Origin of the sequence: Streptomyces sp. NBC_00353, from assembly GCF_036108815.1 — a bacterium.
Lineage (GTDB): Bacteria > Actinomycetota > Actinomycetes > Streptomycetales > Streptomycetaceae > Streptomyces.
On sequence record NZ_CP107985.1, the window covers coordinates 7,056,773 to 7,979,518 of the forward strand.

Consider the following 922,746-nt stretch of genomic DNA (forward strand, 5'->3'; position numbering starts at 1 on the left):
TCGTCCGGAACCGGTCCATGACGCCCTTGCGGAAGTCGTCGTTGACACCGGTGCCGACCGCCATGGCGATGTTCATGCCCATCATCGCCATCAGCCCGGGGATCACGTAGTTGATGTACGTCTGCCGGTCCCCGCCCAGGCTCGCGCCGACGGAGCCGCCGAAGACGTACACGAACAGCAGCGTGAAGACGATCGGCATCAGGAGCGCGTCGAACATCGACTCCGGGTCCTGCTTGATCTGGAGCAGATTGCGCCGTACCAGCGCGCCGATGTGCCGCAGATTGCTGCGCAGCCCGATCCTGCCCTCGTCGTGGAGGACCTTCGCCGGGGCGGAGCCGGTCGGGGCGTCGGGGGTCAGAGTCGCCGTGCTCATGCCGGGACCTCCTCGGGGATCGTGTCGGTCACGGACGGCGAGGTCTTCTCACCGGTGATGGCAAGGAACACCTCGTCCAGGCTGGGCAGCGCGGTGGCGATGTGCGCGACGGAGAGACCCCGGCCGGCGAACAGGCCGATGACGGCGGTCAGTTGGTCGTCACTGAGGATCGGTACGTACAGCATTCCCTCGTCCGGGACGGCCTGCGAACCGGCGATCCCGTCGAGACCGGCCTCCGCGAGCGCCTGGACCATGGCGGGCAGCTGGGCCGGGTCCGTGGGCCGGATCTGCAGAGTGCGGCCGCCGACCTTCGCCTTGAGCTCGTCGACCCCGCCGTTGGCGATGATCCGGCCCTTGTCGATGACGGTGAGCTCGTTGGCGAGCTGCTCGGCCTCTTCCATGTACTGGGTGGTGAGCAGCACGGTCGCCCCCTCCGCGACCATCCGCTGCACCTCGTCCCAGACCTCGTTACGGGTCCGGGGGTCGAGTCCCGTCGTCGGCTCGTCCAGATACAGCACGGCCGGGCTGCCGATCATCGAGGCGGCCAGGTCGAGCCGGCGCCGCATGCCGCCGGAGTAGTTCATCGCGGGCCGCTTGGCGGCTTCGGTGAGCGAGAACCGCTCCAGCAGCTCGTCGGCGCGGGTCCGCGCGGTCCTTCGGGGCAGGTCGAGGAGGCGCCCGATCATGTAGAGGTTCTCCCAGCCGGAGAGCTTCTCGTCGACCGAGGCGTACTGGCCGGTCAGGCCGATGATGCGGCGCAGCTGGCGGGGCTGCTTCACCACGTCGTAGCCCGCGACGGTGGCGTGGCCGGCGTCCGGCACGATGAGGGTGGAGAGGCAGCGTACGAGGGTGGTCTTGCCGGCGCCGTTGGGGCCGAGCACACCGAGGACGGTGCCCTCGCGCACGTCGAGGTCCACGCCGTCCAGTGCCTTGGTCTCGCCGTAGTGCTTGACCAGCCCCCGCACCTCGACGGCGTTGCCGCCGGTCCTGGGGTTCTTGTCGATTCGCGTCATGCCCACTATGGGAACATCCGCCACCGACAGTCCACCGACATTCTGCCGACAGGGGGCCTGCGGTCGCGCCTGCAGGCCACCGATACGCGCCGACAGCCCGCCGATGGGGGAAGTCGGCGGGCTGTCGTGGTGCGGGCAGTGGTCAGTGATCCCCCGGAGGGGACAGGCCCTAGTGGAAGGTGTGTTCCGGCGCCGGGAACGTGCCGCCGACGACCTCGTCCGCGAACTCCTTGGCCGCGTCGCCGAGCACCTTGCGCATGTTCGCGTACTGCTTGGTGAAGCGCGGCACCTTGCCGCCGGTCAGCCCGACCATGTCGGTGTAGACCAGCACCTGGGCGTCGGTGTCCGGACCGGCGCCGATGCCGACGGTCGGGATCTGCAGACTGCGGGTGATCTCGGCGGCCACCTCGGCCGGTACGAGCTCCAGGACGACGGCGAACGCCCCCGCGTCCTGTGCTGCCTTGGCGTCCCGGATCAGTCGGTGCGCGGCCTCGTCGCTGCGGCCCTGCACCCGGTAGCCCATGGTGTTCACGGACTGCGGGGTCAGCCCGAGGTGCGACATGACCGGGATGCCGGCCGACACCAGCAGCTCGGTCTGCGCGAGCGAACGCTCGCCGCCCTCCAGCTTCACCGCACCTACGCCGGCCTCCTTGACCAGCCGGGTGGCGTTGCGCAGGGCCTGGACGGGCCCTTCCTGGTACGCCCCGAAGGGCAGGTCGCCGACGATGAGGGCGCGCTTGGTGCCCCGTACGACCGCGGCGGAGAGGATGGCGATCTCGTCCATCGTGACGGGCACGGTGGTCTCGTAGCCGAGATGACAGTTGCCCATGGAGTCGCCGACGAGCATGACCGGGATGCCGGCCTCGTCGAAGACGGACGCGGTCATCGCGTCGTAGGCGGTCAGCATGGGCCACTTCTCGCCACGCTCGGTGGCGGCGGCGATGTCATGGACGGTGATGCGGCGGGTGCTCTTGCCTCCGTACAGCGCCTTGCTGCTGTCGGTGGGGGCCCCCGCGGGGGTTGCGGGCTGGTTCTGCGCAGCCTGAAGCGTCATTGCCAACGGCTCCTTCGTCATCTCGAGGCGCCCTGACGGCGTCCCCGGACCGGTTCCATGGTGGCATCCCGGGCCGTCCTCGGGAAGTGGGCCCTCTCGGCAAAGACTTTCCAATACGAGACGGTCTCGTATCGAAAAAGGACTAGGCTCCCTGCCATGTCGATACCGTCCGGCCCTCCCGCGGCCGTGTCCCAAGTTCCCGAAGAGATCCACCGTCGCCGCTGGGCGATCCTCGTCGTTCTGATGTTCAGCCTGCTCATCGTGGTGCTGGACAACTCGATCCTGAACGTCGCGGTCAAGACCATCGCATCCCCGGCGCCCACCGGGCTCGGAGCCACCCAGAGCGAGCTGGAGTGGGCGATCAACTCCTACACGCTCGTCTTCGCCGGACTGCTCTTCACCGCCGGTCTGCTCGGCGACCGCATCGGACGCAAGAAGGTCCTGCTCTTCGGCATCCTGCTGTTCGGTATCGGCTCGGCCCTCGCCGCGATGTCCGGCTCGCCCGGCGAACTCATCACCTGGCGCGCCGTGATGGGCTTCGGCGCCGCGTTCGTGATGCCCGCCACCCTCGCCATCCTGATGAACGTCTTCGAGCGCGACGAGCAGCCCAAGGCGATCGGCATCTGGGCCGGCAGCGTCGGCCTGGCCATCGCCATCGGCCCGATCACCGGCGGACTGCTGCTCGAACACTTCTGGTGGGGCTCGATCTTCCTGGTCAACGTGCCCGTGGTGATCGTCGCGCTGATCGCGATGGTGGTACTGGTACCGGACTCCCGGGACCCGAAGCCGGGCCGGATCGACCCGCTCGGCGTCGTACTCTCCATCGTCGGCCTGGTCCTGCTGGTGTTCGGCATCATCCGCGGCGGTGAACTCGCCGACTTCGCCGACCCCGTCGTGCTTCTGTCGATCATCGGCGGCCTGGCCGTCCTGGCCGGCTTCGTCTGGCACGAGAAGCGCAGCAGCCACCCGGCCATCGATGTCTCGTACTTCAGGAACGGGGCGTTCTCCGCCGCCGTCGCCGCCGTGGCGCTGGTCTTCTTCGCGCTGATGGGAGTGACCTTCTTCTCCGCCTTCTACCTGCAGAGCGTGCGCGGCTACAGCGCCCTGCAGTCCGGGCTGCTGATCGTGCCACTGGCGGCCGCACAGATGATCTTCGCGCCGCGCGCCCGGCTGGTCGTCCAGCGGTTCGGCGCCCGTGCGGTGTGCGCGGTCGGGATGCTGCTGGTCGCGGCCGGACTGCTGGCCTTCACACTGTTCGACGCCGATACCCCCGTCTGGGTGCTGTGCGTGGTCTTCTTCGTCCAGGGCACCGGTATGGCGCACGTCATGCCGCCCGTCACCGTCGCCGTGATGCAGGCGCTGCCGCGCGAGAAGGCCGGCTCCGGCTCGGCCATCAACAACACCTTCCGGCAGGTCGGCGGGGCGCTCGGGATCGCCGTACTGGGCTCGGTGCTGTCCACCGTCTACCGCGGTGACATCGAGGGCCACCTCGGTACGCTGCCGGCCCCGGCCAGGGACGCGGCGGGGGAGTCGATCGAGGCGACGCTCGCCGTCGCGGAGAAGCTCGGCCCGGCGGGCCGCCCGCTGGTCGCCGCGGCGAACGACGCGTTCCTCGGCGCCATGCATGTCACCGCCGTCGGTTCGGCCTCCGTCGCCCTGCTCGGCGCGCTGGTGGTCGGCCTGTTCCTGCCGGGCAGGCCGCCCGCAGGGCAGCCGGCCGGCGAGGGCGAGGGTGACCGGACCGTGCCCGCGGGCGGGCCGATGACGACCACGGCCGCCGACAGCTGAGAACGAACGCCCCGGGCGGCCCAGGACACTCCGGGCGCCCGGGGCTTCGAGCAGGACACCTCCCGCGTCGGCGAGAATCGGGGTGGGGGAGGCGGACGGGTGCGGCGAGAGGTGGAACCACGTGCAGATGCAGGACGAGGAGCTGGAACCGCGGCGCGGCCGACCGCGCAGCGTGGCTGCCGAACGGGCCATCCTGGACGCCGTCGTCGAGCTGCTGGAGGCCGGTGAACCGCTGGCCGGCCTGTCCATCGAGCGCATCGCCCGGACCGCGAAGGTCGGCAAGGCCACCATCTACCGGCGCTGGAGCGGCAAGGAAGAGCTCTTCGTCGACGTACTGCGGGACATCGAACCCCCGGAACCGACCGTCTCCGGCACCGCCGGGCTCACCGATCTGCGGCTGATGCTGGAGTCGCTGCGCAGGCGCGGACTCGCCCAACGCTCCTCGGTCTTCCTCCACAACGTCTTCGTGCAGATGAAGAGCCACCCCAAGCTGTGGTCCGAGTACCACTCCACGGTGATCGAACCCCGCCGCGTCGCGATGCGGGCCGCCGTGCAGCGGGCGGTCGACGCGGGAGAACTCCGGGCGGACCTGGATGTGGAGCTGATGGACGACCTGTTCGTCGGCCCCATGCTGGTACGGACCATTCACCGGCCCGATGCGCCACTGCCGGAGGATCTCGCCGACCGCATCATCGGGGCCCTGGTGGAGGGCCTGGCGCCACGGCCCGCCGCTGTCCCCGAACCCGCACGGGCCCCCGCCTCATCCGGCAAAAGCGCAGGCCACGGCTGACTCGCCCGGATCCGCCCGAGTGTGCGCGTTCTGTTACAAGGCCCCGCAGAGCCCTTCCGGCCGGAACCTGCCGGTCCACGTCCTTCGTCCTCGTGGCAGTACAGCCGTCGTCGACGGCAGGAAAGACATCGCTCATCCCCTAGGGTCAGGGGCGCGGCGATGTGCACGGCAAGGCAGTGAGGACAGCGCGATGGTGCAGGCGTACAGGGCGGACACCGAGAACGGCAGCGCGGAACCGCAGCGCACCGGATCCCGGTTCCAGGGCCTGCGCGACAGATGGACCGACGGCAGAGGCATGTGGCGGCGCGGCATCGTCCTCGCCGTCTGCGCGGTCCTGCTGACCCTCGTGATGATCTTCCACGCGGAGATCCCGAACACCATCGGCAACCTGGGCAGCCTCTCCGAGACGTTCCTGCCGTGGTTCGGCCTGTTCATTCCCGTGCTGCTGATCCTGGGCCTGGTGCGCCGCTCCGCGACCGCGCTGATCGCCCTGCTGCTGCCGGTCGTGGTCTGGCTCAATATCTTCGGCGGGCTGCTCACCGACAAGTCGGGCAGTGGTGGCGACCTCACCGTCGCCACCCACAACGTCAACGCGGGCAACCCCGACCCCGCGGGCACCGCCCGGCAGGTCGCGGGCTCCGGCGCGGACGTCATCGCCCTGCAGGAGCTGCCGCCCGGCCAGGTTCCGGCGTACGAGTCGGCGCTCGCCGCCCGCTATCCGTACCACTCGGTCGAGGGGACGGTCGGCCTGTGGAGCAAGTACCCGATGAGCGGCACGCGGCCCGTCGACATCCGGATGGGCTGGACCCGGGCGATGCGTTCCACGGTGACGACACCCGACGGCGAGGTCGCGGTCTATGTGGCCCATATGCCGTCCGTACGGGTCAAGCTGAACGCCGGATTCACCGCCAGCCAGCGGGACGAGAGCGCGGACGCGCTCGGTGAGGCCATCGCCGACGAACGGCTCGGCAGGGTGATCCTGCTCGGCGACCTCAACGGCACGATGAACGACCGCTCGCTGAACGCGGTCACCTCCCAGATGCGGTCCACCCAGGGCGCGGCGGGCGACGGCTTCGGCTTCAGCTGGCCGGCCTCGTTCCCGATGGCCCGGATCGACCAGATCATGGTCAAGGGCGTCGAGCCGATGTCGTCCTGGACCCTTCCGGCGACGGACAGTGACCACCTGCCGATCGCCGCCCGCGTCGCACTCTGACGAAACGGTCCGTTCACCTCGTGGCACAAACCGTCTGAGAGTATTTGTTCCAATCGGGAACAAGGACCGGCCGGTGAGAGAGCCGGTGGGCCGGGATCCCCTGCGGAAAGGTCTCTCCTCATGCCACTGGCTCTTCTAGCGCTGGCCATAAGCGCCTTTGGCATCGGCACCACGGAGTTCGTGATGATGGGCCTGCTGCCCAATGTCGCGGACGACCTGGGCACATCCGTGCCCACCGCGGGCTATCTCGTATCGGCGTACGCGCTCGGTGTCGTCCTCGGTGCCCCCCTGCTCACCGCCGTCGGCTCCCGGGTCCCGCGCAAGCGGATGCTCCTGCTGCTGATGGCGCTGTTCACCCTCGGCAACCTCGCCTCCGCGCTCGCCCCCGGCTTCGGCTGGCTGGTCGCCGGCCGGTTCCTCGCCGGGCTGCCGCACGGCGCGTTCTTCGGCGTCGGCGCGGTCGTCGCAGCGCGGCTGGTCGGCGAGGGGCGGCAGGCGAGGGGCGTCGCGACGATGTTCCTCGGCCTCACCGTCGCCAACATCGTCGGCGTACCGGCGGCCACACTGCTCGGTCAGCACCTCGGCTGGCGCGCCACCTTCCTGGTCGTCGGGGTGATCGGGCTCGGCTCGATGGCCGCGCTCGCCCGGCTCGTTCCGCACATGCCGGTCGACGCGCAGCAGGGCCTCGGCCGCGAACTGCGCGCCCTCGGCAACCGGCAGGTGCTGCTCGGCCTGCTCACCGCCGTCCTCGGCTTCGCCGGGGTCTTCGCCGTCTACTCGTACCTGTCGGCCATGACGACCGAGGCGATGGGCTTCGGCGAGTCCTCGGTGACGCTGGTGCTGGCGCTGTTCGGTATCGGCATGACACTCGGCGCACTCGCCGCCGGACCCATGACCGACCGCGCGCTGCGGCCCACGCTGTACGGCTCCCTGACCGCACTTGCGGTGGTCCTGGTGGTCTTCCCGTTCGCCGTGCAGGTGAAGTGGGCGGCGCTGGTGATGGTCGTCCTGCTCGGCGGGGTCGGGTTCATGACCACGACGCCGCTGCAGATGCTCGTCATGAAGAAGGCGAAGGACGCCCCGACGCTGGCCTCCGCCTCCAACCACTCGGCGTTCAACCTCGCCAACGCGGGCGGCGCCTGGCTGGGCGGCGCGGCGATCGCGGCGGGCTGGGGCTGGACGTCCCCGGCGCTGGTGGGTGCGGTCCTGACGGTGGCGGGCCTGGCAGTGGCGGTCACGGCGGGCGTGCTGGACCGTGGCGGGCCGGGCGAGTCCCGGGTGGTGGCCGGCGCGGGTACGCGGGGTGCGCGGGACGGGAGCCACGCGGACGTGGCCTGAGGGCGGCGCCCGGCCCGGTCAAGCCCTTCGAGGGGGTCCCCCATGCCCTTCGGGTCATGGGGTGAGGACGAAACGGCTGCCGGGGCGGCCCGGCTCTCATCGAAACCGGCCCGCCCCGCTCCTGTCACCCCGACTCGCGCCACCGATTCGTGATCGGCAGCCGCCGGTCCTTGCCGAACCCCTTGGCCGAGATCTTCGTACCCGGCGGGTACTGCCGCCGCTTGTACTCCGCCGTGTCCACCAGCCGCAGCGTCTTCGTCACCAGCGCCTCGTCGAACCCGGCTGCCACGATGGTGTCCAGCCCCAGGTCCCGGTCGACGTACATCTCCAGGATCCGGTCCAGTACGTCGTAGTCGGGCAACGAGTCCGTGTCGACCTGGTCCGGCCGCAGCTCGGCGCTGGGCGGCTTGGTGATGGAGGCCTCCGGGATCGGCGGTGTCCGGCCGCGTTCCTCCGCGGCCCGGTTGCGCCACTTCGCCAGGCGGAAGATCGACGTCTTGTAGACGTCCTTGATCGGCCCGTAGGCGCCGACGGAGTCCCCGTACAGCGTCGAGTAGCCGACCGCCAGCTCCGACTTGTTGCCCGGCGCCAGGACGATCTGGCCCTCCTGGTTGGAGACGGCCATCAGCATCGTGCCGCGCAGCCGCGACTGCAGGTTCTCCTCGGCGAGACCGGTGAGCCCCAGCGACTCCATGTACGCGTCGAACATCGGCTCGATCGGCACGGTGCGGAAGTTCAGCCCGGTGCGCCGCGCCAGCTCCGCCGCGTCGCCCTTGGAGTGGTCCGAGGAGTACTTCGACGGCATCGAGATCCCGTACACGTTCTGCGCACCCAGCGCATCGCACGCGATGGCGGCGACGAGCGCCGAGTCGATTCCGCCGGAGAGCCCGATCAGCACACTGCTGAAACCGTTCTTCGCGGCGTACGCGCGCAATCCCACGACGAGTGCGGAGTACAGCTCCTCGTCGTCGTCGAGCCGCTCGGCACAGCCGCCGGTCAGCTCGGCCTCGTACGCCGGAACGGGCTTGTCGGAGAGGACGACATGGTCGATCCGCAGACCGTCGTTGACCACCCCGGACGGCGCCTCGGGCGCGGCAGCCGGCAGGTCGAGGTCGAGGACGACGCTGCCCTCGGCGAACTGCGGGGCCCGGGCGATCACCTCGCCGTCCTTGTCGACGACGATCGAGTCGCCGTCGAAGACCAGCTCGTCCTGGCCGCCGATCATCGCCAGATAGGCGGTGGTGCAGCCGGCCTCCTGGGCCCGCTTGCGGACCAGTGCCAGCCGGGTGTCGTCCTTGTCCCGCTCGTACGGCGAGGCGTTGATCGACAGCAGCAGCCCGGCCCCGGCGGCCCGGGCGGCCGGCACGCGGCCGCCGTCCTGCCAGAGGTCCTCGCAGATCGCGAGCGCCACATCGACACCGTGGACCCGCATGACGGGCATCGAGTCGCCCGGCACGAAGTACCGGAACTCGTCGAAGACGCCGTAGTTGGGCAGGTGGTGCTTGGCGAAGCTCAGGGCGACCTTCCCGCGGTGCAGCACCGCGGCGGCGTTCTGCGGCGCCCCGGCGGGCTGGCCGTAGCGCGGCTGGGCCTTCTCGGAACGGTCGAGATATCCGACCACGACGGGCAGCTCCCCGAAGCCCTCCGCGTCGAGACGGGCGGCGAGCGCACGCAGCGCTTCCCGCGACGCCTCGACGAAGGACGGCCGCAGGGCCAGGTCCTCGACGGGGTAACCGGTCAGCACCATCTCGGGGAATGCCACCAGATGGGCGCCCTGTTCGGCGGAGTGCCGGGTCCAGTGGACGATCGCCTCGGCGTTGCCGGCGAGGTCACCGACGGTCGAGTCGATCTGATTGAGTGCGAGGCGTAGTTGAGGCACGCGGCTCAGTCTAATCGTCTTTCTGACGCGATGTCCTGGCGGGCCGCTCCACCGCGGCCGCGGCCCGCCGGGGCCGGGTCAGCGGCGGTAGCCGAGGACCGTCATCATGTTCGCGTTCGAGTGGTAGACGTTGTGGCAGTGGAGCATCCACAGCCCCGGGTTGTCCGCGTCGAACTCCACAGCCACCGAGCTGTTGGGCAGGACGACCGCCGTGTCCTTGCGCGCCCCGGGAGCCCTGTCGAGCACCGAACGCGGTCCCGCAGATCCCGCGAGCGCGAACGTGTGCCCGTGCAGGTGGATCGGGTGCCACATCTCCGTGATGTTGTAGAACTCCAGCCGGACCCGCTCGCCCGCCTTGACCGGATGGCGCCAATCGGGGTCGTACCTCCTGTGGTCGAAGCCCCAGTCGAACGCCCTCATGCTGCCGGTCAGCTTGATCCGGATCGTCCGGTCTGGCTCCCGGGCGGCCAGTGCCACGGACTTGTCCGCCCTCAGCTCGGGGGCCGACACCAGCTGCCCGTTCAGCTCCTTCGGCCATACGGAGGCCTTCGGCGCCGCGCCACCGCCGGTACGGAGCAGGGCCAGCGCCGACATGTTCCTCCCTTCGGCGACCGCCGTCAGCGGGAACACCCCGTCCCCGGCGGTGACCAGCACGTCGTACCGCTCGCCCATGCCCAGCAGCAGTGCGTCCGTCGTGGTGTGCCGGACCGGGAAGCCGTCCGCGTGCGTGATGGTCATCCGGTGGCCGCCGAGCGCGACGCGGAAAGGGGTGTCGCCGCCCGCGTTGATGATGCGCACCCGGATCCGGTCGCCGGGCTTCGCGGTGAATGTGCTCGGGTCCTTCGGGATGCGGCCGTTGATCAGGTAGTGCGGGTAGGCGACATCGGTCGCGGCGCCGCGGAGCAGTTCGCTCCTGGCGTCCATCAGCACCCGCGAGGGCCCGGACCGGGAACCGGGCTTGTCATCGGACCCGGAGGACCCGTGATTCATCCCCTCCATGCTGCCCATACCGTGGGAGAGCTCGTTGAGCACCGCGTCCGGCGTGGAACCCCCCACCCCGTCGACCCAGTCGTCGAGCATGACGACCCACTCCTTGTCGTACGACAGGGGCTCCTTCGGGTCCTCGACGATCAGCGGAGCGTACAGGCCACGGTCCTGCTGCACGCCCACGTGTGGATGGAACCAGTACGTCCCCGTCTGTCGCACCGCGAAGCGGTACGCGAACTCCGCGCCCGCCTTGATGCCCGGCTGTGTCAGACCGGGAACGCCGTCCATGTCGTTGCGCACATGGAGGCCGTGCCAGTGCAGCGTGGTCGACGTCGGCAGGTGGTTGGCGAGAGTGACGGCCAGAGTGTCGCCCGCGGTGATCCGGATCTCCTTGCCGGGCAGCCGGTCCCCGTACGCCCAGGAGGGGACGGTGAGACCGCCGCCCAGATCGAGGCGGGCCGGGGTGGCGGTGAGGTGGAACTTCCGTACGGGACCGGAGCCCCGCTTGGCCTCGACTGCCGCGACCTCCTCGCCGTTGGGCGAAACGTACTCACCGTGGCTCTTCACCGGGGACGACGGCTTCCGGGTCATGTTGTCGTGGTTCATGCCGCCGGGGTTCGCGAGGGGCTTGTCCACGTCCTTGCCGCTGGAGCAGGCAGCCAGAACTCCCGTTCCGGCCAGGGCGATTCCGGCGCCGAGCACGGCGCGTCGAGTGTGCTGAGTGCGCATGACTGGGTACACCTCATAGTGTCGTCGGGGTGCTGGGGAGGGATGCGGAGCGCGCCGCTCCTTATATCCGCAGCACCGACGACCTGCCGTGCGCAGTCATTGCGGGTGGGGAAAAAGACCACAGGAAGCGCAACAGCGGCGCCCCGGCGGCCCGGAGGAGATGATCCGCGGGCCGCAGCGTCATCAGCCAGACGGCCAGCAGGGTGACACCCCAGGCGCCCAGCACCGCGAGACAGACCCCCATGAGGTCCATGCCGTCGCCCGTCGGCGCGGGCAGGACGGAGGCGTGCCCGGGCGAGGGCTCAGCCACTGATCCTGCCCCGTGAGCCCCGTGAGCCCCGTGAGCCCCGTGAGGCCCGCTGTCCATCGACACCACGCTGTTCCGGCCGTGGTGTCCCGTCGGATGCCCGGCGGTAGGCATGGTGAAAATCCCGAACAGCAGCGCAGCGAACAGCAACAACTGTCCGTACGTCGCACTCCTCTTCGGGCCCATGTCGAGCACACTACCCCCGCCGGGTATACCCCGCACGGCGGCCCGGCACCCCCGTCGTCCCGGGCGCCGGGCCGCCGGTCGGTCAGCTGGGGGCGTAGACCTTCTCGACCCAGAGCGCGATCTGGTCCTCGGGGAGGTGCTGCGCCAGATCCGCTTCGCTGATCATGCCGATCAGCTTCTTGTTCTCGACCACGGGGAGCCGGCGGATTCGATTGGTCTGCATTTCCTCCAGGACCTGGTCCACGCCCGCGTCGGCGTCGATCCAGCGGGGCGTGCCCTGGGCGAGGTCACCGGCCGTCACCTTCGACGGATCGTGGCCCACTGCCACGCAGTCGAGCACGATGTCGCGGTCCGTGAGGATGCCGATCATCCGGTCCTGCTCGCCGCTGGCCGAGATGGGCAGAGCACCGACGTTGTGCTCGCGCATCAGCTGGGCGGCCCGGTCGAGCGTTTCGTGCGCCGGGATCCACTGGGCCCCGGTGTGCATGATGTCCTTGGCGGTGGTCATGGGGATTCCTCCTGGTGCCGGTGGCATGCCATTACGACCCCGAGAGAACCATCGTCATGCGGCCGTTCGGGTTACGCGACCGGTGTCACTCATTCGGGTGCGTCCCCCGGCGCCACGGGCGCCGGGGGACCGGTGACTACCTGGGCTCGGCCCCGCGCGCCGACAGCATCTGCGCCATCGCGTCCAGCTCGGACTGCTGGGCCTCGACCATGCCCTGGGCGAGCCGTCTCTCCGTTTTCACCGTGCAGAGCTCGGCGCAGCCGCGCGCCATGGCGACGCCGCCCTTGTGGTGGTCGGTCATCAGCTGGAGGTAGAGGATCTCGGCCTGCTTGCCGTCGGCCTTCCTCAGCCGGTCGAGCTCCGTCCGGGTGGCCATGCCGGGCATCAGAGCCCCGTCGTGCGCCGTGAACCCACTGCCCGACCCGGCCGTCATGTCACCCATACCGGCCATGTCGTGACCGTCGGCCGCGCCGTGCCCATCGTGATCACCGTGGGTCGCCATCCACGCCATCGGCTCCTGCCCGGCGACGGCCACCTTCGGCAGCTCCCACAGATCCAGCCAGCCGAGCAGCATGCCCCGCTGGTTGGCCTGCGTGTTGGCGATGTCGTACGCGAACCGGCGTACCTCCTCGTCCTGCGTACGGTCACGCACGATGAAGGACATCTCCACCGCCTGCTGATGGTGGACCGCCATGTCGCGCGCGAACCCGGCGTCGGCCGAATCGGTGGCGGGCGCCCGGACCGCCGCCGAGGCGGCTTGCGGCTGCGTCCCGTCCGCCGTGTCGCCCCGTGCCGCGGCGACCGTCGCCACGCCCGCGAAGAGCAGCGCGAGCGCGACGGCGGAGCCCGCCGCCCACTGGGTGCGGCGGGCACCTCGCGCAGCGGTCACTGCGCCAGTCCGCCCGTGCACGCGGCACCCGGCTCAGGTGTCTGTGCCCCCTGCACGAACTTGGCGAAGAACTGGTCCACCCGCCGGTCGTCGGCGCTGTCCACGGTGACCTGGTTGCCCCAGGCGCTCAGTGTGATCGTGCCGGCCTGGTCCTGATACGGACTCATCAGCGAGTACGGCGTCTTCCCGACCCGCTCCGCGAGCGCGGCGACATCGGCGTCCGACGCCTTGTCCGTGTACGTCACCCACACCGAACCGTGCTCCAGCGAGTGCACGGCGCTCATGTCGGGGATCGCCTTTTTGTATACCTCGCCGTCGCAGTTCATCCAAACGGGGCTGTGGTCACCGCCGACCGGAGGCTTCATCGGGTACGTCACGGTCGTGGTGACGTGGTTACGGGTCAGCTTCTTCGCGTCCCACGTCTTCAGCCCCTTGATCGGCTCGGAGGCCAGCTTCTCCTTCTCCGTCGCGGCCGCCTTCGCGTCCTGCGCCGCGTCCGCCTGCTTCTTGTCCGCGGCCTCGGACTTGTCCAGCAGCACGGACGTACCGAAGCCCACCAGACCTGCGACGACGACGACGCTCAGCCCTATGACCAGGACACGGTTGCGGCGGTCACGCGCCCGGTCGGCGTTGCGCATCTGCTCTATGCGGGTCCTGCGGTCGAAGCTCATGTCGTCAGGTCCTTCTGCGAAGGGGAGGGGGCAGGAACAGGTCAGGAATCCGGTACCCACGGGGCAGTTGCGAGGCCGCTCCACCCGTTGGGTTCCATGGGCGCAGATCGTAGTGGGTGGCCGAGTGCTCCATCTCACGTCGAGTGCGTAATCTGGGTGAAATCCCGGGTCGTGATACTGGAGTCTGTCCCCTACCCCGGGCGGTGGTGCACAGACCGTCTGAACTGCAAGGATGTGGCTATGGACAAGCAGCAGGAATTCGTCCTCAGGACACTCGAGGAGCGCGACATCCGCTTCGTGCGCCTGTGGTTCACCGATGTGCTCGGCTACCTCAAGTCCGTTGCCGTGGCGCCCGCCGAGCTGGAGCAGGCGTTCGACGAGGGCATCGGCTTCGACGGATCGGCCATCGAGGGCTTCGCCCGGGTCTACGAGTCCGACATGATCGCCAAGCCGGACCCCGGCACCTTCCAGATCCTGCCCTGGCGTGCGGAAGCCCCCGGCACCGCGCGGATGTTCTGCGACATCCTGATGCCCGACGGCTCGCCGTCCTTCGCCGACCCGCGCTATGTACTCAAGCGCATTCTCGCCAAGACCTCCGACCTGGGTTTCACCTTCTACACCCACCCGGAGATCGAGTTCTTCCTGCTCAAGAACAAGCCGGTCGACGGCAGCCGGCCCACCCCCGCCGACAGCTCCGGCTACTTCGACCACACCCCGCAGAACGTCGGCATGGACTTCCGCCGGCAGGCGATCACCATGCTCGAATCCATGGGCATCTCGGTCGAGTTCAGCCACCACGAAGGCGCTCCCGGCCAGCAGGAGATCGACCTGCGGTACGCGGACGCGCTCTCCACCGCCGACAACATCATGACGTTCCGTCTGGTCATGAAGCAGGTCGCGCTGGAGCAGGGCGTGCAGGCGACCTTCATGCCGAAGCCGTTCTCGGAGTTCCCCGGCTCCGGTATGCACACCCACCTCTCCCTCTTCGAGGGTGACCGCAACGCGTTCTACGAGTCGGGCGCCGAGTACCAGCTGTCCAAGGTCGGCCGCTCCTTCATCGCGGGCCTGCTCAAGCACGCCGCGGAGATCTCCGCCGTGACGAACCAGTGGGTCAACTCGTACAAGCGCATCTGGGGCGGCTCGGCCCGCGCCGCGGGCGCCGGCGGCGAGGCCCCCTCGTACATCTGCTGGGGCCACAACAACCGCTCCGCCCTGATCCGCGTCCCGATGTACAAGCCCGGGAAGACCGGTTCGGCCCGCGTCGAGGTCCGCTCCATCGACTCCGGCGCCAACCCCTACCTGACCTACGCGGTGCTGCTCGCCGCGGGCCTCAAGGGCATCGAGGAGGGGTACGAACTCCCGGCCGGCGCCGACGACGACGTCTGGGCGCTGTCCGACGCCGAGCGCCGCGCGATGGGCATCGAGCCGCTGCCGCAGAACCTGGGCGAGGCGATCTCGCTGATGGAGAAGAGCGAACTGGTCGCCGAGACGCTCGGTGAGCACGTCTTCGACTTCTTCCTGCGCAACAAGAAGCAGGAGTGGGAGGAGTACCGCAGCGAGGTCACCGCCTTCGAGCTGAAGGCCCTGCTGCCGGTGCTGTAACCGCAGGTCAGCCGCATCGCGGCGACGCAATGACGATCTCCGGGCCGGAGGCAGTGTGCCTCTGGCCCGGAGTCCGTTCAAACGCCCTGGGCCGTCCCTGGGCCGTCAGGCGCGGAAGCGGTGGCGTCGTACATGCTGTCCACGGCCTTCCGGGTGCGCCCCTCGCTACTAGGCATCAGGTGCGTGTACGTCCGGAGCGTGAAGCCGGGGTCGGAGTGCCCGAGGTAGGTGGAGAGCGCCTTGATGTTCTCCCCTGCGTCCAGGAGTACCGAGGCGTAGAAGTGCCGGAGCGCATGCATCCCGTGCTCGCGGGCGGCCTGGTGCCGTTCGCCCTCCTGCCGCTGGGGGATGACGCCGGCCGTGACGAGGGCATGCTTCCATACGCGGGTATTGAAGTCGGTCCGCCGTACGGCGCCACCGCCTACGAGTGAGAACAGCAGCCGCTTGGTGACTGGCACCTCATCGGGCCGAAGCCACGGCAGGGTCACTTCGATGGGCGGGAAGTCCTTGCAGTGCTGCTTGAGGATGGCCGCGACGCGAGCGGGCAGCGGCACGTCCCGTTCCTTACCGCGCTTCGGCGGCGCGAATACCAGGTGCCCATTGGCTACTTTGACTTGGTACGCGATGTGCAGCCATCCCGTCGCGTAGTCGATCTCATCTTCGGGAAGGCCGAAAATTTCGCCTTGCCTGAGGCCACAGCCGCCTCCAAGGTCCGACATCGCGCGGTATCGATGGGGGAGCGCGGCCCGCACCGCGAATGTGCATTCGGCCGCACGCGGGGAGACGTGGGCTTGGGCGCTTGAACGGTGCGTGCTTTGCACGGGTTCTTGGTGAGCAGAGCGTCATCCGCGGCGGCTGCCAGAACAGCTGACACGCTCGCGAAGATGACGCGGCGGTACGACGACATGGGGAGCGCGCGTTCCAACTCGCTTAGCCAGTTGCGGATGTGCGAGGGCTGGAAGGAGTCGAGGGGGCGCGACCCGATGTACGGAAAGGCGTGCAGCCGAAGCTGCACCGTAACCGAGGTGCGCGTAGTCATGTCGGTGGTCTGGGACGCGAGCCAATTCTCTCCGTATGCCGGAATGTAGTGCGGCCGGCAGCGGGATCGATGTACTGCCTGCGCGACATGTCGGCTTCGAACCAGGTTCCCGTGCCGCTGGACACGCCCCCTCAGCCGACGCCGGTCGGCTTCGAGGGCTCGGTCGCCGAGCCATGCGTGCTGCACCCCGAGCAGGTCGTCACCTACCCGTACGCCGGCTTGCTGCCGACAAGACTATGGAAAAGGATCGACGCCTGGGAGGAGGCCCAGGAACGGAAGGCAGAGAAGGACGGTCTGGACGACGAACTGGTCACGTATCACCACGACCTGTCGATTCCACAAGGTTGCCGCGTGGGCGGGTTCCCCTCCTGGCACACGACTGACCCCTCCCCGATGAACTGCGAATCTTGTGCCTCACCGATGGTCCTGCTGCTGAGCATCGGCAGCCGCGAGTGGGACGGCGCCAATGGCAGCTGGATGCCCACCGAGGAGTGGGACGTCGCAGAGCACCTGCGGGACCGCTGCCCCACAAAGCTGACGATCGGCCGAGACGGTCTGCTGAACATCTTCGCCTGCCCCACCGAGCCCGGGCACCCGCACCGATGGAGCCTCCAATAGGCGGGGCAGAGCTCCTCGGACCGGTGCTGTCACCTCCCGTCAGACCACCCCACACGCGGCATGGTCAGGCCCGAGGTAGCTGTTCATCAGCTTCTGCACAGGGCGGTCCTGGGGGCCAAATAGGGGGCCAACCGCCGCACCACGCAGCAGACCTCTATGGACGGCTACGGACGAAACCTTCGCTGCCGGAGCATGCCTTTTCGCTACCCCATAAGGTCAACTGACCCCGGATTCACGTTCGGGACGAAGAGGTCGCCGGCAGGTGCGCTCAGCCGACCTGCGGCCAGGACGCAAGCATGGGGAGCCGGCCGAACCTGTACGTTCAAGTCACAGGCATGCATGGACGCTTTACGTCTTGAGGCCGTCACCGTACGAGCGCGGTAGAACTTTCCCTACTTCATCAAGGCGCGGCGCGTCCCGTAGCCCCCAGTTGGGAGCCATCTCTGTCTTCGCTCGGTCCAGCGTCGGAGGGGTTGCGGCGTCTGCCTGCCACGACTCGCGGGCCTGCTCACCGTCACCCATTCTGAGTAATAGGGCGTCCCTGACATAGGCCCGGTCATCCCAAAGCACCGAACCAGGGACACTCGAGAGGGGAAAGCCATGCGTATACGACGATTGCTGGGCCTCGTTCTCGCCACAGCAACCCTCGCCGGCGTGAGCGCCGTCGGCGCCGCCACCGCTCAGGCAGCGACGTATCCGGCGATCTCGGCCGAACAGTGCACGGCCCAGGGCGGAACGATCAACCAGGGCGGCCCTTACCGCGCCCCCACGTGCAACTTCCCCGATGGGCGCTCGGAAATCATTACCTGAGCGCGCCGGGCCAGATGGGCGGGCATAGCGGCCTGACTTCATGGAGCAGCGCCCCGCGTAGAGATGAGCTTTGACAGTCTGGCAGATCCGCCGCGGGGCGAAGAGACCACTCCGCACGGGCCCCGGCGTTCTCGGGCCCCTTCCCCCAGGTGTTCTCGTCTCGGGGTGCGTGGACGTCGTGTGGACGGGATTTTGGGCTGCTCAGCCGTGCTCTCCTAGGCGGGCTAAGACCTTGGCGTTCGCGGCCTCGTCTCCGTCCTTGAGGAACTTGGCGCATACCCGAAAGAGCACCGCCACGCTGTGGCCGGCGCGCTCAGCCACCAACTGAGGTTCGACTCCGGAGCTGAGTCAAGTGGACCGAACTCGCTTCGTGCCTCCCGAGTCCGACGAAGGCCTTGGGCGGGCCGGGTCAGCGGCCCGCTCCCGACAGCCATGTCACCTGAATGGCGCAACATGATGTGCCACCCATATGGGCGAAGATCAAGCTGGGTAGTGCCCCAACCGAGGCAATCCGTGAAAGGGAGACCAAATGCGCATTCGACGAATCCTCGCCGCCGTCATCGCCACGGCAGCCCTCGCCGGACTCGGCCTCACAGGCGCCGCCACCGCCACTGCCGCCACCGCACAGGGTGCCCCATCCCACGTCACCCCTTCTGAGTGCAGGCAGGGCGGCGGAATGCCCGATCTGGCGGACAACCTCTGCAAGGGCGGTACGCACGACGGGCAGCAGGTCGACTGAGCCCCGCAAGGCGCCCCGCAGCCACGCGCCGCGGGGCGCTCCCGCGCGAGCTGGGAGAGTCGCAGGGACTGTGCCGCCCCGTCGGACACGCCCTGGACGCCACCCGATCCCGGCGGCGGAAGCAGCCCGGTCGTTGCGGGAACGCGCGGGACCGGCCCGGGACTCTGGACGAGGTGTGTCCTGCGGGCGACAATGCGGCCAGGGCAGGGGTGTGGGCCCGGACCCGGGGGGATTCATGGCAAGCGTGTTGGTGCTGCTCGGTGGGCTGCTGGCGCTGATCGTCGCGCTCGTCGTCAGGCTGCAGCTGAAGGCGCGGCGCAGGACCGAGAACTTCGACGGGCAGGAGATCGAGCGGCAGGCCCGCGAAGCGATCCGGCACACCCGCGCGAACAACACCTCGGCGGCGGTCCACAACCGGTTCCTCGACGGCGGTGGCGGCCGCCGCTCGTGACCAACCGTCCAGGCGTCCGGCCCGTGGCAGGGACCGGGACTCGATTCCGGTAGTGTTGCCGACCCCAGCACGGGGACATACCGAGGAGGTGAGACCCATTACCGCTGTATCAGGCTGGGTGCTCACCTCTCGCGATCGCGTGGTCGGACCGGTATAGGCGGACCGCGGAGCACCCATCGGCATCCCGAAAGGCTCCGCTCCATGTCGCTTTCCTCGACACCGCTCCCTTACTCCGTCATCGTCACCAGACTTCGCGCCGCCGGCTGTGTATTCGCCGAGGACGAGGCGGAGTTGATCCTCGCCACGGCCGTGGACCCGGCCGAGCTCGCCGCCATGGTGGACCGGCGGGCAGCCGGACTTCCTCTCGAACACGTCCTCGGCTGGGCCGAGTTCCGCGGTCTGCGGATCGCTGTGGACCCCGGTGTCTTCGTTCCCCGGCGCCGTACCGAATTCCTCGTCGACCAGGCCGTCGGCCTCACCCGTCCCGCGGACGGACCCGCCGTCGTCGTCGATCTGTGCTGCGGTTCGGGTGCGCTGGGCGCCGCGCTCGCCGCCGCCCTGGACCGGGTCGAGCTGCACTCCAGCGATGTCGAACCCGCCGCGGTGCGGTGCGCGCGCCGCAATGTCGCCGGTGCGGGAGAGGTGTACGAGGGCGACCTCTTCGAACCGCTGCCCGCCTCGCTGCGCGGCCGCGTCGGGATTCTGCTCGCCAATGTGCCGTACGTCCCCAGCGAGGACGTCGAACTCCTGCCCGCGGAGGCCCGGGTCCATGAACCGAGGGTGGCGCTCGACGGTGGAGGCGACGGGCTCGATGTACTGCGCAGAGTGACCGCCGAAGCGCCTCAGTGGCTGGCGCCGGGCGGACATCTGCTGGTCGAGACGAGCGAACGGCAGGCGGCACGGGCCGAGGAGACCGTCGCCCGGAGCGGACTGATTGCGCGGGTGGTCACCTCCGACGAGCTGTATGCGACCGTCGTCATCGGCACCAGGCCAGGTACCGGGGACGGCAGGTAGCCCGCCCGGGGCGGCTGAGCGGCCCCGCTCAGCCGCCGTGCGGATCCGCGTCGGCAGGCTTCGCGGGGCGGCGGTGGCACGGGCCCGGCACACCGCACCGGACACCGTTCAGCCGAAACGCCAGCGGGTCTGGCTGTACGGTTCGCCCTTGCCGAAGCCGAACGCCGTGCGTGGGACCACCTCGAACACCTCCGCGCGGCCCCCCGCAGCGTTGGCGAACGCGCCCGCGCGGACCTCGAAGTGCCAGTCCGCGCCGTACTTCGCCTCCCAGAGTTCCGCCAGCCGGGTCAGCCGCGCCTCGTCCGTCACCCGGTCCGCCCGGCCCTCGACCACCACGTCGAAGCCCTGGTGCAGCGTGTCGGTGCCGGTCGTCACCACGACCTCCGGGTTCGTCGCCGGATTCCGTGCCTTGCGCTCGGCCGGGCCCGTGCAGAAGTGCAACGCGTCGTCCGACCAGAGCCCGATCAGCGGCGTGACGTGCGGGCGGCCGTCCGGCCGGACCGTGGACAGCCAGAACACCTCCGCCCGCGTCAGCACGGCAACCGCCTCCGACCACGGTCGGGCCGTCGCGTCCTTGTCGCTGTAACCGGGATGCAGCTCGGCGACGGGCTGGTGTCCGGACACGGTGACCTCCTCCTGAGCGGGTCCTGAAAGCGATCGTGTCTGCGAAGTGTGGACCGCGCACCCGCTCCGAATTCATCGGCGCGGGGCTAGGCTCGGAAAGCTGGAAAGTGATCGGGCGGCGAGCAGGAGAGCACGGAATGACGACGGTGCCGGGGCGCAGAAGCAGTACGTTCACCAGGCTGCTGCGGCACGGTTTCACCGACCCGTCCGCCGCCGAACGGCTGCTGGACCTGCCGACTCTGTCGACCGTACGCACCGACTCGGTCCTGCTCGACGCGCTCGGGGCGACCGCCGACCCCGATCTGGCGCTGAAGGGGCTCGTCCGGCTGGTGGAGGCCGTGGACGCCGACGAGCGGCGGGTCCTGCTGGACACACTCATCACCGCCAAGCCGCTGCGGGACCGGCTGCTCGGGGTGCTCGGGGCGTCCGAGGCGCTCGGCGACCATCTGGCGCGCCACCCCCGCGACTGGCACGCGCTCGTCACGTACGAGGCGACCGATCTGCACCCCGGGGTGGCCGAGTTCGAGCACGAGCTCGCCCGGGCCGGCGATCCGGACTCGCTGCGCGTCGCCTACCGCCGGTGCCTGCTGGCCATAGCGGCCCGTGATGTGTGCGGTACGACGGATGTCGCCGAGACCGCCGCCGAACTCGCCGACCTGGCGACCGCGACGCTGCGCGCGGCGCTCGCCATCGCCCGCACGGCCGCCCCGGAGGACGCCGCCGTGTGCCGCCTCGCGGTCATCGCGATGGGCAAGTGCGGCGGCCACGAACTGAACTACGTCTCCGACGTCGACGTGATCTTCGTGGCGGAACCGTTCGACGGCGCCGAGGAGAGCAGGGCCGTGCAGGGCGCCACCCGACTGGCGGCGCACATGATGCGGATCTGCTCGGACACGACCGTCGAGGGCACCATCTGGCCGGTCGACGCCAACCTCCGCCCGGAGGGCCGTAACGGGCCGCTCGTACGGACACTGTCCTCGCATCTCGCCTACTATCAGCGGTGGGCCAAGACGTGGGAGTTCCAGGCGCTGCTCAAGGCCCGGCCGGTGGCCGGCGACCCCGAGCTGGGCGCGGAGTACGTCGACGCCGTCTCGCCGCTGGTGTGGCAGGCCGCGGACCGGGAGAACTTCGTCGGTGACGTACAGAAGATGCGCCGCCGCGTCGTCGACAACATTCCCGCCGACCGTGTCGACCGGGAGATCAAGCTGGGACCCGGTGGACTGCGGGATGTCGAGTTCGCCGTACAGCTGCTCCAGCTCGTGCACGGCCGCAGCGACGCCTCCCTGCACAGCGGCTCGACCCTGGGGGCCCTGCGGGCGCTCGCCGAGGGCGGTTACGTCGGGCGGGTGGACGCCGCGCAGCTCGACGACGCGTACCGCTTCCTGCGCGCCATGGAGCACCGCATCCAGCTGTACCGGCTGCGCCGCACCCACCTCGTCCCCGAGGACGAGGCGGATCTGCGCCGGCTCGGGCGCTCCCTCGGGATGCGTACGGACCCCCTCACCGAGCTCAACCAGGAGTGGAAGCGGCACGCGTCCGTGGTGCGGCGGCTGCACGAGAAGCTGTTCTACCGGCCGCTGCTGGACGCCGTCGCCCAGCTCGCGCCCGGCGAGACCCGGCTCAGCGCGAAGGCCGCCGGGCACCGGCTCGAAGCGCTCGGGTACGCCGATCCGGCCGCCGCGCTCCGGCACCTGGAGGCGCTGTCGTCCGGGGTTTCCCGCAAGGCCGCCATCCAGCGCACCCTGCTGCCGGTGCTGCTCGGCTGGTTCGCGGACTCCGCCGACCCGGACGCCGGGCTCCTCGGCTTCCGCAAGGTGTCCGACGCGCTCGGCAAGACGCCCTGGTACCTGCGGCTGCTGCGCGACGAGGGCGCGGCCGCGGAGAACCTCGCCCGCGTCCTGTCGGCCGGCCGGCTCGCCCCCGACCTGCTGCTGCGGGCCCCCGAGGCGGTGGCGATCCTCGGCGATCCGCAGGGGCTGAAGCCGCGCAGCCGAACCCATCTGGAGCAGGAGGTGCTCGCCGCGGTGGGGCGGGCGGACGGCGCCGAGTCCGCGGTCGCGGCGGTCCGCGGGGTGCGACGGCGCGAACTGTTCCGTACGACGGCCGCGGACCTCATCGGCTCGTACGGCACGGAGGAGAACCCCGCCGAACCCGACCCCGGCGCACTCGTCGACCGGGTCGGCAAGGCGGTCACCGATCTGAACGCCGTCACACTCGCGGGCGCGCTGCGGGCCGCCGTACGCGAACAGTGGGGCGACACCCTCCCCACCCGGTTCGCGGTCATCGGCATGGGGCGGTTCGGCGGCCACGAACTCGGTTACGGCTCCGACGCCGACGTCCTGTTCGTGCACGCGCCGCGCGAGGGCGTCGACGAACAGGAGGCCGCCCGGGCCGCCAACACCGTCGTCGGCGAGATGCGCAGGCTGTTGCAGCTGCCCACGGCCGATCCGCCGCTGATGATCGACGTGGATCTGCGGCCGGAGGGCAAGAGCGGCCCGCTGGTCCGGACGCTGAAGTCGTACGAGGCGTACTACCGGCGGTGGGCGCTGGTCTGGGAGAGCCAGGCCCTGCTGCGCGCCGAACCGATGGCGGGCGACGAGGACCTCGGCGGCGAATTCATCGAGCTGATCGCCCCGCTGCGCTACCCGATGGAAGGGCTGGGGGAGGACGCGGTCCGCGAGATCCGCCGCCTCAAGGCCCGGATGGAGTCCGAGCGGATGCCACGCGGTGCCGACCCGACGCTCCACACGAAACTGGGGCGCGGCGGGCTGAGCGACGTCGAGTGGACGGTCCAGCTGATGCAGATGCAGCACGGCTGGGTGGAACCCGGCCTGCGCACGACCCGCACCCGCGAGGCGCTGGCAGCCGCGTGTGCGGCCGAACTGATCTCGGCCGAGGACGCGCAGACCCTGGACGAGGCCTGGGTGCTCGCCACGCGGGTCCGCAACGCGGTGATGCTGGTACGCGGCCGCCCCGGGGACACCTTCCCGTCCGGCCCGCGCGAGCTGACGGCCGTGGGGCGCTATCTCGGATACGAACCGGGTCATGTCGGCGACATGCTCGACGACTACCGGCGGATCACCCGGCGGGCGCGGGCGGTGGTGGAGGAGCTGTTCTACGGGGCGTGAGGGCGTCGACGAACCACGGCAGGCGGCAATTCCGAGGCCGGGCGGCCATGGCGGTCCGTCCGGCGATTCGAGGGAGAGAGCCGGTTACCGGCGCACCGGTGCCTCCGCGGCCGGCTGCCCGACCCTGATCGGCGCTCCCGGGCCGAGCGCCGAGAGTCTGGCCCCGGCAGGGCGCGTGACCCGCTTCTGAAGGTGGTGCGGCAGCGCCCCGTACCAGGCGAACGACACCGCGTAACCGAACGCCAGACAGGTCATGCCGCCCACCGCGTCCAGCCAGAAGTGGTTGGCGGTCGACACGATCACGATCAGTGTGGTCGCCGGGTACAGCAGGCCCGCGATGCGTGCCCACGGCGCCGACGCCAGCGCGTAGATGGTCAGGCCGCACCACAGCGACCAGCCGATATGCATCGACGGCATCGCCGCGTACTGGTTCGACATGTTCTTGAAGTTGCCCGAGGCCATCGAGCCCCAGGTGTGGTGCACCAGCACGGTGTCGATGAAGTGGCCGCCGTTCATCAGGCGCGGTGGCGCCAGCGGATACAGGTAGTACCCGAGCAGCGCGACGCCCGTGGTCGCGAACAGCACCAGGCGCGCTGCCGCGTAACGTCCGGGATGGCGACGGAACAGCCACATCAGCACACCGATGGTGACGACGAAGTGCAGTGTCGCGTAGTAGTAGTTCATCGAGACGATCAGCCATGTCACGGAGTTCACCGCGTGGTTGACCGACTGCTCGACGGCGATGCCCAGGTACTTCTCCACCGACCAGAGCCAGTCCGCGTTGCTGAGTGCCGCGGCCTTCTGCTCGGGGACGGCGTTGCGCACCAGCGAGTAGACCCAGTAACTCACCGCGATCAGCAGGACTTCGAAATAGATGCGCGGCCGACGTGGGTACCGCAGCGAACGCAGCCGCGCCAGCCTGTCGTTCCGCTGCACCTCGGGAGCCGCCTCGTCCGCGATGGGTGACGGGGTGGCCGCCGGTCGGCCGTCCTGTGACTTCACGCTCACTTCACCCATAGGCGTCGATTCTTTCAGTTGCGTCCCACTTCCCGATCATCCTCCGGTCGGGTTCCGGTTGCACATCATGCCCGCTACAGGCGCGCGTGCGCCCCTGATTCCGTTCCGGAAGCAGAGGCCGGATCGGGGCCGGGGCCCGCGGCCGTCGAACCGCGGACGACCAACTCCGGCATGAAGACGAACTCGCTGTGCGGGGCCGGTGTGCCGCCGATCTCCTCGAGCAGGGTGCGCACGGCGGCCTGACCCATCGCCGTCACCGGCTGACGGATCGTGGTCAGCGGCGGATCGGTGAACGCTATGAGGGGCGAATCGTCGTAGCCGACGACCGACAGGTCGCGCGGCACCTCCATCGACAGCCGGCGCGCGGCCCGGATCGCACCCAGCGCCATCATGTCGCTCGCGCACACCACCGCCGTGCACCCGCGCTCTATCAGCGCCGAGGCGGCCGCCTGGCCGCCCTCCAGCGTGAACAGGGAGTGCTGGATCAGCGCCTCCACCTCGTCCGAGGTGAGGTTCAACTGCTCCTGCACGGTGGAACGGAATCCCTCGATCTTGCGGAGCACCGGAACGAAACGCTTGGGCCCGACCGCGAGGCCGATCCGCTGATGGCCGAGCGAGACCAGATGCGTCACCGCGAGCCGCATCGCCGCCCGGTCGTCGGGCGAGATGAACGGCGCCTGCACCTTCGGCGAGAAGCCGTTGACCAGCACGAAGGGCACACCCTGGGCGCGCAGTTGCTCATATCGCTGCATATCGGCCGACGTGTCGGCATGCAGCCCGGAGACGAAGATGATGCCGGAGACGCCACGGTCGACGAGCATCTCGGTGAGCTCGTCCTCGGTGGAACCGCCGGGGGTCTGCGTCGCCAGCACCGGCGTGTAGCCCTGCCGCGTCAGCGCCTGGCCGATGACCTGGGCGAGCGCCGGGAAGATGGGGTTCTCCAGCTCGGGCGTGATCAGCCCGACCAGTCCCGCGCTGCGCCTGCGCAGCCGTACCGGCCGTTCGTAGCCGAGGACGTCGAGCGCGGCGAGGACGGATTCGCGGGTGGCTGCAGCAACACCTGGCTTGCCGTTCAGTACACGGCTGACCGTAGCCTCGCTGACCCCCGCCTGAATTGCGATATCGGCAAGCCGTGCGGTCATGGGAGTGGACTGTACCGGGCGCGTGTCGGATTGCCCACCATGCGCGGGAATCGGGCGACTGCGGTGCTGTCCGGAGGGTGGCGGTGACCGACGGTACCGGCGGCGGTACGTACCGCCGTGGACTGATCAGCAGTGCCGCCGCAACATCTTGCAAGGTCTTGCGAGGCCGAGCTGCGGGCTGCAATCGGATCGTCGCACTGCGAATTCACGACTGGCCCCTTCTCCTGTCAGGGGCGAGGCGCTCCCGTCAAGAGGCTTGACGGCAACCGTGAGGACACGCGAATGTAACGATCGTCGAAGCTTGCAGAAATCTTCCGCAAACTCTTTCGGCCATCTTTCATCCTTGTTACGTTCCTCGTCGACCCGGCGCCGCGATGGAGCGGTACGGCAGTTGAAGGAGTTCAGATGCGACGTGGCATAACGGCCACCGCCCTGGTCGCGGCCCTGGCGCTTGCGGCGACCGCCTGCGGCAGCGATGACAAGTCCGACGGCTCGAGCAAGAGCTCCGGCGAGCTCTCCGGGACCGTTACATGGTGGGACACCTCCACCGTGGGCAGCGAGGACAAGGTCTTCAAGAAGATTGCCGAAGACTTTGAGAAGCAGCACCCGAAGGTCGACGTCAAGTACGTCAACGTGCCCTTCGGTGAGGCGCAGAACAAGTTCAAGAACGCTGCCCAGTCCGGCTCCGGCGCGCCCGACGTGATCCGCTCCGAGGTCGCCTGGACCCCCGAGTTCGCGGACCTCGGCTACCTCGCCCCGCTGGACGGCACCCCCGCCCTGCAGAAGGCGGACGACTTCCTCAAGCAGGCCGCCGCCTCCACCAAGTACAACGGCAAGACGTACGCGGTGCCGCAGGTCATCGACTCCATGGGCATCTTCTACAACAAGAAGATCTTCAAGGAGGCCGGCGTCGAGGTTCCCACCACCGTCGACCAGCTGAAGACCGTCTCCAAGAAGATCAAGGAGAAGACCGGCAAGACCGGTCTGTACCTGCGCGGCGACGACGCGTACTGGTTCCTGTCCTTCCTGTACGGCGAGGGCGGCGACCTCGTCGACGCGTCCACCAAGTCCGTCACCGTCGACAACCCCGAGGGCGTCAAGGCGATGAAGGTCGTCAAGGACCTCGTCGACTCCGGTGCGGCCAAGACCGACGCGACGGACGGCTGGGAGAACATGCAGTCGTCCTTCAAGGACGGCAAGGTCGCCATGATCATCAACGGCCCGTGGGCCGTCGCCGACACGTACGCCGGCGCGGAGTTCAAGGACAAGGCCAACCTGGGCGTCGCCCCGGTCCCGGCCGGCTCCGCCGCGCAGGGCGCCCCGCAGGGCGGTCACAACCTGGCCGTCTACGCGGGCTCCAAGAACCTCGACGCCTCCTACGCCTTCGTCGACTACATGACGTCCACGAAGACCCAGGCCCAGGTCACCAAGGAGCTGAACCTCCTGCCGACCCGTACCTCCGCCTACTCGCAGGAAGCCGTCGTCGACAACGAGATCGTCGGCTTCTTCAAGCCGGTCGTCGAGACCGCCGTCGAGCGCCCCTGGATCCCGGAGACCGGCAGCCTCTTCGCCCCGCTCGTCACCGAGTACACCAAGGTCCTGACCGGCCAGACCACGCCGGAGAAGGCCGCCAAGGCCACCGGTGACTCCTACCGCAAGCTCCTCAAGGGCTGGAAGTAGCCAGAGAAAGGCAGGCCGACTGATGGCTGTCCACACCAGCCAGTCGGTGGCAACGGCCGCGGGCGACAATGTCGCCCGCGGCCGGAGCCGCGGTACTGGTACCCCATCGCCGAGCAGGCTCCGGCGGGCTCTGTCGACCCACTGGTACGCCTGGACGATGGTCGCCCCGGTCGTCGCCGTGATCGGCGTGATCATCGGCTACCCGCTGGTCCGCGGCATCTACCTGTCGCTGACCGACGCCAATGAGCGCAACGTCGAACGGTCCATCGGCGTCAACCACATGCCGGCGACGTACAAGTTCGTCGGCCTGGACAACTACGCCGACGCGCTCACGGGCAACCAGTTCCTCGGCACGCTCGGGTGGACCCTGGTGTGGACGGTCTCCTGCGTGAGCATCACGTTCGTCCTCGGCATGGCCCTGGCCAACATCCTCAACCGCCGGATCGCCGGCCGCTCGGCCTACCGGATGGCGCTGATCCTGCCCTGGGCCATCCCCGGCTTCGTCTCCGTCTTCGCCTGGCGCTTCCTCTACAACGAGGACCGCGGGCTGCTCAACAAGATCCTCTCCGGTGCCGGCGTCGACGGTATTCCGTGGCTCAACGACCCCACCTGGGCGAAGTTCTCCGTCATCGCCGTCAATGTGTGGCTCGGCGTGCCGTTCATGATGGTCGCCCTGCTCGGCGGTCTGCAGTCCATCCCCAGCGAGCAGTACGAGGCCGCCGAGATGGACGGTGCCACCGCCTGGCAGCGGTTCCGCCACATCACCCTGCCCGGGCTCCGGCCGGTCTCCACCACCGTGATCCTGCTGTCGACCATCTGGACGTTCAACATGTTCCCGGTGATCTTCCTGCTGACCCGCGGCGGACCGGGCGAGGCCACCCAGATCCTGGTCACCCAGGCGTACAAGTTCTCCTTCGAGATCAGCCCGCGCGACTTCGCGCAGTCCTCCACCTGGGGCGTGCTGATCCTCGTCCTCCTGATGCTCTTCGCCGCGGTCTACCGGCGAGTCCTCCGCACGCAGGGAGATAACTGGTGACCACCGCCCCCGCAACCACCGTCCGCCGCGCCGCCCCGGCCGCGCGCCACTCGGCCCGCAAGGTCCGGCCGCGCGGCGAGCGCTCGCCGCTCGCCTCCGTCGGACTGCACCTCACGCTGATCGTGGCGTCCGTGATCGCCGTGTTCCCCGTGCTGTGGGTCCTGCTGACCTCGCTGAAGCCCGCCGCGTACGCGACGACGACGGACTTCTTCAAGGACACGACCTTCGAGAACTACACCGGCCTGATCAAGGACACCGAGTTCCTGACCTGGTTCGGCAACTCGCTGGTCATCGCCGGGCTCACCACCGTCCTCGGTGTCTTCGTCTCCGCCACCACCGGCTACGCCGTCAGCCGTTTCCGGTTCCCCGGCAAGCGCGGGCTGATGTGGACGCTGCTGATCACCCAGATGTTCCCGGTCGCCGTCCTCATCGTGCCGATCTACAACATCATGTCGAGCCTGGGCCTGCTCAATCAGCCTGCCGGCCTCGTCATCACGTACCTCACCATCGCGGTGCCGTTCTGCGCCTGGATGATGAAGGGCTTCTTCGACACCATCCCGCGCGAGATCGACGAGTCGGGGCAGGTCGACGGCCTCACCCCGTTCGGCACGTTCTGGCGGCTGATCCTGCCGCTCGCCAAGCCCGGCCTCGCGGTCACCGCGTTCTACTCCTTCATCACCGCCTGGGGCGAAGTTGCGTACGCCTCGGCCTTCATGGTCGGCGACGAGAACCTCACGCTCGCCGGCGGGCTGCAGAAGTTCGTCAACCAGTACGGAGCCCAGTGGGGGCCGATGACCGCCGCGTCCGTGCTCATCGCGATACCCGCGGCCCTGGTCTTCCTCTTCGCCCAGCGCCACCTGGTGACCGGCATGTCCGCCGGGGCCGTCAAGGGCTGACGCACCCAGCAGCACGACCCGCACGCACCAAGGAACGGCGGCGCCGGATCCCCGACCCGGTCCCGGCGCCGCTCCCCACCCAGACACCTCAGGGACGACATGACCCAGCACCTCGCTGCCCCCTCCACCGGCACGTCCGACGCTGCTCCGGGCCACCGCACCGGCTGGTGGCAGGACGCGGTGATCTACCAGGTCTATCCGCGGAGCTTCGCCGACGGCAACGGCGACGGCATGGGCGATCTCGCAGGCGTACGGGACAGACTTCCGTACCTCAAGGACCTCGGCGTCGACGCGGTCTGGCTCAGCCCGTTCTACGCGTCGCCGCAGGCCGACGCGGGCTACGACGTCTCCGACTACCGCGCCATCGACCCGATGTTCGGCACGCTGCTGGACGCCGACGCGCTGATCCGGGACGCCCACGACCTCGGCCTGCGGATCATTGTCGACCTGGTGCCCAACCACTCCTCCGACCAGCACGAGTGGTTCAAGCGCGCCCTCGCCGAGGGCCCCGGCTCCGCACTGCGCGAGCGCTACCACTTCCGCCCGGGCAAGGGCGCGGACGGCGAACTGCCGCCCAACGACTGGGAGTCCATCTTCGGCGGCCCCGCCTGGACCCGGACCACCGACCCGGACGGCACTCCCGGCGACTGGTACCTCCACCTGTTCGCGCCCGAGCAGCCCGACTTCAACTGGGAACACCCGGCCGTCGCCGACGAGTTCCGCTCGATCCTGCGGTTCTGGCTCGACATGGGCGTCGACGGTTTCCGCGTCGATGTCGCCCACGGCCTGGTCAAGGCCGAGGGCCTGCCCGACCTCGGCACCCACGACCAGCTCAAGCTGCTCGGAAACGATGTCATGCCGTTCTTCGACCAGGACGGCGTGCACGAGATCTACCGCTCCTGGCGCACCATCCTCGACGAGTACCCCGGCGACCGCATCGCCGTCGCCGAGGCCTGGACCCCGACCGTCGAGCGCACCGCCAACTATGTGCGCCACGACGAGATGCACCAGGCGTTCAACTTCCAGTACCTGTCCACCGACTGGGACGCAGCCGAGCTGCGCAAGGTCATCGACGTCTCGCTCGACGCGATGCGCCCGGTCGGCGCCCCCACCACCTGGGTGCTCTCCAACCACGACGTCACCCGGCACGCCACCCGGTTCGCCAACCCGCCCGGCCTCGGCACCCAGATCCGTACCGCGGGCGACCGCGAGATGGGCCTGCGCCGGGCCCGCGCCGCCAGCCTGCTGATGCTGGCGCTGCCCGGCTCCGCGTACGTCTACCAGGGCGAGGAACTCGGCCTGCCCGACGTCACCGACCTGCCCGACGAGGCCCGCCAGGACCCGTCGTTCTTCCGCGCCGACGGCCAGGACGGCTTCCGCGACGGCTGCCGGGTGCCGATCCCGTGGACCCGCGAAGGCAGCTCCTACGGCTTCGGCAGCGGCGGCAGCTGGCTGCCCCAGCCGGACAGCTGGGGTGAGCTGAGCATCGAGGCCCAGACCGGCAGGGCGGGCTCGACACTGGAGCTGTACCGGGCCGCGCTCGCCGCCCGCCGGGTGCACCCGGGGCTCGGCGCCGGGACCGCAGTGGAGTGGCTGGACGCCCCCGAAGGGCTGCTGGCCTTCGCCCGCCCCGGCTTCGTCTGCACCGTCAACACGACCGGCCGGCCGGTCCGCATCCCGGTCCGCGGCCAGGTGCTGCTGTCCAGCAGCCCCGTCGTCACCGACGGTGCCGAGATCGAGCTGCCCGCGGACACCACGGTGTGGTGGACGGTGTGACCGTCCCTCTGCCCAGGACCGGCGGTGCGCTGAGACTCTCGGACATCGCCGGTCAGGCCTCGGTCAGCGAGGCGACCGTCAGCCGGGTCCTCAACGGCAAGCCGGGCGTCGCCGACACCACGCGTCAGCGGGTGCTCGCGGCGCTCGACATCCTGGGCTACGAGCGCCCGGTACGGCTGCGGCAGCGCAGTGCCGGGCTGATCGGACTGGTGACCCCCGAGCTCACCAACCCGATCTTCCCGGCGTTCGCGCAGTCCGTCGAGCAGGTCCTGGCCGGACACGGCTACACCCCGGTGCTCTGCACCCAACTGCCCGGCGGCGCCACCGAGGACGAGCTCGTCGAGCAGCTCGTCGAACGCGGCGTCGGCGGCATCGTCTTCCTCTCCGGGCTGCACGCCGATCTGTCGGCCGACCCGTCCCGGTACGCCGCGCTCACCGACCGCGGCGTGCCGTTCGTCCTGATCAACGGCTACAACGAGCGGATCAGCGCCCCCTTCGTCTCGCCCGACGACTCCGCCGCCGTGCGGATGGCCGTCGGACATCTCGCCGAACTCGGCCACCGCAAGGTCGGCCTGGCCATCGGGCCGCAGCGCTATGTGCCGTCCCGCCGCAAACGGGACGGCTTCGTCGACGCCGCCGTCAAGCTGTTGGGCCTGCCCCGCGCCGAGGCGGAACTCCTCGTCTGCTCCACGTTGTTCAGCGTCGAGGGCGGCCAGGTGGCGGCCGGGGCGCTGCTCGATCAGGGGTGCACGGGCATCGTCTGCGGCAGCGACCTGATGGCCCTGGGCGTGGTTCGTGCCGCGCGGGACCGCGGGCTCGACGTGCCGCGCGACGTGTCGGTGGTCGGCTTCGACGACTCGCAGCTCATCGCGTTCACCGATCCGCCGCTGACGACGGTGCGGCAGCCCGTGCAGGCGATGGCGGCGGCCGCGGTCGGCGCGCTGCTGGAGGAGATCGGCGGCAGTCCCGTGCAGCGCACGGAGTACGTGTTCCAGCCGGAGTTGGTGGTACGGGGGTCCACCGCCGCGGTTCGTGCCGCGTGACGGCCTGACCGAACGCACAGCGGCACGCACAGGAGAGGCACCGGGAGTCGGCCCTGGACAGGGCCGGCGGGGAGTGAGCGACTCCGGGTGCCTCTCTTGCCGTGACCGGCCCGGCCGGCCGGGCGCGTGGGACCCCTGGGGTGCCGGGGCCCCCGGCCGACCGGGCCGGAGTCGGGATGAACTTAACAGTGCCGCAATATTTTGCGTAAATCCTTGCAGGAAGAAAAATGCAAGATTTCGTCGATGTGAGCGGGATGTAAGCGGGTCGTGTCCAGGGGGTTGACCCGGATGGGGTGGGCTCGTACGGTCAGCTCCGCGGCAAGCTTTGCATTCTTGCAGCAAGAACCTTCAGGAGCCTTGAGGGCAGGGCGCGTTGCCACGTGAGGCTGCACCGTCATCCCCGCATTTCCCCCCACCGCAGGAGGAAAGACATGGCACGCAGACCGCTGTCTGCAGCGCTCGCTCTGATAGCCGGCGCCGCCGCCCTCATCCCCACCGCCACTCCCGCCCAGGCGTCCGCACCCGGCAACAAGGACGTCACCGCCGTGATGTTCGAGTGGAAATTCGACTCCGTGGCCAAGGCCTGCACGGACTCCCTCGGTCCGGCCGGCTACGGCTACGTCCAGGTCTCGCCGCCCCAGGAGCACATCCAGGGGAGCCAGTGGTGGACCTCGTACCAGCCGGTCAGCTACAAGATCGCCGGACGGCTCGGCGACCGCACCGCTTTCGCCGCCATGGTCAGCACCTGCCACAGCGCGGGCGTCAAGGTCGTCGCCGACTCCGTCATCAACCACATGGCGGCCGGCTCGGGCACCGGCACCGGCGGCTCCTCGTACACGAAGTACAACTACCCCGGCCTGTACTCCTCGTTCGACATGGACGACTGCACCGCACAGATCAGCAACTACCAGGACCGGGCCAACGTCCAGAACTGCGAACTCGTCGGGCTCGCCGACCTCGACACCGGTGAGGACTACGTCCGCGGCAAGATTGCCGGATACCTGAACGACCTGCGCTCGCTCGGCGTCGACGGCTTCCGCATCGACGCCGCCAAACACATGCCCGCGAGCGACCTCGCCAACATCAAGTCGCGGCTGACCGACCCCGGCGTCTACTGGAAGCAGGAGGCGATCTACGGGTCGGGCGAAGCCGTCTCGCCCGACGAGTACACCGGCACCGGGGACGTCCAGGAGTTCCGTTACGCCCGCGGCCTCAAGCAGGTCTTCAACAACGAGAACCTCGCCGAGCTGAAGAACTTCGGCGAGGGCTGGGGCTTCATGCCGTCCTCGAAGGCCGGGGTCTTCGTCGACAACCACGACACCGAGCGCGGCGGCGACACCCTGAACTACAAGGACGGCGCCAACTACACCCTCGCCAACGTCTTCATGCTGGCCTGGCCGTACGGCTCGCCCGACGTCCACTCCGGCTACGAGTGGTCCGACAAGGACGCGGGACCGCCCAACGGCGGCACGGTGAACGCCTGTTACAGCGACGGCTGGAAGTGTCAGCACGCCTGGCCGCAGATCTCCTCCATGGTCGGCTTCCGCAACACCGCGCGAGGCGAGGCCGTCACCGACTGGTGGGACAACGGCGGGGACCAGATCGCGTTCGGCCGCGGGTCGAAGGCGTACGTCGCCATCAACCACGAGGGCTCGTCGCTGACCCGTACGTTCCAGACGTCGCTGCCCGCCGGCAACTACTGCGACGTCCAGTCCGGCAACGGGGTGACCGTCAACGGCTCCGGACAGTTCACCGCGACGCTCGGCGCCAACACCGCTGTCGCACTGCAGGTGAACGCGCGTACCTGCACCGGCAGTGGCACCACCGACCCGGGTGCGGGCGCCTCCGGCGCCTCCTTCGGTGTCAACGCGACCACCCAGCTCGGCCAGAACATCTACGTCACCGGGAACCAGTCCGCGCTCGGCAACTGGAACACGGACAGCGCGCTCAAGCTCGACCCGGCGACGTACCCGGTCTGGAAGCTGGACGTGAGCATGCCCGCCGGCACGTCGTTCGAGTACAAGTACGTCCGCAAGGACGCGAGCGGCGCCGTCACGTGGGAGAGCGGCGCCAACCGCTCGGCGACGGTGCCGTCGTCGGGCAAGGTGTCGCTGACGAGCGACGTCTGGCGAAGCTGAACCCGGCGCCTGGGCCGGGGCGGCTGACCATGTCGTCCCGGTCCGGGGGCTGAACCGGGGGTCGGTGCGCCTGGGGCGGGGCGCTGACCCTGTCGCCCCGGTCCGGACGGTGGCCCGGGGGTCGGTGCCGCACCGGGGCGTCTCCTCGGGTGCCGCAGACTCCCCGACACCGCGCGCGAACCGTCCACTTGCTGCGTCACCCTGCGGGGATCGCCCCGATACGTCCCCTCCTGGCGCACCGCCGCCGACCCGGGAGCGTCCAGTGCCGGAGGCCCCCGGGTTCCCCGGGGCGGGGTGTACCAGGGCGATCCCCGCAGGACGACGCAGTAAGGGCGCGGTTTCCACGCGGTGCCGGGGAGTCTGCGGCGCCCGAGGAGACGCCCTGGTGGACCCCCGACCCCCCGGCCCGTCCCACGAGTCCGTCCACCCCGAGAACCCCTGCAACACCGATCAAGGAGACCTCACCCGTGTCCCGTACCACCCTCAGACGGGGAGCCGTCGCCGCTCTGTGCGCGGCGCTCATACCTGTCGTCCCGGCGGCAGCCACCTCCGCTGCGCCGAGGCCCCCGGGCCCGCCGTCGGACGCGGCGCTCGCCGCCGAGTCCGCCCGGCACGATCTGACCCGCGAGCAGTTCTACTTCGTCATGCCCGACCGGTTCGCGAACGGAGACACCTCCAACGACCGAGGCGGGCTCACCGGTTCACGGCTGGAGACCGGCTACGACCCCACGGACAAGGGGTTCTACCAGGGCGGCGATCTCAAGGGCCTGACGGACCGGCTCGACTACATCAAGGGCCTCGGCACCACTGCCATCTGGCTCGCCCCGATCTTCAAGAACCGCCCCGTGCAGGGCACCGGCAAGGACGCATCGGCCGGGTACCACGGCTACTGGATCACCGACTTCACCCAGGTCGACCCGCACTTCGGCACCAACGCCGACCTGTCGAAACTGATCGACAGGGCCCACGGCAAGGGCATGAAGGTCTTCTTCGACGTCATCACCAACCACACCGCGGACACCGTCGACTACACCGAGAAGAAGTACGGGTACAGGCCTAAGGGCGCCTACCCGTACCTCGACCGGGACGGCCGCCCGTTCGACGACAGCAAGGGCCTGGCGAAGGTCGACGCGGACTCCTTCCCGTACACGCCGATGAACACCGGGGAGAAGGTCCCGGCCTGGCTCAACGACCCGACCATGTACCACAACCGAGGTGACTCCACCTACGCCGGCGAGTCCACCACGTACGGTGACTTCTCCGGCCTCGACGACCTGTGGACCGAGCGCCCCGAGGTCGTCTCCGGCATGGAGAAGATCTACGAGAAGTGGGTACGCGACTTCGATATCGACGGGTTCCGGATCGACACGGTCAAACACGTCGACCTGGACTTCTGGACCCAGTGGGCGACCGCCCTCGACACCTACGCAGCGCGGCACGGCCGCGACGACTTCTTCATGTTCGGCGAGGTCTACTCCGCCGACACCGCCCTCACCTCCCCGTACGTCACCCAGGGCCGGCTCGACGCGACGCTCGACTTCCCGTTCCAGGAGGCGGCCCGGCAGTACGCCTCGCAGGGCGCCCCGGCCTCGAAGCTCGCCGCCGTCTTCGGCGACGACTACCGGTACACCACCGACAAGGCCAACGCCTATGAGCAGGTGACCTTCCTCGGCAACCACGACATGGGCCGCATCGGCGCGTTCCTGAAGCAGGACAACCCGAAGGCCGACGACGCCGAGCTGGTCGACCGGGCCCGCCTCGCCAACGAGGTGATGTTCCTCAGCCGCGGCAACCCCGTCGTCTACTACGGCGACGAGCAGGGCTTCACCGGCGCGGGCGGCGACAAGGACGCGCGCCAGACGATGTTCGCCTCGAAGACCGCCGACTACCTCGACGACGACCAGCTGGGCACCGACCGTACGCACGCCTCCGACGCGTACGACACCGGCCACCCGTTGTACCGGAACATCGCCGCGCTCTCCGAGCTGACCAGGAAGAACCCGGCCCTGCGTGACGGCGTCCAGACCGAGCGGTACGCGGAAGGATCCGTCCTCGCCTTCTCGCGGACGGACCCCGAGCGGTCGAACGAGTACGTCGTGGCCACCAACAACGGCACCGCTGCCAGGACGGTCGAGCTGCCCACCGCGTCGGCCGCCATGAACTTCCGTACGCTGTACGGCGGTTCCGGTACGGTCCGCAGCGACGCCGACAAGAAGATCACCGTCACCGTGCCCGCCCTCTCCAGCATTGTGCTGCGCGCCGAGAAGCCCCTGGGCGCCCCGGCCGCCAAGCCCTCGATCACGCTGACGGCACCCGCCGCCGGAGCCACCGGCACCGTGGAGATCTCCGCGGATGTCGACGGCGGATCCCTCAACCGGGTCGCCTTCGCCGCCCAGACCGGCAACGGCACATGGGTCACCCTCGGCTCCGCCGACCACGCCCCGTACAAGGTCACGCAGCACCTGGACAGCAAGGTGGCGGCGGGAACACCGCTTCGCTACAAGGCTGTTGTCGTCGACCGCGCCGGACGCACCGCGAGCGCCCTCGCCTCGACGACCGCGGGACAGGCCCCGGCGGACGGAAAGCCCGTCGCCGTCGAGCGCGACTACGCCGTCGTCCACTACAAGCGCGCGGACGGCGACTACGACGGCTGGCAGATCGAGTCGGGCGACAGGTCCGCCGAGTTCACCGGACGCGACGCCTACGGCGCGTTCGCCTGGATCAAGCTCGACGAGGGTGTGTCCTCCGTCCCGTACACCGTCGAGAAGGACGGCACCGCCGACGGGCCGCAGCGCACCGTCGACCTCGCGAGGACCGGGCAGGTCTGGATCGAGCAGGGCAAGGACGGCCAGGCCGACGAGGCCCCCGAGGGCGCCTACCCCGCGCAGGACCCGACGAAGGCCGTCCTGCACTACCACCGGGCCGACGGCGACTACGACGGCTGGGGACTGCACACCTGGACCGGCGCCAAGGAACCCACGGACTGGTCCAAGCCGCTCCAGCCGGTGAAGAAGGACGCCTACGGCGTCACCTTCGAGGTGCCGCTCACCGACGGCGCCGCCTCGCTCAGCTACATCCTTCACAAGGGCGACGAGAAGGACCTCCCCAGCGACCAGTCGCTCGACATCGCCACGTACGACCACGAGGTGTGGATGATCGCCGGACAGCCCGGCTATCTGCTGCCGCAGACCGGCGGTGTGCCCACCCCCGACCTCACCAAGGCCGAGGCACAGTGGATCGACTCCGACACCGTCGTGTGGAAGGTGAAGGCCGGCGACGCCACCAGCCAGCAACTCGTCTACGCGAAGGACGGCGGGATCTCCGTCGTCGACGGGGCGCTCTCCGACGAGGGCCGGTGGCTGCGGCTCACCCCGTCCGCGCTGACCGACGTCCAGAAGGCGAAGTACCCGCACCTCAAGGACTACCCGGCGTTCACCGTCGACCCGCGTGACCGGGACAGGGTCCGCGAGGCGCTGCGCGGCCAGCTGATCGCCACCCAGCGTGCCGCCAACGGCGCTCTGCTCGCCGCCACCGGCGTACAGAGCGCAGGCGTGCTCGACGACCTGTACGGGAAGAACGCGAGCACCGCGGCGCTCGGCCCGGTCTTCGGCCACGGCCGTCCCACCCTCTCCGTCTGGGCTCCCACCGCGCAGACCGTCGCCCTGGAGCTCGACGGGAAGAACATCCCGATGCGGCGCGACGACCGCACCGGAGTCTGGTCCGTCACCGGCACCGCGCAGTGGACCGGCAAGCCGTACCGCTACGTGGTGAAGGTGTGGGCGCCCACCGTCCAGAAGATCGTCACCAACAAGGTCACCGACCCGTACTCCACCGCCCTGACCACCGACTCGGCCCGCAGCCTCGTCGTCGACCTCGACGCCCCGGGTCTCGCGCCGAAGGGCTGGACCGGCCTGAAGAAGCCCGCCGCCGTCCCGCTGCGGGACGCCCAGATCCAGGAGCTGCAGATCCGCGACTTCTCGATCGCGGACCCCACGTCCAGGCACCCGGGCGAGTATCTCGCCTTCACCGACACCCGCTCGGACGGGATGAAGCACCTCAAGGAGCTCGCCGACTCCGGCACGAGCTACGTCCATCTGCTGCCCGCCTTCGACATCGGCACCATCCCCGAGAAGAGGTCGGCCCAGCAGAAGCCGGCCTGCGACCTGTCCGTGTACGCCCCCGACTCCGAGGAGCAGCAGGCGTGCGTGGCGAAGGCCGCCGCGAACGACGGGTTCAACTGGGGCTACGACCCGCTGCACTACACGGTCCCCGAGGGCTCGTACGCCTCCGACCCCAACGGCACCCGGCGCACCGTGGAGTTCCGGCAGATGGTGCAGGGACTGAACGGCGCCGGGCTGCGGACCGTCATGGACGTCGTCTACAACCACACCGTCGCCTCCGGCCAGGACGACAAGTCCGTCCTCGACCGGATCGTGCCCGGCTACTACCAGCGGCTCCTGGACGACGGCACCGTCGCCACCTCCACCTGCTGCGCCAACACCGCGCCCGAGAACACCATGATGGGCAAGCTCGTCGTGGACTCGATCGTCACCTGGGCCAAGGAGTACAAGGTCGACGGCTTCCGCTTCGACCTGATGGGCCACCACCCGAAGGCGAACATCCTCGCCGTCCGCAAGGCGCTCGACGCGCTGACCGTGGCCAAGGACGGCGTCGACGGGAAGAAGATCATCCTGTACGGGGAGGGCTGGAACTTCGGTGAGATCGCCGACGACGCCCGTTTCGTCCAGGCCACCCAGAAGAACATGGCCGGCACCGGCGTCGCCACCTTCTCCGACCGGGCTCGCGACGCCGTCCGCGGCGGCGGCCCGTTCGATGAGGACCCCGGCGTCCAGGGCTTCGCCAGCGGCCTCTACACCGACCCCAACACCTCGACCGCCAACGGCACCCGCGCCGAGCAGAAGGCCCGGCTGCTCCACTACCAGGACCTGATCAAGGTGGGCCTGACCGGCAACCTCGCCGACTACACCTTCACCGACTCCTCGGGTCGTACGGTCAAGGGTTCGGGTGTCGACTACAACGGGGCCCCCGCCGGATACGCCGCGGTCCCCGGCGACGCCCTCGCTTACGCCGACGCCCACGACAACGAGTCGCTGTACGACGCGCTCGCCTTCAAACTCCCGGCAGCCACCTCGGCGGCCGACCGGGCCAGGATGCAGGTCCTGGCGATGGCGACCGCCACCCTCTCGCAGGGCCCGTCGCTCTCCCAGGCGGGTTCGGACCTGCTGCGCTCCAAGTCCCTGGACCGCAACTCGTACGACAGCGGTGACTGGTTCAACGCACTGCACTGGGACTGCCGGGACGGCAACGGCTTCGGCCGCGGACTTCCCCCGGCAGCCGACAACAAGTCCAAGTGGTCGTATGCCAAGCCGCTGCTGACCGCCGCAGCGCTCAGCCCCGGCTGCGCGCAGATCAACGGTGCGTCCGCCGCGTACCAGGACCTGCTCACCATCCGCACGACGGAGAAGGAGTTCGACCTCTCCACCACGGAGCAGGTGCAGTCCGCCCTGTCGTTCCCGCTCTCCGGGAAGGACGAGACGCCCGGCGTGATCACGATGCGGCTCGGAAAACTGGTGATCGTCCTCAACGCGACCCCCGGCACCGAGCACCAGCAGATCGCGGAGCTGGCCGGGAAGGACTACGCCCTGCACCCCGTCCAGGCCACGGGGGCGGATTCTACTGTCAAGAAGGCTTCGTACGAGAGGAGTTCGGGAAGCTTCACCGTCCCGGGACGCACGGTGGCCGTGTTCTCCCTGAGGTGACCTGGACAGGACTACGTTGAGGGCAGCCGCCGGGGAGTGAGCCACATCCCACACTCCCGGGTGCGCCCCTCCCACCACATGGACCGGTCACGGCCCGCTGTCCCGTACGCACAGGCGATGGGCGCATGCCCACGCCGTACGGGCCGGCGGGCCGGTTCAGCCCGCCCCGGCCGCCCGGGGGGAAGGAGCAGGGCGCCCCGGCACTCCACCGGCGGAGCAGGTTTCGATCGTGCCGCGTGCCGGACAGTGACAGTGACGGTGACCATGGTGGGAAACATTCCCGAGGAGACAACGAGCTTTGTCGGACGCAAGGCGGAACTCGCCCGGCTCGAACACCTGCTTGGTGCCTGTCGGCTGACCACACTCGTCGGCGCCGGAGGCGTCGGCAAGACCAGACTCGCGGTCCGCGCCGCCCGGCAGGCCGCACCCGCCCATCGCGACGGAGCCTGGTGGGCGGATCTCTCCCCGCTCCAGGGCGACGGACCACTCGTCGCGACCGTGTGCGACGCCGTCGGGCTCTCCGACCACACCCTGCGCATGCCCATCGACGCCCTGTGCGAATGGCTCACCGACAAAGAGCTGTTGCTCATTCTCGACTCCTGCGAACATCTGCGCCCCTCCTGCGGCCATCTGCTCGGCGAGATCCTCACCACGTCGCCCGGCCTCACCGTGCTCGCCACCAGCAGACAGCCCCTCGACATCAAGGGCGAGCAGCTCATCGAGGTGGCACCGCTGCCGGTCGAAGGGGCGGCGGACGCACTCACCCTGTTCCAGGACCGGGCCCGCGCCGCGGACCCCGACGTCACCTTCGACGCACCGGGCCACGCCGAGGCCGCCGCCGAGATCTGCCGCCGCCTGGAAGGCATTCCGCTCGCCATCGAACTGGCCGCCGGAGGCATCGGCCGGCACACCGTCGAGCAGGTCGCCGCGCGGATCGGCTCCCGCTTCGACGTACTCACCGACTCCTCGCTGTGGCCGCCGCGCCACCGCACCCTGCGCACGACGATCGGCTGGAGCCACGAACTCTGCACCCCGCTGGAACGGCTGCTCTGGGCCCGGCTGACCGTCCTGCGCGGCGACTTCGACGAAGCGGCCGCCCGTGAGGTCTGCGCCGAAGGACCGCTCACCGAGGACGGCGTGGTCACCGCGCTGAGGGGACTGGTCGCCAAGTCCGTCGTCAAGCGGGACGGAGGGCGGCACCGGATGCTCGACACCATCCGTGAGTACGGCCGGATGTGGCTCGCCGAGCTCGGCGAGGAACCTTCGACGCCTCGCGACGCGCCTCACCGTACGCCGTAACCTGTCCGACCCTGACCTTCCGGACACCGCGCGGCCCCAGGTGCCGTCGAGGACACCCACGGCAGCGGCTCGGGCCAGGTGCCGTCGAGCGTCCCTCGCAGGAGGTTGCCCGGTGGCGATGCGAGCCCCGAGGAGTCCGGGGTGGGCAGTGAATTCCCTTGTGCGGTCGCGCTGATCACCGTAAAGGTGAGGTCTGACAACGGTCCGTACCGCACCCCGGAGCCTCAGATGCCGCAGATCACCGTCGACTACTCCGCCGAACTCGACGACGCCTTCGACCGCCGCGGCTTCGCACAAGCCCTGCACCCGCTGGTTGCCGAGACGGTCACCACGAAGATTGCCGCCTGCAAGACCCGCTTCCGCCGGGTCGACGAGTCCGTCGTGGCCGACGCCGCCACCGGCGACGCGATCCTGCACATCTCGATCGGCCTGCTGCCCGGCCGCACCGACGAGATCAAGGCACAGCTCACCGAGTCCGTAATGGAGTTGCTGACCGCCCACCTCAAGGACGCCGACGGCCTCACGGTCCACGCCTCCGCCGAGACCCGCGACCTGGACCCGTCCTACCGCAAGCGCTGACCCGTACGGTCGTCAGGACAACCGCTGCGAGGGCACAGCCGGCACGGCGGGCGCGAAGGCGGAGAGCCGCGCCAGCAGATCTCCGAACGGCCCGTCGACCGGCTCCTCGGCGAGGACCCGCAGCACGATGGCCGCCATCTCCGTGTCGTACGCCGCACTCACCGCGGCCAGCGCCGCGAAGTCGTGCACCAGCTGCATCTCCAGCTCGGCGCGGGGAATCCGCCGCCCGTCCAGCCAGATCAACGCCGTCGACTCGGCGAGCGACACCCACGACCGCACGACCAACTCCAGTCGCGCCGGCGGATCCGTCACCCCCAGGTGGGCGATGATCTGCTCGTACGCCGCCTGCCGCACTCCGTCGATCATCGCGTTCGCCGTCGACGACCCGACCGCGGGCCCGCCCCGCATCAGCGCGGAGAACCCGGGTCCGTGCTCGTCGACGAAGTCGAAGAACCGCCCCATGACCCGCAACAGCCGTGCCCCCAGGGGTCCTTCACGCGGCTCCAGGAATCGCCCCGCCAACTCGTCGGCCGCCCGCCGCAGAGCCGCCTCGTACAGGCTCTGCTTCCCCGGGAAGTAGTGGTAGACGAGAGGGCGGGAGATCCCGGCGGCGGCAGCGATCTCATCGATGGACACCTCGTCGGGGGCGCGGTGGCTGAACAACTCCAGCGCGACACCGATCAGCTGCTGCCTGCGCTCATCGACGCCCATCCTGCGCCGCACCCCGGTCGTCATGCCACCAGCGTACCGACCGGGCCGGGAAGGGGGCTCGGTGGTGTCCGGGCGGCCCTGCGCCCGCACCTCCCTACAGATCCAGTACCAGCCGCTCCCCGCGGCACCGCGACACGCAGATCAGCATCGAGTCGTCGCGTTCCGTGTCCGTCAGGAGTTCGTCGCGATGGTCTATCTCGCCCTCCAGTACGCGCTGTTGGCACGTTCCGCAGAAGCCCTGTTCACAGGAGTACGAGACATACGGGAGTTCCTCGCGGACCGCGGCCAGGATCGACTGGCCGGCTGCGACCCGGACCGTACGGCCGGTGCGGTGCAGTTCCACGTCGAAGGAGCCGGAGCCGGCCGGTGATGTGGCCGCTGCCGTGAAGCGTTCCAGGTGCAGGGCGCAGTCCGCCGGGAGTGCGGCCGCGACCGCGTCCATCAGCGGTTCCGGGCCGCAGCAGTAGACCGCCGTGCCGGGCGCGAGGTCCATGAGGGCTGCCGCCGCGTCCGGGTGGCCGGATTCGTCCTCCGGTACGACCGTGACGCGGTTGCCTTCCGCGCCGAGCTTCTCGATCTCGTCCAGGAACGGCATCGAGGTGCGCGTACGGCCTCCGTACAGCAGTCGCCAGTCGGCGCCGGAGGCGACAACCGCCCGCAGCATCGGGAGGATCGGGGTGATGCCGATGCCGCCCGCGACGAAGACGTACGCGGGCGCCTTGGCGACGAGCGGGAAGCGGTTGCGGGGGCCGCGGACCTCGATCTCCACGCCCTCGTGCAGCTGGGCGTGGACCTCGCGCGAACCGCCGCGGCCGTCCTCGACCAGTCGGGTCGCGACCGTGTACGTGTCAGGCGCGGCCGGGTCACCACAGAGCGAGTACTGACGTACCAGGCCCGAGGGGAGGACGAGGTCCAGGTGGGCGCCGGGCTGCCAGGCGGGGAGATCCTGGCCCTCCAGGCGGAGTTGGACCACGCCGTCCGCGGGCGTGGTCCGCTCGGTGATCAGCAGGCGGCGGGTGGTGGTGGAACGGCGGCCGGAGTGACCCGAGACCGGTTCCTCCAGGGCAGGCAGCGGCCACAGCGGGGACTTCTCGATGCGGCGGTGCAGGGCGCGCTTGGCGAGCAGCGCGGCGCCGGTCAAGAGGAGGACGGTGCGCAGGCGGGGCAGGGCCATGGGTCAGTGGGTTCCCGTCATACGGGCCTCGGCGGCCAGGGCCGCGGGCGAGTGGGCGAGATAGTCGATGGCCTGCGCCGTGCTGCCCTCCTGGGAGGGGTGGTAGGAATGGCTCAGATAGCGCGGGATGGAGCGCAGCAGGGCAGGCGTGGAGGGCAGGGTGCCGCGCTTGCCGCTGTCGTAGAACGCCTTGAACGACGCCTTGCCGTCCAGCAGGCTGGGGTCGTTCTCCATGAAGAAGCGGACACCGCGCTGCCAGAGGAAGACCAGGGCGGAGAAGGCCAGCCCCCAGGTGCGCACCCGGCGCCGGTAGCCGCCGTCGACATGCATGAAGACCTCGAAGGCCACCGAGCGGTGTTCCACCTCCTCCGCGCCGTGCCAGCGCAGCAGGTCCAGCATGGTGGGGTCGGCTCCCTTGCGGTCCAGGGCCTCGGAGTTCAGGATCCAGTCGCCGAGGAACGCCGTGTAGTGCTCGATCGCCGCGATGATCGCCACCCGCTCCATCAGCCACCACCTGCGGGCGCGGCCCGGCGGCAGCGTCCGGTCGCCGAGCAGCTTCTCGAAGAACCAGTCGACCTGTGCGGTGTACGGGGTCGGGTCGAGCCCGAGCTTCTTGAGGTGGGGGAGTACGTCGTCGTGGGCCTGGGAGTGCACGGCCTCCTGGCCGATGAACCCGATCACGTCGCGTCGCAGCTGCTCGTCATGGATGTACGGAAGCACCTGCCGGTACACGTGGATGAACCAGCGCTCCCCGGCCGGGAGCAGCAGATGGAGCACATTCATCGTGTGCGTGCTGAAGGGGTCGCCCGGCACCCAGTGGAGGGGAGTCTTCTCCCAGGCGAACGAGACCTTGCGGGCCTTCAGCTCAGTTCGCTCCGACGCGACCGCCGCTGGCTGCGTGTTAGACATGTTGTCAATGTACTGACGGGTACGCAGAGGGAACAGGGGCGTGCAGCGAATTCCTGCAGTCGCTGATCGGTGGGTGACAAAGGGGGCTGTCCCTTGCGTTCGTCCCAGCGACTGCCGGAAGCACGCCCCGGACCGTGCCGGGTCGGCGACGCGGCCGAGCCGGGGCGCACGCGTCGGGCCCGTGGCGGTCCTCCTCGGTGGAGGGCGCCACGGGCCCAGTTCAAACTGCGGTTCGGATCGGATCAGCGGGAACGGTACTCCCGGTACCAGTCCTGGTCGTAGCCCCAGCCTCCGCGGTCACGGTAGTCGTGGCCCCAGCGTCCGTGCTTGCGGTGGTCGTGGCCCCAGCGTCCGTGCTTGCGGTGGTCGTGGCCCCAGCGTCCGTGCTTGCGGTGGTCGTGGCCCCAGCGGCCGTCGTCCCGGCGGTCCTGGCCCCAGCGGCCGTCGTCCCAACGGTCGCCATCCCCGTGCCGACCGTCCTTGACCTGCACGGAGTGGGCAACCCCGACGGCGCTGGGGGCGGCGGCCTGAGCTGCGCCGGCACCGCCCAGCACGACGACGGCGGCCACACAGACGGCGGCAGCGAAGCGTGGAACATGCATAGAAATCTCTCCTGTCGCAGCAGACGGCGAAGCGCCTGCTCGGATTGGACATCGCAACCGTCGCCCCCCGACGACCGTTAACGACCGCGCCACGCGCTCCAAGACACCCGATCTGCTGCAATGCCACCGATCTCGGAACCGAGTCCTGTAGGCAATCCGTGGAGGTCTGTCCGCCCCTCCGCCCCCTCCGGTGTCCGTCGCCACCCGCCTCTCAACACCCCGCCTGACCTGCTGGTTCTTGCCGAGGTATCGGGGGCGCGCCCGTCCGGCAGCGACTCCGTGCACTGCTCCGCGGGCACACCGGACGGTCCGCCGCCGGGCGCCATTCGGCCGAGCAGAGGATCACGGCGTGCAACACGGAAGGGCGCGGCGGCATGGTCAGCGCAGGGCGCCCACCCGCCTCCCGTTCGCCAGCAGCCCGCTCAGCTGCGCCCGGTCACCCGCCCGTGCCCGTATCGCGAGCAGATGCCCCTGCGCCCGGCCTCCCACCCCGCCGGACGTCGTCAGCGACGCGAACTCCTCGCTGCCCGCCGCCAGTACGTACCACCGGCCGCCGCGCGACTTCCACAGCACACCCGCCAGCACCCGCGGATCCCGCACCCCGCAGGCCGGCGAATTCTCGGCGCGCGCCGCGACGGCTCCCGGCGGCACCACCCCGCCTGCGGCGGGCGGTGTGGACGGGTCCTGGAACTGGGCGAGAACCCTGCTCCCCGTGCCCCGCCAGGTCTCCGCCCGGGTGCACAGCCACTGCGCGTAGCCGTTGCCCTCGGGCAGCCATTGCCGGGCGTACGGCCAGGAGTTCACCGACCGTACGCCGCGCGACCGGACCGCCGAAAGCAGACAGGCGGTCCGCGCCCAGCTCTGCCGCTCGGCCCGCCCGGACACGTCGTGCGGCGCCGACGGCGATCCCGAGGTCAGCCGGGCCGGGGCGAGTTCGCCGAGATCCGTCAGCAGCCGGGTCGAGGCACCGGCGTGCATCTCGACGGCGGACCAGGAGCGGCAGCGCGAGGCCGTTGCCGGGCTCGGCAGGGCATCGGTGACGCCGTTGCGGTCGCGGTGCAGCGTCCGTGCTGCCCGGTCGGGGGCGAGCAGATCCCGTACGGACACCCCGCGCACCCAGGGCGCCGTCAGATAGCGGACCGTGCGGGTCCCGCGGCTCACGATCAGGGCGTCGGCCGAGGTCGCGTCCGCGCTGTCGACCCGCGCGAAGTCGAGCGCCGCGCCCTGCGCCGGATCGGCGTTGCGCGCCTCCGCGTACCGCACGATGCGCAGCCCGTCGTAGAACAGCACGACCGTGGCCGGCCCCACCTCGCCCGCGTACAGCAGTTGCGGGGAGCCCATCGGCGGCCCGACCGGCGTCCCCGGCGTCGTCGACGACCGTACCGCTGCGCCGGGGCGCGCCCAGACGGCGAGTGCGCGCCGCAGCAGCCGGGCGTCGTCGGTGCGGTCGCCACGGGTGGGCCAGGCGGTGAAGTCGATACGGGGCGAGCGCCGCCAGAAAGCCGGCTCCACGCGTCGCAACGCGGTTGGTTTGAGGGCCTGTTCGGCTGCGGGGTTACGGGCGTACGGAGGCGCGGACGTCACGTCCCGGCCCCAGCCGTTGCCGGGCAGCCCCAGCAGCGCCCCGCACACCAGCAGTGCGGCGACCGCCGCCAGCGCAGCCTTCGAGTGCTGGCGGCGGCGCAGCAGATCCGGCGGGCGGGCCTGAAGGGAGCAGGGGTCGAACTCCGTGGAGGCCAGCAGCGCGTACGGCGCCGCCACCGCGTCGGCCTCCATCAGCGCCGCACGCGGGTCCGCCACCCCGGCGGCGGCGAGCACCCGCCGCACTTCGCCGTCCGCGAGACCCTCCAGGCCGCGCAGGACATGTGCCGCGCGCGCCGGGCCGGACAGCGCCGACAGGGCCTGGTCCAGGGCGAGTTCGTCCGCGCCGCCGGAGTGCGGGAACAGGCGCAGCCCCCAGACCAGCGGGAGCAGCGGCGGCAGTTGGGCCCGTCGCGGCCACGCCGGCCGGCGCAGGGGAAGGCCCGCCTGCAGTGCGGTACGCAGCACCCGCTGCCGGATGAGCGCATAGCCCGGGTCGACCCCGGTCGCACCGACGGGCCGGCGGGGGAGCGGGACACCGTCCCCGGCGGCGAACGCCCTCCGGCGTCCCAGTGGCAGGGACCGCTGAGCGAGCGCGTGGGCGGTCAGCACACGGCGGTTGCGGCCGAGGGAGGGTGGCAGTACGAGATAGCCGAGCCGGACCAACCGCGGATAGTGCTCGACGAGCGCCGCTTCGGCCTGCTCCACATCGACCTGCTCCCCATCATCCACCGGGGCTGCGGCGGAAGGTACTTCTGGCAGTGGACGCACGTTCAGCAGAACGAGCGAATCGTGCGATGGTCACTCCGGCGTACGGTCGCTGCTGTCCGATCGGGCCGTTCGGCCGCGCCGATGGGGGCGAAGGGGCACGATGGCCGAATGGTGACGCAGTTGGAGATGCGACGAGGACGTGGTTCCGGGGCCGGTGGGTTCAAGGCCGGTCGGTTCGGGGCCGGCAGGCTCGGGATCCGGGCAGCCGTGGCAGCCCTCGCAGGCCTGACCCTTCTCACGGGCTGTTCAGCGGGCGGGGGCGGCGACAACAAGCCGGACGTCCCGCCGACCGCGACCGGCAGCCTGGAGCAGCTGGCCTCGAAGGCGCAGTGCAAGCCGAACATCCAGACCGACGCGCAGGAACTGCGCCAGGCCAACTGCACGACGAACGACGGACGTTATGTGCTGGCCACCTTCGCGACCGACCGCGGGCAGCGTGAGTGGATCAATGAGGCGAACGACTACGGCGGCTTGTATCTCGTCGGCCGGAAGTGGGTCGCCGTCGGCGAGCCCGACGTGGTCGCAGCGCTGCGCGGCCGGCTCGGGGGGTCGGTGGAGACCGCCTCGCCGCACCACTCGGGGAGTAGTGGCAGTGGGGGGAGCGAGGGAGGGCACTCCGGTCACCACGGGAGCTGACCGCGCAGGTAGGGGGGTGGGGTGCTGCGGAGGGGGGATCAGCGGCACTTGCGCCCGCCGTTGATGCAGCTCACCACCTTCTTCATCAGGTTATCGTCGAAGACATTGATGAAGTCACCGTGATCGGTGACGGGCTTGTGCAGCTGCTCCGGGAAGGAGTCGACGGCGAAGCCGGGGCCCGGCGGCACGTCGTACACAATGCGCTGGACCAGCTGCGGAATGGCTCTGAAGCCGTTCGGGCACCGCCCGTTGTCCTGGGCGAAGGCGACATGGGTGCGGTGGTTGGCGGAGTCGGTGTTCTGCCCGTCCCAGCAGCTCTGGAATGCGAACGAGCGGACCACCTGGCTGCCGTCCGGGCAGATCGGGTATTTGTCCTTGAGCTGCCGGTTCTCGAATCCGGTGCAGCTCCATGAGGCATTGGCGTTGGCGTCGCCGTTGGTGAATGCCTTGGCGTCCCCGGTGATGATCCGCAGGAAGCGCGGCATCGCCGTGACCTTCCCGGTGGGATTGCCGACGAATTTCAGCGTGACCTGGGACGGAGTCTGGATCTCTCCGATGTTCTGGTCCTTGCCACCGCCATCCGCGTCCGCGTCGTTCTCCGCCGTCCCGTTCTGCAGACGCAGGACAGGCCAGTAGTACGTGGACTTGTCACCCTGGTTCCGGCAACTGGTATCGCCATTGGCCAGATCGTCATCGCTGGCGAAGGCGTCGTTGGCCTGATTGCCGACGTAATCGTGCATATGGTGAGCGCCGTTGCTCACGCCCGGCGCGACGATGACATTGTCCGGGTTGAATTTGCCGTTCTCGTTACGCCCACAGTTGGTGGTGAACGTACCGCGCGAGGCGCCGCGGCGTTGGCGTGGCCTGTCGACATTGGGCTGCACGGACTGGATGTCGACGAAGTCGGACGCCTCGGGGCCGTTGCCCTGCTGGTCCTGGTCCTGGCCCTGGCCCTGGTCCTGGCCCTGGCCCTGGCCCTGGTCCTGACCTTGATCCTGACCCTGATCCTGGCCGTCATCGGCGCCCTGGTTCGCGCCGTTGCCCTGGCCGCCGTCCTGACCGTTGTTCTGGCCGTCGTCCTGACCCTGGCCGGCGCCCTGATCGCCCATGTCATTGCTGTCGTCGGCACGCAGACTGCACGGGGCCAGCCCGTCCAGCCCGCCCGGACGGTCCGCATTGCGCCCGACGGCGGTGGCGATACGGTCGATGCTCGCCGTCCGCTTGGCTTTCAGTGGACCGAGTACGGCATTCTCGGCAAGCCCGGGGTCGCGGGAGATCTCGTCCTTCCGGTCGGCGAATTGCTGATAGGCATCGGTGATCTGGGTATCCATGGCAGCCAGTTCGCGGTCGACCTCCCAGCGCGCCTGATCGGGCACGTCGGGAAGTTCGTTACCCACGTCGGGGCAGTCGATGGTGGACATCTGGGTGCCCGCATTCCATGTCCGGCCGGGCGGCGAGCCGGAAGATCCTTCTCCCGCCGATGCGTAGAAATTGACCGCGATCAAGCCACCTCCGCCCAGAATCAATGCGGCCGAGGCGACAATCGCCCGGTTGGCCAGCGTCGAACGTTTGCGTGATGTGCGTCCCATGGAACTCCTCATGCTTCGAGGGAGAAGCGTGACGTTCCATACGGGTGTGGTTCGGGGTGTGTTCAGTGAAAGGGGAAGTTCGTAGAAATCTCCATTCGCAAAACGGGTCACATGGGGGCGGGAGCGAACTCTGCGAGCTGTGGGTCGACGGGTGCCCCGGTCATCCGGTTCGCCAGCGTCGACATCGTGTACGCGCCGATGCCCAGGACCACTTCGAGGGCGTTCTGCGGGGTGTAGCCGTGCGCCAGGAAGTCCTGCAGCGCGGCGTCGTCGACCGCGCCCGCCGTCGCGATGACGGCAAGGGTGAACTGCCTTACCGCTTCGGGCCGTTCGGCCGGCAGCGGTCGCTCCGTGCGCAGTGCGGCGATCAGGTCGGCGTCCGCACCGAGTGCGGTGAGCTTCGCGGTGTGCATCGCGACGCAGACGTGGCAGTCGTTCCGGGTGGCGATCGTCATGATCAGGACCTCGCGGGAGAGCGGGTCCAGGGTGGTCGACTCGAAGATCGCGCTGATCTTCAGGAAGCCGTCGAGCAGCTGCGGTGACGTGGCCAACCGGCCGACGGCGGCGGGCAGATGGCCCTGCTTGTTCACCACGGCCTCCATGGCGCGACGGGCGGCGCCAGGAGCGGATTCGAGGGTGTGGTCGGGAAACGCGGGCGCGGGCATGGGAGGACCTCTCGCGATAAACTCGACAACGTGATTGACGAAAACGTAAATCAGGTTGTCGAGTTTTGCAATGGCTGAGCCAACAGGGCGAGTTGAAGGTGTGGCGCCCGACGGTGACGGTGCGGGCTTCGAGCTGCCCCTGCTCCTGTTCGCCGGGTTCCGGTCGATCGTCGACGAGCTCCATCGCGAACTGGCCGAGTGCGGGCATCCCGAAGTCCGTCCCGCCTACGGCTTCGCGCTCCAGGCCGTCGGCCGCGACGGTGCTACCGCCAGTGAGATCGGCCGGCGGCTGGGCGTCTCCAAGCAGGCCGCCGGGAAGACCGTCGACAGGCTGGAGAGCCTCGGCTACGTCGAGCGGGTCGACGATCCGCAGGACGGTCGCCGCAAGCTGGTCCGGGTGACCCCGCGCGGTGTCGACGTGCTGGTCCGCTCCGCCGAGGGGTTCGACCGGCTGCGTGCCGAATGGGCCCGGGTGCTCGGCGCCGAGCGGCTGTGGGCGCTGGAGTCCGATCTGCGCACGATGGCGCCCGCCGACGGGTTCCGGCTCGACGCTGCGGCGTGGTTCAACGGCTGAGGCGCTTCCTCAGATGTCCTGGCAATAGATGGGACGTATTTCGTAGACACCCTTCCCGTGGGCCTCATTGTGCGGCAGCATGCGCAAGTCGACACCCTAGAGATCCGACCAATGAGGTCGAGAATGAGAGGGAACCATGGCACGACGCACCCGTGTGCTCAGTGCGCTCGCACTGGCTGCCGCGGCCGCGCTCGTTCCCGTGCAGGCCACTGCTCAGCAAGCCGCGCAGGCGGCCGGGCAGGAGCCCGGACATCGGGCCGCCGCACCGCCGGGCACCCCGTGCGCCGCGCCTGTGAAGCCCGCTTCGCAGATGGCCGTCGAGTCCTGCGACAGCCCTGAGCGGATCATCGAGAAGGCCGCGAACATCGTCCCCACCCCCGGCCAACTCGCCTGGCAGCAGCGCGAAGTCACGGCCTTCACCCACTTCGGCATGAACACCTTCACGGGTCGCGAATGGGGATCGGGCACCGAGGACGAAAAGCTCTTCGCCCCGAAGAGCATCGACGCCGACCAGTGGATGCGTGCCTACAAGGCGGCCGGTGCCGAGCAGGTCATGCTCACCGCCAAGCACCACGACGGGTTCGTCCTGTACCCGTCGCGCTACACCGACCACTCGGTCGAACTCAGCCCCGGCAGCCCCGATGTCGTCGGCGCCTACGTGAAGGCCGCCCGCAAGGCGGGCCTGAAGGTCGGCCTCTATCTCTCGCCCTCCGACGGCGCCGAACTCCCGCACGCCTGGCACGCCCAGTGGGTCGAGTCGATCCGCAAGAAGCAGGCGGAGGGCAAGCCACTGAGCCTGCCCGAACAGATGGCGCTGGAGGACGGCGACCGGGCACCCGCGGGTGAGGGAAGGTTCGGCAACGGCAGTGCCGTCACCGAGCGCACCATCCCCACCCTCGTCCCCGGGGACGACCGCGCCGCGGCAGTCAAGCGTCACAAGCTCCCCACCTTCACGGTGATGGCCGACGACTACGACGCGTACTACCTCAACCAGCTCTACGAAATCTTCACCCAGTACGGGCCGATCGAGGAGCTCTGGCTGGACGGCGCCAACCCCTGGTCCGGCTCCGGCATCACCCAGAAGTACAACGTCAAGCAGTGGTTCGACATGGTCAAGGCGCTGTCGCCGAACACCGTCGTCTTCCAGGGCCCGCAGGGCGTGCGCTGGGTCGGGAACGAGGGCGGCACCGCCCGTGAGACCGAGTGGAGCGTCACCCCGCACGCCACCGACCCGTGGACCGGACTCGGCAGCCTGCCCAACGACTCGACCGACGCCGACATCGGCTCCCGCGCCAGGATCCTCGACCCGACGACCAAGTACCTGCAGTGGTACCCGGCCGAGGCGGACGTCTCCATCCGGCCCGGCTGGTTCTACCACCCGGAGCAACAGCCCAAGTCTCCTGCGCAGTTGATGAACCTGTACGAGAAGAGCGTCGGCCGGAACGCCGCACTGCTGCTGAACGTGCCGCCCAACCGGGACGGCCGGATCGCCGACGCGGACGTCGCGTCACTGACCGCCTTCGGCAAGGCGGTACGCAGCACCTACGGCACCGATGTGCGGCGCACGCAGGCTCCTGGGCCGTACACCTTCGACCGGGTCGCCGTCCGCGAGGACATCCGGCACGGGCAGCGGGTCGAGAAGTTCGCCGTGGAGGCCAGGATCGACGGCAGCTGGCAGCGGATCGCCGAGGGCACCACCATCGGCAACCGGCGCATCCTGCCGCTCGCCTCGCCCGTCACCGCGACGGCGGTACGGGTCGAGGTCCTGGAGTCCCGGGCCGCACCGCACCTCGGGGCGACCACGCTGCACCTGAGTTCGACCGGATGAGCCGTCGGCCGGGGGATCGGGGTCACCCCCGGTCGAGATAGGCCAGCACCGCAAGAACGCGGCGGTTGTCGTCGTCGGACGGCGGCAGGCCGAGCTTCCCGAAGATATTCGAGGTGTGCTTGGCCACCGCCCGCTCCGTGATCACCATCTTCGAGGCGATCGCCGCGTTCGAACGGCCCTGGGCCATCAGTTCCATGACCTCCAGCTCGCGCGGCGTCAGCCCGCCCATCGGCTTGTCCTGCGCCCGTCGCGACAGCAGCTGCGAGATCACCTGTGGGTCCATCGCGGTGCCGCCCGCCGCGACTCTGCGTACCGCGTCGATGAACTGGTCGGCGTCGAAGACCCGGTCCTTGAGCAGATATCCGATGGCCCCGTTGCCGTCCGCCAGCAGCTCGCGTGCGTACAACTGCTCCACATGCTGCGAGAGCACGAGCACCGGCAGCCCAGGCCGGGCCTTTCTGGCCGCCAGTGCGCACTGCAGGCCCTCGTCCGTGTGGGACGGCGGGAGCCGGACGTCGACCACCGCGACGTCCGGCTCCAACTCGGCGAGTGCCCTGGTCAGTTCGGGCCCGGTCTCGACGGCTGCCGCAATCTCGAAGTCGTACGCCTGCAGCATCCGCACCAGACCGTCGCGCAGCAGGAAGAGATCTTCGGCTAGGACAACTCGCAAGGGATCTCCATGGTCACCATGGTGGGACCGCCCGCGGGGCTGCTGACGGCCATGATGCCGTCGAATGTACCGAGTCGGCTTTCGATTCCGCTCAGCCCAGAGCCCGGTCCGATCGTCGCGCCGCCCCTTCCGTTGTCCGTGACGGAGATCCGCAGCATCGAGTCGGCGTGGTGGATGTCCACCCAGAGACGGTCCGCCCCCGAGTGCTTGGCGGCGTTCGTCAGGGTCTCGCTCACCGCGAAGTACGCGGCCGACTCGACCGGTGCCTCGGCGCGGCCGGCCAGCTCCACCTCGACCTGGGCCGCGATGGGCAGCCGCAGCGCCAGCGCCTTGACGGCGTCCCCGAGTCCGCGTTCGGCCAGGACCGGCGGGTGGATGCCCCGTACGAGATCGCGCAGCTCGGTGAGGGCTTCCGCGGAGGACTCGCGGGCCGTCGCGAGAAGCTTCTTGGCCTGCGCCGGGTCCTTCTCGATCAGCGCCTCGATCGTGCCCAGGTTCATGCCCATGGCGACCAGCCGGGCCTGCGCGCCGTCGTGCAGATCGCGCTCGATACGGCGCAGTTCGGAGGCGGCGGTGTCCACGGCCTCGTGCCGGGTCTCGGTGAGCCGGTCGATCCGCCGGGCCAGCTCCTGCTCATGGGTGGGCGCCAGCAGCGAGCGGGCGATCACGAAGTGCAGCCGCAGCAGCGGCTTGCCGACCTTCAGACCCGTCAGGAAGAACACCACACCGAGCGCTGCGGCGGCCAGCGCCGTCGCCTGGCTGTCGACCGGCACGAACGCGTACCAGTACCGGTCGTCGGTGAAGACCCGCCACAGGCCCGCCGCCAGGACGAACCCCTCCACCGGATAGAGCAGCAGCGCCGAGGCGAGGATCGACACGCAGTAGCCGGCCGTCATGTCGACCAGCAGCCACTGGATGTCCCGCCAGGTCGCCGGATCCTTCAGCATCAGCGTCGTCCGCTCCACCTGCCCCGTGAACCCGCCGCGCAGATCTTTCGGGAAGGGCCGGTAGGGGACCGGGATACGGATGTCCGACCAGGTCGCCGCCAGCAGCCGGCGCTGGTTGGCGTGCCCGCGGACCGCGTCCAGCACCTGTGGGGTGGTGAACAGGCCCAGACCCAGCGGAATGAAGGCGATCGAGAGCACCGCCAGGACGAACAGGGTGATCGACCCGGCGAGACTGGCGATCGACAGTACGATCCCGCGCCCGGCGGCCAGCAGCGCGGACCGTATCCGGCTCTGCATCGCGTTCATGATGGTCCCTCTTCCCTTCGCCGGGCCCCTCCTGGCAGGCCGCGGTCCGAGGACAGTCTCACCCGGCGGTCAGACGTGACGTCAGCCGTTTCGACACCCGGGAGGGGTGTACCCAGCACCACCATCGCGACCTCGCCCTACGCCTCGGAGAGAGGGGGTTCCGGCGGCTGGGGCGGCAGGCGCCCCGTTCCTAAGTTCGTGAGCGACTCATTCGACGTCAACTTCTGGGGGCGAAACGCCATGAGGCGCAACCTGGCGGCACGCATCGGCGTGTGGAGCGCACACCATCGCAGGACGGCCATCCTCGGCTGGCTGCTCTTCGTCGTGCTCGCCACGGGGATCGGCGGGGCATCCGGCATGGTCGAGATGACGGACGCCGAGAACGCCACGGGCGACTCGGCACGGGCGGAGCGGATCCTCGACGACGCCGGCCTCGCCCATCCCGCGGGTGAGCTGGTCATGGTGTCCGCGGCGAAGGCGGGTGACTGGCAGGACGCGGCCCGTGAGGTCTCCGCCGCCGTGGAGCGGACCGGCGAGGTCCGGAACCTCGCGGCGCCCGTCCCCTCCAAGGACGGCAAGGACGCCCTGATCACCTTTGACATGAAGGGAGACGCGGCGACGTCCGCCGACCGGGTGCAGCCGGTGCTCGACGCCGTGTCCGGGGTCCGGGAGAAGCGGCCGGACATCACGATCCATCAGTTCGGCGAGGCCAGCGCTGGGAAGTGGCTCGGCGACCTGCTCTCCGAGGACTTCAAGAAGGCCGAGTTCACCGCCGTACCCCTGGCCCTGGGCATCCTGCTGATCGCCTTCGGCGCCGTGGTCGCGGCCCTGCTGCCGGTCGGGCTCGCACTCACCGCCTGCATGGCCGCCTTCGGTCTGCTGTCGCTGGCCAGCCACCAACTGCACCTCTTCCAGACCACGTACTCCGTGATGTTCCTGATGGGCTTCGCCGTCGGCGTCGACTACTGCCTCTTCTACCTGCGGCGCGAGCGCGACGAGCGGGCCGCGGGGCGCGACGCCGGGACGGCGCTGCGGATCGCGGCGGCGACCAGCGGCCGGGCCGTGCTGGTCTCCGGGCTCACCGTCATGGTCGCGATGGCCGGTATGTTCCTGTCCGGACTGATGCTGTTCAAGGGCTTCGCCCTGGCCACGATCACCGTCGTCCTCATCGCCGTGCTGGGCTCGGTGACCGTGCTTCCCGCGCTGCTGTCCTGGCTCGGGGACCGGATCGACGCGGGGCGGGTGCCGCTGCTGAACCGGCGCTCCCGGCGGGGTGCGCGGGCCAGTGGCTCCTTTGCAGGCACGATCCTCGGTCCTGTCCTGGCCCGGCCCAAGGTCTTTGCCGTCTCCTCGGTCGTCGTCCTGCTGGCCCTGGCCGCGCCCGCCCTCGGCATGAAGACCGAGTCGCTCGGCCTGGAGAAGCAGTTCGGCTCGGACTCGGAGCTCTCCGTGGCGTACCGGAACATCGAGGAGACGTTCCCGGGCGGCCCCGCCCCCGCACTCCTCGTGATCGAGGCGGACGACATCGACTCGCCCGAACTGCGCAAGGCACTGGCGGAGTTCGGCCCCGGCAAGGTGACCGTGCACCGGGCGCAGAACGTCGCCGAGATCGAGGTGCCGCTGCCCGACGGCAAGGCCGACCTGGCCGAGCTGCGCGACAGGCGGGTGCCCGCCGCCTTCGACGGGACGGGCGCGCAGGCGTACGTCACCGGGGAGCTGGCCGGGTCCGTCGACTTCAACGACCAGCTGAAGCGCGGCATCGTCCCCGTCTTCGCGTTCATCACCGCGGTGACGTTCCTGCTGATGCTGTTCTGCTTCCGCTCGTACGTCATCGCGGTGACGTCGATCCTCCTCAACCTGCTCTCCGTGGGGGCCGCGTACGGAGTGATGGTGGCCGTCTTCCAGCACGGCTGGGGTGCTTCGCTGATCGGCTCGGAGGGGGTCGGGGCGATCGAGGCATGGATGCCGCTGTTCGTCCTGGTGGTGCTCTTCGGCCTGTCGATGGACTACCACGTATTCGTGGTCTCCCGGATCCGCGAGGCCCGGCAGAGCGGTCTGGACACCCGGGCGGCCATCGACACGGGCATCCGGCGGACGGCGGGCGCGGTGACCGGCGCGGCCGTGATCATGGTGGCGGTGTTCGCGGTCTTCGGGACGCTGTCCATGCAGGACATGCAGCAGATGGGCGTCGGCCTCGCCGTTGCGGTGCTGCTGGACGCCACGATCGTACGGATGGTCCTGTTGCCCTCCGTCATGGCGCTGCTCGGCGAGCGGAACTGGCGGACCCCGCGCGGACTCTCCCGGCTGCCGAGCCTGGACCACGGCGAGGCGGAGGCAGCGGGCGCGGTTGCCGAACCGGTTCTGCCCGGGCCGGGTCTCCGCGGCTGACGCCCCTACGAAGAAGCCCTGGCCCACCGGGTACGACCGGTCGGCCAGGGCTTGTCGTGTGCGGCCCGCTCAGGGGGCGTACTTGTAACCGACGCGTCGCACCGTCTGGATCGACCGGCGGTGCTCGACGCCCAGCTTGCGGCGCAGCCGCGCGATGTGGACGTCGACGGTGCGCCCGTCGCCCACATGCCCGTAGCCCCAGACGGTCGTCACCAACTGGTCGCGGGTGTGCACCCGGTGCGGGTGCGCCACCAAATGGGCGAGCAGTTCGAATTCGAGGAACGTGAGGTCGAGCGTGTTCCCGTCCACCGCCGCGGTGCGCTGCACCGTGTCGATACGCACCGGACCGGCCGAGGCCGGGGTCGCCACCGGCTGCGGCACGATCCGCTGGGCGGCGGCCGCGGCCGCCGCTGCAACGGCGGGCTGCTGATCGGCCGGTACGAGCACCAGGTAGCCGATCATCGGCGGCCGGCCCGGCAGTGCCGGAAGGGTGTGCTGTGGTGCCGGCAGCCAGGTGGCGCCCGGCGGGAGGAAGTCGGCCACATCGGCCAGCTGGACGACCTCGTCGGGGTCGACGGCGCGCAGCCGGTGGCGGTTGGGGGAGACGGAGCGGGCGGAGGGTGGGGCCGCAGCGGTCGCCGACGATGCTGCGGTGACAGCGGTGGCGGCGGAGAAGGTACGAGTGTTCGCCATGAGGGTCAGCTCTTTCGCGCGAAGGAGTCGTCGAGGGACGGACTTGCGTCGTGCGCGCGGACCGAAGACCGGGGTGAGCGGCTTTAGAGGGCCTGCGCGTTCCACGCGCGACAACACACCCGGTCGAAGTCATGATGCTGACGGGAAGGCCAGAACGGCTCGAGGTCGCTGCGACCCGGCGCGGTGTACTGGAAGCTGGCCATGCCCCTATTAGACCAGACAAGGCGGCGCCGCTGCAGGCCTCTCTCACCCGTCGATACGGACCCTTTGCGTTACGTTCCTCACCTCGCACTTCACCTCGTGGGCCGCCGCCTGTGCTGCCTCGACCGCCCCGGCGGCAGGTGACATGTTTCCCGGTACGGGCCGGGCACGCCGAAGGGGCACCCACCGTTTCCGGCAGGTGCCCCTTCGTACGGAATCAGATACGGATCAGACCTGGTCGGCCTTCTCCAGCGCCGTGCAGCAGGTGTCGACGATCAGCCGCGTGACGACGTACGGGTCGACGTTGGCGTTCGGGCGACGGTCCTCGATGTAGCCCTTCTGGTCCTGCTCGACCTGCCACGGGATACGGACCGAGGCGCCACGGTTGGAGACGCCGTAGCTGTACTCGTTCCACGGGGCGGTCTCGTGCAGACCGGTCAGGCGGTCGTCGATGCCGGCGCCGTAGTTCTTGACGTGGTCCATCGGCTTCGAGCCCTCGCCCAGCGACTCGCACGCGGTGATGATCGCGTCGTAACCCTCGCGCATCGCCTTGGTGGAGAAGTTGGTGTGCGCACCCGCGCCGTTCCAGTCGCCCTTGACCGGCTTCGGGTCCAGGGTCGCGGAGACGTTGAAGTCCTCGGCGGTGCGGTAGAGCAGCCACCGGGCGATCCACAGCTGGTCGGAGACCTCCAGCGGGGAGAGCGGGCCCACCTGGAACTCCCACTGACCGGGCATGACCTCGGCGTTGATGCCGGAGATGCCCAGACCCGCCGTCAGGCAGTTCTCGAGGTGCTTCTCGACGATCTCGCGGCCGAAGATCTCGTCGGCGCCGACACCGCAGTAGTAGCCGCCCTGCGCGGCCGGGAAGCCGCCCGCGGGGAAGCCGAGCGGCCGGTGACCGTCGAAGAAGGTGTACTCCTGCTCGATGCCGAAGATCGGCTCCTGGCCGGCGAACTGCTCGGCGACCGGACGCAGGGCCGACCGCGTGTTGGACTCGTGCGGAGTCATGTCGATGTTGAAGACCTCGCACAGCACGAGCACGTCGTTGCCGCCGCGGATCGGGTCCGGACAGGAGAAGACCGGCTTCAGTACGCGGTCGGAGGCGTGACCCTCGGCCTGGTTGGTGCTGGACCCGTCGAAGCCCCAGATGGGCAGCTCCGCGACACCCTGGGAGGCATCCCCTGCCATGATCTTCGTCTTCGAACGAAGCTTGGCGGTCGGCTCGGTGCCATCGATCCAGATGTACTCAGCCTTGAACGTCACGGAAGCCATCCTTTGCGGGTGCTGCGATGCTGCGGTCTGCGGTCCGGTCTCTGCAGCGCAGCTTCGCAAGACACGATTTCCCGTCCGTTGCCCAAATGTGAACCCCGTGTTACCGAGGTTTCCTGCGTTATACGTGGGCGTTGAGGGGGTTGTACGCGCGCCTGTACGCGGGCCTTGAGAAGCGCCTCGAAACCGGCCGCGCGGATCCGTCGTACCAGCTCGTCCGTGATGATGCCCAGCGCCGCCGCAGCCGCCGCGAGTTGCGGGTCGGCATCGGCGAGCGTGTGCAGCAGATGGCCGCGCCGCACCTGTGCATCGGACAGCCGGAACGTCTTCAGGTAATGCACTGCGAGACAGCCCTCCAGGGAGACCCCCGCACGTGCCCCCGACCAGTTCGCGACCGGACCGTGCGGGATGTACGAGGTGCAGTGCGACCGTGGTCCGACATCGACGACGCTGCTACCGAAGCCCGGGCCGACAGGTAGTGCGCCCAAGGGCGCACCAGAGGCGGATCGTCGCCGCCCGAGGTCCACAGCGGGTATACGAACCGGGCGGGAACGGGGGCGCGATCAGCGAAATCACTGCTCATAGGCAAGTCCCGGAAGTCGCAGCCGGAGTCCCGCGGCCGGCTCCGCCGACGCAGCCGTGGGCCTTCGTGCGCCGCCACCCGATATGCGGACCGGGCAGACTGGCACCCATGACGACACCACCTGCTGCCCCTCTGCGTATCGGCCTTCTCGGTACGGGCCCCTGGGCCCGGAACACCCAGGCACCCGCCCTCGCCTCCCACCCCGGCGTCGTACTCAGCGGTGTGTGGGGGCGCCGACCCGAGGCGGCGAACGCGCTCGCCGCCGCCCACGGCACCAAGGCGTACACCGGTGACGCGGGCGTCGACGAACTCCTCGCCGCGAGTGACGCCGTCGCGTTCGCCCTGCCGCCGGACGTCCAGGCCCCGCTCGCCGCCCGCGCCGCGGCGGCCGGATGCCACCTGCTGATGGACAAGCCGGTTGCGACGACGGTGGCCGGGGCCCGCGAGGTCGCCGAGGCGGCCGGCCGGGCGGGGGTCGCGTCCGTCGTGTTCTGCACGATGCGGTTCGCCGAGCCGACCGCCGCGTGGATCGCCGAGCAGGCCGCGCGGGGCGGCTGGTTCACCGCCCGCGCGCAGTGGATCGGCGCGCTGTACGTCCCCGGGGCGGAGAGCGAGTTCGCACACTCGCCGTGGCGCCGCGAGAAGGGCGGCCTGTGGGACGTGGGCCCGCATGCGCTGTCGGTGCTGCTCCCGGTCCTCGGCGATGTGACGGAACTGACCGCCGCCCGCGGACCCGCCGACACCACCCATCTGATCCTCCGCCACGCCTCGGGTGCGTCCAGCACGGTGACGCTGGCGCTGGACGCACCGCTCGGAGCAGCGGGCACGGAGGTCGAGTTCAGGGGCGAATCCGGCATCGCCACGCTGCCGGGTGGGGGTGACGCGGTGAGTTCGTTCCGCGCGGCGGTGGACGCGCTGCTCGAAGCGGTGCGCACAGGGGTTCCGCACCCCTGCGACGTACGGTTCGGGCTGCGGCTGACCGAGCTGCTGGCCGAGGCGGAGGCCGCCGTGCGTTCCTGAACCACGAGGGGTGCCGGGCGTTGCCGTGTCTCGTACCGCACGGCACCGCCCGGCCCGGGCTCGTCAACCCACGCGCTCGATGCGGGCGCGACGGATCAGGAACTTGCCCGGTTCGCGCACCTGCTCGAACGCGGCGTTGTTCAGCAGGGCGCAGCTTCCGGACGGTGAAGTGACCTGCACCGTGGTGGACTTGTTGTTGTCGAGATTGGTCACCTTGAGCCGGGTGCCGACGGGGAACTGATTGCTGGACGCGGCGGGGGCACCTCCCTCGCCGGACAGCGTCACGGTGGATCCGGCACAGACGACCTCACCGGTGGGCTGCCCCCCTCCGCCGGGCGGCGCCGGGGCCGCGGTCCCTGGCGCGGGCGCGGACGCGGAGGCCGGTGCGGAAGCGGCTGCGGACGGGGCAGGATCCACGACCGCCGATCCCTCCCCACCGCATCCCGAGGCGGCCTGTTGGCGCCGGATCTCCGCGATCACGGCTTCCCGGTTGGCGATCCGCGCAGCCGACTGGGCATCCGGATTGGCCCGCTGACCGGCGATGAACCGCTCGTTGTTGCCGAGCGCCGTGGTGAGTCCGGTGCAGACGACCGACGAGGCCCGGTCAGCCGGTGGCGACTGTGCGGCCTGGCTGGTTCCGGCCAGTACGGCAGCCGTCCCACCGGCGAGCGCGGCGGCCCCGACCAGCAGGGCGAGCTTCTTGTTGCGGCTGAGGGTCTTCTTGCGTGACACGTAGGGCTCCTGTCCCCGGCCGGAACACCTGATGCGCTCGGGCCGGATGTGGTGCGTGTGTCCCTACGTACGAGTAACAGGCGCGTTCGTTTCAGCCGTCAGGCGGACGTAACCCTCTGTCGCCGCCCAGCCGGTCATGAAATGGCGGTGGCCGCCCGGTGCGCGGCGGACAGGAAGCGCCGCACGGCGGCCGTCTCACTCTCGTCGAAGTCGCGCAGCACCGCGACCGTGTTGTCGATCAGCGGCCCGAAGAAGGACCGGCCCAGCTCTACCGCCCGCGGGTCCACCGCCAGCAGCACCCGACGCCGGTCGCGCGGGTCACGGGTGCGCGTGAGATGACCGAGCCGTTCCAGCCGGTCGATGACGGCGGTGGTGCCCGCGGAGTTGAGTCCGAGCTGCGCACCGAGCCATCCGGCGGTCGCGTCCGTGCCCGCCCGTTCGGAGTCGAGCAGGCAGATCAGGGCGCGTACGTCGGTGGGGTGCATGCCGTGGCGGCTTGCGAACTCGGCCTGGCGCAGCCCGAATTCGACAGTCACCTTGCGCAGCAGATGGACGATCTCCATCTCGGGACTCTGCTCGCTCATCGGTCCTCCTCCCCTTATTATCTCGTCGAGCGAGATAATATCCAAGGGCACCCATCTGGGAGGCACCCCATGACGCCTACGTCATCCGGATCATCCGCGGTGGCCGCCACCGAGTCGTTCCTCGCCGCGTACGACGAGGTCCTGGCGGTCAAGTGGCCCGCTGGAACGACCCACTCCGAGGCTCTCACCCCGTACGGCACCACCCGTGTGAACAGTTACGGCCCCGAGGGCGCTCCGCCCCTGATGCTGCTGGCAGGCGGCGGCTCCACCTCCACCGTCTGGTACGCCCAGGCCGCCCACCTGGGCCGCAGCCACCGAGTCCACGCCGTCGACCTCATGGGCGACCCGGGCCGCAGTGTGGTGGGGGAGCGCCGGATCCGTACGGTGCCGGACCTGACGGCCTGGCTGGACGCAGTGCTGGACGCCCTGAACGTCGCATCGGCAGCACTCTGCGGTCATTCCTACGGAGCCTGGATCGCGCTCCACTACGCACTGCACGCACCCGGCCGCGTCCGGAAGCTGATCCTTGTGGACCCGACCCAGTGCTTCGCCGGGTACCGCCCCGGCTATCTGCTGCACGCGCTACCGATGCTGCTCCGCCCCAACGCGCGACGCACGCGCGCCTTCATGAACTGGGAGACCTCCGACGCACCGCTCGACCCGGTCTGGCTGCACCTGCGCGACACGGCTGCCGGCTTCCCGTCCGCCCGGCCGGTCACCGGTCCCCGCCCCACCCCCGAGGCGTTGGGCGCCCTGGACGTACCGACCCTGATGCTGCTGGCCGAGAACAGCCGGGCGCACAACGTCGCAGCGGTCGCCGCCACCGCGGCCCGGCTGCTCCCGAACGCGCGGACGGCGACGATCCCCGGCGCCACGCACCACACACTGCCGCTGCACGCCCCGGACGCCGCCGAACTCAACTGCAGAATCGAGGAGTTCCTGGCGGCGGGGTGCTGAGCGACTCCGCCCGGCTCAGCGCCCCAAGGCGTCCCGCACCGCTTCCTCCGTGCGCGCCACCACAGCCGTGCCGTCCTCCGCGGTGATGATCGGCCGCTGGATCAGCTTCGGATGCTCGGCGAGCGCCGTGATCCACCGCTCCCGCGAACCGGCCTCGCGCGGCCACTCCTTGAGTCCGAGCTCCTTCGCGTCCGCCTCCTGCGTCCGTGTGATGTCCCACGGCTCCAGCCCGAGCCGGTCGAGCACGGCCCGGATCTCGTCCGGCGACGGCACATCCTCCAGATAGCGGCGGACGGTGTATTCGGCTCCCTCCGCATCGAGCAACTGCACCGCGCTGCGGCACTTGGAACACGCGGGATTGATCCAGATCTCCATGGGGCCAACGATACGGGACGGAGGCCACGAAAACCCCTCTGGCCAGGGGCGATTGTCAGTGGTGGGCCGTAAAATAGAGGTAGTTCGTGAGAGTTTCACGACCGTGCCAGGAGGTTGCCCATGGCCGTTGCCGCAGTCACGACCAAGCCGCTCCACAAGCCCCTGCAGAAGAGGCCGCTCCCCGCGGGCCGGCCCCGCGAGTGGTACATCTCGCACAACCGCCGCCTGAAGGCCATGCGCCTGGCGATCGCCCTGCTCGACACGGGCGTCTACTACCCGTCCAGCGCGGACAACGCCAAGATACGCACGACTGCCGAGCGCATCGGCATCCATCCGCCGTCCGACACGACCTGCCGCATGGTCCGCGCCCTGATCCGCTACGGGCGCTGACGACCCACAGCCCGCGGACCCGAAGCCTGTGCCCCCGGACCTCGCCCGGGGGCACAGGCACGTTCCCCAGGCGACGCCGGCGCAGCCGTCCGCGTGCACGGAGGCCGCCTGCCGTCACCCGATCGACGTGCGCGGCATGCGGGCCGCCACGCCTGCGTCTTGACTGGGACGGATCCGTGAGTGCTGGGAGGCGCGATGACAAGGCGATCCGTGCGAGGCGCGTGGGCCGTGCTGCTGACGGCGGTCGTGGCATCGGCTGCCGCCGCATGTACGGACAACGGCGGCAGCCCGGCCGGCACGGTGTCCAAGGCCGCGTCCGCGGTGGCGTCCGCCGCGTCCAGAGGGGGCGACGTGGCGGCCTCGGCATCAGCTGCCGCGCGGGAGAAACTCCAAAACTTCAAGAACGGCGTGAACGCGGGCAAGGACGTCAAGGCGGGCGCGGTGACCGAGCAGGGCGGCCGCGCCACCACGAAGATCACCGTGACGAACAGCACCGAGTCGGCCAAGTCGTACATCGTCCAGATCAACTTCCGCGACCCCGGCGGCAATCTGCTGGACTCGACCGTGGTCACGGTCGACGACGTACGGCCGGGCACCCCCAAGGACGCGACGGCCCGCAGCAACCGCACCCTCGCCGGCGACGTCACCGCCGAGGTGGGCAGGGCGCTCCGCCACTGACAACGAGCAACGGGAGCGGCGGCCACCGAGTGCCGTCGCTCCCGTTGCTCGTCCCGCACGGGATGGCGGGTCGCCCTCCCTCAGGAGCCCGGGGTTGCGATCTCGCGCTTGAGGATCTTGCCGGTGGCGCCCTTGGGGAGCGCGTCGAGCAGCCAGACCTCGCGGGGGTACTTGTAGGGGGCGACCTGCGCCCGTACGAACTCCCGCAGGTCGTCGGGGGTGGCCTCGGCGCCCGGGAGCAGGGCCATGGCGGCGGCGACCTCCTGGCCGAGAGCCGGGTGGGGGATGCCGATCACCGCGGCCTCGGCGACCGCGGGGTGCTCGTAGAGGACCTCTTCGATCTCGCGGGGGTAGACGTTGAAGCCGCCGCGGATGATCAGGTCCTTCTTGCGGTCGACGATGAAGTAGTAGCCGTCCTCGTCGACGGTGGCGAGGTCGCCGGTGCGCAGCCAGCCGTCGAGGATGGTTTCGGCGGTGGCCTCGGGGCGGCCCCAGTAACCCTTCATGACGTTGTGGCCGCGGACGCAGAGTTCGCCGATGCCGTCCTTCGCGTCGATCAGGCACAGCTCGACGCCCTCGATCGGCGTGCCGATCGAGCCTGCCTTGCGCGGCCGGTCCGGGTGGTTGAACGAGGCGACCGGTGAGGTCTCGGACATGCCGAAGCCCTCCAGTACGGGACAGTCGAAGGCAGCCTCGAAGCCGTGCAGGACCTCGACGGGCAACGAGGCGCCGCCGGACGCGCACAGCCGCAGCGAGGAGGCGTCGTAGCTGCCCGGCTGTTCCGCGTGTGCGGCGAGCATGGCCGCGTACATCGTCGGCACGCCCTCGAAGACGGTGACCTGCCGCTGCTGGATGGTCCGCAGGGCCAGGGCGGGGTCGAAGCGGGGCATCAGGGTGAGGCGGGCGCCGGCGGTCACGGCGGCGTTCATGGCACAGGTCTGGCCGAAGGTGTGGAACAGCGGCAGGCAGCCCAGCAGGATGTCCTCGGGGCTGAGCCGGAACAGCGACTTCGTGATGATCTCGGCGTTGCGGACCAGGTTGGCGTGGGTCAGCTCGGCGCCCTTGGCCACTCCGGTGGTGCCGGAGGTGTACAGGATGACCGCGGTGTCGCGCTCCTCGCGGGTCCTCGCCTGTATGGGGTCCGGATGGGCGGCGAGCAGGTCGGTGAGCGAACCCGGCCCGATCGGGACCACGGTGGCGGCGGAGCCCGCTGTCCCGGCGGTCGCCGCGGCCACGGCCGACTCGTGGGCGAACAGCAGCACCGCGCCCGAGTCGTTCAGGTAGTGGGTGATCTCGCGTGCCTTGAAGAGCGGGTTCATCGGCACGACGACGGCGCCTGCGCGCAGCGTGCCGTAGTACAGGGCGGGGAACTCCAGCAGGTTCGGCAGCATTACGGCGACCCGGTCGCCGGGGGTGACGCCGCGCGCGGTGAGCAGGGCGGCCACCCGGCCCGCGAGCGTGTCGAGTTCGGCGTAGGTCAGCGACCGGTCGCCGAGTTCGACGGCGATACGCGCGCCATGGGTGACGGCGGTGCGGCTGAGGAGGTCGGCGAGATTCACCTGAGGCCTTTCGTTTCTGGTGCCGTGCACGGCCCGTTCGTCCGTCGCGGGCGGTGGCGCCCCGGGGCCGGGCGAAAAGTCGGGCCGTGGCCGGCTCGGGTACGGAATGCGAGGCTGTCAGCCGCGCAGCGCGGAGACGAAGACGGCCGGCAGCTTGGCGATGCCGGGTGCGGCGGTGAAGCGGGTGACGCGTTCGACGGTCGTACGGGAAGTGCGGTTGGTGACGAAGTATGGCGGGCGCGGGGACAGCGACGGGGAGCCGGTGAACAGACCGCGCGGGGTGGGGGCGAAGGGCGCGCGCAGCACGGTCTTCTCGATGTCCTCGAGCATGAAGGCGTTGTGGACGAAGCCGATGCCGCTGCCGATGTCCTGGCGGGTGTGGCCGGGGTGGGCGCCCCAGGGGGTGTAGCCGAGCAGGAAGCCGATCGCGGACCAGCAGTTGACGCCGATGGTTCCGTACCGCAGTTCGGCGACGGCTGCCTCCACGGCGGTGCGGTGGGTCTTCTCGGTCCTGGGGTGGACGATGAGGGTCGCGCCGAGTGTCCCGGGGAGTGCGTCGTTGGCGAAGTCGACGGCGTGGCGCAGGAATTCGGCCGGGGTGGCACCCGGGAGCCGTACGACGCCGAGGGCGCTGCCGAAGACCTCGCCGGTGATCAGCATGTCGTCGTGGTCGGCGATGTCGGGGACCAGGATGCGGCAGTCACCTTCGCCGTGGGACTCGGCCTGCGGGTGGGCCTCGAGCACGGCGCCGAGGCGCTGGGCGGTGCCGGGGTAGTAGTCGGTCCGCGGCGGCAGTGCGCGCAGCACCTGCCGGATCTCCTCCAGCAGACGCTCGGTGCCGTCCCACTCCCGGGGCACGACCAGGATCTGGCTGGCGATGCAGTTGTGGCCGGAGTTGTTCATCTTGCTGGTGACGATGTGCTCGGCCTGGAAGCGGAAGTCCGCCGCGCTCCAGGGGCCGGGGGTGACGATGCACGGGCTGACCCCGCCCAGCTCGCTGGTGAAAGGCTTGCCGATCAGCGGCCTGTCGTCGCGGCGGCGCTCGGCCGCCTGCTCGTCGGTGCCCCACACGATGGCGTCGTGGGTGCGGTCGCTGCCGGTGACGTGGATGGCGTCGACGCCCTCGTGCGCGGCGAGGTAGCCGCCCTCGGCCGCACCGCCGTCGATGAAGCGCACCCAGCCGCGCGCGACGAACTCGGCGAATACGTGCTCGAAGTGCGGGCGGAGATAGGCGTTGACCGGGTTCATCTTCGCGACGACGACCTGGCCCTCGGCGTAGAGCTTGTGGAGTATGTCGAGCGCGGTGATGGCCGCGACGTTGCCCGCACCCAGGACCAGGGCGACGGCCGGGCGTCCGGGCCGGCCGCGGTACTCGCCGGCGGCCCGGTCCCGTACCCGCTGTGCGGTGATGCCTGAGCGCATCCACACCTGGGCGGTGAACCCGTTGAGCAGCAGGGTGTCCCAGCCGGTGGCGGGGAAGACGTCGACCCGGGTGCGGCCGTCTCGCACATGTACTGCCCCGGCCTCGACCGGATCCTTGCCCGCCGCGATCCGGCGCAGCACATGCAGGCAGGCACTGACGTTCTGGGCGAGTGCCCACGGGGCGCCGATCCAGTCCTCGGCCGCCCACGGGGAGTCGGGCCCGTATCCCTTGGCGCGGGCGCCGGCTGCGGCCATGTCGGCGGCGCTGTCGACGATCCGCGGCATCAACCGCTCCAGCAGCGCGATCCGTTCGGCGATCGGGGTGGTGGTCCACGACGCGGCGCCTTCGCGCAGCTCGGAGAGGGCCTGGTCCAGCAGTTCGGTGTCGACAGCGGTGGAGGGCACGGGTTCGCTCCAGGGGGCAGCGGGTGGGTGGGCGGTGTCGGGGTCCGGTGTGTCAGACGCTCGGCCGGAGAGCGTCGCGCGCCGGGTCGATCAGGGTGAAGGCGGCGAGCGCGCCCAGCAGCAGCAAGGCGCCCGAGAGCACGACGGCGGTCTGGTACCCCGCCGCGCCGTGGCTGTCGACCAGAGATCCGACGACGGCGGGGGCGATGAGGCCCGCGGTGGTCACGGTGGCGTTCATCGTGCCGAGGGCGCCGCCACGCCGTGCGGGCGGGGCCAGTTCGGCGACGGTGGTGGCCGCGACGGTGGCGAAGGATCCGCCCAGGCCGAAGCCGACGGCCAGCAGCGCGGTCTTCGCCGCCGCACCGTCCGCGAGGGGTACGGCCAGACAGGCGACCGCGCCGAGCAGCAGCAGGCTGCCGCCGACCCGGCCGCGCGCCCAACGGCTGCTGACTCCGCGGCGCATGAGCCACCCGGTGAGCGCCGCCTGACCGAGCAGCGCGAGGGCGCCGACCACCCAGGGGAGGACGATGAGTCTGCCGGCGGCGTCGGAGGAGTGGCCGAGGCCGTTGCGCAGGTAGGAGGGCAGCCATACGAGCATCAGCGCCACGGCCCAGTAACTGGTGAAGTAGGCGGCGGTGGTGCCGATCCAGGTTCGGGTGCCGAGGATGCGGCGATAGGCGGGCTTCACCGCCGGCTCGGAGGACAGTGTCTCCGCGGTGTCGGTCCGGTACGTCCCGTCGGCGCCGAACAAGGCCCACAGCAGAGCCCACAGCGCACCGGCGGCCGCGACCACCCAGAGGGCGGCGCGCCAGCCGTGGTGGTGGATGACCTAGGTCAGGCCGGGCGCGGCGGTGATCACGCCGAGGGTGACGCCGAGGGTGACCAGCGCCCCGGGGAGGTTGCGCCGGTGGTTGGGGAACCAGGACAGCGCGGCCTGCTGGGCGACGGGGAAGGCGGGACCTTCCGCCGCTCCCAGCAGGACCCGTGAGCCGATCAGTACGGCCAGGCCGCCGCCCAGGGCCGCCGGCGTCTGCGCGACCGACCAGAGCAGGGCCATGGCCAGGAGCAGCCACTTGGGCCGCACGCGGTCGGCGAGCAGTCCCACGGCGCCGGCGGCGACCGAGAACAGCAGGAAGAAGGCGCTGTTGGCGAGTCCGAAGTCGGTGGCGGACAGGCCCATGTCCGCGCGGATCTCATCGGCCGCGAGACCGAGCACGGACTTGTCCGCGAAGTTGACCATCATGAAGGCCACGAGTAGGCCGGTGACGATCCAGGCGCGGGCGCCGGAGCTGTGGCCCGTAGGGGAGTCGGTCTGTCTGGGTGCGGTGTCGGCGGCGGTCACGGGGTCCTCCGGAAAGGGGGCGCTGACGAGGGGGTGGGCACGCGAGGAGGCGGGGCGGCGCCGCGGCCCGTGTGCCGGCCCGCGCACGGGCCGCGGCGCAGGGGCCTCAGGAGAGCGGGACTCCCGCGATGGCGATCCGCTCCATGACGCGCCGCTGCGGGTAGTAGTCGTTGATCGCGTAGTGCTGGACCGCGATGTTGTCCCAGATCGCGACGGAGTCGGGCTGCCAGCGGAAACGCACCTGGAACTCGGGGATACGGGCCTGCAGGACGAGCTCGTCGAGCAGCTCGCGGCTCTCGGTGTCGGACAGGCCGACGATCCGCGTGGTGAAGGGCTCGTTGACGTAGAGCACCTTGCGTCCGGACTGCGGGTGGCGGACGACCACCGGGTGCTCCACGGGCGGCAGGGTTTCCCGGAACCGCGCGATCTGCTCGTCGGTCATCACCGCACCCCAGCTGGGCACCCAGTCGTGCACCGCCGTGAGTCCGTCGATCCTGTCCTTCATCGACGCGGAGAGGTTGTCGTAGGCGACCGCCATGTCCGCCCACATCGTGTCGCCGCCGGCCGACGGCACCTCGACGGCGCGCAGCACCGAACCCAGGGCGGGCTCGGCCATGAAGGAGTGGTCGCTGTGCCAGATGTTCTCGTTGCCGACGGCCATGGCGTCCTTGGCCAGACGGGAGACGCCGACGGTGTCGCCCTTGGGGAAGAAGGGGTTCACCTCCGGCTCGCCCCACACCGCCGCGAGCGCGACGTGGTGCTCCGCAGCGAAGCGGTGCTGGTCACGGAAGAAGATCACCTTCCACTCCAGCAGGGCCTGCCGCAGCTCCTCGGCGAGGTCGTCACCGATCGGCTGCGAGAGGTCGACGCCGCTGACCTCGGCACCGATGTGGGGGGTGAGCGGGCTGATGCCCAGAATCCGGTACTCCGTCTCGGTGCTGCCCGGAGCGGTGCGGTCCAGAACGCGGCGCCCGTAGTGCATCAGGGGCTTGTCGAGGGCGGGCTTGGGGGTGGCGACGGCTGCGGCCATGGGTGCTTCCTCCACGGTGAGGATCAATTCGATACCGGGAGTATCGATATTCAGGCATGCCATGGCAAGGGTCTGTGCCCACCGATTTCAAGACCGCGGAGAGAACCGGCTCCCGGTCAGCGCCGCACTCCGACGGCGCGGCCGACGAGCTCGACCACCGACTCCACCAGGTGACTGTCCGGCAGCTCCTGCTCCGCCACCAGGCGGAACACCAACGGCGCCGCCACCATGGTGGCGGCGGCCCGGACGTCGGTGTCCGGCCGCACATCCCCGCGTACGATGCCGCGCTCCAGGATGCGCCCGGTCTCACCCATGACCCGGTTGATGTACGCCCGGTACGCGCTGCGTCCTGCTCCCGGGTCGGCCGCAGCGCTGAAGACTTCTGCGATCAGACGGTTCATACCGGGCGCCCGGTACACCTCCACACGAGCGGTGAGCACGGCCCGAAGTTCGGCGCGGAAGTCCCCCAGGTCGGGGATGGACAGGGGGCCGACGCGCGACTCGGCGGCAGCGATGATCAGGTCCTGTTTGGTGGGCCAGCGCCGGTAGATGGCCGGCTTGCTCACCTCGGCCCGTACGGCCACGGCGTCCATCGTGAGCGCGTTCATCCCCTGCTCCGCGACCAGCGCGACGACCGCGTCGAGCACCGCGTGGGTGACCCGCTCCTCCCGGGGGCGCCCCGGCCCTCGTGCTGCGCCCCGAGTCTGCTTTTCGACCATGCCCCGACCCTATGATTTCGCCCCGCACACCAACCAGGCCGGTCCCCGATCGCGTCCGGGGACGGAGCCGGACTCGACGTTCACCTGTTCGGGTCAGCGGGCATCGCGGCGCACGCTATGCGTTCCTACGATCGGAAGGAACGTGGTGCGGTCATCCGCTCGGGACACACCCGGCAGACCGGGCCCGCGGGAGGCAACCATGCGCCTCATCGGAATGCCCGCCGTCGCGGGGTGCGTTGCGCTTGCACTGTCGGCCCCCGCTGCGATGGCCACCGCCGGCGCCGACCCCATCGCCACCGTCAGCCCGAACACCGTGCAGCCCGGCCAAACCGTGCATCTGACCTTGCGCAACTGTGAGAACCCTGGGGCGGGCGGGCTTGCCGAGGGTTCGCTCGTCGGGGGCGAGACCACGGCGAGATCCCCCATCGGCCTTACGGATCTCAAGGCCGACGCCGACGGAACGCTCGTCGGTACAGCCACCATCGAGAATTCCGAGCGCGGAACCACGGGGACCATCTACCTCGCCTGTAACTCGAACCCGGACAAGGTCGTCGAGACCACCGTCACCATCACGCGCTGACTGATGCGTCGGCTTGATCCTGAAATGCTGGGCAGCGTTTCCTCGTCGGCTGTGGGACTTCAGCTGTTGGCCGGTCGGCAAGGAACCGGGCCGCGCAAAGCAAGGCATTCGGTCGTCGTTCTGTCGGAATCGGAAACGCAATCAGATGCAGTCCTGTGCATTAAGTTCGGTGTACTTGGTCACTTGGGACGAGGAATTATCTGAGCAGGGCTGCTCACAGTCATCCGTACTGTGGCGTCCGGGTGAATTCACTTCTCCGCCCACGTCAATGGCCGGGTCCTGCCTCTCGCCGCCTCCTCGCATTGCCGGCCGGGAGAGGCAGGTCTTGAAGCTCCCTGCCGGCGGCGCCGCAGAGCCGGGAGATTGCCGCCGAGTTGAACATCACCGAGAACACAGTACATTCGTATCTGGACCGGCTGCGGAGAGAGAGAGCGGATCTCGCCGAAGGGCCACATCCGGCCCGGCTCACGCCGTGCTACGGCCTGACTGGTGACTGCTTGAGCGAAAACATTTTGCCCACACATGAGACCGGCCGTTCTTCCCCTTGGATCTTCTGAGTTAACCAGACAAGCCTTGTTTATTGACCACGGGAAGAAGTAACGCCAGCGGCACGTTGCCGCGTCGCAAATCGCCCGCGGTCAGTGCGCTCAGGTGCAAGCTTCACGTCACCGGTCCTCGGGGTAATGGCCACGAAATCGTGCACGACTTCCACATCGAGATCACCCAAACTTCTCGCGAGGCTGATCATGAAGAAGCAGATATGGCAGAGCATCGGTGTCACGACAGCCGCTTGCTCGACGGTAGGCGGGTACGGCATCACAAGCGCCCGATCCAGTGGCGCGTCCGCACAGGCAGCGCAGAACCATGCCCGCGGTGCAGCCACCTACCCGAATCCGGTTCCGGACCGGGAATGCCATGCAGCCGCCTGACGTCAGGGATCCGGGCGAGGAGCTGCCGGACCCCGCGGCGGACGGACAAGCTCCGGGAGGTGCGGGTGAGGGGGCCGGGTCGCCGGCGGATCATGTCGGCAGACCCGGCGGGATGTCCGCTCTCTCACCGCTATCGGTGATCATCATCGTGGTCTCGGTGGTGGGCGTCGCGGTCGCAGCTGTCGTGCACTCGGTGATGCTCTTCCTCAATATCGCCCCTTTGAACACCCTCTCCCAGAAGCACGCCGCAGGTCTCAACAACTACATCTACCCCGAGTTCGCACAGGACTGGAAGCTCTTCGCCCCCAACCCGACGTCGGCAAATACACATGTGCAGGCTCGCGTGAAGGTCCTGATGCCCGACGGGGCCCTCAAAACGACGGGCTGGATGGACTTGACCGCGATGGACGAGGCGTGGATCGTGCACAATCCTCTACCCAGCCAAGCGCACCAGAACCAACTTCGCGGAGCCTGGAGCAACTACGTCTCCACGCTCGATGACAAGGGCCACCCGGTCGGCTTGTTCGGAAACCTGATGCAGCAGTACCTGTTGCGCATCGCCGCCGAGCGTTTTGGACCGCACTACGACGGCGGCACCGTGCAACTCGTCCAGCTGCGCTCGGCCAGTACGCCAATCGCGGCGCCTTCGTGGAGCAATCAGTACGTCGACACCACGACCGGTTATTTGGTGGAGCCGTGGTGGACCGTCAAGGCGGAGGACTTCAAGTGACCGCATACTCTCCGGCCACGTCCGGCCGCGTATCCGTACCGCCCCCTCGCGCCCGGCTGTGGCGCCGTATCGGCGCCATTGTCGAGCGGGGCTTTACGCGTATCACCAGCGGTGTCATCGCGCCGTACCAGTCGGCCGTCATCCGGATCGGCTTCTCGCTCACCTGGCTCGCCCTGCTGTTGCGCGAGTGGGTGCACCGCAACCAGCTCTACGGGGCGGACAGCCCTTGGAGCTGGACCATGGCCCGTGAATGGAATGCCACAAACCACGGCTTCACCATAATCTTGTGGCATGACGGTCGGCTGTGGTTCGAGATCGTCTACCTGGCGGCGATCGCCGCGTCGGTGATGCTGCTCCTCGGCTGGCGGACCCGTACCGCCTCGCTGCTGTTCATGATTGGTGTGCTGGCGCTCCAGAACCGTAACCCCTTCGTGGGGAACGGCGGCGACAACGTCATCCACATCATGGCGATCTACATGGTGTTCACGCGCTGCGGCCAAGTCTGGTCCTTGGACGCGCGGCGCTCTGCGGACGGCCGCGACGACGGCCGGGATGGCGGCCGGGACGTGGTCGGGATCGTCATGTGGGCGTTCTTCACTGCCGTGCTCATCCTGGTCACCGGACTGGGCAAGCTGAGCACGGGCTGGGCGTTGCTGCTCTGGGGCTTCGTCTTCGCGCAGATGGCGTGGTGGTTGGTGCGGAGCTACGCACCTGGGGAGCCCCGCACCGTAATGGCGATGGTCGGCAACGTGGTGCACGCGGGTGCGATGCTCGTGATCGCGGTCCAGGTCTGCCTGATCTACTCGAGCTCCGGCTGGTACAAGATTCAGGGCTCCCTTTGGCAGGATGGCACGGCGATCTACTACGCGTTGCACCTCGGCAACGTCACCCCGTGGCCCGCGTTGTCCCACGCCGTCGCGAGTAGCAGCCTGATCGTCCTGCTGCTGAGCTACGGCACGGTGATCGTCGAAGTCGCCTTCCCCTTCACGCTTTTCAACAGCCGTGTGAGGACCGTGATGGTCGCGATCATGATGTCCATGCACTTGGGCATCGGGATTCTGCTCGGCCTGCCCTTCTTCACGATGGCGATGATTGCGGCGGATTCGCTCTTCCTCCCGACCGCTGTTCTGCGCTGGCTGAGCGACCGCATGGCGCGCGCAGTGCAGTGGACGCGAGCCGTGGTGCCCACACCACTGGTACCCCAAGAACAGACCGGGCCCGTCCACCGCGCGTGATGGGGGAGTGAAGGACAGGTTCGATCGGCGGCCCGAAGAACTCCCGTCCCAGCTCGACCGCTTGCGTGTCCACTGCCGGCAGTGCCCGCCGCCGCTCGCGCGCGTCCCCGGGTGCGGGTGACGTGGTCGAGCCGCTCCAGGCGGTCGATGACGACCCTGGTACGTGCGGAGTTGAGCCCGAGGTGCGCACCGAGCCGTCCGGCAGTCGCGTCCGTGCCCGCACGCTCGGCGCCGAGCAGACAGATCAGAGCGCGTACATCGGTGGTGTGCAATGGCATGGCGGCTCGCGATGCTGGCCTACCGTGCCAGTTGCCCGAGGCTGTTGCTGCAGTCACGACCAAGCCGCTCCACGAGCCCCTGCAGGAGAAGCCGCTCCCCGCGGGCCGGCCCCGCCGAGTGGTACATCTCGCACAACCGCCGCCTGAAGGCCATGCGCCTGGCGATCGCCCTGCTCGACACGGGCGTCTACGGCGCGGACAACGCCAAGATACGCATGACTGCCGAGCGCATCGGCATCCATCCGCCGTCCGACACGACCTGCCGCATCCTGGTCCGCGCCCTGATCCGCTACGGTCGCTGACGACCGTGTGCTGCTGATTGTGGTGCTCCTGCCGGCCGATGTCGTCGCCGCGGCCGTCGGGGTGGTCGCTGGTGAGTTCGACCCTCAAGTCCCTGCCTCGGTCCGGACAGCTGAAGTCCGTGGCTTCATGAACGGCGGATTCTCGGCCGTCACCCTCGGGAAGTCGGGTGGCGAGGTCGCCTGCGTACACGCCTGCGCCCCCGGAGCCCCGGGGGCGCAGGCGTGTACGCAGGCGGTGGGAAGCCATCAGGTTCAGAAGTGGTTGGTCCGCTGTTCCCCTGAACCCGGCTTTCGAAGCACGTGCCACGACGGATCTTGCACCTGGTGGGACTGCCAGGAAAGCGCCGTCAGCTTTTTCTCGGTGCCGGTGCCGGGTTGCGGAATCTCGAGAATGACCCGCCGGCCTGAGCGGTCGTCGACAACGAGCACGCTCTCCTCCAGCACCATGCGGCCGACAGAGGGATGCTCCACTTCCCGGGTGGTGACGTGATGCCTTTCGATTTCGTGCTGCCGCCACCATCTGCGGAAGTCCGTGCTGTTCTGGCCCAGTTCGCGGACCAGTGTGGTGAACCACGGTTCGTGGACGTACAGTCCGGTGGCCGCGCGGAACTCGGCCAGCACGGAACGGGCGCTCGGTTCCCAGTTCTGAATCAGCTCTCGCATATGACCGCCGAAGAAGAGCCACAGCATATGGCGGTGCGCGGGTGGGATTTTGGCCAGATCGCCATAGACATCGGTTCTGGCCTGGTTCCAGGCGAGAATGTTGAAACGGGGACCGAGGGCGATTGCCGGATGTGGATGCTGGCTGTCCAGGATGCGCTGGAGAGCCGGAGGGACGCCGTCCGCGGGTACGTTCGCGCTGGAACGGGCATCCTCGTTCGCCAAGGCCAGGAGGTAGTCACGCTCTTCGGCGTTGAGGCGAAGGGCTTCGGCCAGCGAGTTGAGGACGTGGTCGGATACCCGGATGTTTCGAGCCTGTTCAAGTTGGGAGTACCAGCAGGCGCTGATGCCCGCCAAGTCGGCGACGTCTTCCCGCCGCAGGCCCGGGGTTCGCCGTGATGTTCGTGTGGGAAGGCCGACCTCTTCCGGCTGAAGGGCCAGCCGTCGTGTTTTGAGGAAGTCCGCGAGCTCCGCTCGCCGTTGGTCGTAATTCATCCGTTGTTCCCTCTGCTGGGCGACTATTGCGGATGGTTATTACCGGAGACCTCTACTCCTAGGATAGTCGGTTTCTTGATGCGCGCTCTGCCGAGTGTGAAGCTCCTGCTGGGAGCGGCGTTCGACCCTACGAGGTGCTGAGAGGGGACACCGTTTGTGAACGAGCGCCTGTCTTTCGCTCCGGCAGTCGAAGGGAGAAAGTCATGCGTGGCAAGCGGTACCTCATCCGGCTCAGCCCACTGCTCATCGCTTCTCTGGCGTTCCCAGCAGGTTTCGCCGCGGAAACGGCCGGTGCCTCACCCCCAGCCGCCGTGGCGGCATCGGCCCCTGCGAAGGCAGCGCCCACGACCGTCGACCAACCGCGTTTCCCGGGTCAGCAGCAACAGCAGCAGGGCGGCCGGCAGCAGCAGCAGGGCGGCCTGCCGTGCTTCTTTGGGCAGCAACAGCAGCAGGGCGGCCGGCAGCAGCAGCAGCAGGGCGGCCTGCCGTGCTTCTTTGCGCAGCAACAGCAGCAGGGCGGCCTGCCGGGCTTGTTTGCGCAGCAACAGCAGCAGGGCGGCGGGCAGCAGCAGCAGCAGGGATAGGTCGCCTCAGGGCTGTCCCGTAATCCCGGGTCGATCAGCGCGCGGCGTCAGATGCGGTGCATCGCAAGGCGGAGGCGTCCTCATACTGGGCGCATTCGGGCGTTCCGGCAACGCGGCGAGGTGCCGTAGCTGTCGTCGCGCGCCCGCCAGGGATTACGGGACAGTCCTTAGTCAGGTTGTCTGGCGGACGCCTTGCCGCCTGGAGGCGCGTAACCCGCGGTACACGCGGGATACGCGTCACACGCCCCTGCTCAGCCGGTCTCAGCGGCAGCATGACAAGGGTCGTCCCGAGGTGTGGGGAAGCGGCCTTCGCCGTTGTTTGTGAGTTCAAGTTGTGAGATCAGGTTCAGAGACCGGCACGGCAGTCTCAAGTGCAGAGGGAGTGGACGCGTGCCGGAGTGGTGAGCCACGGTTCGTGGACTTACGATCCGGTGGCCGCGCGGAACTCGGCCGGCACGGATCGGGCGCTCGGCTCCCAATGCTGAATCAGCGCATATGCCCGCCGAAGAAGAGCCATTGCATATGCCGGCGCTCAGAGGGATTTTATTCAGATCGCCTTGGGCGTCGGCTCTGTCCTGGTTCCGAACCGGAATGCTGAAGCAGGGACCGAGGGGGAATTCAGGATGCGGATGCCCGCTGTCCGGGAAGCGCTGGAGCGCTGGAGCGCTGGGGGTACAGCTCTGCAGAAGTACCGGTGCTGTAAAGGGCGTTCTCATTCGTCGGGGCCAGAAGTGGCCGCGCTCTTGGGTGTTGAGGTGAAGGGCTTCGGTCGGCGAGTTCAGGACGTGGTCGAATGCCCGGATGTTCCGGGCCTGTTCAAGGCGGGAGTGGCAGTAGCTGCCGATGCCTGCCACGGGCCGTCGGTCCGCTGCGATGCACGTGGTGGAAGACCGACCTCTTCCGCGAGGAAGTCCGCCGTCTCCGCTCGCCGTTGGTCGTAATTCATCCGCCCTTGCCTCTGCTGGGCGACTATTGCGGATGGCTATTACCGGAGACCTCTACTCCTAGGATAGTCGGTTTCTTGATGCGTGTTGTGCCGCGTGTGATCCTGCTGCTGGAAGCGGCGTTCGACCGTTACGTGGTGCTGAGAACGGGCACCGTTCGTGAACGAGCGCCTGTCTTTCGCTCCGGTGGTCGAAGGGAGAAAGTCATGCGTAACAAGCGGTACCTCGTCCCCCCAGTGCTCATCGCGTCTCTGGCGTTCCCAGCGAGTTTCGCCGGGGAGACGATCGGCGCCTCACCCCCAGCCGCTGTGGCGGCATCGGCATCGACCCCGGCGAAGGCAGCGCCCGCCGCCTTTAACCAACCCTGTTTCCCGGGTCAGCAGCAGCAACAGCAACAGCAGGGCGGCCGTCAGGGCGGCCGGCAGCAGCAACAGCAGCAACAGCAGGGCGGTCGACAGGGCGGCCGGCAGCAGCAACAGCAGCAACAGCAGCAGGGCGGCCGGCAGCAGCAGCAGCAACAGCAGCAGCAGCAACAACAGCAGCAGCAGCAGCAACAGCAACAGCAGCAGCAGCAGCAACAGCAGCAGCAGCAGCAGCAACAACAGCAGCAGCAGCAGCAACAGCAACAGCAACAACAGCAGCAGCAGCAACAACAGCAGCAGCAGCAGCAACAGCAACAGCAGCAACAGCAGCAGGGTGGCCAGCAGGGTGGCCAGCAGCAGCAGCAGCAACAGCAGCAGCAACAGCAGCAGCAGCAGCAACAGCAGCAGCAACAGCAACAGCAGCAGCAGCAACAGCAACAGCAGCAGCAGCAACAGCAGCAGCAGGGCCAGCAGGGTGGCCAGGGTGGCCAGCAGCAGCAACAGCAGCAGCAGGGCGGCGGCCTGCTATAGGTCGCCTAGTCAGGTTGTCTGGCTGATGCCATGCCGCCTGGGGGCTCGTAACCCGCAGTACACGCGGGTTACGCGTCATACGCCCCCGCTCAGCCGGTTCTCACCGGCAGCATGACGAGGGCCGCTGTCCCGAGGTGTGGGGCAGCGGCCCTCGCTGCTGTTTGTGAGGTCAAGTCGTGAGATCAAGCCAGGGAGCCGGCCCGGCGGTGCTCAAGTGCACAGGGAGTGGAGGACAGGCGTGGGCAACGGCCCTCAAGCTCGACATGCACGAGTCCGTCTTCCTCGGATACTGGGTCCTGGCCGAGCCCCCACCGCTCGGGCAGGGGCTCGGGGGCCCGCAGTGCGGCGGTCATCACTCGCCTCACAGCCACTGAGGCGAGAGGATGACGACATGCTCACCCCCCAAGGGATCGCGTTTGCCACCCCGGACGACCTCGGCGACCTGGAGAACTACCGCAGCTTCTGCCTGGCCGCCGGTCTCGATCCCGTACCCGATGGCTACGGTCTCCTCCTCGTCACCGACGAGGTGGGCGACAAGAAGACGCTCGTCACCGGCGACGTCGAATACGTGCGGGCGATCGTCGGGGCCACACCCGAAGCGCTCAGTGGACTGGAACTCCCCCAGGACAAGTTCCTCGTCCGCGACGGTTGGCCCGACAGCTGGGCCTGACCCTGTAGCTGCACCGGCCCACAGCCGCTGACGAGAGGATGCCTCTCCGCGCTTCATGGCTGCGGCGCCGCTCAGGCCAATTCGTTGGTGGTGGCTGCGGCAGCAGGGAAGAGGCGCTGGACGGCGGCGACGACGGCGGCGCGGCGGGCCGCCAGGGAGGTGTCGCGGACCTGGTCGCCGGCCGCGTCCACGAGATCGAGCTGTCCGGCCCAGGCCATGGCGATCTGGTTGAGCAGGACGAGGATGTCGATAGGGTCCCAGGCGGTGTCCAGTTGGCCGACTTCCTGGGCCTTGCGCAGCAGCTCGGCCTTGCGCTGGACGGTCCTCTGGGTGACGGCATCGGCGGTGCTGCCGGCGAACTCCAGTCGGCCCCAGGTCATGAGCCGGTGCCGGTCGGGGTGGCTGACGAAGTAGTCGTGGACCCGACCGGCGTATTCGGGCAGGTCGGTGGGGTCCAGGCGGGTCGCCTCGGCCACTAGGGCCATCTCGCGCTCGGCGATGAACTGGTAGAGCGCTTCCTTGCTGCGGAAGTAGGCGTAGACGCGTTCCTTGCTGGTCTTCGCGGCTTTCGCGATTCGCTCGATGCGCGCTCCGGCGATCCCGTGCTGGGAGAACTCGGCCGTGGCCGCGGCGACGATGCGGTCGCGGGTGGAGTCTGCGCTGGTCGAGGACGGCATGCCCTCAGATTACCCGACCGAACCGTTTGGTTTGGCGTGCGCCGGAGCAAGGCGTACGGTAGAACCGAACCGTTTGGTTTGACTTGAGGAGTGCGTCATGCAGCACAGGACACTCGGCAGCCAGGGCCTTGAGGTCTCGGCGATCGGCTACGGCACGATGGGCCTGACGATGGCCTACGGCCCCGGCGACACCCAGGAGGGCATCGCCGCCATCCGGCGTGCCCACGACCTGGGTGTCACCTTCTTCGACACCGCCGAGCTCTACGGCTTCGGTACCGGGTCCAACGAGACCCTGGTCGGCCAGGCCGTCGCGGACTTCCGCGACGACGTGGTCCTGGCCACCAAGTTCGGCTTCGACCTGTCCGACCCTGAGCGGATCGGTCACGCCCTCAACAGCCGTCCCGACAACATCCGTAAGGTCACCGACAACAGCCTGCGCCACCTCGGCGTCGACCACATCGACGTCCTCTACCAGCACCGCGTCGACCCGGACGTGCCCGTCGAAGACGTCGCCGGTACCGTCAAGGAGCTGATCGATGCGGGCAAGGTGAAGTACTTCGGCCTGAGCGAGGCCGGCCCCGAGACCGTCCGCAAGGCGCACGCCGTGCAGCCGGTCTCCGTCCTGCAGACCGAGTACAGCCTGTTCGAGCGTGACGTCGAGCAGCTCTTCCCCACGCTCGACGAGCTGGGCATCGGCTTCGTCGCCTACTCGCCGCTGGGGCGCGGCTTCATCACCGGCACGGCCAAGCCCGCCGGTCAGTACGACGCCACCGATATGCGCAACATCGACCCGCGCTGGCAGCCGGGCAACTTCGAGAAGAACGTCGACGCCGTCAACGGGCTCGCCGACCTCGCGGCCACCAAGAACGCCACGGTTTCGCAGCTGGCCCTGGCCTGGCTGCTCGCCCAGGGCGAGCACATCGTGCCCATCCCCGGCACCCGCAGCCCGAAGCGTGTCGAAGAGAACACCCGCGCCGGCGGCCTCATGCTGACCGACGCCGACCTGGCCGCGATCGACAAGATCCTGCCTCACGGCGGCTTCGGCGCCCGCTACGTCGAAGGCGCCCTGCCCACCTGGGTCTGACCACGCAACTGCACCGGAGCCGGCCCCCAGGAGGCAGAGCGGAGATCCGACTCATCAACTCTGGACCGGGCCCAGCTGTCATCATCGGCAGCACCGGACCCCGGCTTCACGCTCCGCACGTACACGCACCTGATGCCGAACAGTCGGGACCGCGCGCGGAAGGCCATCGCCTCCGCCTTCGGTTCGGCGGGCGCTGACGAGGACGGCGACGGCGGAGCGGTGCCTGTGGCGGCCTGTTCGGCGCCCCGCAGAAAAGGCCGTCGGCCGTGCCTTCCGGGAGCGGAAGAACACGGCCGACGGCCCACAGACGGCCCAGGGGAGCGGAAACCCGCTCTGACCTGCGGCGTTCCTAGATGTCGAAGTACAGCTCGAACTCGTGCGGGTGCGGGCGCAGCTGGATCGGGGCGATCTCGTGAGTCCGCTTGTAGTCGATCCACGTCTCGATCAGGTCGGACGTGAAGACACCGCCGGCGAGCAGGTACTCGTGGTCCGCCTCGAGCGCGTCCAGGACGGCCGGGAGCGAGGTCGGGACCTGCTGGACGTTCGCGTGCTCCTCGGGAGCCAGCTCGTACAGGTCCTTGTCGATCGGCTCGGCCGGCTCGATCTTGTTCTTCACGCCGTCGAGGCCGGCCATCAGCAGCGCCGAGAAGGCCAGGTACGGGTTGGACGACGGGTCCGGGGCGCGGAACTCGACGCGCTTGGCCTTCGGGTTCGAGCCCGTGATCGGGATACGCATCGCGGCCGAGCGGTTGCGCTGCGAGTAGACCATGTTGACCGGGGCCTCGAAGCCCGGGACCAGGCGGTGGTAGGAGTTCACCGTCGGGTTCGTGAAGGCGAGGAGCGAGGGGGCGTGCTTGAGGATGCCGCCGATGTAGTAGCGGGCGATGTCCGAGAGGCCCGCGTAGCCCTGCTCGTCGTAGAACAGCGGGTCGCCGCCGGCCCACAGGGACTGGTGGACGTGCATGCCCGAGCCGTTGTCGCCGAAGATCGGCTTCGGCATGAAGGTCGCGGTCTTGTTGTTGCGCCAGGCGACGTTCTTCACGATGTACTTGAAGAGCATCAGGTCGTCGGCCGCGGCGAGCAGCGTGTTGAACTTGTAGTTGATCTCGGCCTGGCCGGCGGTGCCGACCTCGTGGTGCTGGCGCTCGACCTGGAGGCCGTTCTTGTCCAGCTCCAGCGAGATCTCGGCACGCAGGTCGGCGAAGTGGTCGACCGGCGGGGTCGGGAAGTACCCGCCCTTGTAGCGGACCTTGTAACCACGGTTGTTCTCTTCCGAACCGGTGTTCCAGGCGCCGGCTTCGGAGTCGATGTGGTAGAAGCTCTCGTTCGCCGACGTCTGGAAGCGGACGTTGTCGAAGACGTAGAACTCCGCCTCGGGACCGAAGTACGCGGTGTCGGCGATGCCGGTGGAGGCGAGGTACGCCTCGGCCTTCTTGGCCACGTTGCGCGGGTCACGGCTGTACTGCTCGCCGGTGATCGGGTCGTGGATGAAGAAGTTGATGTTGACGGTCTTGTCGCGGCGGAAGGGGTCGACACGGGCGGTCGACAGGTCCGCGCGAAGCGCCATGTCGGACTCGTGGATGGCCTGGAAGCCGCGGATCGACGAGCCGTCGAAGGCCAGTTCCTCGGTCGGGTCGAAGGCCGCTGCCGGGATGGTGAAGTGCTGCATCACACCGGGCAGGTCACAGAACCGGACATCGATGAACTTGACGTCTTCGTCGGCGATGTACTTCTTCACGTCGTCGGCGTTCTGGAACATCCAACTCCTCCTACTCCCGACCCGGGAGGGGCGGGGTTGCAGCTCGTTGTGCGGCCAGTGCGGTGGCACACGCTGGACCCGACCATAGGCAGACCGGATTTCTCAAGCATGACCCATTTGTTTCGCCGAAGTTAACCGAGCCGGGTGCGGGTGGCATCTCGGAGTCACATCCAGGTCCGGTAGCGGGTCCGGTCGGGGCGGTGCAGACGCCCGGGGCCCGGGGCGGCCATGGCCCCCGGGCGGCAGGGCGCGGAGGCGGGCGCAGTACCGTGGTCGGGTGGACAATAGGCAAGCAATCGGATCGTGGCTCTCCGGGCCGCGCGCGGCAGCCGAGGAAATGGGCGTCGACTTCGGGTACCGGGGCAAGCGGCTCGGTCTGCCCGAGGAAGGCCCGGGGTCCGTCGCCCCGCTCGGCCGGCGCTTCGGCGCCCTCTTCATCGACTGGGCGCTCTGCATGCTGATCGCATACGGGCTGTTCGCTCGCGGTGACCAGCAGGCGGCCGGAAACTGGGCGCTCGGCATCTTCCTCGTACTGAGTGTGCTCACCGTCGGAACCATCGGCTGTACGCCGGGCAAGCGCATCCTGGGCATCCGGGTCGTCGCCGAGGGCGGTGGCCGGCTCGGTCTCGGGCGGGTGGTCGTGCGGAGCGTGCTGCTGTGCCTGGCGGTCCCGGCCCTGGTCTGGGACCGCGACGGCCGGGGGCTGCACGACCGGCTCGCCCGCGCCGTCCAGGTGCGGATCTGAGTGTGATGTGACCGAGCGGACATGACAGAGCAGAAGAGGGCGGGTCCCTGAACCGGATTGGTTCGGGACCCGCCCTCTTGCTTGTTGTGTCCTGTGCGGTGACCGCGTCAGCGCATCTTGCCGCCGCGCGGCATCCGCATACCCTTCGGCATCGGGCCCTTCGGCAGCGGCATGTTGCTCATCAGGTCGCCCATGGCCCGGAGCCGGTCGTTGGCAGCCGTCACCTGCGGGCCGGTCAGGACCCGCGGCAGCTTCAGCATCTTGGTGCGGACCTTCTTCAGCGGCACCTGGCCCTCGCCGTTGCCGACGATGATGTCGTGCACGGGCACGTCCACGACGATGCGGGCCATCTTCTTCTTCTCGGCCGCCAGCAGGACCTTGACCCGGTTCGGGTTGCCCTCGCCGACCAGCACGATGCCCGCCTTGCCGACGGCCCGGTGGACGACGTCCTGGCTGCGGTTCATCGCGACCGCGGGCGTCGTGGTCCAGCCACGGCCCACGCGGTCCAGCACCGCCGCCGCAGCGCCCGGCTGTCCCTCCATCTGCCCGAAGGCCGCCCGCTCGGCACGCCGTCCGAAGACGATCGCCATCGCGAGGAGGGCCAGCACGAAGCCCAGGATGCCCAGGTAGACCGGGTGCTTGATCAAGAAGCCGACGGCGAGGATGACACCGAAGGTGACGATTCCCACACCCGCGACGACAAGACCGATCTTGGAGTCGGTCCGCCGGGTCATCTTGTAGGTCAGGGCGATCTGCTTGAGTCGCCCCGCGTTCTCGGCGCTGTCCGCGCCGTCAGTGTTTGCCTTCCTCGCCATGTACTGAAGTTTACGTGGCCTAGGAGCGATGGTCGGCCACGGCCTCCAGTACGTATGCGGTCTCGACCCGGTCCTTGGCCCGGCGGCGGTCCTCGAGGACCGCTGTCCAGGCGTTTCGCCGGGCTGTGCGCTGGCCGCTGCTCAGCAGCAGCGACTCGACGGCACGGAGAGCATCGGTGACGGACGGGATGGCGGTTGCGCGTACCGGCACGGCCTGCATCGTGGAAGTCCCCTCGGAACGGATGCGCGAAGTGAGTCTGTTACGAAAGCGGATTGCGCGGCTGGACACGGGGAGCAGCGACGGCGGCAGCTGTGAAAGCCACTGCGCTGCGTGAATCCAGGGTCACTGCTCGGTGTTACCAGCGCATGACCTGTCGGTCAAACACCAATGAAACCTTGATATGGGCGTCGCGCACGTCGAAGCGGCCCATACGCGTCCCCGACCTGCGGGGAGCGTATGGGCCGCGTCGTATCAGCCACTACCGCTCGGTAGCTTCTTGTGCTCGGTTTCACACAGTCCGGGTCATGCCGCGGGCGTCGGGGCGACGGCGCCACGACGCTCGATCGCCTGCTGGAAAAGCCGGCCCGCGCGGTACGACGAACGGACCAGCGGCCCGGACATCACACCGGAGTAGCCGATCTCGTCGGCCTCCTCCTTGAGCTCCACGAACTCGTGCGGCTTCACCCAGCGCTCGACCGGGTGGTGGCGCACGGAGGGCCGCAGGTACTGCGTGATCGTGATGAGCTCGCACCCGGCGTCGTACAGATCCTGGAGTGCCTCGCTCACTTCCTCGCGGGTCTCGCCCATGCCGAGGATGAGGTTGGACTTGGTCACCAGACCCGCCTCGCGGGCCCGCGTGATGACCTCGAGCGAGCGCTCGTAACGGAAGCCGGGGCGGATCCGCTTGAAGATCCGCGGCACCGTCTCGACGTTGTGCGCGAGCACCTCGGGGCGCGAGGAGAAGACCTCGGCGAGCTGCTCGGGCTCCGCGTTGAAGTCGGGGATCAGCAGCTCGACCTTGGTGGCGCCGGCTTCGCGCTCCACCGTCAGCGCGTGGATCTGGCGCACGGTCTCCGCGTACAGCCAGGCGCCGCCGTCCTCCAGGTCGTCGCGGGCGACGCCGGTGATGGTGGCGTAGTTCAGGTCCATCGTGACGACCGACTCGCCGACGCGGCGGGGTTCGTCCCGGTCCAGCGCCTGCGGCTTGCCCGTGTCGATCTGACAGAAGTCACAGCGGCGGGTGCACTGGTCGCCACCGATGAGGAATGTGGCCTCCCGGTCCTCCCAGCACTCGAAGATGTTGGGGCAGCCGGCCTCCTGGCACACCGTGTGCAGACCCTCGCTCTTCACGAGCTTCTGCAGCTGGTTGTACTCGGGGCCCATCTTCGCCCGGGTTTTGATCCACTCGGGCTTGCGCTCGATGGGGGTCTGGCTGTTCCGGACCTCCAGGCGCAACATCTTGCGCCCGTCGGGTGCGACAGCGGACACGTCCGGCTCCCTACGACTTCGATTCTTCGGCGAACACCAGGGTACGCCCGCTATTTGTACGGTCGGGGTGTGGCCCTCACCCCTGGGCAACCAGGGGACGGGCCGGGCCATTCCCGGGGCGGCCGGGTCCGTGGGCATCGGGCGGGGCGGTTCCGGCCCAGGGCCCCCGCTCCTCGAACGCCGCAGGGGCCGGGTTGCGCGGATCAGGCCGAGGCGCGGTCGATCTCGCGTGGAGCGAGCTCCGCGTTCTCCAGGACGTCCTTCAGGTGCTTCTCGGCGACCGGGAGCACTTCGGCGATCGTGATGTCGCGCCCCAGCTCGTACGCGAGCGAGGTGACGCCCGCGTCGCGGATGCCACACGGCACGATCCGGTCGAACCAGGTGTTGTCCGGGTTCACATTCAGTGCGAAGCCGTGCATGGTCACACCCTTGGCGACCCGGATGCCGATCGCCGCCAGCTTGCGGTCCTCGCGGCGCTGGCCGGCGTTGGACGGGGCGTACTCGGGGCCGTTCAGCCGCGGGTCGAACTCCTCGTCGTGCAGCCGCGGATCGAAGTCGAGCGACAGGCCGCCGAGCGACGGACGCTCCTCGACCGGGTCGCCCAGCACCCAGACCCCGCTGCGGCCCTCGACCCGGGTGGTCTCCAGACCGAACTCGGCGGCCGTACGGATCAGCGCGTCCTCCAGCCGGCGGACATGTGCCACGACGTCCACCGGCCGCGGCAGCTTCTGGATCGGGTAGCCGACGAGCTGCCCGGGGCCGTGCCAGGTGATCTTGCCGCCGCGGTCCACATCGACGACCGGAGTGCCGTCCAGGGGGCGCTCACTGTCGGTCGTACGCCGTCCGGCCGTGTAGACGGGCGGGTGCTCCAGCAGCAGACAGGTGTCGGGAACCGTGTCCTCGAACCGGGCCGCGTGCACCTCGCGCTGCTTCTGCCAGGCCTCCTGGTAGTCGACGGCCGACTCGCCGAATCCCAGCCGGACGAACCGAAGCTCACTCACGACAGATGCCTTCCTACTTGCGGTGCCGGGATCCAGGGGGTGTCCCCGGAGCCACGTCACCATGCAGTGATTCGCGCCCCGGGCCACTGTACGACCGCCCCGGGAGCGGCGGCCCGGCAGGTCTTTCCCGTCAGCACCACCCCCAATCCTCACACGATCGGATGAATGTGAAGCGAAGGAGGCTTCGGCCGCCGTGGGCCCCGCTAAATTCGCGCCGTTCCATAAGGGCTGCCCGCCCGGCCCCGAAGGCAGGAGACCGTACAGCTGATGTCGGAACGACCTCCGCAGCGCACCCCCAACCGCCAGCTCGCCTCGCTCATCACAGAAGCCGGATTCTCGAACGCAGGTCTCGCCCGCCGGGTGGACCAGCTCGGCCTCGAGCACGGTCTCGATCTGCGGTACGACAAGACGTCCGTGACTCGCTGGCTGCGGGGCCAGCAGCCGCGCGGGACCACCCCTGCCCTGATCGCCGAGGTCTTCACCCGGCGGCTCGGACGCCGGCTCTCGGCGCAGGACCTGGGTCTCGACGCATGCGCGCCCGTCTACGCCGGTCTGGAGTTCGCCGCCACACCCGGCGAGGCGGTGGACATCGTCAGCGGGCTCTGGCGGAAGGACTCGGGCAGCCATGCGGAGCTGCGGAAGATCGCCTTCACCCCGGCCGGGCTGGTGGTGCCCAGCCGGGACTGGCTGATCGGACGGGCCGACGAGTGGGTGGCCCGGGGGAACGGTGAGGCCGCTGCGCCCAGCGGGGGGACCGGTGGGGTGCGCGGGACGCCGGGGGCGTCCATGGTCGGCGGGGCCCGCGGGGCGGCAGGGATCAACGGGACCCGTGGTGCCCACGGCACGCATGGAGTACATGGAGTGAACGGGCAGAACGGGTCCGCGGGGCCCGGCGGCAGGTCCGGCGCTCGTGGGCCCGCACCGGTCAGGCCCGCCTCCGGACCGCTCTCCTCACCCGCACCGTCATCCGGACCTCCGGCGCACCTCGCGCCCCCGGCACCAGGCGCACCCGGGTTCCCCCGGCAGCGCCAGACCGACCGCAGCCCCGGCCAGAAGGTCAACAGCGGCGATGTCGCCGCTCTGCGTTCCGTCGGGGAGCTCTTCCGCACCCTGGACCACACCTACGGCGGTGGCCACGCCCGCCAGGCCCTCGTCCGCTACCTGGAGCACGAGGCCGAGCCGATGCTCCGCGGGACGTACGGGGAGGCGATCGGGCGGCGGCTCTTCTCGGCGGCCGCCGATCTGACCCGCCTGGCGGGCTGGACCTCGTACGACATCGCGGCACACGGCCTCGCCCAGCGCTACTTCGTCCAGGCACTGCGCCTCGCACAGGCAGCGGGGGACCGGGTGTACGGCAGCTATGTCCTGATCACCATGAGCCGGCAGGCGGTGTATCTCGGGCACGGCAGGGAAGCCGTGCAGCTGGCGCGCGTCGCCCAGCAGGGCGTCGGCTCCTCGGCGCCGCCCGTCGTCATGGCCCTGCTGCACGCGGTCGAGGCGCGCGGCCACGGGGTGCTCGGTGAGGCCAGGACGTGTGCGGCCTCGCTGGCGCGGGCGGAACACGCGCTGGAGGCTGCCCGGCCCGGCGACGACGTACCGCACTGGGGACGCTACTTCGACGAGGCGCAGCTCGCCGACGAGTTCGGGCACTGCCATCGCGATCTGCAGCAGTACCGGGCCGCCGCGCAGCATGCGGAGCGCTCTCTCCAGCTGCGTGCCCCGGTGTACGCCCGGAGCAGGCTGTTCTGCCAGGTGGTGCTGGCGTCCGCCCGGCTCGGGCTCGGCGAGCTCGACCAGGCGTGCCTGCTCGGCGCGGAGGCGGCCCAACAGGCGGCGGAGATGCGGTCGATGCGCGCGACGGAGTACGTGAGGGAGTTCGAGCGTCGTCTTGAGCCGTACCGGGACGCGGCGGCGGTACGCGGCTACCGAGAGCGGGTCGCGGCCCTCGGGTGATCCCTCCCGCGCGACCGCGGGTGACACTTCGGCATGACTCCTCCGCGCGACGGAACGGGTGGCGGCCCGGACCGGAAGCGATCGGTTCGGGCCACCACCCGTTCGGGCAGGGCTCGCTCAGTGCCCGCGCACCTCGACCTCGGCCAGCGACAGAGGGTTGGTGCCGGACGTCAGCTGCACGCGGACGTACCTGCCGGAGGTGCCCGCCGGGAGCTGCACGGTGGACGGCCGTCCGGCCCGGCCGGTGACATGTACCCCCGTCACGCCGGGTGCGGTCCGTGCGTCATCGAGTCCGTCGGCCGTGATCGGGGTGTCCGAAGTCAGGACCCAGAAGTCCGTCAGCCGGTCGGAGCAGCAGTCCGTGCGGTTCCAGATGTCGACTGCGGACAGTGACTTCGAGGCGCCCAGGTCGACCTGCCACCATGCCTGTGACGAGGGTTCCGCGGTGTGCGTCACCGAGCCCGACCCGAAGGAGCCGTCGGTGTTCCCGTCGACGGCGCGGGAGGCAGGGGCGTCCCACGCGGTGCTCTTCTGGGGGGCCGGCTTGTTCCGGGCGAGATTCTCCAGGGCCACCGTGACCTTGACAGCCGTGGTGGTCGTGAGACGGCCGTGGCGCAAGGTGATGTTGAGTGTGTACGTACCGGGGGCCGCGGAAGCGGGCGGCGTCACGGTGAAGGGGACCTTCGCATCCGCGCCCTGGCCAGGTCCTGCACGGACTGCCGTGCGGGGCCCGGGAGTTCGGCCCGTCCGGCGGGGAGCGCGGTCCTGGACCGGGAGCGGGGGTCCACCAGGATGCGGGTTCTCGCCGACAGCTGCGCGTGGCCACCCGATTCGGTCCACTGGGTCGGTCTGGGGACAACGGGCGGACCCGGGGCGGCCGTTGTGGCGCTTGCACTCGATGCGGATGCGTCCGAGGGCTCGTTCGCCATTGCGACGGAAGGTATAGATCCGATGACTAAGGCTATGAGGAGCGGCAGGGCGGGCATGGCTCGGCGCACTACGGCCTCCTGAAGTCCGGTTTCGCCAGGGCCGTAGTGGTAGATGTGCCGCGCTACAAGGGTGTTTACGGGAGTGGTGTGGACCACTTCCGAAAACGGGAGGTGGAGCGAGAGGTCCGATCTGTAAGGAGTCTTGAGGGTTGGGACCGGCCGGACCGGGGCAGGCAGTGTGCGGGCGGACTCAGGCCGCTTCGCGCAGTTCGGCCTCCACGTCGCTCCCGGACCGGATGCCCAGATCGCTCAGGATGGCGTGTGCGGCGCGGCGACCGGAGAACAGGGCGCCCTGGACCGTGCTGGTGTCCCGGTGGTCGCCGCACACGTACAGCCCGGCGAGCAGCCGCACCGGACGGCGCAGATCGTGCGGGGGCGGCATCGCCGGGACCGCCTCCGGATCGTGGTGGGCGGCCAGGAGCTCCCAGTCGTCCGTGGAGGTGCCGTACAGCGCGGCGAGATGGGCACGGGCCGAGCGGTCGAGATCGGGAGGCGGGGTGCCGAGCACCGTCGACGTGATCAGGGTCCGGCCGTTCGGGGCGCGCGACGGGTCGACCTCACTCATCACACAGGTGTGCGCGACCGGGCCCGAGCGGTCGGCGTCCAGCAGCAGCGCGGCGCCGGTCGGCGGGGGAGCGGGAGCCGTGTGGTGCAGGACCGTCACCGGGTGGAAGGACGGCACGCGCAGACCGGGCAGCAGCTCGGCGGCTGCGCCCGCGCCGGTGGCCAACAGCAGCGAGCGGCAGCCCAGTTCGCCGTGCTCCTTGGTGCGGACCGAGGTGATGTCGGCGGCGGTGACATGCACACCGGTCCGTACGGTGCCGGGCGGCAGCGCCGCCGCCAGCAGGTCGGGGAGCGTGGCCGAACCGCCGGACGGTACACACAGCCGGCCGCGTGCGTAGCCGCGCAGGACGAGATCGGCGCAGCGGCTCGATGTGGTGAGCCCGGGGTCGCTGAGCAGCGCGGTGAGCAGCGGGCGCAGGAAGCCGTTGACCGTACGGGACGGCAGGCCGCGGCCGGACAGGGCGGCGAGCGCCGTCTGTTCCGGCCGGGCCAGGATGCGGGACGCCGGGGTGGTGGCGAGCCTGGCCAGGGCGGCACCGAGCCGGGCCTGGTCGATCGGCCCGCCCATCGGCGGCCGGGGGGCGCTCGCCAGGGCGCGTGCCGCCTTGAGTGCGCCCCTTGCGCTCCGTGTGTGCCGCACGTCGCCGGTCCGGTACTGGCGGCCCTCGCTGTGGACGAGCACCCCCGGCGCGAAGTTCCGCAGCACGAGTCCTTCGAGGCCGGGCGTCGTGCGCAGTTCCGGATACGAGGTGCTGAGAAGCGGGCCGAGGTGGTCGAGCCGGAATCCGTCCACTTCCTCGGTGGCCATCCGGCCGCCGGCCCGTGGACCGGCCTCCAGGACGCTGACGCTTACCCCCGCACTGGTCAGTTGATGGGCTGCTGAGAGGCCGGCGATCCCGGCCCCGATGATGACGACGTCCGCGTGGTGTGCCGTGCTGAGCACGTGCCCCTCCCCGAGTCGGCGCGAATGCTGGGAGGGTCTTGCCCCCAACAGGCCCCCGGAATGCCCGAGTTCGCGATGAGGCTAGGAGGGGACAGGTTCGGGCACAGTCGCGCGCGGCCCGGGGCACCGTTGCACGGGGTCGCACATCCGTGTGATTCGCCCGGTCGTGGTCAGCGCAGCGCCGCGCGGATCGAGGCGTCGATGCCGGGGAAGGCGAACGAGAACCCCGACTCCAGCAGCCGTCTCGGCAGCACCCGCTGACTGCCCAGCACATCCTCCGCGAAGCCCCCCAGGGCGATCCGAAGGGCGGGCGCCGGGACGGCGAACAGCGTCGGGCGGCGCAGCACCCGCCCCATGGCGGCCGTCACCTCGCCATTGGTCACGGGGGCCGGCCCGGTCAGATTCACCGGTCCCGACAGCGACGGCGTATCGAGGATGTGCCGCAGGGCGGCGATGTGGTCGTGCAGCGCGATGAAACTCCAGTACTGGTGCCCGTTGCCGAGCCGCCCGCCGAGTCCCGCCCGGAACAACGGGAACAGCCGGCCCCACGCCCCGCCTTCCCGGCCGACCACCAGACCTGTGCGCGCGAACACCGTCCGTACGCCCGCCTCCTCCGCCGGGGCCGCGGCGGCCTCCCACTCCACGCACACGGACGGCAGGAACCCCTCGCCGTGCGGCGCGCTCTCATCGACCGCGCGGTCCCCGGTGTCGCCGTAGTAGCCGATCGCCGACCCGGACAGCAGGACCTTCGGCGGTACGTCGAGGGAGGCCACCGCCTGCGCGATCGCTTCCGTCCCCAGCACCCGGCTGTCCCGGATCTCCTGCTTGTACGCCTCCGTCCAGCGGTGGTCGCCGACCCCGGCACCGGCGAGATGGACGACGGCGTCGCAGCCGACCAGGCCCGCCCCGTCGACGTAACCCCGCTTCGGGTCCCACTCGACCTCGTCCCCGGCCCGCGCCGGGCGCCGGACCAGGCGTACGACGTCGTGTCCGTCGGCCCGCAACGAGCGCACCAGCGCCGTTCCGATGAGTCCGGTGGATCCGGTGACAGCAATACGGAAGTGCACCATGGATCCATCCTGCCGCAGCGGAGGACGCGGCGCCTCGACCGTGCCGCCCGGCGGGCCCCGGCTGTCGGCCCGGGGCCCGGCGGATATGCGGTGACGGGGCCGGGCGCGCCGTGGCACAGTGGCGCGCATGCCTGAACTCCGTACGCGCCCCGTCCGCCCCGCGGATCTCGGCGACGACACCGCACTCGGGGAGCTCGACCGGGCCACCTGGTCGACCCTGCACTCGGTGCAGTCACGGCCGCAGCCGCCGTACGAGCCGTTCTTCAGCGACCGCGACCGGCCCGAACACCTGCTCGTCACCGAGGCGGAGGACGCGACGGGCGAGGTGCGCATCGCCGGGTACATCAGGGTCGTCCCGCCGACCGCGCTGGCCTGCAACACGCATGTGCGCCAGATACAGGGCCTGGCAGTGGCCGACTGGGCGCGCGGCCGCGGTGTCGCCAGGGGGCTGTTGCGGGCCGCGCTCGCGGCGGCACGGCGCGAGGGCGCGAGCCGGATGACGCTGCGGGTGCTCGGGCACAACGCGCCCGCGCGTGCGCTGTACGAGTCGGAGGGATTCGTCGTCGAGGGTGTGCTGCCCGGTGAGTTCTTCCTGGCCGGGCGTTACGTGGACGACGTACTGATGGGCCGTTCGCTCACCCCGTGAGGAATCCCGGCCGACCCGGTACCGGACGGCGCGCAGCGCGGGGCGGGAAGGGGCGGGTCAGCCGGCGCCGAACCGCTCCCAGAGCAGCGGGAAGCGCGCGGCCAGGGCCGCGTCGTCCTCGAAGCCGAACGGGGTGCCCTCCGGCTCGGCCGACTGCGGCGGAAGGCCGAGATCCGGGGTGACGATGCCGGTGAGCTGTTCGTACGCCTCGTCGGCCGCGTAGCCGAGGTCCTCGGCGTCCCCGTCGATCTCATCGTCGAAGTCGTCGAGGAATTCGGCGAGACTGTCCGGATCGTGCACCGCCGCCTCGAAGATCTCCCGGCCCTGGCCGATCAGCCAGCAGCGGAAGAAGTCGAATGCGTCGTCGCTCGCACCGCCGAGCAGCACGGCGGCGGCGCCCCATACGTCCCAGCGGTACGCGCGGTTGAAGCGGGCCTCGAAGTGCCGGGCGAAGTCCAGCACGGATTCGGGATCGAGCTGCAACAGCCGATCGACAAGCAGGTCGGCATGTTCCTCGGGGTCGCCCTCGGCGGCCTCGCGGGTGCTGTCGATGATCTCCCAGAATTCCGTCTCGTCCATCACGGGACAAGCATCGGCCTTGGCGGCAGGCGATGCACGCGGAGACGCCGAAAAGAAGCCTTCAGCGATAGAGATCGCTCAGCCGTTCGGCGGCAGCGCCGAACCGGGTGCGCAGCGCGGCCGGTTCGAGCACCTCCAACTCCGGCCCCAGGGCGAGCAGCTGGCTGTACGCGACATCCAGCGACTCGACCGGCAGGACGACCGTGCGCCACCCGTCGGCGTCGGGCGGGCCGGCCGCGTCCAGCGCATCGAGGGCGGCCGAACGGTCCACGAGATGAGGCAATCGGCCTACGCCCGCCTCCGACACCCGTACCGTCACCTCGGTCCGCAGGATCGACCGGGCGAACTGCGCGGCCCGCTCGTCCCAGAACCCCGGCAGGTCGAAGTCCTCGTCCCGGACGAACCGTTCGTCCGTCACGGCCACCGCCGCGAAGCGGTCGATCCGGTACACCCGGAAGTCGGTCCCGGCGCGGGCGCAGACGTACCAGACCCCAGCCTTGAGGACGAGCCCGTACGGTGCCAGCTCCCGCTCGACCTCGCTGCCCGGCCCGCCGCGCCGGTAACGGGCCTTGACCATCCGGTCGTCCCAGACGGCCTCCGCGACGGCGGGCAGCAGCTCGGGCGTGACGGGCTCCTGATACCAGCCGGGCGCATCCAGATGGAACCGCTGGGCAGCGGTGTCCGAGGCGTCCCGAAGCGAGGGCAACAGGGCGGCGGACACCTTGAGCCGGGCGGCCGAGGCGGCATCCTCCAGCCCCATCTCGCGCAGCGCGGACGGCAGGCCGGAGAGGAAGAGCGCCTCGGCCTCGTTCCGGGCCAGACCGGTGAGCCGGGTGCGGTACCCGCCGACCAGCCGGTACCCGCCCGCCCGGCCCCGGTCCGCGTACACCGGAACACCCGCCTCGGAGAGCGCCTGGGCGTCGCGGGTGATGGTCCGCTCGGAGACCTCCAGTTCCCGGGCCAGCTCGGCGGCGGTCATCGCGGGCCGGGACTGGAGGAGCAGCACCATCTTGATGAGCCGGGCAGCGCGCATGGGGCAAGTGTGCCTTGCCCCGGTCGCCGGGCAGGCTCGCAGAGATGCCCTCGAGCGCCGGGCGGGCACGGGAAACAAGCCCGCCCGGCGCTCGAGGGCGACATGGCGGCCGGGCGTACCCGGCCGCCCTCATCTCACAGCCCGTACTTCTCCCGGGCCTCCTTGACCGCCGACGCGGGTACCTCGCCGCGCCGCGCCAGCTGGGCCAGTGCCGCGACCGCGATCGACGGGGCGTCGACGCCGAAGTGGCGGCGGGCCGCGTCACGGGTGTCGGACAGACCGAAGCCGTCCGTGCCGAGCGAGGACCAGTCCTGCTCCACCCACTGGCTGATCTGGTCCGGGACCTGACGCATCCAGTCGCTGACCGCGAGGACCGGACCCGGCGCACCGGACAGGACCTGCGTGACGTACGGCACCCGCTGCTCACCGCGGAGCAGCGCCTCGTCGCACTCCAGCGCCTCGCGGCGCAGCTCGCCCCAGGACGTGGCGGACCAGACGTCGGCCGTGACACCCCAGTCCGCGGCGAGCAGCTCCTGGGCCTCCAGGGCCCAGTGGATCGCCGTGCCGGAGGCCAGCAGCTGTGCGCGCGGCGCGTCCGCCGAGGCGGGCGTGCCCTCCTTGAAGCGGTAGAGACCCTTGACGATGCCGTCCTCGACGCCTTCCGGCATCGCGGGCTGCCGCTTCGGCTCGTTGTAGACCGTCAGGTAGTAGAAGACGTTCTCGGCCTCGGGGCCGTACATCCTCCGCAGACCGTCCTTGACGATCACCGCGATCTCGTACGCGAACGCCGGGTCGTAGTTGAGCGAAGCCGGGTTCGTGGCCGCGATCAGTTGCGAGTGGCCGTCCGCGTGCTGCAGGCCCTCACCGGTGAGCGTCGTACGGCCCGCCGTGGCGCCGACGATGAAGCCCTTGCCGAGCTGGTCGGCGAGCTGCCACATCTGGTCGCCGGTCCGCTGCCAGCCGAACATCGAGTAGAAGATGTAGAAGGGGATCATCGTCTCGCCGTGCGTCGCGTACGACGTGGCGGCGGCGATGAAGTCGGCCATGGCGCCGGCCTCGGTGATCCCCTCGTTGAGGATCTGGCCGTCCTTGGCCTCCTTGTAGTACATCAGCTGGTCGCGGTCGACCGGCTCGTACCTCTGGCCCATCGGCGAGTAGATGCCGGCCGACGGGAACAGCGACTCCATGCCGAAGGTACGGGCCTCGTCGGGGACGATCGGAACCCAGCGCTTGCCGGTCTCCTTGTCCCGCATCAGATCCTTGGCCAGGCGGACGAAGGCCATGGTGGTGGCCATCTCCTGCTTGCCGGACCCCTTCTTCAGCGCGGCGAACGCGCGCTCCTCCGGCTCGGGCAGCGCCACCGCGTGCACCCGGCGGGCCGGGGCGGGGCCGCCGAGGGCGGCGCGGCGCTCCTGGAGGTAGCGGACCTCGGGAGAGTCCGCGCCCGGGTGGCCGTAGGGCACCAGGCCGTCCTCGAAGGCACTGTCCGGGATCGGGAGTCCGAGCAGCTCGCGCATGCCCTTGAACTCGTCGATCGACAGCTTCTTCATCTGGTGGTTGGCGTTCTTGGACTCGAAGCCCTTGCCGAGCGTGTAGCCCTTCACCGTCTGGGCGAGGATCACGGTCGGCGCGCCCTTGTGCTCGACGGCCGCCTTGTACGCCGCGTACACCTTGCGGGCCTCGTGGCCGCCGCGGGAGGTGTAGAAGCACTCGGCGATCTTCGCGTCGGTGAGCAGCTTCGCCAGCTCGGCGAGTGCCGGCTCGGCGCCGAAGAAGTGCTCGCGGATGTACGCGACGTCGCGGGTGGCGTATGTCTGGAACTGGGCGTCCGGGACCTCCCGGAGCCGACGGATCAGCGCGCCCGTGGTGTCCAGCTGGAACAGCTCGTCCCAGGCGTTGCCCCAGAGCGTCTTGATGACGTTCCAGCCGGCCCCGCGGAACGCACCCTCCAGCTCCTGGACCACCCGGAAGTTGGCGCGGACCGGGCCGTCCAGGCGCTGCAGGTTGCAGTTGATGACGAACGTCAGGTTGTCGAGCTGCTCACGCGCCGCGAGGGCGAGGGCCGCGGTCGACTCGGGCTCGTCCATCTCGCCGTCGCCCAGGAAGGCCCAGACGTGCGAGTTCGACGTGTCCTTGATGTTGCGGTTGGTCAGATAGCGGTTGAAGCGCGCCTGGTAGATCGCCGCGAGCGGGCCGAGGCCCATCGAGACGGTGGGGAACTCCCACAGCCAGGGCAGCCGCCGCGGGTGCGGGTAGGACGGCAGACCGTCGCCGCCCGCCTCCTGGCGGAAGTTGTCGAGCTGCTGCTCGCTGAGCCGGCCGTCGAGGAAGGCGCGGGCGTAGATGCCGGGGGAGGCGTGGCCCTGGATGTAGAGCTGGTCGCCGGAGCCGTCCCCCTCCTTGCCGCGGAAGAAGTGGTTGAAGCCAGTCTCGTACAGCCAGGCCGCCGAGGCGAAGGTGGCGATGTGGCCGCCGACGCCGTGCCGGGCGCCACGGGTGACCATCGCGGCCGCGTTCCAGCGGTTCCAGGCGGTGATCCGGGACTCCATCTCCAGGTCGCCGTCGAACGCGGGCTCGGCGGCGGTCGGGATGGAGTTGACGTAATCGGTCTCCAGCAGTTTGGGCAGCGCGAGACCGGCACCCTCGGCGTGCTGGAGCGAGCGGCGCATCAGGTACGCGGCGCGGTGCGGGCCCGCGGCCTTGGTGACGGCATCGAGGGAGGCCGCCCATTCGGCGGTCTCCTCCGGGTCACGGTCCGGGAGCTGGTCGAGCTCGCTCGGAAGCTTTCCTACGGGGTCGGTCATGATCGCCGCCTTCCGGAGAGGAGGGGGGTGGAGAAAGGCCCTGACTGGCAGGACAGGGCGATGGGGCCGGTGGGCCCGCGAAATGAACTCTAAGTCGCTGATCGATGATCGATCAAAGGATGAAAGGCAAAACTTCTCGATATGAAGAAATTGGCATCCGGTGCCCCGTTTCGCGGCACGGAGTGACGCCACAAATGAGGGTAAACCGGGCGCCCGATCGCACGGTCGAGCGCCCCTGCCCCCATCTGCGCACGAGCCTCAGGCGCGCGGCGCGCACCCCAGGACATGCGCCTTCACCAGCACACCGATGTCCGGGTCCTTGCGGAGGAACGCGTCGATGAGCGCCTCGTGCTCCTCCGCGTACGACTTCTGCACCGTCCCCAGCCAGCGGATCGAGAGCGCCGTGAACACCTCGATGCCCAGGCCCTCCCAGGTGTGCAGCAGCACGGCGTTCCCGGCGGCCCGCACCATCTCCCGGTGGAACGCCACCGTGTGCCGTACCTGCGCCTCGCCGTCGGCCAGCCGGTCGGCCTCGTACAACGCCGCCACATGCGGCGACAGCCGCGAGCAGTCCTCGCCGAGCGTCGGAGCCGCCAGCTCCGCAGCGATCTGCTCGAGGCCGGCCCGTACCGGGTAGGACTCCTCCAGATCGGCCGCGGTCAGATTCCGTACCCGTACGCCCTTGTTGGGCGCCGACTCGATCAGCCGGAGGGTCTCCAGCTCCCGCAGCGCCTCGCGTACGGGCGTCTGACTGACCTCCAGCTCGGTGGCGATCCGTCGCTCCACGATCCGCTCGCCCGGCTTCCAGCGCCCGCTGACGATCCCGTCCACGATGTGCTCGCGGATCTGTTCGCGCAGCGAGTGGACGACGGGCGGGGTCATGAGGGGCTCCTTCGGGGAAACCGACGCTGCCGACCGGTCGGCAGCGGAGCGGCGACCGGTGGTGTCTAGACAATACGGCGGCGCCCCCGCCCGGAAGTGGTCCGGACGGGGGCGCCGCTGGTGAGGCTGGTTACAACGAGTCGTACTCCGCCCTACAGGCCGAGCTCGACCTCGAACTCGCCGGCCTCCAGGATCGCCTTGACCGCGGTCAGGTAACGGGCGGCGTCCGCGCCGTCCACCAGACGGTGGTCGTAGGAGAGCGAGAGGTACGTCATGTCGCGCACCGCGATGGTCTCGCCGAGGTCCGGGTGGTCGATGACCACCGGGCGGCGGACCGTGGCACCGATGCCCAGGATGGCGGCCTGGTTCGGCGGCACGATGACGGTGTCGAACAGCGCACCGCGCGAACCGGTGTTGCTGATGGTGAAGGTGGCACCGGACATGTCGTCCGGGGTCAGACCGCCACCGCGGGCCTTGCCGGCCAGCTCGGCGGTCTTCTTCGAGATACCGGCGATGTTCAGGTCGCCCGCACCCTTGATGACCGGGGTCATCAGACCCTTCTCGGCGTCCACGGCGATGCCGATGTTCTCCGAGTCGAAGTACGTGATGGTGCCCTCGTCCTCGTTGATCCGGGCGTTGATGACCGGGTGGGCCTTCAGCGCCTGGGCTGCCGCCTTCACGAAGAACGGCATCGGGGACAGCTTGACGCCCTCACGGGCGGCGAACGCGGCCTTCGCCTGGTTGCGCAGCTTCATCAGCTTCGTGATGTCGACCTCGAGGACCGAGGTCAGCTGGGCCTGCGAGTGCAGCGCCTTCATCATGTTGTCGCCGATGACCTTGCGCATGCGGGTCATCTTGACCGTCTGACCGCGCAACGGGGAGACCTCGAGCTTCGGCGCCTTCGCGGCCGCCGGGGCAGCCGCGACGGGGGCCGGAGCAGCGGCGGCGGCCTTGGCGGCCTCCGCGGCGGCGACGACGTCCTGCTTGCGGATACGGCCACCGACACCGGTGCCCTTGACCGCAGCGAGGTCGACACCGTTCTCGGCGGCGAGCTTGCGGACCAGCGGCGTGACGTACGCGCCTTCGTCACCGGAGGCCGGCGCCGGGGCGACCGGGGTGACCGGGGCCGGGGCGGCGACCGGAGCAGCGGCCACCGGCGCCGGAGCGGCAACCGGGGCGGCGGGCGCCACCGGGGTCGGAGCTGGAGCGGGGGCAGCCGGCGCGACCGGTGCGGGGGCAGCGGCGACCGGGGCCGGAGCAGCCGGGGCGGCCACGGGAGCCGGAGCGGCCGGGGCCGGGGCAGCGGCCGGAGCGGCGCCCGCGGCACCGATGACGGCGAGCTTGGCGCCGACCTCGGCGGTCTCGTCCTCGGCGACCACGATCTCCAGCAGCACGCCGGAGACCGGGGCGGGGATCTCGGTGTCGACCTTGTCCGTGGAGACCTCGAGCAGCGGCTCGTCCTCCGTGACCTCCTCGCCGACCTCCTTCAGCCAGCGGGTGACGGTGCCCTCGGTGACGCTCTCGCCGAGCGCCGGAAGGGTGACATCGGTACCGGCGGCGCCACCGGCCGGGGCGGCGGCCACGGGGGCCGGGGCAGCGGCAGGGGCCTCGGCGACCGGGGCCGGTGCGGCAGCGGCAGGCGCGGCCACGGGCTCGGCGGCCGGAGCCGCGGCCGCGGCGGGTGCGCCCGTGCCGTCGTCGATGATGGCCAGCTCGGCGCCGACCTCGACGGTCTCGTCCTCGGCGACCTTGATGGAGGCGAGGATGCCGGCGGAGGGGGCCGGGATCTCGGTGTCGACCTTGTCGGTCGACACCTCGAGCAGCGGCTCGTCGACCTCGACGCGCTCGCCCTCGGCCTTCAGCCAGCGGGTGACAGTGCCCTCGGTGACGCTCTCGCCGAGCGCCGGAAGGGTTACGGAAACCGACATGGTTTCAGTTGCTCCTAAGGATGTGGTCTCCCCGGCTCGCGAGCGGGACCGCGAGCTCGGGGAAGTGCGGAAGTGTCGGTCGTCGCGCCCTGACCGGATCAGTCGTGGGAGTGCAGGGGCTTGCCGGCCAGGGCCAGGTGGGCCTCGCCGAGCGCCTCGTTCTGCGTCGGGTGGGCGTGGACGAGCTGCGCGACCTCGGCCGGCAGCGCCTCCCAGTTGTAGATCAGCTGGGCTTCGCCGACCTGCTCGCCCATACGGTCACCGACCATGTGGACGCCGACCACGGCACCGTCCTTGACCTGGACGAGCTTGATCTCGCCCGCGGTCTTCAGGATCTTGCTCTTGCCGTTGCCCGCGAGGTTGTACTTCAGAGCGACGACCTTGTCCGCGCCGTAGAGCTCCTTGGCCTTCGCCTCGGTGATGCCCACGGAGGCGACCTCGGGGTGGCAGTACGTCACCCGGGGGACACCGTCGTAGTCGATCGGAACGACCTTCTGACCGGCCAGCCGCTCCGCGACCAGCATGCCCTCGGCGAAGCCGACGTGCGCGAGCTGGAGGGTCGGGGCCAGGTCGCCCACGGCCGAGATGGTCGGGACGTTGGTCTGCATGTACTCGTCGACGAGGACATAGCCGCGGTCCATCGCGACGCCGGCCTCCTCGTAACCCAGGCCCTGCGAGACCGGACCGCGGCCGATCGCGACCAGCAGCACCTCCGCCTCGAAGGTCTTGCCGTCGGCGAGGGTGACCCGCACACCGTTCTCGGTGTACTCGGCCTTCTGGAAGAAGGTGCCGAGGTTGAACTTGATGCCCCGCTTGCGGAAAGCGCGCTCAAGAAGCTTCGAGCTGTTCTCGTCCTCGACCGGGACGAGGTGCTTCAGACCCTCGACGATGGTGACGTCGGTGCCGAAGGACTTCCACGCCGAGGCGAACTCGACGCCGATGACGCCGCCGCCCAGCACGATCGCGGACTGCGGGACGCGGTCCAGCTTCAGCGCGTGGTCCGAGGAGATGATGCGGTTGCCGTCGATCTCCAGGCCCGGCAGCGACTTCGGCACGGAGCCGGTCGCCAGGAGCACGTGGCGGCCCTGGATGCGCTGGCCGTTCACGTCCACGGAGGTGGGGGAGGAGAGCCGTCCCTCACCCTCGATGTACGTCACCTTGCGCGAGGCGATCAGACCCTGCAGGCCCTTGTACAGGCCGGTGATCACCTCGTCCTTGTACTTGTGGACGGCCTCGATGTCGATGCCCTCGAAGGTGGCCTTGACGCCGAACTGGCCGGCCTCGCGTGCCTGGTCGGCGATCTCACCGGCGTGCAGCAGCGCCTTCGTGGGAATGCAGCCGTTGTGCAGGCAGGTGCCGCCGACCTTGCCCTTCTCGATCAGAGCGACGTCCAGGCCCAGCTGCGCTCCGCGCAGGGCCGCGGCATAACCGCCGCTACCACCGCCGAGGATCACTAGGTCGAAAACGGTGCTGGCGTCGTTCGCCACGTCACGTCCTCCATGCATGTGCGCCGTACGCCGGGCCCCGTCGCTGGGGTGTGACCGGCCGGTCGGCTGGTGTTCGGCCGCTTTTGTCTTTCGGCCCTGTGGTGGGGGCCCTGTCCTGCCGAGAACCCATCTTCGCACTTGTTGACGGTGGGCGGGACGCGGGGCCCTGGTCTGGGACGGCTGATGGTCCGTTCCAGAGGGTTACCGCTGCGTAGAGACATACGGATTTCGTCGAGAGCGAAACCTGCGTGACGCAGTGCAGCGGTGTCAAGGAGGGAACACGTACGGCCCCGGACGTATGCCCGGGGCCGCACGCACACAGCTGCCTCAGCCGAGGTCGCCGGTCGCGGTGCGCTCCGCCAGCTTCACCAGCGTGCGGACCGCGGAACCGGTGCCGCCCTTCGGCGTGTAGCCGTACGGTGCGCCCTCGTGGAAGGCCGGGCCCGCGATGTCCAGGTGCGCCCAGGCGATGCCCTCGCCCACGAACTCCTTCAGGAACAGACCGGCCACCAGGCCGCCGCCCATCCGCTCACCCATGTTGGCGATGTCGGCGGTCGGGGAGTCCATGCCCTTGCGCAGGTCGGCGGGGAGCGGCATCGGCCAGGAGGCCTCGCCGACCTCCTCGGCGATCTCGTGGATGGAGGTACGGAAGGCGTCGTCGTTCGCCATGATGCCGAAGGTGCGGTGGCCCAGAGCCAGCACCATCGCGCCGGTCAGGGTCGCCACGTCGACGATCGCGTCCGGCTTCTCCTCGGACGCGCGGGTCAGCGCGTCGGCGAGGACGAGCCGGCCCTCGGCGTCCGTGTTGAGGACCTCGACGGTCTTGCCGCTGTACATGCGCAGCACGTCACCCGGGCGGGTCGCGTTGCCGGACGGCATGTTCTCGGCGAGCGCCAGCCAGCCGGTGACGTTGACCTGGAGCCCCAGGCGGGCGGCCGCGACGACGGTCGCGAACACGGCGGCGGCGCCGCTCATGTCGCACTTCATCGTCTCGTTGTGACCGGCCGGCTTCAGCGAGATGCCGCCCGAGTCGTACGTGATGCCCTTGCCGACCAGGGCCAGGGTCTTCTCCGCCTTCGGGTGCGTGTACGCGAGCTTCACCAGGCGGGGGCCGTGGGTCGAGCCCTGGCCGACGCCCAGCAGACCGCCGAAGCCGCCCTTGACGAGCGCCTTCTCGTCGAAGACCTGCACCTTGATGCCGTGCTCCTTGCCGGCGGCCGTGGCCACAGCGGCGAAGGACTCGGGGTACAGGTCGTTCGGCGGGGTGTTGATCAGGTCGCGGGCGCGGTTGATCTCCTCGACGACCGCGACGGCGCGCTCGGCGGCCGCCTTGAATGCCTTGTCGCGCGGCTTGGCGCCGAGCAGGGCGACCTCGGCGAGCGGCGACTTCGGGCCGTTGCCGTTCTTCTTGTCCTTCGAGGCGAGCTTGTCCTCGCCGCCCTGGTACGCGGTGAAGGCGTACGCACCGAGGAGCGCGCCCTCGGCGACGGCCTCGGCGTCCTCGACAGACGCGACCGGCAGTGCGAAGCCGGCCTTCTTCGAACCGGCCAGCGCACGCGAGGCGGAGCCGGCGGCGCGGCGCAGCGCCTCGGCGTCGAACGCCGCGTCCTTCTCCGGAACCGAACCGAGCCCGACCGCGATGACGACGGGGACCTTGAGGCCGGCCGGCGCGGGGAGCTTGGTGACTTCGCCCTCGGCACCGGAGGCGCCCAGGGTCTCCAGGACGGTGGCGAGCTTTCCGTCGAACGCCTTGTCCACGGCCTCGGCGCCCGGTGCGACGACCGGACCCTTGGCGCCCTTGGCGACGCCGACGACGAGTGCGTCGGCGCGCAGCGTCGCCGCACCGGCAGTGCTGAGAGTGAGAGCAGTCACGGTGGTGAAATCTCGCTTCCGTTGAGTTCATTTATCGGTCGAGGGGTGGGCCGACCGTGCCCGGCGCATCGTAGACGCCGCCGCAATGTGCCGGTAATGAGCCTACGCGCGCCTTTGCTGCCGGATCACGTCGGCGGGCCGTTGGCGACCCGTTCCGGCGGTACGGCTCCGGCGCCGGCCGGCCCGGGCCGGGGCCGCGGAGCCGCGAACGCCCCTGCCAGTAGGGTCGGTTGGGAGTGCCGGAGCGAGCGGGGGGAGAGCGATGCGCGCCCAGTGGGCTGCACGCATGTCGGGGCCGGGGCCGGCGCTGCCCGCCGTACTGATTCTGTTGGCAGTCCTGGCCGGCTGCACCTCGGCGCCGGAAGCCGCCCCCGCGGAGCGCTGGAGGCCGAGGCCCGGCGCCGACTGGCAGTGGCAGCTCTCCGGCCGCCTCGACCCCACCGTGGACGTCCCGGTGTACGACATCGACGGCTTCGAGCACGACGCGTCGGCGGTCGCCGATCTGCACCGCCGGGACCGCAAGGTCATCTGCTACGTCTCCACGGGCGCCTGGGAGGACTTCCGCCCGGACGCCGCGAAGTTTCCCGCCTCGGTGCGGGGAAGGGGCAACGGCTGGCCGGGGGAGCGCTGGCTCGACATCCGCCGCACGGACGTGCTGGAACCGCTGATGGAGGCCCGGATCGAGATGTGTGCGAAGAAGGGCTTCGACGCGGTCGAACCCGACAACATGGACGGCTACCGCAACCGGACGGGCTTCCCGCTGACCGCCGCCGACCAACTGCGCTACAACCGGCTCGTCGCCCGCATCGCCCACCGCCACGGACTGGCCGTCGGCCTGAAGAACGACCTGGACCAGATCCCGCAGCTGGAGCCGGACTTCGACTTCGCGGTCAACGAACAGTGCGCGCAGTACGACGAGTGCGCCGCCCTCGCACCGTTCATCGAGGCGGACAAGGCGGTGTTCCATGTGGAGTACGAGGTGCCGGTGGCGCGGTTCTGCCCGCAGTCGAAGAAGCTGCGCCTGAGCTCACTGCGCAAGAAGTACGAACTCGGAGTCTGGCGCCGGAGCTGTACGTCAAACATGTCCGGCAATTGAGGACATATCGGCAATCTGGCCACCCCGCACTCTCTCAGCCCAGGGCCAGCCCCACCAGCGTCCCCGTTGCGGCCACCTCCGCAACCGCCCCGAACACATCCCCCGTGACCCCGCCGAACCTCCGTACGCAGTGCCGCAGCAACACCTGCGCGCCGGCCAGCCCGCCCACCACGGCAAGTCCCTGGTGCAACGGCGCGTACCCGCCGAACACCGCCCCGGCCCCCGCGCACGCGGCCACCACCACCACGGCCGCACCTGCCGCCGCCCGCAGCGGAACCGTGCCCGCCACCGCCGCGCCCAGCCCTTCCGGCCGGGCCGGCGGTACGCCCTGACGGGATGCCAGCGTGAGCGCGAGCCGGGCGGTGACCCCGGCGACGACCGCCGCCATCGCGCCGTGCGCCCAGCCCTGCCCGTACAGCTGGTGGAGGACGGCGACCTGGGCCAGCAGCACGAACAGCAGAGTGATCACGCCGAATGGCCCAATGTCCGACTGCTTCATGATGCGCAGCGCGTCCTCAGCGGGTTTTCCGCTGCCGAGCCCGTCCGCCGTGTCCGCGAGGCCGTCGAGATGCAGTCCCCTCGTGAGGACCGCGGGCACCGCGGCCGAGGCGACCGCGGCGAGGAGCGGCCCCGAGCCGAACAGCAGCAACAGCCCACCCGGCACCGCCGCCGACAGCCCCACCACCAGACCGGCGAACGGGGCGCACAGCATCCCGGCACGGGCCGCTTCACGGTCCCAGCGGGTGACGCGGACGGGGAGGACGGTCAGGGTGCCGAAGGCGAAACGTATGCCGTGGCTGTTCGGGGAGGTCACGGCGCGCAGGCTAATCGCTCCTCCGGGTCGATAGATTGGCCGAAACGCTGCAGAACGCCACAAAAATGGATCATCGGGAGAGGGTGGCATGGGTCACTGGTTCGATCAGAACTTCGTCGAGCCGGGGAAGCTGCCCCTGCTCCTCGCGCTGGCCGCCTTTGTGCTGACCTTCGCCATCACCCGTCTCATCACCCGGCTGATCAGGGCGGGGAAGGGCCCGTTCCGCAACGTCACGCCCGGTGGCCTGCACGTCCACCATGTGGTGCCCGGTGTGGTGCTGACGGTGATCGGTGGCTTCGGCGCGGTCTCCAGCGGGCGGCACGGTGTCACGGCGGGCATCTGCGCGGTGATCTTCGGGATGGGTGCCGGGCTGGTCCTGGACGAGTTCGCCCTGATCCTCCATCTCGACGATGTGTACTGGACCGAAGACGGTCGGCAGAGCGTGGAGGTCGTCGTCCTCACCGCGGCGCTCGTCCTCCTTCTCCTCGGTGGCTTCTCGCCGCTCGGGGTGAACGAACTGACCAGCGATCAGGAGCAGGGGCGGCTCGGCATCGTCCTGACCCTGGTGGTCAACTTCTGTTTCGTGCTGATCGCGCTCTTCAAGGGCAAGGCCCGGATGGCGGTGATCGGCACCCTGGTGCCGTTCGTCGCTCTGTTCGGCGCGATCCGGCTGGCCCGGCCGACGTCGAAGTGGGCGAAGCGCTTCTACCGCAACCGGCACCGAGCCCGTTCCAGGGCGGTGCTGCGCGCGTACCATCACGACCGGCGCTGGGTGGCGCCGCGCCGCAGGTTCGAGGATCTGATCGGCGGCGCGCCGGACCGGAACCCGGCCCCGACGCGCAAGTCCTGACCGCGGCGGGCGCGCAGATGACGGCGCCGGTCGCGCCGGGCCGTGAAGCCGCACAGGATCAGCACCGCGACGATCGCCGCGAGATGCTCCTTGCCCGCCAGGTTGTTCTTGAGGACCACCTCGACGACCATCGCCGTGATCACCACCGCCCCGGTGAACCAGGCCCGGTAGGCGTGGCACAGATACACCGCGATCCCCACCACCGCCGCCGACGGGCCGGTGTCGACGACATGCGCGTCCGATGCGGGCAGCCCGAACAGCCCGTCGGGGCCTACCGCGACGCCGGCCCGTGCGTACAACGTCCCGGCCAGCGTGGCGACGTACGCGATCAACAGGGTGCGCCACCGGCCCCGACAGATCTCGGCGATCCCGAAAACCACCAGGACCTGCGCCAGCGCACCCCACACCGGGAGATCCGGCGCGGGTACGAACAGCGAAAGTGGAGTACGCAGCAGGGCGATCCACAGCGGGTCCTCGGCCCGCACCGAGCCGAGGACGTCCACCGGCCGACGGCCCCAGGACTGGTTCTGCACCACCTGGAGCAGCGCCGTCAGACAGACCGCCCCCAGCGCCATCGGGACGGCCCGCAGCCGGGAGCCGCTGAGCGCGCAGCGTACGGTCGACAGCAGCGGCCCCCACTCGCGGCGGGCGGCCGTGCGCAGCGAGGTCACCGGTCTCATCTACGGCTTCCCAGATGCGAGCGGTGCATCCACTTGGGCAGGCCGGGGGCCTCCAGAAACCCTTCGGCGCGGGCTGCGGCGATGCCGATGCGCAGCAGGTCGGAGCTCTTCTCGAAGAGCATGAAGCGCGGCTCCCAGATCGGTCGGTACTTGGCGTTGGCGCGGTAGAGCGACTCGATCTGCCACCAGCGCGAGAAGAAGCTGAGCAGCGAGCGCCACAGCCTCAGCACCGGTCCGGCGCCGAGCCGTGATCCCCTCTCGAAGACGGACCGGAACATCGCGAAGTTGAGCGACACCTGGGTGATCCCGATCTCCGGTGCGCGCTGCAGGAGTTCGATGACCATGAACTCCATCAGGCCGTTCTCGGAGTTCCGGTCACGGCGCATCAGGTCCAGCGAGAGACCGTTCGGACCCCAGGGGACGAAGCTCAGTACGGCACGCAACTGGCCCTGGCCCGGGACGTCGCCGCTGTCCCGGCACGCCAGCATCACGCACTGCCCGTCCGCCGGATCGCCGAGCCGTCCGAGCGCCATCGAGAAGCCGCGCTCGGTCTCCCCGTCGCGCCAGTCGTCGGCACAGCGCAGCAGTTCGGCCATCTCGGCGTCGGGGATGTCCGCGTGGCGGCGGACGGTCACCTCGTACCCGGCGCGCTTGACCCGGTTGTACGCCTGGCGGACGGTCCGCATCGCCCGCCCGTCGAGGGTGAACTCGGCCGTCTCCACGATCGCTTCGTCGCCGAGTTCCAGTGCGTCGAGGCCGTGCCGGGCGTAGACCGTGCCGCCCTCCTCGCTCACCCCCATCACCGCGGGGATCCAGCCGTGCTCGCGGGCCTCGGTGAGCCACGGCTCGATCGCGCCGGGCCAGGCCTCCGGGTCGCCGATCGGGTCACCGGAGGCGAGCGAGACCCCGCCGACCACCCGGTAGGCGACGGCTGCTTTCCCGGTCGGCGACCAGACGACGCTCTTCTCCCGGCGCAGCGCGAAGTAGCCGAGCGAATCGCGGTCGCCGTGCTTGTCGAGCAGGACGCGGAGCCGGTCCTCGTCCTGCGGGGTGATCGGGTCGACGGCCCGGCGGGAGCGGAAGGCCGCGTACACGACGGCGATCAGCAGCAGGGTGGAGAGGATGTTGATGACGACATTGACCCAGCCGGGCACGGTGATGCCGGGGAAGCGGGAGTTGTCGGCGGCGACCGAGATCAGCCGCAGCGCGCCGTAGCGCCAGCGGTCGAGGAAGGTCGAGCGGTACTCGTCGTGCGCCGTGTTGGTGACGGTCACGAGCAGGGTCGCGATCAGCGAGGTGAGCAGCAGCCCGCCGACGGCGACCACGGCCGCCAGCTTCGGGTTGGATCTGTCGCCCTTGGCGTAGAACTCGCGCCGGCCGAGGAGCAGCGCCAGGACGAACGCGGCGGTCAGTGCCAGGGAGATCCAGTTCTGCGGGTACTGCCGGATCTCCGGGAAGGAGATCACAAAGGCGAAGAGCAGCAGCAGCAGACCGCTCAGCACCATGTTGACGATCCACGCGGCCCGCTTGCGGCGACGCATGGTGACGGCCAGGAAGAGTGCGACCACTCCGGAGGAGAAGCCCGCGGTGAGCAGATAGGGCGTGAAGTAGTTGTCGGTGTTGTGCCGGCGGAGGTCCTGGCCGAGCGTGACCCAGACAGCGCTCAGGAAATTGATGAACGACACGGCGCGCAGATACCAGATGGCGAATGCCGCGCCGCGTCGTGAGCGGACGGTGCTCCGCCGGACACCCCCACCGACCAATCGGACCTCTCCCATGAAAAGCGATCATATGGGGCATCGCGCTTCACAAGGGGCTGTGCTGCGGCCGGTGTCCGTGGCCGGCGGCCGCAGCCCGGCAGGGTCGGTCAGTCGTCGGCCGACTCGCCGTTCGCGCCGGTCGTCCCGGCCTCGTCGCCGTCCTTCTTGCCGTCCTCGCCGGTGCCCGCCGGTGCGCGCTCGGGCAGCTCCGCCGCCAGCGCGGCCGCGGCCTGCACGAGCGGAAGCGCCAGCAGGGCCCCGCTCCCCTCGCCCACGATGACGCCGTGGTCGAGCAGAGGGTTGAGCGCCATCCGGTCCAGCGCCTTCGTCTGCGCCGGCTCGCCGCTCACCTGGCCCGCCAGCCACCAGTCCGGCGCCCGGAACGCGGCCCGCTGGGCGACCAGTGCACACGCCGACGAGACCACGCCGTCCAGGATCACCGGCAGCCTGCGCACCGCGCACTGCAGCAGGAATCCGGTCATCGCCGCCAGGTCGGCGCCGCCGACCGTGGCCAGCAGCTCCAGCTGGTCACCGAGGACCGGCCGGGCCCGTCGCAACGCGTCCCGGATCGCCGCACACTTGCGCATCCAGGCGAGATCGTCGATGCCCGCACCGCCGCGCCCGGTGACCACGGAGGCGTCCGTGCCGCACAGCGCCGCGATCAGCGTGGATGCCGCAGTGGTGCCGCCGACGCTCAGGTCGCCGAGCACCACCAGATCGGTGCCCGAGTCGGCCTCCTCGTCGGCGATCGCGATCCCGAGCCGCACCGCCTGCTCGGCCTCCTCGGCCGTCATCGCGTCCTCGATGTCGATCCGGCCGCTGCCGCGCCGCACCCGGTGACGTACGACCGACTCGGGCAGCAGTTCCGGATCGCAGTCCAGGCCGGCGTCGACGATCCGCACCGGTACGGAGAAGCGGCGGGCCAGCACGGCGAGCGGCGTCGCACCGTCCAGCGTGGCCCGCACCAGCTCGTGCGCGGTCCCGGCCGCCCGGCCCGAGACGCCCAGCTCGGCCACCCCGTGATCACCGGCGAAGAGCACCACGCGCGGCTGCTCGATCGGCTTGACCGGCACGGCCTGCTGTGCGGCGGAGAGCCATTCGCCCAGCTCGTCGAGGCGCCCGAGGGCACCCGGGGGCACGATCAGCCGCTCCCGGCGTTCCTCGGCGTCGCGCCGTACGCCGCCGTCGGGGCGTTCGATCAGGTCGGAGAAGTCGTCCAGATTCACGGGGGTCTGCCTCGCGGGTCGTTACGTGGTGTGGGCCGGTGAGCCCGCCGCGGGGCTCATTGCGGAACAGTACCTGCCACATTTCTGACGCCCCATCAGTGCGGCGGGCGGTGGATCAGGCCCCGAACCGCAGCAGCGTCATCGCGGGGGTCAGCGTCCGCAGCCCCGGGGTCAGGTGCTGGATCCGGATCAGCTCGCCCATCGCACCCCGTCCGCGTGGCAGCCCCAGCGCGTGCACCTCGGTGATGTTCGGATGCGCGCTGCGCAGTTTCTTCCGCTCGCGAGGGTCCATCGCCCAGCGCATCGGCGGGATGGTCATGGAGCCGACCTTCGACGTACCGGCCACCGTCCCTCGCGCCAGCCAGCGTGCCATCGAGTCCAGGACGAGTACGCCGCCCGGCAGCCGTTCGGCGCAGCCCGCCAGGATCTTCCGTACCTCGGCAGGTTCCAGATACATCAGCAGCCCCTGCGTCGTGACGGCCACACCCCGGCCGGCCGGGTCCTCGATCTCGTCCAGCCAGGAGAGATCGGTCGCCGAACGGGTCAGCGTCCGCAGCCGGTCCGACGCGGGCAGCAGCGTACGGCGCAGCGCGGCGACCTCCGGCAGCTCCACGCTCAGCCAGTTGAGCCGGCCGTTGTCGACCCGCCAGAAGCCGGTCTCCAGACCTTCGCCGAGCGCGACCACGGTGGCCTGCGGATGGGCGCGCAGATAGCCCTCCACCGCGAGGTCGAAGCAGCGCGAACGCAGCGCCTGAGCCTGCGAGTGGAACGCGTTCGGCCGTCCGAACCGCTCCTCGAAGGGGTAGTCGAGGTCCGCCACCAGCTGCAGCGCCATCGGATCGTCGATGACGGGATAGAGCTGCCCCGCCTCGTACGCCCGGTTGTAGAGCGTCCACAGCAGGGTCTCCGGAACCCCGTTCAGCATCGGCCGTACACGGGCCATGTCCGCTCCTCTCCCGCTCTGCCGTTCCGTCCGCTCAGCCGCGCAGTGTCACTGCCTGCCCGGCCACCACCAGCAGTACGTGCTCGCACTCGTCGGCGAACGCCGCGTTCAGCCGCCCCAACTCGTCCCGGAACCGCCGCCCGGAGGCCGTCGCGGGCACCACGCCGGAGCCGACCTCATTGGTCACGGCGACGACGGTACGCCGCGTCCCGCGCACCGCGCCGACCAGTTCGGTGATCCGCTCCCGCAGCGCGGTCTCGCCGCCGTTCGCCCACGCCGCGTCGGACCAGGCGTCCACCCGGTCCATCGCGTCCGTCAGCCACAGCGACAGGCAGTCGATCAGCAGCGGAGGCCCGTCCGACTCCAGCAGCTCCACCAGTTCACAGGTCTCCTCGGTGCGCCAGGCGGCCGGCCTGCGCTCCCGGTGCAGCCCGATCCGGGCAGCCCACTCGGCGTCGCCGTCCCGGCCGCCGCCGGTCGCCACGTACACCACCTCGGGGAACGTCTCCAGGCGCCGCTCGGCCTCCACCGACTTCCCGGACCGCGCACCGCCCGTCACCAGCGTGCGCCGCGGGACATCCGGTACGGCTCGGTAATCGCCGACCACCAGCGTCGTCCCGTCCGGCACGGTCCGCGCCCCGGACGCCGCGAGCCGCCGGTCCAGCTCGGGGCCGGGCGGCGCGTCGTGGTCGATATGGACGGCGATGACCTCGGTGGCCGGCCCGATCGCCTCGACGGCCCGCAGCCGGGCCACCGCGTCCGGCCGCCCGGTCACATCGCCGACGACCATCTCGTACGGCTGCGCCACCCGGTCCGTGAGACCGGCGGGGGCGGCCCCCGGGGGCATGTACAGCAGCCGCTCGCCCTCCGGAGCCGTCACCTCGTATCCGGTCCCCGGCGCGTCCATCGACACCGCCCGGATCCGGTGCCCGCTGATCAGCGTCAGCTCCTGCCCGTCCGGCACCCGGGCGGCCGGGGGCAGCCCGGCGGGCAGCTCCATGGCGGGCCCGTCGTGCGGATGGGTGAGCAGGACCTGCCGTACGCCGGTCAGCGAATGCCCCGCACGGGCGGCGGCGAACACGGCCCCCGGAGTGAGATCGAGCAGCAGCGCATCGTCGACCAGCAACGCGGTCGCGGCCCGCGCCCGCGGCCCGCGGGCGGTGGCGCAGGCGGCGCACGGACATTCGGGGCGAGGCAGCCCGTCGGGAGCTCCGGTGCCGAGCAGAGTCAGTTCCACGCTCCTGATCCTCCCGCGTCCCCGCACCGACTGCGCGACCAACCCTGCGCGTCCAGCCACTAGGCTGCGGGCAGCAACGTGACCCAGGAGGCGGACATGGCGTGGACGTGGCGGTTCGAGAAGTCCGACGGTACGGAGACGGAGCCGGCCCTGCAGCCGGAGGAATTCACGACCCAGGGGGACGCGGAGTCCTGGATCGGCGAGTTCTGGAAGGAGCTCCTCGACGGCGGAGCGGACCAGGTGACGCTGTTCGAGGACACGACGAAGATCTACGGCCCCATGAGCCTCCAGGCCGACCAGGGCTGACCCGTTCCACCGGCATGCACGGGCCCCGGGTGCCGTTCGTCGGTACCCGGGGCCTGCGCGCGTGCGGTTCCGCAGGCGGTCAGATCTCGCCCAGCGTGACGTCCGCGGTCCGCTGTGAGGTGTTGCGCAGATACGTCACCGTGACCTTCTGGCCCGGCTTCTTGACGGCCAGTTCCTCCGACAGCGAGGCGATCGTGGTGACCGGCGCGTCGCCGATCTTCGTGATGATGTCGCCGACCTGCAGCCCCGCCCTGTCGGCGGCGCCGCCCTTCGTGACGCTGACCAGCGCCACCCCGGCCGGCTGGTAGTTGTCGTCGACGACCGTGCGGCCGGTGATGTTCAGTGCCGCCCGGCCCGAGTCGGTGACCTTGCCGTTCTTGATGATCTGGTCGGCCACCGTTTTGACCATCGAGGCGGGGATCGCGAACCCGATGCCCGGCGCGGCGCTGTCGCCCATTGCGGGGTCCACCGCTCCCAGGGTCGGGATACCGATCACCTCGCTGTCCAGATTGACCAGTGCGCCGCCGCTGTTGCCCGGGTTGATCGCCGCCGAGGTCTGCACCATGTTCGCGATGGTCGCCCCGGTGCCCCCGCCCGCGCGGCTCTCGGTCACGGTCCGGCCGACCGCCGACACGATGCCCTGGGTGACGCTGCTGGACAGCCCGAGCGGCGAGCCCATCGCCAGCACGATCTGACCGACCTCGACCTTCTCCGAGTCACCGAACGTCGCCGGCTCCAGCCCGCTCGGCACGTCGTCGAGCTTGATGACGGCCAGGTCCTGTTCCGGATATGCGGCGACCAGCGAGGCGCTCAGCACCTTCTCGCCGGTGGCGATGGTGACCTTGAAGGTCTTCTCCGCGCCCACCACATGGGCATTGGTGACGATATGGCCCTTGTCGTCATAGATGATGCCCGAGCCAAGACTGTTGGAGGCGTCGATCTGCACGACCGAGGGCAGGACGTTCTTGATGACGGTCTGGAAATCGGTCTGCAGATCGTCGGCGGACGGGGTGGTCAGAGCCTGCTGCTTCGCGCCCGACGGCGTTGCACCGGCCTGCGACGCGTTCGATTTCGATCCGGAGCAGCCGCTCACCAGGGCGATGGCGCAGAGGCCTGCGGCCAGCGGCAGCAGCAACCGGCGGGCACGGGTACGCGAGTGGGAAGCATCCATGTCCGGATTATTACTTTTAACCCCATTGGCGGCCTGTTGGACGCAGCCGATCGAGCGGGGCGCCCGCCAGGGATGCGGGGCGCCTGCCAGGGGTTACGGGACGGCGCTCAGCCCCGCACGCCGCACAGATGGAGCAGTGCCGCCACGCCGCGGTACGGGTCCGTCCGCCCGGCCCGGTCCTCCGCGGCCAGCACCCGGTCCAGTTCCGCCGCGGCCGGCAGTTCCACGTCATTGCTCATGTGGTCCGTGAAGATCCGCACCCCGTACCAGGCATGCAGCGGCGCGGCGATCCCGGCGAGTGTGGCGGTGAGGTCGTCCAGCCGGTCGGCCCGGACCGTCAGTCCCAGCCGATTGGTGTAGGCGTCCGTGTCGAACGCGGCAAGCGCCGTGCCCCAGTCGCCGGCGATGCCGGGCCGCATCGCCAGCGCGTCCCCGTTCCGTACGACCAGGGACAGCAGTCCGCCTGGCGCCAGCATCCGGGCCAGGCCCGCCAGCATCGCGTCCGGCTCCTGGACGTACATCAGCACGCCGTGGCAGAGCACCACATCGAAGCTGCCCGGCAGGAAGTGCACCCCGGTCTCCAGGCCGTCGCCCTCGATCAGCCGGACCCGCTCCCGGATGCCCGCGGGCTCGTCGGTGAGTGCCTCGCGGGCCACCCGCAGCATCTCGGCATCGGACTCCAGACCGGTCACCGTGTGACCGGCCCGGGCCAGCCGCAGTGCCTGGGTGCCCTGCCCCATGCCCACATCGAGGACCCGCAGCCGTTGCCCGACCGGGAAGCGCGCGGTGATCTGCTCGTCGAGCTGCCGGGCGACCAGCTCCTGGCGGACGGTGTTGCGCAGCCCGCCGAGCCCTTTGAGCCAGGTGGAAGAGGCCCCGGAGAACGGGGAGGTGCCGCGACGAGGCGGACCGACGGACGGACCGGCCACCGAGCCGGAAACCTCCGTGCTCAGGGCCGCTCTCCGCGCTTGACCTGCGGCTTCGGCAGACGGAGCCGACGCATCTGAAGCGTACGCATCAGGCCGTAGGCGACCGCGCCGCGCTTCGGCGTATCGGGGAAGCGTGCGTTCAGCTGCTTCTTCAGCCGGAACGCGAGCCCGATCGAGTCGATGACGATCAGCACGATCACACCGAGCCAGAGCAGCAGTGAGATGTTCTGGATGTTCTGCACCTGGATCACGCTGAGGATCAGAATGATCACTGCGAGCGGCAGGAAGAACTCCGCGATGCAGAAGCGCGAGTCCACGAAGTCGCGGACGAAGCGCCGCACCGGACCCTTGTCACGGGCCGGCAGGTAGCGCTCGTCGCCACTCGCGAGCGCCTCCCGCTGCTTGGCCATGTCCACGCGGCGCGCTTCGCGCTGGCGCTTCATGGCCTCCTTGCGGTCGAGCGGCGCACCACTGGAGGCACGACGGCGCTGCGACTGGGCATCGCTGCGCTTGGGGGTGGGGCGACCCTTGGGTGCCTGCGGGTCGCGGGGCTGCGTGGAGAGGTCCGCCGTCACCTTGGAGGTGGGCGCCTTCTCTTCCTTCGAACGGCTACGGAACACAAAGCCCAAGGGTACGGGGTCGGCGGCGGCGACCCCAGCCCGGTCGGGAACGATCCGGCAACGGCCTGCGTCCTCACATGTGTCCCGAGAGGGGCAGAACGGACGTTGCCGCCGGTTTCCCTGACAGCCACCTACTCCCTGGGCCGGAGTGGTGACCGGGAGCAGTCGTCCTTGGGGAGGACCACATCCTTGCTCGAACAGTGCGGTAATAGAGACAGGGCCCGTACTGTGGGTTCTGTTGGAGTGCTGGAGCCCAGTCCGTCAGAAGGGGGCGCGCGAAGCCCATGAGCGGTGTCATGAAGCGTATGGGGATGATCTTCCGCGCGAAGGCAAACAAGGCCCTTGACCGGGCCGAGGATCCGCGCGAGACCCTCGATTACTCGTACCAGAAGCAGCTGGAGCTGCTTCAGAAGGTGCGCCGCGGTGTCGCCGATGTGGCGACCTCGCGCAAGCGCCTGGAGCTGCAGCTGAACCAGCTGCAGGGCCAGACGTCCAAGCTGGAGGACCAGGGCCGCAAGGCGCTCGCGCTCGGTCGTGAGGACCTGGCCCGCGAGGCGCTGTCCCGGCGGGCCGCCCTCCAGCAGCAGGTCACCGACCTGGAGACGCAGCACTCGACGCTGCAGGGCGAGGAGGAGAAGCTCACTCTCGCGGCCCAGCGGCTGCAGGCCAAGGTCGACGCCTTCCGCACCAAGAAGGAGACCATCAAGGCCACCTACACCGCCGCCCAGGCGCAGACCCGGATCGGCGAGGCGTTCTCCGGGATCTCCGAGGAGATGGGCGACGTCGGCCTGGCGATCCAGCGGGCCGAGGACAAGACCCAGCAGCTGCAGGCGCGCGCCGGTGCGATCGACGAGCTGCTCGCCTCCGGCGCACTCGACGACCCGACCGGGACGGCGAAGGACGACATCGCCGCCGAGCTCGACCGGATCTCCGGTGGTACGGATGTGGAGCTGGAGCTGCAGCGCATGAAGGCCGAACTGGCCGGCGGCTCCGCTCCGCAGCAGGCGATCGAGGGCGGCTCGCAGGACGCCGGCCAGCAGCAGTCGTCGCAGTCCCCGCACAAGTTCGACAAGCAGTGAGGCAGACGTCATGATCGTTCGGATCATGGGGGAGGGCCAGCTGACCCTGGCCGACAGTCATCTCGCCGAGCTGAACAAGCTCGACGACGAACTGCTCGCCGAGATGGAGAGCGGTGACGGCCCGGGCTTCCGCACCACGCTCCACGCGCTCCTCGCCAGGGTGCGCGAGCTCGGCACGCCCTTGCCGGACGACTCCCTGGAGCCGTCCGAACTGATCCTGCCGTCGCCCGACGCCACCCTCGAAGAGGTACGCGACATGCTCCGCGACGACGGTCTGATCCCCGGCTGACGTCAGCCGCTCCAGCACCCGCACGCAAGTGCTCTGCCCCGTGTCCGGTCCGCCGGCCGCGGGGCAGTGTGCTCTCCGGACCGGTACGTCGTGCTGCCGGACCGGTTCGTCCGGATCGGTGCGTTCTGCGTCCCGGCGCGGGGGCGGATGGGCCGGATCCGTGCGCGACACGCCGTACCGTTGCTTGACGTGACCACCCTCGGAACCGGGTTCCTGCGCGTGCGGCGCTGGCTGCGCGACCATCCCCTCGCGTTCGACGGCGCGCTCGCCGTGGCCGTGCTCGCCTCGATGATCGCCGGGTCGTTCACCGATCCGAACGCCCCGAACGGGCCCAGCTTCGGCACCCGTACGCCCGAGGCGGCCAGCGTGGTCCTGATGGTGCTGGGCGCTGCCGTGCTGGTCCTGCGGCGGCGCAACCCCATGGCGGTGCTCGCCGCCACCGGTGCGCTCACGATCGTCGAGTTCGTGCTGGTGGACCCGCCCGCCCCGGTGGTGATGAGCGCGGTCATCGCGCTGTACACGGTCGCCGCCACCACGGACCGGCCCACCACCTGGCGGGTCGGCCTGCTGACCATGAGCGTTCTGGCGGCGTCCGCGATGCTCTTCGGCGCCTCCCCCTGGTACAGCCAGGAGAACCTCGGGGTCTTCGCCTGGACCGGCATGGCCGGCGCGGCCGGGGACGCCGTCCGCTCCCGGCGGGCCTTCGTCGACGCGATCAGGGAACGGGCCGAACGGGCCGAGCGCACCCGCGAGGAGGAGGCCCGCCGCCGGGTCGCCGAGGAACGGCTGCGGATCGCCCGCGATCTGCACGACGTCGTCGCCCACCACATCGCTCTGGTCAATGTGCAGGCCGGGGTCGCCGCCCACGTCATGGACAAGCGCCCCGACCAGGCCAAGGAGGCGCTCGCCCACGTCCGGGAGGCCAGCCGCTCCGCACTGGGCGAACTCCGCGCCACCGTCGGGCTGCTGCGCCAGTCCGGCGACCCGGAGGCGCCGACCGAGCCGGCCCCCGGCCTCGCGGTCCTCGGTGAACTGGTGGACAAGGTCCGGCGAGCCGGCCTCCCGGTCGAGGTGGCGTGCGCCGACCGTCTGACCCCGCTGCCCGCAGCCGTCGATCTCGCCGCGTACCGGGTGATCCAGGAGGCGCTGACCAACGTGCAGAAGCACGCGGGCCCCGGGGCGAAGGCCGAGGTGAGTGTCATACGGGTCGGGGAGACGGCCGAGGTGACGGTCCTCGACAACGGCACGGGCCGTAGCGAAGGCGCGGGCACTGCCGCCGACGGCGGCGGCCACGGACTGCTCGGCATGCGCGAACGCGTCACCGCCCTCGGCGGCACCCTCACCGCCGGGCCCCGCTACGGCGGCGGATTTAGGGTTCATGCGATCCTGCCGGTCAAGGCCCGAACGGGAGAGCCGGAGTAGCCGGGCACGGCGGGCCGGACGGGGGAACGCCCATGACAACACCCATCAGGGTCCTGCTCGCCGACGACCAGGCGCTGCTGCGCAGCGCGTTCCGGGTGCTGGTCGACTCCGAGCCCGACATGCAGGTGGTCGGCGAGGCGGCGGACGGCGCCGAAGCCGTGGCGCTGGCCCGCTCGACGCGGGCCGATGTGGTGCTGATGGACATCAGAATGCCCGGTACGGACGGGCTCGCCGCGACCCGGATGATCAGCGCCGACCCGGAACTGGCAGCCGTGCGGATCGTCATGCTCACCACCTTCGAGGTCGACGAGTACGTGGTGCAGTCGCTGCGGGCCGGCGCGTCCGGCTTCCTCGGCAAGGGGGCGGAACCGGATGAACTGCTCAATGCCATCCGTATCGCCGCGGGCGGCGAGGCGCTGCTCTCCCCGGCCGCGACCAAAGGACTGATCGCCACCTTCCTTGCGCAGGGCGGCAGTTCGGACGGTCCGGGGCCGAGCGCCGCCGAGTACTCCGAGCGGCTCGACGCGCTCACCGGTCGTGAGCGCGAGGTGCTGGTCCTCGTCGCGGGCGGGCTCTCCAACGACGGGATCGCCGAACGTCTGGCGGTGAGCCCGCTCACCGTCAAGACCCATGTGAACCGGGCGATGGCGAAGCTGGGCGCCCGCGACCGGGCTCAATTGGTGGTAATTGCGTATGAATCGGGCCTGGTTCGCCCCCGGGTGGAGTAGCAGGTGGAGGGGCGGCGTACTCCACCTGCGGTATGCGCCGCATAAGAATGCGACCCTGGGGCCGACGCTTTCGCCCGGGCGGATGAGCGATCGTATAGCTGGGCCGGGTCTGTCCCCGAGTCACCCGCCCACCTGCCGCGTAAGCCACAGAAGAGAGACCCACCCATGTCCTGGCTGTCCAGATTCAGCCTCGCGCAAAGGGCCCTGATCGGGCTGATCTCGATCGTCGCGCTCGTCTTCGGAGCGATCGCGATCCCGCAGCTCAAGCAGCAGTTGCTGCCCACCATCGAACTCCCGATGGTGTCGGTGCTCGCCCCCTACCAGGGCGCGTCTCCCGATGTGGTCGAGAAGCAGGTCGTCGAACCGCTCGAGAACACCATCAAGTCCGTCGACGGAGTCACGGGCGTCACCTCGACCGCCAGCGAGGGCAACGCCGTCATCATGGCGTCCTTCGACTTCGGCGACGAGGGCACGAAGCAGTTGGTCGCCGACATCCAGCAGGCGGTCAACCGCGCCCGCGTCCAGCTGCCCGACGATGTCGACCCGCAGGTCATCGCCGGTTCGACGGACGACATCCCGACCGTCGTCCTCGCCGTCACGTCCGACAAGGACCAGCAGGCGCTCGCCGACCAGCTGGACCGCACCGTCGTCCCCGCCCTGGAGGACATCGACGGCGTCGGCCAGGTCACCGTCAACGGTGTCCAGGATCTCCAGGTCTCCATCACCCCGGACGACAAGAAGCTCGCGGCCGCCGGACTGAACGCCGGATCTCTCGCCCAGGCCCTCCAGGCGGGCGGCGCCACGGTCCCGGCCGGTTCCTTCTCCGAGCAGGGCAAGAGCCGCACCGTCCAGGTCGGCGGAGCCTTCACCTCGCTGAAGCAGATCGAGGACCTTCGGGTCGCCGGTCAGAACCCGGCCGCCGACAAGCCCGGCAAGCCGGTCCGCGTCGGTGACATCGCCACCGTGAAGCAGGAGCCGGCCACCGCGGTCTCCATCACCCGGACGAACGGCAAGCCGAGCCTCGCCGTGATGGCGACGATGGACAAGGACGGCAGCGCCGTCGCCATCTCGGACGCCGTCAAGGACAAGCTCCCGGACCTTCGCAAGGACCTCGGTGCGGGCGCCGAACTGACCGTCGTCTCCGACCAGGGCCCCGCCGTCTCCAAGGCGATCTCCGGTCTGACCACCGAGGGCGCGCTCGGCCTGCTCTTCGCGGTCATCGTGATCCTGGTCTTCCTCGCGTCGCTCCGCTCGACGCTGGTCACCGCGGTCTCCATCCCGCTCTCCGTGGTCCTCGCCCTGATCGTGCTCTGGACCCGCGACCTGTCGCTCAACATGCTCACGCTCGGCGCGCTGACCATCGCGATCGGCCGCGTCGTCGACGACTCGATCGTCGTCCTGGAGAACATCAAGCGCCACCTCGGCTACGGCGAGGAGCGCCACTCCGCGATCATCACCGCGGTGAAGGAAGTGGCCGGTGCGGTCACCTCCTCGACCCTCACCACGGTCGCGGTCTTCCTGCCGATCGGTCTGGTCGGCGGCATGGTCGGCGAGCTGTTCGGCTCGTTCTCCCTGACCGTCACCGCGGCCCTGCTCGCCTCCCTGCTGGTCTCACTGACCGTGGTCCCCGTCCTGTCGTACTGGTTCCTGCGCGCCCCCAAGGGCAGCACGGAGAACCCGGACGAGGCCCGTCGCAAGGCCGAGGAGAAGGAGGCCCGCAGCCGGCTCCAGCGGCTGTACGTCCCGGTGCTGCGCTTCGCGACCCGGCGCCGTATCACCAGCATCGTCATCGCCGTCGCCGTGCTCTTCGGTACCTTCGGCATGGCCCCGCTGCTGAAGACCAACTTCTTCGACCAGGGCGAGCAGGAAGTCCTCTCCATCAAGCAGGAGCTGGCCCCCGGCACCAGCCTGACGGCCGCCGACGAGGCGGCCAAGAAGGTCGAGAAGCTCCTCGACGGCGACAAGGGCGTCAAGGACTACCAGGTCACCGTCGGCTCCTCCGGCTTCATGGCGGCCTTCGGTGGCGGTACGGGAGCCAACCAGGCCTCCTACCAGGTCACTCTGAAGGACTCGGCCGACTTCGACGCCACCCAGAAGCGCATCGACGAGGGCCTCGGCAAGCTCGACGGCATCGGTGACACCACCATCGCCGCGGGCGACGGCTTCGGCAGCCAGGACCTGAGCGTCGTGGTGAAGTCCGCCGACGCGGACACCCTGAAGAAGGCCTCCGAAGAGGTGCGGGCGCAGGTGGCCGAGCTCAAGGACGTCACCGACGTCCAGAGCGACCTGGCGCAGTCCGTCCCGCGCATCTCGGTCAAGGCCAACGCCAAGGCCGCGGCCGCCGGCTTCAACCAGACCACGCTCGGTGCGGCTGTCGCCGGAGCGGTGCGCGGCACCCCGTCCGGCAAGGCGATCATGGACGACACCGAGCGCGACGTCGTCATCAAGTCCGCCCACCCGGCCACCACGATGGACGAGCTGAAGAACCTCTCGCTCGGCCGGGTCAAGCTCGGTCAGATCGCCGAGGTGAAGCTGGTCCCCGGCCCGGTCTCGATGACGAGGATCGACGGCCAGCGCGCCGCCACGATCACCGCCCGCCCCACCGGTGACAACACCGGAGCGGTGAGCGCCTCGCTCCAGTCGAAGATCAATGCCCTGGACCTGCCGGACGGCGCCACCGCCACCATCGGCGGTGTCTCCGAGGACCAGAACGACGCGTTCATGAAGCTCGGTCTGGCCATGCTGGCCGCGATCGCGATCGTCTTCATGCTGCTCGTCGCGACGTTCCGCTCGCTCGTCCAGCCGCTGATCCTGCTGGTCTCCATCCCGTTCGCGGCGACGGGCGCCATCGGTCTCCTGGTCGTCACCGGCACCCCGATGGGCGTTCCGGCAATGATCGGCATGCTGATGCTGATCGGCATCGTGGTGACCAACGCGATCGTGCTGATCGACCTGATCAACCAGTACCGGTCGCAGGGCATGGGCATTGTCGAAGCAGTGATCGAGGGCGGCCGCCACCGCCTCCGCCCGATCCTGATGACCGCACTCGCGACGATCTTCGCCCTGCTCCCGATGGCGCTCGGCGTCACCGGCGAGGGCGGCTTCATCTCGCAGCCCCTCGCGGTCGTGGTGATCGGCGGTCTGGTCACGTCGACGCTGCTGACGCTGCTTCTGGTGCCGACGCTGTACGCGATGGTGGAGCTCCGCAAGGAGCGCCGCGCGAAGAAGAAGGCGATCAAGCGGGCGAAGAAGGCGGGCCTGTCCGCCACGGCCCGGCCGGAGGAGACCACCTCCGAGGAGCCGGAGCCCGCGAAGGCGTAACGCAGGGCACGCAAGAGGCCCCGGCACCGTTTCAACGGTGCCGGGGCCTCTTGCGCGTCTCCAGTACGGGGGAGGGGCGGTAGGGGCCAACGCCCGCCCGCAGGCGCAACGCCTACGGCAGCGCCAGCATCCGCTCCAGCGCCAGCTTCGCGTACTTCTCCGTCTCCGGGTCGACCTCGATCCGGTTGACCAGGTTGCCCTCGGCCAGCGACTCCAGCGTCCACACCAGGTGCGGCAGATCGATCCGGTTCATCGTCGAGCAGAAGCAGACCGTCTTGTCGAGGAAGACGACCTCCTTGTCCTCCGCCGCGAACCGGTTGGCCAGGCGCTGCACCAGGTTCAGCTCGGTGCCGATCGCCCACTTCGAGCCGGCCGGCGCCGCCTCCAGGGCCTTGATGATGTACTCCGTCGAGCCGACGTAGTCCGCCGCCGCCACGACCTCGTGCTTGCACTCGGGGTGCACCAGCACATTGACGCCCGGGATGCGCTCGCGCACGTCGTTGACGGACTCCACCGAGAAGCGCCCGTGCACCGAGCAGTGCCCGCGCCACAGGATCATCTTCGCGTTCCGCAGCTCCTCGGCGGTGAGACCGCCGTTCGGCTTGTACGGGTTGTAGAGGACGCAGTCCTCCAGGGTCATCCCCATGTCCCGGACCGCGGTGTTCCGGCCCAGGTGCTGGTCGGGAAGGAAGAGCACCTTCTCGCCCTGCTCGAAGGCCCACTCCAGGGCCCGCTTCGCATTGGACGAGGTGCAGATCGTGCCGCCGTGGCGGCCGGTGAAGGCCTTGATGTCGGCGGAGGAGTTCATGTACGAGACGGGTACGACCTGCTCGGCGACCCCGGCCTCGGTCAGCACGTCCCAGCACTCGGCGACCTGCTCGGCAGTGGCCATGTCGGCCATCGAGCAGCCCGCGGCCAGGTCCGGCAGCACGACCTTCTGGTCGTCGGTGGTCAGGATGTCCGCGGACTCGGCCATGAAGTGCACGCCGCAGAAGACGATGTACTCGGCCTCGGGCCGGGCGGCCGCGTCGCGGGCGAGCTTGAACGAGTCGCCGGTGACGTCCGCGAACTGGATGACCTCGTCGCGCTGGTAGTGGTGGCCGAGGACGAAGACCTTGTCCCCGAGCTTCTCCTTGGCCGCGCGGGCGCGCTCCACCAGGTCCGGGTCGGACGGGGAGGGCAGATCGCCAGGACACTCCACGCCGCGCTCGCTCCTGGGGTCGGCATCGCGGCCGAGGAGCAGCAGGGCGAGGGGCGTCGGCTGGACATCCAGTGGTTGGGCGGTGGTCACGTCACGCACCCTTTCTGTTCTGCGGTCAGTGCGGCACAGCCGCTCCAGTGGAGCCGGGGCTTGCACCGGGGAGCCTTTTCGTCTATTTGACGCTATCTATCATATCTGCTTCATGTCACTTTGACGACACCGATCGCGTCGATGTGACGCATTCCGTCCTGGGGCCTCGCCGCCCCCGCTCGCGGACTCCTCGCGGACCGGTGTGCGAGCATGAAAGGAACAGGCAAGCGCTCGGCCCGGAATGAATCCGTGGTCCCGACGGTTGCAACGTCGGCAAGCAGTCCGTACAACCCGGGAGAGAAGCAGATGTCCGTATCGGACGAGACCACCACCGTGAGCGACGGCATCCTCCTGTCCGACGCCGCCGCAGCCAAGGTCAAGGGCCTGCTGGAGCAGGAAGGCCGTGACGACCTGGCGCTGCGCGTCGCCGTCCAGCCCGGCGGTTGCTCGGGCCTGCGCTACCAGCTCTTCTTCGACGAGCGTTCGCTCGACGGCGATGTCGTGAAGGACTTCGACGGCGTCAAGGTCGTCACCGACCGGATGAGCGCTCCGTACCTGGGCGGCGCCTCCATCGACTTCGTCGACACCATCGAGAAGCAGGGCTTCACGATCGACAACCCGAACGCCACGGGCTCCTGCGCCTGCGGCGACTCCTTCAGCTGAGGCGCGAAGGCGGTAGCGGGCAGCAGTGCCCGCAGAAGGCGGCGCCCCCCGGATTCCCGGGGGGCGCCGCCTTCTGTCGTACTCAGCCGCGCGGCACCATGCCGCCCGTCGCGTCGAGCACCTTCCGGTCACCCAGCGGCGCGTCCAGCGTCACCGTTCGCGTCAGCTTCTTGGCGATCATGATGCAGACCTTCTTCGGGTCGGGGTTCGACTCGGTGATCGTCACCCGTACCGCGTCCGCACTCTCGGTCGCGCTCGCCGCGTAGGTACTGCACACCCCGCCCCAGAACGTCACCTCCAGCGTCCGCCCGTCGGCGCTGTACGAGATGAGCGGCCGCTGGGACCGTGCGTCGTCCCCCGAGCCGGGGGCCGGAGTCCTCTCCGGCGTCGGGGTCTTCGAGGGCTTCGCCAGCGAGTCCGGGTCCACCGCGACCTGCGTGACCGTGTTGCCCGTCCCGCCCGCGGCCGGGTGCACCGAGAAGAGCCACGACGGCACGAGCGTCTGCTCGCCTTCCACGTACCGCATCGCGAGGCCGAACACCGCCTTGTCGACCGTCACGGTCGTCGTCCCGCGCTCCGCCCCGGTCCGCGCCCCGCAACTGTTCCCCGGCGACTTCAGGGTGCCGTCCTCCAGTGGTACGGGGGTGGCGCACCCTCCGATGCCGCTGCGCGAAGTGTCCGCCCGGCCCGCCCTGTTCAACTGGTTCAACGCGTCGCCCGCGCTGATCACCGGATACTCGGCGCCCTTCTCCAGGCCCTTCAACTGTCCGCTGCCACCGGTCACTTCACCGTCGGGGCCCACCTGGATCCCGGTCGCCCAGCCGTAGGTGGGCAGCCCGTCGACCACCGGGTTCGCGTTCACCACCCGTACCGAGCCCATCAGTTGGCGGGCGTCGAGAGCCGCGTCGTCCTGACCGACCGCCTTCAGCACGGGCGCCGCGGCGGCCTTGGCCGCCTTCTCGCTCACCGGCGACCCCGTGCCGCCCGGCGCCATGTCCTTGCTCGAACACACCGTGGTGCTCTGGCAGTTGTCCGTCCCGCCGGAGCCGTACCTGGCGAAGGTCCAGGTGCCCGGCGCCTGCTTGTTCACCCGCAGCAGCGGACCCGAGCCGTCCCCGTCGGAACCCACCTTCCAGGCCGTGCCCTCGGCCTGCGGTGTACCCGCCACGCCCAGCGCCTTCGCCAGCCGTGCCACCTCCGCCGCCGACACCGTGCCCTTCGCGCGGTGGACAGCGGCCGTGTCCGGCCCGTCGGGCAGCTTGCCGGCCGCGCGGTAGACCACACCGCCGCCACCCGGATCGGGCTCGCCGACAGCGATGCCCTCGGGGGGCGCCGTCGGGCTGTCCGGGCCGCCCGGCGTCTCGTCGAGCGCGAGCAGGGGAGCGGCGTCGTCGCCGCTGCCGGACCGGCTGCCTCCGTCGTCCGCCGCACTGGCGGCCCAGTACGCGCCGCCGCCCCCGGCCAGTAGGACCGCTGCCGCCACCGAGGCTACGGCCAGCCGGGACCGCCGCCGGGGGCGGATCACGTCGTTGTCGGGTCGCTCGGTGCTCACCGGATCGCTCCTTCGACTGCGTTGCCGTCGCCGTGACCGTCGCACGGTCATCGCCTGTCCCACGAGTCGGGGACAACGGTGGGACGGAGCGCAGCAGCACCCGGTTCCCCCATGGGGCATTCGGGGGATGCCCGGTGCGAGCGGCCGCCGCTCTCAGTCGCCGTACTCGGCCATCGAGTCGATCAGCCGTGCGGACGCGGCCGGCACGGTCACGCCGTGAATCAGGGACGGCGTCACAGGGGTGGGAGCGGCCGTGGCGGGTACCACCCAGTGCGGAGCCATCCGTGCGCAGTCACCGCGCAGCTCGGCCAGGCTGATCTCGGACTCGCGGGGGGCGATGTTCTTCGACATGTCCGCACCGTAGGCACCGCGCGCCTCAGGATAAAAGCCCTACTATCGGGTAGTTTTTCCCCCTTCAAGGCGAGTGCGACGAACGGGTAGCGTGGACTGTCACGCCGTTCCGGGAGCGCAGTCACCCGTTCCCCTCGACCTCCGCAGGAGCAGTCTCCCCGTGCGCATCGCAGTCACCGGCTCCATCGCCACCGATCACCTCATGACCTTCCCGGGCCGCTTCGCCGACCAACTGGTCGCCGACCAGCTGCACACGGTCTCGCTCTCCTTCCTGGTCGACAACCTCGATGTACGCCGGGGCGGTGTGGCCGCCAACATCTGCTTCGGCATGGGCCTCCTCGGCACCGGCCCGATCCTGGTCGGTGCCGCGGGCTCCGACTTCGACGAGTACCGCGCCTGGCTCGACCGGCACGGTGTCGACACCGGATCGGTCCGGATCTCCGAAGTCCTGCACACCGCCCGTTTCGTCTGTACGACGGACGCCGACCACAACCAGATCGGCTCCTTCTACACGGGCGCGATGAGCGAGGCCCGGCTGATCGAGCTGAAGGCCGTCGCCGACCGGGTGGGCGGTCTCGACCTCGTCTCGATCGGCGCCGACGACCCCGAGGCGATGCTCCGCCACACCGAGGAGTGCCGCTCGCGAGGCATCGCGTTCGCCGCCGACTTCTCGCAGCAGATCGCCCGGATGGACGGCGAAGAGATCCGGATCCTCCTCGACGGCGCCACATACCTCTTCTCCAACGAGTACGAGAAGGGGCTCATCGAGTCCAAGACCGGCTGGACCGACGAGGAGATCCTCGCCAAGGTCGGCCACCGCGTCACCACGCTCGGCGCCCGCGGCGTCCGGATCGAGCGGGCCGGTCAGGAGACCATCGAGGTCGGCTGCCCGGAGGAGGAGACGAAGGCCGACCCGACCGGTGTCGGTGACGCGTTCCGTGCCGGGTTCCTCTCGGGCCTTGCCTGGGGCGTCGGCCTGGAGCGGGCCGCCCAGGTCGGCTGCATGCTCGCCACGCTGGTCATCGAGACGGTCGGCACGCAGGAGTACACCCTGCGCCGCACCCACTTCATGGACCGCTTCACCAAGGCGTACGGCCACGACGCCGCCGCCGAGGTCCGCGCCCACCTCGCGTAGTCAGGACAGCCGGCGGACCACATAGGCCGAGCCGCGGTCCGCCGGCTCCTCACCCACGTACTCCTGCTCACGCATCACGCACCACGCCGGGATGTCCAGCCGCGCCGCCTCGTCGTCGGAGAGCACGGTCACCGTCCCGCCCACCGGTACCTCTCCGATCACCTTTGCGAGTTCGATCACCGGGATCGGGCACCTCTTGCCCAGGGAGTCGACGACCAGGGACGTGGCGGCGGGGGAGGGGGCCACCGAAACGGGCGCCCCGAGCCTCTCCCTCACCTCTGACACCGCTCCCGGCAGCACCCGGAGGAAGCGGTCGACGTCCTCCGCCGTGGTGCCGGCCGGCAGGGACACCCGGACGTTCCCCTCCGACAGCACCCCCATCGCCCTCAGCACATGGCTCGGCGTCAGCGTGCTGCTGGTGCAGGACGAACCGGACGATACGGAGAACTCCGCCCGGTCCAGTTCATGGAGCAGGGTCTCCCCGTCGACATAGAGACAGGAGAAGGTCACCAGGTGCGGCAGCCGCCGCACCGGATCACCGACCACCTCCACGTCGGGCACCAGCTCCGGCACCCGCGCCCGGATCAGGTCCACCAGCGCCCGCAGCCGTACGGACTCCGCCGCCGCCTCCGCGCGGACCGCGCGCAGTGACGCCGCCGCCGCCACGATCGCAGGAATGTTCTCGAATCCGGCGGCCCGCCCCGACTCCCGCTCGTCCGACGGTCCTTGAGGGGCGAACCGGACCCCCTTGCGCACGGCGAGCAGCCCCACCCCCGAAGGCCCTCCCCACTTGTGGGCGCTCGCCGCCAGCAGCGACCAGCCCGCCGGCACCGGACCCCAGCCCAGCGACTGCGCGGCGTCCACCAGCAGGGGTACGCCCGACGCCCGGCAGAGCTCCGCGACCTCGGCCACCGGCTGCTCCGTACCGACCTCGTGGTTGGCGGACTGCAGGCAGGCCAGTGCGGTGTCCTCGCGCAGGGCCTCCCCGTACGCCGCCGCACTCACCGCCCCCGCCCGGTCCACCGGCACCTCGGCGAACGTCCCGCCCTGCGCCTCATGGGTGGCAGCCGCATGGAGCACCGACGAGTGCTCGACCGCCGAGACCACCAGATGACGGCCGACACGCCGACGCCCGGCGAGCGCTCCGGAGATCGCGGAGTGCACCGCCCGGGTCCCCGAGGAGGTGAAGGTGAGCTCGTCGGGGCGGCACCCCACGGCCTCCGCGGCGGCCTCCCGGGCCGCGTCCAGCAGCAGCCGCGCCCGTCGCCCCTCCCGGTACAGCCGGGCAGGGTCGGCCCAGCCCTCGTCCAGGGCGGCAAGCAGCGCCTGGTGGGCGACCGGGTGCAGGGGGGCGGAGGATGCGGCGTCGAAGTAGGGCACACGTCCACGCTAGCTCGCGCCCGCCACCCTGTCGGGACGGGCCGGTCGCGCAGCCAGGAGAGGGCCCGTCAGATGGCAGCCGGAGGCCCGGATTCCACCCCTTCGGGGAGTCGGGCGGCGCGTTGGGCACCCTCCCCGCGCGACCCCAAATAGCGTCCAGTAGGGTTTGGTCCGCATAAACATCCAAACCCCTGCCCGCGTCAGGGCGGCGACCGACCAGCGAGACGGCCGCGCCGAACGCGCGGGCGAGACTCTCGGGAAGGCGCTACGTGAGTCCCAACGGCTCCGACCGCTCGTCGCGGCGCCCGATGCGGCGGAAGCTGCCGCAGGTGCTGACTGCGGGCCTGATCCTGGCGACCGCCACCGGTTGCACATACAAGGACTTTCCCCGCCTTGGTATGCCCACGCCGGTAACGGAAGAGGCACCACGGATCCTTTCCCTCTGGCAGGGCTCGTGGGCGGCAGCGCTCGCCACGGGCGTGCTGGTCTGGGGCCTGATCCTGTGGAGCGTCATCTTCCACCGGCGCAGCCGCACCAAGGTGGAGGTTCCTCCGCAGACCCGGTACAACATGCCCATCGAGGCGCTGTACACCGTGGTCCCTCTCATCATCGTCTCGGTGCTGTTCTACTTCACCGCGCGCGATGAAACGAAGCTTCTCTCGCTCTCGGCGAAGCCTGCCCACACCATCAACGTGGTCGGCTACCAGTGGAGCTGGGGCTTCAACTACATCGAGAACGTGGACGGCTCGACCGCCACGGGCAACGAGATCCCCAAGGAACTCGACGCCATCCCCGACCGGTTCCGTAAGCAGTTCCCCCCGGGTGCGGACGGCGTCTACGACGTCGGCGTCCCGGGCACCCGGAACCCGCAGAACGGCAACCCGGGTCCGACCCTGTGGCTGCCGAAGGGCGAGAAGGTCCGCTTCATTCTGACTTCGCGTGACGTCATCCACTCCTTCTGGGTGGTGCCGTTCCTCATGAAGCAGGACGTCATTCCGGGCCACACCAACTCATTCGAGGTGACTCCCAACCAGGAGGGCACCTTCATGGGCAAGTGCGCCGAGCTCTGCGGCGTCGACCACTCCCGGATGCTCTTCAACGTCAAGGTCGTCTCCCCGGAGCGCTACCAGGCGCACCTCAAGGAGCTGGCCAAGAAGGGCCAGACGGGCTACGTGCCGGCCGGTATCGAGCAGACGAACCCGGCCAGGAATGCGGAGACGAACAAACTGTGAGCATCCTCAACGAATCTCAGGGTGCCGCGGCAGCAGACGACTCGTACGAGGACGAGCTGCCGGTCCGGCGCAAGCAGCCGGGAAACGTCGTCGTCAAGTGGCTGACCACCACTGACCACAAGACGATCGGCACGATGTACCTGGTCACGTCGTTCGCGTTCTTCTGCATCGGCGGCCTGCTGGCGCTCTTCATGCGCGCCGAGCTGGCCCGTCCCGGCACGCAGATCATGTCGAACGAGCAGTTCAACCAGGCGTTCACGATGCACGGCACGATCATGCTGCTGATGTTCGCGACGCCGCTGTTCGCCGGGTTCGCGAACTGGATCATGCCGTTGCAGATCGGTGCGCCCGACGTGGCGTTCCCGCGGCTGAACATGTTCGCGTACTGGCTGTACCTCTTCGGCTCGATCATCGCGGTGGCCGGCTTCCTCACCCCGCAGGGTGCGGCCGACTTCGGCTGGTTCGCCTACTCCCCGCTCTCGGACGCGGTCCGTTCGCCGGGTATCGGCGCCGACATGTGGATCATGGGTCTGGCCTTCTCCGGCTTCGGCACGATCCTCGGTTCGGTCAACTTCATCACCACGATCATCTGCATGCGCGCACCCGGTATGACGATGTTCCGCATGCCGATCTTCGTGTGGAACGTCCTGCTGACCGGTGTGCTGGTCCTGCTGGCCTTCCCGGTGCTCGCCGCCGCGCTCTTCGCGCTGGAGGCGGACCGCAAGTTCGGGGCGCATGTATTCGACGCGGCCAACGGCGGCGCACTGCTCTGGCAACACCTCTTCTGGTTCTTCGGCCATCCAGAGGTGTACATCATCGCGTTGCCGTTCTTCGGAATCATTTCCGAAGTGATTCCGGTGTTCAGCCGGAAGCCGATGTTCGGCTACATCGGCCTGATCAGCGCGACGATCGCCATCGCGGGCCTCTCCGTGACCGTGTGGGCGCACCACATGTACGTCACCGGTGGTGTGCTGCTGCCGTTCTTCTCGTTCATGACGTTCCTCATCGCGGTACCGACCGGTGTGAAGTTCTTCAACTGGATCGGCACGATGTGGAAGGGATCGCTGTCCTTCGAGACACCGATGCTGTGGGCCGTCGGCTTCCTGATCACCTTCACCTTCGGTGGTCTGACCGGCGTCATCCTGGCCTCGCCCCCACTGGACTTCCACGTCTCGGACTCGTACTTCGTCGTCGCGCACTTCCACTACGTCATCTTCGGCACCGTGGTCTTCGCGATGTTCTCCGGATTCCACTTCTGGTGGCCGAAGTTCACCGGCAAGATGCTGGACGAGCGGCTCGGCAAGATGACGTTCTGGACGCTGTTCGTGGGCTTCCACGGCACGTTCCTGGTGCAGCACTGGCTCGGTGCCGAAGGCATGCCGCGTCGTTACGCGGACTACCTCGCCGCCGACGGTTTCACCGCGCTGAACACGATCTCGACGATCTCCTCGTTCCTGCTCGGCCTGTCGATGCTGCCGTTCTTCTACAACGTGTGGAAGACCGCCAAGTACGGCAAGAAGGTCGAGGTCGACGACCCGTGGGGGTACGGCCGTTCGCTGGAGTGGGCGACCTCCTGCCCGCCGCCGCGGCACAACTTCCTCACCCTGCCGCGGATCCGTTCCGAATCCCCGGCGTTCGACCTGCACCACCCGGAGATCTCGGCGCTCGAGCAGCTGGAGCATCACTCCGAGGCTGACAAGGCCCTCGCGGGTGGCAAGGAGGCCGGCAAGTGAAGATCCAGGGCAAGATGTTCCTCTGGCTGAGCGTCTTCATCCTCGCCATGGCAGTGACCTATGGCGTGTGGTCGAAGGAGCCGGCCGGTACCACCGCGCTCGTCCTGGCCTTCGGCCTGAGCGTCATGATCGGCTTCTACCTGGCCTTCACGGCGCAGCGGGTCGACGCGATGGCTCAGGACAACAAGGAAGCCGATGTCGCGGACGAGGCCGGCGAGGTGGGGTTCTTCTCCCCGCACAGCTGGCAGCCGCTCTCGCTGGCCGTCGGTGGCGCCCTCGCCTTCATGGGGGTCATCTTCGGATGGTGGCTGCTCTACTTCTCGGCCCCGGTCATCCTGATCGGCCTGTTCGGCTGGGTCTTCGAGTACTACCGCGGTGAGAACCGCACCCAGTGACACCGCTCCACCTGACGGGGGGCCCGCACTTTCTCATGTGAGAGGTGCGGGTCCCCCGTTTGCAGTCACCCGGCGCGCTGAAACTGATGAATCTTCTTAGCGTGGTGACCATGAACACGCCGCGCATTCGCCCCGTAGTGAGCTGCACGCTGCTGGTCATGACCCTGGTTGCAGGGGCGACCGCCTGTGGTGGGCCAGATGGTCATCCGCTCGCCGAACAGCCGTATGACGCGGCGGACGAGATCACCTCCAACGCCCCGGAGGGCAACCAGAAGGCCGATCCCGACAAGCCCCTCGAAGTCACCGCCACGGGTGACGACGGCCGGATCACGGACGTCGCCGCGGTGGACGCCGCCGGGCGCCATCTCGCGGGCGAACTCTCGGCCGACGGGCTGCGCTGGCACTCCACCGTCCCGCTCGCGGCCGGCACCCGCTACACCGTCAGGGTCAGCGTCGAGGACGACGACGGCGCCCCGGGCAGCCGTACGCTCTCCTTCGAGACGGCCCCGGCGAAGAAGCTCCTGAACGTCACTTTCGGCCCGCACGCGGGCACCTACGGCGTCGGACAGCCCATTACGGCGGAACTCAGCGCTCCGGTCAAGGGCAAGGCCGCCAGGGCCGCAGTGGAGCGCGCGCTGAAGGTCCGCTCCACGCCCTCCGTGACGGGCTCCTGGTACTGGGTCGACGACAAGATCCTGCATTACCGCCCGCAGACGTACTGGCCGGCCCGGGCCACGATCGAGGCCAGCAGCAACATGGCCGGCATCAGGGTCACCAAGGGGCTGTACGGAGCCCCCACGAAGCCATTGAAGATCACTACCGGCGACCGTATCGAGGCCATCACCGACGCTGCCGCGCATTCCATGACGGTCAAGCGCAACGGAGAAGTGATCAACACCATTCCGGTGACCACCGGACGGCCCGGCTTCGACACCCGCAACGGCGTCAAGGTCGTGCTGAGCAAGGAGTACTCCGTACGCATGCGCGGGGAGACCATCGGCATCTCGGAGAATTCCAGCGACGGGTACGACCTGATGGTCTACTACGCGACCCGCGTCACCTGGAGCGGTGAGTACGTGCACGCCGCCCCCTGGTCCACCGGCTCACAGGGGTACGCGAACGTCAGCCACGGCTGTACGGGCATGAGCAACGCCCAGGCCCAGTGGTTCTTCAACACCGTGCGCGAGGGCGACCTCGTCTCGGTCGTCGGCAGCCTGGGCCCCACGATGACGCCGTTCGACAACGGCTACGGCGACTGGAACCTGTCCTGGGCGAAATGGCAGCAGGGCAGCGCCCTGCAGAACAAAGCCGCCCCGGACGGGTCGACGGTGCAGGCGGCGCGCCTGCGCCCCGAGGTCTGACCGGCCAGGGGAGTGCGCCGCCTTTCGAAGGGACATGAAGCGGCCCGGTCCGCGGCGGAACCGCGGGCCGGGCCGCAGCAGGACTCAGGACTGTACGCAGAGCCTGCTGCGCAGCAGGGCGGCCAGGGCGTCCGCGAACTCGACCGGCTCGACCGGAAGGGTCACCGCGGCGTCCGCACGGCTCCACGTGGCCAGCCAGGCGTCCTGCGGGCGCCCCATCAGCAGCAGCACCGGCGGGCAGTGGAAGATCTCGTCCTTGATCTGCCGGCAGACGCCCATGCCGCCCGCCGGGGCCGTCTCGCCGTCCAGCACGCACACGTCGATGCCGCCGTTCTCCAGCGCGGTCAGGACGGCGGGCAGCGTGGCGCACTCCACGAACTCCACCGGTGGCACGTCCGCCGCAGGCCTGCGACCGGCGGCCAGCCTCACCTGCTCACGGGTGTTGGCGTCGTCGCTGTAGACCAGGACCGTGGCGGTCGGCTGCATTGTTCCTCCGTGACATCTGTGTCTTCGGGGCTCTCGGGGCATGAACCGATGCGCGGATCGTACTCCGATCGACAGCCTGTCAGCACCGGTAATGACACCGATTCGATGGGCCGTTCGGGCAGGACACACCCTGCTGACACACCGAACGGCACCCCCCGGAGTGAGGGCGGGATAAGCGACCGACATAATGTCGGTCGTGGCGACAGCAACGACAGTAGAAACCGGGCACGCGCACCCGTCGGTCAATCGACCGAACCTCACCAGCGTCGGAACCATCATCTGGTTGAGTTCCGAGCTGATGTTCTTCGCGGCCCTCTTCGCGATGTACTTCACCCTCCGATCGGTGATGGGACCCGACCACTGGAAGGAAATGGCTTCGGCCCTGAACTTCCCGTTCTCGGCGACGAACACCACGATCCTGGTGCTCTCCTCCCTCACCTGCCAGCTCGGCGTCTTCGCCGCGGAGCGGGGCGATGTGAAGAAGCTCCGTGCGTGGTTCGTGATCACGTTCGTGATGGGTGCGATCTTCATCGGAGGCCAGGTCTTCGAGTACACCGAGCTGGTGAAGAAGGACGGCCTCTCGCTGTCCTCCGACCCGTACGGCTCGGTGTTCTACCTGACCACCGGCTTCCACGGTCTGCATGTGACAGGCGGTCTCATCGCCTTCCTGCTCGTACTGGGCAGGACATACGCGGCCAAGAGGTTCACCCATGAACAGGCGACCGCTGCCATCGTCGTGTCCTATTACTGGCACTTCGTCGATGTCGTGTGGATCGGCCTCTTCGCCACGATCTACATGATCAAGTAATCGGGCTCGAACCCGAACCACATCCAGCATCGACGCAGAAGATCCTGACACCGGGGTAATCCGTGAAAAAGCTCTCCGCACGACGACGCCATCCGTTGGCGGCGGTCGTCGTACTACTCCTCGCGCTGGCGGCTACTGGGGGGCTGTACGCCGCGTTTGCGCCCGCGAGTAAGGCGCAGGCCGACGACACCGCCCAGTCCCTCGCCATCGATGAGGGCAAGAAGCTGTACTCCGTCGGTTGCGCCAGCTGCCACGGAGCCGGCGGTCAGGGCTCGTCCGACGGGCCGAGCCTGGTCGGCGTGGGCTCCGCCGCCGTCGACTTCCAGGTCGGCACGGGCCGTATGCCGGCCCAGCAGCCGGGTGCCCAGGTACCGAAGAAGAAGGTCATCTACACCCAGGCCGAGATCGACCAGCTCGCGGCGTACGTCGCGTCGCTCGGCGCCGGCCCGATCGTGCCGACCGAGGACCAGGTCAGCCCTGAGGGTGCGGACATCGCCAAGGGTGGCGACCTGTTCCGTACCAACTGCGCGCAGTGCCACAACTTCACCGGCGAGGGCGGTGCCCTGACGAAGGGCAAGTACGCGCCCAGCCTTGAGGGCGTGGACCCGAAGCACATCTACGAGGCCATGCAGACCGGCCCGCAGAGCATGCCGTCCTTCCCCGACTCGACGATGCCCGAGCAGCAGAAGCGGGACATCATCGCGTACGTCAAGACCGTGAACAGCGCCGAGTCCGAGACCCCTGGTGGCCTCAAGCTGGGCGGGCTCGGTCCGGTCAGCGAGGGTCTGTTCGCCTGGATCTTCGGTCTGGGCGCACTCGTCGCAGTTGCCGTTTGGGTCGCGGCCCACACCGCTAAGGCCAAGAAGTCATGAGTAGCCAAGAGAAGATTCCAGAAGAGAACCTGCCCGCTGAGCAGGAAGCCGCGCACGGCGCGGTAGAGGGCGCGGACGACCCGTTCGCCGACCCGGGGCTGCCGGCCCACCGGCCGCGCATCCAGGACATCGACGAACGGGCCGCGAAGCGCTCCGAGCGCACGGTCGCGTTCCTGTTCGTGCTGTCCATGCTGGCGACCGTCGGCTTCATCGCCTCGTACGTCATCTTCCCGGTGGACAAGATCGTGTTCATCTGGCCGTTCGGCCATGTGAGCGCGCTCAACTTCTCCCTCGGGCTGACCCTGGGCGTGGCTCTCTTCGCGATCGGCGCGGGCGCCGTCCACTGGGCGCGCACCCTGATGTCCGACGTAGAGGTCGCCGACGACCGGCACGCCATCGAGGCGGAGCCCGAGGTCAAGGCGAAGGTTCTCGCCGACTTCGCGGCCGGTGCCGAGGAGTCCGCGTTCGGCCGGCGCAAGCTGATCCGCAACACCCTGTTCGGTGCGCTGGCCCTGGTGCCGCTCTCCGGCGTGATGCTGCTGCGCGACCTCGGCCCGCTGCCGGAGAAGAAGCTCCGTCAGACCCTGTGGTCCAAGGGCAAGCAGCTCATCAACATGAACACGATGGAGCCGCTGCGTCCCGAAGACGTCGCCGTCGGTTCGCTGACCTTCGCCATGCCCGAGGGCCTGACGGAGGACGCTCACGACTTCCAGACGCAGATCGCCAAGGCTGCGCTGATGATCATCCGTATCCAGCCGGAGAACATCAAGGACAAGCGCGAGCGCGAGTGGGCCCACGAGGGCATCGTGGCCTTCTCGAAGATCTGCACCCACGTCGGCTGCCCGATCAGCCTGTACGAGCAGCAGACGCACCACGTGCTCTGCCCGTGCCACCAGTCCACCTTCGACCTCTCCGACGGCGCCCGCGTCATCTTCGGTCCGGCCGGTCACTCCCTTCCGCAGCTGCGGATCGGTGTGAACAGCGAGGGCAACCTCGAGGCGCTCGGTGACTTCGAAGAGCCCGTCGGTCCTGCATTCTGGGAGCGCGGATGAGTACTGCGACCGACACGAAGCGCAAGGCGCCCGCCGGCGAGCGGGTGGCCGACTGGGCGGACGGCCGGCTCGGGATCTACTCCCTGGCCAAGGCCAACATGCGCAAGATCTTCCCGGACCACTGGTCCTTCATGCTCGGTGAAGTCGCCCTCTACAGCTTCATCATCATCATCCTCACGGGTGTGTATCTGACGCTGTTCTTCCACCCGAGCATGAACGAGGTCGTGTATCACGGCTCCTACGAGCCGATGCAGGGCATCCGGATGTCCGAGGCCTACGCCTCGACGCTGGACATCAGCTTCGACATCCGCGGTGGTCTGCTGGTCCGCCAGATCCACCACTGGGCCGCGCTGATCTTCCTCGCGGCCATGTTCGTGCACATGATGCGCGTCTTCTTCACGGGTGCGTTCCGCAAGCCGCGTGAGATCAACTGGCTGTTCGGCTTCCTGCTGTTCGTGCTGGGTATGTTCACCGGCTTCACGGGCTACTCGCTCCCGGACGACCTGCTCTCGGGTACGGGTGTCCGCTTCACCCAGGGCGCGATCCTGTCCACGCCGATCGTCGGCACGTACATCTCGATGTTCCTGTTCGGCGGAGAGTTCCCCGGCGGCGACTTCGTCGCCCGGTTCTACTCGATCCACATCCTGCTGCTGCCGGGCATCATGCTCGGCCTCGTGGTCGGCCACCTGATCCTGGTGTTCTTCCACAAGCACACGCAGTTCGCGGGTCCCGGCCGCACCAACAAGAACGTCGTCGGTATGCCGCTGCTGCCGATCTACATGGCGAAGGCCGGAGGCTTCTTCTTCCTGGTCTTCGGTGTCATCGCGGTCATCGCGGCGATCGCCTCGATCAACCCGATCTGGGCCATCGGTCCGTACCGTCCGGACCAGGTGTCCACCGGCGCCCAGCCCGACTGGTACATGGGCTTCGCCGAGGGGCTGATCCGAGTGATGCCGGGCTGGGAGATCAACCTCTGGGGTCACACGCTCGTCCTGGGTGTGTTCATCCCGCTGATGGCCTTCGGCCTGGTGCTGGCCGTGATCGCGGTCTACCCGTTCATCGAGTCCTGGATCATCGGGGACAAGCGCGAGCACCACATCCTGGACCGCCCGCGCAACGCCCCGACCCGGACGGCCTTCGGCGTCGCCTGGATCACGGAGTACATCATCGTCTTCATCGGCGGTGGTAACGACCTCTGGGCCACGCACTTCGATCTCTCGCTGAACTCCATCTCGTGGTTCGTCCGGATCTTCATCTTCGTGGGACCGGTCCTGGCGTTCCTCGTCACGAAGCGGATCTGCCTCGGCCTTCAGCGCCGCGACAGGGAGAAGGTGCTGCACGGACGCGAGTCCGGTCTCATCAAGCGCCTGCCGCACGGTGAGTTCGTCGAGGTCCACGAGCCGCTCGGCCCCGCGCAGCTGCACACGCTCACCGCGCACGAGCAGTACAAGCCGGTCGAGATCGGCCCGACGGTCGACGAGAACGGTGTCGAGCGCAAGGTGCCGGCGCTGCAGAGGATGCGGGCCAAGCTCAGCAAGGGCTACTTCGGCGAGCACAACCAGATCGCCAAGCCCACCGCAGAGGAGTACAAGGAGATCACCAGCGGCCACGGCCACCACTGATCGCCTTAACTGATCGCCACAGCGGGAGCCCCGTCCATTCGATGGACGGGGCTCTTTGCTGTCCCGGGCGCTCGATAGGGTGGGGTCCATACCCTTATCGGCTGTGGACCCCCAGGAGCGGACCATGAACGTTGTGACCCCGGTCGGCGGCGACAGCGTGGCGGCTCGTTCCTGGCCCGGCGTACTGAACGCTCTGCTGCGCGGCCAGGACCTGACCGCCGACGACACCGCGTGGGCGATGGACAACATCATGAGCGGCGAGGCGACCGACGTGCAGATCGCCGGTTTCGCCGTCGCCCTGCGCGCCAAGGGCGAGACCGTCGACGAGGTCACCGGACTCGTCCGCGCCATGTACGAGCACGCCACCACGATCCAGGTGCCGGGTCGCACGGTCGACATCGTCGGCACCGGCGGCGACCTCGCCAAGACGGTCAACATCTCCACGATGTCCGCGATCGTCGTCGCGGGCACCGGAGCCAAGGTCGTCAAGCACGGCAACCGCGCCTCCTCCTCGGCCAGTGGCGCCTCCGACGTCCTGGAGAAGCTCGGCGTCAATCTGGAGCTGGCCCCGCAGCGCGTCGTCGAGGTGGCCGAGGAGGCGGGTATCACCTTCTGCTTCGCGGTGAAGTTCCACCCCGCCCTGCGGTACGCGGCGCGGGCCCGCAAGGAACTCGGCGCGCAGACCACGTTCAACATCCTCGGTCCGCTCACCAACCCGGCCCAGGTGCGCTCCCAGGCCATCGGTGTCGCCGATCTGAAGATGGCCCCCATCGTCGCGGGCGTGCTCGCGGCGCGCGGCAACTCGGCGCTGGTCTTCCGCGGCGACGACGGTCTGGACGAGCTGACGACCACGGCGACCTCCCGGATCTGGGTGGTCAGGGACGGCGAGGTGCGCGAGGAGGCCTTCGACCCGCGCGACGTCGGCCTCCAGTTGGTCCCCGTCGAGGCGCTGCGCGGCGCCGACGCCTCGTACAACGCCGATGTGGCCCGCCGGCTGCTGGCCGGTGAGACCGGCCCGGTACGTGAAGCGGTGCTGCTCAACTCGGCGGCGGCGCTGGTGGCGCTGGACCCGGGTGAGGGCACGCTGAACGAGCAGCTCGCCGCCGGGATCGCCAAGGCCGCCGAGTCCGTCGACTCGGGTGCGGCCCGGGCGGCGCTGGAGCGCTGGGTGACGGTCAGCAACGCCTGACCGAACGGGAAACGCGGAACGGGGCGCAGTCCAGATCTTGGACTGCGCCTTGCGCGTCGACGCACGTATGGCAAGATTCTGGGCAGGTCATGAGTGACAGCGACTACGGCCCCGGCCCGCTGTCCGGCAACCCTCCGTCCGTGGCGGGGTGCCCCGGGTGAAGACCAGGCCGTAGGCAGCGAGGTCTACGGCAAGCGCGGACCCCTCGACATCTGTGAATGTCACATCCCTGGGGTCCTGGTCCTCAAGGAGCCTCTTGTGAGCAAGCGAATGCGATAGGGCCCGGTCCGGCCCCTCTCCGCACCCCCTTTTCCTTCCTCCTGCGCTGCCGCGTACCTGCCGGCGCAGTGAATTCGCCTGCCTTGTACGGGAGTTCGCCATGTCTGTTGTCACCGCTGCCGCCGACCGGTCCATTTGTTCCCCGCTGCCTGTTCTCGGCAAGGATGTTACCGTTCCGCTCGTTACCGGCGGAGAAGTCACCTATGCCGCCCTGGACTACGCGGCCAGTGCCCCGGCCCTGCAGCGGGTGTGGGACGACGTCGCCGCGTACGCCCCGTACTACGGCAGCGTCCACCGCGGCGCCGGCTACCTCTCGCAGCTCTCCACGGACCTCTTCGAGAACAGCCGCAAGGCAGTTGCGGAGTTCCTCGGCTGCCGCGCCGACGACCAGGTGATCTTCACCCGGTCGACGACGGACTCGCTGAACCTGCTGGCCGCGGTGGTCCCCGCCGACTGCCAGGTCTTCGTGTACGAGACCGAGCACCATGCCTCGCTGCTGCCGTGGCGCGATGCCCGTGTCACCTACCTCAACGCTCCCCGCACCCCGGCGCAGGCCGTCGAGACGCTGGAGCGGGCGCTCGCCGACCGTGACCCCTACGGCCCCGCGCTGGTCTGCGTCACCGGCGCCTCGAACGTCACCGGTGAGCTGTGGCCGGTGAAGGAGCTGGCCGCCGCCGCCCACGCGCACGGCGCCCGGATCGTGCTGGACGCCGCACAGCTCGCGCCGCACCACCCGGTCGACATCGACGAGCTCGACGTCGACTGGGTCGCCTTCTCCGGACACAAGCTGTACGCGCCGTTCGGCTCCGGTGTCCTCGCGGGCCGCGCCGACTGGCTGCAGGACGCCGAGCCGTACCTGGCCGGCGGCGGCGCCTCCCGTAAGGTCGCCCGGCGTACCGACGGCGGTGTGGACGTGGAGTGGCATTCCACCGCCGCCCGGCACGAGGCCGGTTCGCCCAACGTCATCGGTGTCTACTCCATCGCCTCCGCCTGCAAGGCGCTCACCGAGGCCGGCTTCGACCGCCTCGTCGCCCGTGAGCAGCAGCTCGTCACCCGGGTCCGCGAAGGCCTTGCCGAGGTCCCCCAGGTCAAGGTGCTGTCGCTGTTCGGCGACGACGCCCCGCGGGTCGGCGTCATCTCCTTCGTGGTGGAGGGCTGGAACAGCTCGCACTTCGCCGCGGCGCTCTCCGCCGAATACGGCATCGGGGTGCGCGACGGACTCTTCTGCGCCCACCCGCTGGTGCGCACCCTGCTCGGCAGCGACCCGCAGGACCCGGGCGAGTGCGGCGCGCCGGAGGCCGAGCCGGGCGAGCGCTCGCTGAACGCGATCCGGGTCAGCTTCGGCGCCGGTACGCCGGACGAGCACATCGAGCGCTTCGTCCGCGCGGTCAAGGAGCTGGTGAGCGAGGGGGCCCAGTGGAAGTACCGCACCGAGGACGGCCGCTGCGTCCCGGACCGGGGCACGGCGCAGGTCTGACCGGCCGGGAACCGAGGCCGTAATACTTCGGCCGGGGACGGGCAGCTGCCCGTCCCCGGCCGAAGTATTACGCCGTAATGAGGCGTATCTACGCGTCGAGACCGATGGCGAAGGCGGCTTCCAGGTCGTGCTGCGAGTACGTACGGAACGCGACATGAGTGTCGGTGCCCTCGACGCCCGGGATCTTGCTGATGCGACCGGGGATGACGTCCGCCAGATCGTCGTGCTTGGCCACCCGGACCATGGCGATCAGGTCGTACGTACCGGTGACCGAGAAGACCTCGCTGACGCTGTCCAGCGCCGCGATGGACTCGGCGATCTCGGGAATCCGGTCCACGCTGGTTTTGATGAGCACGATCGCGGTGATCACGGCTGGCTTTCTCCCTCGGTGGCCGTGGCTGGAGTCTTCACTCTAGCCCCACGGCGGTAACGCCCCCAGGCGTAGAGGAAGCCGGTGGCGAAGCCGACCACATGGGCGAGATAGGCCACCCCCGGACCGCTGCCCGCACCCTGCGCCGCCATCCACTGCAGGACGAACCAGAAGATCAGCACGATCCAGGCGGGAAAGCGCAGTGGCAGGAAGAGCAGGAACGGGAAGAGGCTGGTGACCCGGGCCCGGGGGAACAGGTACAGGAACGCCCCGAGCACCGCGGAGATCGCCCCCGAGGCGCCGACGAGGGTCTGGTCGGAGTCGGCGTGCGCCGCCGCGTACGCCAGCAGGGCGAGGTAGCCGCAGCCGAGATAGAAGAAGGCGAACTCGGCATGGCCCATCCGTTCCTCGGCCATCGCCCCGAAGACGTACAGGAAGAGCATGTTGCCGAGCAGATGCAGCCAGCTGCCGTGCACGAAGAGTGCGGTCAGCGGGGTGAGCAGGGCGTGTGCGGAGCCGCCCCACAGTTCGGTGGGGATCACCCCCCAGCGCTCGAAATACCCGGCCTGGGCGGCGAGCAGGGTGTCGGCGGTGCCGTACGTGGGGTTGAACCCGGAGAGCGGGCTGATCAGGAAGATGGCACAGCACAGGCCGATGAGGGCATACGTCACCGGGGCACCGCCCGCGGTGGCGGCGCGCAGGAGCCTGCCGGTCAGTCCGCCCGTCACAGCCCGCCGCTCGATCATGAACAGAGCATGACGCAAGGTGATGGAACGGGGCAGACCGCCTCGCCGTGCCGATGGGTATGCACAAGGCCGTAGGGTTACAGCAGGACATCCGCAGTTCGACGGCGCACCGCGAGATCCTTGGCAGGCAGCAGCACGACGCTCGACGAAAGAGGACGCAACGATGACGACGGTTCCCCAGCCGACCGACGGGACCCGCTGGCGCTGCACGCTCTGCGGGAATCTCACGCGCTTCGATGTCACGCGCTCGTCCAAGGTTGTCGAATACGTGCATCTCGACCTCGCAGGAGAGGCGACCGTCGAAGAGCGCGAGGTGGTCAGTGAGACCATCGAGTCGGTCCGGTGTCGTTGGTGCAACGCGGTGGACCAGATCGAACTAGTCGACAGGCCGGGTGCCGACTCCTGACGGGGCCGTGCGGACAGACATTTGGGGTGACGGATCGTGGAGCAGCCCGATAGCGGCGCCGAGCCGGCCGATGGAGCCGGCGACGCCGTCGAGGCGCTCGACCGCCCGCTGCCCGAAGGCGTACGGCGGCGGGTCGTCGCGCTGGTCTCGGACGCGTTCGGTGGCCTCACGGTCACCGAACTCCCGGCCCAGCTGAGGCAGTACGCCCGCTTCACCCCGACCCGGCGCGCCAAGTTCGCCGGGAACGCGATGGCGGCCGCCCTGGAGAGCGACACTCTGTTCCGTCAGCGCATCGGTGAACGGCTCCGGGAGTCCCAGCCCGAGCTGGCCGCGGCCGTGGAGGCCGGGTCGCCGCCCGCCGCCGCCGACCCCGTCGATGTGGCCGCCGCAGCCTATGTGCTGCGCCCGGTCGGCTGGGTGAAGCTGGTCGCCGCAGCCGGCGAGGAGGTCCAGCGGGCCGACGCGGAACGGGCCGACGAGGAAGGCCGGCGCGAACTGGAACGGCTGCGCGAGGAACTCGCCCAGGCCCGGACCCAGACCAGGAGCGAGACCGAACGGCTCCGCGGTGAGCTTGAGGCGGCCCGCAAGGAAGCCGACGGGCTGCAGCGCAAACTGCGCTCCGCCCTGAACGAGGTCAAGCGCGGTGAGGCCGCGGTCCGCCGGGGCAAGGCCGAGACCGAGACCGTACGGACCGAGGCGGCCGCCCGGATCTCCGCGGCCGAGAGCGAGACCCGGCGGCTGCGGGCCCGGCTCGGAGAGGCGGAGGCGTCCGTCGAGGCGAGCCGCAGGGCTGCCAGGGAGGGCCGCTCGGTCGAGGACATGAGGCTGCGGCTGCTGCTCGACACGGTGCTCGACGCGGCCCGCGGGCTGCGCCGCGAACTGGCCCTGCCGCCCTCCTCGATCCGTCCCGCAGACAGCGTCGACGCGGTCGAACCCGGTGCGATGTCGCCCAAGGACATTGCCGCCAGGGCGCTTTCGGACACCGATCCGGCCCTGCTCGACCAGCTGCTCGCACTGCCGCAGGCGCATCTGATCGTGGACGGCTACAACGTCACCAAGACCGGCTATCCGCAACTGCCGCTGGAGAAGCAGCGGCTGCGGCTGCTGGGCGGTCTCGCGGTGCTCGCGGCGCAGTCCGGCGCCGAGATGACCTGTGTCTTCGACGGGGCCGAACTGGCCGCTCCGGTACTGCTCGCACCGCCGCGCGGGGTGCGGGTGCTCTTCAGCAAGCCGGGTGTCACCGCCGACGAGCTCATCCGTCAACTGGCCCGCGCCGAACCGCCGGGCAGGCCCGTCGTCGTGGTCTCCACCGACCGCGAGGTGGCGGACGGCGTGGCGAAGGCGGGGGCCAGGCCCGTTGCGTCCGTCTTGCTCCTGAAGCGGCTTTCGCGCGTCTAGTGAGAGTTGTGGTGACTTGCCGGAATATTTGGAACGGACCGTCAAGCCGCAGCTACACGCGGTGTGATGTGAGTAAAGAAGTGACTTCTGGGGCGAGATTTTTCTTGTGAGGATTTGAACTGATCACAAGATGGTCACTAAGGTCGGGCTTCGAACCTTCGCACGGTTGATCACCCATCCGGGGTGGCAGCGAAGGAACCGCCGAGTCCGTGACGTGCACGGAGCCGGGGATCCGCTCCCCCACAACCCGGTAGGCGGCTCGAGGAAGAAGGAGCTCGCCTTCGTGGCGTCCCACCGTCGTCCCAAGCAGCCGAGCCGCACCCGCGTGACCGTGCTCACCGCGACCGCCGCCGCGGCCGTTGCCCTGACCTCCCAGGCCGCCCACGCCGACCCCAAGCCGACCAAGAGCGAGGTCAAGGCGAAGGTCGACAAGCTCTACCACGAGGCGGAGACGGCCACCGAGAAGTACAGCGGGGCCAAGGAGCAGCAGGAGAAGCTCGAGAAGCAGATCGGTGCGCTGCAGGACAAGGTGGCCCGCGGTCAGCAGGAGCTGAACACGCTCCGCGGCGGCCTCGGTTCGCTCGCCGCCGCGCAGTACCGCTCCGGTGGCATCGACCCGTCCGTGCAGCTCTTCCTCGCCTCCGACCCGGACAGCTTCCTCGACGAGGCTTCGGCCCTCGACCAGTTGACGGCCAAGCAGACCGAGTCCCTGGAGAAGATCCAGGAGAAGCAGCGCTCCCTCGCGCAGCAGCGCAAGGAGGCCCAGGACAAGCTGGCCGACCTCGCGGACGTCCGCAAGACGCTCGGTGAGAACAAGAAGAAGTTCCAGGGCAAGCTCGCCGAGGCGCGGAGTCTGCTCAACACCCTGACCGCCGCCGAGCGCGAGAAGATGCGCCAGGACGACCTGCGCGCCAGCCGCGACGCGGGCAGCCGGGTCGATCTGGGCAACGAGGTCCCCGCCTCCGCCCTCGGCGCCGCCGCCCTCCGGGCCGCCGCCACCCAGCTCAACAAGCCGTACGTCTCCGGCGGTACCGGCCCCAGCTCCTACGACTGCTCGGGCCTCACCCAGTGGGCCTATGCCCAGGCCGGCGCCGCGATCACCCGCACCACGTACACCCAGATCAACCAGGGAACCCAGATAGGCCGCAGCGCCCTCAAGCCGGGCGACCTGGTCTTCTTCAACAACACGGCGCACGTGGGCCTGTACGCGGGCAACAACACCGTCCTGCACGCCCCGAAGCCGGGCGCGGTGGTCCGCTACGAGTCGATGAACACCATCGGCAGCTTCCAGGTCGGCGTGCGCATCTGACGACGCCCGAACGGGCGAATTCCCACGCCCCGACCGACTGCCCGCCCCGCCGGAGACCACAGGTCACCGGCGGGGCGGCGGCTTTCGTACCCCTCACCCGATCGGCGAGGCCGTTGGGCGCTCCGTAGTCGCGCGGCTACTGTCTGCCTGCTGTGCAGCTCCCGTCCGTCGGTCCGCCCGCCCCGGGCGGCAGGGGGCTGTGCACCTCTGCGTACAGCGGAAGGGAGTGCGGCGTCCTGTGGTGTCCCATCGCCGTTCCACACAGCCCGGCGTCAACCGGAGCGTCCGGATCACAGTCCTGTCGGCGGCGACCGCTGCCGCCGCACTCGGGGCGGCCACCGCGAACGCCGAACCCCAGGACACGCCCCGGGCCGCGAAGGCCGAGGTCGACCGGTTGTACGGCGAGGCCGAGCGGGCCACCGAGCAGTTCAACAAGGCCGGGGAGGACGCCGAGCGGCTGCGGGGCGAGGTGATCAGGGCCCAGGAGCGGGCGGCCCGCGACCAGGAGCAGATCAACCGGCTCCGCACCGCGGTCGGTTCGGCCGCCGCCGCGCAGTACCGCGCAGGCTCCATCGACCCCTCGCTCGCCCTGCTGCTCTCTTCGGACCCGGACAGCTACCTCGACCGGGCGGCCACCCTCGACCGGCTGAACGTCCGGCGGGCCGGCACTCTGCAGAAGCTCCAGAGAGCCCGGCGCGGGCTCGCACAGGCCCGTGCGGAGGCGGCCCGCTCGCTGGCCGGTCTGGAGCGCAACCGGGCCGCCGCCGCCCGCCACAAACGGACCGTCGAGCAGAAGCTCGAGCGGGCCCGGCAGTTGCTGAGCTCCCTGCCGGGCGCGGACCGGGCGGCCTTCGAAAGGACCTCGCGCACCGGCCGCGACGACGTGTTCCCGGGCATGATCGATCTGCCGCCGGGTTCGTCCCGGGCGGCGGCCGCCGTGCTGGCGGCCCGGCACGCCGTCGGGCGCCCGTACATCTGGGGTGCCAACGGGCCTGCGGGGTTCGACTGCTCCGGGCTGATGCAGTGGGCGTACGCGCAGGCCGGTGTCAGCCTGCCGCGCACCTCCCAGGCCCAGCGGTACGCCGGACGCATGGTGCCGCTCTCCATGGCCCGGCCGGGCGACCTGGTCGCCTACCGGGCGGACGCCAGTCACATCGGGATGTACGTCGGCAACGGCCAGGTGATCCACGCCCCGTACCCGGGTGCCCCGGTCCGCTACGACCCGGTCGGCATGATGCCCGTCTCGTCGGTCACCCGCATCTGACCCGTACCCTCGACCGGGTGGCTGATCAGGGGCGTACGGCAGGCCGGGGACGTGACGGACGGTGGCGGGCGACAGGCGCGGCACTCGCCGTCCTGCTGCTCGCGGCCGCCTGCACGGCCCCCGCCGCCACCTCCCCCGACACCACGGTCCGCGACGTCCGCGCCACCCTGGACCGCCGAGCCGCCGCCGTCCTGGACCACGACCCGGACGCCTATGCGGCCACGGTCGCCCCCGGGGCCACCGGGCTGCGGACGGCCCAGCGCCGTGAACTGGCCAACCTCGCCGACGTGCCCCTGAGCTCGTGGACGTACTCAGTGACCGATGTGCGCGAGCAAGGCACCGACAAGGCCACCGCCGACGTCGAACTGCGGTACCGGATCGCGGGCTACGACAGCGCTCCGGTCACCGTCGACCGTGTCCTGGACCTGGAACGGCACGGGGCGGACGGCCGCTGGTACATAGCGGCTGACCGGGCCGGGAAGGACAGCGGCCGGCAGCTCTGGCAGCAGGGCGACGTGCGGGTCGTACACGGCGCGCACAGCCTCGTCCTCGGAGTGGGCCGCACGCAGGAGGAGCTGCGCCGGATCGCGGACACCGAGGACCGCGCGGTGCCCGCCCTCTCTGCCGCCTGGCCGGAGCACTGGGCCGCCCGCGTGGTGGTGATCGTGCCGAAGACGGTCGACGACATGGCCGGGCTGCTCGGGGACCCGGTGGCGAACTACCGGGGCATCGCGGCCGTCACCACCGGGGAGACCGGCGGCCCGGGCCGGACGCCCGCGGACCGGGTGATCATCAACCCGCAGGCGTACGCGATGCTCGGCACGTTCGGGCAGCGGGTCGTCCTCACCCACGAGACCGCCCATGTCGCCACCCGCGCCCGTACCTCCGCCGCGACCCCGACCTGGCTCTCCGAGGGCTTCGCCGACTGGGCTGCCTACCGCGCCGAGGACCGGACCCCCGCACAGGCCGCGCCGGAACTGGCGGAAGCCGTCCGGCGCGGCGAGCTGCCCGCCGCACTCCCCACGGACGAGGATTTCCGCTTCGGTGGCGACTCCGGGCACCTCGCGAGGGCGTACGAGGGCGGCTGGCTGGCCTGCGCGCTGATCGCCGACCACTGGGGCGAGAAGAAGCTGTTCGCCTTCTACCGGGCCGTCGGGGGGCACTCAGGGCGGGACGGAGCGGTGGAGCAGGCCCTGCACGAGGTGCTCGGCACGACCGAGCAGGACTTCACGGCGCGCTGGCGGGAGTATCTGCGGTCCCGTCTCGGCTGACGTCCCCGGCCGGTGCGGACGCGCGGCAGGGGACCGGCCGGACCGGCACCGGCTGCTCCGGCCTCCCCGGCTCGGTCACCGTCCGCTGCCACAGCCGCCTCGCGGCGACCAGGGTCGCCGCGACCAGCAGGCCGTTGCGTACGAACATCAGCGTCACGCCCGTTGCGTCACTGGTCACCACATGGACGAACCCGAGCGGGAACTCCAGCTGCGTGACGCCCGTCGCTGCCAGTACCAGTCCGGCGGGCAATCCCATCCGGCCGGACCGGAAGACCAGGCAGACCGCCGCAAGGCCGACCAGCCACAGCATGTACTGGGGGCTGATCACCCGGCTGGTGGTCGTGAACAGCAGGACCGCAGTGAACGCCGCGTCGGCCGTGGTGCTCGCCCCGAACGTGCGGGCCCGCAGCCGCCACACCAGCAGCCAGCCGCAGGCGATCAGGCTCAGACCGAGCGCCAGCGTGCTCACCAGCGGTACATGCGGACCGAGGAACTCCAGCGATCCGTAGTTCAGCTCCACCCGGCCCTGCCAGCCGAACTGACGGGCCACATGGAAGACCAGCGCGCCCAGCGACTCGACCTCGGTGCCCCGGTCGCGCTGGAAGCCGAGAAAGGCCAGCGCACCCGGCATCGCCGCCGCACACACCACCAGCAGACCCGCCGCCGTCACCGCGGCCGCCGTCCACGAGCGGCGGGTGCGCTCCCCGCGCGCCGTGCCGACGAGCAGCAGCACCGGCCACACCTTGAGCAGCGCACCGAAGGCGGCCAGCGTCCCCAGCACCCGCGGATGCCGCGCCCCCGCCAGCAGTGCCGCCACCGCGACCGCCGTCACCATCACGTCGTAGCGCGCGTACGCGGTCGTGCCGAGCAGCGGCACCCCCGCCACCCAGACCCAGCCGCCCGCCGTCCGCCTGTCGGTCCGCCGGCCCGCGTACAGCAGCAGGCCCAGCACCAGCGCGTCGCACAGGCACACGAGGACGAAGAAGGCCGAGGTGTAGTCCAGGAACGGCAGCAGGGCGGGGGAGCGGATGGCGAGCGCCGCGACGGGCGGGTACTGCCAGGTGACATCGGACTGCGGGTACGTGCCGCTCTGCAGCACCTCGGACCAGCCGTGGTAGATCACCGAGACGTCACTCGTCACGTCCGGGCCCGGCAGCGTGATCACCTTCAGGACGCAGAGCAGCAACGCGGCCCTGGTGAGGGCCCACACCGCCACGGGTGCGAGAAATCTGCCGGTGCCGCCTGCTGCCGTCATGGCCGCACTCATCCCCTTCGCCGGTGGCTCGATGAGCCATGATGCACGGCGTCTCTGTGCGGGAGCCATCAGGCCCAGCTGTTCGGTACTGTCAGCGGCGATGGACAAGACCCTGATCGTGACCAATGACTTCCCGCCCCGACCCGGCGGTATCCAGGCATTTCTGCACAATATGGCACTGCGCCTGGACCCCGGAAAAATCGTCGTCTACGCCTCCACCTGGAAGCGGAGCCCCGAGGGCATCGAGGCCACCGCCGCGTTCGATGCCGAGCAGCCGTTCACCGTCGTCCGCGACCGTACGACGATGCTGCTGCCGACCCCCCGGGTGACCCGGCGGGCGGTCCAGCTGCTGCGCGCACACGACTGCACGTCCGTCTGGTTCGGTGCCGCCGCCCCGCTGGGGCTGATGGCGCCGGCGCTACGCAAGGCCGGTGCCCGGCGCCTGGTGGCGACCGCTCACGGGCACGAGGCGGGCTGGGCCCAACTGCCCGCGTCCCGGCAGCTGTTGCGCCGGATCGGCGAGGGCACGGACACCATCACGTACCTCGGCGAGTACACCCGCTCCCGGATCGCGGCCGCGCTCACCCCCGAAGCCGCGGGCCGCATGGTCCAACTGCCGCCCGGCGTCGACGAGAAGACCTTTCATCCGGACTCCGGCGGGGACCGGGTCCGGGCCCGGCTCGGGCTCACGGACCGGCCCGTCGTCGTCTGCGTGTCGCGGCTGGTGCCCCGCAAGGGGCAGGACACCCTGATCCTCGCTATGCCCGCGATCCTGGCACGGGAGCCGGACGCCGTACTGCTGATAGTCGGCGGCGGACCGTACGCCAAGGACCTGAAGAAGCTCGCCGAGGAGACGGGCGTCAGCGACTCCGTACGGTTCACCGGACCGGTGCCGTGGGAGGAGCTGCCCGCCCACTACGGCGCGGGCGACGTCTTCGCCATGCCGTGCCGCACCCGCCGCGGCGGCCTCGACGTCGAAGGGCTCGGCATCGTCTACCTGGAGGCGTCCGCGACCGGACTGCCGGTGGTGGCGGGCGACTCGGGCGGCGCCCCCGACGCCGTACTGGACGGCGAGACCGGTTGGGTGGTGCGGGGCGGCTCCGTGGAGGAGTCCGCCGACCGGATCGCCACCCTGCTCGGCGACCCGGAGCTGCGGCAGCGGATGGGGGAGCGGGGCCGGGCCTGGGTCGAGGAGAAGTGGCGCTGGGACCTGCTTGCGGAGCGGCTCAGAACGCTGCTGTGAGACAGAATGCGCTGCCCGCCGCGTCCTGCGCCGGGCAGCGCACTGTTCTCAGCCGCAGTTGCCCCAGCTCATGCGACCGCCGCTGGCGTTGGCCCCGGCCTGTCCGTCCGGCCCGGTGTTGATCGAGCCCCAGTACTTCACGCACTTGCCCGCGGCGCTGCCCCGGACCGGTCCGGCGTAGCTGGTGTAGTTGCCCTGGTCGACGTACGTGTTGCCGTTCTGGATGATGAGCTGGGCCGTGGTGAAGGTGGCCGTGCCCGTGTACGAGGTCTTGACCGTCACGACGCAGTTCTTGCCGTTCCCGCTGCTGTACATCAGGTAGACGGTGCCGGCGACCGTGCCGCTGCTGAACTTCACGGGGGACGAGGCGACGACGGAGTAGCTGTAACCGTCGGCCCCGCAGACCGCGGTCGGACTGGCCGCGGCAGCTGCCGCATCGGCCGTGGCGGGCACCGCCACGAGGGCGGAGGCTGCCACGGCCACGACCAGACCGGCCCGCTGGAAGGCGGTACGCACAGGGGTCTCCCTAGGGAAGTGGATCGGTTCGAGTGATCCAGACCCCTGCACCGGCCCTGCACGGGGGACAAGGCCAGGTTTCGGCCAACGGCCCTCTCAGCGCTGGTAGATGGACTCGACCTCGTCCGCGAAGTCCTTCGCCACCACATTCCGCTTCAGCTTCAGCGACGGTGTGATGTGTCCCGCCTCCTCGGTGAACTGCGAGGCAAGGATGCGGAATTTACGCACGGACTCCGCCTTGGACACCGCCGCGTTGCCGTCGTCCACCGCCCGCTGCACCTCGGCCAGCAGCTCCGGGTCCTCGCGCAGCGACACCGCCGTCGAGCCGGCCGGCTTGCCGTGCTCCTGGGCCCAGTGGCCGAGGAACTCCTCGTCCAGGGTGATCAGCGCACCGACGAACGGCCGCCCGTCGCCGACCACCATGCACTCGGCGACCAGGGCGTGGCTGCGGATCCGGTCCTCGATCACCGCGGGTGCGACGTTCTTGCCGCCCGCCGTGACGATGATCTCCTTCTTGCGGCCGGTGATCGCGAGATAGCCGTCCTCGTCGAGGGTGCCGATGTCGCCCGTGTGGAACCAGCCGTCGGCCAGCGCCTCGGCCGTCGCCGCCTCGTTGTTCCAGTAGCCCGCGAAGAGGTGCTCGCCGTGCAGCAGCACCTCGCCGTCGTCGGCGATCCGGACGACCGATCCGGGCAGCGGCTGGCCGACCGTACCGATCTTCTGCCGGTCCCACGGGTTGAACGCGGTGGCCGCGCACGTCTCGGTGAGGCCGTAGCCCTCCAGCACCGTGAAGCCGATGCCGCGGTAGAAGTGCCCGAGCCGCTCGCCCAGCGGCGCGCCGCCGGAGATCGCGTACTCGCCGCGCCCGCCGAGTACGGCCCGCAGCTTGCTGAAGACGAGCCGGTCGAACACCTTGTGCTTGAACTTCAGGCCGATGGACGGGCCCTCGGGGGTGCCCAGCGCGCGGCTGTACGCGATCGCCGTGTTCGCGGCCTTGTCGAAGATCTTGCCCTTGCCGTCGGCCTGCGCCTTGGCGCGCGCCGAGTTGTATACCTTCTCGAAGACCCGCGGCACACCGAGGATCAGCGTCGGCCGGAACGAGGCCAGTTCATCGGTGAGGTTCTTGATGTCCGGGACGCAGCCGAGCTTGATGGGTGCCATCACGGACGCCACCTCGACCAGCCGTCCGAAGACATGGGCCGCGGGCAGGAAGAGCAGAACGGAGCACTCGCCGGTGCGGAAGAGGGGCCTGAGCCGCTCCACCACATTGCCGCACTCCGCGAAGAAGCTGCGGTGCGTGAGCACACAGCCCTTGGGGCGGCCGGTGGTGCCCGAGGTGTAGACGATGGTCGCCGGGTCGTCGGCCCTGGCGCTCGTGCTGCGCAGGTCGACGGTCTCCTCCGAGACCTGGGTGCCCGCCGCGGTCAGCTCGTCGACCGCGCCCTTGTCGATCTGCCAGACGTTGCGCAGGCCGGGCAGCCGGTCGCGCACGGAGGTGACCGACTCGGCGTGCGCGTCGCTCTCGACGAGGGCCGCGACCGCGCCCGAGTCGCCGAGGATCCACTGGACCTGCTCGGCGGAACTGGTCTCGTACACCGGGACGGTGACCGCCCCGGCGGTCCAGATCGCGAAGTCGAGCAGCACCCATTCGAAACGGGTACGGGACATGAGTGCGACCCGGTCACCGGGCTCGATGCCCGCGGCGATCAGGCCTTTGGCGGCGGCTCTGACCTCGGCCAGGAACTGGGTGGCGGTCACATCGGTCCAGACGCCTGCCACTTTGCGGCTCATCACCGCCACGTCGGGATGCTGCGCGGCATTGCGGCGGATGAGATCCGTCAGGTTGCCGTCCGAAGGGACCTCGTACAGGGCCGGAAGGCTGAACTCGCGCAAGACTGCTGCTCCTCATCGGGCTCCGGTGCCACGGCTCTGTGTGACGCACCGGCGCGGTCCAAGATTGGCGGGTGCTCAGTGGGGTGAGCACGACTGGACTGCCCGGACGTTACCCATCAGTACTGGGTTCCCGATAGGGGGTTCCGGCCAGATGTTTTATGCGTCACACATATTGGTGGCCCTTGCGCGCACAGTAGTGCACCCGAGTTACGACCAGGAAGTAACCGCAGGTCCGACGGCTCTACCCATGCTGCGGGTGTCGTCCTAGGGTGATCGTCATGCGAGCCGGACCGAACAGCCGTGATGCCGCCACCGCACGCCGTACCCGCATCCACGTGGTCAGTGACGTGCATGGGAACACCGAAGCGCTGGCCCGTGCAGGGGATGGTGCGGACGCGCTCATCTGTCTCGGTGACCTGGTCCTCTTCCTCGACTACGCCGACCACTCGCGCGGCATCTTCCCCGACCTCTTCGGCGTCGAGAACGCCGACCGGATCGTCGAACTGCGCACCGCCCGCCGCTTCGAGGAGGCCCGGGACTTCGGTCGCGGTCTCTGGGCGGGCCTGGACCGCAATGCCGCCATCGTCGGCGCGGTGCGCAAGCAGTACGCCGAGTTGTTCGATGCGCTCCCCACCCCCACGTACGCCACCTACGGCAACGTCGACATCCCCGATCTCTGGCCCGAGTACGCCCGCCCCGGCACCACCGTCCTGGACGGTGAACGCGTCGAGATCGGAGGCCGGGTCTTCGGCTTCGTCGGCGGCGGACTGCAGACCCCGATGCGCACCCCGTACGAGATCAGCGACGAGGAGTACGCCGCCAAGGTCGAGGCGATCGGCGAGGTGGACGTCCTGTGCACGCACATCCCGCCCGACGTCCCGGAACTGACGTACGACACCGTGGCGCGCCGCTTCGAGCGCGGCAGCCGGGCGCTGCTCGACGCGATCCGCCGGACCCGTCCCCGATACGCAATTTTCGGCCATGTCCATCAGCCGCTGGTCCGCCGGATGCGGATCGGCGCCACCGAATGCGTGAACGTCGGGCACTTCGCGTCGACCGGCCGGCCGTGGGCTCTGGAGTGGTGACCAGGACCGGCGACCGGGATCGATGGGCCGTGCCGACCGGACCCTGGGAGGATGCGCCCCGCGCACGCGATAGCCTTCTGGCGGCAGGCCTCTGCCGACCGACCGGTACCCCGCACTGGAGGAGCCACAGCGATGGCTGAACACACCAGCTCGAGCATCACCATCGAGGCGGCACCGGCCGACGTCATGGGCGTGATCGCCGACTTCGACCGCTACCCGGAATGGACCGGCGAGGTCAAGGAGGCCGAGATCCTCGCCAAGGACGACAGCGGCCGCGCCGAGAAGGTCCGCCTCGTCCTCGACGCCGGTGCGATCAAGGACGACCACACCCTCGCGTACACCTGGACCGGCGACCACGAGGTCAGCTGGACCCTGGTCAAGTCCCAGATGCTGCGTGCCATCGACGGCTCCTACGCGCTGGCCCCGATCGGTGACGGCAGCCGCACCGAGGTCACCTACCGGCTGACCGTCGATGTCAAGATCCCGATGCTCGGCATGATCAAGCGCAAGGCCGAGAAGGTCATCATCGACCGCGCACTGGCCGGCCTGAAGAAGCGCGTCGAGTCCGTCCCGCAGGGCTGACCCGGTGCGTACGGTCCTCGTCACCGGCCCCGGCGGCGCCGGCCGTACCACCGTCGCGGCGGCGACCGCACTGGCCGCCGCCCGCCGGGGCTGCCGCACGCTGCTGCTCTCCCCCGACGCCATACCCGGCTTCCCCGACGCCACGGAACCCACCGAGGTCACCGAAGGACTCCGGTTCGCCCGCGTCGACTCCGGCGAGCACTTCCGCACCGAACTCCTCGCCCTCCAGGAGCAGGCGTCCCCGGTGCTCGACCTGCTCGGTGGCAACCGGCTCGACGCCGAGGAGCTGACCGAACTCCCCGGCAGCGGCCAACTCGCCCTGCTGCACACCCTGCGCCGCGCCGCCGAGGGCGACTGGTCGCACGACGGCCACGAGCTTCTCGTCGTCGACCTGCCGCCGCTGCGCGAGGCCCTCGCCGTCCTCGCCCTGCCCGAGCAGCTGCGCCGCTATCTGCGCCGTCTGCTGCCTCCGGAACGCCAGGCCGCCCGCGCTCTGCGCCCGATGCTCGCCCAGCTCGCCGGCGTCCCGATGCCCGCCCAGTGGCTGTACGAGACCGCCGCCCGCCGCGACGCCGAGCTGGCCGCCGTCCAGAGGCTGGTCGAGGACCGGGGCACCACGGTCCGCCTCGTCGCCGAACCCGGACCCGCCGCCGAGGATGCCCTGCGTACCGCCCGCACCGGATTCGCCCTGCACGGCCTGCGCGTCGACACCCTCACCGTCAACCGGGTGCTGCCCCGTCACTCGTCCGACCCGTGGTTCGCCGCTCTCGCCGCACAGCAGGAGAAGTGCGTCGACCACTGGTACGAGGAGTGGGCGCCGGTCGCCTCCCTGTGCGAGGTGCCACACCTCGGCCGGGACCCGCAGGGGCTGGACGACCTCACTCTTCTCGACGCCGGGGCGAACCGCACCACCGCCGAGGCGGCGGGCAGCGGGGGAGGCCGCTTCGAGGGCGACGGGCTCGCCGTCGAACCCGCCGACCGGCCGGGCGGGCGCGCCGACAACCCCTGGTGGATCGAGGGCCCGAGCGTCCCGGACGGCCCCGATGGGGTCCTGGTCTGGTGCCTTCCGCTGCCCGGAGCCGTCAAGGAGCACCTCCAGCTGGTGCGGCGTGGCGACGAATTGCTCCTGAACGTCGGCCCGTTCCGCCGGATCGTTGAACTGGAGTCCGGGCTGCGCCGCTGCACCGTCTCCGGCGCGGCGCTCACCGACGGTGTGCTGCGGGTCCGGTTCACGCCGGACCCGGGCCTGTGGCCGCGGACCTCCTGAACGGCGTAACACCGTTCGGGTAACGTCGGTAGTACGTGTCCCGTATGCGCCACCGTACGTGTCCCGTACGTGTCACCGTCCGCAACCATGTCGCAGGAGTCCGCCATGAGCGAAGCCACCGATCGTCCCGTCGACGACGATGCGTGGGCGAAGGCCTGCGCCGAGGATCTCGAAGCGGAGAAGGCCCGCCGCCGCGCCCAGCACGGCCCGCCGCCCGGCTCCGCCGCCGAAGAACTGCGCAAACTGGTCGATGCCGTGGCCGACAAGGTCGCCTCCCTCCAGTCCCCGCTGTTCGGCGTGGCCGCCCAGGGGGCCGTACAGCAGGTGATCAAGCAGGCGAAGTCCGTCGTCGAGCCGGTCATCGAACGCAACCCTGATGTCTTCGACCACATCGCCGCGGCCGGCAGCGAACTCCTCGCCGCCTACCGCTCCGCCGTCGAGAGCCAGGAGCGCCGCTGGACCCAGGGCGCCACCGACCCCGGCGGCCCCTCGAAGAAGGCCGACGACCCCACCGACCCGCGCGACGACGGCACCGGCGCGGGCGAACACATCGACCTGGACTGACCGGCACCGATAGGGCGGGGACCGGCGCTCGGGTACGGTTGCCCATAGCGGGGCTCGACCGAAACTGAGGGATTCATGGGACTCACCATCGGCGTCGATATCGGCGGCACGAAGATCGCGGCTGGAGTGGTCGACGAAGAGGGCCGGATCCTCTCGATGTTCAAGGTGCCGACCCCGCCGACGGCTGAAGGCATCGTGGACGCGATCGCGGCGGCGGTATCCGGCGCGAGCGAGGGACACGAGGTCGAAGCAGTCGGCATCGGCGCTGCCGGATATGTCGACGACAAGCGCGCCACGGTGCTGTTCGCGCCGAACATCAACTGGCGGCACGAGCCGCTGAAGGACAAGGTCGAGCAGCGCGTCGGCCTCCCGGTCGTCGTCGAGAACGACGCCAACGCCGCGGCCTGGGGCGAGTACCGCTTCGGCGCCGGCCAGGGCCACGACGACGTCATCTGCATCACGCTCGGCACCGGCCTGGGCGGCGGCATCATCATCGGCAACAAGCTGCGCCGCGGACGCTTCGGTGTGGCCGCCGAATTCGGCCACATCCGGGTCGTCCCGGACGGGCTGCTCTGCGGCTGCGGCAGCCAGGGATGCTGGGAGCAGTACGCCTCCGGGCGTGCCCTCGTCCGGTACGCGAAGCAGCGTGCCAACGCCACCCCGGAGAACGCCACGATCCTGCTCAGCCTCGGCGACGGCACGGTGGACGGCATCGAGGGCAAGCACATCAGCCAGGCCGCCCGGCAGGGCGACCCGGTGGCGATCGACTCGTTCCGCGAGCTGGCCCGCTGGGCCGGCGCCGGACTCGCCGACCTCGCCTCGCTCTTCGACCCGTCCGCGTTCATCGTCGGCGGTGGCGTCTCCGACGAGGGCGAGCTCGTGCTCGGCCCGATCCGCAAGTCGTTCCGCCGCTGGCTGATCGGCGGCGAGTGGCGCCCGCACGCCCAGGTGCTCGCGGCCCAACTGGGCGGCAAGGCCGGACTGGTGGGCGCGGCGGACCTGGCCCGGCAGGGCTGAGCCACCCGGTCACGGACATCGACGGACGCCCGTCGCGCCCCTGTGGGAGCGGCGGGCGTCCGTCGTATCGTGAGCGCCATGGTCCTGACGCCGCTGCCCGACTCCCGTACCGAGCCGGATGGTTCGGCCGTCATCAGAGTGCTCAGCTACAACATCCGGTCGATGCGTGACGACCGCGAGGCACTGGCCCGCGTCATCCGCGCCTGCGCACCCGATCTGGTCTTCATCCAGGAAGCCCCGCGGTTCTTCCGCTGGCGCAAGCGCGCCGCCTGGCTGGCGGCCCACACCGACCTGGTGCTTCTCTCCGGCGGCGCCACCGCGGCCGGGCCCCTGCTGCTCTGTTCGCTGCGTGCCACCGTGGAACGAACGGAAGATCTGCTGCTGCCACGCACCCCTGGACTGCACCGCAGGGGGTTCGCCACAGCGGTGGTACGGATCGCGGGCACCCGGATCGGTCTGCTGAGCTGCCATCTGAGCCTGCGGCACGACGAACGCCTGGCCCAGGCGGATCTGCTGCTCGACCGGCTCGACGAAATGCAGGTCGAGCACGCCATTGCGGCCGGCGACCTCAACGACGGCCCGGAAGGGAAGGCCTTCCAGCTGCTGGCCGGGCGGCTCCAGGACTGCCGGTCGGTCCGGCCGTGGGGCGCCGACCGGACCTTCCCCGCGCACGATCCACGTCTGCGCATCGACGCGATCTTCGCGACCGCCGGGATCGAGGTCCTCGGCTGCGGAGTCCCGTCGGGGCTGCCCGGCATCACCGAGCCGGACCTGCGGGCGGCCACGGACCATCTGCCGGTACTGGCAGCACTCCGGGTGCCCGCCCTCGCCTCCCTCGCCGAACCGACCTGATCCCGGGGAGCGGCTCGCAGCACCGTCCCGGGAGCCGTGTCAGACGACCGCGCCGCGCCCCGGATCGTCGTCGTCCTCGTCGGCGTCCTGCATCCGCGCGACCAGGGTGACGAAGCCGCCCAGGAAGCCGCCGACGCAGAGCGTGGTCAGCCACCACGTCATGTCCCACTGCAGCAGCACCGCGATCAGCAGCAGCACCGGCCCGCCGACGACCGCGAGCCAGGCGAACTTCGCCGGGACATCGGCCTCCGGCAGCGGCGGCGGCTCCGGCGGGACGAAATGCCCCTCGTCGTGGCCGTCCGTGTCGTCCCCGTCGGCCGGCTCCGTCACCTCGTAGTCACGCGGACCGGTGACACCGGGCGCGAAGACGACCGAGCTGCCGAGCGGCTTCTCCGGCGGTTTCGGGGGCCCCTGCTTCCCGGCACCCTTGTCGGGGTCCAGGACATTGCGCTGACCGTCCTCCAGCTGCGCGAGGTCATCGATCGACTTGAACGGCTTGGCACCCGGCGGGTCCGGCGGCTCCTCGCCGTACCCGGCGACGATCGCCTCCCAGACGGCCTCCTCGTCGATCGGGTCGCCCTCGCCCCTGGGCCTTGCGAGGGCGTCCTGCGCACCCGCGCCCCCGTCGGGCACGGCCGCTCCCTCGGTGGGGCGCGGTTCGCGCTCCTCCTCGCTGCCCGCGCGCTCCGCGTCGTGCTCAGCCACCGGATGTGCTCCCCTTCTTCCCGACGCTCGGAGCGAGGCGGCCGATGAACGAGTAGCTCTCGTCGAAGATCCGCTCCGCATCATGGTCCAACGTCGCCACGTGGTAGCTCTGTTCCAGCAGGATCTCCTCGACATCCGTCGACGACACACGGCTGAGGATCCGCGCCGAGTCGGCCGGCGGCACCACATGGTCCTGCGGGCTGTGCAGCAGCAGGACCGGCTGGGTGACCTGCGGCAGATCGGTGTCGACCAGCCGGAAGAAATTCCGCAGCGAATGCGCCGCGTGCAGCGGCACCCGGTCGTAGCCGATCTCCACGGAGCCGTCGCGCGCGATGTCGTTGGCCACGCCCTTCGTCGACGGCAGCAGATGACGGACGACAGGCAGTGCGTACGCCGCCAGGCCGTGCACCTTGTTCCCCGGATTGACGAGCACCAGACCGCTGATCGCGTCCCCGTGCTTCGCCGCCAGCCGCAGCGCCAGCGCGCCGCCCATCGACAGCCCGAAGACGAAGACCTGACTGCACCGCTCCGACAGGGCCCGCAGCTCCCGGTCCACCTCCGCGTACCAGTCCTGCCAGCCCGTGACCTGCATGTCCTGCCAGCGCGTGCCGTGCCCGGGCAGCAGCGGCAGCGAGACCGTGAGTCCGCGCTCCGCCAGATGGTCGGCCCAGGGACGCAGCGACTGCGGTGAACCGGTGAATCCGTGGCAGAGGAGGACGCCGACCTCTCCGCCCTCGTGGCGGAACGGCTCGGCTCCAGGAAGGACCGGCACCTGGGTCTCCTGTTCGTGAGGCTCGAAGGGGAGCGAAAGGGGGCGTGCAAGAAGGATTACTTCACCGTACGCGACCGGACTGACACCGACCAGGGTCGTCACCGGTCACAGCCGTGCTTCGGCCCCGTGCCGGGCAGGAACGGCAGCTGCACCACGGGTTAAGGTCAGTGCGACAGCACACAGGAGGCACCCGAGTTGATCTACGGCGCAATGAAGTTCTCCATCGGCGGGTCATTGAAGCTCGCCTTCAGGCCGTGGGTGGAGGGCCTGGAGAACATCCCTGCTCAGGGGCCGGCGATCCTCGCGAGCAACCATCTCTCGTTCTCCGACTCCTTCTTCCTGCCGGCCGTCCTGGACCGCAAGGTCACCTTCATCGCCAAGTCCGAGTACTTCACCGCACCCGGGGTGAAGGGCAGGCTCACCGCCGCCTTCTTCAAGGGCGTCGGCCAGCTCCCGGTGGACCGCTCCGGCGGCCGAGGCGCCGGTGAGGCGGCCATCAAGGCGGGCATCGAGGTCATCGAGAGCGGCGGACTCTTCGGTATCTACCCGGAGGGCACCCGGTCGCCCGACGGCCGGCTCTACCGCGGCAAGCCCGGCGGCCTGGCCCGCGTGGCACTTGCCACCGGAGCCCCCGTCATCCCCGTTGCGATGATCGATACGGAGAAGATCCAGCCGCCCGGTCAGCTGATTCCCAAGCTGATGCGCCCCGGCATCAGGATCGGCAAGCCGCTCGACTTCAGCCGCTACCACGGCATGGAGGGCGACCGCTTCATTCTGCGCTCGGTCACCGACGAGGTGATGTACGAGATCATGAAACTCTCCGGCCAGGAGTACGTCGACATCTACGCGACCGCGGCAAAGCGGCAGATCGCGGACGAGGCGAAGCGCCGCGCAGAGGAAGAGAAGAACGCGGGCAGAAAGCCCGGAACGCAAGGGTGACGGATCGGGCCGGCGCGTCACCGCGCCGGCGTCCGTCGGGGGGTGGGGGGCATGGCCAAACGCGAACGGGTCGTACGCATGTCGGTCGAGCAGCCGTTGTGGCGAGCGCTGACCGCGTACCGGATCCTGACGATGCTCTATGCGAGTCTGCTCGCCGTCTTCGGCCGGGACGAGTACGAGCGGCCGTGGGTGGCCTTCGCCTACCTGGTCGTCATGGCCGCCTGGACCCTCGCCACGCTCCCCAAGGTCGCGGGCGCGGTGAGCTGCACCAAGCGCTTCCTCGGCGCCGACCTCGTGATCGCTCTGGTCGGCATTCTGCTGACCCCGCTCGCCGACTTCGACGCCCAGCACATGGACGGCTCGACCCTGCCGTCCATCTGGACCGCGGGTTCCGTCCTGGCGTTCGCGATCAAGGGCGGCTGGCGCTGGGCTGCCTTCGCCTCCACCTTCGTCGCCGCAGCCAACATCATCGAGCGCGGCGAACCCAGCCGGGACACCTTCCACAACGTCCTGCTGGTCTGGGTCGCCTCCATCGCCATCGGTTACGTCGTCGAGGTGGCCAGGGCCAGTGAGCGCACCCTGGCCCGCGCCCTGGAGATCGAGGCGGCCACCCGGGAACGGGAACGGCTGGCCCGCGACATCCACGACAGCGTGCTCCAGGTCCTCGCGATGGTGCAGCGCCGTGGTACGGCGCTGGGCGGCGAGGCGGCCGAGCTGGGCCGGATGGCCGGGGAACAGGAGGTCGCCCTGCGCACGCTGGTCTCCAGCGGACTGGTGCCCACCACCCGGGTCTCCGAGGACGCCACCGAGGGCGCGGTGGTCCGTACCGTCGAGGTCGACGACGAGGAGGACGGCCCGGCCGGCGGGGCCGTATGCGATCTGCGCTCCCTGCTCGCCCCGCACGCCGGCTCCCGGGTCAGCTTCGCGGAGCCCGGCGCCCCGGTACTGCTCGCTCCGGCGGCGGCGAAGGAACTCGCGGCCGCTGTCAGTGCTGCCCTGGACAATGTGCGGGTGCACGCCGGGCAGGACGCCCAGGCCTGGATCCTCGTCGAGGACTGGCCGGACGAGGTGATCGTGACGGTCCGGGACGACGGCCCGGGCATTGCGGAGGGGCGGCTGGCGCAGGCGGAGGGGGAGGGGCGGATGGGGGTCGCCCTGTCGATCCGGGGGCGGCTGCGCGACCTGGGCGGTACGGCAGAGCTGATCTCGGTGCCCGGCCAGGGCACCGAGGTCGAGTTGAGGGTTCCAAAGGTTTCGAGGACTCCGGACGATTCACGGGGGAAGGCAGGTTCCGGCCGATGAGCACGGACGACGTGACGAACGCGACCGGCGCGACGAGCGCGGCAGGTGGGCAGGACGCCACGCAGCGGGCGGTCAGGGTGATGGTGGTCGACGACCACCCGATGTGGCGCGACGCCGTCGCCCGCGATCTCGCCGAGTCGGGTTTCGACGTGGTGGCGACCGCCGGTGACGGCCCGCAGGCCGTGCGCCGGGCGAGGGCCGTCACCCCTGACGTCCTGGTGCTCGACCTCAATCTGCCGGGGATGCCCGGCGTCCAGGTCTGCAAGGAGCTCGTCGGCTCCCACCCCGGCCTGCGGGTCCTGGTGCTCTCCGCGAGCGGCGAGCACGCCGACGTACTGGAGGCGGTGAAGTCCGGCGCCACCGGCTATCTGCTCAAGTCGGCCAGTACGCAGGAGCTGACCGAGGCCGTGCGGAGCACCGCGGTCGGCGACCCGGTCTTCACCCCGGGCCTCGCCGGACTGGTGCTCGGCGAGTACCGCAGGCTGGCCTCCGAGCCGGTGCCCGTCGCGTCCGACGAGCCGAAGGCCCCGCAGCTGACCGACCGGGAGACCGAGGTGCTGCGGCTGGTCGCCAAGGGGCTCTCGTACAAGCAGATCGCCGAGCGGCTCGTCATCTCGCACCGCACCGTCCAGAACCACGTCCAGAACACCCTGGGCAAGCTCCAGCTGCACAACCGGGTGGAGCTCGTGCGGTACGCGATCGAACGCGGCCTCGACGACGCCTGAGACCAGGAACGCCGAGATCGACTGCGCCTCGGCGACGCTCGTGATCAACTCCGGCTTATTGCGCGGGAATTGACCTTCCGACCCATCCCTGAGTGACCTGGATCACCATTAGCGTGGTCGTAGCGAGCTCACTTCGGCGAAGGGATGCTTCCATGCGGGTCGGAGTACTGACCGGGGGCGGCGACTGCCCCGGGCTCAACGCGGTCATCCGCGCCATCGTCCGCAAAGGCGTGCAGGAGTACGGCTACGACTTCATCGGCTTCCGGGACGGCTGGCGCGGCCCGCTGGAGGGGGAGACCGTCCCGCTCTCCATCCCGGCGGTGCGCGGCATCCTGCCGCGCGGCGGCACCATCCTCGGTTCCTCGCGCACCAACCCCCTCAATGCTGAACACGGCGTCCGCCGGATCAGGGACAACCTCGCCAAGTACGAGGTCGACGCGCTCGTCACCATCGGCGGCGAGGACACGCTCGGCGTGGCCGCGACCCTGTCCGACGAGTACGGCATCCCGTGCGTCGGTGTTCCCAAGACGATCGACAACGACCTCTCGGCCACCGACTACACCTTCGGCTTCGACACGGCGGTCGGCATCGCGACCGAGGCCATCGACCGTCTGCACACCACCGCCGAGTCCCATATGCGGGTCCTCGTGGTCGAGGTGATGGGCCGCCACGCGGGGTGGATCGCGCTCCACTCCGGGCTGGCAGGCGGCGCGAACGTCATTCTCATCCCCGAGCAGCGCTTCGACATCGAACAGGTCTGCGCCTGGGTCACCTCCCGCTTCCGGGCGAGTTACGCCCCGATCGTCGTCGTCGCCGAGGGCGCCATGCCCGCCGAGGGGGCGATGATCCTCAAGGACGAATCCCACGACTCCTTCGGTCATGTCCGGTTGTCCGGCGTCGGCGAATGGCTGGCCAAGGAGATCGAGCGGCGCACCGGGAAGGAGGCCAGGACCACGGTGCTCGGCCATGTCCAGCGCGGCGGCACCCCCAGCGCCTTCGACCGCTGGCTGGCCACCCGCTTCGGGCTGCACGCCATCGAAGCCGTGCGGGACGGCGACTTCGGCGTGATGGTCGCCCTGCGTGGCACGGACATCGTGCGGGTGCCGATCGCGGAGGCGACCGCCCGGCTCAAGACGGTCGACCCGGCGCTCTACGCGGAGGTCGGCGTCTTCTTCGGCTGAGCGCGCTTCTTCGGCTGAGCACGGCAGAGGTACGGGCCGTATATTCGCCGCTATCCGGCCCGTACCCTGCCTATCGGGAGAAATCGTGGAAATCCTGGCATTCGGTGTGCAGTCCGATGAGAAGCCGCTGATCGAGAAGGCCTTCGCCGGACAGCACGAGGTCCGTTGCCTGGACGTCTTCCTCAACAAGGACACCGCGCCCATCGCGGCGGGCTACGAGATCATCTCCACCAGCGTCAACGCCGATCTGGGCAGCAGCGTGCTGCAGACCCTCGCCGCGGGCGGCACGCAGATGATCGCCCAGCGTTCCACCGGCTTCAACAACATCGACCTGGACGTCGCCGAACGCCTCGCGCTGCGGGTCGCCCGGGTCTCCTTCTACTCGCCGTACGCGGTCGCCGAATTCGCCTGGACGCTCGCCATGGCGGTCAACCGACGGATCCTCCGCGCCGCGAGCCGCACCCGCGACTTCGACTTCCGCCTCGACGGCCTCCTCGGCCGGGACATGCACGGCCGTACGGTCGGCGTGGTCGGTACGGGCAAGATCGGCGAGGCCTTCACCCGTATCGCTCATGGCTTCGGAATGAAACTGCTCGGCTGGGACGTGGTCGAGAACCCGGCCTGCGTCGAGCTCGGCATGACGTACGTCGAGAAGGAACAGCTCTTCGCCGAGTGCGATCTCATCAGCCTCCATGTCCCGCTGCTGCCCGCGACCCACCACATCATCGGCAAGGACGCCCTGTCCCTGATGAAGGACGACGCGATCCTGATCAACTCCAGCCGCGGCGGACTGGTCGACAGCACCGCTCTGGTCGCCGAACTGCGGGCGGGCCGCTTCACCGGCGTCGGACTCGATGTGTACGAGGCGGAGGCCGGGCTCTTCTTCCTCGACAAGTCCCTGGAGGGCATCGACGACGACACCCTGGCCCGGCTCGTCACCTTCCCGAACGTCATCGTCACCTCGCACCAGGCCTACTACACCGAGGACGCCGTGGCACAGATCATCGAAGCCACCGTGCAGAACGTCGCCGACTACCTGGCACGCCGCCGCAGCGACAACGTCCTCGTTCCCGTGCTCCGCGAGGACTGAGCCCCGGATCTCCTCCGGAGCTCCGCCCGCGTCCGCCGTCAGCTGTGCACGGGCAGCCCCGCCAGCAGCTCGGCGACGATCGACGCCCCGCGCAGCGTCAGCACCGACTCCGGGTGGAACTGCACCGACGCGAACCCGTCCCCGCGCAGCGCGTGCAGCTCCCCGGTGGCCGTGTCCCGGCTCACCTCGATGGAGTGCGCAGCCAACTCGTTGACCGTCTCGTCGTCGCAGCGAGCGGTGAAGCTGTTGTAGAAACCGACCGTCTCCGGGCGCCCGAACAGTTCGATCCGGGTCTGCGCGCCCTGGTACGGCACGGTCTTGCGGACGATCTCCAGACCCAGCTCCGCCGCGATCAGTTCATGGCCCAGGCAGACCCCGAGCAGCCCGTGCCGGTGGTCCCGGACCAGCTCCGCGGCGAACTCGCGCAGCAGCCGCATCTTCGGATCGCCGGTGTCGGCCGGATTCCCGGGCCCGGGGCCCAGCACGACCGGGCCCAGGTGTGCCCGGACGGCCTCGCGCAGCCCCGGCTCGTCGTAGCGCCGCACCGACACCTCCAGGCCCGAGGCGCGCAGCAGATGCGCCAGCATGGCGGTGAAGGTGTCCTCGCCGTCGATCACCAGCGCATGGCCGGACAGCTCCTGGGTACGCTCCTGCATCCGCAGCCAGAAAGGTGCGAGCCCGTCCCGCCGGGCGTCCAGCGCGGCCCGCACCCGAGGATCGCCGGCCAGCCGCGGACGTGTCCTCTCGGCCCACGGCCGCCCGGGCCGCACCCCCAGCGCGGCCAGCACTCCGGCCGCCTTCGCATGGGTCTCGGCTACCTCGCTCGCCGGATCGGAGTGGCGTACGAGCGTCGCCCCGACCGGCACCCGCAGCCGCCCGTCGGCCGCGATGTCGGCGGTGCGGATGAGGATCGGCGAGTCGAGGGTCTGCGCCCCGCCCGGCTCCTGACGCAGCAGGGCCAGCGCGCCCGCGTAGTATCCGCGCCCGCCGGGCTCGTACCGCTCGATGACCCGGCAGGCGTTCTGCACGGGTGAGCCGGTGACCGTCGCCGCGAACATGGTCTCCTTCAGCACCTCCCGTACGTCCAGCGAGGAGCGCCCGCGCAGCTCGTACTCGGTGTGCGCGAGATGGGCCATCTCCTTGAGCCGTGGCCCGATCACCACCCCGCCCATGTCACCGACGGTGCACATCATCTTCAGTTCCTCGTCGACCACCATGGAGAGCTCCTCGGTCTCCTTGCGGTCACCGAGAAAGGCCAGCAGGCTCTCGGCGGTCGGTCCCTCGGTGGGGTAGCGGTACGTCCCGCTGATCGGGTTCATCACGACCGTCCCGCCGGACATCCGCACATGCACCTCGGGACTGGCGCCGACCAGCGTCCTGTCGCCCGTGTGTACGACGAAGGTCCAGTACGCGCCCCGCTCACCGGCCAGCAGCCGCCGGAAGAGCGCCAGCGCGTCGGCCCGCCCGAATCCGGGGATCGCGCCCTGGAAGGTACGCCGGATGACGAAGTTCGCGCCCTCGCCCTGTCCGATCTCGTCCTCGATGACCTGCCGGACGATCCCGGCGTACTCCTCGTCGGGCACGTCGAAGGCACCGCCCTCGACCTGCACGTCATGGGTGGGCAGCACGTCGAGCACGGTGGCGAGCGGCAGCTCGTACGTCTCGTCCGCGGCCAGCACGGACAGCGGGGTCCCGTCGTCGCGCACGTCGAAACTGCGCTCGGCGATCTGCCGGAACGGCACCAGGGCGAGCGACGGCTGCGGACCGACGGGCAGATCGGCGAGCCGGTCCACCTCCCGCACCCGGCCGATCAGGACCTCGACGGTGTCGTGATCACGGCCGGGGGTGCGCCTGCGCAGCAGCGCGAACGGTGGGCAGTCGTCCGTCAGGAGCCGCTGGACGACGAGCTCGGTGGGGTCGGGCATGAGGTGTTCCTTCCGAATGGAGGAACGGCTCCCGAAACGCAGAGAAGGCCGCCCCTCGGGCGGCCTTCGCGTGGTCTGTCGCGCGATGAATCAGTGGGCCGCCGGATGAGCGGTCCACCACCAGTTCTGATGCGTCTGCGCGAACATGTTCCGCACCCTACCGGACGTCCACCGGTCCAGACGCGCGTCTCATCTGTTGAGCCTACGGATGAGCGCCCCACGAGACCCCGTAATGTTGTGGATGTGACCGTGAACGCCAATACCTCCGTCGCCGGTGGCAACACCTGGCGAGACCTTCCCGCGGCGCAGCAGCCCGAGTACCCCGATGCCGAGGCTCTGCGCGATGTACTCGCGGACCTCGCGTCGTATCCGCCGCTCGTCTTCGCGGGCGAGTGCGACCAGCTGCGCGCCCGCATGGGAGCCGTCGCCAAGGGCGAGGCGTTCCTGCTGCAGGGCGGCGACTGCGCCGAGGCCTTCGACGCCGTGTCCGCCGACCACATCCGGGCCAAGCTGAAGACGCTGCTCCAGATGAGCGCCGTCCTGACCTACGCGGCCTCCGTGCCCGTCGTCAAGGTGGGCCGGATCGCCGGCCAGTACTCCAAGCCCCGCTCCAAGTCGACCGAGACCCGCGACGGCGTCACCCTGCCGACCTACCGCGGCGACTCCGTCAACGGCTTCGCCTTCACCGAGGAAGCCCGGATCCCGGACCCTGAGCGGCTGAAGCAGATGTACCACGCATCCGCTTCCACGCTGAACCTGGTCCGCGCCTTCACCACGGGCGGTTACGCCGACCTGCGCCAGGTGCACGCCTGGAACCAGGACTTCGTGAAGTCGTCCCCGTCCGGTCAGCGCTACGAGGCGCTGGCCCGCGAGATCGACAACGCGCTGAACTTCATGAAGGCGTGCGGCACGGACCCGGCCGAGTTCAAGGCGGTCGAGTTCTACTCGTCGCACGAGGGACTGCTGCTGGACTACGAGTCGGCGCTGACCCGCACCGACTCGCGCACCGGCCGGCTGTACGACACCTCGGGCCACATGGTCTGGATCGGTGAGCGCACCCGTCAGATGGACGGCGCGCACATCGAGTTCGCCTCGAAGATCCGCAACCCCATCGGCATCAAGCTCGGCCCGACGACCACCGTCGACGAGGCGCTCGGCTACGTCGAACGCCTCGACCCGGAGCGCGAGCCCGGCCGGCTGACCTTCATCGTCCGCATGGGGGCCGACAAGGTCCGCGACAAGCTCCCCGCGCTGGTCGAGAAGGTCACCGCCTCCGGGGCGGTCGTCGCCTGGGTCACCGACCCGATGCACGGCAACACCTTCGAGGCGGCCTCCGGCCACAAGACCCGTCGCTTCGACGACGTCCTGGACGAGGTCAAGGGCTTCTTCGAGGTGCACAAGGGCCTCGGTACGCACCCGGGCGGCATCCACGTCGAGCTCACCGGTGACGACGTCACCGAGTGCGTCGGCGGCGGCCACGAGATCTTCGTGGACGACCTGCACCAGCGTTACGAGACGGCCTGCGACCCGCGTCTCAACCGCAGCCAGTCGCTGGACCTGGCCTTCCTGGTCGCCGAGATGTACCGGGATCAGTAGGGCAGTCACCGCAGGTACCGCACGTACGACTGTGGGGCACGGATCGATGTGATCCGTGCCCCACAGTCGTACCGGGGCTTTACGGGAGTGGAGCGCCGGGTAAGGTTAGGTTAGCCTCACCGATCAATCGGGACGGCGCCAACGATCGATCCCGTCGGGAGGTGAACCGCATGTACGTCTGCTCGTGCTTCGGCATTACGGAGCAGCAGGTCAAGGAACATGCGGACGCCGGGGCGTGCACCCCCCGCCAGATAGCCTCCGCCTGCAAGGCGGGTACGGACTGCGGCGGCTGTGTCCGCAGGATCCAGGCGATGCTGGGCCGCGGCGAGTGCGCTCGTCGCGAGCTGCTCGAGCAGAAGCAGAAGCTGACCCCCGGTGGCGTCCCCGAGCAGCCGCTCGCGCCCGGCGTGCCCTCCGATGCGGACCCGGGCAGGGCTCCGGGCATCGCCCCCGGCAGAGCCCCGGGCATCCGGCTCCCCGACGCGGCCTGAACTCAGGGCTCGGGGGCTCGAGGCCTCAGCTGTCCGGCTGCTCGATCTGCTGCGCGAGGTAGTGCGGCTCGCCGAGCTTCTCGATCAGCTGCAGCTGGGTGTCGAGGTAGTCGATGTGGTGCTCCTCGTCCTCAAGGATCGACTCAAAGACATTTGCGGACGTGATGTCGCCCTTGCCGCGCATCAACTCGACACCGCGCCTGAGCCGGTCGATCGCCTCCACCTCGATCTGGCGGTCGGCCTGGAACATCTCGGTGACGGTCTGGCCGACCCGCACATGGAAGAGCCGCTGGTAGTTGGGTAGTCCGTCGAGAAGGAGAATGCGGTCCGTCAGCATCTCGGCGTGCTTCATCTCGTCGAACGACTCGGAGCGCGTGTACTTCGCCAGCTTCGTCCAGCCGAAGTTCTCCTGCATCTTTGCATGCAGGAAGTACTGGTTGATGGCAGTCAATTCGGCGGTCAGCTGTTCGTTCAGGAACTCGAGGACCTCGGGGTCGCCCTGCATCGCAGAGGCTCCTTCCAACCGTGAACCGGGCAAGTTGGCGGCATCCTCGCACCGCACCCAGCCACCGTCCAGTAAGTACACGCTTAGTAGGGGTTGTCCTGAATCGCCTCTGCCCTGGTCATGACCACCCCTGCCTGTCTGTCACCATGGAGTCATGGGTCAGCCGGAAAGCCGGGAATACCGCGAATCAGAGCAGTCCGAGCTTCCGCCGGGACAGCGCCTGCAGCGCGGCTGGCCGGTTACCCACTACGGGCCCGTTCCCAAGTTCAAGCCCGACCGCTGGGAGTTCCGGGTCTTCGGAGCCACGGCGGACGGCGAGAAGCACTGCTGGAACCATGAGGAGTTCTCGGCCCTGCCGTTCTCCTCGGTCGTCGCCGATCTGCACTGCGTCACCAAATTCAGCATGCTCGGCGCCGAATGGGGCGGGGTCCTCGCCCGTACGATCCTCGAACTCGCGCCGCCCTCGCCCCAGGTCACTCATGTGATGGTCTGGGCCGAGTACGGATTCAGCTCGAACCTGCGGCTTGACGACTTCGCCTCGGACCGAACACTTTTCGCCACTCACCAGGGCGGCGAACTGCTCACCGCCGAGCACGGCTTCCCGCTGCGCCTGGTCGTACCGCATCTGTACGCCTGGAAAGGGCCCAAGTGGGTCCGGGGCATCGAGTACATGACCGCCGATCGCCGGGGCTTCTGGGAGGAGCGCGGGTATCACAACATCGGCGACCCGTGGAAGGAACAGCGCTACTCCTACCAGGAGGAGCCCGGGGACGGCCCCGAGCTCTGACCGGTCGGGCCCGGTCGCCGCGGGCCCGCCCTCAGTGGTGGTACCGGTGCACCACCGCGTGCCCCTTGCCACGGCCGATCATCCACTTGTTGACCGGTGTGGTGACGGCGAAGGCGACGGCCAGCGACAGCGCGAGGGCTCCCCAGAACAGCGAGTCGGCGAGCTGCGCGTCCATGGCGCCCGGCCACAGCGCGATCACACCGTTGTCGATCAGTTCCATCACCGCGATGGAGAGGGTGTCGGCGGCGAGGGCGACCCGGAACGCCGTACGGAAGTCGACGCCGGCCTTGAGGATGGAGCGCAGCGTCAGCGTGTAGCCGAATGCGAAGGCCAGGATGATCGCGAGGACCATCGTCTCCGCGTTGCCCCAGCCGAGCGCCGTGCCGATCACCATGCCGAGGATCTCGCCGATGGCGCATCCGGTGAGGCAGTGCAGCGTGGCGCGGGCCGCCATGGACCAGCCGGCCTTGCCGGGGGCGTGCGCCGTGTGTCCGGCGTGAGCTGACTGGTCTGCGTGACCCGTGTGGTCTGCCTGCCGGCTGTCGTCGCCCCGGTGCTCGTGCCGGCCTTGCTGCTCGTGCTGTTCGTCGCGCGTGTCGTGGTGCATGGCGATCCCCCAATGCCGGTAGCGGTTCCCTTCGATCAGAGAACCGTATACCCCCTGGGGGTATTCCCCATGCCTTCGCGGATTCAGTTCCGGTCGCGCAGCTCCTTGAGGCGCGCCACATCCGCCGCGTGGCCTTCCTTGCCCCCCGGCGTCTCGATGACCAGCGGCACTCCGGCCGTCGCCGGATGCGAGAACAGCTCCTGGAACGGCTCCTCGCCGATGTGCCCTGCGCCGATGTTCTCGTGCCGGTCCTTGTGGGCTCCCACCACGTCCTTGGAGTCATTGGCGTGGATCAGTTTGAGCCGGCCCTCACCGACCGTCTCCACCAGCAGGTCCAGGGTCTGCTTCATGCCCGCCGGGCCCGCCAGGTCGTGGCCCGCCGCGTAGATGTGGCAGGTGTCGAGGCAGATGCCGAGCTTGGGGTGGGCGTCCAGCGCCTCGAAGTACGGGCCGAAGTCCCAGGTCCGTGAGCAGAGTGAGAACCCCTGCCCGGCGGTCGACTCCAGCAGCAGGAACGGGTCGTCGTCGTGGGTCAGCTCGTCGAGGAGCGGCCGCATGTGCGTACGTACCTGGGCCAGGGCCTCCGCGCGCGGCCGGCCGCCGGTCGCGGAGCCCGTGTGCACCACGACGCCCAGGGCGCCGATCTCGCGGGCCCGGCGCAGGGAGTGGCGCAGCGACTCCACGGACCGCTCGACAGTGGCCTCGGTGTGCGAGCCGAAGTTGATCAGATACGGGGCGTGGACGTACGCCGGTATCGACTCGGCGGTGCACTCGGCGCGGAACTGTTCGTCCTGCGCCGGGTTCCCGGCCGGTGTCGCCCAGCCGCGCGGATTGGCGACGAAGACCTGGACGGCCTCCGCCCCCATCTCGCGGGCGTAGGGCAGGCCGACCTTGGCGAGGCCGCCGGCCACGGGGACATGGCCGCCGACTGGGTTGCGCATACGGATCTAGAGTCCCTTGGTCGTGATGGTGATGGTGCTGCCCTCGGGAGCCCGGTCGCCGCCGTCGACGGACTGGCTCGCGATCGTGTCGCTGAAGGAGAGGAACGGGCGGTCGACCTTGACCTCGAAGCCCGCCGCCTTCAGCAGGCGCGTGGCCTCGTCGATGTCCTTGTCGGTGACATCCGGGACATCGATCATCCGCGGGCCCTTGGAGACGGTGAGCGTGATGGTGTCGCCCTCGGCTGCCCGGGTGCCTCCGCCCGGTGACTGGCGCGCGATGTCGCCCGCGGCCTCGGGCGAATTGACCCGGCCCGGCAGCACCTCGGCCTTCAGGCCTTCCCCGTCCAGCGCGTCGGTGGCCTCCTGGACCGACAGCCCGGTCAGGTCGGGGACATCGACCGGACTGCCCTTGCTGACGACCAGGGCGACCGCGGAGTCGGGGTGGCGTTCCGCGCCCGCTCCGGGATCCGTACGGATCACCTGGCCCTGCCCGATGTCCTCGCTGAACTCCTTGGTGACCATGCCGGGCACCAGGCCCACCTTCTTCAGTGCGCGCCTGGCCTCGGCGAGCCCGGTGCCCCGGACGTCGGGGACCTTCACGATCTCGGGGCCGCGCGAGAGGACGATCTTCACCGATCCGTTGCCCCGGATGCGGGCGCCCGACTTCGGATCGCTGCCGATGACCTTGCCGCGGTCGACGTTGTCGCTGTAGGCCCGATCGACGCCCTTCAGCTCGAGACCGGAGTCCGAGAGCCGCTGGCGGGCGGCCTTCTCGGTCTGGCCGAGCAGCGAGGGGACCCGGGTGAACTGTCCCGAGTTGATGTACCAGACACCGGCGCCGACCCCCAGTACCAGCAGCACGGCGACGATCGCAGCGAGCATCCCGCGGCGGGGACCGCCGTGCCGCGGCCCACTCCTCGCCGGCTCGGGCGGCAGCGGCGGGGGCATCTCCAGCCGGCTGGTGTGATGGGCGGTGCCCTGGTCGACCGGGAGCACCCGGGGGATCACGCTCGTCCGGTCCTCGGCATCGTCGTGCGCCTCGGCGAGGGCCTGCGGCGGTACGGCGTCCAGCTGGTTGTCGGTGAGCGCGGCCCGCGCGGTGCGGGCCTCGGCCAGCAGGGCCACGGCGTCGAACGGACGGGCCTCGGGGTTGCGGGCGGTGGCGTTCGCGACCAGTTCGTCCAGCTCGGTCGCGAGCCCCGGGACGACGGCCGACGGCGTCGGCACGTCCTCGTTGAGGTGCTGGTAGATGACCTGGGCGGGGGATTCGCCGGTGTGCGGCTTGGCGCCCGTCAGCATCTCGTACAGCACGACACCGCAGGCGTACACATCGGTGCGGGTGTCCGCCGTGCCGTGCTCGATCTGCTCGGGGGCGAGATAGGAGACGGTGCCGAGGACCGTTCCGGTGGTGTTGGTGTCGGAACCCACGGTCCGTACGAGACCGAAGTCCGCGACCTTGACCCGGCCGTCGTCCCCTATGAGGACGTTCTCCGGCTTCATGTCGCGGTGCACGAAGCCTGCCCGGTGTGCGGCGCCGAGCGCGGCCAGGACCGGCTCCAGGATGTCCAGCGCGGCTCTCGGCTGCAGGGCGCCGCGCTCACGCAGGACGTCGCGCAGCGTGCAGCCCGCCACGTACTCCATCGCCAGGTAGACGTACGGCCCCTGGGCGCCCTGGTCGAAGACAGCGACCACATTGGGGTGCGCGAGCCGGGCCACGGACTTGGCCTCGCGGATGAAACGTTCGACGAACGAGGCGTCGGTTGCGAGGGCCGGGTGCATCACCTTCAGGGCGAGCACCCGGTCGAGCCGGGTGTCCATGGCCCGGTAGACCGTGGCCATCCCGCCCACGGCGATGCGGGCATCGACGCGGTAGCGGCCGTCGAGCAGCTGCCCGACGATGGGGTCTCCCCGGCCGAAGGCCGGGGAAGGGTCCTGGAGGGTCGTATCCACGCAAGCGAGTCTACGAGCCGCCGAGGACGTGACCGACTGGCCGGGGCGATCCCGGGGCCGTACTGCAGCCGAGCCGTGACAGGGAGATGCGCGTCACACGCGTGCGGCGCCAGGCGCGTGCGTACGGGGGGCTCAGAACGCGGGCCGCTCCGGGTCCAGCGCAGCCCGCCCCTCCATCGGTGACGACGCCTCGGCGAAGTGGCGCCGGGGGATCCGGCCCGCGCGGTACGCCAGCCGCCCGCCGTCCACCGCGTGCCGCATCGCAGCCGCCATCAGCTCGGGCTCCTGCGCCCGGGTCACCGCCGACGCCAGCATCACCGCCGCGCACCCCAGCTCCATCGCGAGCGCCGCGTCCGATGCGGTCCCGGCGCCGGCGTCGAGAATCACCGGTACCCGGGCGTGCTCGACGATCAGCTGGAAGTTGTGCGGGTTGCGGATGCCGAGACCGGAGCCGATCGGGGAGCCGAGCGGCATGATCGCCGCACATCCCACGTCCTCCAGCTTCCGGGCCAGCACCGGGTCGTCATTCGTGTACGGAAGGACGGTGAAACCGTCGTCCACCAGCGTCTCCGCGGCGTCCAGCAGTTCGATCGGGTCGGGCAGCAGGGTCCGCTCGTCGGCCACCACCTCCAGCTTGATCCAGTCGGTGCCCAGCGCCTCGCGGGCCAGCCGCGCGGTCAGCACGGCCTCGCCCGCGGTGAAGCAGCCCGCCGTGTTCGGCAGGACGCGGATCGAGAGCCGCTCCAGCACGGAGAGCACCGAACCCTGCACGGTCGGGTCGAGGCGGCGCATCGCGACGGTGGTCAGCTCGGTGCCGGACGCGGTCAGCGAGCGTTCCAGCACGTCGAGGCTGGGTGCCCCGCCCGTCCCCATGATCAGCCGGGAGCCGAACGTGGTGTCGCCGAGGGTGAAGAGATCGTCGGACATGGTCAGCCTCCCTGGACCGCGGTGAGAACTTCGATCCGGTCGCCGTCGGCGAGCGCCGCGGTGGACCACCGGCTGCGCGGGACGACGGTCTCGTTGACGGCGGCCGCGACGCCCGAGGGTGCCGCGGTGAGCGCGGCGACGAGGGCTTCCAGGGTGGTACCGGCGGCGATCGAGCGGGGATCACCGTTCACGGACACGGAGAGCGCGATGGAGTCGGTCATGCGGGCTGCTCCTGACGTGCGGTGGCGGGGGGCGCGGCGGGCGGCGGTACGACGGCGGGCGCGAACCGCCCGGGGGTGAACGGGCGGGCCACGGCGGGCAGCTCGCCGGTGGTCAGCAGCTCGGCCATGGCGTCACCGGTGACGGGGGTGAGCAGCACCCCGTTGCGGTGGTGGCCGGTGGCGAGATGCAGGCCGGGCAGGGCGGTGGGGCCGAGCAGCGGGGCGTTGTCGGGGGAGGCGGGGCGCAGGCCGGCCCGGGTCTCGGTGAGCGGCAGTTCGGTGATGCCGGGCACCAGCTCATGGGCGTCGCGCAGCAGTTCGTACACCCCGCCCGCTGTGACCGTGGTGTCCCAGCCCATCTCCTCGCTGGTGGCGCCGACCACCAGCTCGCCGTTCTCGCGCGGGACGAGATAGACGTGGCTGCCGCGGACCACGGCCCGCACGGTCCGGGTGAGGAACGGCGCGTACGCGGCGGGCACGGTCAGCCGCAGCACCTGCCCCTTCACCGGCCGGACGGGCGGCACGACCTCGTCCGGCAGCCCCGCGAGCCGCCCGCTGAGGCTGCCCGCGGCGAGCACGATCTGGTCGGCTGCGAGCTCCGTGCCGGTTGCCAGTACGGCCCCGGCGGCCCGGTCCCGTACCACCACCAGGCGTTCCGCCCGGTCGCGGTGGAAGACCACCCCGGTCCGTTCGCAGGCCGTCAGCAGAGCGGCGGCCAGCCGGCGGGGGTCGACCTGGTGGTCGCCGTCGACCCGCAGACCGCCGCGCACACCCGGCGCCAGCATCGGTTCCAGGCGGCGGCACTCGCGGCCGGTGAGCCACTCCGACTGCAGCCCCGAACGGTGCTGGAGCGCGTGCAGTTCCCGCAGATGGGCGCGGTCGTCGGAGTCCAGGGCGACCGCGAGGGTGCCGCAGGCCCGGAAGCCGATGTCCTGGCCGCTCGCCGCCTCCAGCTCGGCCGCGAAGGCCGGGTAGCGCGCGGCGGAGGCGACATTGAGGCCGAGCAGCATCTGTTCGCCGTAGTGGAGTTCGGTGACGGCGGCGAGCATTCCGGCCGCGACCCGGGCGGCACCGCCGCCCGGGTCGGGGTCGACGACCGCGGTGCGCAGGCCGCGCTGCGCCGCCCGCCAGGCGGTCACCAGACCGATGATTCCGCCCCCGATGACGAGGACGTCGGATCCGGGTACGTCGGATCCGTCTGCCGAGGTGTTCCCGGACGATCGCATGGGCGTCCAGCCCCTCCCTTCGCCGGCATGACCCGGATCAGGTTCGTACGGTCGGAGGCCGCCCAGCCTCCCTCTCAGCCCGGTGCGTCCGGGCTCCCGCGAGTGTCTTACGTTGGCCACCCTAAACCCCGTCACCCGGACCCAGTAAGGGAGCAGCCACCGTGGCCCGTTCACTCGACGGACTTGTCCTCTCGCCGGTCGCCGACCAGGCTCCGGGTCAGGTCGGCACCCGGACCCGCTTCACGTACCACGAGGAGAGGGGCACGATCTGGGCCGATTACGCGGGCGGGGACGTGGTCCGGGGTCATCTCGTCGGCACCCGCACCGGCGATCGACTCGACTTCCGGTACGTCCAGTTGAAGCAGGACGGAACGACCTCCTCCGGACACTGCGTCTCCACCGTCGTCGGCCTTGCGGACGGCCGGGTGCGGCTGGAGGAGCGCTGGGAATGGGAGTCGCAAGAGGGCAGCGGGACGAGTGCGGTCGAGGAACTCACGGACCTGACGGTTCGTCAGATGCTTAAGGTGGACAGGTGAGCGAGCAGCAGACAGAGCAGCCGGCCGGGCGGACAGAGCGCCGCGTCGTCATCGTCGGTGCGGGCATGGCCGGCGTGCAGACCGCGGTGGCCCTGAGGGAACAGGGCTTCACCGGCCCGGTCACCCTGATCGGCGCCGAACCCCACCAGCCGTACGACCGGCCTCCGCTGTCCAAGGCGGTGCTGCTCGGCACGGCCGAAGGCTCCGCCTTCGACATCGACTTCGAAGAGCTGGACATCGAGCTGCAACTGGGCCGTGACGTCACCGGCGTACGGGCCGACGCGCACGAACTGGACACCCTGGCGGGCCCCGTCCCGTACGACGTCCTGGTCATCGCCTCCGGCGCCGAACCGGTGGTGCTGCCCGGCTCCGAGGGGGTACCCGGCGTCCATCTGCTGCGTACCCTCGACGACGCCGCACGGCTGCGGCCGGTCCTCGACCAGCAGCACACCGTCGTGGTCGTAGGCGCGGGCTGGATCGGCGCCGAATTCGCCACCGCAGCCCGCGCCGCGGGCTGTGAGGTCACCGTCGTCGAGGCCGCCGACCGACCGCTCGCGGGCGTCCTGCCCGCCGAGGTCGCCGCCCCGATGGCCCGCTGGTACGCGCAGAGCGGCGCCGAGCTCCTCACCGGCGCCCCGGTGGCCCGGATCGAGCCCGGCAGCGTGGTCCTCGCGGACGGCCGCACGGTTGCCGCCGGAGCGGTGGTCGTCGGGATCGGCGCCCGGCCCGCCACCGGCTGGCTGGCCGGCTCCGGCATCGCCCTCGGTCCGGACGGATCGGTGACCGCCGACGCCGAGCTGCGCACCTCGCTGCCCGATGTGTACGCGGTCGGGGACTGCGCGTCCTTCCCCTCCGCGCGGTACGGCACACGGCTCCTCGTCCACCACTGGGACAACGCCCTCCAAGGGCCGCGGACCGCCGCCGCCAACATCATCGGTGCCGGTGCGGACGGGGCGTCGCAGCTCCTGGCCTACGACCCCGTGCCGTACTTCTGGTCCGAGCAGTTCGACCGGTTCGTGCAGTACGCGGGCCATCACGGGGGCGCGGACACCCTGCTCTGGCGCGGTGACCCGGCCGATCCCGCCTGGTCCGTCTGCTGGCTGCGGGACGGCGCGCTGGTCGCCGTCCTCGCCGTCGGCCGGCCGCGCGATCTGGCCCAGGGGCGCAAACTCATCGAGGCGGGGGCACGGCTGGATCCGGTGCGGGCGGCCGACCCCGCCGTACCGCTGAAGTCGGCCAGGGCCGATGCCCTGTAGCGGCGCGCCCGGCGGGGTTCCGGAGCCCTTGCGGGCACTGGGTCGACCCCCGTCCGGTCGGGTCCGGGTACCGACTGTCGGTCCGGGATGGCACGCTTGTCTCCGTGACCGAGATTGACGCAAAGATTGATGCTCTCGTCCCCGCCTGGCTCCACCTTCCCGACATCGCCGAAATGTTCGATGTCGAGGTGACGCGCGTGCGGCAGCTGGTCAAGGAGGGCCAGCTCATCGCCGTACGACGTGGTGAGAACCGGACGCTCCAGGTGCCTGCTGCCTTCATCGACGGCAACAAGGTGGTCAAGGGCCTCTCCGGCACCCTGACGCTCCTGAGGGACGACGGCTACACCGACGAAGAGATGCTGGAGTGGCTCTTCACCCCCGACCCGACCCTGCCGGGTACCCCCGCGCAGGCGCTGAGCGAGAATCGCGGCACGGAGGTGAAGCGCCGCGCCCAGGCGCTCGCCGTCTGACCGGGACAACCGCACGCGGGGTACGGGCACGGTCCGTTCCGAACGGCCCGTGCCCGTACCTCCGCATCACGCCGTACCTCTGTACCAGCCCGACCGTGTCGTACCGCTGTATTCCGTACAGCTGTATCAAGGGGGAACCGCGCCATGCCCACGCCTCGCGAGCTGCTGTCCGACGCCCGGCTCTATCTGTGCACGGATGCCCGCAGGCGCCAGGGTGACCTGCCCGCCTTCCTCGACGCCGTGCTCTCCTCCGGGGTGGACATCGTCCAGCTGCGTGACAAGGGCATGGAGGCGGCCGAGGAACTCGAACACCTGGCGGTCCTCGCCGACGCCTGCCGGCGCCACGGCAAGCTCCTCGCCGTGAACGACCGGGCCGATGTCGCCCATGCCATCGGGTCCGACGTGCTCCACCTCGGCCAGGGAGACCTGCCGGTCCCCGCCGCCCGCGCCATCATCGGCGAGGACGTGGTGATCGGCCGCTCCACGCACGCGGAGCCCGAGGTCGACGCCGCCGTCGCGGAGCCCGGCGTGGACTACTTCTGCACCGGACCCTGCTGGCCCACCCCGACCAAGCCCGGTCGGCACGCCCCCGGCCTCGACCTCGTTCGGTACGCCGCCTCGTTCGCCCAGTCGCGCCCCTGGTTCGCCATCGGCGGGATCGACGCGGGCAACCTCGACGAGGTGCTGGACGCGGGAGCGCGCAGGGTCGTCGTCGTGCGGGCGATCACCGAGGCCGACGATCCGGCGGCGGCCACCGCGGAGCTGGCGAAGCGGATCAGGGCGCGCGCCGACGGCTGACAGGCGCGTCAGGGAAATCACAGAACATCCGGAGAACGCCGGAGGACTGTCCGAAGGGTGGACAAACCACCAGTCAATTCGGGCAATTGCCGCTGGTCCGGTTGGGGCACCGCCGCACCCTGGTTAACCTGCAGTATGGCCCTTGGCACTCCCTCTACCAGGACTGATCACGCACGCACCGTGCGTGAGCTGCTCGCGACCGGCAAGACTTCGTATTCGTTCGAGTTCTGGGCGCCCAAGACCGAGAAGGGCGAGCGGAATCTCTGGAATGCGCTGCGCCGGGTCGAGGCGGTGGGCCCGAGCTTCGTCTCCGTGACGTACGGGGCGGGTGGTTCCACCCGGTCCGGGACGGTCAGAGCCACCCAGCAGATCGCTGCCGATTCCACCCTCACCCCGGTCGCGCACCTCACAGCCGTCAACCACTCCGTCGCCGAGCTGCGCAACATGATCGGGCAGTACGCCGACGCCGGGATCAGGAACATTCTCGCCGTGCGCGGCGACCCGCCGGGCGACCCGATGGGCGAGTGGGTCGAGCACCCGGAGGGCGTGCGGTACGCCGCCGACCTCGTCCGGCTCATCAAGGAATCCGGCGATTTCTGCGTGGGGGTCGCGGCATTTCCCGAGATGCATCCGCGCTCGACCGACTGGGACACCGACATCCGGCATTTCGTGGACAAGTGCCGCGCGGGTGCCGACTATGCGATCACGCAGATGTTCTTCAATCCGGACGATTATTTGCGGATGCGTGACCGCGTGGTTGCTGCGGGTTGCGACACGCCCGTCATCCCCGAGGTCATGCCGCTCACCAGTGTCAAGCAGTTGGAGCGGTTTCCGCAGCTCAGCAACGCGACGCTGCCTTCGTCCCTGAAAGACCGCATCCTCGCCGTCAAGGACGACGCAGCCGCTGTACGCTCCATTGGCATCGAGTTCGCGACGGAGTTCTGCGCGAGGCTGCGCTCCGAGGGTGTGCCCGGACTGCACTTCATTACGCTCAACAACTCGACGGCAACGCTCGAAATCTACGAGAATCTCGGACTGCACAAGCAGTCGTGACCGGCCGTACCCGCCATGATCCCGGGCGGCGGCCGTAGAAATGGGGGCGGGCATGGGCTGGACGGTCCTCTACATCGCGTTCGGCATCGTGGCGCTGTGGCTGCTCGGCGAAGTGCTCCTGCAGTACAAGGCGCGGCTGCGCTGGCGCCTGCTCGCCTTCACCGGCTTCGCCGGCGTGGTCGTCGGCGTGCTGATGCCGTCCGTGCCCGTCATCGCCGTCGGCGCGATCGCGTTCGCCATCGGCCAGACGTACGTCACGCTCTCCTTCCGGCGCGGCTTCTCGACCGGTTGGGCCATAGGGGGCAGCCCGGGCGAGAGCCGTCGCCGCCGAAGCGGCGGTGCCCGGGACACCCGCCGGGAGCCCACGCTCGAAGTGTCGGACCTCGAAGTGGAGTACGACCGGGCGGGCGAGGGCGAGGCGGAGAGCGCCTCACCCGCACCCGCGGCCGCCGTCTACGAGCCGGAACCGCTGCCGGACGACACCGGGCAGTACGGCATCTACACCGATCCCGTCCCGCAGCAGGAGTCCCAGCAGGCTCAGGGGCAGCCCCAGTACGGCGCGTACGACCCGTACACCGACTACTCCACGTACAGCGGCGTGCCCGGCCAGGACAGCTACGCCGGACAGGGCACGTACGCCGACCAGAACGCGTACGCCAGTCAGGACAGTTACGCCGGGCAGGACACTTACGCCAGTCAGGACAGCTACGCCGGGCAGTACGACTACGGCACGGGCCAGCAGCAGTACGCCGCGTACTCCGACCCGTACATCGGCACCACCGGCCCCTCGCAGTACGGCGCGCCCGACACCCACGCGAGCTACGACAGCTACGGCGGCCAGCAGCAGTACGCGGCAGACCCCTACGCCCAGCAGTACACCTCCGAGACCCCGCCGGGCGGCGTCTGGGTACCGCAGCAGCGCGAGGGCGAGCAGTATCCGCCGGAGCAGCAGCCCGTACAGCCCGCCCCGTACCCGAACACCTACGACAGCGGCTACAACGAGCAGCAGTACCGCTACTGACCGACGCCCGGCAGCCGGTCCCGGCCTCTCATGCCTTCGAGGTCATGGGGGAGACCGGCGACGAGGCGGCCCCCGATGGGCCCGGCCCCCGTACCCGCACTCGTGCCCTCCCGATGCCGGCCCCTCACCGGGAGCCGCGGAAGCCGTCCCCCTCCACGATGAGCCCGGCGACGAGCGTCCCCGACATCCCGGCGTGCGCGAGCCCGCCGCCCGGGTGGGACCAGCCGCCCGCGAGGTAGAGACCCGGCAGCCGGGTGCGGTTCCCCGGATGCAGATACGCGCCCCCGGCCCCGGCCAGCGCCGGTGCGGGTACCGAGCCGCCCTCGGCGCCGGTGTCGGCCGCTGTTTGGACGGGCGTCCGCACCTCGGCGTGGAGCAGCCGCTCACGTATGCCGGGGACGGCAGCGCCGGCCGCCTCGATCAAGGTGTCCGCGTACCGCTCGCGCAGCGCCGCGTCCGTCCAGTCCACCGCGCCGTGCGGGGCGACCGTCGCCGTCACCGTCACGGCCTCGTGCGCGTCGTCGGGGCGGGTCGACGGATCGTCCGGGCGGATCACCGTCACCGTGGGCCGCTCGGCGAGCCGGCCACCGAACACCGCCTCTCGTTCCGCCGCGCCGTCCACGCCGTGCACCACGGTCCGGTGCACCGTCCCCGCCGGCCGGGCGCCGCTCAGTGACAGCAGGACCTGGAACCGGCCCGGCACCGTCGCCCGGTCCGCCGACCGCGGCTGAGCCGTCACATCGCCGTCCCGCCAGAGCTCCTGACCCGGCACCAGCCCCGGGCGCGGCCAGGCCCCGAGAACCACGTGATCGACCTCGGCGACCGTCCCCGACGCCAGCTCGACCCCCGCCGCCCGGCCGTCCGTCTCCACCACCCGGGCCACCTCGGCGCCGAACACGAACTCCACCTTCCGCGCCAGGCACCGCTCGTACACCGCCTGCGCCAGCGCCCGCATCCCGCCGACCACGTACCAGCTGCCGAACGTCTCCTCCATGTACGGGAGCAGGGCCGCGCTCGCCGGCGTGCGCAGCGGATCGAGGCCGTACGACAACGCGTATCCGTCGAGCAGCGCGGTCAGCCGGGGGTCCGTCAGCTCCCAGGCGCCGACCTCCGCCACCGTGCCCGCCTGCCGGGCGGCCCGCAGTATCCGGCGCTGCCGGAGCGCCGGATACGGATCGCGGCCCAGCACCTGCCAGTCGGCGCGCAACGGCTCCTCCAGGAGCGGCCGCCGGGACCGGTCCCACGCATCCCGGGCCCGGTCGAGGAACTCGCCCCAGCTGCTGCCCGCACCGGTCCCCAGCGCGCCGTCCAGGGCGGCGACCACCCCGGCCCGCGAGGCGTTCGGCAGCGAGACCGCCGTGCCGTCGGCGAAGAGATGGCGGCTCGCCGGATCGACCTGCGTCATCGTGACGCACCGCTCCAGCGGCTCCTTGCCGGTCTTGACGAACAGATCGCGGTAGACGGCCGGCAGATGCAGCAGCGAGGGACCCGTGTCGAACGCGAAGCCGTCACGGGCATACCGGCCGACCGAGCCGCCGTACGTCCCGGACCGCTCGTACACCGTCACCCGGTGCCCTGCCACGGCCAGCCGGGCAGCCGCCGCCATTGCGCCCATCCCGGCGCCGATCACCGCAATACGTGCCATGTCAGTGACCTTAACGGCCACCGCCGACAAGTCAGCCGGGAGGCCAGTGCGAACCCGTCCCGGCCAGGCGTCTCTCCTCGCGCCGCTGGGCCCTGCGGCGCAGGAACCGGCGGATCCGGGAGGCCAGGAGGACCAGTGTCACGATGCCGAGCACCAGCAGCGTCGCGGCGATGATCGAGGCCGCCAGCGGATGGAATATCGCGAACGTGATGATTCCGGCGACGCCCAGGTCCTCGGCGGTGCTCACCGCGATATTGCTGAACGGCTCGGGCGAGGTGTTCACCGCCATCCTGGTGCCCGCCTTCACCAGATGACTCATCAGCGCGGTGGAACCGCCGACGGCCCCGGCGGCCAGCTCCGGCAGCGAACCGCTCTCACCGGCCAGCAGCGCCGCCACGACGGCCCCGGCGAGCGGCCTGATGACGGTGTGCACCGAGTCCCAGAGCGAGTCCACGTACGGGATCTTGTCCGCCACCGCCTCGCACAGGAACAGCACGCCGGCCACCACGAGGACATCGGTGCGCTGCAGCGATGCGGGCACCTCGTCGCTGATGCCGGTCGCACCGAAGACGCCGAGCAACAGGACCACCGCGTAGGCGTTGATCCCGCTCGCCCAGCCGCTCGTGAAGACCAGGGGGAGTACGGACACGGACGTGATCGTAACCAGGTGGTGCGGCGCTGCGGGTGGGGTCGGGTGCGCAGCTCTGAGTATCCGTACCTAGTGAACGAGATGAGTAGGTACGCGGATGGGCCGCCACCTGCGCAGACGGAAGAGTGGAGACCACGGAAGGGGCGGGGCGCCGGTACCGCCGACACGGGGCGGCGGAACAGGCACGGCACTCCTTTCCGGAACGGGGGTGCACCACGGAGGGCCCGGGGACCACGGGGGTCACGGGGGAAGGCTCTCCGACAGCACGGGAAGCGCCGGTCGGACGAGGCTCGGGGGGATCGAGCCTCGTGGGACCGGCGCTTCTGTGCGTGCGCACGCCCTCGGAGAGGAGTGCGTATCAGCGTCCGCTGACCCGGCCGTGCAGCAGCAGGGACAGCGCCGAGTGCACATCGTCGATGGACCGTTCGGGCTGGAACGCCTGCCAGTCCAGCGCCGCCACCAGCACCATGCCGACCAGTGCGGCCGCCGTCAGCGGGATGTCGATCTCCTGGCTGAGCTCGCCGTTCCCGACGCCCTCCCGGAGCACGTCCTCGACCACGGCGACGGCCTCCTGACGTACCACCAGCAGGGTCGCCTGCCAGGCACGGTTGGTGCGCCACAGCTCCGCGACGTACAGCTGGGTGAACGCCGGATAGCGGTCGATGAAGACCAGACCGGCCCTGATCATCGCGTCCAGGGCCTCGACCCGGGTGCCGCCGCGCTCCTCGGTCTGCTCGGCCGCGGACCGCAGTGACGCGGTCAGCAGTCCGACGCCGTGCCGCAGCAGTTCCTCGAAGAGCTCGGTCTTGCTCTTGAAGTTGTAGTAGACCGTGCCCTTGGCGACCCCGGCGCGCTCGGCGATCTCGTCGACCGTGGTCGCCGAGAAACCCTTCTCCGCGATGAGCGTGACGGCCGCCTCGTAGAGCTTCTGCCGGGTGGCCTGGCGACGCGTGGTGCTACTGCTTTCCATGCGGTCGATTCTCACAGGTCCCGGCGCGCTCACAGGCTCAGCTCCGGATGCAGCCGGTCCAGCGTCCACACCTGCTTGCGGCGTGCGGCGACCGCGGTCAGGGCCAGCGCCCCCGCCGTGAACGCCAGGAGCACCGCACAGCCCTGCCAGACCGGGCCGAGCCCGCCGCCCGTGATCAGCCTGCGCAGCCCCTCGACGATGTAGCTCATCGGCAGATACGGGTGGATCGCACCGAAGAAGCCGGGGCTGGTCTGGACGGGATACGTACCTCCGGCCGAGGTCAGCTGGAGCATCAGCACGGCGAGCACGAGGATCCGTCCCGCTGCGCCGAACCGTGCGTTCAGCCACTGCACGATCGCGCCGAAGCAGCAGGTCACAAGGGCGAGGAAGCCGATCGTTCCGGCGGCGTGGGCCATCTGCAGTCCCAGCCCCCAGTGCAGCACGGACATCAGGGCGGCGACCTGCAGCAGACCGATCGCGGCCACCGGCAGCCAGCCCGCGAAGGCGATCCGCCAGGCGGAGGCCCCGGCGGCGAGCGCCCTCCGGTTGAGCGGCTGGATCAGCATGTACGCCACCATGGCGCCCACCCAGAGGGAGAGCGGGATGAAGTACGGGGCGAACCCGGTGCCGTAGTTGGGAGCCTTGTGCAGCGACTGGGAGGCGAGCTTCACCGGGTCGGCCATCACATCGGTGCGCCGGTCGCGGTCCTGCTTGTCGTAGTCGGGGATCTTGCCGACCCCGTCGTTCAGCCCCTGGGCGAGCGTCGCCGAACCGTCGCCGAGCCGGATCAGCCCGCCGTCCAGGCTGGTCGCCCCCTTCTTCAACTCGCCGACGCCGGTGTTCAGATCGACGGATCCGGTCCTCGCGGTGGCCAGGCCGGTGTGCAGCTCGTCCGCACCCTTGGCGACCTTGTGGGCTCCGGTGTTGAGCGCGTTCACCTTCGCGACGGCGGACTTCAGGTCCTCGTCGAGGTGCGGGGAGCGTTCGGCGAGGGCGTCGGCCTGCTTCTGCAGGGTCGCCAGCTGTCCGCGCAGCTTCTTGAGATCCCCGTTCTGGTCCTTGACCAGTACGTTCACATCGTCGGCGACCTTCGCGACATCGGCCGCGGCGGTCGTGGCCCGCTTCAGCGGGGGACAGACGGTGGGGTCGGGGAGCAGCTGCCCGGTGCAGCGGGTGCGGTAGACGTCGGCCAGATCGGCGGAGGCCTCGTGGGCGGCGGTCGCCGCGGTCGGCGCCGCCTTCACCAGCAGGTCGAGGTTGTCCCGTACGGTCTGCGAGGAATCGGCGACCAGCCGGGCGGTGTCGCCGATCGTCCTGCCGTTGTCCTTCAGGAACGGGCGGACGTCGGCCGCCACCCCGTTGACCTTGTCGGCGAGCAGCTGGGTGCCGTCGGCGACCTGCTGGGACCCGGTTTCGAGGTCGCCGGCGCCCTTGTTCAGTTTGGCGATTCCGCTCTCCAGCCGGCCGCTGCCGGACTTGGCGTCCTTGAGCCCGTCCGCGAGATCCTTCGAGCCCTTCTTCGCCTTGCCGATCCCGCCCTTGAGGTCGTCGGCGCCCTGCGCGGCCTTCGCCGTCGCGTCGTGGAGGTCGGAGAACGAGATGAAGATCCGGTCGAGGAAGCCGCGCGAGGCATTGACCGAGGCGGCGGTGCGGACCTCGGAGAACACCGTCCGGGAGATCTGCCCGACGATGTAGTTGTTGGCGTCGTTCGTCCGCACCTGCAGCGCACCGGTCTCGGGGGAGTCACCCGAACTGGACGCGATCCGCTTGCTGAAGTCCGCCGGCATGGTCAGCGAGAGGTAGTACGTGCCGTCCTCGACGCCCCGGTCGGCCTGGGCGGAGCTCACCTCGTGCCACTCGAAGATCTTGGAGTCGAGCAGCTCGCCGGTGATCTCGTCCCCGGCCTCGATGCGCTTTCCGGCGGCGGTGGCGCCCTTGTCGTTGTCGACCAGGGCGACAGGGATCTTGTCGAGGCGGCTGTACGGGTCCCAGAAGGACCACAGGTACAGGGCGCCGTAGAGCAGGGGCAGGAGCAGGAGCGCGACGAGTGCGGCGCGGGGCAGCCTGCCCCTGCCGAAACGCTTCAGCTCAAGCGCGGCCAGTTTCGGCGAACGCATCGGCCGTCCCCTCATCAGTGGTCTTCTCGGTAGTCGTCGCCTCGGGGGCCTCTGCGGGCTCGGAGGCGTCCGTGGCGTCTGCCTCTGTGACGTCCGCGGTGTCTGAGACGCTCGTGGCGGCCGTGTTGTCCGTGCGGACGGTGATGGCGCCCCCGGGCGCCTGGCTGCAGACGGCGAGCACGGTCGTTCCGCTGTCGGCGACGGAACGCAGCAGCTCCCAGGCCTCGGCGCGCTCGGCATCGGAGAGTTTGAGATCGGTGTCGTCCACGGCGAGCAGCCGCGGCCGGCCGATCAGTGCGAGGGCGACGGACAGCCGCAGCGCCTCCAGCCGCTCCAGATCGCGTACGGAGGTCCGCTCGGCCTTGGGCAGGGTTGCCGGGTCGAGTCCGGCGGCGGCCAGTGCCGTGTCGATCCGGTCGCGGGCTGCGGCTGTGCGCTCGGCGCGGGGGCGGAGCAGGGTGCGCAGCGAACCGTCGAAGCGGCGCTGCAGCAGGGCGCGCTCGCGCAGGTGCTCGGCGACCGTGAAGGCCGGGTCGAGTTCGCTGACCTCCGGCACCGGGCCGAGCGCGCTGATCCTGCGTGCGGCGGCCATCTGGCGCGGCAGGCGCAGACCGCCCACCTCGGCGCGGCCCTCGGAGGGGCGCATCCGGCCCGTCAGGGCGAGCAGCAGGCAGGTGCGGCCGGAGCCGGACGGGCCCTCGACGGCGACCAGGGCGCCGGGTGGGGCGTCGAGCCGTACGCCCCGGAAGGCCCAGCCGCGCGGTCCCTTGAGCCCGAAGTCCTCGGCGGTGACAGCTGCCCCGTGCGGGCTGTCCACAGACCCTCCCCTTTTAAACTGACTGGTCAGTACAAAAAGATAGCTCGAACTCGCGAACTAGGCAAAAGGGCAGGTCAGGGGCGGATCGAGGTCGATTGTCAGTGGTGGGCCCCACGATGGATACATACGGCCACGGAGCCGTCACACGACGACAGGAGGTTCGTCATGGCCAACTCGTCCGCAGCTGCCGCCTCTCGGCGCCGCGCAGGCGGCCCTGCCCCCTCACCGACCGGCCCCGCCCCGTCTTCGAGCGGCCCGGCGAACGACGTCCACCCGGTGCTGCGCCGCACCACCGCGCCGCCCGCCGCTCTCGATCTGCTGGCCCAGGCCCGCGGCGGTCTCGAAGAGGCCGCCGTGCTCGCCGTGCCGAACGAGCGCTATGTCACCGCTCATCTCGCCGCGCTGCGCACCGCTGCCGCCGTGCTCGCCGCCCGCGGCCGGCCCGAAACGACCAGGCGACGCAGGGAGAGGATCCGCAGCGCCTGGGAAGTCCTTCCGGAGATCGCCCCGGAGCTCACCGAATGGAGCGCCCTGTTCGCTTCGGGGGCCCGCCGGAGGGCCCGGGCGGAAGCGGGCATACCGGGGGCGGCCAGCAGCCGCGACGCCGACGATCTGCTGCGCGACGCGGCCATGTTCCTGCGCCTGGTGGAGCGGCTCCTGGTGCTCCAGCCGACGCTCCCTCAGGCCCGGCAGGAGCGGCCCGACGCGGGATGACGGCTGCGGTGGCTCGAGGCAATAGGGTGGACAGCACCTGCATCAACCTGCACCGTTCACGCTCCGCCGTCAGTGGCGGCACCGTGCCGAGGAGTCAACTGCCGTGTCGGATCAGCTGCGCCCCCGCGCCTCCCTCCGTACCGCCGTGGTCTGGGAGGTCCTGAAGGATGCTCTCGACCGTCAGGTCAAGGCGACCGGCAGGGACGCCCTGGACGTCCTGGACACCGGCGGCGGCACCGGAAACTTCGCGGTCCCGGTCGCCCGCCTGGGCCACCGGGTCACCGTGGTCGACCCCAGCCCCAACGCGCTCTTCGCACTGGAGCGCCGCGCCGCCGAGGCGGGGGTCGCCGACCGCGTCCGAGGCGTCCAGGGCGACATCCTCGGCCTGTTCGAGGTGGTCGAGCGCGGCGGTTACGACGCGGTGCTGTGCCACGGCGTCCTGGAGTACGTCGACGACCCCGCCGAGGGCGTACGCAACGCTGTCGACGCACTCCGCCCGGCGGGTGAGCTCAGCCTGCTCGCCGCCGGACTCGGCGGCGCCGTCCTGGCCCGGGCGCTCGCGGGTCACTTCACCGAGGCCAGGCAGGCGCTCAGCGACCCGGCGGGCCGCTGGGGCGCAGGCGACCCGGTGCCCCGGCGGTACACCGCGGAGCAGCTCACCGAGCTGGTCTCCGCAGCCGACGTCGAGGTCGGCGCGGTCCACGGTGTGCGGGTCTTCGCCGACCTCGTACCGGGTGTTCTGGTGGACACCGAGTCCGGCGCGATGGAGGCACTGCTCAAGCTGGAGACTGCGGTTGCGGAACTGCCGGCGTTCCGCTCGGTCGCGACCCAACTGCACGTTCTGGGCACCAAGCGCGCCTGAGTCGCGGCCGGGGCCTGGCTGCCGGCAGTGCCGGACCGGGCCGAAGTGCGGCGGCAGCGCGGCTGATCAGCAACGCAGCTGCAGATGGAGTACGCCACAGGCCCCCCGATCGGGGCGCAGTCACCGTATGATCGGGGGACACCATCCGGCATGACGGATCGGATGTTGGGGAATCTACGCCTCAGCAGCTGAGCCGTTGTGGCGGCCCGGACTGGCTGATTGGCGAACAGGGCGGGTTTCACGGGGGCGAATCCCTGCCTATCCTGGAAGGGCCGCATACCGGCCGCCCCCCGCGGCCGACGACGAGGAGGACTCCGTGCCGCTCTCGGAGCACGAGCAGCGAATGCTCGAGCAGATGGAGCGAGCGCTGTACGCCGAAGATCCCAAGTTCGCGACAGCGCTCGAGGGAAGCGGGCTGCGTACGTACACCCGGCGACGGGTCTACCAGGCGGTCGCTGGCTTCCTTGTGGGTATCGCGCTCCTCATGGCCGGAATGGTCGCCCAGCAGATCTGGATCAGCGTGGTGGGATTCCTCGTCATGCTGGGCTGCGCGGTCCTTGCGGTCACCGGTTGGCGCAAGGCGCCCAAGCCCGGCGAGCAGCAGGCGCCCGGGGGCAAGGGCGAGCGCCGACACCCCAAGCAACGCCGAACCGTGATGAACCGGATCGAGCAGCGGTGGCAGCGCCGCCGTGACGAGCAGGGTCAGTAAGCGCTTCCGAACGTGTACTGGTGAGGGGCGGCCGCATTCCCGCGGCCGCCCCTCAGCCATGTCTGCGCACCGCCTGCGCGGCCCGGCGGCACCGCCCTTCGATTGCCCCCACGGCCCCAAGGGCAGGCGAATGTCCTCCCACCGGGCAGCGGCCCACGCCGCTCACGGCGTTTGCTCCTCCCCCTGGACGGGCCGAAGCATCGAGCCCGTCCGTCCGGCGACGAGGAGCGAGCGCGGCCCGGTGGCCGCGCCCCCTCCTCAGCCCCGCTGGCGGGACGGCCACGGCGGCAACCTGCGCCACCGCGCCGCCCACCGGCCGATGAGCGCGGACCAGCTTTCGGACGCCGCCCAGATCACCCGAACGGCGGAGCGTGGTGCCACCACCGCGCGGATCCGGGCGAAGCGGTCGGCGGAGGCCCGCAACCCGTTCCGCACCGTCTCCACGTCCTCGGAGAGCCCGGTGGCCGCCCGGGGCTGCGGGGCGTACAGCACCTGCTCCACGGCCCCTGCCACCCGGTGCACGGCAGCGGCCTCGTCGGTGTCCAGCCGCCCCAGCCGTACCATCCGCGCTGCCGCCTTGCGCGGGGTCAGCGAATCGTCGGGGCCGATGCCGTGGTCCCACGCCGTGTCAGTGATCTCCCGCCAGGCCGCCAGCGTTCTGGCGGTGGCATCCGCCGGCGTACGTCCCGCGGACGAGTTCAGCCTGCGCGTACGCACCCGAACCCGCCAGAGCAACGGCAGCAGCAGCAGCGCGAGCACCAGCAGGACCGCCAGAACCGCCCAGACGACGGTGCCCACCGGCGTCCCCGGGTCCTTCGGAGCCGCGGCGCCCGGCGCCGTCGACGAGCCGCACTCGCCCTGCCTGCGAAGCTGCGGCGGGCAGCTGTCCGACGCGGACGGCGCGGCCGACGGCGCGGCCGACGCACTCGCCTGCGGACGGCTCGGGTTGGCCGAGCCGCCCGCGGGGGCGTCCGGCAGGGTGTACTCGGGTGCACTGCCCCGCGTCGGGGTCGGCTCGAAGCGGGTCCAGCCGATGCCCTCGAAGTACAGCTCCGGCCAGGCGTGCGCATCGCGCAGCCCCACCGACACCGAACCGTCCGACTGCGCGGTGCCGGGCGTGAAGCCCACCGCGACCCGGGCCGGAATGCCCAGCGTCCGCGCCATCGCGGCCATCGTGAACGAGAAGTGGACGCAGAAGCCCCGCTTGGCCTTCAGGAACCGGCCGATCGCGGCCGAGCCGGTGCCCGAGGTCACCGAGGTGTCGTAGCTGAAGCGGCCGTCCAGGGCGAAGAAATTCTGCAGCTTCACCGCTCGCTCGTAGTTGTTGGCGGCGCCCTTCGTCACCTGCTCCGCCGTCTCCTTGACCACCTTCGGCAGCGAGCCGGGTACCTGGGTGTACTCCCGCCGCATCGCGGCCGACGCCGGGCCCGCCGCGGCGAGCTGATCCGCGGTCGGCTGCACCACCAGGCTGGAGACCCCGTACTGCGCCCCGCGGGTCGTCTGGCCGCGGTCTCCGACGAGGGTGCGTCCCGCGCGCTCGTACCGCCAGTGCCCGCCGATCTTGATCTCGGTCGCCGGGTAGGGGAGCGGCAGGTAGGTCTGCTGGTACGAACGGGACGCGGAGATGTTCGACCTGATCTCCGTCACGGCGACGTCCGCGGCCAGGCCATCCGGGTTGGGGAGCCGCTTCGGCACGTCCTGCAGGCTGCGCCGCGAGGGCCGCCACTCGCCCCCGGTGAACTGGTCCAGGGCCAGGATCCGCAGGTAGAAGTCCTGCGGGCTGCCGGAATTGGTGCGGTACGACATCACCTCCCGGTTCTCCGGCTGGTTCAGATCGTTCTGCAGCGAGACCAGCGGGTTCACCGCGGAGATCGTGCCACCGCCTCCGCCCTTGCCGGACCCGGTCCCCGTACCGGTCAGCCAACCGCCGTTGAGCGCGGACGTCGGTACGGCCAGGGCGATCCCCAGCGCCAGCGCACCGATCCGCCGCCCGGTGCGGACCGGGGCGAGCGGCCGGCCGCCCGACATGTCGAGACCGGCCGCCAGACCGTTCGGTGACCGGCCCGTACCGCCGAAGACCCGCCCCCACTGGGAGATCCGGTCCCGGCCCTCGGCCAGCAGCAGGAGCAGATAGCCGGCGGCCGCCAGCAGGAACCACAGCCGGCCCGCACCACCGGACAGTCCTGCGGCGACCGAGTAGAGCGCGAGGAGCGGCAGCCCTGCCGGAGCCGCGCTGCGGAACGTCACCGCGAGAGTGTCCACGGCAAGACCGATCAGCAGCACACCGCCGACCAGCATCAGCCGGATGCCGTCCGTCGCGGGCGCCGGGATGGCGTACCGCCCGACGTCGTCCGCACCCGCGGTGAGCAGGTCAGCGAGCCGCTGGACGGCCTCGGGACCGGGCAGGAAACCGATCAGGGCCTGCCCCCGGGCGAACACCACGGTCAGCAGCACCAGAGTGACCAGGAACTGCACCGTGACGATCAGCAGCCGCGGCAACGGCACCCGGCGGGCGAGTGCGCCCACCCCGCTCTGGATCGCCAGCAGGAACGCGGCCTGCACGATCCAGGCGGCCGGGTCGACCAGGGGCAGCATCGAACCCGCTGCCAACAGCGTCGCCGCAAAGGCGCACAGCGCCAGCCGACCACGACCGCTCATGACCGTCCCCTCATGACCATCCCCCGGTGAAACCTGTCGTACCGCCCGTGACGCCGCCCGACAGGGCGGACTGCGTCACGGCGCTCTGCTGCCCCGCCAGCTGCCACAGCTCGGCGAGATCGGCCCCGGGCTTCACCAGGACCGCTGTCCAGCCCGCTTCGCGCAGCAGCCGCAGCCGCTCCTCCGCCCCCGCGACAGCGGCGTCGTGCGACTCTCCCTGCACCCAGGTATCGCTGTCCAGCACGAACGCGACGGCGCCGCCGCTGCGCTGCCGCATCCGGGCCGCCACCGCCGCCTGTTCCTCGTCCAGATCGCCGAAGAAGGCGACCAGCAGCCCTTGGTTGCCGCCGCGCAGCACGTCGTACGCGCGCGATAGGCCGCCCCCGTCGGAGTGGTCGACGACCGCGAGCGTGTCCATCATCAGTCCCGCCGAGTCGGCGGACTCGTGGGTCGAGCCGGCGAAGCCGCCCTCGCCCTCGCCCGGCACCGAACTGCCGTCATCCGTCAGCAGCCGCACCGCGAAGCCCCGCTCCAGCATGTGCACCAGCGCGGACGCGGCCCCCGACACCGCCCATTCGAAGGCCGAGTCGGGCCCGGTCCCCTGGTAGGCGATCCGCCGGGTGTCCAGCAGCACCGTGCATCTGGCCCGCTGCGGCTGCTCCTCGCGGCGCACCATCAGCTCGCCGTAGCGCGCGGTGGAGCGCCAGTGGACCCGGCGCAGATCGTCGCCGTGCCGGTAGCCGCGCGGAATCACGTCGTCCTCACCGGCCAGTGCCAGCGCGCGCTGCCGCCCCTCGCCGTACCCGGAGGCCTCGCCCGCCAGCCGGACCGGCGGCAGCGGCTCGGTCCGCGGGATGACGACCAGGGTGTCGTACGCGCTGAACGAGCGGGTCAGCTCGCACATCCCGAACGGATCGCTCAGCCGCAGCTGCAGCGGTCCGAGCGGATACCGCCCGCGCAGATCCGACCGGACCCGGTACGACACCTCGCGTCGGCCGCCCGCCTCCACCCGGTCCAGCACGAACCGCGGCCGCGGCCCGAGCACATAGGGCACCCGGTCCTGCAGCATGAGCAGCCCCGTGGGCAGCCGCGACACGTTCTCCATCCGCAGGTGCACCCGCGCCTCGGTGCCCGCGGGCACCCGGGACGGGGAGAGCCGCCGGGTGCCCGCGACCCGGTAGCGGGTGCGGAACAGCACCGTCACGCAGACCAGAGGCAGCGCGGCGAGCAGCAGCCCGACCCGCAGCAGGTCGCCCTGGCCCAGCACATACGCGCAGACCGCAGCCGCGATCCCGGCCGCGAGGAAGGACCGCCCGCGTGTGGTGAGCCCGCCCAGCGCGGCCCGCAGACCGCCCTTGTCGTCGCCGTCGTTCATCGCGGCCGGCCCCCCTGCTGCCATCACACCCGCCGCATGCCGGGCGGCTGCTGCCGGCCGTACATCACGGGGCCCGGCTGGTGCTGCGGCGGCGCCGGGACGGCCGCACCGCCACCCGCGGTCGGCACCGGCGTCTGCTGCAGGATCTCCAGCACGACCTGCTCCGCGGTACGACGGTTCAACTGGGCCTGCGCGGTGGGCAGCAGCCGGTGCGCGAGCACCGCGACCGCCAGCGCCTGCACATCGTCGGGCAGGCAGTAGTCCCGCCCGCTCAGCGCCGCCGAGGCCTTTGCCGCGCGGAGCAGATGCAACGTGGCGCGCGGCGAGGCGCCGAGTCTGAGATCCGGGTGGACACGGGTGGCCCCGACCAGCTCCACCGCGTACCGCCGCACGGATTCGGCCACATGGACCGTCCGTACCGCCTCGATCAGCTTCACGATGTCGTGGGCGTGCGCCACCGGCTGCAGATCGTCGAGCGGCGAGACCCCGCCGTGCACATCGAGCATCTGCAGCTCGGCCTCCGCGCTGGGATAGCCGATCGACACCCGGGCCATGAACCGGTCGCGCTGGGCCTCGGGCAGCGGATACGTGCCCTCCATCTCCACCGGGTTCTGGGTGGCCACCACCATGAACGGGTCCGGCAGTTCGTAACTGTGCCCGTCGATGGTGACCTGGCGCTCCTCCATCGACTCCAGCAGCGCGGACTGGGTCTTGGGCGAGGCGCGGTTGATCTCGTCGCCGATCACGATCTGGGCGAAGATCGCGCCCGGTTTGAATTCGAATTCGCGCCGCTGCTGGTCGAAGATGGACACACCGGTGATGTCGGAAGGCAGCAGGTCCGGTGTGAACTGAATGCGCCGCACCGAGCAGTCGATCGACCGCGCGAGCGCCTTGGCCAGCATGGTCTTGCCCACCCCGGGGACATCCTCGATGAGGAGATGCCCCTCTGCGAGCAGCACGGTCAGCGAAAGCCGAACGACCTCAGGCTTGCCCTCGATCACAGCCTCCACCGACCTGCGCACCCGCTCCGCTGTGGTCGTCAGATCTGTGAGGCTCGCTCGATCGTCATAGGTCGTCACCCGGCCCTCCTCGGCCCTGCCCCACGCTCTCAAGGAGCAGGGGATACCCCATTCACGGGCCGATGCGCTGTAGTTGGCCCGGCCACCCCGAAAAACGAACACCCTCCGGAACGGTCCGGTGGGATGTCACACCCGCATTCTTGTTGCCGTTACCGCTTCGTGTCACTCGCCTGTGGATAAGTGGGTGCGAAATGTCAGGGTCGGGGGTACTTTCGGTGCCCGGAAAAACTCGAGAGCGTCAGCTGACGGGGTGGATCTCGCGCAGCAAGCCGCTGGTCACGTCGAAGACGAAGCCGCGGATGTCATCGGTGTGCAGGAGGAACGGCGAGGTGCGGACGCGCTGCATCGACTGCCGGACGTCCTGATCCGCGTCCTTGTACGCCTCCACCGCCCAGACCGGCCGCTGGCCGACCTCCGCCTCCAGCTCCTGGCGGAACTCCTCGGTGATCGACTCGAGGCCGCAGTTGGTGTGGTGGATGAGTATGACGCTGCGGGTGCCGAGCGCCCGCTGGCTGATGGTCAGCGAGCGGATGACGTCGTCGGTGACCACGCCGCCCGCGTTGCGGATGGTGTGGCAGTCGCCGAGCGCCAGGCCGAGCGCGTCGTGGAGGTCGAGCCGGGCGTCCATGCAGGCGACCACGGCGACCTGCAGCACCGGCCGCGCGTCCATGCCGGGATCGTCGAACTCGGCCGCGTAACGGATGTTCGCCTCGACCAGGCGGTCGGTGACCGTACCGCCGGAGCGGGCCCGGCCGGCAGCGGGTGCGGGGTGCTGAGCAGGGGACTGCGCGGAAGTCGACATGGATATGACGTTAGCTCTCGCGGATCACCCTGGCGTGCTGTGAGAAGGGACAAAGAAGGTCAACGAGGCTTGTTGTGAGGTAACCCACAGGCCTTGGGGCAGGTCACTCGACCGAGTGAAGAGAGGGCGGGCCGACGCGCTACCGGGTTGATTGATCGGGAATCGATCGAATGGCAGGGTGGACTAAAGTGACGGGAAGTTACCGACACCTTGCACATTCCGAAGATTTCCCCTGTGTGCGCGGCGTACGTACGGCCCGGCCCTCTCCCGCTCGCCGGTCGGCCGACGCCACTTCCCCGGCGCCGGCGGACCTCCCCTTCCGAGCGGGCGGGGACCAGGCCGTACGTGCAGCCACACGGGACCTGAGCCTGAGAGGGCGCATGAGCCAGACCCGACACGTCCCGGTGATGCTCCAGCGATGCCTGGACCTGTTGGCCCCGGCTCTGGAGGTGCCGAGTCCGCAAGAGCCCGTGGTCGTCGACTGCACCCTCGGTCTCGGCGGCCACAGCGAGGCCCTCCTCGCCGCCTTCCCGTCCGCCCGGCTGATCGCGCTGGACCGGGACAAGGAGGCGCTGCGGCTCTCCGGCGAGCGGCTCGCCCCGTACGGTGACCGGGCCACGCTGGTGCACGCCGTCTACGACGAGCTGCCCGAGGTGCTCGCCCGGCTCGGCGTCCCCAAGGTCCAGGGCATCCTGTTCGACCTCGGGGTCTCCTCCATGCAGCTGGACGAGGCCGACCGCGGGTTCGCGTACGCCCAGGACGCCCCGCTCGACATGCGGATGGACCAGACGACCGGCATCAGTGCGGCCGAGGTCCTCAACACCTACCCGCCGGGCGAGCTCGTCCGGATCCTGCGTGCGTACGGAGAGGAGAAGCAGGCCAAGCGGATCGTCTCCGCGATCGTGCGCGAGCGGGAGAAGGAACCGTTCAGCAACAGCGCCCGGCTGGTCGAGCTGATCCGTGACTCACTGCCGCAGGCCGCCAAGCGCACCGGCGGCAACCCCGCCAAACGGACCTTCCAGGCGCTGCGCATCGAGGTCAACGGCGAGCTCTCCGTCCTGGAGCGGGCGATCCCGGCCGCCGTGGAGGCCCTCGCCGTGGGCGGCCGGATCGCCGTCCTGTCGTACCACTCGCTGGAGGACCGGCTGGTCAAGCAGGTGTTCGCGGCAGGCGCGGCCAATACGGCGCCGCCCGGACTGCCCGTCGTCCCCGAGCGCTATCAGCCGAGGCTGAAGCTCCTGACCCGCGGTGCGGAGCTGCCCACGGAGGAGGAGGTCGCCGAGAACCGGCGCGCCGCCCCCGCCCGGCTGCGCGGCGCCCAGCGGATCCGCGAGGAGGAGCGATGAGCGCAGCCGGTACGGCACCGGGAGAGGCCGAGGTGACGCGGTGAGCGGACCGGCCGGACAGCTCAAGGGGCGGGCCGCGCGGCTGGCCCGGCTGATGCCCTCCGGGTCCAGCAGTGCGGCCCGTACGCCCTTCGTCCTGCTGGTCGTGCTGCTCCTCGGCGGCGGCCTGATCACCCTGCTGCTGCTGAACTCCGCACTCAACGAGGGATCGTTCAGGCTGAGCGAACTGAAGAAGCGGACCACCGATCTCACCGACGAGGAGCAGGCCCTCCAGCGCGACGTCGACGGCCGCTCCGAGCCGGACGCACTGGAGCGGCGCGCCCGCGAGCTCGGCATGGTGCCCGGTGGCAGTCCCGCCTTCCTCAACCCGGACGGTACGGTCCGCGGCGTCCCCTCCGAGGCCGTCGCCCAGCGGACCCGGGCGCCCGCGGCCGCGCCGCCTGCCGGCGCCTCGCCGTCGAAATCCGTACGGCCCCCGGCCGCGCCGTCCGCTTCCGCCACGTCCCCGGCGCCGCCCGCCACCAAGCCCAGCACCTCGGCAGCCCCGCCCGCCACCAAGCCCAGCACCTCGGCAGCCCCGCCCGCGCAATCGCCTACCCCGGCACACCAGTCCTCGACCAGCCCCGGCAGGTGACGCAGTGCCCTCGAAGGAACCGCCGCGCCGCCGGGTCCCCGGCCCCGCACGCCCCCGCAGCGCCGCAGCCGGCTCCGGCCGCCCCCGGCCTGCCGCCCGTCGCCCGTCGCCGGTCCCACGCGGCCGCGCCCCGCGGGGGCCGTCGGCGCGCCCGCTGCGCCTCGGCAGCCCGCGCCCCCGGCTCCGCCTGGTCAGCCTGGGGCTGACGCTCGTCATGCTGGCGTTCGTCGTCCGGCTCCTCCAGGTCCAGGCCGTCGACGCCAGCGCGTACGCGGCCAAGGCCGAGGAGAACCGCTACCTCGAGTACACGATCTCCGCCGAGCGCGGTGAGATCACCGACCGCAGCGGCATCGCTCTGGCCATCAGCGTCGACGCGTACGACATCACCGCCGACCCCAAGATGTTCACGCCCGAGGACAGCAAGGCTCCGGACGCCCCGCAGCAGGCCGCGGCCCTCCTCGCCCCCATCCTCGGCGTCGACGCCGAGGAGCTGACGAAGAAGCTGTCGAAGCCGAAGAGCCGGTACGCCGTCCTGGCCCGCCGGCAGACCCCACAGGTCTGGAAGCAGATCAAGGACCTCAAGTCCGTCTTCGCCGAGAAGGCCCAGAAGGACAGGGTGAACGGCGGCCCCGGAGCCAATGTGCTGGCCGGCATCTTCCAGGAGGCGACCACCAAACGGGTCTACCCCAACGGTGGGCTGGCCGCCGGGATACTGGGCTACGTCAACGCCGAGGGCAAGGGCGCGGGCGGCCTCGAATCGCAGCTGGACAAGGAGCTCGCGGGCGAGGACGGCAAGATCAAGTACGCCCAGTCCGGCGGCCGCCGGGTGCCCACCGCGGGCACCAAGGAGGTCCCGGCCGTCGCCGGTTCCGACATCGAGCTGACCATCGACCGGGACATCCAGTGGGCCGCCCAGAAAGCCATCTCGGACCAGGTGAAGAAGTCCAAGGCGGACCGCGGCTATGTGATCGTGCAGAACACCAGGACCGGCGAGGTCCTCGCCATGGCCAACGCCCCGGGCTTCGACCCCAACGACCTCTCGCAGGCCGACGCGGCGTCGCTGGGGAACGCGGCCGTGCAGGACGTGTACGAACCCGGCTCCACCAGCAAGGTCATGTCCATGGCCGCCGTCCTGGAGGAGGGCGTGGCCACCCCCGGTACCCATGTCACCGTCCCCAACCGGCTCCACCGCGGCGACCGGCTCTTCAAGGACGACATCGACCACGTCACCTGGTACCTGACGCTCAACGGCGTACTCGCCAAGTCCAGCAACATCGGGACCATCCTGGCCACCGGACAGCTCGGCAAGACGCAGGCAGAGGCCAACAAGGTCCTCTACTCGTACCTGCGCAAATTCGGCATCGGCAGCCCGACCGGACTGGACTACCCGGGCGAGACGCCCGGCATCCTCGCCAAGCCGCAGGACTGGTCGACCTCGCAGCAGTACACGATCCCGTTCGGCCAGGGACTCTCGCTCAACGCCATGCAGGCTGCCTCGGTCTACTCGACGATCGCCAACGGCGGTGTCCGGATCCAGCCCACCCTGGTCCGCGGCACCAAGGGCGCCGACGGCCGTTTCACCCCCGCGACCACCCCCGGACAGACCCGGGTGATCAGCGAGAAGACCGCGAAATCGCTCGCGGGCATGCTGGAGTCGGTGGTCGGTGACGAGGAGGGCACCGGTACCAAGGCCCGTATCCCCGGCTACCGGGTCGCGGGCAAGACCGGCACGGCCAACCGGGTCGATCCGGTCCGCGGTGGATACCACGGTTACACCGCGTCCTTCGCGGGCTTCGCGCCCGCCGACAACCCGCAGATCACCGTCTACTGCGCGATCCAGAATCCGACGAAGGGCAGCTACTTCGGCGGCCAGATCTGCGGTCCCATCTACAAACAGGTCATGGAGTTCGCGCTGAAGACGCTCCAGACCGCACCGTCCGGCAGCGGGTCCGCCCGCTTGCCGGTGTCCTTCCAGCCCGGCGAGTGAACTCGGGGTAACCAGCCAGTGACAACCATCACCCCCGATCCCGGGAACCGGAACGGGAACCACCCGGGAGCGGCCCCCTCACTTCGCGGGAGGCCGGGTGCGCCCGGTACGCTCACCGCCGTGCCCCACGCTGAACAGTCCCAAACCATCCAGAAGGACGCCCCTGTGAACTACCCGGGAGCGCCCCGCCCGGATCGGCTACGGCCGACCACCCTCGGCGAGCTGGCAGCCCGGCTGGGAGTCGAATCGCCCGGACCCGGCGAGGTCACCGGGATCACCCATGACTCGCGGGCGGTACGGCCCGGCGACGTGTACGCGGCGCTGCCCGGCGCCCGCCTCCACGGCGCCGACTTCGTCGCCCAGGCGGCCGGCCTCGGCGCGGCGGCGGTCCTCACCGACCCGGCGGGCGCCGAGCGCGCCGCCGCCACCGGACTGCCGGTGCTGGTCACCGAGAACCCGCGCGGCCGGATGGGCGAACTCGCTGCGGAGATCTACGGGCGGCCGGGCGCCGACCTCCTGCAGATCGGCATCACCGGAACGTCCGGGAAGACCACCACCGCGTATCTCATCGAGGGCGGCTTCCGGGGCGCCGGACGCAGCACCGGTCTGATCGGCACCGTCGAGACGCGGATCGGCGACGAGCGCATCAAGTCCGAGCGCACCACCCCCGAAGCGACCGACCTCCAGGCACTGTTCGCCGTCATGCGCGAGCGCGGCGTCGACGCGGTCACCATGGAGGTCTCCAGCCACGCGCTGGTGCTCGGCCGGGTCGACGGCTGCGTCTTCGACGTCGCCGTCTTCAACAACCTCAGCCCGGAGCACATGGAGTTCCACTCCGGCATGGAGGACTACTTCGCGGCCAAGGCCCAGCTGTTCACCCCGGAGCGCAGCCGGCGGGGCGTCGTCAACTTCGACGACGAGTACGGCCGCAGGCTGATCACCGGGGCGTCCGTTCCGGTCGTCAGCTTCTCCGCGGAGGGCCATCTGGACGCCGACTGGCGCGCCGAGGACGTCGAAGTCGGCCCGCTGGGCTCCACCTTCACCGTTGTCGGCCCCAAGGGTGAGCGGATCAGCGCCAGGGCCCCGCTGCCCGGCCCGTTCAACGTCGCCAACACCCTCGCCGCGATCGTCACCCTGGCCGTCGCGGGCGTCGACCCGCAGACCGCGGCCGACGGGGTCGCCGCCGTCCCCGGAGTCCCCGGCCGGCTGGAACGCGTCGACGCGGGACAGCCGTACCTCGCGCTCGTCGACTACGCGCACAAGACCGACGCCGTCGAGTCCGTCCTGCGCTCCCTGCGCAAGGTCACCGAGGGCAAACTGCACATCGTGCTCGGCTGCGGCGGCGACCGCGACACGACGAAACGCGGACCGATGGGGGCGGCAGCTGCCCGGCTCGCCGACACCGCCGTGCTGACCTCCGACAATCCCCGCTCCGAGGACCCTCTGGCCATCCTCACCGCGATGCTCTCGGGCGCCGCCGAGGTGCCCGTCCACGAACGCGGCGAGGTCCTGGTCGACGCCGACCGGGCCGCCGCCATCGCCACCGCGGTCGCCCGCGCCCAACCCGGTGACACCGTGCTGATCGCCGGCAAGGGCCACGAACAGGGCCAGGACATCCACGGAGTGGTACGCCCCTTCGACGACCGTACGGTGCTGCGCGCCGCCATCGCCCGGTCCCTGGGGCAAGAGAGCGCCGACGACGCCCCCGAGGACGCCCCGGACCTCGCCCACACCCACGAGAACAACAGTCAGGGATGACCAAGTGATCGCCCTTACCCTCGCCGAGATCGCCGATATCGTCGGCGGGCAGTCGTACGACATACCGGATCCGGCAGCGACCGTCAGCGGGCCTGTCGTCATCGACTCCCGAGCGGTGGAGCAAGGCAGCCTGTTCGTCGCCTTCGCCGGCGAGCGGGTCGACGGCCACGACTATGCGCAGCGCGCCGTCGAGGCGGGCGCGGCAGCGGTGCTGGCCGCTCGCCCCGTCGGCGTCCCGGCGATCGTCGTCGACGACGTCCTGGCCGCGCTCGGCGCTCTCGCCCGGGCCGTCGTCGAACGGCTCGGCACCGCCGTCGTCGCCCTCACCGGCTCCGCGGGCAAGACCTCCACCAAGGACCTGATCGCCCAGCTCCTGGAGCGCAAGGGCCCCACCGTCTTCCCCGCGGGCAACCTCAACAACGAGATCGGACTGCCGCTCACCGCCCTGCGCGCCACCGAGAGCACCGAGCACCTCGTCCTCGAGATGGGTGCGCGCTACATCGGCGACATCCGCTACCTCACCGGTCTGGTCCCGCCGCGGATCGGCCTCGTCCTCAACGTCGGCACCGCACACATCGGCGAGTTCGGCGGCCGCGAGCAGATCGCCGTCGCCAAGGGCGAGATGGTCGAGTCGCTCCCCGAGGACGGGGTCGCCGTCCTCAACGCCGACGACCCGCTCGTGCGCGCCATGTCCTCCCGTACGAAGGCCCGGGTGCTGCTCTTCGGCGAAGCCGCGGATGCGGACGTACGGGGAGAGAAGGTCCGTCTCACCGACGACGGCCGCCCCGCTTTCACGCTCCACACACCCACCGGGTGCAGCGATGTGACCATGCGCCTGTACGGTGAGCACCACGTGTCGAACGCGCTCGCCGCGGCCGCCGTCGCCCATGAGTTGGGCCTGTCCGCAGACGAGATCGCCGAAGCGCTCTCCGAGGCGGGCACCCTCTCCCGCTGGCGCATGGAGGTCACCGAGCGTCCGGACGGCGTGACGTTCGTCAATGACGCCTACAACGCGAACCCCGAATCCATGCGAGCAGCGCTGCGCGCGCTGGTCGCCATGGGGAAGGGCCGGCGTACGTGGGCGGTGCTCGGCCCCATGGCCGAGCTCGGCGACGCCTCGCTCGCCGAGCACGACGCGGTCGGACGGCTCGCCGTCCGGCTCAACGTCAGCAAGCTCGTCGCGGTCGGGGGCAGAGAAGCCTCCTGGCTGCAACTGGGCGCATACAACGAGGGTTCGTGGGGTGAGGAGTCGGTGCACGTGTCCGACGCACAGGCTGCCGTCGACCTGTTGCGCAGTGAACTGCGCGCGGGAGACGTCGTGCTGGTGAAGGCGTCCCGGTCGGCCGGCCTGGAAAAGGTCGCCCAGGCACTGCTGGAGAACTCGACCGAGGGCGAGGTCACCGGCCGATGAGGCAGATCCTCTTCGCGGGGGCCATCGGGCTCTTCCTGACCCTGGTCGGTACCCCGCTGCTGATCAAGCTCCTGGCCCGCAAGGGATATGGGCAGTTCATCCGTGATGACGGCCCGCGCAGCCACGGCAGCAAGAAGGGCACGCCCACCATGGGCGGCATCGCCTTCATCCTGGCCACGCTGATGGCGTACGTCCTGGCGAAGGTGATCACCGGCGAGCAGATGCGCTTCTCCGGTGTGCTGGTCCTGTTCCTGATGACCGGCATGGGTCTTGTCGGGTTCCTCGACGACTACATCAAGATCGTCAAGCAGCGTTCGCTCGGTCTGCGGGCCAAGGCGAAGATGGCCGGCCAGCTGATCGTCGGCATCGCCTTCGCGGTGCTGTCGCTCCAGTTCGCCGACGGCCGCGGCAACACCCCGGCCTCCACCAAGCTGTCGTTCGTCACGGACTTCGGCTGGTCGATCGGCCCGGTGCTGTTCGTGGTCTGGGCGCTGTTCATGATCCTCGCCATGTCCAACGGCGTGAACCTGACGGACGGTCTGGACGGTCTGGCCACCGGTGCCTCCGTGATGGTCTTCGGCGCGTACACCTTCATCGGGCTGTGGCAGTTCCAGGAGTCCTGCGCCAACGCGGTCACCCTGACCAACCCCAACGCCTGCTTCGAGGTCCGCGACCCGCTCGACCTCGCGGTCGTCGCCTCCGCGTTGATGGGTGCCTGCTTCGGCTTCCTGTGGTGGAACACCTCGCCCGCCAAGATCTTCATGGGTGACACCGGTTCGCTGGCACTCGGCGGCGCGCTCGCGGGTCTCGCGATCTGCTCCCGCACCGAGTTCCTGATGGCCATCCTCGGCGGCCTCTTCGTGATGATCACCATGTCCGTGGTCATCCAGGTCGGCTCCTTCAAGATGACCGGCAAGCGGGTCTTCCGGATGGCACCGCTCCAGCACCACTTCGAACTCAAGGGCTGGTCCGAAGTCCTTGTCGTGGTCCGTTTCTGGATCATCCAGGGCATGTGCGTGATCGTCGGACTCGGTCTCTTCTACGCAGGGTGGGCAGCCGCCAAGTGAGCAACCAGGACTGGCAGGGCAAGCACGTCACCGTCGCCGGGCTCGGTGTCAGCGGTATCCCCGCGGCCCGTGTCCTGCACGGCCTCGGCGCCGTCGTCACCGTGGTCAACGACGGGGACGACGAGCGTTCCCGCGCACAGGCCGCCGAGCTGGAGGCGCAGGGAATCACCGTGCGCCTCGGCGACGGGGCGACCCTGCCCGAGTCCACCGAGCTCATCGTCACCACCCCCGGCTGGAAGCCCGACAAGCCGCTCTTCGCAGCAGCCGCCGAGGCGGGCGTCCCGGTCTGGGGCGACGTCGAGCTCGCCTGGCGGCTGCGCGGCCACGACGGCAGGGAGCCGGCCCCCTGGCTCGCGGTCACCGGCACCAACGGCAAGACCACGACCGTCCGGATGCTCGCCTCGATCCTGGAGGCGGCCGGGCTGCGCACAGCGGCCGTCGGCAACATCGGGGTCTCCCTGCTGGACGCGGTGCTCGGCGACGAGACGTACGACGTACTCGCCGTCGAGCTCTCCAGCTACCAGCTGCACTGGGCGCCCTCGCTGCGCGCCCACTCCGCCGTCGTCCTCAACCTGGCGCCCGACCATCTCGACTGGCACGGCTCCATGGAGGCGTACGTCGCGGACAAGGGCCGGATCTACGAGGGAAACCGGATCGCCTGCGTCTACAACGCGGCCGACAAGGCCACCGAGGACCTGGTCCGGCAGGCGGACGTCGAGGAGGGCTGCCGCGCCATCGGCTTCACCCTCGGCACCCCTGGCCCGTCCCAGCTGGGCTTCGTCGACGGCATCCTCGTCGACCGGGCCTTCGTGACCAACCGGCAGAAGCAGGCCCAGGAGCTCGCCGAGGTCGGTGACGTCAACCCGCCCGCCCCGCACAACATCGCCAACGCCCTGGCGGCCGCGGCGCTGGCCCGCGCGTTCGGCGTCGAGCCCAGGGCGGTACGGGACGGGCTGCGGGCCTTCCGTCCCGACGCGCACCGCATCGAGCATGTCGCGGACGTCGCCGAAGTCGCTTACATCGACGACTCCAAGGCCACCAACACCCATGCTGCGGAGGCCTCCCTCGCGGCGTACGACCCGATCGTCTGGATCGCCGGCGGCCTCGCCAAGGGCGCCACCTTCGACGAGCTGGTGAGCGGGGCCGCGAAGCGGCTGCGCGGCGTCGTACTGATGGGCCGCGACCGGGCACTCATCCACGAAGCCCTCACGCGACACGCCCCCGAGGTCCCGGTCGTCGACCTCGACCGGACCGACACTGGGGCGATGTCCGAGGCGGTCCGCGAGGCGGCACGGCTCGCCCGGCCGGGAGACACCGTACTGATGGCCCCGGCCTGCGCCTCCATGGACATGTTCGCCAATTACAACAAGCGGGGCGAGGCATTCGCGGACGCGGTCCGCGCACTCGCCGACGAGAGCGCCTGACGGGCCCGGCCGCCGCGCCGTACTGTCCCGGAGAACCGGGTAGGGGCGGCTCCGCCGCGTGCCCCGGCCCTCGGCAGCAGCCCCGGGCACGAGCAGTGGAGGGGACAGCGACAATGCCGGCCGACGAGAGCTCCGCCGCGCGCGGCACAGGCCGCTCACGGGCGACCGCGGCGATCAGCCGGGCGTTCGCCCCGCCCCTCCTGGTCTCCGCCCGCCCGGCAGGGCCCCCGGCGCCCGCCGGCCTCGCTCTGCGCGGCAGGCTGGCTGCGGGTGCCGGGCGGCGGCCCGCGGTGCCGCGCTCCAGGGGCCACGACGGCTCCGGCCCGCGCACCCCCCGCAGGAGCAGTGGTGTGCGGCGGATGTACGAGCAGGCACGCCGGGCCTGGGACCGCCCGCTGACCGCGTACTACCTGATCCTCGGCGCCGGCCTGCTGATCACCGTGCTCGGCCTGGTGATGGTCTACTCCGCCTCGATGATCAAGGCGCTGGAGCTGGACAAGCCCGGCACGTATTTCTTCCGTAAACAGTTCCTCGCCGCCGTCATCGGCTCCGCGCTGCTGGTGATCGCCTCCCGGATGCCCGTCAAGCTCCACCGGGCGCTCGCCTACCCGCTGCTCATGGGTACGGTCTTCCTGATGGTGCTGGTCCAGGTACCAGGGGTAGGGATGTCGGTCAATGGCAACCAGAACTGGCTCTATCTGGGCGGCCCCTTCCAGCTCCAGCCCAGCGAGTTCGGCAAGCTGGCCCTGATCCTCTGGAGCGCCGATCTGCTCGCCCGTAAACAGGACAGGCGGCTGCTGACACAGTGGAAGCACATGCTGGTGCCCCTCGTCCCGGTCGCCTTCATGCTCCTAGGGCTGATCATGCTCGGCGGTGACATGGGAACTGCGATCATTCTCACCGCGATCCTCTTCGGCCTGCTCTGGCTGGCCGGGGCGCCGACCCGGCTCTTCGCCGGGGTGCTCGCCGTCGCGGGAGTCCTTGCCTTCCTGCTGATCAAGACCAGTCCGAACCGGATGTCACGCCTCAGCTGCATGGGGGTCAGCGAACCCGGCCCCGACGGCTCGTGCTGGCAGGCCGTGCACGGCATCTATGCTCTGGCGTCCGGCGGATTGTTCGGATCCGGGCTGGGTGCGAGTGTGGAAAAATGGGGCCAACTGCCCGAACCTCACACCGACTTCATCTTCGCCATCACCGGGGAGGAACTGGGGTTGGCGGGGACGCTGTCGGTGCTCGCCCTCTTCGCGGCTCTAGGCTATGCGGGTATCCGCGTGGCCGGACGCACGGAGGACCCCTTCGTGAGGTACGCCGCGGGAGGTGTGACCACCTGGATCACGGTCCAGGCCGTGATCAATATCGGTGCGGTGCTCGGCCTGCTGCCGATCGCCGGGGTCCCTCTCCCGCTGTTCTCCTACGGAGGATCGGCCCTGCTGCCGACCATGTTCGCTGTCGGGCTGCTGATCGCGTTCGCGCGAGAGGAACCCGCCGCGAAGGCGGCCCTGGCCATGCGGAGGCCCGGGGTGAGATGGAAGACGATGAGACGGCGCGTCAAGAAGCGTCCGTCCGGAGAGCGGTGAATTTCGGTGCATGTCGTACTCGCCGGTGGGGGGACCGCCGGCCACATCGAGCCCGCGCTTGCCCTCGCGGATGCCCTGCGCAGGCAGGACCCGAGCGTGGGAATCACTGCCCTGGGCACGGAGCGCGGACTCGAGACCAGGCTCGTACCCGAGCGGGGGTACGAACTGGCGCTGATCCCGGCCGTTCCGCTGCCGCGCAAGCCCACCCCTGAACTGATCACTGTCCCGGGGCGGCTGCGCGGCACCATCAAGGCCGCCGAGCAGATCCTGGAGCGCACCAAGGCGGACTGCGTCGTCGGCTTCGGCGGCTATGTCGCGCTGCCCGGCTACCTGGCCGCCAAGCGGGCCGGGGTGCCGATCGTCGTCCATGAGGCAAACGCCCGGCCGGGCCTGGCCAACAAGATCGGTTCCAGGTACGCACACGGGGTCGCCGTGTCCACCCCGGACAGCAAGCTGCGCGGTGCCCGCTACATCGGAATCCCGCTGCGCCGCACCATCGCCACCCTGGACCGGGCCCGGGTCCGCCCGGAGGCGCGCGACGCGTTCGGCCTCGACCCCAACCTGCCGACGCTGCTGGTCTCCGGCGGTTCGCAGGGCGCCCGCCATCTCAACGAGGTGATCCAGCGGGTCGCCCCGCTGCTGCAGCGCTCCGGGATCCAGATCCTGCACGTGGTCGGCCCGAAGAACGAACTGCCGCGCATCGACAACATGCCCGGGATGCCGCCCTACGTCCCGGTACCGTACGTGGACCGGATGGATCTCGCGTACGCCGCGGCCGACATGATGCTCTGCCGCGCGGGCGCGATGACCGTCGCCGAACTCTCCGCCGTCGGGCTGCCCGCCGCCTACGTCCCGCTGCCGATCGGCAACGGCGAACAGCGGCTCAACGCCCAGCCGGTGGTCAACGCCGGCGGCGGTCTGCTGGTGGACGACGCGGCGCTCACCCCCGAGTGGGTGCAGAGCAATGTCCTCCCGGTGCTTGCGGATCCGCACCGTTTGTATGAAATGTCCCGCGCCGCCGCCGAGTTCGGCCGCAGGGATGCCGACGACCTGCTCGTCGGCATGGTGTACGAGGCGATTGCCGCACGCCGCAACGCGTGAGGCGGGCGGGTCCGGGGGTGATGCCCCCGGACCCGGCATAAGGAGCGAGCGTGGCCGGACCGACGACCGCCCGGCGCGGTACAGGGCAGCAGCAGGACGAACCGGCCCGCCCACCGCGCCCCACCAGGCGCAGACTGCCCAGCCGCAGACTGCTGACCGTGATCACCGTCGGCGTCCTGCTGCTCGTTTCCGGGTCCGTCTGGGCGCTCTACGGCTCGTCCTGGCTCCGGGCCGAACAGGTCACGATCACCGGTGTCGACGTACTGACCCCGGCCGAGGTGGAGGCCGTCGCCGCGGTGCCGATCGGGGCCCCGATGGTTTCCGTGGACACGGATGCCATCGCGGACCGGTTGCGCCAGAAGTTGCCCCGTATCGACTCGGTGGATGTCGTACGGTCATGGCCGCACGGCATCGGACTTAAAGTGACCGAACGCAAACCGGTCCTGTTGATGAAAAAGGACACAAAGTTCATTGAAGTGGACGTGAAAGGTGTCCGTTTCGCCACGGTGGACAGGGCGCCGAAGCGCGTACCGCTGCTCGAACTGACCCCCGATCAGTCGGCGAGTCTGCGCCGCTTCGGCAGCGGCCGGCTGGTGCGGGAAGCGGTCCGGGTAGCGGGCGAACTCCCCGTTGCAGTCGCCAAGGACACCCGGGTCGTGCGGGTCACCTCGTACGATTCGATCTCCCTGGAGCTGACCGGTGACCGTACGGTGGTCTGGGGCAGCGGCGAAGAGGGGCCGGTGAAGGCAAGAGTCCTCACCGCTCTCATGAAAGCGGGTCCCAAAGCGGGACACTTCGACGTGAGTGCACCCACCGCTCCCGCGGTGTCGGGCAGTTGACGCGCATTTGGCCTGGCCAGCACCCTGGTTGGTCAGCGCTACGGGTGATCACATAGGGTGAAAAGAAAAACGGGAGGTTCGGCGTGTTCGTTGAACGTGCGCCACTTGTCGACTTAGTGTCCTGTTCGGAAGAGTCCAAGAAGCAGACACACTGGTAACCCTAAACTTCAACGTTAGGGTTTGGGTCGGCGTTCGGACCGTCCCAATCGGCATCAGTCGTCGCCGCGGGAGATCCGCGAAGCGACGACACGTAACTCGAGGCGAGAGGCCTTCGACGTGGCAGCACCGCAGAACTACCTCGCAGTCATCAAGGTCATCGGTGTCGGCGGCGGTGGTGTCAATGCCATCAACCGAATGATCGAGGTCGGTCTCAAGGGCGTCGAGTTCATCGCGATCAACACTGATGCGCAAGCCCTGTTGATGAGCGACGCCGACGTCAAGCTCGACGTCGGCCGTGAACTCACCCGCGGCCTCGGCGCCGGGGCCAACCCGGCCGTCGGTCGTAAGGCGGCAGAGGACCACCGTGAGGAGATCGAGGAGGTCCTCAAGGGGGCCGACATGGTCTTCGTCACCGCCGGAGAAGGCGGCGGCACCGGCACCGGCGGCGCGCCCGTCGTCGCCAACATCGCTCGCTCGCTCGGCGCCCTCACGATCGGTGTGGTCACCCGCCCGTTCACCTTCGAGGGCCGGCGTCGCGCGAACCAGGCGGAGGACGGCATCGCCGAGCTCCGCGAAGAGGTCGACACCCTCATCGTCATTCCCAACGACCGACTGCTGTCCATCTCGGACCGTCAGGTCAGCGTGCTCGACGCGTTCAAGTCGGCCGACCAGGTACTGCTCTCGGGTGTCCAGGGCATCACCGACCTCATCACCACCCCGGGTCTGATCAACCTCGACTTCGCCGACGTCAAGTCGGTCATGTCCGAGGCCGGATCGGCGCTCATGGGCATCGGCTCGGCCCGCGGTGACGACCGCGCGGTGGCCGCGGCCGAGATGGCGATCTCCTCGCCGCTCCTGGAGGCGTCCATCGACGGCGCCCGCGGTGTCCTGCTCTCCATCTCCGGCGGCAGCGACCTCGGTCTCTTCGAGATCAACGAGGCCGCCCAGCTGGTGAGTGAGGCGGCCCACCCGGAGGCGAACATCATCTTCGGTGCGGTCATCGACGACGCACTGGGCGACGAGGTGCGGGTCACCGTGATCGCTGCGGGCTTCGACGGCGGACAGCCGCCGGCGCGTCGCGAGAACGTCCTCGGTGCGGGCGCCGGCAAGCGCGAGGAGCAGGCTCCGCCGGTCCGGTCCGCCGAGCCGGTGCGCCAGTCCGGCGGGCTCGGTTCCGTGCCCGTGCGCGAGGAGGCCCCGGCCGAGTCCGTGCCGGTGGCGAACGAGACCTCGATGTCGCCGGTCTCCCAGCCGCACGTCCCGCCGGCCCGTCCCTCCTACCAGGACACCCAGGCCGAAGAGCTGGATGTTCCGGACTTCTTGAAGTGATAGGCCGGCACCACGCAGTGACCGCAGTGTCCTCCGTGTCCTCGGGGGGTGGCGCTCACTTCGCCTTCACCGACAGGTGGGGTGGGGTGAGCGCCGCTCCGTACGGGGAGCTCAACCTCGGCGGCGCGGTCGGGGACGACTCCGCCGCCGTTCTCGCCAATCGCGAGCGCGCCGCCCGAGGCCTCGGTCTCGACCCGGCACGGGTCGTCTGGATGAACCAGGTGCACGGGCGGGACGTGGCGGTGGTCGACGGGCCCTGGCCGGACGGTTCCGAGATTCCCGCGGTGGACGCGGTGGTGACCGCGCGACGCGGACTCCCGCTCGCCGTGCTCACCGCCGACTGCACCCCCGTACTCCTCGCCGACCCGGTCGCCGGGATCGCGGCAGCGGCACACGCCGGCCGGCCCGGTCTGGTCGCCGGAGTCGTTCCCGCGGTGGTCGAGGCCATGGTGGCGCTCGGTGCGGAGCCCTCCCGGATCACCGCGCACACCGGCCCGGCCGTCTGCGGACGGTGTTACGAAGTCCCGGCGGCAATGCGGTCCGAGGTCGCCGAGGCGGTTCCCGGATCGTGGTCCGAGACCAGTTGGGGGACGCCGGCCGTGGATGTCACCGCCGGGGTCCATGCCCAACTCGAAGCGCTAGGGGTGCGGGACCGGCACAAGTCGCCCGCCTGCACCCTGGAATCGGGCGACCACTTCTCGTACCGCCGCGACCGCACCACCGGGCGGCTCGCCGGATATGTCTGGTTGGACTGATAGGGCATGACGGACCGTAGAACTCAACTCGCCGCAAATCTGGCACAGGTGGAGCAACGTATTGCTTCCGCCTGTGCCGCCGCCGGTCGCAAAAGGGAAGAAGTGACCCTCGTCGTGGTCACGAAGACCTATCCGGCGAGCGATGTGCGGATCCTGCATGAACTCGGTGTGCGTCATGTCGCGGAGAATCGTGACCAGGACGCGGCACCCAAGGCAGCCGCTTGTGCGGATCTGTCGCTCACATGGCACTTTGTCGGACAACTGCAGACGAACAAGGTTCGTTCTGTGGCGAGTTATGCCGATGTAGTGCAGTCGGTCGACCGGACCAAGTTGGTCACGGCCCTCTCGGCCGCCGCCGTGCGCGGCGGGCGTGAACTCGGGTGTCTCATCCAGGTCGCCCTCGACGCGGAGAGCGGTGAGCGCGGTGACCGGGGCGGCGTCGCGCCGGACAGGATCGAGGAGTTGGCCGACGCGGTGGCCGCCGCTCCGGGGCTCCGGCTCGACGGTCTGATGACCGTGGCCCCGCTCGCCGGAACGTACGCCGGGCGGCAACGCGCGGCATTCGACCGGCTGATGGAATTCTCATCCCGCCTGCGCGGGAACCATCCGGCTGCGAACATGGTCTCTGCAGGGATGAGCGCGGACCTCGAGGAAGCGGTTGCGGCCGGAGCGACACATGTGCGCGTCGGTACTGCGGTACTCGGAGTCCGACCCGGGCTCGGGTAACGTCGCCAAGCAAGTCGGACCACAGCAGAAAATATGGTCATTCCCGCCTTTGGCGGGCAGGCCTGAGTGGATCGCGGGCACTTGGTGACAGGTTCCGATCCACCACAGAGCGGAGGACTCAGAGCATGGCCGGCGCGATGCGCAAGATGGCGGTCTACCTCGGCCTCGTGGAGGACGATGGGTACGACGGTCCGGGGTTCGACCCCGACGACGAATTCGAACCCGAGCCGGAGCCGGAGCGTGACCGGCGGCGGCACCAGCCCGCGCATCAGGTGGAGCGGGACCGTGAGCGGGACGAACCGGTACGAGTGGTGCAGCCGCCCGCGCAGCGGGAGCCCGTCCAGATCTCGGCGGAGAGCGTGCGACCCGCCCGAATCGCGCCCGTGGCATCCATCACACCTGAACGCCCCAACATGGAGAAGAACGCACCGGTGATCATGCCCAAGGTCGTGTCCGAGCGGGAGCCCTACCGGATCACCACGCTGCACCCCCGGACCTACAACGAGGCCCGTACCATCGGGGAACACTTCCGTGAGGGCACTCCGGTGATCATGAATCTCACGGAGATGGACGATACGGACGCGAAGCGACTTGTCGACTTTGCGGCAGGACTCGTCTTCGGTCTCCATGGCAGCATTGAACGGGTGACGCAGAAGGTGTTCCTGTTGTCGCCTGCTAACGTCGATGTCACGGCGGAGGACAAGGCCCGCATCGCTGAGGGCGGATTCTTCAACCAGAGCTGAGAACACGACACCGGGAACGACCCCGGCCGAGAGGCCGGAGCTACGAGAGCCAGGGGAGAGGGAAGCGCGAAATGGGCGTCGCACTGCAGGTTGTCTATATCGCGCTGATGTGTTTCCTCATCGTGCTGATCTTCCGGCTGGTCATGGACTACGTCTTCCAGTTCGCACGTTCATGGCAGCCCGGCAAGCCGATGGTGGTGCTTCTTGAGGCCACCTACACTGTCACCGATCCACCGCTCAAGCTTCTGCGGCGGTTCATTCCGCCGCTGCGTCTCGGGGGCGTGGCACTCGACCTGTCCTTCTTCGTTCTGATGATCATCGTCTACATCCTGATCGCGATTGTGACCAGGCTGTGAACGATACGGTCTTGCCGACTGCCGACGACTACGTAGAGGTGAAGAAGAGATGCCGCTGACCCCCGAGGACGTGCGGAACAAGCAGTTCACGACCGTCCGTCTCCGAGAAGGCTATGACGAGGACGAGGTCGATGCCTTCCTGGACGAGGTCGAGTCCGAGCTGACCCGCCTGCTCCGTGAGAACGAGGACCTGCGCGCCAAGCTGGCCGCCGCCACGCGTGCCGCCGCGCAGAACCAGCAGCAGGGCATGCGGAAGCCGGAGCCGCAGGACCGGCCCGGGGCACCCGTGCCCGCCGCCATATCGGGTCCGCCGGTCCAGCAGCAGCCCCCGCAGATGGGTCCCCCCCAGCTGCCCGGTGGTGCTCCGCAGCTGCCCGCCGGTCCCAGCGGTCACGGTCCGGGTCAGCACGGCCCCGGCCCTCAGGGTCAGCACGGCCCCGGCCCGATGCAGGGCGGCCCCATGGGCGGTCCCATGGGTCACGCACCGCAGCAGATGCAGCAGATGCAGCAGATGCAGCCGCCGCAGATGCAGCAGCCCGGTCAGGGACCCGGTGGCGACAGCGCCGCCCGTGTCCTCTCGCTCGCGCAGCAGACCGCCGACCAGGCGATCGCGGAGGCCCGTTCCGAGGCCAACAAGATCGTCGGCGAGGCACGGAGCCGTGCCGAGGGCCTGGAGCGCGACGCGCGTGCCAAGGCGGACGCACTGGAGCGGGACGCGCAGGAGAAGCACCGCGTGGCGATGGGCTCGCTGGAGTCGGCCCGCGCGACGCTGGAGCGCAAGGTCGAGGACCTGCGCGGCTTCGAGCGCGAGTACCGGACCAGGCTGAAGTCCTACCTGGAGAGCCAGCTGCGTCAGCTGGAGACCCAGGCCGACGACTCGCTGGCCCCGCCGCGGACCCCGGCTGCCGCTTCGCTGCCGCCGTCGCCCTCGCTGGCTCCGGCCGGTGCGGGTGCCATGGGACACACCATGGGTGGCAACCACGGTGGTCACGGTGGCCCGCAGATGGGCGGCAACCCGTCCATGGGCGCCGGACCGTCCTACGGTGGCCAGCAGCAGATGTCGCCGGCCATGACCCAGCCGATGGCACCGGTGCGGCCGCAGGCGCCGCAGCCGATGCAGCAGGCGCCGTCGCCGATGCGTGGGTTCCTCATCGACGAGGACGACAACTGAGCGGCTCGCGCGCGCTGAGCGCGTAGCCGTCGGCAGGCTGAGGGCCGGGCCCCGGGGATTTCCCCGGGGCCCGGCCCTTTTGCCGTGTGCAGCGGGTGCGGGTACGCCTGCGGCGGTCCTTGTCCCCGCCCCGCCCCGTTAGCCGCCCCGGACCACGGGCCGCAGTCGCAGACGAGGCTGAGGAGCCGGCCCCTCCGGCGATAGCGGAGCAGCGAAAAGGCCCGGCCGGAAAGTTTCCGGCCGGGCCTTTTCGCTGCTCCGGTGCGGGTTACTGCTCCGTCTTGCGGAGGCGGAACGTGAGGGACAGGCCCTCGTCCTCGAACGGGGCGCCGTACGCCTCGTCCGCCTCGCCCTCCGCGTAGTCCAGCGCCAGCACCTCGTCCGCGATCAGCGGCGCATGCTCGGTCAGGGCCTCCACCGTCGCCGGCGACGTGGACGTCCAGCGGACGGCGATGCGGTCCGCGACGTCCAGGCCGCTGTTCTTGCGGGCCTCCTGGATCAGCCGGATCGCGTCACGGGCCAGCCCCGCGCGCCGCAGTTCCGGGGTGATCTCCAGGTCCAGAGCGACTGTCGCGCCCGAATCGGACGCCACCGACCAGCCCTCGCGCGGCGTCTCGGTGATGATCACCTCGTCGGGGGAGAGGGTGACCTGCTCGCCGTCCACCTCGACCGACGCCGTGCCCTCGCGCAGGGCCAGCGAGAGTGCCGCCGCGTCGGCGTTCGCCACGGCCTTCGCGACCGCCTGGACGCCCTTGCCGAACCGCTTGCCCAGCGCCCGGAAGTTCGCCTTCGCCGTCGTGTCGACCAGCGAGCCGCCGACCTCCGAGAGGGAGGCCAGCGAGGAGACGTTCAGCTCCTCGGTGATCTGGGCGTGCAGGTCGGGGGAGAGCGCGTCGAAGCCCGACGCCGCGACCAGCGCCCGGGAGAGCGGCTGGCGGGTCTTGACGCCCGACTCCGCGCGCGTGGCCCGGCCGAGCTCGACCAGGCGGCGTACCAGCGCCATCTGGGTGGAGAGGGCCGGGTCGATGGCCGCGAGGTCCGCCTTCGGCCAGCTGGAGAGGTGGACCGACTCGGGGGCGTCCACGGTGACCGGGACGACCAGGTCCTGCCAGACCCGCTCGGTGAGGAACGGGGTCAGCGGGGCCATCAGCCGGGTGACCGTCTCGACGACCTCGTGCAGGGTGCGCAGCGCCGCCTTGTCGCCCTGCCAGAAGCGGCGACGGGAGCGGCGCACGTACCAGTTGGACAGGTCGTCCACGAACGCGGAGAGGAGCTTGCCGGCACGCTGGGTGTCGTAGCCCTCAAGTGCCTGCGTGACCTGGTCCACCAACGCGTTCAGCTCGCTGAGCAGCCAGCGGTCCAGGACCGTGCGGTCCGCCGGGGCCGGGTCGGCCGCGGACGGCGCCCAGTTCGACGTACGGGCGTACAGGGCCTGGAAGGCGACCGTGTTCCAGTACGTGAGGAGGGTCTTGCGCACGACCTCCTGGATCGTGCCGTGGCCCACGCGCCGCGCCGCCCAGGGGGAGCCGCCCGCCGCCATGAACCAGCGGACCGCGTCCGCGCCGTGCTGGTCCATCAGCGGGATCGGCTGGAGGATGTTGCCCAGGTGCTTGGACATCTTCCGGCCGTCCTCGGCGAGGATGTGGCCCAGGCACACCACGTTCTCGTACGACGACTTGTCGAAGACCAGCGTGCCGACGGCCATCAGCGTGTAGAACCAGCCGCGGGTCTGGTCGATGGCCTCGGAGATGAACTGCGCCGGGTAGCGGCTCTCGAAGAGCTCCTTGTTCTTGTACGGGTAGCCCCACTGCGCGAACGGCATCGAACCCGAGTCGTACCAGGCGTCGATGACCTCCGGGACGCGGTACGCCTCCAGCTGGCAGTTCTCGTGCGTGCAGGTGAACGTGATCGCGTCGATGAACGGACGGTGCGGGTCCAGGTCCGACTGGTCGGCGCCGGTGAGGTCGGTGAGCTCGGCGCGGGAGCCGACGCAGGTGAGGTGGTTGTCCTCGCAGCGCCAGATGGGGAGCGGGGTACCCCAGTAGCGGTTGCGGGACAGCGCCCAGTCGACGTTGTTGTTCAGCCAGTCGCCGAAGCGGCCGTTCTTGACCGAGTCCGGGAACCAGTTGGTCTTCTCGTTCTCTTCGAGGAGCCGGTCCTTGATGGCGGTCGTACGGATGTACCAGGACGGCTGCGCGTAGTAGAGCAGCGCGGTGTGGCAGCGCCAGCAGTGCGGGTAGCTGTGCTCGTACGGGACGTGGCGGAAGAGTTTGCCGCGGGCCGCCAGGTCCTCGGTGAGCGCCTCGTCGGCCTTCTTGAAGAAGGTGCCGCCGACCAGCGGCAGGTTCTCCTCGAAGGTGCCGTCGGGGCGGACCGGGTTCACGACCGGCAGGCCGTAGGCGCGGCAGACCTTGAGGTCGTCCTCACCGAACGCGGGGGACTGGTGGACCAGACCCGTACCGTCCTCGGTCGTCACGTACTCGGCGTTGACGACGTAGTGCGCCGGGGCCGGGAAGTCCACGAGGGCGAACGGGCGCTCGTACGTCCAGCGCTCCATCTCGCGGCCGGTGAACGACTGGCCGGTGAGCTCCCAGCCCTCGCCGAGTGCCTTCTCCAGGAGGGGCTGGGCGACGACGAGCTTCTCCTCGCCGTCGGTCGCGACGACATATGTGACGTCGGGGTGCGCGGCGACCGCGGTGTTGGAGACCAGCGTCCACGGGGTGGTCGTCCAGACCAGCAGCGCGGCCTCGCCGGCCAACGGGCCGGAGGTGAGCGGGAAGCGTACGAAGACCGAGGGGTCGACGACCGTCTCGTAACCCTGCGCCAGCTCGTGGTCCGAGAGGCCGGTGCCGCAGCGCGGGCACCACGGGGCGACGCGGTGGTCCTGGACCAGCAGATCCTTGTTGAAGATCTCCTTCAGGGACCACCAGACGGAGTCGACGTACGACGGGTCCATCGTGCGGTACGCGTCGTCCAGGTCGACCCAGTAGCCCATTCGGGTCGTGAGCTCGCTGAACGCGTCGGTGTGGCGGGTCACGGACTCGCGGCACTTGGCGTTGAACTCGGCGATGCCGTACGCCTCGATGTCCTTCTTGCCGTTGAAGCCCAGCTCCTTCTCGACCGCGAGCTCGACCGGCAGTCCGTGGCAGTCCCAGCCGGCCTTGCGGCCCACGTGGTAGCCCTGCATGGTGCGGAAGCGCGGGAAGACGTCCTTGAAGACGCGGGCCTCGATGTGGTGGGCGCCGGGCATGCCGTTGGCGGTCGGCGGGCCCTCGTAGAAGACCCACTCGGGGCGGCCCTCGGACTGTTCGAGGCTCTTGGCGAAGACCTTGCTCTCGCGCCAGAAGTCGAGCACGGCGTGCTCCAGCGCGGGAAGGTCGACCTGGGCGGGTACCTGGCGGTACTGCGGCGATGTCATGGGCGAGATTCCTCCGGCGGACGTTTTCCACTTCCGTCGGAGGGACGAGAACCGTGCCGGCTCCCGCGGTACCACCCTCCTTGGCCCCGGGTGTGTGCCCGTGGCCCCCTCATTGGGGTCGCGATGCCGGTTCTACTTGCCTTGCGGCGTTCTTCCGACGGCTCCGGGTGATTTTCACGACGCGCTCGCCCCCGGGCTCTCACCGTCCCCGGGTCGCTCCTGGCTGCCTACGACGCTACTCGTCCCATCCATGCCTCTCGCTGGGGCCAGTGTACGGGCCCGTACGGGCGACGGCCGACCGGTTTATCCAGGGGGCGCGACCGTGACCCGAATGGCGCGACGGGTCGTACGGAGTCCTGGCGGGGGCCGGGAGACGGATTACCGGGCGGGGAGCTGGGCACAACGGTTTCAGGCGCGCGGTGATCCGGCACGAGGAGGGGCGATCCGGCGGCGTGCCCCGTTGCCGCCGGGCTGGGGTCGATTTATCGTCCCAGCACGATTCGCGTGCAAGATCACAATATGTGAAGGGGCCGCGGCCATGGTGGCGAAGAAGACCGCCGAACAGAAATCGGCGTCAGCGAGATCCACGGGCGCGGCGGCCGAGGCGACGACCGAGGAGGCGGGCTCGCAGACCGCGGATCCGGGTCCGAGGAAGGCCGCGGCGAAGAGCACGGCGACCAAGAAGTCGGCAGCGAAGAAGGCCGTGGCGAAGAAGGCTCCGGCCAAGAAGGCCACTGCGAAGAAGAGCGCGGCCAAGAAGGCTTCGAAGAAGACCGCTGCGGCGGACACGGGGGCGGCCGAGGCCGCCGAGGAGACGGGAGCCCACACGGTGGTAGCCAAGAAGAGCGCAGCCCGGACCCGCACGGCCGGCAAGGGCGCGGCGCCCGTACCGCCCGCCCGGGCCGCCGCGACAGCACCCGGGGAACTGGCCGTACGGCCGGGCGAGGACCCCTGGACGCCGGACGAGGTCTCGGAGGCGCGGGCCGAGCTGACCAGCGAGATCATGCGGCTGCGCAGTGAGCTGGAGGCCTCCGGGGTCGCGCTCGCCGGGTTGATGAGGGACTCCGGCAACGGAGCCGGTGACGACGAGGCGGACACCGGCACGAAGAACATCACCCGTGAGCACGAAATGGCGCTCGCCGCCAATGCCACGGAGATGCTGGAGCAGACCGAGCGGGCGCTGGCCCGGCTCGACGCGGGGACGTACGGACTGTGCGAGATCTGCGGCAAGCCGATCGGCAAGGCGCGCATGCAGGCGTTCCCCCGGGCCACTCTCTGCGTCGAGGACAAACAGAAGCAGGAGCGCCGCGGCTGATCCGCGGGGGGCGTGTCGTACTCTCGTCTTCGGTCAGGAACCTAGGTTGAGGGACTCACGTGGCAGAGGCGGAGCGCATCATCGGTACGCCGGACATCCCTGGAGCTGAGGGGACCGAGGGCGCCGGGGACAAGGTCCAGGGCGAGGTCCGGGGCAAGGGCAAGCGGAAGATCACGGTGCTCTTCGCCGTGGCCGTCTTCGCCTACCTGCTCGACCTGATCAGCAAGATGATCGTGGTCGCGAAGCTGGAGCACCACGAGCCCGTCGAGGTCCTCGGCGACTGGCTGCGGTTCGACGCGATCCGGAACGCGGGCGCCGCGTTCGGCATCGGCGAGGCATTCACGGTGATCTTCACCGTCATCGCGGCGACTGTGATCGTGGTCATCGCCAGGCTCGCCCGCAAGCTCTACAGCCTGCCGTGGGCCATCGCCCTCGGTCTGCTGCTCGGTGGAGCGCTCGGGAACCTCACCGACCGGATCTTCCGCTCGCCCGGCGTCTTCAAGGGCGCGGTGGTGGACTTCATCGCCCCCGCGCACTTCGCCGTCTTCAACCTGGCGGACTCCGCCATCGTCTGCGGCGGCATCCTGATCGTGATCCTTTCCTTCAGGGGCCTGGACCCCGACGGCACCGTGCACAAGGACTAGCGGGGGCAAGGCATACTCGACAGGTGAGTACGTATCCCGAGGTCCGCACCCTGCCCGTGCCCGACGGTCTGGAAGGCGAGCGTGTCGACGCCGCCATTTCCCGGATGTTCGGCTTCTCCCGCACCAAGGCCGCCGAGCTGGCCGCTGCCGGGAAGGTGCAGGTGGACGGAGCCGTGGTCGGGAAGTCCGAGCGCGTGCAGGGCGGCGCCTGGCTGGAAGTGGAGATGCCGCAGGCGCCCGCTCCGGTGCAGATCGTCGCCGAGCCCGTCGAGGGCATGGAGATCGTGCACGACGACGACGACATAGTCGTGATCATGAAGCCCGTCGGGGTGGCCGCCCACCCGAGCCCGGGCTGGACCGGCACCACCGTGATCGGCGGTCTCGCCGCGGCCGGATACCGGATCTCGACGTCCGGCGCCGCCGAGCGCCAGGGCATCGTCCACCGTCTCGACGTCGGCACCTCCGGCCTGATGGTCGTCGCCAAGTCCGAGCGGGCCTACACGCTGCTGAAGGGCCAGTTCCGCGACCGGGTCGTCGAGAAGAAGTACCACGCGCTGGTCCAGGGCCATCCGGACCCGATGAGCGGCACGATCGACGCCCCCATCGGGCGTCACCCCAACCTCGACTACAAGTGGGCGGTCACGGCCGAGGGCAAGCCCTCCGTGACGCATTACGACCTCATCGAGGCGTACCGGGCGGCCAGCCTCCTCGACATCAAGCTGGAGACCGGCCGCACTCACCAGATCCGCGTGCACATGGCCGCCCACCGCCACCCCTGCGTGGGTGACCTGACCTACGGCGCCGACCCGACGATGGCCAAGCGTCTCGGGCTGACGAGGCAGTGGCTGCACGCGGTCCGGCTCGGCTTCGAGCACCCGGCGGACGGCAGCTGGGTGGAGTTCGCCAGCAGCTACCCGGACGACCTGCAGAACGCCCTGGACAAGATCGCGGCGGAGAGCGAATGACCACCGGCACCCCGGCCCCGTACACCACCCGCATAGCCGTCGACGAGAGTGACCTCGCGGCCTGCTTCCAGGTCCGCAAGGAGGTCTTCGTCGGCGAGCAGAACGTGCCCGAGGAGATCGAGTACGACGCCTACGACGCGGACGCGGTGCATGTCGTCGCCGTCGCGGCGGACGGTTCGGTGCTCGGTACGGGACGGCTGCTGCACGGTGCGGGGGTGGCCGCCAAGACAGGTGGCGACCTCACCGTCGGCTCGCTCGGCCGGCTCGCGGTGGCCAAGCGGGCGCGCGGTCTCGGGGTCGGCGTGGCGCTGGTCGGGGCCATCGAGGACGCGGCCCGCGGGCTCGGTCTCGTCGCCGTGGACCTGCACGCCCAGACCCACGCGCTCGGCTTCTACGAGCGGCTCGGGTATGTGGCGTACGGCCCTGAGTTCGCGGATGCGGGGATCGCCCACCGGGCGATGCGCCGCACTCTCTGACAGCAGGCACCGCCCCCGCCGTACGGTCCGGACCGGCACGGCACGGCACCCCGGCACACGTCCGCGCCGGCCCGGCAGACCCCGGCGCGGTCCGCGTCCACCAGGAGCGCTCCGGAAGGGCACATCGTGGACCAGATGGCACTGCTCCTGCTTCTGTTGCTCGGAGCCGTGGTCACGGTGCCACTGGGGGAGCGTCTCGGGCTGCCGGCGCCGGTACTGATGACCCTCGCCGGGGTGGCCATGGCATTCATCGGCTTCGTGCCGAATGTGGACATCCCCCCGGAGATCATTCTCCCCGCCCTGCTGCCGCCGCTGCTCTACGCCTCCGCGCAGCGCACCTCCTGGCGGCAGTTCGCCGCCAACAGGCGCCCGATCTTTCTGCTGGCCGTGGCCCTGGTCTTCGTGACGACGGCAGCCGTCGCCGGCGTGGCCAACGCGATCGTCCCCGGGCTGCCCATCGCCGCCGCCGTGGCGCTCGGCGCGCTCGTCGCACCGCCCGACCCGGTCGCCGCGACCGCCGTCGCGGGATCGCTCGGGCTGCCGCGCAGGCTCGTCTCCGTCCTGGAGGGCGAGGGGCTGTTCAACGACGTGACCGCGATCGTGCTCTACCACGTGGCGATCGCCGCAGCGGTCAGCGGCACCTTCTCGCTGCCGCACGCCTTCGGGCTGCTGGTCCTGTCCGCGGTGGTTGCCGTGGCGGTCGGTCTCGCGCTCGGCTGGCTGACCATCAAACTCATGGGTCTGCTCGGCGATGCGACGCTCCAGGTGGGGCTGACCCTGCTGGTGCCGTTCGTGAGTTACGTCCTCGCGGAGGAGCTGCAGGGGTCGGGCGTGCTCGCCGTGCTGACCACCGCGCTCTTCCTCGCCGAACACACCGCCGACGCGGACGACGTGCTGGGCCGGCTCACCGGCCGCACCTTCTGGGAGATCGTCGACACCCTTGTCACCGGGGTCGCGTTCGGCCTGATCGGCCTCGAACTACGCAATGTCTTCGGTGTGTCGGACGGCCGCGCCTGGCAGATGACCGGCTGGGGTCTGGTGATTGTCGCGGTCGTCGTCGGCGTACGGCTGCTGTGGCTGCTGCCCGCCACCTGGCTGGCGAAGCGGCTGCACAGCCGCCGCGACTACAGCGAGGAGCTCCCCGCCGGCTGGCGCGAGACCGTCGTCATGTGGTGGGCCGGGATGCGCGGTGTGGCCACGGTCGCGCTGGCCCTCGCGATCCCGCTGAAGACGGACGACGGGAAGCCCTTCCCCGGCCGCGACGAGATCGTCTTCATCGCCTTCGCAGTGATCATGGCGACCCTGGTCTTCCAGGGGCTCACCCTGCCGTGGCTGGTACGGAAGCTCCGCGTCCGCGCGGACACGGGCGCGGAGGCGGCACTGGAACGGGACCTCGCGATCCGCGCCGCGAAGGCCGCACGGCAGCGGCTCAGGGAGATCCAGGAGGTCGAGGAGTTCCCGCAGGAGGTGGTGGAGCGGCTGCTGCGACTGGCGTACGACGTGGGGGCGCGGATCAGCCCCGAGATGGTCGACGAGGACCGGCGTGAGGCGTACGCGCAGCGTGCCGAGCGGCTCCGGGCGGTCAGCCGGATCCAGCGCGAGATGATGTCCGCGGCCCGCCATGCCGTGCTGTCGGCGCGCAGCGAGACGGGGACGGACCCGGAGGTGGTCGACCGGGTGCTGCGTCAGCTGGACGTTCGGAGCCTGCACTGACGACAGGGCCTTCCGTCGTGCCGCGGGCCGACGGCCGCGGTGTTGTCGTTCGCCGTACTGTCGGCCGCACCTGGCACCATTGCTCCCATGAACATCATGCTTTTCCACTCGACGTACGGCCTGCGCCCCGCGGTGCACGCGGCCGCCGCCCGGCTTCGCGCAGCGGGGCACGAGGTGCACGTGCCCGACCTCTTCGACGGGCGCACGTTCGAGACCGTCGAGGAAGGCATGGCCTTCAAGGACGAGGTGGGCAAGGACGAACTGCTCCGGCGCGCCGTGCTGGCCGCCGCGCCCTATTCCGAGCGCGGCCTGGTCTACGCGGGCTTCTCCTTCGGCGCGTCAACCGCTCAGACCCTGGCCCTCGGTGACGAGAAGGCGCGCGGACTGCTGCTGCTCCACGGCACGTCGGACATCGCCGAGAGCGCGTCGGTCGACGAGCTGCCCGTACAGCTGCATGTCGCCGACCCGGACCCGTTCGAGACGCACGACTGGCTGAACTCCTGGTATCTGCAGATGCAGCGGACCGGCGCCGATGTCGAGGTCTACCGCTACCCCGGGGCCGGCCACCTCTTCACGGACCCGGATCTGCCGGACTACGACGCGTCGGCGGCCGAGCTGACCTGGAAGGTTGCGCTCGGCTTCCTCGCCACCCTGTAGACGGACCCGGGCCCCGCCACCGTGACGGTGTGCGGGGCCCCGGCGGCCCGGTCCGTGGCTCAGGCGCGGTACGCGGCCCAGCTGTCGCTCATCCGCTGCACCTGGCCCGCGGTGAACTGGTACATGCAGGAGTCGTACGTGTAGTCCATGAAGTTGTGGATCGGGTCGACCCCGGTCTTGTTGGTGCAGGTGTCGCGTCCGGTCGGGCACTCGAACGCGGCGCTCTTCTCCGCGGGCGTGTCGGAGACGTAGTCGCCGTTGCCGTTACAGCCGCCCTGGAAGGTGTGGTACAGCCCCATCCAGTGGCCGACCTCGTGGGTGGCGGTGTCGCCCTCGTCGTAGTTGGTGGCCGAACCGCCCGGCAGCGAGGCGTCGAGGATCACCACGCCGTCCATGCTCGGGCTGGAGTTGTACGAGCTGGGGAAGGTGGCCCAGCCGAGCAGCCCGCCGCCGAGGTTGGCGGTGTAGACGTTGAGCGCGTTCTTGCCGCCCTTGCGCAGCGCCGTCTTCATCGCCCTCTCGGCGGACGAGCCCGAGGAGAGGTTGTACCAGGCGGCGTTGTCCGTGTAGTCGGTGCCGGCCAGCGAGAACTGGAAGCCGGTGTCGGTGTTGCCGGTGCCCTGGCCGCTGTAGGCCGCGTTCAGCACGTTCATCTGGCTGCTGATGTCGCCGGCGGTGAGCTTGCCGGTGGTGCCGGAGTGGATGACGTGGAAGTAGACCGGGACGGTCGCTCCGGCGGCCAGGGTGGTTCCGCTGACCCGGCGGTCCGCGAGTCTCTCCTTCAACTGCGTGTCCATGGCCTTGGCCTGGGTCGCGGTGAGTTCGTTGGGCTCCGCGGCGTGCTTGGTGCCCGAGGGGCGGGCCTGGCGCGCGGTCGCGTCGGTGCTCGCGCACTTCTCGGCAGAGGCTGAGGCGGAGGACACCTTGGCGGCGGCTGAGCCGGTGGGCGCGGAGAGCGGTGCCAGGGCCAGGGTTCCGGCCAGGATGGCGGTGCCGATCGCACGGTTACGTATACGCGGCGATATGCGGGCAAAAGTGCGCACAGAGACTCCTCGCGGATGTGTGGGGGAGGAATTTCCTCACCCGCCGCCGGGAGATTACGTGCGCATGTCACATGTTGAGGAGAATCGATCAGGCCCAATCATTCGTGGGGCAAACCGGGGTAACGGGAAGAATTATTTCTGTGCGTTCCAGAGTTTGAGATACGGACGTAACGTCGCGCGTTACCCCGGCGGGTGGTGTGTCCCCATTGGAGCAGGGGAACGCGCCACCCGCCGTAGCGATGTAATGCGCCGTCAACATGGTCCGGCATGGCTGGAAATGGACGTTCAGAGCACCGGGCGGTCCACCCGCTCGACCTTCTGGGTGCCGCTGAGCGTCCGGTACGAGCGCGTCCAGGCCGCGGTCGCGTCCCGCTTCGTCTTGTCGGAGACCACGTAGTAGTCCATCTGCGAGCGTTCGGCGGTCACATCGAGGACGCCGTAGCCGTGCGAGTCCATGTCCACCCACTTCACATGGCGGTTGGCGGCCCTGACCGCCGCCGCGGCGAGCACGGAGACGGTCTGCGGCGCGACATGCAGGATGTCGTCGAGGTTGTCCGAGGTCACCGACGTCACCACGAACTCCGTGGCGGCCGATGCCGAGAGCGGGTACGTAGCGGCCTTCACCGGTACGTCGTTGGCCCACGCCATGTGGATGTCGCCGGTCAGGAAGACCGTGTTGGTGATCGACCGGTCCCGCAGATGCGTGATCAGCTCCTTGCGGTCGTCCGTGTAGCCGTCCCACTGATCGACATTGACCGCGAGCCCCTCCTTGGGCAGACCCAGCAACTCTGCCAGCGGCTCCAGCAGATGGGCGGGTACGGAACCGAACGCGACCGGCGAGATCATCACCGACGTGCCGACCAGCTTCCAGGTGGCGTCCGAGCCGGCCAGGCCCGACTTCAGCCAGTCCAGTTGCGCCCGGCCGGTGATCGTGCGGTCCGGGTCGTCGACCGAACCATTGCCGACCGTCGACTGCTGGGAGCGGAAGGTGCGCAGATCGAGGAGTTGGAGATCGGCCAGGTTGCCGAAGCGCAGCCGCCGGTAGACGGTGCCCTCGGTCGATGCGCGGACCGGCATCCACTCGAAGTACGCCTGCTTGGCGCCGGCCGCCCGGTCGGCCCAGGCGCCCTCCGTGCCCGGCGTGTGGTTCTCGGCCCCGCCCGACCAGGCGTCGTTGGCGAACTCGTGGTCGTCCCAGATCGCGATCACCGGATGCGTGGCGTGCAGGGTCTGCAGATCGGCGTCCGTCTTGTAGTGGCCGTGCCGGGTCCGGTAGTCGGCGAGGGTGAGGATCTCGTTCCTCGGCTCGTGCGGCCGCACGACGTACTTCGCGTCCGGGTAACTGCCCGACGCGTACTCGTATATGTAGTCACCGAGATGGAGGACCGCGTCGAGATCGGCGCGGGCGGCGAGATGACGGTACGGGGAGAAGTAGCCGGACTCCCAGTTGGCGCACGACACCACGCCGAAGCGCACCCCCGGGGTGGCCGCACCGGCCGCCGGAGCCGTACGGGTGCGGCCGGCCGGGGACCGTACCGCCCCGCCGTCGCCCGCCGAGAAGCGGAACCAGTACGTGGTTGCCGGGGCCAGGCCCCGGACGTCGGCCTTGACGGTGTGGTCGGATGCGGCCCTCGCGACGGTGGAGCCCTGCGCGACGATCCGGGCGAACTCCTTGTCCTCGGCGACCTCCCACCGCACCGCCGTGTCGGCGCCGCGGCCGGAGCCGGGCACGGCGTCGGGGGTGGGGGTGACGCGGGTCCACAGGAGGATGCCGTCGGGCAGTGGGTCGCCGGAGGCGACGCCGTGCAGGAAGGCAGGTCCGTCGGCGGCGCGTGCGCCGGTGGCGGCGCCGAGCACGGGGGCCACGACAGCGGTGGCGGCAGCGGCCTTCACGAGCGTGCGGCGGCTGGGAGCGGAGAGAGACGAAGAAAGGTGTCGACTGGTCACGGAGCAGAACCCTACTGACCAGTACGGCGAACGGGCAGGCGAACAAAGGAAGTTCGCCTGCCCGTCGGGAAGCCGCTGTCCGGAATTAGCCCTTCAGGGCCTTGGTGATCGCGGTGTTGAAGTCGGCGACGGTCATGGGGGCGTTCTTGGTGCCCTCGCCGGTGAGCGTCTTGCCGTCCATCTTCAGCGTCGGGGTGCCCTGGACGCCGCTCTTGTCGAACGTCTGGGACATCTTCATCGCCCAGTTGTCGTACGTACCGTCGTTGACGTCCTTCTGGAACGCCTTGTTGTCCTTCAGCTCGGGCACGGTGTTCGCGACCTCGATGAGGTACGAGTCCTTGGCGAACTTGTCGTCGGCCTCCTCCGGGTGGTACTTCGCGGAGTAGAGCGCGTACTTGTAGTCGAGGAACGCCTGGGGGCTGATGTCGAGAGCCGCACCCAGCGCGCTGAGCGCGTTCTTCGAACCCTCACCGTTGTCGCTGTTGTCGATGAATGTCGCGCCGATGTACTTGATCTTGTACTTGCCGGCGTCGACGTCCTTGTGGACCGTCTCACCGACGGTCTGCTCGAACTGGGCGCAGATCGGGCAGCGGGAGTCCTCGTACAGTTCGAGGGTCTTCTTCGCCGTCGACTTGCCGACGACGACGGTCGTGCCGTCGGCGCCCGACGTGTTCTTCGGCGCGGTGACGTTCTTCGCGTCCTTGGCCGCCTCCCAGTGGGAGGGCTTGTTCAGCTGCATCACGCCGTAGCCGACGCCACCGGCCACCGCCAGCACGGCGACGACCGAGAGGCCGACGACGACCTGCTTGCGGACCTTGTCCTTCTTGGCCTGGCGCTCGCGCTCGGCGCGCAGCCGCTCGCGGGCGGCTGCCTTGTTGGCCTGGCTGTTGCGCTTGCTCATGGTTGTTCTCTCCGTGGTGTGTGGGGCGTACGTCGTCAGGGACTTGCGCGCTCAGGCGGTGGCGCAGGCCGAGCGCGGCGGCCCCCTCCGTCCCACGGAGTGCACGAGGAGACGGGCGTGCGCGAGGAGGTGCGGGCCGTACGGCGCGGGCCGAGCGGCACGGCGTACGGAGCGGCGGGCCGTGCCCACCACGGCGACCGCGATCAGCAGCGGCCGGAACGCGGTGGCGGCGACCGCCCGCAGCAGACCCGCGAGCGCGGACTCGCCGCGCCGCAGCCAGGCCGCGGCCAGCAGACCGACGGTCACATGGGCGGCCAGCAGCAGCCACGGCACGGCGGGGCCCGGGGAGGCCAGCAGGGCGGCCGCACCGTGCCCGGGTCCGGTCACCGAGGCCAGCGGGGTGCCCACCGAGCCGACGCGGCCGAGCTGCGCGGACCCGGCACCGACATCGCCGCCGCACAGGACGTCCACGCCGACCGAACGCAACGGGCCTGCGATCGGGCCGCCCGCCGCGCCGTAACAGAGGTGCTGGCCGGTGGTGAAGACGGTGTCGGCGGTCAGCTCCAGCGGCACCAGCAGTCCGGCGATCGCACCGAAGCCGCGCTCCCGGCCGGCCAGCGCGTACGCCACGGCGAAGACGAGACCGGCCAGTGCGGCGACGACCGTCATCGGCAGCGGGACCTGGGAGAGCAGCACATGGGACGCAGCGGAGAGCGTCACGACGAGCGCTGTGAAAAGCGCCGCGCGAACGACTCTGAGCTGCGTCCCTGATATCTCCATCGCCGGAGAGTGTGCCATGTGAACCTGTAAGCGACCCCTAAAGGGGGCACCGCTCGGTGAGGAGGCTCACAGCCCCGGGATGCGGCCGTTGCGGAAGAGGTCCACGAAGATCTGGTGGTCGGCGCGCGCCCGGGCCCCGTAGCTGTGCGCGAAGTCCACCAGCAGCCCGGCGAAGCCCTCCTCGTCCGCCGCGATCGCCGCGTCGATCGCCCGCTCGGTGGAGAACGGCACCAGCGAGTGGCCGCTCTCGTCGTCCGCCGCGGAGTGCATCGTCGCCGTCGCCCGGCCGAGGTCGGCGATGACCGCCGCGATCTCCTCCGGCTCGTCGATGTCGGACCAGTCCAGATCGACCGCGTACGGCGAGACCTCGGCGACCAGTTGCCCGGAACCGTCCAGCTCGGTCCAGCCGAGCCACGGGTCGGCGTGGGCCTGCAGGGCGCGCTGCGAGATGACCGTGCGGTGCCCCTCGTGCTGGAAGTAGTCGCGCACGGCCGCGTCGGTGATGTGCCGGGAGACCGCCGGGGTCTGCGCCTGCTTGATGTAGATCACCACATCGTTCTCCAGGGCGTCGCTGTTGCCCTCCAGAAGGATGTTGTACGAGGGCAGCCCGGCCGAGCCGATGCCGATGCCGCGACGGCCGACGACGTCCTTCACCCGGTACGAGTCGGGGCGGGTCAGGCTCGACTCGGGCAGCGTCTCCAGATAGCCGTCGAACGCGGCCAGCACCTTGTAGCGCGTCGCCGCGTCCAGATCGATCGCGCCGCCGCCCGCCGCGAACCGGCGCTCGAAGTCCCGGATCTCCGTCATCGAGTCGAGCAGCGAGAACCGGGTCAGCGACCGGGCGTCGCGCAGCGCGCCCAGCAGCGGGCCCTCGGCGGTGTCCAGCGTGAACGGGGGCACCTCGTCGTTCTTCGCGCCTGTTGCGAGCGCGTGGATCCGCTCGCGGTAGGCCGCCGCGTAGACCCGGACGAGCTCACTGATCTGGTCGTCGCCCAGCGCCTTCGCGTACCCGATCAGGGCGACGGAGGCGGCGAACCGCTTGAGGTCCCAGGTGAACGGGCCGACGTACGCCTCGTCGAAGTCGTTCACATTGAAGATCAGCCGGCCGTTGGCATCCATGTACGTGCCGAAGTTCTCCGCGTGCAGATCGCCGTGGATCCACACCCGGCCGGTCCGGTCGTCCAGGTACGGGCCGCCGTGCCGCTCCCGCTCCAGGTCGTTGTAGAACAGGCACGCCGTGCCCCGGTAGAAGGCGAACGCCGAGCCCGCCATCTTGCGGAACTTGACCCGGAAGGCCGCCGGGTCCGCGGCCAGGAGCTGGCCGAAAGCGGTGTCGAAAACCTCGAGAATCTGCTCCCCGCGCTGCGCTGCGCCGGTCTGCGCTTCCGACATTTCTGGGTGCCTCCTGGTACCTGGCGTTCATGACAAATGGGACGGGCGTCTCCGACCCCTCAACGCGCGACGGTACCCGGGAGTGCCCCTCGGTTGTCAGTCCGGAGACGTAGACTTCCACGCTGTCCCCCCAGTCCGTCATTGCTTGTTTCCCCGGAGGCCCGACGCCGTGACCAAGCCGCCCTTTACGCACCTTCACGTCCACACCCAGTACTCGCTGCTGGACGGTGCCGCGCGGCTCAAGGACATGTTCGCTGCCTGCAATGAAATGGGCATGTCGCACATCGCGATGACGGACCACGGCAACCTGCACGGGGCGTACGACTTCTTCCACCAGGCGAAGAAGGCCGAGGTGACGCCGATCATCGGCATCGAGGCGTACGTCGCCCCGGAGTCGCGCAAGCACAAGCGGAAGATCCAGTGGGGCCAGCCGCACCAGAAGCGCGACGACGTCTCGGGTTCCGGCGGTTACACCCACAAGACGATCTGGGCGTCGAACAAGACGGGTCTGCACAACCTCTTCCGGCTCTCCTCGGACGCGTACGCCGAGGGCTGGCTGCAGAAGTGGCCGCGGATGGACAAGGAGACCATCGCCCAGTGGTCCGAGGGTCTGATCGCGTCCACCGGCTGCCCGTCCGGCGAGGTGCAGACGCGGCTGCGGCTCGGCCAGTTCGACGAGGCGGTCCAGGCGGCCTCCGACTACAAGGACATCTTCGGCGAGGGCAAGTACTTCCTGGAGCTCATGGACCACGGCATCGAGATCGAGCGCCGGGTCCGTGACGGGCTCCTCGAAATCGGCAAGAAGCTGAACATCCCGCCGCTCGTGACGAACGACTCGCACTACACGTACGCCGGCGAGGCCTCCGCGCACGACGCGCTGCTCTGCATCCAGACCGGCAAGAACCTCTCCGACCCGGACCGGTTCCGGTTCGACGGCACGGGCTACTACCTGAAGACGACGGACGAGATGTACGCCGTCGACTCCTCCGACGCCTGGCAGCAGGGGTGCGCGAACACGCTGCTGGTCGCCGAGCAGATCGACACCACCGGGATGTTCGAGAAGCGCGACCTGATGCCGAAGTTCGACATCCCGGACGGCTTCACGGAGATCACCTGGTTCCAGGAAGAGGTCCGGGTCGGCATGAACCGCCGCTACCCCGGCGGCGTCCCCGACGACCGGCAGAAGCAGGCCGAGTACGAGATGGACGTCATCATCCAGATGGGGTTCCCGGGGTACTTCCTCGTCGTCGCCGACTTCATCATGTGGGCCAAGAACAACGGCATCGCGGTCGGCCCCGGCCGTGGCTCCGCGGCCGGTTCGATCGTCGCGTACGCCATGGGGATCACCGACCTCGACCCGATCGAGCACGGGCTGATCTTCGAGCGGTTCCTGAACCCCGAGCGTGTCTCCATGCCCGATGTCGACATCGACTTCGACGAGCGCCGGCGCGTCGAAGTGATCAGGTACGTGACGGAGAAGTACGGCGCCGACAAGGTCGCCATGATCGGTACGTACGGCAAGATCAAGGCCAAGAACGCGATCAAGGACTCCGCCCGCGTCCTCGGCTACCCGTACGCGATGGGCGACCGGCTCACCAAGGCCATGCCCGCCGACGTCCTCGGCAAGGGCATCGACCTCTCCGGGATCACCGACCCGAAGCACCCTCGCTACAGCGAGGCGGGCGAGATCCGGGGGATGTACGAGAGCGAGCCGGACGTCAAGAAGGTCATCGACACCGCCAAGGGCGTCGAGGGACTGGTCCGGCAGATGGGCGTGCACGCCGCAGGCGTCATCATGTCCAGCGAGCCCATCGTCGACCACGCCCCGGTCTGGGTGCGGCACACCGACGGCGTCACCATCACGCAGTGGGACTACCCGCAGTGCGAGTCGCTCGGCCTGCTGAAGATGGACTTCCTCGGCCTGCGCAACCTCACCATCATGGACGACGCCGTCAAGATGGTGGAGGCCAACAAGGGCGTCAAGCTGGAGCTGCTCTCCGTCCCGCTGGACGACCCCAAGACGTACGAGCTGCTGTGCCGCGGTGACACGCTCGGCGTCTTCCAGTTCGACGGCGGCCCGATGCGCTCCCTGCTGCGCCAGATGCAGCCCGACAACTTCGAGGACATTTCCGCCGTCTCGGCCCTGTACCGGCCGGGCCCGATGGGCATGAACTCGCACACGAACTACGCCGAGCGCAAGAACGGCCGCCAGGAGATCACTCCGATCCACCCGGAGCTGGAGGAGCCGCTCAAGGAGACGCTCGGCCTGACCTACGGCCTGATCGTCTATCAGGAGCAGGTGCAGAAGGCCGCCCAGATCGTCGCCGGGTACTCGCTCGGCGAGGCCGACATCCTGCGCCGCGTGATGGGCAAGAAGAAGGCCGACGAGCTGGCGAAGAACTTCGTGCTCTTCCAGGCGGGTGCGAAGAAGAACGGCTTCTCCGACGCGGCGATCCAGGCCCTGTGGGACGTGCTGGTCCCGTTCGCCGGGTACGCGTTCAACAAGGCGCACTCCTCCGCGTACGGCCTGGTCACCTACTGGACGGCGTACCTCAAGGCGAACTATCCCGCCGAGTACATGGCGGCGCTGCTGACCTCGGTCAAGGACGACAAGGACAAGTCCGCGGTCTACCTCAACGAGTGCCGTCGCATGGGCATCAAGGTGCTCCCGCCGAACGTCAACGAGTCCGAGTCGAACTTCGCCGCCCAGGGCGACGACGTCATCCTCTTCGGGCTGACGGCCATCCGTAACGTCGGACAGAACGTCGTCGACTCGATCATCCGGTGCCGCAAGGCGAAGGGGAAGTACAGCTCCTTCCCCGACTTCCTCGACAAGGTCGAAGCGGTCGTCTGCAACAAGCGGACCGTCGAATCACTGATCAAGGCCGGCGCCTTCGACGAGATGGGCCACACCCGCAAGGGCCTCGTCGCCCACCACGAGCCGATGATCGACAACGTGGTGCAGGTCAAGCGCAAGGAGGCCGAGGGACAGTTCGACCTCTTCGGTGGCGGCGAGGAGGACAGCGACGAGCCGGGCTTCGGGCTCGACGTCGAGTTCTCCGACATCGAGTGGGAGAAGTCGTATCTGCTGGCCCAGGAGCGCGAAATGCTCGGGCTGTACGTCTCCGACCACCCCCTCTTCGGTATCGAGCACGTCCTGTCCGACAAGTCCGACGCGGCGATCTCCCAGCTCACCGGCGGCGAACACGCCGACGGCGCGATCGTCACCATCGGCGGCATCATCTCCGGGCTCCAGCGCAAGATGACCAAGCAGGGCAACGCCTGGGCCATCGCCACGGTCGAGGACCTGGCCGGTTCCATCGAGTGCATGTTCTTCCCCGCCACGTACCAGCTGGTCTCCACCCAACTCGTCGAGGACACCGTCGTCTTCGTCAAGGGACGGCTCGACAAGCGCGAGGACATCCCGCGGCTGGTCGCCATGGAGATGCAGGTCCCCGACCTCTCGTCGGCAGGGACCAACGCACCGGTGGTGCTCACCATCCCCACGGTCAAGATCACGCCGCCGATGGTCGCCCGCCTCGGCGAGGTGCTCAGCAACCACCGCGGCAACACCGAGGTGCGGATCAAGCTCCAGGGCCCCCGGAAGACCACCGTCCTGCGGCTGGACCGGCACCGGGTCCAGCCGGACCCGGCGCTCTTCGGCGACCTGAAGGTGCTGCTCGGCCCGTCCTGCCTGGCCGGCTGAGCGACCACCGCACTCGCCACCGCATACACAGGAGGGGCGCCCCGCGAAGGCGGGAGCGCCCCTCTCCGGTTACCGGTTACAGGCCGGACCGGGCAAAAACAGGTCAGTTGTGGCCGAATCGCCGCTGGTGCTTACGGGCAACATCAGCAGGGCTGCCCTGGGCCTGCGACTGGGGCTTCATCTGCGACTCGTAAGCCGTCGACTTCGCCTCCTCCGCACCGCGCTCCGCGGCGGACACGCGGTCCTGCTGGCTGCTCTGCTTGCGGTTCTTGTTCTTGGCCATGGTGTTCCTCCTGTGCGGAATCTCGGGGCCAGGACCGCTGTCAGACTCACATATCAGGATATAGCCCGCATGTTGGATCATTACCGTGCGTAGTAAGGGGGTATCATGCGCCGATTTACCGATCCGCCACGCCGATGATCGAGTTCCGGCCGTCAAGCCCCCTGCCGTCGGGCAGACTCGAAGGAAACCCTGAGCAAAACCCATTCCCGATTTCTGGAAGAGGGTGGAACGCGTGGACCGTTGCGTCGTCCTGGTGGACGCCGGCTATCTGCTGGGAGCAGCCGCGAGTCTGCTGGCAGGAGAGCCCGCCCGTTCCCGCATCACCGTCGACCATGCGGCGCTGATCCAGGGTCTGCGCGAGCGAGCCGAGGCCGATACGGCGCAGCCGCTGCTGCGGATCTACTGGTTCGACGGTGCCCCCGACCGCGTACCCCAGCCCGAACACCGCAGGCTGCGGGTCATGCCCAGGGTGACCGTGAGGCTCGGGGCGCTCACCCGCAGTGACGGGCGATGGGCGCAGAAGGGCGTCGACGCCGCGATGCACGCCGAACTCACCGAGCTGGCCAGAAACCGCGCCTGCTCCGATGTGGTTCTGGTGACCGGCGACGGTGATCTGCTGCCCGGCCTGATGTCCGCCAAGGAACACGGCGTCGCCGTCCATCTGTGGGCGGTCCAGGCCGCCGACGGCGACTACAACCAGTCCGAGGACCTCGTCGCCGAAGCCGACGAACGCAGGGTGCTCGACCGGGCCTGGATCACCCAGGCCGTACGGGCCAAGGACAATGGCGGCAGCTGCGCCCCGCCGCCCGCCCCCCGCCCCGAGATCGCCGCGATCCTCTCCGCGCCGCTGCCCGAGGCGGCCCTCGCAGCCTCCGCCGAGCGGGCCTCGGAGGCCCAGGCGGCCGCTGCCCGCAACGGCGCGGCGGAGCCGGCCGTCAACGACACCGTGCACACCCCGGTCGCGCACGGCGGCAGGGGCGTCCCCACCCCGAAGGATCTGGCAGGCAGCCTCCGCGGCCCCGGCGCCCTGCCGGCCCACCCCGCCCCGCCCCCGGCGAGCGCCACCCTGCGCTGGTCTTCCGAAAAGGGCTGGGTGGAGCGTGGCGGCCAGCTCGGCGAACCCGCCGAGACCGCGTCCCTGCCCACCCTCGCCCAGCTCACCTCCGCCGAGCAGCGCTGGGCGGACCGCGAGGAGGACATCACCACCGTCGGCGGCGACCCCTTCGAGGTGGGCCAGGTCTTTGCCCGGCGCTGGATGGAACGGCTGCCCGAGACCGTTCATCTGCAGAAGCTGTCGACCATGTACCCGCGTATCCCGCACCGCATCGACGGCGAGCTGCTGCGGTACGCGGCACGGTTCGGCCTGCTCGCCCACAAGGACGACCAGATCGACGAACACGACCGGTACGCGATCCGGGCGGGTTTCTGGCGCGAGATCGACGTACGTGCGGCGGCCGAACACGCCCCCGCGGCGGAGTAGTCCGGCAGCCCCGGGCGCAATACGGGGCATCCGACCCCGTACCCTCATACCTCGTGAGTACGGGCACAGCACAGGCGCAGACGGCGACCGGGACCGTGTGCGCGGTGCGTGATCTGGTCAAGACCTATCCCGCCGCCCGCGGCCGCCGCGGCGCACCCGCCACCCCGGAGGTGCGCGCCACCGACGGGATCAGCCTCGATGTCCGGCGCGGTGAGATCTTCGGACTGCTCGGGCCCAACGGAGCCGGCAAGTCCACTCTCGTCCGGCAGCTCACCGGGCTGATGCGGCCCGACTCCGGCAGCGTCGAGATGCTCGGCCACGACCTCGTACGCCATCCCGAGCGCGCCTCCCGGCTGATCGGCTACCTCGGGCAGGAGTCCACCGCCCTCGACGAGCTGACCGTGTCGCTCGCCGCCGAGACCACCGGGCGGCTGCGCGGACTCGCGGTACGTGACGCCCGCGCCGCACGCGACGCCGTACTCGACGAACTCGGCCTCACCGACATCGCCGCGCGCCCCCTGAAGAAGCTCTCCGGCGGGCAGCGGAGGCTCGCCTGCTTTGCGGCGGCGCTGGTCGGGGAGCGCCCGGTGCTCGTCCTCGACGAGCCGACGACCGGGATGGACCCCGTCGCCCGGCGCGCAGTCTGGGCCGCCGTCGACCGGCGGCGCGCCGAGCGCGGTGTGACGGTGCTGCTGGTCACCCACAACGTGATCGAGGCCGAGACCGTCCTCGACCGGGTCGCCGTCATCGAACGCGGCAAGGTCATCGCCTGCGACACCCCGGCCGGGCTCAAGGAGCGCGTCGCGGGCGAGGTCCGGGTCGAGCTCATGTGGCGCGAACGCGCGCCCCTGGACGTACCCGAAGTGGCCGCCCTGCGCGCGCTGGCCCAGGAGTCCGGGCGCCGCTGGGTGCTGCGGCTCGGGCCGGACGAGGCGCGCGCGGCGGTCGCGGCGGTGACGGGCGGGGCGGCGTTCGCCGCACTGGACGACTTCACGCTGGCGACACCGAGCCTGGAGGATGTCTATCTGGCGCTCGGCGGGAATACGACGCAGGGGCTGGTGAAGGCGTGACCGGCGTGATCGGGTACGGATGCAGGGCCGGGCAGGGACCGAACAGGAGCAGCGCCAGGTGACGAGCATTGTTCCTGCAGAAGTGGCCGGTGCCGAGCCGGTGACCGAAAGACTTTCCCCCGCCGAGGACGGCGCGGGCGCCGTTGTCGCGCAGCTCGCGCCGCGCGCCAAGCTGTTCCCCTCGCTCGCCGCCGTCTACCGCGCCCAGCTGTCCCGGGCCAGGGTCGCCCGGATCCCGCTGCTCTTCGTGGCGACCTTCCAGTCCATCGGGATCATGATTCTGATGCGCGGGGTCGTCGACGGTGGTTCGGAGGCACGGGCCGTGGTCGCCGGATCCAGCGTCCTCGTCGTCGCCTTCGTCGCGCTCAACCTGCTCGCCCAGTACTTCGGACAGCTGCGGGCCAGCGGCGGGCTCGACCACTACGCCACCTTGCCGGTGCCGCCCGCCGCGGTGGTGCTCGGTGCGGCCGGGGCGTACGCCTCCTTCACCGTGCCCGGCACGATCGTCACCGCGGTCACCGGGAGCGTGCTCTTCCAGCTGCCGATGACCCACCTGTGGGTGCTGGTCGCCGTCATCCCGCTCTCCGGGGCCGCGCTCTCCGGGCTCGGCGCCGCACTCGGACTGCTCGCACCCCGGCAGGAGCTGGCCACGCTGCTCGGGCAGCTGGGCATGTCGGCGGCGCTGCTGCTCGGGGTGCTGCCCGCCGGCCGGATGCCCGCGCCGATCGGCTGGGCCCGCGATCTGCTGCCCTCGACGTACGGGGTGGAGGCCCTGTCCCGGTCGTTCGGCGCCCATCCCGACTGGGCGGTCATCGCCCTCGATCTCGGCGTCTGCGCGGTCGTCGGCGTTCTCTCGCTGGCCGTGGCGACCTGGGCGTACCGCAGGGCAGCGGTCCGGTGAGGCGCGACACAGGGACGCCTGGCACGATGGCAGTGTGACCGCACCTCTGACGCCGCCCCACCGGCCCTCGCCCAACGATCCCTGGCACATCCCGCCGAAGGGCGATGGCTCCCACTCCGGGATGCTCCTGGAGTCGCAGGAGGACCATGACCTTCGGGCGGACCTGCGGCGGGCAGCCCTGATCACCGTCCTGTTGACGGTGGCCGGCGTCGCGCTCGGACTGCTGTGGCTGTGGCTGGCGCCGCGCGTCCCGCTGGTCTCCGACAACCGGGCGGTCTTCCTCAGCGACAGCGAGGGTGAGCAGGCGATCGGCTCCGACGGCACGTTCGTGCTGCTTGCGCTCGCATTCGGAGCAGTGGCTGCGGCGCTCGTCTTCTGGTTCTTCCGGCGGGGCGGGATCGCGCCCGTGGTCGGCCTCGCCCTGGGCGGGCTGCTCGGGTCGCTGGTCGCCTGGGGGATCGGCGTCTGGTTCGGGCCGGAGCGGGATGTGGTCGCCCACGCACGTGAGGTCGGCAAGGGCGTGGTGTTCGATGCGCCGCTCGAGCTGCATGCGAAGGGGGCGTTGCTGGTGTGGGCGCTGGCGGCGATGGTCGTACACCTGGCGCTGACGGCGATGTTCGGGCCGCGGGATCCGGAGCCTGAGTGGGGGAGCTGGGGCGCGCAGGCGCCTGGTGCGGCGCCGGGGCCTCCCACGAAGCCGTAGGGGGCCGGGGCCGCTGCGCGGGCCCTTCGCCCCGCCCCGCCCGTTCCCGAAACCGGGGCTCCGCCCCGGACTCCGGTCCTCGACCGACGCGACGGGTTCGATTGCTCCGGGTGGGCTCGGAAGGGCGCTTACGACCGGCCGATCGGCGCGAACAGCGCCCCCGTCAGCGACGCCAGATCCGCCGGGGAGAGTTCGACCTCCAGACCGCGGCGGCCGGCCGATACGCAGATCGTCTCGTGGGTCTGTGCCGACGCGTCCAGCACCGTCGGCAGCTGCTTGCGCTGTCCCAGGGGTGAGATGCCGCCCCGTACATAGCCCGTCGTACGTTCCGCCGCCGCCGGGTCCGCCATCGCTGCCCGCTTGCCGCCGACCGCCGAGGCCAGGGCCTTCAGGTCCAGGGAGCCGGCCACGGGGACGACCGCCACGGTCAGGTTGCCGTCCACGTCGGCCACCAGCGTCTTGAAGACGCGGTCCGGGGAGACACCGAGCGCCTCGGCGGCCTCCTCGCCGTAGGAAGGGGAGGCCGGGTCGTGCTCGTACGCATGGGTGGTGAACGGCGTGCCCGCCGCGGTCAGGGCGACCGTCGCCGGGGTACCGCCGGAGCCGGACTGCTGCTTCTTCGACTTCTTCGCCACGGGGCAGGGTCCTCGGGTGGTGGAGGTCAGTTGGGGTGGGTGGGGGCCCTGGTCAGGTCCACCGCGGGCAGCGACGGCAGATGGCGGATGACCGCCGTCTCGGACCGCAGCAGCGTCAGCTCCTCGCGCAGCCGCGTCGCCGTGTCCGGTGCCTGCAGCAGCCGCTGCTTGGTGGGGATGTCCAGGACGGCCGCGGCGGCCACCAGATAGGAGACGACCGACGGGTCGTCCGGCAGTTCCGCGCCCGTTGTCAGCGAGCGTTCGCTCGCTCCGGCCAGCCGCTTCTGGTAACTGCGGAACGCCCGCAGCACGCCCTCGGCGAGCGCACCGGCCTCCTCGCCGGAGTCCTCGTCGAGCTCTTCGAGTTCGGCCGTCAGATACGGGCCGCTCGCGTCGACCGAGAGCAGCTTGACCCGGGTCGTGCCGGTGGCCAGGACCTCGAAGCTGCCGTCCGCCCGCTCCCGGATCTTCGCCGCGTCGGCGATACAGCCGACCCGGTGGAAGGTCTGTACCGGGTCGGGGCCGAAGCCGTCCGAGGGGCCGCGCTCGGTGGCGGCGGGCGCCATGGCGGTGTCCGGCATGCCGACGGCCGTCGGGGCGGTCTCGCGGCCGTCGCGGATGGCGACCACGGCGAAGCGGCGCGGTTCGTCCTCATCGGTCTTGAGCAGCTCACGCATCATGGCGCGATAGCGCTCCTCGAAGACGTTGAGCGGCAGCACAAGGCCGGGGAACAGCACCGCGTTCAGCGGGAAGAGGGGCAGACGAGCGGTGGTCACAACGGTCAAGCGTAATGGCCGTGCGACCGGCCGTGGTCGGCCCGGTTCCACAAGGGCGTCGCGGAGGCCACCTGGAGCCGCGCCCCGTCCCGCGCATCCAGGAACTGGCCCAGCGGATCGTCGGACACCAACGACCACGGGAACGACGCCGCATGGGGTCCGATCAGCCGGAACTGCTCCAGTGCCTCGTCCCACCGGCCTCGCACGACCAGTACGTACGCCAGCAGATTGCGGACCTCGGCCGGCCAGGGATCGCCCGGCTCGAACGCGGCGGAGAGCGTGATCGCCAGATCCGCCGCCGTGTCGATCCGCTCCTCAAGCACCGATGTCGTCTTCACGTCCGGACCGGCGATCAGCAGCGCGAACGCGGCCCGCACCGGCAGCGCCTGTACCAGCGAGCTGGGCAGCGAGTCCTCGGCGGCCCGTTCGGCGAAGTCGAAGCACTCGCGGTGCGAGCCGTACCAGGCGGCGGAGAGGTACTGCAGCGCCGCGACATGGCAGCCGTAGTGGTGCGACGAGCGCCGGATCGCCTGCTCCCACAGCGCCTCGAAGGTGGTGTGCGAGGCATGCGTGCCGCGCGCGTGGTCCAGGGCGAGCCGCCAGGGCACCGGGTCGCGCGGATCGCTCTCGGCCGCCGCGGTGATCAGCGGACCCACGTCGCGCAGCCGCTCCGCGCGGGCGGGCGACTCCCAGGCCCGGCGGACCGCCAGCTCGGCCTTGACGAGCAGCGCGTCCGGGTCGTCCGGGGCGGTGGCGAGCCAGTCGTTCAGCCAGCCGTCGCGGTTGCGGGCGAAGGTGGCGAGCCGGCTGAGGTAGCGGTCCCGGTTCTCCCACTCGGCCGCGTCCCGGGTGCCGGCGAGGAGCTTGGCAGCCGGCTCGTACTCGCCCAGGGCGGCGGCCACGAGGGCCGGGGAGAGCCGTTCGTCCGGGGCGTCGAGCAGCACCGCGTCGTCCGCGGGCAGTCCCGTGGACAGCCGCGGCGAGTGCCGGATCATGCGCGCGGTACGGAGCAGAGCGCGAAGGAATGACATGGTGCAGACCATTGAAAAGCGCTGGTCGGGGCAGCGCCAGAGGGGCACTGTGAAGCTTTGGTGCCGAGTACATGGGTTGCCCCGAAGGCGGTCAAGAAAAAGTAAAGGAATGCATGGAATCTGGCCTGATCCTGTTGTTCCGGCGGTGGCCGTCCGTCTCTTCGGCCGTCGGTCGGCCGGTCGTTCGAGCGTCCCGGCGAAGGGTGCCGGGACGTGTGCCGGCCGGGCGGCGGAAGAGGCCTGGGCGGTGGGGCGGAGCGGATGTGCCGCCCGGACCCGGCGGGGCCGGTCAGCCCCGGCGCAGCAGCCGGGACGCGCCCGCCGCCACGGTGGTGGCCAGTATCCAACCGAGCAGCACCAGCGCGGCCGACGCCCACTGCCAGCCGTCCTCCATCCGCCAGTACCCGTCCTGTCCGAGGTTGATCACGGGCACCAGCAGATCGAGTGCGTAGAGCGCAGCGTTCCACTCCGGGTGCTCGTCCCGCTTGATCGGCGCCGGGTCGTACTGCGAGAAGGCCACCGCCCCCGCCGCCCAGAGCACCGCCATCCACACCGCCGCCCGTCCCGGCCGGTAGCCGTACGCCACCGTCCAGTCCTGCAGGATCCCCCACAGCTTCGCGGCGGGCGGCAGCGTCTCGCGCCGCCGCCGCTGCTTGGCGAGCAGAACCTCACGGGCGTCCGCATCCTCGCCGCAGTTGCGGAGCACGGCGGCCAGCCGCTCGTACGGCTCCGGCACGTACTCGGGGGTCGCCGCCGCCACCCACTCCAGGCGCCGGGAGAGCGGGAAGTGCCCGTACGGGACGAGGTTCTCGTACACGAAGCCGCCCATCGCGAGCCCGCCGGGCCCCGGCCAGCTGGTCGACACGTCGATCAGTGTGACGACCTTCGCGCCGTTCAGCACGACCCGGCCCTCCTCCGGCCGCTCCGCGTTGAACCGCAGCTCCGGGGCGACGATCCGGCGCAGCGACAGCTCCTCGTGGGGCGCCAGCACGAACCGCGCCTTGTGCAGATCGACCGCGTCGCCGAACCGCCCGTCGTCCAGCCGCACCCCGCCGCGGCACTCGAAGATCTGCGAACGGGTGCCGTGCGCCGGGGTCGGGGCCATGACGATGCCGTACGGGGGAGTGGTGCCCTGGTTCCCCGTGTCGACGCTCACCCAGGCCTCGGTCATGTACAACGTGCGCTCCACGGTCAGCTGCGGGGCGTTCAGCGCCCGCCGCCCCGGCCCGGCCCGCAGCCGGCTGCCGCGCAGGCTCATCGAGCCGCCGACCTTCGCCCCGCGCAGACTCAGCTCACCGCGTGCCTCCACCATCTCGACCTGCAGGTCCTGCGCGACCGTGAGCCCGTCCCCGGCCAGGGCGCGGCCCTGCCGGTCGGCCCCCAGCTCGATCTGATTGAGCAGCAGATCCGTGCCTATGTGGGCGTCGGTGAGCCGGATCCCCCGCTCGATCCGGCAGCGCGGCAGATGCAGATCGCCCTCGGTGCGCAGCCGGGCCGCATCCAGCCGGGGCACCGCGCAGCCGACCATCCGTAACGTCGTGAAATGGCACTCGGGCAGCACCATCTCGTTCTCCAGACGGCAGCCCGTCAGCTCCACGTACGGCGCGACGCGCCCGCCCGCGAGATCCAGCGTGCCGGTGATCCGTACGCCCCGGAGCTTCAGCGCGGCGACACGCCCGGGCCGGGCCCGCGGACCGCTCAGCAGCAGCCGGGCGACGACCCGCGCGTCCACACTGCGCTCCGCGCCCCAGACCGTCGGCGCGAACGGATCGTCCCGGAGCGGATCGCGGGCGCGCAGATCGTATGTGCTGCCGCTTCGGAAGGCCTGCCACATGCCCAGCTCGGCCGCGCTGAGAGTGTCCGGAATGTCGCCGTTCTGCGGTTCGGCCACCGTGGCCCCCTCCGCTTGCAGTTGTTATTCCCTCTCTGTTCCCTCTGTGTGACGCCGTGAACGCCGGTGGTCAGCAGTGGCCGGGAGTAGTCGGCTGTGACCGCCGGGGCATGTATCAGTCAGTGATACGGGCGAACTGTCGCCGATGGCGGTCTGAGAGAATTGCGGTGTGATCTCTCGAATCGATCTGCGCGGCGGTGCCCTCCCCGAGGGCGGCGACCTGCGCGACCTGCTGCCCCGGGCCGAGTTCGACGTGGAGGCCGCACTGGAGACGGTGCGCCCCATCTGCGAGGACGTACGCCATCGTGGCTCAGCGGCAGTGATCGAGTGGGGGGAGAAGTTCGACGGCGTACGGATCGACTCGATCCGGGTCCCGGCCTCGGCGATCGCCGAGGCACTGGAGCGGCTGGATCCCGCCGTACGGGCCGCCCTCGAGGAGTCGATCCGCCGCGCCCGCCTCGTCCACCACGAGCAGCGCCGCACCACGCACACCACCCAGGTCGTCCCCGGCGGCACGGTCACCGAGAAGTGGGTGCCCGTCGAGCGCGTAGGTCTGTACGTGCCGGGCGGGCGCTCCGTCTATCCGTCGTCCGTGGTCATGAACGTCGTACCGGCCCAGGAGGCGGGTGTCGAGGGCATCGCCGTCGCCTCTCCGCCGCAGAAGGAGTTCGGCGGCCTGCCGCACCCCACCATCCTCGCGGCCTGCGCCCTGCTCGGCGTCGACGAGGTGTACGCGGCCGGTGGCGCCCAGGCCATCGCGATGTTTGCGTACGGAACGGCCGAATGTCTTCCGGTGAACCTCGTCACCGGCCCCGGCAACATCTATGTCGCCGCCGCCAAACGCCTCCTCAAGGGCCGCATCGGCATCGACGCCGAGGCAGGGCCCACCGAGATCGCGATCCTCGCCGACTCCACCGCCGACCCGGTGCACGTCGCCGCCGACCTGATCAGCCAGGCCGAGCACGACCCGATGGCCGCCGCGGTCCTCGTCACCGACTCCGAGGAGCTGGCCGCCGCCACCGAGGCCGAGCTGAAGCCGCAGGTCGCCGCGACCAAGCACGTCTCCGACCGGATCGAGCCCGCACTGGCCGGCCGCCAGTCCGCGATCGTCCTGGTCAACGATCTCGAGGACGGGCTCAAGGTCGTCGACGCGTACGCCGCGGAGCACCTGGAGATCCAGACCGCCGACGCCGCCGCCGTCGCCGACCGCGTCCGCAACGCCGGAGCGATCTTCGTCGGCCCGTGGGCCCCGGTCTCGCTCGGCGACTACTGCGCGGGCTCCAACCACGTCCTGCCGACCGGTGGCTGCGCCTGCCACTCCTCGGGCCTGTCCGTGCAGTCCTTCCTGCGCGGCATCCACATCGTCGACTACACGCGCGACGCGCTCGCCGAGGTCGCCCACCATGTCGTGACCCTCGCCGAGGCGGAGGACCTCCCCGCCCACGGCGCCGCAATCAAGGCCCGTTTCGCCGGCGGCGAGTTCGAGCGCAGTGGCTGGAAGGTTCCGCAGCAGTGACGAACAGCAAGTCGATCCGGATCGACGATCTTCCGATCCGGGACGAGCTCCGCGGCCAGTCCCCGTACGGCGCCCCGCAGCTCGACGTTGCGGTACGGCTGAACACCAACGAGAACCCGTACCCGCTTCCCGAGGCGCTCGTCGACCGCATCGCCGAGCGGGTCCGCGAGGCCGCCCGCGACCTCAACCGCTACCCCGACCGGGACGCCGTCGAGCTCCGTACCGAGCTGGCCCGGTACCTCACCCGCACCGCCGGGTACGAGGTGGCTCTCGCCAACGTCTGGGCGGCCAACGGCTCCAACGAGGTGCTGCAGCAGCTGTTGCAGACCTTCGGCGGCCCCGGACGCACCGCGATCGGCTTCGAGCCCTCGTACTCGATGCACGCCCTCATCGCCCGGGGGACCGGCACCGGGTGGATCTCCGGACCGCGCAAGGACGACTTCACCATCGATGTCGCGGCGGCCTGCGAGGCCATCGCCGAGCGACGCCCGGACATCGTCTTCATCACCTCGCCCAACAACCCCACCGGTACCGCGGTCGACGCCGAGACCGTGCGCACGCTGTACGACGCCGCCCAGGCAGCCAGGCCGTCGATGGTCGTGGTCGACGAGGCGTACGGAGAATTCAGCCACCACCCCTCGCTGCTCCCGCTGATCGAGGGCCGGCCGAACATGGTGCTCTCGCGCACCATGTCGAAGGCGTTCGGCGCCGCCGGACTGCGGCTCGGATATCTCGCCGCCGACCCGGCCGTCGTGGACGCCGTGCAGCTGGTGCGGCTGCCGTACCACCTGTCCTCCGTAACCCAGGCCACCGCGCTCGCCGCCCTGGAGCACACCGATACGCTCCTCGGGTACGTCGCCCAGCTGAAGAGCGAGCGCGACCGGATCGTCACCGAACTGCGCGCCCTCGGCTTCGACGTGACGGACTCGGACGCCAACTTCGTCCAGTTCGGCCGCTTCGCCGACAGCCACACCGCCTGGCAGCAGATCCTCGACCGGGGCGTCCTGGTCCGGGACAACGGCGTACCGGGATGGCTGCGGGTCTCCGCAGGAACCCCGGAAGAGAACGACGCGTTCCTCGATGCGGTACGCGAACTCAAGAAGGAGCACGACGCATGAGCCCCCGCGTAGGCCGCGTGGAACGCACCACCAAGGAGACGTCCGTACTCGTCGAGGTCAACCTCGACGGCACCGGCAAGGTCGACGTGTCGACCGGCGTCGGCTTCTACGACCACATGCTCGACCAGCTCGGCCGCCACGGCCTCTTCGACCTCACGGTGAAGACCGAGGGCGACCTGCACATCGACACGCACCACACCATCGAGGACACCGCCCTCGCCCTCGGCGCCGCCTTCAAGCAGGCTCTCGGCGACAAGGTCGGCATCTACCGCTTCGGCAACTGCACCGTCCCGCTCGACGAGTCGCTCGCCCAGGTCACCGTCGACCTCTCCGGCCGCCCCTACCTGGTGCACACCGAGCCGGAGAACATCGCGCCGATGATCGGCTCCTACGACACGACGATGACCCGGCACATCCTGGAGTCGTTCGTCGCCCAGGCGCAGATCGCCCTGCACGTCCACGTCCCGTACGGCCGCAACGCCCATCACATCGTGGAGTGCCAGTTCAAGGCGCTCGCCCGCGCCCTGCGGTACGCCTGTGAGCACGACCCGCGCGCTGCCGGAATCCTCCCCTCCACGAAGGGCGCACTGTGACCGGCCTCAACACCGTGCTGATCGTCGTCGGCCTCTTCCTGGCCGGCGGCGTCTACTCCTTCTCGAAGCAGAAGATGCCCAAGGGCCTCATCGTGCTGCTCGGGATCGCCTCCGTGATGTGCCTGGTCGCAGGCGTCATGCGGATCCAGGGACTCTGGGACTGAGGGAGCGACCTGTGAGTGACCAGAAGAAGGTCGTCGTCTTCGACTACGGCTTCGGCAACGTCCGTTCCGCCGAGCGCGCCCTCGCCCACGTCGGCGCGGACGTCGAGATCACCCGCGACTACGAGAAGGCGATGAACGCCGACGGGCTGCTGGTGCCCGGCGTCGGTGCGTTCTCCGCCTGCATGGAGGGGCTGAAGAAGGCCCGCGGCGAATGGATCATCGACCGCAGGCTCTCCGGCGGCCGGCCCGTGATGGGCATCTGCGTCGGCATGCAGATCCTCTTCGAACGCGGCATCGAGCACGGCGTGGAGACGGAGGGCCTCGACGAGTGGCCCGGTACCGTCGCCCCGCTGAAGGCGCCGATCGTCCCGCACATGGGCTGGAACACCGTGCAGGCCCCGGAGGACTCCGATCTCTTCGCCGGTCTCGACCCCGAGGCCCGGTTCTACTTCGTGCACTCCTACGCCGTGCACGACTGGAGCCTCGAAGTCACCAACGCCAGGATCCGTGCCCCCCGGGTCACCTGGGCCACCCACGGCGAGCCGTTCGTCGCCGCAGTGGAGAACGGCGCCCTGTGGGCCACCCAGTTCCACCCCGAGAAGTCCGGCGATGCCGGCGCCCAGCTGCTGACCAACTGGATCGGAACACTCTGATGTCCACCAAGCTTGAGCTCCTCCCCGCCGTCGACGTCCGCGACGGCCAGGCCGTCCGCCTCGTGCACGGCGAGTCCGGCTCCGAGACCTCGTACGGCGACCCCCTGCAGGCCGCCCTCGCCTGGCAGCAGGCGGGCGCCGAGTGGCTGCATCTGGTCGACCTGGACGCCGCGTTCGGCACCGGTGACAACCGGGCGCAGATCGCCGAGGTCGCCCGCTCCATGGACATCAAGGTCGAGCTGTCCGGTGGCATCCGCGACGACGCCTCGCTCGCCGCGGCCCTCGCCACCGGCTGCACCCGGGTCAACCTCGGCACCGCCGCCCTGGAGACCCCCGAGTGGGTCGCGAAGGTCATTGCCGAGTACGGCGACAAGATCGCCGTCGGCCTCGACGTCCGGGGCACGACGCTCCGCGGCCGCGGCTGGACCCGTGACGGCGGCGACCTCTACGAGACGCTCGCCCGCCTCGACTCCGAGGGCTGCGCCCGCTACGTCGTCACCGACATCGCCAAGGACGGCACGCTCCAGGGCCCCAACCTGGAGCTCCTGAAGAACGTCTGCGCCGCCACCGACAAGCCCGTCGTCGCCTCCGGCGGTGTCTCCTCGCTGGACGACCTGCGGGCGATCGCCTCGCTCGTGCCCGACGGGGTCGAGGGCGCGATCGTCGGCAAGGCGCTGTACGCGAAGGCGTTCACCCTGGAAGAGGCGCTGCAGGTGGTCTCCGCATGACCGACTCCGTCCGCCGTGTCTCCTCCGGGGCCCCCTGGGAGGAGAAGTTCGGCTACTCCCGAGCGGTGGAGCTGTCCAACGGGCTCGTCCTGGTGGCCGGCTGCACATCGGTGGTCAAGGGGCAGATCTCCGCGGGCGGCCCGTACGAGCAGGCCGTCGCCTCCTTCAACGTCGCCTTCGACGCGCTGAAGCAGGTGGGACTCGGCCGTGAGGACGTCGTCCGTACCCGGATGTACATCACGCACGCCCGGGACGTGGACGAGGTCGGCCGCGCCCACAAGGAGCTGTTCGACGACGTCCGCCCCGCCGCTTCCATGATCATCGTGTCCGGCTTCGTCGACCCCAGCCTGGTCGTCGAGGTCGAGATCGAGGCCTACCGGGCAGGTGCGCAATGAGTCTCGCGGTACGAGTCATCCCGTGCCTGGACGTCGACAACGGCCGGGTCGTCAAGGGCGTCAACTTCCAGAACCTGCGCGACGCGGGTGACCCCGTCGAGATGGCGAAGCTGTACGACGCCGAGGGTGCCGACGAGCTGACCTTCCTCGACATCACCGCGTCCAGCGGTGACCGGGAGACGACCTACGACGTGGTGCGCCGCACCGCCGAGCAGGTCTTCATCCCGCTCACCGTCGGCGGCGGCGTCCGCACCGCCGACGATGTCGACAAGTTGCTGCGGGCCGGCGCCGACAAGGTCGGCGTCAACACCGCGGCCATCGCCCGCCCGGACCTCATCCGGGAGATCGCCGAGCGGTTCGGCCGACAGGTCCTCGTGCTCTCCGTGGACGCCCGCCGTACCCCTGAAGGCACCTTCGAGGTCACCACGCACGGCGGCCGCAGGGGCACCGGCATCGACGCCGTCGAGTGGGCGCACCGGGCCGCCGAGCTGGGTGCGGGCGAGATCCTGCTCAACTCGATGGATGCGGACGGCACGAAGGACGGCTACGACACCGAGATGATCGCGGCGGTCCGGGGGCATGTGACCGTCCCGGTCATCGCCTCCGGTGGCGCGGGCCGGCTCGCGGACTTCGCGCCGGCCATCGCGGCGGGCGCCGACGCGGTGCTGGCCGCGTCCGTCTTCCACTTCGGTGATCTGAGGATCTCCGAGGTCAAGGGCGCACTGCGGGAGGCCGGGCACCCGGTCCGCTGACCGCGGAGTCATCGATCGCCGGACGGAGCCGATATGCGGTTCCGTCCGGCGATCGGCGTTCTGCGGTCAGTCCCTGCCCGATCGCGGCAGTCATGCACGAAACCCCGCAACTTTTATTGCGCAATAAAGATTGTGCAAGTTTTCTTTCCTGTCTACGGTGAGGGGCATGGCAAGCAACGAACCGCGCCGGGTCTCGGATCTGGAGACCTTGAAGGCGTTCGGGCACCCCCTGCGGATGAAGCTGTACCGAGCGCTCTACATCTCCCGGAAGGCCACCGCCTCCCAGCTCGCCGAGCTGGTCGACGAGGCGGTCTCGCTGGTCAGCTACCACCTGCGCAAGCTCGCCGACCACGGCCTGATCGAGGAGGCCGAGCAGCAGGGCAAGGACGGCCGCGAGCGCTGGTGGCAGCCCGCGTCGAAGGGGCTGAACGTCCACGACGAAGACTTCAGCGACGCGCCCGAGAAGGTCGCCACGCATGCCGCCGTCGGCAGGCTCTCCTTCGACCAGCACATCGAGCTGTACCGCCGTTACCTCGACTCGGCCCAGAGCTGGTCGATGAAGTGGCGCAGCGCCGCCTCCAGCTCCGAGTACCTGGCCCGGCTCACCGCCGACGAACTGGCCGCGCTCAACCGCGAAGTGCACGAGGTGATCGACCGGTACGAGGCGGCCGGCCGGGCCCGCGACGAGGCGGGGGACACGGAAGGGCGCGAGAACGTCGCCATGCACCTGTACGCATTCCCGTTCCGCATCTGAGCCGGCCACCCGAGAGGACGACCCTCATGACTGTCACCGTCACGGCCACGAGAGCTCCCGAACGCCCCGCCCACCGCGACGGCAACGTCCTGCGCTGGCTCGGCGCGTACACCGCGTCGATGGTCGGCGACAGCGTCTACTACATGGCGCTGGCCTGGGCGGCCACCCGCACCGGCACCGCCTCGCAGGCCGGCTTCGTCCTCGCCGCCGGATCCGTACCCCGCGCCGTGCTGATGCTCGGCGGGGGAGTCCTCGCCGACCGGTTCGGGCCCCGGCGTCTCGTCATCGGCAGCGACGCCGCGCGCTGCCTGGTCGTCCTGGGCCTGGCCGGCGCCCTGATGTTCACCTCGCCCGCCCTGTGGATGCTGATCGCCGTCGCGCTCGTCTTCGGCGCGGTCGACGCGCTCTTCCTGCCCGCCGTGGGAGCTCTGCCGCCCAGGATCACCACCGCCGGACAGCTGGCCCGGATCCAGGGGCTGCGCGGACTCGCCACCCGGACCGCCAATGTGGTCGGCGCACCGCTGGGCGGGGTCGCGGTGGCCGTCGGCGGACCCGTGCTCGCCTTCGCCGCGGCCGGGGTGCTCTTTGCCGTCTCACTGCCCCTGCTCGTCGTCGTACGGATCGCACCCCTGACCGAGCAGGCCGGTGCCGAACCTCCCGGCACCGCATGGCGCGAACTGGCCGACGGGGTGCGCCACATCCGGCGCCATCCACTGCTCGGGCCGCTCGTACTCGTCCTCGCCGTCAGCGAGCTGGGTTTCGCGGGCCCGCTCAACCTCGGGCTGATCCTGCTTGCGAAGGAGCGCGGCTGGGGGGCCTCCGGGATGGGCTGGATCGTCGCCGCCTTCGGCATCGGCGCCGGTGCCGCGGGCCTGCTGCTCGCGGTCCGCGGGCGGCTGCCCCGGGCAGGGCTGATCATGTGCCTGACCGTGCTCGTCGGCGCGGTCGCCGCCGGGGCCCTCGCGTACGTCCCGTCGGTGCCGCTCGCCGCCGCCGTCGGCGCCGCGGTCGGGCTCTTCGCCGGACTGGGCGGGGCGCTGTGCGGGGCGCTGATGCAGTCCGCCACCGATCCCGCCTATCTGGGGCGGGTCACCTCGGTCTCCACGCTCTTCACCCATGCGGTCGCACCGCTCAGCTACCCGGTGACCGGCGCGGCCGTCGCCGCCTGGGGGACCGCGCCGGTCTTCGTCGCCGGCGCGGCGCTGGGCGGGGCGGGGGCCGTAACCGGTCTGGTCGTCACCCGGCTGCGCCGCGCGGAACTCCCGCGCTGACCCCGGCCCCGTACGCCCTACATGCCCAGCTCGGCCGTGCTCACCCGGGCCACCGCCTCCTTGTCGCCCTCCAGCTCCACCCGCGCCGCATCCTGCCGCCCCGACGCGAAGAGCAGCAGCTCGCCCGGCTCCCCGGTCACCGTCACCACCGGAGTGCCCTTGTGCGCCACGGCCGTCTGTCCGTCCGGACGGCGCAGCACCAGCCCCACCGGGGCCTTGCGCCCCATCAGCCGCGCCGCCTTCTCCATGCGCGACCACAGGGCGTCGGCGAAGACCGGGTCCAGATCCCGCTGCGACCAGTCGGGCTGGGCCCGGCGCACGTCCTCCGCATGGATGTAGAACTCCACCGTGTTGGCCGCCTCGTCCAGCTGCTTCAGCCCGAACGGCGACATCCGGGGCGGCCCCGTACGGATGAGCTGGATCAGTTCCTCGTACGGCTTCTCGGCGAATTCGGACTGGACCCGGTCGAGCCGGCTCTTCAGCGGGCTCAGCAGCACCCCGGCCGCCGCGTCCGGCCTGCGCTCGCGTACCACCACATGGGCGGCGAGGTCGCGGGTCGTCCAGCCGTGGCACAGGGTCGGGGCTTCGGGGCCCGCCGCCTCCAACAGGTCGGCGAGCAGAAGTCGTTCACGCTTTGCATGGGTCGACATGCCCGCCAGCGTACGACCGGCGTCCGCAGTCCGCCCAGTGGACGCCTCGCCGGACGGCCTCCGCGGCCACGGCACAATGGGGCACATGACCAGCACGCCCGCCCCCAGCACCCCGCCCGCCAGCAGCCTGGACCCCGCTGTCGCCGCCCGCCTCAAGCGCGACGCCGACGGTCTGGTTCCGGCCATCGCCCAGCAGTACGACACCGGTGAGGTGCTGATGCTCGGCTGGATGGACGACGAGGCGCTGCATCGCACCCTGACGACCGGCCGCTGCACCTACTGGTCCCGCAGCCGTCAGGAGTACTGGGTCAAGGGCGACACCTCCGGTCACATCCAGCTGGTCAAGTCCGTCGCCCTCGACTGCGACGCGGACACCGTCCTCGTCAAGGTCGACCAGACGGGCGCCGCCTGTCACACCGGCGACCGCACCTGCTTCGACGCCGACGTCCTCCCGCTCGGGCAGTAGGGTCAGCCGCCATGGATCTCGAGACCTTCCGCAAGCTGGCCGCCGACCGGCGTGTCATCCCCGTCAGCCGCCGGCTTCTCGCGGACGGCGACACCCCGGTCGCGCTCTACCGCAAGCTCGCGGGCGAGCGCACCGGCACGTTCCTCCTCGAATCCGCGGAGAACGGCCGCACCTGGTCCCGCTACTCCTTCATCGGGGTACGCAGCGCCGCCACCCTCACCACCCGCGACGGCCGGGCCCACTGGCTCGGCACCCCGCCCGTCGGCGTCCCCGTCGACGGCGACCCGCTGGTGGCCCTGCGCGCCACCATCGACGCCCTGCACACCCCGCGCGACCTGCACTCCGGCATGCCGCCCTTCACCGGCGGCATGGTCGGCTATCTGGGTTACGACGTCGTGCGCAGGCTGGAGAGGATCGGCGAGCACGGTGGCGACGATCTGAAGCTCCCCGAGCTGACCATGCTGCTCACCTCGGACCTCGCCGTCCTCGACCACTGGGACGGCAGCGTCCTGCTGATCGCCAACGCGATCAACCACAACGATCTGGAGACCGGCGTCGACGAGGCGTACGCCGACGCCGTCGCCCGCCTCGACGCCATGGAGGCCGATCTCTCCCGTCCGGTCGAGAGCGCCCCCGTCGCGCTCCCGCCGTCCGAACTCCCGCCGTACACCGCACTCTGGGGCGGCCAGGCCTTCCAGGACGCCGTCGAGGACGTGAAGGAGCGGATCAGGGCCGGCGAAGCGTTCCAGGTCGTCCCCTCCCAGCGCTTCGAGACCCCGTGCACGGCCGCCGCCCTGGACGTCTACCGGGTGCTGCGCGCCACCAACCCGTCGCCGTACATGTACCTCTTCCGGCTCGACGGCTTCGACGTCGTGGGCTCCAGCCCGGAAGCCCTCGTCAAGGTCGAGGACGGGCGCGCCATGGTCCACCCGATCGCCGGGACCCGGCCCCGTGGCATCACCCCGCAGGAGGACCAGGCCCTCGCCGACGAGCTCCTCGCCGACCCGAAGGAACGCGCCGAGCACCTGATGCTCGTCGACCTCGGCCGCAACGACCTGGGCCGGGTCTGTGTGCCCGGCAGCGTCGAGGTCGTCGACTTCATGTCGATCGAGCGGTACTCGCACGTCATGCACATCGTCTCCACCGTCACCGGCCGCGTCGCCGAAGGCCGTACCGCCTTCGACGTCCTCACCGCCTGCTTCCCGGCCGGTACCCTCTCCGGCGCCCCCAAGCCGCGCGCCATGCAGATCATCGAGGAGCTCGAACCCACCCGCCGCGGACTGTACGGCGGCTGCGTCGGCTATCTGGACTTCGCCGGGGACTCCGACACCGCCATCGCCATCCGTACGGCGCTGCTGCGGGACGGCACGGCATACGTCCAGGCCGGGGCGGGAATCGTCGCCGACTCCGACCCGGTCGCCGAGGACACCGAGTGCCGTAACAAGGCCGCCGCGGTCCTGCGCGCCGTCCATACTGCCAACCGCCTCCACGAACGCTGACGAGGTAAGGGATAGTGGGGTACGTGAGTGCTGTCCCCGTACCCCAGCCCCGTGCCCAAGCCGCCACCGCGCCCGACGCCACGGGAAGCCGCCGCAGCCTGGCCGCCGGCCTGCTTCTCGGGGCGGTCGGCGCCACCGTCGTCCTCCTCGCCTCCGGCCAGACCTGGGCGGAGGGCAAAGCCGCGGTCGGCGGCGGCTCCCTGCCACTGACCGCCGACGGCCAGGACGTCACCGGTCTCCCGGCGGCCCTCGCCATCGTCGGCCTGGCCGCCCTCGTCGCCGTCTTCGCCGTCCGCAGCGCCGGCCGGCTGCTCGTCGCCGGGCTGCTCGCCCTCAGCGGCCTCGGGGCCGGTGCCAGCGCCTACCTCGGCGCCTCCGACAGCGCGGCCCTCGACGAGAAGGCGGCGCAGACCACCGGCGACGCCTCCGCCACCATCGACGCCCTCAGCCACACCGCGTGGCCGTACGTCACCGCCGCCGGCGGCCTGCTGATCCTCCTCGCCGGGCTGCTCGCCCTGCGGTACGGGAAGCTGTGGCCCACCATGTCGGGACGGTACGAACGCGACGGCACCCCGCGGCCCCGCAAGGCCCCCCGCACCGCCCCGGACCCGGACCGGCCCGAGGACCTGTGGAAGGCCCTTGACCGTGGTGAGGACCCGACGCGCGAGGTATGACCCCCCAGCTCACGTCGTACCCGCACGTACGGGACAATGATGGTGAGCTTTCTGCACAGCGGCAGCGCAGCGCACCACCGCGGCACCAGCTTTGCGTACAGCGATACCAACAGCGCAACACCAACGAGGAGCAACTCATGGCGGGCAGCAGCCACGGACACACCCCGGCCGCCTGGACCGGTGTCATCATCGCCTTCATCGGCTTCTGCATCGCAGGCGTCTTCATGGTCGCGGCCAATCCGCTCGGCTTCTGGGCCGGTATCGCGGTCATCTTCATCGGTGGGCTCGTCGGTCTCGCGATGAAGGCCGCCGGCCTCGGCATGCCGAAGGAGTCGGCCGAGATGGCCGCAGCCAGGGCGCGGGCCGGACAGGCCCAGGTCTCCTCCTGACCCCGGTCGGACCCATTGTGCGAGGCGCAGCCCGGACCGGGCTGCGCCTTTCCGCGTGACCGGGGACAATCACCGGGTGGACGCCTCCCCTTCTCCCGCAGCCGCACCGGGCCCGCACGGTCACCCGCCCGTGCCGGTCTTTCCGCCCGCGCCCGTGCCGCGGTCGGCCGTCCGCCGGCTCGCCACCCCCCTCGGGGTGATGGCCGCCGTCGTCGCGGCCTTCGGTTATGTCGGCGCCGTCGACCCCAACCAGCCGGGCCACTACCCGGTCTGCCCGTTGCTCCGGTTCACCGGCCTGTACTGCCCGGGCTGCGGCGGGCTGCGCAGCGCCCACGCCGTCGCCCACGGGGACATCGCCGCGGCCTTGGGCTCCAACGCCCTCGCGGTCGTCGGCTACGCGATCTTCGCCGTCGTGTGGGTGGTCTGGATGGTCCGCGCGAGCAGGGGACGGCCGCTACGGATCAATCTGCCACCGGTCTACTGGTGGGGGATCGGTGCCGTGCTCCTGATCTTCGCCGTGGTCCGGAATCTGCCGTTCGGATCGATGTTGGCGCCGTGAATGCCCAGGTAGTGGGACATCCGTCGGCCGGATGTGAGTCGGGGGCCCTCCTGCGGATACCATCGAGATGGCTGATCCTGTTCCCTCATCACCGTCCCGGAAGGGGGCCGCTCGCGTGAGTGTGCTCGACGAGATCATCGACGGCGTTCGCGCCGACCTCGCAGAGCGGCAGGCGCGCGTCAGCCTCGACGAGCTCAAGGAGCGCGCGGCGCGCGCTCCTGCTGCCAAGGACGGAGTCGCCGCCCTGCGCGGCGAGGGCGTGACCGTCATCTGCGAGGTCAAGCGCTCCAGCCCCTCCAAGGGGGCCCTGGCCGCGATCGCCGACCCCGCCGCGCTCGCCGCGGACTACGAGGCCGGTGGCGCGTCCGTCATCTCCGTCCTCACCGAGGAGCGCCGCTTCGGCGGTTCGCTCGCCGACCTGGAAGCCGTTCGCGCCAAGGTCGACATCCCGATCCTGCGCAAGGACTTCATCGTCACCTCCTACCAGCTCTGGGAGGCCCGCGCCTACGGCGCCGACCTCGCGCTGCTGATCGTCGCCGCTCTCGACCAGGAGGCACTCGTCTCGCTGATCGAGCGCGCCGAGTCCATCGGTCTGACGCCGCTGGTCGAGGCGCACGACGAGGAGGAGGCGGAGCGTGCCGTGGCCGCCGGAGCGAAGATCATCGGTGTCAACGCGCGTAATCTGAAGGACCTCAAGGTCGACCGCTCGACGTTCGAGCGCGTCGCCCCGGAGATCCCGGCGGGCATCGTGAAGGTCGCCGAGTCCGGCGTCCGAGGCCCGCACGACCTCATCGCCTACGCCAACGCCGGCGCCGACGCCGTGCTCGTCGGTGAGTCCCTGGTCACCGGCCGCGACCCGCGGGCCGCCGTCGCCGACCTGGTCGCCGCGGGCGCCCACCCGGCCCTGCGGCACGGACGGAGCTGACCCGCACCGTGTCCGCCGACCGTCCCGTGTTCCGCACCCGGCCGGGCCTGCGCCTCGCCGGTGTGACGGCTGCCCGGGACCCGCACGCGCCGCTGGCGCGCGGCTGCCGCCCCCGCGGCTGCCGCGCCCCCGCGCGCCGGGTGCACGGCCGGCGTGTGCGGTACGTGATCGGAGACGAGCCCGGCCAGGTCAACGGCATGCGATGGCGCCCGGGGACCGCGCTGTAGCGAGCCCCGGCCACGTACCCGCACCACACCTCTCGTACGTACGACCGCACCGCCCGACCGCCCTCGGTCGCGGCGGCGTCTCGCTCACGACGCATACGGTGAACCCACCCGTTGCCATGACGAGGAGCACGTCGGATGTCATCTGACTTCTTCATTCCGGACCCCGAGGGTCTGATCCCCAGCGCCGAGGGCTACTTCGGCGCGTTCGGCGGCAAGTTCATCCCGGAGGCGCTCGTCGCCGCCGTGGACGAGGTCGCCGTCGAGTACGACAAGGCGAAGGCCGACCCGGCCTTCGCCGCCGAGCTCAATGAGCTCATGGTCAACTACACCGGCCGGCCCAGCGCGCTGACCGAGGTGCCGCGCTTCGCCGAGCACGCGGGCGGTGCCCGGATCTTCCTCAAGCGCGAGGACCTCAACCACACCGGCTCGCACAAGATCAACAACGTGCTGGGCCAGGCGCTGCTCACCAAGCGCATGGGCAAGACCCGGGTCATCGCCGAAACCGGTGCCGGCCAGCACGGTGTGGCCACCGCGACGGCCTGCGCCCTCTTCGGTCTCGAATGCACCATCTACATGGGCGAGATCGACACCGAGCGGCAGGCGCTGAACGTGGCGCGGATGCGGATGCTCGGCGCCGAGGTCATTGCCGTGAAGTCCGGCTCCCGCACACTCAAGGACGCCATCAACGAGGCGTTCCGCGACTGGGTCGCCAACGTCGACCGCACGCACTACCTCTTCGGTACGGTCGCGGGCCCGCACCCCTTCCCGGCGATGGTCCGTGACTTCCACCGTGTCATCGGCGTCGAGGCCCGCCGGCAGATCCTGGAGCGGACCGGCCGGCTGCCGGATGCCGCGATCGCCTGTGTCGGCGGCGGCTCCAACGCCATCGGGCTGTTCCACGCGTTCATCCCGGACGCGCGCGTCCGGCTGATCGGCTGCGAACCCGCCGGACACGGTGTGGAGACCGGCGAGCACGCGGCGACCCTGACCGCCGGCGAGCCCGGCATCCTGCACGGCTCGCGCAGTTACGTCCTCCAGGACGACGAGGGCCAGATCACCGAGCCGTACTCGATCTCGGCCGGTCTCGACTACCCGGGCATCGGCCCGGAGCACGCGTACCTCAAGGACATCGGCCGCGGCGAGTACCGCGCGGTCACCGACGCCGCCGCCATGCAGGCGCTGCGCCTGCTCTCCCGTACCGAGGGGATCATCCCGGCCATCGAGAGCGCCCATGCGCTGGCCGGTGCCCTGGAGGTCGGCAAGGAGCTCGGCAAGGACGCGCTGCTCCTGGTCAACCTGTCCGGTCGCGGCGACAAGGACATGGACACGGCGGCCCGATACTTCGGGCTGTACGACACGGACGCGACCGTCGAGGCGGACGCGGACAACAACGGCGCCGAGATCGAGGGGGACGTCAAGTGAGCGGCAACATCGAGCTGTTGAGCGCCACCCTCGCCGCGGCCAGGGCCGAGGACCGGGCCGCACTGATCGCCTACCTGCCCGCCGGGTTCCCGTCGGTCGACGGCGGTATCGAAGCCGTCAAGGCCGTCGTCGCCGGTGGCGCCGACGTCGTCGAGGTGGGCCTGCCGCACAGTGACCCGGTGCTCGACGGACCGGTCATCCAGACGGCCGACGACATCGCCCTGCGCGGCGGCGTGAAGATCGCCGACGTGATGCGTACGGTCCGCGAGGCCTACGAGGCGACCGGCGTCCCGATCCTCGTCATGACGTACTGGAACCCCATCGACCGGTACGGCATCGAGCGCTTCACCGCCGAGCTCGCCGAGGCGGGCGGCGCCGGGTGCATCCTGCCCGACCTGCCGGTCCAGGAGTCCTCCGTGTGGCGCGAGCACGCCGACAAGCACGGTCTCGCGACCGTCTTCGTCGTCGCGCCGAGCAGCAAGGACGAGCGCCTCGCCACCATCACCGCGGCCGGCTCCGGCTTCGTCTACGCGGCCTCGCTGATGGGCGTGACCGGCACCCGTGAATCGGTCGGCGAGCAGGCCCAGGACCTGGTGCGGCGCACCCGTGCCACCACCGGGCTCCCGGTCTGTGTCGGTCTCGGCGTCTCCAACGCCCAGCAGGCCGCCGAGGTCGCCGCCTTCGCCGACGGAGTGATCGTCGGCTCCGCCTTCGTCAAGCGGATGCTGGACGCCCCCGACGAGGAGTCCGGACTGGCCGCAGTCCGCTCACTTGCGGGCGAACTGGCCGAAGGCGTTCGAAAGCGCTGACACCGGGCATCGCCCGAACGGGTGGACCTGGGACCGGGGAGGCACGTACGTGCCTCCCCGGTTCGTTGCTGCGGGTGTGAGCGAGAAGAACGAAGAAGGAAAAAGGACCGCGCGCGACCGGCTCGTACAGCAGCGTGAGCGGGAGAAGGCGCGCGAGCGCCGCCGGCGCACGCTGATCGTCACCACCGGCGTGGTGGGTGTGCTGGCGCTGGCCGCCGTCATCGGCATCATCGCCGCGAATTCGGGCGGCAAGGGCGAGAAGGCGACCGGGGCGGGGCCCGTCGTCGCGCCGTCCGGTGCGACCGGCAAGGACAACCTGGCCATCCCGGTGGGTGCGGACAATGCCCCGTCCACGCTCACGATCTGGGAGGACTTCCGCTGCCCGGTCTGCGCGCAGTTCGAGAACGCGTTCCGGGACACGATCCACCAGCTGGAGAGCAGCGGACAGCTGAAGGTCGAGTACCACCTGGCCACGATCATCGACGGCAATCTCGGCGGCAGCGGCTCGCTGGACGCGGCCAATGCGGCGGCCTGCGCGCAGAACGTCGGCAAGTTCTCCGCGTACCACGACGTCCTCTACCGCAACCAGCCGTCCGAGACCGACGACGCCTTCGGCAAGAGCAGCAAGCTGATCGGGCTGGCGGGCAAGGTCGAAGGCCTCGACACCCCCGCCTTCCGTAGCTGCGTGGAGGACGGCACGCACAACACCTGGGTCCAGAAGTCCAACACCGCGTTCCAGAACGGCGGCTTCCAGGGCACGCCGACCGCGATGCTCAACGGCGAATCGATCTTCCCGAAGAAGGGGAGCGAACCGATCACCGTGGCAAACCTGAAGAAGTGGGTCGCCGAGGCGAACAAGGGGAAGCAGCCGGCGAAGGTCACCCCGACGCCGACCGGTTCCTGACCCGGACCGGGGCCCGCCGGGGCGGCGATTCGATGATCGGCTCGTTACCCATACGTTGTCGGGCGGGTTGCCGTACGTCCCGCCCGGCAGGGTAGCGTCGACCTTGCCATGGACCTTGCCTACATTCCCAGCCCGTCGACCGGCGTGATCGATCTCGGACCGATCCCGCTCCGCGGCTACGCGTTCTGCATCATCATCGGTGTGTTTGTCGCCGTCTGGTTCGGCAACAAGCGCTGGATCGCCCGGGGCGGCAGAGCCGGCACGGTGGCCGACATCGCCGTCTGGGCCGTGCCCTTCGGTCTTGTCGGAGGCCGGCTCTACCACGTCATCACCGACTACCAGCTGTACTTCAGCGACGGCGAGAACTGGGTCGACGCCTTCAAGATCTGGCAGGGCGGCCTCGGCATCTGGGGTGCGATCGCGCTCGGCGCGGTCGGTGCCTGGATCGGCTGCCGCCGCCGCGGGATCCCGCTGCCTGCCTGGGCCGACGCGCTCGCCCCCGGCATCGCCTTCGCCCAGGCGATCGGCCGCTGGGGCAACTGGTTCAACCAGGAGCTGTACGGCAAGCCGACGGATCTGCCATGGGCCCTGAAGATCAGCGAAGGCCCCAACCGGGTCGCCGGTACGTACCACCCCACGTTCCTGTACGAGTCGCTGTGGTGTGTGGGCGTCGCGCTGCTGGTGATCTGGGCGGACCGCCGCTTCAAGCTCGGACACGGGCGGGCGTTCGCGCTGTACGTCGCGGCGTACTGCACGGGACGGGCGTGGATCGAGTACATGCGGGTCGACGAGGCCCACCACATTCTGGGCCTGCGCCTGAATGTGTGGACCGCGGTGATCGTCTTCGTCCTGGCGGTGACGTACATCGTGATCTCGGCGAAGGTGCGGCCGGGGCGCGAGGAGGTCGTCGAGCCGGGGGCCGCGGAGACCGCCGAGGCGGCCGAGGGCGTGGAGGATGCGGACGAGGGCGCGAAGGACGCGGACTCGGGCTCCGCCTCGGACGCCGATGGTGACGCCGAGCGTGACGACGAGGGTCGGGCGCCGGGGAAGAACGGCACCGCAGAGGCAGCGAAGAACGGCTGACGCCACCCATTTGTACGAGGGGCCCGAACCGGACGGTTCGGGCCCCTCGCCGTTCCCCCGGGGGCTCCGCCTCCGAACCCCCCGCTCCTCGATCGCCGCAGGGGCTGGATTCGGTGTGCCGGAGGGGCTGGGTCTCCGTCGTCAGCTCACCCGTTCTGCCAGCGCAAGCGTCCGGTGGGCCGCTGCCACCACCGCCGCGTCCACGAATCGGCCGTCCGGCAGCGCCAGTGCGCCTGCCTCCGTGAGGGCCGCCGCCACGATTTCCTGGGCCGAGTCGATCTCCTCCGAAGTGGGCCGGAACGCCCGCTCGATCACCGGTAGCTGCCGGGGGTGGATCGCTGCCCGGCCGATGAACCCCAGTGCGCGGCCGTGCGCGCAGGAGTGCCGCAGGCCGTCCAGGTCCCGTACGTCCGGGAACACCGACTGGGTCGGCGGGGCCAGGCCGGCCGCGCGGGCGGCGACCACCACCCGGCTGCGTGACCAGTCGAGGCCCCGGTCGTCCCGCACCCCCAGATCGGCCCGGAGATCGGCCTCGCCGAGGGCGATCGAGCGGACCTGGTGGTGGGAGGCCGCGACCGTGTACGCGTGCTCGATGCCGAGCGCCGACTCCAGCAGCGGACAGAGCGCCACGCCGGGGGCGAGCGCCGCGATGTGGTGGACGGTCGCGGCATGCGTGATCTTCGGCAGGCGCAGTTCGGCGAGGCCCGGCAGGCCGGCCAGGGCCAGGACGTCGGCCTCTGTGTGGACCCGGACATGTACCGGCGCGGCCGTGCCGGCGGCCGGTTCGGTGAGGAGCTCGACGGTGGCGGACCGGGCGTAGTCCTTGCGGTCCGGTGCGACCGCGTCCTCCAGGTCGACGATCACCACGTCCGCGCCCGAGTCGCGTGCCTTGCGCACCACGTCCGGCCGGTCCCCGGGAACGTACAGCCACGTCAGATGCACCTCTTCGGCTGCGGTCACAGGACGCCTTCCGCCCGTAGCCCGGCAATGTCCGGTCCTGACAGGCCGAGCCCGGTCAGGATCTCCTCGGTGTCCGCGCCGTGCGGACGGCCCGCCCAGCGGATCGAGCCCGGGGTCCGGGAGAGCCGGAAGAGGACGTTCTGCATCCGGAGCGGGCCCAGTTCGGGGTCGGGGACCTCGGCGACGGAGCCCAGGGCCCGGTACTGCGGATCCTCCATCACGTCCCGGATGTCGTGAATGGGGGCGATGGCCGCCTCCGCCTTCTCGAACGCGGAGATCGCGTCGTCGCGGGTGTGCCGGGCCATCCAGGTGCCGACCGCCTCGTCGAGTTCGTCGGAGTGTTCGGCGCGGGTGGTGCCGGAGGCGAACCACGGCTCGTCGATCAGCTCCGCCCGGCCGACCAGACGCATCACGCGTTCGGCGATGGACTGGGCGGAGGTGGAGACGGCGACCCACTGGCCGTCGGACGTGCGGTACGTATTGCGCGGGGCGTTGTTGCGCGAGCGGTTGCCGGTGCGTTCCTGGACGTAGCCGAGCTGGTCGTACCAGAGCGGCTGCGGGCCGAGCACGGTGAGGATCGGCTCGATGATCGCCAGGTCGACGACCTGGCCCTCCCCGGTGCGGTCCCGCCCGGCCAGCGCCGCCATCACGGCGTACGCGGTGGCGAGTGCGGCGATCGAGTCGGCGAGGCCGAAGGGCGGCAGGGTCGGCGGCCCGTCCGGCTCGCCGGTGATCGCGGCGAAACCGCTCATCGCCTCGGCGAGTGTGCCGAAGCCGGGGCGGCGCGCGTACGGGCCGAACTGGCCGAAGCCGGTGACCCGGGTCAGCACCAGCCGCGGGTTGACCGCGTGCAGCTCCTCCCAGCCGATGCCCCACCGCTCCAGCGTCCCCGGCCGGAAGTTCTCGATGATCACATCGCTGGAGGCGGCCAGCCGGAGGAGGACGTCGCGCCCGCCGGGAGTGGAGAGGTCGAGGGTGAGATTGCGTTTGTTGCGGCCGAGCAGCTTCCACCACAGGCCGATGCCGTCCTTCGTCGGGCCGTGGCCACGCGACGGGTCGGGCTTGCGCGGATGCTCGACCTTGATCACCTCGGCGCCGAAGTCGCCGAGCATGGTGGCCGCGAGGGGGCCGGCGAAGAGCGTGGCGAGGTCGAGGACCCGCAGACCGGAGAGGGGTGCTTCCGTGGGCGCGGTCATGCGGCGTCGATCTCGCTGCGGTACGGCATGGAGGTCGAGGCGCCGGGTTTCTGTACGCAGAGCGCCGCAGCGGTCGACGCCCAGGCGAGGGCCTCCGGTACGGCCCGTCCTTCGCCGAGGGCCACGGCGAGCGCCCCGACGAAGGTGTCCCCGGCTCCGGTGGTGTCGACAGCGGTCACCTGCGGGGCGGGGAAGTGGACCGTTTCGCCGCCCCGGGCCGCGTACAAACAGCCCTTCGAACCGAGGGTGATGACGACCTCGGGGACGTGCCGGAGCAGGATCTCGGCCGCCGCGTGGGGTTCGGTCTTCCCGGAGAGTGCGGCCGCCTCGTGCTCATTGGGGATCAACAGGTCGACGGTGTCGAAGAGCTCGTCCGGCAGGGGTTGTACGGGGGAGGGGGTGAGGATCGTCCGTACGCCCTGCGCATGGGCCATCCGGGCCCCTTCGACCACGGCGGACAGGGGCAGTTCCAGCTGGAGGAGCAGCAGATCGGCTTCCGCGATGGCGGCCATCTCGCCGGGGCCGAGCGTGTGGACGGTGCCATTGGCGCCGGGGATCACCACGATGGCGTTGCCACCCGTGTCGTCGACGACGATGTGCGCCGTGCCGCTGGGGCCCTCGGCGGTGTGCAGCAGATCGGTTTCGACGCCCGCGTGCTCGAGTTCGGCCCGGAGCCGCACCCCGTACGCGTCGTCGCCGACCGCGCCGATCATCAGCACGTCAGCGCCCGCGCGGGCGGCGGCGATGGCCTGGTTGGCGCCCTTGCCGCCGGGGATGGTGCGGAACTCCCTTCCGGTGACGGTCTCCCCGCGCTCCGGGGCCCGTGCGACGTAGGCGACAAGGTCCATATTGGTGCTGCCGAGCACCGCGATGGCGGTCATGGGCGGAGTGCCTCCTGGTAGGTCAGTTCAGCGAGTGCGTCGAAGCCGACGGAGTCGAAACCCGGGACGGATGTGGCGAGACGGTTCTTGAGCGGGGTGGTCCACCGGACGGGCAGCGCGTCGGGCCGGCCGGCCAGCAGACCGGCCAGCGAACCGGCGGTCGCACCGTTCGAGTCCGTGTCCCAACCACCGGAGACCGCACGGCAGATGGAGCCGGAGAAGTCGCCGTCGGCGTGGGTGAGAGCGGCGGCGAGCAGCGCGGCGTTGGGCAGCGCATGGACCCAGTGGTACGCGCCGAACGCGGCGTGCAGCCGGTCGGCGACCGCATCGAAGTCCGGCTGCCCGCGGGCCGCGTCGATCCCGGTGCGGACCGCGTGCGCGAACCGCGAGCGCGGCGGTACGACGCGCAGCCCGGTCGCGAGGCAGCCGTGTACATCGGTCTCCCCGCCGGCCGCCTCGGCGAGCGCGGCAGCGGTGAACATCGCCCCGTACACGCCGTTGCCGGTGTGGGTGAGGACGGCGTCCCGGTGGGCCTGCTCGGCGGCGGCCGCCGGGTCGCCGGGGTGTGTCCAGCCGTGCACATCGGCGCGGATCCGGGCGCCGATCCATTCCCGGAACGGGTTGCGGTGCCGGGCGGTGTCCGGCGGCTCGATTCCGTCGAGCAGATTGCGGTACGCCACCCGCTCGGCGGTGAAGGTCCGGCCGGCGGGGAGTTCGTCGAGCCAGAGCCGGGCGAGATCGGCGGTGCAGAAGGACGGTCCGTACCGCTGGATCAACAGCAGGGTGAGGAGTGGGTAATTGAGATCGTCGTCCTCCGGCATCCCGTCGATGTTCTCGGCGAGCGAGGTGGCGGCGGAGCGGCGGTTCCAGGGGTACGCGGCGGTCAGCTCGTCGGGCAGGCCCCTGGCGGTGAACCAGGTGGCGAGCGGCCAGTTCCCGGTGGCGCGGGCCAGTGCGCGGATCCCCGCGAGAGGCAGTTTCTCGACGGGCTTGCCGAGCAGGCAGCCGGCGGCGCGGCCCAGCCAGGCCGCCTCCAGCCGGGCCTTGCCGACCGTCGGAAGTTCCGCGCGCGGAGCCGGCCAGTGCGGGCAGGCCGCCCGGATCGCGGCCAGATCCGTCGGCTCGTCGACGGCCGACGTCGAGTCGAGCAGCGCGAGTTCGTCGAGCAGCCGCTCGGCGAGCGCGCGGAGTGCGGGCGGCGCGGGGGGCGTCGACGCGCCCGCGCGCTCCGGGGCGGGGGCGCCGCCCGCCGCGTACCAGCGGCGCTCGATGTCCCGCACGTCCCGTCCGTCCTCGGCCGCCTGGCGCAGTTCGTGCCCGATCAGATCCTCCGGCTGCACCCAGGTGACCCGCACGGTCACGGCGTACCCGCCAGCGTCGCGAACGCCGCCTCGTGCGTACGCCGCCGGGCGGTGTCCCGTACGAACACCTCGCGGGCGACGTCCGTCAGTGTCCGCGCCGGTGCGTGCAGATCGAGGCGGCTGGCCTCGGCGACCGTTTTCACCCAGGTGGCGGGGATCGCCGCCTCGCCGTGCAGCGCGCCGGCGAGCGCACCGCTCATCGTGGCGATCGAGTCGCAGTCCCGGCCGTAGTTGACCGAGCCGAGCACCGCGTGCCGGTAGTCGCCGTCCGCGACGAGCAGCATTGCGAGGGCGATCGGCAGCTCCTCGATGGCGTGCAGCCGGGACGGGCGGCGGGCGCCGAGGGACGGTGCGCGGTAGTCGGGTCCGACGGTGTCGAAGGGGGCGACGGCGGTCCGCAGTGGTGTCAGTGCCGTCTCGAAGTCCCGGTACCGCACGGCCACTTCGCAGACCGCTTCGATGGCGGTCCGCGTCCCGTCCTTGGCGAGCGACAGACAGGCGTCGACGACGGTGGCGGGCGTCGCATCCGGCGCACAGGCGGCGGCGACGGCCGCCGCGAAGACTCCGGCGGCCTCCCTCCCGTACGACGACTGATGGGCGCCCGCGACGTCCAGCGCCTCGGCGTACGCGGCCTGCGGATGGGCGGCGTTGACCAGGCCGACCGGCGCCATGTACATCGCCGCCCCGCAGTTCACGATGTTCCCGGAGCCTGCCTCGCGCGGATCGACATGACCGTAGTGCAGCCGGGCGACCATCCATTTCTCGGCGAGGAAGATCCGCTGCAGCGGCAGCGCCTCGGCCTCCAGCTCCGGGATCCAGCGGGGGGTCGAGATCAGCTCCGGTACGAGATGGTCGGCGACGCAGTACGCGTCGAGGTGGTCCTTTACGGTGCCGTACACCCGTACCAGCGCATGGGTCATCAAGGTGTCGTCGGTGACGTGACCGTCGCCTTTGTGATACGGGGCGATCGGGCGGGCGGTGCGCCAGTCCTCGCCGTCCCACGGGCCCACGATGCCGGTGATCCGGCCGCCGTGGCGTTCGACGATCTGCTCGGGGGACCGGCCCTCGACCGGCCCGCCGAGCGCGTCGCCGACGGCGGCGCCGACGAGGGCGCCGGTGATCCGGTCATCGAGACCGAGCGCGGTGGGTGGTTTGTTCTGAATCGGCGTCATGCCGGAATTGTCCACCCGGAGGGGCTGGTTCCGTGTCTGTCAGCAGCCCGGCGAGTTCGATGAGATCGGTGCCCGCGAGACGGGGCAGCGCGCATCCCGCGAGGGTGCGGCAGGCCTCGCGCCAGCCGTCCGGGACGGCGGCGATGCCGCCGAGCGCACCGGTCAGCGCGCCGGCCAGGGCAGGCGCCGAGTCCGCGACCCGCGACAGACAGGCCGCCGCGGGAATGGCCTGGGCGATCTCGCCACGGGCCGCGGTGGTCAGGGCCAGGGCGACCGGTACGGTCTCGGCCGCGGCGATCCCGTAGCTGTAGACGTGGTCGACGATCTGGTGCTCCAGTACCGGTACGAGCGCGAAGGCGCCGGCTGCCTCGCCGACGAAGTCGCGGGCGATCCGGACGGCGTGAGCGGCGTTGCGGGCGATCTCGGTGCCCTCGGGGAGCTGGACGAGCGCGGCGTTCACCGCGGTGTCGACATCGGCCCCGCCCAGCGCCTCGGCGATCGCGGCGGCCATCGCACGGGCGCCGTGCACACCGTCGCCGTCCTGGGTGTACCGGGCATCGAACTCGGCGAGTTCGGCGGCGGCCCAGGGCCGGCCGGGGTGGACGACCGCCAGCACGGCAGCCCGTACACAGGCCGCGTCGTCGAAGTAGTGCGGGTTGTCGTGACCGGTGGCGGGCGGCCGCAGCCCGGCGGCGAGATTACCGAGCCCGGCCCGGACCGAGATCCGGGCGCGCAGCGGGAGAACCGCCGACTCGACCTCGGGCGCCCGTGCGGCGGCCGCGGCCACCTCGGCGGCCAGCGCGTTCCACGCGACATCGATGGCGGCCCGCATCCGGCGGTCGGGGGAGAGCCCCTGCAGCGGGCCGGCCGCCGAAGCCAGTACGGTCCCGGCGGCGAACGCGGCCCACTCGGCGTCGTCGGAGGGACCGAGCCGCAGTGGCTCGGGCGGCTGGTTGAGTGCGATGGGCACCGGGAGAGTGGTGGTGGCGTTCTGCTCGGCGAAGGTGTCGAGCTCCCGGGTGAGCCGACGCGTCCATTCGGGCATCCGGGCCGCCCGGTGACGCGCCGCGGGCCACCCGGCGGCATCCCCCGAGGCCAGCCCGAGCAGGAGCCCCTCGATCCGGGCCCGGCGCCCCGGCAGGGGTCGGTTCAGGGGCGGGGTGGAACGGTTCTCCGGGTGGGGCTCGGTGTCCCGCGCGGTAGTCATGACACCACCGCCGCGGGTCCGTCCGCGGCGGACGGACCCGACGGCCCGTCGACGTGGGCGGCGGCGTGCCGGGTTGTGGCGGGGCGGGTGCCGACGGAGGTGCCGCCGGCCCCGCCGGTCCCGTCGGCTGCGCCGGTCCCGTGGCCGTTGCCGGTCCCGCTGTCCCCGCGGTTCCCGCCGTTCTCCGCACCGTCCGGCTCGTCCGTCTCGTCCGGTGTGAGCAGCTCCGCGATGTCCAGGACGTGATGGCCCCGCATCGACGGCAGGCAGCTGCCTCGGACCGGGCCGATCGCCCGCCCCCAGTTCCGGGGGATCGCGGATACCCCGCCCAGCGCGCCGGCCAGTGCACCCGCCACCGCTGCCGTGGTGTCCGCGTCGCGGCCCATGTTGACCGCCGTGAGCACCGCCGTACGGAAGTCGCCGCGCGCCGCCGCGAACGCACCGAACGCCAGGCCCACCGCCTCCGGTGCCAGGTCCGTCCACGGGTAGCCGCCCACCACCACCGCGGAGCGCACCGCGCGTTCCCTCGTGAGGCGGTCGGGGTGCTTGTGCTGCGCGGCCGTCACAGCCCGCCGCAGCGAGCGCGCGGTCCAGGAGTCCATCGGTACGACGGACAGGGCGGCCGCGATGACGGACGTGACCCCCGCTCCCGCCATCGCGGCGGCCACCCCGGCCGCCACCGCCTGGCCGCCGTAGATGCCCTCACCGTCGTGGCTGACCTGCCCGTCGATCGCGACCAGGCGCGCGGCCTCCGCGGGCCGGCCTGCCGCGAAGACTCCGAACGGGGCCGCGCGCATCGCGAGCCCGTCGCTCCAGGCGTGCCGGTGCTGGGCGGAGATCGGGGCGGCGAGGCCCCGGCGCAGGTTCTCCAGGGTGCCGCGCTCGCTGAACCCGGCACCGCGGAACGGCCCCTCGTCCAGGTCGGCGATCCACAGATGCCAGGCCCGCTCGACGTGGGTGACGGTCAGCGCCGAGCCGTGCCGGGCGAGCAGCAGCCCGGAGAAGATCGCGTACTCCGTGTCGTCGGTACCGGCCGGGTCGTCGCTGACGAAGCCTTCGATCCGGCCCCAGCGACGGCGGATCTCGGACGGTCGCAGGTTCTCCGCGGGTGCGCCCAGCGCATCGCCCACGGCAAGGCCGAGGAGCGCACCCCTGGCCCGGTCGGCCCGGTCGGGGCGGCCGGCACCGTCGGTGACGCTCGCGTCGGCGCGGTGCGCGTCGTTCCGGGCTGCCTCCGCCGTGCCCCCGCCCGTGCGCGGTTCTGCCGGATTGCCTGCAATCAACTCCATCGCGTCGACCCTTCGCTCGTACCGAGCCAGTTCTCGTACCTGTCCGATCTGTGCCACGCGGAGCACCGACAGAGGCCGATAAACACAACAAAAGGGCCACTCGGATGACGGGATCCCCTTCGTAAGGCAGGCCGTACTTACCTGGTCAGAGGCCAGGTAAGTACGGCCTGGCTTGCTGGCGGGGGATCCTTTTCGTGCGTACTTTCGGTGGTGTTGAGCGGGGTGGGGCGAGCAGAACCCGCTGCTGGAGAAGGGGAGAGCTGTGTCCATCATCGAGACCGACGCCGTACTGCACGAGGCGCACCGCGACAACCACACCCACCGTGATGTGAACGGCGGCTGGCTGCGTCCGGCGGTCTTCGGCGCGATGGACGGGCTGGTCTCGAACCTGGCGCTGATGACCGGCGTCGCGGGTGGCTCGGTCTCCCAGCAGACGCTTGTGATCACCGGCCTGGCAGGTCTGGCCGCCGGTGCGTTCTCCATGGCGGCCGGCGAATACACCTCCGTGGCCTCGCAGCGCGAGCTCGTCGAAGCCGAACTCGACGTCGAGCGGCGCGAGTTGCGCAAGCACCCGATGGACGAGATGGAAGAGCTCGCCGCGCTCTACGAGTCCCGCGGTGTCGACCCCGGGCTCGCCCGCGAGGTCGCCCGGCAGTTGTCCCGCGACCCCGATCAGGCCCTGGAGATACACGCCCGCGAGGAGCTCGGCATCGATCCGGGCGATCTGCCCTCGCCGCTCGTCGCCGCCGTCTCGTCGTTCGGCGCCTTCGCGATGGGCGCGCTGCTGCCCGTACTGCCGTATCTGCTCGGTGCGAGCGCGATGTGGCCCGCGGTGCTGCTCGCGCTGATCGGCCTCTTCGGCTGCGGGGCGGTGGTGGCGAGGGTGACGGCCCGCAGCTGGTGGTTCAGCGGGCTGCGGCAGCTGGTGCTCGGCGGGACGGCCGCCGCGATCACGTACGGCCTGGGCACCTTGTTCGGTGTGGCCGTCGGCGGCTGATCGCGCCCGCGCCGCTCGCACAATCCGCCTGCAGGCAATCTGCCTGCAATCCGTGTGACGTACGTCTTGGGTTCCGCCTCTGGGCGGAACCACCCCAACGGACGTAAAATGAGTCTCTATACAGTGCTGCACATAAGTAGCCGTTACTCGGCGGTTTCGTTTCCTTTACCACTGGGCATGAGCCGTAGACACCGCAGGCAACGACGCCTGCTCTCTGTGGTCCCCCGGGCGCCGATCCTCCGACTGCGACCCGCTCCACCGCTCCATGCGGTGTCCGCATGTTGGAACGGGCTATCCGCTTCTTGAGAAGCAGCCCATCATGTAACCTGCACGAAATTTCGCAGAGGGCCAACGTCGTCCCTCGGCACTGCATATGCCACGACGACGACGGGAGAGCCAATGCGTTCCGACGCCTGGTCGCCCATGGACGGTCGCCCCGCCCAGCAGGGGATGTACGACCCCCGTAACGAGCACGACGCCTGTGGTGTCGGGTTCGTGGCCACTCTTACCGGTGTGGCCAGCCATGAGCTGGTCGAGCAGGCGCTGACCGTACTGCGCAACCTCGAGCACCGCGGCGCCACCGGATCCGAGCCCGACTCGGGCGACGGCGCCGGAATCCTGCTCCAGGTACCGGACGCCTTCCTCCGCGCAGAGGTCCCCTTCGACCTCCCGGAGGCCGGTGGCTACGCCGTCGGAATCGCCTTCCTGCCCGCGGACGACTCCACCGAGGCCGTCCAGAAGCTCGAGAAGATCGCCGCCGAGGAGGGCCTGAAGGTCCTCGGCTGGCGCGAGGTCCCGGTCAGCCCCGACCTCCTCGGCAGCGGCGCCCGCGCCACCATGCCCGAGTTCCGCCAGCTCTTCGTCGCGGACGGCGAGAACGCCGGCATCGCGCTCGACCGCAAGGCCTTCGTGCTGCGCAAGCGCGCCGAGCGTGAGGCCGGGGTGTACTTCCCCTCGCTCTCCGCCCGCACGATCGTCTACAAGGGCATGCTCACCACCGGGCAGCTGGAGCCGTTCTTCCCGGACCTCTCCGACCGCCGTCTCGCCACCACGGTCGCGCTGGTCCACTCGCGCTTCTCCACGAACACGTTCCCGAGCTGGCCGCTCGCCCACCCGTACCGCTTCGTCGCGCACAACGGCGAGATCAACACGGTCAAGGGCAACCGCAACTGGATGAAGGCCCGCGAGTCCCAGCTCGCGTCGAGCCTCTTCGGTACGGAGCAGCTGGACCGGATCTTCCCCGTCTGCACCCCGGACGCCTCCGACTCCGCCTCCTTCGACGAGGTCCTGGAACTGCTCCACCTCGGCGGCCGCTCGCTGCCGCACTCGGTGCTGATGATGGTTCCCGAGGCGTGGGAGAACCACGACTCGATGGACCCGGCCCGGCGCGCCTTCTACCAGTACCACTCCACGATGATGGAGCCCTGGGACGGCCCGGCCTGCGTCACCTTCACCGACGGCACCCAGGTCGGCGCGGTCCTCGACCGCAACGGTCTGCGCCCCGGCCGTTACTGGGTCACCGACGACGGCCTCGTCGTCCTCTCCTCCGAGGTCGGTGTCCTGGACATCGCCCCCGCGAAGGTCGTCCGCAAGGGCCGCCTCCAGCCCGGCAAGATGTTCCTCGTCGACACCGCCGAGGGACGCATCATCGAGGACGACGAGATCAAGGCGGGCCTCGCCGCCGAGCAGCCGTACCAGGAGTGGCTGGAGACCGGCGAGATCGAGCTGGAGGATCTCCCCGAGCGCGAGCACATCGTGCACACGCACGCCTCCGTCACCCGTCGCCAGCAGACCTTCGGCTACACCGAGGAAGAGCTCCGCGTCATCCTCGCGCCGATGGCGCGCACCGCCGGCGAGCCGCTCGGCTCCATGGGCACGGACTCGCCGATCGCGGCCCTGTCCGAGCGCCCCCGGCTGCTCTTCGACTACTTCACCCAGCTGTTCGCGCAGGTCACCAACCCGCCGCTGGACGCCATCCGCGAGGAGCTCGTCACCTCGCTGCGCTCCTCGCTCGGCCCCGCGGGCAACCTGCTGGAGCCGACCGCCGCGTCGTGCCGCAGCGTGACGCTGCCGTTCCCGGTGATCGACAACGACGAGCTGGCCAAGCTGATACACATCAATGCCGACGGCGACATGCCGGGCATGAAGGCCGCCACGCTCTCCGGTCTCTACCGGGTCAGCGGCAGCGGTGAGGCCCTGGCTGCCCGGATCGAGCAGATCTGTACCGAGGTCGACGCCGCCATAGAGGACGGTGCCCGCCTGATCGTCCTGTCCGACCGGCACTCCGACGCCGAGCACGCCCCGATCCCGTCGCTGCTGCTCACCTCGGCCGTCCACCACCACCTCATCCGTACCAAGCAGCGCACCCAGGTGGGTCTGCTGGTCGAGGCCGGGGACGTTCGCGAGGTCCACCACGTCGCGCTGCTGATCGGTTACGGCGCCGCCGCGGTCAACCCTTACCTGGCGATGGAGTCCGTCGAGGACCTGGTCCGGGCCGGCACGTTCATCGAGGGCATCGAGCCCGAGCAGGCCATCCGGAACCTGATCTACGCGCTCGGCAAGGGCGTCCTGAAGGTCATGTCCAAGATGGGCATCTCGACCGTCGCCTCCTACCGCGGCGCCCAGGTCTTCGAGGCCGTCGGCCTGGACGAGGCCTTCGTCGCGAAGTACTTCAACGGCACCGCGACCAAGATCGGCGGCGCCGGCCTCGACGTCGTCGCCAAGGAGGTCGCCGCCCGGCACGCCAAGGGCTACCCCGCCTCCGGCATCTCCGCCTCGCACCGCGCGCTGGAGATCGGTGGCGAGTACCAGTGGCGCCGCGAGGGCGAGCCGCACCTGTTCGACCCGGAGACGGTCTTCCGCCTCCAGCACGCCACCCGCAACCGCCGGTACGACATCTTCAAGAAGTACACGGACCGGGTGAACGAGCAGTCCGAGCGCCTGATGACGCTCCGCGGCCTGTTCGGCTTCAAGTCGGGCCGCGAGGCGATCCCGGTCGACGAGGTCGAGTCCGTCTCCGACATCGTCAAGCGGTTCTCCACCGGCGCCATGTCGTACGGCTCGATCTCCCGCGAGGCGCACGAGACCCTCGCCATCGCCATGAACCAGCTGGGCGGCAAGTCCAACACCGGTGAGGGCGGCGAGGACGCCGACCGGCTCTACGACCCGGCGCGCCGCTCGTCCATCAAGCAGGTCGCCTCCGGCCGCTTCGGTGTGACCAGCGAGTACCTGGTCAACGCGGACGACATCCAGATCAAGATGGCGCAGGGCGCCAAGCCCGGCGAGGGCGGCCAGCTGCCCGGCCACAAGGTCTACCCGTGGGTCGCCAGGACCCGGCACTCCACCCCGGGTGTCGGTCTGATCTCCCCGCCGCCGCACCACGACATCTACTCCATCGAGGACCTGGCTCAGCTGATCCACGACCTCAAGAACGCCAACCCCGCGGCCCGCATCCACGTGAAGCTGGTCTCCGAGGTCGGCGTCGGCACGGTCGCCGCGGGTGTCTCCAAGGCGCACGCGGACGTCGTCCTGATCTCCGGCCACGACGGCGGAACGGGCGCCTCGCCGCTCACCTCGCTGAAGCACGCGGGCGGCCCCTGGGAGCTCGGCCTCGCGGAGACCCAGCAGACCCTGCTGCTCAACGGCCTGCGCGACCGCATCGTCGTGCAGACCGACGGCCAGCTGAAGACCGGCCGCGACGTCGTCATCGCCGCGCTGCTGGGCGCCGAGGAGTTCGGTTTCGCGACCGCGCCGCTCGTCGTCTCCGGCTGCGTCATGATGCGCGTCTGCCACCTCGACACCTGCCCGGTCGGCATCGCCACCCAGAACCCGGTCCTACGCGACCGGTTCTCCGGCAAGGCCGAGTACGTCGTCAACTTCTTCGAGTTCATCGCCCAGGAAGTCCGCGAGATCCTCGCCGAGCTCGGCTTCCGTACGATCGAAGAGGCCGTCGGCCACGCCGAGCTGCTGGACACCGACCGTGCGGTCACGCACTGGAAGGCGCAGGGCCTCGACCTGGAGCCCCTGTTCTACGTCCCGGAGCTGCCCGAGGGTGCGGTCCGCCACCAGCAGATCGAGCAGGACCACGGTCTCGCCAAGGCCCTCGACAACGAGCTGATCAAGCTCGCCGCCGACGCCCTGAACGCGGACAGCGCCGAGGACGCCCAGCCGGTCCGGGCCCAGATCGCGATCCGGAACATCAACCGGACCGTCGGCACCATGCTCGGCCACGAGGTGACGAAGAAGTTCGGCGGTGCCGGTCTGCCGCAGGACACCATCGACATCACCTTCACCGGCTCCGCCGGCCAGTCGTTCGGCGCGTTCGTGCCGAGCGGTGTGACGCTGCGCCTGGAGGGCGACGCCAACGACTACGTCGGCAAGGGCCTCTCCGGCGGTCGCGTCATCGTCCGCCCGGACCGCGGCGCCGACCACCTCGCCGAGTACTCCACCATCGCGGGCAACACCATCGCCTACGGCGCGACCGGCGGCGAGCTGTTCCTGCGCGGCCGCACCGGTGAGCGGTTCTGCGTCCGCAACTCCGGCGCGACCGTCGTCTCGGAAGGCGTGGGCGACCACGGCTGCGAGTACATGACCGGTGGTCACGCCGTCGTCCTCGGCGAGACCGGACGCAACTTCGCCGCCGGTATGTCGGGCGGTGTCGCGTACGTCGTCGACCTGGACCGCGACAACGTCAACGTCGGCAACCTCGGTGCGATCGAGGAACTCTCCGACACCGACAAGCAGTGGCTGCACGACGTCGTGCGCCGCCACCAGGAGGAGACGGGCTCCACCGTCGCCGAGAAGCTGCTTGCCGAGTGGGACAGCGCCGACGGCGGTGTCTCCCGCTTCAGCAAGATCATCCCGTCCACCTACAAGGCAGTGCTCGCCGCCAAGGACGCCGCTGAGCTCGCCGGTCTCTCCGAGCAGGAGACCACCGAGAAGATGATGGAGGCGGCGACCAATGGCTGACCCCAAGGGCTTCCTGACCACCGGGCGCGAGGCCGCCAAGACCCGCCCCGTGGGCGAGCGCGTCAAGGACTGGAACGAGGTCTACGTTCCGGGCTCGCTGCTCCCGATCATCAGCAAGCAGGCCGGCCGCTGCATGGACTGCGGCATCCCGTTCTGCCACAACGGCTGTCCGCTGGGGAACCTCATCCCCGAGTGGAACGACTACGCCTACCGCGAGGACTGGACGGCCGCGTCCGAGCGCCTGCACGCGACGAACAACTTCCCGGAGTTCACCGGCCGCCTGTGCCCCGCTCCGTGCGAGTCGGCGTGTGTCCTCGGCATCAACCAGCCGGCCGTCACCATCAAGAACGTCGAAGTCTCGATCATCGACAAGGCGTGGGACAGCGGCGACGTCACCCCGCAGCCGCCCGAGCGCCTGTCCGGCAAGACCGTCGCGGTCATCGGCTCGGGCCCGGCGGGTCTCGCCGCCGCCCAGCAGCTGACCCGGGCCGGTCACACGGTCGCCGTCTATGAGCGTGCGGACCGCATCGGAGGCCTTCTCCGGTACGGCATCCCCGAGTTCAAGATGGAGAAGTCGCACATCAACCGCCGCATCGAGCAGATGCGCGCGGAAGGAACCAAGTTCCGTACGGAGGTGGAGATCGGCAAGGACCTCGATGCCGCCAAGCTCCGTCGCCGGTACGACGCGGTCGTCATCGCCGCCGGTGCCACCGTCTCCCGCGACCTGCCCGTCCCGGGCCGTGAGCTGAACGGCGTGCACTTCGCGATGGAGTACCTGCCGCTCGCCAACAAGGTGCAGGAGGGCGACCTGACGGTCTCCCCGATCTCCGCCGAGGGCAAGCACGTCGTCGTCATCGGCGGCGGCGACACCGGCGCCGACTGCGTCGGTACCGCCCACCGGCAGGGCGCGGCCTCCGTCACCCAGCTGGAGATCATGCCGAAGCCGGGCGAGGAGCGGAACACCAACCAGCCCTGGCCGACCTTCCCGATGCTGTACAAGGTCACCTCGGCGCACGAGGAGGGCGGCGAGCGGGTCTACTCCGTCTCCACCACCCACTTCGAGGGCGACGAGGACGGCAACGTCCAGGCGCTGCACCTCGTCGAGGTGGAGTTCAAGGACGGCAAGCTGGAGCAGAAGCCCGGCACCGAGCGGCGGATCCCGGCGCAGCTGGTCACGCTCGCCATGGGCTTCACCGGTACCGACCAGTCCAACGGCCTCGTCCAGCAGTTCGGTGTGGAGCTCGACGAGCGCGGCAATGTCGCGCGCGACGCGGACTACGCCACCAACGTCGAAGGTGTCTTCGTCGCCGGTGACGCGGGCCGCGGCCAGTCCCTCATCGTGTGGGCCATCGCCGAGGGCCGCTCCGCGGCGCGCGGTGTGGACCGCTTCCTGACCGGGGCCAGCGCACTGCCGGCCCCGATCCGCCCGACGGACCGTTCCCTGACGGTCTGAGCACCAGCAGTACCAACAACAGACGTCCCGTACAACGGCGTACGGAACTGAACGCGGCGCCTGCCCGTCCCCGACCGGACGATTCGGCAGGCGCCGTGGCGCGTCCGGGGACGCCCCGTACCGGCGGGCCGGACGGCTCAGGCCACTGCCCCACCGGTCAGCTGTGATGTCTTCAGCGCCACCAGGGCGACCAGCAGCACGAACAGCACAGCGCACCCGGCGATCTGCACGGCGGTACGGCGCTTCGCCGGCGCGTAGGCGAGCACGGCCATGACGATGCCGCCCGTGAGAAGGCCGCCCAGATGCCCCTGCCACGAGGTGAACCGTGCGGAGATCAGCATCCAGATCAGGAACCCGGCCAGGAACCGGTTGACTGCCTGCATGTCCCGTCCGAGCCGCCGGTTGATGACGTAGAAGGCCGCCGCGAGGCCGAAGATCGCCCCTGATGCGCCCACCGCGGTGTCGCCCGGCGCGATCAGATACACCAGCACCGAACCGCCCAGCGCGGACAGCAGATACAGCGCGAGAAAGCGCCCCCGGCCGAGCTGCTCCTCGACGACCCGGCCCAGATTCCACAGCCCGTACATGTTGAAGAGGATGTGCAGCACCCCGAAGGGCAGGGAACCGAACGACGACTCGCCCGGCGGAAGATGCAGGAAGGCCCCGGTCAGCAGCCGGTACCACTCGCCGTCCACCACACCGACCGCGTCGAACCCGGGGATGTCGCCGCTCTCGTACACGTACTGACTGCCGTCGGAACCGTTCAGACCCGCGCCGAGCATCCCGAACCGGTCGACGATGTCCGGACGGATCAGCTCGCCCAGATACGCCAGTATGTTCAGGCCCATCAGTACGTACGTCACGACGGGCACCGCCGTCCTCGACACCGCGCCGCCGAAGACCGTGCGCGCCTGCCGGACCGAGCGCTGTCCCTCCTTCACACACTCCACGCAGTGGTGGCCGACAGCGGCTTCCCGCATGCAGTCGGGGCAGATGTAGCGGTCGCAGCGGGTACAGCGCACATACGTCTCGTACGACGGATGGCGGTAGCACGTGGTGACGGCGGCCTCCATGGCCGGCTCCTTCACTGGTGGGCGGTCACGAGGGCCGGTGGGGCGGCGGCGATCAAGATAGCGAACACCGCGAAGGGCGCCGCAGCCGGGTACGAGCGGATCAGGGCAGGCCGGTCACGGCGTAACCTCGTAACTCCCGTACCAGGAACGGAGTCCCGTATGGCAGCCATCAGCCTGCGCAAGGTCGAGGAGACGGCGCCCGCGCTGGTCAGCCTCTACAAGAGCGCGGGGGTCTCGCTGCAGAGGCACGGGCTGAGCGGTGAGCGTGCGGCGGTCTACCTCGTCCTCGACTACTCCGGCTCCATGAAGGAGTACTACAAGGACGGCAGCGTCCAGGCGCTCGCCGACCGGGTGCTCGGTCTGTCGGCCCACTTCGACGACGACGGCCGCGTGCCCGTCGTCCTCTTCTCCACGGACATCGACGCGGTCACCGAGATAGCCCTGGACAACCACCGCGGGCGCGTCGACGAGATCGTCGCGGGCCTCGGGCACATGGGGAAGACGAGCTACCACCTGGCCATGGACGCGGTCATCGACCATTACATCGACAGTGGCTCGACCGCGCCCGCACTCGTCGTCTTCCAGACCGACGGCGGTCCGATCAACAAGTTGGCGGCCGAGCGCTATCTCTGCAAGGCGGCGAAGCTGCCGATGTTCTGGCAGTTCATCGGCTTCGGCAACAAGCGCAGTTCGCAGTTCAACTTCCTGCACAAGCTCGACGAACTGGCCGTTCCCGCACAGCGTCCCGTCGACAACGCAGGCTTCTTCCACGCCGGACTCGACCCGCGGCAGGTCCCGGACGCCGATCTGTACGACCGGCTCGTCGCCGAATTCCCGCACTGGCTGGCCGCGGCCCGAGCACAGAGGATCGTCAAGTGACGCTACGAGTACTGAGGGCGGCCGACCGCACGGCCGTGCCCTGGAAGAACGGCGGGGGAGTCACCCGGGAGATCGCCGCGTCCCCCGAGGGCGCACCGCTGGACGACTTCGACTGGCGGGTCAGTCTCGCCGATGTGTCCGCGGACGGGGCGTTCTCCTCGTTCCCGGGCGTCGACCGCACGCTGACCGTGGTCGAGGGCGCCGGGATGGATCTGATGGTGGGCGGCGAACACCACATCGTCGACGAGCAGTACTGGCCGCACGACTTCCCCGGAGACCTGGAGACGGACGGCCGGCTGCTCGGCGGCCCGGTCGTGAACCTCAATGTGATGTACCGCAGGGAACGTACGACGGCGGAGGTCGCGGTCGTACGCGGCACCCTCCGGCTGCTGGCGCCGCAGAGCGGTACGGTCCTGGCCGTCGCGCTGGAGGACGGTGCGGTGCTCGACGGCCACGACATCGAACTCGACTGCTACGACGCGGTGGTGGCCGACAGTGCGTCGCCCGGAGTGCTACGGACCCAGGGCTGGGCGCTCCTGGTCACGCTGTCCGTCAGGTAGCTGCGGTCACGCGCCGGGAACCCGGTAGCGGTGCGCCTTCGACATCTTCGGCGGTCCGGACGTCATGGGCAGGCCCAGCTTCTCGGCGACCGGCAGCATCACGCTGCCGAACTTCTCCGCGGCCTCCGGGGACTCCCACAGGTCGAAGAGCTCCACGCCCGAATCGGTCACTGTGCAGACCTGCGACAGGCAGCCGGCGAAGGGGTCTCCGGGCAGTGCCTGAAGTTCCCTCTGGAGAGCGTCGTACTGGTCGGCCGTGACGCCCGACAGAGTGGCATGCACCAAGACCGCCATCGTCAATCACCTCGGGTTCACGGGATCAGTCCCTCCCCGCCGCCACGCTGACGGCCAGGTGCCTCGTACAGCAGAACACGATCGACCCAGGACGGCATCCGATCGGGTGGCCGCCCGGAAAACCGGACAGAAGATGTCGGGTTTCAAGGGTTCGATGGAGTCATGACATCGACTTCCTGGGCAGCGTTCCAGTCGGCGGAGCCGGACTTCGCCGAGACCGTTCAGGCCCGCTTCGGGCTGTACAAGCACCACGTCCTGGCCACCCTTCGCAAGGACGGCTCGCCGCGTGTGACCGGACTGGAGGTGGACTTCCGCTTCGGTGAGCTGTGGCTCGGCATGATGCCGAACTCGCGCAAGGCACTGGACCTGCGGCGTGATCCCCGGTTCGCGGTGCAGGCCAACCCGGGACCGGACGACACGATGGCCGACGCCGACGTCCGGATCTCCGGCCGCGCGGTGGAGGAGACCGACCCCGACGTCCTGGCCCGCTTCGTCGAGGAGGCAAAGCCACCGGAGCCGTTCCACCTGTTCCGCACGGAACTGACGGAGGTGGTCCGCACGGGGTTGAAGGGCGAGGAACTGATCGTCCAGACCTGGCGCCCAGGCACCCCGCTGCGCACGTTCCACCGCGGAAATGACGACAGCACCCCGCGCGAGGCAATCTGAGGCGACCGGGCCGGGCCGGGCCGCCGGCCCGGGCCACGTCAAGTCCGGCAGGCGGGAGAATCAAGGCCGTCGAGAGGGTCCCATGCCTTCGGACTTCGGACCATGGCGGGACATCAAGGGCAGAGCGGCCACCGGGCGCCCCCGGTCACCAGCCGTCCCCGGCAATCCCCCCGCACCCCCCAGGCATCCCGCAACGGCCCCGCCTTCCGTATCCACACCGACAGATCCAGCTCCTCCGTATACCCCACCGCCCCATGCAGCTGCAGCGCCGCCCGCGCCGCCGCGTACGCCGCTTCGCCCGCCACGACCTTCGCCGCCGCCACATCGGCTCCCGCGCGCGGCGCCCCTTCGGCGAGCGCCGCCGCAGCCCCGTACAGCAGCGGGCGGGCGAACTCCAGGCCGATCAGCGTGTCCGCCAGCCGATGCTTGACCGCCTGGAACGATCCGACCGCCACCCCGAACTGGGTGCGCTGCTTCACGTACGCGACCGTGGCCCGCAACAGCGCCTCGCCCGTCCCGAGCGCCTGCGCCGCCGTGGCGAACGCCGCCCAGTCCGCCGCCGCACCGGCCGCCTCCACCACCCGCGGTCCCGAGGCGAGCACCTGCCCGCCGGGCTCGACCCGGAACAGCCGCCGCGCCGGATCGGACGAAGCGCGGAGCGGGCCGTGTCCGGACGCGAGCCGCAGCTCGTCCCCGGACACCGCGAAGACCGCGTCCACGGCGTCCGCGTCCAGCGCGAACGCCCCGTCGTCGAGCAGGAGCGTCGCCGACACCGCCCCCGACGCCATCCGGGGCAGCCACTCCTTCGCCACCGGACCGCCCACCCCGCTCAGCAGTACCCCCGCCGCCACCGTCTCCACCACCGGCCCCGGCACCGCGTGCCGCCCCAGCTCCAGGAAGGCCACCGCGAGTTCCACCGGAAGCGGTCCGACACCCTCGTACGCCTCCGGTATCGCGAGCGCGAACACCCCCGCCTCCGCGAGCCGCGCCCACAGGGCCCGCCCCGGTCGGTGGTCCCCGGCGCCCCACGCCCGGACGGCCGCCGGCGTCTTCGCGGCCGACAGCATCGCGTCCAGCGAGCGGGCGAAATCCCGCTGCTCGTCGTCGAGGAGGAATCGCATCAGCGCCGTCCCTTCGGCAGGCCGAGCAGCCGCTCGGCGATGATGTCCCGCTGGATCTCGTTCGTGCCGGCGTAGATCGGGCCCGCGAGGGAGAAGACGTATCCCTGCGCCCACTCGCCCTCCGCGAGTTCGCCGTCCGGGCCGAGCAGATCGAGTGCCGTCTCGTGCAGCGCGATGTCGTACTCCGACCAGAACACCTTGTTCAGACTCGACTCGGCGCCGGTGCCCCCCGCTTTCGGCGCCGTTCGAGCGGGCGGACCCCCTTCGCCCGCCGCGAAGCGCGACGCATGGGCGTACGTGAACAGCTGGTACGCGCGCGCCCCGATCACCGCGTCCGCGACCCGGTCCCGCATCGCCGTGTCCGACGGGTCGCCGTGGGTACGCCACAGCTCGGCCAGCCGGTCCGCGGTGGCCAGGAAGCGCCCGGGGGAGCGCAGCGTCAGCCCGCGCTCGTCGCCCGTGGCCGACATGGCGATACGCCAGCCCTGGCCCGGCTCGCCGATGATGTCCTCGTCCGGTACGAACACCTCGTCCAGGAAGAGTTCGGCGAAGGCCGGCTTGCCGTCGAGCCGTCCGATCGGCCGGACCGAGACCCCCGGAGCCGACAGGTCGAACATCAGATACGTCAGCCCGTGGTGCGGCTTCGCGGCCTCGGGGTCCGTACGGAAGATCCCGAACGCCCGGTCCGCGAACGCGGCCCGTGACGACCAGGTCTTCTGCCCCGACAGCAGCCAGCCGCCGTCCGTGCGCACCGCGCGCGACCGCAGCGACGCCAGGTCCGAGCCCGACTCCGGCTCGGACCAGGCCTGCGCCCAGATCACCTCGCCACTGGCCATCGGCGGCAGGACCCGGGCCCGCTGCTCGTCCGTCGCGTGGTCGAAGAGAGTCGGGGCGAGCAGGTTGATGCCGTTCTGCGAGACCCGGCCGGGGCCGCCCGCCGCGTAGTACTCCTCCTCGAAGATCAGCCACTTGAAGATGTCGGCGCCCCGGCCGCCGTAGGCGGACGGCCAGGAGACGACCGACCAGCGGTCCGCGTACAGCCGCGCCTCCCACTCCCGGTGCGCGGCGAAACCCTCCGCGGTCTCCAGGGAGGGCAGCGGTTCGGCGGGCACATGGGCCCGGAGCCACTGCCGGGCCTCGGCCCGGAACGCGTCCTGATCGGGGGTGAAGGTCAGATCCATCGGACGCCCGCCCTCTCTGTCGTCATCGGGCCCATTCTTCCCTAACAAGTGTTTGGTAGGTTAACGTACGGGCACGAGGCCGTCGAGGAGCCGGGAACCCGAGGAGGCAGGGGCGTGAGCGCACCGCAGTACATACCGGGACACCAGCTGCTGACCGGCCGCACCGCCGTCATCACTGCGGCGGCCGGCGCCGGGATCGGCGGCGCCACCGCCCGCAAATTCCTGGAGGAAGGCGCCCGCATCGTCATCGGTGACGCCCACGCCCGCCGGCTCAAGGAGACCGAGCAGGCGCTCGCCGAGGAGTTCGGCGCCGCGAACGTCACCTCACTGCCCTGCGACGTCACCGACGAGACCCAGGTCCAGGCCCTCTTCGCACACGCCGAACAGGCCCACGGCAGCCTCGACATCGTCGTCAACAACGCCGGACTCGGCGGTACCGCCGAGCTCACCGAGATGACCGACGCACAGTGGTCCAAGGTCCTCGACGTCACCCTGAACGGCACCTTCCGCTGCACCCGCGCCGCCCTGCGCTCCCTCAGGTCCGCGGGCCGCGGCGGTGTCGTCGTCAACAACGCCTCGGTCGTCGGCTGGCGCGCCCAGACCGGCCAGGCCCACTACGCGGCCGCGAAGGCGGGCGTCATGGCACTCACCCGGTGCGCCGCCGTCGAGGCCGCCGCATACGGCGTACGGGTCAACGCCGTCGCCCCCAGCCTCGCCATGCACCCGCACCTGGTGAAGGTCACCTCCGCCGAACTCCTCGACGAACTGACCGGCAAGGAGGCCTTCGGCCGGTATGCCGAACCGTGGGAGATCGCCAACGTCATCGTCTTCCTGGCCAGCGGCTACTCCTCGTACATGACGGGCGAAGTGGTCCCCGTCAGCAGCCAACGTGCCTGACCGGACGCCCGCCGGTGCGTCCGCAGGGGGCAGCGCACGGGCGGAGAATGGGCGGGTGCCTACCAAGAAGAAGCCCCAGGTGATCCCTTCGCCCGAGCGGCGCCGGGAACTGCTCGACACCGCCGCCGAGGTCTTCGCCGCGCAGGGATACAACGCCACCACCGTCCGCAGGATCGCGGACGAGGCGGGCATGCTCGCGGGCAGCCTCTACTACCACTTCGATTCCAAGGAATCGATGATCGACGAGATCCTCTCGACCTTCCTCACCGAACTCTGGGAGGGGTACGACGCGGTGCTCGCCGCCGGCCTCGGCCCCCGCGAGACGATCGAGGCCCTCGTCACCGAGTCCTTCCGGGAGATCGACCGGCACCGCGCAGCCGTCGCCATCTACCAGAAGGAGTCCAGACACCTCGCCACCCAGCCGCGCTTCGCCTATCTCGTCGACTCCCAGCAGAAGTTCGAGAAGGCCTGGCTCGGCACGCTGGAACGCGGCGTCGCCGCCGAGGTCTTCCGCGCCGACCTCGACATCCGGCTCACGTACCGGTTCGTCCGCGACACCGTCTGGGTCGCGGCCTCCTGGTACCGGCCGGGCGGACAGCACAGTCCCGAGGAGATCGCCCGCCAGTACCTCTCGATGGTCCTGGACGGCATCGCCCTCGACACCTGACCCCACCCGAGCTCACCGAGGAGCAGCAGCCATGGCCGAGGCCTACATCGTCGAAGCGGTCCGCACCCCCGTCGGCCGCCGGAAGGGTGGCCTCGGTGCCGTCCACCCCGCCGACCTCGGCGCCCATGTCCTGCGGGCTCTCGTCGAGCGCACCGGCATCGACCCGGCGGCCGTCGAGGACGTCGTCTTCGGCTGCCTCGACACCGTCGGACCGCAGGCCGGTGACATCGCCCGGACCTGCTGGCTGGCCGCCGGACTGCCCGAAGAGGTCCCCGGCGTCACCATCGACCGCCAGTGCGGCTCCTCGCAGCAGGCCGTCCACTTCGCCGCCCAGGGCGTCCTCTCCGGCACCCAGGACATGGTCGTCGCGGGCGGCACCCAGAACATGACGCAGATCCCGATCGCCTTCGCCTCCCGTCGGGCCGCCGAACCCCTCGGCCTCACCGAAGGTCCGTACGCGGGCAGCGAGGGCTGGCGCGCCCGGTACGGGGACCAGCCGGTCAACCAGTTCCACGGCGCCCAGCTGATCGCCGAGAAGTGGGGCATCAGCCGTCGCGACATGGAGGAGTTCGCGCTCCGCTCCCACCGGCGGGCGATCCGCGCCGTCGACGAGGGCCGCTTCGCCCGCGAGACCGTCGCGTACGCGGACGTCACCGTCGACGAGGGGCCGCGCCGCGACACCACCCTGGAGAAGATGGCCGCACTCCCGCCGGTCCTGGACGGCGGCACGATCACCGCCGCCTGCTCCTCCCAGGTCTCCGACGGGGCCGCAGCGATGCTCATCGCCTCCGAACGCGCCGTCGCCGAACACGGCCTCACCCCGCGCGCCCGCATCCACCACCTCTCGGTACGCGGCGAGGACCCCATCCGGATGCTGTCGGCGCCCATCCCGGCCACCGCGTACGCGCTGAAGAAGGCCGGCATGACCATCGACGACATCGACCTGGTCGAGATCAACGAGGCGTTCGCACCGGTGGTGCTGGCCTGGCTGAAGGAGACCGGCGCCGACCCGGACAAGGTCAACGTCAACGGCGGGGCGATCGCGCTCGGTCACCCACTCGGCGCCACCGGCACCCGACTGATGACGACGCTGCTGCACGAGCTGGAGCGCACGGGCGGCCGCTACGGCCTGCAGACCATGTGCGAGGGCGGCGGACAGGCGAACGTGACGATCATCGAAAGGCTCTGAGCCGGGCGCGCCAAGGCTCCCGGGCGACCACGACGCGCGGCGGTGGGGCGGATCACACCGCGGATCTGCAGAACGTGCTACGGTTGCCGAGTTGCAGTTTTGGTACCCATGAACTTTATGTGCGCCTGACGGGAATGCTTCCTCAGGCGCATTATTGTTTTCCGGCTTTCTCCGGATGGGGCTCAATGCGGCGACTTGGAATTCGTAAAGTGCGGATTTCCGGCACTGCACCTCTTTAGGAGAATGACATGGCTACTGGAACCGTGAAGTGGTTCAACTCGGAAAAGGGCTTCGGCTTCATCGAGCAGGACGGCGGCGGCGCCGACGTCTTCGCCCACTACTCCAACATCGCCACCTCGGGCTTCCGTGAGCTCCAGGAGGGCCAGAAGGTCTCCTTCGACGTCACGCAGGGCCAGAAGGGCCCGCAGGCGGAGAACATCGTCCCGGCCTAATTGCCGCGACGCGCACCTCGCAGCCGGGGCCCGCACCGTGAAGGTGCGGGTCCCGGCTTGTGCTGTCCCGGGGATGCGCCCGAAAGTCCCGGACAGTCCCCAGTAGTTCCCAGGAATCCCCAGGAGGGCAATTCCGTATGACCCGCTCCGAACGCCAGGACCGACCCGCCCGCACTCGCCCGTCGAGGGGGCGCGGCACGGCCCCGGCACAGGCAACCGCCAAGGGTTCCGGCAAGGGATCCGGCAAGGCGTCGCCCCGTCGCAGGGCCACGCCGCCGCAGGGCGAATTCGCCCTGCCCGAATCCATGACCCCCGCACTGCCCGCCGTCGAGGCGTTCGCCGAGCTGGACATGCCCGCCGCCCTGCTGAAGACCCTTGCCGCGCAGGGCGTCACCGACCCGTTCCCGATCCAGGGCGCCACCCTGCCGAACTCGCTCGCCGGCCGGGACATCCTCGGCCGCGGCCGTACCGGCTCCGGCAAGACCCTGGCTTTCGGTCTCGCGCTCCTCGCCCGCACCGCCGGCCGGCGCTCCGAGCCGCGCGCCCCGCTGGCGCTCGTCCTCGTCCCGACCCGCGAGCTCGCCCAGCAGGTCACCGACGCGCTGACGCCGTACGCGACGTCCGTGAACCTGCGCCTCGCCACCGTCGTCGGCGGCATGTCGATCACCAAGCAGTCCGGCACGCTGCGACGCGGCGCCGAGGTGCTCGTCGCCACGCCCGGCCGGCTGAAGGACCTCATCGAGCGCGGCGACTGCCGGCTCGACCAGGTCTCCATCACCGTCCTCGACGAGGCCGACCAGATGGCCGACATGGGCTTCATGCCGCAGGTCGTCGCGCTGCTCAAGCAGGTCGAGCCGGACGGTCAGCGGATGCTGTTCTCCGCGACCCTGGACAAGAACATCGACCGGCTGGTCAAGATGTTCCTGACCGACCCGGTCGTGCACTCGGTCGACCCGTCCGCGGGCGCCGTCACCACCATGGAGCACCACGTGCTGCATGTGGCCGACGAGACCGACAAGAAGGCTGTCGCCACCAGGATCGCCGCCCGCGAGGGCCGGGTGATCATGTTCGTGGACACCAAGCGGGCTGCCGACCGCTTCGCCAAGCGGCTGCTGGCCAGCGGTGTACGGGCTGCCGCCCTGCACGGCGGACGGTCTCAGCCGCAGCGCAACCGGACGCTCGACCAGTTCAAGAACGGCCAGGTCACCGCGCTCGTGGCGACCAACGTCGCGGCCCGTGGCATCCACGTCGACGACCTCGACCTGGTCGTGAACGTGGACCCGCCGACGGACCACAAGGACTACCTCCACCGCGGTGGGCGCACGGCGCGCGCCGGGGAGTCCGGCAGCGTCGTCACGCTGGTGCTGCCGGAGGAGAAGCGGGAGATGACCCGGCTGATGGCTGACGCGGGCATCGCTCCGCGGACCACCCGGATCAAGTCCAGCGACGAGGAGCTCACCCGGATCACCGGGGCCCGTGAGCCGTCCGGCATCGCGATCGTGGTCGAGGTCCCCCAGCCGACGCAGCCGAAGCCGCGGACGCGGTCGGGCGGTGCGGGTGCCGGTACCGGCGGTGCGTTCCGCGCGGGCAGCCGGGGCCGTGGCCGTCGCGGCGGAGCCGGCGGCGGAGCCGGCTCCGGGTCCGCTCAGGGCGGCGGCGAGATGCGTTCGGGCGGTGCGGCTCGGTCCGGCGGTGCGGTTCGGGCCGGCGGCTCGGGGCGTGGCAACGGTTCGGGCGCAGGCGCGGGGCGTGCGGGTGGCTCCGGGCGAAGCAACGGCAGTGCGGCCGCACGAGGCCGCAGGGCGGCATAGCGGCGTACGCGGTGCGGTGACAGGTCGACGACCGGGTCACCGCACCGGGGCGCTGCCCCGGACGCCGGTCTCAATCGCCGGACAGGCCTGATGTATCCACCTGTCCGGCGAGCGGGGCCAATGCCGTCAACGTCCGCTGTGCCTCCTTCATCAACCGGCCCACCAGCTCCTCACAGCTCGGCAGGTCCTCGATGACGCCCGCCACCTGGCCCGACGCCATCACCCCCAGATCCGTCCGGCCGTCGACCATGGATGCCTTCAGCAGCATCGGGGTGTTGGCCGCCAGCAGCACCTGGCTCCAGGACAGATCCTTGCCGTGCCTCATCGCGAGGCCGTCGCGCACCATCCGGGACCAGCTGAGCCCCGAGATCCGCTTGAAACCCGCAGCCCGGCGCACCGCCTGGACCAGAGCCCTGGTGCGGCCCGCGTGCTCCAGCGCGGTGACCATCTCCGTACGCAGCATCCGGTGCGGCAGCCCGTCCACCGCCGTGGTGACCGTGACGTCCCTGACCCCCGCCGCCAGATAGCGGGCCTTCACCGCGTCCGGGACCGTCGAGTCCGACGTCAGCAGGAACCGCGTGCCCATCGCGATGCCCGCCGCCCCGTACGCCAGCGCTGCGACCAGCCCGCGGCCGTCGTGGAAGCCGCCCGCCGCGATCACCGGGATGTCCACCGCGTCCACCACCTGCGGCAGCAGCACCGACGTCGCCACCTCGCCCGTGTGCCCGCCGCCCTCCCCGCCCTGCACGAGCACCGCGTCCGCGCCCCACGCCGCGACCTTCTCGGCATGACGCCGCGCGCCGACCGACGGAACGACGACCACCCCCGCGTCCTTCAGCTCGGCGATCAGTTCCTTCGACGGGGCCAGCGCGAACGACGCGACCTTCACGCCCTCGTCGACGACGATCCGTACGCGCTCGCGCGCATCACCGGCGTCGGCGCGCAGATTGACCCCGAACGGCGCCTGGGTACGGGACTTGACCTCCCGTACCGCCGCGCGCAGCTGTTCCACGGTCATCGTCGCGGAGGCAAGAATGCCCAGCGCACCGGCCTCGGCGGTGGCGGAGACCAGCCGGGGCCCGGCGACCCAGCCCATGCCGGTCTGCACGATCGGGTACCGGACGCCGACCAGCTCGGTGAGGGGCGTGCGCATCGGATCCATCAGGTCCTGACCTCGCGGTCACGGGTGCCGTCCGGATCGATGACGTCGCGGATCAGCCGGAGCTCCTCGGAGGTCGGCTCGCGGGTGTACGGGACATCGTCCGCGATCGTCAGCGCGAAGCCGGTGGCCTCGCGGACCTGGTCCGCGGTGACGCCCGGGTGAAGCGAGGCGAGGCGCATCGAACGGTCCGCGGTCGCGAAGTCGAGGACGCCGAGGTCGGTGACGACACGCGGGATGCGGTGGTAGCGGGTCGCCGACGGGCCGGCGGCCGCCGCACTGTCGTAACCGACCCCGCTGATCATGTCGACGCGCTCGACGAACACCCGGCGGGAATGCTTGGGGATCCAGTAACTGACAGGGTTGTTCAGGGTGTTGACGGGGGCGCCGCGTACGCCGAGCAGCTGGCGGGTGGGCTGTTCCCAGTCGCCGATGCAGGAGATGTTCTGGTTGCCGAACCGGTCGATCTGGCCGGCGCCCATCATCACGTGGCGCCTGCCGCCGGTGACCATGGTGAGGTGCAGGCGGTACGGCAGCCAGCCCTCGGGCGTGCCGTCGAGGCCGACGATCATCGCCTCGCCGTCGGTCAGCAGCAGTTCGGGCGAGAAGGTGCGCTTGGCGAGGCGGGCACCGACGGACGGGATCAGGCCCATCGGGCTGGCGAGCACCTCGCCGTCGTCGCGCCAGGCGTCGGCGCAGGCGATCACGCAGTACTCGGCGCGGGTGACGGTCCGGGTGCCGGGGGCCGTGGTCTCAGGGGTCGTCACTTCTGCTCCTCATGCCAGGTCCGGACGGCCGACCGGTAGCTCTTCTCGTTGCCGTCCACGGGCAGGAACCGGGCGGTGAACGCCGCCCAGGCGGCCGGGTCGGCGGCCGCGGCGGCGTACGCCTTCTGGAACGCCTCGTCGCGTGGGTAGTCGGGGGCGCAGGAGGTGAAGTGCGCGCCGTTCGGGGTCTCGACGACGCCGGTGACCGAGTGCCGCTTGACGAGCAGGGTCTGCGGGGCGGCCCGCGCGGTCAGTTCGGCCGTCTCGACGAGCCGTTCGCAGGAGACGTACGCGGTATCGGCGGCCTCGCAGAACAGGTCGTCGAAGTACGGGTCGGGCCCGAGGTACTGGCCGTTGCCGGACCGGTCGGCGCGGTTCAGGTGGACCAGCGCCGCGTCCATCCGCAGGGCCGGCATCGCGACGAACTCCTCGCCGTCCGCGTACGGCGAACGCACCGTACGCAGACCGGGGTTGACCCGCATGACGTCCGATCCGATGCCGGCCCGGACGGGCAGGAACGGCAGCCGGTTCGCGGCGGCGTGCAGCCCCCACATGAACATCGCCTCGTCGACCTCCGTCAGTTCGAAGCCGCCGCGCTGGCGGGCCGCTCTGAAGTGCGGTTCGAGCGGGATCGAGTCGAGAGTGGCGAAGGCCGCGACCAGTTTGCGGATCCGGCCGGCGGCGGCGAGCAGGCCGACGTCGGGGCCGCCGTACGAGACCACGGTGAGATCGGTGATCCGGGACCGGAGCAGCGCACGCACCAGCGCCATTGGCTTGCGGCGTGAGCCCCAGCCGCCGATGCCGATCGTCATGCCGCTGCTGAGCCGGGAGACGACCTCGTCGACCGTCATGGTCTTGTCGGTCACCGTCATGCCTCCTTGCCGAAGGTGTCACGGACGCGGCGGGCGGCTCCGCTGAGGTTGGCCTCGAAGGTGAAGCCCTGCTCGAAGCGGTAGCTGCGGTGGACGTCCACCGGATCGATGCCGTTGATGGCCGCCTTGGCGAGCCGGATCAGATACCCGTCCTTCCGGGCGATCTCGCCCGCCAGCTCCAGCGCCGCTTCCTGGAGTTCGGCGCGCGGGACGACCCTCCAGACCGAACCGTGGGCGTGCAGCTCGGCGGCCGTGACGGTGCGCGAGGTGTAGTACAGCGCGCGCATCAGATGCTGCGGGACGAGCCGGGCGAGATGCGTCGCGGCGCCGAGTGCGCCCCGGTCCAGCTCGGGCAGGCCGAACGTCGCGTCGTCGCTCGCCACGATCACGTCGGCGTTGCCGGCCAGTCCGATGCCGCCGCCGAGGCAGAAGCCGTGCACTGCGGCGACGACCGGTACCTCGCACTCGTACACCGCGGCGAATGCCTCGAAGCAGCCCCGGTTGGCGCCGATCAGGGTGTCGTGCCCGGAGTCGCGCTGCATCTCCTTGATGTCGACGCCCGCGTTGAACCCGCGCCCGGCGGCGGCCAGGACGACACAGCGGACCTCGGGGTCGCGGCCCGCCGCGCGGAGTGCGTCCGCCAGGTCGTACCAGCCCTGCACGGGCAGGGCGTTGACGGGTGGGTGGTCGACGGTGACGACGGATACGCCCTTGACGGGGCTTGCGGTGGAGACACCCATGAGCGGATCAGCTACCTTTCCACCAAACATTTGTTAGGTGTGGAAGGTAGCAGCCTGCCCCCGCATCGCCAACAAGGAGATGTGAGATGACCGCAAGCAGCGACGGACACGGCACGGGGCTCTGCGCGGGCCGTGTGGTGATTGTGACGGGGGCCGGGCGGGGGCTCGGCCGGGCCCACGCCCTCGCGTTCGCCGCCGAGGGCGCGAAGGTCGTGGTCAACGACCTGGGTGTCGGACTCGACGGGGCCGGCGGGTCGTCCCCCGGACCGGCCCGGCAGGTGGTCGACGAAATCGAGGCGGCGGGCGGCGAGGCGGTGGCCCACGGCGGTGACATCGCGACCGCGGCGGGCGCGGCCTCGCTGATCGGGGCCGCGCTGGACACCTACGGGCGGCTGGACACCCTGGTCAACAACGCGGGCTTCCTGCGCGACCGGATGCTCGTCAACCTGGACGAGGACGACTGGGACGCCGTGATGCGCGTCCACCTCAAGGGTCACTTCCTCACGCTGAAACACGCGGCGGCGCACTGGCGGGCCGAGACCGGGGCGGGCCGCACCCCCGTCGCCCGGGTGATCAACACCAGTTCGGGTGCGGGGCTGCTCGGCAGCGTCGGTCAGGGCAACTACTCCGCCGCGAAAGCCGGGATCGTCGGCCTGACACTGGTCGCCGCGGCGGAGATGGGCCGGTACGGGGTCCAGGTCAACGCGATCGCTCCGGCGGCCCGCACCCGGATGACCGAGCGGACCTTCGCGGAGACGATGGCGGCGCCGGGGGAGGGGACGGGGGCGTTCGACGCGATGGCGCCCGAGAACGTGTCACCGCTGGTGGTGTGGCTGGGCTCGGCCGCGAGCGACGGGGTGACCGGACGGGTCTTCGAAGCGGAGGCGGGCCGGATCACGGTGATGGACGGCTGGCGCCCGGGCCCTTCCGTGGACCGGGGCGCGCGGTGGGCGCCGGCGGAGGCGGGGGAGGCGACACGGAAACTGCTGGCGGATGCGGGGGTGGGGCGGCAGGTGTACGGGGTGCGGTGACGGGCGGAAGGGGGCCCGGCAGCGGTGGGAGAATCCAGCCCCTCCGGCGATTGAGGAGCGGGGGTCCGGGGCAGCGCACCCGGTTTCGGGAAGAGGTGGGCAGGGGACACCCCCGCCACGGGCGCACCGACCTCACCGCCCAGGCTCACGTGTCGCAGTCCAGCACCGTGCGGCAGAGCCCACACCGCACCCGCACCCGCCCCCGCACCGCAACCCGGATCCGCTGAAGGCACGTCGGGCACGCGAACGAGACCCGCAGCCCGTCCGGTCCGTCCTCGAAGGCGTACGGAACACCGGGGGCGGGGGCCGCAGCCCCGCCCGGATGGTCCCGGGCGTACCGGCGGACCTTCGCGTAGCGCCGCCGGCCCGCCCAGCCGGCCGCCACGAGCGGTGGCTGCCGGGCGTCCTGCTCCGCCCGCGCCCGCCCGGCCACGAACGCCTCGTAGGCCTGCGGGCTGGTGAACCACGGTGAGGGATCCTCGTCGAAGGCGAACGCCCGTTTGGCCAGGACGTACCCGAACTCCTCCGGGGTGAGGTAGCCGAGTTTCTGGCTGGACGTGCCGTCCTCCCGGAACGCGTCGAGCAGCAGCCAGCCCGCGCCCAGATACGTCGTCGCGGTGTCGGTGAGGATCTCGTTGTCGCGCGTACCGGGAAACTCCAGGCCGAGCCGGTGCAGCAGCACATGCATGACCTCGTGCGAGAGCGCGGCTCCGATGTCCCTGCGGTGGGTACGGAAGCGGTCGTTGAGCTCGATGAAGTACTCGGGACCCGCCGCGAGTTCGACACTTCCCGCATGCTCCATCGCCCGGAACGCGACGATCATGCGGGCGTCCGGCAGATGCAGGTGCTGGACCATCGCCCGCGCCACCCGCTGCGCGCCGAGATGCAGATCGTCCTGGTCGGAGAAGGCCGCGTCGGCGGGCGCGAGGCTCGGGGCGTAACTGCGGACACCGTCGTACGACAGCCTCCGGTACAGCGCGGTGATCGCGGACCGGACGGTGTCGAGATGAGGGAAGCCGTGTACCACCGGACTGTCGTTTGTCACGTCCGCACCCCCTCCGTGACGCTCAACCGGCCTCCACTGTAAGCGGATGCGGGCCGATCGGTGGCGAGGACGGGAGCGAGGACCGTCCGCGACATTGGCCGAAAAGTGGACCTTGTGGGGTCGGTGATCGCTCCCGATAATCCGGCCATGTCCTTGTCGGGTGCATGACGACTTTGGGCACGTGCCGACCCGCCCCCCACGCACCCCCCACGAAAGAAGGCACTTCGTTGAAGCAGCTTCTGCGCACCCTGAAAAGATGTTCCGTCATAGCCGCGGTGGTCCTCGCCGCCGTCAGCCTGCAGCCCGCCGGAGCGTCCGCCGCCCCTACACCCGTCGTCGGCGGAACCCGCGCCGCCCAGGGTGAGTTCCCCTTCATGGTCCGGCTCTCCATGGGCTGTGGCGGTGCCCTCTACACCAAGAGCATCGTGCTCACCGCCGCACACTGCGTGAACGGCTCGGGCAACAACACCTCCATCACCGCCACGGCCGGCGTCGTCGACCTGCAGTCCACCGGCGCCGTCAAGGTCAGGTCCACCAAGGTCCTGCAGGCCCCCGGCTACAACGGCATGGGCAAGGACTGGGCGCTGATCAAGCTCGCCAAGCCCATCGACCTGCCCACCCTGAAGATCGCCACCGACACCACGTACAACAACGGCACCTTCACCATCGCCGGCTGGGGCGCCGCCACCGAGGGCGGCGGCCAGCAGCGCTACCTGCTGAAGGCCACCGTGCCGTTCGTCTCCGACGCCGACTGCCAGGACGCGTACGGCAGCGACCTCGTCCCCGGCGACGAGATCTGCGCCGGGTACGTCGACACCGGCGGGGTGGACACCTGCCAGGGCGACTCCGGCGGCCCCATGTTCCGCAAGGACGACGCCGGAGCCTGGATCCAGGTGGGCATCGTCAGCTGGGGCCAGGGCTGCGCCGAGCCCGGCTACCCCGGTGTGTACAGCGAGGTCTCGACCTTCGCCGCCAACATAGCCTCCGCGGCAGCCACGCTCTGACGCCGCAGTATCAACTCCGAACAACCCCGGGTGTGCCCACGTGGACGGGCGCACCCGGGCCCAGTTCCGCATACGGAGCCCCCGCACCCTCCACCTCCAGCACCCACACCTCATTGGCGCCCTCCCGCAGCACCGGACCCGGCACGTACAGCGTCCGCTGCGGGCCCACCGACCAGTAGCGGCCCAGGCAGAAACCGTTCACCCAGACGAACCCGCGTGTCCAGCCCGGCAGTTCGAGGCCCGCGTGATCCACGCGACCCGGTTCCGCCAGTTCGAACGACCCCCGGTACAGCCCGGTGCGCCCCTCCACGACATCCCCGAACGGCACCCCGGCCACCGCGCCCGGCTCCTCGAACGCGGCCAGCCGCAGCGCCCTGGCCCGTACACCGTGCAGGTACTGCCGCTCGTGCAGCACCCCGCCCGTGATGCCCTTCGGCTCACCCAGCCGCGGCCCGTAATTGACCCGGCCCAGCGACTCCACCCACAGCTCGACGGACGCAGGTCCGGCCACGGGCGTCTCGAGGGTGGCGCTCCCGTCGCCCAGCACGCCTTCCCGGACGCCGTTCACGTACACCACGGCCCGGTCCCGGAGCCCCGTCACCCCCAGCGTGTAAGGCTGCCGCGGACCCGGCACATCCACCTGATAGCGCACCAGGCCCCGGTCGACGCCCAGCTCCTCGAACGTCGGCGGAACACCGGACTCCGCCGGCTCCGGGTCGCCCAGCGCCTCCAGCACGCCGGACAGCGGCACCCACCCGGTCAGCTCCGCCCGCACCGGCGCGACGAGCCCGGCCGGCTCCGGCGGCAGATCAGGAAGCGGACCGTCCGCGAACTCGGCGAGGACCTCCCGGAACAGCCAGAACTTCTCCGTGGCCCGCCCGTACTCGTCGATCGGGGCGCCGTAGTCGTACGACGTCACCGTCGGCAGGAAATCCTCGTCCTGCAGCGAACCGGACCGGTTGGCCCCCGCCCAGCCCGCGAAGTTCGTCCCCCCGTGCGCCATGTAGATGTTCACGGACGCCCCGCACTCCAGGATCTCCCGCAGCGCCTCGGCGGCCTGCGCGGGTTCCCGTACGACCGGCGGCGCACCCCAGTGCCCGAACCAGCCGCACCAGAACTCCATGCACATCAGCGGACCCTTCGGCTGATGCCGTCGCAGCACCTCGAACGCCTCACGCGCCCCCGATCCGAAGTTCGCCGTGGCGAGCAGACCGGGCACGGAGCCGCCCGTCAGCATGTGGTCCTCCGGCCCGTCGGACGTGAACAGCGGCACACTCACCCCCTGTTCGCCCAGCAGGTCCGCGAGTCGTCGCAGATAGACCGCGTCGGTGCCGTAGCTGCCGTACTCGTTCTCCACCTGAACCATGATCACCGGGCCGCCGCGGTCGATCTGCCGTTCCACCACTTGCGGCAGCAGCTGCGCGAACCACCGCTCGACCGCTCCCAGATACCCGGCATCACGGCTTCGCACCCGCCGCCCGAACCGTCCCGTCACCCAGACCGGCAGCCCACCGTTCTCCCACTCGGCGCAGATGTACGGACCCGGGCGGACGATCGCCCACAGTCCGGCGCGGTGCGCCGCGTCCAGGAACCGGCCCAGCGCCGCCACGTCCCGGAACACACCGGGCTCGGGCTCATGGACGTTCCACGGAACGTACGTCTCGACACAGTTCAGGCCCATGGCCCGAAGCATCGAAAGCCGGTGATCCCACTGCGCCTCGTGCACCCGGAAATAGTGCAGGGCCCCCGACAGCAGGCGTACGGGGTTCCCGTCGAGCCGGAAGTGGTCGTCCCCCACGGTGAAGTCAGCCATCGTGCTCGTACTCTCCTGTTGCGCCGGTCCCACCCCCGAAGCCGCTCGCCCCGAGGCCGCACGACGGTACGCACCACGGAGCGCGCGGACCCGGGAGGAATGCTGCAGCCACCCTCACCCCCTGGCGTGCGGCCGGTCCATGGACAAAGATCGCTGCTGTTTGGACACAATGCGCAGATCACCGAACCGGCCCCGGACGAGCGGAGCGGAGGAAGGAAAGCCGATGTCGACGTACCACACCTGGATGCGCTTCTTCACGCCCAGCCCGCTCCACCACCGGCTGGGCCTCGTCTGCCTGGGCGTCGGCCTGCAGCACGGCGCGCTGCCCACGGTCGGCCCCCGCACCCTGGACCACCACGTGGCCGTCGTGATCCACTCGGGCAGTGGCTGGTTCGCCGGCCCCGACGGCCGCCGGCTGCCCGTCACCGCCCCCAGCCTGATCTGGCTGACCCCCGGCACCCCGCACCACTACGGCGCCGACCCGGGCACCGGCTGGGACGAGAGTTTCGTCGACTTCACCGGCCCCGCCACCGCCACGTACACCGAACTCGGCTACATCGAACCGGACCGCCCGCTCGTCCCCCTCGCCGACACGGCGGGCCCGCGTGCCGCGGTGAGCCGGATCGTCCGCGCGGCCCGACGCGGCAACCCGCTGCTGGAGGTCGAGACCGGCGCCGCCGTCCATGAACTCCTGGTCGCCCTGCGCCGGGCCCGCGCCGATGTCAGCCCCGACGGCGATCCGGTCCTGCAGGCCCTCGCCCGCGACGCGTTCCAGCCGCTCTCGGTCGCCGAACACGCCGCCCGGCACAACATGACGCCCGCCGAACTGCGCACCGCGGTTCGACGCGGCGCCGGCTGCAGCCCCAAGGACTACCTCCTGGGCATCCGGCTCGGCCGCGCCAAGGAACTCCTCGCCGCAACCGAACTGCCCGTCGCCGCGGTCGCCCGCCGCGTCGGCTACGACGACCCCGCCTACTTCTCCCGGCTTTTCGCCCGCCGCGTCGGCACCGCCCCGGTCCGCTTCCGCGAACAGCAGGGCCGCGCCGTACCGGGCGGCTGGAGCGACACGATCCCCGACCCGGACCACCCACCGATGATCAGCCCCTGAGGGCTGTCCCCTGGCAGGGCCCCGGAACCGGCCGTCTAAGCTCGTCGACCATGACCACCAGCGACACCGACGAGTCCGTACGCGCGGAACTGAACCGGCTCCGCGAAAGCATCGACAACATCGACGCTGCCGTTGTCCACATGCTCGCCGAGCGCTTCAAGTGCACCCAGCAGGTCGGCCATCTCAAGGCGAACCACAAACTGCCCCCGGCCGACCCCGACCGCGAAGCCGAGCAGATCGCCCGCCTTCGCCGCCTCGCGGAGAACGCGAAACTGGACCCGGCCTTCGCGGAGAAGCTCCTCAACTTCATCATCGCCGAAGTGATCAGGCACCATGAGCGGATCGCCGGCGACCCTCCGGCCGGCGGCGCAGTCTCCGAGGGGTGACCCCTCGCGTCGGTCCGCTCCCCGCCGGCCTCCACCGACCGGGTGGCATTCCGCGCTGTCGTCGTCCCGGTGGGTAGGTTGGGAGCGCCCGTCGGGGACTTGTGCTGACGGCGTTCGTCGCGTACGACAAGGAACGGGCCGCCGCGGCTGCCGAGCGGGACCTTCCCGTCGGGGCGCCCGGCAGCCGATTGCTCGCTCGGCAGGGCCCGGTCGGCGCACCTGCGGCCCGAGCCGTTGGACCCCCGAACCACGACGGCGTTGGCGAGGACCGTGATGAGAAAGATCATCCTGATGATGTCGGTGTCCCTCGACGGATTCATCGAGGGGCCGGACCGCGACATCGCCTGGCATCTGGTCGACGACGAGCTGCACGGCCATTTCAACGACGAACTCGCAGCGATGGGCGGCTTTCTGAGCGGTCGCGTCACCCACGAGCTGATGGCCGGGTTCTGGCCGACGGCCGACGCCGACCCCTCGAATGCCGGGCCGATGGCGGAGTTCGCCGGTATCTGGCGGGACATGCCCAAGCTGGTGTTCTCCAGGACCCTGGAGCGGGCCGACTGGAACACCACCGTGGTGCGGGACGTCGTCCCCGAGGAGATCATGGCGCTCAAGGCACAGCCGGGCGGGGACCTGGCCCTCGGTGGCGCCGATCTCGCCGCGGCCTTCAGGGAGCACGATCTGATCGACGAGTACCGCGTCTACGTCCATCCGGTCCTCATCGGCCGGGGCAAGCCGCTGTTCCGGCCGGCGGACGCGAAGAGCGATCTGCGACTCGCCGGGACGCGGAGCTTCGGCAACGGGGTCGTCCTGCTCCACCACCGGCGTGCCGAGGAGATCTCCGCGGCAGGGGGATGACCTCCCGCGCGGACTCCCGTCTGCGGGGAGACACCGCGCGCCGGCACCGCGGCCCGGACGCTGATCGCACCGCACAGCACCGGCGGCATCGCGGGAGCGGTGCGCGGGGCGGTCAGGGGGAGATCTCCTCCAGCGGCCGGTCGGCCGTCTCCTCGGCGAGGACGCCCGCCACCACCGCACCGGCCAGCGCCACCGCACCGAGCATCACGAAGACGGCGGCGACGTTGTTCCCGGCGCTGTAGACCGCGCCGACCAGGATCGGGCCCAGGATCACGCCGAGGCGATTGACCGCGCCACCGACACTGCAGCCGAGGGCGCGCATCCGGGTCGGGTACAGCTCCGGCGTGTACAGGTACAGGCAGATGTTGGAGCCGAAGAAGCCGACGGCCGACAGCGAGGTCCAGATCAGGACCTGGGCGGGGCTGTGGGCGCCGAGTGCGGCCAGGGTGAGCAGAAGCGCGGCGGAGCCCCCCAGGAAGATCGCGAAGATCTTGCGGCGGCCGAGGATGTCCACGGTGAGTGCCACCAGCAGGCAGCCGAGCAGTCCGGCGACCGAGGTGACCGTGGAGTAGAGCAGGGCGTCGGAGAGCGTGAGGCCGTACCCGTCCTTGTAGATGCTGGGCAGCCAGGACGTCACGCCGTAGTTGACGAAGTAGCCGGTGAACCAGATCGCGCCCACCACCAGGGTGCGGCGGCGGTAGCGGCCGGTGAACAGGGAACGCAGCCCGGTGGCGGTGCGCTCCGCATCGGTGGCCGCCTTCGCCGTCGGGGACCCGGGGTGTGCCGGGGGTCCGGGGGAGTACCGGACCGGTGGCAGCGGTTCGCCCGTGGCGGCCGACACCTTCGCCTCGATCTCGTCCATGACCGCCTCGGCCTCCGCCGTCCGCCCCCGGTCCGCCAGCCAGCGCGGCGATTCGGGAACCGTGCGCTGGACGAGGAACGCGAGCAGTCCGGGCACGGCCGCGACCGCGAACATCACGCGCCAGCCGGCCGCGGGAACCAGCCACGCGGCGGCCAGGGCGCCGACGGTCAGTCCGGCCGGGAAGACGAGTTCGTACAGCAGGACGAAGCGGCCCCGCTTGAAACTCCGGGTGATCTCGCTGATGAACGCGGCGGCCACCGGCACCTCACCACCGATCGCGAGCCCCTGCACGAAGCGCAGCGCCAGGAACGGGGTGAGCGACGTGCAGGCGACGAGGGCGAGGCCGGCCAGCCCCGAGGCCGCCACGCAGTACGCGATCACCCGGACCCGGCCGAATCTGTCGGCCAGCCGGCCCGACAGCAGCGCGCCGATGAGCATGCCGACCGAGCCGACGGTGAGCACCGACGTGGCAGCGCCGTCGGTCAGGTGCCACTCCTGCCGGATCTCGGGCAGTGCGTACGCGATCAGCAGCTGGTCGAAGGCCTCGAAGAAGGTGACGACGCCGACGACGAGGCGGACGGTGACGTGCCAGCGGGAGGCCGGCAGCCGCTCGAAGCGGGCGGCTATGGCGTCACGGGCGGTGACGGCTTCGCGGGTGGCGGCGGTGGGCCGGGTCATCGAGGGTTCCTCCTGCTCCGGGTGGGGACGGAGCGGTTGGGGAGCCAGGTGCGCGGGAGAGCAGGGGTGTACGGGAGTGAGCTGAGCGTACGGGGACGGGGTGGCGGTGCGGGGCTCGTGAGCTTGTGAGACCGCCCACCACTGCCGCCGGCTGCTCTCTAAGGTGCCTAGCTTCTTAGGGCTTAAGTTTTATCGGTCCGGGGGTGGAGGTCGTCAAGACCTCCAGGGCAAAAGAGTTTTTACGAAGAGGTCTTGCGGTGAATTACTTAAGCACTTAGATTTTTAGCTCTGAGGTAACCGTATCGACTGCAGGAGGCCAACTGATGCTTGCCGACGAAGTGTTGGTCGCAGGGCAGTGGCGGCAGGGCCGCGGTGCCCCCATCAAGACCGTCGACCCCGCCACCGGCCAGGTCATCGCCACCGTGCACGCCGCGTCCCTCGACGACGTCGAGGACGCCGTGACCGCCGCCGTCCACGCGGCCCACGACCCGGCCTGGCGTGAGCTGCCCGCCCATCTGCGGGCCCGGCTGCTGCACCGCATCGCCGACCTCGTCGAGCGCGACGCCGACCGGCTCTCCGCCCTGCAGACCGCTGACACCGGCAAGTGCCGTACCGAGACCCGTGCCCTCGTACTGAGCGCCGCGGGCACCTTCCGCTACACCGCCGCCGCGCTGGAGACCGCCGAGGACGCGATCACCCCGTCCCGCGGCCCGTACGTCACGATGAGCGTCCACGAGCCCATCGGCGTCGTCGGTGCGATCACCCCGTGGAACTCGCCCATCGCCAGCGACGCCCAGAAGCTCGCCCCCGCACTCGCCGCGGGCAACGCGGTCGTCCTCAAGCCCGCGGAGTGGACCCCGCTCGTCGCCCTCGCCCTCGGCCGCCTCGTCCACCAGGCAATGACCGAGGCCGCACTGCCCGCCGCACTGCTCTCCGTGCTGCCCGGCCGCGGCAGCGTCATCGGCGACGCGATCGTCCGCCACCCGGCCGTCGGGAAAATCACCTTCACCGGTGGCACGAACACCGGCCGCACTCTCGCGCACGCCGCCGCCGACAAGCTGATCCCCGTATCGCTGGAGCTCGGCGGCAAGTCGCCGACGATCGTCTTCGACGACGCCGACCTCGAGCAGGCCCTCGCAGGCGTCATGTACGGCGTCTTCTCCTCCAGCGGCCAGAGCTGCATCGCCGGATCGCGGCTCTTCGTCGCCCGTTCGCGGTACGAGGAATTCGTCGGTGACCTCGTCGCCCGCACCGAGAAGCTGCGCGTCGGACCCGGCACCGACCCGGACACCCAGGTCGCCCCGCTCGTCCACCACAAGCACCGTGACAGCGTCGCCGCCTACGTCGACCTGGCCCGCGAAGAAGGAGCCACCGTCCGGTGCGGGGGAGCGCCCCCCGAAGGCGACACCTACCGAGACGGCGCCTACTACCTCCCCACCGTCCTCGACGGCCTCCCCAACACCGCCAGGGTCTGTCAGGAAGAGATCTTCGGACCCGTACTCGTCGCCCTGCCCTTCGACGACGAGGACGACCTCGTCGCCCAGGCCAACGACAGCGTGTACGGCCTCGCCTGCGGACTGTGGACCCGGGACCACGCCAAGGCCTGGCGGGTCGCCCGCCGTATCGACGCCGGAACGGTCTGGATCAACACGTACAAGCAGTTCAGCATCTCCACCCCGTTCGGCGGGCTGAAGGACAGCGGCATCGGCACCGAGAAGGGCCGCGACCTGATCCGCGGCTACCAGCGGCAGAAGTCCCTCTACTGGGGCACCGGCACCACACCGCTGCCGTGGGCCGCCAACTGATGCCGACAGACGAGGAGCCGGAGAACCACATGACTCACGAGAACCGCGGGGCGTACGAGAACCTCCACGCCCGCCCCACCGCCGTCCCGCTCGAACCCATCGCCCGACTGCGCGCCCTGCGCTCCGTCGAGCTGCACACCCCCGCCTTCACCGAGTCCACCGACTTCTACACCGAGGTGTGGGGCCTGGAACCCGTCGAGCAGGACCGCGACGCCGCCTGGCTGCGCGGCACCGGTGAAGAACACCACGTCCTCGCCCTCACCCGCGGCGAACGCAACGGCCTCGGCCGCATCACCTTCGCCGTGGCCACCCCCGCCGAGATCGACGAGGCCGCCCGCCGCCTCCTCGCCAGGGGCATCGTCCCCGTCGCCGGTCCCGGCCCCCTCGACCAGGTCGGCGGCGGATACGGACTCCGCTTCACCGACCCCGAGGGCCGGCTCATCGAACTCAGCGCCCAGACGCACGCCGTCACCCCGCGCGGCCGGGACGCCGCCGTCCCCGTCGGCGTCACCCACACCGTCCTCAACACCACCGACATCGACGCCGCCGTCGCCTTCTACACCTCGGTCCTCGGGCTGCGCGTCTCCGACTGGTCCGAGCACCAGATGGCCTTCCTGCGCTGCAACGCCGACCACCACTGCATCGCCTTCAACCAGGCCGCATGGGCGTCGCTGAACCACGTCGCGTACGAGATGACATCGGTGGACCACTTCATGCGCGGCCTCGGCCGGCTCCGCCACCACGGCATCAACCCCCAGTGGGGTCCCGGCCGGCACGGACCCGGCAACAACACCTTCTCGTACTTCACCGACCCCGCCGGACTCGTCTGCGAATACACCTCCGAGGTCGCCCAGATCGTCGAGGACGCCTGGATCGCCAAGGTCTGGCGGCGCACCCCCGACCTCTCCGACCTGTGGGGGACCGCAGGCCCGCCGTCCCAGAAGATCCGCTGCCACATGGCGGGCGAACCCGACCCCGGGCCCCTGGCCCCCGCCACCGACGAGGTGTCCGCATGACCGCCACCACCACCCGCCCCACTCCCGTCGCACGCCCCACGCGACCCGCGCGACGCATCGGACTCGTCGGCTGGGGCGCCATCGGCCGCGTCGTCGGCACCGCCCTCGCCGAGGGCCACATCCCCGGCGCCGAACTGACCTGCATCGTCGACAACCGGCCCCTCGTCGACGCCCCCGCACCCCAACTGTCCTTCGAGGACGCCCTCGCCGTCTGCGACCTCATCGTCGAAGCCGCAGGCCAGGGCGTCGTACGGGAGTGGGCCGAGCGGGTCCTCGACAGCGGCGCCGACCTGCTGATCGCCTCCACCGGAGCACTCGTCGACCCCGAACTCGTCGACCGGCTGCGCGCAGCCGGCCCCGGACGCGTCTACTTCACCGGCGGCGCCGTCGGCGGACTCGACCTCCTGCAGGCCGTCACGGGGCTGGGCGCCCTCACCTCCGTACGCCTGACCACCACCAAACTGCCCGCCACCCTCCACCAGCCGTGGATGGACGCCGAGCTCACCGAACGGCTGCGGACCACCACCGAACCGGTGGAAGTGATGCGCGGCACCGCCCGTGACGTCCCGGTGAAGTTCCCCAAGTCCACCAACGTCGCCGCATCCGTGGCCCTCGCGACCGGCGACCCCGACCTCGTCGAGGTCGTCGTCGTCGCCGACCCGGCCGCCACCCTCACCCGGCACGTCATCGAGGCGGACGGCCCGCACGGCACCTACCGCTTCGAGGTCGCCCACCGGCCCGACGCCACGAACCCCGCCACCAGCCAGGTCGTGCCGCACTCCGTGCTGCGCAGTCTCGCAGCCGTCGTCGGCCGGGCAGGACAGATCCTGTGACCGCCACCCTCACCACCGAGGCCGTCCACACCCAGGAGGCCGGCAACCCCGACGCACCGCTGCTGCTCTGCCTGCACGGCATCGGCTCCTCCTCCGGCGCCTTCGCCCCGCAACTCGCCGGACTTTCCGACCAGGTACGGGTCGTCGCGTGGGACGCCCCCGGGTACGCGGCCTCCGCCGACCCCGGCCGGGCCCCCGGCCTCGACGGCTACGCCGACACCGCGGCCGCGCTGATCCGTGACCGCGGCGGCCGCGCCCATGTCCTCGGCGTCTCCTGGGGCGGCGTCATCGCCCTGCGCCTTGCCGCCCGCCACCCCGACCTCGTCGAGTCCCTGATCGTCGCCGACTCCAGCCGCGGCTCCGGCACCAACCCGGACAAGGCAGCCGCCATGCGCGCCCGCGCGGCACAGCTCGCCGCCGAAGGCCCGGACGCCTTCGCCGCCGCCCGCGGCCCACGCCTCGTTTCCGCCGACGCCCCGGCCGAACTCGTCGAACGCGTCGTGGCGACCATGGCCGCCTCCATCCGCACCCCCGGATACGGCTACGCCGCCGACGCGATGGCCGAGACCGACCTCACCGACGACCTGCCCACCATCACCGCACCGGCACTCGTCCTCTGCGGCGAACAGGACACCGTCACCGGAACCGAGGAGTCCCAAGCCATCGCGGGCGGCCTCACCAAGTCCGTGTACGTGACCCTCTCCGGCGCCGGACACCTCTCCAACCAGGAACGGCCCGAGGCCTTCAACGCCTGGGTCCGCGCCCACCTCCACGTCGTCGCCCGCACCCCCGCGTGACGACGGCCCGCCCCCACCCGCACCAACGAACCGAGGAGCAACCCGTGCCCATCGACAACACCCCCTACGAGACCGACGGCGACCTCGCGAAGTACACCGACTCGCTCATCGCCACCAAGGACTCCCGCGAGCCCGACTGGAACACCCTCTCCTTCCAGGCGAAGGCCGGCGACCAGTACAAGCGCGCCCAGATCCGCTACGTCGGCTCCGGCGCCACCGGCAACCACGAGAACGACAACCGCATCATCCCGTCCGGTGGCTTCACCTTCTCCAACATGCTGCTGCCGCCCGGCGCCGAAGGCCCCGAGCACACCCACCACGACGTCGAGGAAGCCTTCTTCGTCCTCGAGGGCCAGGTCAGGGTCGGCATCCACCGCGGCGCCGACGAGGTCGAGTACCGCACCCTCGGCTACCGCGACATGATCGTCGTGCCCGCCGGAGTGGCCCGCTCGCTGAAGAACGAGGGCGACACCGACGCCCTGTTCTGCGTCATCATCGGTACCCGGAAGCCGCAGGTCCCGACGTACCCCGAGCACTCCCCGATGCACGGCATCACCCGCGACTGATGGCCGCCGACGACACCCCCCGTACCGCGGACAGCTCCCGTACGGTCGTCGTCACCGGCGCCGGCCGCGGCCTGGGACTGGCCGCGGCCCGCCGGATCGGCCGCGACGGCTACCGCGTCGTCATCGCCGAACTCGACGAACGGACCGGCAAGCAGGCCGCCGACGACCTGCGCGCCGACGGCATCACCGCGGACTTCCACCCGCTCGACGTCGCCGACCCGGACTCCGTCGACGCCCTCGCCACCACCCTCGCCGGCGACGGCACCAGGCTCCACGGCCTGGTCAACAACGCCGGTCTGGCCAACGCGGTCGGCGGAAAACCGTTCCACGAGATCGACGTGCAGGCGTGGGACCGCATCATGACGGTCAACGCCCGCGGCCCCTGGCTCGTCGCCCGCGCCCTCCTCCCGCTCATGACGGCGGGCGGCGGCGGCCGGATCGTCAACCTCGCCTCGGACGCCGCGCTGTACGGGTCGCCCCGCCTCGCCCACTACATCGCCTCCAAGGGCGCCGTCATCTCCCTGACCCGGGCCATGGCCCGCGAGACCGGGGACCTCGGCATCACCGTCAACGCGGTCGCCCCCGGACTGACCGAGGGGGAGTCCTCCGTCGACATCCCCGCCGAACGGCACGAGCTGTACCGGCTGAACCGGGCGATCTCCCGGCCCCAGCAACCGGCGGACCTGGTCGGCCTGATCGCCTTCCTCGTCGGCGACGAGTCCGGCTACATCACCGGCCAGACCTTCGCCGTCAACGGTGGCTTCACCATGCACTGACCCCACGGGCACACCGCCGCACCGGACCACTCCCACAGGGCCCCGGTGCGGCGACCGCCCCAGGACACCCCCCTCACACCAAGGAGTACGAGATGGACCTCGGCCTCGCCGACCGCAGCATCCTCGTCACCGGCGGCAGCTCCGGCGTCGGCCTCGCCACGGTCCGCATGCTGCTCGCCGAAGGCGCCCGCGTCGCCACCTGCGGCCGCCGCGCCGACGCCCTCACCGCCGCCCTCGACGGACTCGCCGGACCGGACAGGCTCCACCACGCCCCCTGCGACGTAAGGGACGAAGCGGCAGTCAAAGCGTTCACCGAAGAAGCCGCCGACCGCTTCGGAGGCATCGACGGACTCGTCAACAACGCCGGCGCCTCCCGGATGAAACCCTTCACCGAGACCACCGCGGACGACTGGCGCGACGAACTCGAACTCAAATTCTTCGGCGTCCTCAACCCCCTCCACGCCGCCCTGCCCCACCTGCGCAAGTCCGGCAACGCCTCCGTCGTCAACATCAACGCCGTACTCGCCAAGCAGCCCGAGACCCGGCTCATGACCACCAGCGCCGCCCGCGCCGGCATCCTCAACCTCTCGACCTCCCTGTCGAAGGAACTCGCCCCCGACGGCATCCGCGTCAACTCCGTCTGCCTCGGCCTCGTCGACACCGGACAGTGGGAACGCCGCTACGCAGCATCCGGCAGCCCCCTCGACTACGCCGCCTGGCAGGCCGAACTCGCCGCCGACCGAGGCATCGCACTCGGCCGCCTCGGCAACGCCGAAGAAGTCGCGTACGCCATCACCACCCTCCTCTCACCCCGGGCCTCGTACATCACCGGCACCACCGTCGACGTCTGCGGCGGCGTCAACCGATCCATCGCATAACACCCGCCCCCCACCCCCGTTCACGTACCTCAGGAGCGCAACGACATGACCCAACCCAACGGCGGCGACCTGCTCGTCGAGACGCTGCGCGGACTCGGCGTCGACACGGTGTTCGGCATCGTCAGCGTGCACAACCTGCCGCTCGTCGAAGCCGTGGACCGCGACCTGCGCTTCGTCCCCGTGCGCCACGAAGCCGCCGCAGTCAACGCGGCCGACGGCTACGCCCGCGCCACCGGACGCCTCGGCTGCGCCCTCACCAGCACCGGCACCGGAGCGGGCAACGCAGCCGGCTCCCTCATCGAGTCCCTCAGCTCAGGCACCCCCGTCCTCCACATCACCGGCCAGATCGACAGCGAATACCTCGGCTCCGGACGCGGCTTCATCCACGAGACCAAGGACCAGCTCGGCATGCTCCGCGCGGTCTCCACCCACGCCGTCACCGTGACCGACGCCGCCGACGCGGGCGACATCCTCCGCGACGCCGCCGCCCGCGCCCTCACCGCCCCGCACGGCCCCGTCAGCGTCGAATGGCCCATCGACCTGCAGTTCGCCCCCCAGCAGCTGACCGGCACACCCGTACCCGCCGGCTCACCCCCGGCCCTGCCCGACCCGGCCCTCCTAGACGAGGCCGCGGCCCTCCTCGCCGCCGCACACCGCCCCCTCGTCTGGGCCGGCGGCGGAGCCAACAGCGCCCGCCCCGAACTCGCCGCACTCCTCGACGCGCTGAACGCCGGACTCGTCACCTCCAACTCCGGCCGCGGCTCCGTCCCCGAGTCCGACGAACGCGTCCTCGGCAACTACGCCACCGCCCCCGCCGGACGCGCCCTCCTCGCCGAAGCCGACGTGCTGCTCTCCATCGGCACCCACTTCCGCTCCAACGAGACCGCCGACTACAGCCTCGAACTGCCCTCGGTACACATCCAGCTGGACCTCGACCCGGCCGCCCCCGGCCGCGTCTACCCCGCCACCTGCGCCCTGCACGGCGACGCGGCCGCCGTCCTCACAGCCCTCCTGGAACGCATCAGCAGCAGCGGTACGGAGACGGACTGGCCGGCCCGCGTACGCAAGGCCCGTAACGACGCCCGCAACGCACAGCGCCACGCGATCGGCCCGCAGGCCGCAGTCAACGACGCGATCCGCGACGCCTGCCCGCCCGCATCCGTCATCGCCCGAGACGTCACCATCCCCTCCTCCACCTGGGGAAACCGGCTGCTGGAAATCACCGACCCGGCGACCAACGTCTTCCCCCGCGGCGGAGGCATCGGACAAGGCCTCGCCATGGGCATCGGCGCCGCACTCGGCCGCCCCGACACCCCCACCGTCGTCATCGCAGGCGACGGCGGCCTCGCCGTCCACCTCGGCGAACTCCTCACCCTCGCCCAGGAGAGGCCCCGCCTCACCCTCCTCGTCTTCAACGACGGAGGCTACGGCGTCCTGCGCAACATGCAGGACACCCACTTCCCGCGCCGCTCCGGCGTCGACCTCACCACCCCCGACTTCGCCGCGCTCGCCGCCGCCGTCGGACTCCCGTACGCCCGGATCGCCACCGAAGCCGACGCCGGCCCCGTCATCAAGGAAGCCACCGCCTCCGACGGCCCCACTCTCGTCGAGATCGACCTCGCCGCACTCGGCCCGATGAACACGCCGTTCACCCCGCCCGTCAAGCTCCCCTCGACCGCCACCGGACAAGGAGGCAACCCGCGATGACCACCACCGGACAAGAACCCCAGCTCGACCTGCTCGTCCACCGCATGACCTGGGAAGCCGACGGCGTCCTCGGCATCGAACTCACCCACCCGGACGGCATCCCCCTCCCCGCGTGGACCCCCGGCGCCCACATCGACGTACACACCGGCGGCCACATCCGCCAGTACTCCCTGTGCTCCGACCCCGCCGACCCCACCCACTGGCGCATCGGCATCCTCAAGGAGCCCGCATCCCGCGGCGGCTCCGCCCACATCCACACCCAGCTGCGGCCCGGCCAGACCCTCCGCGTCCAAGGCCCCCGCAACCACTTCGAACTCGACGCCGACGACACCGCCGGCAGCTTCCTCTTCATCGCAGGCGGCATCGGCATCACCCCGATCCTCGCCATGGCCCGCGAAGCGACCCGCCGCGCCATCCCATGGCGCCTCGTCCACGGCGGCCGCACCCGCACCTCCATGGCCTTCGGTGCCGAACTCACCGCACTCGCCGAACTCCCCGGCGGATCAGTCGAGTTCGTCCCCCAGGACGAGCAGGGCCACATCGACCTCGACACCCTCCTCGGCGACCTCCCCGCAGACACCCAGGTCTACTGCTGCGGACCGGAACCCCTCCTCGCCGCCGTCGAGGAACGCTGCCCCACCGCCCGCACGGAACGCTTCGCCGCCCCGACGGCAGCCCCCCGCGACGGAGAGGACACCGGCTTCGACGTCGTCTGCTCCCGCACCGGAACCACCGTCCAGGTCGGCCCCGACACCTCGGTCCTGGACGCACTGGAAGGCGCCGGAATCTCCGTACCCTCCTCCTGCCGCGACGGCATCTGCGGCACCTGCGAGACCAAAGTCCTCGAAGGCACCCCCGACCACCGGGACTTCCTGCTCTCCGAAAGCGAGAGGGCCGCCGGCGCCTCGATGATGCTCTGCGTCTCCCGCGCCTGCACCCCGCGCCTCGTCCTCGACCTCTGAACCGCCCCCGAAGGGAGCCGACATGACCACCCCGCAGTACCTCAACCCCCACCAGGCACGCACCGCCGACCCCACCCCGTACGAGAAGAAACTCGCCGCCGTGATCGAGGACGTCTTCGGCAGCGGCGCCCACGACCTGCCAGGCCTCGTCGCCGGACTCAACGCCCGCGACCTGCCCGCCCCCGACGGCAACCCGTGGACCGAGGACACCTTCCGCACCGAGATGCGACGACTGGGAGCGTGAAACGACCATGACCACCGACACCGCAACACACACGGGCGAGACCACCCGGCCCTCCGAAGTCGCCCGCCCCGGCAACCGCACCGCCGACCGTCTCTTCGGCACCGGCATACGCAACCAGTGGTACGCCGTCTGCCCCTCCGACTTCGTCGCCGCCGGCGGCATGAAGCGCCTCACCCTCCTCGGCGAGGAATGGCTCCTCTTCCGCCGCGCCGACGGCACCCTCCACATGCTGGAGGACCGCTGCCCCCATCGCGGCGCCCGCCTCTCGCTCGGCAAACACCTCGGCGACCGGATCGCCTGCTGGTACCACGGCGTCCAGGTCGACGGCACCGGCACCGTCGCCGCCGTACCCGGCCTGCCCGGCTGCAACCTCGAAGGCAAACAGCTCGTCGCCGCACCCCATCTCGTCGAGGCCGGCGGCGCGATCCTGGCCTACTTCGGCGACAACGAACACCCCGAACCGGCCCCCCTCGTCCTGCCGGAACAGCTCACCGACCCCGACGTCTCGGCCTTCCTCTGCTACGCGGAGTGGAACGTCAACTGGCGCTACGCCGTCGAGAACCTCCTCGACCCCATGCACGGATCGTTCCTGCACCGCGACTCGCACAGCATGTCCGAAGGGCAGACCACCGCCCGCTTCCGGATCCGCGAGACCGAACGCGGCTTCTTCTTCGAGAAGACCGACCAGAGCGGCGTGAACTTCGACTGGGTCGAACTCTGCCGCACCGGCATCGACTGGGTCGACCTGACCATCCCGTACCCGCCCACCGCCGGCCCCGGCGGCCCGTTCGGCATCGTCGGCATGGCCACCCCCATCGACGAGGACCGCTGCGCCGTCTTCTTCTGGCGCTACCGTCGCGTCACGGACTGGCAGCGCGACACCTGGCGCTTCCTCTACAGGACCGTGCTGGAGGACCGCCACTGGGACGTCCTCGAACAGGACCGGATCATGCTCGAAGAGCTCCGCAGCGACGCCGACCAGGCGGAGAACCTGTACCAGCACGACCTGGGTGTCGTCCGCGTCCGCCGCATGTACCGCACGGAAGCAGAGGCCCAGGCCCGGGCGAACACCACCGGCTGAGCCGCCTCGAACACAAAGATGTCCTCGATCGCCGGACGAGCTCGATCAACGAGCCCGTCCGGCGATCGAGGTTCACGCACGGGCCGGGCAATTCCCAACCTGTCCGGCAAATCGGTCTCGTTACGCGATCGAGGACAAAGTGGCCACGTGCGGTCCCCGCCCTACCCCTCCTCGCCCCCCCCCTCCTCCGCCGCCAGCACAGACCGCTCCAACTTCTCCAACAACCGCGCCAACTGCCGGCACTCTGCAGGAGTGAGCCCCGCCAGCATCCGCCGCTCGTTCTCCAAATGCTCCGAGAACAGCTCGTCGATCGTCGACAGACCCTCGTCCGTCAACCGCGAATGCACCACCCGACGGTCCTGCGGATCCCGCTCCCGCAGAATCAGCCCGTCCTTCTCCAGCCGGTCGATCCGCAACGTCACACCGGCCGAACTGATCAGCCCGGAGTCCGCCAGCTCACCTGCCGTACGACGGAACGGCGCACCCGCCCTGCGCAACGCGGTCAGCACATCGAACCCCGCCATCGACAGGCCCTTGCGCTCCACCGGCCGCGAAATCGCCGCGCTGTACCGCAGGAACGCCCGATGCAGCCGGCCGAACACCTCCAGCGGAGCCGTATCCAGATCCGGCCGCTCCCGCCGCCAGTCCTCGACGATCGACGCCACCGCATCCTGCCGCGTCGCGGAAGCCGTCTTCTTCGCCATCCCGGGCACCCTCCGTGCAGGAACACAATGGGTAAGAATCTTAGCCCTCAAAGGCCACCCGCGGCCGCGCAGCCACCCACCTGCACCGCACCCCGCCCACCGCGCACTCAGCCCTGCGAGAACCCCACTGCGCACCCCCCACGCCATGCGACAGCATGGATCCATGTCCGTACTGACGCGCAACGAAGCGCAGACCCGAGCCCAGTTCCTCGACGTACACCGGTACACGATCGACCTCGATCTGACCACGGGTGAGGACACCTTCGACTCCCGCACCGTCATCCAGTTCACCGCCCTCGCGGCCGGAGACACCTTCGTCGAACTCAAGCCCGCCACCCTGCGCTCCATCAGCCTCGACGGACACCCCCTCGACCCCGCCGACCTCACCGAGAACCGGTACCCGCTCACCGCACTCGCCGCCGGCCCGCACGAACTGCGCATCGACGCCGCCATGCGCTACTCCCGCACCGGTGAAGGCATGCACCGCTTCACCGACCCCACCGACGGCGAAACGTACCTCTACACCCAGCTCTTCATGGAAGACGTCCAACGGGTCTTCGCCGCATTCGACCAGCCCGACCTCAAATCCGTCTTCGCCCTCACCGTCACCGCCCCCGAAAGCTGGACCGTCCTCGGCAACGGCATCGCCGAACACACCGGCAACGGCCGGTGGACCATCGCCCCCACACCACTGATCTCCACCTACCTCGTCGCCGTCGCCGCAGGCCCCTGGCACTCCGTCACCACCGAGCACGCCGGACTGCCCTTCGGCATCCACTGCCGCCGCTCCCTCGCCCCCCACCTCGACGCCGACGCTGACGAAATCCTCGACATCACCCGCGCCTGCTTCGACCGATACCACGAGAAATTCGACGAGCCCTACCCCTTCGACTCCTACGACCAGGCCTTCGTCCCCGAATTCAACGCCGGCGCCATGGAGAACCCCGGGCTCGTCACCTTCCGCGACGAATTCATCTACCGCTCAGCCGTCACCGACACCGAACGCCAGACCCGCGCCATGGTCATCGCCCACGAAATGGCCCACATGTGGTTCGGCGACCTCGTCACCCTCGCCTGGTGGGACGACATCTGGCTCAACGAGTCCTTCGCCGAATACATGGGCTACCAGACCCTCACCGAAGCCACCCGCTTCACCGACACCTGGGTCGACTTCGGCGTAGCCCGCAAGGGCTGGGGATACGACGCCGACCAACGCCCCTCCACCCACCCCGTCGCCCCCGACCCCGCCGCCGTCCCCGACACCGCATCCGCCATGCTCAACTTCGACGGCATCTCCTACGCCAAGGGCGCATCCGCCCTGCGCCAACTCGTCGCCTGGCTCGGCGAAAAAGACTTCCTCACCGGCATCAACACCCACTTCGCCCGACACAAATTCGCCAACGCCACCCTCGCCGACTTCATCGACAACCTCGCCTCCGCCACCGACCGCAACGTCCACGCCTGGGCCGAAGAATGGCTCCGCACCACCGGCGTCGACACCCTCACCCCCCACGTCGACGAATCCGACGGCGCCTGGTCCATCACCATCGACCAGCACGGCCACCGCCCCCACCGCATCGCCGTCGGCGCCTACGACCACGCCCTCGACACCCAGCCGGGACCCGACCGCCTCACCCTGCGCGACCGCTTCGAACTGGACGTCCCCCACAACAACACCGCCAAGATCCACACCGGGCGCCGCCCCGCCCTCATCGTCCCCAACGACAACGACCTCACCTACGCCAAGGTCCGCCTCGACCCCGAATCCTGGAACACCGCACTCCACACCCTCTCCGGCATCCCCGACGCCCTCACCCGAGCCGTCATCTGGAACACCGCCCGCGACATGGTCCGCGACGGCGAACTCCACCCCGCCACCTACCTCCGCACAGCCCGCACCCACCTCCCGCACGAAACCGACCTGGCCCTCGTCCAAGGCGTCCTCACCTTCGCCGACACCCAGATCACCCGCCGCTACACCACCCCCGACAACCGACCCGCCGCCCACGCCACCCTCACCGACCTCTGCCGCGACCTCATCCGCCGCACCGAGGACGGCACCAACCCCGGCCTCCGCCTCACCGCCGTACGCCACCTCATCGACGCCGCCACCCAACCCGACACCATCCAGGACTGGCTCACCAACGACAGCGTCCCCGGCGGCCCCGAACTCGACCCCGAACTCCGCTGGCGCATCCTCACCCGACTCGCCGTCCTCGGCGCCACCGACGAAACCACCATCGCCACCGAACTCGAACACGACCCCAGCGCCACCGGCCAGGAAGGCGCCGCCCGCTGCCGCGCCGCCCTCCCCACCCCCGAAGCCAAAGCCACCGCCTGGCACAGCCTGTTCAACGACGACACCCTCTCCAACTACCTCTTCAGCGCCACCGCCCAAGGCTTCTGGCAACCCGAACAGGCCGACCTCGTCCACACCTACGTCCCGCGCTACTACCCCGAAGCCACCGCACTCGCCGCCCGCCGCGGCCCCGCCATCGCCGAAGCCGCGGGCCGCTACGCCTTCCCCCACTACGCCATCGACACCGACAACCTCCACCACGGCGAACAAGCCCTGAACGACCCCACCCTCATCCCCGCCCTCCACCGCAAACTCACCGACCAGATCGACGACCTGCGCCGAGCCATCGCCGTACGCAACGCCCACTGACCCACCACACCGCGACACCCACACACCGCAACACCCGTGCCCGGCGCCACCCCCACCACAAGGGGAGACGCCGGGCACACCCATACCACCGGCACCCCCCGACAACCCCCCACCCCCCACCGCCCGTCCCCCTTTCGGGTTCAGATCAACGGGCTCACCGGCCGCGCCACCAGAAACCCGGACAAGCTGGCATGTCCACCCATGCGCGCACCCGAAGGGCCCCACCACCCATGCCCACCCCACCCCTCGCCGGATCCACCACCGGACCCGACGCCCTCCGCCCCCTCCTCGACACCGTCCTCACCGCACTCCACGACGGAGCCCACCAACGAAACGGCCCCATCCCCGCCGGCGGACCCCCAGCCACCACCCCCCGCATACGCGCCGCCACCCACCCCGTCATCCCCGACCACGGCACCGGCCCCCACCACGCCCTACGCACCCTCATCACCGCACTCGCCCAAGGCTCCGCAGACCCCGCACACCCCCACTGCGCAGCCCACCTCCACACCCCACCCCTCGCCCTCGCCACCGCAGCCGACCTCGCCGCCTCAGCCCTCAACCCCTCCATGGACTCCTGGGACCAAGCACCCGCCGCCTCAACCCTCGAAGCCGACACCACCACCGCACTCGCCCACGAGATCTACCCCCACCACCCCCACCCCGACGCCCTCATCACCACCGGCGGCACCGAAGCCAACCAACTCGCCCTCCTCCTCGCCCGCGAACGCCACGGCCCCGTACAGACCATCTGCGCCACCAACGCCCACCACAGCATCAACCGCGCCACCTGGCTCCTCGGCCTCCCCGAACCCCTCACCATCCCCGCCCCCACCGGCGTCATGGACCTCACCGCACTCGAAGAAACCCTCACCCGACACCACCACCAACACCTCCTCGTCACCGCCACCGCAGGCACCACCGACACCGGCCGGATCGACCCCCTGAACGACATCGCCGACCTCTGCACCACCCACGGCGCCGAACTCCACATCGACGCCGCCTACGGCGGCCCCCTCCTCTTCAGCCCCACCCACCGCACCAAACTCCACGGCCTCCACCGCGCCCACAGCGTCACCCTCGACCTCCACAAACTCGGCTGGCAACCCGCCCCCGCAGGCATCCTCGCCGTCCCCGACCACCACCACCTCCAAGCCCTCCACCACCAAGCCGCCTACCTCAACGCCGACGACGACACCGAAGCCGGCCTCCCCGACCTCCTCGGCCGCTCCCTGCGCACCACCCGCCGACCCGACGCCCTCAAAATCGCCGTCACCCTCCAAGCCCTCGGCCGCACCGGACTCGCCGACCTCATCGACCGCACCATCAACACCGCCCACCACCTCGCCGACCTCATCACCCACACCCCCACCCTCGACCTCTACGAACGCCCCACCATCACCACCGTCCTCTTCCGCCCCACCAACACCGACGACCACACCGTCGCCACCATCCGCCGCACCCTCCTCACCAACGGCCAAGCCGTCCTCGGCCGCGCCCACACCCACAACGGCCTCTGGCTCAAAGCCACCCTCCTCAACCCCCACACCACCCCCAACGACCTGCAAACCCTCCTCGACCACGTCACCCACCTCACCCACGACCTCAAGAAAGGCAACACACCCCGATGACCGACCGACCCAGCCCCAACCCCGACCAGCCACACGACCTCGTCGGCATCGGCATCGGCCCCTTCAACCTCTCCCTCGCCGCCCTCGCCCACGGCATCCCCGGCAACCCCCACCCCCTCGCCGCGACCTTTTACGAACAACGCCCCGCCTTCCACTGGCACCCCGGCCTCCTCATCGACGGCGCCAGCCTCCAAGTCCCCTTCCTCGCCGACCTCGTCACCCTCGCCGACCCCGCAAGCCCCTGGACCTTCCTCAACTACCTACGCAGCCGCGACCGCCTCTTCCCCTTCTACTTCGCCGAGCGCTTCCACATCCAACGAGCCGAATACGACGCCTACTGCCGCTGGGTCACCGACCAACTCCCAGGACTCCACTTCAGCCACCAGGTCGACGCCGTCCGCTGGAACCCCGAACGCCAACTCTTCGAAGTCGACTTCACCCAACTCGACACCCACGGCGAAGCCGAAGCCCTCGGCCGCGCCTACACCCGCCACATCGCCCTCGGCATCGGCACCGAACCCTTCATCCCCGACCCCCTCAAACCCCTCGCCGACGCCGAAACCGTCCCCGTCATCCACTCCGCCGACTACCTCCACCACCGCCGACAACTCCTCGAAGCCGAACACATCACCGTCATCGGCTCCGGCCAGTCAGGCGCCGAAATCTTCCTCGACCTCCTCCGCGCACGCCCCGCCGGACACGAAAAACTCCACTGGCTCGCCCGCACCCACGCCTTCGCCCCCATGGAGTACTCCAAACTCGGCCTCGAACACTTCACCCCCGACTACAGCCGCTACTTCCACGCACTCCCCGAACACGTACGCGACGAACTCGTCCCCCACCAATGGCAACTCCACAAAGGCATCGACGCCGACACCATCGCCGCCATCCACGACGAGCTCTACCGACGCACCCTCCACGGCGGCTGGCCCGACACCACCCTCACCCCCGGCGTCCACGTACGCACCGCCGGCCGTCTCGCCAACAATCGCGTCGAACTCCACCTCGAACACACCCAACAAGGCACCCGCACCCGCCTCACCACCGACGCAGTCGTCCTCGCCACCGGCTACCGCGAACGCCCCCTCGACCGCATCCTCACCGGCCTCGCCCCCCACATCCGCCGCGACACCGGCGGACGCCCCCGCATCGACGACCACTTCCGCCTCGAACTCGACCCCACCGTCACCGGCAACGTCTACGTACAGAACGCCGAACGCCACACCCACGGAGTCGGCGCCCCCGACCTCGGACTCGCCGCCTGGCGCAGCGCCACCATCCTCAACAACCTCACCGACACCAACGCCTACCCCCTCCCACAACGCACCGCCTTCACCACCTTCGGCCTCACCCCCCAGAACACCCCCAAAATCCCCCACCAGCACCCCGGCCTCATCCCCCTCGTACAGGGCAACTGACCCACCGCACAAAACAGAAGCGGCCGCCTCCCGGAAAGGAGACGGCCGCTCAACCAAGGAACCGCTAGAACACCGGCTTACCATCCCGCGTCAGCCGCCAGTCCACCGAAGCGAACTGCGAACCGTCCACCGAACCCTTCGCCTGCACCCACGCAATGATCGTGTTGCGGATCTCCTCCGAATTCGCCCACAACTGCTTCGCACCCGGCACATGCGGGAAGTTACCGCCACCGCTCGCCCGATAGTTGTTCACCGCCAGCACGAACTGAGCCGCCGGATCGATCGCCTTGCCCTCGAACGACAGATTCACAATCCGCGAACCATTCGGCTTCGCAATGTCGATGTCATACGTCAGACCCGACACCGCGTCATAGTTGTAGTCCGGCGTGTTGTCCGCATTCGTCAACTTCGCCGTATCCACCGGAACATCGGCCGCCGTCTGCACGTAATACCGCGCCGAGAACTCCAGGTAGTCCTTGATCTGCGCACCCGTCAACAACCGGGCCTCAAGCGTGTTCTCGAACGGATACAACCCCGCCGCATCCTTGATCGTCACATCACCGGCAGGAATCTGCGCCGTACGCGAGAAACACGACGCCTGCGACAGCACCGGAAGCGACGCATACGCACCACCAGCCAGCGCAGCCTTCACCGTCTCCGCCTGAACCACATTGATCAGATCAATGATCGGCTCGTCCTTCCACGCCGCCTCCGCCGTCGTCATCGCCACCGTCGACGAACCGATGACCTGATTGACGTACGCCACGACCTTCTTGTGCTCGTCGGCCAGCAGACCCGTGATCTTCGGGTCCTCCGCCACCGTGTTCGAGTTCAACACCTGCGAACCCGCACGCTCCACCACCCAGTGGCCCTTCTCCCACACCAGATCGAAGTCGAACAGCGTCAACCGCTGCCCCCACTTCAACGGCTCGGAGAGCACCACCTTCTTGCCCGTCTCCTTGTTCTCCACGAAGTACTCGGGGATCTCCAGATGCGCATGACCGACCAGAATCGCATCGATGCCCGGCACCTGCTCCGCCACCAGAGCCGCCGCGTTCTCCACATACGGAACCTGATCACCGTACGACGACGTCCCACTGGTCCCCGAATGCGCCGACACGATCACGACATCCGCACCCATGGACCGAAGCCGCGGCACAAACTTCGCCGCCTGCTCCTCCAACCCCGGGAACACCATCTTGCCGCTGACATTCGCCTTGTCCCAGATCGCGATCCCCGGATTCGTCAGACCCAGAATCGCCACCTTCACATCCGGACCGTGCGGCGTACGCATCCGCTTGATCACATACGGAGCGAACGCAGGCCGCAACGTCTTCGCATCCAGCGCATTCGCACCCAGCAGCGGGAAATCACACTGCTCCTCGAACTTCCGCAGCACCGGAATGCCGTAGTTGAACTCATGGTTGCCCAGCGCCGCCGCGTCATACCCGATCGTGTTCATCGCCTGCGCCATCGGATGCACCGGACCACGCTTCGCCGTGATCGGATCGATCTTCGCGTAGTAGTACGACAGCTGCGTGCCCTGGATCGTGTCACCCGCATCGATCATCAGGGTGTTGTGCCGGCCCTTCTCCGCACGGACCTGGTCCACCAGCGTCGAGATCTTCGCCAGACCCACATCGTTGTGCGCCTTGTCGTCGAACTCCTTGTCCGTGAAGTAGTCCCAGTTGAAGACATTCCCGTGCAGATCGGTCGTACCCATCACCGTGAACGAATACCGCTTCGGCGGACGCCCATGACCACGACCGTGAGCCTCGGCAGGCACAGCCACACCCCCAGCCATCGCCACACCGGCCCCGGCCGCAGCCGATGTGCCCAGGAACGTCCTACGGTTCAGCGGCATCTCGTCTCCCACAGATCAGATCTCGCAGTACACAACGCGCGTAGATAATGACCCACCAGCCGCACCCGGCAACACCCCTCGCAGGTTTCTATCTGATGACCACACGAGTCACACCCCGATGCGACCGTGGACCCCTGCCCCCCACACCAGCCCCCTACGGCACCCCCGAAACACCCCCGCCCCCGACCCCGAACCCCAACGACACACCGCCCACGCCCAGGTGAACGCCCACTTCACCAAGACGCCCCCCAAAACTCCGAACAGAATGCTCATCAGAGCGCCACCGTGCACAATTCAACACTTGTCAATAACCCTTCACCCAAAGGTTGTTGAGTCGACACGCAGACCCAAATCGCTACCCGTAGGTAAGGTCTAGGCTCAAACCATGCGCCGAGCAAAAATCGTCTGCACCCTGGGCCCCGCCACCGACACATACGACCAGATCAAGGCACTCGTCGAAGCCGGAATGGACATCGCCCGCTTCAACCTCAGCCACGGCTCCTACGCCGAACACGAACAGCGCTACCGCCACGTACGCAAAGCCTCCGACGAAACCGGACGCAGCGTCGGCATCCTCGCCGACCTTCAAGGCCCGAAGATCCGCCTCGGCCGCTTCCGCGAAGGCCCCGTACTCCTTGAACGCGGCGACACCTTCACCATCACCGTCGAACCCACCGAAGGCGACCGCAACACCTGCGGCACCACCTACGAAGGCCTCCACACCGACGTCACCACCGGCGAACGCATCCTCGTCGACGACGGCCGCGTCACCCTCGAAGTCACCCACGTCGACGGCCCCCGCGTCCACACCACCGTCATCGAAGGAGGCATGGTCTCCGACAACAAAGGCCTCAACCTCCCCGGCGTCGCCGTCTCCGTCCCCGCACTCTCCGACAAAGACATCGAAGACCTCCGCTGGGCCCTGCGCACCGGCGCCGACATCATCGCCCTCTCCTTCGTACGCAGCGGACAAGACATCGACGACGTCCACCGCATCATGGACGAAGAAGGCCGCCGCCTCCCCGTCATCGCCAAAGTCGAAAAACCCCAGGCCGTAGAGAACATCGACGACATCGTCGCCGCATTCGACGGCATCATGGTCGCCCGCGGCGACCTCGGCGTCGAAATGCCCCTCGAACAAGTCCCGATCGTCCAGAAGCGCGCCATCAAACTCGCCAAGCGCAACGCCAAACCGGTCATCGTCGCCACCCAGATGCTCGACTCGATGATCGACAACTCCCGGCCCACCCGCGCCGAAGCCTCCGACGTCGCCAACGCCGTCATCGACGGCACCGACGCGGTGATGCTCTCCGGCGAGACCAGCGTCGGCAAATACCCCATCGAAACGGTCCGCACGATGTCCCGCATCGTCGAAGCAGCCGAGGAAGACATCCTCGCCAAGGGCCTGCCCCCGCTCACCGACCGCAACAAGCCCCGCACCCAAGGCGGCGCGGTGGCCCGCGCAGCCGCCGAGATGGGCGACTTCCTCGGCGCGAAGTTCCTGGTCGCCTTCACCCAGAGCGGCGACACCGTCAAGCGACTCTCGCGCTACCGCTCACCCATCCCACTGCTGGCCTTCACCCCCGACCCGGCCACCCGCTCCCAACTGAACCTCACGTGGGGCGTCGAGACCTTCCTCGGCCCGCACGTCGACTCCACGGACGCGATGGTCGCCCAGGTCGACGAGGAACTCCTGCGGATCGGCCGCTGCGAGAAGGGCGACGTCGTGGTCATCACGGCCGGCTCTCCGCCCGGCGTCGCGGGATCGACGAACCTGGTACGCGTGCACCACATCGGCGAGGACGACAGCCCCAAGTAGATCGGTCGTCAGTGCTTCGGCCCGACGTGAGCGTCCATGAGCTCGACGGACGCCCGTCGGGCGACGGAGATGTTGTATTTCTTGCCCGCGCGCGTGCAGTGCTTCCACTCGACGCCCAGCTTGTCGAGGGTGTCGGTGTAGAGCTGCCTGATGTCGTCCGAGACGTTGGTGAACCAGTACCTCGGGTACTCGTAACGCTTCCGTTCACCACCGACGATGCGGGTGGTCCAGTTCATGTTGCGACACCCGTCGGAATGGATCAGGCCCCGGACGAAGTCCCACGGGTGCGCGTCGATGATTTCTTGCTGCCAGGGTTCGAGGGCGATGAGTCGTTCGTGCTTCTTGCCCGGGCCGTGCTGTGGGAAGACACATGTCCAGTGCCTCGTGAAGGACTTGACCTCGACGCAGCCGCTGCGTTGCCGTCGTCCCGTCCGCGGTGCAGGCATCACCCGCCGCATGGCCGCCTCGGCTTCGGTGATCAGCCCTGGCCAGGCGTCGCCGCAGAAGATCGACAAATGATGCTGCTTGGGCTTCGAGATGATGTGCCCATCACCGAGGTAGAGCCCCAGGAGGTACGCGTACGCGATGCGGTCGAAGTCTCGGCCGGTACATATCGGGCAGTCGGTGGGTTGCGTGTACTTGACCCCACGTTGCTTGCGATCCTCGTGCAGCCGCCAGCCGACGGTTCCGCGGGGAACATTGAGATGTTCAGCAACCGCCCGATTGGTTACGCCACGTCTCAAGAGTGCGAGCGCTTCGTCACGTATCGAAGGATTGTGCTGTGCCATGAGACGGATCTTCGTCCGAGACTCGTGACCAGGCACTCGGATCGGCGATGCGCTCACCATCAAGGGTGAAGATCGCCAATCACTGATCCACCTTGGAATCGAAGGAGAAGTGCCCCGAGTCGGATTCGAACCGACGCTGTATGGGTTTTGAATCCATGGCCTCTACCGCTGGGCTACCGGGGCCCCTTCGAAACGAAGGATCGCGAAGACCCTCCGTGCCTCAAACATACCGTAACTAGGTAGGCTCTTGGCAGCAGTACCCCTGTCTTGAACGAGGAGCCCCGTGACCACGCCCGAGTCGCCCCAGCCCGTCGCCGACGACGACAAGTCGCACGTCCCGCCGCTGACGACCCGCGTCGTCATCGCCGAGGACGAGGCTCTCATCCGCCTCGACCTCAAAGAGATGCTCGAAGAAGAGGGCTACGCGGTCGTCGGCGAGGCCGGAGACGGCGCGAAGGCGGTCGAGCTCGCCCGGGAGCACCGGCCCGACCTCGTCATCCTCGATGTGAAGATGCCGATCCTCGACGGCATCTCCGCCGCCGAGCGCATCGCCGAGGAGTCCATCGCGCCGGTCCTGATGCTCACCGCGTTCTCGCAGCGCGACCTCGTGGAGCGGGCGCGGGATGCCGGGGCGATGGCGTACCTCGTGAAGCCGTTCAGCAAGAGCGACGTGGTGCCGGCCATCGAGATGGCCGTGTCGCGGTTCGCGGAGCTGAAGGCGTTGGAGACCGAGGTCGCGGATCTTTCGCAGCGGCTGGAGACGCGGAAGCTGGTGGATCGGGCGAAGAGCATTCTGCAGACGGATTACGGGCTGTCGGAGCCGGCTGCGTTCCGTTGGATTCAGAAGACGTCGATGGATCGTCGTCTGTCGATGCAGCAGCTTGCCGAGGCGTTGATCGAGGATGCCGAGGAGAAGCGGCGGGCGTCGAAGGACGGCGAGTAGTCGGTTAGGTACGTACGGAAGAGGCCCGCACCCCGGATCGATCGGGGTGCGGGCCTCTTCCGTGTGAAGGGGTGGGTCAGTCCTCGCCGAGGTACGCCTTGCGGACGGACTCGTCGTGGAGGAGGTCCGCGCCGGTGCCGGAGAGGACGATGTTGCCGACCTCCATGACGTGGCCCTGGTCCGCGAGGGAGAGTGCGGCCTGGGCGTTCTGCTCGACGAGCAGGATCGTGGTGCCCGCCGCCTTGAGTTCGACGATGGTCTCCATGATCTTCTGCATCATGATCGGCGAGAGACCCATGGAGGGTTCGTCGAGCATGAGCAGTTTGGGCTGGGACATGAGTGCGCGTCCCATGGCGAGCATCTGCTGCTCGCCGCCGGAGAGGGTGCCTGCGGCCTGCTTCCTGCGCTCCCCGAGGATGGGGAAGAGGTCGTAGGCGCGCTGAATGTCCTTTTCGATGCCTGCCTTGTCGGAGCGCAGGAATGCTCCGAGTTTGAGGTTTTCGGCGATCGTCAGCCGGGGGAAGATGTGGCGTCCCTCGGGGGAGTGGGCGAGGCCCAGGGAGACGATCTTGTGGGCGGGGATGTTGGTGAGTGGTTTGCCCTCGAAGCGGATCTGGCCGCCGATGGGCTTGAGGAGGCCGGAGAGGGTGCGCAGGGTGGTGGTTTTGCCCGCGCCGTTGGTGCCGATGAGGGTGACGACCTGGCCGGCTTCGACGGTGAAGGAGATGCCTTTGACGGCTTCGATCTTGCCGTAGGCGACCTTGAGGTCTTCGACCTCGAGCAGTGCGGTCACTGGGCGTTTCCTTCCGTGCTGGTGTTGCTCTGTGCTCCGGAGGCTTCGGCGGCCTCGACTTCGGCGACTTCTTCGGCGCCGGGGGCGCCTTCGAAGGGGGTGCCGAGGTAGGCGGCGATGACGCGGTCGTCGCCCTGGACGACTTCCGAGGTTCCCTCGACGAGCTTTTCGCCTTGGACGAGGCAGGCGACGCGGTCGCACAGGTTGAAGATGAAGCGCATGTCGTGCTCGATGACGAGGACGGCGATGCCTTGGTCCCGGATGGCGAAGATGAGTTCTTCGGTGACGCGGGTTTCTTGGGGGTTCATGCCGGCGGTGGGCTCGTCGAGGAGGAGGAGTCCGGGGTCGCTGGCGAGGGCGCGGGCGATTTCCAGCTTGCGCTGGTCTCCGTAGGGGAGGTTGCGCGCGAGGTGGTCGGCCTTGTCCTGGAGGCCGATGAACTCGAGGAGTTCCATGGCGCGGGCGTGGGATGCGGCTTCGGCTTTTTTGAAGCCGGGGCCGCGCAGGAGGGCCGACCAGAGGCCTTCCTTGGTGCGGGTGTGGCGGCCGACGAGGACGTTTTCCAGGACGGTCATGTTGGCGAAGAGCCGGATGTTCTGGAAGGTGCGTGCGACGCCGGCTTTGGTGACCAGGTGTGGTTTGGGCGGGAGTACGGAGCCCTTGTAGCTGACGGTGCCTTCGGTGGGGACGTACAGCCCGGTGAGGCAGTTGAAGAAGGTGGTCTTGCCGGCGCCGTTGGGGCCGATGAGGCCGACGATTTCGCCTGCGTTGACGGTGAGGTCGACGTTGCGTACGGCGGTGAGTCCGCCGAATCGCATGGTGACTCCGGTGGCCTCAAGGACGGGGGTGCCGGTCTTGGGGGTGCCTTCGGTGATGGTGTCGGTGGTCATTTCGGCTGTCACGCCCCCGCCTTGGCGATGCCGGCGCCGGTTTCTTCGGACTGCCGTGGTTCTGGTACGTCGATGGGGTCGTTCTCGTGGTATTCGAGTTGCTGTCGCTTGTCGGCGACGACTCCTTCGGGGCGGAAGCGCATCAGGAGGATGAGCGCGAGGCCGAAGAAGAGCAGCTGGTAGTCGTTGAGGAACTGCAGCTTGGTCGGGATGACGTACAGCAGTGTGGCGCCGAGCAGGGGTCCGGTGATGGTTCCCATGCCGCCGAGGATGACGGCGGCGAGGAGGAACGCGGAGCTGGGCGGTACGGGTCCGGCGAAGACGTACATCTCGGGGACGACGGTGTGCTGTACGTGGGCTTGTACGGTGCCGGCGAGGCCGGCGAGGGTGGCGCCGAGTGCGAAGGCGATGAGTTTGACGCGGAAGCCGTTGATGCCCATGGCGGTGGCGGCTGTTTCGTCTTCGCGGATGGCGACCCAGGCGCGGCCGATGCGGGAGCTGCCTGCGCGGGCGAAGATTGTGACGACGAGTGCCGTGCAGAGCAGCATCAGCCAGAAGTAGTTGGCGTAGGAGCCGAGGGTGAAGCCGCCGATGGTGTGTTCTGCCCCGAAGTCGTATCCGAAGAATTTGAGGTCGGGGATGTTGGGGACGCCGTTGGGGCCGTTGGTGACGCTGGGGCCGGAGGTGCCGTCGAGGTTGCCCATGGTGATTCGGAAGATCTCTCCGAAGCCGAGGGTGACGATGGCGAGGTAGTCGCCGCGCAGTCGCAGGGTGGGGGCGCCGATGAGGACGCCGAAGATCAGCGATGCGGCGGCGCCGGTGAGGGCGGCGGCCCAGAACGGGAGGTGGACGCCGAAGGTTGAGGCGGTCGATCCGGAGACGAGGGCGGCGGTGTAGGCGCCTACGCCGAGGAAGGCGACGTATCCGAGGTCGAGCAGTCCGGCGAGGCCGACGACGACGTTGAGGCCGAGGGCGACGGTCGCGAAGATCAGGATGCTGACGGCGAGGAGGGTGAACTCGTCGGTGTTCTGGGTGAACGGGAAGGCCGCGGCTGCCGCGAAGGCGGCGATGACGGTGACCTTGCGGTGTTCGGTGGTGAGTGCCTTGAGGCGGGCGCTCAGTCCGGAGCGGGAGAGCGTGGCGACGCCGAAGGCGGCGAGGATCAGGAAGCCGACGAATTGTTCGCTTTCGGCCTGGAGTCCGTAGGAGGCGACGAACAGGCCGATGGCGAATGCGGCGGCGATGACGAGGATTTGGGCCCAGGAGGGGAGTGCCTTGGGCCGGGCGAGCTTGGTGCCGCTGATGCCGAAGACCGCGGCGAGCGCCTTCTTGAGGCCGCTGCTGGCGGGGTCGGTGTCGCGGTGGAGCGGCAGTCCGAGTGCGGCGAGCAGGGTGATGAGGGAGGCTGCCGCGGCGACGAATCCGCCGGGTTCCAGGTTGGCGATGCCGCCGAGTTCCTGCGCGATGGCGATGACGGTGTACCAGGTGGTGCCGAAGGTGCCGAGTGCGATGAGCAGCAGGGCGTTGTTGCTGCCTGCGGGGTTGAGCCAGCCGAGGCCGCGTACGCCGTGGCCTGCGAGGGCGAACAGCAGGGTGAGGGCGGCGCCGACGAGGGTGATGACCTGGAGGCCGCCGGGGTAGCCGGTGACGGTGAGGTCGCCGGGGAATTCGTCGGTCCAGGTCCAGGCGAGGAAGGTGCTCGCGAGGGTGGCGATGGCTCCGACGGTGGTGGCGAGTCGTGCGCCGGTCTCGGGGAGCGGGATGACGGGGGTGGTCTCGTGAGTGTTTGTCATGGGTATCACGCCCTGTCCGCGACACGTTCGCCGAGCAGGCCTTGTGGCCTGACCAGGAGGACGACGATGAGCAGGACGAACGCCCAGACGTTGGCCCAGGCTCCGCCGCCGAGCTTGTCCATCCCGGGGATGTCCTGGATGTACTGGATGGAGAGGGCTTCGGCGAGGCCGAGTACGACGCCGCCGAGCATGGCGCCGTAGATGTTGCCGATGCCGCCGAGGACGGCTGCGGTGAAGGCCTTGAGGCCGGCGATGAAGCCCATCTCGTAGTTGATCTGGCCGTACTTGAGGCCGGAGGAGACCGCTGCGACTGCGGCGAAGGCGGCGCCGATGGCGAAGGCCATCACGATGATGCGGTTGGTGTTGATGCCCATGAGTTGGGCGGTGTCGGGGTCCTGCGCGGTGGCCTGCATGGCGCGGCCGGAGCGGCTCTTGGCGACGAAGACGCCGAGGGCCAGCATGCACAGGGGTGCGGCGACGAGGAGGAAGAGGTCTGCGCGCTGGATCTGCAGGTTGTCGGTGATCTTGAAGGCTTCGCCGGTGAATTCGGGGAAGCTGCGGGCCTTCTTGGCGTCGGGGTAGAAGCCCCAGACGATCTGCTGCAGTGCGATGGAGAGACCGATTGCGGTGATCAGCGGGGCCAGGCGGGGCGCGGTGCGCAGCGGCCGGTAGGCGAATCTTTCGGCGGCGGTGGCGATGGCCACCGAGGCTATGACGCCGCCGATGAGCATGAGCGGGATGGCCATCCACAGGGCTGTTCCGCTGGGAAGCCAGAGGTAGATGGTGAGGGCGCCGAAGCCCCCGATCATGAAGATCTCGCCGTGGGCGAAGTTGATGAGCTGGACGATCCCGTACACCATGGTGTAGCCGATGGCGATAAGGCCATAGAGGGCACCGAGGGTCAGGCCGTTGGCCAGCGTTTGCGGCAGTTCGTGCACCGCAGGCCTCCGATGAGCGTGTCGGATATGACACCGCGCGAGGGCGCTGTTTGCGCCCTCGCGCGGTCTGGTTCAAGTAGTGCGGGTCATGCCGGGTGCTGCGGTGGTCAGTCCTTGAAGGTCTCGCTCTTCACGGACACCCACTCGCCGCCCTTGACCTCGTACACGGTGAGCTGCTTGTTGGTGGTGTCGCCGTACTGGTCGAAGGCGACCTTGCCGGTCACGCCGTCGAAGGAGACCTTGGCCATGGCCGCGGTGATCTTGGCGCGGGCGTCGTCGGGCAGCTTGCCGTCGTTGTCGGCGACGACGGCCTTGACGGCCTGGATGATGGACCAGGCGGCGTCGTAGGAGTAGCCGCCGTAGGCCGCGTAGGGGTCCTTGTAGCCGCCTGCGGAGTAGTCGGCGATGAACTTCTTGGCGGTGTCGAGCTGCTCCACCGGGTAGCCGACCGAGGTGGCGAGGTCACCGTCGTTGGCGACGCCGGATGCCGAGATGAAGGCGGGGTCGTAGATGCCGTCGCCACCCATGGCGGGGATCTTTGCTCCGGCCTTCTTGATCTGGTCGGAGAGGAGGCCGCCCTCGGGGTACTGGCCGCCGAAGTAGACGGAGTCGGCGCCGGAGTTCTTGACCTTGTCGGCGGTGCTGGAGAAGTCGGTCTCCTTCACCGTGACGTGGTCGGTGCCGACGACCTTGCCGCCCAGGCGCTCGAACTCCTTGGAGAAGATGGCCGCGAGGCCGGCGCCGTAGGTCTGCTTGTCGTCGACGACGTAGACCTTCCGCTTCTTCGCGTCGTTGTAGTAGTACTGCGCGGCGAAGCGGCCCTGGATGACGTCCGTGGTGGCCGTACGGAAGTAGGTGTCGAAGGGGCGCTTGAGGTCGCCGGTGCCCCAGTTGTCGCCCTGGCTGAGCGCCGGGTTGGTGTTGGCCGGCGAGACCTGGGTGAGGTGAGCCTTGGCGAAGTCGCTCTGCATGGACTGCGATACGCCGGAGTTCAGCGGGCCGACGACGCCGAGGACGTCCTTGTTGGCGACGAGCTTCACGGCGTTCTGGTGGCCGGTGGCCGGTACGGCCTGGTCGTCCAGCTCCTGGATCTTGAAGGTGACGCCGGGGACTTCTTTGTTCTTGTTCGCCGTCTTGGCGGCGAGGTCCACGGAGTTCTTGATGCCCTGGCCGAGGGCGGAGAGCGAGCCCGTGAGCGGGGCGTCCACGCCGATGATCACGGTGGTGTTCTTGTCGCTGCCCTTGTTGTCGTCGCGCGAACCGCAAGCGGTCAAGGTAAGAGCACCGGTGGTCATCACAGCGGTGAGAATGAGCAAGGAACGGTGTCGCACGGTGAATCCTTTCCCAGGCGCGGCCCCCTCTGCTGAGGTGCCGTTGCACTCGCCGGGCCGTGCTGGTGCGTGGAAGCGCCGCGATCTCAGTCGCGCCCGGCGGCGCGGTGACTGGCCGTGACTCTAGGCGCAGGTGGCGGGGTCGGGGATGGGTCGGCGGAGGATGTGACTGTCTTGTTATGACGTTGAGGAAGGCTTGAGGTGGCTGTGCGGACATGTACGGCTTTTTACCGGACGGTGAAGTGACCGCATGCTGAGAACGCGCAGCTCTGCTAAGGCGCTTGAAGCGATCTTGGTGCTGTCGCGTCGCGGGGGGCGGTGAGGGCGCGACGAAGTGCCCGGCGGCCGCGGGCCGGGTCCTGTGTGCCGCCCGGCGGTGCCCGGGTATTGCGCGCTTGTTACGCAGTGTTACGCCGGGGGGCGGTGTGGTCCACGCCCCGTGGTGTCCGTGGGGTGCGTGTGGCTGTTGAGTGGGTCATACAACGGGTTGCGCGGTCAAGAGTGTTGGGGGTGGAAGTTGCCCAACGCCCCTTCCTGCACGGGTGGTTGTGGGTGGATATGGCTCTGCCCGGCCTGGTTTGTGATCCGGGCCGGGCAGAGGGGTGGTGCGGTGCCGGTGGGTCAGGCGGCTGCGGGCTTGGGGGCGTCGCGGAGCATGCAGGTGAGGCGTGCGGTGCAGACGCGCTTGTCCTGTTCGTCCGTGATGACGATCTCGTACGTGGCGGTGGAGCGGCCGCGGTGTACGGGGGTGGCGACGCCGGTGACGAGTCCGCTCCGTGCCCCTCGGTGATGGGTGCAGTTCAGGTCGACACCGACGGCGAGCTTGGTGGCGCCGCCGTGGAGCATGCTGCCGACGGAGCCGAGGGTCTCGGCGAGGACGGCGGAGGCGCCGCCGTGCAGGAGTCCGTAGGGCTGGGTGTTGCCTTCGACGGGCATGGTGCCGACGACGCGGTCCGCGGAGGCTTCGACGATCTGGACGCCCATGCGTTCGCCGAGGTGGCCGGCGGAGAAGAGGGCGGGCAGGTCGACGCCGAGTGCGGCGTACTCGTCGATGATCTCCTGGGGGAACTTGGGTGCGGTGTGCTCGCCCATGGGGTCCGGCTCCGATCGTCTGCGGTGGTTCATAGCTTTATTGCTGTGTGCATCGTTCTTATCAGACGACTGAGCGAACGCTTAGCGGGATATGGATGCGGATTCTTCCTGTATGTCCTGTTCCTGGACGTTTCGGCTCTGGATGTTCTCGAAGCGGATGACGACGGACTTGCTGGCGGGGGTGTTGCTGGTGTCGGCGGTGGAGTCGAGGGGGACCAGCACATTGGTCTCGGGGTAGTAGGCGGCGGCGCAGCCTCGGGCGGTGGGGTAGTGGACGATGCGGAAGCCGGGTGCCCGGCGTTCGGTGCCGTCCTTCCATTCGCTGACGAGGTCGGTGTATGCGCCGTCGGCGAGGCCGAGGGTGCGGGCGTCGTCGGGGTTGACCATGACGACGCGGCGGCCGCCCTTGATCCCGCGGTAGCGGTCGTCGAGGCCGTAGATCGTGGTGTTGTACTGGTCGTGGGAGCGCAGGGTCTGCAGCAGCAGCCGGCCTTCGGGGAGTTCGGGGTGTTCGACGGGGGCCGCGGTGAAGTTGGCCTTGCCGGTGGCGGTGGGGAAGCGGCGGGAGTCGCGCGGTGGGTGCGGGAGGGTGAAGCCTCCGGGGCGGGCGACGCGGGTGTTGAAGTTCTCGAAGCCGGGGACGACGCGGGAGATGCGGTCGCGGATCGTCGCGTAGTCCTTCTCGAACTCTTCCCAGTCGGTGGTGGATTCGGGGCCGAGGACGGCGCGGGCGAGGCGGGCGACGATGGCGGGTTCGGAGAGCAGGTGGGGGCTTGCGGGGGTGAGGTTGCCGCGTGAGGCGTGGACCATGCTCATGGAGTCCTCGACGGTGACGAACTGCTTGCCGCTTGCCTGGATGTCCTTGTCGGTGCGGCCGAGGGTGGGCAGGATCAGGGCGCGGCGGCCGGTGACGGCGTGCGAGCGGTTGAGCTTCGTGGAGACGTGGACGGTGAGGCGGGCGCGGCGCATGGCGGCTTCGGTGACGTGGGTGTCGGGGGTCGCCGCGACGAAGTTGCCGCCCATGGCGAAGAAGATCTTTGCGTCGCCGTCGCGCAGGGCCTGGATGGAGCGGACGACGTCGTAGCCGTGGTGGCGCGGTGAGGTGATGCCGAATTCCTTGTCGAGGGCGTCGAGGAACTCGGGTGAGGGGCGTTCGAAGATGCCCATGGTGCGGTCGCCCTGGACGTTGGAGTGGCCGCGGACGGGGCAGACTCCGGCGCCGGGACGGCCGATGTTGCCGCGCAGCAGAAGGAAGTTGACGACTTCGCGGATGGTGGCCACGGAGTGCTTGTGCTGGGTGAGGCCCATGGCCCAGCACACGATGGTGCGCTTCGAGGCGAGGATCATGGTGAGGGCCTGCTCGATGGTGGCGCGGTCGAGGCCGGTGGCGGTGAGGGTCTCGTCCCAGTCGGCGGCGCGGGCGGCGGCCGCGAACTCTTCGTATCCGTGGGTGTGTTCGGCCACGAATGCGTCGTCGACGGCGCCTTCCGTCTCCAGGACCATTTTGTTGAGGAGCCGGAAGAGGGCCTGGTCGCCGCCGATGCGGATCTGCAGGAACAGGTCGTTGAGTGCGGTGCCCTTGATCATGCCGTGGGGTGTCTGGGGGTTCTTGAACCGTTCCAGTCCGGCTTCGGGCAGCGGGTTCACCGAGATGATCCTGGCACCTGCGGCTTTGGCCTTCTCCAGGGCGGAGAGCATCCGGGGGTGGTTGGTGCCGGGGTTCTGGCCGGCGACGATGATCAGGTCGGCGTGGTGGAGGTCTTCGAGGGAGACGCTGCCCTTGCCGACGCCGATGGTTTCCATGAGTGCGGAGCCGGAGGACTCGTGGCACATGTTGGAGCAGTCCGGCAGGTTGTTGGTGCCGAATTCGCGGGCGAACAGCTGGAGCAGGAACGCGGCCTCGTTGCTGGTGCGGCCGGAGGTGTAGAAGAGCGCTTCGTCGGGGGAGTCGAGGGCGCGCAGCTCCTCGGCGATGATGTCGAAGGCGTGTTCCCAGGTCACCGCTTCGTACCGGTCGGCGCCTTCGGGAAGGTACATCGGCTGGGTGATGCGGCCCTGCTGGCCGAGCCAGTACCCGCTGCGGCCGGCGAGGTCGGCGATGGGGTGGGCGGCGAAGAAGTCCGGGGTGACGCGGCGCAGGGTGGCTTCTTCGGCGACGGCCTTGGCGCCGTTCTCGCAGAATTCGGCGGTGTGCCGTTTGTCGCCCTCGGGCCAGGCGCAGCCGGGGCAGTCGAAGCCGTCCTTCTGGTTGACCTTGAGGAGGGTCCGGGCGGTGCGGCGGATGCCCATCTGCTGGTGGGCGATGCGCAGGCTGTGGGCGACGGCGGGAATTCCGGCGGCCGAGTGCTGGGCCGGTTCGACGTGCGGTGCGTCCTGGACCGGGTCACCGGTGGGCGGCTTGGTGGCCATTGTGCTCCCCTTTGAGCCAGCTGCGAACCTGCGCGGTGTCGCTGCGTGCGTTCCTGTGGTTGTTCCTGTCTGCGATCGTGTCACGCGGCGCGGGGCGTGTGCCGGGCGAGTGGTCTGCGGTCCGGATTGTCAGTGGTCCGTGGCAGGATCGGGGGCGTGGCTGAGACGGCATCGAAGAAGACGGCAGACAACCGACCGCGCCTGCTCCTGATGGACGGGCACTCCCTGGCGTACCGGGCGTTCTTTGCGCTGCCTGCGGAGAATTTCACGACGGGGGCGGGGCAGCCGACGAACGCGGTGTACGGCTTCGCGTCGATGCTGGCGAACACGTTGCGTGATGAGGCGCCTACGCATTTCGCGGTGGCGTTCGACGTTTCGCGCAGGACGTGGCGGTCGCAGGAGTTCCCCGAGTACAAGGCGAATCGTTCGAAGACGCCGGACGAGTTCAAGGGGCAGGTCGAGCTGATCGGCGAGCTACTGGACGCGATGCACGCCGATCGTTTCGCGGTCGATGGCTTCGAGGCGGACGATGTGATCGCCACGCTGGCGACGCAGGCGGAAGCGGCCGGGTTCGAGGTGCTGATCGTCACCGGTGACCGGGATTCGTTCCAGCTGATCACGGACAACGTCACGGTGCTGTACCCGACGAAGGGCGTCTCGGAGCTGACGCGGTTCACTCCGGAGAAGGTCGAGGAGAAGTACGGGCTGACGCCGCAGCAGTACCCGGACTTCGCGGCGCTGCGCGGCGACCCGTCGGACAACCTGCCGGGTATTCCGGGCGTCGGGGAGAAGACGGCGGCGAAGTGGATCAACCAGTTCGGTTCGTTCGACGACCTCGTCGCGCGTGCGGACGAGGTCAAGGGCAAGGCCGGGCAGAACTTCCGGGACCACCTGGAGTCCGTGAAGCTGAACCGGCGGCTGACCGAGATGGTCCGTGACGTGGAGCTGCCGAAGACTCCGCAGGACCTGGAGCGCGCGCCGTACGACCGCTCGGCGGTCACGGGTGTGCTGGATGTGCTGGAGATCCGTAACCCGAGCCTGCGCGAGCGGCTGCTCGCCGTGGACCCAGGGGCTGCGCAGGACGAGGCTCCGGCGCCTGCCGCGGGCATCGAGCTGGACGGCGCGGTGCTGGCTGCGGGCGAACTCGCGCCGTGGCTGGCCGAGCACGGCGGGCAGCCGCTGGGTGTTGCCACGGTCGACACGTGGGCGCTGGGCACCGGCAGTGTTATGGAGATCGCGCTGGCCGCGGCCGGCGGGGCGGCGGCGTGGTTCGATCCGGCGCAGCTCGACGAGACGGACGAGCGGGCGTTCGCTGCGTGGATCGCGGACGCCGGGCGGCCGAAGGTCATGCACAACGCGAAGAGCGTGATGCGGGTGTTCCCCGAGCACGGCTGGCAGGTCGAGGGCGTCACGATGGACACGGCGCTGGCCGCCTATCTCGTCAAGCCCGGCCGCCGTTCGTTCGCGCTGGACGCGTTGGCGGTGGAGTACCTGGGCCGGGAGCTGGCCCCCGCGGCGGCGGACGGGCAGCTGGCGTTCGGTGCGGACGACCAGGCTGAGGCCGATGCGCTGATGGCGCAGGCCCGTGCGGTCCTGGACCTCGGGGAGGCGTTCACCGCCCGGCTGAAGGAGGTCGGTGCGGCCGAGCTGCTCCACGACATGGAGCTGCCGACGTCCGCGCTGCTGGCCCGTCTGGAGCGGCACGGCATCGCGGCCGACCGGGAGCACCTCGAATCGATGGAGCAGCAGTTCGCCGGTGCTGTGCAGCAGGCGGTGAAGGAGGCGCACGCGGCGGTGGGCCGCGAGTTCAACCTGGGCTCGCCCAAGCAGCTCCAGGAGGTCCTCTTCGGTGAGCTGGGCCTGCCCAGGACGAAGAAGACGAAGACCGGTTTCACGACGGACGCGGACGCGCTGGCGTGGCTGGCCGCGCAGACGGAGCACGAGCTGCCGGTCATCATGCTGCGCCACCGCGAGCAGGCGAAGCTGCGGGTGACGGTCGAGGGCCTGGTCAAGACGATCGCGGCGGACGGCCGTATCCACACCACGTTCAACCAGACGGTGGCGGCGACCGGCCGGCTCTCGTCGACCGATCCCAATCTGCAGAACATCCCGGTCCGCACCGACGAGGGCCGGGCGATCCGGCGCGGCTTCGTCGTCGGCGACGGGTTCGAGACGCTGATGACGGCCGACTACAGCCAGATCGAACTGCGGGTGATGGCCCACCTGTCGGAGGACGCGGGCCTGATCGAGGCGTTCACGTCCGGCGAGGACCTGCACACCACGGTCGCGTCGCAGGTCTTCGGCGTCGACAAGTCCGCCGTCGACCCTGAGATGCGCCGCAAGATCAAGGCGATGAGTTACGGACTGGCGTACGGGCTCTCCGCGTTCGGTCTCTCGCAGCAGCTGAACATCGAGGCGGGCGAGGCGCGCGGCCTGATGGACACGTACTTCGAGCGGTTCGGCGGTGTCCGTGACTATCTGCACCGGGTGGTGGAGGAGGCCCGGGCCACCGGCTACACGGAGACGGTGTTCGGGCGTCGCCGCTATCTCCCGGACCTGAACAGCGACAACCGGCAGCGCCGCGAGACGGCCGAGCGGATGGCGCTCAACGCACCTATCCAGGGCACGGCGGCGGACATCGTCAAGGTCGCCATGCTCCATGTCGACCGGGCGCTGACCGACGCGAAGCTGACGTCGCGGATGCTGCTGCAGGTCCACGACGAAATCGTGCTGGAGATCGCCAAGGGCGAGCGCAAGCAGGTCGAGGAGATTCTGCGCCACGAGATGTCGACGGCGGTGCAGCTGCGTGCCCCGCTGGACGTCTCGGTCGGTGTCGGCGCGGACTGGGAGTCCGCGGCGCACTGACGCGGCCGTGACGGCGCCCGCACGGGCGCAGGGGTGTCCGGCCGGACCGGCCGGACACCCTCAGGGGCTGTCCGGCGGGCTTGTCATCAGGTCTGTCCGGTGGCCGGGTGGTGCGGTGGCGGTGGGTGGCTCGTCCCCGGACCGGGTTCGGAGCCGTATCCACGCTCCGTACAGCACCAGGCCGACCGCAAGGCCTGCCCCGGCACCGAAGCAGGCGGTCGGGATGATGTCCAGCGGTGTGTCGATGTGCCCGAAGTAGGCGTACCAGCGGGCGCACCGGTGGACGATGCCGAGCAGGACGCAGACGCTCAGCAGGGCGCCCGCGCACCACCGTGCCCGGCGGTCGAGGACCGGTACGGACGGTGGGACGGGCCGCGCCCCGGTGCGTCGCAGCCCGGACGCGGTGAACCAGGCGAGCACGGTCAGTGCCACCGCCGAACTGCCGTACTGCACGCACTGGAACACCGGAAAGCCGCCGACGTTCTCGTTGAGGACCGGCACCAACCGGGTGCCCCACCGGTCGTGATGGGTGAACGCGTCCCACACCACGTGTGTGCCCGCCCCGATGACCGCCGACACGACGAACCACGCACCGTCCCGCACCCCCCATGGGCCCTGCCGCTCTCCGCGCACGAAGGTGTGCACGCGCCCCTGCCAGGGTCCCGGCAGCAGCGCCACCAGCGGTTCGCGCAGCAGCAGCCACAGCGCCACCACGGCCGCGGCGATCAGGACATCCACCGTGAACACGCCCCACACGGCATGGGTGACCTGCCCGAACTCCATTGCGCCCGGGATCGCCGTATCCGCGTAGTACGTCATGTCGGGGGCGAACGAACCCGCGACGAGCGCCGAAGCGAACAGCGGCCCGCGCGCGGTGCCGTTGCGTCGGACGACCGGCAGCACGGCAGCGGCATGGCTGAGGGTGAACGGCATGGCCGCAAGTATGCGCGAGCACTGTGGTGCGGATCCGACGGTCACCCGACACCCACCGTTCAACTTGCAGTCCGGAACGTGAAATACCAATAAAAATCGGTCAGGCCACTGTGTTCGGGCGGCGCAAGTTGCCGTAGGGTCGCCTGAGTCCTCGCGCTGGGGAGCGCGGGCAGCCGTCGATGGGGAGGGACCAGACGTATGGCAGCGCAATTCGGTCGCCGACTGCGCCGAGGGGCGACCACTACTGCGGTGGCCGCAGTTGCTGTGGCGGCGCTCTCCGCGTCACAGGGCCCCGGGGCAGTGCTCGCATCGGACGGTGGCGGCGGTGACCAGCGCGCAGCCGGATCCGCGCCGTCCGACGACAGTGCGGCCACCGGCAACTCGCCGTACTACACGGACCTGCCGCCGCTGGTCACCCCCAACAAGCCCGGTACGTCGACCAATCTGCCGATCACCGGCAGTGCGGAGTCCGGCATACCGGCCTCGGTCCTGGCCGCGTACAAGAAGGCTCAGCAGTCCATCGCGAGCAGCGACGCGGCCTGCCGGCTGCCGTGGCAACTCCTCGCCGCGATCGGCAAGGTGGAGTCCGGCCAGGCCCGCGGCGGCCGGGTCGACGCGAACGGCACCACGTTCTCCCCGATCCTCGGCCCGGTCCTCAACGGCCAGGGCTTCGCGATGATCAAGGACACCGACAACGGGGCGTACGACGGGGACTCGACGCACGACCGTGCGGTCGGCCCGATGCAGTTCATCCCGTCGACATGGGCGACCTGGGGCCAGGACGGCAACGACGACGGCCGCAAGGACCCCAACAACATCTATGACGCTGCGCTCGCCGCCGGGCACTATCTCTGCGCCGGCTCCCGTGATCTGGCGATCGCGGCCGATCTCGACCGGGCGGTCCTCAGCTACAACCACTCGAACGAATACCTTCGTACGGTCCGCTCCTGGTTCGACTACTACAAGCGCGGCACGCACGAGGTCCCCGACGGCACCGGCGTCGTCCCGCCGCCCCTCGACGGTGGTACGGACCCGAGCCCGAACCCCGGCACCTCGCCGTCCCCGACCCCGCCCGCGAAGCCGAAGCCGGACTCGAAGCCGCCGAAACCGGGCGGCGGTTCGACCGACCCGAAGCCCTCCACCCCGCCGCCCACCCAGCCCCCCAAGCCGTCCCAGACGCTCGCCGGTGTGGAGAACGCGGGCACCGGTGCGCTGACCGCCACCGCGGGCGACGCGTTCGCCGAGCGGATCAAGGTGCGGGCGAAGAACAGCCTCGGCGGGCCGCTCGCCAAGGTGTCCGTGACGTTCACCATCGCCGGTGACACGGACGCCCGCTTCGAGGGCGGGAAGAACGCGGTCACCCTGGCCACCGGATCCGACGGCACGGTGACCGCACCGGTGCTGCAGGCGGGCGAGACGACGGGCGAGTTCACGGTCCGGGCCATCGCCACCGGCCGCTCGCTGCCCGCCGTCGCCTACACCGCGACCGTCACCGCCCGGCAGGCCGACGCCATCGCCCGGACCGACGACAAGGCGCTGACCGCGGCGCCGGGCGCCGAGTTCGCCGACGCCGTCGAGGTCAAGGCCACCTACAAGGGCGCGATCGCGTCCGGTGTCGCCGTCACCGCCACGATGATCACCGACGGGGACACTCCGGCCGAGAACGACAAGGGCCCGTACTTCAAGGACGCGGACGGCAGCACGGTCCGCACCCTGACGGAGCTGAAGACCCGCGCCGACGGCACGCTGCAGCTCCCGAAGATCTACGCCGACGGCACCGCGGGCACGTACAAGCTCCGCCTGACCACCGAGGGCGGCGCCACAGTCGTCATCGAGCTCACGGTCGAGGCGCCCGCCGCCTGACGCCCCGCACCGCGTTCACCGAGCAGCCCCTGTGCCACCACCCGGCACAGGGGCTGCTCCACGTGTTCTCATCTCGCGCCCGCGTTGCTACGGTGCCCCAATCCTGACGACCCATCAGATCAGCGCTCTCCGGGAGGCCGAGCATGCGTGCCGTCATCGCCGCCGCCATCGGGCTGGCCGCGGCCCTCGCCCTCGTGTTCACCATCAGCGCGATCGGCGCACCCCCCGGCGAGACCTCGCCCCAACCCCTGCTGACCACCGTCCCCGGCCCCAAGAAGTAGAGGGAGGGCGCCATGCGCCGCCGAGCCGGCCTCGTACTCCTGGCCTTCGCCGTGTTCTTCGCCGCCCTGTCACCCCTGCTGCGCTGGTACGCCTTTCCGAGGCTGGCGAAGATCCCCCCGAGCCAGTACCAGGAGATGGTGCTGGAGGCGAAGCCCGCCACCCTCCTCGACTACAACGACGGCATGAAGGTCAAGCAGGTCCCCAAGGTCACCATCGTGCAGACCCTCAAGGGCAACGTGGAGGCGTCCGAGAAGATCGAGCGCAGCGCCGGCCGCGACGTCGTCGTCTGGGACGGCCTCAGCTACGTCGTCGACCCGAACGGCAAGATGGTCTCGGAGATCCCCGAGCGCTACATCTTCGACGCGCACAGCCAGGCCCCCGTCCACGCCACCGGCGAGATGGTCGACGGCGACCCGGTCGAGCGCCAGGGCATCGAGTTCAAGTGGCCCTTCCTCACCCAGAAGCGCGACTACGAGTACTTCGACGCCCAGAGCCGCACCACCTCGCCCATCCACTACAAGGGCACCCGGAAGTTCCGCGGCATGGACGTCTACTACTTCGAGCAGACCATCCCGTGGACCGAGGTCCCGATGCCGAAGAAGATGCCGATCAAGGGCGTCACCCCCGAGCAGGTCGCCAAGACGGGCATGACCCGCTGGTACACCACCAAGCGGATGTTCTGGGTCGACCCGGTCACCGGCGCACCCGTCAACGGCGAGGAGATCCACAAGGAGGAGCTCCGCAACGCGAAGGCGATGGGCATGCCCCAGGACACGGTCACCGCGTTCGCCGGGCACGTGAAGATGCGCGAGGACTACATCGAGTACACCGTCGCCCTGGTGAAGTCCCAGCGGGTGCTGATCCTGCTGCTCACCTCGTACCTGCCCTGGGGCTTCCTGGTGCTCGCCGCCGGGCTGCTCACGCTCGCGCTGTGGCTGGAGGCGCGGTCCCGGCGGCCGGGCGGCCGGCAGCCGGAGCCGGCCGCCGCACCCGCCCCGGATCCGGCGCCTACTCCCGCCTGAGCCGTGCCGACGTGTACCGGGTCGCCTCCACCGTCGTCGGGTCCTCCGGCCACGGATGCTTCGGGTAGCGGCCGCGCAGCTCCGCCCGCACCGCCCGGTATCCGTCCCGCCAGAACGACGCCAGATCCGCGGTGACCGCCGCCGGGCGGCCCGCGGGGGAGAGCAGATGGACGAGGACGGGCACCCCGGCCACCTTCGGTGTCTCGGTGAGACCGAACAGCTCCTGGAGCTTCACCGCAAGCACGGGCTGATCGCCGCCGTACTCCACCCGGATCCGCGACCCGCTCGGCACCTCGATGCGCTCCGGTGCCAGCTCGTCCAGCCGGGCCGCCTCGCCGGTCGCCCACGGCAGGAGCCGCCGCAGCGCCTGCCCGGCGTCGATCCTCGCCAGGTCGGAGCGGCGGCGGGCCCGGGACAGTTCGGGCTCCAGCCACTCCTCGGTACGGGCCAGCAGCGCACCGTCCGACACATCCGGCCACGGGGTGCCCAGCTCCCGGTGCAGAAAGGCGAGCCGCTCGCGCAGCTGCCCGGTCTCCCGGCTCCAGCGCAGCAGCCCGAGCCCCTCGCGCCCGAGCCCGTCCACCAGCGCCGCCCGCACCAGCTCGGGCCTCGGCTGCTTCAGCGCGCGCGCCGACAGTTCGACGGCGCCCAGCCGTTCCACCGAGCGCGCCACCACATCGCCGTCCACCCAGCGGACCTCCTCACCGGAGAACCGCAGATGCCCGGCGGCCAGCCGCGCCGTGTCCTCGTCGATGACGGCGGCGAGCCGCACCCGGGCGGACGCCGCGTGCGCCGGCCGGTCCGCGACCGCGACGGCCAGCCACGGCGCACTGCGCAGCCGGGACCCGTCCCGCAGCTCCGCGCCGGTCCCCGACGCCATCAGGAAGGCCCCTTCGCCGCGGGCCCGCGCCACCCGCTCCGGAAACGCCAGCGCCGCCACCAGGCCGACGGCCGCATCGTCCGAACCACCCCGGCCGGATCCCTCGCCGCTGCTCTCGATGGACGACGACAGCCGCCGTACCTCCTGCCGCCAGCGCGCGGCATAGCCGTCCCCGCCCCGTCGTGCGGTACGCAGTGCGGCCGCCAGATCGTCCCCGTACTCCCGCGGCGGCTCCTCGCTCAGCAGCGCCACCACCTCGGCCGCCCGGCGGCTGCCGACCTCGGCCGCACCGTCCAGGAGCGCCCGCGCGAGCCGCGGATGCAGACCCAGCCGGGACATCCGTACGCCCCGGTCGGTCACCCGGCCGTCCGCGTCCACCGCGCCGACCGCCGTCAGCGTCTCGCGGGCCACGCCCATCGCTCCGGCCGGCGGCGGATCCAGGAGCGCCAGACCCGACGCGTCCGGATCGCCCCAGCACGCCGCCTGCAGCGCGAACGCCGCCAGATCGGCCACCTTGATCTCCGGCGACGGGAATCGCGCCAGCCGCCCGTCCTCCCCCTGCTCCCAGCACCGGTACACCGCGCCCGGTGCCTCACGCCCGGCCCGGCCCGCCCGCTGCCTCCCCGCCGCCTGCGAGGCCCGTACCGTCGTCAGCGCGCTCAGCCCGCGCGCATGATCGGTACGCGGTTCCCTGGCCAGGCCCGAATCGACGACGATCCGCACCCCCGGCACGGTCAGCGACGACTCGGCGACGGAGGTCGCGAGCACCACCCGGCGGCCTTCCGACGAACCCGCCAGCACGGCGTCCTGCACCGCCGCCGGAGCCCGCCCGTGCACCTGCAGAACCTCTGCGGGCACCCCCGCCAGCTGTCCCGCGACGCGGCCGATCTCACCGACGCCCGGCAGGAAACACAGCACATCGCCGTCCCGCTCCGCGAGCGCCCGGCGCACCATCGAGGCGACATGCGTCAGCAGCGCCGGGTCGACCCGCATCCCGTGCGGCGGCCTGACCGGCCTCACCGGCGGGGCCCACACCACCTCCACCGGGTGCGACACGCCCTGCGCCTCGACGACCGGTGCGTCACCGAGCAGCCGGGCCCAGCCCTGCGCGTCCGTCGTCGCCGACGCGGCGACCAGCCGCAGATCGGGCCGGATCGCCTCCCGTACATCGAGGAGGAACGCGGCGACCGTGTCCGCGTCCAGATGCCGTTCGTGGCACTCGTCGATGATCACCGCATCGACCCCGGCGAGCTCCTGGTCGCGCTGGAGCCGTTGCAGGAGCACGCCGGTGGTCACGACCTCCACCACCGTGTCGCGCCCCACGACACGCTCCCCGCGGACGGTGAACCCGACGCGCCGCCCGGTCTGCTCCCCGAGGAGCCACGCCATCCGCCGCGCCGCCGCGCGGGCAGCGATCCGGCGCGGCTCGGCGACCACCACACGGCGCGCGGGCCCGCCGCCGACCAGGCCCGCGAGGACCAGCGGGACCAGCGTCGTCTTGCCGGTGCCGGGCGGTGCGCAGAGCACCGCGACACCCCGGTCGTCGAGCGCCTGCCGGAGCGCGGGCACGGCGGTACGGACGGGCAGCCGGTCGAGGGCGTCGGTACGGATCACGCCCCCAGTCTCGTACGACCGGCGCCCGGTACCGCACGGCGGGCGCTCAGTCCGGTAGGACCTGGTCGGCGCACGGGTCCCGTACGCCGTGCGGCAGGAATGCTCAGTCGCGTACGCAGACGAAGATTGCCGTGCCCGGGATCAGGTTTCCGCGCAGCGGGGACCAGCCGCCCCACTCCTGGTCGTTCCAGGCCGGCCACTCCGGCTCGACCAGGTCGAGCAGCCGGAACCCGCCGGCCACCACGTCCCGCACCCGGTCGCCCACCGTCCGGTGGTGCTCGACGTACACGGCGTTGCCCTGCTCGTCCTGCTCGACGTACGGAGTGCGGTCGAAGTACGAGGCGGCGACCGACAGGCCCTCGGGGCCCGGCTCGTCGGGGAACGCCCAGCGGATCGGGTGCGTCACCGAGAAGACCCAGCGGCCCCCCGGGCGCAGCACCCGGTGCACCTCGCGGAAGACCTGGACCGGGTCGGCGACGAACGGCACCGCACCGTAGGCGGAGCAGGCCAGGTCGAAGGAGCCGTCCCGGAACGGCAGCACCCCGGCATCCGCCTCCACGAGCGGCACCCCGCCGCCGATCCGCAGCGCGTGCTGGAGCTGGCGGTGGGAGAGGTCGAGGGCGACGGGGCGGGCGCCGCGGGCCGCCAGCCAGCGCGAGCACTGCGCCGCGCCCGCGCCGATCTCCAGGACGGCCAGGCCGCTCAGCGACTCGGCGGGTCCGAGCAGACCGGCGTCGGCCTCGTCGAGACCTTCCGGACCCCAGACGAAACGGTCGTCGCCGAGGAAGGCGCCGTGGTCGCTCTGGTACTCGTCGGCGTGCCGGTCCCACCAGCCGCGACTGGCCCGGCTGCTCTCCGCTTTCCCGGCGCTGCGGCGTGTCGCTTCGGGTTCGGCGGTGTAGATCTCTTGGCTCATCGTGTCCGTCGTTGTAGTTTGCCTTCACCCCGTTGCACGCGGTACGTACCTTGGGGGTACTTGTGAGTACGGAACCGTACTCACGCAACACGGCCGGGGCCGATGTGGCCTCGGAGAACAAGAATTGTGTCGGGTTTGGGCCTTTGTGCCCCGGGTGTCCGCCTTCGCGCATTGACCCTGCCCGGCTGCCCCCGTATGCTACAAGTTGCGCTGCGAGCCTGCGCGCCTCAGACCTAGCAGGCCGCGCTTGCGTCTGTTGTATGTCCCCTCGGTTCACGAGGCGCCTCCCGCTCGCGGGTCGGGCGCTTCCCAGGCTGTCCGGCTTCTGCAGAGGCGATACGGGCTCACGGCGTAGCAGTACCTACGACTCACTGTCCGTACCGGAGCCCTTTCCCACATGACGAGCAGCACCGAGACCACCGCCACCACTCCGCAGGTTGCGGTCAACGACATCGGCGACGCGGACGCGTTCCTCGCGGCGATCGACGAGACGATCAAGTACTTCAACGACGGCGACATCGTTGACGGTGTCATCGTCAAGGTTGACCGGGACGAGGTTCTCCTCGACATCGGTTACAAGACCGAAGGCGTCATCCCGAGCCGCGAGCTCTCGATCAAGCACGACGTCGACCCGAACGAGGTCGTCAAGGTCGGCGACGAGATCGAGGCCCTGGTTCTCCAGAAGGAGGACAAGGAAGGCCGCCTGATCCTCTCGAAGAAGCGCGCTCAGTACGAGCGTGCCTGGGGCACCATCGAGAAGATCAAGGAAGAAGACGGCATCGTCACCGGTACCGTCATCGAGGTCGTCAAGGGTGGTCTCATCCTCGACATCGGCCTCCGTGGCTTCCTCCCGGCGTCGCTCGTCGAGATGCGTCGTGTCCGCGACCTTCAGCCCTACGTGGGCAAGGAGCTCGAGGCGAAGATCATCGAGCTGGACAAGAACCGCAACAACGTGGTCCTGTCCCGCCGTGCCTGGCTCGAGCAGACCCAGAGCGAGGTCCGTCAGACCTTCCTCACGACCCTGCAGAAGGGCCAGGTCCGCTCCGGCGTCGTCTCCTCGATCGTCAACTTCGGTGCGTTCGTGGACCTCGGTGGCGTCGACGGTCTCGTGCACGTCTCCGAGCTCTCCTGGAAGCACATCGACCACCCCTCCGAGGTTGTCGAGGTCGGCCAGGAAGTCACCGTCGAGGTTCTCGACGTCGACATGGACCGCGAGCGCGTCTCGCTGTCGCTCAAGGCGACGCAGGAAGACCCGTGGCAGCAGTTCGCCCGTACGCACCAGATCGGGCAGGTCGTTCCCGGTAAGGTCACGAAGCTCGTTCCGTTCGGTGCGTTCGTGCGCGTCGACGAGGGCATCGAGGGTCTGGTCCACATCTCCGAGCTGGCCGAGCGCCACGTGGAGATCCCGGAGCAGGTCGTCCAGGTCAACGACGAGATCTTCGTCAAGGTCATCGACATCGACCTCGAGCGTCGTCGCATCAGCCTCTCGCTGAAGCAGGCCAACGAGTCCTTCGGTGCCGACCCGGCGTCGGTCGAGTTCGACCCGACCCTGTACGGCATGGCCGCGTCCTACGACGACCAGGGCAACTACATCTACCCCGAGGGCTTCGACCCCGAGACCAACGACTGGCTCGAGGGCTACGAGACCCAGCGCGAGGCGTGGGAGACGCAGTACGCCGAGGCGCAGCAGCGCTTCGAGCAGCACCAGGCCCAGGTCATCAAGTCCCGCGAGGCCGACGAGGCCGCTGCGGCCGAGGGCGCTGCTGCCCCGGCCGGCGGTACCCCGGCTGCCTCGGGTGGCACCGGTGGCGGCGGCTCGTACTCCTCGGAGTCCGCGGACAACTCCGGCGCCCTGGCGTCGGACGAGGCCCTGGCTGCCCTGCGCGAGAAGCTGGCGGGCGGCCAGAGCTGACGCTCTGACCCTCCGGTCGGTCATCGACTGCAGTAGCTGACGAGTGAGGCCCGCTCCCTTCGGGGAGCGGGCCTCACTCGTTTTCGCGGCCGGGGTTACGGCGTGACCGTGATGTTGGTCAGGCCGTTGCCGCCGGTGACCGTGTTGCTGCTGTAGACGGTGGTCGGGCAGCTCGCGCTGTAGTTGGTGACGTTGAAGGCGATCCGCTTGTCGCCCGTGGAGCCGGACAGGTCCGAGGTGTTGTCGCGGAACACGGTGCCGCAGCCCCAGCCGCTCTGCTGGGTGTGGGTCTCGAAGCCGTTGTCGGTCGTACGGGAGCCCGTGTTGCCCTCGACCAGGACGTCATTGCCCTTCACGTCGACCCAGGAGTCGTCGTAGTTGGCGCCGGTCAGCCCGCTGCCGTCGAAGGTGTTGCCGATGATCTTCGCTCCGGTGGTGCCTTCCTTGATGTCGACGTTCTCCCCGCCGACGCCCGGCCCGATCGTGTTGTTCAGGATCTGCACCTGGTCGCTGCGGTCGGTGAGATCACCGGCCGTGCCGACGTAGACGCCCTCGCCCATGCCGCGGCCGTCGTGCCCGGTGTCGTAGATCCGCGAGTTCCTGATGACGCCGTTCGTGCTGGACTTGCGGAAGTGCACGCCCTCCATGTCCAGGTCGTGCACGGTCACCGAGTCGATGACGACGCCGTTGGCGGCGTCGGCCATGATGCCTTTCTGGCCGCCGGTGACGGTGACGCCCTGGACGGTCCAGTAGGAGGCACCGTTGAGGTGGAGCCCGTAGCCGCCGGCTGCGGTGAGGACCGCCCCGGCCGAGCCGGTGAGGGTGATCCGGGCGGAGGCGGTGCCGGGGGCGGTCGCCTTGAAGTTGCCGGTGTACGTGCCGTCGGCGAGCCGGATCGTGTTGCCGGGGACCGCTGCGGCCAGGGCCGTCTTGAGCTGGGCGGCGGTGCTCACGTCGATGACCGTGGCGGCGCCGGCGGCGGTGGCGGAGACGGGAGTCAGGCCTCCGGTGGCGAGCGCCGTGGCCAGCAGGGCGGGGAGCAGCGTGCGGGTACGCATGGGGGTGCCTTCCCGTCGAAGGAGTGCGAGCCGTTCTTGTACATGAATATGGGGCGTATGTCTGAACGTGCTGCCCAGTGACGGTAGGGATGGGGCGTGCCCCTGTCAAGGTCTGGACCATTGTTCGGCTACCGCCGTCGCGCGGTGAACAGAGAGAAACGTGCGGGATACACGAGTAACTGACGGGCCGTAACACGCGCTTGCCAGGATCCCGGCAACGTCAAGATCTGAACGGGAGCCGGGACATGACGCACACTTCGAACAACTCGCCCTCGGCGACGGGCGCGAGCCGCCGCAGCTTTCTGCGCCAGGTCGGGATCACCGGTGGGGCGGGCGCGATGTTCGCGACCATGGGAGCCCTCGGCCTCGCCCCCACTGCCCAGGCCGCACAACGCGAACCCGCCTTCCACGCCCCGAGCAAGGGTGACTTCACGCTGAAGGGGAAGGGGGCGGCCAAGGTCGTCGTCGTCGGCGGCGGCATCGCCGGACTCGCTGCCGCATACGAGCTGGGCAAGGCCGGCTACGACTGTACGGTCCTGGAGGCGCGGAGCCGTACCGGCGGGCGCAACTTCACCGTGCGCGGCGGCGATTCCACCACCGACATCCATGGCAACCGGCAGACCGCCCGCTTCAGCGACGGGCAGTACATGAACGCGGGACCCGCCCGGATTCCGCAATGGATGGTCACCCTCGACTACTGTCGCGAACTCGGCGTCCCCATCGAGGTGTTCACCAATGTGAACGCCAACGCCTATATCTTCAACGAGAAGGCCGGCATGAAGGCGCCGGTCCGCTACCGCACCGCCAAGGCCGATGTGTACGGCTATGTGGCCGAACTCCTCGCCAAGGCCACCGACAAGGGCGCCCTCGACCGTCGGATCACCGTGGACGACCAGGAGCGACTCCTGGAATTCCTCAAGGACTTCGGAGACATCGGCGACACGCTCGACTACACCGGCAGCGCCCGGCGCGGGTACCGCGTCGACCCCGCTGCCGCCGGAACCCCCGGCGAGGAACTCGGCTCCGTACCGTCCGCCTCCGAGGTCTTCGCGAGCGGCGTCGGACGCTACTTCTCCTTCGAGTTCGAGTACGACCAGGCCATGCTGATGTTCCAGCCGGTCGGCGGTATGGACCGGATACCCGCAGCCCTCACCCGGGCGATAGGTGAGCGCAGGATCCGCACCGGAGCCGCCGTCAGCAAAATCACCGACACGGCTCACGGCGTCACCGTCACGTACACCCAGGACGGACACACCCGCACCATCGACGCGGACTACTGCATCGCCGCCCTGCCGCCCAACATCCTCGCCAAGACCGCCCACAACCTCGGCCCCGCCGTACAGACCGCGCTGGAGGCCTGCAAGCCGTCCTCGGCCGGCAAGATCGGCCTGGAGTACCGCAGCCGCTGGTGGGAGACCGACCACCGGATCTACGGCGGCATCACCGAGACCGACATGGATCTGTCACACATCTGGTACCCGTCGTACGGTCACAACGGCGCGCGCGGCACTCTCATCGGGTACTACAACTACGGTGCGCAGGCCGACGCGTACGCCGCACTCACCCCGAGCGAGCGGGAGGCGCGTGCCGTCGCCCAGGGCGTGAAGATCCACGGCGAGAAGTACCGCACGGAACTCGCCTCGTCCTTCTCCCACCACTGGCGTCAGACCCCGCACCTGGAGGCCGCCTGGCACTCGCTGGCCGGTGGCCCCGACGCCCCCGTCTTCGCGCCGCTCAACCAGGCCGCCGGACGCGTCTACTTCGCCGGTGACTACCTGAGCTACGCCGACGCCTGGCAGCACGGCGCCTTCAGTTCCGCACGGAAGGCGGTCACCGCACTGCACACGCGCGTCCTGGCGTAAACACCCTGTGAAAGGGCACGTGCAGGGAATGCCCGTGCCCTTTCGGACGTTCTTCCCTAGGAACACGAGGAGGAGCGGTAACCGTGCCTGATCCGCAGAGTTTGTACGAATGGGAGCCGAAGGGCCTGGCCGTCGTCGACATGGCGCTCGCCCAGGAGTCGGCCGGCCTGGTCATGCTCTACCACTTCGAGGGATACATCGACGCGGGTGAGACGGGCGAGCAGATCGTGGACGGCCTGCTCGAATCGCTGCCGCACCAGGTCGTGGCCCGCTTCGACCACGACAGGCTCGTCGACTACCGCGCACGGCGCCCGCTGCTGACGTTCAAGCGTGACCGCTGGTCGGGGTACGAGACCCCGACGCTGGACGTCCGGGTGGTCCAGGACGCCACCGGGGCGCCTTTCCTGCTGCTGTCCGGGCCCGAGCCGGACGTGGAGTGGGAGAGGTTCGCCGCAGCCGTCGAGCAGATCGTCGAGCGGCTGGGCGTCCGCCTCTCCGTCAACTTCCACGGCATCCCGATGGGCGTCCCGCACACGCGCCCGGTCGGCATCACCCCGCACGGCAACCGCACGGACCTGATGCCGGGCCACCGCAGCCCGTTCGACGAGGCGCAGGTCCCCGGCTCCGCCGAGGCCCTGGTGGAGTACCGGCTGATGCAGGCCGGACACGACGTCCTCGGTGTCGCCACCCACGTGCCGCACTACGTCGCCCGCTCCGCCTACCCGGACGCCGCGCTCACCGCGCTGGAGGCGATCACGGCCGCGACCGGACTGGTCCTGCCGAGCATCGCCCACTCGCTGCGCACGGAGGCGCACCGCACACAGACCGAGATCGACCGCCAGATCGACCAGGGCGACGAGGAGCTCGTCTCGCTCGTCGAGGGGCTCGAGCACCAGTACGACGCGATCGCGGGCTCCGAGACGCGCGGCAACCTGGTCGCGGAATCGGTCGACCTGCCGTCGGCCGACGAGATCGGCCTCGAATTCGAGCGGTTCCTCGCCGAGCGGGAGGGCGACGCCTGACGGATCGGCGCGGGCGATGCCGTGCCCTGGCGGGCGGGTGCGCCGTGACCGGGCCATGACCGGCCGGGGGTCGCGCATTAGGCTGCCGACCATGCTGAAAGTAGGCCTGACCGGTGGTATCGGCGCCGGCAAGAGCGAAGTGTCACGGCTGCTGGTCTCGTACGGGGCCGTGCTGATCGACGCCGACAGGATCGCGCGCGAGGTCGTCGAGCCCGGGACCCCCGGACTCGCGGCCGTCGTCGACGCGTTCGGCGAAGGCATCCTCACCGCCGACGGCACCCTGGACCGGCCGAAGCTCGGCTCGATCGTCTTCTCCGACGCGGACCGGCTCGCCACCCTCAATGCGATCGTCCACCCGCTGGTCGGTGCACGCTCCGCCGAGCTGGAGCGTGCCGCAGGCCCCGACTCCGTCGTCGTCCATGACGTCCCCCTCCTCACCGAGAACGGCCTCGCCCCGCTCTACGACCTGGTCGTGGTCGTGGACGCCACCCCGGAGACCCAGCTCGACCGGCTCGTACGGCTGCGCGGAATGACGGAGTCCGAGGCCCGCGCCCGGATGGCCGCGCAGGCCACCCGCGAGCAGCGCCGCGCCGTCGCCGATCTGATCATCGACAACGACGGGCCGCTCGGGGCGCTGGAGCCGCAGGTCCGCAAGGTCTGGGCGGAGCTGACCCGGCGGGCGGCGGCCGGCTGACCACCGGACCGGAATACCGGTACCCGGCGGGACGTTGGAAAGCCGGAAGCGAAGGGAAGGATGCGAGCGTGCCCGAGAGGACCCCGGAAACCCATGTCATAGACTTCCGCGCGGCCGAACGCCTGCTGGCCGCGCGCGATCCACGGGGTGCGGTCAAGCTCCTGGACTCGGTGATCGCAGCCCATCCGGAGAACACGGCCGCCCGTCTGCTGCGGGCCCGCGCCTTCTTCGCCGCCGCCCAACTGCGCCCCGCCGAGCTCGAATTCGAACTCGTTCTGGAGCGCGAACCGGACAACGCGTTCGCACACTTCGCGCTGGCCCGAACCTTCCAGCGCTCCGGCCGCTCGGAAGCAGCCGTGCGCCACTTCCGGCTGGCCGCCGCCCTCGACCCGAACCCGGAGTACCTGCGGGCGGCCCGCTTCGACGCGGGCGCCTGACGGCCTCGGCCCGTCGCGCGTAGCTGCGCCGGAACCGGTGCGTACACGCGCCGCCGGAACCGAACCGAGGCTTCAGTGTCCGTACCGGCGGCGTCCGCCGTGGTCCGGCTCGTACGGGGGGATGTTGCGGCCCGGCTGGTAGTGCGGGCCCTGGTGGATGTGGTGGACGATCACCGCAAGATCCACCAGCGTCAGCAGGAGCAGCAGTCCGCAGGCCACGGCCCAGCCCGGACGGTCGACCAGGGAGAAGGCCGTCAGGCCGAAAAGGGCCCAGGCCATGCCCCATAGACTCAGGCACAGCCGCAGTCGCAGGGGGCTGCGTGCAGTCATCGGTTCGTTACCGGTACGCATGGCGATCGCCTCTCCTACCAGGATGGACCCACGACTGCGGTTTTGAGGCACGTCGAGACAGATTGTGGGGGACCGTCCGTGAACGGCACACCATGGCGGAACAGCGCCGCCCGCAGGGCCCGGGTCCGCGGGTCGCTGCTGGGCGGTGCGATCGGGGACGCACTGGGCAACCCGGTGGAGTTCCTCTCGCTCGCCGGCATCCGCAGGGCGTACGGAGAGGACGGCGTCCGGGGACTCGTCGCGGACGCGGACGGGGCCGTCGGCCGGATCACCGACGACACGCAGATGACCCTGTTCACCGCCGAAGGGCTGATCAGGGCGCACTCCCGGGCGATGTCGAAGGGCATCGGCGGCGCCGAGACCGCCCTCGTACGCAACGCCTATCTGCGCTGGCTCGACACCCAGAACCACCCCGCACCACCGGCCCGCGGCGGGGACGACCCCGTGCGGACCGGGTGGCTGCGGCAGCAGCGCTTCCTGTACGCGCGCCGTGCCCCGGGCAACGCCTGCCTGACCGGGCTCGCCGCCGAGCACATCCCCGACCCGGCGGGTCCGTTCGGCCGTCCCGGGCCGGTCAACACCGGGTCCAAGGGATGCGGCACGGTGATGCGGTCCGCGCCCTTCGGCCTGATCGGTGAGGGAGCGGAGACCGGGTTCGGGCTGGCGTACCGGTGCGCGCAGATCACTCACGGGCACCTGACCGGTGCGTACGCTGCCGGTGCGTTCGCCGCGATCATCGCCCATCTGATGGAGGGCGACTCGATGGCGGGTGCCGTGCTCCGGGCCATGGAGCTGCTGGCCCGCCACCCGGGGCACGAGGAGACGACGGTGGCGCTGCGCGCGGCTGTCGACCTGGCCGCGCAGGGCGCGCCGACCGCCGAGAAGGTGGAGTCACTGGGCGCGGGCTGGGTGGCCGAGGAGGCCCTCGCCATTGCCGTGTACTGCGCCCTGGTGCTGCCGGACGCCGACCAGGTCGCTCGGGCGCTGCTGCTCTCGGTCAACCACTCGGGCGACAGCGACTCCACCGGTTCGGTCTGCGGAAATCTGCTCGGCGCCCGCCACGCAGACGTGCAACTCCCGCCGTCCTGGCTGGTGCTGACGGAGGGGCGGGGAGTGATCGCCGAGCTGGCCGACGATCTGTGTCTGGAGTTCGAGCAGGCGGTGGAGTGGCCGCAGGAGCGCTATCCGGTGTGCTGACGGGTCTTCCCCCTGCCCCCACCCGGACCGGGAACGGTGCCCAACGGCCGTTCGTTCGGCTGTACATGAGTGGATCACTGGTGCGTGAGGGATATTCGGGGACGGGGCCCGGCTCGATCACACCGGACGGCTGCGCGGTCGAGCTGTACGCGCGGCTGTCCGTCGGGGCCGAACCGGACGTGATCGAGGCGGCGGTACCCGCCGGTGCGAGCATTCTGGAGCTCGGCTGCGGGGCGGGCCGGGTGACCCATCCGCTGGTCGCACGCGGCTTCGAGGTCACGGCCGTGGACGAGTCGGCGCAGATGCTGGAACACATTCGGGGCGCGCGCACGGTGCGGAGCCCCATCGAGTCGCTCGAGCTCGGCGGCGAGACGTTCGACGTGGTGATGCTGGCGTCGTTCCTGGTGCACACGAGCGAGCACCGGGTGCGCGACGCCATGCTGCGGACCTGCCGGAGATACGTCAGGGACGGCGGCGTCGTACTCCTTCAGCGCGAGGGCGCCGACTACCACACCGATCTGCCGCGGGAGCGGGTCGATCCGGCTGGATACACCGTGCGGATCGTCTCGGCGGACCCCGTCGGCGACGGGGTGAACTCGGTGCACGCGGAGTACATCTTCGACGATGCGCGATGGACCCAGACGTTCCTGTCGCGGGAGCTGACGAAGGAACAGTTCGAGGGACACCTGGAGGCGGCGGGACTCGCCGTCGACCGCTATCTGACGGATGACGGGGTGTGGGTAAGGGCGGTGCCCAGGTAGTCGCCGGGGCGACGGGACCGAGAAGACCGTCCGTCCGGAAGCGATGAGTTCCGGACCGCTGCGGGGTCTTTCCTTGCGTACGCAACACCGCGCGACGCTTCCCGAGGAGACCCGGATGTCCGAGACCACGACGAACACCACTGCCACCACCACCGGGACGACCGCGCCCGCGGCACGCAGCCGGGGTGCGGTCGCGCTCACCGTCGCACGGGTCGTGCTCGCCCTGTTCTTCGCCTTCAGCGCGTTCGCCAAGCTGATCGCCCATGAGTCCGCGATCGAGTCCTTCGACCGGATGGGCTGGAGCCATGGTGCGATGTACGTCATCGGAGCCCTGGAGATGGCGGGCGCCGTCGCCCTGCTGGTGCCCCTGCTGTCCGGGGTGGCGGCGATCGCCTTCGTCGGGTTGCTGGCCGGAGCGTCCGTCGTCCAGCTCACGCTGCTCGACCCGGTGAACGCGATCATGCCGGCGCTGCTCATCGTGCTGGTCGTCCTGATCGCCCGGGACCGGCAGGAGAGCACGGCACGGCTGATCGCGCTCGTGCGTCGGCGCGCTTAGGGACATCGGCGGGGCGTGGGCCCCGCGCCCGTCAGTGGACCGTGCTGAAGCTGCGCCAGGGGAGAGCGCTCGGCGGATTGACGTCGGCGAGCGTGGTGGCGACATACGTCGTCCCCGGACCCGTGCAGTTGGGCGTGCGGTACAGGATGATGTCGATCAGGGTCCCGTTCAGCACTTCTTTGGCGCCCGCCGGAGCGAGCCGGTGGCAGCCTTTCACGGAGGGGCTGTTCAGCATGATCACGGCGTCCCGCTCGGTGACGTAGGTGACCGGCCCGACCGCGGTGCGGCCGAGGCCGGAGCAGCCCGCGACGGTGAGGGTCAGGAGCGCGGTCCCGGCGGCGATGCCGAGACGGCGGCGTCGGTGATCGATCACGGGCATGGGCGGGTCCTCGTCTGTGTCGTCCGGCTCATCTGTACCGCTAGTCACGCTGCCCCCTCGCGGCCGCCCCGGCATCCGGTGCGCGGCCTGCCGGGTGACCGTGGATCGGACCCATGTTCGCCTGGTGTTCATATGGGGCATAACGTGGTAATAGCGGCAAGAGTCGCATGTGTCCGGCTGGCAGGGGGCCGTCATGGTCCAAGAACTGATGGTCGCCGTAGTGACGGTGGCGTCCGTGGGGGCGGTCTATGTGGCCGCGGCTGCGAAGGTCGTCAAGCAGTACGAACGGGGCGTCGTGCTGAGGCTGGGCAGGCTGCGCAACGATGTGCGCGGACCCGGATTCACCATGGTGCTTCCCGGTATCGAGCGGCTGCACAAGGTCAACATGCAGATCGTGACGATGCCGGTGCCCGCACAGGACGGCATCACGCGGGACAACGTGACGGTGCGGGTGGACGCGGTCATCTACTTCAAGGTGGTCGACGCGGCCAGCGCGGTCGTGGAGGTCGAGGACTACCGGTTCGCGGTGTCGCAGATGGCGCAGACATCCTTGCGCTCGATCATCGGCAAGAGCGACCTGGACGATCTGCTGTCCAACCGGGAGAAGCTGAACCAGGGGCTGGAGCTCATGATCGACAGTCCGGCCGTGGGATGGGGCGTCCAGATCGACCGGGTGGAGATCAAGGACGTATCGCTGCCGGAGACGATGAAACGCTCCATGGCGCGTCAGGCCGAGGCCGACCGGGAGCGGCGCGCGCGTGTCATCAACGCGGACGCGGAGCTCCAGGCATCGAAGAAGCTGGCCGAGGCGGCGAAGGAGATGTCCTCCCAGCCGGCCGCGCTCCAGCTACGACTGCTGCAGACCGTGGTCGCGGTCGCCGCGGAGAAGAACTCCACGCTGGTGCTGCCGTTCCCGGTGGAGCTGCTCCGCTTCCTGGAGCGGGCCCAGCAGCCCGTATCGACGCAGCAGCAGGCGCAACTCCAGCCGCAGCCTCAGCAACAACAGCCCGAGCAACAACCGTCGCAGCAGCCACAGCAGCCGCCGCCTGTGTCGCCTGCGCCCGCCGCCGCACCCACCCCTTCCGGGCCCGCGCGGGTCACTCGCTCCAAGCCGCTGGCCAGGCACTGACCTGCGCGAATACCGGTGCGAGACCGGTTGTCACACCCCCCGCCTAGACTCGCAGAGACAGAGAGGATCGGACGATCAAGGGCGGGACGGGAGGGGAGCGATGACCTCGGCACCACACGTACAGCAACAGACGCAGGACGCGGCAACTGCCCGCCTCCTGCGTTGTGCTGCCGTCTTCCTGCCCGCCCCACTGCCGAGAGAGGGACGCGTCGCCTTCTGGGACCCGGACGGCGGACCGCTACCGGCGATCGGCGGCGCCCACGAACAGACTGCGGCCGAGACCGCCGAGATCACGGTGGTACGACGCCACGGAGAGCAGGACGACGTCCGCCGCCGGACGGTACCCGCCGTGCTGCTGCCCGTCGCCGATGCCGTGCCCCTGCTGGCCCGCGCCCGGCATCAGCAGTCCGCCCACCCGGCCGCGCGCTGCTGGGGCGCGGCCGCACTCCATGCGCTCAACCTGGTGGCGCGCGGCAGGCTGGTCCCCGGCCTGACGGCCGACGACCACGACGCCTGGCGGGCCGGACCGCGCGACGCCGAGGACATCGCCCATCTGCGGGCGGTCGCCGCCGCCATGCCGCCCGAGGCCTACGCCGTCCCGCTTCCTGACCGCACACCGCTCCGGCTCCCCGACCCCGAGTCGCTGCTCGGCGCCTTCCTCGACGCGGTCGCCGACACCCTGCCCCGGACGCCCGCCGCGGCGTACGCGACGGGTGCCCCCTTCGCGGCCCGCGAGGCCCAGCATCTGCCCCGGGCCCGAGACTGGGCCGTCGAGGTCGCGGCCGGTCTGGACGCGGGGGTACGGGTATCGCTCCGCCTCGACCTGTCGGCGTACGAGCTCTTCGACACGGCCGACACCTACGGCAACCCCGACGCCGAGGACGCGGCCGACGGAACCGCCGCCGGTGCCGACGGGCCCGAGGCCTCCGGGAGCTCCGCGGAGGTCCACCCGGGCGCCGCCCGGCACGCCGCCGCGGCGATCACGCAGGTGCACAGCCTGGCCGACCCGACGTACGTCATCGACGCCGCCGCACTATGGAACGGCGGCGGAGGAGAGCCGTTCGGTCCCCGGGCCAGGATCGACGCCGTGCTCGCGCTGCGCCGTGCCGCCCGCGTCTGGGCGCCGTTGGAACGGCTGCTGGACCAGCCGGTCCCCGATGTGCTCGCCCTGACCGAGGACGAGCTGTACGAGCTACTGAGCGACGCCGGGGCGCGGCTGGCGCAGGCCGGGGTGAGCGTCCACTGGCCGCGTGAGCTCGTGCGTTCGCTGACCGCCGCCGCCGTGGTCCGGCCCGCACCCGGCTCGGCCACCGACGGCACCTCGTTCTTCGACGCCGAGCAGCTCTTCGCCTTCAACTGGCAGTTGTCCCTCGGCGACGAACAGCTCACCGAGCGGGAGATGGACATCCTCGCGGAGGCCCATCGGCCGGTGGTGCGCCTGCGGGACCAGTGGGTCGTCGTCGACCCCGCGCTCGTACGCAAGGCGCGCAAGCGGGAGCTCGGGCTGCTCGATCCGGTGGACGCCCTCGCCGTCGCGCTGACCGGCAGCGCGGAGGTGGACGGCGAGCAGGTCGAGGCGGTGCCGGCCGGTGCCCTCGCCGAGCTCCGTACCCGCATCCTCGCCGACGACACGGCCGTCGCACCGCCGCCCGGGCTCGATGCCACGCTCCGCGACTACCAACTGCGCGGCCTGGCCTGGCTGGACCGCATGACATCGCTGGGCCTCGGCGGCTGCCTCGCCGACGACATGGGACTCGGCAAGACCATCACCGTCATCGCCCTCCATCTGCACCGCGCGCAACCCGCACCCACCCTGGTGATCTGTCCCGCCTCCCTCCTCGGCAACTGGCACCGCGAGATCAACCGCTTCGCCCCCGGTGTCCCCGTGCGCCGCTTCCACGGCACCGGCCGCACGCTCGACGACCCCGACGGCGGCTTCGTCCTCACCACGTACGGCACGATGCGCTCCAGCGCGACCCAACTCGCCGCCCACAGCTGGGGACTTGTCGTGGCCGACGAGGCGCAGCATGTGAAGAACCCGCACTCCTCCACGGCGAAGGCGCTGCGCACCATCCCGGCACCGGCCAGGATCGCCCTCACCGGCACCCCCGTGGAGAACAACCTCTCCGAGCTCTGGGCCCTGCTCGACTGGACCACCCCCGGACTGCTCGGCCCGCTCAAGGCGTTCCGTGCCCGGCACGCCCGGATCGTCGAGAACACCGGCACCGCGGCAGGACTCGGTAACGACGACGCGGTCGAGCGCCTTTCCCGGCTGGTCAGGCCGTTCCTGCTGCGCCGCAAGAAGTCCGACCCGGGCATCGCCCCGGAGCTGCCGCCCAAGACGGAGACCGACCACCCCGTCTTCCTCACCCGCGAACAGGCCACGCTCTACGAGGCGGCGGTGCGCGAGACCATGGCGTTCATCGAAGCCTCGGAGGGCATCGCCCGCCGCGGTCTGATCATGAAGCTGCTGGCCTCGCTCAAGCAGATCTGCAACCACCCGGCGCAGTATCTGAAGGAGGAACCGACCCGCCTCATCGGCCGCTCCGGCAAGCTCGCCCTGCTCGACGAGCTGCTCGACACGATCCTCGCCGAGGACGGCTCCGTGCTGATCTTCACCCAGTACGTGACGATGGCCCGGCTCCTCTCCGCGCACCTCGCCTCGCGCGCCGTCCCCTCCCAGCTCCTGCACGGCGGAACACCGGTGGCCGAGCGGGAACGGATGGTGGACCGCTTCCAGTCCGGCGAAGTACCCGTCTTCCTGCTCTCCCTCAAGGCGGCCGGCACCGGGCTGAACCTCACCCGCGCCGCCCACGTCATCCACTACGACCGCTGGTGGAACCCGGCCGTCGAGGAACAGGCCACGGACCGTGCGTACCGCATCGGGCAGACACAGCCCGTCCAGGTTCACCGGCTGATCGCGGAAGGCACCGTCGAGGACCGGATCGGCGAGATGCTGGCGGCCAAGCAGGCCCTGGCCGACGCGGTCCTCGGCACCGGAGAGACCGCGCTGACCGAGCTCAGCGACCGCGACCTCGCCGATCTCGTCGCGCTCCGGAGGCCGTCATGAGCCCCCGCTCCCAGCCCTCGTCCCCGTCGTACGTCAGGGCCCGCCCCGGCCCCGACGACCTGCGGCGCACCTTCGAGGCCGTTCCGCCCCGCACGTCCCACGGCGACGAACCGTTCGCGGACACCTGGTGGGGGCGGTCCTGGGTGGCGGCGCTGGAGTCCCTGTCGATGGACGAGGGCCGGCTCGCCCGCGGCCGTACCTACGCCGACAGCGGCCATGTCGCCGCGATCACCGTCACCCCCGGCCGCGTCGTCGCCTACGTCCAGGGCAGCCGCCCCCGTCCGTACCGCGCCGAGCTGCGGCTGCGCCCCCTCACCGACACCGGCTGGGACACCTTCCTCGACGCCGTCGCCGCCCGGCCCGACCATCTCGCCGCGCTGCTCGCCAAGGAGATGCCGCACACCCTCGTCGACACGGCGGCCGAGGCGGGCACCGGACTGCTGCCCGCCGCGAACGACCTCGACCCGAGCTGCTCCTGCCCCGACCACGGCTGGCCCTGCAAGCATGTCGCCGCCCTCTGCTACCAGATGGCCCGCCTGCTGGACACCGACCCGTTCGTCCTCCTGCTGCTGCGCGGCCGCGGTGAGCGCGAACTCGTCGAGGAGCTGGGCCGGCGCAGCGCGGCGCACGGTGCCCGGGAACGCCCCACGGCCCCCACCACCCCCTCCGTACCGGCGCGCGAGGCCCTGGCCGGCCGCTTCCTCCCGCCGCTGCCCGCCCCGCTCCCGGTACCGTCGCAGCCCGGCCAGCCACCCTCGTACCCGCCGCTGCCCGGCGCCCGCGACCCGCTCTCGCTCGACCACCTCGCCACGGACGCGGCCGCCCGCGCGCACGCCCTCCTCACCACCGGCCAGGACCCCCTCTCCGGGATCACGCCCTGGCAGGACGCCGTCCGGCTGGCCGCTGCCCGACCCACCGCCGGACTCACCGCCACCACCCGCGCCCTCTACCGGGAACTGGCTTTCGCCACCGGCCGTACCACCACCGACCTGGCCCGCGCCGTCGCAGCTTGGCGCCAGGGCGGCGCCGAGGGCCTGGAGGTCCTGGAAATACCCTGGGACCCCCCGGCCGGCCCCTTCGACCGGGCCCGCCCCGCCCTCGCGGCCGCCGACTTCCCCCGCTTCCAGCCCTGGCGCAACCACCTCACGCACCCCGCCGGAACAATTCAGCTCCGCTTCGGCCACGACGGCCGCTGGTACGGCTATGAATCGGACCCGGGCAAGGACGACTGGTGGCCCCGTTCCATGCCGGACGTGGACCCGGTGGGCACTCTCACGGCGCTGCTCGGCCGCTGACCACCGGCGCCCCCTGGCCCCGGCAGCCGGCGTTCAGGTGGGCGGCGGCCCGTGGGGCCGGCTCGGGTCTCGTCAGAAGTCGGCGGTCGTGCGCTCTTCCAGCCGGGCCACCGAGTCCTGGGCGTAGGCGTTCTCGTACGCGTTGCGGATCCGTTCGATCTGCTGGTCGCGAAGGCGTGCCTCGGTCGCCGGGTAGAGCAGGATCAGTTCGTAACTGCGCTCCCGCTCGATCACCCCGTGGGAGTCCCGCCACTGACCGCGGCCGTCCTGGATGGTCAGGCCCCTGGGGAAGCGCGGGGTGACCTCCTCGTCGACGAAGGCCAGGAACTGCTGATCGGTCACATCGGGTCCGCCGTCCGGGCGTTCCGTACCGAAGAAGAGCCTGGTCTCGATGTAGGCCTTGCCGCGGGCGGCGACACCCGATGGAGCGGACTGCGAGGCGGCGGGCGATCCGTTGCCCAGTGTGGCGTAGGCGACGGGTGTGCCCACGGTCAGTACGGCGAGGGCAGTGGCCGCCGCGGTCAGCGCGGTGTGTTGCTTCAAGCCGCGTCGGCTGTCACCGGCGTCGGTGCTGTCGTTGCTGTGGTGACCGGTCGAGTGGGGGAGGAGCGGCAACGGAGGGGCCTTTCGGAGGGGCGGGCGCGGACTGCGCGCGGCTCACTGTGGCAAGCGGCCCCCACCGGAGAGCGGCAGGACATGGGCATCGGGTGGAAACCACCCGTACCGGTGAAGGCAGCTGCGCGGGAGGCGGAGTACGGCCGCAAAAACCCTTCGTACGGGGCGGATTGCCGGTGCTAACTTCCTCGATGTGGCGAAACTCAATCAGATCATCGCAGTGGAGAAAGGCGTCAAGTCCAAGGCTCACCAGGACCTGACGGCGGCGCATCACGGCCTCCAGAAGGCCGGGCTGCTGGCCGGGATCTCCCGGACCTATCAGCCGAAGGACGAGGAGGGTGAGCAGCTTCCGCCGGAGTCGACACTGGTGCAGATCAAGGCCGAGGACGTGCTGCGGGACACCGCGGCGACGCTGACCCGGCTCTTCGATGTGACCGCCACGAAGGACTGGGCGAACTGTGCGGCCCGCGCCGACGTGAAGGTCGACGGCCGGGTGCTCGTCGCCGATGTGCCGGTGTCGTATCTGCTCTTCCTCGAGAAGCAGCTGACGGACATCAACACGTTTGTGCGCAAGCTGCCGGTGCTCGACGCCGCCGAGGCGTGGACGCAGGACCCGTCGACGGACTCCTGGAAGACCGAGCCGGTCCGGACGCTCCGTACGAAGAAGGTGCCCCGCAACCATGTGAAGGCGGAGGCCACCGAGAAGCACCCGGCGCAGGTCGAGGTGTACTACGAGGACGTTCCGATCGGTTACTGGACGACCGTGAAGTTCTCCGGGGCTCTTCCTGCGCGGCGCATCAATGAACTCCTGGACCGGGTGGAGAAGCTCCAGCAGGCCGTGAAGTTCGCCCGCGAGGAGGCCAACGGCGTGGAGGTCACCGACCAGCGGGTGGGTGACGCGGTATTCGGTTACCTCTTCGGGTAGCCGACCATGGATTCCCCGGCCACATTGTCACGGCCGGGGTGCGCGAGGAGCGCAAGCTGAAACTGAAGCTTGTCGTGACGACGCGGTTCCAGTGGAGGTTCGAGTCCTCCCCCCGGCATTCGGGCCGCACCGATTCGGTCGGTGCGACCACACGGGCCGGGGTGGCCCAAATGGCAGAGGCAGACCGCGATCAATCTCAGACTCTTGCTCCAGACTCAGCATTCGCCGCCGATCGCCGGATCAAACGGGCTCGGGCCCATGCGCGTCGAGATGTTGGTTCGACTCCAACCCGCGGAGCTTCGATCTGCGGTCGTCTAAAGGAAGGACGCGGCGACATTACGACTGACCCGGGCTCTTAAAAGTGCCGGCGTGCCGAATGGGCGGCATCACTCAGGGCCCGGGGGCCGGCTACGCCCCCGGGTCCGCTCCCGTTTCCGGCCCCTGCCGCGCGTCGCCGGCGAGCGATACCCCGCGCCCGGCGAAGAAGCGCTCGAAGTCCGTCAGGGGCAGTTCCGCGGCCCGAGTCGTGGCCGTCGTGCCCGACGGGTTGTGGAAGTGGACGCCGTCGCCGTCCGGCGTGCGGGACGTCACCAGCACCAGATGACCGCCCCGGCCCGGAGCGGGTCGCTCCGGATGCCGGATCCCGTAGTGCACCGACGCCATCACCGTCCGCCTCCGGTCCAGCAGGGCCACGATCTCGTCCGTCGACAAGTGGCGGTGGACGGTGGCTTCGAGGCCGTGCACCTCCCGCACGTACTCCGCGAAGGGCGCGTAGACCAGGCCCCGGATCTCCCCCTCCGCATCCTCCGTGTACGCGCCGTACTTGAGCGCCCCGTCACGCAGGGCGAACAGCGGCGGGGCGCCGGCGCCGAGCGCCATGCGCAGACAGGTCACACCGCACAGGTGACCTGCCCAGCGTGCGTACTCGGCGGGTGAGTCCGCCCCGGAATCCGCCCAGCCCGGGTCGTCGGCCGGATCGAGTCCGCCCTCGACGATCGGGCCGACGAGCCCGGGCGAGGCGAACTGCGTATGGACGGGCAGCCGGCAGGCGGGGCAGGTCACTGACGATATCCGTTCAGGAAGCGGCCGATGCGGCTGATGGCCGCGTCGAGATCGTCAGCGTACGGGAGCGTCAGGATCCGGAAGTGGTCGGGACGCGGCCAGTTGAAACCGGTGCCCTGCACCACCTGGATCTTCTCGCGAAGCAGCAGATCGAGGACGAACTTCTCGTCGTCGACGATGTTGTGCACCTTCGGATCGATGCGCGGGAACGCGTACAGCGCCCCCTTCGGCTTCACGCACGAAACCCCTGGGATCTCGTTCAGCTTCTCCCAGGCCCGGTTGCGCTGCTCGTACAGCCGACCACCCGGTGCCACCAGCTCACGGATGGACTGCCGGCCGCCGAGCGCGGCCTGAATGGCGTACTGGGCGGGCGCGTTCGGGCACAGCCGCATGGAGGCGAGCATGGTCAGGCCCTCCAGATAGTTGGCGGCGTGCTGCTGCGGACCCGACACCACCATCCAGCCGGAGCGGAACCCTGCGACCCGGTACGTCTTGGACAGACCGCTGAAGGTGAGGCAGACCAGGTCGGGGGCGAGGACCGCCACACTGTGGTGCTCGGCGTCGTCGTACAGGATCTGGTCGTAGATCTCGTCGGCGAGGACCAACAGACCGTGCCGGCGCGCCAGATCGAGGATGCCTTCGAGGATCTCGCGCGGATAGACGGCGCCGGTCGGGTTGTTCGGGTTGATGATCACGACGGCCTTGGTGCGGTCGGTGATCTTCGACGCCATGTCGGCGAGGTCCGGGTTCCAGTCCGATGCCTCGTCGCAGGTGTAGTGCACGGCCTTGCCGCCCGCCAGGGTGACCACCGCGGTCCACAGCGGATAGTCGGGCGACGGGATCAGCACCTCGTCGCCGTCCTCCAGCAGTGCCTGCACGGACATGGAGATCAGCTCGGACACCCCGTTGCCGAGGAAGATGTCGTCCACCCCGACATCGGTCAGGCCCATCGCCTGATAGCGCTGCGCCACCGCGCGGCGGGCGGAGAGAATGCCGCGTGAATCGCTGTAGCCGTGGGCCTGCGGGAGCATCCGGATCATGTCCTGGACGATCTCCTCCGGCGCCTCGAAACCGAAGAGCGCGGGGTTGCCCGTGTTGAGGCGGAGCACGCTGTGGCCCGCCTCCTCCAGGGCGTTGGCGTGCTCGATGACCGGGCCCCGGATCTCGTAACAGACCTCGTTGAGCTTGCTGGACTGCCGGAATTCCATGCGGTGGCCTCCCCGACCTGATTGCGATACTTGGTTTTACCAAGCTCGGGCTTGGAAAGTCCAACAACATGTCTAGACTGCGTCGCATGCCACGTCAGCAGCAGCCGCCCGCACGCTCCGCGCGCCGCCGAAGTTACGACCAGTTCTGCGCCACCGCCCGGGCCCTCGACTCCGTCGGAGACCGGTGGACCCTGCTGATAGTCCGTGAACTGCTGGCCGGACCACGCCGCTACACCGATCTGCACGCCGATCTTCCCGGCGTGAGTACGGACGTCCTCGCCTCCCGCCTCAAGGACATGGAGCAGAGCGGCCTGGCCACCCGACGGCGGCTGCCCCCGCCCGCCGCCGCCTCGGTGTACGAACTGACCGAGCGAGGACACGGGTTGCTGCCTGTCCTTGCCGCGCTCGCCGAGTGGGGCGCGCCCGCGATCGGCGAACGACGGCCGACGGATGCGGTGCGGGCCCACTGGTTCGCGCTTCCGCTGTTGCGGGTGCTGGACGGGCTGGCTCACGAAGGAGTCGTCGAAGTCCACCTCGATGAGGGGGAGTTCCATGTGCAGGTGGGTCGGCCGACCGATGGTGAGGGGGTGTACGGGGACGGGCCCGCCGCTCACGCCGATGCCCGGATCACGCTCGACGTCGAGCTCTGTCTCGCGCTCGGGCGGGGCGAGTGCACACTCGTCGAGGCCGTGAAGGACGGACGGATCGAGGTCGTGGGCGAGGGGCCGCTGGCCGGAGAGCTTCGGGGCGAATGACCATCATGTGACTGTCGTACGACCGTCGTGTCCGTATGGTTCCGCGTGTCAACTCCCGGGTAGCGTGGGGGCATTTGGGATGTCCTTGACGTCGAGGCGGAGAGGGTTCGCATGAGAATAGGCAGACAACAGGAACGGCGGGAACGGCAGGACCAGCACGGGCAGCAGGTGCGATTCGGCAAGGCCTTGGTCGGCGGTGGCTGTGTGGCCGCGCTCGGCTTCGGACCCTCGGCGGCCATGGCCGCGCCCGGCAGCGGGGTGAGCGGCACGGTGGTCGCGAAGGGCACGTCGACCGGGAAGCTGAAGATCAAGACGCCGAAGGGCCGGACGGATGTGACCTTCCGGATGATCACCGTGGAGCCCGGCGGCTCCACCGGCTGGCACACCCACAGTGGTCAGGTGATCGCCGTCGTCCAGTCGGGGACGCTGACCCGCATACTGGACGACTGCTCGGTCGAGGTGATGGCCGCGGGCACGTCGTTCATCGAGCCGGCCGGCGCCCACCGCCCCCACATCGGACGTAACCTCGGCACCGAGCCCGTCGTGCTCTGGGTGACCTATCTGCTGCCCGAGGGCAGTGCGCTCTCCGAGGACGCCGATGCGGTGGACTGCGGCGCGAAGAAGTGACCTGGCGCGAGACGCTCGCCCACCGCACTCGCCGGCCGTCGGTCGGCGAGTGTCTCCCCGTACGCCTCCGGAACCGGGGATGCTGCGCGCTGGGCGCCGACGCGCGGGTGCCGGGAGCGATGATGGACGGGTGCGACTTGAACCGATCACCTGGGAACGGCTGGCCGAAGCGTTTGCCGCGCACGCCGACGGGCTGAGGCCGGCCGACGGCGGGCCGTGGCTCAAGGTCGCCGTCGACGGCGCTCCGGCCGCCCGCACCGGGGAGTTGGCGGAGCGTGTCGCCGAGGCGCTGCGGATCCGTGGTCGTGCGGTGTTCGTCGTGTCCACCGAGGGGTTCCTGCGCCCGGCGAGTCTGCGGTACGAGTACGGCAAGGAGGACCCCGACTCGTACTTCGACAGCTGGTTCGACACGGGTGCGCTCTGGCGCGAGGTCTTCGGGCCGCTGGAGGCGGGCGGCAGCGGGCGCGTGCTGCCCGATCTCTGGGACCCGGTGACGGACCGGGCCACCCGCAGCCCGTATCAGCAGCTCCCGGAGGGCGGTGTGCTGGTGGTGCACGGGCCGCTGCTGCTCGGGCACTGGTTCCCGTTCGACGCGAGCGTCCACGTGCGGCTCTCGCCGGGCGCGTTGCGGCGGCGTACCGAGGAGAGCGAGCGGTGGACCCTGCCCGCCTTCGCGCGCTACGAGGACGAGGTGGCGCCTGCCGGGCGCGCGGACGCGGTCGTCCGGGCCGACGATCCGCTCCACCCGGCCTGGACCGGTCTGCCCCGGGAGAGTTAGAGGCTGTCCTGCCGGGAACGGCTTCGACGTCACGTACCGGGGCGGCCGCCGACCGTCGTGACCGCTTCGGCCCCCGACCGGCAGCCCGCCGCCGCGGCTGTGGCATCGTCCGCCCCGGCGAGCCGCGCCGCAAGGAACCCTCCGGTGAAGGCGTCGCCCGCCCCCGTCGAGTCGACCGCTCCTCGCACCGGGACGGCCGGAACGCGCCCGGTCACCGTCCCTCCGGTGGCCAGCAGGGCCCCCTCCTCGCCCAGGGTGACGACGACCTTCGGAACCAGAAGGCTCAACTTGGCGGCGGCATCGGCTGTTTCGGGGAGGCCGGTGAGCAGCCGGGCCTCGTCCGCATTCGGCAGCAGCAGCTCCGTCCCCTCCACGGCCGTCAGGAACGGGCCGACGCCGAGCTCGGCGAGGAAGCCCGCGGAGGCGGGGTCCACGCTTGCCGGGATGGAACGCCGCCGTGCCTCCCGCAGGGCGAGCAGGGCCGTCGCGCGACTCGTGGCGGCGAAGAGGAGGTAGCCGGAGACATGAAGATGCGCGACGCCGTCGAGCATCGAAGGCGACCAGTTGTCGGGGGACAGACGCAGAACGGCGCCGCTGTCGGTGAGGAAGGTGCGTTCGGCAGCGGAGTCGACGAGCGCGACGACGATGGCGGTCGGTGCCTCGTCGTCCACGGCCAGCAGCGGACGTACCCCCGCCCGGCGCAGCACATCCTCGTGCCAGGCCGCGGAGTCGGCGCCCACCCGTGCCAGCAGCCGCACGTCCCGGCAGCCCGAACGCGCCGCCCAGCAGGCGACATTGGCACCGGCGCCGCCCGGCAGCGTGCTGATCCGGGCCACCGTGTCCGTGCCGTGCGCGAGAGGTCCCCCGTGCCGCGCCACCACATCCGTGACCACGTCCCCGACGACGAGAAGACCGCCGTCGGTCATCGGGCGGCCGCCGTCTTCGGCCCGGCTGTCCCGTGTTCCGCGGCGGACCGGGAAACCGCGATCCGCGCGGCAAGGGACACGTTCCCGCGCACGGCCGCCAGGTTGGCCTCCAGGGAGGCCCCTCCGGTGTGCTGCATCAGGTGGTCCAGCAGGAACGGCGTGACGGCCTGCCCCACGATGCCGTGCTCCCGGCACGCGTCCAACGCCTGGGCCAGCACCCGGTCGTGCAGGGCGGGATCCAGCTGATCCTTCTGCGGTACGGGGTTGGCGACGATCAGCGCCGCGGCGGGCCCGCCCAGGGTCTCCCTGGCCCGCATCACTTCCACGACCTCCTCGGGCGTACGCACCGTCCAGTCGACGGGCTCGCCCGAACTGCTCAGATAGAAGCCGGGGAAGTGCTCCGTGCCGTAGCCGAGCACACCGACCCCGAGGGTCTCCAGGCGCTGCAGCGTGGCCGGGACATCCAGGATCGACTTCACACCGGCGCACACCACCGTGATGTCGGTGCGGGCGAGCAGCCGGAGATCCGCGGACTCGTCCTGGGTCGCGGTCCAGTCCCGGTGCACGCCGCCGAGGCCGCCGGTCGCGAAGACGCGCAGGCCCGCGCGGGCCGCGAGGAACGCGGTCGCGGACACGGTCGTCGCCCCGCTCGCACCGGCCGCCAGCGCCGGTGCGAGGTCGCGGTGCCCGAGTTTCCGCATCGACGGATCCTCGGCGACCCTTTCCAACTCGTCCTTGTCCAGGCCGATATGGCTTCGTCCGTCGAGTACGGCGATGGTCGCGGGGACGGCGCCCGCGGATCGCACGAGCTCCTCCAGCTCTTCCGCGACCCGCCGATTCCGGGGGCGCGGCAGGCCGTGCGCGATGATCGTCGACTCCAGGGCCACGACGGGGCGGTGCGCTGCGAGGGCTTCCTGTACCTCGGTGGAGAGGACCGGTTCGTACGGGTGGGCGCTGTCCGGCGCATTCAGTGACATGTCCACATCCCTGTCGCGGCCGGGCTACCCTCAAACGTGACCCAGGACCCGAACGGCCGCCGGACCGTGCGGCGCCGGCCGGACGAGTCCGGCTCCCTCCGGCCGGTCCTGATCGCGAGACGTCCTGGGGCGGTCGCTAGGGTGACCGGCCATGACCACATTTGATCAAGCTCCCGCCTCCTTCGCCGTGCACATCCCCGACGCCGAGCTCGAACCGGAGCCGCTCGACCCCGAGCAGATCGTCTCGGGCGAGCCCGTGGTGACCGGCAAGGTGCTGTGGGAGTCCGCCGACGGCAAGCAGGTGCGGGGCATCTGGCAGATCACGCCGGGCGTGGTCACCGACACCGAGGCCGACGAACTGTTCGTGGTCGTCAGCGGGCGCGCGACCGTCGTGGTCGAGGACGGCGCGACGCTGCAGATCGGTCCCGGTGACGCCTGCGTGCTGCGCGAGGGCGACCGTACGACCTGGACCGTGCACGAGACGCTGCGCAAGGCGTACCACATCAGCCTCTGAAGTCCGGGGCTCGTGCCTGGCCCGGGCCCGGGCCACCTTGCCTCGCGGACCTCGTCCCGCGATGTCGGTCCTGCGGATCCCGTCCGGTCAGGCGGCGGCGGGCCGGGTCAGCGCGCGGCGCAGCGCCAGTGCCGCCATCGGCAGCAACAGGCACGCGCCGACCGCGTTCAGCCAGCCGTAGCTCGCCTGGGAGACGATCACCCCGGCGACCGCACCGCCGATGCCCGCCGCCGTGTTCATGGTCAGGTCCGACAGGCCCTGCACGGCGGCGCGGGCGGGCTGCGGTACGGAGTCGGTGAGGAGCGCCGAACCGGCGACAAGCCCCGCCGACCAGCCGAGACCGAGCACGAACAGGCCGGCGGCCGTCCGGCCGTGGCTGGGGCCCGCGGTGCCGGCCAGCAGCGCGGCGCACGACAGCAGCCCGGCCGCCAGTCCGATCACAGTGAGCCGTCCGAACCTGTCGGCGAGCCACCCCATCACCGGCGAGAACGCGTACATGCCCGCGATATGACCGCTGATGACCAGGCCGATCAGCTCGAGGTCCGCGCCGTGGTGGCCCAGGTGTACCGGGGTCATCACCATGATCGAGACCATCGCGGTGTGCGACACGGCCACCGTCAGCAGCGCCAGCCGGGCCATCGGCGAGGCCCGCACCGCCGCCAGGCCCGCACGCAGCGAACGGCCGCCCGCCGACCGGCCGTCCTGCGGCGCCAGCGCACGCGCGGTGAGCAGGGGATCGGGCCGCAGCAGCACCCCGACCACCATCGCGGCGAGCAGGAAGATGGCCGCCGCCATGAGGAACGGTCCGGCCGTCTCGGATATGGATGTGCCACGGAAGACATGGCCCGCCGGAGCCGCGATGTTGGGACCGAGGACCGAACCGATCGTGGTGGCCCAGATGACGGTGGAGATCGCGCGTCCTCGGCGGTCCGGCTCGGCAAGATCGGCGGCGGCGAAGCGGGCCTGCAGATTGGCCGACGAGCCGGCACCGAACCCGGCCATGCCGAGCAGCAGCAACGGGAAACTGCCCACGACGGTGGCCAGGACCACCAGGGCCGCGCCGAGCGCACCGATCAGATAGGCCAGTACGAGGCCGGGGCGCCGGCCCCGCGAGGTCATCAGTGCGGCCAGCGGCAGCGACAGCAGTGCGGTACCGGTCACCGATGCCGTCGGGGCGAGACCGGACAGCGCCTCCGAGCCGCTCACCTCCGTCGCCAGTACAGGGGCCAGGGCGATGCCGATGGGCACGCCGAGCCCGCCGAGTATCTGGCTGGCGATGAGCACCGCCGACGTTCTGCGCCGCAGGGCGGGGAGTTCCGCCGCGGTGACGGGACCGCCGGGCCCGGCGGGGGTGTCGGATGCGTCGAGGGCGTTGGTCACCGACAGAGTGTGCCAGCTAGCACGCAGGTACGAAAACGGGTCCGGGGAGGGCGGCCGTGGCGAGCGGCCTCAGAACAGCGGCTGCGGCAGCACCCCCTCCAGCGCCAGCAGCTGCCGCTTGGTCTCCAGACCGCCGCCGAACCCGCCGAGCCCGCCGTCGCTCTCCACCACCCGGTGGCACGGAACCACCACCGGCAGCGGGTTGGACCCCATGGCCGCCCCGACCGCCTGGGCCGCTCCCGGCTGCCCTACACGCCTGGCGAGATCCCCGTACCCGACGACCGTTCCGTACGGCACACCCGCCGCGAGCTCGCGGAGCACCTGACGGTTGAAGCCGGACGTCAGCGACCAGTCCAGCGGGAGGGCGAACTCCCGCAACGAACCCGTGAAGTACTCCGCGAGCTGGCGCGTCGGCTCGGTGAGGCGGGCGGAGCCGGGTGTCTCCACCGGCTCCGCACCGAGCCGGGCCCGCAGCTGCCCGACCGCCCTGTCCCGCACCGCGGGGCCGGCGTGGAAGACGACACTCACCAGCCCCGCGGCCGTCGCGGCGAGCAGCAGCGGCCCGATGTCGCTGCCGACGACGGCCCACTCGACAGTCCCACCGCTGCCACCGTCGGCATCCCCGTTGCTGTTCATGGAAACCACCGTACGGCCGGCCACTGACAGCGGGGGAGGGGAAGCTCCGGCCGGCTGTCAGTCGGTGGCCCTGCGCACCACGTCAGGGGTGTTGGTGATGATCCCGTCGACGTGGAACCCGTCCACCTTCCTGGCGGTGGCCGCGTCGTCGACCGTCCATGTGTTGACCCGGAGCTTCCTGCCGTGCGCGCCCTTCAGCGCGTGTGCGGCCGCCACATAGCGGGTGCTGATCGACGCGTACGACGGGTTGATCTGGTCGGTGAACGCCGCGTACGCCTTCAGATCGGCGATCGCGGGGGTGCCGAGGAAGCCGGTGGTGACGTCGGGACGCTGCTGGTGCACCTTCTTGATGCTGCCCGCGCTGAAGCTCTGGATCACCAGCCTGTACCTGACGTGACCGGGGTCCAGCCACCCCTTCTGGCGCAGCACCCGCAGCGTCTCCTTCTCGATGCCCGGGTAGATCTGCGGGTTCTTGATCTCCAGCAGCAGGTTCTGGTCGTTGCGCTCGATCCGGTCCAGGTACTGCTTGAGCGTGGGGATCCGGGTCCCGGCGTACCGGGCGCCGAACCAGCTGCCCGCGTCCAGCCGGGCGATCTCCGCGGCCGTGAAGTCCTTGACCGCCCACGGTGCGCGCTTCGGGAAGACCTTCTCGACGTTGGTGGTCCGCTTCAGATCGGGGTCGTGGATGACGACCAGTACTCCGTCCTTGGTGAGCTGGACGTCGTTCTCCACCCAGTCGAAGCCGAGGTGGTTGGCCCGGTCGACGGCGGCCAGGGTGTTCTCCGGCGCGTATGCCGATGCACCCCGGTGGGCGAGGACGACCGGGGCGCCGGGTGTCGGAATGGCCCGCGTGTTCACGACGGTCCGAATGGCTTTCTCCGTGCTCGTGCCCATGCGCGCACCCGCACCCGTGTCCGTGCCGGAGTCCGTGGCCTGCGAGTGGGGGATCAGCAGCAGCGCGCCGGCGCCCAGCAGGGCGACGGCGGCGAGGGAGGCGGTAGCGGTGCGTGCGTACACGTGTACTCCTTGCGTCAGAGTTCCGTCCGGGCCGAGAGTGACAGCCGCCCCCGAACGACGGACCGGCGAAGGATGGCCACCACATGAACGGAAGAGCCGAGACCGGGTCTCCGGCCCATTGAGCTGCCGATAAAATGCAGTCCTTCTGTTTGTTTGCCGGGCATCGCGCCTTAGGGTCACCCCGAACCCGGGCTTCACTCGAAGGGCGTACGAGCATGCAGGGCACAACGGACGGCTTCAGCTATGGGATGGTGACGCCCGCTGCGGCTTTCCTCATGGCGTGCCTCGGCGCGGCCCTGGGGTTGCGCTGCACGACGCGGTCGCTGCGGACCGAGCGTTCCTTCAAGGCCGGCTGGCTGGCTCTCGGGGCGACGTCCATAGGCTCCGGCATCTGGACGATGCACTTCATCGCGATGATGGGATTCAGCGTCGAGAGGGTGCCGATCGAGTACGACATCCCGGTCACCTTCGCCAGCCTGGCCGTCGCGATCGTCATGGTCGGCATCGGCATCTTCATCGTCGGGTACCAGGGCGCGACCTGGATGGCCATGGTCACCGGCGGCACCATCACCGGTCTCGGCGTGGCCACCATGCACTACCTCGGCATGGCAGGAATGCGCCTCCAGGGGCAGTTCGAGTACGACACGCTCACCGTCGCGCTCTCCGTCGTCATCGCCGTCGTCGCCGCGACGGTCGCACTCTGGGCGGCCGTCTCCATCCGGGGCTTCCTGCCCAGCCTCGGTGCCAGCGTGGTGATGGGCGTGGCGGTGAGCGGAATGCACTACACGGCCATGGCCGCGCTCAGTGTCCATCTGCACCCGGACGTCACCGGCAACGCGGTCGAAAGCCCGCCGACCGCACCCCTGATCCCGCTGCTGATCGGCCCCGGCTGCTTCCTCCTGCTCGCCGCGGTGGTCGTGATGTTCGACCCCTTGATGGTGATGGGCGACCCGGACTGGGCCGACCCGGCGGGACACGGCACCCACGGCATCGGCCGGGCCCCCGGCATCCCCGTCCAGCGGCAGGTCCCGCGGTTCGGCACCTACGCCGACCCGGCGTCCTTCCAGTCGCAGCGTCAGCACACCCCGCCGTCGCGGGACCGGTGACCGGACCCCGGTTGTCAGTGGGGGGTCGTACGGTGGTTCCATGCGGCCCGTTTCGAAGATCGAACGTTCGGTGGCGCCTTTCGAGGTCGTCAGTTCCTACCAGCCCAGCGGCGACCAGCCCGCGGCCATCGCCGAGCTGGAGCGGCGCATCCGGGCAGGTGAGAAGGATGTCGTGCTGCTCGGCGCGACCGGCACCGGGAAGTCGGCGACCACCGCCTGGATGATCGAGAAGCTCCAGCGCCCCACGCTGGTGATGGCGCCGAACAAGACCCTCGCGGCCCAGCTGGCGAACGAGTTCCGCGAACTGCTCCCGAACAACGCCGTCGAGTACTTCGTCTCGTACTACGACTACTACCAGCCCGAGGCGTACATTCCGCAGTCGGACACGTACATCGAGAAGGACTCGTCGATCAACGACGAGGTCGAGCGGCTGCGCCACTCCGCGACGAATTCGCTGCTCACCCGCCGTGACGTGGTCGTGGTCGCCTCGGTCTCCTGCATCTACGGCCTCGGTACGCCACAGGAGTACGTGGACCGTATGGTCCCGCTCAAGGTGGGCGACGAGATCGACCGCGACCAGCTGTTGCGCCGCTTCGTGGAGATCCAGTACACCCGCAACGACATCGCGTTCACCCGGGGCACCTTCCGGGTGCGCGGCGACACCATCGAGATCTTCCCGGTCTACGAGGAGCTCGCCGTCCGCATCGAGATGTTCGGCGACGAGATCGAGGCGCTCTCCACCCTCCATCCGCTCACCGGCGAGGTCATCAGCGAGGACAACGAGCTCTATGTCTTCCCCGCCAGCCACTACGTGGCGGGACCGGAGCGCATGGAGAAGGCGGTCAACGGCATCGAGCAGGAGCTGGAGCACCGCCTCGCCGAGCTGGAGAAGCAGGGCAAGCTGCTGGAGGCCCAGCGGCTGCGGATGCGCACCACGTACGACATCGAGATGATGCGCCAGATCGGCACCTGCTCCGGTATCGAGAACTACTCGATGCACATGGACGGCCGCGAGCCCGGCACCGCTCCCAACACCCTCCTCGACTACTTCCCCGAGGACTTCCTGCTCGTCATCGACGAGTCGCATGTCACCGTGCCGCAGATCGGCGCCATGTACGAGGGCGACGCCTCCCGCAAGCGCAGCCTCGTCGACCACGGCTTCCGGCTGCCGTCCGCCCTCGACAACCGCCCCCTGAGGTGGGAGGAGTTCGTGGAGCGGATCGGCCAGACCGTGTATCTCTCCGCCACCCCGGGCAAGTACGAGCTGTCCCGCGGCGACGGGTTCGTGGAGCAGATCATCCGCCCCACCGGCCTCGTCGACCCGGAGGTGGTCGTCAAGCCCACCGAGGGCCAGATCGACGACCTGGTGCACGAGATCCGCAAGCGCACCGAGAGGGACGAGCGGGTCCTGGTCACCACCCTCACCAAGAAGATGTCCGAGGACCTCACGGACTACTTCCTGGAGCTGGGCATCCAGGTCCGCTATCTGCACAGTGACGTCGACACGCTGCGCCGCATCGAGCTGCTGCGTGAACTGCGCGCCGGTGAGTACGACGTGTTGGTCGGCATCAACCTCCTGCGCGAGGGGCTCGACCTGCCCGAGGTGTCCCTGGTGGCCATCCTCGACGCCGACAAGCAGGGCTTCCTGCGCTCCGGGACGTCTCTCATCCAGACCATCGGCCGCGCGGCCCGCAATGTGTCCGGCCAGGTCCATATGTACGCCGACAAGATCACCCCGGCGATGGAGAAGGCCATCGACGAGACCAACCGCCGCCGGGAGAAGCAGATCGCGTACAACACCGAGCGCGGCATCGACCCGCAGCCGCTGCGCAAGAAGATCAACGACATCGTCGCGACGATCGCCCGCGAGGAGATCGACACCGAGGAGCTGCTCGGCACCGGCTACCGCCAGACGAAGGGCGACAAGGCCCCGGTCCCCGCGCTCGGCGGCAAGGCGGGCAAGGCCGGCAAGGCGGCCGGAGCCAAGAAGGCGGGCGCGGTGGTCACCGACCGGCCCGCGACCGAGCTCGCCGGGATCATCGAGGAGATGACCGACCGGATGCGGGCAGCCGCCGCGGACCTGCAGTTCGAGGTGGCCGCCCGACTGCGCGACGAGGTCGGCGAGCTGAAGAAGGAGCTGCGCCAGATGCGCGAGGCGGGCCTGGCCTGACCTGCCGTACCGGCGTGTGTTGCAGGACCGACACAAAAACGGTCCAAAGCTGCTGCGCCTTCGGCGTGACTGCGTAGGGTGCTGGGAAACCGCGCACGGACGGTTGCGGGGCAAGGGGAGAGGGGACAGCGCGTGACGGTCAACATGACCAAGGGTCAGGCCATCAGCCTGCAAAAGAGCGACGGGGGGACCCTGACCGCGGTACGGATGGGACTCGGCTGGCAGGCGGCGCCGCGCCGCGGTCTGTTCGGCTCGCGCACGCGGGAGATCGACCTGGACGCGTCGGCGGTGCTGTTCGCCGACAAGCAGCCGGTCGACGTTGTCTTCTTCCGCCACCTCGTCAGTGACGACGGGTCGGTCAAGCACACCGGCGACAACCTGGTCGGCGGTGCCGGTTCGGGCGGCGACGACGAGGCGATCCTCGTCGACCTGCAGCGGGTGCCGGTCCACATCGACCAGATCGTCTTCACGGTGAACTCCTTCACCGGCCAGACGTTCCAGGAGGTGCAGAACGCCTTCTGCCGCATCGTCGACGAGACCAACGGCCAGGAGCTCGCCCGCTACACGCTCGACGGCGGCGGTCAGTACACCGCCCAGATCATGGCCAAGGTGCACCGCGTCGGCGCCGGGTGGCAGATGACGGCCCTCGGTAACCCGGCCAACGGCCGTACGTTCCAGGACCTGATGCCGGCGATCCTGCCGCACCTGTAGGCAAGGCCGGACCGATCGGGTCCGTATCGGTACGCGCAGCTCCCGGAGGCATCGGCCGCCGGGAGCTGCACCACATGCACCGCACCAACATGGCACGGCATCGCGCGGCACGGCGGATCGTGGCAGCGGGCCGCGCATCATCAACTCGTCGAGGGGACAGGGCAATGACGGCCGAGCTGGTCCGGGGGCAGAACCACACCTTGCCCCAGACCCGTCTGGAGATCCGGGTATCGGCCGGTACACCTGTGGTGGCCGGTGCCACGCTCGGCGACGAGCGGGGAACCGTGCACGGCATCGAGTGGATCGCCCACCCGGGCTCGCCCCAGCTGCCCGGACTCGAAGTGTCCAGGCAGGCCGCCGCCGACCACCGGCTGGCCGTGGACCTCGATGCCATGCCCGCCGCTGTGCACCGCGTCACCGTGCTGCTGGCCCTGCCCATGGAGGCCGGCGGCCCGGTCAGATTCGGCGCGGTCGCCGCACCCTTCGTCGCCGTCACCGGCCTCGAAGGCACCGAGATCGCGACCTTCACCCTCACCGGCCTGGATGCCGAGTCCGCGGTCGCCGCCCTGGAGCTCTACCGTCGGCAGGGCGACTGGAAGGTCCGCGCGGTCGGCCAGGGATATGCGGGTGGCCTGGCCGCGATGCTCGCCGACCAGGGGGTGACCGGAGCGGCGGAGCTGGCCCGGTCGATCCACGAGGCGGTCGCCCGGGGCTTGGCCCGCTCGGTGGCGCCGCCCCCGCCCCGCACCCCGGAGGGGGACCGGGTCCGCCACACGGCGGCGGTCGGCGATCCGGCTCAGCCCGTCAGCCCGCCGGCCGGCCCCGCGCCTTCCCGGCCCACAGCCGCCACGGACTCCACCGCGGGCGGCCCCACTGCGGGGGCGAGCACGGGTCCCATCAACTACGCGCACCCACGCCGCCAGGCGACTGCGCCCCCGCCGCCCCCGCCCACCGCACCGCCCGCCGAACCTGGCCGGCCCGCGCAGCCCGTCGCCGGGGACGCGACCGGCTGGTCCATGGAGGAGCGCCTCTACAACCAGGTCTGGGGCATGTTCGAGGACCTGGCCCGCACCACCGCCGCGTACCGCAGCGCCGTCGACTTCGCCGAGTCCCGCATGGACCAGGAGCTCGACCGGGCCCTGTCCGATCCGCGCAACAGGATCGGCGGGGCGGGCGACCGGGCCCGCGAGGAGGCCCGCGCCAAGCGTGATCAGCTGACCGACCGGGCCCGTGAGGCGCTCGACCGCGATCTCGCGCAGCTCGCCGCCGAGTCAGCCGTCGTCGAGCCCGCGCTCCCCGCCGCGTTCGCAGGCTGGGACAACCCCGTGTGGCACGCCTACCGCGTCCCCATGGAGATCCCCATGGCCCTGCGGATCGGCGACCTCCATCTGCCCGAGAACCCCGACCTGCGCATCCCCTTGCTCGTACGACTGCCGCTCGAACGCGGCATCTGGGTCGACAGCGGGCGCACGGCATCCGAAGCCGCGGCTCTGACCGATACGGACCGGCTCCGCCGCCTCGCCATGGACAACGCGGTCGCGCACGCCGCCCGGCTGCTCGCCGTCTACCCCGCGGGCGAGTTCTCCGTCCACGTCATCGACCCCGCGGGCTCGGCGGCGGCAGCGCTTGCGCCTCTGGCGAACTCCGGGGTGCTCGCCGGGCCGCCCGCCTCCGGTGCCGGGGGAGTGGCATCGGTCCTCGCCCATCTCACCCGACGGGTCGATCTGGTGCAGATGGCGATCCGGGCCGGCGCCGCCGACTCGCTCCCGCCGGAGCTGGACACAGCCGAGCAACTGCTGATCGTCAACGACTTCCCGCACGGCTTCGACGACCGGGCCGTCACCCAGTTGCGTTATCTGGCCGACGAGGGGCCCTCGGTCGGCGTCCATCTGCTGATGGTCGCGGACCGGGAGGACGCGAGCGCCTACGGGCCGGTGCTCGATCCGCTGTGGCGGTCCCTGCTGCGGATCACCCCGGTCGCCGACGACCACCTGGCCGATCCCTGGGTCGGCCATGCCTGGACGTACGAGCCGCTGCGGACGCCACCCGGCAGCCGGGTGCTGGAGCAGGTCCTGGCCCAGGTGGCCGCTGCCCGGCGGACCGGCCGACGACCATAAGGCAATGTCCCCTCAGTAACCCCTGACCTGGCGTTTTGAGCGATATTTACCCTGTGCTTTACCTTTTCTTGGTATTCCCTGTAGTGTTCCTTGGACGGAGGGGAGTACTCCCATACGCGACGTGCTCGTCAGTACGGACTGTGACCGGTCCCGGGGCGTCGGCCTGTGGTGCGCATCCCGTGCGCCCGGGTGGAAGAGACCTCCGGCAGCGACGACGCTGATCAGTAGCCGTAGCGAACTGCCGGAGGCGCAGTGGACGTTTCAGGAACCCTCTGGGTGCTGACCATTCTTGGTCTGTCAGCCCTTATTGCCATCGACTTCTTCATCGGGCGCAAGCCCCATGACGTGACGACGAAGGAAGCCGGAATCTGGACGATCGTCTGGATCGCGCTGGCCGCCCTCTTCGGGCTCGGCCTGCTGGTCTTCGGCGAGAGTCAGGCGTCGGGCGAGTTCTTCGCCGGCTTCATCACCGAGAAGTCCCTCAGCGTCGACAACCTCTTCGTGTTCGTCCTGATCATGGCGAAGTTCTCGGTGCCTTCCCACCTCCAGCAGCGCGTGCTGCTCGTCGGTGTGCTGATCGCCCTGGTGCTGCGAGCGATCTTCATCGCCGCGGGCGCCGCGGTCATCGCCAACTTCTCGTGGGTCTTCTACATCTTCGGCGCGTTCCTGATCTACACCGCCTGGAAGCTCATCCAGGAGGCGCGGGCCGACGAGGAGGAGGACGAGTTCGAGGAGAACCGTCTCCTCAAGTCGATCGAGCGCCGCTTCGGCGTCGCCGACAGGTACCACGGCACCAAGCTCTTCATCAGGAGCAACGGCAAGCGGGTCCTGACCCCGCTGATGGTCGTCATGCTCGCCATCGGCACCACCGATGTGCTGTTCGCCCTGGACTCGATCCCCGCGATCTTCGGCCTGACCCAGGACCCGTACATCGTCTTCACCGCCAACGCCTTCGCGCTGATGGGGCTGCGGCAGCTGTACTTCCTGATCGGCGGTCTGCTGAAGAAGCTGGTGCACCTCAGCTACGGGCTCTCGGTCATCCTCGGCTTCATCGGCGTCAAGCTGGTGCTGCACGCGCTGCACGAGTCCGGGGTGCATGTCCCCGAGATCTCGATCCCCGTCTCGCTCGGCTTCATCTGCGGGGTGCTGGTGATCACCACGATCACCAGCCTCATCGCCAACAAGAAGCAGGAGGCGGCCGAGGCTGCGGAGGCCGACCGGGCGGCGGAGGAGAGCTCCAGCATCGACGCCTGATCCGGGCGGGGGGCAACGGGGGCGGGCGGCGGAGCCGCCCGCCCTTTCCTCACCAGCCGCGTGCGCGCCACTCGGGCAACTGCGGCCGCTCGTCACCGAGCGTGGTGTCGTGGCCGTGGCCCGGATAGACCCAGGTCTCGTCGGGCAGCTGGTCGAAGAGCTTGGTCTCCACATCGTGGAGCAGGCTCGCGAATGCCTCGGGGTCCTTGTGTGTGTTGCCGATCCCGCCGGGGAAGAGGCAGTCCCCGGTGAACAGGTGCGGAGCACCGTGCGGATCGTCGTAGACCAGCGCGATGGAGCCCGGGGTGTGGCCGACCAGATGGCGGGCGGTCAGCGTGACCTGCCCCACCCGGATCGTGCCGTTGTCGTCGACGAGGACATCGGTCGGGACCGGGATGCCCTCGGCGTCGTACCGCCCGGCGTAGGTACGCGCACCGGTGGCCGCCACCACCTCGGCCAGTGCCTGCCAGTGGTCGCCGTGCTGATGGGTGGTGACGACGGACGCGATGGAGTCGTCACCGATCAGCCGCAGCAGGGTTGCGGCCTCGTTGGCCGCGTCGATCAGGAGCTGCTCGCCGGTGGCCCGGCAGCGCAGCAGATAGGCGTTGTTGTTCATCGGGCCGACGGCGACCTTGGAGATCATCAGATCCGTCAACTCGTGTACATCCGCACGTCCGCCGACCTTGACCGCTCCGCTGTACGTCATACGCCTCAGCCTATAGCGGGGGCAGCGCGGGGAGGTGGCCGCCGTCCACGGTGAGTGCGGACCCGTCGCGGCGCCCGGAGAGCCAGCCCAGCAGCTCCGGCGCGGTGCCACGGACCACGACAGGGCTGCCTTCCGCGCCGCCGCCCGTGGTCCAGAACCTGCCGTCGTCGGCGGCCACACCCGTGGACACGACCTCCGGGTGCCGGCCGAACCGCTCCACGAGGAAGTCGATCTCGCGGACCACGAACTCGTCCGGCAGGTCCTCAAGCTCGTAGCCGATGCCCAGGTCGACATGGTGCAGCTCGACCTCGATCCAGCGGCGGAAGGGGACGCGGGACGCCGAGTCCGTCACGCCGTTGCGCATCGTGATCGTGCGCGACCAGTCGGCCGGTTCGGCGGCCACGGCCAGGAAGCGGGCCGCGCTCTCGCGCACATCGGCCAGCTGTTCCGCGAGCGGCCGGGGTGCGTCGCGCTCGATGTCACGCTCGCGGGTTTCGCTGTCTGCGTACATCGGGCGGCTCTGGAGAACATTTACGAGCGCGTCGGCGTTACGAGAGAGGTGCGCAAGAACATGGCCCCGGCTCCAGCCGGGCAGCCGCGACGGCTCGGCGACTGTGAGGTTGTCCAATTTGCCTGTTGCGCTGAGGAGCCGATCGGTCGCTTCACGTACGGCTTCCAGGTCGCGCGCATGATCAATCATGTGGCCGAGCCTAGCGTCGCCACTCATTCGGGTGAAGGAGATATCGGCCGTCCATAAATCGAATGCGCGTGCTATACGCTCGGAGTCGAAAGCTTCGTACATCGCTGTGGCGCCCCCCATACCCTGGGACGGGGGCTCAGTTCCCCCACTTCTTCTCTAGAAAGGTGCGGACAGGCGTGGTCGACCGTCTCATCGTCCGTGGCGCTCGCGAGCACAACCTCAAGAACGTCTCGCTCGACCTCCCCCGCGACTCCCTCATCGTCTTCACCGGGCTCTCCGGGTCGGGCAAGTCATCGCTGGCGTTCGACACGATCTTCGCCGAGGGTCAGCGGCGATACGTGGAGTCGCTCTCCTCGTACGCCAGGCAGTTCCTCGGCCAGATGGACAAGCCGGACGTCGATTTCATCGAGGGCCTGTCGCCCGCCGTCTCCATCGACCAGAAGTCGACCTCGCGCAACCCGCGCTCGACGGTCGGCACGATCACCGAGGTCTACGACTACCTCCGGCTGCTCTTCGCCCGGATCGGCAAGCCGCACTGTCCCGAGTGCGGCCGGCCGATCTCCCGCCAGTCGCCGCAGGCCATCGTCGACAAGGTGCTCGCCCTGCCCGAGGGCAGCCGCTTCCAGGTGCTGTCGCCGCTGGTGCGCGAGCGCAAGGGCGAGTTCGTCGACCTCTTCTCCGATCTGCAGACCAAGGGCTACAGCAGGGCCAGGGTCGACGGTGAGACCATCCACCTCGCCGAGCCGCCCAAGCTCAAGAAGCAGGAGAAGCACACCATCGAGGTGGTCATCGACCGCCTCACGGTGAAGGACAGCGCCAAGCGCCGGCTGACCGACTCGGTCGAGACCGCGCTCGGTCTCTCCGGCGGCATGGTCGTGCTCGACTTCGTCGACCTCCCCGAGGACGACCCCGAGCGTGAGCGGATGTACTCCGAGCACCTCTACTGCCCGTACGACGACCTCTCCTTCGAGGAGCTGGAGCCGCGCTCCTTCTCCTTCAACTCGCCCTTCGGTGCCTGCCCCGACTGCACGGGTATCGGTACGCGGATGGAGGTCGACCCGGAGCTGATCGTCCCCGACGAGGAGAAGTCCCTCGACGAGGGCGCGATCCACCCCTGGTCGCACGGCCACACCAAGGAGTACTTCGGGCGGCTGATCGGCGCCCTCGCCGACGCCCTCGGATTCCGTACGGACATCCCGTGGGCCGGACTGCCGCAGCGCGCGAAGAAGGCCCTGCTGCACGGCCACAAGATCCAGACCGAGGTCCGCTACCGCAACCGCTACGGGCGCGAGCGTGCGTACACCACCCCGGCCTTCGAGGGTGCGGTGCAGTTCGTCAAGCGGCGGCACTCCGAGGCCGAGAGCGACTCCAGCCGGGAGCGCTTCGAGGGCTACATGCGCGAGGTGCCCTGCCCGACCTGTGAGGGCACGAGGCTGAAGCCGATCGTCCTCGCGGTGACGGTGATGGAGAAGTCCATTGCCCAGGTCTCCGCGATGTCGATCAGCGAGTGCGCCGAATTCCTCGGCCGGTTGAAGCTGAACGCCCGCGACAAGAAGATCGCCGAGCGAGTGCTGAAGGAGGTCAACGAGCGGCTGAGGTTCCTGGTCGACGTCGGCCTCGACTACCTCTCGCTCAACCGCGCGGCAGGCACCCTGTCCGGCGGCGAGGCGCAGCGCATCCGGCTCGCCACCCAGATCGGCTCCGGCCTGGTCGGCGTGCTGTACGTGCTGGACGAGCCGTCCATCGGACTGCACCAGCGCGACAACCACCGGCTGATCGAGACCCTGGTCCGCCTCCGCGACATGGGCAACACGCTCATCGTCGTCGAGCACGACGAGGACACCATCAAGGTCGCCGACTGGGTCGTCGACATCGGCCCCGGTGCCGGTGAGCACGGCGGCAAGGTGGTCCACTCCGGATCGCTCAAGGACCTGCTGGCCAACGACGAGTCGATCACCGGTCACTATCTGGTCGGCAAGAAGTCCATCCCGATGCCCGACATCCGGCGCCCGGCCGACCCGACGCGCCGGCTCACGGTGCGCGGAGCCCGGGAGAACAACCTCCAGGACATCGACGTCTCGTTCCCGCTCGGCGTACTCACCGCGGTCACCGGTGTCTCGGGCTCGGGTAAGTCGACGCTGGTCAACGACATCCTCTACACCCACCTGGCGCGCGAGCTGAACGGCGCCAAGTCGGTCCCAGGCCGGCACACCCGGGTCGACGGTGACGACCTGGTCGACAAGGTGGTGCACGTCGACCAGTCACCGATCGGCCGGACGCCGCGGTCCAACCCGGCGACGTACACCGGCGTCTTCGACCACGTCCGCAAGCTGTTCGCCGAGACGATGGAGGCGAAGGTGCGCGGTTATCTGCCGGGCCGCTTCTCCTTCAACGTCAAGGGCGGCCGCTGCGAGAACTGCTCCGGCGACGGCACGATCAAGATCGAGATGAACTTCCTGCCGGACGTGTACGTCCCGTGCGAGGTCTGCCACGGGGCGCGGTACAACCGGGAGACCCTGGAGGTCCACTACAAGGGCAAGTCCATCGCCGAGGTGCTGGACATGCCGATCGAGGAGGGCCTGGAGTTCTTCGAGGCCGTCCCGACGATCGCCCGCCACCTCCGTACGCTCCACGAGGTGGGCCTCGGATACGTCAGGCTCGGCCAGTCCGCGCCGACGCTCTCCGGCGGTGAGGCACAGCGCGTGAAGCTTGCGAGCGAGCTGCAGAAGCGCTCCACCGGCCGCACGGTCTATGTCCTGGACGAGCCGACCACCGGACTGCACTTCGAGGACATCAGCAAGCTCATCAAGGTGCTGTCCGGGCTGGTCGACAAGGGCAACTCGGTGATCGTCATCGAGCACAACCTCGATGTCATCAAGACCGCGGACTGGGTCATCGACATGGGCCCCGAAGGTGGCAACGGCGGTGGCCTGGTCATCGCCGAAGGCACGCCGGAGCAGGTCGCCATGGTCCCGGCGAGCCACACCGGCAAGTTCCTGCAGGGCGTCCTGGACCCGGTCCGGGTGAGCGAGGCGGCAGTGCCGGCGGCGCGCAAGCCGGTACGGAGGGCGGCGGCGAAGACGGTGGCCGCCAAGTCGTCCCCGGCGAGGAAGACGGCTACGGCGAAGACGGCTTCGGCCACGGCGGCCGCGGCGAAGAAGCCCGCGGCGAAGAAGGCGACCCGTACGCGCAAGGCCTGACCCGCACGGCGTCGAGAGGGCGGTTCCCGGACAGGAGCCGCCCTCTCGCGCGTACCGCTGTGACCAGGCGCGATCGTCCAGGACCGGCCCGGCCGCGAGGCTGTCCTTCTCCGCCGGTATCGTCGCTTCTGTCACCGATGCCTGTGGTGCCTGTGGTGCCTGTGGTGCCACTGGTATCCCCGGAGTCTCCTGGCACCCCCCGGTACCCGGCGCTTCCCTGACGCCCCTCGCCCTGCCCCTCACACCCTGTGGAGTCCGCATGTCCGGCCAGCCCGCCCGCCGTACCGTGCTGAAGGGGGCCGCTCTCGCCGGTGTCGCCGGGCTGGGAGTGGCCGCCTGTTCGACCGAGTCGAAGCTCGGGCATGCCGAGACGCCCACCCCCACCGCCCCCGTGGAGCTCGGTGCCGCGGACGAGGTGCCGGTCGGCGGATCCAAGCTCTACCGCGAGCAGCGGGTCGTGGTCAGCTGCCCGGCCAAGGGCCAGTACAAGGCTTTCAGCGCCCAGTGCACCCACGCGGGCTGTCTGCTGGACAAGGTCGAGAAGAACGAGGGGAACTGCCCCTGCCACGGCAGCCGCTTCGACACGACGACCGGCGAGGCGGTGCACGGCCCGGCGACCGTGCCGCTGCCCTCCGTCCCGGTCAGGGTCGAGGGCGGAAAGCTGATAGCCGGTCCTGACGCCTGACGCCTGACGCCTGACGCCTGACGCCTGACGCGCCGGGCGCACGGGGACCAGCGGTCGTCACTCCCAGTCCCAGTCGATGCCGACCAGGCCGGGCCGCACCCCCTGCTCCACCAGGTGCACGGTCCGGTGCCGGCCGGTGAGTGTGAGGTCCGTACGGCCGCCGCGCGGAGCCCCCACCGAAACCTGGGCGAACCGCCGGCACCGTACCGGCAGCGCCTCCTCGTCGAAGTGCACCTGCAGCACGTACTGTCCGCCGCCGAAGCTGAAGCCGCGCACGTACTCGCCGCACGGGCCGCCCGTACCGTCGTCGAACCCGTAGCCGAAGAGGTACGTCTCACCCGCCCGCAGCCGGGTGTCGAAGAGCAGCTCGGCGATGAGCACCCCCGCCTCCCGGTCCCAGCGGACCCGGCCGGTCCGGCAGTTCTCCCGGGCCGCCACCTCCACCCGCGCGGGGTCGCAGCCCGGATCGCCGCGGTACACGGCGAGATAGCGGTCGATCCCGTCGCGGTGCGCGCGCACGACGTGCTGCGAGTCCCGGCGCCGCAGCTCCCGGCCGGACCCGATCCGTACCCGTTCCTGGTGCCCCACCGTGTGCAGCCCGCCGTCGGCCGGTGACTCCAGCGCGTCGAGCAGCCGCTCCACCGCGCCGGACGCCTCCATCAGGGAGCGGTACGAACGAGCGGCCGGTCGCTCGGCGTCCGCGCGGGCATCCCCGGCGTCGAGCAGCCGGAGCAGCGAGTTCCCCGGCAGTTCCAGCACCTCCTCCAGCGCCTTCACCGCCCGCAGGGACTCGGCGCGCTGCGGGCGCCGGGCCCCCTGCTGCCAGTAACTCAGGCTGGTCACGCCGACCTTGACCCCGCGGTGTGCGAGATGGTGCTGCACCCGCTGGAGCGGCAGCCCACGCACCGAGAAGGCGGTGCGCAGCGCCAGATGGAACGGGCCGGTGTGCAGCACCTGCGCCAGCTCGGCCTCGGTGCGCTGCATGACGTGCCTCCAGTGAACGTTCACGGCACGGGGCGGGGAGACCGCGCCGATGGGAGCGGGACGGCAGGTGGCCGGGGGCGGACCGTTCACGCGTCCGCCACACCGTTCACACCACGCTGTTCCCCCGCATTGAAGCGTGTTGACCCGTTCCCGACAACGGTCGATGCTCCTTGAACGGTGACGGCGCCCGCTGACCCCGTGCTCCGGGGCGCGCTCCCCCACCCCGCACCCCGGAGCACGGCATCACCCCCGAGGACACCGCACTGTCACCGCCCGCAAGTAGGGTGGGCACCATGGCAGACCCCTCCAGCTACCGCCCCAAGCCGGGACAGATCCCCGACTCCCCGGGGGTCTACAAATTCCGCGACGAGCACCGCCGGGTGATCTACGTCGGGAAGGCGAAGAGCCTGCGCCAGCGCCTGGCCAACTACTTCCAGGACCTGGCCAATCTCCACCCGCGCACCCGCACGATGGTCACCACGGCCGCCTCCGTCGAGTGGACCGTCGTCGCCACCGAGGTCGAGGCGCTGCAGCTGGAGTACTCCTGGATCAAGGAGTTCGACCCCCGGTTCAACGTCAAGTACCGCGACGACAAGAGCTATCCCTATCTCGCGGTCACGCTGAACGAGGAGTTCCCGCGGGTCCAGGTCATGCGCGGCGCCAAGAAGAAGGGCGTGCGGTACTTCGGTCCGTACGGGCACGCCTGGGCGATCCGCGAGACCGTCGACCTGATGCTCCGGGTCTTTCCCGTCCGCACGTGCTCCGCCGGTGTCTTCAAGAACGCCACGCGGACCGGCCGCCCCTGCCTCCTCGGCTACATCGGCAAGTGCTCGGCGCCCTGCGTCGGCCGGGTCACCCCCGAGGAGCACCGAGAATTGGCGGACGGCTTCTGCGACTTCATGGCCGGCCGCACGGGCACGTACATCCGCCGGCTGGAGAAGGACATGATGGCGGCGGCCGAAGAGATGGAGTACGAGCGGGCGGCCCGGCTCCGCGACGACGTGGAGGCCCTCAAGCGGGCCATGGAGAAGAGCGCCGTCGTCCTCGCCGACGCCACCGACGCCGACCTGATCGCGGTCGCCGAGGACGAGCTCGAGGCCGCCGTGCAGATATTCCACGTCCGCGGCGGCCGGGTACGCGGCCAGCGCGGCTGGGTCACCGACAAGGTCGAGGCGGTCGACACCTCGGGCCTCGTCGAGCACGCCCTGCAGCAGCTGTACGGGGAGGAGACAGGCGACTCCGTCCCCAAGGAGGTCCTTGTCCCGGCCCTTCCGGAGGACCCCGAAGCGGTCTCCCAGTGGCTCGCCGACCGCCGGGGCTCCCAGGTCAGCCTGCGCATCCCGCAGCGTGGCGACAAGAAGGACCTGATGGTGACGGTCCAGCGCAACGCCCAGCAGGCCCTGGGGCTGCACAAGACCAAGCGCGCTTCCGATCTGACGACCCGCTCCCGCGCCCTGGAGGAGATCGCCGAGGCGCTCGGCCTCGACACGGCTCCGCTGCGCATCGAATGCTTCGACATCTCCCATCTCCAGGGCGACGACGTGGTCGCGTCCATGGTCGTCTTCGAGGACGGTCTGGCCCGCAAGAGCGAGTACCGCCGCTTCCAGATCAAGGGCTTCGAGGGGCAGGACGACGTCCGCTCGATGCACGAGGTGATCGGTCGTCGCTTCAGGCGCTACCTCCAGGAGAAGGAGCGGACGGGGGAGTGGGAGGAGAGCCCGGCACCCTCCGGAGCCGTACCGGCCCCGGACCCCGCCGCCGGGGACGGCGACCCCTTCGACAACGAGCCCCGCGAGGACGACGGCCGCCCCAAGCGGTTCGCCTACCCGCCGCAGCTCGTCGTGGTCGACGGCGGCCAGCCGCAGGTCGCCGCGGCCAAGCGGGCCCTCGACGAGCTGGGGATCGACGACATCGCGGTCTGCGGCCTCGCCAAGCGCCTCGAAGAGGTATGGCTGCCCGATGACGACGACCCCGTGGTCCTGCCCCGCTCCAGCGAGGGCCTCTACCTCCTGCAGCGCGTCCGCGACGAGGCCCACCGCTTCGCCATCACTTATCAGCGGGCCAAGCGCGCCAAGCGCATCCGCTCCAGCCCCCTGGACGCCGTCGCAGGCCTCGGCGAGACCCGGAAACAGGCGTTGATCAAGCATTTCGGCTCCGTGAAGAAGCTGAAGCAGGCGACAATCGACGAGATCTGCGAGGTTCCGGGGATAGGCCGCAGGACGGCGGAATCAGTGGCTGTCGCCCTCGCCTCGACCACCCCGGCCGCGCCCGCCGTGAATACGGCGACAGGAGAGATCATTGAAGAGGACGACGGGGGCAGCACGACATGACTGAGCACGAACACGAGCAGGAGCGCGCGCACGACGGCACAGACCGCGTGCACGACAGCACGGACCGAGCAGACGGAGCAGGACACGTGAGTACGGGCACCACGACCGAGACGGGCGATGCCACCGCGGCCATCCCCGAGCTGGTGATCATCTCCGGCATGTCGGGCGCCGGACGATCCACCGCCGCCAAGTGTCTGGAGGACCTCGGCTGGTTCGTCGTCGACAACCTGCCGCCCGCCCTGATCCCCACCATGGTGGAGCTCGGCGCCCGGTCCCAGGGCAATGTGGCCCGGATCGCCGTCGTCGTCGACGTGCGCGGCCGCCGTTTCTTCGACAACCTGCGTGAGTCCCTCGCCGACCTCGCGTCCAGGCACGTCACCCGGCGGATTGTCTTCCTGGAGTCCTCCGACGACGCGCTGGTCCGCCGCTTCGAATCGGTCCGCCGCCCGCACCCCCTCCAGGGCGACGGCCGCATCGTCGACGGCATCGCCGCCGAGCGCGACCTGCTGCGCGAGCTGCGCGGCGACGCCGACCTGGTGATCGACACCTCCAGCCTCAATGTGCACGAGCTGCGCGCCAAGATGGACGCCCAGTTCGCCGGTGACGAGGAGCCGGAGCTGCGCGCCACGGTGATGTCGTTCGGCTTCAAGTACGGCCTGCCGGTCGACGCGGACCTGGTGGCCGACTGCCGCTTCCTGCCCAACCCGCACTGGGTCCCCGAGCTGCGCCCGTTCACCGGACTCAACGAGGAGGTCTCGGCGTACGTCTTCAACCAGCCGGGCGCCAAGGAGTTCCTCAACCAGTACACCGAGCTGCTCCAGCTGGTTGCCGCGGGCTACCGCCGTGAGGGCAAGCGCTATGTGACGATCGCCGTCGGCTGCACGGGCGGCAAGCACCGCTCCGTCGCGATGTCCGAGAAGCTGGCCGCCCGGCTCGCCGCCGAGGGGATCGAGACCGTTCTCGTCCACCGGGACATGGGGCGCGAGTGACCAGCCGCAATCTGCGCCTGCGGCGGCTGCGCAGAGCCACCTCTGCGCTCTCCGCCCGCAAGCGTGGCGCCCAGCCCAAGGTCGTCGCGCTCGGCGGCGGCATGGGCCTGTCCGCGTCGCTCGCCGCGCTGCGCCGGATCACCGGCGATCTCACCGCTGTGGTCACCGTCGCCGACGACGGCGGCTCCAGCGGCCGGCTCCGTGAGGAGCTCGGCGTCCTGCCGCCCGGCGACCTCCGCAAGGCGCTCGCCGCACTCTGCGGCGACGACGACTGGGGCCAGACCTGGGCGCAGGTCATCCAGCACCGCTTCCAGTCCAAGGGCGATCTGCACGAGCACGCGGTCGGAAATCTGCTGATCGTCGCCCTCTGGGAGCAGCTCGGCGACCATGTACAGGCCCTGGACCTGGTCGGCAAGCTCCTCGGCGCGCACGGCCGGGTGCTGCCCATGTCCGCTGTGCCGCTGGAGCTCCAGGCGCTCGTACGGGGCCACGACCCGGCCCGTCCGGACGCCGTGGACACGGTGCGCGGCCAGGCGACGGTGGCGCTGACCCCCGGTGAGGTGCAGTCCGTGCACCTCGTCCCGAACGACCCGCCGGCCGTCCCGGAGGCGGTCGAGGCGGTCCTCGACGCGGACTGGGTGGTGCTCGGCCCGGGATCCTGGTTCTCTTCGGTGATCCCGCATCTGCTCGTACCGGAACTGCTCGACGCGCTCGTCGCGACGAAGGCCCGCAAGGTCCTCTCGCTCAACCTGGCACCGCAGCCCGGCGAAACTGATGGCTTCTCTCCGCAGCGTCATTTGGAGGTTTTGGGACGACACGCCCCTAAACTCGCCCTGGACGTGGTGCTGGCCGACGAAGCCGCCGTGCCCGATCGCGAGTCCCTCGCCGATGCCGCCAAGCGGCTCGGTGCCGCGGTCGAGCTGGCGCCGGTGGCCTCACCCGACGGCGTTCCGATCCATGATCCGGAGCTGTTGGCCGCCGCGTACGACCGTATTTTTCGGATGCATGGAAGGATCGGCCCATGGCGATGACGCCAGCGGTGAAGGACGAAATCTCTCGGCTTCCCGTGACCCGGACCTGCTGCAGGAAGGCAGAGGTTTCGGCGATTCTTCGGTTCGCGGGCGGGCTGCACCTGGTGAGCGGCCGGATTGTGATCGAGGCGGAGCTGGACACCGCGATGGCGGCGCGTCGGCTGAAGCGGGACATTCTCGAAATTTTCGGGCACAGCTCGGAGCTGATCGTGATGGCTCCCGGCGGGCTGCGCCGCGGCTCCCGCTATGTCGTACGGGTGGTGGCGGGCGGCGACCAGCTGGCCCGCCAGACCGGCCTGGTGGACGGTCGCGGCCGGCCCATCCGCGGGCTGCCCCCGCAGGTGGTCTCGGGGGCCACCTGCGACGCCGAGGCTGCCTGGCGCGGTGCCTTCCTGGCCCACGGCTCGCTCACCGAGCCGGGCCGCTCCTCCTCGCTGGAGGTGACCTGCCCGGGCCCGGAGGCGGCGCTCGCACTGGTCGGCGCGGCCCGCAGGCTCTCCATCGCGGCGAAGGCCCGCGAGGTACGCGGCGTGGACCGGGTCGTCGTCCGCGACGGCGATGCGATCGGCGCCCTGCTCACCCGGCTCGGCGCCCATGAGTCGGTGCTGGCCTGGGAGGAGCGGCGGATGCGCCGCGAGGTCCGGGCCACCGCCAACCGGCTCGCCAACTTCGACGACGCCAACCTGCGCCGCTCGGCACGGGCCGCGGTGGCCGCAGGCGCCCGGGTGGGGCGCGCCCTGGAGATCCTGGGCGAAGAGGTGCCCGAGCACCTCGCGGCGGCCGGACGGCTGCGCATGGAGCACAAGCAGGCCTCCCTGGAGGAGCTGGGTGCGCTCGCCGACCCGCCGCTGACCAAGGACGCGGTAGCCGGCCGGATCCGCCGGCTGCTGGCCATGGCCGACAAGCGGGCCCAGGACCTCGGTATCCCGGGGACGGAGTCCACGCTCAGCGAGGAGCTCGCCGACGGCTTGGTGGGCTGAGGTGAAACGGCGTCGAATCCCGGCCGAAGGCGGCACGTGCTTTGCCCCCGGGGATGTTGACACTCCGTAATCGTCACTGCATGTGAGGCCGAGCAACCGGAGGCCCGTACGCCTACCGGGGAGTACGGGCCTTCGCGGCGCTTCCGGCCCCGCACGATGTCACTCCGGAGCCCACGGAGAGGTAGGGTCGGAGGCGGTCGGGGACATCCCATACAACTCGCCGGCGTCGAAACCCGGCGTACCTAACGAGGAGATCGGTTCGTGACGATCCGCGTAGGCATCAACGGCTTTGGCCGCATCGGTCGTAACTACTTCCGCGCGCTGCTGGAGCAGGGTGCGGACATCGAGATCGTGGCTGTCAACGACCTGGGTGACACTGCGACCACGGCCCACCTGCTGAAGTACGACACCATTCTGGGTCGTCTGAAGGCAGAGGTCAGCCACACCGCCGACAGCATCACTGTCGACGGTCACACCATCAAGGTGCTCTCCGAGCGCAACCCGGCCGACATCCCCTGGGGTGAGCTGGGCGTCGACATCGTCATCGAGTCGACCGGCATCTTCACCAAGAAGGCCGACGCCGAGAAGCACATCGCGGGCGGCGCCAAGAAGGTCCTCATCTCGGCTCCGGCCAAGGACGAGGACATCACCATCGTGATGGGCGTCAACGAGGAGAAGTACGACGCGGCCAACCACCACGTCATCTCCAACGCCTCCTGCACCACCAACTGCGTCGCGCCGATGGCCAAGGTTCTGGACGAGAACTTCGGCATCGTCAAGGGCCTCATGACGACGGTCCACGCGTACACGAACGACCAGCGCATCCTGGACTTCCCGCACTCCGACCTGCGTCGCGCCCGCGCCGCGGCGGAGAACATCATCCCGACCACGACCGGTGCCGCCAAGGCCACCGCTCTGGTGCTCCCGCAGCTCAGGGGCAAGCTCGACGGCATCGCGATGCGCGTCCCGGTCCCGACCGGCTCCGTCACCGACCTGGTCATCACGCTGGAGCGCGAGGTCACCCGCGACGAGGTCAACGCCGCGTTCCAGAAGGCCGCCGAGGAAGGCCCGCTCAAGGGCAAGCTCGTCTACACCCAGGACCCGATCGTGTCCTCGGACATCGTCTCGGACCCGGCTTCCTGCACCTTCGACTCCCTGCTCACCATGGCAGAGGGCACGCAGGTCAAGGTCATCGGCTGGTACGACAACGAGTGGGGCTACTCCAACCGCCTCGTCGACCTGACCGTCTTCGTCGGCAGCCAGCTCTGACCGTCGGATCGGCAGGCACCTCGATGTGAGCAAGGGGCTCGGACAGCGCAACGCAGCGCCGTTCGAGCCCCGTTGCATGCTTCCCCGCCCTCCAAGGAGTCCAGCAAGATGAAGACGATCGACGAACTTCTCGCCGAAGGGGTCACCGGCAAGCGCGTATTCGTCCGCGCCGACCTCAACGTGCCGCTGAGCGGCACCACCATCACCGACGACGGCCGCATCCGCGCCGTCCAGCCGACCGTGGAGAAGCTGGCCGCGGCCGGTGCCCGGGTCATCGTCGCCTCGCACCTGGGCCGCCCCAAGGGCGCCCCGGACCCGGCCTTCTCCCTGGCCCCCGCCGCCGCCCGGCTCGGCGAGCTGATCGGTGCCGACGTGGCCTTCGCGACCGACACGGTCGGCGAGTCCGCCCGTGCCACGGTCGCCGCGCTCACCGACGGCAAGGTCGCCGTCATCGAGAATCTCCGCTTCAACCCCGGCGAGACGTCGAAGGACGACGCCGAGCGCGGCGCGTTCGCCGATCAGCTCGCCGAGCTCGCCGATGTGTACGTGGGCGACGGCTTCGGAGCCGTCCACCGCAAGCACGCCTCGGTCTTCGACCTCCCGGCCCGGCTGCCGCACGCCGCGGGCGACCTGATCGCCACCGAGGTCGGCGTCCTGAAGAAGCTCACCGAGGACGTCGCGCGCCCGTACGCCGTCGTGCTCGGCGGCTCCAAGGTCTCCGACAAGCTCGGCGTCATCGACCACCTCCTGGAGCGGGCCGACCGCATCCTCATCGGCGGCGGCATGGCGTACACCTTCCTCAAGGCCCAGGGCCACGAGGTCGGCAGCTCCCTCCTGCAGGAGGACCAGATCCCGGCGGTGCTGGAGTATCTGAAGCGGGCCGAGGAGAAGGGCGTGGAGTTCGTGCTCCCCGTCGACGTCGTGGTCTCCGAGCAGTTCCCCGACCTCAAGACCAAGGCCCCGAGCCGGCATACCACCGTGCCCGCGGATGCCATCCCGGCCGGTGTGATGGGTCTGGACAACGGACCCGAGACCAACAAGCTGTACGCCTCGAAGCTCGCCGACGCCGTCACCGTCTTCTGGAACGGCCCGATGGGCGTTTTCGAGCACCCCGATTACGCCGAGGGCACCCGGGCAGTCGCCCAGGCCCTCGTCGACTCCGAGGGCTTCAGTGTCGTCGGCGGTGGCGACTCCGCCGCGGCCGTCCGCATCCTGGGCTTCGACGAGAACGCATTCGGCCACATCTCGACCGGTGGCGGCGCCAGCCTCGAATACCTCGAGGGCAAGACGCTTCCCGGCCTCGCCGCACTGGAGGACTGACCTTTCATGAGCACCCGTACCCCGCTGATGGCGGGCAACTGGAAGATGAACCTCAACCACCTCGAGGCCATCGCACACGTCCAGAAGCTCGCCTTCGCCCTGGCCGACAAGGACTACGACGCCGTCGAGGTCGCCGTCCTGCCGCCCTTCACCGACCTGCGCTCGGTGCAGACGCTGGTCGACGGCGACAAACTGAAGATCAAGTACGGCGCCCAGGACATCTCGGCGCACGACTCCGGCGCGTACACCGGCGAGATCTCCGGTCCCATGCTCGCCAAGCTGAAGTGCACCTATGTGGCCATCGGCCACTCCGAGCGCCGCCAGTACCACCACGAGACCGACGAGATCGTCAACGCCAAGATCAAGGCCGCGTACAAGAACGGCCTCACCCCGATCCTGTGCGTCGGCGAGGAGGAGTCGGTCCGCGAGGACGGCCGCCACGTCGCGCACACCCTCGCGCAGGTCGACGGCGCGCTCAAGGACATTCCGGCCGAGCAGGCCGAGTCCATCGTGATCGCGTACGAGCCGGTCTGGGCCATCGGGACCGGCAAGGTCTGCGGCGCCGACGACGCCCAGGAGGTCTGCGGGGCCATCCGCGGCCGGCTCGCCGAGCTGTACTCCCAGGAGCTGGCCGACGCGGTCCGCATCCAGTACGGCGGCTCGGTGAAGTCGGGGAACGTCGCGGAGATCATGGCAAAGCCCGACATCGACGGTGCGCTGATCGGTGGCGCCGCTCTCGACGCGGACGAATTCGTCAAGATCGTCCGCTTCCGCGACCAGTGAGTATGCGGTAGCGCGGATCCGTCGTACCCTTGCGGGGGCCGAGGAGGTGCGTCCTCCCGGCCCCCGTTGTCCGTCAGATCCGTTAGAGCAGTCCAAGGGAATTCCGGAAAGTAGGGACCAGCCGTGGTTATGGGGTTCTCGATCGCCCTGATCGTCTTCAGCCTGCTGCTGATGCTGCTGGTGCTGATGCACAAGGGAAAGGGCGGCGGCCTCTCCGACATGTTCGGTGGCGGTATGCAGTCGTCCGTCGGTGGCTCGTCGGTCGCCGAGCGAAACCTCGACCGGATCACCGTAGTGGTCGGTCTGGGATGGTTCGCGTGCATTATTGTGCTTGGTCTGCTGATGAAGCTGGACAACTGACCCGCCGTCCGCGATTCCCGGTGAGGGTGTAACTCCTTTCACTGGACGCACGTTGGGCCTTACGTAGACTGGGGCATCTTCGAGCACCATCACGCAGGGAGTTACGACCGTGGCAAGTGGCAACGCGATCCGGGGAAGCCGGGTCGGAGCGGGGCCGATGGGGGAGGCCGAGCGGGGCGAGTCCGCGCCGCGCCTCCGCATCTCCTTCTGGTGCTCGAACGGGCACGAGACGCAGCCGAGCTTCGCCAGTGACGCGCAGACACCGGAGACTTGGGACTGCCCGCGCTGTGGTTTCCCGGCCGGCCAGGACCGGGACAACCCGCCGGACCCGCCGCGCACCGAACCGTACAAGACGCACCTTGCGTATGTACGCGAGCGGCGCAGCGATGCGGACGGCGAGGCCATCCTCGCCGAGGCCCTCGCAAAACTTCGGGGCGAAATCTAAGAGTTGTTCACCGGCCGGTCACCCCCAGGGTGCCCGGCCGGAGTGCATTTGTCGGCGCCGCAGCTCTCTGTCGCCTCGCCCACCCCTCTGATCAATTAAGTTGGAGTGGCAGCGGGGCATGTGCAGGCACGAGAAGAAGTGGGCTGATATCCGGGATGAACGCACAAAGCCGAACCAAGCTCAATCAGACGCCCGAATGGACCGCTCTCGGCAAGCACCGTGAGCAGCTCGGCCAGACCCATCTGCGGCAGCTGTTCGCGGACGATCCCGAGCGCGGCACCGGATATACCCTCCGGGTCGGCGATCTGTATCTCGACTACTCCAAGCACCTGGTCACCGACGAGACGCTCCGGCTGCTGCGCGAGCTCGCCGACGCCACCGGTGTCGCCGAACTGCGGGACGCCATGTTCCGTGGCGAGAAGATCAACACCACCGAGGACCGCGCTGTCCTGCACACCGCGCTGCGTGCCCCGCGCGACGCGGTCATCGAGGTCGACGGCGAGAACGTGGTGCCCGCCGTGCACGCCGTGCTCGACAGGATGGCGGCTTTCGCCGACCGCATCAGGTCGGGGGAGTGGACCGGTCACACCGGCAAGCGGATCAAGAACGTCGTCAACATCGGCATCGGCGGTTCCGACCTCGGTCCCGCCATGGCGTACGAGGTGCTGCGCTCCTTCACGGACCGCTCGCTCACCGTCCGCTTCGTGTCCAACGTCGACGGGGCCGACCTGCACGAGGCCGTCCGCGACCTCGACCCGGCCGAGACGCTCTTCATCATCGCGTCGAAGACGTTCACCACGATCGAGACCATCACCAACGCCACCTCCGCCCGCAACTGGCTGCTGACCGGTCTGCGCGCCGACCAGGACGCCGTCGCGAAGCACTTCGTGGCACTGTCGACGAACGCCGAGAAGGTCGCTGACTTCGGCATCGACACCGCCAACATGTTCGAGTTCTGGGACTGGGTCGGCGGCCGCTACTCGTACGACTCCGCCATCGGCCTCTCGCTGATGATCGCCATCGGCCCGGACCGGTTCCGCGAGATGCTTGACGGCTTCCACCTCGTCGACGAACACTTCCGCACCGCCCCGCCGGAGGCCAACGCCCCGCTGCTGCTTGGCCTGCTGGGTGTCTGGTACGGCGCGTTCTTCGATGCCCAGTCGCACGCCGTGCTGCCGTACAGCCACTATCTGTCCAAGTTCACCGCCTACTTGCAGCAGCTGGACATGGAGTCCAACGGCAAGTCCGTGGACCGGGACGGCCATCCGGTCGAGTGGCAGACCGGCCCGGTCGTCTGGGGCACGCCCGGCACCAACGGGCAGCACGCCTACTACCAGCTGATCCACCAGGGCACCAAGGTCATCCCGGCCGACTTCATCGGCTTCGCCGAGCCGGTCGCCGATCTGCTGCCCGGACTGGTCGCCCAGCACGATCTGCTGATGGCCAACTTCTTCGCCCAGACCCAGGCGCTCGCCTTCGGCAAGACGCCGGACGAGGTCCGTGCGGAGGGCGTCGCCGAGGAGCTCGTGCCGCACAAGACGTTCCGGGGGAACCACCCCACGACCACGATCCTGGCCGACCGGCTGACGCCGTCCGTCCTCGGTCAGCTGATCGCGCTGTACGAGCACAAGGTCTTCGTCCAGGGCGCCGTCTGGAACATCGACTCGTTCGACCAGTGGGGCGTCGAGCTCGGCAAGGTCCTCGCCAAGAAGATCGAACCGGTGCTGACCGAGACGGCGGCGGCGGGGGGCGGCGAGCAGCTGGACAGCTCGACCGCCGCACTGGTCGCCGCGTACCGCACGCGCAGGGGGCGCTGAGCCGGATGACCCCGGGGGAGAGGGCGGTACGGCTCCGGCCGTAGAACAGCACGCCGGACCCGAGCGCCGTCACCCGGTGGCGGCCGAGCGGCCGCCGACCGCGGCGGTCCTCGGCGTGGCGTGTGCCGTCCTCTTCCCCGCCGGTGGCTCGTACGGGGCCGCGGCCCCCGGCATCGGCTCCGCCTGCGAGGCCGTACCGGGGCTGCTGGAGGCCTTCCTGGGGACTGCCCGACCCGGTCAGCCGTGCGTCGTGTCGATGACGCAGAAGCGGTTGCCCTCGGTGTCCGCGAGCACCACGAAGTCCGGGTCCTGCGGATACAGCTGCCAGTCGACCCGGGCCGCCCCGAGTGTGAGCAGCCGCTCCACCTCGGCGTCCTGCTCCTCCGTGTACAGATCCAGGTGGACCCGGGGGACCTCCTGCACGGGGGACTCGCTCAGCCCCAGGGACAGCCCGACGCCCTGGCCGTCGGCCGGCACCAGCACCACCCAGTCGTCCGTCGCCGGCTCACGCTCCACATGGCCGAGCGCCGCCGTCCAGAAGGCGGCCGCCCGACGGACGTCCGACGCACCCATCACCACGGTTCCGATACGCACCATGGCCGGAGCCTTTCACGGCGAAGGCCCGGTCCGCTCCTGAGAGCGGACCGGGCCCGACGTACCGCAGTACTGACGACTGCTCAGGGAGAGGCCGGCGGATACAGTGCGCGCGGCAGCCGGGAGGCCGCCGCCGCATCCAGCAGCCACAGGGTGCGGCTGCGTCCGTACGCGCCCGCCGCCGGGGCCTGGATCTCCCCGGCGCCCGACAGCGCGATCTCCGCGGCCTCCGCCTTGTCCTCGCCCGCCGCGAGCAGCCACACCTCGCGCGCCGCCCGGATCGCGGGCAGCGTCAGTGAGACCCGGGTGGGCGGCGGCTTGGGAGCGCCGTGCACACCGACGACGGTGCGCTCGGTCTCCCGTACCGCGGGCAGCTCCGGGAACAGCGACGCGACATGCGTGTCCGGGCCCACGCCCAGCATCAGCACATCGAACGTCGGTACCGGGCCGTGGTCCTCCGGACGGGCCGCGGCGGCCAGTTCGTCGGCGTACGCGGCCGCGGCGGCGTCGGCGTCGTTGCCGCAGGGGCCGTCCGACGCGGGCATCGCATGGACCAGGGACGGGTCCAGCGGCACCGAGTCCAGCAGGGCCCGACGGGCCTGCGTGACATTGCGCTCCGGATCGCCCTCCGGCAGGAACCGCTCGTCGCCCCACCACAGTTCGAGCCGCGACCAGTCGATCGCGTCCCGGGCGGGCGCCTCGGCGAGAGCGGCCAGCAGGCCGTTGCCGTTGCGTCCGCCGGTGAGCACCACCGAGGCGTGACCGCGCGCGGCCTGGGCGTCCACGATCTTCGTGATCAGCCGGGCGGCGGCGGCCTGCGCCATCAGCTCCTTGTCGCGGTGCACGACAAGTTGAGGGGCACTCACTTCGCTGCCGCCTTCTTCGCCGCAGTCTTCTTCGCGGCTGCCGGTGCGGCGGCGGTGGCGGGCTTCTCCGGCTCGGCGGACTTCGGCTCCGCCGCGCCGCCGAGCCGGTCCACGCCGAACTTCACCGCGGACGCGTAGATGTTGTCCGGGTCGAGACGCCGCAGTTCCTCGGCGAGCAGTTCGGCGGTCTCCCGTCGCTTGAGCGCCACCGCACGGTCCGGCTGCCCCTCCATGCAGAGAGTGGCCAGCGAACCGTCGGGCCGGTCCAGGACGATGGTGCCGCCCTTGGTCTGCATCCGTACGGCCGTCAGACCGGGACCGTCGGAACGCGTGCGCTCCACCGGCACGCCCAGCCGGTCCGAGAGCCACATGGCGAGCAGCTCACAGCTCGGGTTCTCGGACTCGCCCTCGACCGTCGCCGAGAGGACCTCGACGGGCTTCTGGTCGAGTGCGGCCGCGAGCATCGAGCGCCACGGCGTGATGCGGGTCCAGGACAGATCGGTGTCGCCCGGGGTGTACGACTTGGCGCGCACCCCGAGTTCGGCGCTCGGGTGCTCCGCCGAATACGCGTCCGTGATCCGGCGCTGGGCGAGTGCGCCCAGCGGATCATTGGCCGGGTCCTCGGGCGCGCCCTCGGGCCACCACACCACGACCGGGGCGTCCGGCAGCAGCAGTGGCAGGACGACCGACTGGGCGTGGTTGGCAAGTTCACCGTGCAGTCGCAGCACGATGGTCTCGCCGGAGCCCGAGTCGGAACCGACCCGCACCTCGGCGTCGAGCCGCGCGTCGCGCCGGCTGCGCGGCGAGCGGCTGGCCCGCTTGATCACCGCGATGATGCGCGAGGGGTGCTCGCGCGAGGAGTCGCCGGCCGCCTTCAGGGCGTCGTACGCGTTCTCCTCGTCGGTGACGACCACCAGGGTCAGCACCATGCCGACAGCCGGCGAGCCGGCGGCACGCCGGGCCGACACCAGCGCCTGGTTGATCTTGCTGGAAGTGGTTTCCGTGAGATCGATCTTCATGGCCGACGCCAGCTCCGTCCATCTCGTGCGAGCATCTCGTCCGCCTCGGCCGGACCCCAGGTGCCCGCCGCGTACTGCGCGGGCTTGCCGTGCTTGTCCCAGTACTCCTCGATCGGGTCGAGGATGTTCCAGGAGAGTTCGACCTCCTGGTGGCGGGGGAAGAGGTTGGCGTCGCCGAGCAGCACATCGAGGATGAGCCGCTCGTACGCCTCCGGGCTGGACTCCGTGAAGGACTCGCCGTAGGCGAAGTCCATCGTGACGTCCCGGACCTCCATCGAGGTGCCGGGGACCTTGGAGCCGAAGCGCACCGTGACGCCCTCGTCCGGCTGCACCCGGATGACCAGGGCGTTGCCGCCCAGCTCCTCCGTCGCACCGGACTCGAAGGGCAGGTACGGCGCGCGCTTGAAGACGACCGCGATCTCGGTGACCCGGCGGCCGAGCCGCTTTCCGGTCCGGAGGTAGAACGGCACGCCCGCCCAGCGGCGGTTGTTGATCGTCAGTTTGATCGCGGCATAGGTGTCGGTCTTCGACTTGGGGTCGATACCGTCCTCCTCGAGGTAGCCGAGCACTTCCTCGCCGCCCTGCCACGCGTGCGCGTACTGGCCGCGCACGGTGTGCTTGCCCAGGTCCTCCGGCAGCTCCACCGCCGTGAGCACCTTGAGCTTCTCGGTCACCAGGGCCTTCGGGTGGAAGGAGCCGGGCTCCTCCATCGCCGTCAGCGCCAGCAGCTGGAGCAGGTGGTTCTGGATGACGTCACGGGCTGCCCCGATGCCGTCGTAGTAGCCGGCCCGGCCGCCGATGCCGATGTCCTCGGCCATCGTGATCTGGACATGGTCGACGTACGACCGGTTCCAGATCGGCTCGAACATCGTGTTGGCGAAGCGCAGCGCCAGGATGTTCTGGACCGTCTCCTTGCCCAGGTAGTGGTCGATCCGGAAGACCTCGTTGGGCGGGAACACATCGTGCACGAGCTGGTTGAGCTCCTGCGCGCTGGCGAGGTCGTGGCCGAACGGCTTCTCGATGACGGCGCGCCGCCAGGAACCCTCCTTCTGGTCCGCCAGCCCGTGCTTCTTGAGCTGCTGGACGACCTTGGGGAAGAACTTCGGCGGCACGGACAGGTAGAAGGCGAAGTTGCCGCCCGTGCCCTGTTCCTTGTCGAGCTCCTGGATGGTGGCCTTGAGGGTCTCGAAGGCGTCGTCGTCGTCGAAGTTGCCCTGGACGAAGCGCATCCCCTGGATGAGCTGCTGCCAGACCTCCTCACGGAACGGCGTACGCGCGTGCTGCTTGACCGCGTCGTGGACCTCCTGCGCGAAGTCCTCGTCGTGCCATTCACGGCGCGCGAAGCCGATGAGCGAGAAGCCCGGCGGCAACAGACCGCGGTTGGCCAGGTCGTAGATGGCGGGCATCAGCTTTTTACGGGACAAATCGCCCGTGACGCCAAAGATGACCAGGCCCGACGGCCCCGCGATACGCGGGAGCCGGCGGTCCTGGGCGTCACGGAGCGGGTTGGCTCCGGGAACACCAGACAAAGTGGTCAGCCCTCCGAAGGGGCGAGGCGCTTGAGCTCCGCCTCGGTGGAGTTGAGCAGGTCGATCCAGGACGCCTCGAACTTCTCGACGCCCTCGTCCTCGAGGAGCTGTACGACGTCGTCGTACGAGATCCCGAGCTTTGCGACGGCGTCGAGCTCGGCCCGCGCCTGGGCGTAGGTGCCGGCGATGGTGTTGCCGGTGACCTCCCCGTGGTCGGCCGTGGCCTCCAGGGTGGCCTCGGGCATGGTGTTCACCGTGCCGGGGGCGACCAGGTCGACGACGTACAGCGTGTCCTTGTACGCGGGGTCCTTCACGCCGGTGGAGGCCCACAGCGGACGCTGCCTGTTGGCCTGCGCCTTGTCCAGGGCGGCCCAGCGGTCGGAGGAGAAGACCTCCTCGTACGCCTCGTAGGCCAGCCGGGCGTTGGCGAGCGCCGCCTTGCCCTTCAGCGCCTTGGCCTCGTCGGTGCCCACTGCGTCGAGCCGCTTGTCGATCTCGGAGTCCACGCGGGACACGAAGAACGAGGCCACCGAGTGGATCTTGGAGATGTCCAGACCCGCGGCCTTCGCCTTCTCCAGGCCCGCCAGGTAGGCGTCCATGACCTCGCGGTAGCGCTCCAGCGAGAAGATCAGCGTGACGTTGACGCTGATGCCCCTGCCGATGACCTCGGTGATGGCCGGCAGACCGGCCTTCGTCGCCGGGATCTTGATGAGCGTGTTCGGCCGGTCCACCAGCCAGGCGAGCTGCTTGGCCTCGGCGATCGTGGCGTCGGTGTGGTGGGCCAGCCGCGGGTCGACCTCGATGGAGACCCGGCCGTCCTGACCGTCCGTGGCGTCGAAGACCGGCCGCAGGATGTCGGCGGCGTCACGGACGTCCGCCGTCGTGATCATGCGGATGGCCTCGTCGACCGTGACCTTGCGGGTCGCGAGGTCGGTGAGCTGCTGCTCGTAACCGTCGCCGTGCGAGATGGCCTTCTGGAAGATCGACGGGTTGGTGGTGACGCCCACGACGTGCTGCTGGTCGATCAGTTCGGCGAGGTTGCCGGACGTGATCCGCTTGCGCGACAGGTCATCGAGCCAGATCGCCACGCCCTCGTCGGAGAGGCGCTTGAGTGCGTCTGTCATGAGAATTGCATCTCCTACTAGTCGTATAACGGCGTCAGCGCGTGACGTCGGCGAGGGATTCCCGGGCTGCGGCGGCCACGTGCTCGCCGGTGAAGCCGAACTCGCGGAAGAGGACCTTGGCGTCGGCCGAGGCACCGAAGTGCTCCAGCGAGACGATCCGTCCGGCGTCACCGACGTACCGGTGCCAGGTCAGGCCGATGCCCGCCTCGACGGCGACGCGGGCCTTCACGGACGGCGGCAGAACGCTGTCCTTGTACGCCTGGTCCTGCTCCTCGAACCACTCGACGGAGGGCATCGACACGACCCGGGTCGGGATGCCGGCCGCCTGCAGCTCCTCGCGCGCCTCGACGGCGAGGTGCACCTCGGAACCGGTACCGATCAGGAGGACCTGCGGCTCCGCGCTCTGCCCGTCGGTCCCTTCGGAGTCGAAGAGCACATAGCCGCCCTTGGCCGCGTCCTCGTTCGCCTCGTACGTGGGCACGCCCTGGCGGGTCAGCGCCAGACCGTGCGGGGCGCCCTTGCCGAACACCTTGGTGTAGCGGCGCAGGATCTCGCGCCAGACGATGGAGGTCTCGTTGGCGTCGGCCGGGCGGACGATGTTCAGGCCCGGGATGGCGCGCAGCGAGGCCAGGTGCTCGACCGGCTGGTGGGTCGGGCCGTCCTCGCCGAGACCGATCGAGTCGTGCGTCCACACGTACGTCACCGGCAGGTGCATCAGCGCGGACAGACGCACGGCGTTGCGCATGTAGTCGGAGAACACCAGGAAGGTGCCGCCGTAGATGCGGGTGTTGCCGTGCAGTGCGATGCCGTTCATGGCCGCGGCCATGGCGTGCTCGCGGATACCGAAGTGGATCGTTCGGCCGTACGGGTCCGCGCCCGGCAGCGGGTTGCCCGCCGGGAGGAACGACGACGTCTTGTCGATCGTGGTGTTGTTCGAGCCGGCGAGGTCGGCGGAGCCGCCCCACAGCTCGGGGATGATCTCGCCGAGCGCCTGGAGCACCTTGCCGGAGGCGGCGCGGGTGGCGACCGCCTTGCCCGGCTCGAAGACCGGAAGCTTGTCCTCCCAGCCCGCGGGCAGCTCGCCCGCCGAGATCCGGTCGAACTCGGCGGCGCGCTCCGGGTTGGCGGTGCGCCACGCGGCGAACTTCTTCTCCCACTCGGCCTTGGCCTCACGGCCGCGGTCCAGCGCCTCACGGGTGTGCGAGATGACCTCGTCGGAGACCTCGAAGGTCTTCTCCGGGTCGAAGCCCAGGACCTTCTTGGTCGCGGCGACCTCGTCGTCGCCGAGCGCCGAGCCGTGCGAGGCCTCGGTGTTCTGGGCGTGCGGGGCCGGCCAGGCGATGATCGAGCGGGCCGCGATGAACGACGGACGCCCGGTCTCGGCCTTGGCCGCCTGCAGCGCGTCGTAGAGACCCGCCGGGTCCAGGTCGCCGTTGGGCAGCTGGGCGACGCGCTGGACGTGCCAGCCGTACGCCTCGTACCGCTTCAGGGTGTCCTCGGAGACCGCGGTCTCCGTGTCGCCCTCGATGGAGATGTGGTTGTCGTCCCAGAGCAGGACCAGGTTGCCCAGCTTCTGGTGCCCGGCCAGCGAGGACGCCTCCGCGGAGATGCCCTCCTGCAGGCAGCCGTCACCCGCGATGGCCCAGACCATGTGGTCGAACGGGGAGGTGCCGGGGGCCGCCTCCGGGTCGAACAGACCACGCTCGTAGCGGGCGGCCATCGCCATGCCCACGGCGTTGGCGACACCCTGGCCCAGCGGGCCCGTCGTCGTCTCGACACCGGTGGTGTGGCCGTACTCCGGGTGCCCGGGGGTCTTCGAACCCCAGGTACGGAACGCCTTGAGGTCATCGAGCTCCAGGCCGTACCCGGCCAGGTAGAGCTGGATGTACAGGGTCAGGCTGGTGTGGCCCGCCGAGAGCACGAACCGGTCGCGGCCCGTCCAGTCCGCGTCGGCGGGGTCGTGCCGCATCACCTTCTGGAAAAGGGTGTACGCGGCGGGAGCCAGGCTCATCGCCGTACCCGGGTGGCCGTTTCCGACCTTCTGTACGGCGTCGGCGGCAAGGACGCGGACAGTGTCCACGGCCCGCTGGTCCAATTCGGTCCACTGGAGGTCTGTGGTGGTCGGCTTGGTGCTCACCCTGAGTCAGGGCTCCTCTCCACTGTTGTAAACCGGTGACTGTGACCGCACCGGACATTGTCGAGCCTACCCCCGACGGAACCCGCAATTTCCGGGTGCTTTCCAGGGTGCAGGCGACCCGCGAAGTTCGCCTCCCGTATGAGCGGGAGGGCTCACTTCTGCGCTACTCCAATGAGCGCGACCAGCTACTTCTGCGCCACTCCGATGAGCGTCACTCCTTACTTATGCGCCTCTCCTGCGCGGCACTTCTGCGCCGCTTCCGCACAGCACTTCTGTGCCACTCCAACACGACCCCACCCCCGCGAAGAACGGCCTGTCCCCAACGTCTACAGTGGTCTGGTTCGCGCAAGTCTTTACTGGGCCTTCATGTCCGGAGCTTGCTGGGATTTCTCTGTCAGGGGTGTGCGTGACGGCCGTCGAGTCCCGACCCGCAGGGGTCGCCTTGACTCCGAGCCCAGGGGGCCATCGCCCGTTCGGGGCCCGTGTCAAGGCATTCGTGGCGCTGACCAAGCCACGGATCATCGAGCTGTTGCTGATCACCACTGTTCCGGTGATGTTCTTGGCCGCTCAAGGTGTGCCCGACCTGTGGCTCGTGCTCACCACCACCATCGGCGGATATCTCTCCGCGGGCGGTGCCAATGCGCTCAACATGTACATCGACCGCGACATCGACGCGTTGATGGACCGTACGTCGCAGCGCCCACTGGTGACCGGCATGGTGAGTCCGCGCGAATGCCTGGCCTTCGGCATCGCCCTCGCGGTGATCTCGACGATCTGGTTCGGACTGCTGGTCAACTGGCTGTCGGCGGCGCTGTCGCTCGGCGCCCTGCTCTTCTACGTCGTCGTCTACACGATGCTGCTGAAGCGCCGCACCGCGCAGAACATCGTCTGGGGCGGCATCGCGGGCTGCATGCCGGTCCTCATCGGCTGGTCCGCCGTCACGAACTCGGTGTCGTGGGCCGCCGTCATCCTCTTCGCCGTCATCTTCTTCTGGACGCCGCCGCACTACTGGCCGCTGTCGATGAAGGTGAAGGACGACTACGCCCGGGTCGGCGTTCCGATGCTTCCGGTCATCGCCTCCAACCGGGTGGTGGCCCGGCAGATCGTCATCTACAGCTGGGTGATGGTGGCCGTCTCGCTGCTGCTGACCCCGCTCGGCTACACCGGCTGGTTCTACACCTCGGTGGCGCTGCTGACCGGTGGGTTCTGGCTCTGGGAGGCACACGGCCTGCAGAACCGGGCCAAGGCCGGGGTGTCCGGTGCCAAGCTCAAGGAGATGCGACTGTTCCACTGGTCGATCACCTATGTCTCGCTGCTGTTCGTCGCCGTCGCGGTGGACCCCTTCCTGAGGTGACCCCCGCTTCTGCTCCTGCCGACGGGCGGGTGACGTGGCCCATGCCACGTCACCCGCCCGTCGCCAGTTGATCTACCCGTCGGTAGCATCCGTTGCATGGCAGAGACGGCAGAAACCCAGCAGGTTGACGACAGCAAGCAGGCCGCCCGCGCGGAGCGCAGGGCGGCCAGGCTCGCCAAGCAGATCGGCGCCTTCGCCAAGGCGCACGGCGGCGCCGAGGGGCAGCTCGCGTACATCGGGCAGATGGGCACCCGCATCGTCCTGGTCGGCGCGGACGGCGGCTGGGGCGACCTGGTCGCACCGTCGTACGCGGTCGCCGAGAGCGCCACCGCGAAGGCCGGGATCACGATGCACGAGTCCTTCGACGGCGAGTTCGCCGCCAAGGTCCGCACCGGTCCCTACGAGTGGACGCGGATGGCGGGGATCCAGGTCGGCGGCCCGTCCAACAAGGCCTGACCGGACGCCCGGGCCGCACCCGAGGGCGTGCGGGGCGCGTATCCCGGTGGCGCAGGAGCAACACCCCGCACCGGGTTCACCCGTTAGGACGTGTACACACACGTCGTCGCAGGGAGCCCCGGATGACCGACATACTGCCCGTGGTGGATCTGGTCGATCAGCACTGCCACGGGGTGCTCCGGACCGAGCTGGGCCTCGGCACCTTCGAGGCCCGGCTGGCCACGGCCGCCACGGCCGGCGGGCAGCCCGCCCCCGGCACCACCTTCTTCGACACCCAGACCGGCTTCGCCGTGCGCCGCTGGTGCCCGCCGCTGCTGGGCCTCGAACCCCACTGCCCGCCGGCCGGCTATCTGGCCCGCCGCCGGGAACTGGGCGTGCTGGAGACCGGCCGACGGCTGCTGCGCGCCACCGGGGTCTCCACCTATCTCGTCGACACCGGGCTCCCCGGTGACCTCACGGGCCCCGCCGAGATCGCCGTCGCGTCCGGCGCCGACGCCCGCGAGCTCGTCCGGCTGGAGTCGCTGGCCGAGCAGGTCGCCGACACCTCGGGCACCGTCGAGAGTTTCCTCGCCAACCTCGCCGAGGCCGTGCACACCTCCGCCGCCTCCGCCGCCGCCTTCACCTCCGTCGCGGCCGCACGCCACGGTCTGGATCCCGACCCGGGGCCGCCCGGGCCGGGCGCGGTGCGCGGCGCGGCCGGGCGGTGGCTCGCCGGGCGGGAGGCGGAACGCAGAGCGGCACGCACCGGCTGGGGTGGCCCGCGTGCGCCGTACACGGCCCTCGACGACCCGGTGCTGTTGCGGCATCTGCTGTGGACCGCCGTGGCCTGCGGGCGGCCGCTGCAGTTCCATCTGCACTCCACCGACCCGCGGCGGCTCGCGGGCTTCGCCGCCGCCACAGCCGGGCTCGGCAGCGATCTGGTGCTGCTGCACAGCTACCCGTACCACCGGCACGCCGCGCAGCTCGCGAGCGTCCATCCGCATGTGTACGCCGACGTGGGAGCCGCCCTCGCCCGGACGGGGGCGCGCGCTGCGGCCGTCCTCGCCGAGGTCCTCGAGCCGGCCCCCTTCGGCAAGCTGCTCTTCTCCAGCGGCGCCGAGGGGCTGCCGGAACTCCATGTGGTGGGCGCGCGGCAGTTCCGCGAGGCGCTCGGCCGGGTGCTGGGCGGCTGGGTGGCGGACGGCGCGTGGTCGCGTGCCGATGCCACGCGGGTCGCCGCGATGATCGCCTCCGGCAACGCGCGCAGGGTGTACGGGCTGACGTGAGGGGGGCTCAGCCCTTGTCCTTCTTGTCCTTGTCGGGGGCCTTCCCATGGGATCCGGCCGCCGGAGCGAAGCGAGCTCCCTGTTTCTCGGCCCAGCCGCGGAAACCGGACATGTGGGTGGGCGTCGAGAAATGACCGGGGTCCTCTCCCGTGCCCGTGCGCAGCAGCACGTACTGGCACCCCTGGCAGTGCTTGAGGTCCGGTCCCTGCGTACCCCCGGTCGCGTACACCCGGTCCGCGAAGCGGGCGGCGCTGTCACGTTCTTGCACCGCGGTCCGGACCGAGGCACGGGCGATCGCGGCCCCGAGCGGGACCAGGACGATCATCAACCCGAGCCGGCGCCACGAGAAGTTCGCGAACAGGATGACCAGACCGATGACGACGACCAGCGAGGGCAGCGCGGTACTGACGCCGGGCAGCTTCGCCCGGGGGAGGGGCATCTCGTACTTCCCGCTCTCCGCGAGCGAAAGACCACGGTGAAAGCACCGGACGCGGTCCAGTCCCGTACACGAACCCATGTCCCACCCCAGAGACCGAACGAACGATCTGTGACGGCCTTCATGGTGGGGCCGGAGGGGTGTGTTCCTTGAAACCGTGACAGGAAATGGCCGAAAGGGGAGGGGAAGTGAGCCGATCGCCGCCCTTGCGCTCAGCCGGCGGCTGCGGGCTGCGGCTGTTCGGCGGCGGGGCCGGGGACGGAGGCGACGGCCGAGGGGCGCTCGCGCAGCGACAGCAGGACCCGCAGGACTGCGATCCACACCAGGCACGAGCCGAGCATGTGCAGCCCGACCAGGATCTCCGGGGTGTCGGTGAAGTACTGGACGTAACCGATCACGCCCTGCGCCATCAGCACCACGAAGAGATCACGGGTGCGGCGTTGCGGCCCGGCCGGTGCGTCGACGGCCTTCAGTACGAACCAGAGCGCCACCGTCAGCGCCACCACGACCCATGCGAGATCGGCGTGCAATTGCGCGATCATCTTCCAGTCGAGCGGGATGCGGTGGACATCGCTGGAGTCGCCCGCGTGCCGTCCGGCACCCGTGACGACCGTGCCTACCGCGATCAGCAGACCGGCCGCGGCCGTCAGCAGCCAGGTCAGCTGTGAGACCGCCTTGCCCACCAGCGGACGGGGCTCGCCGTCGCCCTCACGGACCCGCTGCCAGGTCACCACGGCGACCGTGAGCAGCGCCGTGGAGAGCAGGAAGTGCGCCGCGACGGTGTACGGGTTGAGGCCGACCAGCACCACGATGCCGCCGAGCACCGCATTGCCCATGACCACCCAGAACTGTGCCCAGCCGAGCCGGGTGAGGCTGCGCCGCCACGGCTTCGCCGAGCGGGCGGCGATGATCGTCCAGCCGACCGCCGCACACAGGACGTACGTGAGCATCCGGTTGCCGAACTCGATGGCACCGTGGAAGCCCATCGCGCTGGTCGCTGTCAGGGACTCGTCGGTGCACTTGGGCCAGGTCGGGCAGCCGAGGCCGGAGCCGGTGAGCCGGACAGCGCCGCCGGTCACCACGATGAGCACGGCCATCACGACGGCCGACATCGCCGCCCGGCGGACCGTCCGGGGGGACGGAGTCCAGCGTTCGGCGATGCAGAGAAGCGGGTTCCGCGCGGCTTGAGCGACTTCGGCTCGGGTCAGCTTGGGCACGCGCACCATCGTAAGCGGCGGCTTGTGCAAGCTTTCACGAGGGGGACGAGTTACCCCGAACCGTCGTGCCGGAGAGGTCCGTCCGCGGTCATTCCCAGCGGAAGAACTTCGCCGCCGCGCCGAGCCCGAGCACCGCCCAGACCGCGAGGATCCCGAGAGCCCGCCACGGCATCGAGGCACCGTGCTGGAGCACGTCCCGCAGTCCGTCCGACAGGGCAGCGATCGGCAGCAGTCCGAGCGCCGACTGCACCGCGCCCGGGAACTTGTCCAGCGGCACGATGACCCCGCCGCCGACCAGCAGCAGCAGGAAGACCAGATTGGCGGCGGCGAGCGTCGCCTCCGCCTTCAGCGTCCCGGCCATCAGCAGCCCGAGCCCGGAGAAGGCCGCGGTGCCGAGCACGAGGAGCAGCAGGACGGCGAACGGGCTGCCGTGCGGCGACCAGCCGAGCGCGAACGCGATCGCCGTCAGCAGCACGACCTGCAGCACCTCGGTGACCAGCACGGAGAGGGTCTTGGCGGTCATCAGACCCCAACGGGGCAGCGGTGAGGCACCGAGCCGCTTGAGCACGCCGTAGCGCCGCTCGAAGCCGGTGCCGATCGCCTGGCCGGTGAAGGCGGTGGACATGACGGCCAGCGCGAGAATGCCGGGCGCCAGGAAGTCGACGGACCTGCCCGCGCCGGTGTCCACGATGTCGACCGCGCTGAACAGCACCAGCAGCAGCGTCGGAATGATCACCGTCAGGAGCAGCTGCTCGCCGTTGCGCAGCAGCATCCGCGTCTCCAGCGCGGCCTGTGCGCCGATCATGCGGGGCAGCGGGGCGGCACCGGGCCGCGGGGTGTACGTACCGGCGCTCATGCGCGCAGCTCCTTGCCGGTCAGTTCCAGGAAGACGTCCTCCAGGGTGTGGCGCTCGACGGAGATGCCGTCCGGCATCACGCCGTGCTGCGCGCACCAGGAGGTGACGGTGGCCAGCAGCTGCGGGTCGACCTGGCCGGTGATGCGGTACGCGCCGGTGGTGAGCTCGGCCGCCTGCGTGCCGTCGGGCAGCGCCTTCAGCAGCGAGCCGAGGTCGAGACCGGGGCGGCCGGTGAAGCGCAGGGTGTTCTCGGCGCCGCCGCGGCAGAGCGTCTCCGGGCTGCCCTGGGCGATGACCCGGCCCGCGTCGACGATGGCGACGTCGTCGGCGAGCTCCGCGGCCTCGTCCATGAAGTGGGTGGTGAGGACGACCGACACACCGTCGGAGCGCAGTTCCCGTACGAGATCCCAGGTGGAGCGGCGGGCCTGCGGGTCGAGGCCCGCGGTCGGCTCGTCCAGGAACACCAGCTCGGGGCGGCCGACGACGGCCATCGCCAGGGCGAGCCGCTGCTGCTGGCCGCCGGAGAGGCGCCGGTAGGTCGTACGGCCGCAGCTGCCGAGGCCCAGGCGCTCGATCAGGGCGTCGACGTCCAGCGGGTGGGCGTGGAGTTTCGCCATGTGGCGGAGCATCTCGTCGGCGCGTGCTCCGGAGTGGACACCACCCGACTGCAGCATCACGCCGATCCGGGGACGGAGCTCGGCGGCGTCGGCGACCGGGTCGAGACCGAGGACGCGGACGGTGCCCGCGTCGGGCCGGCGGTAGCCCTCGCAGGTCTCGATCGTGGTGGTCTTGCCGGCACCGTTGGGGCCGAGGACGGCGGTGACCGCACCGGTGCGTATGCCCAGGTCGAGGCCGTCCACGGCGGTCTTGGTGCCGTACCGCTTCACCAGGCCACGGATCTGCACGACCGGCTCGTTCTTCATGGCCGGTAAGTCTAGGCAGCGGCCCGGCGGGTGAGTCCCCCGGGGCCGAATTAGGTAACCCTAAGTGACGAACTCCACCATTGATCGTTTCGGACCGTGGTTGTCAGGGCCGGAGGAATTACGCAACAATGGCGTTGTGAAATACCAGGGCGAGGCTCCGCAGGAGGAACTCGCGACCGGAGAGCGCTCGACGCGCAACCGGGTCGCGCGCTCCATCCTGGACCACGGCCCGTCCACCGTCGCCGATCTGGCGAAGCGCCTGGGGCTGACCCAGGCCGCCGTCCGCCGCCATCTCGACGCCCTCGTCTCCGACGGTGTCGTCGAAGCCCGCGAACAGCGGGTGTACGGGGCGCGGACCCGCGGCCGTCCGGCCAAGGTGTTCGTCCTGACCGACTGTGGCCGGGACGCCTTCGACCAGTCGTACGACAAGCTTGCCGCCGACGCTCTTCGCTGGATCGCCGAGACCGCGGGCGACGAAGCAGTAGTCGCCTTCGTCCGCGCCCGGGCCGCCGCCCAGTCGGTGGCCTACCGCAAGACGATCGACGCGGCGGACCCCGAGAAGCGCACAGAGGCGCTGGCCAAGGCCTTGTCGGCCGACGGGTACGCTGCTACGGCGCGAAGCGCGCCGGGCCCTCAGCAGGGCGAGCAGCTGTGCCAGCACCACTGCCCGGTCGCACATGTCGCCGAGCAGTTCCCGCAGCTGTGCGAGGTGGAGACGGAGATCTTCTCCAGCCTGCTCGGGACCCATGTGCAGCGTCTGGCCACCATCGCCCACGGCGACGGGGTGTGCACGACGTTCGTACCGCGCGGCGGACCCGCAACCGCACAGACCACCCCATCAGCATCTGCAAGCACGGCCGGGAGGAACCCCGCATGACGCTCCCCACGGAGACTGCCCACCCTGAGCTCGAGGGTCTGGGTACGTACGAATTCGGCTGGGCCGACTCCGACGCGGCAGGCGCGGCGGCCAAGCGCGGCCTCTCCGAGGCTGTCGTACGCGACATCTCGGCAAAGAAGAACGAGCCCGAGTGGATGCTGAAGCTCCGCCTCAAGGGCTTGCGTCTGTTCGACAAGAAGCCCATGCCGAACTGGGGCTCGGACCTGTCGGGCATCGACTTCGACAACATCAAGTACTTCGTGCGGTCCACCGAGAAGCAGGCGGAGTCCTGGGAGGACCTGCCCGAGGACATCAAGAACACGTACGACAAGCTCGGTATCCCGGAGGCGGAGAAGCAGCGCCTGGTCGCCGGTGTCGCCGCGCAGTACGAGTCCGAGGTCGTCTACCACCAGATCCGTGAGGACCTGGAGGAGCAGGGCGTCATCTTCCTCGACACGGACACCGCGCTGAAGGAGCACCCGGAGCTCTTCAAGGAGTACTTCGGCACCGTCATCCCGGTCGGCGACAACAAGTTCGCCTCGCTGAACTCGGCCGTGTGGTCCGGTGGCTCGTTCATCTACGTGCCGAAGGGTGTCCGCGTCGACATCCCGCTGCAGGCCTACTTCCGTATCAACACGGAGAACATGGGCCAGTTCGAGCGGACGCTGATCATCGTCGACGAGGACGCCTACGTCCACTACGTCGAGGGCTGCACCGCGCCGATCTACTCCTCGGACTCGCTGCACTCCGCCGTCGTCGAGATCATCGTGAAGAAGGGCGGCCGCTGCCGCTACACGACGATCCAGAACTGGTCGAACAACGTCTACAACCTGGTCACCAAGCGCGCCGTGGCGTACGAGGGCGCGACCATGGAGTGGGTCGACGGCAACATCGGCTCCAAGGTCACCATGAAGTACCCGGCCGTCTACCTGATGGGCGAGCACGCCAAGGGCGAGACGCTCTCCATCGCCTTCGCGGGCGAGGGCCAGCACCAGGACGCCGGATCCAAGATGGTCCACATGGCGCCGAACACCTCCTCCAACATCGTCTCCAAGTCGGTGGCGCGAGGCGGCGGCCGTACCTCGTACCGCGGTCTGGTCGAGATCGGCGAGGGCGCCGCGGGCTCCAAGTCCAACGTGCTGTGCGACGCGCTCCTGGTCGACACGATCTCCCGCTCCGACACGTACCCGTACGTGGACGTCCGCGAGGACGACGTGTCCATGGGTCACGAGGCCACCGTCTCCAAGGTCTCCGAGGACCAGCTCTTCTACCTGATGAGCCGCGGTCTGACCGAGTTCGAGGCCATGGCCATGATCGTGCGTGGCTTTGTCGAGCCCATCGCGCGCGAGCTGCCCATGGAGTACGCGCTTGAGCTCAACCGGCTGATCGAGCTGCAGATGGAGGGTTCGGTCGGCTAGCACAGCCTGACGACCGAATCCCCCGACTTTTGACAGAGAAAGCGAGCACTACGACAGCCATGGCTGAGGCTCAGAACATTCCGGCGGGGTCCACCACCACCGGGTCCATCGCGGTGGCCGCCGAGTCGACCGTCGCCACGCGCATGAGCGCGCCCCCGTCCTTCGACGTAGCGGACTTCCCGGTCCCGCACGGCCGCGAGGAGGAGTGGCGGTTCACGCCGCTGGAGCGGCTGCGCGGGCTGCACGACGGCACCGCCGTCGCGACCGGTGGCGCCGTCAAGGTCGCGGTGGAGGCCCCCGAGGGCGTCACCATCGAGACCGTCGGCCGTGACGACGCCCGGCTCGGCCGGGCCGGCACCCCGGTGGACCGCGTCGCCGCCCAGGCGTACTCGTCCTTCGAGCAGGCCTCGGTCATCACGGTCGCCAAGGAGGCCGTGCTCACCGAGCCGATCCGGATCGCCGTGCACGGCGAGGGCGGTGTGGCCTACGCCCACCAGGTCGTCGAGCTGGGAGCCTTCGCCGAGGCCGTCGTCGTCATCGACCACACCGGTGACGCGGTCGTCGCCGGCAACGTCGAGTACGTCCTCGGTGACGGCGCGAAGCTCACCGTCGTCTCCGTCCAGGACTGGGACGACACCGCCGTCCACGCCGCCCAGCACAACGCGCTGATCGGCCGGGACGCCACCTTCAAGTCGATCGTCGTCACCTTCGGCGGCGACCTGGTCCGGCTCCACCCGCGGGTCGCCTACGCGGGCACCGGCGGCGAGGCCGAGCTCTTCGGTCTGTACTTCACCGACAAGGGCCAGCACCAGGAGCACCGCCTCCTGGTCGACCACAACACCCCGCACTGCAAGTCCAACGCCGTCTACAAGGGCGCGCTGCAGGGCCAGGACGCGCACGCCGTATGGATCGGTGACGTGCTCATCCAGGCCAAGGCCGAGGGCACCGACACGTACGAGATGAACCGCAACCTGGTTCTCACGGACGGTGCGCGGGTCGACTCCGTGCCGAACCTGGAGATCGAGACCGGCGAGATCGTCGGCGCCGGTCACGCCTCCGCCACCGGCCGCTTCGACGACGAGCAGCTCTTCTACCTGATGTCCCGCGGCATCCCGGCCGAGGAGGCCCGCCGACTCGTCGTGCGCGGTTTCTTCGCCGAGCTCGTCCAGCAGATCGGTCTGCCGGACGTCGAGGCCCGTCTGCTCGACAAGATCGAGGCCGAGCTGAAGGCTTCCGTCTGATGGCCTTCGTCAAAGTCTGTGCGCTGAGCGAGCTGGAGGAGGACACCCCGAAGCGGGTGGAGCTCGACGGTACGCCGGTCTCCCTGGTCCGCACCGAGGGCGAGGTGTTCGCGATCAACGACATCTGCTCGCACGCGAACGTCTCACTGTCCGAGGGAGAGGTCGAGGACTGCATGATCGAGTGCTGGCTGCACGGCTCCAGCTTCGACCTGCGCACCGGTAAGCCGTCCGGCCTTCCCGCGACGCGCCCCGTCCCCGTATACCCCGTCAAGATCGAAGGGGACGATGTGCTCGTCTCCGTCACCCAGGAGTCCTGAGTCACCCATGGCAACGCTTGAAATCCGCGACCTGCACGTCTCCGTCGAGGCCGACAACGCCACGAAGGAGATCCTCAAGGGCGTCGACCTGATCGTGAAGCAGGGCGAGACCCACGCCATCATGGGCCCCAACGGGTCCGGCAAGTCGACCCTCGCGTACTCCCTCGCGGGTCACCCCAAGTACACGATCACCAGCGGCACGGTGACCCTGGACGGCGAGGACGTCCTGGCGATGACCGTCGACGAGCGCGCCCGCGCCGGCCTCTTCCTGGCCATGCAGTACCCGGTCGAGATCCCCGGTGTCTCGGTCTCCAACTTCCTGCGTACCTCCGCCACCGCCGTCCGCGGCGAGGCGCCCAAGCTGCGTACCTGGGTGAAGGAGGTCAAGGAGACGATGGCCGACCTCCAGATGGACCCGGCGTTCGCCGAGCGCAACGTCAACGAGGGCTTCTCCGGCGGTGAGAAGAAGCGCCACGAGATCCTTCAGCTGGAGCTCCTCAAGCCGAAGGTCGCGATCCTCGACGAGACCGACTCCGGCCTGGACGTCGACGCCCTGCGCGTCGTCTCCGAGGGCGTCAACCGGGTCCGCGAGACCGGCGAGGTCGGCACGCTGCTGATCACGCACTACACGCGGATCCTCCGTTACATCAAGCCCGACTTCGTGCACGTCTTCGCCAACGGCCGTATCGCCGAGTCCGGCGGCGCCGAGCTCGCCGACAAGCTGGAGAACGAGGGCTACGAGGCATATGTGAAGGGTGGCGCTTCCGCGTGACACAGCTGCCGGGCCTCCTCGACACCGAGGCGATCCGCAAGGACTTCCCCCTGCTGGATCGTACGGTCCACGACGGGAAGAAGATCGTTTACCTGGACAGCGCGGCGACTTCGCAGAAGCCGCGCCAGGTGCTCGACGCTCTCAACGAGTACTACGAGCGGCACAACGCCAACGTCCACCGAGGTGTGTACACGATCGCGGAGGAGGCCACGGCGCTGTATGAAGGCGCCCGTGACAAGGTCGCCGCGTTCATCAACGCGCCGAGCCGCAACGAGGTGATCTTCACCAAGAACGCCTCGGAGTCGCTCAACCTGGTGGCGAACATGCTCGGCTGGGCCGACGAGCCCTACCGGGTGGACCACGAGACCGAGATCGTCACCACGGAGATGGAACACCACTCCAACATCGTGCCGTGGCAGCTGCTCTCGCAGCGCACCGGCGCGAAGCTGAAGTGGTTCGGCATCACCGACGACGGCCGCCTCGACCTGTCCAACATCGACGAGATCATCACGGAGAAGACGAAGATCGTCTCCTTCACGCTGGTCTCCAACATCATGGGCACGATCAACCCGGTCGAGAAGATCATCCGCCGCGCCCAGCAGGTCGGCGCGCTGGTCTGCATCGACGCCTCGCAGGCCGCCCCGCACATGGTGCTCGACGTGCAGGCGCTGCAGGCCGACTTCGTGGCCTTCACCGGTCACAAGATGGTCGGCCCGACCGGCATCGGTGTGCTCTGGGGCCGCCACGAGCTGCTGGAGGACCTGCCGCCGTTCCTCGGTGGTGGCGAGATGATCGAGACCGTGTCGATGCACTCGTCGACATACGCCCCGGCGCCGCACAAGTTCGAGGCGGGTACGCCCCCGATCGCGCAGGCCGTCGGCCTCGGCGCGGCCGTGGACTACCTCTCGGCGATCGGCATGGACAAGATCTTCCAGCACGAGCACGCGATCACCGAGTACGCGGTGAAGCGTCTCCTGGAGGTCCCGGACCTCAAGATCATCGGTCCGGCCACCGCGGAGGACCGCGGCGCCACGATCTCGTTCACGCTCGGCGACATCCACCCGCACGACGTGGGCCAGGTCCTCGACGAGCAGGGCATCGCGGTCCGGGTCGGACACCACTGCGCACGGCCGGTCTGCCTGCGGTACGGAATTCCTGCGACGACGCGAGCGTCGTTCTATCTGTACTCCACGCCTGCCGAGGTCGACGCACTGGTGGACGGTCTGGAGCACGTACGGAACTTCTTCGGCTGAGGGTTGACTGGTGAAGCTTGATTCGATGTACCAGGAAGTGATCCTGGACCACTACAAGCACCCCCACGGGCGCGGCCTGCGGGACGGCGACGCCGAGGTGCACCACGTCAACCCGACGTGCGGCGACGAGATCACGCTCCGGGTGAAGTACGACGGCGAGACCATCGCCGACGTGTCGTACGAGGGTCAGGGCTGCTCCATCAGCCAGGCCTCCGCCTCCGTGCTGAACGATCTGCTGGTCGGCAAGGAGCTGGGCGAGGCGCAGAAGATCCAGGAGGCCTTCCTGGAGCTGATGCAGTCGAAGGGCCAGCTGGAGCCGGACGACGCGATGGAGGAGGTGCTGGAGGACGCGGTCGCGTTCGCCGGTGTCTCGAAGTACCCGGCCCGGGTCAAGTGCGCGCTGCTGAGCTGGATGGCGTGGAAGGATGCGACGGCGCAGGCGCTGTCCGAAGGGAAGACGGCATGAGCGACAACGAGACTCTCACCACCAAGCCGGCCTCCGAGGAGGAGGTCCGCGAGGCCCTGTACGACGTCGTCGACCCCGAACTGGGCATCGACGTCGTCAACCTGGGCCTGATCTACGGCATCCACATCGACGACGCCAACATCGCCACCCTCGACATGACACTGACGTCCGCGGCCTGCCCGCTGACCGATGTCATCGAGGACCAGGCGAAGTCAGCGACCGACGGCATCGTCAGTGAGCTGCGGATCAACTGGGTCTGGATGCCGCCGTGGGGCCCGGACAAGATCACGGACGACGGGCGCGAGCAGCTGCGTGCGCTCGGCTTCAACGTCTGAGTCGTGCGCATGACCGAACGGCCCCCGGCTTCCGCCGGGGGCCGTTCGGCGTTGTTCGTCTGCCGTACGCATGGTGTGTGTCCGCCGTTGGCGCGGGAACCGGAGCCTTCTCCTCGACATCACGCCGACGAGAGGCACGCTGTGCTGCATCAGCTTTCGCTCCGGAACCGTCGGGCGGCCACCGCCGCGGCCGGCGTTCTTGCGCTGGCCGCCCTGGGGATCAACACCCCTGCCGACGCCGCGACTTACGGGACTCCGACGATTACTCTGTCGACCGCCTACCTCTCCGGCGCCGTCGGAGCGAGCGGTGACCCCGTGGTCACCGTCACCGTCGCGCAGAGCGGTGCAGATGTCACCGCGCTCGGTGTGGCGGCGTCCGCCAGTTCCAAGTCGTCCGTCGCCGGAACCGGTGATGTGACCGTGACGGGGACCGGCGCCACCCGGCAGCTCGCGGTCGCCGCGCACGCGCGCGGCTACGCGGACCTCACGATCAAGGTCACCGGGCTGGGCGGCAAGACCGCCACCAAGACGCTGCACTACGCCGCGTCCGCCGCCGTGCAGAACTCTGCCGACACGCGCTACCTCACCGGGTCCTCGGACGCCTCGGCCGCCGTCGATGTCGGGGGCGGATATGCGGTGGTGGCCGACGACGAGTCCAACACGCTGCGGCTGTACAGCCGTTCGGCGTCCGGTGCGCCCGTGAAGAGCTGGGACGTCGGCTCGGCGCTCGGGGCGGACAAGGAGATCGACATCGAGGGCGCGACCCGCGTCGGGAACACCATCTACTGGACCGGTTCGCTCGGCAACAACAAGGACGGCGAGTACAAGTCCGACCGCAACACCGTCTTCACCACGACGGTGACCGGGTCGGGCGCCGCCACCCAGCTGACGGTCGGCGGCTCGTACAAGAAGCTCCGGGACGACCTCGTCGCCTGGGACAGGGCGAACGGCAACCGGTACGGCTTCGCCGCGGGTACGGCGATCGGTCAAGTGCCGAAGCAGATCGACGGGTTCAACATCGAGGGCCTGGAGTTCGCGCCCGGCTCGACCACCACCGCGTACCTCGGCTTCCGGGCGCCGCTCGTACCGCCGAGCGAGGGCGGCAAGGCGCTGATCGTGCCCGTCACCAACTTCGACAAGGTGGCCGGGAGCGGGGCGAAGGCGGTCATCGGCACGCCGATCGAGCTGGACCTCGGCGGGCTCAGCATCCGGGACATCCGGAAGAACGCCGCCGACCAGTATCTGATCGTGGCCGGTTCCTGGGCGGCCGATGACAACTCCGACCCGTACGCCCTCTACTCGTGGGACGGCGTCGCCGGACACGCGCCGGTCAAGCGGGCCGATCTGCCGACCGCCGACCCCGGCGGCTGGGAAGCCGTCGTCGACGTGCCGGACCTGACGGCGCCGGGTGCGCGGGCGCAGCTGATCACGGACGCCGGCTCTGCCGATCTGTACGGGGACGGCACGGAGGCGAAGGACCTCGACCACGCCGAGTGGAAGAAGTCCCGTTCCGTCTGGTTCACCGTCAACAGCTGACGAACGGGCGCGACTTCGCGTTTCGTCATGGTGAACGGCCATGACCACCGGGCAGACTGGCGGTCATGGCCGTTTCCTTTTACTCCATCGTCGTCGACGCCCACGATCTGCCGTCGCAGGCTCGGTTCTGGTGCCGGGTGCTCGACTTGAAGGTGCTCTTCGAAGCCGACGACGAAATCGTCATCGGCGCCGACAAGGACGCCGTGCCCGGTATCACTTTCGTCCCCGTACCGGAGGAGAAGGCGGTCAAGAACCGGCTCCACATCGATCTCGCCCCCGACGACCAGGCCACGGAGGTTGCGCGGATCATCGGCCTCGGGGCCACCCGGCTGGACGTCGGCCAGCGCGCCGATGCGAGCTGGGTGGTGCTGGCGGACCCCGAGGGGAACGAATTCTGCGTGCTGAGCCCGAAGAACTCGCTCATCGACTGAGGGCCGCCTGCACCGGAACCCGGGTCGGGCCCGTGCGCACGGGCCCGACCCGCGCTCACGGGCCGAACTGCGGGGGTACGGCAGCGGCTTCGGCGAGCACCGGCCCCAGATTCTCGTTGCGCATCCGGCGGTCCACGTACAGCAGCCCGGTCACCAGCTGCGGGAACGTCGCCGAGACGAGCTGGCCGACCAGCTGGCCCAGCAGTGATACCACCAGGTACCCGCTCATGGCGACAATGACCGCTGTCGGATTCGGGTCGGAGCCCAGGCTCTCCATGCCGATCATGCCGGGGAACATGCCGAGGATCGAGAACGGCAGCTGGATGATGTAGCTCGCCACGGCCGCCATGACCATGGCCAGCAGCGAGATGCCGAAGATCCGCCACCAGTCACCACGCACCAGCTGCGACGAGCGGCGCAGCGCGGCGATCGGGCGCTGCCCCTCGAAGACCGCGGCCGCGGGGGCCAGCGAGAACTTCACCCAGAGCCAGATCGCCAACGGGGCGGTGGCCAGGACCCCCAGGATGCCCACCGCGATCGCCACCCCGCTGCCGGATCCGCTGTCCAGGGTGATGAAGGCGATCGTCATGGCGATGAAGGCGACCATCATGAGCACCACCGGGATCACCGCGACCAGGGAGGTCAGGAGCACCGTGCCGATCACGGCCGGGACCCGCGCCCAGGCCCGGCGCCAGATGATGCCGAAGGTGGTCGGCCGGCCCAGAACCGCGTCCTGCAGAACCGCCGGAACCGTCGCGTACATCATCGCCGTGGCGGTCATCAGTACCAGGACTGCCACGAGCCAGACGGCGCCGAAGGCGATCACCAGCGGCACGATGTCCTCCGTGCTCGGGCTCTCCTCCGAGGAGAGCTCGATGACCCGGTGCAGAGGGTCACTGACCGCGGAGTACGCGATCGCGACCGCCGCCCCGACCACGACCAGCGCCCCGCCGTACACGGCCGCGCCCACGCCGAACAGCTGCTTCCAGTAGCGGCCCATCGTGGAGAAGGCCCCACCGAGTATGTCCCCGAGGTTGAGGGGCCGGAGCGGTATCACCCCGGGCTTCGGCGGCGGCATCCAGCCGCCGCCCCATCCCGGTTGCCCGGGAGGCCCCCCGTACGGCGCTCCTCCGTACGGTGTGCCACCCCCGGGCACACCGCCGCCCCACCCTGCGTCCTGCGCCACTGCTGCTCCGTTGTCTGTTGTCGTTGCTGTGTGCCGGTCGGGACACCGTAGCGGTCCGGGCCCGGGAGCGGATCCCGGCCGGCGGCACCGGCCGCTGCGAGCCAGGGGCGCCGGGTCCGGCCAACCGTTGTGTACAGGTGTACGCAACGATGCGTACACTCGTACATATGGGATACGGACTGCTGGCCGCAGCCATCGCGGCGGAGGTGGCCGGTACCACGGCCATGAAGTACAGCGAGGGTTTCACCCGGCTGTGGCCCTCGCTCATCACCGTCGTCGGCTATCTGCTGGCCTTCTCGCTGCTCGCACAGACCCTGAAGACACTCTCCATGGGTACCGCGTACGCCATCTGGGCCGGGATCGGCACGGCCGCGGTCGCCACCATAGGGGTCCTGTTCATGGGCGAGTCCGGCAACCCGGTCAAGGTGGCGGGCATCGCCCTGGTCATCGCCGGTGTGGTGGTGCTCAACCTGGGCGGAGCCCACTGATGGCCCGCCGTTACGACCCCGAGCGCCGCGGCCGCATCATCGACGCGGCGATCCGGGTGGTGGGCGCAAAGGGCATCGCGGGGCTCAGCCATCGCTCCGTCGCCGTCGAGGCCGATGTGCCGCTGGGCTCGACGACGTATCACTTCGCCTCGCTCGACGAGCTGCTGATCGCCGCACTGCGCCGGTCGAACGAGAACTTCGCCCGCGCCATGCGGGAGAGCGAGGCACTCCTCGCGCCGGACGCGGACCTCGCCGAGGAGCTGGCCCGGCTGCTGGGGGAGTGGTTCTCCGGCGGGCGCGGGCGACCGGAGCTGGAGTACGAGCTGTATCTTGCGGCGCTGCGCCGGCCCGCGCTGCGCCCCGTCGCCGCCGAGTGGACGGACGGTACCGCCGAGCTGCTCGCCGGACGCACCGACCCGGCAACCGCGCGGGCGTTGATCGCGCTGATGGACGGGATCTGTCTGCAGGTTCTGCTGACGGGCGGGACGTACGACGCGGCGTACGCGCGGGAGATGCTGGCCCGGATCATCGGCTGACCCGGGCCGGCCCGGGTCAGCCGATGATCCGGGCCGGGCGTCGGCGCATCGCTCGTCGGCCGACCGGGGCGACCGGCCGGTTCAGCCGCCGACCGCCGTCAGTGCCGCCCGCACGCTCGCCTCGATGTCCGTGATCGGATACAGCGCCTCGCGGACTGTCCGGTCCCGGTCCACCACCAGCGTCAGCCGCTTCAGCCGGCTGACCCCCGCGACCCGGAACGTCGGCAGGCGCAGCGCTGCCGCCAGCTCCAGCTCCGCGTCGGACAGCAGCGGGAAGCGCAGACCCTCCGCGTCCGCGAACGCCCGCTGCTCGTCAGGGCGTTGGGTGGAGACTCCGTGCACGCTCGCCCCCGCCGCCGTGAACTCGGCCAACTGGTCGCGGTACGTGCAGGATTCGAGGGTGCAGCCGCGCGCGCCCGGGATCTCCGCCCAGCCGGGCGGATAGGCGTCCCGACGGGCGTACGCGCCCGGAAAGCAGTACAGGACGGTGTACGGGGTGTCGGCGACCGGGTCGGTCAGCACGCCGTAGCTGTCGAGAAGTTGCAGCTCGGGCAGGCGCGTGCCCACCAAGGCGTGCACCCGCGCCGCCTCCCGGGACGCCTCCGTCGTCGTCGCCATCGTCTCTCCGTCTCCCGTCACCCAGGTGTCGCCCCAGTCCTGGAGCGCGATCAGCACGGGCAGCAGCGCCCGGCCGCGCGGGGTGAGCCGGTACTCGTACCGGGCCGGGCGGTCCTGGTACGGCTCCCGGGTCAGTACGCCCGCGTCGACCAGCAGGCGCAGCCGCTCGGTGAGCACCTTGCGGGACATGCCCAGCTCCTGCTGCAGCGCGTCGAAGCGGTGCACCCCGCGCGCTGTGTCCCGCACGATCAGCAGGGTCCACCAGTCGCCGACGACATCGAGGGCCTGGGCGATCGCGCAGTCGGCGTCGGCCAGGCTGGTGCGCTGCGGCATTGCTTCGTCTTCTTCCGTTCTCTTCCCCGGGTAGGCCATGGCTGGATTGACCCGCGGAAAGCATGCTGCCATAGTCCGTTCCCAAGGGGAACTCACTGGGGGGTGCTGCGGATGGGGATGCTGCGGAACGTGCCGCGGACGGTGCGGCTGTTGGCCTTCGGCGCCTTCCTCAACGGAGTCGTCAGCTTCACCTTCGTCTATCTCTTCGTCTATCTGACCGGACCGCGCGAACTGACCGTCCCGCAGGCCGGAGTGATCGCGGGCATCGGCGGGGTCGGCCTGGTCGCCGGGAACTTCACCGGCGGCTGGTTCGGCGACCACTACGGCCACCGCCGGATGCTCCTCGCGGGCGCGCTGGTGAGCGGCGCGGCGTTCGTCACCCTGCCGGTCCTGCCGGTCGCGGCGATGTACGGGGTGCTGCCGCTCGCTCAGTACGCGGCCGGCGTCGTACGCGCCGCCAACTCCGCACTCGTCGCCGTCTCCGTGCCCGAGGGCGGCCGACGCCAGAGCTTCGCCGTGATGCGCGCCGGCGGCAACGCGGGCTTCACCGTCGGCCCACCGCTCGGCGCGCTGGTCGCCGCCCACTTCTCGTACGACTGCCTGTTCGTCGTCGACGGCCTGGGGACGCTGCTCTTCGCCGTGTACGCATCGAAGGTGCTCCCGGCGCGCGGCACCGTACACACCCGGCCGGTCCACGACCCCGACGCGCCCGGGCTCCGGCGGGAGCTGCGGGCCAGGCCGGCGGTGCCGGTGCTGCTCGCCGCGATCCTCTGCGTGGACCTCGTCTACCGGCAGCAGTACTCGACCCTGCCGGTCTTCCTTGCCGATCACGGCCGCAGCACACAGTTCTACGGCTGGCTGCTCGCCATCAACGGCGGCGTCATCCTCTGCCTCGAACTCCCCGTGACGCACGCGCTGCGCCGACGGGCGCCGCTGAGCATCGTCGGCGCCGGTCTGTTGCTGGTGGGGCTGGGGTTCGCGGCGCTGATCCCGGGGGCGGGGGTGCTGTTCGCCGTCACCATGATGGCGTCGGTGACCGCGGGCGAGATCCTCTACAAGACCACCGCCACGGCGTACGTCGCGGACCAGGCGCCCGCCCATGCGCAGGGCCGCTTCCAGAGTCTGTACGCGGGCGCCTCCATCAGCGGGCAGGTGCTGGCGCCGCCGCTCGGCGGCGCGCTCTACGCCACCGCGCCGCAGCTGCTCTGGCCGGCCTGTGCGTTGCTGGCGGGCGGCGCGGGCCTCGCGGTGCTGGCGGCGCGGCGGCTGAGAGGGCCCGGGCCGGGAACCGCGCGGGGGCCGGTGCGCGACGCGCCTGCCGGGCAGGCGCCACCCGTACGGCAGGCACAGTCCGGGTGAGCGGATCGTGCGAGGCCGGCGAGGGCTGCGCGGTGACCGTCCGGCGAGACCGGTTGGCTCCGGCGGGGCCTCGCCGGTTAGGTTTCGTGTCATGACCGACACGACTTCTCGCACCACCGGCGCCGTCGCCGCCGGCCTCGCCACCATCGCCGGCGACGGTTCCGTTCTCGACACCTGGTACCCCGCCCCCGCGCTCGCCGCCGAGCCCGGCCCGGCCGGAACCGAGCGGCTCACCCCCGACCTCGCCGTGAACCTGCTCGGTGAGGGTGCGGCCAGGGCCATCGGCGTGGACGCCCGTCGCGGTGTCGAGATCGTCGCCGTCCGTACGGTCATCGCCTCGCTCGACGACAAGCCGCTCGATGCGCACGACGCGTACCTGCGCCTGCACCTCCTCTCGCACCGCCTCGTCCAGCCGCACGGCCAGAACCTGGACGGCGTCTTCGGCCTCCTCACCAACGTCGCCTGGACGTCGCTGGGTCCGGTCGCCGTCGACGACCTGGAGCACGTGCGGCTGAACGCCCGCGCCGACGGCCTGCACCTCCAGGTCACCTCGGTCGACAAGTTCCCCCGGATGACGGACTACGTCGCACCGAAGGGCGTCCGGATCGCCGACGCCGACCGGGTCAGGCTCGGCGCGCACCTCGCCGCCGGTACGACCGTCATGCACGAGGGCTTCGTCAACTTCAACGCCGGGACGCTCGGCACGTCGATGGTCGAGGGCCGCATCTCCGCGGGCGTCGTCGTCGGCAACGGCTCCGACATCGGCGGCGGCGCCTCCACGATGGGCACCCTCTCCGGCGGCGGCAAGGAGCGCATCGTCATCGGCGAGCGCTGCCTGATCGGTGCCGAGGCCGGCGTCGGGATCGCGCTCGGCGACGAGTGCGTCGTCGAGGCCGGTCTGTACGTCACCGCCGGTACGCGCATCACGCTGCCGGACGGCCAGATCGTCAAGGCGCGCGAGCTCTCCGGCGCCTCGAACATCCTCTTCCGCCGCAACTCGGTCACCGGCGCCGTCGAGGCCCGCCCGAACAACGCGGTGTGGGACGGTCTGAACGACGTCCTGCACAACCACAACTAGCCTGTAGCGGCGAGGAGTTCCTCGTACGCCCTGCGCAGCCCGTCGGTCGCCTCGCGCCCGGCGGGCTGCAGCGGTTCCCGGACCGGGCCCGCGTCGAGCAGTGCCTTGGCCGTCACGGTGCCGGGCAGACCCGACGCCATCATCAGTTCGGCCAGCGGCACAGTCAGCCGATTGAGCCGGGCGGCCTCCGCGGTGTCCCCGGCGTCGAACGCGTCGAGAACCACCCGCAGTTGGCGGGGCGCCACATTGGCGACCGTGCTGACATAGCCTGCCGCGCCCACCGCGTACAGCGGCAGGTTGAGCTCCTCGCAGCCCGAGTAGTACGCGAGCGAGGTCGCGCCGATCACCTTTGTCGAGCCGAGCAGGTCGTACGCGCAGTCCTTCACCGCCACGATGCGCGGGTGCCCGGCCAGCCGCAGCAGGGTCGCCGGCTCGATCCGGGTGCCGGTGCGGCCGGGGATGTCGTACAGCATCAGCGGAATGCCGGTGGCGTCGGCGACGCGCCCGAAGTGCGCCTCGACGGCTGCCTGCGGGGGTCTGCTGTAGTACGGCGTCACGACCAACAGCCCGTCCGCGCCTGCCTGTTCGGCCTGTTGCGCCAGCTGCACGGTGTGCCGGGTGTCCGCACTGCCGACCCCCGCGACGAGCGGTACGCCGTCGCCGACGGCTTCCCGGACCGCGCGCAGCAGTGCGGTCTTCTCGGCGTCGGTGGTGGTCGGGGACTCGCCGGTGGTGCCGCTGAGCACCAGGCCGTCGCAGCCGTCGGCGACGAGGCCGGCGGCATGCTTCGCGGCCGCGTCCAGGTCCAGGTCGCCGTCGGCGGTGAACGGAGTGACCATGGCGCAGAGGGCACGGCCGAAGGGGGCTACGGATGCTGTCATGTCCGAAGTGTCGGACAGCCGGACCGTAAAGGTCTACTTAGTTCTTCTTGGGGTGAAGAGGAAGGAACGCTGAACAATGGTCATTGGAGCCCGGCCCGCGCTCTGGCATGATCGAACACCTATGCGGCAGGCCGATACGGGGGCGGGTGCATGAGCATGCGGGAAACGGCGAGTACGGGGAACGGGACGCGAAGAGCGGTGGCGGCCGTGTGCACGGCCGGGGCGTTGGCCCTGTCGCTGTCGGGATGCGCCGGATTCCTCGTTCCGGCGGGCGAGGGGGAGCCGGGGCCGACGCCGAGCGTCTCGTACACACCCGGCCGGGTACACGCGGAGAAGCTGCAGCCGGGTGACCTGTCCACCACCCCGCCCGCCACCGGGGACGTGCCCAGCAGCCCCGCCACGCCGCCGAGCGCTGCCGCCCGGGCCGACTGCCCGTCCTCCGGCCTCGTCGTGGACATGGGCGAGGTGCAGGCGGCGCTGGGCCACCGGGCCGTGGGGCTCACCCTCACCAACTGCGGCAGCAAGCCGTACCGGGTCGACGGCTACCCGTCCGTCCGGGTCCTGGACGACGAAGGCGAACCGCTGCCGGTCAAGGTGAATCCGGGCTCCTCGTACATGGGAACCGACCCGGGTCCGAAAGAGGTCATGCTGAAGCCGGGGCAGACTCTGCACTCGCTGCTCGCCTGGGTCTCCACCGCGACCGGCGGCGACCTCATCGAGGGCGACGCGCTGGAGATCGCACCGGCCCCGGGACTGGAAGCGCGCACGTTCCCGCTGAAGGGGAGCGACGTACGGCTGCTCGACGAGCTGAACATGACCGCCTGGCGCACCGTGTCGCCCCAGTAGCGCCGCCGGGGCGGCTCAGAGGGCGAGCTTGAAACCTTCGTGGCTGCGGTCGAAGCCCAGCGACTGGTAGAACCGGTGCGCGTCGGCACGCCGCTTGTTGCTGGTCAGCTGCACCAGCGCACAACCCCGCAGCCGGGCCCGGTCGACGGCCTGCCTCATCAGCTCGCGCCCCAGCCCGTCGCCCCGCCGGTCGGTCCTGATCCGCACCGCCTCGATCAGCGCCCGCTCCTCGCCGCGCTTCCCGAGCCCCGGGATGTACGTGGCCTGCAGGCAGCCCAGCACCGTGTCGCCGTCCACCAGCACAAGCATCTCGTTGCGCGGATCGCTCTCGATATCGGCGAAGGCTTTCTCGTACGCCTCGTCGACCACGACCGAGGCCGGGTCGACGACCCGGTTCTCGTCGGCGAGCAGCGCGAGGACGGCGGGCAGGTCGGCGCGGGTGGCGGTACGAAGGATCACGCCCCGGAGTCTGGCACGGGCACCTGAGCGCTCAGCAGCCGGATACGGTGCGGTCGCGCGGCCGGCCGGCGCCGGGCTCCCGTGAAGCCGGTGGTTGACCTCAAGCGTGCTTGACCTATCAGGGTGGTCGTCAGCGGCGCACCGCAGGGGTGCCCCGGTGAGGAGGGCCGTCATGAGCGTGCAGTCCGAGTCCCGTCCCGATGTCGCCCGGGGCGATGTGGGCCTCGTCAAGGCCAGTACCTGGGACGTCGGTACCCCCGCGCGGCAGCGGCAGGCGGTCGAGGCCATCCGTGAGGCGTGGGGCAGCCGGGACTGGCCGCACCAGGGGCTGCTCTCGTACACCGTGCATGCGGGGGACGACGGGAAGACGCTGTTCCACTACTCCCAGTGGAGTGGTGAGGGCGCATATCAGGAGTTCGTCGCGAGCGGACGGGACGCCCGCAACACCGACATCGATGCCGCCGTGCCCGGGATCCGCCGGCTCGGGCTGCACACGTACGAGCTCTACCGCTCCACGGCACCGAGCGAGGACGACACCCCTGAGCCGGGTTGCGTCGTGATCGTCGACGTCGAGTTCGACGGGCCGGACAAGGCGCGTCAACGGGACTGGGTGGACACCGTGTTCGAGGCGCTCGGTACGGATCCGGCACCCGCCCCCGGCGGTATCTCCGGGTACTTCCATGTGAGCGTCGACGGGACCCGCGTACTCAACTACGCGGAATGGGCGAGCGCGCAGGCGCACATCGACGCGCTCACCGCACCCGGCGACGGCGTCGGGTCGAAGACTCCGCAGTGGGAGCGGGTGCAGTCGTACCCCGGGGTGATCGGCGGCGGTGTGCACCGGTACTCGCCCGCGCTCAGTCTGCGGGCGGGCGCATAGCCGGCGAGGACCGGGGTCCACGGGCGCAAGTGCGGGGCCTGTGAACCGGCGGTGGTTCGGGTGGCCGATGCGGGGGGCGGCACGGGCTCCGGGGGAGCGTGGGAAGTGGATGAGGGGGTGCCCGAACGCGTCGATTCCCCGGCTGTGCACGGCAGTTGCCGAGGCCCGGCGGGTGACCGGCCGCCGTCCGTCCTGGGAACCGAGTGGCATGGGCGAAATGCGTCTACGCTTGGTCGGCCTGGGACCACCGCCCCCTGCGGGTCGGTCCGAGCCCGTACCCCCGTACGTCCGAGGAGAACCACCTGATGTCCGCAGAGCGCCCCACCCTGCCACCGGTACGGCTGCACCCCGAGGCGGAGCTGGCACGGGACGCGCTCGCCGCGCCGCTGCTCGCCCGGGCCGTCCGACTCGCCCGCTGGGCGGGACCCGAGACCCGGGTCGGCGCCGGCGGGGAGCTCGTCGAGGCGCAGCTGCCCGCCGCGGCCGATCACCTCGGGCTGGCGGCGGACGAGGACGGTGCCGCGGAGGCCAGTGAGGCGTGGCGGCTCGCGGTCGACACCGGGCTCCTCGACGTCCACGACCCGGAGGGGGACGACGCCGGAGACGATGCCGAGGGGACCGTCAGCGCGGGCGAGAACCTGGGGCTGCTGACCGGCGGCTCCCCGCAGGACGTCCTCACGATCTGGCTCGACGGCCTGGAGGCAGTGCACGCCGACGCCACCGCACCCGTCTTCGACGACTTCGCCGATCTCGTCGGCGAGGACGGCTCGATCGACTTCGACGCCCTGGACTGGGACCCGGAGGCGGAAGCCGAATTCCTCGACGGCGTGCTCGGCAACCTGTATCTGCTCACGGTCGGCGACGGCAGCGAGGGCGAGACACCCGTACCGCTGCCCGCGCTCGCCGCGTCGATGATCGTGCCCGACGACATGGGCGAGCCCACCGACGACATCCTGGAACAGGTGTCGGAGGCGATGATGCGCCTCGACGACCAGTTCCGGCTTCTCGAACCGATCGGGATCGTCGCCTACCGGCCGGTGGACGAGACGCTGCTCGCCGAGGAGGGCGAGGAGGCCCAGCCGCCCGCCGACGACGAGGACGTCAGCCGGTACGGCATGGTACGGCTGACCCCCCTCGGCCTGTACGGCATCCGGGCCCGGATGCTGGAGGCCGGCATCGATGCCCCGGCGCTCGGCGATCTCACGGACAAGGGCGCGGACAGGCTCCTCGGCGGCATCGCGTACTACCCGGAGGCAGCGGCGCGCAGCGAGGTCGAGCAGTGGCTCGCCCGCCGCGGCGCGGACGGGGCCGCGGGCGAACTGCTGGACGCGTCACGCGGCGCGGACCAGCAGGCCCCGCTGCGCAGGCTGCACTGCCAGCAGGCGCTCGCCCTGGTCGGCGCGGAGGCGGAGCCCGCGGTCCGTGCGGTGCTGGACGACGCGGAGCTGGGCGGCCTCGCCCGGGTCTGGCTCGCCGAGCGCGGCGCGGCGGACGTGCCCCCGCCGCCGGAGTCGATGATCTTCTGGCTCGCCATCGACACGATCGCCGCCCAGCTGGAGGCGGACGGCGATCTGGACGAGCTCCAGGGGCTGGTCGAGGGGCTCTCCGGCCAGCACAGCGGGTTCTTCGACGAGGCGTGGCGGGTGGCGCACCCGGCGACGGCGGACGTCCTGGAGGCGATGGGGCGGCTGCACAGCGACAAGAAGAAGGCGAAGGAAGCACGGAAGGCGGCCTTCAAGGCGCGGTCGCGTTCGGGCGGCTGAGCGGGGCGGCCGGGCCGGACCGTCGGGTCGGGCAGCCGGGCGGAGGTCGGCGGTAGGGACTCTGTGAAGGTTCACAGAAAGGGTGCCGCTTGAAGACGCCTTCAGTTCAACTGCTGTTAGTGCAGGGGCGGGAGCGTGAGCCCGCAAACACCCGTCCCAGCAGCTCCAGGAGTTTCGTGATGCCCTTCACGCGCAGGGAATTCACCAAGCAGTCCGCCCTCACCGGCGCCGGCATCGCCCTGACCGGTACCGTCGCCGCCCTGGCTACCGCGCCTGGTGCCCTCGCCGCGCAGGAGTCCGGCCACGGCCACGACGACCACCACGGTGATGACCACGGACACGGTCACAGCGACGAGCCCGGCTACGGACCGCTGGTCTCCGACCCGAAGGGCATACTCGCGCTGCCCGCCGGATTCTCGTACCGCATCGTCACCCACAGCGGTGTCACCAAGCTGGAATCCGGCGAGTACACCCCCTCCAACCACGACGGCACGGCTGCCTTCGAGGGCCCGCGCGGCGTCACCCTGCTCGTCAACAACCACGAGCTGAGCGGCACCCGGACCGGCTGGGAGCACCCCGTCCCGCTCGCCGAGGGCCTCGTCTACGACCCGATCGCCGCCGGTGGCTGCACCGTCGTCGAGACCCGTCGCGACGGCCGCACCGCCGAGTGGGTCGGCATCGCCGGCACGTCCACCAACTGCGCCGGTGGCGCCACCCCGTGGGGCACCTGGCTCACGTGCGAGGAGACCGAGGACAAGGCCGGCAAGAACGGTCTGCTCAAGGACCACGGCTACGTCTTCGAGGTCGACCCGTACGACGAGCGCGCCAACCGCGACCCGCGCCCGATCAAGGCGTTCGGCCGGTACGCCCACGAGGCTGTCGTCATCGACCCCAAGCTCGGCCACGCCTACCTGACCGAGGACGCGGCCGGCCCCAACGGGCTGCTCTACCGCTGGGTTCCGCCGCACGGCTTCAAGCACGGCCGCGGCAAGCTGCGCACGCTCGCCGACGACGCCGGTGTCCTCCAGGCCACCAAGTGCTTCGACAAGAGCGGCAAGTTCGTCGACGACCTGTCCCGCGCCACGAAGATCGGCACGGTGTACGGCGTGGACTGGGTCGACGTCGTCGACCGCGACGCCAAGACCGTCTCCGTACGCAAGCAGTTCGGCGACCAGGACGTCACCCGCGCCCGCAAGCTCGAAGGCATGTGGTGGGGCGACGGCGGCGTCTACATCGTCTCCTCGTTCGCCCGCGCGGAGAGCCCCGTCCAGCACGACGGCCAGGTCTGGTTCTACGACCCGAAGCGCCGCACGCTGACGCTGAAGGTGCTCCTCGGCGTGAACGCCGACCCGTCGAAGGACGGCGCCTTCGACGGCCCGGACAACATCACTGTCTCGCCGTACGGCGGTCTGGTCATCGCCGAGGACGGCGAGGGCGTCCAGCACCTCTTCGGGGCGACGGAGAGCGGCCGCACGTACCCGATCGCGCGCAACGACCTGAACGCGGGCACGGCCGAGGAGCCGGAGTACAGCGAGTTCACCGGTGTCACCTTCTCGCCCGACGGGAAGACGCTGTTCGCCAACATCCAGACGCCCGGCATCATGCTCGCCATCACCGGCCCGTGGAAGCGCCAGCCGAACCGGCACTGACGCACCGTCCGGACGCGCGCGGAAAACCCGTCGCGCGTCCGGAGGCCGGTCTTCTAAGGTCCTGTCTGTGCCCAGGTGCGCAGGCAGGACCTACTTCCACTCTTAATGGGGATGTCGCGGGTTCAAGTCCCGTCATCGGCTTTCGAGCCGGTGTAGCTCAGGGGGTAGAGCACCTTCGTCGGTTCCGCCGACTGTGATCTCTGGGTACGTACAGCTTCAAGAATTTGCACGCACCTCCCGGTGCGCAGGCTACGGCTACTTCTTCGAAACAAGTCCCGCCGTCGCCGACCTTGATCTCGGGAGGCACAGCACCGGTGCCCGGTGCGCAGGTGACGGATACTTCTCGGATCTGACGGTTGCGGGTTCGAGTCCCGCCCGGCCACGGCCGGTAGCTCAATGGGCAGAGCATCAGGCAAGCCCGTCGCCGACTCCTGATCTCGGGCGCCCCTGCGCTGTGCCTTCCCTCAATGAATTCGGGGGAATTCACCATGGCGCGCTTCAACGTCCGTACCACCAAGGCGAATACGGCTTCGCCCGTGAAGTCGACCGGGCACACCGCGCCCACCGGTCAGGGTGGCCGTGGACATCTCCGGGACAACCGTTCCGAACTCTTCCTGCTTGCCGTCGCCAATTTCGTCTCGCAGCAGACCTTTTACGAGAATGCCGAGCAGCGCGACAGCCGATTCGCCACCCTGGTACGCATCCTTGCGGTGGGCGACCCCGACTGGACCGCCGGACTGCTGGGATGGCTGCGCCGCGACGGCGGGATGCGGACCGCGGCGATCGTCGGCGCCGCCGAGTACGTGAAGGCCCGGCTCGACGCGGGGGCCGAGGACGGGCCGTCCAACCGGCAGGTCGTCGACTCCGTCCTGCTGCGCGCCGACGAGCCCGGTGAGCTGCTGGGGTACTGGACCTCGCAGTACGGCCGTACCGTGCCCAAGCCTGTCAAGCGAGGGATCGCCGACGCCGTACGCCGCCTCTACAACGGCAAGTCGCTGCTGAAGTACGACACCGCGTCCAAGGGCTACCGCTTCGGCGACATCCTGAACCTGGTGCACGCCGCGCCCGACCCGGAGAAGACATGGCAGGGCGAGCTGTTCCGCTATGCCCTCGACCGCCGGCATCACCCGGACGCGGCGGTTCCGCCCTCCTCGAACCGCACCCTCACCGCCCACCGGGCGCTGATGGAGCTGCCGTCGAGGAGCGGCGGGCCGTGATCACCGCGCCGGACGGGGCGGACCGGCTGGCCGCAGCGGGCATGACCTGGGAGGCCCTGGCGGGCTGGCTGCAGGGTCCGATGGACGCCGCGGCATGGGAGGCGGTCATTCCGTCGATGGGGGCGATGGCGCTCGTCCGCAATCTGCGCAATTTCGACGAGGCGGGCGTCTCGGACGAGATCGCCGCGCAGGTGGCGGCGAAGATCTCCGACCCGGCCGTGGTCGCCGCATCGCGGCAGTTCCCGTTCCGCTACCTCGCGGCGTACCGGCACGCTCCGTCGCTGCGCTGGGCGTACCCGCTGGAGCAGGCGCTCGGCCACTCCCTCGCGAATGTTCCGGCGCTGCGGGGGCGGACGCTGATCCTGGTCGACCGCTCGGGCTCGATGTGGTCGCCGCTCTCGGACCGTTCGCAGCTGAACCGGGCCGATGCCGCCGCGATCTTCGGTGCGGCGCTCGCGCTGCGGGCCTCCGATGCCGATCTGGTGGAATTCGGTACGAACAGCGCACCCGTGGCCTTTCGCAGGGGCGAGTCCGTGCTGAAGATCCTGGACCGGTTCGGTGATCTCGGTGGGACCAACACCGCGGAGGCGGTCCGCCGGCACTACCGCGGCCACGACCGGGTGCTGATCGTCACGGACGAGCAGGCGTCGTTCACGTACTACGGGGATGCCACCGAGGCCGTCCCGGCGAGTGTGCCCGTGTACACCTGGAATCTGGCCGGATACCGGGTCGGGCACGCCCCGTCCGGAAGCGAGAACCGCCACACCTTCGGGGGTCTTTCGGACGCCGCATTCCGCATGGTGCCCCTGCTGGAGGCGGGGCGGGACGCCGACTGGCCCTGGATGCGCTGATTACGAATCCGGCATCAGTGGGCCCCCAGGAGTGGTCGGGCATGGCGTCGGGCGTCCCGGAGGCGCATACTCAACGTAATGAAACAGTCAGCCGGATCCCGGCGTCACCTGCCTTCCAGTCCCTTCAACCGCCCGGCCCAGGCGGCCCCACCGGTCGAATGCTTCGATGTGGGCGACAGGGTGTCGCACGACCAGTTCGGACTCGGTCGAGTCCTCGCTGTCGAGGGCGACAACGACGCAGTGCTCATCGACTTCTCGGGGCGACAGGGGAGGATCCTGAGCCCGTACTCCAAGCTGACCAAGCTCTGAGAGGGACGACGAGCGTACGAAGCGTCCGTCCCGCATTCCCCTTCCGGGGCACCTGCAGATCCAGCAGGTGCCCCGGAAGCCATTTCAGGAGCGGGCTCCAGGAGTGCGCGGAGCGACCTTCTACAACGCCTGGGCGGCGGGCTTGACCATGCCGCGAACCGTGCGCGACTTCACGAAGTCGCCCATCGCCGTCATTTCCCACTCGCCGGAGAACTGCTTGATCAGCTTCGCCATCATCACGCCGGTCTGCGGCTCGGCGCCGGTCAGGTCGAAGCGGACCAACTCCTCGCCGGAGGTCGCGTCGATCAGCCGGCAGTAGGCCTTGGCGACCTCGGTGAACTTCTGGCCGGTGAACGAGTTGACCGTGAAGACCAGCCCCGTCGCCTCCGGGGGGATCCGGCCCAGGTCCACGACGATCACCTCGTCGTCCCCCGCGCCCTCGCCCGTGAGGTTGTCGCCGGAGTGCTTGATCGCACCGTTCAGGATGGAGAGCTTGCCGAAGTAGCAGCTGTCCAGGTGGTTCCGGTTGGGGCCGTAGGCGATCACCGAGGCGTCGAGGTCGATGTCCTTGCCGCGGAACGCGGGTTCCCAGCCCAGCCCCATCTTGACCTGGGAGAGCAGCGGGCGGCCGCCCTTGACCAGGGACACCGTCTGGTTCTTCTGGAGGTTGACCCGGCCCTTGTCGAGGTTGATCTTGCCGGAGCCGGCGGGTGCCGGAGCGGCGACGGGCGGGGCCGCCGGAGCGGCGACGGGTGGGGCCGTGGGCGCGGCGGTCCGCGGGTCCACGGGGGCGGCGGCAGGCATGGGGGGTACGACCGGGGCGGACGGTGCGGCGGGCTCCTCGACCGAGACGCCGAAGTCCGTGGCGATGCCCGCCAGCCCGTTGGCGTAGCCCTGGCCGACCGCTCGGGCCTTCCAGGCGCCGTTGCGCAGATAGACCTCGATGACCACGAGCGCCGTCTCGGCGCCGAGACGGGGCGGGGTGAAGGTGGCGAGCACACTGCCGTCGTCCGCGTTGCGCACGGTGGCGGTGGGCTCGATGCCCTGGAATGTCTGACCCGCCGCGTCCGGGCTCGCCGTGACGACGATCTTCTCGATGCCGGGCGGCACCGCGGCGGTGTCCACCACGATCGCGTCCGGCGCCGTGCCGCCGCCGGAGCGGTAGGTCACGCCGGGGCCGGTGGGCTGGTTGTAGAAGATGAAGTCGTCGTCGGAACGCACCTTGCCGTCGGCGGTGAGCAGCAGGCCCGAGACGTCGAGCCGCACCGGGGCGGCGACGTCCACCGCCACGCGGGCGGTGGAGAGAGGGATGTTCGAGCCGGGGGTCATAGCGGTCATGCCCGGGGTAACGAACGACCCGGCTTTGCCGTTCCCTTACCTTCGGCCGCCTTCGGACGCCCCGGGCGCGCCCGGTCGGGACGCGCCCGGCCGGGTACGAGCCCGTCAGTACGGCCAGATCGGCGGATGGGTGACGAAGTGGCCGCCGAGGTGGGCGTGGTCCGGGTTGTCCGGGTCGAGTTCGCCGTGTTCCGCGACGAGCTTCTCCGCGTACTGCTCGGAGTCGTCCTGCGGCTCGTACCCGAGCGACCGGGCCGTGGTCAGGTCCCACCACAGGCGGGTGTTGTCGGAGGAGCCGTAGACCACGGTGTGGCCGACCTGGTCGGCGGTGAGCGCCGCGTGGAAGAGCCGGGCGCCGTCACCGGGGCTCATCCAGACCGACAGCATCCGTACGGACGTCGGTTCCATGAAGCAGGAGCCGATGCGCACGGAGACGGTCTCCAGGGCGTGCTTGTCCCAGTAGAGCTGGGCGAGGTCCTCGCCGAACGACTTGGAGAGGCCGTAGAAGGTGTCGGGGCGGCGCGGAGTGTCGATCGGGATCAGCGGGTCGCCGGGGAGGGGGCGCGGGGTGCAGCCGATCGCGTGGTTGGAGGAGGCGAACACGATGCGCCGGACGCCCTCCTCGCGCGCGGCCTCGTACAGGTTGTACGTCCCCTCGATGTTGGAGTGCAGGATCTTGTCGAAGGAGGCTTCCAGTGAGATGCCCGCGAGGTGGATGATCGCGTCGACGCCGCGCACGGCCTCGCGCAGCGCCTCCTTGTCGCCGAGGTCGGCCGTGATCGCGCCCGGCTCGCCCTCGATGGGGGTGACGTCGAAGAGGCGGAGCTCGTAGCCGTACGCAGGCAGCAGGCCGCGCATCAGGGTGCCGAGGCCGCCGGCGGCGCCGGTGAGCAGGACGGTGCGGGGAGCGGGCATTCGCTGATCTCCTCGGTACATACGCGCGACACATCAAATCCATGGACGACATTCACATGCATGGACAAACTAAGAAGTGAGGGTGTGGCGCGTCAAGTGGTGCGCACCCCTGGTGCAGGGGTGCCGTCTCCGCCCTGGCGCTCCTCCATGGTGCAGGTACTCGTCTTGACCTGCCCCGCGTGGCTGCCTTAACTTGGTGGCGTTCATGAATATGGACACCGATCAGAATTGTGCACGCCTGAATCCGCTCAGGGAGCGCCCGTGACCTCAGCCCCCCTTGCCGCCCGACTCACCCATGTCGCCGGGCCGCTCTTCTTCCCCGTCACCGCCTACGGGCCGGACGGCGCTGTCGATCTCGATGCCTTCCGCGCGCATGTGCGCTCCGGCATCGATGCCGGAGCGGCCGCCGTCTTCGCCTGCTGCGGCACGGGCGAGTTCCACGCGCTGACGCCGGAGGAGTTCCGTCTCGTCGTCGCCGCGGCGGTCGAGGAGACCGCCGGGGAGGTGCCCGTCGTCGCGGGCGCCGGGTACGGCACGGCCCTTGCGATCCAGTACGCGAAGCTCGCCGAGGAAGCGGGCGCGGACGGGCTCCTCGCCATGCCGCCGTATCTGGTCCTCGCCGACCAGGAAGGGCTGCTCGCCCACTACACGGCACTGGCCGCGGCCACCTCTCTGGAGACGATCGTCTACCAGCGCGACAACGCCGTCTTCACCCCGGAGACCGTCGTCGCCCTGGCCCGGACACCCGGGATCATCGGTCTCAAGGACGGCTACGGCGACCTCGACCTGATGCAGCGCATCGTCAGCGCCGTCCGCACCGAGCTGCCCGGCCAGGACTTCCTCTACTTCAACGGGCTGCCCACCGCCGAGCTCACCGGGCTCGCCTACCGTGGCATCGGCGTCACGCTGTACTCCTCCGCCGTGTTCGCCTTCGCGCCGGACATCGCCCTCGCCTTCTACCGGGCGCTGGACTCCGGTGACGACGAGTTCGCCAACGCGCTGCTCGACCAGTTCTACCGGCCGCTCGTCGAGCTGCGCGCCAAGGGCCGCGGCTACGCCGTCTCGCTGGTCAAGGCTGCGGTCCGGCTCGAGGGCCTGGAGGTCGGCGAGGTCCGCACCCCGCTCACCGAGCCGCCCGCCGCGCACATCGAGGAGCTGGCCGGGATCATCGAGCGCGGCCGCGCCCTGCTGGAGAAGTACGGACAGGCCAGGACCGCACCCGAGGAGCCCGCAGCATGAAGGCCTCCGCCTTCCTGTACCCGTGGGACATCGTCGGGGACCCGGACGCCGCCGCCCGTGTCGCGGACCTCGGCGTCGGGCAGGTGACGCTCGCCGCCGCCTACCACTCGACCCGGGCGCTGACCCCGCGTCACCCCGGCCGCCGGATCGTCACCGCCGAACACGCCGCGGTGCTGTACCCGGCGGACGCCGGGCGGTGGGCGGGGCGCGAACTGCGCCCGTACGCGCAGTCCTGGGTGGCCTCGGACGATCCGTACGCCGAGGCCGCGCAGGCGCTGACGGATGCCGGTCTTGAAGTGCACAGCTGGGTGGTGCTCGCGCACAACTCCCGGCTGGGCGCCGACCATCCGGACACCTCGGTGGTCAACGCGTACGGTGACCGCTACCCGTGGGCGCCCTGCATCGCACAGCCCGCGGTCCGCGCGTACCTGGTCGAGCTGGCGGGCGAGGCGGCGGTGCGGGGCGGTACGCGCGGCACCGAGCTGGAGTCCTGCGGCTGGTACGGCTTCGCGCATCTGCACGCCCACGACAAGATCGCGGGCGTCGGCCTCGGGGACGCGGCGCAGTACCTGATGTCGCTCTGCTTCTGCCCCGACTGCCGGACCGGATACGGCGAACACGGTGTGGACGCGAATGAGTTGAGCCGGGCCGTGTGCGCGGCCCTGGAACCGGTCTGGGCAGGGTCCGGTTCCTCGGAGGCCGGCTGGTCCGGCGTCGAGAAACTGCTCGGCGCCGATCTCGCCGCCGCCACCCTGGAGTTCCGCGGCCAGGTCGCCCGCACGCTCCAGGAGTCCGCGGTCGCCGCTGTGCGGGCGGCGGCAGCGGAGAACTTCCAGGTGCTGCTGCACGCCGACCCCGCCCCGTACCGCTCCGGTGCGAACGTGGGCGTCGACCCGCAGCACATCCTCTCCGTGGCCGACGGGGTGGTGCTGCCCTGCACCGGCGGTGACGTGGCGCGCGAGACGGTCCTCGGACCGTTCGCCGGCCGGTCCGACCGGGTGATCGCCGCCAACTTCACCGTGGTCGGTGGCATGGGCGGCAGCCCCGCCACGCTGGAGCGCGACGCCGGGCACGCGGCCTCGCTCGGCGCGAACCAACTGCGCCTGTACCACGCCGGGCTGGCTTCCGACCCGGACCTGAGGACCGTCGCCGAAGCGCTGTCACGCCTCGCTCGATGACGGAACCGGATCGGTGGGGGCGGCCGACGGGCGTCCCCACCGATCCGTGATCAGCAGGGCCGCGGTCAGCAGCCCCGCCGCACCGATCAGCGGCAGCAGCACCCGGATGTCCAGCACCGCGATCAGCCCCGCGCCGAGCGCCAGCGCCACCGCGTTCGGCACCATCATCAGCGAGTTGGCGGTCGCCGTCGTACGGCCCAGCACGGCGTCCGGTGTCTCCCGCTGCACCGCCGTCATCGCGGCGATCAGTACACACGGCAGACCCGCCCCGATCGCGGCGCTCGCGATCAGCGCCACCGCGTCGTACGGCAGCGCCCGCACCCCCACCGCCGCCCCGAACAGCGCGATCCCGGCCGCGGTGAACACCCGCTCCGGCAGTCGCCGCAGCAGCGGACCGGCCAGCAGCCCGATCGCGATGGACCCGGCGCCCTGCGCCGCGTACAGCACACCCACGTACGTGGGGGAGTGCCCGAGCCCGTCGTCCACGAGGGCGTACACCGCCGCCCCGCTGAGCCCGGCACAGAGCATCGTCGCCGAACCCGCCAGCACCAGCGGCCGCAGCACCGGAGAGCGCCACACCTGCCGGATCCCCGCGGCTGGTTCGCCACGCCGGTCCGTGCGGACCGGCCGGGCCGGTTCGCTCACCCGCAGCAGCGCGCAGACCCCCGCGGCCAGGGCGAACGACGCCGCGTCGAGCAGCGCCACCGCGCCGCCCCCGAACCGGGCGTACAAGCCGGCGCCGGTCAGCGGCGCGAGGAGCTTCATGCCCTCGGCCGCGATCATCCGGAGTCCGTTGAAGTCGCCGAGCAGCCGGACGTCGACGGTGTGCGCGACGAGCGCCGTCTCGGCCGCGTCCATCACGACACCGCTCACCCCGTAGAGCACGAGGACGACGAAGAGGATCCAGATCCGTTCGGCCGAATCGACCGCGAGCAGCACGGTGAGCAGTCCCGCCATGGTGAGGTTCGCCCGGATCAGCAGCGGTTTGCGGCGCACCCGGTCGGCGAGCGTGCCGAGCGCGGGCCCGATCAGCGAGGGAAGCCACATGGCGAACACGGCAAGCGCCGCCAGGCTGTCCGACCCGGTCAGGGACTTGACCCAGATCCCCGCCGTGAGCCACATCGCGGATGTCCCGAACCCTGTGACGACGACTGCCGCCAGATACAGCCCGGCGTTGCGATCCCGCAGCACCCTGCCCGCCGCCGACCCTGCCATAGCGCTCCCCGAACCCTGGTGACCCGCACGCGTGTTGTGGGACTCATGCTGGCGACTAAGGGCGTATCCGGACATCGGGCAGATGCCTTACATCGAGTTGCCGGAAGTTCTTTCGTCAGAAGCGTTGACGAAACATTTGCACCGGCTCTAGCTTCAACGCGTCGTACTTCGTACGTCATATATGAGACGCGATACGCGAGATGCGAGAGCCCTTCACTCATGACCTTTGCGCCCACCCCGATTCCGTCCCGCACCCAGTACGTGCTGGAGGCGATCAAGCACGCGATCCTCACGGCGCAGCTGAGACCGGGGCAGGCCCTCGTCGAGACCGAACTCGCCGCACAGTTCGGGGTCTCCAAGACCCCGGTGCGCGAGGCGCTCAAGACCCTCGCCGGTACCGGACTCGTCGTGATGAGCCAGTACAAGGGCGTCACCGTGCGGCTGGTCGACGCGGCGATGGCCCGGGAGGTGTACGACGTACGGCTGCTCCTCGAGCCGGAGGCGCTGCGCCGCTCCATCACCCGCAGGGCCTCGCTCGACGCGGCCCAGGAAGCCCTGGAGCGAGCCGATTCGGCCGGTGACAAGGCCGACCGGTCGCTCGCCAACCGGGACTTCCACCGGGCGCTGTACCTGCCCTGCGGCAACCCGCTGCTGGCCCGGATGCTCGACGAGGTCCGCGACCAGGCCGCACTCGTGTCGACGGTCGCCTGGGCGACCATCCCGTCCTGGGAGCGGGAGGCGGCCGAGCACCGGGAGATCCTGCGGCTCGCGCTCGCCGACGACGCGGACGCCGCGGCCGGCGCCCTGCACGACCACATCGCGTCGTTCGTCCGCCGCGCCTTCCCCGAGGGAGCACAGACCGAGGAGGGCGGGGCATGAACCACCAGCACACCGACGAAAGGCCTGTCCGCATGGACCTCACACCGCTGAAGGCGGCCCTGGCAGATGTCGTGGCGATCCCGGTGACCCCGTTCGCCGCGGACGGGACCATCGACACGGCGGCTCATCGCGGACTGCTGCGGCGGCTCCTCGACGGCGGCGTACGCATCCTCACCCCGAACGGCAACACCGGGGAGTTCTACGCGCTCACCCCCGAGGAGCGGCGCACCGTCACCGAACTGACCATCGACGAGGTGGACGGACGCGCCACGGTCCTGGTCGGGGTCGGGCACGACGTGCCGACCGCCGTGGCCGCCGCCGAGCACGCGCGTGACGCCGGTGCCGAAATGGTGATGGTCCATCAGCCCGTGCATCCGTACGTCTCGCAGGACGGCTGGGTCGACTACCACCGGACGATCGCCGAAGCCGTCCCCGGGCTCGGCGTCGTGCCGTACATCCGCAACCCGCAGCTCGACGGGGAGCGTCTCGCCGCGCTCGCCGACAGCTGCCCCAATGTCATCGGAGTGAAGTACGCCGTCCCGGATGCCGCGCGGTTCGCCGCCTTCGCGCGGGACGCGGGCCTGGACCGGTTCGTCTGGATCGCCGGTCTCGCCGAGCTGTACGCCCCTGCCTACTTCTCCGCCGGGGCCACCGGTTTCACCTCCGGACTCGTCAATGTCGCCCCCGGAGTCTCACTCGCCATGCTGGAGGCACTGCGGGCCGGCGACCACCCGTCGGCGATGAAGGTCTGGGAGCAGATCCGCCGCTTCGAGGAGCTGCGCGCCGACCGCCAGTCCGCCAACAATGTGACGGTCGTCAAGGAGGCCCTCGCCTCGCTCGGCCTCTGCCGCCGCGATGTCCGCCCGCCCAGCCGGGTGCTGCCCGAGGAGCGGCGCGCCGAGGTCGCCGACGAGGTCGCCGGGTGGTCGATATGACGCGCGAGGACGGAAGGATCGGCTCCGAGGAGCTGCGCAGTCACCAGTGGTACGGGACGGACGGGCTGCGGTCGTTCAGCCACCGGGCGCGCACCCGCCAGCTCGGATACCTCCCCGAGGAACACCTCGGCAAGCCGGTCATCGCGATCCTCAACACCTGGTCCGACATCAACCCCTGCCACGTCCATCTGCGTGACCGTGCGCAGGCGGTCAAGCGGGGCGTCTGGCAGGCGGGCGGCTTCCCGCTCGAATTCCCGGTCTCCACCCTCTCGGAGACGTTCCAGAAGCCGACCCCGATGCTCTACCGCAACATGCTGGCGATGGAGACGGAGGAGCTGCTGCGCTCCTACCCGGTCGACGGCGCCGTGCTGCTGGGCGGCTGCGACAAGTCGACGCCCGCGCTGCTGATGGGCGCCGCATCGGTCGATCTGCCGACCGTCTTCGTGCCTGCCGGGCCGATGCTGCCGGGGCACTGGCGCAACGAAGTCCTCGGCTCCGGCACCGACATGTGGAAGTACTGGGACGACAAGCGGGCCGGACTCATCGGCGACTGCGAGATGGGTGAGCTGGAGAACGGGCTCGCGCGCTCGCCCGGCCACTGCATGACGATGGGTACGGCATCCACCCTGACGGCCGCCGCTGAGGCGCTCGGTGTCACGGTGCCGGGAGCCTCGTCGATCCCGGCCGTGGACTCCGGGCACGACCGGATGGCGGCGCAGTCCGGACTCCGGATCGTCGAGCTGGTGTGGCAGCAGCGGAAGCTGTCGTCGATCCTCACCGCGGAGGCGTACGAGGACGCGGTCGCCACCGTTCTGGCGCTCGGCGGCTCCACCAACGCCGTCATCCATCTCATCGCGATGGCGGGCCGCTCGGGAGTGAAGCTCACCCTCGACGACTTCGACCGGATCGCCCGCACCGTCCCCGTGCTCGCCAACCTCCGCCCCGGCGGGAAGTACCTGATGGAGGACTTCCACTTCGCCGGCGGGCTGCCCGGGTTCCTGGCCGGACTGACCGACGTACTGCACCTGGACCGGCCCACCGTCTCGTACGACACACTCCGCGAGCAGCTCGACGGGGCACTCGTGCACAACTCCGATGTCATCCGCGACCGCGACAACCCCCTCGCGGAGGAGGGCGGCGTGGCGGTCCTGCGCGGCAACCTGTGCCCGGACGGCGCGGTGATCAAGCACATCGCCGCCGAACCGGAACTGCTGCGGCACACCGGGCCCGCGGTCGTCTTCGAGAACTACCGGGAGATGCAGTACAGCATCAACGATCCGGCCCTGGCCCTCACGCCGGACCATGTGCTGGTGCTCCGCAACGCCGGGCCCAAGGGCGGTCCCGGGATGCCCGAGTACGGGATGCTGCCGATCCCCGACTATCTGCTCAAGCAGGGTGTCCGGGACATGGTGCGGCTCTCCGACGCCCGGATGAGCGGCACCAGTTACGGGGCGTGCGTGCTGCACATCGCGCCCGAGGCGTACGTCGGCGGGCCGCTCGCCCTGGTCCGCACCGGTGACCTGATCACGCTGGACGTCGAAGCGCGACTGCTTCATCTCGATGTACCGGACGAGGAGTTGGCGCAGCGCCGGGCCGCGTGGACGCCGCCGCCCACCCGATACGAGCGCGGTTACGGCGCGCTCTACCACGACCAGATCACCCAGGCCGACCAGGGCTGCGACTTCGCCTTCCTGGCCCGGCAGGGCGAGGTGCCCGACCCGTACGCGGGCTGAACGCCCACCGAGAATTCCGGCGCACCGCACGTTCGGCAGACCGAACGGCATGCGGAAAGCGCTTGCTCAATACATGCACCACCAGCACTCGCACCACCGACACCCGCACTTCCCAAAGAACGGAGACGTGTCATGGCCCAAGCCGCCGCTGTGGCCACACCGCCCAAGGTGCCCCGGCGCCGCTCCGCGAACCCCCGCCGGCTGCCGTATCTGCTGGTCGCCCCCGCGGGGCTGCTGATGCTGGGCTTCATCGCCTACCCGATGATCAGCGTCTTCTACTACAGCCTGCAGAACTACAACGTCACCAAGCCGTGGCGGAACGGCTTCGCCGGCTTCGACAACTTCACCCGGATCTTCACCGAGGACGACCAGTTCTGGTCGACGCTCGGCTTCAGCGCCCAGTGGGTCGTCACCCAGGTCGCGCTCCAGCTGACCCTCGGCCTCGCGCTCGCCCTGATCGTCAATCAGACCTTCATCGGCCGGGGTATCTCCCGCGCCATGGTCTTCTCGCCCTGGGCCGTCTCCGGCGTACTGACCAGCACCATCTGGATCCTGCTCTACAACTCGTCGACCGGCTTCAGCCGCTACCTCGCGGACGCCGGGATCGGCGACTACGGCACCTCCGTGCTCTCCGACACCGGCACCGTTTTCTGGGCCGCGACCGTCGCCGAACTCTGGCGCGGGGTCCCCTTCTTCGCCATCCTCATCCTCGCCGACCTGCAGTCAGTCTCCAAGGAGCTGTACGAGGCTGCAGCGGTCGACGGCGCCGGGCGGCTGCGCCAGTTCTTCCACATCACCCTGCCGCACCTGCGGGACGCGATCATCCTCTCCACGCTGCTGCGCGGCGTCTGGGAGTTCAACAACGTCGACCTGCTCTACACCCTCACCGGCGGCGGACCGGCCGGCGAGACGACCACCCTGCCGCTGTATGTCGCCAACACCGGCATCGAGGGCCACGACTTCGGCTACGCCTCCGCGCTCACCACCGTCGCCTTCGTGATCCTTCTCTTCTGCTCGATCGTCTATCTGCGCCTGAGCAAGTTCGGAGGCGACCACAAGTGACTGCCGCACTCGCCGAGAAGCACACCGGAACCGTCCTGGAACCCGTACGCAACACCGAGCCGCCCACCGCGCACCGCCGCCGCGGGCGTGAGCGCGCCTTCGACGACGTACCGCGCTGGCAGATCTACGTACCACTCGGCATCTATCTGCTCTTCACTCTCGTCCCGTTCTACTGGATGTTCCTCTTCGCCGTACGGCCCACCGGATCCACCTCGCTCGTGCCGTGGCCGATGACAGGGGAGCACTTCTCCAAGGTCTGGACCGAGCGGAGCTTCGCCGTCTTCTTCCAGAACAGCATGATCGTCGGCGTCTGCACCCTGGTCGCCACGACGCTCGTCGCCCTGTCCGGCGGCTACGCCCTCGCCCGGTTCGACTTCCGGATCAAGAACGGCTTCATGCTCGCGCTGCTCTGCTCGCAGTTCATCCCCGGCGCGCTGATGCTCGTACCGCTCTTCGAGATCTTCAAGAACCTGCAGATGATCAACTCCCTCGGGAGCGTCGTCATCGCCGAGACGGTCTTCCAGCTGCCGCTCTCCATCATCCTGATCAGCGGCTTCATCAAGAACGTGCCGGTCAGTCTGGAAGAGGCCGCCTGGGTGGACGGCTGTTCGCGCTTCCGGGCCTTCTGCGCGGTGGTGCTGCCGCTGCTGCGCCCCGGACTGATCGCCGTCGGCTCCTTCGCCTTCGTGCACAGCTGGAACCACTTCCTGTTCGCCCTGATGTTCCTCAGCGAGCAGGACAAGCAGACGATCCCGGTCGGCCTGAACACCCTCATCGGCGCGGACAGCGTCGACCTGGGCGCGCTCGCCGCGGGCGGTGTGATCGCCGCGATTCCCGTGGTGATCGTCTTCGCCTTCATCCAGAAGTGGCTGATCACCGGCTTCAGCGCCGGTGCCGTGAAGGGCTGACAGCCGCCCCGTGGCGCGCTGTCCCCACCCACCCACCCGCACGCCGCCCGGTCGAGGAGGACTCCACGATGACCGCAACCCCACCCACACCCGCCGGACGCATGCGGAGGGCCGGATGAGCACCGTCCAGACGCCCGTCCCGGTCGTCCTCGCCGGCGCACGCGGCCACGGACGCTGGCATCTCGCCAACATTCGCCGCCTCCAGGACCAGGGGCTCGTCCGCCTTGCCGGCATCTGCGAGCTGACCCCGCTGACCGAGACCGAGCTCGCCCCCTTCGTCGGTGAACTCCCGGCCCAGTCAGCCGATTTCGGGGAACTCCTCGACTCCACCGGAGCTCGCGTCGCCGTCGTCTGCACCCCGATCCAGACCCATACCGAACTGGCCCTGACCGCCGCCGCCCACTCCGTCCACCTCCTGCTGGAGAAGCCGCCCGCCGCGACATTCGCCGACTTCGAGCGGATGGTCACCGGCGTGCGGGCGGCCGGCATCGCCTGCCAGGTCGGCTTCCAGTCCTTCGGCTCGCACGCCGTGCCGGCCATCCGCGCACTCGTGGACTCCGGTGCGATCGGCGCCGTGCAGGGCATCGGAGCCGCAGGTGCCTGGGTGCGTGACGACGCCTACTACCACCGGGCGCCCTGGGCCGGGCGGCGCAGGATCGGCACGGCCGACGTCGTCGACGGCGTCCTCACCAACCCCCTCGCCCACGCCGTCGCCACCGCACTCGAACTCGCCGGCAGCGGGACAGCCGACGACGTGGCGTCCATCGAGACCGAGCTGTTCCGCGCCCATGACATCGAGGCCGACGACACCTCCTGCGTACGCATCACCACCACGCGCGGGCTGCCCGTCACCGCCGCCGTCACCCTGTGCGCCGAACAGGCCGGCGAGCCCTACGTCATCGTCCACGGCGACCGCGGCCGGATCACCTTCTGGTACAAGCAGGACCGGGTCCTGATCCAGCGCGCCGGACACGGCCCCGAGGAGGCCGTGCACGGGCGGACCGACCTCCTGGAGAACCTCGTCGACCACCTCGCGGGCCGCGCCGCACTTCTCGTACCGCCGCAGCGCACCGGCGCGTTCATGCGGGTCGTCGAAGCCGTACGCACCGCCCCGGAGCCCGTCGCCCTGCCCTCCGACGCCTGGCACACCGAACCCGCAACAGCCTCCACCGGGGCGCGCCGGGTGGTCCGCGGCATCGACGCCCTGGTCGCGGCGGGCGCCGACACCCTCACGCTCTTCTCCGAACTCGGCGTCCCCTGGGCGCTCCCCACCGAGGTGAGTTCATCGTGACCGCATCATCCGCACTCCTCAGCTGCGCCGGACGCCCCGTCGGCCGCTACACCTACCTGCCCGCCACCGAGGGCCGTCCCTACTTCCACCCGGTCACCACTCTCGCGGGCGTCCCGGTCACCGAGGAGCGCCCGGCCGACCACCTCCACCACCTGGGCACCTCGATCGCCGTCCCGGACGTCGCGGGGCACAACTTCTGGGGCGGACGCACCTTCGTACGCGGCCAGGGCCCCACCGCACTCGACAACCACGGGATCCAGCGCCACCTCGGCTGGAAGCTCCGCGACTCCGACGGCTTCGTCGAGGAGCTCAGCTGGGTGGCGGACGACACCGAGCTGCTGCGCGAGCACCGCACCGTCGCCGTCTCCGAACTCTCCGACACCGCCTGGGCGCTGGACTTCTCCTTCTCGCTCACCAACCGCGGCACCGACGACCTCTCCATCGGCAGCCCCGCCACCAACGGCCGCCCCGGCGCCGGATACGGCGGCTTCTTCTGGCGCGCCCCCAAGGAACCCGCCGCGCCTGCCGTGTTCAGCGGTTTCGGCGACGGCGAGGAAGCGGTCCACGGGCGGGTCGCCGACTGGGTGGCCATGACGGGCGACGGCTGGACCCTCGTCTTCGCCGGCGCGACCGACGAGACCCGGCGCGATCCGTGGTTCGTCCGGACCACCCAGTATCCGGGCGTCGGCTCCTCCCTCGCCGCCGCCGAGCGGCTGCCGGTCCCGGCCGGTGCCACCGTCGTACGCCGCGTGATCACCGTCGTCGCCGACGGCCGGCTCGACCGGGAGACGGCGGCCGCGTACGTACGCCGGGCGGTGACCGCGTGAGCCGTCCCTGGACCGCCGACCTCGGCGACGGCACCTACCGCAACCCGGTCCTGAACGCCGACTGGTCCGACCCCGACGTCATCCGGGTCGGTGACGACTTCTACCTCACCGCGTCCAGCTTCGGCCGGGTCCCCGGACTGCCGCTGCTGCACTCCCGCGACCTGGTCAACTGGTCACTCGTCGGTCATGCCCTCGACCGCCTCGAACCCGCTGCCGACTTCGCCGTACCCCGCCACGACTGCGGGGTGTGGGCGCCGTCCCTCCGGCACCACGCCGGCCGGTTCTGGATCTTCTGGGGCGATCCCGACCACGGCATCCAGCAGATCAACGCCGAGTCGGTGCGCGGCCCGTGGAGCACCCCGCATCTCGTCAAGGCGGGAAAGGGACTGATCGACCCCTGCCCGCTGTGGGACGAGGAGACCGGCGAGGCCTACCTCGTGCACGCCTGGGCGAAGTCGCGCTCCGGCATCAAGAACCGGATCACCGGCCACCGGATGAGTCCCGACGGGCGCGAACTCCTCGACGAGGGCAAGACCCTGATCGACGCCGATCCGATCCCCGGCTGGTTCACCCTCGAAGGCCCCAAGCTCTACCGGCACGACGGCGAGTTCTGGATCTTCGCCCCGGCCGGCGGGGTGACCACCGGCTGGCAGGGGGCGTTCCGGTCGCGTGAGTTCTTCGGACCGTACGAGGAACGGGTCGTTCTCGCCCAGGGACGCACCGACGTCAACGGACCGCACCAGGGCGGCTGGGTTCGAACCGCAGCGGGTCAGGACTGGTTCCTTCACTTCCAGGAGCGCGGGGCGTACGGACGGGTGGTCCACCTCCAGCCGATGCGCTGGGGAGCGGACGGCTGGCCGGTCATCGGTGACGACGGCGAACCCGTCCGCGCACACGCCAAGCCGGTCGCCCCCGAGCAGCCCGTCGAAGCCCCGGCGACCAGCGACGAATTCCCGGGCGGGCGGTACGGCAGGCAGTGGCAGTGGATGGCGAACCAGCGGCCCGGCTGGACCGTCGAGCACGCCGGGGACGGGCTGCGGCTCAGCTGCGTACGGACCGCGTACGCGCACGACCTGCGGGCCCTGCCCAACGTCCTGGTCCAGCGGCTGCCCGCCGAGACGTTCACCGTCGAGGTCGAGGCGGTCCTCGGCAGCGACGAGACCGGGGCCAAGGCGGGGCTGGCCGTGCTCGGCGACGCCTTCAACTGGATCGGCCTCGAACGCGCCGAGGACGGCGGGATCCGCCTCGTGCACCGGTACGCCGAGACGGTCGCCGAGCACGAACGGGACGCCGAGCACAGCCGCCCGGCGCCCGACGGACGGGCCCGGCTCCGGATCGAGGTCACCGCGGGCGCCCGCTGCCGTTTCTTCGCCGACACCGGCGACGGGACCGGGTTCCGGGCCTCGGGGCAGCCGTTCGCCGCGACTCCATGGCGTTGGGTCGGCGCACTGCTCGGCCTCTTCGCCACCGCACCGGCCGGAAAGGGCCCGGCCGGGACGGCCGGCTTCACCGGTTTCCGCATCACCGACCGAACCGCACCAGAACCGACAGAACCCAGAGAGAAGAGCCGACCATGAACATCTCGAAGACACAGCGGGGACGCGTCGCGGCAGCGATGTCCCTCGCGACGGTGCTCGCCCTCACCGCCACCGCCTGCGGGGACGACGGCAGCGGGGCGGCAGGCGCCGAAGGCAGCGGCAAGGGCAAGATCGTCTTCTGGGACAACAACGGCGGTGTCCGCACCGACATCTGGAAGGAGATCATCGCCGACTTCGAGAAGAAGTACCCGAAGATCGACGTCCAGTACGTCGGGGTGGCCGCCCCCGAGGCCCAGTCCAAGTACGACAACGCCATCCAGGGCGGCGGTCTGCCGGACGTCGGCGGCGTCGGCGCGGCGATGCTCGCGGGGATCGCCGCCCAGAACGCCCTGGAGCCGCTGGAGGACCGGGCCGCCAAGTCCTCCCTCGCCGGCAAGCTGAACGAGAGCATGGTCGAGTCGGTGAAGTCGGCCGGCGGTTCCGACAAGCACATGTACAACGTTCCGATCTCCGCCAACAACGGTGTGCTGTACTACCGCACCGATCTGTTCAAGAAGGCGGACCTGGCCGAGCCGACCACCTGGGACGCGTTCTACGCGGCCGCCGACAAGCTCACGGCCGCCAAGAAGAACGAGTTCGGCTACACCATCCGCGGCGGCGCCGGCTCCATCGCGCAGGCGATGGACGCGATGTACGGGCAGTCCGGCATCACGTCCTTCTGGGACCCGAGCGGTGAGAAGACCACGCTCAACGACCCGAAGAACGTCGAGGCGCTGGAGAAGTACGCGGCCCTCTTCAAGAAGGTCACCCCGTCCGCCGACCTCAACAACGACTTCATCAAGATGGTCGCCCAGTGGGACTCCGGCACCATCGGCATGCTGAACCACAACCTGGGCTCCTACCAGGACCACGTGAAGGCGCTCAGCACCGACAAGTTCCGCGGCATACCGCAGCCCACCGGCCCCGGCGGCAAGCGGGTGCAGGTCTCCAACCCGGTCGACGGCCTCGGCCTCTTCAAGACGTCCAAGAACAAGGAGGCCGCCTGGAAGTTCATCGAGTTCGCCGCCTCCCACGAGGCGAACTCGAAGTTCAACGAGACGGCGGGCCTCATTCCGGCCAACACGGAAGCGTCAAAGGACGCCTGGATCTCCGAGGCCGAGCCGACCAAGCTCGCCGCCCAGGCCCTCACCGACGGTTCCACCACCATCGTCCAGCTCCCGTACTACCTGCCCGACTGGAACACCATCAGCAAGGCCGACAACGAGCCCGAGTTCCAGAAGGTGCTGCTCGGCAAGACCACCGCGAAGGCCTTCCTGGACAAGATGGCCGACGAGCTGAACAAGGCCCAGGCGGAGTGGAAGGAACAGAGCAAGAGCTGACACGGGACGACCGTCACGTCACGGCCGACACCCCCGACGACCGGGGCCGGCGGCGGTCCGGGTCGCGCCCCGCCGCCGGTTCCTCGCTCCCACGCGCTCCCGCTCCGCACGTCTTCCCGCACATCTCCTCGCGCGTCCGCCCGCACCTCTGCCACGCGCTCCCTTCCGCACGCGCCACCTTCGCCATACGTCTACGACCGAAGGAATCGCCATGCCTGTACGCACGTGTCATGCTCGCGCCATTGCCTTGGTGATGGGCTGCGCCTCGCTCGCCCTCGCCGTCTCCGTCCCTGCCCAGGCCGCCCCCCGTCACCGGGGCATCGAGCGTGCCGTGCTCCCGGCCGGCGACGGCTGGGCCGCCTCGGACGGCTCCACGACGGGCGGCTCCCTGGCGACCCCCGACCACGTCTACACCGTCACCGACCGGGCCGAGCTCGTCGCGGCCTTCGAGGACGCGGGCGACGCACCGAAGATCGTCAGGATCGCCGGGACCGTCCACGGCAACTCCGACGCCGAAGGCACGCCCATCGGCTGCGAGGATTACCGGACCGACGGCTACACCCTGGACAAGTACCTTGCCGCCTACGACCCGGCGACCTGGGGCAAGGAGCTCCCGTCCGGCCCGCTGGAGGATGCCCGCGCCGCCTCCGCCGCCCTGCAGAAGGCCGCGGTCGAGGTCCAGGTTCCCTCCAACACCACGCTCGTCGGCGTCGGCGAGGACGCCACCGTCATCGGCGCCAGCCTCCAGGTGAACAACGTTTCGAACGTCATCGTCCGCAACATCACCTTCGAGGACACCTACGACTGCTTCCCGCAGTGGGACCCCACCGACGGGGCGACCGGTGCCTGGAACTCCGAGTACGACAACCTCGTCGTCACCGGCTCCAGCCATGTCTGGGTCGACCACAACACCTTCAGCGACGGCGACCGGCCCGACGCCGACCAGCCGCGGTACTACGGCGAGCTCTTCCAGCAGCACGACGGCCTCTTCGACATCGTCCGCGGCTCCGACCTGGTCACCGTCTCCTGGAACGTCCTGAAGAACCACGACAAGACCATGCTCATCGGCAACAGCGACAGCGCCGCCACCGCGGCGATCGACCGCGGAAAGCTCCGCGTCACCCTGCACCACAACCTCTTCCAGGACCTCAAGGAACGTGCACCCCGCGTCCGTTTCGGCGCCGTCGACTCGTACAACAACCACTTCGTCGCCACGGCGGGTGCCGCCTACGGCTACAGCTACGGCGTGGGCATGGAGTCCCGGATCGTCGCCGAGCACAACGCCTTCACCCTCGCGTCGCAGGTCGACCCGGCGACCATCCTGAAGAAGTGGAAGGAGTCCCCGATCACCGCCGGGGACAACTACGTGAACGGCCGCAGGACCGACCTGATCGCCGTCCACAACGCGGGAGTTCCCGCCGAGCAGCTCACCCCGGGCGCCGGCTGGACCCCGGTCCTGCGCACCAGGATCGACAAGCCGCGCGCCGTCCCGGGCATCGTCGACCACGGTGCCGGAGCCGGAAAGGGCTGCTGACCGGTAAAGGGCTTGCATGGGCTTACGATCCGTCAACTCGACGAGGCAGTACACGGATCCCCTCGGCAGGGCGGTCGCACGACACGGAAAGCGGTTACCATGCCGCCGTCGTTTCCATCGACCACACCTGTACGAGGGGACTCCGCGTTGCGCCACAAACTGCTTCCCGCCCTGTTCTGTACCGGTCTCGTAGCCGCCACCAGCCTGCTCACCGGCACGGCTGCCACCGCGGCCGGCACCACCTCGTCGGCCGCCGGGGCGTCGGCCGAAGTCACGGACGTACGTGAGCGGCTGGACCGCATACCGGGTCTCACGGTCGTCTCGCAGACCGCCAAGGAGGGCTTTCCCTACTACACGCTCACCCTGACCCAGCCGATCGACCACCGGCACCCGGCCCGCGGCACGTTCGAGCAGCGCTTCACGCTCTGGCACAAGTCCGAGACCGCACCGATGGTCCTCTACACGGGCGGCTACTCGCTCGCCACCTCCACCCGTGAGATCACCACGCTCCTCGGCGCCAACCAGGTCAGCGTCGAGCACCGCTACTTCAGCCAGTCCCGCCCCGCGACGGTCGACTGGGGCGACCTGAACGTCTGGCAGGAGGCGAGCGACGAACACGCCGTCGTCCAGGCCCTGAAGACGATCTACGGCGCCAAGTGGCTGGGTACGGGCGCGTCGAAGGGCGGGATGACGCAGGTCTACCACGAGCGCTTCTTCCCGGAAGACCTGGATGCCGTCGTCGCGTACGTCGCACCGAACGACGCGAACAACAACGACGACAGCGGCTACGAGAAGTTCTTCCGGACCGTCGGCACGCCCGAGTGCCGGGCCGCCCTGAACGCCGTGCAGCGCGAGATGCTGGTCCGCCGGGAGCAGATGCTGCCGCGCTTCGAGACCACCGCCAAGGAGCAGGGCCTCACCTTCCAATACCTCGGATCGGCCGACCGGGCCTACGAGTTCTCCGTGCTGGACCAGGTGTGGAACTTCTGGCAGAGCGGTACGTACACCGACTGCCCGACGATCCCCGACGCGAAGACCGCCACGGACGACGAGCTGTACACCTGGTCGCTGGGGCACGGACTGAGCCCGTACGCCGACCAGGGCAACGGCGCCGAGGGCAGCGGACCCTACTACCGACAGGCCGCAGCCCAACTCGGCTGGGCCGACCTGAAGTTCAAGCATCTGGCGGACGTCCGTCACTACCCGGACATCTACCAGCCCAACTCGGTGCTGCCCGCCGACATGCGGGTCGGCTACGACGGCAGCACCATCAAGGGCGTCGACCGCTGGGTCGCCACCCGTGGCGAGCGGATGATGTTCGTCTACGGCCTGAACGACCCGTGGAGCGCCGAGCGATTCAAGCCGAGCAAGCACGACTCGATGCTCTTCGAGGCGCCCAACAGCAACCACGGCGCCCTGATCTCCAAGCTGCAGCCTGCCGACCGGGCGAAGGCGGAAGCGGCCGTGAAGCGGTGGGCGGGCCAGTGACGGCCCGCCCACCGCGACCGGTCGGGCAGCACGGTCAGTCGTAGCTGATGTCCGAGGCGGAGTGGCGGCAGTACGTGTCGTGCGGGCCGCTGCCCGTCTCGGTCGGCTTCCTCGGGGCGGGGGAGCATTGCGCGCTCTTGGTCGCCGCCGCCGGAGGAACGGTTGCCGGGTTCCGGGACGATTCTCGTGTCAGTGGTCGGACGTGAAGTCGTCGCCCACGGACACCCGCTGACCGGTGGAGCGGGCGGCGTTCGCGGTGAAGTGGTCGCCGTCCGCGCTCCGGTCGCCCTCCGCGTGGTTGTACTGGCCGGCGAACATGTGCGTACCGACCGGCACCGTCCGTCCCGGCTTCAGCGTCCACCGGTAGACGAGGTAGCCGCCCTTCTCCTGCGCCGAGACGGTGAAGTCCCGCTCCGGCAGGGAGCGCCAGGAGCCGGTGGTGTCGACGCCGCCGGTCTGAGCGATGCGCAGCTCGACCGTGAGCGAGGAGAGCGGCTGTGTCGTCCTGAGCGTCACATTGCTCTGCGCCCAGTAGGCGTTGCTGTGCGGGTCGACGGCGCCGTCCGCCCACAGCGGCCCGTCCTCGGTACGCGGCTCGGGTACGCGACCCGGCACCGCCGGGGCCGGGGCCGAGGCGGACGGGACCGGGGAAGCGGCCACCTGCCCGCCCCGCGTCTGCCCGCCGCCCGCCGAAGCGACGGCGTACGCCCCGACGGCCAGCACACCGCAGACCGCCGCCGTCGCCCCGATCACCCGCAGCCACGGCAGCGGACCCGGCGGAGTACGGGCGGAGGGAGCCTCTGCCATCCCTCGTTCGACCCGGGCCAGCATCCTCTCCCGGTCGGGCCGGTGCGCCTCGGCAGCCGCACGCAGCCGCTCACGCAGCTTGTCGTCCATCAGTGCCTTCCTCCGCCGCGCTGCGCCGCGACAGCCACCTGCACCTGCGCGGCGGGCGTATCGGGACCGAGCAGCCGCTGCAGCTCCGCCACGGCGCGCGAGGTCTGGCTCTTCACCGTGCCCACCGATATCCCCAGCACCAGCGATGTGTCCCGCTCCGACAGGTCGAAGGCGTGCCGCAGCACCACGCACGCCCGCTTGCGGAACGGCAGCCTGCGCAGCGCCCCCTGTACGTCGACGACCGTCGACACATCCGGATCGTCGACCCCGTACCCGTCCCCGCTCCCGCGCGGCGCCGAGAACAGGGCGATCCTGCGACGCTCGCGCACGGCGCTGCGGATCCGGGTCCGGGCGAGGTTCGCGACGACGCCGCGGGCGTACGCGACGGGATGGTCGGCCTTCCTGACCCGGTCCCAGCGATGCCAGAGCGCCAGCAGCGCATCGGCTGCCAGATCGTCCGCGGCGTCGGCCTCGCCGGTCAGCAGATGGGCGAGCCGGGCGAGTTCGGCGTAATGGGCTTCGAAGAACTCATGGAACTCGGCGGCAGCGGCATCGTCGACGACTGTGCCCACGGGTACCTCTCTGTGCACTCGTTCCCTGTACGCGCGTTGTCCCGCTGTGTACGTTCCCCGGTACCGCTCGCGGGGCGCGGGCGGGGCGCGAGCGTACCAGCGCACCCCGGAAGCGCTTCGACTCGGGTGCGTGACCCCAGTAAGGCGTAACACAGCGAAAACCTGAAGACCCCGTGTCCGAAGGAACAATCCAGCTACCCACCGAGGGACCTTCACGCACCCAGGAGCGCCCATGCCGGAAAGCACCGTGCAACGCAACGCCGTCGACCGCTACTTCGCCATCAGCGATCGCGGCTCGACCTTCGGACGCGAGATACGTGGCGGCTTCGCCACCTTCTTCACCATGGCCTACATCCTGGTCCTCAACCCGATCATCCTCGGCTCGGCCGAGGACAAGTTCGGCGCGCATCTCTCCGGTCCCCAACTCGTCACCGCCACCGCCCTGGTGGCCGCCGTGATGACCGCGATCATGGGGCTCGGCGGCAATCTGCCGCTCGCCATCGCCGCCGGACTCGGACTCAACGCCGTCGTCGCGTTCCAGATCGCACCGCTGATGAGCTGGCCCGACGCGATGGGCCTGATCGTCATCGAGGGGCTGCTGATCTGCGTCCTGGTCGTCACCGGGCTGCGCGAGGCCGTCATGCAGGCCATCCCGCCCGCCCTCAAGCAGGCGATCAGCGTCGGCATCGGGCTCTTCATCGCGTTCATCGGCTTCATCGACGCGGGCTTCGCCACCCGCATCCCCGGCGACACCGGTTCCGTCCCCGTCCAGCTCGGTGCCACCGGGCAGCTCTCCGGCTGGCCGGTCCTGGTCTTCTGTCTCGGTGTGCTGCTGACCGTCGCGCTGCTGGCCCGGAAGGTGAAGGGCGCCATCCTCATCAGCATCGTCGTGATGACGGCCGTCGCGATCGTCATCAACGAGATCGCCGACATCGTCCCGGCCGCCTGGGGGCTGACCGTCCCGTCCGTCCCCGACGACATCGTGGCCGCGCCGGACTTCGGGCTCGTCGGCTCCTTCAGCCTCTTCGGGGCGTTCCAGCAGACCGGCGTACTCACCATCGTCCTGCTGGTCTTCACCCTGATCCTCAGTGACTTCTTCGACACCATGGGCACCGTCGTCGGCATCTCGAACGAGGCCGGGCTCCTCGACGAGGAGGGCAAGGTCCCGAACCTCGGCCGGGTCCTGCTCATCGACGGCGCCGCGGCCGTGGCGGGCGGCGCGGCCTCCGCCTCCTCCAACACGTCCTACATCGAGTCCGCGGCCGGCGTCGGCGAGGGCGCCCGCACCGGCTTCGCCTCCCTGGTCACCGGCGCGCTGTTCGCCGTCGCCCTGTTCCTCACCCCGCTCGCCACGGTCGTCCCGGCCCAGGCCGCCGCACCTGCTCTGATCGCCGTCGGCTTCCTGCTGATGGCACAGGTCCGGCACATCGACTGGGAGCGGTACGAGATCGCCATCCCGGCCTTTCTCACGATCGCCGTGATGCCCTTCACGTACTCGATCACCAACGGCATCGGGGCGGGCTTCCTCGCCTACGTCGTCATCAAGACCGTCCTCGGCAAGGCGCGCGAGGTGCACTGGCTGCTCTGGGGCACCTCGGCGCTGTTCGCTGTGTACTTCGCGATCGACCCGATCGAGCAGCTGCTCGGCGTGAAGTAGCAGCTGTGGCGGCGCGATCTCCGGCCGGTCAGGTACCGAACGCCCGCGCCGCCCCGCACAGCCCGTCGTCCGTCCGGCACGGAGCCCCGGCCACCGTGCCGGACGGACGCCTCCTCATCCCTTGAGCGCCGCCTTCATCATCTTCTGCGCGATCGGCGCCGCCAGTCCGTTGCCGCTGACCTCGGAGCGCGCCGAACCCGAGTCCTCGACGACCACGGCGACCGCGACCTCCTTGCCGGTGGACTTGTCCTTCGCGTACGAGGTGAACCAGGCGTACGGGGTGTTGCTGTTGCCCACTCCGTTCTGCGCGGTGCCGGTCTTGCCGCCGACCTCCGCCCCGTCGATCCGGGCGTTGGTGCCGGTGCCCTGCTCGACGACGGTGACCATCGCGCTGCGCAGCTGCTCGGCGGTCGAGGCGGAGACGACCCGCTTCGTGTCACCGTCCGCGAACTTCTGCAGGGCGTTGCCGTCCGAGTCCGTCACCTCGGACACCATGTGCGGCGCCGCCAGCTCACCGCCGTTGGCGAGGGCCGCGGAGACCATCGCCATCTGCATCGGGGTCGCGGTGACCTCGAACTGGCCGATGCCGGTCAGCGCCGTCGACGACTTGTCCATGCCGGACGGATAGACGCTCTTCGAGGCGCGCACCGGCACATCCAGCTTCTCCGCGTTGAAGCCGAACTTCTCCGCCATCGCCCTCACCTTGTCCTCACCGAGATCGGCGGCGACCTTCGCGAAGACGTTGTTGCAGGAGTACTGGAGCGCCGTACGCAGGGTGGCGTTCTCGCAGGGGGCGGAGGCGCTCTCGTTCTTCAGGACCGTGGAGGTGCCGGGCAGCGTGTACGGGTCGGGGCTGTCCGTGCGCTCGTCGACCGAGCTGTAGAGGCCGTTCTCCAGCGCCGCCGACGCCACCACCAGTTTGAACGTCGAACCGGGCGCCAGCGGCTGCCGCAGCGCTCGGTTGACCAGCGGCTTGTCCGGGTCGGAGAGCAGGTCCTGCCAGGCGTCGCCGTCCGATGTCCCGCTGATCCTCGACGGGTCGTACGAGGGGGTGGAGACCATCCCCAGGATCTGTCCGGTCTTGGGGTCGATGGCGACGGCCGCGCCCTTGTCGTCGCCGAGCGCCTGGTACGCCGCCTTCTGCACGTCCGGGTCGATCGTCGTCAGCACACTGCCGGGCGCCGCCTGCTTGCCGGTCACCACGTCGAGGGGGCTCTTCAGCCGGTCGTCGGTGCCGTCGAGCACATGGCTGTAGATCCCTTCGAGCTGGGTGGCGCCGTACGCCTGCGAGCTGTACCCGGTGACGGCGGCATAGAGGTCGCCCTGTGTGTATGTGCGCTTGTACGCGAGATCGCCGCCCTGGGTCCCCTTCGATCCGGTGACCGGTGATCCGGCCACGATGATGTCGCCGAGCGGCTGCGCGTACTGCGCGATGGTCTGCCGCCGGTTGTGGTCGTCGTCCGCGAGGGCTCGGGCCTGGTACGCCTGCACCCAGGTCGCCCGCCCCAGCAGGGCGAGGACCAGCAGCAGACAGAAGACCGAAGCGCGCCTGATTGTTCTGTTCATCCCGCTGGAGGGACGAGCGGGGCCGGCCGGCGCGTTCCCGTCCGTGCCGCTTCTCACCGATTTTTCAGACTGCCGGACCGGCCGCAGCCGCACGGCGCGGACCCGTCACCGGGTCGTGGAGCGGCCTTCGTCCGGTGCCCGGCCGGCCGTGGGTGCCAGCGTGAAGAGCAGCTCGTCGGTCAGCTCGCCGCGGGCGTGCGCGAAGCCCCGGTCCTTGCCCGTGACGGTGAAGCCGCACTTCTCCAGCACCCGGCGCGAACCGGTGTTGTCGACCGCCGCCCGGGCGTGCAGCGGGCGTTCCGGCACGGCGTCCAGCAGCGCCCGCAGCGCGGCGGTCGCGAGCCCGCGGCCCCAGTGTGCCCGGTCGATCCAGTAGGTGACCTGGCGGTCGCCCTCGGGCCCGTACACCCCGGCGTTGCCGACCACCGCGCCGTCGGCGAGCACCGTCCGCATCACGATCGTCGGGTCGGCCAGGAGCCGCGTCCAGTGGGCGTCGAACGCGGCCCGGTCGGTGGGGTCCTCGCTGGTGAAGGCGGCCGTGCGGACCGACTCCGGATCGCACATGTACGCGTAGAACAGCGGCAGATCGCTGCCGCGCACCTCGCGCAGGGTCACCTCGGCCGCGCTCATCGGTCAGAGCCTCCGGGTGGCGAGTGTCAGCCGGTCCCGCGCGTCGAAGAGCGCGTCCTTGACCATCTGCTCGTGCGCGGGGGTGAGCCGGGCGACCGGCACCGAGCAGCTGATCGCGTCGCGCGCCGGGGTCCGGTACGGGATCGCGATGCCGAAGCAGCGCAGCCCCAGGGTGTTCTCCTCGCGGTCCACCGCATACCCCTGCTCGCGGATGACGTGCAGCTCCTCGATGAGCTTCTCGCGGTCGGTGAGGGTGTGCTCGGTCAGCGCGGGCAGCGTCTCCGGCAGCATCTTGCGGACCTGCTCGTCGCTGTGGGTGGCCAGCAGCGCCTTGCCGAGCGAGGTGGAGTGGGCGGGCAACCGGCGGCCGACGCGGGTGAAGGGACGCAGATAGTGCTGGGACTGCCGGGTGGCGAGATAGACCACATTCGTACCGTCGAGGCGGGCCAGGTGGATGGTCTCCGTGGTGTCGTCGGAGAGCCGGTCCAGCGTCGGCCTGGCGGCCGCGACGACCTCGTCGCCGTCGATGTACGAGGTGCCGACCAGCAGGGCCCGCACGCCGATGCCGTACCGCGTCCCCGTCGCGTCGGTCTCCACCCAGCCCAGCTCGACCAGGGTGCGCAGCAGCATGTAGAGGCTCGACTTGGGGTAGCCGACGGCTTCCTGCACAGCCGCCAGCGAATGCATACCGGGCCGCCCGGCGAAGTACTCGAGCAGCTCCACCGTCCGTACCGCGGACTTGACCTGTGCCCCACCTGACTCGGCAACCGACATCGCCCTACGCCCCTTCCAGCCCACTTGCGAAACCCTGCGACTTCTTGCCAACACGGAACGCCCGGAAATAGAGTCCCTACATATTCACGATCAGGAACTCTGTTCAGAATACCGAACAACTTCTGATGTGTGGCAGTGGAGCGGAAGGAAACACGGTGGCAGCAGCACCAGTCTGGAGCGTCGACCCCCGCACCGGGAACCCGCGTGAGCAGGTTGCGGTGGAGGCTACAGCGGAGGAGGTCGACCGCGCTGTCAGGGCGGCACATGCCGTACGGGACTCGCTCGCCGACCGCACCGTACGCGCCGCCTTTCTGCGTACCGCGGCCGATCTGCTCGCCGAGGCCGGCGAGCACGTGATCGAGGCAGCCGACGCGGAGACCGCGCTCGGCCCGGCCCGGCTCACCGGTGAGCTCGCCCGCACCGCAGCCCAGTTGCGGGCCTTCGCGGAAGTCGTCGACGAGGGCGCCTTCCTCGACATCCACATCGACCACGCGGACGCCACCCGGACCCCGCCGTGGCCCGACCTGCGCCGCTACAAGATCCCGCTCGGCGTCGTCGCCGTCTACGCGGCCAGCAACTTCCCGCTCGCCTTCTCCGTGCCCGGCGGCGACACCGCCAGCGCCCTGGCGGCCGGCTGCCCGGTCGTCGTCAAGGCGCACCCCGACCACCCCGCCACCTCCGAGCTGTGCGCCTCCGTGCTGCGCCGGGCCGCCGCCAAGGTGGGCCTGCCCGAGGACGTACTGATCCTGGTGCACGGCTTCGAGGCGGGCGTCGAGCTGGTCAAGCACCCGCTCGTGGCCGCCGCCGGCTTCACCGGCTCGATCCGCGGCGGGAGGGCGCTGTTCGACGCGGCGGCCGCCCGGCCCACCCCGATCCCGTTCCACGGCGAGCTCGGCTCCCTCAACCCCGTCGTCGTCACCGAGGCGGCCGCCGCCGAGCGCGGCGAGCAGATCGGTGCCGGGCTTGCCGGCTCGATGACCATGGGCGCGGGCCAGTTCTGCACCAAGCCCGGCTTCGTCCTGGCCCCGGCGGGCGAGACCGGCGACCGGCTGCTGAAGTCGCTGACCGACGCGGTCAGCGACAGCGAGGCCGCGGTCATGCTCGACCACCGGATGCGGGACGCCTTCGTCGCAGGCGTACGGGCCCGGGCCGAACTCCCGGACGTGGACGCCCCCGTCACCCCCGGTGCGGGCGGCGACCACACCGTCTCCGCGGGCTTCCTGACCGTACCGGCGCACCTGCTGGCCACCGAGGGCCCGCACGACGCGCTCCTGGAGGAGTGCTTCGGCCCGGTCACCGTCGTGGCCCGGTACGCCTCCGAGGACGAGATCACCGCCGTCCTCTCCCGGCTCCCCGGCAACCTCACCGCCACTCTCCAGATCGCCGAGGAGGGCGCCGACGCCGACGCCCCCGGACTCCTCGCGGCCCTCACCCCGCTGGCCGGCCGGGTCCTCGTCAACGGCTGGCCGACCGGTGTCGCGGTCGCCCCCGCCCAGCACCACGGCGGCCCCTACCCGGCCACCACCTCCACCTCCACCTCGGTCGGCGCCACCGCGATCGAACGCTGGCTGCGCCCGGTCAGCTACCAGACGACGCCGGAGGCCCTGCTGCCGCCGGAACTGCGCGAGAACAATCCGCTGGGCCTGCCGCGCCGGGTGGACGGACGCCGCGCATGACGCTGAGCCTTCCCGAACTCCCCTTTGAGCTGCGGTCGTTCGGCCCGGAGGGACAGTGGTCGTACGAGGGCGGTGTGCTGACCGGGCGGGCGGGCGTCCGGCAGGACCGGTTCGTACCGCCCGGCGGCGACGCCCTCGACCCGGCGAGCGACGCACCACGCCTGCTGGGCGTGGCACCGGACGGCGACTTCCAGCTGATCGCCCGGGTGAACGTCGGCTTCGCGGCGGCCTTCGACGCCGGGGTGCTCTATCTGCACGTCGGGGAACGGGAATGGGCGAAACTCTGCCTGGAACTCTCCCCGGCCGATCCCACCATCTGCACGGTCGTCACCCGCGGCCGCTCCGACGACGCCAACGCCTTTGTCGTGGACGGCGAAAGCTGCTGGCTGCGGCTCAGCCGCAACGGCAGCGCGTTCGCCTTCCACGCCTCGGCCGACGGCGAGAAGTGGACCTTCGTCCGCGTCTTCGCCCTCGGTGACGCGGACGGGGCGGCAGCCGCGTCGGTCGGCTTCCTCGTCCAGTCGCCGACCGGCGAGGGCTGCGAGGCGTCGTTCGACCGGATCACCTTCCGGCCGACGGGGCTCGACGATCTGCGCGACGGCAACTGAGCCGCCTCGCAGACGCGTCGACCCATCCGGCACCCCGTCGTCCCCGTACAGGGCAGAGCCCGCTCCGTCCGTCGTCGCACCGGTGACCGGCGGAGCGGGCGACGGGAAGACCCGAGGCGTGTCCGCGGTCGTGTCCGCACGGTCCGTCCAGACGGCCGCCGCGGTCCGTAGTGCGGGTGCGCGGCAGCCGGTGCAACCACGGGCCGATCCGCGCGCGTCCCTCCCCGCATGATCAGAACCGCCACACCCACCGATCTCGACGCCGTCGTCCGGCTGCACACCGAGGCCCGCGCCACGTACTACCGGGGCCACCTCCCGGAGGAGGAGTACGCGGGCGCCGCCGAGGTCGGCCGCAGCCGCGACGGCTGGTCCCGCGCGATAGACCGCCCGGACGCCACCGTGCTCTGCGCCGAACGGGACGGGACCCTCGCCGGCGTCGCGGCCTTCGCCGTACGCGACGGCGTCATGCACCTCACCCAGCTCCATGTCTCCCCGTCCCACTGGCGAACGGGAATCGGCACCGAACTCCACACCGCCTGCGTCGACGCCTGGCGGCAGGCCGGAGTGGACAGCGCCCGGCTGGAAGTCTTCGTGCACAACACCCGCGCCCGGTCCTTCTACGCCGACCGGGGCTGGACCCCCGATCCCGACCACCCGCGCGCCGGCACCCATCTGGTCCTGCGCCTCACGGTGAGCTGACGGCGACCGTCCTCGCCAGGGCCTCACCACGCCCCCTTGGGACCGGAGTTGGGCCCTGGGGCCCAAGACTCCAACCCACAGCGCCCCTAGCCTGAACGGGCATCACTCTGCTTGTCGGCAGGTCTGGTTGGGGGAGACAAGGCATGTCCGCGATCGGTGGCATACCCGCATACGGAGGTGACGCTCCGGCGCCGGGTGAGGGGCGACGGGAGCTGCCACGGGCACTCGGAGCGGCCCGCATCCTGCTGCATGTCCTGTTCGGCGCCACCGTGCTGGGCGGCCTCGGGCTGTTCGGCTCCGCGCTCGCCGCGGACGCGATGGGCGGCGTGGTCATCGGCCTCGCGCTGTACGGGGCCGTGCCCGGAGTCGTGGGCTGGATGCTCTCGCGACGCGCCTGGACCGGCGGCAGAGGCGTATGGGGCGGCCTGATCGCCGTACAGGTGTGGCTGATCCTCGGCGGCCTCGCCAACGTTGCGAACGGGTCGGTGCACGGCTTCACCCAGTTGTTCCTGCCCGTACTGATCCTGGTGTTCCTCACCCGGACGCAGAGCCGTGAGTGGTTCCGGCTGCCGGCGCGGGCCCGGGAGGACAAGCCCGAGTTCTCGTTCTCCCACATGATTACCTGGCGGCGGGACCGGGGGCAGACGGCTCTGGAGTACCTGGGCCTGGTCCTGATCGTCGTGGCGCTCATCGGCGCGCTGGTGCTGAGCGGAGTCGGCGGCCAGATCACGGACCGCCTCCAGGCGGCGATCTGCTCGCTCACGGGTACGTCGTGCGAGGTGACGGGCACCGGCAGCGACACGGTCGGGGCCGGTAAGACCGCGGGCGGTTCGGACGGGGGCGGTTCGGACGCGGGGGGCAGCGCCGTCGCCGGGGGTTCGGACTCGGGCGGCGCCGACAACGGCGGCGCCGTCGCCGGTGGCACGGATGCGGGATCCACCGGCACGGGTGGTACGAACGGCACCGGCGGATCCGACGGCGGTGGTGCGAACGGCACCGGTACGGGCGGTGCGAACGGCACCGGTACGGGCGGTGCGAACGGCACCGGTACGGGCGGTGCGAACGGCACCGGTACGGGCGGTGCGAACGGCACCGGTACGGGCGGTGCGAACGGCAGCGGCGGATCCGACGCCGGTGGTGCGAACGGCGCCGGCGGCTCCACCGGCGGGACAGCGAACGGGGGCGCCGACGGAGGCTCCACCACCGGATCCGGCGGCGGCACCGGCGGACCCGACGGTCCGGGCACCGACACCTACCCCGAGACCAGCACCGAGCCCGAGGCCACGTACGACACCCCCGTCTCGGACGCGGACTCCGACGACTCCGGCGACTCCGGGAACGACGGCGACAAGAAGGAGGACTGCGGCGGCTGGGGCTTCTTCGGCTGTGCATGGGACCGCACCACCCAGGTCGTCAAGGGCCTCGCCGTCGACGGCGTCTGGGGTGATGTCACCGGCATCATCGACCTGTTCAAGCCCGAGACCTGGTCCGGCCTGGCCGACTACGGCAAGCAGCTGGGCAGCACGTGGATGCAGGACTCCAAGGACGCCGGGAGCAAGTGGGACAAGGGCGACTACCTCGGTGCGCTCGGCGACTGGGGCAAGGCCTCGGTCAACACCGTCGTGAAGGTCGGCGACGACATGTTCGTCGGCGACGAGGTACGGGACCGCTGGAACAACGGCGAGAAGACGCGGGCCGTCACCGATGTCGTCTGGAACATCGGATCGCTCTTCATCCCCGGCTACGACGTCGCGAAGGTCGTCGGCAAGGCCAGCAAGCTCGGCAAGCTCGGCAAGGTCGCCGCGAAGGTGGCCGAAGCCGCCGAGAATGCCGGCAACGCGGCGCGCCGCGCCCGTAAGGCCGCTGAAGTCGGAGACATCGACGGGGTCCGCAAGGCGGCCAAGGAGGCCGACGAGGCGGCGGACGAAGCAGAGGATGCGGCGCGCAAGACGGGTTGCAGCATCGCCCTCGGCCCCCGGGTGCGCTACGGCGGTTACGGTGGGATCTCCGGGGCCGGAACCGGGGTGCTCGCCGCAGGGCCCCCGAACCATGTGATCCTCGCCGACGACGGCTGCGACAAGGCCGCCGAGGCCAAGGCGAAGGAGGCCCGGGAGCAGGAGCGGGCCGCCTGGACGGACAAGAAGCGCGCCGAGGAGAAGGATCGCGCGGCCAAGGCTCTGGCGAGCAAGAAGCCGTATCCCGATCCCAAGCGCAACGACACTTCGGACCCCCGCAATTACAACCCGCCGGACTGGGCCAAGGACCTCAAGGACCCGGAACTGGGGTCCGCCGACCTCGGCGACGGCTACTGGGCGAGCCGCGACCGCAACCCTCCGCCCAACTGGGAGAACGAGTCCTGGCTGCGTTACCAGGAGCAGGTCACCGGCACCAAGCGCGGCAAGGAGTACGTCGTCGCACACCCCGACGAGGGTGTACCGCAAGTGGAGTACGACGGCTGGGACTCCGGCAGGCAGACGTTCCTGGAGGCCAAGAACGGCTACGAGAGCTACCTCTCGGATACCGACAAGGGATCGCTGACACCGTCCGGCAAGAAGAAATTCATCGACGAGGCGCAGCGACAGATCGATGCGTCCGGGGGCCGCGCCGTCGAATGGCACTTCTCCAACCCGGACGTGGCCAAGGCTGCCCGCAAGGCGTTCCGGGAAGAGGGGAAACGGATCAAGGTCGTCTACACCAAGCAGCACCCGAGCAACAGCACCAGGAAGCCCGGGGCGTTCGACTGATGCTCCGCGCGGCAGGCACTAGCCTGGCTCGGGCGGTGACTCTGGCCGGCCCGGCGGACGACAGATGACGGAGACTGGACATGCGGCGTGTGGTGCGGGGCTTCTGGGGGCCCCGGGAGGAGTCGGTCGATTCGGTGGCCCGACGGTGGGAGTTCACGCTGGACCGGCTTGCCGAGAGCCTTCCGGCGGCCGGCTCGGGGGCAGGGTGGACCTGGCGGCAGATCCACTCGTCCGGGCCCGCCACCGACCTCGTGCCGGACAAGGACTCCCTCCTTGCCGCTCTGCACGCGGTCCGGGAAGCCGACGGCTGGTCGGCCCGTGTCGGGTTCGGGCTGCGGCTCGTCCTCGCGGGTCAGCCGGACTGGACGATCGAGGTCAGTGGAAACGGGGGCGGCACCTCGGAGTTCCTCCTCCAGTCGATGGTGATCGGCATCAAATCTCCGGACACCGCCGAGATCCCCGATGCGGATCTCCTCGGGGTCGTCGCCGAGGGGTGGGAGCCGGACTTCGGTGATGTGACCGACGACGACGTGCTCGACGCCCTTGAGGACGATGCCGGTTTCGCTGTCGGTGAGCCGTGCGTCGGCTGGGTGGGCTGTCTCTCCCCGTCACGTGCGGCCCTCCTGCCGGAGGCCATGACGGCCGCCGGAAGGGAGCTGCGCAGCGGCGGTGTGCTTCTCGCCATTGCGCCACGTAGTGACGTCGAAGGAGTCGTCCGGGCCAACCTGCAACTGCGTGATGCCGGTGCGCTGCAGCCTCTGCCCAGCCCGATGGACCGGGCCACGCTGTGACTGCCCGGGCCGGGGAGACATTCGAACTCGGCCGGGCGGTCTCCGACATCGAGGCGCTGCTCGCCGGACCCGTACCGGCGACCGGACCGACGGACAGCCAGGGGGACCCGGTCACGGGGGAGTGGATCGCCACCTCGGGCGAGGGTTTCCGGATCCTTCCGCTCTGGGAGAGCGACAGCCTCGTCGGCGTGTACGCGCCCGAGTGGAATGACGCGGACGAAGCCGCCTGCGGGCATCTGGACGACCTCGTGGCGGAATTGGACCGTCGATGGGGTGCTCACCGGAAGGTGGGCATGCGGGTGCCAATCTTCCGGAAGATTGCGGACGAGCCCATGCCGCCGCTCTTCCAGGCACTGTGCCACAAGGACTGCCTCGGCGATCTGTCGGTGTGGGGGCCGGTGGCCGCCGGCCCCGGCGCCGCGGACGTGTGGGTCGCGGCCTCCGTCAACCAGTGCGACGGCGACGCCCCGATGATCATCGTGGCCCTTGTCAGCGACCGCCCGATCGTCGAGCTGCAGGATTAGCAGCCGACCGCCTTCCGGCTCGGTCGGGAATGACAGGGTCCGGGCGCGTGTTCACCGGAGGAGCGGAGGGTGCCTCCGCGCTGCCCTCGCACAACCGTGCCGGGGCAGCGGCACGATCCATCTGTACAACGGCCTGGAGAGAAGAAGAGTCATGCGCGTCGAGATCTGGAGCGACATCGCCTGCCCCTGGTGCTACATCGGCAAGGCCCGCTTCGAGAAGGGCCTGGCGGGGTTCGCCCATCGCGACCAGGTCGAGGTCGTGCACCGGTCCTTCGAGCTCGACCCGGGCCGCGCCAAGGGCGACACCGCCCAGGTGATCGACATGCTGGCGCAGAAGTACGGGCGTACCCGTGAGGAAGCCCGGTCCATGGAGGCGAACGTCGCGGCCAACGCGCACGCCGAAGGGCTCGGCTACCGGACCGAGGGGCGCGACCACGGAAACACCTTCGACATCCACCGGCTGCTCCACCTCGCCAAGGCCCGCGGACGCCAGGACGAGCTGCTGACGCTCGCCTACCGGGCGAACTTCGCCGAGGAGCGGTCCGTCTTCGACGCCGAGGTGCTGATCGAGCTCGCCCTCGAGGCCGGGCTCGACGGCGACGAGGCGCGGGCCGTGCTCGCCGACCCGGAGGCGTACGCGGCCGAGGTCCGGGCCGACGAGCAGGAAGCGTCCGAGCTGGGCGCCAACGCCGTGCCGTTCTTCGTCCTCGACCGGCGGTACGGGATCTCCGGCGGCCAGCCCGCCGAGGTCTTCGCGCAGGCGCTCGAGCAGGCGTGGAAGGACCGTCCGCTGACCGCCATCGGCTCGGACGGGGCGGCCTGCGACGCCGACGGGGCCTGCGAGGTTCCGCAGGCCGGCAGCCAGGGCTGACCCTGCGCCGCCCCGGCCGGCCGCTCAACTGCATCGATAAGCATTGCTTGGGGGTACCCCTCAACTCTTCGTGATTGACGATGAGTTGAGGGGCATTCAGGCTGGGCGCATGGAGATCTCCTCGCTCACCCAGGCCGTAGCCGCCGAGTTTGCGCCCAAGTCCACGTATCTCAACACCTCCAGCTGCGGGCTGCTGCCCCGCCGAACCGTCGAGGCGGTGAAGACGCTCGCCGACGAGAACGCCGCGGGCACCGGTGCGGGCGCCGGCAGCTTCGACGCCGTGGACGCCGCACGGACCCGGTTCGCCGGGCTCGTCGGTGTCGGTCCCGACCGGGTCGCCACCGGCAGCTCGGTCGCCGTCCATGTCGGTCTGATCGCGGCGTCGCTGGAGCCGGGCGCCGAAGTGCTGGTACCCGAGGGAGAGTTCAGCTCGGTCGTCGGCCCCCTCGCGGTCCGTGGGGATCTGCGGATGCGGTACGCCCCGCTGGACGCCTTGGCCGAGGCGGTGCGGCCCACGACCGCGCTGGTCGCCCTGTCCTCCGTACAGTCCGCCGACGGCCGGATCGCCGACCTCGACGCGGTTCGCGCGGCGGCCGCCGCGCACGGTGCCCGGGTCCTCCTCGACGCCACCCAGTCCGCGGGCTGGCTGCCGCTGGACGCCGGAGCCTACGACTACACGGTCACGGGCGGCTTCAAGTTCCTGCTCTGCCCACGCGGTACGTCGTTCCTCACCGTCACCGAGGAGGCGCAGGAGACCCTGGCGCCGCTGTACGCGAGCTGGGTGGCCGGCGAGGACCGCTGGAACAGCACGTACGGGCCCGTCGGCCGGCTCGCCGCCACCGCGCGCCGCTTCGACGAGGCGCCCGCCTTCCTCGCCTACCACGGCGCCGAGCGCTCCCTCGCGCTGCTGGCCGAGATCGGCATCGACACCGTGCACGCCCACAACACCGCGCTCGCCGCCCGGTTCCGTACCGCGCTGGCCGGGATCGGCCACGAGCCGGTGCCCGGCCGGTCCGCGGTCGTCGCCGTGCCGGGGCTGGGAGGCCGGGAGTCGGCGCTGGCCCGGGCCGGTATCGCCGTGTCGGTCCGGGCCGGAAATCTGCGGGCGGCCTTTCACCTCTACAACACGCAGGCCGATGTGGACCACGCGCTGGAGGTGCTCGCGGGCTGACCGGTCAGCTGCCTTCCGGGCAGTTCTCGGTCTCCCGGGAGAGGTTCTCCTCGACCTTGGCCAGCAGCCGGGCCAGCTCGGCGCGCTCCGTCGCGTCCAGCCCGGCGAGCGTGCGCTTCTCCAGATTCGTCCAGGCCCGCTCGACATCCAAGTGCAGAGCGCAGCTGTCCTCGCTGGCCTCGACCAGGACGGCCCGCCGGTCGTCCGGGTCGGGGCGGCGGCGGACATGACCGGCCTGTTCGAGCCGCTGGAGCATCTTGGTGACGGTCGACGGATCGAGGTCGGCGGCCTTGATCAGCTCCGACTGGCGTGCCGCGCCCGCGTCCCACAGGTACATCATCAGGAACTCCTGGCCGGGGTAGAGCCCGGCGCACCTGAGCGCTTTGCCGGCGGCGATCCGGTGCAGCCGGGCGACCCGTGAGACGGCATGGCTGACCGGGCCGCCGCGGGCGGCGCTCGGCAGCTCGGTACAGACGGGGTCGACGGGTTCGGCCTTCATGGGGACTCCTCGGGGCGATGCTCCGGCCTGCGGCCTGTCCGGCGGATCGGGCCCTGTCCGGGGCCGGGTCCGGCGCTCTCCACGAACTTTACCTTGGTCGGCCAATCAATGCGCTACAGTGGCGCAGGACGAAATACTTGGCCGACCATGTAAATTTCCTTAGGGGCGTTCATGACCACCGCATTCGACCCGATCGACCTGTCCGGCACCCAGCTCGCCAACCGCATCGCCATGGCCCCGATGACCCGCAGCCGTGCCGGTGACGGCGGTACCGCCACCGATCTCACCGTCGAGTACTACGCCCAGCGCGCCTCGGCCGGTCTCATCATCACCGAGGGCATCCAGCCGTCCGTCGTCGGCCAGGGCTACCCCTTCACCCCGGGTCTGCACAGCGGGGAGCAGGTCGCGTCCTGGCGCAAGGTCACCGACGCGGTGCACGCCGCGGGCGGCCGGATCTTCGCCCAGATCATGCACGCGGGCCGCATCGGCCACCCGGTCCTACTGCCGGACGGACTGACCCCGGTCAGCGCCTCCCCGGTCAAGGCCGACGGTCAGGTCTACACCCACGTGGGACCGAAGGACTTCATCGAGCCGCGTGAGCTGACCGACGCCGAGATCCGGCAGACCGTGGCCGACTTCGCCTCCGCCGCCCGCAACGCCGTCGACGCGGGCTTCGACGGGGTCGAGCTGCACGGTGCCAACGGCTACCTCATCCACCAGTTCCTCGCACCCAACACCAACCTGCGCACCGACGAGTGGGGCGGCTCCGACGAAGCCCGCATCCGGTTCGCCGTCGAGGTGGTCAAGGCCGTCGCCGCCGAGATCGGCGCGGAGCGCACCGGGCTGCGCATCTCGCCCGGAAACGCGTACAACGACATCGACGAGCCCGCACCGGACGCCGTCTACACCGCGCTGGTACAGGAGATCGAGCCGCTCGGCCTGGCCTATCTGCACGTCCTGGAGGCGAAGGAGATCCGCGAGCTGACCCTCGCGCTGCGCAAGCAGTTCTCCGGCACCTTCGTCATCAATGTGCTGACGGACGGACCGACCGGACCGGACGACCACTCGGTGATCGACGACGGAATCGCCGACATCATCTCGTACGGTGCGCTGTTCATCGCCAACCCGGACCTGCCCGCCCGGCTGAAGGCCGGCGGCCCGTTCAACACCCCGGACCCGTCCACCTTCTTCGGCGGGGACGCAAAGGGGTACGTCGACTACCCGGCGCTGGGAGCCTGAAGGCCTACGCCGAATCCCGGCGCACCAGTTCGGTGGGGAGGATCACCGCAGCCGGCTCCTCCCCGCCGATCCGGGCCAGCAGTACCCGTACCATCTCAGCGCTGATCCGGTCCCACGGCTGCCGGATCGTGGTGAGCTCGGGCCGGGACGCGAGCGCCGCCGGCGAGTCGTCGAAGCCGCCGACCGCGACATCCTCCGGCACCCGCCGCCCGCCCTTCTCCAGCGCGGCGAGCACGCCCTGCGCCATCAGGTCGGAGGCGACGAACACCGCGTCGAGGTCCGGGGCCCGCTCCAGCAGCAGTGCGGCGGCCGCCTCGCCGCTCGCCCGGCTGTAGTCGCCCGGGACGATCAGCGCGTCGTCGGCGGGCAGCCCGCACTCGGCGAGCATCTCGCGGTAGCCCGCCAGCCGTTCGACGCCGCCGGGGGTGTCCAGCGGGCCGCTGACCGTACCGATCCGGCGGCGCCCCGACTCGTACAGATAACGCACCATGTCCCGGGCGCCGTCCCGGTCGTCGGCCGCCACATAGCTGACCTTCGAGCCCTGCCCGAGCGGCTTGCCGCAGGCGACGAGCGGGACCCCGGCCTCGTGCAGCCGGGCGGCGACCGGGTCGCCGGAGTGGCTGGAGACCAGCAGCACTCCGTCCACATGACCGGCGATGTAGCGCATGTTCCGGCGGCGTTCCGCCTCGGTTCCCGCGATCATCAGCAGCAGCGGGATGTCGTGCGCGGCCAGCGCGGCGGTGCAGCCCCGCAGCAGCACATTGAAGTTCGGGTCCTCGAAGAACCGCTCCTGCGGCTCGGTGAGCAGGAACGCCACCGAGTCGGAGCGGCCGGTGATCAGCGATCTGGCGTGCCGGTTCACCGTGTAGCCGGTCTTGCGGATCGCGGAGTTGACCGCATCGAGCGCGGCCGGACTCACGTTGTGCCCGCCGTTGAGTACTCGCGAGACCGTGCCGCGCGAGACTCCGGCCTCCCGCGCCACGTCGTGGATGGTCGGCGGCCTGCGGCGTCCCGTGCCGGACTGTCCGTGCCGTCCGGGCTGTCCGGGCTGTTCTGTGCGGCTCATGGTGCATGATCTTTCATCAATGGAAGCCCTGGCGGGGACCGGTCAGGACTTTACGGCGCCGGAGAGCAGGTCGAGGCTCCAGAAGCGCTGGATGACGAGGAACAGCGCGATCAGCGGGACGATTGCCAGCAGCGCCCCCGTAATCACCAGGGTATAGAGGGCCGGGGTGGTGGAGCCCTGCTGGAGCAGGGTGTAGAGGCCCAGGGTGACCGGGAACTTCTCGTCGTCACCGAGCATGATGTACGGGAGCAGGAAGTTGTTCCAGATCGCGACGAACTGGAACAGGAAGACGGTCACCAGACCCGGCAGCATCATCGGCAGGGCGATGGTGCGGAAGATCCGCCACTCGCTGCCGCCGTCCATCCGTCCCGCCTCGATCACATCGCCCGGTACGGCGGAGGCCGCGTAGATCCGGGCGAGATACACCCCGTACGGGGAGAGGATCACCGGCAGCAGGACCGAGAGGTAGGAGTCCGTCAGGTCGGCCTCGGCCAGCAGCAGGTACTGCGGTACGGCGAGGATGACCGGCGGCATCAGCACGCCGGCCAGCAGGATGTTGAAGATGCTCTCCTGCCCGCGGAACCGGTACACGGCCAGGGCGTACCCCGATACCGCGGAGACGGCTGTGGACAGCAGGGCGCCGGCTCCGGCGTAGAACGCCGAGTTGGCCATCCACTTCCAGTACACGCCGTCGCGGTACGCCGACAGATCGGAGACGTTCTGGCGGAAGCCGGTGCCCGGCAGGAAGGTGAAGGTGGAGAACAGCTCGCTGCCGGACTTGGTCGAGGCGACCAGCACCCAGGCGACGGGCAGCAGACAGTAGAGCGCGCCGAGGAGCAGCGCGGCGGTCGGCGCGAGCGCGAAGCGGCGCGAATCCGCGGGGGTGGATGCGAGGCGCGGCGTACTCATCGGGAACCTCCCTTTTCGGTACGGGAGTTGGCCGCCCTGAGGAAGCCGAAGGACAGGACCAGGGTGGCGACGGCGATGATGACCGCCTGAGCGGCCGCCGCGTAGATGTCGTTGTTGACGAAGGCGTCCTGGTAGACCTTCATCAGCGGACTCCAGGTGGTGGAGAGGGAGTTGGTGAGCGGTTTCAGCGTCGTCGGCTCGCTGAACACCTGGAGCGTCGCGATGATCGAGAAGAAGAACGTCAGGACCAGCGACGGCGCCACCATCGGGATCTTGATCCGGAGCGCGATCTGCAGCTGCGAGCAGCCGTCGATCCGTGCCGCCTCGAACACCTCGGCCGGGATCGCCCGCAGCGAGGTGTAGATCACGATCATGTTGAAGCCGGTGCCGCCCCAGACCGCGATGTTGGCGAGGGCGAGATACAGCGGCCCGCCGTCGAGCAGGTCGGGCTGCGGCAGCCCCGCCTTGTCGAGGAGGTAGTAGAAGGGGCTGACGTCCGGGAGATAGAGGAACCCCCACATGAGTGCGGCGACGACACCCGGGATCGCGTACGGAAGGAAGATCGCGAGCCGGGAGAAGCCCCGCAGCCGGAGCCGGTCGGTGTCCAGGAGCAGGGCGAACAGCAGGGCGAGACCGAGCATCACGGGGACGACGATCGCGCCGTAGCCGAGGATGCGCAGCGCGCCGTGCAGCAGTTCCGAGTCGGAGAGCGCACCGGTGTAGTTGGCGAAGCCGGCCCAGATCTCCTCGCGGGCGCCCTTGCCCAGACCGAGCCCCTTGACCTCGGTCCTGCGGAAGCTGAGGTAGAGCGCATACCCGATGGGAAGGGCGAAGAAGAGCAGGAAGAGCACGGTGGCGGGGGCCAGGAAGGCGTACGGGGCGCTCTTGACCCCGTACGCACTCCTGCGGCGTGCGCGTGTCACTCGGAGACCCCGAAGCCCTGCTTCTTGAGGTCGGCGACGGTGGCGTCCTGCATCGCGGTCAGGGCGGGCCCGAAGTCCGACTTGCTCTTGGCGGCCTCGGCGAAGTTGTCCTTGAAGGCGGTGTACGCGACGTTCACGTTCGGGCCCCAGGCGGCGGGGGCGGTGCCCTTCGCGATCTCGGCGGCCTTCGTGTAGAAGTCGGGCTGGTTGGAGAAGTAGTCCGGGGCCTGGGCGAGCGCGCCGCCGGTCTGGGCGGCCGTGGCGGCGGGGTAGATGCCGCTCTCCTTGACCAGTGCGGCCAGCGCCTCGGAGTCCGTGTTCAGCCACTTCGCGAAGGTCGCGGCGGCGGCCTTGTTCTTGGAGTCGTTGGTGACGGCGGTGGAGGAGCCGCCCCAGCTGCCGGTGACGTTCTGGCCGGCCGTCCACTGGGGGAGCGGGGCCATGGCCCACTTGCCCTTGGTGTCGGGCGCCGCCGTGGTGAGGGTGCCGGGCGCCCAGACCGCGCTGACCCAGGCGATCTGCTTGCCGGTGTTGAGCGCCTTGTTCCAGGCCGGGGTGTACATCGGCTGGTTGTCGACGGCGCCCTCCTTGACCAGACCGCCCCAGAAATCGGCGACCTTCTGCGTGGCGGCGTCGTCGATGGCGACCTTCCACTTGTCGCCGCCGGTGGTCCACCACTTCGCTCCGGCCTGCTGGGCGAGGCCCGCGAAGAGACCGGAGTCGTTCGAGGAGAACGTGGTGAGGTCCTTGCCCGGCGCCTTCTTCTTCAGCGTGCGGGCCGTCTCGGCGAACTCGTCCCAGGTGGTGGGCACGGACAGGCCGTACTGCTCGAACAGGTCCTGGCGGTAGTAGAACATCAGCGGGCCGGAGTCCTGCGGCACGGCGTACAGGGCGTCCGATCCGAGGGTCGTCTGCTGCCAGATGCCGTCGGCGAACTTGCCCTTCGCGTCGCCCGCCTCCTTGGATATGTCGGCGAGCACGTCGTTGGAGACCAGGGTGGGGAGCGCCTGGTACTCCGCCTGAACCAGGTCGGGGGCCTTGTGGGCCTTGGCCGCCGTGATGATCTTGGTGACCAGGTCGTCGCCCGACGCCTGCTTCTTCACCGTGACCTTGATGCCGGTCTTCTTGCCCTCGCCCGCGTTCCAGATGTCCGCGACCTTGTCCAGGCCGGGCGCCCAGGCCCAGTAGGTGAGTGAGACGGGACCGGATGCGGCCGGGCCGTCCCCGCCGTCGTCGTCCGACGAGCCGCAGCCCGAGAGCAGGCCGGTGGCGGCGAGTGCGGCGGCCGTGGACACCGCGACGATGCGGTACTTCATGGAATTCTCCCCTGACGAGAAGCGAGGGTGCAGCGCCGAGATGCGCTGTGAGCGTTCACAGTAGAGAAACGAATCCGACACTTGTCAATGGTTGTTGCTGTGCGGTTATGTTGGATCTGCGCCACCGAGAATGTGTGTGCACGTTCCCAGAAGTTGTACCAAAGAGCCCAGGAGACCCCTATGCCGCACACCGCGCCCGAGCCTGCCCCGCACGGTCTGCGCCGGCTCGCCTTCGGCGGCGACTACAACCCCGAGCAGTGGCCGGAAGAGGTCTGGCACGAGGACGTGGCCCTGATGCGGGAAGCCGGCGTGACCATGGTCAGCGTCGGGATCTTCTCCTGGGCACTTCTCGAACCGGAGCCCGGCGGCTACGACTTCGGCTGGCTCGACCAGGTCCTCGATCTGCTGCACGGGGCCGGCATCCGGGTCGACCTCGGCACCCCCACCGTCGCCCCGCCCGCCTGGTTCTACCGCGCCCACCCCGAGGCCCTTCCGGTCAGCCGCGAGGGTGTCCGCTACGCCTTCGGTTCACGCGGCGCGATCTGCCACAGCAACCCCGCCTACCGGTCGGCCGCGGCGAACATCACCGAACAGCTCGCCCGCCGGTACGCAGACCATCCGGCGCTCGCGATGTGGCACGTCCACAACGAGTACGGCGTTCCGGTGAGTGCCTGCTACTGCGACAACTGCGCCGCCCACTTCCGCCGCTGGCTGGCCGGCCGCCACGGCGGCGTCGACGCCGTCAACGAAGCCTGGGGCACCGCCTTCTGGGGCCAGCGCTACCGCAGCCTCGACGAGATCGACCCGCCCCGTGCCACTCCGACCGTCGCCAACCCGGCGCAGCGCCTGGACTACGCCCGCTTCGCCGACGCCACCATGCGCGAGAACTTCTGCAGCGAACGGGACATCCTGCACCGCCTCGCCCCCGGTATCCCGGTCACCACCAACTTCATGACCGCTCTCAGCCAGTGCGACTCCGTCGACTACTGGGCCTGGGGCCGCGAGACCGACCTCGTCACCAACGACCACTATCTGATCACCGACGGCCGCCGCACCCATGTCAACCTCGCGATGGCCGCCGACCTCACCCGATCCGTCGCGGGCGGCGCACCCTGGCTGCTCCTGGAGCACTCCACCAGCGGCGTCAACTGGCAGCCCCGCAACCCCGCCAAGCGCCCGGGCGAGATGGCCCGCAACAGCCTCGCCCATGTCGCGCGCGGCTCCGACGGGGCCATGTTCTTCCAGTGGCGGCAGTCCCGCAGCGGCGCGGAGAAGTTCCACTCGGCGATGGTGCCGCACGCCGGTACGGACTCCCGGGTGTGGCGGGAGGTCTCCGGGCTCGGCGCCGACCTCGGCCTGCTGAGCGGCATCCGCGGGACCCGAACCGTCGCGGACGCGGCCATGCTCTGGGACTGGCAGTCCTGGTGGGCGCAGAAGCTGGAGTGGCGCCCGAGCGAGGACCACGACGCCCGCGAGCGCGCCGACACCTTCTACGCCTCGATGTACGACCGTCACCTCACCGTCGACTTCGCCCACCCGGACGCCGATCTCTCCGGGTACCCGCTGGTCGTCGTCCCGGCCCTCTACCTCGCCACCGAGGAGACCGGCCGGAACCTCCGGAGCTACGTCGAGAACGGCGGCACGCTCGTCGTCTCGTACTTCTCCGGCATCGTCGACACCCATGACGCCGTGCACCCGGGGCCGTACCCCGGCGCCCTGCGGGACGTACTCGGGCTGACCATCGAGGAGTTCTCCCCGCTCGGCGAGGGCGGGACGGTCCGCCTGATCACGCCCGAAGGCAACACCGCAGGCCCGGAGCTGACCGGAGACCTGTGGTCGGACGTGGTGGTCGCGCGCGGCGCCGAGACCGTCTGGTCGTACGCCGACGGCATTCCCGCGGGCCGCCCCGCCGTCACCCGGCACCGCCTGGGCAGGGGCACCGCCTGGTACATCTCCACCCGGCTGTCCGGACCCCATCTCGACGCCGTCCTCGACCGAGCCTGTGACGACGCGCGGATCGCGCCGCGCACCGGTCTCCCGCACGACGTCGAGGTCGTACGCCGCACCGGTGACAGCGGCACGTACCTCTTCGCGATCAACCACACCGGGGACGACGCGAAGGTGCCGCTCGACGGCCCCGGCACCGAGCTCCTCACCGGCGAGCACACCGTGGGCCATCTCGCCGTTCCGGCGGGCGCGGTCCGGGTCGTACACCTCGACGGCTGAGTCGCCCCATCCCCACAATTCCCGCACAGCGGTCGAAGGGACATCGACGATGTACGGAAACGGCCGCGGTCTCGGCGCCGAGTACCGGGAGCCCGCCCGGACCGCCGTCGGCGGCAGCGGATGGGACCCGGCCGATCCGGCGTCCGGCAACGCGTGGGAGAACCAGGCGCTGTTCGATCACAGCCGGTTCTCCCACCGGTAGGCCCCAGGGAGTCCGCCTAGGCGGCATCGAGCGGCGCGCTGCGCCACTTCCACGAGGTGACGCGCTCCCGCCCGGGCAGCTCGGCGCGGCCGGTGGACCAGAGCAGGACGGTCCACCGGTCGGCGTCGTCCGGGGAGTCCGGGAAGAGCCGGGCCAGCGCGCGGTCGCACAGATCGGCGGGCGGCGCCCAGGAGATGTCCAGGCCCTGGACGACATCGTGCGTATGGACCAGGGTCTCCACGATTCCCATGGCCGCGAAGCCCTCCGGGTCGGACACCCCGTACGAGTGGTAGGAGCGGACCTCCGCCGCGGTCGTCCGTACCATCGCCGTCAGCAGGGCGCCGCTCGCCTCCAGGGTCTGGAGCAGGCCGACCGGCCCCGCATCGGGGTTGGCGAAGATCGAATTCGCCGGGCCGCCCTTGCGGTCGGCTCCCCAGCGGTACGGGACCTCGCGGTCCAGCGGCGGCTTTTTCGGGCCCAACTGGGCGGCGTACGCGAAGAGATCGTCGTTCAGATGCTCCACGGTCTCCCAGGAGTCCCACTCCAGCGACCCGGCGGGTGCCCGCCAGTGGTCCTCCGGAACCTCACGGAGGGCGGCGAGCGCGAGATGGACCGCGGTGGTCACATCGTCCGCGGTGACCGGCAGCCGGGTCGCGGTCAGCGTGGCCCGCTCGACGGCGCTGCACTCCACACAGAACTCATTGCCCTCGGGGTCGGCGAGCGTCGCCCAGCCCCGGCCGTCGGACCTGCGGTGGTCGCCGACGAGCGTGGCGCCGAGGGCGAGCAGCCGTTCGACCTCCTCGTCCCGGGTGCGGTCCTGCGGCTGGATGTCCAGGTGGACGCGGTTCTTGACGCTCTTGGGCTCGGGCACCGAAACGAACAGCAGCGCGGCGCCTGGGGTCTCGACGAGCGCCTCGGGATCACCGGGCCTGTCGTCGTCGGACAGCCGGGCACCGAGCACCTCGGCCCAGAAACTGCCGAGCTTGTAGGCGTCGGCGCAGTCGAAGGTCATGTGACGTACAAGTGAGGTCATGGGACCAACTGTCGCCGTTGCCGGCCGCCGGGGTCCACCAACTTTCGACAGGGGCCGGCACGACGAACGTCGTCCCGGCCCCTGCCACTTCCCGCGCGGCCCGTCAGCGCCTCACCTCACCGGCGAGAAATCGCGCGCCCCGATGAACTCCGGGCGCCGCACCGGCGCCGCGAACGGTTCCTCGGCCGTGTTCTCCACGCTGTTGAAGACGATGAAGACATTGCTGCGCGGGTACGGGGTGATGTTGTCCCCCGAGCCGTGCATGCAGTTGCAGTCGAACCAGGTCGCCGAACCGGCCCGGCCCGTGAAGAGCTTGATGCCGTGCCGGTCGGCCATCTTGGTCAGCGCCTCGTCGGACGGGGTGCCGGCGTCCTGCATCTTCAGCGACTGCTTGTAGTTGTCCTTCGGCGTCTCGCCCGCACATCCGAGAAACGACTTGTGCGAACCGGGCATGATCATCAGCCCGCCGTTGGTGTCGTGGTTCTCGGTCAGTGCGATCGACACGGACACGGCCCGCATGTGCGGCAGACCGTCCTCGGCGTGCCAGGTCTCGAAGTCCGAGTGCCAGTAGAACCCCGAAGCGCCGAAGCCCGGCTTGACGTTGATGCGCGACTGGTGGACGTACACATCAGAACCGAGGATCTGGCGGGCCCGGCCCACCACCCGCTCGTCGTTCACCAGCCGGGCGAAGACCTCGCTGATCCGGTGGACCTCGAAGACCGACCGTACGTCCTGCGACTTCGGCTCGATGATCGACCGCTCATCGGCCCGCACCGCAGGATCGGTGATCAGCCGGTCCAGTTCGGCGTGGTGGACGGCCACTTCGTCAGGCGTGAGCAGCTCGTCGACGGTGAGGAAGCCGTCCCGCTCGAAACCCTGCAGATCCTTTACGGCGATCGGGCCCGGGGCGCCGGGCGCGGACCAGATGACCGGGTCCTGGCGGGGGATGGTCATCTCGGCCGTGCGCCGGGTGGGATACAGGTCGGCGCGTAGATCGGTGGTCATGGTTCAGCCCTCCTCGGTCAGTACCGGGTAGACACCGTTCTCGTCGTGCTCCTCCCGTCCCGTGACGGGAGGGTTGAAGACGCAGACGCAGCGGAAGTCGGTCTTGGGGCGCATGGTGTGGCGCTCATGGCCGTCCAGCAGGTACATCGTGCCGGGGGTGATCCAGTGCGTCTCGCCGGTCTCGTCGTCGGTGAGCTCGGCCTCGCCCTCGACACACAGGACGGCCTCGATGTGGTTCGCGTACCACATCGACGTCTCGGTACCTGCGTACATCGTGGTCTCGTGGAGTGAGAAGCCCACCTTCTCCCGGGCGAGCACGATGCGCTTGCTCTCCCAGGTGCCGGAAGCGGCTTTCACATGCCGGTCGGTGTTCTCGATGTCGCTGAACGATCGGACGATCACGGTGAGTCGGAGCCTTTCTCTCTGCAGCGGTACTTCTGTGCGGGCCTGCCCGGGGTGGACCCGGCCAGGCGGTCGGGATGTCGCGCGACCCGCAGGCCGGGCGGTCAGACGGTGTCGCGGACCGCACGGGCCAGCGTGCGCAGGCCCTCGTCCAGCTCTTCGGGGGTGATGGTCAGTGGCGGCAGCAGCTTCACGACCTCGCTGCGCGGGCCGGAGGTCTCCACCAGCAGCCCCAGCTCGAACGCGCGCGCACAGACCGCGGCGGCGCGCGAGACATCGGTGAACTCGAGTGCCTGGACCAGGCCGCGGCCGCGGAACTGCGCGCCGAGCCGGGTGTGTTCGTCGCAGATCGCGAGCAGCGCCTGCTCGACCTGCTCACCGCGGGCCAGCGTCTGCTTCTCCATCTGGCCGTCCGCCCAGTAGGCGTCGAGCGCGGCGGCGGCGGTGACGAAGGCCGGGTTGTTGCCGCGGAAGGTGCCGTTGTGCTCGCCCGGGCCCCAGACGTCCAGCTCCGGGTTGAACAGGCAGAGCGACATGGGCAGTCCGTAGCCGCTGATGGACTTCGACAGGGTGACGATGTCCGGGGTGATGCCGGCCTCCTCGAACGAGAAGAACGCACCGGTGCGGCCGCAGCCCATCTGGATGTCGTCGACGATCAGGAGCATGTCGCGGCGGTGGCAGAGCTCGGCCAGCGCCCGCAGCCACTCGGGCCGCGCCACATTGATGCCGCCCTCGCCCTGCACCGTCTCGACGATCACCGCCGCGGGCTGGTTGAGACCCGAGCCCTGGTCCTCGAGGAGCCGCTCGAACCAGAGGAAGTCCGGGACCCGGCCGTCGAGGTAGTTGTCGAACGGCATCGGCGTGCCGTGCACCAGCGGGATGCCGGCCCCGGCCCGCTTGAAGGCGTTGCCGGTGACGGCGAGCGAGCCGAGCGACATGCCGTGGAAGGCGTTGGTGAACGAGACGATCGACTCGCGCCCTTTCACCTTGCGGGCCAGCTTCAGCGCGGCCTCGACCGCGTTGGTGCCGGTCGGGCCGGGGAACATCACCTTGTAGGGCAGGTCGCGCGGCCGCAGGACGACATTGTGGAAGGTCTCCAGGAAGGCGCGTTTCGCGGTGGTCGCCATGTCCAGGCCATGGGTGATGCCGTCGCGCTCGATGTAGTCGATCAGCGCGCGTTTCAGCACCGGGTTGTTGTGGCCGTAGTTGAGGGATCCTGCACCGGCGAAGAAGTCGAGGTACGAGTGGCCGTCCTCGTCGGTCAGCCGGGCGCCCTGCGCACGGTCGAACACGGCGGGCCAACTGCGGCAGTAGCTCCGGACCTCCGACTCCAGGGTCTCGAAGACGCTCAGGGCGGGCGGGGTGATGGTCACAGGGGATCTCCTGCTTGTGGGGGTGTGACGGGCGGCGGTGGAACGGGCGCTTCGGTCGACGCCGGGCCGGGGGGGTGTCACCCGGGCTGCGCCTCAGACGTGGAACGGACCGATGCGGTACAGCACTTCGGGAAGATGTGTTCCCTCGGGGAACAACCCGCCGTCGAAGAGCACTTCGCGCTCCACGGCCGCGTCATGGCGGAGCGCATAGGAGGTGAACAGCCGGTCGGAAGCGGTGTTGTCCGGGGTGATGGTCGTCTCGACCCGGGCCAGGCCCTGTTCCGCGGCGACCCGTGCGGTCAGCGAGTCCAGCAGCTCGGCGGCCAGTCCGATGCCGCGATGGCCGTGGTCGACGGCCACCTGCCAGACGACGAGCGTCTCGGGGCGGTCGGGCCGGATGTATCCCGTCACGAAGGCGACCGGCTCACCGGTCGCGTCGCGGGCGACCACGGAGGTCGCCGCGAAGTCACGGCACCACAGCAGGTAGCTGTACGAGGAATTGAGGTCCAGGACCTCGGAGTCGCGGGCGATGCGCCAGATCGCGGCCCCGTCCTCCACTCGTGGGGTGTCGATGGTGATGAATTCGCTTCGGGCACGTGCAAGATCTGCTGGTGCGGCGGTCATGCGAATGGAATTTACCCAGCAAATTTTGAAATTGCATCGACGAAAGGGGTTGGGTAAAGGAAGCGGCTGTGTTATCACGCGGGCGCGCACCCCGGCGCGAATCCGGTTCGATTTCTTCCGTTTTGAGCCTTATTAATGCCGCAAAACGGCCACGTTGTGGAGTCGGTCACAGAGCTGTAACTCCCCGGAGAAGCAACCGAATTGTGCCGATCGGCGTTGTCGAAACATTGGCGTTTAGGCTCCGGGGGAGCGGGCAGAAGAATGCGGGGAGCTGCTCAAAATAAAGCAGCTCCCCGCATTGATGAATTCTTATTCGCTCGGCCAGGTTTCCGAAACGGCCTTGCGGGCAGCTTCGAAGTCGACCTGCCGGCCCTCATCGGCCAGCGCCGACCCCAGAGCCGCGATCGAGGACTGCACCACGCCCCGCGTCGCATCCACACCGTAGTGATTGACCCGGATCATCTCCTTGGACAGGGCCCCGCCGCCCGCGATCAGCGGCAGCGAGGGGTCGGTCGCGAGCGCCTTGGCGACCAGCCCGGCGGCGTCGACTCCCGCGGGGGCGCGCAGCGTCGTGGCGACCGGCGCCGCGTCCTTCGCCTCGTGCACATACGGCGCCAGGCCGCCGCCGAGCGCCACCGCGCCCGCCCTCGTGGCCGCGGCGGCCGCCGCGTGCCGGGCCATCAGCGCCTCCGGGCCCTCCGCCTCGATCCGCTCCAGGCACGCCTCGAGCGCCAGCATCTCCAGCTGCGCGGGGGCGTGCAGGAGCGCCTTGCGGCCGCCGTCGATCCAGCGCTCCTTCCAGTCCAGGAGGGAGAGGTACGAGTGGCGCGGGGCCTCGGGGTTGGCGGCGATCCGCTCCCAGGCGCGCGCGCTCACCGACACCGCCGACACCCCGGCCGGGCCGCCCATCGCCTTCTGCGCGCCGATCACGCACAGGTCGACACCCCACACGTCCGGCAGCAGCGGCTCGGCGCCCACCGAGGCGACGGCATCCAGCATGAAGAGCGCCCCGTGGGCCCGGACGACCTCACCGATCTCGGCGACCGGGTTGGTGTTGCCGGTGGCCGCCTCCGCGTGGACCAGCGAGACGAAATCGATCTCCGGGTGCGCGGCGAGCGCCTGTGCGACCTGGTCGGCGGTGACCGCCGTGTGGAACGGCACGGCCAGGTCGATCACATTGGCACCGCAGTCCCGCAGCCAGTTCCCGAAGGTCTGTCCGTACGGCCCCGTGACCACGTTCAGCGCGGTCGAACCGGGCCGGGCGCCGCTCCGGATGCAGCCTTCGAGAGGAAGCAGTGCCTCGCCCTGCATGATGACGACGTCCTGCTCGGTGGCGAGGAGACCGGCCACGCGCTGCTCGATGACGGCGAAGTGCGCGGCGGTGAGCGGGGCGAGGTCGAGGAAGGGGTGCGTCACGGTGGTGCTCTCTTCGGATCGGGTCGGCCTGCGGTTCGGCGTGCGAACAGCGCTTCCGTCGAGAGTACCCAGGGCCTCCCGGACACCGCCTCGTACAGTGCTGCCATGAGTGATCACAAGGCGCAGCCGGTGCTGCACGTGAAGGGGCGGGTGCTCGTCGGTCCCGACGACGTCAGGGACGAGCTGTGGGCGGTCGGCGGGCGGATCTCGTACGAGCGGCCACCCGGCGCGGACGCGGCGGAGACCGTCACCGGCTGGGTGCTGCCGGGTCTGGTCGATGCCCACTGCCATGTGGGGCTCGATCACCACGGCCCGGTCGACGCCGCCACGAGCGAGAAGCAGGCGCTCACCGACCGGGAGGCCGGCACGCTGCTCATCCGGGACGCCGGATCGCCCTCCGACACCCGGTGGATCGACGACCGGGAGGACCTTCCCAAGATCGTCCGGGCCGGCCGTCATATCGCCAGGACCCGCAGGTACATCCGGAACTACGCCCATGAGATCGAGCCCGGCGACCTCGTCGCGTACGTCGCGCAGGAGGCGCGGCGCGGCGACGGCTGGGTCAAGCTGGTCGGCGACTGGATCGACCGGGACGCCGGTGACCTGACCGCCTGCTGGCCGCGCGGCGAGGTCGAGGCGGCCATCGCCGAGGCACACCGGCTCGGCGCACGGGTCACCGCACACTGCTTCGCCGAGGCCGCTCTCGTCGATCTCGTCGAGGCCGGGATCGACTGCATCGAGCATGCGACGGGCCTGACCGAGGACACCATTCCGCTCTTCGCCGAGCGCGGCGTCGCGATCGTCCCGACGCTGGTCAACATCGCCACGTTCCCGGACCTCGCGACGGGCGGCGAGGCCAAGTTCCCGCGCTGGTCGGCGCATATGCGGCAGCTGTACGAGCGCCGTTACGAGACCGTGCGCGCGGCGTACGACGCAGGGGTGCCGGTCTATGTCGGCACCGACGCGGGCGGCTCGCTGGCCCATGGACTCGTGGCGGCGGAGGTCGCCGAACTGGTCAAGGCCGGCATCCCGGCGCGCGAGGCGCTCTCGGCGACCGCCTGGGGTGCCCGCGCATGGCTCGGGCGGCCGGGGCTGGAGGAGGGCGCCCCGGCGGACCTGGTGGTGTACGACGAGGACCCGCGGGCGGATGTACGGGTGCTGGCGGCGCCGCGCCAGGTGGTGCTGAACGGGCGGGTGATCGGCTGACGCCACCGTGTCCCAGCAGAAAGGGTGACACGTTGACAGCCAGTGTCCGAACCGCCCTCGCGCTCGTTGCAGCACTTCTGCGCACACTCCGGTGCGCTTGCGCCACACCACCCATGCGCTCGGCGGAACGGGTGACGGTGAGGAGCGCCGAAGGAACAGACGTACCTCGATATTCGAATACAGGCGCGGAAACCCCCCTTTGGAGTGAACTCGCCGCAGCTGTCTGTCAGTTCATCCTCTGTACGTAAAGATTCACGGAGTCGAGGTCACCGGCGCCCGCGATGTCCCCCATTGGGCGGTGCCGGTGGCTCCATGTCTCTTGTGGGGGTTCCACCATTTTGAACAGCAACACCTTCCGCCTGGCCGCCCTGGCGGTCGCCGCCGCTCCTGTCGCTCTGCTGGTCGCCGCCCCGGCGCACGCCACCGGAGCGACCACGACCACCGGTGGCGGGAAGGCGAGCGCGGTCGTGCTCCGTACCGCACTCGATGTATCGCTCCTGAGCAAGACCGTCGATGTGCCGCTCGAGGCCACGCTGAACGAGGTGCACGCACCGGCGAGCGCCGAGCAGACCGCGCTCCGCGTGCGGCTCGACGGCGTGAATCACGGGCGCCCGTTCAGCGTGCTGCGCGCCGACGTGGCCACGGCGAAGGCGACCGTCGACAAGCGCCGGGCGGAGGGTTACAGCAACCTGGCGAAGGCCCGTGTGCATCTGCCCGGACTGCCGCTGCTTTCGCTCATCGAGGTCGAGAAGGTCACCTCGAAGGCGGTCTGCGAGGTGGGCCGCAAGCCCGTCGCCGAATCCAATGTGCTGGGCCGTGTCTCGGTCCTCGGCAAGCGGGTCACGCTCACCTCGGGCGGCACCACGCGGGTCGACGTGCCGGGTGTGGGAGAGGTGACGCTCGACCTGTCGAAGACGCGGACCACGTCCCGTACCGCGGCGGCCGCCGCGCTCCGGCTGGAGGTGTCGGTCAACCCGCTCAAGCTGAACGTCGCCGACGTCAAGGGGGAGGTCACGCTCGCCGAGGCGACCTGCGAGACCCCGAAGGGGCCCGAGCCCACCAAGCCGGCGGGCGGCAGCGACGGCGGCTCCGGCGACGGCGGCTCCGGGGACGGCGGCACCACCGGTGGCGACAGCGGCGACGGCGGAACCGAAGTGAAGCCCCAGACCGGGACCGGGCACGCCCCGGCGGCGGTCGACACCAATCTCGCGGAGACCGGCGGCAGCTCCACGACGCCCTACATCGCAGGCGGCGCGGCCCTGCTGCTGGCGCTGGGTGCGGGCGCCATGGTCGTGGCCCGCGGGCGCGGCGCCCAGGACTGACGCGACCCGGCCCGAGGGGCGGCGTAACAGGGGACGGACGAGCAACAGGGAGGCGGGGAGCGGTGTCCGCGTGATCTCACGCGAACACCGCTCCCCGCCCGTGCCTGAGATCAGCCGCCGGGCCCCTGGCCGTCAGCGGCCGACGAGCACCAGCGCCTGATCGAGCGCCTGCAGAAAGCGGTTGGTGGTCGCACGGTCGCGTACGGCCAGCCGCAGCCACTCGGGGCCGAGACCCGGAAAAGTGTCGCCGCGCCGCGCCGCGAACCCCAGCGTCCGCAGCCGCTCCCGCACCTGCGCGCCCCGCTCCAGCCGGACCAGCACGAACGGTCCGTCGGCCGGCTCCGCCACCCGCACCTCGGCGAACTCCATGAGCCCCGCTACCAAATGGGCCCGGTCCACCGCGATCCGGTCCGCGGCGGCGGCCGCCTCCGCCAGCGCCCGCGGCTCCATGCACGCCTCGGCCGCCGCCAGCGCCGGCGAGGACACCGGCCACAGCGGCTGGGCCTCCTGCAGTGCGCCGATGGTCTCCGGACCGGCCAGTACGTAACCGATCCGCAGCCCCGCCAGCCCCCACGTCTTGGTGAGGCTGCGCAGCACGACGAGGCCGGGGATGTCCGTACGCCCGCACAGTGCCTCGCGCTCGCCCGGGACCGCGTCCATGAATGCCTCGTCGACCACCAACGTCCGTCCGGGGCGCGCCAGTTTCTCCAGTGCGGCCGCCGGATGCAGGACCGACGTCGGGTTGGTCGGATTGCCGACGACGACCAGATCCGCCTCATCGGGCACGGCCGCCGGATCCAGCCGGAAGCCGTCCTCGGCGCGCAGCAGCACCCGCCCGACCTCGTGCCCGGCCGCGCGCAGCGCCGCCTCGGGCTCGGTGAACTGTGGATGGACGACGACCGGCCGCCGGGCCGGCAGCGCCCGGGCGATCAGCACGAACGCCTCCGCCGCGCCCGCCGTCAACAACACCCGTTCCACCGGCAGCCGGTGCCGCTGCGCGACCGCGGCCCGCGCCGGGCCCCCGTCCGGGTAGACGGCGAGCGTGGTGAGAGAGGCGGCTATTCGTTCCCTCAGCCAGGCCGGGGGCGTATCCGTGCGTACGTTGACGGCGAGATCGGTCAGATCCCGGCCGCGTACCTCCGCGTCACCGTGATGCCGCAGATCGTGCCCGCCCGCGCTGTTCACGTCGGGACTCTCAGTGGGAGTGTGCATGACTTCCAGGGGGGTGTGGGGGGACTGGTTCATGACTGTGGGGTGGAGCGACAGCAGGACGACTATGTGCCCGGCACCGGGCTCCACGCAACGGTCGGATCCGGATGCGCGTGCGACGCCCGCCGGGCCACCGCACACGTCACCTTCCCCGCCCGCCCCCGGGGGCTCGACTTCCGCTTCGGTACGAGCAGTTCGTCCGCGCCGACGAGAGCCGCCGCCTCCGCGACCGACGGCGTGCCGACCGCTGCGAGCGACACACCCGACGGATTCGGCACGACAACCGCGGCCAGCTCGTCCGCGCGGTACGCACGCACCGGTACGCCCAGCCGCGCCGCAGCGCCGACGATCCCCGGCTCGTCCGCCTTGGCGTCGACGGTCGCCAACTCCACGACGCTGCGGGGCGAGAGACCGGCTTCGCGCAGTACGGAAAGGACGAGCCCCAGTACTTCGTCGACCGTCACACCGCTGCCCGCCCCGACCCCGACGACCAGCAGAGCCATGGCAGAAATCCTTTCGCCGACTCGAGGGACGGGGCGGGCCCGGGATGCGGGCACCGGGGTGCGTTACCGACTGCTACCACCGTGGGCATCGTGGACCGACGGTGTCATTCCGCGGCCCGCCCGACGAACCGCCGGGCGATGCCCGGCGCCGAAGCCCAGTGCGTATGCAGATAGCTGGCATGGACGCCCTGTTGCACGAAGCCCTCCACACGCCGCTCCGGCAGATGCATGCCCCATGCGGGCGCGGAACCGGCACCCGGCTCCAGCACCGTCCGGTGGAACTCGTGCCCGCGCAGCCGTGTGCCGACCGCGGCCAGCGCACTGTCGGTGATCGCGACGGCCTCCCGGTAGCCGAGCGTCAGCCGCTTCGACATCCGGCCCTCGGCGTCGAGCACCCCGCACATCGGCAGCCCGTCGAGCGAACGCGACAGATAGAGCAGCCCGGCGCACTCGGCCGCGACCGGCGCCCCGGCGGCCGCGAGATCGGCAACGGCCTTGCGGAGCGGCTCGTTGGCGGACAGCTCGGGGGCGTACACCTCCGGGAACCCGCCGCCGATCACGAGCCCCCGGGTGCCCTCGGGCAGAGCCACGTCCCGCAGCGGATCGAACGTCACGACCTCGGCCCCGGCGGCGGCGAGGAGCTCGCTGTGCTCCGCGTAGGAGAAGGTGAACGCCGGCCCCCCGGCCACGGCAATGACGGGCCGGCCACGACCGGGTCCGTCCGGGCCACCACTCTCCGGTCCGTCCGGTGTCCGAGCACCGGAGCCCAGGTTCCGGGCAGGGCCGGGCAGGGGAACGGCCGCGTCGCAGGCGCCTCCGCCTGCCACCGCACCCCGCACGGCCTCCACCGGATCCCACGCCCCCGAGCCCGCAGGCGACCGGGGCGCCGACCGCGCCAACGCCATCAACGCATCCAGATCACACCCGGCGCCCACCTGCGCGCCCATCGCCGCGACTGCGGACACCGCATCGCCCCGCCGCTCGGCCACCGGCACCAGTCCCAGATGCCGCGAGGGCGTGGCCACCTGCTCGGCCCGCCGCAGCACCCCCATCACCGGCACACCGGACTCGTCCAGCGCCTCCCGGAGCAGCATCTCGTGCCGGTCCGAGCCGACCTTGTTGAGGATCACCCCGCTGATCCGTACCTCCGGATCCCACGAGGCGAAGCCGTGCACCAGCGCGGCGACCGACCGCGACTGCGACGACGCGTCCACGACCAGCACCACCGGTGCCTGCAACAACTTCGCGACGTGGGCGGTCGACGCCAACTCGCCCTGCCCGGAGGCCCCGTCGTACAGCCCCATCACCCCCTCGACGATCGCCAGGTCGCACCCACGCGCCCCGTGCGCGAACAGCGGAGCGACCAGCTCCGGCCCGCACATGTACGCGTCGAGGTTGCGCCCCGCCCGCCCGGTGGCCAGCGAGTGATAGCCGGGGTCGATGTAGTCGGGTCCGACCTTGTGCGGCGACACGGCGAGACCGCGCTGAGTGAAGGCCGCCATCAGACCCGTCGCCACGGTGGTCTTGCCGCTGCCGGAGGCCGGCGCGGCAATCACCAGTCGCGGAATCGTCACCACTCGATGCCCCTCTGGCCCTTCTGCCCGGCGTCCATCGGGTGCTTCACCTTCGACATGTCGGTCACCAGATCGGCGGCCTCGACGAGCTTCTCCGGGGCATTGCGTCCGGTGATCACCACATGCTGCGTGCCGGGACGGTTCCGCATCACCTCGACCACCTCGTCGGTGTCGATCCAGCCCCAGTGCATCGGGTACGCGAACTCGTCGAGGACATACAGCTTGTACGTCTCGGCCGCCAGGTCACGCTTGACCTGCTCCCAGCCCTCCCGGGCCTTCTCCTCGTTGTCCGCGTTGTCGCCGTGCAGGCCGCGCTGCACCCACGACCAGCCCTCGCCCATCTTGTGCCAGGCGACCGTGCCGCCCTCACCGCTCGCGCCGAGCACCTTCAGCGCGTTCTCCTCGCCGACCTTCCACTTCGCCGACTTGACGAACTGGAACACCCCGATCGGCCAGCCCTGGTTCCAGGCGCGCAGCGCGAGTCCGAACGCGGCTGTCGACTTGCCCTTGCCGATACCGGTGTGGACGAAGAGCAGCGGACGGTTGCGTCGCTGGCGAGTCGTCAGCCCGTCGTCCGGCACGGTGGTCGGCTGTCCCTGCGGCATCAAGCTGCCCTCCTGCTGGATCCGTTGGTTCCCTGGGTTCCCTGAACGTCCCTGACGAGTCCGGCGATCGAGTCGGCCCGCAGCTCGTCGAGCGTGACGGCGGTGCCGCCGAGATCGCGCGCCAACCGGCCGGCCAGCCCGAGCCGCACGACCCCCGACTCGCAGTCCACGACGACGGACGCCGTGCCCTCGGCCTCGTGCAGCCGCGCGGCCCGCGCGGCCAGCGCCACCGGGTCCGGGCCACCGGTCGCCCGCCCGTCCGTCACCACGACCAGCAGCGGCCGCCGCGACGGATCGCGCAGCCGCTCCACCCGCAGCACGTCATGGGCCTTCAGCAGCCCGGCCGCGAGGGGGGTACGTCCACCGGTCGGCAGCGTCTCCAGGCGTGCGGCGGCCGTGTCCACGGACGACGTCGGCGGCAGCGCCACTTCGGCGCCCTTGCCCCGGAAGGTGATCAGACCGACCTTGTCCCGCCGCTGGTACGCGTCCAGCAGCAGTGACAGCACCGCGCCCTTCACGGCGCCCATGCGCTGCCGGGCGGCCATCGACCCGGATCCGTCCACGACGAAGAGCACCAGATTCCCCTCGCGCCCCTCCCTGGTGGCCTGCCGCAGATCATCGCGCCGCACCACGAGGCCGCGCCCCGTGCGTCCGCGCGCGTGCTGGTGCGGGGCGGCGGCCTGCACGGTCGCCGTCAGATGCAGCTTGGTCAGCAGTCCCTCGGGCCGCCGCGCACCGGTCGTGCGACCGTGCTCGGTACGCGCCCGGGACCGCCGCCCCGCCGCACCCTCGCCGATCCCCGGCACACTGAGCATCTTCGTCCGGAACGGCTCGGCAGCTCGTACGGGCTGCTGCTCACCGCCCCCGGCCGGGCGGCCCTGCGAGGGGAGTCCGGGCGTGTCGTCGTCCCCCGCCTCGGGCTGCGGCGGCGTGTCGGGCCCGTCCCCCTGCGGCGGCTGCCCACCCCCACCCGGCCCGTCCGGACCGGGGTCGTCCCCGCCGCCTTCCCCTTCACCGCTGTTCTGCTCCAGCGTGTCGTCGAGCTTGTCCTCGTCGAGACCGGGCGCGTCGAACGGGTTGCGGCGCCGCCGGTGCGGGAGCGCGAGGAGTGCTGCCTGCCGGACGTCCTCGGCGAGCACGTCGGTACGTCCCGCCCACGCGGCAAGTGCGGTCGCGGTGCGGGCCATCACGATGTCGGCGCGCATCCCGTCGACCTCGAAGGCAGCACAGGTGGCGGCGATCTGGCGCAGGGCACGATCCCCGAGTGTCACCTGAGGAAGCAGCGCCCGCGCGGCAGCGATCCGCTCCCGCAACGCACCTTCCTCATCGGCCCACCGGGCGGCGAACCCGGCCGGATCGTCGTCGTACGCGAGCCGCCGCCGCACCACCTCGACCCGCTGGTCGGTCTCGCGCGACGCCGCGACCTCGACGGTCAGCCCGAACCGGTCGAGCAACTGCGGCCGAAGCTCGCCCTCTTCGGGGTTCATCGTCCCGACGAGCAGGAACCGCGCGGCATGCCGCACGGAGACGCCTTCGCGCTCCACGTACGAGGCGCCCATGGCCGCCGCATCCAGCAGCAGGTCCACCAGGTGGTCGTGGAGCAGGTTGACCTCGTCGACGTACAGGATTCCGCGATGTGCATCGGCGAGGAGCCCCGGCTCGAACGCCTTGACCCCCTCGGCGAGCGCCCGCTCGATGTCGAGCGCCCCGACGAGCCGGTCCTCGGACGCGCCCACCGGCAGCTCCACGGTCCGAGCCGGCCGCGACACGCCGCCCCCGGCCTCGTGAGGACCATCGGGACACGCGGGATCGGGCGACACCGGGTCACACGAGAACCGGCACCCGGAGACGACACCGACCTCGGGCATGAGCGCGGCAAGTGCCCGCACGGCGGTGGACTTGGCGGTCCCCTTCTCCCCACGCACGAGCACTCCACCGACAGCGGGCGATACGGCGTTCAGCAACAATCCGAGCCGCAGATCGTCCTGCCCGACGATGGCAGTGAAGGGATACGGGGTACTCACAAAGCCTCCTTGACGACGTCATCCATCCAAGAACCGGCGCCCCGGCCGGGCCCGCCGTCCAGCGTGTCCGGACGGCTGCTCAGCCCGTCCCGTGCCTGAGCACCGGGGTCCGGGGCGGAGCCCCGGTCACGGGAAGGGGCGGGTCCGGGAACGGAGCCCGCCGCGGGTGCCCCCCTCACGCCGACCCCCCGGTCACCCCGGCGCCGCGCCCCGCACGGGCCGCCGGCACCTCCGGGGCACCGGGGCCCACGAACGGCAGTCCTCCCGGCACCCCCGCCTCGATCAACCGCATCAACGCCCCCGTATCCGCATGCTCCTCGATCAAATCCCCCAGCCGGTCCAACTGCTCCTCCCGCAGCGCCCCGAAACTCGTGTCCGGCGCCGGCACGAACCGCCGCCCCGCAGCCGCCGCGACCTCCACCAGGAACCGGCGCCGGAACGCATCGCTCTCCAGCGAGCCGTGCCAGTGCGTGCCCCACACAGCCCCCACCCGGCACCCGTCCAGGAACGGCTCGCCGCCCCGGACATCGGCGACGCCGTGATGGATCTCGTACCCCTCCACCGGCTCCCCGAGCGCCGAACCGACCGGCCGGGCCAGGGTCTTCTCCCGGTCGAACCGGATCCGTACCGGAAGCAGTCCGAGCCCGTCGACCTGCCCGGCCCGCGACTCCACCTCGTCCTCGATGCGCTCACCGAGCACCTGGAACCCGCCACAGATGCCGAGCACCGGACGCCCCTGCGCGGCCCGCCGCAGCAGCGCGTCGGCCAGCCCCCGTTCGCGCAGCCAGGCCAGCGCCTTCACCGTGCCGCGCGTGCCGGGCACGATCACCAGGTCCGCGTCGGCCAGCTCCTCCGCCCGGTCCACGAACCGCACCACCACACCCGGTTCGGCGGCCAGCGCGTCCACATCGGTGAAGTTCGACATCAGCGGCACCGCGCACACCGCGACCCGCAGCACGTCCTCGCCGTGCGGAGGCGCGACGACCGACTCGCGTACGGCCCCGCGCAGCGAGATCCGCAGTCCGTCCTCCTCGTCGATGCCCAGGCCATGGGCGAACGGCAGCACCCCGTACGTCGGCCGCCCGGTCAGCCCGTGCAGCATGTCGAGCCCCGGCTCCAGCAGCGACACGTCGCCGCGGAACTTGTTGACCAGATAGCCCGCGATCAGCGCCTGGTCCTCGGCGCTGAGCAGCGCCGTGGTACCGAAGAAGGAGGCGAAGACACCGCCGCGGTCGATGTCGCCGACGACGACCACCGGGAACCGCGCGGCCCGCGCGATCCCCATGTTCACGATGTCGGTGCGGCGCAGATTGATCTCGGCCGGGCTGCCCGCCCCCTCGCAGATCACCGCGTCGTACGTGCCCCGAAGCTGTTCCAGACAGTCCACGACCGTGGAGAGCAGCGACTCCTGCCGTCCCCCGTGGTAGCCGCGTGCACTCATCTCGCCCACCGGCCTGCCCATCAGGACGACCTGGCTGGAGCGGTCGCTGCCGGGCTTGAGCAGTACCGGGTTCATCAGCGCGGTCGGCTCCACCCGGGCTGCCTGGGCCTGCATCGCCTGCGCACGTCCGATCTCCGCGCCCTCGCGGGTGACGAACGAGTTCAGCGACATGTTCTGCGCCTTGAACGGCGCGACCTTCACCCCCTGGCGCACCAGCCAGCGGCAGATGCCTGCCGTGACGACGCTCTTGCCCGCGTCCGACGTGGTTCCGGCGACAAGCAGTCCGCCGCTCATTTTCCGCTCCGTCCCGCGGCCGGGCGCCGCCCCGTGGACGACCGCCTCCCCGCGATCAGCCGGCCCGCCGCGCACACGCCGAGGGCCAGCACCCCCACCCGGCGCGACAGCCGCACCGCGCGCTCGATGTCCTCGGTCTCCACCGCACGGCCGGCCGTGCCGTTCAGCACCGGCCGGTGCTCGACACGGCCGCCGTACGCCAGGGTCCCGCCGAGCCGTACGCCGAGCGCGCCCGCGAACGAGGCCTCCACCGGCCCCGCGTTGGGGCTCGGGTGCTTGCCGGCGTCGGCCCGCCAGGCGCGTACCGCCCGACGTGGCTGCCCCCCGGCAACCACGGCGAGCGCGGCCGTGAGACGGGCACCGGGCCAGCCGACGACGTCGTCCAGCCGGGCCGAGGCCCAGCCGTAGCGCAGATGGCGGGGTGATTTGTGCCCGACCATGGCGTCGAGGGTGTTGACGGCCCGGAAGGCGACGAGTCCGGGCACGCCGCCCAGCGCGCCCCACACCAGCGCGCCGACCACCGCGTCGGAGGTGTTCTCGGCGACGGACTCCACCACGGCGCGGGCGATCTGCGGCCCGTCGAGGGAGTGCGGGTCGCGGCCGCACAGATGGGGGAGCCGCTCACGGGCCAGTGCGATGTCACCGGCGGCCAGCGCGCCGCCGATGGCGCGGGCCTCGCGCCCCAGCGAGGTGCCGCCGACGACCGACCAGGTGGCGGCCGCGGTGAGGGCGACGGATGCGGCGGGATGACGGCGTACGGCACGGGCGGCCAGTGCGGCTCCGCCCGCGGCCCCTCCGGCGCAGACCAGGGTGTGCAGTGCGCCCCACCCGCGGTGGTCGCGCCACAGGCGGCGCTCGACGGCTGCGGCGGCCCGTCCGAACGCGGCGACCGGATGCCGCCGGCGGGGATCACCGAGCAGCAGATCGCCGATCAGACCGGCCGTGGCGCCGTACGCGAAGATGCGGTCGGCTCGCACGGCTCAGCCGGCCGTTGCGCCTCGAAGGACCTTCGTACAGCCGGCTCCTGGTGGGAGCGGCACAGAAACGGACGACGACGCACGGCAGCCGGGCATGGCGATATGTCCTCACTCAGGGTCCGCGCCCTGGTTCGACGTGACCGGCGGCGAGAGTCTCCTGGCTCCCGGATCCGCAGTTCCCCCGGCCTTCCAACCCGCCTGCGCGAGCCGTGACTTCCGGTGTGGGGGACTGCTCCCCGGTGACAGTGGCGGGACCGCGCCGGATTCGCACCGGCTTCCTCTGCTGTCGCCGTAAATGGCTCCGGCAGTCCACCACGCTCCGCGAATGCCCGTCAACCTGGCCTTGACCTGCGGCGGCGCAGTGTGCGCAGACGCACATCGGGCCGGACACACGCGAGGTGTGTCCGGCCCGATGAGACCCCGATGACGGAGTGCGGGTTGGTGCTCAGGCGACGATCAGATAGATCCCGTACGCGACCGCGGCCGCGCAGAGCCCGAAGCAGAGGTACGCGCCGGTGCGGGCGAGTACCAGGGAGCCTGAGGTGGAGCCGCCCTGCGCCGCCGGTTCCGGCTGCTTGGAGAGGCCGACGATGCCCAGGGTGAAGAGGCCCACCAGCGCCACGGTGACGACGAGGGAGACGCCGAAGACGGAACCGAGAGCTGCCCAGTCGATGTTCATGGTGATCTGTCCTTACACCGTGGCGGGCCGCGCCGGATCGGCGACGGTTCCGGCCGGGGCCGGGATGGTGGTCTTGAGGTCCGTGTCCGCGTCCGTGGCTGCGGTCGCGTCCGCCGTCGTGGCCGCAGCCGCGGCCCCGGTGGGCGGCGGGGTGACGGCCGCCATGGCGGTGGTGATGACACCCGCCGGTTCGGCGTCGGGAGCGACATCGTCGTGACCGACCGGCTTGCGGCGGGACAGCAGCCAGATGGCGGCGGACCCGCCGATCAGCAGCATGGCGACGACGACGACACCCCAGGTGCCCTGCTTGGTGAGGAATTCCGCGCCCGCACCGACCAGACCGGCGGCCGGCAGGGTCAGACCCCAGGCGACGAACATCCGGGTCGCGGTGGACCAGCGGACCACACCGCCCCGGCGGCCCAGTCCCGCACCCATCACGGCGCCGGAGCACGACTGGGTGGTGGAGAGGGAGAAGCCGAGGTGCGAGGAGGCCAGGATGACCGTGGCCGCGCTGGTCTGGGCGGCGAAGCCCTGCGGCGGCTTGAGTTCGGTGAGGCCACTGCCCATGGTGCGGATGATGCGCCAGCCGCCGAGGTAGGTGCCGAGCGCGATGGCCATACCGGCGGAGACGATGACCCAGACCGGCGGGTTGGAGCCGGGGGAGAGAACGCCGCCGGTGACCAGGGCCAGGGTGATGATGCCCATGGTCTTCTGCGCGTCGTTGGTGCCGTGGGCGAGCGAGACCAGTCCGGCCGAGGCGATCTGGCCGGCGCGGTAGCCCTTGGCGGTGGCCTTCTCCTGGGCGTCGTTACGGACCTTGCCGCCGATCCGGTACGTCAGCCTGGTCGCCAGCAGTGCGGCGAGACCGGCGACGACCGGGGCGGCGACCGCGGGGAGCAGCACCTTGGTGACGACGGTGCCGCCGTCGACCGAGGACCAGCCCGCCGACATCACCGCGGCGCCGATGAGTCCGCCGAAGAGGGCGTGGGAGGAACTGGACGGCAGGCCGACCAGCCAGGTCAGCAGATTCCACAGAATGGCGCCGACGAGGGCCGCGAAGATGACTTCTGTCCGCAGCCCGTTCTCGTTGATGATCCCGCCGGAGATCGTTTTGGCGACCTCGATCGACAGGAACGCGCCGACCAGGTTGAGAGCGGCGGACATGGCCACCGCTGTCTTGGGTTTGAGAGCGCCGGTCGAGATGGTGGTGGCCATCGCGTTGGCGGTGTCATGGAAACCGTTCGTGAAATCGAACACTAGAGCTGTCACGATCACAATCGCGAGGAGCAGCGTGATGTGTTCCATTTACCCAGGCAATCGCTCGACGTCATTGGCTCGTGGACCGTAGGCAACCTGGGTGAACGGAAGATGAACTGGACGGGGCTCTGTGGTGACTCGAAGCGGAGTGGCGTTGATCGTTTCGACCGCCACGCGGCAGTCGGAGGCCACCGCAGGGCGTGCGGTGGCCGGAATTCGCCGCCCTCGCCCCGTCCGGTGGACCGCCGATTCCGAGGGCGAATCCGCCGGAAAATCCGACAAAGAGATGTCGGTCACCCGACGGTCTCCTGCCGCGCCCGCCCCGCTGACAGGATTCCCCCATGAGCGATCGGCATGAGGACGGAAGCGGCGCAACAGCCGCGCAGGACACACAGGATGCACACGCCGCACATGACGCACAGGACGCCGTCGAGCAGGCCTGGCACGGCGTCGTCGCCACCGCCCGCAGGACTGCGGCGGAGGGCCTGGTCGTCGGGACCTCGGGCAACGTGTCGGCGCGGGTCGGCGACCTCGTCCTGGTCACGCCGAGCGGTGTGCCCTACGACAGGCTCGGCCCCGGAGACACTGTCGCCGTCGACCTGGAGGGCCGCCAGGTCCTCGGCGACCTGACCCCGACCAGCGAACTCCCGCTCCATCTGGCGGTCTACCGCAACAGCGACGCGGCCGCCGTCGTGCACACCCACGCCGTACACGCCACGGCCGTCTCCACCCTCGTCCCCGAGGTTCCGCTCGTGCACTACGCCGCCGCCATGCTCGGCGGCCCCGTCCGCACCGCGGCCTACGCGCGGTACGGAACGCAGGAGCTGGCCGACAACATGCTGGGCGCCCTGCGCGACCGCACAGGCTGTCTGCTCCGGAACCATGGGACCGTCACCTACGGATCCACCCTCGACGAGGCCTACGACCGCACCGCCCAGCTCGAATGGATGTGCAGGCTCTGGCTCACCGCCAGCTCCGTCCCCGGCCACTCCCCGTCCCTGCTCACCCGGGCCCAGCTGGACGAGGTGCAGGACGCCCTGAAGGGGTACGGGCAGCCCGGCTGACCGGGAGGCGCGCCCGCCCGCCCTGCCACCGGACGGCCCCCGCCCACTGGCAGGGTGCGGCACACCCCCCGACACTGAAGCGGTGCGCCCGGCTACAGCGACGGCAGCAGCCGTCATCACCGTCCTCGGCGTCGGCGCGGCAGTGGTCGCGGCCGGCCGGTACGCCAGCGACGCCGCCCTCGGGCCGCCGTCCGGACGTCCCCTCCCCGCCGACCGCAAACTCACCGTGCACGCCACGGCGGCCGGACAGGTCACGCTCACCCGTTCCTTCGCCGCGCTCCGGCCCGGTACGTACGGACTGATGGGCGACGGCGTCCACGCTGTCGTCGGCCCGGTGATCGAACAGGCGCCGCACGCCGCCGATGCCGTCGTGCGCCGACTGGAACGCGTCAACAGCGGCAGCCTGGAACCCGGCACCCAGGTCCGGATCACACCCGCGCTGTACAGCGGCGACCCGGGCACAGCCCTCGGCCTCGACCACCAGGACGTCGAGATCCCCGGCGAACTCGGCTCCCTGCCCGCCTGGTTCCTGCCCGGCCCCCGGGACACCTGGGTCATCACCGTGCACGGCCTCGGCACCACCCGCGAACACCCCATGAATGTCATGAAATTCCTGCACGGGCTGCAGCTTCCGGTCCTCGACCCGGCCTATCGCGGCGACCCCGGAGCCCCGCGTTCCCCGGACGGACTCACCCACCTCGGCGAGTCCGAATGGCGCGACCTGGACGCGGTGATCCGTTTCGCCGTGCGGTACGGCGCCGAGAAGGTCGTCCTGCACGGCTGGTCCACCGGCGCCTCGATGGCCCTGCACGCGGCCGTCAATTCCGCTCTCCGCGACCGGATCTGCGGCCTCGTCCTCGACTCCCCGGTGCTCGACTGGGCCACCACGCTGCGCGCCCTGGCCACCGCCCGCGGCGTCCCGTCCGCACTGATGCCACTCGCCGTCCGCGCCGCCCAGGGCCAGACCGGACTGCACGGAGCCAGGCTCCTCGACACCTCCCTCCCGCAGGCCCTGCACGTCCCGACGCTGATCTTCCACGGCCCCGACGACACCCTGGCCCCGTGGCAACCGTCCCGCGATCTTGCCGCGCGCCGCCCCGACCTGGTCGCCCTGCACCCCGTACCGCAGGCTCCGCATGCGGCCATGTGGAATGCCGGTCCGGCCAGTTACGAAGAGGCCATGCGGCGCTTCCTCACGCCCCTGATGTGACCTGATGCGATGGATCGACCGGTTGGTCCGGCCCGGTCCACCGCGCCTTCCCCCGCGAATTCGGGTTCCGTTTGGGCTTTCGGGCCGTCAGAGGCAAGACTGCTCCCGTGACGTCCCGTACCCCGCGCGACTCCAGGCTGCGACTTGTCCGCCCGCGACCCCTTGCCACCGCCCACAAGGTCGTGACCACTCGGCGCACCAGGCCGGCCCCCCGCCCGCCCGAGGGCACCCCGCCCCGGGCGGAACTGGCCCGCCAGGCCAGGGCCGCGCTGGCCGACGCCGTACGGATCGCCCGCTGGGCCGCCGACGGCGCGAGCCCCGGCACGGCCCTGCTCGCCGCCCACGCTCTCGAACGGGCCGCGGCCGCACTGGAATTGTCCCCGGCGCAGGTGCGCTCCGGATGGGACCGGGCCCGCCTGGCCGGCCTTGTGGAGCTGCACGGCGAGACCGCACGCCCGGGCTGGCGGCTGCGTGCCTGGGACCGCGACGACTCCGCAGTGCTCCGCGGCTGGGTGGCGCTCTTCGACGCCTGGTCGCTCGTCCACCCGGCGCCGGAGGACATCGAGGCAACTGCGGTCGCCGAAGCCGTCGAGGCCGTGCCCCAGGTGCTCTCCCTCCTCCAGCTCTCGGCGGGCCCGGTCACCGTGCCCGCCCTCCTCGATCTTCTCGGCCAGCGCGTCGCGGAACTCCACGAGGAGCGCTGCGAGGTGCCGTACGGGCCGCAGGCGCTGCCCGAACCGGCCGAACCCGCCCCCACCGCACACCCCGCCGCCCTGGTGGCGCGCCTCCTCGACTGGGCCCTGGAGGGGCTGGCGGCCGTCGGCGCACTCACGCTCGGCGTCGGCCACGCCACCCTCACCCCGCTCGGCAACTGGGCGGTCTGGGTCAAGCTGGAACAGATCTGCGTCGCCGCCCAGAGCCCGGCCGGGAACATCGAGCAGTCCGCCGCCGACATGCTGCTCGGCTGCGCCCGGCTCACCCCGGGGCCTGCCCGCGCCGAGTACCGCGCCTGGCTCGCCGCCCGCCCCGTCGGCAGCGCCGTCGCCGAACTGCTCGCCGTCGCCCGCGGTGAGGACGCACTGCTGCGCGGACTCGCCTTCGAAGCGCTCCGGGTCGTCGGCGCCCCCGCCGAGCCCGTGGTGCGCTCCGTCGTCACCGATGCGTCGCTGCGCCCGTACGCACTGATCTGGCTGGCCGAGTACGACGGAGCCGACCCCGAGGACGCCCAGGAGGTCCTCAGCCGCGAGGAGTCCACCTGGCTCTGGGTCGACACGGCGGCGGCCGTTGCCGACCACGGCGAGACCGCACTGCTGGTCCGCCATCTCGACTCGGCCGTCCAGGGCACCGTCCCGGCTTTGCTCGAAGAGGTACGGGCCGTCGGCCACCCGCGCACGGTCCAGGTGCTGGTGGCGCTGGCCGCCGCCCACCCGGATCCGGCCCTGGCCAAAGCCGTCCGCCGGGCGGCGTTCCAGGTGCACACCGGCGGTGCCTGACCGACCCGCGGCCGGGGACGCGGACGCGTCGGCGCCCGTCCTCGGCCCCGGGCCGGACACGAGGTGCTCAGTCCGCGGACCCCGGGGCGTACGTCCCGAAGCTCCACACATTGCCCTCCGCGTCCCGCGCCATGTAGTCGCGCGAGCCGTAGTCCTGGTCCGTGGGCGGCATCAGGATCTCCACGCCGTGCTCCACGGCCCGGGCATGGTGCGCATCGACCTCGTCCACCACGACGTACACGCCGCTCGGCCCCGCGCCCGCCATCGCCTTGGCGAAGACCCCTTCGCGGCCCTTCGAGCCCAGCATCACCCTGCCGTTGCCGCAGGACAGCTCCGCGTGCAGCACCGTGCCGTTCTTGCCCTCGTACACCGCTTCCTCGGTGAACCCGAGGCCCTCCGTGAGCGTCTTGATCGCGGCCTTGGCGTCGTCGTACAGAATCGTCGGATAGATCGTCGGAACCCCGGCCGATGCGCCTGCCATGGCGCTCACCCCATTTCGCACTCCGCTTGACCCTCTGCTGTGATCTGCGTCTCAGTCTTTCACCGGCCACTGACAACGGCCCGGACCGGCTCAGCGGAAGGTGTTGCAGTCGGCCATGTCGCCGCTGCGGAAGCCGGTGGTGAACCACTGCTGGCGCTGCGCGGCCGAACCGTGCGTCCAGGACTCGGGGGTGACCCGGCCCTGGAACCTCTCCTGGATCCGGTCGTCGCCCACCGCCGCGGCCGCGTCGAGCCCGTCCCGGATGTCCGCCGGCGTCAGCGAGGTGATCAGCGGCCGACCGGTCGACTCGTCGGGCGTGGTCGTCGCGTGGTGCGCCCAGACCCCGGCGTAGCAGTCGGCCTGCAGCTCCACCTTCACCGCGTTGCTGTTCGAGCCCGTCCGGCCGTCCTGCGACCGGCTCAGCGTCCCCATCCGGTCCTGCACATGGTGGCCGTACTCGTGCGCGACGACGTACGCCTCGGCGAACGGGCCGCCGCTCGATCCGAACTTCGTCCGCAGCTCGTCGAAGAACCCCAGGTCCAGATAGACCTGCCGGTCGCCCGGACAGTAGAACGGCCCGACCGCCGAGGTCGCGGCACCACAGGCGGTGCCGATCCGGTCGGTGAACAGAACCGTCTTCGCGTCCGGGTACCGCGCGCCCCGCCGGGCGAACTCCTGGCGCCAGAAGTCCTGCACGCTGTTGACGACCGCGACGGTCCGGCAGTCGTCCCGGGTGTTCGCGTCCTGGCCGGTCCGGCAGCTCTGCTCGACCTGCGCCGCCGAGGACGCGGTGGCCGTCGTACCCGAGTCGCCCGACGAAAGACCCAGCTGGTCGGGGCCGACACCGAAGAACAGCCCCAGGATCAGCGCGATGACACCGATGATGCCGCCGCCCACCGTGGCCTTGCCGCCCGGGATCCGGCTGCCGCGCACATCCCGGACCTCGGACGTGTCCAGATCGGCGTCGTCGTCGAACTGCATGGGGCACCACTCCCTGCTCCGGCCGCGGCTGCCTCACCGCCCTTCGCCGAGTATCGGACAGTTCATCCGCACCTGCCCCTTTTTGGTAACAGGGCGCAGTGGGCCGGAAGCACTGGGCGAGCGCCGGGCGGTCCCGGTGGGGCAGCGGCGCCAGCACGCGGAAAAGCAGTTGCACACCGCCAGTAGACTGACCCCTATGGCAATTCTCCTTGTGCACTAGACGGCGTCGAGATAACTCCGCCCGTCGTCCCGCCCGCCGTCCATACCGCCCTGGAGTTTTACCCGTGATCACCGCTTCCGGCATCGAGCTGCGTGCCGGCGCCCGCATCCTCATCGAGTCCGCCTCCTTCCGCATCGCCAAGGGCGACCGCATCGGTCTCGTCGGCCGCAACGGGGCGGGCAAGACCACCCTCACCAAGTGCCTCGCAGGCGAAGGTGTGCCCGCCGGCGGCACCATCGCCCGCTCCGGCGAGGTCGGCTACCTCCCGCAGGACCCGCGCACCGGCGACCTCGAAGTCCTCGCCCGAGACCGCATCCTCTCCGCCCGCGGTCTCGACGAGATCCTGCGCAAGATGCGTGAGAACGAGGACCGGATGGCGAACGGCAAGGGCGCCACCCGCGAAAAGGCCATGAAGAAGTACGAGCGGCTGGAGACGGAGTTCCTCACCAAGGGCGGTTACGCCGCCGAGGCCGAGGCCGCCACCATCGCCGCCGCGCTCAGCCTGCCCGACCGGGTGCTCGGACAGCCGCTCCACACGCTCTCCGGCGGTCAGCGCCGCCGCGTCGAGCTGGCACGCATCCTCTTCTCGGACGCCGACACCCTGCTCCTCGACGAGCCGACCAACCACCTCGACGCCGACTCGATCGTCTGGCTGCGCGACTACCTGAAGAGCTACCGCGGCGGCTTCATCGTGATCTCCCACGATGTCGACCTCGTCGAGACGGTCGTCAACAAGGTCTTCTACCTCGACGCCAACCGCTCGCAGATCGACGTCTACAACATGGGCTGGAAGCTCTACCAGCAGCAGCGCGAGGCCGACGAGAAGCGCCGCAAGCGCGAGCGTCAGAACGCCGAGAAGAAGGCCGCGGCCCTCAACTCGCAGGCCGACAAGATGCGCGCCAAGGCCACCAAGACCGTCGCCGCGCAGAACATGGCCAAGCGCGCCGAGCGGCTGCTCTCCGGCCTGGAGGCCGTCCGGGTCTCGGACAAGGTCGCCAAGCTGCGCTTCCCCGAGCCCTCGCCGTGCGGCAAGACCCCCCTGATGGCGGAGGGGCTTTCCAAGTCCTACGGCTCGCTCGAAATCTTCACCGATGTGGATCTCGCCATCGACAAGGGCTCCCGCGTCGTCATCCTCGGCCTCAACGGTGCAGGCAAGACCACCCTGCTCAGGCTCCTCGGCGGCGCCGAGAAGCCGGACACCGGCGAGGTCATCGAGGGCCACGGGCTCAAGCTCGGTTACTACGCGCAGGAGCACGAGACCCTCGACCCGGAGCGCTCCGTCCTGGAGAACATGCGCTCCGCCGCCCCGGACCTCGATCTCGTCGAGGTCCGCAAGACGCTGGGTTCGTTCCTCTTCTCCGGCGACGACGTCGACAAGCCGGCCGGGGTGCTCTCCGGCGGTGAGAAGACCCGTCTCGCGCTGGCGACCCTGGTGGTCTCCTCCGCCAATGTGCTGCTCCTCGACGAGCCGACGAACAACCTCGACCCGGCCAGCCGCGAGGAGATCCTCGGCGCGCTGCGCACGTACAAGGGCGCGGTCGTTCTCGTCACGCACGACGAGGGTGCGGTCGAGGCGCTCCAGCCCGAGCGGATCATCCTGCTGCCGGACGGCGTCGAGGACCTGTGGGGCGCGGACTACCGGGACCTGGTCGCACTGGCCTGATCCACTTCGACTGGATCATTCGGCCCAGACGTGATCCATCATCTGTGTGAGGACCTCTCATACCTCGGCGCGGCGCCCGGCAGATACCTGCCGGGCGCACCCATGTGGGGCTGAAGCCCCCCGTACGGCCCTGACCTGGCCGTTCATCTCGGAGCCGCGGCCACCTGCCCCCATCGCCCTCCGGAACCTCGGATTCCGGTTGTGATGGCGTATTCCCGGGGTGCCAAACCGGTTGTACGGACCTTGCCGAATGGGTGGCCAGGAAGCCCGCGAGGGGTGATCATGAGAGTCCAGAGCGCACTTCCCATGAGGAGGCACGGGTGGCCGAGACTCTGAAGAAGGGCAGCCGGGTTACCGGCGCCGCGCGCGACAAGCTCGCGGCAGACCTGAAGAAGAAGTACGACTCCGGTGCGAGCATCCGGGCGTTGGCCGAAGAGACCGGCCGCTCCTACGGATTCGTCCACCGGATGCTCAGCGAGTCCGGAGTCACGCTGCGAGGGCGTGGCGGAGCAACACGGGGCAAGAAGGCCGCCGCGGCCTGACGGCCGTCGGCGGATCGGGACACGTCGCAGGACGGACGCGTTCCGAGGGCTCACCGGTTTCGGCGGTGGCCACCCGGTAGATCGCGTGATCGACCGGGTGGTTACTGTTCAGTCACTTAGCTCGACATGCTGACTGCACCCGATCCCGGAGGCGCCCCATGACCTCGCTCGACTCTGTGCTCGACCAGGACGGCGTACGACTCACCGTCGATGACGCGGTTGCCACAGTGACCCTCACCAACCCGGCCAAGCGCAACGCTCAGTCCCCCGCTCTGTGGCGGGCGTTGACGGCGGCCGGAAGGGCACTGCCCGGCAGCGTGCGGGTCGTCGTGCTGTGCGGCGAGGGGAAATCCTTCTCCGCCGGCCTCGACCGGCAGGCGTTCACCCCTGAGGGGTTCGACGGTGAGCCGTCGTTCCTGGACCTGGCGCGCGGCTCGGAGTCCGATCTCGACGCGACCATCGCCGAGTACCAGGAGGCGTTCACCTGGTGGCGCCGCAACGACATCGTGTCGATCGCGGCCGTCCAGGGTCATGCCATCGGTGCCGGCTTCCAGCTCGCCCTCGCCTGCGATCTGCGGATCGTCGCCGAGGACGTGCAGTTCGCCATGCGCGAGACCAGCCTGGGCCTGGTCCCGGACCTCACCGGTACGCACCCTCTGGTGAACCTGGTGGGGTATGCCCGTGCGCTCGAAATCTGCGCCACCGGCCGCTTCGTATACGCGGAGGAGGCCGAGCGCACCGGCCTCGCCAACCTCGTCGTCCCCGCCGACCAGCTCGACGCGGCGGCCCGCGACCTGTCCGCAGCACTGCTGGCGGCCCCGCGCGACGCCGTCATCGAGACCAAGGCGCTGCTGAGCGGTGCCGTCTCGCGTACGTACGAGGACCAGCGCACCGCCGAACGCGCGGCGCAGGGCCGCCGGCTGCGCGACCTGGCGGGCGTCACCGACTGAGAGCACGGCACCGGCCGGGCGACGAGCCGCCCGGCCGCCCCTCTCAGTCCTCCTCCACCACCGCGGTGACCAGCACGGTGACCGGCGGATGCCCGTCCACGGCATCCGACACCGCCGTGCGCACCGCCAGCGCCACGTCGAGTGCCCGGTGGTCCCCGGACGTCGCCAGTTCGACCCGCACATGGTCCGGGCCCGTATGTACCGCGCTGCCCAGCACCCGGGTCAGTGTCGCGACGCCGGGGACCCCGGCGGCCGCGGTTCCCGCCACACCCTCCGGCTCCGTTCCACGCACCGCGGACGGCTCCGGTGCCGGCCGTTCGGGGACCGTGTCCAGCAGCTCCGTCACCCGTAGGTCCACCTCGCCGACCACCAGGCCCAGTCGCTGTGCGGCGGCTGTCAGCAGCGCCGAGCGCAGTGCGGCAGCGGCGGTGGGCAGCGGCCGGTCGGCCGTTGCCGACATCGTCGCCTCGATCCGCAGCGGCCCGGGCGGCAGCGCACTGGGCGGGGCCGGCAGCGCCGGGTCCGGGGCGGACTCGGGATCCGCCACCGCGATCCGTACCTCACCGAGCACCGGGCCGGGGCCGGGCGCGCCCGCCGTCCGGCGCAGCACCGCGACGGCGGCCCGCTCCGAGATCCACGCGCCGTCCGCCGGACCGCCCAGAGGGAGCAACCGGCCCAGGCCGAGCCTCTGCCGTACCGCAGCTGTCCATCCGTCGGCCCTGTGCGGGCTGTCAGCCGTCGTCATTGCCCCAGCCTGCCGCATCCACGGCGCGAGACGGGGCAAGCGCACTTAATGTGGGCAACGAAGTCCGACCCTGCCCTGAAGGGAAGTGTGGCGATGACCGACACCCCACAGCGGAACCGGCCCGAGACCCCCGACCACGCGACGGGGGACGACAGCAGAAGGAGCCCGCTGACCAAGCGCGGTGGGGGAGATCCCGCCACCCGTGGCCGTACCACCATCGCCGACGGTGTGGTCGAGAAGATCGCCGGCATGGCGGCGCGCGACGTGGTCGGTGTCCATGCGATGGGAAGCGGCCTCTCCCGTACCTTCGGCGCGGTGCGCGACCGGGTCCCCGGCGGCGGCAAGTCCGTGACCCGCGGCGTCAAGGCCGAGGTCGGCGAGTCGCAGACCGCCCTCGATCTGGAGATCGTCGTCGACTACGGCGTTTCGATCTCCGATGTCGCCCGTGACGTGCGGGAGAACGTCATTGCGGCGGTCGAACGGATGACCGGCCTCGAAGTCGTCGAGGTCAATATCGCGGTCAGCGATGTGAAGCTGCCTGACGAGGAGGACGAGGACCAGTCCGAGCCACGTCTCCAGTAGGCCTCCCACCCGAGGCAGTTGAGGAGCGCACGATGAGCATGGCTGTGGTCGGCCTGGTGGCCGGCATGGCGCTCGGGTTCGCCGGTTACTTCGGCGGATTCGGGGCCTTTCTGCTGGTCGCGGCCTTGGGAGCGGTCGGCTTTATCGCTGGTCGCTTCCTCGACGGCGATCTGGAACCCGGCGACTTCTTCCGGAGTCGCGAGCGCGGCGACCGACGGCGGTGACGGCGTTGTCGGGGGTACTCGGCCGGATCCCCGCCGCGGAACGCGGGGAGACCAGGATCGCCGACCGGGTGGTCGCGAAGATCGCCGCACAGGCGGCGAAGGAGGCGATCGACGAGCCGCCGAAGGAGGGTGCGTCCCCGCGTGCCACCGTCACGGTGCACCGTGACACCGCACGGGTACGGGTCAGTCTGGAGCTCGGATACCCCGGCGACATCGGCCACCAGTGCGGTGCCGTGCGTCGGCGGGTCATCGAACGGGTAAGGGCGTTGGCGGGGATGGAAGTGCCCGAAGTGGCCGTACAGGTCGAGCGTCTGCACCCCGCGGGAGTGAGCGCCGCGGTACAGGGGAGGATCCGATGACCGAACCCCAGGACCCGGGGAACAGCACGAAGCGCCTGCCCACCGTCGACCCTGTGGAACACGGCGGAGCGGTGGCCCTGGACCAGTCGGCCTCCGCCGCCTCGTACGACCCGGCGCCGACGAAGGAAGGCGGCGGCAGCGCCGGCCGCTTCTGGTCCGCGCGCCGCATCCCCGCCGGCCTCGTCGCACTGGTGGTCCTCGGCGGCGCCGGCCTGCTGCTGTACGACGTGGCGGCGGTACGGGCCGACCATCCGGCGATGCGGTGGCGCCGCTCGCTCGCCGACGAACTGGCACAACGCCCGCTGAACAACGTGTGGGTGCTGGTCGGAGCGGGGGTCGCCATGGCGATCGGCCTGTGGCTCATCGTCCTCGCCGCCACACCCGGTCTGCGCGACCTGCTGCCGATGCGCCGCGACCGACCCGATGTACGGGCCGGGCTCGACCGGACCGCCGCCGCCCTGGTCCTGCGCGACCGGGCGGTGGAGGTGTCCGGCGTGCAGTCGGTGCGGGTCCGGATGGGGCGTGCCAAGGTCGCGGTGCGCGCCGTGTCGCACTTCCGTGAACTCGACGACGTACGGGCCGACTTGGACACCGTACTGACAACGGGCATCGACGAACTGGGCCTGGCGAAGCCGCCGAGCCTGTCGGTGCATGTCCGCCGTCCGGCCAAGAAGGGGTGACCGCGGTGCTCAGTACCGTCAACCGGGTACTGCTCGGGCTCGCCGGCCTGGTGCTGATCTGTGGCGGCGGCGGGGTACTCGCCGCCGGGCTCGGTCTCTCCGTACCGTCCTGGTGGCCGTGGGACGGCAGGACCGATGTGCTGCTCTCCCGGGCAGACCGGGACCGCTGGCGCGCCGACAGCTGGTGGTGGCCGACCGTCATCGTGGTCCTCGCCGTGCTGGTCGTCCTCGCGCTGTGGTGGTTTTTCGCCCAGCTCCGCCGCGCCCGCCTCGCCGAGGTGCTGGTCGAGAGCGGTGACGGCGAGGGGGCGCTGCTGCGCGGCCGGGCCCTGGAGGACGTGCTCGCCGGGGAGGCGGGGACGCTGGACGGGGTGGCCCGTGCTCAGGTGATGCTGGTCGGCCGGCGCAGTTCGCCGCAGGCCCGGATCAGGCTGCTGATGGAACCGCACGCGGCACCGGGCGAGGCGCTCGGCCGCCTCACGGACGAGGCACTGGCCCATGCGCGGGACTCGGCGGGGCTGGCGCAGCTACCGGCCGAGGTACGGCTGCGGGCCGTCAAACACCGTGCAGAGCGCGTGAGTTGACAGCGTGGGCGTCCGGCGGCGCACAATCGTGCCCGTCGAGGGGGTCTCCCGTGCCCTTGAGGGCGTGGGAGAGCTCGAGGACAGGATCGGCCACCGGACGGCCCCGGCGCCCGCTCAGAACCCGTGCCGTACACCGCCGTCCACGGGCACCATGATCCCGGTCAGATACGACGCCGCGGGCGACAGCAGGAACGCCGCCGTCCGGCCGAACTCCTGCGGCGTGCCGTACCGGCGCAACGGAATGCGCGCCTCGGCCGCCGCACGGGATGCCTCCGCGTCACCGGACAGCGCGTCCAGCTCACGCACCCGGTCCGTGTCGATCCGGGCCGGCAGTACGCCCACCACGCGGATGCCCCGCGGGCCGAGCTCGTCGGCCAGGGACTTGGCGAATCCGGCCAGGCCCGGTCGCAGACCGTTCGAAATGGTCAGTCCGGCGATCGGCTCATGGACCGAGCCGGACAGCACGAAACCGATCACCCCGCCCTCGCCGAGTGCCGCGGCCGCAGTACGGGCCAGCCGTACCGCACCCAGGAACACCGAATCGAATGCCGACTGCCACTGCTCGTCCGTGTTGTCCGCGACGAAGCCGGGGGCGGGCCCACCGACGCTGATCAGTATGCCGTCGAGCCGCCCGAACCGCTCATGGGCGGCGTCCACCAGCCGCTGCGCGGCGGCGGGCGCCGCATTGTCGGCGGCGAGGCCGACGACGTCCGGCCCCAGTTCGGCGGCGGCCGCCTCGACCCGCTTCTCGTCACGGCCGGTGATGATCACCTTCGCGCCGTCCGCCACCAGCTCCCGCGCCGTGGCGTTGCCCAGCCCCCGGGTCGCGCCGGTGACGATGTACACACGGTCCTTCAATTCAAGATCCATGGCCCCTATCCTGCCGTCTCGGCCTCCAGCATGTCCTCCCCGGTCAGCGCGACCGCGGTGCCCACCAGTCCGATGTGGCTGAATGCCTGCGGGAAATTGCCCAGCTGCCGCCGCGCCACGGTGTCGTACTCCTCGGCGAGCAGCCCGACATCGTTGCGGAGCGCGAGAAGCCGCTCGAAGAGTTCGGTGGCCTCCGCGGCGCGCCCGGTCAGGCGCAGCGCGTCCGCCAGCCAGAACGAGCACGCCAGGAACGCCCCTTCGCCCCCCGGCAGCCCGTCGATGGAGACACCCTCCGTGCTGTAGCGACGGACCAGACCGTCGCTGCCCAGCTCGTCCCGGACCGCGTCGACCGTGCCGACGAGTCGCGGATCGTCCGGCGGCAGGAATCCGGTCCGGGCGATCAGCAGCGTCGCGGCGTCCAGGTCCCGGGAGCCGTAGGACTGCGTGAACGTGTTCCGTACCGGGTCGTACCCCTTCTCGCACACCTCCCGGTGCACGGCGTCCCGCATCACCCGCCACCGTTCGGCGTCCCCGGCCAGCGACGGGTTCGCCTCCAGGGTGCGCACCGCGCGGTCGGCGGCGACCCAGGCCATCACCTTCGAGTGCACGAAGTGGCGGCGCTGGCCGCGGATCTCCCAGAGCCCCTCGTCCGGCTCGCGCCAGGTGGACTCCAGGAACCCGAGCAGGCTGAGCTGCAGGCTCCAGGCGTGCGGTTGATCGGCCAGGCCGGCCTCGCGCGCGAGCCGGAGCGAGTCGATGACCTCTCCGTACACATCGAGCTGCCGTTGCCGGACCGCCGCGTTGCCGATCCGGACCGGGCTGGAGTTCTCGTATCCGCTCAGCCACGGCAGCTCCGCCTCGGGCAGCCGCCGTTCGCCCGACAGGCCGTACATGATCTGCAGGTCGGCGGGGTCCCCGGCGACGGCGCGCAGCAGCCAGTCCCGCCAGGCGGCGGCCTCCCCCACGTAGCCGGCCGAGAGCAGCGCGTTGAGCGCCAGGGTGGAGTCCCGCAGCCAGCAGAAGCGGTAGTCCCAGTTCCGTACGCCGCCGATCTCCTCCGGCAGCGATGTGGTGGGGGCGGCCACGATGCCGCCGGTCGGGGCGAAGGTGAGCGCCTTGAGGGTGATCAGCGAGCGGATCACGGATTCCCGGTACGGGCCCCGGTACTTGCAGCGGGCCGACCACTCGGCCCAGTCGGAAAGGGTGTTCTTCAGCGCCTCGTGCGGATCGACGAGATCGGGGCGCGGCGAGTGCGAGGGGTGCCAGGTCAGTACGAACGCCACCTGCTCGCCCTCGGAGACGCTGAACGACGAGCAGGTGGAGAACTCCTGGCCCCATGTCTTGACCGGTGGCTCGCTGCGCAGCCAGACCGAGTCGGGTCCGGCGACCGCCACCCGGTGGCCCTGCGAGCGGCGCACCCACGGCACGATGGAGCCGAAGTCGAAGCGCAGCCGGATCACCGATGTCATGTCGACGGTGCCGCTGATCCCCTCGACGATCCGCATGACATCGGGTTCCTGGTCACGCTGCGGCATGAAGTCGATGACCTTGACGGTGCCGGTGCGGGTCTCCCAGAACGTCTCCAGGACGAGGGAGTCACCCACGTAGCCGCGCCGGGTGCAGACGTCCGCGCCTTTCGGGGCGATGCGCCAGTGGCCGTTGTCGTCGTCGCCGAGCAGGGCGGCGAAGCAGGCGCCCGAGTCGAAGCGGGGCAGACAGAGCCAGTCCACAGAACCGTTCCTGCCGACCAGGGCGGCTGTCTGCAGATCGCCGATGAGGGCGTAGTCCTCGATGCGTGGGGTCACGTTCTGCCGTGTTCCCGAACCGGGGCCTCGCTAAGCAGCCGATGTCCCACGGGCGGCCGCAGACTCCTGCCGCGGAACCGGTCCAGCGGCCACCGGTCGAGCTGTCGCGGGCACCGTGTCAGGCCGTCGCCGGCTCGGGCTTCTCCGGTTCCGACTCCGGCTCTCCCGAGGCTTCAGCCTTGGCCGCGGCCTCCACCCGGTCGCGCTTCTCGCGCCGGGCCAGCACCACATATCCGACCGGTACGCCCGCGGCGAACAGCCACCACTGGACCGCATACGCCATGTGCGGACCGATGGAGCTGTCGTCGGGGGCCTCGATCAGCTCGGGGACGTCGCCGGCCGGTTCGGGCCCGGTCTGCTCGATGTAGCCGCCGAGGACCGGCCGGGAGAGCGCCTTGGCCTGCTGGGCGCTGTTGATCAGCATCACCTGGCGGTCCGGCAGGTCCGACAGGTCCTTGATGCCGCTTGTTCCCGTCGTCTCGTCGGCCTTGAGCCGCCCCGTGACGGTCACCTCGCCCTTGGGTACGGCCGGGACGTCCGGGAACGCGCGCTGGTCGTCGGCGGCGGGGACCCAGCCGCGGTTGATCAGGACCGTACCGCCGCCCGTGAGGTCGAGCGGGATCAGTACGTGGAAACCGATGCTTCCGTCGGTGGAGGTCCGGCGGCGCACGACGACCTCGTGCTCCGTGTCGTACGTCCCCGTGGCCGTCACCGCACGCCAGTAGTCGGAGCGCGGGATCGTGTGACCCGGGGAGGTGAGCGTGGCGACCGGAACCGGTTTCGCCTTGAGGTTGTGCGAGATCAGAGTGTTCTGCGCCACCCGGTGCTCATGCCGGTGCAGCTGCCAGAAGCCCAGCTCGACCATCGTGGGAATGAGGACGAGGGTGAGGAGGGCGAGGATCAGCCACTGCCGGGTCAACAGGAAGCGGTACACCCCACGACGGTACAACTGCGTCATGGGGTGCATCGCGGAGGGGGTGGCGGAACGGGCCGTCCGGCCGGTGGTCAGACTTTGTCGATGATGCCCACCTTCCCCTCGGCCCGGGCGCAGTGACCGCCGCAGAACCAGTGCCCGTCCACCTCGACACCCTGGCCGATGACCTGGACCCGGCAGTGCTCACAGATGGGCGCCATCCGGTGAATGGCGCAGGAGAAACAGTCGAAGACATGCACCGCGCCCTGCGCGTGCACCTCGAACGACATGCCGTAGTCGTTTCCGCAAACTTCACAACGTGCCATGCGCCACAGGGTGGGACGCGGGGGCGCCGGGCGGCGAGCGGCAGACGGGCGAGTCGCCCCCGGTTCACTCCGATGACGGCGTCGGCAGGGCGGGAGCCACGGGGGCCCCCGTCGTCGTCGACACCTGTGCCACATCCCGCAGCAGATGGGTGAAGGCGCCCTCGTCCACGATCGGTGTGCCGAACGCCTTTGCCTTCACCGTCTTCGATGTCGACGCGTCGGGGTCGTTGGTGACCAGCAGGCTGGTCAGCCGGGAGACGCTGGTCGCCACATGCAGCCCGGCCTCGATCGCCCGGTCCTCCAGCAGCTCACGGTCGATGGAGGTGTCCCCGGAGAACGCCACTCGCATGCCCTGCATGAGCGGTTTGTCCTTGTCGTACCGCCCCGGGTTCGGATACGGGCAGGCCGGCCGCTTGCGCGAAGGGCGCCAGCTGTTCTGGCCGCCGTACGACGGCTGGTGGCCGACCCGCGGGGTGACCGGGGAATCCGACCACTCGGTCAGCGGGCGGCACTCCAGCAGCGGCAGCCGCACCCCGTCGCGCGCCGCGGCATGCAGGCTCGGCCGGAACGCCTCGGCCAGCACCCGGGCATCGTCCAGCGCGTGGTGCGCACGCTGCTGTACGACTCCGAAGTGCGCGGCCAGCGACTGCAGCTTGTGGTTGGGCAGCGGCAGCCGGAGCTCCTTGGAGAGCGCGATGGTGCAGAGCCGGTGCTCGACCGGGGCGACGACCGCGGCGCGCGCGTACTCCCGGGCCAGCATCGACCAGTCGAAGGCGGCGTTGTGCGCGACGAGCACGCGGCCCGCGAGCCGCTCGGACAGCTCGGCGGCGACTTCCGGGAAGAGCGGGGCACCCTCCAGGACATCACTGGTCAGGCCGTGGATCCAGACGGGGCCGGGGTCCCGCTCCGGGTTGACGAGGGTGTACCAGTGGTCCTCGACGTTGCCCTGCGCGTCCAGCCGGTAGACGGCAGCGGACACTATCCGGTCGTCCCGGGCGAGTCCCGTGGTCTCCACGTCGACGACCGCGTACCCCTGTGGGTAGGCGGTCGGCCACGGTGCTGCGGTCTGGCGGTCGTCGAGCATGGTCACAGAGAATACGGGCCTGGACTGACAGCCCCCCATCCGGGAGCGTTCTGTTCGAGCCGCCCGGCCAGGGGCCGGCTAGCTTCCACCGGTGGCGAGCAGTCCGTTGACCAGTGCCCGCATCGACGTTGTGAACAGTCGTTCCTGGTCGGCGGGGATGGCGAGCGCGCGGGCCAGCGCCGGGTCGTGCTCGGCCGTGACCGCGTCCCAGAGATCACCCTCGCCGGGGGACTGGACCGGGGAGCGTTCCCGGTTGCGTTCGACGAGCAGGAAGCCGACGGTCTGGAACTGCACCGCCCGTACCGCGTCGGCGGCCCGTGCCCCGCGCAGCCCCGCGGCGTGCATCTCGTGGACGAGGGCCTGCTGCGCGGGCAGGAACATCCGCTCCGTGAGACCGCGTTCATGGACCATCGCGATCAGGTGGGGGCGGGCGCGCAGTTCGCGGCGCAGACCCCGGGCGACGGAGACGATCCGGGCCACCGGGGTCCGTCCGGCCGGCCGGACGGCGCCCATCTCCCGGACGGTGCGCTCCACCAGGGCGTCGAGCAGCGACTCGCGATTGCCGACATGCCAGTAGATCGAGGTGACCGCCGTGCCCAGCTCGGCGGCCAGCTTGCGCATGGTGAGGGCCTCCGGGCCGTGCTGCCGCACCAGGGCGGCAGCGGCCTCCAGAACCTCTTCGCGGGTCAGCGACGATCGAGCCACAGTGCTTCCAGCCCTTCGAACTCCGTTACACGCATGCCTATTTACCCTTCATTCGCGCCGGTGTAACTGTGTTACAGAACCCGGGCACGGACAACCGAGAAGGGTGGTACGTCCATGGCACGTGTACGGTACGGCGCGCGCACCGACGCCGAGATCGCGACGGCCCGCACAGCCCGCTCCAAGCTCCCCGACATCTGGTCCACCGGGGTGGTCGCCGTCTGGGAGAGCGACCCCGACGCGGTGGCGGCGGTCCTGCCACCGCCTCTCAAACCCGCCGAACGCCCGCTCGTCCGCGCCGCCATCAGCAAGGTCGACCTCCCTGGATATCCGCTCGGCGCGGGCTCCGTCGCCGTCTCCGCCGTCCACGACGGACGCGAGGGCTGGTATCCGCTCGTCATGCCGATGACCCACGAGCGGGCACTGATCGGCGGCCGTGAGGTCTTCGGCGAACCGAAGAAGCTGGGTGAGGTGACCGTCGAGCGCGACGGACCCGTCGTCCGGGCCGCGCTCGCCCGGCACGGCATCGCGTTCGTCGAGATACGCGGCGCGATCGGCGAGCAGCTGCCGCTGCCCGAACCGGCGGAGAAACTCGACTTCTACTTCAAGTTCCTGCCCGCCGTGGACGGTGAGGGCTTCGACGCCGATCCCGTACTGATCCACTGCATCCGCCACGAGAAGGTCCGCAAGCTGGAGCGGATCTCGGGCGATGTGGTGCTGCGCGAGTCGATGTACGACCCGGTCGCCGACCTCCCCGTACGCCGGCTGATCGATCTGACCATCGGCGAGAAGACCAGCGACCAGCGGGGCAGGGCCGTCGAGCGGGTGAGCGCCGAGGCGCTGCTGCCGTACATCCACCAGCGCTACGACGACCCGCAGCAGATCCACGACGGCCCGCCGCAGGGGAGTGCCCGATGAGGCTGGGGGAGGGGCAGGTCGCCGTCGTCACCGGCGCCGCGAGCGGCATCGGGCTCGCGATGGCCCGCAGGTTCGCGGCCGAGGGACTGAAGGTCGTCCTCGCCGACGTGGAGGAGGGCGCGCTCGACAAGGCGGCGGGGGAGCTGCGCGAGGACGGTGCGCAGGTGCTGGCGCGGGTGGTCGACGTCAGCGAGCGGGACTCCGTCCAGGCCCTCGCCGACGCCGCGTACGACACCTTCGGCGCCGTCCATGTGCTGTGCAACAACGCGGGCGTCGGCTCCGGTGCCGAGGGCCGGATGTGGGAGCACGAGCCGAACGACTGGAAGTGGGCGTTCGCCGTCAATGTGTGGGGCGTCTTCCACGGCATCCAGGCCTTCGTGCCCCGGATGATCGAGGGCGGCGAGCCCGGCCGGGTCGTCAACACCTCGTCCGGCGACGGCGGCATCGCCCCGCTGCCGACCGCCTCCGTCTACGCGGTCACCAAGTCCGCCGTCGTCACGATGACCGAGTCGCTCTACGCGCATCTGAAGGCGGAGGGCGCGGCCGTCGGCGCCTCGGTGCTCTTCCCCGGCCCGCACATGCTCCGTACCGGACTGTGGGAGTCGCACCGCAACCGGCCCGAGCGGTACGCCAAGGAGCGGCCGCGCCGGACCCCGTACCGCAGCCTCGACCAGTGGGAGTCCGCCATGAGGGCGGCGGGCCACGAGGTCGAGTTCACCCCGGTGGAGGAGGTCGCGGGCACGGTCGTGGACGGAATCCGCGCCGACCGCTTCTGGCTGCTGCCGCCGAGCGAGCACAGCGACCGGCAGATCCGCGCCAGGTCGCAGTCGATGCTGGACCGGGCGAACCCGTCGTACCTGGAGAGCTTCATACTCGACTGAGGGGCGAGCGATGACCGACCCGTATCTGATCATCTCCTCCGACTGCCACGCCGGACTGCCCACCGAGGAGTACCGGCCCTATCTGGACGCCCGCTTCCACCGGGAGTTCGACGACTTCCTCGACGGGCGCGACCGCCGCCGTGAGGAGATGACCCGCCTCGGCGTACGCAACGAGGCCTTCGCCGACAAGTGGTTCCACGACAACGAGGAAGGTCTGAGGGGCGGTTGGGACGCCGCACAGCGGCTCAAGGAGCTCGACGGCGACGGGGTGGCGGCCGAGGTCGTCTTCCCGGACGCGGACGCCGTCGACAGCCGGACCGCCGCTCCGTTCGGCGTCGGCCTCGGCCTTTCCGGCGACCAGGACCCGGAACTCGGCATGGCCGGCGCGCAGGCCCACAACCGGTGGCTCGCCGACTTCGTCTCGCAGAACCCCGAACGGCACTGCGGAGTCGCCCTGTTGCCCGTCACGGGCGAGGTCGACCGTGTCGTCGCCGAGATCCACCGGGCCAAGGAGTCCGGTCTCGGGGCGCTGATGATCCCCTCCATGTGGGTGGACAAGGCCCCGTACCACGACCGCCGTTACGACCCCGTGTGGGCGGCCGCCGCCGAGACGGGGATGCCGGTCGTCACCCACTCCGGCGCCGCACCGCGCCACGAGTACGGCGACCACCTGGGGATCTACGTCTCCGAGGTCACCTGGTGGCCGTCCCGCCCGCTCTGGTTCCTGCTCTGGTCGGGCGCCTTCGAACGCCACCCGGGGCTGAGGTTCGGCGTCGCCGAGTCGGGCTGCTGGTGGCTGCCGAACCTGCTCTGGTTCATGGACCGGCTCTATCTGGGCGCCCACGGCGGAAAGAAACTCTCGCCGTTCGCCGAGCTGAAGCGGCCCCCGCACGAGTACCTGGACCGCCAGGTCTTCATCTGCGCCACCAATACCAAGCGCCGCGAGCTCGCCCAGCGGTACGAGATCGGTGTCGACAACATCCTGTGGGGCAGCGACTTCCCGCACCCCGAAGGCACCTGGCCGAACACCGCCGGCTGGCTGCGCACCACCTTCCACGACATCCCGGTGGCCGAGACCCGCCGGATGCTGGGACTCACCGCCGCCGAGGTCTTCGGCTTCGACACGGCGAAGCTCGCGCCGATCGCCCGGCGCATCGGCCCGACCCCGCAGGAGCTGGGCCAGAGCGCCGACCAGACGGCGGCCGAAGCGTCCTGGGCACGCTCGCGCGAGGTCGGCCGGCACTGGCTGACCGACCACGACTTCCCGGTCCTGGGGGTCGGCTGATGTCCCGCGAGCGCTACACCGTCATCTCCGCCGACTGTCACGCGGGCGCCGACCTCCTCGACTACAGGCCGTACCTGGAGTCCAGGTACCACGACGATTTCGACGCCTGGGCGGCCGGCTACGTCAATCCGTACGCGGACCTCCTCGCCGACACCGCCGACCGCAACTGGAACTCCGCACGCCGCCTCGCCGAGCTGGCGGCGGACGGCATCGTCGCGGAGGTCGTCTTCCCCAACACCATCCCCCCGTTCTTCCCCTCGGCCTCCCTGATGGCTCCCGCTCCCTCGCCGGAGGAGTACGAACAGCGCTGGGCGGGCCTGCGCGCCCACAACCGCTGGCTCGCCGACTTCTGCGCCGACGCACCCGGCCGGCGGGCGGGCGTCGCACAGATCCTCCTCAACGACCCGGCGGAGGCGGTCCGCGAGGTCCGCCGCACCAAGGAGGCAGGGCTCACCGGCGGCATCCTGCTGCCCGGAACCCCGCCGGGATCCGGCATCCCGGAGCTGTACTCCCAGGTGTACGACCCGCTGTGGGCGGTCTGCGAGGAGCTGGACGTACCGGTGAACCACCACGGCGGATCGGCCTCCCCGCCACTCGGCGACGAACCCGCGGCGCGCGCCGTCTTCATGGTGGAGACGACCTGGTTCTCCCACCGGGCGCTGTGGCACCTGATCTTCGGCGGGGCCTTCCGCCGCCACCCCGGACTGAAACTGGTCCTCACCGAACAGGGATCCGGCTGGATCCCGGGCGTCGTCGAGATGCTCGACTACTACCACGGCCGCCTGGTCGCTGCGGCCTCCCGGACATCCACCGCCGAATCCAAGTTCGGTGCGGGGCTTGCTGCTTCGATGGGAGCGAGTCCCGGCGAGGTCTGGCGCGACAACTGCTTCGTCGGCGCCAGCTTCATGCGCCCCCACGAGGTGCCGCTGCGCGACCGGATCGGCCTCGACAAGATCATGTGGGGCAGCGACTACCCGCACGACGAGGGCACCGCCCCCTATTCACGGGAGGGCCTGCGGATCGCGTACGCCGGACTCCCGCCCGACGAGATCGCGGCGATGGTCGGCGGTAACGCGGCCCGCGTCTACGGCTTCGACCTGGCCGCACTCGACCGCATCGCCGCGACGACCGGCCCGACGGTCGACGAGATCGCCGAGCCCCTGAAGGAGGCCCCGGCCGACGCGACCAGCCCGGCCTTCGCGCCGGGCGGGTCGGTCCGCGTGTGGTGACGGGGCGCGGTGAGGTGAGAGCATCCCCGGGTGACGGATACCCAGGCGCATGACGAGTCCCACGGCAACGGCCTCGGCGCGCGGCTGAACTGGCTGCGCGCCGCGGTCCTCGGCGCCAACGACGGCGTCGTCTCCACGGCGGGCCTCGTCGTCGGCGTCGCCGGAGCCACCGGTGACCGCGGGGCCCTGCTGACGGCGGGCCTCGCCGGGCTGCTGGCCGGCTCCATGTCGATGGCGGCGGGCGAATACGTGTCGGTGTCCACCCAGCGCGACTCGGAGCAGGCCGCGCTGGCGACGGAGAAGCGGGAGCTGCAGGAGACCCCGGAAGCGGAACTCGCCGAGCTCACCGGCCTGTTGGAGGGCAAGGGGCTGAGCCGGGAAGTCGCCCGCGAGGCAGCCCTCCAGCTCACCGAGCGCGACGCGCTGCGCGCTCACGCGGAGGTGGAGCTGGGGATCGACCCGGACGACCTGACGAACCCGTGGCACGCCGCCGGCGCGAGCTGCCTGGCCTTCACGGCGGGAGCGCTGCTGCCGCTGCTGGCGATCGTGCTGCCACCGGCGTCGCTTCGGCTGGTCATCACGGTACTGGCGGTACTGGCGGCGCTGGCGCTCACCGGGTGGTGGAGCGCGCGGCTGGGCGACGCGGCGGTGGGGCGCGCGGTGCTGCGGAACATGGGCGGGGGAGCGGTGGCCATGGGGGTCACCTATGCGGCGGGGGCGTTGCTGGGAGCGGTCGGGGTCTGATCCGGCCCGCGTTGGCAGAAGTCACCAAAGGTTGCTGACATCGCGTCTCGCATACTTGTTGGTAACAACGTCTAGTCCCCGGTCGACCCCGCGCTCTACGGTGCTCGCATGGAGCCGAACCTGCCCGATGTCGTGCTGTGGTCCATACCGGCCTTCGTCCTGCTCACCGTTGTCGAAATGGTCAGCGCCCGCATTCACCCCGACGAGGACGCCGCCGGGTACGAGACCAAGGACGCCGTCACCAGCGTCACCATGGGGCTCGGCAGTCTCGTGTTCGATCTGCTGTGGAAAGTGCCCATCGTGGCGATCTACTCCGCGGTCTACGAGCTGACCCCGCTCCGCGTTCCCGTCCTGTGGTGGACGATCCTGCTGATGCTGCTCGCGCAGGACTTCTTCTACTACTGGTCCCACCGCGGCCACCACGTCATCCGCATCCTCTGGGCCTGCCACGTGGTCCACCACTCCAGCCGGAAGTTCAACCTCACCACCGCGCTGCGCCAGCCCTGGACCTCGCTGACCGTCTGGCCGTTCTACGTTCCGCTCATCGCCTGCGGTGTCCATCCGGCGGCGCTGGCGTTCTGCTCGTCGGCCAATCTCGTCTACCAGTTCTGGGTGCACACCGAGCGGATCGACAAGCTGCCCAGGCCCTTCGAGTACGTACTGAACACGCCCTCCCACCACCGGGTGCACCACGCCTCCCAGGGCGGCTATCTCGACCGGAACTTCGGCGGCATCCTGATCCTGTGGGACCGGCTCTTCGGCTCCTTCGTGGCCGAGACGGAGCGGCCCGTCTACGGGCTCACCAAGAACATCGCCACCTACAACCCGCTGCGCGTCGCGACGCATGAGTACGCCGCGATCGCCCGGGACGTGCGCGCGGCGGACAGCTGGGGCGAGCGGGCCGGCCGGATCTTCCGCGGGCCGGGCTGGCAGCCGGCGTCGACGGCCGCATCGACCACCACCTCCGGCGCTGCCTCCACCGCCGCTCCCGTCCGGGAGAGCACCGGATGAGCGCCGGAGCCGTCACGGACGCCCGGGCACGGTTCGTACGCCCCCTGCTCATCGCGTTTCTCGTCGCCTCCGCCGTCGATCTCGTCGGCGTTCTCGCCGATGCACGTCTCGCCCATCTCGTCGCCAAGCCGCTGCTGATGCCGCTGCTCGCCGGGTACGCCGCCGCCCGCCGCGGACCCCGGCTGCTCATCGCCGCGCTGCTCTTCGGCTGGGGCGGCGACACACTCCTGCTGCCCGACGCCGACGCCGCCTTCCTCATCGGCATGGGTTCCTTCGCCGCAGGCCATGTCTGCTATCTGTGGCTCTTCGGGCGGGCCCGCAGCTCCCTGCTGCTCGGCGCGGGGTACGCGGCGGTCCTCGTCGGCTTCGTCGCCCTCATCTGGGGCGGGCTCCCCGCGGACCTGCGGATCCCGATGGCCGGCTACAGCCTGCTGCTCACCGCGATGGCCTACCGGTCCAGCACCCGCGGCCGGTACGCCGCGCTCGGCGGGGCGCTCTTCCTGCTGTCCGACGCGCTCATCGCCACGGGGATCGCCGACTGGCCGCAGCTGCCCGCGCCGGACTTCTGGGTCATGCTCACGTACATCGTGGCGCAGTTCCTGCTGACCGTCGGGGTGCTCACACCGGGCCCGGAACGGACCGCCGCCACCCCTGGGGCGTACGGTGAGCGGAGTATCAGCATCTGAGATCAGCAAGGACCCCCACGCATGCGCGCCACTGTCATCCACGCCCCCCACGACATCCGCGTCCAGGAGGTGCCGGACCCGACGATCCAGCAGCCCACCGATGTGGTGCTGCGGGTCCTGCGGGCCTGTATCTGCGGCAGCGACCTGTGGGCGTACCGCGGCGAGTCAGCCCGCCGGCCCGGCCAGCGCATCGGCCACGAGTTCATCGGAATCGTCGAGGAGGCCGGACCGGAGGTCAGCGGCTTCGCGGCCGGTGACCTCGTCGTCGCCCCCTTCGTCTGGTCCGACGGCACCTGCGAGTACTGCGCCGAGGGTCTGACGACGTCCTGCCCGCAGGGCGGCTTCTGGGGCTCGGTCGGCTCCGACGGCGGGCAGGGCGAGGCCGTGCGCGTCCCGTTCGCCGACGGCACGCTGGTCAAACTCCCGGCCGCCGCGGCGTCCGACGACCGCCTGCTCACGGCGCTCCTGGCCCTGTCCGACGTGCTCGGTACGGGGCACCACGCCGCCATCGGCGCGGGCGTGAAGCCCGGCACCACGGTCGCGGTCGTCGGTGACGGGGCGGTCGGCCTGTGCGGCGTCATGGCCGCGAAGCGGCTCGGCGCCGAGCGGATCATCGCGCTCGGCCGCCACCAGGTGCGCACGGACATCGCCCGCACCTTCGGCGCCACGGACGTCGTCGCCGAGCGCGGCGAAGCAGCCGTCGCCGCCGTACGGGAACTGACCGGCGGCGCGGGCGCCCACGCCGTGATCGAGGCCGTCGGCACCGAGCAGTCGATGCGCACGGCGGTCGAGATCACGCGCGACGGCGGCTCGATCGGCTACGTCGGCGTGCCGCACGGCAGCGGCACCGGCCTGGACCTCGGCGTCATGTTCGACCGGAACATCGCTCTGCGCGGCGGCGTCGCCCCCGTGCGCACGTACATTCCGGAACTGCTCCCCGACGTCCTGGCCGGCACGATCGACCCGTCGCCCGTCTTCGACCTCACCATCGGCCTCGACGAGGTCCCCGCCGGCTACAAGGCCATGGACGAGCGCACGGCCCTGAAGGTCCTCATCAAGCCGTAGTGGTAAGCCACTTCGGCGCATCCGCGCCCAACCGGCCCGGCGGACGCGACCAGTCCGTCGGGCCGCCCGCGAAGGACACCGGCGGCAGGGCATAGCGCAGCCGGCCCGGCGCGCTGTCCGTGGAGCCGAGATACTTCTCGGGGTCGTACGTCTCCGAGAGGTCGTACGCCTCCGACGGGCCGTACGAGTCCTGGGTGCGCGTGAGCCCGCCGCAGAGCCAGTGCGCCGTCTGCCCCAGCGCCAGCCGCAGCAGCCGCGAACCGCCGTCGTCGTGCTGCTCGGTCAGCGCCCGCAGCACGCCCGCCGCCAGCAGATAGCCGGTGCCGTGGTCGAGGGCCTGCGCGGGCAGCGCGCCCGACGCCCCGGCGTCCCCCTCCACGGCCGCGATCCCGGTGGCCACCTGGACCAGACTGTCGAATCCGCGCCGTTCGTGCCACGGCCCGTACCGCCCCCACGCGGACACCTGCGCAACGACCAGACCGGGACGGCGTACGGCGAGCGCCTCCGGCGTCAGGCCGTACGCCTCCAGTGCGCCCGGCCGGTATCCGGTGACCAGTACATCGGCGGCGGCGAGCAGCTCGTCGAACGTCGCCCGGTCCGCCCGGTCGCCCAGATCCAGGGAGGCCGACCGCTTGCCGAACCCCGTGTCGTTGTGGGCGTCCTGGCTCTCCGGCAGTTGCGGCGCGTCGATCCGCAAGACGTCCGCGCCCAGCAGCGCCAGCGTGCGGGTGGCCACCGGACCGGCCAGGACACGGGTCAGATCGAGAACCCGGAGTCCGGCCGCGGGCAGCAGTGGCGAACCCGGCAGGGCGGGCAGGCGGCGTGGACCCACCTGGCCCGGCCCCTCGGTCCGGTCGAGCGTCAGCAGCGGGCGTGTGGCGATCGCAGCGCCCTGCTCGTGCGCCGCCCACTCCTCGGGAGTGCGCAGTGCGACGGCCAGACCGCCCGCGGCGTACACCGTCTCCTCGACCTCCACCGCCCGCCGTTCTGCGAGCACCGCGGCCACCGCGTCCACTCCGGCATCGGCGGGCAGGTCGAGCGCGGCGAGCAACCGGGCCAGGTGGTGCGGGTAGTTGGCGTGGGTGCGGACCCGGCCGTCGGCCGTCCGCCAGAACCGGGACAGCGGGGCGAAATTGGTCGGCGCGCGCCCGTCGACCCGCAGATGGCGCTCGCTGAGGAACGCGGTGGCCACCGCACCGTCGTCGACCCGGACCCGCTCCACCCGTCCGGCGGCGCTGCCTGCACGGCGCGCGGCCAGTTCGGCGGCGGCCAGCGCGCAGACCGCGACGGTGGAACGGGCCAGCTCCATGACCGGCAGCCGCGCGGGCAGCAGCCCGGCCGGTCCGCCGCCGTCGATACGGTCCAGAAGCGCCGGATCGCCGCCGAGGGCGGCCCATGCCTGCTCCGTACCGGAGCTCTGCGTGTCGATCACATCTGTCATGACCGCACTATGGCACCCAGTGCCACCGCAGTACGAGGGAAGGGCCGAGGACAGTCGCCCCGGCCCTTCCCCCGATACGCGTGGTGACTACCTGCGGACCGCGTCCAGCGCGTCCACCACACCGGCACCGTAGAAGCCGTTGTGGTTCCTGGGGCCCTCGCAGACGGCGTCGATCTTGCCGTCGCCGTTGATGTCGTACGGGTCGCCGCACGCGGTGGCGTCCGCCTCGTTCACCAGCAGCGCCTTCACCGCAGCCGCCGAGGCGTGCGGGTGCGACGACTTGATCAGGGCCACCACACCCGCGACATGCGGGGAGGCCATCGACGTACCGGCCTTGTAGCCGTACTTGCCGCCCGGCAGCGTCGACAGGATCAGACCGCTCGTGGCCGGCGGTGCGGGCGTCTGGTAGACCGTCGAGTCGCCGCCCGGGGCGGCCACATCGATGACTCCGTCACCGTAGTTGGAGTACGAGGCCTTCAGGCCCTTGGCGCCGGTCGCGGAGACCGTGACGACACCCGGCAGCATCGTCGGGATGTCGAGGCACTCCCGCGGGTCGATCGTCCGGGTCACCGGCGTGGTGTCGTTCGGGCTGGTCGAGTCCTCCAGCGTGTCGGCGGCCAGGTCCTCGCTGCTGTTGCCGGCCGCGGCGACGTTGACCGTGCCCTTGCGCTCCGCATACTGGCTGGCGCGGGTGACCGCTTCCACCAGGGCGCCCTGGTCGGGGTCGTTCTTGCAGTTGTACAGCCAAGGGTCGGTGTAATAACTGTTGTTCGTGACATCGACGCCGTGCTCGGCGGCCCAGACGAAACCGCAGACGACGGCCTCGGTGTAGAAGAACCCGCTCGGGGTCGCCACCTTGATGCCCGCCACCTTCACGCCCGGCGCGACGCCGGTCACGCCGATGCCGTTCTTCGCGGCGGCGATGGTGCCCGCGACATGCGTGCCGTGGTCGCTCTCGCCGGCCTTCGGGCGCCAGGAGCCGTCCGTCGTGTCGGGCGCGCCGGTCACACAGTTCGCCGACGCCTGGCGGTCGAAGTTCGGTGCCAGGTCCGGGTGCGTGTCGTCGACACCCGTGTCGATGACCGCGACCGTGACCTTGCTGCTGCCCAGCGACACCTCGTGCGCCTTGTCCGCCTTGATGGCGGGCAGGTCCCACTGGAGGGGTTCCAGCGGGTCCTGGCCGGCCGTCGCGTTCGCGGACGCGGCCTGTGCCTGCTCGGCGGAGAGCGGCTGCTCCACCCCGATGTCCTTGGTGGCCTGCGGAACGATGGGGTTGGTGCGGGTGGCACCCGCCGACTCCACGCCCTTGACCCGGCGGATCGACGCGGCGAAGTCCGGGTTCTGCGAGTGGACGACGATGACACCGATCTGCTCGTAGGCGATCACCACCGTGCCACCGGCCCGGGCTATCGCCTTCTTCACCTGCTTGACGGTGCCGTGACCGCCACGGGTGTTGACGACGTACGACAGCTTCGGGCCGTCCGTCGAGACCGCCGCCGTGGGCAGTCCGTCCGACGGGGCGGCGGATGCGGCACTCGTCGGCAGGAAGCCGAGCGAGGCCGTGAGGGCCAGTCCGACAGGCAGCGCCAGTGCGCGCGTCCGTCTGGATCCCAGATGAGCCATGGGGTCTCCACATCATCCGTGCCAGTCGGCCGGACACGGGGTGTGTTCGGCCGTGTACATGAAGAGCGAAGCTATCGCTGATCATCCCGGCTCATCAATGAGTTGACGGAACTCCGTTCGGAGGTCGGTCCGAACGGATGAGTTCAAGAACAGGCAAACCGCGGTGAACCACTTCGCCGTTCTCTCCGTGCCGTTGTCAGGGGAGGCGCACCACCGACCCCCCGACACCGAGGTCTTCCTGTGAAATCCACCGTCCCCACCACCGCATCCGCATCGCGAGGAGATTCCGTGGCTACCGATGCATCGCCGCCCAAGGCCATTCCTGACACCGGCCCTGCCCAGCCCACGACCGAGGAGTTCGTCGAGGTCCAGGAGAGCGCGGAGTTCGCCGAACTGCGCCACGCGCACCGTTCGTTCGCCTTCCCCCTGACCATCGCCTTCGTCCTCTGGTACCTGCTCTACGTGCTCCTGTCGAACTACGCGGGCGGTTTCATGGGCACCAAGTTGTTCGGCAACGTCAACGTGGCGCTCGTCTTCGGTCTCGCCCAGTTCGTCACCACGTTCCTCATCGCCTGGCTCTACTCCCGCCACGCCGCCGCGAAGCTGGACCCGAAGGCCGCCGCGATCAAGTCCCGTATGGAGGCCGACGCATGAGCGCCGCCCACGCCGCGTACCCCACCGTCCAGCTCGCCGCCGAAGGCGCGAGCGAGCACCGGCCGCTGATCATCACGCTGTTCGCCTGCTTCGTCGTCGCGACCCTGTTCATCACCGTGTGGGCGGGCCGGCAGACCAAGGACGCCGCCGACTTCTACGCGGGAGGCCGCCAGTTCACCGGCTTCCAGAACGGCCTCGCGGTCTCCGGCGACTACATGTCCGCCGCATCGTTCCTCGGCATCGCGGGCGCCATCGCGCTCTTCGGCTACGACGGCTTCCTGTACTCCATCGGCTTCCTCGTCGCCTGGCTCGTCGCGCTGCTGCTGGTTGCGGAACCGCTGCGGAACTCCGGCCGCTACACGATGGGCGACGTCCTCGCGTACCGGATGCGCCAGCGCCCCGTCCGTACCGCGGCGGGCGCCTCCACCATCGTCGTCTCGATCTTCTATCTGCTCGCGCAGATGGCGGGCGCCGGTGTGCTCGTCTCGCTGCTGCTCGGCATCACCAGCGACGGCGGCAAGATCGCCATCGTCGCCCTGGTCGGTCTGCTGATGATCGTGTACGTCACCATCGGCGGCATGAAGGGCACCACCTGGGTGCAGATGGTCAAGGCCGTCCTGCTCATCGCGGGCACCGTGCTCATCACCTTCCTGATCCTGCTGAAGTTCCACTTCAACATCTCCGACCTGCTCGGCAGCGCGGCGGAGAACAGCGGCAAGGGCAAGGCGTTCCTGGAGCCCGGTCTCAAGTACGGCGCCACCAGCACCTCGAAGCTGGACTTCATCTCGCTCGGCATCGCCCTGGTCCTCGGCACCGCCGGACTCCCGCACATCCTGATCCGCTTCTACACCGTGCCGACTGCCAAGGCCGCCCGTAAGTCGGTGAACTGGGCCATCGGCATCATCGGCGCCTTCTACCTGATGACGATCGTGCTCGGCTTCGGCGCTGCGGCGATCCTCAAGCCCGGCGACATCATCGCCTCGAACAAGGCGGGCAACACGGCGGCCCCGCTGGCCGCACTGGAGATCGGCGGCGGCTCCGGTTCCACCGGCGGTGCCATCCTGCTCGCCGTCATCTCCGCGGTGGCCTTCGCCACCATCCTGGCCGTCGTCGCCGGCCTGACCCTGGCGTCCTCGTCGTCGTTCGCGCACGACATCTACGCCAACGTCATCCGCAAGGGCAGGGCAACCGAGAAGGAGGAGGTCCGCGCGGCCAAGTGGGCGACCGTCGCCATCGGCATCGTCTCCATCGGTCTCGGCGCCCTCGCCCGCGATCTGAACGTGGCCGGACTGGTCGCCCTCGCCTTCGCGGTGGCCGCCTCGGCGAACCTGCCGACCATCCTGTACAGCCTGTTCTGGAAGCGGTTCACCACCCAGGGCGCCCTCTGGTCGATCTACGGCGGCCTGGCCTCGTCCGTCCTGCTGGTGCTGTTCTCCCCGGTCGTCTCCTCCAAGCCCACGTCGATGTTCCCCGGCGCAGACTTCGCCTGGTTCCCGCTGGAGAACCCGGGTCTCATCTCCATTCCGCTGGGCTTCCTGCTCGGCTGGCTCGGCTCCCTGCTCTCGAAGGAGGAGCCGGACAAGGGCAAGTACGCCGAGCTGGAGGTCAAGTCCCTCACCGGCGTCGGCGCCCACTGACGGGAGGAATCGACCGAGGAGTTCGCGTCACGCACCGCGCGGATCCCGCGGCCGCGTCGTAGAGTCCTACGACGCGGCCGTGCCGCCCCTCGTGTCAAACGGGCCACCTCTCTGTCACAGGTGTCGCGTAGTCTCGGGGGAGTCAGATCCGCAACCGGGGATCCACCGGGGGAGGGGGCCCACCATGCTCATCGACACCTACGATCGGGTCGCCACCGACCTGCGCGTTTCCCTGACCGACCGCTGCAATCTGCGGTGCACGTACTGCATGCCCGAAGAAGGCCTGCAGTGGCTGGCCAAGCCGGACCTGCTCAGCGACGACGAGATCGTCCGGCTCGTCCGTATCGCGGTGACCCAGCTCGGAATCAACGAAGTCCGCTTCACCGGCGGTGAGCCGCTGCTGCGCCCGGGCCTCGTCTCCATCGTCGAACAGTGCGCGGCTCTGACCCCCCGGCCGAAGATGTCGCTCACCACCAACGGCATCGGGCTGAAGCGCACGGCGGCCGCCCTCAAGGCCGCCGGCCTCGACCGGGTCAACGTCTCGCTGGACACCCTGCGCCCCGACGTCTTCAAGACCCTCACCCGCCGCGACCGTCACCACGACGTGCTGGCAGGCCTCGAAGCCGCCCGCGACGCCGGCCTCACCCCGGTCAAGGTCAACACCGTCCTGATGCCCGGACTCAACGCCGACGAAGCCCCCGACCTGCTCGCCTGGGCCGTGGAACACGGATACGAGCTCCGCTTCATCGAGCAGATGCCGCTCGACGCCCAGCACGGCTGGAAGCGCGACGGCATGATCACGGCAGGCGACATACTCACCTCCCTGCGCACGCGCTTCACGCTCACCGCCGAGGGCGACGGCGAGCGCGGCTCAGCACCCGCCGAGCGCTGGCTCGTCGACGGTGGACCCCACCGGGTCGGTGTCATCGCCTCCGTCACCCGCCCGTTCTGCCGGGCCTGCGACCGCACCCGGCTCACCGCCGACGGCCAGGTGCGGACCTGCCTGTTCGCCCGCGAGGAGACCGATCTGCGCGGCGCGCTGCGCTCCGAGGCCCCGGACAAGGAGATCGCCCGGATCTGGCGGCTCGCGATGTGGGGAAAGAAGGCCGGATCCGGTCTGGACGACCCGTCCTTCCTGCAGCCCGACCGCCCGATGTCGGCGATCGGCGGCTAGGAGGACGGGTGTCAGTCCCCGGCGGCCGAGGACTCCCACTCCGCCAGCGTCACGACATCCTTCAGAAAACCGCGCACCCCCAGGAACGAGGAGAGATGTTCCCGGTGCTCGTCGCAGGCCAGCCAGGTCTTACGGCGCTCCGGGGTGTGCAGCTTCGGGTTGTTCCAGGCCAGCACCCATACGGCGGCCGCACGGCAGCCCTTGGCGGAACAGATCGGTGCGGCGGAAGCAGCGCTCTCGGCGGCATTTTCGGGGGAGTCCGGGAAGTTCACGGACTCAACCCTAGGCCAGCCGCGGGGTCGGCCCACTGACGTATCCCCTGCCGGAGAAAAACGACGCCGAGCAGCCACGGGGGGAGCTGCCCGGCGTCGGTCTGTCGCTCCGACGGGGGATGCGGAGCGCGTAGGAAGTATGTCACGCGGACCGGGGTGCGGTGCACCTGAACTTCATGATTGATCTGAGCTTTTCTTGAGGATTCGGCGTGCCGTCAGCTCAGCTGTGCTCATGCGGATCCGGGGCGCTACGGGCCCGGTCGGAGTCCGCCGGACCGGTCTGCGGGGCGGCCTCGAGTGCCGGCCTGGCGGGCGGCGGCACGAAGGTCGAGGGCAGCGAAGGAGTGTTCTCCCGGCCTGCGTTGGCGATGACCACGGCGACGTACGGGAGCAGCGCACCCAGCGCGAGCGCCACAATGGCCACAGGCTTCTCGATGTTCCACAGCACGGCGGCCAGGATCACCGAAACCGTCCGTACGGACATCGAGATCACATAGCGTCGCTGCCTGCCGCGGACATCGTCCGCGAGGCTCTGCCGGGCTCCCGTGATCCGGAAGACCTCCGCACCACTCTGCTTCCGCATCACGTTCCCGTCACCCTTCCCCTGGCTCTTCACGAGCCGTTCCACGGTACGCCCGGCATCCGGAGGCATCGAGACCGGGGCACGCAGTATTCGCGCACATCAGCACAGTCATGGCACGTATGGACCTGTCCGACATGCGTCGTACGGCCTGTGCGCCAAGACTTGCGCACATGCGCGACACCGCGCCGCACCAGGAGGCGACATGAGTTGGCTGTGGGCAATCATCGTGGGTCTGGTCCTCGGCCTGATCGCGAAGGCGATCCTGCCGGGAAAGCAGCAGATCCCACTCTGGCTGACAACCATTTTCGGCATCATCGGCAGCGTCATCGGCAACGCCGTCGCGACGTGGATCGGCGTCAACGAGACCAGGGGCATCGACTGGACGCGCCATCTGCTGCAGCTGATCGGCGCCGTGGTCATCGTCGGTGTCGGCGACATGCTCTGGACATCGATGCGCGGTACCAGAAAGCAGAAGGCCTGAGTGCAGGCGCGGCCGCAGGACGTCCGACGCGGCGACGGCCGGGCACGCATGTCGCGTGCCCGGCCGCCGTGTGTCGTCCGCTGCCGGTCAGCCGGCCGTGACCTCGATGGCCGCGAGGTTCTTCTTGCCCCGGCGCAGCACCAGCCAGCGCCCGTGCAGCAGCTCCTCGCGGGCCGGTGCGGCCTCGCCGTCCACGACCTTGACGTTGTTCACGTAGGCGCCGCCCTCCTTGACCGTACGGCGGGCCCCCGACTTGCTCGGCGCCAGACCGACCTCCACCAGGAGGTCCACCAGCGGGCCCAGCTCGGTGACCTCGGCGTGCGGCACCTCGGAGAGCGCCGCGCTCAGCGTGGCCTCGTCCAGATCGCCCAGCTCACCCTGGCCGAACAGCGCCTTCGAGGCCGCGGTGACAGCGGCGCACTGCTCGGCGCCGTGCACCATCGTCGTCAGCTCCTCCGCCAGCGCCCGCTGAGCGGCGCGCGCCTGCGGGCGCTCCTCGGTCAGCTTCTCCAGCTCCTCGATCTCCTCGCGGGACTTGAAGCTGAAGATCCGCAGGAATTTCGAGATGTCCCGGTCATCGGCGTTCAACCAGAACTGGAAGAAGGCGTACGGAGTGGTCCGCTCGGCGTCGAGCCAGACCGTGCCCGACTCCGTCTTGCCGAACTTCGTGCCGTCCGCCTTTGTGATCAATGGCGTCGCCAGCGCGTGTGCAGCGGACTCGGGCTCGACCCGGTGGATCAGATCGGTGCCCGCGGTCAGATTGCCCCACTGGTCGCTGCCGCCGGTCTGCAGCGTGCACCCGTACCGACGGTTGAGCTCCAGGTAGTCCATGCCCTGCAGGATCTGGTAGCTGAACTCGGTGTAGCTGATGCCCGCGTCGGAGTTGAGCCGCCGCGAGACGGCCTCCTTCGCGATCATCTTGTTGACCCGGAAGTACTTGCCGACGTCGCGCAGGAAGTCGATGGCCGACAGGCCCGACGTCCAGTCCAGGTTGTTGACCATGGTCGCGGCGTTCGGGCCCTCGAAGTCGAGGAACCGCTCGATCTGCCCGCGCAGCCGCTGCACCCAGGCGGCGACGACCTCGGGGTCGTTGAGCGTGCGCTCCGCATTCGGCTTCGGGTCGCCGATCAGCCCCGTTGCACCGCCGACCAGACCCAACGGCCGGTTCCCGGCCAGCTGGATCCGGCGCATGGTGAGGATCTGGACCAGATTGCCGAGGTGCAGGCTGGGCGCGGTCGGGTCGAAGCCGCAATAGAACGTGACGGGACCGTCCGCGAACGCCTTGCGCAATGCGTCCTCGTCAGTGGACAGGGCGATCAGCCCACGCCACTGCAGTTCGTCGACGATGTCCGTCACGGTTCTCGTGTCTCCTTGGATGTGCTTACAGACTCCTCCGAGGTTATACGCCCTGGCTCACCGAACTCATATTGAAGTCCGGGATCCGCAGCGCCGGCATCGCGGCCCGGGTGAACCAGTCGCCCCACTCGCGCGGCAGCGTCTTCTCGGTACGGCCCGCCTCGACGGCCCGCGACAGAAGATCGACCGGCGACTCGTTGAACCGGAAGTTGTTCACCTCGCCGACCACCTCGCCGTCCTCCACCAGATACACCCCGTCCCGGGTGAGCCCGGTCAGCAGCAGCGTCGCCGGATCGACCTCCCGGATGTACCAGAGGCAGGTCAGCAGCAGGGCCCGGCCGGTCGTCGCCGCCACCATCTCGTCCAGCGACCGCTCACCACCGCCGTCGAGCAGCAGGTTGTCGATCGCCGGAGCCACCGGCAGCCCGGTCAGTCCGGCCGTGTGCCGGGTGGTCGTCAGACGGTCCAGCCGGCCGTCCCGGATCCAGTCGGTCGACGACAGCGGAAGCCCGTTGTCGAAGACGGAAGCGCTGTCCCCGGAGGAGTGGGCGATCACGAACGGAGCGGACTCGAGCCCGGGGGCGTTCGGGTCGCTGCGCAGGGTCAGCGGCAGCTCGGACAGCGTCTCGCCGAGCCGGGTGCCACCCCCCGGCTTGGAGAAGACCGTCCGGCCCTCGGCGGCGTCCCGGGCCGTCGACGACCACAGCTGGTAGATCAGCAGATCGGCCACGGCGGTGGGCGGCAGCAGCGTCTCGTACCGCCCGGCGGGCAGCTCGATACGACGCTCCGCCCAGCCCAGCCGCTGTGCCAGCTCCGCGTCCAGCTCGGCCGGGTCGACGTCCTTGAAGTCCCGGGTGGCCCGGCCGGCCCAGGCCGAACGCGAGCGGTCGGGGGACTTGGCGTTCAGCTCCAGCGTTCCGTTCGGCTGGTCGTGGCGCAGCCGCAGCCCCGTCGACGTGCCCAGATACGTCGACGTCAGCTGGTGGTGCGCGAAGCCGTACAGCTCGCGGCCGCCGGCCCGGGCGCGGGCGAAGGCCTCACCGAGAGCCGGGGCGAACTCCGCGAACACCTCGGAACCCGTCTCGGCCGGGGCATCCGTGAAATCAGGGGACGAGGGCACGCCGGTGACCAGCGGCTGCGCGTCCTCGGCGGGCCCGGCCCCGCGCGCGGCGGCCTCGGCGGCCCGCACCAGCGGCTCCAGGTCGTCGGCGGTGACTGCGGAACGGGACACCACACCGGACGCCGCGCCCTCGGCGCCGTCGACCGTCGCGATGACCGTCAGGGTCCGGCCCCGGGTCACCCCGTTCGTGGTGAGCGCGTTGCCCGCCCAGCGCAGATTGGCGGAGGAGTCCTCGTCGGCGATGACCACACAGCCGTCGGCGGTGGACAGTTCGAGCGCGCGCTCGACGATCTCGTACGGCTTGCTGACGCGGCTCATCGGCCCGCCTCCTGCGTCGTGTTGAGGATGTTCACGCCTCGGAAGAGGGCGGAGGGGCAGCCGTGCGAGACGGCCGCGACCTGGCCCGGCTGGGCCTTGCCGCAGTTGAAGGCGCCGCCCAGGACGTACGTCTGCGGGCCGCCGACCTTCTCCATCGAGCCCCAGAAGTCCGTCGTCGTCGCCTGGTACGCGACATCGCGCAGCTGACCGGCGAGCTCGCCGTTCTCGATGCGGAAGAACCTCTGCCCGGTGAACTGGAAGTTGTAGCGCTGCATGTCGATCGACCAGGACCGGTCGCCGACCACATAGATGCCGCGCTCCACCCCGCCGATCAGATCCTCCGTGGACAGTCCGCCCGGATCCGGCTGCAGCGACACGTTCGCCATCCGCTGTACGGGGACATGGCCCGGCGAATCGGCGTACGCACACCCGTTGGACCGGCCGAGGCCCGTCAGCTTCGCAATTCTCCGGTCGAGCTGGTAGCCGACCAGCGTCCCGTCCTTGATCAGGTCCCAGGACTGGCCCTCGACACCCTCGTCGTCGTACCCGATGGTCGCTAGCCCGTGCTCGGCGGTGCGGTCGCCCGTCACATTCATCACCGGCGAGCCGTACGCCAGCTTGCCCAGCTGGTCGAAGGTGGCGAACGAGGTCCCGGCGTACGCCGCCTCGTAACCCAGCGCCCGGTCCAGCTCGGTGGCATGCCCGATCGACTCGTGGATCGTCAGCCAGAGATTCGACGGGTCGACGACCAGGTCGTACCTCCCCGCCTCGACGCTCGGCGCCCGCATCTTCTCGGCGAGCAGCCCCGGGATCTGCTCCAGCTCGGAGTCCCAGTCCCAGCCGGTGCCCGTGAGGTACTCCCAGCCGCGGCCCACCGGCGGCGCGATGGTCCGCATCGAGTCGAACTCACCGGTCGTCCCGTCCACGGCGACGGCGGTGAACTGCGGATGCAGCCGCACCCGCTGCTGAGTGGTGACGGTGCCCGCCGTGTCCGCGTAGAACTTGTTCTCGTGGACGGTCATGAGCGAGGCGTCCACATGTGCGACACCCTCCGCGCCGAGGAGCCGGCTGCTCCACTCGGCCAGCAGCCCCGCCTTCTCCTCGTCGGGTACGGAGAACGGGTCGACGTCGTACGCCGACACCCAGGTCCGCTCGCCGTGCACCGGCTCGTCCGCCAGCTCCACGCGCTCGTCCGAGCCCGCCGCCGCGATCACCTTCGCCGAGAGCTTCGCCATGGCGACCGCCTGGGACGCGACCTTCGCCGCGGCGTCCATGGTCAGATCGACCCCGGACGCGAACCCCCACGCCCCACCGTGCACCACCCGCACCGCGTACCCGAGGTCGGTGGTGTCCGAGGTCCCCGAGGGCCGGGCGTCCCGCAACCGCCAGGACGCACTGCGCACCCGCTCGAAGCGGAAGTCCGCATGGACGGCGCCCAGCGCGCGGGCCCGGGCCAGCGCCGCGTCGGCGAGGGCCCGTAGCGGCAGGGCCAGGAATGACTGATCTACCTCATGGGGCACGTCGGCTTTCCCCTTCTCGACCTGTGCGATGTGTCTCCGCAGTGAATCATGCGGTGCGAGCCCGTCAGGGGCCTCTGTTTTTCCCGTATTTTTCCGCGGCGGTTCCGGCGGCGCGGGGCGAGGCACTGTAGGAACCCCACAGTGCCTCGCGGAAGCCACTGTCAGGGGCCGATTCCCCGTGGAGCACCTGGTACCGATAGGTTTTCGAGGTACCAGACCGCTATCGAAAGGGTGATCCGTTGAGCCGCTCGGTTCTCGTCACCGGAGGAAACCGGGGCATCGGCCTCGCCATCGCCCGCGCTTTCGCCGACAACGGCGACAAGGTCGCGATCACGTACCGCTCGGGCGAGCCGCCCCAGGCCCTCACCGAGGCGGGCGTTCTGGCCGTCCGGTGCGACATCACCGACAGCGAGCAGGTGGAGCAGGCCTACAAGGAGATCGAGGAGAAGCACGGTCCGGTCGAGGTTCTGGTGGCCAACGCCGGTATCACCAAGGACCAGTTGCTGATGCGGATGTCCGAGGAGGACTTCACGTCCGTACTCGACACCAACCTCACCGGCACCTTCCGGGTCGTCAAGCGCGCCAACCGCGGCATGCTGCGCGCCAAGAAGGGCCGCGTCGTCCTCATCTCCTCCGTCGTCGGTCTCCTCGGCTCGGCGGGGCAGGCCAACTACGCCGCCTCCAAGGCCGGTCTGGTCGGCTTCGCCCGGTCGCTGGCGCGCGAGCTCGGCTCGCGGAACATCACTTTCAACGTCGTCGCGCCCGGTTTTGTCGACACCGACATGACCCAGGTGCTCACCGAGGAGCAGCGCAAGGGCATCGTCGCCCAGGTGCCGCTGGCCCGCTACGCGCGGCCCGAGGAGATCGCCGCCGCGGTGCGCTTCCTCGCCTCCGACGACGCGTCGTACATCACTGGAGCCGTCATCCCCGTTGACGGCGGATTGGGCATGGGTCACTGACCACCATGATCGGAATTCTCGACGGCAAGCGCATCCTCATCACGGGTGTGCTGATGGAGTCGTCCATCGCCTTCCACACCGCCAAGGTGGCCCAGGAGCAGGGTGCCGAAGTCATCCTGACCGCCTTCCCCCGGCCCACGCTGACGGAGCGCATCGCCAAGAAGCTGCCCAAGCCCGCCAAGGTCATCGAGCTGGACGTGACCAACACCGAGCACCTGGACCGGCTCGAAGGCCTGGTCCGTGAGGAGCTCGGTTCGCTGGACGGCGTCGTCCACTCCATCGGCTTCGCGCCGCAGGACGCGCTCGGCGGCAACTTCCTCAACACCCCGTTCGAGTCCGTCGCCACCGCGATGCACGTCTCGGCGTTCTCGCTGAAGTCGCTCGCCATGGCCTGCAAGCCGCTGATGAGCGAGGGCGGCTCGATCGTCGGCCTCACCTTCGACGCACAGTTCGCCTGGCCGCAGTACGACTGGATGGGTCCGGCCAAGGCCGCCCTGGAGGCCACCTCTCGTTACCTCGCCCGCGACCTGGGCAAGGACGACATCCGCTGCAACCTGATCTCTGCGGGCCCGATCGGCTCGATGGCCGCCAAGTCCATCCCGGGCTTCTCGGAGCTCGCGGACGTCTGGAACACCCGCTCCCCGCTCTCCTGGAACATGGCCGACCCGGAGCCGGCCGGCCGCGGCGTCGTCGCGCTGCTCTCGGACTTCTTCCCGAAGACCACGGGCGAGATCATCCACGTCGACGGTGGCGTGCACATGATGGGTGCCTGACCTCGTAGAGCCCTGTACGAAACGGCCGCGTACCACCTCCGAGCAGATGGTGCGCGGCTGTCGTGCGTCCCCGCCCGGCCGCTCGCCGCTCAAGTCGAAAAGATGGTCGATGCACCGCAGAATGTGGTGGAACCGGACTTTTGGTCAGGCTGCGGGGAGGAGGTCGCTGTGCGCCCCATACGTCGCCGAACCTGGGCCCTGCTTGCGGCCTCGGTCGCCGTCGCCGCAGTCGTCGTCCCCATCGGCATATCCGGCCTGGGGTGGCCCGGGGCGTCCGCGCCGACCGCCCCCCTCCCGGACCCGCACGGCGCCGACTGCCGTACGTCGGTCCAGGGCTCCTGGGTGGTCGCCTACTGCCACAACCCGTACCCGACCAACGACCGGGTACAACTGCACACCGAATGCGACCGCTGGTGGGACATAGACGCGGACGGCATACCCGTCGACGTCGCCCCCGGACAGACGGTACGGCTCGACGACCGCTGCTGGAAGGAGGTCGCCTCCGTCTGGATCACCCACCAACGGACCTAGGTGAACCCCTCTTCCGGCCCTTGCGGAGCATTCGGGTCAGACCCGGTCCACCAGGCAGCTGAGCGCATGACTCGCGGCCTCGGCGGCCGCTGTCTCCGCGTCACCGGCCCGGATCGCCTCGACCAGCCGCGCGTAGTCCATGTGGTTCTCCGGCCGTAGCTCGTGCCCGACATCGACCCGCAGATAGTCGCGCAGCAGATCCCCCAGGTCGGCGTAGAGGCCCGTCAGCACGTCATTGTGCGAGGCGGCGACCACGGCCAGGTGCAGCGTCGCATCCGCGGCCACGAACGCCTCGGCGTCACCCGCGGCCCAGGTCTCCTCGCGACGCGCCATGAGCGCGTCCAGTTGCTTCAGATCCCGCTCGGTGCGCCGGGCGGCCGCCAGCCGGGCCGCTGACGACTCCAGCGTCGACCGCAGCTCGGCGACATGGCGCGGGTCGGCGGACGCGAACCGGCGGTGCATCACTCCGGCCAGCTCGCTGGTGGCGACGACGTACGTGCCCGACCCCTGCCGGATGTCCAGCAGCCCGTTGTGCGCGAGCGCGCGCACCGCCTCGCGGACGGTGTTACGGGCCACCCCCAGCTGTTCCACCAGTTCGGGTTCGGTCGGAATCCGCGAACCGACGGGCCACTCGCCCGAGGTGATCTGATTCCTCAGCTGTGCGATCACCTGGTCGGCGAGTGCCGACCGCCGCGGGGACGTCAAAGCCATGATGCTCCTTGCTCGGATCCTCGGGGCTTCCGGATTCTCCGGTTCCCGGATTTCTCGGAGGTTTCCGAAGGCTCTCGGACGAGTGGACAATCAATCATCCCATGATTCTATGATGGACCTCATGCCCGAAGACGAGACCCATCCCCAGACCCGGACCTCGACCCGGACCCAGAGCCCGCACACCGGCACGGCGACGGCCTCCGCCACGGACTCCCCGGCACCGCAGACCGCGCAGACCACGTCCGGCCCGGCCGGCCCCGCCCCCTGGGTGCTCCGTCTGGTCGCCGTCGGTCTCGTCCTCACCGCGCTCAACCTCCGCCCCGCCATCACCAGCCTCGGCGCCCTGCTCGAAGAGGTACGGGACGGGCTGCACATGAGCGGCAGCGTCGCCGGTGTCCTCACCTCCGTGCCGCCGCTCTGTTTCGCGGTCTTCGGCATCATGGCGCCGCGCCTCGCCCGCCGCTTCGGCCCCGGTGCGGTCGTCTGCGCCGGCATGGTCGCCATCGCGGCCGGTCTGGTGATCCGGCCGTTCGTCGGCTCCACGGCCGGCTTCCTCGCCGCCAGCGCACTCGCCCTCATGGGCATAGCCGTCAGCAACATCCTGATGCCGGTGATCGTCAAGCGCTGGTTCCCGGACCGGGTCGGCTCCATGACCGGCCTCTACTCGATGGCGCTGGCCCTCGGCACCGCGCTCGCCGCAGCCGTCACCGTGCCCATGACCGATGCGCTCGGTGGCAGTTGGAAGGCCGGCCTCGGAATCTGGGCCGTGCTCGCCGTCGCCGCGGTGCTGCCCTGGATCCCGCTGTTGCGGGACAGCCGCGGCGCCCCCGGACAGGCCACCGCCCGGCAGCACACGGATGCCCCGGCGCTGCGGATCACCCGCAGCCGCACCGCCTGGGGCCTCGCCTGCTTCTTCGGCCTGCAGGCCACCGCCGCGTACATCGCCATGGGGTGGATGCCGCAGATCTTCCGCGACGCCGGGGTCTCGGCGGGCACGGCGGGCGTCCTGCTCGCCGTGACCATGGCCATGGGCGTGCCGCTCGCCTTCGTCATCCCGCGGGTCGCCGCCCGGATGAGGAACCAGGGCCCGATCGTCGTCTTCCTCTGCGCCTGCGGCCTCGTCGGCTACGCGGGCCTCTACCTCGCACCGGCCGGCGGCGCCTGGGCCTGGGCTGTGCTCCTCGGCATCGCCAACTGTGCCTTCCCGCTCGCCCTCACCATGATCGGCATGCGGTCCCGCAGCGGCGCCGGAGTGGTCCGGCTGTCCGCGTTCGCCCAGTCCACCGGCTATCTGATCTCGATCCCCGGTCCGCTGCTCGTAGGCGTGCTCTACCAGCACAGCGGCGGCTGGGGACTGCCGATCGCGCTGATGGCGGGCCTGATGGTGCCGCAGATGGTGGCGGGGATCCTGGCAGGGCGGGACCGGACGATCGAGGACGAATGCTGAGATGCGAGACTGGGCCCATGCCAGTTCTCGATCCGAATCCCCAGAACGGTCAGAAGAAGCTTCTTCTCGTGCTCGGGGCGATGCTCCTGATCACGGTGATCATCGGAGTGATCGCCTCGGTCGCCTCCCCCTGACGCCTCTCTCCGACGCCTCGGACCGCGCCGCCGCCTCCCCTCCCGGCCTGCACTCCTCGCGCGTTCCGCCACCGGGGCCGATGGTGGGGCTAGCACCACCATCCCCTAGGGGGCCAGGGTCAGGGTGAAGTGGGTGGGTCACCGGATGGGACCGGTACCCCCGCATCCGTAAGTTCTGAGTATCAGAACCGATGGCCCACGGAGGCGGACATGGCGGCCCGTACCTACACCCGATCCCCCCGCCCGGCCTCTGCCGGTGTCGAGGTCAGGCTGCCGTGGTGGGCCGTCGCGCTGCCCGCGGTCGCGTTCGCGGCACTGCTGCTGCTGATCTCCGGATCCGGCGAGGCGCACGCCGCGACGGGTGACTCGGCGATCGGTCAGCTGCTTGAGCGAATCGTGGACCTGCTGGCCCGCTGACCCCGTTCACCCGCAGTGGGGGAGCCCTCCAACACCCTGCGCCGGGCGGCTCATTTCGTGCGAAGCTGAGGTGTATGAGCGTCGATACACCTCGCAGGATCGTCCTACTCAGGCATGCAAAGGCGGAATGGTCGCAGGACTCCGACCATGAGCGGCCGCTCGCGGAGCGTGGCCGCAAGGATGCCCCCGTGGCAGGCCGCAAACTCGTCGACTCCGGCATCGTCATCGATCTGGCCCTGTGCTCGACCGCCGTCAGGACGCGCGAGACCTGGAAGCTGGCGGTGCACGAGATGCCTCACCGGCCCAGGACCGTGTACGAGGAGCGGCTGTACGAGGCCTCCCTCGGCGAGCTGATCGCCCTGCTCAACGAGACCCCCGACGACGTGCAGAACCTGCTTCTCATCGGCCACAACCCCGGCATGCATGCCGTCGCGGACGCCCTGGCCGGTTCGGCGGAGGGCGAGACCATGGCCCGGATGACCCGCGGCGGATTCCCGACCGCCGCGTTCGCGGTGATCGAGTTCTCCGGCTCCTGGAAGGGCGTGGAGCACGGGGTGGGCAAGCTCGTCGAATACTGGACGCCGAACGACTGATCACGCCGCAGTACGCGGAAAGGCCCCGGCACGGGACGCATGGTCGGTGCCGGGGCCTGTCCCGTGCACGAGGTACGGGGCCGGTCGGTCAGTCGACGAGACCGTCGGCGGCCTCGACCTCCTCACGGGTGATCCCGAGCAGATACAGCACGGTGTCCAGGAACGGCACGTTCACCGCGGTGTGCGCGGCCTCGCGGACGAGCGGCTTGGCGTTGAAGGCGACCCCGAGGCCGGCCGTGTTCAGCATGTCCAGGTCATTCGCGCCATCACCGATCGCGACGGTCTGCGCAAGCGGCACCCCGGCCTGCTCGGCGAAGCTGCGCAGCAGCCTGGCCTTGCCCGCCCGGTCCACGATGTCGCCGACGACCCGGCCGGTGAGCTTGCCGTCGACCACTTCCAGAGTGTTGGCAGAGGCGAAGTCGAGCCCGAGCCGTTCCTTCAGGTCGTCGGTGACCTGGGTGAACCCGCCGGAGACGACGCCCACTTGGTAGCCGAGCCGCTTCAGCGTACGGATCAGCGTGCGGGCGCCGGGCGTCAGTCGCACCTCGGCGCGCACCTTGTCCACCACCGACACGTCGAGCCCCGCCAGCAGCGCCACCCGCGCGTGCAGCGACTGCTCGAAATCGAGCTCGCCGCGCATCGCCTGCGCGGTCACCTCGGCGACCTTGTCCTCACAGCCGGCGTGGGCCGCGAACAGCTCGATGACCTCGTCCTGGATGAGCGTCGAGTCGACATCCATGACGACCAGCCGCTGCGCACGGCGGCTCAGTCCGGCCGAAACGACGGCGACATCGACCCCGATCCCGGCGGCCTCGGTGGCCAGCGCGGTCCGCAGCTCCGCGGTCGCGGTGCCGGACACGGCGAACTCGACGGCCGTGACCGGGTACTTTGCCAGCCGGAAGATCCGGTCGATGTTGCCGCCCGTCGACGTGATCGTGGCCGCTATGGCTGCCGTCGACTCGGCGGTCAGCGGGTGTCCGAGCACGGTCACATGGGAGCGCCCGTAACCACGCGGCCGGTTGTCACCGGTCCCGGAGATGATCTCGGCCTGCAGCTTCAGCGATTCGGCCCAGCTGTGCACGGTCGCCCGCAGATCGCCCTCGGTGGTGCCGGCCGCGGCGGTACCACCGGTGGGAGCGGTGACCAGCGCGCACAGGACGATACGGCCACGGGTGACGACCTGCTCGATATCGATGACATCGACCGCGTAGGCGGCGAGCGTGTCGAAGAGCCCGGCGGTGATGCCGGGACGGTCCTTCCCGAAGATCTTGACGAGAAGGGTGGGGGTGTCGGCGCCCTGACGGGACGCAGGGGCCTCAGGGGGCTCAGGAGACGGGGAGGACTGAGGGGGCTGAGATGCGCTCATGGTGCCTCCACCGTATCGGTCCGCCTCACACGCCCGAAGCCCCGTCCCGCGGACCGGACACCGGGAAGGGATTCCCGACCGGCGCGTTTCCAAGCCGGTCCGGCGCCCGGGAACGGAGCTTTCACCTGGCGTTCTCGCACCCGCCCGGCGGTCGAGGAAACCCGTTCACCCCCGCGCGGGCGGCTGGTCGGGCGGCGGTACCCCGTCCGGCCGCCCCCCGTCCCGCGGCGCCGGCCCGGGCCCCGGGGGCGGCACCTGCGGCGCGGTGGGCGGGACGATCGGTTCCACCACCGTCGGCGCCCCGTGGATCGCGTCCGCCGGATGCGGGCGCAGATACGGGTTGGTCTCCTCGTGCGACGGCCGGTACGGCCGCGACGGCGTATACGGCCCGGGCACCGGACCACCCCCACCGCCTTCGTCGCCACCTCGACCCGATGACCCCGATGACCCCGCCGGAACCGCAGGAACCGCAGGAACCGCTCCCGCCCCGCACGCCACCAGCGCCCCCACCCCACCCGCACCCGCACCCCACACCGCACCCAGTACCGCGGCCGTCCCCGGATGCCCGTGCAGCTCGATCCCGGCCCCGAACGCATCGAGGCCCAGCACCGAAAGGGATCCATCCGCGGAGACCTGCGTCAGCCACACCAGCAGTGGCAGGGCCGCTGCCGTCACGCCTCCGAGCCGCAGCGCACACCGCCCCGCGAACCGGGCGGCGGTCGCCTCTCCCCGGTCGGTACGTGTCGCGGCCAGCACCCCCGCGTACAGCATCATCACCGCGGCGGCGACCGCCAGCAGCCAGACCCGGTGGTCCAGTTCGGCCAGCCGCCCGACCGTCACCGGTTCGTCGGCGGACATCCGCAGCAGCTCGTCCAGCGGATCGGGAAGCAGCCTGGCCGGCTCGCCGGTCGCCTGTCCGTCCCACGGCACGAAGAGGCCGAGCGGCACACCGAGCCACGTCCCGTTCGGCGCCCCGAGCAGCGCGGCGCCCGCGATCCGCTTCGGGTGGTCGTCGCCCACCGCCGCGTACGCCGCGGCCGCGCACCCGGCGACCACCGCCACGAGCAGCACCGACACCAGCGCGGACACCGCCGGACGTACGGTCCGGTGCAGCCACGCCAGACGGGACGGCAACGGCGTACGACGCGAGGCCAGAACTGCGATCACCAGCACCCCGAGCACCCAGCAGGCCCCGCCCACCAGCGACTTCACCGCGTCGACCGTGAACCCGACATGGGCCTGCGCCCTTGCGAGATCCGCCAGCCGGTCCGGCAGCAGCCCGCCGAGGTCACCCAGATCACCGAGCCCGCCCGGCAGCAGGTCCCCGATGCCCCCGGCCCCACCGGGGGCGTCACCGTCCGCCCCCGGCACCTCGTCCAGACCCAGCGACGCACCGTCGATCGTCACGACATCGTGACCGGCCCAGGCCAGCCCGCCGAGCACGGCGACGAACATCACCACCACCGCCCCTGCGCGGACCGCCAGTTCGGCACCGGGCAGCGCCGCTCCCGCCCCGCGCAGCGACCGCAGGAAGAAGAAGGAGAGGAACAGCGCACCGGCCAGCCCCACCCCCAGTGGTGTGACCGACAGGGCGGCGTGCGCCTCGGCCCCGTCCAGCCCGAACGCCGAGACATCGCCCGACGGAGAGACCGATCCGCCCGCCCCCAGCACCACCACGGCCGCCGTCATCGGCCCCAGCGCCCCCACCGAGTCGGCGCCGAGCAGATGCAGTCCGAGGGCCGCCGTCCCCGCCATCGCGACCATCGCCCAGCCGACCGAGGCGATGGCGGCCAACACCACGTCTCCCCAAGGGATGTGCCCTGTACCGCCACCGCCCCCGCGCACGTCCCCAGCCATCAGGACCCCCTCAATCCGCACCGAGATGCCGTGAGTTGACCTATTCGCTCATGATCTGTACGCACTCATGGGCGCTTACCACTCTCCGAGCATGTTTCTCCCGAGTCAACGGCGCGTGGGCGCAGGTCTCGTCACGGCCCCGAACCGGCCCGACTTTCGTATCGGGGACTGCTCCTGGAATAGTTCCCCACGATGTTCAGCATCCCTAGACTCCCTGTGATGGGGGTAACTCGGGGGACAACTAGTGGGGCGCGGAGTGCCGGAACTCGTACTGGAATTGAATGGAAGGACCTGGACGCTCGATCCGTCCAGGCCGTACACCCTGGGGCGCGATCCGCAGGGCGACCTGTCGATCGACGACGCCAGGGTGTCGTGGCGGCATGCCACGATCAGCTGGGGGGGCCGCAGTTGGTTCATCGAGGACCACGGCTCCACCAACGGCACCTATGTGCAGGGCCAGCGGATCCACCAGATGGACATCGGGCCGGGCTCCGCCGTGTACCTGGGCAACGCCACTGACGGACCGCGGCTGAGCTTCAGCGGATCCGCCGCGGGTGCCGATGTGTACAACGGCCAGGGTGCGGGCGCCCAGCAGGCCCCCGCCCAGCAGCCCCAGCAGGGTGGTGCCGGCTGGCCGGATCCCGCATCGCAACAGCAGCAGCAGCAGGGCCGGCAGCAGGCGCCCCAGGGCCAGTCGCAACAGCACGCCCAGCACCAGCAGCCTCACGTGCCGCACCAGCAGGGCATGGCACAGAAGCCCGGCGCAGGTGGTCCCGACGGTGCCGCGGGGGCCCCGCCGGTCTACGGCGACCGCAGCCCGACCACGTTCCACCAGCTGGACCTCGGCCGTGTGATGCGCATCGGCCGTGCGCTGGAGAACGAACTCGTCGTCTCCGACCTCCAGGTCTCGCGCCACCACGCCGAGTTCCACGCGACCCCCGACGGGCGCTTCGAGATCCGCGATCTCGGTTCCCACAACGGCACGTACGTCAACGGTCAGCCGCTCCACAAGTCCGGCTCCGCGCTGATCGGTCCGAACGACATCGTCGGTGTCGGTCACTCGACGTTCCGTCTGGTCGGCGACCGGCTCGAGGAGTTCGTCGACACCGGTGAGGTCTCCTTCTCCGCCCGGCACCTCACGGTGACGGTCGACGGCGGGAAGCAGATTCTCAAGGACGTCTCGTTCGGCGTCCCGGAGAAGTCGCTCATCGCGGTCATCGGCCCGTCCGGTTCCGGCAAGTCCACCCTGCTCAAGGCGCTCACCGGCTACCGGCCCGCCAACCAGGGCGATGTCCTCTACGACAACCGGAACCTGTACAAGCAGTTCGCCGAGCTGCGCCAGCGCATAGGCCTGGTCCCGCAGGACGACATCCTGCACAAGGAACTCACGGTCACCAAGGCCCTCAAGTACGCGGCCAAGCTGCGCTTCCCTGCGGACACCACCGAGGCCGAGCGCCAGTCCCGGATCCATGAGGTCCTCGCCGAGCTCAAGCTCGACATCCACAAGGACAAGAAGGTCACCTCGCTCTCCGGTGGCCAGCGCAAGCGTGTCTCCGTCGCCCTCGAGCTGCTCACCAAGCCGTCGCTGATCTTCCTGGACGAGCCGACCTCAGGCCTCGACCCGGGCATGGACCGCGATGTCATGCAGCTGCTGCGCGGTCTCGCCGACGACGGCCGTACGGTCCTCGTCGTCACGCACTCGGTCGCCGAGCTGGCGATCTGCGACAAGCTGCTCGTCATGGCGCCGGGCGGTTCCGTCGCCTACTTCGGTCCGCCGGAGGAAGCGCTCAACTTCTTCGGCTACACCACCTGGGCCGACGTCTTCTCCGCGTTCGAGAACTACCGCGACTACGACTGGGCGGGCCGCTGGCGCGGCTCGCAGCACTACCAGATGTACGCCGCGGACATCGACGCCGTCGCCGCACAGTCCGTACACATGCCGCCGCCGCAGCAGATGCGTCCGCCGAAGCCGCAGGGCTGGATGACGCAGCTGTGGACGCTGATCCGTCGATACGTGTCGGTGATCGCGTCCGACAAGGGCTTCATGGGTCTGATGGTGATCCTGCCCGCGGTCCTCGGCATCGTCAGCGTGGTCATCCCGGCTGATTTCGGTCTGGCCCCTCCGAAGCCGCCGTCGAAGTTCAACGGAGACGCCGGAACGATCATGCTGATCCTCGCGGTCGGCATGTGTTTCTCGGGTGCGGCCAACTCCGTACGAGAACTGATCAAGGAACGCGTCATCTACGAACGGGAACGGGCCACCGGCCTCTCCCGCTCCGCCTATCTGATGTCCAAGGTGATCGTCCTCGGCGTGATCACGGCCATCCAGGGCGTCATCATCTGCGGAATCGGCTTCGCCACCCGCGACCTGCCCGAAGAGGGCCTGATCATGCCGCCGGCCGTCGAGCTCTGCGTCACGATCACTGCGCTGGGCTTCACCTCGATGATGTTCGGCCTGGTGATCTCCTCGCTGGTGAAGACCGCCGAGAAAACCATGCCGCTGCTGGTCATGTTCGCGATCGTCCAGGTCGTCTTCACCGGCATCCTCTTCCAGGTGTACGGATCGCCCGGCCTGGAGCAGTTCGCCTGGCTGATGCCGTCCCGTTGGGCCATCGCGGCCGCGGGCTCGACGCTCGACCTCGCGCACCTGATGCCGCCGTGGGACCAGAAGAACCCGACCGACCTCGACCCGCTGTGGGAGCACACGGCCGGTCAGTGGGGGATGAACATCGCGGTGCTGCTGTTCCTCGCCATCATCTGCGGCTTCGCGGTGGCGCGCCTGCTGCGCCGCCACGAGCCGGAAGTCATGCGCAAGTAGCGCAGGGGCGCAGCGTGCACAGCACGCACGGAACGCCGAAGGGCGGCACCCGGAATGGGGTGCCGCCCTTCGGCGTTGTGCATCGTGCCTCGGGTTGATCAGTACGCGCTGTTGACGTTGTCGATCGAGCCGTACCGGTCGGCGGCGTAGTTGGCCGCGGCGGTGATGTTGGCGACCGGGTCGTAGATGTTCGTCGAGGTACCGGAGACGTGGTACGCGTTGAACGTCGGCTGGATGACCTGCAGCAGGCCACAGGACGGGGTGCCGTTCTGGGCGTTGATGTCCCAGCCGTTGACCGCGTTCGGGTTACCGGTGGACTCCCGCATGATGTTGCGGTGCAGGCCGTCGTACGAGCCCGGGATGCCGTGGGCCTTCATGATGTCCAGCGCCTCGGTGATCCAGCCGTTCAGGTTGTTGGCGTAGACCGGGGTGCGGGCGACGGAGCGGCTGGCGGCCTGGGGGGACCGCTTCGCGACATCGGCCTTGGCCTTCGCGGCGGCCTTCGCCCTGGCCTTGGCCTTCGCGACAGCCTTGGCCTTCGCGGCGGCCTTCGCCTTCGCCTTGGCGGCGGCGGCCTTCTTCGCCTTGACGGCGTCGGCGGCCTTCACCAGCTTCTCGGCGGTGGAGTGCTGCTCGATGATGCTGGCCTGGATGGTCTTGGCCTGCGGGAGGCCGTCGATGACCACCGGTGCGGCGGAGGCGGCCTGCGGCTCGGCAGGGGTCTCGGCGTGGGCCGGGACGAGGGAGAGCGAGAGGGCGGCGCAGCAGGCGGCGGAGACACCCGCGGCGGAGAGCTTCTGGGTCTTGCTCAGACGACGAAGACGGCTGTGGATGCTGGACGTGGACATGCAGTCGTACCTCTTCGAATTGCGGGGTCCTCACGGAGGACGAAGACGGATGCGACGGGTTCGCATCTCCGTCGGGGACGAGAGCAATTCTTAGCGGCCGCAAAATGCTGAGGCAATTATGTGACGTACGAACCCGGATAGTGGATCACGGACGCGCTCCTACGTGACGGCCCGTGCTCATGCCGACTGATGTGGGACTTATGTATCCACTACGGGGCTTCGTAAGTGACGTGTGTCCTATGTGCGGCCTCACATAGGCCGGGTAACAATCTCGCCATCCGTTGCTTCAGCAATTCGGAGGGTCATGTTCCGGATCGGGCAGCAGTAGATGCACGTCCCCGAACTCGTGCCAGAGGTACCGATGGCGCAGCGCCTCCGCGTATCCGCACTGCAGCGGGGCCTGCCCCGCGATCGCCTCCAGCATCAGCAGATGGGAGGCCTCCGGCTCGTGCAGCCCGGTCAGCAGACCGTCCACCGCCCGCACGCCGCGCTGCGGCGTCACCACCAGATCCGTCCAGCCGGCGGCCGCGCGCACCACCCCGTCCGCCCCCGCCGACGACTCCAGCGCCCGTACCGCCGTCGTACCGACCGCGATGACCTTCCCACCGCCTGCCCGTGCCGCATTGACCAGCCAGGCCGTCGCGCGCGGTACGACGAAGCGCTCCGGGTACGGCGGCTCGTGCGCCTCCGCCGAGGCCACCCCCGTATGCAGCGTCAGCGGCGCGAACTGCACGCCGCGACTGACCAGCGCGGCCACCAGCCGCGTGGTGAACGGCCGAGCGGCGCTCGGCATCTCCGCCGATCCGCTCCCGTCGGGGGAATCCACGGCGAAGACCGTCTGATAAGCGGACAGCGGCTGGTCCCGCTCCGTATAGCCGTAACGGATCGGCCGCCCGTACTGCCGCAGCAGCCCCGGCACCTCCACCGACACCCGCGCCCACCACAGCCTGGCCCCCACCGTCGCACCCAGCGACCCCGTGCCGTACCCGCCCGTGCCGCCCAGTGGCTCCTCCAGCACCAGCCGTGAACCGCCCGGCAGATGCACGACGGCCCCGGCCGGCCCACCGCGGCGGGGCACCGTCGCTCCCGTCCCGTCCGGGCGGCGCAGCTCCACCGCCCACCGCCCGTCATCGCCCCGCGTCGAGAAGTGCACGACGACGCGCGCACCGCCCACCCGGCCGTTCACCGCGGCGGGCAGCGTCGGCGACGTATTGACCACGAGTACGTCCCCGGCCCGCAGCTGCCCCGGCAGGTCGCGGAACGCATGGTGCGAGACCTCCTGCCCCCGCGACACCAGCAGCCGTACGTCATCACGCCCCGCACCCCGCTGCTCCGCCGGCACCCGTGCCGAGAGCTCCGCGGGCACTCGCAACGCATCCAGTGCGGTCACAGTCCCGCCCCCGACCACGCCGACCCGGCCGGCGCGGAATCGTCCGGCTCCGACTCCGCCGGCCACGGCGCCGCGTACCGCCCGCTGGCCGGCCGCCGCTCCAGCAACCGCAGGAACCCGGGAACCACACTTTCCGGAAGCGGTCGCGGATCGTCGTCGTCCGGTACCGCCGCCGCATAGAGACCGGTCTGCATGTGTCCCGGATCGACCGCCCACACCCGCAGCCCCGGCTCCTCCACCCCCAGCACCGCGGCCAGCTGGTCGAGTGCCGCCTTCGACGCCCCGTAACCGCCCCAGGTCTCGTACGGCTCCGCCGCCGCATCCGAACTCACCACCACGACCGCGCCCGCCGCCGAGGCCCGCAGCAGGGGCAGCGCCCCCTGCACCAGACCGAGCGCCGCCACCAGATTGGTCTCCAGCGCCTGCCGCAGCCCGTCCAGCGGCAGCGCATCGAGCCGCACGAGTGGCTCGGCGCCCAGCGCACTCGCATTGCTCACCAGCAGATCGAGTCCGCCGAGCTCCCCGGCGGCGGCCACCAGCTCGCGGCGGTGCCCGGCCTCCGTGACATCCCCGGGCACTGCGACCACCCGTGCCCCGTACCCCGCCAGCTCCTTCGCCGCCCCCTCCAGCACCCCGGCGGTCCTGGCATCCAGCACCAGATCCCAGCCCCGCTGTGCGAGCGCCGCGGCCAGTGCACGGCCCAGCCCCTTCGAAGCGCCCGTGATCATCGCGACAGGCATGACAACCGTCCCCCTATTGCGTCGGCAATGGCCGATGAACCCTCGGCACAGCCAACGTAGGAACGCCCCCACACGCCGCGCCTCGGCCGTGAGCCGCACCCCCGCAAGGAACTTCGACCTAGGCCCAGCGCCCTAAGCACCCGCCGTCCACAGGCCGATACGGCGCGGCCACCCCGCCGGTACGGTGAGGCCATGAGTCACAGCCCACCGTCGGGCCTCGCAGCGGTCAGTGCCGCACTGCTCGCCATGAGCCGGCACCTGGAAATGCGTGACGTCCTGAAGACGATCGTCGCCTCGGCCCGCGACCTGCTGGACGCCGAGTACGCGGCCATGGGCGTCCCCGACGACCACGGTGGTTTTGCCCAGTTCGTCGTCGACGGCGTCAGCGACGAGCAGTGGAAGGCCATCGGCCCGCTGCCCCGGCAGCACGGCATCCTCGCCGCGATGCTCCACGAGGCGAAGCCCCAGCGCCTCGCCGACGTCCGCAAGGACCCCCGCTTCGAGGGCTGGCCCGACGCCCACCCCGACATGTCCGATTTCCTCGGCCTGCCGATCAGGGACGGCGACGAAATCATCGGCGCGCTCTTCCTCGCCAACAAGCGATGCCCCAAGCCACAGGGCGGCTGCGGCTTCACCGCACAGGACGAGGAGCTGCTGTCGATCCTCGCCCAGCACGCGGCGATCGCCCTCACCAACGCCAGGCTGTACGAGCGCAGCCGTGAGCTCACCATCGCCGAGGAACGGTCCCGGCTCGCCCACGAGCTGCACGACGCGGTCAGCCAGAAGCTGTTCTCCCTGCGGCTGACGGCCCAGGCGGCCGCCGCCCTGGTCGACCGCGACCCGGCCCGCGCCAAGGGCGAGCTCCAGCAGGTCGCCGCGCTGGCCGCCGAGGCGGCGGACGAGCTGCGCGCCGCCGTCGTCGAACTGCGCCCCGCCGCGCTCGACGAGGACGGCCTCGTCGCGACGCTCCGTACCCAGATCCAGGTCCTGGACCGCGCCCACAGCGCCCGGGTCACCTTCGAGAGCCTCGGCGTACGGGCCATGCCCGCCGCCCAGGAGGAGGCGCTGCTCAGGGTCTCCCAGGAAGCCCTGCACAATGCGCTGCGCCACTCGGGGGCCGAACGGGTCGACGTCACGCTGGCCCGGCGCGGTTCCGGCACGGTACTGCGGATCACCGACGACGGCAGCGGATTCGAACCCATGGCGACCCGGCAGGCCGGCCGCCATCTGGGGCTGGTGTCGATGCGGGACCGCGCGAGCGGTGTCGGCGGAAGGCTCACCGTTGAATCGGCGCCCGGCAAGGGCACCACGATCGAGATGGAGGTACCCGGTGGCTGACAAGATCATCAGGGTGCTGCTGGTCGACGACCACCAGGTGGTCCGCCGCGGTCTGCGTACGTTCCTGGAGATCCAGGACGACATAGAGGTCGTCGGCGAGGCGGCCGACGGCGCGGAGGGCGTGGCCAGGAGCGAGGAGCTGCGCCCCGACGTGGTCCTGATGGACATCAAGATGCCGGGCACGGACGGCATCGAGGCGCTCCGCAAGCTCCGGGAGCTGGAGAACCCGGCCAAGGTGCTGATCGTCACCAGCTTCACCGAGCAGCGCACGGTGGTCCCTGCCCTGCGCGCGGGCGCCTCCGGCTACGTATACAAGGACGTCGACCCGGACGCACTGGCCGGCGCCATCCGCTCGGTGTACGCGGGCCATGTCCTGCTCCAGCCGGAGGTCGCCGGAGCCCTGCTCGCCCAGGAGGACGCCGGCGGCGGTACGGGCCGGGGGAGCACTCTCACCGAACGGGAGCGGGAAGTACTGGGCCTGATCGCCGACGGCCGTTCCAACCGTGAGATCGCCAGGGCGCTGGTCCTCTCCGAGAAGACCGTGAAGACGCACGTCTCGAACATTCTGATGAAGCTGGATCTGTCGGACCGCACCCAGGCCGCCCTCTGGGCCGTCCGACATGGGGTGGCAGGCTGATCAGGGCTGAAGCGGACCGGTTCCCTCCAGACTGAGATTCATACTGTCGGGTGTATGTCACCCGTACGGCGCATCCTGTCCGGCCCGGGAGCGTTCTCCATGCGTGCTGCGGCGGCTGGCCGCAGCGATGCTAGGAGGATCCTGAAGTGAAGAACCTGAAGAAGGCCGCTGCCGTCACCGTGATCGCCGGTGGCATCATCGCCGCCGGCGCGGGCGCGGCCTCCGCCACCGGCCACGGCGCGGGCGCCCACGGCGCAGCGACCCACTCCCCGGGTGTGGTCAGCGGCAACGTCATCCAGGTCCCGGTCCATGTCCCGGTGAACGTGGTCGGCAACACGGTCAACGTGATCGGCCTACTCAACCCGGCCTTCGGCAACTTCGGTCTGAACGGCTGACCCGCACAAGCCAGTTGATGCCGGACGGGCCCAATCAGGGACCCGTCCGGCATCAACCGTGCAGCACCACGTCCCAAGTGGCGGTCCATCAACTTCAACCATCGATCCTGTCCGGCGGTCGGGCGCAGAGCGGCCACCGGACGGCACCAGTGCTCCACCCCGCCGGCTACCCCCGCTCCCGGCTTTCCACATAGGCGTTGTACGCGGCCACCTGAGCCCGCCGGGCCACTCGCTCCACCGGCCGCAACGCGTCCGCCCGCGCGGCGATCTCCGACGCGCTCACCGCCCCGCCGTGCCCGTTCTCGGACGCCACCGAGATCAGCAGCCCCACCCGCTGAGCCAGCTCCAGTACTCGTACCGCCCGTGGCGGATACCCGGGAGCGAGCACCTCCCGCCCCCGCTCCGCCCGCGCCCGGTACGCGTCCACCGCTGCCTCCGCCACCGGCCCCGAGCCGGCCACGTCCAGCCGCGACAGCACCGCCGTCGCATCCCGCAAGGCCTCCGCGAGCTCCCGCTCCGCCTCGCTCAGCGACGGCACATCGGCCGGCGGCGCCTCCCGCACCGGCAGGCAACGCCACACCACCTCGATGTGCAGATCCCCGGCCGGCCCCACCTCCCGGACCTCGGGCACCAGCCCGTACGGCACACCGGAAGCGATCACCGCCTCCTCCGCCTCCAACGCCCGCGCGTTGAATTCCGGCGGACCGCTGAGCCCCAGCGGATGCCCCGGCACCGGCAGTGCGACCCGGAAGCCCGTCGCCCCCAGTCCCCGCAGCCGCCCCAGCGCGAGCGTGAGCCCGACCGGCCCCGCCTCACCAGGCAATCCCTCGACGCGGTGCACCGCGTCCTCTCCGACAATCGCGAGCGCCGCGTCGTCCGGCGACACAAGTCCGGCCAGAAGCGCGTTACCCCATGCGGCCAGCAGCCCTGAGCGTGGTTCCGAAAGCATGGGAACAGCCTAGGGAACCGGACCTAAGAGCCGGAGCACTCCTGGGGTGGCGTAAGTTTTGCCTGGGAGCTGTGCCCGCAGGCACGCGACGATCTCGAGACTGTATGGGGAGACAACGCGCTCATGAGCGATGTACTGGAGCTGGTGGACGTATCCGTGGTCCGCGACGGACGCGCTCTGGTGGACGACGTCTCCTGGTCGGTCAAGGAGGGGGAGCGCTGGGTCATCCTCGGCCCGAACGGCGCCGGCAAGACCACTCTCCTCAACATCGCGTCCAGCTACCTCTTCCCGACCAAGGGCACCGCCAAGATCCTCGGCGAGCAGCTCGGCGGCGTCGGCACCGACGTCTTCGACCTGCGCCCCCGCATCGGTATCGCGGGTGTCGCCATGGCCGAGAAGCTTCCCAAGCGCCAGACGGTCCTGCAGACGGTGCTCACCGCCGCGTACGGCATGACCGCCACCTGGCACGAGAACTACGACGCCGTCGACGAGGACCGCGCCCGCGCCTTCCTCGACCGGCTCGGCATGACCGAGTACCTCGACCGGAAGTTCGGCACCCTCTCCGAGGGTGAGCGCAAGCGCACACTGATCGCCCGCGCCATGATGACCGACCCCGAGCTCCTCCTCCTCGACGAACCCGCCGCCGGTCTCGACCTCGGTGGCCGCGAGGACCTGGTCCGCCGCCTCGGCCGTCTCGCCCGTGACCCGTTCGCCCCGTCCATGATCATGGTCACCCACCATGTCGAGGAGATCGCACCGGGCTTCACCCACGTCCTCATGATCCGTCAGGGCAAGGTCCTCGCCGCGGGCCCCATGGAGACCGAGCTCACTTCCCGGAACCTCTCCCTCTGCTTCGGTCTGCCGCTCATCGTCGAGCACGCCAGCGAGCGATACACCGCGCACGGCCTTCCGCTGTCCTGAATGTCCTGATCGCAACCCTGTCGGCGAAGGGACCCGCGGTCCTACCATGACCACGTGGACATCGACGCGTGGGTGTGGTGGCTGATCGGCGCGGTCGGGCTGGGCATTCCGCTCGTGCTGACCGCGATGCCCGAGTTCGGGATGTTCGCTGTCGGAGCGGTCGCCGCGGCAGTCGTCGCGGCGCTGGGCGGCGGCATCGTGGCCCAGGTCCTGGTGTTCGTCGTGGTCTCCGTCGCGCTCATCGCGGTGGTTCGCCCGATCGCCGCCAGACACCGTGCGGACCGCCCCCGACTGGCCACCGGCATCGACGCGCTGAAGGGCCGTCAGGCCGTCGTCCTGGAACGGGTCGACGGCAACGGCGGCCGCATCAAACTGGCCGGCGAGGTCTGGTCCGCGCGCGCATACGACGGGGAGCAGAGCTTCGAACCCGGCCGCCACGTGGATGTCGTGGACATCGACGGGGCCACGGCCGTGGTCATGTGACCGAACCGCACACACGGCGGACCGCGGTCTGCCAGACTCGATGTCGATCATCATGAGATCCGGACCTCATGAGATCCGACCCCGATCATCGCGATCCGTCGGCAACCGAAGGGCACGAGGAACACGATGCAACCGATCATCATCGTCCTGATCATTCTGGTGGTGCTCGTCTTCATCGCCCTGATCAAGACGATCCAGGTCATCCCGCAGGCCAGCGCAGCCATCGTGGAGCGCTTCGGCCGCTACACCCGTACGCTCAACGCCGGCCTGAACATCGTCGTTCCATTCATCGACACCATCCGCAACCGGATCGACCTCCGTGAACAGGTCGTCCCGTTCCCGCCCCAGCCGGTGATCACCCAGGACAACCTGGTCGTCAACATCGACACCGTCATCTACTACCAGGTGACGGACGCGCGCGCCGCGACGTACGAAGTCGCCAGCTACATCCAGGCGATCGAGCAGCTCACCGTCACCACTCTCCGCAACATCATCGGCGGCATGGACCTGGAGCGGACCCTGACCTCCCGCGAGGAGATCAACGCCGCCCTCCGCGGAGTCCTCGACGAAGCCACCGGCAAGTGGGGCATCCGCGTCAACCGTGTCGAGCTCAAGGCGATCGAGCCGCCCACCTCCATCCAGGACTCGATGGAGAAGCAGATGCGCGCCGACCGGGACAAGCGCGCAGCGATCCTCCAGGCCGAAGGAACGCGGCAGTCCGCGATCCTCACCGCGGAGGGCGAGAAGCAGTCAGCGATCCTGCGCGCCGAAGGTGAGGCCAAGGCCGCGGCCCTGCGCGCCGAGGGCGAGGCCCAGGCCATCCGTACGGTCTTCGAGTCGATCCACGCCGGCGACCCGGACCAGAAGCTCCTCTCGTACCAGTACCTCCAGATGCTCCCGAAGATCGCCGAGGGCGACGCCAACAAGCTCTGGATCGTGCCCAGCGAGATCGGCGACGCCCTCAAGGGCCTCAGCGGCGCCTTCGGCAACCTCGGCACCGGTGTCCCGGGCTTCAACACCGGCAAGGAGCGCCGCGAGGAACCCCCGGTCGACTGACGCGTACACACCCCGGGCCTGATCAGTGCGCCGCGCACCGATCATGCCGGGGGATGCCGGACGACCCTCCTGCAACCTCGCATCCGCGAAGCTGATCCGCAGACACACGGAAGCCCGCCTTCTTACGTACGAAGACGGGCTTTCGGTACGACGTTGTACGTACGTCTCCTACGCCGCAGTCCGGTCCAGCCACTCCGGCAGCGCCGACCGCTCACCGGCCCCCATCGCCAACAGCATCGCCTCCGCAGGAGACGGGACGAACGGCTCCCGCAGCAACGGCATCCCCGCCTGCTCCGGTGTCCGGGCCGCCTTGCGGTGGTTGTCCTCGGCGCAGGACGCCACCGTATTGAGCCAGGTGTCCTGACCGCCCTGGGCCCGCGGCACCACATGGTCGACGGTTGTCGCCCGCCGCCCGCAGTACGCGCACCGGTGCTGGTCCCGTATCAGCACACCTCTTCTGGACCACGGCGCCTGTCTTCGGAACGGCACCCGTACGTACCGGCAGAGCCTGATCACGCGGGGCACCGGAATGTCCACGGCGGCGCCACGCATACGGAGATCGGGGTGCGACTGCTCGACGACAGCCTTGTCCTGCAGGATCAGCACCACTGCACGGTTCAGCGTCACCGTCGACAGCGGCTCGAAGCTCGCGTTGAGAACCAGCGTGTCCCGCATTTCGCCCACCTCCCGTGTGCCGCCCGCCCCCCGGCAGGCCCGGATCAACTCTGGCTGGGCAGGCCGTGATGGACAACGCAATAAAAAATGCCCTGCCCTGATCTCTCCAAGACCAGGGCAGGGCAAACAGCAGGGGAACTCTCAGCTCACCGAGTACTAGGCGGGCCCGGGGTACTCACCGATCAGCTGGGCACGTCCCAGCGTGTGGAACCGCAGATTGAAGCCGACGACCGCCGGCGACACATCGCTGTCGGCCCCCAGCTTCTCGGTGTCCACCGCGTACACGGTGAAGACGTAGCGGTGGCTCTCCCCGGGCGGCGGCGCAGCCCCGCCGAACTCCTTCGACCCGTAGTCGTTACGGACCTGAACAGCACCCTCGGGCAGCCCGTCGAACTTTCCGCTGCCCGCACCGGCCGGCAGCTCCGTGACCGACGCCGGGATGTCGAAGACGACCCAGTGCCAGAACCCGCTGCCCGTCGGAGCATCTGGATCGAAGCAGGTCACGGCGAAACTCTTGGTGTCCGCCGGGAACCCTTCCCACCGCAGCTGCGGCGAGGTGTTCCCGGCCGCGAACACCTGGGCATCGGCCAGCACGGCCCCAGGGGTGAGATCCTCGCTCACCACCGTGAACGACGGCACCTCGGGATGGAAGTCATGCGGAAGCGGCGGCCTCTTCGGCTCGGTCACGTCAACACCTCTCCTGATCGGCTCCGGTAACTCGCCATCGACCCTAGAGCCAGTTGCGCTGACCGCCGACCTGGGCGAGCCACTGGTTGAGGTACGCCGCCCAGTCGGTCCCCTGGTAGTCGTGCAGGTCGACCTTGAACGCCCGGTACGAGTCGCTGCCCTCACTGAAGAGCCCCGGCTTCTTGTCCATCTCCAGGACGACATCCATCTCGCGGTCGTCCGCGACGAACGTCAGCTCGACCTGGTTCAGCCCCCGGTACTGCTGCGGCGGGAAGAACTCGATCTCCTGGTAGAACGGCAGCCGCTGACGCGTACCGCGAACGTGACCACGCTCCATGTCCGCGCTCCGGAAGCCGAAGCCCAGCTGCCCGAACGCGTCCAGGATCGCCTGCTGCGCCGGCAGCGGGTGCACATTGATCGGGTCGAGGTCACCCGAGTCCAGCGCCCGTGCGATCTCCAGCTCGGTCGTCACACCGATGTTCATGCCGTGCAGGTGCTGACCGGCGAACATCGTGATCGGCGTCTCCCACGGAATCTCGAGCCCGAACGGCACGACGTGCACCGCACCGGCCTGCACCTCGAACGCACCACCGAGCCGCAGCTTGGCGAACTCGATGTCCTGCTTCATCTCCTGGTCGTTGCCCTCGACCTCGACGCGCGCCTGCAGGCCGACCGACAGTCCCTCGATCTGCTGCGCCACGGAACCGCCCTGGATCCGCACCTCGCCCTGGACGACCCCACCCGGTACGACGTTGAGCTCGGTCAGCTCCGTCTCCACCGAAGCGCCACCGGCACCCATGCTCGCGAGCAGCCGCTTGAAGCCCATGTTTACTCCTCCTTGGTCCTGACCCGTACATACGCGCCACGACCGTAGTCGGTTCCCGGTAACCTCGATCGCCATGATCGAGGGCTTGGACCGTACGCCGCTGACACGCGATTTCTTCGACCGCCCCGTACTGGACGTGGCACCTGACCTGCTGGGCCGGACGCTGGTACGGGACACGGCCGACGGCCCCATCGAACTCCGCCTCACCGAGGTGGAGGCGTACGCGGGCGAGATCGACCCCGGCTCCCATGCCTTCCGCGGCCGCACCCACCGCAACAGCGTGATGTACGGACCGCCCGGCCACGTGTACGTCTACTTCACCTACGGCATGTGGCACTGCCTCAATCTGGTGTGCGGCCCCGAGGGCATGGCGAGCGGTGTACTGCTCCGGGCCGGCGAGATCCGCGTGGGCGCCGAGCTCAGCCGCAAACGTCGATTCTCGGCCCGCAATGACAGAGAACTGGCCAAAGGTCCAGCCCGTCTGGCCACCGCCCTGGACGTCGACAAAGCCCTGAACGGCACCGACGCCATCGCCCACCCGGGTGCTTCGTTGTCCGTGCTGCACGGCACCCCGCCACCCTGCGACCAGGTACGCAACGGGCCTCGCACCGGCGTGGGCGGCGACGGTGCCTTGCATCCCTGGCGCTTCTGGATCGACGGCGACCCCACCGTGAGCCCCTATCGCCCCCATGCGCCACGCCGCCGCGCAACTTGACTCGCCCCTGCGATCCGCCTAACGTAGTCCGAGCCGCTTGAACGGGTACTGCTGTCGGCACGGTCCATCGGACCAAGCCTGAGCACTCGGAAGCGGCCAACCACTACCTTCGACTCACCCTGGCGGGTGCGATTTCGGCATGCCGAAATTCGAACCCATCGACTCGATTATGAGCCGCCAAGGAAATCGACTAAAGTAGTGAACACGCCGAAAGGCAAAGGCCACTCCAACGGCCATCGGAATCAAATTCGGACCGGAAACGGAACGAAAAAGAGTCTGGTAAGGTTGGAACCGCCGGAAAGGGAAACGCGAAAGCGAAAACCTGGAAAGCGGAACCCGCTTCGACCGGGAATCGGACACGAAAGAGTCTGATAGAGTCGGAAACGCAAGACCGAAGGGAAAAGCCCGGAGGAAAGCCCGAGAGGGTGAGTACAAAGGAAGCGTCCGTTCCTTGAGAACTCAACAGCGTGCCAAAAGTCAACGCCAGATATGTTGATACCCCGGCCTGCTTCGGCAGGTTGGTGGTTCCTTTGAAAGTCCTGCCGGGCTCTTGTGGTTCCGGTAGGCAATTACACAGCGAGGACGCTGTGGACGGTCGGTCTTATTCCGGCTGATCGTCCCGCTCTCGTGATGTGTCTCCCGATTACGGGAAAACATTCACGGAGAGTTTGATCCTGGCTCAGGACGAACGCTGGCGGCGTGCTTAACACATGCAAGTCGAACGATGAAGCCCTTCGGGGTGGATTAGTGGCGAACGGGTGAGTAACACGTGGGCAATCTGCCCTTCACTCTGGGACAAGCCCTGGAAACGGGGTCTAATACCGGATAACACTCTGTCCCGCATGGGACGGGGTTGAAAGCTCCGGCGGTGAAGGATGAGCCCGCGGCCTATCAGCTTGTTGGTGGGGTGATGGCCTACCAAGGCGACGACGGGTAGCCGGCCTGAGAGGGCGACCGGCCACACTGGGACTGAGACACGGCCCAGACTCCTACGGGAGGCAGCAGTGGGGAATATTGCACAATGGGCGAAAGCCTGATGCAGCGACGCCGCGTGAGGGATGACGGCCTTCGGGTTGTAAACCTCTTTCAGCAGGGAAGAAGCGAGAGTGACGGTACCTGCAGAAGAAGCGCCGGCTAACTACGTGCCAGCAGCCGCGGTAATACGTAGGGCGCAAGCGTTGTCCGGAATTATTGGGCGTAAAGAGCTCGTAGGCGGCTTGTTGCGTCGGTTGTGAAAGCCCGGGGCTTAACCCCGGGTCTGCAGTCGATACGGGCAGGCTAGAGTGTGGTAGGGGAGATCGGAATTCCTGGTGTAGCGGTGAAATGCGCAGATATCAGGAGGAACACCGGTGGCGAAGGCGGATCTCTGGGCCATTACTGACGCTGAGGAGCGAAAGCGTGGGGAGCGAACAGGATTAGATACCCTGGTAGTCCACGCCGTAAACGTTGGGAACTAGGTGTTGGCGACATTCCACGTCGTCGGTGCCGCAGCTAACGCATTAAGTTCCCCGCCTGGGGAGTACGGCCGCAAGGCTAAAACTCAAAGGAATTGACGGGGGCCCGCACAAGCAGCGGAGCATGTGGCTTAATTCGACGCAACGCGAAGAACCTTACCAAGGCTTGACATATACCGGAAAGCATCAGAGATGGTGCCCCCCTTGTGGTCGGTATACAGGTGGTGCATGGCTGTCGTCAGCTCGTGTCGTGAGATGTTGGGTTAAGTCCCGCAACGAGCGCAACCCTTGTTCTGTGTTGCCAGCATGCCCTTCGGGGTGATGGGGACTCACAGGAGACTGCCGGGGTCAACTCGGAGGAAGGTGGGGACGACGTCAAGTCATCATGCCCCTTATGTCTTGGGCTGCACACGTGCTACAATGGCCGGTACAATGAGCTGCGATGCCGCGAGGCGGAGCGAATCTCAAAAAGCCGGTCTCAGTTCGGATTGGGGTCTGCAACTCGACCCCATGAAGTCGGAGTTGCTAGTAATCGCAGATCAGCATTGCTGCGGTGAATACGTTCCCGGGCCTTGTACACACCGCCCGTCACGTCACGAAAGTCGGTAACACCCGAAGCCGGTGGCCCAACCCCTTGTGGGAGGGAGCTGTCGAAGGTGGGACTGGCGATTGGGACGAAGTCGTAACAAGGTAGCCGTACCGGAAGGTGCGGCTGGATCACCTCCTTTCTAAGGAGCATCTAGATTCCGCAAGGAATCCAGAGCCACTACGTCGGCAAATGTTCGACGGTGGTCAGCTCATGGGTGGAACGTTGACTATTCAGTACCTGGTGGTTCAACCGGGTCGTAAGTACTGCTCCTCGGAGCGTGGAAAGCGGACCGATTGAATTCCGGGTACTGGGCGCGCTGTTGGGTGTCTGAAGGTATGGCCGCAAGGTTGCCTTCAAACGCCGGCCCCAGTGAACTCGCCCTTAGGGGTGGGGTGATGGGTGGCTGGTCGTTGCTTGAGAACTGCACAGTGGACGCGAGCATCTGTGGCCAAGTTTTTAAGGGCGCACGGTGGATGCCTTGGCACCAGGAACCGATGAAGGACGTGGGAGGCCACGATAGGCCCCGGGGAGCTGTCAACCGAGCTTTGATCCGGGGGTGTCCGAATGGGGAAACCCGGCAGTCGTCATGGGCTGTCACCCGCTGCTGAACACATAGGCAGTGTGGAGGGAACGAGGGGAAGTGAAACATCTCAGTACCCTCAGGAAGAGAAAACAACCGTGATTCCGGGAGTAGTGGCGAGCGAAACTGGATGAGGCCAAACCGTATGCGTGTGATACCCGGCAGGGGTTGCGCATGCGGGGTTGTGGGATCTCTTTTTCACAGTCTGCCGGCTGTGAGGCGAGTCAGAAACCGTTGATGTAGGCGAAGGACATGCGAAAGGTCCGGCGTAGAGGGTAAGACCCCCGTAGCTGAAACATCAACGGCTCGTTTAAGAGACACCCAAGTAGCACGGGGCCCGAGAAATCCCGTGTGAATCTGGCGGGACCACCCGCTAAGCCTAAATATTCCCTGGTGACCGATAGCGGATAGTACCGTGAGGGAATGGTGAAAAGTACCGCGGGAGCGGAGTGAAATAGTACCTGAAACCGTGTGCCTACAAGCCGTGGGAGCGTCGCTGTTGTTCTTCGGAGCAACAGTCGTGACTGCGTGCCTTTTGAAGAATGAGCCTGCGAGTTTGCGGTGTGTTGCGAGGTTAACCCGTGTGGGGAAGCCGTAGCGAAAGCGAGTCCGAATAGGGCGTTTTAGTAGCACGCTCAAGACCCGAAGCGGAGTGATCTAGCCATGGGCAGGTTGAAGCGGAGGTAAGACTTCGTGGAGGACCGAACCCACCAGGGTTGAAAACCTGGGGGATGACCTGTGGTTAGGGGTGAAAGGCCAATCAAACTCCGTGATAGCTGGTTCTCCCCGAAATGCATTTAGGTGCAGCGTCGTGTGTTTCTTGCCGGAGGTAGAGCACTGGATAGGCGATGGGCCCTACCGGGTTACTGACCTTAGCCAAACTCCGAATGCCGGTAAGTGAGAGCACGGCAGTGAGACTGTGGGGGATAAGCTCCATGGTCGAGAGGGAAACAGCCCAGAGCATCGACTAAGGCCCCTAAGCGTACGCTAAGTGGGAAAGGATGTGGAGTCGCAGAGACAACCAGGAGGTTGGCTTAGAAGCAGCCACCCTTGAAAGAGTGCGTAATAGCTCACTGGTCAAGTGATTCCGCGCCGACAATGTAGCGGGGCTCAAGCGTACCGCCGAAGTCGTGTCATTCCAGCATATAGGGCCAACGCCTGCTGGGATGGGTAGGGGAGCGTCGTGTGCCGGGTGAAGCAGCCGCGGAAGCGAGTTGTGGACGGTTCACGAGTGAGAATGCAGGCATGAGTAGCGATACACACGTGAGAAACGTGTGCGCCGATTGACTAAGGGTTCCTGGGTCAAGCTGATCTGCCCAGGGTAAGTCGGGACCTAAGGCGAGGCCGACAGGCGTAGTCGATGGACAACCGGTTGATATTCCGGTACCCGCTTTGAAACGCCCAGTACTGAATCAGGCGATGCTAAGTCCGTGAAGCCGGCCCGATCTCTTCGGAGTTGAGGGTAGTGGTGGAGCCGACGAACCAGACTTGTAGTAGGTAAGCGATGGGGTGACGCAGGAAGGTAGTCCAGCCCGGGCGGTGGTAGTCCCGGGGTAAGGGTGTAGGGCGTGTGATAGGCAAATCCGTCACACATTAAGCCTGAGACCTGATGCCGAGCCGATTGTGGTGAAGTGGATGATCCTATGCTGTCGAGAAAAGCCTCTAGCGAGTTTCATGGCGGCCCGTACCCTAAACCGACTCAGGTGGTCAGGTAGAGAATACCGAGGCGTTCGGGTGAACTATGGTTAAGGAACTCGGCAAAATGCCCCCGTAACTTCGGGAGAAGGGGGCCATCACTGGTGATTGGATTTACTCCATGAGCTGGGGGTGGCCGCAGAGACCAGCGAGAAGCGACTGTTTACTAAAAACACAGGTCCGTGCGAAGCCGTAAGGCGATGTATACGGACTGACGCCTGCCCGGTGCTGGAACGTTAAGGGGACCGGTTAGCTGACTTTCGGGTCGGCGAAGCTGAGAACTTAAGCGCCAGTAAACGGCGGTGGTAACTATAACCATCCTAAGGTAGCGAAATTCCTTGTCGGGTAAGTTCCGACCTGCACGAATGGCGTAACGACTTCTCGACTGTCTCAACCATAGGCCCGGTGAAATTGCACTACGAGTAAAGATGCTCGTTTCGCGCAGCAGGACGGAAAGACCCCGGGACCTTTACTACAGTTTGATATTGGTGTTCGGTTCGGCTTGTGTAGGATAGGTGGGAGACTTTGAAGCAGCCACGCCAGTGGTTGTGGAGTCGCCGTTGAAATACCACTCTGGTCGTGCTGGATGTCTAACCTGGGTCCGTGATCCGGATCAGGGACAGTGTCTGATGGGTAGTTTAACTGGGGCGGTTGCCTCCTAAAGAGTAACGGAGGCGCCCAAAGGTTCCCTCAGCCTGGTTGGCAATCAGGTGTTGAGTGTAAGTGCACAAGGGAGCTTGACTGTGAGACCGACGGGTCGAGCAGGGACGAAAGTCGGGACTAGTGATCCGGCAGTGGCTTGTGGAAGCGCTGTCGCTCAACGGATAAAAGGTACCCCGGGGATAACAGGCTGATCTTCCCCAAGAGTCCATATCGACGGGATGGTTTGGCACCTCGATGTCGGCTCGTCGCATCCTGGGGCTGGAGTCGGTCCCAAGGGTTGGGCTGTTCGCCCATTAAAGCGGTACGCGAGCTGGGTTTAGAACGTCGTGAGACAGTTCGGTCCCTATCCGCTGCGCGCGTAGGAATATTGAGAAGGGCTGTCCCTAGTACGAGAGGACCGGGACGGACGAACCTCTGGTGTGCCAGTTGTCCTGCCAAGGGCATGGCTGGTTGGCTACGTTCGGAAAGGATAACCGCTGAAAGCATCTAAGCGGGAAGCCTGCTTCGAGATGAGTATTCCCACCCCCTTTGAGGGGTTAAGGCTCCCAGTAGACGACTGGGTTGATAGGCCAGATGTGGAAGCCCGGCAACGGGTGGAGCTGACTGGTACTAATAGGCCGAGGGCTTGTCCTCAGTTGCTCGCGTCCACTGTGTTGTTCCCGGGTTGCGAACAGTCGCACCGGTTGAACAGCTTCACTACTTAATTGAAAAGTGTGCTTGTTCGCTAGAACCCGATAGGGTTTCGGTGGTCATTGCGTTAGGGAAACGCCCGGTTACATTCCGAACCCGGAAGCTAAGCCTTTCAGCGCCGATGGTACTGCAGGGGGGACCCTGTGGGAGAGTAGGACGCCGCCGAACAATCTTTCAAGGACCCTTGGTCCCAGCGTTCATGCTGGGACCAAGGGTCCTTTTTTGTTTTGCCGAAGCGCGTCGGGTGGCCGACTGCGCGAGAATGTGTGTAGTACCCGAAGACAGGAGTTCCACCCATGTCCACCAACTCTCCCGACGATCGTTCGGAGCGCGAGCCGCGTCGCCGGGACGATGGTGACCGGGGCGGCTTCCGGGGTGGTCGTGACGACCGGTCCGGAAGCCCGCGTCGGGACAACGACCGTGGTGGCAACCGCCGTGATGAGGGCCGGCCGACGAGCGGCGGTGCCGGTGGTGGCGTCCGTCGCGACGACCGTGATCGCGGGCCGCGTCGTGACGACAGCCGTGGCGGTGGCTCCGGTGGTGGGTTCCGTCGTGATGACAGCCGCGGTGGCGGTGCCGGCGGCAGGTTCCCTCGGGACGACCGCGGCGGTTCCGGTGGTGGGTTCCGTCGTGACGACAACCGCGGTGGCGGCTCCGGTTCCGGCGGCGGCTTCCGTCGCGATGATCGTGCGCCGCGTCGTGATGATGAGCGTGGTGGGCGTCCCGGTGGTGGCTTCGAGCGCCGTGACGACCGGCCGCGTGGGCCCCGTCGCGACGACGACAGCCGCACCGGCGGCTTCCGCCGTGACGACAGCCGTGGCGGCGGTTCCGGTGGTGGCTTCCGTCGTGACGACAGTCGGCCCACGAGCGGCGGTGACCGCGGCGGGTTCCGTCGTGACGACAGTCGCGGTGGCGGTTCCGGCGGTGGCTTCCGGCGCGATGACAGTCGCGGTGGCGGTTCCGGTGGTGGGTTCCGTCGTGACGACAGTCGGCCCACGAGCGGCGGTGACCGCGGCGGGTTCCGTCGTGACGACAGTCGCGGTGGCGGTGCCGGCGGTGGCTTCCGGCGCGATGACAGTCGCGGTGGCGGTTCCGGTGGTGGGTTCCGTCGTGACGACAGTCGGCCCACGAGCGGCGGTGACCGCGGCGGGTTCCGTCGTGACGACAGCCGCGGTGGCGGTGCCGGCGGTGGGTTCCGTCGCGATGATCGTGCGCCGCGTCGTGACGACGACCGTGGTGGCTACCGCGGGCCGCGTCGTGATGATGAGCGTGGTGGGCGTCCCGGTGGTGGCTTCGAGCGCCGTGACGACCGGCCGCGTGGGCCCCGTCGCGACGACGACAGCCGCACCGGTGGCTTCCGCCGTGACGACAGCCGTGGCGGCGGTTCCGGTGGTGGCTTCCGCCGTGACGACAGTCGGCCCACGAGCGGCGGTGACCGCGGCGGGTTCCGTCGTGACGACAGCCGCGGTGGCGGTGCCGGCGGTGGCTTCCGTCGCGATGACAGCCGTGGTGGCGGTTCCGGCAGGTTCCCGCGTGATGATCGGGCGCCGCGTCGTGATGATGAGCGTGGTGGGCGTCCCGGTGGTGGCTTCGAGCGCCGTGACGACCGGCCGCGTGGGCCCCGTCGCGACGACGACAGCCGCACCGGTGGCTTCCGCCGTGACGACAGCCGTGGCGGCGGGGGATACCGCGGACAGCGGGACGACCGTGGTGGCTTCGACCGGCGCGACGACCGGGACCGGGAGCCGATCAAGCGGCTGCCGATTCCCGACGACGTCACCGGTGACGAGATCGACAAGGACGTGCGGCAGGAGCTGCTGAGCCTGCCGAAGACCCTGGCCGAGGATGTTGCCAGGAACCTCGTCATGGTTGCCCGGCTCATCGACGAGGACCCCGAGCAGGCGTACGCGTACGCGCGTATCGCGCTGCGGCTGGCCTCGCGGGTGGCTGCTGTGCGTGAGGCGGCCGGCTTTGCCGCGTACGCGACGCAGAAGTACGCGGAGGCGCTGGCCGAGTTCCGGGCGGCGAAGCGGATGACCGGTTCCGTGGAGCTGTGGCCCGTCATGGCCGACTGCGAGCGTGGACTCGGGCGGCCCGAGCGGGCGATGGCCATGGCCGGCGAGCCCGAGGTGCAGAAGCTGGACAAGGCCGGGCAGGTCGAGATGCGGCTGGTGGCGGCCGGGGCCCGCAGGGACATGGGGCAGATCGATGCCGCCATCGTCACCCTGCAGAGCTCCGAGCTGGCCTCGAACGCCGTGCACCCGTGGACGCCGCGGCTGCGGTATGCGTACGCGGATGCACTGCTGGCCGCGGGCCGTGAGGACGAGGCTCGTGAGTGGTTCGCGAAGACCGTGGAGGCCGACAAGGACGGCTCCACCGACGCGTCGGACCGGCTCGCCGAGCTGGACGGTGTCGAGTTCGTCGATGCTCTCGGCGACGACCACGATGACGCCGATGAGGCGGCCGAGGTCGATGTTGATGCCGATGATGAAGGTTCGGCGGACAAGGCCTAGAACATGAGAAGAGGGCGGTACCCCGACAGGGGTGCCGCCCTCTTCTTTGTCTCCGGGCTCAGTCGAGGGCGAGGCTGCGCAGGACCAGGCCCGAGGCCGGCTTGGGACCGAACGAGGTGGACTTGCGCGGCATGGTGATGCCCTGCCGGGCCAGGTCCCGGACGACTTCCTCACGCACCGGATGCATCAGGACCGCGGTGGCGTTGTGGCGCTCGGCCTGGTCCACGGCCGCCTCGGTGTCGTGTATGTACGCGATGTGCTCCGGGGTGTCCGGGATCTGCCACAGATGGTCGAGAAGGGTCGCGTGCAGCACCGTCGCGTCGAGGGTGCGCCAGGCGAGTGGGCGGTCGGCCGGGACGGTGCGGGCCAGCAGCGCCTTGTCGGGGCGGTCGACGAGGTGGAAGCGGCCGTCGCCGGCGAGCAGGAACGCGTTGCCTTCGGCGGCCGCCTCGGCGAGGGCGTCGAGGGCCACGGGCAGCGGCCCCTCGATGTCCCGGATGCGGAAGGCGCCGTTCAGAGCGGCCAGCGCGTCGGCGACCGGGAAGCGGTGCAGCAGCCGGTGGATGGCGCGTACCCGCAGCGGGTAGCGGGCCGTGTCGACCAGCAGGACCAGGCCGAAGTCCCAGGGGCCGGGGACCGTGTGTTCCTGCTGGAGACGGAGGTACGTGGCCCAGCGGTGGTGGCCGTCGGCGATGAGCGCCTGGTGTCGGGCGAGATCGGTTTCGATCTCGGACCGGTCGGCCGGGTCGGTGACCGCCCAGAGCCGGTGGCAGTAGCCGTCCTCCGTGGTGGTGGTGAGCAGTGGCGGCCGGTGGATGGTGCGTTCGATGACGGCGGTCGCGCCGGTCGGGTGACCCTCGCTGCGGTAGGTCAGCAGGAGCGGTTCGAGGTGGGCGGCTGTGGTCCGCATCAGGTCGGCCCGGTCTTCGACGACATGGGCCATCACGTCCTCGTGCGGCAGCACGATGCCGTCCGCGGGGGCGGAGAGCGCCAGTGCCCCGACGATGCCGCGTTGCAGGATTTCGCCGTTGCGCTGTTCGTAGACATAGAGCGCGGGCTCGGGCTCGGGGGCGAGTATCCCCTCGTCGAGCCAGCGGTTCAGGGTCTCGGCGGCCTGCTCGTTGCGCGCGGCGGCCGTGTCGGCCTGCGGCAGTATCAGCCGGACGATGTTGTACGGGTCCGCAGATTCCAGGTGGTGCAGCCCGTCGGGGCGCACGACGACGTCGTACGGCGGTGAGGTCACCGCGGCGAGACTGCCTACCCGCTCGGGCACGTAGCGCAGTCCACGGAACGGGATCAGGCGCAGTCCCTGGCCGGCTGTGTTCATTTCTGCATCGTATGTGCGTTGCGGGGATGCGCGATGATCGGGGGAGAAGCATGCCATGAGGAGCGTAAAAATATGAGTCAGGCGAGCAGGACCCGGCCGAGCGGGAGCAGCACCGCGCTGAGCGAGGCGTACGACACGGCTCTGCTCGATCTTGACGGGGTGGTGTACGCGGGCGGCGCTGCGATCGTCCATGCCGTCGACTCGCTGGGTGCCGCGCGGGACGGCGGAATGCATCTCGCGTACGTCACCAACAACGCGCTGCGTACACCGGCCACGGTGGCGGAGCATCTGACCGAACTCGGGGTGCCGGCCGAGCCCGCCGATGTGATCACCTCGTCGCAGGCGGTGGCCCGGCTGATGGCCGATCAGCTGCCGGCCGGGGCTCGGGTGCTCGTGATCGGGGGAGAGGGGCTGAGGGCCGCGCTGGTCGAGCGTGGTCTGGTGCCGGTGGAGTCGGCGGACGACGATCCGGCGGCGGTGGCGCAGGGGTACGGGGGCCCCGACATGGCGTGGGGCCGGTTCGCTGAGGCTGCGTACGCGATTGCCCGGGGGGTGCCGTGGTTCGCGTCCAACACCGATCTGACGATTCCGAGTGCGCGGGGGATCGCGCCGGGCAACGGTGCGGCGGTCGAGGTCGTACGGATCGCCACCGGTGCCGAGCCGCAGGTCGCCGGGAAGCCGTTGCCTCCGATGCATCGGGAGACGGTGCTGCGGACCGGGGCGAAGCGGCCGCTGGTGGTCGGGGACCGGCTGGACACGGACATCGAGGGTGCGTTCAACGGCGGTGTGGACTCGCTCCTCGTGCTCACCGGGGTCACGGACGCGAGGCAGCTGGTGGCCGCCGAGCCCAGGCACCGGCCGACCTATGTCGATGCGGACCTGCGGGGGCTGCTGACCGGGCAGCCCGAGGTGACCGAGACCGCCGGCGGGTTCGGCTGCGGTGGCTGGACGGCCGCGGTGCGCGCCGACGAGCTGGTGCTGGAGGGCGACGGGGACGTGCTCGACGGGCTGCGGGCGCTGTGCGGGGCTGCCTGGTCGTACGCGGGTGAGGGTGCCTGCGGGCTGGACGCGGGGAAGGCCGTGGCCAGGCTCGGGCTGTAGGGCGGCGTCCGGGATCCGCTACTCGGCGGGCGCGCCCGGGAGTTCACCGGGTGGTGGATCCATGCGGGACGAATCGGGTGTAACCGGCGCTGCGTTGCGCGCGGGGATCCGGGCGACTCGACAACTTCGGAGGGTAGGCTAACCTAACCTCGTGTTGGTCGAGAGTCCCCCAGAACCGAGCGCAGGTCCGATAGCCGCGCCGGTGACATCCGCGTCCCCCGGGCGCCCTGCGATACGTGCCGTGGGGCTGCTGCTCGCCGTCGTCGCGCTGGTGCTGGTATGCCTCGCGAGTATCGCGATCGGCGCCAAGGCGCTGCCGCTCGCCGATGTCTGGCACGGTCTGTTCCACGCCTCCGGAACCCATGGCGATGTCCTCGTACGGGGCGTGCGCGTTCCGCGGACCGTGCTCGGGCTGATCGTCGGCACCGCGCTCGGCCTCGCCGGTGCGGTGATGCAGGCCCTGACCCGTAACCCGTTGGCCGAACCCGGGCTGCTGGGGGTCAACGCGGGCGCGTCGGCAGCCGTCGTATCCGCCATCAGCTTCTTCGGTGTCACCTCGCTGACCGGATACGTCTGGTTCGCGTTCCTCGGTGCCGCGATCGTGTCGGTGGTGGTGTACCTCCTCGGCGGCAGCCGGTCCGCGACCCCTGTACGACTCGCGCTCGCCGGGACCGCGGCCAGCGCCGCACTGTTCGGCTACGTCAACGCCGTACAGCTGCTGGACGCGGCGGCGCTCGACCGGCTGCGGTTCTGGACGGTCGGTTCGCTGGCCTCGGCGAACATGGAGACCGTCGGCAAGGTGTGGCCGTTCATAGCGGTCGGCGTCGTCCTCTCGCTGCTCATCGCCCGGCCGCTGAACGCTCTGGAGATGGGCGACGACACCGCCAGGGCGCTCGGCGCCCATCTGGTCCGCACCCGCGTCCTCGCGATGCTCGCCGTCACCCTGCTGTGCGGCGCCGCGACCGCCGCTTGCGGGCCGATCGTCTTCATCGGGCTGATGATCCCGCACCTGGTGCGCGCCATCACCGGGCCCGACATGCGGTGGATCCTGCCGTACGCTGCCGTGCTCTCCCCGGTGCTGCTGCTCGGCGCGGACGTGGTGGGACGGGTGATCGCCCGGCCGTCCGAGCTGCAGGTCGGCATCGTGACCGCACTGCTCGGCGGACCCGTCTTCATCCATCTCGTACGTCGCAAGAGGATGGCCCAGCTGTGAAGGCTATGAAGACCCGTACGAAGGACGGAACCGGCACGGTCCGGTCGGTGCGGGCCGTGCGGACCGGCGGGGGGCTCTCCTTCCGGGTGGACGTCCGGGCGCTCGTGGTGATCGTGGTGCTTGCCGCGGTGGCTGCAGGAGCCGCGATCGTGCTCATCGGCAGTGGCGACTACGCCATGACGCCCGGCGAGGTCGTGAGCACGCTGTTCGGGCACGGCACCTTCCAGCAGGAGTTCATCGTCACCGACCTGCGGCTGCCGCGGGTCCTTGTCGGGCTGTTGGTCGGCGCGGCGCTCGGGGTCGGCGGCGCCGTGTTCCAGACCGTCTCCCGCAATCCGCTCGGCAGCCCCGATGTGCTCGGCTTCGGCCAGGGCGCCACGGTCGGGGCGCTGATGGTGATCGTCCTCTCCCAGGGCGGTGCGGCCGCGGTCGCGGGCGGTGCGGTGGTCGGTGGGCTGGTCACCGGGGTCGTCGTCTACCTGCTCGCCTGGAAGCGCGGGATGCACGGCTACCGGCTGGTGCTCGTCGGTATCGGCTCGGCCGCGATGCTCACCGCCGCCGCCCAGTACCTGATCACCAAGGCCAACCTGGTCGACGCGACACGCGCCGTCGTCTGGATGACCGGCTCGCTCGACGGGCGCGACTGGGCGCAGGTCTGGCCGCTGCTGGTGGTGTGCGGCCTGCTCATTCCGCTGGTGCTCGGGCACGGGCGGGCGCTGCGCATGATGGAGATGGGCGACGACGCCGCGTACGCCCTGGGTGTACGGGTGGAACGCACCCGGCTCGTCCTGATGGGCTGCGCCGTACTGCTCGTCGCCGTCGCCACCGCCGCGGCCGGCCCCATCACCTTCGTTTCGCTGAGCGCCCCGCAGCTGGCCCGTCGGCTCACTCGCTCGCCCGGGCCCAATCTGGCGCCCGCCGCCTTCATGGGCGCCGCACTGCTGCTTGTCGCCGACTGGATCGCGATGGACGCCTTCGGCGACCGGCAGCTGCCGGTCGGCGTCGTCACCGGGGTGCTCGGAGGCTGCTACCTGCTGTGGCTGCTCGTCTCCGAGCGCAGGGCGGGGCGGATATGAGAGCCCGCCGGACGGTGAATCCGCCGCGTGGCGCCAGTACATCGACGACCCTTCCCATCGACTCCGGGAGTACGACCATGCAGCGCCTCACCGCGGACTCGGTGACCCTCGGCTACGACCAGCGGGTCATCGCGGAGAACCTCTCGGTCGAGATCCCCGACAACTCGTTCACCGTGATCGTGGGCCCCAACGCCTGCGGGAAGTCCACGCTGTTGCGAGCGCTGTCCCGGATGCTCAAGCCGAGCCGGGGACAGGTGCTGCTGGACGGCAGGACGATCCATGGGATGCCGGCGAAGAAGGTCGCGAAGACCTTGGGGCTGCTGCCGCAGTCCTCGATCGCGCCGGACGGCATCACCGTCGCCGACCTGGTTGCGCGCGGCCGGTATCCGCATCAGGGGCTGCTGCGGCAGTGGTCACCGGAGGACGAACGCATTGTCGAGGAATCGATGGCATCCACCGGTGTCGCCGAGCTTGCGGATCGCTATGTCGACGAATTGTCCGGCGGGCAGCGACAGCGGGTCTGGATCGCGATGGCGCTCGCTCAGGAGACACCGCTGCTGCTGCTCGACGAGCCGACGACGTACCTCGACATCCAGCACCAGATAGATGTCCTCGACCTGTGCGCGGAGCTGCACGAGACGCGGGGGCGCACGCTGGTCGCCGTGCTGCACGACCTGAACCATGCCGCGCGCTATGCCACGCATCTGATCGCCATGCGCCAGGGCGAGATCATTGCCGAGGGTGCGCCGGGGGATGTGGTCACGGCGGAGCTCGTGGAGCGGGTGTTCGGGCTGCGGTGCCAGGTGATCGATGATCCGGAGACGGGGACGCCGTTGGTGGTGCCGGCCGCGCGCAGCGCGCGGGGCGCGCGGGTGGTGGATTCGGTGGGCGCCTGAACGGCGGCGGGTGTGGTGCTTCGCGCCTGCGGGCGCGCTTCGTCCTCGAGCGCCGGACGGGCTTGAGTCCGCCCGGCGTGCGCCGTTGGGAGGGGCTGTGGGCGGGTGCGTTCTGCCCTCGACCGCCGGCGTCGGGGTTACAGCAGCGTTCTGAGGCGCAGAAGGTCTCGGAAGCCTGCTTCCAGGCGGACTCTTCCGGAGCCCCAGGCCCTTGCGAAGTTCAGTTCGCCGTTCACCATGGCCACCAGGTCGTCGCCGGTCATCGTGAGACGGATCTCGGCCTTCTCCACCGGTGGGCCCTCGATCGTGTCGAGTACCTCGATCCGGCCACCCTTGAGACGGCCGGTGAAGGTGATTGCGAGGTCCTTGATGTGACAGCTCAGCGAGCGGTCCAGGGCGGCCGCGCTGCGCACGTCGCCCTCGGCCGTCGTGAGGTTGTCGGAAAGTCTGTCGAGTGCGCTGCGGCACTCCGCCATGGTCGCCATCGTGATCGACGGTACCTCAGCCCTTCGCGGTAGCGTTTCCGCATGAGCGACTTGATGCCGGAGCCCGCAGCGGTGCCCGGGGAGCAGGAGGGGACGGCCGGGCCCGCCCCCGACCCCGCCGCCCCCGCGCCCCTCGGCGTCGTGCGCACCCCCACCGGAAACGCCGAGGTGGACGCGCGGCTGGAGCGGCTGGCAGATGCGGACCACCTCCCGGCGGACGGACACATCGAGGTGTACGAGGATGTACACCGTGGGCTGCGCGATGCGCTGACCGCGCTGGACGCCCGGCCCGCACCCGCACCGGTACCCGCACCGATGCCCTCGTACAACAACAGGAGCTGAACCGAACGTGGCAGGAGTGGCACGTCGCCGCCTCGACGCCGAGCTGGTACGCCGTAATCTCGCCCGCTCTCGTGAGCACGCGAGCCAGCTGATCGCCGCAGGGCGGGTGACCGTCGGCGGCAACACCGCGACCAAACCCGCCACCCAGGTCGAGACCAGCGCCGCGGTCGTCGTCATCAAGGACGACAGCGACCCCGAGTACGTCTCGCGCGGCGGGCACAAGCTCGCAGGCGCCCTCGCCGCCTTCGTACCCCTCGGGCTGAAGACCGAGGGGCGGCGGGCGCTGGACGCCGGGGCGTCGACCGGCGGCTTCACCGATGTACTGCTGCGGGCCGGGGTCGACCATGTCGTGGCCGTCGACGTCGGCTACGGGCAGCTCGCCTGGTCGCTGCAGTCAGATGAACGCGTCACCGTCAAGGACCGTACCAACGTGCGGGAATTGACGCTGGAGGCGATCGACGGGAAGGCGGTGGACCTGGTGGTCGGCGATCTGTCGTTCATCCCGCTGGGGCTCGTACTGCCTGCTCTGGCGCGCTGCGCCGCCCCCGACGCCGACCTGGTCCTGATGGTCAAGCCGCAGTTCGAGGTGGGCAAGGAGCGGCTCGGCAGCGGTGGTGTGGTGCGCAGCCCGGAGCTGCGGGCCGAAGCGGTACGGGAGGTGGCGCGCCGGGCCTGGGCGCTGGGGCTCGGAGTGCGCGGGGTGACCGCGAGCCCGCTGCCCGGGCCGTCCGGCAATGTCGAGTACTTTCTGTGGCTGCGGGCCGGAGCACCGGAACTGGATCCCGCGGATGTCGACCGTGCAGTGGCGGAGGGGCCTCGTTGACGACGAATGCGGCACGAACTGTCTTTCTTTTGGCACATACCGGCAGGCCGGCCGCGATCCGCAGCGCCGAGCTCGTCGTACAAGGGCTGCTGCGCAGTGGACTCGGTGTACGGGTCCTTGCCGCGGAGGCCGCCGATCTGCCGCTCCCACCGTCCGTGGAGACGGTCGAGGACGCCACGCCCGGGGCCGTGGACGGCTGTGAGCTGCTGATCGTGCTCGGCGGGGACGGGACGCTCCTGCGCGGCGCGGAGATCTCCCGGGCCTCCGGGGTGCCGATGCTCGGCGTCAACCTCGGCCGGGTCGGCTTCCTCGCCGAGGCCGAGCGCGACGACCTGGACAAGGTGGTCGACCGGGTCGTCACCCGTGCGTACGCGGTCGAGGAGCGCATGACGATCGATGTCCTGGTGCACAGCAACGGTGACATCGTCCACACCGACTGGGCGCTCAACGAAGCGGCCGTGCAGAAGGTGTCGCCCGAGCGGATGCTCGAAGTCGTCCTGGAGATCGACGGCCGGCCGGTCACCGGATTCGGCTGTGACGGGATCGTCTGTGCGACGCCGACCGGCTCGACGGCGTACGCGTTCTCGGCCGGCGGACCGGTGGTGTGGCCAGAGGTCGAGGCGCTGCTGATGGTACCGATCAGCGCCCATGCCCTGTTCGCGAAACCGCTGGTGACGTCGCCGACCTCGGTGCTCGCCGTCGAGGTCCAGCCGCACACGCCGCACGGGGTGCTGTGGTGCGACGGGCGCAGGACCGTGGAACTGCCGGCCGGGGCGCGCGTCGAGGTGCGGCGCGGGACGGTGCCCGTACGGCTGGCGCGGCTGCACCATGCCTCGTTCACGGACCGGCTGGTGGCGAAGTTCGCGCTGCCGGTCTCGGGGTGGCGGGGCGCCCCCCACTGATCGCTCGTGGTGCGCCGGATGTCTGCTCCGGAACCGCAGGTCGTGGCCGCGCGGCGCACGCGAGAGTGAATCCGCGGCCGGGGCCCGTCGCACAGCGGGGCCCGGACCTCGTAAGGTCGTGTCCGTGTTGGAGGAGATGCGGATACGGTCGCTCGGGGTCATCGACGACGCGGTGGTGGAGCTGTCACCCGGTTTCACCGCGGTGACGGGTGAGACCGGCGCGGGCAAGACCATGGTCGTCACCAGCCTGGGGCTGCTGCTCGGCGGGCGCGCCGACCCGGCCCTGGTGCGGGTCGGCGCCAAAGCTGCTGTCGTCGAGGGACGGATCACGGTGTCCGCCGGTGACACGGCCGCCGTGCGGGCCGAGGAGGCGGGGGCCGAACTCGACGACGGTGCGCTGCTGATCAGCCGTACCGTTTCCGCGGAGGGGCGCTCGCGCGCCCACCTCGGCGGCAGGTCGGTGCCGGTGGGCGTGCTCGCCGAACTCGCGGACGAACTCGTGGCCGTGCACGGCCAGACCGACCAGCAGGGGCTGCTCAAGCCCGCCCGGCAGCGGCAGGCCCTGGACCGGTACGCGGGCGACGGAGTCGCCGTGCCGCACGCCAAGTACGCGGCGGCGTACCGGCGGCTGCGGGCCGTGGTCACGGAGCTCGACGAGCTGACCACGCGCGCCCGCGAACGCGCCCAGGAAGCGGATCTGCTGCGCTTCGGGCTCGGTGAGATCGCCGGGGTCGAACCGCTCCCCGGAGAGGACACCGACCTGGCCGCCGAAGCCGAGCGGCTCGGCCACGCCGAAGCGCTCGCCTCCGCCGCGGACCTCGCGCACACCGCGCTCGCGGGCAACCCGGAGGACCAGGAGGCCGTCGACGCGACGACCGTCGTCGCGGCCGCAGGACGGTCGCTGGACGCCGTCCGCGCCCACGACCCGGTGCTGGCCGCGCTCGCCGACCGGATCGGTGAGATCTCCATCCTGCTCGCCGATGTGGCGGGCGAACTGGCCGGATACGCGGATCAGCTGGACGCCGACCCGCTGCGGCTCGCCGCGGTGGAGGAGCGGCGCGCCGCGCTCACCGGGCTCACCCGCAAGTACGGCGAGGACATCGCCGCGGTCCTCGCCTGGGCCGAGGACGGGGCCGCCCGGCTCACCGAGCTGGAGGGCGACGACGACCGGATCGGCGAGCTGACCGCGGAGCGGGACGCACTGCGGGCCGAACTCTCGGACCTCGGGCAGGCGTTGACCGATGCGCGGACGGCGGCGGCGGCACTCTTCGCCGAAGCGGTGACCGCGGAACTGGCCTCGCTCGCCATGCCACACGCCCGGGTCTCCTTCGACATCCGGCAGACCGACGCGGTGGACGAGGCGTCCGGCATCGAGATCGGCGGGCGGAGCGTCGTCTACGGTCCGTCCGGCGCCGACGACGTCGAGCTGCTGCTGGCACCGCACCCCGGCGCCCAGCCCCGGCCGATCGCCAAGGGAGCCTCGGGCGGTGAGCTGTCCCGGGTGATGCTGGCCGTCGAGGTGGTCTTCGCGGGCTCCGACCCCGTACCCACGTATCTCTTCGACGAGGTCGACGCGGGTGTCGGCGGCAAGGCGGCCGTCGAGGTCGGTCGGCGGCTGGCGAAGCTCGCCAGGTCCGCACAGGTGGTCGTCGTCACGCACCTGCCGCAGGTGGCGGCTTTCGCCGACCGCCAGCTGCTGGTCGAGAAGACGGTCGACGGGTCGGTGACCAGCAGCGGTGTCAAGGTCCTGGAGGGCGAGGAGCGGGTACGGGAACTGTCCCGGATGCTTGCGGGGCAGGAGGACTCGGAGACGGCCCGGGCGCATGCCGAGGAGCTGCTGGCCGCGGCGCGGGCGGACGGCTAGGGGCGGCGCGACGCCCTGCATCGCTGGGTCGTTGTGCCCCGGTGCTTCGGTCCGGGACCGGGGTGCTCGCCGCCCATGCGGCGGGTGTTGTGGCAGCGGCTGTGTACGGGGGCCGGATCAGCGGGCTCACCGACGCGCTGTCGGGCCGCTGACGCGGCAATATCGCACCGCTGTACTCACCCGTCCGGGTGGTAACGCATGCCCGGTTGTCGCCGCGCACGCCGGAACGACGGCCCGACGGTCCCGGAACGTGCGTACGGACTGGCATCCTTGGCGGTGCACATACCGCCGACTCGGGAGCTCCGGGAGCCATTCAACGTGTCACAGCTGCGTACGGTCCAAGTCCTGGGCGGCGGCAGTGCCGGCAGCAGCGCTCACGTCGGCTCGCTGGCCGCAGGGCTGGTGGCGAGAGGCGTGCAGGTCACCGTCTGCGCCCCGGCCGAACTGGACCGCGCCTACGACTTCTCCGGTACCGGGGCCCGCTTCGTCCCCGTACCGCGACGCAGTGACCCGGCCGCCGTCGCCGCGCTGCGGGCGGGATGCGCGGGGGCGGACGTGGTCCATGCGCACGGGCTGCACGCCGCCGTACGCGCCGGTCTTGCGCTCGGTGGGCGGCGCACACCGCTGGTCCTGACCTGGCACACCCGGGCCTATGCCGAAGGTGCCCGCAGCCGGTTGCTCCACCTGCTGGAGCGAAGGGCCGCCCGGGCTGCGGCCGTTGTGCTCGGTACGTCGTCGGATCTGGTCGACCGGGCGCGGCACCGAGGTGCGCGTGACGCCCGGCTCGCTCCGATCGCCGTTCCCGCGCCGCGCAGTCCCGCTCTGCTCCACGGTGGCAAGGTGCGCGCCGAACTCGGTTCGGTGGGACGGCCGTTACTCATCTCGGTGGGCAGCCTCGTACCGAATTGCGGGTACGGGACGCTGCTCGACGCGGCACGGATGTGGCGCCAACTCGACCCCCTACCCCTGCTGGTCATCGCTGGGGAGGGGCGGGAGCGGAGTGCTCTGCAGCGGCGGATCCGTAACGAGGATCTGCCCGCCAGGCTGATCGGCAGCCGGGACGACATCGCCGAACTCCTCGCCGCCGCGGATCTGGCCGTGCTGCCGAGCCGCTGGGAGGCGCGGTCGGTGCCGGCGCAGGAGGCGCTGCGGCTGGGGGTGCCGCTGGTCGCGACCGCGGTGGGCGGAGTGCCCGAACTCGTGGGGGATGCGGCGGAACTTGTGCCGTACGGGAACGCGGAGGCGCTGGCGCGGGTCGTTGCGCGGCTGCTGGGAGATCCGGCGGCGCGGGAGCGGATGGCTGCTGCGGGACGGGTGCAGGCGGCGAGTTGGCCCACGGAGGACGACACGATCGCCCAAGTGCTGAGTGTCTACGACGAGTTGGCTCAGCCGTCGGCGGGTGCGCGGGGGCGGTGACGTGGAGGCGTCACCGCGGGCACCCGGTGGCCGCCTTGTCCTCGATCGCCGGACGGGCTTGAATACGGCGTCCCGGTCGCCGTTCTGTTCTCAATTGCCGGACGGGCCCGATGTGGCGTGGCGGCGGGCTCGCAGGGCCAGGCTCAGGGCCAGGACCGTCTGGGGGTCGTCCAGGTCCGTGCCGAGCAGCTCGCCGATGCGGGCCAGACGGTTGTAGAGCGTCTGGCGGTTCAGGTGCAGATCGCGTGCCGTCTCCGCCTTGCGTCCCGCGTGGGCGAGATACGACTCCAGGGTGGGCAGCAGCGGTGGGCGCGACGTGCGGTCGTGGTCGCGCAGCGGGCCGATCGCCCGGTCCACGAAAGCCGCCAGGTCCGGGTGGTTCCGCAGCCGCCACAGCAGCAGGTCGATGTCCAGCCGCCGGGCGTCGTACCAGGGCCGGTCGCTGAGGCCCTGCGCGGCCGTCGCCGTCTCCGCGGCGTGCCGCAGACCCGCGCCGGCGGCCGCCCAGCCGCCCGCGACCCCGACCACCACGACCGGTGGATGTGAGCCGGCCCGTTCCAGACCGGCCCGTTCGACGCCCGCCCGCAGCGCCGCCGCGACCCGGTCGGCCACCGCCGTGCGCTCTGTCTCGGACCGCAGCCCGAGCAGCAGCGGAACCCGGCCCTCCACGGGCCGTACGCCGAGCAGTACCGGCACCCCCACCGATGACAGTTCCTCCAGGACCGCACGCGCCAGCAGCGCCCAGTTGCCCGACGGGGACAGCTCGGGGGCCAGCCGCATCACCACGGGCAGCAACGGCGCCTCGCCCGGCCTGAAGCCCAGTACGCGCGCCTGCGCGGGCGCGTCCTCCGGCGTGATCCGGCCCTCCGCGAGGTCCGTCAGGAAGTCGCCGCGGCCGCGGGCGGCGAGCTCCTCCTCCTGACGCGCCTGCATCAGCACCACGGCGAGAATGCCCGCCGCCCGCTCGGCCGCCATCCGGTGCACGGTCACCAGCGGCCCGGACACGGCGAGCAGGACCAGCCTGGCCCGTACCGCACCGGATCCCGGACCGCCGCCCGGCACATCCACCAGCACCGCGCCCGTGGGCGGTGTCTCGCGCGCCGCCCGGCCGCCGCGCATCCCGTCCCAGACCTGGAGCGGATCGGCGGAGACCGGGCCGGAGCCGGGGCCCGCCGCGTACAGCAGCTGACCGTCAGCCGTCTCCAGGAAGACCGGGTTGGCGGTGAAGTCCGCCAGGATGCCGAGCACCTGCGGGATCCCGCCGCCCCCGAGCAGCGCCTCCGTACACCGCCGGTGCACGTCCTCGGCCTGCCGCAGCAGTGCGTAGTGACCGTTGACGATCTCGGTGTGGATCTCCTCGGTGACCGTCACGAACGGCACCTCGCGGTGAAGCTGTACGAGCGGCAGACCGGCGGTCCGTGCGGCGTCCACGATCGAGGCGGGCAGCCTGCTGAACCGTGGCCCGAGCTCCACCACCACGGCGGCGATGCCCCGGTCGGCGAGCCTGCGCACGAAGGCGCGCTGCTCGGCGGGCCGGGTGCCGAGCCCCAGGCCGGTGGTGAGCAGCAGTTCACCGCCTTTGAGCAGCGAGGCGATGTTCGGGACCTCGCCCGCGTGCACCCAGCGCACCGTGCGGCCCAGCCGGTCCGCGCCCGCCACCACCTCGGGGAGTCCGCTGCGCAGCCCCGGCAGCTCAAGGGCGCGCTGCACGGTGATGCCGCCTGGGTTCTCCACTGGTTCGGGCCTCGTGCTTCCGTTCGCGTCGGGCGGGTTGTCGCCCTGACCAGGAAGGTACCGGCCGGATGACGGGAGGGCGTCGTCGGGGGAGTTCATCGGGCGACGGAGGCAGGCTCGACGTTGTGGTTGAGGCGGAACACATTGTCGGGGTCGTACGTGGCCTTGACCGCGGCGAGGCGGGCGTAGTTCCCGGCGCCGAGTCCGGCGACGACCCGGTCCTCGCCCTCGCGCCCGATGAAGTTGAGGTAGACGGCGCCGCTGGACCAGGGGCGGACATCGGCGCGCAACCGGCGCACCCACTGCTTGCCGCGCTCGTCGTCGGACGGGCTCTCCCAGATGCCGAAGGGGTGCACCGCCCAGGGGGCGGTGCGCCACGGCACCGGGTAGTCGGCGGGGCCCCGGGCCACCGCGCCGCCCATCGGGAAGAGGACGTGCTGCGAGTTGGAAGGGACCGGCATGTCGTGGGCGCGGGCGCAGAACAGGTCCACCGCCTCGTCGGGGAGACTGTCGAGATGCTCGGCGGACCAGTAGTTCCGCAGTCCCGGCGGGTCGTCGAGCATGCACTGCAGCTCCGCGTAAGGAATGTCGGAGATCACCTCCGCCTCGTGGCCGATGGCGAGGGCCGGCCGGGCCACGTCGACGGCCTCGCCCGGAGGACCCGTCCAGGTGACCAGGACCGCGCAGATGAGCGTGGACACCAGGTGCTTCGGTACGAAGTCCTCCGGCGGCGCGGTGAAGTAGAGGAAGGCGCCGCCTGCCCCGTCCGGCGCGGAGGCCATCAAGTCCCGGTACGCGCGCATGACTTCGGGCCCGTCCTCGGGGCGGTACAGCAGCATCACGTAGGACATGGCGGGCAGCTCGTACAGATTCAGCGTGAGAGAAGTGACGACGCCGAAGTTTCCGCCGCCGCCGTGCAGGGCCCAGAAGAGCTCCGGATTCTCGTCGAGGCTCGCGTGGACGGTGCTGCCGTCCGCCGTCACCAGTTCGGCGGCCACCAGGTTGTCGCAGGCCAGGCCGAAGCTGCGCTCCAGCCAGCCGGAGCCGCCGCCGAGCACGAAGCCGCCCACACCGGTGGTGGAGACCCGGCCACCGGTGGTCGCCAGGCCGTACGCCTGGGTGGCCCGGTCCAGATCCCTCATGAGGGCTCCACCGCCGATACGTGCCGCCTGGTCGGCCGGGGCGACGGTCACGCCGTTCATGCGGCGCAGGTCGACCACCAGGCCGCCGTCGGTGGACGACATGCCGGCGACGCTGTGGCCGCCGCCACGGACCGCGATCTCCAGACCGTGCTCGCGTGCAAACCGCACGGACCGTGCGACGTCGGTCTCCGACGCGCACTGGGCGACCACCGCGGGCCGCCGGTCGATCATGCTGTTGAAGACCGCGCGCGCCTCGTCGTAGGCGGAATCACCGGGGGCGAGGACCTCACCGGTGAAGTCCCGGCGCAGACCGTCCAGGGCACTGTCCGTCGCACTGCTGATGCCGGTGGTGCGGGGCGTCATGATGCCCCCTTCCGAGGGCCTGACAGGTCGCTTCCATCCTAAGGGCTGTCCCGTATTCCCTGGCGGGCGTGCGACGTCAGCTACGGCACCTCGCTGCGTTGCCGGAACGCCCGAATACGACCGGCATGAGGACGCCCCTCGGCCTTGCGTGCACGGCATCCGACGCCGCGCGCTGATCCACCAGGGATACGGAGGCGGGCCGGCCCGCACCGGCCGTCGGGCACGGTCCTGCCACGCCATCCGTCAGTCAGCCGACGTATGCCCCGCTCGCGGTCAGCCGCAGCGCCGTGTCGATCAGAGGGACGTGGCTGAACGCCTGCGGGAAGTTCCCCACCTGACGCTGCAGCCGCGAATCCCACTCCTCCGCCAGCAGCCCCAGATCGTTGCGCAGCGAGAGCAGCCGCTCGAACAGCTGGCGCGCCTCGTCGACCCGGCCGATCATCGCCAGGTCGTCCGCCAGCCAGAACGAGCACGCCAGGAACGCGCCCTCGTCGCCCTCCAGGCCGTCGACGCCCGCTGCCTCGCCCGAGGTGGGGTAGCGCAGCACGAACCCGTCCTCCGTGGACAGCTCCCGCTGGATCGCCTCGATCGTGCCGATCACCCGCTTGTCGTCCGGCGGCAGGAAGCCCATCTGCGGGATGAGCAGCAGCGACGCGTCCAGCTCCTTCGACCCGTAGGACTGGGTGAAGGTGTTCCGTTCCTTGTCGTAGCCGTTCTCGCAGACATCGCGGTGGATGTCGTCACGCAGCTCGCGCCACCGCTCCAGCGGCCCATCGGTGTCCCCGGACTCGATCAGCTTGATGGTGCGGTCGACAGCGACCCAGGCCATCACCTTGGAGTGGACGAAGTGGCGGCGTGGCCCGCGCACCTCCCAGATGCCCTCGTCCGGCTCGTCCCAGTGGTTCTCCAGGTACTCGATCAGCTTGAGCTGGAGCCCCATCGCGTAGTCGTTGCGGGTCAGGCCCGTCATGTGTGCGAGATGCAGCGCTTCGGTGATCTCGCCGTACACATCGAGCTGCAGCTGGTTCGCCGCGCCGTTGCCGACCCGGACCGGGCCGGAGTTCTCGTACCCGGGCAGCCAGTCCAGCTCGGCCTCACCCAGCTCGCGCTCGCCCGCGATGCCGTACATGATCTGCAGGTTCTCCGGGTCGCCCGCGACCGCCCGCAGCAGCCACTCACGCCAGGCGCGGGCCTCCTCGCGGTAGCCGGTGCGCAGCAGGGAGGAGAGGGTGATCGCCGCGTCGCGGAGCCAGGTGTAGCGGTAGTCCCAGTTGCGCGAGCCGCCGATGTCCTCCGGAAGCGAGGTGGTCGGCGCGGCGACGATGCCGCCGGTCGGGGCGTACGTCAGGGCCTTCAACGTGATCAGCGAGCGGACCACCGCCTCCCGGTAGGGGCCGTGGTACGTGCACTGCTCGACCCACTCGCGCCAGAAGTCCTCGGTCGCCTCCAGCGCGCTCTCGGGGTCCGGCAGCGCGGGCGGCTCCCGGTGCGAGGGCTGCCAGCTGAGGGTGAACTCGATCCGGTCGCCCGGTGCGACGGTGAAGTCGGAGTACGTCGTCAGGTTCTCGCCGAACGTGTCGGCGGGCGTGTCGAGCCAGACGGAGTCCGGGCCGGCCACCGCGACGGTACGGCCGTCGACCCGGTGCACCCACGGGATCACTCGCCCGTAGCTGAACCGCATCCGCAGCTCGGACCGCATCGGCACCCGGCCGCTGATCCCTTCCACGATCCGGATCAGCTGCGGTGCGCTGTCGCGCGGGGGCATGAAATCGGTCACCCGGACCGTGCCGCGCGGCGTGTCCCACTCCGATTCCAGGATCAGGGAGTCGCCGCGATAGCGCCGCCGGTCCGCGGAGGGTGGTTCGGACCCGGCCGCGTGCGCGGGGCCCAGGCGCCAGAAGCCGTGCTCCTCGGTACCCAGCAGTCCCGCGAAGACGGCGTGCGAGTCGAAGCGGGGCAGGCACAGCCAGTCCGCCGTACCGTCCCGGCAGACCAGTGCGGCGGTCTGCATGTCTCCGATGAGTGCGTAATCCTCGATGCGCCCGGCCACGTGCATCTCCAGTCGAACGGCCACGTCGCCCCGTGGGGCGCTTACTGCGGGTAAAAAGGTCGTTGCAAGGGGTTGTTGTGGGGAGCCGAGGGCTTGTTTGGGTCGCCCGGCTGCGAGTGTCCGAGCAGGATACGACGCACGTCCATGATCCGCGCGACGGTCCAGGTGAGACATCTGAGCCGAACGGGTGGGGACCGAACACGGTGTGGTGATCTTGCGAGGCCGGTGCGCCGGGTGTGGCCGGAAGCAGGCTCCCCCAGTCGCTGATACCCTGGTAGCCCGTGGACCGGTGGTCGTCAGCAACAGCGGACGAGGCCCCCGAACCGCAGCGACGGCACCTTCGGAGTCTCCGGACGGCAACGCCGGTACGCACCTCAAGATCCGCGACCACGGGAGCCCCCTTTGGCTATGCAGCCCACATCCACGACGACCAAGCACATCTTCGTCACCGGGGGTGTCGCCTCTTCCCTCGGCAAGGGTCTGACTGCCTCCAGCCTGGGTGCCCTGCTCAAGGCGCGGGGCCTTCGGGTCACGATGCAGAAGCTCGACCCGTACCTCAACGTCGACCCTGGCACGATGAACCCGTTCCAGCACGGCGAGGTGTTCGTCACCAACGACGGCGCCGAGACCGACCTCGACATCGGCCACTACGAGCGTTTCCTCGACGTCGACCTCGACGGCTCCGCCAACGTCACGACCGGCCAGGTGTACTCGCAGGTCATCGCCAAGGAGCGGCGCGGCGAGTACCTCGGTGACACCGTCCAGGTCATCCCGCACATCACCAACGAGATCAAGCACCGCATCCGCCGCATGGCGACCGACGACGTCGACGTCGTCATCACCGAGGTCGGCGGCACGGTCGGCGACATCGAGTCGCTGCCGTTCCTGGAGACGGTCCGCCAGGTCCGCCACGAGGTCGGCCGGGACAACGTCTTCGTCGTGCACATCTCGCTGCTGCCGTACATCGGCCCGTCCGGCGAGCTGAAGACCAAGCCCACCCAGCACTCGGTCGCGGCGCTGCGGAACATCGGTATTCAGCCGGACGCGATCGTGCTGCGCGCCGACCGTGACGTTCCGACCGCCATCAAGCGCAAGATCTCGCTGATGTGCGACGTGGACGAGGCCGCCGTGGTGGCCTGCGTGGACGCCAAGTCGATCTACGACATCCCGAAGGTGCTGCACACCGAGGGCCTGGACGCGTACGTCGTGCGCAAGCTCGACCTGCCGTTCCGCGACGTCGACTGGACCACCTGGGACGACCTGCTGGACCGCGTCCACAACCCCGACCACGAGATCACCGTCGCGCTCGTCGGCAAGTACATCGACCTGCCCGACGCGTATCTCTCGGTCACCGAGGCCATCCGGGCCGGCGGCTTCGCGAACAAGGCCCGCGTCAAGGTCAAGTGGGTCGCCTCCGACGACTGCAAGACCCCGGCCGGCGCCGCCAGGCAGCTCTCCGACGTCGACGCGATCTGCGTCCCCGGCGGGTTCGGCGACCGCGGTGTCAACGGCAAGATCGGCGCCATCCAGTACGCCCGCGAGAACAAGGTGCCGCTGCTCGGCCTCTGCCTCGGCCTGCAGTGCATCGTGATCGAGGCGGCGCGCAACCTCGCCGAGATCCCCGACGCCAACTCCACCGAGTTCGACGCCGCCACCTCGCACCCCGTCATCTCGACGATGGAGGAGCAGCTCGCGTACGTCGAGGGCGCCGGTGACCTGGGCGGCACCATGCGGCTCGGCCTGTACCCGGCGAAGCTCGCCGAGGGCTCGCTGGTCCGTGAGGCGTACGACGACCAGCCGTACGTGGAGGAGCGTCACCGCCACCGCTACGAGGTCAACAACGCCTACCGCGCCGAGCTGGAGAAGAAGGCCGGTCTGGTCTTCTCCGGCACGTCCCCGGACAACAAGCTCGTCGAGTACGTCGAGTACCCGCGCGAGATCCACCCCTACCTGGTCGCCACCCAGGCGCACCCGGAGCTCCGGTCCCGGCCGACCCGCCCGCACCCGCTCTTCGCGGGCCTGGTCAAGGCGGCTGTCGAGCGCAAGACCGCGGGCAAGCAGGGCTCCACGTCGGGCAAGTAGTCCGACAGCAGGCAGGCGTTACCGTTGACCGGGGTACGGATCCACTGAGGGTCCGTACCCCGGTTTCTGTTTTTTTGTGGGAGGACGTAGATGGGTATCCAGGACACGCCCGAGGAGTGGCCGGTCACCGCGACCGAGACCCCCTTTACGGGCAACAAGACCAGCGTCCGCACCGATGACGTGGTGATGCCCGATGGCTCCGTCGTGCGCCGCGACTACCAGGTCCACCCGGGATCGGTCGCCGTGCTCGCGCTCGACGACGCGGGCCGGGTCCTCGTGCTGCGGCAGTACCGGCACCCCGTGCGGCACAAGCTCTGGGAGATCCCGGCCGGCCTGCTCGACGTCCCCGGTGAGAACCCGCTGCACGCGGCGCAGCGCGAACTCTACGAGGAGGCCTACGTCAAGGCCGAGGACTGGCGGGTGCTGACCGACGTCTACACCACGCCCGGCGGCTGCGACGAAGCGGTACGGATCTTCCTGGCCCGGAATCTCTCCGAGGCCGACGGCGAGCGCTTCGAGGTCTCCGAGGAGGAGGCCGACATGGAGCTGGCCCGGGTGGAGCTCAAGGAGCTCGTGCGGGGGGTGCTCGCCGGGGAACTGCACAACAACTGCCTCGTGGTGGGCGTCCTTTCGCTTGCGGCGGTGCTCGCCGGCGACGGGATCGACGCGTTGCGGCCGGCGGAGGCGCCGTGGCCGGCCAGGCCGTTCGAGGTCTGAGGTTCCGTCGGTCCGGCGGTTCGCCGGTCTTGGCGGTCCGGTGTGGCGAACAGAGGTCCTTTGATCGGACAAAATGTTGATCCGATCGGGGGACCTCCCCGCCATGCTCCACCGTGTTCGCGTACCCGCCTGAACTACGCTCGGAATGCCCTGGCCGGAGTCCCGGCGGGCAACGCGTGCAGCGAAGTGGAGCGTGGCCCGTGACGGATCAGGTGGTGGACACCAGCGGCCCGGCATCGGCGGCGGGGACCGAGGGGCCGTCCGGCGCCGCACCACGCCAATTCTTCGGCCGCGAACGCGAGTTGAAGGAGCTGAAGGCCGACATCGAACGGGCCGGGCTGGACACCCTGGCCGGTCGCAAAGCGGCCCGCGCCAGGGTCCTGCTGATTGCCGGACGCCCCGGCTCCGGGCGTACCGCGCTCGCCGAGGAACTCACCCGCGCACTGCTGGACACCGGCGACTACCCCGACGGGCTGCTCCGGGTCCGGCTCACCGAACTCGGCGGCGCCCCCGTCCCCACCGAACGCACCGCCCGGGACCTCCTCGATCAGCTGGAGGTCGCCGGGCCGCCCGGCGCGGACGGGGACGAACTGTCCCAGTTGGTCCGCGAGACCCTCGCCGACCGGCACGTCCTGCTGCTGCTCGACGACGCCGCCGATGCCGAACAGGTCGACCCGCTGCTGCCGGACAATCCCGGCTGCCTCGTGGTCGCCACCGCCCAGGGCCCGCTCACCGGCATCCCCGGCGTCCGACCGTGCACCATCGGCGGCCTCGACAAGGGCTCCGCCGTCCAGCTGCTGTCCGGCGCCATCGGCCAGGTCAGGATCACGGTGGACCCGCTGACCGCCGAGAGCCTCGCCGAGGAGTGCGGTGGACAGCCAGCCGCCCTGGTCATGATCGGCGGCTGGCTCGCCGACCACCCCATGGCATCGGTCGCCGATGTCACCAAGCAGCTGCGCGAGCTGCCGGACGACGCCGAGCAGCCCACCGGCGCCCGCCCGCTGGCCCGCGCCTTCCAGCTGGTCTACGAGTCCCTGCCGCAGACCGCCGGCCGGATACTGCGACTGCTCGCGCTCGCCCCCGCCGGGCTCGCCGACGCCCACACCGCGTCCGCGCTGGCGGGCTGCTCGGTCTCGGCCGCCCAGTCGACCCTCGACGACTTCGTCCGGCTGGGCCTGCTGCGTACCAACGGGGCGGAGCTGCCGCAGTACGAGGTGCCCGGCTGCCTCGCCCCGCTGCTGCAGGCCCTGCTCGCCGACCGGGACCGGCCGGCCGAGATCCAGCTCGCCAGGGCCCGGTTGCTGGAGCGGACCGTACGCCAGCTCCAGTCCTGCCGGGCGATCACCGAACCGGAGGGTTCGGAGGCCCGCCGGAAGCTCGCCGGACTGCCGAGCTCGCTGCGCTTTCCGCACCCCGAAGCGGCCGCCGCCTGGCTGCGGAGCCGCCGGCCGGCCCTGCTCGCCTCCGCCCGGATCGCTGTGGAGGACGGGGAACTCGACACCCTGGCGCGGAGGTTGGTGGCCGCGCTGGTGCGGGCGCTGGCCGTGCACCAGGGCACCGAGGCCGCGGCATCCGATCTGTACGGACTGCACGGACTGGTCCTGGCCGTCGCCGAGCGGCGCGAGCTGCCCCGCGAGCGGGCCGCCGCACTGCTCAATCTCGCCGATCTGGACGCCAGGACGGGCCGTACGCGGGAGGCGCTGACCCGCTATCGGGCGGCCCTGGACGCCGGACGGGCGGCGAAGGATCCGTACGCGACGGGCCGGGCGATGGAATCCGTAGGCGGCGCCTACGCCGAGCTGGGGGACTTCCACCGGGCCTCGGACTGGTACGGCCGGGCGCTCGCGCAGCGGCTCACCCACGGCGAGCTCGCCGACGAGGCGCGGCTGTACGGGCGGCTCGGCTCCGTCCACACCTATGCCGGGCAGTACGGCGAGGCGCTGCGGAACTGGCGGGCGGCGGCGGCCGGGTACCGCAGGCTCGGCGACCTGGCCGCCCAGGCGCGGGCTCTCAGCGAGGCCGCGCGGGTGCAGGAGTACGCGGGGCGGCCGCAGGAGTCGCTGCGCACCTGTCAGGAGGCCGTCGAGTGGGCACGGCAGGCCAAGGACGTACGGCTGCAGGCCGCGCTGGAGCTCCGGCTGGCCGACACGCTCGACCGGCTCGGCGACCCGGCTGCGGCCGGGTTGCACCGCGGTGTGGCGCAGAGACTGCTGGGCAAGGATGAGCCCGCCTGCGAAATCCGTAGTGCGTCGACTGAAAATTAATGCTTTGTAAGGCTAGACAGCGAGAAGCCCTTCATTAAACTGGCTCTGCCGCGTACGTTCGCGGTGTCTCCATTTACACTGTGTGTATCCGGGTATGCACCTCTATGCCCGGAGTAACCCTCTGAGTCAAGGACCGTGATCGACGTGAAGGTCGGCATCCCCCGCGAAGTCAAGAACAACGAGTTCCGCGTGGCCATCACGCCCGCCGGTGTGCATGAGCTCGTCCGCAACGGCCACCAGGTCGTCGTCGAGCAGAACGCCGGTGCCGGGTCCTCGATCACGGACGAGGAGTACATCGCCGCGGGGGCGCGGATCCTCCCCACCGCCGACGAGGTCTGGGCCACCGCCGACCTGCTCCTGAAGGTCAAGGAGCCGGTCGCCGAGGAGTACCACCGCCTGCGCAAGGACCAGACGCTCTTCACCTACCTGCACCTCGCCGCCTCCCGCGAGTGCACGGACGCGCTGCTGGAGTCCGGCACCACGGCGATCGCGTACGAGACCGTCGAGACCGCGAACCGCGCGCTGCCGCTGCTCGCCCCGATGTCCGAGGTCGCGGGCCGGCTGGCCCCGCAGGTCGGTGCGTACCACCTGATGCGCTCGGTCGGCGGCCGCGGCGTGCTGCCGGGCGGTGTCCCCGGTACCGCGCCCGCCGAGGCCGTCGTCATCGGTGGCGGTGTCTCCGGCTGGAACGCCACGCAGATCGCCGTCGGTCTCGGCTTCCACGTCACGCTGCTCGACAGGGACATCAACAAGCTGCGCGAGGCCGACAAGGTCTTCGGTACCAAGGTGAAGACGGTCGTCTCCAACGCCTTCGAGCTGGAGCGGGCGGTCATCGAGGCCGACCTCGTCGTCGGTGCCGTGCTGATCCCCGGCGCGAAGGCCCCGAAGCTGGTCACCAACGAGCTCGTCGCCAAGATGAAGCCCGGAAGTGTACTTGTCGACATTGCAATCGACCAGGGTGGCTGCTTCGAGGACTCGCACCCGACGACGCACGCCGAGCCGACCTTCATGGTCCACAACTCGGTCTTCTACTGCGTCGCCAACATGCCGGGCGCGGTGCCGAACACCTCCACGTACGCGCTCACCAACGCCACGCTGCCCTACATCCTGGAGCTCGCCAACCGTGGCTGGACCGAGGCGCTTCGCCGCGACGCCGCGCTCGCCAAGGGCCTCAACACCCATGAGGGCCAGGTCGTTTACCGCGAGGTGGCGGAGGCGCACGGTCTGGAGCACGTCGAGCTGAGCACGCTTCTCGGCTGACGGGTCAACATCTTTCGTCAACCTCACGCGTCCGGCCGGACCTTGCCGAGCAAGGTCCGGCCGGAGGCATGTCGGGCCGCTGTGAGAGCCTTGCGCAACTCGCCTCGAAGGTAACCCTTTACCCGTTTCGTGCACCGGTGAAATGTGCGCCGGAGCGACCGTGCGCCCTTGACAGAGGGGTGTTCGATTGCCGACACATCGGGCCGGGTCCGGCGGATTGTGTTGCTGCGAACCGGTGACACGCCATAGAGTCGCCAATCGTCGGCATGGTGTCACGCTGACCTATCGATAAGTTTCCTGGTCACGTCCAAGGAGGTAAGACGACTTGTGAATGAGTCGACATTTACTCCCGGGGGTGTTCAACCAGGGATGCCTGCACGGGGCCAGAGCCCGATCGGGCTGGAGGCTGTCGGCTCCGTCGCTGTCCGCACCTTCGCCACCCACCAGCACATGACGACAGCCCCCCAGATGATGGACGGCCTAAACGTGAACGCCATGGCCGGCAACGAGAGTGGCCGAGAGACCGCCCACTTCGCCGACTTCGACGAGGTGCCCCAGGGGCACTTCTACGACCCCGACGCCGAGTACGAGCCCGATCCGGAGTACGCGGCCACCCTCGCGCCCGACGCTGCCCGCCAGCGCCGCGAGCGGATCGGCCCGACCGGCCGGCCCCTGCCCTACTTCCCGATCCCGGGCCCGCTGACCGACCACGGTCCCGCGAAGATCATCGCGATGTGCAACCAGAAGGGCGGCGTCGGCAAGACCACGTCGACCATCAACCTCGGTGCCGCACTCGCGGAGTACGGACGTCGTGTCCTGCTCGTCGACTTCGACCCGCAGGGAGCCCTGTCCGTCGGCCTCGGCGTCAACCCGATGGAGCTCGACCTCACGGTCTACAACCTGCTCATGGAGCGGGGCATGTCGGCCGACGACGTCCTCCTGAAGACCGCCGTGCCCAACATGGACCTGCTGCCGAGCAACATCGACCTGTCGGCCGCCGAGGTGCAGTTGGTCAGTGAGGTGGCCCGGGAGTCCACGCTGCAGCGCGCCCTGAAGCCGCTGATGGCCGACTACGACTACATCGTGATCGACTGTCAGCCCTCGCTGGGCCTGCTCACCGTGAACGCCCTGACGGCTGCTCACAAGGTGATAGTGCCGCTCGAGTGCGAGTTCTTCGCACTCCGTGGTGTGGCACTGCTCACCGAGACCATCGAGAAGGTCCAGGAGCGGCTCAATCCGGAGCTGGAGCTCGACGGCATTCTCGCCACCATGTACGACTCCCGCACGGTGCACAGCCGCGAGGTCCTCGCGCGGGTCGTCGAGGCCTTCGACGAGCACGTCTACCACACGGTGATCGGGCGCACGGTGCGCTTCCCGGAGACCACGGTCGCCGGTGAGCCCATCACCACGTACGCCTCCAACTCGGTCGGTGCAGCCGCCTATCGCCAGCTCGCCAGGGAGGTGCTCGCCCGGTGTCACGCCGAGTGAGTCTGCCCGGGGCCGACGAACTGTTCCGTACCACCGGGGGGATGGGGCTCCAGTCCTCGTCCCCCGCGGAGCGGCGGCGCAAGGCGAACGGCGAGGCGCGGGTTCCGGCTCCGGCCGGTGAGGGCGATTCCGCGGCGGACGGATCCGGGACGGCCGAGGCCGGTGGAGCCGGGACCCTGCCGTCCGGGGAGGAGCATTCGGCGGCGGACGCCGACGCGGGGGACTCCCGCAGCCGCGGCGGGGAGAACGACCGGGCGGCGGCCGCCCAGGCGGGCCGTCGGCCCCAGCCCTCGTCCGGGATGCCGTCCGGCACGCAGCAGGAGGCGGTTCCGGCCGTCCAGCAGCAGCGCAGGCGCGGAGGCGGGCGCGGGGCGAACCGGCGGCCGAGCGGCCGGGAGCGCCACGACGAGAAGATCACCGTCTATGTCTCGGCCGAGGAACTGATGGACCTCGAACACGCGCGGCTCGTCCTGCGCGGCGAGCACGGGCTCGCCGTCGACCGCGGGCGGATCGTCCGCGAGGCGGTCGCCGTGGTCCTCGCCGACCTGGAGTCGCGGGGCGACGCGAGCATCCTCGTACGGCGGCTGCGCGGCCGCTGACCGGTACGGCGGGCCGGTAGCCTGCCCGGGGGCCGCCGAGCGGCCCGGCCGTCTCCGTACGGCTCACCGCCCGCCCGTATCCCCGCCGCACCCTGGACCCCCATGCCGACGACCGACGAGCCCGCCCGCACGCCCCGGCGCCCCCTGGGGCGCGGTCCGGGGGGCCGGCCTGCGCCGTCCGCGGCCGGGGCCGCGGTGGTGGCGGGTGACGCCGTCGGTGTGTCCCCCACCTCGCCCCTTCCCGGAACCGGGGAGGCGTCCCCGGACCCTTCGACCGCCGTCACGGACGCCGTCGCGGCACCTGCGGCTGACGCCGTCGCCCCGGCCGACACCGCCGGTCCTGTGGTGCCCGTCGGCGCTGCTGACACCGTCGCCGGCACGGGTCCTGCGGCCCGCGCCGGCACGGACGCCGTCGCGGCGCCTGCTGCCCCCGCCGATACGGTCGCCGTCGCCCCGGCCGACACCGCCGGTCCTGTGGCGTCCACCGACCCCGCTGACACCGCCGCCTCCGGAGCACCCGCCGACGACGGGCGGTTCACCGTTCGGCTGGCCAACTTCGAGGGGCCGTTCGATCTTCTTCTGCAGCTCATCTCGAAGCACAAGCTCGATGTGACCGAGGTCGCCCTCTCCAAGGTCACCGACGAGTTCATGGCCCACATCCGGGCCATGGGGGTGGACTGGGATCTCGACCAGACCACCGAGTTCCTCGTCGTCGCCGCGACTCTGCTCGATCTCAAGGCCGCCCGGCTGCTGCCCGCCGCCGAGGTCGAGGACGAGGCCGATCTCGCGCTGCTCGAAGCGCGGGACCTGCTCTTCGCGAGGCTCCTGCAGTACCGCGCGTACAAACGCATCGCGGAGATCTTCAGTGCCCGGCTGGAGTCCGAGGGGCGGCGCTTTCCCCGGACGGTGGGGCTGGAGCCGCACCATGCCGAGCTGCTGCCCGAGGTGGTGATCAGCATCGGCGCCGAGGGGTTCGCCCGGCTCGCCGTGAAGGCGATGCAGCCGAAGCCCAAGCCGCAGGTGTACGTCGATCACATCCACGCCCCGCTGGTCAGTGTGCGTGAGCAGGCCGAGATCGTCGTGGCGCGGCTGCGGGAAGCGGGGGAGATCACTTTCCGCGCACTCACCGAGGACGCCCCCGACACCCTCACCGTCGTCGCCCGGTTCCTCGCGCTGCTGGAGCTGTACCGGGAGAAGGCCGTCGCCCTGGACCAGGAGGAGGCGCTCGGCGAACTCATGGTGCGCTGGGCCGGGGGCGAGGCGGCCGAGCCCGCGGTGACGGACGAGTTCGATCAAGAGGTGCAGGACATGGACGTACAAGAGGATGTGCAGGCATGAGCGAGCAGCGCCCCACCGGTGCGAGCACCGTCGCGGATCTTGAGCTCAAGCCCGCCCTCGAGGCCGTTCTCATGGTCGTCGACGAACCCGCCACCGAGGAACACCTCGCCAAGGTGCTGGAGCGACCCCGGCGGGCCGTCGCCGACGCGCTGCGGGAGCTGGCCGACGAGTACACCGTGCAGCGCCGCGGTTTCGATCTCCGGCTGGTCGCGGGCGGCTGGCGCTTCTACACGCGCCCGGAGTACGCGGAGGCGGTCGAGGGCTTCGTGCTGGACGGCCAGCAGGCCCGCCTCACCCAGGCGGCTCTGGAGACCCTCGCAGTGGTCGCGTACCGCCAGCCGGTCAGCCGATCGAGGGTCTCTGCGGTACGCGGCGTGAACTGTGACGGCGTGATGCGGACCCTCCTGCAGAGGGGCCTGGTCGAGGAAGCGGGCGCGGAACCCGAAACAGGTGCGATCCTGTACAGGACGACGAACTACTTTCTGGAGCGGATGGGCCTACGTGGCCTGGATGAGCTCCCGGAGCTCGCGCCCTTCCTCCCCGAGGCGGACGCGATCGAGGCTGAGACGCTAGAGGGTGTGCCGTCGTTCGATCCGGACGCACCGGACACCCCGGATACTCACGCAGACGACAAGACGGAATTTTGATGCGAAGCAGTGGCAGGAACAGCGGAAGCGGCAGCGGCAAGAGCGGCGGCAACCGGAACCCCCGGGGTGGCGGCGCCGGGCGCGACGACAGGCAGGACAAGCGTCCCCGCAAGCCCCGCCCCGAGGAGCGCCGCTACGACGTGGGCGGCACCGGGGCCGGCGAGAAGAGCGGCGACGGCCCCCGCAAGGGCCGGGGCGCCGCAGCCCGCGGTGGCGCCAAGGGCGGTCCGAAGCCCCCGCAGGGCGGCGCGAGGAGCGGCGGCCCGCGGCGTGGACCGCAGGGCGCCCCGTCCCGCTCGCGCGAGCTCGACGCCAAGATCGAGCAGCGCAACCGGGACAGGTACGCGAACAAGCCCGACATCAAGACGCCCAAGACCCACCCGGGCGCCGAGCAGGAGGGCGAGCGTCTGCAGAAGGTCCTGGCCAGGGCCGGCATGGGCTCGCGCCGTGCGTGCGAGGAGCTGATCGAGCAGTCCCGCGTCGAGGTCAACGGCGAGATCGTCGTCGAGCAGGGCATGCGCGTCGATGTGCACAAGGACGAGATCAAGGTCGACGGTCTGACCGTCGCCGCCCAGTCGTACCTCTTCTTCGCGCTGAACAAGCCCGCCGGTGTCGTCTCCTCGATGGAGGACCCGGACGGCCGCCAGTGCCTCGGCGACTACGTCACCAACCGTGAGACGCGGCTCTTCCACGTCGGCCGGCTGGACACCGAGACCGAGGGCATCATCCTGCTCACCAACCACGGCGAGCTGGCCCACCGGCTGACCCACCCGAAGTACGGCGTGAAGAAGACCTACCTGGCCGCCATCCAGGGACCGCTCCCGCGCGACCTGGGCAAGCACCTCAAGGACGGCATCCAGCTGGAGGACGGGTACGCCCGCGCCGACCACTTCCGCGTCGTCGAGAACACCGGCAAGAACTACCTGGTCGAGGTGACCCTCCACGAGGGCCGCAAGCACATCGTCCGAAGGATGCTGGCCGAGGCCGGCTTCCCGGTCGAGCGGCTGGTGCGGACGTCCTTCGGGCCGATCCCGCTGGGCGACCAGAAGTCCGGCTGGCTGCGCCGCCTCACCAACACCGAGGTGGGCATGCTGATGGGCGAGGTCGGTCTGTAGTCCGCGTCCGGCGTCCGCTGTACGGCCCGCGGCCGGTTCCTGGTTTCGATTTTCGAACAGGAAACCGGCCGCGGGCCTTTTGCTGCCGTCGAATCGCCTTTATAGTCAAGTTGACTATTAAGGAGGCGGGCGTGAGTCTCGCGGACATCCTCGATCCCCTGCAGCAACCCCTGGTGACAGTCCTGGACACCCCGGTCGGCTGGACCGAGGTGCTCGGCTTCGGCAGCGGGGCGCTGTGCGTCTGGCTCGTGGCCCGCCAGCATCTCGCCAACTGGCCGATCGGCATCGCCAACAACCTCTTCTTCATCCTGCTGTTCACCCAGTCCGGTCTGTACGCCGACGCCGGCCTGCAGATCGTCTTCATCGCCCTTGCCGCGTACGGCTGGTGGACCTGGACCCACGGGGGTGGACCAGGCTCGCCGGACCTGCCGGTGCGCAGCACCAGCCGCACCGAATGGATCCGGCTGTGCGCGGCAGGGGTGCTGGGGACCGCCGGTCTGACCGTTCTCCTCAGCCACGCCACCGACTCGACCGTGCCGTTCTGGGACGCCCTGACGACCGCGCTGTCCTTGGCTGCGACGTACGGGCAGTGCCGAAAGCTCGTCGAGTCGTGGTGGCTGTGGATCGCCGCCGACATCGTGTACATCCCGCTGTACGCGTACAAGGAGCTCTATCTGACCTCCCTGCTGTACGCCGGCTTCCTGACGCTGTGCCTGGTCGGACTGCGCAACTGGAAGCGTGATCTCTACGTTCCGCAGCGGGAGTTGGCGGAGGTGGCAGGGTGACGCGGTTCAGTCACGGGCTCGTGCTCGGCAAGTTCTATCCGCCGCACGCCGGCCATCACCACCTCGTCCGCACCGCCCAGGACCGCTGCGAGCGGCTGACCGTCCTGGTCTGCGCCGCCTCCGTCGAGTCCGTCCCCCTCGCCGACCGGGTGGCCTGGATGCGGGAGGTGCACCCGGACGCACGGGTCGTCGGCGCCGTCGACGACACCCGGATGGATCTCCACGACCCGGCGATCTGGGATGCCCACATGGCCGTCTTCAAGGGGGCCGTCCGGGAAAAGGTCGATGCGGTCTTCACCTCGGAGCCGTACGGGGACGAACTGGCCCGCCGGTTCGGTGCCGAATCCGTCTGCGTCGACCCCGACCGTACGGTCTTCCCGGTCTCCGGCACAGCCGTCCGCAAGGACCCGGTCGGCTGCTGGGACTTCCTCGAACCGCCCGTACGGGCCGCGCTCACCCGCCGCATCGTCGTCCTCGGCGCCGAGTCCACCGGCACCACCACGATGGCGCAGGCCCTCACCGATCACTACCGCCGACGCGGCGGCGTCTGGGCACAGACCCGGTATGTCGCCGAGTACGGGCGGGAGTTCAGCGAACAGAAGCTGGCCGCGCTGCGCACCCGGTGGCCCCGGGCGCAGTGGGAGGACGTCGCCTTCACCACCGACGACTTCCCGCTGATCGCCGCGGCCCAGAACGCCAAGGAGGAGGCGGCTGCCCGGACCGGGTCCCCGGTGCTCTTCTGCGACACCGACTCCTTCGCCACCACCCTCTGGCACGAGCGGTACATCGGAGGCCGCAACCCGCGCGTCGAGGAGACCGCCGACCGGGTCGCCCATCACCTGTGGCTGCTCACCGACCACGAGGGCGTCGCCTTCGAGGACGACGGGCTGCGCGACGGCGAGGAGCTGCGGCCCTGGATGACCGACCGTTTCCGGATCGAACTCACCCGTACCGGGCGGCAGTTCATCGAACTCACCGGACCGCACCGGCAACGCCTGGACGCCGCGGTCGACGCCGTCGACGCTGTGCTCGCGGCGGGCTGGGACTTCGCCGCACCCCTCCCGGAGCGACGATGAGCACCGGCGCCCCCGAGGGCTACGACCCGTACGCCTTCGAACCGTTCGCGGTCACCGTCGACCTCGCCGTCTTCACGGTCCGCGACGGCCGGCTGCACGTCCTGCTCGTCGAGCGCGGCGAGGACCCGTACAAGGGCCACTGGGCGCTGCCCGGCGGCTTCGTGCTGCCCCGCGAGTCCGCCGAGGACGCCGCCCGCCGGGAGCTCGCGGAGGAGACCGGGCTGACCGAGGCAACCGTCTCCGCACTCCACCTGGAGCAGCTGCGCACCTACAGCGATCCGGACCGCGACCCCAGGATGCGGGTCGTCTCCGTCGCGTACACCGCACTCATTCCCGATCTGCCCGAGCCGCGTGGCGGCGGGGACGCGGCCAACGCCCGCTGGTGGGACGCCGGAGCACTCGGCGCGCTCGCCTTCGACCACGACCGCATCCTCACCGACGCGCACGACCGGATCGGCGCCAAACTCGAGTACACCTGCATTGCGACGGCCTTCTGCCCGGCCGAATTCACCCTGGGCGAGCTCCAGCAGGTGTACGAGACGGTCTGGGGCGTCGAGCTCGACCGGCCCAACTTCCGGCGCAAGGTCCTCACCACGCCCGGCTTCGTCCAGGCCGTGGAGGGATCACCGCGCCGCACCGGCGGACGGGGGAAACCGGCCGCTCTGTACCGGGCGGGTGCCGCCACCGCCCTGCACCCTCCACTTCTGCGACCGGAAGGACGAAGCGCATGATCGTGACCCGGACCATCACCAAACAGGCCGCCACCGGCGCACTGACCGGGCTCGCCCTCGGCGACGCGCTGGGCTTCCCGACCGAGTTCAACAATGTGCCGTCGATCCTCGCCAAGTGCGGGCCGTGGCGGCAGATGCGGCTGCCGAACCCCGCGTTCGTCAGCGACGACACGCAGATGACGCTGGCCCTCGCGCGGGGCATCCGCACCGCCATGGACCGCGGACTGCTCACCCCGCTGCGGCTGGTCCGGCCGGTGCGCGAGGAGTTCGTCGATTGGTACCACTCGCCGGACAACAACCGCGCCCCCGGCCGCACCTGTATGAGCGCCTGCCGGCTGCTCGACAGCGAACGGCCCTGGCAGGAGGCCAGCCAGACCGGCTCCAAGGGATGCGGCGCCAATATGCGGGTGGCGCCGGTCGGGCTCGTACCGGGGCTGAGCGAGGAACAGCGCTCCGGTGCGGCGCAGTTGCAGGCCGCCCTCACACACGGCCATCCCACGGCGCTCGCCGCCTCCGACCTGATGGCACGCGCGGTGTATCTGTTGGCGCAGGGTGCGGAGCCGACGGGGCTGATCGGGCAGCTGCGTTCGTACGCGTACGAGAACGGCAGCCGCTACCTCACGCGCTGGCTCGGCGACCTGTGGCGGTACGCGGGTGACGACTCGGGCGAGAGCTACATCCAGCGCGGCTGGGACGAGTGCCTGACCGCACTGGGCCGAGTCCAGGACGCCCTGCGCGACCCGTCACCGGAGACCGACCCGTGCGAGGCGACCGGCGACGGCTGGATCGCCGAGGACGCCCTCGCCACGGCCCTGCACTGCTTCCTGCTCTTCCCCGACGAACCGGTCACCGCACTGCGCCGGGCCGCCTGCACCCGCGGCGACTCGGACTCCATCGGCTGCCTGACCGGGGCGCTGGCCGGGGCGCATCTGGGGGCCGGGGCGTGGCCCAAGGAGTGGTCGGAGCGGATCGAGTACCGCAGCGACCTGCTGTCGCTGGGGGCGCTCTGGGACTCTTGACCCATGCGTACGGAAACGATCCACCTCCACGAGGCCGGGCTGCCGGTCACGGACTTCGGCCCGGTCCTCGCCGAAGAGCCGGGACCCCTGCTGTTCGCCACGGTCTCCGGGGCGCATCTGTACGGGTTTCCGTCCCGGGACTCGGACGTGGACCTGCGGGGGGTCCACCTCCTGCCGGCCGAGGACCTGGTGGGGCTGCGCGAACCGGACGAGACACGCTCGCGGATGTGGGACCGGGAAGGGGTCGAGATGGACCTCGTCACCCACGATCTGCGGAAGTTCGTCCGGCTGATGCTGAAGCCGAACGGCTATGTGCTGGAGCAGCTGCTGTCGCCGCTGGTGGTGCACACGAGTGAGCTGCACGCGGAACTGATCGAGCTGGCGCCCGCGGTACTGACGCGCAACCACGCGCACCACTACCGGGGTTTCGCGAACACGCAGCGGCGGCTGTTCGAGAGGACCGGCGAACTGAAACCGCTGCTCTACACATTCCGGGCGCTGCTGACCGGCATTCATCTGATGCGCAGTGGCGAGGTGCTCGCGCATCTGCCGACGCTCCTGGGGGACGTGGCGGCGCCCGCGTATCTGCCCGAGCTGATCGAGACGAAGGCCGCGGCCGAGCACGGGGGAGCGGGGGGTGTGGACGGTGCGGTCGTGTCCCGGGACGTCGAGGCGCTGCACCGGGTGCTGGACGAGGCGCAGACGGAGTCGGGGCTGCCGGATGGCGCGGGAGGGTTCGACGGGCTGCACGAACTCGTGGTGCGAGCGCGGCTGAAAGGGCTCGGGACTCTGTCCTCAAGCTCCCCCACAGCCTGAGGGACATGATCGGTTGTCGTACGTCTGCGGCCCGTCCGCCGGGACGTCGCGGACACCGGTCAGGGCGGCCGGTCACCCCTTGTCGGGCAATGATGCGGACGCCCTGCGGGTGCGGACGAGGAAGTCCTCCACCCGGGCCCGGTCCGGCTCCGGTGGGAGCGGGGAGCCCGGTGCCGACGCGTCGTTCTCCTCGGCCAGCCGCGTCATGCGGCGCTCCACCTCCGGCCACGGGACCTCGCCCCGCTTCACCGCGAGCAGGTCCTCCCTGGCCTCGCCCACCTCGATCGTCAGCTCGCCCGTACGCAGCAGATCCCGGCCGCTCGCCAGCAGTCGCAGCAGATGCATGGCGTGCTTCCAGCGCGGCGCACCGTACTGCCGGACATCCGCCTCCAGCTTCTTGCGCTGCCCCAGCGCGTAGCGGACGAAGGTCTGGTGGGCGAGGCGGGACAGGAACGCGCCGCGCAGGGAGAGGAGTTCATGGCCGACCGCGTCGGCCCGTTCCACCAGCGGCGAGTGGAGGCACTCCAGCACATTGGGGTTGGCGCGCAGCGCCAGTTCGCAAAAGCGCTCCAGCTCCCAGGAGAACTGCTCCTGCGCCGGGCCCTCGACATGCGTCGGCGGTTTGTCGAACCGCCAGAACAGCGGGGTCGGCGCCAGGTAGACACCGCGCCGGTCGGTGTCGCTGTCGCCCGTGGCCAGCCCGAACGCACGTGAGCCCATCACACAGGAGTAGACCGTGTGATCGCGTACGAGAGTCTCGGCATCGGGGGTGATCATGCGGGTGAGGGTACGCGAGGGGGCCTCGTGTGCTTCGTCGTCCGGGCAGGGGGACAGCATGCGCCGCGGGGCGGTGCGGACGCGGAGGTCGCCGAGGCCGCGTTGCCGGCGGATGTCCTTGGCCGTCGGTCCGACGGCGGCCGTCGGGCCCCGAGTGGCAGAAGCCCTGGTTCTGATCGACATTGTCGATAATCCATCCCCTTCGGAAGGGCAGAACCATGGCAGGAAACGACCTCGGCAGTCTGCTGGGCGGCTTGCTGGGCGGCGGAAGCCAGGGCGGGGGTTCCGGCAACGCCGGGAACATCCTCGGAGCACTGCTGGGCACGCTGGGCGGCAACACGGGCGGCGGGGGCGGGGGCGGTGCGAACGCTCTTGAGGGCCTGATCGGGATGCTCACCAAGTCCGGCCTTCTCGACCAGGCCCAGTCCTGGGTCGGGACCGGTGAGAACAAGCCGGTCAGCGGCGCCCAGATCGCGCAGGCGCTGCCGGACGAAACCCTGCAGAAGGTCGCCCAGGATGCGGGGGTGTCGACGGAGCAGGCGGCCGACGACATCGCCAGGTCGCTGCCCGAGGCGGTCGACAAGCTGACCCCCGCGGGCGAGGTCCCGAAGGGCGGCTCGCTCGAGGACCTGATCCGGGCGCAGGCGCTCTGAGCGTTCCGGGCCGGCCGAACCCCGTATCGACTTCCTGTACAGTTGTCCAGGAAATCGATACGGGAGGCCATCCGCCATGCACATCGCAGCCCAGGTGCTGGTCGCACTGGTCGCGCTGATCCACGCCTATTTCCTGGTGCTCGAAATGTTCCTGTGGGACACCGCGCGCGGCCGGAAGGTCTTCGCCACCACCCCGGCGTTCTCCCGGGAGAGCGCCCGGCTCGCCGCGAACCAGGGCCTGTACAACGGGTTCATGGCCGCCGGACTCGTCTGGAGTCTGATCGCGGGCGACCCTGTCGCGTACCAGGCGCAGATCTTCTTCCTCGGCTGCCTGATCGTCGCCGGGGTGTACGGAGCGGCCACCGTGAGCCGCAAGATCCTGCTCGTCCAGGCGGCCCCCGCCGCCACGGCCCTCGTCCTCGTCCTGCTCGCGGGCTGAGCCCATGACGCCCGCAGCGACGGCAGGCGGCGGAGACCCGCGTACGGCACGCACCCGCGGCAAGCTCCGCGAGGCGCTTCTCGCGGCCTGCGAGGAACAGCCACTCGACGAGGTCAGCGTCTCCGACGTGGTCCGCAGGGCCGGAGTCGGCCGGGCCACCTTCTATCTGCACTACGACGATCTGCGCGCCCTGGCCGTGGACGCCTGCGCGGAGATCGTCCGGCAGGCGGTCGAGGCCCTGCACGCCTGGGACGAGGTGCCGCCCGGTCCCGAGGCGCCCCCCGCCGAGCTCGTCGCCCTGCTGGAGGCAGTCCGCACCCGGGCCGAGGTCTACCGGAGCCTGCTGCGCGCCGGCGGCGGCGGACCGCTCGGCGAGCTGCTGCACCAGGAGCTGCGGCAGCGCAGCATCAGCGAACTGCGCCGTCGCCGCCCTCCGGGCTCCGCGGAGGACCTGATCGCGAGCGCCGTCGCCGGACTGTTCACCGGTGTCCTCGCCGACTGGGTGCACGGCCGGACCGATGCCACCCCGGCGCAGCTGGCGGGCGGGATCTGGCGGATGCTGCTGGCCGTGCACACCGCCGCCGCTCCCCGCTGACCTCGCGTCTCACCCACAGAGCACCCCGGCCGCCCGCCGCCCCGCCCCTCTAGGCTGAAATCGCGCAGGCGGGCACAGAGCAGGCGCGACAAGCACGAAACGGCATGAAGAGAAGCGCACGAAGAAGTGAGGAGCCAGACGTGGCGGTACGAGCGGTCCGTGGAGCGGTCCAGCTGGAGCGGGACGAGGCCGGACACATGGACGAGCAGGTCAGCGCCCTGCTCACCGCCGTCCTGGAGCGTAACGGCCTCGTTGCCGACGACCTGATCAGCATCTGGTTCACCGCCACCCCCGATCTGCACAGCGACTTCCCGGCCGCCGCCGCCCGGGGCATCGGCATCGTCGACGTACCGCTGATCTGCGCCCAGGAGCTCGACATCGTGGGGGCGATGCCCCGCGTGGTGCGCATCCTCGCCCATGTCGAGACGTACCTTGCGAAGTCCGAGATACAGCATGTCTACCTCGGTGCCACCGCCGCCCTCCGCAAGGACATTGCCCAGTGAGAACTGCCGTCGTCATCGGAACCGGCCTGGTCGGCACCTCCGCAGCCCTCGCCCTCGCCGGGCGTGGCATCCATGTCCACCTGGTCGACCACGACCCGGCGTCCGCCCGCACGGCGGCCGCGCTCGGCGCCGGTACGGACGAGGCGCCCGAGGGCCGCGTCGACCTGGCGATCGTCGCCGTACCGCCCGCCCATGTGGCCTCGGTGCTCGCCACCGCCATGCGGGACGGCATCGCCCGCGGCTACCTCGACGTCGCCAGCGTCAAGGGCGGCCCCCGCCGCGAGCTGGAAGCCCTCGGCGTCGACCTCACGCCGTACATCGGTACGCACCCGATGGCGGGCAAGGAGCGATCCGGCCCGCTCGCCGCCACCGCCGACCTCTTCGAGGGCCGTCCCTGGGTCCTCACGCCGACCCGGGACACCGACACCGAGGTCCTCAACCTCGCCCTGGAGCTGGTCGCGCTCTGCCGCGCCGTCCCGGTCGTCATGGACGCCGACGCCCACGACCGGGCCGTCGCCCTCGTCTCCCACACCCCGCAGCTGATCTCGTCGATGGTCGCCGCCCGCCTGGAGGAGGCCGACGAGACGGCCGTACGCCTCTGTGGCCAGGGCATAAGAGATGTCACCCGGATCGCGGCCTCCGATCCCCGGATGTGGGTGGAGATCCTCTCCGCCAACCCCGGACCGGTCGCGGACGTGCTCGCCGGGGTCGCCGCCGATCTCGAGGGGACGGTCCGGGCGCTGCGCAGCCTCCAGTCCGGCGACGACGACAAGCGCCGCGAAGGCACCGACTCCATCGAGGACGTCCTGCGCCGCGGCAACGCGGGCCGGGTCAGGGTCCCCGGGAAGCACGGGGCGGCCCCGGCGGCATACGACATCGTGGCCGTTCTCATCAGCGACCGGCCGGGCGAGCTGGCCGGGATCTTCGCGGACGCGGGCAAGGCCGGGATCAACGTCGAGGACGTCCGTATCGAGCACGCCACCGGGCAGCAGGCCGGCCTGGTGCAGCTGATGGTCGAGCCGAGCGTGGCCCCGGCACTCGCCTCGGCGCTTCGCGAGCGGGGCTGGTCGATCCGCCAGTAGGCCCTTGGCGGCCGGGGTCCGCGGCAGTTGTCCACAGGGGTGCAAAGGACCGTCCCGACACTCGGTAACCTTGTGCGGGGCGGGTTCGCGCGCCCTCGTCCCGCCCACCCCGTGTACCAGGAAGGTGTCCACCACCGTGGAAACCGTAAGCGCCGCAGCCCGGACGGCCCCGGCCGCAGTGATCGTCGCCATCGACGGGCCCTCCGGCACCGGCAAGTCGAGCACGTCGAAGGCCGTCGCCGCAAAGCTCGGCCTGAGCTACCTGGACACCGGTGCCCAGTACCGGGCGATCACCTGGTGGATGCTGAACAACGGCATCGACGTGCAGGACGCCGTGGAGGTCGCGACCGCCGCGTCGAAGCCGGTCATCGTCTCCGGCACGGACCCGGCCGCCCCGACGATCACGGTCGACGGCGAGGACGCCGCAGGCCCGATCCGTACGCAGGAGGTCACCTCGAAGGTCAGCGCCGTCAGCGCGGTCCCCGAGGTGCGTGCCCGGATCACCGAGCTGCAGCGGTCCATCGCCGCGGCCGCCGAGATCGGCATCGTCGTCGAGGGCCGTGACATCGGCACCACCGTGCTGCCCGACGCCGACCTCAAGATCTTCCTGACCGCCTCCCCGGAGGCCCGCGCGGCCCGCCGCAGCGGAGAGGTGAAGGGCTCCGATCTCGCCACCACCAAGGAGGCGCTGATAAAGCGGGACACCGCGGACTCCAGCCGCAAGACCTCGCCGCTCGCCAAGGCGGACGACGCGGTCGAGGTGGACACCACCGACCTGACCCTGCAGCAGGTCATCGAGTGCGTCGTCACCCTTGTCGAGGAGAAGCGGGCCGCGAAGTGACCGCAGCCTCGGGCACGCCCACGCTGCGCGGAGCGGCGGTCGGGCGCGGGATCGGCATCGGGCTGATGTACGGGCTGTGGAAGCCCCGCGTCCTCGGTGCGTGGCGGGTACCCGCCTCTGGACCCGTCATACTCGCGGTGAACCACTCCCACAACATCGACGGACCGATGCTGATGGGCACCGCGCCCCGGCCCGTCCACTTCCTGATCAAGAAAGAGGCGTTCGTAGGCCCCCTCGACCCGTTCCTGCGCGGAATCGGTCAGCTGAAGGTGGACCGTACGAGCGCCGACCGCACCGCCATCACCCAGGCCCTCGGTGTACTGGAGAACGGCGGGGTGCTCGGGATCTTCCCGGAGGGCACCCGGGGCGAAGGAGACTTCGCCTCGCTGCGGGCCGGGCTCGCGTACTTCGCGGTACGCAGCGGGGCGCCGATCGTGCCCGTGGCCGTCATGGGAAGCACCGAGCGCCGCGGACGGTTGATATCGGCACTGCCGCCGCTGCGCAGCGGGGTCGACGTCGTCTTCGGCGATCCCTTTGACGCGGGCGACGGAAGTGGCCTGCGGACCCGGAAGGCGCTGGACGAAGCGACCGTACGGATTCAGGCACGGCTGACCTCGCACCTGGAGAACGCCAGGCGTTTCACCGGGCGCTAGGTAAGACTTGAGTAGTGGGCCGCGTGATCGTGGTCCATCGATGATGATGCAAAGAGGAACGGACTTCATGAACGACCAGATTCACTCCGACGGCTCGGACCACGAGCACGGAGCGCTTGGCGACGCCGAGTACGCGGAGTTCATGGAGCTCGCAGCGCAGGAGGGCTTCGACGTCGAGGACGTCGAGGGCGCGATCGACGAAGCGGGTCACGGCCCGCTGCCCGTCCTTGCCGTCGTCGGCCGCCCCAACGTCGGCAAGTCGACCCTGGTGAACCGGATCATCGGCCGCCGCGAGGCGGTCGTCGAGGACAAGCCCGGCGTCACCCGGGACCGTGTCACGTACGAGGCCGAATGGGCCGGCCGCCGCTTCAAGGTCGTCGACACCGGCGGCTGGGAGCAGGACGTGCTGGGCATCGACGCCTCCGTCGCCGCCCAGGCGGAGTACGCGATCGAGGCCGCCGACGCGGTCGTCTTCGTCGTCGACTCGACCGTCGGCGCGACCGACACCGACGAGGCCGTCGTCAAGCTGCTGCGCCGGGCCGGCAAGCCCGTCGTGCTGTGCGCCAACAAGGTCGACGGCCAGAGCGGCGAGGCCGACGCCACCGCGCTCTGGTCGCTCGGTCTCGGCGAACCGCACCCGGTCTCCTCGCTGCACGGCCGTGGCACCGGCGATCTGCTCGACGCCGTCCTCGAAGCACTGCCCGAGGCCCCGGCCCAGCGCTTCGGCACCGCGCTCGGCGGCCCGCGCCGCATCGCGCTCATCGGCCGTCCGAACGTCGGCAAGTCCTCGCTGCTGAACAAGGTGGCGAACGAGGACCGGGTCGTCGTCAACGAAATGGCCGGCACCACCCGTGACCCGGTCGACGAGCTGATCCAGCTCGGCGGCATCACCTGGAAGTTCATCGACACGGCCGGTATCCGCCGCCGCGTCCACCTCCAGGAGGGCGCGGACTACTACGCCTCGCTGCGTACCGCGGCCGCCGTCGAGAAGGCCGAGGTCGCCGTCGTACTGATCGACGCCAGCGAGTCCATCAGCGTCCAGGACCAGCGCATCATCACCATGGCCGTGGAGGCCGGGCGCGCGCTCGTGGTCGCGTACAACAAGTGGGACACCCTCGACGAGGAGCGCCGCTACTACCTGGAGCGCGAGATCGAGACGGAGCTCGCGCAGATCGCGTGGGCCCCCCGGGTCAACGTCTCGGCCCTCACCGGCCGCCACATGGAGAAGCTGGTCCCGGCGATCGAGACCGCGATCGAGGGCTGGGAGACCCGGATCCCGACCGGTCGGCTGAACGCCTTCCTCGGTGAGATCGTCGCCTCCCACCCGCACCCGGTCCGCGGCGGCAAGCAGCCCCGCATCCTCTTCGGCACCCAGGCCGGCACCAAGCCGCCGCGGTTCGTGCTCTTCTCCTCCGGCTTCCTCGAGCACGGCTACCGCCGCTTCGTCGAGCGCCGGCTGCGCGAGGAGTTCGGCTTCGAGGGCACCCCGATCCACATCTCGGTGCGGGTCCGCGAGAAGCGCGGCCGCAAGAAGTGACGCGGGCCTGATCAGCCCCGTTCCGGCCGCATGGGGCCGGACATGACGAAGCCCCGTACCGTCCCTGCTGTGAACGGTGCGGGGCTTCGTCGCGCCCGGGCTTCGCCGTACGGTCAGGCTCCCCGGGATCCCGGGGGCAGCGCCGCCGGCTGGGGGCGCCCGGCGTGCCGGCCGACCCGCTGCCAGGAACCGAGGCTTCCGGTGTGCGCGCCCGGGCCGGAGTGGCCGGAATGGCCGGAGTGGCCCGAGTGGCTGGAGTGGCCGCTCAGCGGGGCCCGGCTGCCGAACATACCGGTCCCGAACGCCACGAAGCCCAGGTTCTCCTCGCCGCTCCGATCACCTGGCAGCGCCCGGAACGACCGGCGGTACTCGGAGTACAGCGCGTCGTAGATCGGGGTGTGGGACTGACCGCCCGAGCGGTCCTGCGACGGACGCATGGCAGGGATCGGGCTCGGGCGCTGGTGGGAGGGGTCGTATGAGTGCACGTATGTGCCAACGACCCCATCGGCCGTCGGATGCGGGCCCGGCGGAGAAATAGCTGTTCGCCGGGGGTGCGAGGAGCGTACGGACATGATCAGGTCCCGGCCAGCGGCATCGCGGCCGCGACCAGGAGGCCGCTTGCCGCGGCCTTCTCCAGAGCGTCGCGCAGCAGGTCCTCGCGGGGCTGCTGGCCGATCGATCCGACCGGAGCGGCGAAGACGAGCACGGTCTGAGACTTGTTGGCCGCGGCCCGCCAGCCCTCGGTGACCTGCAGTGGTGCATGTGCCTGCCACCAGGCGACGGGGGCGCCGCCGCCCGTCCCCGGCTGGAGGACGGCGTGCAGCTGGCCCATGGCGAGCAGGATCGACCAGCCGTGCAGCACGGCGGGCACCTGGTCCATCCGGTGGACCGGGTGAAAGCCTTGCTCCAACAGAAGCTGCAGGAACTCGTCGCCCCCGCTGCCGTACGCGCCGGGGCGGGTGATCGCGCCGGTCGGCTCGACGACAAGCGCCGGGTGGAGCTCGTCATCGATCAGGACGAGCCCGCTGGTGATGCCCAGGACGGCCTGCTCGGGCATGAGGCCCTCCGGTGTCTCCGGCTCGCTGCCGGTGATGCTGCGCACGGCGCCCTGCAGCTGCTCCTCGGAGACCTGGACCACCTGGGAGGGGATGCAGGTCGCGTGGGCGAAGGCGAGCACGGCGGTCTCGTCGCCGACGAACAGCACCGTGCTGGTGCGCTCCTGCTCCGAGTCGCCCGGAGTGCGGCAGGAGGTGCAGTCGTAGCTGCCTGGGGCGTTGTCGCCGACGAGCAGCCGATCGGCTTCGGCATCGCCGATCTCGGCGCGTACGTCCTCGCTGACGTCGAGCATGCGCGGCACGGGTGGCTCCTCGAACTCGGTGCGTGCGCCGGGCGGTTCCCGGCTCATGAACAGACAACGGGTGAGCTGCGGCCGGGGTCACGCGGGAAAAGGAACGGAATCGAACCATCCGGCGCAGAGGGTGAATCGGGGGACCGATGGGTTTACTCCCGGTCGATACCCGCTGATCCAACCCGCATCGGCGAGACCGGGCGAGGAAGGGGAGGGGACGACGACAGGTCGACAAATCAGGAAAACAGGGAATGTATCCACTGGCTGAAAGTCGTCTATGCGTTGAGCGCGGCTGGAGCCGAGCCCCGCAGCAGGCCGATCCGGATTGCGGACGCCGGCTGTCCGCAACCGCTGGCAGACTCGTCCCATGTTGGAGACCTCGGCACGACTGCTGCGCCTGCTCTCACTGCTGCAGGCCCACCGGGACTGGTCCGGCGCCGAGCTCGCCGACCGGCTCGGCGTCACCCCCCGGACCGTCCGCCGCGACGTCGACAAGCTGCGGGAGCTCGGCTATCCCGTCAACGCAAGCCCTGGTACCGGCGGCGGCTACCAGCTCGGTGCCGGGGCCGAGCTGCCGCCGTTGCTCCTCGACGACGAGGAGGCCGTCGCGGTCGCGGTCGGGCTGCGCACAGCGGCCGGCAACGGCGTGGAGGGCATCGGGGAGACCTCCGTACGCGCACTCGCCAAGCTCGAGCAGGTACTGCCGAACAGGCTGCGCCGGCGGGTGAGCGCGCTGGGCGCCTTCACCGTGCCCATGCTGCGCGGCCCCGACGCGTCGACCGTCGATCCGGGGGTTCTCACCGAGCTGGCCGGGGCCTGCCGGGACTGCGAGCGGCTGCGCTTCGCGTACCGCGCCCATGACGGCTCCGTATCGCGCCGGACCGTCGAACCCCACCGGCTGGTGTGCACAGAGCGCCGTTGGTATCTCGTCGCCTGGGACCTGGACCGCGCGGACTGGCGTACCTTCCGGGCGGACCGGATCACCCCCGCACCGCCGCACGGTCCCCGTTTCGTCCCGCGCCGCCCGCCCGCCGACGACCTGGCCGCGTATGTCTCCAAGGGCGTCTCCACCGCCGCGTACGCGGCGCGTGCCGTGATCCGGCTGAAGGTGCCCGTCGAGCGGGCGGCCGAGCGGATCTCGCCGTCCTCGGGTGTGCTGGAGCGGATCGACGAGGACAGCTGCCTGCTGCGCACCGGGGCGGCCGGTCTGGACGTTCTGGTGATCCATGTGATGCTCATGGGCTTCGACTTCGAAGTCGTCGAGCCGCAGGAGCTCACCGACGCGATCAGGACCGCCCGGGACCGGCTGTCCCGGGCGCTCGACTGAACCGTGCCGCGCTCTTTCGTCTGTCAACTCGCTGTGTCCGGTATACGGGTGGATGTGGGCGGCCGTCCCGGTCCGATGGTGTGGATATCGTGTCCAAAAGATAAGGACGCCATAAGGAAGCGTGAATTCCCGGTGGTCGGTTTCATTTTCCGTACACCGCCCGGGACGGGAATTTCCACTACCTGGGATGCCGAAATTTGTTTGGTTTCTCCGCGCGTTCCGAGATCATTCTTCGGCTTCCGCGATTACTGTGCGTCGGCTTACGGACCGCACGTTCGAGTGAACCAGTTCGAGTAAACGTGTGTAGTGATCCTGTGACACAAGCGTGACCGGTGGCGTACGTGAGGATGCCGCGCCGCCGCCGGAGCCAGGCTTCCGTACCCGTCCGGGGCCGCCTACGGTGAGAGACATGGCACCTATACCGACTCCTCCCGCACAGCCCGACGACACACCCGGCGCGTACGTCGGCCTCGCCGCCGAAGCCGCCGAGCGGAGGGCCCGTGCGCGTGGCTGGAGCAGCGTCAGATCCCTGCCGCCGGGCGCGATCATCACCATGGAGTACCGGGCCGGACGGATCAACTTCGAGGTCGACGACGCCGTCGTGACCCGCTGCTGGGTGGGCTGAGACCCACAGCGGCTGCGACAGACCCGCGACACGAGCAAGGCCCCGACCGAGGTCGGGGCCTTGACTGTGCGGGGAGAGGCTGTGCGTACCGTCCCCGACGCGTGGGGGTTCGGTCCGTCAGCCGCCGCTCATCGGGCGGGCCGGGCTGGTGCCGCCGCGCGGCGTACGGTCCGCGTGCGGCGGGCGGCGGCTGCCGGCCGGGGTGATGGGCGTCCGCTCCGAGCGCACCGTGTGCGTCGTATGGGCCCGTGGCCGGGCACCCGCCGCCGGGGCCGCGGCCCCCGCGTGGCTTCCCGCGGCGACCGGTTCGAGCGCCGGGTCCTCGTCCATGGCGTCGGCACCGGCGTGCCGCGGCAGCAGCACGGTCCGGGGGCCGCCGGCCGCGACAGGCACCGAAGGCACTGCCCTGCCCCGCGCGCGCCACTGCTCGCGCACCGCGAAGATCCAGTCCTCGGCACGGGTGATCAGCGGCTCGACCCACGGCAGGCCCAGCAGGATCAGCAGTCCCGCGGCCCAGCCCAGCAGCACATCGCTGAGCCAGTGCGTGCCGAGATAGACGGTCGTGAGCCCGACCCCGAGCGAGACCACTGCCGAGAGGGCCGACAGATAGCGCCTGGCCCTCGGGGTGGTGGCCAGGTAGGCAAGGATTCCCCAGGTCACGACCGCGTTGGCGGTGTGCCCGGACGGGAATATATCGCCGCCGGCGAAGAGCTCCGCGGAGCCGATCTGGGTCGCGTAGTGCGGGCCGAGCCGGCCCAGGCCGAGCTTGACCGCACCCACCGTCAGGTTGAGCAGCAGCAGTGAGGCGCCCAGCGTGAGCAGGGGCCGCAGCGTGTGCTGCCGCCAGGAGCGCCAGCCGAGCCAGCAGGCGACCATCACGGCCGTGGGGCCTCGCTGGCCCAGGACGACGTAGTAGTCGAGGAAGGCGTGGATTCCGGGCCACTGCTGGTAGGGCCGGAACAGCATGACCTTCCAGTCCAGGGTCACCAGCCAGGAGCCGATCAGTACGGCAAAGACGATGGCGAGATAGAACGCCAACGTCCCGCCGAAGAGAGCGATGCGGTGACGGCTCATCCGCGGTGGCTCTATCTTCGGCGGTTCCGGCTCCCGGTCCAGCCGGGCAAAGATGTCGGTACGCACCCAATCGACGTTACAGCGAGTGAGTGCGCGTTCCGGTCGATCCGGCCGCTTTGTGATGACGATGTGATGTGGACTATGTCTCAGCCGGGCATCTTTTCCTGACCGTTCGGCGAATCCCGGCGACCTTCCGATCTATTTTCCCGCACTCATTTCGGAAGGGTGTTTGAGTGTCCGTGAATAACAAAAATCGATGCCGTATGCATTTCTCCGGCCGTCACGCCCGGGTGAACGGACGGTGCTGAGGCGGTCACGGGGCGAGTCCGGTGTGCGTCCACGGCGGCGGCGGGCGCCGTCCGGCCGGGGCCGGATGCGGGATCCGGCGTGGCGTACGCCACACTCCGTGGCCCGCCGCGGTATGAGATGGACCACGTGTGGCCACGCCGAACTCGCGTACGCTGACGGATCACTCGCCCGTCGATGCCGGGCCTGGAGGGGCAGCAGACGCTGCATCCCCGGTTGGCCTGCCGAGCGCGAGGCCTTTTGGGAGGTACATGCATGTCCGGGACGACCACAGCCCGACTCCGGCTGCGCGCAGCCGCCGACGGTGCCAATCGATGGGTCGTCCTGGTCGTCCTCTGTCTCAGCCTGTTGCTCGTGGCGCTCGACGCGACCGTGCTGCACGTCGCCGTCCCCGCCGTCACCGAGGACCTGCGGCCGAGCGCCGTCGGTCTGCTCTGGATCGTCGACGCCTATCCACTGGTCTGCGCCTCACTGCTGATCCTCTTCGGCACCCTCGGTGACCGGGTCGGCCGCCGCCGCATACTGCTGCTCGGCTACGCCCTCTTCGCGGTCGCCTCCGCGGTTGCCGCGATGGCCGACAGTCCGGGCGTACTCATAGCGGCGCGCGCCCTGCTCGGGGTCGGTGGCGCGATGATCATGCCGGCGACGCTGTCGATCCTCCGCCAGGTCTTCCCCGACCGGCGTGAACGGGCCGTCGCCATCGGGGTGTGGACCGCGGTCGCCGCTGTCGGCGCGGCCATCGGACCGGTCATCGGCGGCTTCCTCGTCGAGCACTTCTGGTGGGGCTCGGTCTTTCTGATCAACATCCCGCTGATGGCCCTCATCCTTCCGGTCGGCCGGCTGCTGCTGCCCGAATCACGGGGCAGCAGTGACGGCCCCTGGGACGTGTTCGGCGCGCTGATGGCCGCGGCCGGAGTACTCGGTGTGGTTTTCGGTGTGAAGCGCGCGGGCACCGGCGAGGGCATTTTCGTCCTCGCCACCCTCGTACCGCTGTTCCTGGGCGGCGCGCTGCTCGTCGCGTTCGTGCGACGGCAGAAGCGCCGTACGCATCCACTGATCGACATCGGGATGTTCGCCAGACCCGCCTTCTCCACCGCGGTCGGCTGCATCGTCCTCGCCATGCTGGCGCTGGTCGGTCTCGAACTGATCGCCGTCCAGTACCTCCAGCTGGTCCTGGGCCTCAGCCCGCTGGAGACCGGTCTGCGGCTGCTGCCGCTCACCTTCGCGGCGATGGCGGCGGGCGCCACCGGCTCGTACACCCTGCGCCGGATCGGCCCGCGCCGGATGGTCGGCTGGGGCTTCGTGCTCACGGCGGCCTCGGTGCTGATCCTGACCCTGATGGGGCAGCACGACCGGCCCGGTCTGCTGACCGTTGCGTTCGTCGTACTCGGCTTCGGGCTCCAGTCCACGCTCTTCGGTGCGTACGAATCGATGCTCAGCGAGGCCCCCGCCGACCGGGCCGGTGGCGCGGCGGCCATCGGCGAGACCTCGTACCAGCTGGGAGCGGGTATGGGGATCGCGCTGCTCGGCAGCGTGATGAACGCCGCCTACACCCCCGGGCTGGCCAGGCTCTCCGGGGCGGGCGTTCCCGCCGAGGCCTCCACCGCCGCATCCCACTCGCTGGGCGAGGCCTATCAGGTGGCGTCCCAGCTGGGCGGTCCGCTGGGCGAGGTGCTGCGCAGCACCGCCCGGCACGCCTTCGTCAACGGTCTGCATGTCACGCTGCTGGTCAGTGCGGGGCTGCTGCTGCTCGGCGCGCTCGCCGCGCTGCGGCTGCCGCGGGTGATGGAGTGCCCGCCGCGGGTTCTCTGCGATCCGCGCGATGTGCAGGACGACCGCGAGTCCCGTGAGGCCCGGGCGTTCCACGGTGCCCCGGGAGCCCCTGGACAGGACCGTCCGAACCGGCCCCGTTCGCTCCCCGTCCGGCGGCAACCCGCCGAGGCCACCGGCTCTGGACGAGCGGCACACTGAGCCGTAACGTCAGCACGACGCCATAACTAACACTGCTAGTTTTAGTACCGTGCGAGCCGCCGGAGGCACTCTCATGTCCACCACCGAGTCCGCTGAGTCCGCGAAGCCGTCGAAGCTGCCGCCGTTCGACCCCGCCGACCCGATCGGCATCGACGATCTGCTCGGCGCCGAGGACCTCGCGATCCGCTCCACCGTCCGTGCCTGGGCCACCGACCGGGTTCTGCCGCACATCGCCGAGTGGTACGAGAACGGCGAGCTGCCCGGCATCCGTGAGCTGGCCCGCGAGCTCGGTTCGATCGGTGCCCTCGGCATGTCCCTCCAGGGGTACGGCTGCGCGGGCGCCACCGCCGTCCAGTACGGGCTGGCCTGCCTGGAGCTCGAAGCGGCGGACTCCGGGATCCGCTCGCTCGTCTCCGTTCAGGGCTCCCTCGCCATGTACGCCATCCACCGCTTCGGCTCGGAGGAGCAGAAGGAGCGGTGGCTGCCCGGGATGGCAGCCGGCGAGATCATCGGCTGCTTCGGGCTCACCGAGCCGGACCACGGCTCCGACCCGGCCGGGATGCGGACGTACGCCAAGCGCGAACCAGGGGGCACCTCCCGCTCGGGCGAGGCCGGGAGCGGGGGAGACTGGGTCCTCAGCGGCCGCAAGATGTGGATCACCAACGGCTCGGTGGCCGGGGTGGCCGTCGTCTGGGCACAGACCGACGAGGGCATCCGCGGCTTCGTCGTGCCGACCGACACCCCCGGCTTCTCGGCGCCCGAGATCAAGCACAAGTGGTCGCTGCGCGCCTCCGTCACCAGTGAGCTGGTGCTCGACGAGGTACGGCTGCCCGCCGATGCCGTACTCCCCGGGGTCACCGGCCTGCGTGGTCCGCTCAGCTGCCTCGGCCACGCCCGCTACGGCATCGTCTGGGGAGCCATGGGCGCCGCACGAGCCAGCTTCGAGGCAGCGGTCGACTATGCGAAGACCCGGGAACAGTTCGGGAGGCCGATCGGCGGCTTCCAGCTCACTCAGGCCAAGCTCGCGGACATGGCCGTCGAACTGCACAAGGGCATCCTGCTCGCCCACCATCTGGGCCGTCGGATGGACGCGGGCAGGCTCCGCCCGGAACAGGTCAGTTTCGGAAAGCTCAACAATGTGCGGGAGGCGATCGAGATCTGCCGCACGTCACGGACAATTCTCGGCGCCAACGGGATCTCGCTCGAATACCCGGTGATGCGGCATGCGACGAATCTGGAGTCGGTGCTCACCTACGAGGGCACCGTGGAGATGCACCAGCTGGTGCTGGGCAAGGCGCTCACCGGTCTGGACGCATTCCGGTAGAACGGGACGCCGGCCGGACCGATCCGGCGAGCGTCCTGCTCAGCTCTGGTTGAAGAAGCCGTCGGCCGGTCGGCCGGCGGCTTCGCCGCTGACCACGTGGGTGTCGGCCGGGGTCAGCAGGAAGACGCGGGTGGCTACGCGGTCGATCGACCCGCGCAGTCCGAAGATCAGCCCCGCGGCGAAGTCCACGACCCGCTTCGCGTCCGAGGGGTCCATGGCCGTGAGGTTCATGATCACCGGGACGCCGTCCCGGAAGAGTTCGCCGATGCCGCGGGCATCCCGGAAGCTGTCCGGGGTGACTGTGGCGATCCGGCGGCCCGTCTCCTCGGCCGCCTCGGAGACCACCTGCACCCGTGGGTCGGTCACCCAGGCATTGCCGGTCCCGGTCCGTGCACCCTCGGCGTACTCGTCGTCGTCGTCGTAGTAACGCTCGTCGTTGTCCTCTACGAGGCCCAGCCAGGCACTCGCCTTGCGCACCGATCCCATGGACGCCTCCTCTCACCGCGGTTCCTTGGTGTTCCGCATCTCATTCGTATCCCTATGGTCGACCATGATGCGGATCGTGCGCCAAGTGGATAGTCGGCGCGCAGGGGATTCGTGACGTTACTGGTGCAGAAGATGTGGCGATTCGTCAAGGTTCCTCCTGCATAGGGCCCCTGGTGAAAAGAAAATATGATGTCCCGGTCCGTACGGGTGACGTGGGGTGCGTACGGGTGAACGGTTCACTCGATACGATGCCCGTCGCGCACACGCACGAGTGCGGCGCACAACGGAGCGACTCTCGGGGGATCGTCGTGTTCGGAATAGTCAGGCCCTGCGCCCATCGGTTGTCGGAGGGCCTCAAGGCCGAGTGGATGGCCCATCTCTGCGGGCTCTGCCTCGCACTTCGCTCGGACCACGGGCAGTTCGCCCGGATCGTCACGAACTATGACGGCCTGATCGTCTCGGTTCTGACGGAGGCTCAGGCCGAGCGCACCACCGGATGGCGACGCACCGCGGGGCCCTGTCCACTGCGTTCCATGCGGACCGCTCCGGTCGCCCGCGGCGAGGGGGCCAGGCTGGCAGCCGCCGTCTCGCTGGTGCTCGCCTCGGCGAAGGTACGGGACCACATAGCGGACCGGGACGGGCTGTTGAGTCGCCGCCCGGTCGCCGCGGCCGCCCGCCGGGTCGCCGCGGGCTGGGACCGGGCCGGGGCGCGTACCGGCGCGGAGCTGGGGTTCGACACCGCCGTCCTCGTGGACGCCGTCGACCGGCAGACCGGCATCGAACGGCTCGCCGGGCCGGGCACCCCGCTGCTGACGGTCACGGAGCCCACCGAGACGGCCACCGCGGCGGCCTTCGCCCACACCGCCGCACTCGCGGGCCGACCGCGGAACGCCGAACCCCTCGCCGAGGCCGGCCGGCTCTTCGGGCGGCTCGCCCATCTGCTGGATGCCGTGGAGGACCAGGAAGCTGACGCCGCGTCGGGTGCCTGGAACCCGCTCACCGCCACCGGCACCTCGCGCGCCGAGGCCCGACGGTTGTGCGACGACGCGCTGCGTGGTGTACGGCTGGCGCTGCGCGACGCCGAATTCACCGACGACAAGCTGACGCATCTGCTGCTCGTGCACGAACTGCGGCGTTCGGTGGACCGGGCCTTCGCCACGCAGACGTGCTCGCACCAGGAGGATGCCCAGCGCACCGGCGGGGATCTGACGGACAGCCGGCAGGCGGAGTCCTCCCCGAAGGCGCCGAGCGACGCGGCGGGGCTGCGGCAGACCGGGTCCTTCGGGCCGCCGCCGGGCAATCCGTACGCGCCGAACAACCCCGGCAGCCCGTTCGGCCCGCCCCAGCCCCCGCCGGAGCCGCCGCGCGACCGGCGTGGGCTGATCACGGGCTGCCTGGTGTGGGCGGGCCTCGCCTGCACCTGCCAGATGTGCTGCGGGACCTTCGAGGACCCGTGGAGCCGGCAGCGGCGCGAGGGGCTGTGCAGCCAGTGCGACTGCAGCGACTGCTGCGATGCGTGCGACTGCTGCAGCAACTGCGGGGACTGCTGCAGCTCCTGCGACTGCTGCGACTGCGACTGCGGGTGCGACTGCTGAGCCACTCCTCGGACCGGCTCAGCGGCCCCGGGATCACTTGATCTCGGGCGGCGAGATCTGCGAGGACTCGATCGCCGACGCGCCGATGCCCCACTTCTTCAGGATGCGGTCGTACGTCCCGTCCGCCTTGAGTCCGTTGACCGCCGCCTGGAAGGCGGGCGCCAGCGGGGTGCCCTTCTTGAACGCGAAGCCGACATCGAGCCGCTTGAACTCATTGAGGAAGCGCACGCCCTGCTGCTGGTCCACCGCATAGCGCAACCCGTTGATGGTCGACATCACCACGTCACTGCGGCCCTGCTGGAGCGAGGCCCAGACGGCCGCCAGATCGGAGTAGGTCTTCACGTCGTACGGCTTCTTGCCCGCCTCGGCGCACCGGTGTTTGTTCTCCTCCAGCGTCACCTCGAAGGTGGTACCCGCGGCGGTGCCCACGGTCAGGCCGCAGAGCTGGGTGAGATCGGTGACCTTCGCCAGTTTGCTGTCGTCGCGGACCGCGAAGCCCTGCCCGTCATTGAGGTACGTGACGAAGTCGATCGTCCGGCGACGCTCGTCGGTGACCCCGAAGTTTCCCGTCCCCAGGTCGTACTTCCCGCTGCCCAGCGCAGGCAGGATCGCCTCGAAGGCAGCCACCTCGCGCTTCAGCTTCAGCCCCAGCGCCCTGGCCACGGCGTCCGCGACGTCGATGTCGGTGCCGGCCACGGTCTTCCCGTCCGGCAGATAGGTGGCGCCGGGCGGCGTGCCGACGCTGGAGGCGATGGTCAGTGTGCCGGAGGCGCGGACCTCGGCGGGCAGCAGCGCGGCCGCGGCCTTGTTCTTCTTCACCGACGACACGACGTCCTGCGTCGGAATCTTCCCCTTGGCGGAGGTGGCCGGGCCGGCCGCGCCGGCCGGAGCGGCTGCCGGATCGCCGGACCCGCACGCGGTGAGGGCGAATGCGGCGACGGTGATCAGCGCGAAGGCGGCGGTGTGCCGGGTACGGGGCATGAGGTGTGGTTCTCCAGGTTCGTCGACCGTGTGCGGGCAGCCGGGCAGCGCCGGGCGGCGCGCCACGGCAGCACGGCCACGGGCGGGGCGAAGGAAGAGCGGAAGGAGCTCGGAACGGCGAACAGCCTGAGGGGAGGGTGCAGCGATGTTGTGTACGTGAAGACGCGCAGGGAACGGTGCTCAGGCGCCGGACACGGCGCGAGGCACGGACGCGAGGAACCGCAGGGGGTCAGCTCAACAGGAGGAGGACCACACGCGACCGAAGTCGATGTGGGAGCGCTTGACCAGCCACTGCTGCGAATGCATGGCCCAAGTGGAACAGGCGATCCACTGGTCCGTCAACTGACCTGAGACGTATGGCTCACAGTGTGGACAGGCTTGACAATATGTTGTGAACAGCGCTTACCTCGGAAGCGGATCGCGCTGAGGGGCCCGGTCCGCGTTGTGTTTTCCGTGAAGGCACGTCCCGTGTTCGATCTCTGCATCCACGGAGCCTTCGCATGTCTGCGCAGACAGATGCCTTTCCTCAATCACGCCCGGCCCCGCTCTCCGAGAACAGCGGCAAGGACAACGACGCCGACCACCTGCACATCGTCCCTGCGCGCCGAACAGGTCAGTGGGCAGCGGCCGTTGTGGTCCTGCTGCTACTCGCCCTGGCGCTGAACTCCGTCATCCGCAACGACGCCTTCCAGTGGGACGTCGTCGGCGACTACTTCACCACCGCCTCCGTCCTGCGCGGCCTCGGCCTCACCCTCTGGCTCACCGCCCTCGTCATGGCGCTCGGCTTCGCCCTCGGCACACTGCTGGCCGTACTCAGACTCTCCACCAACCGCGTGCTCCAGGCGGTCAGTTGGGGCTACGTCTGGCTCTTCAGGTCCACCCCGATCCTGGTCCAGCTGCTCTTCTGGTTCAACATCGGCGCGCTCTACCCGGAGATCCTCGGTGTCCGTACGGTGAACCTCCTCGGGCCCGTCACGGTCGCCGTCATCGGCCTCACCCTGCACGAGGCCGCGTACGCGGCCGAAGTGGTCCGCGGTGGCATCCTGTCCGTCGAGCGCGGGCAGATCGAGGCCGCACAGTCGCTGGGCCTCGGCGCCTGGCGCCGGTTCCGCCGGATCGTGCTGCCGCAGGCGATGCGCTCCATCGTCCCGCCCGCCGGGAACATGCTGATCGGCACGCTCAAGGGCACCTCGATCGTCAGCATCATCGCCGTGCAGGACCTGCTCTATTCGGTGCAGCTCGTGTACCACCGCACCTACCAGGTGATCCCGCTGCTGCTTGTCGCCACTCTCTGGTACGTGGTGGTCACCTCGCTGCTCAGCGTCGGCCAGCACTACATCGAACGGCACTACGCCCGTGGCACGGCGGGTGCCCGGTGAGCGTCGGACCGGCTCTCGTCATCGTCGGCGCCGGGCCGCGCGGCACCGGCCTCATCGAGCGCATCGCCGCCAACGCCCCCGAGCTGTACGAGGGCCGGCGGCTGGACATCCATCTCGTCGACCCGCACCCGCCCGGCGGCGGCCGGATCTGGCGGCACGACCAGTCCCCGTTGCTCTGGATGAACTCCATGGCCGAGGACGTCACCATGTTCACCGACGACACGGTCCAGCAGGAGGGACCGATACGTCCGGGGCCCGCACTGCACACCTGGGCGGCCGGCGTCCGCGACGGCCGGGTCACCCCGGAGGTCGAACCGGAACTCCTCGCCCAGATAAAGGCGTTGGGAGGCCAGGACTTCCCGAGCAGACGGCTGCAGAGCGCCTATCTGACATGGGTGTACGAGCAGGCGGTGGCCGCACTTCCGGCGGGCATCACCGTGCATCGGCACCGTGGACACGCCCTGCGCGTCACCGGACAGCGCGACGGCCGTCAGCACGTCTGGCTGGAGGGCCGCGACGAACCGCTGACCGCCGACCTCGTCGTGCTCACCATCGGTCACCTGGATGCCGAACCCGCCCCCGAACACGTCGAGTTGACCGAGTTCGCGGACCGGCACGGGCTGGTCCACCTGCCGCCCGACTTCACCGCCGACAGCGACCTGACCGCCCTGCCCGCCGGTGAACCGGTCATCGTCCGGGGCTTCGGGCTCGCCTTCATCGATCTGATGGTGCTGCTGACCGAGGGACGCGGCGGACGGTACGAGAACGGCGAGTACCTGCCCTCCGGGAAGGAGCCCGTGCTGCACATCGGATCGCGGCGCGGTGTCCCGTACCACTCCAAGATCGGCTACGGCTGGCAGGGCGAACGGCCGCCGCTGCCACGCTTCCTGGGCCCGGACCAGGCCGAAGAGCTGCTGAGCCGGCCCGGCCCGCTCGACTTCCGGCGCGATGTGTGGCCACTCGTCGACAAGGAACTCGGATACGCCCACTACCACCGGCTCTTCACCGTCCACGCCGAGCGCACGACCGTCGACCGGCAGGTCTTCGAGGAGAAGTACGCGGCCGCCGAACCGGGCAGCCAGGAACTGCGTGCCCTCGTCGTCGCCGCCGTCCCCGACCCCGCCGACCGGCTCGACCTCGAAGCGCTCGACCACCCGCTGGACGGCGTGCGCCACCCGTCGTACGACGCACTCCAGGTCGGGCTGCGCGACTACATCACCGCCGACCTCGACCGCCGGCACGACCCCGCCCACAGCGAGGACCTCGCCGTCTTCCTCGGACTGCTCTCCGTCTACGGGCAGTTGATGCGGTTCGGTGACATCGGCGGCTGGTGGCACGGCTTCTTCAGCTACCTCGCGTCCGGCCCGCCGGGACCACGGCTGCACCAGCTGCTCGCGCTCTCCAGGGCCGGGGTCGTCCGCTTCCTCGGTGCGGGGATGACCGTCGAGGCGGACGAGGAACGGGGCGTCTTCCGGGCCGGCAGCGCCACCGTGCCGGGGGAGTGGATCGAGGCCCGCGCACTGGTCGAGGCCCGGCTGCCGGATCCGTCACTGGAGCGCACCCGCAGCCCGATCCTTCAGTCGCTGTACGAGGACGGAGCCGCCGCCACCGCCACCGGGCTGCTCTCCGTCGACCCCGACGACGGCCGGATCCTGGGCCGTGACGGCCGCCCGCACCCCCGGCGCTTCGCCCTCGGCCCGCACACCACCGCGCGGGTCAGCGGCGCCTTCACCCGGCCGCGCACCGGCGGCCCGGCGTTCCGGCAGAACGACGCCACCGCACGGACGGCTCTGGCGTTCCTTTGCGACCTGCTCTGTAGCGACGGCGGCGACCGCAGCAACGGAACGGACGGCAGCGGCCGCCTCAGCGCCTGACCGCGGCGCCGTCCCACCTCCGTACCCCTCAGTCCCATGGCTCGTATCCCAAGGAATCCTCATGTCGCTTACCAGCGATCCACCTCTCGACAAAGCGACCGGTCCACGGGCCGATGACGCCTCCGCCATCGACTACGGCGCGCTCACCGTCGTCCCGGTGCGCCACCCCTGGCGCTGGGCCGCCGTCGTCGCCACCGCCGTCCTGCTCGCCCAGTTCCTGCACGGTCTGGTGACCAACCCCGGCTGGGAGTGGGACGTCTTCGCCCGCTTCTTCACCGCCGAGACCATCCTCAAGGCCGTCTGGATCACCCTCCAACTGACCTTCTACGGAACGGTGCTCGGCTTCGCGCTCGGCATCGTGCTCGCCTTCATGCGGCTGTCGGCCAGCCCGTTCCTCGGCGCGGTCGCCTACGCGTACATCTGGGCGTTCCGCTCCATACCACTCATCGTCCAGCTGCTCTTCTGGTTCAACCTCGCCTACCTCTACAAGGAGTTGCAGTTCGGCATCCCGTTCGGGCCCGGCTTCTTCTCCTTCGACACGATGAACCTCGTCGGCGCGATGAGCGCGGCCGTCCTCGGGCTCGCACTGCACCAGGCGGCCTACGCGGCGGAGATCGTCCGCGGCGGCGTTCTCGCCGTGGACAGCGGCCAGTTGGAGGCGGCCGCCGCGCTCGGGATCCCCCGGCACCGGCAGTTGTGGCGGATCGTGCTGCCGCAGGCGATGCGTTCCATCCTGCCGAACGCCGCCAACGAGATCATCTCGCTCTTCAAGGGCACCTCGATCGTCTCCGTGATGGCGATCGGCGAACTCTTCTACCAGGTGCAGGTCGTCTACGGACGCAACGGCAGGGTCGTGCCTCTGCTGATGGTGGCCACCGTCTGGTACATCCTCCTGACCACCGTGCTCTCCGTCCTCCAGTACTACGTCGAACGTCACTACGCCAAGGGGGCCGCGCGATGAGCGCCACCACGACCGATTCCACGGATGCCGTCCCGGACGCCATGGTCGAGATCCGCGCCGTGCACAAGAGCTTCGGCACCCTCGAAGTCCTGCGCGGCATCGATCTGTCCGTTCGCTCCGGAGAGGTGACCGTCGTCCTCGGCCCTTCCGGGTCCGGCAAATCCACCCTGCTGCGCACCATCAACCACCTGGAGAAGGTCGACAACGGCTGGATCAGCGTCGACGGCACCCTGGTCGGCTACCGCAGGGACGGCAACAAACTGTACGAGCTCCGCGAGCGTGAGGTCCTGCGCCAGCGCACCCGGATCGGCTTCGTCTTCCAGAACTTCAATCTCTTCCCGCACCTCACGGTCCTGGAGAACATCATCGAGGCGCCGGTCTCCGCCCTGCGCCGCCCCCGCAAGGACGCGGTCGCCGCCGCCGAGAAGCTCCTCGCCCGGGTCGGACTCGCCGACAAGGCGGGGGCGTACCCGAAGCAGCTCTCCGGCGGGCAACAGCAACGCGTCGCCATCGCCCGCGCGCTCGCTCTCGAACCGAAGCTGCTGCTCTTCGACGAGCCGACCTCGGCGCTCGACCCCGAGCTGGTCGGCGAAGTCCTCGATGTCATAAAGGACTTGGCGCACGGCGGCACCACGATGATCGTCGTCACGCACGAGATCGGCTTCGCCCGCGAGGTCGCCGACACCGTCGTCTTCATGGACGAGGGACGGATCGTCGAGCAGGGCGCCCCCGCCGACGTACTCGACCGTCCGGAACATCCGCGCACCCGCGCCTTCCTCTCCAAGGTCCTGTGACCCCGATGTCCCCTTCCACCCTTTCCAGCCCTTCCGCACCGTCTGCAAGGAGCGCCCACGTGTCCGTCCGCCGTACCCTCGCCACCACGCTCGCCACCCTCACCGCCGCCGGACTCCTCACGGCCTGCGGTACGAGCGACGCCGCCACCGACGAGATCAACCCGAAGGGACAGCGGGGCACCGGCATCAACATCGGGCCCGACCAGCACCGGATCCGGGAGAAGAAGGTCGACGCCATCGCGGCGAAGGTGCCGGCCGCCGTCCGCGAACGCGGCACGCTGCGGCTGGGCGCGAGCGCCGACGCCTCGCCCCCGCTCGGCTTCTACGCCACCGACGACAAGACCCGGATCGGCTCCGAGATCGACATAGCGACCCTGATCGCCGACACGCTCGGGCTGAAGCCCGAGTTCGAGGAGGTCTCCTGGGAGAACCTCTTCGTCGGCCTCGACAGCTCCAAGTTCGACGGCGTCCTGTCGAACGTCACAGTCACCGAGGAACGCAAGGAGAAGTACGACTTCGCGACCTACCGGCTCGACAACATCGCCTTCGAGGCCAAGAAGGGCTCCGGCTGGAAGGTGAAGGGCCCCAAGGACGTGGCGGGGAAGACCGTCGCCGTCGCGTCCGGCACCAACCAGGAGAAGATCCTCGTCGACTGGAGCGAGCAGAACGTCAAGGCCGGGCGCAAGCCGGTGGACATCAAGTACTTCCAGAAGGACACCGACTACTACCTGGCCCTGCAGTCCGGCCGGATCGACGGCTATCTCGGCCCCAGCCCGTCGGTGAACTACCACGTGGCGTCGGCGGCCCAGTCCGAGGTCGTCGGCACGCTGTCGGGCGGCGGCGACGGCCTCCAGGGGAAGATCGCCGCCACCACGAAGAAGGACAGCGGCCTGGTCGAGGCGTACGCGGCCGCCATCGACCACATCATCGAAGACGGCTCGTACGCCAAGGTCCTGGGGCGCTGGGGGCTCTCCAACGAGGCCGTCGAGAAGTCCGAGATCAACCCGCCCGGCCTTCCCAAGCCCAAGAACTGAGCCCGAGAGGTACGCACAGCAATGTCTGCCACCACCGCTCTTCACCTGGCCGCCGAGATCGGCGGCCCACCCCACTACGACGCCCGGCACTACGTCGAGCTCGCCCGGCTCGCCGAGCGCGGGACACTCGACTTCGTGACCCTCGGCGACTCGTTCGCCCGCCCCGGGCTCGACGCGCTCGCCGTGCTCTCCCGGGTCGCGCCCGCCACCCGCAGGATCGGGCTGGTGCCGACCGTCACCACCACCCACACCGAGCCGTTCCATGTCTCGTCCGCCGTGGCCACCCTGGACTGGGTGAGCCGCGGCCGGGCGGGCTGGAGCGCCGAGGTGTCGACGACCGAGGCCGAGGCCCGGCTGTTCGGCCGGCGGTCCGCCGCGCCCGCCGCCGAGCTGTGGCGCGAGGCGGGCGAAACCGCCGATGTCGGCGCCCGGCTGTGGGACAGCTGGGAGGACGACGCGGAGATCCGGGATGTCGCCACCGGCCGCTTCGTCGACCGCGACAAGCTGCACTACGTCGACTTCGAGGGCGCGACGTTCACCGTCCGCGGACCGGCCATCGTGCCCAGGCCCCCGCAGGGCCACCCGGTCACCGTGATCGACGGGACGGGAGGACCGGGCCAGGAGGCCGCCGCGCGCCACGCCGATGTCGTACTCGTACGGGCCACCGGGCCCGAGCAGGCCGCGGGCATCCGGGCGGACGTACGGCACCGCGCCGCGGCGTACGGCCGCGACCCCGACACCCTGCGGGTGCTGGTGGCGCTCACCGTCGACCTCGGGGACGCCGAGACCGCGCCGGAACCCGGTCTGGAGAGCGGACCGCCGCTCGCCGCCGGGGGCTCGTACTACCGGGGCGGCCCGGTCGACCTCGCCGAACTGATCGCCCAGTGGCACCGGGCCGGAGCCGTCGACGGCTTCCACCTCACGCCCATCACACCGGAGCGCGATCTCGAACGGATCGTCAACGGAACCGTGGCCCTGCTTCAGCACCGCAGCCTGTTCCGCACCTTCTACCCGGGAGGCACGCTCCGCGAGCACCTGGGACTGGCGCGCCCGGCGAACCGATACGCCCTTGCGGAGGGACGAGCATGACCGCACCGACGCGGAAGCAGATGCATCTGGCGGCCCACTTCCCCGGCGTGAACAACACCACCGTCTGGACCGACCCCCGCTCGAAGAGCCAGATCGACTTCTCCTCCTTCGAGCACCTCGCCCGCACGGCGGAACGCGGCAGGTTCGACTTCTTCTTCCTCGCGGAGGGGCTCCGGCTGCGCGAGCACAACGGGCGGATCCACGATCTGGACGTGGTCGGCCGACCCGAGTCCCTCACGGTGCTGAGCGCCCTGGCCGCCGTCACCGACCGGCTCGGTCTCGCCGCCACCGTCAACGCGACCTTCAACGAGCCGTACGAACTGGCCCGGCGGCTCGCCACCCTCGACCACCTCAGCGACGGCCGGGCCGCCTGGAACGTCGTCACCTCCTCCGACGCCTTCACCGGGGAGAACTTCCGGCGCGGCGGCTATCTCGACCGGGCCGACCGCTACACCCGGGCCGCCGAGTTCGTCGCCACGGCCCGTGAACTGTGGGACACCTGGACCCCCGACGGAACCCCGCGCCCCTTCCGTCACCAGGGGCGGCACTTCACCATCGAGGGCGAGTTCACCGTCCCGCGCTCCCCGCAGGGCCACCCGGTCGTCATCCAGGCCGGGGACTCCCCGGAGGGCCGAGAGTTCGCCGCGTCCGCCGCCGACGTCATCTTCACCCGGCACGGCACCCTGGAGGCGGGCCGCACCTTCTACTCCGACGTCAAGGCGCGGCTGGCGAAGTACGGCCGGCAACCCGACGATCTGAAGATCATGCCCGGGGTCACCTTCGTCCTCGGCGACAGCGACGCCGAGGCCCAGGAGCGGGCGGCCGAGATCCGGCGCCAGCAGATCTCCCCGCAGAACGCGATCCTCGCCCTGGAACAGGTCTGGGGCCGCGACCTCTCCTCGTACGATCCGGACGGGCCGCTCCCCGAGATCGACCCGGACCCCGATTCCGGGCTGGTCCAGGGCCGGGTCAGGATCGGTGACCCGCTCGCCGTCGCGGCTCGGTGGCGCGCGCTGTCCGAGGCCAAGGGGTTGTCCATCCGGCAGACGGTCATCGAGACGACGGGGCGGCAGTCGTTCATCGGCAGCCCGGAGACGGTCGCCTCGGAGCTCGTCGAGTTCGTCTCGACCGACGCGGCCGACGGCTTCATCCTCGTACCGCATCTCACCCCGGGCGGCCTCGACGACTTCGTCGACCGGGTCGTCCCGCTCCTCCAGGAACGCGGAGCCTTCCGCTCCGAATACACCGGTCTCACTCTCCGGTCCCATCTCGGGCTGGCCGATCCGGTAGGGAAGGATTGATCGCATGAGCACGGACACGCAGCAGGCGCAACAAGTGGGACAGGCGGAGCAGGCGGAGCAGGCGGAGCAGGAATGGATCCGCTGGCACGAGGAGCGCACCGCCACGGTCTCGGCACCGTACGGACCGCTCTCCCTCACCGGCACGCACTGGCTGTCCGACCACCCGGAGGGTCGAATTCCGGCCGTCCCCGGGCAGTGGCGGGAGGACGGCGACGAGGTGGTGCTCACAGCCGTGGCCGAGGACGGGCTCACCGTCGACGGGAAGCCCTTCACCGGCGAGGTGCGGCTCACCGCGGACGGCGTTGCGATCGAAACCTCCCGCGTCGCACACGGCGAGCGGCGGCTGGTCGTGCTGAGCCGTGAAGGGCTGTGGGCGGTACGGGACTTCGACCCGGACTCCGAAGCGCGAAAGACCTTCCGGGCCATCGAGGCGACGTCGTACGACGCCCGCTGGGCGCTGACGGGCACCTTCCGTCCGTACGACACCACCCGCTCGGTCCGGGTCGAGAACGCCGACGGAGTCGAGCGCGGACTCGGTCTCGGCGGAGAGATCGCCTTCGAGGTGGACGGAACGGAGCACACCCTCCAGGTCACCGTCGAGCAGGACGGCTCGCTCTGGGCGGTCTTCGCCGACGCCACCAGCGGGAGGAGCAGCTTTCGCTTCCGCTTCCTGCGGCCCGCGGCGCCGGCCGAGGACGGCAGTGTGACGGTCGACCTCAACCGCGCCGTGCTGCCGCCGTGCGCCTTCGCCGACCACTTCATCTGCCCCTTCCCGCCCCCCGGCAACACCCTTCCCGTCGCCGTCGAGGCGGGGGAGCGGAACCGGATCGACAACTGACGTACCGCTGACGTACCGGCGACACACCCTCATATTTCATCTGGGCAGGCCCCGGCAGCTCACGAGCTGCCGGGGCCTGCGGCAGGCCCTGCGCCTGCCGGCCGCAGGCGCAGGGCGACGACCTCAGGCCAAAAGGCCCTCTTGCGCCAGAAGTTGACGCCTTGAATACTCCCGAGCAGCGCTTGTCAGGGGCACGCCGTATCCGGAATGCGGACCGCGGCCGTGCGCCCGACTGCGCCTCACGGGTCCGACCACCCCACGGGCGGACCCCCGTTTCCCCTTGGGAGGAATCAGAAGTGAGGATCAAGCGCACTACCCCCCTCAGCGGCATGGCGAGACGAAGCAGGGTCGTCGCGATCTCCGCAGGCCTTGTCGCTGTCGCCGCTCTCGCCGTGCCCAGCGCCCACGCCAACTCCACCGGGACGTTCAGCGCCAACCAGCTCACCGCCGCGAGCGACGCCGTGCTCGGCGCGGACATAGCCGGAACCGCCTGGAACGTCGACCCGGCGACCAAGACCCTGCGGGTCACGGTCGACAGCACGGTCTCCCAGGCCGAGATCAAGCAGATCAAGAAGTCCGCCGGAGCCAACGCCGGCGCACTGCGGATCGAGCGCACGTCCGGCACCTTCAACAAGCTGCTCTCCGGCGGCGACGCCATCTACGCGCCCGGCTGGCGCTGTTCGCTGGGCTTCAACGTCCGTAGCGGCAGCACCTACTACTTCCTGACCGCCGGTCACTGCACCGACGGCAACCCGCCGTGGTACACCAACTCGTCGAACTCCACGAGCATCGGCCCGACGGTCGGATCGAGCTTCCCGACCAACGACTACGGCATCGTGCGGTACGACAACGCCTCGGTCGCCCACGCGGGCACCGTCGGCAGCCAGGACATCACCAGCGCGGCCAACGCCACGGTCGGTATGTCCGTCACCCGCCGCGGCTCCACCACCGGCATCCACAGCGGAACCGTCACCGCCCTCAACGCCACGGTCAACTACGGCGGCGGCGACATCGTCTACGGCATGATCCAGACAAACGTGTGTGCGGAGCCCGGCGACTCGGGTGGCCCGCTCTACTCCGGCACCAGGGCGATCGGACTCACTTCGGGCGGCAGCGGCAACTGCAGCTCCGGTGGTACGACGTTCTTCCAGCCGGTCACCGAGGCGCTCAGCGCATACGGCGTCAGCGTCTACTGACGCCCGGCACTTCACGCACTCTCTCGAAACCGCGTTCGGCAACGCCAGAGCCCCCGCCCGAATTCCGGGCGGGGGCTCCCGTTCACCCCGCGGCTTTTGAGAGGATGTGGGGGAGGACGGTCGCGCAGGAGCAACGGGGGCGGATGCTGTGCCTTCCGGAGGGATGCCCTCCGGAACCCCCGGCAGACACCCCAGGGGGTTCCAGTCCGTGAAACGCATCGGAGTGACCGGACATCGCAGCATCCCCGAGGAGGCGCATGCCCATGTGATGGCCGGGATACGAGCGGTGCTCTGCGGCTTCGACGGCTCCCTGGAGGCCCTCTCCAGCCTGGCTGTGGGAGCGGACCAGCTCTTCGCCGACCTGGCACTCGCCTGCGGGGCGGAACTGACTGTGGTCATCCCCAGCGGTGACTACGAGGCCTGCTTCGCCGACGGGCCCGAACTGGCCCGCTACCGAAGCCTCAAGGGCCGCGCGGCCCGCGAGGTCCGGCTGGACTTCCCGCACTCCACCGACGAGGCGTACTACGCGGCGGGCGCCTACATCGCCGACCACTGCGACCGGCTGCTCGCGGTGTGGGACGGCCGGCCGGCCCGCGGCTTCGGCGGCACGGGTGACATCGTGACGTACGCCCGGACGCTCGGCCGCCCGGTGACGGTGATCTGGCGCGACGGGGTCGAGCGCGCCTGACCGGTCGTCGCGAACCGCTTCGTATACGGGCGGGCCACCACGGACGGTTCCGTCACATCTGGTGTCGGGCGAGCCAGTCGGTGTGCTGCGGGGAGACGATGCGCTCGGTCTCGAAAACCGCCCGGGGCCACTGCCGTTCGGTGAGTGTGGTCTCCATCGCGACCTGCATCGACTCCAGATCCTTCTCCACCAGCGAATGGGCGGAGATCAGGGGATGGTGGCGGCGCATCTCGCTCCACGCCAGACAGGCCGCGGCAGCCGCGGACAGCACTCCGGTCGCGGCGAAGGACTGTCCGACGGAGAACATCCTCAACAGGGCAAGGACCAGAGCGAAGGCGGTCAGCGCGGCGATCGTGGTCGACCAGACCAGGGTGGCGCGCCGGGACACCTCCTGACGGCGACGGTACCAACTGCGCTGTTCGATCAGCCGATCCCGTACATATGTCTCCTTGCGTACGGTGAACGCTTTGTCCCGTAACTCGCGCATGGAATCCGTGATGAGTCCGCCCGAATCTGTCATACGCTCACGGGGGTCCGGCCACCCCACCTTCCGGAGCTCCTGCAGTCCCTCTTCGAGACGATTTGCGAACACTGCTTCGGGGTGCTGGGTGCCGGTGTCGAAAGGGGAGCCGTGCACCGAGTAACGCCAGCACATCGACTTGATGAACTCTGCCGCGGAGCGGTTTAATTGCCAATGCGACTTTGCTTTGCGGCGGGATGAGAGGTAGGTCGTGATCAGGACGCCCAGGTAGGCCAACACGCCGACGGAGTCGGTCAGTTGGAACGTGTCAGCAACCTCCCAGTGCCAGGGAAGCGCTGCCGGTATCGCGCCCGCGACCAGCAGGATCAGCTGCCAGCGGGTGGTATTCACCGCCTCCCGCTGCCGTGCGATCGCGATGGCGTCCGTGTGGTGAAAGAGCGCCGGTAGATCAGCGTTCCGGAAGACCAGGCTCTGCAGTGGTCCGGGAATCGCCGTCATCTTCACTCCCGTCTGCGGTTTTGTCTTCACTCATATGGCGGAATGGATGGTTCCGTTGTGTCTGGGGCGGTCCCACGTGACGCTCGCGTTGCAAGAGGGCGTCCTCAGTTGCCAACCGAGGCCATGAGAGTAAAGTCGTGCCGCCGGACACTGCAATGGTGCAGCTGGCCGGTGCAGTTTCCGTGTCCGGAACAATCCCCTCAAGGACGGCCGTGAAAAACTCTGAATCCTCCCTCTCCTTCGCCGTTGCGAAGAAGAGCCGTGTGCCGCTCGCCGAGATCGACGCGCGTGGCAAGGAAGCCGCCAGCAAGCTCGGGCGGGTGTTTGCCGCGTCCACCGGTCGCCCGACCCAGGCATCGACCTTCAACTCGGCTCTCTAGTCGCCCCTCCGGGCTGGCTAGACTGGTGGAATGACAGGACCCCTGGTCCCTTTCCGCGAAATCGTTCTCAAGGTTCACAGCAGGTGCGATCTTGCCTGCGACCATTGCTATGTCTATGAACATGCAGATCAGAGCTGGCGTACCCGTCCGAAAACTCTCTCTGACGAAGTCATCTTCCGGACTGCTCAGCGCCTGGCTGAGCATGCCAAGACACATGCACTGCCCTCCGTGTCAGTGATCCTGCACGGAGGGGAGCCTCTGCTGGCGGGGCCCGCGCGACTGAGGCGTATCTGCGAAGAGCTCACCGCCGCCTTCGACGGCGTCGCCGAGCTCGACCTCCGTATCCATACCAACGGTCTGCAGCTCAGCCCCCGCTATCTCGACCTCTTCAGCGAGTACGACGTCAAGGTGGGCATCTCCCTCGACGGTGACCGCGAAGCAAACGACCGGCACCGCCGGTTCGCCGACGGACGCAGCAGCCACCCCCTGGTCCTCAAGGCCGTCGAGCTGCTCCGTCAGGAGCGGTACCGCCACCTGAACCTCGGTCTCCTGTGCACGATCGACATCGAGAACGACCCGCGCGCGGTACTCGACGCCCTTGTCGAGCTCGATCCGCCGCTCATCGACTTCCTCCTTCCGCACGCCACCTGGGACGAGCCGCCGCCGCGCCCGGACGGCTCGCGCACCGCCTACGCCGACTGGCTCCTCGCGGTATTCGACCGCTGGCAGGAGCAGGGGCGCCCGGTGCCTGTGCGGCTCTTCTCCTCGGTCCTGTCCACACTGAGCGGTGGTCCCAGCCTCACCGAGTCCCTCGGGCTCGCCCCCACCGACCTCGTCGTCGTCGAGACCGACGGCCAGTTGGAGCAGGTCGACTCGCTCAAGAGCGCCTACGAGGGCGCGGCGGCCACCGGGTTCGACGTCTTCACGCACGCCTTCGATGAGGTCGCGGCCCATCCGGGGGTCCGCGCCCGGCAGCTCGGGCTGGACGGCGTCAGCGAGACCTGCCGCAGCTGCCCCGTCGTGCGTTCGTGCGGCGGCGGTCTGTACACCCATCGCTACAAGTCGGTGGATGCCGTGGATCCCGCCCGGGCGTTCGACCACCCTTCCGTGTACTGCGACGATCTCGAGGCACTGGTGCGCGGCATCGAGGAGCGGACATCGGCCGCCGCCGTACCGGCCGCGGTGGCGGACCCCGCCGAGCTGGGCGCCGAACAGCGGGACCTCACCCGCACCGCGCTCGCCGTGCTCCACAGCGACCTGGACGGACGCGGCGGCGACCACTGGGCGACCGCCTGGGAGCTGGCGTCGACGGTTGAGGGCTCCGAGGGCGGATCGCGAGGCCTGGACGAGGCGCTCGCGCACCCCTACGCCCGCAGCTGGCTGCATGACGCACTCTCCGCCGTGCACGAGGAGAGGCCGGACGCCGGGAGGGTCGCGTGGCGGCTGTCGTCGTACGTCGCGGCCGCCGCGGTCCGCGCCGGGCTCGATCTGACCGTACCGGTCGCCTACCGGGACGGCATGCTCGCCCTGCCCGGCCTCGGCTCGCTGCGGATCGACGGGCCGCAGGACGGCACGGCCCAGGTCCGCGTCACCGACGACGGCTTCCTGGTGCGCCGCGCGAGTGACGGCCGTCAGGGTGCTTTCGAACGGCGGATCGTGCGGGACGGGGCGGCCGGTCGGGACTGGTTCCCGGTACGCCGGCTCGGTGGCGGTGACGCACCCGGTGCGGCGCCCGGCTCGGCCCCCCGTTGGGTGCTCGACGACCTGGACCCGTACCGCGACTGCTTCCACGCCCGCCCGGCCGCCCGGCTCCGGCAGGACGAGGCCGACCGCCTCGGCGCCGGACTGGACCGGGCCTGGGCACAGATCGCGAAGCGCGCTCCGCGGCACGCCGCGGAGATGGCCGAAAGTCTGACCACGGTGACGCCACTGACCGGCCCGGCGCCGGGGGAGCCCTCGGTGGGGCGGCACGGGTACGGCGCGCTGGGCATCCGACCGGACGGCAGCGCCGAGCAGTTGCCGCACGCTCTGCTGCGTGGCTTTCGCCGGGCCAAACTCCGGGCGCTGCTCGATGTCACGGATCTTTACGCGGCGGACGGCTCCTGGGAACATCGGACGCCGTGGCAGGAGGAACTGGTTCCGTTTTCCCGGCTGCTGGCTGAAACGTACGAACGGGTGGCGCTCGGGGCATTTGAGCCGCATTATCTCGACGGCGTACCGCAGGCCATCGAAACGCTGGAGCGCGCGGCCGAGCTCACCGTCAGCGGAAAGCAGCTGCTCGACCTGATGAGAAAAGAGGTCTGAGGCGAGGATTCCGGTTCAGTCCGGACTCCGGCACACACGGGACAACCGGGAGGGGACGACCCACGGGCGAATTCGATCAAGGACGCGATCGATGGCGTCGGGCACGGATGACTGAAAAGGGGCGTTGAATGACCGAACGCCATGGGGGTGGAGCAAGGTCCGCTCCGGAATGATGAATTCGCTCGCATTCTTTTCACTCCTCGGGTGCGGGTGCTCACACAGGACGGGGGTCGTGTGCACGCAACAACGCAGCAGCGAGCGGCGGACCATCGGCCGTACTTCTTCTTGAGTTACGCACATACACCGGGGTACGGCGGTGGAACGGACCCCGATATGTGGGTCGAACGGCTCTTCCAGGATCTCTGTGGCCATGTGGTGGCCATGACCGACCTGCCCGCGGGCGCGCCCGCCGGCTTCATGGACCGCGAGATACGCTCCGGCGAGGGCTGGTCGGAACGGCTCGGCGAGGTGCTCGCCACCTGCAGGGTGTTCGTCCCGCTGTTCTCGCCCCGCTACTTCGCCAGCGAGATGTGCGGCAAGGAGTGGTACGCCTTCGCCCAGCGAGCCATCCACTACCGGGCCCGCCACAACCAGCCCGCCGAGGCCATCGTCCCGGCCCTGTGGGTGCCGGTGCCGCCCAGCCAACTGCCTGGCCCCGCCGAGCGGTTACAGTTCAACCACCGCGACTTCGGGGACCGTTACGTCAGTGACGGGCTGTACGGACTGATCAAGCTCAGACTCTTCGCCGAGGAGTACGAGCGGGCGGTGTACGAACTCGCCAAACGCATAGTCAACGTCGCCGACACCATGCGGATCGGCACCGGCCGTCCCGTCGACTACCGCCTCGCCCCTAGCGCCTTCGGCTCACCGAGCAGCGGAGTGACCGGCCCCCGCCCCATGCAGGTGACCATTGCGGCGGCCACCCGCCACGACCTCCCCGAAGGGCGCAGCGTCGACTACTACGGCGACAACCCGCAGGACTGGAACCCCTACCACCCCGCCTCGGCACGGCCCCTGGCCTACGTCGCCGAGGACCTGGTGCGCTCCCTCAACTACCAGGCCACCATCGCCTCCTTCGACGAGGAGTCCGGGCCCCCGGAGGGCAAACAGCCGCCCAGCAGACCGGAGATCCTGCTCGTCGACCGCTGGGCCCTGCAGGACGAGGACCGGCGCCGGCGGCTCGCCGCCTTCGACGCCGAGAATCGCCCGTGGGTGACGATGGTCGTGCCGTGGAACCGCGAGGACCCCCAGAGCAGAGCCGCCGAGGCCGAGCTGACCGCGAAGCTCGAACAGACGATGCCGACCAAGATGCGCCAGGGCCGGGCTTACTGCCGCGCCGCCGCCCGGGGAGTACCGAGCATGGAGGCCTTCGGCCAGGTCCTGCCGCAGGTGGTCGAGGCGGCGGCCCAGCAGTACCTGAGACATGCCGCGGTCTACCCACCCGCGACGGGCGGCGGACACACCGAACGGACCCGGCTGACCGGGCCGATGGCACAGACGCACTTCATACCGGAGACACACCACCCTGCGACGGATGCGGAGGACACGGATGACGGCCAGTCGTGACGGGCGCATCGTCACCTTCTACTCGTACAAGGGCGGTACGGGGCGCACCATGGCCCTGGCCAACACCGCCTGGATACTCGCCGCCAACGGCAAACGGGTACTGGCCGTCGACTGGGACCTGGAGGCGCCGGGACTCCACCGGTTCTTCCACCCGTTCCTCGACCCCTCGACCCTCGGCGCCACCACCGGCGTCATCGATCTGATCACCGAGTACGCCTGGGCCGCGACCAGCCCGGTCCAGCGGGCCGACGACTGGCACCGCGACTACGCCCGGATCCAGCCGCACGCGGTCTCCCTCACGCCCGAGACGCTCGGCTGGGAGTTCCCACAGGGCGGAACGCTCGACTTCGTCTCCGCCGGACGACAGAACCGTGAGTACTCCGCGACCGTCTCCACCTTCGACTGGGACAACTTCTACGACCGGCTCGGCGGCGGCCACTTCTTCGACGCCCTGCGCGATGACATGAAGGCCAACTACGACTACGTCCTCATCGACAGCCGTACCGGCCTCAGCGACATCGCCGACATCTGCACCGTCCATCTGCCCGACGTCCTCGTCGACTGCTTCACCCTCAGCGACCAGTCCATCGACGGTGCCGCTTCCGTCGCCCGGCAGATCTCCGAGCGCTACACCGGCCGCCCCATCTCGATCTTCCCCGTCCCCATGCGCATCGACGAGGGCGAGAAGGAGAAGGCCGACGCAGGACGGGCGCTGGCCCGGCTGAAGTTCGACCGGCTGCCGCGCGATCTGTCCGGCGACGAACTCACCGCCTACTGGGGTGCGGTGGAGATTCCGTACCGTCCCTACTACGCCTACGAGGAGACCCTGGCCACCTTCGGCGACGAGGCCGGTCTCACCAACTCGCTGCTCTCCGCTTTCGAACGGCTCACGTCCGTCATCACCGACCAGCAGATCACCTCGATGCCGCCGGTCGGCGAAGAGGTACGGCTGCGCATCCGCGACGCGTTCACCCGGCGCAGGCCCGCGCTGCCCGCCGACCTGTTCCTCAGCTATGTGGCGGAGAACCGGATGTGGGCCGACTGGATCGAATCAGTCCTCACCCGGGCCGGGTTCCGTGTTGTGCCGCGCGACGTGTCCGCCGAACGAGAGGCTTTGGAACCGGTGTCCTCGGTCGCCGAGAACGCGACCCGTACCGTGGTGCTGCTCTCCAGCGCCTACCTCAAGTCGCAGCGTGCGGTGACGCTCTGGGACCGGGCCGTCGCCGATGACCCCGGCGCCGCCCGGCGCCAGTTGCTGCCGCTCAGGGTCGGTGACGTACGGCTGTCGGCGCCGTACATCGACCGCAACCCGGTCGACCTCTTCCGGCTCGACGAGGTGCACGCCACGACCGCGCTGCTGCGCGCCCTGGACCGGCCCGTCCAGCTCACCGACGGTGTCTCGCCCGGACCGCGCTTCCCCGGGACCGTCCCGAGGATCTGGAACGCACCCCCGCGCAACCCCGGCTTCACCGGCCGCTCGCTGGTCCTGGAGCGGATGCGCGACCAGCTCGGCGGCGGGATGGCTGTCGTACTGCCCCAGCCGCAGACCCTGTACGGGCTCGGCGGCGTCGGCAAGACCCAGGTGGCCCTGGAGTACGTGCACCGCTTCATGGCCGACTACGACCTGGTGTGGTGGATATCGTCCGAGCAGATCGACGACGTGGTGGCCGGGCTCGCCGAGCTCGCCGTCCGCCTCGGCGCCCAGGGCGGCGACGACATGGCGGCCGCCTCCCAGGAGGCCGTCGATCTGCTGCGGCGCGGGGTTCCCTCGGACCGTTGGCTGCTGGTCTTCGACAACGCGGACGACCCCGAACGGCTGCGGCGCTACTTCCCGCAGGGCGGCTCCGGCCACATCCTGGTCACCTCCCGGAACCAGGCATGGTCCCAGCACGGCGATGCGCTGCCCGTCGATGTCTTCCTGCGGGAGGAGTCCATCGAGCACCTCCAGCGCCGCGCCCCCGGGCTGAGCGACGAGGACGCCGCCCAGGTGGCCACCGCCGTCGGTGACCTGCCGCTCGCCGTCGAACAGGCGGCCGCCTGGATCGCGGAGACCGCCACCCCGATCGACACCTATCTGGAGCAGCTGGCCCAGCAGGCCCCCGAGGTTCTGGCGCTCAACCAGCCCGCCGGCTACCCGGAGCCGGTCGCCGCGACCTGGAACATCTCCATCGAACGTCTCAAGGAGCGTTCACCGGCCGCGGTGCGGCTGCTGCAGCTCTGTGCCTTCTTCGCCCCCGAGCCGATCTCGGGGAACCTCCTGTACAGCAAGGAGATGATCGAGGCGCTCAAGCCGTACGACGCATCGCTCCAGGAGAAGCTGGTGCTGGGCCGGGTCATCCGGGAGATCGGCCGGTTCGCCCTCGCCAAGGTGGACCAGGTCTCCAACTCGATCCAGGTGCACCGTCTGGTACAGGCCGTCATCCGGGCGCAGCTCAGCGAGGAGGAGCAGCAGGATGCCCGGCATGTCGTGCATCGCATTCTGGCGGGCGCCCGGCCCGATGACGACGAGCCGATCGACAACCCGTCGACCTGGCCGCAGTTCGCCACCATCTGGCCGCATCTCGGCCCGTCCGACGCACGCAACTGCAAGGAGCCCGAAGCACGCAGGCTCCTGATCGACCGGGTCCGCTATCTGTGGAAGCGCGGCGACTTCAGGACGGCCACCACACTCTGCGAGGAGCTGCGCGCCCTCTGGAAGGAGACGCTGGGGGAGCGGGACATCCAGTACCTCTACCTCTGCTTCCACCTCTCCAACATCTACCGCTCGCGCGGCCGTTACGTGGAGGCGAGGGAGCTCGACGAGATCACCCTCAGCCGGCAGCGGGAGATGCTGGGACCCGAGCATCCGCACACGTACATGAGCACCAGCAGCCTCGCGACGGACCTCGGCACGCTGGGGGAGTACACCAGGGCGATCGAGCTGGCGACCGAGGCCACCGAGGGGTTCAGCCAGATCTTCCACGATTCGCACCCGAGGACGCTGGCCGCGGCCAACAACCTGGCGTTCACCCTGCGGGTCGTCGGCCAGTACGCCAGGGCCCGCGAGATCGACCAGGACGTGTACGACCGGCGCGTGGAGGTGCTCGGCGCGGAGCATCCGTACAGCTTGTCCTCCGCCATGAACCTGGCCCGCGATTTGCGTGACGTCGGACGGTACGAGGACTCCGTCTCCATCCTCAGCCGTACGTACGACAGCTACAAGGCGACCCTCGGGCGCGCCTTCCCCGGCACGCTGAGCGCGGCGAAGAGCCTCGCGGTGTCACTGCGCAGGGCGGGCAGACTGGAGGATGCCCGCAGGCTCACGGTGGCCACCCGCGCCAGGTACCGGGCCAAATACACCTCGGCCAACCCCGAATCGCTGGCCTGCGACCTCAATATGGCGGCCGACCTGTTCGCGGCGGGCGAGGCGACCGAGGCAAGGGACGCTGCGCAGGAGGTCGTCGACCAGTACATGAAGGTGCCGGGGGAGAGGCACCCGTACACCCTGGCCGCTCTGAACAACCTCGGCGTCTACCACTCGGGGGCCGGAGCGGCGGAGGAGTCGGAGAGAGTGCTGACCCGGGTGGTCGCCACGATGCGGGAGGTGTACGGACGCGAGCACCCCAACACGCTGTTCTGTGTGATGAACCTGGCCAACGCGACGGCCGAACGGGGTGATCTCGAACTTGTGCTGGAGACCGAACGGCGGGTGGCCGGACAGCTCCGGGACGTGCTCGGGGCGCACCACCCGGAGACCCTCGCGATGATGTCGAACATGGCGGTGACGCTCGACGCGCTGGGACGCAAGGACGAGGCGCTGCGGGTCAGATCGGAGACTGTCGAGGAACTGTCCCGGCAGCTCGGTGACGACCATCCGCTGACCCGGATCGCCCGGGAGGAGGAACGCTTCCAGCGCGAACTGGAGCCGCTCGCGGTGTGAGCCGTGGGAGCGTCCGGCCACCGCCGGACGCTCCCGGTCTCCCGGTCCCGCCTCTCACCCGGCTCTCACCCGGCTCTCACTCGGCGGGTGTGTCCAGCAGCCAGGTGAGGATCCGGGGGAGCGCGTGCAGCGCGTCGAAGTGTGCGGCCGCCGGTTCCAGCACGACGGTGGCGTGCGGGATGCGTTCGGCCAGCCAGCGTGAGTGACCGACCGGTGAGAACACGTCCTTCTCACCGTGCCACAGCAGCACCGGACCCGTGATGTCCGCCGGGTCGAACCCCCACGGGCGGCTGAACGCGATCGCGTCGTCGATCCAGCCGTACGCCGAAGTGCGCAGTCCTTCGCGGTAGTTGTTCAGCAGCATGGAGCGAACCCCGGCGTCGTTCACCACCATCCGGTCGGAATCCGTCAGCTCCCGGCGCAGATCGTCGATGAGCCGAACCGGATTCTGTCTGATCACCGCGGACCGGGAGATGAACGACTCCGCCAGTCCGTCCGGGTCGGCCGCCGCCGTGGAGTACGCCAGCACATTGGAGGCGGCCATCCCGTCGAACCAGTCGAGGCCGTCCGCGCCCCAGGGGGCCAGCCCGACCAGTGCGGCGGTACGGGTGACCCGCTCGGGCATCAGCGCGGCGCAGGCCAGCGCGTGCGAGGCGCCGCCGGAGCGGCCCACCACGGCGAACTTCTCCAGCCCGATATGGTCCGCGATGGCCCGTACGTCCTCCACGACATCGGCGACGCGGCGGCCCGGCAGCCGGTCGGAGCCGCCGTATCCGGGCCGGTCGTAGGTGATCAGCTGTGTCTTGCGCTGGTACAGCACCATGCCGCGTGGAGCCGGACCGAGCCGGCTGCCGGGTGTTCCGTGCAGCAGAAAGACCGGTCTGCCCCGCGGATCCCCCAGACGTTCCACCAGCAGATGCCGCCCGTCCGCCGCGCGCACCCGACTGCGCACTCCGTGCCTCCTCAGCTCGGTGCGGGCACCGCGTGCCCGGCTTTTCCTGACGATTCGATGATTACCCATCAGTGGCCTTATAGAGGCCCCATGTTGAGGTAAACCCTGGGCGCCTGTCCGACGGCGGCGTGAACCGGACGCACAGGGGCCAATACCGGACAGGTCCAGTCCTCACCCGCTGCCGACCGGCTGGTTGCACGCGGTGTTCGCAAACGGAACCGACATGGTGTGACACCGGATAAGTGAACGCGGCGCGGCGAAACGGTGGTGTCGTGTGTGCGTCCTGAAGTCGACCTTGTGTGCTATCGGCCCGGTCGGAATAGTGGGCGGCTCCATCCTCCGTACACAGACACCCCACTTGCCTGTGTGCGGCCCCCACAGGAGGTCGAAGTTGAAGCATCGGCGCATATCCAGGAAGCGTGCGGTGATGGCCGGATCGGCCGTTGTCGCCCTGGTCGCAGCGGGAGTCACGTTCCAGAGTGCGAACGCCAGTGACGACGTACCGCAGTTCACCGCCCGGACCCTGACGGCGAACGCGGCCGGAAAGCTCGCCACCGCTCTCGGACAGGATCTGGGCGGCGACGCGGCCGGCTCGTACTACGACGCCAAGTCGAAGAACCTGATCGTGAACGTGGTCGACCGGGCCGCCGCCGAGCAGGTGCGGCAGGCGGGCGGCAGGGCCAGGGTCGTGACGAACTCGCTCGCCGAGCTGACGTCGGCCCGGCAGACCCTCACTGCCAAGGCCACGATCCCCGGCACCTCATGGGCCGTCGACCCGGTCAGCAACAAGGTGGTCGTCACTGCCGACCGTACGGTCGACGGTGCGGCCTGGGACAGACTCGGCGCGGTCGTCGACCGGCTGGGCGGCAAGGCCGAACTCAAGAAGACCGCCGGGGAGTTCAAGCCGTTCATCGCGGGCGGCGACGCGATCTGGGGCAACGGCGGGCGCTGTTCGCTCGGTTTCAACGTGGTCAAGGACGGTGAGCCGTACTTCCTGACCGCGGGACACTGCACCGAGGCGATCAGCAGCTGGTCCGACTCGCAGGGCGGCGCGGAGATCGGTACGAACGCGGGCTCCGAATTCCCGGGCAACGACTTCGGGCTGGTGAAGTACACCTCCGACACACCGCACCCCAGTGAGGTCGACCTCTATAACGGCTCCACCCAGCCGATCGCCAAGGCGGGCGAGGCGACCGTCGGCATGACGGTGACCCGCAGCGGTTCCACCACCCAGGTGCACGACGGCCAGGTCACCGGACTCGACGCCACGGTGAACTACGGCAACGGCGACATCGTCGAAGGCCTCATCCAGACGACGGTCTGCGCGGAGCCGGGCGACAGCGGCGGCTCGCTCTTCGCTGGCGACACCGCGATCGGCCTGACCTCCGGCGGCAGCGGTGACTGCTCCTCGGGCGGCGAGACGTTCTTCCAGCCGGTGCCGGAAGCGCTGGCGGCGTTCGGGGCCGAGATCGGCTGATCAGGCGGGTTCTCGGGGCGCTGTCCCTGTTCGTTGGCCGGCTCCGGAGACGGGCCAGGCCAACGAACGACCGGCGTGACGGTTGCGCGGGAATCATCCGGTCGGCCGGCGCATCGGCAAATGAGCTCTCCCGCCTCAGTTGGGCGAGGCCCTATGGTGGTCTGGTCGGCCTCACTTGTGAGGCCGACCATGTCCGCAGGGCTGTTGGCGATGGTCAGGCGGCCCGGGTCGGTCCGTCGGAGCTCGCCTTGGCCGGTGCCACGCCGAAGATGTCCACGGCGTGGTAGTAGGTCCATGCCGTGCTGTTGCACGCGGTGAGTGTCGCGCCGGAGTAGGCGGCGCATACGCGCTTGAGGTCCGCATAGAACGCGGAGTCGATGCGCGATTTGTTGGCGGAGAAGGTGCCGGCGGCCTTGTAGTTGCGGTAGCCGAAGTCATGCCGGGCGCAGGCCGTTTGGAAGGGGAAGTCGAACGGGTTGTCGGGCGAGCTGCTGCAGTAGTCCGTCGACCAGTCGAAGCCGTACGCGGCCCAGGCGCCCTGGTTGTTGCGGGCGGTGTTCCAGGCGTTGTAGCTGGAGAGGCTTGTCTGAGTCCAGGAGCTGAGGACCTGTGGCTTGTCCGCAGGGGCGGCCGAGGCGGATGCGGCGGGCAGCAGAGCAAGTGGGAGCGACAGGGTGACAGCGGCAAGCGGAACGGCGAAGCGGCGACGCATGTGCAACCTCCGTGGCATGAAAGGGAGTTGTGGCGGCCGTGCTCCTCGTGGGTCTCCTGAGGCTGCTCCAGAATGACGCCATGTACCTGCCATGCCTAGGGCATGCGTGAGTTGGACACCGATCATTTGGCCGCAGGTCGGGCAGCTGTCATACAGGGGCTGCCCAGGCCGCAACGGCGTGTGGATCAGGGGGCCTTCGACTCCAAGTGGTACGTCGTGTCGACCCAGAATCCGTTCGCGGCCCTGGCCTTGATCTCCAGTACGTACTGACCGGGAGTCAGCGACGCGATACCGCCCCAGATGCCCCATGCGTAGCGCTGGGTGAGCCCCGTCCTGAACGGCGCGGAGAACTCCTGCAATGGCAACGGAATGCCGTTGAGCGATGCCGTGGCCTCTGCCACCGTCATGGACTGAGGGATCCTCGAGTACGACCTGGTGTGCTGCATATTGAGCACCGGGAAGAAGACCGGCCGGTCCGAGGGGATCGCGCAGCGCCGCACCACCTGGCCGCCGTAGGTGCCGGCGAGGAACCAGAGGTCGTCAGGCTGCTTCCAGGCGGCGTGCTCGCCTGTTGTGTCCCGGACCGGGCTGAGGTCCTCAGGGGCGGATATGGCCCATTTCCACCACCGGCCCGCCAGTTCCCCGCCCTCGTTGTCGCTGAGCTTCCACGTACTGTCGACCGACTCCGCACCGCTCATGAGGCCCCTCCCGCGTACAGCCCCTGATCTGGGGCTCGTCTCAGACGAACGGACACTACCCGGGGCGGATCAAGGGCTCGGCGGCGACCTGTGCGACTGGTTGCATCCAGGGCAAGCAGTGCCGCGGAGTAGATCCTCCGGAAGTCCCGACGTCGACCGCGGCAGGCCAGCCGCAGGGCCGTCTGACAGCTATGGCGATGACCTGCCACGCCATCGACGCACGCGGGGTTGGTCTGATTCGTCGCTCCTTCCACATCAGTGACGTCGAGCATCGCCACCTCGACAAGATCGCCGACATACTCGACGAACTGGGCGGTGGGCACGCGCGGCCCATGGCCGCGTCTCGGCGACCGGGGGCAGTGTGCCGGACAACTGCTCGGCATGGGCGACGGGTTTGCGCAGGTCACCGACGGTCGGTTCACGGCCGTTCTTGGGATACGGCTTCAGCGAACGGGTGGCATGCGCTCATCATCTCCGGATGTCTTGGTGTTCACACCCTGTCAATTCGCCACTCCTACCTTCCGAAAGCGTGCGACCCCGCCGCCGGTCGGCGGCGGGCAAGTCACCACCTCCCCTGGAGTGACAAGTGGAACGTCGCAATTTCCTTCGTGGAGCGGTCATCGGCGGTTCGGTCGCGGCCTTCGGCGGAACCCTGATGCACGGCGCCGCCTACGCGGCCCCGGCTCAGCCCGGTTCCGGACCGTACGGGGCGCTGGGTGCGGCGGACGCCAACGGCATACAGCTGCCTGCCGGGTTCACCAGCAGGGTCGTCGCCCGGTCCGGCCGGAAGGTCGGCTCCACCAACTACACCTGGCACAACGCCCCTGACGGCGGTGCCTGCTTCGCCGACGGCACCGGCTGGATCTACGTCTCCAACTCGGAGATCAACCCCTCCGGCGGCGCGAGCGCGGTCAAGTTCTCCTCGTCCGGCGCGACCATCGGCGCGTACCGGATCCTCTCCAGCACCCGGCAGAACTGCGCGGGTGGCGCCACCCCGTGGAACACCTGGCTCTCCTGCGAGGAGGTCAGCCTCGGGTACGTGTTCGAGACCGACCCGTGGGGTGTGAACGCGGCCGTCCGCCGGGACGCGATGGGCAAGTTCAAGCACGAGGCGGCTGCGGCCGACCCGGTCCGCAAGGTGATCTACCTGACCGAGGACGAGACCAACGGCTGCTTCTACCGTTTCATCCCGACGACCTGGGGCAACCTGTCCGCCGGTACGCTCCAGGTGCTGAAGGCCGGCACCGCCACCTCCGGTTCGTTCACCTGGGCGACCGTGCCGGACCCGGACGGCGCCCCGACCGTGACCCGTGACCAGGTCTCCGGTGCCAAGCGATTCAACGGCGGTGAGGGCTGCCACTACTCGAACGACACCGTCTGGTTCACCACCAAGGGCGACAACCGCGTCTGGCAGGTCAACCTGGCCACGAACACCTATGAACTCGCCTACGACGACTCGCTGGTGGTGGGCGGCGGTGCCCCGCTGACCGGTGTCGACAATGTCACCGGCTCCTCCTCCGGTGACCTGTTCGTTGCCGAGGACGGCGGCAACATGGAGATCTGCATCATCACGCCCGACGACGTGGTGGCTCCCTTCGTGCGGATCACCGGCCAGTCCTCCTCCGAGATCACCGGACCGGCCTTCTCGCCCGACGGCAAGCGGCTGTACTTCTCCAGCCAGCGCGGTACGACCGGCAGCTCGTCCGCCGGCATCACGTACGAGGTGACCGGTCCCTTCCGGGCGTAGGCACCTTCGGCTGGGCGCTGCCTCTCAACAGGGCGGCGCTCAGCCGCGTCACCGTGTGTGCGGCACGGCGTCACCGCGTGTGCACGGTGGTGCCGTGCCGCAGGGTGATTACCAGGCCCGCCTCTCGCAGCGCGATCGTGCTCTCCGAGCGGGCGGCAGGGGACGAGGTGCCCGACGAGTTCGCGGCGGCCCGGAAGGAGCTGCTGGACTGCGATCCGATTCGATGAGGACGGGAAACTGCCCCGCGGCAGCCTCGACGAGCCGGCGCCGACACTCGTCGCCGGCCTGATCTCCGAGCTCCGGTCGAGCCGGCGGCCCCGGGCGGTGGCGCGCCCGCCAGGCCTCACTGCTGGGCTGCGGCACTCCAGGCGCCCTGCAAGAAGTCCGAGGCATCCGCCAGTTCCGGCAGCGCGATGCCGTGTCCGAGCCCCGGATAACGGCGTTCCGCAAGGCGGGCGCCCGACTTCTCGCGCAGCCATTCACCCGTCCTGGCCACAAGGTCGGCCGGGATCACCGGATCCGCGTCATCCCGCCCCCAGAAGACCGGCACCCCGGCCAGGCGTCCCGGCTCCTCCGGCAGGCCCGCGTCCCACGGCAGCGTGCCGGACAGGAGCACGGCGGCGGCGAATTTCTCCGGGCGGGCGAGCAGCAGACCGCCCGCCATCGCCATGCCGCCCGAGAAGCCGAGAAGCGAGACCGAGGTGTGCCCCGCGGCCTCGGCGTCGAGCCAGCCGAACAGCCAGTCGGCGGTCGCGGCGATGGAGTCGGGCAACGGGCGCCCGATGCCCCGGTTGGCGAACCACGCGTATCCAGCACCCTCGGCCAGTGGGGCGCGGACGAAGGCCGCCGTGGCGCCCTGCGGCAGATGTGGCGCGAGCTGCGCGAACGACGCCTCGTCCGCCCCCCGCCCGTGCAGGGCGACGACGAGCGGCGTGCCGGGCCTGTGGGCGGGCTCGACGGACCAGCGGATGGTGGGGCCGACGGTGTACGGCATAGCGGCAACTCCTGGTGCACGTACGGGACGTGGTCGCAGCCGACCGCTGTGCACAAGCGGGGAGCCGAAGCGGCGCCGCGGTCCGGCCGGCCGCGGCGCCGACCTTACACGAATTGCTTGAAAGTTGAAGCAAGGGCGATGGTGAGTTAGCTTGAAGTTTCAAGTTCATGCCCCGCGCAGCGTCGCGCGGCCCTTGCCCCCCGCCCCACGAGGAGCCCCTCCCTTGACCACTCCTGCCACCACCCTGTCCCGCCCCGCCGCCGCGGCCGAGAAGGCCCCGGCCGCCCCCGCCCGCGCCTATGACATCGGCCTGCTCGTCCTGCGCCTCGCACTCGGCCTGATCATGGCCGCGCACGGCACCCAGAAGCTGTTCGGCTGGTTCGGTGGGGGCGGCATCGACGGCACCGGGCAGTTCTTCGCGGCCACCGGCTACCCCTCACCGAGGGCGTTCGCCGTCGTGGCCGGGCTCAGCGAGACCCTCGGCGGTCTCGGCCTCGCGCTCGGCCTGCTCACTCCGCTCGCCGCCGCGGCCGTCGCGGGCACTCTTGTCAACGCGATCTCCGTCAAGTGGGGCGGCGGTTTCTTCGCCCCGGAGGGCGTCGAGTACGAGATCCTCATCGCCCTGACCGCGGTGACGCTCGCCCTGACCGGCCCCGGCCGGATCGCCGTGGACCGACTGCTGCCCTGGCTGCGCTCACACCGGGTCGCCTACGGCGTCGCCGCGATCGTGCTCGGTGCCGTCGTGGCCGGCGTCACGCTGCTGCTGCGTCACTGAGGCAGGGCTCCCACAGCCCTCTCCGGTCCGACGGTCAGCGCCGGGCCGGCCGTCAGCGCTCCGGCTCCGGCACGCGGTGATCATGCTGGAGCCGGAGACCGGGCTCAGGCCCGGCGGGCCAGGTCCAGCGCCGCCGTGTGGACGAACCAGTCCAGCACCTCGCAGATGACGGGCGCAGTTCCAGTTTCGCCTCAGGTAGTTGGATGCCGTCGATCTTGTTGAGGCGCTGCAACAGTTCGCGGCGTTGGTCAGTCTCGTTGAACGGGCTACGGTCCTTGAGATACTGGAAGACGACCTCGGCGGTGCCGGTGACCGGGTAGAGGGCAAGCGGCCACATCAGGTGGGGGCGGTCGCTGGTACCGGCGTCGAGCGTGGGGAAGCAGCTCGTCTCCTCGTGGCGACCGTAGTCAAGGTAGCCACCCTGGTGACGCCAGAAGTCGAGGGTCGTGGTCACCCCGGCCACTGCCTCCGGCCAGTGTTCCTGCAACTGGCTGCGGAAGCGCTCGGCCGGCTCCGCGTTCTCGCCGTCCGGCAGGGGATCGTGCGAGGTCTGCTGGGCGACGTCCTTGCCCAGCAGGGTGGCCAGTTCCGCGGCCGTCAGGCGCTGGGACCGGTTTGCCCGGCCGTACCGGTCGAACTGCACGCCCTCGCTCTGCAACAACTCCTGCGGAGGTATGCGGTCACTGTCGTCGGCCCAGCGGAACGAGGGCGAGATCTTTCCCTCGGAGTTCAGTACGCGATAAGCGCCGATCGCCGTCGGGTTGGCCGACAAGTAGGCGCCGACAGGACCGGGTGGCTGCCGATGAACTCGGCGACATCGCCGTACGCCGTCCATGTGCCGCTGGGCATCGCGACCAGCGCTGCCCGCAGCTCCGTCCAGCTCGACGACTCCTCGCCGGCCGGGCGGAACCCACCGCTCGACCGCCGCTTCCTCGTCCCGCTCGCCGGGGACAAGGACCAGGTGCTCACACCGGTCGGTCTGCTGTCGTGAGCAGACGGAGTTTCGAGGCCGCGGCCGAGGCAGCGGCTACGGCCCTCGGTCCCTCCCGTACGAAGGACCTGGCCGGTCTGTTGGCCCGGGGGCACAGCAGGGAACGGGCTCTGACCGAACTTGCGACGCCGGGAGTCCGGGAGGCCGTCGCGAAGCTGTACGAGGCGCTGGAGGAGAACTCGCTGCCCTGTCCGGAAGCCGCGGCCTACCTGCGGGGCTATGTCGCGGCGCAACTGCGTGCTCGGGACGCGGTCCAGGTCAGAACGGTGTGGAGCGGGCCCTCCACGCCCGCGGTACCGGTGCGGGCGACCGCTCAGGTACTGGTCGAGGTCATCAACGATGCTTGTGACGAGCTGCTCGCCATGACCTATGCGGCCCGCCCCTATCCGGCGCTGACGCAGGCCCTGACCGAGGCCGCCGCCAGAGGCGTGCAGACGCATGTGGTGGTCGAGACGCTGGCCGGCGCGCGCGGTCTCCTTTCTGGCCGGGAGCCGGCCGGCGCGTTCGCATCCGTACCCGGATTGCGTCTTTGGCACTGGGTACGCGACCCGGACGCCGACTCCTATGCGCGCCAACACGCGAAACTCGCGGTTGCCGACCGACGTGTTCTCTTCCTGGGCAGCGCGAACCTTACGGAGTCGGCTGCCCGACGCAACATCGAGGCGGGCGTTCTGGTACGTGGCGGAGATGGGCCGCAACGGGCGGCCGAGCACATCGCGGAGTTGCAGCGCCGGGGGGTGCTGCAACCGCTCCACGTGTGACGGGCGCTGGGTGTGTCTTGGGGCCGGGGCCGGGGCCCCTCAGACGAGGGCCGAGCCGCCGGGGGTTGCCGCTTCCCTGGGGCCGACCGGCCCCAGGGAAGCGGCAGGAGCCACGGGGGCAGCGGGCCCACTGCTGCTATGCGGAAGGCTCGGCCGATGCCTTCACCACGGGCTTCTTCGCCAGCGGGTCGTTTTCGCAGCCGAGTGCGTCGGTGGCTCTGCGGGTCATGAGGTAGAGGAAGGTGACCTGCTGATCCACCGTCTTCTGCTGGACGTCGGTCCCGTTGAGCAGGGTGTTGGAAGCCTGTCCCTGGAGCAGCACCTCCTGGGACGGCTTCTTGAGGTCGCCGGGCATCCGGCACGGCACGGTGAGCCGTGAAACGAGGTCGTTGGCTTCGACAGTCGCGCCGTTCACGTCGTAGTGGCTGAGCTTCCCCGGAAGCTTGTCCACGTCGCGCGCCTCGGTGTCCTGCGGAACCCAGGAGAACTCGATGCGCAGTCTCTTGGAGCCGAAGGTGTTCCTCGGAGCGAACGAGCAGGTGGTCTGAGACGACGTCGGCGTGCTCAGGTCTTCTCCCAGTCGTTCCTGCATGCCTTCGACCAGATCCGAGGTCGGAGCGAAGACAGTGGACTTGAGCTCGTCCGCCTTCAGCACAGCGCGCACCGCTTTTCCCTCGGCGGAGGAAGCGGGTACGTCACAGAACTCCTTCTCCGGGGCGGCGTTGTCATCTGCTGTGCACGCGGATGCGCCGAGCGAGAGAAGGGCTATCGCTGTGAGCGCCAAGCCCTTGCGGGACCGGACCGGCCTCCGGACCTCAGAGGTGTGCCCCTGCGGCGTCTCTTCCGATGGCGTAACCAGCAGCTGCATCGTCCCTCGCCTCATTGAACGGCCCATTGCCCTTGATTCCTCTCTGCTCGCCCCATTCGTCGATCAGGCGAGTGGTTCCGTCCATACCCCGGCCGTAGTTCTCGCTGGAATCCTGCTTGCCCTGCTGCTCGGCTGCCTCGACGACATCCTTGGTCCAGTCGTACTTGAATGAATCGATCAACGCGCCACCCGCGGTGCTCACTACGGGGATCTCGCCTATGAGCCCGTTGGCTCCGATGGCTGAATACTCGGCGGTGTCCTCGGCCCATTCGACCTTGTCGTCTTCCTTGTCCTGGTAGACATCGGCGCCGATTCCGTTGATGGCCCCCATCGCCGTGCCGACCTGCTGGCTCCGGTGGTTCCAGTCCGAGCTGGCCCCGTGGATCCCGTTGCCCTCGTAGTCCGGTGCATCGGCAAGTACCCCGGCGGCGTAGGCGCGTTCGGATTCATACAGGAGTGAATAGGACGGCGCGTCGTCCGAGATACCCCGCATGACACGTATGAGGCTGCCTTGGCCCACGGCGATGTGCGCCTTGTCGCCGGACCCGTAGACGGAGTCCTTACCGGCGACGCCGCCGTAGTCCGATTCCTGGCCGTTCAGGATGATGTGCGTGTCGGGCACATAGTCCGCCAGGGCCTTGGCCATCGGCTGGCGCAGGTTTTCCAGGTCCTCGGGGAACTCGTCCCCGCCCATCTCGTCGTCCAGGTAGCGGATGGCGTTGTGCATGACGCGTGCCTGGCCCTCGGTGTGCGGACCCGCCTCGCCCAGCTTCTCTCCCGGTTCGTGGCCGGTGGCGGCTGCCTGGATGGCCGCCCCCAGGCCCGTGGCCTTGCCGGGGTCATCGACGTCCATGACCGCGCCCGGCCCGGAGAAGTACTCGTCGGGCCATTCCTTGCGGTCCGTCAGCAGGTATTTCAGGTGGTCGTTCTTGTTCCCCTCGGCCTCCGGGTCGAGGAAGTAGGTGGCCGTGTCCGGATCCTTGCTCATGATCCCCAGGATTCCGTCCAGCGGATCGTTCGCCAGCGTGGGGCGGCCGGCGTCGACGTGGTGAAGCCAGACATTCGGATTGGCCTTCTCGGCGTCGATGATGTCGTTCGCGACGTCGTTGAGGAACTGCTTCCCGTACCCGCTGCCGTGCTGCATGAGGGTGACCGCGGTCTGGTAGCCGTTCACCGGCCGCAGGTTGTCACCGATGTTGTCCGTACCTGCGTCCTTGAGCCCCTCGACGAAGGGCTTGTACGCGTAACCGGTCGGATCCTTCGTGCCCGAGGCCACGGCGTTCGCAAGGCTGGTGCTGATCGAGTTGTAGAGCTTCTGGTCTTCCTTCGAAGCGCCTCTCTCGTTGGCCGCCAGCTCCATCCTGTCGGCCAGGTCCAGGGTGCCTTTCGCACCGAGGCCGTTCAGATAGGCCTCGCTGAAATGCTTGTCCTTGGAATTCTGGTTCATGATGTCGCGGTAGTGCTTCAGCTCCTTCTCGGAAGCATCACCGGAACGGACCTTCTCCGTGAGGTTGAGGGCCTCAACGGCCTCGACGTCGTTGACCGGCTTCGAATTGAATCCGAAAAGCGCCGGGTTGTCGGCCCCCGATGCCTGCAGCAGGGCCACCTTGATGTCGTGATCGTATTCGGTCACGGCCTTGACCGCGTCAGCGATCTTCTGCGTGTAGGAATGCTCCACGTCGGGAAGGTCCGGGTCGTGCTGGATGCTGTACTTCGTCCGGGCGTCGACCTTGCTGAAGTCATAGCTCGCGACGCCTTGGTCCGAGACCTTCATGCCGGCTTCCTTGGCCTCCGCGACAGCGGACTTGACCCGTCCGATCAGCTCGGTGAGCTGGCCGTGGGCGTCACGAAGGAGCGACTCCAGGGCTCGTGCCTCTTTTTGCGCGGCGTCGTACTCACTGCGTGTCAAAGCGAAGTTGGTGGAGGATACGGAGGCGCTCTCGCCCGTCCAGAGCTGCCCCTTGGATATGCTCTGTACATCGTCCTCGTAGAGGTCTTCGAGCGTCTTGAATTTGCCCGCCATTGTTTTCCAGCCGTCCGCCGCCGTGGTGAGTGCGGACAGCTTTATATGCATGGTCTCGTCGTACGTTGGCATCGTTCCCCCTAGATACCCGACACTTTGGACTTCACCGAGTTGAAACCGGCCTCGGTTTCCAGGTCGTTGTTACTGAAAAGAACTGCCGTGTTCCGGAGTGCCGACTTCTCCTGGCCCAGGCGCCCCATCAGCCGCTTGACCTGCTCGTCCCAGTGGGCGTGGGCCTTCTCGAGCCCGGCGGCCGTCTCCCAGCCCTTGAACTCGGCGACGGCTCCGCGGACGGATTCGTCGGCGGCGTCGGCCGCAGTCCTGGTGCCGGGCTCGAGGTTTTTCTCGATGCTGTTCGCCGCCTTCTTCTTCTTGGCGGGCGTGGTCGCCAGGTCCGGTGAGGTGCTGCTGCCCAGCAAGGGCGGCTGCGTCGTGGCCCCTTGGTCGGCGGGGAGCTGGTTCAACTGCATCTGCGACGAGTGACGCTCGATCACCTCGCCCTTCTGCTGAGCCCACTCTTCCTCGAACGACATGGGTCCCCCTGGCTGCTTTCACTCATTGCCGGACTGTTCGGTGTGATCACCCTACCGAGTGGTCCACGCCCGGAGCCTCGGCGGCATTGCACCTGTAACCAACTCCATTCGGGCCGTATTTGCTGCCTGTAGTCCCCTCTGGGGTCATTTACGGCAACCGTCTTCTGTGATGCGAATCCTCGGGCACCGGCGGAACGGCCGCTCGAGCCTCGGGTGACCGGAGCCGCGGCAGCTTAAGATGCTGGGCATGCACTTCCACCAGATCTACGGCTGACACGGACGGGGCAGCGTCCCCGTTCCCCGTACCGCGTACCCGTGCGCGCCCCAGGAAGTTCTGCAGGGCTGCGGCGCACCGGTCCGGTGTGTCCTCTTCGCCGTAGACCTGAAACGAGTGATCTTCCATGTCCCCTCGCCGTACCCACATCGCGATGGTCGGCATCCCCGCCGTCAGTCACGTCCTGCCGAGCCTCGAGATCGTGCGTGAGTTGGTGGCTCGCGGTCATCGGGTGACGTACGCCAACGACCCCGCGGTGGCCGGCCTGATCACGGCCACCGGCGCCGAATTCGTCCCGTACGGTTCGGTCCTGCCGGTCGCCGACAACGACTGGCCGGACGACCCGATCGCCGCGATGGACATCTTCCTCGACGACGCCGTCCAGGCGCTGCCGCAGCTGCGCGCCGCGTACGACCAGGACAGGGCGGATCTGTACCTGTACGACATCGGCGCCTACGCCGCACGAGCCCTCGCCGAGTCACAGGGCCGGTCCGTCCTTCAGCTCTCCCCGACCTTCGTTGCCTGGGACGGCTACGACGAGGACATGGCCGCACAGTTGTGGAGGCTGCCGGGCGCCGACGCGTACCGGGCGAAGTTCGCACAGTGGCTCGCCGTGTCGGGGGCGTCCACCACGGACGTGGACGCCTTCTCCGGCCGGCCTGCGAGGGCCCTGGCGATGATCCCGAGGGCCATGCAACCGCACGCCGGCCAGGTCGACACCGACGTGGTGACGTTCGTCGGCCCGTGCTTCGGCTCCCGCGCGGACCGGGACACCTGGACACGGCCGGCCGGTGCCGAGAACGTCCTGCTGATCTCGCTGGGCTCGGCGTACACGAACCAGCCGGAGTTCTACCGCCAGTGCCTGGCCGCCTACGGCAACCTGGCCGGCTGGCACGTCGTACTCCAGATCGGGAAACACACGGACCCGGACGAACTCGGTGACATCCCGGCCAACGTCGAGGTGCTCTCGTGGGTGCCTCAGCTGACGGTCCTGGAGCAGGCCGACGCGTTTGTCACCCACGCGGGGATGGGCGGCAGCAGCGAAGGGCTGTACACCGGGGTTCCCATGATCGCTGTCCCGCAGGCCGCCGAGCAGTTCATGAACGCGGACCGGCTCGTCGGCCTGGGCGTGGCCCGCCGCGTCGACACCGCACAGGCCACCGCCGTGGCCCTGCGCACCGCGCTCACCGAACTCGTCGCCGACGAGGATGTCGCCCGGTGCTCGGCGCGGCTCCGCGCCGAAGTGCGGGCCGAGGGCGGCACGGCACGGGCGGCCGGCCTCATCGAGGAGATGCTGGGCTGAGCCCTGCCCTCAGGCAGGGCTCGAGCCACCGGGGGCGGTCGCCGCTCCCTCGGTGTCGTCCGGCGCGCCGACGCAGGGGGCGATGGACAGCGGCTGCAGTGCCTACGCCGACGACCAGCAGCGCCGCCCGTGCGGTGACGGCGTTCCTCACCTCGTCGGCGAAAGTCATGCCCCCGCGGTCCGGGGAGTCCGGCATTCGCGCAGGCGGGGGCGGGTCGAGCGGCGGAGGGGTGGGCGCGCCTTCGATTATCGTACGAATGTTCGAAACTTGGTCTATGGTGGAGAGCGAGGGGGTGGTGAGTACGGATCGGTCCAGGAGGTGCGGGTGCCCGGGTTCACGCATCTGCACACCGTTTCCGGGTTCTCCCTGCGCTATGGGGCCTCGCACCCGGAGCGGCTGGCGGAGCGCGCTGCCGAGCGGGGGATGGATGCCCTCGCGCTGACCGACCGCGACACCCTCGCAGGCACGGTCCGCTTCGCCAAGGCCTGTGACCGGGCCGGGGTGCGGCCGCTCTTCGGAGTGGGGCTCGCGGTGGGGGCGGAGGGTGCGGAGCGCACGCCGGAGGGCGGGCGTACGCAGCGGCCGCGGACCCCGGTCCGTGGCGGCGCCTTCGTCGATGAGTCGGCGCCCCGGGTCACCTTCCTCGCCCGGGACGGCGCACGCGGCTGGGCGGAGCTGTGCCGCCTCGTCACCGCCGCGCATGCCGTGACCGGCGACCTGCGGACCGGTGCCGGGCAGCCCCTGGTCGAGCGGTCCGCGCTGCCCGCCGAAGGGCTCACCGTGCTGCTCGGGCCGGCCTCCGAGGTCGGCAGGGCGCTGGCCGCCGGACGCCCCGACCGGGCCGCCGCGCTGCTCGCGCCCTGGCGGGAGATCTACGGCGACGACCTGCGCCTCGAAGCCGTCCACCACGGGCGTGAAGGCACCGGCCCCGGGTCGCTGCGGCTCGCCGCCCGTACCGTCGGCTTCGCTGCCGAACAAGGGGTACGGGCCGTGCTGACCAATGCCGTCCGGTATGCCGATGCCGGGCAGGGCCCGGTCGCCGATGTGCTCGACGCCGCCCGCAGGCTCGTCCCCGTCGATCCGCGCCGCGCCCCGCTCGACAGCGGTGAGCGCTGGCTCAAGGACGACCGTGCGATGCGGGAGACCGCCGAGCGGATCACTTCCGCCGCCGGACTCGGCCGCGATGCCGGAGCGCGGCTGCTCGCGGAGACCCGGCGCACCGCCGACGCCTGCGTCGTCGACCCCGAACGCGACCTCGGCCTCGGCACCGTCCACTTCCCCGAGCCGCACCTCGTCGGTGCGGGCCGCCGCACCGCCCAGCGCGTACTGGCCTCCCGCGCCGCCGCGGGCATGGTGCTGCGCGGCTACGACCGCAGGCGCGACTACTGGGAGCGGATGCATCACGAGCTGGACATCATCGACTACCACGGCTTCGCCTCCTACTTCCTGACGGTCGCCCAAGTCGTCGATGACGTAAGGGAGATGAAGGTCAGGGTGGCTGCGCGTGGCTCGGGGGCCGGCTCGCTGGTCAACCACCTCCTGGGCATCGCCCACGCCGACCCCGTCGAGCACGGGCTGCTGATGGAGCGCTTTCTCTCCAAGCGCCGCTTCGTCCTGCCCGACATCGACATCGACGTCGAGTCCGCCCGCCGCCTCGACGTCTACCGCGCGATCATCGAACGGTTCGGCGCCGAGCGGGTCGCGACCGTCGCCATGCCCGAGACCTATCGGGTGCGCCATGCCATCCGGGACGTCGGCGCCGCGCTCTCCATGAACCCGGCCGAGACCGACCGGCTCGCCAAGGCCTTCCCGCACATCCGGGCCCGCGACGCCCGCGCGGCCATGGAGGAGCTGCCCGAACTGAGCGAGGTGGCGCGGGAGAAGGGGAAATACGGGCGGTTCTGGGAGCTGGTGGAGGCGCTGGACGCCCTGCCGCGCGGCATCGCCATGCACCCGTGCGGGGTGCTCCTCTCGGACGCCTCGCTGCTGCGCCGTACGCCCGTCATGCCCACCAGCGGCGAAGGCTTCCCGATGGCGCAGTTCGACAAGGACGACGTGGAGGACCTCGGGCTGCTCAAGCTCGATGTGCTGGGCGTACGGATGCAGTCGGCGATGGCGCACGCGGTCATGGAGGTGAAGCGGGCCTCGGGTCAGGAGGTCGACCTGGACGCCGTGCCGCCCGGCGACCCGGAGACGTACCGGCTGATCAGGACCGCCGAGACGCTGGGCTGCTTCCAGATCGAATCGCCGGGCCAGCGCGATCTGGTCGGCAGGCTGCAGCCCGCCACCTTCCACGATCTGGTGGTCGACATCTCGCTGTTCCGGCCGGGGCCGGTCGCCGCCGACATGGTGCGTCCGTTCATCGAGGCCCGGCACGGCCGGGCGCCCGTCCGCTACCCCCACCCCGACCTGGAGGGACCGCTGCGCGAGACATACGGCGTGGTCGTCTTCCACGAGCAGATCATCGAGATGGTCGACATCATGACCGGCTGCGGCCGGGACGAGGCCGACCGGGTGCGGCGCGGGCTCTCCGACCCCGAGCTGCAGGGCCGGATCAAGGACGGGTTCGCGCAGCGGGCGGCGGAGAAGGGCTACAGCACCGAAGTGATCGCCCGGACCTGGGAGATCATCGAGGCGTTCGGCTCGTACGGCTTCTGCAAGGCGCACGCGGTCGCCTTCGCCGTACCGACGTACCAGTCGGCGTGGCTCAAGGCGCACCACCCGGCGGCTTTTTACGCCGGGCTGCTCACCCATGACCCGGGGATGTACCCGAAGCGGCTGCTGCTCGCGGACGCACGGCGGCGCGGTGTGCCGGTGCTGCCGCTGGATGTGAACCGGTCGGCGGCCGCCCATCGAATCGAACTGGTGTCCGGTAAGGAGGAGGGTTCCCAGGTGTGGGGGCTGCGGCTGGCGCTCTCGGACGTCCATGGCATCAGCAAGGCCGAGGTCGCCCGGATCGAGGCCGGGCAGCCCTACACCTCGCTGCTGGACTTCTGGCAGCGGGCCCGGCCGGGCAAGCCGGCCGCCGAACGACTGGCCCAGGTCGGCGCGTTGGACGCTTTCGGTGCCAACCGCCGTGATCTGCTGCTGCATCTCTCCGAGCTCCACCGCGCCCAGCGGGGAACCGGGGCGAGGTCCGGATCCGGTGGCGCGCAACTCCCGCTCGACGACGGCCGGAAGACCGGCTCCGTCGGCCTGCCCGACCTCAATGACGCGGAACGCCTCAGTGCCGAGCTCGGCGTTCTGAGCATGGACGTCTCCCGCCATCTGATGGGTGATCACCACGCGTTCCTGAAGGAGCTCGGTGCGGTCTCCGCCAAACGGCTGCGCGAGGCGCGGCACGGGGAGACCGTGCTGGTCGCGGGCGCCAAGGCGGCCACTCAGACCCCGCCGATCCGGTCCGGCCGCCGGGTCATCTTCACCACCCTGGACGACGGTACGGGCCTGGTCGACCTGGCCTTCTTCGACGACAGTCACGCCGCCTGCGCGCACACCGTCTTCCACTCCTGGCTGCTGCTCGTGCGTGGAGTGGTGCAGCGGCGCGGGCCGCAGAGTCTCAGCGTGGTCGGCGAGGCCGCCTGGAACCTGGCGGAACTGGCCGAACTGCGGCGTACCGGCGGACTCGAAGCGGTCGCGGCCCGGCTGGCGGAGGACGCCGCAGCGGAGGAGGAGCCCCCGGGCGACCGGGTGGCCGACAACGGCCGCCGCATCCACCTGCCGACCGGATACGAGATGAACCCCTGGTCCGACCTCCAGCCGCCCGGCGAAGGCGTCGCCACCGGAAGGAAGCTGTGGCACCAGTCCCCGGGGAGTGCGGGATGAGCGACACGTACGAGGAGCCGGGGATCCTGTACCTGCGGTTCCGCAAGGTCGGCGGTGGCCTTCCGGACAGTGCCGGTTACGCCGGGCTGCTCGCTCTCCTCGGCGCATTCACCCCGGTCGTCGAGGCGGCGCCGCCGGACGGGGCGCTCGCCGATGTGCGCGGTGCGCTGCGCTACTTCGGGCGGGACGCGGCAGGGCTGGCGGCGGTGATCCGGGTCCGTGCGCTCGCCCTGCACGGGGTGGACTGCGCGATCGGGGCGGCCGAGAACCCGATGCTGGCCCGGATGGCGGCGCGGCGGGCCGCGCCCGGGGCGACTTCTGTGGTGCCCGGCGGCGGGGGCGCCGCATTCCTCGCGGCCGAGCCGGTCGTCGCACTGGACGGTGTCGGGGCGGCGACCGCCCGCACCCTGTGCGGATACGGGCTCGACTCCGTCGGCCGGATCGCGGCGGCTCCGCTCGCCACCCTGCAACGGATCACCGGTGTACGGACCGGGCGCGAACTGTGGGAGCGGGCGCGCGGCATCGACCGTACGAAGGTCGTGCCGAACGCCGCCGCCCGGTCGGTTGCCGCCGAGCGGTCCTTCCCGCGCGACGAGCTGGACCCGGAGCGGCAGCGCCGCGCGCTCATGTCGCTCGCCGAGGAGCTGGGGGCCCGGATGCGCGGGGACGGCCAGGTGTGCCGGGCGCTCGCGGTCTCCGTGCGCTACGCCGACCGGACCGGCTACTCGACGCTGACCCGCAGCCGTACGCTCCGTGAGCCCACCGCCCACTCCGCGGCGCTCACCGGACTCGCCTACCGGATCCATGACTCGTTCGGGCTGCAGCGGGCCCGGGTGCGGGGGATCGGGCTGCGCGCCGAGGGGCTCACGGACCGCGAACGGGCCGCCCATCAGCTGTCGTTCGACCCGGTGGACGAGCGGGCGCGGCGGATCGAGGCGGTGGCGGACCGGCTGCGGGCCAGGTTCGGTCCGCAGGCCGTGATGCCGGGCCGACTCGCTGCCTGACCTGCCGTCATGTCGATCGACCTGGATCTTGGGTGATGCTGCGTCAGTTTTTACCGACGCGTAACTTCCCCCGCTACCTTACTCGCGCGTAATTTGGCATGAGCACATAGAACGTCGGTACAGAACTTGTGGTCCGGGCCGCAGGGCGCAGTGACATCGCAACTCCCTTGAGCCGCAAGGAGACCACACGATGCTGCCCTGGACACGTGCACCGCGCACCCCACGTGCGCGGAGAGGACTCGCCGCACTGCTCCTCGCCGTCGCAGCGGTCGCCACCCCCACGGCGACCGCCACCGCAGCCACCCCCGCCACAGCCACCTCCCGTGGCTGGAACGACTACTCCTGCAAACCCTCCGCAGCCCACCCCCGCCCCGTCGTCCTGGTCCACGGAACCTTCGGGAACTCGGTCGACAACTGGCTCGTCCTCGCCCCGTACCTGGTCGGCCGGGGCTACTGCGTCTACTCGCTCGACTACGGGCAGCTGCCCGGCGTGCCGTTCTTCAACGGCCTCGGCCCGATCGACAAATCGGCCGGCCAGCTCGACACCTTCGTCGACAAGGTGCTCGCCGCCACCGGAGCATCCAAGGCAGACATCGTCGGTCACTCCCAGGGCGGCATGATGCCCAACTACTACCTGAAGTTCCTCGGTGGCGCCGCCAAGGTGAACGCCCTGATCGGACTCGCCCCCGACAACCACGGCACCACCCTCCTCGGGCTGACCAACCTGCTGCCGTACTTCCCGGGCGCCGAGGACCTGCTGAACGCCCACACGCCCGGCCTCGCCGACCAGATGGCCGGATCCCCCTTCATCACCAAGCTCAACGCGGGCGGCGACACCGTGCCCGGCGTGCGGTACACGGTCATCGCGACCAGGTACGACGAGGTGGTGACCCCGTACCGCACGCAGTACCTGGACGGGCCGAACGTACGCAACGTCCTGCTCCAGGACCTGTGCCCGGTCGACCTGTCCGAGCATGTGGCGATCGGGACCGTGGACCTGATCGCCTACCACGAGGTGGCGAACGCCCTGGACCCGGCGCACGCCACCCCGACCACCTGCGCCTCCGTCCTCGGCTAGGCCAGGCCCGAACCGCCTCTCAGTGTCCGCGTCGGGCCGCACCGCCGGCCCGGCGACGGACCGAGGCGAACAGGGCGGCCGCGCCGAAGGCGAGCGCGGCCGCTCCGCCGACCGCAAGGTACGGGGTACTGCCGTCGCCCCCCGTCTCGGCGAGGCTCTCGCCCGCCGGGGCGGGACCGGTGGCGCTGTCCGGCTCGGGTGCGTTCGCCTCGGACGGGCCGGCCGAAGCCTCGGCGGCCGGAGCCGCCTGGGTGACCTTCGCGCCCGTACCGGCGTCGTCGTCACCATGACCGCCGTGCTCCACGGACGACTTGTCGGCGCCCCCGGCGATCTCCTGCTCGGACGGCGCGGACGCGGTCGGCGCAGGGACCGCGCCCACCGAACCACTGCCACCGCCGTCGGCGCCCCCGAAGACCACATCGGAACAGGCGTAGAACGCCTCGGGGGAGTCCGAGCGCTGCCAGACGGTGTAGATCAGCTGCCGTCCCGAACGCTTCGGCACGGTCCCGTCGAACACATACGATCCGTTCTCCAGCTTCGGCTCGGTGGCCGTGGCGAACGGCTCGGACTCCAGGTCCGACCACTTCAGGGGCTTCGTCGGGTCGTAACCGGCCTTGGTGAGATACAGCTCGAACGAGCCCTTGTGCGGCGCGGTGGCGCGGAAGCGGAAGGTGTGGCTGCCGGCCGCCATCTTGGTCGACGGCCAGTCGGCGCGCGGCAGATCGAGCCCCTTGAACTTGTCGTTGCCGGCGCTGCACAGCTTGCCGTCCGGGATCAACTGCCGGTGATTTCCTGCCGCATTGGCGATGTTGACCCCGTTCCAGTCGTACAGCGCCTGTGTCCCGCCCGCCGCGACCGCGGCCACGCACGCCGCCGACTTCGGATGTTCGGGCCCCTCCGCGAAGCAGGCGGAGACCCGGCTGACCGGATCCGTCAGCGAGCCATGTGCGGCGGCCGGAGCCGCGGACAGACCGGTCAGCGCGAGCGGTGCCGCACCGAGCGCGACGATTGCGGCGGCCTTGCGGCGAGCGGTCCTGATCACGGTCATGGCGCGTCTCTCCTTCGGCGGTTCACGTCTGCGTCGAGGAGAAGCTAGCCGCCCGCCGGCCCGGAAACGGCTGCTGGAAGGGGTGCTCGGCGATCTTTATGGCGGGCTTAAGGAGCGTCTAAGAGGGGGCTCAGGAAAGTCCACCGGTGGGCCTCTGTGAGCAGCCTTGATGCGGCATGGGCTGTCCGTCGTTGTCCGGGGAAGACCGTCTGATGTCGTGCTGGGTGGCTCCCAATCTGGCTCCCAGGAGCCATCCAGCGGCCCAGACTTCCCTGAGAGCCACGTACCCGCCATCGGCGTCGAGCACTGAGGGCACCCGGCACCCCGTTGTTCCGGATGCCCTCTTGCGACGCTCACCGGGCCGTCTCAGTCGGTGAGGAACCTCCGCACGGTGATGCCAAGTGTGGCTGTGCCCAGGAACGCAGCGCCCCCTGCGCCGAGAGCCCCGGAGACCTGTGTGCCGGTGCTCCAGAAGAGACCGGTCGCAGCGAAGCCGATCGCCAGGGCGCCGACCATGATGATCGCTGCCCACAGGCCACGCTGAGACGTGTCGTCGTTGCGCATATGCATCCAATCTCCTTCATAACGGTCGTTAGAGGGAGGTTCCCCCGCCTCTGAAATAGAGGCTGACAGGAGCAAAAGACCAGGTCAAACGGCACGAGTTGCCATTGTGAAGGACCTTAAGGCCCTTTATGGCGGCGTTTAATGGATGATGTGACGGGTTGACTCTGCCTCTACGCTGTAGCGCTTTGACTGTCGTGCCGGAAGGCTATAAGGAAGAACAGCACTGACCCCAGTGACTCCAGGACCCCCGCACCCCTGTTTCTCCTGCAGGAAGGCAAAAGATCATGGAAATGGATGAGTCGTACGCTGCGGCGGTGCGCGAATTGCGGATGGTGGCGAGCAGGTCACAACGGACGGGAAACGTGCCCTTCCCACCTGACTTTGTCATCGCCAAGGAAGGGCAAGACCGTCGCGCGCCACTGGCTCGGATGATCCAGGGGGGTCAGGGCGGTTCCGTGCGGCTGAGCCTCTACCTGTGCATCACGATGATGGCGACGAAAGAACCCTTCAACCTCAGGAAGCCGCCAACGCCGAAGGGGTGGGCGCGGATGCTGAACCTTGATCCACGGACTGGCGATCGTCGCGTGCAGCGCAACCTGAAGTGGCTTGCTGAGAACGATTTCATCAAGTTGGAGCCACGCTGGGGAGGCCCCGCAGAGATTAGGTTGTTGAGCGCTGCCGGCGACGGGCGTGAGTACATCCGCCCCATCGAACAAAAGCAGAACCGTGGTCGGTATGTCGGGGTTCCGGCAGAGTTCTGGACGCAGGGCTGGATCTTGGAGCTGTCGACGACAGCCGTAGCTCTCCTGCTCGTCCTCAGAGAGGCATTGGGCAGGCAAGAGGAGCCGCAGTACATTCCGACGGATAGGCAGCGGCGCTACGGCCTCTCCTCGGACACGTGGACCAAGGCCAACAAAGAGCTGCAGCGTCACGGACTGCTGACGGTCGCTCGGGAGGTCCAGGGGAGCACGTACGACTATGACAGGTGGAGGAATGCCTACCTGCTGGATTTCGATCGCCTGATGGAACCTCCTGAGGTCCCGTGACCTAGCGGTAGTCCCGTCCACTGCGGTCGTCCATGCGCAGGCGACGCGCTTGGGCGAAGAAGCTCCAGTCACTTGCGGCCGGCAGCTCACAGCTGGCCGCGGTACCCGTCGTTTGCGTCGTCGGTCCATGCAGACCAGACCTCAGGAACTCCCTGGCCTGGGGTGGGCTTGCACCGACTGCACAGCAGCCTCGGCTACCGCAGCCCTGCCGACTACGAGACCGCACTCGCAACCTTCCCACCACACCAAGGGTGTCCGTCAAAGCGGAACAAGCTCAACCGTCTCCTTGTCCTCATCTGACGACTATCGTCCCCACATGAACTGGGGAGACGTATCTAGCTGGGCGGCTCTGGTGGTGGCCATAGCGGCGGCCATCGTGAGCTTCAGAGCCTTGAAACACAGCAAGGATTCTGCGGCTGAAGCCAAGCGATCCGCGGACGCGGCTGAGCGCTCGGCAGCAGCCGATGAGGCAGTACTTGCCGAGGCGCGGCGGGAAGCAGAGGAGCGGCGCGTAGCTGAAGCCGAAGCATCGCGGCCCAGGCCGGAACTGCGGGTGGAGACGGCCGCTTCCACCCCTGAGATGGGAGTGAGAGGTAACTCGCGCCGTTACATCTTGCGGAATGCCGGAACAGGCCCTGCGGAGAACGTAACCGCTGTTCACGCTAGGGAGGCTGGGCGATTCCGAAACATGCCCTCCGGCGTGACGCTCCGCCCAGGTGAAGGGCACGAGTTCCGCATACTGAGGCTCGCAGGGCAGGCTCCTCCCTCCACGATCCACATAAGTTGGGACGGGCAGGACGACGCAGTTGCCTTGCCTCTGCCGCAATGACAGGTCTCTCGCCCTGGACTCCTCGCTCGGGGTACACAACCCCTTGATGAAGTAGGGAAAGTTCTACCGTGCTCGTACAGTGACGGCCTTCAAAGCGTAAAGCGTCCATGCAAGCCTGTGACTTGGACGTACAGGCCCGGCCTACTCGCCATGCTTGCGTCCTGGCCGCAGCTTGGCCGAGCGTACCTGTCGGCGACCCCTTCGTCCCGAACGCGATCACGGACTCAAGTGGCCTTGTGTGCCTGCTGTTTGACCAGGGCTGGCGCGCAAGGATCTGTCTGTAGTCGTCCATGGGAGTACGAGGAAGGCTGCTGTCTTTGGCCCCCCGTTTGGCCCCCTGAGCCGGCCAGAGCCAGGTGGGCCTACACCCGCTTTAGGAGTTCGATCGCTAGATCAGGCGAGCTCGCGGAACGGGCTCTCGTAGTTGCCCGGCAGTCCATCTGAGATCGCCGCTGGCCGTTCTCGTTCGACGCCGTTGATGTCAGTTGGTGATGTCAGCCAGCCGTTGCCGAGAGCGGCGGATCCCGCCGGTCACTCAAGCGGAACGCGAGCGACAGGGAGCTGCTCGTTGTGCTGCCACGTGAACGTTCGGTCCGGTTCGAGGCGGGCTTCTCCCCAGTGAATAGCGTGGATGCCGTTCTCCGCATCGGCGGTGAAGAAGATGCAGACCAGCTTCGCGGAAGCCCCAACTCTTCGAACGCTTCGTGCAGGCCCAGGTACTCATCCGTCGCCAGGCCGTCATCGAGGTCGAATAGCCCTTCTGGCGGCTGGGGCCCGTGAGCCCGGAACAGCCGACGCCGTGTGGGTGACGCGTTTGAAGGCAACCGAGCACGATCAAGCGGCCTCGGTCTGTCTGCGTACCGGAAGGGGAAGAAGGCGTGATCGTTGATCACTGCGTACTCGTACCCGCGCACCTCCCGTACAGCCTCCTCCAGCTCCCGAGCCGTCTGCGCCAGGTGCTCGCGCACCAATCCGGCGAGGGCCACACCGTAGGGGCTGCGCTTCTTCAGCCCCACCGCAAGGTGTGCGGCATGCGCCTTCGCGTGCGCACTGGCCAGTTGCATCGGCATGGCTGCCGCCAGTGCGCCGGCATGCCGCCCGAACTTCTCGATCGCCCAAGCTGATGGCGCTATTGGTTCTTCACCCGACACGGACATGCAGCGTCCCCTCCGCCCGATCGCCCCGCCTCTCAACTGTGTGACACGTACATAAAGCGCGCACAAGGGAGCGATCCGGCCACGACATGGGTACATGAACCGGTCCTCAGAACAGCCACAACTGATCACCGACTGCCGTGACCTGCGGCCTTCCACTCGATCACCGCTCTGACCTGCGGCGCAGCCGTCGCCAGTTGTCAGCGCTGGTCACCAACGAGCGCCCTTCCACGGCCCCAGGACGGCCCGGGAGGGCGCTCGACTTCGTCTCACCGAAGAAGCCATGGCGCCGACGGCGTGGCGTGGCACGGGCTGTGAACCGACCACATGCTGCGCCTCTGACCGACGCTCGGAAAGTACATGCATGGCTACACAAGGGGAGTTCATACTGATGATCCCCTACTGGAGTGACCATGGACCTGAGTGCCGAAGTCTACGCATGCTGCGAAATCCCTTGGGCTGCAACGACTGTGGAAGAGAATTACTTTGCCGTTGAAGTCAATACGCATTTCGGTGACGCGCCAGTAAGTGCAATGGTTGTCATGGTGACCATGGCCACTGGAGACGGATTTGGCGTAGGGCTGAACCCGAGGGCGTATGAGGGGACGGTAGAGCTCTTCGAAGAGGAGATGCCAGATTGGATGCCCAAGGTTGGATTTTGCGATGCAGATGCCCAACCTCCAAAGACGAGTGTTTCTCTAAAATTCTTGCTACCGGATTGGAGTGGCCTCTACGTCGCCGATGAGAATGGACAGCCGGTAAAAAATCCTCCCGCGTTCCAGGATCTGTACGACTGTATCCTGTTTTCCATCAACCAAGCCATCTATAGCATCGTGGAGGACGAGTCGGTCAGGGTTGGCCCGCTCTGTCACGGCGATCTAATTGGCGACGGGATTATTCGCATCAACCCCGCCATCTCTAACGAGCCGTTTTATGTCAAGCTACCCGCGACGACGCCTCTCGGAGCGTTCAATTCGGGAAAGTCAGGGTACGAGCCTGACCCCAACGGCGGCTTGGAGATGCCTCAGTATCCGCTGAGTTCGGCAGAACCTGTCCGAAGGCTCTTCTCCTGGATGCGTCGTTCGGTACTGAGGGCTCAGCGCAAGGAGTGGGCCGAGGCGATCGTCGCGCAGCAGGCATCCCTTGAGGATTGGATGCACTACCTGATGTGCGGGATCGCCGCAGACCACGGATTCACTAGCTCAGAGTTTTCGGCGGCTGGGTTTGAAGAAAAGAATGCCGCAGAGACGTTCGGTATCCTAGCGTCTCACCTTGGAGGGAATTCTGAAACGGCATCTAAAGCGCAAAAGAAGGTTTGGAAGAACCGTAATGCGGTTGTTCATCGGGGAGAGCGCGCGACTGAGTTGCTATATGAAGAAGCTTATACTTCCGCAATGTTCGTGCAGAAGTGGGCACGGGACAGGCTACTCATTCCCGATGTTGCCAGGCGTCATCCGATCACTTCATGGATAATTCACCACGATGATGCACCCCTGTCGGAGCGGGCTCGCGCTGGGGTTGCTGAGTTGCTGAGGCCCGGTGACCTCGTATCCCTTCCTGCGGTCAATGATGGTCGCTCCTTGACCGATTTTCCGGCGCGTAATCTTTCTCGCCCTTCCGACTGTTGGGGAAAGGGTGTCAAAGTGCCCCGTCCGTTCTGATTGGGTAACAGGTCGGCGGAGCGGCTTTGGGCTGGAGCTGCTTTGGGGCGAGTGATCATGGCCCGTTAAGCTGATGGCGAGTCGGGCAGTCTGTGGACCTGCCCGTTAAAGCACGACGTTGGGCCATGATCTTAGAGGCTCGCCCCAAAGTGGCTGCCTAAAGCCGTGGAGCCGACCGCCCCAGCCATAGAGGGTGTTCCCTGACCTTCGCCCGCATGCACGCAGCGGGCCGCCGGGCCCGGCCAGCCGGGGCGCAGACAGGAGGCAGGCCGGGCCGCTGAGGCGGCCCGTGCCCGCGCCGTGCGCGGGCCTTGACTGAGGGCCGGGCCGGGTCTCAATGCTGGCTTCCTGGACGCAGGTTGGACGAACGCACCTACCGACGACCTCTTCTTCCCGAATAAGGTCCCGGGCCGCGTCCGAACCTGGTCCTGATTTATGCAGGTCAGGCCCTTGGTATGGCTTGGCCTCCGTGGGTTCTGGAGTCGTAGTCGGAGAAGATCTTCTCCCAGATTTCTCCCAGCCGCGGAGCGTTCCCGGGCCGAGAGGCGGCGCGTCGGCAGATTTACAGAGGGCTCCCCTTAACCCCTCTCACCTGCAGCTTCTCCATCGCTAGACACTCCTGGGGCACACCTGGGGGAAGGTGCCCGGAGAACACCGCTTTAGGAGTTCCTTCCGGCGGTCCAAGGGCCGGGTATGCGGCTCGCTAGCGTCCTGCGCAGCGTCCGGCATCGACTTTCCTGGTACGGCAGGGTGCACCCGTGTTGCCGTCAAAGACTGCAGTCAGACCAGCGGTCTCGATGTCCTCCGGCGACAGAGTTCTTCAGGTGGTCACGTCACCTGAATGGCTGCCGCGATTCCCGACCATTCCGATCACGTGCCCGAGGGTCGTGGCACCCCGCTCCGATGCTGCCCGAGCGCGGTCCCGTAGCGGGCGGCGGTCAACGGCGCATCCCGTCCGCCGACACATGATGTGACGTCAGTCTGTATTTGGCGAAGGGCTACTGAGTTCACGTCAGGCATTCATCTGACAGCCTCAAAGGCAGGTTCGGCAGCCGTGTGGCGGCGCCGCGAACTGGGTCGCTTCTCTACCGCCCTCGGGAGACATCCGCCGAGGTGTCACACACCCACACGACGGCAGTCACTGTCTGTGCATGAACGAGCACTCTTAGGCTGATCTAGGTACGTTCATAGAGGGTTCTGATCGATCACCCCAGTCCACGCCGGATTGCCCAAGGGGTCCCACCCCAGCTGCATGAATGTCTTCGGTGCCGTTGGGGCCGATCTCAGGCAACCAATGGGCTGCGAAGTCCTTCCGGCACATCCAGTCACACAGGAGGTACGTCATGAGCGCTTTCTCGATCTTCAACGGCCGCGGTGGCCGAGGTGGTGGCCGTGGCGGCTACGGCGGACGTGGCGGTTACGGCGGACGTGGCGGTTACGGCGGACGTGGCGGCCGTGGCGGACGTGGCGGCCGTGGCGGCTACGGCGGACGTGGCGGTTACGGCGGCGGCTATGGCGGCGGCTACGGCGGCGGCTACGGCGGCGGCTACGGCGGCGGCTACTAAGCATCGCCGCCTCACCCGAGGATCGTCATCGGGGGGGCGACGGCGCGTCCCGTCCGTCGCCCCCCTTCCGCCGCATGCCCCCACCCGGCTCCCTCCCCGAGAAGAGGTGACCCTGCTTGGCGGACGCGACACACGCCGACTCGGCTCACATCAAGCCCGTGGCCCCGGCGGCCGAGGACAGTCCAGTGCCCCTTGCGGCGGCCGTGTCTTCGGCCGACGCGTTCCGCCGCTTCTGGCCGTGGGCACGCCCCGACCGGTACCGGCTCGCCGCGAGTGCCGTCCTTCTCATCGCGGGGTCCGCGGGTGAAGTCGCTTCGGTGTGGCTCTTCAAGAACCTGGTCGACCAAGTCCTGATCCCCCACCGGTTCACAGCGTTCCTGCCGCTGGCCGGACTCATGGCCGCCGTGGCTGTGGTCGCGGCGCACCACGGCATCCGCTTCGACCATTCGCAGGAAGCGAGCGATCTTCCACAACGCGCTCGGCTACGCGGTCGACGCCGGGCTTCTGCCCCAGAACCCTCCCGCCCAGGTCCAGTGGAAGGCACCTGAGCAGGTGGAAGAGGAGCTGGACCCCGCGACGGTGCCTGACCCTCGACAGGCGCTCGCGCTGCTCGATGAAGTAGAGAAAGTTCTACCGCGCTCGCTGACACCGAAGGTGAGCCGCTGTGGGCGAGTTGTTCACACCACCCCCAACTCGGTGTCGGGCCGGCAGTGGATGCAGGCCCGGATCCCGTCGGCGAGGGCGGCGAGGGCCCGCTCGCGAGTGATGGCGCGGTGGCGCTTCCCCGCGGCGTAGCAGCCGCCGACCCCGATGCTGAGCTCAATGATCCAGTCGGGGGTGGGCGGCCGCCGCTCCTCGCCCTGCTGCCGCTCCTTCTCCCGCTGCTCGACCGCCGCGATGGCCTCGCCGATGCGCTCTACCCACATGGCGTGCCAGGTCCGCAGAGTACGGAGGCGAGGAAGATCCGGCGGCAGGTAGGACACGTGTTCGATTGCAGTTCGGTAGGTGTGGACATTGGGCGCCACCTGATCCGTGGGCGGGTGCAGCCCAGTCATGAGCCTTCGTCCGCTCGGGTTTCGTGGGCACGCCGGCCACCAAGCAGGTTGCCACCGTGCGCGGTTGTACACCCTTGTTGATGTCAGCTACTGATGGCCGATGGGTCGCGTCACCGACCCCGCACCCGACAGCGCTGTCACCCGAATGGCGCAAGATGACGTGCCACCCACATGGGTGAAGATCAAGCTGAGTACTGTCCCACCCGAGGCAATGCGTGAAAGGGGAACCAAATGCGCATTCGACGAATCCTCGCCGCCGTCATCGCCACGGCAGCCCTCGCCGGACTCGGCCTCGCAGGCGCCGCCACCGCCACCGCCGCCACCGCCACCGCCGCCACCGCCACCAGCCCCGCCGAAAGCCCCACCCCGGGTGAGTGCGAGAAGGGCGGCGGAACGGTCGATCGGGCGACCAACACCTGCAGGGGCGGTACGTTCGACGGGCAGATGGTCGACTAAGCCCCACTAGGCGCCCCACAGCCACGCGCTGCGGGGCGCTCCGGCGCGAGCGTAGCCGGGAGAGTCGCAGGGACCATGCCGACCCGTCGGGCACGCTGGGTCCGAGTCGACCCGAAAACACGTGGCGGGTGGGAACTCCTCATCTCGGCTGCCAGCTCGCGGCTCGTCATGATGGGCGAAGGGACGGACTGGCGCTCGCCTTCGAGGGCGCGCTCGCCCATGATGAGCGCCTGTTTCAAGGCGAGTGCAGTACTGAGAGGGTCTACCGCAAGCAACTACGCCCCGTGATCTCTGAAGGCGCCGAAGCCATGGGCAACATCTTCAGTGCCGAGTCTGACGACGACTGACAGTGCACCGGAAACCTCTGATGGAGGCGCCATGGCTCCCACTTTGGCTCCCCGCCCGCCGCGTGCGCTTCTTAGCAGGCCCCTGACCTGCGTTGGAGGGACTGAGATGCTCGTGAAGACTGTTGTGGCGGGCTTAAGGAGCGTCTAAGAAGTGGCTCAGGAAACTCCACCGTGGGCCTCTGTCAGGGGCCTTGATGCGGCTGGGCCGTCCCGTCCGTGGTCGTCCGGGGGGAGCGCCTGATGTCGTGCTGGGTGGGTCGTCACCGCCACGGCCGACGTCAACGACGTCACGCAGATTCTGCCCCTGGTCGACGACATCCCGCCCGCCGTCCAGCAGATCCGGCGGACCACGCCGTCGACCCGACGCGTTGCTCCGTGACAAGGGGCTACGACAGGAACCCCGACTGGTGTGAGTTGCGCAAGCGCCGCATCCTGCCGGTGATCACCTGCAAGGGCGCCCCGAACATCAAGGGCCTGGGCAAGCTCTGTTACTGCAGGCAGCGTCGGCTGTGGCAGTGGTCGTACTTGGCGCATCGGGCGCATCCGCACTGACAGAAGAGCCGGCACGCGCGCGTAGTTTCTCGGCCCTGCCCGCCTTGCTACTCACAACCCCTTTCACCACCGTGAGCGGTCGGTCTGCTGATCGACTGTGTCGGTGGTGGCTGGGACGATCGGCGCATGACGACGATCGACTGGGACTCCGCCGCCGACTCCTTCGACGAGGAGCCCGACCACGGACTGCTCGATCCGGTGGTCCGGCACGCATGGGCGCAGCGGCTGGAGAGCTGGCTGCCCGGCGAGCGCTCCGACGTGCTCGACCTGGGATGCGGCACCGGAAGTCTGGCCCTGCTCGTCACCGGGCAGGGGCACCGCGTCACCGCCGTCGACCGGTCGCCGCGCATGGTCGAGCAGGCGCGGGCCAAGCTCGTCGGGACGGGTGCCGAGGTGCTGGTCGGGGATGCGGCCCGACCGCCCGTCGGGAAGCAGCAGTTCGACGTGATCATGGTCCGTCATGTGGTGTGGCTGCTGCCCGACCCCGCGGCGGCCCTGCGCCACTGGTTCGGACTGCTGCGGCCCGGCGGGCGGCTGCTGATGATCGAAGGGGTGTGGGGCGGGGTGGGTCTCTCCGCCGAGCAGCTGACCGGGCTCCTCGCCCCGCTCACCGAGCGCATCCACCACGAGCGGCTCTCCGACGACCCGGACCTGTGGGGCAAGCACGTTGACGACGACCGCTACGCCCTGCTGGCGCGCGCCGAACCGCCGTACCGGCACACCGAGATCGTCGATGTGCATCTGATCCTCCGTCGCGGCCCCGACGTCCTGCTCGCCCGCCGCGCCCGTACGGGATATGCGGACGGGCTGTTCAACGGCCCGTCCGGACACGTGGAGGACGGCGAGGACGTCCGCGAGGCGATGATCCGCGAGGCCGCCGAGGAGATCGGCGTCGAACTGGACCCGGACGAGCTGCGGGTCGCGCTGGTCATGCAGCACCGAGGCCCCGGCGGCGCCCCCCGGACCGGCTGGTTCTTCGAGGCGGAGTACGACCCCGCCCGCCCGCCGTACAACCGTGAACCGGAGAAGTGCTCCGGACTCGCCTGGTTCCCGCTGGACGCCCTGCCCGACGACATCGTCGCGTACTGCCGTGCGGGGCTGGACGGATACCGGGCGGGGGAGCGCTTCCTGATCCACTGGCACGAGGACGGCGACACCGTGGCCTACCAGCCGCACGGCATCCGCCGCGCGGTCCCGCTGCCGTCGGGCGGGGCCCGCACCGGCGGGGTGCACCACATCGAGCTGTGGGTGCCCGACCTGGCGGCGGCCGAGGCGGGATGGGGCTGGCTGCTCGGCGAGCTGGGCCATGTGCCGTACCAGAGCTGGGAGCGCGGCCGCAGCTGGCGGCGCGGCGACAGTTATCTGGTGATCGAGCAGTCGGCCGATCTGACCGCGGGACCGCACGACCGGCTCCGCCCGGGGCTGAACCACCTGGCGTTCCACGTCCGGGACCGGGCCACGCTGGACGCACTGGTGGCGCGGGCCCCGGACCACGGCTGGCGACTGCTGTTCCCGGACCGCCATCCGTACGCGGGCGGCGAGGGGCACTGCGCCGCGTATCTGGAGGACGCGGCGGGGTTCGAGGTGGAGCTGGTGGTGCGTTAGGGGGTGGCGCCGGACGGGCTCGGCGGTGCCAGCAGTCCTGCGAGCCCGCCCGCCAGGGCCAGGCGTTCCAGCTCGTCCAGCGCCCGGCGGGCCGCATCCGCAGCCGCCGGATCGCGTGCGGCCAGGCCGCTCTCCTCGAACTCGTCCTCATCCAGTCGCAGTACGGAGGAGCCGTCCGCCGACACCCACAGGTCGAGATCCAGGTCCTCCACGAGCAGTTCCCCGTCGCGCAGCACGGCGGGCCGGGTGATGTCGCAGTACCAGCCCTTCAGCGTCCCCCCGCCGGTACGGACCTCCTTCACCGCGAACCACCGGTCACGCCAGTAGTGCTCGGTGAAGACATCGCCCGGCTCGAACCGTACGAAGCCGAAGTCGCGCACGCCCGGCGCGGCCCACGGGGCCGTCACCGTCACCCGGATGCCGTCGTCGCGTACGACGTCCGCCGGGTAGCGGATCTTCGTCCGGCCCGCCTTCACCAGAGCGACCTCAACCGAGCTTGCGTACATGCCGTACCTCCGTGGCGCAGATCCTGTAGCCGAACCATGTGTTGATCGCCAGCATCGGGCCGTTGTCCGCGTCGTTGCCGGTGTACGCGTCCGTGTAGCCGGCCGCGCGTGCCCGGTGCAGCGAGTCGTTCTTGGCGAGCTTTGCCAGGCCCTGGTTGCGGTACGCCCTGCGGGTGCCCGTCATCCCCGACCAGTAGCGGGTCAGACCGTCGGTGTTCGCCGCGCTGAACGCCGCGACCTGACCGTCCACCACCGCGACCGAGGTGAGCTCCCGGTCGAGACCGGGGTTGTTCCACGTGTGCTGCAGCCAGTCCTCGTAGTCCGCGAGCTCGGCCGGGGTGTCGCTCGGCTCGTCCGCCGTGGACTCGGCGTCCGCCTCGAACAGCGGCCTCGGGTCGTCGGCGAAGTCGGCGGCCGTGCGCAGCTCCACACCGTTCGGAAGCTTCTGACGGGGCGGCAGGGTGCCGTGGGCCAGGCCGAGATGGAGGAAGTGCGCCGGGCGGCTCGGCGTGTAACCGCGCTTCTCGGCGAAGACCCGGTTCGCCGGTTCGTCGAGCACCCAGGTGTAGACGGCGACGGCCCCCGCACCGGCCAGATACTCCTCGGCGGTGCGCACCAGCAGCGAGCCTGCCCCGCGGCCCGCGCGCTGGGGGAGCGTGTAGGGATTGCAGAAGCCCTGCCCGGGCTCCGGGCTGTCATAGGCGATACCGACCTGCGCGGTGCCGATGATCTCCCCGTCCTCCTCGGCGATCAGCAGCCGGTACCGCTTGTCGGGGTGGGCGGTCGCCTGCTCGAAGACGACCTGCTCGGGCGTGGTCACCATGTACGGGAGTGAGGCTCGCCGCACCCGTACCCAGGCCTCGGCATCGGTGGGCAGGAAGTCGCGCACGATGACTGTCATGCGCCGGACGGTACGCGGCGGTCCGGCCCGGTCGCCTCCGAATTTCCGCCGGTGGGGGAGAATCGGTGTGTGACCTTGAAGATCGCCCTTGATCCGGACGCCGGCACCGCCCCGTACGAGCAACTGCGCACGCAGATCTCCGAACTGGCCCGGTCCGGCGAACTGCCCGTCGGCTACAGACTTCCGACCGTACGCGGCTTCGCCGAGGAGCTCGGCCTCGCCGCGAACACCGTCGCCAAGGCGTACCGGGCGCTGGAGTCGGACGGGGTGATCGAGACCCGCGGGCGCAACGGTACGTTCATCGCCGCCGCGGGCGATACGGCGGACCGCAAGGCGGCAGCGGCGGCGCGGGAGTACGCGGAGCAGGCGAGGCGGCTCGGGCTGTCCCGCGCCCGGGCGGCGTCGCTGGTGGAGGATGCGGTGCGGGTGGCGTACGAGGGGTGACAGGGCGAACCGGAGCCGTCCGGTAGCCGTTCCGACATCGAGAGCCGGACGGGCTTGCAAGATGTCCTGACGCGCCGGACGGGCTCAACGGTTGTGCCCAAGTGCCGGACAGGCCTGATGTCGAGCCTGTCCGGCGATTGAGGAACACACCTCAGAGGTACAGTCCCGCGTCCGCTCCCGCGTCCTGCTTCGGTACCGACGCCGGCCCGGTGCCGCGCCGCAGTGCGTACAGCTCGGCCAGCGTCGCGCCTTCCCGGCCGAGCCCCTCCTCCGTACCCAGCCAGGACACCGCCTCCCGGCGGCTCAGCGGGCCCACCTCGATCCGGGCCAGGCAGCGGCCGGGCCTGACCACCGCCGGGTGGAGCCGTTCCAGGTCCTCATTGGTCGTCACCCCCACCAGCACATTGCGGCCCTGGCCCAGCAGCCCGTCGGTGAGGTTCAGCAGCCGCGACAGTGCCTGACCCGCCGTGTGCTTGGCCTCACCGCGGATCAGTTCGTCGCAGTCCTCCAGGAGCAGCAGCCGCCACCGGCCCTTCGCCGTGCCGTCGTCCTCGCCGATCGCGATGTCCATGAGATAGCCGACGTCGTTGAAGAGCCGCTCCGGATCGAGTACGCAGTCGACCTGGCACCAGTCCCGCCAGGACCGCGCCAGCGTGCGCAGCGCCGATGTCTTGCCGGTGCCGGGTGGGCCGTGCAGCAGGAGCAGCCGGCCCGCGATGTCGTCCGGGGTCACCTTCATCAGCCGGTCCATGGCATCGGCCACCGGTGCCGTGTAGTTGTTGCGCACCTCGTCCCATGTGCCGGCGGCGATCTGCCGGGTGGTGCGGTGCGGGCCCCGGCGCGGGGAGACGTACCAGAAGCCCATCGTCACATTCTCGGGCTGCGGTTCCGGTTCGTCCTGGGCGCCGTCCGTCGCCTGATCGAGGATCTGCTGCGCCAGCTCGGGGGTGGTCGCGGTGACGGTGACGTCGGCGCCGCGGTTCCACCGCGAGATGAGGAGTGTCCAGCCAACGCCCTCGGCGAGTGTGGCGCTGCGGTCGTCGTCGCGGGCGGCGCGCAGCACCTTGGCGGCGGGCGGCAGCAGCGTCGCCCCGGACTTCACCCGGTCGAGGGAGGAACTGTGCGAGTACGGCTGCTCGCCCGTCGCGAAGCGGCCGAGGAACAGCGCGTCGACGACGTCGGCAGGGGAATCGCTGTCGTCGACGGTGAGCCGGATCGGCAGAGCGGCCTCAGGGTTGGCAGACATGGCGCCCATGATCCGGCACGGAGGCACCCGACGCACCCAGGTTTCGCCACCTCCCGTCAACCGGCCCGCACATGGGCCGTTCACTCCGCGGCAGCGGCTTTGTCCGCCGGTGCGAAGGATGCCGGATTCCGGTGTGACGCAACCTCAGGAGGCCGTCAGGAAAGGCTCATCCGATCGACTTGGCATGGACACTTCCGGACCGACGGTGCTGCTGCTACCACTGAGTAGGCAGAGATCCTGTCGGTTCGGTCCAAGGGAGGTTCCATGAAAATGTCCAGACTTGTGGCGTTCTCGTCCTCGCTCCTGCTCGGTGCCGTACTCGCCCTCACAGGGGCAGCCACCGCGAACGCCGCATCGTCCGTCCAGGCCATCGACTATGTTGCCCTCGGCGACTCGTACTCCTCCGGGGTCGGGTCCGGCAGCTATGACAGTGCCAGTGGTGACTGCAAGCGCAGCACCAAGGCCTACCCCAAGCTCTGGGCGAACGCCAACTCGCCCGCGTCGTTCGCCTTCACCGCCTGCTCGGGTGCCCGCACCGATGATGTGACGGCCGGACAGCTCTCCCCGCTCAACTCCTCGACCGACCTCGTCTCGATCTCCATCGGCGGCAATGACGCAGGCTTCGCCGATGTCATGACCACCTGTGTGCTCCAGTCGGAGTCCACCTGCCTCAGTCGGATCGCCACAGCCCGCAGCTACGTCGACACCACCCTGCCCGGCAAGCTCAACTCGGTGTACACCGCGATCAGGTCCAAGGCGCCGTCCGCCCGTGTCGTCGTCCTCGGCTACCCCCGCTTCTACAAGCTCGGCGGCAGCTGCATCGCCGGTCTGAGCGAGACCGAGCGCTCCGCCATCAACAGCGCGTCCGACTACCTCAACGCGGCCACCGCCAAACGTGCGGCTGACTACGGCTTCACTTTCAGCGATGTCGCCGGGAGGTTCACCGGGCACGAGATCTGCTCGGGAAGCGCATGGCTGCACAGCGTCAACTGGCTCAACATCGGTGAGTCGTACCACCCCACCGCCGCCGGACAGTCGGGCGGATACCTGCCCGCCTTCAGCTCGGCCGCCTGACCGGGCGGAGCCCGGGTTCAGTCCTCCGCCGGGTAGGAGGCCCCGTTCGACGGGGTCTCCGTCCGGCAGGTCACCGAGAACTCCACCCCGTTCGAGGTGACCGCGATCGGACTCCTGACCTCCAGCGTGATCGTTCCGTGGTACGTGGTGTCCTGCTGGTACGTCAGTTCCGTGTGCGACACCTGCTTCACGCGCCCGTCACCGGAGCCGAAGGACACCGACTGCCAGCCCGGATCGGAACTCGTACCGTCCTTCAGTACCCACCGGTACTCGACCTCCGCCGGTGTACGCCCCACCGTGACGGTCGCCTCGACCGCAGGCGCCGATGCGTGAGGGGGAGGGCAGCTGCCCTCGTAACTGCCGCGCACCGAGGTGAGATAGACCGTCACTGTCTGCGGCGGCGGCTTGCTCGTACTGCTGTGGCTGCTTCCGCCGTTTCCCGCCTTGCCCGCGGTGTCCCCGTCGTCGGTGGAGCCGCTGCCGCCCTGCGCTCCGGCGGATCCGGGTGCCTCTTGCGCGGCGGGCGTCGTGTGCGGAGCACTGCTGCTGGTCGCACCCGGGCCGCTGCCCGTGGCACCTCCCGTGTCGCCTTCGTCGCCCCGGTCCGCGAGCGTCCAGACGATCCCGCCGATCGCCAGCAGCAGCACCGCCAGGCCCACGGCGAGCAGCGTGACCGCCCGGCGCGGCGGCCCGGCGGGAGCGACTTCGGCCGTCGTGGACGGGTCCGGAGCGGGCGGCGGGGGTACCGGAAGAGACGCCCGGGGCGTGAGGGTGTCGGCCGTCATCGTCGGACCGTACGGATCCGGCGTACCCGCCCCGGTGGCGCGTGGCGCCCCGCCCGCCGCGATGATGCGCAGCTGATGCTCGGCCTGTTCGGCGGAGAGCCGCTCGACGGGATCCTTGCGCAACAGCCCCTCGATGACCGGGGCGAGCGGGCCGGCCCGCCGGGGCGGCGGCAGCTCTTCGTCGACCACCGCCCGGAGGGTGTTCAGCGGTGTGTTCTGACGGAACGGCGAATTGCCCTCGGTCGCGGCGTACAGAAGCACTCCGAGCGACCACAGATCCGACTCGGGCCCCGGCGTGCGCCCCAGTGCGCGTTCCGGTGCGAGGAACTCCGGCGAACCGATCAGCTCACCCGTCATGGTGAGCGCGGACGTCCCCTCGACCATGGCGATACCGAAGTCCGTCAGCACCACCCGCCCGTCGTTGGCGAGGAGCACATTGCCGGGCTTCACATCACGGTGCAGCACCCCGGAGGCATGGGCGCTGCGCAGCGCGGCCAGCACCTCCGCGCCGATGCGCGCGGCCCGCTGAGGGGTCATCGGACCCTCGGCGTCCAGCACTTCGGAGAGAGCGAGCCCCCGGATCAGCTCCATCACGATCCATGGACGGGAGTCCTCGGTCGCCACGTCGTAGACGGTCACCACATTGCGGTGCGAGACCCGGGCCGCCGCCCACGCCTCCCGCTCCAGGCGCGCGTACAGCCTCTGTACGTCGGAGGAGGCGAGCCCCGACGGGGCGCGTACCTCCTTCACGGCGACCTCGCGCCCCAGCACTTCGTCGCGCGCCCGCCACACGACCCCCATCCCGCCCTGGCCCAGGGGGCCCAGCAGGCGGTAGCGGCCCGCGATCAGTCGGTCGTCGCCCGGCACTTCGCTCACGGTGATCCCCCATCCGCAGGAGTGGCGGCAGCACGGCGGAAACCTCTCCACGCTAGCTCAGACCGGCCCGTTCCAGACCCCCTTGCGCAACAATCCGCCCCTGCGGTGCAACCGCTCCCGATCTGTCCAACTCGCCCTGGAATCGAGCGAATTATGAGCCCGAGCGTCAACCTCCGTATATGTGTGCTCAATCCGACGACCGGGATACACGAGTGTCATAGTGGGGGGATAGGGTTAACCTGCCCGGGCCGGGTGCCCTCGTACGGGTGGGGAGTGACATGGAACAGATAGCGATGCGCAGCAGGCCGCGTGTGCCTGCCATCACATGTGGGAGCAGCGCGACCAGTTCGCGCCTCGACCGCCATCTCGCAGTGCTCGGCGGTCCCGCCGTCCCGCAGCGCGAGAGTGCGGAAGCGACGCTGCTGATGCTCGAGCTCACCTCGCGCGACGCCGCGCACACCCGCCGGAGCAGGAGCGCGCGTGTCTCGCTCTTCGCGCCGCTGCGGCGACTGCGGCGCTCGCTCTTCGGCGGCCGCCACTGACCCGACGGCCCGTCACCACCGGTCCGGCCCCCGACCGATCGCTCGTCCCTGACTGAACCGGCCCACCGCTCGGGCCGCTCAGGCGATCACACCGTCCCGGCGCAGCGCTGCTCCCTGCTCGTCCGTCATCCCCGCGGCCCGCAGCAGCGCTTCGGTGTGCTCGTCGAGCGTCGGTACGGTTCCCGTTCCCGGCTCCCGTCCCTGGTGTGTCGATGGGCGCGGCCCTGGTTCCGATCGGCACCAAGATGCACACCTGGTCCACGGCCGCGTGCGCGGCCGCCGCTCCCGGTCAGGCGGCGGTGCTGGCGGCGGCGAAGTATCTGGCGGCGACCGCGGTCGATCTGCTCACGCAGCCGGAGCGGCTGAAGGTGATCAAGGCCGAGTTCGCGGAACGCACCAAGGGGCTGGAGTGGAAGACTGTGCTGCCGGAAGGCTATGAGCCGCCGATGTACGAGCCGCCGGCCCGGTTCCTGAAGAAGAGCCGGACAGAAGTGGCCGCCGAACAACATCACCTGGCCGCCGAAGCGGGTCGTGTCGCACGAGAAGTTCTCCTCGCTGGGACCGGAGCTGACACCGCGGAAGTAGAGGGCGGGCGCCGGGGCGTGCGCGCGGCATGCCCCGGCACCGGGTGACCCCGCCTGGCGGCGGAAGCGGTGCTCAGGGATGCCGGAGCCGGCCCGGGTCACTCGCCGCCGCGGGCATGACGCCGTACGGCCAGTGGTACGAAGACCGCGAGCAGCACCGCCGACCAGGCGAGTGTGCCCGCTACCGGGTGGGCGACCGGCCAGGCGGCGTCGGCGGGCGGTGATGCGTTGCCGAACAGGTCGCGGGTGGCGGCGGCCATGGCGCTGATCGGGTTCCACTCCGCGACCGTCCGCAGCCAGCCCGGCAGGTTGTCGGTCGGGATGTAGGCGCTGGACAGCAGCGGCAGGATGAAGGTGGCACTGCCCAGTTGGCCGGCGACCTCCTCGTTGCGGATCAGCAGGCCCAGCCAGCAGCCCATCCACGACGTGGCGAACCGGAGGAGCAGCAGCAGCCCGAAGGCGCCCAGGGCGGCGAGCGGGCCGCCCTCGATCCGCCAGCCGACCGCGAGTCCCACCAGGATCAGCGGGACCATGCCGATGGCCGTGGTCAGCAGATCGGCGGCGGTCTGGCCGAACGGTACGGCGGGCCGGCTCATCGGTAGTGTGCGGAACCGGTCCATGACCCCGCGGTGGCAGTCCTGCGCGGACTGGAACATCCCGGTCATGATGCCGTTGGCCGCCGTCGACGCGAGCAGGCCCGGAACCAGGAACGCGCGGTACTCCTGGCCGGGCATGGCCAGGGCGCTGCCGAACACGTAGCCGAAGAACAGCAGCATCGTGATCGGCATGGTCTGGGTCAGGATCACTACGCCCGGGGCTGCTTTGATCCGCTGCAGATGGCGGCCCAGTACGGCCAGGCTGTCGGCGATCGGGGTGCCCTCGGCGGGTCCGGTGCGCTGCTCGTGGACCAGTACGGTGCTGCTCATGCTGCCGTCTCCTTCAGGGGCGGGGAGGTGCGGACCTCGCCCCGGCCGGTCAGGCGGAGGAAGACCTCGTCGAGCGTCGGCGGGCGCAGGCTCACATCGATCAGCGGTACGCCGGCCGCGTCGAGTTCGCGGACGATACGGGGGAGGGTGAGCGTGGTGTCGGTCGCGACGGCGCCCACGGTGCGGCGCTCGTGGTCGATCACCGGTTCGGCGCCGGTGAGCTGGTCGAGGACGGCCGCCGCCGGGATCAGCGCCGACGCTCGGGGGACGACCACCTCGGCGTACGAACCGATGAGAGCCTTCAGCTCGGCGGGGGTGCCGCGGTGGGCGGTCCGGCCCCGGTCGATCAGCACGATGTCGTCGGCCAGCTGATCGGCCTCCTCCAGATACTGCGTGGTGAGCAGGACGGTCGTGCCCCGGTCGGCCAGTTCGCGTACCGCCGCCCAGATCTGGTTGCGGCTGTGCGGGTCGAGTCCGGTGGTCGGCTCGTCCAGGAAAAGCACCCTCGGCCGGGTCAGCAGACTGGCGGCGAGGTCGAGGCGGCGGTGCATGCCGCCGGAGTAGGTGCGGGCCGGGCGGTCGGCGACGTCGGTCAGCTCGAAGCGTTCCAGGAGTTCGTCGGCGCGGCTGCGCGCGGCCTCGCCGCGGAACCGCAGGAGCTTGGCGAAGAGCCGCAGGTTCTGCCGGCCGGTGAGCTCGCCGTCGACCGAGGCGTTCTGCCCGGTGACGCCGATCGCCGCGCGTACCGAGCCCGCCTCGCGCACCACGTCGTGCCCCGCGACCCTGGCGCTTCCGCTGTCCGGGGCCGTCAATGTGGTGAGCACCCGGACAGCGGTGGTCTTGCCCGCGCCGTTCGGCCCCAACACTCCGCAGACGGCGCCCTCGGCGACAGCGAGATCGAGTCCGCGCAGCGCATGGACATCGCCGTAGTACTTCTCCAGACCTTCACTAAGTACGGCGTACGTAGTTGTCATGTGTCCCACCGTAGCGCACTACGTACGGTGTACGTAACTAGGATGGTGAGAGAGGTGATGATCGATGGTGGGGCGACCCGCTGTACCCGAAGTGATCTGGGCGCGCCCCGAGCGTGCGGGCCGCGGCCCCAGGCCCGCGTTCAGCCGCGCCGACATCGCGGCAGCCGCCGTCCGTATCGCCGATGCGGAGGGCTTCGACGCGGTGTCCATGCGGAAGGTCGCGGCGGAGCTCGGCTGCGGCACGATGTCGCTCTACAACTATGTGCCCCGCAAGGAGGACCTGTACGAGCTGATGCTCGACGCGGTCAGCGGCGGGTACGAGTTCCCGGAGCCGTCCGGCGACTGGCGTGCCGATCTCGTCGCGCTGGCCCATCAGGCTCGCGAGATGATGCACCGCCACACCTGGGTGCCGCGGCTCATGTCACCCGTGTACGGCTTCAGCCCGAACGCGCTGCGGTATCTGGAGTACACGCTCAGCTGCCTGGACGGGGTCGACGCACGGTTCGGCGAGAAGATGGAACTCATCGCCATGGTCAACGGCGTGGTGACCACCTATGTGGCCAACGAGATCGCCACGGCGGAGCGCAGCCGGTCGCTGCCCTGGTCCGAGGAGCAGGAGCACGCCGCGCGCACCGGCTATCTGATCAGCCAGATCGCGACCGGGAAGTATCCGCGGATGGCGGCGGGATTTGCCGAGGACCCCGGGCCGATCGATCTGGACGGGGTCTTCGACCGGGCGCTGCACCGGGTGCTGGACTCGTTCGACCGTTAGCGCGGATGCGCCCCGATGCCGTCACAGCAGCGCGAACTGCCCGTCCGGCCCCTCCTCCTGGTGGTCGAGCACCGACGCGGGCCGTCGGGCCGTCGCCGTGACCGGCAGGACACCGGCCGCCCGCAGGTCGCCGGTGGTGAGATGGGGGCCGTCGGTCAACGCCTGCTGTCGGGGCCGGAGTTCGGCGAGCAGCGCCAGCACGGTGATCAGTTCCAGCAGCTCCGAGGTCCACTCCCGGGGCCAGTCCCGGGGCCGTATCGCCTCCAGACCGTCGGCCCCGTCCGTCGCTGCCCGCCGCTCGAACCACAGCTCCAGCATCCGCACCCCGCCCACCCGGAACTCCCAGGCCCCCGCCGGCACCGGCGAGATGCGTCCCGTACCCAGCAGGAGCGCCTTGTCGTCGGAGTCGTACTCCAGCGTGCCCGGCGCGGCCGGTACCGCGGCCCGCACATAGGGGCGCCGCCCGCCGGGCAGCCGCGGGCGCTCCCCGCCACGGGCGCCGCGCAGCTGCAGCCGCAACAGTTCCCGGCCCAGTTCCACCCCGGCCCACCATCGTTCGGTGTCGGCGGGCAGCGGTACGACACACCCTGCGGGGGAGTGGCGGGCCGCCGTGACGATCCATGACAGCACGGACTCCGCGGTGACCGCGTCCCCGTGCCGGGCGCGCAGCAGCCCGAGCAGACCGGGCGCCAGATTGGGTTCCAGTCCACCGGGCCGCCGGAAAAGCGGCCGGATCCGGCCGGGGCGGCCCGCCGGGGAGTGGCCGTCGGGCAGCAGCGCCGTCACGGAGAGGGCCGGACCGGCGTCCTGCGGTACGTACCCGTGCTCGACGGCGAAAAGTTGGTGGCCGTCGGCGACCCGCCACAGTTCCGGGCGGGCGGTGTCGATCAGCCGGTGGTCGGGGATCAGCCACTGCTCGTCGAACGGGCCGTGCAGGATCCGTACCGGCTCGGGGCACGGGCCGGACTCCCGGGCGAACCGGGCGGTTGAGGTGGACTGTCCGGGCAGCGCCGCGACCGGAGTCTGCGGGGTACGGGAACGGGTGGGCCGGAAGAGAAGTTCGCGCTCGGCTCCCTCGGCGCGCACCAGCCGCGCCCAACGGGCCCTGAGGGAAGCGGCGTCCGGAGCCGTCACCCACTGGCGCCCGGTGCGCAGAGGTCGTACGGACCATGGCATGAGGTCGTCGAGCAGCGGGACGTCGTCGTCCCCGCCGGCTCCGGCGCCCGCCCGTGCTGCCACCGTGTCGTCCTCCCCGTCGCCACGTCTGCCCGCCCCAGGCATCGTAACGGCGTGACGCGGGAGGGCGGCGGGTCAGTGCGCTTCCACCGTCACCGAGAAGGAGAACCGGTCCCCCCGGTACCGGATCTGCGCCACGTCCACCACCCGGCCGCTCTCGTCGTACGTCACCCCCGTGTAGAAGAGGATCGGGCTGAGCAGCGGGACCTGGAGGAGCTCGGCGGTGGCCGGGTCGGCGAGCCGTGCCTCGACCGTGTCCGTGATCCGTGCGATCCGGACGCCGACGCGGTCGCGCAGCACCTTGGTCATCGGCCAGCGTTCGAGATCGGCGGCATCGAGCCGGGCCGCGACCTCGGGATGCACGGCGTTCTCCGCCCAGTTGGTGGGCTCACCGCTGTCGCCGTCGCAGCGCAGCCGCCGGTAGCCGACCACCTCCGTGCACTCCGGGAAGTACTCCACGAGATCGCCTGTCAGCGCCAGCGGACCATGGCCGAGAACCGTGGTCCGCTCGCCCGACTGCTGGGCGACGATCGCATCGATCGACCCGAGCAGCCGCACCGGCGACACCCGCCGGGCGCGCGGCTCGATGAAGGTGCCGCGCCGCCGGTGCCTGCTGATCAGCCCCTCCGTCTCCAGCTCCTTGAGCGCCTGCCGCATCGTGAGGACGCTGACGCCGTAGTGCGCGGCGAGCTGTTCCTCGGTCGGCAGCCGCAGCGAGGCGTCCTGGGCGCGGCCGAGTATGGAGGCGCGCAGGGACTGCGAGACCTGGTACCACAGCGGCAGTTTGCGGTTCAGGACCAGCGAGTCGGGGGCGAAGGCCGTCACCTGGGGCACCTGGGTCACTGGACTCTCCGTACTGCGACACTGCGGACGCGACGAGCGGGGGCTGGGAAGGGCGGGCTTCGCCTATGGCCGGAAGTTGCGTTCGAGACCCTGCCATACGTCGTCGTACCCGCGCTGCAGATGGTCGGCGGTTGCCGCCTGCCCGGTCGCCGTGACCGGCCAGCGGGTCTCGAACATGAAGGCAAGACCGGCGTCGATCTTCTGCGGCTTCAGCTCTGCCGCGCTCGCCCGGTCGAAGGTCTCCCGGTCCGGGCCGTGCGCCGACATCATGTTGTGGAGCGAGCCGCCGCCCGGCACGAAGCCGCCCTTGCCGGCCGTCTTCGCGTCGTAGGCACCCTCGATCAGCCCCATGTACTCGCTCATCACATTGCGGTGGAAGTACGGCGGGCGGAACGTGTCCTCGCCGACCAGCCAGCGCGGCGCGAAGACGACGAAGTCCACACCGGCCAGACCGGGGGTGTCGGACGGCGAGGTCAGCACCGTGAAGATCGACGGGTCGGGGTGGTCGTAGCTGATGGAGCCGATGACATTGAAGCGGTGCAGGTCGTAGACGTACGGGGTGTGGTTGCCGTGCCAGGCGACCACATCGAGCGGCGAGTGGTCGTACGTCGCGGACCAGAGGTTGCCGCAGAACTTGTTGATCACCTGGACCGGGCGGTCCTCGTCCTCGTACGCGGCGACCGGGGCGAGGAAGTCCCGGGCGTTGGCAAGGCCGTTGGCGCCGATCGGACCGAGGTCGGGCAGGGTGAACGGCTGGCCGTAGTTCTCGCAGACGTAGCCGCGGGCGGAGTCGTCGAGGAGCTCCACGCGGAAGCGGACGCCGCGGGGGATCAGCGCGACGTGGCCGGGGTCGGCGCGCAGCAGGCCCAGTTCGGTACGGAGCAGCAGACCGCCATGCTCCGGGACGATCAGCAGCTCGCCGTCCGAGTCGCTGAACACCCGGTCGGTCATGGCCGTGTTGGCGTGGTAGAGGTGCACCGCCATCCCCGTGCGCTGGGTGACGTCGCCGTTGCCGCCGAGGGTCCACAGGCCTGCCAGGAAATCCGTACCGGGCGCGGGCTCGGGCAGCGGGTCCCAGCGCAGCCGGTTCGGATCGGGGACGGACTCGGTGAAGGGGGCGGTGCGCACCGCGCCGTTGTCGATCCGGACGAACGGCGGGTGGGCGGCCGAGGGGCGGATCCGGTAGAGCCATGAACGGCGGTTGTGGGCCCGCGGTTCGGTGAAGGCCGAGCCGCTCAGCTGCTCGGCGTAGAGCCCGAGGGGCGCTCGCTGCGGCGAGTTGCGGCCGTGCGGCAGCGCCCCCGGGACCGCCTCGGAGCTGTGCTCATTGCCGAAACCGGCGGAGTGCGCAAGCGCTTCCGCCGTCTTCCTCGCCTGCTCGATGCCGCTGGTGCCGCCCATGCCGCGCTCCCGGTGCCGAAGAAATCCTATGGGTCACCGTAGGAATCAGATCGGGGCACGTCAACGGTGCGGGGCGGTGGCGCGCCGCGGATCCGGGGCGGAGCCGTGCCGGAAATCTTTTGGTCCGTCGCGCACAAGGGGGTTCCAAAAGTTGAACAATGCTCTACTCTCCCGCACATGTCGTGGACACGAAGACTTCTGGTGGTCCTGGTGGCACTGGCTGCCGCACTCCTCGCGGCCCCGGCCGCCCAGGCGCACGAGGAACGGCCGGTCACCCTGCCCGACGGTTCCGGCAGTGTCCCGGTCCACCGCGCCGGCGAACCCGATCTGCTGGTCTGCAAGAGCGACCGGGCCGACTTCGAACGCCGGATATCCGGCTTTCCGGCGAAGCTCCGGGCACGCAACCTCGAACTCTTCGAACGGTGCCGGAAGTCCGGCTACCGCCATCTGCAACAGGCCGTCGACAAGGTCGGCAGACCCGGCATGAACATCGCGATCCTGCCCGGCCTGTACGAGGAGGAGCCCTCGCTGCCCAGGCCGACGGGGGAGTGCGCGAGGCTCAAGGCACCCAACTCTCAGCTCGGCTACCAGATCCTGTCGTACGCGCAGCAGAAGCAGTGTCCGCACAACCAGAACCTGGTGGCGATCCTCGGCAAGAAGCAGCTCCAGATCGAGGGGACCGGGGCGGAGCGCACCGACGTCGTCATCGACGCCAAGTACCAGAAGCTCAACGCGATCCGCGCGGACGGCTCCGACGGCATCTACTTCAAGAACTTCACCGCCCAGCGCACCACGTTCAACTCGCTGTACGTGCTGGCACAGGACGGCTTCGTCATCGACGACGTCCTCACCCGGTGGAACGACGAGTACGGCTTCCTCACCTTCGCCAGTGACCACGGGCTGTACAAGAACTGCGAGTCGTACGGCAACGGCGACTCCGGCATCTATCCCGGCAGTGCGTCGGACATCAACGACGGATACGGCTACGACGTGCCGCGCTACTCCATCGAGATCACCGGCTGCCGGAGCCACCACAACATGGTCGGCTACTCCGGCACCGCGGGCGATTCCGTTTACGTCCACGACAACGAGTTCGACCACAACATGGGCGGCGCCTCGATGGACAGCGCCTTCCCGGGCCACCCCGGCCTCCCGCAGAACCACGCACGCTTCGAGCGCAACCTGATCCACGACAACAACGCCGACTACTACCCGTACGTCGCCGACGGCACCTGCGCCAAACCGCCCGTGGAGCGCGGCTACGAGGACGGTGTCGTCTGCCCGCAGATCTCCATGCCGCCGGGCACCGGCATCATCACCGCGGGCGGCAACTGGAACATCTACGAGAACAACTGGATCTACGGACAGCAGCGCGTCGCCTTTTTCCTGAGTGCCGTCCCCGCCTTCATTCGCGGCGAGAACGCCCTGGCGAAGCAGGTCGACACCTCGCACCACAACCGGTACGCGGGCAACCACCTCGGCACGGACAAGGCGGGCCGTTCCCGGCCCAACCGCACCGACGTGTGGTGGGACGGCCAGGGCGACGGCAACTGCTGGCAGTCGGACACCGGACCGTCCACACCGCGCTCGCTGCCCGAGTGCGGGGAGGCGCGCGGCGCGGTCTCCGGCCGCACCGATCGACTGGTGGGCGAACCGGTCAAACTCGCCCAATTGCTGGTCTGTGCCGACTACAACGTGCAGGCGCGGCGGCTGCCGGCCGGCTGTGACTGGTACGGCGCACGCGGCATCGAGCGCATCGAGGTACAGATCGCGCTGGGTGTCGCCCTGGTGCTCGTGCTGGTCGGCGGGGTGCTGTGGTGGCGCCGTCTGCGGCACAGCCGGCTCGCCACAGCGGCCACGCTGCTCGGCGCGATCGGCCTCGGGCTGGATGTGGCCGGCGCGACGACGGGCTTTGCGTCCTCCTGTCTGCCCGCGGTGGCGCTGCTGCTGACCGGGGCGTGGTGGACCGGCATCGGGTTCGTACTGCGCGGCGAGCGGCCCGGACTGGGCTGGACCACGATGGTGCTGGGCGTCCTGACCCTGCTCGACGCCTTCGACAAGGCCGTCCTGATGATCCCGTGGATCCCGATCGGCCCGGCCTGGGTGCGCGGCCTCCTCGGCGTCATCTGGGTGGTGTGGGCGGTGGTGGCTGCGGCGCGGCACGGTGAACGGACGGTACGGAGGAGGGCGGACCCGGGGCCGGACGCGGACGCCGATGCGGCGGACAGACAGGGTGGCGACGGGACGGGAGCCGGTGCGCACGCGGGGTCCGGATCGGCGGATTCCGGGCCGGACACGCACTCCGCGTCCGACCGGTCCGCCGCACCGGATCGGGACCGATCATGAAGCGAACCCCCAGCCCTCTGCGGCACAACAGGCTCAGCACGCTCAACAGGCGGACGGCGCGCACGGCTTCCCTCCGGCTCACCGTCGCCCTCCTCACCGCAGGCGCCCTCGTGGGCGGTGCGAGTGCCTGTGGCGGGCGGGCGACCACCCACCACCGACCCGGTACCAGTCATGAACAGGCCAGCGGCAGTGTCGGCCGGCTCCTTGCCGCCGACGACGGATCCGGTCACCGGCTCCGTCAGGTCGAAGCCGAGGGCGCCCCTGCGGTGACCGTTGCCGTACGGCCGGACTCCGAGGACGGGTGGAACGTCCATCTCTCCGTACGGAACTTCAGGTTCACCCCGGACAGCGTCGGTGGCGCGGCGCTCCCCGGACGCGGCCACGCCCTGCTCCTCCTCGACGGTCACCCACTGGCCCGGCTCTACGGCCCCTGGTACCACCTCCCCGGCTCGCTCGTCCGCGGTGCGGGCGGCGGCCGCACCCTCACGGCCCGGCTGTACGCCGACGATCACACCGCCTGGGCCGTGCACTCCACACCGATCCAGGCCACCACTCCGCTCACCACCGCTCCTCCCGTCGGCACGCCCGCCGAACCCCGCCCCGACCGGACTCTGGAGATCGTCATCTCTCAGGGCAAGGTCAGCCCCGCCCCCGGCCGCATCGAGATCAAGAAGGGGCAGCGCATCGAGCTGCGCGTCCGCACCGACCACGCCGACACCCTCCACGTCCACGGCTACGACAGGGAAGCGCGCCTGCCCGCCGGACGGACCACCACGCTCACCCTCACCGCCGATCGCACCGGGCTCTTCGAGGTCGAGACCCATGAGTCCGCACTGCTCCTGACCCAGCTCGTCGTACGGTGAGCGTCCTCGCCCACGGCATCGGCTCCCGGCACGACCTGCCGCTGTCCCCCTTCCATGCGTTCGCCGGCGCGTTCGCCGCCCTCTTCGTCTCGTTTCTCGCCCTCGGCCTGCTCTGGTCCGCCTCCCGATTCCGCGGGGACCGGGCGGGCCGCCCGCTCCCGGCCGCCCTGCAGCGCCTTGCCGACGCCCGCCCGACCCGTACGGTCGCGCGCGCCGTAGGCCTGGCCGCCGCCCTGTTCGTCCTCCTCCACCTCCTCCTCGGCCCGAACGGGCCGGAGCGCAACCCGGCCGCGGGCACCGTCTATGTGCTCCTCTGGGTCGGGCTCGTCCCCGCCTCGCTCCTCCTCGGTCCCGTCTGGCGACTCCTCAATCCCCTGCGCACGCTCCACCTCCTCGTCTGCCGCGCACTCGGCCGCGACCCGGCCGCAGGCCGCCCCCTCCCTGTACGTCTCGGCCTGTGGCCCGCTGCGGCCGGACTCCTCGCCTTCACCTGGCTCGAACTCGTCGCCCCCGACCCCGCGTCGTCCACCGCCCTCCTTCTCTTCTTCGTGCTCCACGGCGTTGTCCACCTCGCGGGCGCCGCCCGATACGGCGCCCGCTGGTTCGACCACGCCGACGCCTTCGAGGTCTACTCCGGCCTGCTCGCCCGGCTCTCCCCCCTCGGCCGCCGGCCCGCCGACAGCCGACTCGTCCTGCGCTCCCCGTTCAACGGACTCGACGCCGTCCCCCAGGTCCCCGGTCTCGTCGCCACCGTGTGCGTCATGCTCGGCTCCACCGCCTACGACGGCTTCTCCGACGCCCCCTCCTGGATCACCACCGTCCAGACCTCACCCCTGGGCCGCACCACCGCGGCCACGCTCGGACTGCTTGCCGCCGTCGCCCTCGTTGCCACCCTGTATGCCCTCTGCACCGGTGCCACCCGGCTGATCTCCGGTCAACTCCGCCACCCCCTCACCGCCTTCGCACACTCGCTCGTCCCGATCGCCCTCGGCTACCTCGTCGCCCACTACTTCACACTCTTCGTCACCGAAGGTCCACACACAGTCATGGTGGCACTCGGCACTGACAACCCGGTCCCGCCCGAACCGCCCCTGGCCCCCGGCGGCATCGCCACGCTCCAGGTCGTCGCGATCGTCATCGGGCACGTCCTCGGCGTCGTCGCCGCCCACGACCGGTCCGTCCGCCTCTTCCCGCCCGCTCGCGCCGTCGCGGGGCAACTCCCCCTGCTGGCCCTGATGATCGCGTACACCATCGGCGGACTGACCCTCCTCCTCGCCTGACCGCAGGTGTGCACCCGCCCCTCCAGCAGGGGAGAGCCACGGCATCATGGAGCCCGTGCCCCATGCGAATACGAACCTCCGCCGCGCACCCGTGCAGCAGCGCAGTGCCGAACGCCTCTCCCGGATACTCGACGCCTGTGCCGAACTCCTCGACGAGACCGGTTACGAGCAGCTCTCCACCCGGGCCGTCGCGGCCCGCGCGGAAGTCCCGATCGGATCCGTCTACCGGTTCTTCTCCAACAAGCGCGCCCTCGCCGACGCCCTGGCCCGGCGCAACCTGGACAGTTACGCGGAGCGCATCACCGGTCGCCTGGCCGCCATCCCGGCCGCCGACTGGCGCAGCGCCATCGACGCCGTGCTCGACGAATACCTCGAGATGAAGCGTTCCGTCCCCGGCTTCGCACTCGTCGACTTCGGCGCTCCTGCCCCCGTGGACGACCCGGCCTCCGATGCCAACCACCGCGTCGCGGACCGGCTCGCCCATCTGCTTTCCGGCCATCTGGGGCGCACCCCTGACGAAGACCTGCTCCGGACGATCCTGGTCTGCGTCGAAGCCGCCGACGCGCTCCTCCAACTGGCCTTCCGTACCGAGCCGTCGGGCGATCAGGCCATCGTCGCCGAGACCCGCGTCCTGATCCAGGCGTACCTGGCCCGGGTCCTGGACTGAACCCGGCGCCGCACGGCACCCCACGGCAGCGCGACCCACCGCACGGCACCGCACCCTGCTTTGCGGAAATCCGACGCGACCCCTGTCCCCGCCCGGCAACATCGTCGCGACAACACCTCCCCACCATGCGTACCGGTCGGTATGCTCGGCCGTGCTTGCCCACGTCTCCGCGCCACCGCTGTTGCCGCCCCGGGGAGGGCCCATGCCGCACGACTCCAGCAGTTCCCGCGAGTCCCGCACCGCCCTGCGCATCTGCCCCCTGTGCGAAGCCACCTGCGGACTGACCCTCACCATCGAGGGGACACGGGTCACCGGCGCCCGCGGCGACCGTGACGACGTCTTCAGCCGGGGCTTCATCTGCCCCAAGGGCGCGTCCTTCGGCGGGCTCGACGCCGACCCCGACCGGCTCCGCACCCCCCTCGTGCGCAAGGACGGCGTGCTGCAGGAGGCCAGTTGGAGCGAGGCGTTCGACGCGATCGCGGCAGCCCTGCCCGCACTGACCGAGCGGCACGGGCAACAGTCCGTCGGTGTCGTCCTCGGCAACCCGAACGTGCACACCATGGCCGGCGCGCTCTACCCGCCCACCCTGCTCGCCACGCTCCGCACCCGGGCCCTCTTCACCGCGAGCACCCTCGACCAGATGCCCAAACATGTCTCCAGCGGGCTGCTCTTCGGCGACCCGAACGCCATCCCGGTGCCGGACATCGACCGCACCGACCATCTGCTGCTCCTCGGCGCCAACCCGCTCGAATCCAACGGCAGCCTCTGCACGGCCCCCGACTTCCCCGGCAGGCTCAAGGCGCTGCGTCGTCGCGGCGGCACCCTCACCGTCGTCGACCCCCGCCGCACCCGGACCGCCCGCCTCGCCGACCGGCATGTCGCCATCCGCCCCGGCGCCGACGCACTCCTGCTCGCCGCAGTCACCCACGTACTCTTCGAGGAGAAGCTCACCGACCCCGGTACGCTCGCCGGCCATCTCGAAGGGCTCGACGACGTAGCCGATGCCGTACGGGAGTTCACCCCCGAGGCGGTCGCCGAGTCGTGCGACGTGGACGCCGCGACCATCCGTACGATCGCCCGGGAGCTGGCCGCCGCCCCCACCGCCGCCGTCTACGGGCGCATCGGCAGCTGCACCGTGGCGCACGGCACCCTCGCCAGTTGGCTCGTCGACGTCCTCAACATCCTCACCGGCAACCTCGACCGTCCCGGTGGTGCCCTCTTCCCGCTCTCCGCCACCGCCCGCGCCCCCCGGCCCGCCGCCCCCGGCAAGGGCTTTGCCCTCGGACGCTGGACGAGCCGGGTCTCCGGGCACCCCGAGGCCAAGGGTGAACTGCCCGTCGCCGCACTCGCCGAGGAGATCGAGACCCCGGGGGACGACCGGATCCGCGCCCTGATCGTCCTCGCCGCCAACCCCGTGCTCTCCGCACCCGACGGCGACCGCCTGGACCGGGCCCTGGCCGGGCTGGACTTCATGGTCAGCGTCGACCCGTACCTCAACGAGACCTCGCGCCACGCCCATGTGGTGCTGCCCCCGCCGCCGCCGTCGCAGAGCGCCCACTTCGACTTCGCGTTCAACGCACTCGCCGTACGCAACCAGGTCCGCTACACCCGCCCCGCCGTCCCGCTCGGCGACGGCCTCCTGGACGAGAGCGAGATCCTCGCCCGGCTCGTCCTCGCCGTCTCCGGGATGCGCGGAGCCGACCGGTCCGCCGTGGCTGCCGTGGACGCCATGATCATCGACCGGGTGCTGACCAAGGCCGTCGCCGATCCTCTCTCGCCCGTGCACGGCCGCACCCCCGCCGAACTGGCCGCCGCCCTCACCGGCCGCACCGGGCCGGAACGCCGCCTCGACCTGATGCTCCGCCTCGGCCCGTACGGCGAAGGCTTCGGCGCCGACCCCGACGGCCTCACCCTGGACCGGCTGCTCGCCCACCCGCACGGCATCGATCTCGGCCCGCTCCGGCCCCGCATCCCGCAGGTCCTCACCACCCGCAGCGGACGCATCGAGCTCCTTCCCGCGGCGATCGCCGCCGACCTGCCGAGGCTCCGCAGCGCCCTCGCCGACCGGCCGGGAGCCGAGTCGCTCGTCCTCGTCGGCCGCCGCCATCTGCGCTCCAACAACAGCTGGATGCACAACGTCGCCTCGCTCGGTGGCGGCTCGAATGTCTGCACCCTCCAGATGCACCCGGCCGACGCGGCCCGGCTCGGACTGGCGGACGGCACCCCCGCCACGATCACTGCGGCCGGCGGCGCGCTGACCGCACCCGTGGAGATCACCGAGGGCATCCGGGCCGGAGTGGTGAGCCTCCCGCACGGCTGGGGCCACGACCGGCCCGGCACCCGGACGTCTGTCGCGTCCGCCGTCCCCGGAGTCAACGTCAACCAGCTCCTCGACGGCACCCTGCTCGACCCGCTGTCCGGCACCGCCGTCCTCAACGGCATCCCCGTCGCGGTGGCGCCCAGCACCTCACCTGCCCATTGACCTGGGGTTTTGCTCGTATTGCTCACATGTCAACGTCTTGTTAACGCAGCAAGACGCGCCCTAACGTCATCCGGACCGCCGACTCCGGTGGGAGTTCAAGGGTGAACGATAGGTATCCCACATGCTGACAATCCTCGGCTTTGCCATGATTGCGACCTTCCTGGTCCTGATCATGATGAAGAAGATGTCGCCGATCGCGGCGCTGGTCCTGATCCCCGCACTTTTCTGTGTCGCCGTCGGACAGGGCGCCAAGCTCGGTGACTACGTGATCGACGGCGTGGGCAACCTGGCCCCGACCGCCGCGATGCTGATGTTCGCCATCGTCTACTTCGGTGTGATGATCGACGTCGGCCTCTTCGACCCGATCGTCCGGGGCATCCTGCGCTTCTGCAAGGCCGACCCGATGCGGATCGTCGTCGGTACGGCGGTGCTCGCCGCGATCGTCTCGCTGGACGGCGACGGCTCCACCACCTTCATGATCACCGTCTCGGCGATGTATCCGCTCTACAAGCGCCTCAAGATGAGCCTCGTCGTGATGACCGGTGTCGCCGCGACGGCCAACGGTGTCATGAACACCCTGCCCTGGGGCGGCCCCACCGCCCGCGCCGCCACCGCGCTCAAGCTGGACGCGGGCGACATCTTCGTCCCGATGATCCCGGCGCTCGGCGTCGGACTGCTCGCGGTCATCCTCCTGGCGGTCGTCCTCGGCCGGCGCGAGCGCAAGCGGCTGGGCTTCCTCACCCTCGACGAGGCCGTGGTCCAGGAGCCGGAGACGGTCCTCGTCGGTGCGGGTGGCGCGGCCGGCGGCAGCGACCGCACCCGTAAGACCTCCGGCGGAGCCGGTGCGGGCGCGGACGCCGAGCCCACGGCAGCGGCCCACGGAGACGCGGACGACGACGAGGGCTTCAAGGGTCTCGACCCGAACCGTGCCACCCTGCGGCCCAAGCTCTACTGGTTCAACGCCGGGCTCACCGTCGCCCTCCTGACCGCGATGATCATGGAACTGATGCCGATCCCGGTGCTCTTCCTGATCGGTGCGGCCCTCGCCCTCACCGTCAACTTCCCCCACATGCCCGACCAGCGGGCCCGCATCGCGGCCCACGCGGACAACGTCCTCAACGTGTCCGGCATGGTCTTCGCCGCCGCCGTATTCACCGGCGTGCTCTCCGGCACCGGCATGGTCGAGCACATGGCGGACTGGCTCGTCGGCGCGATCCCGGACGGCATGGGCCCGCACATGGCGATCATCACCGGCATCCTGAGCATCCCGCTCACCTACTTCATGTCCAACGACGGCTTCTACTTCGGCGTCGTCCCCGTGCTCGCCGAGGCCGGTGCCGCCCACGGCGTCTCCCCGCTGGAGATCGCCCGCGCCTCCCTGGTCGGCCAGCCGCTCCACATGTCGTCCCCGCTGGTCCCCGCCGTCTATGTGCTCGTCGGTATGGCGAAGGTCGAATTCGGCGACCACACCAGGTTCACCGTCAAATGGGCCGCGCTCACCTCACTCGTGGTGCTCTGCGCCGGCCTCCTCTTCGGAATCATCTGATCCATGGCCGACACGGAAGAGCCCGGCAGGAGCTGGCTGCTGCGCCTCGTCATCGCCTTCGCCTTCGCGCAGGGGGCGGTGTCGATGGCGCGGCCCGCCGTCTCCTACCGGGCTCTCTCGCTCGGTGCGGACGAGCGCGCCATCGGCGTGATCACCGGGGTGTACGCACTCCTCCCGCTCTTCGCCGCCGTCCCGCTCGGCCGCCGGACGGACCACGGCCGGTGCGCACCCCTGCTGCCCCTCGGTGTCGTCCTGATCGCCGGCGGCTGCGCTCTCAGCGGCACGGCGGCCTCCCTCCCGGCGATGGCGGCGTGGAGCGGTGTGATGGGGCTCGGCCATCTCTGCTTCGTGATCGGCGCCCAGTCGATCGTCGCCCGTCAGTCCGCCCCCGCCGAACAGGACCGAAATTTCGGCCACTTCACCATCGGCGCCTCGCTCGGCCAGCTCATCGGGCCGATCGCCGCGGGGTACGTGATCTCCGAGCGGGACGGCGCCCTGGCCCGTACGAGCGCACTCGCCCTGGTCGTCTCGGCGGCCGTCGCCGCCGCGTCCTTCGTCTCGCTCTGGCGCATCGAACACCGCACGGCGCCGGACGCCCGCGCGGCGGCCCGGGCCGACAAGGTGCCCGTCGGCCGCATCCTGCGTAACCGAGGTGTTCCGGCCGGCATCTTCATCAGCCTCGCCGTGCTCTCCGCGACCGACATCCTCACCGCCTATCTGCCCGTCGTCGGCGAGCACCGCTCCATCGCCCCCGCCACCATCGGGCTGCTGCTCAGCCTGCGGGCCGCCGCCACCATCGCCTGCCGCCTGGTCATGACGCCGATGCTGCGCCTCCTGGGCCGTACGGCGCTGCTCACCACGACCTGTCTGCTGGCCGGGCTGCTCTGCGCGGGCATCGCCCTGCCGGTCCCTGTCTGGGCGCTGGCCACGATGCTCGCCGTGCTCGGCTTCTGTCTCGGGGTCGGCCAGCCCCTGTCGATGACCACCGTCGTCCAGGCGGCCCCGGCGGAGGCCCGCTCCACCGCGCTCGCGCTCCGGCTGACCGGCAACCGGCTCGGTCAGGTCGCGGCGCCCGCGTCCGCCGGTGTGATCGCCGGAGTGGCGGGCACCGCCGCGCCGTTCGTGATGCTGGGTGCGCTTCTGCTCGCGGCGGCGGGGCTGGGGATGCGCGGAGGCCGCGCCCGGACCGCCGATGCGACCCCGGCCGTTCCCGCACCCTCACCCGTTCCCAGGTCCGAACTGCCCGCCGTGAACCAGAATCGCACCTGAAGCTTCCGGCTCACCCGCACCAGTACTGTGCAACCTTTGCACGAGTCATTCCCAGCACCCCGGGTAGTGGGCTAATTTCAGCGCGTTGCAGCCGCTCCCCACCGCTCCACCTCACCATCCTCCCGGGCGGACCCACACATGACTCGCGCCATCTCCCTGCACAACGTCAGCAAGGCGTACGGACGGACCCAGCGTGCCGTCGACCGCTTCTCGCTCTCCATCGACCCGGGCGAGTTCGTCGTCCTGCTCGGCCCCTCGGGGTGCGGCAAGTCGACCGTGCTCCGCATGATCGCCGGCCTGGAGGAGATCACCGAGGGCGAGCTGCTGCTCGACGGTGAACCGGCCAACCACATAGCGCCCCGCGAGCGCGGCATGGCCATGGTGTTCCAGAACTTCGCGCTCTACCCGACCATGACCAACCGGGCCAACATCGGCTTCCCGCTGAAGCTGGCGAACCCCGGCCAGGACCACACCGCTCGCGTCGAGAACACGGCCAGGATGCTCGGCATCGAGAGCGTCCTCGACCGTTACCCGGGTCAGCTCTCCGGTGGTGAGCGCCAGCGCGTCGCCATGGGCCGGGCCATCTCGCGCCGGCCCTCCGTGTTCTTGATGGATGAGCCGCTCTCCAATCTCGACGCGAAGCTGCGCAACCACCTGCGGGCCGAAATCTCGCAACTCACCCGGGAGTTGGGCGTCACCACCGTCTATGTGACGCATGATCAGGCCGAGGCGATGTCCCTCGGCGACCGGGTCGCCGTGATGCGCGGCGGGCGGCTCCAGCAGGTCAGTCCGCCGCGCGAGGTCTACGCCCTGCCGGAGAACGTCTTCGTCGCCGCGTTCGTCGGCACCCCGCGCATCAACCTCCTCCAGGCCGTCGTCCACGCCCCCCTCGAAGGGCGCATGTCGATCGATCTGGGCCGCCAGCGGCTGCCACTGCCCGAGCCGCTCAGCCCCGACCACCAGTTGCTCCGCATCCAGCAGGGCCGCCAGATCATTGTCGGACTGCGCTCGGAGGCGGCGAGGATCGCTGCGCCCAGCCAGGCCCGCCCCGGCGAGGTCGCGCTGAGCGGCATCGTCGAACACGTCGAGTACCAGGGGCACGAGGCACTGGTCCACCTCAACACGGGGTCGCAGCCCGCCGTGGTGCCCGACCTCGAATCGGCCCGACCCGACAGGGTCGCCCAGCGCCGCCGCCGCGCCGCCGGCAGCATTGGAACCGGCGGTGGTTCCGGCGGTGGGGTGGGCGTACTGGAACGGCTGAGGGAGCGCGCGACCGGCCATATCAGCGGCCCCGTCGTCGCCCTCGACGATCCGGAACCCGACCGTGGGCAGCCGGCCACCCGCACCCCCGACCGGCCCGCGATCACGGCCGGCGACCTGGTCGTCCGCACCGGCCCCGACATGCGGCTGCGCATCGGCGGACAGGTCCCGCTCCTGGTCGACCTCGCGCATCTGTACGTCTTCGACCACTACGGCCGCCGGATCTGTCCCCTGCCGAAGGACATCCCCGGGCTCGACGTCTAGAAGATGCCGGCGGAGTCCCGCCGCAGGCCCGGGAGTGCGTCGCGGGCCGGGCGGGACCGTGCGGGCAGTGCGGGCACCCTCCAGGGGTGACGGGGCACCGGTCGAACCCGGGCGTTGACCTCAAGTCCGGTGGAGGTCGTACGGTCTTCCCATGAGCATGGAAGCCACCGCGTGGACGCAGCTCCACAACGTCATGAACGCGCAGCAGGACCGACGCCCCTTCGACCGGAAGACCCTGCGGCGCATCGCCGCGTTCGCCCGCCCGCACCGGCGCCGGGTCGCGCTGTTCCTGGTACTGAGCGTGGCGACGGCGCTGCTCGCCGTTGCCACCCCCGTGCTCGCCGGAGGCGTCGTGAACGCGATCGTGACCGGCAAGGAGGCGGGCACCGTCACGCGGCTGGCCGTGCTGATCGCCGTGATCGCCGTCGCGGAGGCGGGACTGGGGCTGGTCGGCCGCTGGCTCTCGGCCAACCTCGGTGAGGGACTCATCCTCGATCTGCGCACCGCGGTCTTCGACCATGTGCAGCGCATGCCGATCGCGTTCTTCACCCGCACCCGCACCGGCGCGCTCGTCAGCCGCCTCAACAACGACGTGATCGGCGCCCAGCGCGCCTTCAGCAACACCCTGTCGGGCGTCGTCAGCAACGTCGTCACCCTCCTTCTCACCCTCGGCGTGATGCTCAGCATCTCCTGGCAGATCACCGCACTGGCGCTGGTCCTGCTGCCGGTGTTCGTGCTGCCCGCACGCCGGATGGGCGTGCGGATGGCGAGACTCCAGCGGGAGGCCGCCGCCCACAACGCGGCGATGGGAACCCGGATGACCGAGCGCTTCTCCGCGCCCGGCGCCACCTTGATCAAGCTCTTCGGCAGGCCCGCCGACGAATCCGCGGAATTCGCCGCCAGGGCGGGCAGAGTGCGTGACATCGGCGTCCGTACGGCCATGGCCCAGTCCGCGTTCATCACGGCGCTCACCCTCGTATCGGCGCTGGCGCTGGCCCTCGTCTACGGGCTCGGCGGGTACTACACACTGCGCGGCCAACTGGATGCCGGAGCGGTGGTCTCTCTCGCCCTGCTGCTGACCCGGCTGTACGCGCCGCTGACCGCCCTGGCCGGGGCACGCGTCGAGGTGATGAGCGCGCTCGTCAGTTTCGAGCGGGTCTTCGAGGTCCTCGACCTCAAGCCGCTCATCGAGGAGAAGCCGGACGCACGGGCGGTCCCGGAGGGGCCGGTGTCCGTGGAATTCGACGACGTACGCTTCGGCTACCCGTCCGCCGACAAGGTCTCCCTCGCCTCGCTCGAAGACGTCGCCACCCTGGACACCCGCGGCGGCACCGAAGTGCTGCGCGGCGTCTCCTTCCGCGCCGAACCCGGCCAGACGGTGGCTCTCGTCGGATCGTCCGGCGCGGGCAAATCGACGATCGCGCAGCTGCTGCCCCGGCTGTACGACACGGACGAGGGTGCCGTACGCATCGGCGGCATCGACGTACGCGACCTGTCCGCCGACACGCTGCGCGACACGCTCGGCATGGTCACCCAGGACGGTCACCTCTTCCACGAGTCGGTCCGCGCCAACCTCCTCCTCGCCCGCCCCGAAGCCACCGAGGAAGACCTCTGGGACGCTCTGCGCCGCTCACGCCTGGACGGCCTGGTCGCCTCACTCCCCGACGGGCTCGACACCGTCGTCGGTGAACGCGGATACCGGCTCTCCGGTGGCGAACGCCAGCGGCTGACCATCGCCCGGCTGCTGCTGGCCCGCCAGCGCGTCGTCATCCTCGACGAGGCCACCGCCCACCTGGACAACACCTCCGAAGCGGCCGTCCAGGAGGCACTGGCCGAAGCCCTCCAGGGACGCACCGCGGTGGTGATCGCCCACCGGCTCTCCACCGTGCGGACGGCGGATCTCATCCTTGTCGTGGAGAACGGGCAGGTCGTGGAGCGGGGCACCCACGAGGAACTTCTCGCGTCCGGCGGCCGGTACGAGGAGCTGTACCGCACCCAGTTCGAGCGTCCGGGTGCGGAGCCCGCGGAGCTCGCCTGACGGCACCCGTCACCGCGGCAGCGGACCGCTGGTCAGTCAGGGGGTGCGGAACGGGCGGTCCAGTCCGTCCCGCCGGCCTCGTCCACCGCGAACGCGCCGGCGGGATAGGGGAGTTCCCTGGCCAGGGTCGCCGCCCGCTCGAACTCCTCGTGAGCTGCCCGCTCGCGGCCCAGCGCCGCGAGCGCGGCGGCATGCACCGTGCGGGACTCGGTCTCCGACAGCCGCTCGCCGACCCGCGCCGCCCGCAGCGTCTCCGCCGCCGCCCGCCGCGCCGCCCGCTGCGGGTGACCCGACAGCAGTTCCGCCCAGGCGAGCAGAGGCGCCGCCGAGGGGTCGCTGTCGTCGGCCAGCAGAGTGAGGGCTTGCTGCGGGCGGCCCTCGCGCACCAGGCGTTCGGCGTCCGCCGTCCGCACTTCGTGCACGGCCTGCCGGTCGCGCTGCGCCTCGGCGGTCCGCCCCGCCTGCGCCAGCAGTTCCGCCGCACCGGGCTCACCGGTTCTGATCCGGACGCGGGCCAGAGCGGCCAGAGCGTACGGGGTGCACCAGGCGGGACTCGGTTCGCCATCCCGGACGGCCGCCTCGGCCTGTTCCCGTGCCTCGGCGAACTCGCGGAGCAGCAAATGAAGTTCGGCCAGATTGGCGCGCTCGAAGGCCACCGTTGTCGGATCGCCGGTGTGCTCGGCCAGGCTCAGTGCCTGCCGGCCGATGGAGACCGCTTCGCCGAGCCGGCCGGACCGGCGCGCGTGTTCCCGCAGCACCGAGAGGATGGTGACCAGCAGTTCCTGGTCCCCGTACGCCTCGGCATGCGGCAGCGCCAGATCGGCCGCGGCGCGGGCCTGCGCGAACCGGCCCGCGAGGCCGAGCGCGGTCGCCTGGCTCCCCAGGGACCTGGCCAGCAGCCCCCGGCGTTCGCTGCCCCGCACTGCCTCGGCGGCCTCCTGCGCCCTCTGGGCAGAGGCGTGCGCGGCCTCGTACCGGCCGCCCACGAACCGCACGACCGCCGCTGCCAGATGGTGCGTCGCGGTGGTGGGCGGAGGGGTGTGCGGCCCCGGGGGGTACGTAAGCAGCAACTCCTCGCCCTCGTCGGTGCCGCGATGCTTCGCCAGCACCTCGGTCAGCCGGGCCGCGGCCAGCACCTGGCCGTCCTCGTCGCCGCGCCGGACCATGTCCGCCAGCGCCTCGCGCAGTACGGTGGCCGCCTCCTGGTACCGGGCCATCCGGCGCAGGACGGCCCCCCGGTCGATCCGGGCCTGTGCCGCATCGGCGGCCATCGCGTCGAGCCGGGCGGTCAGTTCGGCGTAGTAGCGGTCGGCGGTGTCATTGGCGCAGAGGGCCGCGGCGCGTTCGGCGGCCTGCCGCAGGTACTGGGTGGCACGTGGGTCGTCGGCCCGGGTCAGATGCGAGGCCAGCGTGTCGACGGCGTCGGGGCGCCGCCTCAGCACCGCCTCCGCGTACGCCGAGTGCAGCTGTCGGCGGCGCGCGGCCGACAGCCCGTCGTAACAGGTCAGTCGCACCAGCGGGTGGCGGAAGGCGAGGCCGGGCAGCGGCCGGCCACCGACCACCACCGGCCGTTCCGCCACCACCGAGGCGGCGACCGCCGCGTCCACGGCGTCGGTCGCCTCGGCGGACGAGAGCGGCGGATGCAGGCCGTGCTCCGCCACATCCAGGATCTCGCCCAGCGCGGCACCGCCGCCGGCCACGGAGATGGCCTCGACGACCCGGCGTGCCGCGGGCCCGAGCCGTGCAAGTCGAGCGGTCACCAGCTGACGGACGCCCTCCGGGGCGCTCAGCCCCGCGGTGTCCGCGCCGTCCTGAGCGGAGCGGGCGAGTTCCAGGGCGAACAGCGGATTACCGAGCGAGAGCTCCCAGACCCGGTCGAGACCGGTCCTGGCACCCGCGTCCTCCGCGACGGCCACACACTCCTCGCGTCCCAGTCGTCCCAACTCCATCGAGCGGGCGAGCCCTTGTCGGGACAGAGCTTCCAGTGCGGTACGGCGCGGGTCCGTCCCGTCGAACTCCTCCGCGCGGTACGTGACGACGAAACGCCACGCGGCTCCTGTGGCCGACGCCCGCCGGGCCAGATGGCTCAGCAGCTGGTACGACCCCGTGTCGGCGGCATGCAGATCGTCCAGCACCAGCAGGACGGGTCCGGCCGCCGCCAGATCACCGAGCAGCCCGGCCGTGGCTCGGAACAACCGGTCGCGCTGCTCTTCGGGACTGCGCTCCGCACCCGCCCCGATCTGCCCCAACGTGGGCAGGAGCGAGGCGAGTTCGGGGTATTCGCCGCCGATCCTGGCCCGTTCGGCGGAGGGCCGGTCGGCCAGCCAGGCATCCAGCGCCTCGACGAAGACGCCGTACGGGGTGTGCCCCTCGGCGTCGTGGCCCGCGCCCCACAGCACGGCCGTCCCGGCCTCGGCCGCCCGGCGGGCCGCCTCCGCCGTCAGCCGCGTCTTGCCCACCCCGGCCTCGCCGCCGACGAGCCGCACCGGAGGACCGTCGGCGGCCAGCAGCACGCCGAGTTCGTCGGACCGGCCCCGCAGCGGCGGGCCGGGCGGGGTGCGTATCGCAGCCGGAAGAACGGGCACGGAGGCGGCGGGAATCACGGCGGTGGACGCGTCCAGCGCCAGCAGATACAGCTGCTCGGTCGCCGGGCCGGGCCGTACGCCGAGTTCGGCGTCGAGCGCCTCCCGGCACAGGTGGTACTGGCGCACGGCCTGCCGACGAAGGCCCTGGCGCAGGTAGGCATCGATCAGCACCCGGTGGGCACGCTCCTCGGCCGGCGCGGCGGCCACGGCACGCAGCGCCACCTCGGTGGCCAGTTCGGTCTCGCCGTCCGCGAGATGGGCCTCGGCGAGCGCCAGCCGTACCCGGTCGCACATCGCGGAGAGCTCCTCGCGCCGGGCCTCGGCCCAGGGCGCGTACCGGTCCTCGGGCAGCAGCTCGCCGGTGAACGCGGCGAGTGCGGCGGTCAGCGCCTCCGTCGAACCTCCGGCCAGGGCCTGTTCGGCGAGGTTCTCGGCCTGGTCGGCGTCGATCACCACGGTGTGCGGATCGAGCCGCAGCAGGGTGCCTTCGCCGGTCAGGTAGGACGAGGAGGCGCGGGGGGCCAGCTCCGGCTCGATGGCGCGGCGGGCGGCGTGCAGGGCGACCCGCAGACTGCCGAGCGCGGCCTGGGCGTCGGAGTCCGGCCAGCAGATCTCCATGGCCTGCTCGCGGTGGAGGCTGTGGCCGGGGGAGACGGCGAGGAGTTTCACGAGGGCGCGGGCGCTGGGGCGGGGCCATTTGTCGGCGAGAGGCGCACCGCCATCTCGTTCTACCTTGAAACCGCCGAAAAGGCACACGCGAAGCAAGGGGGGTGTTCCGGTGGAACCTGCGTCGTGTGTGAATGCCCTGGCCATAGGGGCAGTAACTGTAATCGCTGTGGCCGTGAACGGCTGCAGGCCCCCGGGTCGAGGACTCGGGGGCCTGCGGTGACCCCGGCGGGGTCAGGGGTTACGGATCAGGACGGGTCGATCGTGGCCGTGATGGTCTGGCGCATCGCGGAGAACGGCGCGGAGTAGCCGCCGCCCTCGAGCGCCGTCAGACGGTCCATGCCGTACTCGTCGAAGTTGAGCGAGACGATCTCGTCGACCTTGTCGCCGTTCAGGTCGCCGACGAAGATCTCCTTGCCGCCCATCGCGCGCAGGTCGGCCACGCTGCCCGGGTAGTCGTGCCCGGCCGTGAGGATGGACGGGTTGTACGTGCTGGCGCCGCCCTGCTCGCCCGAGACGATGATGCGCTTGCCGTCGGGGCCGGTCGCGAAGGCGGCCGGCTGCGAGTCCGCGATCGTGAAGACCCGCGAGTCCTGGCCGTCGGGCCCGAACGTGCGCAGGGACACGGTGCCGGCCATGATCAGGCCCTCGGGCCCGGTCATCCAGTTGGCGAGACCCCAGGGGCCTCCGCCGACGGCCGAGTGCAGCAGCTCGCCGGTGCGGCCGTCGCGGATCTCCACGACGGTCGTCAGGGCGCCGGTGACGGAATCCCTGCTGAACGAGGTGAAGACGACCGCGTGCCCGTCGGCGTACGGAATGCCGGACGAGGCGAACGTGCCCGCCCGCAGCGGGGCGCCGTAGAGCGCGCCGTCCGTGTAGGTCCCCGGCTTCGGGGTGAAGGACCAGGCGAGGGTGCCGGTCCTGGCGCTCAGGGCGACACCGCCCACCACGCTGGGCACCATCGAGTCGCTCGTGGTACCGCTCGGGGCGGCGACGTGAGAGGCGTACTGGGCGTAGACCTTGCCGTCGGCGACCGACACGTCCGCGAAGACGACGTCGCCCGCGGACGCCGGGGCGCCGTACTCCCACAGCTTCCTGCCGCTGCCGTTGTAGACGCGCACCTTGTCGGTGGCGACGATGACCTCGGCCTTGCCGTCGCCGTTGACGTCGGCCGCGGTGACCGTACGGACGAACTGGCCCTTGCCGTCGATCGTGGTGAGGACCTTGCCCGTACGGGAGTCCACCACCGCGGTCGCGGAGTCGGCGGCGACGATCGTCTCGTCGCGGTGGTCGCCGTTGACGTCGGCCTTGACGACGGCGTGGATCTGGCCGGGAACGGTGGCCATCCAAAGCTGCTTGGGCCGGCCCGCCACCAGCGAGGGACCGTCGTAGGCGAAGAGGCCGTTGGAAACGCCGCCGACGATCAGGTCCTGCTTCTTGTCGCCGTTGATGTCCGTGGAGACGGCCGAGTTGACCGCGGCCCGCAGCGGGAGAAGGCTCTCCTGCTTGCCGCTGCCCAGGTTGTACGTGCGGATGTTCTCGTTTGTGTCGACCGTACGGAGCTGCCAGCCGCTGCCCTTCTTGAACGGCTGCGCCCACATCTGCGAGGTGACCACGCCGCGCTGTTCCCAGCGGACCTCGCCGTCCTTGCCGGACAGCACGGCCAGGCGGCCGTATCGGGCGGCACTGCGGTTGTCCGCGCCCTCGTAGCCGGCATCGTCCTTGTACGAGGCGACGACCTTGCCGTCGACGACCTTCAGGCCCCAGGCGCCGCCGCCGTCATGGGAGTTGGCCGGATCGCGCTTGACGGTGCGCGACCACAGCTCGCCGCCGTCGTCGCCGTTCAGGGCGCGCACGGTGTTGGCGTTGATGTACAGACCGGTGTCGAGCGTGGACTCGCTGACCGTGTACTCGGGCTTGGAGCTGCCCTGGATGTCACCGATCACCAGGTCGAGCGGAACCGCGTTGATGCGGCGGTCGACGGTGGTGCGGGCGCCGTCGGCAAGGGAGTACGAGGCGATCTCGTAGGCGACGCCGTCGCTCGGGTCCGACTGCTCCAGCGCGACCAGGCTGTTGCGGGCGGCGTCGAAGTGCAGCTGACGCGAGTAAAGGCGGTTCTTCTGCTGCCACTTGACGCTGCCGTCCTTGGTGTCGAACACCAGGGTGGTGCCGGACGGAGCCGCGGTGGCGCTGAGCTTGCGCTGGTCCCACGAGGCGGCGACCAGCCCCTCGCCCAGCGGCTCCAGGCTCGCCCACGCCGTGCCGGTGAAGGCGCCCGTGTCGTACGACCAGGTGTCGGAGGGCGTGAGCGTACCGTCGGCGTACGAGAAGCGGAGGCCGCTCAGCGTCGTCGTGGCGGTCTTGGGCGAGTTCAGGTTCAGGTTCGGCGAGTCGGCGACCACCAGGGTCTTGCCGACCAGCTTGATGTTGTACGCGCCGGTGTAGAGCTTGCTCCAGAGGGTCTTGCCGCTCTGGCCGTCCAGGATCGTCACGAAGGTGCCGGTGGGCAGCGTCGAGCCGGGGGACGTGAACGGGCGGTACGGGTAGCTGCCGACGCTCGCGGTGAAGACCACGTCGTCCACACCGTCGCCGGTCAGGTCACCGGTGGTGTAGCCGTTGTCCGAGGAGATGGTGAAGGGTCCGACCGCGTTGTAGCCCATCACGATGCGTGCCGGGTACGGCTCGGCCTGCCACGGACGGGAGTTGGTGACCTTCCAGTCCGTGTACAGCGAGGCGTTGTCGCGTCGCCACACCTGCTTGCCGTCGGCGGCGTAGCGCTGGACGATGCCCAGCGAGTCGAGTGCGAAGTAGTCGCCGTTCGTGCCCGCCACCGGGGCGGTCGCGACCATCCCGTTCACGCCCTCGACGGACGACTTCTTGTTGACGGTCCAGGAGCCGGTGCCGGTGTCTGTGTCGTCGAGCGAGGAACCGCTGCCGGTGGAGCCCGTGGTGGGCGCCGATGCGGCGTCCTCGCGTATCCCGGCGCCCTGCGGGTCGTACGCCTGGCCCTCGGCGTCGCCGTACGGGTCGAGCTGGGCGCGCTGCGACAGGTCGGCGGCCTGGCTGTCGGTGAGGGTCAGCAGCCCGTTGTCGTCGTCGGCGGCGAATGCGGCCGGTGCGGCGCTCAGCACCAGTCCGGCTGCCACCAGGGCGGAGGCGAGGCGTACGCCTCTTCGGTTGATGTTCTTCATCAGGCGGCCTTCGGGGAGAAGCGGATCGCGGAGGCGTCCTTGAGGACGGACTCGTTGAAGGAGTACTGGAGGGCGTCCGTGCCGGCCTGGTTCTCGATGCCGATGGTGGCCGAGGAGCCCTTCTGCAGCGCGCTGCTGCCAATGCCCTTGTACTGCAGGGTGATCGCACCCGTGGCCTCGTCGAAGACGGCCTCGAAGGTCAGGCGCACCGAGGTGTCGGAGACGAGCGCGGCGTTGTTCCAGACGATCGCGAACCTGCGGTTGCCGGTGGTTCCCGTGGTGGTCGTCTGGACGCTGGACTTCTTGTCGAGCGTCAGGTCGTCCCAGAACGCGGCCACGACGCCGTTGGGCTGCGCGGCGGCGGGCAGCGTGGTGTTGGCAAAGTCGCCGAGTCGCGGCGAAAGGAAGTTCACCAGGCCGTTGGTGGTGATGTAGGCGCTGGTGTACGAGACCCCGTAGTACTTCACCGGGAAGGGCAGGGCGACGGCCTCGGCGTTCTCGTCACCGCTCAGCGCGACCTTGGTCCGGCCGTCGATCCAGCTGTACGCGCCAGGGGCGCAGGAGTACGTACCGGCCGTGTCGGTGCGCGGCGGCAGCGAGGCCTGGACGGTCTCGTTCCCGTCGACGGTGAGCGCGCCGGTCCAGTTGCCGTTGCACAGCACGGGGGCGTTGGGCGCGGCCGCCAGGTGGAAGGAGCCCTCGGCGACGGACGGGAAGGCGTACGTACCGTCGGCGCCGGTGGTGACCGCGTCGATCGGGGCGTCCGTGAACTTCACCGTGGCGCCCTTGAGGGGCTTGCCCGTGACGTCGAGGACCGTGCCGGAGACGGTGTGGTGCGCGACCGCGGTCAGTGCCAGGTCGAGGGTCTCGGTCTGGCCGACGGCGATGGTGACCGTGTCGGTGCGGGAGGCGAAGCCGTAGCCGCTGGTGGTGACCGTGTACGTACCGGCCGGCAGGTGCAGCTGGTACGCGCCCGTGGCGTCGGTGGTGACCGAACGCTTGGTGTCGGCGTTCTGCGCGGTCACCGTGGCGGTCGCCGCCTTGCCGGTGGCCTGGTTCTTCGCGGTGCCCGAGAGGGTGCCGGCGGAGTGCGGGGCGGCGTCGACGGAGGCCAGGATGTTCAGCTTGCCGCTGCCCCAGACGTTGTTCATGGCCGCGGTGCCGCCGCAGTGGGTGTCGTCGACATCCGTCGAGCCCTCGTCGAGGAGCGTCCGGGTCTCGTCGATCTTCCCGATCAGGGACGGGGCCGCGGCCCAGAGCAGCGCGACGGCGCCCGCGACGTGCGGGGTGGCCATGGACGTGCCCGAGATGGATTTGTACGCGCTGCCCGGCCACGTCGAGCGGACGTTGACGCCCGGCGCGGAGATGTTCGGCTTCATCGAACCGTCCAGGACCGAGGGGCCGAAGCCGGAGAAGGAAGCGATCTTCCCGTCGACGTCGTACGCACCGACGCCGTAGGAGTCGGCCTGCGAGCCCGGAGCGTGGCCGGTCGAGCAGGTCACCCCGTCACCGTCGTTGCCCGAGGCGAACGCCTCGAAGATCCCGGCCGCGTTCCACGCCTGGACAATGTCCTGGTAGAAGGTGGTGTCGCCGCCGCCCCAGGAGTTGTTGACGATGTCGGGCGCGAGGTCGGGACGCGGATTCTGACCGGTGTGGTCGGTCGGCGCGAGGATCCACTGGCCTGCCGCGAGCAGCGAGGAGTCCGAACAGGAGCTGGACTCACACCCCTTGGCGGCGATCCACTTGGCGCCGGGCGCGACACCGACGCCGCCGGCGCCGACCATGGTGCCCATGGTGTGCGTGCCGTGGCCGTTGTTGTCACACGGGACACCGGAGGTGCCGCACTGACCGGTCGGGTCGTACCAGTTGTAGTCGTGGCTGAAGGTGCCATTGCCCAGGTTGCCCCGGTAGTTGCCCACCAGCGCCGGGTGGTCGTACTGGACGCCCGAGTCGACGTTGGCGATGACGATGCCCTCACCACGGTCGTCGTACTGGTCCCAGACCTGGTCGGCCTTGATGTCCTGGACGCCCCACTCGGCGGCGGTGGTGTCGGCGTCGGTGGCGGCGTCGGTCGACTTCGACTCGGTCCGGTCGAGCTTGTAGGTGTGCTCCTTGACGATGCTCGCCACATCAGGGCGCTTCGCCAGGACGTCGACGAGGTTCTCGCCGCCGGTCACCTTGAGTGCATTGGCGATCCAGTAGGACCGGTAGCCGATCTTCTCCTTGTCGAGGAAGGACTGCAGCGGTTTCTGGCTGTTCTTCGCCTTACTGCGCAGCGAGGCGAACGCCGACTTCGCCTTTGCCGCGTGGGACTTCTTGCCCTTGGCCGCGGACAGGTCCGCCTGGCTCTTGAGGACGACGAAGAAGGTCGACTCCTTGCCCTTCGCGACAGTGTCGAGAACGGCGGAATCGACCTTGGCGGTGACGGGGCTCGGGTCCGCCGCAGACTGGGCGAACGCGGGTGCGGGGCCGGACAGTGCGGCTGTGGCCGTGATCGCGGCCGCAGCCCACACGGCGGTTCTGCGCCGCGGGGATCGGGGCAGATGCATCGGAGTGCTCCTCCATGGCTGGTACGGGGGGAGCCCGCCGCGGTTCCGGGACCAGGGGGTGAGTACGGGAGGAGGCGGGCTGATCCGGGACGCTAGGAGGAGGCCGTTACTGGTGAATTACTGAACTGTGCGGCGAAGCCCGGGTGAACGGCCCGGGCGCACGTGACCGGCGTCTCTGGCGCCCAAAAACTAACGCCGCTAGTTTGGGGTGCTGACGACATCGGCCGTATCCATGTCCGGGAGGAAATGCCATGAAGGCCCACGACGGTATGTACATCGGCGGGAAGTGGCGCCCCGCATCGGGCGCGGACACGATCGCGGTCGTGAACCCGGCGGACGAGCAGGTCATCGCCCATGTACCGGCCGGAACCGCCGAGGACGTCGACGCCGCGGTACGGGCCGCCCGAGCCGCGTTCCCCGGCTGGTCCGCCACCCCGCCCGCCGAGCGGGCCGCGCGGATCGCGGCCCTGCGCGATGTCCTGGTGGCCCGCCAGGACGAGATCGCCGCCACCGTCACCGCCGAGCTCGGCGCACCGCTCCCGCTGTCACAGGCGGTGCACGCGGGTGTGCCGATCCTGGTCGCCGGTTCGTACGCCGAACTTGCCGCGTCGTACCCGTTCGAGGAGAAGCACGGCAACTCCACCGTCCTGCTGGAGCCCGTCGGTGTCGTCGGGGCGATCACCCCGTGGAACTACCCGCTGCACCAGATCGTGGCCAAGGTGGCTCCCGCACTTGCGGCAGGCTGCACGATCGTCCTCAAGCCCGCCGAGGACACCCCGCTGACCGCGCAGCTCTTCGCCGAGGCGACTGCGGAGGCGGGCCTGCCCGCCGGTGTCTTCAACCTGGTCACCGGCCTCGGCCCGGTCGCCGGACAGGCTCTGGCCGCGCACGAGGACGTCGACCTGGTCTCGTTCACCGGATCCACCGCCGTCGGGAAGCAGATCGGCGCCACCGCGGGCGGCGCGGTCAAGCGCGTCGCGCTGGAGCTCGGCGGCAAGTCCGCCAACGTCATCCTGCCCTCGGCCGATCTGGCCAAGGCCGTCAACGTCGGCGTCGCCAACGTGATGTCCAACTCCGGCCAGACGTGCAGCGCCTGGACCCGGATGCTCGTCGACGCCGAGCGGTACGAGGAAGCCGTCGCCCTCGCCGCCGCGGCTGTCGCCAAGTACGTACCGGGGGAGCGGGTCGGCCCCGTCGTCAACGCCAAGCAGCAGGCCCGGGTGCGCGGTTACATCGAGAAGGGCATCGAGGAGGGCGCCCGGCTCGTCGCCGGTGGCCCCGAGGCCCCGCACCCGACCGGTTACTACGTCAGCCCCACCGTGTTCGCCGATGTCACCCCGGAGATGACGATCGCCCAGGAGGAGATCTTCGGCCCGGTCATCTCGATCCTGAAGTACGAGGACGAGGACGACGCGCTCCGCATCGCCAACGGCACGGTGTACGGGCTCGCGGGCGCCGTCTGGGCCGCCGACGATGCGGAAGCCGTCGCCTTCGCCCGCCGGATGGACACCGGACAGGTCGACATCAACGGCGGCCGGTTCAACCCGATCGCCCCGTTCGGCGGCTACAAGCAGTCCGGCGTCGGCCGCGAGCTCGGTCCGCACGGCCTCGGCGAATACCTCCAGACCAAGTCCCTCCAGTTCTGAACCACCCCCGATGCACCCCCGATCAGCAAGGAGCCGGTCCGTGGTCCGCGCCGCCGTACTGCCCGCCGTCGGAGCTCCCCTGGAGGTCACCGACATCGAACTCCCGGAGCCCGGACCCGGCCAGGTGAGGATCCGTCTCGCCGCCGCCGGGGTCTGCCACTCCGACCTGTCCCTGTCCGACGGCACCATGCGGGTGCCCGTCCCCGCCGTCCTCGGCCATGAGGGAGCGGGCACCGTCCTCTCCGTCGGCGAGGGCGTCACCCATGTGGCGCCGGGCGACGGCGTCGTACTCAACTGGGCGCCTTCCTGCGGCAGCTGCCACCACTGCGGGATCGGTGAGGTCTGGCTGTGCGCCGACGCGCTGACGGGTGCGGGCAACATCCACGCCCGTACCGCCGACGGCACCGAACTCCACCCCGGCCTGAACGTCGCGGCGTTCGCCCAGGAGACGGTCGTCGCCGCGAACTGTGCACTGCCCGCACCGGCCGGCATCCCGCTGACCGACGCCGCCCTGCTCGGCTGCGCGGTGCTCACCGGATACGGCGCCGTCCACCACAGTGCGCGGGTCCGGGCCGGCGAGACGGTCGTCGTCTTCGGTATCGGCGGCGTCGGGCTGGCCGTGCTCCAGTCCGCCCGGATCGCCGGAGCCTCGAAGATCATCGCCGTCGATGTCTCCCCGGAGAAGGAGGAGCTCGCCCGCCGGGCCGGCGCCACCGACTACGTCATCGCCTCCGACACCACGCCGCGCGCGATCCGCAGGCTCACCGGCGGACAGGGCGCGGACGTCGCCGTGGAGTGCGTCGGCCGGCCCGCCACCATCCGCGGCGCCTGGGACTCCACCCGGCGCGGCGGCCGTACCACCGTCGTCGGCATCGGGGGCAAGGACCAGCAGGTGACCTTCAATGCCCTGGAGATCTTCCACTGGGGCCGCTCGCTGACCGGCTGCGTCTACGGGAACAGCGACCCCGCCCGCGATCTGCCCGTGCTCGCCGAGCACATCCGGGCCGGCAGGTTCGACCTCTCCATGATGGTCACCGAACGGATCGCGCTGGACGGCATCCCGGCGGCCTTCGACAACATGATCGCGGGCAAGGGCGGTCGCGCCCTGGTGATCTTCTAGCCGACGCCCGGAAGAGACCCCGGCCGCCCTCGGTGGCGGCCGGGGACTTCGGCATGCCCGGCCCCTTCTCGTCGCGGCGGTCCGAGTGTCATATGCAGGTAAAAACTGCTGCTGCGCGACCCGTTGACCCACATACCGTCCGGTCAGTACGGTCCCCGGACCGGCGGATCAGCCCCGCCGGGCACCCCGTCCCCCGCACCCACCGGAGTGTGCACGCATGGACACGTCACCATCCGCCACCCCACGCACCACCGATACCGTCCCGACCCCCACCGAGACGCGGGCCCGCCGCAAGGTGGCCACCGCCGCAGCGCTCGCATCCGCGGTGGAGTGGTACGACTACTTCGTTTTCGGCATCGCCGCAGCCCTGGTCCTGGGAGACCTCTACTTCCCCGCAGGCAGCGGCTCCGCCGGTGTCCTCGCCGCGTTCGCGACCTTCGCCGTGGGCTTCCTGGCCCGTCCGCTCGGCGGCATCATCGCGGGCCAGCTCGGCGACAAGCGTGGTCGCAAACCCATGCTGGTCCTCGCGCTCACCCTGATGGGTGTGGCCACCACGGGCATCGGCCTGCTTCCCACGTACGAGACGATCGGCATCGCCGCTCCGGTGCTGCTCGTCACCCTGCGCGTCGCCCAGGGCATCGCGGTCGGCGCCCAGTGGGGCGGAGCCATGCTGATGGCCACCGAATACGCCCCCGAGGGCAAGCGCGGCGTCTACGGAAGCCTCGTCCAACTCGGCGTTCCCATCGGTGTGGTGACCGCCAACACCGTTTTCCTCGCCGCAGGAGCCTTCACCAGCGACAGCGAGTTCGCCGCCTGGGGCTGGCGGCTGCCGTTCCTGGTCGGTCTGCTGGTGCTGGTCCTCGCCTGGTACATCCACACGCGCGTCGAGGAGACCCCCGAGTTCCGCGAGGCCGAGAAGGAACTGGCCGAGCAGGAGGCGAGCCGCTCCGCGCGCTCGCCGCTGCGCACCATCGTGCGGGAGCACCTCGGCACGGTCTTCCTCGCGGGCGGCTCGTTCGCCGTGAACACCGCGACCTTCTACATCATCATCACCGGCGTCCTGGACTACACGACCCGTGAGCTCGGCATGAAGCGCGAGGCCGTCCTCATGGTCTCGCTCTGCATCAGCCTCACCCAGCTCGTCCTGATACCGGCGTCGGCGGCGCTGTCCGACCGCATCGGGCGGCTGCGGATCTACGCGCTCGGGGCGGCCGGCCTCGCCGTGTGGGCGGTGCCGATGTTCCTGCTCATCGACACCAAGTCGCTGCTCTGGATGGCCGTCGGCACTTTCGTCACCAGCTGTTTCCTCAGCATCATGTACGGGCCGCAGGCGGCGTTGTTCGCCGAGCTGTTCACGGCCGAGATGCGCTACACCGGCGCCTCGCTCGGCTACCAGATCGCGGCGGTGTTCGGTGGCGGCCTCGCCCCGTTCGTGATGGTGCTGCTGCTGGAGGCGACGGGCACGTCGATGGCGGTGGCGGCCTACATCATCGGCCTGGCTGTCATCGCCCTGGTCTCCATCAAGGTCCTTGCGGGACGGGCGAGTTCGCGCTGATCACGGATCCCGGACCGGCTCCGGCACCGCTGCCTCCCCCACGGGTGCCGGAGCCGGAGCGCGCCGGACGGGAGGTGACAGGGGCGGCCGCGCCCTCGTGGTGTTCCGACCCGGGCTCACGCCGTCGGCCCGGCCTCCGACCGGTGCGTGGTGAGCAGCCGGGCATCCATCTCGCCCTGCTCGAAGAGCCGGGAGGCCCGACCCACGATCAGCGGGTCCGGCTCGCGGACCACCGTCGTGTCCTTGTCCGGGTAGTCGAAGCGGTGCAGCACATGCCGGATCGCCTCCAGCCTGGCCCGCTTCTTGTCGTTGCTCTTCACCACGGTCCAGGGCGCGTCCGCCGTGTCCGTGTGGAACAACATCACCTCCTTGGCCTCCGTGTATGCGTCCCACTTGTCCAGCGAGGCGAGGTCGACCGGGCTCAGCTTCCACTGCCGTACCGGGTCGATCTGGCGGATCATGAACCGGTTGCGCTGCTCGTTGCGGGAGACGGAGAACCAGAACTTCACCAGGTGGATGCCGTCCCGGGCGAGCATCCGCTCGAAGCCCGGTGCCTGGTGCATGAATTCGAGGTACTCGCGGGTCGTGCAGAACCCCATCACCCGCTCCACACCTGCCCGGTTGTACCAGGAGCGATCGAAGAGCACGATCTCCCCGGCGCTCGGCAGATGTGCCGTGTACCGCTGGAAGTACCACTGGGTGCGTTCGCGTTCGGTGGGCTTCTCCAGCGCCACGACCCGTGCGCCACGGGGGTTGAGGTGCTCGGTGAAGCGGTTGATCGTGCCGCCCTTGCCGGCCGCGTCGCGCCCTTCGAAGAGAATGACGAGCCGTTCGTTGCGCTCCTTCACCCAGTGCTGGAACTTGAGCAGCTCGATCTGCAGCGCGCGCTTGTCCTTCTCGTACGCCTTCCGGCCGAGCTTGTAGGTGTACGGATAGTCCTCGCGCCAGGCGTCGCGCGCCCGCCCGTCGGGCATCACCAGGACCGGATCGTCGTCCCCGCTGTCGGTCACGCCGAAGGCTTCGAGCTCGGCGCCGCCGTGCCGTGCCGCCCAGGCGAGGGCGGCTTCCCTGTGGTCAGCGTCGTCGGCAGCCTTGCTCCTCTTCTTCCGTCTCCTGCGGCTGCTCGGATCCTTGGCGCTCCGGGTCATGACGGCGTCCCTCCACCGGCTGTACCCGACTCTTTCGGGTGCGTCCAGTCTGCGGACGCTTCCGGGAGACCGCCACCCCGGCCAGACAGAGCAGGCCGCCGCCGACCGTGAGCAGTGCGGGCACCTCGCCGAGCAGCAGCCACGACATCAGTACCACCAGCGCGGGGACGGCATATGTGGTGGCGCCCATCCGTCCCGCAGTGGTGCGGGCGAGCGCATAGGCCCAGGTGGTGAAGGCCAGGGCGGTCGGGAAGACGCCCAGATAGACCATGTTCAGCGTCGCGGACACCGGGGCGTCGGCCGCCTCGGAGACCAGCACACCGGAGAACGGCAGACAGGCGACCGTACCGACCATGCAGCCGAACGCGGTGATCTGCAGCGCCGAGCCGTGCCGCAGCGCCGGCTTCTGGGCGACCACCCCGCCCGCGTACGCCATCGCCGCCAGCAGGCAGAGGACCACCCCGAGCACCGACGAACTCCCGTGTCCCGACATGGAGAGACCGACCACCGCGGCGCCCGCGAACGACACGGCCATCCCTGTCAGCAGTCTGCGCGGCAGCCCCTCGCCCAGCAGTCGGGCGCCGAGCAGTGCGATCAGGATCGGGCCGATGTTCACGACCATGGCGGCCGTGCCCGCGTCGACCTCCTGCTCGCCCCAGTTGAGCACCACCATGTAGAGCCCGAACCAGAGCACCCCGGACGTGACGATGCCCGGCCACGCCGCCCTGGACGGCAGCCCCTCGCGGCGTACGAGAAGGATCGCTCCGAGCGTCAGCGAACCCGCGAGCAGCCGGCCGAGCGCGAGCGCACCGGGCGAGTAGGACTCACCGGCACTGCGGATGGAGACAAAGGCGGAGGCCCACAGCACCACGGTGGTGCCGGCCGCGGCGATCGCCCGCCGGTCGCGGCCCGCGGGTGCGGTGGCGGGCGCGGCGGAGGCGGGTATGGGTGTCGTCATGAGCCCGACTCTAAACGGGGAACGGTTCGGCCCTCACCGAATTGTTTCCGGCTCGATTCCGAGCAGCTCGCGCAGCGCCCGCTCCCCGTCCCCGGTCGCCTTCACCGCCCGCCCGGACCCGATCCTCACGCACCAGCCGGCGTCCAAGGCGTGCCTGCACAGTGCGGCGCCCGCGACCCCTGCCAGATGCGGCCTGCGCTCCGTCCAGTCCAGACAGCTGCGTACGAGGGGACGCCGCGTCCCGGTGTCCAGCCCGATGCCCAGCTCCGCGAACCAGCCGAGACCCGTGTCGGTGAGCGCGAAGCCGGTGTCCTGCCGCAGCAGCCCCCGCACGGTCATCGCGTCCGCGATCGCGATGCCGATCCGGCCCGCGAGATGGTCGTAACAGGTGCGTCCGCGGGCCAGTGCACTGCTCGTGCTTGCCGCCCGCAGGGTCTGTGGCCGCTCCCCGTCACCGGGTGCGGCCCGGGCGGCGAGATCCTCGACGAGATGGGCGGTCCGTTCGTCGGCGAGCCGCACATAGCGGTGGCGGCCCTGCCGCTCCTCGGTCAGCAGGCCCCCGGCGATCAGCTTCCCCAGATGTTCGCTGGCGGTCGACGGAGCCACCGACGCGTACCGCGCCAGCTCCCCCGCCGTCCAGGCGCGGCCGTCGAGCAGGGCCAGACAGAAGGAGGCCCGGGTCTCGTCGGCGAGGAGGGCGGCCAGGGCGGCGAGGCGGGGTGCGGCCGGGTCGTGGGGTGCCATGCGTGCCATGTACCCAGGATGCGTCAGGAATGCTTCGGCGCCGGCCGAACCGTGTCCGCGGCAGGCCCCTGCTCGTACTGCAGGGCGAGGCCGTCGAGCAACGCCCGCAGCCCGGTCTCGAACGCGCCCTCGTCGACCTGCTGACGGCGGTCGGCCAGCAGATGGGCCTGGCCGAGGTGCGGATAGTCGGCGGGGTCGTACGCCGTCTCGTCGTCGACGAAGCCGCGCGCGAACGAGCCCAGTGCCGAGCCGGTGATGAAGTACCGCATCAGTGCGCCGATGTACGTGGCCTGGGCGGGCGGCCAGCCGGCGCGGACCATCGCACCGAACGCCGCGTCGGCGACCCGCAGCCCGGCCGGACGGCGGCCGGGGCCCTGGGCCAGCACCGGGACGATGTGCGGGTGCTCGGTGAGCGCCGCACGATAGGAGACCGCCCAGTCGTGCAGGGCGGCTCGCCAGTCGCGGTCGTCGGACTCGTCGAACATCGACAGATCGACCTGAGCGGACACGGCGTCCGCGACCGCGTCCAGGATCTCGTCCTTGTTGCGGAAGTGGTTGTAGAGCGAGGGTCCGCTGACCCCGAGTTCGGCCGCGAGCCGGCGGGTGGAGACGGCGTCGAGCCCCTCGGCGTCCACGAGCGCGCTCGCCGCCTCGACGATGCGGTCTCTGCTGAGGAGGGGCTTGCGCGGTCGGGCCATGCGGCACATAGTAGGGCCTGCGAACGAAAAACTAGCAGTGCTAATTAAAAGTGGGAGAACCGAAGGATGAACCTGGAGCTCAGCGAGGAGCAGGAAGCCGTCCGGCAGCTCGCCAAGGACTTCGTCGCCCGCGAGATCACCCCGCATGTCGTCGAGTGGGACCGCGCCGAGAATGTCGACAGGTCGATCGTCAAGGAGCTGGGCTCCCTCGGCTTCCTCGGGCTGACCGTCCCCGAGGAGTACGGCGGCTCGGGCGGCGACCACCTGGCGTACTGCCTGGTCACCGAGGAACTCGGCCGTGGCGACTCCTCGGTCCGCGGCATCGTCTCGGTCTCCCTGGGCCTGGTCGCCAAGACCATCGCCACCTGGGGCGACGAGGAGCAGAAGCGGCAGTGGCTGCCCCGGCTCACCGCGGGCGAGGCGATCGGCTGCTTCGGCCTCACCGAGCCCGGCACCGGCTCGGACGCCGGGAACCTGACGACGAAGGCCGTCCGCGACGGCGACTCGTACGTCATCAACGGCACCAAGATGTTCATCACCAACGGCACCTGGGCCGACGTCGTACTGCTCTTCGCCCGCACCGACGACACCCCCGGCCACAAGGGCATATCCGCCTTCCTGGTGCCCACCGACACCCCCGGCCTCACCCGCCGCACCATCCACGGCAAGCTCGGTCTGCGCGGCCAGGCCACCGCCGAAGTGGTCCTGGAGGACGTCCGCGTCCCCGCCACCACGCTCCTGGGCCCCGAGGGCAAGGGCTTCTCCGTCGCCATGTCCGCGCTCGCCAAGGGCCGGATGTCGGTCGCGGCCGGCTGTGTCGGCATCGCGCAGGCCGCCCTCGACGCCGCCGTGGGCTACGCGGGCGAACGCGAGCAGTTCGGCAAGTCCATCGCGAGCTACCAGCTCGTCCAGGAACTCATCAGCGACATCGCGGTGGACGTGGACGCCGCGCGGCTGCTGACCTGGCGGGTCGCCGACCTGATCGACCGCGGCGAGGACTTCGGCACCGCGGCGTCCAAGGCGAAGCTCTTCGCCTCCGAGGCCGCCGTCCGCGCAGCCAACAACGCCCTCCAGGTCTTCGGCGGCTACGGCTACATCGACGAGTACCCGGTCGGCAAGCTGCTGCGCGACGCCCGTGTGATGACGCTCTACGAAGGCACCAGCCAGATCCAGAAGCTGATCATCGGCCGTGCGCTGACGGGTGTCTCCGCCTTCTGAGCCGTTCCACCCGAACGGGCGTCTGAGTACGGGACTGAGTACGGGGCCGGATGTGCCGGGCGCCGCAGCGGCCGATGCTGTCCGTCATGAGTGAGACGACATCGGTCAAGCAGCAGAGCACCGCGGCCTTCTACGGACAGGCCGTCGCATCCTTCGGGGTGGCGATGGGCGCGGTGACCCTCGGCATCTACTTCCTCGACGCGAACGCCTGGGTGCGGGGCTTCCTCGCCGTCGGCGTCCTCTATCTCGTCACGTCCTGCTTCACCCTCGCCAAGGTCATCCGGGACCGTCAGGAGGCCGGGCAGCTCATCAGCCGGGTCGACCAGGCCCGGCTGGAGAAGATCCTCGCCGAGCACGACCCCTTCCAGAAGCTCTGACGCCCTCAGCCGCCGGACCCCTAAGCGCTTGCTCAGGTTCGGGGTATGGTGTGCGTCCTGGTGAACGGAAGGGGTCGGTGACGATGAGCACGGCGGAGGATACCGGCGGCGACAGTACGCCGTGGGGTGAGGTGACGCCCGAGGCGGCCAGACGGCTCCTCGTCGCGGCCGTCGACGCCTTCGCCGAGCGCGGGTACCACGCGACCACCACCCGTGACATCGCGGGCCGCGCCGGCATGAGCCCTGCCGCGCTCTACATCCACTACAAGACGAAGGAAGAGCTGCTCCACCGGATCAGCAGGATCGGCCACGACCGCGCCCTGCTGCTCCTGGAGACGGCCGCGGACAGCGAAGGCACGGCGTCCGAGCGGCTCGCCCACGCCGTGCGGTCCTTCGTCCGCTGGCACGCGGAAGGGCACACCACCGCCCGCGTGGTCCAGTACGAACTCGACGCCCTCGGCCCGGAGCACCGCACCGAGATCGTCGCGCTGCGGCGCAAGAGCGACGCGGTGATCCGCCGGATCATCAGTGAAGGCGTGGAGGCGGGGGAGTTCGACGTCCCCGACATCCCGGGCACCACGCTGGCCGTGCTCTCGCTCTGCATCGATGTGGCGCGCTGGTTCAGCGCGCAGGGGAGCCGGACGCCCGACGAGGTCGGCGCGCTCTACGCCGACCTCGTCCTGCGGATGGTCGCGGCCCAGCGGTAGCGCGACCGGGCACAGTTCCGCGGGCTCAGAAGTAGTAGCGCGACACCGACTCGGCGACGCAGACCGGCTTGTCGCCACCCTCGCGCTCGACCGTGACGACGGCGGTGACCTGGACGCCGCCGCCCGCCTCCTCGACGCTCTTGAGGGCGGCCGTCGCCCGCAGCCGCGAACCCACCGGCACGGTGGCCGGAAAACGGACCTTGTTGGTGCCGTAGTTGATGCCCATCTTCATGCCTTCGACCCGCATGATCTGCGGGACCAGCGCCGGAAGCAGCGAGAGCGTGAGATAGCCGTGCGCGATCGTCGTGCCGAACGGGCCGGCCGCGGCCCGCTCCGGGTCCACATGGATCCACTGGTGGTCCCCGGTGGCATCGGCGAAGAGATCGACCCGCTTCTGGTCGATCTCCAGCCATTCGCTGTGCCCCAGCTGCTCGCCCACCCCGTCGCGCAGCTCCTGCGCGGACGTGAAGATCCTCGGCTCTGCCATGTCCCTGGTCCTGCCTTCCCGCTCTCGACCGTGCATCGTCATGCATCCGTCATTCATCACTACTGTCTAAGCGCTTGCTCAGCATGGTTGGGTGTGGCGTTCCTGTCAACGACGGACCGGCCCGGAGGAGTGCACGTAGGGTTCGAGGGGTGCCCCAGATCCCACAGACACTCCATGAACTCACGGTCGGCCAGCTCTCCGCGCGCAGCGGCGCCGCCGTTTCGGCCCTGCACTTCTACGAGGCCAAGGGCCTGATCAGCAGCCGCCGCACCAGTGGCAACCAGCGCCGCTACAGCAGGGATGCGTTGCGCCGGGTCGCTTTCGTCCGTGCGGCGCAACGGGTCGGCATACCGCTGGCCACGATCCGCGACGCGCTGGCCGAGCTCCCCGAGGAGCGCACCCCGACCCGCGACGACTGGGCGCGCCTGTCCGAGGCGTGGCGCTCCGAACTCGACGAGCGGATCAAGCAGCTGGGCCGGCTGCGCGACCATCTCACCGACTGCATCGGCTGCGGCTGTCTGTCGCTGGAGACATGTGTGCTCTCCAACCCGAACGACATCTCCGGGGACACGATCAGCGGGTCCCGGCTGATGCCGGAGCGCCGCTCGGCGGACTGCCGGTAGGCGAGTCGCGGGCCGGGGCGGAGCGGGCGCTCCTCATGCCGCGGACGTCAGGTTCCTGGTCCGTATGCGCCGCGCCCTCGCCAGCGCCCCCGGCGTGAGCACGGGCTGCGGCACCACGATCCCGCAGCCCGTGCAGACCGGCCCCGACCACGGCTGGTGGCTGAGCTCCTGGCGCCAGACGATCCCGGTCCCCGTGCACACCGGGCAGGTCGTGCCCGGCTCCGACTCCAGCGCGGCGATCAGCCGGCCCAGCACCTCGCCCAGCGGTGCGGACGGATGGACCGCCGGATCGTCGCAGCGCGCCACCCCGTTCCCGCCCCAGGTGCGCCGGTGCCAGTCGTCGAACGCGCCCGGCCGGCGCAGCCCATCGTGCTTCTCCCGCCTGCGGCGCTCGGCGAACCCCGCCTCGTACCCGAGCCAGACGGCCCGGGCCTCCTCCAACTCCTCCAGTGCGTGCACCAGTCGCACCGGGTCGGGGGCCCGGTCCTCGGGCTCGATCCAGTGCCGGGCACACAGATGGTGCCAGGTCGCCCGGTGACCGTAGGGGGCGAACCTCTCCAGGCACTTGCGCAGCGAGTACCGCCGCAGCGCCAGGTCACTCCGCGGATCGCGGACCTGTCTCGCAAGACTGCGGAAACCGGCCATCGCACTGCCACCTCCGTCGCTCGTACTTCGGCGTCAAGGGATGGACGTACGACTGCCCGATTCGGCTCCATCGAAAGGCGATTCGCGTCCATTGGCCGAGACGGCCTCGTCGGATGCACCTCGAACGGGCCCGGGCGCGGCTCGAATCCGGCTCGGACGCGGCGTCATGTGGCGATTCGGAAAAGGTGACCGATGCTCACCTTACCGACGGGTCGTACCGCCAGTAACCTCCGGCGCATCGGCCTCCCGGAGGAGCACGCATGCCCCCACGCACCGCCAAGTTCAGAGCCGCCACCGTTGCGGCGGTTCTCACCCTCGGTACCACCCTCCTCGCAGCCTCGCCGCAGTCCGGCGCCGTGGCGGCGGAACCCGTCCCCGTCGCCGACCACTGCCAGGGGCAGTGCGACGACATCCTGCCGCCCGGCGAGAACGGCAACGCCACGCTCGTCGAGATTCTCGGCAACCAGGCGTTCGGTACGCACCCCGCGCACAGCGACGACCAACTCGACCGCTACAACGGCCTGGTGGCCGGGTACACCGGACTCACCGACCAGAAGCTGACCGACTTCTTCAACGACGCCTCGTTCGGCGTGCCGAAGGACCAGGTCGAGTCCGTCACCTCGCCTCGCGACGACGTCACCATCACCCGCGACAGGAAGTCAGGCGTCCCGCACATCAAGGGCACCACCCGTTACGGCACCCAGTTCGGCGCCGGCTATGCGGCCGGGCAGGACCGGCTCTGGCTGATGGACCTCTTCCGGCACATCGGGCGCGGCGAACTGACCTCGTTCGCCGGTGGCGCACTCGCCAACCAGGGGCTTGAGCAGCAGTTCTGGCCGCAGGCCCCGTACACCGAGGCAGATCTCGAAGCCCAGGTCGCGTACATCAGGACCCATGAGGGCGCCCGCGGTGAGCAGGCCATGGCCGACGCGCAGGCGTATGTCGACGGCATCAACGCGTACCGCGACAAGTCCAAGAAGGGCCGCTACTTCCCCGGCGAGTACGTCCTCACCGGCAAGATCGACGCGATCACCAACATCGGTGAGATCCAGCCGTTCAAGCTGACCGACCTGATCTCGATCGCCTCGGTCGTCGGCGGTCAGTTCGGTGGCGGCGGTGGCGGCGAGGTGCAGGCGGCGCTCTCGCTGCTGTCCGCCCAGCAGAAGTACGGGGTCGCCGAAGGCACCAAGGTCTGGGAGTCGTTCCGGCAACGGAACGACCCCGAGGCCGTGCTGACCATCCACGACGGCACCTCCTTCCCCTACGCCGGCAAGCCCGCCCAGGCGCGCGGCACCGCCCTTCCCGATCCGGGCTCGGTCACCCCCGAGCCGCTCGTCCACGACCGCACCGGCTCCGCGGGCACCGACAGGAAGGCCCCGGTCAAGGCCCCGGCCGCGCTGAGGAAGGCCCAGGGCATCTACGACGACGGCGTGATCCCGGAGGGCTCGCTGCCCGGCTCCGGTTCCGGCGCCCAGAAGCGCGGCATGTCCAACGCCCTGCTGGTCTCCGGCAAGCACACCGCGAGCGGAAACCCGATCGCCGTCTTCGGCCCGCAGACCGGCTACTTCGCACCGCAGCTGATGATGCTCCAGGAGCTCCAGGGCCCAGGCATCAGCGCCCGCGGGGTCGCCTTCGCCGGTGTCGGCATGTACGTCCAGATGGGCCGCGGCCAGGACTACGCGTGGAGCGCCACCTCGGCCGGCCAGGACATCACCGACACGTACGCCATCGAGCTGTGCGAGCCGGACGGTTCCGCACCCACCAAGGACTCGACGCACTACCTCCACCACGGCACCTGCACCGCGATGGAGAAGCTGGAGCGCACCAACTCCTGGGCGCCGACCGTCGCCGACTCCACGGCGAAGGGCTCCTACCGGATGCAGGTGTGGCGGACCGCGTACGGCATCGTCACCCATCGCGCCACAGTGGGCGGCAAGCCCGTCGCGTACACCTCGCTGCGCACCACCTACCGTCACGAGGCCGACTCGATCGTCGGCTTCCAGATGCTCAACGACCCTGCGTACGTGAAGGACGCCGCCTCCTTCCAGCAGGCGGCGAGCAACATCGACTACGCCTTCAACTGGTTCTACGCCGACTCCCGCACCGCCGCCTACTACAACAGCGGCATGAACCCGGTGCGCGCGGCGGGCGTCGACCCGGCCCTGCCCGTCAAGGCCGAGAAAGCGTACGAATGGCAGGGCTACGACCCGGTCGCCAATACCGCCGCCTACACCCCGTTCGCCGCGCACCCGCACTCCAGCGGCCAGGACTACTACGTCTCCTGGAACAACAAGCAGGCCGAGGGGTACGCCTCCGCGGGCTTCGGCCTCGGCGCGGTGCACCGGGCGGACCTGCTCGACGACCGGGTGGCGAAGCTGGTGGAGCAGGGCGGCGTCACCCGCGCCTCGCTCACCCGGGCCATGGCGGAAGCCGCGCTCACCGACCTGCGCGGCGAGCAGGTGCTGCCCGAACTGCTGCAGGTGCTCCGCTCCCGGCCGGTCACCGACCCGGAACTGAACTCGGTCATCCAGCAGTTGGAGTCCTGGCGGGCTTCGGGGGCGCAGCGCAGGGAAAGCAGCCCCGGCTCGCACACGTACACCGACGCGGACGCGGTGCGGATCATGGACGCGTGGTGGCCGAAGCTGGTCGAGGCCGAGTTCGAGCCGGGTCTGGGCGACAGCCTGTACGGGACGCTGACCGCCGCTCTCGCCACCGACGAGTCACCGGCGGCCAGCCACGGCCCGAGCGGGGCGCACAGCGGATCGGCGTTCCAGTACGGCTGGTGGGGCTTTGTGGACAAGGATCTGCGCCAGGTCCTCGGCCGGCCGGTCAAGGGGCCGCTCGCCAGGACGTACTGCGGAAACGGAGACCTGAGCAGCTGCCGGGACACCCTGCTCGCCTCCCTGAAGCGGGCGGCGTCCGAACCGGCCACCGAGGTCTACCCCGGTGACGACAGCTGCGGGGCCGGCGAGCAGTGGTGCACGGACTCGATCATCCACCGTGCGCTGGGCGGAATCAGCCAGAAGGCGATCCACTGGCAGAACCGCCCGACGTATCAGCAGGTGGTGGAGTTCCCCAGCCACCGGTAGGCATTGATCCCTCTCCGTCCGGTGCTCGGGGACGGAACCGGTTCGCCGGGCGGGTCCGAACCCTCGGACCCGCCCGGTCCGCCTCACCGGTACTGCAAGTACTTCTTGCGTACCGCCCGGAAGGCGGCGAGATCCGCCGCCCAGGCGCCCACCACCTCATCCGTGTCCGCGCCCGCATCGATCATCGTGCGGACCCGCGTGTTGCCGGTGAGCTTGTCGATCCAGTTGTCCGAGCGCCACGCGAACCCGCTCCACGTCTGCTTCGCCGTCACCAGGAGAGCGATCCCCGTGCGTACCGGGTCGAAGACCTCCCGGTCCTGCACATGCAGCTGCACGCCGCCGACCGTCTTCCCCTGGAACTTGGAGAACGTCGGCGCGAAGTACGCCTCGCGGAACGCGACTCCGGGCAGGTCGAGCGCGTTCGCGGCCGCCGCCCACCGGTGGTCGATGCCCTCCGCGCCGAGCAGTTCGAACGGCCGCGTGGTGCCGCGTCCCTCGGAGAGGTTCGTGCCCTCGAAGAGGCAGGTCCCGGAGTACACCAGCGCGGTGTCCGGCGTCGGCATGTTGGGGCTCGGGGGCACCCACGGCAGTCCGGTCTCGTCGAAGAAGTCCGAGCGCCGCCATCCCGACATCTTCACGATGTCCAGCTCGACCGGCCGGTCGGCCAGGAACTCCGCGTTGAAGAGCAGCGCAAGCTCCGTGACCGTCATGCCGTGCGCCTGCGCGATCTCCCGGCGCCCCACGAAGGTCGAGAACGCCGGGTCGAGGACCGGCCCGAGCGCCGCCCGCCCGGTCACCGGGTTCGGCCGGTCCAGCACGACGAACCGCTTGCCCGCGAGCGCCGCCGCCTGCATGCAGTCGTAGAGCGTCCAGATGTACGTGTAGAAGCGTGCGCCCGCGTCCTGGATGTCGAAGACGATCGTGTCCACGCCGGACGCGGTGAAGACATCGGCGAGCGGCTGCCCGCTCTTCAAGTACGTGTCGTAGACGGGGAGTCCGGTCGCCGGATCGTCGTAGCGCCCCTCAGAACCGCCCGCCTGCGCGGTGCCGCGGAAGCCGTGTTCGGGTCCGAAGACCGCGATCAGGTTCACCCGCTCGTCCGGGTGCATCACATCGACGATGTGGCGCACATCGGAGGTGATCCCGGTCGGGTTGGTGACGACCCCGACCTTCTGCCCCTTCAGCAGTGCGTAGCCGTCCGCGGCCAGCCGGTCGAACCCGGTGAGGAGCCGGTTGCGCCCGGCGCCCTGCCCCTTCCCGGGCACGGGTCCCGCTGCCGCGGTCCCGGTTCCTGCAGTGGTCGCCGCGAGGGCTCCCACCGCACTGCCGGCGGCCAGCAAACCACGTCTGGACAGGCTCATTCGGCTACCTCCATGATCGCTCCGACTGTCATGGTCACGCACGCTAGCGCGCGCAAGCGCTCCGCGGAACGAGCCGGACGCGACTGCTGTGACAGGAGTGGCGACAACCCGGGCCAGCCCCCTTCCCCGACGACATACCGACTGGTTAGTCTGCTGAGGAAGTCGGCTGAGAGAGGCGGGACCCGATGAGTACGGTGCAGGGCGCGGGCGTAGTGGTCACCGGAGCCGGAGGCGGCATCGGCGCCGCTCTGGCCCGCAGATTCGCCGCGGAAGGCGCCAGGGTCGTCGTCAACGACCTCGACGAGGCCCGGATCAAGACGCTTGCCGAGGAGATCGGCGGCACTGCCGTCGCCGGTGACGCCTCACGGATCGTGGACGCCGCCCGGGACGCCCTGGACGGCACCGTCGACATCTACTGCGCCAACGCGGGCCTTGCCTCGCCCGGCGACGTCTTCGCCGACGAGGAGGTCTGGGCGGCGGCCTGGGACGTCAATGTGATGGCCCACGTCCGCGCGGCCAGGGCGCTGCTGCCGGACTGGCTGGAGCGCGGCAGCGGCCGGTTCGTCTCCACCGCGTCCGCCGCCGGGCTGCTGACGATGATCGGCGCGGCGCCGTACAGCGTCACCAAGCACGGGGTCGTCGCCTTCGCCGAATGGCTCTCGCTCACCTACCGCCACCGCGGCGTCAAGGTCCACGCGATCTGCCCCCAGGGCGTACGTACGGACATGCTCACCGCCGCGGGTTCGGCCGGTGAGCTCGTGCTCGCCCCCAGCGCCATCGAGCCGGAGGCCGTCGCCGACGCGCTCTTCGACGCCATGGCCGAGGACCGCTTCCTCGTCCTGCCGCACCCCGAGGTCGCCGGCTACTACCGGGCGCGCACCAAGGACACCGACCACTGGCTCGCCAATATGAACCACCTTCAGCAGAAGTGGGAGGAGACCGGCGCATGACCGAGTCCAACACCGACGCCGACACCGGGTCCGGCTACGCGGCAAAACCCTGGATCTCCCTGCTCAGCGAGGCCCAGCGGGCTCCCGTCAGCCCCGCCGAGACTGTGGTGCACGCCTTTCGCGCCTCCGTCGCCCGCGCCCCCGAGCACCCGGCGCTCGCCTACTTCGACGGGCGCCTCAGCTACCGCGAGACCGATGCGCTCTCCGACTCGGTGGCCGGTCATCTCGCCGCGAAGGGCCTGGAGCGCGGCGACCGGGTCGCGATCATGCTGCAGAACTCCCCGCAGTTCGTACTCGCGCTGCTCGGCGCCTGGAAGGCGGGGGCGACCGTCGTCCCGCTCAACCCGATGTACAAGTCCGGCGAGGTCGGCCACGTACTGAAGGACGCCGAGGTCACCGCGCTGATCTGCGCGGACCGGGCGTGGGAGTCGTATCTGCGGGACACCGCGGCCGCCGCCGCGACCGTACGGATCGCCGTCACCGCCTGCGAGCTCGACCTCCAGAGCCAGAACGACGACCGGGTCCTGAACTTCGAGCGGCTGCCGGCCCCCGAGGACGCCGACGACCTGGTGGCCGTCGCCCGCCGCGGGCTCGCCGCCCCCGAAGACCGCGAACTCACCGCCGCCGACGTGGCGCTGATCAGCTACACCTCCGGGACCAGCGGCACCCCCAAGGGCGCCATGAACTCCCACGGCAACATCATGGTCAACGCCGAGCGCCAGCGGACCGGACACCCGGTCGCCGAGGGCTCCTCGTACTTCGCGCTCGCCCCGCTCTTCCACATCACCGGCATGGTGTGCCAGCTGGCCGCCTGTCTCACCAACGCGGGCACCCTCGTCCTCGCGTACCGTTTCCATCCCGGTGTCGTGCTCGACGCGTTCGCCGAGCACCGCCCCGCGTACACCGTCGGCCCGTCGACCGCCTTCATGGCGCTCGCCGCCCATCCCGACGTGACCCGTGAGCACTTCGCCTCGTTCCAGGTGATCTCCTCCGGTGGTGCACCGTTGCCGCCCGCGCTCGTGGAGAAGTTCCGTGCGGGCTTCGGCCCGTACATCCGCAACGGCTACGGCCTCACCGAGTGCACCGCGCCCTGCGCCTCCGTACCGCCCGAGCGGGAAGCCCCCGTCGACCCGGTCTCCGGGACGCTCTCCGTCGGCGTTCCCGGCCCGGACACGATCGTCCGGATCCTCGACGAGAACGGCGAGGAGGTGCCGTTCGGCGAACAGGGCGAGATCGCCGTCCGCGGTCCCCAGGTCGTCTCCGGCTACTGGCGGCTGCCCGACGCCTCCGCCGCCGCCTTCCCGGACGGTGAGCTGCGGACGGGCGACATCGGCTTCATGGACCGCGACGGCTGGCTGTACGTCGTCGACCGCAAGAAGGACATGATCAACGCCTCCGGCTTCAAGGTCTGGCCGCGTGAGGTGGAAGATGTCCTGTACACCCACCCGGCGGTACGGGAGGCGGCGGTCGTCGGCGTCCCCGACGCCTACCGCGGCGAGACCGTCCGGGCGTACGTCAGCCTGCGGCCCGGTGCGGTGGTCGAGCCCGGAGAGCTGGGCGCGTACTGCAAGGAGCGGCTCGCCGCCTACAAGTACCCGCGCGAGGTCGAGATCCTGGCTGAACTCCCGAAGACGGCAAGTGGGAAGATCCTCAGGCGGGAACTGCGTTCAGCGCAGTAGAGCAGCGGACACATCGTACGGAAGGCAGGTGGCGGCAATGGCCAGAACGACGGACGGGAACGATGCCCCGGTCCCGCAGCGGCTGCTGGCCGCCGCCACCCGGCTCTTCGCCGAGCAGGGTTACGACCGCACGTCGGTCCAGGAGATCGTCGAGGCGGCGGGCGTCACCAAGGGGGCGCTGTACCACTACTTCGGGTCCAAGGAGGATCTCCTCCAGGAGGTCTACGCCCGGGTGCTGCGGCTCCAGCAGGAGCGGCTCGACGCCTTCGCCGACGCCGAGGCGCCGGTCGAGCAGCGGCTGCGGGACGCGGCGGCGGATGTCGTCGTCACGACGATCGAGAACCTCGACGACGCGTCGATCTTCTTCCGGTCCATGCACCATCTGAGCCCGGAGAAGAACAAGCAGGTGCGGGTGGAGCGGCGCCGCTACCACGAGCGGTTCCGGGCGCTGGTCGAAGAAGGGCAGCAGAGCGGGGTGTTCTCGACGGCGACGCCGGCGGATCTGGTGGTGGACTACCACTTCGGCTCGGTGCACCACCTGTCGACGTGGTACCGCCCGGACGGCCCGCTCAGCCAGCAGGAGGTCGCCGACCATCTGGCCGACCTGCTGCTGCGCGCGCTGCGGCCGTAGGAACCGGGGCGCGGTGGTTGCCGCTCCGTCCTCACTCGCCGGGCGGGCTTGATCCTCCCCGCCCGTGGTCGAGCCGTTCGTCCTCCATCGCCGGACGGTCCTGTGATGCCCGCGCGGCACCGTCGAGCCCGTCCGGCGCTCGAGGGCGGAAGCGGCAACCGGACGCACCCGGCCACCGCCCGCCCCGGCCACCGCCTACAGGTACCGCTTGATCTCGCGCCGCGCCAGCGACCTCTGGTGCACCTCGTCGGGCCCGTCGGCCAGCCGCAGCGTCCGCGCCGCCGCCCACAGTTCCGCCAGCGGGAAGTCCTGGCTGACGCCGCCCGCGCCGTGCAGTTGCACCGCCTGGTCGAGGATGTCGACCACCGCGCGCGGGGTGGCGATCTTGATGGCCTGGATCTCCGTGTGCGCACCCCGGTTGCCGACGGTGTCCATCAGCCACGCCGTCTTCAGCACCAGCAGCCGCAACTGCTCCACCGTGACCCGCGCGTCCGCGATCCAGTTCTGCACGACGCCCTGCTGGGCGAGCGGCTTGCCGAAGGCCGTACGGGACACCGCCCGCCTGCACATCAGCTCGATGGCCCGCTCGGCCATCCCGATCAGCCGCATGCAGTGGTGGATCCGGCCCGGGCCGAGACGCGCCTGGGCGATGGCGAAGCCGCCGCCCTCCTCGCCGATCAGGTTCGTGGCGGGCACCCGCACATCGGTGAACACGACTTCCGCGTGACCGCCGTGGTAGTGGTCCTCGTACCCGTACACCTGCATCGCGCGCCGCACTTCGAGGCCGGGCGTGTCACGCGGGACCAGGATCATCGACTGCTGGCGGCGGATGTCGGGGCCGTCCGGGTCGGTCTTGCCCATCACGATGAAGATCCGGCAGTCCGGGTTCATCGCCCCGGAGATGTACCACTTGCGGCCGTTGATGACGTAGTCGTCGCCGTCCCGCACGATCCGGGTCTCGATGTTCGTCGCGTCCGACGAGGCCACCTCGGGCTCCGTCATGGCGAACGCCGACCGGATCTCACCGGCGAGCAGCGGCTCCAGCCACTGCTTCTTCTGCTCGTCCGTGCCGAACTGGAAGAGCACCTCCATGTTCCCGGTGTCCGGCGCCGCGCAGTTCAGCGCGGTCGGTGCCAACTGCGGGGACCGACCGGTGATTTCGGCGAGCGGAGCGTACTGGAGGTTGGTCAGCCCGGCGCCGTACTCCGCGTCGGGCAGGAAGAGGTTCCACAGGCCCTGCTTGCGCGCCTCCGCCTTCAGGTCCTCGACGACCTGCGGGGTGTCCCACGGGGAGGCGAGCAGTGCGCGCTGCTCGTCCGCGATCTTCTCGGCCGGGAGGACATGCTCGTCCATGAAGGCGAGCAGCTTGGTGCGCAGCTCTTCCGTGCGGGCGTCGAATGCGAAATCCATGGGCTGATCAGCCTTCCTGGAGGGTGGTGAGGCCGTGCTCGATGAAGACGGGGACGAGATCGCCGATCCGGTCGAAGCCGGCGCCGACCGTCTGGCCGAGGGTGTAGCGGTAGTGGATGCCCTCCAGGATCACGGCGAGCTTGAACCACGCGAACGCCGTGTACCAGGAGATGGCGGAGGTGTCCCGGCCGGAGCGGGCGGCGTAGCGCTCGATCAGTTCGGCGGGGGTGGGGTGGCCGGCCGCGCCGCTGGTGGTGGAGACCGGGGACCTGGGCAGACCGAGATCGGAGCTGTACATCACCAGGAGGCCGAGGTCGGTCAGCGGGTCGCCGAGCGTCGACATCTCCCAGTCGAGGACGGCCTTGATCTCGTCGTCCGAGCCGATCAGGACGTTGTCCAGGCGGTAGTCGCCGTGGATGACGGTGGGCGCGGGGGAGACGGGCAGTTCGCGCCCGAGCGCGGCGTGCAGCTCGTCGATGCCGGGCAGTTCGCGGTTGCGGGAGGCGTCCAGCTGCTTGCCCCAGCGGCGCAGCTGCCGGTCGAGGAAGCCCTCGGGGCGTCCGAAGTCGCCGAGCCCCACGGACTCGGGGTCCACCGCGTGCAGTTCCACCAGTGTGTCGACCAGTCCGAGGACGGCCGCCCGGGTGCGCTCGGGGCCGAGCGGGGCGAGCTGCTCGGCGGTGCGGTACGGGGTCCCCTCGACGTACTCCATGAGGTAGAACGGCGACCCGATGACGGAATCGTCCTCGCAGAGCAGCACCGGCTCGGGCACCGGCACGGCTGTCGGATGCAGTGCGCTGATCACCCGGTGCTCGCGCTTCATGTCGTGCGCGGTGGCGAGGACATGGCCGAGCGGCGGCCGGCGGACGACCCAGTGGCCGGTGCCGTCCGTGACGATGTACGTCAGGTTGGAGCGACCGCCCTCGATGAGACGGGCTTCGAGCGGTCCGTTCACCAGACCCGGCCGCTCGCGGTCGAGATATCCGCGGAGCCGGTCCAGGTCGAGACCTGGCGGGTGGACTGAGCTCATCGTGCGCACCTCCGGGGTGAAAAGACGTCGAAGCTCATGATGCCGACCAGTCGGTATGTCGTCCAGTGAACTCCCGGATTCCCCGGTGCGGACTCCGGTTCCAGTGGTCCCGGAGTCTGGCGCCCGATCTTGTCTCTGAATATGGTTCACGTATGGATACTGCGTTGCTGATCGACGAAGTCCGGCTGACCCCGATCCTCATAGCCGACCCGCCGCTGCTCAACACCCAGGGCGTCCACCAGCCGTACACCCCACGGCTCATCGTGGAGGTGATCACGCGCGGTGGGACGACCGGCATCGGGGAGACCTACGGGGACGGCAAGTACCTCGAACTCGCCGAGCCGCTCGCCCAGGCCCTGGTCGGCCGCTCGGTCAGCGATCTGAACGGCCTCTTCGCCCTCGCCGAGGAGGTGTGCGGTGATTCACGCGCCGCCGACGCGCGCGTGGAAGCCGGCGGCCTGCGCGGCGTCCAGACCTCCGGCAAGCTCCGGCTCTCCGTCGTCTCCGGCTTCGAGGTCGCCTGCCTGGACGCCCTGGGCAAGTCCCTCGGCCTGCCCGTGCACGCGCTGCTCGGCGGCAGGGTCCGCGACAGCGTCGAGTACAGCGCGTACCTCTTCTACCGCTGGGCCGCCCATCCCGAGGGCGGCGAACAGGACGACTGGGGTGTGGCCGTCGACCCGGCCGGAGTCGTCGCCCAGGCGCGTCGGTTCGCCCGCGAGTACGGCTTCTCCTCCTTCAAGCTCAAGGGCGGCGTCTTCGAACCCGACCAGGAGATCGCCGCGATCCGCGCCCTCGCCGAGGCGTTCCCCGGGCAGCCGCTGCGGCTGGACCCGAACGGCGCCTGGTCCGTCGAGACCTCGCTGTACGTCGCCGAGCAGCTGAAGGACGTACTCGAATATCTGGAGGATCCGGCGACCGGCACGGACCTGATGGCCGCCGTCGCCGCGGGCACCGATGTACCGCTCGCCACGAACATGTGCGTCACGACCCTCGCCGAGGTCCCGGAGGCGTTCGCCCGCGGCGCCGTCCAGGTCGTGCTCTCCGACCACCACTACTGGGGCGGCCTGCACCGCACCCGTGAGCTGGCCGGGATCTGCCGCACCTTCGGAGTCGGACTCTCCATGCACTCCAACACCCACCTGGGGATCAGCCTCGCCGCGATGACCCACGTCGCGGCCACCGTCCCCAACCTCGACTACGCCTGCGACAGCCACTACCCCTGGCAGACCGAGGACGTCATCACCACCCGTCATGTGTTCAAGGACGGCCGGCTGACCGTCTCCGACGCCCCGGGGCTCGGCGTCGAACTCGACCGGGAACGGCTGGCCGTACTGCACCGGCGGTGGCTCGCCGACGACGGCACGATGCGCGAGCGCGACGACGCGGCGGCCATGCGCAAGGCCGAGCCGGAGTGGGTGACGCCGGCCATCCCGCGCTGGTGAGCCCGGGACGGCCCGGGGGTGGACCAGGTGCCGGGAGGCCGCCGACGCGGTCCTGATCCGGGGCCGGCGTCCGGCCACGGACCGCCCACGCCGCGGCGGCCGTCCGAGGCCCTCACCGTCTGAGTTGCGTCCGGCCTGAGCAGCCCGGATGGTCGGATGATGAAGGCGATCAGCTACAGCAGGTACGGCGGGGCAGAGGTCCTGGAGTACGGCGAGCGGCCCGACCCCAAGGTCGGCCCGGACAGTGTGCTGGTGAAAGTGCGGGCAGCGGCCGTCAACCCGGTCGACTGGAAGGCCAGGGAGGGCCATCTCCAGTCAGGACTGGAGGCCGTCTTTCCGGTGATCCCCGGCTGGGACGTCTCCGGAGTCGTCGTACAGCCCGGTATCGCCGTCGACGAATTCGCTGTCGGCGACGAGGTCATCGGCTATGTGCGGGAGGACTTCCTGTCCCGCGGCACCTTTGCCGAGTACGTCGCGGCCCCCGTGCGCACCCTCGCCCGCAAGCCGCTCAGCCTGAGCTTCGAGGCGGCGGCGGGCCTGCCGCTGGCCGGTCTCACCGCGTACCAGGTGCTGCACCGCTCGCTGCGGATCCAGGACGGCGACACCGTGCTGGTCCACGCGGCCGCGGGCGGGGTGGGCTCACTGGCCGTCCAGCTCGCCCGGCACGCGGGCGCCCGCGTCATCGGCACCGCCAGCGACCACAACCACGACCATGTGCGAAAGCTCGGCGGCGAGCCGGTGGCGTACGGCGAAGGGCTCGCCGACCGGATCAGGGCCCTGGCCCCCGACGGGGTCGACGCCGCCTTCGACACCGTCGGCGGCGAGGCCCTGCGTGTCTCCGCGGAAGTGCTGAAGCCCGGGGGCCGGCTGGTGTCCATCGCGGACGGCGAGGTCTTCTCGTACGGCGGCCGCTACGCCTTCGTACGGCCCGACGCCGACGACCTCGCCCAGCTGAGCGCCCTGGCCGAGCAGGGCGTCATCTCGGTCCATGTCGACCGCACCTTCCCGCTGGAACAGGCCGCGGACGCCTACCGGCTGAACGAGGAGGGGCGCACCCGCGGGAAGATCGTCGTCACCGTCCCCTGGGACAGCTGACGGCCCCGACACGTCCCCTCAGAAGATCATCGCCGCTGCGAACACCGCGAGCGCCACCGCGCACACCGCCGCCGTCAGCGCGCCGCGCGGCGACAGCGGTCGCGGCTGCGCGGTCGCCATCCCGCGCACCCGCCGGTGCGCCACCTGCAGAAAGCCCAGCCAGGCCAGCACGCTCAGCGACAGGGCGACGAATCCGGCCGGGGTCGCACCGTTGTGCAGGGCCTGCCTGCCGGCCAGCAGAGCCACCACCGTGCAGGACAGGGTGGTACGCCGCCACGCCAGCCTGGTCCGCTCGGGCTGCAGCCCGGGGTCCCGGACGGCGGCCGTCAACGGCTCTCCCAGCCGAAGACGACCACCACCACCATGGAGACGGCGACGACGGCGACCGCAAGTCCGAGCAGCGCCGGGAAGCGGGAGACCGGCAGGTCCTCGCCGCGCCGCATCGCCCGCTCGCACCGCACCCAGTGGTTGACCGCCCGCAGCGCACACAGCACACCGGCCGCCAGCAGTGCGAGCGCCAGCCCCGTCCGGACCCCCCAAGCCAGCTCCGGCAGGAACTGGTCGACGGCGAAGCCGCCGCCGATGAGCGCCAGAGCCGTCCGGATCCAGGCGAGGAAGGTGCGCTCGTTGGCGAGCGAGAAGCGGTAGTCGGGGGTGTCGCCCTCGTCACGGATCCGCTCCGGCGCGAACCACAGCCTCAGACCTTGTACGAAGTCGTTCACGTCCGAACCCTAACCAGCGCTCTGCCGGTCTCCTGCCGGGGCCCGGCCTGCCCGGTACTCCCGCAGCCGGCGATACGTCTCCAGGCCGTCCGGCACCCACTGCCAGTCGCCGAGCCGCTCCGTCAGCTCGTCATCGGTGAGGAAGGTGTGCCATGCGACCTCCTCCACCTGCGGGTTCACCGGCAGCTCGCACCGCACCTGGTACACGTGCGACCACCAGGTGTGCTCCGCGCTCTCGTAGAGGAACTTGAAGAGCGGCTCAGGGCGGGGGAGTCCCGTGACACCGAGCTCCTCCTCGGCCTCGCGCAGCGCCGCCTCGTCGTACGACTCGCCCGCGCCGACCACCCCGCCGACGAACATGTCGTAGTGCGAGGGAAAGACCAGCTTGGTCGGGGTCCTGCGGTGCACGAAGAGCCGGCCCTCGGCGTCCCTGGCCTCGATGAAGACACAGCGATGGCGCAGGCCCCGCGCGGTCGCCTCGCCGCGCGGGGCCTGACCGACGACCTCGTCGTTCTCGTCGACGATGTCCAGAATTTCGTCAGCAGCAGTCATGCAGCCCATCCAACCTCACCTCCGGAACCGGGGATCATCGTCCGGAACCGGGCGGGGTGGACGCATGAACCGCGCGCCCGGCGAGCCGCCCGTCAGTGCGGCTGCAGGCTGCGCTTCCGGCGGTGGTGGTCGTGGCCCGTCGGCATCGCCGGGTGCAGTCCCAGCAGCACGATCCCGACGACGATCGCCACCAGCCCGGCCGCCTGCCAGGCCAGCGCGCCCGCATCGGTGCGCACCTGGTCGCCCAGGAAACCGATCCCGCAGGCGATCCCGGCCAGCGGCTGGGCGGCGGTCAGCGCGGGCAGCGACATCCGCAGCGGCGCCGTCTCGAACGCGCTCTGCACCAGGATCAGCCCCGTCACGCCCAGCACCACCACCGCGTACGGCTGCCAGCTCGTCACCAGTGCCGTCCACCCCGCGTCCGACAGCACCTCCCCGCTCATCCGGGTCAGTGCGTCCTGGAGGCCGTACAGCAGCCCGGCCGCCACCGCGAGCAGCGCCGGGGCCGCTCCGTGCTGCGAGCGTTTGGCGAAGGTGGTGAGCAGCAGGGCTATGCCCACGACCACGCCGACCACCAGCCAGTGCCGCAGTGCGTTCGTGATCGTCTCGCCGCCCTGCGGCCGGCCCCCCAGCAGGAAGGCGGTGACACCGCCTGCCAGCAGCCAGAGCCCGGCCCAGCCCTGTCGGCCGAGCCGCTGGCCGGTGCGATGGCGCGACAGGGCCATGGCGAAGAGCAGATTGGTCGCCAGGAGAGGCTCGACCACGGATACCTCGCCCTTGCCCAGGGCCAGCGCCCCCAGCGCCATGCCGCTGACCATCAGGCCGATCCCGGCCAGCCAGCTCCGCACCTGCATCAGGTCGAGCAGCAGCCGGGGGGAGAGATAGTCCCTCCTCGGGGCGTGCCGGGCGGCGGCCTGCTGCAGGACAAAGCCGAATCCCAGACAGCAGGCGGCGCTCACGGCGAGTACGAGCACCAGCACCGACACGCTTCTCTACCTCAAGTCCGGCCAGGAGAGGGTGATTTGTTTCGACGATAGCGCCTCCGGGGGGAGGATGCGGCCGGAGCGCGTCCGACCGGGCGGTTGACGCCGCAGCGGCCGGTGCCGAAGATCTGACGCACGAGTAACTTCCGGCGCTCCCTCGCGGACCCCGACTCGCCCCGACTCGCCCCGACAAGGATGGAAACCATGGCGTACGACGCTGATGTGATTGTGATCGGGGCAGGGCTCGCGGGTCTTGTGGCCACCGCCGAGCTCGTCGACGCGGGCCGCACGGTGATCCTGCTGGACCAGGAGCCCGAGCAGTCGATCGGCGGCCAGGCGCACTGGTCCTTCGGCGGCCTCTTCCTCGTCGACTCGCCCGAGCAGCGCCGCATGCGGATCAAGGACAGCCACGAACTGGCCCTCCAGGACTGGCTCGGTACGGCCGGCTTCGACCGCAAGGAGGACCACTGGCCACGGAAGTGGGCCGAGGCGTACGTCGACTTCGCGGCCGGTGAGAAGCGGTCCTGGCTGCACGCCCAGGGACTGCGGATCTTCCCCGTCGTCGGCTGGGCCGAACGTGGCGGCTACGACGCGAACGGCCACGGCAACTCCGTACCCCGCTTCCACATCACCTGGGGCACCGGCCCCGGTGTCGTGGCCCCCTTCGAGCGCCGGGTCCGCGAGGGCGTCGCCAAGGGGCTCGTACAGCTGAGGTTCCGCCACCGGGTCACCGGCCTCGGCCGCAGCGCGGGCGCGATCGACACCGTGACCGGTGAACTCCTCGAACCGAGCGGCGCCCAGCGCGGCACCGCGAGCAGCCGCGAGGCGACCGGCGCCTTCGAGCTGAAGGCCCAGGCCGTGATCGTCACCTCCGGCGGCATCGGCGGCAACCACGACCTCGTACGCAAGCAGTGGCCCGAACGGCTCGGCACCCCGCCCGCGAAGATGCTCTCCGGGGTTCCCGCCCACGTCGACGGGCTGATGCTCGGCATCACCGAGGAGGCGGGCGCCCACCACATCAACCGCGACCGGATGTGGCACTACACCGAGGGCATCGAGAACTGGAACCCCATCTGGGCCAAGCACGGCATCCGGATCCTGCCGGGACCGTCCTCGCTCTGGCTGGACGCCCGCGGCAAGCGGCTGCCGGTGCCGCTCTTCCCCGGCTTCGACACGCTCGGCACCCTCGAGCACATCATGAGGTCGGGCTACGACTACACCTGGTTCGTTCTCGACCAGAAGATCATCGGCAAGGAGTTCGCGCTCTCCGGCTCGGAGCAGAATCCCGACCTGACCGGTAAGTCGATCCGCGGTGTGATCGGCCGGGCGCGCGCGGACGTGCCGGGACCGGTGAAGGCGTTCATGGACAACGGCGTGGACTTCGTCGTCGAGAAGGACCTCGAATCACTGGTCCGCGGCATGAACGCGCTCACCGACGAACCGCTGATCGATGTGGCGGAGCTGCGCCGCGAGATCACCGCGCGGGACCGCGAGACAGCCAACCCGTTCACCAAGGACCTCCAGATCACGGCGATCCGGGGCGCCCGCACGTATCTCGGCGACAAGCTGATCCGTACGGCGGCCCCGCACCGCATCCTGGACCCCGGGGCCGGTCCGCTGATCGCCGTACGACTCAACATCCTGACCCGGAAGTCGCTCGGCGGCCTGGAGACGGACCTGTCGTCACGGGTGCTCGGGGAGGACGGCACACCCCTGCCCGGTGTGTACGCGGCGGGGGAGGCGGCAGGCTTCGGCGGCGGCGGGATGCACGGCTACCGCTCGCTCGAAGGAACGTTCCTCGGTGGCTGCATCTTCTCCGGGCGGGCGGCGGGCCGGGCCGCGGCGGAGGCGGTCGGCTGAGGGCTCCGATCCGTGGGCCGTCCGGAGAGGTTCCGGCCGGCCCACGGGGTCGCCGTTCTCGACGCCGGTGCGGCGATGGCTGTGGAAATGTCATGGGCATGTAAATTCTCTGTCCTGGGGTCTACCCGCATAGACCACGGGGCGTCATCCTGGTCGCGCACCTCAACCGGCGCCCCCTCGTATGAGGGTCGCGCGCCACGCGCCACCTTCCACGCACGGAACGAAGCCCCGCTCGCAGACCGGATCTCCCGCGTGACCGGAGAGGATGAGCAATGAGGATCGTGACCAAGGCGCTCGTCGCCACGGCATCCGCCGCCGTGCTGGCCATGGGGGCGCCCGCGCAGGCGGTGGTGCCGCCCGAGCACGCGGTGATCGTGTGTCAGAGCGCGAGCTTCTACGCCAACTACGACAGCTCCTCCGGGCCCACCGGGCTGATCCGTGTCCTGGGCTACGGCAACAAGGTGGGCCACACCCGCGGCGCCCACCCCGTCTACAACGGCTGGGCCGCCACCTTCGACTTCGGCAAGGGCGACTGGGGCTACGTCCGCAATGAATGCCTCGGCGGCTACGGCTCCTGGTGACGCAGTCCCGAACGTCGTACCGCACGCCGATCTCCGGAAGGACTCGTCATGCCCGCACTCCGCACCGTCCGAGCAGTCGCAGCCGTGGGAGCCCTGACTGCGGGCCTGCTCATGGCCGCCGGGCCGGCCCAGGCCGCGAACGGCACCATCGGCCGACGTGAAACCGTATGCGCACAGGACCTGTATGTGCGCACGGACCCCGGCGGGGCCTGGACCGGGACCCTCTACAAGGGGCAGACCTTCACGGTGGAGAGCAAACAGAGTGGCTGGGTGTACGGGTTCGCCTACGGCGACATCAACCGTCACGGCTGGGTGCAGGACGGCTGGTTCTGCTGACCCACGGCACAGCGGCGCGCCAGGGCCCTGCTGAGTGCCTCGACGGCGGCTGGGCGGAGGTCAGTCCTGCGTACCGTGGGTCGGCCGGTCCTCCGCCCCGACGACCGGAACGAGCAACTCGACGACCCGGAACCGTTCGGCGACGACCAGTGTCTCGTCGTCGACCGTGAACTCCGGGTCGCCGAGCGCCTCCCGCATCTCCTCGCCCTGCCAGAACCGCTCATGGCTCGCGCGCCATGCGGCCACCGAGGTGTCGCCCTCGCCCTCGTCGATCGCGTGCTGGAGATCGATGTCGCCGAGCCGCAGGATCCGTACCTCGGTCACCTCCACCACCGCGACCTCCCGGCCGGCCGAGTCGATCACCGCCGACCGCTCGCCCACCGGAGGCAGCTCCTCCTTCTCCGCCTCGTACTCCGCCAGCAGCCCCGTCGTCGACACCTTCGCGCCCGAGAGCACCGCCCTCACCAGCTGATCGCGCAGCGGGCCGGGGAAGGCGAGAAGAAAGGGCTTGAGAGGCTCACGGTTCGGCATGGCGCAAGTCTGGCATGCCCCGTCACGTACGTGATGAGGGCTCATGAATGCCGGGTTCCGGCCAACTCTTCTGCAAATGAATGCAGTTGATCAAGGTCAACTCTTGACGTGGAGCCTTGCCTACCGCTTGGCTGTGCGCGATCAGGAATGCCCGCGCACCACCGCTCTCACCCCAGCTCTCACCGCCGTCCTTTTCCAGCCCGTACCTGCGCGTACCCGTTTCGCAAAGGAAGCCAGCGGTGTCCCCGCCCCCGCCTCCCCTGGGCCGCTCCCGAAGACGGGGCGGACGCTCCGGCCATCTCTTCGACCCGGCGCTCGACGACACCGAACTCATCGAGGTACGAGGGCAGTTCACCCAGGGACGGTGGACCAGGGCCCGCTCCCTGCTGGTCGGGACCGGCAGCGACTGGGACCGCCGCAGCCATCGCGTCGTCGCCCTTGCCGAGACTCCGTCCGCCGTCGGCTGGGCCCGCGACTGGCTGCTCGCCGAACCCGACAGCGCGGACGCCGCCACCCTGCTGGCCTGCGCCACCGTGGTCCGAGCCCTGCACGGCAAGGACACGCCCGAGGCGGCCCGCGAGGCCTGCCTGCGCGCCGCGCGACTGGCCCCCGACGACCCCACGCCCTGGCTGGGACAGCTGATGCTGGCCCGTGTGCACGGCACGCAGGAGGAGGCCGGGAAGCTCTTCGACGCGGTACGCATCCGCCACCCCGACCACCACCACGCGCATCATCTGATGACGGCCCGGCTCGCCGAGAACCACCCCGACAGCGGCCAGGACCCGCTGCACGAGGTCTACGACTTCGCCGCCTGGGCCGCCGAACAGGCCCCAGCCGATTCGCCGCTCGCCGTCCTCCCCGTCGTCGCGCACGCCGAGCGCTACCGCGTCCTGGTCGCCGCGGGCAGCGAGTCCGACGACCCGGTGCGCTCCGGGCACTGGTCGGGGCGGCGGGCCCGGCAGGTGATGAAGGCCGCGTTCGACTGGTGGCTGGAATGGGAGCGCGAGGACCACCCGCGCAACCGCGCCGACCTCAACTTCCTGGCCCACGCCAAGGTCTGCGAGGGCAGGCCGGCCGAGGCAGCCGCCCTCTTCCTCCGTATCGGGCCCCACGTGACGGCCGCCCCCTGGTCGTACTCGGGCCGGGACCCGTACCAGGCCTTCCTCACGGCGCGCGGTACCGCGCTCGGTACGCCTTGAGGAGCCACCCGCCGCAGATCCACCCGCTGCTGTGCAACTCCCAGTGTTTCTCCCCTGATTCTCCTCAACGAAGGGACCACCCCCGCCATGTCGACGGGCAGTTCGAGAACGAGTGAGACCGGCGTGACCGGCGATACGGGCGGCATCAGCACCTACAAGGGTGAGGAGCGGGCCCTGCGTGCGGACCGGCTCGGCACCCCTGGGCTGCTGCTCTCGGTGCTCGCCGCAAGCGCCCCCCTGATGGTCGTCGCCGGGGTGATGCCCACCGTCTTCGGCGTGATGGGCATCGTGGGCCAGCCCCTGCTGTACGTCATCCTCGGCATCGTCCTGATGCTGTTCAGCGTCGGCTACGCGGAGATGAGCCGGCACGTCCACAACGCCGGTGCCTTCTACGCGTACATCGCCCGTGGGCTCGGCCCGACCGCGGGCGCCGGGGCCTCGCTCGTCGCCCTCGTCGCGTACAGCGCCATGCAGGTCGGTATCTACGGCATCCTCGGCTTCGAGGTCTCCGGGCTCTTCTCCACGTACCTGGAGACGGACGTTGCCTGGTGGATACCGGCTGTCGTCGCCGTACTGGTCGTCGGTGTCCTCGGCTGGCTGAAGATCGACCTCAACGCCAAGGTCCTCGGCGTGCTGCTGGTCGTCGAATGCGCCCTCGTCGTGATCTTCGACATCGCAGCCGTCTCCAAGCCGGGACCTGAGGGCCTGTCCATGCACGCCTTCAACCCCGACACCCTCACCGGCGCCGGACTCGGCACCGCGCTCTGCTTCTGCATCGCCGCGTTCGTCGGCTTCGAGCAGGCCCCGGTGTACGCGGAGGAGACCAGCCGCCCGCAGATCGTCGTCTCCCGGGTGATGTTCCTCGCCGTCGGCTATGCCGCGCTGTTCCTCGCGCTCAGCTCCTGGGCGCTGACCGTCGCCGCGGGCCCCGGGTTCATCGCGGACAGCTCCCTCAAGGAGGGGCCTGCGCTGCTGTTCGGTCTCACCGAGGACCGGCTCGGCACGACCTTCACCGATGTACTGCACGTGCTCTTCGTCACCGGCATGTTCGCCGCGCTGCTCAGCTTCCACAACGTCGTCGCCCGCTACGCATTCGCGATGGGACGCGAGAGCCTGCTGCCCGCCGCCTTCGGCCGTACCAACAAGTCCAGCGGCGCACCCGCCACCGGCTCGCTCCTGCAGACCGTCGTATCCCTGGTCATCGTGCTGGCCTTCGCGTTCACCGACGACAACCCGGTCGGTGACCCGACCGCCCCCGTGCTGCACCTGTTCACCTGGATGGGCAATGTCGGCGCGCTCGGCGTCATCCTGCTGATGGCCGCGGCGTCCTTCGCCGTGATCGCGTTCTTCGTGAAGCGCGGCGCGGGCCGGGCGCAGCTGCCGCGGCTGATCGCCTCCGGCCTGGCCGGGGTGGCGATGCTGGCGATCGCCGTCTTCACGGTCCGGGACTTCGACGTGCTGGTCGGCTCGGGCCCGGGCTCGGTGCTCAACTGGGTGCTGCCCGGCGTTGTCGTCGCCGCGCTCGTCATCGGCCTGGTGTACGGCGCGGTCCTGCGATCCGCGAAGCCGGAGGTGCACGCCAGGATCGGCCTGGGCAACGAGGCGTTCCAGTTGGAGAAGGCGGCCGAGAGCGGTTCGGTCCAGCACTGAGCCCGGTCGCCTTACCGAAGTGTGACGGACACCCGCAGCCCCTGGTGACGGGCGGCTGCGGGTGCTCGAATGGTCCGGTGAACAGTCGCCCTCCCGATGCCGAAGGCACACCCGTCGGCCGCCGCCTGGTCCTGACCATGCTCGGGGCCGGCGCCGCCGCAGTCGTGGCGGCGCCCGCCCTCCAGCGGGTGATGGAATCCGGGCTCGGCGCGGTCGCCGACAAGGACCCCACCGGCCTGACCGGGCTGCTGCCCAACGGCGGCGGCTTCCGCTACTACTCCGTCGCCTCGTCCGTACCGAGGAAGAGCGCCGCCGACTACCGGCTGACGGTCGACGGCCTCGTCGACCGGCCCGCCACGTACACCCTGGACCGGCTCCGTGCCCTGCCACAGACCAGGCTGGTCCGCGACGTCCAGTGCGTCACCGGCTGGCGGGTCCCCGAGACCCCGTTCGAGGGTGTCCGGCTCTCCGCGCTGCTGGACGCGGCCGGGGTGCGGCCCGGAGCGAAGGCGATCCGTTTCACCTGCTTCGACGGTACGTACAGCGAGAGCCTCACCCTCGACCAGGCACGGCGCCCCGATGTGCTGGTCGCCCTGCGCATGCAGGACAAGCCGGTGGCCCACTCGCACGGCGGTCCGGTCCGCCTCTATGTCGCCCCGATGTACTTCTACAAGTCGGCGAAATGGCTCTCCGGGATCACCGTCACCGACTCCGTGAAGCCCGGCTACTGGGAGGAACTCGGATATGACGTCGATGCCTGGGTCGGGCGGTCCAACGGCCGCGACGACGACCCCACCGGCTGAGCCCGCCGGGCGGATGCACCGCTTCAGCAGTGCGGAGCGCTGGGTGCACCGCAGCACGGCCTGGCTGATGCTGGTGTGCGTGGCGACCGCGGCCTGCCTGTACGTACCCCAGCTCGCCGAACTGGTCGGCCGCCGTCATCTCGTGGTGACCGTGCACCAATGGTCCGGGCTGCTGATCCCCGTACCGCTGCTCGCCGGTCTCATCTCCCGGGCGCTGCGCGCCGACCTGTCCCGGCTCAACCGGTTCGGGCCGCACGACCGGGTGTGGCTACGGGCGGTACGCCGCCGTGACCACCGGCCCGGGTCCCGCCCGGCCGGGAAGTTCAACGCGGGTCAGAAGCTGTACGCGGCCTGGATCGCCGGCGCAGTGCTGGTCATGATCGGCACCGGGGTGCTGATGTGGTTCACCGGTCTCGCCCCGCTGATGTGGCGTACCGGCGCCACCTTCGTGCACGACTGGCTGGCGCTCGCGATCGGGATCGTGCTGGCCGGGCACATGGCGATGGCGCTCGCCGACCCGGAGGCACGCCGTGGCATGCGCACCGGGTCGGTCGAGCGCCATTGGGCGCGGACCGAACACCCGCTGTGGGGGGAGTCCGACGACGGGCCGGACGATGATCCGGCGCGTCGCCAGGGGCTGTCCGGCTAGAGGATCAGCGACAGCAGCAGGATGAAGGCCAGCGAGACCACGGAGATGATGGTCTCCATCACCGACCAGGTCTTCACCGTCTGGCCGACGCTCATCCCGAAGTACTCCTTCACCAGCCAGAAACCGGCGTCGTTGACGTGGCTGAAGAAGAGGGAGCCCGCACCGACGGCGAGGACCAGCAGCGCCGCGTGCGACGTCGACATGTCCGCGGCGAGCGGGGCGACCAGACCGGCCGCAGAGATGGTGGCCACGGTCGCCGAGCCGGTCGCGAGCCGGATCGCGACGGCGATCAGCCAGCCCAGCAGGAGCGCCGGGATCGACCAGTCCTTGGAGAAGTCCAGGATCATCTGGCCCACACCGGCGTCGATGAGGGTCTGCTTGAAGCCACCGCCCGCACCGACGATCAGCAGCACACCCGCGATCGGGGCGAGGGACTTCTCGACGGTGGTGGAGAGCCGCGCCTTGGTGAAACCGGCGGCCCGGCCCAGCGTGAACATGCCGACTATGACGGCCGCGAGAAGAGCGATCAGCGGCGAGCCGATCACATCGGTGACCCGCTGGACGTGGTTCTCCGGGTTGTCCACGACGATGTCGACGAGGGCCTTGGCCAGCATCAGCACGACGGGCAGCAGGATGGTCGCCAGCGTGGCGCCGAAGCTGGGCCGGTGCTCCAGTTCCTCGGACGGGCGCTGCGGGATCATCTTCTCCGGCGCCTTGATGTCCACCCAGCGGGCGGCGTACCGGGAGAAGACCGGGCCCGCGATGATCACCGTCGGGATGGCGACCAGCACACCGAGCGCCAGCGTCACACCGAGGTTGGCGCCGAGGGCGTCGATCGCGACCAGCGGGCCGGGGTGCGGCGGGATCAGCCCGTGCATCACGGAGAGACCGGCGAGCGCCGGGATACCGATGCGCATCAGGGAGTAGTTGCCGCGCTTGGCGACGAGCAGCACCACCGGGATCAGAAGCACGATGCCGACTTCGAAGAAGAGCGGCAGACCGATGATCGAGGCGATCAGCACCATGGCCCACGGCATGGCCCGCCCGCTCGCCTTCGCGAGGATCGTGTCGACGATCTGGTCCGCGCCGCCGGAGTCGGCGAGCAGCTTGCCCAGAATGGCGCCGAGCGCGATCAGGACGCCGACACCCGCGACCGTGGAGCCGAGGCCGGCGGTGAAGCTGGCGATCGTCTTGGCGGGGGCGGCGCCGGCGAAGGAGCCGAGCGCGAGTGATCCGATGGTCAGCGCCAGGAAGGCATGCAACTTGAACTTGGTGATGAGCAGAACGATGACGGCGATGCCCGCCAGAACGGCGATGCCCAGCTGCGCGTTACCGGCCGAAGTTATGGGTTCGACGGCGTCCGCTGCCAGCATCTCGACGCTGAGACTGGTCACGGTGATGATCCTTAGACTTCGAGCCGGCGCAACGCGGCGACGGCTCGCTGGGTGATTTCTTCGGGGGTGCCGGACACATCGACGGCGACGCCGGCCTCGTCGTCCTGCAGCGGCTGCAGGGTGGCGAACTGCGAATCGAGCAGTGCGGTCGGCATGAAGTGGCCCTTGCGCTCAGCCATCCGCTCCTCGATGAGGGCGCGGTCGCCGGTCAGATGGAGGAAGACGACCCCGGGGGCCTCGGCCCGCAGCCGGTCGCGGTAGACCCGCTTCAGCGCCGAACTGCTGACGACGCCGCCGAGTTCGGCCCGGCCGTGCGCCCACTGCCCGATCGCATCGAGCCAGGGCCACCGGTCGGAGTCGTCCAGCGGGGTGCCGGCCGACATCTTGGCGATGTTCGCCGCGGGATGGAAGTCGTCGCCCTCGGCGTACGGAACGCCGAGTTCGGCTGCGAGCAGGGGGCCGATCGTGGTCTTGCCGGTCCCTGCTACGCCCATCACCACGACGACGTGGGGGGTGCTCATTGGTGGTGCCTCGCTGTCTCCGTCGACGTCTTCCTCGACATCGGTCCGTCGCGCTACTGAAACCTATACGTACGACTTATTCAAGATGCTGTGACATAAACGTCGTACTTTTTGTTCCTCAAGGGCGCCCCGTAGGCTGTGTCCATGACCACACAGGGCCCCGGGCTGCATACACACGTGCTGGACACCCTGGGCCTGGAGATCGCCGCGGGTGACTGCCCGCCGGGCCAGGTGCTGCGCACCGACGAGCTCGCCCAGCGCTTCGACGTCTCCCGCACGGTCGTACGCGAAGTGGTCCGCGTCCTGGAGTCCATGCACCTGGTCGAGTCCCGGCGCCGGGTCGGTGTGACCGTGCGGCCGACCGAGGCCTGGAACGTCTACGATCCGCAGGTCATCCGGTGGCGACTGGCGGGCGCCGACCGGCCGCGCCAGCTGCGCTCCCTGACCGTGCTGCGCTCGGCGATCGAACCGGTCGCGGCGGGGCTCGCGGCCCGGCACGCCACGCCGGACCAGTGCGCGGCCCTCACCGAATGCGCGCTCGGGATGGTCGCGACCTCACGCGGTCAGCAGCTGGAGCGCTATCTGGAACACGACATCGCGTTCCACCGGATCGTGCTCAACGCCTCCGGGAACGAGATGTTCGCGCGGCTCGGTGACGTCGTCGCCGAGGTCCTGGCGGGGCGCACCCACCACCAGGTGATGTTCGAGGACCCCGACCCGGCGGCGGTCACACTCCACGTACGGCTCGCGGAGGCGGTGCGGGAGGGCGATGCGGTCGAGTCGGAGCGGCTGACGAAGGAGATCGCCGTGGGCGCCCTGCACGAGCTGGACGTCCTCGCGCCCTGAGGCCGTTCACCGAGGTGCTGTGCACGAGCCGGCCGTCCACCGCGCCTGAGGCCCGGCCTCAGGCGCCGGACGGGCTCGCTGTCACATGCTGCAGCCGCGCCGCCGCCGCCGCGAGCATCATCTCCAGCGCCGCCGGATAGCCGCTGCGGCCCATCTCCGCCACCAGTACCGACGCGGTCGCCGCGATGTGCGGATGCGTGGTCCGCTCCAGTCGTGCGTACGTCTGCGGCCACGTCTGCACCTCCAGCGCGCGGGCCCGCTCCGACAGCACCAGCGTCGACGCGTCCAGCGCTGCGAACGACAGCGTCTGGTCGACGAACACGTGGTAGATCCGCACCGCTTCGCCGTCCGGGAAGCCCGCCCCGCGCAGAATCCCGAGGATGGTCTCCACCGCCTGGATCTCGTGGGTACGGCCGGTGACCCGGGCACACGTCAGCATGGCCGCCTGCGGATGAGCCAGATAGTCGGCATGCATGCGCAACCCCAGGTCACGCAGGTCGGCCCGCCAGTCACCGGTCGCCCGCCAGCCGGACAGCGTACGGCCGATCAGCTCGTCGGCCACCGCGAGCAGCAGCTCGTCCGTGTCCCGGAAGTACCGGTAGATCGCGCTCGGATCGCACCCCAGGGCGGCGCCGAGCCGGCGCACGGTGAGTGCCGCCGCCCCGTGCTCGCCGATCAGCCGCAGCGCCGTCTCCACGATCAGCTGTTCCGACAGCACCGTGCCCTGCTTGGTGGGACGCCTGCGGCGCCGCGCCCCCTCCGCCACCACCCGCTCGCTCGCACTCATGCGGCGCACCTTATGACAACAGCGTTGACGTGCGGAACCCCCGAGGAGTTCGATGTGCCGCCATCGGGGCCGAAGAGCGCCCCTCGGCGAAGGAGCCACCGTGACGGACTCACCCACCCCCTACGGCAGCGACCCACCAGGAGCCGCGTCCCTCAGGAAGAGCCTCGGCGTCGTCGACGGATTCGCCATCGCCGCGTCCTCCACCGCCGCAACCACGAGCATCGGCATCGGTCTCGGCGTCACCGCGGGCGCCGTCGGCCTCCATCTGCCGATCATCATGCTGCTCGGATTCCTGCCCATCCTGGGCATCGCGAGCGCCTACTCCCGGCTCAACAGGGTCGAGCCGAACATGGGCAGCGGCTACGTCTGGGTCGGCCGCTCCCTCAGCCCCTGGCTCGGCTTCCTCGTCGGCTGGATCGGCATCGTCTCCACGGTCGTCTTCCTCTCGTACACCACGACGGTCACCGGATCCGCCCTGCTCCAACTCGCGGACGAGGGCGGGCTGCACACCCTCGCCGGGCTCCACCTCGACCCGGACTCCACCGCCCAGTCGACCGCCCTCGGCATCGCCGTCCTGATCGCCGTCACCTTCACCGCGATCACCGGCATCCGGTCCGCCGCCAATCTGCAGAAGTACCTGCTCGTCTTCGAGTACGTCGTACTGCTCGGGTTCTGCGGGTACGGACTGGTCGTCGGCCCGCACCCGTTCAGCCTGGACTGGATCAACCCGTTCACCATCCCCTCCGGGCAGCAGCTCGCCCAGGGGCTTCTCCTCTCGGTCTTCTGTTACTGGGGATTCGAGTCCTCGTTCAGCGTCAACGAGGAGGTCCGCGACCCGCAGGACGCCTCCAGGGCCGGGCTGATCACCCTCTTCACCATGCTCGGCCTCTTCCTCCTCGGCTCCTTCGCCTTCCAACGCGTTCTCTCGCTGGACGAGTTGACCGGTCACGGCGCGCAGGGGCTCACCTACTTCGGCGACCGGCTCGCCGACCAGCCGCTCGCCGCGCTCCCGCTGATCGCCCTCACCTTCTCCGCCGTGGCCTCCCTCCAGTCCGGTGTGATCCCGACCGTGCGCGGCATGTTCGCGATGAGCCGGGACCGTACGCTCGGTCCGCTCTGGACGAAGGTCAGCCCGCGGTTCGGCACACCGGCGGCCGGAACGGTCGCGATCGGCTGTGTCGCCGCCGCCGTCGCGGTCCTGTCCCTGGTGATCCCGAAGGTCGGCGACCTGATCCTGGCCTCCGTCAACGCGATCGGCGTCGTCGTCTCGGTCTACTACGCGCTCACCGCGCTGGCCGCCGCCGCCCGCTTCCGCGGCCTGCTGCGCGAAAGCCCGTCCGAGGCGCTGCGTGCCGTCGTACTCCCGGTGCTCAGCGCCGTCGCGCTGCTCGGCCTCGGCGGCTATCTCTGCTGGTCCTTCTACACCTCCGCCGACCACTTCGAGATCAGCCCGGACAACGGCTGGTTCATGCTCTTCTGCCCGGCGGCCATGCTGTTGACCGGCGTGGGTGCGGCGGCCTGGGCCAAGTGGGTAAGGAAGTCCCCGTATTTCGTCACTGGCCGCTCCCTCGCCCCTGCCGAACCCGCGGTCACCGAAGCGGCCTGATCCCGAGCACGCCACCCCACGACTCCCACGGAAACGGAACCACCCATGCACCACACCCCCGCCGATCTCGTCCTCACCGGCGGCCCCGTCCTCACCATGGACCCGGCCCGCAGCCGCGCCACCACGGTGGCCGTCACCGGCGACCGCATCACCGCCGTCGGCCACGACGAGGTGCGTGAACTGATCGGTCCGAGGACCGAAGTCGTCGATCTCTCCGGCCGACTGCTCGTTCCCGGCTTCCAGGACGCGCACATCCACCCGGTCACCGCCGGCCTCGAACTCGCGCAGTGCAACCTGACGGAGTCCCGTACGGCGGCGGACACCCTCGCCGCGGTACGGGCCTACGCCGACAGCCATCCGGACCAGGAGTGGATCACCGGCGGCGGCTGGTCCATGGAGGCCTTCGACGGCGGCAGCCCGACCCGGGACCGGCTCGACACCGTCGTACCCGACCGCCCCGTCTTCCTGGTCAACCGCGACCACCACGGCGCCTGGGTCAACACCCGCGCCCTGACGCTCGCCGGCATCACCCGCGACACCCCCGACCCGGCCGACGGCCGCATCGAACGCGACGACCGGGGCGAGCCCACCGGACTCCTCCAGGAGGGCGCCATGGACCTGGTCGCCCAGCACACCCCGCGCTCCACGCCCGCCGACCGGCTCACCGCCCTGCTCCGCGCCCAGCGCCTCCTCCACTCGTACGGGATCACCGCCTGGCAGGACGCCATCGTCGGCGTCTACGGCTCGATGGACGATGCCTCCGACGCCTATCTGACCGCAGCCCGCGACGGATCGCTCACCGCCCGTGTCGTCGGCGCCCTCTGGTGGGACCGAGAGCGCGGCGCCGAGCAGATACCCGAACTCGTCGCCAGGCGGAAGGAGCTGACAGGCGGACGGTTCCGGGCCGGCTCGGTGAAGATCATGCAGGACGGGGTCGCCGAGACGGGCACCGCCGCCCTGCTCACCCCGTACCTCGACGCCTGCGGCTGCGCCACCGCCAACAGCGGCACCAGTTTCGTCGACCCCGTCGAGCTGTGCCGGTACGTCACCCAACTGGACGCCCTCGGCTTCCAGACCCACTTCCACGCCCTCGGTGACCGCGCCGTGCGCGAGGCACTCGACGCCGTCGAGGCCGCCCGCACCGCCAATGGCCGCACCGACACCCGGCCCCACCTCGCCCACCTCCAGATCGTCCACCCCGACGACATCCCCCGGTTCCGCGAGCTCGGTGCCACAGCCAACATCCAGCCGCTGTGGGCCGCCCATGAACCGCAGATGGACGAGCTGACCATCCCCTTTCTCGGCGACGAACGCGCCGCGCTGCAGTACCCCTTCGGCGCGCTGCTGCGGTCCGGCGCAACCGTTGCCGCGGGCAGCGACTGGCCGGTCAGCAGTGCCGAACCGCTGCACGGCATCCACACCGCGGTCAACCGGATCGCCCCGGACGGCGAGGGTCCGGTCTTCCTGCCCGGGGAGCGCATCGGGCTCACGGCCGCCATCGCGGCGTACACGGCAGGCTCGGCCCATGTGAACCACCTGGACGACACCGGTTCCATCCGTGCCGGAGCCCTCGCCGACCTGGTGGTCCTGGACCGTGACGTGTACGCGGGCCCGCCCGAGGAGATCGGCGCCACCCGGGTACTCCAGACATACGTCGGCGGACGCCGGGTCCACGACACGGAGGCCTGACACACCGGCAGGGCGGCCCCGAGGAACCTCCGGTGGGGCCGCCCTGCCGCGCGCCACCGCGCCACCGCTGCCGTGACACCCACCCACCGCGTACGGTTGTTCGCGTTCGATCACCGGGCATCGGTCGCACGTCACAGAAGCCCGGACCGTCACGAAAAGGGAGACCGCGGTATGGCGCAGCAGGTACAAGGGGTCATCGCACCGGGGAAGAACGAGCCGGTACGGGTCGAGACGATCGTGATCCCGGACCCCGGCCCCGGCGAGGCCGTCGTGAAGATCCAGGCGTGCGGCGTCTGCCACACCGACCTGCACTACAAGCAGGGCGGCATCAACGACGAATTCCCGTTCCTGCTCGGCCATGAGGCCGCGGGCGTCGTGGAGTCCGTCGGCGACGGCGTCACGGATGTCGCTCCCGGCGACTTCGTCATCCTCAACTGGCGTGCGGTCTGCGGGCAGTGCCGGGCGTGTCTGCGCGGCCGCCCCTGGTACTGCTTCAACACCCACAACGCCGGCCAGAAGATGACGCTGCTGGACGGCACCGAGCTGTCGCCCGCACTCGGCATCGGTGCGTTCGCGGAGAAGACCCTGGTCGCCGCCGGTCAGTGCACCAAGGTCGACCCCGAGGTCTCCCCGGCCGTCGCCGGGCTGCTCGGCTGCGGCGTCATGGCGGGCATCGGCGCCGCCATCAACACCGGCGAGGTCGGCCGCGGCGACTCGGTCGCCGTCATCGGCTGCGGTGGCGTCGGCGACGCGGCCGTCGTCGGCGCGCGGCTGGCCGGCGCGGCGAAGATCATCGCGGTGGACATCGACGACCGCAAGCTGGACATGGCGAAGAAGATGGGTGCCACGCACACCGTCAACTCCCGCTCCACCGACCCGGTCGAGGCGATCCGCTCCCTGACCGGCGGCAACGGCGCCGACGTCGTCATCGAGGCGGTCGGCCGCCCGGAGACGTACAAGCAGGCGTTCTACGCCCGCGACCTCGCCGGCACCGTCGTCCTGGTCGGCGTCCCCACACCGGAGTTGCAGCTCGAACTTCCGATGATCGACGTGTTCGGCCGCGGCGGCTCGCTCAAGTCCTCCTGGTACGGCGACTGCCTGCCCTCGCGCGACTTCCCGATGCTCATCGACCTGCACCAGCAGGGCCGGATCGATCTCGGCGCGTTCGTCACCGAGACCATCGGACTCGGCGACATCGAGCAGGCCTTCACCCGGATGCACGGCGGCGACGTGCTGCGCTCGGTGGTGGTCTTCTGATGACCGCCCGCATCGACCACCTAGTCACGTCCGGCACGTTCGCCCTCGACGGCGGCGAGTGGGACGTCGACAACAACGTCTGGATCGTCGGCGACGACACCGAGGCGATCGTCATCGACGCCGCCCATGACGCCGCTGCCATCGAGGCCGCGCTGGCCGGCCGTACGCTGCGGGCCATCGTCTGCACGCACGCGCACAACGACCACATCGACGCGGCACCGGACCTCGCCGACGCCACCGGTGCACCGATCCTGCTGCACCCCGACGATCTGCCGCTGTGGAAGCAGACCCACCCGCACCGCACCCCCGATGCCGAACTGGCCGAGGGCCAGGAGCTGGAGATCGCCGGGACCACCCTCCAGGTCCTGCACACGCCCGGTCATGCCCCGGGTGCGGTCTGTCTGTACGCCCCCGAGCTGGCCACCGTCTTCACCGGGGACACGCTCTTCCAGGGCGGCCCCGGCGCCACCGGACGGTCCTTCTCGCACTTCCCGACGATCGTCGAGTCGATCAGGGACCGGCTGCTCGCGCTGCCGGCGGAGACCACCGTCCGTACCGGACACGGCGACTCCACCACGATCGGCGCGGAGGCACCCCACCTGGACGAGTGGATCGCCCGGGGCCACTGACCGCGCCGGGTCTCACCGGTCCGGCCACGCCGACAGCCGCAGCCCGCTCTCGAAGCGGCGCGGCTCGCCCGTGACCGGATCGGTGAACTCCAGTACCCGGGCCAGGAGTTGCAGCGGACGCGTCCAGTCGTCCGCCGCACCCTCCGGTTCGACCACCGGATAGACCGGATCGTGGACGAGCGGCAGCCCCAGACCGTTCATGTGCACCCGCAGCTGGTGGGTCCGGCCGGTGGCGGGCAGCAACCGGTATCGGCCGAGCCCTTCCCGGTGCTCCAGCAGTTCGATCCGGCTCTCGCTGTTCGCCTCGCCCGGCTCCTCCCGGGCGGCGATCACCCCGCGCTCCTTGACGATCCGGCTCCGTACCGTACGGGGGAAGGCGATCGAGGGGTCGTACGGTGCCACCGCCTCGTACTCCTTGCGCACCAGCTTGTCCCGGAACAGCGTCTGGTACGCACCGCGGTCCTCGGACCGTACGACGAAGAGCACCAGGCCCGCGGTCAGCCGGTCCAGCCGGTGCGCGGGCTGCAGCGACGGCAGCCCCAGCTCCCGGCGGAGCCGCGCCACGGCCGTCTCGGTGATGTGCCGGCCGCGCGGTGTCGTGGCAAGGAAGTGCGGCTTGTCGGCAATGACGAGCCGGGCGTCGCGGTACACCACACCGACCGGGAACGGCACCGGCTCCTCGGGTGCGAAGTCCCGGTGGAACCAGAGGAAACGGCCTGCCGTGTACGGCTCGTCGGGGGCCACGGGCCCCTGCACCGAGACGAACCGGCCCTCGGCGAACATGGCGTCCACCCGGTCCGCCCCGATCGCACCGGCGAACCGCGCCAGCAGATGATCGCGGACCGTCGCCCACTCACCGTCCGGATCCTCCGGGAGCCGCACCCGGACCGGATCGATCCCGTCCCGCTGCGGCAGCGGCGCCGACGGAGGCTTCGCGCGGCCTCTCATCGCGCAGGCCCTGCCTGTTCATCGGCGTGCGGGGTGCGGCGGCTCGAGGTGCTGGTGGTCATGGTGCGGCAATCCTGTCACAGCGTCGGCGCAGGTCACCGACGGCTGCGCGGTCACGCTCCACCGGCATCGGACGGGTGGCAGCGGCCTCTCCCCGGTGGCCGCAGCCGGTGCGCACCGAGAAGGAACGGGCGCTGCTCACCTCCTGCTCACTCCACGGTCGAGAACACGAACGAGAACTCCGCCGCGGCCGCGTCGAGCCGGTACTGCGGCAGCACGCCCGGTCCGCACGACTGCGAACCGATGCCCTGTACCGCGTGATCCAGATTGACCCAGACGGTCTCCCCGGCCACCAGATCCGGCAGATGCTCCGCCGCATCCAGCTGCTCGCTCGTCCACCGCCGCGCGGTGAACCAGAACGGCGCACCCCCTTCGGCCCGCAGCCCCGCACCGCCGCCGTCCGTCAGCTCGGCCCACCGGACGCCGGCCCGCGCGCCGTTCTCCTGCGGCCGGACGTACGGGGTCTGCATCGCGTCCACGGGCATCTCCCACCGCCCGAGCACCGACGCGGCCCGGGTGTCCGGGTACGCCTCGCCGGGCCCGCCGCCGAACCACCGCGCCCCGCCGTACGCGGCAGGCAGCCCGAACCGGATCCCGAGCCGGGGCAGCGGCACCCGCCAGTCGCCCTCCGGTACCACGGACACGGTGAGCCCGAGCCGCGCCCCGTCTGCGGTCCACCGGTACGCCGTACGCAACCCCAGGTCCACCCCGGCCGGTGCCACCCACGTCCGTACGGTCAACGACTCCTCGTCCACGTCGACGGCGTCGATCCGGTGCCGCATCCGGTGCAGCCCCAATTCCCGCCAGCGCAGCCCGTACCGCTCGTCCGGCTGCCAGGTTGCACCGTTGTCGTTGTCGGTGGGCGCCCGCCACACATCGAGCCGCAGCGCCTCCACCGGCACGCCACCGAGCCGCACCGGCGCACCGGTCGCCGCGTCGAAGACCCCGCTCCCGAGCGTGATCACCCCCTCACCCGCCTCCGGACGCGAGCCCACCGCGGCCGCGGCCGGGACCGCCGCACCGACCTCCACCTGCCCCCACGCCACCTCATGCCCGCGCTCCGCCCACGCGGTGTCCTCGGCGAGCAGCGCCCGCACGGTCCATACCCCCGCGCCGTCCCCGGGGAGCCGCACCTCGGTGTGGGCTCCGGGTGCCAGGTCGGGCACGGTGAGCGGGCCCGAGCCGCGGACCTCGCCGTCCACCTCGTGCGACCAGACGAACTCCACGTGGTCCAGCCCTGCGAAGTCGTACCCGTTACCGATCCTGACCGTCCCGGCCGACGTCCCGGCCTCGATCCGTACCGGTTCGATGACCTTCTTGTACTCGATCAGCCCGGGGGAGGGAGTGCGGTCGGGGAAGAGCAGCCCGTCGCAGACGAAGTTGCCGTCGTGGAGTTCCTCGCCGAAGTCCCCGCCGTAGGCGAAGCCGTGCTCCGGGTGGGCGAGACCGTGGTCGATCCACTCCCAGACGAACCCGCCCTGGCAGCGCTCGTACCGCTCGAAGAGCCGCTGGTATTCGCTCAGACCGCCGGGGCCGTTGCCCATCGCGTGCCCGTACTCGCACATGATGAACGGCATGGCGCGCCGCCGGGCGTCCAGCTCCGGATCGCCCCACGGGTCCTCGGCCCGCTTCCCGATCAGCTCGACCTCGGCGTGCGTCGGATACATCCGCGAGTACAGATCGACGTCCTTGCAGGACAGATCACCCTCGTAGTGCACCAGCCGGTCCGGATCCCGGCCCTTGATCCAGTCGGCCATCGCGGTCAGTCCGCGCCCCGACCCGCATTCGTTGCCCAGCGACCAGATGATCACCGACGCGTGGTTCTTGTCGCGCTCGACCATCCGCGCGGCCCGGTCGAGGAGCGCCGGGGTCCACCTTTCGTCGTCGACCGGGTTGTTGCGCCACTCGAGGTCGACAAAGCCATGAGTCTCCAGATCGCACTCGTCGATCACCCAGAGCCCGAGCTCGTCGCAGAGATCCAGAAACGCCGGATGCGGCGGATAGTGGCTGGTCCGTACGGCATTGATGTGGTGCCGCTTCATCAGCACCAGATCCCGCCGCATCGTCTCCGCGTCCACGGCGCGCCCGGTCTCCGGGTGGAACTCGTGCCGGTTCACCCCGCGGAACAGCACGCGCCGGCCATTGACCTGGACGACCCCGTCCTCGACGACGACGGTACGGAAGCCGATCCGCAACGGGATCCGCTCGCCCGGTGTCACCAGCTCGCCGTCGTACAGCCGGGGCGTCTCGGCGGTCCACGGCTCGACCGGTACGGTCATCGCCTCACCCGTCGCGACGTCGACCCCCAGCTCGGGCACGACCACCCGGCCCCCGGCCGCGTCGCACTCCACCCGCAGGGTGCCGGCCCCGGCGCGGTGGTCGTAGCCGGCGTGCACGAAGAAGTCCCGGGACGCCCCCTGTGGCCGGTGCAGCAGCGTGACATCCCGGAAGATCCCGGGCAGCCACCACTGGTCCTGGTCCTCCAGATAGCTCCCGGACGACCACTGGTGCACGCGGACGGCCAGGACGTTGCCCTCGGCCCGCACGATGCCGCCGACCGCGAACTCGTGCGGCAGCCGCGAACCCTTGAAGTCCCCCAGCTCCTCGCCGTTGAGCCAGACCCGGGCGGCGGACTCCACCCCGTCGAACCGCAGCACGACGTCGCCGCCCACCGGCCATCCGTCGGGCAGGTCGAAGGTCCGCAGGTGGTCACCGGTCGGGTTCTCGGTCGGCACGTGCGGCGGGTCGACCGGGAACGGGTAGACGACATTGGTGTACGCGGGCGCTCCGCCGACCCCTTGCAGTACCCAGTGCCCGGGCACCGCGACCGTTTCCCAGCCGGACGCGTCGAACCCGGACCGTGCGAACGACGCGTCCTCGGCGGTCGCGGTCGGCGAGAGCCGGAACCGCCACTCCCCGTTCAACGACATCCGCAGCGCGTCCGACCCCGCGTACCAGGACCGGGGCGGCAGTCCGCCCGATCCGGGGGACACGTCCATGTGCCAGGGGAGAGAGTGGCTGTCCGTACGGCTCATGATTCTCCTCGCTCGGCAACGCCCGCTTCGCTGCTGGACGTTAGTCAGGGGTGAACCGTTTCAACAAGGGGGCGGAGAGCGGCGCCGGACGGAGAAGCGGCCAGGTGTCGGTGCCCGGAAGCAGGGCTCCGGGCGGGACCGTCCGCGCGGCCGGCAGCGTCGGGCGTCCCGGGCGCGTTCGTTGGCCCGGTTGCGTGACATTCCCGCCCCGCCCGGACCGCTCTGCGCGCCGGGTCCGGGCCGCTCGCCGCGCTCGGTGTTCCCTTCCTGGGGAAGGTGGTGCGGTGCGCAGGGCTCGCTTCTGCTCCCGGCAGGACGGTGCGGTGACGCCGCAGCGCCCTTCCCGCAAGCGACTGCCGGTTCAGCGGCCCGCCCGGCGGCGAGGTCTGCCGCTGGACGGGCCGCCCTGAGTGCCGAAGGAGAAGTCGTGGTGGCTGGAAGTACCGGTGAGATCCGGAGCGCGATGTCCGCGCGGCTCGTGGCAGGGCAGAAAGCGCTGGTGACGGGGTCCAATTCGGGTATCGGCAGGGCGACCGCGATCGCACTCGGACGGGCCGGTGCGGACGTCGTGGTCAACTACGTCGTCGGCGAGGACGAGGCCGAGAAGGTCGTCGCGGAGATCAAGGGTTTCGGAGTCCGCGCCTACGCCCACCAGGCCGATGTCTCCGACGAGGACCAGGTCGTCGGGATGGTCGCCCGCATGGTCGAGGAGTTCGGCACCATCGACATCATGGTGGCCAACGCGGGCCTCCAGCGGGATGCGCCGAGTGTGGAGATGACGCTCGCCCAGTGGCAGAAGGTCATCGACGTCAACCTCACAGGCCAGTTCCTCTGCGCGCGGGAGGCCGCCAAGGAGTTCGTGCGGCGCGGCGTCGTGCCGGAGGTCTCCCGGTCTGCCGGGAAAATCGTCTGCATGAGCTCGGTCCACCAGATCGTCCCCTGGGCGGGCCATGTGAACTACGCCTCCTCCAAAGGCGGCGTGGGCATGATGATGGAGACCCTCGCACAGGAGCTGGCCCCGCGGGGAATCCGGGTGAACGCCGTTGCACCCGGCGCCATCCGCACCCCCATCAACAGGAGTGCCTGGGACACCCCCGAGGCCGAGGCCGACCTCCTGCGGCTGATCCCGTACCGCCGGGTCGGGGAGCCGGAGGACATCGCCAACGCCGTCGTCGCGGTGGCATCCGATCTGCTCGACTATGTCGTGGGCGCCACGCTGTACGTGGACGGCGGAATGACACTCTTCCCCGGCTTCGCCACCGGAGGCTGACCCCCGCAGGCGGCCCGGGACGCGCCCCGCCGAGAGGTGGACCCGGCGGGGTCCCAGCCGGCCCGCCGACCGCCCGGGCGCTGCGGCGGCCTCACCACAGGAGCGTCGGCCGGCCGCTTCCCGCGGCCGCGGGCCGATACCGGGAGCGCGACCCGCATCCGTACCCCTCCCGTCCGACGCCCCCGGGCGCGAACCATCGAGGCGCACATGCACACAACAACGGCCCTGCTGGCGAACGCCGCCCCGCCGCAGCTCCTGCCGGCCCGTCAGCTGATGGCCTTCACGCTGGCTTCGCACATCCTGCTCGTGCCGTTCGGAGTCGCACTGCCGTGCATCACCCTGCTGATGCACCACCGCGGGCTGCGCCGGGGGGACGACGTCGCACTCAAGCTCGCCCGGCGCTGGTCCGCCGTGATGGCCGTGCAGTTCGCCATCGGGGTCGTCACCGGCACCGTGCTCTCCTTCGAGTTCGGCCTCCTCTGGCCCGGCATGATGGGCCGCTGGGGAGACGTCTTCGGCCTGGGGTTCGGCGTCGAGGCGTGGGCGTTCTTCCTGGAGGCCGTCCTGATCGCGATCTACCTCTACGGCTGGCGCCGGCTGAAGCCGTGGACACACTTCTGGCTGGGCCTGCCGCTGCCGCCGGCCGCCCTCCTGGGCGCGTTCGGCATCATCGCGGCCAACTCATGGATGAACACCCCGCAGGGCTTCACCCTCGACGCCGCGGGCAGACCCGTCGATGTCGACGTCCGGCAGGCCATCTTCACGCCGATGTTCGGCCCCGAGTACTGGCACTTCGCGGTGGCCATGTTCCTGACCGCCGGATACGTGGTCGCCGGCGTCTACGCGGTCGGCCTGCTGCGCGGGCGCCGGGACCGCTACCACCGGCTCGGCTTCGCGCTGCCGTTCACGGTCGCCGCGATCCTCACCCCGGTCCAGTTCGTACTGGGTGACTCCATCGCCCGGTCCGTCTTCCACAAGCAGCCGATCAAGTTCGCCGCCACCGAAGTCGTCTGGAAGACCGACACCCATGTGCCGGAGTACATCTTCGGGCGGCTGCACCCCGACGGCACGGTCTCCGGTGGCCTGAAGATTCCTCAACTCGATTCCGTCCTCGCCGGGTTCAGGCCCGGCACCCGCGTCACCGGCCTCAGCTCCGTGCCGCCCGAGGACCGTCCCACGGCCACTCAGGCCACCATCGTCCACTGGGCCTTCGATGTCATGGTCATCATCGGCAGCCTGCTGATCGTGCTGGCCCTCTGGTATGCCTGGTACTGGTGGCGCCACCGTGACCTTCCCCGCTCGCGCTGGTTCTACCGGTGTGCGGCGGTCGCGGGGATCGCCTGTCTGGTCGCCGTGGAATGCGGCTGGATCACCACCGAGGTCGGCCGCCAGCCCTGGATCGTCTACGGCCACATGCGGGTCTCGGAGGCGGTGACCGCCACCGGTGCGGGCTCGTTGTGGATGATGTTCGCTGTCGTCGTGGTCGTGTATGTGGCCATCTTCGCCTCGTTCCTCGCCGTACTGCTGAAGATGCGGACCCGATGGCGCATCGCCGACGAGAGCGCGGCCTCCGCCACCGCGCCGCAGGCACCGGAAACGGACACCCCTTACGGGCCACGGGGCGAGCCCCTTCCCACGGTCACCGGCGCCGTGCCCGGCGGGCGCCACGGCCGGACTCCTGGTGACGCGTCATGATGCCGGAGCTCATCGCCTGGGTTCTCGTGCTCGCGGTCGCCGCCTACGCGTGCGCCGGCGGCACCGACTACGGTGCCGGATTCTGGGACCTCCTGGCCGGGGGCGCGGAGCGTGGCGAACGCCCACGCCGGCTGATCGACCACGCCATGGGGCCCGTCTGGGAAGCCAACAACGTCTGGCTGATCTTCGTCCTGGTCATCTTGTGGACGGGATTCCCGACGACGTTCCAGGCCGTCTTCGCAGCCATGTGGCTGCCCCTGGTCCTCGCCGCGGTCGGACTGGTGCTCCGCGGCGCGGGCTTCGCCCTGCGCAAACCGGCCCGACGGCTCACTCAGAGGCGCTTCTACGGCGCGGTGTTCGCCATCTCCTCGCTCGTCACCCCGTTCTTCCTCGGCGCGGTGCTCGGCGGCATCGCGTCCGGCCGGGTCGCGGTCGGGACCGCGGCCTCCGCCGATGCCTGGGCCAATCCCACCTCCGTCATCGCCGGTCTGCTCGCGGTCGCCGCCGCAGCGTTCCTCGGGGCCGTGTTCCTCTGTTCCGACGCCCGCCGGTTCGGCGCCGAGGACCTTGTGGGGTACTTCCGCCGTCGCGCGCTGACCGCTCTCGGGGCCATCGTGGTGCTCGCCCTGATCGGTCTGCCGGTCACCCACAGCGATGCCCGTTACGTCTGGGAGGGCCTCACCGGAGGGCTCGGCCTGCTGCTGATCCTCCTGGCCGCGGTGTGCGGCCTCGCCACAGCTGTTCTCCTCGCGCGCCGCTCCTACCGGTGGTGCCGGTACACCTCCGTGGCGAGCGTGGCTCCGACCGTCTTCGCATGGGGCTTCGCGCAGCGTCCCTATCTGCTGCCGACGTCCCTGACCGTGGCCGACGCGGCGGGCGCGCCGCAGACGCTGCGCTGGCTGGTGATCGTCACGGTGGTCGCGATCGTACTGATCGGGCCCGCCCTGGCCCTGCTCTACTGGATGGACACGCACGGGGAGCTGGAATCCCTCACCGACGCCGACACACAGGCCGGCCGGGCACCCGGTGACACCCTGTAGGTTTCGCGCCACACGTCAGCGGAGCCGTTCGACGACATGGTCGCCGCCCGCAGGGCATTGGCGATGGCGGTCAAGGACGGATTCACCGCCCGATGCTCGGGAAGAAGCTGGTGTCGACGCCGTAGAGGGGTCAGGGTCAGCGGCCCTCCTCCAGGTCGAGCGCCGCGTCGAGCGTGGTGGCGGCCATGATCAGGGACAGGTGGGTGAACGCCTGCGGGAAGTTGCCCAGTTGTTCCCCGCTCGGGCCGATCTCCTCGGCGAAGAGCCCGACGTGGTTGGCGTAGGTCTGCATCTTCTCGAAGGCGTACCTCGCCAGCGACAGCCGGCCCGCGCGAGCCGTCGCGTCGACGTACAGGAAGGTGCAGAGACTGAACGTGCCCTCGGAGCCGCGCAGCCCGTCGGGTGAGGCCGCCGGGTCGTAGCGGTAGACGAGGCTGTCCGAGACGAGTGTGCGGTCCATGGCGTCCAGCGTGGACAGCCAGGCCGGGTCCTTGGGGGCGATGAAGCCGACTCTCGGCATCAACAGCAGCGAGGCGTCCAGCACGTCGCCGCCGTACTGCTGGACGAAGGCCTTCTCCGACTCGCTCCAGCCACGCTCCATGATCTGCTCGAAGATGGCGTCCCTGGTCCTCGTCCACCTGACGGTGTCGGCAGGCCTGCGGAAGACGTCCGCCAGGCGAAGCCCGTGGTCGAAGGCGGCCCATGTCATCACCCGGCTGTACGTGAAGTCCTTGCGGCCGCCACGGGTCTCCCAGATGCCTTCGTCCGGCCGGTCCCAGGCGTCCGCGAGCCAGTCGAGCGTCCTGGTGAGTGCCTTCCAGCCCGAGTAGGTGGCGTGCTGGCTGATCTCGCGGCCCTGCGACAGTGCGTAGACGGCCTCGCCGTAGATGTCCAGCTGGAGCTGGTCGGCCGCGCCGTTGCCCGCACGGACGGGGTACGAGCCCTGATACCCCTCGAAGTGCGTCAGGGTCTGCTCGGGCAGGTTCGGGTCACCGTCCACCCGGTACATGGTCTGCAGCGGCTCCCCGCCCTTCCCCTCGCGCTCGTGCAGCCGGGCGACCAGCCAGTGGACGAACGCGGCCGCCTCCTCGACGAACCCGAGGTCCATCAGGGCACGCACGGACAGCGAACCGTCGCGGATCCAGGTGTACCGGTAGTCCCAGTTGCGCTCTCCGCCGACCTGTTCCGGCAGCCCCATGGTCGGCGCAGCGACCATGGCTCCGGTGGGGGCGTAGATGAGCAGCTTCAGGGTGATGGCCGAGCGGTGTACGAGCTCGGGCCACCGGCCCCGGTAGCGCGAGGTGCGCAGCCACGCCTTCCAGAAGTGGACGACGTCCCAGGACCGTGCGGTGATCCCCTCGACGGTCAGGGGCGGGGGAGCCTCGCCGCCCGGATCGCAGACGGTGAACACGACGCTGCCGATCTCGCCCGCCTTCAGGGTCACCGTGCCCCGAACGTCTCGGCCGTCGCGCTCCAGTGGGAAGGTGCTCTGCAGGTGGGCGCTGATGCCAGGGGCCCGGAAGAGGGCGCCGTCGGGACCGAGGTCGAGCTCGTGCTCGGCCCGGCCGTAGTCGAAACGTGGCCGGCACCGGAGCGTGAAACCGACGGTCCCACGCACGACCCGCACCACACGGACCAGGGTGTGCCGGTCGGTGGCGGTACCCGTCCGGTCGGGAGGCATGTAGTCGACCACTTCGCCCACCCCGTCCGGCGACATGAACCGGGTCACCAGGACCGCCGTGTCGGGGTAGTAGAGCTGCTTGCAACTGATGTCGGGCTGCTCCGGAGCCAGCTGGAAATACCCCCCGCGCTCGACGTCGAGCAGCGCCGCGAAGATGCTGGGTGAGTCGAACCGGGGAGCGGCGAACCAGTCGATGACACCCCGGGACGAGACGAGCGCGGCAGTCTGCAGATCGCCGACCAGCCCGTGCTCGGCGATCGGCGGATAGCGTTCGTCCATAGTGGCTCCGGTGGTAGGCGGCCCCGAGCCCCACCCACCACTATCCGACAGAACGGATCCCCGCGCCTGGGCTGCCCGGGGCACGGGCGTCGCCCGTCGGACGGCGTCACGGCGTAACCGCTCGACCACACCGCGGCCCTGGTGCAGTGGGCGGGCGGCCGGGCCGTGTTACCGCCACGCATGCCCCCCGTGGGCGAACTTGCCCGGCCATTCGGGCAGGGCGCTCGTGTCCCGCTTGACTCGCCAGGTCGTTGTCCGCACGCTCCCGAGTGGCGGCCGTCGGCCCGGCCGCCACCCAGCCCGGGCTTGCGGGCCGTCCGCCTTCGAGCAGACCGAGGAGGCCACGCGTGCACGAGAGCCGGACCGGACGACAGCTGACTCTCCGCCATGGGGACCGGAGCGCGGTCGTCGTCGAACTCGGAGCGGCCCTACGCCATTACGCCGTCGGCGACCGGATCGTACTCGACGGATTCGCCCGGGACGACCGGATCACCGGCGGGCGCGGTCAGATCCTCGTGCCGTGGCCCAACCGGATTCAGGACGGCCGCTACCACTGGGACGGGCAGGACCAGCAACTGCCGCTGACCGAACCGGAGAACGGCAACGCAATCCACGGCCTGCTCCGCTGGACATCGTGGCGGATCGTCGAGGCGCAGGACGACCGGGCGGTGCTCGATGTCTCCCTGTGGCCCCAGCCCGGCTATCCCTTCCACCTCCGGGTCCGCGCCGAGTACACCCTGGACGACGACGGCCTCGGTGTGGCCGTCGTCGCACGCAACCTCGGTGAGAACGCCGCACCCTACGGGGTCGGCCAGCACCCCTACCTCACGGTCGGCACCGGGACCGTGGACGACGCGCTGCTGACCGTACCGGCGCGGACGCGACTGCGCACCGGCGAGCGGGGGCTGCCGGTCGCTGCCGAACCGGTCCAGGGCACTCCCTACGACTTCCGTACGCCTCGAACCATCGGGACCCAGCGGCTGGACACCCCGTTCGGCGACCTCGACCGGGATGCGCGCGGGCGGGCCGTGGTGAGCCTCGCCCATTCGTCCGGCGCATGGGGTACCGACGTATGGCTCGGCGAGGGCGCCGATCACGTCCAGCTGTACACCGGTGACACCCTGCCCGAAGGGGAGCGGCGCCGCTCCGTCGCCATCGAGCCGATGTCGTGCCCGCCGGACGCGTTCCGCAGTGGCACGGGACTTGTCACTCTGGGGCCCGGTGAGGAGCACACGGTCCGCTGGGGGATCACCCCGTGGCAGGAATGACGGTCGCGCCGCGGTGCTCGATGCTGCCCGGTCCGCGGTTCGCCGGCGGCAGGAGCATCCACCGGCTCGTCGGATGACCCGGCACCACGGAGGCGCCGCATGACGACGGATCAGGTCCTCATGGGCGTGGGGCTGACCCTGGTCCTCGCCGTCGGATCGCAGATCCTGGCAGGGCGGCTGCGTATCCCGGCGCTCATCGTGCTGCTGCCGGTCGGGTTCGCCGCCGGCGCGGTGGTGGACGAGCTCGACCCGCAGCGGCTGCTGGGGCCGGCGTTCTCCCCTCTCGTGTCGCTCGCCGTCGCGGTGATCCTCTACGACGCGGGCCTCGGGCTCGATCTCAGGAAGCTGAAGGGGCATACCCGCCGTGTCGTCATCAGGCTGATCTGGATCGGGGTCCTGATCACCTGGGTGCTCGGCACGCTCCTCGCCATACCGCTGCTGGGCATGGACCGGCGGGCGGCCGTCATGCTGGGCGCGATCCTGGTGGTCTCCGGACCGACCGTGGTCGGGCCGCTGCTCAGCTTCGTCCGGCCGAAGGAGCGGCCGCAGCACATCCTGGTCTGGGAGGGCTCCCTCATCGACCCGGTCGGCGGCATCCTGGGAGCGCTCGTCTTCCATCTCGTCGAGGCGAGCACCGGTCGTCACGTCGGCAGCGGAGCGCTGAACTTCCTCGGCAGCGTCGGTGTCGGGATGGCGGGCGGCATCGTCGGAACCGCGCTGCTGTGGGTGCTGTTCCGCCGGCTCCTGCCCGGCGAGATCCTCGGGACCACGGCCCAGCTCGCCGCGGTGATCGCGGTGGCGGCCTTCTGCGACGTCGTCCGCGAGGACTCCGGACTCATCGCCGCCGTGATGATGGGCCTGGCCGTCGCCAACCTTCCGCGTTTCGACGTCCCGGCACGCCGGCCCTTCTTCGAGACATTGGTCAGTCTGATTCTCGGCCTGCTCTTCATCTCCATCTCGGCCACCGTCACCCCGCAGTCGCTGCGGCACGTGGTGCTTCCCGCGCTGGGCCTCACCGTTGTCCTCGTGCTCGTGGTCAGGCCGCTGGTGGCCATCATGTCGACGCTCGGCACGGACCTGACCAGGGGTGAGCGGGGCTTCATCGGCTGGATGGCACCGCGCGGCATCGTCGCGGCGGCGACCGCCTCGACGTTCTCCGCCACCCTGGTCGCGAAGGGGATCGGCGGCGCTTCGAAGATTCTGCCCACCACCTTCGTCGTCATCGTGGCCACGGTGACGCTGTACGGGCTGACGGCATCGGCGGTCGCCGGGCGCCTGGGCGTCGTCAGGCCGTCCCGCTCACGTCCGCTGCTGGTCGGCGGCGAGCCCTGGGTGGTGGACCTCGGGCGGGCTTTGAGAGCGGCGGGGCTGCAGGTACTGATGTGGGCCGGCCTGGAGCAGCAGCGTGAGCGCATCGGACAGGCGGGACTCGAACTGGCCCCGGGGGAGCTGCTGGCTGCCGCCACCGGGGAGGGCGCCGAGCTGGAGGGCATCACGGCGGTGTTCCTCCTGACCGCCGAGGACGATTTCAACGCGCTGGCGGCCACCGTCCTGCGCGGCAGCGTCGAGGGATCCGTCCATCGCGTCGGTTCTCCGCGCGAGAGCGTCGGTGTGGTGGCCCCGTTCATCGGTGGCGAGGTCCTGTTCGGTACGGAGCTGACCGGGGTGGCTCTGACCCGGAGGTACGAGGACGGGGCGTCCATCGTGACAAGGCCCGCAGATCAGGCCGCACCGGCCGGCTGGGACATGCTGTTCCTGGTCCGGGGCGACGGCCGACTCGATCCGGTCACCGAGGCCGACCGTCCGCTGCCCGGACCGGGTGACCTGGCCGTCCTCCTGGCTCCCGCCGATCACCCCGCCGTGCCGCCCGCTCCGGGACAGTCGTGACACCGGCGCAGGACGCACAAAAAGCAGATGCGGATCGAGGTGATACTCGATCCGCATCTGCTCCGTCTTCCCACACGAAGGAGGAAGACCGCTGGTGTCCGAGGGGGGACTTGAACCCCCACGCCCGATAAAGGGCACTAGCACCTCAAGCTAGCGCGTCTGCCATTCCGCCACCCGGACAAGGTGTCTGTCTCGCGGGCCGTGCCCGTTCCGACGTGGAAAACAATAGCAAACATTCGGAGGTGCTCGATCACGTCACTGGCCGTGTGAACGGCGCATGACGGGGAACGGGCGGCCTTGGGCGAGCGGGCCCGGCGCGGGAGGATGGGCGGGAGCACCAGGGTGACAGTGGAAGGAAGCAGTGTGAGCGAGACGAACACGGTCGGCGGCCCGTCCGGCGAGGACGAGGTCGTGGATCTCTGCCGCGAGCTGATCCGGATCGACACCAGCAACTACGGAGACCACTCGGGCCCGGGTGAACGCGCGGCCGCCGAGTACATCGCCGAGCAGCTCGCCGAGGTCGGCCTCGAACCGAAGATCTTCGAATCCCACAAGGGCCGTGCCTCGACCGTTGCCCGGATCGAGGGCGAGGACCCGTCGAGGCCCGCGCTGCTCATCCACGGGCACACCGACGTCGTGCCGGCCAATGCCCAGGACTGGACGCACGACCCGTTCTCGGGCGAGATCGCGGACGGTTGCGTGTGGGGGCGCGGCGCGGTCGACATGAAGGACATGGACGCGATGACCCTCGCGGTCGTCCGCGACCGGATGCGCAGCGGCCGCAAGCCCCCGCGCGACATCGTGCTGGCATTCCTGGCCGACGAGGAGGCCGGTGGTACGTACGGTGCGCGGTATCTCGTCGACAAGCACCCGGACCTCTTCGACGGCGTCAGCGAGGCGATCGGTGAGGTCGGTGGCTTCTCCTTCACGGTCAACGAGAAGCTGCGGCTCTATCTCGTCGAGACGGCCCAGAAGGGCATGCACTGGATGAAGCTCACCGTGGACGGCACCGCCGGGCACGGCTCGATGACCAACAACGACAACGCGATCACCGAGCTCTGCGAGGCCGTCGGGCGGCTCGGACGGCACAAGTGGCCGGTCAGGGTGACCAAGACCGTACGGTCCTTCCTCGACGAGCTGTCCGACGCCCTCGGCACCCCGCTCGACCCGGAGGACATGGACGCCACGCTCGCCAAGCTGGGCGGCATCGCCAAGATGATCGGCGCCACCCTGCGCAACTCGGCCGCCCCGACCATGCTGGGCGCCGGGTACAAGGTGAACGTGATCCCCGGCCAGGCCGTCGCCCATGTCGACGGCCGCTTCCTGCCCGGCTTCGAGGACGAGTTCCTGGCCGACCTGGACCGGGTCCTCGGCCCGCGGGTGAGGCGTGAGGACGTGCACGGCGACAAGGCGCTGGAGACCAGCTTCGACGGCTCCCTGGTCGACGCGATGCAGATCGCGCTGAAGGCGGAGGACCCGATCGCCCGCGCCGTCCCGTACATGCTCTCCGGCGGCACCGACGCCAAGTCCTTCGACGACCTCGGCATCCGCTGCTTCGGATTCGCGCCGCTGAAGCTGCCGCCGGAGCTCGACTTCGCGGGCATGTTCCACGGTGTGGACGAGCGAGTACCGGTCGACGGCCTGAAATTCGGCGTGCGGGTGCTCGACCGTTTCATCGACAACTGCTGAATCATCACGCCGGTAATCGCCAGCGTGTGCGTACGTGACCGGAACGAGTGAAAGGAACCATACGCTCGTAGCCCCATTACTTATTCCTCGTTACAGGTGATGCGGTCCGCGGCTGGGGCCGCATTGCCAACTAGGAGGAATAATGATCAAGAAGGTCGTCGCTGCTGCGGCAGTCACTGGCGGTCTGGTGCTCGCGGGTGCGGGCATGGCCGTCGCCGACTCGGGCGCGCAGGGTGCCGCTGTCGGGAGCCCCGGTGTGATCTCGGGCAACACGATCCAGGTTCCCGTGCACGTGCCGGTGAACGTGTGCGGCAACACGATCTCCGTGATCGGGCTGCTCAACCCCGCCTTCGGCAACGGCTGCGTCAACGGCTGATGTTGTGCATCAACCCGTAAGGGTTTGAGCCCGGTCGGCCCCGGGGTGCACACCATGCACTCCGGGGCCGACCGGGCACTCCGCCCCCCGCACGGTCGAGTCCGGGGGTTTTCCGGAAGGTCAGAAGGCAGGAACAACCTATGCGACAGGTCACGCGTAAAGGCCTGATCACCATGGCGGCAGCGGGCGGAGTGCTCGCGCTGAGTGGTGGCTATGCGCACGCCGACGCAGGAGCGACCGGCGATGCATCGAATTCCCCGGGGGTGCTGTCAGGGAATTCGGTCGAGATCCCGGTCCACGTACCGGTCAACGCATGCGGTAACTCCGTGAGTGTCGTCGGACTGCTCAACCCCGCGGCCGGAAACGCTTGCGAAAGCGGTTCGGGAAGCGGTTCGGGAAGCGCGACTTCGAGCCGACACGGTTCGGCCGCCCCCGCGTCGGACAGCCGGGCATCGAACCACAGGGCCCAGGACACGTCGGCAGTCGACCTCGGGCCGGGAACCGGCAAGCACCGGGCCGTCGGCAGCGGCAGCAGGGACGGGGCGTTCGCTGAGGGGTACACGCAGGGCTCGCCCGGCATCCTCTCGGGCAACACCGTCCAGGCGCCCATCGACATCCCCGTGAACGCCTGCGGGAACAGCATCACCATCGGCGGACTCCTCAGCCCGTCCTCCGGCAACAGCTGCGAGAACGACCCGGACGTCGCACCACCGCCGGTCACGCGTGTCACCCCGGGCAAGCCCACCCCGATGGGGCTCACGGGGTTCGGGCTGCACCCGAACGCACCCGCGCCCCAGGCGGTCGAGCTCGCACACACCGGAGCGGGCGGGCTCGACCTGCTCGTCCCGGCGAGTGCGGGCCTGCTGCTGGCGGGCGCGGGTACGGTGCTGTACCGCCGCTCCCGCATGTCCGCGTAGCGGCAGGACGGACACCGGCGCAGCAGGAACGGAACGAAACGAGCGGGCCCCGCGGATGCGGGGCCCGCTTCGTCTTACCAGGTGGCCCGTAGCTGGCGGATGATCCGTCGGCGCAGCCGCACCCTGCGGCTGCCGTCACGGCGCAGCGTCAGTCGGTCCAACTCCCAGTGCCCGTACTCGGCATGGTCGGTCAGCAGGCGGGCCGTCTCCTTCCGGGACACCCCGCGCGGCACGTACACGTCGACAAATTCGTATTCCGGCATCGCATCTATTGTGCGGGCAGAGGCTGTGTACGGATAGCGTCTGCACTATGTCTGATGCTGCGCAGCCCACCGCTGCCGAGGTACGCGCCGCCGCCGATGCCGTCAAAGCCGCGCTCGACCACCACCTCGAGGCGGTCGAGCGCCGGTCCGGGGACGACGACCCGGCCGTCTACGACGCGTTCAACGCACTGGCCGCTGCGGCCGAGGTCTACGACGAACTCCTCTACGACCGCTACGACGAGGTCACCCCCTTCGAGATCCCCGGTGTCGACGACTCCATGCCGCCGTACTCCGGCCCCGAGGAGCCGAACGCGCTCAGCGTGCTGATCCGCCGCGACTACGCGGTGGTGGAGCCGCCCCGGCTGCTCGCACAGGCGCAGCGGATCGTCGACGCGGATCCGGGCGACCGTGGCAGTGGGACGGGCGCCGCGGCCGGAGCCAGTGTCCACGCGGCGCTCGGTGTGCTCTTCGGCGAGTACGAACCGGACGAGATCGCCTCCCGGCACCAGGAGTTCGGCCTGGAGGAGGGCGACTCCACGCTCTGGGTCTCGGCGGCCGAGGAGCTGCCCGAGGCGGGGGAGTGGCTCAGCGCCCCCTTCGACGAGGCCGACCCACAGCTGGTGGTCTGCCGCTTCGACGTCAGCTCCGTCTTCGACGAGGACGACCTCGACGAGGAGCTGGACGACCTGGCGACCGACAGCTCCTGATCCCGTCGCGGACGGAGCCGGAGGGCCGCGTGTGCGGTCCTCCGGCCCTCCGGTCCTCTAGACGGTGGCCGTCGGCAGTGCCTCCAGCAGGGCGCGCAGCCGGGTCGTGCGGTCCTGGGACGGGGACTGGGCCACCGCGCGCGGCAGCGCCTGGTCCACCCCGTGCACCACGGACAGATGCCGCTCCCCACGGCTGAACGCGGTGTACACCCACGCCCGGCTCAGCCCCTGTGCGGCGTCACCGGGCAGCACGACGACCACCGCCGGCCACCGCATCCCGGCCGCCTGGTGGGCGCTGAGGGCCCAGCCGTGGCGTACCGACGACTCCACCCGCTCCTGCGGTACGACGACCGGCGTGCCCGCGCAGTCCAGATGCAGGCCCTCGGCGTCGGCCGAGACGACCACGCCGGGGACCGTCCTGCCGGGCGTCGGGATGTGCACGACCCGGTCGCCCGGGTCGAAGCCGCCGAACCGTCCGGGACCGGCGTTCAGCCGCTGCTTGAGCGCTGCGTTGAGTGCCCGGGTGCCCGCCGGGCCGCCGTGCCCGACGGTGATCACCTGCGTGTCCGCCGACGGTACGCCGATGGCGCGCGGCACCGAGTCGGCGACCAGCTGCACGGTGCGGTGCACCGCCTCGCCCGCGTCGTGCACGGGGACGATCACCACTTCCTTGCCGGGCGCTTCCACCTGGTTCAGCTCGCCGATGCCGATCCCGGAGACCAGCTCGCCGATCGGACCGGGATCCGGCGTACGGGAGACCACCTGCGGGCACGCGCGGGCGGCCAGCACATCCGCGAACACCCGGCCCGCACCCGCCGAGCCCAGCACCCCCGGATCGCCGCTCAGCACCAGCCGGGTGCCGTCGGCGAGGGACTCCACCAGGATCGCGGCCGTCTCGACATCCAGCTGCGGGGCGTCCAGCACGACCAGCAGGTCGACGGCGATCGCCCCCTCCTCGTCCCGGCCGGGGCCCTCCGCACCGGACAGCAGCCCGGCGAGGGTGACGGCCACCGACGGGTCGTCGAGCGCCTCGGCCAGCCGCCGCCGGCCGTCCACGCTGTGGGTGGCGCCGACGGCCCGCAGCCCGAGGGAGCGGGCGGTGGTGATCAGCGCGGCGGGTTCGGCCCTGGCCGCCTCGCCGCCGGTGTGCGCGACGAGACCACCGGCCGCGACGGTGCGGATCAGCTCGGCCGCCGAGGGGGAACCGGCGGCCGCGGCCGCCTCCGACCAGTCGGCATCCTTCTCACAGGCGTTGACCAGCCGCGCCAGACCGTCGGCGAGACTCTCCTCGGCGAGCGCGTACCGGTCGAGGCCGAGCAGCACCTGCGGCGGCTCCTGCCCGGCGCTGTCCTCGGCCTGCTCGCCGGATTCCGCGAGCTCCTCCGCCCCCTCGTCGTCCAGCTCGTCCGGACCCTCCTGGAAGACCAGCACGACGCCCTCGGCGACAGCGTGCTGCACGGCTGCCTCGGGGTCGGTCACCGCACGCTCGGCGAGCGCGGCCCGCACCGCAGAGGCGTCCAGCGCGGTATGCCCCTGCAGCGCGGCGCGCTCCAGCAGCCAGCCGACCAGCGCCGCCGTCCGCCGCTCGTCGTCCGGACCGCAGCCGGCGCCCAGCAGCGCCCGCGCGAAGCCGTCGGCCTGCTCGGGCCGGACGCCGGCGACGGCCAGCAGCTGCCACGGGTCCTCACGCAGCACGTCGGCCGCCTGAGCGCCGAGTGTCTGTGCCGCCGGGCCCGCCAGAGCCTCCGGCGCCCCGCCCTCGGCCAGCACGGCCGACACCGCGGCCACGGCCTCCGCGGAGGCGCCCTGCGGCGTCCGGACCGGCTCGGGTGCACGGGGGCGTACCGGTGCGGGTGCGGGAGCGACCCGGCGGGGGGTGGGCGCGGGTGCGTCGAAGAACGCCGCACCGGGCTTCTCGCCGCTCTCCACGGCGCGCACCGCCGCCAGGAGATCGGCGGCCGGTCCGCTCAGCTTGGCGCCGGCCGCGATGGGACCGCCCTTCTCGGCCTTGCGCTTCTCGATCCGCTCCCGCAACTCACGCTGGGCAGCGAGCTCGGCCTCGGCCTCGGAGAGCGCGGCGGCCGCCTCGCCGTCGGCCGCGTCGGTGGAGTCCGCTGCGCCGGCCGCGTCCGTCCCGTCCTTCTCCTCCGCCTCGGGTTCCGTGGCCGCCCCGCCCGCGTCGCCTCCCACGTCCTCGGCGGACGGGTCGGGTGCGGCGGCAGCGGTGTCCGCGACAACGGTGTCGTCGTCGGCGGCGGCCGAGGGGCCGGGGGTTTCCCCCCGGGGAAGCGCAGTCACAGCGTGCTCCAGTCCTGGTCGGGATAGCGGTGCACGGGCGCCGACACATCGTCGAGCGCCTGGCAGATCTCGTCAGGAAGACTAAGCGCCTCCACTGACAATGCCTCCGTGAGCTGCTGCGCGTTGCGCGCGCCGACGATCGGGGCCACCACTCCCGGCCGGTCCCGGACCCAGGCGAGCGCCACCTGCAGCGTCGTCGTGGCCAGTCCGTCGGCCGCCGTGGCCACCGCGTCCACGATGCGGCTCGCCGGGTCGTCGAGATACGGCTCGACGAACGGGGCCAGCACCTCCGAGGCGCCGCGCGAGTCCGCCGGGGTGCCCGTCCGGTACTTGCCGGTCAGCACCCCGCGGCCCAGCGGGGACGACGGCAGCAGCCCCACGCCCAGATCGAGCGCGGCCGGCAGCACCTCGCGCTCCACGCCCCGCTGCAGCAGTGAGTACTCCATCTGCGTACTGGCCAGCCGGGTGCGCACTCCGGGCGAGGCGAGTTGCCAGGTCGCCGCCTTGGCCAGCTGCCAGCCACAGAAGTTGGACACCCCCGCGTACCGGGCGCGGCCGGTGGACACGGCCAGGTCCACCGCCTGAAGGGTCTCCTCCAGCGGAGTCACCGGGTCGAAGGCGTGTACCTGCCACAAGTCCACGTAATCCGTACCGAGCCGCTCCAGCGAGGCGTCCAGCGCGGCCAGCAGATGCCCGCGCGAGCCGTTGAAACGGCGGTACGGATCGGCCACGCTGCCCGCTTTGGTGGCGATCACCAGATCGTGCCGCGGCACCAGCCCCTCGACGAGCCGCCCCAGCAGATACTCGGCCTCGCCACCGCCGTACACATCGGCTGTGTCGACCAGCGTGCCGCCCGCCTCCCAGAAGGCCTTCAGCTGTTCGGCTGCGTCGTGCTCGTCGGTGTCCCGGCCCCAGGTGAGGGTGCCGAGCCCGATCCGGGACACTCGAAGGCCGGTGCGGCCGAGATGCCTCTGCTCCATGGGCGCTGAGATTACTGGCCAGAGCCCCACTCGGCGGAAGCCTGTGGACAACCAGGGCCAAGTCGCCCCTGCCGGATCCCGTTGCCGCGCGCTAGAGTCCCCGGCACAGAGACGTTACTGATCAGTAAGGGGAGCGGCTATGCGGCTCGGCATCAATCTCGGTTACTGGGGCGCGGGAATGGACGGCGACAACCTTGCCGTCGCCCAGGAGGCCGACCTGCTCGGCTACGACGTCTGCTGGGCGGCCGAGGCGTACGGCTCCGACGCCCCGACCGTACTGGCCTGGGTCGCAGCCCAGACCGAGTCCATCGACGTCGGCTCCGCCATCATGCAGATCCCGGCCCGTCAGCCGGCCATGACGGCGATGACCGCCGCCACCCTGGACTCGCTCTCCGGCGGCAGGTTCCGCCTCGGCCTCGGTGTGTCGGGACCGCAGGTCTCCGAGGGCTGGTACGGCGTCAAGTTCGACAAGCCGCTGGCCCGCACCCGTGAATACGTGGAGATCGTCCGCCGGGCGATGTCCCGCGAGCGGCTCTCGTACGAGGGCGAGCACTGGACGCTCCCGCTCCCGGACGGCCCGGGCAAGCCCATCAAGCTGACCGTCCACCCGCAGCGCGAGCACATTCCGCTGTACATCGCCGCGATCGGCCCGAAGAACCTGGAGCAGACCGGCGAGATCGCCGACGGTGCGCTGCTGATCTTCCCCTCCGCCGAACACCTCGAGGACACCGCAGTGAAGTACCTGCGGGCGGGCCGCGAGAAGGCCGGGAAGACCATGGAGGGCTTCGACGTCTGCCCGACGCTGCCGCTGGCCGTCGGTGACGACATCAACGGGCTCGCCGACATGTTCCGTCCGTACACCGCGCTGTATGTCGGCGGCATGGGCAGCCGCAAGCAGAACTTCTACAATCAGCTCGCCCAGCGCATGGGGTACGAGAAGGAAGCCGCCGAGATCCAGGACAAGTATCTGTCCGGCGACAAGAACGGCGCCGCGGCCGCCGTACCGCACCAGCTGATCGACCAGACCACACTGCTCGGTTCGGTCGAGCGGATCGCCGAGCGGATGCAGGCCTACGCCGCCGCCGGTGTCACCACGCTGACCCTCGCCCCGGCCGGCTTCACACTCGACGAGCGGCTCGCCGCCCTGCGCGCCGGTACGGACGCCCTGGAGCTGTCCGGCCTCGCGTAACCGCCCGCGCGCAGCACTACGGCCGTGGTGGGGGCTCGGGGGTCTTCCCCGCCACGGCCGTTACGCAGCACAACGCGCCACGCCGTCATCGGTTACGCTCCGCCCGTTCGGCCCTGTCGAACCGCACTCCGGTTGCCTACTTCCCTGTACCGCATTTGACTTTCCTTCTGCGGTCACCGGCACGGAGGCGCCAGCGATGCTCTCGGCAAAGAACCTGTTCCAGGAGATCCTCGACAACGACGAGTCGTTCCGGCTCTTCTGCTCGATCGCCGCCGGCGGCGAGTCGCAGGGCGGCTGGGAGAACGGCCGTATCGCGGCCCTCGCCCCCGAGAGCCAGCGCGCCCTCGTCCCCAAGATCGCCAGACACGGTGCCGACGAGGACAAGCACGGCCGGATCTTCAACGCACTGCTGAAGAGGCGCGGGCTGCGGCCGGTCGAGGTGCCGCACGAGACCGACTACACGATGCTCCTGGAACAGCACGGCATAGGCCTCGCCCACGAGCAGCTGAAGCGCGACGAACCCCTCACCGAGCAGGACATCATCACCTATCTCGCGCACAGCAGAGTCACCGAGCAGCGCGCCTCCGAACAGATGGCACTGCTCGTCAGGCACTTCGCCGACCACCCCGAGCTGGGCCGCGCGGTGAAGATGATCTCGTACGACGAGGACAACCATCTGTCCTACTGCCATGAGGAGTTGCTCCGCCTCGCCCGATCCGGACACGGCCGTACGATCCAGCGCATCCTGCGGGAGTGCGCGCTCACCGAGATCCGGGTGTACCGCGATGTCAGCCTCGCCGTGATGGACCACATGGGCCGCATCCTGGGCTGGCCCAGGGCCAGGGCGGCGGTGCTGGCCGCCGGGATCCGCGGCATCTACGCGTACGAACGCCTCGTCGGCTGGCGGCGCATGGTCAGCCTGGCACCGCCCGAGCGGCCCGACGCGCTGGGCGGCCCGCCGGTCCCGGCGCCCGAGTACGCCTGAGCCGCGCAGTCCGTGTTGTCCGTCCGCGTCGTGCGGTTCCGTCGCCGCCTCAGAGCCAGCCGCGGCGCTTGAACATGCGGTGCAGGCCGAAGACCGCACAGCCCATCAGCACGATCACCGTCGGATAGGTCCACACCCAGTGCAGCTCGGGCATGTGGTCGAAGTTCATGCCGTAGATCCCCGCCACCATGGTCGGAACGGCAGCCATGGCCGCCCAGGCCGAGATCTTCCGCATGTCGTCGTTCTGCCGCAGCCCCGTCTGCGCCAGATGTGCGGACAGGATGTCGGAGAGCAGCCGGTCCAGCCCCTCCACATGCTCGTTGGCGCGCGTCAGATGGTCGCTCACGTCCCGGAAGAACGGCTGCGAGTGCTCGTCGACGAACGGCACACTGGCACCCGCCAGCCGGCCCATGGGTGCGCTCAGCGGGCCGGTGGCCCGGCGGAACTCCAGCACCTGCCGCTTAAAGGTGTAGATGCGCGATGCGGTGTTCTTGGTGTCCACGCTGCCGCTCGGTGCGAACACCTCGGTCTCCAGCTCCTCCAGGTCGACCTGGAGCTCGGCCGCCACGTCGATGTAGTGGTCGACGACGGCGTCGCTGACCGCGTACAGCACCGAGGTCGGCCCGTGCCTGAGCACCTCCGGTTCGGCCTCCAGCCGGCGCCGTACCTCGGCGAGCGGCGCACCCTCCCCGTGCCGGACCGTCACGACGAACGAATCGCCTATGAAGAGCATCAGCTCGTCGGTGCTGACCGTGTCGCTCTCCGGCTCGTACACCACCGGCTTGATGACCACGAAGAGGGAGTCGTCGTACACCTCCAGCTTGGGCCGCTGGTGCGCGCTCAGCGCGTCCTCCACGGCCAGCGGGTGCAGCCCGAACTCGCTGCTGACGAGGTCGAACTCCTTCTCCGTGGGCTCGTGCAGTCCGATCCAGAGAAAAGCGTCCCCGGTGGCCCGTGCCTCGTCGAGGGCATCGGAGAAATCGGCGGGTCCGTCGGTACGACGCCCGTCCCGGTAGATGGCACAGTCCACAATCACGGCGCGCATTCTTCCCTGCTCCGGGCCCTGGCGCACCTTCCGGGGAACGTCGGCCTACGCTGGCCCGTATGCCCACCCTGATCCTTGTACGCCACGGACGCTCCACCGCCAACACGGCCGGGGTACTCGCGGGCCGGACCCCAGGTGTCGCGCTCGACGAGCGCGGCGCCGCGCAGGCCGCCGCGTTGCCCGGGCGACTCGCCTCACTGACCCTCGCCGCCGTCGTCAGCAGCCCCCTGCAGCGGTGCCGGGAGACGATGCAGCCGCTGCTCGACGCCCGGCCCGGGCTGCCGCTGCACACCGAGGAGCGGATCAGCGAGTGCGACTACGGAGACTGGGCGGGGCGCAAACTCGCGGAACTCACCGACGAGCCGCTGATGGCCGTCGTGCAACAGCACCCCTCGGCCGCGGCGTTCCCCGGCGGCGAGTCGATGCGCGCCATGCAGGCGCGTGCCGTCGACGCCGTACGGGACTGGAACGCCCGGATCGAGGCCGAGCACGGCGACGGAGCCGTGTACGTCATGTGCTCGCACGGCGACATCATCAAGTCCCTCGTCGCCGACGCACTCGGGATGCACCTCGACCTCTTCCAGCGGATCCAGGCCGAACCCTGCTCGGTCACCGCGATCCGGTACACCCGGCTGCGGCCCTTCCTGCTGCGGCTCGGCGACACCGGGGACTTCGCCTCGCTGGAGCCGCGCGAACAGAGTGCAGGCACCGATGCGGATACGGATGCGACGGTCGGGGGCGGCGCTGGGGCGCCGTGATCGCTTCGCGCAGTAGGGTGGACGCTCCGTAGGCGCCTCTCCGGGGGACTTCCCGGACCCCGGCCGCCCCTCATTTGCCGTCAATACTCAAGGGAGACAGGACGTGTCCCGTCAGGTGTTCCTCTACGACCCCCCGGACCGCTTCGTGGCCGGTACGGTCGGGCTGCCTGGACGTCGTACGTTCTTCCTGCAGGCCTCCTCAGGCGGACGTGTCACCAGCGTGGCCCTGGAGAAGACCCAGGTCGCCGCGCTCGCCGAACGGATCGACGAGCTGCTCGACGAGGTGGTGCGGCGGACCGGCGGGAACTCACCGGTGCCCGCCGTGGCACCGCTGGATGTGACCGACACCGCGCCGCTGGACGTGCCCGTCGAGGAGGAGTTCCGGGTCGGCACCATGGCACTCGCCTGGGACGGCGAGGAGCAGCGCATGATCGTCGAGGCTCAGGCCCTGGTCGAGCTGGACGCGGACTCCGACGACGATCTCGCGGAGGCCGAGGAGCGGATGCTGCAGGACGAGGAGAACGGTCCGCCGATGCTCCGGGTCCGGCTCAGCGGCGCGCAGGCCCGCGCGTTCGCCAAGCGCGCCCTGGACGTCGTCAACGCCGGCCGTCCGCCGTGCCCGCTGTGCAGCCTGCCGCTCGACCCGGAAGGACATGTATGCCCGCGCCAGAACGGATACCGCCGGGGAGCCTGACGGACGCCGAGCTGGTCGACCTGCTCACCAAGGGACAGCTCACCGTCCTCGGACAGGTCCGAGGGGCGTCCAACGCGGTGCTCTACTGCACCGTCGCGTACGAGGGCGAGGAACGGACCTGCGTCTACAAGCCCGTCGCCGGGGAACAGCCGCTGTGGGACTTCCCCGACGGCACGCTCGCCCAGCGGGAGGTCGCCGCGTACGAGATCTCCGAGGCGATGGGGTGGGGGCTGGTGCCGCCGACCGTGCTGAGGGACGGACCGTACGGGGAGGGCATGTGCCAGCTGTGGATCGAGGCGCCTGCCGGGGAATCGGCGGACGGCGACTCCCCGCTGCTGGCGCTCGTCGAGGACGAGGAGCCGGCGGACGGGTGGAAGGCCGTCGCCCTCGCCGAGGTGGGCGAGGGGAAGACGGCCCTGCTGGTGCACGCGGACGACCCCAGGCTGCGGAGGCTCGCGGTGCTCGACGCGGTGATCAACAACGGTGACCGCAAGGGCGGTCACCTGCTGCCCGCGCCCGGCGGCCGGCTGTACGGCATCGACCACGGTGTGACATTCAACTCGGACGACAAGCTGCGGACGCTGCTGTGGGGGTGGGCGGGCGAGCCGTTGACGGCCGAGGCCGTAGAGGTGCTGGGGCGGTTGGCGGAGGAACTCGTGCCGGGGACGGCGCTGGTCACCCGGTTGGCGGAGCTGATCACTGCGGTGGAGATCGATGCGTTGCGGGGGAGGGTGGCGGCGCTGCGGGTGGCGGGGCGGCATCCGGAGCCGAGTGGGGGGTGGCCGTCCATACCGTGGCCGCCGGTGTGACGGGGGCGTTGCGCTTCCCCTGCCCGTCCCTTCCCTGAACCGGGACTCCGCCCCTGACCCCGGTGTCCTCAGGCGCCGGACGGGCTGGATTCCTCGAGGCCGGCCCGGACCCCGCTCCTCGAGTCGAGCGCCGGAGGCTGGACGGCCGGACCGGCTGGAATCGGCGGTCGGGCCGGGACGGCCACATCGAGCCCGTCCGGTGATCCAGGACATCTTTTTCGGCCCGCCCGGCGTCCGAGGACGTCTTTCAGGAGGCCCGGGGCCGTGCCCCGGCTGGGGAAGGGGCGGGGCGGGGAGCGAACACCCGGCACGCGCAAGACCGCCTCTCCGGCCAGGATCCCGTATCCGGTTCGTATCCGGAAGCAACGTCCGGTTACGCTCATGGCATGCATGCCTGGCCCGCTTCTGAGGTCCCCGCCCTGCCTGGCAAGGGCCGCGACCTTCGGATCCACGACACCGCGACCGGCGGACGGATCACTCTTGACCCCGGTCCCGTCGCCCGCATCTACGTCTGCGGCATCACGCCGTACGACGCGACCCACATGGGTCATGCGGCGACCTACAACGCGTTCGACCTCGTTCAGCGCGTGTGGCTCGACACCAAGCGGCAGGTTCACTATGTCCAGAATGTGACCGACGTGGACGATCCGCTGCTGGAGCGGGCCGTGCGCGACGGTCAGGACTGGACCGAGCTCGCAGAACGCGAGACGGCCCTCTTCCGCGAGGACATGACCGCCCTGCGGATGCTTCCGCCGGAGCACTACATCGGCGCGGTGGAGGCGATACCCGGCATCGTCCCGCTCGTCGAACGCCTCCGGGACGCCGGCGCCGCCTACGAGCTCGACGGCGATGTGTACTTCTCCGTCGAGGCCGACCCGCACTTCGGCGAGGTGTCCAACCTGGACGCCGAGGCGATGCGGCTGCTCTCCGCGGAGCGCGGTGGCGACCCGGAGCGCCCGGGCAAGAAGAACCCGCTCGACCCGATGCTGTGGATGGCCGCCCGCGAGGGCGAGCCGAGCTGGGACGGGGCCTCGCTCGGCCCGGGCCGGCCCGGCTGGCACATCGAGTGCGTGGCCATCGCCCTGGACCACCTCGGCATGGGCTTCGACGTCCAGGGAGGCGGGTCCGACCTCGCTTTCCCGCACCACGAGATGGGCGCCTCGCACGCCCAGGTGCTGACCGGCGAGCACCCGTTCGCAAAGGCGTACGTGCACGCCGGGATGGTGGCCCTGGACGGCGAGAAGATGTCGAAGTCCCGGGGCAACCTGGTCTTCGTATCGGCGCTGCGCCGGGACGGTGTGGACCCGGCCGCGATCCGGCTGGCCCTCCTCTCGCACCACTACCGGTCGGACTGGGAGTGGACCGATCAGGTGCTCGCCGACGCCGTCGAGCGGCTCGGACGGTGGCGTTCCGCCGTCTCCCGGCCCGATGGGCTGTCCGCCGACGTCCTGGTCGAGGAGGTCCGTGAGGCCCTCGCCGACGACCTGGACGCCCCGGCCGCCCTGGCCGCCGTGGACCGCTGGGCCGAGCGCCAGATCGCCGAGGGCGGTACGGACGAGGGCGCACCCGGTCTTGTGTCGCGCACCGTCGACGCGCTGCTGGGTGTCGCGCTCTAGACCGCTGTAACAACTCGTCTGTTTCCGTCCGGTGACCGGCCTTGGACTTCTCCACGAAGTTCGGGGCCGGTTCTGTTTTGTCCATGGTCAAATGCTCGCGGCTGCGCTAAAAGCGCTCTATGCAATCATCAACGCGCATCAGAGTGGCGGCAGTTGCAGCTCTGCTGGGACTGGTCGCCGTCTTCGCGGGACCTGGCAGCGCACAGGCCGAGTCGGCCGAGCCCGACGCCACGACGGTCGGTGATCTCACCGGCTTCCTTGCCGACGGGCCCGTCTACCACCTCGAAGCCGGTGCCGCCGAGGCCCGCGTCAGCTTCGTCTCCGCCGAGACCTTCCGCATCGAACTGGCTCCGGACGGTACGTTCGCCGACCCGACCGGCGACGACATAGTCCTGCCGCAGGGCGCCCCGCCGCACACCCGGTGGAAGGAGAGGAGCGACCGCTACGAACTCTCCACCGGCAGCATCACCCTGCGCGCCTACAAGTCGCCGCTGCGCTTCGAACTCCGGCGGGCCGACGGCAGCCTCGTCTGGTCCGAGGCCAAGGGGCTGAGCTGGGACGGGAAGCGGACCACCCAGACCCTGGCCCGCGGCGCCGACGAGCAGTTCTACGGCGCCGGGATGCAGAACGGCCGCGGCAACACCTCGCACCGGGGCCAGACCGTCGAGGTCGGCGTCGACTACAACTGGGACGACGGGGGCCACCCCAACTCAGTGCCGTTCTACCTCTCCTCGGCCGGATACGGCGTCTTCCGCAACACCTACGCACCCAACACCTACGCGTTCACCGACCCGGTGACCACCAGCGCACAGGAACAGCGCTTCGACGCCTACTACTTCGCCGGCGACGACGCCAAGGACGTCATCGGCCAGTACACGAAGCTCACCGGCAAGCCCTTCCTGCCGCCCGTGTACGGAATGGAGATCGGCGACGCCGACTGCTATCTGCACAACGCCAACCGTGGCGAGCGCCGCACCCTGGACGCCCTGAAGGTCGCCGACGGTTACGTCGAGCACGACATGCCGAACGGCTGGATGCTCGTCAACGACGGCTACGGCTGCGGCTACGAGGACCTCGCCGAGACCTCCAAGGGCCTCCAGGACCGCGGCATGCAGCTCGGGCTGTGGACCGAGGACGGCATCGACAAGATCGCCGACCAGGTCAAGGCCGGTCAGCGGGTGGCCAAGCTCGACGTCGCGTGGGTCGGCTCGGGCTACAAGTTCGCTCTCGACGGCTGCAAGGACGCGTACAAGGGCATCGAGGACAACAGCGACGCCCGCGGCTTCACATACGCCCCCGAGAGCTGGTCGGGGGCGCAGCGCTGCGGCGTCCAGTGGTCCGGTGACCAGTACGGCACCTGGGACTACATCCGCTGGCAGATCCCGACCTATGCGGGCGCCACGATGTCCGGCCTCGCCTACACCACCGGCGACGTGGACGGCATCTTCGGCGGCAGCGCCAAGACGTACACCCGTGACCTGCAGTGGAAGATGTTCCTCGGCACCACGATGACCATGGACGGCTGGGCGGCCAGCGACAAGCAGCCCTACCGGTACGGCGAGCCGTACACCACCATCAACCGCGACTACCTCAAGCTCAAGGAGTCGCTGCTGCCGTACCAGTACTCGTACGCACACGAGGCGACCAAGACCGGCGTCGGCATGGTGCGCCCGCTCGTCCTCGAGTACCCGGACGACCCCAAGGCGGCGACGGACGCGGCGAAGTACGAGTTCATGTCCGGCGAGGACTTCCTCGTCGCACCCGTCTACCAGGACAGCACCCGCCGCGACGGGATCTATCTGCCGAAGGGCACCTGGATCGACCACTGGAGCGGCCGGACGTACGAGGGGCCGACCACCGTCGACCACTACAGCGCCCCGCTCGACACCCTCCCGCTCTTCGTGAAGGCCGGTGCCGCCGTGCCGATGTGGCCGGGCATCCGCTCGTACCAGGACCGCACGAGCGACTCCTCGCTGGCCTGGGACATCTACCCGCAGGGCAGGTCCTCCTTCACGCTGTACGAGGACGACGGCGTCACCCGCCAACACCGCGACGGCAAGTACGCCACCCAGCGGGCCGACGTCGACGCACCCGTCCGGGGCGCGGGCGACATCACCGTGAACATCGGTGAGAGCAAGGGGGACTTCACCGGCAAGCAGAGCAGGCGACCGTACGAGTTCAGCGTGCACACCGGGTCGGCACCGAGGACCGTCGAGCTGAACGGCACACTGCCCCGGCTGGGCTCCGCGGCCGCGTACCGGACCGCGAAGCAGGGCTGGTGGTACGACCAGGACGACCGCGGTGGTGTGGTGAAGATCAAGACCGCGCCGCTGAGCACAGAACGGAAGTTCAGCCTGAAGCTGGAGGGCACCAGCGCCGTCGGTGGCAGGAAGGCGTCCGCCACGGCCGTCGTCTCCGCGCCGGACGCGCAGGAGGTCGGAGCGGGAGTCGAGGGCACCGTGGCCGTCGATGTCACCGCGGGCAGCGCCGATGTGACGGACGCCGCGGTCACCCTGGACGTCCCCGAGGGCTGGCAGGTCACCCCGGCGAAGACCGGGGACCGGATCCCGGCGGGCACCACCCGACGGGTCGAGCTGGCAGTCACTCCGGCGAAGGACGCCGTGGCCGGGGAGGCCCGGATCAGCGCGGTCGCCCGCTACCGGGCGGCGGGTGAAGCCCGTACCACCGTCCAGCGGTTCGCGGCCGCGGTGATGCCCCAGCCCCCGACCGCCGACACCTGGGCGAGCGATCTGGTCTGGCTGAAGTCGACCAACGGCTACGGGCCGGCCGAGCGCGACCGCAGCAACGGTGAGTCGGGTGCGACCGACGGGCACACCCTCACCCTCGCCGGGAAGACGTACGAGAAGGGGATCGGTTCTCACGCCGACTCCGACATCGAGGTCTATCTCGGCGGGCGCTGCACCACGTTCACCGCCGACGCGGGGATCGACGACGAGATCAACGGTTACGGCGAAGTGGCCTTCTCCGTCGAGGCGGACGGCAAGGTGCTGTGGACGTCGCCGAAGGTGACCGGGGCGTCGGCGACCGTGCCGGTCGAGGTGGACGTTGCCGGTGCGCGCCATGTGCACCTGAAGGTCACCGACACCAACGGTTCCAAGACCGGTGACCACGGGGACTGGGCCGCGGCGCGGTTCAGCTGTTCCTGACAGCGCGGCGCCGGGCGGGTCCCACCCGCCCGGCGCTCGACCGGTCGCGACGGACTGCCGTGCCGTTCCTCAGTCCTCCGATGAATCCGGCGTATCCGATGAATCTCCGGGACCGGGACCGGTGTCGTCGTCGGAGGGCCTGTCCGGAGCGGACTCGCCCGTGGCTCCCTGCGGCGGTCCCGGCTCCGGCTTCGGCGGCTTCGGCGGCCTGGTCCGGCCGCTCGAAGTGTCACGCAGATACGAGGCGTCGCCGCTCTCGGTGGCATGCCCGCCGGGCGCCTGGCCGGGCGCGACGTCCCGGCGCCGCAGATACCGCTCGAATTCCCGAGCGATGGCCTCGCCGGACGCCTCGGGAAGCTCCGCGGTGTCCCTGGCCTCCTCCAGCGTCTGCACATACTCGGCCACTTCGCTGTCCTCAGCGGCCAGTTGGTCGACCCCGAGCTGCCAGGCCCGTGCGTCCTCGGGCAGTTCGCCCAGGGGGATGCGCAGCCCGATCAGGTCCTCCAGGCGGTTCAGCAGCGCCATGGTCGCCTTCGGGTTCGGCGGTTGCGACACATAGTGCGGCACCGCCGCCCACAGGCTCACCGCGGGCACACCGGCATGCGTGCAGGCCTCCTGGAGGATGCCGACGATGCCCGTCGGGCCCTCGTACCGGGTCTCCTCCAGGTCCATGGTCCGCGCCAGATCCGGGTCGGAGGTGACTCCGCTGACCGGTACGGGGCGAGTGTGCGGGGTGTCGCCGAGCAGTGCGCCCAGGACCACCACCATCTCCACGCCCAGCTCATGGGCGAAGCCCAGGAGCTCGTTGCAGAACGAGCGCCAGCGCATCGACGGCTCGATACCGCGGACCAGGACGAGATCGCGGGGTTTGTCCCCGCCGACGCGGACCACGGAGAGCCGGGTGGTGGGCCAGGTGATCTTTCGCACCCCGCCGTCCAGCCACACCGTCGGCCGGTTGACCTGGAAGTCGTAGTAGTCCTCGGCGTCGAGCGCCGCGAACACCTCGCCCTTCCACTCCCGGTCCAGGTGCGCGACCGCTGTGGAAGCGGCGTCACCTGCGTCGTTCCATCCCTCGAACGCGGCCACCATGACCGGGTCGATCAGCTCGGGAACCCCCTCGAGCTCGATCACCCAGGCCTCCTTCCGAAGTTCCCTTGCGTACGCACCAACCTTACGGCTTCCGGCCTCTCCCGCCGCAGCCCCTGTGCACGGCCGGGTGAACCCGGCCCCGCGGGGTGCATCACCGGTCCAACCAGGGCGTCAGTCTCCGAATTCATCCGAGCTGTGTCCCGGGGATTTCGTCTCAACTCTGGACGTTGGGGCTGTCGCACCGCTATACATCGGATGACCAGAACAGAGGTCCGATGTTATTCCCCTGGGGGCGCACATGAGTCAGACCGTCACGGACTTCGAGGTCCACGACATCCGCTTTCCGACCTCGGAGCAACTGGACGGCTCGGACGCCATGAACCCCGATCCCGACTACTCCGCCGCCTATGTCGTCCTGCGTACCGATACCCCGCTCGGCTCGGAAGCAGACGGGACCGTCATCGAGGGCCATGGCTTCTGCTTCACCATCGGACGCGGCAACGAGGTCATGGCAGCCGCCATCGAAGCGTTGCGACCGTACGTGATCGGGCGCCCGGCTCCCCGTACCGCGGCCGATCTCGGCGCGCTGTACCGCGAGCTCACCCATGACTCGCAACTGCGCTGGCTCGGCCCCGAGAAGGGCGTGATGCACATGGCGGCCGGCGCGGTCATCAACGCCGCCTGGGACCTGGCCGCCAAGCAGGCGGGCCGACCCGTCTGGCAGTTCCTCTCCGAAATGACGCCGCAGGAGCTCGTCTCCCTCGTCGACTTCCGTTACCTCACCGACGTCCTCACCCCCGGCGAGGCACTCGAAATCCTGCAAGCCGCCGAACCGGGCCGCACCGAGCGCGCCGAACGGCTGCGCGCCGAGGGCTACCCCGCGTACACCACCTCGCCCGGCTGGCTCGGCTACTCCGACGACAAACTGGTCCGGCTTGCGAAGGAGGCCGTCGCCGACGGCTTCACCCAGATCAAGCTGAAGGTCGGCGGAGACCTCGGCGACGACATCCGCAGACTCGCCCTGGCCCGGGAGGCCGTCGGACCGGACATCAGGATCGCCGTCGACGCCAACCAGCGGTGGGACGTCGCCGACGCGGTGGAGTGGATGACCGCGCTCGCGCCGTACGACCCGCACTGGATCGAGGAACCGACCAGCCCCGACGACATACTCGGCCACGCCGCCGTACGGGCCGGCCAGCCGGTCAAGGTCGCCACCGGTGAACACGTCGCCAACCGCGTCGTGTTCAAGCAGCTGCTCCAGGCCGGCGCGGTCGACTTCGTCCAGATCGACGCCGCGCGCGTGGCGGGCGTCAACGAGAACCTGGCGATCCTGCTGCTCGCCGCCAAGTTCGGCGTGCCGGTCTGCCCGCACGCGGGCGGCGTCGGACTGTGCGAGCTGGTGCAGCACCTGTCGATGTTCGACTATGTGGCCGTCTCCGGCAGCTGGGAGAACCGCGTGATCGAGTACGTCGACCATCTCCACGAACACTTCGCCGACCCCACCGTGATCGAAGCGGGGCGCTACGTCGCCCCGCGCTCCCCGGGCTTCTCCGCCCGGATGCTCCCCGCCTCGATCACCGCACACCGCTACCCGGAGGGCCCCGTATGGCAGGCCCGCCGCACGCCTGAGGAGGCCGACCGATGACCGGTACAAGGGACTTCGACGGGATGTCCGCCCTGGTGACAGGCGGCGCCTCCGGTATCGGGGCCGCCGTCGCGACCCTGCTGCTGGAGCGCGGCGCGGACGTCGCCGTACTCGACCGGGAGACCGCAGGCGCCCCCACGGGCACGCTCGCCCTCAAGGCGGACGTCACCGACGACGACGCCGTACGCGACGCGGTCGGCCGGGCCGCCGCCGAACTGGGAGGTCTGCACACCCTGGTCTCCAACGCGGGCATCGGCTCCATCGGCACCGTCGAGGACAACGACGACGACGAGTGGACCCGCGTCCTCGACATCAACGTCCTCGGCATGGTCCGCACCGCCCGGCACGCCCTGCCCCATCTGCGCCGCGCGGCCGCCGACCGTCCCGGTGCCGTCTCCATCACCCAGACCTGCTCCATCGCGGCGACCGCCGGGCTGCCGCAACGCGCCCTGTACAGCGCCAGCAAGGGTGCGGTCCTGTCACTGACCCTCGCCATGGCCGCCGACCACGTCCGCGAAGGAGTACGTGTCAACTGTGTCAACCCCGGTACCGCGGACACCCCGTGGATCGGCCGGCTCCTGGGTCAGGCCGACGACCCGGCAGCCGAGCGCGCCGCCCTCAACGCCCGCCAGCCGCTGGGACGGCTGGTCTCGGCCGACGAGGTGGCCGCCGCGATCGTCTACCTGGCGAGCCCCGCCGCCGCATCGATCACCGGGACGGCACTCGCCGTCGACGGCGGCATGCAGGGCCTGCGGCTTCGGCCCGCCGCCGACTGACCCCGCTCCACCAGCCCTTGAGCCGACCCATGCACCAGTCTTTGCCAATCCAGCACCGAGCCGGTACTCCACAAAGGACGGGACACCAATGAGAGTGCGTACGACAAGTGCGGCAGCCTGCGCCGTACTGCTGGCCGTCACTGCCCTCGCGGGCTGCAACCGCGAGTCCACCGACGACGGCGCCGGTGCCGGGAAGGTCGGTATCGACCTGCCGCGCAGCGACAGCGACTTCTGGAACTCGTACCAGAGCTACATCGAGAAGGGCGTGAAGGCCGGCGACGTCAAGGCACTGCCGCTGACCAACTCCCAGAACGACATCGGCAAGCTCGTCGCCAACGTCCAGACCTTCACCGACCAGGGCGCCAAGGCCGTGGTGATGGCCCCGCAGGACACCGGCGCCATCGCCGAGTCGCTGAACACCCTGAACGACAAGAAGATCCCGGTCGTCAGCGTCGACACCCGCCCCGACAAGGGCAACGTCTACATGGTGGTGCGCGCAGACAACAAGGCGTACGGCACCAACGCCTGCAAGTACCTCGGCGAGCAGCTGAAGGGCAAGGGCAAGGTCGTCGAGTTCCAGGGCGACCTGTCCTCGATCAACGGCCGTGACCGGTCCCAGGCGTTCAAGGCCTGCATGGACAAGGACTACCCGGGCATCAAGGTCTTCGAGCTGGCCACCGACTGGAAGGGCGACGTGGCGTCCGCCAAACTCCAGTCGACGCTCGCCGCGCACCCCGACATCAACGGCATCTACATGCAGGCCGGCGGTGTCTTCCTGCAGCCCACGCTCGCGCTCCTGGAACAGAAGAAGCTGCTGAAGCCGGCCGGTACGGCGGGGCACATCACGATCATCTCGAACGACGGCATCCCGGAGGAGTTCGACGCCATCAGGGCGGGGAAGATCGACGCGACGATCTCCCAGCCCGCCGACCTGTACGCGAAGTACGCCCTGTACTACGCCAAGGCGGCCCTGGACGGCAAGACCTTCAAGGAAGGCCCGACCGACCACGACTCGAACATCATCAAGATTCCCAATGGTTTCGAGGACCAACTTCCCGCGCCCCTGGTGACCAAGGACAACGTGGACGACCCGAAACTGTGGGCCAACCAGCTGGAGAAGAAGAGCTAGCCGTGACTCCTCCCTCTCGTTGCCGAGAGGGCTTCCCTCCCGGCAACGAAGAGCCGGGACGCGGCCAAGCCCTGACCGCCGCCCGAAGGCAGGTCATCGACGTTACTACAGCGCCTCGCTGAGAAGGGTTCTGATGGAAAAGGCACCACCTGCCGTACAGGCGGAAGGCGTCGTCAAACGCTTCGGGCCCACCGTCGCGCTCGACGGTGTGCAGCTCACCGTGCGGCCCGGCGAGTCCCATGCCCTCGTCGGCCGTAACGGCGCGGGCAAGTCCACCCTGGTCGGCGTGCTGACCGGACTGCACAAGGCGGACGCGGGGACGGTCCGGTTCGGCGGGGAGCCCGCGCCCGCCTTCGGGGACACGACGGCCTGGCAGTCGAAGGTCGCATGCGTCTACCAGAAGTCCATGGTCGTCCCCGATCTGACCGTCGCCGAGAATCTCTTTCTCGGCCGGCTGGACGACGAGTCGCGCTGGATCAGCTGGGGGAGGCTCCGCAAGCGCGCGGAGGAGCTCCTCGCCGAGTACGGGGTACAGGTCGACCCCCGCACCCGGGCCGGCGATCTCGCCGTGGAACAGCGGCAGTTCGTCGAGATCGCCCGGGCGCTGTCCTTCGGCGCCCGGCTGGTCGTCCTCGACGAACCCACCGCCCAGCTCGACGCCCGGGGCATCGGCCGGCTCTTCGACAAGCTCCGGGAACTGCAGAGCCAGGGAGTGGCGTTCCTGTTCATCTCCCACCATCTGCAGGAGGTGTACGAACTGTGCACCGCGGTCACCGTCTACCGCGACGCCCGCCATGTCCTGACCGCCCCGGTCGCCGACCTCGCCAAGAGCGAACTGGTCGCGGCGATGACCGGCGAGCAGGGCGGCGGATCCGCCGCCTGGCACGCGGGAGGTGTGCCGGCGGCGGTGCGGGACGAGTCGGCGGAGCCCGTACTGCGTACGGAAGGACTCGCCCTGGAGGGCCAGTTCGAGCCGCTGGACCTTCAGGTCCGTCCCGGCGAGGTGCTCGGTCTCGCCGGTTCTGCGGCCAGCGGCAACACCGCGCTCGGTGAGACGCTCGCCGGGATGCGCAAGGCGACCGGCGGCACGGTCCGCGTACACGGGAGGTCCGTGCGGTCCGGCAGCGTGCCGCACGCGCTGGACGCCGGGATCGGCTACATCCCTGAGGACCGGCACGACCAGGGACTCGTCCTCGGGCGCAGCGTCGCCGAGAACGCCACGCTCACGGTCACCGACCAGCTCGGACCGTGGGGGACCGTACTGCCCTCCCGTACCCGGGAGTTCGCACAGTCGATGATCGAGTCGCTGGACATCAAGACTCAGGGTCCCGAACAGCCTGTCGCCGGGCTCTCCGGCGGCAATCAGCAGAAGGTGGTGGTCGCGCGCGCACTGGCCCGCAAGCCGAGCGTGCTGGTCGCGGTCCGGCCTACCGCGGGTGTGGACGTCAAGTCCAAGGACTCGCTGCTCGGAGTCGTCCGGCGGGTCGCCGACGAGGGCAATGCCGCAGTCGTCGTCTCGGACGAGCTGGACGATCTGCGGGTCTGTGACCGGGTGCTCGCCCTGTTCCACGGGCGTGTGGTCGGGACATTCGCAAGCGGGTGGACCGACGGGGAACTCGTCGCCGCCATGGAAGGTGTGGGGGAAAGGGAATGACCGGCACGATACGGCCACCGGCGGCCGGCGACATCAACGGAGGACCGAAGGGCGGGCTGGGCGAGGACAGCCCGCTGAGCCGGCTCAGGCTGATCCGGTGGAGCGACTTCTCCCTGGTTCCGGTGATCCTGGTGCTGATGGTGATCGGGTTCATCGTCTCGCCGGTGTTCCTCACCTCCGACAACCTGATCGGCGTCGTCCAGCAGTCCTCCGAGCTCAGCCTGCTGGTCCTCGGCCAGGCACTGATCCTCATCTGCGGACGGATGGACCTGTCACTGGAGTCGACGATCGGCATCGCGCCGGTCGTCGCGATGTGGCTGGTCCTGCCCACCGAGGGCGGCCGCTTCGCCGGCCTCGGTCTGCTGCCCACCTGGTCGGCGATCCCGCTCTGTCTGCTGGTGGGCCTCGCGATCGGTGCGGTCAACGGCTTTCTGATGCTGAAGCTGCGGGTCAACGGCTTCATCGCGACGCTCGGCATGCTCACCATGCTGCGCGGCCTCCACATCGGCATCACCGAGGGCAAGTCCATCACCGACGTCCCGGAGTCGTTCCGCTACCTCGGCAAGAGCGAGTGGCTCGGCGCACCGGCCGCCGTCTGGATCTGCCTGGTGCTCTTCGCGATCGGCGGCGCGGCGCTGGCCTGGCTGCGCCACGGACGCTCGTTGTACGCGATCGGCGGCAACCCGGAGGCGGCGCGGGCCGCCGGCATCCGGGTCGACCGGGTCACCTGGATCGTGCTTGCCATCGGCGGTCTGCTGGCGGCCTTCGCCGGCATCCTGTACACCGGCCACTACGGTGCGGTCGCCGCGACGCAGGGCAACGGCTGGATCTTCCAGGTGTTCGCCGCGGCGGTCATCGGCGGCATCAGTCTCAAGGGTGGGCGAGGCACGCTGTTCGGTGCGCTGACCGGCGTACTGACGCTGCAGTTGGTGGTCAACGTGATGACCCTGGGCGGCGTCCCGGCGCTGTGGAACCAGTTCCTCAACGGCGCGATCATCATCGTCGCGCTGGTCATCTCGCGCTTCGCGAGCGGTGAGAAGCAGGACTGACCCGTACACCCGCAGACGCCGGCGGGGCTGAGAAGTTCAGCCCCGCCGGCGTCTGCGGCGTGGGGTCGGGGGCGGAGTCCCGGTTCGGGATGTGGCGGGTGGGGGAACAAGCCCGCCGCAGGCGTCACAGCGTCGACCGCAGCCACTGCTCCACGCTCGCCACATGCACCGTCGCCCACGACCGCGCAGCCTCCGTGTCCCGGTCGCGCAGCGCCGACAGGATGGCCCGGTGCTCGTGCAGGGTGCGGCTGACCGCGTCCTCCTGCGTCAGGCCGCGCCAGACGCGGGCCCGGGTCGTCGGCCCGGAGAGACCGTCGAGCAGGGAGCAGAGCACCGAGTTCCCGGACGACTGCACGATGCCGCGGTGGAACTCCAGATCGCAGGCGACCAGCTCCTCCACCGAGGGCTGCGCGCCGAGTGCGTCCAACTGGGAGCTCAGTACGTCGAGTTGGGCCTCGGTGATCCGGGTCGCGGCCATGGCCGTGGCGGCCGGCTCCAGGATCCGGCGGACTGCCAGGAACTCCAGCACCGTGTCGTCGCGGTGGAAGTCCACGACGAAGCTCAGCGCCTCCAGCAGCAGCTGCGGGTCGAGACTGGTGACGTACGTACCGTCGCCCTGCCGGACATCGAGAATGCGGATCAGGGACAGGGCGCGGACCGCCTCGCGCAGCGAGTTGCGGGACAGCCCGAGCTCCGCCGCGAGTTCGCTCTCCTTGGGCAGACGGTCGCCGGGCCGTAGCGCACCCGAGACGATCATTCCCTTGATCTTCTCGATCGCCTCGTCGGTGACAGCCATGACGGTCCTCCTGGATTCGGGCGGGATCAGACCTCGGAAGAAGACATCCGATGTCTCATCTCATTATGGGGGTCGAACCAGGTGGATGAACCGGGTCTGCCGCAGCTGGTGACCGATCCCTCAGTCCCAGAGCGTCGACGGCGCCTCGCGCCGTACCACCGGGGCGATCTCCTCCGTGAACCGCTCCAAGGTCTCGATCTGCTCCTGGTGGCTCAGTCCGAAGGCGTCCACGGAGACCGACTGCAGGTCGTGACCGTACACCTCGTGCCAGCCGAGGATCTTGTCGATGATCTGCTGCGGGCTGCCGATCAGCTGGGGCCCGTCCGCGATGGCTTCCTCGATCGTCCGGAACGGCGTGTTGTACCCCGCCTTCCCCTCCAGGTGGGGACGGAAGGACTGCCTCACCTTCGCCTCGTAAAGCTCCTTGTAGCGCGCCACCGCCTGCTGCGAACCGTCGGCGATCAGTAGCCCGCCCGACCCCGCCGCCACATGCGCCTTCGCCGGATCGTGCCCGTACGCCGCGAACCGTTCCCGGTAGTGGTCGATCAGCCGGGCGTACGCGGCCCGCGGCTGGATGGCGTTGGCGGTGAACAGCGGATCGCCGTGGAAGGCGGCCAGCTCGGGGGAGTTGAGACTGGTCGCGGAGCCGTGCCAGACGCGCGGCAGCCCGGCGTACGGACGCGGCACCGTCGTCACACCCTTCAGGGCCGGCCGGAACTCGCCCTCCCAGTCGACGCCCTCCTCCGTCCACAGCCTTCGCAGCAGCTCGTACTTCTCCTTCTGGAGGTCCCACTGCCGTGCCTCGTCGAGCCCGAAGAGGTCGAAGTGGCCGGCCTCCGCGCCCTTCCCGACGACCAGCTCGATCCGCCCGCGGGAGAGCTGGTCGAGCGTCGCGAAGTCCTCGGCCACCCGCACCGGATCGAGGATCGCGACGACGGTGACGCCGGTCAGCAACCGGATGGTCCGGGTGCGGGCTGCCAGCGCGCCGAGCACCACACCCGGGCTCGACGAGAGGAACGGACCGGCGTGCCGCTCGCCGATCGAGTACGCGTCGAAACCGAGCCGCTCCGCCACCACGCCGGTCTCGATCACCTCCGCGATCCGGTCGGCGGCGGACGGGAGTTCGCCGGTCAGCGGGTGCGGGGCATGGCCGATGAGGGAAAGCACCGAGAACTTCATGACTTCCACTGTCCCCGCGTCACATTGCGCGCGTATGGCGGCTGTGTGGCACGTACACCGGCCGCTCCAGGTCAGCGGGCACGGGCACACGGTGGTACGCGGACGGGGGCGGCTCCCCCCGTGGAAGCCGCCCCCGTTCGCGTACCTCGGCCGGTCTCAGCCCTTGTCGGCCAGCAGGCCCTCGACCTTGGTCCGGATCTCGTCCGTGGCCAGGCCGCGGATCGTCAGCGTCGTCCGGCGGCGCAGCACGTCGTCGGCCGTCTCGGCCCACTCGTGGTCGCGCGCGTACGCGACCTGCGCCCAGATCTCCGGCGCGTCCGGGTGGATGCGCTCGGCCAGCGCCGGATTGTCGTTCGCCAGCCGCGCGATGTCGAAGGAGAGCGAGCCGTAGTGGGTGGCGAGGTGCCGCGCCGTGTCGGCGGCCATCCGCGGTCCGGGCGCTCCGCCGTCGATCAGCAGCCGGTGCGCGACCGCGTTCGGGTTGGCGATACCGGGCAGCGGGAGCTTCTTCGGCAGACGGGCCATCGGCTCCATGTCCTCGGCCAGCGGGTGCCCGGGGAGCGCGGCCAGCTTGTTCATCACCGTACGGCCGATGTGGCGGAACGTCGTCCACTTGCCGCCCGCGACCGACAGCATCCCGCCGCGGCCCTCCGTCACGACCGTCTCGCGCTTGGCCTTGGAGGTGTCGCCGGGACCGCCCGGCAGCACCCGCAGGCCTGCGAAGGAGTACGTGATCAGATCGCGCGACAGCTGCTGGTCCTTGATCGAGAACGCCGCCTCGTCCAGGATCTGCGCGGTGTCCTTCTCGTTGACCGCGACGTCCGCCGGATCGCCCTCGTACTCCTCGTCCGTCGTACCGAGCAGCAGCATGTCCTCCCAGGGCAGGGCGAACGTGATGCGGTACTTGTCGATCGGGGTGGCGAGCGCGGCCTTCCAGGGGCGGGTGCGCTTCAGGACGAGGTGCGCGCCCTTGGACAGACGTATCGAAGGCGCCGCGTTCGGGTCCTCCATCTTCCGCAGGTGGTCGACCCACGGTCCGGTGGCGTTCAGCACGAGCCGGGCGGTGACGCCGAACTCCGTGCCGTCCGTACGGTCCTCCAGGTCTGCGCCCGTCACCCGGCCCCTGGTGAACCGCAGCCCGGTCACCGCGGCGTGGTTGAGGACGACCGCGCCCGCGTCGACGGCCGCACGGACCGTCATCAGTGCCATCCGGGCGTCGTTCATCTGGTCGTCGCCGTAGACCGCGACGGCCTTCAGATTGTCCGTGCGCAGCTCCGGCACATCGCGCTGCGCCTTCGCCGGGCTGATCACATGGCCGACGCCGTCACCGAACGCGGACAGCGCCGAGTACGCGAACACACCCGCGCCCAGCTTGGCCGCGCCGTGCGGTCCGCCCTTGTAGACGGGCAGGTAGAAGGTGAGCGGGTTGGCCAGGTGCGGGGCCACCTGACGGGACACCGCACGTCGTTCGAAGTGGTTCTCCGCGACCAGCTTCACCGCACCGGTCTGCAGGTAGCGCAGGCCGCCGTGGAGCAGCTTGGAGGAGGCGGAGGAGGTGGCGCCGGCGAAGTCGCCGGCGTCCACCAGAGCCACCCGCAGCCCGGACTGCGCGGCGTGCCAGGCGGTGGAGATGCCCAGGATGCCGCCACCGATCACCAGGAGGTCGTACGTCGCCTTGGAGAGCTGCTCCCGAGTCTCGGCGCGGCTCGGAAGGGAGCCGGAGGCCGGGTGCGTCCCGAGGGCCGGGACGCTCTGCAGGGTGGTCATGTCGATTACTCCTCGTCTTCGATCCAGCCCATGGTCCGTTCCACGGCCTTGAGCCAGCTCTTGTACTCGCGGTCGCGGGTGTCCGCGTCCATGCGGGGGGTCCACTCGGCGGCCCGGCGCCAGTTGGCGCGCAGTGCGTCGGTGTCCGGCCAGAAGCCGACGGCGAGACCGGCGGCGTAGGCGGCGCCGAGGCAGGTGGTCTCGGCGACCATGGGCCGCACCACGGGTGCGTCCAGGAAGTCGGCGAGCGTCTGCATCAGCAAGTTGTTGGAGGTCATGCCGCCGTCGACCTTGAGGGCGGTCAGCTCGACGCCCGAGTCCTTGGTCATGGCGTCGGTGATCTCGCGGGTCTGCCAGGCGGTGGCCTCCAGTACGGCACGGGCGATGTGCGCCTTGGTGACGTACCTGGTCAGGCCGGCGATGACGCCGCGGGCGTCGGAACGCCAGTACGGGGCGAACAGGCCGGAGAAGGCGGGCACGAAGTACGCGCCGCCGTTGTCCTCGACCGACGAGGCCAGCGTCTCGATCTCGGCCGCGGACTTGATCAGGCCCATCTGGTCGCGCATCCACTGCACCAGCGAGCCGGTGACGGCGATGGAGCCTTCCAGGGCGTAGACCGGCTTCTGGTCGCCGATCCGGTAGCCGACGGTCGTCAGCAGTCCGTTGTACGAGTTGACGGGCGTCTCACCGGTGTTCATCAGCATGAAGGTGCCGGTGCCGTACGTGGACTTGGCCTCGCCCTCGGAGAAACAGGTCTGGCCGAAGAGGGCAGCCTGCTGGTCGCCGAGCGCGGACGCGACCGGGACGCCGGCCAGGACGCCGTCCTTGGCGGTGCCGTACACCTCGGCGGAGGAGCGGATCTCGGGCAGCACGGCCGCCGGGATGTCCATGGACGCGAGGATCTTTTCGTCCCACGCCATGGTGTGCAGGTTCATCAGGAGGGTGCGCGAGGCGTTGGTGACGTCGGTGACATGGACGCCGCCCTCGGTGCCACCGGTCAGGTTCCAGATGACCCAGGAGTCCATGGTGCCGAAGAGGATGTCGCCGCGCTCGGCGCGTTCGCGCAGGCCCTCGACGTTGTCGAGCAGCCAGCGGACCTTGGGGCCGGCGAAGTACGAGGCGAGCGGCAGCCCGGTCTCGCGGCGGAAGCGGTCCTGGCCGACGTTGCGGCCGAGTTCCTTGCAGAGCGCGTCGGTGCGGGTGTCCTGCCAGACGATGGCGTTGTGGACGGGCTCACCGGTGTTCTTGTCCCAGAGCAGCGTGGTCTCGCGCTGGTTGGTGATGCCGATCGCCTTGACGTCGGCGGCGGTGATACCCGCCTTGACGACGGAGCCGGCGACGACTTCCTGGACGTTCTCCCAGATCTCGGCCGCGTTGTGCTCGACCCAGCCCGGCTTCGGGAAGATCTGCTCGTGTTCCTTCTGATCGACGGAGACGATCCGGCCGTCCTTGTCGAAGATGATGCAGCGGCTCGACGTGGTGCCCTGGTCGATGGCCGCGATGAACGGTCCGGTGGTGTGTGCGTCGGTCACGGTGTGCTCCTGGAAGTCTGTGGGATCTGAGGGTTACGGCTCAGGGCTCTACGGTTCACGCGAAGGCGAGGTTGTAGAGACCGCCCGCGATCGCGCCGCCGATGAGGGGGCCGACGACCGGGATCCAGGCGTAGCCCCAGTCGGAGCCACCCTTGTTCGGCAGCGGCAGCAGCGCGTGCACGATACGCGGACCGAGGTCGCGAACGGGGTTGATTGCGTAACCGGTCGGGCCGCCGAGCGAGAGGCCGATGCTGACGACGACCAGGGAGGTGATCAGCGCGCCGAGCGTGCCGAGTCCGTTGCCGTCGTTGTTGAGGCCCTGGGTGAGGATCGCCAGGACCAGTACGACGGTGGCGATGACCTCGGTGATCACGTTCTGCACGGCGTTCCGGATCTCCGGGCCGGTGGAGAAGATGCCCAGCACCGGGCCGGCCTTCGGGGCGGCGGCCTGGTCGACCAGGCCCTCTTCACTCGGCGGGCTGTACAGAGTCTCCGGGTCGGTCAGATGGGCCCGGAACTGTCCGTAGTACGTCAGCCAGACCAGCACCGCGCCGATCATCGCGCCGAGCAGCTGGGAGCCGATGTACAGCGGTACGTCGCTCCACGCGGTGCCGCCCTTGATCGCGAGGCCGATCGTGACCGCGGGGTTGAGGTGGGCCCCGGACACGCCGCCGGCCAGATACGCGGCCGTCAGTACTGCGAAACCCCACCCGAAGGTGATCGAGAGCCAGCCGGCGTTCTGTGCCTTGGAGTGCTTGAGAGTGACGGCGGCACAGACACCGCCGCCGAGCAGGATGAGAACGGCGGTACCGATGGTTTCGCCGATGAAGATGTCGGAGCTGGACACCCGCGACTCCTTTGTCCTTCGTCCAGGGAAGCCGAACCCCGGGTCCCTCCGGTGGTCCGCGCCCTCAGGTGAGGGCTTCACCGGCCCTTGGCACTGTCACACCCTAGCGTGTATTGCCGTTAGGCGTTCGACAATGTCGACCGATGAACGGCAGTGTTTCCCCCCGGTGAATGGAGCGTCAAGGGTTCTGGGACGGATAACACGATCGTTACCGATGATCCGCCAAATCGGTCAGAAGCGCCTGGCGCCGAGATCCCGGGAGACCGCCCGTGCACAGTCCCGTACGGCGGCCACCAGCTCGGGGCGCAGCTCGCCGTCGGAGCAGACACGTTCCACCGCGCCGGTCACGGCCACCGCGCCCACCGGCATCCGGCGGCGGTCGTGGATCGGTGCGGCCACCGCGGCCACGCCTTCCCAGGTCTCCTCCACGTCCGCCGCCCAGCCGCGCGCCCGGGTCAGATCGAGCACCGTCTCGAACTCCTCCAGGTCGGTGACGGTGCGTGGCGTGAAGGGCTGCCGCTCGCCCTCGACGGCCTCGGTGTGTGCCACCGGGTCGTACGCCGCCAGCACCTTGCCCAGCGCGGTGGAGTGCAGTGGCTGCATCGCCCCGACCTCCAGGACCTGCCGGCTGTCGTCGGGCCGGAACACGTGGTGGACGATGAGCACGCCCTGCTGGTGCAGGACGCCCAGATGGGCGCTCTCGCCGCTGGAGCGGGCCAGGTCGTCCGTCCAGACCAGGGCGCGCGCCCGCAGCTCGTGGACGTCCAGATAGCTGTTGCCCAGGCGCAGCAGCTCGGCGCCCAGCTGGTAGCGCCCGGACGCCGCGTCCTGTTCGACGAAGCCCTCGTGCTGCAGCGTGCGCAGGATGCCGTGTGCGGTGCCCTTGGCCAGGCCCAGGGAGGAGGCGATGTCGGAGAGCCCCAGCCGACGTTCGCCACCTGCCAGCAGGCGCAGCATCGCCGCTGCCCGCTCGAGCGACTGGATGTTCTTGGCCATGACGCCGTACTCCTCCACTGTGGTTCGACAATGCTGAACACTATCGGTCGATGTCGACTCATGTCCGGTCGTGCGGGGAACCCGCTCGACTGCTCGGACCCGGACATCCCCCGCACAGCATGCCGTCCGTCACGTGGGACACAGTGACGCTCCGAGGCGCTGCCCGGCTACCCTGACGAGGTGCGGCCTCTTCCGGAAGCCGTAAAGCCGACAGCCGTCGCATCCCAGGGAGCACATCCATGGCCTCGTTGCCGACCCTTTCCGCCGACAGCCGGAACCGAGCCGAAGCCCTCCGCGAGGCGCTGGCCACCCGAGTGGTCGTAGCCGACGGTGCCATGGGCACCATGCTCCAGGCGCAGGATCCCACCCTTGAGGACTTCCAGAACCTCGAAGGCTGCAACGAGATCCTCAACGTCACCCGCCCCGACATCGTGCGCTCCGTGCACGAGGAGTACTTCGCGGTCGGCGTGGACTGTGTCGAGACGAACACCTTCGGCGCCAACGCCTCGGCCCTGGGCGAGTACGACATTCCCGAGCGCATCCACGAACTCTCGGAGTCCGGCGCGCGCATCGCCCGCGAAGTGGCCGACGAGTTCACTGCCTCCACCGGACAGCAGCGCTGGGTGCTCGGCTCGATCGGCCCCGGCACCAAGCTGCCGACGCTGGGCCACGCGCCGTACACCGTGCTCCGCGACGGTTTCCAGCAGAACGCCGAGGGCCTGATCGCCGGCGGCGCGGACGCGCTCATCATCGAGACGACGCAGGACCTCCTGCAGACCAAGGCCGCGGTACTGGGTGCGCGGCGGGCGCTCGAGGCGCTGGGCAGCGACCTTCCGCTGCTGTGCTCGCTGGCGTTCGAGACGACCGGCACCATGCTGCTCGGCTCGGAGATCGGTGCCGCGCTGACCGCACTCGAACCGCTCGGCGTCGACATGATCGGCCTGAACTGCTCGACCGGCCCGGCGGAGATGAGCGAGCATCTGCGCTACCTCACGCGCCACTCGCGCATCCCGTTGCTCTGCATGCCCAACGCCGGACTGCCGGTGCTCACCAAGGACGGCGCGCACTTCCCGCTCGGCCCCGAAGGACTGGCCGACGCACAGGAGACGTTCGTCCAGGAGTACGGCCTCTCGCTGGTCGGCGGCTGCTGCGGTACGACTCCGGAGCACCTGCGGCAGGTCGTCGAGCGCGTGCGCGGCGCGGACCTCGTCCCCCGCGACCCGCGGCCCGAGCCCGGCGCCGCCTCGCTGTACCAGACCGTCCCGTTCCGTCAGGACACCTCGTACCTCGCCATCGGCGAGCGTACGAACGCCAACGGATCCAAGAAGTTCCGCGAGGCCATGCTGGAGGCGCGCTGGGACGACTGCGTGGAGATGGCACGCGACCAGATCCGGGAGGGCGCGCACATGCTCGACCTCTGTGTCGACTACGTCGGCCGCGACGGTGTCGCTGACATGGAGGAACTGGCCGGACGCTTCGCCACCGCCTCCACGCTCCCGATCGTGCTCGACTCCACCGAGCTGCCGGTCCTGCGGGCCGGACTGGAGAAGCTCGGCGGCCGGGCCGTTCTCAACTCCGTCAACTACGAGGACGGCGACGGGCCGGAGTCGCGCTTCGCCAAGGTCACCGCGCTGGCTGTCGAACACGGCGCCGCACTGATCGCCCTGACCATCGACGAGGAGGGCCAGGCCCGTACCGTCGAGCACAAGGTCGCCGTCGCCGAGCGGCTGATCGAGGATCTGACCGGCAACTGGGGCGTCCACGAGTCGGACATCCTCATCGACACGCTGACCTTCACCATCTGCACCGGTCAGGAGGAGTCCCGCAAGGACGGCATCGCCACCATCGGCGCCATCCGCGAGCTCAAGCGGCGTCATCCCGAGGTCCAGACCACGCTCGGCCTGTCGAACATCTCCTTCGGTCTCAACCCGGCCGCTCGAGTCGTCCTGAACTCCGTCTTCCTCGACGAGTGCGTCAAGGCCGGTCTCGACTCCGCCATCGTGCACGCGTCGAAGATCCTGCCGATCGCGCGCCTGGAGGAAGAGCAGGTGAAGGTCGCACTCGACCTCATCTACGACCGCCGCGCCGAAGGCTACGACCCGTTGCAGCGGCTCATGGAGCTCTTCGAGGGCGTCAACATGAAGTCGATGAAGGCCGGCAAGGCCGAGGAGCTCCTCGCGCTGCCGCTCGACGAGCGCCTGCAGCGCCGCATCATCGACGGCGAGAAGAACGGCCTGGAGACCGACCTCGACGAGGCACTGCAGACCCGTCCGGCTCTCGACATCGTCAACGACACACTGCTCGAAGGCATGAAGGTCGTCGGCGAACTGTTCGGCTCCGGCCAGATGCAGCTGCCGTTCGTGCTCCAGTCCGCCGAGGTCATGAAGTCCGCCGTGGCCTACCTGGAACCGCACATGGAGAAGTCCGACGCGGAGGGCAAGGGAACGATCGTCCTGGCCACCGTCCGCGGCGACGTCCACGACATCGGCAAGAACCTCGTCGACATCATCCTGTCCAACAACGGCTTCAACGTCGTCAACATCGGCATCAAGCAGCCGGTCTCCGCGATCCTGGAGGCCGCGCAGGAGCACCGCGCCGATGTCATCGGCATGTCCGGCCTCCTGGTGAAGTCCACCGTGATCATGAAGGAGAACCTGGAGGAGCTGAACCAGCGCAAACTGGCCGCCGAATATCCGGTGATCCTCGGCGGCGCGGCCCTCACCAGGGCCTATGTCGAGCAGGACCTCCATGAGATCTACGAGGGCGAGGTCCGCTACGCCCGCGACGCGTTCGAGGGCCTGCGCCTGATGGACGCCCTGATCGCGGTGAAGCGCGGGGTCCCCGGCGCCACCCTCCCGGAGCTCAAGCAGCGCCGGGTGCCCAAGCGGGAGACCGCCGTGCTGGAGGTCGACGAGCCGGAGGAGGGCGCCCGCTCCGACGTCGCCACGGACAACCCGGTCCCCGAGCCCCCGTTCTGGGGCACCCGCGTCGTCAAGGGCATCCAGCTCAAGGAGTACGCCTCCTGGCTCGACGAGGGTGCGCTCTTCAAGGGGCAGTGGGGCCTGAAGCAGGCCCGCGCCGGTGACGGGCCGACGTACGAGGAGCTGGTGGAGACCGAGGGCCGCCCGCACCTGCGCGGCTGGCTCGACAAGCTGCACACCGAGAACCTGCTGGAAGCCGCCGTCGTCTACGGCTACTTCCCCTGCGTCTCCAAGGGCGACGACCTGATCCTGCTCCACGAGGACGGCTCGGAGCGCACCCGCTTCACCTTCCCGCGCCAGCGTCGCGGCCGCCGCCTCTGCCTCGCGGACTTCTTCCGTCCCGAGGAGTCCGGCGAGACGGATGTGATCGGCCTCCAGGTCGTCACGGTCGGCTCGAAGATCGGCGGGGAGACCGCCAAGCTCTTCGAAGCCAACTCCTACCGCGACTACCTGGAGCTGCACGGCCTCTCCGTCCAGCTGGCCGAGGCCCTCGCCGAGTACTGGCACGCCCGGGTCCGTTCCGAGCTCGGTTTCGGCGGCGAGGACCCGGCCGACGTCGAGGACATGTTCGCGCTGAAGTACCGCGGTGCGCGCTTCTCCCTCGGCTACGGTGCCTGCCCCGATCTCGAGGACCGGGCGAAGATCGCCGACCTGCTCCAGCCCGAGCGGATCGGGGTGCACCTCTCCGAGGAGTTCCAGCTGCACCCGGAGCAGTCCACCGACGCGATCGTCATCCATCACCCGGAGGCGAAGTACTTCAACGCGCGGTAGAAAATGATCGACGCGCGGCAGCGGGTCGAGTCGTACACTGGTCGGTCCAGTGCAGGCCGGTCGCCTTTTCCTCCGGAAACGGTGACCGGCCTTCTCGTCCCTCGTGGAAGGTGTGCCGCATGACCAGTACGGTCTCCGCGTCCTTGACCCGTATGGCCGATGGCGCCGCCCTTCAGGCCGTCTTTCTCGACATGGACGGCACCCTGGTCGACACCGAGGGCTTCTGGTGGGACGCCGAAGTCGAGGTCTTCGCCGATCTCGGTCACCGGCTGGACGAGGCGTGGAAGAACGTGGTCGTCGGCGGCCCGATGACCCGCAGCGCCGGCTACCTGATCGATGTCACCGGCGCGGACATCACGCTTCCCGAGCTGACCGTGCTGCTCAACGACCGCTTCGAGGCGCGTATCGGCCGCGGTGTACCGCTGATGCCGGGAGCCGCCCGGCTGCTCGCCGAGCTGGCGGCCCACGAGGTGCCGACCGCCCTCGTCTCCGCCTCGCACCGGCGCATCATCGACCGGGTGCTGGACTCGGTCGGGCACCACCATTTCTCGCTCACCGTCGCAGGCGACGAGGTCTCCCGGACGAAGCCGCACCCGGAGCCCTATCTCACCGCCGCCTCGGGCTTCGGGGCGGCCCCGGAGCGCTGCGCGGTCATCGAGGACACCGCGACCGGTGTCGCCGCGGCGGAGGCCGCCGGCTGCCGCGTCGTCGCCGTGCCGTCCGTGGCGCCGATCGCGCCCGCCGCCGGCCGGGTCGTCGTGGGCTCCCTCGAAGAGGTCGATCTCGCATTTCTCCGGGGCCTGGTCACTGGAGTGCATTGATGCGTATACCGAGAGTATTTCTGTGAATAAACAGCAAAACTCTCGCCGTTGCGATGTGCGCATTTCGTCGTACGTACGTGTGGGTAAGTCGGGGCCATGTCAAAGGTGAGAAATGGCTCGGGCGTGAGTTTTATCACGCCCTGGACTTTCGATGCGCTTCAAGATCGACCCAGCTGTCCGTTTTGATCCGCCAATCTGTCCAGATTCGTGAAGTCCTGTGCGGAACGTTCCCCGCTCGGGAAATCGGCTCGAAGAGCATTCCCCTCGTCATTCGATTACGCATCGCAGAGCACCCGTCCGGCATTACCGGCGGCGCCCACTAATGTCGTTTTCTCAATGGCCGGATGAGGGAGAACGTCCAAGATGAACCGCAAGACTCTGGTGCTGCCGGCCGTCGTCGGCCTGCTCGCGCCCGTACTCGCCGCCTGCGGCGGGACGGACAGCGGGAGCGATGGCAAGGCCGCCATCGCTGTCGGCACCACGGACCAGTTCGTCGCCACCGAGGACAACCCCGCGCCGCTCGACCCCGCCATAGGCTACGAAGCAGGCGTCTGGAACGTCCTGCGGCAGACCGTGCAGACTCTGACCCACGTGCCGCGCGGCGGTGGCGAGCCCGTCCCCGAAGCCGCCAAGAGCTGCACCTTCACGGACCGGGAGGACGAGAGCTACCGCTGCAAGCTGCGCAGCGGCCTCACGTTCGCCGACGGCACGCCCGTCACCGCCGAGGACGTCAAGTACTCCATCAACCGCGTCATCGACATCAAGTCCGACAGCGGCCCCGTCGGTCTGCTCGCCAACATCGACACGATCGAGACGCGGGGTGACAACGAAGTCATCTTCCACCTGAACACGCCGGACGCGACCTTCCCGTACAAGCTCGCCACCCCGGCCGCCGGCATCGTGCAGAAGAGCAAGTACCCGGCGAGGACCCCGCGCAGCGGCTTCCAGGTCGACGGCTCCGGTCCTTACACGATGAAGCCGGAGGTCAGGAACGACCAGGTCGTCAAGGTCGTCTTCACCAAGAACCCGCGCTACAAGGGCGATCTGAAGGTCCTCAACGACAAGGTCGAGCTGGATCTCTTCCCCGACGCCAAGGCGATGGGCAAGGCGCTCGACACCCAGAAGATCGACATGATGACCCGCACCATGTCTCCCGGGCAGGCTCAGCAGATGCTGGAGCGGCCGAAGGACGGCATCAAGCTCACCGAGATGCCCGGCCTCTCCATCAGCTACCTCGCCTTCGACACCACCGACCCCGCGGTGAAGAACAGGGCCGTCCGGCAGGCCATCGCCCAGGTCGTCGACCGAGGCCAGATCGCCGGTCAGGTCTACGGCGCCACCGCCGAGCCGCTCTACTCGCTCATCCCGTCCAGCATCACCGGACACACCAACTCGTTCTACAACAAGTACGGCGAGCCCAGCACCACCAAGGCCGCCGCCATCCTGCAGGCCGCCGGCATCCAGACACCGGTGAAATTCACCCTGCACTACACGACGGACCACTACGGGCCCGCCACCGCCACCGAGTTCAAGGCGCTGAAGAAGCAGCTCAACGCCACCGGGCTGTTCGACGTCGACGTCAAGGGCACCCCCTGGGCGAAGTACCGCCCCGCCCAGAAGCGCGGCGACTACGCCGTCTACGGCATGGGCTGGTTCCCCGACTTCCCGGACCCGGACAACTACACGGCGCCGTTCCTCGACAAGAACAACTTCCTCAACTCGCCGTACAAGTCCGCACTGGCCCAGAACACGCTGATCCCGCAGTCCCGCCGGGAGGAGGACCGGGCCTCGGCCGGCAAGACCTTCCGGAAGCTCCAGGACATCGTCGCCACCGACGTTCCTGTACTTCCGATCTGGCAGGGCAAGCAGTACGTCGCCTCCCGCGACGGCCTCACCGGCGTCGAGTGGTCGGTCAATTCCTCGGCCGACCTGCAGCTCTGGGAGCTCGGCCGCAGCGCCGTCTGAATTACGGTGCCACCTCGGCGCCCCGTCCCGGCCGCACCGGCCGGGTCACTGGGCGCCGGGACGCACCAGCCCGCTCTCGTAGGCGTACACCGCGGCCTGCACTCGGTCGCGCAGCCCCAGCTTCGTCAGCACATGGCCCACATGCGTCTTGACCGTCGTCTCGCTGACGAACAGGTCGGCGGCGATCTCCGCATTCGACAGGCCGCGCGCCACCAGCTTCAACACCTCCACCTCACGCTCCGTCAGCGTGTGCAGCGTGTCCGGCACGGCGTCCTCGCCCGACGGCAGATGGTCCGCGTACTTGTCCAGCAGCCTGCGCGTGATGCTCGGGGCGAGCATCGCCTCGCCCGCCGCGACCACCCGGATCGCCTGCACCAGCTCATTGGCCGGAGCATCCTTCAGCAGAAAGCCGCTGGCACCGGCGCGCAACGCCTCCACCACGTACTCGTCGAGATCGAACGTGGTCAGCACGAGCACCTTCGCCGGACCGTCCCGTCCCGGCCCGGTGATCTGACGCGTCGCCTCGACGCCGTCCATCCGAGGCATGCGGATGTCCATCAGCACCACATCGGGCTGCAGCGCCCGCACCTGATCGAGGGCCTGGAGGCCGTCACCGGCCTCACCCACCACCGCAAGATCTCCCTCGGCCTCCAGAATCATCCGGAAGCCGGTGCGCAGCAGCGGCTGGTCATCGACCAGTAGGACGCGGATTGCCACCAGATCTCCTCAAGGTCCTTCGACGGCCGCCGGCCGGCCGGTCTCGGCCCGGACCGGGCCCATTGTGCCCTGGACACCCTGCCCTGATTCCGCCTGCCGTACCGACAGCGGGTATACCGGGGGAGTCCCGCCGAATTCCGGACAGACCGCCTGGTGGTCGCACCAGCCGCAGAGCTTCGTCGGCCGCGGCCGCCACTCGCCCGTCTCCGTGGCCAGCCGGATCGCCTCCCACAGGGCCAGCAGCTTGCGCTCCACCCGCTCCAGATCGGCTACGACCGGGTCGTACGTCATGACGTCGCCGCTGCCCAGATAGACCAGCTGGAGCCGCCGCGGCACCACACCCTTCAGCCGCCAGATCACCAGGGCGTAGAACTTCATCTGGAACAGTGCGCCCTCCGCATACTCCGGCCGCGGCGCCTTCCCCGTCTTGTAGTCCACGATCCGGACCTCGCCCGTCGGCGCCACATCGATCCGGTCGATCACCCCGCGCAGCCGCAGCCCCGACTCCAGCTCCGTCTCGACGAACAGCTCCCGCTCGGCCGGCTCCAGTCGCGTCGGATCCTCCAGCGAGAACCACCGCTCCACCAGCTGCTCCGCCTCCGTCAGCCAGCGCGAGAGCCGCTCGCCCTCCGCATCGTCGGCGAACAGCTCCGACAGCTCCGGCTTCGACTCCAGCAGCCGGTCCCACTGGCCGGGGATCAACGCCGTGGCCCGACCGGCCGTACGCTCCACCGCCGGATTGTCGAACAGCCGCTCCAGTACCGCATGGACCAGCGTGCCCCGGGTAGCCGCTTCGCTGGGCTTCTCCGGCAGCCTGTCGATGACCCGGAACCGGTACAGCAGAGGACACTGCATGAAGTCGCTCGCCCGCGACGGCGACAGGGACGAGGGCGGCTGCGGCGGCCGGGGCACGGAAGTCATGACGAAGACCCTACGACCCGCCACTGACACTCAGCGGCATACCATCGACCCCAGACCCTCGCACACCGCATGATCGTGCCGAACGGCACCGACCGAAGGGACCCCGTGGACGAGAGCGGCGACAGCGGCCGGCCGCAGCCCGGCGCAGGGGGAACCGACCCCGCCGCGCCCGAGAAGGGCAAACCGCAACGCCCCCGAGAGCCGGGCGGCGGCCTCCTGATGGGCCGCCCCTTCGGTGTGCCGGTATACGTCGCACCCAGCTGGTTCCTCGTCGCGGCGCTCATCACCTGGGTCTTCGGCGGCCAGCTCGACCGGGTGCTGCCCGAGCTGGGCACGGCCCGCTATCTCGTCTCCCTCTTCTTCGCGATCGCCTTCTACGCCTCCGTACTCGTGCACGAGCTCGCCCACACCGTGGTCGCACTCCGCTACAAGCTCCCCGTGCGCCGCATCCAGCTGCAGTTCTTCGGCGGTGTCTCCGAGATCGAGAAGGAGTCCGAGACCCCCGGCCGCGAATTCCTCCTCGCCTTCGTCGGCCCGCTCCTCTCGCTGGTCCTCGCCGGCGTCTTCTACCTCGGCATGAAGTTCGTCGAACCCGGCACCGTCCCCGGTGTCCTGCTCGCCGGGCTGATGATCTCCAACCTCATCGTCGCCGCCTTCAACCTGCTGCCGGGGCTGCCGCTCGACGGCGGCCGCATGCTCCGGGCCGTCGTCTGGAAGATCACCGGACGCCCCATGAGCGGCACCGTCGCCGCGGCCTGGGTCGGCCGCGCCCTCGCCGTCAGCGTCCTCATCGGACTCCCGCTCCTCACCCAGACCGGGGGGTTCGGGAACAACACCGACGACATCAGCGGCATGGACACCGTCACCGACGCCCTGCTCGCCGCGATCCTCTGCGCCATCATCTGGACCGGGGCGGGCAACAGCCTGCGGATGGCCCGTCTGCGCGAACACCTCCCCGAGCTGCGCGCCCGCACCCTGACCCGACGCGCCGTCCCCGTCGAGGCCGCCACCCCGCTCTCCGAGGCGCTGCGCCGGGCCAACGAGGCGGGCGCCCGCGCGCTCGTCGTCGTCGACGGGCACGGCGACCCCAAGGCCGTCGTCCGCGAGGCCGCCATCGGCTCGGTACCCGAACACCGCCGCCCCTGGGTTGCGGTGAGCGCCCTCGCCCAGGACCTCACCGACGGCATGAAGATCTCCGTCGAGCTGTCCGGGGAGACGCTCCTGGACACGCTCAGGGCCAGCCCGGCCACCGAGTACCTCGTCCTTGAGGAGACCGGCGAGATCTACGGCGTCCTGTCCACCGCCGACGTCGAACGCGCCTTCGTCGCCGCCATGGCCCGCCCCGCAGCCTGAGCCGCTCCGGGCGGGCGGTCGGAGCCCCGGGAAACACCGGTACGCTGGTCACATGTCTGAACCGACCGGTGCCGCCCGCCGACGTGGGCCCTTCAAGGTCGGGGACCAGGTCCAGCTCACCGACCCCAAGGGACGCCACTACACCTTCACGCTCGAAGCCGGAAAGAACTTCCACACCCACAAGGGTTCTTTCCCGCACGACGAGCTGATCGGTGCGCCCGAGGGCAGTGTGGTCCGAACCACGGGAAACGTCGCCTATCTCGCGCTGCGCCCCCTGCTCCCCGACTACGTCCTGTCCATGCCCCGCGGCGCCGCCGTGGTCTACCCCAAGGACGCGGGGCAGATCCTGGCGTTCGCCGACATCTTCCCCGGCGCCCGCGTCGTGGAGGCCGGGGTCGGCTCCGGCTCGCTCTCCACCTTCCTGCTCCGCGCCATCGGCGACCAGGGCATGCTGCACTCGTACGAGCGCCGCGAGGACTTCGCCGAGATCGCCCAGCAGAACGTCGAGCGCTACTTCGGCGAGCCGCACCCCGCGTGGCAGCTCACTGTCGGCGACCTCCAGGACAACCTGTCGGACACGGACGTCGACCGGGTCATCCTCGACATGCTCGCCCCCTGGGAGTGCCTGGACGCCGTCGCAAAGGCGCTCGTGCCGGGCGGAATCCTCTGCGCGTACGTCGCCACCACCACCCAGCTCGCCCGGACCGTCGAGTCCATCCGTGAGATGGGCTGCTTCGCCGAGCCGCAGCCCTGGGAATCGATGATCCGCAACTGGCACGTCGAGGGCCTGGCCGTCCGCCCGGACCACCGCATGATCGGCCACACCGGCTTCCTCGTCACCGCCCGCCGCCTCGCCGACGGCGTGGAGGCCCCGCTGCGCCGCCGCCGGCCCGCCAAGGGCGCCTACGGCGAGGACTACGACGGCCCCGGCAGCCAGAGCGGCTCCTCCCGCGGCTGACCCCGCACAACGCACCGGCGCCGCCGCCGAGTTCCCGGACCGACCCGGGAACTCGGCGGCGGCGCCTTTTCGTTGCCCGCGCGGAGGCTGCCGGCACGGGACCAGCCACCGGGAATCGGGATCCGTACCGACCCCACCGTTCCACTGCCCTGTGAGGTATGGCACGATGCTGGCCACCCCCACCTACGGCGTACGCCCCACCGGTCCGTCGTCCACGGGCATCGCCGAACCACAGGAACCACAGGAGACATCCCGCGTGCAGACCTCCGAGCTCCCGGACCTCGCGCACACCGACACGACGCCGATGCACTGGCTCGCCACCGCGACCGCCATGGCCGCCGTCATCGCCGGGGCAGGCATGCTCCAGCCCGACGACGCGACCGCCTCGGCCTCGACCTCCCACCGCACGACGGCGCAGCACGGCACCGCACCCGTCGCGGCCCCCGATCCGGCCCGTGCGACCTTCCCGCTGCAGTGCGGGACGGCGGACAGCACCGTTGCCGATCAGGTCCCCGGTGACCTCGACGGCGACGGCCGCCCGGAGACCGTAGCGGTGGTCCACTGCGCGGCCGGATCCGGTACACCGCCGAGCGGCGTCTACGTCCTCACACAGGGAAGCGGGGCCGCACCCCGGATCGTTGCGACCCTGGTGGACCCCGCGCAGAAGATGAGCGTCGACGACCTCACCGTGCGTGACGGCATCATCTCCGCCACGCTTCTCGGCTACTCCTCGGTCGATGTCCCGCGTTGCTGCCCCGACCAGCAGGAAAAAGTGACCTGGCAGTGGCGGAACGGCGCCTTCGTCCGTGCCGCGCAGCGCGGGACGGGCAGCGCCTGACCGGTCACTGCAGGTAGCGGGCCGGTCGGGCCGGCCGGTTCAGGCAGCCTCGGGGCCGTAGATCTCGACCCTGTCCGAAATGCGCCGTACATGAATGCAGTCGCCGGGGCACTCCTTTGCCGAATCGACCACGTCCTGAAGCAGCGGCAGCGGAACGGGCGTCGTCGCCCCCTTGTCCTGCAGCAGCTCGTCCTCGCTGCTCTTCACATACGCCAGGCCATCGATGTCCAGCTCGAACACCTCGGGTGCGTACTGCACGCAGATGCCGTCCCCGGTGCAGAGGTCCTGGTCGATCCAGACCTCCAGATCCTGCGTGTCGCTGCCGGTCGGGGCGTCCTGCTGCACGGTCATTTCTCCTGCCGTTTCCTGCGTATCCGAACCAAAAATGGCCAGCCCTGACGGGTGTTGAACGGTTCGACGATACAACCGGCCGCTTTCCGATGTTGAAGGGTGGGTATTCCCCTGGCGTGAGGGAGAGCGCAAGGGTGAAGATCGGACACGTCCCGGAGTCTTTGTGATCTAGGGGTTTCAATCACCACCCACCCAGGTAGGGTCAGGAAGCGTCCAGCTCCCCTTGGAGGAGGTGAGGACCGTGGCAGCCCACGACGACGACATCAACCGCGGCATCCGGCCCGGGCGGGGGTCTGAAGACCCAGCCGGCCAGGTCGCCTATCTCGAGCAGGAAATCGCCGTCCTGCGACGTAAGCTCGCCGACTCTCCGCGCCATACGAGGATTCTCGAAGAGCGGATCGTCGAGTTGCAGACCAACCTCGCAGGCGTCTCAGCACAGAACGAGCGGCTCGCCAACACCCTGCGCGAGGCCCGCGACCAGATCGTCGCCCTCAAGGAGGAGGTCGACCGGCTCGCACAGCCACCGGCCGGCTTCGGAGTCTTCCTGCAGGGCAACGAGGACGGTACCTGCGACATCTTCACCGGGGGCCGCAAGCTCCGGGTGAACGTCAGCCCCAGCGTCGAGCTCGACGACCTCCGGCGTGGCCAGGAAGTCATGCTCAACGAAGCGCTCAACGTGGTCGAGGCCATGGAATTCGAGCGTGCAGGGGACATCGTCACCCTCAAGGAGATCCTCGAGGACGGCGAGCGGGCCCTGGTTCTCGGGCACACCGACGAGGAGCGGGTGGTACGGCTCGCCGAACCGCTTCTCGACATCAACATCCGGCCCGGCGACGCGCTGCTGCTCGAACCCAGGTCCGGCTACGTCTACGAAGTGGTGCCGAAGAGCGAGGTCGAGGAGCTCGTCCTCGAAGAGGTTCCGGACATCGACTACGACAAGATCGGCGGCCTGGGTGACCAGATCGAGCTGATCCGGGACGCGGTCGAGCTCCCCTACCTCCACCCCGACCTCTTCAAGGAGCACGAACTGCGGCCGCCGAAGGGCATCCTGCTCTACGGGCCGCCCGGCTGCGGCAAGACTCTCATTGCCAAGGCCGTCGCCAACTCCCTGGCCAAGAAGGTCGCCGAGGTGACCGGACAGCCTGCCGGCAAGAGCTACTTCCTCAACATCAAGGGTCCTGAGCTCCTCAACAAGTACGTCGGTGAGACCGAGCGGCACATCCGCCTGGTCTTCCAGCGGGCCCGTGAGAAGGCGAGCGAGGGCACTCCCGTCATCGTCTTCTTCGACGAGATGGAATCGCTCTTCCGCACCCGCGGATCCGGCGTCAGCTCGGACGTGGAGAACACCATCGTCCCGCAGCTGCTCGCCGAGATCGACGGCGTGGAGGGGTTGGAGAACGTCATCGTGATCGGCGCCTCCAACCGCGAGGACATGATCGACCCGGCCATCCTGCGCCCCGGGCGCCTCGATGTGAAGATCAAGATCGAGCGTCCGGACGCGGAGGCCGCGAGGGACATCTTCGCGAAGTACCTCACGCCTTCCCTGCCCCTGCACTCGGACGACCTCGCCGAGCACACCGGCTCCAAGGAAGCCGCGGCGCACGCCATGATCCAGTCCGTCGTCGAGCGGATGTACACCGAGTCCGAGGAGAACCGCTTCCTCGAGGTCACGTACGCCAACGGCGACAAGGAAGTCCTGTACTTCAAGGACTTCAACTCCGGCGCGATGATCCAGAACATCGTCGACCGGGCCAAGAAGATGGCCATCAAGGCCTTCCTCGACCAGGGCCAGAAGGGCCTTCGCGTCTCCCATCTCCTCCAGGCATGCGTGGACGAGTTCAAGGAGAACGAGGACCTTCCCAACACCACCAACCCCGACGACTGGGCCAGGATCTCCGGCAAGAAGGGCGAGCGGATCGTCTTCATCCGTACGCTCGTCACCGGAAAACAGGGCGCAGACACGGGTCGCTCCATCGACACAGTGGCAAACACCGGGCAGTACCTGTAGAACGCAGACCGGCTGCGGATGCCCGGCCGGGCATCCGCAGCCGGTTGCTTTCCGGACAGCTCCCACGACACCGGAGCAATGACGTAATTGATCTCCCCACCAGCGCAGAGGCGCTCTAGGCTCTTCCGTACCGCCCGGTCGCGCAGTGCGGGGACGGGCACCGCACACGCACCGGACAAGCAGCGGTACTTGAGCGCCGATCCCGGAAGGGAACGCCGCCGGGCAAGGAGGGCCGCATGACCGTACGGCGAGTAATGGGCATCGAGACGGAGTACGGCATCTCCGTGCCCGGCCACCCCAACGCCAATGCCATGCTCACCTCGTCCCAGATCGTCAACGCCTACGCGGCGGCGATGCACCGGGCGCGACGCGCCCGCTGGGACTTCGAGGAGGAGAACCCGCTGCGAGACGCGCGAGGCTTCGACCTCGCCCGCGAGACCGCCGACTCCAGTCAGCTGACCGACGAGGACATCGGCCTCGCCAACGTCATCCTCACCAACGGGGCACGGCTCTACGTCGACCATGCGCACCCCGAGTACAGCTCGCCGGAGATCACCAACCCGCGGGACGCCGTCCTCTGGGACAAGGCCGGCGAACGCATCATGGCGGAAGCCGCCGAACGCGCGGCCCAGCTGCCCGGCGCCCAGCCGATCCATCTCTACAAGAACAACACCGACAACAAGGGCGCCTCGTACGGCACGCACGAGAACTACCTGATGAAGCGGGAGACCCCGTTCTCCGACATCGTGCGCCACCTGACCCCGTTCTTCGTCTCCCGCCAGGTCGTCACCGGCGCCGGTCGCGTCGGCATCGGCCAGGACGGCCACGAGCACGGCTTCCAGATCAGCCAGCGGGCGGACTACTTCGAGGTCGAGGTCGGCCTGGAGACCACGCTCAAGCGCCCCATCATCAACACCCGCGACGAGCCGCACTCCGACGCCGAGAAGTACCGCCGCCTCCATGTGATCATCGGCGACGCGAACCTGTCGGAGATCTCGACGTATCTCAAGCTCGGCACCACGGCGCTCGTCCTGTCCATGATCGAGGACGGCTTCATCAATGTCGACCTCGCCGTCGACCAGCCGGTGCGCACCCTGCACCACGTCTCCCACGACCCCTCGCTGCAACATCTGATCACGCTGCGTAGCGGTCGGACGCTCACCGCGGTGCAGCTGCAGATGGAGTACTTCGAGCTCGGCCGCAAGTACGTCGAGGAGCGGTACGGGGTGGACGCCGATGAGCAGACCAAGGACGTCCTGATCCGCTGGGAGGACACCCTCAACCGGCTGGAGAACGATCCGATGAGCCTCTCCGGGGAGCTCGACTGGATCGCCAAGCGGGAGCTCATGGAGGGCTACCGCCGGCGCGACAGCCTGGACTGGGACGCGCCCCGGCTGCACCTGGTGGACCTCCAGTACGCCGACGTGAGGGCCGAGAAGGGCCTCTACAACCGTCTGGTGGCCCGCGGCAAGATGAAGCGCCTGCTGGACGAGAACGAGGTCGAGCAGGCCCGTACGAAGCCCCCGGAGGACACCAGGGCGTACTTCCGCGGCCGCTGCCTGGAACAGTACGCGGACGACGTCGCCGCTGCCTCCTGGGACTCGGTCATCTTCGATCTGCCGGGTCATGACTCGCTGCAGCGGGTGCCCACCCTGGAACCCCTCCGCGGGACCCGCAATCACGTCAAGGAGCTCCTGGACCGCTGTCGCACGGCGGAAGAGCTGGTCCGGGTGCTGTCCGGCGGCTGAAATGGCCGCGATCAGGGAATCATCGAGATGGCCCCCGTGCGTTGAGACAAGTACCGGGCCAATGTCGGACCCCGTAGGTAGGGTCTGATCAAGTGCTTCGAACCGAGCGGGGTGAGCTACATGGCGACCAAGGACACCGGCGGCGGACAGCAGAAGGCGACACGCTCCACCGAGGAGGTCGAGGAGCAGGCGCAGGACGCGCAGGCTTCGGAGGACCTCAAGGAGCGGCAGGAGAAGCTGAGCGACGATGTCGACTCGGTTCTGGACGAAATCGACGACGTCTTGGAGGAGAACGCCGAGGACTTCGTCCGTTCGTTCGTTCAGAAGGGTGGACAGTAGTCCACTCATGTGAACAAGGGGGAGTGGAGTGGTGCGCGCGGTACGGGCGGAAGGAGCCCGTACCGCGCGGCCGCAACCGGCACTTCGGAGTCCGCAAGCTTCCCCCGCAGTCCATGTGGATCACCGCCACGAGACGGGTAGGGTCCGTGGCGTACTGTGCTTCAACTGCAATTCGGCCATCGGCACGTTGGGAGATGATCCTGACACCTTCCGCAGGGCCATCGCTTACCTGGAGGGAATCGCGTGGAAGCCAACACTCGTAGCACCGGGCGTCTACCAGCTGCCTTCCTGACGCCGGGATCCTCTTCGTTCATGGACTTCCTGTCCGACCAGTCGCCCGAGATGCTCCCGGGCAACCGGCACCTGCCGCCCATGCAGGGGGCCATCGAGGCGCCGCACGGGACGACCATCGTCGCCGCGACGTTCCCGGGTGGCGTGGTGCTCGCCGGTGACCGGCGGGCGACCATGGGCAACATGATCGCGCAGCGCGACATCGAGAAGGTCTTCCCGGCCGACGAGTACTCGGCGGTGGGTATCGCCGGCACGGCCGGTCTCGCGGTGGAGATGGTCAAGCTCTTCCAACTGGAGCTGGAGCACTTCGAGAAGGTCGAGGGCGCCCAGCTCTCCCTGGAGGGCAAGGCGAACCGGCTCTCCACGATGATCCGCAGCAATCTGGCCATGGCCATGCAGGGCCTCGCCGTGGTCCCGCTCTTCGCTGGCTTCGACATCGACCGCGAGAAGGGCCGGATCTTCTCGTACGACGTCACCGGCGGGCGGTCCGAGGAGCTCGGCTACGCGGCCACCGGTTCCGGGTCGATCTTCGCCCGCGGGTCGATGAAGAAGCTCTACCGCGAGGACCTGACGGAGCAGCAGACGCTCACCCTGGTCGTACAGGCGCTGTACGACGCCGCGGACGACGACTCGGCGACCGGCGGTCCGGACGTGGCCCGGCGGATCTATCCGATCGTCACCGTCATCACCGACGAGGGCTTCAGGAAGCTCACCGAGGCGGAATCCTCCGAGATCGCCCGCGCGATCCTGGAGCGCCGGATGGAACAGCCCGACGGCCCGCGCGCCGCGCTGCTCTGATCCCGGTTCCAGGGCCTCTTCGATGGACTCGTCACTGACAGAAAGGGACGGATAGCCGGTGTCGACGCCGTTCTATGTCTCACCTCAGCAGGCCATGGCCGACCGGGCGGAATACGCCCGGAAGGGCATTGCCCGTGGTCGCAGCCTGGTTGTGCTGCAGTACGCCGACGGCATTGTGTTCGTCGGCGAGAACCCGTCCCGTGCGCTGCACAAGTTCAGCGAGATCTATGACCGGATCGGTTTCGCCGCCGCCGGTAAGTACAACGAGTACGAGAATCTGCGCATCGGCGGTGTCCGGTACGCAGATCTGCGCGGATACACGTACGACCGTGACGATGTGACGGCCCGCGGACTGGCCAACGTCTATGCGCAGACGCTGGGCACCATTTTCTCCAGTGCGGCCGAGAAGCCGTACGAGGTGGAGCTGGTGGTCGCCGAAGTGGGCGCCAGGCCCGAGGGCGACCAGATCTACCGGCTGCCGCACGACGGCTCGATCGTGGACGAGCACGGCTCCGTCGCGGTCGGCGGCAACGCGGAGCAGATCAGTACGTTCCTGGACCAGCGCCACCGTGACGGGATGACGCTGGCGGAGGCGCTCAAGCTGGCCGTGCAGGCGTTGTCCCGTGATCCGAACGGGAGTGAGCGGGAGATCCCCGCCGAGCGTCTCGAGGTGGCGGTCCTGGACCGTACAAGGCCTCAGCAGCGGAAGTTCAAGCGGATCGTCGGGCGGCAGCTGGCGCGGCTGCTGGAGGCGGACGGTGGCTCCGCACCGACGGATGCCCCCTCCGACATCGAGGACGGTGAGGAGTCCGAGTCTTCCGCGAGCACGACGGATGTCACCAAGTCCAGCGACTCCGGTGGCGACGTGGAGTCCTCGGGGAAGTAGTCCAGCGCTGTGCCTGTGCCCCGGTCCGCCGTTCCCGGTGGGCCGGGGCACAGTCATGACCGGGGCGGCGGGGGCGCGGAGGAGCCGCGCACGACCAGGTGCACGGGCAGGCTCCCGGGTTCGGCCGGGCGGCCGTCCAGGACGGCCAGCAGGGCGGTCATGCCGCGCTCGCCGACCTGTTCCGCGGGGAGCCGCACGGTGGTGAGTTCGGGTTCGACGGCGGTCGCCAGGGCCAGATCGTCGAAGCCGGTGACGGAGATGTCGTCGGGGACCCGGAGCCCGAGCCGGCGGGCCGCCTTGCAGGCGCCTGCGGCGAGGATGTCGTCGTCGCAGATGATCGCGGTCGGCCGGGGGCCGGGGGCGGCCAGCGCTTGCTCCGCGGCCTCCCGGCCGGCCCGCACGTCGAGCGCTGCCGGCACGGTCCGTACGACGGCGCCCGGCACCCCCTGTAGGGCGTCGTGGACGGCCCGGGCCCGGACGGCGAAGGTCCAGGAGTCGATGGCCGACGCGAGGTGGATGAAGCGGCGGTGGCCGAGGGCGAGCAGATGGTCCGTCACCTGCCGCATGCCGTCGGCGATGTCGAGGTTGACGCGGGCCGCCACGCCCGTGTCCGCGGGGTCGCTGTCCAGCATGACCAGCGGCAGGTCTGCGCCGTGCAGGGCGCCGAGTGCGTCGGCGGCCATCGAGGAGGCGATGACTCCGTCGAGTGCGGCGCGGGCGGAGGCGAAGGGGTCCCGGGCCGGCCCCGTGCCGTCGGGGGAGGGGTACAGGACGACCCCGAAGCCGTGCTCGGCTGCGACCGCGGCGGCGCCGGTGTAGACACGGGCGAAGAACTCGTTCGTGAGGGCGGGGACGACCAGCAGCGCCGTCCTGGTGCGGCCGAGGCGGAGGCTGCGGGCGGCGAGATTCGGCCGGTAGCCGAGGTCCTGGGTGGCACTTCGGACACGCTCGGCGGTGGCCTCTGAGACCCTGCCCCGCCATTTGTCGCCCAGCACGAGGGAGACGGTGGCCTGCGAGACGCCTGCGGCCCGCGCGACGTCGCGGCTGGTGGGCCGGGCCGGGGCGGGCTGTGATGCGCTGGTCACTGGGACCTCCGGACGGGTGCGGTGCTGATGCGTGCGACGAGGTGGACCTGTGGACTGGGCACATGGTACGTATGAACCTCGACGTTATACGTAAAACGTCGGGCGTCGGAAGAACGTCCGAGAGAGATGGGGGCGAGACATGGCCGCGGGATATCTGGACATCCTCCGGGCGCGGCATGCCACCCGGCTGCTGGTCGGCACACTGGTGGGCCGGCTGCCCAGCGGCACCGCGCACATCGCGATCGTCCTGTTCACCCGTGCCGAGGGCGGCAGCTACACCCTCGCGGGGGCGCTCGCGGCGGTGTACGGCCTCTCCACGGCGGTGGGGCAGCCGCTGCTGGGCCGGGCCGTGGACCTCTACGGTCAGCCGCGCGTCCAGCTCCCCGCGTCCGTACTGTCCGCGCTGGGCATGGCCCTGCTCGCCCTGGCAGGCCTCGGATCGCTGCCGCTGGCCTACGCGGCCGTGATCGTGGCCGGCGTCTGCACACCGCCGCTGGAGGGCGGTCTGCGGGCCCTGTGGCCGACGGTCCTGGGGCGCGAGGACCGGGTGCACCGCGCGTACGCCATGGACGCGGTGGCCCAGGAGGTCATGTTCACGGTGGGGCCGCTGCTGGTGACGGTGCTCGTCTCGCTCTGGTCGCCCGCCGCCGCGCTGCTCGTCATCAACGTGATCGGGGTGCTCGGGGCGCTCTCCGTGGTGGTCTCGGAGCCCTCCCGCACCTGGCGTTCGGCGCCCCGCGAGGCGCACTGGCTGGGCGCTCTGCGGTCACCGGGCCTGCTGGCGCTGCTCGGTTCCTTCTTCTTCGTCGGGCTCGCCCTGGGGTCGATCACGGTGGCGGGTGTCGCGTACGCCGACGACCACGGCCGGGAGTCCGTGTACGGCTGGCTGATGGCCGCGCTCGGACTGGGCGCACTCCTCGGCGGCGTGGCGTACGGGGCGTGGCAGTGGGCCGGGGCGCCGGAGCGCAGGCTGCGGGTCATCGTCGCGCTGCTGGCACTCGGCTATCTGCCGCTGATGCTCACACCCGGGGTGGTGGCGATGACCGTACTGGCCGCGCTCGCCGGGGTGTTCCTGGCGCCCGCGATCGCGTGCTCGTTCATCGTGGTGGACCGGCATGCTCCGCGGGGCACGGTGACGGAGGCGTTCTCCTGGCTCGTGACGACGTTCGGGGTCGGCGCGGCGGCGGGAACGGCCTTGGCAGGCCCGGCCGTAGAGCTGGGCGGGACGGCGCAGGGCTTCGCCGTCGCGGGGGCCGGTGGGGTGGTTGCGCTGCTGGTTCTGCTGGCCACGGGAAGGGTCCTCGCAGTTCCCGGGCGTACGCCGGTTGCTGTGCGGGTATCGGAAAATGATCGAAACGGTGCTGTCGAACCCGGTTTCAGCTCGGGCCATCAGGCGTAATGTTCAGTCATGGACCGCCGCATTTTCGGGCTGGAGAACGAGTACGGCGTCACGTGCACGTTCAGGGGACAGCGCCGACTGTCTCCTGACGAAGTGGCGCGCTACCTCTTCCGCCGTGTTGTGTCATGGGGCCGCAGCAGCAATGTCTTTCTGCGGAACGGCGCCCGCCTCTACCTCGACGTGGGATCGCATCCGGAATATGCAACCCCCGAATGCGACAATCTGACCGAGCTGGTCACCCACGACAAGGCAGGCGAGCGCATTCTCGAAGGCCTGCTCGTCGACGCCGAACGCCGCCTGCACGAGGAGGGAATCGCGGGCGACGTCTATCTCTTCAAGAACAACACCGATTCGGCGGGAAACTCCTACGGGTGTCACGAGAACTACCTCGTGGCGCGACACGGAGAATTCTCCCGGCTCGCGGACATCCTCATTCCCTTCCTCGTCACGAGGCAGCTGCTCTGCGGAGCGGGCAAGGTGCTGCAGACCCCGCGCGGCGCGGTCTACTGCGTCAGCCAGCGTGCCGAGCACATCTGGGAGGGCGTCAGTTCCGCGACGACGCGCTCCCGTCCGATCATCAACACGCGCGACGAACCGCACGCCGACGCGGAGCGGTACCGCCGCCTCCATGTCATCGTCGGCGACTCGAACATGTCCGAGACGACGATGCTGCTCAAGGTCGGCGCGACGGACCTGGTGCTCCGGATGATCGAAGCGGGCACGGTGATGCGCGATCTGACACTGGAGAACCCGATCCGGGCGATCCGCGAGGTCAGCCACGACATCACGGGCCAGCGCAAGGTCCGCCTCGCCAGCGGCCGTGAGGCGTCGGCCATCGAGGTGCAGCGCGAGTACTACGAGAAGGCCGCGGACTTCGTCGATCGCCGCGGCATCCGCACCGGCACCGTCGCCCAGGTCCTGGAACTGTGGGGCCGCACGCTCGACGCGATCGAGGCAGAGGACCTCGACCGGATCGACACCGAGATCGACTGGGTGATGAAGTACAGGCTCATCGAGCGGTACCGGGCCAAGCACAACATGACCATGTCGCATCCGCGGGTCGCCCAGATAGATCTCGCGTACCACGACATCCACCGTCGGCGCGGGCTGTACTACCTGCTGGAGCGGAAGGGGCAGGCCGCTCGTATCTGCAACGACCTGAAGATCTTCGAGGGCAAGTCGGTGCCCCCGCAGACCACCCGGGCGCGGCTGCGCGGCGACTTCATCCGAAGGGCGCAGGAGCAGCGGCGGGACTTCACCGTCGACTGGGTCCATCTCAAGCTCAACGACCAGGCGCAGCGCACGGTGTTGTGCAAGGATCCGTTCCGTTCGGTGGACGACCGAGTGGAGAAGCTGATCGCGGGTATGTGAGCCGGCGCAGGACGCGCCTCGGCACTTGTGCGACTCGGGCCCCGTACGTCCTCGTACGGGGCCCTGTGCACGCCCTAGAGTGTCGGGGACTCAACCATCTGTGTCGTCTGAGATCTGAGGAACCAGTGCGCCGACTTGCCGCCCTTCTCGTTGTCCCCCTGCTGCTGTTGACGGCGGCGTGCGGTGGCGACGGCAAGGGCTCCGACTCCGCCTCGAAGAACGGATTCCCCGCGATCACCGCGGGTGCGAAGTTCGGCGAGAAGCCAACCTTGTCCAAGGGACAGGGCGATCCGCCCAAGGAGCTGAAGACGCAGGTCATCAGTGAGGGCGATGGCGCGAAGCTCAAGAACGGCGACGCGATCCAGGTCAACTACCTCGGACAGGCGTGGGACTCCACCAAGCCGTTCGACAACAGTTTCGACCGCAAGCAGCCCTTCGATCTGACGCTCGGTGCGGGCATGGTCATCAAGGGCTGGGACCAGGGCCTCCTCGGCCAGAAGGTCGGCAGCCGTGTCGAGCTGGTCATTCCGCCGGACCTCGGTTACGGCCCGCAGGGCCAGGGCGACATCAAGCCGAACGCCACCCTCGTCTTCGTCGTGGACATCCTGAAGGCGACGCAGATCCCGGCGTCCGCCAAGGGCACCGAGGTCGCCCAGGACAACGTCGACCTGCCGAAGGTGGGCACCAACACCGACGGCAAGGCGCCGTCCGTCAAGATCCCGGAGAAGACCGACCCGCCGAAGAAGCTGGTCTCCAACTACATCCTGGAGTCCAACGGGGACGTCATCAAGGAGACCGACAGCGTCGTCGTGAACTACGTGGGCCTGCTGTGGAAGGACGGGAAGACGTTCGACAGCACCTACGCCCAGGGCAAGACCCAGACCTTCCCGCTGGCCCAGGTCACCCTCAAGGGCCTGAAGAACGGTCTGATCGGCAAGAAGATCGGCAGCCGTGTCCTGCTGGTCATCCCGCCGGACCAGGCGTTCGGCGACAAGGCGCAGCAGTCCATCCCCGCCAATTCCACCCTGGTGTTCGCCGTGGACCTGCTGGCAAAGATGTAAGACTGTCCCGGTTGTCCAGTTCATCATTTGGAGGAGCAGTTCAGTGAGCATCGAGAAGCCCGAGATCGACTTCCCGGGTGGCGAGCCGCCGGCCGACCTGGAGATCAAGGACATCTGGGAGGGCGACGGCGCGGTCGCCAAGGCCGGCGACATGGTCAAGGTCCACTACGTGGGCGTGGCCTTCTCCACCGGCGAGGAGTTCGACGCTTCCTGGAACCGCGGCACCCCGCTGCAGTTCCAGCTCGGTGTCGGTCAGGTCATCTCCGGCTGGGACCAGGGCGTGCAGGGCATGAAGGTCGGCGGCCGTCGCCAGCTGACCATCCCGGCGCACCTCGCCTACGGTGACCGCGGCGCCGGCGGCCGTATCGCCCCGGGCGAGACGCTGATCTTCGTCTGCGACCTGGTCGCCGTCTGATCCGTCCCCGGACGCATCACGAGGGCCCGTGCTGGACTGCACGGGCCCTCGTTCCGTACGGCGTGGGCCCTCGCTTTTGTCCGGACACCCGGGAGCGGTACGGTCGATCGTCGTAGAGCAAGTAGAAAAGGGGCGTCGATGGCCATTGCCAAGGCCGAGCGGCTGATGAACCTGGCGCTGTGCCTGCTGGGGACCCGGCGCCCGCTCAGCAAGCGCGAGCTGCGCGGGTCCATCGAGGCGTACCTGGAAGCGGGCTCCGACGACGCCTTCAACCGGATGTTCGAGCGCGACAAGGACGATCTGCGCGAGCTCGGTCTGGTCATCGAGACCGTGGAGAACCTGGACGGCGACACCGGCTATCTGGCCCGCCGGGACAGCAACCGGCTGCCGCCGATCACGCTGGACGCCGAGGAGGCCGCGGCCCTCGGTCTGGCCGCGAAGGTCTGGCAGCAGGCCCGGCTCGCCGGCGCGGCCAGCGGTGCGCTGCAGAAGCTGCGGGCCGCGGGGATGCCGGAGGCCGAGGACGCGTACGAGGTGCACAGCGCGCTCGAACCCCGCATTCCGGTGCATGAGACCGCGTTCGAGCCGCTGATGCTGGCGTGCCGCGACCGCCGTCCGGTCACCTTCGACTACCGCAAGGCCAACGCCGCCCGGCCCGAGCAGCGCCAGGTCGAGCCCTGGACGCTGGAGTGCTGGCGCGGGCACTGGTACCTGGCGGGCTGGGACCGGGACCGTGGCGCCGAGCGGGTGTTCCGGCTGTCCCGGATCACCGGCCGGGTCCGCTCGCGGGCCGGGGCCTTCACCGCCGAGGTGCCCGACGTGGTGACCGTCCGGGAGACCGTGGAGAGCTGGGCCGGGGAGACGGCGACCCGGACCGCGCTGATCAGGCTGCGGTCGGGTTCCGGCTACCCGCTGCGGTCGCGCGCGATATCCGTGCGGGAACTCGGAGACGGCTGGGACGAGTTGGAGATCCCGTACGGACACGGTCTGGACGCCTGGCTCGTCGAGTTCGGCCCGGACGTCGTCGTGCGGGAACCCGCGGATCTGCGGGCCGATGTGGTGGACCGGCTGCGCGCCGTGGCCAAGGACTGAGGGGGACCGTATTCATGGCGACGAACGCGATCGACCAGACACGCCGGATGCTGTCCCTGGTGACGTATCTGCGGGAGCGCCCCGGCGCCCATGTGCAGGACGTCGCCCGTGCGTTCGGGATCACCGAGGACGAGCTGATCTCGGACCTCGACGTGCTCCCCATGTGCGGGACGAGTTTCCGCGGCGGCGACCTGCTGGACATCGACACCGACGGTGACCGGATCTGGTGGCACAACCCGGACGACGTGGCCGAGCCGCTGCGGCTCGCGGCCGACGAGGCGACGGCTCTTCTGGTAGCCGCGCGCGCCGTGGCCACGCTGCCGGGGCTGCGGGAGAGCGACCGGCAGGCGCTGCTGCGGGCCACCGCCAAACTGGAGACGGCGGCCGGTGAGACGGCGGCGGCGAGCTCCCGGCTCTCGGTCACCTTCGAGGCGGAGGGCGGCGTCTTCGCCGATGTCGACCGGGCGATCTCCGAGCGGCGCAGGCTGTGGCTGCGGTACTACTCGCCCGCGCGCGACGAGCTCACCGAGCGTGAGGTGGACCCGATCCGGCTGTTCGCCGTGGGGCACACGTACATGGAGGCCTGGTGCCGGCTCTCCGAGGACCGTCGTACGTTCCGGCTCGACCGGGTCGCCGAGATCCGGCTGCTGGACGAGCCGTCCGCACCCCCGGAGCTGGAGCTGCGGGATCTCTCCGAGGGGCTGGTGCAGCCGGCGGCCGAGGATCCCGAGGTCGTGATCGAGGTGGGACCCGGTGGCCGCTGGGTCGCCGAGTACTACCCGCACGACAGCGCGGAGGAGCTGGCCGACGGCGGACTGCGGATCACGTTGCGCACCCCCGATCCGGCCTCGCTGCGCAGGCTTGCGCTACGGCTCGGAGGGGAAGGGCGCATCGTCGCCCCGCAGGAGCTGGCGCAGAGCGCGCGGCAGGCGGCACGGGCGGCGCTGGCCGCCTATGACGGCCCGGCCTGAACGGATACCTGAGGAGATATGGGCAATATGTCTGTGGTGTCAGGTGTCCCGACTGTGGTGGTACCCGAGTCCGTACGGTTCCAGGCCGCCTGCCCCGACTGCCGCGGGCGCTTCGAGCTCGCGGCGGGCGCCCTGCGCCTCGCCATCGGCGCCAGCCGCCGCACGACGTTCTACTCCTTCACCTGCCCCGAGTGCGGAGCAGCCGTCCGCAAGCCGGCCGGGGAGCGGATCATTGAGCTCCTGACCGGCGGCGGCGTACGGACGCTCCGCCTCCACGCCGGGCTGTAGCACTCCGGACACCCGGCCCACCTAGACATATCGAGGCTCTGCGCATGTTCTGGCCCATGCTCGCCATCGCCCTGGGGTTCCTCGGCATCGCCGTCCTCGGCGTGCTGGCCGTCAAGGTCTTCGTCGAGGCGCAGCGCCTGGGGCGCCAGGTGACCCACACCACTCAGCGCATCAACCGGGCGGCCGAGGATCTCGAACGGGCCGCCACCGATCTTGCAGCCACCGGTGAATCCCTGCGGTAGGCCAGGTCCTTCGGATCGGGCCGGTCGATCGGGGAGGGGCGCGGCCTCCAGTTTCTCAGGTTCGGAGGGTACGCTGCACTGGCGGCCCTGAGAGCGAGGCGTGGGCCGTAATCGCAAGGATGCATGGGTATTGCCCTGCGTTTACTCCTGCGGGATACGATCGCTGACAGTACGAAGATCGGACGTCTGTCCGACGTTCGATCAGCCCCACCCCTGCTGCCTCGGTGAGAAGGTACACGCATATGTTCGGAAGGCTCGGCGCTCCCGAGATCATCCTGATCCTCGTCGTCATTGTTCTGCTGTTCGGCGCGAAGAAGCTTCCTGACATGGCTCGCTCGCTCGGCAAGTCGGCCCGCATCCTCAAGAGCGAGGCCAAAGCCATGAAGTCGGAGGGCAACCCGTCGGCCACCCCCGCCGACCCGCCGCACGACCCCGCCCAGGACCAGGCAGCCCCGCGCACGATCAAGGCCGCGCCCGGCGATGTGACGAGTTCGCGACCGGTCGCCGAGCCGACCGACTCGACCAACCGCTGACAACTGGGCCGACGCAGGCGCCGTGACCGGTGACGGCCTGCTGCACGAGATGAGGACGTGGGTTGCTCAAGTCTGCCCGCAAACAGGAGACGGACCCCGAGGGCCGCATGCCCTTGGTGGAGCACCTGCGTGAGCTGCGCAACCGGCTGGCGAAGGCCCTCCTGGCGATTGTCGTCGTCACGATCGTCGCCGCGTTCTTCTACAAGGGGATCATCGAGTTCTTCACCGACCCGGTGCTGAAGGCGGTCGGTTGCCATTCGAGCTTCGCTGAACTCGCCAAGAAGGAGGACGGCACCTGTGCGCGCATCGTCCTGAACGGTCTGCTGACGCCGTTCACCCTCGCGCTCAAGGTCTCCCTGATGGCAGGCGTCGTCCTTTCGTCGCCGATCTGGCTCTACCAGCTCTGGGCGTTCATCGCCCCGGGACTGCACAGGCACGAGAAGAAGTACTCGCTGGCCTTCGTCGGCGCGGGCTTCCCGCTCTTCCTCGCCGGTGGCTTCTTCGCGTACAAGACGCTGCCCACGATGGCCAAGGTCCTGCTGGAGTTCTCGCCGGCCGGTCTGGACAACCAGCTGCCGCTCGACGACCTGCTGGACCTGATCACGCGCATGGTGGTGGTCTTCGGGCTCTCCTTCGAGCTGCCCCTGCTGCTCGTCATGCTGAACCTCGGCGGCGTCATCACGGGCAAGCGGATGCTCGGCTGGTGGCGCGGCATGATCATGGGCATCACGGTCTTCGCCGCACTGGCCACGCCCAGTACCGACCCGCTGACCATGCTGGCGCTCGCCGGGCCGATCTGGGTCCTGTACTTCTGCGCGACGGCGCTCTCGCTCCTCAACGACCGTCGCAAGGCCCAGCGCGAGGCGGAGGGTCCCGCCGATGACGAGGCGTCGGAGCTGGATCTCACCCCCGAGGACGTCGGTGAGATCGAACCGGTCTCGTCCGTCAGGTCGCTGCCGGCCCAGTCGGGGCCGGACCGTGACCGGGTGAACGGTTACGACGACATCACCTGACCTTGTAAGGTCCCCCGGGTGACCAGCGAGATCACCCTTTTCGTCAATCCCACCGCAGGACGCGGCCGGGGCGCGCACGCCGCGCAGCCGGCCGCTTCCGCATTGCGGGACGCCGGATTCTCCGTACGTACGGTCCTGGGCGAGGACGCCGACGACGCGCTGCGGCGGGCCCGTGAGGCAGTCGCCGGCGGGACCGGTGCACTGATAGCCGTGGGCGGGGACGGCATGATGTCCCTCGCCCTCCAGGCCGTGGCGGGGACCATGACGCCGCTCGGCGTGATCGCCGTCGGTACCGGCAACGACTTCGCCCGCGCCCTCGGTCTGCCGATACGGGACCCGGCCGCCGCGGGCCGGCTCGCCGCCGAGGCGCTCAAGGGCGGGGCGATCAGAGACATCGACCTCGGCCGGGTCGGCGACCGGTGGTTCGGGTCCGTGCTCGCCTCCGGCTTCGACTCCCGGGTCAACGACCGGGGCAACCGGATGCGCTGGGTCGGGGGACGGTTCAAGTACGACCTCGCGATGCTCGCCGAGCTCGCCGCGTTCCGGACGATCCCGTACCGCATCAGGCTCGACGGCGGGCCGGTCCAGGAGATCGAGGCGACGCTCATCGCGGTCGGCAACGGCTCCACCTACGGCGGCGGCATGCGGATCTGTGCGGGCGCCGTCATGGACGACGGGCTCTTCGACGTGACCGTCGTCGGCGACTGCAGCCGTACGACGCTGCTCAAGGTGTTCCCCCGGGTCTACAGGGGCACGCACCTCGACCACCCCGCGGTCACCGTGCACCGGGTCTCGTCGATCGAGCTGGCCGCCGCCTCCGTCACCGCCTACGCGGACGGCGAACCGCTCGGTGCGCTGCCGCTCACCGCCACGTGCGTGCCGGGTGCGGCCAGGGTTCTTGCACAGTGAAATAAAGATCGCGCTGACTGTCAGAGGTGACGGGTACGCTCGTAAGCAAGATGACAGAGGACCTCTCACCAGCTGAGCGATACCAGGCATTCCGGATCCGCGCCGCCGAGCAGGCCACGGCTCTTGCGCCCTTTCGCGAGATGTACGAGTTCGATCTGGACCCGTTCCAGATAGAGGCATGCAAGGCCCTGGAAGCGGGTAAGGGGGTGCTGGTCGCCGCCCCGACCGGGTCGGGCAAGACGATCGTCGGCGAATTCGCCGTGCATCTCGCGCTCCGCCAGGGTCGCAAGTGCTTCTACACCACGCCCATCAAGGCCCTGTCGAACCAGAAGTACGCCGATCTGGTCAAGCGCTACGGCGCGGACAAGGTCGGCCTGCTGACCGGCGACAACAGCGTCAACGCCGATGCCCCGGTGGTCGTCATGACCACCGAAGTGCTGCGGAACATGCTGTACGCGGGCTCGCAGGCGCTGCGCGGCCTCGGCCATGTCGTGATGGACGAGGTGCACTACCTCTCCGACCGCTTTCGTGGTGCGGTGTGGGAGGAAGTGATCATTCATCTGCCGGACTCGGTGACGCTGGTTTCGCTGTCGGCGACCGTGTCCAACGCCGAGGAGTTCGGCGACTGGCTGGACACCGTCCGCGGCGACACCGAAGTGATCGTCGCAGAGAGCCGGCCCGTGCCGCTCTGGCAGCACGTGCTGGCCGGCCGCCGGATGTACGACCTCTTCGAGGAGGAGACCGACCACGGCGGCCGTGGCGCCGGCCGCCGCGAGGTCAACCCCGACCTCGTCCGGCTCGCCCGCATGGAGAACCAGCGCGGGTACAACCCGCGCGAGCGCCGCCGCGGAAAGATGGTGCGCGAGGCGGACCGCGAGCGCGAGCGGCGCCAGCGCAGCCGGATCTGGACCCCGTCCAGGCCCGAGGTCATCGACCGGCTGGACGCGGAAGGGCTGCTGCCCGCGATCACGTTCATCTTCAGCCGGGCCGGCTGCGAGGCCGCCGTACAGCAGTGTCTGCAGGCCGGTCTGCGGCTCAACGACGAGGACAGGCGCCGGCTGGTGCGGGAGATCGTCGAGGAGCGGACCGCGTCCATCCCCGGGGAGGACCTCCATGTCCTCGGCTACTACGAATGGCTCGAAGGGCTGGAGCGGGGCATCGCCGCGCACCACGCGGGCATGCTGCCGACCTTCAAGGAGGTCGTCGAGGAGCTGTTCGTACGCGGGCTGGTCAAGGCGGTTTTCGCGACGGAGACCCTCGCCCTCGGCATCAACATGCCCGCGCGCTCCGTGGTGTTGGAGAAGCTCGTCAAGTGGAACGGTGAGCAGCACGCGGACATCACCCCCGGCGAGTACACCCAGCTGACCGGTCGTGCCGGGCGGCGCGGGATCGATGTCGAGGGCCATGCGGTGGTGCTGTGGCAGCGCGGCATGGACCCGGGGGCGCTGGCCGGACTCGCGGGTACCCGCACCTATCCGCTGCGGTCCAGCTTCCGGCCCTCGTACAACATGGCCGTCAACCTGGTGCACCAGTTCGGGCGGCACCGGTCGCGCGAGCTGCTGGAGACCTCGTTCGCACAGTTCCAGGCCGACCGGTCGGTCGTCGGGATCTCCCGGCAGGTGCAGAAGAACGAGGAGGGCCTGGCAGGTTACCGCGAGGGCATGACCTGCCACCTCGGTGACTTCGAGGAGTACGCGCGGCTGCGCCGCGACCTCAAGGAGCGGGAGACGGAGCTCGCCAAGCACGGTGCGTCGCAGCGTCGGGCGGCGGCTGCGGCGTCCCTGGAGAAGCTGAAGCCGGGCGACGTCATCCACGTGCCGACCGGGAAGTTCGCCGGACTGGCGCTCGTGCTGGACCCGGGGCTGCCTGCCGGGCGGGTCAACGGGTACCGGGGGCTCGAATACTACGACGGGCCGCGGCCGTTGGTGCTGACCTCCGAGCGACAGGTCAAGCGGCTCGCCGCGATCGACTTCCCCGTGCCGGTCGAGGCCGTGGAGCGGATGCGGGTGCCCAAGTCGTTCAACCCGCGGTCGCCGCAGTCGAGGCGCGATCTGGCGTCGGCGCTGCGGACGAAGGCGGGGCACATCGTGCCGGAGCGGCACCGCAGGGGCCGGGCCGAGGCCGCCGACGACCAGCAGATCGCCCGCTACCGGGCCGAGTTGCGAGCCCATCCCTGCCATGGGTGCGCCGAGCGCGAGGACCATGCGCGGTGGGCGGAGCGGTACCACCGGCTGCAGCGTGACACGAAGCAGCTGGAGCGGCGGATCGAGGGGCGGACGAACACGATTGCCCGCACCTTCGACCGGATCGTCGCGCTCCTCACCGAGCTGGACTATCTGCGGGGCAACGAGGTCACCGAGCACGGGCGGCGGCTGGCCCGACTGTACGGCGAGCTGGACCTGCTGGCCAGCGAGTGCCTGCGGGCCGGGGTCTGGGAAGGGCTGAACCCGGCGGAGCTCGCCGCGTGTGTGTCGGCGCTGGTGTACGAGGCGCGGCAGGCGGACGACGCGGTGGCACCGAAGCTGCCGTCCGGACCGGCGAAGACGGCGATGGCCGAGATGGTCCATATCTGGGGGCGGCTCGATGCCCTGGAGGAGGACTTCAAGATCAACCAGACGGAGGGTGTCGGGCAGCGGGAGCCCGATCTCGGGTTCGCCTGGGCGGTCTACATGTGGGCGTCGGGGCGGACGCTGGACGAGGTGCTGCGCGAGGCGGAGATGCCGGCAGGGGACTTCGTGCGGTGGTGCAAGCAGGTGATCGACGTGCTGGGGCAGATCGCTGCTGCGGCGCCGGGGGGCGGGGAGAGCTCTGTGGCTCGCAATGCGCGTAAGGCGATGGATGCGGTGCTGCGAGGGGTTGTGGCCTACAGCTCGGTGGGGTGACGGGCCCTCTGCCCCGGACCCCGGTCCTCGGGCGCCGGACGGGCTGGATCGCGGCCCGGACGGGTTGGGCCGAGTGGATCGGGCCCGTCCGGGGTTCGAGGACCGGGGGGCAGGGGACGGAGCCCCGGGTTACGCAGCGTTCGTACGTGCGGCGTCCCGTTTGGCGACTTCCTCCCGGACGATCGGGATGACATGGCGCCCGAAGTCGATCGCATCGTCGAGCAGGTCGTACCCCCGGGCGGACAGCACTTCGACCCCCAGGTCGTAGTAGTCCAGCAGCGCCTGCGCGACCGTCTCCGGTGTGCCCACCAGCGCCGTCGAGTTGCCGGCGCCACCGGTTTCGGCCGCGGTCGGTGTCCACAGTGCGCGGTCGTGGCGCTCGCCCCGGTCGGCGACGGCGAGCAGCCGTCGGGAGCCCGCGTTCTCCGGGTTCCGGAGCGGGTGGCGGCGGCTGAGCGGAGTGCCCGCCTTGCGGGCCTTGATCCGGTCGAGCGTCCGGTGGGCCTTCTCCCACGCGAGTTCTTCGGTCGGTGCGATGATCGGGCGGAAGGCGACCTGGATCTTCGGGACGTCGTCGCGGCCCGCCGCCTTCGCCGCCGCCCTGACCGCGGCGATCTGCTCCGCGGTCTCGGCGAGGGGCTCGCCCCACAGGCAGTAGATGTCGGCCTCTGCGCCCCCTGCGGCGTAGGCCGCCGGCGAGGAACCGCCGAACGAGACCCCCGGGTGGGGCTGTTGGACGGGGAAGGTATCGCTCACGAAGTCGTTGAAGCGGTAGTGGGTGCCTTCGTGATCGAAGGGCTCGTGCGAGGTCCAGGCCTTCTTGATGATCTGGATGGCCTCGCGGGTACGGTCGTACCGCTCGTCCTTGGTGAGGAAGTCTCCCTCGCGCTGCTGTTCGTGATCGTTGCCGCCGGTGATGAAGTGCACGGCGAGGCGGCCGTCACTGATCCGGTCCAGGGTCGCGAAGGTCTTCGCGGCGAACGTCGGGTACGAGACGTTGGGCCGGTGTGCGACCAGGATCTGCAGGGTGTCCGTGCGCGCTGCGACATAGGCGGCCGCGGGGGACGGGTCGGGAGAGCCCGAGCCGTAGGCGAAGAGCACCCGGTCCCAGCCGTAGTCCTCGTGCGCGCGGGCCAGCTCGAGCGTGTATTCCTTGTCGAAGGATGCCCCGGAGCGGGGCGTCACTTCGGATCCGTCATTGGTTGCTGCGATGCCGAGAAACTCGACGGGCATGGCAAAGCCTCATCTCGTGCTGCGGTGAACCGGTCGGGTCGTGCACAGTGCTGACGCGCTGACGTATGAGCAGTCAGGGACGACACGAGGCCGACCACACTCGACCGAAGTCGATGTGGTCGCGGGTGACCAGCCGCAGCTGAGGACGCATCTGCTCAGTGGAACAGGCGGATCGGTACTGCGTCAACCGTGCTTCCGGTCAGCGGTCGAGGTAGCCGCGCCAGCCGCCGTACTCCGTGATGTCCGTTGCGCTGCGCAGGGCGTAGGGCTCGCACAGGAAGCCGGGGGCGGTTGTACCGTCCGAGAGTTCCACCCGGCCCAGCGTCATGGGGGACGGGAGCTCCGCCGCGAGGCGGCCCAGGCCCTCAGGGGGCAGTTGCCATACCTCCACCTCGATCGCGGCGCCGCCTTCACCCACCCGTTCCAGGCCGGGCTTGGCCGGGTCGGTGCGCAGGTCGTGCAGGCGGTAGACAGGGGCCGTGGTGGTCGTATGGGACAAGTGGGCACCAAGTGACAGGAGTTGAGGGTTGAGGGGCTGGCCCGTCAGATGGGCGCCCGCGACGACGAGCCTGGTGGGCGGGGTCAGCAGCGCGGTGATGCGGGCCAGACGTTCATCCGTGTGGGCCGGGCCGATCAGCATCACGCCGAAGGGGTGTCCGGCCACGTCGCCGGCGGGGGCGGCCACCGCGCACAGGTCGAACAGGTTGGTGGAATTGGTGAACCGGCCCAGCCGTGCGTTGGCGCCCAGCGGATCCGCGGCCACCTCCGCGAGTGTGGGGTGACCCGGAGCGGTGGGCAGGAGAAGGGCGTCGGCGTCGGAGAGGGCCGTCATGGCGGCATCGCGCAGAACCGCCAGCCGGTCCCGGTCGGCGAACAGACGGTGTGCCGGGATGTCCCGGGCCGCCGCGATGATGTGGGCGACGGTGGGGTCGAGATCGGCGGCGGGGGCGGTGTCGATGAATGCGCCGACCGCCGTGTAGCGCTCGGCCACGAATGCTCCCTCGTACAGCATGGCGGCGGCTTCGAGGAAGGAGACCAGGTCCACCGGTTGCAGGTGCGCGCCTGCCGCGCGGAGGCGGTCGGCCGCTGCCTCGTACGCCTCCGCCCAGCCGGGGTCCAGCTCGCCCAGCTGTTCGGTCACCGGGACCGCGATCCGCCAGGGACCCGGTGTCCGGGCGGGCGCGGACTGCGGCGCGGTCGTGGCCATCAGGGCGAGCGCCTGCTCGGCCTCGGGGAGCGTACGGGCGAAGACGGTGACACAGTCCAGGCTTGCGCAGGCCGGGACCACACCGTCGGTCGGGACCAGGCCGCGGGTCGGCTTCAGGCCCACGATCCCGTTGAACGCGGCCGGGATCCGGCCGGAGCCCGCGGTGTCGGTACCGAGCGACAGGTCGGCGATGCCGAGCGCGACGGCGACCGCGGAACCGGAGCTGGAGCCTCCGCTGATCAGGGACGGGTCATGGGCGTGGCGGACCGCTCCGTAGGGGGAGCGGGTGCCGACCAGACCTGTGGCGAACTGGTCGAGATTGGTCGTGCCGATCACCAGGGCTCCGGCCGCGCGGAGGCGGGCCACGGCCGGCGCGTCGGCCGTCGGTCTGTACGCGTACGACGGGCAGCCCGCGGTGGTGGGGAGGCCGGCGACATCGATGTTGCCCTTGACGGCCAGCAAGCGGCCGGCGAGGGGGAGATGTTCCCCCGCGGACACGCGGGCGTCGAGGGTTTGGGCCTCGGCCTCCACCTCGGGCAGCGGGCGCAGGTCGATCCAGATCTCCGGGCGGTCGACGGCCTCGATCCGGGCATGGGCGGCGCGGACCCGGGCCAGGACGGGTGTGGGCGTGGTCATGTGTGCTCCTCAGTTCGTGGGGGGCGGGGCCAGGACCAGCAGTGCGGTGCCCGGTTCCACCTGGGCACCCGGCCGGGTGAGGATCTCCACGACGATGCCGTCCGCCGGGGCGCGGACCCGGGACTCCATCTTCATCGCCTCCAGTGCGAGAAGAGGCTGACCCGCCGTCACCGTGTCTCCCGCGGCGACGTTCAGCTGCCAGACCGACGCCGCGAACTCGGCCTCCACCAGCCGGCCGCCCGACGGCACCGTCACTTCGGCGGCCGGTGGCACCGGTTCCGTGGCGGCCTCCGCCCGTGCGAACTCGCCGGCCGCCTCCCAGGCGTCCCGTTCCGCCGAGAAGGCGGCGCCCTGACGGGTGCGGAACCCGGCGATCGAGTCGGCGTTGTCGGCCAGGAACTTCTCGTACCGCGCAAGGGAGAACTCGCCCTCCTCGATCCGCGGTACGAACCGGCCGGACGCAATGTCCGCGCGGAGCTCCAGGAGTTCGTCCGCCTCCACCGGGTACCACTTGATCCGGTCGAAGAACCTCAGCAGCCACGGTGAGCCGGGCTCGAAAGCGCCGCGCTGCTGCCACCCCGACCACACCTGGGTGGTGCGCCCGACGAACTGGTACCCGCCCGGCCCCTCCATCCCGTAGATGCAGAGATAGGCGCCACCGATGCCGACCGAGTTCTCCGCCGTCCAGGTGCGGGCCGGGTTGTACTTGGTGGTGACCAGGCGGTGCCGGGGGTCGAGCGGGGTGGCGACCGGTGCGCCCAGATAGACATCGCCGAGGCCCAGCACCAGATACTCGGCGTCGAAGACCGTGCGGTACACGTCGTCGACCGAGTCCAGGCCGTTGACGCGGCGGATGAACTCGATGTTCCACGGGCACCAGGGGGCGTCGTCGCGTACCCCCGCCATATATCGGGCGATGGCCTCGCGGGTCGCCGGATCGTCCCAGGACAGCGGCAGATGCACGGTCCGCGACGGCACGGTCAGAGCATCCGTGGGCGGGAGCGCCGCCTCGGTGATGTGGAGGAGTTCCAGGAGCCGGTGCTGGGGGAGGAGCTCCGGATCCGTCTGGATCTGGAGCGAGCGGATGCCGGGGGTGAGGCCGGTGATGCCGGGTACGGCCGCCGTGGTCAGCGCCTCCATCAGGGCGTGCACCCGCATCCGCAGGGCCAGATCCAGCTGCATCGGACCGTACTCGACCAGCACGTTGTCGTCACCGCTGCGGCGGTACGTGACGTCGTCGCTCCGGTACAGGATGCCACCGTCGACGATGTCCGGGCGCCGCTCGCCGGTGATCGTGACCGGTGTGAAGCGGACCGTGTCGCCGGGCCGCAGCTGGCCGAGCTTCCACCGCTCGCCCGTCACCACGGTCGCCGGGCAGACGAAGCCGCCCAGCGAAGGCCCGTCGGGGCCGAGCAGCACCGGCATGTCTCCCGTGTAGTCGACGGCGCCCACGGAGTACGGCGTGTCATGGATGTTCGAGGGGTGGAGTCCGGCCTCGCCGCCGTCGGTGCGGGCCCAGCGCGGTTTGGGGCCGACCAGCCGGACACCGGTGCGGGCCGAGTTGAAGTGGACCTTCCAGTCGGCGGCGTAGAAGTCGTGGATGTCCTCCTCGGTAAAGAACTCCGGTGCGGCGTGCGGGCCTTCGGCCGCGCCGATGTGCCAGCTGCCACCGATGTGCGGACGGTCGGCGTCCGGTACGGGGGTGCTCGAGGCACCTACCGCGCCGCCGTGCAGGACGTCGCCCGTGCGCAGGGCCCGGCCGCCGTGTCCGCCGAAGCCGCCGAGGGTGAAGGTCGCCGCGCTGCCCAGGAAGCCGGGTACGTCCAGGCCGCCGCCGGCGAAGAGGACGTACGTACGCAGACCGTGTCCGTCCGGCGCGCCGACCGCGAGGGTGGAGCCCGCCGGGACGGTGAAGGGTTCCCACAGGGCGACCGGTTCGCCGTCGACCGTGACGGGGGCGGGTGCGCCTGTGACACAGACGGTGGTCGGGTGGGTGAACCGCAGGGTCGGTCCGTGGAGCGTGCATTCGAGGCCGGGTACGCCCGCGTCATTGCCGAGCGCGGTGTTGCCGAGCCGGAACGACAGGTCGTCCATCGGGCCCGACGGTGGGACGCCGACCTGCCAGTAGCCCGTGCGGCCGGGCCAGTCCTGCACCGTGGTGAGGGTGCCGCCGGAGACCACTTCGATGCGCGGGGTCGGGTCGGTGACGGTGGCGAGCGTGGCCGTGGAGTGCGCGGCGGTGCGGACCCGGTCGTCGGCCAGAGCGGCCCGTACCAGCCCGAGGTTGGTCTCGATGCCGTCGATCCGGGTGGCGGCGAGTGCCGTGTCCAGCCGTGCGAGGGCCTCGGCGCGGTCGGTGCCGTACGCGACGACCTTCGCCAGCATCGGGTCGTACGACGTCGTGACCTCCGTCCCCGTCTCGACCCAGGTGTCGACACGGACTCCCTCGGGGAACGCGACCCGGGTCAGCAGGCCCGCCCCGGGGCGGTGGTCGCGGGTCGGGTCCTCGGCGTAGACCCGGGCCTCGACGGCATGGCCGCGCGGCGCGTCCGGTTCGCGTACGACATCCGTGTCGCCCTGGGCGAGGCGCAGCATCCACTCGACGAGGTCGACGCCGTAGATCTCCTCGGTGACCGGGTGTTCGACCTGGAGGCGGGTGTTGACCTCCAGGAAGTACGCCTCCGCGCGCGCCGCGTCGTACACGAACTCCACCGTGCCCGCCGAGCGGTAGCCGACCGCCCCGCACAGATCCTGGGCGGACGCGGTCAGTTGCTTACGGACGTGCGGCGGGAGCCCCGGGGCGGGGGCCTCCTCCAGGACCTTCTGGTTGCGGCGCTGGAGGGAGCAGTCGCGGTCGCCGAAGGTCACCACCCGGCCCCGGCCGTCGCCGAAGACCTGCACCTCGACATGACGGGCGTCCTCCACGAGGCGTTCGAGGAAGACACCGGCGGAGGAGAAGGACGCGGCGGCGACCCGCTGCACCCGCTCCCAGGCGTCGGCGAGTTCGTCGACGGATCGACAGGCCGACATGCCGATACCGCCGCCACCGCCGGTCGCCTTGAGCATCACGGGATAGCCGATGCGGTCGGCCGCCGCCACCGCCGACGGCAGATCGGGGAGCAGCCCGGTGCCGGGGGCGAGGGGTACGCCCGCGGCCTCGGCGGCCGCGCGGGCGGTGTGCTTCGCGCCGAACAGCTCCAGCTGCTCGGCGGTCGGGCCGACGAAGACGATCCCCGCGTCCTCGCAGCGCCGGGCGAACCCGGCGTCCTCGGAGAGGAAGCCGTAGCCGGGGTGGATGGCCCCGGCCCCGGTGTCCTTGGCGGCCTTCAGAACCAGGTCGGCGTCGAGGTACGACTCCTTGGCGGGCGCGGGTCCCAGCCTTACCGCCGTGTCGGCGAGGCGGACATGGGGCGCTGAGCGGTCGGGGTCCGAGAAGACCGCGACCGTACGGAGACCGAGCCGGCGGGCGGTGCGGATGATCCGCACCGCGATCTCGCCCCGGTTGGCCACCAGCAGTGTGTCGAAATTCGTCATGCGGTGGCCTCGCCGATGGTGGCTTCGACGGCCGTCGGGTCGAAGCCGTTGCAGGGGTTGTTGATCTGGGGGCAGTTGGAGACCAGGACCAGGACGTCCCGTTCGGCGCGCAGGGTGACCCGCAGACCGGGGGCGGAGATGCCGTCGACGATGCCGAGCGTGCCGTCCTTCTCCACGGGGACGTTCATGTACCAGTTGATGTTGGAGACCAGATCGCGCTTGCCGAGCCCGTGCCGGGCGCCCTCCGCGAGGAAGTTGTCCACACAGGCGTGCTGCGACCAGGTGTGGTGCCCGTAGCGCAGGGTGTTGGACTCTTTGGAGCAGGCGCCGCCGACCGTGTCGTGGCGGCCGCAGGTGTCCTCGGTGACCGTCATCAGCGGGGTGTGCTCGTTGGACAGCAGCACGCTGCCGGTGGTGAGGAAGATGCTGCCCTGTGCGTGGACGGTGTCCGGGGCGCTGTAGCGGACAGCGGTGTCCTGGGCGTCGTACACCAGGAAGTCCACGGCCTGGTTGCCGTACAGATCGGTCAGCGTGAGCTGTTCGCCGGCGCGGACGACGGCGGACCAGGCGGCCCGCGCGGGGATCACGTCGGAGCTGCGGACGGTGCTGGTGACAGTGGTGGCGACGGTCATGCGAGCCCCCTGGCGGTGAGGAAGTCGAGCGTGTTGAGGAAGGCCCGGCGGCCCTCCGGTGCGGCGTCCCAGAGCGGGTCCCCGGGCACAGTCGGCCGGGCGCGCCAGGCCAGCACCTCCAGCGGGGTGCAGACGTAGTCGGGGCGTGGGTCCAGCGGATGCGGGACGTTGGCGATGAGCACGGTCAGGTCCTGCTCGGCGCGGAGCGTCACCGACGCGCCGGGTCCGGCGGAGCCGGTGAAGTCCAGGGCGCCGTCCTCACGTACCTCGACACCCTGGAAGAAGGAGAGCGACGGCGGCAGATCGCGCGGCCCGAGCCCGTTCTTCGCGGCAGCGAGCTTCAGCAGCTCCCGGCCGGCCGGGGACGGCGACTGCGGGGTGCCGTCCCCGTACCGCGCGGTGTTGCGTACGAGGCTCGACGTGCCGCACAGGGCGTCGTGCCGGCCCGAGCTGTCGGCGACCACCGAGGCGAGGACCCGCCCCTGGTCGGAGAGGAGCAGCCGGTCGGCGCCCAGGTAGGCGTTCCACTGGACCTTGACGGTGTCCGCGGTGTTGAGCCGCTCCCAGGGGCGCCCGTCCACGTACAGCAGCAGATGGGCGCAGGCGTCGCCCGCGAGATCGGTGAGCCGGAGCTCGGCGCCGCGGGCGAGTACCCGGTGGGTGTAGTTGCCCCCTGCCACCGTCTCGGCCCAGACCGGTGTGCCGGGGACGGCCGCGGGCCAGTCGCTCGCGGGCACCACCGGCATGGTTCCGGTACGGGTGCCGTGCTGGGCGCGGGCATGGTCCCGGGCTCCGTGTGTCGTCGCTGTCGCCATGGCTGGCCCCTCCGGCTCGACGTGCCTGTGTCGATCGCGCACTGCTGTCGCGCGCCTCTGTGGTGCAATTCCGTCGTGCATTTCTGTCGCGTGACAGAAATTAGGACGCGGGCGAGTCGGGGCCATTGCCCGTCCGTTGCACGGGAGTTACCGAGTGCTCACCAAGATCCGGGCGGGCACGGATGTGCGACGATCGGCCCATGTCCACCACCGGGAGAAGGGTCGGCCGGCCGCGCGCCCAGCAGCGTGCGGACAGCGGACTGTCCGCGCGCGAAGAACTGCTGACTGCCGCCGCCGAGTTGTTCACCACCCGCGGATACGCGGCGACCACCACCCGGGCCGTCGCGGAACGGGCCGGCATGCGGCAGGCGACGATGTACCACTACGTCGCGGGCAAGGAGGACCTCCTGGCGGAGCTCCTGGAATCCACGGTCACTCCGTCGTTGGCGCTTGCCGGGAAGCTGCTCGTCGACGATGCGACGGCCGCCGAGGACCGGCTGTGGGAGCTCTGTCGCTCCGACGTGGCGCTGCTGTGCGGCGGGCCGTACAACCTGGGCGCCCTGTACGTGCTGCCCGAGGTGCGGGCCGAGCGGTTCGCCGGCTTCAACCGGGTGCGGGACGAGCTCAAGGAGGCGTACGGGACGCTGCTGGCGGCGACCCGTGCGGGGGCCGCGCTGGACGAGGGGGAACTGGCGCTCCGTACCGATCTGGTCTTCGGGCTCATCGAGGGTGTGATCCTGGTCCGGCGCTCGGGGCCGGAACGGCCGGTGGCCGCGTTCGCGGCGGCGACGGCGGATGCGGCGTTGAGAATTGTGGGGACGCGGCCCGACTGACGGGCCCGCCCGCCCGGCCAGGGATCGTGTGCCTTCGGGCCGGACCGTGCCTCGGCCGGCATGCGCGGTGCGGACGGGGCACGCCTTGGCCGGCCCGCTCGGTGCGGACCGGCCGAGGGCTTTCCGTCCTCCGTTCCTCCCGGCGGCGATCCGCCGGGCAGGTGCTAGGTCCGACTGCTCTTCATCGAGGCACCGACGCATACCAGCCCGAGCAGCAGCGCCAGACCGCCGATGACGACGTTGTTGATGATGACGCCCATGTCGGGGCTGCTGCCGACGATCCACGGCGACAGGATCATCCAGATGCCCATGGCGCAGATGGCCCAGCTCAGGCCGTACATCCGGGCCGGCATCACGGTGAACCCGAGTCCCAGCACCGCGATCGCGATCCCCATGATCAGGTTGTGCTGCACGAGTGTGGGCTGGCTCGCGGTGAAGTGGAGCACCCAGGGCGAGATGGCGCAGTAGAGGCCGACGAGGAACACCGGTCCGTCCACGAGTGCCACATCGCGACCGCCGAGCATGCGGGCATAGCGTTCCCGCATTTCGGAAACATCCGGGTGACTGGTTATGTCAGCGCGGGTGTGTGAGACGTTGGACATGAGAGTCGTCTCCTTCGATCCTGCAGGCCCGACCGCGGAGGGTGAAGTGCGGTAGGCGCCTCCTCCCACCATTCTGCGCTTATATAGGCCTTATGTGCATGTTTCGGCCCCTAGGAACTGTGCGAATCCAGGCCATGGGCCAGGGCCGTCAGCTCTGCCGTTCGCAGGACCCGGCCCCCGTACCCCGGCAGCGGGACATGCAGCGGCTCCGTCCAGCGCGACGGGATCGCATCCCTCCCGTGCACCGCCCCGGCCAGGCCGCCGGTGACGGCCGCGACCGTGTCGGTGTCCCCGCCCACGTCGATGGCGGCCGCCAGCGCGGCCTCGAAGGTACGTGTCGTACGCAGCGCCCAGACAGCGGTGCCCAGACACGGCCACACCGCCCCGTTGAACTCCGTCGCCAGGCCGGGGTGCCAGTCGGGCGCGAGGACCGTCGCCCAGCGTTCGCGCTGGTCGTCGTGTACGGCGGCGAGGGCGCCCGGGAGGGCGGTGAGCGGGTCGTCGCCGTTCAGTGCCACCCGGATCAGGTCATGGAGGACGGCGGTGCCCTCCCAGGCGGCCCGGTCGCCGTGCGTCAGTGCCGCGATCCGGCGGGCGGCGTCCATTGTCGCCGCCCGCGCCGCCGGCTCCGGGCCGTCGGCTCGGGCGAAGTACACGGCAGAGGTCGCCGCCCGCATGAGCGAACCGTTGCCCGCCGCACGCCCGTCGACCTGGAAGTGGAGTGCGGCGGCCAGGTCCCAGGGATCGCCGCTCGTCAGGACGTACTCGGTCTGCAGGCCGATGTCCTTCGGCTCACCCGCCGCCCACCGCCGGAACCTGCCGAACATGTCGGCGAGGTCGAGCCCGTCCCGCGCCAGCAGGGACTCACCGACCAGGACAGCCATCTGGGTGTCGTCCGTCGCCTCGCCCGGATCCCAGCCGCCGCCCCCGCACATCGCGCCGACGCCCTCCGGGAACCGGGTCGTGTACACGCCGGCGGGACCGAACTCGAACGGCGCCCCGAGCGCGTCCCCGACCGCCGATCCGACGACGGCGCCCACCACCCGGTCCTGCCTGCTCCCCTGGTCCATGGGGTCAGCGTAGGGAGACCGAGCTGCTCCGGTACACCCGATATGCCGCGCCCACCAGGACCGTCGCGGTCAGGAACAGGACCGTGAACCACTGGAAGTACCAGTGCCCGCCCGCAGGGTCGTACACCGCGGCCCGCGGCCAGGCCAGATTGACGGTCATCACCAGCCCGTACAGCAGCGCGAGCGCGTTGACGGCAATGCCCCAGCGGCCCAGCGAGAACAGCGGCCGGCCCGTCTCGTCCACGGCGTCCGTCCGCGCGGCGAACGTACCGCGCAGCCGGCGGACCAGCAGCGGACCCGTCACCATCGAGTACGCGAGGTACAGCATCACTATGCAGGTGGTGCCGATCGCCAGGAACGCCTCGGGCGAGGCGAAGTTGAGCAGCAGCAGGACCGCCGAGAGCACGCCCACGACGACGGCAGGGGCTGTCGGCATACCGGTACGCGCGTTGACCTTCGACAGCAGACCGGAGCACGGCAGCCGGCCGTCGCGGGCCATCGAGAACAGCATCCGGCAGGCCGCCGTCTGCACGGCGAGGGTCGCCACGGCGATGGCGATCACCACGTCCACCAGGAGCACCCGGCCGACTCCGTCGCCGAGACTGCTGGTCAGCACGTAACTCATGCCGTCGACCGCGAGATGACCGTCGGTCAGGCTGGGCGCCGCCAGCAGCCCGCCCAGCACCAGCAGCCCGCCGAGCAGACCGGCCGCGCCCAGGGCGGAGAGGATGGTGCGCGGTGCGGTACGGCGCGGGTCGCGGGTCTCCTCGCTCATCTCGCCCGCGCTGTCGAAGCCGATCATGACGTACGCGGCCGTGAACGAACCCACCAGCAGCGCGCCGAACGCGCCCGTCCCGGCGCCTCCGGTATGGAAGGTGACGGACGGGGTGCGTTCCGAGTGGGTGAGGAGCAGCACCACGATCAGCACGGCGCCGATGATCTCGGCGGTGACACCGACCCGGTTGATGAGGGACATCACGCGGTTGTCGACGATGTTCACCAGCGTGGTGAGGACCAGCAGGATGGTGCCGAGCAGCGCCGCGTTCATGGCACCCGTCGGGGACAGCGGTGCGGGGTCGCCGCCGATCAGCTGGAACCCCGACCAGATGGGCGGCATCACCATCTGCAGGGCCAGCGCGGCCGCGGCGACCACCACGATCTGGCCGATGACCATGATCCAGCCCGCGAACCAGCCGAAGGCCGGGTTGGACAGCCGCGACGACCACTGATAGATCGCGCCGGATATCGGGTAGCGGGCGGCGAGTTCGGCGAAGCAGGCGGCGACCAGCAGCTGGCCGATCAGCACCGCGGGCCACGCCCAGAAGAAGACCGGGCCGCCGAAGGAGTAGCCGACGGCGAAGAACTGGAACACCGTCGTCAGCACCGAGATGAACGAGAAGCCCGCGGCGAACGAGGCGTAGCGGCCGAGGCTGCGGTGGAGCTCCTGGCGGTAGCCGAACTCCTGGAGGGGAGAGCCGGATTCGGCGGGTACGGGTGGATCGGGGAGTACGTCGGTGGGGGCGGTGACGGACATGGCAGCACCTGCTCTCAGGGACGGGGAGGGGAAGGGAGGGTGTTCAGGAACGAGGGGCGTGGCGTGCTTCCTGGCCGAACGACGAGAGGGGCAGGGCGCCCGTGGGCAGCGTCGTCGCGCCGTCGGCCAGTCGTCGCCCGAGGTAGCCGAAGGTCTGGACGGTCTGCGCGTAGAGGTGCTCGCCGGCGACGACACCGGGGCGCGCGGGCCTGCCGGGACCGGTGAAGGCGGGCAGCGGGGCGATGGGGGTGTCGTAGTCGACTGTGCAGAACAGCGGGAAGGAGTAGCGCTCCTCGGTGACCTTGCGAACCCGGTGGGAGGTGGCGGCGAACTCGCCGTTGGTCCAGAGCTCCAGCAGGTCACCGGTGTTGACGACGAAGCAGTCGTCCAGGGGCGGTGCGTCGATCCACTCGCCGGCGCCGTTCATCACCTCCAGGCCGGGGGCGGTGGGGCGCAGCAGGGTGAAGCATTCGTAGTCGGTGTGGGCGCCGATGCCGGGGCGGTCCTCCGCCGTCGGGTCGTACGGGTAGTGGATCAGCCGGAGCTGGCTGGTGGGCCGGGTGAGATACGGGGCGAACGCGTCCCGGGGCAGACCGAGCGCCTCGGCGAAACCGCCGAACAGGGTGTGGCCCAGGGCGAGGACGGCGTCGTACCAGGCGGTGACCGGCTCACGGAACCCGGACAGTGCCGGCCACTGGTTGGGGCCGAGCAACGGACCGGTGGCGTCGGGGAGTTCGAGGGAGAGGTCGAAGGCCTCCTTGCGGTCGGCGGTGGCGCCAGCGAAGACTTCCTCGCCCTCGGGGACGTAACCGCGATGGTTGGACGACTTCCCGATCCAGCAGGCCATCTTCTCCTCGACGGGCCGGGCGAAGAACGCCTTCGCGGCGTCGAGCAGCCGGTCGAAGAGCGCGGGGTCGATGCCGTGCCCCGAGAGGTAGAGGAAGCCGGTGTCACGGGCGGCGCGTCCCAACTCGGCCACGGCGTGGGCGCGTTCTTCGGGGCGGCCGGTGCGCAGGGCCGTGATGTCCACGACCGGGAGCTCGGTGAAGGAGGTCGGGGACATCAGCGGAGGCCTTCCGGTGCGGGCGCGGACGCGGCGAGGGCAGTGGTTCCGGTGGAGTGGAGCGCGGCGAGGAGTCCCTCGGCGGCGGTGATCTCGAAGGCCCGGGTGTACGGGGTGCCGTCGGGCCGTGCGTCGCTCACCAGCAGTCCCGCGCAGCCGTCGAGCGCCGGGTCCGGTGCGGCGCCCACACGGTGGGGCAGCGTCGAACGCTCGACGGTCCACCGGCCGTGCTCGATCCGCCCGAGGGAGAGCTCGAAGTCGAGCAGGGCACGGGCCCGGCCGATGTCGGCGGCCCCGCGTACCAGTTCGGTCAGCGAGGCGTCGGCGGGCAGCGGTTCGGCGCGGTCGCGCACCTGGGCGAACCGGTCGCCGGCCCGGACCAGCAGGCCCGTGCAGCCGGTCTCCGGATCGAACAGCTCGACGGCGGCGGACGGCCCGGCGGTGCGCACCGGGCGCCAGTGTTCGAGGTACGCGACGTGCACGCCCGTCTCGACGAGCACGGCGCCCTCGCGGCGCAGCCGCCCGGCGTCCGGGAGTCCGACGGGGCCGAAGTCGAGGGTGCGGGCCCAGTGGAACACGTCGGAGCGCTGCCGCAGCCGCCCCGCGAAGGCCTCCTGGCGGGTGAGTGCGAGAAGCTCCTCGAAGCGGAGCCGGGACAGGGAGGCGACGCCGGGGTGGCGGGGGTGGTTCGCGGGCTGTCGCAGATCCGCGTACCGGGCAGGACCCTGCACCCAGGTCACTGCAGTGGTGGTGTCCCGGCGCCCGTCCGCGTCGACGAGCAGCGAACGGTGCCAGACACCGGTCAGTTCGGGGACGGACGGCGGGAGGGGGTGCGGCTTCGCGGACATGGCGGCCCCTTGCGGCGCAGCGGCCGGAGCCGCATTCCTGTCGGATGACAGAAATTAGGGAGAGCCTGTTTCCGCTGAATGACACGGCCGTGTCCGTGCGGCGCCGAAGTGCTCACTGCGGTCGGGCACGGCAGAGACCGGCCGGGGCGGTGACGCAGCCCCGGCCGGTCGGTGGTGACCCTGTGACGCTACTGCGGGGGCATCAGGACGGTGTCGACGATGTACACCGTGGCGTTGGCGGTCGGGACATTGCCGCAGACGACCTTCGAGGTGTCGTTCACCGTGTAGGCCATGTCCGAGCCGGAGGTCGTCAGCTCGCTCTTGGCCAGCGTGGCGAATGAGCCCTTGTCCAGCTGTTGCGGCGCCAGCTTCTGACCCACCACGTGATACGTCAGGACCTTGGTGAGCTGCTCCTTGTCCGCCAGCAGCTTGTCCAGGTCGGCCTGCGGGATCTTGGCGAACGCGTCATTGGTCGGGGCGAACACGGTGACGTTCTGCGCGTTGTTCAGGGTGTCGACCAGACCGGCCTTCTTCACCGCGGTGACCAGGGTCGAGAGCGCCGGGTTGTGCGAGGCTGCCGTGGCGACCGGGTCCTTCGCCATGCCCGCGAAGCTGCCCGCACCGTCCTTCGGCACGGACGAACAGGCCGGTCCGAACGGCTCGTTCATATCCATCGACTCGCTCGCAGCGGCCGACGGCGATGTCTTGGCCGCGCTTGCGGTGGAGCCGGACGAGGCGTCCTTGGAGTCGCTGGAGCAGGCTGTCAGGGCCAGCGGCAGAAGCGCGGCGGCGGAGACGGCAACGGCGGCACGGCGAAGGTGCAGAGGGGTCATGTGATTCTCCTGAAGCGAGATGCGCGAGGCGCGCGAGACGGTTGAGAGCGAAGGAGTGAATGAAGGTGCGTGTGGGGGGTGTTCGGGTCAGGACACGTCGACCACCACCGAGTGCCAGCCGGTCGCACCGTCCGGGACGGTGCCGACGCGTTCGCCTGTCTGGGTGGCCCCGGTCCCGTCGGTCGCACGGACCTCCAGCGTGTGGTGGCCGGAGGTGGCCGGCCACTCCCACACCCACTGGCGCCAGGTGTCCCGGTTGTCCTGGGCCGCGAGCCGGGCCGGATGCCACGCGCCGCCGTCGACTCGGACCTCCACCCGGGAGATCCCCCGGTGCTGGGCCCAGGCCACCCCGGCGACGGGCACGATGCCGGGCTTCGGCGAGGCGAACGGACGCGGTGTGTCGATCCGGGACTCCGTCTTGACCGGCGCCTGCCGGGACCAGCTGCGCCTGACCCAGTAGGCGTCGTACGAGGCGAACGTCGTCAGCTCGATGTCTTTGATCCACTTGCAGGCCGAGACGTACCCGTACAGTCCCGGCACCACCATGCGGACCGGGAAGCCGTGCGCGAACGGCAGGGGTTCGCCGTTCATGCCGAGGGCGAGGATCGCGTCGCGCCCGTCCATGACCGTCTCGACCGGCGTGCCGATCGTCATGCCGTCGACGGAACGCGCCACGATCTGGTCGGCGGGACCGCCCCGCGAAGGCGGTTTCACCCCGGCTTCACGCAGCAGATCGGCCAGCCGCACACCGATCCACCGGGCATTGCCCACGTACGGGCCGCCGACCTCGTTGGAGACGCACGCCAGGGTGATGTCGCGCTCGATGATCTCCCGCCCCAGCAGGTCCTGGAAGCTGACCGTGAGAGGGCGGGCGACTCCCTTGCCGTGGATCCGCAGCCGCCACGAACCGGCGTCGACGCGCGGCACGACCAGGGCGGTGTCCACCCGGTAGAAGCTCTTGTTCGGAGTGATGAACGAGCTCAGCCCGCGAATCCGCAGATCCGCCCCGGGCGGCACGGCGGGCGCCGGGGACTCGGGTACCGGGAGGACGAGGTCATGCCGTGAGGCGGCGGCGCCGGCCTGGACGGAGGACGTCAGCCGCCGCCCCAGGAACCCCGCACCGGCCGAGGCCGCCGCCGCAGCGGTCGCCGCGATCACGAAACCGCGCCGGTCGAAGGAGCCGTCCCCCTGCCCGTCCCTCGCTCCAGCCGCGGGAGAGGGACGGGGCACCGGGCCGAGCCGTCCGACCAGGAGATACAGCACTCCCGCGGCCACCACGGCACCCACCACCGAGGGCAGGGCATCGGCAGGGCTGCCTTCCGGCCGCCCCACCGCCGCCACCGCCCCGACCACACCGAAGACCAGAACGGCCGCCGAGCCGAGCAACCGGTGCCGCGACGCCAGGATCCCGACGGCCACGGCGAATACCGCCAGCAGCGCCAGGATGCCCAGTTGGAGCACCAGTTTGTCGGCGGTGCCGAAGTGCCGTACGGCGAAGTCCTTCACGGCCGGGGGAGTGCGGTCGATGACCGCCCCGCCCACCGCCGCGACCGGACCCGCCTCCGGACGTACGACAGCCGAGGCCAGTTCGGCCACGGCCAGGGCGCAGAACCCGGCGATCAGACCGCTGAGCCCGGCGAAACCGGCGCGTGTCCAGCGGGACCGCCGGGACCCGGTGGCCCCGTGCTCCTGCACATCGTTCTGTTCTTCGCTCACATCTGGGGTTCGTCACCGGACGGCCCGCGGATTGGTCCGTCACCCGATCGAAGGAGAAGCGGTCCTCGACCAATCCCTCACGGCGCCGGCCACGAATCACCTTCGAGGGGCCCTGCGAGAGGGCCCGTTCGGCGCACACCGGGCTCCGCCCGGCAGGGGTCGGCACCGAGGACCGGAGGAACCGGCATGGCACGGAAGCGGCGGCGGACAGCCGTGGTGGGCGGCGGGGTGGCGGGACTGACCGCCGCGCATGTGCTCGGCCGGGCGCACGAAGTGACGCTGTACGAGTCCGACGAACGGATCGGAGGTCATGCACACACCCATGACCTCGCCGCTTCCGACGGACAAATGCACCGCGTCGACTCGGGATTCATCGTGCACAACAGGCGTACGTACCCGTACCTTCTGCGGCTCTTCGCCGAACTCGGCGTGGCCACGCAGGAGTCCGAGATGAGCATGTCCATACGGTGCGAGGGCTGCGGTATCGAGTACGCAGGCGGCCGCGGGCCCGCCGGGCTACTGGCCCGGCCGCGCACCGCACTGCGCGCCCCCTACCTCCGGATGCTGGCCGAAGTGCCACGCTTCCACCGCGCGGCACGGTCGCTCCTCGACACCGGGGACGAGGGCGAGGGCTGCGGGCCCACCCTCGGGGAGTTCGCCGCGCGCGGCCGCTTCTCCCCGTACTTCACCGCCCATTTTCTGACTCCGCTGGTCTCCGCGGTCTGGTCCTGCGACCCGGTGACGGCGATGCGGTACCCGGCCCGCTACCTGTTCCGGTTCCTCGACCACCACGGGATGCTCGCCATCGGCGGCTCCCCGGTCTGGCGGACCGTGACCGGCGGGTCGCGGGAGTACGTCGACCGAGCCGTCAAACAGCTCGCCGCCGTACGGACCTCCACCCCGGTGCGGGCGGTGCGACGCCACCCGGACGGTGTCGACATCGTCACCGAGGACGGCGCCACGGAGGTGTACGACGCCGTGGTCGTCGCCACCCACCCCGACCAGGCGCTGCGCCTGCTCGCCGACCCCAGCGACGAGGAACGGCGCACCCTCGGCGCGTTCCGTTACTCCCGCAACCCCACGCTGCTGCACACCGATGTCTCCCTGCTCCCGCGCAGCCGTGGCGCCCGCGCCTCCTGGAACTATCTGATGCCGTCCTGCGAGGCGACCGCCGACCGGGTCACCGTCAGCTACGACATGAACCGGCTCCAGCGGCTCCGGGCCCAGGACACCTATGTCGTCACGCTGAACGGGGCCGACCGCGTCGACGAGCATCGGGTCCTCGCCCGCATGGTTTACGAACACCCCGTCTACACACCGGAGTCGGTCACCGCCCAGGCCAGGCTGCCTGCCCTGTCCGGACCGGTCATCGCTTACGCGGGGGCGTACCACGGCTGGGGATTCCACGAGGACGGCTGCCGTTCCGGCGCGCAGGCGGCCGCGGCCCTGGGGGTGACGTGGTGAAGGGGCGCGATGTCCCTCTCCCGGCGAACGCCCTGTATCCCTGCACCATCACGCACGTCCGGACCTCCCCCCGGCGGTATGCGCTCCGCCACCGCACCTACCTGTGGCTGATCGACCCCGACGACCCGCCGCGCGTGCCATCCGCCCTTCGCCCGCTGGCCCGCTTCGATCCGCGCGACCACTTCGGCGGTACGGCCCCGACGATCCGGGCCGGTCTCGAACGCTTCCTCACCGCCCGGGGCGTCGACCTCGCCGACGGCACCGTACGGATGCTCACCCAGGCGCGGGTCTTCGGCCATGTGTTCAACCCGCTGACCGTCTACTGGTGCCACCGGAGCGACGGCAGCCCGCTCTGCACGGTCGCCGAAGTGCACAACACCTACGGGGAACGGCACTGCTATCTGCTTCGCCCGGACGGCGCCGGTCACGCGCGGACCGGCAAGGAGTTCTATGTGTCGCCGTTCTTCCCCGTCGACGGCGGCTACCGGATGCGGCTGCCCGAACCGGGCCCCCGGCTCGATCTGACGGTCCATCTGGAACACGGCAGCGCACGCCCGTTCACCGCGACCGTACGCGGCACGCGACGCGCCGCCGGCCCGGGGGCCCTGCTCCGGGCGGCCGTCCGCCACCCGTGGCCCACCCTCGTCGTCTCCGCGGCGATCCGGTTCCACGGCATCCGGCTGTATCTGCGCGCAGTGCCCGTACAGCCCCGTCCTCACCACCGCACACAGGAAGGCATGCAGTGATGGTGTCCACTTCCCCGTCCCCTCTGCACCGGTCGTCGGCCATCGATCCGGAACGCTGGCCCGACGTCGTCACCCTGCCCCCGGCCGCCCGCCTGCGCACCGCCGTCGCCGAACGGGTCGTCCGGCACGCGCTGGCCCGGCTGCCGCTGCGCGCCCGGATCAACGGCGGCGCGGACGTAGGACTCGGCGGACCGACGATCGAGATCCATGACCCCGCCGCGTTCTTCGGCCGCATCGGCGCGAGCGGACTCATCGGCTTCGGCGAGTCCTACATGGCGGGCGAATGGGACGCACCCGACCTGGTCGGTGTGCTGTCCGTCCTGGCCGGCCACGCCGCCACGCTCGTACCCGAACCGCTGCAACGGCTGCGCGGGATATGGGCGCCGCGCCGGCCCGGCGGACAGCTCGGCACCCCGGAGGCCGCCCGGTCCAACATCAGCCACCACTACGACCTGTCCAACGAGCTCTTCGCTCTCTTTCTCGACGAGACCCTGACCTACTCCTCGGCCGTCTTCCGCGGCTTTCCCGCAGACCCCGCCCAGTTGCCCGCCGCCCAGCACCGCAAGATCGACCGGCTGCTCGATCTCGCTGCCGTCGGAACCGGCACCGAGCTCCTCGAAATCGGCACCGGCTGGGGTGAGCTGGCCGTCCGCGCCGCCGCGCGCGGCGCCCGCGTCGTCACCGTGACGCTCTCCCGGGAGCAGCAGGAACTGGCCCGCGCCCGGATCCGCGACGCCGGGTTCGAGGACCGCGTCGATGTCCGGCTCTGCGACTACCGGCAGATCACCGGCGTGTACGACGCGGTGGTCAGCGTCGAGATGGTCGAGGCGGTCGGCGAGACGTTCTGGCCGGTGTACTTCCGGACCCTGGAGGAGCGGCTGGCCCCGGGCGGCCGGATCGCGCTTCAGGCCATCACCATGCCGGACGACCGGATGCGCGCCACCCGGAACACCTTCACCTGGATCCAGAAGTACATCTTCCCCGGTGGACTGCTGCCCTCCACCCAGTCGATCGAGCGGACCACCGCCGAGCACACCGGGCTCCGCATCGAGCACCGGTTTCCTTTCGGGATGCACTACGCCGAGACGCTGCGGCTGTGGCGCGAACGGTTCGAGGCGCGTACCGCCGAGATCGACTCCCTCGGCTTCGACGCCGTCTTCCGCCGCATGTGGACCTTCTACCTCGCCTACTCCGAGGCGGGCTTCCGCTCCGGCTATCTCGATGTGCAGCAGATCGTGCTCACCCGGCCCCGGGAGGAGGCGGCGCGATGATGTGGCAGGCGTTCGGCGAAGGGCTCGGCGCCACCGCGGTCGCCGCCCTTGCCGTCATGCTCGCCACGTTCGCCGTCGCCCTGCGCAAAGGTGTGCACCGCGTGGTCGACGTGGCCTGGGGTGTCGCCTTCGCCGCCGTCGCCCTCGTCCCGTACATCCTGTCGGCGGGCGACGGGAACGGCGGCCGTCGGCTGCTGGTGACCGTGCTGACCGTTGTGTGGGGGCTGCGGCTGGCCGGGCACATCGCCCGGCGCGGCCGCGGACACGGGGAGGACCCGCGGTACGCGGCGATGCTTGCCAGGGCGCGGGGCAACCGTGAGCTGTACGCCCTGTGGAAGGTCTATCTGCTGCAGGGTGCACTGGTCTGGCTGATCTCGCTGCCTGTGCAGGCCGCGCAGTACCTGACCGGGCCGGTGGACGGCTGGGCCCGGGCGGGTACGGCCCTGTGGGCGGTGGGCTTCGGCTTCGAAGCGGTCGGCGACCGGCAACTGGCCCGTTTCAAGGCCGATCCTGCCCACCGGGGACGGATCATGGACCGCGGGCTCTGGTCGTGGACCCGGCACCCCAACTACTTCGGTGACTTCTGCGTCTGGTGGGGACTGTTCCTGATCGTCTGCGCGGAGCCGGCCGCGGCGGCGGTCACACTCGTCTCGCCCTTGGTGATGAGTTTCCTGCTGATCCGGGGCAGTGGGAAAGCGCTGCTGGAACGGCATATGGCGGGGCGACCGGGCTATGCCGAGTACACCGCCCGGACCAGCGGGTTCTTCCCACGACCGCCGAGGAAGCGCTGAGCAGCCGGCAGCCAGTGGTCAGCCGAGGCCGCGCGCCCGCTCGAAGCGGGAGCGGGCCTCGGCCAGGTCCACCACCGGATCCGGATATCCGAGCCGCGCCCGGTCCGGACCGGTGAGCTTCCACGGCTCGTGGACCGCAGCGTCCTCCAGGCCTGCCAGCTCCGGCACCCAGCGCCGTACGTACGTGCCCCGCGGATCGAACCGCTTGCCCTGGACCACCGGATTGAGCACCCGGTTGGGTCGGGTGTCCGTACCGGTGCCCGCCACCCACTGCCAGTTGAGCTGATTGTTCGCCAGATCCCCGTCGACCAGGAGATCCAGGAAGTGACGGGCGCCGACGCGCCAGTCCACGTACAGCGTCTTCGTGAGAAAGCTCGCGACCAGCATCCGGCCCCGATTGTGCATCCAGCCCTCGTGCGCCAGCTGTCGCATCGCCGCGTCGACCAGCGGATAGCCGGTGAGTCCGGCACGCCACGCCTCGATCTCGTCGGGATCGGACCGCCACCGGTCGCCCCGCGGACGGTAGTCGGCCCATGCCGCGTCCTGCCGGGCGGCGAGGACCTGGTGGTGGAAGTCCCGCCAGGCCAGCTGCCGTACGAACGCGTCGGCGCCCGGTCCGCCCTTCTCCCGGGCCCGGTTCACCAGTTCGGCCGCGGAGAGGCAGCCGAAGTGCAGATACGGCGACAGCCGGGACGTCGCGTCCCCGCCGAGGTCGTCGTGGCCGGTCCCGTAGTCGGCCATCGGGCCGCGCAGCCAGGAGGCCAGCAGTCTGCGCCCTGCTGTCTCGCCGCCCTCGGCGAGACCCGGTGAGACGCCCGTGACCTCCGCTCGCGCCGGCAGCGGTGCGGACGTCGCGGTGTCCGGCACCCGTACCGTCCGGGGACCGGTCAGTGTGCCCCGTACCCCGGCAGCCTCCCAGCGGCGGAAGTACGGGGTGAACACCGCGAAATGGTCACGTCCCGCGGGGACGACCCGGCCCGGGGCGAGCGCGGTGACCACCGCGTCATGGACGTGCAGGGTGCAGCCGAGAGCCCCGAGGGCCGTACGCAGACGGTCCTCGCGTCTCCGCGCGTACCCGCTCACCCCGGCGGCGATGTGCAGACTCCGCGCACCCGTCTCCGCGACCACGGCGCATGCCGCGGGGACCACGTCGCCGCGGCGGACGACGAGCCGGCCGCCGCGGCGGCGCAGCTCCGCGTCGAGACCGACGAGGCAGTCGGCGAGGAACGCCCGCCGGTTCGGCGCGTCGAAGCCGGCCCGGCGGATGCCGTCGTCCTCGACGAAGAGGGGGACGACGGCGTCCGCCCCGCGCACCGCCGCGGACAGGACGGGGTTGTCGTGCAGCCGCAGATCGGAGGTGAACAGCGCCACCGAGACGGTCATGGCAGGGAGCCCCTCATGCGGTCGGGAAGGTCAGCAGCGCCAGCGGCGCGGACGTCGGCTGCGCGGAGCCGCCGGCCGGCTCGACGGTGACCCCTATCCCCGACGCCCCGTCGACCGGACCGTCCAGCAGCACGGTGTTGCTCGTCGCCGCCCGGTTCATCAGCCCCGCGGACCGCATGGTCCCGCCGTCGTCGAACCACAACTGGTACACCTTGCCGCTGGGGGGCGGCGCCATCCCCGAGGTCACGAACACGGCCCGGTTCTCGCTCTGCGAAACCACGACCGTGCCCTTCGCCCCGCCCTTCAGCGTGCCGGACCTCGTCCTCGCGTCCGGGGCCGCGAGGACCTGCGCCACCTGCTCGTTCTGCTGCTGTGCCCGGTGCGCCTCCTGCTGTGCGTCCTGGGCGACCCGGTTCTGCCACACCGCGATCCCGCCGAACCCGGCAGCGGCGGCCACCGCCGCGGCGAGTGCGAACTTCGGCCAGCGGCGGGCCCGTTGGGCGGAGGGGGCCGAGCGGGAGCGCCGGCCGTGCGACGGGGATTCCTGCCGCACCGTCGTGATCTCCCGCAGTACCCGGTCGCGCAGCTCGCGCGATGGGGCCGCGGACACCGCGAGCCCGAGCCGGGTGGCGGTCTCGGACAGCTCCCGCACCTCCACGGCGCAGGCCTCGCAGTCGCCGAGATGGCGTTCGAACTCCGCGCGCTCCGCGTCCGGCAGCGCGTGCAGGGCGTACGCCCCGGTCAGCGTGTGCAGTTCGGCCCCGCTCCTGCGATCCACCTTGTTCATGCGCTCACCCCGAGGCAGTCGCGCAGCCGGATCAGCCCGTCACGCAGTCGTGTCTTGATCGTCCCGAGCGGCGCGGCGAGGAGGTCCGCCACTTCGCGGTAGGTCAGACCGCGGTAGTAGGCCAGTGTGACGGACTGACGTTGCAGCTCGGTCAGGGTCCGCAGGCAGCGGCGTACCTGCTCCCGCTCCAGTCGGCTCTCGACCTGCTCGGTGACCTCGTCGAACTCCGGCGTACGGTCCAGCAGTGCCGCCCGGTGCTCCCGGGCCGTCGTCGCCTCGACGGAGCGCACCCGGTCCACCGCCCGGTGATGGGCCAGTGTCAGCACCCAGTTCATGGCGCTGCCGCGGGAGGCCTGGAAGCGCGGGGCGGTCCGCCACACCTCGACCAGCACTTCCTGCGCCACCTCCTCCGACTGCGCGGGGTCGCGCAGCACACTCCGTACAAGACCGAGGACCGGGCCGCAGACCGCGTCGTACACCCTGGCGAACGCATCCTGGTCGCCTCGGGCCACCATCTCCAGGAGCTCCTGGAGATCGGGCCCCGCCGATGGTGCTCCGCTGATCTGCACGGCTACTTTCACGCGGGCTTCCTCCCAGGTTGCGCATCGGTTCCGTGAGGTGATTCGGAGCCGACGGCAGCGCGGATTGGTCAGTGCGCGGAATCTTTCCACGCCGCCCCCAATTCGCGATACATCGTGGTTGACGTGTCGGGGCACTCGCGATATGTTCGCCCACGAGTATTCGATGGCGGAGTGAAGGGCGGTGGGGTCGGTGGCCAAGCGGCGCAAGCTCAGCAATCCACTGGCGCTGACGGTGATGGTGCTGCTCGCGGAGCGGTCCATGCATCCGTACGAGATCGCCCAGACGCTTCGTCGGCGCGGCAAGGAACACAGCGTCAAGATCAATTTCGGCTCGCTGTACACCGTCGTCCAGAACCTGGAGAAGCACGGTTACGTCGAGGTGGCCGGTGTTCAGCGTCAGGGCAACCGCCCCGAGCGCACGCTCTACGGCCTCACCGAGGCGGGGCGCGTCGAAATGGTCGACTGGCTCTCCGATCTGCTGGCTGCGCCGGCCGCCGAGTACCCGGTCTTCGAGACCGCGCTCTCGCTGCTGCCGGTGCTGCCGCCGGAGGACGTGGCGGAGCTGCTGGAGACCCGGGAGGCCGCACTGGAGCTCCAGTCCGCGGCGCTCCGGGGTGTCCTCGGCCGGCTGACGGAGAAACTGCCCCGGGTGTTCGTCGTGGAGACCGAGTACCAGCTCCACATGATCGACGCACAGCTGGAGTGGATCAAGAAATTCCGTACGGAGCTCGCCGACGCCACCATCAGCGGTATCGAGGAGTGGAAGTCCTTCCACGAGACCGGTGAAGTGCCGCAGGACTGGCAGGACCTGGACGAACAGGAGATCGTCCTCGACCCGGAGCGGAAGACGTAGCGCCGACGAGAACCGCAGAAGCAGCAGGAGCACTACCGGAGAAGAAGTACCGGAGACGAAGAAAGACCCTGGCAGGGGCTGTTGGAGCAGCGCCCGCCAGGGTCTCGAACCCCGGACCGGCCACGCCGTGAGGGCGAGCCAGGCGATCGAGGTGCGGCACACCCAGGATAGCCCGGCTCCTTTCACGCGGATCGGCTCGGCATGCCCGAACACCCCGCTGACCACAGGAGAGCTCCGTCATGAGCACCCGTGCGCCCGCAGTAGAGGCGCGACAACTGATCAAGACCTATCCCGGCGATGTCACCGCGCTGAACGGCATGGACCTCACCGTCGGCGCCGGCACGGTCTTCGGACTCCTCGGCCCCAACGGCGCCGGGAAGTCCACCACCGTGAAGATCCTCACCACCCTTGCCCGCCCGGACTCCGGAGCCGCGACAGTCGCCGGACACGACGTCCTGCGCCACCCCGACCGGGTCCGGCGCGCGATAGGTGTCGTCGCTCAGAAGTCGGGCGCCGACCCCGTCGCCACCGGCCGGGAGAACCTGGTGCTGCAGGGCAGGCTCTACGGGATGCGGGGCGCCGCGATCCAGCGCCGCGCCGATGAGCTCCTGGACCGCTTCGATCTCGCCGACGCCGCCAAGCGCCAGGTCAAGGGGTACTCCGGCGGCATGCAGCGCCGCCTCGACGTGGCGCTCGGCCTGGTCCACCGGCCCGAGGTGCTCTTCCTCGACGAGCCCACCACCGGACTCGACCCCGAGGCCCGGACGGCCATGTGGGACGAGATCTCCCGGCTGGCCGGCGACGAGGGCCTCACGATCGTGCTCACCACGCACTACCTGGAGGAGGCCGACCGGCTCGCCGAACGCATCGCGATCGTCGACCGCGGCCGGATCGTCGTCGAGGGCACCCCCGACGAGCTCAAGGGCGAACTCCGGGGCGACGCCGTCCACATGGAGCTGCGGGCCGACGGCGACCGTACGGCGATCACCGCCGCCCTCGCCGGAGTGCCCGGGGTGTACGAGGTGCTGGCCGACGGCCGTCGGGTGAGCGTCCGCGCCGAGGACGGCGCCGCCGCCGTCCCCGTACTGCTCACCGCACTGGAGCAGGCCGGTGCGTCGGTCGCCGCCGCCACCGTCGCCCGCCCCTCCCTCGACGACGTCTATCTGCGCTACGCCGGACGCCGCTTCTCCGAGGCCGAGGCCGCAGATGACGGGCAGGCCCCCGCTCCCATCGCCGCAGGAGGCGCCCGATGAGCAGCCAGACCCTCGCCCAGACCTGGTACATGACCCAGCGGCAGCTGATGGCGATCATCAGACAGCCGGTCTTCCTGGCGATCTCCCTGATCCAGCCGGTGATCTGGCTGTTCCTGTTCGGCAACCTCTTCAAGAAGGTCGTCGAGCTCGGCGGCTTCGGGACCACGTCCTATCTGGACTACCTGATCCCGGGCATCGTGGTGATGAGCGCCCTCGGATCGAGCATGTGGGCCGGGATGGGCACCCTGGAGGAGATCGAGCGGGGCACGCTCAACCGTTTCCTGACCACCCCGGTCAGCCGGAACGCGCTGATGAACGCCAACGTCGTGCAGAACGGCATCAGCACCGCCGTGCAGTCGGTGATCATCGTGCTGCTCGGCTGGGCCGCCGGTGCCACCTACCCCGGCGGGGCGGGCGGACTGCTGATCCTCCTCGTCGCGTCGATCCTGCTCGGTACGGTGTTCGGCGCGCTCTCCAACGCCTTGGGGATGCTGGTCCGCCAGCGTGAGTCGATCATCGGCATCAACACGTTTCTCCTGCTGCCGCTGACCTTCCTCTCGTCCTCGTTCATGGCGCCGAGTCAGATGCCGTCGTGGATGCGGCAGATCGCGGACTTCAACCCGGTCAACTGGGCGATGGTGGCGGGCCGTTCGGCTCTGACCGCAGATCCCGACTGGGGCCTGGTACTCAGCCGCGGGGGAGCGCTGCTGGTGCTCGCGGTGGCGGCGGTCTGGCTGTCGACCCGCACCTTCCGCTCGTACCAGAAGTCCGTCTGACGGTCAGGGGTGCGGCGGGGGTGACGACAGCGCCGTGTCACACGCACACCCCGGTCACCGTCCGGGAGTCGTGACAGGCACACGCCCCGGTCGCCGTCCGTCCTGGACGGCGACCGGGGCGTACGTACCCACAAGAGGGACCCGGGTGCGGTGGCCTACGCCGCGCGCTCCTGTTCGCGCTCCACCTGCTCGTTCCACTCCCGCTTCACCGAGCGCCAGGCGTCGTCGTTCTGGCCGAGGCGCCAGTAGCCGGAGATCGACAGCTGCGACAGCGGGATCTTCCGGTCGAGACGCAGGTACCGGCGGATCTCCTTCACGAACCCCGCCTCGCCGTGCACGAACGCCTGGACCTGGCCCGCGGGGAAGTCCAGCGACTTCACCGCCGCGGTGACAGCCTCGCCGACCGGGCGCTCGCCGCGGTGCAGCCAGGTGAGCTCCACCCCGTCGGCCGTCTCGATCTTCTGCTCCTCGGACGCGTCCGCCACCTCGATGTACGCGTGCGCCACCGCGCCCGTGGGCATCTGCTCCAGCGCGGCCGCGATCGCCGGCAGGGCGCTCTCGTCGCCGGCCAGCAGGTGCCAGTCCGCAGACGCGTCCGGCCCGTACCCGCCGCCGGGGCCCAGGAACGTCACCTGATCGCCAGGAGCCGCCCGCAGCGCCCACGGGCCGGCCAGGCCCTCGTCGCCGTGCACCACGAAGTCGATCGCCAGCTCCCGGGTGACCGGGTCCCAGGAGCGGACCGTGTAGGTGCGCGTGGTGGGCCACAGCTCGCGCGGGTACTCCTCGCGGATGCGGGCCATGTCGAACGGGTGCGCGTAGTCCGCGCCCTCGGGTGCGAAGCACAGCTTGACGTAGTGGTCGGTGAACCCGGACAGCGCAAATCCGGCCAGGCCGTCACCACCGAGTACCACGCGCACCATGTGCGGGGTGATCCGCTCGGTGCGCAGGACCTGGGCCCCCTGCGCCGTGGGTGCCTGCCGCGCCGGTCGTTCTGCCACGAGGTTCTCCCTGCTCCGAATGCTTAGGCTTGCCTAAGTTAGCACTTCATGTCCGGAGGGCCGAGAGCAGGCGCTGCAGAGCGCCGCCCAGGCCCCACTGGTCGGCCAGTGCCTCGAGGGCGGCGGGATCGCGCGGCTCGGTGGGCAGCGCGGGATCGAACTCGGGCAGCGGTACGTCACCGGCGACCCGGACCACCGTCGGTGCGACTGCCACGTAGTCCCGTGCCTCGTCGAGGCGCTTGCGCTGCGAAGGTGTCAGCCTGGACGCCGGATCGTCCACCGCGGCCATGATCCCGGCCAGGTCGCCGAAGGCGTCCAGCAGTTTCGCCGCCGTCTTCTCGCCGATGCCGGGGACCCCCGGCAGCCCGTCGCTCGGGTCGCCGCGCAGCAGCGCCAGATCGACATAGCCGGAGCCGTCCACCCCGTACTTCTCGCGCAGCCACGCCTCGTCCGTGAACTGGAGCGACCCGACACCCTTCAGCGGGTAGAGCACCCGCACCCCGCGGGCGTCGTCGACGAGCTGGTAGAGGTCCCGGTCGCCGGTGACGATGTCCACCGGGCCGGTGGACAGGCCGGTGAGCGTGCCGATCACGTCGTCCGCCTCGTACTCCGCGACACCGACCCGGGCGATGCCGAGCGCGTCGAGCACGTCCTCGATGATCGGCACCTGCGGGGCCAGCGTGTCGGGGGTCTCCTCCTCGTCGGGCAGCCCGTCGGCGGTCTCCACCGCGACGCGGTGCGCCTTGTACGTGGGGATCAGCTCGACCCGCCAGTGCGGCCGCCAGTCCGCGTCCATGCAGGCCACCAGATCGTCCGGCCGGTGGTCCTGGACGAGCCGTCCGATGAAGTCGAGCAGTCCGCGCACGGCGTTGACCGGCGTGCCGTCCGGCGCGCGCACCGAATCGGGGACCCCGAAGTAGGCGCGGTAGTAGAGGGAAGCGGTGTCGAGGAGCATCAGGCGTCGCGTCACACCCCGATCATGCCGCACCCCACTGACACCGGCCCGGAAGTGAACTGGATCACTCTTCTGTTTGGTCCGGGTAAGTGTGGGCAGGCGCGGCACCGGAGCGGATCACGTCGCAATTGCAACTTCAGCGCGTGCCGAGCGGACCGAATCCGCGCCGCTCCACGGTCTGCCGGAGGGGGTGGCAGACCGTTTTCGGTTCAACGCGTGAGGTGTATGTGTCAAGGCTGCAAGCCGAACACTTGTACAAGGTATTCGGCAGACGACCCGATCAAGCCGTGCAGAAGCTCGAGAGCGGCACGGACCGCGACGAGCTGCGCGCCGACGGAACGACCGCAGCGGTGATCGACGCCTCGTTCACCGTCGAACCGGGACAGATCTTCGTCGTGATGGGTCTGTCCGGATCCGGCAAGTCCACGTTGTTGCGGATGCTCAACGGGCTGCTGGATCCCACAGCCGGACGCGTGCTGTTCGACGGCCAGGACCTGACCGCCCTGAGCCCGCGCGAACTGCGCACCGTCCGCTCCTCCAAGATCAGCATGGTCTTCCAGCACTTCGCTCTCTTCCCGCACCGGAGCGTCCTGGAGAACGCCGGGTACGGTCTCGAAGTGCAGGGTGTGCCGCGCGCCGAGCGTGAGAAGCGCGCTGCCGAGGCGCTGGAGCTGACCGGTCTCGCCGGCTGGGAGAAGTCCTGGCCCGACGAGTTGTCCGGCGGCATGCAGCAGCGCGTCGGCCTGGCCCGCGCCCTCGCCACCGACGCCGATCTGCTGCTGATGGACGAGTCCTTCAGCGCGCTCGACCCGCTGATCCGCCGCGACATGCAGGACCAGCTGCTCGAACTCCAGAAGAGGCTCAAGAAGACCATCGTCTTCATCACCCACGACCTCAACGAGGCCATGCGGCTCGGCGACCGGATCGCTGTGATGCGGGACGGAAAGATCGTCCAGCTCGGCACGGCCGAGGACATCCTCGTCACTCCGGCCAACGACTACGTCGCCTCCTTCACCCAGGACGTCGACCGCTCCCGGGTGCTGACCGCGGGCGCCATCATGGCCGAGCCGCACACCGTGCTGGGCACCGAGGCGGACGACGGCACGGAGCTCCGCACACCCGCCGACATCCTCCGGTCGGCGCCGGCCACGGTCTCCGAGTCCACACCGATCATCGAGCTGTTCACGCCCTGCTCGCGCAGCGGAGTCGCGGTTGCCGTGACCGGTGCCGACGGCCGGCTCGTCGGGGTCGTGCCCCGGTCCCGGCTGCTCGCCGTCCTCGGCGAGCCGATGAGCCCCACCGAGGTCCCGCAGGACGCCGCCACCACCGCGAAGAAGGTGGCCGCCGATGTTTAGGATCCCGCTCGGTGAATGGGTGGACACTGCGGTCGACTGGCTGCAGACCCACCTGGCCTGGTTGTTCGACGCGATCAGCTCGATCGTCAGCGGCATGTTCGACGGCATAGCCGCCGTACTCTCCGCCCCCGCCCCGCTGCTGTTCGCGGGCATCCTCGCCGTCATCGCCTGGTGGCTGCGCGGACTGCTCCCGGGTGTGCTCGCCTTCGTGGGCTTCGCGCTCATCGACTCCGTCGAGCTGTGGGACGAAGCGATGGACACCCTCACCCTGGTGCTCGTCGCCACCATCGTCACGCTTCTGCTGGCCGTGCCGCTCGGTATCTGGGCGGCCCGCTCGAAGACCGTGTCCGCGGTGACCCGGCCGGTCCTCGACTTCATGCAGACCATGCCCGCCATGGTCTATCTGATCCCCGGCGTCATCTTCTTCGGCGTCGGCGTGGTGCCCGGCATCATCGCCACGATCATCTTCGCGCTGCCCCCGGGTGTCCGGATGACCGAGCTCGGCATCCGTCAGGTCGACGGCGAACTCGTGGAGGCGGCCGAGGCCTTCGGTACCACCTCGCGCAACACCCTGATGCGGGTCCAGCTGCCGCTCGCCCTGCCCACGATCATGGCGGGCATCAACCAGGTCATCATGCTGGGCCTGTCCATGGTGGTCATCGCCGGCATGGTCGGCGGCGGCGGCCTCGGCGGCTCCGTCTACCGCGCCATCGGCAACGTCGACGTCGGCCTCGGCTTCGAGGCGGGCGTCTCCATCGTCATCCTGGCGATGTACCTGGACCGGATGACCGGCGCGCTCGGCCGCGAGGTCTCCCCGCTGGCCCGTCGCGCGCTCGCCAGGGCCCAGTCGGTGGCCGGCGGACTGAAGATCTGGAACCACCGGCCGCAGCCCGCCGTCGCGGTCGTCGGCGTCGTCGTCCTGGCCCTCGTCGCAGGCGGCATGGGCATGTTCGGTACGTCGAAGCCGGAGGCCGGTACCGTCCCCGACGCCGCGAACATCGGCAAGGGCAAGAAGATCAGCATGGGATACATCCCGTGGGACGAGGGCATCGCCTCCACCTTCCTGTGGAAGGAGCTGCTGGAGCAGCGCGGCTTCGAGGTCGACGTCAAGCAGTACGAGGCCGGCGCGCTCTACACCGGTATGGCGGGCGGCCAGATCGACTTCGAGACCGACTCCTGGCTCCCGGTCACCCACGCCACGTACTGGAAGAAGTACCAGGACCGCCTGGATGACATGGGCTCCTGGTACGGCCCCACCTCCCTGGAGCTGGCCGTCCCCTCGTACGTGAAGGGCGTCGACTCGCTCGACGACCTCAAGGGCAAGGCGTCCGACTTCAAGGGACGGGTCGTCGGCATCGAGCCGAGCGCCGGTGAGACGGGCCTGCTCAAGGACAAGATCCTGCCGGGCTACGGCCTGGACAAGGAGTACAAGGTCGTCGACGGCTCGACGCCGTCGATGCTCGCCGAGCTGAAGCGCGCGTACGCCAAGAAGGAACCGATCGTCGTCCCGCTGTGGTCGCCGCACTGGGCGTACAACCAGTACGACCTCACCAAGCTCAAGGACCCCAAGAACCTCTGGGGCAAGGGCGACGGCATCCACACCCTGACCCGCAAGGGCTTCGCCGACGACAACCCCGAGGTCGGCAAGTGGCTCAAGAACTTCAAGATGAGCGAGGACCAGCTCACGAGTCTTGAGGCGAAGATCCAGACGACCGGCAAGGGCAAGGAGCAGGACGCCGTCCGCGCCTGGCTGAAGGACAACCCGGACGTCGCCGACAAGTGGACGCCCGTGGCCAAGGCGGCGAAGGGCGCGAACGGCAAGGACGAGCGCGACCGTACCGTCGAGATGGCCTGGTTCCCCTGGGAGGAGGACATCGCCGCCACATACCTGTGGAAGGCCGTCCTGGAGGACCGCGGCTACAAGATCAACCTGAAGCAGTTCGAGGTCGGTCCGATGTATGCCGCGATGTCCCGCGGCCAGCTCGACGTGCAGTTCGACGGCTGGCTGCCGTACACCCAGAAGAACTACTGGAACAAGTACGGCTCCCGGCTCACCGACCTCGGATCGTGGTACGGGCCGACCTCGCTGGAGATCGCCGTCCCCTCGTACGTCAAGGGCATCGAGTCGTACAAGGACCTCAAGGGCCGCGGTGACGAGTTCAAGAACCGCATCATCGGCATCGAGCCCGGCACCGCCACCATGGCCAACCTGAAGAACAACGTGCTGCCCGCCTACGGCCTGGACAAGGAGTACAAGGTCGTCGACAGCTCGACGCCCTCGATGCTCGCCGAGCTGAAGCGCGCGTACGCCAAGAAGGAGCCGATCGCGGTTCTGCTCTGGACGCCGCACTGGGCGTACAACCAGTACGACCTCACCAAGCTGAAGGACCCCAAGAAGGCCTTCGGCAACGGCGACACCATCCGGACGATCGCGAGCAAGGACTTCCCGAAGAACTACCCGCAGCTGACCAAGTGGTTCAAGGACTTCAAGCTCAGCGAGCAGCAGCTGGCCGGCCTGGAGAACGAGATCCAGAAGCGCGGGACGGGACACGAGGAAGAAGCCGTGAAGGCCTGGATGGACAAGAATCCGGGCATCGCGGACAAGATGGCTCCCCAGTAGGGGGCTGACACAGCCGGAAGGGGTGGGTGCCGCCGATGGGCGGGACCCACCCCTTCCGGCTGTGTGACGTTCCTTTACCGGCCGTCCTTGCGTAACCGTGTGCGTAAGGTGCTGGCAGCCGGAAGGATGACGAGTCGGGAGGGAGCCGGACATGGACGACAAGGAAGCACTCCGCGTGGGCGCCGCGGTCCGCCGACGGCGCAGATCCCTGGGGCTCACACTGGCCGCGGTCGCCACTCGCAGCGGCCTGTCCGTGCCGTTCCTCAGTCAGATCGAGAACGAGCGGGCCAGGCCCAGCGCCCGGTCGCTGGACCGGGTGGCCGACGCCCTGGAGACCACGACGGCACGGCTGCGCGCCGCCGCCGACTCGGCGCGAGCCGTCGAGGTGGTCCGGGCGGGCGAGGGCGACGGGGCGCGCAGAGTGGTGCGCGGGCGGCATCAGCTCAGCGCGCTGGAGTTCACCGGAGAAATGGATCTCGGGCGGGAGTTCCAGCACCGTAACGACGAGGTGATGTACGTCGTGGAGGGCGCCGCCGAGGTGGAGGCGGAGGGGCAGGCGTACCGGCTGGAGCGCGGCGACACACTGTTCCTGTCGGGCGGGGTACGGCACCGCTGGCGGGCCACGATGCCGGAGACCCGGCTGCTGGTCGTCGCGGTCGCGGAACACGTCGACGCCACCAACGACCCGAGGCGCTGAGATCCGGTGCCCGAATCGGTGTCCGTCCCGATGCCTGTCCCGGCGTCGGCGCTCCGTGTCGTCTCGCTCGTCCCCTCGCTCACCGAAGCCGTCGCCGCCACCGCTCCCGGCCTCCTCGTCGGCGTCACCGACTGGTGCACCCATCCGGCCGGTCTGACCGCCGCACGCATCGGCGGAACCAAGAACCCCGATGTGGCCGCGATCGTCGCGCTCCGCCCCGATCTCGTCCTCGCCAACGAGGAGGAGAACCGCGCACCCGACCTCGCCGCGCTCCGTGCCGCGGGCATCGAGGTCCTCACCACCGAGGTCCGCAGCCTCGACCAGGCCTTCGCCGAACTGCACCGTGTCCTGGTGACCGGCTGCGGGCTGGCCAGGCCACGCTGGCTCGACGAGGCCGAAGCCGCCTGGGCGGCGCTCCCGCCACCGGACGAGCCGCGCCGCGCGATCGTGCCGATCTGGCGCAGGCCCTGGATGGTGATCGGCCGCGACACGTTCGCGGGCGATCTGCTGGCCCGGCTCGGCGTGCGGAACGTGTACGCCGGTCACGCCGAGCGCTACCCCAGGATCCCGCTCGACGAACTGAACGCGGCGGGCGCCGACCTGGTCGTCCTGCCCGACGAGCCGTACCGCTTCACCGCAAGCGATGGACCCGAGGCCTTCCCCGCACTGCCCGCCGCACTCGTCGACGGGCGGTATCTCACGTGGTACGGGCCGTCGCTGGCCGGGGCGCCTGCGGCGCTGCGAGCAGCGCTCCGCTGAACAGCCCGCGCAGCGTCCGCACCCCGGCCACCGCCCAGGCCGACACCAGCAGCACGTACAGCGCGACGGCCAGCCAGGTGAACGCCGTCAGCCCGGTGTGCCGGGCCAGCCCCGCCGCGCCGGTGACACACGTGCCGACCGGGAAGGTGAAGCCCCACCAGGTCATGCTGAACGTCATGCCGCCCCGTACCGCCCGCACCACCATCGACCCGGCCAGCGCCAGCCACAGCAGCGCGAACCCCATCACCGGCACCCCGTACAGCACGGCGAACGCCCCGAGCGCGGAGGCGTACGGCGTCCCGATCGCACCCGGCGCCACATCGGCGAGCTGACCGGCCGCGGTCGTCGACTGGCCCAGCGGACCGAGGACCAGGAACAACGTGGGGGTCAGGGCGAGCGGCAGCGGACCCTGGTGGACCAGTCGCGCGAAGATCAGCGGCAGCATCATCAACGTCGCCAGCAGGCTCAGCCCGAACATCGCGTAGCAGGCGAGCAGCATCGCCTCCTGCCACTGACCGGCGGGCAGCTCCGGAACCAGCAGCGGGCCGAGCGCCGCGGAGACCATCGGCGCCACCACCGGCAGCAGCCAGACCGGCGACGCGGTCCCGGGTGCCGGACGGTGGCGTACGACCATCAGATACGGGATCGCGACCGCGACGGCCAGGCCGATCGCCGTGCCCGCGCTGTAGAGCACCACGTCCACGGCGAGGGCCGCCCGATGCCCGACGACATCCCGGCCGACCGTCATCGTGGAGCCGCCGACGGCCAGCAGCGCCATCGAGAGGCAGCCGTAGAACGGGGCGACGGCCGGGTCGAGGAGATGGGCGCGCGCCTGGTCGCGGTGGGCGGACCAGTGCCCGGCGCGGGCGGCGAGAACCGCGGCGAGAAGCAGCGCCGATAGCGCCCACACCACCGTGCATGCAGCGCGCAGCCCGGGCACGTGCACGGGAAGCGCCGCGCCCGCGCCGGCCACGATGGCGGTGCCCATGACCGACGCGTACCAGTTGGGGCCGATGTACCGCAGGGAAGGAAGTCGCGCGGCGGCGGGGTGCGGGGCGCTCGTCCGGGCGCGGGTCTGCGGAAAGATGGCCATGCCACGATCTTTGTTCCGGGGGCCGTCCCCCACCAGGGAGCTCGTCTCTATGAGGTCATAAGCTGGTTTTATGCCCAGCGAAGCGCCTGCACCCGTCCTCCTGTCCCACCGGGTCCCCGACCTCGGAGCGCTGGAGCTGCTGCTCGCCGTCGCCCGGCACGGCAGCCTGGGACGGGCGGCACGGGACGTCGGCATCACCCAGCCCGCCGCCAGCAGCCGGATCCGGTCGATGGAGCGACAGCTCGGCGTGGCCCTCCTCGACCGATCGCCGCGCGGCTCCCGGCTCACCGACGCGGGTGCGCTCGTCACCGACTGGGCGCGCCGGATCGTCGAGGCCGCCGAGGCATTCGATGCGGGCGCGCAGGCGCTGCGCGACCGGCGAGACTCCCGGCTGCGGGTAGCCGCCTCCATGACCATCGCCGAGTATCTGCTGCCCGGCTGGCTGATCGCCCTGCGCGCCGAACGGCCGGACACCGCGGTCTCACTGCTGGCGGGCAACTCGGCGGCGGTCGCGGGGCGCCTGCTCGCCGGGGAGGCCGACCTCGGATTCGTGGAGGGACTGTTCATACCGGAGGGCCTCGACGGCACGGTCATCGCACACGACCGCCTCGTCGTCGTGGTCGCCCCGTCCCATGCGTGGGCCGGGCGCCGCACCCCTCTGACCCCGCAGGAACTGGCTGCGACCCCACTGATCCTGCGCGAGCGCGGCTCCGGCACCCGGCAGGTCCTGGACTCGGCACTCGCCGTCCACGGCGGACTTGCGCAGCCACTGCTCGAACTCTCGTCCACGACGGCGGTGAAGGGGGCGGCGGAGAGCGGCGCGGGGCCGTGCGTGCTGAGCGAACTCGCGCTGGGGGAGGAGCTGTCCTCGCGGCGGCTGGTGAAGATCCCGGTGGCGGGGGTACGGCTGAGGCGACAGCTGCGGGCGGTCTGGCCCTCGGGACACCGGCCGGCGGGCCCGGCCCGCGACCTGCTGTCACTGACGGGCCGATCGAGCCCGCCCGGCGCTTGAGGACAGGGGGCCGGGGCCGTGGAGGACATGAACGCGGTACTTGCCGCGCTCGCCGGCTACTTCGTCGCGCACTCGCTGATGCCGGACCGGCCGGGGCTGCCGACCGTACGGGCGCTCCGGGCCGCGCAGGGGGCGGCGGCCCTGGAATGGCTGCGCGCCAGGCTCGGACGGCGCACGCGGTAGCCGCCGGTCGGCGAACGGTCAGCCGCGCGCCGCCTCCGCCACGAGCGCCTGCATCACGCGCAGGTCGTCACCCATCTCCGGATGCCACTGCACCCCGAGCGCCCACCGCGCCCCCGGCAGCTCGACCGCCTCCACCGTGCCGTCCGCCGCGTGGGCCGACGCCACCAGGTCCGGTGCGAGGCGGTCCACGGCCTGGTGGTGGTAGGTCGGTACAGGGGACTCCTCGGGCACGATCGATGCGTAGCGGGTCCCCGGCACCGGTGTCACCGGGTGCTCGCCGAGGACCCCGGCCGTCCCGTGCGGGCCGGCATGCCCGTCCAGGTGCTGGATGAGGGTGCCGCCGAACGCCACATTCATGAGCTGCATGCCACGGCAGATGCCGAGCACCGGTGTGCCGGACTCCAGGGCGGCATCGAGCAGGGCCAGCTCCCAGGCGTCGCGCTCCCGGTTCGGCGGTCCGGTCCTCGGGCCGGGCTCCGCGCCGTACCGCGCGGGCTCGACATCGGCGCCGCCCGCGATGACGAGACCGTCCAGCCGGGCCACGGCGTCCGCCGCCCGGGCCGGGGCGTCCGGCGACAGGAGAGCGGCGAGGCCTCCGGAGCGCTGGACCAGCCGCGGGTAGGCGGCCGGGAGCAGGGCGGCGGGCAGTTCCCAGACGCCCCAGCGGGCGACGGGCTCCAGATAGGTGGTGACGCCGATGAGCGGTACGGACATGGCGGGACCCTCCGGTCGGCCGCCTGCGGGCGGACCCGGTTCAATGGTGCTGATGAATACCTTTGCGTTTCGATGGGGCGCCGCGCAAGCGGTCAGGCCAGGAATCCGCGCAGCAGCGCCGCCGTGCCCGCGCAGTGTTCGCGCATCACGGCGCGCGCCGCCTCCGCGTCCCCGTCGAGCACCGCCTCGACGAGCGCGGTGTGCTGGTGCTGCGAGTGCTCCAGGTTCCGCACGAGCAGCGGTATGCAGTCCAGCAGGTCGTTCACGGTGGCCCGGACGGCCGCGTACTGCGCGGTCAGGGAAGCCGAGCCGGACAGCTCGGCCAGTGTCAGATGCAGAAGGGTGTCGCGCCTGCGGTAGTCGGGCAGAGGTGCATCGTGTGTCGCCGCCAGAGCCGTACGCAGCCGTTCCGCGCCCTCGTCCGTCAGCCCGTGCGTGGCGCACAGTTCGGCCGCGCCGGTCTCCAGTACCTCACGGAAGCGCAGGACGTCCTCGACGTCGACGGCCGCCACCCGGCGGCGCAGCTCGTCCTCGCCGGGGCTGTCGGTGCGGGGGAGTACGAAGGTGCCGCCGTACCTCCCTCGCCTGCTCTCCACCAGCCGCTGGTCCTGCAGCACCTTCAGCACCTCGCGCAGCGTGACCCGGCTGATCCCGAGCAGCTCGGCCAGTTCGCGCTCGGCGGGCAGCCGCTCGCCGCCGGGCACCAGCCCCAGCCTGACCACCTGGAGGATCTGTTCGAGTGCCTCCTCGAAGCCGTTGCCCGCGCGCACGGGCCGCAGCAGGGGTCGCAGTTGCCGCGCGGACCCGTGCCGGCCGGACTCGCTTTCCTGCGCCACGTCCCGTCCTCCCTTCCCAACAATGGTTGTTGCCCATACCTTATGACTTCCGGCTGACCGAAGGAGGATCTTCCCGTGGCAGACCGCACACCCCCGCTCGAGGTCGAGGAACTCCGGCTCCTCGTCGAGAGCGGTGAGATCGACACCGTCGTCCTGGCCTTCCCCGACATGCAGGGACGGCTGCAGGGCAAGCGGTTCGCCGCCCGCTTCTTCCTCGACGAGGTGCTGGAGCACGGCACGGAGGGCTGCAATTACCTGCTCGCCGTCGACACCGACATGAACACCGTCGACGGCTACGCCATGTCCTCCTGGGAGCGTGGGTACGGCGACTTCGCCATGCACTCCGACCTCACCACCCTGCGCCGTGTCCCATGGAACGACGGCACGGCCATGGTCATCGCCGACCTCGCCTGGGAGGACGGCTCACCCGTCGTCGCCGCGCCGCGCCAGATCCTCCGCCGCCAGCTGGAGCGTCTCGCCGAGCACGGTTTCACCGCGCATGTCGGCACCGAGCTCGAATTCATCGTCTTCAAGGACACGTACGAACAGGCGTGGGACCGCAACTACCGCGACCTGACCCCGGCCAACCAGTACAACATCGACTACTCGGTCCTCGGCACCGGCCGCATCGAACCCTTGCTCCGTCGCATCCGCAACGAGATGGCGGCCGCGGGCCTGACCGTCGAGTCCGCGAAGGGTGAGTGCAACCCCGGACAGCACGAGATCGTCTTCCGGTACGACGAGGCCCTGGTCACCTGCGACCAGCACGCCGTCTACAAGACCGGTGCCAAGGAGATCGCCGCCCAGGAGGGCGTCGCGCTCACCTTCATGGCCAAGTTCAACGAGCGCGAGGGCAACTCCTGCCACATCCATCTCTCCCTCCAGGACGCGGACGGGCGCAACGTCATGGCGGGCGAAGCGGGCGGCATGTCCCCGGTGATGCGCCACTTCCTCGCCGGACAGCTCGTCGCACTGCGCGATTTCTCCCTGCTCTACGCGCCGAACATCAACTCGTACAAGCGCTTCCAGCCCGGCTCGTTCGCCCCGACCGCGGTCGCCTGGGGCCACGACAACCGCACCTGTTCGCTCCGCGTCGTCGGCCACGGCCGCTCGACCCGGTTCGAGAACCGGCTGCCCGGCGGTGACGTCAACCCGCACCTCGCCGTCGCCGGTCTGATCGCCGCCGGCCTGCACGGCATCGAGCAGAAGCTCGAACTCCCCGAACCCTGCGAGGGCAACGCCTACACCACCGCGTACGACCACGTCCCCACCACACTCCGCGAAGCCGCCGAACTCTGGGAGCAGAGCGACCTGGCGAAGGCGGCCTTCGGCGACGACGTCGTCGCGCACTACCGCAACATGGCGCGCGTCGAACTCGAGGCATTCGACGCAGCGGTGACCGACTGGGAGCTCCGCCGCTCCTTCGAACGTCTGTGAGGCACTCCGTGACCACCGAGCACCAGGTACTCAACCCGGCGACCGAAGAAGTCGTCGCGATCGTGCCGGCCACCACCGCGGCCGAGGTCGACACCGCTGTGCGCCGGGCAGCGGCCGCCCAGCGGATCTGGGCGGCGATGGCCCCCGCGGACCGCGCACGCCTGCTGCGCCGCTTCGCCGCGGCCGTCGACGAACACCGCGAGGAGCTGGCCCGGCTGGAGGTCCGTGAGGCCGGCCACACCCTCGCCAACGCCCGGTGGGAAGCGGGCAACGTCCGCGATCTGCTCGAATTCGCCGCCGGGGGAGTCGAGCGGCTCAGCGGCCGGCAGATCCCGGTCCCCGGCGGCATCGACCTCACCCTGCTCGAACCCCTCGGCGTCGTCGGCGTGATCGCGCCGTGGAACTTCCCCATGCCGATCGCCGCCTGGGGCGTCGCCCCCGCCCTCGCCGCAGGCAACGCCGTCCTGCTCAAACCCGCCGAGACCACGCCGCTCACCGCTCTGCGGCTCGCCCGCCTCGCCCTGGACGAGGGCCTTCCCGAGCATCTCTTCCAGGTGCTGCCCGGAGCCGGTGCCGAAACGGGCAACGCCCTCGTCGAGCACCCCGGCGTCGCCAAGATCGTCTTCACCGGCTCCACCCGGGTCGGCAAGCAGATCATGGCCAGGTGCGCCGAGCGTGTGAAGCGGCTGACCCTCGAACTCGGCGGCAAGAGCCCCAACATCGTCTTCGCCGACGCCGACATCGAGGCCGCCGCGGCCGCCGCACCCATGGCCTTCCTCGACAACGCGGGCCAGGACTGCTGCGCCCGCACCCGCATCCTCGTGCAGCGTTCCGTCTACGACCGCTTCCTCGAACTCCTCGCCCCGGCCGTCGCCTCGGTCGTCGTCGGCGACCCGTCCGACGAGAAGACCCGGATGGGGCCGCTGATCTCCAGGGCCCAACTGGAACGCGTACGGTCGTACGTCCCCGAGGGCGCGACCGCGATCCGGGGCGGCGCGCCCGAGGGCCCCGGGTTCTGGTTCCCGCCGACCGTGCTGACCGACGCCCGCCCCGACTCGCCCGTGGCCACCGAAGAGGTCTTCGGACCGGTCGCCGTCGTCCTGCCCTTCGAGGACGAAGCCGACGCCGTCCGGCTCGCCAACGCGACCGAGTACGGCCTCGCCGGCTCCATCTGGACCCGAGACGTGGGGCGCGCGCTGCGGGTCTCCCAGGCGGTCCAGGCCGGGAACCTGTCCGTCAACTCCCACTCCAGCGTCCGCTACTGGACCCCGTTCGGCGGCTACAAGCAGTCCGGCCTCGGCCGGGAACTGGGCCCCGACGCCCTCGCCGCCTTCACCGAAACCAAGAACGTCTTCATCAGTACGGAGGCCTGAACCAGCATGACCACCGACACCGAGAACATCTGCCGCCGCCTGGTCGGCCGCACCGCCGTCATCACCGGCGCCGGCAGCGGCATCGGCCTCGCCACCGCCCGCCGCCTGGCATCCGAGGGCGCCCACGTCGTCTGCGCGGACATCGACGAGACCGCGGGCAAGGCCGCGGCCGACGAGGCCGGCGGCCTCTTCGTACGCACCGATGTCACCGACCCCGAACAGGTCGAGGCGCTCTTCAAGGCCGCGTACGACACCTACGGCTCCGTCGACATCGCCTTCAACAACGCGGGCATTTCGCCGCCCGACGACGACTCCATCCTCACCACCGGGCTGGAGGCCTGGAAGCGCGTCCAGGACGTCAACCTCACCTCCGTCTACCTCTGCTGCAAGGCCGCCCTCCCCTACATGCGGCGCCAGGGCCGCGGCTCGATCATCAACACCGCGTCGTTCGTGGCCGTCATGGGCGCGGCCACCAGCCAGATCTCGTACACCGCGTCCAAGGGCGGCGTACTCGCCATGTCCCGCGAGCTCGGTGTCCAGTTCGCCCGCGAGGGCATCCGGGTCAACGCGCTCTGCCCCGGGCCGGTCAACACCCCGCTGCTCCAGGAGCTGTTCGCCAAGGACCCGGAGCGCGCGGCCCGTCGGCTGGTGCACATCCCGGTCGGCCGGTTCGCGGAGGCCACCGAGATCGCGGCGGCGGTCGCGTTCCTCGCGAGCGACGACTCCTCGTTCGTCAACGCCACGGACTTCCTTGTCGACGGTGGAATCTCCGGCGCGTACGTCACGCCCGTCTGACCGGTCCGTCATCGCGCGCGTGCTCATGGCTGCACGGCCGCCCACGTCAAACCGCCCGCCCCGGGCTCCCGTTGAAGGCGGAACCCTAGAGTGGAGGCATGAGCAACGCGACACCGCCCGGCTGGTACCCGGACTCCGCAGCCCCGGGCACCGACCGGTGGTGGGACGGCACGGCATGGACCGCTCACACCCGGCCGAACACGCCCGCACCGCAGCAGCCGGTCCCACCCCCGTCCGCAAGCGGAGGCAGCGGCGGCGGGGGCGGCATCCGGATCGTGACGACAGCGACGGCGGCCCTGGTCGTCCTCGGCGCGGCCGTCACCGGGGCCGTCCTGCTGGGCAGGGACGACGGCGGTACGGAACCCAAGTCGTCCGGGCCGACCCGCTCCGCACCGCTCCCCACCGCCACCACCACGTCCGGCGGGGACGGTCCGGCGACGGACCCGACACTGCTCGTCGACCAGCTCAACGGCATCACCCTGCCGATCCCCGACGGCTGGGAGAAGCCGGAGAGCACGGTCGACAAGGCGCTCACCATGCGCACGGTCGACTCCTACACCTGCCCCGGCGACTCCTCCGCCTTCTGCTACCACGGCACGGTGACCACCCGTACGGCGAGCGAGACGGACCTCACTTCCGCCGAGGCCCTGGCCGAGCAGGACATCGCCACCGCGGCCGACAAGGCGTACGAGGAGAACGTCGTCGGCGACCGGATCCACGGAGGCATCACCTCCCACGAGCAGCTGAGATCCGCATCGGTCAGCGTGGCGGGCCGCACGGGCTACGAGGTGCGCTGGCGGGTCCACACGGCCGAGGGACCCGGCGGTTATGTGCAGTCGCTCGTCTTCCCGTCGACGGTCGGCAGCGAATCGCCGGTGATCGTGCGCTATGCCTTCGACGCGGGACCCGACGGACCGCCGCTCTCCCTCATGGACACCCTCACCCGGGCCATCCGGCCGATCGACGACAGCGAGACCAGTGGAGGCGTCGGCAGCTCCGTGGCTCCCTGACACCCGGTCAGGATGTCAGGGAGTCAGGAGGTCAGAGGAACGTCTGCCCCTCGCCCCGGTACGTCGGCACGGTCGCCGTGACCCGGTCGCCCTCGATCAGCTGCAGCTCGTCGAAGCGCTCGCACAGCTCACCGGCCTTCGCGTGCCGGAACCACACCTTGTCGCCGATCAGCAGATCGTCGGCCGGGGCGCCGAGCAGCGGTGTCTGCACCTCGCCGGGCCCCTCCTGCGGGTCGTAGCGCAGCCCCTCCGGCAGATACGGAACGGGCAGCCGGTCCGCCCCCGCGGCCCCCGACGCCGGGTAGCCGCCGCCGAGCACCGTCACCACCCCCACGCCGGGCCGCCGCACCACGGGCTGCGCGAACAGCGCCGCCGGGCGGGCCGAGAACGACGTGTAGTTGTCGAACAGCCGCGGTGCGTAGAGCCCCGACCCGGCCGCGATCTCGGTCACCGCCGGCTCCGCCGCCGTGTGCTGCACACTGCCGGTGCCGCCGCCGTTCACGAACTCCAGATCCGGCGCCACCGCCCGCACGGCCCGCACCACCTCCGCCCGCCGGGCCGCCAGCTCCTTGCGGGCCGTCGCCTGCATCAGCCGGATCGCCCTGGAACGCAGCGGCCGGCCCGTGAGCGAGTCCCCGACCCCGGCGATATGCCCCTCGTACGCCATCAGACCGACCAGCCGGAAACCGGGCCTGCGCGCCACCGAGCGGGCCAGCTCCGCGAGCTGGGCGGGGGAGCGCAGCGGCGAACGCAGCGCCCCGATCCTGACCCGGCCGCCGAGCAGCCGCAGCGACGTGTCCAGCTCCAGACAGACCCGGATCTCCTCCTGGCCACCGGCCCGCGCCGCGTCGATCAGCTCCAGCTGCGCATGATCGTCCACCATCACCGTGACCGCGGCGGCCAGCTTCGGGTCCCCGGCCAGCTCGGCGAAGGCGGACCGGTCGGCCGACGGGTAGGCCAGCAGTACGTCGTCGAAACCGGCCCGGGCCAGCCACAGCGACTCGGCGAGCGTGAACGACATCACCCCGGCGAACCCCGGCCGCGCGAGCACCCGCTCCAGCAGCGTCCGGCAGCGCACCGACTTGCTCGCGACCCGGATCGGCTTCCCCGCCGCCCGGCGGACCAGGTCGTCGGCGTTGGCATCGAAGGCATCCAGATCGATCACGGCGATCGGGGCGTCGAGATGTGCGGTGGCCCGCTCGTAGCGGGTCCGGTCAGCGGCACGCGCAGTCATGGCCGCAGCTTGCCAGACGCCTTTACCGCTGGGTAGGGGGACGATCGGGGCAGATCCCCCAGGGGCACGACGCCCGACTCCCGCCGGGCCCGCCGCAGCCCGTAGAGTAACGACACGCGGCGACCAACGGGCCTGCCCGTGAAGGTGATCCGCGAGCGGTACGGAACGTGGACCAGGGGGGCGGATGAGTACCGAGGCGCAGCGCGCTCCCGTGCCGCCCCGCCCGACGGCGCCACCACGCCCGGCCGCACCGCCGGACGCCCACGGGAACCCGGGGCGTACGACCGGGGCGACGCCCCCGCCCCCGACCCAGGGCCCGCAGCCGACGGCTCCGGCCGACCAGGCTCCGGATGCGTCGGCGTTCGGCACACCCGCGCCCGCCGTTCCCGCGCAGGACGCGCCGACGCACGTACCGCAGGCTCCTCCCGCGGCCCCGACCTCCCCGCACCCGCCGGAACCGGAGCCGCAGCCGGTGGAGACGACCACGCGGCTCCGCGTCGTGCCCGCGACCGCTGCCGCCCCGGCACCCACCGCTCCGCCCCGTCCCGGAACGGCGCCACCCCCGCCGACCCGGCGGCGGCCCGTGGGGGCTGTGGATCTCACCCCGCATCCCGGCGCGACCCCGCCGTATCCCGGCGGCTACTTCCCGCCCGCGCATACGCACTCCCACGCCCTGCCGTACCCCAGGCCCGAGACGCCCGCCGAGACCACCACCCGGCTGCGGCCCGTCCGTACCCGCCGCCCCGCACGGACAGCCGCCGCGGCGGCCTGTGTCGTGCTCGGGCTCGGGCTGATCGGCGGAGCGGTCACCGGCAGCTGGCTCACCAGTGACTCCTCGGCCGACGCCGGTGCGCGCAGCCCCTACGCCATTGGGCGCACCGTCTGGCACAACGTCCCCGTGGACACCCTGTTCCCCCGCACCCTCAAGGGGGACGGCGCGGGGCCCGGCGGTGCGGACCGGGTCTGGACCCGGATCGCCGTCGCCCCGGACAGCGGCTGCACGACCGCCCTGGACCCGCTGCTGCTCAAGACGATCCGCCCGGTCGGCTGCGAGCGGCTGCTGCGCGCCACCTACGCGGACGCCACCTCCAGCAGCGTCACCACGGTCGGCATGATCTTCACCGAGGGCTCCACCGACGCGATGAGAGCGCTGAGCACCAGATTCTCCGATCAGCACCTCGACGCGCGCACCGACCTGATGCCCCGTACGTACGCGGTCGAGGACACGGTCGCCGCCGGCTTCGGCGCCCGGCAGCGCGCCAGCTGGACCGTCCATGTGCTGACCGAGGTGCCGGTCGTCGTGTTCGCCGTATCCGGGTTCGCGGACGGACGTACGGTCAGCGATCCGCAGCCGGTCGCGAAGGCGATCGCCGCGGACGCGACCACGGCCGCCGCGCAGGCCGGTCTCGGCCATGAGGCCAAGGGCATCGCCGACCGGATCGAGCGCGGGCTGCGCCGGACCGTCACCGACCTCTCGGAGAAGCCGCGATGAACAGCCGCCGCCACCGCCGCGCCCTCGGCGCGCTCTGCGCCGCCACCGCGTTCACGCTGCTCCCCGCCGTCCCCGCCCACGCGGACACCATCCGGCCGCAGCAGTGGGGGCTGCAGGCGCTGCACACGGACCGGGCCTGGCAGACCACCAAGGGCAAGGGCATCACCGTCGCCGTCGTCGACACCGGGGTCGACGACAGCCTCCCCGACCTGGCGGGCCAGGTACTGCCCGGCAAGGACCTGATCGGCTTCGGCGCCGGGCGCGGCGACCGTTCCTGGGCCCGGCACGGCACCGCGATGGCCGGGATCATCGCGGGCCGCGGCCACGGCGTCGGCCGCGCCGACGGAGTGCTCGGCATCGCCCCGGAGGCGAAGATCCTCCCGGTCCGGGTGATCCTCGAAGCCTCCGACCCGTCCCGTGACAAGGCCCGCGAGTCCCGCGGTACGGCCCTGGCCGACGGCATCCGCTGGGCCGCCGACCACGGTGCCGACGTCATCAACCTCTCCCTGGGCGACGACAGCGCGTCCGCGCACCCCGAGGGCGGCGAGGACGCCGCGATCCAGTACGCGCTGAAGAAGGGCGCCGTCGTCGTCGCGTCGGCGGGCAACGGGGGCGAGAAGGGTGACCACATCTCGTACCCCGCCGCCTACCCCGGCGTGATCGCGGTCGCCGCCGTCGACCGGTACGGCACCCACGCCGCCTTCTCCACCCGCCACTGGTACGCCACCGTCAGCGCTCCCGGCGTCGACATAGTGGTCCCGGCCCCCGACCGTCACTACTACATCGAGTGGGGCACATCGGCCGCCTCCGCGTTCGTCTCCGGCGCGGTCGCGCTGGTCCGGGCCGCCCATCCGGGACTCACGCCCGCCCAGGTGAAGAAGCTCCTGACGGACACCGCCCGCAACTCCCCGGCGGGCGGCCGCGACGACTCCCGGGGCTACGGCATCGTCGACCCGGCCGCCGCGATCAAGGCGGGCGGCAAGCTGCGCAAGGCCGGTCTGCGGGCAGAGGCGGAGTCGGCCGGCTCCGCCGGGTCCACGAAGGCCGGCTACCGCAAGCGGTACTTCGGCCCCGGTCCCACCGCGCAGCACCGGGACGCAGGACCCGCAGGCTGGCTCGCCCCGGCCGCGGGCGGCCTGGGAGCCGTACTGCTGGCGCTGGCCGTGCTGCTGTGGCGCGACAGGAGAACCTCCGCACGCCGCTGAAGCCGTGGCGACCCGGCGCGATCCGGTCGTCCGGCCGAGAGGCGCTTACGCCTCACCGCGCCCCGTCGAGCACCCCGACCGCGGCCTTCGCGACCGACTCCACCCGCTCGATCCCCGTCGCCATCGTCTGCTGCCCGGCGGAGAGCACCGCCACCAGGTACGTGTGCCCGTTGCTCTTCACCTGCCCGATGCTGTTGATGTCCCAGAGGCCGGTGGCGCTCCGCGGCATCCAGCCGTTCTTCAGCGCCCAGTCGCTGCCCGCCGCGGACACCCCCCAATGCTGATCGGCCGCCACGTTCCGCATCAGCCCCTGCAGATAGGCACGGGAGTCCTCGGTCAGCTTCGAGTCCGTACCGAACACCGTCCTCAGCAGCACCAGCTGATCTGCCGCCGTGGTCCGGGTCAGCCCCCACGCGGCCGCGGCGGTCGTGCCGGCCAGGCCGAACCGGGTGTTGGCCGCGTCGAGTCCGGCCGCCCCGCCGATCGTCCGCATGAGCGCGGTCGCGGCGGCGTTGTCACTGTTCTCGATCATGGTGACGGAACGGCTGCGTTCGTAGCCGGTGAGCTCCCGCCCCTGGTCCTGGGCCCGGAGCAGCAGCGCCGCGAGGATGTCGACCTTGACGATGCTCGCGGTGGCGTAGGTCCCGTTCCCGTACACCGCACCGGCCCCGACCGCGGCGTCCAGCACCGCGACCGAAACCCTGGAGTCGCCGGCCAGCGGCGCCACCGCCGCGGCCAGCTCCGCGTCCAGATCCACCTCGGGCTCCTCGCTCGTCACCACCGGAGCCGGCGGGCCCGGAGCCGGTGAGGCCGCGGCCGACGATACGGAGGCGACGGGGCCGGGTCCCGGATCCGACCACCGGCCCACCAGATACATGCCGCCCGCGACGGAACCGGCCAGCAGGAACACGGTGGTCACGGACGCGGACAGTACGGACGTACGCATCTTCGTACTTGTCTTCGATGTCGGCAGGGTCATGGAACCGGACGCTAGGAAGAGCACCTGGCAACGGGCTGTGGTCCACCTGAGGGCTTCGTGAGAAACCGCACCGACTACGCTCACCCTGTGGCGCAGAAGAACATTCCGGACTCCGGTTACTCCGATGACGATGGCACGGCCGACCCCGCACTGACCGCGGCACTCGCCGCCTGGGCCGAGGACCGTACGGCCATCGGCCCAGTCCTCGAAGCGCTCAGGGGCGCCCGCCTCCTGGTCCCCGTCGTCGCCGTCCTCGGGGAAGTGGAGGAGGACGAAACCGGGCTGCGCCGGGAGAAGACCAGCGACATGGCGGTGCCCACCCTCCAGGCCGGGGACCGTCGCGCCCTGCCCGCCTTCACCTCGACCGCCTCGCTGGCGCGCTGGGACCCGCAGGCCCGCCCCGTCGCCGTACCCCTGCACCAGGCGCTGCAGGCCGCCGCACACGAGAAGGCGGACACGGTGGTGCTCGATCTCGCCGGACCCGTCGCTTTCGAGCTGACCGGCTCTGCGTTGCTCGCGCTCGCCGAGGGCCGCACCAGCGCCGACCCGCTGGACGACCCGGCGGTCACCTCCGCGGTACGCGAGGCGGTCGCCGCCGAGCCCGCGGTGATCCGTGCCCATCTCGTCCCGGGCCGGGCCGGCGGCACCCTCGCCCTGGTCCTGGCGCCCGACGCGGCCCCTGCCGACGCGGCCCACCGGGTCGCGGAGTCCCTGGCCGCCGACGAGGTGCTGCGCGCCCGGCTGGTGCGGGGCCTGGACCTGGCGCTGCTTCCGGCCGACGCGATCACGCCCGGTGAGCCTCTCTTCGCACGCTGATCACCCGACCGGCCCGCGAACGACGTGAGCCCCCTGCCCGGACGGGCAGGGGGCTCACGGTCGTCGAAGGAAGGAGAGGTGGTGGGGTGGGCTCAGCCGAAGACGGGGCCGGTGTACTTCTCGCCGGGGCCCTGGCCGGGCTCGTCCGGAACGAGCGACGCCTCGCGGAACGCCAGCTGCAGCGACTTCAGGCCGTCCCGCAGCGGTGCCGCGTGGAACGAGCTGATCTCGGTGGTGCTCGCGTCCAGCAGGCCGGCCAGCGCGTGGACCAGCTTGCGGGCCTCGTCGAGGTCCTTGTGCTTGTCGCCGTCCTCGGTAAGACCGAGCTTCACGGCGGCGGCGCTCATCAGATTGACGGCGACCGTCACGATCACCTCGACCGCGGGGACCTCCGCGATGTCGCGGGCCATGTCGTCGAAGCCGGGGGTTTCACTGCTGGGGGTCGCGTCACTCATGAGCCATACGATAGGCCCACGCCTGCCCGGACCCGTCCGCGGGAGCTGCGTGAGCGGTCGTCCCCGCACGGTTCGCGCCACCCCGGGGGAGCTGCTAACCTTGTGTAACGACCGGCTGGGTATCTATGTGCCCGGCCCACAAGTGGAGGCTCCGATCTCCCACCTGACCATCCTCCGGGACGGCAGGTCACCGGTCAGGTGGCGCCCATCGTTCCGTACGGACGATGGAGCCGCCCGATGCGCCCCGCGGTTGACCGCGGCGGTGTTCCGGTTTTCCAGGAGCCCCGCCTGTGTCCCGTCCGGGGCATTTTTGATGTGCTGGTGCGGTTGGTCTCAGGAAAACAGACGTTACGTGGCTGTCCGCCAGGCGGCCGCGTGGTGCTACCGAGGAGGATCCATCAGCGCCGAGCCCCGCATCAACGACCGGATTCGCGTTCCCGAGGTGCGACTTGTCGGTCCCAGCGGCGAGCAGGTCGGGATTGTTCCGCTTGCCAAGGCCCTGGAACTCGCACAGGAGTACGACCTCGACCTGGTCGAGGTGGCGGCGACCGCCCGTCCGCCCGTGTGCAAGCTCATGGACTACGGGAAGTTCAAGTACGAGTCGGCCATGAAGGCACGTGAGGCGCGCAAGAACCAGGCGCACACGGTCATCAAGGAGATGAAGCTCCGGCCGAAGATCGACCCGCACGACTATGACACCAAGAAGGGTCACGTCGTTCGGTTCCTCAAGCAGGGCGACAAGGTCAAGATCACGATCATGTTCCGTGGTCGTGAGCAGTCCCGCCCTGAGCTGGGCTTCCGACTGCTTCAGCGTCTCGCTTCGGACGTCGAGGAACTCGGCTTCATCGAGTCGAATCCGAAGCAGGACGGCCGGAACATGATCATGGTTCTGGGCCCGCACAAGAAGAAGACCGAAGCCATGGCCGAGGCCCGTGAGGCCCAGGCCGCCCGCAAGGCGGAGCGTCAGGGCTACACGCCCGGCGCCGAGGCTGCGGAAGAGGCTGCCGAGGCTCCGGCCGAGGCGCAGCCCGAGGCTTCGACCGATACACCTTCCGAGGCGTGACCTCAGGGGGCGCCATCCAGGCGGCCCCGGGTCCCCCCGGAATTCCCACCAAGATCTGACGCCCCTGCTGTCCGGTGCCCGCACCGTGAGGGGCGCCACTGACGAGGAGAGAACGGCGCGATGCCGAAGAACAAGACGCACAGCGGTGCCAGCAAGCGCTTCAAGATCACCGGCTCCGGCAAGGTGCTCCGCGAGAAGGCCGGCAAGCGCCACCTGCTCGAGCACAAGTCGTCCAAGAAGACCCGCTCGCTGACCGGCACGGTCGTCGTGGCTCCGGCCGACGCCAAGAAGATCAAGAAGCTTCTCGGCAAGTGAGGCCAGGCCCCCGGTGAATCCGGGGGCACGACCTCTGTCACACCGGGACCAATTCGTTTCCGGGCTGGGTGAGTCGATACCGTGAACACCAGCCCCGCTACAAGGAGTTAACAAGTGGCACGCGTCAAGCGGGCAGTCAACGCCCACAAGAAGCGCCGGGCAATCCTCGAGGCCGCCAGCGGTTACCGCGGTCAGCGCTCGCGCCTGTACCGCAAGGCCAAGGAGCAGGTCACCCACTCCCTGGTCTACAACTACAACGACCGCAAGAAGCGCAAGGGCGACTTCCGTCAGCTGTGGATCCAGCGCATCAACGCCGCTGCCCGCCAGAACGGCATGACGTACAACCGCCTCATCCAGGGTCTGAAGGCCGCCAACATCGAGGTGGACCGCAAGATCCTGGCCGAGCTCGCGGTCAACGACGCCAACGCGTTCGCCGCCCTCGTCGAGGTTGCCCAGAAGGCCCTCCCGAGCGATGTCAACGCCCCGAAGGCCGCCTGATCCAGGGCACACTTCTTGGCTTTGAGCCGGACCCGCAGGCGCTCGTCGCCTGCGGGTCCGGTGCGTTGCACGACGTGTTCCCGTACCTCCGCCCGATCCGTACCTCCGCACGCAGAGAGGCCCGCCGCCGACCATGGGCACCCCCGAACTGATCTCCCCGCGATCGCCGCGTGTCGCCGCCGCCCGGCGCCTTGCCAGGCGCAACTTCCGCGGCAAGGAGCGACGGTTCATCGCCGAGGGGCCGCAGGCCGTGCGCGAGGCCGCCGGGCACCGCGGCAGTGACGGTGAGCCGACGCTGCTGGAGCTCTTCGCCACCGTCGAGGCGGCCGAGCGGTACACCGACATCGTCGACGCCGCCCACGCGGCCGGCGCCCGGGTGCACCTCGCCGACGGCGACACACTCGCCGAGATGTCGCAGACCGTCACGCCGCAGGGCCTGATCGGTGTCTGCCGCTTCCTCGACTCGCCGTTCGAGTCCATCCTCGCCGCGAAGCCCACCCTGGTCGCCGTCCTCGCCCATGTACGCGACCCCGGGAACGCCGGTACGGTGCTGCGCTGTGCCGACGCCGCGGGCGCCGACGCCGTCGTGCTCACGGACGCCTCCGTGGACCTGTACAACCCCAAGTCCGTACGGGCGTCAGTCGGTTCGCTCTTCCATCTGCCGGTCGCCGTCGGTGTACCGGTCGAGCAGGCGGTGCAGGGGCTGCGGGACGCGGGCGTACGGATCCTCGCCGCCGACGGCGCGGGCGACGACGACCTCGACGACGAGCTCGACGCGGGCACCATGGGCGGGCCGACCGCCTGGGTCTTCGGCAACGAGGCCTGGGGCCTGCCGGAGGAGACCCGGGCGCTCGCCGACGCCGTCGTGCGGGTGCCGATCCACGGCAAGGCGGAGAGCCTCAATCTCGCCACTGCCGCGGCCGTCTGTCTGTACGCCTCGGCGCGCGCCCAGCGCCCCCGCCGCACCACCGGCTGACCGCCCCGCACCCCCGGCCCGTACCCGGCCGCCCGGCACATCGCAGCGGTGCGCTTCCACGGGGTGTCGCTCCGTCACCGACGACTAGTAGGGTGACGGACTCGGGGCCCACTGCACCGGTTCGAGAGGTGGGGTACGGGAATATGCCAGTCGGCATGAGCAGGCCGCGCGAGTCGCGCATCGACCGGGCGGAAAGCATCGCGACCGTCACCGCTGTCGCGGACGCGGACGGAGCCGTCGACCCCGACGACCTCCCCGACGGCCTCGTCGTCGCCGACGAGACGGGCCGGGTCATCTGCTTCAACTCCGCCGCCGCCCGGATCACCGCCGTCCCCCGGGCCGCCGCTCTCGGCCGCCCGCTGGAACACGCACTGCCGCTGGAGGACCTGAAGGGCCGCCGCTGGTGGGCGCTGACCGACCCCTACGGCGGCCTCGCCACCCGGGTCGGACAGCCCGAGCGGAACCTGCTGCTTCCCGGCGGCCGCGAGGTGCTGGTCTCCGCCCGGTACGTACGAGAGTGCCCCACCGGACCCGTACGCCGGCTGGTGATCAGCCTGCGCGGCACCGAGGCCCGCCGCCGCACCGAGCGCAGCCACGCCGAACTGATCGCGACCGTCGCCCATGAGCTGCGCTCCCCGCTGACCTCGGTCAAGGGCTTCACGGCGACCCTGCTCGCCAAATGGGAGCGGTTCACCGACGACCAGAAGCGGCTGATGCTGGAGACCGTCGACGCCGATGCCAACCGCGTCACCCGGCTCATCGCCGAACTGCTCGACATCTCCCGGATCGACTCGGGGCGCCTGGAGCTGCGCCGCCAGCCGGTCGACCTCTCCGCCGCCGTCGAACGGCACATCCAGGCGCTCACCGCGACCGGTCTGGCGCCCGACCGGTTCCTCGTCCGCACCCGGCAGCCGCTGCCCGCCGTATGGGCCGACCCGGACAAGGTCGACCAGGTGCTGGGGAACCTGCTGGAAAACGCGGTGCGTCACGGCGAGGGAACCGTCACCATTGAGGTCGCACCCGCACCCGCGACCAGAGACGAGAAGGGAACGGCCGTCACCGTGAGCGACGAAGGCCCCGGCATCCCCGAGGAGTCGATGGGCCGTGTCTTCACCCGCTTCTGGCGCGGGAGCAAGCGTGGCGGGACGGGCCTGGGCCTCTACATCGTCAAGGGCATCGTGGAGGCGCACGGCGGCACGATCACGGTCGGCCGAGGGCCCGGCGGCGGTGCCGAGTTCCGATTTATTCTGCCCGTGGGGGCGCCGGCCTACCTGGCCTGAGCAGCCCGCGGGCTTCTTCGACCCCTCGCGGCCTTTAGACTCGACCTTTGGCACCTTTGTGTCCTCCAGTCGTCGAGCGAGGCCACGGGGGTCCGGGGGTATCCCCCGGTAAGAGCAGTATCAGCCAATCGGAAGCACGGGAAGAGATGTCGGCACCGAACAAGTCGTACGACCCAGTCGAGGTCGAGGCACTGAAACCGGAAGAGATCGAGCGCATGCGGGACGAGGCGTTCGCCGCCTTCGCCGCCGCGGGTGACCTCGACGCGCTCGCCCAGGCGAAGACCGCGCACACCGGTGGAACCTCGCCCCTGTCGCTCGCCAACCGGGAGATCGGCGCCCTGCCGCCGCAGGCCAAGGCCGAGGCGGGCAAGCGCGTGGGCCAGGCCCGCGGCGCCGTGAGCAAGGCCCTCGCCGGCCGTCAGGCGGAGCTGGAGGCCGAGCGGGACGCCCGTGTGCTGGTCGAGGAGGCGGTGGACGTCACGCTGCCGTACGACCGCACCCCGGCCGGCGCCCGCCACCCGCTGACGACCATCATGGAGCGTGTCGCGGACGTCTTCGTGGCCATGGGCTACGAGGTCGCCGAAGGCCCCGAGGTCGAGGCGGAGTGGTTCAACTTCGACGCGCTGAACTTCGTGCCCGACCACCCGGCCCGGCAGATGCAGGACACCTTCTTCGTCCAGGGCACCACGCCCGACGGGAAGCCGACCACGGGCGACGAGTCCGGCATCGTGCTGCGTACGCACACCTCGCCGGTCCAGGCCCGCACCCTGCTCGACCGTGAGCCGCCCGTCTACGTCGTCTGCCCCGGGCGGGTCTACCGCACCGACGAGCTCGACGCGACGCACACCCCGGTCTTCCACCAGATCGAGCTGCTGGCCGTCGACGAGGGCCTCACCATGGCGGACCTCAAGGGCACCCTCGACCACATGGTCCAGGCGCTCTTCGGCCCGGAGATGAAGACCCGGCTGCGGCCGAACTTCTTCCCGTTCACCGAGCCGTCGGCCGAGATGGACATGGTCTGCTACGTCTGCCGCGGCACGTCCGTCGGCAACCCGGACCGCCCCTGCCGCACCTGCGGCAGCGAGGGCTGGATCGAGCTCGGCGGCTGCGGCATGGTCAACCCCAAGGTGCTCATCGCCTGCGGCGTCGACCCCCAGAAGTACAGCGGATTCGCCTTCGGGTTCGGCATCGAACGGATGCTGATGTTCCGCCACAACGTCGAAGACATGCGAGACATGGTCGAGGGTGACGTCCGGTTCACCCGGCCGTTCGGGATGGAGATCTGATGCGCGTCCCGCTTTCCTGGCTGCGGGAGTACGTCGACCTGCCGGCGACCGAGACCGGCCGTGACGTACAGGCCAAGCTCGTCGCCGTCGGTCTGGAGGTCGAGACCGTCGAGCACATCGGCGCCGGCCTCAAGGGCCCCCTGGTCGTCGGACAGGTACTGACCATCGAGGAGCTGGAGGGCTTCAAGAAGCCCATCCGCTTCTGCACCGTCGACGTCGGCAACGCCAACGGCACCGGTGAGCCGCAGGAGATCGTCTGCGGAGCCCGTAACTTCGCCGTCGGCGACAAGGTCGTCGTGGTCCTCCCGGGCGCCGTGCTGCCCGGCGACTTCGCGATCGCCGCACGCAAGACGTACGGCCGGACCTCGCACGGCATGATCTGTTCCACCGACGAGCTCGGTATGGGCGACGACGGCACGCACGGCATCATCGTGCTGGCGCCGGAGCACGAGGTCGGCACCGACGCGATCGAGCTGCTCCAGCTCGTCGACGAGGTCCTCGACATCGCCGTGACCCCCGACCGCGGCTACTGCCTCTCCATGCGTGGTGTGGCCCGCGAGACCGCCACCGCGTACGGGCTGCCGCTGCGCGACCCGGCGCTCCTCGACGTGCCCGCGCCGAACGCGTTCGGCTACCCGGTGAAGGTGGCCGACCCGATCGGCTGCGACCGGTTCACCGCGCGTACCGTCGTCGGCCTGGATCCCGAGGCGCGTTCCCCGATCTGGATGCAGCGTCGGCTGCAGAAGGCCGGGATGCGTCCGATCTCGCTCACCGTCGACATCACCAACTACGTGATGCTGGAGCTCGGCCAGCCGCTGCACGCCTACGACCGCACCCGGATCGACGGGCCGATCGGGGTGCGCCGCGCCCAGCAGGGCGAGAAGCTCACCACGCTCGACGGCACGGTCCGCGTCCTGGACGCCGAGGACCTGGTCATCACCGACAACCGTGGGCCGATCGGTCTCGCGGGTGTCATGGGCGGCGCCAACACGGAGATCGCCGACGCCCAGAACGGTGAGCACACCAGCACCGAGGTCGTCATCGAGGCCGCGCACTTCGACGCGATCTCGATCGCCCGGACCGCGCGCCGTCACAAGCTGTCCTCCGAGGCGTCCAAGCGCTTCGAGCGCGGCGCGGACCCGGAGGCCGCGGCCGCCGCCGCGCAGCGCACCGTCGACCTCCTGGTGCTCCTCGCGGGCGGTACCGCCGAGGCCGGTGTCACCGAGGTCACCGCCCCGTCCGCGCCCCGCACCATCGCGATGCCCGCGGACCACCCCGACCGGGTGGCCGGTGTCGGGTACGGCCGCGAGACCGTCGTACGCCGCCTCCAGCAGGTCGGCTGCGACGTCTACGGGCAGGACGAGCTCCTCGTCACGGTGCCGTCCTGGCGGCCCGACCTGAGCGAGCCGAACGACCTCGCCGAAGAGGTCATCCGGCTGGAGGGGTACGAGAACCTTCCGTCGACGCTGCCGAAGCCGCCGTCCGGGCGCGGGCTCACCGACCGCCAGCGGCTGCACCGCAGGGTCGGCCGGGCGCTCGCCGGAGCCGGCTACGTCGAGGCGCTGAACTACCCGTTCATCGGGGACGAAGTCCTCGACCAGCTCGGGTTCGACGCCGACGACGCCCGCCGCCGTACGGTCAAGCTCGTCAACCCGCTCTCCGACGAGGAGCCGGCGCTGCGCACCACGCTGCTGCCGGGCCTCCTCGGCGCACTGCGGCGCAACGACGGCCGCGGCAGCCACGACCTGGCACTCTTCGAGACCGGTCTCGTCTTCAGGCCGACGGGCGACGAGACCCAGGCCGTACGCCTGCCCGTCGAACACCGGCCCAGCGACGAGCAGATCGCCGATCTGAACGCCGCGCTGCCGCGGCAGCCGCGCCGTGCCGCGGTCGTCCTCGCGGGCGCCCGCGAGCAGGCCGGCTGGTGGGGCAAGGGCCGCCCGGTGGACTGGGCGGACTCCATCGAGGCCGCTCGTGCCATCGCCCGCGAGGCGGGTGTCGAACTCATCGTCCGGAACGACCAGCATGCGCCGTGGCACCCCGGCCGCTGCGCAGCACTGTTCGTCACGGCGAACGACGCGGAGGCCCTCGTCGGGCACGCCGGTGAGCTGCACCCGCGCGTCATCAAGGAGCTCCATCTGCCGGAGCGGACCTGCGCCATGGAGATCGACCTCGACCTCCTGGAACAGGCCGTCGACGGCGCGCTCCAGGCGCCGCGGATCTCCACCTTCCCGGTGGCGACCCAGGACGTCGCGCTGATCGTCGCGCAGGACGTGCCCGCCACCACGGTGGAGCAGGCGCTGCGTGCCGGCGCCGGTCAACTCCTCGAATCGCTGCGGCTGTTCGACGTCTTCACCGGTGAGCAGATCGGTGAGGGCAAGAAGTCGCTGGCGTACGCGCTGCGGTTCCGGGCGCCGGACCGCACGCTGACCGTCGACGAGGCCACGGCCGCCCGCGACGCGGCGGTCGCCCTGGCTGCCGAGCGGACCGGTGCGGTGCTGCGCGGAGCGTAGTAGGCGCACGGCGGCCGTCCAGCGGGTGCGCGCGCCCTCCGGGCGCGATCTCCCCATGGCCTTGACGGCATGGGAGCGAACCCTCGGCGGGCCTGCAGGCAGATGGTGAGGAGGGGGCGTATCCGGTGGCCGGATACGCCCCCTCCTCCTGTGCTCGCCGAACGGCGGGGGACCGCACGCGGGCCCCGTCCCGGCCCGGGGGAACCCGGTTCCGGTACGGCCCCGCAGCCACCCTCCGATCAGTGGGCAGTGGGTCGTGCGATCCGGCGCCGCCCGCGCTGCCACGGAGTGTCGGGCAGGTCGGCAGGGCGAACGGCGCGGGTGCGGGTCGTCGACTGTACGAGGGGGAGCAGACGACCCGGCCGCCTCTTGCGAGGCGACTGATTCAACCGATCAGCGCCCAGGCGCAACAGAGTGCGCAGCGGGACGGTTCGGGCATTCCGTTCACACCCCGTGTGAAACGTGCTCCACTGGGGCGACACGCCTCAAGGCGTGTCCGGCGGAGGAGGGGCAATGGAGCCCAACATTCTGCTCGAGGCCCTGATCGACGAGGCGGGCGTCTCCCGGGCGGGCCTCGCCGCGCACGTGAATCGGGCCGGGCGCGCCCGAGGGCTGTCCCTGCGGTACGAACACACCGCCGTGGCACGCTGGTTGAAGGGCCAGCGCCCGCGCGGTCAGGTGCCCGATCTGATCTGTGAGGTGCTCGGCGACCGGCTGCACCGGCCGGTTTCGCTCGACGACATCGGCATGGCGTGCCCCGGCGGCAGTGCACCCGGGCCGGCCTCCACGCTCACCGGGTTCGTCGAGCGGGCCACCGCGCTGTGGCGCTCCGACGAACAGCAGCGCCCGCACATCCTCGCCTCGGCGGCCGTCACCGGCACGACGGCGGTGATGCCGGTCTGGGAGTGGGAGAACCCACCGGAGGACACCGATGTCTCCCGTGCCGGTACGACCCGGGTCTCCCCGGCCGACATAGCGATGCTGCGTGCGGCCCGTTCCCACTACGAACTGATGTACCGCAGGGCCGGTGGCATCGCGACCCGTTCCCGCATCGTCGGCTTCCTCAACGCCGAGACCGCCCCGCTGCTGCGCGGCGGCTACAGCGATGCGCTGGGCCGTCGGCTGCACCGGGCGACCGGCGGGCTGGTGGCCGTCGCGGGCATCTGCGCCTACGACTCCGACGCGCACGGCCTTGCCCAGCGCTACTTCCACCAGGCGTTGCGGCTGGCCAAGGCGAGCGGGGACCGAGGGCTCGGCGGGTATGTGATCGCCCTGCTCGTCAACCAGTCGCTGTTCCTGGCGGAGTACCGGCAGTCCGTCGCGTTCGCGGAGGCGGCGCTGCGGGCCGCGGGCCGGGACATCACACCCGCGCTGGCCGCCGATCTGTACGCGATGCAGGCCAAGGCGTACGCCCATCTCGGCGACGGCCACAATGCCCTGGAGTGCATCCGGCGCGCCGAGTCGGAGGCGGGACGCATCCGTCCCGGGCACGAGCCCGACGAGACGGGGTACGTCGAGCCGGGCCTGGTCAATGTCCAGGTGGCCGAGGCGCTGCTCCGCCTCGGCGATCTGCCGGGGGCGCGGGAGCATGCGGCCGCGGCGGTACGGACCCCGGCGCACGACCGGGGCCGCGTGCACCGGCTGGCCATACTGACGCATATCGAGCTGCGGCAGGGGGAGGCGGACCGAGCAGCAGGCACGGCGGCCGAAATGGCGGAACGGGTCCGGGGGATGGAGTCGCAGCGGCTGCGGGACCGGCTGCGGGCGGTGCGCGAGGATCTGATCGCGAGCGGGTGCGCCGACGCGGAGCGGGCCGCCGAACTCATCGAAGGAGCGCTGCGCGTACCGCTCTGAACGTTCCCCTCCGGAGCTGTTCCTGCTGCGATGTTGCCACCAACATGTCGGAAGGTGGCAGAACTGTGCAGTGGACGAATCTGAACGAACAAACGGTGTATGAAAACCGCTGGTTCCGCGTCAACCTGGCGGACGTCGCGCTCCCCGACGGCCGGCACCTCGACCACTACCTCGTGCGGCTGCGCCCGGTCGCCGCGGCAACCGTCGTCAACGAGGCCAACGAGGTACTCCTGCTGTGGCGGCACCGGTTCATCACCGACAGCTGGGGGTGGGAACTGGCCGCGGGCGTCGTCGAGGACGGCGAGGACATCGCCGCCGCGGCCGCCCGGGAGATGGAGGAGGAGACCGGCTGGCGCCCCGGCCCGCTGCGGCCGCTGCTGACCGTGGAGCCGTCGAACGGCCTCACCGACGCCCGGCACCACCTCTACTGGGCCCAGGAGGCCAGCTGGACCGGACATCCGCAGGACGACTTCGAGTCGTCGCGGCGTGAGTGGATACCGCTCAAGCTGGTGCCCGACATGATCGCCCGGGGCGAGGTCCCGGCCGCCAACATGGTGGCCGGGCTGATGATGCTCCATCACTTACGGCTGGGGTGAGCCCGGACCACCGCCCGGACGGGACCCGGGCTCCGTGACAGTCACGCACGCGGGGCCGACCGGGGCATCCCCGGCCGGCCCCGCGCGGCCCCGACCAGCGGTCAGGAGTACGGGTAGAAGCCCGAGCCCGTCTTGCGGCCGAGCCGGCCCGCGTCCACCATGCGCAGGAGCAACGGGGGAGCGGCGTACAGCGGCTCCTTGAACTCGGCGTACATCGAGTCGGCGACCGAGGCCACGGTGTCCAGACCGATCAGGTCGGAGAGCTTCAGCGGGCCCATCGGGTGGGCGCAGCCGAGCTCCATGCCGTTGTCGATGTCCTCGCGGCTGGCGATGCCCGACTCGAACATCCGGATCGCGGAGAGCAGATACGGGATCAGCAGCGCGTTGACGACGAAGCCGGAGCGGTCCTGGGCGCGGATCGGGTGCTTGTCGAGCACGTCCTGCACCAGGGCTTCGGCGCGCGTGACCGTCTCGTCGGACGTGGTCAGCGCGGGGATCAGCTCGACGAGCTTCTGCACCGGGGCCGGGTTGAAGAAGTGGATGCCGATGACCTGGTCCGGGCGCGAGGTCGCGACGGCCAGCTTCACCAGCGGGATGGACGAGGTGTTGGAGGCCAAGATGGCGTCCCGCCGGGTCACCACCTGGTCGAGCACCTGGAAGATCTCGGTCTTGACCTGCTCGTTCTCCACGACGGCCTCGATGACGAGATCGCGGTCCGCGAACTCGCCGAGGTCGGTGGTGAAGCTGAGGCGACCGAGTGTCTCGTCGCGCTCCGCCTCCGTGATCTTGCCGCGTTCGGCGGCCTTGGAGAGGGAGTTGTGGAGCCGGGTGCGACCGATCTCCAGCGCCTCGCCGGTGGTCTCGGCCACCTTGACCTCGAGGCCGCTGCGGGCGCACACCTCCGCGATGCCTGCGCCCATCTGGCCACAGCCCACCACTCCGACGCGTGCAATGTCGGCCATAGAGTCCGTCACCTCGTGCCTTTCGCTGATCTCCGTTCGGCGGGCACCCGTCTGATTCCGGGCCCTGCCTCGACCCCCCGACGTTACTCCGCGACCTATGGACCATGACGGGCCGGGGCGGGCATGCTCAGCGTTGCGCCCGGATACCAGGGTGATGGATGAGGACACAGAGACGGCAGGTGGCAACGGAATGCGGCAAATCGCCCGAAGGGGCTTTGTGGCGGGTGCGGCCGGAGTGGTCGCGGGGGTAGTTGCAGGGACCGCGGGGGCGGGTGAGGCCGTCGCCGTACCGCAGACCGTTCCGAAGGCCCGGACAGGTGGGTCGCCCGGGCAGGAGACCCGCTCCCACTCCGTCGCCCGGCGTGAGCTGCGCGGTATGTGGGTCGCCACCGTCGCCAACATCGACTGGCCGTCGGCGCCCGGACTCACGGCGGCGGAGCAGCAGGCCGAGCTGATCGCCTACCTCGACGAGGCCGTCGACCGGCGGCTGAACGCCGTGATCCTCCAGGTCCGGCCGACCGCCGACGCGCTCTGGCCGTCACCCTACGAGCCGTGGGCGCAGTACCTCACCGGGGTACAGGGCCAGGACCCCGGCTGGGACCCGCTGGGCACGGCCGTGCGCGAGGCGCACCGGCGCGGCCTCGAACTGCACGCCTGGTTCAACCCGTACCGGGTCGCCAACCACACCGACCCCTCCCGGCTGATTCCCACCCACCCCGCACGGCTGCACCCCGACTGGGTCCTGCCGTACGGCGGGAAGCTCTACTACAACCCCGGACTGCCCGAGGTCCGCCGCTTCGTCCAGGACGCAATGCTCGACGCGGTCCGCCGCTACGACATCGACGCCGTCCACTGGGACGACTACTTCTACCCGTACCCGGTCGCCGGACAGGTCTTCGACGACGACGCCACGTATGCGAAATACGGTGCGGACTTCCCGGACAAGGCCGCCTGGCGCCGCGACAACACCGACAAGCTGGTGCGTGAGACCGCCGAGCGGATCAAGAAGATCAAGAAGAACGTCCAGTTCGGGATCAGCCCGTTCGGAGTCTGGCGCAACGCCGCGACCGACCCGCTCGGCTCGGACACCAAGGCAGGTGTGCAGACCTACGACAATCTGCACGCGGACACCCGCGGCTGGGTGAAGAAGGGCTGGATCGACTACATCTGCCCGCAGATCTACTGGAACATCGGCTTCGCCGCCGCCGACTACGCCAAGCTGCTGCCCTGGTGGGACGAGGTCGTACGGGGCACGGGCGTCGATCTCTTCGTCGGCGAGGCGCTCTACAAGGCCGGCGACCCGGCCCAGCCCGCGGCCTGGCAGGACCCGGCCGAACTCTCCCGCCATCTCGACTTCGCCGCCGACTACGACCAGGTCCGCGGCCACGTCTACTTCTCGGGGAAGGACGTCGTGACCGACCGGATCGGCACGATGGCGCAGGTCGTCGCCGACCACTATCGCCAGAGGGTGCGCCCTCCTCGCTGACCCGAGGGGAGCGCACCTCGCTGTGGTGCGGTCGGGGATGGTCCGCCCGGGGCCCCTAGAGGGTCTCCGGGCCCCGGCGTCGGACCACGGTGTGCTGGACGACGGTGTCAGGACCTGGCGAAACCAGGTGTTCGTGTCCGTCGTCGGCGCGGACGCGGTACGGGGGAGCGCCCCCGTCACCGAGCACTTCGACGATCTCTGCGACCTTGTCAGGCTGGCCCACGGTCCTGCCGTGCGTCAGCAGCCGGTCGCCCGGGTGTGCCTCCATCGGGAGTGACCTCCTCACGGGTGGCGGTCCTTGTCGACAAGTCTATGACCGGACGCCCGTGCGCACCGGACGGACTACCGCCTGGCCCCCGACCGCTGGGTGGCCGCGATGCAGACGAGCACGGCCACCGCCGCCACCGGCGCGGCCGCCGAGACCTCCTCGCCGAGCAGCAGGAACGACCACACCAGGGTCAGCAGCGGCTGCGCGAGCTGAAGCTGACTGGCCCGCGGAACACCGATCGCCGCCATGCCGCGGTACCAGACGTACAGGCCGACGAAGGCCGAACCCACCGCCACCCACACCAGGCCGATGACCCCGTGTGCGGTCAGCCGCACAGGCTCGAAGGAGAGCGCGACCGCCGCGCCCGCCACCATCAGCGGCGCCGCGAGGACCAGCGCCCAGCCGATCACCTGCCACCCCGGCATGACCCCCGCCAGCCTGCCGCCCTCCGTGTACCCCGCCGCGCAGACCAGCAGCGCGCCGAACAGATACAGATCGCCCGCGGACAGCGCGCCGCCGCTCTGCTGCACGGTGAAGGCAATGACCACGGCCGCCCCGGCCAGCGCCGCGATCCAGAACGTACGCGGCGGGCGCGTCCCGGTCCGCAGCGACGAGAGCACCGCCGTGGTCAGCGGCAGCAGCCCCACGACGACCGCCGCGTGCGACGAGGTGGAGGTCTGCAGGGCCAGCGTCGTCAGCAGCGGGAAGCCGATCACCACACCGCCCGCGACGACCGCGAGCCCGCTCCAGTGGCGCCGGTCCGGTACCGGGACCCGTCCCGCGAGCAGCACCCCGCCCGCGATCAGCGCGGCGAGCAGGCTGCGCAGGGTCACCAGCGACCAGGGGCCGAAGCTCTCCAGTCCCCAGACGGTGGACGGAAACGTCAGCGAGAAGGCGACCACGCCGAGTCCGGCGAGAAGGGTGCCGCTCCTGCCCGCCGACGGGGCAACCGCTATCGAGGTGGTTCGGGTAGCGCTATCCTGTGCTGTCATGCAAGAGCGTAGCAGTGTCGCCGCACTGGCCACTTCCCTCCGGGATGAACTGAACCGCTACTCGCCCGGTGGGAAGCTGCCGTCGAGTCGGGTCCTCGTGGAGCGCTTCAGGGTCAGCCCCGTGACCGTCTCCCGGGCCATCGCGCAGCTCGCCGCCGAGGGGCTCGTCGTCACCCGCCCCGGCTCCGGCGCCTTCCGGGCGCAGCCCCGTACCGACGCGTCCCCGCCCGGCGACACCTCATGGCAGGAGATCTCCCTCAGCGGCGACGGCGGCCCCGAGGTCGTGCCGCGAACCGTCGACGCGTCCGGTGTCCTGGTCACACTCGTCGCACCGCCGCCCGGCGTCATCGAACTGAACGGCGGTTACCTCCACCCCTCGCTCCAGCCCGAGCGGGCACTCGCCGCCGCCCTCGCCCGGGCCGGCCGCCGCCCCGGCGCCTGGGGCCGCCCGCCCACCGACGGTCTCACCGAACTGCGCGCCTGGTTCGCCCGCGAGATCGGGCCCTCGCTCACCGCCGCCGACGTACTGATCACCGCGGGTGGCCAGAGCGCCCTGGCCACCGCGCTGCGCGCGCTCGCCCCGCCCGGAGCCCCCGTCCTGGTCGAATCACCCACCTACCCGGGCATGCTGGCGGCCGCCCGCGCCACCGGACTGCGGCCGGTCCCGGTACCGGTCGACGCCGACGGGGTGCGACCCGAGCTGCTCGCCGCAGCCTTCCGGGCCACCGGCGCCCGCGTCTTCGTCTGCCAGCCGCTCTTCCAGAACCCGACCGGTGCGGTCCTCGCCCCGGCCCGGCGCGGCGAGGTCGTCCGGATCGCCCGCGAGGCGGGGGCCTTCGTCATCGAGGACGACTTCGCCCGCCGGCTCGTCCATGACGACGCGGGTCCCTTGCCGGCGCCGCTGGCCGCCGACGACCCCGACGGCGTCGTCGTGCACGTCTGCTCCCTCACCAAGATCACCTCACCCAGCCTGCGGGTGGGTGCGCTGGCCGCCCGCGGACCGGTACTGGAACGGCTGCGCGCCCTCCAGGTCGTCGACAACTTCTTCGTCCCCCGCCCGCTCCAGGAAGCCGCACTGGAACTGGTCGGCTCCCCGGCCTGGGGTCACCATCTGCGGTCCGTATCGACGGAGCTGAAGAACCGGCGGACCGCCATGACGGTCGCGCTGCGACTGGAACTGCCCGACTTCTCGCTCCCGTACATCCCCTCGGGCGGCGGCAGTCTCTGGCTGCGGCTGCCGGACGCCGCAACCAGCGCGGACGAAGCGGCGCTCGTCTCGGCCGCGCTGCGCGCGGGCGTCGCGATCGCGCCGGGCCGCCCCTACTACTGCGCCGAACCTCCGTCCGCCCAGGTGCGGTTGAGCTTCGCCACGGTCGCCGGAGCGGGCGAGATCGCCGAGGGCGTGCGGCGGCTGCGCGCCGCCTGCGACAAACTCTTCGCCGCCCCCGGCACGCACCACCTATCCTCCGGACATGACTGACAGCCCCCAGCAGCGTTACGAGATCTCGTCCGATCCGGCCCGGCTGGACCCGGCCCGGATCCACCACTGGCTCTCCACCGACGCCTACTGGGCTCTCGGCCGTACCCGCGAGAAGCAGGACCTGGCCATCGCCGGATCGCTCAACTTCGGTGCGTACGACACCACTTCGGGGGAGCAGGTCGGCTACGCCCGGGTGGTGACGGACCATGCCACCTTCGCCTGGCTCTGCGATGTGTACGTCGAGCGGTCGGCCCGCGGTCACGGTCTCGGCACCCGGCTCGCCGCCGCCGTGCGCGACCATCTCGCCCCGACCGGCATCCGCAGGCTCACGCTCGCCACCGACGACGCCCACGGGGTCTACGAGAAGGTCGGCTTCAAGCCGCTGAGGAACCCCGAGAAGTGGATGTACCTCCGGCTCGACGTCGTCGGATCCGTCTGACAAGGCGCCCCCTTGACCTGGGCGGCGTTCCGCTCCACGATCTCCGCCATGAGTGTTCGAGTCTCGCTCGTCGCCGCGGCGCGCAGCTCCTCACTGCTCGCCGAGCGCTTCGACGACGACCGGCCGCTCGACCAGGCCGGCTGGCACGAGGTGCAGCTTGCCGCGCAGGCCCTGGTGCCTCTGGGCGCCGCCGAACTGCGCTACTGCTCACCGACGGCACGCAGCCGCGCCACCGGGGAGGCGCTCGGCTACGCCCCGATGGCCCAACCGGCCCTGCGCGACTGCGACATGGGCCGCTGGCGCGGCTTGACCCTCTCCGACGTGGCGGCCCGCGAACCGGCCGCGGTCGACGCCTGGCTCGCCGACCCGCGCTCGGCACCGCACGGCGGCGAACCCCTGCTCGCGTTCATCACACGGATAGGGGGCTGGCTGGACACCCGCCCCGCCTGCGAGGGTTCGATCGTCGCCGTCGCGGAGCCGGCCGTCGTCCGGGCCGCCCTCGTCTACGCGCTGGGGGCGCCGCCCTCGACATACTGGAACGTCGACGTCCGCCCGCTCTCCACCATCACGCTCACCGGACTGCCGGGCCGCTGGAGCCTGCGCCTCGAAGCGGGCCCCCGCTGACCCGATGAACCGTGCCCCGGCGGGTGCGCGACATCTTCCCGCCGGTCCGACCAGTCGGTATGTTGCTCATCGACCCTGCACCACCAGGCATGCCCAGGCGAGGGAGGCCACCGTGCCGCAGATCCATGGCCACTGCGACGACCGATTCTCAGGCGTGCGCGCCGCATTCGAAGCGAATTTCCGGGAGCGCGACGAACTCGGTGCGGCCGTCACGGTCCTGGTCGGCGGGGAACCCGTGGCCGACCTCTGGGGCGGCTGGGCCGACGAGGCCCGTACCCGTCCCTGGGAACGGGAGACCCTGGTCAACGTCTGGTCCACCAGCAAGGGCCCGACCGCGCTCTGCGCCCACATCCTCGCCGACCGGGGGCTGCTCGACTTCGACGCCCCCGTCGCCACGTACTGGCCGGAATTCGCCGCGGCCGGCAAGGAAGCCGTTCTCGTACGCCATCTGCTCTCGCACCGCTCGGGTGTGGCCGGGCTGCGCGAGCCGCACAGTCTGGCCGAGCTGTACGACTGGGAGGTGACCACCACCCGGCTGGCGGCGACCGAGCCCTGGTGGGAGCCCGGAACCCGATCGGGATACCACGCGCTCTCGTACGGCTTCCTGGTCGGTGAGGTCATCCGCCGGATCACCGGACTGCTGCCGGGCGAGTTTCTCCGGCAGGAGGTCACCGGACCGCTCGGCATCGACTTCACCATCGGCCTTCCGGAGAAGGAGGCGGACCGCGTCGCGGAGCTCGTCGTGCCGAAGTCCGCCGCGGGCGAGCAGGCGGCGCTGTTCGCCCGGATGGCGCCGGTGGCCGTCGCTTCGCTGCTCAACCCGCCCACCGGCGCGCCCGCGGCCAACACACCCGAGTGGCGGGCTGCCGAGATCCCCGCAGCCAACGGCCACGGCACCGCCCGCGCCGTCGCCGCGCTGTACGGGATCTTCGCCGGCCGGGGCCGGCTCGGCGACCGGCGGATCCTCTCCGAGGAGGCCGCCGAGCGCGCCCGCGAGGGTCAGGGCAGCTGTCGGGACCTGGTGCTCGGCATCGGCTTCGACCACGACACGGAGATCGCCCTCGGCCTGTGGCTGAGCGGCCCACAGGGTTCGTACGGCCCCAACCCGCGCGCCTTCGGCCACGACGGTGCGGGCGGCTCCTGCGGTCTCGCCGACCCGGAGGCGGGCGTCGCCCTGGGGTACGTCATGAACCGGATGGGCCCGCGCATCGCCGACGACCCGCGCAAGATGGCGCTGATCGAGGCGGTGTACGAGGCGCTGTGACGCGTCGGCCGGGCCGGTTCCCCGGCCCGGCCGTGAGGTCGGTTCACAGGTGTCGGGCAACCGCCCCTCGGCGTCGGCCACATGGAACTGTGCCGCAGCTCCAGTGCGTGTGTCCGTATCTGGTGCGGGGTGCGGTTCAGGCGAGCTGGGTGGGCTCGTCCCGCAGTCCGGCCCCGGTCTGCTCCCGGATTTCCTGGTCGTCCGCGTGACCGTGCACCGACACGGCCAGATCACTGGTGGCGCGGACCACTTCCTCCGGCTCACCGGAGAGGGTAAGGGTGCATTTCGTCTCGCTGGGGTACTCCCGGCAGTCGGTGACCTTCCGCATGAGGCACCTCCGTGCTCCCTTCCACTCTATTGCGGCCGTGCGTGGCGGGTCAGTCCTCCTGGCGCGCGCGGGCGACGGCGAGCGTGACGGCCTCGGCGATGCCGGTCTCCGCCGTCGCCTTGTCGATGCCCAGTCCGCTCAGCACGCCCGAGCCGTCCTCGTGCTCCAGCAGGGCGAGGAGGATGTGCTCCGTGCCCACGTAGTTGTGACCCATCCGCAGGGCCTCCCGGAACGTCAGCTCCAGCACCTTGCGGGCCCCGGCGTCGTACGGGATGAGCTCCGGGAGCTCGTCGGCCGCAGGTGGCAGCGCCTCGGTCGCGGCCTGGCGGACGGAGTCCGCCGCGATGCCCTGTGCCTTGATGAATGCCGCGGCGAGCCCGTCCGGCTCGCTGAGCAGCCCGAGTGTCAGATGCTCGGGCAGGATCTCGTCGTTGCCCGCGGCGCGGGCCTCGTTCTGTGCGGCCATCACGACGTTTCGCGCCCGCGGGGTGAACCGGCTGAACCCCTGACCGGGGTCGAGGTCCGACGGTTCGCCGGGGGCCTTGGCGACGAAGCGCTTCTGGGCCGCCTGCCGGGTGACCCCCATGCTCTTGCCGATCTCCGTCCAGGAGGCTCCGGAGCGCCGGGCCTGGTCGACGAAGTGGCCGATCAGATGGTCGGCCACGTCACCGAGGTGGTCGGCGGCGATGACCGCGTCCGAGAGCTGCTCGAGAGCGTCGGAGTGGACATTCTTGATGGCCTCGATGAGGTCGTCGAGCCGGACCGCGTTCGTCATGCGTACGGGATTCGTCATGCGTCAACCGTAGGTTGACAGCCATGCAGTGTCAACCTTCGGTTGACACTGCATGGAAGGGGGCGTGCGCAGACGCGCAGAGCGCGCCGGTCCGGCAGGTGGCCGGTCCGACGCGCTCGGGTGCGGTTCGCGCCAGGGGGGCGGTGTCGCGTCCGGAGGGGGCCAGGAGGAGTGGTCCGTCCCGGCCAGGCGCCTCAGGTGCGCCCGCGAGTCCCTCGTACGGTCAGAGAACGCCGCAGTCGGCGATGGTGACCTTCGCCCGGGTCTTGCCGCTCTGCGAGCCGTAGGTCTCGATCTTCTTGACCAGGTCCATGCTCTCCTGGCCGTCGACCTCGCCGAACACGACGTGCTTGCCGTCCAGCCACGACGTCACGATCGTGGTGATGAAGAACTGCGAGCCGTTGCTGTTCGGGCCCGCGTTCGCCATCGAGAGCAGGCCGGGCTTGCTGTGCGTGAGCTTGAAGTTCTCGTCGGCGAACTTCTCGCCGTAGATGCTCTTGCCGCCGCGGCCGTCGCCGCTGGTGAAGTCGCCGCCCTGGAGCATGAAGTCGGGGATGACCCGGTGGAAGGAGGAGCCCTTGTAGCCGAAGCCCTTCTCGCCGGTCGCCAGCGCGCGGAAGTTCTCCGCGGTCTTCGGGACCACGTCGTCGAACAGGTTGAACGTGATCCGCCCGGCGGGCTCGTCATTGATGGTGATGTCGAAAAAAACCTTGGTCGTCATGGTTCCATCCTGACATCCGGGCTGTCGGCCACCACCGCACGGGGTGGTCCGAGGGCCCGATCGCCCGGGGACGACCAGGTGGACCGGGAGTGGGACACCGCTGGGTGCGGGCGGCAGAATGAGCTGACGCTGAATCAGAAAAGGTTGCGCTGCACCCCTTTGCCCTCGCTCCGGATCACAGTCCACACTGATGTGTCGCGCACGGCCACCGCTCCCCCCTCGCGTATCCCACCGCGGACGCGGCCGGCGTGTGCACACCCAGCCCCGCGAGACGGTGCCCCACCCCGGCTCCACGTCACCGGTCAAGGACGCCCATGCGACGTTCCACCCTCATCACCCGGGCCCTCGGCAGCACCGCTCTGGTCTGCGCCGCCGTAGCCCTGTCCCTGGTCTTCGTGCGCTACGACGCGCCCGCCCCGCGCTGGGACATGGTCGGCGCACTCGGAGCGGCCGCCGTCACCGCTGGAGCCTGGGCGCTCGCCTGCCGTACGGCGCCGCCGCTCGGCGCCGCGCCGTCCGTCGCGGGAGAGCGGCCGCCGCTGCCGCACCGGCTCCCGCTGCCCGCCCGTGACGTGGGCCGGGCGACCGGAACCGTCCTTCTCGTCCTGACCCCGCTCGTCCTGACCCGGCTGGCCGCCGGTTCGGGTGGGGTGCTCTCAGGTTTGCTGATCATCCTGGTCTTCGTCGTGACGGTGAAAGCCCTCCTCTTCGCTCGCGGCAGGGCCCGCCAGGGCGTGGCGCGCAGCAAGTTCCGCGTACTGGCGGACGACGCCACGCGGGGCGAGCTCCACGCCGTACGTGTCCGGGTCGGCGAACCCGTCCGGATGCGCTACCTCCAGCGTGGCGGCAAGCCGGGCGAACTCGACGTCACCCAGTTCCACTGGCTCGTCCTCCAGGACGGCGAACGTGCGATCAGGCTCGGCGGCGACCCCGAGGAGGTGGGCCGGGCGGCCCTGCGCCTCGGCGGTCAGGAAGGCTGGCTCTGCTGGCCGCAGCGGTGGAAGCTGATCGAGGCGGAGCTGCCCGCGGCATTCGTCTCCGACGGCGGTGAGGTGCTCATGGGGCTCACGGATCCGGACGAGGCGCGCCCGTACCTGACCGAAACCCGCCCCCCGTCGTCCGACCGCGCGGTCCGGCGCCTGCCCCGCACCGCCAAGTTCGCCGCACCTGTGCACACCCGGATACTCGGCGGCGCCCTGCTCGCCGCCCTGCTCATCGCCCCCGTCCTCTACATCGGCCCCGACCGGCTGCCGGCCCTGCTCGACTGGCTCCTGTGCGTCTCGGCGGCGGCGACCCTGGTCGTCCTCGCGCTGCGCGGTATGGGAGAGGCGACCCGGTCGCTGCCCGAAGGTCCGTCGTGGACGGTGGAGGAGGAGTCGGACCCGTCGATCGCGTGACGCCGGTGGGGTGCGACCGAGCGCCGCACCCGGACCTGCGCGGCCGAGTGCGGCGCTCGGTTTCCGCAACGCCACACCCCGCAGGTCTTCGGTTCGTCCTCGGCCGGCCGGCGCAGGCGCGGCGGCCTGTGCCTCGGGCGGGCTGCCGGCACCGGGTACGACCCGGCGGAACTGCAGAGGTGCGCCGTCCGTGCCGGAAGGGCCGACCGGCACCGTCGGATTCGGCGGCGCGGCCCGTTCTTCGTCAGGCCTTTGCATAAAACTGCAGCGATGCGTATAGTCATGCCATCGACGAGGAGGATTTCGATGCCGGTACGTGCAGCGGTAGCAGGAGCAAGCGGATACGCCGGCGGGGAGCTGCTCCGTCTGCTGCTGGTTCATCCCGACGTCGAGATCGGTGCCCTCACCGGCAACACCAACGCGGGGCAGAAACTCGGCGCCCTGCAGCCACATCTGCGCCCGCTCGCCGACCGGGTGCTGCAGCCGACCACCGCCGAGGTCCTCGCCGGACACGACGTCGTCTTTCTCGCCCTGCCGCACGGTCAGTCCGCGGCCGTCGCGCAGCAGCTCGGTGACGAGGTGCTCGTCGTCGACATGGGCGCCGACTTCCGGCTGACGGACGCCGCCGACTGGGAGAAGTTCTACGGGTCGCCGCACGCCGGGACCTGGCCCTACGGTCTGCCCGAACTGCCCGGTGCCCGCGCCGCGCTGGCCGGGGCCAAGCGGATCGCGGTGCCCGGCTGCTACCCGACGGCCGTCTCCCTCGCGCTCTTCCCGGCGTACGCGGCCCAGCTCGCCGAGCCCGAGGCCGTGATCGTCGCCGCGTCCGGTACCTCCGGAGCGGGCAAGGCGGCCAAGCCGCATCTGCTCGGTTCCGAGGTGATGGGCAACATGTCCCCGTACGGCGTCGGCGGCGTCCACCGGCACACCCCGGAGATGGTCCAGAACCTCAGCGCCGCAGCCGGTGAGCCGGTCACGGTCTCCTTCACGCCGACCCTCGCGCCGATGCCCCGCGGCATCCTCGCCACGTGCAGCGCAAAGGCGAAGCCGGGTGTGAGTGCCGAGTCGGTTCGTACCGCGTACGAGAAGGCGTTCGCCGAGGAACCGTTCGTCGATCTGCTCCCCGAGGGGGAGTGGCCCGCCACAGCGTCCGTCTACGGTTCCAACGCCGTACAGATCCAGGTCGCCCACGACGAGGCGGCAGGCCGGATCATCGTCATCAGCGCCATCGACAACCTTGCCAAGGGAACCGCCGGCGGCGCTCTGCAGAGCATGAACATCGCCCTCGGACTTCCCGAGGACACTGGTCTTTCCACGATCGGAGTGGCACCGTGAGCGTCACGGCAGCACAGGGGTTCTCGGCGGCGGGTATCGCCGCGGGGATCAAGGAGAGCGGCAACCCGGATCTGGCCCTCGTGGTCAACAACGGGCCGCGCCGCGCCGCCGCGGGAGTTTTCACCTCCAACCGCGTGAAGGCCGCCCCCGTCCTCTGGTCGGAGCAGGTCCTCAAGGGCGGCGAAGTGACCGCCGTCGTTCTCAACTCCGGTGGAGCCAACGCCTGTACGGGTCCGCAGGGCTTCCAGGACACCCACGCCACCGCCGAGAAGGCCGCCGAGGTCCTGGTCGGCCACAGCGCCGGTGAGATCGCCGTCGCCTCGACCGGGCTGATCGGCACGCTGCTTCCGATGGACAAGCTGCTGCCCGGCATCGAGACCGCCGCCGCGGCGCTGAGCGAGCACGGCGGCGAGAAGGCCGCCATCGCGATCAAGACCACGGACACCGTCCACAAGACGGCCGTCGCGGGCGGCAAGGGCTGGACCGTCGGCGGGATGGCCAAGGGCGCGGGCATGCTCGCGCCGGGACTTGCCACCATGCTGGTCGTCCTCACCACCGACGCCGATGTGGACGCGGCCGGTCTCGACTCCGCGCTCCGCGCCGCCACCCGCACCACCTTCGACCGGGTCGACTCCGACGGCTGCATGTCGACCAACGACACCGTGCTGCTGCTGGCCTCCGGTGCGAGCGGTATCACCCCGGAACAGGGCGAGTTCGCGGAGGCCGTACGGACCGTCTGCGCCGACCTGGCCCGGCAGCTGATCGGTGACGCCGAGGGTGCCTCGAAGGACATCCGGATCGAGGTCATCAACGCCGCGACCGAGGACGACGCCGTCGAGGTGGGCCGCTCCATCGCGCGTAACAACCTCCTCAAGTGCGCCATCCACGGCGAGGACCCCAACTGGGGCCGGGTCCTCTCCGCGATCGGCACGACGAAGGCGGCCTTCGAGCCCGACCAGTTGAATGTCGCCATCAACGGCGTCTGGGTCTGCAAGAACGGCGGCGTCGGCGAGGACCGCGACCTCGTCGACATGCGCTACCGGGAAGTCGAGATCACCGCCGACCTGGCCGCCGGATCCGAGTCCGCAGTCATCTGGGCCAACGACCTCACCGCGGACTACGTCCACGAGAACAGCGCGTACAGCTCATGAGTGCGGCGCGGAAACACACCGCACTCCCGAAGGCGGAGATCCTCATCGAGGCCCTGCCCTGGCTGACCCGGCACAACGGCAAGACCGTCGTCATCAAGTTCGGCGGCAACGCCATGATCGACGAGGAGCTGAAGGCGGCCTTCGCCCAGGACGTCGTCTTCCTGCGGCAGGCCGGCCTCAAGCCCGTTGTCGTGCACGGCGGTGGCCCGCAGATCAGTGCCCAGCTCGACAAGCAGGGCCTGGTCAGCGAGTTCAAGGCCGGGCTGCGCGTCACCACGCCCGAGGCCATGGACGTCGTACGGATGGTGCTGGCCGGACAGGTCCAGCGCGAGCTCGTCGGCCTGCTCAACCAGCACGGCCCGCTCGCCGTCGGCATGACCGGCGAGGACGCCCACACCATCACCGCCACCCGGCACCGCCCCACCATCGACGGTGAACTCGTCGACATCGGCCGGGTCGGCGAGATCACCGCGATCGACACCGGGGCCATCCAGGCGCTGCTCGACGACGGCCGGATCCCGGTCGTCTCCTCCATCGCGCGCTCCGCCGACGACAACCACGTCTACAACGTCAACGCCGACACCGCGGCCGCCGCACTCGCCGCCGCGCTGAACGCCGAGACGCTGATGGTCCTCACCGACGTCGAGGGCCTCTACGAGGACTGGCCCAACAGCGACGACGTGATCAGCAGGCTCACCGCGACCGAGCTGGAGAAGCTGCTGCCGGAGCTGTCCAGCGGCATGGTCCCGAAGATGCAGGGCTGCCTGTACGCCGTACGCAACGGCGTCGAGACCGCCCGTGTCATCGACGGCCGGGTCCAGCACTCGATCCTGCTGGAAATCTTCACCGACGAAGGCATCGGCACGATGGTCGTGCCCGACGCGGCCGACGTACCCGACGCACAGGGGGAAGCATGACCAACGCCGAGCTTTCGCAGCGCTGGCAGGGCTCGCTCATGGACAACTACGGCACCCCGCAGCTCTCCCTGGTGCGCGGCGACGGCGCCCGTGTGTGGGACGCCGACGGCACCGAGTACCTCGACTTCGTCGGCGGCATCGCGGTGAACGCGCTGGGCCACGCCCACCCCGCGGTCGTCGAGGCCGTCTCCACCCAGATCGCCTCGCTGGGCCATGTCTCCAACCTCTTCATCGCCGAACCTCCCGTCGCGCTCGCCGAACGGCTCCTGCAGCTCTTCGGCCGGACCGGCCGCGTCTACTTCTCCAACTCGGGCGCCGAGGCCAACGAGGCGGCCTTCAAGATCGGCCGGCTCACCGGGCGGACCCATATGGTCGCCACCGGCGGCGGCTTCCACGGCCGGACGATGGGCGCGCTCGCCCTCACCGGCCAGCCGAAGAAGCGGGAGCCCTTCCTTCCGCTGCCCGGTGACGTCACACATGTGCCGTACGGCGATGCCGACGCCCTCCGGGCCGCGGTGACCACCGACACCGCGCTGGTGATCATCGAGCCCATCCAGGGCGAGAACGGCGTGGTCGTCCCGCCCAAGGGCTATCTGGAGGCCGCCCGGGAGATCACCCGGGCCACCGGCACCCTGCTCGTCCTCGACGAGGTGCAGACCGGTATCGGCCGGTGCGGCCAGTGGTTCGAGCACCAGGCCCACCAGGGCGTCGAGCCCGACATCGTCACCCTCGCCAAGGGGCTCGGCGGCGGCCTGCCGATCGGCGCCACCGTCGCCTTCGGCGCGACGGCCGACCTGCTCAAGCCCGGCCAGCACGGCACGACGTTCGGCGGCAACCCGATCGCCTGCGCCGCCGGTCTCGCCGTTCTGGACACGCTCGCCGCCGACGGCGCCCTGGACCGGGTGAAGCGGCTCGGCGAGAGGATCCGGGACGGTGTCGAGGCCCTGGGGCACCCATTGGTCTCCCACGTCCGTGGCTCCGGTCTGTTGCTGGGTATCGTGCTCACCGAGCCCCTTGCGCCGCAGGTGCAACAGGCGGCTCAGGGAGCCGGACTCCTGGTGAACGTGCCCGCCCCCGATGTCGTACGGCTCATGCCGCCGCTGATCATCGGTGACGCAGAGGTGGACGCGTTCCTGGCGGCACTGCCCGGCGCTCTCGAAGCGGCACACGGGGACGGACAATCCGGAGAGAAGCGCTCCGGAGAATGAGGCGACGACGATGACCGAGGCGCAGGAATCCGAGTTCGGCGGGCCGTCCGTGCCGCAGACCCGCACGGCACGCCACCGCCGGATCGTGGACATCCTGAACCGGCTGCCGGTGCGCTCGCAGAGCCAGCTGGCGAAGCTCCTGGCCGACGACGGACTGAGCGTCACCCAGGCGACGCTCTCCCGCGATCTGGACGAACTGGGCGCGGTGAAGATCCGTAACACCGGCGGCGAGCTGATCTACGCCGTGCCGAGCGAGGGCGGCTTCCGCACCCCGCAGGCACCCCTCGGCGAGTCCGCCAAGGAGGAGCGGATGCGGCGCCTCTCCTCCGAACTGCTCATCTCGGCGGAGGCCTCGGCCAACCTCGTGGTGCTGCGTACGCCTCCGGGCGCGGCCCAGTTCCTGGCCTCGGCCATCGACCAGGCGGAGCTGCACGACGTCCTCGGTACCATCGCGGGCGACGACACGCTGATGCTGATCAGCCGCGACCCGGCGGGTGGTCAGGCGCTCGCCGACCACATGCTGCGGCTGGCGCAGAACGGTCGCTGAGCGACCCGGAGAGACGGATCAGTAGCGGGTGATCGCGGTCGTGCCCGAGTGGGTCCCGATCGCGATGTGCGGACGGCGGTCCGGGTCCGCCCAGGCCAGGATCCGGTCCATCGAGGGCGCCGGTACGGAGACACAGCCGGCGGTCGCACCGCTCCCGTTCACATGCAGGAAGATCCCCGCACCCCGCCCGCGCACCGGCCGGTCGTAGTTGAACCCGATGACCAGTGCGCGGGCGTACTGCTCCGGGTACGCGACCAGATGCTCGGCCTCGTCGGCCCCGCAGTCCGCGGGCAGCGGCTCCACCCAGCGGTTGTAGGCGCGCGCCGCGTCGTCCTGGCACCACCACGACCGGTCGCCCGCCCTGCGGTACGGATAGCGGGTCCCGGCCGGGGCCGCTTCGACGCCGAAGGCGTACGGAAGGTCGTACAGACCGGTGGGGGTGGTGTTCGTGCCCTGGACCCGCTTGTCCCCCTCGGTCAGCCCCTTCGCCCCGAACCGGGCCGGTGCGGACCCGGCCCGTACCCACTTCCCCGACTGCAGGTCCCACCAGCTGACGGTGCCCGTGGTGGATCCCGTGCCGGGTGCCTCGGCCGTGATCAGCTGCGAGCCGCCGCCCGTGTCGGCCAGCCGCTCCGGGAGCGGCGCCGTATCGGCGGGGCCGGCTGCCGACGAACCCACGAGGGCGAGCAGAACCGATCCGGTCACCAGAGATGTGCGCATGGACCGGACGGTAGACCCGACGGCGCCGGCCCACCGCCGCACGTACTCCGTGCGGCCCAGCGGCTCAGTCCGCCGTGGGCATCACGGGCAGCGGGAGCGGCAGTCCGGGCAGCCCGTCGATGCTCGTCGCGATGTGTTCCTTCTTGCCGAAGTACTCGCTGAGCGAGGTGTCGTCCTCGCGCGCGAAGCGCTGGGCGTGCAGCGGCCGGTCCTCCTCGTAGGACATGTACGGCACCGCGAATCCGCAGGTGTCCCGGATCAGCTCGGCCGTCACCACGATGATCGCGCGCAGCCCGTGCGGGGCCGGGTCGACGGGAAAACGGCCGAGCAGCCCCGGGAACCGCGGATCGTCACGGAAGACCGGCTCGCCGCGGCCGTGCACCCGCACGATGTTCGGCGGCCCCTGGAAGGCACACCACATCAGGGTGATGCGACCGTTCTCACGGAGATGGGCCACGGTCTCCGCGTTGCTCCCGGCGAAGTCCAGATAGGCGACGGTCCGCTCGTCGAGGACCACGAAGGAGCCGCTGACACCTTTCGGGGAGAGATTGACCGTGCCGTCACCGCCCAGTGGGGCGGTCGCGGTGAAGAAGATGTGCTGCTCCTCGATGAAGGTCCTGAGCCGTCCGTCGATACGTGCGTACGTCTTTCCCATGAGGCGATTATCGGCGCCGATGCGGCGTCCGGCAGGGGCATTTCAGCCGGTGGGACGCCGCTGCCGGACCGTCGCGCGGACGTGGGCTCGCAGCAGCCGCTCCGCCGCCACACGCAGCGCACGCGGCCGGTCCGCCCCGGTCCTGACGAGCAGCCACTCGTGCGGTATGCGGTCGGCGTCCGGCAGCAGAGCCTGCGTCACCGCCCGGACGACGGCGGGTGACGGATCGTCGAGGAGGGGCAGCAGCTGTTCGTGCCGCACCGCGTCGAGCGCGCGCAGGCCGGTGACGGCGTGGACGCGGACTGCGGGCACAGGGTGCGTCACCAGGGACCACAATGCCGGGGCGTCCTCCCTGGTGCCGCACTCGCCGAGCCCGGCCGGGGCCGCGGGGCAGGCGGCCGGGTCGGCGCACATCGACCGGTAGAGGGGGAGCGGATCGATGCCGCCCTGCCGCAGTACATAGCGGGCACAGGCCCGTACGACCCCGGACCGGTCGGCGAGGAACGCCGCGGCCTCGCCCTGCCGCCCGGCCCGCCGCAGCGCGGTGACACCGGCGGCCCGTACCCGGGGCGTCCGCGCGGACAGCAGCGAGCCCAGCACCTCGTCGTACGCCCCGTCCCGCACCCCGGCGATCGCGGCCTCCGCACACAGCGTCTGGATGCGCACATCGTCCGAGGCGGCGGCTGCGGTGCGGGCCAGCGTCGCCGGGGCGAGGAGACCGCGATCGACCGCGATGCGGTACACGAACCGGCGTGTGGCCCGGTCCTCGCCGGTGAGCAGCGCCACGACGTCCTCGGCGGGCCCTTCGCGCAACGCACGGTCCAGCCGTTCGCGGGCGAAGTCACCCTGCTCACGCCTGGACAGCCGCAGCGCCAGCGCGGTCAGCGGCGGCAGCTCCCGGCCGGGAATCTCCGAGAACAGTGCCCGAGCCCGGTCGCGCACCGGGCCGGCCCAGTCCGCGCAGCGCACGACCAGCAGCGGGCGCAGAGCCGGCGAGCGGGGGACCCACTCGAGTGCCGCCTTCCGGATCCGGCCGTCCGGATGGCACAGCGCGACGGCGAGCAACGGCTCGTCCGGAGGTGTCCTGGACCAATTCACCGAGGGCAGCGGAGCGTCCCAGCTCCAGCGCAGTCTCCGGCCGTCGGCCCAGTCGTGCGACGGGAGCAGCCCGGGCGCCTCGTACGAGAGGATCCGTACCCCGAGATCGAGGGCCGTCCAGGCTTCGGCCGACGAGGTGTCCAGTGCTTCCCGGAGCGGTATGCCCCGGGCCAGCCGTTCAGCGGTCTCGTAGTCGCTGCTCATCACGCGCCCCCAGCAGGTATGCAGAGGCCGATCGTAGGGGGCCGCACGGTGTCCGAGCCCGGCATTTATGGTCCGGGCTCGCACGTTCGGGTGAGCCGGTGATCAGCAGCTTTGACAAACCATACGGAGGATTGCATAGTTATACCCAACAGTGATTGCACCGTAAGGAGAAACCCGTGACCGAGCGCGTCGTACTCGCCTACTCGGGCGGCCTGGACACCTCCGTCGCCATCGGCTGGATCGCCGAGGAGACGGGCGCCGAGGTCATCGCCGTTGCCGTGGATGTCGGCCAGGGCGGCGAGGACCTGGACGTCATTCGTAAGCGCGCGCTCGCCTGCGGTGCCGTCGAGGCCGAGGTCGCGGACGCCAAGGACGAGTTCGCCGAGGAGTACTGTCTCCCGGCGATCAAGGCCAACGCCCTCTACATGGACCGCTACCCGCTGGTGTCGGCCCTCTCCCGGCCGACCATCGTCAAGCACCTCGTCGCCGCCGCCAACAAGCACAACGCCGGCATCGTCGCCCACGGCTGCACCGGCAAGGGCAACGACCAGGTCCGCTTCGAAGCCGGCATCTCCGCGCTCGGCCCCGACCTGAAGTGCATCGCCCCGGTCCGTGACTACGCGATGACCCGGGACAAGGCGATCGCCTTCTGCGAGGAGAAGAACCTCCCGATCGCGACCACCAAGAAGTCCCCGTACTCGATCGACCAGAACGTCTTCGGGCGCGCCGTCGAGACGGGCTTCCTGGAGGACATCTGGAACGCCCCGATCGAGGACATCTACGAGTACACCGAGAACCCGGCCACCCCGCGCGAGGCCGACGAGGTCGTCATCTCCTTCAAGGAGGGCGTCCCGGTCGCCATCGACGGCAAGCCCGTCACCGTCCTCCAGGCGATCCAGCGGCTCAACGAGCGGGCCGGCGCCCAGGGCATCGGCCGGATCGACATGGTCGAGGACCGGCTCGTCGGCATCAAGTCCCGCGAGGTGTACGAGGCCCCCGGTGCGATCGCACTGATCACCGCCCACCAGGAGCTGGAGAACGTCACCGTCGAGCGCGAGCTGGCCCGCTACAAGCGGCAGGTCGAGCAGCGCTGGGGCGAGATGGTCTACGACGGCCTGTGGTTCTCCCCGCTCAAGCGCGCCCTGGACGGCTTCATCAACGAGGCCAACCAGCACGTCACCGGTGACATCCGGATGACGCTGCACGCCGGCCGCGCCGTCGTCACCGGCCGGAAGTCCAGCGAGTCGCTGTACGACTTCAACCTCGCCACCTACGACTCGGGCGACACGTTCGACCAGTCCAAGGCGCAGGGCTTCATCGAGATCTTCGGCCTTTCGTCGAAGATCGCCGCCAAGCGTGACCTGGCCTGACGCCACCCCGTTTACGTCACCGCCTCCCCGTTCCTCCGCGGCGGGGAGGCGGTCGCACATCCACCCTCTTGTCTCTTGAGGAGCACGCAGTGAGCAATGGCAACGGCAACAGCGACGTACGCCTCTGGGGCGCCCGCTTCGCCGACGGTCCGGCCGAGGCGCTGGCGAAGCTGTCCGCCTCCGTCCACTTCGACTGGCGGCTCGCGCCGTACGACATCGCCGGCTCCCGCGCCCACGCTCGCGTCCTCAACAAGGCGGGCCTGCTCACCGAGGACGAGCTGACCCGCATGATCGCCGGCCTCGACCAGCTCGAAGCCGATGTCGCCGACGGGTCGTTCACCGGCACCATCGCCGACGAGGACGTCCACACCGCGCTGGAGCGTGGACTGCTGGAGCGCCTGGGCCCGGACCTCGGCGGCAAGCTGCGCGCCGGCCGGTCCCGCAACGACCAGATCGCCACGCTCTTCCGGATGTACCTGCGCGACCACGCCCGGATCATCGGCGGTCTGATCGCCGAGCTCCAGGACGCGCTGGTCGGTCTCGCCGAGGCCCACCCGGACGTCGCCATGCCGGGCCGGACGCACCTGCAGCACGCTCAGCCCGTCCTCTTCGCCCACCACGTCCTGGCCCACGTGCAGTCCCTGTCCCGGGATGCCGAGCGCCTGCGGCAGTGGGACGAGCGGACGGCCGTGTCCCCGTACGGCTCCGGCGCGCTGGCCGGCTCCTCGCTCGGTCTCGACCCGGAGGCGGTCGCCGCGGACCTCGGCTTCGAGCACGGTTCCGTCGCCAACTCCATCGACGGCACGGCCTCCCGCGACTTCGTCGCCGAGTTCGCGTTCATCACCGCGATGATCGGCGTCAACCTCTCCCGGATCGCGGAGGAGGTCATCATCTGGAACACGAAGGAGTTCTCCTTCGTCACCCTGCACGACGCCTTCTCCACCGGCTCCTCGATCATGCCGCAGAAGAAGAACCCGGACATCGCCGAGCTGGCCCGCGGCAAGTCCGGGCGCCTCATCGGCAACCTGACGGGGCTGATGGCCACGCTGAAAGCCCTCCCGCTCGCGTACAACCGCGACCTCCAGGAGGACAAGGAGCCGGTCTTCGACTCCTGTGACCAGCTCGAGGTCCTGCTGCCTGCCTTCACCGGCATGATGGCCACGCTGACCGTCAACCGCGAGCGGATGGAGGAGCTGGCCCCGGCGGGCTTCTCGCTCGCCACCGACATCGCCGAGTGGCTGGTCAAGAAGGGCGTCCCGTTCCGCGTCGCGCACGAGGTCGCGGGCGAGTGCGTCAAGGAGTGCGAGCAGCACGGCATCGAGCTCGACGAGCTCACCGACGAGCAGTTCACGAAGATCTCCGAGCACCTCACCCCCGAGGTCCGCACGGTCCTCGACGTGCCGGGCGCCCTCGCCTCGCGTGACGGACGCGGCGGTACGGCCCCGTCGGCCGTCGCCGTACAGCTCGCCGAGGTCAAGAACGACCTGGCGGCACAGCACGCATGGGCCACCGCCCGTCAGTAGGTCACGGGAACGGCATCGCGGGCTACGTTGGTCGGGACGGAGTTACGGACCCGACCCACGAGGAGCCCGCGATGCCCTTCGCCCGCCTGGCCTCAGCGACGACCCCGACCGCCCATATCGGGCTCGGCCTGGCCGCGGTCGGCAGGCCCGCCTACATCAATCTCCACCGCGACCGGGACCTGCCCGGGACCCGCAGCGTCGAGGCATTGCGCGAGCACACTCATGAGCTTCTCGACGCCGCCTATGCGCAGGGCGTCCGCTACTTCGACGCCGCCCGCTCCTACGGCCGCGCCGAGGAGTTCCTCGGCGACTGGCTGACCACCCGCCCGGATGTGCGCGACGTCGTCATCGGCAGCAAATGGGGCTACACCTACACCGCCGACTGGAGCGTCGACGTCGAGGCGCACGAGGTCAAGGACCACAGCCTCACCACCTTCGAACGCCAGCGTGCCGAGACCGAGGCGCTGTTGGGCGACCGGCTCGACCTCTACCAGATCCACTCCGTGACAGCCGACAGTCCGGCCCTCACCGACAAGGAACTGCACGAGCGGCTCGCCGCCCTCGCCGCAGACGGGGTCACCGTCGGCCTGTCCACCAGCGGTCCCGGCCAGGCGGACGCCATCCGCGCCGCCCTCGCCGTCACCGTCGACGGCGAGCCCCTCTTCCGTACCGTCCAGGCCACCTACAACGCCCTGGAGACGTCGGCCGGACAGGCGCTCGCCGAGGCGCACGACGCCGGGCTGACCGTGATCGTCAAGGAAGCGATGGCCAACGGCCGGCTCGCCGGAACGGACGCTCCCGCGGTCGTCCAGGAGATCGCTGCCGAGGCGGGCCTCGGCAGCGACGCGGTCGCGCTCGCGCTCATCCTGCACCAGCCGTGGGCGGGCGTCGTCCTCTCCGGCGCGGCGACCGTCACCCAGCTCCTCAGCAACCTCCACGCCCCCGTCCTCGACCTCGACGAGCAGCGGCGGGACCGGCTGGACGCGCTGGTGGAGGAGCCCGAGGCGTACTGGCGCCACCGCGCCGGCCTGCCCTGGAGCTGACCGGCGAGGCGTCCCGATCGGGGTCAGCTCCCGCTCGGTCCGCGCCCACTGCGCCGGCGCGTCGAAGTCCGCCCGCCCCAGGCCGATCCACGGGTGGATCCGGCGCAGCGGCGCCTCGCCCTGTCCGTGCCCGGCGACGTCCTCCCGGTCCCGCTCGGTGATCTCGACCCGGGCGAACGGCCGCGACGTCAGGAGCTCGTGAGGATGACGAGTTGCTGGGTGGCCCGGGTCATGGCGACATAGCGGTCGACCGCTCCTTCGATGCCCTTGCCGAACTCCTCCGGGTCGATGAGGACGACCAGGTCGAACTCGAGCCCCTTCGACAGCTCCGGAGTCAGCGACCGGACGCGGGACGTCGTCCGGAACGTGGGATCGCCGATGACGCAGGCGATCCCGTCGGCGTGTGCGGCGAGCCAGGTGTCGAGGACCGAGGTCAGATCCGAAACAGATCCGTGTACGACGGGGACGCCGCTGCTGCGGATGGAGGCCGGCACGTTGGCGTCCGGGAGTACGGCCCGGATGACCGGCTCGGCTTCCGCCATGACTTCTTCCGGCGTCCGGTAGTTGATGCTCAGGGAGGCCAGGTTGATCCGGTCGATCCCGATCCGCTCGAGCCGTTCCTGCCACGACTCCGTGAACCCGTGCCTGGCCTGGGCACGGTCCCCGACGATGGTGAAGCTCCGGGACGGGCACCGGGCCAGCAGCATCTGCCACTCGGCGTCGGTCAGTTCCTGAGCCTCGTCCACGACGATGTGCGCGAACGGGCCGGCGAGCAGGTCCGGTTCGACGGTGGGCAGTGCGGTCTCGTCGACCAGGGCGTCCTGCAGGTCCTGTCCGCGCAGCATCCCCACCGCGCCTTCGCTCTCGTCGATCAGGATGTTCTGCAGCAGGCCGTCGATGACGTCGGTCCTGCGCGCGCGTTCGGCGGCGACAGAGGCGTCGTGCCGACGCTTGCGTCGCGAGGCCTCCGGGTCGCCGAGCCGCTGCCGTGCGGCGTCCAGGAGCGGCAGGTCGGACACCGTCCAGGCCTGGGCGTCGCCTCGCTGCAGCTTCTGAACGTCGTCGGGGCCGAGCCAGGGAGCGCACATCCGGAGATAGGCGGGTACCGACCACAGGTCTCCCACGAGGTCAGCCGCTTCCAGCAGCGGCCACGCGCGGTCGAAGGTCGTGAGCAGTTCCCTGTTCTGCCGCAGCGACTTGCGGAGCAGGTCGGCCGATACGTCGCCGTCGTGCTTGTCCACCAGGATCGTGAGCAGCTCCTCCCAGACCTGATCGCGGGCCTCGTTGTGCGGAGTACCGGGTTCTGCCGCTTCGAACGCCACGGCCCAGTCGTCGGCGCTCAGCCGGATGTCGGACCAGTGGGTCGTGACCGTCATCCCCTTGGTGGGCGGTTCCTCGTAGAACCTGACGGTCGTCTCGATCGCTTTCACCAGGTTCGCGGACGACTTCAGGGCGGCCACGTCCGGGTCGGCCTCGATGGCTGCTGCGGCTCCCTCGGCGACGAGGTCCCGCAGGGTGCAGGTCTGCACGCCCTCCTCTCCGAGGCTGGGGAGGACGTCGGCGACGTAGGCCAGGTAGGGCCGGTGCGGACCGACGAACAGCACACCGCCCCGACGGTGACCGAGGCGAGGGTCGGAGTGGAGGAGGTAGGCGGAGCGGTGCAGAGCGACGACGGTCTTCCCCGTACCCGGGCCGCCGTCGACCACGAGAGCGCCGCGGGATCCCGCGCGGATGATGGCGTCCTGGTCGGCCTGGATGGTGCCGAGCACGTCTCGCATCCGAGCCGACCTGTTGCTGCCCAGACTGGCGATGAAGGCGGACTGGTCGTCGAGCGCGGCGTGCCCGACGAACCCGTCCGAGGTGAAGACCTCGTCCCAGTAGTCGCCGATCCGGCCTCGGGTCCAGCGATACCTGCGGCGGCTCACCAGACCCATCGGGTTGGCGTGGGTGGCTCCGAAGAACGGCTCAGCCGCGGGGGAGCGCCAGTCGAGCAGCAGTCGGCGACCCGCGCTGTCCGTAAGACCGAGTCGTCCGACGTACACCGGCTCGGCGCTGTCCGCGCTGACCATGTGTCCGAGGCACAGGTCCAGACCGAAGCGACGCAGTGCGCGCAGGCGCGTGGTCAGCCGGTGGATCTCCATGTCCCGGTCCATCGCCTGCCGGCCCACGCCGCCGGGCGCTCTGCGCTCGGCGGCGAGGCGGTCGGACAGTTCGGTGATCGCCTGCTCAAGGCTCTTTGCGAGGGCCGCGAAGTGCTGCTCGTCACCGGCGATCAGCGTCGGGTCGGCCTTGGGGGAAAGGTGGTCGGGAAGGTCGAACACGCTGGTGGTCAGCGGGTGCACGTCATCGGCTCCGATCTGAGGTCGCTCGCGACCGTTCTTTTGCGCGCAGCAAGGCATCTGGACTGGCGTGACGAACCTGGTGGCCATGACGAGCAACGCTCCGCCCGGCGTGGCCCCGTGGCCGTTGCCGGTCCAGGTCGCCGGGGTCGGCGGGTTCTCGTGTTCCGGTTCCCGGCTCGGTGATCCCGCGTGGTTCACGCGGACATCGGCGGCCTTTCCCGGCCGATCGCGTCGAGCAGCAACTTCGCGGCCACCGTCGCCCCGTCGGTGCGGATCGTGCCGGCCACGGCGGTCGCTCGGGCGCGGGACTCAGGTGTCAGGGCCGTCTTGAGCGCGGCGGACAAGGACTCGGTGGTCGGGGTCGGACCGTCGTGTGCCGCGCCGATGCCCAGGTCGGCCACCCGGCCGGCCCAGTACGGCTGGTCCGCCGACTGAGGTACCACCACCTGCGGTGCGCCGGCCCGGGCGGCCGTCGTCGTCGTGCCCGCGCCGCCGTGGTGCACGACGGCGGCCACCCGGCCGAACAGTGCCTGCTGGTTGACCTCGCCGACGACGAAGCAGTCGTCCAGGTCGTCGATCAGGGCCAGGTCGGCCCAGCCGCGGGAGGTGAGTACGCGGCAACCCTGTGCGCGGACGGCCTCGATGGCCACCTGGGCGACGTCCTTCGAGGCGCGCATGGGCATGCTGCCGAAGCCCACATACACCGGTGGTTCGCCGGCCTGCAGGAACGCTTCCAGGTCGTCCGGGAGCGGGCGTTCGTCCGGCAGGATCCACGCGCCGGTCTGCACGACGTCGAGGTCCGGCGTCTTCTGCCACGGGTCCAGGGTCGGGTCCGTCGCCAGCCACGGCCGGTCGCCGATGACGTAGTCGCGGACGTTGTCCACCGGGGGCAGGCCGATCGACGCCCGGTTGACGTTGAGCGCCTCACCGAACAGTGCGTCGATGCTCTCGGCGTCGAGGTCCCACAGCACCCGGTTGTCGGTCACGTCCGGCGGGAACGGCCGGCCCGGATAGGCCAGCGGCGGGTGGTGCGGCGACGGCAGGGTGAGCTGCTGGAAGGTCACGGACACGGAGCGGATGCCCAGTTTCTCGGCCACCGACCGCGCGCCGGCCGCGGCCGGCATCATGCCGGTCGCCACCAGCGCATCACATCCCTCGGCCGCCGTGGTGACCGCGGCGAACTGACTGGCGATCAACTCGGCCGCGCGGCGGGGCAGGTCCGCCGACGACGGCGCCGCCGTCGTCAGCGCGCGCGCCGACTGGCCGACGGGCACCATCGGCACGCCGACACCGGCCAGCCGCTGCGCGAAGTCCTCGTCCGGCGGCGCGCACACCCGCACCTCCGCGCCGAGTGCCCGCAACTGCACCGCGAGTCCCACCAGCGGCTCGACATCCCCACGCGAGCCATACGTAGACAACAACACACGCACTCCGTGACTCTCCCATTTCCGTCGGGTCCGGCTTCGGCCGCCGATTCTGCGGCATGACCCGGGTCTTGCCGCAAGGCCCCCCATGCGCTATAAGTTGAGAGTGGAAAGGAGTGGGTACTCCCCTTTCCCTCTTCGTCTTTCCCCTTGTCCGTCCGCTGCGGACGGACAACCTCCTCGAGAAGCGGTGCCTCGCCGCGTAGGACACTGTCGGCCCAGGGGAATCTCCCGTCGGCCCACGGATGCAGCCGCGGAACGAGAAGTTCTTCACCCTCCTGACGAGCCACCGGCGACCGGTTGTTCACGAGCCACCGGCGGCCGGCGATCAGTCCGAGGCTGGCCGCCCGTCCGGTGGATGCCCACGACCCGGGCCATGAAGCGGTCGGCGGTACGCCCCAAGGGTGGTCCCGTAATCCCCGGCGGGCGCCTACGGCACCGCCCTCGGTCGCTCAGACGCGCGACGGTGCGCGAACCGGTGAATCGCGGACTCGCCCGGCACGACGCGCCGGAGACAGCCCTGCGGGAGCCTAGGGTCGCTCGCATGACGACCCTCGACCTGGCAGCCCGCGGCCGACGCATCGAGTTGAAATCGGCCGCGACCGTGGTACCTCGGCCGACCCGCAGCACGCCCTTTCCGGTGCCCGGAAGCCGCCCCGGCGCCCGATAGGTGCCGGAAAACCAGCGCTTCGCACCGGAGAACCCGGAGAAAGAATGAGACGATGATGTCTCATTTGGGTTATGGTCGTCTCATGACTGTCGACCGTGAGCAGGTGCTGCGCAGCGCCGCGGCTCTGCTGACCCGTAAATCGACCGCCACCATGGATGAGGTCGCCAAGGCCGCGGGCATCGGACGCGCCACCCTGCACCGGCACTTCGCCGGACGGGACGCCCTGGTCAGAGCGTTGGAGAACCTGGGGATCCAGGAATTCGAAGCGGCTCTCGACGCCGCCGCGCTCGACGAGGGCTCCTCGGAGCAGGCGCTGCGCCGGCTGATCGCGGCTGTCGAGCCGAGCGCCGGACTGCTGTCCTTCCTCGTCACCGAGAACCAGCTCTTCGAGGGCGACGAGATGAATGAGGGCTGGAACCGGCTGGACGCGCGGGTCTCCGCCTTCTTCCGGCGGGGACAGGAGCGCGGCGAGATCCGGATCGACCTGACCCCCGCCTGGCTGACCGAGGCCCTGTACGGGCTCGTCTCCACCGGCGCCTGGGCCGTCCAGGCGGGCCGGGTCGCCGGACAGGACTTCCAGTACATGATCGTCGAGTTGTTGCTCGGCGGAGCACGCCGGAGCGTGGAGCAATGACCAGCATCGAACAGCACGCGGAGACCTCGGACGAGCTGCGCCGCCCCGGACGGTGGATCGCGCTCGCCGTGCTCGTCCTCGCCGTGCTGCTGGTGGCCATCGACGCCACGGTCCTGGGCCTTGCGACGCCGTTCCTCACCGAGGATCTCGAGCCGACCGGCACCCAGCTGCTCTGGATCGGCGACGTCTACTCGTTCGTCATCGCCGGGCTCCTGGTCTCCATGGGCAGCCTCGGCGACCGCATCGGCCGCAAGAAGCTGTTGCTGAGCGGCGCCATCGCGTTCGGCGCGGTCTCCGTGCTCAACGCGTACGCGAACAGCCCCGAGATGATGATCCTGGCGCGGGCGCTGCTCGGCGTCGCGGGCGCCACCTTGATGCCGTCCACCCTCGCCCTGATCCGCAACCTCTTCAACGACCCGCGCGAGCGCTCGCTGGCCATCGGCATCTGGGGCGCCATGGCCTCCGCGGGCGCGGCCGTCGGCCCGGTCGTCGGCGGGTTCCTGCTGGAGCACTTCTGGTGGGGGTCGGTCTTCCTGATCAATCTGCCGGTGATGGCGGTCCTCGTGGTCGTCGGCGTCCGGATGATCCCCGAGTCGAAGAACCCGGCCCCGGGCCCCTGGGACCTGATGAGTGTCGCGCTCTCCCTGGTCGGCATGATCGGTGTCGTGTACGCCATCAAGGATCTGGCCGCGCACGGGGCGAGCTGGGAGGTCGCCGTCGCCGGCATCGGCGGTGCGGCCGCGCTCTGGTGGTTCGTACGCAGGCAGCTCAAGCTGCCGGATCCGCTGCTGGACATGCGGCTGTTCCACCACCGGGGTTTCTCGGGCGCCGTCCTCGCCGATCTGCTGACCATCCTCGGCCTGTCCGGGCTGGTCTTCTTCCTCTCCCAGTTCCTGCAACTGGTCCAGGGGCGCGGCCCGCTGGAGGCCGGACTCGCCGAGTTGCCGGCCGCCGTCGGCGCGGTGACCTGCGGTCTGATCGCCGGTCAGGCCGCCCGCCGGTTCACGGTCCGGTTCGTGGTGTCCGCCGGACTCGCGGCAGTCGGCGTCGCGCTCGCCGCCGTCACCTTCGTCCACCAGGAGACCGGCTATCCACTGATCGGCCTTCTGCTGCTGGTCGTCGGCATCGGCGCGGGCTTCGCCTTCACCGTGACCTCCGACGTGATCCTCTCCAGCGTCCCGAAGGAGCACGCGGGCTCCGCGTCCGCGGTCTCCGAGACGGCGTACGAACTCGGCGCGGCTCTCGGCATCGCCCTGCTCGGCTCCATCGTCACCGGCGTCTACCAGGACTTCGTCACCCCGCACGGTGTCCCGGCCGATGCCGCCGCGGCGGCCCATGAATCCCTGGGCGGCGCCGTCGAAGCGGCGCAGGGCATTCCGGCGGATCAGGCGCACGCACTGGTCTCGGCGGCACAGGACTCGTTCGTCGACGGGTTGCACATCGCCGCGGGCATCGGCGCGGCGGTTCTGATCGCGACGGCGGCCGCCGCCTGGTTCCTGCTGCGCGGCCAGGCGCTGGAGGAGGAGATCGAGCATCCGTAGAGCCGCCCGCGAGCTGTCGCGCCTTCGGCCGTACGAGTGGTTGTGAGATACGGAAGGGCCCGTACCGCCAAGCGGGGTACGGGCCCTTCGGACGTCCTGCGGATCGGCCGGATCAGGCGGCCTTGGCCTTCGTCGCATACATGTCGACGTACTCCTGGCCGGAGAGCCGCATCACCTCGGCCATCACGGAGTCCGTCACCGCCCGCAGCACGTAGCGGTCGCGGTCCATGCCCTCGTAGCGGGAGAACTCCATCGGCTCACCGAACCGGACCGTCACCTTGCCGGGCCTGGGGAGTCCCGCACCGCCCGGCTGCAGCTTGTCCGTGCCGATCATCGCGAACGGCACCACCGGCGCGCCCGTCATCAGCGTCAGCCGTGCGATGCCCGTACGGCCCCGGTAGAGCCGCCCGTCGGGGGAGCGGGTGCCCTCCGGGTAGATGGCGAACGCCTTGCCCTGCTCCAGCACCCGATGGCCCGTCATCAGCGCCGCGACACCGCCGCGGCCGCCGTCCCGGTCCACCGGGATCATGCCGCAGCCGGTGAAGAACCAGGCCATCATCCGGCCCTTGAGCCCCTTGCCCGTCACGTACTCGTCCTTGCCGATGTAGAACACCGGCCGGTCGCAGCAGATCGGCATGATCATCGAGTCGATGAACGTCAGATGGTTGCCCGCGAGGATCACCGGACCGTCTCCGGGGATGTTCTCCACGCCTTCCACCTGGGGGCGGAACATCAGGCGCAAGAGCGGTCCGAGCACTGCCTTGATGAGTGCGTGTCGGGACAACGGTTCCTCCGGTGTAGTGGCCAGGGCCGGCCGAGGCGCGGGATCGTGACGGTATATGCAGGTGAGGACGATACTCGCGGGTACTCGCTGATCGCACATCGGGTTCATCGAGTGGATACGCAGTGTTGACGTGTGTTTCCGCCATGTTCGTCCACGGGCTGCCGTGCGGATGGTGCAGTTCCCTACGATCGGGCCTCGCTCGACGGTGCCACACATCACATGCGAGGGAGCAGTCATGACAGAGCGTGCGCAGGCGAACCCCGGTCGGCGGACCGTACTGGGAGCGGGAGCGGCCGTACTGGGCGCGGCCGCCCTCGGACTGCCGGGCACGGCGAACGCCGCCGAGAACACGCCAGGGCCCGCCGACGGACGGTCCGGCGGCCACGGTCACCGGCTGGACCTGCCGGTGCCGACCGTCATCGGGCACCGCGGTACCAGCGGCTACCGCCCCGAGCACACCCTCGGCTCGTACCAGCTGGCGCTCGACATGGGTGCGCACATCATCGAGCAGGACCTGGTACCCACCAAGGACGGCCACCTTGTCTGCCGTCACGAGAACGACATCACCGCCACCACCGATGTCTCCGCCCACCCCGAGTTCGCGAGCCGCAGGACGACGAAGACTGTCGACGGGGTCTCCCTCACCGGCTGGTTCACCGAGGACTTCACCCTCGCCGAGCTGAAGACGCTCCGCGCCAAGGAGCGCATCCCCGGCAACCGCCAGAAGAACACGCTCTACGACGGCCGCTGGGAGGTCCCCACCTTCGAAGAAGTGCTCCAGTGGGCCGACCGTGAGGGCCGCAGGCGCGGGAAGCAGGTCTGGCTGTACGTCGAGACCAAGCACCCCACCTACTTCCGCGGCCTCGGCCTCGGCCTGGAGGAGCCGCTTGCCAAGCTGCTGCGCCGCTACGACCGCCACCGCAAGCAGTCGCCGCTCATACTCCAGTCCTTCGAGCCCACCAGCATCCAGCGGCTGTCGAAGCTCGTCGCCACCCCGCGTGTCGTCCTGCTCTCCGGCGCGGGATCGAAGCCCTGGGACTTCGTGGCGACCGGTGACCCGCGCACCGTCGACGATCTCGTGAAGCCCTCCGGGCTGACGTGGCTGGCGTCGTTCGCGCAGGGCATCGGCCCCACCCTGGACCTGATCATCCCCAAGGACGCGTCGGGCCGGCTCACCACGCCGACCACCCTGGTGAAGGACGCGCACGCGCAGGGCCTGATCCTGCACCCATACACCATGCGCAACGAGAACAGCTTCCTGCCCGCCGACTTCCGGCGCGGTACGGACCCCAACGCGTACGGCGACGCATTCGGCGCGTTCCGGACGTACTTCGCGACAGGCATTGACGGGATCTTCTCCGACAACCCGGACACGGCTCTGCTTGCCGCGGCCGACTTCGCCGGGAACTGACACCGCCGCCCACGTCAGCACCCGGCCGGGCATGCCCCGGTCGGGTGGTGCGTCCCGCGGACGGCAACCGCCCTGCGCCGGTCCACGTCGGGTGGGGTATGACGCTTCTCGCAGACGCCGCCGCCCAGGCTCCCGCGGCCGTGGTCCACGCCCTGTACCCCCTCGTCAGCGCCGAGGCGACGGCCGAGGCGAGCGACGCGGCGGCAGGCGCGGCCGTCGAACCCGCCGATCTCGAACAGGCTGTCTGGCTGCGGCTGCTGGAGCTGCTCGCGGATCAGCGGCCGCCGGCGGACCCGGCGCGCTGGGTCCGCGACACCGTACGGGCGGAGGTGCGCCGCGCCCGCCGTACCGCCCGGCGCGAACGTCCGTACGCCGATGAGACCACCGCGGATCCAGCCCGCTGCCCCGAGCGGTCGGCGGTCGGCGCCGACGAACGCAGGGCGCTGCACGCCGCGGTGGGGCGGTTGCCCGGCCGGTGCGCCGGGCTGCTCGCCGCGATGCTCGCTCCGGGCGACCCCACCTACCGGGAGATCGCAGGGAAGTTGGGTATGTCACAAGGCAGTTTGGGTCCGATCCGTTCCCGATGCCTTGGATGTCTGCGCAGAATGCTCGCGGTGGAGGTTGTCGTTCCTGAACTGCGGGGATAGGAGCTGTTAGGCAACCGGCGGATCAGGTGAGCGGGAGGCATGCACACATGGGCATGAGTGTGATCATCTCGGCGGCGACGACAGACGACGCCGAACAGATCTTGAAGCTTCAGTACCTCTGCTTTCAGAGCGAGGCGGAGCTGTACGGGAACTACCGGATCGACCCGCTTGTGCAGACCCTCGAATCGGTCCGCGACGAACTGACCGCGAACCTGGTGTTCGTGGCACGGCTCGGGGACGAAGTCGTCGGCGCGGTACGCGGATCCACCGATCCGGACGGCACCGGACAGATAGCCAAGCTCTGCGTCCACCCCCGGCTCCAGGGGCACGGGCTCGGCGCCCGGCTGCTGCGGGCCGCGGAGTCCGCACTTGCGGACGAGCAGTCGGCCACCCGCTTCCGGCTGCAGACCGGGCACCGCAGCGAGACCAATCTCCGGCTCTACCGGCGGGCGGGTTACGCACCCGTGGGCAACACCACCGGTCAGGACGGCGTCCGGCTCATCCAGCTGGAGAAGGACGTCGCCGCGCCGGCCTACGTCGCCAGCGCCTGAGCGGCGACGACGCGGACGTCACACGTTCTTGGCGCGACGCAGCCAGATCATCCCGGTGACCGGCAGGATCACCGGGATGAACAGGTAGTCCCTGCCCAGATACGACCAGACGGTGGCGTCCGCGAAGGCCGACGGCTCGACCAGAGTCCACGTACCGACGAGCAGCACGCCCGCGAGCTCGGCGGCACAGCACACCAGCGCCGTCCTGCGGGCCTTCTCGCCGCCGCGGACCAGCGAGTACGTGATGAAGCCGTACACCAGGGCGGCGACGGCCGACAGCACGTAGGCGAGCGGCGCCCTGCCGAAGTCCAGGATCATCTGGACGATCGAGCGGGAGGCGGCCGCGACGGTGAACACCCCGTAGAACCAGACGAGTACGCGGCCGGGGCCCGTCCCCAGCTCGAACCGGGCCTTCTGCCCGGGTGCGGAACCGGGGGTGGTGTCGGTCTCGGTCACGGTCAGCTTCCCCAGATGTCGTAGAGCCGTACTTGCAGAACGGCCAGCACGACCGCGCCCGCCGACACCGTGACCGAACCCCATCGGGTCCGCTCGGTCAGCGACAGGAAACCTGCTGCCGGCACGGCGGCAAACGCCCCGATCAGATAGCAGATGAAGATCGTCATGCCCTGGTCCGGCCGCTCGCCCCTGGCGAGCTGCACGATCCCCACCACCAGCTGAGCCAGCGCCAGCAGCGACACCACGGCCATTCCGATGAAGTGCCAGTCCTTGGTCGGCTGGTCCCGGTAGGCGGCGAAACCGCACCAGGCGGCGAGGGCGAGCGCGGTCACGGAGACCGCGACCGTCAGGGCGTCAAGCATGAGCCGAGGGTATTACGGACCAAAAGGCCCCCTGCGTGCGCCCCCGTACCCGGGCGCTAGGGTCGGCGAACATGAAGATCCACGCCGAGGCCCTGCTGTTCGACAACGACGGAACGCTGCTCTCCTCCATCGAGTCCGTCCAGCGCTGCTGGACCAGGTGGGCGCAGGAGTACGGCGTCACGGCGGAAGACTTCTCCGGCGTCGAACTGCACGGCCGCACGGCCGTCGAGATCATCGCCGAGCTGCTGCCCGCGGACCGGGTCGACGGGGCCCTCGCCCGTATCGAACAGCTGGAGGTCGAGGACGTGCCCGGTGGCGTCGTGGTGCTACCCGGCACCAAGGAGCTGCTCGGTTCGCTGCCCGCGCACCGCTGGGCCGTCGTCACCTCCGCCACCCGCCCGCTGGGCGAGGCGCGGCTGCGCGAGGCAGGCATCGACTTCCCGGTGATGATCGCCGCCGAGGACATCACCCGTGGCAAGCCGGACCCCGAGCCGTACCTCCTCGCGGCCCGTCGCCTCGGCGTCGACCCGGCCCGCTGCGTGGTCTTCGAGGACGCCCCCGCCGGGCTGCGGGCCGGACGGGCGGCCGGGATGACGACCGTGGCCTTGGCCACAACGCACGATCGTGCCGAGCTGGTCGCCGACGCGGTCGTTACTGATCTCTCCGCCATATCGGTGCAGGTCACAGCCGCGGGAGTGGAAATCTCCACCGCGGACTGAACCGTGCGGCACGACGGTCCACGGCTGTCCGCTATACGGACAGACGGGCAGGCCGGAACTGCACGTCTGTTTTACTTGGCCCATGACCACGACGAGCAACCGCACCCTTGCGACCGAGGCGATCACGACGCCCGGTGCTCGTTGTATGTGTCGAATGCGCGCCTTCTGAGGGCCCCCGCCTGAGCCTCGCGCCCCGAAGCGAGACCGAGCCCACGCCGTCCGCACCCAGCGGAACGAGCTGCTCCAGCACGTACCTGCCCCGGCCGAACGCCGCCGCAGCCGTGCCGAGACCCACCGGCCGAACACCCGAGTCCGAACAGTCTCTTCAGACGAATGCCCCGTGCCCGGCGGACACCGCGCCGTGCACTCGACAGTGACGGAAACCCCTGTGATCACCACTACGGGCCTCACGAAGGTCTATCAGTCGCGCGGCCGTGAGGTCACCGCCCTGGACGGCGTCGACCTGCATGTCCGGGAGGGCGAGGTGTACGGCGTCGTCGGACAGAGCGGCGCCGGCAAGTCCTCCCTGATCCGCTGCATCAACCTGCTGGAACGCCCCACCTCGGGCACCGTGACCGTGGCCGGCCAGGACCTCACCGCCCTCGCGGGCCGGGGCCGCCGGGCCGGCAAGGAGCTCCGCGAGGCGCGCAGCCGTATCGGCATGGTCTTCCAGCACTTCAACCTGCTGGCCTCGCGCAACGTCCAGGACAACATCGAGCTCCCGCTGGAGATCCTCGGCGTCTCCGGTCGCGACCGCACCCGTAAGGCCCTCGAACTCCTCGACCTGGTCGGCCTGGCCGACAAGGCGAAGGCCTACCCCGGCCAGCTCTCCGGCGGCCAGAAGCAGCGCGTCGGCATCGCCCGGGCGCTGGCCGGAGACCCCAAGGTGCTGCTCTCCGACGAGGCGACGTCCGCCCTCGACCCCGAGACCACCCGCTCCATCCTCCAACTGCTGCGCGACCTCAACCGGCAGCTCGGCCTGACCGTCCTGCTCATCACGCACGAGATGGACGTCGTCAAGACGATCTGCGACTCGGCCGCCCTCATGCAGAAGGGCCGCATCGTCGAGTCCGGCACCGTCGGCGAACTGCTCGCCACCCCCGGCTCCGAACTGGCCCACGAGCTGTTCCCGGTCGGCGGTACGGCCTCCGGTCCCGATCGCACGGTCGTCGACGTCACCTTCCACGGCGAGGCCGCGACCCAGCCGGTGATCTCCCAGCTCTCCCGTACGTACAACATCGACATCTCGATCCTGGGCGCCGCGATGGACACCGTCGGCGGCAACCAGGTCGGCCGGATGCGCATCGAGCTGCCCGGCCGCTTCGAGGAGAACGTCGTCCCGATCGGCTTCCTGCGCGAGCAGGGCCTGCAGGCCGAGGTCGTGGACACGGCGGGCGCCGACGGCATCCCCGCACAGGCGCCCGCCGCACTCACCCAGACCCCGCTCACCAAGGAGGTGGCCAAGTGACCTGGTCCGAAATGCAGCCGCTGCTGTCCCAGGGAACCGTCGACACCCTCTACATGGTGCTGTGGTCCGCGGTCGTCACCGTCCTCGTCGGACTGCCGCTCGGCGTACTGCTGGTCCTCACCGACAAGGGTGGACTGCTCCAGAACACCGTGGTGAACAAGGTCGTCGGCGTGATCGTGAACATCGGCCGCTCGCTGCCGTTCATCATCCTGCTGATCGCCCTCATCCCCTTCACCACCTGGGTCGTCGGCACCTTCATCGGCCCGACCGCGATGATCGTGCCGCTCGCCGTCGGCGCCATCCCGTTCTTCGCCCGGCTCGTCGAGACGGCGGTCCGCGAGGTCGACCACGGGCTCGTCGAAGCCGTCCAGTCGATGGGCGGATCCATCCCGACGATCGTGCGCAAGGTCCTGCTGCCGCAGGCCCTGCCGTCGCTCGTCTCCGCGGTCACCACCACCGTCATCGTGCTCATCGGATACTCCGCGATGGCCGGCGCGGTCGGCGGCGAAGGGCTCGGCTCCAAGGCCGTCACCTACGGATTCCAGCGCTTCGACAACCAGTTCATGCTCATCACCGTCGCGCTGCTGATCGTCATCGTGACCGTGGTCCAGCTGATCGGCGACGTGGCCGTACGCCTGCTGGCCCGCCGGGGCCGCACCGCCTCCTGAGACTTTCTCTCCGCTCACAAGCCCGAACTCCTTGTCCGGGCGCACCACCATCACCATCAGAAAGAGGCACTTTTCGTGCGTAAGAACATCAAGATCACCGCAGCTGCCGCCGCCACCGCCGCCCTCGCATTCGGCCTCACCGCCTGCGGCACGTCGTCCGACCCGGCCTCCAAGAGCGAGACCGGCGGCAAGGCCGACGCCTCCAAGGCGCTCGTCGTCGCCGCGTCCCCGACGCCGCACGCCGACATCCTGAACTTCGTCAAGAAGAACCTGGCGGCCAAGGCGGGCCTCAAGCTGGAGGTCAAGGAGTTCACGGACTACGTCCTGCCGAACACCGCCACCGAGAACGGCCAGGTCGACGCCAACTTCTTCCAGCACGTGCCGTACCTCGACGACTTCAACAAGAAGAACAACACCCACATCGTCGCGGTCGCCAATGTGCACCTGGAGCCGCTCGGCCTCTACTCCAAGAAGGTCAAGGACCTGAAGGACATCAAGGCCGGCCAGACCATCGCCGTACCGAACGACACCACCAACGAGGGCCGTGCGCTCCAGCTCCTCGCCGCGAACGGTCTGATCACCGTCAAGGACGGCGTCGGCACCAACGCCAAGCTCAGCGACATCACGGACAAGAAGGGCCTGGAGTTCAAGGAGCTGGAGGCCGCAACCGTGCCCCGCGCCCTGAACGATGTCGACGCTGCCGTCATCAACGGCAACTACGCCATCGAGGCCAAGCTCCAGCCCGCCAAGGATGCCCTCGTGCTGGAGAAGGCGGAGGACAACCCGTACGCCAACATCCTCGCCGTGAAGGCGGGCAACGAGAAGGACGCCCGCGTCCAGAAGCTCGTCAAGCTGCTCCACTCCGACGAGGTCAAGAAGTTCATCGAGGACACCTACCAGGGTTCCGTCGTCCCGGCCTTCGGCCCCGTCGCCAAGTCCTGACACCCGTACCGCATCCGCGTGGCCGAGCCCCGCGCACCCCACCGGGGTGTGCGGGGCTCCGCCGTGCCCACCCGGCCATGCACAAGGTCCGCCCGATGCTGCATGCTGTGCCTTTACACGGTCTTCGGCATGGAGCTGCGCATGACTTCCACCTTTCCGTCCATCTCCATCAGCACGGATCGGTTGGTGCTGCGCCCGTTCGACATGACGGACGTCCCCGCGTACATCGAGATGATGAACGACGAACTCGTCACCGCCTGGACGGAGGCACCCCACCCCTACACCCAGGTCGACGCGGAACGCTGGGTCCGCCGGATCGCCCCCGCGCAGCGCACCAGCGGTGACGGAATCGTCTTCGCCGTCACCGAGTTCCTCACCCAGCGCCTCGTCGGCTCGGTGCGGCTCCGGAACACCGACTGGCGCACGCTCGCCACCGAGGCCGCGTACATCACCGCGCCCTGGGCCCGAGGTGAGGGTTACGCCACCGAGTCCCTGCTCGCCGTGGCCCAGTGGCTCTTCCGCGACCAGGGCTTCGAACGCATCGAACTGCGCACCGCCGCCGACAACACCGCCTCACAGCAGGTCGCCCAGAAGCTCGGCTGCATCAGCGAGGGAGTCCTGCGCAACGCCCGGATAGCGAGGACCCAGACCGAGGACGGCGGCTGGACCGACATCAGGACCGATCTGATCGTCTGGGGGCTGCTCCCCGAGGACCTCGAAGGAGTCGCCGAGCAGCTGGCGGACGCAGGCGGCTACGGCACCTACAGCGACTGGAACTGACGCCGGAACCGACGCCGGGGACCGCACCGGTCCGGACCGGTCGGGGACCAGGTACTCTCACCCTGCCCGCCGCTCGTGGGCAGCCCCACCTGCGACAACTCCAGGAGACTGACGAAAGATGGCCGACCGGGTCACGGTGATCGGCTGGGACGGCTCGCCACTGACCGCAGCGGCCGGGGCCGCGCTCTCGGCCGCCACCCTCGTCGCGGGCGCCGCCCACCACCTCGCACTCCCCGAAGTCCCGGCAACCGCCGAACGGATCCGCCTCGGCTCCATCGACCTCGCCGCCCGCAGGATCGCCGGCCACCGCGGCAGCGCCGTGGTCCTCGCCGACGGCGACCCCGGCTTCTTCGGAGTCGTACGCAATCTCCGCGCACCCGAACACGGCCTGGAAGTCGAAGTCGTGCCCGCGGTCTCCGCCGTCGCCACCGCGTTCGCCCGCGCCGGAATGCCCTGGGAGGACGCCCAGATCGTCGTCGCCCACCCCCGCACCCTGCGCCGCGCCGTCAACGTCTGCCGGGCCCACCACAAGGTCGCCGTCCTCACCTCGCCCGGCGCGGGCCCCGCCGAACTCGCCCTGCTCCTCGAAGGCGTGCATCGCACCTTCGTCATCTGCGAGGAACTCGGCACCGCACGCGAACAGGTCACCGTCGTCACCTCCGACAAGGCCGCCGACCACGTCTGGCGCGACCCGAACGTCGTGATCGTCATCGGTGGCGGCCCCGAGCAGCAGTCCACCGGCTCCTGGATCGCCGGCCGCCACCCCCAGGGCGTACGCGGCTGGGCACTGCCCTCGGACGCCTACCCCGGCAGCGCGACGGACCCCGAAGGGGAGTCGGGCGAGGGTGAGTCCCCGGGGCTGCGGGCCGCCCAACTCGCCCGCCTCGGTCCGCGTACCGGCGACCTCGTCTGGGACATCGGCTCCGGCAGCGGAGCTCTTGCCGTGGAGGCTGCAGGGTTCGGTGCGGCGGTGCTGGCCGTCGACAGCGACCCGGACGCCTGCGCCCGGACGGCGGCCGCGGCCCGGGCCTTCGGCGTACAGCTCCAGGTCGTCCAGGGCCGCGCCCCGCACGTGCTGGAGCGGCTGCCGGAGCCCGATGTCGTGCGGATCGGTGGCGGCGGCGTCCCCGTCGTCACCGCTGTCGCCGACCGCAGGCCGGAGCGGATCGTCACCCATGCGTCGACCCGGGACGAGGCCGAGGCGCTCGGTGCGGCACTCGCCGAGAACGGCTACACCGTCGAGTGCGCCCTCCTCCAGTCCGTCGAACTCGACACGACCGCATGGTCGGAGCGCGAACGCTCGGTCGTGTTTCTGCTCTCAGCGCTGCGCTCGGACCTCGCCCCCTGACCCGGTCGGCGTACGGCGCGGGGTAGGCTGGCCGATCGTTGTACCGTACCCGGCCGTTCGTCGCTTCGTTCGTCAATGTCCGGAAAAGGGGACCGTTTTGGACCCCGTTGTGGTACGGCGGACCCGGGGGATGCGCAACGTGGCGCAGTCCACAGCGAGCCGTGGCGGAACTACCTGCCGCGGCGGCGAACGGCCGCGAGAATGATGTGTGTCCGCGACCGATTCGTGCCGCGCGGCGAGCCCGCTCGTTCTTCATGACGAGCGCCGGCGTGCCGTGTTCGGGCGTCCCGGGCGAAGGGCCGAAGGAGCACTGACGATGGGCGAGGGGTACGCATGAGTGACACCGGCCAGATCCCGGGCGAGGGACTGCCGGAGAACGCAGGCATGGTGGAGCAGCCGGGCAACCCCGCCCCGGGTGCGTACACCTTCCTCGCTCCCTCCGAGCATGCGTCCGAGGACGACGATCTTCTGCTGATGCCGAGCCCGCAGGGCGCCTGGAGCGAACCGCAGGTCGCACCGGCTCCCGGTGAGCCGGTGGGCGGCGGCGCAGTACAGGCACCGGCCCCGCCGGAGGGGCAGGCCGCGTACCAGGCGCAGCCGCAGGGCTACGTCGGCGGTGTGCAGGCCATGCAGGCCCAGGGACCCGTGCAGGTCCAGGAGGCACCGGACCCGGCCGTGTACGCCGTGCAGCAGGCCGTGGCCGGAGCGATGACCGAGACCGGGCAGGGCACGCACGAGTCCGGCGGCCGTGACTCGGGCGCCGTCGATCTCAATGGCGTACGCATGCCGGCACCGGTCTCCGTTGCCGCACCGGTTGCGGCCGCCCCCGTGCGCCGGCCGCTGCACCGCGGCCCGGCCTCGGGCGAGACCCCGTCGTACGGCGGGACGCCGACCGGCGGTGTGGTCCGTTCGCTCGCCGACCGCGGACCCGCGGAGGCGCCACAGACCCCGATGTCCGCACGGCACGCGGGACCGCCCACCACCGGTCCCGAGTACCTCGACCTGCCGGGCCCGCAGCTCGGCGAGATCCCGCCGCAGGCCGGCAGCCCGTGGGCGGCCCACGTACCGGAGCAGGTCCCTGCGCCCGTGGCGGTGCAGACGGAAGCCGTGACCGCGGAAGCGGCCGCAGAAACGGTCGTCCCGGAGCCGGTTGCCGAGCCGATGCAGGTCGCACAGCCGGCCGAGGTCGCCCCGGAGGCCGTACCCGCCGCTGCCGAGGCTTATGTGGACGGCGCGTCCATGGGCCGGTTCGTGCCCGTGGAGGGATCCGTGCCGACGACTCCGCACCTGGCCCCGACGCCGGTCGTGGAGCAGGTCGTCACCGAGCAGGTCGCGCAGCCGGAAGCCGTCGTCGAGCCGGCGCCCGCGCCCGAACCCGTAGCCGTTCCGGAGCCCCAGGCCCGGCCCGAGCAGGTCGCGATCGCCATCGAGCCGGTACAGGCCCCGGTTGTCGAGACCCCCGAGCCCGTCACGGCCGCGCCTGCTGTGGCCGAAGTGCCCGCGCCCGAACCGGTCCCCGCGCCGGAGCCGGTGGTCGTCCCCGAGCCCGTCGTCGTGCCCGAGGCCGTCGTAGTGGCCGAGCCCGACGTCGTACCCGTAGCCGCGCCGGAGCCGGTCGCCGCTCCGGAGGAACCCGTCCTCGCGCCCGCCACCGGGACCGCCCCCGAACCGGTCCTCGTGCCCGAACCCGAGACCGGCCCCGAGGTCATCGAGACCCCGGACGTCACGCCCACCGACGCCGGCCCGGACGTCGAGGCGCCCGCGCCGGACCAGGAGCCCACGGAGCCGGTCCGGATCCCTGCCGAGGAGGCCCCGGTGGCCGAGACGCCGCAGCCTGCCGCGGAGACTCCCGACCGCGCCGCCGCCTCCGGGTACGACGACGCCGAGCGCGAAGCCGTGCTCCGCGTCATGCGCGAACGTCGCGACATCCGTAACGGCTTCCGCAGCGACCCCATCCCGCACGAGGTGCTGCTCCGCGTCCTCGAGGCGGCGCACACGGCGCCCAGCGTAGGCCACTCGCAGCCCTGGGACTTCGTCGTCATCCGCTCCGCGGAGACCCGCCGTTCCATGCACGAACTGGCGCAGCGTCAACGCGACGCGTACGCCAAATCGCTGCCCAAGGGCCGGGCCAAGCAGTTCAAGGAACTGAAGATCGAGGCCATCCTCGACACCCCGGTGAACATCGTCGTCACCGCGGACCCCACCCGCGGCGGCCGCCACACCCTCGGCCGGCACACCCAGCCGCAGATGGCCCCGTACTCCTCGGCGCTCGCCGTCGAGAACCTGTGGCTCGCCGCCCGCGCCGAGGGTCTCGGCGTCGGCTGGGTCAGCTTCTTCGACGAGCGGGAGATGGTCCGGGCCCTCGGCCTGCCCGAGCACCTCGAAGTCGTCGCGTACCTCTGTGTCGGTTATGTCGACGAGTTCCCCGAGGAGCCCGAGCTGATGCAGGCGGGCTGGTCCAAGCGGCGCCCGCTGTCCTGGGTCGTCCACGAGGAGACGTACGGTCGCCGCGCGCTGCCCGGCGAGGAGCCGCACGACCTGCTGCAGGAGACCATCTCCAACATCCGTCCGCTGGACGCCAAGGCGCTCGGCGAGGCCTGGGAACGCCAGAAGCGGATGACCAAGCCGGCGGGTGCGCTCGGCATGCTGGAGATCATCTCCGCGCAGCTGTCGGGTCTCTCCCGGATGTGCCCGCCGCCGATCCCGGAGCCCGCGGCTGTCGCGATCTTCGCCGGGGACCACGGGGTGCACGCCCAGGGCGTCACCGCGTGGCCGCAGGAGGTCACCGGCCAGATGGTCGCCAACTTCCTCGGCGGCGGCGCGGTCTGCAACGCATTCGCGTCCCAGGTCGGCGCCGAGGTGTGCGTCGTCGACGTCGGCGTGGCCACGGAGCTGCCCGCGACCCCCGGCCTGCTGCCGCGCAAGGTGCGTGCGGGAACGGCCGACTTCACGACCGGGCCGGCCCTCACCCGTGAAGAGGTCCTCGCGGCCATCGAGGTCGGCATCGAGACCGCCCGCGATCTGGTGGCAGCGGGCAACAAGGGCCTGCTGACCGGTGAGATGGGCATCGCCAACACCACCGCGTCCGCCGCGCTGATCTGCGTGTACACGGGCATGGACCCGGCCGAGGTGACCGGTCGTGGCACCGGGATCAACGACGAGATGCACGCCCGCAAGGTCGACGTGGTCCGTCGTGGCCTCGAACTGCACCAGCCCGACCCGTCCGACCCGATCGGCGTACTTGCCGCGGTCGGCGGCCTCGAGCACGCCGCGATGGCGGGATTCCTGCTGGGCGGTGCGTCGCTGCGTACGCCCGTCGTCCTGGACGGGGTGAGCGCGGGCGCCGCGGCCCTGGTCGCCCGGGCGATCGCCCCCGAGGCCCTCGCCGCATGCATCGCCGGTCACCGCAGCGCGGAGCCCGGCCATGTCGCCGCGCTCAACAAGCTGGGCCTGCGCCCGCTGATCGACCTCGACCTCCGCCTCGGCGAGGGCACGGGTGCGCTGCTGGCGCTGCCGATCGTGCAGAGTGCGGCGCGGGCGATGCACGAGGTGGCGACGTTCGACTCGGCGGGCGTCACCGAGAAGTAGCGCCCGGCCATGGTCGGCCTCACCGGCGCTTGAGGCGCGGGGGCCGGGGCACAGCCCCGGTTCCCGGAAAGGGGTGGGCAGGGGAGAGCACCGCACAGCGGTCCCCACCCGCCCCGGCGGCCCGCCCCGCCGCACCCCGTATCGTGGACCCACACCCCACAAAACCGCACGTCACAGCCGCTCCACCGCCGTAGCGGCCCGCACGCACCCCGTATCGCCCGAGGAGCCCGCACCGCCATGGCCGAGCACGCCGATCACCCCGCGTACCCCGTCGGACTGCGCCTGAGCGGGCGCCGCGTCGTCGTTGTCGGCGGCGGTCAGGTCGCGCAGCGCCGCCTCCCCGCACTCATCGCGGCGGGCGCCGACATCACCCTCGTATCGCCGTCCGCGACGCCGTCCGTCGAGGCGATGGCCGACGCCGGTGAGATCCACTGGGAGCGCCGCCGGTACGAGGACGGGGACCTCACCGACACCTGGTACGCGCTGATCGCCTCCGACGACGCCGCCGCGAACGAGGCCGCGTCCGCCGAGGCCGAGCGCACCCGCACCTGGTGCGTGCGCAGCGACAACGCCGATGTAGCCACCGCCTGGACCCCGGCCACCGGCCGCAGCGAGGGTGTGACCGTCGCCGTCCTCTCCACCGACGCGCAGGGCCGCGACCCGCGCCACTCCGCCGCCGTCCGCGACGCCATCGTCGAGGGTCTGCGCGACGGCACGCTCGCCGCCCCGCACCACCGCACCCGCCCCACCCCCGGTGTCTCCCTGGTCGGCGGCGGCCCCGGCGACCCCGACCTGATCACCGTGCGCGGGCGGCGCCTCCTCGCCGAGGCCGATGTCGTCATCGCCGACCGGCTCGGCCCGCGCGACCTGCTCGACGAACTGCCGCCGCATGTCCAGGTGATCGACGCCGCGAAGATCCCGTACGGCCGCTTCATGGCGCAGGAGGCGATCAACCAGGCGCTCATCGAGCACGCCAAGGCGGGCAAGGCCGTCGTCCGGCTCAAGGGCGGCGACCCGTTCGTCTTCGGCCGGGGCATGGAGGAGGCACAGGCGCTCGCCGCCGAAGGCATCCCGTGCACCGTCGTCCCCGGCATCTCCAGCTCGATCTCCGTACCCGGCGCGGCCGGAATCCCCGTCACCCACCGCGGGGTCGCCCACGAGTTCACCGTCGTGAGCGGCCATGTCGCCCCCGACGACGAGCGCTCGCTGGTCGACTGGGCGGCCCTCGCGCAGCTGCGCGGCACCCTCGTGCTGCTGATGGCCGTGGACAAGATCGGCGCCATCGCCAGGGCCCTCATCGCTCACGGCAAGTCGCCCGGGACACCGGTCGCCCTGATCCAGGAGGGCACCACGGCGGCGCAGCGCAGGGTCGACGCGACCCTCGCGACCGTCGGCGAACGGGCCGCCGCCGAAGAGGTCCGCCCCCCGGCCGTGATCGTCATCGGTGACGTCGTCGCGGTCGGTGCGGCCACCCTTCCGAACCCCGCCGAGTAACCAGCGGTAACAGATCTTCTTCCAAGCCGTTGGCACCACACACCGGACAAGGCAGTATCAACCTGTGGCAGATCTCATCACCGTCGACGACCCCGACGACCCGCGCCTGCGCGACTACACTGGCCTGACCGACGTCGAACTCCGGCGCAGGCGAGAGCCCGCCGAGGGCCTCTTCATCGCCGAGGGCGAGAAGGTGATCAGACGCGCCAGGCACGCCGGGTACGAGATGCGGTCCATGCTGCTCTCGGCGAAATGGGTCGACCTGATGCGCGACGTCATCGACGAGGTCCCGGCCCCGGTCTACGCGGTCAGCCCGGAGCTCGCCGAGCGCGTCACCGGCTACCACGTGCACCGTGGCGCGCTCGCCTCCATGCAGCGCAAACCACTGCCGGCGGCCGACGAACTGCTAGGTCTGCAAGGGACTACAGGTCAGCGCATCGCGGTGTTCGAAGATATCGTCGATCACGCCAATCTCGGGGCGGCCTTCCGTAGCGCGGCAGCCCTCGGAGTCGACGCAATCCTCCTCACTCCGCGATGCGCGGATCCCCTGTACAGGCGGGCCGTGAAGGTCTCGATGGGGGCAGTCTTCCAGGTCCCGTGGACCCGGCTGGAGTCTTGGCCGAAAGATGTTGCGCTCCTCCGGGAGGCTGGCTACATAACGGCCGCGCTCTGCCTCAGCGAGCAGTCGATCACCCTCGACGAGCTCGCCTCGCGGGACTACGAGAAGCTGGCGCTCATCTTCGGGACCGAAGGGGACGGGCTGACCACCGAAGCGCTCCTTTCGGCAGACGAACACGTCCGCATCCCGATGGAAGCCGGAGTCGACTCGTTGAACGTCGCGGCGGCCTCAGCGGTGGCCTTCTACGCCACACGGCCGAGGTCTGCCTGACCTCGGAAAGATCGCGGGCGTCAACTTCCGCAGCGCCGCCGGATGGGCGAGGCCGCCGCCGTCGCGTTCTACGCGGTGGCCACGGGCCGCCCGCA

The 922,746-nt window shown here is 70.2% G+C and carries 819 protein-coding genes, 2 tRNA genes, 3 rRNA genes, 9 pseudogenes and 3 riboswitches (1 of these 836 running past the window's edge); of the genes and pseudogenes, 506 read left to right on the forward strand and 327 right to left on the reverse strand.

Annotated features, from left to right (window positions below):
- The 3 genes from OHA88_RS31780 to panB form a co-directional block, all read right to left on the reverse strand.
- Positions 1-373: the start of an ABC transporter permease gene (locus OHA88_RS31780; RefSeq protein ID WP_267005469.1), read on the reverse strand. Its footprint begins 479 nt before the window's first position; 373 of the gene's 852 nt are visible here — the first part of the coding sequence; the start codon lies at positions 371-373; its stop codon lies beyond the left edge, outside the window.
- Complete coding sequence (locus tag OHA88_RS31785) at positions 370-1,386, reverse strand: ATP-binding cassette domain-containing protein (RefSeq protein ID WP_328628030.1); 1,017 nt, start codon at positions 1,384-1,386, stop codon at positions 370-372. The genes OHA88_RS31780 and OHA88_RS31785 overlap by 4 nt, the downstream gene beginning before the upstream one ends.
- A gap of 169 nt (positions 1,387-1,555) precedes the next feature.
- On the reverse strand, positions 1,556-2,440 hold the full coding sequence (gene panB, locus OHA88_RS31790; protein WP_267005471.1) for a 3-methyl-2-oxobutanoate hydroxymethyltransferase: 885 nt from the start codon (positions 2,438-2,440) through the stop codon (positions 1,556-1,558).
- Positions 2,441-2,596: 156 nt separating this feature from the next.
- On the opposite strand from panB, the gene OHA88_RS31795 reads away from it, so the two are divergent.
- The 4 genes from OHA88_RS31795 to OHA88_RS31810 all read left to right on the forward strand — a co-directional run bounded on the left by OHA88_RS31795 (position 2,597) and on the right by OHA88_RS31810 (position 7,569).
- A complete protein-coding gene (locus OHA88_RS31795) occupies positions 2,597-4,228 on the forward strand; it encodes an MFS transporter (protein ID WP_328628031.1) in 1,632 nt (543 codons plus the stop codon).
- Between the two features lie 127 nt (positions 4,229-4,355).
- Entirely contained in the window at positions 4,356-5,018 is a 663-nt protein-coding gene (locus OHA88_RS31800) for a TetR/AcrR family transcriptional regulator (protein WP_328629842.1), read from the forward strand.
- Positions 5,019-5,313: 295 nt separating this feature from the next.
- Positions 5,314-6,231, forward strand: coding sequence for an endonuclease/exonuclease/phosphatase family protein (locus OHA88_RS31805; RefSeq protein ID WP_389729090.1), 918 nt, complete (start codon positions 5,314-5,316; stop codon positions 6,229-6,231).
- A 120-nt stretch (positions 6,232-6,351) separates the two neighbouring features.
- Positions 6,352-7,569 (forward strand): MFS transporter, encoded by a 1,218-nt coding sequence (locus tag OHA88_RS31810; RefSeq protein WP_328628032.1) that lies wholly within the window; start codon positions 6,352-6,354, stop codon positions 7,567-7,569.
- A gap of 124 nt (positions 7,570-7,693) precedes the next feature.
- Here OHA88_RS31810 and OHA88_RS31815 read toward each other — a convergent pair whose 3' ends face one another.
- From OHA88_RS31815 to OHA88_RS31840, 6 genes are all read right to left on the reverse strand, one after another.
- A complete protein-coding gene (locus tag OHA88_RS31815) occupies positions 7,694-9,448 on the reverse strand; it encodes an NAD+ synthase (protein WP_328628033.1) in 1,755 nt (584 codons plus the stop codon).
- A gap of 78 nt (positions 9,449-9,526) precedes the next feature.
- Positions 9,527-11,164: a multicopper oxidase family protein gene (locus OHA88_RS31820; RefSeq protein ID WP_328628034.1), complete on the reverse strand. Its 1,638-nt coding sequence runs from the start codon at positions 11,162-11,164 to the stop codon at positions 9,527-9,529.
- Positions 11,165-11,225: 61 nt separating this feature from the next.
- Positions 11,226-11,474, reverse strand: coding sequence for a hypothetical protein (locus tag OHA88_RS31825; protein ID WP_328628035.1), 249 nt, complete (start codon positions 11,472-11,474; stop codon positions 11,226-11,228).
- A 265-nt stretch (positions 11,475-11,739) separates the two neighbouring features.
- Positions 11,740-12,165, reverse strand: coding sequence for a CBS domain-containing protein (locus OHA88_RS31830; protein WP_326630833.1), 426 nt, complete (start codon positions 12,163-12,165; stop codon positions 11,740-11,742).
- Positions 12,166-12,301: 136 nt separating this feature from the next.
- Positions 12,302-13,054: a DUF305 domain-containing protein gene (locus tag OHA88_RS31835; RefSeq protein ID WP_328628036.1), complete on the reverse strand. Its 753-nt coding sequence runs from the start codon at positions 13,052-13,054 to the stop codon at positions 12,302-12,304.
- Complete coding sequence (locus OHA88_RS31840; RefSeq protein ID WP_326630838.1) at positions 13,051-13,725, reverse strand: DUF3105 domain-containing protein; 675 nt, start codon at positions 13,723-13,725, stop codon at positions 13,051-13,053. Before OHA88_RS31840 ends, OHA88_RS31835 begins: the two co-directional genes overlap by 4 nt.
- A 240-nt stretch (positions 13,726-13,965) precedes the next feature.
- On the opposite strand from OHA88_RS31840, the gene glnA (OHA88_RS31845) reads away from it, so the two are divergent.
- The gene (gene glnA / locus OHA88_RS31845; protein ID WP_030926187.1) at positions 13,966-15,327 is read left to right on the forward strand and encodes a type I glutamate--ammonia ligase; all 1,362 of its coding nucleotides are present in this window, start codon (positions 13,966-13,968) and stop codon (positions 15,325-15,327) included.
- A gap of 77 nt (positions 15,328-15,404) precedes the next feature.
- On the opposite strand, the gene OHA88_RS31850 is transcribed toward glnA (OHA88_RS31845), so the two are convergent.
- Both OHA88_RS31850 and OHA88_RS31855 read right to left on the reverse strand, forming a co-directional pair.
- The gene (locus OHA88_RS31850) at positions 15,405-16,046 is read right to left on the reverse strand and encodes a tyrosine-type recombinase/integrase (RefSeq protein WP_328628037.1); all 642 of its coding nucleotides are present in this window, start codon (positions 16,044-16,046) and stop codon (positions 15,405-15,407) included.
- Positions 15,932-16,366 (reverse strand): hypothetical protein, encoded by a 435-nt coding sequence (locus tag OHA88_RS31855; protein ID WP_328628038.1) that lies wholly within the window; start codon positions 16,364-16,366, stop codon positions 15,932-15,934. Before OHA88_RS31855 ends, OHA88_RS31850 begins: the two co-directional genes overlap by 115 nt.
- Before the next feature lie 87 nt (positions 16,367-16,453).
- Here OHA88_RS31855 and OHA88_RS31860 point away from each other — a divergent pair, with 87 nt between their 5' ends.
- From OHA88_RS31860 to OHA88_RS31885, 5 genes are all read left to right on the forward strand, one after another.
- Complete coding sequence (locus tag OHA88_RS31860) at positions 16,454-16,984, forward strand: hypothetical protein (RefSeq protein WP_328628039.1); 531 nt, start codon at positions 16,454-16,456, stop codon at positions 16,982-16,984.
- A 600-nt stretch (positions 16,985-17,584) separates the two neighbouring features.
- Entirely contained in the window at positions 17,585-17,794 is a 210-nt protein-coding gene (locus tag OHA88_RS31865) for a hypothetical protein (protein ID WP_328628040.1), read from the forward strand.
- 529 nt (positions 17,795-18,323) lie between these two features.
- Entirely contained in the window at positions 18,324-18,533 is a 210-nt protein-coding gene (locus tag OHA88_RS31875) for a hypothetical protein (RefSeq protein WP_328628041.1), read from the forward strand.
- Between the two features lie 235 nt (positions 18,534-18,768).
- Entirely contained in the window at positions 18,769-18,984 is a 216-nt protein-coding gene (locus OHA88_RS31880; protein WP_267005481.1) for a hypothetical protein, read from the forward strand.
- A 201-nt stretch (positions 18,985-19,185) separates the two neighbouring features.
- Positions 19,186-19,998 carry a putative protein N(5)-glutamine methyltransferase gene (locus tag OHA88_RS31885; RefSeq protein WP_328628042.1) on the forward strand — a complete coding sequence of 271 codons (813 nt, stop codon included), beginning with the start codon at positions 19,186-19,188 and terminating at the stop codon, positions 19,996-19,998.
- Between the two features lie 108 nt (positions 19,999-20,106).
- On the opposite strand, the gene OHA88_RS31890 is transcribed toward OHA88_RS31885, so the two are convergent.
- A complete protein-coding gene (locus OHA88_RS31890) occupies positions 20,107-20,622 on the reverse strand; it encodes a pyridoxamine 5'-phosphate oxidase family protein (protein ID WP_328628043.1) in 516 nt (171 codons plus the stop codon).
- Positions 20,623-20,759: 137 nt separating this feature from the next.
- Here OHA88_RS31890 and OHA88_RS31895 point away from each other — a divergent pair, with 137 nt between their 5' ends.
- Positions 20,760-23,750, forward strand: a complete 2,991-nt coding sequence (locus OHA88_RS31895; protein ID WP_328628044.1) for a bifunctional [glutamine synthetase] adenylyltransferase/[glutamine synthetase]-adenylyl-L-tyrosine phosphorylase — start codon at positions 20,760-20,762, stop codon at positions 23,748-23,750.
- An 84-nt stretch (positions 23,751-23,834) separates the two neighbouring features.
- On the opposite strand, the gene OHA88_RS31900 is transcribed toward OHA88_RS31895, so the two are convergent.
- Both OHA88_RS31900 and OHA88_RS31905 read right to left on the reverse strand, forming a co-directional pair.
- Positions 23,835-24,767: a phosphatase PAP2 family protein gene (locus OHA88_RS31900; protein WP_328628045.1), complete on the reverse strand. Its 933-nt coding sequence runs from the start codon at positions 24,765-24,767 to the stop codon at positions 23,835-23,837.
- A gap of 74 nt (positions 24,768-24,841) precedes the next feature.
- Positions 24,842-25,909, reverse strand: a complete 1,068-nt coding sequence (locus tag OHA88_RS31905; protein ID WP_326630850.1) for a LacI family DNA-binding transcriptional regulator — start codon at positions 25,907-25,909, stop codon at positions 24,842-24,844.
- Between the two features lie 405 nt (positions 25,910-26,314).
- On the opposite strand from OHA88_RS31905, the gene OHA88_RS31910 reads away from it, so the two are divergent.
- From OHA88_RS31910 to OHA88_RS31950, 9 genes and pseudogenes are all read left to right on the forward strand, one after another.
- Positions 26,315-27,589, forward strand: coding sequence for an extracellular solute-binding protein (locus tag OHA88_RS31910; protein WP_326603310.1), 1,275 nt, complete (start codon positions 26,315-26,317; stop codon positions 27,587-27,589).
- 22 nt (positions 27,590-27,611) lie between these two features.
- On the forward strand, positions 27,612-28,625 hold the full coding sequence (locus OHA88_RS31915) for a carbohydrate ABC transporter permease (RefSeq protein WP_328628046.1): 1,014 nt from the start codon (positions 27,612-27,614) through the stop codon (positions 28,623-28,625).
- Positions 28,622-29,521, forward strand: coding sequence for a sugar ABC transporter permease (locus OHA88_RS31920; protein WP_267005488.1), 900 nt, complete (start codon positions 28,622-28,624; stop codon positions 29,519-29,521). Before OHA88_RS31915 ends, OHA88_RS31920 begins: the two co-directional genes overlap by 4 nt.
- A gap of 99 nt (positions 29,522-29,620) precedes the next feature.
- Positions 29,621-31,297, forward strand: coding sequence for a glycoside hydrolase family 13 protein (locus OHA88_RS31925; protein ID WP_328628047.1), 1,677 nt, complete (start codon positions 29,621-29,623; stop codon positions 31,295-31,297).
- On the forward strand, positions 31,282-32,340 hold the full coding sequence (locus OHA88_RS31930; protein ID WP_328628048.1) for a LacI family DNA-binding transcriptional regulator: 1,059 nt from the start codon (positions 31,282-31,284) through the stop codon (positions 32,338-32,340). The genes OHA88_RS31925 and OHA88_RS31930 overlap by 16 nt, the downstream gene beginning before the upstream one ends.
- A 431-nt stretch (positions 32,341-32,771) precedes the next feature.
- Positions 32,772-34,478, forward strand: a complete 1,707-nt coding sequence (locus OHA88_RS31935; protein ID WP_328628049.1) for a carbohydrate-binding module family 20 domain-containing protein — start codon at positions 32,772-32,774, stop codon at positions 34,476-34,478.
- Positions 34,479-34,945: 467 nt separating this feature from the next.
- Positions 34,946-40,258, forward strand: coding sequence for a pullulanase-type alpha-1,6-glucosidase (gene pulA, locus OHA88_RS31940; RefSeq protein ID WP_328628050.1), 5,313 nt, complete (start codon positions 34,946-34,948; stop codon positions 40,256-40,258).
- A 264-nt stretch (positions 40,259-40,522) separates the two neighbouring features.
- Positions 40,523-41,518, forward strand: a pseudogene (locus tag OHA88_RS31945) (ATP-binding protein); the annotation flags it as partial.
- 267 nt (positions 41,519-41,785) lie between these two features.
- Positions 41,786-42,136, forward strand: coding sequence for a 5-carboxymethyl-2-hydroxymuconate Delta-isomerase (locus OHA88_RS31950; RefSeq protein ID WP_328629843.1), 351 nt, complete (start codon positions 41,786-41,788; stop codon positions 42,134-42,136).
- A 12-nt stretch (positions 42,137-42,148) separates the two neighbouring features.
- On the opposite strand, the gene OHA88_RS31955 is transcribed toward OHA88_RS31950, so the two are convergent.
- The 5 genes from OHA88_RS31955 to OHA88_RS31975 form a co-directional block, all read right to left on the reverse strand.
- Positions 42,149-42,871 carry a TetR/AcrR family transcriptional regulator gene (locus tag OHA88_RS31955; protein ID WP_326630863.1) on the reverse strand — a complete coding sequence of 241 codons (723 nt, stop codon included), beginning with the start codon at positions 42,869-42,871 and terminating at the stop codon, positions 42,149-42,151.
- A 70-nt stretch (positions 42,872-42,941) separates the two neighbouring features.
- Entirely contained in the window at positions 42,942-44,021 is a 1,080-nt protein-coding gene (locus tag OHA88_RS31960) for a PDR/VanB family oxidoreductase (protein ID WP_328628051.1), read from the reverse strand.
- 3 nt (positions 44,022-44,024) lie between these two features.
- Complete coding sequence (locus tag OHA88_RS31965) at positions 44,025-44,930, reverse strand: metal-dependent hydrolase (protein WP_267005496.1); 906 nt, start codon at positions 44,928-44,930, stop codon at positions 44,025-44,027.
- A 242-nt stretch (positions 44,931-45,172) separates the two neighbouring features.
- Entirely contained in the window at positions 45,173-45,532 is a 360-nt protein-coding gene (locus OHA88_RS31970) for a hypothetical protein (RefSeq protein ID WP_328628052.1), read from the reverse strand.
- Between the two features lie 378 nt (positions 45,533-45,910).
- The gene (locus OHA88_RS31975; protein WP_443044313.1) at positions 45,911-47,884 is read right to left on the reverse strand and encodes a hypothetical protein; all 1,974 of its coding nucleotides are present in this window, start codon (positions 47,882-47,884) and stop codon (positions 45,911-45,913) included.
- A gap of 195 nt (positions 47,885-48,079) precedes the next feature.
- Between OHA88_RS31975 and OHA88_RS31980 the strand changes: the two genes are divergently transcribed.
- Positions 48,080-48,520, forward strand: a complete 441-nt coding sequence (locus OHA88_RS31980; protein ID WP_443044385.1) for a hypothetical protein — start codon at positions 48,080-48,082, stop codon at positions 48,518-48,520.
- A 38-nt stretch (positions 48,521-48,558) separates the two neighbouring features.
- Here OHA88_RS31980 and OHA88_RS31985 read toward each other — a convergent pair whose 3' ends face one another.
- Both OHA88_RS31985 and OHA88_RS31990 read right to left on the reverse strand, forming a co-directional pair.
- On the reverse strand, positions 48,559-50,109 hold the full coding sequence (locus OHA88_RS31985; protein WP_328628055.1) for a DUF1996 domain-containing protein: 1,551 nt from the start codon (positions 50,107-50,109) through the stop codon (positions 48,559-48,561).
- Positions 50,110-50,216: 107 nt separating this feature from the next.
- Positions 50,217-50,774, reverse strand: a complete 558-nt coding sequence (locus tag OHA88_RS31990) for a carboxymuconolactone decarboxylase family protein (protein WP_328628056.1) — start codon at positions 50,772-50,774, stop codon at positions 50,217-50,219.
- A gap of 70 nt (positions 50,775-50,844) precedes the next feature.
- Between OHA88_RS31990 and OHA88_RS31995 the strand changes: the two genes are divergently transcribed.
- Together OHA88_RS31995 and OHA88_RS32000 are read left to right on the forward strand one after the other, a co-directional pair.
- Complete coding sequence (locus OHA88_RS31995; protein WP_328628057.1) at positions 50,845-51,348, forward strand: MarR family winged helix-turn-helix transcriptional regulator; 504 nt, start codon at positions 50,845-50,847, stop codon at positions 51,346-51,348.
- Positions 51,349-51,484: 136 nt separating this feature from the next.
- Positions 51,485-53,176, forward strand: coding sequence for an alpha-L-fucosidase (locus OHA88_RS32000; protein WP_328628058.1), 1,692 nt, complete (start codon positions 51,485-51,487; stop codon positions 53,174-53,176).
- Positions 53,177-53,198: 22 nt separating this feature from the next.
- Here OHA88_RS32000 and OHA88_RS32005 read toward each other — a convergent pair whose 3' ends face one another.
- Both OHA88_RS32005 and OHA88_RS32010 read right to left on the reverse strand, forming a co-directional pair.
- Entirely contained in the window at positions 53,199-53,846 is a 648-nt protein-coding gene (locus OHA88_RS32005) for a response regulator transcription factor (RefSeq protein ID WP_326603290.1), read from the reverse strand.
- On the reverse strand, positions 53,831-55,099 hold the full coding sequence (locus tag OHA88_RS32010; RefSeq protein ID WP_328628059.1) for a sensor histidine kinase: 1,269 nt from the start codon (positions 55,097-55,099) through the stop codon (positions 53,831-53,833). Before OHA88_RS32010 ends, OHA88_RS32005 begins: the two co-directional genes overlap by 16 nt.
- A gap of 240 nt (positions 55,100-55,339) precedes the next feature.
- Here OHA88_RS32010 and OHA88_RS32015 point away from each other — a divergent pair, with 240 nt between their 5' ends.
- On the forward strand, positions 55,340-57,487 hold the full coding sequence (locus tag OHA88_RS32015; protein ID WP_328629844.1) for an MMPL family transporter: 2,148 nt from the start codon (positions 55,340-55,342) through the stop codon (positions 57,485-57,487).
- Positions 57,488-57,556: 69 nt separating this feature from the next.
- On the opposite strand, the gene OHA88_RS32020 is transcribed toward OHA88_RS32015, so the two are convergent.
- The 3 genes and pseudogenes from OHA88_RS32020 to OHA88_RS32030 all read right to left on the reverse strand — a co-directional run.
- On the reverse strand, positions 57,557-58,180 hold the full coding sequence (locus OHA88_RS32020) for a winged helix-turn-helix domain-containing protein (protein WP_328628060.1): 624 nt from the start codon (positions 58,178-58,180) through the stop codon (positions 57,557-57,559).
- A 429-nt stretch (positions 58,181-58,609) separates the two neighbouring features.
- Complete coding sequence (glnII, locus tag OHA88_RS32025; RefSeq protein WP_328628061.1) at positions 58,610-59,644, reverse strand: glutamine synthetase; 1,035 nt, start codon at positions 59,642-59,644, stop codon at positions 58,610-58,612.
- 167 nt (positions 59,645-59,811) lie between these two features.
- Positions 59,812-59,991: pseudogene (locus OHA88_RS32030) on the reverse strand (ARPP-2 domain-containing protein); the annotation flags it as partial.
- 350 nt (positions 59,992-60,341) lie between these two features.
- Between OHA88_RS32030 and OHA88_RS32035 the strand changes: the two are divergent.
- On the forward strand, positions 60,342-61,253 hold the full coding sequence (locus OHA88_RS32035) for a Gfo/Idh/MocA family protein (RefSeq protein WP_328628062.1): 912 nt from the start codon (positions 60,342-60,344) through the stop codon (positions 61,251-61,253).
- 63 nt (positions 61,254-61,316) lie between these two features.
- On the opposite strand, the gene OHA88_RS32040 is transcribed toward OHA88_RS32035, so the two are convergent.
- Together OHA88_RS32040 and OHA88_RS32045 are read right to left on the reverse strand one after the other, a co-directional pair.
- Positions 61,317-61,985, reverse strand: coding sequence for a hypothetical protein (locus OHA88_RS32040; RefSeq protein ID WP_328628063.1), 669 nt, complete (start codon positions 61,983-61,985; stop codon positions 61,317-61,319).
- 134 nt (positions 61,986-62,119) lie between these two features.
- Positions 62,120-62,569 (reverse strand): MarR family transcriptional regulator, encoded by a 450-nt coding sequence (locus tag OHA88_RS32045; RefSeq protein WP_328628064.1) that lies wholly within the window; start codon positions 62,567-62,569, stop codon positions 62,120-62,122.
- Between the two features lie 69 nt (positions 62,570-62,638).
- Between OHA88_RS32045 and OHA88_RS32050 the strand changes: the two genes are divergently transcribed.
- Positions 62,639-63,526 (forward strand): alpha/beta fold hydrolase, encoded by an 888-nt coding sequence (locus OHA88_RS32050; RefSeq protein WP_328628065.1) that lies wholly within the window; start codon positions 62,639-62,641, stop codon positions 63,524-63,526.
- A gap of 15 nt (positions 63,527-63,541) precedes the next feature.
- On the opposite strand, the gene OHA88_RS32055 is transcribed toward OHA88_RS32050, so the two are convergent.
- Positions 63,542-63,901 carry an arsenate reductase family protein gene (locus OHA88_RS32055; protein WP_030926242.1) on the reverse strand — a complete coding sequence of 120 codons (360 nt, stop codon included), beginning with the start codon at positions 63,899-63,901 and terminating at the stop codon, positions 63,542-63,544.
- Positions 63,902-64,021: 120 nt separating this feature from the next.
- Here OHA88_RS32055 and OHA88_RS32060 point away from each other — a divergent pair, with 120 nt between their 5' ends.
- Positions 64,022-64,291 (forward strand): hypothetical protein, encoded by a 270-nt coding sequence (locus OHA88_RS32060; protein WP_328628066.1) that lies wholly within the window; start codon positions 64,022-64,024, stop codon positions 64,289-64,291.
- Positions 64,292-64,486: 195 nt separating this feature from the next.
- A complete protein-coding gene (locus OHA88_RS32065) occupies positions 64,487-64,969 on the forward strand; it encodes a hypothetical protein (RefSeq protein WP_328628067.1) in 483 nt (160 codons plus the stop codon).
- Between the two features lie 80 nt (positions 64,970-65,049).
- Here the strand turns inward: OHA88_RS32065 and OHA88_RS32070 are convergent, their stop codons facing one another.
- From OHA88_RS32070 to OHA88_RS32095, 5 genes and pseudogenes are all read right to left on the reverse strand, one after another.
- Entirely contained in the window at positions 65,050-66,558 is a 1,509-nt protein-coding gene (locus tag OHA88_RS32070) for a long-chain-fatty-acid--CoA ligase (protein ID WP_443044314.1), read from the reverse strand.
- Positions 66,559-66,645: 87 nt separating this feature from the next.
- Positions 66,646-68,355: an aldehyde dehydrogenase family protein gene (locus tag OHA88_RS32075; RefSeq protein ID WP_328628068.1), complete on the reverse strand. Its 1,710-nt coding sequence runs from the start codon at positions 68,353-68,355 to the stop codon at positions 66,646-66,648.
- A gap of 52 nt (positions 68,356-68,407) precedes the next feature.
- Positions 68,408-69,598, reverse strand: a pseudogene (locus OHA88_RS32085) (MFS transporter).
- 205 nt (positions 69,599-69,803) lie between these two features.
- A complete protein-coding gene (locus tag OHA88_RS32090; RefSeq protein ID WP_389732281.1) occupies positions 69,804-70,727 on the reverse strand; it encodes a TauD/TfdA dioxygenase family protein in 924 nt (307 codons plus the stop codon).
- Between the two features lie 116 nt (positions 70,728-70,843).
- The gene (locus OHA88_RS32095; RefSeq protein WP_328628070.1) at positions 70,844-71,446 is read right to left on the reverse strand and encodes a TetR/AcrR family transcriptional regulator; all 603 of its coding nucleotides are present in this window, start codon (positions 71,444-71,446) and stop codon (positions 70,844-70,846) included.
- Positions 71,447-71,645: 199 nt separating this feature from the next.
- On the opposite strand from OHA88_RS32095, the gene OHA88_RS32100 reads away from it, so the two are divergent.
- The 4 genes and pseudogenes from OHA88_RS32100 to OHA88_RS32120 all read left to right on the forward strand — a co-directional run bounded on the left by OHA88_RS32100 (position 71,646) and on the right by OHA88_RS32120 (position 75,500).
- On the forward strand, positions 71,646-72,026 hold the full coding sequence (locus OHA88_RS32100; protein ID WP_328628071.1) for a hypothetical protein: 381 nt from the start codon (positions 71,646-71,648) through the stop codon (positions 72,024-72,026).
- A gap of 1,041 nt (positions 72,027-73,067) precedes the next feature.
- A complete protein-coding gene (locus tag OHA88_RS32105) occupies positions 73,068-73,685 on the forward strand; it encodes a DUF5819 family protein (protein ID WP_328628072.1) in 618 nt (205 codons plus the stop codon).
- Positions 73,682-74,920: an HTTM domain-containing protein gene (locus OHA88_RS32110; protein ID WP_328628073.1), complete on the forward strand. Its 1,239-nt coding sequence runs from the start codon at positions 73,682-73,684 to the stop codon at positions 74,918-74,920. The genes OHA88_RS32105 and OHA88_RS32110 overlap by 4 nt, the downstream gene beginning before the upstream one ends.
- Positions 74,921-75,196: 276 nt before the next feature.
- A pseudogene (locus tag OHA88_RS32120) lies at positions 75,197-75,500 on the forward strand (hypothetical protein).
- 252 nt (positions 75,501-75,752) lie between these two features.
- On the opposite strand, the gene OHA88_RS32125 reads toward OHA88_RS32120, so the two are convergent.
- From OHA88_RS32125 to OHA88_RS32135, 3 genes are all read right to left on the reverse strand, one after another.
- Entirely contained in the window at positions 75,753-76,655 is a 903-nt protein-coding gene (locus tag OHA88_RS32125; protein WP_328628074.1) for a helix-turn-helix transcriptional regulator, read from the reverse strand.
- A gap of 296 nt (positions 76,656-76,951) precedes the next feature.
- A complete protein-coding gene (locus tag OHA88_RS32130) occupies positions 76,952-77,200 on the reverse strand; it encodes a hypothetical protein (RefSeq protein WP_328628075.1) in 249 nt (82 codons plus the stop codon).
- 1,276 nt (positions 77,201-78,476) lie between these two features.
- Positions 78,477-79,046 carry a hypothetical protein gene (locus OHA88_RS32135; RefSeq protein ID WP_328628076.1) on the reverse strand — a complete coding sequence of 190 codons (570 nt, stop codon included), beginning with the start codon at positions 79,044-79,046 and terminating at the stop codon, positions 78,477-78,479.
- Between the two features lie 421 nt (positions 79,047-79,467).
- Between OHA88_RS32135 and OHA88_RS32140 the strand changes: the two genes are divergently transcribed.
- Entirely contained in the window at positions 79,468-79,746 is a 279-nt protein-coding gene (locus OHA88_RS32140; RefSeq protein ID WP_328628077.1) for a hypothetical protein, read from the forward strand.
- A gap of 71 nt (positions 79,747-79,817) precedes the next feature.
- Here the strand turns inward: OHA88_RS32140 and OHA88_RS32145 are convergent, their stop codons facing one another.
- Positions 79,818-80,423 carry a TetR family transcriptional regulator gene (locus OHA88_RS32145; RefSeq protein ID WP_328628078.1) on the reverse strand — a complete coding sequence of 202 codons (606 nt, stop codon included), beginning with the start codon at positions 80,421-80,423 and terminating at the stop codon, positions 79,818-79,820.
- 97 nt (positions 80,424-80,520) lie between these two features.
- On the opposite strand from OHA88_RS32145, the gene OHA88_RS32150 reads away from it, so the two are divergent.
- The gene (locus OHA88_RS32150) at positions 80,521-81,507 is read left to right on the forward strand and encodes an aldo/keto reductase (RefSeq protein ID WP_328628079.1); all 987 of its coding nucleotides are present in this window, start codon (positions 80,521-80,523) and stop codon (positions 81,505-81,507) included.
- A 349-nt stretch (positions 81,508-81,856) separates the two neighbouring features.
- Here the strand turns inward: OHA88_RS32150 and glnA (OHA88_RS32155) are convergent, their stop codons facing one another.
- Positions 81,857-83,266, reverse strand: a complete 1,410-nt coding sequence (gene glnA / locus OHA88_RS32155; protein WP_030933685.1) for a type I glutamate--ammonia ligase — start codon at positions 83,264-83,266, stop codon at positions 81,857-81,859.
- A 277-nt stretch (positions 83,267-83,543) separates the two neighbouring features.
- Between glnA (OHA88_RS32155) and OHA88_RS32160 the strand changes: the two genes are divergently transcribed.
- Entirely contained in the window at positions 83,544-84,011 is a 468-nt protein-coding gene (locus OHA88_RS32160; protein WP_326603263.1) for an RDD family protein, read from the forward strand.
- A 107-nt stretch (positions 84,012-84,118) separates the two neighbouring features.
- Here OHA88_RS32160 and OHA88_RS32165 read toward each other — a convergent pair whose 3' ends face one another.
- From OHA88_RS32165 to lipB, 4 genes are all read right to left on the reverse strand, one after another.
- Positions 84,119-84,826 carry a DUF4191 domain-containing protein gene (locus OHA88_RS32165; RefSeq protein WP_267005527.1) on the reverse strand — a complete coding sequence of 236 codons (708 nt, stop codon included), beginning with the start codon at positions 84,824-84,826 and terminating at the stop codon, positions 84,119-84,121.
- A 19-nt stretch (positions 84,827-84,845) separates the two neighbouring features.
- A complete protein-coding gene (locus OHA88_RS32170; protein ID WP_030970723.1) occupies positions 84,846-85,046 on the reverse strand; it encodes an SCO2195 family GlnR-regulated protein in 201 nt (66 codons plus the stop codon).
- Between the two features lie 303 nt (positions 85,047-85,349).
- Entirely contained in the window at positions 85,350-86,315 is a 966-nt protein-coding gene (lipA, locus tag OHA88_RS32175) for a lipoyl synthase (protein WP_328628080.1), read from the reverse strand.
- Positions 86,316-86,518: 203 nt separating this feature from the next.
- Positions 86,519-87,316 carry a lipoyl(octanoyl) transferase LipB gene (lipB, locus tag OHA88_RS32180; protein ID WP_326603262.1) on the reverse strand — a complete coding sequence of 266 codons (798 nt, stop codon included), beginning with the start codon at positions 87,314-87,316 and terminating at the stop codon, positions 86,519-86,521.
- 267 nt (positions 87,317-87,583) lie between these two features.
- Here lipB and OHA88_RS32185 point away from each other — a divergent pair, with 267 nt between their 5' ends.
- Positions 87,584-89,269, forward strand: coding sequence for a collagen-like triple helix repeat-containing protein (locus OHA88_RS32185; RefSeq protein WP_328628081.1), 1,686 nt, complete (start codon positions 87,584-87,586; stop codon positions 89,267-89,269).
- A 117-nt stretch (positions 89,270-89,386) separates the two neighbouring features.
- Here OHA88_RS32185 and OHA88_RS32190 read toward each other — a convergent pair whose 3' ends face one another.
- From OHA88_RS32190 to OHA88_RS32200, 3 genes are all read right to left on the reverse strand, one after another.
- On the reverse strand, positions 89,387-89,938 hold the full coding sequence (locus OHA88_RS32190; RefSeq protein WP_328628082.1) for a galactose-binding domain-containing protein: 552 nt from the start codon (positions 89,936-89,938) through the stop codon (positions 89,387-89,389).
- A 510-nt stretch (positions 89,939-90,448) separates the two neighbouring features.
- A complete protein-coding gene (locus OHA88_RS32195) occupies positions 90,449-91,765 on the reverse strand; it encodes an NAD(P)/FAD-dependent oxidoreductase (RefSeq protein WP_328628083.1) in 1,317 nt (438 codons plus the stop codon).
- Positions 91,766-91,935: 170 nt separating this feature from the next.
- The gene (locus OHA88_RS32200; protein WP_328628084.1) at positions 91,936-92,835 is read right to left on the reverse strand and encodes a TIGR01777 family oxidoreductase; all 900 of its coding nucleotides are present in this window, start codon (positions 92,833-92,835) and stop codon (positions 91,936-91,938) included.
- 127 nt (positions 92,836-92,962) lie between these two features.
- Between OHA88_RS32200 and OHA88_RS32205 the strand changes: the two genes are divergently transcribed.
- Positions 92,963-93,481 (forward strand): GNAT family N-acetyltransferase, encoded by a 519-nt coding sequence (locus tag OHA88_RS32205; RefSeq protein ID WP_328628085.1) that lies wholly within the window; start codon positions 92,963-92,965, stop codon positions 93,479-93,481.
- 57 nt (positions 93,482-93,538) lie between these two features.
- Here OHA88_RS32205 and OHA88_RS32210 read toward each other — a convergent pair whose 3' ends face one another.
- The 7 genes from OHA88_RS32210 to OHA88_RS32240 all read right to left on the reverse strand — a co-directional run bounded on the left by OHA88_RS32210 (position 93,539) and on the right by OHA88_RS32240 (position 104,066).
- Positions 93,539-94,060, reverse strand: coding sequence for a DUF4240 domain-containing protein (locus OHA88_RS32210; RefSeq protein WP_328629847.1), 522 nt, complete (start codon positions 94,058-94,060; stop codon positions 93,539-93,541).
- Between the two features lie 61 nt (positions 94,061-94,121).
- Complete coding sequence (locus OHA88_RS32215; RefSeq protein WP_328628086.1) at positions 94,122-95,093, reverse strand: helix-turn-helix transcriptional regulator; 972 nt, start codon at positions 95,091-95,093, stop codon at positions 94,122-94,124.
- Positions 95,094-95,227: 134 nt separating this feature from the next.
- Positions 95,228-97,897 carry a pyruvate dehydrogenase (acetyl-transferring), homodimeric type gene (gene aceE, locus OHA88_RS32220; RefSeq protein ID WP_328628087.1) on the reverse strand — a complete coding sequence of 890 codons (2,670 nt, stop codon included), beginning with the start codon at positions 97,895-97,897 and terminating at the stop codon, positions 95,228-95,230.
- 258 nt (positions 97,898-98,155) lie between these two features.
- On the reverse strand, positions 98,156-98,779 hold the full coding sequence (locus OHA88_RS32225) for a GntR family transcriptional regulator (protein ID WP_267005536.1): 624 nt from the start codon (positions 98,777-98,779) through the stop codon (positions 98,156-98,158).
- 152 nt (positions 98,780-98,931) lie between these two features.
- Positions 98,932-100,707 (reverse strand): 2-oxoglutarate dehydrogenase, E2 component, dihydrolipoamide succinyltransferase, encoded by a 1,776-nt coding sequence (gene sucB / locus OHA88_RS32230; RefSeq protein WP_328628088.1) that lies wholly within the window; start codon positions 100,705-100,707, stop codon positions 98,932-98,934.
- A gap of 98 nt (positions 100,708-100,805) precedes the next feature.
- A complete protein-coding gene (gene lpdA, locus OHA88_RS32235; RefSeq protein WP_267005538.1) occupies positions 100,806-102,194 on the reverse strand; it encodes a dihydrolipoyl dehydrogenase in 1,389 nt (462 codons plus the stop codon).
- A gap of 327 nt (positions 102,195-102,521) precedes the next feature.
- Positions 102,522-104,066, reverse strand: coding sequence for a leucyl aminopeptidase (locus OHA88_RS32240; protein ID WP_267005539.1), 1,545 nt, complete (start codon positions 104,064-104,066; stop codon positions 102,522-102,524).
- Between the two features lie 262 nt (positions 104,067-104,328).
- On the opposite strand from OHA88_RS32240, the gene OHA88_RS32245 reads away from it, so the two are divergent.
- The gene (locus OHA88_RS32245) at positions 104,329-105,162 is read left to right on the forward strand and encodes an endo alpha-1,4 polygalactosaminidase (protein WP_328628089.1); all 834 of its coding nucleotides are present in this window, start codon (positions 104,329-104,331) and stop codon (positions 105,160-105,162) included.
- A gap of 34 nt (positions 105,163-105,196) precedes the next feature.
- Here OHA88_RS32245 and OHA88_RS32250 read toward each other — a convergent pair whose 3' ends face one another.
- Complete coding sequence (locus tag OHA88_RS32250) at positions 105,197-105,976, reverse strand: adenosylcobinamide-GDP ribazoletransferase (protein ID WP_267005541.1); 780 nt, start codon at positions 105,974-105,976, stop codon at positions 105,197-105,199.
- A gap of 88 nt (positions 105,977-106,064) precedes the next feature.
- Here OHA88_RS32250 and OHA88_RS32255 point away from each other — a divergent pair, with 88 nt between their 5' ends.
- Complete coding sequence (locus tag OHA88_RS32255) at positions 106,065-106,826, forward strand: hypothetical protein (RefSeq protein WP_328628090.1); 762 nt, start codon at positions 106,065-106,067, stop codon at positions 106,824-106,826.
- Here OHA88_RS32255 and OHA88_RS32260 read toward each other — a convergent pair.
- From OHA88_RS32260 to OHA88_RS32280, 5 genes are all read right to left on the reverse strand, one after another.
- Complete coding sequence (locus OHA88_RS32260) at positions 106,733-107,506, reverse strand: hypothetical protein (RefSeq protein ID WP_328628091.1); 774 nt, start codon at positions 107,504-107,506, stop codon at positions 106,733-106,735. The genes OHA88_RS32255 and OHA88_RS32260 overlap by 94 nt on opposite strands.
- Positions 107,503-109,284, reverse strand: coding sequence for a phosphatidylglycerol lysyltransferase domain-containing protein (locus tag OHA88_RS32265; RefSeq protein WP_328628092.1), 1,782 nt, complete (start codon positions 109,282-109,284; stop codon positions 107,503-107,505). Before OHA88_RS32265 ends, OHA88_RS32260 begins: the two co-directional genes overlap by 4 nt.
- A gap of 89 nt (positions 109,285-109,373) precedes the next feature.
- Positions 109,374-110,492, reverse strand: coding sequence for a nicotinate-nucleotide--dimethylbenzimidazole phosphoribosyltransferase (gene cobT, locus OHA88_RS32270; protein ID WP_328628093.1), 1,119 nt, complete (start codon positions 110,490-110,492; stop codon positions 109,374-109,376).
- A gap of 115 nt (positions 110,493-110,607) precedes the next feature.
- Entirely contained in the window at positions 110,608-111,435 is an 828-nt protein-coding gene (locus OHA88_RS32275) for a class I SAM-dependent methyltransferase (protein WP_328628094.1), read from the reverse strand.
- Positions 111,436-111,469: 34 nt separating this feature from the next.
- Positions 111,470-112,672, reverse strand: coding sequence for a bifunctional adenosylcobinamide kinase/adenosylcobinamide-phosphate guanylyltransferase (locus OHA88_RS32280; RefSeq protein ID WP_328628095.1), 1,203 nt, complete (start codon positions 112,670-112,672; stop codon positions 111,470-111,472).
- A gap of 96 nt (positions 112,673-112,768) precedes the next feature.
- Here OHA88_RS32280 and OHA88_RS32285 point away from each other — a divergent pair, with 96 nt between their 5' ends.
- On the forward strand, positions 112,769-112,978 hold the full coding sequence (locus OHA88_RS32285) for a hypothetical protein (protein WP_267005548.1): 210 nt from the start codon (positions 112,769-112,771) through the stop codon (positions 112,976-112,978).
- Positions 112,979-113,057: 79 nt separating this feature from the next.
- Here the strand turns inward: OHA88_RS32285 and OHA88_RS32290 are convergent, their stop codons facing one another.
- From OHA88_RS32290 to OHA88_RS32300, 3 genes are all read right to left on the reverse strand, one after another.
- Complete coding sequence (locus OHA88_RS32290) at positions 113,058-114,149, reverse strand: S1C family serine protease (protein ID WP_328628096.1); 1,092 nt, start codon at positions 114,147-114,149, stop codon at positions 113,058-113,060.
- A 107-nt stretch (positions 114,150-114,256) separates the two neighbouring features.
- Positions 114,257-114,991 carry a class I SAM-dependent methyltransferase gene (locus OHA88_RS32295; RefSeq protein WP_328629848.1) on the reverse strand — a complete coding sequence of 245 codons (735 nt, stop codon included), beginning with the start codon at positions 114,989-114,991 and terminating at the stop codon, positions 114,257-114,259.
- Between the two features lie 107 nt (positions 114,992-115,098).
- Positions 115,099-115,698: a DUF3043 domain-containing protein gene (locus OHA88_RS32300; protein ID WP_030933626.1), complete on the reverse strand. Its 600-nt coding sequence runs from the start codon at positions 115,696-115,698 to the stop codon at positions 115,099-115,101.
- A 296-nt stretch (positions 115,699-115,994) separates the two neighbouring features.
- On the opposite strand from OHA88_RS32300, the gene OHA88_RS32305 reads away from it, so the two are divergent.
- The 5 genes from OHA88_RS32305 (at position 115,995) to OHA88_RS32325 (ending at position 122,537) form a co-directional block, all read left to right on the forward strand.
- Complete coding sequence (locus tag OHA88_RS32305; RefSeq protein ID WP_328628097.1) at positions 115,995-116,777, forward strand: PspA/IM30 family protein; 783 nt, start codon at positions 115,995-115,997, stop codon at positions 116,775-116,777.
- 10 nt (positions 116,778-116,787) lie between these two features.
- On the forward strand, positions 116,788-117,066 hold the full coding sequence (pspAA, locus tag OHA88_RS32310) for a PspA-associated protein PspAA (protein WP_326603242.1): 279 nt from the start codon (positions 116,788-116,790) through the stop codon (positions 117,064-117,066).
- 189 nt (positions 117,067-117,255) lie between these two features.
- Positions 117,256-118,488, forward strand: coding sequence for a sensor histidine kinase (locus OHA88_RS32315; protein WP_328628098.1), 1,233 nt, complete (start codon positions 117,256-117,258; stop codon positions 118,486-118,488).
- 32 nt (positions 118,489-118,520) lie between these two features.
- A complete protein-coding gene (locus OHA88_RS32320) occupies positions 118,521-119,216 on the forward strand; it encodes a response regulator transcription factor (protein WP_328628099.1) in 696 nt (231 codons plus the stop codon).
- A 165-nt stretch (positions 119,217-119,381) separates the two neighbouring features.
- Positions 119,382-122,537: an efflux RND transporter permease subunit gene (locus OHA88_RS32325; protein ID WP_328628100.1), complete on the forward strand. Its 3,156-nt coding sequence runs from the start codon at positions 119,382-119,384 to the stop codon at positions 122,535-122,537.
- Between the two features lie 112 nt (positions 122,538-122,649).
- Here OHA88_RS32325 and nadA read toward each other — a convergent pair whose 3' ends face one another.
- Positions 122,650-123,837, reverse strand: a complete 1,188-nt coding sequence (nadA, locus tag OHA88_RS32330; protein ID WP_328628101.1) for a quinolinate synthase NadA — start codon at positions 123,835-123,837, stop codon at positions 122,650-122,652.
- Positions 123,838-124,134: 297 nt separating this feature from the next.
- On the opposite strand from nadA, the gene OHA88_RS32335 reads away from it, so the two are divergent.
- Complete coding sequence (locus OHA88_RS32335) at positions 124,135-124,491, forward strand: HesB/IscA family protein (protein ID WP_030933606.1); 357 nt, start codon at positions 124,135-124,137, stop codon at positions 124,489-124,491.
- Positions 124,492-124,573: 82 nt separating this feature from the next.
- Here OHA88_RS32335 and OHA88_RS32340 read toward each other — a convergent pair whose 3' ends face one another.
- Together OHA88_RS32340 and OHA88_RS32345 are read right to left on the reverse strand one after the other, a co-directional pair.
- Positions 124,574-126,043 (reverse strand): hypothetical protein, encoded by a 1,470-nt coding sequence (locus OHA88_RS32340; protein ID WP_328628102.1) that lies wholly within the window; start codon positions 126,041-126,043, stop codon positions 124,574-124,576.
- A 153-nt stretch (positions 126,044-126,196) separates the two neighbouring features.
- The gene (locus OHA88_RS32345) at positions 126,197-126,394 is read right to left on the reverse strand and encodes a hypothetical protein (RefSeq protein ID WP_326630957.1); all 198 of its coding nucleotides are present in this window, start codon (positions 126,392-126,394) and stop codon (positions 126,197-126,199) included.
- Between the two features lie 160 nt (positions 126,395-126,554).
- On the opposite strand from OHA88_RS32345, the gene OHA88_RS32350 reads away from it, so the two are divergent.
- Positions 126,555-127,529: a carbohydrate kinase family protein gene (locus OHA88_RS32350; RefSeq protein ID WP_030933597.1), complete on the forward strand. Its 975-nt coding sequence runs from the start codon at positions 126,555-126,557 to the stop codon at positions 127,527-127,529.
- Here OHA88_RS32350 and OHA88_RS32355 read toward each other — a convergent pair whose 3' ends face one another.
- Entirely contained in the window at positions 127,530-128,909 is a 1,380-nt protein-coding gene (locus OHA88_RS32355; RefSeq protein WP_328628103.1) for a cysteine desulfurase/sulfurtransferase TusA family protein, read from the reverse strand. It lies immediately after the preceding gene.
- Positions 128,910-129,178: 269 nt separating this feature from the next.
- Between OHA88_RS32355 and ctaC the strand changes: the two genes are divergently transcribed.
- The 4 genes from ctaC to OHA88_RS32375 all read left to right on the forward strand — a co-directional run bounded on the left by ctaC (position 129,179) and on the right by OHA88_RS32375 (position 133,630).
- Positions 129,179-130,141, forward strand: coding sequence for an aa3-type cytochrome oxidase subunit II (ctaC, locus tag OHA88_RS32360; RefSeq protein WP_328628104.1), 963 nt, complete (start codon positions 129,179-129,181; stop codon positions 130,139-130,141).
- Positions 130,138-131,874 carry an aa3-type cytochrome oxidase subunit I gene (gene ctaD / locus OHA88_RS32365; protein ID WP_328628105.1) on the forward strand — a complete coding sequence of 579 codons (1,737 nt, stop codon included), beginning with the start codon at positions 130,138-130,140 and terminating at the stop codon, positions 131,872-131,874. Before ctaC ends, ctaD begins: the two co-directional genes overlap by 4 nt.
- Positions 131,871-132,269, forward strand: coding sequence for a cytochrome c oxidase subunit 4 (locus OHA88_RS32370; RefSeq protein WP_030973012.1), 399 nt, complete (start codon positions 131,871-131,873; stop codon positions 132,267-132,269). The genes ctaD and OHA88_RS32370 overlap by 4 nt, the downstream gene beginning before the upstream one ends.
- A 110-nt stretch (positions 132,270-132,379) precedes the next feature.
- Positions 132,380-133,630, forward strand: a complete 1,251-nt coding sequence (locus OHA88_RS32375; protein ID WP_328628106.1) for a L,D-transpeptidase — start codon at positions 132,380-132,382, stop codon at positions 133,628-133,630.
- Between the two features lie 84 nt (positions 133,631-133,714).
- Here OHA88_RS32375 and OHA88_RS32380 read toward each other — a convergent pair whose 3' ends face one another.
- Positions 133,715-134,116 (reverse strand): hypothetical protein, encoded by a 402-nt coding sequence (locus OHA88_RS32380; protein ID WP_328628107.1) that lies wholly within the window; start codon positions 134,114-134,116, stop codon positions 133,715-133,717.
- Between the two features lie 187 nt (positions 134,117-134,303).
- Here OHA88_RS32380 and ctaE point away from each other — a divergent pair, with 187 nt between their 5' ends.
- The 6 genes from ctaE (at position 134,304) to OHA88_RS32410 (ending at position 141,415) form a co-directional block, all read left to right on the forward strand.
- Positions 134,304-134,924, forward strand: coding sequence for an aa3-type cytochrome oxidase subunit III (gene ctaE / locus OHA88_RS32385; RefSeq protein ID WP_030933584.1), 621 nt, complete (start codon positions 134,304-134,306; stop codon positions 134,922-134,924).
- Between the two features lie 62 nt (positions 134,925-134,986).
- Complete coding sequence (gene qcrC, locus OHA88_RS32390; RefSeq protein WP_267005563.1) at positions 134,987-135,796, forward strand: cytochrome bc1 complex diheme cytochrome c subunit; 810 nt, start codon at positions 134,987-134,989, stop codon at positions 135,794-135,796.
- The gene (gene qcrA / locus OHA88_RS32395) at positions 135,793-136,848 is read left to right on the forward strand and encodes a cytochrome bc1 complex Rieske iron-sulfur subunit (RefSeq protein ID WP_326603229.1); all 1,056 of its coding nucleotides are present in this window, start codon (positions 135,793-135,795) and stop codon (positions 136,846-136,848) included. The genes qcrC and qcrA overlap by 4 nt, the downstream gene beginning before the upstream one ends.
- A complete protein-coding gene (qcrB, locus tag OHA88_RS32400) occupies positions 136,845-138,470 on the forward strand; it encodes a cytochrome bc1 complex cytochrome b subunit (protein ID WP_267005565.1) in 1,626 nt (541 codons plus the stop codon). Before qcrA ends, qcrB begins: the two co-directional genes overlap by 4 nt.
- A 124-nt stretch (positions 138,471-138,594) precedes the next feature.
- Entirely contained in the window at positions 138,595-139,659 is a 1,065-nt protein-coding gene (gene trpD, locus OHA88_RS32405; protein ID WP_267005566.1) for an anthranilate phosphoribosyltransferase, read from the forward strand.
- 85 nt (positions 139,660-139,744) lie between these two features.
- Positions 139,745-139,862, forward strand: a riboswitch (SAM riboswitch).
- Positions 139,863-140,038: 176 nt separating this feature from the next.
- Positions 140,039-141,415, forward strand: a complete 1,377-nt coding sequence (locus tag OHA88_RS32410; protein ID WP_328628108.1) for an aminotransferase class V-fold PLP-dependent enzyme — start codon at positions 140,039-140,041, stop codon at positions 141,413-141,415.
- 88 nt (positions 141,416-141,503) lie between these two features.
- Here OHA88_RS32410 and OHA88_RS32415 read toward each other — a convergent pair whose 3' ends face one another.
- Together OHA88_RS32415 and OHA88_RS32420 are read right to left on the reverse strand one after the other, a co-directional pair.
- Positions 141,504-141,785, reverse strand: a complete 282-nt coding sequence (locus OHA88_RS32415; RefSeq protein WP_005318592.1) for an Lrp/AsnC family transcriptional regulator — start codon at positions 141,783-141,785, stop codon at positions 141,504-141,506.
- On the reverse strand, positions 141,782-142,531 hold the full coding sequence (locus tag OHA88_RS32420) for a rhomboid family intramembrane serine protease (protein WP_328628109.1): 750 nt from the start codon (positions 142,529-142,531) through the stop codon (positions 141,782-141,784). Before OHA88_RS32420 ends, OHA88_RS32415 begins: the two co-directional genes overlap by 4 nt.
- A 163-nt stretch (positions 142,532-142,694) precedes the next feature.
- Here OHA88_RS32420 and OHA88_RS32425 point away from each other — a divergent pair, with 163 nt between their 5' ends.
- From OHA88_RS32425 to OHA88_RS32445, 5 genes are all read left to right on the forward strand, one after another.
- A complete protein-coding gene (locus OHA88_RS32425) occupies positions 142,695-142,937 on the forward strand; it encodes a hypothetical protein (protein ID WP_030933560.1) in 243 nt (80 codons plus the stop codon).
- Positions 142,938-142,973: 36 nt separating this feature from the next.
- Positions 142,974-144,335 carry an NYN domain-containing protein gene (locus tag OHA88_RS32430; RefSeq protein WP_328628110.1) on the forward strand — a complete coding sequence of 454 codons (1,362 nt, stop codon included), beginning with the start codon at positions 142,974-142,976 and terminating at the stop codon, positions 144,333-144,335.
- A 283-nt stretch (positions 144,336-144,618) separates the two neighbouring features.
- Positions 144,619-145,644, forward strand: coding sequence for a C40 family peptidase (locus OHA88_RS32435; RefSeq protein ID WP_326603224.1), 1,026 nt, complete (start codon positions 144,619-144,621; stop codon positions 145,642-145,644).
- A 238-nt stretch (positions 145,645-145,882) separates the two neighbouring features.
- A complete protein-coding gene (locus OHA88_RS32440; protein WP_328628111.1) occupies positions 145,883-146,908 on the forward strand; it encodes a C40 family peptidase in 1,026 nt (341 codons plus the stop codon).
- A 17-nt stretch (positions 146,909-146,925) separates the two neighbouring features.
- Positions 146,926-148,179, forward strand: coding sequence for a hypothetical protein (locus OHA88_RS32445; RefSeq protein ID WP_328628112.1), 1,254 nt, complete (start codon positions 146,926-146,928; stop codon positions 148,177-148,179).
- Here OHA88_RS32445 and OHA88_RS32450 read toward each other — a convergent pair.
- The gene (locus OHA88_RS32450) at positions 148,136-149,434 is read right to left on the reverse strand and encodes a glycosyltransferase 87 family protein (RefSeq protein ID WP_328628113.1); all 1,299 of its coding nucleotides are present in this window, start codon (positions 149,432-149,434) and stop codon (positions 148,136-148,138) included. The two genes, OHA88_RS32445 and OHA88_RS32450, sit on opposite strands and share 44 nt — an antisense overlap.
- 100 nt (positions 149,435-149,534) lie before the next feature.
- On the opposite strand from OHA88_RS32450, the gene OHA88_RS32455 reads away from it, so the two are divergent.
- Complete coding sequence (locus OHA88_RS32455; RefSeq protein WP_267005574.1) at positions 149,535-150,677, forward strand: glycosyltransferase family 4 protein; 1,143 nt, start codon at positions 149,535-149,537, stop codon at positions 150,675-150,677.
- Between the two features lie 48 nt (positions 150,678-150,725).
- Here OHA88_RS32455 and OHA88_RS32460 read toward each other — a convergent pair whose 3' ends face one another.
- Positions 150,726-151,193: a spore-associated protein gene (locus OHA88_RS32460; RefSeq protein WP_267005575.1), complete on the reverse strand. Its 468-nt coding sequence runs from the start codon at positions 151,191-151,193 to the stop codon at positions 150,726-150,728.
- 96 nt (positions 151,194-151,289) lie between these two features.
- The gene (locus tag OHA88_RS32465; protein WP_328628114.1) at positions 151,290-153,086 is read right to left on the reverse strand and encodes an AMP-dependent synthetase/ligase; all 1,797 of its coding nucleotides are present in this window, start codon (positions 153,084-153,086) and stop codon (positions 151,290-151,292) included.
- A gap of 278 nt (positions 153,087-153,364) precedes the next feature.
- On the opposite strand from OHA88_RS32465, the gene OHA88_RS32470 reads away from it, so the two are divergent.
- The 6 genes from OHA88_RS32470 (at position 153,365) to OHA88_RS32495 (ending at position 158,453) form a co-directional block, all read left to right on the forward strand.
- Positions 153,365-154,171: a metallophosphoesterase family protein gene (locus OHA88_RS32470; RefSeq protein ID WP_326603217.1), complete on the forward strand. Its 807-nt coding sequence runs from the start codon at positions 153,365-153,367 to the stop codon at positions 154,169-154,171.
- Between the two features lie 132 nt (positions 154,172-154,303).
- Complete coding sequence (locus tag OHA88_RS32475) at positions 154,304-154,753, forward strand: SRPBCC family protein (RefSeq protein WP_267005578.1); 450 nt, start codon at positions 154,304-154,306, stop codon at positions 154,751-154,753.
- A 4-nt stretch (positions 154,754-154,757) separates the two neighbouring features.
- A complete protein-coding gene (locus OHA88_RS32480) occupies positions 154,758-156,020 on the forward strand; it encodes an ArsA family ATPase (RefSeq protein ID WP_328628115.1) in 1,263 nt (420 codons plus the stop codon).
- Between the two features lie 105 nt (positions 156,021-156,125).
- Positions 156,126-156,584, forward strand: a complete 459-nt coding sequence (locus OHA88_RS32485) for a DUF5304 domain-containing protein (protein ID WP_328628116.1) — start codon at positions 156,126-156,128, stop codon at positions 156,582-156,584.
- 75 nt (positions 156,585-156,659) lie between these two features.
- The gene (locus tag OHA88_RS32490; protein ID WP_267005581.1) at positions 156,660-157,601 is read left to right on the forward strand and encodes an ROK family glucokinase; all 942 of its coding nucleotides are present in this window, start codon (positions 156,660-156,662) and stop codon (positions 157,599-157,601) included.
- Positions 157,602-157,679: 78 nt separating this feature from the next.
- A complete protein-coding gene (locus OHA88_RS32495) occupies positions 157,680-158,453 on the forward strand; it encodes an endonuclease/exonuclease/phosphatase family protein (RefSeq protein ID WP_328628117.1) in 774 nt (257 codons plus the stop codon).
- 39 nt (positions 158,454-158,492) lie between these two features.
- On the opposite strand, the gene OHA88_RS32500 is transcribed toward OHA88_RS32495, so the two are convergent.
- Together OHA88_RS32500 and OHA88_RS32505 are read right to left on the reverse strand one after the other, a co-directional pair.
- Complete coding sequence (locus tag OHA88_RS32500) at positions 158,493-159,158, reverse strand: hypothetical protein (protein WP_328628118.1); 666 nt, start codon at positions 159,156-159,158, stop codon at positions 158,493-158,495.
- On the reverse strand, positions 159,151-159,930 hold the full coding sequence (locus OHA88_RS32505; protein WP_328628119.1) for an alpha/beta hydrolase: 780 nt from the start codon (positions 159,928-159,930) through the stop codon (positions 159,151-159,153). The genes OHA88_RS32500 and OHA88_RS32505 overlap by 8 nt, the downstream gene beginning before the upstream one ends.
- Before the next feature lie 195 nt (positions 159,931-160,125).
- Between OHA88_RS32505 and OHA88_RS32510 the strand changes: the two genes are divergently transcribed.
- The 5 genes from OHA88_RS32510 to OHA88_RS32530 all read left to right on the forward strand — a co-directional run bounded on the left by OHA88_RS32510 (position 160,126) and on the right by OHA88_RS32530 (position 165,167).
- Positions 160,126-160,869: a lysophospholipid acyltransferase family protein gene (locus OHA88_RS32510; protein ID WP_267005585.1), complete on the forward strand. Its 744-nt coding sequence runs from the start codon at positions 160,126-160,128 to the stop codon at positions 160,867-160,869.
- Between the two features lie 51 nt (positions 160,870-160,920).
- Positions 160,921-162,171: a MacS family sensor histidine kinase gene (macS, locus tag OHA88_RS32515; RefSeq protein WP_328628120.1), complete on the forward strand. Its 1,251-nt coding sequence runs from the start codon at positions 160,921-160,923 to the stop codon at positions 162,169-162,171.
- 80 nt (positions 162,172-162,251) lie between these two features.
- Positions 162,252-162,896: a response regulator gene (locus OHA88_RS32520; protein WP_267008126.1), complete on the forward strand. Its 645-nt coding sequence runs from the start codon at positions 162,252-162,254 to the stop codon at positions 162,894-162,896.
- Positions 162,897-163,048: 152 nt separating this feature from the next.
- Entirely contained in the window at positions 163,049-164,077 is a 1,029-nt protein-coding gene (locus tag OHA88_RS32525; RefSeq protein ID WP_267005587.1) for a 6-phosphofructokinase, read from the forward strand.
- 85 nt (positions 164,078-164,162) lie between these two features.
- Complete coding sequence (locus OHA88_RS32530; RefSeq protein ID WP_328628121.1) at positions 164,163-165,167, forward strand: 2-hydroxyacid dehydrogenase; 1,005 nt, start codon at positions 164,163-164,165, stop codon at positions 165,165-165,167.
- Between the two features lie 38 nt (positions 165,168-165,205).
- Here OHA88_RS32530 and OHA88_RS32535 read toward each other — a convergent pair whose 3' ends face one another.
- Positions 165,206-167,092, reverse strand: coding sequence for an anthranilate synthase family protein (locus OHA88_RS32535; RefSeq protein ID WP_328628122.1), 1,887 nt, complete (start codon positions 167,090-167,092; stop codon positions 165,206-165,208).
- A gap of 90 nt (positions 167,093-167,182) precedes the next feature.
- Positions 167,183-167,239, reverse strand: coding sequence for a trp operon leader peptide (locus tag OHA88_RS44710; protein ID WP_107063558.1), 57 nt, complete (start codon positions 167,237-167,239; stop codon positions 167,183-167,185).
- A 102-nt stretch (positions 167,240-167,341) separates the two neighbouring features.
- Between OHA88_RS44710 and OHA88_RS32540 the strand changes: the two genes are divergently transcribed.
- Both OHA88_RS32540 and OHA88_RS32545 read left to right on the forward strand, forming a co-directional pair.
- Positions 167,342-168,688, forward strand: a complete 1,347-nt coding sequence (locus tag OHA88_RS32540) for a class II 3-deoxy-7-phosphoheptulonate synthase (protein ID WP_313936894.1) — start codon at positions 167,342-167,344, stop codon at positions 168,686-168,688.
- 170 nt (positions 168,689-168,858) lie between these two features.
- Complete coding sequence (locus OHA88_RS32545) at positions 168,859-169,179, forward strand: (2Fe-2S)-binding protein (protein WP_328628123.1); 321 nt, start codon at positions 168,859-168,861, stop codon at positions 169,177-169,179.
- A 25-nt stretch (positions 169,180-169,204) separates the two neighbouring features.
- Here the strand turns inward: OHA88_RS32545 and bfr are convergent, their stop codons facing one another.
- Complete coding sequence (gene bfr, locus OHA88_RS32550; protein ID WP_267005592.1) at positions 169,205-169,684, reverse strand: bacterioferritin; 480 nt, start codon at positions 169,682-169,684, stop codon at positions 169,205-169,207.
- Between the two features lie 154 nt (positions 169,685-169,838).
- On the opposite strand from bfr, the gene OHA88_RS32555 reads away from it, so the two are divergent.
- Complete coding sequence (locus tag OHA88_RS32555) at positions 169,839-170,471, forward strand: sulfite oxidase-like oxidoreductase (RefSeq protein ID WP_267005593.1); 633 nt, start codon at positions 169,839-169,841, stop codon at positions 170,469-170,471.
- A 31-nt stretch (positions 170,472-170,502) separates the two neighbouring features.
- Here the strand turns inward: OHA88_RS32555 and OHA88_RS32560 are convergent, their stop codons facing one another.
- The 6 genes from OHA88_RS32560 to thiO all read right to left on the reverse strand — a co-directional run bounded on the left by OHA88_RS32560 (position 170,503) and on the right by thiO (position 176,343).
- Positions 170,503-171,078 carry a DUF4396 domain-containing protein gene (locus OHA88_RS32560; protein ID WP_443044315.1) on the reverse strand — a complete coding sequence of 192 codons (576 nt, stop codon included), beginning with the start codon at positions 171,076-171,078 and terminating at the stop codon, positions 170,503-170,505.
- Positions 171,079-171,161: 83 nt separating this feature from the next.
- Positions 171,162-172,019 carry a deoxyribonuclease IV gene (locus tag OHA88_RS32565; protein ID WP_328628124.1) on the reverse strand — a complete coding sequence of 286 codons (858 nt, stop codon included), beginning with the start codon at positions 172,017-172,019 and terminating at the stop codon, positions 171,162-171,164.
- 6 nt (positions 172,020-172,025) lie between these two features.
- Positions 172,026-173,969: a Stk1 family PASTA domain-containing Ser/Thr kinase gene (pknB, locus tag OHA88_RS32570; RefSeq protein ID WP_328628125.1), complete on the reverse strand. Its 1,944-nt coding sequence runs from the start codon at positions 173,967-173,969 to the stop codon at positions 172,026-172,028.
- A 132-nt stretch (positions 173,970-174,101) separates the two neighbouring features.
- The gene (locus tag OHA88_RS32575) at positions 174,102-174,896 is read right to left on the reverse strand and encodes a thiazole synthase (protein WP_313936887.1); all 795 of its coding nucleotides are present in this window, start codon (positions 174,894-174,896) and stop codon (positions 174,102-174,104) included.
- A 2-nt stretch (positions 174,897-174,898) separates the two neighbouring features.
- Positions 174,899-175,117, reverse strand: coding sequence for a sulfur carrier protein ThiS (thiS, locus tag OHA88_RS32580; RefSeq protein ID WP_328628126.1), 219 nt, complete (start codon positions 175,115-175,117; stop codon positions 174,899-174,901).
- Complete coding sequence (gene thiO / locus OHA88_RS32585) at positions 175,114-176,343, reverse strand: glycine oxidase ThiO (RefSeq protein WP_267005599.1); 1,230 nt, start codon at positions 176,341-176,343, stop codon at positions 175,114-175,116. The genes thiS and thiO overlap by 4 nt, the downstream gene beginning before the upstream one ends.
- A riboswitch (TPP riboswitch) is annotated at positions 176,341-176,453 on the reverse strand. Its footprint overlaps the gene before it by 3 nt.
- A 51-nt stretch (positions 176,454-176,504) precedes the next feature.
- Between thiO and OHA88_RS32590 the strand changes: the two genes are divergently transcribed.
- From OHA88_RS32590 to OHA88_RS32615, 6 genes are all read left to right on the forward strand, one after another.
- Positions 176,505-176,879 carry a hypothetical protein gene (locus tag OHA88_RS32590; protein WP_328628127.1) on the forward strand — a complete coding sequence of 125 codons (375 nt, stop codon included), beginning with the start codon at positions 176,505-176,507 and terminating at the stop codon, positions 176,877-176,879.
- A gap of 65 nt (positions 176,880-176,944) precedes the next feature.
- Positions 176,945-178,135, forward strand: coding sequence for an NAD(P)/FAD-dependent oxidoreductase (locus tag OHA88_RS32595; protein ID WP_443044386.1), 1,191 nt, complete (start codon positions 176,945-176,947; stop codon positions 178,133-178,135).
- A 104-nt stretch (positions 178,136-178,239) separates the two neighbouring features.
- On the forward strand, positions 178,240-178,605 hold the full coding sequence (locus OHA88_RS32600; RefSeq protein WP_267005602.1) for an Rv2175c family DNA-binding protein: 366 nt from the start codon (positions 178,240-178,242) through the stop codon (positions 178,603-178,605).
- Positions 178,606-178,749: 144 nt separating this feature from the next.
- The gene (gene thiE / locus OHA88_RS32605; RefSeq protein ID WP_328628129.1) at positions 178,750-179,403 is read left to right on the forward strand and encodes a thiamine phosphate synthase; all 654 of its coding nucleotides are present in this window, start codon (positions 178,750-178,752) and stop codon (positions 179,401-179,403) included.
- Positions 179,404-179,538: 135 nt separating this feature from the next.
- Positions 179,539-180,456 (forward strand): methylenetetrahydrofolate reductase [NAD(P)H], encoded by a 918-nt coding sequence (metF, locus tag OHA88_RS32610; RefSeq protein ID WP_328629850.1) that lies wholly within the window; start codon positions 179,539-179,541, stop codon positions 180,454-180,456.
- 52 nt (positions 180,457-180,508) lie between these two features.
- Positions 180,509-181,477 (forward strand): hypothetical protein, encoded by a 969-nt coding sequence (locus tag OHA88_RS32615; RefSeq protein ID WP_328628130.1) that lies wholly within the window; start codon positions 180,509-180,511, stop codon positions 181,475-181,477.
- Positions 181,478-181,601: 124 nt separating this feature from the next.
- On the opposite strand, the gene OHA88_RS32620 is transcribed toward OHA88_RS32615, so the two are convergent.
- The 5 genes from OHA88_RS32620 to OHA88_RS32640 all read right to left on the reverse strand — a co-directional run bounded on the left by OHA88_RS32620 (position 181,602) and on the right by OHA88_RS32640 (position 187,675).
- Entirely contained in the window at positions 181,602-183,122 is a 1,521-nt protein-coding gene (locus tag OHA88_RS32620; protein WP_328628131.1) for a phytoene desaturase family protein, read from the reverse strand.
- Between the two features lie 31 nt (positions 183,123-183,153).
- Complete coding sequence (locus OHA88_RS32625) at positions 183,154-183,771, reverse strand: DUF4126 domain-containing protein (RefSeq protein WP_328628132.1); 618 nt, start codon at positions 183,769-183,771, stop codon at positions 183,154-183,156.
- 358 nt (positions 183,772-184,129) lie between these two features.
- Entirely contained in the window at positions 184,130-184,741 is a 612-nt protein-coding gene (locus OHA88_RS32630; RefSeq protein ID WP_030972924.1) for a TetR/AcrR family transcriptional regulator, read from the reverse strand.
- A 29-nt stretch (positions 184,742-184,770) separates the two neighbouring features.
- On the reverse strand, positions 184,771-186,858 hold the full coding sequence (locus OHA88_RS32635; RefSeq protein ID WP_328628133.1) for a YhgE/Pip domain-containing protein: 2,088 nt from the start codon (positions 186,856-186,858) through the stop codon (positions 184,771-184,773).
- Positions 186,830-187,675 (reverse strand): ATP-binding cassette domain-containing protein, encoded by an 846-nt coding sequence (locus OHA88_RS32640; RefSeq protein WP_328628134.1) that lies wholly within the window; start codon positions 187,673-187,675, stop codon positions 186,830-186,832. The genes OHA88_RS32635 and OHA88_RS32640 overlap by 29 nt, the downstream gene beginning before the upstream one ends.
- Before the next feature lie 165 nt (positions 187,676-187,840).
- On the opposite strand from OHA88_RS32640, the gene OHA88_RS32645 reads away from it, so the two are divergent.
- The 3 genes from OHA88_RS32645 to OHA88_RS32655 all read left to right on the forward strand — a co-directional run bounded on the left by OHA88_RS32645 (position 187,841) and on the right by OHA88_RS32655 (position 189,960).
- Positions 187,841-188,389, forward strand: coding sequence for an SAV_6107 family HEPN domain-containing protein (locus OHA88_RS32645; RefSeq protein WP_328628135.1), 549 nt, complete (start codon positions 187,841-187,843; stop codon positions 188,387-188,389).
- 103 nt (positions 188,390-188,492) lie between these two features.
- Entirely contained in the window at positions 188,493-189,251 is a 759-nt protein-coding gene (locus tag OHA88_RS32650; protein ID WP_328628136.1) for a methyltransferase, read from the forward strand.
- Positions 189,252-189,567: 316 nt separating this feature from the next.
- Positions 189,568-189,960, forward strand: coding sequence for a DUF3040 domain-containing protein (locus tag OHA88_RS32655; RefSeq protein WP_328628137.1), 393 nt, complete (start codon positions 189,568-189,570; stop codon positions 189,958-189,960).
- Positions 189,961-190,218: 258 nt separating this feature from the next.
- Here the strand turns inward: OHA88_RS32655 and OHA88_RS32660 are convergent, their stop codons facing one another.
- The 4 genes from OHA88_RS32660 to OHA88_RS32675 all read right to left on the reverse strand — a co-directional run bounded on the left by OHA88_RS32660 (position 190,219) and on the right by OHA88_RS32675 (position 195,874).
- On the reverse strand, positions 190,219-192,618 hold the full coding sequence (locus tag OHA88_RS32660; protein WP_328628138.1) for a transglutaminase TgpA family protein: 2,400 nt from the start codon (positions 192,616-192,618) through the stop codon (positions 190,219-190,221).
- 10 nt (positions 192,619-192,628) lie between these two features.
- Positions 192,629-194,017, reverse strand: a complete 1,389-nt coding sequence (locus tag OHA88_RS32665) for a DUF58 domain-containing protein (RefSeq protein ID WP_328628139.1) — start codon at positions 194,015-194,017, stop codon at positions 192,629-192,631.
- Positions 194,017-195,072: an AAA family ATPase gene (locus OHA88_RS32670; protein ID WP_267005614.1), complete on the reverse strand. Its 1,056-nt coding sequence runs from the start codon at positions 195,070-195,072 to the stop codon at positions 194,017-194,019. The genes OHA88_RS32665 and OHA88_RS32670 overlap by 1 nt, the downstream gene beginning before the upstream one ends.
- A gap of 238 nt (positions 195,073-195,310) precedes the next feature.
- The gene (locus tag OHA88_RS32675) at positions 195,311-195,874 is read right to left on the reverse strand and encodes a beta-class carbonic anhydrase (protein WP_328628140.1); all 564 of its coding nucleotides are present in this window, start codon (positions 195,872-195,874) and stop codon (positions 195,311-195,313) included.
- A gap of 380 nt (positions 195,875-196,254) precedes the next feature.
- Between OHA88_RS32675 and rsmH the strand changes: the two genes are divergently transcribed.
- The 16 genes from rsmH (at position 196,255) to OHA88_RS32755 (ending at position 214,257) form a co-directional block, all read left to right on the forward strand.
- Complete coding sequence (gene rsmH, locus OHA88_RS32680) at positions 196,255-197,220, forward strand: 16S rRNA (cytosine(1402)-N(4))-methyltransferase RsmH (RefSeq protein ID WP_267005616.1); 966 nt, start codon at positions 196,255-196,257, stop codon at positions 197,218-197,220.
- Between the two features lie 40 nt (positions 197,221-197,260).
- Positions 197,261-197,854, forward strand: a complete 594-nt coding sequence (locus tag OHA88_RS32685) for an FtsB family cell division protein (RefSeq protein WP_328628141.1) — start codon at positions 197,261-197,263, stop codon at positions 197,852-197,854.
- A 4-nt stretch (positions 197,855-197,858) separates the two neighbouring features.
- Complete coding sequence (locus OHA88_RS32690) at positions 197,859-199,841, forward strand: peptidoglycan D,D-transpeptidase FtsI family protein (protein WP_328628142.1); 1,983 nt, start codon at positions 197,859-197,861, stop codon at positions 199,839-199,841.
- An 18-nt stretch (positions 199,842-199,859) separates the two neighbouring features.
- Entirely contained in the window at positions 199,860-201,599 is a 1,740-nt protein-coding gene (locus OHA88_RS32695) for a UDP-N-acetylmuramoyl-L-alanyl-D-glutamate--2,6-diaminopimelate ligase (RefSeq protein ID WP_425895557.1), read from the forward strand.
- Between the two features lie 4 nt (positions 201,600-201,603).
- Positions 201,604-203,010 (forward strand): UDP-N-acetylmuramoyl-tripeptide--D-alanyl-D-alanine ligase, encoded by a 1,407-nt coding sequence (locus OHA88_RS32700; protein ID WP_328628143.1) that lies wholly within the window; start codon positions 201,604-201,606, stop codon positions 203,008-203,010.
- A complete protein-coding gene (gene mraY, locus OHA88_RS32705) occupies positions 203,007-204,077 on the forward strand; it encodes a phospho-N-acetylmuramoyl-pentapeptide-transferase (protein WP_030972903.1) in 1,071 nt (356 codons plus the stop codon). The genes OHA88_RS32700 and mraY overlap by 4 nt, the downstream gene beginning before the upstream one ends.
- Positions 204,074-205,501 carry a UDP-N-acetylmuramoyl-L-alanine--D-glutamate ligase gene (gene murD / locus OHA88_RS32710; protein WP_328628144.1) on the forward strand — a complete coding sequence of 476 codons (1,428 nt, stop codon included), beginning with the start codon at positions 204,074-204,076 and terminating at the stop codon, positions 205,499-205,501. The genes mraY and murD overlap by 4 nt, the downstream gene beginning before the upstream one ends.
- A gap of 113 nt (positions 205,502-205,614) precedes the next feature.
- Positions 205,615-207,078 carry a putative lipid II flippase FtsW gene (gene ftsW / locus OHA88_RS32715; RefSeq protein ID WP_328628145.1) on the forward strand — a complete coding sequence of 488 codons (1,464 nt, stop codon included), beginning with the start codon at positions 205,615-205,617 and terminating at the stop codon, positions 207,076-207,078.
- Positions 207,079-207,084: 6 nt separating this feature from the next.
- On the forward strand, positions 207,085-208,179 hold the full coding sequence (gene murG / locus OHA88_RS32720) for an undecaprenyldiphospho-muramoylpentapeptide beta-N-acetylglucosaminyltransferase (RefSeq protein ID WP_267005622.1): 1,095 nt from the start codon (positions 207,085-207,087) through the stop codon (positions 208,177-208,179).
- 50 nt (positions 208,180-208,229) lie between these two features.
- Positions 208,230-209,018, forward strand: a complete 789-nt coding sequence (locus tag OHA88_RS32725; RefSeq protein WP_328628146.1) for a cell division protein FtsQ/DivIB — start codon at positions 208,230-208,232, stop codon at positions 209,016-209,018.
- Positions 209,019-209,294: 276 nt separating this feature from the next.
- Positions 209,295-210,506: a cell division protein FtsZ gene (ftsZ, locus tag OHA88_RS32730; RefSeq protein WP_328628147.1), complete on the forward strand. Its 1,212-nt coding sequence runs from the start codon at positions 209,295-209,297 to the stop codon at positions 210,504-210,506.
- Entirely contained in the window at positions 210,503-211,261 is a 759-nt protein-coding gene (gene pgeF / locus OHA88_RS32735) for a peptidoglycan editing factor PgeF (protein ID WP_443044316.1), read from the forward strand. The genes ftsZ and pgeF overlap by 4 nt, the downstream gene beginning before the upstream one ends.
- Positions 211,262-211,267: 6 nt before the next feature.
- Positions 211,268-211,987 (forward strand): YggS family pyridoxal phosphate-dependent enzyme, encoded by a 720-nt coding sequence (locus OHA88_RS32740; RefSeq protein ID WP_328628149.1) that lies wholly within the window; start codon positions 211,268-211,270, stop codon positions 211,985-211,987.
- A gap of 125 nt (positions 211,988-212,112) precedes the next feature.
- Positions 212,113-212,730, forward strand: a complete 618-nt coding sequence (locus OHA88_RS32745) for a cell division protein SepF (protein WP_266986668.1) — start codon at positions 212,113-212,115, stop codon at positions 212,728-212,730.
- Between the two features lie 71 nt (positions 212,731-212,801).
- Positions 212,802-213,086: a YggT family protein gene (locus OHA88_RS32750; RefSeq protein WP_030919359.1), complete on the forward strand. Its 285-nt coding sequence runs from the start codon at positions 212,802-212,804 to the stop codon at positions 213,084-213,086.
- 49 nt (positions 213,087-213,135) lie between these two features.
- Complete coding sequence (locus OHA88_RS32755) at positions 213,136-214,257, forward strand: DivIVA domain-containing protein (protein ID WP_093929630.1); 1,122 nt, start codon at positions 213,136-213,138, stop codon at positions 214,255-214,257.
- A gap of 268 nt (positions 214,258-214,525) precedes the next feature.
- Here the strand turns inward: OHA88_RS32755 and ileS are convergent, their stop codons facing one another.
- On the reverse strand, positions 214,526-217,675 hold the full coding sequence (ileS, locus tag OHA88_RS32760; RefSeq protein WP_328628150.1) for an isoleucine--tRNA ligase: 3,150 nt from the start codon (positions 217,673-217,675) through the stop codon (positions 214,526-214,528).
- Between the two features lie 538 nt (positions 217,676-218,213).
- On the opposite strand from ileS, the gene OHA88_RS32765 reads away from it, so the two are divergent.
- From OHA88_RS32765 to OHA88_RS32790, 6 genes are all read left to right on the forward strand, one after another.
- The gene (locus tag OHA88_RS32765; RefSeq protein ID WP_328628151.1) at positions 218,214-218,990 is read left to right on the forward strand and encodes a TraR/DksA family transcriptional regulator; all 777 of its coding nucleotides are present in this window, start codon (positions 218,214-218,216) and stop codon (positions 218,988-218,990) included.
- A gap of 59 nt (positions 218,991-219,049) precedes the next feature.
- Entirely contained in the window at positions 219,050-219,634 is a 585-nt protein-coding gene (lspA, locus tag OHA88_RS32770) for a signal peptidase II (RefSeq protein WP_328628152.1), read from the forward strand.
- Between the two features lie 23 nt (positions 219,635-219,657).
- On the forward strand, positions 219,658-220,599 hold the full coding sequence (locus tag OHA88_RS32775) for an RluA family pseudouridine synthase (protein WP_326603168.1): 942 nt from the start codon (positions 219,658-219,660) through the stop codon (positions 220,597-220,599).
- On the forward strand, positions 220,596-221,075 hold the full coding sequence (locus tag OHA88_RS32780) for a GNAT family N-acetyltransferase (RefSeq protein ID WP_267005632.1): 480 nt from the start codon (positions 220,596-220,598) through the stop codon (positions 221,073-221,075). The genes OHA88_RS32775 and OHA88_RS32780 overlap by 4 nt, the downstream gene beginning before the upstream one ends.
- A 126-nt stretch (positions 221,076-221,201) precedes the next feature.
- On the forward strand, positions 221,202-222,788 hold the full coding sequence (locus tag OHA88_RS32785; protein ID WP_328628153.1) for a Na+/H+ antiporter: 1,587 nt from the start codon (positions 221,202-221,204) through the stop codon (positions 222,786-222,788).
- Positions 222,789-222,875: 87 nt separating this feature from the next.
- Positions 222,876-223,445 (forward strand): dienelactone hydrolase family protein, encoded by a 570-nt coding sequence (locus OHA88_RS32790; protein ID WP_328628154.1) that lies wholly within the window; start codon positions 222,876-222,878, stop codon positions 223,443-223,445.
- Between the two features lie 59 nt (positions 223,446-223,504).
- On the opposite strand, the gene OHA88_RS32795 is transcribed toward OHA88_RS32790, so the two are convergent.
- The 5 genes from OHA88_RS32795 to OHA88_RS32815 all read right to left on the reverse strand — a co-directional run bounded on the left by OHA88_RS32795 (position 223,505) and on the right by OHA88_RS32815 (position 229,508).
- Positions 223,505-224,488, reverse strand: a complete 984-nt coding sequence (locus OHA88_RS32795; RefSeq protein WP_328628155.1) for a zinc metalloprotease — start codon at positions 224,486-224,488, stop codon at positions 223,505-223,507.
- 285 nt (positions 224,489-224,773) lie between these two features.
- Entirely contained in the window at positions 224,774-226,435 is a 1,662-nt protein-coding gene (locus tag OHA88_RS32800; RefSeq protein ID WP_328628156.1) for an alkaline phosphatase D family protein, read from the reverse strand.
- A gap of 85 nt (positions 226,436-226,520) precedes the next feature.
- Entirely contained in the window at positions 226,521-227,336 is an 816-nt protein-coding gene (locus OHA88_RS32805) for a DsbA family protein (protein WP_328628157.1), read from the reverse strand.
- A 51-nt stretch (positions 227,337-227,387) separates the two neighbouring features.
- The gene (locus tag OHA88_RS32810) at positions 227,388-228,116 is read right to left on the reverse strand and encodes a hypothetical protein (protein ID WP_328628158.1); all 729 of its coding nucleotides are present in this window, start codon (positions 228,114-228,116) and stop codon (positions 227,388-227,390) included.
- A 66-nt stretch (positions 228,117-228,182) separates the two neighbouring features.
- Entirely contained in the window at positions 228,183-229,508 is a 1,326-nt protein-coding gene (locus tag OHA88_RS32815) for a DUF2252 domain-containing protein (protein ID WP_326603158.1), read from the reverse strand.
- Between the two features lie 169 nt (positions 229,509-229,677).
- Here OHA88_RS32815 and dnaE point away from each other — a divergent pair, with 169 nt between their 5' ends.
- Complete coding sequence (dnaE, locus tag OHA88_RS32820; RefSeq protein WP_328628159.1) at positions 229,678-233,214, forward strand: DNA polymerase III subunit alpha; 3,537 nt, start codon at positions 229,678-229,680, stop codon at positions 233,212-233,214.
- 103 nt (positions 233,215-233,317) lie between these two features.
- Here dnaE and OHA88_RS32825 read toward each other — a convergent pair whose 3' ends face one another.
- On the reverse strand, positions 233,318-233,497 hold the full coding sequence (locus tag OHA88_RS32825) for a hypothetical protein (protein WP_030972857.1): 180 nt from the start codon (positions 233,495-233,497) through the stop codon (positions 233,318-233,320).
- 223 nt (positions 233,498-233,720) lie between these two features.
- Between OHA88_RS32825 and OHA88_RS32830 the strand changes: the two genes are divergently transcribed.
- The 4 genes from OHA88_RS32830 (at position 233,721) to OHA88_RS32845 (ending at position 237,651) form a co-directional block, all read left to right on the forward strand.
- A complete protein-coding gene (locus OHA88_RS32830) occupies positions 233,721-234,977 on the forward strand; it encodes an NYN domain-containing protein (RefSeq protein ID WP_328628160.1) in 1,257 nt (418 codons plus the stop codon).
- Between the two features lie 95 nt (positions 234,978-235,072).
- Positions 235,073-236,047: an ABC transporter ATP-binding protein gene (locus tag OHA88_RS32835; protein ID WP_328629852.1), complete on the forward strand. Its 975-nt coding sequence runs from the start codon at positions 235,073-235,075 to the stop codon at positions 236,045-236,047.
- Positions 236,048-236,105: 58 nt separating this feature from the next.
- Positions 236,106-236,948, forward strand: a complete 843-nt coding sequence (locus tag OHA88_RS32840; protein ID WP_267005642.1) for an ABC transporter permease — start codon at positions 236,106-236,108, stop codon at positions 236,946-236,948.
- A gap of 34 nt (positions 236,949-236,982) precedes the next feature.
- Positions 236,983-237,651: an ABC transporter permease gene (locus OHA88_RS32845; RefSeq protein ID WP_328628161.1), complete on the forward strand. Its 669-nt coding sequence runs from the start codon at positions 236,983-236,985 to the stop codon at positions 237,649-237,651.
- 128 nt (positions 237,652-237,779) lie between these two features.
- Here OHA88_RS32845 and ybaK read toward each other — a convergent pair whose 3' ends face one another.
- From ybaK to OHA88_RS32865, 4 genes are all read right to left on the reverse strand, one after another.
- Positions 237,780-238,286, reverse strand: coding sequence for a Cys-tRNA(Pro) deacylase (ybaK, locus tag OHA88_RS32850; protein ID WP_328628162.1), 507 nt, complete (start codon positions 238,284-238,286; stop codon positions 237,780-237,782).
- Between the two features lie 26 nt (positions 238,287-238,312).
- Positions 238,313-239,062, reverse strand: a complete 750-nt coding sequence (locus OHA88_RS32855; RefSeq protein ID WP_267005645.1) for an LON peptidase substrate-binding domain-containing protein — start codon at positions 239,060-239,062, stop codon at positions 238,313-238,315.
- A gap of 5 nt (positions 239,063-239,067) precedes the next feature.
- On the reverse strand, positions 239,068-240,105 hold the full coding sequence (locus OHA88_RS32860) for a hypothetical protein (RefSeq protein ID WP_328628163.1): 1,038 nt from the start codon (positions 240,103-240,105) through the stop codon (positions 239,068-239,070).
- 277 nt (positions 240,106-240,382) lie between these two features.
- Complete coding sequence (locus OHA88_RS32865; RefSeq protein WP_328628164.1) at positions 240,383-241,984, reverse strand: oxidoreductase; 1,602 nt, start codon at positions 241,982-241,984, stop codon at positions 240,383-240,385.
- Positions 241,985-242,153: 169 nt separating this feature from the next.
- Here OHA88_RS32865 and hisD point away from each other — a divergent pair, with 169 nt between their 5' ends.
- From hisD to OHA88_RS32915, 10 genes are all read left to right on the forward strand, one after another.
- Positions 242,154-243,500, forward strand: a complete 1,347-nt coding sequence (hisD, locus tag OHA88_RS32870; RefSeq protein WP_328628165.1) for a histidinol dehydrogenase — start codon at positions 242,154-242,156, stop codon at positions 243,498-243,500.
- Entirely contained in the window at positions 243,497-244,618 is a 1,122-nt protein-coding gene (locus OHA88_RS32875) for a histidinol-phosphate transaminase (RefSeq protein WP_328628166.1), read from the forward strand. The genes hisD and OHA88_RS32875 overlap by 4 nt, the downstream gene beginning before the upstream one ends.
- Positions 244,615-245,211, forward strand: coding sequence for an imidazoleglycerol-phosphate dehydratase HisB (hisB, locus tag OHA88_RS32880; RefSeq protein WP_030919430.1), 597 nt, complete (start codon positions 244,615-244,617; stop codon positions 245,209-245,211). Before OHA88_RS32875 ends, hisB begins: the two co-directional genes overlap by 4 nt.
- Positions 245,208-245,375 (forward strand): hypothetical protein, encoded by a 168-nt coding sequence (locus OHA88_RS32885; RefSeq protein WP_267005650.1) that lies wholly within the window; start codon positions 245,208-245,210, stop codon positions 245,373-245,375. Before hisB ends, OHA88_RS32885 begins: the two co-directional genes overlap by 4 nt.
- An 11-nt stretch (positions 245,376-245,386) precedes the next feature.
- Positions 245,387-246,028, forward strand: coding sequence for an imidazole glycerol phosphate synthase subunit HisH (gene hisH / locus OHA88_RS32890; protein ID WP_326603148.1), 642 nt, complete (start codon positions 245,387-245,389; stop codon positions 246,026-246,028).
- Positions 246,028-246,756 carry a bifunctional 1-(5-phosphoribosyl)-5-((5-phosphoribosylamino)methylideneamino)imidazole-4-carboxamide isomerase/phosphoribosylanthranilate isomerase PriA gene (gene priA, locus OHA88_RS32895; RefSeq protein WP_326631047.1) on the forward strand — a complete coding sequence of 243 codons (729 nt, stop codon included), beginning with the start codon at positions 246,028-246,030 and terminating at the stop codon, positions 246,754-246,756. Before hisH ends, priA begins: the two co-directional genes overlap by 1 nt.
- Positions 246,753-247,151 carry a RidA family protein gene (locus OHA88_RS32900; RefSeq protein WP_030919442.1) on the forward strand — a complete coding sequence of 133 codons (399 nt, stop codon included), beginning with the start codon at positions 246,753-246,755 and terminating at the stop codon, positions 247,149-247,151. Before priA ends, OHA88_RS32900 begins: the two co-directional genes overlap by 4 nt.
- On the forward strand, positions 247,148-247,903 hold the full coding sequence (gene hisF / locus OHA88_RS32905) for an imidazole glycerol phosphate synthase subunit HisF (RefSeq protein WP_267005654.1): 756 nt from the start codon (positions 247,148-247,150) through the stop codon (positions 247,901-247,903). The genes OHA88_RS32900 and hisF overlap by 4 nt, the downstream gene beginning before the upstream one ends.
- Before the next feature lie 166 nt (positions 247,904-248,069).
- Entirely contained in the window at positions 248,070-248,657 is a 588-nt protein-coding gene (locus OHA88_RS32910; RefSeq protein WP_267005655.1) for an ArsR/SmtB family transcription factor, read from the forward strand.
- A 26-nt stretch (positions 248,658-248,683) separates the two neighbouring features.
- Positions 248,684-249,928, forward strand: coding sequence for an MFS transporter (locus OHA88_RS32915; protein ID WP_328628167.1), 1,245 nt, complete (start codon positions 248,684-248,686; stop codon positions 249,926-249,928).
- A gap of 17 nt (positions 249,929-249,945) precedes the next feature.
- Here OHA88_RS32915 and OHA88_RS32920 read toward each other — a convergent pair whose 3' ends face one another.
- The gene (locus OHA88_RS32920; protein ID WP_326603143.1) at positions 249,946-250,578 is read right to left on the reverse strand and encodes a TIGR03085 family metal-binding protein; all 633 of its coding nucleotides are present in this window, start codon (positions 250,576-250,578) and stop codon (positions 249,946-249,948) included.
- A gap of 85 nt (positions 250,579-250,663) precedes the next feature.
- Between OHA88_RS32920 and hisI the strand changes: the two genes are divergently transcribed.
- From hisI to lgt, 11 genes are all read left to right on the forward strand, one after another.
- Positions 250,664-251,044 (forward strand): phosphoribosyl-AMP cyclohydrolase, encoded by a 381-nt coding sequence (gene hisI / locus OHA88_RS32925; RefSeq protein ID WP_267005657.1) that lies wholly within the window; start codon positions 250,664-250,666, stop codon positions 251,042-251,044.
- An 11-nt stretch (positions 251,045-251,055) separates the two neighbouring features.
- On the forward strand, positions 251,056-252,543 hold the full coding sequence (locus OHA88_RS32930; protein ID WP_328628168.1) for an anthranilate synthase component I: 1,488 nt from the start codon (positions 251,056-251,058) through the stop codon (positions 252,541-252,543).
- A gap of 14 nt (positions 252,544-252,557) precedes the next feature.
- Complete coding sequence (locus tag OHA88_RS32935) at positions 252,558-253,217, forward strand: TIGR02234 family membrane protein (RefSeq protein WP_328628169.1); 660 nt, start codon at positions 252,558-252,560, stop codon at positions 253,215-253,217.
- A gap of 137 nt (positions 253,218-253,354) precedes the next feature.
- A complete protein-coding gene (locus tag OHA88_RS32940) occupies positions 253,355-253,606 on the forward strand; it encodes an HGxxPAAW family protein (RefSeq protein WP_328628170.1) in 252 nt (83 codons plus the stop codon).
- Positions 253,607-253,682: 76 nt separating this feature from the next.
- Positions 253,683-254,165 (forward strand): DUF2752 domain-containing protein, encoded by a 483-nt coding sequence (locus OHA88_RS32945; protein ID WP_389730448.1) that lies wholly within the window; start codon positions 253,683-253,685, stop codon positions 254,163-254,165.
- Between the two features lie 115 nt (positions 254,166-254,280).
- Positions 254,281-255,090: an indole-3-glycerol phosphate synthase TrpC gene (trpC, locus tag OHA88_RS32950; protein WP_030972813.1), complete on the forward strand. Its 810-nt coding sequence runs from the start codon at positions 254,281-254,283 to the stop codon at positions 255,088-255,090.
- 26 nt (positions 255,091-255,116) lie between these two features.
- Positions 255,117-255,317, forward strand: coding sequence for a tryptophan biosynthesis modulator TrpM (gene trpM / locus OHA88_RS32955; RefSeq protein ID WP_267008130.1), 201 nt, complete (start codon positions 255,117-255,119; stop codon positions 255,315-255,317).
- A 135-nt stretch (positions 255,318-255,452) separates the two neighbouring features.
- A complete protein-coding gene (trpB, locus tag OHA88_RS32960; protein ID WP_267005660.1) occupies positions 255,453-256,739 on the forward strand; it encodes a tryptophan synthase subunit beta in 1,287 nt (428 codons plus the stop codon).
- Positions 256,736-257,548: a tryptophan synthase subunit alpha gene (gene trpA, locus OHA88_RS32965; RefSeq protein WP_328628171.1), complete on the forward strand. Its 813-nt coding sequence runs from the start codon at positions 256,736-256,738 to the stop codon at positions 257,546-257,548. Before trpB ends, trpA begins: the two co-directional genes overlap by 4 nt.
- A 76-nt stretch (positions 257,549-257,624) precedes the next feature.
- A complete protein-coding gene (locus tag OHA88_RS32970; protein ID WP_328628172.1) occupies positions 257,625-258,452 on the forward strand; it encodes a DsbA family protein in 828 nt (275 codons plus the stop codon).
- A 108-nt stretch (positions 258,453-258,560) separates the two neighbouring features.
- Entirely contained in the window at positions 258,561-259,535 is a 975-nt protein-coding gene (gene lgt, locus OHA88_RS32975) for a prolipoprotein diacylglyceryl transferase (RefSeq protein WP_328628173.1), read from the forward strand.
- 141 nt (positions 259,536-259,676) lie between these two features.
- Here the strand turns inward: lgt and OHA88_RS32980 are convergent, their stop codons facing one another.
- The 7 genes from OHA88_RS32980 to OHA88_RS33010 are packed head-to-tail and all read right to left on the reverse strand — an operon-like array spanning position 259,677 to position 267,601.
- Positions 259,677-260,495 carry an HpcH/HpaI aldolase/citrate lyase family protein gene (locus OHA88_RS32980; RefSeq protein WP_328628174.1) on the reverse strand — a complete coding sequence of 273 codons (819 nt, stop codon included), beginning with the start codon at positions 260,493-260,495 and terminating at the stop codon, positions 259,677-259,679.
- Complete coding sequence (locus OHA88_RS32985; RefSeq protein WP_328628175.1) at positions 260,492-261,691, reverse strand: CaiB/BaiF CoA transferase family protein; 1,200 nt, start codon at positions 261,689-261,691, stop codon at positions 260,492-260,494. The genes OHA88_RS32980 and OHA88_RS32985 overlap by 4 nt, the downstream gene beginning before the upstream one ends.
- Positions 261,688-262,572 (reverse strand): ribokinase, encoded by an 885-nt coding sequence (gene rbsK / locus OHA88_RS32990; protein ID WP_328628176.1) that lies wholly within the window; start codon positions 262,570-262,572, stop codon positions 261,688-261,690. The genes OHA88_RS32985 and rbsK overlap by 4 nt, the downstream gene beginning before the upstream one ends.
- Positions 262,569-263,933 (reverse strand): ADP-ribosylglycohydrolase family protein, encoded by a 1,365-nt coding sequence (locus OHA88_RS32995; protein ID WP_328628177.1) that lies wholly within the window; start codon positions 263,931-263,933, stop codon positions 262,569-262,571. The genes rbsK and OHA88_RS32995 overlap by 4 nt, the downstream gene beginning before the upstream one ends.
- On the reverse strand, positions 263,930-265,105 hold the full coding sequence (locus tag OHA88_RS33000) for an ADP-ribosylglycohydrolase family protein (RefSeq protein WP_328628178.1): 1,176 nt from the start codon (positions 265,103-265,105) through the stop codon (positions 263,930-263,932). The genes OHA88_RS32995 and OHA88_RS33000 overlap by 4 nt, the downstream gene beginning before the upstream one ends.
- Complete coding sequence (locus tag OHA88_RS33005; RefSeq protein ID WP_328628179.1) at positions 265,059-266,312, reverse strand: ADP-ribosylglycohydrolase family protein; 1,254 nt, start codon at positions 266,310-266,312, stop codon at positions 265,059-265,061. Before OHA88_RS33005 ends, OHA88_RS33000 begins: the two co-directional genes overlap by 47 nt.
- Positions 266,309-267,601 carry an ADP-ribosylglycohydrolase family protein gene (locus OHA88_RS33010; RefSeq protein ID WP_328628180.1) on the reverse strand — a complete coding sequence of 431 codons (1,293 nt, stop codon included), beginning with the start codon at positions 267,599-267,601 and terminating at the stop codon, positions 266,309-266,311. The genes OHA88_RS33005 and OHA88_RS33010 overlap by 4 nt, the downstream gene beginning before the upstream one ends.
- A 262-nt stretch (positions 267,602-267,863) precedes the next feature.
- Here OHA88_RS33010 and OHA88_RS33015 point away from each other — a divergent pair, with 262 nt between their 5' ends.
- From OHA88_RS33015 to OHA88_RS33025, 3 genes are all read left to right on the forward strand, one after another.
- The gene (locus OHA88_RS33015; protein WP_328628181.1) at positions 267,864-268,598 is read left to right on the forward strand and encodes a VIT1/CCC1 transporter family protein; all 735 of its coding nucleotides are present in this window, start codon (positions 267,864-267,866) and stop codon (positions 268,596-268,598) included.
- Between the two features lie 399 nt (positions 268,599-268,997).
- Positions 268,998-273,566 (forward strand): glutamate synthase large subunit, encoded by a 4,569-nt coding sequence (gene gltB, locus OHA88_RS33020; protein ID WP_328628182.1) that lies wholly within the window; start codon positions 268,998-269,000, stop codon positions 273,564-273,566.
- On the forward strand, positions 273,559-275,019 hold the full coding sequence (locus OHA88_RS33025; protein ID WP_267005673.1) for a glutamate synthase subunit beta: 1,461 nt from the start codon (positions 273,559-273,561) through the stop codon (positions 275,017-275,019). Before gltB ends, OHA88_RS33025 begins: the two co-directional genes overlap by 8 nt.
- 137 nt (positions 275,020-275,156) lie before the next feature.
- On the opposite strand, the gene OHA88_RS33030 is transcribed toward OHA88_RS33025, so the two are convergent.
- Positions 275,157-276,092, reverse strand: coding sequence for a rhomboid family intramembrane serine protease (locus tag OHA88_RS33030; RefSeq protein ID WP_328628183.1), 936 nt, complete (start codon positions 276,090-276,092; stop codon positions 275,157-275,159).
- 159 nt (positions 276,093-276,251) lie between these two features.
- On the opposite strand from OHA88_RS33030, the gene OHA88_RS33035 reads away from it, so the two are divergent.
- Together OHA88_RS33035 and OHA88_RS33040 are read left to right on the forward strand one after the other, a co-directional pair.
- Positions 276,252-276,971, forward strand: a complete 720-nt coding sequence (locus tag OHA88_RS33035; RefSeq protein ID WP_328628184.1) for a VWA domain-containing protein — start codon at positions 276,252-276,254, stop codon at positions 276,969-276,971.
- A complete protein-coding gene (locus OHA88_RS33040; RefSeq protein WP_328628185.1) occupies positions 276,968-277,531 on the forward strand; it encodes a HutD/Ves family protein in 564 nt (187 codons plus the stop codon). Before OHA88_RS33035 ends, OHA88_RS33040 begins: the two co-directional genes overlap by 4 nt.
- Positions 277,532-277,537: 6 nt before the next feature.
- Here the strand turns inward: OHA88_RS33040 and OHA88_RS33045 are convergent, their stop codons facing one another.
- Positions 277,538-277,825: a hypothetical protein gene (locus tag OHA88_RS33045; RefSeq protein WP_328628186.1), complete on the reverse strand. Its 288-nt coding sequence runs from the start codon at positions 277,823-277,825 to the stop codon at positions 277,538-277,540.
- A gap of 162 nt (positions 277,826-277,987) precedes the next feature.
- Between OHA88_RS33045 and OHA88_RS33050 the strand changes: the two genes are divergently transcribed.
- The gene (locus OHA88_RS33050; RefSeq protein WP_267005677.1) at positions 277,988-278,491 is read left to right on the forward strand and encodes a pyridoxamine 5'-phosphate oxidase family protein; all 504 of its coding nucleotides are present in this window, start codon (positions 277,988-277,990) and stop codon (positions 278,489-278,491) included.
- Between the two features lie 113 nt (positions 278,492-278,604).
- Here the strand turns inward: OHA88_RS33050 and OHA88_RS33055 are convergent, their stop codons facing one another.
- Together OHA88_RS33055 and OHA88_RS33060 are read right to left on the reverse strand one after the other, a co-directional pair.
- Positions 278,605-279,612, reverse strand: coding sequence for an acyl-CoA dehydrogenase (locus tag OHA88_RS33055; RefSeq protein WP_328628187.1), 1,008 nt, complete (start codon positions 279,610-279,612; stop codon positions 278,605-278,607).
- Positions 279,612-280,793 carry an acyl-CoA dehydrogenase family protein gene (locus tag OHA88_RS33060; RefSeq protein WP_328628188.1) on the reverse strand — a complete coding sequence of 394 codons (1,182 nt, stop codon included), beginning with the start codon at positions 280,791-280,793 and terminating at the stop codon, positions 279,612-279,614. The genes OHA88_RS33055 and OHA88_RS33060 overlap by 1 nt, the downstream gene beginning before the upstream one ends.
- Before the next feature lie 114 nt (positions 280,794-280,907).
- Between OHA88_RS33060 and OHA88_RS33065 the strand changes: the two genes are divergently transcribed.
- The 5 genes from OHA88_RS33065 (at position 280,908) to OHA88_RS33085 (ending at position 285,809) form a co-directional block, all read left to right on the forward strand.
- Positions 280,908-281,690: an SDR family oxidoreductase gene (locus OHA88_RS33065; RefSeq protein WP_326603118.1), complete on the forward strand. Its 783-nt coding sequence runs from the start codon at positions 280,908-280,910 to the stop codon at positions 281,688-281,690.
- A gap of 55 nt (positions 281,691-281,745) precedes the next feature.
- Positions 281,746-282,357, forward strand: coding sequence for a TetR/AcrR family transcriptional regulator (locus OHA88_RS33070; protein ID WP_328628189.1), 612 nt, complete (start codon positions 281,746-281,748; stop codon positions 282,355-282,357).
- 31 nt (positions 282,358-282,388) lie between these two features.
- A complete protein-coding gene (locus tag OHA88_RS33075) occupies positions 282,389-283,546 on the forward strand; it encodes an acetyl-CoA C-acetyltransferase (protein WP_328628190.1) in 1,158 nt (385 codons plus the stop codon).
- A gap of 248 nt (positions 283,547-283,794) precedes the next feature.
- Positions 283,795-283,998 (forward strand): cold-shock protein, encoded by a 204-nt coding sequence (locus OHA88_RS33080; RefSeq protein WP_003969786.1) that lies wholly within the window; start codon positions 283,795-283,797, stop codon positions 283,996-283,998.
- A 137-nt stretch (positions 283,999-284,135) separates the two neighbouring features.
- A complete protein-coding gene (locus OHA88_RS33085; protein ID WP_328628191.1) occupies positions 284,136-285,809 on the forward strand; it encodes a DEAD/DEAH box helicase in 1,674 nt (557 codons plus the stop codon).
- A 70-nt stretch (positions 285,810-285,879) separates the two neighbouring features.
- Here the strand turns inward: OHA88_RS33085 and OHA88_RS33090 are convergent, their stop codons facing one another.
- Genes OHA88_RS33090 through OHA88_RS33105 form a run of 4 tightly spaced genes read right to left on the reverse strand, consistent with a single transcriptional unit; the run spans position 285,880 to position 289,347 of the window.
- On the reverse strand, positions 285,880-286,962 hold the full coding sequence (locus tag OHA88_RS33090; protein ID WP_328628192.1) for an NAD(P)H-dependent flavin oxidoreductase: 1,083 nt from the start codon (positions 286,960-286,962) through the stop codon (positions 285,880-285,882).
- A gap of 8 nt (positions 286,963-286,970) precedes the next feature.
- On the reverse strand, positions 286,971-287,735 hold the full coding sequence (locus OHA88_RS33095) for a CoA-transferase subunit beta (protein ID WP_328628193.1): 765 nt from the start codon (positions 287,733-287,735) through the stop codon (positions 286,971-286,973).
- The gene (locus OHA88_RS33100; protein ID WP_443044387.1) at positions 287,732-288,586 is read right to left on the reverse strand and encodes a CoA transferase subunit A; all 855 of its coding nucleotides are present in this window, start codon (positions 288,584-288,586) and stop codon (positions 287,732-287,734) included. Before OHA88_RS33100 ends, OHA88_RS33095 begins: the two co-directional genes overlap by 4 nt.
- 17 nt (positions 288,587-288,603) lie before the next feature.
- Positions 288,604-289,347, reverse strand: coding sequence for an enoyl-CoA hydratase family protein (locus tag OHA88_RS33105; protein WP_328628195.1), 744 nt, complete (start codon positions 289,345-289,347; stop codon positions 288,604-288,606).
- 86 nt (positions 289,348-289,433) lie between these two features.
- Between OHA88_RS33105 and OHA88_RS33110 the strand changes: the two genes are divergently transcribed.
- Positions 289,434-290,378 carry an SDR family oxidoreductase gene (locus OHA88_RS33110; RefSeq protein ID WP_328628196.1) on the forward strand — a complete coding sequence of 315 codons (945 nt, stop codon included), beginning with the start codon at positions 289,434-289,436 and terminating at the stop codon, positions 290,376-290,378.
- A gap of 145 nt (positions 290,379-290,523) precedes the next feature.
- Here OHA88_RS33110 and OHA88_RS33115 read toward each other — a convergent pair whose 3' ends face one another.
- The gene (locus OHA88_RS33115; RefSeq protein ID WP_328628197.1) at positions 290,524-291,423 is read right to left on the reverse strand and encodes a hypothetical protein; all 900 of its coding nucleotides are present in this window, start codon (positions 291,421-291,423) and stop codon (positions 290,524-290,526) included.
- A gap of 227 nt (positions 291,424-291,650) precedes the next feature.
- Between OHA88_RS33115 and OHA88_RS33120 the strand changes: the two genes are divergently transcribed.
- Positions 291,651-292,427 carry a S1 family peptidase gene (locus tag OHA88_RS33120; protein WP_328628198.1) on the forward strand — a complete coding sequence of 259 codons (777 nt, stop codon included), beginning with the start codon at positions 291,651-291,653 and terminating at the stop codon, positions 292,425-292,427.
- Between the two features lie 10 nt (positions 292,428-292,437).
- Here OHA88_RS33120 and OHA88_RS33125 read toward each other — a convergent pair whose 3' ends face one another.
- Positions 292,438-294,240: a glycoside hydrolase family 35 protein gene (locus OHA88_RS33125; RefSeq protein ID WP_328628199.1), complete on the reverse strand. Its 1,803-nt coding sequence runs from the start codon at positions 294,238-294,240 to the stop codon at positions 292,438-292,440.
- Positions 294,241-294,463: 223 nt separating this feature from the next.
- Between OHA88_RS33125 and OHA88_RS33130 the strand changes: the two genes are divergently transcribed.
- The 3 genes from OHA88_RS33130 to OHA88_RS33140 all read left to right on the forward strand — a co-directional run bounded on the left by OHA88_RS33130 (position 294,464) and on the right by OHA88_RS33140 (position 296,592).
- Positions 294,464-295,348: a helix-turn-helix domain-containing protein gene (locus OHA88_RS33130; protein WP_267005692.1), complete on the forward strand. Its 885-nt coding sequence runs from the start codon at positions 294,464-294,466 to the stop codon at positions 295,346-295,348.
- A 50-nt stretch (positions 295,349-295,398) separates the two neighbouring features.
- The gene (locus tag OHA88_RS33135; protein WP_326603103.1) at positions 295,399-295,734 is read left to right on the forward strand and encodes a chorismate mutase; all 336 of its coding nucleotides are present in this window, start codon (positions 295,399-295,401) and stop codon (positions 295,732-295,734) included.
- Between the two features lie 273 nt (positions 295,735-296,007).
- Entirely contained in the window at positions 296,008-296,592 is a 585-nt protein-coding gene (locus OHA88_RS33140; protein ID WP_328628200.1) for a dihydrofolate reductase family protein, read from the forward strand.
- Positions 296,593-296,704: 112 nt separating this feature from the next.
- Here OHA88_RS33140 and OHA88_RS33145 read toward each other — a convergent pair whose 3' ends face one another.
- Positions 296,705-298,132, reverse strand: coding sequence for an MFS transporter (locus OHA88_RS33145; protein ID WP_328628201.1), 1,428 nt, complete (start codon positions 298,130-298,132; stop codon positions 296,705-296,707).
- A 323-nt stretch (positions 298,133-298,455) separates the two neighbouring features.
- Between OHA88_RS33145 and OHA88_RS33150 the strand changes: the two genes are divergently transcribed.
- The 11 genes from OHA88_RS33150 (at position 298,456) to OHA88_RS33200 (ending at position 308,797) form a co-directional block, all read left to right on the forward strand.
- Positions 298,456-299,937 carry an aldehyde dehydrogenase gene (locus tag OHA88_RS33150; protein WP_328628202.1) on the forward strand — a complete coding sequence of 494 codons (1,482 nt, stop codon included), beginning with the start codon at positions 298,456-298,458 and terminating at the stop codon, positions 299,935-299,937.
- 29 nt (positions 299,938-299,966) lie between these two features.
- Entirely contained in the window at positions 299,967-300,953 is a 987-nt protein-coding gene (locus tag OHA88_RS33155) for a VOC family protein (protein WP_267005696.1), read from the forward strand.
- A complete protein-coding gene (locus OHA88_RS33160) occupies positions 300,950-301,786 on the forward strand; it encodes an aspartate dehydrogenase domain-containing protein (protein WP_328628203.1) in 837 nt (278 codons plus the stop codon). Before OHA88_RS33155 ends, OHA88_RS33160 begins: the two co-directional genes overlap by 4 nt.
- Positions 301,783-302,583, forward strand: a complete 801-nt coding sequence (locus OHA88_RS33165; protein WP_328628204.1) for an alpha/beta fold hydrolase — start codon at positions 301,783-301,785, stop codon at positions 302,581-302,583. Before OHA88_RS33160 ends, OHA88_RS33165 begins: the two co-directional genes overlap by 4 nt.
- Positions 302,584-302,627: 44 nt before the next feature.
- Positions 302,628-303,149: a cupin domain-containing protein gene (locus OHA88_RS33170; protein WP_382572805.1), complete on the forward strand. Its 522-nt coding sequence runs from the start codon at positions 302,628-302,630 to the stop codon at positions 303,147-303,149.
- Positions 303,149-303,925: an SDR family NAD(P)-dependent oxidoreductase gene (locus OHA88_RS33175; RefSeq protein ID WP_328628205.1), complete on the forward strand. Its 777-nt coding sequence runs from the start codon at positions 303,149-303,151 to the stop codon at positions 303,923-303,925. The genes OHA88_RS33170 and OHA88_RS33175 overlap by 1 nt, the downstream gene beginning before the upstream one ends.
- Positions 303,926-304,017: 92 nt before the next feature.
- Positions 304,018-304,803: an SDR family oxidoreductase gene (locus tag OHA88_RS33180; protein ID WP_328628206.1), complete on the forward strand. Its 786-nt coding sequence runs from the start codon at positions 304,018-304,020 to the stop codon at positions 304,801-304,803.
- Positions 304,804-304,848: 45 nt separating this feature from the next.
- The gene (locus OHA88_RS33185) at positions 304,849-306,510 is read left to right on the forward strand and encodes a thiamine pyrophosphate-binding protein (RefSeq protein ID WP_328628207.1); all 1,662 of its coding nucleotides are present in this window, start codon (positions 304,849-304,851) and stop codon (positions 306,508-306,510) included.
- A complete protein-coding gene (locus tag OHA88_RS33190) occupies positions 306,507-307,472 on the forward strand; it encodes a PDR/VanB family oxidoreductase (RefSeq protein WP_328628208.1) in 966 nt (321 codons plus the stop codon). Before OHA88_RS33185 ends, OHA88_RS33190 begins: the two co-directional genes overlap by 4 nt.
- A gap of 22 nt (positions 307,473-307,494) precedes the next feature.
- Positions 307,495-307,716, forward strand: a complete 222-nt coding sequence (locus tag OHA88_RS33195; RefSeq protein ID WP_030972714.1) for a recombinase-like helix-turn-helix domain-containing protein — start codon at positions 307,495-307,497, stop codon at positions 307,714-307,716.
- A gap of 7 nt (positions 307,717-307,723) precedes the next feature.
- On the forward strand, positions 307,724-308,797 hold the full coding sequence (locus tag OHA88_RS33200; RefSeq protein WP_328628209.1) for an aromatic ring-hydroxylating dioxygenase subunit alpha: 1,074 nt from the start codon (positions 307,724-307,726) through the stop codon (positions 308,795-308,797).
- Between the two features lie 161 nt (positions 308,798-308,958).
- Here the strand turns inward: OHA88_RS33200 and OHA88_RS33205 are convergent, their stop codons facing one another.
- Positions 308,959-309,501: a MarR family winged helix-turn-helix transcriptional regulator gene (locus tag OHA88_RS33205; RefSeq protein ID WP_328628210.1), complete on the reverse strand. Its 543-nt coding sequence runs from the start codon at positions 309,499-309,501 to the stop codon at positions 308,959-308,961.
- Between the two features lie 163 nt (positions 309,502-309,664).
- Here OHA88_RS33205 and pepN point away from each other — a divergent pair, with 163 nt between their 5' ends.
- The 3 genes from pepN to OHA88_RS33220 all read left to right on the forward strand — a co-directional run bounded on the left by pepN (position 309,665) and on the right by OHA88_RS33220 (position 315,218).
- Entirely contained in the window at positions 309,665-312,169 is a 2,505-nt protein-coding gene (gene pepN, locus OHA88_RS33210) for an aminopeptidase N (protein WP_328628211.1), read from the forward strand.
- A gap of 230 nt (positions 312,170-312,399) precedes the next feature.
- Entirely contained in the window at positions 312,400-313,800 is a 1,401-nt protein-coding gene (locus OHA88_RS33215; RefSeq protein WP_328628212.1) for a pyridoxal phosphate-dependent decarboxylase family protein, read from the forward strand.
- Positions 313,797-315,218 carry a lysine N(6)-hydroxylase/L-ornithine N(5)-oxygenase family protein gene (locus OHA88_RS33220; RefSeq protein ID WP_328628213.1) on the forward strand — a complete coding sequence of 474 codons (1,422 nt, stop codon included), beginning with the start codon at positions 313,797-313,799 and terminating at the stop codon, positions 315,216-315,218. Before OHA88_RS33215 ends, OHA88_RS33220 begins: the two co-directional genes overlap by 4 nt.
- Positions 315,219-315,282: 64 nt before the next feature.
- Here OHA88_RS33220 and OHA88_RS33225 read toward each other — a convergent pair whose 3' ends face one another.
- Complete coding sequence (locus OHA88_RS33225; protein ID WP_328628214.1) at positions 315,283-317,082, reverse strand: bifunctional metallophosphatase/5'-nucleotidase; 1,800 nt, start codon at positions 317,080-317,082, stop codon at positions 315,283-315,285.
- A 385-nt stretch (positions 317,083-317,467) separates the two neighbouring features.
- Between OHA88_RS33225 and pyk the strand changes: the two genes are divergently transcribed.
- On the forward strand, positions 317,468-318,901 hold the full coding sequence (gene pyk, locus OHA88_RS33230; RefSeq protein WP_327124383.1) for a pyruvate kinase: 1,434 nt from the start codon (positions 317,468-317,470) through the stop codon (positions 318,899-318,901).
- 8 nt (positions 318,902-318,909) lie between these two features.
- Here the strand turns inward: pyk and OHA88_RS33235 are convergent, their stop codons facing one another.
- Together OHA88_RS33235 and OHA88_RS33240 are read right to left on the reverse strand one after the other, a co-directional pair.
- Complete coding sequence (locus OHA88_RS33235) at positions 318,910-319,689, reverse strand: helix-turn-helix domain-containing protein (protein ID WP_328628215.1); 780 nt, start codon at positions 319,687-319,689, stop codon at positions 318,910-318,912.
- Between the two features lie 110 nt (positions 319,690-319,799).
- Positions 319,800-319,872 (reverse strand) — tRNA-Leu (locus tag OHA88_RS33240).
- 100 nt (positions 319,873-319,972) lie between these two features.
- Here OHA88_RS33240 and OHA88_RS33245 point away from each other — a divergent pair.
- The gene (locus OHA88_RS33245; protein WP_328628216.1) at positions 319,973-320,632 is read left to right on the forward strand and encodes an ANTAR domain-containing response regulator; all 660 of its coding nucleotides are present in this window, start codon (positions 319,973-319,975) and stop codon (positions 320,630-320,632) included.
- Positions 320,633-320,708: 76 nt separating this feature from the next.
- Here the strand turns inward: OHA88_RS33245 and OHA88_RS33250 are convergent, their stop codons facing one another.
- The 7 genes from OHA88_RS33250 to OHA88_RS33280 all read right to left on the reverse strand — a co-directional run bounded on the left by OHA88_RS33250 (position 320,709) and on the right by OHA88_RS33280 (position 329,878).
- Positions 320,709-321,425 carry an ABC transporter ATP-binding protein gene (locus tag OHA88_RS33250; RefSeq protein WP_267005712.1) on the reverse strand — a complete coding sequence of 239 codons (717 nt, stop codon included), beginning with the start codon at positions 321,423-321,425 and terminating at the stop codon, positions 320,709-320,711.
- Positions 321,422-322,315 carry an ABC transporter ATP-binding protein gene (locus OHA88_RS33255; protein ID WP_267008132.1) on the reverse strand — a complete coding sequence of 298 codons (894 nt, stop codon included), beginning with the start codon at positions 322,313-322,315 and terminating at the stop codon, positions 321,422-321,424. Before OHA88_RS33255 ends, OHA88_RS33250 begins: the two co-directional genes overlap by 4 nt.
- An 8-nt stretch (positions 322,316-322,323) precedes the next feature.
- Positions 322,324-324,108, reverse strand: coding sequence for a branched-chain amino acid ABC transporter permease (locus OHA88_RS33260; RefSeq protein WP_328628217.1), 1,785 nt, complete (start codon positions 324,106-324,108; stop codon positions 322,324-322,326).
- Positions 324,109-324,113: 5 nt separating this feature from the next.
- The gene (locus OHA88_RS33265) at positions 324,114-325,046 is read right to left on the reverse strand and encodes a branched-chain amino acid ABC transporter permease (RefSeq protein ID WP_267005714.1); all 933 of its coding nucleotides are present in this window, start codon (positions 325,044-325,046) and stop codon (positions 324,114-324,116) included.
- A gap of 107 nt (positions 325,047-325,153) precedes the next feature.
- Positions 325,154-326,377, reverse strand: a complete 1,224-nt coding sequence (locus OHA88_RS33270; protein WP_267005715.1) for a branched-chain amino acid ABC transporter substrate-binding protein — start codon at positions 326,375-326,377, stop codon at positions 325,154-325,156.
- A 621-nt stretch (positions 326,378-326,998) separates the two neighbouring features.
- Positions 326,999-327,469, reverse strand: coding sequence for a PaaI family thioesterase (locus tag OHA88_RS33275; RefSeq protein WP_326603079.1), 471 nt, complete (start codon positions 327,467-327,469; stop codon positions 326,999-327,001).
- Positions 327,470-327,550: 81 nt separating this feature from the next.
- Positions 327,551-329,878, reverse strand: a complete 2,328-nt coding sequence (locus OHA88_RS33280; RefSeq protein WP_328628218.1) for an FdhF/YdeP family oxidoreductase — start codon at positions 329,876-329,878, stop codon at positions 327,551-327,553.
- 156 nt (positions 329,879-330,034) lie between these two features.
- On the opposite strand from OHA88_RS33280, the gene polA reads away from it, so the two are divergent.
- Entirely contained in the window at positions 330,035-332,743 is a 2,709-nt protein-coding gene (gene polA, locus OHA88_RS33285) for a DNA polymerase I (protein WP_328628219.1), read from the forward strand.
- A gap of 60 nt (positions 332,744-332,803) precedes the next feature.
- Here polA and OHA88_RS33290 read toward each other — a convergent pair whose 3' ends face one another.
- Positions 332,804-333,676, reverse strand: a complete 873-nt coding sequence (locus OHA88_RS33290) for a DUF4184 family protein (protein ID WP_328628220.1) — start codon at positions 333,674-333,676, stop codon at positions 332,804-332,806.
- Positions 333,677-333,874: 198 nt separating this feature from the next.
- Here OHA88_RS33290 and OHA88_RS33295 point away from each other — a divergent pair, with 198 nt between their 5' ends.
- The 3 genes from OHA88_RS33295 (at position 333,875) to OHA88_RS33305 (ending at position 336,843) form a co-directional block, all read left to right on the forward strand.
- Positions 333,875-335,539: a lytic transglycosylase domain-containing protein gene (locus OHA88_RS33295; protein ID WP_328628221.1), complete on the forward strand. Its 1,665-nt coding sequence runs from the start codon at positions 333,875-333,877 to the stop codon at positions 335,537-335,539.
- Positions 335,540-335,682: 143 nt separating this feature from the next.
- Entirely contained in the window at positions 335,683-335,820 is a 138-nt protein-coding gene (locus tag OHA88_RS33300) for an SPW_0924 family protein (RefSeq protein WP_107055348.1), read from the forward strand.
- Between the two features lie 12 nt (positions 335,821-335,832).
- Positions 335,833-336,843, forward strand: a complete 1,011-nt coding sequence (locus OHA88_RS33305) for a DUF3068 domain-containing protein (protein WP_328628222.1) — start codon at positions 335,833-335,835, stop codon at positions 336,841-336,843.
- Here OHA88_RS33305 and hrpB read toward each other — a convergent pair.
- A complete protein-coding gene (gene hrpB, locus OHA88_RS33310; protein WP_328628223.1) occupies positions 336,830-339,337 on the reverse strand; it encodes an ATP-dependent helicase HrpB in 2,508 nt (835 codons plus the stop codon). The two genes, OHA88_RS33305 and hrpB, sit on opposite strands and share 14 nt — an antisense overlap.
- 103 nt (positions 339,338-339,440) lie before the next feature.
- A complete protein-coding gene (locus OHA88_RS33315) occupies positions 339,441-340,253 on the reverse strand; it encodes a class I SAM-dependent methyltransferase (protein ID WP_328628224.1) in 813 nt (270 codons plus the stop codon).
- A gap of 397 nt (positions 340,254-340,650) precedes the next feature.
- Between OHA88_RS33315 and rpsA the strand changes: the two genes are divergently transcribed.
- Positions 340,651-342,165: a 30S ribosomal protein S1 gene (rpsA, locus tag OHA88_RS33320; RefSeq protein WP_328628225.1), complete on the forward strand. Its 1,515-nt coding sequence runs from the start codon at positions 340,651-340,653 to the stop codon at positions 342,163-342,165.
- 95 nt (positions 342,166-342,260) lie between these two features.
- Here the strand turns inward: rpsA and OHA88_RS33325 are convergent, their stop codons facing one another.
- On the reverse strand, positions 342,261-343,223 hold the full coding sequence (locus tag OHA88_RS33325) for a right-handed parallel beta-helix repeat-containing protein (protein ID WP_328628226.1): 963 nt from the start codon (positions 343,221-343,223) through the stop codon (positions 342,261-342,263).
- A gap of 338 nt (positions 343,224-343,561) precedes the next feature.
- Here OHA88_RS33325 and OHA88_RS33330 point away from each other — a divergent pair, with 338 nt between their 5' ends.
- The 4 genes from OHA88_RS33330 (at position 343,562) to OHA88_RS33345 (ending at position 347,238) form a co-directional block, all read left to right on the forward strand.
- Positions 343,562-345,085 carry a flavin monoamine oxidase family protein gene (locus OHA88_RS33330; RefSeq protein WP_328629855.1) on the forward strand — a complete coding sequence of 508 codons (1,524 nt, stop codon included), beginning with the start codon at positions 343,562-343,564 and terminating at the stop codon, positions 345,083-345,085.
- Between the two features lie 83 nt (positions 345,086-345,168).
- Positions 345,169-346,107: a PAC2 family protein gene (locus OHA88_RS33335; protein ID WP_267005726.1), complete on the forward strand. Its 939-nt coding sequence runs from the start codon at positions 345,169-345,171 to the stop codon at positions 346,105-346,107.
- A 91-nt stretch (positions 346,108-346,198) separates the two neighbouring features.
- Entirely contained in the window at positions 346,199-346,801 is a 603-nt protein-coding gene (coaE, locus tag OHA88_RS33340) for a dephospho-CoA kinase (RefSeq protein WP_328628227.1), read from the forward strand.
- A gap of 68 nt (positions 346,802-346,869) precedes the next feature.
- Positions 346,870-347,238 carry a tetratricopeptide repeat protein gene (locus OHA88_RS33345; RefSeq protein ID WP_267005728.1) on the forward strand — a complete coding sequence of 123 codons (369 nt, stop codon included), beginning with the start codon at positions 346,870-346,872 and terminating at the stop codon, positions 347,236-347,238.
- Between the two features lie 72 nt (positions 347,239-347,310).
- Here OHA88_RS33345 and OHA88_RS33350 read toward each other — a convergent pair whose 3' ends face one another.
- Positions 347,311-347,589, reverse strand: coding sequence for a DUF6343 family protein (locus OHA88_RS33350; RefSeq protein ID WP_326603064.1), 279 nt, complete (start codon positions 347,587-347,589; stop codon positions 347,311-347,313).
- A 78-nt stretch (positions 347,590-347,667) separates the two neighbouring features.
- On the opposite strand from OHA88_RS33350, the gene OHA88_RS33355 reads away from it, so the two are divergent.
- The 3 genes from OHA88_RS33355 to OHA88_RS33365 all read left to right on the forward strand — a co-directional run bounded on the left by OHA88_RS33355 (position 347,668) and on the right by OHA88_RS33365 (position 350,103).
- Positions 347,668-348,786 carry an ADP-ribosylglycohydrolase family protein gene (locus tag OHA88_RS33355; protein ID WP_328628228.1) on the forward strand — a complete coding sequence of 373 codons (1,119 nt, stop codon included), beginning with the start codon at positions 347,668-347,670 and terminating at the stop codon, positions 348,784-348,786.
- Between the two features lie 65 nt (positions 348,787-348,851).
- The gene (locus tag OHA88_RS33360) at positions 348,852-349,547 is read left to right on the forward strand and encodes a class I SAM-dependent methyltransferase (protein WP_328628229.1); all 696 of its coding nucleotides are present in this window, start codon (positions 348,852-348,854) and stop codon (positions 349,545-349,547) included.
- Positions 349,548-349,662: 115 nt separating this feature from the next.
- Positions 349,663-350,103 (forward strand): DoxX family protein, encoded by a 441-nt coding sequence (locus OHA88_RS33365; RefSeq protein WP_328628230.1) that lies wholly within the window; start codon positions 349,663-349,665, stop codon positions 350,101-350,103.
- Positions 350,104-350,134: 31 nt separating this feature from the next.
- Here the strand turns inward: OHA88_RS33365 and OHA88_RS33370 are convergent, their stop codons facing one another.
- Positions 350,135-350,482 (reverse strand): hypothetical protein, encoded by a 348-nt coding sequence (locus tag OHA88_RS33370; RefSeq protein WP_328628231.1) that lies wholly within the window; start codon positions 350,480-350,482, stop codon positions 350,135-350,137.
- 193 nt (positions 350,483-350,675) lie between these two features.
- Here OHA88_RS33370 and OHA88_RS33375 point away from each other — a divergent pair, with 193 nt between their 5' ends.
- From OHA88_RS33375 to OHA88_RS33385, 3 genes are all read left to right on the forward strand, one after another.
- Positions 350,676-351,611, forward strand: coding sequence for a slipin family protein (locus OHA88_RS33375; RefSeq protein ID WP_328628232.1), 936 nt, complete (start codon positions 350,676-350,678; stop codon positions 351,609-351,611).
- Positions 351,612-351,711: 100 nt separating this feature from the next.
- On the forward strand, positions 351,712-354,681 hold the full coding sequence (locus tag OHA88_RS33380) for a DEAD/DEAH box helicase (RefSeq protein ID WP_328628233.1): 2,970 nt from the start codon (positions 351,712-351,714) through the stop codon (positions 354,679-354,681).
- Complete coding sequence (locus OHA88_RS33385; RefSeq protein ID WP_328628234.1) at positions 354,678-355,976, forward strand: SWIM zinc finger family protein; 1,299 nt, start codon at positions 354,678-354,680, stop codon at positions 355,974-355,976. The genes OHA88_RS33380 and OHA88_RS33385 overlap by 4 nt, the downstream gene beginning before the upstream one ends.
- A gap of 72 nt (positions 355,977-356,048) precedes the next feature.
- On the opposite strand, the gene OHA88_RS33390 is transcribed toward OHA88_RS33385, so the two are convergent.
- The gene (locus OHA88_RS33390) at positions 356,049-356,519 is read right to left on the reverse strand and encodes a DUF3574 domain-containing protein (protein ID WP_328628235.1); all 471 of its coding nucleotides are present in this window, start codon (positions 356,517-356,519) and stop codon (positions 356,049-356,051) included.
- A gap of 265 nt (positions 356,520-356,784) precedes the next feature.
- Here OHA88_RS33390 and OHA88_RS33395 point away from each other — a divergent pair, with 265 nt between their 5' ends.
- Together OHA88_RS33395 and OHA88_RS33400 are read left to right on the forward strand one after the other, a co-directional pair.
- Entirely contained in the window at positions 356,785-357,516 is a 732-nt protein-coding gene (locus OHA88_RS33395) for a DUF7873 family protein (RefSeq protein WP_267005738.1), read from the forward strand.
- A 32-nt stretch (positions 357,517-357,548) separates the two neighbouring features.
- Positions 357,549-357,634: pseudogene (locus tag OHA88_RS33400) on the forward strand.
- Positions 357,635-357,924: 290 nt separating this feature from the next.
- Here the strand turns inward: OHA88_RS33400 and OHA88_RS33405 are convergent.
- Together OHA88_RS33405 and OHA88_RS33410 are read right to left on the reverse strand one after the other, a co-directional pair.
- A complete protein-coding gene (locus OHA88_RS33405) occupies positions 357,925-358,578 on the reverse strand; it encodes a peptidase (RefSeq protein ID WP_328628236.1) in 654 nt (217 codons plus the stop codon).
- Positions 358,575-359,786, reverse strand: coding sequence for a pyridoxal phosphate-dependent aminotransferase (locus OHA88_RS33410; RefSeq protein WP_267005740.1), 1,212 nt, complete (start codon positions 359,784-359,786; stop codon positions 358,575-358,577). The genes OHA88_RS33405 and OHA88_RS33410 overlap by 4 nt, the downstream gene beginning before the upstream one ends.
- Before the next feature lie 86 nt (positions 359,787-359,872).
- Between OHA88_RS33410 and OHA88_RS33415 the strand changes: the two genes are divergently transcribed.
- From OHA88_RS33415 to OHA88_RS33425, 3 genes are all read left to right on the forward strand, one after another.
- Entirely contained in the window at positions 359,873-360,541 is a 669-nt protein-coding gene (locus OHA88_RS33415; protein ID WP_328628237.1) for a winged helix-turn-helix transcriptional regulator, read from the forward strand.
- Positions 360,542-360,652: 111 nt separating this feature from the next.
- Positions 360,653-361,168 (forward strand): cupin domain-containing protein, encoded by a 516-nt coding sequence (locus OHA88_RS33420; protein WP_328628238.1) that lies wholly within the window; start codon positions 360,653-360,655, stop codon positions 361,166-361,168.
- Positions 361,169-361,298: 130 nt separating this feature from the next.
- The gene (locus OHA88_RS33425; RefSeq protein WP_328628239.1) at positions 361,299-361,946 is read left to right on the forward strand and encodes a uridine kinase; all 648 of its coding nucleotides are present in this window, start codon (positions 361,299-361,301) and stop codon (positions 361,944-361,946) included.
- Positions 361,947-361,975: 29 nt separating this feature from the next.
- On the opposite strand, the gene OHA88_RS33430 is transcribed toward OHA88_RS33425, so the two are convergent.
- Positions 361,976-362,872: a carbohydrate kinase family protein gene (locus OHA88_RS33430; protein ID WP_328628240.1), complete on the reverse strand. Its 897-nt coding sequence runs from the start codon at positions 362,870-362,872 to the stop codon at positions 361,976-361,978.
- Positions 362,869-363,849, reverse strand: a complete 981-nt coding sequence (locus tag OHA88_RS33435) for a pseudouridine-5'-phosphate glycosidase (RefSeq protein WP_328628241.1) — start codon at positions 363,847-363,849, stop codon at positions 362,869-362,871. The genes OHA88_RS33430 and OHA88_RS33435 overlap by 4 nt, the downstream gene beginning before the upstream one ends.
- Before the next feature lie 151 nt (positions 363,850-364,000).
- Here OHA88_RS33435 and OHA88_RS33440 point away from each other — a divergent pair, with 151 nt between their 5' ends.
- Complete coding sequence (locus OHA88_RS33440; RefSeq protein ID WP_267005746.1) at positions 364,001-364,363, forward strand: cupin domain-containing protein; 363 nt, start codon at positions 364,001-364,003, stop codon at positions 364,361-364,363.
- A gap of 87 nt (positions 364,364-364,450) precedes the next feature.
- On the opposite strand, the gene OHA88_RS33445 is transcribed toward OHA88_RS33440, so the two are convergent.
- The 3 genes from OHA88_RS33445 to OHA88_RS33455 all read right to left on the reverse strand — a co-directional run bounded on the left by OHA88_RS33445 (position 364,451) and on the right by OHA88_RS33455 (position 367,396).
- Entirely contained in the window at positions 364,451-365,743 is a 1,293-nt protein-coding gene (locus tag OHA88_RS33445; RefSeq protein WP_328628242.1) for an MFS transporter, read from the reverse strand.
- Between the two features lie 69 nt (positions 365,744-365,812).
- Positions 365,813-366,379, reverse strand: a complete 567-nt coding sequence (locus OHA88_RS33450) for a methylated-DNA--[protein]-cysteine S-methyltransferase (RefSeq protein WP_328628243.1) — start codon at positions 366,377-366,379, stop codon at positions 365,813-365,815.
- A gap of 57 nt (positions 366,380-366,436) precedes the next feature.
- Positions 366,437-367,396, reverse strand: coding sequence for a glycerophosphodiester phosphodiesterase (locus tag OHA88_RS33455; RefSeq protein WP_328628244.1), 960 nt, complete (start codon positions 367,394-367,396; stop codon positions 366,437-366,439).
- 215 nt (positions 367,397-367,611) lie between these two features.
- On the opposite strand from OHA88_RS33455, the gene OHA88_RS33460 reads away from it, so the two are divergent.
- The 5 genes from OHA88_RS33460 (at position 367,612) to OHA88_RS33480 (ending at position 374,754) form a co-directional block, all read left to right on the forward strand.
- Entirely contained in the window at positions 367,612-368,502 is an 891-nt protein-coding gene (locus OHA88_RS33460) for an MHYT domain-containing protein (protein ID WP_328628245.1), read from the forward strand.
- A gap of 40 nt (positions 368,503-368,542) precedes the next feature.
- Positions 368,543-370,672, forward strand: coding sequence for an excinuclease ABC subunit UvrB (gene uvrB / locus OHA88_RS33465; protein ID WP_267005751.1), 2,130 nt, complete (start codon positions 368,543-368,545; stop codon positions 370,670-370,672).
- A gap of 132 nt (positions 370,673-370,804) precedes the next feature.
- Entirely contained in the window at positions 370,805-371,383 is a 579-nt protein-coding gene (locus tag OHA88_RS33470; protein WP_030919738.1) for a TerD family protein, read from the forward strand.
- A 164-nt stretch (positions 371,384-371,547) separates the two neighbouring features.
- The gene (locus OHA88_RS33475) at positions 371,548-373,500 is read left to right on the forward strand and encodes a TerD family protein (protein ID WP_328628246.1); all 1,953 of its coding nucleotides are present in this window, start codon (positions 371,548-371,550) and stop codon (positions 373,498-373,500) included.
- Positions 373,501-373,752: 252 nt separating this feature from the next.
- Complete coding sequence (locus OHA88_RS33480; protein ID WP_328628247.1) at positions 373,753-374,754, forward strand: TerC family protein; 1,002 nt, start codon at positions 373,753-373,755, stop codon at positions 374,752-374,754.
- A 49-nt stretch (positions 374,755-374,803) separates the two neighbouring features.
- On the opposite strand, the gene OHA88_RS33485 is transcribed toward OHA88_RS33480, so the two are convergent.
- On the reverse strand, positions 374,804-375,460 hold the full coding sequence (locus OHA88_RS33485) for an MBL fold metallo-hydrolase (protein WP_328628248.1): 657 nt from the start codon (positions 375,458-375,460) through the stop codon (positions 374,804-374,806).
- 10 nt (positions 375,461-375,470) lie between these two features.
- Positions 375,471-376,160, reverse strand: a complete 690-nt coding sequence (locus OHA88_RS33490; protein ID WP_328628249.1) for a maleylpyruvate isomerase family mycothiol-dependent enzyme — start codon at positions 376,158-376,160, stop codon at positions 375,471-375,473.
- 176 nt (positions 376,161-376,336) lie between these two features.
- On the opposite strand from OHA88_RS33490, the gene uvrA reads away from it, so the two are divergent.
- Complete coding sequence (gene uvrA / locus OHA88_RS33495; protein ID WP_328628250.1) at positions 376,337-379,360, forward strand: excinuclease ABC subunit UvrA; 3,024 nt, start codon at positions 376,337-376,339, stop codon at positions 379,358-379,360.
- A gap of 259 nt (positions 379,361-379,619) precedes the next feature.
- A complete protein-coding gene (locus OHA88_RS33500; RefSeq protein WP_267005757.1) occupies positions 379,620-380,045 on the forward strand; it encodes a Rieske (2Fe-2S) protein in 426 nt (141 codons plus the stop codon).
- A 57-nt stretch (positions 380,046-380,102) separates the two neighbouring features.
- On the opposite strand, the gene OHA88_RS33505 is transcribed toward OHA88_RS33500, so the two are convergent.
- Positions 380,103-381,029: a hypothetical protein gene (locus OHA88_RS33505; protein WP_328628251.1), complete on the reverse strand. Its 927-nt coding sequence runs from the start codon at positions 381,027-381,029 to the stop codon at positions 380,103-380,105.
- A gap of 293 nt (positions 381,030-381,322) precedes the next feature.
- On the opposite strand from OHA88_RS33505, the gene uvrC reads away from it, so the two are divergent.
- The 10 genes from uvrC (at position 381,323) to pgi (ending at position 392,353) form a co-directional block, all read left to right on the forward strand.
- Positions 381,323-383,359 carry an excinuclease ABC subunit UvrC gene (gene uvrC / locus OHA88_RS33510; RefSeq protein ID WP_267005759.1) on the forward strand — a complete coding sequence of 679 codons (2,037 nt, stop codon included), beginning with the start codon at positions 381,323-381,325 and terminating at the stop codon, positions 383,357-383,359.
- Positions 383,356-384,348 carry an RNase adapter RapZ gene (gene rapZ, locus OHA88_RS33515; protein WP_328628252.1) on the forward strand — a complete coding sequence of 331 codons (993 nt, stop codon included), beginning with the start codon at positions 383,356-383,358 and terminating at the stop codon, positions 384,346-384,348. The genes uvrC and rapZ overlap by 4 nt, the downstream gene beginning before the upstream one ends.
- Entirely contained in the window at positions 384,345-385,379 is a 1,035-nt protein-coding gene (locus OHA88_RS33520) for a gluconeogenesis factor YvcK family protein (RefSeq protein WP_030974710.1), read from the forward strand. Before rapZ ends, OHA88_RS33520 begins: the two co-directional genes overlap by 4 nt.
- Complete coding sequence (gene whiA, locus OHA88_RS33525; RefSeq protein WP_030919772.1) at positions 385,370-386,359, forward strand: DNA-binding protein WhiA; 990 nt, start codon at positions 385,370-385,372, stop codon at positions 386,357-386,359. Before OHA88_RS33520 ends, whiA begins: the two co-directional genes overlap by 10 nt.
- A 261-nt stretch (positions 386,360-386,620) precedes the next feature.
- A complete protein-coding gene (gene gap, locus OHA88_RS33530; RefSeq protein WP_030919775.1) occupies positions 386,621-387,628 on the forward strand; it encodes a type I glyceraldehyde-3-phosphate dehydrogenase in 1,008 nt (335 codons plus the stop codon).
- Between the two features lie 108 nt (positions 387,629-387,736).
- Positions 387,737-388,948 carry a phosphoglycerate kinase gene (locus tag OHA88_RS33535; protein WP_030919777.1) on the forward strand — a complete coding sequence of 404 codons (1,212 nt, stop codon included), beginning with the start codon at positions 387,737-387,739 and terminating at the stop codon, positions 388,946-388,948.
- A gap of 6 nt (positions 388,949-388,954) precedes the next feature.
- Complete coding sequence (gene tpiA / locus OHA88_RS33540; RefSeq protein WP_328628253.1) at positions 388,955-389,731, forward strand: triose-phosphate isomerase; 777 nt, start codon at positions 388,955-388,957, stop codon at positions 389,729-389,731.
- Between the two features lie 129 nt (positions 389,732-389,860).
- Positions 389,861-390,091, forward strand: a complete 231-nt coding sequence (gene secG, locus OHA88_RS33545; protein WP_030919783.1) for a preprotein translocase subunit SecG — start codon at positions 389,861-389,863, stop codon at positions 390,089-390,091.
- A gap of 109 nt (positions 390,092-390,200) precedes the next feature.
- A complete protein-coding gene (locus OHA88_RS33550) occupies positions 390,201-390,536 on the forward strand; it encodes an RNA polymerase-binding protein RbpA (RefSeq protein WP_078852825.1) in 336 nt (111 codons plus the stop codon).
- A gap of 155 nt (positions 390,537-390,691) precedes the next feature.
- Positions 390,692-392,353, forward strand: coding sequence for a glucose-6-phosphate isomerase (gene pgi / locus OHA88_RS33555; RefSeq protein ID WP_328628254.1), 1,662 nt, complete (start codon positions 390,692-390,694; stop codon positions 392,351-392,353).
- Positions 392,354-392,590: 237 nt separating this feature from the next.
- On the opposite strand, the gene OHA88_RS33560 is transcribed toward pgi, so the two are convergent.
- The 6 genes from OHA88_RS33560 to tkt form a co-directional block, all read right to left on the reverse strand.
- Positions 392,591-392,950 carry a VOC family protein gene (locus OHA88_RS33560; RefSeq protein WP_328628255.1) on the reverse strand — a complete coding sequence of 120 codons (360 nt, stop codon included), beginning with the start codon at positions 392,948-392,950 and terminating at the stop codon, positions 392,591-392,593.
- Between the two features lie 80 nt (positions 392,951-393,030).
- Positions 393,031-393,813, reverse strand: coding sequence for a 6-phosphogluconolactonase (gene pgl / locus OHA88_RS33565; protein ID WP_267005766.1), 783 nt, complete (start codon positions 393,811-393,813; stop codon positions 393,031-393,033).
- On the reverse strand, positions 393,810-394,832 hold the full coding sequence (opcA, locus tag OHA88_RS33570) for a glucose-6-phosphate dehydrogenase assembly protein OpcA (protein WP_328628256.1): 1,023 nt from the start codon (positions 394,830-394,832) through the stop codon (positions 393,810-393,812). Before opcA ends, pgl begins: the two co-directional genes overlap by 4 nt.
- The gene (gene zwf / locus OHA88_RS33575) at positions 394,829-396,361 is read right to left on the reverse strand and encodes a glucose-6-phosphate dehydrogenase (RefSeq protein ID WP_267005768.1); all 1,533 of its coding nucleotides are present in this window, start codon (positions 396,359-396,361) and stop codon (positions 394,829-394,831) included. Before zwf ends, opcA begins: the two co-directional genes overlap by 4 nt.
- 5 nt (positions 396,362-396,366) lie before the next feature.
- The gene (tal, locus tag OHA88_RS33580; RefSeq protein ID WP_326631176.1) at positions 396,367-397,485 is read right to left on the reverse strand and encodes a transaldolase; all 1,119 of its coding nucleotides are present in this window, start codon (positions 397,483-397,485) and stop codon (positions 396,367-396,369) included.
- A 34-nt stretch (positions 397,486-397,519) separates the two neighbouring features.
- Positions 397,520-399,622, reverse strand: a complete 2,103-nt coding sequence (gene tkt / locus OHA88_RS33585; protein WP_326631178.1) for a transketolase — start codon at positions 399,620-399,622, stop codon at positions 397,520-397,522.
- Positions 399,623-400,022: 400 nt separating this feature from the next.
- Between tkt and OHA88_RS33590 the strand changes: the two genes are divergently transcribed.
- The 3 genes from OHA88_RS33590 (at position 400,023) to OHA88_RS33600 (ending at position 402,697) form a co-directional block, all read left to right on the forward strand.
- Positions 400,023-400,976, forward strand: coding sequence for a heme o synthase (locus OHA88_RS33590; protein WP_328628257.1), 954 nt, complete (start codon positions 400,023-400,025; stop codon positions 400,974-400,976).
- A gap of 96 nt (positions 400,977-401,072) precedes the next feature.
- Entirely contained in the window at positions 401,073-401,432 is a 360-nt protein-coding gene (locus OHA88_RS33595; protein ID WP_326631180.1) for a hypothetical protein, read from the forward strand.
- 122 nt (positions 401,433-401,554) lie between these two features.
- On the forward strand, positions 401,555-402,697 hold the full coding sequence (locus OHA88_RS33600; RefSeq protein WP_328628258.1) for an amidohydrolase: 1,143 nt from the start codon (positions 401,555-401,557) through the stop codon (positions 402,695-402,697).
- Between the two features lie 7 nt (positions 402,698-402,704).
- Here the strand turns inward: OHA88_RS33600 and OHA88_RS33605 are convergent, their stop codons facing one another.
- The 4 genes from OHA88_RS33605 to OHA88_RS33620 form a co-directional block, all read right to left on the reverse strand.
- On the reverse strand, positions 402,705-403,136 hold the full coding sequence (locus tag OHA88_RS33605) for a hypothetical protein (RefSeq protein ID WP_328628259.1): 432 nt from the start codon (positions 403,134-403,136) through the stop codon (positions 402,705-402,707).
- Positions 403,137-403,345: 209 nt separating this feature from the next.
- A complete protein-coding gene (locus OHA88_RS33610) occupies positions 403,346-404,359 on the reverse strand; it encodes a COX15/CtaA family protein (protein WP_328628260.1) in 1,014 nt (337 codons plus the stop codon).
- A gap of 79 nt (positions 404,360-404,438) precedes the next feature.
- Positions 404,439-405,206, reverse strand: coding sequence for an ABC transporter permease (locus OHA88_RS33615; protein WP_328628261.1), 768 nt, complete (start codon positions 405,204-405,206; stop codon positions 404,439-404,441).
- The gene (locus tag OHA88_RS33620) at positions 405,203-406,129 is read right to left on the reverse strand and encodes an ABC transporter ATP-binding protein (RefSeq protein WP_267005777.1); all 927 of its coding nucleotides are present in this window, start codon (positions 406,127-406,129) and stop codon (positions 405,203-405,205) included. Before OHA88_RS33620 ends, OHA88_RS33615 begins: the two co-directional genes overlap by 4 nt.
- A 136-nt stretch (positions 406,130-406,265) precedes the next feature.
- On the opposite strand from OHA88_RS33620, the gene OHA88_RS33625 reads away from it, so the two are divergent.
- The 10 genes from OHA88_RS33625 to OHA88_RS33670 all read left to right on the forward strand — a co-directional run bounded on the left by OHA88_RS33625 (position 406,266) and on the right by OHA88_RS33670 (position 414,775).
- Positions 406,266-407,006 (forward strand): helix-turn-helix transcriptional regulator, encoded by a 741-nt coding sequence (locus tag OHA88_RS33625; protein WP_328628262.1) that lies wholly within the window; start codon positions 406,266-406,268, stop codon positions 407,004-407,006.
- Positions 407,003-408,424: a Fe-S cluster assembly protein SufB gene (gene sufB, locus OHA88_RS33630; RefSeq protein ID WP_267005779.1), complete on the forward strand. Its 1,422-nt coding sequence runs from the start codon at positions 407,003-407,005 to the stop codon at positions 408,422-408,424. The genes OHA88_RS33625 and sufB overlap by 4 nt, the downstream gene beginning before the upstream one ends.
- A 59-nt stretch (positions 408,425-408,483) precedes the next feature.
- On the forward strand, positions 408,484-409,665 hold the full coding sequence (gene sufD, locus OHA88_RS33635) for a Fe-S cluster assembly protein SufD (protein WP_326631192.1): 1,182 nt from the start codon (positions 408,484-408,486) through the stop codon (positions 409,663-409,665).
- Entirely contained in the window at positions 409,665-409,982 is a 318-nt protein-coding gene (locus tag OHA88_RS33640) for a bifunctional 3-phenylpropionate/cinnamic acid dioxygenase ferredoxin subunit (protein ID WP_030919832.1), read from the forward strand. Before sufD ends, OHA88_RS33640 begins: the two co-directional genes overlap by 1 nt.
- 7 nt (positions 409,983-409,989) lie before the next feature.
- A complete protein-coding gene (gene sufC, locus OHA88_RS33645) occupies positions 409,990-410,754 on the forward strand; it encodes a Fe-S cluster assembly ATPase SufC (protein WP_030919835.1) in 765 nt (254 codons plus the stop codon).
- On the forward strand, positions 410,751-412,007 hold the full coding sequence (locus OHA88_RS33650; RefSeq protein WP_326603016.1) for a cysteine desulfurase: 1,257 nt from the start codon (positions 410,751-410,753) through the stop codon (positions 412,005-412,007). The genes sufC and OHA88_RS33650 overlap by 4 nt, the downstream gene beginning before the upstream one ends.
- Before the next feature lie 10 nt (positions 412,008-412,017).
- The gene (gene sufU, locus OHA88_RS33655; RefSeq protein ID WP_267005782.1) at positions 412,018-412,473 is read left to right on the forward strand and encodes a Fe-S cluster assembly sulfur transfer protein SufU; all 456 of its coding nucleotides are present in this window, start codon (positions 412,018-412,020) and stop codon (positions 412,471-412,473) included.
- Complete coding sequence (locus OHA88_RS33660; protein WP_030974666.1) at positions 412,470-412,808, forward strand: metal-sulfur cluster assembly factor; 339 nt, start codon at positions 412,470-412,472, stop codon at positions 412,806-412,808. The genes sufU and OHA88_RS33660 overlap by 4 nt, the downstream gene beginning before the upstream one ends.
- Positions 412,809-412,949: 141 nt before the next feature.
- A complete protein-coding gene (locus OHA88_RS33665) occupies positions 412,950-414,344 on the forward strand; it encodes a DUF3616 domain-containing protein (RefSeq protein ID WP_328628263.1) in 1,395 nt (464 codons plus the stop codon).
- A gap of 65 nt (positions 414,345-414,409) precedes the next feature.
- Positions 414,410-414,775: a VOC family protein gene (locus OHA88_RS33670; RefSeq protein WP_328628264.1), complete on the forward strand. Its 366-nt coding sequence runs from the start codon at positions 414,410-414,412 to the stop codon at positions 414,773-414,775.
- Positions 414,776-414,830: 55 nt separating this feature from the next.
- Here the strand turns inward: OHA88_RS33670 and OHA88_RS33675 are convergent, their stop codons facing one another.
- A complete protein-coding gene (locus tag OHA88_RS33675; RefSeq protein ID WP_328628265.1) occupies positions 414,831-415,853 on the reverse strand; it encodes a DUF7847 domain-containing protein in 1,023 nt (340 codons plus the stop codon).
- A 275-nt stretch (positions 415,854-416,128) separates the two neighbouring features.
- On the opposite strand from OHA88_RS33675, the gene OHA88_RS33680 reads away from it, so the two are divergent.
- The gene (locus tag OHA88_RS33680) at positions 416,129-416,449 is read left to right on the forward strand and encodes a DMT family transporter (RefSeq protein WP_267005785.1); all 321 of its coding nucleotides are present in this window, start codon (positions 416,129-416,131) and stop codon (positions 416,447-416,449) included.
- Positions 416,449-416,985, forward strand: a complete 537-nt coding sequence (locus OHA88_RS33685) for a TetR/AcrR family transcriptional regulator (protein WP_328628266.1) — start codon at positions 416,449-416,451, stop codon at positions 416,983-416,985. The genes OHA88_RS33680 and OHA88_RS33685 overlap by 1 nt, the downstream gene beginning before the upstream one ends.
- An 81-nt stretch (positions 416,986-417,066) precedes the next feature.
- Here the strand turns inward: OHA88_RS33685 and OHA88_RS33690 are convergent, their stop codons facing one another.
- The gene (locus OHA88_RS33690) at positions 417,067-417,936 is read right to left on the reverse strand and encodes a winged helix-turn-helix transcriptional regulator (protein WP_328628267.1); all 870 of its coding nucleotides are present in this window, start codon (positions 417,934-417,936) and stop codon (positions 417,067-417,069) included.
- 111 nt (positions 417,937-418,047) lie between these two features.
- On the opposite strand from OHA88_RS33690, the gene OHA88_RS33695 reads away from it, so the two are divergent.
- Together OHA88_RS33695 and dapD are read left to right on the forward strand one after the other, a co-directional pair.
- Positions 418,048-419,295: an MFS transporter gene (locus OHA88_RS33695; protein WP_328628268.1), complete on the forward strand. Its 1,248-nt coding sequence runs from the start codon at positions 418,048-418,050 to the stop codon at positions 419,293-419,295.
- A gap of 91 nt (positions 419,296-419,386) precedes the next feature.
- The gene (gene dapD, locus OHA88_RS33700; protein WP_328628269.1) at positions 419,387-420,373 is read left to right on the forward strand and encodes a 2,3,4,5-tetrahydropyridine-2,6-dicarboxylate N-succinyltransferase; all 987 of its coding nucleotides are present in this window, start codon (positions 419,387-419,389) and stop codon (positions 420,371-420,373) included.
- Here dapD and dapA read toward each other — a convergent pair.
- Positions 420,370-421,254 (reverse strand): 4-hydroxy-tetrahydrodipicolinate synthase, encoded by an 885-nt coding sequence (gene dapA / locus OHA88_RS33705; protein ID WP_328628270.1) that lies wholly within the window; start codon positions 421,252-421,254, stop codon positions 420,370-420,372. The two genes, dapD and dapA, sit on opposite strands and share 4 nt — an antisense overlap.
- A gap of 150 nt (positions 421,255-421,404) precedes the next feature.
- Here dapA and OHA88_RS33710 point away from each other — a divergent pair, with 150 nt between their 5' ends.
- Positions 421,405-422,100 carry a DUF4232 domain-containing protein gene (locus OHA88_RS33710; RefSeq protein ID WP_328628271.1) on the forward strand — a complete coding sequence of 232 codons (696 nt, stop codon included), beginning with the start codon at positions 421,405-421,407 and terminating at the stop codon, positions 422,098-422,100.
- A gap of 15 nt (positions 422,101-422,115) precedes the next feature.
- Here OHA88_RS33710 and OHA88_RS33715 read toward each other — a convergent pair whose 3' ends face one another.
- A complete protein-coding gene (locus OHA88_RS33715; RefSeq protein ID WP_328628272.1) occupies positions 422,116-422,559 on the reverse strand; it encodes a GNAT family N-acetyltransferase in 444 nt (147 codons plus the stop codon).
- Between the two features lie 172 nt (positions 422,560-422,731).
- Between OHA88_RS33715 and OHA88_RS33720 the strand changes: the two genes are divergently transcribed.
- From OHA88_RS33720 to OHA88_RS33740, 5 genes and pseudogenes are all read left to right on the forward strand, one after another.
- The gene (locus OHA88_RS33720) at positions 422,732-423,439 is read left to right on the forward strand and encodes an antibiotic biosynthesis monooxygenase (RefSeq protein ID WP_328628273.1); all 708 of its coding nucleotides are present in this window, start codon (positions 422,732-422,734) and stop codon (positions 423,437-423,439) included.
- 305 nt (positions 423,440-423,744) lie between these two features.
- Entirely contained in the window at positions 423,745-425,202 is a 1,458-nt protein-coding gene (locus tag OHA88_RS33725; protein ID WP_328628274.1) for a hypothetical protein, read from the forward strand.
- A gap of 179 nt (positions 425,203-425,381) precedes the next feature.
- Positions 425,382-426,851 carry an alkaline phosphatase PhoX gene (locus tag OHA88_RS33730; RefSeq protein ID WP_326603002.1) on the forward strand — a complete coding sequence of 490 codons (1,470 nt, stop codon included), beginning with the start codon at positions 425,382-425,384 and terminating at the stop codon, positions 426,849-426,851.
- Between the two features lie 488 nt (positions 426,852-427,339).
- Positions 427,340-428,919: pseudogene (locus tag OHA88_RS33735) on the forward strand (TROVE domain-containing protein).
- 78 nt (positions 428,920-428,997) lie between these two features.
- Positions 428,998-429,228, forward strand: coding sequence for a hypothetical protein (locus tag OHA88_RS33740; protein WP_014156926.1), 231 nt, complete (start codon positions 428,998-429,000; stop codon positions 429,226-429,228).
- A 120-nt stretch (positions 429,229-429,348) separates the two neighbouring features.
- Here the strand turns inward: OHA88_RS33740 and OHA88_RS33745 are convergent, their stop codons facing one another.
- Positions 429,349-430,566 carry a TerD family protein gene (locus OHA88_RS33745; RefSeq protein WP_328628275.1) on the reverse strand — a complete coding sequence of 406 codons (1,218 nt, stop codon included), beginning with the start codon at positions 430,564-430,566 and terminating at the stop codon, positions 429,349-429,351.
- A 105-nt stretch (positions 430,567-430,671) separates the two neighbouring features.
- Positions 430,672-431,481: an NAD-dependent epimerase/dehydratase family protein gene (locus OHA88_RS33750; RefSeq protein WP_328628276.1), complete on the reverse strand. Its 810-nt coding sequence runs from the start codon at positions 431,479-431,481 to the stop codon at positions 430,672-430,674.
- Positions 431,482-431,742: 261 nt separating this feature from the next.
- Between OHA88_RS33750 and OHA88_RS33755 the strand changes: the two genes are divergently transcribed.
- Both OHA88_RS33755 and OHA88_RS33760 read left to right on the forward strand, forming a co-directional pair.
- Positions 431,743-432,720 (forward strand): 5-dehydro-4-deoxyglucarate dehydratase, encoded by a 978-nt coding sequence (locus OHA88_RS33755; RefSeq protein ID WP_328628277.1) that lies wholly within the window; start codon positions 431,743-431,745, stop codon positions 432,718-432,720.
- Positions 432,717-433,898, forward strand: a complete 1,182-nt coding sequence (locus tag OHA88_RS33760) for a hypothetical protein (protein ID WP_328628278.1) — start codon at positions 432,717-432,719, stop codon at positions 433,896-433,898. Before OHA88_RS33755 ends, OHA88_RS33760 begins: the two co-directional genes overlap by 4 nt.
- On the opposite strand, the gene OHA88_RS33765 is transcribed toward OHA88_RS33760, so the two are convergent.
- Positions 433,881-435,113: an MFS transporter gene (locus tag OHA88_RS33765; protein WP_328628279.1), complete on the reverse strand. Its 1,233-nt coding sequence runs from the start codon at positions 435,111-435,113 to the stop codon at positions 433,881-433,883. The two genes, OHA88_RS33760 and OHA88_RS33765, sit on opposite strands and share 18 nt — an antisense overlap.
- 219 nt (positions 435,114-435,332) lie before the next feature.
- Between OHA88_RS33765 and OHA88_RS33770 the strand changes: the two genes are divergently transcribed.
- The 11 genes from OHA88_RS33770 (at position 435,333) to OHA88_RS33820 (ending at position 448,687) form a co-directional block, all read left to right on the forward strand.
- The gene (locus OHA88_RS33770; protein WP_030974630.1) at positions 435,333-435,992 is read left to right on the forward strand and encodes a GntR family transcriptional regulator; all 660 of its coding nucleotides are present in this window, start codon (positions 435,333-435,335) and stop codon (positions 435,990-435,992) included.
- A gap of 32 nt (positions 435,993-436,024) precedes the next feature.
- Positions 436,025-436,927, forward strand: a complete 903-nt coding sequence (locus tag OHA88_RS33775; protein WP_328629856.1) for a dihydrodipicolinate synthase family protein — start codon at positions 436,025-436,027, stop codon at positions 436,925-436,927.
- Positions 436,924-438,660, forward strand: coding sequence for an L-arabinonate dehydratase (araD, locus tag OHA88_RS33780; RefSeq protein WP_328628280.1), 1,737 nt, complete (start codon positions 436,924-436,926; stop codon positions 438,658-438,660). The genes OHA88_RS33775 and araD overlap by 4 nt, the downstream gene beginning before the upstream one ends.
- 132 nt (positions 438,661-438,792) lie before the next feature.
- A complete protein-coding gene (locus OHA88_RS33785; protein WP_267005802.1) occupies positions 438,793-439,722 on the forward strand; it encodes a carbohydrate ABC transporter permease in 930 nt (309 codons plus the stop codon).
- The gene (locus OHA88_RS33790) at positions 439,719-440,630 is read left to right on the forward strand and encodes a carbohydrate ABC transporter permease (protein WP_267005803.1); all 912 of its coding nucleotides are present in this window, start codon (positions 439,719-439,721) and stop codon (positions 440,628-440,630) included. The genes OHA88_RS33785 and OHA88_RS33790 overlap by 4 nt, the downstream gene beginning before the upstream one ends.
- 115 nt (positions 440,631-440,745) lie before the next feature.
- Entirely contained in the window at positions 440,746-441,921 is a 1,176-nt protein-coding gene (locus OHA88_RS33795; protein WP_328628281.1) for a Gfo/Idh/MocA family protein, read from the forward strand.
- Entirely contained in the window at positions 441,918-442,748 is an 831-nt protein-coding gene (locus tag OHA88_RS33800) for a PmoA family protein (RefSeq protein ID WP_328628282.1), read from the forward strand. Before OHA88_RS33795 ends, OHA88_RS33800 begins: the two co-directional genes overlap by 4 nt.
- The gene (locus OHA88_RS33805) at positions 442,745-444,325 is read left to right on the forward strand and encodes a glycoside hydrolase family 43 protein (protein ID WP_328628283.1); all 1,581 of its coding nucleotides are present in this window, start codon (positions 442,745-442,747) and stop codon (positions 444,323-444,325) included. The genes OHA88_RS33800 and OHA88_RS33805 overlap by 4 nt, the downstream gene beginning before the upstream one ends.
- On the forward strand, positions 444,322-445,665 hold the full coding sequence (locus tag OHA88_RS33810; protein ID WP_328628284.1) for an ABC transporter substrate-binding protein: 1,344 nt from the start codon (positions 444,322-444,324) through the stop codon (positions 445,663-445,665). The genes OHA88_RS33805 and OHA88_RS33810 overlap by 4 nt, the downstream gene beginning before the upstream one ends.
- 211 nt (positions 445,666-445,876) lie before the next feature.
- Entirely contained in the window at positions 445,877-447,199 is a 1,323-nt protein-coding gene (locus OHA88_RS33815; RefSeq protein ID WP_328628285.1) for a pectate lyase family protein, read from the forward strand.
- A gap of 147 nt (positions 447,200-447,346) precedes the next feature.
- Positions 447,347-448,687: a S28 family serine protease gene (locus OHA88_RS33820; protein ID WP_328628286.1), complete on the forward strand. Its 1,341-nt coding sequence runs from the start codon at positions 447,347-447,349 to the stop codon at positions 448,685-448,687.
- Between the two features lie 189 nt (positions 448,688-448,876).
- On the opposite strand, the gene OHA88_RS33825 is transcribed toward OHA88_RS33820, so the two are convergent.
- The gene (locus OHA88_RS33825; protein WP_328628287.1) at positions 448,877-449,584 is read right to left on the reverse strand and encodes a hypothetical protein; all 708 of its coding nucleotides are present in this window, start codon (positions 449,582-449,584) and stop codon (positions 448,877-448,879) included.
- On the reverse strand, positions 449,584-450,156 hold the full coding sequence (locus OHA88_RS33830; RefSeq protein ID WP_328628288.1) for a SigE family RNA polymerase sigma factor: 573 nt from the start codon (positions 450,154-450,156) through the stop codon (positions 449,584-449,586). The genes OHA88_RS33825 and OHA88_RS33830 overlap by 1 nt, the downstream gene beginning before the upstream one ends.
- A gap of 232 nt (positions 450,157-450,388) precedes the next feature.
- Between OHA88_RS33830 and OHA88_RS33835 the strand changes: the two genes are divergently transcribed.
- Positions 450,389-451,813, forward strand: coding sequence for an NCS2 family permease (locus OHA88_RS33835; RefSeq protein ID WP_267005812.1), 1,425 nt, complete (start codon positions 450,389-450,391; stop codon positions 451,811-451,813).
- Between the two features lie 114 nt (positions 451,814-451,927).
- On the opposite strand, the gene OHA88_RS33840 is transcribed toward OHA88_RS33835, so the two are convergent.
- The 3 genes from OHA88_RS33840 to OHA88_RS33850 all read right to left on the reverse strand — a co-directional run bounded on the left by OHA88_RS33840 (position 451,928) and on the right by OHA88_RS33850 (position 454,783).
- Positions 451,928-453,379 carry a peptidoglycan D,D-transpeptidase FtsI family protein gene (locus tag OHA88_RS33840; protein WP_328628289.1) on the reverse strand — a complete coding sequence of 484 codons (1,452 nt, stop codon included), beginning with the start codon at positions 453,377-453,379 and terminating at the stop codon, positions 451,928-451,930.
- Between the two features lie 105 nt (positions 453,380-453,484).
- The gene (locus OHA88_RS33845) at positions 453,485-454,009 is read right to left on the reverse strand and encodes a GNAT family N-acetyltransferase (RefSeq protein WP_328628290.1); all 525 of its coding nucleotides are present in this window, start codon (positions 454,007-454,009) and stop codon (positions 453,485-453,487) included.
- A gap of 3 nt (positions 454,010-454,012) precedes the next feature.
- Complete coding sequence (locus OHA88_RS33850) at positions 454,013-454,783, reverse strand: IclR family transcriptional regulator (RefSeq protein ID WP_030919961.1); 771 nt, start codon at positions 454,781-454,783, stop codon at positions 454,013-454,015.
- 155 nt (positions 454,784-454,938) lie between these two features.
- Here OHA88_RS33850 and OHA88_RS33855 point away from each other — a divergent pair, with 155 nt between their 5' ends.
- The 8 genes from OHA88_RS33855 to OHA88_RS33890 all read left to right on the forward strand — a co-directional run bounded on the left by OHA88_RS33855 (position 454,939) and on the right by OHA88_RS33890 (position 463,867).
- Complete coding sequence (locus OHA88_RS33855) at positions 454,939-456,459, forward strand: aldehyde dehydrogenase (NADP(+)) (RefSeq protein ID WP_328628291.1); 1,521 nt, start codon at positions 454,939-454,941, stop codon at positions 456,457-456,459.
- The gene (locus OHA88_RS33860; protein ID WP_328628292.1) at positions 456,456-457,067 is read left to right on the forward strand and encodes a DUF1349 domain-containing protein; all 612 of its coding nucleotides are present in this window, start codon (positions 456,456-456,458) and stop codon (positions 457,065-457,067) included. Before OHA88_RS33855 ends, OHA88_RS33860 begins: the two co-directional genes overlap by 4 nt.
- Positions 457,068-457,295: 228 nt before the next feature.
- The gene (locus OHA88_RS33865; protein WP_328628293.1) at positions 457,296-457,766 is read left to right on the forward strand and encodes a GNAT family N-acetyltransferase; all 471 of its coding nucleotides are present in this window, start codon (positions 457,296-457,298) and stop codon (positions 457,764-457,766) included.
- A 143-nt stretch (positions 457,767-457,909) separates the two neighbouring features.
- The gene (locus tag OHA88_RS33870) at positions 457,910-460,510 is read left to right on the forward strand and encodes a Tox-REase-5 domain-containing protein (RefSeq protein ID WP_328628294.1); all 2,601 of its coding nucleotides are present in this window, start codon (positions 457,910-457,912) and stop codon (positions 460,508-460,510) included.
- A gap of 80 nt (positions 460,511-460,590) precedes the next feature.
- Positions 460,591-461,301 carry a hypothetical protein gene (locus OHA88_RS33875; RefSeq protein WP_328628295.1) on the forward strand — a complete coding sequence of 237 codons (711 nt, stop codon included), beginning with the start codon at positions 460,591-460,593 and terminating at the stop codon, positions 461,299-461,301.
- On the forward strand, positions 461,298-461,825 hold the full coding sequence (locus OHA88_RS33880) for a hypothetical protein (protein WP_328628296.1): 528 nt from the start codon (positions 461,298-461,300) through the stop codon (positions 461,823-461,825). The genes OHA88_RS33875 and OHA88_RS33880 overlap by 4 nt, the downstream gene beginning before the upstream one ends.
- A gap of 151 nt (positions 461,826-461,976) precedes the next feature.
- Positions 461,977-462,696 (forward strand): DsbA family oxidoreductase, encoded by a 720-nt coding sequence (locus OHA88_RS33885; protein ID WP_328628297.1) that lies wholly within the window; start codon positions 461,977-461,979, stop codon positions 462,694-462,696.
- A 109-nt stretch (positions 462,697-462,805) separates the two neighbouring features.
- Positions 462,806-463,867, forward strand: coding sequence for an aminotransferase class V-fold PLP-dependent enzyme (locus tag OHA88_RS33890; RefSeq protein WP_328628298.1), 1,062 nt, complete (start codon positions 462,806-462,808; stop codon positions 463,865-463,867).
- A gap of 4 nt (positions 463,868-463,871) precedes the next feature.
- Here OHA88_RS33890 and OHA88_RS33895 read toward each other — a convergent pair whose 3' ends face one another.
- Positions 463,872-464,366: a MarR family winged helix-turn-helix transcriptional regulator gene (locus OHA88_RS33895; RefSeq protein WP_328628299.1), complete on the reverse strand. Its 495-nt coding sequence runs from the start codon at positions 464,364-464,366 to the stop codon at positions 463,872-463,874.
- Positions 464,367-464,537: 171 nt separating this feature from the next.
- Here OHA88_RS33895 and OHA88_RS33900 point away from each other — a divergent pair, with 171 nt between their 5' ends.
- Positions 464,538-465,605 carry an alkene reductase gene (locus tag OHA88_RS33900; RefSeq protein ID WP_328628300.1) on the forward strand — a complete coding sequence of 356 codons (1,068 nt, stop codon included), beginning with the start codon at positions 464,538-464,540 and terminating at the stop codon, positions 465,603-465,605.
- Positions 465,606-465,609: 4 nt separating this feature from the next.
- Here OHA88_RS33900 and OHA88_RS33905 read toward each other — a convergent pair whose 3' ends face one another.
- From OHA88_RS33905 to OHA88_RS33920, 4 genes are read right to left on the reverse strand one after another with little or no spacing between them, the layout of a single operon-like run.
- Positions 465,610-466,671 (reverse strand): LacI family DNA-binding transcriptional regulator, encoded by a 1,062-nt coding sequence (locus tag OHA88_RS33905; protein ID WP_267005830.1) that lies wholly within the window; start codon positions 466,669-466,671, stop codon positions 465,610-465,612.
- A 42-nt stretch (positions 466,672-466,713) separates the two neighbouring features.
- Positions 466,714-467,580 (reverse strand): carbohydrate ABC transporter permease, encoded by an 867-nt coding sequence (locus tag OHA88_RS33910; RefSeq protein WP_326631264.1) that lies wholly within the window; start codon positions 467,578-467,580, stop codon positions 466,714-466,716.
- The gene (locus OHA88_RS33915; protein ID WP_328628301.1) at positions 467,577-468,503 is read right to left on the reverse strand and encodes a carbohydrate ABC transporter permease; all 927 of its coding nucleotides are present in this window, start codon (positions 468,501-468,503) and stop codon (positions 467,577-467,579) included. The genes OHA88_RS33910 and OHA88_RS33915 overlap by 4 nt, the downstream gene beginning before the upstream one ends.
- A complete protein-coding gene (locus tag OHA88_RS33920) occupies positions 468,500-469,819 on the reverse strand; it encodes an extracellular solute-binding protein (RefSeq protein WP_328628302.1) in 1,320 nt (439 codons plus the stop codon). The genes OHA88_RS33915 and OHA88_RS33920 overlap by 4 nt, the downstream gene beginning before the upstream one ends.
- 180 nt (positions 469,820-469,999) lie before the next feature.
- Here OHA88_RS33920 and OHA88_RS33925 point away from each other — a divergent pair, with 180 nt between their 5' ends.
- The gene (locus OHA88_RS33925) at positions 470,000-472,045 is read left to right on the forward strand and encodes a beta-galactosidase (protein ID WP_328628303.1); all 2,046 of its coding nucleotides are present in this window, start codon (positions 470,000-470,002) and stop codon (positions 472,043-472,045) included.
- Between the two features lie 49 nt (positions 472,046-472,094).
- Positions 472,095-472,247 (forward strand): hypothetical protein, encoded by a 153-nt coding sequence (locus OHA88_RS33930; RefSeq protein WP_328629969.1) that lies wholly within the window; start codon positions 472,095-472,097, stop codon positions 472,245-472,247.
- 16 nt (positions 472,248-472,263) lie between these two features.
- Here the strand turns inward: OHA88_RS33930 and OHA88_RS33935 are convergent, their stop codons facing one another.
- From OHA88_RS33935 to OHA88_RS33960, 6 genes are all read right to left on the reverse strand, one after another.
- Positions 472,264-473,280: a VOC family protein gene (locus tag OHA88_RS33935; protein ID WP_328628304.1), complete on the reverse strand. Its 1,017-nt coding sequence runs from the start codon at positions 473,278-473,280 to the stop codon at positions 472,264-472,266.
- Between the two features lie 111 nt (positions 473,281-473,391).
- Positions 473,392-474,285 carry an ectoine hydroxylase gene (thpD, locus tag OHA88_RS33940; RefSeq protein WP_328628305.1) on the reverse strand — a complete coding sequence of 298 codons (894 nt, stop codon included), beginning with the start codon at positions 474,283-474,285 and terminating at the stop codon, positions 473,392-473,394.
- 3 nt (positions 474,286-474,288) lie between these two features.
- On the reverse strand, positions 474,289-474,687 hold the full coding sequence (locus tag OHA88_RS33945; RefSeq protein ID WP_267005837.1) for an ectoine synthase: 399 nt from the start codon (positions 474,685-474,687) through the stop codon (positions 474,289-474,291).
- Positions 474,688-474,791: 104 nt separating this feature from the next.
- Entirely contained in the window at positions 474,792-476,060 is a 1,269-nt protein-coding gene (gene ectB, locus OHA88_RS33950; RefSeq protein WP_328628306.1) for a diaminobutyrate--2-oxoglutarate transaminase, read from the reverse strand.
- A 93-nt stretch (positions 476,061-476,153) separates the two neighbouring features.
- Complete coding sequence (gene ectA / locus OHA88_RS33955; protein ID WP_328628307.1) at positions 476,154-476,684, reverse strand: diaminobutyrate acetyltransferase; 531 nt, start codon at positions 476,682-476,684, stop codon at positions 476,154-476,156.
- Between the two features lie 309 nt (positions 476,685-476,993).
- Positions 476,994-478,100, reverse strand: coding sequence for a pyridoxal-phosphate-dependent aminotransferase family protein (locus OHA88_RS33960; RefSeq protein WP_326816847.1), 1,107 nt, complete (start codon positions 478,098-478,100; stop codon positions 476,994-476,996).
- 105 nt (positions 478,101-478,205) lie between these two features.
- On the opposite strand from OHA88_RS33960, the gene OHA88_RS33965 reads away from it, so the two are divergent.
- Both OHA88_RS33965 and OHA88_RS33970 read left to right on the forward strand, forming a co-directional pair.
- Positions 478,206-479,306 carry an amidohydrolase family protein gene (locus tag OHA88_RS33965; protein WP_328628308.1) on the forward strand — a complete coding sequence of 367 codons (1,101 nt, stop codon included), beginning with the start codon at positions 478,206-478,208 and terminating at the stop codon, positions 479,304-479,306.
- Between the two features lie 338 nt (positions 479,307-479,644).
- Positions 479,645-480,628 (forward strand): SCO1860 family LAETG-anchored protein, encoded by a 984-nt coding sequence (locus OHA88_RS33970; RefSeq protein WP_328628309.1) that lies wholly within the window; start codon positions 479,645-479,647, stop codon positions 480,626-480,628.
- Positions 480,629-480,760: 132 nt separating this feature from the next.
- On the opposite strand, the pseudogene cobC reads toward OHA88_RS33970, so the two are convergent.
- From cobC to OHA88_RS34010, 8 genes and pseudogenes are all read right to left on the reverse strand, one after another.
- A pseudogene (cobC, locus tag OHA88_RS33975) lies at positions 480,761-482,340 on the reverse strand (Rv2231c family pyridoxal phosphate-dependent protein CobC).
- A gap of 104 nt (positions 482,341-482,444) precedes the next feature.
- Complete coding sequence (locus OHA88_RS33980) at positions 482,445-483,917, reverse strand: cobyrinate a,c-diamide synthase (protein WP_328628310.1); 1,473 nt, start codon at positions 483,915-483,917, stop codon at positions 482,445-482,447.
- Positions 483,911-484,519 carry a cob(I)yrinic acid a,c-diamide adenosyltransferase gene (gene cobO, locus OHA88_RS33985; RefSeq protein ID WP_030920034.1) on the reverse strand — a complete coding sequence of 203 codons (609 nt, stop codon included), beginning with the start codon at positions 484,517-484,519 and terminating at the stop codon, positions 483,911-483,913. Before cobO ends, OHA88_RS33980 begins: the two co-directional genes overlap by 7 nt.
- Positions 484,519-486,543, reverse strand: a complete 2,025-nt coding sequence (locus OHA88_RS33990) for a putative cobaltochelatase (RefSeq protein WP_328628311.1) — start codon at positions 486,541-486,543, stop codon at positions 484,519-484,521. The genes cobO and OHA88_RS33990 overlap by 1 nt, the downstream gene beginning before the upstream one ends.
- Positions 486,544-486,718: 175 nt before the next feature.
- The gene (locus tag OHA88_RS33995; protein ID WP_328628312.1) at positions 486,719-488,278 is read right to left on the reverse strand and encodes a cobyric acid synthase; all 1,560 of its coding nucleotides are present in this window, start codon (positions 488,276-488,278) and stop codon (positions 486,719-486,721) included.
- Entirely contained in the window at positions 488,275-489,255 is a 981-nt protein-coding gene (locus OHA88_RS34000) for a cobalamin biosynthesis protein (RefSeq protein WP_328628313.1), read from the reverse strand. The genes OHA88_RS33995 and OHA88_RS34000 overlap by 4 nt, the downstream gene beginning before the upstream one ends.
- Before the next feature lie 150 nt (positions 489,256-489,405).
- A riboswitch (cobalamin riboswitch) is annotated at positions 489,406-489,536 on the reverse strand.
- 164 nt (positions 489,537-489,700) lie between these two features.
- The gene (locus OHA88_RS34005; RefSeq protein ID WP_328628314.1) at positions 489,701-489,934 is read right to left on the reverse strand and encodes a hypothetical protein; all 234 of its coding nucleotides are present in this window, start codon (positions 489,932-489,934) and stop codon (positions 489,701-489,703) included.
- Between the two features lie 12 nt (positions 489,935-489,946).
- A complete protein-coding gene (locus OHA88_RS34010) occupies positions 489,947-491,239 on the reverse strand; it encodes an inorganic phosphate transporter (protein WP_328628315.1) in 1,293 nt (430 codons plus the stop codon).
- A gap of 293 nt (positions 491,240-491,532) precedes the next feature.
- On the opposite strand from OHA88_RS34010, the gene OHA88_RS34015 reads away from it, so the two are divergent.
- The 3 genes from OHA88_RS34015 to OHA88_RS34025 all read left to right on the forward strand — a co-directional run bounded on the left by OHA88_RS34015 (position 491,533) and on the right by OHA88_RS34025 (position 494,958).
- Positions 491,533-492,255, forward strand: coding sequence for a class II aldolase/adducin family protein (locus tag OHA88_RS34015; RefSeq protein ID WP_328628316.1), 723 nt, complete (start codon positions 491,533-491,535; stop codon positions 492,253-492,255).
- A gap of 82 nt (positions 492,256-492,337) precedes the next feature.
- Positions 492,338-493,465 (forward strand): alpha/beta hydrolase, encoded by a 1,128-nt coding sequence (locus OHA88_RS34020; RefSeq protein ID WP_328628317.1) that lies wholly within the window; start codon positions 492,338-492,340, stop codon positions 493,463-493,465.
- Between the two features lie 182 nt (positions 493,466-493,647).
- On the forward strand, positions 493,648-494,958 hold the full coding sequence (locus tag OHA88_RS34025; protein WP_030920059.1) for a hypothetical protein: 1,311 nt from the start codon (positions 493,648-493,650) through the stop codon (positions 494,956-494,958).
- Positions 494,959-495,025: 67 nt separating this feature from the next.
- On the opposite strand, the gene OHA88_RS34030 is transcribed toward OHA88_RS34025, so the two are convergent.
- Positions 495,026-495,439, reverse strand: a complete 414-nt coding sequence (locus tag OHA88_RS34030; RefSeq protein ID WP_267005852.1) for a VOC family protein — start codon at positions 495,437-495,439, stop codon at positions 495,026-495,028.
- A 90-nt stretch (positions 495,440-495,529) separates the two neighbouring features.
- Complete coding sequence (gene ypfJ, locus OHA88_RS34035) at positions 495,530-496,420, reverse strand: KPN_02809 family neutral zinc metallopeptidase (protein WP_328628318.1); 891 nt, start codon at positions 496,418-496,420, stop codon at positions 495,530-495,532.
- A 284-nt stretch (positions 496,421-496,704) separates the two neighbouring features.
- Between ypfJ and OHA88_RS34040 the strand changes: the two genes are divergently transcribed.
- From OHA88_RS34040 to OHA88_RS34050, 3 genes are all read left to right on the forward strand, one after another.
- Complete coding sequence (locus OHA88_RS34040; protein WP_328628319.1) at positions 496,705-498,303, forward strand: ABC-F family ATP-binding cassette domain-containing protein; 1,599 nt, start codon at positions 496,705-496,707, stop codon at positions 498,301-498,303.
- Positions 498,304-498,623: 320 nt separating this feature from the next.
- A complete protein-coding gene (locus OHA88_RS34045; RefSeq protein ID WP_007263382.1) occupies positions 498,624-498,845 on the forward strand; it encodes a helix-turn-helix domain-containing protein in 222 nt (73 codons plus the stop codon).
- A gap of 158 nt (positions 498,846-499,003) precedes the next feature.
- Entirely contained in the window at positions 499,004-499,795 is a 792-nt protein-coding gene (locus OHA88_RS34050; protein ID WP_328628320.1) for an enoyl-CoA hydratase/isomerase family protein, read from the forward strand.
- 43 nt (positions 499,796-499,838) lie between these two features.
- Here OHA88_RS34050 and OHA88_RS34055 read toward each other — a convergent pair whose 3' ends face one another.
- Entirely contained in the window at positions 499,839-500,540 is a 702-nt protein-coding gene (locus tag OHA88_RS34055) for a hypothetical protein (RefSeq protein WP_267005856.1), read from the reverse strand.
- Between the two features lie 93 nt (positions 500,541-500,633).
- Here OHA88_RS34055 and OHA88_RS34060 point away from each other — a divergent pair, with 93 nt between their 5' ends.
- The 5 genes from OHA88_RS34060 to amaP are packed head-to-tail and all read left to right on the forward strand — an operon-like array spanning position 500,634 to position 502,969.
- Positions 500,634-501,122: an Asp23/Gls24 family envelope stress response protein gene (locus tag OHA88_RS34060; protein ID WP_267005857.1), complete on the forward strand. Its 489-nt coding sequence runs from the start codon at positions 500,634-500,636 to the stop codon at positions 501,120-501,122.
- A 32-nt stretch (positions 501,123-501,154) separates the two neighbouring features.
- Positions 501,155-501,346: a hypothetical protein gene (locus OHA88_RS34065; RefSeq protein ID WP_030920082.1), complete on the forward strand. Its 192-nt coding sequence runs from the start codon at positions 501,155-501,157 to the stop codon at positions 501,344-501,346.
- A 5-nt stretch (positions 501,347-501,351) separates the two neighbouring features.
- A complete protein-coding gene (locus OHA88_RS34070) occupies positions 501,352-501,705 on the forward strand; it encodes a hypothetical protein (RefSeq protein WP_328628321.1) in 354 nt (117 codons plus the stop codon).
- Complete coding sequence (locus tag OHA88_RS34075; RefSeq protein ID WP_328628322.1) at positions 501,702-502,385, forward strand: DUF6286 domain-containing protein; 684 nt, start codon at positions 501,702-501,704, stop codon at positions 502,383-502,385. Before OHA88_RS34070 ends, OHA88_RS34075 begins: the two co-directional genes overlap by 4 nt.
- Positions 502,386-502,390: 5 nt before the next feature.
- Complete coding sequence (gene amaP / locus OHA88_RS34080; RefSeq protein ID WP_389725806.1) at positions 502,391-502,969, forward strand: alkaline shock response membrane anchor protein AmaP; 579 nt, start codon at positions 502,391-502,393, stop codon at positions 502,967-502,969.
- 114 nt (positions 502,970-503,083) lie between these two features.
- Here the strand turns inward: amaP and OHA88_RS34085 are convergent, their stop codons facing one another.
- From OHA88_RS34085 to OHA88_RS34110, 6 genes are all read right to left on the reverse strand, one after another.
- Positions 503,084-503,839, reverse strand: coding sequence for an SDR family oxidoreductase (locus OHA88_RS34085; protein ID WP_328628323.1), 756 nt, complete (start codon positions 503,837-503,839; stop codon positions 503,084-503,086).
- Between the two features lie 5 nt (positions 503,840-503,844).
- Positions 503,845-505,644 (reverse strand): glycoside hydrolase family 15 protein, encoded by a 1,800-nt coding sequence (locus OHA88_RS34090; RefSeq protein ID WP_328628324.1) that lies wholly within the window; start codon positions 505,642-505,644, stop codon positions 503,845-503,847.
- A 118-nt stretch (positions 505,645-505,762) separates the two neighbouring features.
- Positions 505,763-506,578, reverse strand: coding sequence for an SURF1 family cytochrome oxidase biogenesis protein (locus OHA88_RS34095; RefSeq protein WP_328629857.1), 816 nt, complete (start codon positions 506,576-506,578; stop codon positions 505,763-505,765).
- 71 nt (positions 506,579-506,649) lie between these two features.
- Positions 506,650-506,883, reverse strand: a complete 234-nt coding sequence (locus OHA88_RS34100) for a hypothetical protein (RefSeq protein ID WP_078852816.1) — start codon at positions 506,881-506,883, stop codon at positions 506,650-506,652.
- A 64-nt stretch (positions 506,884-506,947) separates the two neighbouring features.
- Positions 506,948-507,973, reverse strand: a complete 1,026-nt coding sequence (locus tag OHA88_RS34105; RefSeq protein WP_328628325.1) for a DEDDh family exonuclease — start codon at positions 507,971-507,973, stop codon at positions 506,948-506,950.
- A gap of 72 nt (positions 507,974-508,045) precedes the next feature.
- Complete coding sequence (locus OHA88_RS34110) at positions 508,046-508,672, reverse strand: TetR/AcrR family transcriptional regulator (protein WP_328628326.1); 627 nt, start codon at positions 508,670-508,672, stop codon at positions 508,046-508,048.
- A gap of 114 nt (positions 508,673-508,786) precedes the next feature.
- Between OHA88_RS34110 and OHA88_RS34115 the strand changes: the two genes are divergently transcribed.
- The 8 genes from OHA88_RS34115 (at position 508,787) to OHA88_RS34150 (ending at position 516,488) form a co-directional block, all read left to right on the forward strand.
- Complete coding sequence (locus OHA88_RS34115) at positions 508,787-509,587, forward strand: acetoacetate decarboxylase family protein (RefSeq protein WP_328628327.1); 801 nt, start codon at positions 508,787-508,789, stop codon at positions 509,585-509,587.
- Positions 509,584-510,468 carry an SDR family NAD(P)-dependent oxidoreductase gene (locus OHA88_RS34120; protein WP_313936639.1) on the forward strand — a complete coding sequence of 295 codons (885 nt, stop codon included), beginning with the start codon at positions 509,584-509,586 and terminating at the stop codon, positions 510,466-510,468. Before OHA88_RS34115 ends, OHA88_RS34120 begins: the two co-directional genes overlap by 4 nt.
- 10 nt (positions 510,469-510,478) lie before the next feature.
- Positions 510,479-511,753 (forward strand): amidohydrolase family protein, encoded by a 1,275-nt coding sequence (locus OHA88_RS34125; protein ID WP_328628328.1) that lies wholly within the window; start codon positions 510,479-510,481, stop codon positions 511,751-511,753.
- Positions 511,753-512,982 carry an amidohydrolase family protein gene (locus OHA88_RS34130; protein WP_267005868.1) on the forward strand — a complete coding sequence of 410 codons (1,230 nt, stop codon included), beginning with the start codon at positions 511,753-511,755 and terminating at the stop codon, positions 512,980-512,982. The genes OHA88_RS34125 and OHA88_RS34130 overlap by 1 nt, the downstream gene beginning before the upstream one ends.
- A 30-nt stretch (positions 512,983-513,012) precedes the next feature.
- Positions 513,013-513,726, forward strand: a complete 714-nt coding sequence (locus tag OHA88_RS34135; protein WP_328628329.1) for a VIT1/CCC1 transporter family protein — start codon at positions 513,013-513,015, stop codon at positions 513,724-513,726.
- Positions 513,727-513,834: 108 nt separating this feature from the next.
- Entirely contained in the window at positions 513,835-514,737 is a 903-nt protein-coding gene (locus tag OHA88_RS34140; RefSeq protein WP_328628330.1) for a sterol desaturase family protein, read from the forward strand.
- Entirely contained in the window at positions 514,734-515,423 is a 690-nt protein-coding gene (locus OHA88_RS34145; protein WP_328628331.1) for a lysoplasmalogenase, read from the forward strand. Before OHA88_RS34140 ends, OHA88_RS34145 begins: the two co-directional genes overlap by 4 nt.
- Before the next feature lie 21 nt (positions 515,424-515,444).
- Positions 515,445-516,488, forward strand: coding sequence for a zinc-dependent alcohol dehydrogenase family protein (locus OHA88_RS34150; RefSeq protein WP_328628332.1), 1,044 nt, complete (start codon positions 515,445-515,447; stop codon positions 516,486-516,488).
- Here OHA88_RS34150 and OHA88_RS34155 read toward each other — a convergent pair.
- Positions 516,478-517,929, reverse strand: a complete 1,452-nt coding sequence (locus OHA88_RS34155) for a CoA transferase (protein ID WP_328628333.1) — start codon at positions 517,927-517,929, stop codon at positions 516,478-516,480. The genes OHA88_RS34150 and OHA88_RS34155 overlap by 11 nt on opposite strands.
- 87 nt (positions 517,930-518,016) lie before the next feature.
- Positions 518,017-519,552 (reverse strand): S8 family peptidase, encoded by a 1,536-nt coding sequence (locus OHA88_RS34160; protein ID WP_328628334.1) that lies wholly within the window; start codon positions 519,550-519,552, stop codon positions 518,017-518,019.
- Between the two features lie 288 nt (positions 519,553-519,840).
- Between OHA88_RS34160 and OHA88_RS34165 the strand changes: the two genes are divergently transcribed.
- The 3 genes from OHA88_RS34165 to moaA all read left to right on the forward strand — a co-directional run bounded on the left by OHA88_RS34165 (position 519,841) and on the right by moaA (position 523,017).
- Complete coding sequence (locus OHA88_RS34165; RefSeq protein ID WP_328628335.1) at positions 519,841-520,206, forward strand: DUF485 domain-containing protein; 366 nt, start codon at positions 519,841-519,843, stop codon at positions 520,204-520,206.
- Positions 520,203-521,843 carry a solute symporter family protein gene (locus OHA88_RS34170; protein WP_328628336.1) on the forward strand — a complete coding sequence of 547 codons (1,641 nt, stop codon included), beginning with the start codon at positions 520,203-520,205 and terminating at the stop codon, positions 521,841-521,843. The genes OHA88_RS34165 and OHA88_RS34170 overlap by 4 nt, the downstream gene beginning before the upstream one ends.
- 184 nt (positions 521,844-522,027) lie before the next feature.
- On the forward strand, positions 522,028-523,017 hold the full coding sequence (gene moaA / locus OHA88_RS34175; protein ID WP_328628337.1) for a GTP 3',8-cyclase MoaA: 990 nt from the start codon (positions 522,028-522,030) through the stop codon (positions 523,015-523,017).
- An 11-nt stretch (positions 523,018-523,028) separates the two neighbouring features.
- On the opposite strand, the gene OHA88_RS34180 is transcribed toward moaA, so the two are convergent.
- Together OHA88_RS34180 and OHA88_RS34185 are read right to left on the reverse strand one after the other, a co-directional pair.
- Positions 523,029-523,289 carry a hypothetical protein gene (locus OHA88_RS34180; RefSeq protein ID WP_328628338.1) on the reverse strand — a complete coding sequence of 87 codons (261 nt, stop codon included), beginning with the start codon at positions 523,287-523,289 and terminating at the stop codon, positions 523,029-523,031.
- 220 nt (positions 523,290-523,509) lie between these two features.
- Positions 523,510-523,872: a DUF3099 domain-containing protein gene (locus OHA88_RS34185; protein ID WP_328628339.1), complete on the reverse strand. Its 363-nt coding sequence runs from the start codon at positions 523,870-523,872 to the stop codon at positions 523,510-523,512.
- Positions 523,873-524,074: 202 nt separating this feature from the next.
- Between OHA88_RS34185 and OHA88_RS34190 the strand changes: the two genes are divergently transcribed.
- A complete protein-coding gene (locus tag OHA88_RS34190) occupies positions 524,075-524,353 on the forward strand; it encodes a GlsB/YeaQ/YmgE family stress response membrane protein (RefSeq protein ID WP_326602910.1) in 279 nt (92 codons plus the stop codon).
- 87 nt (positions 524,354-524,440) lie between these two features.
- Here the strand turns inward: OHA88_RS34190 and tyrS are convergent, their stop codons facing one another.
- Genes tyrS through OHA88_RS34205 form a run of 3 tightly spaced genes read right to left on the reverse strand, consistent with a single transcriptional unit; the run spans position 524,441 to position 528,667 of the window.
- A complete protein-coding gene (gene tyrS, locus OHA88_RS34195; RefSeq protein ID WP_328628340.1) occupies positions 524,441-525,709 on the reverse strand; it encodes a tyrosine--tRNA ligase in 1,269 nt (422 codons plus the stop codon).
- Between the two features lie 43 nt (positions 525,710-525,752).
- Positions 525,753-527,147: a metallopeptidase TldD-related protein gene (locus OHA88_RS34200; protein WP_328628341.1), complete on the reverse strand. Its 1,395-nt coding sequence runs from the start codon at positions 527,145-527,147 to the stop codon at positions 525,753-525,755.
- The gene (locus tag OHA88_RS34205; protein ID WP_328628342.1) at positions 527,144-528,667 is read right to left on the reverse strand and encodes a TldD/PmbA family protein; all 1,524 of its coding nucleotides are present in this window, start codon (positions 528,665-528,667) and stop codon (positions 527,144-527,146) included. The genes OHA88_RS34200 and OHA88_RS34205 overlap by 4 nt, the downstream gene beginning before the upstream one ends.
- A 239-nt stretch (positions 528,668-528,906) precedes the next feature.
- Here OHA88_RS34205 and fabG point away from each other — a divergent pair, with 239 nt between their 5' ends.
- From fabG to OHA88_RS34220, 3 genes are all read left to right on the forward strand, one after another.
- A complete protein-coding gene (fabG, locus tag OHA88_RS34210) occupies positions 528,907-529,626 on the forward strand; it encodes a 3-oxoacyl-[acyl-carrier-protein] reductase (protein ID WP_328628343.1) in 720 nt (239 codons plus the stop codon).
- A gap of 5 nt (positions 529,627-529,631) precedes the next feature.
- The gene (fabI, locus tag OHA88_RS34215) at positions 529,632-530,399 is read left to right on the forward strand and encodes an enoyl-ACP reductase FabI (protein WP_267005884.1); all 768 of its coding nucleotides are present in this window, start codon (positions 529,632-529,634) and stop codon (positions 530,397-530,399) included.
- A 168-nt stretch (positions 530,400-530,567) separates the two neighbouring features.
- Positions 530,568-530,930, forward strand: a complete 363-nt coding sequence (locus tag OHA88_RS34220; RefSeq protein ID WP_328628344.1) for a hypothetical protein — start codon at positions 530,568-530,570, stop codon at positions 530,928-530,930.
- Positions 530,931-530,966: 36 nt separating this feature from the next.
- Here OHA88_RS34220 and OHA88_RS34225 read toward each other — a convergent pair whose 3' ends face one another.
- Positions 530,967-531,641, reverse strand: coding sequence for a FadR/GntR family transcriptional regulator (locus OHA88_RS34225; RefSeq protein WP_328628345.1), 675 nt, complete (start codon positions 531,639-531,641; stop codon positions 530,967-530,969).
- A 121-nt stretch (positions 531,642-531,762) separates the two neighbouring features.
- Between OHA88_RS34225 and OHA88_RS34230 the strand changes: the two genes are divergently transcribed.
- The 4 genes from OHA88_RS34230 (at position 531,763) to OHA88_RS34245 (ending at position 534,232) form a co-directional block, all read left to right on the forward strand.
- The gene (locus OHA88_RS34230; RefSeq protein WP_328628346.1) at positions 531,763-533,088 is read left to right on the forward strand and encodes a CynX/NimT family MFS transporter; all 1,326 of its coding nucleotides are present in this window, start codon (positions 531,763-531,765) and stop codon (positions 533,086-533,088) included.
- 17 nt (positions 533,089-533,105) lie between these two features.
- Complete coding sequence (locus tag OHA88_RS34235; RefSeq protein ID WP_267005888.1) at positions 533,106-533,222, forward strand: SGM_5486 family transporter-associated protein; 117 nt, start codon at positions 533,106-533,108, stop codon at positions 533,220-533,222.
- A 210-nt stretch (positions 533,223-533,432) separates the two neighbouring features.
- Positions 533,433-533,639, forward strand: a complete 207-nt coding sequence (locus tag OHA88_RS34240; RefSeq protein ID WP_326602903.1) for a hypothetical protein — start codon at positions 533,433-533,435, stop codon at positions 533,637-533,639.
- A gap of 74 nt (positions 533,640-533,713) precedes the next feature.
- Complete coding sequence (locus OHA88_RS34245) at positions 533,714-534,232, forward strand: SixA phosphatase family protein (RefSeq protein ID WP_030920180.1); 519 nt, start codon at positions 533,714-533,716, stop codon at positions 534,230-534,232.
- 88 nt (positions 534,233-534,320) lie between these two features.
- On the opposite strand, the gene serB is transcribed toward OHA88_RS34245, so the two are convergent.
- Entirely contained in the window at positions 534,321-535,598 is a 1,278-nt protein-coding gene (serB, locus tag OHA88_RS34250) for a phosphoserine phosphatase SerB (protein WP_328628347.1), read from the reverse strand.
- 165 nt (positions 535,599-535,763) lie between these two features.
- Positions 535,764-537,455, reverse strand: coding sequence for a streptophobe family protein (locus tag OHA88_RS34255; RefSeq protein ID WP_328628348.1), 1,692 nt, complete (start codon positions 537,453-537,455; stop codon positions 535,764-535,766).
- A 244-nt stretch (positions 537,456-537,699) separates the two neighbouring features.
- On the opposite strand from OHA88_RS34255, the gene OHA88_RS34260 reads away from it, so the two are divergent.
- Positions 537,700-540,273, forward strand: coding sequence for an ABC transporter ATP-binding protein/permease (locus OHA88_RS34260; protein WP_328628349.1), 2,574 nt, complete (start codon positions 537,700-537,702; stop codon positions 540,271-540,273).
- 98 nt (positions 540,274-540,371) lie between these two features.
- Here the strand turns inward: OHA88_RS34260 and OHA88_RS34265 are convergent, their stop codons facing one another.
- The 3 genes from OHA88_RS34265 to OHA88_RS34275 form a co-directional block, all read right to left on the reverse strand.
- Positions 540,372-541,121 (reverse strand): transglycosylase SLT domain-containing protein, encoded by a 750-nt coding sequence (locus OHA88_RS34265; protein ID WP_267005894.1) that lies wholly within the window; start codon positions 541,119-541,121, stop codon positions 540,372-540,374.
- A gap of 286 nt (positions 541,122-541,407) precedes the next feature.
- Positions 541,408-542,511 carry an S-adenosylmethionine:tRNA ribosyltransferase-isomerase gene (locus OHA88_RS34270; protein ID WP_328628350.1) on the reverse strand — a complete coding sequence of 368 codons (1,104 nt, stop codon included), beginning with the start codon at positions 542,509-542,511 and terminating at the stop codon, positions 541,408-541,410.
- Positions 542,508-543,251: an SDR family NAD(P)-dependent oxidoreductase gene (locus OHA88_RS34275; RefSeq protein ID WP_328628351.1), complete on the reverse strand. Its 744-nt coding sequence runs from the start codon at positions 543,249-543,251 to the stop codon at positions 542,508-542,510. Before OHA88_RS34275 ends, OHA88_RS34270 begins: the two co-directional genes overlap by 4 nt.
- 192 nt (positions 543,252-543,443) lie before the next feature.
- Here OHA88_RS34275 and OHA88_RS34280 point away from each other — a divergent pair, with 192 nt between their 5' ends.
- From OHA88_RS34280 to OHA88_RS34290, 3 genes are all read left to right on the forward strand, one after another.
- Positions 543,444-544,589 carry a GAF domain-containing sensor histidine kinase gene (locus OHA88_RS34280; RefSeq protein ID WP_328628352.1) on the forward strand — a complete coding sequence of 382 codons (1,146 nt, stop codon included), beginning with the start codon at positions 543,444-543,446 and terminating at the stop codon, positions 544,587-544,589.
- Entirely contained in the window at positions 544,582-545,226 is a 645-nt protein-coding gene (locus tag OHA88_RS34285) for a response regulator (RefSeq protein WP_267005898.1), read from the forward strand. Before OHA88_RS34280 ends, OHA88_RS34285 begins: the two co-directional genes overlap by 8 nt.
- A gap of 146 nt (positions 545,227-545,372) precedes the next feature.
- The gene (locus tag OHA88_RS34290; RefSeq protein WP_030974440.1) at positions 545,373-545,621 is read left to right on the forward strand and encodes a chaplin family protein; all 249 of its coding nucleotides are present in this window, start codon (positions 545,373-545,375) and stop codon (positions 545,619-545,621) included.
- Positions 545,622-545,787: 166 nt separating this feature from the next.
- On the opposite strand, the gene OHA88_RS34295 is transcribed toward OHA88_RS34290, so the two are convergent.
- Positions 545,788-546,570 carry a hypothetical protein gene (locus OHA88_RS34295; RefSeq protein ID WP_328628353.1) on the reverse strand — a complete coding sequence of 261 codons (783 nt, stop codon included), beginning with the start codon at positions 546,568-546,570 and terminating at the stop codon, positions 545,788-545,790.
- A gap of 123 nt (positions 546,571-546,693) precedes the next feature.
- Between OHA88_RS34295 and OHA88_RS34300 the strand changes: the two genes are divergently transcribed.
- From OHA88_RS34300 to OHA88_RS34310, 3 genes are all read left to right on the forward strand, one after another.
- Positions 546,694-547,491 (forward strand): ABC transporter ATP-binding protein, encoded by a 798-nt coding sequence (locus tag OHA88_RS34300; RefSeq protein WP_267005900.1) that lies wholly within the window; start codon positions 546,694-546,696, stop codon positions 547,489-547,491.
- 54 nt (positions 547,492-547,545) lie between these two features.
- On the forward strand, positions 547,546-547,974 hold the full coding sequence (locus OHA88_RS34305) for an NfeD family protein (protein WP_267005901.1): 429 nt from the start codon (positions 547,546-547,548) through the stop codon (positions 547,972-547,974).
- 126 nt (positions 547,975-548,100) lie between these two features.
- On the forward strand, positions 548,101-549,030 hold the full coding sequence (locus OHA88_RS34310; RefSeq protein ID WP_030920228.1) for an SPFH domain-containing protein: 930 nt from the start codon (positions 548,101-548,103) through the stop codon (positions 549,028-549,030).
- Between the two features lie 168 nt (positions 549,031-549,198).
- Here OHA88_RS34310 and OHA88_RS34315 read toward each other — a convergent pair whose 3' ends face one another.
- The 3 genes from OHA88_RS34315 to OHA88_RS34325 form a co-directional block, all read right to left on the reverse strand.
- The gene (locus tag OHA88_RS34315; RefSeq protein WP_030920231.1) at positions 549,199-549,705 is read right to left on the reverse strand and encodes an HNH endonuclease; all 507 of its coding nucleotides are present in this window, start codon (positions 549,703-549,705) and stop codon (positions 549,199-549,201) included.
- Positions 549,706-549,861: 156 nt separating this feature from the next.
- Positions 549,862-550,392, reverse strand: coding sequence for a YbhB/YbcL family Raf kinase inhibitor-like protein (locus tag OHA88_RS34320; RefSeq protein ID WP_328628354.1), 531 nt, complete (start codon positions 550,390-550,392; stop codon positions 549,862-549,864).
- A gap of 43 nt (positions 550,393-550,435) precedes the next feature.
- Entirely contained in the window at positions 550,436-551,218 is a 783-nt protein-coding gene (locus OHA88_RS34325; protein WP_267005904.1) for a sporulation protein, read from the reverse strand.
- A 73-nt stretch (positions 551,219-551,291) separates the two neighbouring features.
- Here OHA88_RS34325 and OHA88_RS34330 point away from each other — a divergent pair, with 73 nt between their 5' ends.
- The 6 genes from OHA88_RS34330 to OHA88_RS34355 all read left to right on the forward strand — a co-directional run bounded on the left by OHA88_RS34330 (position 551,292) and on the right by OHA88_RS34355 (position 560,117).
- Entirely contained in the window at positions 551,292-551,933 is a 642-nt protein-coding gene (locus OHA88_RS34330) for a DNA-3-methyladenine glycosylase (protein WP_328628355.1), read from the forward strand.
- A 656-nt stretch (positions 551,934-552,589) separates the two neighbouring features.
- A 16S ribosomal RNA gene (locus tag OHA88_RS34335) occupies positions 552,590-554,115 on the forward strand.
- Between the two features lie 307 nt (positions 554,116-554,422).
- Positions 554,423-557,547: ribosomal RNA gene (locus OHA88_RS34340) — 23S ribosomal RNA — on the forward strand.
- A gap of 108 nt (positions 557,548-557,655) precedes the next feature.
- Positions 557,656-557,772: ribosomal RNA gene (gene rrf / locus OHA88_RS34345) — 5S ribosomal RNA — on the forward strand.
- Together the 16S, 23S and 5S rRNA genes form the textbook arrangement of a ribosomal RNA operon.
- Positions 557,773-558,024: 252 nt before the next feature.
- Positions 558,025-559,425, forward strand: a complete 1,401-nt coding sequence (locus OHA88_RS34350; RefSeq protein ID WP_328629858.1) for a hypothetical protein — start codon at positions 558,025-558,027, stop codon at positions 559,423-559,425.
- Positions 559,362-560,117: a tetratricopeptide repeat protein gene (locus tag OHA88_RS34355; RefSeq protein ID WP_328629859.1), complete on the forward strand. Its 756-nt coding sequence runs from the start codon at positions 559,362-559,364 to the stop codon at positions 560,115-560,117. The genes OHA88_RS34350 and OHA88_RS34355 overlap by 64 nt, the downstream gene beginning before the upstream one ends.
- A gap of 58 nt (positions 560,118-560,175) precedes the next feature.
- Here OHA88_RS34355 and OHA88_RS34360 read toward each other — a convergent pair whose 3' ends face one another.
- Positions 560,176-561,444 carry a DUF1015 domain-containing protein gene (locus OHA88_RS34360; protein ID WP_328628356.1) on the reverse strand — a complete coding sequence of 423 codons (1,269 nt, stop codon included), beginning with the start codon at positions 561,442-561,444 and terminating at the stop codon, positions 560,176-560,178.
- 72 nt (positions 561,445-561,516) lie between these two features.
- Between OHA88_RS34360 and OHA88_RS34365 the strand changes: the two genes are divergently transcribed.
- The 4 genes from OHA88_RS34365 (at position 561,517) to OHA88_RS34380 (ending at position 565,730) form a co-directional block, all read left to right on the forward strand.
- Complete coding sequence (locus tag OHA88_RS34365; protein WP_328628357.1) at positions 561,517-562,545, forward strand: HAD hydrolase-like protein; 1,029 nt, start codon at positions 561,517-561,519, stop codon at positions 562,543-562,545.
- 202 nt (positions 562,546-562,747) lie between these two features.
- A complete protein-coding gene (locus OHA88_RS34370; protein ID WP_328628358.1) occupies positions 562,748-563,758 on the forward strand; it encodes a FecCD family ABC transporter permease in 1,011 nt (336 codons plus the stop codon).
- A gap of 5 nt (positions 563,759-563,763) precedes the next feature.
- Positions 563,764-564,834 carry a FecCD family ABC transporter permease gene (locus tag OHA88_RS34375; RefSeq protein ID WP_328629860.1) on the forward strand — a complete coding sequence of 357 codons (1,071 nt, stop codon included), beginning with the start codon at positions 563,764-563,766 and terminating at the stop codon, positions 564,832-564,834.
- A 77-nt stretch (positions 564,835-564,911) separates the two neighbouring features.
- Entirely contained in the window at positions 564,912-565,730 is an 819-nt protein-coding gene (locus OHA88_RS34380; protein ID WP_328628359.1) for an ABC transporter ATP-binding protein, read from the forward strand.
- Between the two features lie 137 nt (positions 565,731-565,867).
- Here OHA88_RS34380 and OHA88_RS34385 read toward each other — a convergent pair whose 3' ends face one another.
- Positions 565,868-566,215 carry an SCP2 sterol-binding domain-containing protein gene (locus OHA88_RS34385; protein ID WP_267005909.1) on the reverse strand — a complete coding sequence of 116 codons (348 nt, stop codon included), beginning with the start codon at positions 566,213-566,215 and terminating at the stop codon, positions 565,868-565,870.
- A 42-nt stretch (positions 566,216-566,257) separates the two neighbouring features.
- Here OHA88_RS34385 and OHA88_RS34390 point away from each other — a divergent pair, with 42 nt between their 5' ends.
- From OHA88_RS34390 to OHA88_RS34410, 5 genes are all read left to right on the forward strand, one after another.
- Entirely contained in the window at positions 566,258-566,557 is a 300-nt protein-coding gene (locus OHA88_RS34390) for a hypothetical protein (RefSeq protein WP_326816830.1), read from the forward strand.
- A 7-nt stretch (positions 566,558-566,564) separates the two neighbouring features.
- Positions 566,565-567,380 (forward strand): TlyA family RNA methyltransferase, encoded by an 816-nt coding sequence (locus OHA88_RS34395; protein ID WP_267005911.1) that lies wholly within the window; start codon positions 566,565-566,567, stop codon positions 567,378-567,380.
- Positions 567,377-568,282 carry an NAD kinase gene (locus tag OHA88_RS34400; protein ID WP_030917881.1) on the forward strand — a complete coding sequence of 302 codons (906 nt, stop codon included), beginning with the start codon at positions 567,377-567,379 and terminating at the stop codon, positions 568,280-568,282. The genes OHA88_RS34395 and OHA88_RS34400 overlap by 4 nt, the downstream gene beginning before the upstream one ends.
- A gap of 118 nt (positions 568,283-568,400) precedes the next feature.
- Positions 568,401-570,146, forward strand: coding sequence for a DNA repair protein RecN (recN, locus tag OHA88_RS34405; RefSeq protein ID WP_328628360.1), 1,746 nt, complete (start codon positions 568,401-568,403; stop codon positions 570,144-570,146).
- Between the two features lie 318 nt (positions 570,147-570,464).
- Positions 570,465-571,562, forward strand: coding sequence for a glycosyltransferase family 4 protein (locus OHA88_RS34410; protein ID WP_328628361.1), 1,098 nt, complete (start codon positions 570,465-570,467; stop codon positions 571,560-571,562).
- Between the two features lie 90 nt (positions 571,563-571,652).
- Here the strand turns inward: OHA88_RS34410 and OHA88_RS34415 are convergent, their stop codons facing one another.
- From OHA88_RS34415 to OHA88_RS34425, 3 genes are all read right to left on the reverse strand, one after another.
- Positions 571,653-573,296 carry a PucR family transcriptional regulator gene (locus OHA88_RS34415; protein ID WP_328628362.1) on the reverse strand — a complete coding sequence of 548 codons (1,644 nt, stop codon included), beginning with the start codon at positions 573,294-573,296 and terminating at the stop codon, positions 571,653-571,655.
- 95 nt (positions 573,297-573,391) lie between these two features.
- Entirely contained in the window at positions 573,392-574,801 is a 1,410-nt protein-coding gene (locus OHA88_RS34420) for an FAD-binding oxidoreductase (RefSeq protein WP_328628363.1), read from the reverse strand.
- A 247-nt stretch (positions 574,802-575,048) separates the two neighbouring features.
- Positions 575,049-576,851, reverse strand: coding sequence for a glycoside hydrolase family 15 protein (locus OHA88_RS34425; RefSeq protein WP_328628364.1), 1,803 nt, complete (start codon positions 576,849-576,851; stop codon positions 575,049-575,051).
- Positions 576,852-577,259: 408 nt separating this feature from the next.
- Between OHA88_RS34425 and OHA88_RS34430 the strand changes: the two genes are divergently transcribed.
- The 14 genes from OHA88_RS34430 to OHA88_RS34495 all read left to right on the forward strand — a co-directional run bounded on the left by OHA88_RS34430 (position 577,260) and on the right by OHA88_RS34495 (position 592,788).
- A complete protein-coding gene (locus tag OHA88_RS34430; RefSeq protein ID WP_328628365.1) occupies positions 577,260-578,933 on the forward strand; it encodes a CTP synthase in 1,674 nt (557 codons plus the stop codon).
- Positions 578,934-579,023: 90 nt separating this feature from the next.
- Complete coding sequence (locus OHA88_RS34435; RefSeq protein ID WP_328628366.1) at positions 579,024-579,650, forward strand: NUDIX hydrolase; 627 nt, start codon at positions 579,024-579,026, stop codon at positions 579,648-579,650.
- Between the two features lie 200 nt (positions 579,651-579,850).
- Positions 579,851-581,914 carry a tetratricopeptide repeat protein gene (locus OHA88_RS34440; protein ID WP_328628367.1) on the forward strand — a complete coding sequence of 688 codons (2,064 nt, stop codon included), beginning with the start codon at positions 579,851-579,853 and terminating at the stop codon, positions 581,912-581,914.
- A 144-nt stretch (positions 581,915-582,058) separates the two neighbouring features.
- Positions 582,059-583,174 carry an alanine dehydrogenase gene (gene ald / locus OHA88_RS34445; protein ID WP_328629861.1) on the forward strand — a complete coding sequence of 372 codons (1,116 nt, stop codon included), beginning with the start codon at positions 582,059-582,061 and terminating at the stop codon, positions 583,172-583,174.
- 369 nt (positions 583,175-583,543) lie between these two features.
- Entirely contained in the window at positions 583,544-584,662 is a 1,119-nt protein-coding gene (locus OHA88_RS34450) for a ParA family protein (RefSeq protein ID WP_326792175.1), read from the forward strand.
- Entirely contained in the window at positions 584,659-585,261 is a 603-nt protein-coding gene (locus OHA88_RS34455) for a hypothetical protein (RefSeq protein WP_328628368.1), read from the forward strand. Before OHA88_RS34450 ends, OHA88_RS34455 begins: the two co-directional genes overlap by 4 nt.
- A gap of 102 nt (positions 585,262-585,363) precedes the next feature.
- Positions 585,364-586,599, forward strand: coding sequence for a segregation and condensation protein A (locus OHA88_RS34460; RefSeq protein ID WP_328628369.1), 1,236 nt, complete (start codon positions 585,364-585,366; stop codon positions 586,597-586,599).
- Positions 586,596-587,246: an SMC-Scp complex subunit ScpB gene (gene scpB, locus OHA88_RS34465; protein WP_030977295.1), complete on the forward strand. Its 651-nt coding sequence runs from the start codon at positions 586,596-586,598 to the stop codon at positions 587,244-587,246. The genes OHA88_RS34460 and scpB overlap by 4 nt, the downstream gene beginning before the upstream one ends.
- Positions 587,246-588,361 carry a pseudouridine synthase gene (locus OHA88_RS34470; protein WP_326631375.1) on the forward strand — a complete coding sequence of 372 codons (1,116 nt, stop codon included), beginning with the start codon at positions 587,246-587,248 and terminating at the stop codon, positions 588,359-588,361. Before scpB ends, OHA88_RS34470 begins: the two co-directional genes overlap by 1 nt.
- A gap of 131 nt (positions 588,362-588,492) precedes the next feature.
- A complete protein-coding gene (pnuC, locus tag OHA88_RS34475; protein WP_328628370.1) occupies positions 588,493-589,146 on the forward strand; it encodes a nicotinamide riboside transporter PnuC in 654 nt (217 codons plus the stop codon).
- Positions 589,143-590,222, forward strand: coding sequence for an AAA family ATPase (locus OHA88_RS34480; RefSeq protein WP_328628371.1), 1,080 nt, complete (start codon positions 589,143-589,145; stop codon positions 590,220-590,222). Before pnuC ends, OHA88_RS34480 begins: the two co-directional genes overlap by 4 nt.
- Positions 590,219-590,953, forward strand: coding sequence for an NUDIX hydrolase (locus tag OHA88_RS34485; RefSeq protein WP_326631380.1), 735 nt, complete (start codon positions 590,219-590,221; stop codon positions 590,951-590,953). The genes OHA88_RS34480 and OHA88_RS34485 overlap by 4 nt, the downstream gene beginning before the upstream one ends.
- The gene (locus OHA88_RS34490) at positions 590,950-591,972 is read left to right on the forward strand and encodes an ADP-ribosylglycohydrolase family protein (RefSeq protein ID WP_328628372.1); all 1,023 of its coding nucleotides are present in this window, start codon (positions 590,950-590,952) and stop codon (positions 591,970-591,972) included. Before OHA88_RS34485 ends, OHA88_RS34490 begins: the two co-directional genes overlap by 4 nt.
- 3 nt (positions 591,973-591,975) lie before the next feature.
- On the forward strand, positions 591,976-592,788 hold the full coding sequence (locus tag OHA88_RS34495) for a nucleotidyltransferase domain-containing protein (RefSeq protein ID WP_328628373.1): 813 nt from the start codon (positions 591,976-591,978) through the stop codon (positions 592,786-592,788).
- Between the two features lie 72 nt (positions 592,789-592,860).
- On the opposite strand, the gene OHA88_RS34500 is transcribed toward OHA88_RS34495, so the two are convergent.
- Complete coding sequence (locus OHA88_RS34500; protein WP_328628374.1) at positions 592,861-593,565, reverse strand: nucleotidyltransferase domain-containing protein; 705 nt, start codon at positions 593,563-593,565, stop codon at positions 592,861-592,863.
- 218 nt (positions 593,566-593,783) lie between these two features.
- Here OHA88_RS34500 and OHA88_RS34505 point away from each other — a divergent pair, with 218 nt between their 5' ends.
- The 8 genes from OHA88_RS34505 to der all read left to right on the forward strand — a co-directional run bounded on the left by OHA88_RS34505 (position 593,784) and on the right by der (position 599,868).
- On the forward strand, positions 593,784-594,218 hold the full coding sequence (locus OHA88_RS34505) for a YidB family protein (RefSeq protein WP_328628375.1): 435 nt from the start codon (positions 593,784-593,786) through the stop codon (positions 594,216-594,218).
- A gap of 76 nt (positions 594,219-594,294) precedes the next feature.
- Positions 594,295-594,657, forward strand: a complete 363-nt coding sequence (locus OHA88_RS34510; RefSeq protein ID WP_328628376.1) for a DUF1304 domain-containing protein — start codon at positions 594,295-594,297, stop codon at positions 594,655-594,657.
- 4 nt (positions 594,658-594,661) lie between these two features.
- Positions 594,662-595,252 (forward strand): TetR/AcrR family transcriptional regulator, encoded by a 591-nt coding sequence (locus OHA88_RS34515; protein WP_328628377.1) that lies wholly within the window; start codon positions 594,662-594,664, stop codon positions 595,250-595,252.
- Between the two features lie 140 nt (positions 595,253-595,392).
- Entirely contained in the window at positions 595,393-595,755 is a 363-nt protein-coding gene (aroH, locus tag OHA88_RS34520; RefSeq protein ID WP_267005931.1) for a chorismate mutase, read from the forward strand.
- Entirely contained in the window at positions 595,752-596,837 is a 1,086-nt protein-coding gene (locus tag OHA88_RS34525; protein ID WP_267005932.1) for a prephenate dehydrogenase, read from the forward strand. Before aroH ends, OHA88_RS34525 begins: the two co-directional genes overlap by 4 nt.
- A 124-nt stretch (positions 596,838-596,961) precedes the next feature.
- Positions 596,962-597,678, forward strand: coding sequence for a (d)CMP kinase (gene cmk / locus OHA88_RS34530; protein WP_328628378.1), 717 nt, complete (start codon positions 596,962-596,964; stop codon positions 597,676-597,678).
- On the forward strand, positions 597,636-598,331 hold the full coding sequence (locus OHA88_RS34535) for a lysophospholipid acyltransferase family protein (RefSeq protein WP_383920619.1): 696 nt from the start codon (positions 597,636-597,638) through the stop codon (positions 598,329-598,331). Before cmk ends, OHA88_RS34535 begins: the two co-directional genes overlap by 43 nt.
- Before the next feature lie 67 nt (positions 598,332-598,398).
- The gene (gene der / locus OHA88_RS34540) at positions 598,399-599,868 is read left to right on the forward strand and encodes a ribosome biogenesis GTPase Der (RefSeq protein ID WP_030977265.1); all 1,470 of its coding nucleotides are present in this window, start codon (positions 598,399-598,401) and stop codon (positions 599,866-599,868) included.
- Between the two features lie 113 nt (positions 599,869-599,981).
- On the opposite strand, the gene OHA88_RS34545 is transcribed toward der, so the two are convergent.
- Positions 599,982-600,305, reverse strand: a complete 324-nt coding sequence (locus OHA88_RS34545) for a hypothetical protein (protein ID WP_328628379.1) — start codon at positions 600,303-600,305, stop codon at positions 599,982-599,984.
- Between the two features lie 137 nt (positions 600,306-600,442).
- On the reverse strand, positions 600,443-601,225 hold the full coding sequence (locus tag OHA88_RS34550; protein WP_267008145.1) for a hypothetical protein: 783 nt from the start codon (positions 601,223-601,225) through the stop codon (positions 600,443-600,445).
- A gap of 358 nt (positions 601,226-601,583) precedes the next feature.
- On the opposite strand from OHA88_RS34550, the gene OHA88_RS34555 reads away from it, so the two are divergent.
- Positions 601,584-602,543 (forward strand): helix-turn-helix transcriptional regulator, encoded by a 960-nt coding sequence (locus tag OHA88_RS34555; RefSeq protein WP_328628380.1) that lies wholly within the window; start codon positions 601,584-601,586, stop codon positions 602,541-602,543.
- A 409-nt stretch (positions 602,544-602,952) separates the two neighbouring features.
- Positions 602,953-603,168 carry an I78 family peptidase inhibitor gene (locus tag OHA88_RS34560; protein ID WP_030917974.1) on the forward strand — a complete coding sequence of 72 codons (216 nt, stop codon included), beginning with the start codon at positions 602,953-602,955 and terminating at the stop codon, positions 603,166-603,168.
- Between the two features lie 117 nt (positions 603,169-603,285).
- Here the strand turns inward: OHA88_RS34560 and OHA88_RS34565 are convergent, their stop codons facing one another.
- Entirely contained in the window at positions 603,286-604,308 is a 1,023-nt protein-coding gene (locus OHA88_RS34565) for a phosphatase PAP2 family protein (protein WP_328628381.1), read from the reverse strand.
- A 495-nt stretch (positions 604,309-604,803) separates the two neighbouring features.
- On the opposite strand from OHA88_RS34565, the gene OHA88_RS34570 reads away from it, so the two are divergent.
- Positions 604,804-606,519 (forward strand): MFS transporter, encoded by a 1,716-nt coding sequence (locus OHA88_RS34570; protein ID WP_328628382.1) that lies wholly within the window; start codon positions 604,804-604,806, stop codon positions 606,517-606,519.
- Positions 606,520-606,592: 73 nt separating this feature from the next.
- Positions 606,593-607,843 carry an acyl-CoA dehydrogenase family protein gene (locus OHA88_RS34575; protein WP_328628383.1) on the forward strand — a complete coding sequence of 417 codons (1,251 nt, stop codon included), beginning with the start codon at positions 606,593-606,595 and terminating at the stop codon, positions 607,841-607,843.
- 39 nt (positions 607,844-607,882) lie between these two features.
- Here OHA88_RS34575 and OHA88_RS34580 read toward each other — a convergent pair whose 3' ends face one another.
- A complete protein-coding gene (locus OHA88_RS34580) occupies positions 607,883-608,329 on the reverse strand; it encodes a cell division protein SepF (RefSeq protein ID WP_030917985.1) in 447 nt (148 codons plus the stop codon).
- Positions 608,330-608,637: 308 nt separating this feature from the next.
- Between OHA88_RS34580 and OHA88_RS34585 the strand changes: the two genes are divergently transcribed.
- Complete coding sequence (locus tag OHA88_RS34585; protein WP_328628384.1) at positions 608,638-609,924, forward strand: DUF5685 family protein; 1,287 nt, start codon at positions 608,638-608,640, stop codon at positions 609,922-609,924.
- Positions 609,925-609,957: 33 nt separating this feature from the next.
- Here the strand turns inward: OHA88_RS34585 and OHA88_RS34590 are convergent, their stop codons facing one another.
- A complete protein-coding gene (locus tag OHA88_RS34590) occupies positions 609,958-610,905 on the reverse strand; it encodes an ABC transporter substrate-binding protein (protein WP_328628385.1) in 948 nt (315 codons plus the stop codon).
- 500 nt (positions 610,906-611,405) lie between these two features.
- Between OHA88_RS34590 and OHA88_RS34595 the strand changes: the two genes are divergently transcribed.
- The 10 genes from OHA88_RS34595 (at position 611,406) to OHA88_RS34640 (ending at position 622,059) form a co-directional block, all read left to right on the forward strand.
- Complete coding sequence (locus tag OHA88_RS34595; protein WP_328628386.1) at positions 611,406-612,284, forward strand: amino acid ABC transporter permease; 879 nt, start codon at positions 611,406-611,408, stop codon at positions 612,282-612,284.
- Complete coding sequence (locus OHA88_RS34600) at positions 612,281-614,158, forward strand: FAD/NAD(P)-binding protein (protein WP_328628387.1); 1,878 nt, start codon at positions 612,281-612,283, stop codon at positions 614,156-614,158. Before OHA88_RS34595 ends, OHA88_RS34600 begins: the two co-directional genes overlap by 4 nt.
- A gap of 61 nt (positions 614,159-614,219) precedes the next feature.
- Positions 614,220-615,119, forward strand: coding sequence for an amino acid ABC transporter permease (locus OHA88_RS34605; RefSeq protein WP_267005946.1), 900 nt, complete (start codon positions 614,220-614,222; stop codon positions 615,117-615,119).
- 41 nt (positions 615,120-615,160) lie between these two features.
- Positions 615,161-615,913, forward strand: coding sequence for an amino acid ABC transporter ATP-binding protein (locus tag OHA88_RS34610; RefSeq protein WP_328629862.1), 753 nt, complete (start codon positions 615,161-615,163; stop codon positions 615,911-615,913).
- 59 nt (positions 615,914-615,972) lie between these two features.
- Positions 615,973-616,947: an ABC transporter substrate-binding protein gene (locus OHA88_RS34615; RefSeq protein ID WP_328628388.1), complete on the forward strand. Its 975-nt coding sequence runs from the start codon at positions 615,973-615,975 to the stop codon at positions 616,945-616,947.
- A gap of 21 nt (positions 616,948-616,968) precedes the next feature.
- On the forward strand, positions 616,969-618,036 hold the full coding sequence (locus tag OHA88_RS34620; RefSeq protein WP_328628389.1) for an LLM class flavin-dependent oxidoreductase: 1,068 nt from the start codon (positions 616,969-616,971) through the stop codon (positions 618,034-618,036).
- On the forward strand, positions 618,033-619,337 hold the full coding sequence (locus tag OHA88_RS34625; RefSeq protein WP_328628390.1) for an NtaA/DmoA family FMN-dependent monooxygenase: 1,305 nt from the start codon (positions 618,033-618,035) through the stop codon (positions 619,335-619,337). The genes OHA88_RS34620 and OHA88_RS34625 overlap by 4 nt, the downstream gene beginning before the upstream one ends.
- A 4-nt stretch (positions 619,338-619,341) precedes the next feature.
- A complete protein-coding gene (locus OHA88_RS34630; protein WP_328628391.1) occupies positions 619,342-620,175 on the forward strand; it encodes a DUF1684 domain-containing protein in 834 nt (277 codons plus the stop codon).
- A gap of 296 nt (positions 620,176-620,471) precedes the next feature.
- Positions 620,472-621,371, forward strand: coding sequence for a S1 family peptidase (locus OHA88_RS34635; protein ID WP_267005951.1), 900 nt, complete (start codon positions 620,472-620,474; stop codon positions 621,369-621,371).
- A gap of 208 nt (positions 621,372-621,579) precedes the next feature.
- The gene (locus tag OHA88_RS34640) at positions 621,580-622,059 is read left to right on the forward strand and encodes a hypothetical protein (RefSeq protein ID WP_030977230.1); all 480 of its coding nucleotides are present in this window, start codon (positions 621,580-621,582) and stop codon (positions 622,057-622,059) included.
- 52 nt (positions 622,060-622,111) lie between these two features.
- Here OHA88_RS34640 and OHA88_RS34645 read toward each other — a convergent pair whose 3' ends face one another.
- Positions 622,112-623,038, reverse strand: a complete 927-nt coding sequence (locus tag OHA88_RS34645) for a DUF4231 domain-containing protein (RefSeq protein WP_328628392.1) — start codon at positions 623,036-623,038, stop codon at positions 622,112-622,114.
- A 212-nt stretch (positions 623,039-623,250) separates the two neighbouring features.
- On the opposite strand from OHA88_RS34645, the gene fxsA reads away from it, so the two are divergent.
- The 4 genes from fxsA to fxsT all read left to right on the forward strand — a co-directional run bounded on the left by fxsA (position 623,251) and on the right by fxsT (position 631,207).
- The gene (fxsA, locus tag OHA88_RS34650; RefSeq protein WP_063756058.1) at positions 623,251-623,418 is read left to right on the forward strand and encodes an FxSxx-COOH cyclophane-containing RiPP peptide; all 168 of its coding nucleotides are present in this window, start codon (positions 623,251-623,253) and stop codon (positions 623,416-623,418) included.
- A 30-nt stretch (positions 623,419-623,448) separates the two neighbouring features.
- Positions 623,449-625,722 (forward strand): radical SAM/SPASM protein FxsBH, inactivated beta-hydroxylase extension form, encoded by a 2,274-nt coding sequence (gene fxsBH, locus OHA88_RS34655; protein ID WP_328628393.1) that lies wholly within the window; start codon positions 623,449-623,451, stop codon positions 625,720-625,722.
- A gap of 210 nt (positions 625,723-625,932) precedes the next feature.
- Positions 625,933-627,288 carry an FxsC protein gene (gene fsxC, locus OHA88_RS34660; protein ID WP_328629863.1) on the forward strand — a complete coding sequence of 452 codons (1,356 nt, stop codon included), beginning with the start codon at positions 625,933-625,935 and terminating at the stop codon, positions 627,286-627,288.
- On the forward strand, positions 627,272-631,207 hold the full coding sequence (gene fxsT, locus OHA88_RS34665) for an FxSxx-COOH system tetratricopeptide repeat protein (protein ID WP_328628394.1): 3,936 nt from the start codon (positions 627,272-627,274) through the stop codon (positions 631,205-631,207). The genes fsxC and fxsT overlap by 17 nt, the downstream gene beginning before the upstream one ends.
- Positions 631,208-631,283: 76 nt before the next feature.
- Here fxsT and OHA88_RS34670 read toward each other — a convergent pair whose 3' ends face one another.
- On the reverse strand, positions 631,284-632,159 hold the full coding sequence (locus tag OHA88_RS34670) for an alpha/beta fold hydrolase (protein WP_030918025.1): 876 nt from the start codon (positions 632,157-632,159) through the stop codon (positions 631,284-631,286).
- 391 nt (positions 632,160-632,550) lie between these two features.
- On the opposite strand from OHA88_RS34670, the gene OHA88_RS34675 reads away from it, so the two are divergent.
- Complete coding sequence (locus OHA88_RS34675; protein WP_328628395.1) at positions 632,551-633,636, forward strand: S1 family peptidase; 1,086 nt, start codon at positions 632,551-632,553, stop codon at positions 633,634-633,636.
- Between the two features lie 214 nt (positions 633,637-633,850).
- Here the strand turns inward: OHA88_RS34675 and OHA88_RS34680 are convergent, their stop codons facing one another.
- Together OHA88_RS34680 and OHA88_RS34685 are read right to left on the reverse strand one after the other, a co-directional pair.
- Positions 633,851-634,348: a phospholipase gene (locus OHA88_RS34680; protein ID WP_328628396.1), complete on the reverse strand. Its 498-nt coding sequence runs from the start codon at positions 634,346-634,348 to the stop codon at positions 633,851-633,853.
- Positions 634,349-634,533: 185 nt separating this feature from the next.
- Positions 634,534-635,046, reverse strand: coding sequence for a hypothetical protein (locus OHA88_RS34685; protein ID WP_328628397.1), 513 nt, complete (start codon positions 635,044-635,046; stop codon positions 634,534-634,536).
- A 586-nt stretch (positions 635,047-635,632) separates the two neighbouring features.
- Here OHA88_RS34685 and OHA88_RS34690 point away from each other — a divergent pair.
- Positions 635,633-636,793: an alkaline phosphatase PhoX gene (locus OHA88_RS34690; RefSeq protein WP_328628398.1), complete on the forward strand. Its 1,161-nt coding sequence runs from the start codon at positions 635,633-635,635 to the stop codon at positions 636,791-636,793.
- A gap of 104 nt (positions 636,794-636,897) precedes the next feature.
- Positions 636,898-637,020, forward strand: coding sequence for a hypothetical protein (locus OHA88_RS34695; RefSeq protein ID WP_328628399.1), 123 nt, complete (start codon positions 636,898-636,900; stop codon positions 637,018-637,020).
- A gap of 116 nt (positions 637,021-637,136) precedes the next feature.
- On the opposite strand, the gene OHA88_RS34700 is transcribed toward OHA88_RS34695, so the two are convergent.
- Positions 637,137-637,787, reverse strand: coding sequence for an alpha/beta hydrolase (locus tag OHA88_RS34700; protein WP_328628400.1), 651 nt, complete (start codon positions 637,785-637,787; stop codon positions 637,137-637,139).
- Positions 637,788-638,010: 223 nt separating this feature from the next.
- Here OHA88_RS34700 and OHA88_RS34705 point away from each other — a divergent pair, with 223 nt between their 5' ends.
- Positions 638,011-638,562 carry a DoxX family protein gene (locus OHA88_RS34705; protein ID WP_443044317.1) on the forward strand — a complete coding sequence of 184 codons (552 nt, stop codon included), beginning with the start codon at positions 638,011-638,013 and terminating at the stop codon, positions 638,560-638,562.
- Between the two features lie 52 nt (positions 638,563-638,614).
- On the opposite strand, the gene OHA88_RS34710 is transcribed toward OHA88_RS34705, so the two are convergent.
- Positions 638,615-639,334 carry a hypothetical protein gene (locus OHA88_RS34710; protein ID WP_328628401.1) on the reverse strand — a complete coding sequence of 240 codons (720 nt, stop codon included), beginning with the start codon at positions 639,332-639,334 and terminating at the stop codon, positions 638,615-638,617.
- A 30-nt stretch (positions 639,335-639,364) separates the two neighbouring features.
- Here OHA88_RS34710 and OHA88_RS34715 point away from each other — a divergent pair, with 30 nt between their 5' ends.
- Together OHA88_RS34715 and drmC are read left to right on the forward strand one after the other, a co-directional pair.
- On the forward strand, positions 639,365-639,553 hold the full coding sequence (locus OHA88_RS34715) for a hypothetical protein (protein ID WP_328628402.1): 189 nt from the start codon (positions 639,365-639,367) through the stop codon (positions 639,551-639,553).
- Positions 639,550-640,314: a DISARM system phospholipase D-like protein DrmC gene (drmC, locus tag OHA88_RS34720; RefSeq protein WP_328628403.1), complete on the forward strand. Its 765-nt coding sequence runs from the start codon at positions 639,550-639,552 to the stop codon at positions 640,312-640,314. The genes OHA88_RS34715 and drmC overlap by 4 nt, the downstream gene beginning before the upstream one ends.
- A gap of 136 nt (positions 640,315-640,450) precedes the next feature.
- Here the strand turns inward: drmC and OHA88_RS34725 are convergent, their stop codons facing one another.
- The 3 genes from OHA88_RS34725 to OHA88_RS34735 form a co-directional block, all read right to left on the reverse strand.
- A complete protein-coding gene (locus OHA88_RS34725; protein WP_328628404.1) occupies positions 640,451-640,978 on the reverse strand; it encodes a hypothetical protein in 528 nt (175 codons plus the stop codon).
- A gap of 151 nt (positions 640,979-641,129) precedes the next feature.
- Positions 641,130-643,277: a hypothetical protein gene (locus OHA88_RS34730; RefSeq protein ID WP_328628405.1), complete on the reverse strand. Its 2,148-nt coding sequence runs from the start codon at positions 643,275-643,277 to the stop codon at positions 641,130-641,132.
- An 8-nt stretch (positions 643,278-643,285) separates the two neighbouring features.
- Positions 643,286-643,738, reverse strand: a complete 453-nt coding sequence (locus OHA88_RS34735; protein ID WP_328628406.1) for a hypothetical protein — start codon at positions 643,736-643,738, stop codon at positions 643,286-643,288.
- 401 nt (positions 643,739-644,139) lie between these two features.
- On the opposite strand from OHA88_RS34735, the gene OHA88_RS34740 reads away from it, so the two are divergent.
- From OHA88_RS34740 to OHA88_RS34755, 4 genes are all read left to right on the forward strand, one after another.
- Positions 644,140-645,315: a macrolide family glycosyltransferase gene (locus tag OHA88_RS34740; protein ID WP_328628407.1), complete on the forward strand. Its 1,176-nt coding sequence runs from the start codon at positions 644,140-644,142 to the stop codon at positions 645,313-645,315.
- A 325-nt stretch (positions 645,316-645,640) separates the two neighbouring features.
- Positions 645,641-649,138 (forward strand): DNA polymerase III subunit alpha, encoded by a 3,498-nt coding sequence (locus OHA88_RS34745; protein WP_328628408.1) that lies wholly within the window; start codon positions 645,641-645,643, stop codon positions 649,136-649,138.
- Positions 649,135-650,142, forward strand: coding sequence for a DNA polymerase Y family protein (locus tag OHA88_RS34750; protein ID WP_267005961.1), 1,008 nt, complete (start codon positions 649,135-649,137; stop codon positions 650,140-650,142). The genes OHA88_RS34745 and OHA88_RS34750 overlap by 4 nt, the downstream gene beginning before the upstream one ends.
- Before the next feature lie 190 nt (positions 650,143-650,332).
- Positions 650,333-651,220, forward strand: coding sequence for an esterase/lipase family protein (locus tag OHA88_RS34755; protein ID WP_328628409.1), 888 nt, complete (start codon positions 650,333-650,335; stop codon positions 651,218-651,220).
- 19 nt (positions 651,221-651,239) lie between these two features.
- On the opposite strand, the gene OHA88_RS34760 is transcribed toward OHA88_RS34755, so the two are convergent.
- A complete protein-coding gene (locus OHA88_RS34760; protein ID WP_328628410.1) occupies positions 651,240-652,268 on the reverse strand; it encodes a lytic polysaccharide monooxygenase auxiliary activity family 9 protein in 1,029 nt (342 codons plus the stop codon).
- Between the two features lie 366 nt (positions 652,269-652,634).
- Positions 652,635-652,838, reverse strand: a complete 204-nt coding sequence (locus tag OHA88_RS34765) for a hypothetical protein (RefSeq protein ID WP_328628411.1) — start codon at positions 652,836-652,838, stop codon at positions 652,635-652,637.
- 278 nt (positions 652,839-653,116) lie between these two features.
- Here OHA88_RS34765 and OHA88_RS34770 point away from each other — a divergent pair, with 278 nt between their 5' ends.
- A complete protein-coding gene (locus tag OHA88_RS34770) occupies positions 653,117-653,878 on the forward strand; it encodes a hypothetical protein (protein ID WP_328628412.1) in 762 nt (253 codons plus the stop codon).
- 1,323 nt (positions 653,879-655,201) lie between these two features.
- On the opposite strand, the gene OHA88_RS34775 is transcribed toward OHA88_RS34770, so the two are convergent.
- Positions 655,202-655,858: a hypothetical protein gene (locus OHA88_RS34775; protein ID WP_328628413.1), complete on the reverse strand. Its 657-nt coding sequence runs from the start codon at positions 655,856-655,858 to the stop codon at positions 655,202-655,204.
- Between the two features lie 416 nt (positions 655,859-656,274).
- Here OHA88_RS34775 and OHA88_RS34780 point away from each other — a divergent pair, with 416 nt between their 5' ends.
- From OHA88_RS34780 to OHA88_RS34790, 3 genes are all read left to right on the forward strand, one after another.
- Positions 656,275-657,522 carry a hypothetical protein gene (locus OHA88_RS34780; protein ID WP_328628414.1) on the forward strand — a complete coding sequence of 416 codons (1,248 nt, stop codon included), beginning with the start codon at positions 656,275-656,277 and terminating at the stop codon, positions 657,520-657,522.
- Between the two features lie 1,343 nt (positions 657,523-658,865).
- Positions 658,866-659,087 carry a hypothetical protein gene (locus OHA88_RS34785; RefSeq protein WP_328628415.1) on the forward strand — a complete coding sequence of 74 codons (222 nt, stop codon included), beginning with the start codon at positions 658,866-658,868 and terminating at the stop codon, positions 659,085-659,087.
- Between the two features lie 116 nt (positions 659,088-659,203).
- Complete coding sequence (locus OHA88_RS34790; protein ID WP_328628416.1) at positions 659,204-659,635, forward strand: hypothetical protein; 432 nt, start codon at positions 659,204-659,206, stop codon at positions 659,633-659,635.
- A 129-nt stretch (positions 659,636-659,764) separates the two neighbouring features.
- Here OHA88_RS34790 and OHA88_RS34795 read toward each other — a convergent pair whose 3' ends face one another.
- Complete coding sequence (locus OHA88_RS34795; protein WP_328628417.1) at positions 659,765-660,142, reverse strand: DUF6233 domain-containing protein; 378 nt, start codon at positions 660,140-660,142, stop codon at positions 659,765-659,767.
- Between the two features lie 231 nt (positions 660,143-660,373).
- On the opposite strand from OHA88_RS34795, the gene OHA88_RS34800 reads away from it, so the two are divergent.
- The 3 genes from OHA88_RS34800 (at position 660,374) to OHA88_RS34810 (ending at position 663,102) form a co-directional block, all read left to right on the forward strand.
- Entirely contained in the window at positions 660,374-660,598 is a 225-nt protein-coding gene (locus tag OHA88_RS34800; RefSeq protein ID WP_328628418.1) for a hypothetical protein, read from the forward strand.
- Positions 660,599-661,320: 722 nt separating this feature from the next.
- On the forward strand, positions 661,321-661,497 hold the full coding sequence (locus OHA88_RS34805; protein WP_328628419.1) for a hypothetical protein: 177 nt from the start codon (positions 661,321-661,323) through the stop codon (positions 661,495-661,497).
- Positions 661,498-661,623: 126 nt separating this feature from the next.
- The gene (locus OHA88_RS34810) at positions 661,624-663,102 is read left to right on the forward strand and encodes a trifunctional class I SAM-dependent methyltransferase/NUDIX hydrolase/VOC family protein (protein ID WP_328628420.1); all 1,479 of its coding nucleotides are present in this window, start codon (positions 661,624-661,626) and stop codon (positions 663,100-663,102) included.
- Here the strand turns inward: OHA88_RS34810 and OHA88_RS34815 are convergent.
- Positions 663,099-663,608 (reverse strand): DUF402 domain-containing protein, encoded by a 510-nt coding sequence (locus OHA88_RS34815; RefSeq protein WP_328628421.1) that lies wholly within the window; start codon positions 663,606-663,608, stop codon positions 663,099-663,101. The two genes, OHA88_RS34810 and OHA88_RS34815, sit on opposite strands and share 4 nt — an antisense overlap.
- Positions 663,589-664,509 carry a GNAT family N-acetyltransferase gene (locus OHA88_RS34820; protein WP_328628422.1) on the reverse strand — a complete coding sequence of 307 codons (921 nt, stop codon included), beginning with the start codon at positions 664,507-664,509 and terminating at the stop codon, positions 663,589-663,591. Before OHA88_RS34820 ends, OHA88_RS34815 begins: the two co-directional genes overlap by 20 nt.
- A gap of 69 nt (positions 664,510-664,578) precedes the next feature.
- Here OHA88_RS34820 and OHA88_RS34825 point away from each other — a divergent pair, with 69 nt between their 5' ends.
- Positions 664,579-664,953, forward strand: coding sequence for a GntR family transcriptional regulator (locus tag OHA88_RS34825; RefSeq protein WP_267005969.1), 375 nt, complete (start codon positions 664,579-664,581; stop codon positions 664,951-664,953).
- Between the two features lie 151 nt (positions 664,954-665,104).
- Here OHA88_RS34825 and OHA88_RS34830 read toward each other — a convergent pair whose 3' ends face one another.
- On the reverse strand, positions 665,105-666,199 hold the full coding sequence (locus OHA88_RS34830) for a DUF5925 domain-containing protein (RefSeq protein WP_425896107.1): 1,095 nt from the start codon (positions 666,197-666,199) through the stop codon (positions 665,105-665,107).
- A 264-nt stretch (positions 666,200-666,463) separates the two neighbouring features.
- Here OHA88_RS34830 and OHA88_RS34835 point away from each other — a divergent pair, with 264 nt between their 5' ends.
- A complete protein-coding gene (locus OHA88_RS34835; protein ID WP_328628424.1) occupies positions 666,464-667,273 on the forward strand; it encodes an SGNH/GDSL hydrolase family protein in 810 nt (269 codons plus the stop codon).
- A 17-nt stretch (positions 667,274-667,290) separates the two neighbouring features.
- On the opposite strand, the gene OHA88_RS34840 is transcribed toward OHA88_RS34835, so the two are convergent.
- Complete coding sequence (locus OHA88_RS34840; RefSeq protein ID WP_328628425.1) at positions 667,291-668,934, reverse strand: serine/threonine-protein kinase; 1,644 nt, start codon at positions 668,932-668,934, stop codon at positions 667,291-667,293.
- Between the two features lie 278 nt (positions 668,935-669,212).
- Between OHA88_RS34840 and OHA88_RS34845 the strand changes: the two genes are divergently transcribed.
- Positions 669,213-669,476 (forward strand): hypothetical protein, encoded by a 264-nt coding sequence (locus tag OHA88_RS34845; protein ID WP_267005973.1) that lies wholly within the window; start codon positions 669,213-669,215, stop codon positions 669,474-669,476.
- Positions 669,477-669,554: 78 nt separating this feature from the next.
- Here OHA88_RS34845 and OHA88_RS34850 read toward each other — a convergent pair.
- A pseudogene (locus OHA88_RS34850) lies at positions 669,555-669,677 on the reverse strand (CoA transferase); the annotation flags it as partial.
- 5 nt (positions 669,678-669,682) lie between these two features.
- Here OHA88_RS34850 and OHA88_RS34855 point away from each other — a divergent pair.
- Positions 669,683-670,108 (forward strand): hypothetical protein, encoded by a 426-nt coding sequence (locus OHA88_RS34855; protein WP_328628426.1) that lies wholly within the window; start codon positions 669,683-669,685, stop codon positions 670,106-670,108.
- A gap of 50 nt (positions 670,109-670,158) precedes the next feature.
- Here the strand turns inward: OHA88_RS34855 and OHA88_RS34860 are convergent, their stop codons facing one another.
- Together OHA88_RS34860 and OHA88_RS34865 are read right to left on the reverse strand one after the other, a co-directional pair.
- Entirely contained in the window at positions 670,159-670,986 is an 828-nt protein-coding gene (locus tag OHA88_RS34860; RefSeq protein ID WP_328628427.1) for an ABC transporter permease, read from the reverse strand.
- Positions 670,983-671,960, reverse strand: coding sequence for an ATP-binding cassette domain-containing protein (locus OHA88_RS34865; protein WP_328628428.1), 978 nt, complete (start codon positions 671,958-671,960; stop codon positions 670,983-670,985). Before OHA88_RS34865 ends, OHA88_RS34860 begins: the two co-directional genes overlap by 4 nt.
- 64 nt (positions 671,961-672,024) lie before the next feature.
- Here OHA88_RS34865 and OHA88_RS34870 point away from each other — a divergent pair, with 64 nt between their 5' ends.
- On the forward strand, positions 672,025-672,732 hold the full coding sequence (locus tag OHA88_RS34870; protein WP_267005977.1) for a TetR/AcrR family transcriptional regulator: 708 nt from the start codon (positions 672,025-672,027) through the stop codon (positions 672,730-672,732).
- Positions 672,733-672,753: 21 nt separating this feature from the next.
- Here the strand turns inward: OHA88_RS34870 and OHA88_RS34875 are convergent, their stop codons facing one another.
- The 3 genes from OHA88_RS34875 to hmgA form a co-directional block, all read right to left on the reverse strand.
- Positions 672,754-673,971 (reverse strand): type ISP restriction/modification enzyme, encoded by a 1,218-nt coding sequence (locus tag OHA88_RS34875; RefSeq protein WP_328628429.1) that lies wholly within the window; start codon positions 673,969-673,971, stop codon positions 672,754-672,756.
- A 72-nt stretch (positions 673,972-674,043) separates the two neighbouring features.
- A complete protein-coding gene (locus OHA88_RS34880; protein ID WP_267005979.1) occupies positions 674,044-674,811 on the reverse strand; it encodes a GntR family transcriptional regulator in 768 nt (255 codons plus the stop codon).
- Positions 674,812-674,874: 63 nt separating this feature from the next.
- Positions 674,875-676,212 carry a homogentisate 1,2-dioxygenase gene (gene hmgA / locus OHA88_RS34885; protein WP_328628430.1) on the reverse strand — a complete coding sequence of 446 codons (1,338 nt, stop codon included), beginning with the start codon at positions 676,210-676,212 and terminating at the stop codon, positions 674,875-674,877.
- A gap of 177 nt (positions 676,213-676,389) precedes the next feature.
- Here hmgA and OHA88_RS34890 point away from each other — a divergent pair, with 177 nt between their 5' ends.
- The 9 genes from OHA88_RS34890 (at position 676,390) to OHA88_RS34930 (ending at position 690,227) form a co-directional block, all read left to right on the forward strand.
- Positions 676,390-678,558, forward strand: a complete 2,169-nt coding sequence (locus OHA88_RS34890; RefSeq protein WP_328628431.1) for a right-handed parallel beta-helix repeat-containing protein — start codon at positions 676,390-676,392, stop codon at positions 678,556-678,558.
- Positions 678,555-679,421, forward strand: coding sequence for a hypothetical protein (locus OHA88_RS34895; RefSeq protein WP_328628432.1), 867 nt, complete (start codon positions 678,555-678,557; stop codon positions 679,419-679,421). The genes OHA88_RS34890 and OHA88_RS34895 overlap by 4 nt, the downstream gene beginning before the upstream one ends.
- A complete protein-coding gene (locus OHA88_RS34900; RefSeq protein WP_328628433.1) occupies positions 679,418-680,701 on the forward strand; it encodes a hypothetical protein in 1,284 nt (427 codons plus the stop codon). The genes OHA88_RS34895 and OHA88_RS34900 overlap by 4 nt, the downstream gene beginning before the upstream one ends.
- A gap of 46 nt (positions 680,702-680,747) precedes the next feature.
- Entirely contained in the window at positions 680,748-681,368 is a 621-nt protein-coding gene (locus OHA88_RS34905) for a TetR/AcrR family transcriptional regulator (RefSeq protein ID WP_326631535.1), read from the forward strand.
- 202 nt (positions 681,369-681,570) lie between these two features.
- Positions 681,571-683,850: a molybdopterin oxidoreductase family protein gene (locus OHA88_RS34910; RefSeq protein ID WP_328628434.1), complete on the forward strand. Its 2,280-nt coding sequence runs from the start codon at positions 681,571-681,573 to the stop codon at positions 683,848-683,850.
- Positions 683,851-683,971: 121 nt separating this feature from the next.
- The gene (locus OHA88_RS34915; protein WP_328628435.1) at positions 683,972-685,396 is read left to right on the forward strand and encodes a CitMHS family transporter; all 1,425 of its coding nucleotides are present in this window, start codon (positions 683,972-683,974) and stop codon (positions 685,394-685,396) included.
- Positions 685,397-685,399: 3 nt separating this feature from the next.
- Positions 685,400-686,665, forward strand: coding sequence for an MFS transporter (locus tag OHA88_RS34920; protein ID WP_328628436.1), 1,266 nt, complete (start codon positions 685,400-685,402; stop codon positions 686,663-686,665).
- Positions 686,666-686,803: 138 nt separating this feature from the next.
- A complete protein-coding gene (locus OHA88_RS34925) occupies positions 686,804-688,189 on the forward strand; it encodes an ABC transporter ATP-binding protein (protein WP_328628437.1) in 1,386 nt (461 codons plus the stop codon).
- A 151-nt stretch (positions 688,190-688,340) separates the two neighbouring features.
- Positions 688,341-690,227 (forward strand): ABC transporter ATP-binding protein, encoded by a 1,887-nt coding sequence (locus tag OHA88_RS34930; protein ID WP_328628438.1) that lies wholly within the window; start codon positions 688,341-688,343, stop codon positions 690,225-690,227.
- A gap of 32 nt (positions 690,228-690,259) precedes the next feature.
- Here OHA88_RS34930 and OHA88_RS34935 read toward each other — a convergent pair whose 3' ends face one another.
- From OHA88_RS34935 to OHA88_RS34945, 3 genes are all read right to left on the reverse strand, one after another.
- A complete protein-coding gene (locus tag OHA88_RS34935; protein ID WP_328628439.1) occupies positions 690,260-693,481 on the reverse strand; it encodes an ATP-binding protein in 3,222 nt (1,073 codons plus the stop codon).
- Positions 693,482-693,726: 245 nt separating this feature from the next.
- Positions 693,727-696,669: a hypothetical protein gene (locus tag OHA88_RS34940; RefSeq protein ID WP_328628440.1), complete on the reverse strand. Its 2,943-nt coding sequence runs from the start codon at positions 696,667-696,669 to the stop codon at positions 693,727-693,729.
- Complete coding sequence (locus OHA88_RS34945) at positions 696,669-699,218, reverse strand: S8 family serine peptidase (protein WP_328628441.1); 2,550 nt, start codon at positions 699,216-699,218, stop codon at positions 696,669-696,671. Before OHA88_RS34945 ends, OHA88_RS34940 begins: the two co-directional genes overlap by 1 nt.
- A gap of 251 nt (positions 699,219-699,469) precedes the next feature.
- Between OHA88_RS34945 and OHA88_RS34950 the strand changes: the two genes are divergently transcribed.
- From OHA88_RS34950 to OHA88_RS34960, 3 genes are all read left to right on the forward strand, one after another.
- Complete coding sequence (locus OHA88_RS34950; RefSeq protein ID WP_328628442.1) at positions 699,470-700,864, forward strand: aldehyde dehydrogenase family protein; 1,395 nt, start codon at positions 699,470-699,472, stop codon at positions 700,862-700,864.
- Between the two features lie 40 nt (positions 700,865-700,904).
- The gene (locus OHA88_RS34955) at positions 700,905-701,984 is read left to right on the forward strand and encodes a Zn-dependent alcohol dehydrogenase (RefSeq protein WP_328628443.1); all 1,080 of its coding nucleotides are present in this window, start codon (positions 700,905-700,907) and stop codon (positions 701,982-701,984) included.
- Between the two features lie 217 nt (positions 701,985-702,201).
- Positions 702,202-703,539 carry an MFS transporter gene (locus OHA88_RS34960; RefSeq protein ID WP_328628444.1) on the forward strand — a complete coding sequence of 446 codons (1,338 nt, stop codon included), beginning with the start codon at positions 702,202-702,204 and terminating at the stop codon, positions 703,537-703,539.
- 116 nt (positions 703,540-703,655) lie between these two features.
- On the opposite strand, the gene ppk2 is transcribed toward OHA88_RS34960, so the two are convergent.
- The 4 genes from ppk2 to OHA88_RS34980 all read right to left on the reverse strand — a co-directional run bounded on the left by ppk2 (position 703,656) and on the right by OHA88_RS34980 (position 707,087).
- Positions 703,656-704,549 carry a polyphosphate kinase 2 gene (gene ppk2, locus OHA88_RS34965; RefSeq protein WP_382830767.1) on the reverse strand — a complete coding sequence of 298 codons (894 nt, stop codon included), beginning with the start codon at positions 704,547-704,549 and terminating at the stop codon, positions 703,656-703,658.
- A gap of 64 nt (positions 704,550-704,613) precedes the next feature.
- The gene (locus tag OHA88_RS34970; protein WP_328628446.1) at positions 704,614-705,645 is read right to left on the reverse strand and encodes a DMT family transporter; all 1,032 of its coding nucleotides are present in this window, start codon (positions 705,643-705,645) and stop codon (positions 704,614-704,616) included.
- Positions 705,646-705,678: 33 nt separating this feature from the next.
- A complete protein-coding gene (locus OHA88_RS34975) occupies positions 705,679-706,398 on the reverse strand; it encodes an ArsR/SmtB family transcription factor (protein ID WP_326602746.1) in 720 nt (239 codons plus the stop codon).
- Positions 706,399-706,412: 14 nt separating this feature from the next.
- Complete coding sequence (locus tag OHA88_RS34980) at positions 706,413-707,087, reverse strand: TetR/AcrR family transcriptional regulator (RefSeq protein WP_267005999.1); 675 nt, start codon at positions 707,085-707,087, stop codon at positions 706,413-706,415.
- Positions 707,088-707,153: 66 nt separating this feature from the next.
- Between OHA88_RS34980 and OHA88_RS34985 the strand changes: the two genes are divergently transcribed.
- From OHA88_RS34985 to OHA88_RS34995, 3 genes are all read left to right on the forward strand, one after another.
- Positions 707,154-708,305, forward strand: coding sequence for an acyl-CoA dehydrogenase family protein (locus OHA88_RS34985; RefSeq protein ID WP_328628447.1), 1,152 nt, complete (start codon positions 707,154-707,156; stop codon positions 708,303-708,305).
- An 86-nt stretch (positions 708,306-708,391) separates the two neighbouring features.
- Positions 708,392-708,682: a YiaA/YiaB family inner membrane protein gene (locus OHA88_RS34990; RefSeq protein WP_267006001.1), complete on the forward strand. Its 291-nt coding sequence runs from the start codon at positions 708,392-708,394 to the stop codon at positions 708,680-708,682.
- A gap of 83 nt (positions 708,683-708,765) precedes the next feature.
- Positions 708,766-709,389 carry a TetR/AcrR family transcriptional regulator gene (locus tag OHA88_RS34995; protein ID WP_267006002.1) on the forward strand — a complete coding sequence of 208 codons (624 nt, stop codon included), beginning with the start codon at positions 708,766-708,768 and terminating at the stop codon, positions 709,387-709,389.
- Positions 709,390-709,414: 25 nt separating this feature from the next.
- Here the strand turns inward: OHA88_RS34995 and OHA88_RS35000 are convergent, their stop codons facing one another.
- Positions 709,415-709,876: a MaoC family dehydratase gene (locus tag OHA88_RS35000; RefSeq protein WP_328628448.1), complete on the reverse strand. Its 462-nt coding sequence runs from the start codon at positions 709,874-709,876 to the stop codon at positions 709,415-709,417.
- 149 nt (positions 709,877-710,025) lie between these two features.
- Here OHA88_RS35000 and soxR point away from each other — a divergent pair, with 149 nt between their 5' ends.
- On the forward strand, positions 710,026-710,499 hold the full coding sequence (soxR, locus tag OHA88_RS35005) for a redox-sensitive transcriptional activator SoxR (protein WP_328628449.1): 474 nt from the start codon (positions 710,026-710,028) through the stop codon (positions 710,497-710,499).
- A 33-nt stretch (positions 710,500-710,532) separates the two neighbouring features.
- On the opposite strand, the gene OHA88_RS35010 is transcribed toward soxR, so the two are convergent.
- Positions 710,533-711,144 carry a hypothetical protein gene (locus OHA88_RS35010; RefSeq protein ID WP_328628450.1) on the reverse strand — a complete coding sequence of 204 codons (612 nt, stop codon included), beginning with the start codon at positions 711,142-711,144 and terminating at the stop codon, positions 710,533-710,535.
- A gap of 260 nt (positions 711,145-711,404) precedes the next feature.
- Here OHA88_RS35010 and OHA88_RS35015 point away from each other — a divergent pair, with 260 nt between their 5' ends.
- The gene (locus OHA88_RS35015) at positions 711,405-714,233 is read left to right on the forward strand and encodes a penicillin acylase family protein (RefSeq protein ID WP_328628451.1); all 2,829 of its coding nucleotides are present in this window, start codon (positions 711,405-711,407) and stop codon (positions 714,231-714,233) included.
- A gap of 83 nt (positions 714,234-714,316) precedes the next feature.
- Here OHA88_RS35015 and OHA88_RS35020 read toward each other — a convergent pair whose 3' ends face one another.
- The gene (locus OHA88_RS35020) at positions 714,317-715,594 is read right to left on the reverse strand and encodes an exo-beta-N-acetylmuramidase NamZ family protein (RefSeq protein WP_328628452.1); all 1,278 of its coding nucleotides are present in this window, start codon (positions 715,592-715,594) and stop codon (positions 714,317-714,319) included.
- Positions 715,595-715,779: 185 nt separating this feature from the next.
- Here OHA88_RS35020 and OHA88_RS35025 point away from each other — a divergent pair, with 185 nt between their 5' ends.
- From OHA88_RS35025 to OHA88_RS35035, 3 genes are read left to right on the forward strand one after another with little or no spacing between them, the layout of a single operon-like run.
- Positions 715,780-716,544: an SDR family oxidoreductase gene (locus OHA88_RS35025; protein WP_326602737.1), complete on the forward strand. Its 765-nt coding sequence runs from the start codon at positions 715,780-715,782 to the stop codon at positions 716,542-716,544.
- The gene (locus OHA88_RS35030; protein WP_328628453.1) at positions 716,541-718,223 is read left to right on the forward strand and encodes an AMP-binding protein; all 1,683 of its coding nucleotides are present in this window, start codon (positions 716,541-716,543) and stop codon (positions 718,221-718,223) included. Before OHA88_RS35025 ends, OHA88_RS35030 begins: the two co-directional genes overlap by 4 nt.
- 37 nt (positions 718,224-718,260) lie before the next feature.
- Positions 718,261-718,854 (forward strand): TetR/AcrR family transcriptional regulator, encoded by a 594-nt coding sequence (locus tag OHA88_RS35035; RefSeq protein ID WP_030918241.1) that lies wholly within the window; start codon positions 718,261-718,263, stop codon positions 718,852-718,854.
- A 195-nt stretch (positions 718,855-719,049) separates the two neighbouring features.
- Here OHA88_RS35035 and OHA88_RS35040 read toward each other — a convergent pair whose 3' ends face one another.
- Both OHA88_RS35040 and OHA88_RS35045 read right to left on the reverse strand, forming a co-directional pair.
- Positions 719,050-720,264: an acyl-CoA dehydrogenase family protein gene (locus OHA88_RS35040; RefSeq protein ID WP_328628454.1), complete on the reverse strand. Its 1,215-nt coding sequence runs from the start codon at positions 720,262-720,264 to the stop codon at positions 719,050-719,052.
- A 7-nt stretch (positions 720,265-720,271) separates the two neighbouring features.
- Complete coding sequence (locus OHA88_RS35045; RefSeq protein ID WP_328628455.1) at positions 720,272-721,294, reverse strand: phosphotransferase family protein; 1,023 nt, start codon at positions 721,292-721,294, stop codon at positions 720,272-720,274.
- Between the two features lie 152 nt (positions 721,295-721,446).
- Between OHA88_RS35045 and OHA88_RS35050 the strand changes: the two genes are divergently transcribed.
- Together OHA88_RS35050 and OHA88_RS35055 are read left to right on the forward strand one after the other, a co-directional pair.
- Complete coding sequence (locus OHA88_RS35050) at positions 721,447-722,736, forward strand: glucarate dehydratase family protein (protein ID WP_328628456.1); 1,290 nt, start codon at positions 721,447-721,449, stop codon at positions 722,734-722,736.
- Positions 722,737-722,895: 159 nt separating this feature from the next.
- Positions 722,896-723,831: an NADP-dependent oxidoreductase gene (locus OHA88_RS35055; RefSeq protein ID WP_328629865.1), complete on the forward strand. Its 936-nt coding sequence runs from the start codon at positions 722,896-722,898 to the stop codon at positions 723,829-723,831.
- 18 nt (positions 723,832-723,849) lie between these two features.
- On the opposite strand, the gene OHA88_RS35060 is transcribed toward OHA88_RS35055, so the two are convergent.
- The 4 genes from OHA88_RS35060 to OHA88_RS35075 all read right to left on the reverse strand — a co-directional run bounded on the left by OHA88_RS35060 (position 723,850) and on the right by OHA88_RS35075 (position 726,091).
- Positions 723,850-724,161, reverse strand: a complete 312-nt coding sequence (locus tag OHA88_RS35060) for a DUF202 domain-containing protein (RefSeq protein ID WP_328628457.1) — start codon at positions 724,159-724,161, stop codon at positions 723,850-723,852.
- On the reverse strand, positions 724,158-724,553 hold the full coding sequence (locus OHA88_RS35065; RefSeq protein ID WP_267006017.1) for a YidH family protein: 396 nt from the start codon (positions 724,551-724,553) through the stop codon (positions 724,158-724,160). Before OHA88_RS35065 ends, OHA88_RS35060 begins: the two co-directional genes overlap by 4 nt.
- 9 nt (positions 724,554-724,562) lie before the next feature.
- On the reverse strand, positions 724,563-725,105 hold the full coding sequence (locus OHA88_RS35070; protein ID WP_328628458.1) for an NUDIX domain-containing protein: 543 nt from the start codon (positions 725,103-725,105) through the stop codon (positions 724,563-724,565).
- A 92-nt stretch (positions 725,106-725,197) separates the two neighbouring features.
- Complete coding sequence (locus OHA88_RS35075; protein ID WP_328628459.1) at positions 725,198-726,091, reverse strand: DMT family transporter; 894 nt, start codon at positions 726,089-726,091, stop codon at positions 725,198-725,200.
- Between the two features lie 201 nt (positions 726,092-726,292).
- On the opposite strand from OHA88_RS35075, the gene OHA88_RS35080 reads away from it, so the two are divergent.
- From OHA88_RS35080 to OHA88_RS35090, 3 genes are all read left to right on the forward strand, one after another.
- On the forward strand, positions 726,293-727,948 hold the full coding sequence (locus OHA88_RS35080; RefSeq protein WP_328628460.1) for an FAD-binding dehydrogenase: 1,656 nt from the start codon (positions 726,293-726,295) through the stop codon (positions 727,946-727,948).
- Positions 727,949-728,220: 272 nt separating this feature from the next.
- The gene (locus tag OHA88_RS35085; RefSeq protein ID WP_326602724.1) at positions 728,221-728,529 is read left to right on the forward strand and encodes a hypothetical protein; all 309 of its coding nucleotides are present in this window, start codon (positions 728,221-728,223) and stop codon (positions 728,527-728,529) included.
- Positions 728,530-728,577: 48 nt separating this feature from the next.
- Positions 728,578-728,865, forward strand: a complete 288-nt coding sequence (locus OHA88_RS35090; RefSeq protein ID WP_328628461.1) for a hypothetical protein — start codon at positions 728,578-728,580, stop codon at positions 728,863-728,865.
- A gap of 60 nt (positions 728,866-728,925) precedes the next feature.
- Here OHA88_RS35090 and OHA88_RS35095 read toward each other — a convergent pair whose 3' ends face one another.
- Entirely contained in the window at positions 728,926-729,396 is a 471-nt protein-coding gene (locus OHA88_RS35095; protein WP_328628462.1) for an ASCH domain-containing protein, read from the reverse strand.
- Positions 729,397-729,635: 239 nt separating this feature from the next.
- Here OHA88_RS35095 and OHA88_RS35100 point away from each other — a divergent pair, with 239 nt between their 5' ends.
- From OHA88_RS35100 to OHA88_RS35115, 4 genes are all read left to right on the forward strand, one after another.
- Entirely contained in the window at positions 729,636-730,595 is a 960-nt protein-coding gene (locus tag OHA88_RS35100; RefSeq protein ID WP_328628463.1) for a hypothetical protein, read from the forward strand.
- A gap of 87 nt (positions 730,596-730,682) precedes the next feature.
- Positions 730,683-732,245, forward strand: a complete 1,563-nt coding sequence (locus OHA88_RS35105; protein ID WP_328628464.1) for an APC family permease — start codon at positions 730,683-730,685, stop codon at positions 732,243-732,245.
- Between the two features lie 137 nt (positions 732,246-732,382).
- Complete coding sequence (locus tag OHA88_RS35110; RefSeq protein ID WP_326608413.1) at positions 732,383-733,048, forward strand: molybdopterin-dependent oxidoreductase; 666 nt, start codon at positions 732,383-732,385, stop codon at positions 733,046-733,048.
- A 13-nt stretch (positions 733,049-733,061) separates the two neighbouring features.
- On the forward strand, positions 733,062-733,697 hold the full coding sequence (locus OHA88_RS35115) for a cytochrome b/b6 domain-containing protein (RefSeq protein WP_328628465.1): 636 nt from the start codon (positions 733,062-733,064) through the stop codon (positions 733,695-733,697).
- On the opposite strand, the gene OHA88_RS35120 is transcribed toward OHA88_RS35115, so the two are convergent.
- Positions 733,694-735,091: a GntT/GntP/DsdX family permease gene (locus OHA88_RS35120; RefSeq protein WP_030968391.1), complete on the reverse strand. Its 1,398-nt coding sequence runs from the start codon at positions 735,089-735,091 to the stop codon at positions 733,694-733,696. The two genes, OHA88_RS35115 and OHA88_RS35120, sit on opposite strands and share 4 nt — an antisense overlap.
- Before the next feature lie 11 nt (positions 735,092-735,102).
- Positions 735,103-735,612, reverse strand: coding sequence for a gluconokinase (locus OHA88_RS35125; RefSeq protein WP_328628466.1), 510 nt, complete (start codon positions 735,610-735,612; stop codon positions 735,103-735,105).
- A gap of 144 nt (positions 735,613-735,756) precedes the next feature.
- Between OHA88_RS35125 and OHA88_RS35130 the strand changes: the two genes are divergently transcribed.
- The gene (locus tag OHA88_RS35130; protein ID WP_328628467.1) at positions 735,757-736,458 is read left to right on the forward strand and encodes a FadR/GntR family transcriptional regulator; all 702 of its coding nucleotides are present in this window, start codon (positions 735,757-735,759) and stop codon (positions 736,456-736,458) included.
- Between the two features lie 58 nt (positions 736,459-736,516).
- On the opposite strand, the gene OHA88_RS35135 is transcribed toward OHA88_RS35130, so the two are convergent.
- A complete protein-coding gene (locus OHA88_RS35135; protein WP_328628468.1) occupies positions 736,517-737,245 on the reverse strand; it encodes a TetR/AcrR family transcriptional regulator in 729 nt (242 codons plus the stop codon).
- 52 nt (positions 737,246-737,297) lie between these two features.
- Here OHA88_RS35135 and OHA88_RS35140 point away from each other — a divergent pair, with 52 nt between their 5' ends.
- The 4 genes from OHA88_RS35140 (at position 737,298) to OHA88_RS35155 (ending at position 742,426) form a co-directional block, all read left to right on the forward strand.
- Positions 737,298-738,851 carry an APC family permease gene (locus OHA88_RS35140; RefSeq protein ID WP_443044318.1) on the forward strand — a complete coding sequence of 518 codons (1,554 nt, stop codon included), beginning with the start codon at positions 737,298-737,300 and terminating at the stop codon, positions 738,849-738,851.
- A gap of 45 nt (positions 738,852-738,896) precedes the next feature.
- Positions 738,897-740,540 (forward strand): amidohydrolase, encoded by a 1,644-nt coding sequence (locus tag OHA88_RS35145; RefSeq protein WP_328628470.1) that lies wholly within the window; start codon positions 738,897-738,899, stop codon positions 740,538-740,540.
- 171 nt (positions 740,541-740,711) lie between these two features.
- Positions 740,712-741,797, forward strand: a complete 1,086-nt coding sequence (locus OHA88_RS35150; RefSeq protein ID WP_267006032.1) for an S-(hydroxymethyl)mycothiol dehydrogenase — start codon at positions 740,712-740,714, stop codon at positions 741,795-741,797.
- Positions 741,797-742,426, forward strand: a complete 630-nt coding sequence (locus tag OHA88_RS35155) for an MBL fold metallo-hydrolase (protein ID WP_328628471.1) — start codon at positions 741,797-741,799, stop codon at positions 742,424-742,426. Before OHA88_RS35150 ends, OHA88_RS35155 begins: the two co-directional genes overlap by 1 nt.
- A gap of 12 nt (positions 742,427-742,438) precedes the next feature.
- Here the strand turns inward: OHA88_RS35155 and OHA88_RS35160 are convergent, their stop codons facing one another.
- Together OHA88_RS35160 and OHA88_RS35165 are read right to left on the reverse strand one after the other, a co-directional pair.
- On the reverse strand, positions 742,439-743,374 hold the full coding sequence (locus tag OHA88_RS35160; RefSeq protein ID WP_328628472.1) for a pseudouridine synthase: 936 nt from the start codon (positions 743,372-743,374) through the stop codon (positions 742,439-742,441).
- Positions 743,375-743,583: 209 nt separating this feature from the next.
- The gene (locus OHA88_RS35165) at positions 743,584-746,469 is read right to left on the reverse strand and encodes a glycoside hydrolase family 2 TIM barrel-domain containing protein (protein WP_328628473.1); all 2,886 of its coding nucleotides are present in this window, start codon (positions 746,467-746,469) and stop codon (positions 743,584-743,586) included.
- A gap of 463 nt (positions 746,470-746,932) precedes the next feature.
- On the opposite strand from OHA88_RS35165, the gene OHA88_RS35170 reads away from it, so the two are divergent.
- The 3 genes from OHA88_RS35170 (at position 746,933) to OHA88_RS35180 (ending at position 750,474) form a co-directional block, all read left to right on the forward strand.
- On the forward strand, positions 746,933-747,739 hold the full coding sequence (locus OHA88_RS35170; protein WP_267008149.1) for an SDR family oxidoreductase: 807 nt from the start codon (positions 746,933-746,935) through the stop codon (positions 747,737-747,739).
- 207 nt (positions 747,740-747,946) lie between these two features.
- Positions 747,947-749,434 (forward strand): cytochrome ubiquinol oxidase subunit I, encoded by a 1,488-nt coding sequence (locus tag OHA88_RS35175; RefSeq protein ID WP_328628474.1) that lies wholly within the window; start codon positions 747,947-747,949, stop codon positions 749,432-749,434.
- Positions 749,431-750,474 (forward strand): cytochrome d ubiquinol oxidase subunit II, encoded by a 1,044-nt coding sequence (locus OHA88_RS35180; RefSeq protein ID WP_328628475.1) that lies wholly within the window; start codon positions 749,431-749,433, stop codon positions 750,472-750,474. The genes OHA88_RS35175 and OHA88_RS35180 overlap by 4 nt, the downstream gene beginning before the upstream one ends.
- Positions 750,475-750,610: 136 nt before the next feature.
- On the opposite strand, the gene OHA88_RS35185 is transcribed toward OHA88_RS35180, so the two are convergent.
- Positions 750,611-752,434 carry a glycoside hydrolase family 15 protein gene (locus tag OHA88_RS35185; protein ID WP_328628476.1) on the reverse strand — a complete coding sequence of 608 codons (1,824 nt, stop codon included), beginning with the start codon at positions 752,432-752,434 and terminating at the stop codon, positions 750,611-750,613.
- Positions 752,435-752,781: 347 nt separating this feature from the next.
- Between OHA88_RS35185 and OHA88_RS35190 the strand changes: the two genes are divergently transcribed.
- Together OHA88_RS35190 and OHA88_RS35195 are read left to right on the forward strand one after the other, a co-directional pair.
- Entirely contained in the window at positions 752,782-753,702 is a 921-nt protein-coding gene (locus OHA88_RS35190) for an aldose 1-epimerase family protein (RefSeq protein WP_328628477.1), read from the forward strand.
- 99 nt (positions 753,703-753,801) lie between these two features.
- The gene (locus OHA88_RS35195; RefSeq protein ID WP_328628478.1) at positions 753,802-755,589 is read left to right on the forward strand and encodes a cation:proton antiporter; all 1,788 of its coding nucleotides are present in this window, start codon (positions 753,802-753,804) and stop codon (positions 755,587-755,589) included.
- Between the two features lie 92 nt (positions 755,590-755,681).
- On the opposite strand, the gene OHA88_RS35200 is transcribed toward OHA88_RS35195, so the two are convergent.
- A tRNA-Leu gene (locus OHA88_RS35200) sits at positions 755,682-755,769 on the reverse strand.
- A gap of 183 nt (positions 755,770-755,952) precedes the next feature.
- On the opposite strand from OHA88_RS35200, the gene OHA88_RS35205 reads away from it, so the two are divergent.
- The 3 genes from OHA88_RS35205 to OHA88_RS35215 all read left to right on the forward strand — a co-directional run bounded on the left by OHA88_RS35205 (position 755,953) and on the right by OHA88_RS35215 (position 758,571).
- Positions 755,953-757,278 carry a M20/M25/M40 family metallo-hydrolase gene (locus OHA88_RS35205; RefSeq protein WP_267006037.1) on the forward strand — a complete coding sequence of 442 codons (1,326 nt, stop codon included), beginning with the start codon at positions 755,953-755,955 and terminating at the stop codon, positions 757,276-757,278.
- A gap of 142 nt (positions 757,279-757,420) precedes the next feature.
- Complete coding sequence (gene chpH / locus OHA88_RS35210) at positions 757,421-757,654, forward strand: chaplin ChpH (RefSeq protein WP_030918339.1); 234 nt, start codon at positions 757,421-757,423, stop codon at positions 757,652-757,654.
- Between the two features lie 140 nt (positions 757,655-757,794).
- Positions 757,795-758,571 (forward strand): chaplin, encoded by a 777-nt coding sequence (locus OHA88_RS35215; protein ID WP_328628479.1) that lies wholly within the window; start codon positions 757,795-757,797, stop codon positions 758,569-758,571.
- A 74-nt stretch (positions 758,572-758,645) separates the two neighbouring features.
- Here OHA88_RS35215 and OHA88_RS35220 read toward each other — a convergent pair whose 3' ends face one another.
- Complete coding sequence (locus OHA88_RS35220) at positions 758,646-758,834, reverse strand: DUF5703 family protein (RefSeq protein WP_030918345.1); 189 nt, start codon at positions 758,832-758,834, stop codon at positions 758,646-758,648.
- Between the two features lie 47 nt (positions 758,835-758,881).
- Between OHA88_RS35220 and OHA88_RS35225 the strand changes: the two genes are divergently transcribed.
- Positions 758,882-759,541 (forward strand): hypothetical protein, encoded by a 660-nt coding sequence (locus OHA88_RS35225; RefSeq protein ID WP_267006038.1) that lies wholly within the window; start codon positions 758,882-758,884, stop codon positions 759,539-759,541.
- A gap of 57 nt (positions 759,542-759,598) precedes the next feature.
- Here OHA88_RS35225 and OHA88_RS35230 read toward each other — a convergent pair whose 3' ends face one another.
- Positions 759,599-761,839, reverse strand: a complete 2,241-nt coding sequence (locus OHA88_RS35230) for an ATP-dependent DNA helicase (protein ID WP_328628480.1) — start codon at positions 761,837-761,839, stop codon at positions 759,599-759,601.
- Entirely contained in the window at positions 761,836-762,819 is a 984-nt protein-coding gene (locus OHA88_RS35235; protein ID WP_267006040.1) for an aldo/keto reductase, read from the reverse strand. Before OHA88_RS35235 ends, OHA88_RS35230 begins: the two co-directional genes overlap by 4 nt.
- 139 nt (positions 762,820-762,958) lie before the next feature.
- On the opposite strand from OHA88_RS35235, the gene OHA88_RS35240 reads away from it, so the two are divergent.
- Both OHA88_RS35240 and OHA88_RS35245 read left to right on the forward strand, forming a co-directional pair.
- On the forward strand, positions 762,959-764,008 hold the full coding sequence (locus tag OHA88_RS35240) for an LLM class F420-dependent oxidoreductase (RefSeq protein ID WP_328628481.1): 1,050 nt from the start codon (positions 762,959-762,961) through the stop codon (positions 764,006-764,008).
- A 196-nt stretch (positions 764,009-764,204) separates the two neighbouring features.
- Positions 764,205-764,993 carry a ferritin-like domain-containing protein gene (locus OHA88_RS35245; protein WP_328628482.1) on the forward strand — a complete coding sequence of 263 codons (789 nt, stop codon included), beginning with the start codon at positions 764,205-764,207 and terminating at the stop codon, positions 764,991-764,993.
- A gap of 49 nt (positions 764,994-765,042) precedes the next feature.
- Here OHA88_RS35245 and corA read toward each other — a convergent pair whose 3' ends face one another.
- The gene (corA, locus tag OHA88_RS35250; RefSeq protein ID WP_328628483.1) at positions 765,043-766,038 is read right to left on the reverse strand and encodes a magnesium/cobalt transporter CorA; all 996 of its coding nucleotides are present in this window, start codon (positions 766,036-766,038) and stop codon (positions 765,043-765,045) included.
- A 59-nt stretch (positions 766,039-766,097) separates the two neighbouring features.
- Here corA and OHA88_RS35255 point away from each other — a divergent pair, with 59 nt between their 5' ends.
- The 5 genes from OHA88_RS35255 to OHA88_RS35275 all read left to right on the forward strand — a co-directional run bounded on the left by OHA88_RS35255 (position 766,098) and on the right by OHA88_RS35275 (position 773,082).
- The gene (locus OHA88_RS35255) at positions 766,098-766,796 is read left to right on the forward strand and encodes a histidine phosphatase family protein (RefSeq protein ID WP_326602695.1); all 699 of its coding nucleotides are present in this window, start codon (positions 766,098-766,100) and stop codon (positions 766,794-766,796) included.
- Positions 766,797-766,899: 103 nt separating this feature from the next.
- The gene (locus OHA88_RS35260) at positions 766,900-767,490 is read left to right on the forward strand and encodes a DUF3090 domain-containing protein (protein ID WP_267006045.1); all 591 of its coding nucleotides are present in this window, start codon (positions 766,900-766,902) and stop codon (positions 767,488-767,490) included.
- Positions 767,454-768,299: an SCO1664 family protein gene (locus OHA88_RS35265; protein WP_328628484.1), complete on the forward strand. Its 846-nt coding sequence runs from the start codon at positions 767,454-767,456 to the stop codon at positions 768,297-768,299. The genes OHA88_RS35260 and OHA88_RS35265 overlap by 37 nt, the downstream gene beginning before the upstream one ends.
- Before the next feature lie 386 nt (positions 768,300-768,685).
- On the forward strand, positions 768,686-769,915 hold the full coding sequence (gene mshC, locus OHA88_RS35270; RefSeq protein WP_328628485.1) for a cysteine--1-D-myo-inosityl 2-amino-2-deoxy-alpha-D-glucopyranoside ligase: 1,230 nt from the start codon (positions 768,686-768,688) through the stop codon (positions 769,913-769,915).
- A gap of 119 nt (positions 769,916-770,034) precedes the next feature.
- The gene (locus OHA88_RS35275) at positions 770,035-773,082 is read left to right on the forward strand and encodes an NPCBM/NEW2 domain-containing protein (RefSeq protein WP_328628486.1); all 3,048 of its coding nucleotides are present in this window, start codon (positions 770,035-770,037) and stop codon (positions 773,080-773,082) included.
- A gap of 69 nt (positions 773,083-773,151) precedes the next feature.
- On the opposite strand, the gene OHA88_RS35280 is transcribed toward OHA88_RS35275, so the two are convergent.
- Positions 773,152-774,213: a PAC2 family protein gene (locus tag OHA88_RS35280; RefSeq protein ID WP_328628487.1), complete on the reverse strand. Its 1,062-nt coding sequence runs from the start codon at positions 774,211-774,213 to the stop codon at positions 773,152-773,154.
- 256 nt (positions 774,214-774,469) lie between these two features.
- On the opposite strand from OHA88_RS35280, the gene OHA88_RS35285 reads away from it, so the two are divergent.
- The 5 genes from OHA88_RS35285 (at position 774,470) to OHA88_RS35305 (ending at position 780,424) form a co-directional block, all read left to right on the forward strand.
- Positions 774,470-775,816 carry an L-fuconate dehydratase gene (locus OHA88_RS35285; RefSeq protein ID WP_328628488.1) on the forward strand — a complete coding sequence of 449 codons (1,347 nt, stop codon included), beginning with the start codon at positions 774,470-774,472 and terminating at the stop codon, positions 775,814-775,816.
- On the forward strand, positions 775,813-776,592 hold the full coding sequence (locus tag OHA88_RS35290; RefSeq protein WP_328628489.1) for an SDR family NAD(P)-dependent oxidoreductase: 780 nt from the start codon (positions 775,813-775,815) through the stop codon (positions 776,590-776,592). Before OHA88_RS35285 ends, OHA88_RS35290 begins: the two co-directional genes overlap by 4 nt.
- An 88-nt stretch (positions 776,593-776,680) precedes the next feature.
- Entirely contained in the window at positions 776,681-777,721 is a 1,041-nt protein-coding gene (locus OHA88_RS35295) for a sugar ABC transporter substrate-binding protein (protein ID WP_326631636.1), read from the forward strand.
- A gap of 133 nt (positions 777,722-777,854) precedes the next feature.
- Positions 777,855-779,375 carry a sugar ABC transporter ATP-binding protein gene (locus tag OHA88_RS35300; protein WP_328628490.1) on the forward strand — a complete coding sequence of 507 codons (1,521 nt, stop codon included), beginning with the start codon at positions 777,855-777,857 and terminating at the stop codon, positions 779,373-779,375.
- Entirely contained in the window at positions 779,372-780,424 is a 1,053-nt protein-coding gene (locus OHA88_RS35305; RefSeq protein ID WP_328628491.1) for an ABC transporter permease, read from the forward strand. The genes OHA88_RS35300 and OHA88_RS35305 overlap by 4 nt, the downstream gene beginning before the upstream one ends.
- A gap of 124 nt (positions 780,425-780,548) precedes the next feature.
- Here OHA88_RS35305 and OHA88_RS35310 read toward each other — a convergent pair whose 3' ends face one another.
- From OHA88_RS35310 to OHA88_RS35335, 6 genes are all read right to left on the reverse strand, one after another.
- Positions 780,549-781,220, reverse strand: coding sequence for a FadR/GntR family transcriptional regulator (locus OHA88_RS35310; protein WP_328628492.1), 672 nt, complete (start codon positions 781,218-781,220; stop codon positions 780,549-780,551).
- Positions 781,221-781,340: 120 nt separating this feature from the next.
- Positions 781,341-782,399: an LLM class flavin-dependent oxidoreductase gene (locus OHA88_RS35315; RefSeq protein WP_328628493.1), complete on the reverse strand. Its 1,059-nt coding sequence runs from the start codon at positions 782,397-782,399 to the stop codon at positions 781,341-781,343.
- A 156-nt stretch (positions 782,400-782,555) separates the two neighbouring features.
- Positions 782,556-784,166: a glycerol-3-phosphate dehydrogenase/oxidase gene (locus OHA88_RS35320; RefSeq protein WP_328628494.1), complete on the reverse strand. Its 1,611-nt coding sequence runs from the start codon at positions 784,164-784,166 to the stop codon at positions 782,556-782,558.
- A 5-nt stretch (positions 784,167-784,171) separates the two neighbouring features.
- Positions 784,172-785,698 (reverse strand): glycerol kinase GlpK, encoded by a 1,527-nt coding sequence (gene glpK, locus OHA88_RS35325; protein WP_328628495.1) that lies wholly within the window; start codon positions 785,696-785,698, stop codon positions 784,172-784,174.
- Positions 785,699-785,753: 55 nt separating this feature from the next.
- Positions 785,754-786,545, reverse strand: coding sequence for an MIP/aquaporin family protein (locus OHA88_RS35330; protein ID WP_328628496.1), 792 nt, complete (start codon positions 786,543-786,545; stop codon positions 785,754-785,756).
- Positions 786,546-786,776: 231 nt separating this feature from the next.
- Positions 786,777-787,541, reverse strand: coding sequence for an IclR family transcriptional regulator (locus OHA88_RS35335; RefSeq protein WP_267006058.1), 765 nt, complete (start codon positions 787,539-787,541; stop codon positions 786,777-786,779).
- A gap of 239 nt (positions 787,542-787,780) precedes the next feature.
- On the opposite strand from OHA88_RS35335, the gene metH reads away from it, so the two are divergent.
- The 3 genes from metH to OHA88_RS35350 all read left to right on the forward strand — a co-directional run bounded on the left by metH (position 787,781) and on the right by OHA88_RS35350 (position 794,079).
- Complete coding sequence (gene metH, locus OHA88_RS35340) at positions 787,781-791,293, forward strand: methionine synthase (protein WP_328628497.1); 3,513 nt, start codon at positions 787,781-787,783, stop codon at positions 791,291-791,293.
- 119 nt (positions 791,294-791,412) lie between these two features.
- The gene (locus OHA88_RS35345) at positions 791,413-792,114 is read left to right on the forward strand and encodes an HAD family hydrolase (protein WP_328628498.1); all 702 of its coding nucleotides are present in this window, start codon (positions 791,413-791,415) and stop codon (positions 792,112-792,114) included.
- A 363-nt stretch (positions 792,115-792,477) separates the two neighbouring features.
- The gene (locus OHA88_RS35350) at positions 792,478-794,079 is read left to right on the forward strand and encodes an ABC transporter substrate-binding protein (protein WP_328628499.1); all 1,602 of its coding nucleotides are present in this window, start codon (positions 792,478-792,480) and stop codon (positions 794,077-794,079) included.
- A gap of 45 nt (positions 794,080-794,124) precedes the next feature.
- On the opposite strand, the gene OHA88_RS35355 is transcribed toward OHA88_RS35350, so the two are convergent.
- Positions 794,125-794,796 carry a response regulator gene (locus tag OHA88_RS35355; RefSeq protein WP_030918413.1) on the reverse strand — a complete coding sequence of 224 codons (672 nt, stop codon included), beginning with the start codon at positions 794,794-794,796 and terminating at the stop codon, positions 794,125-794,127.
- Between the two features lie 9 nt (positions 794,797-794,805).
- Positions 794,806-795,651, reverse strand: a complete 846-nt coding sequence (locus OHA88_RS35360) for a RecB family exonuclease (RefSeq protein WP_328629866.1) — start codon at positions 795,649-795,651, stop codon at positions 794,806-794,808.
- 171 nt (positions 795,652-795,822) lie between these two features.
- On the opposite strand from OHA88_RS35360, the gene OHA88_RS35365 reads away from it, so the two are divergent.
- From OHA88_RS35365 to OHA88_RS35375, 3 genes are all read left to right on the forward strand, one after another.
- Positions 795,823-797,070: a site-2 protease family protein gene (locus tag OHA88_RS35365; protein WP_267008151.1), complete on the forward strand. Its 1,248-nt coding sequence runs from the start codon at positions 795,823-795,825 to the stop codon at positions 797,068-797,070.
- Positions 797,071-797,122: 52 nt separating this feature from the next.
- Positions 797,123-798,028 carry a tRNA (adenine-N1)-methyltransferase gene (locus OHA88_RS35370; RefSeq protein ID WP_030918422.1) on the forward strand — a complete coding sequence of 302 codons (906 nt, stop codon included), beginning with the start codon at positions 797,123-797,125 and terminating at the stop codon, positions 798,026-798,028.
- A 256-nt stretch (positions 798,029-798,284) separates the two neighbouring features.
- The gene (locus tag OHA88_RS35375) at positions 798,285-798,866 is read left to right on the forward strand and encodes a hypothetical protein (RefSeq protein ID WP_328629867.1); all 582 of its coding nucleotides are present in this window, start codon (positions 798,285-798,287) and stop codon (positions 798,864-798,866) included.
- Positions 798,867-798,905: 39 nt separating this feature from the next.
- On the opposite strand, the gene OHA88_RS35380 is transcribed toward OHA88_RS35375, so the two are convergent.
- Positions 798,906-799,217 (reverse strand): ferredoxin, encoded by a 312-nt coding sequence (locus OHA88_RS35380; protein WP_328628500.1) that lies wholly within the window; start codon positions 799,215-799,217, stop codon positions 798,906-798,908.
- Positions 799,218-799,458: 241 nt separating this feature from the next.
- Between OHA88_RS35380 and arc the strand changes: the two genes are divergently transcribed.
- From arc to prcA, 6 genes and pseudogenes are all read left to right on the forward strand, one after another.
- Positions 799,459-801,225, forward strand: a complete 1,767-nt coding sequence (arc, locus tag OHA88_RS35385; protein ID WP_328628501.1) for a proteasome ATPase — start codon at positions 799,459-799,461, stop codon at positions 801,223-801,225.
- Positions 801,226-801,461: 236 nt separating this feature from the next.
- Positions 801,462-802,973, forward strand: a complete 1,512-nt coding sequence (dop, locus tag OHA88_RS35390; RefSeq protein ID WP_355231529.1) for a depupylase/deamidase Dop — start codon at positions 801,462-801,464, stop codon at positions 802,971-802,973.
- Positions 802,974-803,093: 120 nt separating this feature from the next.
- Positions 803,094-803,312, forward strand: coding sequence for a ubiquitin-like protein Pup (locus OHA88_RS35395; RefSeq protein WP_016325855.1), 219 nt, complete (start codon positions 803,094-803,096; stop codon positions 803,310-803,312).
- A gap of 100 nt (positions 803,313-803,412) precedes the next feature.
- A pseudogene (locus tag OHA88_RS35400) lies at positions 803,413-803,604 on the forward strand (endonuclease VII domain-containing protein); the annotation flags it as partial.
- Positions 803,556-804,401, forward strand: coding sequence for a proteasome subunit beta (prcB, locus tag OHA88_RS35405; protein WP_328628502.1), 846 nt, complete (start codon positions 803,556-803,558; stop codon positions 804,399-804,401). The pseudogene OHA88_RS35400 and the gene prcB, both read left to right, overlap by 49 nt.
- Positions 804,402-804,459: 58 nt before the next feature.
- On the forward strand, positions 804,460-805,287 hold the full coding sequence (gene prcA / locus OHA88_RS35410; protein WP_328628503.1) for a proteasome subunit alpha: 828 nt from the start codon (positions 804,460-804,462) through the stop codon (positions 805,285-805,287).
- Between the two features lie 53 nt (positions 805,288-805,340).
- On the opposite strand, the gene OHA88_RS35415 is transcribed toward prcA, so the two are convergent.
- Entirely contained in the window at positions 805,341-806,372 is a 1,032-nt protein-coding gene (locus OHA88_RS35415; RefSeq protein WP_328628504.1) for a LacI family DNA-binding transcriptional regulator, read from the reverse strand.
- A gap of 139 nt (positions 806,373-806,511) precedes the next feature.
- Here OHA88_RS35415 and OHA88_RS35420 point away from each other — a divergent pair, with 139 nt between their 5' ends.
- The 12 genes from OHA88_RS35420 (at position 806,512) to OHA88_RS35475 (ending at position 818,548) form a co-directional block, all read left to right on the forward strand.
- Positions 806,512-807,771, forward strand: coding sequence for an MFS transporter (locus OHA88_RS35420; RefSeq protein ID WP_326602667.1), 1,260 nt, complete (start codon positions 806,512-806,514; stop codon positions 807,769-807,771).
- A 9-nt stretch (positions 807,772-807,780) separates the two neighbouring features.
- Positions 807,781-809,142 (forward strand): Pup--protein ligase, encoded by a 1,362-nt coding sequence (pafA, locus tag OHA88_RS35425; RefSeq protein WP_267006067.1) that lies wholly within the window; start codon positions 807,781-807,783, stop codon positions 809,140-809,142.
- Positions 809,143-809,267: 125 nt separating this feature from the next.
- Positions 809,268-810,203 (forward strand): FKBP-type peptidyl-prolyl cis-trans isomerase, encoded by a 936-nt coding sequence (locus tag OHA88_RS35430; protein ID WP_328628505.1) that lies wholly within the window; start codon positions 809,268-809,270, stop codon positions 810,201-810,203.
- Between the two features lie 43 nt (positions 810,204-810,246).
- Positions 810,247-810,618 (forward strand): FKBP-type peptidyl-prolyl cis-trans isomerase, encoded by a 372-nt coding sequence (locus tag OHA88_RS35435; RefSeq protein WP_266987638.1) that lies wholly within the window; start codon positions 810,247-810,249, stop codon positions 810,616-810,618.
- A 138-nt stretch (positions 810,619-810,756) separates the two neighbouring features.
- Positions 810,757-811,710 (forward strand): helix-turn-helix transcriptional regulator, encoded by a 954-nt coding sequence (locus OHA88_RS35440; protein ID WP_326602665.1) that lies wholly within the window; start codon positions 810,757-810,759, stop codon positions 811,708-811,710.
- 14 nt (positions 811,711-811,724) lie between these two features.
- Positions 811,725-812,681, forward strand: a complete 957-nt coding sequence (locus OHA88_RS35445) for a helix-turn-helix transcriptional regulator (RefSeq protein ID WP_267006071.1) — start codon at positions 811,725-811,727, stop codon at positions 812,679-812,681.
- A gap of 18 nt (positions 812,682-812,699) precedes the next feature.
- Positions 812,700-812,969: a hypothetical protein gene (locus OHA88_RS35450; protein WP_328628506.1), complete on the forward strand. Its 270-nt coding sequence runs from the start codon at positions 812,700-812,702 to the stop codon at positions 812,967-812,969.
- 44 nt (positions 812,970-813,013) lie between these two features.
- Complete coding sequence (locus OHA88_RS35455) at positions 813,014-813,211, forward strand: hypothetical protein (RefSeq protein WP_267006073.1); 198 nt, start codon at positions 813,014-813,016, stop codon at positions 813,209-813,211.
- A 242-nt stretch (positions 813,212-813,453) separates the two neighbouring features.
- Positions 813,454-813,744 (forward strand): Sec-independent protein translocase subunit TatA, encoded by a 291-nt coding sequence (gene tatA / locus OHA88_RS35460; protein WP_030918467.1) that lies wholly within the window; start codon positions 813,454-813,456, stop codon positions 813,742-813,744.
- Between the two features lie 62 nt (positions 813,745-813,806).
- Positions 813,807-814,757, forward strand: coding sequence for a twin-arginine translocase subunit TatC (gene tatC / locus OHA88_RS35465; RefSeq protein WP_267006075.1), 951 nt, complete (start codon positions 813,807-813,809; stop codon positions 814,755-814,757).
- 18 nt (positions 814,758-814,775) lie between these two features.
- Positions 814,776-815,666: a diacylglycerol kinase gene (locus OHA88_RS35470; RefSeq protein ID WP_328628507.1), complete on the forward strand. Its 891-nt coding sequence runs from the start codon at positions 814,776-814,778 to the stop codon at positions 815,664-815,666.
- A gap of 50 nt (positions 815,667-815,716) precedes the next feature.
- Entirely contained in the window at positions 815,717-818,548 is a 2,832-nt protein-coding gene (locus OHA88_RS35475) for a DEAD/DEAH box helicase (RefSeq protein WP_328628508.1), read from the forward strand.
- Between the two features lie 129 nt (positions 818,549-818,677).
- On the opposite strand, the gene OHA88_RS35480 is transcribed toward OHA88_RS35475, so the two are convergent.
- The 5 genes from OHA88_RS35480 to OHA88_RS35500 form a co-directional block, all read right to left on the reverse strand.
- The gene (locus OHA88_RS35480) at positions 818,678-819,781 is read right to left on the reverse strand and encodes an LLM class flavin-dependent oxidoreductase (RefSeq protein WP_328628509.1); all 1,104 of its coding nucleotides are present in this window, start codon (positions 819,779-819,781) and stop codon (positions 818,678-818,680) included.
- 199 nt (positions 819,782-819,980) lie between these two features.
- On the reverse strand, positions 819,981-821,624 hold the full coding sequence (gene atzF / locus OHA88_RS35485; RefSeq protein WP_328628510.1) for an allophanate hydrolase: 1,644 nt from the start codon (positions 821,622-821,624) through the stop codon (positions 819,981-819,983).
- Positions 821,625-821,633: 9 nt separating this feature from the next.
- Positions 821,634-825,158, reverse strand: a complete 3,525-nt coding sequence (locus OHA88_RS35490) for a 5-oxoprolinase/urea amidolyase family protein (RefSeq protein ID WP_328628511.1) — start codon at positions 825,156-825,158, stop codon at positions 821,634-821,636.
- Positions 825,155-825,790 carry an urea amidolyase associated protein UAAP2 gene (locus OHA88_RS35495; protein ID WP_328628512.1) on the reverse strand — a complete coding sequence of 212 codons (636 nt, stop codon included), beginning with the start codon at positions 825,788-825,790 and terminating at the stop codon, positions 825,155-825,157. Before OHA88_RS35495 ends, OHA88_RS35490 begins: the two co-directional genes overlap by 4 nt.
- Positions 825,787-826,605, reverse strand: coding sequence for an urea amidolyase associated protein UAAP1 (locus tag OHA88_RS35500; protein WP_328628513.1), 819 nt, complete (start codon positions 826,603-826,605; stop codon positions 825,787-825,789). Before OHA88_RS35500 ends, OHA88_RS35495 begins: the two co-directional genes overlap by 4 nt.
- Before the next feature lie 200 nt (positions 826,606-826,805).
- On the opposite strand from OHA88_RS35500, the gene OHA88_RS35505 reads away from it, so the two are divergent.
- Positions 826,806-827,438 carry a TetR/AcrR family transcriptional regulator gene (locus OHA88_RS35505; protein ID WP_328628514.1) on the forward strand — a complete coding sequence of 211 codons (633 nt, stop codon included), beginning with the start codon at positions 826,806-826,808 and terminating at the stop codon, positions 827,436-827,438.
- Positions 827,439-827,602: 164 nt separating this feature from the next.
- On the opposite strand, the gene OHA88_RS35510 is transcribed toward OHA88_RS35505, so the two are convergent.
- The 7 genes from OHA88_RS35510 to OHA88_RS35540 form a co-directional block, all read right to left on the reverse strand.
- Positions 827,603-828,040: an SPW repeat protein gene (locus OHA88_RS35510; RefSeq protein WP_267006084.1), complete on the reverse strand. Its 438-nt coding sequence runs from the start codon at positions 828,038-828,040 to the stop codon at positions 827,603-827,605.
- A gap of 110 nt (positions 828,041-828,150) precedes the next feature.
- Entirely contained in the window at positions 828,151-829,110 is a 960-nt protein-coding gene (locus OHA88_RS35515) for an ADP-ribosylglycohydrolase family protein (protein WP_328628515.1), read from the reverse strand.
- Between the two features lie 4 nt (positions 829,111-829,114).
- Positions 829,115-830,644 carry an amino acid permease gene (locus tag OHA88_RS35520; protein ID WP_328628516.1) on the reverse strand — a complete coding sequence of 510 codons (1,530 nt, stop codon included), beginning with the start codon at positions 830,642-830,644 and terminating at the stop codon, positions 829,115-829,117.
- Between the two features lie 43 nt (positions 830,645-830,687).
- Positions 830,688-831,707 (reverse strand): isopenicillin N synthase family dioxygenase, encoded by a 1,020-nt coding sequence (locus tag OHA88_RS35525; RefSeq protein WP_328628517.1) that lies wholly within the window; start codon positions 831,705-831,707, stop codon positions 830,688-830,690.
- A complete protein-coding gene (locus tag OHA88_RS35530; protein WP_328628518.1) occupies positions 831,707-832,555 on the reverse strand; it encodes a hypothetical protein in 849 nt (282 codons plus the stop codon). Before OHA88_RS35530 ends, OHA88_RS35525 begins: the two co-directional genes overlap by 1 nt.
- 188 nt (positions 832,556-832,743) lie before the next feature.
- A complete protein-coding gene (locus OHA88_RS35535; protein WP_328628519.1) occupies positions 832,744-833,388 on the reverse strand; it encodes a fasciclin domain-containing protein in 645 nt (214 codons plus the stop codon).
- Positions 833,389-833,475: 87 nt separating this feature from the next.
- Positions 833,476-835,011 (reverse strand): molybdopterin-dependent oxidoreductase, encoded by a 1,536-nt coding sequence (locus OHA88_RS35540; RefSeq protein WP_328629869.1) that lies wholly within the window; start codon positions 835,009-835,011, stop codon positions 833,476-833,478.
- Between the two features lie 279 nt (positions 835,012-835,290).
- Here OHA88_RS35540 and OHA88_RS35545 point away from each other — a divergent pair, with 279 nt between their 5' ends.
- From OHA88_RS35545 to OHA88_RS35560, 4 genes are read left to right on the forward strand one after another with little or no spacing between them, the layout of a single operon-like run.
- Positions 835,291-836,568 (forward strand): NAD(P)/FAD-dependent oxidoreductase, encoded by a 1,278-nt coding sequence (locus OHA88_RS35545; RefSeq protein ID WP_328628520.1) that lies wholly within the window; start codon positions 835,291-835,293, stop codon positions 836,566-836,568.
- Entirely contained in the window at positions 836,565-837,314 is a 750-nt protein-coding gene (locus tag OHA88_RS35550) for a DUF1365 domain-containing protein (RefSeq protein ID WP_328628521.1), read from the forward strand. Before OHA88_RS35545 ends, OHA88_RS35550 begins: the two co-directional genes overlap by 4 nt.
- Positions 837,314-838,585 carry a class I SAM-dependent methyltransferase gene (locus OHA88_RS35555; protein ID WP_328628522.1) on the forward strand — a complete coding sequence of 424 codons (1,272 nt, stop codon included), beginning with the start codon at positions 837,314-837,316 and terminating at the stop codon, positions 838,583-838,585. Before OHA88_RS35550 ends, OHA88_RS35555 begins: the two co-directional genes overlap by 1 nt.
- Positions 838,582-839,376 (forward strand): DUF1295 domain-containing protein, encoded by a 795-nt coding sequence (locus tag OHA88_RS35560; RefSeq protein WP_328628523.1) that lies wholly within the window; start codon positions 838,582-838,584, stop codon positions 839,374-839,376. The genes OHA88_RS35555 and OHA88_RS35560 overlap by 4 nt, the downstream gene beginning before the upstream one ends.
- A gap of 18 nt (positions 839,377-839,394) precedes the next feature.
- Here OHA88_RS35560 and OHA88_RS35565 read toward each other — a convergent pair whose 3' ends face one another.
- The 3 genes from OHA88_RS35565 to OHA88_RS35575 are packed head-to-tail and all read right to left on the reverse strand — an operon-like array spanning position 839,395 to position 842,127.
- Positions 839,395-840,759 (reverse strand): cryptochrome/photolyase family protein, encoded by a 1,365-nt coding sequence (locus OHA88_RS35565; protein ID WP_328628524.1) that lies wholly within the window; start codon positions 840,757-840,759, stop codon positions 839,395-839,397.
- Between the two features lie 13 nt (positions 840,760-840,772).
- A complete protein-coding gene (locus tag OHA88_RS35570) occupies positions 840,773-841,546 on the reverse strand; it encodes an anti-sigma factor (RefSeq protein WP_328628525.1) in 774 nt (257 codons plus the stop codon).
- Entirely contained in the window at positions 841,543-842,127 is a 585-nt protein-coding gene (locus tag OHA88_RS35575) for a sigma-70 family RNA polymerase sigma factor (RefSeq protein ID WP_328628526.1), read from the reverse strand. The genes OHA88_RS35570 and OHA88_RS35575 overlap by 4 nt, the downstream gene beginning before the upstream one ends.
- Before the next feature lie 190 nt (positions 842,128-842,317).
- Here OHA88_RS35575 and OHA88_RS35580 point away from each other — a divergent pair, with 190 nt between their 5' ends.
- From OHA88_RS35580 to OHA88_RS35590, 3 genes are all read left to right on the forward strand, one after another.
- The gene (locus OHA88_RS35580; protein ID WP_328628527.1) at positions 842,318-842,980 is read left to right on the forward strand and encodes a PadR family transcriptional regulator; all 663 of its coding nucleotides are present in this window, start codon (positions 842,318-842,320) and stop codon (positions 842,978-842,980) included.
- Between the two features lie 239 nt (positions 842,981-843,219).
- Entirely contained in the window at positions 843,220-844,233 is a 1,014-nt protein-coding gene (locus tag OHA88_RS35585; RefSeq protein WP_328628528.1) for an ATP-binding cassette domain-containing protein, read from the forward strand.
- Entirely contained in the window at positions 844,230-845,009 is a 780-nt protein-coding gene (locus tag OHA88_RS35590; RefSeq protein WP_093930022.1) for an ABC transporter permease, read from the forward strand. The genes OHA88_RS35585 and OHA88_RS35590 overlap by 4 nt, the downstream gene beginning before the upstream one ends.
- A 155-nt stretch (positions 845,010-845,164) precedes the next feature.
- Here OHA88_RS35590 and OHA88_RS35595 read toward each other — a convergent pair whose 3' ends face one another.
- Both OHA88_RS35595 and OHA88_RS35600 read right to left on the reverse strand, forming a co-directional pair.
- Complete coding sequence (locus tag OHA88_RS35595; RefSeq protein WP_328628529.1) at positions 845,165-846,007, reverse strand: siderophore-interacting protein; 843 nt, start codon at positions 846,005-846,007, stop codon at positions 845,165-845,167.
- Positions 846,008-846,053: 46 nt separating this feature from the next.
- Complete coding sequence (locus tag OHA88_RS35600; protein WP_328629870.1) at positions 846,054-846,962, reverse strand: 5'-3' exonuclease; 909 nt, start codon at positions 846,960-846,962, stop codon at positions 846,054-846,056.
- Positions 846,963-847,249: 287 nt separating this feature from the next.
- On the opposite strand from OHA88_RS35600, the gene OHA88_RS35605 reads away from it, so the two are divergent.
- From OHA88_RS35605 to OHA88_RS35620, 4 genes are all read left to right on the forward strand, one after another.
- Positions 847,250-848,317 carry a quaternary amine ABC transporter ATP-binding protein gene (locus OHA88_RS35605; protein WP_328628530.1) on the forward strand — a complete coding sequence of 356 codons (1,068 nt, stop codon included), beginning with the start codon at positions 847,250-847,252 and terminating at the stop codon, positions 848,315-848,317.
- On the forward strand, positions 848,310-850,937 hold the full coding sequence (locus OHA88_RS35610; protein ID WP_328628531.1) for an ABC transporter permease/substrate binding protein: 2,628 nt from the start codon (positions 848,310-848,312) through the stop codon (positions 850,935-850,937). The genes OHA88_RS35605 and OHA88_RS35610 overlap by 8 nt, the downstream gene beginning before the upstream one ends.
- Before the next feature lie 151 nt (positions 850,938-851,088).
- Positions 851,089-851,634, forward strand: coding sequence for a helix-turn-helix domain-containing protein (locus OHA88_RS35615; RefSeq protein WP_267006105.1), 546 nt, complete (start codon positions 851,089-851,091; stop codon positions 851,632-851,634).
- A 30-nt stretch (positions 851,635-851,664) separates the two neighbouring features.
- Positions 851,665-852,393 carry a helical backbone metal receptor gene (locus OHA88_RS35620; protein ID WP_328628532.1) on the forward strand — a complete coding sequence of 243 codons (729 nt, stop codon included), beginning with the start codon at positions 851,665-851,667 and terminating at the stop codon, positions 852,391-852,393.
- Here the strand turns inward: OHA88_RS35620 and OHA88_RS35625 are convergent.
- Positions 852,332-853,486 carry a TDT family transporter gene (locus OHA88_RS35625; RefSeq protein ID WP_328628533.1) on the reverse strand — a complete coding sequence of 385 codons (1,155 nt, stop codon included), beginning with the start codon at positions 853,484-853,486 and terminating at the stop codon, positions 852,332-852,334. The genes OHA88_RS35620 and OHA88_RS35625 overlap by 62 nt on opposite strands.
- A gap of 70 nt (positions 853,487-853,556) precedes the next feature.
- Between OHA88_RS35625 and OHA88_RS35630 the strand changes: the two genes are divergently transcribed.
- Complete coding sequence (locus tag OHA88_RS35630; RefSeq protein ID WP_328628534.1) at positions 853,557-854,498, forward strand: LysR family transcriptional regulator; 942 nt, start codon at positions 853,557-853,559, stop codon at positions 854,496-854,498.
- Between the two features lie 27 nt (positions 854,499-854,525).
- Positions 854,526-854,681: a hypothetical protein gene (locus OHA88_RS35635; protein ID WP_328628535.1), complete on the forward strand. Its 156-nt coding sequence runs from the start codon at positions 854,526-854,528 to the stop codon at positions 854,679-854,681.
- Positions 854,682-854,699: 18 nt separating this feature from the next.
- Here the strand turns inward: OHA88_RS35635 and OHA88_RS35640 are convergent, their stop codons facing one another.
- Positions 854,700-855,395 carry a gamma-glutamyl-gamma-aminobutyrate hydrolase family protein gene (locus tag OHA88_RS35640; protein ID WP_328628536.1) on the reverse strand — a complete coding sequence of 232 codons (696 nt, stop codon included), beginning with the start codon at positions 855,393-855,395 and terminating at the stop codon, positions 854,700-854,702.
- 92 nt (positions 855,396-855,487) lie between these two features.
- Positions 855,488-856,231 (reverse strand): FadR/GntR family transcriptional regulator, encoded by a 744-nt coding sequence (locus OHA88_RS35645; RefSeq protein WP_267006110.1) that lies wholly within the window; start codon positions 856,229-856,231, stop codon positions 855,488-855,490.
- A gap of 75 nt (positions 856,232-856,306) precedes the next feature.
- Between OHA88_RS35645 and OHA88_RS35650 the strand changes: the two genes are divergently transcribed.
- The 4 genes from OHA88_RS35650 (at position 856,307) to OHA88_RS35665 (ending at position 860,846) form a co-directional block, all read left to right on the forward strand.
- Entirely contained in the window at positions 856,307-857,668 is a 1,362-nt protein-coding gene (locus tag OHA88_RS35650) for a glutamine synthetase family protein (RefSeq protein ID WP_328628537.1), read from the forward strand.
- 8 nt (positions 857,669-857,676) lie between these two features.
- A complete protein-coding gene (locus tag OHA88_RS35655) occupies positions 857,677-859,041 on the forward strand; it encodes an aldehyde dehydrogenase family protein (protein WP_267006112.1) in 1,365 nt (454 codons plus the stop codon).
- A 6-nt stretch (positions 859,042-859,047) separates the two neighbouring features.
- Complete coding sequence (locus OHA88_RS35660; protein WP_267006113.1) at positions 859,048-859,836, forward strand: 3-oxoacyl-ACP reductase; 789 nt, start codon at positions 859,048-859,050, stop codon at positions 859,834-859,836.
- 98 nt (positions 859,837-859,934) lie between these two features.
- Entirely contained in the window at positions 859,935-860,846 is a 912-nt protein-coding gene (locus tag OHA88_RS35665; RefSeq protein ID WP_328628538.1) for a DUF2510 domain-containing protein, read from the forward strand.
- A 31-nt stretch (positions 860,847-860,877) separates the two neighbouring features.
- On the opposite strand, the gene OHA88_RS35670 is transcribed toward OHA88_RS35665, so the two are convergent.
- Entirely contained in the window at positions 860,878-862,080 is a 1,203-nt protein-coding gene (locus OHA88_RS35670) for an amino acid deaminase/aldolase (protein WP_328628539.1), read from the reverse strand.
- A gap of 592 nt (positions 862,081-862,672) precedes the next feature.
- Between OHA88_RS35670 and OHA88_RS35675 the strand changes: the two genes are divergently transcribed.
- Together OHA88_RS35675 and mycP are read left to right on the forward strand one after the other, a co-directional pair.
- Positions 862,673-863,572: a hypothetical protein gene (locus OHA88_RS35675; protein ID WP_443044388.1), complete on the forward strand. Its 900-nt coding sequence runs from the start codon at positions 862,673-862,675 to the stop codon at positions 863,570-863,572.
- Entirely contained in the window at positions 863,569-864,777 is a 1,209-nt protein-coding gene (gene mycP / locus OHA88_RS35680) for a type VII secretion-associated serine protease mycosin (protein ID WP_328628540.1), read from the forward strand. The genes OHA88_RS35675 and mycP overlap by 4 nt, the downstream gene beginning before the upstream one ends.
- A gap of 52 nt (positions 864,778-864,829) precedes the next feature.
- Here the strand turns inward: mycP and OHA88_RS35685 are convergent, their stop codons facing one another.
- Positions 864,830-865,756, reverse strand: coding sequence for a serine hydrolase (locus tag OHA88_RS35685; RefSeq protein WP_328628541.1), 927 nt, complete (start codon positions 865,754-865,756; stop codon positions 864,830-864,832).
- 87 nt (positions 865,757-865,843) lie between these two features.
- Here OHA88_RS35685 and OHA88_RS35690 point away from each other — a divergent pair, with 87 nt between their 5' ends.
- Entirely contained in the window at positions 865,844-866,572 is a 729-nt protein-coding gene (locus OHA88_RS35690) for an SseB family protein (RefSeq protein WP_328628542.1), read from the forward strand.
- 92 nt (positions 866,573-866,664) lie between these two features.
- Here OHA88_RS35690 and OHA88_RS35695 read toward each other — a convergent pair whose 3' ends face one another.
- Entirely contained in the window at positions 866,665-867,027 is a 363-nt protein-coding gene (locus tag OHA88_RS35695) for a DUF1844 domain-containing protein (protein ID WP_030968584.1), read from the reverse strand.
- A gap of 313 nt (positions 867,028-867,340) precedes the next feature.
- Between OHA88_RS35695 and infC the strand changes: the two genes are divergently transcribed.
- The 9 genes from infC to OHA88_RS35740 all read left to right on the forward strand — a co-directional run bounded on the left by infC (position 867,341) and on the right by OHA88_RS35740 (position 877,408).
- Positions 867,341-868,090: a translation initiation factor IF-3 gene (gene infC / locus OHA88_RS35700; RefSeq protein WP_328628543.1), complete on the forward strand. Its 750-nt coding sequence runs from the start codon at positions 867,341-867,343 to the stop codon at positions 868,088-868,090.
- Positions 868,091-868,210: 120 nt separating this feature from the next.
- Positions 868,211-868,405 (forward strand): 50S ribosomal protein L35, encoded by a 195-nt coding sequence (gene rpmI, locus OHA88_RS35705; protein ID WP_030918579.1) that lies wholly within the window; start codon positions 868,211-868,213, stop codon positions 868,403-868,405.
- A gap of 114 nt (positions 868,406-868,519) precedes the next feature.
- Positions 868,520-868,903 (forward strand): 50S ribosomal protein L20, encoded by a 384-nt coding sequence (gene rplT / locus OHA88_RS35710; RefSeq protein WP_003970214.1) that lies wholly within the window; start codon positions 868,520-868,522, stop codon positions 868,901-868,903.
- Positions 868,904-869,036: 133 nt separating this feature from the next.
- Positions 869,037-869,879, forward strand: coding sequence for a TrmH family RNA methyltransferase (locus tag OHA88_RS35715; RefSeq protein ID WP_326631717.1), 843 nt, complete (start codon positions 869,037-869,039; stop codon positions 869,877-869,879).
- Positions 869,880-870,034: 155 nt separating this feature from the next.
- Complete coding sequence (locus OHA88_RS35720) at positions 870,035-871,159, forward strand: ATP-binding protein (RefSeq protein ID WP_425896186.1); 1,125 nt, start codon at positions 870,035-870,037, stop codon at positions 871,157-871,159.
- A 146-nt stretch (positions 871,160-871,305) separates the two neighbouring features.
- Positions 871,306-872,445, forward strand: coding sequence for a phenylalanine--tRNA ligase subunit alpha (gene pheS / locus OHA88_RS35725; protein ID WP_267006122.1), 1,140 nt, complete (start codon positions 871,306-871,308; stop codon positions 872,443-872,445).
- Positions 872,445-874,958, forward strand: coding sequence for a phenylalanine--tRNA ligase subunit beta (gene pheT, locus OHA88_RS35730; RefSeq protein ID WP_328628545.1), 2,514 nt, complete (start codon positions 872,445-872,447; stop codon positions 874,956-874,958). Before pheS ends, pheT begins: the two co-directional genes overlap by 1 nt.
- A gap of 513 nt (positions 874,959-875,471) precedes the next feature.
- Positions 875,472-876,812 (forward strand): transcriptional regulator, encoded by a 1,341-nt coding sequence (locus OHA88_RS35735; RefSeq protein WP_328628546.1) that lies wholly within the window; start codon positions 875,472-875,474, stop codon positions 876,810-876,812.
- A 65-nt stretch (positions 876,813-876,877) separates the two neighbouring features.
- Positions 876,878-877,408, forward strand: coding sequence for an NUDIX hydrolase (locus OHA88_RS35740; protein WP_326602612.1), 531 nt, complete (start codon positions 876,878-876,880; stop codon positions 877,406-877,408).
- Between the two features lie 101 nt (positions 877,409-877,509).
- Here the strand turns inward: OHA88_RS35740 and OHA88_RS35745 are convergent, their stop codons facing one another.
- Positions 877,510-878,370, reverse strand: a complete 861-nt coding sequence (locus OHA88_RS35745) for a 3-hydroxybutyryl-CoA dehydrogenase (RefSeq protein ID WP_267006126.1) — start codon at positions 878,368-878,370, stop codon at positions 877,510-877,512.
- 190 nt (positions 878,371-878,560) lie between these two features.
- On the opposite strand from OHA88_RS35745, the gene OHA88_RS35750 reads away from it, so the two are divergent.
- On the forward strand, positions 878,561-879,856 hold the full coding sequence (locus OHA88_RS35750; RefSeq protein WP_425896190.1) for a glycoside hydrolase family 10 protein: 1,296 nt from the start codon (positions 878,561-878,563) through the stop codon (positions 879,854-879,856).
- A gap of 55 nt (positions 879,857-879,911) precedes the next feature.
- Here the strand turns inward: OHA88_RS35750 and OHA88_RS35755 are convergent, their stop codons facing one another.
- On the reverse strand, positions 879,912-880,124 hold the full coding sequence (locus tag OHA88_RS35755; protein WP_267006128.1) for a DUF1918 domain-containing protein: 213 nt from the start codon (positions 880,122-880,124) through the stop codon (positions 879,912-879,914).
- Between the two features lie 74 nt (positions 880,125-880,198).
- Positions 880,199-881,116, reverse strand: coding sequence for a DMT family transporter (locus OHA88_RS35760; protein ID WP_328628547.1), 918 nt, complete (start codon positions 881,114-881,116; stop codon positions 880,199-880,201).
- Here OHA88_RS35760 and OHA88_RS35765 point away from each other — a divergent pair.
- The 4 genes from OHA88_RS35765 to OHA88_RS35780 all read left to right on the forward strand — a co-directional run bounded on the left by OHA88_RS35765 (position 881,115) and on the right by OHA88_RS35780 (position 884,923).
- Positions 881,115-882,596 carry an aminotransferase-like domain-containing protein gene (locus OHA88_RS35765; protein WP_328628548.1) on the forward strand — a complete coding sequence of 494 codons (1,482 nt, stop codon included), beginning with the start codon at positions 881,115-881,117 and terminating at the stop codon, positions 882,594-882,596. The two genes, OHA88_RS35760 and OHA88_RS35765, sit on opposite strands and share 2 nt — an antisense overlap.
- Positions 882,589-883,035, forward strand: a complete 447-nt coding sequence (locus OHA88_RS35770; RefSeq protein ID WP_328628549.1) for a GNAT family N-acetyltransferase — start codon at positions 882,589-882,591, stop codon at positions 883,033-883,035. The genes OHA88_RS35765 and OHA88_RS35770 overlap by 8 nt, the downstream gene beginning before the upstream one ends.
- Before the next feature lie 48 nt (positions 883,036-883,083).
- Positions 883,084-883,659 carry a histidine phosphatase family protein gene (locus OHA88_RS35775; protein ID WP_326602607.1) on the forward strand — a complete coding sequence of 192 codons (576 nt, stop codon included), beginning with the start codon at positions 883,084-883,086 and terminating at the stop codon, positions 883,657-883,659.
- A gap of 112 nt (positions 883,660-883,771) precedes the next feature.
- Entirely contained in the window at positions 883,772-884,923 is a 1,152-nt protein-coding gene (locus tag OHA88_RS35780) for a serine hydrolase domain-containing protein (RefSeq protein ID WP_328628550.1), read from the forward strand.
- 136 nt (positions 884,924-885,059) lie between these two features.
- On the opposite strand, the gene OHA88_RS35785 is transcribed toward OHA88_RS35780, so the two are convergent.
- From OHA88_RS35785 to OHA88_RS35795, 3 genes are all read right to left on the reverse strand, one after another.
- Positions 885,060-885,251 (reverse strand): DUF1059 domain-containing protein, encoded by a 192-nt coding sequence (locus OHA88_RS35785; protein WP_328628551.1) that lies wholly within the window; start codon positions 885,249-885,251, stop codon positions 885,060-885,062.
- A 49-nt stretch (positions 885,252-885,300) separates the two neighbouring features.
- Complete coding sequence (locus tag OHA88_RS35790; protein ID WP_328628552.1) at positions 885,301-886,044, reverse strand: Clp protease N-terminal domain-containing protein; 744 nt, start codon at positions 886,042-886,044, stop codon at positions 885,301-885,303.
- Positions 886,045-886,267: 223 nt separating this feature from the next.
- A complete protein-coding gene (locus tag OHA88_RS35795; RefSeq protein ID WP_328628553.1) occupies positions 886,268-886,765 on the reverse strand; it encodes a peptidylprolyl isomerase in 498 nt (165 codons plus the stop codon).
- Between the two features lie 314 nt (positions 886,766-887,079).
- Here OHA88_RS35795 and OHA88_RS35800 point away from each other — a divergent pair, with 314 nt between their 5' ends.
- The 6 genes from OHA88_RS35800 to OHA88_RS35825 all read left to right on the forward strand — a co-directional run bounded on the left by OHA88_RS35800 (position 887,080) and on the right by OHA88_RS35825 (position 893,320).
- Positions 887,080-888,162, forward strand: coding sequence for a hypothetical protein (locus OHA88_RS35800; protein WP_328628554.1), 1,083 nt, complete (start codon positions 887,080-887,082; stop codon positions 888,160-888,162).
- Between the two features lie 306 nt (positions 888,163-888,468).
- Positions 888,469-889,497 carry an N-acetyl-gamma-glutamyl-phosphate reductase gene (gene argC / locus OHA88_RS35805; protein WP_328628555.1) on the forward strand — a complete coding sequence of 343 codons (1,029 nt, stop codon included), beginning with the start codon at positions 888,469-888,471 and terminating at the stop codon, positions 889,495-889,497.
- A complete protein-coding gene (gene argJ / locus OHA88_RS35810; protein ID WP_328628556.1) occupies positions 889,494-890,648 on the forward strand; it encodes a bifunctional glutamate N-acetyltransferase/amino-acid acetyltransferase ArgJ in 1,155 nt (384 codons plus the stop codon). Before argC ends, argJ begins: the two co-directional genes overlap by 4 nt.
- Positions 890,645-891,565, forward strand: a complete 921-nt coding sequence (argB, locus tag OHA88_RS35815; protein ID WP_328628557.1) for an acetylglutamate kinase — start codon at positions 890,645-890,647, stop codon at positions 891,563-891,565. The genes argJ and argB overlap by 4 nt, the downstream gene beginning before the upstream one ends.
- A complete protein-coding gene (locus tag OHA88_RS35820) occupies positions 891,562-892,773 on the forward strand; it encodes an acetylornithine transaminase (RefSeq protein ID WP_328628558.1) in 1,212 nt (403 codons plus the stop codon). Before argB ends, OHA88_RS35820 begins: the two co-directional genes overlap by 4 nt.
- Positions 892,774-892,783: 10 nt before the next feature.
- Complete coding sequence (locus OHA88_RS35825; protein ID WP_267006141.1) at positions 892,784-893,320, forward strand: arginine repressor; 537 nt, start codon at positions 892,784-892,786, stop codon at positions 893,318-893,320.
- 18 nt (positions 893,321-893,338) lie between these two features.
- Here the strand turns inward: OHA88_RS35825 and OHA88_RS35830 are convergent, their stop codons facing one another.
- The 3 genes from OHA88_RS35830 to OHA88_RS35840 form a co-directional block, all read right to left on the reverse strand.
- Positions 893,339-894,040, reverse strand: coding sequence for a L,D-transpeptidase family protein (locus OHA88_RS35830; protein WP_328628559.1), 702 nt, complete (start codon positions 894,038-894,040; stop codon positions 893,339-893,341).
- Positions 894,041-894,104: 64 nt separating this feature from the next.
- Positions 894,105-894,695 carry a pyridoxamine 5'-phosphate oxidase family protein gene (locus OHA88_RS35835; protein WP_328628560.1) on the reverse strand — a complete coding sequence of 197 codons (591 nt, stop codon included), beginning with the start codon at positions 894,693-894,695 and terminating at the stop codon, positions 894,105-894,107.
- A 42-nt stretch (positions 894,696-894,737) separates the two neighbouring features.
- Complete coding sequence (locus OHA88_RS35840) at positions 894,738-895,997, reverse strand: hypothetical protein (RefSeq protein ID WP_328628561.1); 1,260 nt, start codon at positions 895,995-895,997, stop codon at positions 894,738-894,740.
- Positions 895,998-896,173: 176 nt separating this feature from the next.
- Here OHA88_RS35840 and OHA88_RS35845 point away from each other — a divergent pair, with 176 nt between their 5' ends.
- From OHA88_RS35845 to OHA88_RS35855, 3 genes are all read left to right on the forward strand, one after another.
- Positions 896,174-897,367, forward strand: a complete 1,194-nt coding sequence (locus OHA88_RS35845) for an argininosuccinate synthase (RefSeq protein WP_328628562.1) — start codon at positions 896,174-896,176, stop codon at positions 897,365-897,367.
- Positions 897,368-897,456: 89 nt separating this feature from the next.
- Positions 897,457-898,890, forward strand: coding sequence for an argininosuccinate lyase (gene argH / locus OHA88_RS35850; RefSeq protein ID WP_328628563.1), 1,434 nt, complete (start codon positions 897,457-897,459; stop codon positions 898,888-898,890).
- A 71-nt stretch (positions 898,891-898,961) separates the two neighbouring features.
- Positions 898,962-899,933 (forward strand): aldo/keto reductase, encoded by a 972-nt coding sequence (locus OHA88_RS35855; protein WP_328628564.1) that lies wholly within the window; start codon positions 898,962-898,964, stop codon positions 899,931-899,933.
- A 188-nt stretch (positions 899,934-900,121) separates the two neighbouring features.
- Here OHA88_RS35855 and helR read toward each other — a convergent pair whose 3' ends face one another.
- Both helR and OHA88_RS35865 read right to left on the reverse strand, forming a co-directional pair.
- Positions 900,122-902,275, reverse strand: coding sequence for an RNA polymerase recycling motor ATPase HelR (gene helR, locus OHA88_RS35860; RefSeq protein ID WP_328628565.1), 2,154 nt, complete (start codon positions 902,273-902,275; stop codon positions 900,122-900,124).
- 194 nt (positions 902,276-902,469) lie between these two features.
- The gene (locus tag OHA88_RS35865; RefSeq protein WP_328628566.1) at positions 902,470-903,705 is read right to left on the reverse strand and encodes a glycosyltransferase; all 1,236 of its coding nucleotides are present in this window, start codon (positions 903,703-903,705) and stop codon (positions 902,470-902,472) included.
- Between the two features lie 746 nt (positions 903,706-904,451).
- Between OHA88_RS35865 and OHA88_RS35870 the strand changes: the two genes are divergently transcribed.
- Together OHA88_RS35870 and OHA88_RS35875 are read left to right on the forward strand one after the other, a co-directional pair.
- The gene (locus tag OHA88_RS35870; RefSeq protein ID WP_328628567.1) at positions 904,452-905,003 is read left to right on the forward strand and encodes a TetR/AcrR family transcriptional regulator; all 552 of its coding nucleotides are present in this window, start codon (positions 904,452-904,454) and stop codon (positions 905,001-905,003) included.
- Complete coding sequence (locus OHA88_RS35875) at positions 905,000-906,544, forward strand: MFS transporter (protein ID WP_328628568.1); 1,545 nt, start codon at positions 905,000-905,002, stop codon at positions 906,542-906,544. Before OHA88_RS35870 ends, OHA88_RS35875 begins: the two co-directional genes overlap by 4 nt.
- Positions 906,545-906,656: 112 nt before the next feature.
- Here OHA88_RS35875 and OHA88_RS35880 read toward each other — a convergent pair whose 3' ends face one another.
- Positions 906,657-907,328 carry a lysophospholipid acyltransferase family protein gene (locus tag OHA88_RS35880; protein ID WP_267006150.1) on the reverse strand — a complete coding sequence of 224 codons (672 nt, stop codon included), beginning with the start codon at positions 907,326-907,328 and terminating at the stop codon, positions 906,657-906,659.
- 235 nt (positions 907,329-907,563) lie between these two features.
- On the opposite strand from OHA88_RS35880, the gene OHA88_RS35885 reads away from it, so the two are divergent.
- The 3 genes from OHA88_RS35885 to OHA88_RS35895 all read left to right on the forward strand — a co-directional run bounded on the left by OHA88_RS35885 (position 907,564) and on the right by OHA88_RS35895 (position 909,937).
- Positions 907,564-908,739, forward strand: coding sequence for a glycerophosphodiester phosphodiesterase (locus OHA88_RS35885; RefSeq protein ID WP_328628569.1), 1,176 nt, complete (start codon positions 907,564-907,566; stop codon positions 908,737-908,739).
- 98 nt (positions 908,740-908,837) lie between these two features.
- Complete coding sequence (locus OHA88_RS35890) at positions 908,838-909,386, forward strand: sigma-70 family RNA polymerase sigma factor (RefSeq protein WP_328628570.1); 549 nt, start codon at positions 908,838-908,840, stop codon at positions 909,384-909,386.
- A gap of 47 nt (positions 909,387-909,433) precedes the next feature.
- Positions 909,434-909,937 (forward strand): GNAT family N-acetyltransferase, encoded by a 504-nt coding sequence (locus tag OHA88_RS35895; protein ID WP_328628571.1) that lies wholly within the window; start codon positions 909,434-909,436, stop codon positions 909,935-909,937.
- Between the two features lie 18 nt (positions 909,938-909,955).
- On the opposite strand, the gene OHA88_RS35900 is transcribed toward OHA88_RS35895, so the two are convergent.
- Entirely contained in the window at positions 909,956-910,393 is a 438-nt protein-coding gene (locus OHA88_RS35900) for a hypothetical protein (RefSeq protein WP_326816753.1), read from the reverse strand.
- Positions 910,394-910,395: 2 nt separating this feature from the next.
- The gene (locus OHA88_RS35905) at positions 910,396-910,755 is read right to left on the reverse strand and encodes a hypothetical protein (protein WP_267006155.1); all 360 of its coding nucleotides are present in this window, start codon (positions 910,753-910,755) and stop codon (positions 910,396-910,398) included.
- Positions 910,756-910,826: 71 nt separating this feature from the next.
- Here OHA88_RS35905 and OHA88_RS35910 point away from each other — a divergent pair, with 71 nt between their 5' ends.
- The 9 genes from OHA88_RS35910 (at position 910,827) to OHA88_RS35950 (ending at position 922,651) form a co-directional block, all read left to right on the forward strand.
- Complete coding sequence (locus tag OHA88_RS35910; RefSeq protein ID WP_328628572.1) at positions 910,827-911,474, forward strand: HAD family hydrolase; 648 nt, start codon at positions 910,827-910,829, stop codon at positions 911,472-911,474.
- Between the two features lie 388 nt (positions 911,475-911,862).
- Positions 911,863-912,942 carry a methionine ABC transporter ATP-binding protein gene (locus OHA88_RS35915; RefSeq protein WP_328628573.1) on the forward strand — a complete coding sequence of 360 codons (1,080 nt, stop codon included), beginning with the start codon at positions 911,863-911,865 and terminating at the stop codon, positions 912,940-912,942.
- A complete protein-coding gene (locus OHA88_RS35920; protein WP_030968645.1) occupies positions 912,939-913,610 on the forward strand; it encodes a methionine ABC transporter permease in 672 nt (223 codons plus the stop codon). Before OHA88_RS35915 ends, OHA88_RS35920 begins: the two co-directional genes overlap by 4 nt.
- A 75-nt stretch (positions 913,611-913,685) precedes the next feature.
- The gene (locus OHA88_RS35925) at positions 913,686-914,552 is read left to right on the forward strand and encodes a MetQ/NlpA family ABC transporter substrate-binding protein (protein WP_328628574.1); all 867 of its coding nucleotides are present in this window, start codon (positions 913,686-913,688) and stop codon (positions 914,550-914,552) included.
- Between the two features lie 102 nt (positions 914,553-914,654).
- Entirely contained in the window at positions 914,655-915,332 is a 678-nt protein-coding gene (locus OHA88_RS35930; RefSeq protein ID WP_267006160.1) for a GNAT family N-acetyltransferase, read from the forward strand.
- A 118-nt stretch (positions 915,333-915,450) separates the two neighbouring features.
- Positions 915,451-916,680 (forward strand): precorrin-6y C5,15-methyltransferase (decarboxylating) subunit CbiE, encoded by a 1,230-nt coding sequence (gene cbiE, locus OHA88_RS35935; protein WP_328628575.1) that lies wholly within the window; start codon positions 915,451-915,453, stop codon positions 916,678-916,680.
- Between the two features lie 333 nt (positions 916,681-917,013).
- Positions 917,014-920,268: a nicotinate-nucleotide--dimethylbenzimidazole phosphoribosyltransferase gene (gene cobT / locus OHA88_RS35940; protein WP_328628576.1), complete on the forward strand. Its 3,255-nt coding sequence runs from the start codon at positions 917,014-917,016 to the stop codon at positions 920,266-920,268.
- Between the two features lie 237 nt (positions 920,269-920,505).
- Entirely contained in the window at positions 920,506-921,762 is a 1,257-nt protein-coding gene (gene cobA / locus OHA88_RS35945; protein WP_328628577.1) for a uroporphyrinogen-III C-methyltransferase, read from the forward strand.
- Positions 921,763-921,826: 64 nt separating this feature from the next.
- A complete protein-coding gene (locus OHA88_RS35950; RefSeq protein ID WP_328628578.1) occupies positions 921,827-922,651 on the forward strand; it encodes a TrmH family RNA methyltransferase in 825 nt (274 codons plus the stop codon).
- Positions 922,652-922,746 lie beyond the last annotated feature (95 nt).

Coding starts and splice junctions, on each gene's coding strand:
- OHA88_RS31785 (WP_328628030.1), bottom strand. CDS start 1,386: ATGACGCGAATCGACAAGAACCCCAGGACCGGCGGCAACGCCGTCGAG.
- panB (WP_267005471.1), bottom strand. CDS start 2,440: ATGACGCTTCAGGCTGCGCAGAACCAGCCCGCAACCCCCGCGGGGGCC.
- OHA88_RS31795 (WP_328628031.1), top strand. CDS start 2,597: ATGTCGATACCGTCCGGCCCTCCCGCGGCCGTGTCCCAAGTTCCCGAA.
- OHA88_RS31800 (WP_328629842.1), top strand. CDS start 4,356: ATGCAGGACGAGGAGCTGGAACCGCGGCGCGGCCGACCGCGCAGCGTG.
- OHA88_RS31805 (WP_389729090.1), top strand. CDS start 5,314: ATGTGGCGGCGCGGCATCGTCCTCGCCGTCTGCGCGGTCCTGCTGACC.
- OHA88_RS31810 (WP_328628032.1), top strand. CDS start 6,352: ATGCCACTGGCTCTTCTAGCGCTGGCCATAAGCGCCTTTGGCATCGGC.
- OHA88_RS31820 (WP_328628034.1), bottom strand. CDS start 11,164: ATGCGCACTCAGCACACTCGACGCGCCGTGCTCGGCGCCGGAATCGCC.
- OHA88_RS31830 (WP_326630833.1), bottom strand. CDS start 12,165: ATGACCACCGCCAAGGACATCATGCACACCGGGGCCCAGTGGATCCCG.
- OHA88_RS31840 (WP_326630838.1), bottom strand. CDS start 13,725: ATGAGCTTCGACCGCAGGACCCGCATAGAGCAGATGCGCAACGCCGAC.
- glnA (WP_030926187.1), top strand. CDS start 13,966: ATGGACAAGCAGCAGGAATTCGTCCTCAGGACACTCGAGGAGCGCGAC.
- OHA88_RS31850 (WP_328628037.1), bottom strand. CDS start 16,046: ATGTCGGACCTTGGAGGCGGCTGTGGCCTCAGGCAAGGCGAAATTTTC.
- OHA88_RS31855 (WP_328628038.1), bottom strand. CDS start 16,366: ATGACTACGCGCACCTCGGTTACGGTGCAGCTTCGGCTGCACGCCTTT.
- OHA88_RS31860 (WP_328628039.1), top strand. CDS start 16,454: ATGTCGGCTTCGAACCAGGTTCCCGTGCCGCTGGACACGCCCCCTCAG.
- OHA88_RS31865 (WP_328628040.1), top strand. CDS start 17,585: ATGCGTATACGACGATTGCTGGGCCTCGTTCTCGCCACAGCAACCCTC.
- OHA88_RS31875 (WP_328628041.1), top strand. CDS start 18,324: ATGCGCATTCGACGAATCCTCGCCGCCGTCATCGCCACGGCAGCCCTC.
- OHA88_RS31880 (WP_267005481.1), top strand. CDS start 18,769: ATGGCAAGCGTGTTGGTGCTGCTCGGTGGGCTGCTGGCGCTGATCGTC.
- OHA88_RS31885 (WP_328628042.1), top strand. CDS start 19,186: ATGTCGCTTTCCTCGACACCGCTCCCTTACTCCGTCATCGTCACCAGA.
- OHA88_RS31895 (WP_328628044.1), top strand. CDS start 20,760: ATGACGACGGTGCCGGGGCGCAGAAGCAGTACGTTCACCAGGCTGCTG.
- OHA88_RS31900 (WP_328628045.1), bottom strand. CDS start 24,767: ATGGGTGAAGTGAGCGTGAAGTCACAGGACGGCCGACCGGCGGCCACC.
- OHA88_RS31905 (WP_326630850.1), bottom strand. CDS start 25,909: ATGACCGCACGGCTTGCCGATATCGCAATTCAGGCGGGGGTCAGCGAG.
- OHA88_RS31910 (WP_326603310.1), top strand. CDS start 26,315: ATGCGACGTGGCATAACGGCCACCGCCCTGGTCGCGGCCCTGGCGCTT.
- OHA88_RS31915 (WP_328628046.1), top strand. CDS start 27,612: ATGGCTGTCCACACCAGCCAGTCGGTGGCAACGGCCGCGGGCGACAAT.
- OHA88_RS31925 (WP_328628047.1), top strand. CDS start 29,621: ATGACCCAGCACCTCGCTGCCCCCTCCACCGGCACGTCCGACGCTGCT.
- OHA88_RS31935 (WP_328628049.1), top strand. CDS start 32,772: ATGGCACGCAGACCGCTGTCTGCAGCGCTCGCTCTGATAGCCGGCGCC.
- OHA88_RS31950 (WP_328629843.1), top strand. CDS start 41,786: ATGCCGCAGATCACCGTCGACTACTCCGCCGAACTCGACGACGCCTTC.
- OHA88_RS31955 (WP_326630863.1), bottom strand. CDS start 42,871: ATGACGACCGGGGTGCGGCGCAGGATGGGCGTCGATGAGCGCAGGCAG.
- OHA88_RS31960 (WP_328628051.1), bottom strand. CDS start 44,021: ATGGCCCTGCCCCGCCTGCGCACCGTCCTCCTCTTGACCGGCGCCGCG.
- OHA88_RS31965 (WP_267005496.1), bottom strand. CDS start 44,930: ATGTCTAACACGCAGCCAGCGGCGGTCGCGTCGGAGCGAACTGAGCTG.
- OHA88_RS31970 (WP_328628052.1), bottom strand. CDS start 45,532: ATGCATGTTCCACGCTTCGCTGCCGCCGTCTGTGTGGCCGCCGTCGTC.
- OHA88_RS31985 (WP_328628055.1), bottom strand. CDS start 50,109: ATGGGACGCACATCACGCAAACGTTCGACGCTGGCCAACCGGGCGATT.
- OHA88_RS31990 (WP_328628056.1), bottom strand. CDS start 50,774: ATGCCCGCGCCCGCGTTTCCCGACCACACCCTCGAATCCGCTCCTGGC.
- OHA88_RS31995 (WP_328628057.1), top strand. CDS start 50,845: ATGGCTGAGCCAACAGGGCGAGTTGAAGGTGTGGCGCCCGACGGTGAC.
- OHA88_RS32000 (WP_328628058.1), top strand. CDS start 51,485: ATGGCACGACGCACCCGTGTGCTCAGTGCGCTCGCACTGGCTGCCGCG.
- OHA88_RS32010 (WP_328628059.1), bottom strand. CDS start 55,099: ATGAACGCGATGCAGAGCCGGATACGGTCCGCGCTGCTGGCCGCCGGG.
- OHA88_RS32015 (WP_328629844.1), top strand. CDS start 55,340: ATGAGGCGCAACCTGGCGGCACGCATCGGCGTGTGGAGCGCACACCAT.
- OHA88_RS32020 (WP_328628060.1), bottom strand. CDS start 58,180: ATGGCGAACACTCGTACCTTCTCCGCCGCCACCGCTGTCACCGCAGCA.
- OHA88_RS32035 (WP_328628062.1), top strand. CDS start 60,342: ATGACGACACCACCTGCTGCCCCTCTGCGTATCGGCCTTCTCGGTACG.
- OHA88_RS32045 (WP_328628064.1), bottom strand. CDS start 62,569: ATGAGCGAGCAGAGTCCCGAGATGGAGATCGTCCATCTGCTGCGCAAG.
- OHA88_RS32050 (WP_328628065.1), top strand. CDS start 62,639: ATGACGCCTACGTCATCCGGATCATCCGCGGTGGCCGCCACCGAGTCG.
- OHA88_RS32055 (WP_030926242.1), bottom strand. CDS start 63,901: ATGGAGATCTGGATCAATCCCGCGTGTTCCAAGTGCCGCAGCGCGGTG.
- OHA88_RS32060 (WP_328628066.1), top strand. CDS start 64,022: ATGGCCGTTGCCGCAGTCACGACCAAGCCGCTCCACAAGCCCCTGCAG.
- OHA88_RS32065 (WP_328628067.1), top strand. CDS start 64,487: ATGACAAGGCGATCCGTGCGAGGCGCGTGGGCCGTGCTGCTGACGGCG.
- OHA88_RS32090 (WP_389732281.1), bottom strand. CDS start 70,727: ATGGCCGCAGCCGTCGCCACCCCCAAGCCCGCCCTCGACAAGCCCCTG.
- OHA88_RS32095 (WP_328628070.1), bottom strand. CDS start 71,446: ATGGTCGAAAAGCAGACTCGGGGCGCAGCACGAGGGCCGGGGCGCCCC.
- OHA88_RS32100 (WP_328628071.1), top strand. CDS start 71,646: ATGCGCCTCATCGGAATGCCCGCCGTCGCGGGGTGCGTTGCGCTTGCA.
- OHA88_RS32105 (WP_328628072.1), top strand. CDS start 73,068: ATGTCCGCTCTCTCACCGCTATCGGTGATCATCATCGTGGTCTCGGTG.
- OHA88_RS32125 (WP_328628074.1), bottom strand. CDS start 76,655: ATGAATTACGACCAACGGCGAGCGGAGCTCGCGGACTTCCTCAAAACA.
- OHA88_RS32140 (WP_328628077.1), top strand. CDS start 79,468: ATGCTCACCCCCCAAGGGATCGCGTTTGCCACCCCGGACGACCTCGGC.
- OHA88_RS32145 (WP_328628078.1), bottom strand. CDS start 80,423: ATGCCGTCCTCGACCAGCGCAGACTCCACCCGCGACCGCATCGTCGCC.
- OHA88_RS32150 (WP_328628079.1), top strand. CDS start 80,521: ATGCAGCACAGGACACTCGGCAGCCAGGGCCTTGAGGTCTCGGCGATC.
- glnA (WP_030933685.1), bottom strand. CDS start 83,266: ATGTTCCAGAACGCCGACGACGTGAAGAAGTACATCGCCGACGAAGAC.
- OHA88_RS32165 (WP_267005527.1), bottom strand. CDS start 84,826: ATGGCGAGGAAGGCAAACACTGACGGCGCGGACAGCGCCGAGAACGCG.
- OHA88_RS32170 (WP_030970723.1), bottom strand. CDS start 85,046: ATGCAGGCCGTGCCGGTACGCGCAACCGCCATCCCGTCCGTCACCGAT.
- OHA88_RS32185 (WP_328628081.1), top strand. CDS start 87,584: ATGTCGGAACGACCTCCGCAGCGCACCCCCAACCGCCAGCTCGCCTCG.
- OHA88_RS32200 (WP_328628084.1), bottom strand. CDS start 92,835: ATGGTGCACTTCCGTATTGCTGTCACCGGATCCACCGGACTCATCGGA.
- OHA88_RS32205 (WP_328628085.1), top strand. CDS start 92,963: ATGCCTGAACTCCGTACGCGCCCCGTCCGCCCCGCGGATCTCGGCGAC.
- OHA88_RS32210 (WP_328629847.1), bottom strand. CDS start 94,060: ATGGACGAGACGGAATTCTGGGAGATCATCGACAGCACCCGCGAGGCC.
- OHA88_RS32215 (WP_328628086.1), bottom strand. CDS start 95,093: ATGCGCGCTGCCCGGCTCATCAAGATGGTGCTGCTCCTCCAGTCCCGG.
- aceE (WP_328628087.1), bottom strand. CDS start 97,897: ATGACCGACCCCGTAGGAAAGCTTCCGAGCGAGCTCGACCAGCTCCCG.
- OHA88_RS32225 (WP_267005536.1), bottom strand. CDS start 98,779: ATGACCCCGCCCGTCGTCCACTCGCTGCGCGAACAGATCCGCGAGCAC.
- sucB (WP_328628088.1), bottom strand. CDS start 100,707: ATGTCGGTTTCCGTAACCCTTCCGGCGCTCGGCGAGAGCGTCACCGAG.
- OHA88_RS32245 (WP_328628089.1), top strand. CDS start 104,329: ATGCGCGCCCAGTGGGCTGCACGCATGTCGGGGCCGGGGCCGGCGCTG.
- OHA88_RS32255 (WP_328628090.1), top strand. CDS start 106,065: ATGGGTCACTGGTTCGATCAGAACTTCGTCGAGCCGGGGAAGCTGCCC.
- OHA88_RS32260 (WP_328628091.1), bottom strand. CDS start 107,506: ATGAGACCGGTGACCTCGCTGCGCACGGCCGCCCGCCGCGAGTGGGGG.
- OHA88_RS32265 (WP_328628092.1), bottom strand. CDS start 109,284: ATGGGAGAGGTCCGATTGGTCGGTGGGGGTGTCCGGCGGAGCACCGTC.
- OHA88_RS32275 (WP_328628094.1), bottom strand. CDS start 111,435: ATGGCCCGTGTACGGCCGATGCTGAACGGGGTTCCGGAGACCCTGCTG.
- OHA88_RS32285 (WP_267005548.1), top strand. CDS start 112,769: ATGGCGTGGACGTGGCGGTTCGAGAAGTCCGACGGTACGGAGACGGAG.
- OHA88_RS32290 (WP_328628096.1), bottom strand. CDS start 114,149: ATGGATGCTTCCCACTCGCGTACCCGTGCCCGCCGGTTGCTGCTGCCG.
- OHA88_RS32305 (WP_328628097.1), top strand. CDS start 115,995: ATGAAGCGTATGGGGATGATCTTCCGCGCGAAGGCAAACAAGGCCCTT.
- pspAA (WP_326603242.1), top strand. CDS start 116,788: ATGATCGTTCGGATCATGGGGGAGGGCCAGCTGACCCTGGCCGACAGT.
- OHA88_RS32320 (WP_328628099.1), top strand. CDS start 118,521: ATGACAACACCCATCAGGGTCCTGCTCGCCGACGACCAGGCGCTGCTG.
- OHA88_RS32325 (WP_328628100.1), top strand. CDS start 119,382: ATGTCCTGGCTGTCCAGATTCAGCCTCGCGCAAAGGGCCCTGATCGGG.
- OHA88_RS32335 (WP_030933606.1), top strand. CDS start 124,135: ATGTCCGTATCGGACGAGACCACCACCGTGAGCGACGGCATCCTCCTG.
- OHA88_RS32345 (WP_326630957.1), bottom strand. CDS start 126,394: ATGTCGAAGAACATCGCCCCCCGCGAGTCCGAGATCAGCCTGGCCGAG.
- OHA88_RS32375 (WP_328628106.1), top strand. CDS start 132,380: ATGAACACGCCGCGCATTCGCCCCGTAGTGAGCTGCACGCTGCTGGTC.
- OHA88_RS32380 (WP_328628107.1), bottom strand. CDS start 134,116: ATGCAGCCGACCGCCACGGTCCTGGTCTACAGCGACGACGCCAACACC.
- ctaE (WP_030933584.1), top strand. CDS start 134,304: ATGTCGGTCGTGGCGACAGCAACGACAGTAGAAACCGGGCACGCGCAC.
- qcrA (WP_326603229.1), top strand. CDS start 135,793: ATGAGTAGCCAAGAGAAGATTCCAGAAGAGAACCTGCCCGCTGAGCAG.
- qcrB (WP_267005565.1), top strand. CDS start 136,845: ATGAGTACTGCGACCGACACGAAGCGCAAGGCGCCCGCCGGCGAGCGG.
- trpD (WP_267005566.1), top strand. CDS start 138,595: ATGAACGTTGTGACCCCGGTCGGCGGCGACAGCGTGGCGGCTCGTTCC.
- OHA88_RS32410 (WP_328628108.1), top strand. CDS start 140,039: ATGTCTGTTGTCACCGCTGCCGCCGACCGGTCCATTTGTTCCCCGCTG.
- OHA88_RS32420 (WP_328628109.1), bottom strand. CDS start 142,531: ATGATCGAGCGGCGGGCTGTGACGGGCGGACTGACCGGCAGGCTCCTG.
- OHA88_RS32425 (WP_030933560.1), top strand. CDS start 142,695: ATGACGACGGTTCCCCAGCCGACCGACGGGACCCGCTGGCGCTGCACG.
- OHA88_RS32450 (WP_328628113.1), bottom strand. CDS start 149,434: ATGACGGCAGCAGGCGGCACCGGCAGATTTCTCGCACCCGTGGCGGTG.
- OHA88_RS32455 (WP_267005574.1), top strand. CDS start 149,535: ATGGACAAGACCCTGATCGTGACCAATGACTTCCCGCCCCGACCCGGC.
- OHA88_RS32470 (WP_326603217.1), top strand. CDS start 153,365: ATGCGAGCCGGACCGAACAGCCGTGATGCCGCCACCGCACGCCGTACC.
- OHA88_RS32475 (WP_267005578.1), top strand. CDS start 154,304: ATGGCTGAACACACCAGCTCGAGCATCACCATCGAGGCGGCACCGGCC.
- OHA88_RS32485 (WP_328628116.1), top strand. CDS start 156,126: ATGAGCGAAGCCACCGATCGTCCCGTCGACGACGATGCGTGGGCGAAG.
- OHA88_RS32490 (WP_267005581.1), top strand. CDS start 156,660: ATGGGACTCACCATCGGCGTCGATATCGGCGGCACGAAGATCGCGGCT.
- OHA88_RS32495 (WP_328628117.1), top strand. CDS start 157,680: ATGGTCCTGACGCCGCTGCCCGACTCCCGTACCGAGCCGGATGGTTCG.
- macS (WP_328628120.1), top strand. CDS start 160,921: ATGGCCAAACGCGAACGGGTCGTACGCATGTCGGTCGAGCAGCCGTTG.
- OHA88_RS32520 (WP_267008126.1), top strand. CDS start 162,252: ATGGTGGTCGACGACCACCCGATGTGGCGCGACGCCGTCGCCCGCGAT.
- OHA88_RS32525 (WP_267005587.1), top strand. CDS start 163,049: ATGCGGGTCGGAGTACTGACCGGGGGCGGCGACTGCCCCGGGCTCAAC.
- OHA88_RS32535 (WP_328628122.1), bottom strand. CDS start 167,092: ATGCCCGACCCCACCGAGCTCGTCGTCCAGCGGCTCCTGACGGACGAC.
- OHA88_RS32545 (WP_328628123.1), top strand. CDS start 168,859: ATGTACGTCTGCTCGTGCTTCGGCATTACGGAGCAGCAGGTCAAGGAA.
- bfr (WP_267005592.1), bottom strand. CDS start 169,684: ATGCAGGGCGACCCCGAGGTCCTCGAGTTCCTGAACGAACAGCTGACC.
- OHA88_RS32555 (WP_267005593.1), top strand. CDS start 169,839: ATGGGTCAGCCGGAAAGCCGGGAATACCGCGAATCAGAGCAGTCCGAG.
- OHA88_RS32560 (WP_443044315.1), bottom strand. CDS start 171,078: ATGCACCACGACACGCGCGACGAACAGCACGAGCAGCAAGGCCGGCAC.
- OHA88_RS32565 (WP_328628124.1), bottom strand. CDS start 172,019: ATGCGCAACCCAGTCGGCGGCCATGTCCCCGTGGCCGGCGGCCTCGCC.
- OHA88_RS32575 (WP_313936887.1), bottom strand. CDS start 174,896: ATGTCCGACGATCTCTTCACCCTCGGCGACACCACGTTCGGCTCCCGG.
- thiS (WP_328628126.1), bottom strand. CDS start 175,117: ATGACCGACTCCATCGCGCTCTCCGTGTCCGTGAACGGTGATCCCCGC.
- thiO (WP_267005599.1), bottom strand. CDS start 176,343: ATGCGATCGTCCGGGAACACCTCGGCAGACGGATCCGACGTACCCGGA.
- OHA88_RS32595 (WP_443044386.1), top strand. CDS start 176,945: ATGGCCGGCGTGCAGACCGCGGTGGCCCTGAGGGAACAGGGCTTCACC.
- thiE (WP_328628129.1), top strand. CDS start 178,750: ATGCCCACGCCTCGCGAGCTGCTGTCCGACGCCCGGCTCTATCTGTGC.
- metF (WP_328629850.1), top strand. CDS start 179,539: ATGGCCCTTGGCACTCCCTCTACCAGGACTGATCACGCACGCACCGTG.
- OHA88_RS32615 (WP_328628130.1), top strand. CDS start 180,509: ATGGGCTGGACGGTCCTCTACATCGCGTTCGGCATCGTGGCGCTGTGG.
- OHA88_RS32620 (WP_328628131.1), bottom strand. CDS start 183,122: ATGGCACGTATTGCGGTGATCGGCGCCGGGATGGGCGCAATGGCGGCG.
- OHA88_RS32630 (WP_030972924.1), bottom strand. CDS start 184,741: ATGGAAAGCAGTAGCACCACGCGTCGCCAGGCCACCCGGCAGAAGCTC.
- OHA88_RS32635 (WP_328628133.1), bottom strand. CDS start 186,858: ATGCGTTCGCCGAAACTGGCCGCGCTTGAGCTGAAGCGTTTCGGCAGG.
- OHA88_RS32645 (WP_328628135.1), top strand. CDS start 187,841: ATGGCCAACTCGTCCGCAGCTGCCGCCTCTCGGCGCCGCGCAGGCGGC.
- OHA88_RS32660 (WP_328628138.1), bottom strand. CDS start 192,618: ATGAGCGGTCGTGGTCGGCTGGCGCTGTGCGCCTTTGCGGCGACGCTG.
- OHA88_RS32665 (WP_328628139.1), bottom strand. CDS start 194,017: ATGGCAGCAGGGGGGCCGGCCGCGATGAACGACGGCGACGACAAGGGC.
- OHA88_RS32675 (WP_328628140.1), bottom strand. CDS start 195,874: ATGTCGACTTCCGCGCAGTCCCCTGCTCAGCACCCCGCACCCGCTGCC.
- rsmH (WP_267005616.1), top strand. CDS start 196,255: ATGAGCCAGACCCGACACGTCCCGGTGATGCTCCAGCGATGCCTGGAC.
- mraY (WP_030972903.1), top strand. CDS start 203,007: ATGAGGCAGATCCTCTTCGCGGGGGCCATCGGGCTCTTCCTGACCCTG.
- ftsW (WP_328628145.1), top strand. CDS start 205,615: ATGCCGGCCGACGAGAGCTCCGCCGCGCGCGGCACAGGCCGCTCACGG.
- OHA88_RS32740 (WP_328628149.1), top strand. CDS start 211,268: ATGACGGACCGTAGAACTCAACTCGCCGCAAATCTGGCACAGGTGGAG.
- OHA88_RS32745 (WP_266986668.1), top strand. CDS start 212,113: ATGGCCGGCGCGATGCGCAAGATGGCGGTCTACCTCGGCCTCGTGGAG.
- OHA88_RS32750 (WP_030919359.1), top strand. CDS start 212,802: ATGGGCGTCGCACTGCAGGTTGTCTATATCGCGCTGATGTGTTTCCTC.
- OHA88_RS32755 (WP_093929630.1), top strand. CDS start 213,136: ATGCCGCTGACCCCCGAGGACGTGCGGAACAAGCAGTTCACGACCGTC.
- ileS (WP_328628150.1), bottom strand. CDS start 217,675: ATGACATCGCCGCAGTACCGCCAGGTACCCGCCCAGGTCGACCTTCCC.
- OHA88_RS32765 (WP_328628151.1), top strand. CDS start 218,214: ATGGTGGCGAAGAAGACCGCCGAACAGAAATCGGCGTCAGCGAGATCC.
- OHA88_RS32780 (WP_267005632.1), top strand. CDS start 220,596: ATGACCACCGGCACCCCGGCCCCGTACACCACCCGCATAGCCGTCGAC.
- OHA88_RS32790 (WP_328628154.1), top strand. CDS start 222,876: ATGAACATCATGCTTTTCCACTCGACGTACGGCCTGCGCCCCGCGGTG.
- OHA88_RS32805 (WP_328628157.1), bottom strand. CDS start 227,336: ATGAGCAAGCGCAACAGCCAGGCCAACAAGGCAGCCGCCCGCGAGCGG.
- OHA88_RS32810 (WP_328628158.1), bottom strand. CDS start 228,116: ATGGAGATATCAGGGACGCAGCTCAGAGTCGTTCGCGCGGCGCTTTTC.
- OHA88_RS32815 (WP_326603158.1), bottom strand. CDS start 229,508: ATGTCGGAAGCGCAGACCGGCGCAGCGCAGCGCGGGGAGCAGATTCTC.
- OHA88_RS32825 (WP_030972857.1), bottom strand. CDS start 233,497: ATGGCCAAGAACAAGAACCGCAAGCAGAGCAGCCAGCAGGACCGCGTG.
- OHA88_RS32860 (WP_328628163.1), bottom strand. CDS start 240,105: ATGGTCTGCACCATGTCATTCCTTCGCGCTCTGCTCCGTACCGCGCGC.
- hisB (WP_030919430.1), top strand. CDS start 244,615: ATGAGCCCCCGCGTAGGCCGCGTGGAACGCACCACCAAGGAGACGTCC.
- priA (WP_326631047.1), top strand. CDS start 246,028: ATGTCCACCAAGCTTGAGCTCCTCCCCGCCGTCGACGTCCGCGACGGC.
- OHA88_RS32900 (WP_030919442.1), top strand. CDS start 246,753: ATGACCGACTCCGTCCGCCGTGTCTCCTCCGGGGCCCCCTGGGAGGAG.
- hisF (WP_267005654.1), top strand. CDS start 247,148: ATGAGTCTCGCGGTACGAGTCATCCCGTGCCTGGACGTCGACAACGGC.
- OHA88_RS32910 (WP_267005655.1), top strand. CDS start 248,070: ATGGCAAGCAACGAACCGCGCCGGGTCTCGGATCTGGAGACCTTGAAG.
- OHA88_RS32915 (WP_328628167.1), top strand. CDS start 248,684: ATGACTGTCACCGTCACGGCCACGAGAGCTCCCGAACGCCCCGCCCAC.
- OHA88_RS32920 (WP_326603143.1), bottom strand. CDS start 250,578: ATGTCGACCCATGCAAAGCGTGAACGACTTCTGCTCGCCGACCTGTTG.
- hisI (WP_267005657.1), top strand. CDS start 250,664: ATGACCAGCACGCCCGCCCCCAGCACCCCGCCCGCCAGCAGCCTGGAC.
- OHA88_RS32930 (WP_328628168.1), top strand. CDS start 251,056: ATGGATCTCGAGACCTTCCGCAAGCTGGCCGCCGACCGGCGTGTCATC.
- OHA88_RS32940 (WP_328628170.1), top strand. CDS start 253,355: ATGGCGGGCAGCAGCCACGGACACACCCCGGCCGCCTGGACCGGTGTC.
- trpB (WP_267005660.1), top strand. CDS start 255,453: ATGTCATCTGACTTCTTCATTCCGGACCCCGAGGGTCTGATCCCCAGC.
- lgt (WP_328628173.1), top strand. CDS start 258,561: ATGGACCTTGCCTACATTCCCAGCCCGTCGACCGGCGTGATCGATCTC.
- OHA88_RS32985 (WP_328628175.1), bottom strand. CDS start 261,691: ATGACCGCGCCCACGGAAGCACCCCTCTCCGGTCTGCGGGTCCTCGAC.
- rbsK (WP_328628176.1), bottom strand. CDS start 262,572: ATGACCGCCATCGCGGTGCTCGGCAGCACCAATATGGACCTTGTCGCC.
- OHA88_RS33000 (WP_328628178.1), bottom strand. CDS start 265,105: ATGACGCCGATTCAGAACAAACCACCCACCGCGCTCGGTCTCGATGAC.
- OHA88_RS33005 (WP_328628179.1), bottom strand. CDS start 266,312: ATGACTACCGCGCGGGACACCGAGCCCCACCCGGAGAACCGTTCCACC.
- OHA88_RS33010 (WP_328628180.1), bottom strand. CDS start 267,601: ATGGAGTTGATTGCAGGCAATCCGGCAGAACCGCGCACGGGCGGGGGC.
- gltB (WP_328628182.1), top strand. CDS start 268,998: ATGCGTTCCGACGCCTGGTCGCCCATGGACGGTCGCCCCGCCCAGCAG.
- OHA88_RS33025 (WP_267005673.1), top strand. CDS start 273,559: ATGGCTGACCCCAAGGGCTTCCTGACCACCGGGCGCGAGGCCGCCAAG.
- OHA88_RS33030 (WP_328628183.1), bottom strand. CDS start 276,092: ATGGAGGCCGCCGTCACCACGTGCTACCGCCATCCGTCGTACGAGACG.
- OHA88_RS33035 (WP_328628184.1), top strand. CDS start 276,252: ATGGCAGCCATCAGCCTGCGCAAGGTCGAGGAGACGGCGCCCGCGCTG.
- OHA88_RS33045 (WP_328628186.1), bottom strand. CDS start 277,825: ATGGCGGTCTTGGTGCATGCCACTCTGTCGGGCGTCACGGCCGACCAG.
- OHA88_RS33050 (WP_267005677.1), top strand. CDS start 277,988: ATGACATCGACTTCCTGGGCAGCGTTCCAGTCGGCGGAGCCGGACTTC.
- OHA88_RS33055 (WP_328628187.1), bottom strand. CDS start 279,612: ATGCGATTCCTCCTCGACGACGAGCAGCGGGATTTCGCCCGCTCGCTG.
- OHA88_RS33060 (WP_328628188.1), bottom strand. CDS start 280,793: ATGGATCTGACCTTCACCCCCGATCAGGACGCGTTCCGGGCCGAGGCC.
- OHA88_RS33075 (WP_328628190.1), top strand. CDS start 282,389: ATGGCCGAGGCCTACATCGTCGAAGCGGTCCGCACCCCCGTCGGCCGC.
- OHA88_RS33080 (WP_003969786.1), top strand. CDS start 283,795: ATGGCTACTGGAACCGTGAAGTGGTTCAACTCGGAAAAGGGCTTCGGC.
- OHA88_RS33085 (WP_328628191.1), top strand. CDS start 284,136: ATGACCCGCTCCGAACGCCAGGACCGACCCGCCCGCACTCGCCCGTCG.
- OHA88_RS33090 (WP_328628192.1), bottom strand. CDS start 286,962: ATGCGCACGCCCCTCACCGAGCTGGTCGGCGTCCGGTACCCGATCGTG.
- OHA88_RS33100 (WP_443044387.1), bottom strand. CDS start 288,586: ATGACGGTCGACGAGGTCGTCTCCCGGCTCAGCAGCGGCATGACGATC.
- OHA88_RS33105 (WP_328628195.1), bottom strand. CDS start 289,347: ATGGGTGTCTCCACCGCAAGCCCCGTCAAGGGCGTATCCGTCGTCACC.
- OHA88_RS33110 (WP_328628196.1), top strand. CDS start 289,434: ATGACCGCAAGCAGCGACGGACACGGCACGGGGCTCTGCGCGGGCCGT.
- OHA88_RS33125 (WP_328628199.1), bottom strand. CDS start 294,240: ATGGCTGACTTCACCGTGGGGGACGACCACTTCCGGCTCGACGGGAAC.
- OHA88_RS33130 (WP_267005692.1), top strand. CDS start 294,464: ATGTCGACGTACCACACCTGGATGCGCTTCTTCACGCCCAGCCCGCTC.
- OHA88_RS33135 (WP_326603103.1), top strand. CDS start 295,399: ATGACCACCAGCGACACCGACGAGTCCGTACGCGCGGAACTGAACCGG.
- OHA88_RS33140 (WP_328628200.1), top strand. CDS start 296,008: ATGAGAAAGATCATCCTGATGATGTCGGTGTCCCTCGACGGATTCATC.
- OHA88_RS33145 (WP_328628201.1), bottom strand. CDS start 298,132: ATGACCCGGCCCACCGCCGCCACCCGCGAAGCCGTCACCGCCCGTGAC.
- OHA88_RS33150 (WP_328628202.1), top strand. CDS start 298,456: ATGCTTGCCGACGAAGTGTTGGTCGCAGGGCAGTGGCGGCAGGGCCGC.
- OHA88_RS33155 (WP_267005696.1), top strand. CDS start 299,967: ATGACTCACGAGAACCGCGGGGCGTACGAGAACCTCCACGCCCGCCCC.
- OHA88_RS33160 (WP_328628203.1), top strand. CDS start 300,950: ATGACCGCCACCACCACCCGCCCCACTCCCGTCGCACGCCCCACGCGA.
- OHA88_RS33175 (WP_328628205.1), top strand. CDS start 303,149: ATGGCCGCCGACGACACCCCCCGTACCGCGGACAGCTCCCGTACGGTC.
- OHA88_RS33180 (WP_328628206.1), top strand. CDS start 304,018: ATGGACCTCGGCCTCGCCGACCGCAGCATCCTCGTCACCGGCGGCAGC.
- OHA88_RS33185 (WP_328628207.1), top strand. CDS start 304,849: ATGACCCAACCCAACGGCGGCGACCTGCTCGTCGAGACGCTGCGCGGA.
- OHA88_RS33190 (WP_328628208.1), top strand. CDS start 306,507: ATGACCACCACCGGACAAGAACCCCAGCTCGACCTGCTCGTCCACCGC.
- OHA88_RS33195 (WP_030972714.1), top strand. CDS start 307,495: ATGACCACCCCGCAGTACCTCAACCCCCACCAGGCACGCACCGCCGAC.
- OHA88_RS33200 (WP_328628209.1), top strand. CDS start 307,724: ATGACCACCGACACCGCAACACACACGGGCGAGACCACCCGGCCCTCC.
- OHA88_RS33205 (WP_328628210.1), bottom strand. CDS start 309,501: ATGGCGAAGAAGACGGCTTCCGCGACGCGGCAGGATGCGGTGGCGTCG.
- pepN (WP_328628211.1), top strand. CDS start 309,665: ATGTCCGTACTGACGCGCAACGAAGCGCAGACCCGAGCCCAGTTCCTC.
- OHA88_RS33215 (WP_328628212.1), top strand. CDS start 312,400: ATGCCCACCCCACCCCTCGCCGGATCCACCACCGGACCCGACGCCCTC.
- OHA88_RS33220 (WP_328628213.1), top strand. CDS start 313,797: ATGACCGACCGACCCAGCCCCAACCCCGACCAGCCACACGACCTCGTC.
- OHA88_RS33225 (WP_328628214.1), bottom strand. CDS start 317,082: ATGCCGCTGAACCGTAGGACGTTCCTGGGCACATCGGCTGCGGCCGGG.
- pyk (WP_327124383.1), top strand. CDS start 317,468: ATGCGCCGAGCAAAAATCGTCTGCACCCTGGGCCCCGCCACCGACACA.
- OHA88_RS33235 (WP_328628215.1), bottom strand. CDS start 319,689: ATGGCACAGCACAATCCTTCGATACGTGACGAAGCGCTCGCACTCTTG.
- OHA88_RS33255 (WP_267008132.1), bottom strand. CDS start 322,315: ATGACCACCGACACCATCACCGAAGGCACCCCCAAGACCGGCACCCCC.
- OHA88_RS33260 (WP_328628217.1), bottom strand. CDS start 324,108: ATGACAAACACTCACGAGACCACCCCCGTCATCCCGCTCCCCGAGACC.
- OHA88_RS33275 (WP_326603079.1), bottom strand. CDS start 327,469: ATGGGCGAGCACACCGCACCCAAGTTCCCCCAGGAGATCATCGACGAG.
- OHA88_RS33280 (WP_328628218.1), bottom strand. CDS start 329,878: ATGGCCACCAAGCCGCCCACCGGTGACCCGGTCCAGGACGCACCGCAC.
- OHA88_RS33290 (WP_328628220.1), bottom strand. CDS start 333,676: ATGCCGTTCACCCTCAGCCATGCCGCTGCCGTGCTGCCGGTCGTCCGA.
- OHA88_RS33295 (WP_328628221.1), top strand. CDS start 333,875: ATGGCAGCGCAATTCGGTCGCCGACTGCGCCGAGGGGCGACCACTACT.
- OHA88_RS33300 (WP_107055348.1), top strand. CDS start 335,683: ATGCGTGCCGTCATCGCCGCCGCCATCGGGCTGGCCGCGGCCCTCGCC.
- OHA88_RS33305 (WP_328628222.1), top strand. CDS start 335,833: ATGCGCCGCCGAGCCGGCCTCGTACTCCTGGCCTTCGCCGTGTTCTTC.
- OHA88_RS33315 (WP_328628224.1), bottom strand. CDS start 340,253: ATGAGCCAAGAGATCTACACCGCCGAACCCGAAGCGACACGCCGCAGC.
- rpsA (WP_328628225.1), top strand. CDS start 340,651: ATGACGAGCAGCACCGAGACCACCGCCACCACTCCGCAGGTTGCGGTC.
- OHA88_RS33325 (WP_328628226.1), bottom strand. CDS start 343,223: ATGCGTACCCGCACGCTGCTCCCCGCCCTGCTGGCCACGGCGCTCGCC.
- OHA88_RS33330 (WP_328629855.1), top strand. CDS start 343,562: ATGTTCGCGACCATGGGAGCCCTCGGCCTCGCCCCCACTGCCCAGGCC.
- coaE (WP_328628227.1), top strand. CDS start 346,199: ATGCTGAAAGTAGGCCTGACCGGTGGTATCGGCGCCGGCAAGAGCGAA.
- OHA88_RS33350 (WP_326603064.1), bottom strand. CDS start 347,589: ATGCGTACCGGTAACGAACCGATGACTGCACGCAGCCCCCTGCGACTG.
- OHA88_RS33360 (WP_328628229.1), top strand. CDS start 348,852: ATGAGTGGATCACTGGTGCGTGAGGGATATTCGGGGACGGGGCCCGGC.
- OHA88_RS33365 (WP_328628230.1), top strand. CDS start 349,663: ATGTCCGAGACCACGACGAACACCACTGCCACCACCACCGGGACGACC.
- OHA88_RS33370 (WP_328628231.1), bottom strand. CDS start 350,482: ATGCCCGTGATCGATCACCGACGCCGCCGTCTCGGCATCGCCGCCGGG.
- OHA88_RS33375 (WP_328628232.1), top strand. CDS start 350,676: ATGGTCCAAGAACTGATGGTCGCCGTAGTGACGGTGGCGTCCGTGGGG.
- OHA88_RS33380 (WP_328628233.1), top strand. CDS start 351,712: ATGACCTCGGCACCACACGTACAGCAACAGACGCAGGACGCGGCAACT.
- OHA88_RS33385 (WP_328628234.1), top strand. CDS start 354,678: ATGAGCCCCCGCTCCCAGCCCTCGTCCCCGTCGTACGTCAGGGCCCGC.
- OHA88_RS33410 (WP_267005740.1), bottom strand. CDS start 359,786: ATGGAATTCCGGCAGTCCAGCAAGCTCAACGAGGTCTGTTACGAGATC.
- OHA88_RS33415 (WP_328628237.1), top strand. CDS start 359,873: ATGCCACGTCAGCAGCAGCCGCCCGCACGCTCCGCGCGCCGCCGAAGT.
- OHA88_RS33420 (WP_328628238.1), top strand. CDS start 360,653: ATGAGAATAGGCAGACAACAGGAACGGCGGGAACGGCAGGACCAGCAC.
- OHA88_RS33430 (WP_328628240.1), bottom strand. CDS start 362,872: ATGACCGACGGCGGTCTTCTCGTCGTCGGGGACGTGGTCACGGATGTG.
- OHA88_RS33435 (WP_328628241.1), bottom strand. CDS start 363,849: ATGTCACTGAATGCGCCGGACAGCGCCCACCCGTACGAACCGGTCCTC.
- OHA88_RS33440 (WP_267005746.1), top strand. CDS start 364,001: ATGACCACATTTGATCAAGCTCCCGCCTCCTTCGCCGTGCACATCCCC.
- OHA88_RS33450 (WP_328628243.1), bottom strand. CDS start 366,379: ATGAACAGCAACGGGGATGCCGACGGTGGCAGCGGTGGGACTGTCGAG.
- OHA88_RS33460 (WP_328628245.1), top strand. CDS start 367,612: ATGCAGGGCACAACGGACGGCTTCAGCTATGGGATGGTGACGCCCGCT.
- uvrB (WP_267005751.1), top strand. CDS start 368,543: ATGCGGCCCGTTTCGAAGATCGAACGTTCGGTGGCGCCTTTCGAGGTC.
- OHA88_RS33475 (WP_328628246.1), top strand. CDS start 371,548: ATGACGGCCGAGCTGGTCCGGGGGCAGAACCACACCTTGCCCCAGACC.
- OHA88_RS33485 (WP_328628248.1), bottom strand. CDS start 375,460: ATGACGTACAGCGGAGCGGTCAAGGTCGGCGGACGTGCGGATGTACAC.
- OHA88_RS33490 (WP_328628249.1), bottom strand. CDS start 376,160: ATGATTGATCATGCGCGCGACCTGGAAGCCGTACGTGAAGCGACCGAT.
- OHA88_RS33500 (WP_267005757.1), top strand. CDS start 379,620: ATGTCCGGCCAGCCCGCCCGCCGTACCGTGCTGAAGGGGGCCGCTCTC.
- OHA88_RS33505 (WP_328628251.1), bottom strand. CDS start 381,029: ATGCAGCGCACCGAGGCCGAGCTGGCGCAGGTGCTGCACACCGGCCCG.
- uvrC (WP_267005759.1), top strand. CDS start 381,323: ATGGCAGACCCCTCCAGCTACCGCCCCAAGCCGGGACAGATCCCCGAC.
- rapZ (WP_328628252.1), top strand. CDS start 383,356: ATGACTGAGCACGAACACGAGCAGGAGCGCGCGCACGACGGCACAGAC.
- whiA (WP_030919772.1), top strand. CDS start 385,370: ATGGCGATGACGCCAGCGGTGAAGGACGAAATCTCTCGGCTTCCCGTG.
- OHA88_RS33535 (WP_030919777.1), top strand. CDS start 387,737: ATGAAGACGATCGACGAACTTCTCGCCGAAGGGGTCACCGGCAAGCGC.
- tpiA (WP_328628253.1), top strand. CDS start 388,955: ATGAGCACCCGTACCCCGCTGATGGCGGGCAACTGGAAGATGAACCTC.
- secG (WP_030919783.1), top strand. CDS start 389,861: ATGGGGTTCTCGATCGCCCTGATCGTCTTCAGCCTGCTGCTGATGCTG.
- pgi (WP_328628254.1), top strand. CDS start 390,692: ATGAACGCACAAAGCCGAACCAAGCTCAATCAGACGCCCGAATGGACC.
- OHA88_RS33560 (WP_328628255.1), bottom strand. CDS start 392,950: ATGGTGCGTATCGGAACCGTGGTGATGGGTGCGTCGGACGTCCGTCGG.
- opcA (WP_328628256.1), bottom strand. CDS start 394,832: ATGAAGATCGATCTCACGGAAACCACTTCCAGCAAGATCAACCAGGCG.
- tal (WP_326631176.1), bottom strand. CDS start 397,485: ATGACAGACGCACTCAAGCGCCTCTCCGACGAGGGCGTGGCGATCTGG.
- OHA88_RS33595 (WP_326631180.1), top strand. CDS start 401,073: ATGGCAGAGACGGCAGAAACCCAGCAGGTTGACGACAGCAAGCAGGCC.
- OHA88_RS33600 (WP_328628258.1), top strand. CDS start 401,555: ATGACCGACATACTGCCCGTGGTGGATCTGGTCGATCAGCACTGCCAC.
- OHA88_RS33605 (WP_328628259.1), bottom strand. CDS start 403,136: ATGCCCCTCCCCCGGGCGAAGCTGCCCGGCGTCAGTACCGCGCTGCCC.
- OHA88_RS33610 (WP_328628260.1), bottom strand. CDS start 404,359: ATGGTGCGCGTGCCCAAGCTGACCCGAGCCGAAGTCGCTCAAGCCGCG.
- OHA88_RS33615 (WP_328628261.1), bottom strand. CDS start 405,206: ATGAGCGCCGGTACGTACACCCCGCGGCCCGGTGCCGCCCCGCTGCCC.
- OHA88_RS33620 (WP_267005777.1), bottom strand. CDS start 406,129: ATGAAGAACGAGCCGGTCGTGCAGATCCGTGGCCTGGTGAAGCGGTAC.
- sufB (WP_267005779.1), top strand. CDS start 407,003: ATGACGCTCCCCACGGAGACTGCCCACCCTGAGCTCGAGGGTCTGGGT.
- sufD (WP_326631192.1), top strand. CDS start 408,484: ATGGCTGAGGCTCAGAACATTCCGGCGGGGTCCACCACCACCGGGTCC.
- OHA88_RS33640 (WP_030919832.1), top strand. CDS start 409,665: ATGGCCTTCGTCAAAGTCTGTGCGCTGAGCGAGCTGGAGGAGGACACC.
- sufC (WP_030919835.1), top strand. CDS start 409,990: ATGGCAACGCTTGAAATCCGCGACCTGCACGTCTCCGTCGAGGCCGAC.
- OHA88_RS33660 (WP_030974666.1), top strand. CDS start 412,470: ATGAGCGACAACGAGACTCTCACCACCAAGCCGGCCTCCGAGGAGGAG.
- OHA88_RS33670 (WP_328628264.1), top strand. CDS start 414,410: ATGGCCGTTTCCTTTTACTCCATCGTCGTCGACGCCCACGATCTGCCG.
- OHA88_RS33675 (WP_328628265.1), bottom strand. CDS start 415,853: ATGCCGCCGCCGAAGCCCGGGGTGATACCGCTCCGGCCCCTCAACCTC.
- OHA88_RS33680 (WP_267005785.1), top strand. CDS start 416,129: ATGGGATACGGACTGCTGGCCGCAGCCATCGCGGCGGAGGTGGCCGGT.
- OHA88_RS33685 (WP_328628266.1), top strand. CDS start 416,449: ATGGCCCGCCGTTACGACCCCGAGCGCCGCGGCCGCATCATCGACGCG.
- OHA88_RS33690 (WP_328628267.1), bottom strand. CDS start 417,936: ATGCCGCAGCGCACCAGCCTGGCCGACGCCGACTGCGCGATCGCCCAG.
- OHA88_RS33695 (WP_328628268.1), top strand. CDS start 418,048: ATGGGGATGCTGCGGAACGTGCCGCGGACGGTGCGGCTGTTGGCCTTC.
- dapD (WP_328628269.1), top strand. CDS start 419,387: ATGACCGACACGACTTCTCGCACCACCGGCGCCGTCGCCGCCGGCCTC.
- dapA (WP_328628270.1), bottom strand. CDS start 421,254: ATGACAGCATCCGTAGCCCCCTTCGGCCGTGCCCTCTGCGCCATGGTC.
- OHA88_RS33710 (WP_328628271.1), top strand. CDS start 421,405: ATGAGCATGCGGGAAACGGCGAGTACGGGGAACGGGACGCGAAGAGCG.
- OHA88_RS33720 (WP_328628273.1), top strand. CDS start 422,732: ATGAGCGTGCAGTCCGAGTCCCGTCCCGATGTCGCCCGGGGCGATGTG.
- OHA88_RS33725 (WP_328628274.1), top strand. CDS start 423,745: ATGTCCGCAGAGCGCCCCACCCTGCCACCGGTACGGCTGCACCCCGAG.
- OHA88_RS33730 (WP_326603002.1), top strand. CDS start 425,382: ATGCCCTTCACGCGCAGGGAATTCACCAAGCAGTCCGCCCTCACCGGC.
- OHA88_RS33740 (WP_014156926.1), top strand. CDS start 428,998: ATGAAACAGTCAGCCGGATCCCGGCGTCACCTGCCTTCCAGTCCCTTC.
- OHA88_RS33745 (WP_328628275.1), bottom strand. CDS start 430,566: ATGACCGCTATGACCCCCGGCTCGAACATCCCTCTCTCCACCGCCCGC.
- OHA88_RS33750 (WP_328628276.1), bottom strand. CDS start 431,481: ATGCCCGCTCCCCGCACCGTCCTGCTCACCGGCGCCGCCGGCGGCCTC.
- OHA88_RS33760 (WP_328628278.1), top strand. CDS start 432,717: ATGAAGGCCTCCGCCTTCCTGTACCCGTGGGACATCGTCGGGGACCCG.
- OHA88_RS33765 (WP_328628279.1), bottom strand. CDS start 435,113: ATGGCAGGGTCGGCGGCGGGCAGGGTGCTGCGGGATCGCAACGCCGGG.
- OHA88_RS33770 (WP_030974630.1), top strand. CDS start 435,333: ATGACCTTTGCGCCCACCCCGATTCCGTCCCGCACCCAGTACGTGCTG.
- OHA88_RS33775 (WP_328629856.1), top strand. CDS start 436,025: ATGGACCTCACACCGCTGAAGGCGGCCCTGGCAGATGTCGTGGCGATC.
- araD (WP_328628280.1), top strand. CDS start 436,924: ATGACGCGCGAGGACGGAAGGATCGGCTCCGAGGAGCTGCGCAGTCAC.
- OHA88_RS33785 (WP_267005802.1), top strand. CDS start 438,793: ATGGCCCAAGCCGCCGCTGTGGCCACACCGCCCAAGGTGCCCCGGCGC.
- OHA88_RS33795 (WP_328628281.1), top strand. CDS start 440,746: ATGAGCACCGTCCAGACGCCCGTCCCGGTCGTCCTCGCCGGCGCACGC.
- OHA88_RS33810 (WP_328628284.1), top strand. CDS start 444,322: ATGAACATCTCGAAGACACAGCGGGGACGCGTCGCGGCAGCGATGTCC.
- OHA88_RS33815 (WP_328628285.1), top strand. CDS start 445,877: ATGCCTGTACGCACGTGTCATGCTCGCGCCATTGCCTTGGTGATGGGC.
- OHA88_RS33825 (WP_328628287.1), bottom strand. CDS start 449,584: ATGGACGACAAGCTGCGTGAGCGGCTGCGTGCGGCTGCCGAGGCGCAC.
- OHA88_RS33835 (WP_267005812.1), top strand. CDS start 450,389: ATGCCGGAAAGCACCGTGCAACGCAACGCCGTCGACCGCTACTTCGCC.
- OHA88_RS33840 (WP_328628289.1), bottom strand. CDS start 453,379: ATGAACAGAACAATCAGGCGCGCTTCGGTCTTCTGTCTGCTGCTGGTC.
- OHA88_RS33845 (WP_328628290.1), bottom strand. CDS start 454,009: ATGAGCGCGGCCGAGGTGACCCTGCGCGAGGTGCGCGGCAGCGATCTG.
- OHA88_RS33850 (WP_030919961.1), bottom strand. CDS start 454,783: ATGTCGGTTGCCGAGTCAGGTGGGGCACAGGTCAAGTCCGCGGTACGG.
- OHA88_RS33860 (WP_328628292.1), top strand. CDS start 456,456: ATGACGCTGAGCCTTCCCGAACTCCCCTTTGAGCTGCGGTCGTTCGGC.
- OHA88_RS33865 (WP_328628293.1), top strand. CDS start 457,296: ATGATCAGAACCGCCACACCCACCGATCTCGACGCCGTCGTCCGGCTG.
- OHA88_RS33870 (WP_328628294.1), top strand. CDS start 457,910: ATGTCCGCGATCGGTGGCATACCCGCATACGGAGGTGACGCTCCGGCG.
- OHA88_RS33875 (WP_328628295.1), top strand. CDS start 460,591: ATGCGGCGTGTGGTGCGGGGCTTCTGGGGGCCCCGGGAGGAGTCGGTC.
- OHA88_RS33885 (WP_328628297.1), top strand. CDS start 461,977: ATGCGCGTCGAGATCTGGAGCGACATCGCCTGCCCCTGGTGCTACATC.
- OHA88_RS33890 (WP_328628298.1), top strand. CDS start 462,806: ATGGAGATCTCCTCGCTCACCCAGGCCGTAGCCGCCGAGTTTGCGCCC.
- OHA88_RS33895 (WP_328628299.1), bottom strand. CDS start 464,366: ATGAAGGCCGAACCCGTCGACCCCGTCTGTACCGAGCTGCCGAGCGCC.
- OHA88_RS33900 (WP_328628300.1), top strand. CDS start 464,538: ATGACCACCGCATTCGACCCGATCGACCTGTCCGGCACCCAGCTCGCC.
- OHA88_RS33905 (WP_267005830.1), bottom strand. CDS start 466,671: ATGAGCCGCACAGAACAGCCCGGACAGCCCGGACGGCACGGACAGTCC.
- OHA88_RS33910 (WP_326631264.1), bottom strand. CDS start 467,580: ATGAGTACGCCGCGCCTCGCATCCACCCCCGCGGATTCGCGCCGCTTC.
- OHA88_RS33920 (WP_328628302.1), bottom strand. CDS start 469,819: ATGAAGTACCGCATCGTCGCGGTGTCCACGGCCGCCGCACTCGCCGCC.
- OHA88_RS33925 (WP_328628303.1), top strand. CDS start 470,000: ATGCCGCACACCGCGCCCGAGCCTGCCCCGCACGGTCTGCGCCGGCTC.
- OHA88_RS33930 (WP_328629969.1), top strand. CDS start 472,095: ATGTACGGAAACGGCCGCGGTCTCGGCGCCGAGTACCGGGAGCCCGCC.
- OHA88_RS33935 (WP_328628304.1), bottom strand. CDS start 473,280: ATGACCTCACTTGTACGTCACATGACCTTCGACTGCGCCGACGCCTAC.
- thpD (WP_328628305.1), bottom strand. CDS start 474,285: ATGACCACCGATCTACGCGCCGACCTGTATCCCACCCGGCGCACGGCC.
- ectA (WP_328628307.1), bottom strand. CDS start 476,684: ATGACCGCCGCACCAGCAGATCTTGCACGTGCCCGAAGCGAATTCATC.
- OHA88_RS33965 (WP_328628308.1), top strand. CDS start 478,206: ATGAGTGATCACAAGGCGCAGCCGGTGCTGCACGTGAAGGGGCGGGTG.
- cobO (WP_030920034.1), bottom strand. CDS start 484,519: ATGCCGCAGGGACAGCCGACCACCGTGCCGGACGACGGGCTGACGACT.
- OHA88_RS33995 (WP_328628312.1), bottom strand. CDS start 488,278: ATGAGCGGCGGACTGCTTGTCGCCGGAACCACGTCGGACGCGGGCAAG.
- OHA88_RS34005 (WP_328628314.1), bottom strand. CDS start 489,934: ATGAACATCGACTGGGCAGCTCTCGGTTCCGTCTTCGGCGTCTCCCTC.
- OHA88_RS34010 (WP_328628315.1), bottom strand. CDS start 491,239: ATGGAACACATCACGCTGCTCCTCGCGATTGTGATCGTGACAGCTCTA.
- OHA88_RS34015 (WP_328628316.1), top strand. CDS start 491,533: ATGAGCGATCGGCATGAGGACGGAAGCGGCGCAACAGCCGCGCAGGAC.
- OHA88_RS34030 (WP_267005852.1), bottom strand. CDS start 495,439: ATGGCAGGCGCATCGGCCGGGGTTCCGACGATCTATCCGACGATTCTG.
- ypfJ (WP_328628318.1), bottom strand. CDS start 496,420: ATGCAGTTCGACGACGACGCCGATCTGGACACGTCCGAGGTCCGGGAT.
- OHA88_RS34050 (WP_328628320.1), top strand. CDS start 499,004: ATGACCTCGCTCGACTCTGTGCTCGACCAGGACGGCGTACGACTCACC.
- OHA88_RS34055 (WP_267005856.1), bottom strand. CDS start 500,540: ATGACGACGGCTGACAGCCCGCACAGGGCCGACGGATGGACAGCTGCG.
- OHA88_RS34060 (WP_267005857.1), top strand. CDS start 500,634: ATGACCGACACCCCACAGCGGAACCGGCCCGAGACCCCCGACCACGCG.
- OHA88_RS34065 (WP_030920082.1), top strand. CDS start 501,155: ATGAGCATGGCTGTGGTCGGCCTGGTGGCCGGCATGGCGCTCGGGTTC.
- OHA88_RS34075 (WP_328628322.1), top strand. CDS start 501,702: ATGACCGAACCCCAGGACCCGGGGAACAGCACGAAGCGCCTGCCCACC.
- OHA88_RS34085 (WP_328628323.1), bottom strand. CDS start 503,839: ATGGATCTTGAATTGAAGGACCGTGTGTACATCGTCACCGGCGCGACC.
- OHA88_RS34100 (WP_078852816.1), bottom strand. CDS start 506,883: ATGGCACGTTGTGAAGTTTGCGGAAACGACTACGGCATGTCGTTCGAG.
- OHA88_RS34115 (WP_328628327.1), top strand. CDS start 508,787: ATGGCACGTGTACGGTACGGCGCGCGCACCGACGCCGAGATCGCGACG.
- OHA88_RS34120 (WP_313936639.1), top strand. CDS start 509,584: ATGAGGCTGGGGGAGGGGCAGGTCGCCGTCGTCACCGGCGCCGCGAGC.
- OHA88_RS34125 (WP_328628328.1), top strand. CDS start 510,479: ATGACCGACCCGTATCTGATCATCTCCTCCGACTGCCACGCCGGACTG.
- OHA88_RS34130 (WP_267005868.1), top strand. CDS start 511,753: ATGTCCCGCGAGCGCTACACCGTCATCTCCGCCGACTGTCACGCGGGC.
- OHA88_RS34140 (WP_328628330.1), top strand. CDS start 513,835: ATGGAGCCGAACCTGCCCGATGTCGTGCTGTGGTCCATACCGGCCTTC.
- OHA88_RS34145 (WP_328628331.1), top strand. CDS start 514,734: ATGAGCGCCGGAGCCGTCACGGACGCCCGGGCACGGTTCGTACGCCCC.
- OHA88_RS34150 (WP_328628332.1), top strand. CDS start 515,445: ATGCGCGCCACTGTCATCCACGCCCCCCACGACATCCGCGTCCAGGAG.
- OHA88_RS34155 (WP_328628333.1), bottom strand. CDS start 517,929: ATGACAGATGTGATCGACACGCAGAGCTCCGGTACGGAGCAGGCATGG.
- OHA88_RS34160 (WP_328628334.1), bottom strand. CDS start 519,552: ATGGCTCATCTGGGATCCAGACGGACGCGCGCACTGGCGCTGCCTGTC.
- OHA88_RS34170 (WP_328628336.1), top strand. CDS start 520,203: ATGAGCGCCGCCCACGCCGCGTACCCCACCGTCCAGCTCGCCGCCGAA.
- moaA (WP_328628337.1), top strand. CDS start 522,028: ATGCTCATCGACACCTACGATCGGGTCGCCACCGACCTGCGCGTTTCC.
- OHA88_RS34185 (WP_328628339.1), bottom strand. CDS start 523,872: ATGCGGAAGCAGAGTGGTGCGGAGGTCTTCCGGATCACGGGAGCCCGG.
- OHA88_RS34190 (WP_326602910.1), top strand. CDS start 524,075: ATGAGTTGGCTGTGGGCAATCATCGTGGGTCTGGTCCTCGGCCTGATC.
- OHA88_RS34200 (WP_328628341.1), bottom strand. CDS start 527,147: ATGAGCCGCGTCAGCAAGCCGTACGAGATCGTCGAGCGCGCGCTCGAA.
- fabI (WP_267005884.1), top strand. CDS start 529,632: ATGATCGGAATTCTCGACGGCAAGCGCATCCTCATCACGGGTGTGCTG.
- OHA88_RS34225 (WP_328628345.1), bottom strand. CDS start 531,641: ATGGCTTTGACGTCCCCGCGGCGGTCGGCACTCGCCGACCAGGTGATC.
- OHA88_RS34230 (WP_328628346.1), top strand. CDS start 531,763: ATGCCCGAAGACGAGACCCATCCCCAGACCCGGACCTCGACCCGGACC.
- OHA88_RS34235 (WP_267005888.1), top strand. CDS start 533,106: ATGCCAGTTCTCGATCCGAATCCCCAGAACGGTCAGAAGAAGCTTCTT.
- OHA88_RS34240 (WP_326602903.1), top strand. CDS start 533,433: ATGGCGGCCCGTACCTACACCCGATCCCCCCGCCCGGCCTCTGCCGGT.
- OHA88_RS34245 (WP_030920180.1), top strand. CDS start 533,714: ATGAGCGTCGATACACCTCGCAGGATCGTCCTACTCAGGCATGCAAAG.
- serB (WP_328628347.1), bottom strand. CDS start 535,598: ATGAGCGCATCTCAGCCCCCTCAGTCCTCCCCGTCTCCTGAGCCCCCT.
- OHA88_RS34255 (WP_328628348.1), bottom strand. CDS start 537,455: ATGGCTGGGGACGTGCGCGGGGGCGGTGGCGGTACAGGGCACATCCCT.
- OHA88_RS34265 (WP_267005894.1), bottom strand. CDS start 541,121: ATGTCCACGTCCAGCATCCACAGCCGTCTTCGTCGTCTGAGCAAGACC.
- OHA88_RS34275 (WP_328628351.1), bottom strand. CDS start 543,251: ATGCCTGTCGCGATGATCACGGGCGCTTCGAAGGGGCTGGGCCGTGCA.
- OHA88_RS34280 (WP_328628352.1), top strand. CDS start 543,444: ATGAGTCACAGCCCACCGTCGGGCCTCGCAGCGGTCAGTGCCGCACTG.
- OHA88_RS34295 (WP_328628353.1), bottom strand. CDS start 546,570: ATGCTTTCGGAACCACGCTCAGGGCTGCTGGCCGCATGGGGTAACGCG.
- OHA88_RS34300 (WP_267005900.1), top strand. CDS start 546,694: ATGAGCGATGTACTGGAGCTGGTGGACGTATCCGTGGTCCGCGACGGA.
- OHA88_RS34310 (WP_030920228.1), top strand. CDS start 548,101: ATGCAACCGATCATCATCGTCCTGATCATTCTGGTGGTGCTCGTCTTC.
- OHA88_RS34315 (WP_030920231.1), bottom strand. CDS start 549,705: ATGCGGGACACGCTGGTTCTCAACGCGAGCTTCGAGCCGCTGTCGACG.
- OHA88_RS34325 (WP_267005904.1), bottom strand. CDS start 551,218: ATGGGCTTCAAGCGGCTGCTCGCGAGCATGGGTGCCGGTGGCGCTTCG.
- OHA88_RS34330 (WP_328628355.1), top strand. CDS start 551,292: ATGATCGAGGGCTTGGACCGTACGCCGCTGACACGCGATTTCTTCGAC.
- OHA88_RS34360 (WP_328628356.1), bottom strand. CDS start 561,444: ATGAACACAGCCGGCCAGGGACTGCGCCTGATCCCGTTCCGTGGACTG.
- OHA88_RS34365 (WP_328628357.1), top strand. CDS start 561,517: ATGAGTCAGGCGAGCAGGACCCGGCCGAGCGGGAGCAGCACCGCGCTG.
- OHA88_RS34375 (WP_328629860.1), top strand. CDS start 563,764: ATGAAGACCCGTACGAAGGACGGAACCGGCACGGTCCGGTCGGTGCGG.
- OHA88_RS34380 (WP_328628359.1), top strand. CDS start 564,912: ATGCAGCGCCTCACCGCGGACTCGGTGACCCTCGGCTACGACCAGCGG.
- OHA88_RS34385 (WP_267005909.1), bottom strand. CDS start 566,215: ATGGCGACCATGGCGGAGTGCCGCAGCGCACTCGACAGACTTTCCGAC.
- OHA88_RS34390 (WP_326816830.1), top strand. CDS start 566,258: ATGAGCGACTTGATGCCGGAGCCCGCAGCGGTGCCCGGGGAGCAGGAG.
- OHA88_RS34420 (WP_328628363.1), bottom strand. CDS start 574,801: ATGACGCCCCGCACCACCGGCATCAGCAGTGCGACGGACAGTGCCCTG.
- OHA88_RS34430 (WP_328628365.1), top strand. CDS start 577,260: ATGCAGCCCACATCCACGACGACCAAGCACATCTTCGTCACCGGGGGT.
- OHA88_RS34435 (WP_328628366.1), top strand. CDS start 579,024: ATGGGTATCCAGGACACGCCCGAGGAGTGGCCGGTCACCGCGACCGAG.
- OHA88_RS34450 (WP_326792175.1), top strand. CDS start 583,544: ATGCCTGCACGGGGCCAGAGCCCGATCGGGCTGGAGGCTGTCGGCTCC.
- OHA88_RS34460 (WP_328628369.1), top strand. CDS start 585,364: ATGCCGACGACCGACGAGCCCGCCCGCACGCCCCGGCGCCCCCTGGGG.
- scpB (WP_030977295.1), top strand. CDS start 586,596: ATGAGCGAGCAGCGCCCCACCGGTGCGAGCACCGTCGCGGATCTTGAG.
- OHA88_RS34470 (WP_326631375.1), top strand. CDS start 587,246: ATGCGAAGCAGTGGCAGGAACAGCGGAAGCGGCAGCGGCAAGAGCGGC.
- OHA88_RS34485 (WP_326631380.1), top strand. CDS start 590,219: ATGAGCACCGGCGCCCCCGAGGGCTACGACCCGTACGCCTTCGAACCG.
- OHA88_RS34490 (WP_328628372.1), top strand. CDS start 590,950: ATGATCGTGACCCGGACCATCACCAAACAGGCCGCCACCGGCGCACTG.
- OHA88_RS34495 (WP_328628373.1), top strand. CDS start 591,976: ATGCGTACGGAAACGATCCACCTCCACGAGGCCGGGCTGCCGGTCACG.
- OHA88_RS34500 (WP_328628374.1), bottom strand. CDS start 593,565: ATGATCACCCCCGATGCCGAGACTCTCGTACGCGATCACACGGTCTAC.
- OHA88_RS34505 (WP_328628375.1), top strand. CDS start 593,784: ATGGCAGGAAACGACCTCGGCAGTCTGCTGGGCGGCTTGCTGGGCGGC.
- OHA88_RS34510 (WP_328628376.1), top strand. CDS start 594,295: ATGCACATCGCAGCCCAGGTGCTGGTCGCACTGGTCGCGCTGATCCAC.
- OHA88_RS34515 (WP_328628377.1), top strand. CDS start 594,662: ATGACGCCCGCAGCGACGGCAGGCGGCGGAGACCCGCGTACGGCACGC.
- der (WP_030977265.1), top strand. CDS start 598,399: ATGAACGACCAGATTCACTCCGACGGCTCGGACCACGAGCACGGAGCG.
- OHA88_RS34545 (WP_328628379.1), bottom strand. CDS start 600,305: ATGCGTCCGTCGCAGGACCGCTCGGGCGGTCAGTCCCACACCCCGATC.
- OHA88_RS34555 (WP_328628380.1), top strand. CDS start 601,584: ATGTTGGAGACCTCGGCACGACTGCTGCGCCTGCTCTCACTGCTGCAG.
- OHA88_RS34560 (WP_030917974.1), top strand. CDS start 602,953: ATGGCACCTATACCGACTCCTCCCGCACAGCCCGACGACACACCCGGC.
- OHA88_RS34570 (WP_328628382.1), top strand. CDS start 604,804: ATGTCCGGGACGACCACAGCCCGACTCCGGCTGCGCGCAGCCGCCGAC.
- OHA88_RS34575 (WP_328628383.1), top strand. CDS start 606,593: ATGTCCACCACCGAGTCCGCTGAGTCCGCGAAGCCGTCGAAGCTGCCG.
- OHA88_RS34580 (WP_030917985.1), bottom strand. CDS start 608,329: ATGGGATCGGTGCGCAAGGCGAGTGCCTGGCTGGGCCTCGTAGAGGAC.
- OHA88_RS34590 (WP_328628385.1), bottom strand. CDS start 610,905: ATGCCCCGTACCCGGCACACCGCCGCCTTCGCGCTGATCACCGTCGCC.
- OHA88_RS34595 (WP_328628386.1), top strand. CDS start 611,406: ATGTCTGCGCAGACAGATGCCTTTCCTCAATCACGCCCGGCCCCGCTC.
- OHA88_RS34605 (WP_267005946.1), top strand. CDS start 614,220: ATGTCGCTTACCAGCGATCCACCTCTCGACAAAGCGACCGGTCCACGG.
- OHA88_RS34610 (WP_328629862.1), top strand. CDS start 615,161: ATGGTCGAGATCCGCGCCGTGCACAAGAGCTTCGGCACCCTCGAAGTC.
- OHA88_RS34620 (WP_328628389.1), top strand. CDS start 616,969: ATGTCTGCCACCACCGCTCTTCACCTGGCCGCCGAGATCGGCGGCCCA.
- OHA88_RS34625 (WP_328628390.1), top strand. CDS start 618,033: ATGACCGCACCGACGCGGAAGCAGATGCATCTGGCGGCCCACTTCCCC.
- OHA88_RS34630 (WP_328628391.1), top strand. CDS start 619,342: ATGAGCACGGACACGCAGCAGGCGCAACAAGTGGGACAGGCGGAGCAG.
- OHA88_RS34645 (WP_328628392.1), bottom strand. CDS start 623,038: ATGACGGCGATTCCCGGACCACTGCAGAGCCTGGTCTTCCGGAACGCT.
- fxsBH (WP_328628393.1), top strand. CDS start 623,449: ATGACAGGACCCCTGGTCCCTTTCCGCGAAATCGTTCTCAAGGTTCAC.
- fxsT (WP_328628394.1), top strand. CDS start 627,272: ATGACGGCCAGTCGTGACGGGCGCATCGTCACCTTCTACTCGTACAAG.
- OHA88_RS34680 (WP_328628396.1), bottom strand. CDS start 634,348: ATGCGTCGCCGCTTCGCCGTTCCGCTTGCCGCTGTCACCCTGTCGCTC.
- OHA88_RS34685 (WP_328628397.1), bottom strand. CDS start 635,046: ATGAGCGGTGCGGAGTCGGTCGACAGTACGTGGAAGCTCAGCGACAAC.
- OHA88_RS34700 (WP_328628400.1), bottom strand. CDS start 637,787: ATGCCGTACACCGTCGGCCCCACCATCCGCTGGTCCGTCGAGCCCGCC.
- OHA88_RS34715 (WP_328628402.1), top strand. CDS start 639,365: ATGAACTCGGCGACATCGCCGTACGCCGTCCATGTGCCGCTGGGCATC.
- OHA88_RS34730 (WP_328628405.1), bottom strand. CDS start 643,277: ATGCCAACGTACGACGAGACCATGCATATAAAGCTGTCCGCACTCACC.
- OHA88_RS34735 (WP_328628406.1), bottom strand. CDS start 643,738: ATGTCGTTCGAGGAAGAGTGGGCTCAGCAGAAGGGCGAGGTGATCGAG.
- OHA88_RS34740 (WP_328628407.1), top strand. CDS start 644,140: ATGTCCCCTCGCCGTACCCACATCGCGATGGTCGGCATCCCCGCCGTC.
- OHA88_RS34750 (WP_267005961.1), top strand. CDS start 649,135: ATGAGCGACACGTACGAGGAGCCGGGGATCCTGTACCTGCGGTTCCGC.
- OHA88_RS34755 (WP_328628409.1), top strand. CDS start 650,333: ATGCTGCCCTGGACACGTGCACCGCGCACCCCACGTGCGCGGAGAGGA.
- OHA88_RS34760 (WP_328628410.1), bottom strand. CDS start 652,268: ATGACCGTGATCAGGACCGCTCGCCGCAAGGCCGCCGCAATCGTCGCG.
- OHA88_RS34765 (WP_328628411.1), bottom strand. CDS start 652,838: ATGCATATGCGCAACGACGACACGTCTCAGCGTGGCCTGTGGGCAGCG.
- OHA88_RS34770 (WP_328628412.1), top strand. CDS start 653,117: ATGGAAATGGATGAGTCGTACGCTGCGGCGGTGCGCGAATTGCGGATG.
- OHA88_RS34780 (WP_328628414.1), top strand. CDS start 656,275: ATGGACCTGAGTGCCGAAGTCTACGCATGCTGCGAAATCCCTTGGGCT.
- OHA88_RS34785 (WP_328628415.1), top strand. CDS start 658,866: ATGAGCGCTTTCTCGATCTTCAACGGCCGCGGTGGCCGAGGTGGTGGC.
- OHA88_RS34795 (WP_328628417.1), bottom strand. CDS start 660,142: ATGACTGGGCTGCACCCGCCCACGGATCAGGTGGCGCCCAATGTCCAC.
- OHA88_RS34800 (WP_328628418.1), top strand. CDS start 660,374: ATGCGCATTCGACGAATCCTCGCCGCCGTCATCGCCACGGCAGCCCTC.
- OHA88_RS34810 (WP_328628420.1), top strand. CDS start 661,624: ATGACGACGATCGACTGGGACTCCGCCGCCGACTCCTTCGACGAGGAG.
- OHA88_RS34815 (WP_328628421.1), bottom strand. CDS start 663,608: ATGTACGCAAGCTCGGTTGAGGTCGCTCTGGTGAAGGCGGGCCGGACG.
- OHA88_RS34820 (WP_328628422.1), bottom strand. CDS start 664,509: ATGACAGTCATCGTGCGCGACTTCCTGCCCACCGATGCCGAGGCCTGG.
- OHA88_RS34830 (WP_425896107.1), bottom strand. CDS start 666,199: ATGTCTGCCAACCCTGAGGCCGCTCTGCCGATCCGGCTCACCGTCGAC.
- OHA88_RS34835 (WP_328628424.1), top strand. CDS start 666,464: ATGAAAATGTCCAGACTTGTGGCGTTCTCGTCCTCGCTCCTGCTCGGT.
- OHA88_RS34845 (WP_267005973.1), top strand. CDS start 669,213: ATGGAACAGATAGCGATGCGCAGCAGGCCGCGTGTGCCTGCCATCACA.
- OHA88_RS34860 (WP_328628427.1), bottom strand. CDS start 670,986: ATGAGCAGCACCGTACTGGTCCACGAGCAGCGCACCGGACCCGCCGAG.
- OHA88_RS34865 (WP_328628428.1), bottom strand. CDS start 671,960: ATGACAACTACGTACGCCGTACTTAGTGAAGGTCTGGAGAAGTACTAC.
- OHA88_RS34870 (WP_267005977.1), top strand. CDS start 672,025: ATGGTGGGGCGACCCGCTGTACCCGAAGTGATCTGGGCGCGCCCCGAG.
- hmgA (WP_328628430.1), bottom strand. CDS start 676,212: ATGGGCGGCACCAGCGGCATCGAGCAGGCGAGGAAGACGGCGGAAGCG.
- OHA88_RS34890 (WP_328628431.1), top strand. CDS start 676,390: ATGTCGTGGACACGAAGACTTCTGGTGGTCCTGGTGGCACTGGCTGCC.
- OHA88_RS34895 (WP_328628432.1), top strand. CDS start 678,555: ATGAAGCGAACCCCCAGCCCTCTGCGGCACAACAGGCTCAGCACGCTC.
- OHA88_RS34905 (WP_326631535.1), top strand. CDS start 680,748: ATGGAGCCCGTGCCCCATGCGAATACGAACCTCCGCCGCGCACCCGTG.
- OHA88_RS34910 (WP_328628434.1), top strand. CDS start 681,571: ATGCCGCACGACTCCAGCAGTTCCCGCGAGTCCCGCACCGCCCTGCGC.
- OHA88_RS34915 (WP_328628435.1), top strand. CDS start 683,972: ATGCTGACAATCCTCGGCTTTGCCATGATTGCGACCTTCCTGGTCCTG.
- OHA88_RS34920 (WP_328628436.1), top strand. CDS start 685,400: ATGGCCGACACGGAAGAGCCCGGCAGGAGCTGGCTGCTGCGCCTCGTC.
- OHA88_RS34925 (WP_328628437.1), top strand. CDS start 686,804: ATGACTCGCGCCATCTCCCTGCACAACGTCAGCAAGGCGTACGGACGG.
- OHA88_RS34930 (WP_328628438.1), top strand. CDS start 688,341: ATGAGCATGGAAGCCACCGCGTGGACGCAGCTCCACAACGTCATGAAC.
- OHA88_RS34940 (WP_328628440.1), bottom strand. CDS start 696,669: ATGAAGAACATCAACCGAAGAGGCGTACGCCTCGCCTCCGCCCTGGTG.
- OHA88_RS34945 (WP_328628441.1), bottom strand. CDS start 699,218: ATGCATCTGCCCCGATCCCCGCGGCGCAGAACCGCCGTGTGGGCTGCG.
- OHA88_RS34950 (WP_328628442.1), top strand. CDS start 699,470: ATGAAGGCCCACGACGGTATGTACATCGGCGGGAAGTGGCGCCCCGCA.
- OHA88_RS34960 (WP_328628444.1), top strand. CDS start 702,202: ATGGACACGTCACCATCCGCCACCCCACGCACCACCGATACCGTCCCG.
- OHA88_RS34970 (WP_328628446.1), bottom strand. CDS start 705,645: ATGACGACACCCATACCCGCCTCCGCCGCGCCCGCCACCGCACCCGCG.
- OHA88_RS34975 (WP_326602746.1), bottom strand. CDS start 706,398: ATGGCACGCATGGCACCCCACGACCCGGCCGCACCCCGCCTCGCCGCC.
- OHA88_RS34980 (WP_267005999.1), bottom strand. CDS start 707,087: ATGGCCCGACCGCGCAAGCCCCTCCTCAGCAGAGACCGCATCGTCGAG.
- OHA88_RS34985 (WP_328628447.1), top strand. CDS start 707,154: ATGAACCTGGAGCTCAGCGAGGAGCAGGAAGCCGTCCGGCAGCTCGCC.
- OHA88_RS34990 (WP_267006001.1), top strand. CDS start 708,392: ATGAGTGAGACGACATCGGTCAAGCAGCAGAGCACCGCGGCCTTCTAC.
- OHA88_RS34995 (WP_267006002.1), top strand. CDS start 708,766: ATGAGCACGGCGGAGGATACCGGCGGCGACAGTACGCCGTGGGGTGAG.
- OHA88_RS35000 (WP_328628448.1), bottom strand. CDS start 709,876: ATGGCAGAGCCGAGGATCTTCACGTCCGCGCAGGAGCTGCGCGACGGG.
- OHA88_RS35010 (WP_328628450.1), bottom strand. CDS start 711,144: ATGGCCGGTTTCCGCAGTCTTGCGAGACAGGTCCGCGATCCGCGGAGT.
- OHA88_RS35015 (WP_328628451.1), top strand. CDS start 711,405: ATGCCCCCACGCACCGCCAAGTTCAGAGCCGCCACCGTTGCGGCGGTT.
- OHA88_RS35020 (WP_328628452.1), bottom strand. CDS start 715,594: ATGAGCCTGTCCAGACGTGGTTTGCTGGCCGCCGGCAGTGCGGTGGGA.
- OHA88_RS35025 (WP_326602737.1), top strand. CDS start 715,780: ATGAGTACGGTGCAGGGCGCGGGCGTAGTGGTCACCGGAGCCGGAGGC.
- OHA88_RS35030 (WP_328628453.1), top strand. CDS start 716,541: ATGACCGAGTCCAACACCGACGCCGACACCGGGTCCGGCTACGCGGCA.
- OHA88_RS35035 (WP_030918241.1), top strand. CDS start 718,261: ATGGCCAGAACGACGGACGGGAACGATGCCCCGGTCCCGCAGCGGCTG.
- OHA88_RS35040 (WP_328628454.1), bottom strand. CDS start 720,264: ATGGATTTCGCATTCGACGCCCGCACGGAAGAGCTGCGCACCAAGCTG.
- OHA88_RS35045 (WP_328628455.1), bottom strand. CDS start 721,294: ATGAGCTCAGTCCACCCGCCAGGTCTCGACCTGGACCGGCTCCGCGGA.
- OHA88_RS35050 (WP_328628456.1), top strand. CDS start 721,447: ATGGATACTGCGTTGCTGATCGACGAAGTCCGGCTGACCCCGATCCTC.
- OHA88_RS35055 (WP_328629865.1), top strand. CDS start 722,896: ATGAAGGCGATCAGCTACAGCAGGTACGGCGGGGCAGAGGTCCTGGAG.
- OHA88_RS35070 (WP_328628458.1), bottom strand. CDS start 725,105: ATGACTGCTGCTGACGAAATTCTGGACATCGTCGACGAGAACGACGAG.
- OHA88_RS35080 (WP_328628460.1), top strand. CDS start 726,293: ATGGCGTACGACGCTGATGTGATTGTGATCGGGGCAGGGCTCGCGGGT.
- OHA88_RS35085 (WP_326602724.1), top strand. CDS start 728,221: ATGAGGATCGTGACCAAGGCGCTCGTCGCCACGGCATCCGCCGCCGTG.
- OHA88_RS35090 (WP_328628461.1), top strand. CDS start 728,578: ATGCCCGCACTCCGCACCGTCCGAGCAGTCGCAGCCGTGGGAGCCCTG.
- OHA88_RS35095 (WP_328628462.1), bottom strand. CDS start 729,396: ATGCCGAACCGTGAGCCTCTCAAGCCCTTTCTTCTCGCCTTCCCCGGC.
- OHA88_RS35105 (WP_328628464.1), top strand. CDS start 730,683: ATGTCGACGGGCAGTTCGAGAACGAGTGAGACCGGCGTGACCGGCGAT.
- OHA88_RS35110 (WP_326608413.1), top strand. CDS start 732,383: ATGCTCGGGGCCGGCGCCGCCGCAGTCGTGGCGGCGCCCGCCCTCCAG.
- OHA88_RS35115 (WP_328628465.1), top strand. CDS start 733,062: ATGCACCGCTTCAGCAGTGCGGAGCGCTGGGTGCACCGCAGCACGGCC.
- OHA88_RS35125 (WP_328628466.1), bottom strand. CDS start 735,612: ATGAGCACCCCCCACGTCGTCGTGGTGATGGGCGTAGCAGGGACCGGC.
- OHA88_RS35130 (WP_328628467.1), top strand. CDS start 735,757: ATGACCACACAGGGCCCCGGGCTGCATACACACGTGCTGGACACCCTG.
- OHA88_RS35135 (WP_328628468.1), bottom strand. CDS start 737,245: ATGAGTGCGAGCGAGCGGGTGGTGGCGGAGGGGGCGCGGCGCCGCAGG.
- OHA88_RS35140 (WP_443044318.1), top strand. CDS start 737,298: ATGTGCCGCCATCGGGGCCGAAGAGCGCCCCTCGGCGAAGGAGCCACC.
- OHA88_RS35145 (WP_328628470.1), top strand. CDS start 738,897: ATGCACCACACCCCCGCCGATCTCGTCCTCACCGGCGGCCCCGTCCTC.
- OHA88_RS35150 (WP_267006032.1), top strand. CDS start 740,712: ATGGCGCAGCAGGTACAAGGGGTCATCGCACCGGGGAAGAACGAGCCG.
- OHA88_RS35155 (WP_328628471.1), top strand. CDS start 741,797: ATGACCGCCCGCATCGACCACCTAGTCACGTCCGGCACGTTCGCCCTC.
- OHA88_RS35160 (WP_328628472.1), bottom strand. CDS start 743,374: ATGAGAGGCCGCGCGAAGCCTCCGTCGGCGCCGCTGCCGCAGCGGGAC.
- OHA88_RS35165 (WP_328628473.1), bottom strand. CDS start 746,469: ATGAGCCGTACGGACAGCCACTCTCTCCCCTGGCACATGGACGTGTCC.
- OHA88_RS35170 (WP_267008149.1), top strand. CDS start 746,933: ATGTCCGCGCGGCTCGTGGCAGGGCAGAAAGCGCTGGTGACGGGGTCC.
- OHA88_RS35175 (WP_328628474.1), top strand. CDS start 747,947: ATGCACACAACAACGGCCCTGCTGGCGAACGCCGCCCCGCCGCAGCTC.
- OHA88_RS35180 (WP_328628475.1), top strand. CDS start 749,431: ATGATGCCGGAGCTCATCGCCTGGGTTCTCGTGCTCGCGGTCGCCGCC.
- OHA88_RS35185 (WP_328628476.1), bottom strand. CDS start 752,434: ATGGACGAACGCTATCCGCCGATCGCCGAGCACGGGCTGGTCGGCGAT.
- OHA88_RS35195 (WP_328628478.1), top strand. CDS start 753,802: ATGACGACGGATCAGGTCCTCATGGGCGTGGGGCTGACCCTGGTCCTC.
- chpH (WP_030918339.1), top strand. CDS start 757,421: ATGATCAAGAAGGTCGTCGCTGCTGCGGCAGTCACTGGCGGTCTGGTG.
- OHA88_RS35215 (WP_328628479.1), top strand. CDS start 757,795: ATGCGACAGGTCACGCGTAAAGGCCTGATCACCATGGCGGCAGCGGGC.
- OHA88_RS35220 (WP_030918345.1), bottom strand. CDS start 758,834: ATGCCGGAATACGAATTTGTCGACGTGTACGTGCCGCGCGGGGTGTCC.
- OHA88_RS35225 (WP_267006038.1), top strand. CDS start 758,882: ATGTCTGATGCTGCGCAGCCCACCGCTGCCGAGGTACGCGCCGCCGCC.
- OHA88_RS35235 (WP_267006040.1), bottom strand. CDS start 762,819: ATGGAGCAGAGGCATCTCGGCCGCACCGGCCTTCGAGTGTCCCGGATC.
- OHA88_RS35240 (WP_328628481.1), top strand. CDS start 762,959: ATGCGGCTCGGCATCAATCTCGGTTACTGGGGCGCGGGAATGGACGGC.
- OHA88_RS35245 (WP_328628482.1), top strand. CDS start 764,205: ATGCTCTCGGCAAAGAACCTGTTCCAGGAGATCCTCGACAACGACGAG.
- corA (WP_328628483.1), bottom strand. CDS start 766,038: ATGCGCGCCGTGATTGTGGACTGTGCCATCTACCGGGACGGGCGTCGT.
- OHA88_RS35255 (WP_326602695.1), top strand. CDS start 766,098: ATGCCCACCCTGATCCTTGTACGCCACGGACGCTCCACCGCCAACACG.
- OHA88_RS35265 (WP_328628484.1), top strand. CDS start 767,454: ATGCCCGCGCCAGAACGGATACCGCCGGGGAGCCTGACGGACGCCGAG.
- mshC (WP_328628485.1), top strand. CDS start 768,686: ATGCATGCCTGGCCCGCTTCTGAGGTCCCCGCCCTGCCTGGCAAGGGC.
- OHA88_RS35275 (WP_328628486.1), top strand. CDS start 770,035: ATGCAATCATCAACGCGCATCAGAGTGGCGGCAGTTGCAGCTCTGCTG.
- OHA88_RS35285 (WP_328628488.1), top strand. CDS start 774,470: ATGAGTCAGACCGTCACGGACTTCGAGGTCCACGACATCCGCTTTCCG.
- OHA88_RS35290 (WP_328628489.1), top strand. CDS start 775,813: ATGACCGGTACAAGGGACTTCGACGGGATGTCCGCCCTGGTGACAGGC.
- OHA88_RS35295 (WP_326631636.1), top strand. CDS start 776,681: ATGAGAGTGCGTACGACAAGTGCGGCAGCCTGCGCCGTACTGCTGGCC.
- OHA88_RS35300 (WP_328628490.1), top strand. CDS start 777,855: ATGGAAAAGGCACCACCTGCCGTACAGGCGGAAGGCGTCGTCAAACGC.
- OHA88_RS35305 (WP_328628491.1), top strand. CDS start 779,372: ATGACCGGCACGATACGGCCACCGGCGGCCGGCGACATCAACGGAGGA.
- OHA88_RS35310 (WP_328628492.1), bottom strand. CDS start 781,220: ATGGCTGTCACCGACGAGGCGATCGAGAAGATCAAGGGAATGATCGTC.
- OHA88_RS35315 (WP_328628493.1), bottom strand. CDS start 782,399: ATGAAGTTCTCGGTGCTTTCCCTCATCGGCCATGCCCCGCACCCGCTG.
- OHA88_RS35320 (WP_328628494.1), bottom strand. CDS start 784,166: ATGACCACCCTGCAGAGCGTCCCGGCCCTCGGGACGCACCCGGCCTCC.
- OHA88_RS35335 (WP_267006058.1), bottom strand. CDS start 787,541: ATGGCCAAGAACATCCAGTCGCTCGAGCGGGCAGCGGCGATGCTGCGC.
- metH (WP_328628497.1), top strand. CDS start 787,781: ATGGCCTCGTTGCCGACCCTTTCCGCCGACAGCCGGAACCGAGCCGAA.
- OHA88_RS35345 (WP_328628498.1), top strand. CDS start 791,413: ATGACCAGTACGGTCTCCGCGTCCTTGACCCGTATGGCCGATGGCGCC.
- OHA88_RS35350 (WP_328628499.1), top strand. CDS start 792,478: ATGAACCGCAAGACTCTGGTGCTGCCGGCCGTCGTCGGCCTGCTCGCG.
- OHA88_RS35360 (WP_328629866.1), bottom strand. CDS start 795,651: ATGCAGTGTCCTCTGCTGTACCGGTTCCGGGTCATCGACAGGCTGCCG.
- OHA88_RS35370 (WP_030918422.1), top strand. CDS start 797,123: ATGTCTGAACCGACCGGTGCCGCCCGCCGACGTGGGCCCTTCAAGGTC.
- OHA88_RS35380 (WP_328628500.1), bottom strand. CDS start 799,217: ATGACCGTGCAGCAGGACGCCCCGACCGGCAGCGACACGCAGGATCTG.
- dop (WP_355231529.1), top strand. CDS start 801,462: ATGACCGTACGGCGAGTAATGGGCATCGAGACGGAGTACGGCATCTCC.
- OHA88_RS35395 (WP_016325855.1), top strand. CDS start 803,094: ATGGCGACCAAGGACACCGGCGGCGGACAGCAGAAGGCGACACGCTCC.
- OHA88_RS35420 (WP_326602667.1), top strand. CDS start 806,512: ATGGCCGCGGGATATCTGGACATCCTCCGGGCGCGGCATGCCACCCGG.
- pafA (WP_267006067.1), top strand. CDS start 807,781: ATGGACCGCCGCATTTTCGGGCTGGAGAACGAGTACGGCGTCACGTGC.
- OHA88_RS35440 (WP_326602665.1), top strand. CDS start 810,757: ATGGCCATTGCCAAGGCCGAGCGGCTGATGAACCTGGCGCTGTGCCTG.
- OHA88_RS35445 (WP_267006071.1), top strand. CDS start 811,725: ATGGCGACGAACGCGATCGACCAGACACGCCGGATGCTGTCCCTGGTG.
- OHA88_RS35450 (WP_328628506.1), top strand. CDS start 812,700: ATGGGCAATATGTCTGTGGTGTCAGGTGTCCCGACTGTGGTGGTACCC.
- OHA88_RS35455 (WP_267006073.1), top strand. CDS start 813,014: ATGTTCTGGCCCATGCTCGCCATCGCCCTGGGGTTCCTCGGCATCGCC.
- tatA (WP_030918467.1), top strand. CDS start 813,454: ATGTTCGGAAGGCTCGGCGCTCCCGAGATCATCCTGATCCTCGTCGTC.
- OHA88_RS35475 (WP_328628508.1), top strand. CDS start 815,717: ATGACAGAGGACCTCTCACCAGCTGAGCGATACCAGGCATTCCGGATC.
- OHA88_RS35480 (WP_328628509.1), bottom strand. CDS start 819,781: ATGCCCGTCGAGTTTCTCGGCATCGCAGCAACCAATGACGGATCCGAA.
- atzF (WP_328628510.1), bottom strand. CDS start 821,624: ATGACCACGCCCACACCCGTCCTGGCCCGGGTCCGCGCCGCCCATGCC.
- OHA88_RS35490 (WP_328628511.1), bottom strand. CDS start 825,158: ATGACGAATTTCGACACACTGCTGGTGGCCAACCGGGGCGAGATCGCG.
- OHA88_RS35495 (WP_328628512.1), bottom strand. CDS start 825,790: ATGACCGTCGCCACCACTGTCACCAGCACCGTCCGCAGCTCCGACGTG.
- OHA88_RS35500 (WP_328628513.1), bottom strand. CDS start 826,605: ATGGCGACAGCGACGACACACGGAGCCCGGGACCATGCCCGCGCCCAG.
- OHA88_RS35505 (WP_328628514.1), top strand. CDS start 826,806: ATGTCCACCACCGGGAGAAGGGTCGGCCGGCCGCGCGCCCAGCAGCGT.
- OHA88_RS35510 (WP_267006084.1), bottom strand. CDS start 828,040: ATGTCCAACGTCTCACACACCCGCGCTGACATAACCAGTCACCCGGAT.
- OHA88_RS35515 (WP_328628515.1), bottom strand. CDS start 829,110: ATGGACCAGGGGAGCAGGCAGGACCGGGTGGTGGGCGCCGTCGTCGGA.
- OHA88_RS35520 (WP_328628516.1), bottom strand. CDS start 830,644: ATGTCCGTCACCGCCCCCACCGACGTACTCCCCGATCCACCCGTACCC.
- OHA88_RS35525 (WP_328628517.1), bottom strand. CDS start 831,707: ATGTCCCCGACCTCCTTCACCGAGCTCCCGGTCGTGGACATCACGGCC.
- OHA88_RS35530 (WP_328628518.1), bottom strand. CDS start 832,555: ATGTCCGCGAAGCCGCACCCCCTCCCGCCGTCCGTCCCCGAACTGACC.
- OHA88_RS35535 (WP_328628519.1), bottom strand. CDS start 833,388: ATGACCCCTCTGCACCTTCGCCGTGCCGCCGTTGCCGTCTCCGCCGCC.
- OHA88_RS35545 (WP_328628520.1), top strand. CDS start 835,291: ATGGCACGGAAGCGGCGGCGGACAGCCGTGGTGGGCGGCGGGGTGGCG.
- OHA88_RS35555 (WP_328628522.1), top strand. CDS start 837,314: ATGGTGTCCACTTCCCCGTCCCCTCTGCACCGGTCGTCGGCCATCGAT.
- OHA88_RS35560 (WP_328628523.1), top strand. CDS start 838,582: ATGATGTGGCAGGCGTTCGGCGAAGGGCTCGGCGCCACCGCGGTCGCC.
- OHA88_RS35565 (WP_328628524.1), bottom strand. CDS start 840,759: ATGACCGTCTCGGTGGCGCTGTTCACCTCCGATCTGCGGCTGCACGAC.
- OHA88_RS35570 (WP_328628525.1), bottom strand. CDS start 841,546: ATGAACAAGGTGGATCGCAGGAGCGGGGCCGAACTGCACACGCTGACC.
- OHA88_RS35585 (WP_328628528.1), top strand. CDS start 843,220: ATGAGCACCCGTGCGCCCGCAGTAGAGGCGCGACAACTGATCAAGACC.
- OHA88_RS35590 (WP_093930022.1), top strand. CDS start 844,230: ATGAGCAGCCAGACCCTCGCCCAGACCTGGTACATGACCCAGCGGCAG.
- OHA88_RS35600 (WP_328629870.1), bottom strand. CDS start 846,962: ATGCTCCTCGACACCGCTTCCCTCTACTACCGCGCCTACTTCGGGGTC.
- OHA88_RS35610 (WP_328628531.1), top strand. CDS start 848,310: ATGTTTAGGATCCCGCTCGGTGAATGGGTGGACACTGCGGTCGACTGG.
- OHA88_RS35615 (WP_267006105.1), top strand. CDS start 851,089: ATGGACGACAAGGAAGCACTCCGCGTGGGCGCCGCGGTCCGCCGACGG.
- OHA88_RS35620 (WP_328628532.1), top strand. CDS start 851,665: ATGCCTGTCCCGGCGTCGGCGCTCCGTGTCGTCTCGCTCGTCCCCTCG.
- OHA88_RS35625 (WP_328628533.1), bottom strand. CDS start 853,486: ATGGCCATCTTTCCGCAGACCCGCGCCCGGACGAGCGCCCCGCACCCC.
- OHA88_RS35630 (WP_328628534.1), top strand. CDS start 853,557: ATGCCCAGCGAAGCGCCTGCACCCGTCCTCCTGTCCCACCGGGTCCCC.
- OHA88_RS35635 (WP_328628535.1), top strand. CDS start 854,526: ATGAACGCGGTACTTGCCGCGCTCGCCGGCTACTTCGTCGCGCACTCG.
- OHA88_RS35640 (WP_328628536.1), bottom strand. CDS start 855,395: ATGTCCGTACCGCTCATCGGCGTCACCACCTATCTGGAGCCCGTCGCC.
- OHA88_RS35660 (WP_267006113.1), top strand. CDS start 859,048: ATGACCACCGACACCGAGAACATCTGCCGCCGCCTGGTCGGCCGCACC.
- OHA88_RS35665 (WP_328628538.1), top strand. CDS start 859,935: ATGAGCAACGCGACACCGCCCGGCTGGTACCCGGACTCCGCAGCCCCG.
- OHA88_RS35670 (WP_328628539.1), bottom strand. CDS start 862,080: ATGACTGCGCGTGCCGCTGACCGGACCCGCTACGAGCGGGCCACCGCA.
- mycP (WP_328628540.1), top strand. CDS start 863,569: ATGAACAGCCGCCGCCACCGCCGCGCCCTCGGCGCGCTCTGCGCCGCC.
- OHA88_RS35685 (WP_328628541.1), bottom strand. CDS start 865,756: ATGACCCTGCCGACATCGAAGACAAGTACGAAGATGCGTACGTCCGTA.
- OHA88_RS35695 (WP_030968584.1), bottom strand. CDS start 867,027: ATGAGTGACGCGACCCCCAGCAGTGAAACCCCCGGCTTCGACGACATG.
- infC (WP_328628543.1), top strand. CDS start 867,341: ATGTGCTGGTGCGGTTGGTCTCAGGAAAACAGACGTTACGTGGCTGTC.
- rpmI (WP_030918579.1), top strand. CDS start 868,211: ATGCCGAAGAACAAGACGCACAGCGGTGCCAGCAAGCGCTTCAAGATC.
- OHA88_RS35715 (WP_326631717.1), top strand. CDS start 869,037: ATGGGCACCCCCGAACTGATCTCCCCGCGATCGCCGCGTGTCGCCGCC.
- OHA88_RS35720 (WP_425896186.1), top strand. CDS start 870,035: ATGAGCAGGCCGCGCGAGTCGCGCATCGACCGGGCGGAAAGCATCGCG.
- pheS (WP_267006122.1), top strand. CDS start 871,306: ATGTCGGCACCGAACAAGTCGTACGACCCAGTCGAGGTCGAGGCACTG.
- pheT (WP_328628545.1), top strand. CDS start 872,445: ATGCGCGTCCCGCTTTCCTGGCTGCGGGAGTACGTCGACCTGCCGGCG.
- OHA88_RS35735 (WP_328628546.1), top strand. CDS start 875,472: ATGGAGCCCAACATTCTGCTCGAGGCCCTGATCGACGAGGCGGGCGTC.
- OHA88_RS35745 (WP_267006126.1), bottom strand. CDS start 878,370: ATGGCCGACATTGCACGCGTCGGAGTGGTGGGCTGTGGCCAGATGGGC.
- OHA88_RS35750 (WP_425896190.1), top strand. CDS start 878,561: ATGCGGCAAATCGCCCGAAGGGGCTTTGTGGCGGGTGCGGCCGGAGTG.
- OHA88_RS35755 (WP_267006128.1), bottom strand. CDS start 880,124: ATGGAGGCACACCCGGGCGACCGGCTGCTGACGCACGGCAGGACCGTG.
- OHA88_RS35765 (WP_328628548.1), top strand. CDS start 881,115: ATGCAAGAGCGTAGCAGTGTCGCCGCACTGGCCACTTCCCTCCGGGAT.
- OHA88_RS35760 (WP_328628547.1), bottom strand. CDS start 881,116: ATGACAGCACAGGATAGCGCTACCCGAACCACCTCGATAGCGGTTGCC.
- OHA88_RS35770 (WP_328628549.1), top strand. CDS start 882,589: ATGACTGACAGCCCCCAGCAGCGTTACGAGATCTCGTCCGATCCGGCC.
- OHA88_RS35775 (WP_326602607.1), top strand. CDS start 883,084: ATGAGTGTTCGAGTCTCGCTCGTCGCCGCGGCGCGCAGCTCCTCACTG.
- OHA88_RS35785 (WP_328628551.1), bottom strand. CDS start 885,251: ATGCGGAAGGTCACCGACTGCCGGGAGTACCCCAGCGAGACGAAATGC.
- OHA88_RS35790 (WP_328628552.1), bottom strand. CDS start 886,044: ATGACGAATCCCGTACGCATGACGAACGCGGTCCGGCTCGACGACCTC.
- OHA88_RS35795 (WP_328628553.1), bottom strand. CDS start 886,765: ATGACGACCAAGGTTTTTTTCGACATCACCATCAATGACGAGCCCGCC.
- OHA88_RS35800 (WP_328628554.1), top strand. CDS start 887,080: ATGCGACGTTCCACCCTCATCACCCGGGCCCTCGGCAGCACCGCTCTG.
- argC (WP_328628555.1), top strand. CDS start 888,469: ATGCCGGTACGTGCAGCGGTAGCAGGAGCAAGCGGATACGCCGGCGGG.
- argB (WP_328628557.1), top strand. CDS start 890,645: ATGAGTGCGGCGCGGAAACACACCGCACTCCCGAAGGCGGAGATCCTC.
- OHA88_RS35820 (WP_328628558.1), top strand. CDS start 891,562: ATGACCAACGCCGAGCTTTCGCAGCGCTGGCAGGGCTCGCTCATGGAC.
- OHA88_RS35825 (WP_267006141.1), top strand. CDS start 892,784: ATGACCGAGGCGCAGGAATCCGAGTTCGGCGGGCCGTCCGTGCCGCAG.
- OHA88_RS35830 (WP_328628559.1), bottom strand. CDS start 894,040: ATGCGCACATCTCTGGTGACCGGATCGGTTCTGCTCGCCCTCGTGGGT.
- OHA88_RS35835 (WP_328628560.1), bottom strand. CDS start 894,695: ATGGGAAAGACGTACGCACGTATCGACGGACGGCTCAGGACCTTCATC.
- OHA88_RS35840 (WP_328628561.1), bottom strand. CDS start 895,997: ATGAGCAGCGACTACGAGACCGCTGAACGGCTGGCCCGGGGCATACCG.
- OHA88_RS35855 (WP_328628564.1), top strand. CDS start 898,962: ATGCCCTTCGCCCGCCTGGCCTCAGCGACGACCCCGACCGCCCATATC.
- OHA88_RS35870 (WP_328628567.1), top strand. CDS start 904,452: ATGACTGTCGACCGTGAGCAGGTGCTGCGCAGCGCCGCGGCTCTGCTG.
- OHA88_RS35875 (WP_328628568.1), top strand. CDS start 905,000: ATGACCAGCATCGAACAGCACGCGGAGACCTCGGACGAGCTGCGCCGC.
- OHA88_RS35885 (WP_328628569.1), top strand. CDS start 907,564: ATGACAGAGCGTGCGCAGGCGAACCCCGGTCGGCGGACCGTACTGGGA.
- OHA88_RS35890 (WP_328628570.1), top strand. CDS start 908,838: ATGACGCTTCTCGCAGACGCCGCCGCCCAGGCTCCCGCGGCCGTGGTC.
- OHA88_RS35895 (WP_328628571.1), top strand. CDS start 909,434: ATGGGCATGAGTGTGATCATCTCGGCGGCGACGACAGACGACGCCGAA.
- OHA88_RS35905 (WP_267006155.1), bottom strand. CDS start 910,755: ATGCTTGACGCCCTGACGGTCGCGGTCTCCGTGACCGCGCTCGCCCTC.
- OHA88_RS35910 (WP_328628572.1), top strand. CDS start 910,827: ATGAAGATCCACGCCGAGGCCCTGCTGTTCGACAACGACGGAACGCTG.
- OHA88_RS35930 (WP_267006160.1), top strand. CDS start 914,655: ATGCTGTGCCTTTACACGGTCTTCGGCATGGAGCTGCGCATGACTTCC.
- cbiE (WP_328628575.1), top strand. CDS start 915,451: ATGGCCGACCGGGTCACGGTGATCGGCTGGGACGGCTCGCCACTGACC.
- cobT (WP_328628576.1), top strand. CDS start 917,014: ATGAGTGACACCGGCCAGATCCCGGGCGAGGGACTGCCGGAGAACGCA.
- cobA (WP_328628577.1), top strand. CDS start 920,506: ATGGCCGAGCACGCCGATCACCCCGCGTACCCCGTCGGACTGCGCCTG.